Genomic DNA, 922,746 nt, shown 5'->3' with positions numbered 1-922,746 from the left:
AACTGGTTGTTAAAGTTGGCGTGAATATTCAAAAAGGACAGGATCTGCTCGTCACTGCACCGATCGAAACGCTTGAATTCACACGTCTGATTGTGCAAAAAGCCTATGCGGCTGGTGCAAACTATGTACAAGTGGACTTTGATGACGACAACATTACCCGCAGTCGTTTTGAACATGGTTCCAATGACAGCTTTGACTACTATCCAGCCTGGAAAGCGGATATGATGGAGAAGTTTGCAGAAGCAGGCGGCGCTACCCTGACGATCAAAGTTCCAGATCCTGAACTGTATAACGGAATTGACTCCGACAGCGTTTCCCGTGCTACCAAGGCAGCTGCACACGCACGTCGCGGATATGCCAAATACACACGCAACCATGAAATTAGCTGGTGTCTGATCAAGGCCCCGACCAAGGCTTGGGCGAAAAAAGTATTTGCCGACATCCCGGAAGAAGACCGAATCAACGTGATGTGGGAAACCATCTTCAAAATGAACCGTGTAGATGGCGGAGACGCCGTACAAAATTGGAGAGAACATCTGGATACCCTGAATACCATGAGTGATCTCCTGAACAAAAAGAACTATAAGAGCCTGCACTACCGTGCGCCAGGTACAGACCTGGAAATTGAATTGGTTAACAATCATATCTGGGGCGGTGGTGGCAGCGAAAATAAACAAGGCGTATACACGGTTGCCAATATGCCGACTGAAGAAGTATTCACCATGCCTAAGCGCAGTGGGGTGAACGGTTATGTTAGCAGCACCATGCCTCTGAACCTGAACGGGCAACTGGTTGACCAGATGAGAATCACCTTCAAGGACGGACAAGTTGTTGCCTTTACGGCAGCATCTGGTGAAGAGCATCTGAAGAACCTCTTTGCCACGGATGAAGGAGCACGTTATCTGGGTGAAGTGGCACTTGTACCACATGACTCTCCGATCTCCAACCTGAATCGAATTTTCTACAATACGGGTATTGATGAAAATGCATCTTGCCACTTGGCTGTGGGAAGTGCGTATCCATTCAACATGAAAGATGGCACAACCATGTCGAATGAAGAGTTACTGAAGCATGAGTGCAATGTGAGCTTGACTCACGTTGATTTCATGATCGGTTCCGCTGAGCTGGATATCGATGGTGAGTTACAGGATGGTACAATCGAGCCGGTATTCCGTAAAGGCAACTGGGCATTTTAATCTAGTTTTATAAGTTGAACTAAAGGTTATTTACACAGACACTACGATGACAGAATAACCTTCCAATCGCTGTTATCCCCAGATTTTTTTGATTCCTTTCTGAAGGGGAAAATCCGGGAATAGCGTATGCTTCCGATGCAGCTTTCTTTCAGATAGCTTTTAGGCGAACGCTTCGCTTTTTCAGGTTTTTTCTGTCCTCTCCGTTATCGTGTAAATGATTAGTTCAATTTATATAGTAGCAGTAATAGTGCTTAACGAGAAAGTGACTTCAACCTGAAGTCACTTTTTTTGTTTGCTCGTATCGCGAATTACACGGGTCTTACAGGCACACATATCTCGCAATAATGCTGATTGAGCAGTTCCCAACGATATCGTTCTATAACTGGCTTGTTGTCCATCCGATAACCACTTGTTTGTAAATGAGGGATGATCACATTCCATGCCTGCTGAATAGCTTCTGCCGTATGTCTCACCTTGCAGATGAGATAATCTCCGCCTAATAACTCACCAATCTCAACCAACTCATCTTCCAGACGTTCAGATTCAGTAACAACAATAGAGGCATCATATCTGCAGTTCTGAGGAGGTGTGCTCGCCGGGTCATCCTGGGGAATACCGAATAAAATTGCTGCTTCATGAAGCAGTTGGTTTTTGTCTGCCCATTGTTTCAGCGTATTCATCGCTTGAGCATTGGCTGGACCGTAAGGACCGACTTGTCGAACATAGGCGATACGATATGACGGGAGGTTTTCGATATACATTTCCATGAAAATCATCCTCTCTGTACGATTTCTCTTACATGTTGGATGTTAACATGGTATAAAAGAATTTGCTTAGGTAATTGTTGAATCCCGGCGACGAAACTCATAGAATAGTGATAATATGTTGGAAGACTGTTCCAATAGAGCAAAACGAGAGGGGGAGGCGTTAGACATGGATATTACTTATGCCTTCACGGATGAACGTTTCAGGCAAGTTGTGTTGGATCGTTTTTGTGATCAGCGGGATTTCATTCAGGAGAGTGACGTTTGTGAGGTTGAGATATTGCAACTTTCCAATCACAATATTAGCAATCTTAATGGAATCGAGTATTTCAGGGGTCTTCAAGAGCTGGATTGTGCCCATAATCAATTGACCGGTCTGGATCTTACTCAGAATCACAAGCTGATGATATTACGTTGCAGAGAGAATCAGCTTCTTACACTGGACCTCCGTTCCAATTCGGAATTGCAAGTGCTGGATTGCAGTTTTAATCGACTTCGCAAATTGGATCTTTCTCATAATTCCAAACTTATAACGGTGGAGTGTCATTGGAATATGTTGTCGGAGCTGGCTTCGGAGCACCTACAGCAGTTGGAGGAACTTAGTTGCAGTTATAATGCTCTTTTTTCACTTGAACTTGAACACAATAAGCAACTGCGGCGACTTGATTGCGCCAACAATTACATGTTGGAACTTGATGTAACCGGTTGTCCAAACTTGATTGAACTTCGTTGTAACCACAACCATATCAAACAGATGGACTTTCGTTCAAATATGGTTTTAGAGAATGTCCGTTGTTTTAACAACCATATTAGCAAGCTGGATATTCGCCATAACGTACAACTAAGAGAGTTGTACTGTTCCGAGAACAAATTAACCGAGTTGGACTATAGCGCTAATCCCAAGCTGGAGAGACTGCAATATGCAGACAATCTGATTTTTGAATCCAATCATGAAGTTCCGGGTATGGGGGTGTTTCAGTATGACGTCTCGATGTCCAACTATCAGATGCGCTTACATATTCAGGATAAAGAACTGGTAGTCACTGCACAGGTTTCAACCAAGACAGAGATGGAAGCCTTATCCCCATATATGGAAGCGACGTGGAAACGATGGGACATGCTTGGTGAGCAGGCGCTTAAAACCATTGCCGAGGCTCATCCGGACGAAGATATCAGTGCATTGATTTTGGCTGATGTAGAATTTCAGGGAGATCAATATTTCCGATTGGGTTATGATGCGGGGGATACACCTGCTGGCCGACTGTACATATATGCGGAGTTTGACGATGAATTTCACATGTTGGATACATTGATCTATGAAACGTATTAAAGCCACGAGAACGTGGCTTTTTTGCTGTGTCATTTAACTGCTTTTATGTTATTCAGCGTGCATTATGTTGAAGCTAACATATTCGTTAATTGGTTTACGGTAACCGCGTGGGCGTTGTTTGGCTTCCGACTTTTTGCCGATGGTGATCAGCATAACCGGTACGTAATGGTTAGGGATTTCCAAACTCCGTTGCAGTTCTTCCGAGTCAAAGCCAATCATTGGACAAGTATCCCAACCGCGATCCTGAGCGATCAGCATCAATTGCATGGCAGACAGGCTGGCATTGCGAATCGCATCCTCACGTTGGAAGAATCTGCCGCGAGATTCGTAAAATTCAGTGACACTTTGGGATTCCTGCTCGTATTGAAACGGAGTGAGTGCGCCCAGGTTTAGCAAGCCTTCGTTAATAGTGCGGATATGATGATGCGCATTGACGTCGCCCAATACCACGATGACCGCAGAAGCTGTTTTTACCTTATATTGCTGGGAAGCTTCATAGACTTTCTCTTTCTGTTCTTCGTCTTTAATCACAAGATAGTGCGTGTGCTGCAGGTTAAAGGCAGATGGTGCAAATTTGTTCAGGGCAAACATTTCTTGCAGTTCCGAATCCGAAATTTCAATTCCTTCTTCAAAAATAACGGCCGATCTACGGTTTTTGACTAGATTCTCGAACTCACTCATGGTAGTTTCCCTCGCTTATGTATGATTTATAAACTGACTATAACACACTTAGTTACTTTATGTAAGTATTATTTTAGAATAAGACAAGGATTGTCTGCCATACGCTAAAATAAAACACTAGAGGTGATTCATGAAAGCATTGATCGCAAGGTTTATGGGAGGACATGACCCTCATGAATTTAGGGTATATGTGATTCAATCTTCGACGTTAAAACGTTTTGTAGTAGTGGAGATTATTCTAGGCCCTATCGTGTACAATGTCGCACTTTACTTGTGCCATAATGCAATACTTGCTGGAGTAGGCTCTTGGGCTGGAACAGAAGGTCTGAAGAGACTGCCACTCGTCTTTAGAAAAATCGTTGGGACATGATGAAGTGTGTAAATGAAAGATTGAAGCAGAAGAGGGCCAGTTGCGGCCCCATTTTCTCTTTCAGCCATGTTATCTATGGTCACGCTTCTTTTTATCTAATCAGATAACTGTCTACGCTTTGGGTTTCAACCTGCCTTATTTGGCACGTTCCAAATACTGCTCGAGCGTAAGTTTCTGGTTGGTAATCTCACCAGCAATATATACTCCGACATAACGTACATGCCATGGCTCATAGGAGTAACCAGTTAATTTCTCCTGATCTTTGCCATAACGGATGATGAAGCCGTACTTGTGGGCATTGGCTTTTAGCCATTTGCCTTCTTTGGTGTTGCCAAAGCTTTGCTGAAGATCATAACCCGCCGAAGCACTGGAGATATCCATTGCAAGTCCCGTTTGATGTTCGCTTTGTCCTGGCCGAGCACTTGTTTTATTGGCAACAGCTTCACCTTTGATGCTGGCATTACGGTCAAAGATCGATTTCTGGGTCGCATAAGAGCGATAGCCAGACACCGCTTTGATATCAATGCCGTCTTTTTTGGCAGCCGCAAATAATTTTTCAATAGCGGTTGCAGCTACTTTACGCATTTGTTTCTTCGGACTGGAACCTGAGAAGCTAAAAGGAATATTAGGTACAACCAAATCTTGTGGTGCATAAGTTGAAGGCAGATTTCTCTTTTTATTGACAAGTACAACCGTACTGGACACATTGGTCACAGTTGCCACATTTTTAATCGTTTTGATCGTACGACCAGGTGCATTATCATGCAGAAATTGAGTGAAGCTGGAGCTTGCCGCAGACGCGACGGGATTCAGGCTTGAAGTGATAGGGAGCGTACTAAAAGTAGAACCTGCTACAACAGAGCCTACGAGAATTATAGATATGATGGATTTACGAGTAAAAGATTTCATGATGTGTGTTCCTCCTCGGAATATATGAATCTATATACCGAGTATACTAGAGGATTATATCCATAGGTTCTCCAATTGTTTCCGAGTTGTAAACAAAGTTTGTTATATAAGTTGAACTAAAGAGTATTACACTGGACACTACGATGACAGAACAACCTTCCGATCGCTGTTATCCCCTGATTTTTTTGATTCAATTTTATAATGGTGAAAATCTTGTGATAGCGTATGCTTCCGATGCAGCTTTCTTGCAGAAAGCTTTTAGGCGAACCCTTCGCTTCTTCAGGTTCTTTCTGTCCTCTCCGTTTCGTGTAAATGTTTAGTTCATCTTTTATAGAGTCTTTTTTGCAACGCTGATAGAGGCATATAAAGAGAGATAATACTAGATTACTTCAAGTATGCTGGAGACTGTGTTACAACATGCAGGCGTCGGATCCACCGGAGCTTCCCGCAGTTACGGCACGGGTGTCACGAACGCGAACGTTGGCGCTGAGCACACCAGAATCACTGCTTAATTTGAAAGAAGGATAATTCTCTTCTGTATCTAGCTTCATGTGTTGTTCTAGGTTCAGCTGCTGCTTCGGATCAACATAGAACGGAACCAGATTGGTTTCAATCTGCGCGTCGAGAGCCGCAAGTTCATCAACAATGATAATAGCGATAACTCCGTTACATCCGCAACCTTCCAAGTCATAGATCACTTTGAAATATCCAGGTTGGTCATTCAGGCTTTCCGTCAATCGTTTTGCAGCCAAATCTGTAATTTGAATATACATATAGGTACACTCCTTTATATGTTGTCATGGTTGGTAAATGGTAAAAGAATTCATTCAGCTTCTATTCACATTATACCACTTTGTCAATAATCAAAGCATTTATTTTCTTGACTGATCAGTCTGGAAAGGGTATTCTTTATTTAATGAATAGGGAGGTGAGGTCTGAAATTGGGAAGAGCCAAGGAGTTTGACACGGAGACCGTTCTAAGAAAAGCAACGTCTGTATTTGGAGCGTACGGTTATGAAGGTACATCTTTGAGCTTACTGCTAAGTGAACTTGGTATTGCGCGGCAAAGCCTGTATGATACCTACGGAACTAAACATGATTTATTTGTCTCTGCTCTTAAATTCTATATTCAGCAGAAGACAGAGGCGGGGATCAGACTATTAAACGAATGCACAAGTGTGAGGCAAGGCGTGACCGAGTTGTTCAACGAAGCGGTTAACGTGTTGACAGACAACGAACGTCGTAATGAATGTTTCATCATTAATAGCGCGGTTGAACAGGCACCACAAAATCACGAAATCGCAGCTTTTATTCAAACCACTAATCAACAAATGGAAGATGTTTTTCATACTGCGCTGTTACGGGGCCAGAGGAGTGGCGAATTGAGGCACGCAGAGGAAGAATTGCCCGGGCTTGCCCGTTTTCTGAATTATTCCCGACTCTCATTGACCTTTACGGCGAAGAGCGGTGCAAGCGCAGAAGCGCTGCGAGATTTTGTACAGATGACCCTAAGGGCTATGGATTAACGTTTTACATGGTTTGAGTAAGATTCTTTATGGTTTTTTGAAAATGAACGCTTAGGGCGTTTATTTTTTGACTATTATAGACCGATTGGTCTGGAAAAAGAACACCAAACAAACTGAAGGAGGAAATAAGGATGACACAATCTCAGCAGATGGAAGCGGGCAATAGTATACCGCATCGGATCATGCATGGATTCACTAATTTGCTACTGGATGGAAAACTGGAACAGTGGTTGGAGCTATATACATCTGAAGCTATCTTCGAATTCCCATATGCACCAGCAGGATATCCTCAGAAACTGGAAGGCAAAGCCGCAATTACAAATCATCTTCATAATCTACTGGGGATGATTGAAATCCAGCAGTTTTCTGAACCGGTGATCTTAGCTGATTCCACGAAACAACAGTTTGTGGCTGAATTTACTTGTAAAGGGCGTTCATTAGTTACAGGCAAGCCATACAACCAAACTTACATCTCTGTAGTGAGCCACTCTGATGGGAAAATTACACATTATAAAGACTATTGGAATCCAATGGTCGTACTCGAATCGGACTTAGGAGGTAACAAGCATGATCAATGATAAACCGTTGACACTTATTATAGGGGCTAATGGAAAAACGGGAAGCCGTGTTGCGGCCATGCTTCAAAAGCATCATTATCCGGTGCGTTTGGCAGGGAGAACTAAACCATCTCCTTCTGGTTCTGCCGATAATTATGTCTATTTTGATTGGTATGATTCCGAGACATATGCGCTAGCGCTGAAAAATGTGAATCAGGTGTACCTTGTCGTGCCAGTCATGGACATGACCCCAGAAGACGTCATGATCCCGTTCATCAAGGAAGCATTGTGGAACGGAGTTAAGCGATTCGTTTTACTTGGCAGTGCTTCGATCGATGAGAATGGTCCTATATTTGGCAAAGTACATCAGTATTTAAAAGCGCATGCTCCTGAGTGGGCCGTATTACAGCCTTCCTATTTTATGGAGAACTTTACGGAGGGGCCGCATCGGGAGACGACGAAACAACTCGGGAAAATTTACAGTGCTACGGGTGAAGGGAAAATTGGATTTGTTAGTGCAGATGATATCGCGGTGGTGGCCTTCCATGCTCTGACAGATGTAGTTTCTCATAATACGGAGCATATCATTACAGGGCCGGATTCGTTGTCCTATGGACAGGTTGCAGACGTCTTGAGCCGTGTACTGGGTCAGTCTATCCAGCATGAATCTTTGTCCGATGATGAATTGAAAAACAGCATGATTCGCGCAGGAATGTCAGTAGAATACGCTGCTGCCCTGGCAGGACTGGATGTGCCTATCCGGGAGGAGGGGAGAGAAGACCAAACGACGGATACGGTGACAAAAATAACGGGGAATAACCCAATTTCATTCGAGAAATTTATTCAAAATCATATGGAAGTATGGAAATAATGGAAGAAATATTTTCATATTATGAGAAGACGGTGCCTAGTGCCCGTCTTTTTGCATGTCTACCAGCATGTTGACATCGTTGATTCAAATATGGATCTCTCCCTAACCTGGGACACTTCGGAAAGCAGTGATTATACGAACACACTTTTGGGGAAATAGATGAGGATGAATGTTAGGTAAAGGGGCGAATAGAGCGAATGATTCAGTTCGAAAATGTATCAAAACAATATCCTGATGGAACAACGGCTTTGCGCCAGGTTAACCTCAACATTAACAAGGGAGAACTGTTCGTCATGATTGGTCCGAGTGGATGTGGCAAAACCACCATGCTCAAAATGATCAATCGCCTGATTGAGCGAACAGATGGAATAGTGCGCATTAATAAACGCCCAATCGATGAATACAACATTCACGAATTGCGCTGGAATATCGGATATGTACTGCAACAGATTGCACTATTCCCGCATATGACAATTGCCGAAAATATTGCGGTTGTTCCTGAACTGCGAAAATGGAAGTCAGATCAAATCAAGGAGCGCGTACATACGTTGCTGGACATGGTTGGTTTGCACGGAGATACGTACAGTGAGCGCAAACCGTCCGAGTTATCTGGAGGACAACAGCAGAGAATAGGTGTGTTGCGTGCACTCGCTGCCGATCCTGAGATTGTATTGATGGATGAACCATTCAGTGCACTCGATCCGATGAGTCGGGAGAAATTACAGGACGATATTCTGGATATCCAGCGTCAGATGAAAAAAACAATTGTATTTGTCACCCATGATATTCAGGAAGCGATGAAGCTGGGGGATCGCATCTGCATTATGAAGGATGGACAGGTTTTGCAGGTAGGCACTCCGGAAGAACTGATCCGACAGCCAGCTAATGATTTCGTACGTGAATTTGTTGGAAGTCCTAACACCGATACGAGTTCACAATCTGAATTTGATCTCGAATCCATCATGTCACCACTCTCACCGGGTCATGTGCCAAAATCAGCTAAAACTGCTGTTCCTGCATCCATTACGTTGACGGAGTTAGTTGATATCATGGCTTCCCATGACCATCTGCTGGTTGAACGTAACCGCCAGATTATTGGCGAGATCAGTCGAGTTGATCTGATGAAATACTGGTCTGGTCAGTTACAGGAACGAGGTGAAGGACATGAGTAGATTCACGGAGGTGTTCAGTGAGCGCAAAGGTCAGTTGTTGTCTGCTCTGCTGGAACATATTCAGATCTCATTTATCGCATTGTTCTTTGCTGTCCTCATTGCTATTCCGCTGGGTATATACCTTACTCGCAAACCCAGAGTGGCTGAACCAATTATCGGGGTCACAGCTGTGTTGCAGACGATACCTTCCTTGGCGCTTCTCGGATTGCTAATCCCGTTATTCGGCATTGGTACCCTTCCTGCAATCATTGCACTGGTGGTGTATGCGCTGCTTCCGGTACTCCGCAACACGTACACAGGCATATCCGAAGTTGATCCTTCCATGGTGGAAGCGGCGAATGCGATGGGCATGAATAGTTGGCAACGCCTAATCAAAGTGGAACTGCCACTGGCGATGCCTGTTATTATGGCCGGAATTCGGACTGCTATGGTACTTATTGTAGGAACGGCAACACTTGCTGCTTTAATTGGCGCAGGAGGTTTGGGTGCATTAATCTTGCTGGGCATTGATCGGAATGATACGGCACTGATTATCCTTGGAGCCATTCCGGCAGCCTTGTTGGCTATTTTGTTTGATGTACTATTGCGTCAATTCCAGCGGTTATCCTTCAAGAAAACATTGGTTACCTTGGGTTCGCTAGCTCTGATCGCGATACTTGTGATTACCATTCCCTTCGTGGCACGTGGTGGACAGAAGGATCTCGTCATTTCCGGGAAATTGGGGGCGGAACCGGAGATTCTGATTAACATGTACAAATTGTTGATTGAAAAAGACACAGACCTGACCGTTGAACTAAAACCCGGATTAGGCAAAACGCCATTCCTTTTCAATGCACTCAAGTCGGGTGATATTGACATCTATCCCGAATTTACCGGGACAGCGATCTCCGAATTCATGAAGGAAACAGCAGTCAGCACCGATCGGACTGAGGTGTACGAACAGGCAAGAGATGGAATGCTGAGCCAGTTCAACATGGTGCTGCTGAACCCTATGGATTACAACAATACGTATACGTTGGCCGTTCCAAAGAGCATCGCAGATCAATACAATCTCAAGACCATTTCGGATCTCAAACCGGTAGAACAGCAAATGAAGGCAGGATTCACGCTGGAATTCTCGGATCGGGAAGACGGTTACCTTGGCATTCAGAAGAAGTATGGGATTGAATTCCCGAACGTTGCAACAATGGAACCGAAGCTTCGCTATGGTGCTGTTCAACGTGGCGATATCAATCTGGTAGATGCCTACTCCACAGATAGTGAGTTGAGACAATATGAACTCGTTGTGCTGGAGGATGATCAGGAGTTATTCCCACCGTATCAAGGCGCGCCGATGCTTCGTCAAGAAACGGCAGATCAATATCCACAACTGGTTGAGGTGTTGAATCAGCTTGCTGGCAAAATTACGGATGATGAGATGCGTCAGATGAACTATGACGTGAACGTAGAGGGAGCGAATCCTGAACAGGTTGCAGCAGAGTACCTTAAACAGGCTGGATTGCTGTAACTTCAGGCATCCCTGCAATAGATGTACCAAAAGGATGAGGAGGAACAATGATGACACAAGAAACGTATGACTTGATTGCAATTGGAACAGGAAGCGCGGCAAGCTCTGTAATCACCCGTTGCGCTGAAGCTGGCTGGAGAGTTGCTGTAATTGATGAACGTGAGTTCGGCGGAACGTGTGCACTGCGTGGCTGTGATCCCAAGAAAGTGCTGGCTGGAGCGGCTGAGCTGATTGACTGGAATGAACGGATGCAAGGGAAAGGTATTCAGGGACAGGCGACCATCAACTGGTCTGAACTTATGGCCTTTAAACGCACCTTTACCGAAAGCATACCTAGAGCAAGTGAAGATCAATTCAAACAGGCCGGAATGGATACGTTCCATGGTAAAGCTTCATTTGTCGATGAAAACCATATTCAAGTGGGAGAAGAAGTGCTCCATGGCAAACACATTCTGATTGCTACTGGTGCAAGACCTGCGCCACTTGAGATTGAGGGATCAGAGCATCTGATATATAGTGATGACTTTCTGGATCTGGAACGGCTGCCGGATCGATTAGTTCTGGTAGGCGGTGGATACATTGCATTTGAGTTTGCGCATATTGCGGCCAGAGCCGGGACGGAAGTCCATATCCTGCATCGGAGTGAACAGCCTCTGAAATCGTTTGATGCGGAGCTGGTAGAATCTTTGTTGCAAAAATCGAAAGAGATCGGCATTCATGTTCACTTGAACGCGGAGGTGAAGTCCATACGGCAAGAGGGGAACGCCTATGTCGTTCATGGCACACGCAATGGTGCAGATCACCAGTGGCAGTGCGGACTTGTCGTTCATGGAGCCGGGCGTGTTCCCAATGTGGATGGGCTGGAATTGGAGAAAGGCAACGTCAGCTACAGCAAAAAGGGTATTGCGGTGAACGAGTATTTGCAAAGTGAAAGTAATCCGAGAGTGTATGCTGCTGGCGATGTAACCGATACGAAAGGGTTGCCTTTGACCCCGTTAGCAGGTCAGGAATCCCGGGCTGTATCGTTCAATTTGTTGGAGGGAAATCAACATAAACCTAATTATAAAGTGATGCCTTCCATTGTGTTTACTGTCCCTGCCCTTGGAGCTGTAGGTATGAGCACGGAGCAAGCCAAGAAAGAGGGCTACGAGGTGCAGGTAAATGATATGTCGAAATGGTATACTTACAAGCGAACTCATGAAAAATTTGCCATGGCCAAAGTGGTGATCGACAAATCAAGCGGACGTATTCTGGGTGCGCATGTGCTCGGGAGCAAAACAGAAGAATTGATTAACCTTTTTGCAATGGCGATTCAGTTCGATTTGACTATCGATCAGTTAAACACCATGAATTTTGCATATCCTACTGCTGCATCGGACCTGGGTTCTTTAATTTAGAAGTGATGATGAACTCCCTTTAGGGACGGAAGGAAGGATGAAAACAACAATGTCATCGGATTTTATTGGGCTTCATGAAGGCAAGTGGACGAAGGAACCCGTTGCTGCACGGATGGATGGGGATCGTTTCGTTGTGGAAGCTCGGGAAGGCAGTGACTTCTGGGAGAACACATTCTACGGGTTCTGTCATCGGGATGGACACGCCATGCTTGCTCCATGGGACGGAACGGAAGCGATTGAGGTATCGTTTGATCTAAGCTCATTCACCGAATTATATGATCAGGCGGGGTTGATGTTATGGCACGGAGAGGATCAATGGATCAAGGCCGGAGTTGAGGTTAATGACGGTGTTGCTCATGTTGGAGCTGTCGTGACGGATACATATTCGGATTGGTCCCTATCTCCTGTACCTGAGTGGGGTGGACGAATTGTGACGATCAGAGCTTCCTACAGTAATGAGGCTGTTGTCATTCGTGCTCGCACAGATGAGCATCCTTGGCGTACGATTCGGGTTGCACGGTTTGCCTATCCGACGAACAAACACGCAGGTCCATTTTTGTGTTCACCGAAGCGTGCAGGGTTCGAAGTAGCCTTTACCAAGTGGAGATCCACGACACCCGATCAAGACTTGCACACAGATCCACCGATTACGGATTAAAACAAGTTAAGATGCACGCTAAACAATGAAACATGAACAGGTGAATCTGGCTTAGAAAGCAAGACAACACAAATAAGCGAGTCTTCCATTAACGGAGGACTTGCTTATTTTTTGTGTTTAAACTTTGGACTATGAAGAGTCTTCAGTTACTCATTTCATCATTCACCGGGTTCAGCGAGTTCTTTCGCACATACAATAGAGTGCTTGCAAAACTTCTTGAGTTTAACGTTTATTTACTCGTGTCCGTATCCAGGGACTGGGGTTCAGTTTCACCCTCATCATCATTGGATTTATTGAACTCCAGCATACGCTCCTCGTAATCGTCCAGAAACCATAATGGGTCCATACTGTCTTCCTCACCGTTGTAATTGATGACGATTTCTTCGCCAGCCTTGATGTCTGTATACGCGTAGAAGTCAAAGGTGTGGTTATCAAAATTGATATCATAGGTAGCGTTAGGTTCATAGGAGTGGTTGATCAGACTGCCGTAACCGAGCAGAATGGCGGTATGATTCGCCCCGTATTCGAACACGTAATCTTCCAGAATCGTTTTTTCGACATGCTCATGATCTTCATTTGGGTAAGGCACAACGGGTGCCTGATGAATAAGCGTTCCTTTGGCAATATCAACAGTAGCAAACACCCCGCGGTTAAACTCACCACCATCACCCAACTTGGATTGTTTCACTTCAATCATATTTTTCACCTGATGCTCTTTGAAGAGCTCCGTTCTATATAGTAGTAATTCGTTAAGGCAAAATTTTAACCCATACTTTCATATAAGGCAAATTTCAGCCAAAAAGGTGCAACAATTTCAAATATGGCGTTGAGTTGTGCAGGAGATAACGCTTATAATATACAAAGAATTAAGTCTATATAGAAAAGGTGTCATGAATGAGCATATTAAATGTAGAAAAATTAAGTCACGGTTTTGGTGACCGTGCTATCTTTAACGACGTATCATTCCGCCTGTTGAAAGGCGAACATATTGGTCTGATTGGGGCCAATGGTGAAGGTAAATCCACCTTCATGAACATTATTACAGGCAAGCTTCAGCCGGATGAAGGCAAGGTGGAGTGGTCCAAACGGATGCGTGTTGGTTATCTGGACCAGCATGCTGTATTGAACAAAGGCCAATCGATCCGTGACGTACTTCGCGGCGCGTTCCAGTATTTGTTCGACATGGAACAGGAAATGAATGATATGTATGGCAAAATGGGCGATGTGACTCCTGAGGAGCTTGAACAACTTCTTGAAGACGTGGGTACGATCCAGGATACACTGACGAACCAGGATTTCTACATGATTGATGCCAAAGTGGATGAAACCGCACGTGGTCTGGGTCTGACGGATATCGGTCTGGATAAAGACGTCAATGACCTGAGTGGTGGACAGCGTACCAAAGTACTGCTTGCCAAATTGCTGCTGGAAAAACCGGATATTCTGCTCCTTGATGAGCCTACGAACTATCTGGATGAATTGCATATTGAATGGCTAAAACGTTATTTGCAAGAATATGAGAATGCTTTTATTCTGATCTCTCACGATATTCCGTTCCTGAACAGTGTTATCAACTTGATCTATCACATGGAGAACCAGAATCTAACTCGTTATGTGGGCGATTATGATCACTTCCAGGAAGTGCATGAGATGAGAAAACAGCAGTTGGAGTCGGCTTACAAGCGCCAACAACAAGAGATCGCTGACCTCAAGGACTTTGTAGCGCGGAACAAAGCAAGTGTAGCTACACGTAATATGGCGATGTCCAGACAGAAGAAACTCGACAAGATGGATGTCATCGAGATCGCCAAGGAGAAACCGAAACCGCAGTTCAACTTCCGTGATGCAAGAACATCCGGCAAGCTCATTTTCGAAACCAAAGGTCTTGTAATTGGTTACAACGAACCGTTGTCCAGACCACTGGATCTGCGTATGGAGCGTGGACAGAAGATCGCCCTTGTTGGTGCGAACGGAATTGGTAAAACAACTCTGATGCGCAGTATTCTGGGTGAAATTCAAGCTCTGGAAGGAACCGTTCAACGTGGTGAACATCTGGAGATTGGTTACTTCCAGCAAGAGATGAAGGATGCCAACTACAATACATGTATTGAAGAGATCTGGCAGGAGTTCCCTTCCTATACCCAATTCGAAGTGCGTGCTGCACTTGCAAAATGTGGTTTGACTACAAAACACATTGAGAGCAAGGTAGCTGTACTAAGTGGTGGGGAGAAAGCCAAAGTGCGTCTCTGTAAGCTGATCAATAACGAAACCAACCTGCTTGTACTCGATGAGCCGACGAACCATCTGGACGTTGATGCCAAGGAAGAGTTAAAACGTGCGCTCAAGGCTTACAAAGGCAGTATTCTTCTAATCTCCCACGAACCGGAATTCTACCGTGATGTAGTTACAGAGACGTGGAATTGTGAGTCGTGGACCACGAAAGTATTCTAAATAGAGGTTGTTCAAAAGTCACGGACTAATAATACGTGCGAGCTTGGGAACAAGCTCGAAGCATGAGAAAAGGCGCGAATTTTGCTTGCAAAACAGGCAGAACTCGCGCCTTTTTTGCGTGGTTTTAACGAAAAATGTTGGAGTCCAATTCACAGTTGACAGCTTGAATAAGGCAATAATATAATTCAAGAAAGCGATTACATTTATATGTTAGAAACCTGTTTCACTGCATAGGGGCGAAGAAGACACGGTATTCCGTATGGGTACCAGTTTGCACTTAGAAGGGAAGACGGGTCTTTTTTTACTCTTTAATGAAACCGGTTTCATTAAAATAAGGAGGTGGACCCCGCTTTTGTACTGACCGCCGGCTGCTGAAGATAGGTTGAACAACAACACCGCGGCATCGAGAACCATGATTTCATCTTTCACGCCAAAGGAGAGAATGAACATTGGATAAACTCAGGAAACCCATGATATTCATGTTATCTGCAACACTTGCGCTGTCTTCCGGACCGTTGATGCTACCAAGTAAGGCGTATGCCGATCTGGGGAGTATACCCGCCACGTTGCTGCAGGACGATTTTTCGGATGGGGATTACACGGAATCACCCGCGTGGAACGTAAGCTCAGGCAACTGGGAAGTGATCACGGACCCGACAGATGCGTCCAACTTCACACTTTTCCAGAGCGATACCAATGAAGGCATCATCTCTACTGGAGACTCCATGTCGGACATGACCGTGTCCATGCGCTTTTATACAGGAGAAGGTAAAGGATTTCCGGGCATTTTGCCGCGGTTCCAAGATAAGAGCAACTATTATTATTTTCAAATGCAGGTGCCTAACAACAAATTGGTCTTCAGCAAAAAGGTAAATAACGGCGATACAACGTTGAAAACGGTGGACTATGCGTTTGCCAAAGATACGTGGTACACACTTAAGATAGTGCTATCAGGTAACACCATTCGAGGATATATCGCCGAAAATGGCTCCGATCGGTTGGTATTTGATTTAAACGATTCTTCCATTGGGTCAGGTGTTGTTGGCATTCGAAATAAGTGGCAGTCGGTACATATGGATGACGTTATTATTGCCGAGCAGCCACCAGTGAACGATGCTTTGCTCACCATTGCTGAGCAGACAGCGTCTTCGGTTTCCCTGCAATGGTCTGAAATCGTGGGTGCATCAGCCTATCGCCTGTACCGTTCAAACTCACCTGAAGGGGGCTATTCCCTGGTAACCAACACCGGAACTTTGGGACACACGGATGAAGGATTAAGCGGGGACACGATCTACTATTACAAGCTTGCCTATGAATACGGGGGGCTAACCGAATCATTATGGACTGCTCCGCTGGAAGTTCGGACGACTGCGTCGGCACCACAGGCTCCTGGCGAATTAAAGGCCGAAGCACTCAATGCAACGAGCGTGAAGTTATCTTGGTCCGCCGTGGACAAGTCAATTGGTTATCGTGTGGTTCGGGCCGAAGCTGGCAGTGAGCAATACGAGCAGATCTATGAAGGGAAGGGGCTCACTTATACAGATCAGGAGCTTGAGCCGGGTACCAGCTACAGCTATCGCGTAATAGCCTTCAATGCGGCTGGCGAGTCTGCCGCCACCTTTGCAGAAGCCACTACGTACTCCATTGATTCTCCCACAGAGTTCGCTGTCACAGCTGTGACGGATACATCCATCTCTCTGGGGTGGAATGCCCTTACTGGATCTGATGTAACGTATACGCTCACCAGGTCTACCGGTGCTACGGGTACGTATCAGCAGGTCTACAGTGGGAATGAAAGTACCTTTAACGATAGTGGTCTGACGATGGGCACAGGATATTTTTACATCATTCAGGCGACCGTAGACGGCGTAACTTCTCCAGCATCCGCACCGTTGGGTGTTGCCACAGTTCGCACAAGCATTACACCAGGGCAATTGTGGCCAGATCTGGATGGGAAGCCGATTGATGCGCATGGTGCTGGCTTTTTCTACGATGAACAGACGGAGACCTATTACTGGTATGGCGAATATCATAAGGGCGGCTGGCCAGCGGTTGGTGTGCGTGTGTATTCTTCCAAGGATCTGGTGAACTGGACAGATAAGGGCATGGCTCTATCGACACTTCAATCCATGGATGATTTTGACAATGATCCGTTGATCTCCAAATTGTATGCGGGGCGTGAAGACCGCGTGGATATCTGGGCAGATATTCGCAAAGGACGGATCATTGAACGACCAAAGGTCATCTACAACGACAAAACAAAGAAATACGTGATGTGGGCTCACATGGATGGTGATAAGGACCCTTATAACGATAATGCGAACTACGGTAAGGCGCGCGCCGGTTATGCGATCAGTGACTCTCCGACAGGGCCTTTTGTGTATCAGAAGAGTTACCGGATGGACAGAGCTCCGGAAGGGGAGAAAGATTACTTCCCAAGCGATAAGGGCATGGCACGTGACATGACGTTGTTCAAGGATGATGACGGTACCGGTTATCTGATCTACTCCAGCGAAGAAAACCTGACGCTCTATATCTCCAAACTGAATGAAGACTATAGTGACGTAACAGGGTGGCATAAGGAAGGACGAACGGATGAAAAAGGCAATCCGGTACGTGATTCGACCTATCAGGCCGAGTATGGCGTAGATTACGTGCGTGTATTCCCGGGAGGGCAACGCGAAGCACCGGCGATGTTCAAGTATCAGGGGAAATATTATATTTTGACTTCCGGAGCTTCCGGCTGGGCCCCTAACGAAAACAAAGTGACGGTGGCGGATAACATTTTTGGCCCGTGGTCAACGCAGACCAATCCGTTCGTGCGCACGTTGCCAAGTGATCCCGATCCAGGCAAGGCATTTGGCACACAGACCACATCCGTCATTCCGGTCGATCCGGAAAAAGGCAAGTTCATTTACGTGGGGGATACGTGGAATGGTGGCAATTTCTCGAATGACGCTGCAAAATACGTGTTCTTGCCCATTGAGTTTGGAATAGGCTCCGACATTGCGATCAAGTGGTATAACAGTTGGACACCGGATCTGCTGAATTCGATGGGCAAGGTGGATATCGCTGATCCGTTGCCAGAAGCGGTAGCGCTTGGCAAAGTGCCATCTCTGCCAACCACATTGAATGTGCGCGATGGTGGTGAACTGGTGTCAACGCCAGCAGTATGGACCATTGATAACCGGGCCATGACGGCAGAAGATTTTGCTAAGCCAGGACCACTCACATTACAGGTAACGACACCGGAATATAACAACAAAAAACAGGCGGTTCGTGTAAACGTCATTCCAGAGAACGCACTTTATTTTGTGAATAGTGGAGGTTACGAAACGGCTGATTACAATCTTATGGGTGCCTATATGAAAGGAACACTGGCCAACCCGGGAACGGCTGACCAGATGTACGCTCCGGCAGAGGGTCGCCAATGGGGGTATGCCAGCGTAGATGCACTAGCATCCGGTTCGAATGGCGGAGATATATTCTCGACCGTACGTTATCTGAACGGTGGCAATGTCAGCAATTCACCTAAAGGCACGGACTTAACCTATAGATTTGATATGCCGAACGGGACATACGATGTGTACGCCGGATTCAACGATCCGTGGACCAATGCATCGCGCAGAGCAGATTTTATCATCAATGGCACGAATACCGGTGCTGTCACGTTTACACCTTCCAGTGTGAGAGCACACCAAGGTATTAACGTGTCTGATAACAAGTTGGAACTGACCGTGCGCAATACGGCATCACAGGACCCGATGATTAGTTGGATTATGATCGTTAAGCCTGATGCTACGCCACCTGTTAATGACAGTGCTGGTCTTAATGCAGATGCGGTGGATTCAACGAGTGCAACGCTTCACTGGGATGCTCATCTTGGTGCAGCAAGCTACAAGCTCTACCGCTCAGATCGTGAGCAAGGTGAGTACAAGGTGGTCTATAACGGCAATGGACGGGAGTACACGGACAGTGAACTGAATCCCGACACCGAATATTATTACAAAGTGGAAGCTTTTGCCGCGACGGGGCAATCCGTGAGAGGTGTATCTTCCGCTTATCAGGTGCACACGGCTCAGCAGAGCGCTGTTGATGTAGCTACAAGTATTACAGCGTTGGAACAGCCTTCCGCAGGTGCGAAAAAACTGAAGTTACCATCCGTGCCGCAAGGTTTCACGGTGAAGATTGCTTCCAGTTCGATACCGTCCGTCATTCAAACCGATGGAACGATTGTCCCACCATCTAAGGAAACAACAGTAACACTGGAGTTGGAAATCACTCGAACTTCTGACGACACAAGAGCCTTGACTGTACCTTTGACAGTGAAGGTGCCTGCGTCTGTTTCTTCCCCCGGAGGATCGGACCCTGGTTCGGGTAGCAACCCAGGCGGCAATTCCGGTGGAAATTCAGGTAACGGTTCTGGTTCAAACAACAATGGTGGACAATCAGGAAGTGGCAGCCCAAGTGCAGAGAATACGGTACCTCGGCCTAAACTTGAGAAAGATCGTTCCGTTCTGGAGTTGCAGGCACAGCCTGACCAGAAGGGTGTAGTGCAGTCCAACGTAGATGCTTCAACGATTAAAGAGGCTTTTAGAGTTGCGCCCGTAACTGATGCGGGTCAGCGCTTGGTCGAACTTCGGTTGAAGCCGGTTTCGGGAGCAACAGCATATGAAGTGTCTCTGCCTGCCTCTGCGTTGATAGATCAGGGTGAGTCCCATGTGTTCAACATTGTTACAGAGCTGGGCATGTTGGAATTTCCCGCGTCACTGTTAACGAAGGACATCGTTGGTGATGGGATGGCATCCATCCGATTGGTCAGAACCGAGTTACCAAAAACAGTTGCAGATCAGCTTGGCACGCAATATGGAGTCCAGCTCGAACTTCAACTGGATGGTCAACCATGGCCATTGAAAAGCGGATTGAACCTTCATCTGCCTTTCCCATCAACACAAAATGCTCAGCAGGATCGGATTGTAGCATTTGTCATTGGCGCGAACGGTGTGGCAAGCCCCTTGCCGCAAAGTTACTACGATCCAAACAGCGGGCAGCTTGTATTTTCCGTAACGTCACTCACCGAAAATTATGCTGTTGTGTCTGTGGAGCAGACATTCGCAGATCTTGCAGAAGTGCAGTGGGCCAAGAAAGCGATGGAGGCATTGGCAGTCCGAGGCGTGATTGATGCCGAGGCAAGTGGTGATTCCACAGAGTTGTATCCAAAACAGGAGATGACTCGCGGTCTATACATGCAATGGTTGATGACTGCGCTCGGCTTGAATGCTTCTTCCGGGAATGCGTTCACTGATGTAAACGAAAAGGCTCCGTACTACGAAGCAGTTACAGCTGCGCGCTCACTAGGTATCACCAGTGGTACTGGTGACGGGCGCTTCCTGCCAGAGTCCACGATCACTCGTCAGGAGATGATGACGTTGACAGTCAGAGCACTTGCAGCGGCTGGACTGGTTAACTCCGAGACGGCTGCAACAGATAAACTTACTCGTTTCAGCGACGCTTCCGAGATTCGCTCCTATGCACGGGATAGTGTGGCCTTACTTGTGGATCTGGGCATCGCCAACGGGTACAACGGTGAGGTGAAGCCTCTTGCCGAAGCGACCAGAGCTGAATCGGCTACGTTGCTGTATGCGATGATGAGCAAACTGGTATGGAATAACTAATGTTACACCAGAATCGTAGTGTATGAAAAAGAAGGCTTACTCTGACCTGGAACTTAGGTTGGAGTAAGCCTTCTTGATTGTACGCCCCCAATGGGTGAAAAGTAGGCTACTCAACGAACGAGTAACTTCCTATGCTTTTGCAGTAGTTAATTGTAATGTTAGTGCATTGTTAATTGTAGTTTTTTCCGATTTGATAGGCTTGTTCCAGCAAGCCTTCGATATGTTCTTTGGATTCTGAGATCGTTTCATAGAGAAATTCGACTCGGGATTCCTGCATTCTTGCATAACCTGCGATCCCATTATTCAGATAATTGGAAATCATGTTGTAATAGTCGTATTTATGGAATGAAGCCTCCGTTCCTCCAGCTAGTGCAATCCACAGAGCCTTTTTGGAGTTTGCCTTGTTCAGCAGCCCCATGTTCCATACCTTGTCCAGATAAGCTTTGAGCATGGAGGGAACATTGTACCACCAGATCGGGAAAACAAATACAATGGTATCAGCCGCAAGCACACGATCCAGCTCTTTGCGAATCACAGGGGCATGCTGTTTATCGGGATTTTGCCAGTCTCGTTCATCTTCTACGCCATATAGTGGATCAAATCCGTCATGATATAGATCGAGGATATCGATTTCATGGGAATTCTCCTGCATACCTTCTATAAAACGATTCATCACGGCAAATGTTAGGGAATCCTGTCTTGGGTGAGTAACGACCAGTTTAACTTTCATGTAGGAGTAACCATCCTTTTTTCTTTTTTTTGGTTAAACATTCTGACCAATGTTATTATAAGATTCATGACATCGTATTGAGAAGTACGCACCTGAGAGTGCTGTAGATACCTTGGGGTTCTTCGGTTACTTTTAATAACGGGTATACATATATGTGAATTATGGGGGAGTACAAGTGGAACAAGAAATGAAAAAATATGAGAGCGGTGTGCAGGCGATGCTGGAACTGGTCGGTGGAAAATGGAGGATTCTTATCCTGCATCAACTGATATCAGGTAAAAAACGAACCAGCGAACTTCGCAGAGCCATTCCTGGCATTACCCAGAAGGTCTTAACCCAGCAGCTTCGTGAACTGGAAAAGAATGAAATCATCCATCGAATCATCCATCCCCAGATTCCGCCCAAGGTAGAGTATGAGCTGACAGAGTACGGCTTGACACTACAGGACATCATTGATCGCATATGTCTGTGGGGAGAAAATCATTTGGACAGAGTATACGGAGATAAAAGCAGTGTGCTGGGAGATCATTTTAGTGACTATATTCCACTCTCAACTTCAACTTGAGCTGGCCGTGCAATTAAAAATAAAACAAAACCGTCCTTGAATTGAAAAGGAGGGTTTTTGTTGTTTTTTGTCCTTTATCAGCGAAACTGATAAATGCTATAAAATCATTGAAATTGACCCTCAACACCCGGTGTGTTAGGTTTTAGAGAGAAGAAATTAAATTAATGTGATGATTTTAGTCGGAATTAAAATCGAAGCAATGCGCGAGGTGGCAAACAGTGGAACTTCAAGTGACAAATAGCCCTTTTAATCAAGAACAAGTTGAACTGCTTAATCGTCTTATTCCTACATTGACCGATGGACAACGGGCTTGGTTGAGCGGATATATTGCAGCAATTCAGGCAAGCGCGACAATAGCGGCTCCAGCTAACCTGGTACAGGCTGCACCAACTACAGGTATTGCACCTGTCAGTGCTCCGCCAGTATCCCGGGAAGTTACCGTGCTCTTCGGTTCACAAACCGGGAATTCCAGTGGCCTATCGAAGAAGCTGGCCAAGAAACTTGAAGAGCAAGGTCTTCAGGTAACGTTGTCATCGATGGGAGATTTCAAACCGAACGGACTCAAGAAAATTGAAAATCTCCTCCTCATCGTCAGTACGCATGGCGAAGGCGAACCACCGGATAATGCGATTCCGCTGCATGAATTCCTGAACAGCAAACGGGCTCCGAAGCTTGAAGGACTTCGTTACTCGGTGTTGGCTCTGGGAGATACCTCCTATGAGTTCTTTTGTCAGACAGGTAAGGACTTCGATAGACGATTGCAGGAGTTGGGTGGTACAGCCCTTGTACCGCGTGTGGACTGTGATGTTGATTTTGATGAAGCAGCTGCGGAGTGGATGAATGAAGTTCTGGCATCCTTAAGCAGTACATCTGCTGCTGCGAGCAAGGTAACTACTGAGGCTGTTACAGCTGCCGTGAGCGGCGGGGAATCCGAATATGATCGCACGAATCCGTTCAAGGCTGAAGTATTGGAGAATCTCAATCTGAATGGCAGAGGATCGGACCGTGAAACACGCCACATTGAGTTGTCTTTGGAAGGCTCCAGCCTGGACTACGAGCCAGGTGACAGCCTTGGCGTATTCCCTGAGAATCATCCACGCCTAGTGGAGGAATTGATTGCAGCCATGGGATGGAATGCCGATGAACGCGTGACCGTGAATAAAAACGGGGATCAGGCATCTGTGCACGAAGCGTTGCTGCGTTATTTTGAAATTACAGCTGTGACGAAACCGGTCGTGGAACAACTTGCGAAACTGAATCCTGGGAGTGGCCTGACGGCGTTACTCGCAGATGATTCCGAATTCCGTACAGTCATGAATAGCTGTGATCTGCTGGATCTGGTTCATGATTATAATCTGAAAGGGATTCCTGCTGCAGAATTCGTCGCTGCTCTTCGCAAAATTCCGGCACGTCTGTACTCCATAGCGAGTAGTTCGAAGTCTTTCCCGGATGAAGTTCATCTTACCGTTCGCTCGGTACGTTATGAAGCGCGTGGCAGAGAACGTTACGGTGTGTGCTCGGTACATCTGGCTGAACGAATCGAAGCTGGCGACACCCTGCCTGTATATATACAGCATAACCCGAATTTCAAGCTGCCTGAGAACCCGGATACACCGATCATCATGGTTGGTCCAGGTACAGGTGTAGCGCCGTTCAGATCTTTCCTTGGTGAGCGTGAAGAAACAGGAGCAGAGGGCAAGACATGGCTGTTCTACGGAGATCAGCATTTCGCCACTGACTTCTTGTACCAGACGGAATGGCAACGTTGGCTCAAAGATGGTGTGCTCACGAAAATGGATGTAGCCTTCTCACGTGATACGGAACAGAAGGTGTATGTACAACATCGTATGTTGGAACACAGCAAAGAGTTGTACCAGTGGCTTCAGGAAGGTGCAAGCATATATATCTGTGGTGACGAGAAAAAAATGGCACATGATGTGCATGCTGCGCTCACCACGATTCTTGAACAAGAAGGCGGTTTATCGCCTGAGCAGGCATCGGAATATTTGACACGGTTACAGCAGGAGAAACGTTATCAGCGGGACGTCTATTAATTACCGGCCCAGCCGGACTGCACCATCCCGCAGAGACGAGAGGAGAAAGCAGCATGGTTTATAATAACTTACTTAACCCACAGCGCACGAATAGCGATGTGGAAGATATAAAGATCAAAAGTGATTACTTGCGCGGAAGTCTGACCGAAACGTTGGCTGATCGCATCACGGGTGCAATTCCAGAGGACGACAACCGTCTGATGAAACACCACGGCAGTTATATGCAGGACGATCGCGACCTGCGTAACGAGCGTCACAAATCCAAGCTGGAGCCTGCATACCAATTCATGTTGCGTGTGCGTGCTTCCGGTGGGATTGTAACCCCGGAGCAGTGGTTGATGATGGACAGAGTGGCACATAAATATGCGAATGAGACGATTCGTCTGACCACACGTCAGTCTTTCCAACTGCATGGCGTACTGAAGTGGGATCTTAAGAACACCATTCGCGAAGTGAACGATTCGTTGCTAAGCACACTGGCTGCATGTGGGGACGTAAACCGTAACGTGATGTGTAACCCGAATCCAAATCAATCTGATGTGCATGCTGAAGTGTATGAGTGGGCATGTCAGGTGAGTAATCATTTGGACCCTCGCACGCGGGCTTATCATGAGCTGTGGCTGGACGGAGAGAAAGTGATTGATTCCCAGGACTCCGACGAAGAAGTTGAACCAATCTATGGCAAAGTGTATTTGCCACGGAAGTTCAAGATTGGTATTGCTGTACCACCATCCAATGATGTGGATGTCTATTCACAGGATCTTGGCTTTATTGCTATTGTGGAGAACGGCAAGCTGCAAGGCTTCAACGTTTCCGTTGGCGGTGGCATGGGGATGTCTCATGGTGACGCCAAAACCTATCCTCAGGTGTCCAAAGTCATTGGTTTCTGTACTCCGGAGCAAATGATTGATGTCGCTGAGAAAACAGTTATGATCCAGCGTGATTATGGAGATCGTGCAGTTCGTAAACATGCTCGTTTCAAATATACGCTGGATGATCGTGGTGTGGAATGGTTTGTCGAAGAGCTGACCAGCCGTCTGGGATGGAAACTGGATGCGGCACGTCCGTATCATTTTGAGACGAACGGAGATCGATACGGTTGGGTAAAAGGTAATAATGGCAGATGGCATTACACGCTGTTCATTCAGAATGGTCGTGTAAAAGATGTAGACGGCTATCCGCTCATGACGGGTCTACGTGAAATTGCCAAAGTGCATACGGGTGATTTCCGTCTGACTGCGAACCAAAATCTAATCATCGGTAATGTTAGCAGCCAGAAGAAGAAAAAGATTGAAGCACTCATTCAACAGTACAACCTGACCGATGGTGCACATTACTCAGCGCTGCGCAGAAGTTCGATGGCTTGTGTTGCGCTTCCAACCTGCGGCCTTGCGATGGCTGAGTCCGAACGTTACTTGCCGTCTCTGATCGACAAACTGGAGCCTGTACTCGACGAAGCCGGGCTGAGAGACGAAGAGATTGTCATTCGTATGACGGGTTGCCCGAACGGATGTGCAAGACCGATGCTGGCGGAGATTTCATTTATCGGTAAAGCACCTGGGAAATACAATATGTATCTCGGTGGCAGCTTCACCGGACATCGCTTGAATAAGCTGTATAAAGAAAACATTGGCGAAACCGAGATTCTGGACACGTTAACTCCAATGGTGAACCAGTATGCCAAAGAGCGCAATGAAGGGGAACATTTCGGAGACTTTGTCATTCGTGCGGGTTATGTTCCTGAAGTGTTGGATGGTCGACAATTTCACGCTTAATGGACCGGGTAAGATGAACTGAAATTAGGACTGATTTAGGGCGGAAGCATTCCTTATGGGGTGCTTCTTGTTTGTTATATATGGAGTGAGTAGAGGTAATGTTAGTTGTTGCTGAGAGATTATGAGAGGATAAACTGAGGCTAATCTTCAAATGGAGATGGATAATCACCGCAGTTACTCCCAGTTTTTCGTAGGTATTAACTTGTTGAAGTACGCTCAACAAGATATAATGGCATAGTAGAAAGCAGATTACATGTTGAAAGTGAGCGGAAACGATATGGGTCGTAAGTGGAATAATATCAAGGAAAAAAAAGCTTCAAAAGATGCAAATACGAGCCGGGTCTACGCTAAATTCGGCGTTGAGATCTATGTAGCTGCCAAGAAGGGCGAACCGGACCCGGAAGCGAACCGTGCACTGAAAGTCGTGCTGGAACGTGCCAAAACGTATAATGTACCCAAAGCCATCATTGATCGTGCGATGGAAAAAGCAAAAGGCAGCGGGGATGAGAACTATGAAGAGTTGCGTTATGAAGGCTTCGGACCGAATGGTGCGATGGTCATCGTGGATGCACTTACCAACAACGTAAATCGTACAGCGCCGGAAGTACGCTCTGCGTTTAACAAAAACGCTGGAAACATGGGTGTCAGCGGTTCTGTTGCTTACATGTTTGATCCTACAGCGGTAATCGGTGTAGAAGGCAAGAATTCCGAGGAAGTACTTGAACTTCTGCTTGAAGCAGACGTAGATGTACGTGATATCGTGGATGAAGACGAAGCGGTGATCGTATATGCAGAACCGGATCAATTCCACGCTGTACAGGAAGCATTCAAAGCAGCCGGTATTACGGAGTTCACAGTAGCCGAGCTGACCATGCTTGCGCAAAATCATATTGAACTTCCAGAGGATGCACAAGCTCAGTTCGAGAAACTGATCGATGCGCTCGAAGACCTTGAAGATGTTCAGCAGGTCTACCATAACGTAGAGTTCGTTTAAGAGAACGAGGCGATACGTGGTTTGATTGTATAAAAAGAGTGTCTGACCAATCTACGGGATTGGAGGGACACTCTTTTTTTGTTCGTTTATGAGTCAGACTGAAGTGTTCCAGGGGACTGCTCTGATTTTTCCGATTTCCCCCCACCGAACTTGAACAATACAATTCCCCCAACAATGACAAGTACACCCAGCAGCTGATTCCACGAAAAAGGAATTTGCTCCAGACCGAGCCATCCCATGGAATCAAATAGTAGCGCAAAGCTCAGTTGGGATGTCAGTACGATCGAGATGGCATATGTGGGGCCAAGCAGCTTCATACCTTGCACGAGACAGAAGACCACACCAACACCAATGGCTCCACTGAGCCAGTACCAGAGTTGCATATGCTGAAAGCTGAATGTATTCTTGCCCTCCACGAGCAGAGAGATGAGGAACGAAGCAATGAATCCGGTGAAAAGCACCAACGTTGTTGTGGACCATGAGCCGGTGCGTTCATTGACTTTGCTATTAAAAATCGTTTGCAGACTGACAAGTGCACCTGCCAAGAGCGCAAGCGAAATCCCTGTAATTAACATGGTTGTCGAACTCCTTATTCATAAATGTTGTGACCTGCTATTTCACGTAGACCCGATCGATCTTTGATCATAATCAATCCTTGATGTCGTTCAATTAACCCGTCTGCACAGAGCTTCTGGATGACCCGGTTCAGGTGTCTGTAACTGGTACCGATCAGATTCGCAATGTCGGTCAGATTGAACGCGTCCAGATCTTCGTGAACGACACTACCAGCTTCTTCTGTCGAGATGGAGAGAAGGTAGCTGGCTAGCCGAACCTCAACGGGATACATCAGGTTGAAGTTGGAGAAGTTCGAGTCAATATAGAACTTGTGTGAGATGATTTTGAGCAAAAATTTAAGTAAAGGTGCATAATCGCCGGCAAGCTCAGCGAGCCATTGATAATGAATGCGAAGCATCACCACAGGTGACACGGCCTGAACTGTATTGACAATATCGCTTTCACGGACATATTCTATGTCACCGACGACTTCAAGCGGTGACTTGAAGCAAAGCACCAGCGTTTTATCCTGAGCGGAGGTGGTGAAAATCTTGATTTTACCCTCGACCAACACGTATAAATATTCGGAGGCTTCCCCTTCACGACAGATCAGTTCACACTTCTCGAAGTGGCATAACGTCATATGGGGACGCAGGGGCTCGTGAAATACCTTTTCGAGTTGATATTGCTTCAGATAATGTATTAATTGTTGCTCGTTATGGATCTCTTCCACGCTGTTGTTCACCCCCGACGATATGTTTCAATTCTTCTCCAAAAACTATAGTTTCATAATAATGACACCAGTCACCATTAAGGCAATGCCCAGAAATTGCGGCAGTTTCATCTTTTGTTTCACCACGCCGAACCATCCGTTGCTATCCACCAAAAAAGTCAGGAATAGCTGAGCAATGAGCAGGGCCGAGATCGTGAATGTAACCCCGATTTGCTGAATGGCCGTCACTTCACTGAAAATAATGACGGCGCCAAAAGCACCTCCAGCCAAGTACATGGGTTTTACTTGTTTGAGTCCTTGAAGGTTGGTGTCTCTAACAAACATTAGGATCAGCGCTGCTAATATGAATCCTGTCAGTTGTGTAATCGTAGCGGCCTGCCATGTGCCCATGTCGGTGCTAATCCGAGTATTGGCAACACCTTGGAGCGTGATACACGCGCCGCCCAGTAATGCAAAAATAATTCCTCTCATATGTACGCTCCTTATTCAATCACTTCGACTTCTATTATTAAATGATAAATTGACTCTGAACGCCAAGGACAAATGTCCTGAGCTTTGAAGTCACAGCATCTAGAGTACAATAAAGAACCCGGGAAATCCAGTTGGGGCATGAAGAGATGCGCGGTAATGCGCGGGAGCACTCATTTTTGGTGAGCATGATCTCTAATGAACCAGTGACACCTTATTGTATTGATTCGATTGAATTGAGAAATCTAGGGGACCTAAGCGACGTTAAATGGGTTATGTCGGTTAGAAATGGGCGGTAAAACAGGGGGGGATGAAGGAATAGGGTGTCTACGATTCGTTACTTTTGAGAATCGGCAAATCTTAGCTCAATAGAGTGTGTCAGGTTCGTTAGCTATCCAGGAAATGAAACGAGAGTCTGCCCAGCGTCCCCGGAGCATAGTAAGTATCCAAAGCACCAGGGTAGGACAGGCAATGAGATTAGATGCAATGTAATCAGCTAGAAAATCCACTCCGTACAAATCAATGATCCTATTAGATCACAGTGTACACAGGCTTCTCGCCTACAAAACGAACAGACAATTCGGGAAACCGTTCTGCCAACCTGTCTGCCAATAGATTCATTCCCGGAGCCTCGCTCTCAGCATGCCCCAACATGATCAGTGCCTTGGACTTGCCTTGTTGTACGGCATCACGGATATATTCCGGTGTCTCCCACTCGAATCCTTCCCCAGCAATGATGAGGTCCAATTGCTCATTCTGAATCAAGGGAATCGTCACATGTCCATTACCACGAAAACCTACCAATACCGCTGCGCGTCTACAGACTATTTCCGGATTGCCTGCAACGCGGACATAATCGATCCCTAGGCAACGTTTCACATGGTGAGCAATAGCTTGGGCAGTGCTTCCTTCCGGAAAAGAAAGGATGTCTGCTTCCGGTATTCGTTGCTCCACATAAGAGGACCATCCCAAGGCCTGAATCAGTCCTTCGGTAATGCCATCCGGTTGGAAGCGGTGGATGATATCATGACATCGATAGATGGAGATGCCTGCTTCGTCGATCAACTTCCTTTTGTCCGTATAAACCAAATCAGTTGCAAGCCAATCCGTATGACTGTGATGATTATAAAATGGAGATTCATGCGCAATGATTAAGTTAGCACCTTGCTGTATGGCTTGTTCAATCACATATTGTGTGGGCATAAAAGCGATGACAATACCTGTGACCTTACAATCAAGTGAGCCGGTAATGAGCTGATCCACCGTGTTTTCCGGCAATTCAATGTTATCTGTGAGATGAAGTACAACGTCTTGAACAGTAAGATCCATAGATTGCATTCCTCCAATGACAAGATATAAAAATAGTGTAACATGTTCACAACTGAAATCTACTGCCATCCAGATTATGGGGTCACTTTTATGGTTTTCGGTTAATACTAAACATACAGATTACAGCGAGTTAAGATAACAACGGAGAAAAGTGTTAACTTGGTACTGATCTTGGATTCGTATAGTTTTCTCAAACAAGAATAAGTATACTTACATAGAGTCTTTATTGCATGAAATGAGCTGTTTGCAACGAACACAGTTTTTATTTCAATATATACTGAGATTCAGTTGAGGATAAGCACTCATTGGCAACAACAGAACAGATTGTGAAAGGGGATTACTACGATGACAGCAACAACTATTATGGAACGTCTGAAGAGCGAGACAGCTCATTACCACAGACAAGTAGAACAGAACCCTTATGCAAAAGCCATTATGAATCAAACTGTGACTATAGAAGAATATAGAACATATCTAGAAAAGTTTTATGGATTCCTCAAACCGCTGGAAGACCAGGCTGTACAGCAGCCTTTCTGGGGAAGTACGGGATTGGATATCGAGATTAGAGGCAAGGCTGGACTGCTGGAGAAAGATCTGCACAATCTTGGTGCAAGTGAAGAGGAAGTTAGCCAACTTCCGCGCTGTAAAGAACTGCCGGATATTTCGACACCTGCCCGTTTGTTTGGATACCTGTATGTCATTGAGGGGTCCACGAACGGTGGACAGATCATGACCAAACGTTTGTCGCAGTTCCTGCCTATTGAAGCTGATCGTGGATTGGAATATTTCAACGCCTATGGCTCAGAGACAAGAACAAGATGGAGCGAGTTTACAGGTTTGCTGCAGCAGTCCATCAGCACGCCAGAAGATCATGACAACATGGTACACAGTGCATCAGAGACATTCCGATTACTGGACCAGTGGATTAATACGGACAAGTAACATCCCTTTTCATCAACCCAAACGCCTGCAGGGCGAACTTTTTTTCATTATTTTAAAAGGTATCTATATAAGTTGAAATCATACATCTCAACTTATATAACATCATGAGAGGGGATTTTCCTGGCTATGGCCGAACCGAAGACCAAGAAAGAACAAAATTTGTTGAACCGCACATTGCTTCATCAGGGAACATACACAAATGATCCGATAGATCTGAATAACTGTGATAAAGAACCGATTCATATCCCCGGCTTTATTCAACCTCATGGTGTTCTTTTGGCCATCAATACCAGTATTATGCCAACCATTGTTCAGTGTAGCCAAAATACGGAGGACCATCTGGGCATTGCCTGTGAAGATATTCTGGGCATGCCTTTGGAGAACCTGATTGGCCAGAAAGAAGTAAGCAAACTGTTGGGTAGCAGCTTCAATGCGGATGTCACCTCTGACCTGCATTACATGGATCTAACCATTAAGGTATCCGGTGAGGAACGGGTATTCTCTTCTGTTCTTCATGAGAGTGAAGGTCTGCTCATTCTGGAGATTGAGCCTTTTTATGAAAAAGAGGACATGGAGACTACCGACTTTGAGTGGATATCCCGTTTCTTTGGCCGGATGAAAAGTACAGACAGTCGCGTGGAGGCAAGTCAGATTGCAGCTGAACAGGTCAAGGAAATGCTCGGTTACGACCGGGTAATGATCTATGAATTTGACGAGCAATGGAATGGTAAAGTTATTGCTGAAGCGCGTGAACAAGAACTCGAACCATTCCTGGGACATCACTATCCGGCATCGGATATACCCAAACAGGCTCGAGAGTTGTATCTTCGCAATTGGCTGCGGACTATTGTAAATGTAAATTATAAACCCGTCGAGATTGTGCCTACGCTACAACCGCTCACTGGCAAGCCGCTGAATTTGAGTCTTTCGGTCCTGCGCAGTGTATCTCCACTTCACATCGAATATCTGCATAATATGGGTGTAGGTGCGACCGTAACGATCTCGCTCATTCATAACAATGAGCTGTGGGGACTCATCACATGCCATCATTATTCGGCCAGATATGTACCCCATCGCGTACGGAATCTGTGCAATTTCCTGGGGGCGTTCTTCTCGAATGAATTGTTCCAGCGTCAGCAACTCGATGATTATCAATCAGAGATTCAATCACGTGAAGCCGCTTCACGAATTGCCAACATTTTTATCGGTAACACAAGTCCTGCCCGAGTGCTTGAGGAATTGCAGGGAGAAGAAGAGACGGTGTTAAACCTGATGGGTGCTGCCGGAGCAGCAATCTGTTACCAGGACAAGTTGTTGTTGTATGGTGAAACGCCAACCAGCGGCCAGATTCGGGAACTGGCAGGTTGGCTTGCAGGAAAGTCTGAGGATTACAGTTACTATACTTCGAAACTGAGTTCAGAGTATGAAACAGCCAAAGCTTATCCGGATAAGGCTTCCGGGGTTATTTATGTTGCCATTTCGCCTGGACAGCATAACTACATGATCTGGTTCCGACCTGAGGTCGTCCAGGTTGTCAATTGGGCGGGTGACCCTGCCAAAGCGGTGCTCAAGACGGATGACGGCATGCGGTTGTCTCCTCGTAAATCATTCGAGAAATGGCGTGAGGTTGTAAAGTCAACTTCATATCCATGGGCTACGAAAGAGCTGAGCGTGTTACCTTTACTCAAAACCATTGTACGTCGGCAGACAGAGAACCAGTTGGTTCAGGCCGAAGAACAGGCGCTGCAGAATGCTCGTATTTTGCGACAAAATGAACAGCGTTATTTGCAGTTAATGGAATACTCGCCCGTGGCATTCTTTACTTTGACTGACGGTCAGATTATCTACTGTAATATGAAGGCTGCCGAGTTGCTCGGGTTCGGGAGTTCCAAAAACCTGATGGGCAAGGACTTCGGGGCGTTTGTACCTGAGCAAACGAGAGTGACGTTACAACAGAATTTTGAGGAATTAAAGCACAATAACACAAGTTTGATTACCAGCCAGTCGTATTTCACTACAGCAGCAGGTACCTCATTGTTGCTTGAAATTACACTTGCTTCTGTTACGCACGCGGGTAAGCCTTCCGTAATGGTACTTCTGCACAGTGGAGCGTCCCATCATGAACAGGACAATTACACTGAAACGACTAGCCAGCTGCAAAATTACTTGAACACAGATCCGTTAACAGATATGCCAATTCAAACGGTATTCAAGTCTCAGCTTCAGGATGACTGGGATGATTGTTTGGAGGAGAAATGCAGTCTGGGGTTGCTCATTATAGATATCGATGATTTCCGTTCATATAACGCGGCATACGGACTTCAGGGAGGAGATCTGTGTCTGCAATGGATCGGTGAGGTACTTACTGTGGTCAGTGAGCAGCACAATGCACTAATTTCCCGTCTTCGCGGAGGTACATTCATGTTGAAAATGAAGAGCACAACTTCTGAAGATTCAGCACAGCTTGCGGAAGAGATTAGACAACATGTTCTGGCTCTGCAGATCCAGCGAGAATCATCGGGTCCGAGTGGAATCGTCACGGTTAGTGTCGGGGGTGCAGTACTGGTACCTGATGAGCAGTCAAGTGTATCCGAACTGATTGAAAAAGCTACTCAAGCGCTGGCCCAAGCGAAGAGTGAAGGGAAGAATCGAGCGATCGTTGTCTGATTTTAGGGTAGGTACCCTTACAGCTGAAAGGAATACACCTGTATGATCAATATCATATGAATATGAACCAAAAGAGAGCAGAACTGCTCTCTTTTTTGGTTTTAATAATGTGTTAATTTCATCACCGCAGACACAGCACTAGTGTTATAATGATCCCTATGGATACACGTGTTCGTATTCTGCCTTGGAGGAGGGTGAGCTAACGTTCTATGAAAGACGAATCTAGACAATTGGAATTCATGGAGATAGATTTGAGCGAAGAACCCGTAACAGCATCGGTTCCGGTTCCTGATCGTTCAACCATAGTGCAGTCTGCACATGATACGATGCAGCATCGTGGAGTCATATTGTCCTCGGAGAAACGTTTTGTAGAGGAAGCAAAACATTGGTCAGAGATGGAAGGAGATGTGTCTCCCTGGGTTCCATTTATGAGCTACTGGCCAACGTATGGTGTAATGAATGAAGCCCAACGCAAGTGGTATTTGTATTGGAGGAAGGAAGTTCGTCAGGGGAGGTACCCGGATACTGATCTTTCCTATCTATTTGTTCATATATATGAGTTGATTAACGGCATTGGCTGGCAGAATGCTCAGGATGGTTATGATCAATTAAAGCAGCTATGGGTGAACTACCGTGAACGGCTTCCTCAATTAAATATATATATGCAAGAGTGGATGGTCGATTATGTGCTCGTCCATCAACTGGACATGTTTTTATCCGAGGTCATGGGCCTTTCGGGCGGATATCTGCCAGCAGAGATGTTGGATAGGGAGCTGCAACGTATTATGCAGGATAAGGTATCGGATATTTCGCTGAATATGCTGCAAAGATACTATGATTACGATATTACACTCAGTAAGTTCTATAGAGATGGCGGTAAAGAAGTGATGGAGCAGTATATTCCACGGGTCACGGCCTTGGTTCATTCGTACCTGGAACGTACGCGAGAAGTTGGACTGTTGCCAGTGTTTCAACCCAATGATGAACGCACGGTGGAGCGCATACTGTTTCGCAAAGCGGTCTATGATGATTCGATCTATGGAAGATCGGTATCATTCAGATATATGCCCATTGGTGAACAGGCTGAATTTGTACAGATGGTTACGCGGATCTATCGATGTACTGAAAATAAACTTCGTGAACTGCTCGGATTCAGAGGCCGATTGCGTGGACAAACATTAGAGCCTGAACTTGCGAATCTGATTGAACGTTACCTGGACAAAGCATATGCGATTGATCAGGCCGAGACGGTGGAACAACCGGTGATTCGTATTGATACGGAGAAACTGGCATCGTTACAGCAGGAAAGTGAGTACGTGCGATTGGCGCTTACAATTGAGAATGATCACCCTTCTGAAGTGAAGGATGACGAGGTTAACAACGCAGATATTACAAGCAATCGAGTAGATGCACTGGAAACAAGGAATGAGATCACTTCAACTGAAGGTCCCATGGGGCCAGCTCCATCTGCAGTAGAGATTGCAACAGGAGCGCAAGTAGAATCTATTAGGTTGCAGTGGGGCGAGTCTGCTGAGGCTGATCTGGATGAAGAATGGCTGATCTTTGCCAAGGAACTCTCCCCTCAGCAGGTGCAGACGATTCATGTTCTACTTGGCGCAAGTCCAGATACGGAGCTGATGCGTCTGGCTGAGCAATATGGAACGATGCCTACTCTTTTGCTGGATGAAATTAATGATGTAGCTATGGAAACGATCGGTGATCTTCTGATTGATGGTGATCGGATTGTTCCTGATTATATAGATGTGTTCGAACATGTGAAGAGGTGATACGCAGTGACAGAACTTAAAATACCGAAGCGGCTGACCACCGCACTTGTAAATTCATTAACGGCGGGTGTTGTCCCGCGTATAGGACTGGAACAGATTGCAGTTGGCCGGAAATCGGAAGTGGAAGCCATTTTGCGAGATATGGACAATATTGCGGAGGGTGGCGCAGCGTTCAAACTCATTACCGGCCGTTACGGTAGCGGTAAAAGCTTTCTTTTGCAGATGATTCGTAATTATGCGATGGATCGCGAATTTGTTGTGGCAGATGCCGATCTGTCACCAGAGCGACGATTGGTGGGTACCAAAGGTCAGGGACTTGCCACATACCGCGAACTGATGACTCGTCTGTCTACACGCACACGCCCGGATGGGGGAGCATTGGAGCCGATTTTGCAAAAATGGATCGCCGGGTTGCAACAATCCACGATGCAAAGTCAGAACCTGCGCCCGGATGATCCGGCTCTGCCGCTGGAAGTAGAGAAGCAGATCTATGCGGTGACGGGAGAGATGCAGAATCTGGTTCACGGCTTTGATTTTGCCAAGGTACTGGCTTCCTATTGGAATGGGTACAAGCTCGCTGATGATGATCGCAAACAGGCGGCACTTCGCTGGCTTCGAGGAGAATTTGCAACCAAAACGGAAGCAAAAAAAGAACTGGCTGTTGGTGTAATCATTGACGATGACAACTGGTATGACTACTTCAAATTATGGTCTGAATTCACAGCGCGCATTGGTTACAAAGGATTACTGTTGTTCATTGATGAAGCGGTGAATCTGTACAAAATTACAAACAGCGTCTCACGTCAAAGCAACTATGAGAAATTGCTGACGATGTTTAATGATACGATGCAGGGCAAGGCAGAGCACCTAGGCATATTTGTGGGCGGTACGCCGCAATTTGTGGAGGATGAACGGCGTGGACTATACAGCTATGAAGCGCTTCGCTCCAGGCTTATTGATGGTCGTTATGCAGCCAAAGCGTATGCAAATTATACGGGCCCGATCCTGAAGCTGGCGATGTTATCGCATGAAGAGATTCTGATTCTGCTCCAGAAGCTGCGACAGATTCATGCCCTGCATTTTGGATACAGTGCAAGTCTGACGGATGAACAATTGGTTGATTTTATGCAAACGGCGGTGAATCGACTGGGGGCGGAGGAATTGCTGACCACGCGTGAAGTGGTAAGGGACTTTATGGATGTACTGCATACGCTCCACCAGAATCCCGAAGTGACATATACTCAATTACTTGGCGAGCGGGCTGTCAAACCTCAGGAAACGGATAAAGGGCCAGATGCTTCCGCAAATACGGATGATCTGGACGATTTCCTGGCGGAGTTTGAATTATGAGTGAGAATCCGTTCTATCGATTGGCACCATTCGTTCAGGAATTTATATATAAAAAAAGATGGGAATCGCTTCGGCCTGCTCAGATTGAGGCCTGCAATATCTGTTTTCATACTCCGCATCATATGCTGATTGCGGCAGGCACAGCCTCCGGCAAAACGGAGGCGGCTTTTTTTCCTGCATTGACCGAGCTGTATGAACGGCCTTCAAAATCGGTTGGCATTTTGTACATTGGACCGCTGAAAGCCCTGATTAACGACCAATTCGAACGTCTTAAGGATCTGTTATCCGAAGGAAATATTCCGGTTTGGCATTGGCACGGGGATGTGCCTCAGGCGGAGAAAACAAAACTGATGAAAAATCCGTCCGGTGTGCTCCAGATAACGCCAGAATCGCTGGAAGGTCTGCTCATGAATCGACCAAATGCAATCCCGGCGCTGTTTCATGACTTGCGATATGTCATCATCGATGAGGTGCATGCTTTCATGGGAGCGGATCGGGGCATTCAAGTACTCAGCGAACTTGCCAGAATCGAGCGTATGGCTGGCTGTGCACCGCGAAGAGTGGGCTTGTCCGCTACACTTAGTGACTATGATGCGGCTACATCTTGGCTTGCTGCCGGAACGCAGCAGGGGGTGGATGTAGTCTCTTCCCCGGGCGGTCGCAAGCTGCGACTGCGGGTGGAACATTTCTCTTTTCCAGATGCGCAGGACGAGGAGCAGGCGGAGCAGCTTCATAACGCACGCAAAGCCTACTACGACTTCATTTATGAAAGCACACATCGTAAAAAAGCGTTGATCTTCACCAACAGCCGTACCGATGCAGAAGTCACCATTCTTGAGATGCGGCGGGTCGCGGCTCGCAGGGAGGAACGTGATGTGTTCCATGTTCATCATGGAAGTATCTCCGCCATGCTGAGGGAAGAGACGGAAGCTGCCCTACGCACTGGATCAGGGCCCGCGGTTGCTGCGGCAACGGTCACGCTTGAACTGGGCATCGATCTGGGCGAACTGGAACGTGTGGTTCAGCTTGGTGCACCGTATAGTGCGTCCAGCTTTGTACAGCGTCTGGGACGTTCAGGAAGACGAGAGGACATGGCATCAGAGATGCTTTTTGTATGTCCGGAGGAAGAGGATGAGGAAGCGCAATTGCCAGCACGTATGCCGTGGACGTTGATGCGTGCGATTGCTGTTATCGAACTATATGTAAAAACCAAGTGGGTCGAGCCGCTTGAAGCCCGCAAAATGCCCATAGGTGTACTTTATCATCAGACGATGAGCATGTTGAAAAGTATGGGGGAGGCGGAGCCGAGAGATCTTGCAGAAGCCATCCTTTCGCTGGCTCCCTTTGCGTTGATAAGACCTGATCAATATCAGGTTTTCCTGAATTACCTCATTGAGACGGATCACCTGCAATGGACAGAGGATCGAACATTGATTATCGGTCTGACAGGTGAAAAAATCGTGAACAATTATCGCTTCTACGCCGTGTTTAAAGACGATGAGGAACATAAAGTATTAAACGGCTCAGAAGAGATTGGTTCGATTACAACCGTGCCCCCACCTGGCTATTGCTTCTCGCTCGCAGGCAAACTGTGGAAGGTGGAAGAGGTCGATCACAAGCACAAGGCTGTGTATGTGAAGTCTGCAAAAGGTAAGGTAGATACGTTATGGCTTGGAGCGGGAGGAGATATTCATACGTCGGTGGTACAGAAAATGCGTGAAGTGTTGTCCGACTCAGTGATCTATCCTTACCTGTCACCACAAGCCGTCAATCGACTTGAACGGGCGCGCCGCTTAGCTCGTGAAAGTGGACTGTTGAAGCAGGTTGTCATTCCGGCAGGGGGAGATTCGATGTATGTTCTTCCTTGGGTGGGAAGTAAATCATTCCGTACATTGGAGCGCCTGATGAAGCATAATCTGTCCAAGAAACTTGCCTTGCGGTCCGTTGTGCCGATGGAGCCATATTATTTTGTGGTGTCCGGCAAGGTCGATGAACGAACATTATTAGCCGAGATCATGAGTGAGTGTCGGACGGCTGAAGACGCATCTGCGTTACTGGCTGAAGATGAAGCTCCTTATCTGGGCAAGTATGATGAATTTGTCGCGCCGCCTTTGATCCGTGAGGCTTTTGCCGTGGATGGGCTGGATCTGGATGGATTGAAGACAGGTTTACAGCAAACATTGGAGTGGGACTCCTCAGGCTCTAATCGAACCTGACGTTTTTTTATGCGGAATAGGGTTGACACCATCTCACCTCCCATGTAATATATGAAAAGTCGTCACACACGAAATACATCAAATTGCATATATCATTTCGTATAACCTCGCAGGCCGAAAGTGTACACAGGGCGAGGGTCTCTACGGGAAGCCTATACTTCCTAACTACGATGCCAAGGAATCCATGTATTCCTTGCTCGTAGTTAGGATTTTTTGCATTTAGATGGTGTCTGTGACCTTGGCATGAACCAACATGCGGGCGTATTTTTCTTATCATCAGGAGGTTTATTCACAATGAAATATTATCTGTCCGTTCTCGCGGGAGCGATGAGCTATGGCATATTATCCACGATTGTGGTTCTGGCGTACGGCGAAGGATATAAACTTGGAGAGGTTGTGGGAGCACAGCTGATTACGGGTTTTCTTCTATCCTGGATGCTGGCGCTATACACAAGATTTAGAACAAAACGTAAGTCACAGGCAAATGGCAAAACATCAGGAGCCGTGGCACAGGTATTCAAGCGGTTGTCGTGGAAACAACGTCTGTTATTGATGGCTGCTGGAACACCAACGGTAATTACAGGGCTCGTGTATTATCAGTCTTTGCGTTATATCCCGGCTTCACTTGCCATTATCCTGTTGTTCCAGTTCACATGGATTAGCGTATTGATTCAGGCAATAAGCAAACGTCAACGTCCAGACAAAGTCACGTTCCTGACGTTGATCATTCTGTTTGGCGGAACCTTGCTGGCAGCGGGTTTCCTGGAACAAGGATTGGGTGAGTTTAACGGTCTGGGTATTGCGCTTGGACTAATGGCAGCCGTAAGTTATTCCCTGTTTGTCTTGTTCAGCGGCAAAGCGGTTCCTTCAGCGCATCCAGCCTTCCGCAGTGCGTGGATGGTTACAGGCGGATTGATCCTACTGTGCATTTTGTTCCCGCCGACATTCCTCTTTAACGGATTGATCTGGAGCCAGTTGCTTGTATTTGGATTGTTACTTGGATTCTTCGGGGCATTCATTCCACCCGTACTGTTTGCTATCGGTGTTCCGCATATTGGTGGTGACATGGCCGGAATCTTGGGTGCAGTGGAGCTTCCAATTGCAGTTTTGTTATCCTCAATCGTGCTCCATGAGCATGTCAGCGGATTGCAATGGTTCGGAGTTATCATTGTGCTCATTGGTGTAGCCCTGCCAGAGTTGTATAAATTACGTATGAGACGAAGTCGGAATACACCGATCTATTCCTGAGTTATACAAAAAGGGATATTGTGAAGTATGAACGGGAATACCCGTAGATAAGCCTGAGAAATCAGGCTTTTTTTATTGAAGTAATATGGCTGAACCACAATAGCCCAGAGGGGTCATTTTCATTGTCATGCGAATCAGGTATGCTTAAAGAATAAATCCGTCTGTGGATTGAATATGGATGGGACATCGAATGAGGAGTGTTTAAATGAAAAGCTGGTTTGGAAAAACATGGCCTTGGTTAACGCTGGGTCTGACCGTTGTTGTATTGCTTGGATCATTTTTGGTTTATTTTATGGGCAAAGACGTATCCCCCGGATCGGGAAGTGCGGTAACAGCACAAGCCGAGACTCCGGAGGATTTGAAGGGATATGAAGTCATTGATGTGGACGTGAGCAACGATGGTTTTGGACCAGACGTTATCGAGGTGAAAGCTGGTGTACCGACCAAAATCAACTTTATTCTGACCCGGTCGGTGACACATGTGAAATCAGTGGGATCACAAAAGCTTGGCATGGATCTATACATGCAAAAGGGACCCAATTATTATACGGTCGACAAAGATCTGCCCAAGGGAGAATATGAGATCCATTGCGGCATGTACATGATATATGCAACGATTAAGGTCGTATAAGCAGAAGGAGCATGGTTTCGGGTTACCGAGCTTTGCTCCTTTTTTTGGTGCGTGATATCATGGGAAAGTGGGTAAAATCGATCAGGAGGTGGCGAAATGAAAGCGCTATTTATTGGAGGGACAGGCACCATCAGTACGGCCATTACGGAGATGCTTGCACAGCAAGGCTGTGAACTGTATTTGATTAATCGAGGCAATCATAACCATGACTTACCTAAGGAAATCAACGTACTTCAAGCGGACATTAATGACGAGACACGTGTAGCGGAACTGATCGCTGATCTGGAATTTGATGTTGTTGCAGACTTTATCGCCTTTGTACCATCTCAATTGGAGAGAGATTACCGTTTATTTAAGAATAAAACAAAGCAGTTTATTTTTATAAGCTCAGCATCTGCGTATCAGACACCTTTGGCTGATTACCGGATCACGGAAGGCACGCCATTATCGAATCCATACTGGGAGTATTCTCGCAACAAGATTGCATGTGAAGACTATCTGATGAAACAATACCGCGAGCATGGATTTCCAGTGACCATCGTGCGTCCGAGCCATACGTATGGCGACAAATCGGTACCTCTCGGTGTTCATGGTGCTCAAGGCAGCTGGCAGGTTCTCAAGCGCATACGTGAAGGCAAACCCGTTATCATCCATGGAGATGGTACCTCACTGTGGACCATTACGCACAATACTGATTTTGCCAAAGGGTTTATCGGGCTTATGGGAAATATCCATGCCATTGGTGAATCGGTACATATCACCTCAGATGAATCCGTCACCTGGAATCAGATTCATGAGATTATAGCTGGCGTGTTGGGCGTTAAGCTTCATGCGGTACATGTACCCTCTGAGTTCTTAGCTGCATGCAGTGACCAGGATCTTCGCGGCGGATTGCTGGGTGACAAAGCCAATACCGTTGTATTTGACAACAGTAAGCTGAAGCGGCTTGTTCCGGAATTTGTAGCAACGACAAGAGCCGATCAGGGCATTCGACGTACGATTGAGCACATTCTGGAGCATCCTGAATTACAGACCGAGGATCCGGAATTTGATGGTTGGTGTGACAAGGTCGTTGGCGCATTGGACGAAGCGTTATTAAAGATCAGAGATGAGAAATGAGAAGTAAGGCGATCATGATCAAGTGTTTACATTCATGCGCTTAATCGTTATAATCAAGAAAAAATGACACTTGTTAGGGGAGGCACCCCAACTTAGGACATCGTTCCTTTGTTGGGGTGCCTTCCTTTTTTTGTGTGCCAAAAAGGAGAGTAGACGTTGAAAAAATCAGGAAAACGTGTGAAGAAACAAGCGGAACAGCTAACCAAGGTGGTGCTGGCATTTGCATTATTATCACCTCAAGCCCTGTTGCTTGAATGGGGCGCAACGACGGTAATGGCTGAAACGGTTGAAACGATCGGGATTGTATCCGATACGTCCAGCATGAAGGCTGTACAGTCCTCCAAGGTGAAAGTGGAGATGAACAGTGACGGTAAATACAGAATTGTATTACTACCAAACACAAATGTATTTTACGGTGGTGATACAGGGAATGTATCTACGATTATCGACCATAATGGATCACCCGTGAACTTCAAAACATTGCCTTTGAATTATTACCGAATTAACAATAATGTGATTGAAATGTCCCGGCAAAAGGACAATGTGGAATATATTTTGCGTGTTTCTATCGTTAATGCTACCTCACAAGGTGGGTACATGAAGGTTGAACTCGAAGCTATTAACCGAAGTGGAACGGCACTGAATTTGGGTGGAACATTTTATTGGGATACGATGGTGAATGGCAATGATGCTCCTCCATTTGAAGTCATTGAGAATGGATGGCGCAATTACAGCGGGGGTGTTCAGGTCACGGCTTTTTATGCAAATACGTACAATGTTGTGAATGCAGATCGCATATATATGGGCCAGTACAGCAGCCCAGACAGCGCCCAACTCACAGGAGGGTCTTCACCTTCAGCGTTCACTCCAGGCCAGACCGTTACGGCGAGTGATACAGCTGCACAATTTTGGTGGGACGCCAAAACAACAGCGAATCAGGCTTCACGTAAATTTTCAACCATTGTGGGGATTGGCCCCAAAAATGCTCCACCTTCATTTACCTTAACAGCACCCTCTTCGGGTCAAACCTATTACAAAGGCGAGCAACTTCAGATCTCTGGTACAACGCGAGATACGGATGTAGACGACCTGTTGACCGTGAAATGGTCCATTGATGGTGGGTCCGAGAACATTCTTACCCAGATGACCGCAACGGGTTCAAATCAGTCTTTCAACACCAATTACACATTGCCTGATACCCTGCCAGATGGCACACACACATTGCAAGTATGGGTCATGGATGACAAAGGTGGGGTGTCCTCCGCAGGAACCGTTAACTTTACGGTAAGAAGTTTTGTTGTGCCCGGAACGCCGACATATTCATTGGTTAATTCTAATAACTTGACGGTAAATTGGGATAAGAAGGCGAATGATGTATCCGTTACGTATGAACTGAAGAATATGACCACGAATCAGATCGTGGATACAGGTGCGTCAAACAGTCGGCAGGTGACAGGGCTCACTCCGAATACCAGTTATTCTTTTGCTGTACGTGCCAAAAATTCAAGTGGTACCTTCACGGGGTACTCCAGTCCATCCACCAAATATACATTGGCCAATCCACCCGCTGCTGCGGCTGTGACACAATCAGGCAACTCTGTCACAGCGAGTTGGAATAATAATAGTAACCCTGCGGGCACTCATTACAAAACCGAAATACGCACAGGTGGGCAAGTCCTCGCAACGGGAACAACAACTTCCCCACGTTCAGCGTTTGCCCTGACCGGACTCGCGGACGGAAAATATGAAGTATTTGTGGCGGCACTGAATGGAGAAGGGATACAGACCCCATTTATATCCGCTGGAGAGATGATGAAAGATACGACGGGCCCAACTGCTCCTTCTGTTACACTCACGCCATCCTCATGGACCAAGGAAGATGTTCTCGTCACGGTTGAAGAGGGGAAAGATGCCTTAAGCGGAACTCAGAAGACTGAAGTGAAAGTTGGTCCGGCAGGAGAATGGCGTGAATACAGCGCTCCGTTTACCGTAAGCAGTGAAGGCAACACAACTGTTATGGCACGCAGTATTGATGCGTTTGGTAATACAGGACAGGAAACGGCTGTGACAGCCAGAGTAGATCGGACGGCACCAACGCCTCCCGTCATATCGTTGAACCCGCCGGAATGGACAAAAGCGCTGGTAATCGTGACATTAACGGAGGGTACGGACGAAGCAAGTGGCATTGGTCTGACACAGTATAAGCTGGGAAGTGAGGGAGAATGGATCGACTACAAGGCTCCTTTTACACTGAATGAAGAAGGGATAACCGAGATTTACGCACGAAGTGTTGACTGGGCCGCCAATGTCAGTGCTTCCACTTCAGCAACAGCCAGAATCGACAAGACTGGGCCTGAGCAACCAACGATTACGTTAAGTGAAGAGGATTGGACGAATCAGGATGTAACTTTTGCAATAAACAGTGGCGAAGATTCAGGCAGTGGGCTTGCCAAGAGCCAATATCGACTTAACAAAGAAGGTCCTTGGATCGATTACAAGGGCGAAGTGACGGTTGCCGATGAGGGAGAAACGATCATATATGCACGCTCACTTGACCGTGTAGGCAATATAAGCACGTCCGCTCAGGCTACAGTTCGAATTGACACGACAGCTCCAACCGAGCCGGTGATTCGTTTAAGTTCTTCTGGATGGAGTAAAGAACATGTGCAATTCACGATCGCTGGTAGTGTCGATGAACGAGCGATATCCTATGAATACAGCATAAATGACGCCCCGTATATGACAGGAAATAGCGGTACAGTTAGTACAAACGGCGCTACCACCATTCGAGCCCGAGCAAGAGATACCGTTGGTAATGTGAGCAAGGAAGTGAGTCGAATCGCCTATGTGGATCAGATAGCTCCCACGATTACATTTGCACCGAACGGACATGGCTGGACGGACATGGATATATCCACTACCATTCAGTATGCCGACGCCTACTCAGGCATTCAAGAACTGGAACGATTCTATCAAGTTACGAACAGTGCAGAATCACCGGATCATTGGCTTGAAGCTCGCTCTGACGAGCATAAAATATCCATCGAATCGGAAGGCATATGGTACATCCATGCCAAAACCATGGACAGAGCAGGTAATACATATGAGACAACATCATCACCTTACCATATTCAACGCAAGCCCGAGCAACCGAGTCATGTGAGAATGACACAGATTGCTGAGACATCAGCTGAACTTACAGTGGATTTGCCAACAGGGGGAAGGTATACCAATGGATATCAGTATGAGATAACGAATAAAACGACAGGACAGTCATGGACACTGGACTACCCTAACCACAGTATAATCGATCACTCTCTAAGCGGTGGTCAAGTCTATGAATATGAAGTTAAAGTGAGAAACCATACCGGAGTAAGTGATGCAGTAAGCGCTCAAGTATTAACGATCCCGGCAGCTCCCGGAACGTTGCATGTTCGAAAATTAGATTCCCAGCCGCATTTGGCCGAAATCCAATTTGATTCAGTACAGGGAGCAGATGCTTACCGCATCATTGCTGCAACTGCGGACGGTGTCACCGTGTTTGATCAGACGGTATCTTACCCTGCAAACCTACCCTATATCAGCAACCTCGTTCCAGGAACCATTCATAACATTTCGGTAACGGCAATGAATGAAAGTGGAGCAGGTGGAAGCAGTAGAACCGGATTCCTCACACTGCCGGCAATGCCCGGTGAGTTTATGGCCGTTCAAATTCAGGAGCATGATATTTCATTAGAATGGGAGACAGTGACTTCTGCAACGTATTATGGTCTTTCACGCGATGGAACAGCCATATATGAAGGAGAACAGACGGAGTATCTGGACTCGGGTCTGGATAGCGGAACGGAGTACAGCTATACGTTAATTGCCGGAAATGAGACAGGAACAGGACCGTTGGCAGGATTACCTTTGCTCAAGACTTTACCTGGGCAGGTGTCCGGCTTACAGGTATCAGATGCTTCCACAGGGAGCCTGCGACTGAATTGGGAAGCAGTACGTGGAGCCGATCGTTATGAGTTATGGTTGAATGGAGAGAAGTCGGGAACGGTTCCTGCCGGAACCCAGGAATGGATCTTTCCGGGACTGAGTTCAGGAACATCTTATCAACTGGATGTACAAGCAGTGAACGGAAGTGGACAGGGGATGCGAAGCTCAGTATCAGGAACAACACTACCAGAGAGCCCGTCGGGACTTCACGTTGTTCAAGTAACTGAACAGGGAGCAATTTTGAGCTGGGAACCTGTAGGTGGGGCAACGAAATATCGGGTGGACATCGATGGACAGAGCCATGAAATATCAGATACACAACTCGCAGTTCACCACCTGTCAAGCAGTCGTGAGTATACCTATGAAGTACAGGCGGGCAATGCTGCCGGGTACGGTGCATCCACCAGTAGTACAATCCTTACGCTACCTAGCAGGCCGGAAGGACTGAATGTCACATCGACTGATGAGACAAGTATGGGACTTACATGGCAAGCTGTAGATACGGCGAATCTCTATATTGTGAAAATCAATGGAACAGAAGTGGGCAGAACATCAGAACTGGCCTACACGGTTGAGGGATTATTGCCAGGTACAGAGTACGCTTTAGAAGTTCAGGCTACGAATGCTACTGGTCTAGGTGAGACAGCGCAGCTCATACGATTGTCCAAACCTGTGTCGCCTGCCGAAGTACTTGTTAATCCAGGAGTACATCATGCAAAAGTTTCCTGGTCTGTCGTGGAAGGTGCCGCTGAATACGTGATTGAGCAGAAGGGCAAGGAGATCTATAGAGGAATGGAGAATGAAGCAATGATTACAGGGCTCCAGGATGGAACCTGGCATCATTATCAACTATGGGCAGTCAACAGACAGGGAACCCGTTCTGAAGCCACGGATGTATCTCTGCTGACTTTGCCTGAGAAACCCGTTAAGGTTGCCGTATATGATGTGGCAAAAAACAGCCTGGGTCTGGATTTCAGTAATACTGGTGTCCTAGGGGCGGATCATTACGTCATTGAACGGGATGGAAGAGAGATCGCTCAGATGGATTCAAGTGAAACCCAATTTGTAGACAATCATCTGTCGCCAGGAACGAAATACACTTATGTAATTCGGGCAGTCAATGCGAGTGGAACGAGTGGGCCGCTTACTTTCAGTGTAATGACTCAAACGTTGCCATTGATTGCAGAAAGTATAACAGTGAAAGCCGGAACACATGCGGTGGATCTGGCTTGGGATGTTGTTAAGGGAGCGGCTGCATATGAGATTCGTAATCGGGTAACGGGAGATGTACAGAGCGTCTCTGAACCGTCTGTACATCTCAATAGCATGCTGGATGGCACAGCGTATGAATTCGAACTCGTCGCGATTAATGAAGATGGTCATCGGTCAGAGTCTATTCAGATTCAGGTTTTAACAAAACCTATATCACCTCAGACGGCAGGCATAACACACATCACAGATCAGACTGCGGTGCTGGATCTGACTGGAAGCTCTACACGGGGAGCAGAGCAATTCATTATTATGCGGGATGGTGTTGAAGTCGCTAAGGTTCCAGCAGATCAAGATTCATTTGAAGATCATGGACTGACACCAGGAGAGCATTACATGTATACCATCAAAACATCGAATGCAACGGGTGAGAGTGACACAGGTTTCGAAGTTCACGTGCGAACGTTGCCTGCGACCATTACTGAACCTTTACATGCAAGTATGATTGGGGAAAAAGAGGGATTAATCTCTTGGTCAAAGGTACAAGGTGCTGAGGGATATACCATATGGATCGGAGATCAGATGTTCACCACTATTGAAGAAGGGGATATCACCAAGGTGAGATTAACTCATCTGGAGAGTGCAACCCGATATGATCAGGTACAGATTATTCCTTATAATACGGCTGGTTCAGGAAGCCCAATGACCGTGACTCCTTTTTACACCTTGCCTCATGTTGATTCACTGGAAATGAAGATATATCCGGAGACAGACCATGCCAAATTGGAATGGGACTTCCCTTATGGGAACGAAACATTCGTTGTATTGCTAAATGGTACTGAAGTATATAGAGGCAAAACAAAAGAGTTTATTGTTGATCAACTGGATGCAGGCAAGCAGTACCAGATTGAAATCTACACAGAGAATGATCAGGGAGATGCTTCGAAGAAGCTGGCGTATTCTGTCCTGACCAAGCCAGCAGCTCCCGTCAAAGTGGAGTATCATTCGGCGAAGGACCACATTCGTCTTCTATTGGAACAGAGCCGGGTTGAAGGTGCCGAGCAGTTCATCATTGAGCGTGACGGTGTGGAGGTTGCTCGTGTTCCTGCTGACGAAATGTTCTATGACGACAAGGAACTTGAACCGGGCGTGAACTACAGCTATACAGTCAAGACCATGAATGCTTCGGGCAGTAGTGATGGTGGTTATTACCTTCATGCAATGACTTTGCCCGGTAGTGCTGCTTCACCTCCTGTAGTAGAGGGACGTTCCATGTATGGTGCAGACATCGTATGGGAACTGATTCCTGGTGCTGCGGGTTATCGAATCTATCGAAATGAAGAGCTTGGGGGAACAACAACGGAGACATCAATACATGTGTCTGAATTAATCAGTGCAGAGCGTTATACTGACTTTGCAATCATTCCATTTAATGAGGCAGGGGAGGGTGAGGCGTTAAAGGTTCCGGAATTCGAGACGTTGCCTTCCGAGGAACTGACAGTAGCAGCCATAGCGCAAGGTACTAATACGATTAAGCTAACTTGGGAACTGGATTCAATGAATGAGGTGATTGTGATCACCCATAAAGATCGTGAGATCTACCGTGGCACCGAGCGTAGTCATGTATGGACAGGACTGAATGCCGAGCAGCATTATGAGGTGGTTGTATGGACGGAGAATTCAGCAGGTGAGCAAAGTGAAAGCAAACGGGCCGCAGCCATGACTTTTCCGTATCCACCATCCGCCTGGAGCGGTAGTGGTACAGCTTCAAATCCAGCAGATACTTTGGTAAAAGCCGATGAGGTGAGTTCACAACCTGAACCTTCTGATGAGCAACCTGAGTTACCTGCGAAAAAAAATATCAAATTTATTGATATCAGCCAAACATTCAATAAAGATCAGATTACCTGGCTTGCGGAACAAAATATCATTCAAGGTGTAAGTGAAACTCGCTTCGAGCCACGCCGTCCGATCACGCGTGCAGAATTTACCGCATTAATCGTGCGTCTGATGGGTGTGGATACAAAGGTTAATGAACAACAACATAGATTTCAGGATGTAAACGACGATGATTGGTTTGCTCCTGAGATTAAGGCAGCCGTTCACCATGAGATGGTCCAAGGTATGGGGAATAGGAAATTCGCTCCACATGCGCTGGTGACACGGGAACAGGCATCCAAGATTATAGCCAATGTTGTCCGTAAAATCAGACCGGAACCGCTGACTTCCCCAAGAGCGTTTACCGACCAGACTGATGTATCTGATTGGGCCAAAGAAGAAGTGCAGGAGCTTGCAGGTTTGTACATGATTACCGGATATGAAGACGGCAGCTTCCGTCCCATGCAGCACTTAAGCAGATCCGAAGCTGCAGCGCTGATCTTCCGTTTAAATAAGCTGATTCAAGTTATGAATGAGAAGCATACAGATCAAGTGGAGAAAGCGTCAGCGTTCGATCATCATATCTAGATTGAATTGATTCTTACAAGTGATACTTTAATCATCGGCAGTAACGACATTACCGCTTGATTGGTTTTTAATGTTATAATAGGTTGCCAATATGATAAAAAAGGGTAATGAACAATGGTGATGAATAATGAATAATAAATTTATCCGGATATATGAAGATATTGCAGATCGTATTCGGACTGGAGAGATTGAGGCAGGCACGCTGCTTCAATCGGAACTGGATCTATCGGAAAGTTATCAAACGTCTCGAGAGACTATTCGCAAAGCATTGAAAATGTTGTACGAAGAAGGTTATATTCAGAAGATTCAAGGCAAGGGCTCAATTGTACTGGACATACGCAAGATCGATTTTCCCATCTCAGGTCTGGTTAGCTTCAAGGAATTAGCCAAAAAAATGGGACATCGCGCTCAAACGTATGTGAAGGTTTTCGAGGAGCAACAAGTGGATCAGGCGTTGCACAAGAAAATTAACTTTGGTCTGAATGAACAGGTCTGGGAGATCAGACGTGTGCGCAAAGTGGATGGAGAGCATGTCATACTGGACAAAGATTACATTAGCCAGCGGCTTGTTCCTGGGCTCAGCAAAGAGATCTGTAATGATTCCATCTATCAGTACATTGAGCAAGAGCTGGGGCTTTCCATTTCGTTTGCCAAAAAAGAGATTTTGGTGGAAGAACCCACCGCTGAGGACAGGGAATTACTTGACCTTGAAGGTTTCCACAATGTAGTTGTGGTGAGGAGCCAAGTCTACCTGGAGGATGCCAGTCAATTTCAGTATACGGAGTCGAGGCATCGACCGGACAAGTTCAGATTTGTGGATTTTGCACGTCGCAGATAAGTTAATCAAGATCGATCAGAGAGTACCTTTCACTGCATTATTCAGTGGATAGGTACTCTCTTTGGTTATGTGGGAATCCGAAGATCGTCCATCAAGAACCGCTTAATGTCAATGTTCTTCCTGCATGTCGGAGCGTATGATCACAATATATACGAGGCCGAGGAGTGAGCGAATTGAATCATGTGACAGCAAAATCAAATGTTCGCATATGGGAAGAAACCAGAGATATTCCAACCTATGGTACAGGTAAACCGGACAAAAATCCGATGTTTCTTGAAAAGCGAATCTATCAGGGAAGTTCGGGTAAGGTGTACCCACATCCCGTGATCGACAGCATTGAAGATGAAGCAAAAATGAAGTCGTATCGATTAATTATTCTCGAAAATGAATATGTACGTATCGAGATGATGCCCGAACTGGGTGGACGGATCTATCGCGCGCTGGATCGGACCAACAACTACGATTTTGTATATTATAACCGGGTCATTAAACCTGCACTTGTGGGTCTGGCAGGGCCATGGATTTCCGGGGGAATCGAATTCAACTGGCCACAGCATCATCGGCCCAACACGTTTGGTCCAGTCGATTATACATTTGGCAGTAATGAAGATGGAAGCGCTACTGTGTGGGTTGGTGAGATTGATCGCATGTATGGTACCAAAATGACCGCTGGCTTCACATTACATCCCGGCAAAGCCTATCTGGAAATCCATGCCGAGGTATACAATCGCACCAGCGCACCTCAAACTTTTCTATGGTGGGCGAATCCGGCTGTAGCTGTCAACGATCATACGCAATCCGTCTTTCCACCTGATGTAACGGCTGTGCTGGACCACGGAAAACGGGACGTATCCCGCTTTCCAATCGCAACCGGCACCTATTACAAGATGGATTATTCCGAAGGTGTGGATATCTCGCGCTACAAAAATATACCGGTTCCAACATCCTATATGGCGTATAAGTCGGATTATAATTTTGTAGGGGGTTATGACCATGGGATCCAGGCAGGTTTGTTGCATGTAGCCAATCATCATATTTCTCCGGGCAAGAAGCAATGGACCTGGGGGAATGGGGAATTCGGGCAAGCCTGGGATCGCCAGTTAACGGACGAGGATGGACCTTATATTGAATTAATGACCGGCATCTATACCGATAATCAGCCTGATTTTACGTGGTTACAGCCCTATGAAGCGAAATCATTCTCGCAGTATTTTATGCCGTATAAAGGAATTGGCATGGTCAAAAATGCAACGATTGATGCAGCAGTTAATCTGGAAATGGACGAAACGACCGGAATGGTAACCGTGATGGTATATGCGACATCGGTTTTTGAACAAGCGACCGTTGAAGTGATAGGACCAATCGCGGTATATCTCCATGAGAAATGTAATATCTCACCTACGGAACTATATAAGTCTTCATTCCCGTGGAGCGGACAAGATGAATGGCATCAATTGAAGTTAAGTGTTCGAACTGCGGAAGGAAAAGTAATTGTGGCCTATCAGCCTGAACGTTCTGAGATTCAGGAAGTCCCAGACCCGGCCACACCACTCCCGCTACCATCCGAGATTCGTACGAATGAACAACTATATCTGGCTGGTCTTCATTTGGAGCAATATCGGCATGCCACGTATGAACCAGAACCTTATTATCTGGAAGGTTTGAAGCGTGATGCAACGGATATCCGTCTAAACATTGCGTATGGCACATTGCTGTTGCGCAGAGGTCTGTTACAAGATGCAGAGAAGCATTTCAGAGATGCTGTACAATCGTTGACGTGGAAAAATACGAATCCATATGATAGTGAAGCATTTTACCAACTCGGTCTGAGTTTGAAACTACAGGGGAAACAGGAAGAAGCCTACGCAGCACTGTATAAAGCCGTATGGTCTGCACAGTATCAGGATACAGGTTATTACATGCTTGCTCAGATCGATACGGCGTTACATCGGGACATCGAAGCGTTGGATCACATCGAACGTTCGCTGATTCGCAACACCAGAAATTATAAGGCTCGGCATCTGAAGGTGGCTCTGTTACGCAGAATGGGTCAAGATAAACAGGCGATCCAATATGCGCGTGAGACATTGGAACTGGACCCGGTTGAATTTGGAGCCGCACATGAATTAGTCCTGATCTACAGCGGAGTAACTGCACCTTCAGAGAGAGAACAAGCGGAGCAAGCACGTGAGCATTTCCATCGTCTGATGCGAGGAGACGTTTATAATTATCTGAATGTAGCCGCGGATTATGCGGATAGTGGGTTGTGTGAAGAAGCACTTACGGTACTCTCCTATGTTGAATCCGAAAATTCACGGCCGTATCCTATGGTTGGTTATGCTCAGGCCTACTTGTATCGTCAGCTGGGGGATGTTGAGCAGGCCCGGGAATGTCTAAGACAAGGGAGAGCTGCTCCAACGGATTATTGTTTTCCTAATACGTTATTTGAATTCATGGTGCTTCAGGATGCATTGGCAGTGGATTCGAATGATGCGCGTGCTCACTATTACCTGGGAAATTGGTTATATGATCATAAACGATACGAGGAAGCAATCACCCATTGGGAAACTTCACGCGAGGTGGATGCTACATATTCGACTGTACATCGGAATCTGGGACTGGCTTATTATAACAAGTCGAATCGGCCCGATCTTGCACTGGCATCATTAGAGGAAGCTTTCCGGTTGGATTCGCAAGATGCACGGATCTTCTACGAGTTGGATCAGCTGCGCAAGAAGATGGGGTATTCCTGCGAGCATCGAATCAAACAGCTGGAAGATCACATGGAGCTGGTTCATCATCGTGACGATCTGTACATTGAGTGGGTAACTTTATTGAATATGCAAGGTAGCCATCAAGAAGCATGGAATGCCCTTCAGTCCCGGCGGTTTCATCCATGGGAGGGTGGAGAAGGCAAGGTAACAGGACAATATGTTACGGCACTGACGGAACTGGCGAAGCGAAATCTGGAGAAACAACAACCTGAACTGGCATTGGAGCTGTTGAAGAAGGCTTTGGTTTACCCGGAGAACTTAGGTGAAGGTAAATTGGAGGGAGCCGGAGACAACCCCGTTTACTTTTATCTTGGCTGTGCCTACCAGCAACTGAAGAATAATCAGGCGGCAGAGGAGAATTTCCACAGAGCATCCATCGGTTTGAATGAACCGGCAAGCGCGATGTTTTATAATGATCAACCGCCGGAATCCATCTATTATCAGGGTCTGGCCTGGCAGAAGCTTGGCAATGTGAAGGAAGCCAACCGACGCTTTAACAAACTCATTGACTATGCGGAAAGACATATGCATGGTCACATCCGAATGGATTATTTTGCGGTATCTCTGCCCGATTTCCTGGTGTTTGACGATGATCTCAACCAGCGTAATGAAGAACATTGCCGATACATGCGAGCATTAGGTCTTCTTGGCCTTGGTCGGACAAATGAAGCCGAACTTGAGTTGGAGCGGGTTCTGGAGAAGAACCCCAATCATCAAGGGGCAGTCATCCATAGATAATTGCTAATCGATTCAACCCTATCCCATATATACCGAAGGAGTTATATAATCCATGAACGATAGTATAGCAGGAAGCCAGATTCGTTTTATACTGGATGCAAAAGATAAAGAGATTCGTGCGGGTCGTATGACGGGTAGTGGCGGCAAGAATCCACGAGGGGAGTCGTATGACTTTACCAACTATTATATGCTTCGTAATGATAAACCTCATATTCCCGTGGTAGGTGAATTTCATTTCTCCAGATTCGCTTACTTACAGTGGGAAGAAGAATTACTGAAGATGAAGGCAGGCGGGGTGAACATCGTCGCTTCGTATGTGTTCTGGAATTTTCACGAGGAGCAGGAAGGCGAGTTTAATTGGTCAGGAAACTTGAACTTGCGGCACTTCGTGGATCTGTGTGGCAAACATCAGCTGCCACTGATCGTGCGGATTGGTCCATTCTGTCATGGGGAAGTTCGTAATGGAGGGATGCCAGATTGGTTGTTCAGTTATCCATTCGAAGTCAGGTCGAACGATGAAGGATATCTGCATTACGCCAAGCGATTATATCGGGAGATTGCCCGTCAACTCAACGGTTGTTTTTATCAGGAGGGTGGCCCCGTAATAGCCGTACAGTTGGAAAATGAGTATATGCACGCTGGCGCACCCATGGATGCCTGGGGGTATACCCGCGAAAAATACATTTCCTCTGGCCGGGACGGTCGTGAACATCTGAAGGTGCTTCGCGGTATTGCCGAAGAAGTCGGTATGCACCCCATGTTCTATACTGCCACGGCCTGGGGTAATGCTGCGGTGCCTGAAGAAGGAACGCTGCCTATGCTTGCGGGGTATGCGTACACACCATGGATTCCCAATCAGCCTCCAAGCCGAGAGTATTTATTCCAGGATCTGCATATGAATCCTGTTGAAGAAGTGGATTATGACAGTCTGGAGTATCCTGCGGCGTATTGCGAACTAGCTGGTGGCATGCAGGTCAGTTATCATGCTCGGCCGGTTGTAGATGCGGACAGTGTTGAGGCGATGACCATTGTGAAGCTGGCAAATGGCAGTAATCTGGTTGGATATTATATGTATCACGGTGGAACCAATCCGGTAGGGCAAAAAACATATATGAACGAACAGGCATTGCCTAAAATGACGTATGATTACCAAGCCCCGCTCGGGGAGTTTGGACGTATTGGTGAATCGTATGACCGCATTCGAACCTTGTCCATGTTTCTGGAAGCATACGGTGAGCTGCTTGCGCCAATGGGCAGTGTTATACCGGAAGAGCAAAATTCGATAACACCGGAGAACATGATGGATCTGCGCTGGTCTGTTCGTCAACAAGAAGGCTCAGGATTCCTGTTCATGAATAATTATCAGGATCATGTGGCGTTGCCTGATCGAGATATACAATTGGAGCTGCATACCGGCAAAGGGACTGCTTTTTATCCAAGAGAAGGCACGATGCAGCTGAAATCCGGCATGGCAGCCATTCTGCCTTTCCATATGAATCTGAATGGAATGAAGATCATTAGTGCTACCGTTCAGCCACTGACCCGATTTATGGTAAATCAGGAGCTCACGGCTGTGTTTTATGCCCATGAAGGTATGGCGCCTGAGTATGTTATTGATGCAACATCTGTTACAAATGTGGATATGCCCGAAGGTGCAGTTTCCGAGCAGGGTAATGAAGTTATAATTCACCCGATGGCTGGCATGGACCATCATCTGAGTATCACAACATCGGACGGTACGGTCATACGTATCATTACATTGACCCGTGAAGAGGCATTGCATGCCTACCGTTTCCGTGTGGGCGGAGAAGAGAGACTTGTGATTAGCAGCAGTCATCTGTATGTGCAGAATGAGATGCTCATATGCAACTCCCTGGAGCAAACAGAGTTTGAGGTATCCTTCTATCCGGCTCCAGAGCATGTTTCCCCTTCTAAATATGCTGTGTCATCCCAGTCAAAGCGGGGAATATTCGGTACGTACACATTCCAGATTTCCCCTTACGAGCCGGCTGTAGAGGTTGATTATCCGAAAGAGTATGCAGCGACATTGAGATTGGATACAGCCTGGCCGGAACAAGTAGATGACGTATGGGTTGAGATTGATTATGAAGGAGACGTTGCAGCAGCGCATATTCATCATCAGATGTTAACAGATCATATTCACTATGGGCATAGCTGGATGCTTGGTTTGAAGCAATCCCGTCATTTGTTGGCCGATCACGAGCTTCGTCTTTCCATAACTCCAATTCGAAGAGGAACGATCAAGAGTTATGTGAATCAGGCTTATGTGGAGCGGTTTGAGGGCATGGAGATTGGGAAGTTTAATGAGATTCGGGTAAGACCACATTACCGGGTTGGGTTGGTATTGGCGGGAGTTAGGGAAGACACTTAGTCTAAATCAGAGATTTAACAACAGATAAACAAGACTTAAGCAAGAGTTAACTGACGTTAATAATACAGAGGGTTCTTTCTCCGAACGATTGTGAGGGGAGAGAACCTTTTTATTGCTTTGTTATGTAAAACAAATGATTACTATTCATGGTAAAAGATCTTGACTGGTAAGCGTTTTCAATTTATTATAACTTCATAACCTTAACGATAAAGTTTATTTAAACTAAATAACGTAAATATAATGAAGTTATTATTATCTTATTTACTAACAAAAAAACCTCTATTACCAACGATTTTAGTTAACTTATTGCCTAGAGCAGGGTTAATTGAAATAAAAAAACAAATACAGGAGGTTCCAAACGAATGGTTAATCTGAAAAAGTGTACCATCTTCACGGTTATTGCTGCTCTTATGTTCATGGTATTAGGGAGTGCAGCACCCAAAGCATCTGCTGCCACAGGATTTTATGTAAGCGGTAACAAGTTGTATGATTCCACAGGCAAGGCTTTTGTCATGAGAGGTGTTAATCACGGACATTCCTGGTTCAAAAATGATCTGAATACCGCTATTCCTGCAATCGCCAAAACAGGTGCCAATACGGTACGCGTTGTTCTTTCGAATGGTAGCCTGTACACCAAAGATGATCTGAACGCTGTTAAAAATATTATTAATGTGGTTAACCAAAATAAAATGATTGCTGTACTCGAAGTACATGACGCCACAGGGAAGGATGATTATAATTCTTTGGATGCGGCGGTGAACTACTGGATTAGCATTAAGGAAGCTTTGATTGGCAAAGAAGATCGGGTAATCGTTAATATCGCTAATGAATGGTATGGAACGTGGAATGGAAGTGCGTGGGCTGATGGTTACAAAAAAGCCATTCCGAAACTCCGTAATGCCGGAATCAAAAATACGCTAATTGTGGATGCAGCTGGATGGGGACAGTTCCCTCAATCCATCGTGGATTATGGACAAAGTGTATTTGCAGCCGATTCTCAAAAGAATACCGTCTTCTCCATTCATATGTATGAGTATGCTGGCAAAGATGCTGCAACGGTCAAAGCCAATATGGAGAATGTGCTGAACAAAGGATTGGCTCTGATCATTGGTGAATTCGGGGGATATCACACAAACGGTGATGTGGACGAGTATGCCATCATGAGATATGGTCAGGAAAAAGGGGTAGGCTGGCTTGCTTGGTCCTGGTACGGAAACAGCTCTGGTCTGAACTATCTGGACATGGCCACAGGTCCGAACGGAAGCTTAACGAGTTTTGGCAACACCGTAGTTAATGATACCTATGGTATTAAAAACACTTCCCAAAAAGCGGGGATTTTCTAATCCACCGATGAAACAGGAACACTCTGACGGTTACGTCAGGGTGTTTTTTTAATAAAATAGCTCAATCGTTGATAGTTTTTGAATATTTCCGTTTTGTTTTAAAATATTTTGTTTTCAAAATAAAACAAAGATGTTAAACTCAGATTAGGAATAAAACAAACATTATCGGAGGGAAACAAATGGTACAGAGTTTATGGAATGCATCGCAGGCATCTGAGAAAACAACAGGACTTGAGCAGTTGGTTTACCGATCCAATCTGATTGGATCTGATCGCAGTGTATGTAACATCTATGGTGGTAATACGTCTACCAAAACGACAGTGAAGGATTTTCGTGGTCGTGATGTAGAAGTAATGTATGTGAAGGGAAGCGGCTCTGATCTGGGTTCCATGGAAGCGAAACATTTTACCGGACTTGGGCTTGAAGACATTCGACCATTAATTGAACGTGAATCCATGTCGGATGAAGAGATGGTTGAATATCTGGGACATTGCATGATTGATGCCAAGCACCCGCGTGCCTCCATCGAGACTCTGCTGCATGCGTTCCTTCCATATAAACATGTGGATCATACGCACCCGGATGCGATTATCAGCCTGTGTTGTGCGCATAACGGCAAGGAATTGGCGAAAGAGATCTACGGTGATCGATTTGTATGGGTGCCTTACGTACGTCCAGGGTTTACGTTATCTAAAATGATTGCTGAAAGCGTATTCTCGAATCCCAATGCCGAACTCGTACTGATGGAAAAACACGGACTTGTCACTTGGGGTGAAACATCCGAGGAATGTTACGCTCAAACGATCAAGATTATCAATGAAGCAGAAGCTTTCATCGAAGCACGGGTGAACGAAGAAAGTTTGTTTGGTGGTGTGAAGCACCCGGCGCTTGCCGCTGATGTTCGTCGTCAGATCGTATCACGTGTGATGCCAACGATTCGTGGAGCGGTATCGGATAGTAAAAAAATGATTTTATCCTTTGATGATCAAGAGGACGTACTTGCTTTTGTGGGAGGAGCAGATTCCCCGGAATTGTCTCAGGTGGGTGCAGCTTGCCCGGATCATCTGGTACATACCAAAGTGGTACCTCTGTTCATCGATTGGACGCCGGATGCGGAAGATATTGAAGGTTTAAAAGCCAAGCTGGTAGAAGGTGTAGCTGCCTACAAAGAGCAATATCAGCAGTATTTTGAGAGCAACAAAAACGAAGGTGATGTCATGTTCGAAGCGGCACCACGCGTTATTCTCATTCCTGGTGTGGGCATGATTAACACAGGCAAGAGCTGGGCGCTTTCCCAAGTAAGCGGAGCGTTGTATCACAGAGCGATTGCTGTTATGCGTGGAGCTACTAGCTTGGGTCAATTTGTATCACTCAGCGCAAACGAGTCTTACAATGTGGAGTACTGGCCGCTGGAATTGTATAAATTGTCTCTGGCTCCGGCCGAAACCGAATTCTCCCGCAAAGTGGCGTTTATCACAGGTGGCGCAGGTGGTATCGGAAGTGAAACAGCGCGGAGATTGGTATCTGAAGGCGCACATGTGGTGCTTGCTGATCTCAATCTGGAGGGCGCACAGAAGGTAGCACAGGAAATCAATGATCAGTACGGTGCGAATCGTGCTTATGCGCTGAAAATGGACGTAACCGATGAGGAAGCCGTTCAATCTGCGTATGCAGATGTTGCGGTGCAATATGGCGGAGTGGATATCATCGTGAACAATGCGGGACTAGCGACATCCAGCCCATTTGACGAAACGTCCCTGAAGGAATGGAACCTGAACATGAATGTACTGGGTACAGGGTATTTCCTTGTGGCTCGTGAAGCGTTCAAGCTGATGAAACAGCAGGGTATTGGGGGAAGCATGGTATTTATCGGTTCCAAGAACTCGGTGTATGCAGGTAAAAGTGCTTCTGCTTACAGCTCAGCGAAAGCGCTGGAAGCACATCTGGCACGTTGTATTGCAGCAGAAGGTGGAGAGTATGGTATTCGTGTCAACACGATTCTTCCAGATGCCATTCTACAGGGTTCAGCGATCTGGAACGGTTCCTGGAGAAATGAACGAGCAGCGGCATATGGAATTGAACCGGATCAATTGGAAGAGTATTATCGCAAACGGACGACATTGCTCGTGAATATCTATCCAAGAGATATTGCGGAAGGAATCGCATTCTTTGCTTCTTCGAAATCCGAAAAAACAACCGGTTGCATGATGACCATTGATGGCGGTGTACCGGCAGCATTTACACGTTAAAATAGGAGGGTTCTTGCGGATGGATAACCAAGTCAAGCAAGCGTATGAAGCAGCCAAGGCATTGTATGCCCAGCACGGAATTGATACGGACGAGGTGCTGAATAAACTCGCGGAGATCAAAGTATCCGTACACTGCTGGCAAGGCGATGATGTCAAAGGTTTTCTGAATAAAGATGGGGAGTTAACAGGGGGTATTTCCGTTACAGGTCAATATCCGGGGGCTGCGACCACACCAGCAGAACTTCGTAACGATCTGGAGCAAGCTTTTGCACTGATTCCCGGCAAACACAAGGTCAATCTGCACGCGATTTACACGGATACAGACGAGCAGGTTGAACTGGATCAGATTGAGCCAAAGCATTATGAGAACTGGGTGAAGTGGGCCAAAGAACAAGGACTCGGTCTGGACTTCAACCCAACATGTTTTTCCCATGAAAAATCAAGTGACGGGTTCACGCTCAGTCATCCAGACCCTGAAATTCGCAAGTTCTGGATTGATCACTGCAAGGCATCCCGCCGGATTGGTGCTTACTTCGGGGAACAGCTTGGTCAGACTTGTGTAACCAATGTATGGGTACCGGATGGATTCAAGGATAATCCCGTTGATCGGTTGACACCACGCAAACGTCTCAAAGAATCGCTGGACGAAGTATTCGCTGAATCACTTAACCCGGAGCACAACCTGGACGCGGTAGAGAGTAAGCTGTTTGGTCTGGGTTCGGAAGCATATGTGGTGGGTTCTCATGAATTTTATATGGGTTACGGTTTGCAAAATGATACGTTGATCTGTCTTGATGCGGGTCATTTCCATCCAACAGAGGTTATTTCCAATAAACTGTCGTCCTTGTCATTGTTTACAAGTGGCATCCTGCTTCACGTAAGTCGCCCGATGCGTTGGGATAGTGACCATGTGGTAATTATGGACGATGAGTTGCTGGAAATTGCCCGTGAACTGGTTCGACATGATCTGCTTGCGACCACACATATTGGACTGGATTTCTTTGATGCAAGCATTAATCGTGTAGCTGCATGGGTTGTGGGTACTCGCAACACAATCAAAGCCCTTCTCCGAGCGATGCTCGAACCGGTGAATGCCTTGAAACAAGCCGAGTTGGAAGGGGATTACACGTTGCGCCTTGCCTTAACGGAAGAGTTCAAATCCTATCCATTTGGCGCGATCTGGGACTACTATTGTGCTCAGCAAGGCGTTCCAGTCCGTGAAAAGTGGATTACCGATATCAAAACCTATGAACAAGACGTATTGCTACAGCGTGATAAATCGTTGGTGTAACCGTATTATTTTTCGTATAAACCACTATGGAATGAAAATTCCGTGGTGGTTTTTTTGGCATAATCACACTTAATGCATAAGTGAGGCGATTGCTTCCATACTAGGAATATAGATCCGTATCGCATAAGGTTGCCACGCAGAGGAGGAATAATAGCGTTGAATCTAGCCCACAACAAACTGTATATCGCTGCACTTGGCGGCGTGAATGAAATAGGGAAAAATATGTATTTCATCCAGTACAATCAGGACATCATCGTGATTGACTGTGGTTCGAAGTTTCCCGATGAGACATTGCCTGGTATTGATCTGATCATTCCGGATGTAACGTATCTGCTGGAGAATCTGGATAAAGTAAGAGGTCTTGTGGTTACCCATGGACATGAAGATCACATTGGTGGCATTCCCTATTTGTTAAAACAAATGAACATCCCGGTGTATGCATCCAGGCTCACTCGCGGACTGATCGAGCTTAAACTGAAAGAGCATGGCCTGCTGCGCAAGGCGGACCTGCATACAATCGATGCTCATTCCAGCATTACGCTGGGAGGGATAGAGGTTTCCTTTTTTGCAACCAGTCATAGTATACCCGATTGTCTTGGTATCTTCTTTAAGACCCCGGCGGGCAATGTCGTGCATACTGGAGATTTTAAATTTGATATGTCTCCTGTACATGGACCTTTCCCAGATCTGCACCGCATGGCCGAGATTGGCAAACAGGGTGTCCATATTTTGCTATCCGAGAGCACGAATGCAGAAAGACCGGGATTTACACCTTCCGAGCGTGTTGTGGGAGATCACATTCTGGATGCCTTTATCCGTGCAAAACAAAAAGTATTTATCTCTACTTTTGCGTCAAATGTCAGCAGGGTACAGCAGATTGTGAATGCAGCATTCGAGACGGGGCGCAAACTGGCACTGTTGGGAAGAAGTATGGTGAATGTGGTATCGGTGGCCAGTGAATTGGGGTATTTGCAAGTTCCTGATGGATTATTGATTGAAGCTATCGATTCGGATCAGTTTCCGCCCGAACAGGTTGTTGTCTTATGTACTGGTAGCCAGGGAGAAGCGATGGCAGCATTATCGCGTTTGGCATCCGGTAAACATCCTCACGTAAGAATTAACGCCGGGGACACGGTCATTATTGCTGCCGGAGCCATTCCGGGCAATGAACGGAATCTTGCACATGTCATTGACAACCTGTATGTTCTCGGAGCACGTGTGATATATGGTTCAAGTGGTGCAGCAGGAATGCATGTATCGGGACACGGTAGTCAGGAAGAACTCAAATTGATGTTAACTCTGATGAAACCGGATTATCTGATTCCGATCCACGGTGAGTTTCGCATGTTGTATCAACACAGACTGCTTGCTGAGTCCGTAGGTATAGAGCGTGATCATGTGTTTATCGTGAATAATGGGGATATGGTCCAGTACAAAGACGGCATTGCTTCGCTAGGTCCCAAAATTGCATCAGGAAATAGTCTCGTAGACGGTCTGATCATGGGTGATGTCGGCAATATTGTACTTCGCGACCGCAGGCAACTGTCCTCCGATGGCATGCTGGTGATTGTGACTACACTGAGCAAAACGGAAAAACAGATGGTCACGTCACCCGAAATTATCTCCAGAGGGTTTGTATTTGTTAAGGATTCGGAAGAATTCATGCATGAGATTCATGAGCTTGTTCTAAACCGGATGAATGAGTTGACCGGGGCTGGGGTCAATCAGTGGAATGTGATCAAAAGAAAGCTGAAAGACGAGATCGGTCACTATATTTACGCTCAAACCAAGAGAAGACCTATGATCTTGCCAATTATTATTGAGGTCTGAGTCAGCAGGGATAGGGATTATCCTTGCCCTAATGGTCTGTGCAAACGGGATATGAAAGCTTAACAGCCTGATGAATGTGGGATCATACTTCGGTATGAACGTCACATTGTCATCGGGCTTTTGCTATTACATCGAGAATGTACGATAGATATACCATAAACGGAGGTGAATCTAATTCGCCATGGCTTTGCGATTCGAAGTATAATAAAAGGTAAACTAGTTAAAGAAACAAGAGGAGTCTTTATGAATAAAACGATTTCTGATATCGCTCAGATGGCAGGTGTGGCGAAAAGCACGGTCTCTCGCTACCTGAATGGCGGATCGGTTAGTGAAGATACCCGCCAGAAGATTGAGCGTATTATCAAACAATACAATTATGTTCCCAACACATTTGCACAGAGTTTAAAGGCCAAGAAAACCAGTATTATCGGCACGGTTGTGCCACGACTCGATTCTTTTGCGACATCCCAGACATTGATCGGGATTGATGAAGAACTGCGAAGTAATCAGTATCAGATGCTGATCGCGAATACGAGTCAGGACATGCAGCGCGAGATTGACGCCATTTATGATTTTGCACGACAGAAGGTATCGGGTATTATTCTGCTGGCTGCTGAAGTGACTGAAGCACATCTGAAGGCCGTTGAGGATATACGGATTCCGGTGTTATTGGTGGGGCAACAGCATGAGCAACTGCACAGTCTGGTTCACAATGATGATCAGGCAGGTTATGAGATGGGCAGATATGTCGTCGAACAAGGTCACCGCAAGATCGTGTATATGGGAGTTAGCGAGAAGGATCGGGCTGTAGGGATCTATCGTAAACAAGGGTTCCAGCGAGCAATCGCTGAGTGTGGTGGATGTGAAGTGAAGTATTATGAGACAAGCTTTAAGATGTCGGAAGCCATCGTTACCGCTGAAGCCATTCTGAAAGAAATCACACCAACGATCATTGTAGGGGCTACGGATAATATCGCACTGGGTGTGATGAAGATTGCGTTCTCCAATAAAATCCGCATACCGCAAGATTTGTCCGTTACCGGATTTGGCGGATATGATATTACGGAGATGATTCACCCCACACTGACGACTGTGAAATATCATTATTTGCAGGCGGGCAAAGTAGCGGCGAATCACATTATTCGTCTGGTGAAAGGCGAGTCGGTGGAGGAACGAACAACACTGGACGTAGAACTAATTCCTCGAGAAAGCGTTGACAAATTATAAAAACATCCTTTATGATAATTCCATCGAACCGGTTCCTCAATAGATATCCAATTCGGATATGCGAACACGGTCAGGCATTCATGCCATATGGAATTATTTTTTTGCGATCAATGGAACCGGTTCCTATAATTTGATTTTCGTATAAGTTAAATAAGAAATAAACATTTACGGAGAGGACAGAAAAAATCTGAAGAAACGTAGTGTTCGCTTAAAGCTTTCTGTAAGAAAAGCTGCTTCGGAAGCATAGGCTATCACCGGATTTCACCCTTTAGAAAAGGGATCAGGAAATCTGGGGATAACAGCGATCGGAGGATTGTTCTGCCATCGTAGTCCCAGTGTGAAATTTCTTGGTCTAACTTATATAAGTAAGGAATGGAGAACAGCTATGAAAATGACTAGAGAGCAACGCTACAGACGAATTGAGCAAGCAGAGCCTGAAGAGATTGCGAAGCTTGAAGCACAGATATCCAAGTGTCCATGGAGACAGAGTTATCACATTCAGCCGATAACAGGTCTGCTTAATGATCCTAACGGCTTTGTATATTATAAAGGCTATTATCATCTGTTCTATCAGTGGTTTCCACTTGGAACAGAACACGGCATGAAATACTGGTATCATACCCGCTCGAAGAATCTGGTGAACTGGGAAAATGTCGGGATTGGAATCGAACCGGATAGCTGGTATGACTCACACGGAGCTTACTCCGGCAGTGCGATTGAAAAAGACGGTAAGCTGCACTTGATGTACACGGGCAATACGAGGGATGAGGCTTGGGTCAGACATCCGTATCAATGCTTGGCAGTCATGGATGAAAGCGGTTCAGTAACCAAACTGAATTATCCCGTAATCTCGTCTGTTCCAGCCGGATACACGGAACACTTCAGAGATCCCAAGGTGTGGCAACAAGGAGACACGTATTATTGTGTAATTGGTGCGCAGAGAACAGACGATACGGGATGTGCGGTACTGTATCGCTCAATTGATCTGAACAACTGGGAGTTTCTTGGTGAAATTCGCACGCAATTAACCTCCTTTGGTTACATGTGGGAGTGCCCGGATTATATGGAGATGGACGGGAAAGGTGTACTTGTTTTTTCCCCACAAGGCTTAGATGCTGCGGAAGATCATTATCAGAATATTTTTCAGTCCGGTTATCTGATCGGTGAGTCGCTCGATCTCCAGACGAGAGAGTTCAATCATGGTGAATTTCAGGAGTTGGATCGTGGATTTGACTTCTATGCTCCGCAAACCATGCAGGGCCCGGACGGAAGACGTATTCTTGTTGGTTGGATGGGGCTTCCCGATCTGGCGTATCCGACAGATGATAACGGTTGGGCACATTGCCTGACCATTCCTCGGCAGTTGACACTACGAGACGGGAAGTTAATTCAACAACCGGTTGCTGAAATGATCCAATTGCGTCAGCAGGAGGAAGGCACGCATATTCGCGCAACGATTGACCATGAGAGTCGATCTTTCACTGGTTTGAAGGGAATTTCCTTTGAGCTGATCTGTGAGATAAGCCAAGTAGATGCAGAGATGGTGGGCATCGAATTCCGTGCAAGTCGAACTGAGAAAACGATTCTTCTGTATGATCGGATTCAGCAGAAAGTTATTCTGGATCGGACGATGTCTGGTGCCGAGCTGGCAGAGCAGAATGGCGTTGTACGACAGTGCACACTTACTGCGGAAGTGATTAAGTTCCATCTGTTCGTAGATGCATCTTCAGTCGAGGTTTTTGTGAACGATGGGGAAGAGGTCTTTACAAGCCGGATTTTCCCAAGCCGGGACAGCGTGGATATTCGTTTCTTTGCACGCGGAGGCAAAGCTGATTTTGAAGCAACACAATGGCATTATTAAGTATTACGTGAGAGGAATGAGAGAACATGTCGGAGAATCAACGCATTGCCCAGGAAGTCATTCATGCCATCGGGGGCAAAGAGAATATCGCATCATTTGCACATTGTGCAACACGCCTTCGCATCATGGTGAAAGATAAAGAAAAGATTGATCAGAAAACGGTCGAGAACATCGAGAAGGTGAAAGGCGCCTTTTTCAACTCGGGTCAATATCAGATTATCTTTGGTACGGGAACAGTGAATCGAATCTTTGAAGAGGTTGAGAAACTGGGCATCGAAGGATCGTCCAAGGATGATGTGAAGAGTCAGGGGAAAAAGGAAGGAAATGCCTTTCAACGGGCTATCCGCACGTTTGGTGACGTATTTGTACCCATCATTCCCGTACTGGTAGCTACAGGGTTGTTCATGGGATTGCGCGGATTACTTACCCAGAATGAAATTCTGGCGTTGTTTGGGGCAACACCTGATGATATCTCTTCCAATTTCCTGTTGTTCACTCAGATTCTGACGGATACGGCGTTTGCATTTCTGCCTGCACTTGTAGCGTGGTCCGCATTCCGCGTATTCGGTGGAAGTCCGGTACTTGGTATCGTACTCGGGCTAATGCTGGTCAATCCGGCATTACCCAATGCTTACGCGGTGGCGGATGGATCAGCCCAGCCGCTGCATATGTTCGGTTTTATCCCTGTCGTGGGTTATCAGGGATCGGTTCTGCCTGCGTTCTTCGTAGGTTTGATTGGAGCCAAGTTCGAGAAGGTACTAAGAAGACGGGTGCCTGAGGCATTGGACTTGATTCTGACTCCTTTTATTACGTTAACGGTTATGATTACGCTTGGACTGTTCGCGATTGGTCCCGTGTTCCATTCCCTGGAAGAGTGGGTATTGCATGGAACAACTGCCGTATTGGATCTTCCGTTTGGCATCGCAGGTATTATCATTGGATTCTTCCATCAGATTATTGTCGTTACCGGTGTACATCACATCTTTAATTTCCTGGAGATTCAACTACTGGAGAAAACGGGATTTAATCCGTTCAACGCCATTATTACCTGCGCCATGGCAGCACAAGGAGCGGCTTGTCTCGCAGTCGGTCTGAAGACCAAAAATATGAAACTCAAAGCACTCGCATTACCTTCTTCCTTGTCCGCATTTCTAGGCATTACTGAGCCAGCCATCTTCGGAGTTAACTTGCGTTACATGAAACCATTTATTATGGGACTGGTTGGTGGTGGTGTAGGTGGTTTCATCGCTTCCCTGTTCCATCTGCAAGGTACAGGCATGGCAGTAACGGTTATTCCCGGTACACTGCTCTATCTGAACAGCCAACTGCCGTTGTATATCTTGTCCAACGTAGTTGCCATGGCGATTGCATTTGCACTTACCTGGTTCTTCGGATATAAGGACCAACCGGTTGCAGAGGAATCGGTGAGCCATGAAAACAGTGGAGTCACATCAACTGAAGTTATAGCAGAGGAATCTAATCCGCGTATTAATTCAGTTACCGATGCTGTTACAAGCAATCGTCCTAAGGTAGATTTTCTCGAAATAGCTTCGCCAATGAACGGTACCGTCATTGCTCTGGATCAGGTTCCTGACCCGGCGTTCTCGGAAAAACACATGGGTGAGGGCATTGGCATTGAGCCATCAGAAGGAAAAGTGTATGCACCGTTTGATGGTGTCATCGCACATGTGATGAACAAGAGTAAACATGCGGTGATTCTGGAGCATGAAACAGGTGTACAGATGTTGGTTCATATCGGAATTAATACGGTTGGACTGAAAGGGAACGGTTTTACCGCGCATGTGAATAGCGGAGATCGTGTAACTGCAGGTCGATTGTTGATTGAATTTGACATGGATGTCATTCAGGCCGCGGGTCTCCCTTTGATTACACCTGTCTTGATCCCAAGTGGAAACGAAGCGATAGAAACTGTAACAGCAACGTCAACTGGCTATGTTCAAGCCAATGGGGAAGCAGTACTGGTAGTGAAATTTACTGAGCCACAATAAGTGATCGTTTGAAATAGAAATGTACTGGAACATGGAGGTAGAAAAATACAAATCGCAAAAGGCAAAGGGAACCTGTGTGTATCATCAGGTTTTCTTTGCCTTTTTGCATTACTTTCAGCCAAGGTATTAAGACATTTTGCTTTGAATCTGTACATGTAAGCGATTAAAAAGAGATATATCTTCGATTATGGCTCGGTTAATCAGGTTTCTTGAATCACTTATGATTGACCGAGATATAAGGAGATCCAGAGCGTAAAGGGCATATTAGACAGGATATGAACAGGATTACGGTCTGGAATCACCCAGGAAGGTGCAGAATCGGATACGGCTCAATTGCGGAAAGGAAGATAGAGGACTATGATTCGCACATAACGTACTTGAAATGAAATATGCAGGATCTGATGTGAAGGCGAGGTAGACAGCAATGGATGAAGCAATGATTGTTGTATCAGCAGGGAACAGTGCAGCGGGGATGAATTTTGTAGATTTATTACTGAAAAAGGAATTAGCCTTCGTTGTGCTTGTACACAGTGAAGAGGAACGGGAACAACTTCAAACCCTTGGAGCATTTCCTGTGCGTTATATTCAAGAAACGGAAGGGATGCAACAGACTCGTCCCGAATATATGGTCACCAATGCATTTGTGTTCGAGAATAATCTGCCTCAGTGTTGCCAGGATATCCAGTTGTGTCACAGCTGGTATCCGCAGCATCTCTATGTCGTTTCCAGTAACAAGGCTCCAGTTGGTCTTGTATATAAAGGGCTTGGTGCAACGTATGTCATTCATAGCCAGAGTGGAGATGTTTCGTTTTTATTGTGAACGGTCATTCATAATGGGATACGGATTATCTGATTAAAAGGAAAAACGTTCTGTTCGAACCGCTGGCTCTGGACAGAACGTTTCGTGATTCCCCACAGGTATAGATCAAGTGGGGAATCCTTATAACTATTATGAAGCTACGCCAACAACGCTGGTTCCATTTTTCGTGATTTTGTACGTCAGCACATCTCCGTTCCAGAAATGGAACTTAAGCGTGACTTCGCCATCATTGGTTTCATTGAAGAAGTTAGGTTTCAGCTCAATCACATTACGTTCGTAATCTGGGCTAAATGTGTAGGAGAATTCTTTGAACGAAGTCCAGTTCTGTGGACCGGCGTTCTCTCCGTTTGCATATGTTGCTTCCATCGTGGCCAGCTGATTGCCGTTAAACGTAGTCGGAATGGCAAATGCACTGGTTGTACCAGTTGCATCGTTCAACTTAGGTGTGTCATATTTAATGATATTGAAGTTCCACTCAGCACCTTGGTTGAATCCAGCTGTGAGTGTGGCATTTACGCCCAAATCACCAGAGGCTGTCAATTGGGTTAACAGATTGGATTTTAACGTAAGTACATCTTTTTTGATCGTATAGTCTTTACCTCTGACAAGAGGGGTAGTGCCATTCTTCAACGAATTGAATTTGTTCCCATTCAGATTGAGTTTTACCTTTTTATCTTGAATAGCTTCATTTTGTTTAAGATATACGAGGTCCGTTTCGGCTGTGGATGAGCGACCTGTCCAGCTGGCTTTCATGGTATTGAATAGTTCCTGATCAGACCAAGTAAAACTTGTGCGCCCGAAGTGCTGTCCGTTGTCCCACAACATCGTTGTCATCTGTTTTTGGCGCAGATATTGTCCAACAAATTCGAAGAATTTCAGTTTTTCGCCTTGCTCGATGACACCTGTGTGCTGGTCAAAACCAAGCAAGCCATACTCACCAACGATAACCGGAATGCCTTTCGCTGTAAAAGCATTGTATACCCGATCAAATGTATCGGTAACGTCCTTCTGTACTTCCTCGTTATACTTGGTGTAACCTGCGATGTTCACACTGAATGGCCAGAACCCGTAGTAGTGAACGGTTGCAATAATATTCGTGTCATTCAATTTTTGAATGGTCTTATTCAGTTCATCCAGATCAGGTTGAGCGGAAGAGGTATGCATCGTTGGAAGCACAAGTGGACGTGTCTCGTTGTTTCCACCCGAAGTTCTTACGATCTTGTGAAAAGAAGTATTCAACTCGTCCAGCATGCGATATCCAATCGCTGCATCTGTTGTGCCGCCTTCGGAGAAACGTGGTTCGTTAACACTTTCGAACATAAGTTTATCGGATGCATCTTTGAATTTGTCCGCAATCTGAGTCCAAGCGGCGTTGTAACGTGCAAGCACGTTGTCATGGTCTTTCTCCATGTAACTGATCCAGCGCCAGGAATCATGGTGAAGATTGATCATGACGTAGAGATCCGCATCGAGGGCCCAGTTTACCACTTCTTGAACCCGATTCATGTAAGCGGAATCAATTATGTAGTCGGGTGCGTCACCGATGTGGGCTTCCCAGGTCACAGGAATACGGATACTGTTGTAGCCCTCAGCTGCAATCGACTGAATCAGTTCCTTCGTAATGCGTGGGTTGCCCCAGGCTGTCTCATCCTCACCAACGGCGTCCAGAGAGTTACCCAGATTCCAGCCAGGCTCCATGGCGTTCACATAGGTCTGCATTTTGCTTGGAGGGGGTGAGGCACTGGCCTGTTCGCTGTTGTCAGTTGCAGCTGAAGCCATAGCGGAGGAGAATAGAGATAGAATCAGGGCAGTCACAAGTGTAAGAGATAGGACTGATTTGCGGTTTTTTTTCATTAATATAGTCTCCTTCGAATAGAGAATGGTTGAACGTGAATAGCGGTTAAGCAGGGTGAAAATAGAGCTCAACGCAAACAAAAATTCACTTGTTTAATACTGGAATCACCACCGATTTATGTCCTGAAAGCGTTTTCGTAATTTACTATATCATGATTTAATATTGGACAATACCTGCACAATTGGAATAAAAATCATGTGAAAATCAGTGATTGCTTTTTAATGATAATAAATTTAAATACCCTGGGAGAGATCTAATATGAAGCTGGATGCACATCAACATTTCTGGGAATACAATGTCGCCGAGTACGGATGGATTGGCGAAGAGATGAAAACCATTCGTCAATCTTTTCTTCCGCAAGATCTTGAACCTTTATTGGTCCAATCAGGACTGGTTGGATGTATTGCGGTACAAGCCAGACAATCACTGACAGAAACCGAGTGGCTTCTGCAGCTGGCAGATCGGCATGAATGTATCAAAGGTGTTGTCGGATGGGTAGATCTTTGTTCAAATGAAGTTCGGAATCAGCTTGAACTATTCGCATCCAATCCGTATTTGAAGGGCGTACGTCATGTCATACAGGATGAACCTGATCTGGATTATGTAATGAGAGAAGACTTTCAGCGCGGAATTTCATTGCTAAAAGAGTATGATTTGGCCTATGATCTGTTGGTATCCAAGGAGCAACTGCCTTATGCCGTTGAATTGGTTAAGGCGTTTCCTGAGCAGCGATTTGTACTTGATCATCTTGCCAAACCCGACATAAAATCAGGTATAATCTCACCATGGAAAGAAGCACTTGAGTCATTGGCCGCACAACCTAATGCGTACTGTAAACTTTCAGGAATGGTGACGGAAGCAGACTGGGCGAATTGGACTCCAAAGGATTTTACAGCCTATGTGAATATCGCCATAGAAGCCTTTGGTGCTGGACGGTTAATGTTCGGGTCCGACTGGCCCGTGAGCAACGTTTCAGCTACGTATTCTGAAGTATACGGTCTTATTAATTCTCACATTAATGCCCTACCTATACCAGAACAACAGATGATTTTTGGCGGCACATGTGCTGCGTTCTATCAAATATCGTAGCGGGCAATCCGAAGCTAAACCGGTTTCAAAAAGTTGACAACTGTTCTGATTCTTGCTAAAGTTTTATCCAATCCGCATAATCATGATCTGGGAATGTTACCGATATGGGCATAACCTGAGCTGGCTTGTTTACACGTAATCGTGTACCCAGGCTGGTTCGGGTTTTTTCTATTTAAGTTGAACAACCGATTTTACACAAGACGACTGCGCGGCCAGAACAATCTTCCAATCGCTGTTATCCCCAGATTTTTTGTTCCCCTTTTTAAAGGGGAAATCCGGTGATAAAGGCGAACGCTTCGCTTCTCCAGATTTTTTCTGTCCTCTCCGTTTATGTGTAATTGTGTAGTTCAACTTAAATATTTTGTCTTTTTAATGTTTCTTACGATTGGAGCGGATAGCTGAATTACATATTTGGAAGGAGAATGATGATGACGAATTTTAAGTTTCCTAAAGACTTTCTGTGGGGTGGAGCCATTGCTGCCAATCAGGCGGAGGGCGCGTATCTGGAAGATGGCAAAGGGCTGAGTATCGTTGATTTGCTGCCAACAGGTGAGAACCGCAGAAGCATTATGAAAGGTCATGTTCCGGCTTTTACGCCGCTTGCTACCGAGTTCTATCCTTCACATGAAGCGATCGACTTCTATCACCGTTACCCCGAAGACATTGCTCTGTTTGCAGAAATGGGGTTCAAAGCACTGCGTGTCTCCATTGCTTGGGCACGGATTTTCCCAACAGGAGAAGACGCACAGCCCAATGAAGCGGGATTACAATTTTACGATAACCTGTTTGATGAATTGTTGAAAAACGGCATTGAACCTGTGGTTACATTGGCTCACTTCGATGTGCCTGTGCATCTGATCGAGAAGTATGGCAGCTGGAGAAGTCGTGAACTGGTAACTCTTTTCGAGACTTACGCTACAAAGGTATTCACTCGCTACAAAGACAAGGTGAAATACTGGATGACATTTAATGAGATCAACATGCTGTTACATCTTCCGTTCCTTGGAGCGGGGCTGGCGTTTAATGAAGGGGATAACATCAAGGAAATTCAATATCAGGCTGCTCACCACCAACTGGTTGCAAGTGCACTGGCAGTCAAGGCATGTCATGAGATTATTCCCGGTGCCATGATTGGGTGTATGCTCGCCGCAGGAAGCTTCTATCCGTATACTTGTAATCCGGAAGATGTGTTCCAGGGCATGGAAAAAGATAGAGAATCCTATTTCTTCATCGATGTGCAGTCACGTGGGGAATATCCGGGTTACGCCAAACGTTTCTTCAAAGATCACGAATTGAACATCGTTATGCAGCCGGGTGATGCCGAAATCTTGAAAAATCATACCGTAGATTATATCGGGTTCAGCTATTATTCAAGTCGTACAACCAGCACCGATCCGGAAGTTATCAAAAATATGACCAGTGGTAATGTATTTGGCTCGGTAGCCAATCCATATCTGGCGAAGTCCGAATGGGGATGGACGATTGATCCCAAAGGATTCCGTATTACTGCCAATCAACTACATGATCGTTATCAGAAGCCTCTGTTTGTTGTTGAGAATGGATTTGGTGCCAATGATGTGGTTACCCCGGAAGGTGAAGTGGATGATGCGTACCGGATTGACTACTTGAAACGGCATGTAGCTGAAATGGGTGAGGCCATTCAGGATGGGGTTAACATTATCGGTTACACCAGCTGGGGACCTATTGATATTGTAAGTGCATCCTCAGGTGAGATGAGAAAACGTTATGGCTACATTTACGTGGATCGTAATAATGAAGGTCAAGGTGAGCTGACACGACTGAAGAAGAAGAGTTTTAATTGGTACAAAAATGTGATCGAATCCAACGGATCAAACCTGGGTGACGCTTAGTCATAAAGGTAAATCGGATTAGCTCTAATTATAAGCAATCGGAAGAACCATGAATTTATGGAACTTCCGATTGTCCTCACATTGAAAGCGTTGACATATAGTCAGGTTCGCGCTATACTTGACGCAATTATATCGTTTCTGGGATTGTTACTACTTGAAGTAGGCAAAACCTAAGCACCAAAAAAAGCAGACCACCATGTCTTGTTTATTTTGTGATGCTTCAGGTTTTTTTTGTATGCCCAAAAGACGATGTATAACTGCCAAGAGAGTGGAACGTGACGGGGGGATTGATGTGAAAATAGCAAAGGTTATCAACAATAACGTCATTAGCATCTATCAGGCGGATGGAGCAGAGCTTGTGGTGATGGGACGTGGGATTGCCTTTAAGAAAAAGCCGGGGGATAAAGTAGACGAGACCCGCATCCAGAAAGTATTTGCATTGAAAAACAAACAAACTTCCGATAATTTCAAAATGCTGCTGCGTGAAGTTCCGATGGAACTGATTGAAATTGTGGAAGAGATCATCACGTATGCGCGTGAGAATCTGGGCCGAAAGCTCAATGAGAACATCTATGTGTCCCTTACGGATCATATTAACTTTGCCATCGAACGTTATCGGGAAGGCGTGGAGATCAAGAACGCATTAATGTGGGAGATCAAACAGTTGTACAAGCCCGAATTCGAACTGGGTCTGAGGACGCTGGAACAGATCAACACCCGCATGAATATTGAGCTTCCACCAGATGAAGCCGCTTTTATTGCCCTTCATATGGTCAACGCAGAGATGAACGAAGAAGTTATTACAACGATGAATATTACGAAGTTTATCCAGCAGATTATTAATATAGCGAAATATCATTTCAAAATGGAATTTGATGAGGACTCTCTCAGTTATTTTCGCTTTATCACACATCTGAAGTTCTTCTCCCAGCGTGTGCTCAGTGGTACGCATTACGACAACAACTATGATCACTTCTATGACATGATTAAGGAGAAACATCCGGATGCCGCAGCGTGTACGGAGAAAATTGAGTTGTTTGTCAAAAAGGAATACAACCATGAGCTGACCAATGAAGAAAAATTGTATCTGACGGTTCATATCGAACGAGTGGTTAATCGATAATATTTAAATGTTGACAAAAATGGTTTAATTATAATAATATGTGATTAACAGGAATTGAATACGATTTAACTGGGATTGTTACTGGTTATGCAGGCAAAACCTAAGTCATGAGAAGGTCAGGACCATTGTGTCCCCTTGCTCAAGGCTTAGGTTTTTTGCGTGCAAAAAAATCGGTAAAGGGCCTGTTTGAGAAAAAGTGGGGGTGCAGATCATGAGTCAAGAGAAACTGGCCAAAGAGATTGTAGAACTGGTCGGCGGTGAGAAAAATGTGGAATCGCTGGTTCATTGTGCAACACGATTACGGTTTGTATTGAAGGACGATGCCAAGGCAGACAAAGCCAAACTGGAGAAAACAGAAGGTATCATTGCAGTCAAAGAAAATGGAGGTCAGTTTCAGGTTGTTGTTGGTAACAAGGTACCTGAAGTCTATAATGCCATTGGACAGATCAGTAACATTCTGGATGATTCGTCAAATAAAGAAAAACCGGGCAAAAAAGCCAAGGGGATTGGCGGTATCATTGATATCATTTCCAGCATCTTTGCTCCACTTCTGGGAGTTATGGCGGGAGCCGGTATTCTAAAAGGGTTATTGTTGATTGCAAGCAATATCGGATGGCTGGAAACGACAGAAACAACTTATACGATCCTGTATGCAGCAGCAGATAGTCTCTTCTACTTCCTGCCTCTGTTGTTAGCGGTTACAACAGCACGTAAATTCCAGGGTAATATGTTTGTAGCGATGACGATTGCAGGGGCACTTATCTATCCATCCATCATCACGTTGAAAGCAGAGGGAACACCAACGGATTTCTTCGGTATCCCTGTCATTCTGATGAACTATTCATCAACGGTTATTCCTATCATTTTAGCTGTCATTGTCATGAGCAAGTTGGAGAAGTTCTTTAATAAGACACTTCACGATAGTGTGAAAAACTTTGTTACACCATTGTTTTTGTTAGTGATTATGGTACCGCTGACACTGTTGGTATTCGGACCATTTGGTGTGTACGTTGGTAATGCAATTGCAGCCGGGCTCGTTGCCGCATTTGGATTCAGTCCATTGCTCGCTGGAGCCGTTATGGGTGCAAGCTGGCAGCTGCTCGTGATCTTCGGAATACACTGGGGTCTTATTCCGGTATTTATCAATAACGTTGCAGTGTATGGACAGGATGGCGTAAAACCCGCTGCGACAGCTTCAATCTTTGCTCAAACGGGTGCTGCTTTTGGGGTTATGTTGAAAACCAAGAACAAAAAACTGAAAACGCTGGCGGGATCATCCACGTTGACGGCTTTGTTCGGTATTACGGAACCGGCCATCTATGGGGTAACATTACCACTGAAACGTCCATTCATTGCAGGAGTTATCGGTGGTGCAGTTGGTGGAGCTATCATTGGTCAAGCGGGTACATTGGCATTTGCATCCGGTGCACCAGGGTTGCTGACCTTGCCAATCTTCTACGGACCAGGTGGACAAGGTTTCCCAGGATTGATTCTGGGTATCGTAGTATCCTTTGTTGTTTCGGCTGTACTCACGTACATTATGGGCTTTAAAGATCCGGTAGAAGAAGAAACAAAAACCGAACCTGCTGCATCTGCCGAGCAACCTGTTCGTGCAGCGAATGCTTCGGACGAAATTGTATTTAGCCCAATCGAAGGAACAATTGTTGAATTATCGGAAGTTCCAGATCCGGCCTTTGCATCGGGAGCCATGGGTAAAGGTATTGCGATTGAGCCAGCTGTGGGCAGAGTCGTAGCGCCTTTTGACGGTACAGTTACCGTTGCATTTAAGAAAAAACATGCCTTGGCTGTAGTATCAGACACCGGTGCTGAAATATTGGTTCACGTGGGAGTAGATACCGTTAAATTGGATGGGCAGCATTTTGTTTCCCATATCAAGGAAGGGGACAGGGTCCAAGCGGGAGATCTGTTGCTTGAATTCGATATTGCACAGATTAAGGCTGCTGGTTATCACACGGTAACGCCGATTATAGTAACCAACTCAGCCAACTACGAGGATGTAATTCCACAGGCTACAGGTCAGGTTCATAGCCAGGAGCTTCTATTGAAGTTGAATGGAGGAAGGGGACAGGAATAAAAGTAGATTGATGTATTAATCTGATGGTGAAGTGTTTTCATCGTTCCGTTGACATGGTGGAATTGGAAAATTATAATTAGGATTGTACATCTATACATGATAATGAAAGGTGGATTATTGAACATGACACATGCGATGAGACTGCGTTTCCTCCCTTTGAATCGGTAATTGAATACGTTCAAAGGCTCTGACCATTGGTTCAGAGTAAACGGGATCAGTCTGTCATTTTCAATCATCCTGACCTTAAAATAAGTGTTTTACTCGCTTTCCCGTTTACGTTGAATCACAGGCCGTGGCCTGTGATTCTTTGTTTTTTTCTTCTAATTAACTTAATCATGTAAATAATTTAGGTAAAGGCGCTCAATACAGACTACTGGAGGTAACCGCTATGATGACGTTACTGTTCTATTGATACGAGCTGGCACGATAAGCTCGTATCGATAGAAGCGTGCTTCGCTATCGATACGAAATAAATCTTATTTCGGAGGTAGCGAATATGGAAAAGATATGTTTTGAATTAGAACAGGTTGAGATGACCTATATGGATAAAGTAATACTGAACATTGAGCGACTGGCTGTGCATCAACTGGATCGCATTGGTGTAGTAGGTGGTAATGGTCAGGGTAAAAGTACACTATTAAAACTCATTACGGGGCAGATCCAGCCAACTGCCGGAAAGGTAAAACGTTTTGCAGATTTTGGTTATTTGGAACAAGTGGAACCACCCCAGTCTAACGAAAGTATTGAAGTTGATGGGGCTTTACTCAGTAAATTAGCCATAACTCAACACGATCAACCATGGAGTGGCGGAGAACAGACCCGTCTAAAACTGGCTCAAATGTTCACTCATTATCATGAAGTACTGTTACTGGATGAACCAACAACACACCTGGATCAAGAGGGCATTACATTTTTACTGGATGAATTGCGTTATTACTATGGAGCGCTTGTGCTGATCAGTCATGATCGTGCGGTTCTGGATGAACTGGTGACCACGATCTGGGAAATCCATCAAGGTGAGGTTCACGTATATTCCGGAAACTATAGCGATTATCAGGTACAGAAGAGGCTGGAACGTGAACAACAATACCAGGCCCATGAACAGTTCTCGAAGGAAAAAAGGCGATTGGAGCTGGCCGCCCGGGAAAAGATGAAGAAAGCCGAGAAAATAACACAGGCCGGAAGCATGTCCAAAAAAGAATCCAAGGCAAAGGCAAACCGTATGGTTGAAACCAAATCCAAAGGTACCAGTCAAAAAGCAGTGCATCGTGCTGCTAAAGCAATTGAACAACGAATGCAACAACTTCAAGAGGTGAATGCGGTACAGCAGGTTCGGCCAATGATCTTCCGTCAGCCGAAGACATTGGAGCTGCACAACCGATTTCCAATTATGGCTGATCGCCTTACACTTGAGGTGGAAGGTCACATATTGTTGGAGGATGTAAGTTTTCAGGTTCCATTAAAACAAAAAATAGCGATAACCGGAGCCAATGGCAGTGGGAAAAGCACATTGCTTAACCATGTTTTCCATGCTGGGGATCACATCACCATGTCTCCAAAAGCAAAGCTCGGTTATTTTCAGCAATTGAGTTATCGTTTCACGACAAAAGAGACCGTCTTACAATTCCTGAAAAATCGTTCGCAATATGAGGAATCAGAGCTCAGAAGTGCGTTGCATGCGATGCAGTTTACAGGTAATGACTTGCTGAAGAATGTTGGGACATTAAGCGGAGGAGAAGCGATTCGTCTTCAATTATGTCACTTGTTTCTGGGCCAATATAACATTCTATTGTTGGATGAGCCGACGAATTTTCTTGATATGCATGCATTGGAAGCGTTGGAGCGTTTTATCAAGGCCTATGAAGGAACGATTCTGTATGTATCTCATGATCAGAGGTTTATTGAAAATACAGCGGATCAACAATTTCAGATTATAGAGCGTCAATTAATTCAGGTGAATATATAAGTTGAACTAAAGAATATTTACACTGGACACTACGATGACAGAACAACCTTCCGATCGCTGTTATCCCCAGATTATTTTGATTCCTTTTATAAAGGAGTAAATCCGGGGATAAAGGCGAACGCTTCGCTTCTTCAGGCTCTTTCTGTCCTCTCCGTTTCGTGTAAATGTTTATTTCAATTTATATAGAATATAAATTTATAGGGGATGAGAAGTAACGAAAACCGTCAAAGTGATTTTGGCGGTTTTGTCGTTTTCAAAGATAGGCAGATCGGATGCCTTATGTAGCTTCTATTAAGACTCCGCTTTTACAACCGCTGAATGCATGTTACCTGTGAGACGTTGAGGTGGGAAAACCATGCGCACGGGCGCAATGATGATGGCAGCAAATACAGCTTTAATCAGATCCCCAATAATGTAAGGATAAAACCCTTGAATCATGGCCTCAGGTAGGTTCATTTTGTAAGCATAAGCAAGCCAAGGGACACCCGATACATACACGAGCAGTGAACCAAAGAGTTCAAATACAACAAAAGCGAGAATGAATCCTGTGACACCTTTGATGTTGATTCGTGCAAGCAACAGTCCAATTAATAAAGCGGAGATCGGCCACATCATCACATATCCTCCGGTAGGTCCAAGAAGTACCGCAAGTCCTCCGGTCCCGTGCAGCAAGGGGAAACCAAGAGCGGTGAGCAGAACAACCATGGTAACGCTAAGGAAACCATATAGTGGACCAAGTAATCCTCCGGCCAGCATGACAGCCAAGGTTTGTAATGTTATCGGTACAGGGGAGAAGCCAATGGGAATGCTTATGTAACCAAAAAGTACTAAAATTGCGGCCATAAGTGCGCTGAATACAATACCTCGCAAAGATAATTTCATGTTTGAACAATCCTCTCCATTTTGGTAATATGATTGTTAACCAATTATATAAATGTGGTTGACGATTAGGATCGTACCACATAAAAATAGAAAGGGAAAGGACTAATTTACGATGCAAGGCAACCTGCCTATAATTACATTAGAAGATGTTCGGGTGCATTATGTTTCCGAAGGTGGTCAGGTGAGGAAAGCGCTGGATGGGGTCTCACTTATGCTGCACCAAGGAGAATGGATTAGTATTGTAGGAGCGAATGGCAGTGGAAAAAGCACACTTGCTGGACTGCTGATTGGATTCATTCCACTATCTGGAGGGGTACGGGATATCTCGGATGAACTTACCGTTCGGGGTGTATTGCAGCAACCGGATGCACAGGTACTAGGCGATACGATTGAAGAGGAGTTTCATTTTGCACTGTCACCATTGATGGATTCTGTAGAAGAGCAATTGGAGCGCAGGCAGGATGCATTACATACTGTAGGACTTCAATACCCCCCGGAGAAGGCTGTCTCACAATTATCCGGTGGACAGAAACAACTGCTTAATATTGCTGTAGCGCTCGCAGCCAAACCGGATATATTGATTCTGGATGAGCCAACAGCCATGCTTGATCCCGGAGCAAGAGACCGTATCGAGGCCATCGTTCAGAAGATTACCCAGCGAGGGACAACGGTGATCTGGATTACACACCATCTGGAGGAAGCAACCCTGTGTCATCGAATCATTGCTATGGAGAGGGGACGTTGTGTGTACGACGGGGAGCCGGAGTCCTTTTTCTATGAAACAGAGCTGAATGAGAAGGCTACACGGGAAAATGTACAGCTATCCCCCTGTGAATGGTTAGGGTTGGATCCTCCTTTTACTGTAAAAACTGCGTTATTGCTCAAGCAAAAAGGTATGATGTCAGAAGCCATGCCACTGCGACCTGAGCAACTGGCTAAGGAGGTCGCACGTTGGAGATCGAGCTAACCAATATACGTATAGAAGCATCGGAATCGAGCAAACGTGCACTGCTTGAAGATGTGAGTGTCCAGTTGAACAGTGGGGAAATCACCTTGCTGCTGGGCTGTACGGGTTCAGGAAAAACAACTTTACTACAGACGTTGGCTGGTCTGAGACCGCCCGATGCAGGAAGTATCACATTGGATGGCACACCTTTCTGGAAAGAAGGAAAAGTGCCGCAGTCGATTTTATTGCAAATGGGACTATTGTTTCAATTTCCGGAACAACAACTGTTTGCCCGAAGTATTCAGCGTGAATTCACATATTCTCTACGTCCCTATCGACTTTCAGAGAAACAGCAACAAGAGCAGATCACAAAAGCACTGAAGCAATGGGACCCGCCAGTGTCCTCAGAGTTGGACCGACGTTTTCATCTGGACAGGTCACCATTTGCTCTAAGTGGGGGAGAGAAGCGCAGGTTAGGTCTTGCTCTCGGAAGTGTGACCAATCCACACTGGCTTCTGCTGGATGAGCCAAGCGCAGGGTTGGAAGCGCAAAGTGTCGGGCTTTTGCTGGATGTATTGGAGCAACATCGTCTGGCAGGTGGTGGGGGCGTGGTAGCAACCCATGATCTGGATACATTTTTGCCTTGTGCGGATCGAGTATTGTTGTTGCAGGAAGGCCGTTTAATCGCCGATCTTACGCCGAGAGAACTTCACAAAAGGCCTGAACTGTTGGAGCAGACAGGAATCGGACTGCCACCATCGATGAGATTGGCACAGCAGTTTAGAGCAGCGGGTCTTGAGCTGCCTTTGACCGCGATGACGCCAGAAGAGATGGCTGAGTGTATTGTTCAGTCCAAGCCAGTTGAAGTACAGATTCAAAATGAATCGATAGAAGCATCATGGACGGTAACGAAGGAAGTCAAGAGCGTTGCAATGAAATATGAAGAAGAAGCACTGATGCTGTCGTCCATTAAAACGGAAGATGATCCAAAGCTTCTTCCGAACACATGGACTCATTCAGGCGGATTATATGGCGTCATGGACCCGCGTCTGAAATGGATTCTGTATATCTTGCTGGTCACTGCTGCGATGCTTCAACAGCGCTGGTTGGGATTGACGTTAACACTGGTGCCGGTAATAGCAGCACTTGCCGTGCTCCCGCGTCAGACTTTGGCTGGATGTATGAAATTAATGAAGCCACTGTTATTCTTTTTCATCATATCAACGGCGTTATCTGGGACAACCCTTTCAACAGAGGGAGGAGGTCTGCACTTTGGCTTTTCCCTGATGCAGGCGGAGGGCACTTTGCTGAATGTGTATCGATTGTTTATCGTCACATTGGCAAGCCTTTGGTTTTCGTTGACGACACCTTATGGGCGAATGGTAGAAGGGCTTAACTGGGTACTCGGTATCGGTAAAAAGATCAGGTTGCCCGTAGCTTCGTTCGCTCTAGCTGTTTCGTTAATCTTTCGGTTTATCCCGATGATCTGGAGTGAGTGGCAGCGATTCTCACTGATCGTACGGGCACGTGGAAAGGCAGCTTTAAGACCAAATACCGTTCGAATTCGTGACCTGGGTCCGATGGTGATTCCCTTGTTAATGGCACTGTTCCAACGTGCAGAGGATATGACCATTGCGATGGAAATGCGTAAAGTTAGAGAGCACTCTAAGCTCGGAGGACGTTCATCGTTATTGGTATGGTCCAAACGTGATACCTGGATTAGCCTCGCTGGCCTCATTGTTTTTGTACTATTAATATGGATTCGTCAATTGTGATGGCGATAATGATCGTGATGGATCCGGTAATGGATCGAAACCTAAACGCAGTGTTTTCCAAAGATCATGCATAAAAGCGTTTGTCCTCGCTCACAATAAGTGGACGTTGATCATCTGAAGTGGATCAGGAGGGATAAACGATGAAAGATAAGTTTTTGCGTGAAGAACGGCAAGAATATACCGATGTGTCTACGGTGGAGTCGCAGCGAAACGATATCACTCTTGAAGAATTCCCGGAGGGTCCTTACGGTTCATCTCTGTTATCCGAGTCTCTCGGGAAAAGTTCTCCGTGGCGGGTGGATCAGAGGTCTGCACATCGTTTTGATTATGAAAATCATGAACTTCACGAGGGAGAAGTACGGGATTATCCAGGTCAGGATGTTTTTGACGAAACGGTTCCGGATAACGTGTCCAAACCTCAATACCCGGAAGAATCGTAATGACAATTTGAGATAAATTAGAGTATAGCCTCCGACAGGTTTTGTCCTGTTCGGGGGTTATTTTTCGTTGTATTTAATGAAAACAAATCTCCTCCAATTCCACATTATGGGTTATTATGTTTGTAGCTCGAAGTAAAAATCTGGTTAAATATGCGGGGGGACTTGGGATGAGAGAGATCGATTATAGTCAATATTTCTGGCAGGATGATAAGGTCAGACTACGTGCTTTGCGTGAGGAAGATTGGGAGGATCATTATTATAACCGCTTTGATACACCTGCCCGTCGGTTATTGGAGTGTGCAGTAGAGTTACCGCCAACCCATGTTGAAGCGAAGAATTTCACGGATAACTTCTCTGATTTTTCTTTAGCCAAAGGACGGATCATGTTTACAATTGTAAATATGGATGGTGAAAATGTCGGAGGTGTGAATCTGAATAGCATTGATGAAAGGAACGGTACCTTTAGCATTGGTATTCAAATTGATAGGGATCATCGAGGAAAAGGATACGGAACCAGAGCCGTTCGAATCTTGTTGAAGTATGCCTTCTTCGAGCGCAGGCTCAACAAATTTAATGATTATGTACTCCAAGGAAATGAACCTTCTGCAGCCATGATGAGAAAACTTGGATGTGTTCAGGAAGGTGTCCGTCGTCAGGTGATTTATACGGATGGGAAATACCAGGATCTGATCCTCTTTGGATTAACCAAAGATGAGTTTATGGCAAAAGAGGGGCTTGTTTGAAGTAAAGGCTAATAAGGTGTAATTAAATGTGTAGTAGGAGGAACTATGAACCAACCCATACTAACCGATGAGTTAATCATCGACTGCAAGGATATTTATTTGCGCGAGTATCGAATTGAAGATTTAGAGAAACTGCAAGAAATTACGTGGCAACCTGAGGTGTATGAATTCCTACCGGGATGGAACGCTACGATTGAAGACAGGACCCTGTGGCTCACCGAATATGAAATCCCTGAAAATCAGCGTTTTAAACAAGCTGTGATGGCGGGAGGGGATATCGGAGAGTTATATTTACGTATGGGTATTGTACTCAAAGAAACTGACAAGTTTATCGGATGGTGCTGCTCAGGAATTAAGGATGAGTTACCAGCGCCTAATCGGGAGATTATGTACGGTATTTCGAAACACTTCAGGAATCGTGGCTATACAACGCAGGCAGTAAAAGGAATGACGGAGTATTTATTTGAACATACAAACGTTGAAATATTAAATGCCATCGCTTTGATTACCAATCAAGCATCCAATAAGGTGATACAGAAATGTAATTTTGAACGGTTAAATTTGATAGAGATCGAGAATGAACCCTATGTCCATTATCAACTGTGTAAGCGCGAAGGTCATTTTTGATTGAACTTTTATCCTCATTGAAAATAGCTATAATATCAAAATTTCGGATCAGGTTAGACAGTTATTGCTGGCTGCCTGATTTTTTCTGTCATTTAGTTTATAGGACAAGTGTTAATAATTTTCTCCACGATAATAGCGTTCCAGTTTGTTATCCAAATGAACAAGCTGCGCTTTTTTCTCCTCGATATCATTCAGCAACTTTTGCTTTTGATCCTCAATCAGCTTGGTTCTCTCCTTCAGCGTGGAGGTTCCTTCATTGACCTGATCATAATACTTTTTGATGTCTTCCACACTCATCCCGGTTTCACGAAGGCATTTGATAAAAACCAGCCAGTTCAGATCATCCTCCAAATAAAGGCGGTTATTCTGCTCATTTCGTGCAGCAGGTTTCAGCAATCCCTTTCTTTCATAAAAGCGGATCGCTCCAATTGAAATCTCAACTTTTTTCGCTACTTCTCCAATCGTTAACATGTTAATCCCTCTTTTTATAAAAATAATTTGACCTACACTAAGTGTAGCATAGTAACTTATACATTGTTAAATAAAAATCATATTAGGGAAAGAAGGATTCGCATGAAAAAGACTGTTTTTGTAACTGGAGCAAATAAAGGGATTGGATATGAGATCGTAAAGCAGTTGGGTGAAGCAGGTTGGAAAGTTATCCTCGGCGCACGCAGTGTCGAACGAGGGGAAGCAGCTGTTTCGGAGTTAACTTCCAGGGGATTAGATGTAGAATTTGTACAGATTGATATGATCGACTTGAAGAGCATTGAGCAGGCAGCCGATACGATTCATAAGACTTATCCCTCAATAAACCTTCTGATCAATAACGCGGGTATGCCTGGTGCGTTCTCTCATTCCTTCACGGATACAAAAGAGGAAGACCTGCGGAACGCCTTCGAAGTGAACTTTTTCGGCACGTTCCGTTTGAATCAGCGCTTGTTCCCGTTAATCAAAGATAATGAAGGTACAATTATTAATGTATCGACCGACATGGCTTCTCTGGACCATATGCAAAATGCGGAATTTACTTTAAATGCCTTCGACTATAACTCATCCAAAACGGCAAACAGTGCCATGACACTTTCCATGGCCTATGAAGTCAAAAACAGCAGAGCTCAAGTCTTTGCGGTCACGCCCGGATTCACTTCAACAGATCTTAACGGCAATGCCGAAGGCGGTAAATCAAAAGAAGCCGGCGCTGCGATTATCGTGCGTTATGCGACAGATGGTAAACGCCATAATGGGGAGTTCCTTGATGAGAATGGCGTATACCCTTGGTAATCCATAAGATGATGGGGATGAGGGTCTAAAAGTTTGAGGTCCATTCTGACTGATCTCGTCCCTTGGATGATGCGGAAAATTAGATGAAGCTATTGGCGTGGTTTCGTTATTTAGGTAGCAAGGAATATGAGAATATAACGTCGAATAAGAAAAATATGTTAGTTGTAACTTGTTTATTTGTTGTAAATGAAACAAACACCAAACGTAGACGAACATCTTTCTTGTACCAAGGTAACAGAGCACGTACTATAAAATCATATTTCTAACCAGCGTATCAATCGGAGGTATATATTTAATGGGGGTTTCATTATATAAAGCAGATTTAAAAGATGCAGTGAATATTCATGAGATGAAAGTCAAAGCATTTATGCCTTTGTTGGAAAAATATCAGGATTCTGAAACAAGCCCCGCTAATGAAACCGTAGAAAGAATAATCACTCAAATCAATCAATCTTTTACAGATTATTTCATAATTCATCATTTTGAAATTGCTGTTGGTGGAATAAGAGTCGTGAAAAAAGAAAATCAAATCTACAGTGTTAGCCCAATTTTTATACTGCCAGAACATCAAGGAAAAGGAATTGCTCAAAAAGTCTTAACAATGGTTGAGCAGATATATGATGATGCAAAGTCATGGAATTTGGGTACCATCTTACAAGAGAAAGGGAACTGTTATTTGTATGAAAAGATAGGCTACAAAAAAACGGGTGCAACAAAAGCAATTAACGACAAAATGACAATGGTATTTTATGAAAAGCACTTATAAGCTTCAAATGCTTGAATAAGACGCCTCAGATTCGTCAGCCTGTAAAAATTAGGCTACCACTATACTAATCAGATACAAAAAAGAATCCCCCCTTCAGTTCTCAAACGAAATGAAAGGGGGATTCTTCATGCAATGAAGAGCCTGAATTAAACTGGAAGAAAAGCAGCGTTTGGTGAGCTGGACCAGGAGCATGCGTAATGTTCAAGTAGATCTTACGTAGAGCTGTTTATAGCCAACTTATAGCTTACGTAGAATCTACGCTCAGTAGACATCAGCCTTATACAGAGGCATCAAGATCATAAATTCAGTTCCCGAGCCTACCTGACTTCGTACTGTAATTTTCCCACCATACGACTCCACAATTGAGCGGGTAATGGCTAGACCGAGACCTGCACCACCTTGTTTGCGAGAACGAGAACTGCTTGTGCGGTAAAATCGCTCAAAGATATGGGGCAGATGTGCAGGTTCAATGCCTGTGCCGTTATCCTTTACTGACAATTCAGCCTTATGGTGCGTGGCATAAAACGTAATGGAGATGGCTCCATGCTCTGGATCGGTGTGCTGCACCGCATTATGGAACAGATTCAGCACAACCTGCTTCAGCTTATAAGGGTCAGCCAGTATATGGACCGCAGCCGTCAAGTCCAGATGAATGGACCTCAACTGTGCCATCATGGCAAGTTGTGGTTGCATTTCGAGCAGCAGACTGTCCAGCTGAATGACCTCCAGTTCCTGCTTTGGAGCCTGATCCAGCTTGGTCAGGAGCAGTAAATCTTCAACCAGCTTGTTAATACGTACCGATTCGCCGTGCATGCTGTCCAATGCTTTATACAATTGATCCTGATTGGTCGCTGCACCCCGCTGTAGAACTTCAATGAAGCCGTGAATGGAGGTAAGCGGGGTACGAAGCTCATGGGAAGCATCGGACAAGAAACGCTGCATCTGCTCTTTCGATTCCCGCTCCGCTTCAAACGAGTTCTCCAACCTTTCAAGCATCCCATTAAATGAAACGGCGAGCTGATCCACTTCCTCTTGTCCCTGAACGACGGGAAGGCGTTCTGCGAGGCTGCCTGCATCGATCTGCTGAACTTTATTCACCATGTTGGATAGTGGAACCAGCGTCCGGCGCAGTACCTTGGTGTATAAAATAAGACCGGCTACCATGGCCAACAGTGATAACATCAGAAAGATCAGAAGCTGTTTAATAATCAAGTCTTTTAGTGGCTTCGTAGCTGTGCCCATCTGGACCATGGGTAAGCCCCGATTGCGTGGACCTGGTGAGGCGAATACAATCAATTGCTCATTCCCTTGGCTATCCGTTACGATCCGGTAGGGAATATGTTTTTGTTCTTTCAACTCCGCTGTAATGTCTTGATATTCAACGCTTGATAGATGAGGAGCTTTCAGACCGTCTTCCCCAAAAACATCCTCGAACGTACCTTGATTATCAAACAGGGCCAGTGAACGGTCCGGAATAAATAGCACCCGATTGCCAGATCCGTTACCTGCCTGTCCTCCAAAAGGATTGTTGGAAGAGCCACTACGTGACTGGATTCCAAGCCAAACCGGGGGCATGGACATGAGCTGTTCTTGCATGGTTTTTGCCTGATTTCGATACAGAAAGCTTTCCATGATCCAGAATTGCAGGATACCGATTAACAATAGTAGCCCAGCAAGCACGAACAGAGAACGTGAGAGCAATTGAGAACGCAGTGAACGGGGCCAGATCCATTGGTGAAGACGTCTTAAATGAAGTTTATTTTTCTTAGGCAGTGAGTTCATCAGAGGTCCACCCTGTACCCAACACCCCGAAGCGTGCGTATGAGTTTATGCTCTTTGTCCCCGAGTTTGTCGCGCAAGGAGCGAACATATACCTCCACAATATTTTCTTCTCCGCCAAAATCATACCCCCATACCCGGCTCAAAATGGTTGCTTTGCTAAGTACGATCCCATGATTAAGCACAATAAATTTTAACAGTTCGTATTCGGTAGGAGAAAGCTCCAGGACCTGATTCTGATAAGTGATTTCTTTGCGCTGATCATCAATTCGGAAGGGACCATGGGTGACGGCTCCTATTAATAAAGGAAATTGATTGCGCAGTCTGGCCTGAATCCGAGCGAGCAGCTCGTCGAAGGCAAAGGGTTTGATCATGTAATCATCAGCACCTAGCCAAAGGCCCTTAACCCGATTTTCGACTTCGTCCTTCGCTGTCAGCATAATAACGCCAACCTGAGTTCCAGTCTTACGAAGTCGCTCGACCACTTCGAATCCATCCATCTCTGGCATCATGACATCCAGAATAGCCATATGTGGCCTGAATTCAAGAGCCAACTCAAGCGCAGCCGCTCCATCCGGTGCCGTACGCACATCGAAGCCTTCATTGCTTAATCCAAGCTCCAGAAATTGCAAAATATGTGGTTCATCATCAGCCAATAGTATTTTAATTCCGCTGCTAAGCTTCATAATGCAGGGTTCCTCCTTGCTTGCTTCCATCTTAGTTCTCCCTCAAGTGAGAGGGACTATATGTTGTATTATCGCTTGCCAAACTGAAATTTAGCTGAAAGGATTATGAATTATCCTCAGACAACATTCAGCGGACACTCATCCCAGTTTTATTTTGGCATGTCAGAATAGTAGACATGAAGAACTTTGAAGGAGTGATTAACATTGAATAACACCAAAAGAAGGATGGATTTTGTCCTTCTGCCAATTGTATTACTGGCGGCGTTTCTGAATGGATACGGTATCTGGAACGATCAATATGCCAATTCCTACTATACGACTGCCGTTGGTAGTATGCTCAGCAACTTCCACAACTTTTTCTATGCTTCACTAGACTCGGCAGGCTCCGTCACTGTAGATAAACCACCTGTGGTCTTCTGGATTCAGACGGCTTTTGCCTATGTCTTCGGATTGCACGGATGGAGTGTTATTTTGCCACAGGTATTAGCGGGAATCGGTTCGGTGCTCCTGATCTATTTCATGGTGAAACCTACATACGGTCTTGCAGCAGCACGGATCTCGGCGCTTGCAATGGCGACTGTGCCTGTCGTGGCGGCAGTCAGCCGGACCAATAATATTGACAGCATGCTGGTGTTTACACTACTGCTGGGTTCATGGTTTTTGTTCAAAGGCAGCAAACAAGGCAGTGCTTGGCGCATTCTGGTTGCCTTTGGGTTAATAGGCATAGCCTTTAATATGAAAATGCTTCAAGCCTACATGATTCTCCCGGCTTTTTATTTGTTCTATCTGCTTGCATTTCAGGCGAAATGGAGAAGGAAGATCATCCTGATGATCGGCAGCACAGCAGTTCTGGCGGTCGTTTCCTTATCCTGGGCAGTCACAGTGGATTCTATCCCTGAAGACCAAAGACCTTATATCGGCAGTAGTGAAACGAACTCGGTCATGGAACTCGCCTTTGGATACAATGGTCTGGCTCGCCTAACGGGTCAGCAGAATACCGCAGGTAACGCCGGTAAGCCAAATGGGATCGGACAGGGAAATAATCGTGGCAATCGAGGGGATTCGACCTCATCTCCTAATCAGACAGGCAGTGGTGTTACTGAGGCTGGGCAAGATGTCGATGCACCGGATAACGATAATATGAATGGTTCGAACGGCTTGAACGCCATGGGCGGCATGAATAGGCCGAATGGCAATTTCCCGAATGGGCAGATGCCAAATGATATGGAAATGCCAAATGGAAGAAATTTTGGCGGTAATGGTGGCGGAGGCATGTTTGGTACGGGGGAGAAAGGTCCTCTGCGTCTGTTCCAGACTGAACTGTCAGGTCAAGCCAGCTGGCTTATGCCAGTTGTATTGCTTGGGTGCATTGCCATATTTGCAGGATTAAGACGGAGAAATATAACCAGCAAGCACAAGGAGGCCTTGTTCTGGCTGGCTTGGCTGCTTCCCGTTGCTGCCTTTTTCAGTGTGGCAGGTTTTTTCCATCAATATTATCTGATTATGCTTGCACCTCCACTTGCTGCACTGACTGGCGCAGGGTTTGTAGCGATGTGGAAATTATATCGTGATCGCACCGGATGGCAAGCTTGGTTGCTTCCGGTGTCCGTACTGCTTACGACGCTGTTCGGCTGGTATATCATGCAGGTGTATAACGATACGATTGGTGCAGGCTGGTCGATTAGTGAATTAATCGCAGGCATTCTGGTTACGGTCATCCTGGTCGTTATGCTACATCGTACACAACGATGGAAACAGGGCTTCATTATCGCGGGATTCATGGTCATGCTGATCGGTCCGATCTATTGGGCATTCACCCCAATTACTTATGGTGGTAACAGTATGATTCCGGCAGCAGGACCCACGGGTTCCAATAGCATGTTTGGTGGAGCCGGAATGGGCATGCCGATGGGTAACGGTGCAGGAGATACAGAAATGCCTTCAATGGGCGGCCGTGGCGGAATGGGCAACCGTAACGAAGGATTGGATACAGCCACACTGAATTATCTGAAAGAGCACAATACAGGCGAAACGTATCTCTTCGCCACTACGGACTATAATCAGGCAGCACCTTATATCATCGATGAGAAAGAAGCAGTGATCACGCTTGGCGGTTTTTCCGGATCAGACCCGGTGTACACAACAGAGGAACTTGAGCAACTCGTCAAGAGCGGGCAAGTGAAATACTTCATGGTTGGTGGCATGGGTGGTCGCGGAGGAAACTCAGAAATTACCGATTGGATCAAAGAGCATGGAACCGAGATTCCAACTTCAGAATGGAAGACAGGCACCGACAGCGGATCTATGGATAACGGAGACACCGGAAACAGAGCTGGCTTTGGATTTAGCGGACAGACCACCTTGTACGAAGTGAAATTGTAGCTATATAAATTGAACTTGTCATTTACACAATAACGGAGAGGACAGAAAAAAACTGAAAAAGCGAAGCGTTCGCCTACAAGCTTTCTGCAAGAAAGCTACATCGGAAGCATACGCTATCACCGGATTTTCCCTTTAGAAAGGGAATCAAAAAATCTGGGGATAACAGCGATTGGAAGGTTGTTCTGTCATCGAAGTGTGCAGTGTAAATATTCTCTAGTTCAATTTATATAGAGTGAAAATCTCGAACGAAGTCCATTGGAAAAGGGAGGGGACGAACATGGCTCAAGCGTACCGATACAGCATTATTATTCCCATGTATAACGAGGAAGCGGTGATCGAGGAGACTTATCGGCGTCTGAAGAAGGTTATGGGCAGCACAGGAGAGAGCTATGAACTGTTGTTTGTCAATGATGGCAGCGTGGATCGAAGTGCACAGATGATCCGTGATTACGCCCGTTGGGACGAGAGTGTGAAGCTGATTGATTTTACTCGTAACTTCGGACATCAGATTGCGATAACAGCGGGTATGGATTACGCAGTGGGGGATGCGGTGGTTATTATTGATGCGGATCTGCAGGACCCTCCCGAACTGATACTGGATATGATCGCCAAATGGAAAGAGGGTTATGAAGTCGTATATGCCCGTCGCACCAGACGAAGTGGAGAAACTCGCTTCAAGAAATGGTCGGCAAGTCTGTTCTATCGTGTACTTCGTGCCTCAACGGATACGGATATCCCAGTGGACACCGGAGATTTTCGCCTGATTGACCGCAAAGTATGTGATGAGATGAAACGTCTTCCGGAGAAAAACCGATTTGTGCGCGGGTTGGTCAGTTGGGTCGGATTTCGTCAGACGGCTATTGAATATGAACGTGATGAACGTCTGGCAGGCGAAACAAAATATCCGCTGAAACGCATGCTGAAGCTGAGCCTGGACGGCATTACTTCATTTTCGTATAAACCGCTCAAACTTGCAGGTTATGTAGGTGCGATCCTGTCGGTTGGCGGATTCATCTATATGTTAACGGTTATTCTTTCGGCCATATTTACGGATTCAACGATTAAGGGATGGCCATCCATTGTGAGTATCATGCTGATGTTTAACGGATTCATCCTGATCATGCTGGGTATTCTGGGCGAGTACGTTGGCCGAATCTATGATGAGACCAAGGCACGTCCACTATACATTGTAAGAGATGTGGTTCAGGCCGAGAGTCAGCAAGCGCAATCCCGATTGACAGCCCGAGTTGCTCATCATGACTAAGCGTCTGGTAACAATCTTCAAGTTTGGTATTGTAGGTGTTGCGAATACGGTAGTGGATGCGTTGGTGTTTGCTTTACTCGCAGTGGTCGGTGTGCCGGTTCTGATTGCCCAGGTAATCTCGTACAGCTGCGGTGTTGCGAACAGTTATTGGCTGAATGGCAGGTGGACTTTTCGAGATGCGGCGCGAGGGGACGGGGATAGAGCCAAACTTATTCGTTTTCTAATCACCAATCTCGTCGTTCTCGCGTTATCTGCCCTCATTCTGATGACTTTGCACGATATGTTGGGTTGGAGTCTCGTGATGAGCAAGATCCTGGCGACATTGATGGGAATGGTCCTGAACTATATTGCTAGTAGATATTGGGTGTTTCGTATAGCAACTTAGCTGCGCGCAGTATGAAATATTAGTTATACGAAGCATATGAAAGGAGTGTGTGATGAAATGCGAATTAAAAAAGCAGTTATTCCGGCAGCGGGTCTCGGAACTCGGTTCCTGCCAGCGACCAAAGCACAGCCCAAAGAGATGTTACCGATTGTAGACAAACCAGCTATCCAATACATTGTTGAAGAAGCAGTGCAATCAGGCATTGAGAATATCCTCATTGTGACCGGACGCAACAAAAAATCCATAGAGGATCATTTTGATAAATCAGTTGAACTTGAACATTCGTTATACGCCAAGGGCAAACAGTCTTTGTTGGAAGAGGTGCAAGCGATCAGCGAGATGGCCAATATTCATTTTATTCGTCAAAAAGAACCACTGGGTCTGGGGCATGCCATTGGGTGTGCACGGCAGTTTGTAGGAGATGATGCCTTCGCAGTACTGCTCGGTGATGACATTATGGTGTCTGATCCGCCTGCACTTGCCCAGATGGTTCATCTCTATGAAAAGACAGGTAATCAGATTATAGGTGTCCGTCAGGTAGACACGGCAAATGTGAGCAAATATGGCATCATTGATTCCAACGGTGCAGAGGACCGGGTTCATCGAGTCACTAATTTGGTTGAAAAACCTTCCCTTGCAGAAGCCCCATCCCGAACAGCTGTAATGGGACGATACATTCTGAAACCCTCCATCTTTCCCATTTTGGATCAGATCAAGAGAGGGGCTGGAGGGGAATATCAGTTAACGGATGCCCTGAAAGTAGTGAGTCAAGTGGAGGAACTGTTGGCCCTTGAACTGGAGGGACGTCGCTACGATATTGGCGATCAATTCGGATATATTCAGGCGATCTTGGAGATCGGATTGATGCGCAAGGAATTACAGCCCATGCTGACACCCTATCTTCAAAAGCTTGCAACCCAGTGGGCATAGGAATTAATTTGTAGCAGAGGTCCACATCTGCTGGTACAAGAGAGCCTCTCCTTCGTACATGGTTCTTTCATAGAATCCAGCATTGTACAATTTTTCCAGTAACGCTACAATGAGCAAGTAGTTCAAGTTGCTCTTTGAGGAGTGAGGAATCATGAATGAATCTATCATCAGGGACCTTATTAAGTATATGGACGTGGAGGACAACGCCGCCATTCAGTACATTCAGACTGAGCATCGGATGAAACTGGGACTCTTTTGGGGAATCAAGGAAGGAAGCCGTGTTCTGGAAATCGGGTGTGGTCAGGGAGATACAACGGCCGTGCTTGCACATCTGGTGGGGGAGCATGGGTACGTTCATGGTGTAGATATTGCTCCAGAGGATTATGGTTCACCGCTGACCGTAGGCGAAGCGGCAGCCAAGTTGCGGAGTTCTCCGCTGGGTGATCGAATTCGAATGGATTATGATTTTGACATTTTAAGTGATCAAGCCCAATTTGCCGAGAATGAGTATGATGTGATTGTACTTTCCCATTGTTCCTGGTACTTGAAATCGTTTGACGAACTCGCCCGGATTCTTAGCAAGGTCAGGATATGGGGACATCAGTTATGTTTTGCCGAATGGGATGCACGCGTTACAGATGTGAGCCAGCTCTCTCACTGGTTATCTGTTCTCATTCAGTCCCAGGTCGAATGTTACAAGGAGAACAGCTTCTCCAATGTGCGTACGCTTTTTACACCGGAGGATATACAAGAACTTGTCACTTCGGCAGGCTGGACGATCAAGGAAGAGGCTTCAATCCATTCTCCTGAGCTGCAAGACGGTCGGTGGGAAACTGAAATGACACTGGCAGAAGCACCTGTGGAACTGAAACTGCTTCCGATTCCTGACAAAGTAAAAACACTTCTTCTTTCCGAACTGAAATTACTCAGAACACATCGAGCCTCGGGGCCTGGGAGCCCACTGGGTACGTATGCAATTGTTGCCAAAAAAACAGTAAGAAATTAACGTGTAAATTTCAATATCCAAAAAAATGTGTTTACTTCATCACGGTAATTTTGATATTATAATCGCAATATCAAATGCGACGAAGAGACGAGTAGATAAAAATCATTCTTTCAAAGAGAGCTCCGGTAGCTGAAAAGGAGTAAAGAACTTTTTATTGAATAAAGACTCAGAGCAGCACATCGGAACTTAGCATTAAGGGATGGTGTGACAGGCGCTCCTGTTACAGAGCTAGAGTATGGATGGTCTACAGCTTGCAATATGGTTGTATACCTTTACTTGAAGAGGCGGATATGGTGACATATTGGCGAATCTGGGTGGTACCACGAGAATTCAATCTCGTCCCTGAGACTATTGTCTTGGGGATGGGATTTTTTGGTTTTTTCGGGGCTGTGACTACACGCTTTGGAATTGCCTGAATAGTGTTAATTAGGAAGTCCATTTCATAATACGTTTTTTGTGAGTTATGAAATGGATCAATGAGAAGAATCACTTAAACCGAAAGGAAATGATGATTGAATGTCAGCAAAATTGAAAGTTGGTATCGTCGGAGGAACGGGAATGGTAGGGCAGCGTTTTGTGGACCTGCTCGATCAACATCCATGGTTTGAAGTAACAGCTATTTCTGCAAGCGCCAATTCGGCAGGTAAAACATATGAAGAATCCGTACAAGGCAGATGGAAACTCGCAGTTCCTATTCCGGAAGCTGTGAAGAAAATCGTGGTTCAGGATGCTTCCCAGGTCGAAGCTTTTGCCAGCCAGGTTGATTTTATTTTCTGCGCGGTTGATATGAAAAAGAATGAGATTCAAGCGCTCGAAGAGGCTTATGCCAAAACAGGAACACCTGTCGTATCCAACAACTCGGCTCACCGCTGGACAGCAGATGTACCCATGGTAATCCCTGAGATTAACCCGGGACATCTGGACGTAATCGAAGCTCAACGCAAACGTCTTGGTACGAAAACCGGATTCATTGCCGTAAAACCAAACTGCTCCATTCAGAGCTATGTGCCAGCGCTGCACGCCTTGCGTGAGTTCAATCCGACTCAGGTCGTAGCTTCCACGTATCAAGCCATCTCGGGAGCAGGTAAAAACTTTACGGACTGGCCGGATATGCTCGATAATGTCATTCCATACATCGGTGGCGAGGAAGAGAAGAGTGAGCAGGAACCACTCCGGATCTGGGGTAGCATCGAGAACAATCAGATCGTCAAAGCTTCTGCTCCATTAATTACAACACAATGTATTCGTGTGCCGGTAACGGATGGGCATCTGGCTACCGTGTTTGTAAACTTTGAGAAAAAACCAAGCAAAGACGAAATTCTGGAGCGTTGGTTGCAGTTCAAAGGTCGTCCGCAGGAACTGGCTCTGCCAAGTGCACCAAAACAGTTCATTACGTATTTTGAAGAAGAGAACAGACCACAGACAAAACTGGATCGTGACATCGAACGCGGAATGGGTGTATCGACTGGCCGACTGCGCGAAGATTCACTCTATGATTACAAATTCGTTGGATTGTCCCACAACACGCTCCGCGGAGCGGCAGGTGGTGCGGTTCTGATCGCTGAATTGCTCAAAGCCGAAGGATACATTCAACCGAAATAAGCATCAAAGAATCATGAACAGCAACAGATTTCTGCAAAGAATGAAAAACCATCACTTGTTGATGGTTTTTTTTGTGGACTATATCCGGAAAACGGAGTGGAGTCATGGAGTGGTATGAAATATGTAAAGTGAGAAACGCCGACAGGATTGTCAGCGTTATTTACTGCGCAGCTGCTGGGCACTGACTCGAAGCTTCGGTTTCAGGAAGAATACGACTCTTTAGCCGAGAAGCGGGACAGCTACCTTCTTCGTCGCGTTTGGTTTCCCAATTAATAGGATTGGTCATATCCGGGATGTGTTGCTCCAAAATGGCCTGATATTGACGTGCTTTCTCTTCCAAATGAGCAACACGGCTCTTGGCTTCTTCAAGCTGAATCAGCGCTGCTTCCTTGTACTCCATCATAAGTGCGAATCGTTGTGCAACGGTTGAATCTCCTTCAAGACAGAGATCGACGTATGTTTTAATGTTTTCAATCGGTAAGCCTGTCTGTTTAAGGCATTTGACGCCGTGCAGCCAGTTGATGGATTCCTCATCAAACACCCGAATGTTATTTTTATTGCGTTGAATGCTTGGAACCAAACCTTTATCCGTGTAAAAGCGTACCGCGTGCTCTGTGAGTCCCGTAAGCTGGGCAGCATCCTGAACCGTATACATATGTAATCCTCCTCGTAAAAAATATATTGGAGACCGCTTGACTTCGTGTAACACGAAGGAGCTAGGGTTATTGTAACGCAAGTCGGACGGAAGTGGAACAACTGCTTTTTTTGCTGAATTTCAGCAATACGTGAAGACTTGCGATTCACAATATGACCTTAGGAGGCGTTAATATGCAAACTGTAACTTTAAATAATGGAGTGAAAATGCCGATCATCGGCGTTGGTGTCTACCAGGTTCCTGATGTCGATGAATGCGAGAACACGGTATATGAAGCATTGAAGGCAGGTTACCGCTTAATTGATACGGCCGCCGGATACCTGAACGAAGAAGCAGTTGGACGCGCGATCAAGCGCAGTGGCATACCGCGGGAAGAACTGTTTATCACGACCAAGCTATGGATTCAGGATGCCGGATATGAAAGTACCAAGCTGGCGTTTGCCAAATCGCTAAGTAAGCTGCAGCTCGATTATCTGGATATGTACCTCATTCATATGCCTTTTGGTGACTACTACGGCGCTTGGCGTGCGATGGAAGAACTGTACCGCGAGGGCAAGATCAAGGCAATTGGCGTCAGCAACTTCCTGCCAGACCGTCTGATGGACCTTATTGTTCATAATGAAATTGTGCCTGCCATCAATCAGATCGAAACACATCCGTTTCAACAGCAGGTCGACAGTGCTGCTTTTATGAAAGAACAGGGCATACAACACCAGTCATGGTCACCGTTTGCGGAAGGTCGCAACAATTTATTTAGCAACGAAGTGCTGGCTTCCATTGCCGAGAGACATAACAAATCCATCGCCCAGGTTGTACTCCGCTGGCTTGTGCAACAAGACATCGTGATTATTCCCAAATCGGTACGCAAAGAGCGGCTTATTGAGAACTTTGATATTTTCAATTTTGTACTGAGTCCGGAAGAGATCGCAACCATTGCCACGCTGGATACCAAGGAAAGTCTATTCATGAAGATTGACGACCCTAAAGTTGCCCAGATGCTAGGTAAGATGAAAGTGGATTTGTAAAAACAGAAACGAATGACTAGATTTACGAAGCGGAGCAGTATCGTAGCGATATTAGTAATAAAAGCAATCCAATGCAAAACGCCGACAATCATGTCGGCGTTTTTTACATTCCAATATGTTGTTAAGCTGCAGATGTCTTATCTGACTTTTGCAGAAGCTGCGAGCGACGACCGAGCAGGTAACCTGTCAGGGAAGCGAGCATCTGTTGGAATACCATGCCGAGCACGACAGGGACGGCAACAGGTGGTGGAAAATACGATACAGCGAGTACTGCACCTGCGCTGATATTACGCATGCCTCCATTGAACACAAGAGCGACCTGGTCTGCCTCATTCCAGCCCAACAATCGAGCAATAAAGTAACTTAGTGCATAACCGAATGATGCCAGGAAAATAATGATGACCGCAAGACCAGCCAACTTCCAGTTGAAATCGGCCAAATAAGGTGCAACAACAGATCCGTTAATTGCAACGACAGACGCCATGAACAATTTGGATAATGGATTCAACCTTGGTCCCCAGACCGGGACAATGGCGCCTTTGGTCCACTCATTCAGCAACATACCGAGCAGGGATGGCACTACAATCATCCAGAATAGACTGCTCATCATGGCTGCTGTGTCCAGTGTGACACTGGTTCCGATTAACAGGGATAACACCCCGGGCACTACGAAAGGAGCAAGCATTGTATCAATCAGGATGATGGAAAGCGTAAGTGCGATATTGCCCCGATAGATGCTGACCCAGATGAAGCTGCTTATTCCTGTCGGAATCACGGCTGCCAGAACAAGTCCTGTTATGGTGTACGCATCTGTAGGGAAAACCAGATGACCCATACCGAGAGCAATTAGAGGCATCGCCAAATGCAAAATAAACAGACATACAAACAAGGGGAACGGCTTCTTAAGCACGTTCACAAAATCCCGTATCCCAAGACTGATACTTCCAGCGAACGTCATGAACGCAAAAAGCCAAGGGGATAAAAAGGTATAAGAAGAAAGAAAACTCCCGCATAACACGCCAATAATAATACTGATTGGGGTAATCAGTGGCATGATGCGGTTCAAGCGTTGGTTCAAGGCTTGAAGCATAATCATGACATCCCTTTACCGTGTGATTTTACTATTATACATGTTAATAACGCTGGCTGCAGACCCATTTGCAATGCAGCAGTCTGAACAGGTATCATGGACTTGGAACAAGGATTCCGATTAGGAGAAGGGGAGATGATCATGTTTATAAGAAAAAGAAAGCACACATTAATGATGACAGGCCTTATTGCATCAAGTATTCTGCTGATTTCAGCCTGTTCTGTCGTGGAACAAGCCAATCAAAGTATAAATTATGTGAGTGGGGCTACTGATTATATAGAACAGGTATCAAACGCCGGGGCTGATCTGCAAGAGCTTGCATCGGGCGCGGTGAATAATCCGGAGATAACAACGCAGATTCAGGAGAAAATTGATCTGATCCAAGCAGAAGCAAGCGAATTTTCTCAGCTGGCTGCTCCTGCAATAGGAGAGAGCATTCATGAAAATCTGGTCAGCTACAATACGCAATTAACAGAAGTTGTGGACAATTTCGAGAATACAATTGCTGAGCAAGGTTTTACGGCAGAAAATTGGGAGAAGACAGGCATTCCTGAACTGATCACCAACATTAATAATTTAAAAGATCCGCTTAGCGGACTTCAGGGTGAATAAATTGAATTAATTTTCAATATGGAAGACAACACAGTTTGAAATTCTCATATTTTATAAGGGCGAGATATCGGAATGATTGAATTACCGTTATGCTCGCTTTTTTATTTTCCGAAAACGGATGCATATTTAATATCACAGGAGCTAGACTATATCATGTAAATAGGAGATGTATATGACATTTATCTCATATTTATGTGAAGATGATCTATGATTTGACAAGGTTGGGACAGAGGCGTATGATAAGCATATAAGTTAATAAAGTATAGTTACTTACTATAAGTTATAAAAATATTTTACCAAAGGAGAACTAAATCATGACGGAGCACAATGGAAAAGTAATCATTATTACAGGTGGAGCAAGTGGTATTGGTAAAGAGACAGCACTTCAACTTTCGGATCAAGGTGCGACTATTGTGGTCGCTGACTATAATGAAGACGGAGCGAAGAAGCTTGCGGCAGAGATTGAAGCAGCAGGCGGAACAGCGGGCGCGTACAAAGTGGATGTATCCAAAGGGGACGAGATCAAAGCCCTGATCGACTGGACCGTAGAGCAATATGGTACGTTAAGCGGTATTTTCAATAACGCAGGCATTGGACTTGTGAAGCCATTTCTGGAGATGGACCCGGAATCCTATCACAGAGTCATTGATGTAGATCAGCACAGTGTATACTACGGTATGTATTATGGCGCGAAAAAAATGGTTGAATTAAATGTACAAGGTACTATTGTAAATACAGCTTCGATCTATGGAAGTGTTGCTGCAGTAGGCAGCTTCAACTACAACGCAGCCAAGGCTGCTGTTGTTATGATGTCCAAATCCGGTGCATTGGAACTTGCTGAGCATGGAATTCGTGTAGTTGGTGTAGCACCTGGCTTTATCGAAACACCGATTCTGGGTGATGACCAAGCCATGAAGGATGCGCTTGCTACTCAACATATGCGTGGAGAGCTTATTCAACCGGAGAAAGTAGCCAGTGTGGTTACATTCCTGTTCAGTGATGCAGCAAGCGCAGTGAACGGTACAACCGTAGCCGTAGATGATGGATTCCTCAGCTTCAAAACCAAATAAGTACCCTTTTATAATCAAGGCAACTCATCTCAAAAAACAGAAAAAAACGGTGCAGAACGATTTATTCGTTTTGCACCGTTTTTGTATTTTCATTATAACGTAATCGTAGCATGTGAGATGGAAATAAGTTTGTCGAATCATCCCGAAATTTCAGAGATCGTGATACAATTAACAAGGCTATAGCTTTTTATCATTTTGTGGTGTCATATACAATTCGAACTCCGAGAGACCCATAACTCTCTTCTTTGTAATGACATTGAGAACAGGTTTTGGTCGAACATAACGCATCGTTATGAACTTGTAATTTTTCGTTGCACTGTGGACATTTATTTTCAAAAAGAGTCTTCAACACGTTAAACATGCTTAATCACTCATTTCGGATTAATTTACTTGGTTTTCATTATAACGGATAATATTCGCCTTGTATAGCACTTTTGAGTGGTATCGAAATGAGATTTATATTGCACGAAAGGAAGCGCATAACCGATGGATCTTCTGCTTTTTGTCATCATGTTTATACTGGGTCTGGTCGGTTCATTCTTCTCCGGTTTGTTGGGTATTGGTGGGGCCATTATCAATTATCCGCTGCTGTTATATGTTCCATCCTGGATGGGACTGGAGCCATTCTCAGCACATCAGGTATCTTCGATCAGTATGTTTCAAGTGTTTTTCGGTTCACTTGCAGGTGTGGTTGCATTCCGCAGAAAAGTAAAGACGGGTAGAAGTGGTGGGGCGATCGTTCACCGCGGTTTGGTGCTGTACATGGGCTCCAGCATTCTTGCTGGCAGTCTGATCGGCGGGTTCATATCCGGTCATCTGGACGGAAGGGTTATTAATCTGATCTATGGCATTCTGGCGATCATGGCGATTGTGCTTATGCTGATTCCCGGAAAAGGAAAGCTTGATACCTCAGCACCACTGGTGTTTAATCGATGGATTGCAGCAGGCACTGCTTTTGCAGTAGGCATTGTATCAGGAATTGTTGGTGCGGGTGGTGCCTTTATTCTTATTCCCATCATGCTGACGATTCTCAACATCCCCGTACGAACGACGATTGCTTCTTCACTGGCGATTGTATTTATCTCCGCTATTGGCGGCGTTATAGGGAAAATTACGGGTGGAGACATTCCGATGGAACCCATCATCTATACGGTGATCGGCAGTTTGCTCGGGGCATCCCTTGGTTCACGGGTTAGTTCGATGATCAATGTGAGGGTACTTCGATATGCATTAATCGTACTTATCGCCATCACAGCGGTCAAAGTCTGGTCATCCATTCTGTAAAATCACATATATGGGAATGAACAATGACGATTTCGTAACCAAACGGTTGGATCGCCGTATAAAGGTTATGAACATGAGCTGAAGCGTTGGATACACGATCAAATGAGTTCAGTTTTCGTCCATGGAGCACCTCATCTCCTTTCATGGATACATGTTTAACATTAATAGAATTTGAGGTATCCACCCTATGAATAACGTACTTACAGAACAGGCTGATGCAGGATATCGGCTAGCTGAGCAGAAAGCATCTCAGTATTTTACTTCTCTTAGGCAGCAACTTATGGATCATACGTATACGACAGCACTTACCCAAGATATTCATGTATGGCAAAAAAAACATATTCATCGTTTTGCCTGGCTTTCTCTGTTATCACCTAGCAAAAGAAAACCGGATCCCCGGGATGTCCATAGATATATCCACTGGCTGAATACGACTGGAAAGCTGGATGATTACCTGGATCGGAGTATCTCATATATTTATATGCGAGATCTGGGGCAAGCCCTTGATTCTCCGGATACGCAAGCCCGAATTCAGCACGTTGTCCAGAATACCAAAAAATACTTTATGGGCTCTGCCACTGGGCGCAGAGGACAGCCCGATTATATCAGTCTGGCTGCGTTGTACCGGTGGGGACAGAAGGAGCACATTGAAACGGCTGTCATCTGGGTGATGAACAAATTAAAGAATGTAGCATCCAACATTCCGAAGGAGCTGGATGCAGAGCAGGCGCAGCGGAAGCTTATCAAAATTATTCTCGGCGTGGTTCTTCATGTGGACGATGAGATGAACGAGCAGACCCCACCTGAGGAACGGGCCCGAAGATTTGATGCGGCGATCAGACTCGGTTATTCATACGGTTTGACGTATCCATTTGTGGATGACCTGCTGGATTCTCAAGCCTTGACTGTTCAGGAAAAAGAACAATATTCACTGATGATACGCGAAGCACTTCTTACCGGGGTTGTACCTGATCTGGGAGAGTGGAAAGGCAGTAACCTTGAAGTGATTGAATATGTGCATTCCGAGCTTCGGGAAGCATTTGAGTACATCAAGAACTATCAGCATCCAGAGAAACAGCGCACGTTTTTAGAGCAATCCTATGTGTTCTTTCAGTCCCAGGAGATCGATCGCAATAAGAAATTAGCCAATGCGAATTATACCAATGAAGAATTGTACATTCCGATTATTATCAAATCTTCGTCTTCCCGATTAATCGTCCGGTCTGTTCTCAGTGCACCAGTGGATGAAGGATTTGATCTGCGGACGTTCTATTACGGGATATATAATCAGTTGTCCGATGATTTTGCCGATATGTTTGACGATATGGAAGAAGGGGCAGTAACTCCGTATACGTACTATTTGAAGTATCGAGATTTGCGTCCCGACTTGATTAATCCATATGAATTGTATTGGGCAGTCATCTCTCATCTAATCCATGATGTATATAACTCGGACGCCAAGACCCGCGAGGTCATACTGGATCGTGCCATTAACGGTCTGAAGCGTTGTAAAGAACGGTTGGGGCAGCAGAAATATGATGAAGTGATGTCGATCTTTACCTCTGGGCAGCCTGAATTCAATCAACTGGTTCAACAGATGGTGCGAAAAGCAGATGACGTTGATTTCCTTGATAAATTGTTACGGGATCAGGTCGTGCTTCAATTGAAAAATGACAAGCAGGAGAAAGAGGAGTTCAAGCAGACCATTCGAACAGTTCGCGAACAGATTAATGTGGAGTTGCAGATTGCGAAGCCCGGTGGACTTCATGAGATGAAAGAAACGCTGATCGATGCAGCCAATTATAGCTTGCAGGGAGACGGAAAGAGGTTACGCCCTATATTAACCTGGGTTATGGGCGTGCGCGAGTATGGCCTACCCGAATCGTCTATTGTTCCGCTGCTACGATCGCTGGAGTACATGCATACCGCTTCCCTGATCTTTGATGATCTGCCTACGCAGGATAATGCTTCGACAAGGCGTGGACGTTCCACACTGCATCAGGTACACAATAGCGCCACAGCAGAGCTTACGGGTCTGTTTCTCATTCAGAAGGCGATAGGAGAGCAATCCTCATTGGATCGTTTCGATGCGGCGACCGTGCTCAGACTCATTCAGTATTCGGCTGAAAAAGCAGAGGATATGTGTATGGGGCAGGCGATGGATCTGAACTCCAAAGGCAAGGCATTAACGTTGGAGCAGTTGAACATGATCTGTTTTTACAAAACAGGCATTGCCTTTGAAGCTGCCCTGGTCATGCCAGCGATACTTGCCCAAGTGAAGGAACCGGAGATGGCTACGCTGAAAAAGTTCGCTTATCATGCGGGGATCGCCTTCCAGATCAAGGACGACTTGCTGGATTTCGAGGGAAATTACCTCATTCTTGGGAAACCTGCAGGTCAGGATGAGCGGAACAACAATTCAACCTTTGTGTCTATTCTGGGTGATGAAGGCGCGAAGAAAGCGATGTGGGAGCATTATTGTCTTGCTACAGATGCATTGAACGAGATGCGAAAACCGATTTCATTTTTGAGACATTTATTGGATTATCTTGTTGGTCGTGAGCGCTAATCCATTTTTCTAGCGATTCATTATTGCATATGACTTATAATGATATATACTGACAAAGGTCAGGATTCCATATGAATGGATTCCAGGCCTTGTTTGAATTTGTAGACACAAAATTCTTGAAAATATTTGTTTCAACTCCTGAAATTTTGGGTATTAAGCAGATACTGTTGTTTTAAAACTGACTATATTTTATAGAACATCTGATATCAGTAAAAATTTAGTTTTCGACAAACTTTACATGGAGTCTATGCCAAAAGGAGAACTTACAATGCAGGTTCAAAAGGTCGATCATCATGAATTGTTCGAGCAGATCTACAACCAAGCACCTATTGGAATTGCACTCGTTGCTCCAACAGGACAATGGATGAAAGTGAATCCTGCTTTTTGCTGTTTGCTAGGTTATACAAGTGATGAATTAATGGATCTCACGTATCAGGATATTACACATCCGGATGATTCACCGCAAGATATGATCTGTAGTTACGAGTTATTTGAAGGTAAAATAAAAGAAAATCAATACGAAAAGCGTTACATCAATAAAAATGGTGACATCTTATGGACGTCATTGCATGTTACATTAGTTCGTAGCGAAATTACGGATGAACCTATTTACTTTATTTGCCATATTGTTGATATTACTGACCGCAAAATGTCTGAACAAAAGCTTCTGCATAGTGAAGAGATGTTCAAACTTATTACAGATCATGCTCAGGAGATCATCTATATTGCCGATCAGGAGGGTGTTTGTCGATTCTGCTCACCCTCCGTTCAAGGTTTACTGGGTTATTCGCCAGAACAAGTAATTGGCCAAAATAATGATGCATATTTTCATCCACAAGATCTGGAACGGATTTCACAGATGGACTTGACCAAGGGTAATCTGTTGAATACTAGGGTCCGTCATAAAGATGGGCATTATCTGTGGTTTGAAACCACATACAAGGTCTTTGGTGATGCTGAGCATGGAATGCAGATTTTTTCAATTGGACGAGATGTATCCGAACGAAAAAAACATAAAGACATCAGTGCAGAGGCTGAACGCATCGCCTTAATTGGCAGTTGGGAATGGGATATGGTCAATGACCAGATCGCTCTTTCAGATCAGATTTTTGAGATTCTTGAATTCGAACGTACACGAAAATCATATCGTGCAAGTGATATAGCTAATGTGATTAATCCCGCGGATAAAGCCTCCTTATACGAACAAATGGAATGGGTAAAACAAGGGAAAGCGCTAGATTTCGAGTACAAGCACATTAGCACGAATGGAAGTGAGAAGTATCTTCACTTACGCGGGTTAGTTACGCTCGATGAGAATGGTCAGCCAGTCCAGCTAAACGGAACACTACAGGATATTACTGAACGCAAACGTATCGAATTTAAATTGCAGGAATCTGTGGAGCGATACACTTCGCTTAAGAAATACAATCATGACGCCATTATCTCGTTTAACATGGATGGTAATATTATGAATGCGAATCCAGTAGCGGTGAAAATGACGGGCTGTCCCGTGGCTGAAATGATCGGCACAAGCATAAGCAGATTTATCGGAGCTGTTAATCTGGGTCTGATTCTGGGCAGTAATTATGAGATGGCTGAGAAGGAGATCAACGTTGTTCGGCACACGGATGGCTTTGAGACAGAAGTCTTGGCTACACTTGCTCCAATCATTGTTAATAAATCCAATGTCGGGTTTTACCTGATTGCGAAGGATATTACAGAGCAGAAAAAACTGCTTGTAGCCAAAGAGACAGCGGAGAGAATGAATAAGGCCAAAAGTGAATTTTTGGCGATGATGAGTCATGAAATCCGTACACCTATGAACGGTGTAATTGGGATGACGGATTTGCTCTTGGATACTCCTGGACTTAGCGGGGAACAAAAGGAATATATTGAAATCATTCAGAAGAGTGGAGATTCCTTGCTGGCCATCATTAATGATATTCTTGATTTTTCCAAAATCGAGTCAGGCAAAACCGATCTGGTCGAAGATCCTTTTGATTCCGTAGAAATCGTGACCGAGACGGTGCAAATCGTAAAACCACTGGCTCGTGAAAAGAAGCTGGATGTTCGTATGTGCGTAGAAGACGCTATTCCAACTCCAGTGTATGGTGATGCTTATCGTCTTAAACAGGTACTTACCAATATCATTGGCAACGCGGTCAAATTCACTTCAGAAGGCGGCGTGGAAGTTAAAGTGGGTGTTAAGGAGCAGCAGGGCAATACCGTGCAGCTTTATTTTCAGGTAAAGGATTCGGGCATTGGGATTCCCGCTGAGAGGAAACAACAATTATTTGAACCTTTCTACCAACTGGAGAATTTTATGACCCGCAAACCCCAAGGTACGGGTCTTGGCCTTGCCATTAGCAAGAAACTGGTAGAGCTTATGCATGGAAATATCTGGATTGAGGAGTCGGATGAACCGGGTACAATATTTATATTTACTGCCCAATTCAAATTAAATAACGGTGAAGAGAGCAACAGGTTAGATCAACAGCAGAAGAAGAGCAGAACTTCAGCCTTGCGAATATTAATCGCAGAAGACAATGAGGTGAATAAGCTCGTCCTTAGCAGAATTGTTGAGAAAAAAGGGCACTTCGTGGATCATGTGGTGGATGGTGTTGAGGCAGTCGAGGCGGTCAAACACAATTCATATGATATTGTCTTCATGGATGTGCATATGCCAAGGCTTAATGGATTTGAAGCGACAAAATTGATTAAAAATTCTTTGCCCCCCGAGAGTTGTCCATACATTATTGCGGTAACTGCAAATGCCGTAAGAGGAGACATGGAGAACTGTTTGAAGGCAGGCATGGATGCGTATGTCAGCAAACCGATTAAAATCGAGTCCATTATGCAGGTATTGGAGACCTATTACACCAAATATAATCTCTAAGTGCACTCAAAATGGATCGGCAATAGAGCCGTTAGCTTATCGTAAATAGGCTAGCGGCTTTTTTGCCGATCCATGATTTTGTTCAGCCCTGTATCCCACAGATGCGTCTGTGCACATATATCCCTAAGGATTTTTGATCCACAATTGGGAGATGTCCATATATCCGAATTCTGCTATCTGCATGCCGAAGATGCTCTGATCCAGTTCAGCCTGCTTGTTCATGTGACAGCCATGCAAGATCCAGCAGTGTTCACGTAGCAAGCCTTCAGCTTCATCCAGGAGCGCTGTGCGGTCTGCCCGATGAAGCGTTGCGAAATGATCCAGTTTGTCATCCAGTTGAGACTGGAATACAGGGGACATACACATATGAAAATGATTGGACAGGTTTTTGAAAAAATGAATCATGCCGTACTGCCAATCTTCCTCCAGTATCTCTTCAGCCAAGATCAATTGGGCGTTCGTGGTTTCCTCTGAGTTGAAATAATCCACAACGGCGTGCATGCTGATGTTCATTCCGATGGACTGCGCACGACATTGGAACCACTCCGCAACGTCTGCGTCCTTATTATGCTTATACGATAAAGTTATCGTCTCACCCCGGTACCCACAGCTATGCAGCAATTCACGAGCATGGTCAAGAGAAACGGCTGTCCAGTCTTGGGCTGCACTTCTCCAGGGAAGGAAGCTGCTGGCTGGTGTGATCCGATTGCCACCGAGATCTCTGACAAGCGCGACCGGATCATAGACGATACGCAGGGCTTGTCGAAATAGGGGATGATGATGGATGCCTTCCTTGTGAAAATTAAACAGCATATACTGACAACCCAGCGCCGGATAATTGATGCTGTTGGTCTGTTCACAGCCTGTTGTGAGACTCAATCGATCAGTACCTGGTAGCTCATAATAGCGATCATTCGGACTCAGGTCAGTCACAAACCAGAAATGAACTTGATCCAGATGTGGCCGGATGCCGTAATAGGCATCAAATGCGGTAAGTTCCAACACATCTTCATTCAGCTCAGAGATCTGAAAAGGACCGGTACCTATTAAGGTATTGGCTACATTGTAATCGTAGGGCAGGATTGTCATTCGAATACAACTGAACAGATGCAAGAAGAACCGATTAGGACGACGAAGAACAAACTTGATACAGTAATCGCCAGCTACTTCCGCACGTTCGATATCCCGGTACAACCAGATGGACGGACTATTCACATCTATCAATCGTTGCAACGTCGCTTGGACATCCCGGGACGTCATGACACGACCGTTGTGAAAACGTACACCTTTCCTGAGATAGAAGGTCCACAATCGATGGTCCTCACTACACTCCCACATATGAGCCAATGCTGGCCGGAATGATTCCATCTTGGCATTATAAGTGATCAACGTATTACAGACCTGGCTCAGCAGATAGGTTTCAAATGCAGTATAAACAAAGGCTGGGTCCAGATCACCTAACTGGCGAGACCTCATAATGCGCAGGATATCCTGACCTGAGGAAGTTTCCTCGTGGCTGTGAAATCCCATCTGTTGATGGAGGGAGAGCATGAGCTGTTCTCGCAGTGAATCATGCATCTGAATGGTTCCGATGAGTTCAATGGCATCTTTCATTTTGCCTTTAGCGAGAAGTTCGGTAAAACTGGCTTCCAGCGCATCATTCATGCTACGCAGTAACGTTAACTCCGAATGGTGCCCACGACCACGCCCGGGTTGCCAGTGGATGAAGCCTTGCTCCTCCAATTTTCTAATGATGAACTTCACATTACGAGGGGTGCAGCACAAGGCAGCGGACAGGCTATCAATTGTTACCGCTACAGGTTCATGGAGCTTGAACGAAAGTTGTTCGGCCCCGGCGAGCCTTATAAAGTGTGTATGTAGGGTATCCATGTGCATAACTCCTCTATTAAAGGTGAAAAGTGTGATCATATGTTTACACTTTTACTTCCCCCTTTTATCCTTACAATTATACATTAGTAGAAGTTGTTCAAAAAGTCCGCTTAGGAAGCATCTAGAATGAATAGGAGAAGTTCGCATGAAGCAATATTTGAGGCAAATTCACCCCTTGGCATGGACCATCATTATCGGAACCATGTTTGGACGTCTTGTCACGTCAATGAGTATCCCGTTTCTTTCCATCTATCTGACACGTGTACTAGAGGCTACACCGACCCAGACCGGTATTACTGTGGCCGTTAGCTCGCTGGCAGGTGTAATGGTCAGCTTTTATGGCGGTTATAATTCGGACCGGATCGGTCGCAAAATCGTGATGTTAATCTCGGTATTTAGCTGGGCAGGTGTTTTTTTCATTTTTTCAGCAGCAGAGCATCTATGGGTGTTCTTTGTTGCCAATACGTTAAACGGATTATGCCGCGCAGTATTTGAGCCCACCTCCAGAGCGCTGTTATCGGATATTACTTCTCCGGAGAACAAATTGCTGGTGTTTAACCTCAGATATGCTGCAATTAATCTCGGTGTAGTCTTTGGGCCAATTATCGGATTTCAGCTGGGATCATCTGAATCAACGTTTCCGTTTGTGATTTCCGGATTGGTATACATAGCCTATGGACTTGTATTATTTCTGCAATTCAAGTTACAGCATGCCAATCTGCCAGAGCGTCATCAGGCAACTGCACCACGTTTGCGTGAAGCACTTATGACCACCGGTCGCGACCGGGTATTTCTGCCGGTATTGATCGGTACCACATTCTGTGTTCTGGGCTACGGACACTTTAGTTCTACGTTGGCACAGTACTTGGCAAGGAGTCCGATCTTTGAGAATGGAAGCCAGATGTTCTCGTACATGCTTTCCCTGAATGCCGTGACGGTACTGATTATTCAGTATCCTCTTGTGCGAACATTCCGAAACTTTCCACCGCTGGTTCCTCTGATTGTAGGTAACCTGCTGGTCGCAACCAGTCTGATGATGGTCGGAATCGCTGAAGGTGTACTCATGATGATGATGAGTGTCATACTATTTACCATTGGGGAAGTGCTGTTGTTCACCATGATGGATATGCTCATTGACCGGATTGCGAAGCCGGAATGGAAAGGAACGTATTTCGGTACCATCGGCTTCAATAATATCGGTAGTGTCATTGCTCCTGTCATGGGAGGGGTGTTGTTAAGTCAATTTGGAGCGGAGAATGGGCTCGCTGTCTTTCTACCGATTGCGCTGACGACTGCTCTGGGAGTACCTTTTCTTCTGATCGCACATAGACGTCTTGTTGTTAGAGAGAAGCAAACAGAGTCCACATCATTGAGTATGTAGCAGGAATTGAAAGATTAATGCCATGAATTAAATAACAATTCAGTTAAAATTATCTTGACGGATGTTAGTCCAGCGAATACAATAAACAACAAATATGTGAAACGGGTGGGATGATGATTATGTTTATGCCTATACAGATTTCGAATCGATAACTGAATACGCATGAGCATAGTGACATTAATCCAATTTTTTTGCAATGATCGCGTTGGGACAGTCATGTTTGTGCACCTCTGTCGTGGACGCTCATCATTATTGCGATGCAGAGGAGATACGGGAAATGCTTTGCATTTCATTCGATCTCTTTTGGCTACAAGCTGTAGATGAACATTAGTTCATCTATGGCTTTTTTGCATGCATTTCACCCAATTTGTTCACATGGAAAGGAGCGTTTGGAGCGTTATTTTATAAAAAACTAACTTGTTAAAAAGGAGAATGTACAATGGTCAACATAGGTTCTACATATCAATTATGGGCGGGAAATACCGATTTTAATGTCTTTATGTATGACTCATCCTAGTGATCGCAAATTTGCTATCGTTAAGATCATCAATAAATATGAATAGGCAAGAACAATTAAATAAACCGATAAAGAGGTGGGACCTGTGCCCAAAACAGAGAAAGGCTCCATGTCATGGCTGCTGCGTTATCTGAAACCCGTTAAAGGACGGCTGGCCTTACTTTTAATCATGTTGCTCACATCAACGGGGCTTCAGCTTTTGAATCCACAGATTATTAAACGATTTATTGATACAGCAGCAAGTGGGGGAGTCCTCACCAATCTTGTTCAGCTTGCAGGAATATTTCTGGTTGTAGCCGTGTTTAATCAACTCATTACGGTAGCGGTCAGTTATTTGGGGAACGACGTGGCCTGGCGGGCCACGAATCAACTGCGCGGAGATCTGCTGAAGCACTGCCTGCGTCTTGATATGCGTTTTCATAATGTGAAAACACCTGGAGAGATGATTGAACGTGTGGATGGTGACGTAACGAGCATCTCCAATTTTTTCGCGATGTTCATTGTGCAAGTGATCGGGAGTTTTGTGCTGCTGGCCGGAATTCTCGGATTCATGTTCAGTGTCAATGTGCCCATTGCTTTGGTGATGACCGTGTTCACATTATTATCGATCCTGTTCATGGTCTTCATCCGAAATCTGGGCGTGGACTCTTCCAAAAATGAACGGGCGGCAAGTGCCTCTCTGTTCGGATTAATTGAAGAACGCATCGCCGGGATTGAAGATGTGCAAGCGAATGGTCATGTGCCGTATGTGATGAACCGCTTTTACCGCACGATGCGCACGGTATTCCGTAAGGGGAGAAAAGCCTGGCTGCTACGGGTTATTCCGTGGAATACCACAGTGGTTCTGTTCGCTCTGGCGGTCACTGCGGTGCTTTTGCTGGGTGTGCATTATTATATGGAAGGTCTAATTAGTATCGGAACGTTATTTCTGATCTACCAATATACGCAGATGCTGAATGATCCGATTGAGATGCTTGGAGATCAGGTGCAGGAGTTCCAAAAAGCAAAATCAGGCATGCTGCGCTCCAGAGAGCTGTTGTCCATGCAGAGTGTGATTGAAGAGGGGATAGAGGAGCAATTGCCTGAAGGACCGCTTGGATTGGAATTCAATCAGGTACATTTCAGCTATAACCAGGATAAACCGGTATTGCAGGACATTAATTTTGCCATTAAACCTGGAGAACGTCTGGGAATCATCGGTCGCACAGGTAGCGGCAAATCGAGTCTTAGTCGTGTTCTACTCCGCCTGTACAATCTGGATCGGGGGACGATCCGTGTAGGTGGAACGGATATCACAAAGCTTTCATTACAAGCGCTCTATCGCCGAGTGGGCATGGTGACACAGGATGTGCAGTTGTTTGATGGCACGCTGCGTGACAATCTGACCCTGTTCAATGGGGATGTATCCGATCAGATGATCAAGGAAACGACGGATCGCCTTGGGCTTAGCCAATGGATTAATTCACAACCAGAAGGACTCGATACGTATCTGGCAGCAGGTGGAGCTTCATTGTCGGCAGGGGAAGCACAGTTATTTGCCTTAACCCGCGTATTCCTGACCGAACCAAGTCTGGTTATTCTAGATGAGCCTTCGTCACGTCTGGATGCTGCGACTGAAAGCATGCTGCAATCTGCAATTGACCAGTTAATGAAACAATCCACCGGAGTTATTATTGCTCACCGATTAGCTACACTCGAGAAAGTGGACCGGATTATGGTGCTCGGAGATGGCAAGATACTAGAATTTGGAGCGAGAGAAGAACTTGCTAGTAACCCGGCATCTCATTATGCCAGACTGCTCATTACAGGCCGAGAGGAGGAATTGGCATGACTGTAGCAGGATTTATAGGCCGTTTGTTTCGATTCAGGCCTTTGTTATTTGTAATCAACGGATTGTTATGGTGTATATTTCACTCCTTGCCGCTAGCCATTGGTATTGGAATGCAATGGTTTTTTGATCGCACAACAGTGGGGTCAAATGACTACATGTGGCTTGCTGTGCCGCTTATCTTTATTGCTTTGGTCCGAATGGCACGGGTGGGTACATTTTTTGTAGCCTTCTATGCATGGGTTACGTATCTGTATCATGTTCAGGCGATTTTACGAACCAACATGCTCGCAGCGATCATGCGCTGGCCTGGACGTAATCTTCCGGCTTCACCAGGGGAGGCGATGAGTCGCTTTCGGGATGATGTCGATGAAGTCGTCGAGTATGTAGAATCATGGGTGGACTTCTGGGGACGACTTGTATTCGCTATTGTGTCCATCGTCATTATGGCGAACATTAATTGGCAGATCACAATGGTTGCCGTGCTGCCATTGGTGGTCGTGACCTTACTCAACAACCTGTCCGGAAATCGGGCTCGAAAGTATGCACAGGTTAATCGTGAAGCGACTGGGCGAATTACCAGTTTTATTGCGGAAACGTTTGGAGCAGTGCAAGCCCTGAAACTGGGTCAGGCCGAAGAGAATGTCTCTTCACGTTTTAACCAGTTGAATGAGGATCGTCGTCAGGCTGCACTCCGGGACAATCTGTTTAAGCAGTGGATGAGATCGATGAATCAGCATGTTCTAAGTATCTGTACCGGATTGATTCTACTGATGTGTGCAGCTGAGATGAAAGCAGGGAACTTTACCGTAGGTGATTTTGCCTTATTCACCAGCTATCTGGCCAATATCGGATTTAGCATTTCACTGTTTGGTTATATGGTGTTTCAGCACAAAAGGCTCAAGGTATCCTATGATCGTATGCGTAAGCTATTCCGTCCAGGGGAAGAAGATCAGATCATGGATTCGAGGGAAATCTATCTGTATGAAGATCCGCCGGAGCTTGTAAGTGAACAGAGGGACCCTAAGGAGAAGTTGCAATCTCTTGAGGTGAATAAGCTGACTTATCAATATCCGAATTCTGTAAATGGCATAGAAGAAATCAGTTTCCGTCTGAAACGTGGACAATTTCTTGTTATTACGGGACGGATCGGGTCAGGTAAATCAACGCTTGTACGCACACTTCTTGGACTGTTACCCAAGCAAAAAGGGGACATTCACTGGAATGGAGCAGCTGTTGATCCAGCAACGTTCCTGATGCCGCCTAGAGCAGCGTATACCCCGCAAGTGCCAAGACTGTTTAGTGATACGTTGAAAGAAAATATCGTCCAGGGCAAACAGGGTAACTCCGAGCAAGCCCTTGAAAAAGCCATTCGTCTGGCTGTGATGGAGAAGGATATCAAACATCTGGATCAGGGGCTTGAGACCCCGGTTGGTCCCAGAGGGGTGATGCTGTCAGGCGGGCAGATTCAGCGCGCGGCCACAGGACGCATGTTAATGACGGAGGCGGACCTGTTTATCTTTGATGACCTGTCCAGTGCACTGGATGTGGAGACAGAACAACAAGTATGGGAAGGGCTGTTCCAAGAGCCGGATGTCACCTGCATCGCAGTTTCTCACCGCAGGGCAGCACTTTCCAAAGCAGATCACATTATCGTGATGAAAGATGGACGCATTGAAGCCGAGGGAAGTTTGGCCGAATTGCTTGCCACCAATGAAGAGATGCAGTTACTGTGGCAAGGGGAGCAAACCCCAGCCAAAGTCGGATAGCTTTAAAAATTTAGAAAAGATAATAACAAAGCAAAAAAGCCTTACAGACGACTCCTTGGTAGAGTACAGTCTGTAAGGCTTTTATCGTTATAACGAGTGGTAAGATGGAATATTTTTATCTCATCATTTGAGCAATCAAGGAATACGCAATGATGACCAGGAAGATAATAGTGATATGGTTAATGGAGAAGATAAACATCCGTTTGGACCATTTCTCTGTTTCTTTCTTATCAAAGGTAGCCACACTGAGAATGAGCCAGGCCAAGCTAACCAGAAATGCCACAATAGCGACAAATGGACTCATCGGCCAGAATAAAAAGCTGGAGATCAGTAACAGTACCAGATACACATTTGTCTGAATGTATGTCCGTCTGATGCCTTTAACAACGGGTAGCATGGGAACACCAGCAGCTTTGTATTCGTCAAAACGACGAATCGCAATCCCGTAGAAGTGAGGCATTTGCCATAAGAGCATCGTAACAACCAATGCCCAGATCTCGAAATGACCCAGTTCCGGTGAAATGGCTGCCCAACCGATGAGTGGAGGCACAGCACCCGAAAGACTTCCCACTTCCGTGTTGTAGATCGTTGTACGTTTGGTCCACATCGTGTAAGGGAACACGTAAAGCAACAGACCCAAAATACCAAATACAGCAGCGGATGGGGAAGCGATGTACAACATGATGCCCCCGATGATGGTGATGGCAATACCGAGAATCAGACCCGACTTGGTATCTACGCGACCCGTAACGGTAGGGCGTTTCTTCGTACGTTCCATGATCGCATCAATATCACGATCATACAAGTTGTTAAACACCCCTGCAGCTCCAATAATGAGAGAAGATCCAATAAAGGAAAGGATGATTGGTACAATATTAGCTAAGATTGAAGCATCAAATACATATAAAGCCAAACTTAAACCCGCAAACATGGCGATCAGGTTGGACTTGATGATTCCGATTTTAATCGTATCGAAGAATACTTTCGGAATCGAGCTATACTCCAGGCTGATATTGGTCTGTGAACCATTATTCAATGTTTTCAAGAACTCACTTCCTATATCTATACTTGTATATTATGTCGCTATTATACCATTCAATACACTATGTGATTTAATTAACGTTTTAGTATTTAAAATAATGTCATTTGATTGTGAACAATTTAAAAACAAGGTTGTTTTTAATTGTTAAATAATTATTTCTGTGTTACAGGAGAGAATCCAAAAATCCAGGTATAAAAGTGATTTAAAGTTTGTTCTGTCATTGTAGTGTAAGTGTAAATAATCTTTTATTCAACTCACACAGGCTGGATTGAAGAAGGTAGTTAAAGATGTATGTTGCAAAATAGTTAGGTTTTGTTTATTGTGGATATAAGATATCTTTAATAGTCTTGTTTTGATGTGTTCTTGTAAATCTCCGATATTACTTTCTTAAGAGAGAGCGGAGGTTATTTTTAAAACTTAATTAGAGATATTAAATGTCTGGAAAGGGTGATTAATATGAATCAACTCTTGGATGTACTTATTATTGGTGGAGGACCAGCGGGGCTTAATGCAGCCCTAGTACTCGGCAGGGCCCGTAAGAACGTTGTGGTCATCGATGATGAGACACCGCGAAACTGGGTAACAAGGGAGACGCATGGGTTTGTGACAAGAGATGGGGCTAGTCCACGTGAATTCCGCAAAGCAGCCAAAGAACAGATTGCAGCGTATCCCTCAGTTCAATTTGCATCCGATACGGCAACAGCGATAACAGGTAACGATGGTGATTTTGTAATCAAGACTACTCAGGGGGCAAGTTATCGCACGAGAAAGATTTTGTTTGCGGTAGGTAAGAAAGACCTTCCTTTGGATATTAACGGATTAACAGAGGTTTACGGTAAAAGTGCGTTTGTGTGTCCATATTGTGATGGATGGGAGTTAAGAGACCAATCGCTGGTCATCATCGTTAGTGGAGATAAGGCATTACATATGGCAAAAGTCATATCCGGCTGGACAACACAATATACGATCTGTACGAATGGATCAGATTCCTTAACCGATGAGCAGCGTGAAGAGCTGAAGCGGCATAATGTTACTGTATTCGATGCACCGATTCAATCCATTAACTCTGAAGAAGGGATGGTACAGCAAGTTGTACTAAATGACGGTATAGCGATTCCATGCACAGGAGTCTTCTTCCAACCAAAACTGTTTACCGGATCAGAACTGCCAAAGGCCATCGGTTGTGAAATTACAGAGTCGGGGACGGTTATCGTTGATGCTTCCGGCAAAACATCCGTAGCGGGTGTTTACAGTGCTGGTGATGCAGCATCCGAGATGTATCAGGCAATCACGGCTGCGTCTCTGGGGGCATTGTCTGCGGTAAGCATTAATAATGAATTGAATTTCGAGAAGTGGGATGAGCCAACTCATCGTTAGATTAAATTAATAAGCGTCATAGAATCATAGCGTCATTGGTTCATACAGTAGGGGATTGCATATGCAATCCTCTATTTGTTGTTATTCAACCTAAATGTTGAATAATTCAAATGAAAGTAATACAGCTAGAAGAAAATTTGATATTAATTTAAAATTGGTTTATTGTATTATCAAATGATACAATTATCTATCATTTATAAAATCATTAAAGGAGAGATCACTTATGAATGAAAGCAGAACAGCTATCATATGGCTAACGAATACCTTGCTCCACGGCGTACAGTTAAGAGGTGATCATCATGAGTGATGCAACTTACATTCCACAGCCCAAAATGTATGGACCACTTGGCAATTTGCCTTTGATAGATAAAGATAAACCAACGCTGTCGCTAGGTGTCCTGGCTGAACAGCATGGACCAATATATCGACTTACCGTTCCCGGTTATTCCGGTTTAATCGTATCTGGACCAGATCTTGTTGCTGAGTTATGTGATGTGTCCCGTTTTGACAAATATGTATACAATGAACTCGAAAATGTACGTGCCTTTGGAGGCGATGGTTTATTTACAAGCAGAACATCGGAGCCCAATTGGAAAAAGGCCCATAACATTCTGCTTCCCACCTTCAGCAAACAGGCCATGAAAGGTTATCATCCCATGATGGTTGATATTGCCGAACAGTTGATCAACAAATGGGCACGTCTCAATTCCAACGATACGATTGATGTTGCGGATGATATGACACGCCTTACGTTGGATACCATTGGATTATGTGGATTCAATTATCGGTTTAACAGTTTTTACAGACAGGACCACAGTCCTTTTATTGAAAGTATGGTTAGGGCATTAAATGAAGCGATGCAGAAGAGCTCACGTTTGAAAATTCAGAATCTGCTTATGGTGAAAACCAAACGACAGTTCCAGGACGATATTCAGACGATGTTCTCTCTGGTAGATCAAATTATAGAGGAACGTAAAGCGAGTTCAGCACCCGAAGAGGTTGACTTGCTCGCTCGTATGCTGAATGGCAAAGATCCAGAGACTGGAGATATGCTGGATGATGAGAACATCCGTTATCAGATTATTACTTTTCTTATTGCCGGACATGAAACCACGAGTGGTCTATTATCTTTTGCTCTTTACTTTCTACTGAAAAATCCGGAATCGCTTCAAAAGGCGTATGACGAGGTGGATCAGATATTGGTCAGTGAATCACCACAGTACGAGGAAATTCTTCAGCTTTCCTATATTCGCATGATTCTCAGTGAATCGTTACGTCTCTGGCCAACCGCCCCGGGATTTGACGTATATGCCAAAGAAGACACCGTCATAGGTGGCAAATATCCCTTGAAGAAAGGGGAAAGCTGCAGTATTCTCCTGCCTCAGCTACACCGTGATAGAGAGGCATGGGGAGAGGATGCGGAGCTTTTCCGTCCAGAGCGATTTGAAGATACGGCGAAAGTGCCTCATCATGCGTATAAACCTTTTGGTAATGGGGAGAGAGCGTGTATCGGCATGCAGTTTGCTTTATATGAAGCAACACTTGTGCTTGGCATGGTCCTCAAACATTTTGACCTGATCGATTATAGCAACTATGAGTTGGATGTTAAACAGACACTAACGTTGAAGCCGGGAGACTTCCAGATCCAGGTGAAAGAGCGCAAGGTGTCACAAAAGATGAATAAGTCTACCGTATCCGTGGAAGAAAAACCTGCTCCTGTTGTTCATAAAAATATAACAAGTGACAGCCAGAGGGGAGAAATTCTGGCCGTTGAAACAGATGGTAACCCTTTGCTCCTGGTGTTATATGGTTCCAATCTGGGAACGGCAGAAGGCATTGCCCGAGAGCTCGTGGAGAAAGGCCGTTCTTATGGAATCCCAAGTGAAGCAGCCACTCTGAATGAGTGGGTTGGCCGCATACCTCGCCAAGGTGTCGTTCTCATCGTCACTGCTTCGTATAACGGTAAACCTCCGCAAAATGCTACGGCATTTGTAGACTGGTTGAAGGGAGCAGAGTCAGAGGAAACAAGGGATGTAAACTATGCAGTTCTGGGCTGTGGAGATCGGAGTTGGTCTGGAACGTACCAGAGCATTCCTCGATTGATAGATGAGAAGCTTGAAGAATTGGGGGGGAAAAGACTGTTATCCCGCGGTGAAGCCGATGCCGGAGGTGATATGGAGAAACAACTCGAGGCGTGGCAGCATATGTTGTGGCCTCAGGTGTTGAATGCTTTGGGGATCAACGCGGAAGTCGTGAAGCCCTCCATATCAAGCACAAGCAGACTTCAAATGGAGATTGTCCGTGAGAAAACGGATATGCCACTTACACGAACTTATGGTGCCAGCTATGCCACGGTGGTAGTCAATAAAGAGCTTCAGGCGCCGGGAAGTGGGAGAAGCACACGCCACATCGAGGTGTTACTGCCTGACGGTACGAGTTATAGAGAGGGCGACCATCTCGGCGTGTTGCCTAGCAACCCGAAGCAGAATGTGGATCGGATACTCAGTCGGTTCAGACTAAATGGGGATATTCAGATCCAATTAACTTCGGACGTCAGCCATCTTACACACCTACCACTAAACAGACCCGTCAAGATTCATAGGCTGCTCGCTCATTGTGTGGAATTGCAGACACCAGTTTCCAGAACACAGTTGCAGGAGTTAGCTAATCATACGGTATGTCCACCTCATAAGCGTGAACTGGAAGGCATGTTGGATGAAAACAGCTACAAGGATTATATTCTTGCCAATCGAATCACGATGTTGGACCTGCTAGAAAAGTATGAGGCGTGTGAGCTGCCATTCGAAAGGTTCCTTGAACTATTGCCTCCGCTTAAGCCCAGATATTATTCAATATCCAGCTCGCCAAGCCTGAATACCGAGCAAGCGAGCATAACGGTATCGGTAGTAAGAGAGCCTGCATGGAGTGGAAAGGGCATATACCTTGGCGTTGCTTCATCGTACCTTGCCGGTTGTCCATCCGGAGAACGTATTCTGATGTTTGTACGTACGCCGGAATCCGAATTTCATCTGTCCGAAGAGGTTGATGTTCCAATGATCATGGTGGGACCGGGGACGGGGGTTGCACCGTTCAGAGGTTTCCTCCAGTCGAGAGCGGTCATGAAACAGAGAGGTATGCCACTGAGTGAGGCGCATTTGTTCTTTGGGTGCAGGAATGATTCAGACTTCATCTATCGTCAGGAGCTAGAACAATACGAACGAGAAGGCATTGTTAAGTTACACACTGCTTTTTCTCGTGCGGATGGCAAGCCCAAAACGTATGTACAGCATCTGATGAAGGAGGATTCCGAACAGTTGATTCACATGCTGATGAACAAAGGAAAACTCTACGTATGCGGGGATGGAAGCCAGATGGCTCCTGCGGTAGAAGAGGCTTTACAGCAATCATATCAGGAGGTGCAGGGAGCAACGATGCAGCAAGCGAAAAACTGGCTTATTCAGCTTCAGGTGGAAGGACGCTACGTGCAAGACGTGTGGGCATGTAATAAACGAACAAGTGTGGGTTATCAGAATCTATCTATTAAAACTTAAATATGAAAGAAAGATGATGAAAAAGAAACGTATGGTAGTCTTCTGACTGTCGTAGCATGTTTCACGCTTGCGATATTCCGATGACAGCAAGTTATAAAGTTGATCCATATCGGGGACAACTCACACTACAATCCGTTGATGGTCAGACAGGTTATACATGGACCGTGACCTACGGAGGTTATGTAACCTATTAATTAATAATGGAATAATGCTCTACTCATCCAAAAACAGCCGTTCGATCTGGAGTTCCACATCCAAATCGGCGGCTGTTTTGATTAGGAGCTTTGTAAGAACGAGTAATGATTTTTATCTGGAATCCTGAACCGTTGCCGTACTGTTGTTGGCGCTCAGGGCGGAAATCGGATCGAAAGGGGGACCTGTTATTGTACCTACGAGCAGTGCAATATCCACCGCATTGACCGGGCTGCCCCATGAATTCCCAGAGAAGACCATGACGGCCCGGTCATTAACAAATCCTCGGGTATTATAAACAACATTGCTAATAACTTCTCCAGTCGTATTAGGGTTAAAGTAGGCTGGCTGACGTAAGGAATAAAAAATATTATTTTGTACAAGCAAGCCAGTCATATTTCCAGTCTGGGTCACGAGACCACGATTGACAACCCAACCTGAAGAAGGGCCAGCTTGAGGAGGACCGAATATCGTATTATTTATTACGGTATGATTGGTTCCGCCTAATTGAATAAATTCAACAGCATAAGGGTTATCACTAGTGATCGTTAATCCGTCTACAGTTACTCCGCTTCCAATGATAGTGAAAGGGATAACAGCAGCTTGTAACAGGATGATTGTACTAGGATAGCCTTTTAGAGTTATTCCTGCTTTATTAATGGTAATGTTCGCAGTGATTGGGTATGTGCCACCAAGAATATGAACGGTTCCTGTTGGAGATACCGCGGTTACACCTTGTTGAATCGTTCCAAAAGGACTGGCCTGTGTTCCATTTCCGCCCACCGCGCCTTGTAAAACATATACATTAAAGGGATCGGGCAGTACAGTACCCGTCGCCCCCGTTGCACCCGTGGTGCCAGTAACACCTGTCGCTCCAGCGAGGCCAGTTGCTCCAGTGGCACCTGTATTGCCTGTAGCCCCCGTTGCACCTGTAGCTCCGGTAGGGCCCTCCGGACCGCCAGAGGGTCCAGTGTCACCCGTGGGACCTGTAGTTCCTGTCGCGCCCGTGGCTCCGGTGAGTCCAGTGGATCCGGTAATGCCCGTTGCCCCGGTAGGACCTGTCGCACCAGTGTCACCCGTGGGACCTGTAGTTCCTGTCGCGCCTGTGATTCCGGTAAGTCCAGTGGATCCGGTAATGCCTGTAGCCCCTGTAGGACCTGTCACGCCAGTGTCACCCGTGGCACCTGTAGTCCCAGTTACTCCAGTGATGCCTGTAGCTCCTGTAAATCCTGTAATGCCCGTGACTCCTGTATCGCCTGTAGAGCCGGTAATACCTGTAGCTCCGGTAGGACCTGTACTCCCGGTAGGACCTGTCACGCCCGTGGCACCCGTCGTGCCCGTATTGCCACTGGCACCTATCGCGCCTGTAAGACCCGTGGCGCCTGTTGTCCCGGTAGCTCCGGTGGAGCCAGTGACTCCTGTAACGCCTGTAGCTCCTGTAGCCCCGGTAGCTCCATTAAAATTCTCACTGCCAAATAATTCGGAATAAACGAGTCGGTGAGCAGCAACCAAAGAGCCGGCAGTGTTTTTCCCCCAAAAAGAAACCAAAATGTCCTCAGGGGTTGCTCCTGTAACGGTAATAACGTATTCGAAACTGTTAAGATCAGCAAAATAAGTTCGTGTAGCTACTGCACCGGGTAAGATTGTGAATTGCTCACTTACATATAGAGCTCTGTTTGTAATTAATGAATATCCCTGGACAAGTATAGTTGCGGCGTTTACGACACTCTGATTTTCAACTTTAATGGAAACAATCTGAGTTGGCCTTACCCCATTCACGGGGCTATTATCAATAGGGCCAGTTAGCAGGATTGCCAAGTTTCTCACTCCTTTTCTCAAAAATCGAAACTAAGTGTGATTCAGCATTGATGTATGTGTATTCGAAGACAGGGAAAAGTTCCCTACTTTCTCAGAATGAAATGTATAAAAGGTAATAATTAAAAAAAGAGGATGTTATGATGCCTCTCATATGAAAATGCTTTCAAATTAAAAGTGAAATATTATGATTGACAGCACCGATCTGAGCGGGTTTAATTATATAGACCGATTGTTATAATTATTTGAAGGAAGTGGCTTTCGTTGAGTGAAAAGTCTAATGCTAGAGAGTCCATTGTCAGCACAGCAGCGAGACTGTTTTTTTCACAAGGATATCATGCGACCGGTCTGAATCAGATCATCAAAGAGAGTAGTACGCCGAAAGGGTCGTTGTATCATTATTTCCCGCAAGGCAAGGAAGAGCTCGCGCACGAGTGTATTCAAAAAGCCAATGAACAAATCTTGCAGACATTTGAGAAAACATTTGCAGCCCACGACAATACGGGGGATGCCATTCAGAGATTTATTCATGATTTGGCTCATGAAACAGAAGCAGCAGGGTTTACCGGATTTCTCCCATTCAGCTTCTGGGCAGCTGTGGAGACTTCGTGTATTAGCCAGCAGTTACGTATTGCATGTCAGGGTGTATTTGCAGATTGGCAGGATGTCATTAAGAAACATCTGATTCTGGATGGCGTTGGTGAAGAGAAGGCGCGGGAGACGGCACTTCTGATCATTTCTTTGATGGAGGGAGCACTGATTATCAGCCTGACAAATCAAGATAAACAGCCTCTGCTGACGGCTGCTGAGTATTTGTCGGTTGTGACGAAGAACGCCAAACAGATTCAATAAGTTATAGCAAGAGACAGAGAAAAAGAAAGTTTGATACGTTTGAGGAGGATGGGATCGTGGAGGTTTCCATGAAGGCTGATTCTGCACAGGATCAACAAGAAACGAAGCAATACAAGGTATTTCCGATTTTGTTCGCAATGCTGCTGAGCGGCTTTATAGGTCTGTTTGGTGAAACGGCATTAAACGTGGCTTTGACACCACTTATGGGTCTGCTTGAAGTTGGACCTACAACGATTCAATGGTTAACCACAGGTTACTTGCTTGTGTTGGGAATCCTGGTGCCGGTATCCGGTATGCTGTTGCAATGGTTTACAACCAGACAGCTGTTCACAACGTCCCTGATTTTCTCCATTGCAGGAACATTTGTTGCTGCACTTGCACCTAGTTTCGAAATTCTGTTGGTGGCACGGGTACTACAGGCGATAGGTACAGCGCTATTGTTGCCACTGATGTTTAACACCATATTGGTTATTTTCCCGATTGAAAAACGTGGAGCGGCCATGGGATTGATTGGTTTGGTTATCATGTTTGCACCAGCAAGCGGTCCGAGTATCTCCGGTCTGATTCTGGCTAATCTGAGCTGGCACTGGATCTTCTGGATCTCCTTGCCGTTCTTCCTGATCTCACTGGTATGCGGCTTGTTGTTCTTGCCGAATATTTCGAAATTGACCAAGCCCAAAATTGACGTACTGTCCATTATCCTTTCTACCCTTGGTTTTGGTGGTATCGTATACGGCTTCAGTAGTGCAGGGGGACACGGGGAAACTGGCGGAGGCTGGACGAGTCCGGTCGTTGTTGCCACTCTCGTTATTGGTGTGTTGTCCTTACTGTTATTCAGTATCCGTCAGTTGAGAATGAAACAGCCAATGATGGATTTGCGAGCGTTCAAATATCCGATGTTTACGATTGGCTTGATCCTGATATTCATCTGTATGATGATGATGCTGTCATCCATGCTGATCCTGCCAATGTATCTGCAACAAGGTATGGCCGTTACAGCGTTAACTGCCGGACTGGTTCTATTGCCGGGTAGTTTGCTAAATGGTTTACTGTCTCCGGTCATGGGCCGACTGTTTGACAAATTCGGTCCGAAGTGGCTTGTGATTATTGGTCTGGCTGTCGTGACGGTTGTACTCTTCATGTACACTGGGATTACACCAACAACGACACTGGCCAAAATTATTACGCTGCATGTGTTCATGATGGTCGGAATCTCGATGATTATGATGCCTGCACAGACGAATGGTCTGAACCAATTGCCACGTGAGTATTATCCTCACGGTACTGCCATCATGAATACGTTGCAACAGGTATCCGGAGCAATCGGTACGGCTGTTGCGGTAAGTATACTGAGCGCAGGACAATCCCGCTTTTTGAGCGGAGTGGCGAATCCGGAAAGTCCAGAAAATCAACTGGCAGGTTTCACGTCAGGTGTACAGAATGCGTTTGTATTCGCATTGGTTCTGTCGATTATCGGTCTGATTACTTCACTCTTCGTGAAACGGGTCAAAGTAGGATCAACGCCAGGACAACAAGGTCCTATGCATTAATCCATTCACTAACAATAATAATTAAATATTATATAAGAGCGATGTGTCCCTTAACTCTAAGGACGCATCGCTTTTTTGCATATGTATTCTATCTTTTTTGGTGTTGACGTGAAACGGGTTACAGGCTTTAGAGTAAAAATGTAGCCGGAATACGGCGGTTCAAAGAATGAATTTCAGAGCAAATACTTCATGTTCCGGCAAAATTGTATATGTTCATACTAATATAAAAGGGTAATATAGAATGTATTAGGACAATTTTTAACCAATTCGAAAACGGTTTATATTTTATTTTTACTCAAGGAGACATCGTTATGATCATCATCAATCCCATTGGCAATAACATTGAAAAGATGCTGTTGCACTACGAAAAAAATGGCCATCTCACTCTACAGGCTTCGCTTATTAGTAATAGCTCGGTTGTATATAGATTGCAAGACTATTGTCTCAAGGTATATGCTTCACGTGCAAGATTGGATGGGGAGATGGAAAGTGAAGCACTTAGGGCATTGCAGAGTAATTCTTATGCACCTACATTGTATGCGTATTCACCAGGTGAGTACACCCTGACAGAGTGGATTGAAGCATACAAGCTGAAAGAGTACCGTGTGACATATGGACACATTCCTCCCAACTTGATATACGATATGTTTACGACGGAACTTCAGCAGATTCATGCTGGATATTGGGACTGGGATGTCATCCGATATGAGAATTTGCTCTGGACCAAGACAGGTGATGTGAAGAGAACGAACTTTTGGTTGTGTGAGCCTGTAAACTCCAGACGTGAGAGCTTATATAACCAAGTTATACGAAGAATTGATAACATCTACAATGGCGATCGAACCGAAATGGAGGCGATGCAGCAGTACTTTTACCGTCACCGGCTCACCTCATCTGAAATTGAACAAGCCTTCAGCGATTTCCGGTCTCAACGGCCAAGACTGGCGAAAGCACAATAAATCTCATACTTAAAACCCCAAAGATATTAGAGAATCTTTGGGGTTTCTTTCATGATATAACATAGTCCTACTTTAGTAGAGTGTACGTTACTTCTTCACCAGGGCCAATATTTCATCGGCAACGAGGTCAGGATGATATTGATGGATGTAATGGTCGGTATCTTTGATGGTTACCTGTTTCGAATCATCTGACCAAGATTTGAATTCTACTTGTGTTTTATCCCATTCGGGCTCACTTGCACCAAAGTAATCAGCCGTCAGTATGGTGAGTGGAAACGGTAAGGTTTGCTTGTGATCTACAACCACTTTGCCATTTTCAGCTATTTCACGTAATTCATCCAACGTGTTTGCATTGCCATAGTTGTGCAACAGCGCAGTTGTATCCAATTTTTTCAGATCGTCGGGTACAAGTTTCAGTTCATTACGATTGGCATTGGATGTTTCCACAACCAAGTCAGATTGCATGGAGAGGCGGAATAGTCCGGTTTGGATACGGAATTTATTCGCAAAACCACCAATTGTGTCTGCCAAAGAGTCATCGTCATTCGAATAATATTCGGGGCTTCCGCCATCAATCATGACGATACCCTTGACGAGATCCGGGTATTTTTGTGCGAAACGGATGGTTTCCAGCGAGCCGAGCGAATGCCCAACTAATACATAAGGTGGCTTCTGTCCAGATACCTGCAACAACTCGTGTAATTCTTCAGCTATGGTATCGACATCACGTTTCTTATCGGTCTGATCACTATATCCATAGCCAAATCGGTCATATACAGCGAATTTTGTGTTGGGAGCAAGCTTTTCATATAATGGATAATAATCTACATAGGGATTAGCGGTACCCCAGCCAGAGGCGAGTACGACAGTTACATCGCCTTCTCCACCAGTATATAGATGCATATTGTCTCCATGTACTTTGTAGAGTTTTCCAGGGGGGACGAGTATTTTGGCATCTTGCCTTAAACCCACTTGTTGGTAGATCACGCCTGTACCCAGAAGCAACAGAATTACCGCGAGGTCAAATATCAAAAACTTAACTAATCTTTTACGCCATTTCTTCATGTTCTCTCACATACTCTCCATGTATTTTCTCTATCATATATGCCCAATCTTATAGGAGAGAAAACAGAGTCTTAATTCTATCTTAATTAGCCGAAAATTGAATATCACCGGCCAATGAATTAATATATAGCTACGATATGAATAGTTCTCATCCAAATATTGAACCTAGATTGATTATATAGAACAGAAGGTATGTATAATGACAAAATACGAAAATCAGCTCCCGACATCAGCCGGCATGAACTTCAAGTCCCTGATCAGTATATTGAGAGATTCCATGCGTGGCAATGTAGAGCGGAGGCCATCTGGCACGATGCCTATGGAGATATGTGAACCCGCTGAAATCTTTAGTGCATCCGATAATCCACAGGTTACATGGTTCGGACATTCGGCTTTTTTACTCGAAATTGAAGGGCACAGGTTGCTCTTTGATCCGATGCTGGGCAATCGTCCATCCCCCGTGTCTTGGGTGGGTACCAAACGTTACAGCACCAATCTACCAATTCAACCGAAGGATTTCCCAACGCTGGATGCAATTATTATATCGCATGACCATTATGATCATCTGGATTATGACTCCATTCGCAGATTAAAGGATAAAACAAAGCGATTTATCGTGCCGCTTGGCGTCCGTCGTCGGCTGATTCAACTGGGTGTGCCTTCGGAACAGATTACCGAGCACAACTGGTGGGATGAGTTATCGTTCAAAGGTCTAACATTGGCTTGCACGCCAGCAAGACATTTCTCGGGCAGAGGATTATTCGACCGTAATTCTACCTTATGGTGTTCGTGGGTTATCGCTGGACAACATACCAAGGTGTTCTTTAGTGGGGACAGCGGATACGGTCCTCATTTCAAGGAAATTGGCAGTAAATACGGTCCATTTGACCTGACCTTGATGGAATGTGGGCAATATGACGAGCGTTGGTCCAACATTCACATGATGCCGGAAGAAACGGTACAAGCACATTTGGATGTAGGAGGTAAGTTGCTCATCCCGATTCATTGGGCCGCATTTACGCTGGCCTATCATGCTTGGAATGAACCGGTCGAGCGGATTACCAAAGCTGCACATACTATGAATGTTAAGATTGCAACACCTAAAATTGGCGAGAAGGTTGTACTTCATACGGAGGATTATCCTACACATCCATGGTGGAGACCGGGGTTAGGGTAAAATTAAAAGCGTTCAGCTCATTCAATGAGTGGACGCTTTTTCTTGTTGCATTTTACATCAGGATCGATAGGGCACTGTAGATTAACATTATACCCATCACGATATTAACTGGACGTTCGTATCGCAATAGAAAGCTCTGGAATAACATGCCACCGAACGCCCAGGTCATATTGGCGCTAATCCCGATAAAGGTGAGAAGCAGGGAAAATACGATGAGTTGAACATGGGATTGCCCAAGAGGCAGAACAAAAACGGATATGGCCGTAAGTCCATACAGAATGACTTTGGGATTAATGAATTGCAGGGTGAACCCAAATAGAAATGAATAATGATTCACTGTGTTTTCTTCCGTATCTGCAGGTTTGCTTCGCATAATTTTGATTGCCAGGTAAAGCATGTACCCACATCCCAACAGGTTCAAAACGGGTGTGATCTTGGGGATATATTGATGAAGAATAAGGTTGAAATAACTGGACAGAAACATAATAAGCAGGCAGCCGGCTGCAACTCCACTAATAAACGGAAGGGTCTTGCGGAAACCCTTATTTCTTGCATGCGTCATGGAAATGATATTGTTGGGTCCGGGTGTAAATGAAGCAATGATTGCATAGGTCACTAAAGGTATAATGTTCATGGTTCCTCCACGTTTTCTTAGTTGTGTGATATAATGAACTGAAATGTACGTTACAGCGTACGGTCTTTATAATTGTACAATATGTGCGTTATAAAGCACAACATAAATATAAAATGAGGAGGATGGATTTTGAAAAACATTAATAGTATTCTTGCTCAGAACCTGAAACAGCTTAGGGAACAAAGAAAACTTAGTCTGGACAAGGTCGCCGAAATGACTGGTATTAGCAAGACCATGCTTGGTCAGATTGAACGTGGTGAATCCAATCCATCCATTGCAACTGTATGGAAGATTGCTAATGGCCTGAAAACCTCCTTCACTGCTTTGATCCACGAGCCGAAGTCAGATACTACCGTTGTTACGGGGGATGATATTCAAGTATTGATGGAGGATGAGGGAAAGGTTCGGATTTATCCGCATTTTCCTTTTGAAGAGGGGCGTCGTTTTGAAATATATATGATGGAGATGGATCTTAAGTCTGAGTTGAATGCTGAACCGCATATCGAAGGTGCGGAAGAATTTATTACGGTCTTTGAAGGTGAAGTTACGATTCGAGTAGGGGCGGAAGATTATACGGTGAGTTCAGGGGAGTCGATCCGTTTTGGAGCGGACAAGCCTCACGCCTATGTTAACTCCGGTGCTAAGACAAACAAATTAAACATGGTCATTCATTATTCGAAGTGACATAAAGCAGCCTGATGTAATGAACTGCAACACCGCTGTTAGTCGTCTCTAACAAATGGATGCAGTTCTACATTGGCTGCTTTATAGGTTTGTTCGCTATGGAGTCCAACGCCTATGATAGGACTCTAACTTATGGCTTTTCTTTGGCCTGACGCTGGATTTCCTTGGCTGTTAAAGCTTTATCATATACTTTTACATTATCCAAGCTGCCTTTGTAGAACGGATCAGCCGTATAACGACTCTTGCCTACATAAGCTTCGGTTACCTGTAGATCTTTCGGGTTAAAGGTGATCTCAGTGCTGCTTGCAACCGATGTACCATTCACATACAGAGTTCCCACATCACCCTGAAGGGTTACAGCGACATGAACCCACTCTTTAGAAGGCAGTGGATCTGCGGCAATGATGCTCTGATCCCGTCCCTCATTATGAATGGTGAATTGTAATGCCCCATTATGCTGGGATGGTGTAAGGAACATATGCCTCGTCAAGCCATTTCCAAAGTCGAAAATACGCTGCCAGGGCCCGCCGCCATCCCAATTAACCCAAGCGCTAAACGTGAAATCTGTTGTGTCTGTAACGAGTCCAGGTAACTGAATGTAACTGTCGGTTCCGTTAAATGTGGCAGCCTGATTTTTGCCACTTGCAGCAGAACTGACCACGTTAAAGGCTTGCCCGTGATATTCGTTTTTGCTGTAATCCTGTGCGACTTTGCCAAGTTTCTTGTGTTCAAAAGTATACTCCCCGAGCAATGGGCTTACCGCTTGCTGTGGAATGATAACGTTAAACGTTTTGGAGCTTACCGCAGTTCCTTTACGAATCGTGGCGGTTAATTTCACTTTGGCATCGCCCTTACCAGCGCGTGGTCGCTGCACTACACCTGTAGTGGATAGAGCCGAAGCATTGGAGCTTTTCCACGTAATGTCTGCATCACTTGTTCCTTTGGTAGGCAGAGACAGATTGAAGAACACGTGATCCGTATTGCTAATGTTCAGATCCTTTTTCACTGCATCTACAATGTCTTGATCACTCCGTTCAACACCTTGACTTCCCCAGATGGCAATCCCGGAGGAGGAGAGGGCGCTAAAGGTCAGAACCGTACTTTGAGATTCCGAGTTCCATTCATGTGTGAAGACGCCTTTGTACACAACGTTATTCGAAGTGATCTGAACCTTGTTGTCTGCACCAAGACTCCATGTTCCTGTCACGGCACCCTGAATCTGCCCATCTGCCGTGAACTGAACGGTCTGGGATGGCTTGATGTCCGCTGTGATGTCCTTACCATGATTCACCCATTGGTACTGACCAGCGATCTCCTGAGTTGTCAGCTGGGTGGTATCTTCTCCCAAAGCCGCATAGCGATATGGAGAAACGACGGGCCAACCGTCTGCATTCATATGCATCTCATGTACGCGAACTTCATGCTCTTCGCCACGCCCTGGAAAGCGGGTATGGAAGATGAGAAACTGTTTGCCAGTCTCCGGATCAACATAAGCAGAGTTATGCCCTGGCGATACATAGCCGCTACCCAGGCCTGTGCCCGGATCACCGATCTGTCTCTCGAACAGGAAGTTCCCCATCAATTTGACTCCAAAAGGCTCAATAGAACGATCATCAAACAACGGTTTATCCTTGTCCGCTTTAACGTTGATCATATCGTTTCCTTCCGCATCGAGGAAAGGCCCATCCGGTGATTGGGAGCGAGCAACACGAATGTTGTATCCTCCATCAGCACCTAGTCCACCGTAAGACAGGTACAGATAATAATAATCGGTTTCGGGACTGTAGAGCATATAAGGGGCTTCAATACGACTATGATTGCCTCCGGTCAGCTTCTTGCCATAACCTTGATTTGGCAGTGGTTTACCTGTCGTTGCATCCATCTCCAGAATGAAAATCCCTCCGGAATACGAGCCATACACCATCCATAACTTGCCGTTTTTATCATAAAAGACATCAGGATCGACCACATTGGGATGGATCGTGGCATCGTAAATGGTACCATCCTCACTGATCTGATCCCACATGCCGGATTTCAACAGAATGCCTTGATCCTTATAAGGGCCTTCGATATTGTCTGCGACAGCAATGCCAAGTGCTGATCGCGGAGAGTCCCCTTTACAAGCATTGTAGTACATATAAAATTTGCCGTCCGCCAATTGAATGACATCTGCTGCCCATAACGTATCTGTCTGCGCCCATTCCAGCGCTTCAGCGAATTCCTTGGTTACATTGGGGACAACAGGATTGTTATCCGTAACACCCGATGCGACGAGATCCCAGTTCAGAAAGTCTTTAGACTTGGCCACTTGCAAGTGTGAACCAAAAATATAAAACGTATCATCCACCTTAATGACAGATGGGTCATGAACGGAAACATTTTTGAATGATGTAGCAGGATTTGCGAGAGGTGTGGTGGAAGTCTGCGAGTTACCCACGGTTGCCGCTGAACCATTTGCGAACACCGAGACCGGTGCCAAAGTTGTTGCAGTAAGTAGAGTGGTGCTTAGTACAGAAATGTTAAGTACGCGAACCCAATAACGTTTCATACGTTTCCCCTTTCCTATTCCCTGGAATGAAAAATCAACCGATACTTGGCAGCACACGATAAAAGGTTCGGCAGACCTCCTTTGAGTAGCTCATTATATCAAGCGCTTTCATTTGTTATATTATCAATTGATTTATATGTTTGTAAACCATAAATGTAATGTTTATAAGAGTAAACTGAAAAATAAATAAGAGACGGGAAGAGCCGATAAAGGTCATTACATTCAAATAAACTAGTTGTCTTTCTCAAATTTAGGATTGAAATGGGGATCGATGATGCGATATTATTACGTTTAAGAAATGTGTTTAACTATTTATCAATCATTTTATATTAATACGAATCAAAAGCGAGAACCGACAATTCCCAACTACATAGGAGGTAAGAACATGAGCACATATCAAAATCAATTAATCGCACAATACACGTTCGAAGATGCCGGTCAGATCGGGAAGGACAGCTCCGGTAAGGGACATGATGGTATAGCCAAAGGTGAGATCCTACCTGTGGTATCCGAGTTGAAAGGAAGATCCGCGGTGACTTTCAACGGGGGAGCGAATGGAACTTCTTATCTGCAACTACCCTCGAATCTGCTTCGGGATGTAAGCGATAACACAGGAGTTACGATTGCCACTTGGGTGTTTCTGGGCAAGGGGTCCAATGTGTGGGAACGCATTTTTGACTTTGGTAAAGGGGAGAAGGGACCGTATTTATTTTTGACACGTCAGCTTCTGGGTACGTTATATGCCGGAGATAATCTGGTTGTTCATCCAAGTGGGGGAGTTGCAAGCGGTGAATGGATGCATATTGCACTCTCCGTGGCAGGCAGTCAAGGGGGGACGCTCAGCAGTGCGGGTCCGATTGTATATGTGAATGGGGAGAAGGCCGCAGACGGCTCGATCAGTCAGACATCCAGTGGCAATTATGCCAAACTGCGCGAATGGTTTGATTCGTTCACTGATCCTGAGAATTATAGCCAGAATTATATTGGACGATCCCAGTATGCAGCGGATGTGGATTTTGCAGGTTCGTTATCCGACTTTCGGATCTATGGGGCAGCGCTCACCATGGATGAAGTTATTGAAGTGATGTGTGAATCACTGACAGATGAAGCGATTGTGAAGCTTGCGGCAGACAAGTATTTGTCCTTCCCCAACCGAATTATCACCAAAGATGTGTCACTGCCCCCACATTTGCTGGGTGATAAAGTGACGGTTCAGTGGAGTTCCAGTAATCCGGAAGTCCTGTCTGAGAATGGAGAGGTTCAGGCAATTACATCCGCACAAGAGGTTACGCTCCGTGCGCTTCTGAACAGAGGTGATCGTAAGCTGAGCCAAAGCTTTGACGTGTCTGTTGTGCCGGCGCATCTTCCGCCTTATACGGTCACCATCCATGGAGATCAGAAGGTGGCTGACATCAGTGAAGTGATGTATGGTTTGTTCTATGAGGATATTAATAACGCCGCAGATGGCGGTATCTATGCGGAACTTGTTCAGAATCGATCATTTGAATCTTTTGCATTTGATACATACTCGCATGACTCTGGAGAGTGTGGTTGTTCGACAGGTCGAAATCGTGAGCCTTTGTTTGCCTGGTCAGGCGATACGGATAAAATGCTCGTGCAGCATACGGATGGACTAAACGTTCACTTTAACGTGGAAGATCCTGAAGTAAATGCTTATTATGTCACGGTTCAGGATGGGGCAACGATTCGGAATCGTGGATTCTCAGACTCTAACCAGTATTGTGCCATGTCCATCAAGCAGGGTGAAACATATGACTTTACCGTATGGGCAAAAGCAGAATTGGCAGGAACGATCACTGTTCAATTGCAGGATAGAGAAGACACTTCCATCAGTGATTCGGTAACGTTACATGTTGAAGGCGGAAACACATGGAAGAAATACGGCTTGTCACTTACCGGAACGGAAACTGTACTTGGTCAATTGGCACTTACGTTTGCAGGTGATATCTCCGTCGATATGGTGTCCTTAGTGCCTCAGAATGTATGGGGATCTGATCCGACAGAAGAAGGGATATCTGCTACAGCACATGCCAACTACACAGGTAATCCGAACTATCGATTGAGAAAAGATCTAATTCAGGCACTCGCAGATCTGCATCCAAAGTTCCTGCGTTTTCCGGGAGGCTGTATCTCGGAAGGGTCCTTCATATGGGACAACGTATATGATTGGAAGGATTCTGTAGGACCCGTTGAGCTGCGCAAAGAGAATTATAATGTCTGGGGTTACATGATGACGATGGGGCTTGGTTATATGGAGTACTTCCAGTTGGCGGAGGATCTGAATGCTGCTCCGGTTCCAGTGATGGCTTGCGGTGTGTTATGTCAGGCACGTTCGGATTATGCTCATCCTGCGGGTGGCGCATTAAGGGATTATTATATCCGCAACTTCACAGACCTGATCGACTTTGCGCTCAGTACAGATTTTGAACACAACGAATGGGCGGGGGTACGAAGCCAGATGGGACATCCTGAACCGTTTGATCTTCGTTATCTCGGCGTAGGTAATGAGAACTGGGGCACTGAGTTTTTTGCCAACTTCGAAGTATTCAAACGTTCGATAGATGACTACATGAAACAGAACTACCCTGATCATGAACTGCACATTATCTCGACAGTTGGTGCTCAGGCGGATGATAATGCGTACCAGGAAGGATGGAAATTCCTCAGCGGGAACCTCACCGGGTCAGCTCAAGTGGCTTTTGCCGATGGTACTGAGGTGATTGAGGAGACGGTAACCTGGTATGAAAATCAGGACAATTATATGGACACCATCGCAGATGAGCACTACTACCGCTCCAATGAATATTTGCTGAATAACGTAGATCGATACAACTATTATGACCGGGCTTATCATGAAGATGGAAGTATCGATTGGAAAGAAACATCCAAAGTGTTTGTTGGAGAATATGCTTCCACGGACAAAAACACGCTGGCAGGAGCGGTCGCAGAAGCTGCGATCATGACCGGATTTGAAAATAATGCAGACGTTGTTCGTTTGGCTGCCTATGCGCCATTGTTCAACAAAGTACTAACGGACGGTACCTATCGCTGGACGCCAGACTGCATCTGGTTTGATGATGAAACAGTATGGTATACACCGAATTATTATGTACAGCAGCTTTTTGCAAAATATGTAGGGGATCAGGTGCTTGAAACTTCATTCTCCACCTATAGCAAAGGTAAACCGCTGAGTCTTATTCCGCGTGGCGGCATCGAAATTGCAACAGGGAATGCAGAGATTGTGGTGAAACGAGTCACAGTCACGTCCAATGTGGATGGCAGTTTGATGTTTGATGAAGATTTCAGGGAACGTACAGAGCCTAGTGAGGCATGGAACCAGATTCCCGGATCGGAAGGATACACGTTAACCGAAGGGAAAGGACTCATTTTGAAAGCACAATCAAGTGGATTGAATGGATTGTATCTGCTGAATGACGAATGGACCAACTACAAAGTTCACGTTGAGGCTGAGAGAATCTCGGGTGAGGATGGTTTTTACATTGGCGTGGGTCTGACGGATATCTCACCTGAGAACAAGGAAGTCATTGAGTACGCAATCAGTTACGGCGGGAATGCAACAGGCGTGAAGGTGTACAAACAAGGGATTGAAGGTTATACACTGGGAGACTATTCATCCAGCTCGGCAGCAGGTAACCTGAGAGCGGCCAATTATGAACCACTCGAGAATGGGACCGATTATACAATCACGGTTAACTATGGTGGGGATACAGGAAAGAATCTGATCTGCTCGTATACGGATGGGCTCCATCCCAGCAAAGTTCTGGATTTCAAGCTGGAAGCCTACAACCGGGAAGTATTCCACTCTGTTACGAAAGATGATCGTCATGTGTATGTGAAACTGGTAAATGCAGATGATGTGAATAAATCAACCCAGATTTGCCTTCAGGATCTGAAGGTGGAAGCTTCAGCCAGACTGATCACGCTTACGGGAGAAGATCATTTGGTGCATATTCCAAATGTGAATCAGAAGAATGATGAGAAAGTGATTCCCCAAGAACAGGAGATAAAATTGAATGGTGAATCAGTGATCGTTGGTTTGTCAGCTCATTCGGTAAATGTTCTTATTATGGATCTTCTGTAAGAAAATATAAAAATAAAGGCCCCCTTAAGCAGACATCTGTTGTTTGCGATAAGGGGGCGTTTTGCTATTGAACTTGTTTTGAAATAAAAGGAATTACTTTTCCGCAATAAAATTAACATGTCAGTAGTCCGGGATGTTAACCAATAAGGACATGGTCCTCTGCATAACCGATTTTGGATGTGCGTTTCTTCTGAGCCAGTGCAAAAGCCAGAGTTAAGGGTCCCAATCGTCCTGCAAACATCGTAATAGAGACTATAATTTTACCGGTAACACTCAACTCACTTGTCAGACCCATCGAGAGTCCAGTGGTGCTAAATGCTGAAGTGGCTTCAAACAGAACATCCAGAAAATGATTTTCAAGAATGCCTTCGGATATGGATAGCAGAATGGAGATCCCAAGCACAAAGGCGAGAGAACTTAAGACAACAGCGAGTGCACGCATTACTGTTTCTTCTGCAATTTTACGCTCAAAAGCATGAATCTGTCCGCCGCCCCGAAATGTTTGTATGGTCGCAAGAACAAGGACCACAAAAGTATTGATTTTAATTCCTCCACCTGTTCCGCCGGAAGAAGCCCCAATGAACATTAGGATAATAATGAAAAATTGGGATGTGGCCAACATACTTCCAATGTCAATGGTATTGAATCCAGAGCTTCGAGGAGCAGTACCCTGAAATAGAGAAGCCCATATACGTTCACTGTAAGATAAATCAGCAAACGTAGAAGGATTCCAACTCTCGAGTAAAAAAATGGTGATAAATCCAAACAAGTACAGAGTAAAACTACCGATTAACACAATTTTTGAATGAAGGGAGAGCTTTCTCCATGAACGTTTGCGGAATACATCCACAACCACAATATAACCTAAGCCGCCAATGATAAAGAGCGTAATTACTGTAAGATTAACAATCGGGTCACCAACAAATGGAGTAAGGCTATCACTCCAAAGAGAGAAACCCGCATTATTGAAGGCAGAGATGGAATGGAATATGGCGTAATAGAAAGCTTGTCCCCATCCCAAATCGCTCTGCCAGCGCAATGTAAGAACCACGGTAGCCAGAGCTTCAAAAGCAAAGGCTATAAGTACAATATACATGGATAACTTAACCAGACCTTGAGCAGAGGAGGTATTGGTGGCTTGTTGAATAAGAAGCCTCTGTTTCAAACCAATCCGTTTCCCCAGAATAATGGCAACCATTACACCTAGTGTCATGAAACCCAGTCCACCAACCTGAATTAAAATCATGATGATGACCTGTCCGAATGTTGAAAAGACACTCCCTGTATCCAAGACAATCAGCCCATTTACACATATAGCGGAGGTTGCTGTGAACAAGGCATCAAGTAAACCGATGGAATTCCCGGTACTTGAAGATATCGGCAGTGCAAGCAATATGGCTCCGATCCAGATGAGAGTGAAGAAGATCATCATGATGAGTTGTGGAGGGCTCATATTATTTTTCAACTTGTTTACAATCGATTCAATGTTTGTCAGAGTCGGAGTTCCCATCACGCGTTTATCTCTTTGGCTCATAATCGCTCTCCAGATTTCGAATGTCATCGTTACTACCTATTAACAAGAGCATATCTCCCGCACGGACTGTGTCTTCCGCCATGGGTGAGATATTCAGGTTATTCCCTGTTTTGATGGCGATAACCGTACATCCATATTCAGCCCGAATATTGAGTTCTAGCAAAGTCTTCTGATTCATACTTAAGGGAGCTTTGATCTCGACCAGATTATAATCTGAAGACAATTCAATGGAATCAATAATGTTGTCTGAGCTAAGCTGATTTCCCAGCCTTGTGGCCATGTCACGTTCAGGATAAACGATCTGGTCCGCACCAATCTTGCTAAGCACACTGCCATGGTTATCATTTTTTGCTTTGGCTGTTACTTTGGGCACATTAAGTTCTTTCAATAACAAAGTGGTTAGTATACTTGCTTGCAGATCTTCGCCGATCGCGACAATAGCGTGTGAAAAGTTGCTTGCCCCAAGCTCCATAAGGACTGATTTGTCAGTGCAATCTGCTTGTACCGCATGGGTTGCCACCGTTGAAATCTCCTGAACAAGAGTTTCGCTTTTGTCTACAGCGAGCACTTCATGCCCATTTTTAATGAGTGTGTGTGTCAAGCTTGAACCGAATCGTCCAAGACCAAGTACCATAAATTGTTTTTTCATAATATCCCTCATTGTAATCAAAATAAATAACAGTTTCCTCTACACCCTAATGGTAAATATTACATTACGTACACTGGAATGTAAGGTTTCATATCGTAGTTAGCAAATCCTGTCCGTCATGTCTATGTCTAAGCATATCTCAAAAGAGTTCATTCTAATGGCTTAAGAATAGAATTGCAACTGATTCGATTCTTTTTTGGTATGGCGGTTGAACTGTGCAAAGGGTCAACAAAAGATACCCAAAGTAAATAGCCTACACTATTGCGGTGATCTGGCTGCTCCTATAATAAACGTTGAAGGAGGAGTCAGCTATGCGTTCCAACTACAAACAATTTATCCGAAACGTTCCGCTTCATCTTATGATTCTACCCGGACTGCTGATTATTATTGTATTCGGTTACATTCCGATGGCGGGGCTCTCTATTGCCTTTCAGAATTTCTCTCCCATTGCCGGATTCAAAAACATGAACTGGGTGGGCCTAGACAATTTCAGGTATCTGTTCGATCTGCCCGGTTTCTCGCAAGTTGTATGGAATACGGTGTTTATATCAACGATGAAAATTGTGTCCGGCTTGGTCATTCCGGTACTTGTAGCCTTATTACTCAACGAGGTTCGCAAGACAGGTTTCAAAAGAACGATTCAGACTGTAATTTATATGCCTCACTTTTTCTCTTGGGTTATTCTGGCGGGAATCATCGTGGATGTGTTATCTCCCAGCACGGGGATCGTTAATATGTTGCTCAAAGCCCTCGGAATTGACCCAATTCAATTCCTGGCCAGTAACGAGTGGTTTCCATACATACTTGTCATCACAGACCAATGGAAAGAATTCGGATTTGGTACGATTATCTATCTGGCTGCCCTCACGAATATTGATAAGTCACTCTACGAAGCCTCTGTTATGGATGGAGCGGGAAGATGGAAGCAGACATGGCATATCACACTGCCAGGCATTCGCCCGATCGTAATTTTGATGGTAACGCTTAGTCTGGGGAATGTACTCAACGGCGGTTTTGATCAAGTGTTCAATTTGTATAATCCTTTGGTGTATGAATCAGGAGATATTCTCGATACGATGATCTATCGGATTGGATTGCAGGATGCACAGTATTCTGTATCCACAGCGTTGGGGCTGATCAAATCTGTCGTTTCGTTCATTTTTATTGGACTTGGTTATTTCTTGGCCTATCGGTTCGCGAATTATCGGATATTCTAGAAAGGAGGCAGAGTCATGCACCACGCTTCAAGAGCCTATCGGTGGTTCCTAGGGTTTAACTACGTCATCCTGACGATTCTTGCCTTGTTATGCTTGTTCCCGATTGTGAATATATTAGCGATTTCATTTAGTTCAAGTGATGCGGTCAAAGCGGGAAGTGTCACATTCTGGCCTGTGGATTTTACATTGTCCTCCTATCAATACATTCTGGAAAATCAGCAGTTCCTGAACTCATTTGGCACGAGCCTTCTCCGTGTAGTCCTGGGGGTTACGACCAACTTGGTATTCACCATTCTGGTGGCTTATCCACTCTCTAAAGAGGCTACGAAATTCCGTTCAAGAACGTTCTATGCCTGGATCTTCGTATTCACCATGTTATTCAGTGGGGGATTGATCCCGGGTTACCTGGTGGTTAAGGAAGCGGGCTTGTTGGATTCCATCTGGGCCCTGATTCTGCCAGGTGCTGTTCCGATCTTTAATGTACTTCTAATGCTTAATTTCTTCCGGGGATTGCCGAAGGAACTTGAAGAGGCCTCCTGGATGGATGGGGCAGGACATTTCCGCACGCTATGCAGCATCTATCTTCCTATTTCACTTCCCAGTATTGCGACCATTACGCTGTTCGCCATGGTAGGACACTGGAACGCCTGGTTTGATGGCATGATCTACATGAAGAGTCCGGAAGGTTATCCGCTTGCTACCTATCTTCAGTCCATGTTGCAGCAGGTGACGATGATTCAGAGCGAGATGATGACGCTGGAAGATGCAACGCTCTTAAGTCAGGTATCGGATAGAACCACCCAAGCTTCCCAGATCTTTTTGTCCGTTATTCCGATCCTGCTTGTGTATCCGTTCCTGCAACGGTATTTCGTTCATGGTCTTGTCGTCGGAAGTGTAAAGGGATAAGATCGATAGGAGGAAAACCGATCGATGGAAGGAGCCGATTTCTGGCTCCTTTTTTGCTATTGATGAGAGAGCGTGAGGAAAGGAGGAGGGAAACTTTGCGATTCATCCGGGGGAGATGGAGAGAGTCATCCATTGTCGTCAAACTGATGATTGCTTTTGTACTGGTCATTCTGCCCTTGTATGGGATAAGCATTATGATTACGCAAGTCAGCTCCAAACAAATGCAAACGGAGGTGGAGAAGGCACATGAGTCCAAATTGTACTTCTACCATAATCATCTGCAATTCGAATTGGAGCGAATGAGTGCACTGGTGACCGAATTTTCATTTGATGAAACCATGTCCACACTAAGTACACGAGCCGCAATTATGAGCAGGTATGAAGTCACGTCCAGTCTGAACAACATTCACAATAAGTTGGGTCAGATCATGGTGACGAGTCCCTATATTAGTGATGTTGTGTATTACGTTCCCGCTCTGCATAAACGGGTCAGTGCGGCGGACGGAATTCGGGATGTAGAGGATACCGAGTGGAAGAATCTGCTCGCGACGATGGGGAATCTGAATGGCGAATTATCACATTCCAATAACGATCTCTATTTCCTGAAAAGTAATCCATATAACATGAACCATGAGGAACCACCCAATTTCATATTAGGGATACGCTTGTCTGCTGAAGAACTGAAACATCGTTTGCAGCAGCTATCGGAAACGGGCGAAAGTGAGATTACACTGAGTTTTGGTGAACAGCAACATGTAGTGATTTCTTCTTCCGAGCAGCCAGCACCTGTAAAACCGATCCGAACAGTTTCGCCGGAACCGTCTGAGTCCATGCAAGTTACAAAGTTCCAATCTGATCCATATCTCTATTATTCGTTGCATGATAAGGATCACTCGTTCACCCTGACAGCTACTATACCGCAGGATGTGCTGAGTGCGCCGCTGAAACAATACAACGTATGGTTATGGATGGTGACCTTCATGTCAGTTGTAATTATTATTGTCTTCTCGTTTTCGATCTACAGATCGATTCACCAACCGTTAGCGTTGCTCATCCGAGGATTCAGAATGGCTGAACAGGGCCAGACAAGTGTACATATTCCTTCATCCAGAAGGGATGAATTCGGCTATTTGTACTCCCGATTCAACCATATGATAGAACGCCTACATATTTTGATCGATGAGAATTATGTTGCACGCATTCGAACAAGTGAGGCGGAACTCAAACATCTGCAATCCCAGATTCAACCTCACTTTTTATACAACAGTCTGTTCAGCATCAAGCAAATGGCTGAGGTGGAGAATGTGGAGCTCATTCAGGAATTCACCGACTACCTGGGTCAATATTTCAGGTATATGTCTCGGGATTCTCATACGGAGGTATCGTTGGGGGCTGAGATTGACCATGCGCTGGTCTATGCATCGATTCAAAAAATTCGGTTTGGTTCGAGGATTCAATTGGAATTGGAGGATCTGGACGCAAGATACAGAGACATTTCCGTTCCCAGAGTTATGATTCAGCCGATCGTAGAGAATGTGTTTGAGCATGCACTAGCCAAACGCAGCCAAGGAGGTATTCTACAGATCTCGTACCAAAAGGGCCTGGACAATCTATCCATTCGCATTGAGGATGATGGGGATCAGTTAAGCGATGAAACATTGATTTATCTGCAATCTGCATTTGAGGAAACAGAGCGGAAACATGGAAACGAAGAGATAACCGGGCTCATCAATGTGAGTCAGCGATTAAGAATCAAATTCGGGGCTGGTTATGGTCTTACAGCGCAGCGAAGTGAGCTTGGTGGGTTGTGCATTATAGTGAAGATTCCATGGGAGGGGGAGTAATGTCATGCAGAGGATGCTTATTGTAGATGATGAACCCGTTATTTTAGATGGACTGTATGCGTTCTTTCAAAAAGCAAATCTTCAGGACATGGAGATAATCAAGGCATACTCTGCCTATGAAGCTATCGATTGGCTGAACTCGGTCAAGGTTGATATTGTACTCAGCGATATCTGTATGCCTGGCATGGATGGCATGCAGTTAATTGAGCAGATTATGGATCGGTGGCCACGATGCAAAGTCCTATTGCTGACAGGTCATAACGAATTTGATTATGCACACCAAGCTATTCGGAATCCTTGCGTTGTTGATTACCTGTTAAAGACAGAGGGCATGAATCACATTCGGGCTGCGGTAGAACGGGCATTAACACAGATCTCGGAAGAGAATGATTTTCGCTACCAAGCTGCATGGTTTCGCAGTAAATTGCCACGAGCGCTGCCCCAGTTACAGCGTCAATTGCTGCTGGATGTGCTGAAGCGAACGGATAGACCTGATATCGCTTCACTTCAGGAAGAGCTGGATGCCGTGCAGCTCCCCTTCCAATCTGATCAACTTGTTATTCCTGTGATTATAAGAGTGGAGGAGTGGAACAACTACCAGTCTCAGGCGGACCGCAGTCTCATCCGGTATGCCGTTGCCAATGTTGCGGAGGAGTTGCTGCAGGACAAGGCCAAGGTGAAGGCAATTGATCTGGACACTCAGGTCATCGCTTGCTTTATTCAATCGCAAGGGGCGCATCCGTCCCACATATCTAATAATGAAGGGGAACGAGGGAGTCAGCTGGATAACTGGCAACAAACTCTTCGTTTTGTCTATGGAACACTGGAGTCTGTGCAGCAATCCTGTGCGGACTGTCTGAACCTGTCTGTATCTATCATGGTCAGTGAGCAGGCGGTAGAATGGAGCGGGGTTAATCAGGCAATCGGGCAGTTACGCCTGTCGATTCATGAGAGTCCCGGGCTTGGGATGGAGAAGCTGCTGCGTGTAAATATCCAGGATGAATTGCCTTACACCCCTAGCATCATGAATCAACAGGGTGTTGTAACGCTGCATCTGGATCAGATCAAACAGCGAATAACCGCCGGGGATCGGGAATGGATGGAGTCTTTCCATAAATGGACCGAGGCTGCGAAGGAAGGGCTTCAAGATCCGTTCTTCCGCATGAAAACGTATACGGGTGCAGCGAGTGTACTCATTGAAGTCCTGCACGAACTGGGGTTGTATGAATCGGCAATGGAAGAAATATCGCTTTCCCGAATGCTGCATTTTGACATCCATACCGCATGGTCTGATCTGGTCATCTTTTATCAATCGGCATACGAATGGATGATCTCCAAACGAAGCGATGCTCGCCTGAATGATCAATCACAGATTCTAATTACGATCCATCATTACATCAAGCACCATCTGGAGGACGACCTCTCACTCACACGGATCGCACAGGAAGTCTCTCTTAATCCTTCTTATCTGTCGCGTTGGTACAAACGGATTACAGGCAAAGGCATATCCGACTACATCCATGACCGCAGAGTGGAGCGAAGCAAAGAGCTGCTTCTGGGTTCTTCCTGCAAAATGCATGAAATATCCGCGAAAGTTGGGTTTAGCGATCAGCATTATTTTTATCGTTTCTTCAAAAAAGCAACAGGCTGCACCCCTCAAGAGTTTCGGGATCAGAAAAGTTAAATGATATCTCAAATGGTAAATCAAAGATACCAGATGTCAACGGGATACACTCGAAGTGATAGCGCTTTCTTTGTAATATAAAATTATACCTCACGGGAGGAGAAAAAAGGGGGATTCGCATGAATATATCATTTAAGAAGTTCTCATTATTAACATTAACCATGGTACTGGCCACCACGTTTGCTGCCTGTTCATCTGGTGCGGGAAGTGCCGAGAATGAAGCTGAACCGAACACACAGCAGGATGCGGGAGGACCACTTACGAAATATGACCCACCCATTAAACTGACTTCCACCATGAATGAAACAGGGAAAGAATCGCTTGCCCAAGGAGATACACACGCCAATAACATCTGGACCAGAGGGTACAAGGATGAACTTGGTATTGATGTAACGTACGAATGGATTGTTCCGGATGCCAATTATAACGATAAGATGAATGTCACATTGGCGAGTGGTGATCTGCCGGATGTCCTGAAAGTGAGTGCTGTTCAATTCGAACAACTGCATGAAGCAGGAATGCTGGAGGATCTGACCCAAGTATATGACAAGTATGCATCCGAACTGGTGAAGGAGTTCATGTCTGCTGAAGATGGAGCAGGTCTGAAGCCAGTAACGAAGGATGGAAAAATATACGCCATGGTGAGTTTCCCAGGCTCGCTGGATTCCTCGGATATGATCTGGATTCGTCAGGACTGGCTGAAAAAGGTTGGTCTTGAAGCGCCCAAGTCCATGCAGGATGTCATCCAGATTGCGGAAGCCTTTACCTTCGAAGATCCAGATGGAAATGGCAAAGATGATACGTATGGTATTGCCTTAAACAAAGATTTGCCTATTAATGCGTTCTTGCTCGGTTATCATGGTTATCTCGAAACCTGGATTAAGGATGCTTCAGGTCAAGTCGTGAATGGAACGATCCAACCGGAAGTGAAAGAAGGATTGCGTGAGCTTCAGACTCTGTATCAGAAGGGTGTGCTTGATCCTGAATTTGGCGTGAAGGATTTTGCTAAAATGATGGAGGATGTGAATGCAGGCAAGTCAGGCATGTTCTTCCTGCCACAATGGGCACCATTTCAGGTTAGCAGCATGATTAAAAAAGACAAGAACATCGACTGGATGGCTTACCCGGTTCAATCGATTGATGATCAGCCAGCCAAAACACAGAATCATCTTAGTCTTGGCGGTATATTTGCCGTTCGTAAAGGCTACGAGCATCCAGAAGCGTTGATTAAACTGCTTAATTTCCAGGCTGAAAAAATGTTCGGTGAGTCTGCCAAGGAAGAACGGGCTGCTTATTTGAATGGACTGACCGGTCTTGGTTTTCATAATGCAACGGTCTCCAACCTGCCAGCCAACAAAAATGTGAAGGCGCAGGATGAAGTAGAGCAGGCGCTTGAAACAGGAGATACGTCCGGATTGGAACTCGAAGCGAAGCTGTTCTATGACGATATTATGGATTATCGGAATGGGAATCTCGACAAGTGGCATATGGAGCGTATCTTTGGCCCAGAGAGTTCACAAGGTGTGATTAAATATTATCGGGATAATGACCTCATTGTCATGAATGAATTCATCTATGCACCGACGAGAACAATGAATACGAAGCAAGCTACACTGGATAAACTGAGAGCCGAGACGTTTCTGAAAATCATCTATGGTAACTTGTCGATTGACGAGTTTGATAATTTCGTAGCCAATTGGAAGAAACTTGGCGGGGATCAAATCACACAAGAAGTAAACGATACCATCGCAGCTAACCAATAGCATGATTGATTCATAGTATCCAAGAATGGAACATGAAAAATGGTGCGCCCCTTAAAGGGAGGCACCATTTTTTTGCTTTTAATTATTTGCGTTTCAATAACAGAACTCCACTGATGGTTGACGTTTTTTGGCGGTATACCACTTTGAATCCAATATCGTTGTCCAGCAAACAGTTTAATGCATTAATCAATAATGCGCCGGGAACTAATGTGAATGTACACGGAGACGTGTTGCCAATCACTCGTACACTTTGGATTCTGCGCGCAGAACCGGGAATGAGCGGATTTCTGGACCAATAGATTAATACCAGATCCGGTTGTGGAACAGCATTGACACGAGCCATACTAATCATCTCTTTTCTATTAAAGGTTCTTAATAGTAGATGAAAAGTAGAGGAAAGGGTGTTAGACGGAAGTCATGCTGTTCAATAAATAGACTCTACTTATTCGTAGAATGCTGTTTGGATGGCAACTTGTCCCCTGGTGTTCCCTTGCCGTTGTTTTTATTGTGACGCGCTTTTTCGGCATTTTCGTTAACTTTTTTCACAAAATCTTGAGTGCTTTCCATTATAAATTACAACTCCTTCCATAAGCAAAATGTGTATTCCCGATTGTTAATATAACCACTGGAAAGTGATTTTATTTTGGTGACATCGTTAAATTTAATTGTGATTCCACATTCCTAGGTCAATTGGGACATACTGGACATGGGAAGTATAGCCGACTAAACTAGATAGACCAGACATACTAAGAAGGGATGCGCAGATTTAAACCATGTTGCAGAAATTCGGGTTTACACAATATGAAAGTCAGGTATACGAGGCTATATTTGCACAGGATGAACCTCTTGATGCTACATCGATCGTAAATTACTCCAACGTTCCCAAAGCCAAAATCTATGAAGTGCTTAATCGCCTGATCGACAAGGGAACGGTGCTGACAACGATGGATGGGAAGAAAAAACTATATATGGCTGTGGATCTTCAATCCATTATTCATAAGATCAAGGCTGATTTTGAGAAAGATATTGAGGAATTGAAAAGTTACAAAATCAAACGTACATTTACGGATGAGCATATTTGGACGTTAAAAGATGAGTCGTCCATCGCATCGAATATCGAACAGCTTATCGAGGAAGCAGATTCATCCATTCTTTTTCTGGCCTGGAATGAGCGAATGGAGAAATATCGTACACTGCTGGAGCAGAAGGAAAAGCAGGGCGTGTACGTTGAAGTGCTTGCCGTTGGGGGAATGGAGACATCCTTAAACCGGATATACTCGTTGATTCCATTGCTTGATGCGCCGGAACCTTCACAACTGCTTATTGTGGATCATGCATATCTGCTGTTTGCGGGTGTGGAGCACGATTCATGGCGAGCGATCAAGACGATGTCCAAACCGATTGTCAAAGCGATGACTGATTATTTCTACCATGATGTTGCGCTTACTCAAATTACCAAAAAATACGGTGACCAACTGTTACAGGATGCTGAAATCGAGAAACTGCTCACCAGATTGATCTATTAAAACTATTCTCTTGGAGAATAGTTTTTTTGTTATATCTTTGTTTGAAAATATTCATGAAAATAACTATTGAAACTTTCAATCTTATGGGTTACTATCGTAGTTGTAACTTTTTGAGGAGGATTCAAAAATGAATAAGAAAGTATATGTGCTTGCTATCGCAGCATTTGTGGTCGGAACCGTTGAACTGATCTTGGGCGGAATTCTGGACCTGATTGCTACGGATCTTCGTCTTTCCCTGGCTAAAGCCGGGTATTTAATTTCTATTTTCTCACTTGTCTATGCGTTGTCTGCGCCGATTTTATTAAATATGACGGCCAGATTCGAGCGTAAAAAAGTATATATGTGTACGCTGTTTGTATTTCTAATCAGTAATCTGATCTCTGCATTCAGTACCAGCTTTTATATGCTGATGGCGGGCAGAGCGCTCGGAGCCGCCACGGGCTCACTTATTTTTGTACTCTCCCTGACCCTTGCAGCTCGCATTGTGGAACCACAATATAAAGGACGCGCCGTGGGGATCATTACCATGGGAGGTAGTGCATCACTTATCCTGGGTGTACCTCTTGGAATCTTTGTAGGTAACTTGGCAGGCTGGCGTGAGGTGTTTATGTTGATCGCTGTTCTGACCGCAGTGGTTATGGTGGCCATCTGGATTGCGATGGATCGTGTGCAGCCGATTCCTGCGGTATCCTTGAAGAAACAGCTTACGGCTCTGTGGAATCCTAAAATGTTGGCAATCCATGCGACAACTTTACTTGTGCTTGCGGGTCATTTGACTTTATATGCGTATTTTACACCGTTTCTGCAAGAAACGCTGGGAGCCAGCGCCACGATGGTTACCTTTATCTATATGATGTTTGGGATCGCTGCTGTTGCAGGTGGAGGCATAGGTGGCATGTTATCCGATCGTCTGCATCCTGCTAAAGCCATTGTCATTGTGCTGATTCCTTTTATCATAAGTATGGCTGTCATTCCGTTCAGTGTGGGATTACCTTTGATCGCCTTCTTGTTATTGTTAAGCATCTGGAGTGCACTGAGCTGGACCGTTACGCCTGTACAAAATAGTCTGATTATCAAAACGTCACCGGAAACAGCCGAAACGCTAATCAGCACCAACTCAGGTATTGCACATGCAGGTATTGCACTGGGTACTTATATCGGTGGCATGGTGATTGATCACTCATCGATTCTGAACACCGGATGGGTTGGTTCTGTTCTGGTTCTGCTTGGTTTGCTGTCTGCCATCTATGCCATTAGCGTGAAGGAAAAAACCGTTCAGGCGGTTGCTTAGAATAAAGAAATTAGACAACAGCTTGAACCTCTGCATTCCCATAGTCTAATGGGTGTAGAGGTTTTTTTGCTGTTTCACTAGAGTACGCGTCAGTAGATTAAACCATTTTCATATCAAGCAAAACTTGCTTTATTCATACTAATCTATATAATTAAAATAGTTTTTAAAAGTATTATTTAATGTGAATTACATGATGTGTATTGAGGGAGCGGTGATCATGACTACGAAGACGGAAAAACAAAAAATGCTGGATGGCGAGCTGTACATGGCTTCGGATCTTCAATTGTCTGAGGACAGAGAGTATGCAAGGAAAATGACTCGGACGTTTAATCAAACGACGGAAACGGACGGTGAGCTTCGCACCAAGTTATTGAAGGAACTGTTTGGATCTACAGGTGAACACCTAGGCATGGAACCTAATATTCATGTGGATTATGGATATAACATTCATGTAGGCAATCATTTTTATACCAACTTTAATTGTACAATATTAGATGTGTGTGAAGTTCGTATTGGAGACCATTGCTTAATGGGACCAGATGTACATATCTATACAGCTACTCATCCACTCCATCCGCATGAACGCAATACGGGTGCAGAATACGGCAAGCCAGTCACGATTGGCAATAATGTATGGATTGGTGGTAGAGCCGTTATTAATCCGGGGGTTACCATTGGAGACAACGTGGTCATTGCTTCCGGGTCTGTGGTTACAAAGGATGTTCCCGATAATATGATCGTTGGCGGCAATCCTGCCAGAATCATTAGAGAGATAGAGCTTTAACATATGTATAGATAGAAGATGGGAAGTGCTTACGAAATGATGACTGAAAAAGAAAAATCCCAATTAGGGCTCTTGTATAACGCCAATTATGATCAAGAGTTAATTGAAGAGCGTTTACATTCCAAAGGGCTTTGTTACGATTATAACAAGCTCCATCCAGGGAAGATCAATGAAAGAGAAGCGTTAATCAAGAAACTGCTCGGGAAAACGACGGATCGTTTCCTGATTGAACAGCCCTTTGTATGTGATTACGGCTATAATATTGAAATTGGTGAGAACTTCTATAGCAATCATAATATTGTCATGCTGGATGGAGGAAAAATCAGTTTTGGGGATAACGTTTTTGTTGCTCCGAATTGTGGATTCTATACTGCAGGCCACCCTTATGATGTGGAGCAGCGCAATGAAGGTCTGGAGATCGTTGGACCCATCACGGTGGGCAATAATGTATGGATCGGTGGCGGTGTGACAGTTCTTGCCGGTGTGACGATTGGAGATAATACGATCATCGGCGCAGGGAGCGTAGTGACCAAGAGTATACCGTCTGGTGTGATTGCTGCGGGTAATCCTTGCAGGGTCCTTCGCAAGATAACGGAAGAAGACAAAACAAAGTACAGCAGGGATGTAGTAAGGTGAAGAACATAAAGTGAGGATTAGCATTTTAGCCCATGACAAAGCCCGATGTTTATCATCGGGTGTTTTTAATAAAATCCCCCACACAGAACACTTGCCAAGGTATCGAATAATCGACACTTTTTCATGTGATTTGCTGGGGGATAGAAGGATATATCTGTTACATTTTCTTAAACTTTTGCTTGAACTTAACGTTTCAAACTTTTTCCGTTACTGCTGATCACTTCTTTGTACCAATGGAAGGATTTTTTGCGGTAACGTTCGAGTGTTCCTGAACCATCGTCATGACGATCAACATAAATGTAGCCATAACGTTTTTTCAACTGGGCAGTAGACGCACTGACTACATCAATACAACCCCATGAAGTATAACCCATGATCTCCACACCATCTTCAATGGCTTCCCCAACCTGAACCAAATGATCGTTCAAATACTTGATCCGGTAGTCATCCTCAACCGTTTTCTCGCCATCCGCACCGGTGATCAATTCATCCACTGCTCCAAGGCCATTTTCCACAATGAACAGCGGCTTCTGGTAACGGTCATAGAACATATTGAGTACATAACGCAATCCTTGCGGATCAATCTGCCAACCCCACTCACTTGCATCCAGATATGGATTAGGGTAACCACCAAGCAAGTTCCCTTCACCGGCAATCTGTTTCGCTGGATCAGCAGTCTGACACAGGCTCATATAGTAGCTGAAGGAGATAAAGTCTACCGTATGAAGCAGCATATCTTCGTCGCCATCTTCCATATGAATCTGAATTCCGTTCTCACGGAAGTAACGTTTCATGTATCCTGGGTAGCGGCCTCTAACATGCACATCACCAAAGAAATAATTGCTATGTTCGAATTCCATTACCTGGATCATGTCGTCTGGATGTGGCGTCAGCGGATACGTTGGCATGCTGAGCATCATACAACCAATCTGAGCACCGGGAATAATCTCATGACAGAGTTTAACGGCAGAAGCACTGGCTACAAATTCATGGTGAATAGCTTGATACAGATCCTGCTTGCTCAGTTTCTCTTTGGGTGTGTATATACCTCCGCTCATGAATGGTTCTTCAAGAATGGAATTGATTTCATTGAAAGTCAGCCAGTATTTCACCTTGTTTTTATACCGGTTAAAGACAGTAGTTACGTAGCGCTCATAGAATCCAATCATCTTGCGGTTCACCCAGCCGTCGTATTCTTTGGATAGATGAAGAGGGGTCTCGTAATGGGACAATGTAACCAATGGCTCAATTCCATATTTATGGCATTCGTCAAAGAGGTTGTCGTAGAATTGCAAGCCTTCTTCATTCGGTTCGAGCTCATCACCTTTCGGGAAGATTCGGGACCATGCAATGGACGTACGGAAAACTTTGAAGCCCATCTCGGCAAACAGTTTCACATCTTCCTTGTAACGGTTGTACAAATCGATACCAATCAGTTTCATATTATCTTCAGTCGGCTCTTCCGTGATGGGACCCTTGATGCCTTGGGGAGCTACATCCTGAGTAGAAAGACCTTTGCCGCCTTGATTGTATGCACCTTCAGCCTGGTTGGCTGCAATTGCGCCACCCCACAGGAAATTTTCCGGGAATTGATAGATATGATTTTGAGAGTTATTCATGTGTATCGCTCCATTCATCAAATTTATATTTAAGATGATTCATGTATGACATAAAAAAAGCTTAAACGTTGTAACGGGTTACACGTCAAGTTTTACTTTTGACCCAGATATGAGGCATACTATTATTCAAAATAGTACTGGATGAACTTATGTAGTTCGTTAGCAAGAAAGGAGTCTCCGATGTCAAAGTTCGATGAAATTATGAAACGATCTGGTTACTCAAGAGCGACAGTGTCGCGAGTAATCAATCATTCCCCACATGTTAGTGACGAAGCAAGACATATCATAACGAATATTATGAAGGAGTTAAATTATATTCCGAACCGGAATGCAGTATCATTATCTACAGGCAAGACCAAACAAATTGGCATCATAACGTCAACCATTGACGATCTCAGTCTCACCTTCATGAATCAGTTTATGGAAACAGCGATGGATTTCGGGTTTCAGACGATCGTGTATACTTCCCGTGGAAATAAGGAAATTGAGTTACAAGGATTTGAAGACCTGCGTAGCAAGCGGGTGGATGGACTCCTAATTGTTACCTGTGTTAACGATCCTCGGAAATTAAAAGCGTATATGGAATACGGCCCGATTGTTTCCTGGCAGCGAATGGGGAACGACGAGATTCCGTCTGTTGCGATGGATCAGGCAAAAGGGTATAAGTTAGCTCTGGAGCATCTGGTATCAAGAGGATACACTCGAATTGCAAATGCATTTGGCAGGGCTGAGAGTCTGAATACCCAGAGCCGCCGTAAAGCCTATGAAACTTTCATGAAGAGTAGAGGGTTACCTGTATGGAATGAAGCATATCAGTATTCCGTATTTAGCTCCTCTGATGGTGAAGAAGCGATGCGAAGAATGGCAGAGGAGCGAGAGCTTCCACAGGCCGTATTATGTTCGAATGATTATGCAGCCATCGGCATTCTGAGTGAAGCACGCAGACGGAATATTCAGGTACCGGAACAACTTGCCATTGTGGGTTTTGATGATATCGAGCTTTCCCGTGTTCTTGGAATCACGACCATACACAATCCGATTGCGGAGCAAGCCACCCAAGCTTTCCATCAATTGTGGGTCGTATTGGGTAAAACAGAGTTGAAGACCGAACAGCTAACATACCAGCTGATTGAGCGTGAGACGACTTGAATCCGTAAGACCTGTTGTGGGAATCGGGTTTTATGGATTCAATAATTATTCAAATTTGAAGCATCTTCGAATTAACCTCATACGTTATACTGAGGATAAGCTTCAGAACGACATATCTGTACGGAGATGTGATTGAAGTTCTCGTAGCATGTTACAAGTTACATATTTCACAAACGATCAGCGGGAAAGGTGAGAATGGACTTTATGAAGACAGTGACAGGCCGATTTAGAATTGCGGGCATATGGGAGGGGGTATCCTTACTTCTGTTGATTTTTATTGCTATGCCTCTGAAATACTTTGCAGATATTTCTTCTGCTGTAGCCATAATGGGCATGATTCATGGTATTTTGTTTCCTTTGTACCTTATTGCGCTAGTGCATTTGGCTGTGGTCAAAAAGTGGAAGATCACGCGCTGGTTAATGGGTGGTCTCGCCGGTCTATTGCCGTTTGGAACTTTTGTATTTGAATCTTATCTTCGGAAGAGAGATTGGAAATAAAAATCAATATGACTAAATGAAAGCAGGCGACTAATTCAGATGTTATCCGAATTGTCGCCTGCTGGTTTCTGTACAAGTGCTACTTTACTGTACCCTGTTGACGATCGGATAACAGGCTTACTCCAATATCGCCAGAAGCATCCGATACAGGTGCATACGCCGAGAAGGAAGTAACAACAACCAGGGCAGTGAACAGAAATAAGAATGATTTTTTCATACCATAACCTCTTTCATATGGGGATATATCCCATTTGATTTTAACGCACATAGACTATACTTGAAAAGTAAAAGTTTAAATGAGCAAGCTATTGATTAACTGAAAGGGTTGAGCTTCTATGAAAGATATTCATGAGTTAACATCCATAGAAATGGTTGAAGAAAATATTCAACAACATGAATTGGTTTTTTTGTATGTATCTCGGCCAGAGTGCAGCGTGTGCCACGCTTTACTTCCTAAGATCAGGACGTTGCTTGAACCTTATCCATCGATATACCTGGGTCACATTAATGCTAATGAAGTGGAAGAGGTTGCGTCCAAGTTTCTTATTTTTACCGTTCCAACAATGATCATGCTTGTGGAGCAGAAGGAATATATTCGAGCGGATCGTTTTGTTCGCTTGGAACGTCTGGAAGAGCAGCTGCAACAGATTCACTCCATGTATGTTCAGGATGAGGAATAGAAAGATAAAACTACAGGAACGGCGGCTCATACATGAGCCGTTTTTTTGCGCCCGCAATGGCGTATAGCTATAAATAAAGTGCATGATGCCTGAGCTCGCAAATTAAAGTGTTGCCATGAAAACGGTTTTATGATAATTTAAACATTATAAAAACGTTTTTATAGTAAAGGAACAAAACTTATGGCAAAGATAACGATTAAAGATGTAGCAAGGGAAGCAGGCGTATCCATCTCTACAGTCTCCAACGCTTTAAATGGTGTGGATGTCTTGAACCCGGAGACAAAATCACATGTTCTTAAGGTGGCAGAGCGTTTAAATTATGTGCCCAATCTGAATGGCAAGCTGTTGAAGTCCGGTCAAACCAAAATGCTCGGTTTTTTCACTACAAGTGTATCGGGTCCGTATTTCTATAAGCTGGTTGAGTCAATGTCTCGTGAATGTGATCGTCTTGGGTACGGGCTGAATGTATTTGTGACCAAGGATAAACACGTTATTATGAGTAATATTCTGGGTCGGCGGGTGGATGGTGTCATTATCTACGAAGAGCTTCGGATCGATGAGCAAGATATTATCGCCATGGAGAAAGACAAGATCAAGGCGGTTTTTCTGGATCGGGTCTATCAGAGTGATACGATGGGAAGTGTCATTTTTGACTCGTATGTGGCGGCTTATGAAGCTACCAAGTATTTAATTGGGCTGGGGCACAAGAAAATTGCTTATATTTCTGGCGTGGACACAATGTTTGACAGTGTGCAGCGTAGAGATGGCTATTTGGCTGCCTTGCGTGAATACCTGCTTCCAATTGATGAAGATTACATTATACAAGGGTACTTTGAGGAGGAGAGCACGTATAGTGCGATAAAATCTTTTCTTCATTTACACCCCGGCAAGCGGCCTGATGCATTTCTTGCAGGGAATGACTTGAGTGCTATTGGTTGTATGCATGCGTTGAAATCTGAGGGTTTTGAAGTGCCTCAAGATGTTAGTGTCGTGGGTTTCGACGATATTGATATCGCACAGTATTTTTCTCCACCGCTCACAACGGTAAGAAATCAAATTGCAAGACAGGGTATCCTGGCAATCAATCAACTGGTGGGTATGATCAAGGAGAAAGAACAAGGGGCTGCACAGAAATTGGCGGGTGAACTGGTGGTGAGAGGTTCAAGTCATGTGAAGATCGACCGGAAAGACTATCGTACATAAGTTGATTCAGCTTCTTCTCCGGTCTTTTTTTACATAAATATAAACAAAGGGGGTTTTTATGTCGAAAAATAAAAACGTTTTTATAAACATGCATGCAAGGTGGAGGGGAGTAAAAAAACGTGGATAAATTAGCCGTAGAGACATCAACCGGTAAAAATGCGATCAGTCCCAATGGAAAGAAACCCATCGGACAACGGATTAAAGAATTCATAGTAGATTATCGGAGACAGTGGGAGATTCAATCGATGATTATCCCTGGCATTATTTTTATGATTATTTTCTGTTATATCCCGATTTACGGTTTGACGATTGCCTTCAAAAATTACACGGTCATTGATACGCTGGCCACCGCTCCTTGGGTAGGGCTGGATAATTTCAGAATCATTTTGTCAGATAAATACTTCTGGGATGCAGTCGTGAATACGCTAGGGATCAGTTTTTTGAAATTAGGTATCGGGTTCGTCATTCCGATCATTCTCGCGATCATGATCTACGAGTTAAACAGCGGACGATTCAAGAAGTTTGTGCAAACGGTTTCATATTTACCTCACTTTTTGTCCTGGATTGTACTTGGGGGAATGCTGATTACCTGGTTTTCGACAACGGGGTTATTTAATCAGTTGTTACTTAGCCTGGGAGTGATCTCGCAACCGCAGAACATCTTACTGGATGCAGGCAAGTATTGGTGGATTGCTACGTTATCGGATATTTGGAAAGAAGCAGGTTGGGGAACGATTCTGTATCTGGCGATCATGGCAAAGATTGATCCTACGTATTATGAAGCTGCCAAAATCGATGGGGCAAGCCGTCTCAGACAGATCTGGAATATCACATTGCCTAACATGAAATCAATTATCAGCTTAAATCTGATTCTAACTGTAAGCGGTTTATTGGGATCGAATCTGGATCAAACGCTGGTTCTCATGAACTCCCAGAACCGTGACAAAGCGGAAGTCATTAATTCGTACGTGTACCGTATGGGGATGTCTCAGGGTGACTTTTCATATGCAACGGCCGTTGGCTTGGGTGTCTCAATCATCTCTGTCATTCTACTCGTCACGGCAAACAAAATCACAAGCAAATTAAACGATAATCAATCTGTGTTGTAGAAGGAGGCATCCCGCGTGAATGGAAAGGTGGCAAAAGAAGATCTCGATAGTCGGATCTTTGATACGTTAAATATGATTTTGCTAATCATCTGTACGATCGTTATTCTGGTTCCGCTCTGGAATGTCATCATCTCTTCCTTTAGTTCAGGCAAGGCACTGGCGGAAGGTGGATTCATCTTCTGGTCACCGGAATTCTCGCTGGAGAATTACAGAGCTGTATTCAATGATCAGGGCATCTGGCAGGCCTTCTTCATATCGGTGTCCAAAACAACGATTGGCGTTGTTACACATGTGTTCTTCTGTGCCATGGTTGGTTACGGTCTGAGCAAAAAGTACATAAGAGGCCGTAAATTATACGTTGCCATGGGTGTTATTACAATGTTCTTCTCGGGCGGCATGATCCCGACATACCTGTTAATCAAATCACTTGGATTGTTAAACAGCTTCTGGGTGTACATTATTCCGGCGTTGTTCAGCTTCTATGATGTCGTGATTCTGATGAATTTCTTCCGGAATGTTCCGGATTCGCTGGAAGAATCGGCCGAGATTGACGGTGCAGGGGATTGGCATATTTTCCTGAAAATATTCATTCCACTCTCCATGCCTGCCATGGCTACAATTGCGCTATTTAATGGGGTGGGGCAATGGAACGACTTCATGACAACCAAGTTATACATTACCGATCAGTCACTGTATCCACTTCAGATGATGTTGTACGAGATTATCGTTCAGTCACAGACACAATCCATGCAAAATGTCGGAGGTTCAGCTGTCATTGAAACAACGACCAAAGGCGTGCAGTTGGCCACCATTGTCATTACAACACTCCCTATCGTGCTGATCTATCCCATCGTTCAGAGATACTTTATCTCGGGAATGATGCTCGGAGCAGTCAAGGAATAGGAGCAACAACTATCCCATTTTGAGGAGGAACAAAAACATGTTGAAGTTGAACAAGGCATCAGGAAAAAAAGGGGTTAAATTGCTCGCAACACTACTCACAACCGTACTTATGATTACAGGTTGCAGTGGTGGATCGGGGGGCTCCAGTGAAGGAAACTGGGTTTCCATTGAAGATCGTTATACGGTTGACCCGGAAAAGCCAGCTTGGCAGTTGGATAAAAAGGAAGAAGCTACCGACCTGACGTGGTACGTCAATGCTGACTGGTGGAACACTGATTTTGGCAAGGACATTGTTACCAAGAAAATCAAAGAGGATCTGAACATCAATATTAAATTCATCACTGGTGATGATACCAAGTTAAACACCTTTTTCGCAGGTGGAGATATGCCTGACTTGCTGACCGTATTTGACTCCAATTCTCCTGTGGTGCAAAAGGCTGCAACCTGGGCTATGCCGCTGAATGATCTGGCGGAGAAATACGATCCTTACTTCAATAAAGTTGCGGCTGCCGATACATTGAACTGGTTCCAATTGGCGGATGGTAAAACCTATGGTTACCCGAACTATTCCAATACGCAAGAGGATTATGATAGCGGTAAAATTCCTGCCAAGACGGCATTTATCATTCGTAAAGATGTGTACGAAGCTTTGGGTAGTCCTGTCATTGGAACGCCAGAAGAATTCCAGAGTGTGATGAAACGAATTAAGCAAGAGTTCCCTGCGCTAATTCCGTTTGGATTCAACTCCATTGGTGAAGGAACAGGTTCACTCGGGGATACGTTGCAAGATTTCATCGGTGTTCCGTTGGAGACCGAATCAGGAGAATTCTATGATCGCAATCTGGATGAAGATTACCTCACGTGGTTGAAAACATTGAACACCGTGTATAGAGACGGCAATATCAGTGATGACAGTTTTGCTGATGATGGAACGGCTTTTGAGGAAAAAGTAAAGTCTGGTAAATACGCGACCATGCTGCTTGACGGTACACCTCAACAAGGAGGAAACCTGCAAATTTACATGAGTGCCAACCCGGGCAAAGAATATATTGCAATTGATGGTCCGCAGAGCACCAAAGGCAATGCCCCGACATTGAATCAATCCGGGATAACCGGGTGGATGATCAATTACATCTCCAAGGATTGTAAAGATCCGGCCAAGGCCATTCAGATATTCACATACTTATTAAGTGAAGAAGGACAGACACTTATGAATTACGGGATCGAAGGGGAGACCTTCCAAACCAAAGCCGACGGTAGTGTAGAATTACTGCCAGCAGTGAAAGACATGCAACTGAATAACGCAGATCAATTCAAAAAGGATTATCGGATGGGTGAGTTTATGTTCTTCGGCCATGATCGTCACAAAGCACTCAGTGCAGATGCTTTTCCGGAAGCGATTAAACAGATGCAGGAGTGGGGCAAAGGCAAGCTGAAACCACACTTCATTCTGGAGAATATTAGCCCAGATCAAGGTACACCTGAAGCTCGTGCGTTGTCAGCTATCAATACGAAATGGAATACGACATTGGTCAGCATGGTGCGGTCCAAGGATGCTGCCTCTTATGACAATGCATTGGCTTCTTACAAGTCATTTTTAGGTGAGAACCGTTGGGAAGAGATTGTGAAGGTACGCAGTGAAAAGATGAAATTGAACAAAGACAAACTAGGCATTCAATAATAGAAAAATGAAATATGAAGGAGAATCTTATGACTACATTCAAAATGTACAAATCAACAGGAGAAAATGAATGTTTTGTACCCATATCCTTGGATCAATTGCAACCTCCAGCACCTGATCTGGAGACCGCGACTATTCTTCTGGATGATCAGCTAACGTATCAGGAGATGGATGGATTTGGTGCTTCTTTTACCGACTCTTCTGCCTATCTGATCAATCAAATCTTGAATGAGGAGCAACGGGAAGAGGTCATGTCCCGCTTGTTCCATCCGCAGAAAGGTATTGGACTCTCGGTCATTCGTAACCCGATGGGCGCTTCGGACTATGCGAGAACGGTATACAGTTACAACGATATGCCAGAACAGCAGACAGATCCAGAATTAACCCAGTTCAGTATTATGCATGATGAAGAGGACGTTATTCCGTTAACGCAAAAGGCGTTGGCATTGAATCCTGAATTGAAACTGTTTGCTTCACCATGGAGTGCACCCGGCTGGATGAAAACGAGTGGATCGATGATTACCGGACAATTGAAAACGGAATGGTATCCTGTTTATGCCGAATATTTCGTGAAATACATTCAAGGGTATAGAGAGCATGGATTACCGATCCATGCCATCACACCACAGAATGAGGCGCTTTATGAACCAGGGCATTATCCCGGTATGTTGATGCCAGCGGAAGCACAAGCGGATTTTATCAAAAACCATCTCAAACCAGCCTTTGTTCGTAACGATATTCAAACCAAAATTCTCTGTTACGATCACAACTGGGACCAACCGGACTATCCCCTGACCGTACTTGAACAAGCGGGAGAGGAAGTGGATGGTGTAGCTTGGCATTGGTACGGGGGCGATGCTTCTGCTCAAACGAAGGTTTATGAAGCCTTTGCAGGCAAAGAAGTACATTTCACCGAAGGCTCGGGTGGAGAGTGGATTCCGCCATTTGAGCAAGCCTTCTCGAATGTGATGCGAACAGGGATCCACATTCTTCGTAATTACAGCAAATCCTTTGTACTTTGGAATATGGCACTTGATGAGAACAACGGGCCAACCGTGCCGGGATTTGGCCGCAGTACGTGCCGTGGCATCGTGCAAGTGAATCAGCAAACCAAGGAGCTTACGTATACACTCGATTATTATGCCTTGGCACATTTCAGTGCTGTGATCCGCCCGAAGGCTGTTCGGATCGAATCAACATCCAGTGATGATGGAATTTGTTCTGTGGCTTTCAAAAATGTAGACGGTTCCGTCGCACTAGTCCTCTTCAATGATGGAGATGGGACGGGTAACGTACAGGTTAAGCTGCGGGACGATACATTGATGAAGTTTCAGCTGGAAAGCAAGAGCGCCTTGTCCGTATTAATCAAAGGTTGATAAATGAATGAAGTTATAAATAGGTTTCATCAGAAACGAAAGCAAAAGAAGCGACGTCCGGAGAATACACGGACATCGCTTCTTTTGCTGACATTACCTGTGGATGGATCACCTTATAAAGGTTGAATGGCAAGATTGGGCGTTCCACTACTCTCATCAACGAACAGAATATATTGATTGCCAGCGGTCCCCGTTAAGACCAGACCGGGTTGACCTGCAACACCAGGATTGTAATACCTGAGCTGCTGTACAATCGGCAGAGCTACTGGAAGCACTGGTTGATTAAGTGCCATTAATTGTGTAGTAGCCTTGACGCTGTCTCCAGCTTCAATAACACCGCCTACACCCAGATTATTAACGATAGAGGAGCTGGCATTGATTTGGAGGCTGCCTGCTACGGTCTGGCTACCATTGACTTGTAGATCAACGCCAATGGTTTCATTACCATTGACTTGCAGATCCTGATTAATGGTCTGATTACCGGTGACAAGGATACTATCAAATGTTGGCAATGAGATCATCTCCTATATAGTATTCTTATATTCTATGAGGACAAGATTTGAACCGACCCGGGTGACTACACATTATATGTACGAGATAAAGCCCGTTTTACATGATGAGCCAGTGAAGCCATTAATAGAAGAAACCATGCCACTATTTCGTGCATATTGTAGCCAGAGAATGTTTTCGTACGGAACGGGAGGGTTTGCTATCCGGAAGAAGTCCAAAATGCAGGTTAGGTCCATAAAGAAGAATCGTTCAGTTCACGATGCAAACCAGTTATTTCTGAGACAGATGCATGCAGTACTGAACAGAAAACTCAAATCCATGCGCAAACATATGGCAGTACAGCAGTTGGATCTCAAGCAACAATGGTTGAAAATGATGCAGGAGGAACATGCATCTAATCGAGTAAAGTCCAAAGTGATCTATAAGGAGTTAAATGTGCTTCTGATTACACCGTGTAATGACCGGGAAATGTCATCACATTGTGTACTGATTGAACAAAGCCTTAAACATCTCGTGAGGCATGTAAATGAGATTAAATATATAGAATCCGTTTCAGCCAGTCTGTCTGCTATGGAGGTTGACCTGATTCTGATTGTTGGAAGTGATGAACAATTGCCGAATGAGAATATCACAGCTTTAAAAGAATCAACCACCAAAAAAGCAATTTGGTTGTCTCCGAATCAAAATGGAAGTCAGAGCGATGCCATATTGCCATGGTTTGATCACGTGTTTGTGCAGCATTCATGGTCAATGAGCGACCAGCAGCATCTGGCAGGCTCTGCTCTTAATGAACTATTAATGCCCCCTGATCCCCATATTTTCTGTCCGCAAGCTGTTCCCCCGGAGTATGAATCGGATGTTTATATCATCGGGGATGCAGAACCGGATGGCAGCATCACAACTTTTGCCAAATCGGGTCTTCTGGATAACAAAAACGTTCGGGTGGACGGGAAGGGGTGGACTCAGCTTGGGGATTTCTATCCCGTTCAAAGACATGAAGCTCGTCAGATGTTGTATAACGGAAGCAAACTGGTCATTCATAGTGGAGAATCAATCAAACATTTGATGGAAATTGCCACATGCGGGACGTTTCAGCTCATAGGGCCATCGCTGAATCAGAGTAACATGGTAGACCTTGGTATCTTTCAGCAATACACTTCCGGTGAAGAACTCATTCAGAAGTTTGAATATTACTGGCAGAATATTGATGCAAGAAGACTGGCCGCTAGCCATGCTCTGGCATACATGAAATACAATCAATCCCATCTGCAAAAAACACTTCGACTGTTGGATATCATTTTTATATAACCATCAAGAATCACAGGGTGTATGCTGCATCATGTTGCTCCATTGGAGGCGTTCTGAGTGAAGGTAATTGCGCTGCATCTACCCCAGTTTCACCGGATTGAGGAGAATGACCGTTGGTGGGGGGAAGGTTTTACTGAATGGACTAATGTAAAAAAAGCCACTCCCCTATATTCGGGTCATCATCAGCCGAACCAGCCATTTCAGGGAAAATATTATGATCTTTCCGATCCGGATGTGCGAAAGTGGCAAGCAGAAACAGCCAACCAGCATGGCATTTATGGATTTTGTTATTATCACTACTGGTTCAAAGGCAAGCGATTGCTGGAAAAACCGGTGAATGAAATACTGAGCAGTGGAGAGCCCGATTTTCCATTTTGTTTGTCTTGGGCCAATGAAACATGGACAAGAAAATGGGATGGCCAGGAATCGGACATTCTCATGGCCCAGAACTATGGGGATCAAGATGATTGGGAAGAGCATTTTAATTATCTGGTAAACGTATTTAAGGATAAACGATATATTCGAGTCGAAGATAAGCCGCTATTTCTGATCTATCGGCCAGCCAGCATTCCTCGATGTGAGGAAATGATACAGTTTTGGCGTGAATTGGCTCTGGAGCATGGCCTGAAAGGGATCCATTTTGTGCAGACCATTGGCGGGTTCCCTACATTTAATCATCAGATCTTTGATGCAAGTATGGAATTTGAACCACATTACACGTTTGCACATGGACATATGAATGGAATCTGGATCGAAATGAACATCGAGGGTCGGCAGCATATTGCTGTGAATTACGACAAGGTATGGTCCTCCATTCTCGAACGAACACCACATCGTAACGGAGAAATGATCTATCCAGGTGCTTTTGTCAATTGGGATAATACACCGCGAAGAGGCGTTGACGGCCAGAGTACGCTAGGGTCAACCCCAGAGAAGTTTGGGATATATCTGGCGAGGCAGATGGAGAGAGCGAGGACAGTGTACAATAGTGAATATCTCTTTGTTAACGCCTGGAATGAATGGGCGGAAGGGGCATATCTTGAGCCGGATCAAAAATATGGTTACACTTATTTGAGAGAACTCAAAAAAGTAATCCAGCAAGAGTTGTTGAACAGAAACAAGCACAATTAAGAGGGAGTTCCGAATGAGGGAACTCTCTCTTAATTGTGCTTGTTCATAAACCATGTTTCGTAGTCAGTACTGTTGTTTGTCTACGGTACTCCGTAGGTGTGAGCCCTGTATGCTTTTTGAACTGTCTGGAGAAATAGTACAAATCACTGAAACCGAGATGCTCGGCGATGGCAGTGATTGTGTTCGGGGTGCAGGTCAGTAATTCCTTGGCTTTATCGATTTTTTTGCCAGTAATGTAGAGGATCGGAGGAAGGCCAATCTGCTGCTTGAAGAATCGAATGAAATAATTCGGATGCATGTAGGCAATCTGGGCCAGATCCTGAACTGAAATATTCTCTTCAATGTTGGAATCAATGTAAGCCAGAATGGTAGATAGCTTCTCCATAACCGGCACGTTAATAAAAGAGATCTGATCCAGATCGAGATTCATTATATAGTGGGACAGTAACTCAGTCAGTTTGCTCTTGGCCATCATATGGGCATAGACTGAGTCGGATTTTGCATATGCAAGGATACTGCTGAAAATCCCCTGAATCAACTCAGGTTGATCCAACGTGCAGCTATTCGGGAATTTCAGAATTTGGAACAAATTGATTCCCCCAACCTTTGCACTAAAGTGACACCAATATTTGAGAAAAGGACGGTCATTAATGGCAGAGTAGGATTGTTTGATTCCTTCCGGCATTAAAATAAGCTGATTAGGCGCAGGGTAAAACTCTTCGTTCCCAATCTTGAGCCAGCCTTCACCTTCACATATGAAATAAAACTTGCTGTAATCAGGTGTATAATCCAGATCTCTCCAATCGATGTCGCAACGATTATAGTTGACCATGAATAATTCAACTTGCAGATTGGACAGGTAGTTTGTAAGCAACGTTTGGTGGTTCATGTTATTCATCTCCATACAAGGTTAGTATTGTCCATCTAAAAGTTAGTGTTCTGCATGTTTAACCTTTGGCCGTAACACTACAATACAAGTGCAGACGATAACGGAGGGAATGAGAACAGTTCATGGACAAAAAGGAATATTTGCAACAGATCGAAGCAACAATTGCGAACGGTAAATTTAAGGACAACTGGAGTTCGCTCAGCGCTTTCCAAGTTCCAGAATGGTACCCAAAAGCGAAATTCGGTATATTCATCCACTGGGGGCTGTATTCCGTCCCGGCTTATGATAGCGAATGGTATTCGCGAAATATGTATATTCAAGGCTCCAAGGCTTATGAACATCACCTTGCGGTGTATGGACCTCATAAGGACTTTGGCTATAAAGACTTCATCCCGATGTTTCGTGCAGAGAAGTTTGATGCCGATGAATGGGCAACTTTATTTAAACAGGCCGGAGCCAAATATGTTATGCCTGTAGCTGAGCACCATGATGGTTTTCAGATGTACAAGAGCTCTATCTCTCACTATAACACATATGAAATGGGCCCCAAACGAGATATTCTGGGCGAGATGAAGGTTGCATATGAGAAGCAGGGATTAACCTTATGTGTATCGTCCCACCGTGCGGAGCATTGGTTCTTCATGTCTCACGGGAAGGAATTCGAGTCAGATATTCAAGAGCCCCTGAAACGTGGTGATTTCTATTGGCCTGCCATGCCAGAACCGGATCATCATGATCTGTATGGTTCGCCTCCGACCGAGGAGTATCTGGAAGACTGGTTGATTCGCTGCTGTGAACTGGTAGATCAATATCAGCCTAAGGTATTCTATTTCGATTGGTGGATTCAAACGGTTGCATTCAAACCCTATTTGAAGAAATTTGCGGCCTATTATTATAACAAAGGCGAAGAATGGGGCGAGCCTGTTGCGATCAATTATAAACATGAGGCCTATATGTTTGGCAGTGCCGTTCCGGATGTGGAGCGGGGACAATTCGCTGAGCTTAAGCCCTATTTTTGGCAAACCGATACGGCTGTCGCTAAAAACTCATGGTGTTATACGGAAAATAATAACTATAAAACGGCCGAGGAGATTATTCGGGATCTCGTCGATATTGTAAGCAAAAACGGAAATCTTCTGCTGAACATTGGCCCCAAAGCAGACGGCAGTATACCGGATGAAGATCGCGACATTTTGCTGAGCATCGGCAAGTGGCTTGAAGTGAATGGAGAAGCGATCTATGACACGACATTCTGGCGTACGTTTGGAGAGGGTCCAACCGAGGTGAAGGAAGGGCAATTTACGGATGGGGATACCAAGGCGTTTACGAGTGAAGATATACGGTTTACGATAAAAGAAAGCAGTCTGTATGCCACGGTTCTTGCCTACCCGGATAACGGAGTGATTCACATTAAATCGCTGAAGGAAGGTTCTCACCATTTTCAAGGGGTCATTCAAGATATTCAAGTACTTGGCTATGAAGAACAGCCGCAATGGGAGAGAACAGCGGACGCACTGACGATCACAACGACAACTGTGAAGAGTAATGCACCGATTGTTTTCAAAATTGAATTGGATTAATCTCAAAGATCATTTTCAATACTGTTTTTATAAAAAGGGCGCATCCAGGAGTATTGTTCTCATTGGATAGCGCTCTTTTGGTTGGGCTATACATAGGGCTGACTTCCGTGCAAAATCCTCTCCATGATAATGGAGGTTCCTCCAAGCTGAAAACTGTAATTCGGAAATTTACTTATATAATAATCACGAAATTCTTGCTTGTTAAATATACTGATATCATCAAACCAGTGATGTTCGCCTATGGAATGATTGAGACTCACTAAGGAGGATCTGCAAAAAAGATGAAACCAAAGAAACGCATCAGTTGGAGCGGATTTAAGAAAAAAAAAGCTGAGGACTGTGACCATCCCCAAGAGCAGCACAAAGAACATCACCACGAGCATCATCATAACCACCACAATCATCACCACAATAACCACCATCATAAGTGTTTTGACAAAGAAGCCGAATTGCTTCTCAAATTAATTGGTGAGTTGAAGGGAGCAATTGTACAGGTTTTTGCCAATCCCACGCCTCATAATGTTTCACTTCTGATTGAGGTACTGCGTAAATTACTGGCTCTGGTTCATCATTCGGATTTGAAAAAGGGAACCAAGGCAGATCTCGAAGCGGTCTTGGAGCTTACCATTGTATCTGCAGAGGCCGTTCCATTTTCTCCGATCAGTGTAGGAACCAATTTGCAGCAATTGCTGGATGTGCTCCTATCTGTCATTTTACAGGGGAATATCGATTCGGCTGAGAAAGATCAACTGGTCATTTTGATCCGGGCGACCGAATTGGCTATCACAACAGGGCTTAGAAACATAGGGAGTCAAGGTCCGGCAGGACCTGCAGGACCAGCGGGTCCTCAGGGCGTACCTGGTCCACAAGGCCCGGCAGGCGTTGCTGGTTCTCAGGGTGGTGTAGGTCCAGCTGGTACACCGGGAGCTGCTGGTGCCCAGGGACCAGCAGGTGCGACAGGTGTTACTGGAGCAACGGGTGCGGCAGGCCCAGCAGGTGGCGCAACAGGAGCGACAGGTGATCCTGGCGTAGCAGGCGCCACCGGAGTAACCGGGGCTACCGGGGCAACGGGTGACCCAGGTTTGGCGGGAGCGACGGGTGTGACAGGAAATACAGGTGCAGCCGGAATTGCAGGAGTAACCGGGGCTACCGGAGCAACTGGCAGCACTGGTGTTACTGGGGCTACGGGTTCGGGAGCTATTATACCGTTTGCTTCTGGCGGACCTGCCATATTGACAACCATTGCTGGTGGACTGGTTGGAACGACAAGCCTTATCGGTTTCGGCAGCTCGGCAACAGGAGTCAGTATTCTTGGTGGCACGATTGATTTAACGGGAACGATTGTCGGACCACTTATAAACTTTGCGTTCTCTGTTCCACGGGATGGCGTTATAACTTCGATTGCTGCCTATTTCAGTACCACAGCAGCCTTGGCCTTGGTTGGTTCAACGGTGACCATCACTGCGCAATTATTCAGTTCACCTACTCCTGATAATGCATTTACTGCAGTTCCGGGGGCGGTCGTTACACTGGCACCTCCACTCACCGGTATTATTGCATTGGGTAGTATTTCCAACGGCATAACAACCGGATTGGCTATACCTGTGACTGCACAGACACGTCTTCTGCTTGTATTCTCCGCAACGGCAACTGGACTTAGTCTTGTGAATACCGTTGTTGGCTATGCAAGTGGCGGCGTGAACATTACATGATGAGATATAAATTTTGATCTGGGGTCGACTCAATCGTTTCTTTAAAAATCATAAAGAAACCCCATGACTCATATGAGCCATGGGGTTAGAACTTTTATAAATAGCTGTGATATCTATTACTATCAAGCATTAGTAGTAAATGTCATAGCTTCCACCATAACTATTTGGTGAGTAAGCTACGATTTTATGATAACCATACAAGTTACCAAGTGTGATGCTTTTCGTTCCAAAATCAGACACAATTACTCTTCCACTGCTCTTCAGGTTTCCACTCATATCTTCAACATTAAACACATATTCTCCTGTTATAAGAGGAGTAAACATAAAGGTGACATTTCCACTCAAGTATATATCGGTACTATATCCACCATTGAAATATTCTCTTAAGGGATTTTGGGCAAAAATATTAATTTCTTGTGCTTGGGACTGTTGTTGTGTCTGAACTTCCTGGGAGGAAGGGTTAGTTAGCGTAAGAGCTTCATCAGCGAATACCGCTGGAACAGATGCTAAAAGCATCGCCATGGAAGAAAGAGCTGCAATTGCTGTTTTTTGATATTTTTTCACAATCAAACATCTCCTTATGGTATATAAAATTTAAATTAGATTAGAGTTCGTACTGTTCACAAAAAGACAAAAGATCAATAGAGCAGTAGCTTTCCTCACAGTCATTTCCTAGGATGAGAGTAAGGTTGATCTGGCGCCAAATGTATGTTACAAGATAATCGTACATTTAATTCCAAATATATACAATACCATTCTCAGGATTTTCTATACTATTTTTGTTAAATATATACTTTATTCATATATAGTTCACAAATTAACATTTATAAGCTCAGACGATTACGGAGAGGTTATACACGATTCGAACACGCCATAAACGAAAATTGACACAGCAGGATGAGCCTCTGCTTTGCCACATTGTTTGAATAGTAATCTTGAACATCAAGTCGTAGTTTCATAGAACTACTACATTTGTTCATTAAGCGAAATGAAATACATAAATGCGAAATGAGAGTATGAATACGTAAGCGACATGAGACACATAAAAGCATTAAATAGACTTATTTTCTATATTTTTCAATAAAGTGCTTGTATATATCGAATAATGATTTTATACTATACCAATAAAATCCAATTAAATCCCTAATCGACTATTATATGTAATTAAAATTTTAACTACTCACTCGAATCGCGATCGAAAGTCATATCCACCACTCCTTAGCAAGCGTTCTGCTAACGCTCCAGATTACCCTTCCACATGAATGCTTATAGACATTCACTCTCATTACATTATTCAAACACCCAAACTATTCACTCACATGGTTTAATCCGACTCAATCAATCTCCTAAACTTCCAAGTAAAAAACATAGACTAATCTGTTATCTCTTCTGACTCATATTGATCCCTAACCAGACCTGTAAAGGAGGTGAGGCTTTATGTGAAATCCAGAGTATCTATCTCGTCCGCAATAAAGGTTATTTACCGTTTTATTCTGCAGAGAAGGGCATATGTACCAGACTAAATTAAAAAACCGGGTAAAAGGAGTGGAAAAGTTTGATAAAGATTAATCGGTTACGCAAGCCCATCTCCATGGGGCTCTCGCTTCTCCTTGCATTTTCGATCATTCATCCGGTTTCAGCTGAAAACTCCACATCATCCAAATTGGATATGAAATCTGGACTTGCCAAAGTTACGGAGTCCAAAGTAAACGCCAAATTGACCAAAGAATTTGATGGTAGTGAGTATGTTACCTATCTGGTTAAAATGAAGGAACAGGTGGATACAGCAGCAGTCTCCAAACAGGCCCTTGAAAAGGCGACCATAGCCAAACAAACGGCTTCAGCCACAAAGCTGTCCGTTCGTAATTCGGTCGTCAGCTCTCTGCGAGAAACGGCCTCGCGTACACAATATCCATTGGAAACTTATCTGGAAAAGGAAGTTGACCTGGGTAAGGTTAAAGAATATAAAAGCTATTTTATTGTCAATTCATTGGCAGTGACGAGTACCAAAGAAGTCATGGAACAGATTGCGCTGCTGCCTGAGGTGGAGAAGATTCTACCGAATGAGACACGATACTTACAGAAAGCCGAAGTGAGTAAAGAACCGGCGAATGCGGCATCAGGCAAAGATGCTGTACAAACGCCAGCTAAAGACTCTTCAGTCGGAGTTAAAGACAAGGAGCCTGCTGCCAAGGACAAGCTTGCGACTGAAAACGTGGAATGGAACCTGGATTACATCAATGCGCCAGCCGTGTGGGATCGGGGCATCGATGGAACAGGGATTGTTGTTGCTAATCTGGACAGTGGTGTGGATTATACCCACCCGGCGCTTCGCAGCAAATGGCGGGGACTGGATGCTTCGGGCAATATCGTTGATCCCGAACTAAGCTGGTATGATCCGCACAGTAATGCTTCCCTCCCTGCGGACGAAGACGGACATGGTACTCACACGATGGGTACGATGGTTGGCTCTGAAGCGAATGGCACCAACCAGATCGGGGTTGCTCCCGGTGCGAAATGGATTGGTGTACGGATATTCAATCCGGAAACAACGGATGCCATTATTCTGGATGGCGGACAGTGGTTGATCGCTCCAGTGGATGCGGAAGGCAATCTGCATCCTGAACTTGCACCGGATGTGGTAAACAACTCGTGGGGTGGAGGTGCCGGACTAGATGAATGGTTCCGTCCTATGGTGCAAGCCTGGCGTGATGCTCAGATTTTTCCGGAATTCTCAGCAGGAAATGTGAGACTGGGTAACCCGGGCGGACCTGGTTCTGTTGCTAACCCGGCTAACTATCCTGAAAGTTTTGCTACAGGAGCAACCGATATCAACGGAAATCTGGCTTCGTTCTCCCTACTGGGCCCATCCCCTTATGATGAGATCAAACCGGAAGTATCTGCCCCTGGTGTGAATATCCGTTCATCAGTTCCGGGCGGTGTATATGAAGGAGGCTGGAACGGAACATCCATGGCAGGTCCGCATACAACCGCCCTTGCTGCACTGCTGCTTCAGGCCAATCATTCCCTTACCGTGGATCAGCTGGAGCAGATCATTACAGATACAGCCACGCCGAGAACGGATAGTCAGTATCCGACCTCTCCTAATAACGGCTACGGTCACGGCATTATTAATGCCCTTGATGCTGTGGGTTCTGTACTCGAAGGGATTGGAACAGTATCCGGCAGAGTGGTTACAGCCGGAGATGATCTGGAAGAGCCAGTACTGGCACATACCCCTGTCAATTCAGCCTTTACAGGCATTGATATACCATTAACCGCTCATGTGACAGATAACGTCGCGGTAGTCTCCGTTGAGGCTTTTGCCAAAACGACAGGTACCAACCAGTACGTCTATCTGCCGATGAATCGAATTGCTGGAGATAACAAAGATGGGACGTATACAGCGACAATCCCTGCTTTTCTTATTGAACCGCAAGGTGTGGAGTATTATATCCGAGTGAATGATTACGGCAACAACGGATTCGAAAGTCAGGTATATAAAGTGGCTGTGTCCAATGGTGTGCAGCCAGGATACCTTCAGGATTTTGAAGAAGATCAGCTGGGCTTCACGACTGGTGGTACCGGAAGTACCTGGGTATGGGGAACACCAAGCAGTGGTCCTGGAAGTGCATACTCCGGTGACAAGGTAATTGCAACCAATCTGCAAGGGACTTATGTAGCGAATAGCAATGCATATCTGCTTGCGCCGCCAATTGATCTCACCGAGAGTCCAGAAGGTGCGTTATTATCCTTCAAGCACTGGTATGACTTGGAGAATAACATCGACTTTGGCAAGGTATACATCGCTTCCGAGGATAGCGATTTTGTGTTCCAAGAACTGTTAACCTTCACGGGTACAGGTGGCAATTGGAAGACACAATATGTGGATCTTCGCGAATACGCGGGACAGCAGGTGTTCATCAAGTTCAATCTGACGAGTGATAATTCATTGCAAAAGGCTGGCTGGTACATTGATGATTTCGCTGTAGAAGAGCTGGATGAAATTGCTCCGGGCACACCTGCCGGATTGTCTGCGACTGCCGATATTCTTGGTAATGTAGCCTTGAGTTGGACTGGTCCGAACGATGAGGATCTTGAATCCTATATCGTATATCGCTCCACAACCGCAGGTGCAGGTTATGAATCCATTGGAACTGCAACCGGAACAACGTTTACAGATACGGCTACGGTGACAGATTCGACGTATTACTATACCGTTGCCGCACTTGATTATAGTGGCAATGAAAGCGATAAATCGAATGAGGTCTCCATTACAGTAGAGGTGCCTCAGGATATCTACATCGATCATTTCGATGGCAGTGATGATAATGGCTGGACTCATTCAGGAACCAAAGATGAGTGGGAACGCGGCATTCCGGTAACGGGACCTGCCAGCGCGGTTTCTCCACCGAATGTCTGGGCGACTGATCTCGACAATACGTATGAGAGTGGCTCCAACTATTCACTCGTATCTCCGGTCATTGATTTGACGGATGTGTCCGAAGGAACACTCACGTTTAATCATTGGTACGAGATTGAGAGTGGATACGACTACGGGTATGTGGAAGTCACCAAGGATGGTGGAACCACATGGTCAGAACTGGGCAAATTCTCACATAGTACAAACGGTAAACAATGGACACCCGTATTTTATGATCTGGATGCACTTACCGGTAATGAAGTTCAATTCCGGTTCCGCCTGACCTCAGATAACAGTGTTGTGAAGACAGGCTGGTTCATTGATGATTTCCGTGTACTGGGAGTTGCTGCTGAGACGGTAACGGAGGACAGTGCGGTTGTGCTTAACAATGACAAACCTAAACCGTCCTATGATAATCCATGGTACAAAATTTCGCGGACTGACAAAGCGGAATTTAACAAAACGAAACAACAACAACCGGAAGTTGAAAAACCGGAAACAGGTTCGGTTAATCCACAAAGCCTGCCTGCAAGTGCAACGGTTACTGTACTGGAAACCGGACGTTCGGTGAAGACAGATCCAGCTACAGGCAAGTATAACTTCACACACGTAGCAGGTGATTACACGTTAAAAGCTGAAGCATATGGATATTATCCTCGAACTCAGCAGGTAACGATCACCGATGGCAGTGGGGCCAAAGCCAACTTTAATCTGGAGGCAATCCCGCATGGGCAGATTGAAGGTGTTGTAACGGATGAGCGGACAGGACAACCTCTGGCTGATGCTTCCGTTCTCGTGGTGGAAGATGCCAATGTAGGCGAAGTCCACACAGGTTCAGATGGTAGCTTCGTTATTCAGGTACTGGAAGGAAGTTATACTCTGTCCATCCGTGCTGCTGATTACTACAGTAAAACCGTTACTGTAACTGTACCTGGTAATGGTACGGCAGAGGCGAATGTTGCCTTGAAACCGTTCATCGGTTTTCCAGGGGAAATTGCTTATGATGATGGAACAGCAGAGAACGCACGAGCTTTTAACGCTGCGGATAACGCCTGGGCAGTTCGAATGACACCAGAGCTGGAGACCGCTCAACTGACAGGTGCATCGTTCCGATTCTGGAACACCGAATGGCCTGTACCTGGAGGCACAGCGTTCCAATATGCCGTATATGATGCATCGGGTGCGGGCGGAGCTCCGGGACGACAACTGGCTGGACCATTTGACGGTACTGCACTTCGTAACGATCAATGGACAACTGTTGAATTCCCGGAACCGGTCATTGTAACGGGTGATTTCTATATCGTGTACGTACAGAGTTTAGCTGGAACTAGCGCTCCGGGACTCGCTACCGATGAGGATGGTCCAAATGCAGGTCGAAGCTGGCAGCGAGTAGGTGGAGCGTGGAGCACTTCACCTGATGAAGAAGGTAACTACATGATTCGTGCAGTTGTGAGATATCCGGTAAATGCACCTGTGCTCACAGCACCTGCGAACACGTATACGAATCAATCAACCTTCACCGTGTCGGGAACGTCTCCGGCATCCGGCGCTCAGATCAAGATCTACAACGGCAAAGATCTGGCTGGTACGACAACTGTGGTAAATGGGAAGTTCACTTACGGTGTGAAACTCCGTTCTGGGATTAATGCGATTACTGCCGAGGCAGTGGTGGACGGGAAAACGACCGACCGCTCACTCCCCGTCGTCATTATTCTGGATCAGACCAAACCGCAGTTGACCATTGTTACGCCAACTCAAGGAGATCGCATCAATGCGGAAGTTGTTCACGTAACGGGTAATGTCGTGGAACAATTCCTCGATAAGTTGACTGTTAACGGACAAACCGTACAAGTGGGCAAAGACAGAAGCTTCAGTCATCGCGTATTGGTTAACGAAGGCGAGAACACGATTACCATTACAGCAACCGATCTCGCTGGCAATAAAACTACCGTAACCCGCACAGTCTACGTGGAAACGGCGTTGCCAGAACTTACGAATATTACTCCGGCTGAGGATGTTCGAATCACATCAGGAGAGAGTGTTACTGTTTCATTTGACAGTAAACCTGGTTTGCAAGCATCTTTCCGGATTCAGTTACCGCTGAATCTGAATGCCCAAGGGGCAGGAGAGATTCCATTAGTGGAGACCGAACCTGGTCGTTACACGGGTACGTACACAACACCTTCATCCCTTGTTCTGGATGGTGGAGTCATTGTGATTCGAGCTCAGGATGCAGCAGGCAACAAAGTAGAGGCGGAAGCAGCTGGACGATTGTTCGTCAGCGCAGCACAAGAACAATCCGTTCCAGAACCAGATTCGAGCCCTGAAGAGACTGAAACGGAAGTGGGTCCACCGTCCGCTGAGGGTCTACAACCTTAATTATGCAAAGTATGACATGGATGAAAACTACGTTTTGACCATCTAAGCAAGGAGCCGATAAGCCGCGGTATTAGGGCTTGTCGGCTTTTTGTTGTATCTCGATTCACATCTGACGCCTAAGATTAATGAAGCATCCATTGGGAAGCTTTTTCTTTTGCTCTCATATGACAGCAGGTGAGTTGTCTCCGTTCTTCACATTAATGATATAACATGATATATTAGGATGTAGAACATGAGAAGCATGGGTATTTATGGAGGTGCTTGTATTGGGGAAAGACTCGGCATCCAAGCCGATGTATGAACAGATCTTTGAATCCTTGCGCGAACGGATACAGCTTCATCAATATCAAGTGGGTGAGCGTGTTCCTTCGGAGAAGGAATTATGTGATGAATTCGGAGTGAGCCGGATTACAACGAAAAAAGCGCTTGAAATGTTGGCGAGTGAACAATTGATTGTTCGTCAGCCGGGACGGGGTTCTTTTGTAGCTGATACAGCAGATATGACACAAGAAAGACCTAACAGACCTGCTCCGCGTGCTGCGATCAAAGATCCAGAGAAGAAGCTGCTCATTGGTCTGGTCATCACTAACTTCAGCGATATGTATGGTACAGAACTGTTATATGGTATGGAGGAAGCTTCGCGAGAGCATGATTGTTTTCTCGTACTTAGACGCTCCTTCGGGATTCCCGAGCAGGAGGAACAGAGCATTCAGGAACTGCTGGAACTGGGTGTGGATGGATTGATTATTTTCCCGGCACAAGGTGAATATTTCAGCGATGAGATTCTTAAATTGGTCGTTAACAAATTCCCGTTTGTCCTGATTGACCGGTACTTGAAAGGCATTCCGGCTTCATCTGTGAGTACGGATAATGTAGGCGCGGCGCGAGAAGGGATGAATTATTTGTTCGATCTCGGTCACCGACACATCGCTTTTCTGACGCAGCCTCCGGCGAACACTACACCGATTGAAGAACGAATTGAAGGAATCATTGAGGCTCATAATGATCAAGGAGTGCTGGTGAACAGGGAACTGTGGTTAGAATCTTTTCTTTCGACACTGCCAAGTGTGTTTGATCCTCAAGTCGAGGTCCGTGATGTGGAGACACTGGTGGAACATTTACAGAAATACCCCCAGATTACTGCACTCTTTGCTGCGGAGTATCATATTGCTTTACTTGCAGAACAGGCAGCGGATCGGCTTGGTCTTAGGATACCTGAAGATATGTCCATCATTTGTTTTGACAGTCCGAACGCTGCCGAAAGAAGCCGTGTAACACATATGAGACAAAGCCAGTTTGATATGGGAAAACAGGCGTTCGAGATGGTGCTTCAGAGTATGCAGAACAACGAGATGGCAGTGAATAGGGTTATTTTGCCTGCCCGTTTGGTGAAGGGTAAGTCAACAAGTATGGTGAAACAAAAGGGGTAATTTTAGCAACTTAATATTCATTGTGTTCAATCAGGGACTTCGTGTAAACGAGGTCTCTTTTTTATGTGGATAAAATGGGGAGAATTACTTTAAATGGTATACTATTTATTGTCCTTAATTTAAAATAGCATGCTAATATACAAATAAATATATTGACATAACATTATATTCGTTTTAGGATGATGAAAGCGGTTAACAAATTGGATTACATAAGGAGGACAACATGCTGACACCCAGAGATGATCAAGAAATTTCCCCCTCGATATACGACATGATTGATCAGGTTAACAAACGTATGCCAGACCATCCGGAACTTAATCAAATGTTCAAAAATTGTTTTACCAATACGATGGCGACCACAATTCAGCGCAAAGAAGATGGAACAACTTTTGTGATTACGGGAGATATCCCTGCCATGTGGTTACGTGATTCTGCCGCTCAGGTCAGACCTTATCTGGTTCTCGCTTCAGAGGATGAAGATATCGCCGACATGATCGCTGGGCTGGTTGAACGTCAACTGAATTATATTCTCCTGGACCCTTATGCAAACGCTTTTAATGAGACGGAGAGTGGGAAAGGACATCAGGAAGACCTGACGCAGATGAATGATTGGATCTGGGAACGGAAGTATGAGATCGACTCACTGGCTTATCCGATTCAGCTCAGTTATCTCTTGTGGAAGAACACGGGAAGAACAACTCAATTCAATAATACGTTCCGTAAAGCAGCCCAGATCATCATGCAGTTATGGCAAGTGGAACAGCATCATGAGACGAAATCACCCTACACGTTCCAACGTCTGGATGCTCCCGAAACCGATACGCTCACCCGAGAGGGACGAGGTACTGAAACAGTCTATACCGGCATGACTTGGTCGGGATTCCGTCCTAGCGATGATCGATGTGAATATGGTTATCTGATTCCATCCAATATGTTCGCCGTTGTGGCGCTTCGATATCTGCAGGAAATTGCTGAAGCTGTGTTCGAGGATGAAATGCTGGCAGCGACTGCACAGCAGTTGGAGGAACAAATCAACAAAGGAATTCAGGATTATGGCACCGTTGAACATCCGGAATATGGAACCATATATGCATACGAAACGGATGGGAAAGGCAATCACAATCTGATGGATGATGCCAATGTGCCGAGCCTGCTGTCTTTACCTTATCTCGGATATGTCGAGGAGAACGACGAGGTGTATCAGAATACACGCCGTTTCATTTTATCCACGAACAACCCGTATTTTTATGAGGGAACAGCAGCAGCGGGAATCGGTAGTCCGCATACACCAGAAGGGTACATCTGGCATATCGCTTTATCGATGCAGGGGCTGACTACAGAGGATCGCAATGAAAAACTACGATTGCTTCAGCTTATCCATAAGACGGATGCGGATACCGGACTGACCCATGAAGGTTTTTCGGCCAACAATCCACATGAATATACACGTCCATGGTTTTCATGGTCCAACATGCTCTTTAGTGAACTGATTATGGATTATTGCGGATTCCGCGTACAGAAATAGATAGTGAAGCAAGAGATAACCTGCGAGTACATCATAACGTTCGGAGTTCGTTGAATTCCGACAAGAGGAGAGCGAATCATGAGAAAAATATCATTGAAAATGCCGGTAGCAGCAGTTATGACATCCTTGCTCATTCTTACTACAGCCTGTTCGGGCGGAAGCTCAAGCACAGGCACAACCAGTGACGGTAAGAAGGAAGTAACTGTATCGTTCCGTTCTTCAGGATCTGAAGATACACTTACGAAGTTTTTCCAATCAGGTTTGGTGGATCAATTCGAGAAAGAAAACCCGGATATCAAAATCAACATTGCGCCTGTATTGGCAAGTGAGGGTGATTACACGTCCAAAATGGTTTTGCAGATGAAATCGCCTGATACGGCGCCTGATGTTATTGCAGAAGATACATCCATCATCAAATCCGATGCTGCTGCGGGATATCTGGAGCCGCTGGATACACAGGTTCAGGGCTGGCCCGATTGGAAAGAACACATCATTGGCAACCTGAAGGCAGGGGTTACGGGTGAAGACGGCAAGGTATATGGCGTTCCGGCTACCTCGGATACACGTGGAATCTGGTACAACAAGGAACTGTTTCAAAAAGCAGGTCTGGAAGTTCCATTTAAACCTGCAAGCTGGGCAGAGGTACTCGAAGCAGCACGTACCATCAAGCAAAAACTGCCGGGTGTGACACCGCTTAATATGATCGTGGGCAAAGCAAACGGTGAAGGTGTCACCATGCAAACGCTGGAAATGCTGCTCTATGGTACGGCGGATACGCTGTATAACGACACCAGCAAGAAATGGGTCGTTAACAGCCCGGGTCTTTTGGATTCATTCAAATTCATAGATCAAGTGTTTAACACGGATAAAACAGGTCCGACCATGCAGGTTGCCCTGAATGGACAAGCTGGAAGTATTGCATTCCAGCAACAGTTCCCGCAAGACAAACTGGCGATGGCTGTAGATGGTAGCTGGGCAGGTTCGACATGGGCCGAGAATGGTGCGGCTCCAATTGCCAACGTCGAAGAGAAAATAGGATTTGCGCCATTCCCGACACAAAATGGGGAAGAACCTGGAGCAACGACGATGTCTGGAGGATGGGCTTGGTCCGTTCCTGCACAAGCGAAGAATAAGGAAGCAGCTTGGAAATTTATCGAGTTCCTGATGAATAAGGAGAATGCGACTGCGCGCGTCGTAGCGGAAGGCAGCCTCAGTCCACGTAATGATTCCACAGAAGTTGAAGGTTATACCGATCGTCCATATACCAAAGAAGCACAGGAACTCTTGAATGTAGCCCATTTCCGTCCAGCGAACGATCAATATGCAGCGGTATCCGCACAATTGCAAAGCATCGTTGAGAGTATTGCCTCTGGCAAGCTGACGCCGGAAGAGGGAGTTACGCAATTGAAGGATAACGTATCCCGTTCCCTTGGCGCGGACAGCATCGAAGAGAAATAAGGATATCGATATATTCGGAGGGGGAGGCATAATACTCCCCTTTTTCCGGTTCGAATGGAGAGTGACTTATGAAAAGGAAAGCACCAGGTTCATTTCTGTTTCTCATGCCTTCCGTACTGTTATTACTTGTGTTTTTCATTGTTCCCATCATTCTGACGATCTGTTTTGCCTTTACGAATATGGCTCTGACCGGGGCGGCAGCCAAGAGTCTGGAGTTTGTCGGGTTCCAGAATTTCATTAATATGTTCCATGATCCGGACTTCCGCATTAGTGTCTGGCGCACACTGGTCTTTCTCATCTTCTCCGCAGTCATTGGTCAGGTATTGCTTGGATTCATTCTGGCTCTACTAATGAAGGAAAAAAATGTGACCTTCCGCCGGGTCATTGGCATCATCGTCATTGCCGGTTGGGTGACACCCGAGATTGTTGTGGCATTCTGTATGGTCGCCTTTTTCAGTGACAATGGTTCATTGAATCAGATCCTCGGCTGGTTTGGGGCGAATCCAGTCTCCTGGTTGTTCAGTTTCCCTATGGTGAGTGTCATTATCGCGAATATCTGGCACGGCACAGCCTTTTCGATGATGGTCTATCAGTCGGCACTGGATGATATCCCGAAGGAAGTTGAAGAAGCTGCGATTATTGACAGTGCCACCGGGTTCCAGATTGTTAGACACATTACGATCCCAATGGTAAAAGGGTCCATCGTGACCAACATGATGTTGGTTACTCTACAGACACTGGGTGTGTTCACGCTGATCTATACGATGACCGGTGGTGGCCCGGGTACTTCAACACAAACCTTGCCGATCTTCATGTACAATCAGGCCTTTGTGAACTATCAATTTGGATATGGCACAGCCATATCGCTGGTCCTGCTGTTCATTGGTATTATCGCCAGCCTGTTCTACATGCGATCCATGAAAGTGAAAGTGTAACCATGAAGGAGGTTCGATCCCTATGGTCAAACATGGGCTTCAACGCAAAATCCAGTACGGGATTCTAGTTTTTCTGGGGCTCTGTTTTTTATTACCGCTGCTCTGGATCATTCTGGCTTCATTTGACCCGAACGCGCAACAGGGTATCAAAATGCCCAGTACCTGGACCATTCAAAATTTCAAGGATGTACTCGGGGATTCGAGCAATCTTCGTTCATTCGGTGTGGGCCTGATTCTGTCGGGAGGGCAAGCGATATTGGTTGTTCTGGTATCTGTTCTTGCTGCGTATCCATTATCCCGTTATGAAATGAGATTCAAAAAAAGCTTCTTGTTATCTATTCTGTTCATGACAGCACTTCCGATTACTGCCGTGATGGTTCCGGTATTTCAAATGTTTCTGTTCTTCAAAATGCAAAATAGCATCATTGCCACGATGCTGTTCCTGACCGCATCCTCACTTCCTTACGGCATCTGGATGATGAAAAACTTCATGGATTCGGTGCCCATTGATCTGGAAGAATCGGCATGGATTGACGGTGCATCCGTGTGGAACGGATTGAGACGAATTGTAGCGCCATTGATGTTGCCGGGTATTGCCACGATAGCGATATTTACCTTTTCGGGAAGTTGGGGCAACTTCTTCGTGCCATACATCCTGCTCCAGACACCGGAGAAACTTCCGGCATCGGTCACGATTTATCAATTTTTCGGCAGCCACGGTATGGTTGAATACGGCAGATTGGCTGCATTTTCACTACTTTATACGATGCCTTCGGTTGTGTTATACATCTTCTCCCAGCGTTACATGTCCAAAGGTTTCAGCATGGGCGGGGCAACCAAAGGTTAATGACAGGAGGTACGCAACATGACAACCAAAAAGACGGCACATCTCATCTCGCATACCCATTGGGACCGCGAATGGTATATGCCTTATGAACACCATCATGTACTGCTCATTGAGCTGATGGATAAACTGCTGGACACGCTTGATCAGGACCCGGAATATCGCTATTTCCATCTGGATGGGCAGACGATTATTCGTGAAGATTATTTGCAGGTTCGGCCCGAACAACAGGAGAGGCTCGATCGTTATATTCGTGAAGGACGCATCCATTTGGGTCCATGGTATGTGTTACAGGATGAGTTTCTGACCAGCAGCGAGGCCAACTTGCGTAATCTGCTCATCGGTCATCGTGATGCTCGACCTTTGGGTGTGATATCCAAGACGGGGTACTTCCCAGACTCGTTCGGAAATATGGGACAGGCACCGCAGATTCTGCAACAGGCGGATATTCATAACGCGATCTTTGGGCGTGGGGTAAAGCCTACGGGATTCAATAATGCGGTGGTTGATGCAGACAGTTACGAATCTCCCTATTCCGAGATGATCTGGCGTTCGCCGGATGGTTCGGAAGTGCTCGGCATTTTGTTCGCGAATTGGTACTGCAATGGGATGGAAGTTCCGGTTGATCCGGAGAAAGCCCGAGTATATTGGGATAAAAATCTGGAAGATGCCGAGAAGTTTGCATCGACTTCACATCTGTTGTTCATGAATGGTTGTGATCATCAGCCGATCCAGACGGATCTGCCAGAGGCTTTACGTACGGCGGCTGCGTTGTATCCTGATGTAGAATTTATCAACTCCAATTTTGACGATTACATTGAGGCGGTTACGAAGGATGTGCCTGAGCATCTGGCGACCATTGAGGGCGAGCTTCGCAGTCAGCACACGGATGGTTGGGGAACACTGGTGAATACGGCATCTGCCAGGGTTTATCTGAAACAGTTGAATCAGCAGGGGCAGACGTTGCTCGAAAAAGTAGCCGAACCACTGGCCGCCATGGCCCATATAGCCGGGGTAAAAGATTATCCGCACCATCTGTTGACGCATGCATGGAAGATGCTGATGCAGAACCACCCGCATGATAGCATCTGCGGATGCAGTGTGGATGAGGTTCACCGTGAGATGGTGACCCGCTTTGCCAAGAGCAGACAGCTTGCAGAGAAACTTGTTTCCCAGAGTGCGCAGGCGATTGCTGAGTCCATTCATGTGCAACCTGCTGAGGCTTGGGGTGAGGAAGCGGTGCTGTTCACCGTGTTCAACACGAGTGGTTGGAGTCGAAATGGAATCATTGAAATGGATCTGATTGTGGACAAAGCATTTTTCCCGGAAGGTCCTAATCCCCAGGCACTTGCGCAGAAAGTGGAAAAAGATGCACTGCCAGTGTATCAACTGGTCGATTCGGATGGACGCACGTATTCGGCAGAAATCAAGGATCTGGGTGCGCATTTTGGCTATGAACTTCCGAAGGATCGCTTCCGCCAGCCTTATATGGCTCGTAAAGTAAGAGTGACCTTCCAGGCAGTGGATGTACCTTCGCTGGGTTATAAGACGTATGCTCTCATTCCAGTTCAGAAGCAAACAGAGAGTGCTGAGATTGCTGAAGTGTCCGCTACGAGCGAACTCGTTCAGGTTCAGGGAATGATGATGGAAAACGGTCATTTGCGGGTGACGATTGAAGAGAATGGTACGGCTACAATTGAAGATAAGGTATCCGGTGCTGTATACAGGGGATTGAATTCATATGAGAATACCGGGGATATCGGCAATGAATATGTTTACCGACAACCAGAGGGAGAGACAACGCTGACCTCTGAGCATCTGAAGGCAGACGTGCGGATCGTGGAGCAATCTCCATATCGTGTAGTCATGGAAAGTGTATTACGTTGGGAAATTCCTGTTGGAGCAGATGAACTGTTCGAACGGGAGAAGCGCCAAATGGTTCCTTTTACAGAACGGAAGGCACAACGGGTGAAGAACACGGTTCCGTTGGTGATTACGACAACGTATACACTGGAAGCAGGAAGTAATATGGTCAAGGTAAAGTCTGACTTTAACAATCAGGCCAAGGATCATCGGTTGCGCGCACTCTTTCCATCCCGACTGGTGACAGAGGATCATTATGCAGATTCCATCTTTGAAATTGCCAAACGTTCCAATACACCGGCCAAAGAATGGGGGAATCCGAGTAATGCGCAGCATCAGCAAGCATTTGTACATGTGACCGATGGTGATCATGGCTTGATGATTGCAAACAAAGGGCTGAATGAATACGAGATTTTACAGCATGAAGAGGGCAGTACGATTGCGGTTACGCTGCTTCGTGCCTCTTCGGAGCTGGGAGATTGGGGTGTGTTTGAAACACCGGAAGCCCAATGTCTGGGACCTCAGAGTGTGGAATATGCGATTATTCCGTTTGCAGGTGATGCGGCACAGTCAGGTGCTTGTGCATCCGCATACGTGTATCCGATTCCGTGGACAACTGCGCAGCTAGGGTCATTAGCACGCACTTTTGAGCGGGAAGGACATGCCGGAGCTGATGGGCAGAAGGTGGAGTTGCCTCTGTCGAAGCAATGGTTGGCGTGGAATGCACAAAGTTCGTCACTGGCCTTCTCCACATTGAAGATCGCAGAGGAAACCGGAGATGTGATTGCTCGCTGGTATAATCTGAATTCCGAAGCCGCTGAGTTGAACGTTCAGCCTGGATTCGAATGCGCCTATGTCTATGAGAGCGATGTGCTGGAACGGGTCAAGCACACGTTGGATGGAGACAGCCAGACGGTATCCGGATACAAGATCGTTACGCAAGGGTATACGTTAGGTTAAGTTGACGTTTGAAATTTTAATCTTAGGAACCTCCTGTTCACGGTAGTGTGGACAGGAGGTTTTTGTCATGTGCTCTGTTATGTGCACCCAAACTAAAGCGTTATGCTGTATAAATATATAATAACAATTCATGTCGTGATTTTATACATTTATTGTCGTGAGTTTCTATTAAAAATAGATTAAGTCTGTGATAACTTATAGATAAATGTCAGAATATTATATAGTATGGAGGTAAGATACATTGACCATTCGAATTGGGAAAATTAGCTTGTGGCATGTTCACGCATGGGATTACATCAAGCAGGCACAGGAACATGAAGATACAGTCATCGCAGCGGTGTGGGATGAAGATGCCAAGCGGGGACAGGAAGCGGCTGAACGTTTAAACGTACCCTTCTATGCTTCACTCGAAGATATGCTGGCCAAGGATGACATCGATGCCGTTATTGTAGATGCGCCAACCCGCATTCATGAAGAAGTGATCACCGCTGCTGCAAAAGCAGGGAAACACATCTTCACGGAGAAAGTTATTGCAGCGACACAAGCGGAATCCAACAGAATCCTTCATGAGGTAAAGGCAAACAAAGTCAAGATGACAGTCTCCTTACCACGTCTGAATGCAGGATACACGCTAACAATTCAGGAGGTCCTTAACCAGGGATTGCTTGGCAAAGTGACTTATGTTAGAGCGCGTTTATCGCATGATGGAGCGATTTCGAACTGGTTACCTGAACACTTCTATGATCTGAAGGATTGTCAGGGCGGTGCACTGATTGATCTGGGCTGCCATCCAATGTATCTGGCCAAACTGTTTCTGGGTCAGGAAGTAACAGCGGTTAATGCAAACTTCGGATACATTACAGGCAAAGAAGTTGAAGATAATGCCGTTGCAACCTTGTTTACGGATTCCGGAGCAGTTGGCGTTGTTGAAGCTGGTTTTGTGAACAGCCATTCTCCATTTACGATTGAGGTTCATGGTACGGAAGGTACGCTTCTGTACGGGACACCTGATGATAAGCTGTTGATTCGTACAAAAGCAGCACAGGAACAATATGATGACTGGACTGAACTTCCTTTGGCAGACAAAAGGGAAAGCGCATTCAATCAATGGGTCGCACATATACAAAATGATACGGATGCAACTGAAAACGTGCAAATCGCTATGGAGCTGACCCGTTTGATGGAAGCAGCGAATCTCTCTGCCAAAGAAGGGCGCAGAATCACTCTGAATGAATTGAAGGGTTAGGTTTTATTAAGGAGGTGTGCAATCTTGAGCCTGTATCCTTATGAGAAAATGCTTGAACGGCAGGATCTCCTGGAGAGACTGGATATTCTAATGGTTTGGGGGCATTATGAGATTCGTGTGATGCGATTTCATCTGACTTCTTTTCCAGCGGGCCGAGTTGTGGATTTCCATAATCATGCGGAGTTTGAGTTTCATTTTATCCCGAGAGGTAAAGGTAAAGTTATTCTGGATGATCAGACACATGCACTGTCGGAAGGTATGCTGTATTTGACTGGACCGGGTGTCGTTCATTATCAGGAGGCTGATGCTAAAGAGGACATGGATGAACTATGTCTTCATGTGGATATCATTCACAGGCCAAGAGAGCATGTCGATCCCTGGGAAGCAGCTGAATCGGAGGAAACGATTGAAAAGCTGAGAACGCTTCCGCTTACTCCAGTGAATGATTATCATCGGGCGATGCATTGTTTTTTGGAAGCCTATGAGGCATGTGATCAGAAATTGTTAGGTTATTATACGTCGATCAAACAGCTGGTTATCAGCATATTACTCAAAACCGTGCGCGCATACGACACCGGGGGGAATCGACCGGAAGCCCCTGTCCGGGATATGTCGGTATATCGCTATGAGTATGCAGTGCAGTATATGGAAGCGAATCATCCTACAGTGGTCACGCTGGAGCATGTAGCTGAGAAACTTCATATTAGCAGCAGACAATTGCAGCGAATCTTCTACCAAGTACAGCCGGAGATGCCGTTCAGCCGCGTACTGGAGGATATTCGTCTGCGCGCCGTGTGCCGCAATCTGGAGGAAAGTAACGTATCCATTGAACAGATTGCTCTTGCTTCAGGCTTTAATAATGCCAACTATTTGCATGCTGTATTTCGTAAACGTCTGGGGATGACCCCATCGGCTTTTCGTAAAATGAAACAACCAATACTTAAGTGAGGGTGAATATATATGAGTAAAGTATATCGTATCGGAATTATTGGCTGTGGTGGAATCGCGAATGGTAAACATCTTCCGAGTCTGAGTAAACTGGATAATGTTGAACTGGTGGCTTTCTGCGATATTGTTCAGGAACGTGCAGATGAAGCCAAGCAGAAATATGGCTCTACCGATGCTGAAGTCTACACGGATTATCAGGAATTGCTTAAGGATGAGTCTCTGGATATTGTGCATGTGCTTACGCCGAATATTTCTCATGCCGAGATTTCCATTGCTGCTCTGGAGGCCGGCAAACATGTCATGTGTGAGAAGCCAATGGCGAAGACCTCTGCTGAAGCCCAGCTCATGCTGGAAGCGGCAGAGCGTACCGGCAAGAAACTGACCATCGGATACAACAACCGTTTCAGAGAAGACAGTCAATATTTGAAGAAGGTGTGCGAAGCGGGTGACCTGGGGAATATTTATTTTGCAAAGGCACATGCAATTAGACGTAGAGCAGTACCGACCTGGGGTGTTTTCCTGGATGAGGAGAAACAAGGTGGAGGTCCATTGATTGACATTGGTACGCACGCACTTGATCTGACGCTCTGGATGATGGATAACTATCAACCAAAAGTTGTGCTGGGTACGACCTATCATGAGCTTTCGCAACGTGAAAATGCGGCCAATGCCTGGGGCCCTTGGGACCCTAAACAATTTTCCGTAGAAGACTCGGCCTTCGGCATGATTGTGATGGAGAATGGGGCAACAATCATGCTGGAATCCAGCTGGGCGCTTAACTCACTGGACGTGGATGAAGCCAAATGCAGCTTGAGTGGCAGCGAAGCGGGTGCGGATATGAAGAATGGACTGCGCATCAATGGTGAGAAATTCAGCCGTCTATACACGAACGAGATTGAACTGAGTGCAGGCGGGGTAGCATTCTATGATGGCAAGAGCGAGAGCGCACCGGATGTGGAGATGAGAAAGTGGATCGAAGCGATTGAGAACGATCAGGAGCCAGTCGTCACACCAAAACAAGCGCTCGTTGTATCTCAGATCCTGGAAGCACTCTATGAATCTTCTCGCACAGGCAAGGCTGTGTACTTGAATAAGGGTAGCGAAGCATAGAACAGACATAAAACAATAGATTAGAGAACCCTTTGTCCCGTTATTGGCGACAAAGGGTTTTTGGGTATTTTGGTTACTAGCTATTGGTCCATACCAGACTCTATTTCAGCACATATGATGAGAGAAAACTGATCTGAAAAGAGGGTATGTCTTGACTAAACACAAAACGGGTCATGGTGTTTCCATTGTTGTATGTACAAATCGGCCGCAATTTTTTGAAAACATCCTGCAAAATTACAGTCGGCAGCGTTATAAAAGCAAAGAATTAATCATTGTCCTGAATCATGACAGTATGAATCTGGCATTATACCAAAACCGGGTTCGAAATCTTGCCAATGTTCATGTATATCAAGTTCCGGAGAGTATTTCGCTAGGACAAAGTTTAAACGCCGGAATAACAAGGACTCGCTTTTCGTTGATTGCCAAATTTGATGATGATGACTACTATTCGCCATATTATTTGACTGAACAGGTGAGAGAACTTAGACGGACCAAAAGTGATATTGTGGGCAAACATTCGTGTCTCGTCTATTTGGGCGCGTCCAAGACACTGTTGGTCAGATCCCCCGCTGAAAAAAATAAACCGGTTGAATTTGTACAAGGGGGTACTATTTTATTCAAAAGGGAGATCTTGAAAAAGGTCCGCTTCACGGACCGTTCCATAGGGGAAGATGTGACCTTCCTGAGACAATGCAGGAAAAGAGGATTCAAAGCGTACGCGACCTCTCCTTATAATTATGTTTATCACCGCAGACAGAACAAAAAGAGTCATACTTGGAGAGCGGATGATAACTTTTACCTGGAGGGAAGCAAAAAACTTGCGGTTACAGAGGATTTCAGACCCTATGCTAATAAGAAACTATAGAGGACAGAAAGAGCCTGAAGAAGCGGAGCGTTCGCCTACAAGCTTTCTGAAAGAAAGCTACATCGGAAGCATACGCTATCTCCGGATTTTCCCCTTTCAAAAAGGGATTCAAAGAAATCCGGGGATAACAGCGATCGGAAGGTTGTTCTGTCATCGTAGTAGCTTGTGTAAATAACGAAAGCAAAGATGCATCTGCTGCGTGTAGATGCGTCTTTTTTGTGCCAAAATGCTTCAATTTGGAGGTGGTGAGAAAAAAATATGAATTTACTTGAAAAAAAGTATTGCATATAAGTTTAGTCGGAATTATATTAATGGTATAAGGTCTAGACCATATACAGATCGGAGTGTTTAGATGTCCAGTACGTTTTCATTTCGTTTTGAGAAAGTATCCACCAAAAAGGTTAGTGAATTCATTAGGGAACAACTGGAAGAAGCCATTATTTTGAAAGAATTGATGAGTGAAGAACAGCTTCCAGCCGAGCGAGATCTGGCAGAAATTTTTAACGTAAGCCGCATTACCGTTCGTGAGGCACTCTCTTCACTGGAAGAGAAAGGCTTGATTGAGAAAAGGGTGGGTGCCAAAGGCGGAACATTTGTATTGCCTCTGACAGCCAATTCGCATAAACGGACCAGAGAAGAAATTAAACGGGATTGGTCACAGATGCTGAAGGTGTTTGAATATCGAACCATCATCGAGCCGGAGGGAGCTTTCCTCGCTGCTGAGCGGATCACCGCAGGCGAACTGGAGCTGCTTGAGGGCTACATGGAACAAAGTATAGAGCCAGACTGCACAAGGGAATGGTTCAGAGCGCTGGATGTGAAATTTCATCTGGCCATCGCCAAAGCGTCTGGGAATCCATACTGCGAGAGAGCTGTCAGACAGATCCGGACGAAAATTAATCCGGCGCTCGACTTGATGCCTTATGATGACCGGATACGTACCGTCAATCACGGTGTACATATGGAGATTCTTGAAGCATTGAAAGCCCATGATAGCATCAAGTCTAAGGAGACGATGAAAAGGCATATCGAATTCTCGGCGGATGCAATCTATGCCCGTTTGGTTTCTGAATCGGACAAAAATGAAGGGAATGACAGCGAATGAATCGTTCAGAACTAATACAGCTGGCTCAGCCACTACAAGCCCAGTTAAGTGCTTGGCGCAGAGATTTACATCGCCATCCGGAAATCGGTTACGAGGAGCATCGCACATCCGCTATCGTAGCTGAGCATCTGGAAAGCCTGGGGCTGGAAGTTACACGTAATGTCGGACAGACCGGGGTTACAGGCCTGCTTCGCGGAGAGACCGATGGACCAACCTTTGCTTTGCGCGCGGACATGGATGCCCTACCAATCCAGGATCAGAAAGCGGTGGAATACCGCTCGCAAGTGGAAGGCAAAGCGCATCTGTGTGGACATGACGCTCATACCTCCATCCTGATGGGTGCAGCCCAGCTGCTTACTGGTCTTGGAAGACCGAAATCAGGCAATATCAAATTTATTTTCCAGCCAGCAGAAGAGGGACTTGCAGGTGCAAGAGCCATGATCCAGGACGGTGTTCTGGAGAATCCGAAGGTTGATGCCATCGCAGGATTACACATGACACCTGGACAGAACACGGGAACCTTGGGTGTAAGTCAGGGCGTTGCGTTTGCGTCAGCTGATCCCTTGATCATCAAGGTGTTTGGTAAGGGTGGCCACGCAGCTCGTCCGCATGAGGGCATTGACGCGATCGCGGTATCCGCTCAGGTCATCACCGCATTGCAAAATATCGTCAGTCGGATGGTTGATCCACTTGAACCGGCAGTAGTCACGATTGGCAAAATCACCGGAGGTTATATGGGAACAGCCATCGCCCCGGAAGTGGAGATGATCGGTACGGTTCGTACACTCTCACCTGCCATTCGTGAGCGGATGCCAGCTTTGATCGAGCAGGTTGTTAAAGGTGTCTGTGATTCTTTTGGAGCAGGATGCGAAGTTGTCTACGGCGATGGATACCCTGTTGTCGTGAATGATCTCGGCATGGTTGACCTGCTAACAGAGACTTGTGATCAGGTTAATGCGGAGAAGGGATGGACTTATATCAAACCCTCCACAGGGGGCGAGGACTTTGCCTTTTATTGTGAACAGATTCCGGGTGTGTTTTTCAGACTAGGATCTGGGAATGATGAGGAACGTACTCGCTATCCACTCCACCATCCCATGTTTGATCTTGATGAGACAGCGATGCCTTATGGTGTAAGCATGTTGTCTGCAGTAGCACTTGAATTTTTGGCAAGGAATACAACTTCTGAGGGGGAGCAATCACAATGAAAAAAAGACAATGGACAGGCTTGTGGATCACGTTACTGGCAGTCGTAATGGTACTCAGCGCTTGCGGAGGAAAATCGACAAGCACGAATGATAGTTCCGCAACAGAAGGAACGGGCAGTGGAAGCGCAAGTACAACACTGACCGTTGCTGCAGCAACAGACATTGAGAGTTTCGATCCGCACAACAATAACAACACCTCCAGTGAAGCGGTTCTGGTCAACGTTTTCGATTATCTGATCAAAAATGACAGTGAACAGAAAAAAGTTGCGGGACTTGCGACATCATGGGATCAGGTTGATGATACAACATGGAGATTCAAGCTGCGTGAAGGTGTTACCTTCCACAATGGCGATCCATTCACTTCAGCAGATGTAAAATACACGCTGGAGCGCGTAGCCAAGGACGAGACACTGAAACAAAACAGTTATTTCAAAAATATCGTAGAAGTTAAAGCGGTGGATGACTATACCGTAGACATTATCACAGATGGTCCAGATCCATTGCTCCTGAATCGTCTGTCCAAAATGGGAGCAGGCATTCTGCCAGCAAAATATATTGCGGATAAAGGATTCGATGCTTTCCTGAAACAACCGGTAGGCACAGGCCCTTACAAGTTCAGTAAATGGACCAAAGATGATCGTGTGGAATTAGTGAAAAACGAGAACTACTTCGACGGTGAACCAAAATGGAATGAAGTGGTATTCCGCGTTATTCCTGAAGCCTCCACACGCGTATCCGAATTGCTTGCTGGTGGTGTAGATGTGGCGTCTTCCATTCCGTCCACCGACATTGCCCGGATCGAAGGCGAAGCAGATAAAAAGATTGTCAAAGCGCCAATCCAACGTGTGCTTCAGTTGATCTTCCGTCAGACAGAAGGCAGCATCACGGCTGATCCGAAAGTACGTGAAGCGATTGACCTGGCTATCGACAAACAAGGAATCGTGGACAGCATTGCCGGCGGAGCAGGTATCGTAACCCGCACGTCTGTAACTCCAGGCAACTTCGGTGCTGATCCTTCATTGTACAAAACGTCACTCTATGACCAGGAAAAAGCCAAACAGCTCCTGCAAGAAGCTGGCTATGCAGAAGGTGAAGCTGAGATGACCATCTCCGTTTCTGCACAGTACAAAGAACAAGCTGAAGTTGTTGCAGCCATGCTGGAACAAGCCGGATTCAAAATCAACCTGGATGTCCTGGAAGCAAGTGCATTCAGTGAACGTTACAGCTCCAAATCATTCAAAGAAATCTTCATGATTGGTATCGGTAACTCCTTGTTCGATGCTTCGAATAACTACAATCGTTATATGTTGGAAGAAGCAAAAGGCGAGTCGGATTACAACAATCCTGAAGTAGAAAAACTGCTTCAATCGGCACTGGTGAACATGGACCCTGCGTCTCGTGAGAAAGAGTATCAACAAGTACAACAGATCTTCTCTGAAGAACGCCCAGCCGTATATCTGTACCAAATGGAAGGTGTCTACGGAACAAATGCTAAAGTGAACTTCGCGCCGCGCAGTGACGAGATGTTCTATGCTGACGAGATTACACCTGTGGCACAGTAACATCGGGTATAACACCGGTCATTGAAAAGATAGGCCTGAACGGCAGGGACTGGATAACCATGTTCCTGCCGTTCTTTTTTAAAAGGGAGGTGAACAAGGAATGGGCAAATACGTTCTTAAGTCATTACTACAGATCATTCCGGTGCTGTTCATTGTTTCATTAATTGTGTTCATTTTGGTTCGAGTTACCGGTGATCCGGTTGCGCTAATGTTGCCTGAAACGGCTACCGCTGAAGATCGTACTGTCTTGACGCAGGCACTTGGTTTGGACCAGCCTTTATATACGCAATACGCGAAGTTTCTGGGCAGTGCGATACAGGGAGATTTTGGTCAGTCTTTTCGCTACAATCAGCCTGCGTTAGAGCTGGTGCTGGAGAGATTACCTGCCAGCTTTGAACTGGCTGTAGCCGCCATGTTTTTTGCCGTACTTATGGCTGTGCCACTTGGAGTCATTTCAGCTGTGAAACGCAATACGTTTACCGATCTCATCATTTCAGGAATATCCGTTATTGGTAAGGCGATGCCAAACTTCTGGATGGGGATTATGCTTATCCTCTTGTTCTCCGTCATGCTGGGCGTATTGCCGGTATCTGGTCGCGGAGGGTTGTCACATCTGATCTTGCCGGCATTCACGCTTGGCGTTGGACTTGCCGCGCAGATGACCCGGCTGATTCGCTCCAGCATGCTGGAGATTCTGAATCAGGACTATATTCGAACAGCCCGCAGCAAGGGGCTTGGCCGGATGGTTGTCATTGTGAAACATGCTTTTCGGAATGGACTGATTCCGGTGGTAACGATTATGAGTTTGCAGTTTACAAGTCTGATCGGGGGAACCTTGATTACGGAAACGGTGTTCTCTTGGCCTGGACTGGGTCAGTTGCTGGTCGTTGCAGTCAACACACATGATATGGCGATTGTGCAAGCCGCGGTGTTTGTCATTGCCTTTATCGTTGTGGTCATCAACATCTTGACGGATGTAGCTTACAGGCTACTCGATCCGCGCATCAAATACGACTAGAAGGAGGTGCAATCATATGACAGGCAGCAATGAAATGCCAATTCCGGGTACAGAACAGGAACAGGACAATGGACGTGCACCAACGGGATTTCGTTATATCTGGCAGCAACTGATCATCAGCAAGACCGGAATGTTTGGTGCTGTGCTTGTATTGTTGGTTGTGTTAATTGCCATAGGTGCACCTCTATTAACGAGTCATGATCCAGCGGCAGTGAATCCGCTCAATCGCCTTAAACCGCCTGCATGGCTTGAGGGTGGAACGGCCGAATACTGGCTGGGGACCGATAATCTGGGCAGAGACATGTGGAGCCGAATTGTATATGGTGCAAGAGTTTCCTTGATTGTAGGAATGGGTGCCGTGATTGTATCAGGAATCATTGGCGCGATTCTGGGGCTGGTATCCGGATTCTACGGGAAATGGCTGGATGCAGTCATCATGCGTGTAGGTGATGCATTCATGGCGATTCCAACCATTCTGTTCATGCTTGTTGTGATGGCGATTGTTGGCCCGGGTATTACAACGTTGATCTTTGTCATCGGGGTGACGAACTGGGTTCCATTCACCCGTGTGGTAAGAAGTGAAGTACTAAGTATCAAAGAGCGGGATTTTGTTCATGCGGCCAGATCAATTGGCGCGAAGAATGGAAGATTGATTCTGAAACACATTCTGCCGAATATCCTTTCATCCTTTATCGTAATCTGCGGTATGAATGTCGGCACGACAATTATTATGGAAGCTTCACTCAGTTTCCTGGGTCTAGGTATCAAACCACCTGATGTATCCTGGGGAGGGATGCTCAGTGATGGCAGACAATACGTTGCAACAAGCTGGTGGGTCGCTACATTCCCGGGACTAGCCATCACATTTACCGTACTCGGTGTTATTTTCCTTGGAGATTGGCTGCGTGATGTGCTTGATCCACGTACGGAGACAACCCATAAATAAACGGAGAAGGGAGCCATCAATATGAATCAAAGACCAATTATGCCGGAGGATCTGAGTCACTACCGTTGGATAAGCCAGCCGGTGATCAGTCCTAACGGACAAGTGGCTTATGTGGAACAGACCATAGATCAGGATGAAAACGAATATAATACACAAATTCGAGGAATTTCGCTCGATGGTGATGAAGATATTGCACTTTCGGATGGAACAAAAGATTCCTCACCTGCTTGGTCGCCGGATGGCACACAGCTCACATTCATTCGCTCAGTGGATGGGGGTAAAGGACTATGGTCGCTCCAGTCAGATCAAAAAGAGACTGTCATGCTGATATCTCCCGCACGTAAAATATTGAGTTATATCTGGTCGCCGAACGGGCAGTACATTGCGTTTACCAGCAAAGTACAACCGGAGGACCAACAGAAGAAAGCAGACGCACAACAGGAGCCTGCATCTGTGCTGCGAGGTAAAGTCTTCGAGCGCACAACGCCGAAGGCGGAAGGGTCTGGCTGGTGGGACGGTCAATACAGCCAGTTGTTTGTATATGAGATTAAAAGCGGGGAAATCACACAGGTGACTTCCGGGCTATGGAATATCAGTGCCCCGGTATGGTCGCCAGATAGCCAGCAGCTTTCTTTCATTTCGAAGCAAGTAGAGGATGAGGAGCTTGATGCGGATCTGCTGTACTTTACGGATATATACAGCGTTCGATTGGGAGAGAGTGATCTGTTCAAAGTGACGGATTCCAGTCTGGCGATAAGCCAATTCTCTTATTCGTCCGACGGGCAGCAGCTGATCCTGATCGCCAGTGATCGTGAGTATGGAAGCGGGAGCCACAACAGCTTATACGCTGTCCCCGTTCATCGAGGTATACCCAGGCCAATCGCACCTCAATTAGATATGCAGATTGGTAACGCGGCGCTTGGAGATATGAAGTCGGCAGGTGCGTCACCTTCTCCTGTCTCGGATGCCAATCATCCCGAACGCGGTGTATATGTACTTGGGACGCAGAACGGGAGTGTGGATGTGTACCGTATTCAAGATAATGGAGAGTGTCAATCCGTTACGGGTGCTGGTGAAAAGGATGTGTATCAGTATACCTTAACGCCAGATGGTACGTCGCTGGTTATCGCTGCGTTAACTGCTGAACAACCCGGAGAGTTATATCGCGTGGATATCAACAGTGGTGAGATGTTCAGGCTCACCCGGCGAAATGATGAATTCATGGCTGAATTGGCTGTAAATGTGCCAGTCCGTGTAGAGTTTACGTCCTCCGATGGATGGCCGCTTCAAGGTTGGTTAGCCACACCGACAATACGTGACACCAATGGGAGACTGCCACTGATTTTGCAGATTCATGGTGGACCCCACGCAATGTATACGGGCATATATAGTCATGAGATGCAGACACTCGTTGCGCAAGGTTACGCTGTGCTATGGATCAATCCTCGCGGAAGTATGGGATACGGTCAGGAGTTTGCCAGAGCTTGCCGTGGCGACTTTGCCGGAGGGGATTACCGGGATCTTATGGAAGCTGTTGATTATGCCCTGGCTACATACGATTTCCTTGATGCATCACGTCTGGGTGTAGCGGGTGGCAGTTATGGCGGAGTGATGACAAACTGGATTGTAGCGCATACCCACCGTTTCAAGGCGGCTGTAACCCAGCGTTGCATCTCCAACTGGTTGTCCATGTATGGAACGAGCGATATTGGAATTTCCTATGTTGAGGGAGTCATTGGTGGTAATCCGGCGAAAAACGCTGAATTCCTGTGGTCTCGCTCACCTCTTGCCCATGCACATCACATTGAGACGCCACTTCTGATCATGCATGGAGAGCAGGATTATCGGACACCGATTGCACAAGCGGAGGAATTATATACTACGCTAAAACGATACGGCAAAAAAACCAAACTGATTCGTTACCCGGGTTCCAACCACAGTTTGCTGAAAAGCGGTAAACCTTCATTACGTATCGATAGCTTCGAACAGGTGAATGCCTGGTTCAATCAGTACCTCGGGAATGAGGAGGGCGAGCAATGAGTCGAACTCAGTTGTCCATTCCTGTAGGGCTTCTCGTAGAGAATGTACTGACAAGTGGTGCAACCAAGGAGAACATTATTGAATGGTTGCAACGTCGTGACTTTTCCCGGTTGCTGCCTCTGGTTAAAGAGCCCGCGATGGATTTTGATGAAAGACTGCAGACAGCAGCTGATATCGGAGACGATTGGGAAATGGCGATACGTCAAGGTTATGAGTTTAAGTTTTTGCATATTAACGCATTGAAGAGATTGCTCGATTTCCGGTTTGACCGTAAGATGGATCGGGATTATGTTCAAGATGATCTGTCATTGAAGCATATTCATCTGACTGAACATGAGATTGAATTGCTGCAATCGTTAATTGGCAGGCAATGGATCGTGCAAGTTGAAGAAACCGAGGCAGCAGAGGAAGGGAGAACAGAGACCGGGTCATCCTCCCACATTCCTGTCCTTATTCAATTGAAATTCCCATAGTATGACCATCAGAAGCTGCGGTGATCGCGGCTTTTTTTGGTATGTACAGTTAGAAATGTGGACGACAGAATTCAAAAAGTTGAAATCGGACTCTTCATGATTTATATTTATATTAAATGATATTATTATCTATCAAAAAATGCAGGCATAAAGAGGGGGACCTAAGATGTCCATTCAAAATGTTTTTGGGAAAATTCAAATATCGGATGATGTGATCTCCAAAATTGTCGGCAAGATCGCGAATACTACCAGTGAGATTTCATCCATGTCGACAGGACTTGTAGAAGGTATCACCAAAAAGTGGAGTGGGAAAAGTCTGCAAAATGGCATAGCCATCCGCAAGGTAGAATCAAGACTGGAGATAAACTTAAAGGTTGTCGTTTGTTATGGAACAAAAGTGCATGAAGTCTGCAGGGAATTGCAACACAATGTGAGATTACATGTGGAACAGCTGACCGGATTAACCATTGATACGGTGAATGTGATCGTTGAGGGGTTATCATTCAACCAACCTGATGCGAGGTTTTAGTCCAATTTCAGCTACATAGAGGAGTGACAGCGATGAATAAGATTTCCATAATAAAAGCCAGTCCACAATCATTAGTCGGCGGGCAACTAAATCAGATGGCACTTGAATATATGGCCTATTCGCTTGCAGGTACCAAGGATAAAGGCATTATTGAGAAAACATTCAACAAGTTATGGCGTTCGAATCAGAACCGATTCAGTCACCAATATGCTTATGAAGCTAAAATGGGTAACCAAACGCTGGGCATGATCATGTGTTATCCGACCACTATAATGAACAAACTTGCTTTGCCAACGTTCTCCAAACTGTTTGAACTTCGTAAATGGAGCCTGATTAAGTATAATCTCCAACACTGGAAAGAGTTTTACTCCATGGTGACATTAAAAGAAGCGGAGGACGACGAGTACCACATCGGAACATTGGCTACCTTGCCTGAAAGCAGAGGACTTGGTGTAGGGACACACCTCATTCATTTTGCTGAGGAGCAAGCTATAACACAAGGTCTGTCCAAATCTTCACTTACGGTTAAAAAGGAAAATCTACTATCTATTAAACTCTACGAGCGTTTGGGATACCAGAGAGTAGGGGAAATCAATAAACCGTCGTTATCCCTGTACAGGTTGTCCAAAAAACTGGTGTAATGTTTTCTGATACGAATAGAAAAAAGCAGCAAACTGGAGAGTTTCACATATATAAGCCTACATTTGAACAGTTAAAAGTGTGAGCTGGAGGGGCACTTTATGCGTCCCTTTTTTAGTTTTCAGATTTTTCTCATAAAAAAAGTAACTTGACTTTTGTGGGTGATTAAGCAGGTACTTGACAGGGGTGTGGTATAGTATAAAAGTTCTTTAATGAAGTAAGACGGAGAAATATACAATGTGGGGTGTAACCAGTGTATCAATATAAGGATCAGGAATATGAAACAGTACATTTTGAGGGACGTGATCTGCGCTATGGAGAACTCATAAGCTGTGTTTTCAAGCAGTGTACATTTATGAACGCTTCTATGGAAGAAATCGAAACGAGTAACTGTCGTTTTATCGAGTGTGACTTCAAAGGGGCTTCCATGAATGGTTCGATTCATACGGAATCGGCTTTTGAAAACTGCACCTTTGGTGGTGCAAATCTCTTTGCTTCCAAATTCAGCTCCTGCAAGATGACAGGCTCAGACTTTTCAGGTGCGCAAATGGATGGCATCACACTAAGTCACGGCGATTGGTCCTATACAAATCTGAGACATACACGTTTGGGGAAACAGGATCTGCGAGGAATTCGTTTCTTTGAGGCTGACTTTACGGACACGGATTTCACCAAAGCGGATTTGAGAGACTGTGATCTTACCCGAGTTGTATTAAGCAGAGCCAAGCTGCAAGGGGCCGATCTAAGAGGGGCTAACCTGGAAGGAATCGATCTGAAATCACTGGATATCAAAGGCGTACGTTTGGATCGCGAACAAGCCGTTCTGTTTGTACGCTCGTATGGTGCGAAAGTAGATTGAGTTGAACATACACAGCAGCAAGCCGCCCTTAAGGCGGCTTTTTTGACGTTAAAGCTTTCCCATTCAAGTAAATTGGCAGGAATAAGAGATCTAAACAAGAAGTAGTTAACATAAGTTTCAACTAAAAGGAGGTTATCATGACCGTCACATTAATTACTATTGTTGCTATTATTGTCTTTGGGCTTATAACAGGCACAATCACTACAATTATGGCATTTAAACTGCTACGTAACAATAAAGAGAATCAGCATCTTCGAAAGAGCATTCTGATGGACGGAATTCCAGCAGAAGCGATTATTCATGATATTGTACAGACTTCATCCAGTATGGATGGAAGGCCAGGGGTACGACTGGATTTGACTGTAACCCAAGTTGACGGCCGCACCTTCCCAACAATTGTAGAGACGTATATTCCAATCACACATATTCCCCACTTTCAGAAAGGGAATGTCATTAACGTAAGATACATTGCGATGGGGAATGAACGAAAAGTTGAGGTAGAGGATGCTTATGCTCCGTAACGTGTATCAATGGCTTGATTTAGGAGGATATTTTTTTGAAATTAATTAAAACATATGATGTGGATCTAAGTGAAGAATGGTCAACTCTTCTTCAAGAATTACTTGTTGCCAGTTTTCCGGAAGTTTATCCGAAAGACAGATTGTTTTTTAAGCAAATACCACAGGGCAGAGTACTGGCATTTGCCCCAGATAACCAATTAGTTGGGCATGTAGGAATAGATTACAGGATAATGAATTTAAATGGAAAACCCATAAGAGTGTTAGGGATAATTGATTTGTGTGTTTCTTCTGCTGTTCGCTCTCAGGGAATCGCTTCTTTGTTAATATCCGAAGTGGAAAGGATGGCCAAAGGGCGTGTTGATTTTGTCCTTTTATTTGCGGATCATGAGGAATTGTATAGCAAAAATGGATTCAAAACGGTAAGCAACACATGTAAGTGGTTGAAAATTGATCATGAAACCTTAACCACAGTTGGAGTTGGGCATCAAGAGGTGGAGGGGTTAATGATTAAAGAAGTTGGAAGCATGCCATGGAGTGAAGGAGAACTCGATTTTTTAGGATATTTATATTAATCTTTACTCGCCAAGATTGAAGAAGGGCGCCTTGACCCATATCGTATTCCATGTTACGTTTTCTGTATTAAATTTTGAACTTTCAAAGGGGGGATAGAGTCATGACTGAATTAGAGGTTGTGGATGTTTATGTGGACCTGTCAACGAACATGAACAGTGGCATGGTTCACAATATGACTAATCAGAATCCGACACTTTGTCCTCCTATGCATAGATCTACTTGGCGTTGAGTAGTTTATCGCCAGGTTTCTTTATTGTATAAGCGAATCTACATTCTGATTATGTTCAAATATTAAAGTGAGGGAATCCATGCCATGTTCGATGGTGAAATCCCGTCAGTTTACTTTTATATTTCACATAAAAAGGATGATCTGCATGTCTTTAATTAACGTTACCAACCTGACCTTTGCCTATGATGGCAGTTACGATAATATATTTGAAAATGTTAGTTTTCAGTTAGACTCCGATTGGAAATTGGGTTTTACCGGCAGGAACGGCAGAGGCAAAACAACCTTCCTCAATCTGTTGCTCGGTAAATATGAATACAGCGGACATATCTCTGCGAATGTTAGCTTTGAATACTTTCCTTTCCAGGTAGAGAATAAGGGAGCCATGACGGTCGATGTCATCGGCGAGATTCATCCTGAATATCTGCACTGGCAAGTTGTACGCGAGTTTAACCTGTTGAAGGTGTCGGAAGATGTATTGTATCGGCCTTTCGACACGTTATCCAACGGAGAACAAACAAAGGTGATGCTGGCTGCCTTGTTCCTGAAGGACAATCGGTTTCTGCTCATTGATGAACCAACCAATCATCTTGATATTCATGCGAGAGAAATCGTAGGTGATTATCTCCGCAGCAAGAGTGGATTTATTTTGGTGTCTCATGATCGATCCTTCCTGGATCAAAGTGTAGACCACATCCTTTCCATCAATAAGAGCAACATCGAGATTCAGAAAGGCAATTTCTCCGCTTGGTGGGAAAATAAAAGAAGGCAAGATCAGTTTGAACTTGCGAGTAATGAGAAATTAATAAAAGATATCAAGCGTTTATCCGATTCTGCCAAACGGACCGGCGGATGGTCGCATGAAGTCGAAAAGACCAAAAATGGTACAAGAAACTCCGGTTCCAAGGTGGATAAAGGATATATTGGGCATAAGGCTGCCAAAATAATGAAACGTTCCAAAAATATTGAACAAAGGCAGCAATCTGCGATTCAAGATAAGTCTAAACTTCTCAAAAATATCGAGAGTGCAGAACGACTGCAGATCCATCAGCTGGATTTTCACAAGCATGAACTTGTCGAATTGGAACATGTGTCGATATCGTACGGGGCCAATACGGTGTGCAAGGATGTCAGTATCACGGTTGAAAAAGGAGATCGTATTGCCCTTTACGGTAAAAATGGATCTGGCAAATCCAGCATTCTTAAACTGATCTGTGGTGAAGATATTGCTTATACAGGTCTTTTCCGAAAGGATCATCAGCTTAAAATCTCGTATGTATCGCAGGACACGTCCGATCTTGGAGGGCATTTATCTGAGTATGCGGCCACACACGAGATTGATGAAAGCCTGTTTAAATCAATACTTCGAAAGTTGGATTTTTCCAGACTGCAATTGGAGAAAGATATCTCAACGTTTAGCGCAGGTCAAAAAAAGAAAGTGCTCATTGCCAAAAGTCTTAGTGAGAAAGCTCATCTGCATATTTGGGATGAACCACTCAACTTTGTAGATGTCATTTCACGTATGCAGATCGAAGACTTATTGCTGGAATACTCGCCAACCCTGCTTTTTGTAGAACATGATCGTGAATTTTGTACCAATATTGCAACAAGAATCATTGAACTATGAGTATTAATGAAGAACAATTCCTTGTTAGGAGCCGCCATATGGCGGCTCTTAAACTTTACATATTCTCATATCTCGATCAACCATATAAAAGTTGTTTGTTACACGCACACATTGGTATGGTCAGGAAGTATGCTATAATTTTATGGTCTAATCCAATCATATGATGGATGAACAGATCAATTGTTGAACTATACTCGCTAAGAGGTGTAATACCAATGAAAAAAGAAATGACTACAATCAAACAAACCAGGCTCAATTCCATTTTGGACGAGGCCACCAAGTTGCTGATTGAAAAACCGAATGCTTCCATGAATGAAATTGCAGAATCTGCAAAAATCGGTATTGCGACTTTACATCGATATGTGGAAAGCCGCGAACAGCTCATGGTTCATCTGGGATTACGCGCAATCGAGGTGGTCAGTGAGACCATGCAACAAGTTCAACTGGATGAAGAGCACTGTGAAAAGTACATACCTGAGCTGATTGAGGCGCTGATTCCATTAGGCGACAAAATATATTTTCTGGCTCATGACACCACCATTAACTATAATCCAGAGATTGAGGGAGCAGATCTGAAACTGAGACAACCGGTACTGCATGCGGTCGGTCTGTTACAACAGAAAGGTTATTTTCGCTCCGATCTTGATAAAACCTGGATTGTTGATGTGCTGTATTCCATCATGTTCCTGACGTGGCAGCAGGTTGTAAGTGGTCACATCGCGAGAAAAGCAGCTCCCGCGCTTGTAGTAGACACGTTTTATCATGGGTTTAAGCAGCACTAGGTCAGCGCCAATAGAAGCAAAAACATTAGATTTTAATAGCGAAAACACCCCAAAAAAGTCAATCGTATCGTTGGATACACAGACTCTTTGAGGGTGTTTTTTTGCGTTCACAACAGCGTTTCTCAGTGCGCAAGCTGCAAAGACTTGATTTTCTCACATATTCAAATATTAACAGAGTTCAGAATTTAAGATTTCCAGTTTACAAAAAATGATATAAATTTCTAGTAGATTCAAATCATTACCAAATAAAGACAAAATATTCAAACAAGGGGGGCCGGACAGAAACACCAGCAATTGTGCAGTTCAAAATCAGCTTATGTACTCATTCCATCAACCCAAATCAGGAGGGATTCCATGCTTTACACCATTATTGTGCCAGTCAACCAGGACTATAACATTTTGAACTTGTTCACAGATTCGCTGCTCCGGACGGTAAGTCCATCCACCCAGATTATTTTCATCAACGATGGTTCCGGCTCAGCAGTCTTTCAACATCTGGATAAACTGAAGCAAGAAGTAAGAGAAGGTGTGACCATCGAGATTCTTCAGCATGATTTTCCACTCGGTTGCGCCGTGTCGATTAATAGCGCACTGAGTCTAGCCAAGGGAGAGTACATTTTCTTCCTGGATTCTGACACCATTCTTCAACCGAACTGGCAACCGATGATGAAAGAGACACTGGATAGCGATATTACGATTGGCATGATTGGAGGGGTTCTGTTGTATCCGCAAACAGGAGGCGTGCAGCATTGCGGCATTGCTTTTGCGGACACCATCGGCCGACACCTGTTCCTGAACGCATCTCCTGATGATATCCCAAAAGAAACCTTCTCTGTTCAACTGGTGGTGTTCGCCATGTTTGGCATGAAGCGGGAGGTGTACGAGACCATCGGTAACCTCGATGAGAAATTCTTTAACGGGTACGAGGACTTTGATTATCAGATGCGGGCACGAGCTGCCGGATACGATACGGTCATTAATCCGAATATTCAAGCATATCACTGGGAACGCAGTAGCGGCATTCACCGGAACTTCAACCGCAAGAATAATCTGGCACGCTTCTGGAAAAAGTGGGGCGGTCAAATCGAGGCTGATGTGTGGCCTTTCGTTTTCAGTCATCTGAAAGCACAGCTAGAGAGTCAAGTTGAATACCAGCATCTGCCGATTGTTGGCATTGACCTTGCCGAGGTTCGCAGTGATGCGGATACATTCTGGACCAAGTTGGAGGAAGCTGACTTTGCCAATGTAGCCGAGGTACGTGACTATTCCAATCGCTTCAATTCCAACGGGGCCATCTGGCTGCCACAGGTACTGGGTAAAGAACTGATTCATAGTGAGAACCGGTTACTGTTTTTGGTAGACAATTTCGCCCGTTTATTAGAGAACCGCTACTGGATTGAGATGAGACATGCCCATCGAGCCAAGGATCTGATCATTGATCTGTATGGCAATGTGATCACGATGGATCGCATATACGATGGATGCTGGCCTGGAACCAAAGTTCGGTAATTCACTCACAACGAAAATAAACAGGGAGGTACTTAAGGTGAAAGAAAAAGAGAGCACGCTCGATCGTGCCGTAAGATTTACCCGTAATCTGGAGTGGTTGGAGCAAGTCGAAAAGGTAATTCCGAGCGGATGCAGCACTTTAGCCAAAGCACCTGAACGTTTATTTCCGGGGCATACACCCGTATGTTGTGCAGAGGCTTACAAATCCCGATTTACAGATATCGACGGTAATGAATGGCTGGATTGCGAAATGGCCATGGGTACGGCGTCTTGGGGCCATGCGAGGCATGAAGTCCAATTAACCGTCATTCACCAGCTGAAAAAAGGGACTAGCTTCTCGGTTCCGGCCGACATCGAGCTTGAATGCGCCGAGTTAATTCTGGAGCGGTTCGAGGGTCGTTATCCGTCGCTGCGCTTCACCAAGAGTGGTGCCGATGCAGTGAGTGGGGCCGTACGACTTGCTCGTGCCGCAAGTGGCAAAAGCAAGGTTATTGCGACGGCTTATCATGGGTGGCATGATTGGTCCGCATACGGCTATTATGGTGGCCAAACGAAAGAACGGGGCATTCCAGTGGATATCGAGCGTTCAACGATCTGGGTCAACAAACCTACTGCGGAGCGAATTGAGGCCCAGATTACCTCATCTCCCGAGGATATCGCATGTATTGTTTTATGTCCCAACGAGTGGAAAAGGGAGGCACTGGAGGAAGTCGTCAACCTATGCCGCTCTCTGGACATCATTATCATATTCGATGAAGTCACTTCCGGTATTCGAATGGGCAAACAGGCTACAGCAGGAGAATATGACATCTGGCCTGATCTGCTCTGTATCTCCAAAGGTATGGCAAACGGGTTACCGCTCGCAGCGGTTTTGGGGCCAGAGCACTTGATGTCTCTGTCGGGACAGGTCCGATTCAGCAATGCCCATTCCAGCGAAACAACAGCGCTCGCGGCAGCCATTGCCTGTGAACGATTAATGAAAAATGCGAAAGTGTGGCCGACTTGGCGTGATCCGGCAACCCGGATCATGGATCGTCTGGAATCTGAACTTGTATTACTCGGATTAACAGATCAATTGGAAGTGAAGGGGACGTATGCAAGCTTCTGCATTCAATCTCTGGCCGAGGATAACTTTCAAACGGACCCTTTCCGCGAGTTCATGGTAAAGAGAATGGCTCACTTCGGCATCTTCACCAAAGGTTACTTGATTTTCTCAGATGCCCATACACGGGAAGAATTGCTGTGGGTCGAGGAAGCGCTGTTGCAGATCCTGTCAGACTGGAAAGAGATTCAGAAGCAGGAACATCTTCATGCGATGCAACTTTCGAAAACGTTTGAAGCTTAATCCATAGATCATAATCGACAATCGACTAGGAGGAATTATTCAATGAAAGCACTCGTATATCAGGATCTCAAACAGGTGACTTACCAGGAGATTGAGGAGCCAACCATTCAAAAGCCAAACCAGGTAAAAATTAAAATCTATGGTTCAGGCATCTGCGGTACAGATCTGAATATTGTCAAAGGCAAAGTGCCGGCGAATAAAGGAACGATCATTGGTCATGAAGGCGTAGGCACAGTGGTTGAGGTGGGCGAAGAAGTTCGTGGTTTCAAGATCGGTGATCGGGTATTGGTTGATCCCACACAATCTTGCGGTACCTGCTCATACTGCCGTGAGGGTCTGTTCATCTACTGCGAGAATTTTGATGACTACCAAGTAGGGATGACGACACACGGAACCTTTGCTGAATATTTTGTTGGGGACGAAAAGTATATCTATGCTATCCCGGATTCCATGAGTTGGGAAACGGCCATGATGATCGAACCACTGGGATGTGTACTTCAGACGTTCATGAAAGCAGGGACTAAGCCAAGTGACTCTGTACTGGTCCTCGGTTCTGGAGCAATCGGTTCCCTGTGTCAGCTTGTTAGCAAACGATTGGCAAGGCTTACTGTAGGCACGGAAGTTGATCCATACCGCAAAGAGTTCGCTTCAGGGATCGCGGATCACGTGTTCTATCCTCAGGATCTGACTCTCGATAAAGTATACGAGATCAATAATAACAAAAAGTTTGATATTGTAGTGGACGCGGTTGGTAACCAGCTTCATGTAGGGTTTGAGCTGATTGCCAAAGGCGGCAAGATTATTCCTATGGGATATGACGACAGCTATGAGGTGACGTTCAAATCAACAGCCGTGATTAATGATGGCATTAGTATCATCGGTGCGGTTGCTAATCACTCGATGATCAGTACGGCACTGAAATTTGCCCAAAGCATCCCGGAACTGGAACAGATGGTGACAGCCAAGGAACTGCTGAGTGATTATGAACAGGCCTTTAATGGAACGATTGGTTATGACATGCATACTGGAGAGAAGTTGCCGATGAATTCGGTCAAAACAGCTCTTATCCTATAAGCATATAGACATTAGCGGGTTTGCCGCTGCGAGAAGTTGGAATTCGCAGCGGTGAAAACCGCAGAAGGAAGGGATATCGATTGAAATTGCTTCAAGATTTGCCGAAGAATCCACGCTACTCCATTTTACTCGAACCGGTATGGGCCATTCCGGGCACGATCGTTCTATTCTACGCTCCTTTATATATGAAGGAAGCCGGACTTTCGGACATAGAAATCGGTTTAATCAATTCGGTGAATCTTTATTTTGCCTTTATCTTTCAATTGTTTGCAGGTTCCATTACGAATAAGCTGGGCCGAAAACGAACAACGCTGATCTTTGATCTGCTTGCCTGGAGTGTTCCTATGTTCATCTGGGCCTTCTCTCAGAACTTCTGGCTGTTCCTGATCGCTTATTTACTTAATGCAACATCCAAGTTTGTAACGGTTGCCTTTAACTGTCTGATCATAGAGGATGTCGAGGAACACAAACGATCCAAGGTATTTGCTATTCTCAACATGATTATTACAGGGGCTGGTGTACTCACGCCGATTGCCGGGGTGGTCATTGCTGATTATGGTATTGTACCTACACTCGCCAGCATTTACTTTGTCGGAGGCATCCTCATGACCGCCATGTTCTTCATACGTAACCGATACACGGATGAGACCGAGGTCGGCAAGGAACTTATGGGATTGCATAGTAAAACCCGTGTACTTCAGAGTTTGGGTTCCAGTCTGCGCCTGTTCGGCAAATCGTTCTACAAACGGAGACTTTTTCCGATTATTCTGATTACGGTGTTATCCAATCTGATTCTGCAGCTGAATTTCTTCCAGGTCATTTTCTTCAAGGAACAGTTGAAATTTGATGACCGTGTCATTTCGTTTATCCCAGTAGTGACTGCGGTAACCGTCATGCTGCTCTATCTGGTCATCATTCCGCGACTGAAACGGCGTTCGGAGGAAAAGTATGTTGGTTTTTCCATTGTGCTTAGCACGGCCGGAGCCATTCTGTTTCTATTGATCCCTGTGGGGAATATAGGAATGTTGTTTCTCACGCTAATCGTGCTCGCTGCGGGTAACTTCATTTTGCAGACGTACCGGGATTCCCTGCTGATGAACCGATTGGGTACGCATGAGAAAGCCGATATGTTCTCGGCCGTGCAGACCGTCATGACGCTTACAGCCATTCCATCCGGTTACCTGACGGGCCTGCTCTACCATCACAATCCAACACTATTGTTCAGTGTAATTCTTGGTCTATATGTCGTACTCATGGTTATTATGTTCTTCTTGCCAGATCCGCAAAAGCACTCCCAAGTGCTGGAACCTTACAAAAATATGTAGAAAAAGGGGTTTACTGTATCTGGAGCGAATATGTAGTACAGAAAAAAACTAGAACAACCTCTAGAACATATTTTAACTTGGGAGGCTACTAACAAATGACTAACGTAATGACAACAGAAGCACGGAAGCAATGGAGCTGGATGAACGAGCCCGAAACCTGGTCCTATACGGATCAGGGAGGCGTGCTGGTGGAAGCGAAGGCGGACACCGACTTTTTCCAAGATCCAGCGGGGAAACACATTCGTGCAACTGCTCCTTTCTTGTCCATGCCTGTGCCTGGCGATTTCGAAATTACAACCCAATTAACCGTTGATATGAAAAATCAATATGATTCCGGATGCCTGATGGTGATGGCGGATGATCTTAACTGGTGCAAAATTTGTTTTGAATATGATGGAAAAGTGCCTACCATCGTGTCGGTGGTGACACGTGATGGTTCATCCGATGATTGCAATTCGGTTGAAGTCTCCGTACCTAATCCCTATCTGCGTATATGCAAAGTAGAGGGATGCATATCATTCTTTTATTCACCCGATGGTGAAGAGTGGAAACTAATTCGATATTTCGGCATGCCGGTTCAAGGGGAACTTCGAGCTGGATTAGTTGTACAATCGCCGACTGGAACGGGCTGTACGTGTCACTTTTTATCCGTGAACGTTACTCATCCGGACTTGACCGCACGGTTCTAATCCGCTCCCCCGGCCGATCATTGGAGGGAGAACAGGTTCATGGTAAAAGCATTTATATTTGATTTTGATGGACTTATTGTGGATACAGAGACACCCTGGTACTATGCATTTCGCGATATTTATGAAGAGCACGGAGTAGAACTTGGTCTGGAGCTTTGGTCGAAAAATGTGGGGACATCCTTTGAGGAGTTTCATCCATTTCTGTATCTGGAGCAGGCGCTCCAAAAAAAGATAGATCATGACCATATCAAGCTGTTATCAGAACAGAAGTACGAAGCCTATTTGGGACAGGCCGCCATTCTTCCAGGGGTGCATGAATTGCTTCAGTCTGCGAGGGAGAAGGGGATTCAACTTGCGGTTGCTTCCAGCTCCACACGGGACTGGGTGCACGGTTACTTGCAGAAATTAGGCATTTTCGATTATTTCACAGTCGTTCATACTTCCGAAGATGTGAAGCGAGTGAAACCGGACCCTGAACTGTACCTTCTTGCTCTCCAGAGTCTTGGGATCGAGGCTTCCGAAGCAATTGTGTTCGAAGACTCACCTAATGGCTTGAAGGCAGCCAATGCAGCAGGTATTCGTTGCATCATCGTGCCTAACGAGGTAACACGTGGTCTGGAATTCGCCATGCATGAACTGCGGTTATCCTCGCTGGCCGAGATAGATATGGAGGCGCTTTAATCCAGATACTGCTTGCGTAGCTCGATAGGGGAGATCCCTTCGTATTTTTTGAACACTGATCCAAAGTAACTGGCACTGTTGAAACCAACAGCTTCGGCTATTTCATGAGCGGTAGTAGCGTTATTTTCGATGAGCATTTCCTTGGCTTTCAACAGCCGATATCGCATCAGATACTCCAGTGGAGTCATTTGAAATTCTTTTTTGAATATCCGATTGAGGTGCTGCTCGGTAACATCCATCTGCTCAGCCAACATGGGGAGAGAAATATCCTGATGATAATTTTGTTTGATAAAAGTAATGAGTTCATCCAATCTTAATCGGGCATCAGAACGTTCGTAAGCACTATAGCGTTCACCTTCAATGGTTAATCTGACCAAAAGCATGTACAGTAATGCAGATACGTGCCAGATCTGATCCTTGTGCCGGGACTGCAGCGCCAACGTAATTTCACGCAACAGGATATGAAGCATTCCGTCCGGCTTGAAGGCGCGCAGCTCCCCGATCTGCAAGGTATGCAAGAACCGTGGCAACAAATAGCCATTGAAAGACAGACAATCAAATCGTAATGAATCACTCAGATTGTGGTAACGGTAGGTTACCTCCGGGAACAGAATGAGAGCGGTCCCTTTTTTGATCGAAAATTCATGATTCTTTGCTGCGATTCGCCCGGTTCCTCCGATGCACTGTACAATGCTGTAATCCCGTGAATGGTCGCTCCAATTCATCAATTCATCAACGGTCAACTGGTTTTGCCCTGTAATCATGAGCGGCATATCGGTATCCAGCGGATTCCCCATACTAGGTTTCGGCATCGTCGTGTTATTCCTCTTTTCGTTAAAGGATCATGTGCGTAAGTGGCGTGGTTACAGCGTTAAAAGAAACCTAGAAAGAATTATATTACATAAATGGAATAATTTTAATTGAATGACGGACAATATATAAAACGTTTTCATATAAATGCTTCAGCAATTATTTATTGGATGAATGAGTATGAACTGTGGTCTGAGCAGCCTCTATTTATGGATCCAAAAGTATGCCTGCCTTGCCAACAGAATGCGAAACGGTATACGCTATAAGGAATGAGTGATTAAAGAAAGGGATGCAAACATGAAGAAAGTCATCGTAGTCGGATCGGGTATTCTGGGGGCATCAACAGCCTATCAATTAGCCAAGCGGAGCGCAGAGGTAATCATCGTAGATCGAAAAGATATAGGACAGGCGACGGATGCAGCTGCCGGTATCATCTGTCCATGGCTGTCACAGCGACGTAATCAGGACTGGTATCAGCTCGCCAAGGCTGGTGCGCGGTTCTATCCTGGCATCATAGCGGAGCTTAAAGCCGAAGGAGAAACGGAAACCGGTTATGCTCAAGTGGGCGCGCTTAGTATTCATACGGATGTGGACAAAATCAATAAGATGGAAGAGCGGGCCCACCTTCGCAAAGCAGATGCACCGGAGATTGGCGACATTACACCTCTTGATGACAAAGAAACCCGTGAACGTTTTCCATTGCTGGATGAACGTTATCAATCGGTACATATCAGTGGTGCTGCACGTATAGATGGAAGAGCGCTGCGCGATGCATTGATCCGGTCTGCACAGCGAAATGGAGCGGAAGTGATCCATGGAGACGCCACGCTTCAATTCGAAGCGGATCGGGTCATTGGTGTGAGTGTTAATGATCAGAGTTTCCTGGCAGATGAAGTCGTTGTCTGTGCAGGTGCATGGGCCAACGAACTGCTGAAGCCACTAGGCATACACTTTAAAGTGCATTATCAAAAGGCGCAGATTATGCATTTACATGTGACGGATGAGGAGAATACAGGCCGTTGGCCTGTAATTATGCCCCCGTCTGACCAATATCTCCTGGCCTTTGATCAACAGAAGATTGTCATTGGAGCCACTCATGAAAATGATGTGGAGGGTTATGATACAAGAGTCACTGCAGGGGGCATGCAGGAAGTTTTGAATAAAGGTCTGGAACTGGCGCCGGGGCTAGCCAATAGCACATTCCAGGAAGTGCGAGTGGGTTTCCGTCCGTTCACACCTGGATTTCTGCCTGTAATGGGAGCTGTGCCAGGGTGGCGGGGGCTGATTACCGCGAATGGACTTGGTGCCTCTGGCTTGACCATGGGTCCTTTTATCGGGAGTCAACTGGCGAAACTAGCTCTCGGCATGGAGCTGGATATCGATATTGAGCCCTATACTGTTGGCAAAGCAATGGATGATATTAAAAGAGGTGAGTCATGACATATTCACAACGTTTATCCGATGGAGCGAACTTGTCCGACATCATATATCTGGAGCATCAGATCGGTACGACAAAAGAAGAATTGCGAATCGCTTTGGAAAAACAAAAAACATACGAACGCGAATTGTCAGAATTGAAGTCATCAACAATCGGTAATGCATCGATAGACGGTTCGGACGAGCAAGTCTTAATGGAGAAGGCAAGCCAAACGAAGAACTTGATTGAAACCCTGTCTGAACAACTGGAGCAACTACAGGAAACATTGACGAAACTAGGCGATTAATCGGCTCATATCTCGTTTTTTCTGAAATCCTGACACTTAATATACGATGTGTATACACAAAAACCCCTTATTTAAGGGGTTTTTGTGATTTAGTTCAAATGGTTTATACCATTAAATGAACGGATGGTATAAAATGGATGTAGGTGCTGAACTGTCAATTCAGGTACCCATGTAACCAATCACGAAACTATGCTGAGAGGTGGATTCCAAATGTATAAAGAAGTGATACGTGTTGAGGACATCACGGGGTTTCAGTCCAGGTCTGAAGAGTTTTTCCCACTGCACTGGTTTCGAAAAATGCTGTCCGAGCATCCTGTCTACTATCACGAAGATACAGATACCTGGAATGTGTTCGGATACAATGATGTGAAGCAGGTCCTCAGCAATCATGAGTATTTTTCAGCCGAAGGAACTCGAACGACCATTGCGGTGGGAGCGAAGAATAACGAAGGCACACCTCCGGACAAATTAAACATTTCAAGTATCGATCCGCCCCGTCATCAAAAAAGTCGTTCGTTGTTATCCGCTGCTTTTACACCACGTAGTCTGAAAAACTGGGAGCCACGAATTCGCAACATTGCAGAGCAGCTGGTAGCAGATATTGAGCCAAATACGACCATTGATATTGTTCAAGCGTTGGCTGCTCCGCTGCCTTCGATGGTTATGGCTGATCTGCTCGGTATCCCTCTCACAGACAGTCATCGCTTCAAGAACTGGGTAGATATTCTGTTTCAACCTACCAATCCGAAGACTGCTGAAGAGAGTGAACTGAAAAAACAAATTGCAGCGCAAGAGTACTATCAATTCCTGTATCCTATTGTAGTTCATAAACGGACTCATCCTGGTGAGGATATCATTACCGATCTGTTGAACGTTGATGTTGAGGGGGAGAAGTTCACGGAGGATGAGGTTGTTCGCACGACCATGCTTCTGCTTGGAGCCGGTATAGAGACAACGAGCCATATGGTATCCAATACATTTTATTCCTTCATGTACGATGACCCGAGTCTGTATGAAGAACTTAGACAGAATTCGGAGTTGGTACCGCTAGCAGTGGAAGAAATGCTTCGTTATCGGTTCCACAATGCCAAGCGACATCGGACAGTGAAGCAGGATAACCAACTGCTCGGGGTGGATTTAAAAAAAGGAGACGTCGTCATCTCTTGGATGAGTGCAGCCAATATGGATGAACAGATGTTTGAAAACCCGTTTGAGTTAAATATTCATCGTCATAATAATAAAAGACATCTTACCTTTGGCAATGGCCCACACTTTTGTCTGGGTGCCCCGCTGGCAAGAATGGAACTCAGCATTGCCTTGACTGCATTTGTTGAGAAGATTGCTCGAATTGAGCCGGTGGAGTCCTTTGATCTGGAGAATAATCTGGCCACTTCAGCTCCGGGACAGTCATTGACCCATCTGCCAGTGAAGATTGTCGGCTAAGGTAATGAGCTTCATCATTGGACAACCTAAAAAGCGGCAGATCAGACGTGAACGTCTTGATCTGCCGCTTTGTTGTGCAAGTATGAGGCTGGATAACTTAATTTGAATTCATGGAAACTTTTTGTCTTACAACCTGTTTGATTTCTTCCTCTTTGGCTTGTTTGGTACGTTTAATAAAGAAGGAAAGAATCAATCCCACGACAGCGATACCGATGATAACGACATAAGCATCATTTATACCCTGGATCATGGATTCTGTAGCAAGCTGTTTTTGACTGAGACCATTGGCTGCACCAGTTGCCATCATATCCTGTACGTGTGCCGTTGTACGGGAGGTCATGACACTTACGAGCAATGAAGTACCTACAGCGCCAGCCACTTGTCTGACGGTGTTGGAGATAGCTGTACCGTGTGCACCAAGTCTTGGTGGCAGTTGGTTAAGCCCCGCAGTCTGAATCGGCATCATGAGCAAAGCCATACCAATCCGGCGGCCGGTAGACATTAATACTAGGTAACCATAACTGGTTGAATCTGTTAAGTCGATGAAACCAATTGTCGTTACGATGGTGATCACCATCCCGATAACAGCAAGCCATTTCGCACCAAATCGGTCAAACAATTTTCCGGCTACTGGCATCAGGAAGCCCATGACAAGCGCACCCGGCAGAAGTAATAATCCGGACTCCAGTGCAGTGTAACCACGTGCGTTCTGGAGATACAAGGGAAGCAACATCATGTCAGCATACATGATCATTGTAATCGCGATACTGATGACCGTTGTCAGGGAGAACATGTTGTATTTGAAAGCCCGCAGATCAAGCAGCGGAGTTTCGGAAACGAGCTGACGCCATGTAAACAGGGCAAGAGAAACAATTCCAGCCGTAATACAGATAAGAACTTCTGCACTTGACCATCCCAGACTTCCTGCTCTGCTGAAACCATAGAGCAATGCGCCAAATCCGATCGTGGAGAGCACCACACTGATTGTGTCGAACTTTGTGTTGACCCGTTCGGATACATTCTTCAGGTATACAAACGCAAAAGCAATGACAATAAGAGTTAATGGAATCATGCCGTAGAACATCGTTTGCCAAGAGTAGTTCTCTAGGATATAACCGGCAAGGGTAGGCCCGATTGCAGGGGCAAAAATGATGGCAAAACCAACCATACCCATCGCAGATCCTCGTTTTTCAGGGGCAAACAAGGTCAAAATAACGTGCATCAAGAGCGGCATGATAATGCCGGCACCCGCTGCCTGAATCATACGTCCTGTCAGCAATGTACCAAAGTTATTTGCAAGAGCGGATACGATGGTACCAATCAGGAAAATAAACATGGAAGCTTGGAATAGTTGCTTGGTTGAAAAGCGTTGCATGAAGTAGGCCGTAATGGGGATAAGCACCCCGTTCACCAGCATGTAACCTGTCGTTAACCATTGTGCGGTTGCGGCGGAGATGTTAAAATCACCCATCAGTTCGGGTGTAGCGACACTCATGATCGTTTGATTCAACGTTGCAAGGAAGGCTCCCAAAATCATGATAAACAGGATGGGACCTTTCTTTACGGATAATTCATCTTGTATTCTAGCCTGACTCAATCCTTTTCATCCTTTCAATCCACGCGTGACTAAATTTACAACGTGTTGTATAGTTTACATTGTATTTATTGAATTATATACATATTCGGACAGATTACAATTTACGTTATGACGTGTTTTCGTCGTTTATTTTACAAATAAAATGAATTTGTTGTGTAAATCAAAAATAAACGACTGATTGTTTTAAATTGTAATGTTTAAAATTTGATAGGAGGGATACACGTGAAAAATGAGAAGAAATCAGCCGTGGACCCAAGAATATTGCGAACGCGTCAGTTAATTCGAGGTGCATTTGTTGAATTGCTGCAGGAAATGGATATTGAGAAGTTGTCAGTGAACAAAATTGCCGAACGAGCGACGATCAATCGGGTAACCTTCTACCTGCACTATCGTGATATTACGGATATGATGGAGAAGATGGCCGATGAGATGATCGAGCATATTGAACGGATCGTGGTTGAATATGCTCCTCATTTTGAGAAACAAAGGACGGAAGAGGCTTGGCCTGTTCTGGTCAAGTTACTGGAGCATTTTGCAGAGAACGCCTCGTTCTATCAGGTGGTACTTGCCACAAAGCGCACACCCATTTTCACAGAACGACTCCTGAAACTGTTAAGTACCTTGGTCAAAGCCAAGATAGATCGAGCCGAAATGGAAGATGTTCTGGAGGATTCCGGCATTCACAAGGAAATTGCCATCTGGTATGGTTCGTCTGCTCTAATCGGTACCATTGTGGCTTGGTTGCGTAATGATATGCCATATTCCCCTCATTTCCTGGCTAAACAATTCTCGTTGATTCGCTCGTACTCTTATAATGACCTGATATAATCATGCTACAATTGCACCTAACGTTAATAGAGGAGGGATAATGTAATGAAATATAGTGCAGAACTCGTCGGTGAGATTTCTTTGTTCGAGATCATACTGGATTCTACTCCTAAATGGATCGTTGGTTATGTGACGGATACTCTGCTGTGGATATACTATAAGCAAGATGTTTTACTATTTAATATACAAGTTGAACTATATATTTAAACGTAACGGAGAGGACAGAAAAAACATATGGCTACTATACTCGTTGCAGACGACGATGCAAACATTCGTGAACTCGTCTGTCTATTTCTCAAAAACGATGGATTCACCACAGTGGAAGCTGCGGATGGTAAGGAAGCTCTCACTATATATGGCGAAACTCCAGTGGATCTGGTCGTCCTTGATATTATGATGCCTGTCATGGATGGTTGGGCACTGTGCAAAGAACTTCGAAGAGCCAATCCTGATCTTCCGTTACTCATGCTGACGGCCAGAGGAGAGACTTGGGAGAAGGTGAAAGGATTCGAACTGGGTACGGATGATTATTTGACCAAACCGTTTGATCCATTAGAGCTGACCGCTCGTGTCCGAGCATTACTGAAACGATACAAAATCGGCTCCACACACACAATCCAGTTTGGCAACGTCATTCTGGACCGTCAGACGTATAAGGTGATGAGAGGCACGGAGTCGCTTACGTTACCACTTAAGGAGTTCGAATTGCTGTATAAGCTTGCTGGAACACCAGGACAAGTCTATACACGTGAGCAATTAATCGATCAGATATGGGGTATTGATTACGCGGGAGATGATCGAACAATAGACGTACATATTAAGCGCCTGCGCGAACGATTCGCGACGACACCTGATTTTCGGATTGAAACGGTGCGTGGGCTAGGGTACAGACTTGAGGTCTATGAATGATCAGATCATTATACATTCGTGTGGTGCTCACCTTTCTGATCTCTGTCATCGCTGGTACAGTTATTTCTTTTTTTATGTCAACCTGGATATTCGAAGATAAATTGAACGAAAATGCTCGAATTAACATACGCAACTTTGGCCAGGACGTTGTGCAGATTTATAAGACGCTGCCTGCTGATGAAGCAGAATCATTTGTTAGTAGAATGAAACAACTTGATTCGTATCATATTCGAATTTATGATGCAACGGGCAATTTCCAGTCTTATGGGAAGCTTAACGAACATAAATCATCCCCCGTATCGACGGATCAACTCAAGAAGGTGTTAAACGGAGGGGTTGTACAGGACACACCTAAAGGTATTGCTACCGTTCTTTTGGGGCTACCGATCAAGACGGAAACGGGTACAAGAGCGATGTTTCTAGAAACACTCTCACCGCCCTCAGCCTCTTTTGTGGTCCAGTTTGGCTTGATTTTTGCAAGCTGTTCCTTGATTGTAGGAAGTTTGTTGATTGTGGTTGCTTCTGTATATCTGGTTAGACCGATCAAAAAATTGACCAAAGCGACCAAACGGATTGCAGCTGGTGATTTCAACGTCAAGCTGAACATTAAACAAACGACGGAGATTGGTACGTTGGCCCGCAGCTTTGAAGAAATGATGCATGATCTTCAGCAGTTGGAGCAGATGCGCAGGGAATTCGTTACAAATGTTTCGCACGAGGTTCAATCTCCGCTCACCTCGATATCCGGTTACGCTTCGGCACTGAAGCAAGTAAATCTCTTAGAGCAAGAACGAAACCGTTACTTGGATATTATCATCTCTGAAGCGAAACGAATGTCCAAAATGAGTGATAGCCTGCTCAAGCTGAGTTTACTTGAATCGCAGTCACAGCAACTACGGCTGAGCTCCTTAAGCCTTGATGAACAGATCAGGCGGGTCATTGTGGCGCTTCAGCCGCAATGGTCTGGGCGCAACATTCATTTCGAGCTTGATTTGGAGAATGTGAAGGTAACGGCTGATCACGATCAGTTAAATCAGGTATGGACAAACATCATCGGAAATAGCATCAAGTTTTCCGAGGATGGAGGTATGATTAAAGTCAGTATCGAAGAGGACTTCAAAAATGTGACTGTTCGAATATCCGACACGGGCATTGGAATTCCCTTGGAAGATCAGAAGCGTATATTCGACCGTTTTTTCAAGGCAGATCGTTCCCACAGCCGCAAATATGACGGGAGTGGTATGGGACTTGCTATCGTTAAACAGATCGTGTCCCTTCATCAGGGTGACATCCGAGTGGAAAGCGAACCTGGTCAAGGCACGACCTTTATTGTCACGTTGCCCATCCATCCACCAACGGATAGTTAGGCTCACAGGATAGGGTCAATGAATAGAATATCCATCGGATCATCTAAACCGAATGTTCATGTCCTATGTAACATGCAAGCTTCCTTGTATGTTACATAGGACATTTTTTTTGCTTGTTCATACTCCGTTCATATTCCGGTCATGGGGAGTACATCTTTCTTGATTAGGATTTCTTAAGCAGCCTGCCGGGCTAATATACAGATGAGGATAGGAGCAGATGAATGTGAATCAACAAACAGACAAAGAAGTACAGAGTAAAAGCAGAACCAAGAAAGTGTTAAGCATCTTGTTTAAAGTACTTTGCGCAATCATTTTAGCAATTTTACTTTTTGTAGCTACCGTATATACCGTCAATAAAATCAGCAGTTATTCGGAGCAAAAAAGAATGGAGCCTTATGGTCAACATGTATCCGTGGATGGGAAAAATATGAATGTGTTCATTCAAGGCGAAGGCGAGGAAACGATTGTGCTTCTGCCTGGTTTTGGAACAGCGGCACCAGCGCTTGATTTTAAGCCCCTTATCTCGGAGCTAGCCCCATATTATAAAGTCGTCGTGGTTGAACCGTTTGGTTATGGATTAAGTGATCAGACCGAAAGGGAACGCAGTACGGCAAATATCGTCAGTGAAATCCACGAAGCGTTACAGAGTCTACATATTGATCGTTATATCTTGATGGGGCATTCCATCTCGGGGATCTATAGTCTGGATTATGTGAACAAATATGCAGATGAAATAAGTGCATATGTTGGGTTGGATACCAGTGTTCCAGCGATTAGTGAACAGAAGGTTGAAGCATCAGAAATCGTACCGATTCAATGGTACCGTAACTTGGGTTTCCCGCGTTTGCAATTGAAAATGAGTGATGATCCATATGCTGGGCTACCGTATGATGAACAAACCAAAGAACAATTGAACATTTTGATACAAAAGAACATGTTTAATTCAACTCAATTAAACGAGATTGTAAGCATGTATTCCAATTTTAAAGCAGCTGAACAGTTAACGTTCCCAGTCGATCTCCCGATTCTTTTCTTTCTTCAAAAGAATCATCCTGCAGTGGACAATTGGGTTCCCGAACATGAGAAGTTAATAGAGAACTCTGCGCGTGGTGAAGTGGTGCTACTGGAAGCAAATCATTATCTATACCGTTCCCATGCCAAAGAAATCGCTGAAAAATTCAGGGGGTTTATGACGCAACGGTAAATATTAATTAGCTTGTTCATATTCAGTTCATATTGACGTCACGGGGAGTACATCTTCCTTGGATAAGATTTCATTAACGGCAATGAAGCAAGTCCAATAAGCGGTTCAAGACAGGAGAAGATCAGCGTGACACAACCAGAAGGAAAGAAAGCCAAGAATAGTACCAGGGCCAAGAAGGTACGAAATATTATACTTAAAATACTAGGAGCAATCTTAATTGCCATTGTTCTATTTCTGGGTATTGTTTATATCACAAATGTAATCAGCAGTAATTCTGAGGCGAAAAAGATCGAGTCTTACGGTCAGCATGTATCTGTAGACGGGAAAAATATGAATGTGCTCATTCAGGGTGAAGGCAAGGAAACGATTGTGCTTCTGCCCGGTTATGGAACAGCAACACCAGTGCTTGATTTCAAATTGCTTATTGATGAATTATCTCCATATTACAAAGTGGTTGCTGTTGAGCCATTCGGTTATGGATTAAGTGATGAAACTGAAAAAGAAAGAACCACAGAGAATATCGTAAGTGAAATTCATGAAGCTCTGCAACAACTGGATATTCAGCATTACATGCTCATGGGTCACTCCATTGCGGGCATTTACGGCATTGATTATGTGAACAAATATCCGAATGAGGTAACTGCTTTTGTCGGTATTGATAGCAGTGTATCCACCCAACCAAGTATTACAGATGCAAAGTTCCCATTAAAAACATTCGCTTTCCTCAGAAATACAGGTCTCTTAAGATTAATGATGAAAGTGGGTGCAGACCCCTATGAGGGACTTGCGTTCGATGAACAGACGGTTGAGCAAATGAGAATGATCTCGAATAAAAACATGTATAATCCCACGTCATTAAACGAGATGGAACATATTTATTCCAATTTTAAAGGTGCACAAGGTTTAAGCTTCCCTAAAGATCTTCCACTTCTTCTCTTTGTACAAGCGAATAATGAAGGTGTAGAAGGATGGATACCGCTGCATGAAGGGCAGATCAAAGATTCGGTACATGGGAAAGTGATTACAATGGATGGTTCACATTATTTACATCACACTCAATTCAAAAAAATTGCTGAAGACTTTAGAGCTTTTATGAACGAAGCGAAGTAATTATGGTGTAGACGTACACTCTTTAACTTAACAAGGTGCATGAACGAATATGAGAAACCGTCCTGAGAGGCTGTTTTTCCATAATACGATAAATTTGGCCGTTGCCGTGATGAGAGAGAGGAATTCAAATGAGATTATTTGAGATACTGTTAGTTCTATCCTGTTTCGCTTTACTCGTAGACCTACTATTTATGAAAAGAAGTGCAAAGAAAGTAGGCTTGGGTTTGGGTATAGGAAGTAGCGTTATATTATTAGTTCAATTGTTTGTTGAGGGATACAGATGGCAGTTGCTTTTGGTATATATCATGACGGCTCTATTCATAATCATCGTTTTATTCAGACATTCCGAAAAGATGATGAATCTTAAAATAGGGAAGTTCTTGAAATATAGTTTATCTTCCTTAATCGTTATTCTGCTGGTTGGTTCTACTGCCTTGTCTGCATACTTACCTGTCTTTAATTTGCCGAAGCCGGATGGTCCAGAGAAAGTGGGTACTCAAACCTTTCATTTTACAGATCAGAACAGAGATGAAGTCTTCACTGAAGATCAAAGTGATAAGAGGGAACTCATGGTTCAAGTTTGGTACCCTACTGAAAATAGGAATAATATCAAGCGTGACACGCTATTTCCAAAAGATAAAGAGAGGTTCAAAAAGTATATTCAGAGCTTCTCTGCTTCTTTAAAACTGCCCGAATTTGTGCTCGACTACTGGAAGTATAGTCAAACCAACTCTTATGAAAATGTAGAAATATTACCTTCTACAAGTCCTTATCCCTTGGTACTGCTATCTCATGGCATGGGAACCAGTAGAGTTCTACAAGCATCACAGGCGGAGAATCTGGCCAGTCATGGGTTTATCGTGGTCACCATCGATCATACGTATAGCACCTTTGCTACCCTTTTTCCAGATGGCCGTGTAACGGACTATAAAAAAAGTACGACTACACTAGATGAACGTACAAAAACAGGGGATATATGGACGAAAGACGTGGAATTTGTAATCGATCAAATCGAAAAGCTGAATTCAGGTGCAATCGAAAGTCAATTTAAAGGGAAGATCGATCTAGATCACATCGGCGCGATGGGGCATTCTTTTGGGGGTGCAACTGCGTTTAATGCAACGTATTTAGATCAGAGAATCAAGGCCGGGGTTAATATGGATGGGTCACTATATGAAGTGGAAAATAGAGATGATATAAACAAGCCGTTTATGTTCATCCGATCGGGAAGTTTTGAAGACTGGTTAGCCAATTTTGAAGCGGATAGAAATTCCGATGATGAAGTAACTAAATTTCTTTCAGATGAGCTGCACATTATGAAAAATGTTATTAATCATGGGGGAAATGTGATTTATATAGAAGGAACCCAGCACTTCAATTTCACGGACCTTCAGTTCTATTCGGAACTGGTTAAACTGTCCGGGATCACAGGAGACATCAATGGTAAAAGAGGATCAAACATCGTAAATCAATATGTACTCGATTTCTTTAACAAGCAGCTGAAAGGAACGGGTGGAGATCTGATTCAGGGACCGAGCGACATGTATCCAGAAGTGAAATTTATAGATCCTAAGGAACTTTAAACGACCAAAACACTTAAAATTCAGGAGATGATGTGAATGGGACGACAAAAGAGAAAACGCACTTCAATCGCCGTGTTCACTATGGCATTAATGATGTTAGCTCCAATGTCTGCAATGGCCGCGCCTGCTACAAGTAGCAGTGATTTTACGTATGAACCAACCAAGAAAACGGTGATGGAGAAAGCCGAGTTACTCACCGAGAAACATGGAATTACAAGCCTGCAATATGCCCTTATCGATGGTGGCGAGATTGTGGTGTCCGGTCAGACGGGTAAAAACGATAAAAACAACAAGGTACCTCTTACGTCGGATACGATCTATGGCATAGGATCAACGAGTAAAATGTTCCTCACAGCTTCTGTAATGAAGTTAGTTGACGAAGGCAAGGTGGATTTGGATCTGCCTGTTGTGAACTATATACCTGATTTTCAGATGAAAGATCATCGCTACAAACAAATCACACCACGCATGCTGTTGAATCATTCTTCCGGTCTGCTGGGCAGCACGGGCAGCAATGCCACATTGTACGGGGATAATGATACGTACTCACATGATACGTTTCTAGAGCAATTGGCGAGTCAAAACCTGAAGGCAGATCCCGGAGCGTTCTCGGTGTATAGTAACGATGGGTTTACGTTATCCGAGATTATGGTTGAACGTGTTAGCGGCATGAGTTTTACAGCTTTTATACACCAATATATTACGGAACCTTTGGACATGAAACATACCAAAACACCACAGGATGTGGTTGACACGGCAGCAATGGCGGGAATCTATTCTCCTATGTATGAGGGTCAGCTTCCACAAGAGAATTATAATGTTATCGCTACTGGCGGCATATATTCTACCGCTGAAGATCTTGCGAAGTTTTCACAAATCTTCACGGGAGAGGTCCAAGGCATTCTTACCGATAAGTCTGTAGAAGCCATGGCGCAAGAAGAGTACAAAAAAGGCATGTGGCCAGAGGATGGGGATACGTCTATATCTTATGGTTTAGGGTGGGATAGTGTAAATCTGTACCCATTCAGTGAATATGGTATCAAGGCAGTAACAAAAGGTGGAGATACCATATCATATCATTCATCATTAGTCGTACTGCCGGAATACAATCTGGCTGCAGCCGTTACCTCATCAGGTGGGACAAGTGCCAAAGATCAGTTCATTGCGAGTGAATTATTACTCAGCGCACTTGAGGAAAAGGGGATTATTACAGAACGGAAACCGGAAAAATCGTTTGGTGTGCCTGTGAAGGCAGATATACCTAAAGAAATAGCCACGAATGCAGGTATATATGGAGGCAATAATTCGGTTAAGAAGATCGAAATGAATACTGCTGGACAAATGACTGTATCCACACCCGCAGCTCCAAGTGATTCGGCTCAAAAATACACCTATGCAGCGGATGGTACTTTTGTTAACGATGAGGGCACGGAAAAGTTGAAATTTGTTAAGGAGAAGAATGGAAGGACTTATCTGTGGTATCGATCTTATATATCCTTACCAGGACTTGGACAATTGGCTTTCTCCGAATATAAAATGGAGAAACTGGGAGCCAATGAATTATCCCAGGATATTACGGCCTCATGGGAGCAGCGTGAAGGTAAAAAATATTACCTGGTGAATGAGAAATATACATCAACGGTTTATCTCAATTCGACACCAATTCTCCCGATTCATTTGGACAAAGAGACCCCGGGATATATATCCAATATTAAGATTATTGGAGCAAACGAAGCAGTCACGGAGCTGCAAATCCCTGGCCTGGCTGGACGTGATACAAAGGAGATTTATTTTGCTGAAAAGAACGGAGTAGAGTACATTACAGCCGTTGGTAGCATATACGCCAGTGAGAAAATGGTACAACCACTCTATTCGGGTAAACAATCTCTAGTAACGATTCAAGCAGATGGATATGCCAGATGGTATTCGATACCAGCAACGGTGAAAGGAAAAGTCATGACGGTTAAAATGCCTGCAACTGGCGCCTTTGCTGTATATGATCAGAAGGGTATTTGTATTAATCACACCGTAGTCAGCGGTAAGAATGAGGTTGTTTTACCAGAAAACGGCCGCATTGTATTTGCAGGTGACGTGGATTCCACATTTGAAATTTCATTAAAATAGATGAATTATAGTAAGGTAGCATGTTTAATGAAACTAAGAAGGCAGCCGATCAAAGTAATCGGCTGCCTTTGTTATATGGGAGCAGCGGGACTTGTTAATGGGATTATGCAAAGAAGAAGATGTATTTATAGTAGAACAGAGTGATTTCAACCAATGAGGTAGCATGATTTAGAATTCTTCGCTCTTGCTCAACTGAAGAATTATTCTTTTTTAGGAGAGTGGAAACGATGCCTACGATATTAGTTGCTGACGACGATGCGAACATTCGCAAACTCGTCTGTTTATTTTTGCGCAACGACGGATTTACAACCATCAACGCCGTAGACGGAAAGGAGGCCCTGGCTATCTATACCTCCACGCCAGTCGATTTGGTTATTCTTGATATTATGATGCCAGTCATGGACGGTTGGGCATTATGCGAGGAACTTCGAAGAGCCAATCCGGATCTTCCGTTACTCATGTTGACGGCAAGAAACGAGACCTGGGAGAAAGTACAAGCATTTCAGCTCGGGACAGATGACTATATGACGAAGCCATTCGATCCGCTTGAGTTGATGGCTCGCGTCAAGGCACTGTTGAAACGATACCGTATAGGTTTAACGCAGACCATCCAATTAGGAAACGTTATTCTGAACCGGCAGACTTATAAGGTCATGAGGGGTGCAGAGTCGTTCACCTTGCCGCTTAAAGAGTTCGAATTATTGTATAAACTTGCTGGATTACCGGGACAAGTCTATACGCGGGAGCAATTAATCGATCAAGTTTGGGGAATTAATTATACTGGCGATGATCGAACGATAGACGTGCATATTAAACGTCTACGCGAACGTTTTGCCGATATCTCCGATTTTCGTATCGAAACGGTACGGGGACTTGGTTACCGGCTAGAGGTGCAGGAGTGACCGGCTCCCTCTATACACGTGTAGTCCTGACCTTTCTGGTCTCCGTGATCGGGGGCACAATCCTTTCTTTTCTTGCTACAACCTGGATGTTTCAAGATAAATTAAACGAAAACTTACAAGGCTCCTTGCTTGACTTTGGCCAGGATATCGTCCGCATCTACGAGACATTGCCTCTACGCGAAGCAGAAATGTTTATAAGTGAAATGAAACAACTTAACTCTTACCACATTCGAATCTATAAAGCTACGGGTCAGTTTCAATCCTACGGAGAACTTAAAGAACAACATCCTTTCCCGGTGACGACGGAACAAGTAAAGAAAGTGCTGGATGGGGAAAGGCTCCAAGTTAATGGAATCGATACGATCTTCTTGGGATTGCCGATAAAAACTGAAATGGGAAGCATAGCAATGTTTGTAGAGCCCCTCACTTCCTCTTCCACCTCATTTCTTATCAAGTTTGTTGTAACCTTTTTGATTTGTTCCTTGTTAGCAGGAAGCCTATTGATACTAATTGCGGCTATTTTTCTGGTAAGACCGATCAAAAAATTGACAGAAGCGACCCGGCTTATAGCTGCTGGAGATTTCAACGTCAAACTTAATATTAAACAAAAGGGTGAGATAGGTACTTTGGCTCGCAGCTTTGAAGAGATGATGCACGATTTACAGCAGCTTGAGCAGATGCGCAGGGAATTCGTAGCAAACGTGTCCCATGAAGTTCAGTCTCCGCTTACTTCCATTTCCGGTTTTGCTATAGCGCTCAAGCAGGTAGACCTCCCGGATGACGAAAGAAGCGAATATCTCGACATTATCATCACTGAAACTGCACGAATGTCCAAAATAAGTGATAGTCTGCTAAAGCTGAGTTTGCTTGAATCTCAATCATTGCAAATGCGGCTCGCCACGCTCAGTCTGGATGAACAGATCAGACGAGTAATTGTTGCTATTCAACCCCAATGGTCGGCCCGTAACATTCAGATCGATCTTGATTTGCAGCCCACCCAAATCACGGCCGATTATGACCAGTTAAATCAGGTGTGGATCAATATCTTCGGCAATGCCATCAAATTTTCCGAAGATGGTGCCCGAATTAACGTCACGATCAAACAGAATATCAAGAACGTGGCGATCCGCATATCGGATTCGGGTATTGGTATTCTCCCGGAAGACCAAAAGCGTATATTTGACCGATTCTTTAAAGCTGATCGTTCCCACAGTCAGAAATATGAAGGAAGCGGTATGGGACTAGCTATTGTAAAGCAGATCGTCTCGCTTCATCAAGGGGACATCCGGGTGGAGAGCGAATATGGACGAGGAACGACCTTCATCGTCATCTTGCCAATCACAACACCCACAGAGTGATTGGATTTCATGCCTTCACTAGGCTATGACACCCTGTATAAACCTCCTTGCGTATGATGATGCAAACTTTTTTTGCCTGTTCATCCTCCGTTCATGTTGCAGTCATTAGGGGGACATCTTGGTTTGTTATATTGTCTTTAGCGCCCACGTTATGGTGGCTTAACACAATGATGAAGACAGGAGTAGATGCAAGAATGAAACCAAGAGAGGTAACAAAACTGAAGATGAGTGTGAGGAGAGCAAGAAAGAGAAATACTATAGCTGCTGTGACTCTCATGCTGACGATACTTGCCCCAATGTCTGCAATGGCCGCACCGGCTGCCATGAATAACAGCATTAACCTTACGTATGAGACAACAAAGAAAACCGTAATCGAAAAAGCTAAGTTGCTGACTGAAACGTACGGTACGACGAGTCTGCAATATGCGCTCATTGATGGTGGAGAGATTACGGTGTCCGGTCAAACGGGCAAGAACGATCTAAACGACAAGGTACCTCTTACTTCGAACACAATCTATGGCATTGGTTCAACCAGTAAAATGATGCTTACAGCCGCTGTAATGAAGCTGGTTGATGAAGGCAAGATCGATTTGGATGTGCCTGTTGTGAACTATATGCCTGATTTTACAATGAAAGATAAACGATACAAACAGATTACACCCCGTATGTTGCTGAATCATTCGGCCGGGCTTTTCGGAACCTCTGTCGGTAGTGCTATACTGTATGGGGACAATGATACCTATGCACATGATACCTTTTTGGATCAATTGGCGACCCAGAATCTGATGGCAAAGCCAGGTGCGTATTCGGTGTACTCTAACGATGGATTTACATTAGCTGAAATTCTGGTTGAGAGAGTCACTGGTATGAGCTTTACGGCATTTATACACAAAAATTTTACAGAGCCTCTGAAAATGAATCATACCAAAACACCACAGGATATAGTTAATACGGGAGAAATGGCGGGAATCTACTCTCCTGTGTATAAGGGGCAGCTTCCACGCGAGAATTATAATATCATAGCTTCAGGAGGCTTATATTCCACCGCTAAGGATCTGGTGAAATTTTCGCAAATCTTCACAGGAGAGGTCAAAGGGATTCTTTCCAACAAGTCGGTAGAAGCCATGGAGCAAAAAGAATACAGAAGAGGCATGTGGGCAGAGGATAGTGATTCTTCTATGTCTTACGGATTAGGGTGGGATAGTGTGGACTTGTTCCCATTCAGTGACTACGGCATCAAGGCTGTTACGAAAGGTGGAGATACGTTATCTTATCATTCTTCACTCGTCGTACTTCCGGAATACAACATGGCTGCAGCCGTGATCTCTTCAGGCGGAGCAAGCATAACCAATCAATTCATTGCGAGTGAGTTATTACTTAGCGCACTTGAAGAAAAGGGCATTATTAAAGAACGGAAACCGGAAAAATCATTTGGTGTACCTGTGAAGGCTGATATGCCTAAAGAAATCTCCAAGTTTGCAGGGAATTATGGTGGCAATAATTCAGTTACGAAGATCAAAATAAATAAGGCAGGACAAATGACGCTCTCCTCTCTTACGGCTCCAAGTAATCCGGTTCAAGAATACACCTATACATCAGATGGTACTTTTGTGAGTGATGATGGTACAGAAAAGTTGAAATTCGTTGTGGAGAAAAATGGGAATACCTACCTGTGGTCTCGATCTTATATCTCCGTTCCAGGACTCGGACAGGTGGCTCTCTCAGAATATAATGCGGAGAAGCTCAAAGCCAATACATTACCCAAGGAGATTAACGCTGCATGGGCAAAGCGTGATGGTAAAAAATATTATCTGGTGAATGCGAAATACACATCCATGCTCTATCTTAATGCTACATCGATCCTGCCTATTCAATTGAATAAAGAGAATCCAGGGTATATGTCCAATAATAAAATTATTGGAGCAGGCGAAGCAGCCAATCAATTGCAGATTCCGGGTAGTGCCGGACGAGAACCGATGGACATTCATTTCTCCAAAAAGAACGGAGGAGAGTATCTTACATTTTCAGGTTATGTATTCGCCAGTGAGGGATTGGTAAAACCAATCTATTCCGGTAAACAATCCGCAACAACCATTCAAGCAGATGGATATGCCAAATGGTTTTCGGTACCCGCTACTGCGAAAGGAAAAGTCATGACAGTGAAGTTACCTGCAAAAGGAGCCTTTGCTATCTATGATCAGAACGGAATTTGTATTAATCACAGCGTGGTTAGCGGTAAGAATGTTGTTGTTTTACCCGAAAACGGCCGTATTGTATTTGCTGGTGAGGCTGGTTCTCTATTTGAAATTTCACTAAAAAAGTAAGATGAATGGAGTTTCAAACAGTTCGACAACAATCTAACTCAACAGGAGAGAACCATCATGATGAAAAAAATATTAATCATTTTGCTCAAAATACTCGGTGCGATCGTTATCGCTTTTGCATTATTTATTGCCACTGTCTTTATTGTTAATGCAGTTAGCAACAAATCGGAGGAAGGGAAGATAAAACCTTATGGCCAGTTTGTAGCGGTTGACGGCAAAAACATGAATGTGTTGATTCAAGGAAAAGGCAAAGAAACGGTGGTATTGCTTCCTGGGTATGGAACACCCGCCCCAGCCCTTGATTTCAAACCGCTCATCGATGAGCTATCTCCATTTTACAAAGTCGTTGTCATTGAACCTTTCGGTTATGGATTAAGTGACATTACTGAAAAAGAGCGTACTACGGAAAATATGGTTAGTGAAATTCATGAAGCGTTACAGCAACTTGGTATTCAACGTTACACGCTCATGGCTCACTCCATTTCAGGGATATACGGACTGGATTATGTGAACAAATATGCAAACGAAGTAACTTCCTTTGTCGGCATCGAGAGCAGTGTCCCAACGCAGGGAGGTAACGATGATCCATTCCCAACCGGAACGTACAAACTGCTTAAAAAATCAGGATTCTACCGTTTGTTAATGAAACTGGCCCCTGATCAACTGATTGCACCCGATGTTGATGATGAAACCAGAGAGCAAATTCGAATCCTTTCACTCAAAAATACGTTTAATCCGAATAACCTGAATGAAGGCGAAAACTTTGGCCCTAATTTCAAAGCAACTGAGAACCTGTCTTTCCCCAAAGATCTTCCGTTGATTTTCTTCTTACAAGCGAATGATACTGAAACGGAAGGATGGATACCCTTGCATGAAGAGCAAGTCAAAGATTCAGTGCATGGAAAAGTGATGACTTTCGAGGGAGATCATTATTTGCATCACACCCGATCCAAAGAAATGGTTCAAGAATATAGGAAGTTTATGAGTGAAATAGAGTAGAGTGTGTCAACAAAAGAAGCCGCGAAATCGCGGCTTTTTTTTCTATTGAAAGAGTTGATGAGCATCCATGCGTAGTTACTTTATTGGAAAATTAAGGTTGACACTCTTTATCACCACGTATACAATCGTATACATGAATGCGCTGTATACATATGTATACACGCAATGGAGGTGGCAGGATGAGAGATCGACAGATCGAAGAATCGGATGGAAGTGTACGTCAAGGCGAACGTCCGAGACGTGATGTGAGTGACAGCGAGCAACGTGGAGAGCGTTCCAGACGTGGCAGAGGACATGGTGAACAACAGGGAAAACGGGGCCATGGTGCGCAAACATTCCGTCGCGGCCGGATTCTCGTATTTCTGGAACAGATGCAGAATCGAAGAACAACGCTCGCCAGACAACTTGGTCAGGAGGAGTACGAACATATTCGCCCGATAATCAGTGGGGAGTTGAAAGCCATTGATCAGGTCATCGATGAGTATGTCCATCTTTTCGAACTGCAAAATGAAGATGTAATTCCCAATAAGAACCTGGAGAGTGAGAGTGAATAAGTATGATTCGTCGTTTTTTCTCGTATTATCGTCCTTATAAAAAACTGTTTTTGATTGATTTTGGATGTGCTGTACTCGCAGGTCTTCTGGAGTTGGCTTTCCCCCTTGCCGTCAGTAAATTCATTAATGAGTTGTTGCCAGGTCAGGATTGGCCTCTTATTTTGCTTGCCTGTATTGTGCTGTTATCCATCTATGCACTTAATACGGTATTGAACTATGTCGTTACATACTGGGGACATATGCTGGGCATTAACATTGAGACCAACATGCGTGAGAAGATGTTCGCTCACTTGCAGAAGCTGTCTTTCCGGTTCTTCGATAATCGCAAAACGGGTCATTTAATTGGTCATCTCACGAATGATCTGAACGATATCGGCGAGGTTGCTCACCATGGACCTGAAGATGTGTTTATTGCAGTGATGACATTAATCGGATCATTCTGGCTGATGGCTAACATTAATCTTGAGCTTGCGCTGCTTACCTTTATCATTATCCCTATTATGGCTTGGGTCATTATCGTATTTGGAGGCCGTATGACGAAGACGTATCGAAGACTCTTCGGAGACGTCGGCAATTTCAATGCGCGCATTGAGGACAATGTCGGTGGCATGCGTGTTGTGCAATCGTTCGCCAACGAAGAACACGAGAAAGAGCTTTTTGCTGTAGATAATCAGAATTTCCGTAAAACCAAGCTGCTTGCCTACAAAACGATGGCAAAAAGTATCTCGGTCAGTTATATGATGATGCGACTGGTTACGGTATTTGTCATGATCAGCGGGGCTTGGTTTTATATTGACGGCAGAATTAATATGGGTGATTTTATGGCCTTCCTGCTGTTGTCGAATATCTTCTTCCGTCCTATCGAGAAGATTAACGCAGTCATCGAAAGTTATCCGAAGGGCATCGCTGGTTTTAAGCGTTATCTGGAGATCATTGATACAGAACCTGAAATTGCTGATAACAAAAACGCCGTGGAATTCGAAAGTGTGAAGGGTGATATTCGTTTTGAGAACGTCTCGTTTGGATATGAATCCAGTCGGCGTATTTTAAATGATATCAGTCTGACTGTTCGACCAGGGGAAACCGTTGCTTTTGTTGGTCCGTCAGGTGCAGGTAAGACAACCATTTGTAGCCTGCTTCCGCGATTCTATGAGGTAGAAGAGGGACGGATCACTGTAGATGGTGTGGACATTCGGGATGTTAAGCTTCAATCGTTGCGTAAGCATATCGGAATCGTTCAACAGGATGTATTTTTGTTCTCGGGTACCATTAAGGAGAATATTGCTTATGGTGACCTGAGTGCAACGGACGAACAGATCTGGGATGCCGCTCGCCGTGCCTCATTGGAGGAATTGATTCTTACGTTGCCGGACGGTATGGATACGGTCATTGGTGAGCGTGGAGTCAAGCTATCCGGAGGACAGAAGCAACGGTTATCCATTGCGCGTATGTTCTTGAAAAATCCACCCATTCTTATTCTGGATGAGGCAACATCTGCACTGGATACGGAAACGGAAGCACTTATTCAGCAATCACTCGCTGAATTGTCGGTGGGTAGAACGACACTTGTGATTGCACACCGATTGACAACGATCAAGAATGCGGATCGAATTATCGTAGTGAACACAGATGGCATCGCTGAACAGGGCAATCATGAGGAACTGGTCGCCGCTGGAGGTATATATAGCCGTCTTCATCAGGTGCAATACAGCCACTCTTAATCCATATAAAATGAACAAAAAAATATTTACACTGGGTACTCCGATGACAGAACAACCTTCCGATCGCTGTTATCCCCAGATTTTTTTATTCCTTATATAAAGGGGAAATCCGGGGATAAAGGCGAGTTTATGCTTACGAAGTAGCTTTCCACAGAAAGCTTTTAGCTCCGCTTCTTCAGGTTCTTTCTGTCCTCTTCGTTTTGTGTAAATGTTCAGTTCAATTTATATAGAAACTTAAGTAGGTGACTAAGTATCTGGATAAAGTAACTAAATCAATTAAACCTTGCCGCGCATATGCGCGGCTTTTTCTTTTGGGTAACTAATGAAGTTATAAATGCTATACAAAATATAATGTTGACAACGTCCACTAACCTGATTATTATAATGTTGACAATGTCCACTAAAAAGGAGGGTTTGACATCGACTCTCAGTACATAAATCCAGATATTCTGGCTGACATGCGACGTTTTAACCGTTTTTATACCAACATACTTGGTGTACTCGACAAGCATATTCTCGGAACAGGGTATTCCTTTGCTGAAGTACGGGTCATTATTGAGATTGGAATTCGGGGAGAGAGCATTGCGAACAATCTGGTGGATACACTGACCATTGATCGCAGTTACATGAGCCGCATTGTAAACAAGCTGTCCAAGGAAGGTCTGCTGGTGAAAGTGAATTCTGCGGCCGACAGCCGGGTCAGTCTGATTCGTCTGACAGCCAAGGGTGAGGAACTGTATGCCCAATTGAATGATCGATCCGATCAACAGATTCTGAAATTAATGCAAGACCTCAATGAAGAAGAGATTCAAGAGGTATACACCTCCATGATGAACATACAAGAGAAGTTGAACAAGAAGGCAGGAGAGACAACACGATGATACGATTTGAATGTGACTATAACGAAGGTGCGCATGATCGCATTTTACAAAAACTGATGGAAACTAACATGGAACAGACAAGCGGTTATGGTACGGATGAGCATTGCCAACGGGCGAGAATGCTTATTCGTCAGGCTTGTGACAACGAGCAGGCTGATGTTCATTTTTTGGTTGGCGGTACACAGACAAATACAACGGTGATTGCCTCTATTTTGCGTCCTTATCAAGGTGTGATTGCAGCGAGTTCAGGACATATTGCGGTTCATGAGACGGGGGCTATTGAAGCAACGGGTCATAAGGTACTCACAGTACCAAGTGAGGACGGAAAGATCACGCCTGAGCAGGTTAGAGCAGTCTACGATGCGCACATGAATGAGTCGTCGCCGGAACACTGTGTGCAGCCAGGTATGGTCTACATATCTCAGCCAACGGAGAACGGAACGATGTACAGCAAGGCAGAATTGCAAGCTTTGCACGCAGTCAGCAGAGCGTGTGGTCTTCCATTTTTCGTGGATGGAGCACGCCTTGGATATGCACTTGCCTCCCGAGATTGCGATATGACACTTGCTGATCTTGCGCGCTTGTGCGATGTATTTTACATCGGGGGAACCAAGATTGGCGCATTGATGGGAGAGGCGGTTGTCATCCTGAATGATGCGCTCAAACCAGATTTTCGTTATATGATCAAACAAAAAGGTGGCCTGCTTGCCAAAGGCAGATTGCTGGGAATCCAATTTGAAACGTTGTTCGAAGATGGTCTGTACCTCGATATTTCTCGTCATGCCGTAGATATGGCCTTGAGAATTCATGATTCACTCGAACAGCAGGGAGTACGTTTCCTGTACGATTCACCAACTAACCAGCAGTTTCCGATTCTACCTGATTGTTTGCTTGAGAAATTACGCAGCGGTTATACGTTCACCTTCTGGGAAAAGGTTGACGATACACACAGTGCGGTGCGGTTCTGTACCAGCTGGGCAACTCGTCAAGAGAATGTGGATGCACTGACTCGTGAAATTACTCAATTATTGCACGAAGAGATCCACGTGCCAGAACGGGTCGAAGTATTGGTCTAATCTTGTTCAAAAATTAAGGAGAACAGTTCCGATTTCCTTCTCATAAATACGAGTAGCTTGAATAAATCCAAAAGCAATTACGCAGAATTCTGATACAGAAAAAAGGACAACTCATTGTGGTTGTCCTTTTTTGGTTTACCTTTTGTGAGATAGTTGTGAGATAGAGAGTGCATATTCGGTTACTCACTCAAGGCCATGTCATATTTCTCTTTCAGCCGTCGGATATCGGCTCTAGGCGGCGCACCGAACATGCGTGCATATTCGCGGCTAAATTGAGAAGCACTCTCGTAACCAACCCGGAACGCTACATCTGCCGCGTCAGCAGATTCGGCCATCAGAAGTCGCCGGGCTTCCTGTAATCTTAATTGTTTCTGGAATTGTAATGGACTCATGGCTGTGATCTCTTTGAAGTGACGATGGAATGAAGAGACGCTCATGCTGGCGGTCTCAGCCAGATCTTCAATGCGAAATGGCTGTTCCCAATGATGAACGATGTACTCAATCGCTTCTCTGATCCGATAAGTGCTGCTACCTTCAACCGCAATCTGCGCCAGTTCTCCTCCGTAAGGTCCTTGAAGGAGGCGGAACAGGATTTCTTTAACGTACAACGGAGCCAGAAACGGAATCTCTCCCGGCGTATCCAACAATCGAACAAGTCGGAGTACAGCATCCTGAATGGACGATTCCATCTGACCTACAAACATGGCTCGTCTGGCGTTTTCGTTGAATGTTACCTTGATATTGCATTCGTTAAGTACTTCGAGAATTTGGTTCGGTGTGAATTCGAGCTTAAGACTTAAGTAGGGTGCTTCAGCGGATGCCTTGATAATCTGCCCGATGACCGGAAGATTCATGGAAGCAATCAGGTAATTGGAAGGTCCGTATTCATAACGCTCCTGTGCGAGCAATACTTCTTTCAACCCTTGAACAATCACACAAAATGAAGGTTTATATACTCTGTATGCGGGTTCGCTAATCTTGGAATGGTGATAGACAAACAGGGAAGGAATCTCCGTTTCCATTGCACAGTTATGGTGGGAATGGCGTTTAATCAGGTCACTCAATTCCTGTTTTGGTTGAAATGATTCTTCGGTCATACGTATCCTCCTCACGGATTTAACCTGCTTACATTATAAAGCTTACCGTACAGAACCAAAAGTGGGCCTGAGAGGATCAGGCAATCAATTAAGACGATTGATATACCGCTTGCAGTCCATGACTCGGCATACTAAGAGTATATCAACAGAGCCAAGCGATTAAAGTTTATTCGAAAAGTTGGGTGAGTAAGGTGATGAAGTGGTTATCAAACCATGTGAGGCAAATATTGATTGACAGGCTCGAATCACAGATCAAGTTCGAAGAAAATTCCGTACATCGAGAGATATACTTCACATGCTGGTTAGAGCTAGTTACCGAAGAGGTCGAGACAACATCCATTCACAGAACAAATTCAAGGAGAGTGTGAAATATGGAATATGTGAAATTAGGACGTACCGGTCTGGATGTCTCCAGATTATGTCTAGGTTGTATGAGTTACGGTGTACCGGAACGCGGAATGGCTCCATGGTCCCTGAATGAAGAGCAGAGTCGACCGTTCATCCGGAAAGGTCAGATACATTGGAGCTCTTCGATGTACGCCTGGCAGTTCATGAAAGTCCAATATACAGCTGAGCGTCGCATCCGGTAACTGGCAATCTCAGTTGATCCCAATTCTTAAATGTTAAAGTCGCCATTCGGCGGCTTTTTTTATAGTTATCTGTTGAGTGAATTGACACTTCTCTTATATTAAAGTTATTATAGATACATTAGATCCTTAATCGAGAAGGAGATTATATTCTATGAACAACGGACATTCATCCGGTCAAACGAACGAATCGTGGAGTGGTCATTCTGCTCCTTTTACAGCGTTACAGGAAACACCTATCTTATCCTTGCTCCAGCCGTCCCATGGAGAACGAATCCTTGATGTGGGTTGTGGCAATGGGGATCTGACAGCCAAAATTGCAGTCGCAGGAGCGCTGCCAACAGGTATAGATTTTTCAGAAGAGACGATTAGGCAAGCTAAACAGAAATACCCTGATATGAATATTCATGTAGCAAATGCTTGTCATTATCGGACAGAAGAACCTTTTGATGCTGTCTTCTCTCATGCCGTTCTGCATTGGATAAAGGATGCCCCGGCAGTAGTACAATCAATACAGTCAGCGCTCAAGACGGGCGGGCGATTCGTGGCTGAGTTTGCTGCAAATGGCAACACGGCTATATTAATAAGAGCGGTAAGGGAAGAACTGCATGCCCGTGGATACAAATGGGAAGGTCGGAATCCATGGTATCACCCTACCATTGGCGAATATGCTAATTTACTGGAGCAAAACGGATTTCGAGTTAGTCTGGTCCAGCATGTTGACCAATTTACCCCGTTCAAGCCAGGTGCCAGAAAGTGGTTGGACAGCTTCGCGGAGTATTTATTCAGTGGTATCACACCTGCGGAACAGGATGTTATTATGGAAGCTGTAGAGAAAAAAGTACAGCCACAACTGATGCGGGATGGACAATGGTATCTGGACAGAAGCCGACTGCGAGTCGTAGCTATTAAGGAATCGGGGAATACGATATGAAAATGGACAAACCCAAGATTCAGGAGCAGTTACTCGAACCGGAAACGATTGCATTCTTGGAATCCAAAGTTGAGTACAAACACAAACTGATCGAGAATATCATGCTGGATCAACAGGAAGCGAGTAAAGTTTCCTTTGAAAATGTTGTATTTAGACATGTGACAATCTCGGAGTCTACCTTGGAACAATTTGAATTCACCGATGTCCGGTTCGAACACTGTGACTTCTCCAATGTCAATCTCTCTGGTGCCTTCATGCACCGGATCGAATGGCATCACTGCAAGTTTGTCGGAACTGATCTTTCCAATAGTCGATTGCAAAATGTCAGTTTCCTTCATGGTCTAGGTGACTACAGCAATTTCCGTTTTGCTCATTTGAAACAGGTCTCCTTCTCGGAATGTACCTTGATTGGTGCGGACTTTGCCTATCTGGCACTGCAAAAAATGGAGTTTAGTCAATGTAACATCGACCAAGTTTCCTTAACGGGGACCAAAATGAAGGATCTGGATCTTAGCGATTGCGAATTTGACTCCTTGGTACTGACCATGGAAGATCTCAACGGTTGTGTGATTTCACCACATCAAGCCGCCACATTTGTAGGATTAATGGGTTTGATTATCAAATAAAGGGCATGATCACATTTACGGGGTTGCCAAGATAGTGGAAGTATGTATAATTGGAGTCACATTAGAATAAAAACAGGTTTTCTAGGGTTCCGCGATGGATGTGTCGGTCTGGTCCGAGAGAAAACCCGCAACCTGTTGGTTGTGCCACGGAGGGATAAAAGCCTGGGAGATGAACTGCGACGTGCAGTTTGTTTCCCGGGCTTTTTTTGTTTTTCGCTAATGAACCCTTACAGGTTGTACAAAAAATGTAGTAGAGAAGGAGTGTTACAGGTATGAATAAAACGTGGATGTCGGTTGTGGTTGCTGCGTTGTTTGAAGTGGGGTGGGTCATTGGATTAAAACATGCCAGCGGGATGCTGGAATGGAGCCTTACAATGGTTGCCATTATGATAAGTTTCTCCTTGATGATTGCAGCTTCGCGTACACTGCCTGTGGGAACGGTCTATGCAGTATTCGTTGGCCTCGGTACCGCTGGTACTGTATTAGCAGAGATTATTTTGTTCGATGCAACTGTTCAAGCCGGAAAAATGATACTCATTGGTATACTTTTACTCGGCGTAATTGGTCTTAAAATGCTGAGTAAAGAGAAGAGTAAGGGGGTGCAGCTATAATGAACTGGGTATTTCTTATCTTGGCAGGGGTATTTGAGATGGTCGGAGTGCTTATGATAAACAAGTTGCACAAAGACCGTAATCTCATTTCACTGGTTCTATTGGTAGCCGGGTTTGGTTTAAGCTTCCTATTCCTGTCCATTGCAATGGAAACTCTTCCGATGGGGACAGCATATGCCGTATGGACGGGAATCGGGGCCTCCGGTGGTGCGATTCTTGGCATGGTGTTTTATGGAGAACCTCGAAATGCCCTAAGAATTCTGTTTATCGCTATGGTGCTCGGATCGGCAGTCGGTCTTAAATTGGTCAGTTAAACAAAGTGATATTAAAAAGATAATGTACAGATTACGTTTTTAATGGTATCCTTATACGTTACGTGTGAAATAAAAGATGCGTCTTATTCATAGATGTGCGTAAATGAAGGAGAAAACATGACATTTAAGGACTTAAATATTATCCCCTCTATTATGGAAGGGTTAAGCAAAGCAAACTATACTAATCCTACCCCTATACAGGAACAGGCCATACCAGCTGTATTAGCTGGCAGAGATCTGCTGGGATGTGCACAGACAGGAACAGGCAAGACAGCAGCATTCTCGGTGCCGATCATTCAATTATTAAGCGAAAGATCCAAAGGACAAGGATCAAAGTCGGCAAGACATATTCGCTCATTAATTTTGACACCAACACGAGAACTGGCTATTCAGATCGCGGATAACATCAAGGTATATAGCCGGTATACGGACATTCGTTGTACGGCAATCGTTGGCGGTGTTTCGCAAAAAGTACAAGAGCGTGCGTTGAATCAAGGTGCAGATATTATTATTGCAACACCTGGCAGATTGAACGATCTGATTAACCAGAAACGTATTGATCTGAAGATGGTTGAGATTCTCGTTCTGGATGAAGCAGACCGGATGTTGGACATGGGTTTCATTCATGATGTGAAACGAATCATTGCCAAAATGCCGAACAAAAAGCAGACGCTGTTCTTCTCAGCGACCATGCCTCCTGAGATCACCAAAATGGTTAAGACATTGCTTGTTGATCCAGTCAAAGTAGAAATTACACCGGTATCTTCAACCGTAGACCGCATTGAGCAGTCTATATATTTGTTGGAGAATGGCAAGAAGCAGCTTATGTTGAACCAAATTTTGGAGGATAAATCCATCGTCACGGCATTGGTGTTCACACGCACGAAGCGCGGCGCTGACCGGGTTACACGTGATTTGGCCAAAGTGAATGTTACGGCACAGGCCATTCATGGCAACAAGTCGCAGAACGACCGCCAACGGGCACTGAACAATTTCAAGAGTGGGGCTACGCGAGTACTGGTGGCGACGGATATTGCAGCAAGAGGAATTGATGTGGAGGAACTGTCACATGTCATTAACTTTAACCTGCCTAACATTCCGGAAACATATGTTCACCGTATTGGACGTACAGGTCGAGCAGGGAAAAGCGGGATGGCCATCTCATTCTGTGAGAAAGATGAACTTCCATTCCTGAAGGATATTGAGAAAGTAATCAAGAAGACGATTCCTGAAGTGAAAGGTCATCCGTATCCGATGACAGGTGTACCTGTGTTTGAGAAAACCAGCAAACCATCGGGCAGTAAACCTGCGTTCAACAAATCGGCTGCAGGCAAACCGGCGAAGTCCAAGGCGAACCCGGCACGCAAGCCGAAATCCGAGTGGTTTGCCAAGAGTGGTAAAGCCAATAGCAGTCGTTCAAGCGAAGGTAGATCCAATAGCAATCGATCAAACAGCAGTAGCAGCAGATCGAACAGCAGTAGCAGTAAATCAAATAATGGTTCATTCAGCCGCAGTAGCAAAACAAGGAATGATAGAGCCAATTAAGACCTAAATAAACCAGATAAAACCTTCTCCATTCTTATGGAGGAGGTTTTATTGTATGTGTAGAGAACTTATTTACATACGAACTTACATTCGGTATCATTATATTGTTCAATTTGAAAGGGGAGGTGCTGACTTGAAGGATACGATGATTGAATACAGTTTGAACAAGAAAGGTGCGATCAAGGATTATCCATTTGGGCCTGATCCAGTCGCGATCAAGGTTGCGGGTAAGATGTTCGCCCTTATTTTTGAAAACAAGGAAAAGCACTGTCGCTTAAACTTAAAATGTGATCCTATAATTGCAGAGAACCTGAGAGAGCAGCATGAAGCAGTTCAACCAGGATATCATATGAACAAAAAACACTGGAATACCATTACGCTGGATGGTTCCTTGTCCAATGAGGATGTCTACGTCATGATCGATCACTCGTATGATATGGTTATCCAATCCCTTCCGAAAAGGGTTCGGGAATCTCTGGTCGAATCGTGAGGTATTTCGCTCTTATCAAGGCCAATGGTCTGCTCGCCAAGTAGAATGAATATCTTATGAAAATGAAGACATACTTTAAGCCCATATGGGACCGTTATCTTGGAAATAAGCAAGATCGAACGGCCTTGTTCAACGTTGCATCCCTTGTTATCAATGCCTGGATTGGGATAGGCAAGCTAGTTTTGGGGATATATCTCCTTTCCGGATGGTTCATCACAAATGCAGTGTATTATTTGATTCTGTGTATAGCCAAAGGCCAGGTGCTTCATCAATATAAAGTTGCCAAAGGGACGGCGTCTCCCCAAGAAAGATATTCTTTGGAGCTTGCGGTGTATAAACGCGGAGGTCTTTTTCTATGTTTTCTGGGCGTCTCCTATTCGATCGTCTGTCTGCGAATGTATCTGATCGGTGATGCCTTCATATATAGCGGACTTATTGTATATATCGTAGCTATAGTCGCTTTTACCAAACTTGCTTTTGCCGTGTACGGTACCTGGGCTAATCGTCATCTACATAACCCAATTATATCTACATTGAAAATGATTAACTTCACCGATGCCATGGTATCCATCGTCGTGACACAAGCGACACTACTTACCATGCAAGCCTCACCTCTCGCTTTAAAAACCAGTAGTTTGTTCGGCATGGGGTGCAGCGTTTTCTTTTGTCTGATGGGGGTCAGAATGATGTCCCACAAGAAAAAGGACTCAAGTATGGAGCAGGGGAGCGCATCCAACGAACAGTGAGACAACTGGGGAGCTTGATATTTCGCATGAACATGCTGTCACAACGGAAGGTGGACTGGCAACGACAGTGGGGGAGGAAAATTACATCACTGTCTTGAATTCATTGGAGAATGAATGATTCAAATTTCCGATTGTCGGATTCATTCTTAATGCAAATAAGGAGTGATAAATATGGATCAACAACAACAACTGGCAATGGTACAACAAATGCGTCAAAATGTCGTCGGTACAGGTGCAGCTCTTCAACCCAGTTCCACGTATGCTGTCACAGTAAAAGAAGTCATGATTCCTACAACTAAAGGTGATACACGTGTACTTGTGTATACACCGGATAGGGACCATTCCGCTCCTCTGCCGGTCTTCTTCAATATGCATGGGGGTGGTTTCATCCTCGGACAAGCACAGATGGATGATCCATGGTGTCGCCTGATCGCTGATCGATCTGATTGTGTGGTTGTTAATATCGATTACCGTCTTGCACCAGAGCACAAGTTCCCAACGGCGGTCCATGAATGTTACGACGTTGTAAAGTGGGTCCACGGCAATCCGGAATCCTTCTCGGTGAACCCGTCTCTATTCGCCATTGGTGGGCATAGTGCTGGGGGGAATCTTGCTGCAGCAGTGTGTTTACTGAATCAGCAACGTGGAAGCGAGCTGCCGATTGTACTTCAGGTTATCGATTATGCCGTATTGGATGTGGCTACAGATCCGGCCGAGAAACCTAGTTTTGAAGAAGCCATTCCAGCCGATATCGCGAGAACGTTCAATGCCATGTACCTTGAAACGCCAGAAGATGCGCAAGACCCGTTGGCTTCACCTGTGCTTGCAACTTCATTAGAGGGACTTCCAGAAGCATTGATTATTACCGCGGAGAAAGATTCACTGGCCCAAGAAGCAAGAACATATGCAGCAAGGCTGGAAGCCAGCGGTGTGAAGGTGACTTTTAAGGAGTACGAGGGAGCCGCTCATGGATTTACGCATTCTGGGGATCTCCAGATGGCTGAGGATGCCTGGTACCGGATGAGTGACAAGATCAGAGAAGCATTTTCCAAATAAAGTACATCAGAATGACGTGTAGAAAGAACTGAGAAGTGGTTAGATATCATTTGAGCAGGTTGTTTAAAAAGTTACCTTGAAGTCGCCTAATGGCGGCTTTTTTCGTTCACTGGTGTGATTGCTTCAATGGCTTGGTGAAACCAAGCTTCTGAGCTTCCGGATGTGTTAATAAACTGGATTAGGAGCCTTCTTGAGATTATAACGATATCGTTAAGGGTAAGAGTGTTAATTAGAGGAAATAATAACCAATACCAGGAGGTTTATTATGAACCAATATAACAGTCCATCCGATATCGCGATTCTTGGCATGGGAACGGCTCTCCCTGCTCACCCCGTAGCACAGTCAGATATTGCAGAATTAATCGCTTCTTCTCTTCAGGATCGGCCAGATTTGGCCCGTTTTTCCAGGCGAATATTCAAGTCCTGTGGTGTTGAAACGCGATATACCGTGGAACCGAGCTATCACGGTTCACTGGAAGAATGCCGATATCTGCCCTCTGGCGAGCGATCAGACATCCCGACAACGGAAGAACGAATGAATACATACAAGCGGGAGGCGCTTCCGCTCGGGATTGAAGCGGCAGAAAAAGCCTTAGAGGATTCAGGCGTATCTCCAAAGAGCATCACGCATATCATCACGGTCAGCTGCACCGGTCAATATCTGCCGGGTCTTGATGTTATGCTCATCCGTCATCTGGGTTTGTCTGCCCGAGTTAATCGACTGCCGCTGATCTTTCAGGGGTGTGCCGCAGGGTTGAAAGCCATTCAGATGGCACGAGATGTTGTGCAGGGAGCTCCCGGATCACAGGTCCTTGTGGTCTGTGTAGAGTTGTGCACCATTCATTTTCAGCCCGTACAAGATCGGGAAGCGCTGTTTGCAGCTTCATTCTTCGGAGACGCTGCTTCTTCCTGTGTAGTGGGTACACCAGAACCTCAGCACAAGAATGTTCTGAGTCTGGGCATGGGTTATTCTGTGCTTCTTCCGGATTCGACTGAAGATATGACCTGGGAGGTGGGGAATCTGGGGTATGACCTGTATCTATCCCCTCGTATTCCAAAGCTGTTAGGTGTTCACCTGGAAGAGGAACTGCGTCTCTTATTGCAAAGTGAACAGCTTCCTGAACTATGGGCCATTCATCCGGGAGGACGTGGGATTGTGGACTCTGTGCAGCATGTAATGAAACTGCGAGACGAGCAAACAAAGTATAGCAGGGATGTCCTCAGAACGTATGGTAACTTATCTTCCAATACCATTCTGTTTGTGCTGAATGCGATGCGTGAGGACATGAAGGTACAGGGTCAATCCTCTACAGATGGTGTAGCCATGGCATTTGGACCGGGACTCACCGCAGAGTTGATGAAATTCACTTATGTACCCTCATTAACTTCAGTGATGGAGGAGCACGATCATGTCCTTTTTTAGAACATTGTCCATTCGGGCCAAGGAAGATGAACTGATGGATGACTTTTCTCTGGGAGGGGAGGAGCTGCGTGAAGCGTTAAGACATCTGAGACGTCTTAACAAAATATTTGCAGCACCTGGCCCGACTCTGGCTGGTGTAGAGAAGTTGTGGAACTCAGTTGGTAAGCCGAATAAGCTGACCCTGCTGGATGTGGGGGCAGGTTCAGGAGATGTGAACCAGAAACTGCTGCAATGGGCGGATCGTCAGGGCGTTCAGCTGGAGATTACGCTGGTTGATCTGACGGAAGAAGCGTGTGAGGAAGCGAGACAACTATTCCGTCACGAACCCCGAGTCCGGGTACAACGTGCCGATCTTACACAACTGCCGGATGCTTCAGCAGATATCGTGACAGGTTCCCAGTTTGTACATCATTTTGACGGAGATATGCTGGTTGATATGGTTTCTCATATGCTGCGAGCATCCAGGCATGGTGTCGTCATTAATGATATTCACCGCCATCCGGTATCCTATAAAGCGGTCTGGATTACAACACGAATGATCTCGCGCAATCGGTACATTCGTCATGATGGTCCTCTTTCCGTGGCCAAAGGTTTTACAGGGAGGGATTGGAAGGAACTTAAACAACGTCTCAATCATGATACGATGACTTATGAATGGAAGCCATTATTCCGTTACTCTGTTGTTATTCCCACGAAAGGCAGGTGATCTGACGTGTCGAAATCGATAGAAGTGATTGTCATCGGAGCCGGAATTGCCGGTAGTACGTGTGCAATGCAACTGGCAGGAAAAGGTCATCGGACCCTTTTGCTGGATCGCCAAGAGTTCCCTCGGCACAAAACCTGCGGTGAGTTCATGTCACCCGAAACCAAGGAGATGCTGGAGGTTCTGGACATTCACCTTCTGGACCAGTCGAAGAAACCCAGTACCATGGATCATGCCAAAATCGTTATGCCACAAGGCGGAGTGATTGAAGCACCGCTGCCGGGATTCGCATATGGCATAAGTCGATATGAGCTGGACCAGATTTTGCATCAGAAGGCTCTGGAGGCCGGAGCCCAGATTGTGACCAAAGCGACCATAACGAGCATCGAGCAGCTTGAGGATGCCAGTTATGAGGTTCAGGTGAAACAGGGAGATGAGCAGATCAGTTACAGAGCCAAAGCCGTTATCGGGGCACATGGGACCAAAAAGCCGCGTGGGATGGCTTCCGCACCTGATCTGCGGGACCAAACCGTATACGTTGGCGTTAAGTCCCACTTCAGCGGGATAGAGATTCCCGCACGGGTAGAGTTATATTTTTGCGAGGGTGGTTACGTGGGCATTTCCCCGATTGAGGATGGCATTGTGAATGTCGCCGCATTGTTGACACTGGATACCGTTCAGGGAAGTGGCAAGTCTGTAAACGATATTTTACAGGCGGCATCCCTAACAAACGTGAGTTTGGCAGCCCGTTTAGCCGAAGGAAAACCTGTAGATGGAACGCAAGTGTCGATTGCACCGCTGCATCTGTCCAATGTTCCAGAACCGTGGTCCCAATATCCGCATATTGGGGATGCCATGCTGATGATACCGCCCTTATGTGGAGACGGAATGTCCATTGCCCTTCGCTCTTCACTTCTGTGTGCAAGGTGGACTGACAAGTATCTGCAAGGCGATATTGAACATGCCGATTGGCAGAGTAATTACACACTGGAAGCAAGCCGTGAATTCACTCAATTGCTCAGACGCGCAAGAAGAATTCAAAAGCTGGCTTTTGCCAAAACCAATAAATTCTATCCTGGTCTGGCCCGGATGATCCCCGGTCTAGCCGCTTATGTTGTGAAGGCCACACGGTTATCCGAGATGAACGCAGCGCGCTAATAGGCTGAAATTTGCTTAATACTTATGCGAAAGAGGTTGCTGACGGCGGCCTCTTTTTTGGTGTATAAACATTAATTTTGTGGAGACAGTTTGGAAATTCGGGAAATGCTCGTATAATAGAATCTAATGTAACGATAGAGAACTAAGTCAGATGAAATGTCGGGAGGCACTATTTAAGATGAACTATTCATTTTCAAATCGTATCGCAGCACTGCAACCATCCATTATTCGTGAGATTCTGAAGGCTTCTTCGGGACAAAATGTGATTCCATTCTCTGCGGGAAACCCCGCACCGGAGACCTTTCCTATTGAGGCGATTCGCACGTTCACCCAAACCATTCTGGAGCATGACCCGGTCACGGCTCTGCAATATGGAATTACAGAAGGGTATGTTCCCCTCAGGGAAGCATTGACTCAACATTTGAAGACAGGTTTTGATACCGGTAAACCATCCGATCAATTGTTCATTGTATCTGGAGCGCAGCAAGGGATTGAACTGGCCTGTAAAGTGTTTTGTAATGAAGGGGATACGATTATCTGTGAGAGTCCAAGCTTTATTGGTTCCCTGAACTCCTTCCGGGCATCCGGTGCAAAACTTGCCGGTGTTCCGATGGAGATGGACGGTATGGATATCGAGAAGCTGGAACAGGCGCTGCAAACGGAGCCTAATGTGAAACTGATCTACGTGATCCCAAGTTTTCAGAATCCGACGGGTGTAACAACGAGTCTTGCGAAACGTAAGGCCATATACGAGCTGGCTAAGAAGTATGGCGTTATGATTTTGGAAGATAACCCGTACGGAGAACTTCGATTCAATGGAGACGATGTGCCAACCATCAAGTCTATGGATGATGAGGGTCTGGTCATCTATGTTGGATCATTCTCCAAAATTTTGTCGGCGGGACTACGTGTTGGTTTTGTACAAGCGCCACATGAAGTGGTAGAGAAGATGGTTGTTGCCAAACAGGGAGAAGACGTACATACAGCCATGCTTCCACAGATTCTGGCATACAAGTTCATGACAGATTATGACTACGCGGGGCACATTAACAGCATTCGTGAGGTATATCGGAGAAAAGCTACATTGATGATGGACAAGCTGCAAGAGTTTATGGGTGAGTCCATTACCTATACTCAACCGGATGGTGGACTGTTCCTCTGGTGTGATCTGCCAGCACATGTGCCCATGCTTGATTATGCCAAGACAGCGGCAGCTCAAGGGGTTGCAGTTGTACCTGGAAATGCATTCCTGGTGAACGAGCAAGACCCTTGTAATGCCATCAGACTTAATTTCTCAACTCCGTCAGACGAACAGATTGTCAAGGGTGTAGAGATTTTGGGGAAGGTATTGAAAGGGTATAACGCTTAATATTATAAAACGCAATATATCCATGAGAAGTCGCCCATTGGCGGCTTCTTTTTTTGCCTTTCGCAGCCCTTAATTATCGATTAATGCACTTAATTCTGCCTGAAATACCTTTTGATTCTTCTGATTGAAAGTACTCAGCAGCACGGTAACAATCCCATTTCCTTTTCGTCTGGGAGACAGTCCAATAACTTCTGCAATGACATGAAGTTCATCATCCGGAAAGACAGGTTTCAGAAATTGAATGTTATTCATTCCGGTGCCCGCCACGACATGCTCTCCATATACCCCGACCTCAATCCATAATTTGAAGGAGATATTCATCGTTTGCATGCCAGAAGCAATTAAACTGCCAAAGCGGCCTTGCTTGGCCTTTTCCTCATCCAAGTGCATGTACTGTGGATCATAGATTGTGGCAAACTCGATAATATCACTCTTGGACAATGCCAAGGATGTGGTTTCGTAGCGCTGACCTATTACATATTCACTGAATCTCATGAAGGCACCTCGGTTTCTTTGATATGTTTTTTCGTAGTCGATGCCTTTGAAAGAGACATGACTGGACTGACGTGTTAAAATGCTAGTGAACAGTCCGGTGTGTATTGCTGTATTACTGCCATAATGGACTAAACAGATGAAACTTTGTTTGAGGAGTATATATGATGATAACGATTAAAGATGTAGCCAAGATGGCGGGTGTAGCCAGTTCGACTGTATCTTGTGTACTCAACGATAAAGGCAATGTAAGTGAGCCGACAAGACTCCGAGTACTTGAGGCAGCGAGCCAACTTAATTACGTTAGGCATGGTCCTGCATCTGAATTAAAACGAAATAGTACACAAACCATTGGTGTTATTGTCCATGACATGTCCAGTCCATATTTCTCGGATTTGGTGAACGGAATAGAAACGGTCGTCATGAGTCATGGATACGATATGATTGTATGTAGTTCGTTGGGTGGAGAGAAATCAACAGCCCATCGATACATCCGAGAAAGAAGAATTGATGGAGCTATTGTTATCGCTCAGAATATTCAAGATCAATTGCTTATTGAAGCATCTGAAGCAGGATTTCCGATTGTCGTCATGGATCGGGATCTGGATGCTCAACATATTGTAAAGGTTTTGATGAGTGATACGCAAGGCGGTTACTTGGCTACCCGTTATCTGATCGATAAAGGTCACCGGACAATAGCTTATATTAGTGGTCCGTCACAATCGGAATGTAATCTCCATCGTTATCAAGGTTATTTGAAAGCCTTGAAGGAGGCAGGCATCGAAGAGAACCCCGAATGGAAAATTGGCGGACAATACATGAAGCAAGATGGCTACATTGCAGCCAAGAAACTGCTTGAAGGAGAGTTGCCCTCCGCTGTTTTTTTTGCTAATGATGAAATGGCAATCGGCGGCTTGGAAGCCTTCAGGGAGCATGATATTTCAATTCCTGAGCAGTTATCCGTAATTGGTTTTGACAATATACCTGCATCTCAGTATATGAATCCACCACTAACCACATTTCGTCAGCCGAAGAGGGATGCAGGCCAGCTTGCAGGTCATGTTCTTTTTCAACTGCTGAATGGAGAGATCGTAGAGACGTTATATACACTGGACATCCAATGCGTGGAACGCGATTCTGTTAGGCTCCTCAATCTGAGTTGAGGGGTTTTTTCCATTCTATAGAATTTTAAATACTTAAAAAGAAAGGAGAGTAGCCATTAATGCATAATATAAAGACGAGGAATATTTTTCGTTGGAAATAAATGGAGGGTGATACGATGGGCGTACCCACTTTTTTGGAGACAGGTCATATGCAAGAAGGTTTTCCCATTCGGGTAATTCACACAGGAAATCAGTTCAATTATGCTGCACACTGGCATGATGAAGTTGAACTGATTCTTGTCAATGGTAAGAGCGCCAGAATTGGCGTGAACGACCACGTGTGTGAGTTGGAAAAAGGGGATGTGCTGCTGATCAAACCAGGGGATGTGCACTGCTTTTTGCCGGGGACTGAACAGTTAACCATTATCTTGTTCCGCCTTGAATTGTTAACGGGAAGTTTCACGACCGAAGCCGAAATTCAGGATCTCGGACAACTTTTTAACAAAACAACAGTTATTCCCTCAAATACGGAGAGTCAGAGCAAACTGGCTCATTATATAGATGTCATCATTACCGAGAAGAAAAATCAGAAGCCGGGATATCGGTGGTTAATGGTATCCAGATTATATGATCTCATCATACTTTTACTACGTACCATCGTGCCTGTTACCATCGATGAATCAACATCTTCAGGATGGCCCTGTACTTCCTCCAAAAAATTTGAATTTCTTGAATCGGTCTGTGAATACCTGGAGGAGCACTATGCTGAACCGATCAAGCTGGAGCAGGTGGCGGAACATATTAAGTTCAGCAAGTTCCATGTCTGCAAGCTGTTCAAAGAGATTAAGGGCGTAACACTGATGGAATACTTGAATCACTTTCGAATCATCAAATCAGAGTGGGCCTTATTGTTCCGTCAGGATACCATTCTGGAGATTGCGATCGGCCATGGGTTCAACAATGTAAACTCCTATAACCGTCTTTTCAAAAAATATAATGACTGCACACCCTCCGAATTTCGTAAAAAACACCGTACGAATATCACAAAATATGGAGGGTAATGCACAATATTTGTGGAGAAAGCCCTCTCCAAAATCAATATACTCTAATAAATTGTAAGCGTTTCCTTTTTGAAGGAGGGGGCCTATGAAGAAGTGGTTTAAGCCAACTATTGTATTTGTATGTGCAGCACTGTTGTTAGCTGGTTGTCAGTTCAGTCCATCCAATCAAAGCAAGCAACAGGAGATTACCGTGTGGAGTTTTACGGATGAAGCAGGATATGCCATCGAGAAATTCGAACAGCAATATCCTGACATCAAAGTGAACTTTGTCAACATCCCCGGTAATTTCTATATCACCAAGCTGAAATCTGCGCTACAGACGACCTCGAAGGCTCCAGATGTATTTATGATTGAAAATGCGAATATTCGAGAACTGATTGACGTTCCTTATCTGGAGAATCTATCAGCTTCGCCGTATAACGCCAATGAACTTATCCAGGAACAATATGCTTTTGTGCAGGCCAATGAAAAGGACAGTGAAGGAAATGTCAGAGCGATAGGTTACCAGGGAACACCAGGGGGCATCTATTATCGTCGGGATTTGGCGAAGAAATATCTGGGCACCGATGATCCTGAGAAGGTGGGTTCACAGATCGATACATGGGAGAAAATCTTCGAGATTGGAGAGAAGGTGCAGCAACTAAGCGGGAATAAAGTACATGCATTGGCAAATTGGAATGCTATATCGAATTCATATGATGGTATACCTTGGGTGAAGGACGGCAAACTCGTCATCGATCCAACCTACTTGGAAGTGCTCGATCTTGTACGTGAAGCACGTGAGCGGAAAGTGCTTGCCGAGTATGATGATGGAAGTGCCGGTTACGCTGCATCCATGCAAAAAGGAGAGGTCATGTTCTATCCCGGGGCAACCTGGGCCCTGCAATTTACGTTCAAGGCAAATGCCCCGGATACCGAAGGCTTATGGGGCTTGGCACAGGGACCTTCAGCGTTTAGTGCAGGCGGAACTTATATAGCGATGTATAGTAAAAGTGACAAAAAAGATCTCGCCTGGAAGTTTATCGAGTTCTATAACTTTAACCACGACTTTCTGTCGGAGCTCGCGAAAGAACAGGATTATTTCACGAGCAACATGGTTGTGAATGATGAACTTGCCCCGTCTCTCTCATCGTCCTATTTGGGAGGACAGAAGCATTTCGAGTTTTTCTCGGAGGCTGCAAAACGGGTACCTGTATACGAACGCACCAAATATGATGCCACAATTAACAACGATATCTACAAGATTGTACTCCAGTTATATCTCAATAAGGACATTCAGACCAAGGAAGAAGTCGTAAAGCGAATCAAACGTGATGTCACCTTGAGATTTCCGGAGCTGGAAGTGGATTAGCTTAGGACGTGTCTGAAAACCTTCCTTCGGAGTTTTCAGACACGCCCTCGAAGTAAGCGATGGTTATACACATCACACATCCGATGATAACTGGGGGGATAGAACATGTTTGCCAAAACGATTCGCAAGGACCATTACGGCTACTACTTCATTGCTCCGTTCTTTATTATTTTCACCATTTTTGGGCTTTATCCCATTTTATATTCGCTTTATATCAGTTTCACCAACTTTGATGGCATCACGACGCCTGACTTTGTAGGGATCGGTAACTACGTGGCCGTACTACAAGACCCGTTGTTCTACAAAACCTTGTTTAATACGTTATTCATCTGGGGCGTATCTGTCGTTCCGCAGCTGACGATCTCCCTGGTGTTGGCCTTTATTTTGAATGATAAGCTGCTCAAAGGACGGGACTTTTTCAGGGCCGTATACTTTTTTCCGAATATCGTAACGGCTGCATCCCTTGGGTTGCTTGTCAGCCTGATTTTTGACTGGCAATCCGGGGGACTGAATCATTTTTTGGTGCAAACCGGAATCATACAAGATCCAATTAACTGGAAAAATGATCCGTGGTTTATGCGGCTGATTGTGTCTTCGATTCTCTTTTTCCAATACTTTGGCTATTCCATGGTCATCTACCTCGCAGGTCTTCAGGGGATAGATCCGTCGCTACTGGAGGCAGCCCAGATGGATGGAGCGAAAAAGAAACATATTTTCATTCATATCATCGTGCCAATGCTCCGTCCCATTATTCTGTTTCAGATGATCACATCCATAATTGGTGGCATTCAGATTTTTGATCAGCCATTTACATTAACCAATGGCAATGGTGGTCCTGACAGGGCAGCTATGACAAGCATTATGTATCTCTATAATGTCGCATTTCAGAGCACTCGTTTTGGTTACGGCGCTGCAATCGCATTTTGTCTGTTTATTATTATCATACTGTTGTCCGTTGCATCCTTCATCATGACCAAGCGGAAGAGCCGTTCATAGGGAGGGGAGTTCTTATGCAAACTGCAAAATCAGTTGAACAACCAAATGCAGCGATTCAGCAATATGCCACCACAAGGCGACTGACGGCAGGCAAGATTACCATCTATCTGTTATTGATAGGTCTTGCCGTGCTGTGCATTATTCCATTTTATCTGATGCTCATCTATTCAACACATAACAATGCAACGATTGCTTCAACATTCACCTTTCTTCCCGGATCGTTTTTAGTGGATAATTATATGAACATGGTATCCAAAATTAACATTTGGCGTGGGTTTGCCAACAGTATTTTCATTGCTGGATCATCAACCGTGTTATCTCTCTATATTGGTGCTTTGACCGCATACGGTTTTGCCAAATTCAAATTCAAAGGGCGGAACTGGTTGTTTCTGTTTCTGTTAGCGACCATGATGGTGCCGGGTCAACTGGCCCTGATTGGGGTATATCGCCTATTCAGTATGTTGGGGCTTCTAGACAGTTATGCCGCGATTATTTTGCCTGCGGCGGCTAACGCGTTTAATGTATTCTTTATCAAACAGTTCATGGAGAGCAGTATCCCGGATGAGATTATTGAATCTGCACGGGTGGACAGTGCCGGTGAGTTCCGGACGTTCAATCAGATTGTATTGCCTATTCTGGGGCCGGCAATCTCAGCTCTTGGCATATTCACGTTTATTGGGTCATGGAATAATTTTTTAACACCGCTTGTTCTGTTTTTCTCTCTGGATAAATATCCGCTTCCAGTACTGGTTGCGTTAGTGCAGGGTTACTATGGTATGGATTATGGGCTCTTGTATTTGGGCGTAGCAATCTCAATCCTGCCTATTATTGTTGTATTCTCTGTGTTTTCCAAACAGATTATCGGAAGTGTTGCTTTGGGTGCTGTAAAAGGATAGTGATAACTAGAAAATAGGGTATAGCAAAGAGCAACATATCCGTATTCATAGGCATGAACAGCATTCTATATCATCAGGGTCGCTCAAGAGGGCGGCTCTTTTTGCTATTCACTATTTTGCGTATATATCCCAACCTATAAGTAAAGGATACCTTTAACTGAGAATATCTGGACGCAGCATGCACAGAAAGGGGAGGGCGGTATGGACACATCACTGATAACACAACAGAACCTGCCGTTAACCGGACATCTTGCTGTTGATCAAGAAATGTTAAGCTCTGTTTTTGCAGGTTGCTCGGATGTTGTGTTTCATACATTTCAAACCGCATGCCATACTTCAGCGCTATGCGTATATTGTGTTGGTTTATGCGATACAGAACGGCTGGAGAGACAGGTACTAACGCCTCTTCAGGAGATGGGGATTGAAGCTGCGCAGGTTCCTCTGGCTTCTGTTAAAAGTGTTGATACAACCACTCAGGCGGTGCAGGCGATATTAGAAGGGGAAGCTTTGTTACTGCTGGAAGGTTCAATGACTGGAACTACATACCCTCTATACAAAGCTGAAAATCGTTCAACCGAGGAACCGTTAGCTGAATCGACCGTGCGCGGTGCACGAGATGGATTCACAGAATCGTTGACCATGAATATGTCTCTTCTGCGCAAACGTCTCAAGACACCTGCATTGAAGATTCATACACGTAACATGGGAGATCGTACAAACACCAGTATTTCACTTGTATACATGGAGGGGATTATTGACCCCAAACTGGTAAAGGAAGTGAAAAAACGACTTTCAGATTTAAAGCTTCGAGACGTACTGGAGAGTCAGTACATTGAAGAAGGCATTGTTGATCAGCGATACTCCCCATTTCCACAGATGATTGCGACGGAGCGTCCGGATGTTGTCGCTTCCAACTTGCTGGAAGGTCGGTTTGCTATTCTTGTGGACGGAACGCCTTTCACCCTTATCGCGCCAGTGACCATCTTTTCCATGTTACAATCCCCCGAAGATTATTATCAAAATGTGTTTATGAGTGTTTTTGTACGCTGGCTGCGATACATTTTTTTTGTGTTATCCATGCTGCTTCCATCGGCTTATGTTGCGATTACGACGTTTCATCAGGAGATGATTCCTACCGTATTACTTCTCAGTATTGCACGGGCGAGAGAAGAGATCCCTTTTCCTGCATTGGTGGAAGCGCTCATTATGGAAATCGCCTTTGAAGCACTGCGGGAGGCTGGCGTCCGTTTGCCAAAGCAGGTCGGATCAGCGGTCAGTATTGTGGGAGCCTTAATTATTGGGCAAGCGGCGACGAGTGCCGGAATTGTGTCAGCCCCCATGATCATCATTGTTGCGATAACCGGTATCGCTTCTTTCATGATTCCTCGCTACGCTGCCAGCATCGCGACCCGATTACTGCGTTTTCCTATGATGTTTCTGGCTGGAACGCTGGGACTCACAGGTGTCATGTTGGGAGTCATCCTGGTTGTCATTCATCTGAGCAGTCTTCGTTCATTCGGAACACCTTATCTGTCACCAGTAGCCCCTACGATGAGCAAGGAACTCAAGGATGTATGGTGGCGTCCAGCACCAAGGAACAAACCGGACTAGAACAATTCATACTCAAGCAATCAAGGGAGCGGGATTACACATGTTAACGGACAAAGGAAAAATATCAGAGACTCAATTGGCATTCATGATCTTTCCTGCCATTCTCGCAACAGCCATCTTGTCTGTTCCTGGAATTACAATGCACTATGCAGGTCATGACATGTGGATGACTCCAATTATAGGTTCTATCGTTGGATTGGCTGCTATTGGTATTTCCGTTGGACTTGATCGTCTGTACCCTGGAAAAACGCTCATCCAATCCAGTGTATTGATTATTGGTCGGATTCCGGGCAAGTTATTCGGCCTGATATATATCGCTTTCTTGCCCCACCTGACCGGCTTGATTATTCGGGAATACGGTGAATTCATTGTCAATAATGCACTTCCGCGTACACCTTTGTTTGTTGTGATGGGTACGATGGTTGTTGTATGTGCGATTAATGTCAGACTCGGGATCGAAGTTGTCGGACGAACCTCTCAGGTGTTTGTTACCCTGCTGATCGTGCTACTGGCTTTGATCTTTATATTATTGATTGGTGAACTGAATCCTGCCGAGCTGTTTCCTTTTATGGAGAAGGGTCCAATTCCCATTATTACGGGGGCTGCTGCACCTGCTGCATGGTTTAGTGAATATATCGTGTTGGCTTTTCTGCTACCTTATGTGAATGAAAAAAAACGAATAACCCGGGTCATGCTGGGTTCCCTTGTGTTTACAACAACTGCAATGACAGTTACCAATCTGTTTTGCCTGTTTTTAATTGGTGATTTGACGGATACATTTGTATTTCCGGTCATGATCGCAGCTAGATACATAACCATTGCGGACTTTCTGCAACATATCGAATCCCTTATTATTGCTATCTGGATTTTCGGTATCTTCGTTAAAATTTCCGTTTTTCTATATATCTTTGCTACATCAACCGCGGAATGGTTTGGTTTGCGAGACTACAAACCTGTGGTTGGTCCACTTTCGTTCCTGTGCATAGTATTTGCTTACTGGGTTGTGTCCGGTGGATCCGGTATTTCCAGTTTGGTTAGCGCTTCAGCTAACTTGTATACGATCAGCATCTTATTAATCCTTCCGGCTATGATCTACGGTGTCGCCTGGCTGAAGAAAGGGTGGACACATTTTCGGAAGAATCGAGCGAACACCTGATTGATGGGGGAGGAGCACTTGCGATTATATAGAGTACTACTAATGCCAATATTGTGTTGTGTGCTTTTAAGTGGATGCTGGGATCGCATCGAGATTAACGATTTGGCTATCGTGCTGGCTACAGGGATAGATTATGAAGATGGCAAAGTACAATTGACTTCACAGATTTTCATTCCGCGAAAGGCGAGTGCAGGAGATAGCAGTGGGAGTGGAGGGAGTCCAAGCGGGGTTACAATGATTCGAACAGCGGAAGGACGCACAATTGCCGAGGCATTGAATCGGTTACAACGTAAAGTTCCCCGGAATATGTTCTGGGGCCACTGCGAAGTCATAATCATTAGTGAGCAAGCCGGCAAACGCGGTATCCGCGAGTACATCGATTTTTTCCTGCGTTACCCTCAGTTCAGGGAGCATGCATATGTCTTTTCCAGCGATAAGGCTGCGAAAGATATCCTTGCGTTACTTGATCCACTGGAGCGAAGTTCTGCTGAATCGTTGCGTGAGATGGCCAATCTGAAGTTAGGTACACGTGTTACTGCGCTTGAACTGGCTAAATCTATTGAAGGTCCGAGCAGTTCCGCCATTTTGTCTCGCATGTTAATCTTACCCCCGGAGCCTGATCAGGATAAACTGACAACCACCCCATATGTGAAAGGTCTGAGCTTGTATAAGAAGGACCGCTATGTCAAGACGGTCAAAGAACCACTAAGCGTAGGTGTATTACTACTTGCAAAAGAACTGAACAGCATTATCATGCCTGTTGAGTTTGAGCCGTTAGAGGGTTCTTTCTCGATAAGACTCATTGAAAATAAAACTTCCTTGAAACCGCGAATTGTAAACAAACAGTGGAGTATGAAGGTCGACATCCAAACCAGGGGAGAAGTGGTGTTAAATACGACGGATGCCAATCTGACTGATCCCGCTGTATTAACTAAACTGGAAAAGGAATGGTCGGCTAAGCTCACATCTTTGGCTCATGATGCTTTAGACATGTCCCAGAAAGAGCTGCGCTCCGATTTCTTCAAATTCGCAGTTGAATTCCGCAGATATTATCCGAATCAATGGAAGAAGCAGGAGAAGAACTGGGAAACCATCTATCCTGATATGGACGTGGAAGTCAAAGTGGATGCACATGTAGTACGTACCGGAAAATCAACAGGACCACAGGGGATACCTGATGAGGACGAAAGTTGAACAGAACGGCTCCGGTTACAAGCCTGAGAAGAGAGGTGATTGCATGAAACTAGGCTCAATCCTTGGAATATTGATGCTGGCGACTGCGATAGTGTATGGAGAGTGGAAGAGCAGCAAAGAAAAGCGAGCCAGAATATTGAGCGCGGGATTTACTGCTGTGGCGGCAGTAATTGGGATCATTCTTCTCTTTCAGCCCCGTTTGCCTGGTCCTACCCAGTTTGTGGAGCTTATATTTGGAAGTGTGGATCAATTTATGAAGTAAGATGATAGGTAAAAGAAGGACCACGTCTCTGAGCACCAGAGTGTGGTCCTTCTTTTACTGTAAGTGAGCTACATCCACTTAAAGAGGTCTATTCTTTGATCACAGAAGCGTTCACGGCATCTTCCATCTTTGTGTTGTAGGAACGGAACAGACCCAGACGCCAGAACGCGGCTCCTTTGAGGTCATAACGTTTGGCAAGACCGAGCTTATCATCTACAGAGGAGGGCGTTTCACTGCTTAGACTGATCCCGAGCAGAAGCTTGCTCTTCGGGACACCGGCCTGTATGGCTAATTGAATCGCCTGATCTACAAGACTATTTGGCTCAGGTACCTGAGATTTGGTGCCAACAGGATTATACTGATAGGCCATAATAATAAGATCATCTGCAATAGAGGCAAGTGTCTTGTAATCATAACCTTTATAAGCGCTATTTAGCGGCGGTACCGCCAGAGATAAAGCTTTGTCCTGCGGCAAGGAACTTTTTAATTGTTTCACGTAAGCATTGAGCAGCTTTTGTTGTTCTACCGCATCCAGTTTAAAGCCCAGTCCTTCAAAATCCAGAACAACTCCGCCAAAACCATGCTCTGTGACAGCAGCAGTTATGCCTTCAATCGATTTCTGACGCAGGTTGGTGTCACTCAACACTTTGGTCAGTTCGCCGTTTCCGTCCAATGCATATACCATTAGTTGCGGTTGGATACGCTGATCTGCTGCATCAGCAACGATGGACTGCGGTGTAATATCACCAGCAGCAGCAGGGAGACGGTATTCATCCCCTTGGAGCGTGAACTGACCCTCACGATCAATGCGGCTCCAGCCAAAGGTTACGGAATTCATGGAAGTAATGAGATCCTTTTCTTGAAAGGATTGCAATGCATAGAAGGCTCTCAGGTGCATCTCGCGTTGTGGGGAGACGAGGGAGACTGTCTTGGTTGCCTGATTCCAGCTTACTTGTACACCGAATTGGTTACTGAATGAACTTAATGGAATGAGCACGCGTCCCTCCCGCTGAACTGGTGGCGCAGGAAGTTTTACGTTCTTTCCGTTTACGGTTGCTGTAGTGCTGCCTACCGTTAATACTACCTCGGTGGTTTGACCTTTTACAGCATTCGTTGCTTTTACAGTCTGCGTTTTGCTGTTCCACGTTATATCGATACCCAGAGCCTCTCCAACCGTCCGAAACGGAACATAAGTGACACCCTTATCCATGCGTGGAGCTGCGTCAAACGTTAAGGGGACATCGTCCAGTTGAACGGTAATGGCCGGAGCAGCATAGGCTCCACCGATATTTGGGGTGTTTCCAAGGACAGAGAGAGTAATCACTGTAACCGCAGCAATTTTTCCTACACGCTTAATGAACATGGTCTGTTTCCTCCAACTTGGTACATAATAGTAGATTCTTGCTTTAAAAGTAATCTAGTAATCTAACATATGTAGCATAACAAAATTTTCATATCGTTCCAATATAAGAGTCGAAGTTTAGTCATATTGGCGGCAAGAATCGTAATATACTTTACTATATATTGCGGAAGGAGTGTGCTTTTTGCCAAACTCTACGGGTTTTATATACAATCCGACCACCGGTGCAACTCAGTCCACGCAGCTTATCGTGACTTGCATTAACGATTCTCTTAATGCTCCCGTTAATATTGAGCTTGAGGTTTTCAGGTGGGATACTACTCAAACTGCACGTATTGCGATTGGTCATGATCTGTTTGAATTATTGCCCCAAGCGACTAGAACCGTAATCTATCCACTTATCAACGCCGCTTTTTTCGAGGTGCAAAGTGATTATTTTAGCGCCACAAGCACTATCATTCATGTATATGGTGTTGATTCTACAGGTCAGATCATCCAGCGTGTGCTCCAATCCGAGATGACATTAATTGACCGATTCACAAATATCCCTTAAAGGAAGAGAGGTGAGCAGATGGCAGTTGTGAATATTACTGGAGCATTAGCAGGCAGCCAATTCGAACCTTCAATCGCAGTTAACACGCTGACCCCCAATATCATGTGCGTGGTTGCCGTAGATACCAGTACCGGACCGACATTGACTGGATTCTATCGTTCCATTGATGGAGGGAGTACCTGGTCTACAACGATACTTCCTCAACCAGCAGGATATGCAGGAGCAGAGGCACCCACAATAGATTATACGTTTCCCAATACCTTTATCGTTACCGTGCACTTGTTTAACGGGATTAATGATGGGACGATTGCAAGTTACACCTCATTTGACGATGGGTTAACGTGGCAGCCACCGGTTATCGTGCAGGCGGGTTTCGGTACCATTGTTCATAATGATGAGCCTTACATTGCTGTAGACCGTTCTCCGGGTAGCCCATATCGAGGCAATGCATATGTCGGGTATACACCACTTGCCACGACTTCTTCCGCCATATTTACACAACGGTCGGTCTCGCAGGGGCTAACCTGGGAGCCACCTGACCGACAGTCGAATCCGCGAGGAATTCATGACCGGGCAGCGCTGGCTGTTGGATTCTCGGGTGAAGTTTATGCAGGGTATATCATAACGGGGCCTGCCAGTCCCTCTGCGCTTTTGCGTATTTCATACGATGGAGGAATTACTTATCAGCCCCCAATCGAGCGACAGGCAACGTTTATATCATCCGTTGTGCCAGCACCTTCGCCGTTACCTGTACCGAATTACGCTTTTCGGGTACAGACCAATCTAAGTCTGGGAGCAGATATTTCCGTTGGACCTAACAGTGGAACCGTATATGCCGTATGGAATGATGCACGAGCTGGCTATACCGATGTGTTACTCTGCGAATCTCCGGATGGACTCCTATGGTCAGACCCGATCAGTATTACAGGCGCCCCTCCAGGCACGCAGAACTTCTTTCCTTCCATAACCGTATCTCCGTTTGCCGGGACGATCAGGGTTATTTATTACAGCAACCGAATTGACGGGTTCCTTCTGGATGTTTTTGTGGCAGAATCGTTCGATGGCGGGGCGAGTTTCACCAACCGTCGAATTACAACCACATCGTTCAATCCCAATGGTAACTCACCGATGCCTACGATTCTGATCGGAGATTACATAACGGCAGCTACGGTTAGTCCGGATAATCTGGCAGCCGTCTGGATGGCTACAACACCGCCTACCGGCAAACTAGATATTTATTTTGGGAACTAATTCGACAGAAATAAAACACCCCCATACCAATTAGTCCATGTTGATACAGGCTAAGAGTATGGGGGAACAGGTGGACACATGCATTCTAATCCGAAACGATAAATCCATCGAAACTTTCTGGGCCCACCCTCACCGTTCCGAGCAGGTTAGTACTGATAAAAGCAGTGTACGTTATTTGTGGCTGAATCGGTGGATTGTAGTCGTTGGCAGAGAAAACAATAACTTCGGGGTTAAGGAGACCGCTTAGCCCATACGTGAAGTTAGCAGAGTACACAATCGGATCCGTAGCAACGGTGCCTCTAACAATAGTAATTCTAACTTGAAAGAGTGCAAGCGGTAGTCGCACCGTAATGGTTCCTTTTAATGAAACTCGTGGATTGGCTCCGGCTCCAGCCGTTTGCAGACCAATCTGTGCAAATAGTTGAGGCGTATTAATTACTGGAATCGGTATAGAAATGGAATTAAACAACGCAGCATTTTGCGATGATCTTGCATCCAGAAATTGTGTCAACGTATATACCTCCTATCTATTTCAGATAGAATAATATATTCCTTATTCAGAAATTGGCATGGGCGTTGGTGACGCGCTGGAAATATTAAAGGCAAACCGACTGCCCAAGTGACTTGTTTCTTTAAGCCATACAATCCCACCCATCAATTCAGCAAGTTGTTTACAGATGGATAGGCCTAGCCCCGCTCCACCATACTTTCCGGAGTTGCCGTGAATCTGCGAATAGGATTTGAACAATAGATCTTGGCGATCCTGGGGGATGCCGATGCCCGTATCTATTATCTCGTAAGATGCATGGAGTGTACCTTCTGGATCAGCAGATACTTGCGTAGAGATGCATACTTCACCTTGCTCCGTGAATTTCAACGCATTGCCAACAAGATTGATTAGGATCTGACGGACTTTTTGCTGATCGCCTATAAGCATCAAATGATCATTTATATCGTATTCTGCGTATAATCGGACACCTTTTTTCTGTGCTTCAGATGAGAACAACTGGAGTACATGGTCGACGGTTTTAATGACACTGTAGGGGTTAATCTCCAGAGAGATCGCACCCGCTTCTGCTTTGGAATAGTCGAGAATTTGATCCATCATGGATAACAGACTGGTTCCACTAGACTCTATGACATTAACATATAACGATTGATCCTCATTCAGCTTGGTAGATTGCAATAGATTTGCCATTGCAAGAACACCATTCATCGGGGTACGAATTTCGTGGCTAAGGACGGCTAAGAGATTTTTCTTCTCTTCCAGTACTTTTGCAGCGGTTTCTTCCGCATGTTTTAACTGTTGCAGTGTCGTTTCCATCTCAAGAAGACCTGTGAAGAATGAAGACAAGGAGAGAAGCAGATCCACGTCCTTTTGTTGATAGGAATAGAAATCCTGATCAAACGAACAGAGGGAGCCATAAATTTCTCCGTTCTCATTATGTATAGGTACGCCTACAAATGAACAACCACCTACGAATTCTGTAGCGTCCATATGTTTGGTTAACGGATGAGTCAGATTATTATTAATTACCAATGGACCTTGGGTATGTTCAGTCACAAGTGCACAATATGACTCGGCGTTTTCAACGACAAGTCCCTCACCTAAAATTAGTTTGTCACGATTATATACGTTCAGAACTTTGGTGGATAGATGATCCAACTGAGCGATACAAAACGTATTTGCAGGAATTAACCTGCTTGCCGTGTCCATAACATTAGCAGCCGAATCATATAATTTATGTGAGACTATAGATAGCACATCAATGAATTCTGTTTTCAACATATTGATTTGACTCCTCCTGATTGTAGAAATTCGTTGTGCACTGTATTAAGTATATATGAATTCGAAGAATAGAGCATGTATGGTTTTGACAGTGGAAGATGGAAATGAGAAAATATAATGCTGTAGAACATGAAAAATATATTAAGTGGTGGAGGCATTTCAATGAATCAGCGTTTTCGAATTACCCGGTCCGTACAAGAAAGCAATGCGGAACAATCCATCTCCCTGGAAGAATGCAAACTCTACTTCGAGTCCAAGCCCGAATTCACCTATTCATCGGTTCTTCACATTGTTGGAGCAGAGAGCACCATGTCCATCGATGGGGATTTTTTTATGTGGGATCTTGAGGGAACACAGATTGCTTTTCGTTTGTACATGGGAGATCTGTATGTAGCTATTTCTAACGAAGCTATTGTACCCAAAATGATTGAGATTGCAACGGATCTACGTGCAGACATCGTTGAAGGATAAGAAGTAGAGAACTAGGTTTGATAAAAATGTAATCATGTTAGTTGTAGTATACTTTAGACATTCCTGTAAAAATGAGACTAAAGGTTCATTTATATTCCATATGTCAGATTGTAATATATGGAATATAAAACATTTTACAGGAGAGTGAATGAAGTGAAAAAGACCAAATTAATACTTGTTGCATTCATGAGTATGATCCTTGCCTTATCAATAACTGGAATAGGATCGAGTTCAAAGGCATCTGCAGCTACGGCACGTACACCCATTGTATTGGTGCATGGATTGACTGGTTCAGATAGCAATTTTACAGCAATTGAGAGTTATTTGCGTAGCCAAGGGTGGACAAGAGAGGAATTATTCGCGATTGACCTTCCTAGCAAACAAGGAAACCAGCTGTTGAACTCCGCAGCAATTAGTCGATTCGTAGATGATGTTCTGCGCGAAACGGGTCATACAAAAGTCAATATTATAGCTCATAGCATGGGTGGAGCTAATAGTCTCTATTACATACTTAACCGTGGAGGCGCTTCCAAAGTGGATAAGTTGATTACCCTTGGCGGGGCTAATCGATTGACCACAACGACAGCTCCGAGTGGAATAAAGGTGACTTCGATCTATTCAACCAGTGACACGATTGTGTCCCCAGTACTTTCCCGGTTGAACGGGGCAAACAATGTTTCGGTTTCCCTCGTATCCCATATCGGTCTGCTGTTTAACTCACGGGTGAATGCCCTGATCAAAACTGCGTTGAATGAGTAGCTAACATTATAAAAATGGCAAACAAATGTATATTTTTTCATAATATACTGAATGATTGACTTGAACACGACGGACCATTCATGGTTAGTCGTGTTTTCGTATTACCCGGAAATGGCTCACTGAGGTAAGATTTAAAAATAGCAACATTCGTTCTATAATTAGAAATCAGAATGAAAAATGGAACAAAGTTAAAGGAGTCTGGATACATGCAATCTCAACCGAATGATCGAATTAAAGTTCACCCAGGCTTTTGGGCTGGATTACATCAAATAGGGATTGGTGCAGAAGACATCGCTCGCACAGCACAATTATCTCTTGAGACAATAAATAAACCTGTAGTGACCCAATCTCAGTACTTTGCAATCTGGCAGGCCTACTCTGATCTCATTGGGGACACCGCTGAGGGCATCATCAAACTTGCAACCGGATATGAGATATCCAAGTATCCTCCGCCTGTGCTGGCGATGTACCATGCTCGTGATTATCGTGATGCGTTGAATCGAATGGTCCGTTACAAGCAAATGTGTCCTCCCGAGAGTCTGCAGATTACCGAAGCAGGGGAGGAATGTATCATTGAACTCGAATGGTTACATAAGGAGCTAACAGGTCCGCCATTATTGGTCGGTATTACACTGGCATTTTTGCTTGAACTTGGACGGAGGGGTACAGGCCAGCCTTTGATGGCCAAAAGGGTCGAGTTCACCCAACCGATGGGCAACGTATATACCCTTGAAGCTTACTTCGGCTGTCGAGTCGATACAAATTCTAACCATAATCGGCTGACGCTAGAGCGAAAAGATCTGAATCTTCCATTTCTCTCGTATAACGAGGAGTTACTGGAGATCCTGACCCCGGCTCTGGATCGGTCGCTGGACGAACAGAAGAACAGTCGTTCCGTTACTGAAGTGGTCAAATGGATCTTGAAACGTAACCTCACAGGAAAGCGCCCTGACATCCAGACGGTCGCCAAAGAGCTTTGTATGAGTGAACGTACCTTGCAACGGCGACTGACGGAAGAGAACACAAACTTCAAGCAATTATTAACCGAAGCCAGACGTGAGCAGGCCCGGGAGTACCTGGCAGATCCTTCGCTCGATATCAAAGAGGTAGCATTCCTGGTTGGATATGAAGACCAGAATTCGTTCTATCGTGCGTTCCGGACCTGGGAAGGAGATACTCCTTCGAATTGGCGTGTCAGGCATTAACTTTGTCGCAAGATGCTAGTTACTGAGCCCTTCAGACTGCGTAATATTATATCTATCCAGTGAATGAAGCTGTTCGCAATGTTCAAGAAACAGCTGCCGGATAGTTGTAATCAAGAAGGAGAAATGCAGGATGGATATGGGACTAAAAGAGAAAACAGCCTTAGTTACAGGATCAACAAAAGGGATCGGCAAAGCGATTGCTATAGAACTCGCTCGAGAAGGTGTTCATGTTCTGATTAATGGACGTAATGATGAAGAGGTAGAACGAACAGTTCGTGAAATCAAGTCCACTTTTCCGGAGACCTCTCCGCAAAAGGCTACCGCTGATCTTGTGGGTCTGGCGCAACGCCAAGCTTTATTCGAGAAATTTCCTGAGGTCGATATATTAATCAATAGCATGGGTATATATGAAATCATGAGTTATGAAGACATAAATGATGAAGTGTGGGAGAAATATTTCCGTACCAATGTGTTGGCTGCCAATGGCTTGTCTCAATTTTATTTACCTAAAATGGTGAAGAACAATGACGGGCGTATTATTTTCATCGCAAGTGAAGAAGCCCTTATGCCTTCAGGCCAGATGCCCCAGTATTGCATGACCAAGTCAATGCTGCTGTCATTATCTAAAAGTTTGTCCAAACTGACAGCAGGGACCGAGGTTACCATCAATACGATCCTGCCAGGTCCGACACTGTCCGAAAACGTACAAGAAATCATTGAGGGCATATACCCTAATGAGGCACTGACTTTTGAAGAAAAAGAGAAAGACTTTATGAAGAGTAATCTGCCACAGTCCGAATTACAGCGATTCATCAAGCCAAGTGAAATAGGCAGACTCGCTGCATTTGTATGCAGCCCATATGCTTCAGCCTTCAGAGGTTCTCCCATCCGGATGGACGGGGGCATCGTTCCCACCATATTTTAAAATTGTTCAGGATACAGGATATGTATCCATAAGATGTCGCCAGCATTGGCGACTTTTTTATTTGTAAATGATCTATGCGAGGGGCGTCAATCGAGTTTATAATACAGGTATGATTTATCGAAAACGATTTCTGTTCATTGGAAGCGATTACTTTTATTGATTATATGAATCTAAAAGGGGACACTATCATGATAGCTGCAATAAATCTGGAAGGCGTTTGGAAACTCCAACTCGATGAACATAAGGTGGAACGTGGTCTGAAATTCTCAGACATTATTACATTGCCAAATACTACATCTCATGCGGCCAAGGGCAAGAAAAACGAGAATGTGTTAATCGGTGCGCTGACGGATGAGTACTTATTTGAGGGTTATGCCTGGTTTTCACGCGAGATTGAAATTCCCGAACACTTGGCTGGCAAATGTTGCTTCTTGCATCTGGAACGAACACGAGTAACCACAGTTTGGATCGATGGGGTGGAATGCGGAACACAAAACAGTCTGAACACACCTCACCGTTACGAGATTGAGGCAGGGCTAACCGCGGGGACTCATACAATTACCATTCGAGTGGACAATACCAATTATCCAACCAAAGGTGGTCACCTTACATCCGAAGACACGCAGACGAATTGGAACGGCATCACCGGGAAATTGGAACTTCAATTTTTTGAGCGTGTTTTCCTGGATAATGTTCAGGTCTATCCCGATCTTGCGACTCGATCTTTCGAGATCAAGGCAGCACTTGTTGGTGACCTGCAAGAAGTACGAATCGTGGTTTCGGCTGTTGCAGTCAGTGCAGATCCGGTGTATACGACCGAGGAACAGATTTTCGCCCCGGATTCGCAGGAAATCCAGCTGACGTACAAGATTGGCGAAGATGCGATGTTATGGAGTGATGATGAACCTAACCTGTACCAACTTCATATTCATCTGCAAGATCAGGACGGCGAAGTGCTGGATTCCACCGAAGTATGGACGGGATTACGGGAATTCCGGGCTGCTGGAGACAAATTCACCATTAATGGTCGCAAAACGTTTCTTCGAGGCAAACATGACGGGCTGATCTTTCCGCTCACGGGATACGCGCCAACAGATGTGGATGAATGGGTTCGTATTCTCGCTATCTCCAAGTCCTACGGTATCAATCACTACCGTTTCCATACCTGTTGTCCTCCGGAGGCTGCTTTTATTGCAGCGGATCTGCTCGGCATCTACATGGAGCCTGAGCTTCCGTTCTGGGGAACCATTACGGATGAATCTTCAGATGGGCATAATCAAGCCGAGCAGGATTACTTGATTAGCGAAGGATTTGCGATGCTGCGTGCTTTTGGTAATCATCCTTCGTTTGTCATGATGTCCATGGGGAATGAACTATGGGGAAGCAAGGACAGATTGAATTCGATCCTGAAGGCATACAAAGCATATGATCATCGTCATCTATACACCGAAGGTTCGAATAACTTTCAGTTTGTGCCGGACATTCTGGAGGAAAGTGAATTCTTCTGCGGGGTTCGTTTCTCCAAAGAGCGCCTGTTCAGAGGTTCATATGCGATGTGTGATGCTCCGCTCGGTCACGTGCAGACCGACCTGCCAAATACATTGAAAGATTACGATTCAAACATTGTACCTGAGCAAGGCAGCGATGCTGACTCTTCTGGTCAGACTGGGGACAAAGAGATTCAGATTCAGTATGGGACAGGTTCCAAAACAGTGCAGGCCGAAGCTGGAAGTGACCAACTTGTCTCACACGTACCAATCATCTCGCATGAAATAGGACAGTACGCCACGTTTCCTAATTTCGAGGAGATCAACAAGTATACGGGTTCTCTCAAAGCCAAGAATTTCGAAGTGTTTCGAGAGCGTCTGAATGCCAGAGGGTTGGGACATCTGGCGGAAGCATACTTCAGAGCCTCTGGTAAACTCGCGGTAGCATGTTACAAGGAAGAACTGGAAGCTGCCTTTCGTTCGCAGCAACTAGCCGGGTTCCAGCTGCTGGATCTTCAGGATTTCAGTGGTCAGGGAACAGCGCTGGTGGGTGTACTGGACGCATTCATGGATTCCAAAGGCATGATTACACCTGAGGAGTGGAGAACGTTTTGTTCCGACGCTGTGCTGCTCGCGAGATTCCCCAAATATAATTATCAAGCGGGTGAATTGTTCGAAGCACGCATTGAACTAAGTTACTTCCGGAGACAAGCATTGGATGGACTTCAATTGAAGTGGGAAATTCAAAGCGAGCAGATCGAAGGAAGCGTCCTATTGGAAGGGAAAACAGACCTGCCAGCGACCCATGGAGAACATTATGTGAATGTCGCGGATCTCAGCATTCGCATTCCTGAAGTCTCCAATATGACCAAAGTGGAGCTTAGACTGTCCATTCCGGGTACGGATATCCGTAAGTCTTACGACCTGTGGATCTACCCGCGTCAGGAGGAAGTGGACCTGAGCGGTTTCAATCTATTTACCGAACTCTCGGAACAGGCGTTGGCGCTGCTTGAGCAGGGCGAGGATATTTTACTTTTCCCGAATCCCAATCAGCTTCAACACGCGATTCAAGGTTTCTATAGCACCGATTTCTGGTCTTACCCTATGTTCCGATCCATCTCGGAGAATATGAAAAGAGAAGTTCCTGTGGGCACAATGGGCTTGTTAATTCAACAGGATCATCCGGCCTTCGACCATTTTGTCACAGAGGAGCACTCAACTTATCCGTGGTGGAGCATCGTGTCCGAGTCGTCATCGATCATCTTGGATGAGTTGGATAAAGACTTGAATCCGATCGTGCAGACCATTGATAATTTTGAGCGAAACCACAAGCTCGGCCTGTTGATGGAGTGTCGGGTCCGGAAGGGGAGAGTGCTGATGGGAGCGCTGAATCTGGAGCGTCTGATGACTACATTGGAGGGCAGACAGTTGTTATACAGCTTCCAGCGTTATGTACAAAGTTCCGCTTACCAGCCCGTTGCACGTCTGGAAGTAGAGGAACTTCGCAAGTTGTTTAACTAAGATATAGGGAGAAGAAGTGTCAGGTTTCCCTTAATTATGTTTTATAGCCCCTTCCGCAAATGGAAGGGGCTATAAGACATGCAGATTGAATCGGTTCATTCTCCGTTAAGCGCTAGATGAACCTGCACTTTTTAGGATTACATTCCAATCTTCTTCTTCAAAAAGTATGTTGTCTTTATCTTCTGTTACTCCGATCCGGACCTCAAGGATCACCATCCTGATTTCAGCCAGAATAGAAAAGAGACTCTCCTTGGTAATCGCGAACTGAGTGCCCATATTCACTTGCATGACCTTTCCGTTGACAAGCACTTGCCCACTGCCTGCAAGCACGGTCCATGCTCTACACCCAGTTCTATGCCAGTTCAACCCGATATGTTTGCCTGGTAGAACCGTTATGTTTAATGTGGTTACAGTTGTATTCTCATCGTCTAACGAACTCTCAATGACACGATAACTGCCCCAGGTTGCTTCACCATACATCGGTTTTAATGGCAAGTTACCCAATTGCGCTTTAATTTCATTTGAATTATTTTTGTTGGCAATGAGAATGCCATCCGGACTTGCGGCAGCGATAATACCTGGCACGCCAATGACTTGGATGGGGTAGGGAAGTTCGTTAATAATATAGGAATCGGAGGAAGAACCCGAGATTCCACCGTGTCCGATTACATGGGTATCTAACTGTGCGCACAGCGTATCCCAGCTTCCGATATCCTGCCATACTCCCTTATAAGGCAGGACTACGGCCCGCTGCGCCTTTTCTGCAACATGCTTGTCAAAACTGCGTTCAGGCAACGCTTCATACAGGGACGACAATTGATCATAATGAACCGGAAGCCCCATTTTTTTAATATGGGATATCATAAACGCGACGGTGAATGCGTACACACCACAGTTCCACAGTGCCCCACGTTGTAGCAGAGTTTCAGCAATGGTGGCTTCGGGTTTTTCTATAAATTGTGTTATGGGCGCATAAGCATTACGTTCTTCTCCACCCGGCAGGATGTATCCATACTGTTCTGAAGCATGTGTAGGCCTTGTCCCAATTAAAGCGATATCGGCTTGAGAATGTTTCAATATGTCCGGCAGTAATTGGAAGTTGCTGAAAAAATCTTCACCTGCGAACACATCAGCTGGCGCGATACAGATCACATCGTCATCCTTGGCCATTCGGAAGGATTGCAGATATAACGTCGCTAAAGCCGCCGCAGTAAAAGTGCCTCGTTTATAAGGTTCCCCAATGACTGGTATTTTGCCTTGAGTATGTCGTGCCGTAATATTAGCCTGATCCTGATGTGAAATAATGAGTGTTGAATCCGTTAGGGATGAACTGTCAAGCTGGCGGCATACTCTGCTGATCATGGATTCCCTACCTCCAGCGGGTGATGGAAGTATATCTATGAACAGCTTGGAGCGAAGCTCATTGGATAAAGGCCAGAGCCTTTTGCCAGAGCCGCCGCACAGCAGTACGATATGCATGGGCTTCCTCCTTAAGCTCAGGGAGCTTTACTATAGATTTTCCGTTTATGAAAGGAAAGAGAACGATATTTAAGAGCGAGATTGCGGATTTGTTGCTCTTTTAACGAAGAAGCGTTCACATTCAGACTTTTATTCTTGGAACTTCTAAGGATCATGCCGCCTGGGTTCTTCGTATACATAAAATTGGCATACGTTTCATACTCGGAGAAACCAAACTGTTTCTTCTTATTGATATTGGAGATGATCGCTTTATACCATGGCTGCTTATGAACAGCTTCAATTTTTTGTTTTAAGGCAGCGAGTTTCGATTTGTCGAACAGCATATAATGGGTGACAAAAGAGCGGGGACGCGGAGCTTTCATGCCTAACAACTTGCGGTAGGTATTGAAATATTCCGGTTGGCTCCAGTCACGGCAGTAAAAGACTGTTTTTCCTTCTACAAGAAATGAATGAGGTTTAATCAGTACGGTATCTGCATCCATGACTAGAAAGTACTTTGCCTTCACAATGGAATCTCCGTTCATTTTGAGCAGCTGCTGATATAACCAGCCTGACCGATTCCATCGGGAGGACTGGTAGTGTATCTCGTTTTTGGTTATAGGCAGGACGGATCGCTCATTAACAAAAATGCAGTTTTTAAGGGAACAAAGTTTTCTGATTTTGGTGCTGACCGGAGAAACAATATATATGCTTCCGATGGGATGTTTTACATAACGACGGATGTTATCGATGACGAGGGGAAGGGTAGCCAAATCTTTCTCGATCGCTGGTATAAGAACATCAATCTTAGGTGCATTATTCAACCGGATTCCAGGCTGGACGGACATCTTCTCAACTCCTTGCACAAATCGTGATGACTCATTATATGGTATGTGTGCAAAAGTGTTTTGGTCAGGGCATGTGCAAATATACATTTTTACGAATAGGGGCTTTTGTTGAGGGTTCCTTTATCGGTATTACATATAATGCTTGCAGGATCTTGATCAAACAGCGGGCTATGATGCGGTTGCTGAAGGGAGAGTTTACGACATGGGAGTTGATAAATTGCAGCCGTTAAGAAGTAAGTGGTTAAAAACAAAATTAATCATTAATAATGAATTAATTAAACCGTTTATCCCCGACACACAGAAATATAACAAAACGAATCTGAAATCCATGATCAGCAAATATGGAATGGTCTATGTCAAACCCGAGAGAGGCACTTTCGGGATGGGTGTTATTAAGGCCGAGATGGAAAGTCATCAACATTTTGTCTATCAGATAGAGCAAAAACGTCTGACGTTTGACAGCTTTGAATCGTTTTATAACAGTCTGACTCGCTTGGTGAATAAAAGAAGTTATCTGATTCAGAGAGGAATCCATCTTCTTAAGCACAATAACAGACGTTTTGACATCCGAGTCATGATACAGCTAAGCCCGACCAAACATTGGGAAGCTACCGGAATCATCGGCCGACTGGGTCATCCAAAGAAAATCGTAACCAATTATCATAGTGGTGGTACACCGATGGATATTCACAAGCTGCTACAATCACATGCATCCACAAAACGCAGGAATGAACTGGTTCAGGAGATGAATGAGCTTAGCCTGCGCATAGCTCGTCATATGAAAAAAAAGTACCCGTATCTAAAGCAAATCGGCGTGGATATCGGCCTTGACCACAGTCTGAAACCCTGGATTATTGAAGTGAATGTCAAACCTGACCCATATATATTCAATCAATTAAAGGACAAGACGATGTATCGCAAGGTCATACGATATTACCGCCATGCTGTGCCCAAAAAAACAAAATAACAGACCGGACTTTTCATAGGAATGGCTGGAGAAGGTTTCAAGCTCAAGAGTCGCCAATGTGGCGACTTTTTTTGTTGATCTGCGTTTTAGGGTCGGAATAATGCATTTCATCCCAATTCGACTCCGAAACCTATGCTAAAATAGTATATTCGAGAGTGAAATTCAGAGTCGATGTCGATGAAAGGCGGATGTCCCCATGTTCAATATTGCAATCTGTGATGATGAGGAGCAGCAACGAGAACGTGTGAAAACGATGCTGGTCTCCTTATCTCTAAAAACCAATTTTGATTTTCAAATTAGCCTATTCACATCTGGTGAACAACTGCTCTCACACTACAGAGAGGTTGGGGACACATTCAATATTCTCATTTTGGATGTGGAGATGGGCGGAATGAACGGGATTCAGACCGCTAAAGAGATCAGGAACATGAAGTTTCTGGATGTACAGATTATGTTTCTGACCAGTTATCCGGAATATATGGTGGAGAGCTTTGATGTCATCACCTTTCAATATCTGATCAAGCCAATCCAGCCGCAAGTTTTCGATGAAAAGATGATTAAGCTGTGTCAATATTTTCAGGCATTGGACAAAAAGTATGTATTAATCAAATCAGACTATGATGAACTGTTGCTGAAATATGATGATATTCTCTGGATTGAGGTCGTCAAAAGTTTAACAATCAAGAACAAGTTGAATTTTGTGACACAGGAAAATGTACATGAGACCAAAGGCATTTTATCCAACTACGCTAGCGGTTTGAAAGATCATGGTTTCTTGCAGATTCATCGCTCGATTATCATCAACCTGATGCATGTTCAGAAGTTTTCCGGTACCCAAGTCGTTATGTTGAATGGAACGGAACTGCCCATAGGCCGATCCAAGGTCAAAGAAGTCAAGGATGCGTATACCAAATACATGATCATGAGGATTCAATGATATGGATGCCTATATGATCTTTTCCATCATCTTTGTGACCTTACTCATGGCGTTTCAGGCGAATTTTTATTTTGATTCTGTGTTGGGCAAGTCCAAGCGGAAGACACAGAGAGCACTCTATTTCGTAGTATTTGTTATGCTGGGTTATTTTTATTTGGCATCTTCCTTCTCCGATCTTGTTTCGACTGCTGTTGCTCTGCTATTAATCTTCAGTCTGGCACAGTCCTATAAAGTGGAGTTCAAAATCAAGCTTGTTTTTACCATTCTATATGCAGTCCTGATTACTATGGCGAATACTATAGCAGTATATATTCTCGGAGTTTTGGAATCCACAGGAGACTTCATCTCATGGGAACAATTCAATGGTGAAAACTACTGGATTCTCTCCAAAGTGATGCTGGTTGGATGCAGTATCATGTTTATTGTTATTCAAATTGTGCGTCTAGTTGCCAAGCGCAGAGGTTTTGCCGTTCATTATCGTTATTATTTGTTGTTTCTCATTGTGCCGATCATTACGATCTATCAGATCAATGTGGCCTCGATCTATAGTGAAAAAAACATATTCTACGTGTTTTCTGTGCTGGGCTCTCTTTTTCTCAATGTGTTTATTGTTTATGTATTCGATAATATGGTGGAAAAGGTACAGCTCACGCATGAAAATAGCCAGTTACAGCGTCAGATGGACTACCAGGATGCCAACTATGAGAAGACCGTTCACAGTTTCAAAAACATTAAATCCATCATCCATGATATCAATCAGCAATTTCTGTATATTGATGAATGTATCCAACGTAACGAACTGGCGGCAGCAGGTGACCATATCAAGTCTACGTTAAATACGATTGAAGGTGCATACCAGAGGGTGAACTCCGGCAATCTGGTCATTGATGCTCTCGTTACGAATACCCTGGCTATGGGGCAGGCAAACGGAATCAAAATCGACACCAAAATCCAGCTTCACTCGCAACATATCCAGATCGATCGATACGATCTGTGCGTAGTGCTTGGTAACATGCTCGATAACGCAATTGAGGCCTCCAAGAAGGTTAGACAGGCCGAGGATCGATACATCCTGATTGCCATGCACTCCACATCAACTGCACTGGTCATCCAGATCATGAATCATGTGGAGCAACCGATCGTTGACTTGAAAAGTGACAAGCCCAATCCGGAGTACCATGGGATCGGTCTAACCAATATATCGCGAATGTGCGAGAAATATGGTGGACATATGAGTATTGAGCATCAGCATCGGAAATTTAACAACATGGTTGTGCTTCCGTTCCACACCGACAATCCCTGAACCTGCCGTTCAGGGGTTGTTTTTTTCCATTCAGGGTCCGTTTGCGTTTGATCAGTCTCTTCCCGGATATGATGAATTCATTCATAAGAACATTTGAGGGAGGACATATGATGAAGAAACTAATTAGTTTTTTATGTACAGCGGTACTTGTAATTACACCGCTGGCAGATGTCAGAGCAGAGGCGAATAACAACGGTACGATTGAGGCACGGGCGGAGCAGATCGCCAAGGAGATGGTGCAAAACTACGGTGTCACCAGTGTGCAATATGCGATCATGGATGAAGGGGAATATATTTTATCAGATAGTGTCGGACTGCACGATAAGGCATCACAGAAGCCAATAGACAAGGATAGCATGTATGGCATAGGCTCGGTTAGCAAAATGGTTGTTACGGCAGCCGCCATGAAGCTTGTCGATTCAGGTAAAGTAGATCTGGATGAGCCGCTTACTTCGTATATCAAGGACTTTAAAATGGCAGATGCGCGCTATACTCAAATCACACCGCGCATGTTGATGAATCATTCATCCGGTCTTTACGGTACACATTATGGAAACAGCATGTTGTTTGACGATAATGACACCCGCAATCATGATGAGTTATTGCTTAAACTTCAGTCCGAAAAACTGAAATCCAAACCTGGCGCATACTCCGTCTACGCCAATGACGGTTTTCAATTGCTTGAAATCCTGGTTGAACGGGTGAGTGGGTTAAGCTACAGCGAATATATCGCCAAGTTCATCAGCGAGCCGTTGAAGTTGGAATCAACGAAGACACCACTAGATTCCTTTGACAGAGCGCAATTATCCGAAACCTATTGGCCTACACTTGAGATGAAGATGCCTACCGAAAATGCAAACATTATCGGCACAGGCGGAGTGTACTCTACCGCAGAAGAATTGAGTAAATTCGGAGAGGTTTTAATGGGGAACAGACGGGATATTCTGTCCGAATCTGCTGTGAAGGCCATGCAATCTCATGAGTATCGTAAGGGCATATGGGTATCTGATGAGCAAAATACGATCAATTATGGCTTGGGGTGGGACGCGGTTGACCTTGCACCTTTCAGCGATTATGGGATTACCGCGCTTGCCAAAGGTGGGGATACCATGTTGTACCATGCCGTGTTAATCACTATACCCGAACATGATATTTCAATGGCGGTTCTATCATCTGGTGGATCTTCCGTCTACAATCAGATGTTTGCCAGCAAAGTGCTGCTGGACGTTCTCGAGGATCAGGGCATCATCGACGATGTTCAGCCTGATCAGACATTCCTACCACCTGTGAAAGTGAAAATGCCAACGGAGTTGAATACGTACTCAGGTCTGTATGGTACTGTAGGTGAAACACTTGATATAGCAATCAAGGATGGTGAATTCAAACTCCCTGCCTTGCTAGGAGGCATTATCCCGGAGCAGAACTATGTGTACACAGGCGATGAACATTTTACGAGCACGGACGGCAGTGTGAAAGCTAGTTTTGTGAAGGAACGTAATGACAAGGTGTATGTTAAAGTTCAAGGCATGATAACGTTACCCGGCATAGGCCAAACGGTAATGAACACGTATGATTATCAAAAATTGGATCATAATGCGCTTGACGCAGCAACCAAAGAGAAGTGGACAGCTCGTGACGGCTCGAAATATTACGCGTTGGATGAAAAAATAACATCGATCTTTTATCTGCTTCCATCGATGCTGATCAAGAACCTTTCCGTTGATGCCAAAAATGGCTATGCTAATGGCACGCAAATCATGGATGCGAACAACGCAGAGAATATCGCCCAGATTCCTGTGATGAACGGAAGAGACGCATTTGATCTGCAATTTTACACGAAGCATGGCGCTGAGATTTTAATTCAGGATGGACAGGAATACATTGCAGAGGATGCGATTACTCCAATCTTTGGTGGAAAAAAAGGAATTACGACTATTCCGGCAAACGGTCAAGCCCGGTGGTATGCGATCGACGCCCGATCGGGTAACAAATCCATCACGGTGGATTCTCCGAAGACCGGAGGTTATGCAGTGTATAATGATAAAGGGGAAATGGTTGACTTCTCTGTAGCAACCAATCCGGAATCGACGAAGCTCCCGAAAAGTGGTTTTATCGTTTTTGGTGGGGACGCCGGTGATGTATTCCAGATTAAATTAAAGTAAAGCAGGGATTGCGTTACAAAATCACATTCGCAATTTGTCACATAAATAATGTCGTATTCAGGAAGTCGCCTTATGGCGGCTTTTTTGATTTTTTTATTAGAATAATTTAACAGTCTGGTAACTTTTCGACCTCACTGCTCGTTATATTTTATATAGTTATATATTAGGTTCATTTTTCACAGGAGGAATCACTTTCTATGATCAATCGACATAAACGTCACACAATGAAGCATTACAAAAGAAGAGCAGGCAGACCCATCATTGCTGGTCTTACTGCGGGAATGCTGATGGTTCATGGAGTCATCGGCGTGTTACCATCTCAGGTACATGCTGAAGCATCGGATGTATCCATCCGTAACTGGTACTCGTATCAGCGTATCACAGTGCCTGAGCTGAAACCTACTTGGACAGCGAAAGTAGATAACCATTTGAATATGAACGAGACGTACATCGGAGCTAATGCCATTGCAGAAGAAGGCAAAGTATTCACGTTTGCTGGATCGAAGTTGATTGCACTTGATGCGACAACAGGTAAACGGTTGTGGACTTACGGCAAAGAACTGACACCTTATATTACCTATCAAGGGGGCGTCCTCTACGGACTGACCAGTGATCACAAGCCATATGCCTTGAATGCGAAGACAGGCAAAGCCAAATGGCAGTCAGGAACATCCACCTGGATTGATAAGGTTCAACGTACGGAAGCGCTGATTCCAACGGTGGATACCCTCTACGTGATTAAGGGGAGTACAATGTTTGCACTGGATATACAGTCAGGCAAACTGCGCTGGAAGGCAGATGAGCCATTAGGCGAAGGTCACGGTACTGAATATCTTGAAGAGTCTAATGGTGTTGTATTGAGAACCTTTTTTGTCCAAGGGGCACTTACATCCGTTCAACTTAATGCGTTTGACAAGAAAACGGGCAAGAAGTTATGGGGTCATTTTGGTCAGGGGGAAGGTATTCAGATCAAAGACGGTCTTGTGTATTCGGTGGATTTTTATTCTCCAATGTTGGAAGATGACGAGTCTTCACCTGAACGCAAATGGAAAGTTAATGCGTACAACCTGAAGACCGGTGTGTTGAAAGGAAGTCAGGAGTACAGGTGGACCATGCCGGGTGACCCACCGTATATGAATGGTAGAGGAGATATACTTGTCAATAAAGACAAACTGTACATTGCGCAGGGGGACAACATAGCGGAGTATTCGTTGAATACAACCAAGTCGGAAACTACGCCAATTCGAACGTTTCATCAACCTTACGGGGACAAAATGGAGTTACTTGGCATTGTACAGGAACGGCTGGTGTACAAAAACCTCGAGACAGGTGAACTTAAAGGCATTAAGCTGGCTAATGGTCAGGAGGTTCAGTGGCATGGTGATGCCCCGGTTTCTCAGATTGATGTTTACGGTAAAGGAATGTATCGAGCGCAACGTAACGGCACCCTGCTTGCCCTCAACATGATGACGGGTCAGCCAGCTTTTCGAGTCGCTACCAGGGGAGATCTGCACAACACGACATTGAAGACAAACGGAATGATCATCATCCAAGCCGAAGGCAAACTTCTCGGCGTTAAGCTGCCAGCATCGCTGAAATAAGTGATCTAGAATGAAAAATATGTGAGAAGACCGGATTACGGCATAGCTTGCTCATAATCCGGTCTTTTTTTATTTTTGCGCATAAAACACTGCAAAGTCCAAGTACTTGTACATGCAATCTGCCACACGAAACCCCGCTTCCTCCAACCACTTCAATTGATCCTCCAGCGTGGCATTGATATCCACCTTGCGTCTTTCGATCGAAGCCGAGATGGCTTCCTCAGACAAACCACTTTGTTGAATCGCTTCCAACCAGCGCTGGCGGTAATAGGTGTCCGTATCGAGGGTTCTTCCCTGAACCTGATCTGCGTTGATGAAGCATCCGCCTGGTTCTAACAGCTTATGTACAGAGTCAAACACCTTTTTCTTGTCAGCGTGGGTCAGATGGTGAATAGACAGGGAGGAAATAATCATGTCGTAGGAACTGGTGAAATCGTACTTGGAGTAATCCCCGACCACATACTGCACTTGGTTCGCATCAGCAAATCTTCGACGTGCTCCTTCGAGCATATGATCACTAATATCGATCAGGGTTAATCGCGCGTTGGGATACTTTTGCAGGACCAATCCGGAGAGCAGTCCCGTTCCTGCACCCAGATCAAGAATACGTGGAGAATCGATCGGGCTTTCCATTAGGTCCAGAGCCATTCCATAAAAATCATCAAAACAAGGGATAAGCTGCTTTCGCTGCACATCATAATCTTGGGCTACCTTATCAAACAGCTGCTTTACTGAGAATTCCATGTGCTCATCACTCCTTGAGGTTTTCTCCATATTTTACAAACTGGAAGGGATCAAGGGAAATACTGATTATGGATAAACTCATAGGTTGGACCTATGGGTTCCGAGTCTCTGCCATGGGTAATAACATGTAAGCGCAGAATATAGACAGGGAGGAATGAACCTGATGTTTCAACCACGTTCTATTATGATGAGTATCTCGTTAATCGTTATAGTTCTAACACTTACAGCTTGCTCTGGTAGTAATGAACCTTCGGCTATCCCTGAACCATCAATGCCAGTAGGTGAAACAGAAGAAGCAAATGAAACGAATCGTCAACAGACCGAAAGTTTTGAAATGTTGACGGCAGATGGCAATCAATCACTAGAAGCGACCTTGCAACAAGGAGAAGGATTTTCCTTGTACGTATTCGAGAAATTCACATTTGATGCTGCTCAAGGCCGTCTGTCACTGACTAGTAATGCTGACTATTATGTGGATATTGAACCACTGCCTTCGGATTATAATCTGGCAGAACTGGAGACAGCGGGTAAAGAAGAATTAAAAAAAGCAGGTAAGGTATCCGATTATAGTGGAGAACTGGTAGAACACCCGCTTGGTTATGCCGAGCTCTATCTTCAGGCCTCTGGTGAAGAAGGAATTAGCGACTATATGGTCTGGAAATCAGAAGAAGGGGACGCATTTTTATTCCGTCTTCATAATCCAAAAGGAGAAGAGGCCTCTGATTTCGCCAGCCCGGTCCTTGTTTCGTTATCCACCGTTCAGGGTGATTCGTAACTTAGATGACTATAATGTTTTCAACGAAAGTCGCCAACTGGCGGCTTTTTTACTTTTGCAGATTGCACGGAGAAGTTGCGAGGTGATGTATTCACTTCCATTTGACTTAGAGTACGCTCTAGGGTGTAGACTTTGAAGAAGAAGAAATATTGCCAAGGAGATGAACAGAATGACACAGGAAAATAATTTTAGAACTTTACAACATAAAATAGGCTCTGGCTTCAACCATAACAGTACAGCGGAGGAGGTATTGAAAGATCTGGACTTGTCAGGACAGCTTGCTATTGTAACGGGTGGATATTCCGGCCTCGGGTTGGAGACGACACATGCGCTTGTTAATGCGGGAGCCCGTGTAGTGGTGACTGCACGTCGTCCAGCGGTTGCGAAGGAAGCACTTTCGGGTCTGGAAGGTGTTGAAATAGATGCATTGGACCTCGCTGATTTATCCAGCGTTCGTGCTTTTGCCGAGCGATTCCTCGCGAGTGATCGCAACATCGACATGCTGATTCTTAATGCGGGCATCATGGCTTGTCCGGAGACAAGGGTAGGTCCGGGCTGGGAAGCTCAATTTGCAACCAATCACCTAGGCCACTTTGCACTGACTAATCTGTTATGGCCAGCACTTGCAAGTCGGGGTGGCGCACGTGTTGTTTCCTTGGCATCAGCGGGACATCATTTCTCACCGATTCGTTGGGATGACATCCAGTTTGAGCATGGTTATGAGAAATTCCCTGCTTATGGACAGTCCAAGACAGCAACCATTTTATTCAGCGTTGAGCTGGACAGACGTGGAGCTGAACAGGGAGTGCGTGCATTCTCGGTTCATCCAGGTGGAATAATGACGCCGTTGCAGCGTCATATGCCGAAAGATGAGATGATTGCTCTGGGCTGGATTGATGAATCTGGACAAGTCGCCAATCCGGCGTTCAAAACACCTGAGCAGGGGGCGGCAACGCAAGTCTGGGCAGCAACTTCACCTCAGCTTGAGGGCAAAGGCGGTGTCTACTGCGAGGATTGTGACATCAGTGAAATGGCTCCTGAAGATGGCGGTTTCTACGGGGTGAAGGAATATGCGATTGATCCTGATCAAGCTCTTCGACTATGGAAACTGTCCGTGGAGCTGACGGATACGGATATCTCAACCATGTAAAACCTTGATTTACACAACAATTAAATTGAGATACACACTAAAGGCTACTGAAGTTGTCAGTAGCGTTTTTTTATTTTTGCTCATACGAATTGAGAAAGTAACATCCCTCATGGTTAGGTGAATATCATATATCAGAATAGAGGGAAGAAAGGATACATTATACGGCTCAGTGAAGTGAAATAACTGTGATGGATTGTAATGTGAGTGCTTTTCCATTTAAAATAGAGGAATCATGTTCTTTTTGAGAACGCAGGGAGAGAAAATCATGAATATTTTTGAGCAACACATACCTTTGGAAAAAGTGAAATTTAATGAACCGCTAAAAAATCACACGTTTATTAAAATTGGTGGTAAAGCAGATATCCTCATCCATCCAACAACGATAGACGAAATCACTAAAATCGTAGAGATTGCCAACATACATCAATTGCCGCTGACGGTTATTGGCAAAGGCTCCAACGTCATCATTAAAGATGGAGGCATCCGTGGTGTAACCATTTCCCTTAGTCATTTCGATCAAATTAAAGTGAGTGAGGACAGCATGATTGCCCAAAGCGGTGTTGATATCATTGATGTATCCAGACTTGCTTTGGAGCATAGCTTAACTGGTTTGGAGTTTGCTTGCGGTATTCCCGGCAGCACGGGGGGCGCACTTTACATGAATGCGGGTGCTTATGGCGGTCAGATCGCCGATGTTGTTGAACGTGCAACTGTGATCACCAAAGACGGTGCAGTGTTGGAGATCCCGCGAGAAGAGATGAAGTTTGGATATCGAAATAGTCTCTTCAAGATGGATCACTATATCATACTGGAGGCCGAATTCGGGCTCAAAAAAGGAAACAAGGAAGATATTGCAAGCAAAATGAAGGAATTAACGTTCCTGAGAGAATCCAAGCAGCCGCTGGAATTCCCCTCTTGTGGAAGTGTATTTAAACGACCCGAAGGACATTTTGCCGGTAAACTGATTCAGGATTGTAACTTGCAGGGCACTCGCATCGGAGGTGCAGAAATCTCCATGAAGCATGCAGGTTTTATCGTAAATGTGGATCACGCTACTGCCCAGGATTATATGGATCTGATCCAATTTATTCAGAAGAAAGTATATGATACGTTCCAAGTTGAATTGGAAACCGAAGTCATCTTTCTGGGAGAGTAACTTCATTGGAATCATTAGGAGGTCGCCTTTGGCGGCCTTTTTTGCTTGAGGGAATGGTAGTGAAACAAGAATCCACATGCTAATTATGGTAATATCAGAGTGATTGTATTTAATATTTCATCGTTATCATAAGGAGTGTACATGGAGATGTTCAAACGTAACAGGAGAATCCTGCTAATCGCGGCTATGATAATTTTACTGTCGCCCTTGTCAGTCCTGGCATATATGTATATGAATGAACGTGCAGGCGGCCTAGCCGATCAACGGATATCTAAAGTTTGGGGATTAAGTGAACCTATACAGATTCCTGTAGCGAACAGTCCTGAGAGGGCAGTTCAGGAATTTAGAGGTGAGTTTTATACCTCCCAATTTATTTATCAGGAGGCTGTAGACGGAGGCATGATTTTGTTCACACAAAAAAAGGGGCGGGAAAACAACAGTAATCTTCAAATGGAGTATACCCGCAAGAACATTTTCGGATGGAAATGGGTATGGGGTGGAGGATATTCCATAAGTGAGGGTCCACACACCAAGTTTGCTTTGGATTATATGAGTATACCGAAGTTGGATAAAGTTTCGGCACCGTTTCCCATGTTGTTTGGTAATATTAAAGATTCATCCATTAAACGTTTATATGTAGAGACCAAGGACGATGGAAAAGTGATTGAGACCGAAGCGAAACTGGTTGAGGTGAGTCCGGGACATCTAATCTGGTATGTTTTCCTTCCTCCGTCAGCCTCTATCCCATATGTAATGAAGGGATTTAACGAAGAAGGGAAACTCATTACCCATGAACAAATTAAAGATGCCAATGACAGCGGGTCGTTAACTCTCCGAAAATGATCTCGTGGACTATCTAGATACATATGGTAAAGGACAACAAACATTGATTCTTAAGAGGTCGCCTTATGGCGGCTTTTTTTATTGCCAATGTAGTACCAACCATTCCGCCAGTGAATGAACCGATCCTGCAAATCCGCGTCACGCAAGCGATTGGCTCATGCTATGGCTGATTGAACGATTGTTTGCTGACCCAGCTCTCGCTTAACATGTGAACAGAGGAGCCTGCTCGTCATTCACCATCATTCTGTCAAAGGGGGCCTGCGATCGTATGGCTGAGCTGTCGGAAACATCAACGTTGCAACCCGGGGTTACAGTCAACAAACCCGTCAAACCAAGTTATCTGCGTAACATTCGAAAACACTGGATGTTGTATGTCATGATCCTGCCCGGCATTTTGTTCTATATTATTTTCAAGTACATTCCACTTGGCGGAAGCGTGATTGCATTTCAGAACTTTCAGATTATGAAAGGCATATGGAGCAGTCCATGGGTTGGCCTGGATAACTTCAAGTTTATTTTTACGTATCAGGACTTCTATCATGTGCTTCGGAACACAGCTCTGATTGCCTTATACAAACTGGTGATCGGATTTCCTGCTCCGATCCTGCTAGCGCTATTGTTCAACGAAGTGAGAAAAATGCTTGCCAAACGCTTTTTGCAGAGTCTGTTTTATCTGCCTCATTTTCTCTCCTGGGTTGTTGTCGGGGGGATCGTGTTTGAGGTGCTAGCCTCGGGTGGTTTTGTAAACGCTGTCCGTGGATGGTTCGGGTTCGAGCCGATCCTGTATATGCAGCAGGAGCAATATTTCCGACCTATTGTTGTCTTGTCCTCCATCTGGAAAGAGGTAGGGTGGGGAACGATTATATACCTCGCTGCGGTAAGTGGTATTGACCCCACGCAATATGAAGCGGCAGTGATGGACGGAGCGAACCGCTGGAAGCAAACGATCTACATTACATTGCCTGCGTTGTTCCCGACGATCTTAACCCTGTTCCTGCTGAATATCGGCAATTTCCTGGAACTTGGCTTTGATCAGATCTATAACCTGCTGACACCGATGACCTACTCGGTAGGGGATATCATTGAAACGTACGTATACCGCTCTGGTGTCCTGCAAGGGCAATATAGCGTAACAACAGCGATTGGTCTATTTCAGTCGGTGATTGGCTTCATTCTGCTCTGGGTCTTCAATCGGCTAGCGAGAAAATCAGGAGAGGGGTTGTGGTAATGATCAAGCAGACGATTGGAGAAAAGCTGTTCCAAACCGCCAACTACATTTTCCTGACACTTGCGGCCTTTACGATGCTCCTTCCGTTGCTACATCTGCTTGCGGTTTCCCTGAGTTCGCCGGTTGCGGCAGACTCCAAAGAAGTATTTCTGTGGCCCGTTGGCTTTACTTTCGCGTCATGGAAACACATTCTACAAAGCTCGGGCTTATGGCAATCGTTCGGTGTAACCGTATTCATTACGGTAGTGGGTACTGCGCTTAGTATGTTATTTTCAGTGTTGACCGCTTTTCCGTTATCGCGCAGAGAATTCATGATTCGCAAACAAGTGATGCTGGGCATTGTAATTACGATGATTTTTAATGCCCCGATGATTCCATTTTTTCTGACGGTAAGGGAGCTGGGCATGATGAATTCCATCTGGTCCCTGATTATTCCTGGTGTAATTGGCACATTTAATATGGTCATTCTGCGTACCTTTTTCATGAGCTTGCCCAAAGAACTTGATGACACGGCCCGAATCGACGGTTGCCATGACTTCCGGATTCTGTTTCAGATTTATTTGCCGCTATCCAAGCCGGTTCTGGCTACGGTCAGTCTGTTCTATGCGGTGGGATACTGGAACACGTTCCAGCGGGCGGTACTGTTTCTACGTGATCCAGGGCTATGGCCTCTGCAGATGAAGCTGCGAGCGTATTTAACCAGCCCGGAGGAACTGGCCCAGGTAAATATGTTTCTTGGGGATTACAACTTCAATACAACCACGTTAAAGGCAGCGACGATACTTTTTGCAAGCGTTCCCATTATTTTGGTGTATCCTTATCTACAGAAGTATTTTGTGAAAGGTTCATTGCTCGGATCACTGAAAGAATAAACCATGTTCAGGGGGATGATTTCATGAGAAAACAACTGACCCGCAAGATGATGCCGCTAATGCTCAGTATAGCCATGCTTTTGGTCGCTGGTTGTGGATCAGCGACTACAAATTCCGGAAATGACGTTGGTAACGGCGAAGGCAGTGGTGGAGCTGCAAAAGTCAAAGTATTCAAAAGCCATATGGGCGTTGGCAGCTTGCCAACTGCGGATAATCCACATGTGAAATACATTGCTGAACAGACGGGAGTCCAGTATGAGCTCATTACAACGCCTCCCGGTTCGGAGCCATCCGAATACTTGAACCTGATGATTGCCTCCGATGAACTGCCAGATATCCTGCGTCCGATTGGAGGCATTGAGCAGACACTGATTCAGCAGGGAGGCGCGTTACCACTGGATGAACTCCTGCCTGAATATGCACCCCATGTGTGGGAGAGTATTCCTCAGGAAGCTTGGGATATCGTTCGCTCTGCTTCCCCTGATGGCAAAATCTATTATGTGCCCAAGGTATTCCTTGTGCCTGAACGTGCACCGTTAATTCGTCAGGATTGGGTGGATAAGGTGGACATGGAGATGCCAAAGACCACTGATGATTATGTCGAGCTGCTCACAGCTTTCCGTGACAAGGACCCGAATGGCAACGGCAAACCGGATGAACTGCCAACAAGCGGAAGGGAATTCGGCAGATGGATGGACCATTTGTTTGCGATGTACGGGGTAGCGATGTGGGAAGGGTATCCCGAATGGGATGAATACGATGGAAAAATCCAGTACGCAGGGACTACCGACAATATGCGGGAAGCAATCAAGTTCATTCGCATGTTATATGTGGAAAAACTGCTTGACAATGAAACCTTCCTGAACAAAGGGGAAGTGTGGCAGGCCAAAATCAATAATAACCTCGTAGGCAGCTGGTACCATTTGCCTGCAAATGTGCGAGATCGGTACAATGCGATTCTGACCCAGGCTCCAGATGCCTACATTGCAGCAATGCCCTTGCCCAAAGCAGAAGGGTTTGAAGCTTTTGTCACCCAGAAAAGCATGGGTGAACCGGAATGGATGATCCCAGCCACCAAACAGGATAATGCGCCAAATGCGCTGAAGCTGCTGGACTTCTTCTATAATCCTGAAAATGATGAGTTTGGTCGCTTCGGTCTTGAGGGTGAGCAGCATGAAGTCAAGGATGGACGCAAAGTCATTCTTCCACCTGCTGACAACAAACCGCTTGCCTTGGGTATGAAGAATCTGACCACAGCAGAAGACATGAACAAGCGGATTGAAGAGACATATCCGGAAGATCAGCAGCAAATGGTCAAAGACATGTTCAAAGTCAGCACTGCCGATGCGCGGCAAATTGCCGGTGACGGTCTGCCAGCCTCTGTGTATGAAGGTTTTCCTGATATCCAGTCTCACAAGTTGTTTCAAGAGGTATTGACCAAGATTGTCATCGGCGAGCTGCCGATCGAGGCTTATGATGAATATGTGAAGAAATGGAATGCTTCCGGGGGCGAAGTGGTCACCCAGCGTGTACAGGAATGGTATGAGAAGGTGAGAAAATGAAAAAGAGATATGCCCTATGCGGGGTCAGCGGCAGAGCATTGGGACAATTTGCAAAACCAATTCATGAGCTGTTCTCTCATAATTCAGAGGTTGTCGCTTTGCTGGATACCGATCCTGCACGATTTGAAGTATATCGCGCCCGTTTTCCTGAGCACACAGAAGTAGCAGTATATGGAGCTTCGAATTTCGGGGTTATGGTCGATGAGACGCGGCCTGACTGTATCATCGTGGCTGGCAGGGACGATACTCATGCCCACTATATTGTTGCCGCGTTGGAGCGGGATCTCGATGTTATCACCGAAAAGCCGATGACGACTACTGGAGCTGATGCCAGACGCATTCTGGAAGCAGAAGCAAGGAGTAAGGGCAACGTCATCGTAACGTTCAATTATCGGTATATGCCGATCCACATGCGCATCAAGGAATTGATTCAGAAGGGGAAGCTCGGTCGCGTCACTTCCATCGACCTTAACTGGTATATCGATACCCATCACGGCTCCAGTTATTTTAAACGGTGGAACCGTGAACGGGCATTCTCGGGCGGTCTGTCTGTCCATAAAAGTACCCACCACTTTGATCTGGTCCAGTGGTGGATCAATCAAAAGCCAGTTGAAGTTTTTGCCTATGGAGCACTGAACTATTACGGGGCTGAAGGTGAATGGAATCCGGCACAGGAGGACGGAAGACATTGCCGTACATGCCATGTCTCAGAAGATTGCGCCTATTATTCCCGCTGGACGTCCCGCAGTCGTCAGATCCGGGTACCGGATGACCATCTGAACCAGCTCGGTACAGCAAGCCAGCAGGAGTTTCCGTACACTTCATACCGCCCCGACCAGTGTATCTTCGATTCCACCATTGAGATTGAAGACACGTATGCCGCAACAGTGAAATATAGTGGCGGCGCGCTGATGAGTTATTCGGTCAATTTCTCACTTCCTTACGAAGGGTACCGTTTGGCGATAAATGGCACGAAGGGCAGGCTAGAAACATTGGAGTATCATATGCCGGCACGGACGCCTTTTCCCACACCCGTCCAGACGATCGATTACTTTCCGCTCTTTGGTTCAAAAGAAACGATCCATGTTGTTCATCGTGAAGGCGGACATGGAGGAGGAGATCCACTGCTGCTGGAGGATATTTTCCTCGGCGAAGATAAGAGACGCCCTTACCGAATTCTGTCTGGCGCTGAAGACGGCGCTTATTCCGTTGCCGCTGGAGAAGCAGTGTGGCGATCTGTGGAAGAGCATCGGCCTATTTCCATAGACGAAGTGCTGGGTGGTTGGAACAGCAGAGTGCCCACACACAAAGGGAGGGAGAAGTGACATGAGCAGACCTGTGTATTTTGAACCGGAGGAGAGCATGGCTTATCACAGTGGTGAAGACGTTATGCACGCCCTGATGAGCATTGCGGGAAGGTATATTGGAGCCAATCCTCCGCATCCCCCGGTCTACAGGGTAAGTAGATCAGGACTTGTGCGCAAGTCCGATGATCACCGCTATGATTTTCCATTGGAGGATCTATTCCCCGACATGCAGAGAGGACAACAGGTCTATGCATGGGCCAAACTGTGGAGTGACAGTGATCAGGAATTTATTTTTCATATCACCTGCTTCGGACCTGTTAGGCTATATCATAATGGCGTGTTGATCTATGGTTCTGCACCTGAAGAGGAATATCCAGCGATTCCTGTTCTGAAACTGAAATGTGGACTGGTCAGAGGCTGGAATCATTTCGTTCTTGAATTCAAATCAGGGGAAAAGGGGGGAGGTGGCCAATTTGGCACTGGCTCCCGGAAGAACAAACCACTTCACTTCATTGTGCCTTCGCTCGAACGAGATGGGGAAGAAGGCTGGCTCTACAGCGAGCCTTTGGATTTTCCGTTGTCGGAAATTCCTTCTGGCCCCATGCGAGAGAAGGCCACTGGCGTTAACTGGTTGCCTCGGGAGGAAGACCCCGAGAAGGCATCGCCTTATGGACAGTTGGCACGGATGTATGGACTGACCAGCGGCATGTCTGCGTATGCATGGACGAAGATAGGTGGTACGAAATGTGGCAAGGAGACTGTGCTAATCTCTGGTGAGGCCTACAGCCCGATTGAATTCTCGGTGGAGGGCAAGGTGGTATTCCATCAAGAGCATGCCGGACGCTTTCGCTTCGAACTGCCATTGTCAGCTGGCGTGCAAGATCTGACAGCGAACTGTGTAGGTGGAGACCGGGATTGGGGATTCCGTATGGATGCAACTACAGATGAGATGTTGACACCCGCACTGGATGTGAAGGGGCACAGAGGCAAGTGGCTGTACCTGGGTCCTTTTCAAGCGGAACAGGAGATTGATCTGGCTTCCTGCCAGAAGATGAAGCGGACTGCTCGTAGCGGAACAGGTGAAGAGGTATACTGGCGAACAGAGCTGCCAGACGGAGAGGTACGTCCATTTCTGGAAAATGAATGGTTCGGCCGATGGAACTATCCCCTGGGCGTCACGTTATACGGATTGCTTCAGCTTGGCAAAGCGGGTCAACGATCGGATATTCGAGATTACGTGCTGAATCACATTGAATTTGCCTCTTCACGTTTCAGCTACTCCTTATGGGACAGAGAACGTTATGGTGCAGCTGGGCTGAATAATCAGCTCTCCCATATCGACAGCCTGGACGACTGTGGATCTTTCGGCGCCACCATGTTGTTTGCCGATCGGGAACGCAAGTTGGACGGCGTTTCAGAGACGGCAGCTCATATCGCTGACTATATTTTGCATCAACAGTCCCGTCTGGAAGATGGCACTTTATACCGCAAGATTGGTGTCTCCAGATCAATGGATAACACGATGTGGTGTGATGATCTGTATATGAGCATCCCGTTCCTGTGTAGATACGCCGAATGGTCGGGTGACGATAAGCTGCTGGATGAAGCGGCAAGACAGGTTCTTTTGTATAAAAAGTATCTGTATATTCCAGAGCGTCAAATCATGTCCCATGTATTCGATGTGGAGCGAGGTGAGCCAACAGGGACCCCTTGGGGACGAGGCAACGGCTGGGTACTGTTCTCTTTGTCGGAGCTGCTGACGGCCCTTCCTCATGACCATCCATCCTATACAGTTCTCATTCAGTTCTACAGGGAATTGTGTGAAGGGTACTTGGCATTGCAGGGCAGAAACGGACTGTGGCATCAGGTATTAACGGACCCGGAGTCGTATGAGGAAACCTCCTGTACCTCCATGTTCATCTATGCGTATGCCCGAGGGGTGCGAAAGGGTTGGCTTTTAGATCCAAAACCCTATGCACAAGCGGCGTATCAAGGGTGGAAGGGGCTATCGGAGCGCACAATTGATAAAAGGGGCAATGTATACGGCGTATGTCGTGGTTCCAGCTACTCCTTCACGAATCACTATTACAAGCATGAACTGGGTTGGAATCTGAATGATACCCATGGGATCGGCATTGTACTTCTTGCTGGACTTGAAACTATTGCCATGCAAGAATGGCAGACAAACACGCGGGTTTTCGCTGCGGAAAGGGTAGGAACACCGGAGAAATTGGAGGAATCATCTTTTTAGAGGGAGAAAATAGGCTGTTGGGCCGGGTCGTATTGGGCATATGGGAACGGTATAATATCGGTATATTGCATATGAGGTGGGATAATTGTGACCCTTTCCTTCTTAAAGTGGCTAAAATTCAATTTCACCAATACCCAGACCCGGCTGCTGCTGATTCTGACTGTTGTTGTCTTCATGATTATTATTGCGGTGGGGATGACGACGTATTATTCTTCCAAATCGGTGTTACAGCAGGAATTAAGTGAGCCGCAACACCAGATGCTGCGTATCAGCATGAATGATATTGATGAAGTGATCCGGGAAAGTGATCAGATTGCGGTGAAAATTGCACTGAACAGTAATGTATACCGATTTCTCACCAATGAAGTACAGGGATCATACCGCAATATTACGGAACTGGTACAATTTCTGGAAACCTTAATCAGTAGTACGTCTTTTATTAAGAGCGCTTACATTTTTGATATGAATCGGGAGAGCATTGTTGCCTTCCCACAAGGCTACAGCTCCAGCAAAGTTAATTTCCCGGATTCGGATTGGGTTAGCGTTGCCGATGAACTTGAAGATCGTCCCATGCTGGTCAAGCAACGTGAGATTTCCACATCTTCTGGTGTGTCCATGCCGCAAATTACACTTTACCGAAAAATAATGATCGCTGGCGAGTTGAAAGGGATTATCGCAGTTAATTTCAAGACAGAGAAGATGTTCGAGCACATGCTGCTCTCATCCGTCTCCGACCTTGACAGCCATCGGTTCATCCTCGACACCAACAACCAGCCTTTATATGATCTCGGCAATTATGCCGTCGGAGAGGAAGCGGTCAGTCATGTACTCACTCAATTGGATGGTGAAAAGCTTGGTGAGTTTAAACATGAAGGTAAGCTTTTACTGGCTTCACAGACCATTTCACCGTACACCGGATGGCGTTATCTGTCCGTGATATCACAAGACAGTCTCCTGGCTAATGCACAAAAGATCCGCAATATTGTTTTTATCGTATCTTTGTTGGCTCTTGTAGCAGGAGCGGTTACGATCACAGTTTACAATGCAGCTGCTTTTAGACCGGTAAGACGCATGAGACAATTGCTCAGCGGTTACGACCAGGAGAGAATCCATCCGGAGCAGATTGATCTGGAGAAAATAACGGGGCAATTGCTAACGGATCATGCTCAGCAGGCCATCAATCTCAGGCAGACCCTTCCGGAAGCTTCATCCAAATTTCTGACGGATATCTATAACGGACATATGACAGGAAGTCGGGAAATTAGCGAGAAATGGTGCCGTTATTTCAAGGATTGGAGCGATGAGCCACTCTCTATTGCCATGTTGTCGATTGATAATTATAAGGCCTGGTGTGAGCGTTTTACGAAGTCAGATCACTCCCTGCTGAAATTTGCCATTGGTAATATCATAGCTGAACTGTTGTCTGGACAATGGCGGGTGTTATCAGCCGATCTGGGCAGAGACCGGATGCTCGTGATGCTGCAACCGATTCATTCTGGCGGTAGCAAGAGCGTAGCGACAGCAATACGAGAGACGATTGGCATGATTCCTCGCTTGCTCAAGTTTCAGGTATCGAGCGGTGTAAGCGGGGGGCACGACGGATTCATGCGACTTCAGCGAGCCATGCATGAGGCGGAAAGTGCGCTGGATTACAGATTCTACCTGGGGTATGAACGAGTTATTTCGTTTGAAGAGATCTCGGGTCTGCAACCAACCGAGAACACATTGGAAGAACTTGAATTCATGACTCAACTGACGGAGACCGTCGAAGCAGGCAGGGGTGAAGAAGCCCTGAGGACTTTTGACAAGATAGTTGGTCGAATGACCCACGAGCAATGGCATCCTTCATCAGCGCTGGCCTTTCTTGAAGCTGTTGCAGCTACACTTGAACGAATTCGCCTGAAGCGCGAGACAGAAGGTTTCGGACTCGAAATGGTGGATATGCAGACCATGCATCTGGAGGCTGTCTGTGAAGTGCTGCGAAGCCAGATCGAAGGTTTGGCAGAATGGTTCGGTAGTCTTATGCTCAGCAAGGATTTCATACTGTGTCAACAGATGATTGCATTTATGAACAACCACCTGGAAGACCCGGTAAGCATTCAGGAGATTGCCGAGCATGCCGGGATCGGAAGCAGTTTGGCAAGTCAATTGTTCAAGCAGGAAATGGGTGATACCATCCACGGATATTTCACCAAGCTTCGCATGGAACGTGCCTGTGAACTATTGCTGGATACGGATTATAGAATTTCCGAGATCGCAACGATGGTGGGTTATCAGCATGAGAACAGCTTTATTCGTGTGTATCGAAAATACAAAGACATTACACCGGGCAAGTACAGGGAGGTAATGCGAAGCCGCAGGGGTGTACTACGGGAATCATGACCCATACTTGGACCCATAGAATGACAAGGAGGCAGAGCCATTGATGGATCGACAATCGGTCGTCACCAGGAATCATCCCGTATTAACGCAGCTTGAGCCCAGATCACCTTTATCTGTAGGTAATGGAGAATTTGCATTCAGTGTTGATTTTACGGGACTTCAGACGTATCCAGAACTGTATGAACTACCTCTTGGTACACAATCCAACTGGGGTTGGCATTATACGGGCGGTCATCATGTATTTGGAGATGAGGATATTGTCTATCAGGCATTTGAGACATATGGCCGCAATGTGCCATACCCCATGAAGCCCGAAGACAAGGAAGAAGCCTATCATTGGCTTAGGCAGAACCCGCATCGAGTTCAGCTTGGACGCATTTCATTTCGTTTGCTAGGAGAAGATGGTCAGGAGACGGACGTCACCCATGTCGTTCCGGTACGTCAGGAATTGAATCTATGGACCGGAATTCTGCACAGTGAATTTACCGTGCAGGGGGAAGAAGTGCGTGTAGAGACAGCCTGTGACCCACGGCTCGATTGTATCGCCATTTGTGTACAATCCGAATTAATCCGTAAGCAGCGTCTGCAACTTTTTGTTCTATTTCCAGCGCCCGATATGACACACCGGAGCTGGTCAAAATCAGTATTCCCCGACTGGAAGCAAAATGACAGACATTCTACTGTGCTGACATCGGTCACTTCGACTTCCGCATCGTTGAAACGTGTGCTGGATGAAGATGAGTATGCATTGGAATGGATCTGGGATGCAGGCCAACTGGAACAGACGGGAACTCATGAATTCACACTATCTCCCAAGGCCGTACCAGACTCGGACATTTGGTCGTGCAGTGTATCTTTTGCTGCACATAAGCCGGAAACCTTGCCAGCAGATACAGTGTTGCGATCAAGCTCGGTCCACTGGAATCAGTTCTGGAACGATGGCGGAGTGATTGATTTTGAAGGCAGTTCAGATCCGCGTGCTGCCGAACTGGAGCGCAGAGTAGTCCTATCCCAGTTCCTGAGCGCGGTGCACAGCGGTGGTTCGTTGCCGCCGCAGGAGACCGGATATATGTATAACAGCTGGTTCGGCAAAATGCATCTGGAGATGCATTGGTGGCATGCAGCGCATTTTCCGCTCTGGAATCGTACAGATCTGTTGTGCAAGAGTCTGGACTGGTACCTGACCATCCTGCCAGAAGCCCGCGAACTGGCCCGCTCTCAAGGTTATGTCGGTGCGCGATGGCCCAAAATGGTGGGTTATAACGGGCATCAGACTCCGTCGCCAGTAGCTCCGGGATTGATCTGGCAGCAACCACATCCCATGGCACTAGCTGAGATGTGTTATCTGTCCCGGCCTGACCCTGCTATATTAACAAGGTATAGGGATATCGTATTTGAAGCAGCTGACTTTATGGTGTCCTATGCCCACTGGGATGGGAAAAGGCAAGCGTATGTGTTAGGTCCGCCGCTTATTCCTGCGCAGGAGAATCACGCCATGACCGATAGTTTGAATCCACCCTATGAACTGGAGTACTGGAAATTCGGTTTGGAGATAGCCATCCTTTGGGCAGAGCGTTTGAATCATCCAGCCAATCCAGACTGGCGAAGAGTGGCTTTGCACATGGCTAAACCTCGACATGAGAACGGAGTTTATCTCGCACACGAGAATTGTCCGGACACTTACACCGTTAAAAACCATGATCATCCCTCGATGGTTGGAGCACTTGGACTATTGCCAGGTTCATTAATCGATCCGGAGATCATGAGAAATACGTTGCTCAAGGTCAAAGAATGCTGGGACTGGGAATCCGCCTGGGGTTGGGATTTTCCGATGTGCGCGATGACAGCGGCCAGATTGAATGAACCAGAGCTTGCAGTGGATTTTCTGATGATGGATGCCACGAAGAACACGTATTTGCCTAATGGACACAACTATCAGAGAGCAGGGTTGTGGGCATATCTTCCCGGGAACGGTGGTCTCCTAACCGCTGTCGCCATGATGGCCGCCGGCTGGACAGGGGCAGGAGAACAAGCGAATCCGGGATTTCCACGGGATGGTAGCTGGACTGTGAAGTGGGAAGGTCTTCATCCTTTGATGTAATCATCAAAACGTTAAATCCCGAATGAACGGTACAGATGGCATAATCCATCAGAAGGAGGACTTCGATATGGTTGGAACTTCGACAAAGTCAGTGACACAAGAACGGAGAATGTCTGTCAAAATAGCAGATACCTTGCTTTCCGAATGCCAGAATGGCAATCATCCCAAGATTGCAGGCAAATGGGGCTATGTGGGCGGGATGACGCTGATGGCACTGGGACGCGCCGCCGAATGGAATCAAGAATCCCGCTACGCGGAACTTGTCCAGCGTCACATGGATGACCTCATCGAGAATGACGGCACTATTCGGACCTACCAGTTGAATGATTACAACCTGGATATGATAAATGAAGGCAAAAATCTGTTCAACCAGTGGAAGAATTCCGGAAATGACAAATATGCTAAGGCAATTTTGCACCTGGTTGACCAGCTTAAAGGACAGCCACGGACAAGTGAAGGTGGATTCTGGCATAAGAAAATATATCCGTTTCAGATGTGGCTGGATGGCATTTATATGTCTTCCCCCTTTCTGGCGGAATATGCGAGCACCTTCGATCATCCCGAGAGCTTCGATGAAGTGGCACGTCAGATTTTGTTGATCGAGCGAAAGACCCGTAATCCGCGTAATGGCCTACTCCACCATGCCTGGGATGAGAGCAGGGAACAACGCTGGTGCGCTCAAGATACTGGTCGATCCGTTCATGTTTGGGGCCGGGCCATGGGATGGTATACAATGGCCGTAGTAGATGCACTGGAGCACTTTCCCGTGGATCACCCACAGCGCGGACAGATTATGGGCATATTTGAACGAATGGCATACGCGATTGCTCATGCTCAGGATCATGATAGTGGACTCTGGTACCAAGTGATGGATCAGAACGGGAGAGCCGGCAATTATCTGGAAGCCTCTGCTTCCTGTATGCTGACCTATGCACTCGCGAAAGGCCTTCGGTTACATTATCTGGCTGAACTGGACCGTGAAGTCGTTGATCATGCCTATGCTGGAATATTGAAGCAGTTAGTCACTGAAGATGAAAAAGGGGTGCATCTGCACCACATCTGTCATGGTGCCGGACTCGGTGGGAAGAAGTATCGGGACGGTTCTTATGAATATTACATCAGTGAACAGGTCGTTAGCGATGTGCAGATGGGCGTAGCCCCATTCTTGCTAGCCAGTATTGAGATGGAGAGACTTAGGGCGGAAAAAGCGTGAACCAACACACTGATCACACAGACACTACAGGCATACGGCCGGACAGGAACAAGTTGTTGCTAAAATATCCTTCTTCCTGGTGGCAAGGGTTGTGGCGAGAAGCGCTTCCTTCCGGAAACGGTAAGCTTGGTGCTTCAGTGCAAGGCGGAATTCAGACGGAAACTGTGCTCTTGCAGCACAGTGAATTATGGCATTGGGGGCGCAAAGATGAACTGCCCGATGTCAGTCATATCTTATCAGAAACCCGTAAGTTAATGGATGAGGAACGATATTTGGAGGCAAGCTGGCATCTGACCCGTACACTGCAAGCAGAAGGTTACGCGTCCAAGTTGTCTTCACGATACCCACTGGCTACAATGACGGTGGAAATGAAGTGTAATAACGCTTTTCGCAAATATCGGCGGGAACTGGATATGGACACAGGGGAAGTTCAGGTCCGCTGGCAGGACGGAAGTGACAACTATACAAGAAGTCTGTTCGTCTCACGTGCAGACGATTGTGTTGTCTATGAGATCGAGACTCATAGAGTGCAAGATGGAACAAGTGCGCAGGGAACAGGTGCGGCTGAGCATTCATCGCTGTCGGGGACGATAGGCCTGCAATTCCCGCAGGGCGACAGGGTGAGAGAAGATGAGGAGTTCAACGCACTAAAGTCGTCTATAACGATAAGAATTGATCGGGATGATAGTGGAGACTATCTGTGCTATGGCGGGAAAAATGACGATGGACAGGACTACGGAGCGGTGCTGCGACTGATCCAATTGAACGAAATACCTGGTGCGAGTCATGATCAACAAAAGGAAAGCGAACCTAACGAAGATATGCTTAGCAGGCAACTTCATTTCCATATCTCTGGAAAAGTGCTTGTGCTTGTTAAAATGTTTGCTACGGGCAGACGAGCGCAGGAATGGACACGGTTAAAGCAGGAACTCGCATCGCTTGAGAGCGACTACAATACGTTGCTGGATCGGCATATCTCACTGCATCAACCGTTGTTTCGGTCCGCTGAGCTTGATCTGGGTGATAAAACGGATGACGGGCGCTGTAATGAAGACTTACTTCTGGAAGCCTATGAAGGTGAAGCACCTACAGGGTTTGTGCGCATGATGTGGGCCTATGGTCGATATCTATTTATCAGCGGAACCTCTGAATATAGCGGATTGCCATTTGGATTATACGGCTTGTGGGGTGGTGATTATCGCTTGATCTGGGGTCACAATATGGCGAATGAGAATGTGCAAATGATGTATTGGCACACTGACGTAGGTGGTTTATCCCATCTGAATCGTTCGTTGTTCCGCTATTACAACGGATTAATGGATGACTTTCGCGACAATGCTCGCAAGTTATATGGCTGCCGAGGAATTTACATTCCCGCTGGAACAACACCGGGTATCGGTGTGCCTAACCAGATTGTTCCGGTAATTATGAACTGGACCGGAGCAGCAGGATGGATCGCCAGACATTATTATGCACATTATCAGTTCACTGGAGATAAGCAGTTTCTGCTCGAGGAAGCCCTGCCCTTCATGAAGGAGGCCCTTCAGTTCTATGAAGATTTTCTGGTGCTGGGTGAAGACGGAAAATACAAGATATATCCGTCTGTTTCGCCAGAGAATACACCTGAGAATTTTATGCCTAAGCATGGACAGCCACTGGCGCATCCTATGCCTACAGCCATTAATGCCACCATGGACATTGCTATTATTAAAGAACTGCTACAGCATGTCATTGCAGCCAGTCGACTAACTGGAGTGCATACGACTAAGATTCCGTGCTGGGAAGCCATGCTGGAGCATATGCCCGACTATCTAATTGAAGCGGAGGGAGCTGTGAAAGAATGGCTGCATCCTGCGTTTGAAGATCGACGTGATCATCGTCATCTTTCACACCTGTATCCTGTTTTTCCAGGACAGGAGATCACCCGTGAAGAACAGCCAGAACTGTTCCAAGCGTTCGAGACAGCAGTTGATCAGCGAAGGCTTGGTGCTCAGAGTGGTTGGTCCCTTACACATATGTCGTCCATATATGCTCGACTTGGCAATGGTGAGCGGGCGCTGGAAAGTCTCGATATTCTTGCGCGCTCCTGTGTTCTGAGTAATGGGTATACCTTGCATAATGACTGGCGTAATATGGGGGTATGTATGTCGATGCCCGCTGCTCCGATTCAGCTGGATGCCAATATGGGCTGGGTTAATGCAGTACAGGAAATGCTGCTCTATGTGTCAGAACAATGGATCAAGTTACTGCCAGCATTGCCAAAACGGTGGACACAAGGTTCCATTCGTGACTGGTGCATACCAGGAGGTAGAGTGTCTTGTACATGGAACCGGAACTCGGGCTTCTTCCGGGCAGAACTTGTCGCGGACCGGCGGATCAATACGAAGCTTCATATTCCTGAATGGGTGAACGGATGCGTGATGCACAGCAAAAGTGCCTGCTTATGTGAACTTGATGATAATGGCATCTATGAGCTTGAAATTGAAGTTGGTGGGGAACTAGTACTGGAGCAGTTAGCATCTGGACATATGCAATAAAAAGTCCACATTAGGCGCCTTTTCACGTAGCAATTATCAGTTGCTGCGAATACTTTCAAAGTACTGAACAGACTGAAGAGCAAAACAGCGGCACTCAAAGACTTATTTTCCAGTCTAGAAGTGCTGCTGTTTTTGTGATAAGGGGATGTAATGGCTCGTCAGGTTATGATTCATCTGCGGTTCGATTGGCCTTCACATATTTAAGTTGCGCAACGATGATGACGCTGATGATTACCAGCAGGAACCACGAACTAATTTTGCTGAAGCTAACCAGTTGCCAGGCATCATGCTGATCAGGATATTTCCAGCCATTGAAGAAGGTAGCGATATTCTCAGCAGTCCAAATGAAGAAACCAACAATGATAAAAGCAAGCGATAAGGGCATTCGATAGGTCGTTGCTCGTACCCGGTAAATAATCCAGGTTTTCCAGAAGACAACGAATACAAGGGCCGTCAGCCACCAGCGAAAATCGGGCATAAAATGATGAGTGAAAAAGTTAATATAGATGGCTGCTCCCAGCAGCATGGAAGGTGCAAAACCAGGCCATCCGGTCATGTCCATTCGCAGTCTTCGCCACACCTGACACATAAAACTGGCTACACTTGCATACATGAATCCGCTATACAGAGGGACACCCAGGATTTTGGTGTAAGCTGGCTCAGGGTAAGACCAAGATCCCATCCATACTTTATAAATCTCCAGCACCAGGCCTATAATGTGAAATACACAGATGACCTTGATTTCATCCCGGGTTTCCAAGCCGCTTCGATACATCAGGTACTGCACAGCAAGTAAGACAAGCAGAATGGCATCATACCGATGAAGGAAAGGAATAGGAATTACGCTGGACAGGGCCAGTGTACCAAAGATCGCTACGGGAAATATGCAGCTCATGGCCTGATGATAGCCAAAATGAAGTAGTTGTATTAGAGATTTCAAGTTGAGTTAAACTCCTTTCCAAACATGTTGGAGCAAGATTCACTTAAGATTTAAGGTTCTTCATCACGGGCGTTTTTGCCTACACTTTATAATATAGATGTGGTCCATGAATAAAAAGAGAAAAAAACGCGCAAATCTGTTCTTGTTTTCAAACTGGAATCATCATGAGAACGCTCTATAAGAGGCGATAGGGTCACTCCATGTATATTCTCTTCTGGTTATGTTAAAATGAAATTCGTACAATTACATTAGACAAGGAGGCCGCTATGCAACCGATTAAACCTCAAGATATTCAGCTCCGGATCAACGAACTTGTGGATCAGGACTTATACGTACACCTCGAACTCACGTCTGGAGCGTATGCGCATCACTATGACAGTTCGAAGCACCCAGCATCGGCATTCATTACTAATGCGGCCATACGATATACGCAGGGGTCCATTTCAGGTACGGGTCCATACCGGGTTGGTCTGAAAACCACTCAGGGATGGATTTACGCCGAGGGCCTTACACATATTGACGAACAGGACCAAGAAAGACTGATTTTGGCTGGTCACGATACCCAAGGTAAACTAGTTGTGGCGTTACAATTAAGCCGAGAGATGTTCTGATGAAAGCGGAGGATTGAATAACCATGAATACTATACACAATGAGCATGAACGAATCTTGGTGGTGTATCCACATCCGGATGATGAAGCTTTCTCAGTGTCCGGAACATTAGCCAAGTACATAGAAGGTGGCTCTCACGTTACCTATGCTTGTCTAACACTGGGCGAGATGGGACGCAACATGGGGATTCCTCCTTTTGCTAACCGCGTCACATTGCCTCAAATCCGCAAACAAGAACTGATTGAAGCTTCAGCAGCCATTGGAATTCAGGATTTAAGAATGCTTGGTTTCCACGATAAAATGATCGAATTCGAAGACCCGCAACTGCTCGACGATAGCATCATGGCACTGATCAAGGAACTGAATCCATCCCTTGTGATTACCTTCTATCCGGGGTTCAGTGTACATCCCGATCATGATGCGACGGGAGAAGCCGTCATTCGGACGATTAGTCGTCTTCCTGTAGGAGAGCGTCCATTGGTTCATTGCGTTGCATTTGCCCACAACCAGGAACAATTCATTGGTAAAGCGGATGTAATCGTTGATGTATCCGGATTTTTGAAACAAAAAATGGCGTCGATCCGCGCCCACCGTTCACAGTTTCAGGCAGCCGAGCTTGTCGGGGATCGAGAGTTGAATTCAGAAGAGATCCAAGCCCGTTTTGGCAGAGAAACATTCTGGACCTACCCATTTGCCTAACACCATTACGCAGAAGTCGCCAATTTGGCGGCTTTTTTTTGTTTACATCACAATATCGACACAAAAATATAGTGTCTATAGCCTAATTGAGCTATATGGAATAAATATCATTTTAAGTACACTGTGATCAGGATTGTGATAACGCTTCATTTATTACATTGCTTCAATGGATGAGGAACATGGAGAGTTGATTTTAAGTGGAATGGAGGGATGGTGTGTACAACCAACGTATATTTTGGATTAATGTAAGACCCGTTGAATACATTGCCACAGCAATAAGCAACTGTAACAAGAAGCCGGAATTGCGCGGTTTGAATCATGAGTAATCCTTGGGCAGGATTGGGTGCATTCGACAGCTGTAAAAAGAGTCGGGTTATGGGTTTCATTGTTCTAATCGGAATGATGATGCTCCTACTATCCCTTCCGCACGGTTCAGTCATGGCCTCCTCCGGACAACGTGAGCTTATTCCCCTTCAGCCTATGATTGACCGTTCTGCACCTGGAGAAGTCATTGAGCTTACATCAGGTCGTTATTCTGGACCCGTGACGATTGACAAAAACATCACCATTCAGGGTGATCCTGCGGTCATAGTTGTTAATGCGGAAGCCACCTCTACGATAATGATTCGCTCGGATGGGGTGAAATTGAGCGGTTTTACAATTGAACATGATACGAATGAACAGACTGCAGCGATTCAGGTTGAAGGAGAAAACAGTGAGATCACGGATCTGCATATTCAGACCCAGGGGTATGGGATGATTATCCGGAATTCGAGTCAGGCAACGATTCAGCGGAACAGCATTACGTGGGCCGGGTCTGATTCGGCTTCCAGTGGCCAGAAGGGCAATGGCATTGATCTGTACAACTCCCATGATAGCTTCATTGAAGCCAATGAGATCACCGGCATGAGGGATGGAATCTATCTGGAGAACAGTCGCAAGTCTACCGTTCGAAATAACAGGCTGTTACATACAAGGTACGGCATCCACTGTATGTACATTGACGGCTCTTCTGTCATGGACAATACCGGAGAGGAGAACATGACAGGTGCCATGATCATGGGCGTCAAGAATACGGTTATATCGGGCAATTCTTTTCGCAAACAAAGTACCAATGTACATTCCCAAGGGATTCTGTTGTATGACGTACATCAATCCTCTGTTCACAACAATGTAGTGGAAGGTAATCGTGTCGGCATGAATATTGCAGAATCGTCAGGAAATGAGATACATGACAATGCGTTGCTTCGGAATTTTGTTGGCATCCAGCTTGTTCTGGCAGAAGCTAATGAGTTTACACGTAACCGAATGGTGTCTAATGTCATTGAAGCTTCGGCACTGGATAGCCCGAATAATGTCCTGATGGAGAATTACTGGGACTCCTTTCAGGGGCTCGATCTGAATCAGGATGGAATCAGTGAAATTTCCTATGCCATCAATCCTTTTTATGAGCAACTGGTCAGTCGAAATTCTGCGTATCAGCTCTTTTTTCAATCACCGGGTATGGTCTTTCTGAGTGACTTGTTTACAGAAGGCAGAGAACAATGGACTACCGACAAATCGCCACGAATGAGCATGGATACGGAATCTGATCTGCACATGTCAGTGGAAAGGGCAGCAGGTTCCAAGTTGGTGTGGATGTTCGGGTTAGTTCTGTTGGGTATGGCAACTTTTATAATCATCTATATGGGGGTATTACGAAAATGAACAAAAGTTCGAACAGAAGATGGTCCATGGTTATGGTACTTATGTTTGGCATGGTATTGTTAACCGCTTGCGGAACTAAATACGCGGCATTGCCGATTAATGAAGACGTGGATATCTGTGCGATCTGTAAAATGCAAGTGAAGGACGATGCATATGCAACACAGCTCACTACGAAAGACGGCCAAAATTACAAGTTCGATGATATCGGGTGTATGAACCAGTGGAAAACAGAAAATGGCACAGATAACATCGGCATGGACTATGTACGTGATTACAATGACAAGGAATGGATTGAATACAGCAAAGCCACGTATGTATACGATGCTTCATTGCGTACGCCCATGGCATATGGAATTCTTAACTTTAAGGACAAACCTTCGGCTGAAGCTTTCATTGCAGAGCAAGGTGTTGGAACCATTATGACCGCTGAGGATCTTGCCTCCCATGACTGGAAACAGAACACAGAGAATATGGACATGATGGGTGAACATGGGCATGATGAGCACGGACATGGTGAAGAAGGAGATGGTAATGAGATGCATCAGGAAGGTGAGATAGAAGAAGAGTCAGGCCACTAAGTATGACAATAGAAAATGGTGATCAATGATGTCAGATATGATACAGATTGCAAGACGAGAAGTGAAAATGGGATTTCGCAATCCTTGGGCGTATTCGTTTCTGATCCTTTTTTGCACCTTTAGCTTAAGCTTGTTACTGCTGAATTCGCAGAATCTGGTTGAAGGATATTCGGGCACCACAGGTTCCATGTTGAATCTCATTCTCTACCTTTTGCCATTAATGACGCTATTCCTCGGTTCCTTCTCACTAACATCCGAAAAGGAAGACGGCAGTTGGCAACTCCTATCCACGTATCCCATCGGCACGATGTCTTTTATTGTGGGCAAGTATCTTGGGCTGTCGATTGTTTTAATCACCATTGTTGCGTTTGGATACGGCCTGATGGGGGTCATTAGCGGAGTAATCGGGAATCCATTGGATACCATGACATATCTTCTTTTTCTGGCATTTTCCTGTGGACTGGTGTTGTTATTCCTAACTCTGGCGCTATTTATCGGTTCGTTGTCGCGCAATCGGTGGCAGGCGTTAACGATCTCGGTGACCGTATGGTTTTTCGCTGTTATTGGGTGGCCGACCTTATTGCTCTCTGTGCTGGGACTGATGCCTTATCTGTGGGTGAAACCGCTACTGATTATACTAACGCTCATCAATCCGGCAGAGCTGGTGCGATTGTTTGTAGTCATCAAACTGGGAGGCGGCTCCATTCTTGGACCAGAATATTATCGATGGGTGGAGTGGGTGCAGCAACCAAGTGGCAGTTGGATCTTCATCGGGATATGCCTGTTCTGGATAACCTTCTCTATCTTGGCGGTATATGCGATCTGGGAGAGGGGGCGTTCTCATGGATAAAGTAGGGCTCGAAGTGATAGGATTGTGCAAATCCATTAAAAAGCAACCCATTGTTGAGGATATTTCCTTTCATTTGACTTCTGGACAAGTCCTTGCCCTCTGTGGAGGGAATGGCGCAGGAAAGAGCACGGTACTGCGTATGATCGCTGGAATTCTTCGGCCTACCTCCGGTGAGGTTGCGGTGAACAATGTGCGATGGTTGAAGGAACGCAAGCGTTATTCAGAGCAGATTGGATATATGCCGGACGATTATCAATTTAATCAAGGACTGAGTGCGGAGGAAATGCTTCTGTTCTGGGCTTCTCTGAGGAAAGTTCCCAAGGAGAGAGTACAGGAAGTACTGACCATGGTAGGTTTGGAAGATCAAAAGAAAAACCGGGTTACGACCTTCTCCAAAGGCATGCGCCAACGTGTGTTATTCGCCCAGGCTGTGCTGTCGAAACCTCCACTGCTCATCATGGATGAGCCAACAAATGGATTGGACCCATTTTGGATGCAGGAATTAACTCAGCTGCTCAAGGGAATCAAACAGGATGGTCACATGGTCGTGTTCTCAACCCATCAGTTGGAGATCGCGGACGACATTGCGGATCAGGTGATATTCATGAACCATGGACGTAATGTTGGAGAGGGCTCCACTCACGACTTTCGTGATCAATTTGGTTCGCTCCATGCAGCATTTCATCAAAGTCTTGGTTTAAAGTGAAGGTGAGTTTATTGCAGAAGAACAGTTTTAAAAGCAGACGTACATTTACAATTATGATTGGTGTGATCGCATTGTTAGCAGGTACATGGGCCATTTTCGAAAATGTGTCGACACCCGAATCTGGGCGTGGCATCTCTATTCAAGCAGGTGCAAAAGCCCCTGAGTTCACAGCGGTTAATTCAGCAGGCGAACAAATCAAGCTATCCGATTATCGGGGCAAAGCCGTCATGATTAACTTTTGGGCTTCATGGTGCACCCCCTGTGTAAGGGAGATGCCGCTCGTTCAGCAGATCGCTCAAGACTATCAGAACGACGTGGAAACCCTGTTTGTTAACGTGGGGGAATCGAAGGGAACGATCCGTGAGTTTATGGATAAGCAGGCGTTTGATTTTCCGGTGATCATTGATGTGACAGGCAACATATCAGGCATGTATCGTATTACAGGTTTGCCCGCAACAATGGTCATTGATAGGGATGGGGAGTTCCGTCACATACTGCTCGGTGAACTGACAGAAGATATACCATTGCAACAATGGTTGGAAGAGAGTATTTAGGTGTAAGCGTTGGATGGTGAGAAAAGGGGAAGGGACGCCAGAGATTACCATGTTACAAGTGAAATGAATTTACGTTAAAATCACCTACAAAAAGTAACCAATAAAAAGCCGAACACCCATTTAACAAGGGGGTGTCCGGCTTTAATTTTGAAGTTATGCTGCTTCGCAGCCGATTACAATACAGCAGCTGAAGCGTGATTGTTACGAGCGATTCTGGTTGCGTCAACCATGTTACGCAGGGAAGCAACCGTTTCTTCCTGTCCACGGGTTTTCAATCCGCAGTCCGGGTTAATCCAGAACAGCTTCGGATCAAGAACACGCAGGGCACGTTCAATCATGCTGCTCATTTCATCTACACTCGGAACTCGTGGGCTGTGGATGTCATATACGCCAAGACCGATACCGAGCTCATACGTATTTTCTTCAAAGCTATGAATCAGTTCACCGTGACTACGGGATGTCTCAATGGAGATAACATCCGCATCCATAGCTTCAATGGAATCAATCATGTCATGGAATTCGCAATAGCACATATGCGTATGGATTTGAGTCGTTTCATGCACCGTGCACGTGGAGATACGGAACGCTTTGACTGCCCAAGCCAGGTAATCGGCTTGTTCATTTTCTTTCAGCGGAAGCCCTTCACGAACAGCCGGCTCGTCAACCTGGATCATGCCAATACCTGCCTGTTCAAGTGCCTCGACTTCCTGTCTCAACGCATACGCCAATTGATAGGCAATCTGCTCACGAGCAATGTCTTCGCGTACGAATGACCAGTTCATGATGGTAATCGGGCCAGTCAACATGCCTTTGACAGGACGCTCAGTCTGCGATTGGGCATATTTCGTTTCTTCCACCGTCATTGCACCCGTAAATGCAACATCGCCGAAGATAATAGGTGGCTTCACACAACGTGAACCATACGATTGTACCCAGCCGAACTGTGTAAAGGCAAAACCGGCAAGTTTCTCGCCAAAGAATTCAACCATGTCGGTACGCTCAAACTCACCATGCACCAGTACGTCAATTCCGATCTCTTCCTGAATCTTAATCCAGATATCAATCTGCTCCCGGATGAAGGCAGCATACTGTTCGTTGTTCAACTCGCCCTTACGCCATAATTGACGTGCTTTTCTGACTTCAGCAGATTGCGGGAAACTACCAATCGTTGTTGTCGGGAAGAGTGGTAATTGCCATTTGGCCTGTTGGGCTTCATGACGCTCTGCAAAAGGACGGGAGCGCTCTGGCTGTTGAACACTGATGGAAGAAACGGCTTTCTGTACAGCGGTACGGTTCCGATCTTCGGATTGCTGAAGCGCCAGAAGAGGAAGCTCTGCTTCGTTAATTTTAGCGGTAATCTCTGCACTTGGTGAAGATAAGGCTGTAGTCAAAAGAACAACCTCATCCAGCTTTTCATCTGCAAATGCCAGAGCATTCTTCAGTTCGGTTGTAAGTTTTGCCTCCCGTTCTGTCGTTACTGGCACATGCAGCAGGCTGCAGGATGATTGCACGATGATACGTTCAGGCGTCACGAACTCAGTCAGTTCATTCAGCAATTTTAGTTTTCCTTGAAGGGAAGCTTTCCAGATCCCACGTCCATCAATAATACCTGCACCGAGCACTTTGTCTGCTGGGAAACCGGAAGTCCGAATAGATTGTGTGTTACCAGAGAGTCCGTGTACAAAATCAAGTCCTACACCTTGAACTGGCAGTGCAACAATATCGTTGTAGTTTTCGACAGATTCAAAGTACGTTTGCAGCATGATATTCAGGCCTGGAACGGCTGCGGCAAATGCTTTATATATTTTATTCAGACGCTGTACGTCTTCATCGTTTAATTTGGTTACCAGAATAGGCTCGTCGACCTGCACCCACTGAACGCCTTCGCTTGCAAGTTCTTGAAGCAATTGAGTGTAAAGTGGCAGCAAGCGGTCCAGCCAAGCGTCTGTCTCGGATTTATCATAGCCTTTGGAGAGCTTCAGGAAGGTTAACGGTCCAACGATTACCGGTTTGCCTTCAATGCCGAGTTTTTCTTTTGCTTCACGATAAGCGAGAAGTGGTTTGTTCTCCGTCAGAGTTGGGGAAGCCCCGTCCAGTTCAGGTACTATGTAGTGATAGTTGGTGTTGAACCATTTTGTCATTTCGCTTGCTGCGGCATCTTTTGTTCCTCGGGCAATGCCATAATATACGGACAACGGAACGGAACCACCATCATAAGCAAAACGTTTAGGAATAATGCCAAACATCACAGCCGTATCCAGGATATGATCATAATAGCTAAAGTCATTCACCGGAATGATGTCGATGCCTTTCGCTTGTTGCTTGCGCAAATGATCGATACGGATCTCTTGCAAACGTGCGTGAAATTCTGATTCTTCCAGCTTGCCTGCCCAGAACGCTTCCAACGCTTTCTTCCATTCCCGATCAGCACCAATACGCGGATATCCCAATACACTACTCTTTGTCATCGTTTAAAACCCCTCTGCTTTTATGTTACACAAAATTTATCACAGATCCGGAGTTATAATGTAATTCCATTAAATTATACCTAGTTATAGCCTGGGGCTATATCAGAAAGTATGTTCAGCATGAAGTATGAACTTGAAGAAGTCATTACGTTTGAAATAGATATCACTAATGTTACAATGGTTAACTAAGTTCATACGAATGATTGAAAGGAAGGCGGTACGCATGAATCTGTATCATATCCAGTCGACCGTGCATGGAATCAACAGAGTAACATCCTTTTTGAAAGACAATTATATTGGAATCGCTTGGTCAGGTACAGGGGATCTGGAGGAAACGCCCCCGGAGCTATGGAAGGAACAGTTGGTTCAACACTATAGCTTGGATGAAGCAGAATTGGCGACCACACTCGCGACACTACATATGTTTGCTAACCTCATGCAGGATGGAGATTATGTATTAATTAGCGATGATGAATGGACGTATGTTGGAGATATCGGGGATTATTATTACGACGATTCCGCTGGCTCAGAAAACGACTTGATCTGTCATCGTCGCGGAGTGACATGGTTGTGTCGTATTCCTCGTGCTGAGCTGAATGACAAAGTGCAAGCACTGCAAAATGATTCAGCCATCCTTGCGAAGTTTGAGTATCCCATATCACAAGCACAGCTGGATCGAGGTCTTGCAGTCAGTATAACAGCCGAAGCAACGAACTCTCTCTCAACAGGGGTAGATGAAGCGACGATTCAGACAGCTCTCCAGGTGCTGAGAGAAGCGTTACACAGTGAAGAAGAAGAGGTGCGAATTCGTGCGGCTACAGCCATTTTGCAGTATGCCAAACCATAGGAAGACTATGTTAAGACTAAGAATGGTTACTGGGTTTAGATAGTAACCATTTGCGGATCAGCAATTTCAATATTTATAAACCTTGAGAAAGTTCTGAGATCTGTTCCTTTACATTCCTATGAGTTAGTCCACCGTGATAACAAACCACAGATGAAATGTCGAGTTCCATATACTTCTTTAAGGAGCAACGAGCCGTTTCGATATCCAGTGTAGTAGGTTCATGAATGCCTCCAAGCATGCCTTCTACACTGTACATTGAGTCTCCGGCGATGAGCGTCTTGCTGCCTATCAAATATAGACTGATATGACCTGGCGTATGACCAGGTGTATGAATAACGCGAATTCCACCGCAAAACGGCAGTTCCTGACCATCAGTCACCGTTTCATCTACTTTGCCCATTGGAGGATGCTCAAGGTGACTGTCTTTGAGAAGAGGGAGCTGTCCCTCAATATATGGCTTATCCAGCTCATGCGCATATATCTTGACTTGTGGGCCACACTCTTTCAAAATCTCGGGAAGACAGCCTATATGGTCCACATCCTGATGCGTCAAAATCACTGCTTTAAGTTGGTTGATCGGCACACCAATCTTTTCGAGTGCGATACACAAATCGTCATATTGTCCAGGGAAGCCGGTATCAATTAACACAACCATTTCTTCATCCCATATCAGAACAGGGTGAATTATATTCCTCTCAAAATCAAGCTGAAGCATCGTTATTCCCTTTGAAATTTCCATAATATCAGACCTCCGAGAGTTGAAATTCATATACATCATTGCTTGTTATATTTCTTATGTAAACGAATAAAGACGGCAATAAGATACGTTCGGATATTTATAGGGTGCACTTATAGAAATATTCAATGAATGGGGGAATTGACGCTTGCAGTTGGGAATGATAATTTAGATATATCATTTAAACCAATAAGTCCAATAAGATAAAGGGGGTATGTGGGATGACACATATCGTGCATGCAGCAGCTGAAGATATTCGGAGCGAGGATTCGCTGTTATTGATCAAGGAACTGAGTGAAGAACTCGGTTTGTTATATGGCGGTGATGGAACTGCGGGATTTCAACTCTCAGACGTTGAGGTGCCACGTGCAGCCTTTATCGTTGCCAGGATCGACGGGTATCCGGTTGGTTGCGGAGCACTTAGACCCCTTGATGAAACATCTGTAGAAGTTAAACGCATGTATACACGCAGTGGTTACCGCCGTAAAGGGATTGCCCAGGCTATATTGGCCGAGGCAGAGCGTCTTGCGAACGAACTTGGTTATACCAATCTGAAACTGCAAACAGGTCCCTTGCAACCAGAAGCTGCAGCGCTGTATGAGCGTGTAGGGTATTATCGAATTCCTGTTTTCAGTGGCAATTGGGACAGAGTGTTGGCCTACCAGAAAGATCTGGTACACGAAAAAGTATAATTCTACGAAACACAAGATAAAAGTAAAAAAGTCGCCGATTGGCGACTTTTTGCATTTAACATACTCCATTTACTCCAATTATCTCATCTGAAAATATAGACAAAAGCGTTCAATCCGTTGCGTTATTATTGATCAATGAAGGTTCTTGATGTTGGACACCCCATTCGCATAGTCCTTCCAAAACGGGCAATAACGTTTCAGCTTTGGCTGTCAGACGGTACTCGACTTTAGGAGGGACTTGGGGATATTCTTTCCGTTCGACCATACCATCTGCTTCTAATTCTTTGAGTTGTGAACTCAGTGTTTTATACGTGATGGCGCCGATCTGTCTTTTAAGTTCATTGAAGCGGACAGGCTGGTTCTCAGCCAGTAGATACATAATCACCATTTTCCATTTGCCACCAATGACAGACAACGTATATCCAAAAGGGGTATCTTGAATGTTTTTAACTTTACCGTGGTATTCAGTCATACTCATCATTTACACTATCCTTCCGGGTAGTACCTATCATAAAAGACCGTACTATTTATTTGTTTGGGCTCAGTTTATACTAACCTTACTTTGAAGTAAAGGAGATTTATGATGCCTCAACAAACAATACGTTGTCATGTTTGGCGGTGACTGTTTGGTTGAACAAGCCCCGTTTGCTTATTTAAATGAACGATATGGCGGAGAACTTGGTTTGATATGGATTGATGCCCATGGTGATTTGGTTAGATACGAGGGCTATGACAAAGGTCATACTTTACCGCGCTTGAGAACCTTCTTGGGGAAGGCGATCCGGAGTTTGCCAAACATGTGAGTGTCCCCTTGAAGCCCGAACATGTCTTCATGGCCGGGTTGACAACCCCCACGGAACAGGAAACCGAAGTAATTCAAAGATTGGGTATCCGAACGGCTGGAACTGCAGAATTAACCGATGGCATGGATTCGATTAAGAAGTGGATTACAGAAAACGGCATCAAACACCTGGCAATTCACCTTGATCTGGATGTGCTTGATCCCAATATGTTCCGTTCATTGTTATTCGCCAAACCAGGGGAACCTTATGTGTTTTCACCAGCGGGAACCATGCAAATACCTCACTTGCTTCATCTGATCAAAGAACTGACTGAAGAAACAGATGTAGTTGGATTAGGAATAACTGAGCATATGCCGTGGGATGCCATTAACTTGAAGAATTTGCTTGGAGAAATACCTATCCTGAACCAGTGATATAGGTTATAAGTCGCTAGAATATATCAGAATACTGATATAAGGAGTCAAAATATAGGAAGATTACAGATAGAAATATCAATATTATTATATGGGTGGTTCGACGAGAATCAGAAATTAAACAAACTGAGGAGAGACACCCAGATGGTCACGTTATTGTTAATCATTATTTATCTCGCATTTATAGGGCTGGGATTACCGGATGCTTTACTTGGCAGTGCCTGGTCCGTTATGAAAAACGATATACATGCGACAACAGAAATGGCTGGTTACATATCGCTAATCATTTCATTTAGTACAGTAGTGTCCAGTCTGTCCGCCAGCCGATTGTTACACCGATTCGGAACGGGTAAAGTCACATTATTCAGTATCCTCTCAACAACGATTGCGCTGTTGGGATTCTCATTCTCTGAGAATTTTGTGTTTTTACTGATTCTGGCGATCCCTCTCGGCTTAGGTGCAGGTTCAGTGGATGCGGCACTAAGTAATTATGTAGCATTACATTTCAAGGCCAAGCATATGAACTGGTTGCATTGTTTCTGGGGAATTGGGGCAGTGACAGGCCCACTCGTTATGGCATATTGGCTGAATCAAGCAAACAACTGGCGTGCAGGATACGTTACTGTGGGGTTGATTTTGCTTGGGATCGCGGTGATTTTATTATCAACTTTGTCTCTATGGAAGATTTTTGAGAAGGGCAGAGTAGAGGGTTCAGGTGATGAGAAGAAACGCGTAAGTAACCGTGAGGCCATACGTATCCCCGGCGTGAAAATGTCGATGCTTGCGATGCTCTGTTACAACGGTTCCGAAACTGCTGCCGGTCTGTGGATGGCTTCTTTCTTCATTGTTAGCAAAGGAGTTTCTCCAGGTACTGCCGCAGTACTATCCTCCCTTTTTTTCATTGGCATTATCTTGGGACGCGTAATTTCAGGTTTTCTTTCGACTCATGTATCCAGCAAAAATCTCATCAGATATGGTGGAATCGTTGGATGCTTCGGATTAGTTATCCTGGTTATGCCGATTCCTTACTGGATTGCTGCAGGGGCTTTATTTATCGTGGGATTGGGCGGAGCACCGATCTATCCGAGCATTGTTCATGCGACACCGGAACGCTTCGGTGAGAAGGCATCCCCAAGTGTAATTGGACTTGAAATGGCCAGTGCCTATACGGGTTCAACACTCATCCCGTTAGGTATGGGACTCATAGCCAGCCAATGGGGAATGTCAATGGTACCCCTGATCCTGCTGATTCTGTTCAGTGTCATGTTCGCGGCTACAGAGCTGGTTAACAGAAGCAACAAGGCTATGCGCCTGACCGTATAGCTCTTGCTATAGGTCATTAAGGCTCTGCCACTATACAACAAAGGAACAACCATCGCTGGTTGTTCCTTTTGGTGTGTTTAATTTTTTATAAGAAAATCAGCAACAATGTACCTGCGGCAAAACAGTAATACGAAAAGTATTTCAGGTTGCCTTTGGCCATAATGCCCATAAACCATCTCATGGAGAAATAGGTGACGAAGAGCGTCGTGATGAATGCGATCAGATAAGGGATAGCCAGCTGTGATCGATTCGGATCATTGGCAATGTCGGATACCCCCATGATGAGTCCACCAATACTTATGGGAATGTACAGCATAAAGGAGAACTTCAAAGCTGTTTCCTGTTTCATGCCGACAGCGATGGACGCAATTACAGTTGCCCCTGAGCGGCTAATCCCCGGAATAAGAGCGACCGCCTGAGCCAGACCTACCAACAATGCATCTTTTGTAGACAGATCACCGTCTTGCTTGCGACCACGAAGATTACGAATCAACCATAAGGCAACTCCAGTGATCAATAGCGCGATGGAAACGGTATATACGGATGAGAAAATTTCTTCAATCCGGTCCTTGAACAGGACTGCAACGACAGCAGCAGGGATCGTACCAATAATTATGTATAAGCAAAACATGAAGTCTGCTCGATATTCTTCTTTACGAGTACGCAGGTAACCGAGTGCACCAATAATCAACTTTTTGATATCTTGCCGGAAAATAAAAATAATAGCGATAAGTGATGCCGTGTTAGTTAAAATCTCAAATGACAATCCATTCTGCTTGATGCCCATGAGCCTCTGGGCGATGATCAGATGACCGCTTGAGGAGACGGGAATCGGCTCCGTTGCACCTTGAACAATACCTAAAAACAAATACTTTAACCACAATATGATCTCTTCCATGTTTTCCTCCTTGAATACATTTCATTGGCTTTTCAAAACTCTCTTTTTAATAAAAGTGACTTGTCTACTCTATTGATGATAGCTGTTTAAGTTGGTGACTTGCAAGTTAGAGTTCATAGAGAGAGGGAAATAAACATAGCTTGTCAAATCCTGCATAGCATGATATCGTTGATAACGATTATCAATATCAATGAAAAGGTGGGTTTATTTTGCGTAAACAGATAAAATCTATATGGATCATGATGGCGCTTATCTTGCTGATTGTACTTAGTGCATGTGGTCAGTCTGCCACGACCAATAGTACAACCGGGGACAGCACGAATGCAGCTGCGGAGACAGAAACCAAGACGAACTCGGATTTAGCTTCTTCCGCTGAATCAACGGCAAGTGCCGAAGAGGAACTTGTTACATATCAATCGGATGCAGGTGAAGTACAGGTACCGAAGAATCCTAAGCGCATTATTGATTTGACATCATTTTCGACAGGCTACTTTGTTGCCCTGGATGCACCGGTGGTCGGCGCTTTATCAGGAGCGATGAATAACAAATATATCAAGGACCAACTTGCAGCTGCGGGCACCAGTGATCTGGGTGAAGAGCCTACACCAGAGAAGCTAATCAGTTTAAAACCTGACTTATTTATCGTGTACACTGGAACAGAGGGTATCGACAAGCTGGAGCAGATTGCGCCTGTTGTACAGATTGCTTATGGTAAGCGCAATTTCAAGGATCTAATGATTGAAATGGGTAAGCTCACCAATAGAGAAGACGCTGCTAAAACTTGGATTGCTAAATGGGAAGCGAAGATCAACGAACTGAAGCCCAAGGTTCAGGAAGCTGTAGGAGATCGTACCGTTTCCATACTGAATCCATATGCCAAAGGATTATTTGTATTTGGTCATAACTATGGTCGAGGCGGTGAAATTATTTACGGGGAGTTTGACCTCAAGGCACCAGCCAAGGCCCAAGCTGAAGCGATTGACAGCGGAACTGGATGGGCTTCAATCTCCATGGAACTATTACCGGAGTATGCAGGTGATATCATCTTTACCAGCCCGTGGTCGGGAGATAAAACCGATCCCAAGATCGTATATGACAATACATTATGGAAGAACTTGCCTGCGGTAAAGGCAAATCATGTGTTCCAGCTTGATCCGACTTCAGACTCGTACAACGATCCGTTAACGTTGGAAGGTCAGCTGCAATTTATTTCCGATAGCCTGCTTACCGCGAAGTAAGATTACTGCATAAATGGTAATACTGGAGCATTTCCAAACGTCGTTACAGGACGGGGAAATGCTCTTCTTATGAGATTAGAATGTTATATACGTCGATCTTGGATGGATTTTGACCAATGTAATTAAGCTTGATACAATAGGATAACAGCTGATGAACATTAAATATCAAGTGGGGTGATCCAGATTGCAGCAAAAGAGTGAACGTTTGAATGTTTGGTTGGCTTTCTCTAACATTCATACCCATCTGAACGAGAAGCTGGAACAAGCTCTGCTTCAACAATATGACTTATCTTTGAAGGAATTTTATGTGTTAAACTTCATATATAATGCGGAGGGTAAGGAATTACGCCTACAGCAACTTCAAGATCTGGTGGGGTTGAGCCAAAGTGCTACTTCCAGGCTCGTCGTCAGGATGGAAGCCAAAGACTGTGGGGCTCTGGAAAGACATGCATGTGAAGATGACCGTCGTGGCATTTATACTCGTATTACGGAGCTTGGAGAGAATAAATACAAGAAAGCACTCCAAACGTTTAATCAGGTCTTGCAAACTGAATTGGAACAGGATGGATTTGAGACTCGATTAGAGAACCTCACTAAAGAATTGTTCTAAGACTAGGGTAAATATAGGGTAATGTAGTCATTTACCCTATAAGAAGACTTGACACTCATTAATATATCCGCTAAATTAAATGCATGCGCATGAATTTAATGTGGATGCGGTGATTCATGTATAAAGGAGGCACTGAGTAGACTTTGATCCAAAACAAAATTTTCGACGATATCTGATGAATTAAGAGAGGGCTATACAATGATTATGTTGATGCTTTTGACCTTCATATTAGGTATCTTCATCGTTGTACGTCAATTTTGGCCACTGCGCAATCTTGAATATATAGATTATGAAGTATTTCTCAGACATGAGCGTGATTTTCGGCAGTATAAAGTGATTGATATTCGAGATGCGACGGATTATATGGCTGATCCTACTCCGGATACGATTAACATCTCACTGGGACGCCTTGCTTTCACATGGGAAAAATACCTTCTTCGAGAAGATAACGTAATTATAATGTCACCTGGTATGCTTCAATCCAAAAAGGCTGTCCGTATTTTGCGAAAGCATGGATTTGAATGTCTTTATGTGATGAAGTAAAAGATATATGTGAGTTCTAAATTATACGGAGTTATTAATTGTAGGTGTTATTTTAATGCTTGCGCATGCATTTTTATTATTCGTGATTCAGGAAAAGGGGAGTTTTATTTTGATGACAGATTTGTTTAGTCCATATTCTTTTAAAAGCCTAGAGCTTAAAAACCGTGTCGTAATGGCTCCAATGTGCCAATATTCAGTTGAGCAAAAAGATGGTATAGCAACCGATTGGCATTACATGCACTACGTTAGTCGTGCCGTGGGAGGAACAGGTCTCATTATCATTGAAATGACAGATGTGGAGCCGGATGGACGGATCTCAGATTATGATCTTGGGTTATGGTCAGATGAACAGATTCCAGCTCTGAAGCGAATCGTAGATGCGTGTCACAGTTATGGTGCCAAGGTTGGCATTCAGATTGCGCATGCGGGCCGCAAAGCAGAAGATGCTGAAGTTCCAGTAGCTCCTTCCGCGATCGCCTTTGATGAGAATTCCAAGCAACCAAGAGCGCTCACAACGGATGAAGTAAAAGGAATGGTTGAGAAATTCCGTAGTGCAGTAGCGCGTGCTGTGAAAGCTGGTTTTGATGCGATTGAGCTTCATGGTGCACATGGATATCTGATTCATCAGTTCCATTCTCCACTTACAAACAAGCGAGAAGACGAATATGGTCAAGATTTAACTTTATTCGGCCGGGAGATCATTCAGGCTGCAAAGGCAGAGATGCCGAAAGATATGCCTTTGATGATGCGTATTTCAGCTAAAGAATATGTAGAAGGTGGCTATGGCATTAACGAAAGTTCCGAGTTTGCCAAGGCTTATAAAGAGGCAGGTGTTGACGTATTTGATATCTCATCTGGTGGCGAGGGACCTATTGCTGCATGGGGCAGACCAGGGACTCACGCGGCGTATCAAGTACCTCTGGCTAAAGCAATCAAAGAAGCTCTTGATGTACCCGTGATTGCTGTTGGAAGACTCGATGATCCTACGTTGGCGAATGCAGTCATCGGCAATGAAGAAGCTGATCTCGTTGCGGTTGGAAGAGGTCTGTTAAGAAATCCTTACTGGGCCTTGGAAGCTGCGTCTGCTTTGCGCAAGACAACGGACGTTCCAAAACAATATACGACTGGTTTTTAATGTATTAATAATTTAACGATTTAATGATCTTCATTAATCCTTGCATAGGGAAGGACTCCGACTGACAAAACAGAAGGAGTCCTTTCTGAGGTTAAACTAGGCGAGGTAAAGGAACGATACTAGCCAGTAACAGTCAAGAGATGGTAGTCGTCTCATCGGTTTTACCTCGCAGGCGTTTAATGTCTTCTCTGGGTGGGAATCCAAACATGCGAGAATATTCACGACTGAATTGGGAAGGGCTCTCGTAACCTACCTGAAATGCTACATCTGCTGCATCGGTGGACTTGGATAATAACAAGCGGCGGGCTTCTTGCAGCCTAAGTTGTTTTTGAAACTGAATCGGACTCATGGCAGTCACTTCTTTAAAGTGTCTGTGCAGCGAGGCAGTACTCATATTTGCCAAATCCGCCAATTCCTCAACCCGAAAGTTTTGCTCAGAATGATTCATAATATATTCAATAACGTCTCTGATTCGATAGGTGTGGCTGCCCTCCATGGTAGCTTGTTCCAGGGCAATCCCATGTGGGCCCTTCAGAACTTTATAGAGAATTTCCTTTTTGAACAAAGGAGAGAGTAGTGGGATATCTTCCGAATGATCTTCCAACAAACGGGCTAACCTGACGACCGCATCCAGCAGAGACGGCTCAGCTTGGCTGACAAACATCGCACGTCTCGTTGTTTTTCGCGGTCTTGCTGGGAAATCGGAATGGTTCAATACCTCCAGAATCTCACTGGATGTGAATTCAAGTTTCAGGGCCAGATAGGGAGCCTCAGACGAGGCTTGAATCACTTGTCCACTAACCGGCAAGTCAACGGTTGCCACGATATAACTTCCTGGACCATACCGGAAACGATCTTGTCCCAGTAGGACTTCTTTCTCACCCTGAACGATAATGCAGAAGGATGGTTCATTCACTCTAAATATAGGTTCAGTGACAACGGATTCGCGGATTAAAAATAATGAGGGAATGGCAGTAGAATGCACCCCGTCCTTGTCAGAATAACGGTCAATGAGTGTGGCTAATTCGTTTTGTTGTTGTTCGTGTATTTGAATAGACATGCAAAGTTCTCCTTTTTTCCTCACAACATAATAATCACATTCTATCGTATATTGACCGAAGGCGGTAGAAAACGGATAGGAATAGGCAAACATTTGATGTGAATGGATAAGACATGCTGAGTGCTGGTTGCATATTCACAATTACACAGGTCATGATATACAACAAGTACAGAAGATATACACTTATGGTTCAGCTAATACATGATCAGATGAGAATGAAAAGGGTATCTGCATCTTTTATTTACTGATCGTTCCCGATGTGTTAGATTGATTTTGGGAGGGAAGTTGAATGGCTAGAAGTAAAGAGTTTGAAGTGAACGAAGTATTGGATAAAGCAATGAAGATCTTCTGGGAACAAGGTTACGAGAAAACGTCGATGAGTGACCTGGTTGAGCATATGGGAATTCATCGCAGGAGTATATATGATACATTTGACGACAAACATTCGCTGTTCTTGCAGGCAATCGATCGTTACAGAGGTAAGGTCAGCGCCACATTACTTGCAGAAATCAGGGCATCCAAGACGGCAGTGGAAGCACTGCATAAAATTTTCGATGTTATGATCAGTGAAGCAGAGGAGACACCATCGGGTTGTTTGATCGTGAACTCGGCTGTGGAGCTAGGCGCGCGTGATGAAGAAGTGGACAACCGGTCCCTTGAATCATTTAACGACACAGAGCTGATGTTCGAGCAGATTATTCAATGGGGACAACGGGACGGAGAATTCGCCTCAGACCATGATGCGAAGGAAATGGCAGAGTACCTGCACAATATTTCTGTCGGCATCAGAGCCATGGCAAGAACCTCGACGGATAAGGAAAAATTAAATCGCATTATTAATGTATCAATGAAACTTTTGGAGAAAAGATGAGTAGAGACGTACCCAAAAAAGTAGTTTGAAATCCGTTAGAGGACTTCAAGCTACTTTTTTTGTGCGCTAATTTTAGAAAATAGAAAGCATGAACCATCAATTGGTGATGGCATGTTCCATCGGTTTAATTTTATGAATCTCTTCGGTTCCAGCCTCCAAAGCTGTTTCGTAATAGGAGCGTTTGTGCTCGATGACTTCCATGGTTCTTCTTAGTTCCTCCATTTGTGCTTCCACAATAGCTTTTCGCTCCGTAAACATGTCATATCTTTGCTTCAGCGAGGAGTCCCCTTTAGAGCACCATTCAATAAAGTCCTTAATGTCTTTAATAGGCATGCCGGTCAGCTTCAGACATTGGATGATCTTTAGAAAGTCAATGTCGGAGTCTTTGAACAAACGTGTTCCACTCGTGGTACGTTCCACAAAAGGCATGAGTCCTTCCTTGTCGTAGTAACGCAATGTATATACTGTAAGGTCTAATTTTTTGGCAACTTCACCGATTGAATAGGTCATTTAGAATGAATTCCTTTCTACTAGGGGTAGACTTCGAGTTAACTCTAGGATTGATCCGAGTGAATTCTAACATGTTGGATTACTGGATGTCAAAGTACGTTGGAGATAAAAAATAAGATAAACATTTGACCTAGAGTTAACTAGAGGGGGTAAGATTATTTTGAACTTTAAATTACTAGGAGGTTATCCCATTGATTATAGCTAAAGCCAGAGCCGTTGACGGACCCGACCAACAATTCAGAAGTGCTGAAATTAAACGACGTGATCTGGATACCAATGATGTATTAATCGAGATTAAATATGCTGGTATCTGCCATTCTGACATCCATACAGCCCACGGTGAATGGGGTCCAGTGAATTATCCACTCGTTCCTGGGCACGAAATTGCCGGGATTGTAACTGATGTAGGAAGCGGAGTTTCCAAATATAAGGTTGGTGACCGAGTAGGAGTCGGATGTATGGTCGACTCTTGTGGTGAATGTGTTAACTGCCGCAAAGGTGAAGAGCAATACTGTCTCAAAGGAAATATTCAAACTTACGCTGGAGTAGACAAATACGGTGAGCCTACGCAAGGTGGGTATTCAACTCATATTGTTGTCGTAGAGGATTTCGTCGTTCGCATCCCTGATAACATTGCACTTGATGCAGCTGCACCTTTGCTGTGTGCCGGTATTACGACATATTCACCACTTCATCATTGGGGAGCTGGCCCGGGTAAGAAAGTTGCCGTTGTAGGTATGGGTGGTCTTGGTCATATGGCTGTCAAAATTGCACATGCGATGGGTGCCGAAGTAACCGTTCTTTCCCAATCCTTGAGCAAAAAAGAAGATGGACTGCAATTTGGCGCAGATCACTACTTTGCCACAAGTGAACCGGAAACATTCGAGAAACTTGCAGGTACCTTTGATCTGATGATTAACACGGTAAGTGCGAATATTGACATTAACGCTTATTTCTCACTGCTCACGCTGGATGGTACACTCGTGAACGTGGGTGCTCCTCCAGAGCCTTTAGCTGTTAACGTATTTTCTCTTATCGGTCATCGCCGTTCATTCGCAGGTTCTATGATTGGTGGTATTCGTGAGACGCAGGAGATGCTTGATTTTTGTGCAGAACATGATATTGCGCCTAACATTGAGGTCATTTCCGCCGATCAGATTGACGAAGCATACAAACGTGTATTGGCTTCCGACGTGAAATATCGCTTTGTTATTGATATCGGCACCATGTAAGTGTGAACTGTGCAATAGTGATAGTTAAAGATAGAAGAAAGCAGCTGCCGCCAAGGTCAGCTGCTTTTTGCTTTTCAGTTTGTTAATTGCTGATCGTTCTACAACCAGCACTCTTATCGCAACGAACAGAAGATACCTGCGTCCAATAACTAGTTGGAAAAATATGAAAGGAGTGGGATGAGAAATATGACAGTATCATTTTCACATCAGCCTGAAGGGTACGAATGTCCATTTTGTCGTATTTGGGGTATTGAGCGACCTGATCAGGGAACAAAACAAAGGGATATCATCTATCAGAATGAAAAGGTAACGGCATTTATAGCAGGCAAATGGTGGCCAAACAATAAAGGACATGTTCTTATTGTTCCGAATCAACATTTCGAGAACATCTTTGAACTCCCTGCGGATTACGCTGTTGAAATTCACCACGCGGCTCAGCTTACAGCATTTGCAATGAAAAGTACATATGGATGTGATGGGATTTCGACACGGCAACATAATGAACCTGCTGGCAATCAAGACGTGTGGCATTATCATCTGCATGTTTACCCTAGATACGTGAATGATCAACTTTATCTGTCAAATGGTTCTCAATCCGATCCTGATGAACGTGCTTTCTATGCTGATCAGTTGCGTTCTTGGATAAAGGAAAACATTTAAAGTCTAGCAGGCTGCTCATTTTTTGTTGAGTTATCGGGCAGATAAGGGGTTTTGAATTTGATATTCATGATAGAATGAGTTTGAATGGGGCAAATTAAATAGTATATTTTATGATATGGGGGAAACCAATGGAGACCTTTGCAGAATTTATAGCACGCATCGATAACCCGGAACACCAGGCACGAACGGAAGAAGTCTTGAACTGGATTACTGAAAAATTCCCGAATTTAAAGCAAAAAATAGCCTGGAACCAACCGATGTTTACTGACCATGATACCTTTATCATTGGCTTTAGTGTATCCAAGCAACACTTGGCTGTTGCTCCCGAAAAGGCAGGAATTAATCGTTTTTCGGAAGAGATCACACAGGCGGGTTATGATCACACCAAAGAGTTGGTGCGGATGAAGTGGAAACAGGAGATTGATTTTTCGTTACTTGAGAGAATGATTGAGTTCAATATAAAGGATAAGGCAGAATGTTCAACATTTTGGCGCAAATAAATCGCGATATAAAAAGAAGACCCCAACTTCCGGATGTGGAAAGAGGAGGTCTTCTATATTTTAAGCAAAAACGATTATTGAGCACCTACAACAGGGTGAGGTATATAGGGCTCTTCAAGGAATGAGACGTCTTCTGAGGTCAACTTAACAGAAAGAGCACCTACCGCATCTTCCAGATGCGATATTTTGGTGGCACCGATAATTGGTGCTACTACAGTGTCTTTTTGCAGCAACCACGCAAGTGCAATGTGAGTGCGAGGGACACCGTATTTTTCTGCAATGGATGCAACTCGTTCAACAACAAGCCGATCCGCATCGCTAGTCGCATTGTACTTGGATTTCTGAACTTTGTCTGTCTCGGATCGAAGTGTTGATACGGACCAGTCACGGGTTAACCTGCCTGAAGCTAGGGGACTGTAGGGAGTTACACCAATCTTCTCTTCCTTGCATAAAGGCAACATTTCTCGTTCCTCTTCACGGTAGATGAGATTCAAGTGGTTTTGCATGGAGACAAACTTGGTCCAACCATTTTTCTCTGCTACATGTAATGCTTTTTGGAACTGCCAAGCGAACATGGCTGAAGCCCCAATATATCTAACTTTACCGGACTTCACCACATCATGTAAGGCTTCCATGGTTTCTTCAATAGGCGTATTGTAGTCCCAACGATGAATGATATAGAGATCCACATAATCGGTTTCCAATCGTTTCAGGCTTTTATCAATCTCACTCAGGATGGCTTTTCTGGAAAGCCCTGAACCGTTGGGTCCTTGATGCATTTGTCCGTGTACTTTGGTTGCAATGACAACCTCATCCCGATTTGCATAATCTTTTAACGCCCGACCAAGGTATTCCTCACTTGTACCCAGAGAGTATACATTAGCTGTATCGAAGAAATTAATACCTAAATCCAGCGCTTTTTTGATAACGGGGCGAGAGTTTTCTTCATTCAGTACCCATTCATGAACCCATTTACTGGCGTCCCCAAATCCCATACATCCCAGGCAAAATCGAGATACGTCCACGCCTGTGTTACCAAGTTTTGTATATTCCATATCATGTTCAAATCCTTTCTAGTGTTTATTATTGTCACCTGTACGGTGATCTATATACACATTATTATGTCATATCAAATGAACCAATCTGTACCACATTTCTATCAAAGTTTTGCCTAATCCTATCAGAATCTCTGAATCTGAATCCAGTTGAGCCATTAAAGTTCTCATATAAAAAGAACAAGCCATGCGTTTCTCCGTTGGAGATTCAAATGGCTTGTTCATAAAATATTATTTAATCATTGTTTGGTGAATCCAATCGCTTATTTTGGTTAATTTAAGATTGGCTTTGATGTTATCATCCAACTCTTGATACCGTGGAAGAAGATCTGTATGCCCATCAATCCATTGGTACAATCCTTTAAGACCTGCAGCTGTCTCACTTCCCAACAAAGGCTGAATCGCTGCTTCAAAATGATCAAAAGGTAGAGACATGAAGCTGACCTTTTCACCTAATACAGCACTGAATTGTTCCGCTAATTGTGCACCTGTCAGGGCTTCTAATCCGGGTGCTGGGATAATGCTTCCTGCCAATTCCGCATGAGTCAAGGCATAATAGTGGAATTGAGCTGCATCGTTTAAGCTAATCCAGGAGATCGGCTTGTCTGCTGGTACCGGGTAGGCCAAAACGCCATTGTTCAGTATTCCGGGAATCAGGAAGTTTTCCAAGTATACAATGGGTTCCACAATGATATATGGAAGACCACTTTGCTGCAATTCATGGATAACTTCACGTTTCAATTCAATTCCTTTGGAATGGGTGATAGGGTCAGGAACATAGGTACCCGTGTTAACTACAATCAATTTAACGTTTGCCTGTATAGCAGCATCAATTGCATTTTTGGTATATTGTCTGATCTTATCCGGATTAAACTCCACCGGCAGGTTTAGGAATACTTTACCTACACCTTCATGCGCCGTATGGAGTTGTTCTACATCTGATAGATCCCCGATGAAAGCTTCAATGTTTTGTTCCTTTAATGTTTTGGCTGTTTCCTCATTTCGAGTAATCGTGCGAACCTCAAAACCGTGTTGAACGAGTAATTGAGCGACAGCGCCGCCTTGGGATCCCGATGCTCCATATACTAAAAATCGATCATTCTGTGTCATGGTGGTCAATAACTTCCTTTCAATATGTCATTGGAATGGATGAGTTAACACTCAGCATTGACTTCAGCATAACGGATTTAGAATAGGAGCGTAAGTACGCACATTAATGATATAAAGTATCCCTTGAGATACTATGGGAAGGCGTTTTACATATGTTTTGATCCCCAATCACCTAGCTGAAACAAGATCGAAGTCAGGCTTTGTCCTTTTTCTGTAAGGGAATATTCGACTTTAGGTGGAACTACAGGGTGGGTAACACGGTTTATCAAACCAGCTTCTTCAAGTTCTCGTAATTGCCTGGTTAACGTGCGATGCGTAATGGGGTCAAGCATTTTTTGCAATTCATTGAATCGAATTGTTGAATGGCGGATGAGCCGATTTATAATTAATAGCTTCCATTTCCCACCAATCATATTGACTGCAAACTCAACAGGACAACGGTCCTCCACAGGTTCTATATTCATGTTTATGTATCCCTCCTAAAACATCAACTCATGTTTCATGTTTCGTTCATTTTATCGAATTTATAAAGGGGTGTATAGCTTACCACATTCAGGGTATGAACCATGCCCGAGACATAAAAAAAGATGCCCTCAGTGTAGCTCAAGGGACATCTTATTTAATATAAATTATTGTTCAACTCAGACAGAACAGAAAAAAAGCATTGAACGTGAAAAAAAGCCATGATATAATCTATAGCGCAATTGACATTTCTATTGAGTGTAAAGGATGAATCATTATTTCTCCTAATTTAATTTTACATCCGACATTCCGATTTGTCAATGCTCTTTTTTTGGTCCTAATAAATGGAAAAGGGAGTGGACTCATTCATGGATAAAACAGTGGAATGGAAGTTGGAAGAGGAACGACTAGTGCGGGTGAGGAACAAACTTCAGGCACGACTCGACGAGTTAGAACCGAAGGTTGCAGGACTGCATGAACAGGCTGCCGAAATTCGTAAACGCTTTTGGGAAGAAGTGACGATTAATACGGGTTCGTACACGGATTTTGAAGATGCATTTTATACCATTAATCAGCAGTCCAGAGTGTTGGCCGAGAGGGAGCGCGGGCACAAGCTGTTAACACAACAATGGAAAAATACAAAGAGACTGCTTCCAACGCCGTATTTTGGCCGTTTCGACTATAAGGAAAAAGGCATGACATTGACGGAACAGATCTACATCGGCGTATCATCCTTCATGGATGAAGATGGATTGAACTTTCTAATCTATGACTGGCGTACGCCAATTGCGAGTCTGTACTATGATCACTCTCCCGGACCAGCAAGTTATGACACACCTTCAGGACGAATCGACGGAAAGATGGAGCTCAAGCGTCAATTCCAGATTCAACATGGGCAGCTTCATAGCATGTTTGATTCAACTGAGACGATTGGTGACGAATTGTTGCAGCAAGTGCTCGCCAAGGGTGCAGACTCACAAATGAAGAGCATTGTAGCAACAATCCAGAAGGAACAAAACGCCATTATCCGTGATGACCGAAGCCGAATGCTTATCGTTCAAGGGGCAGCTGGCAGTGGCAAGACGTCAGCTGCGTTACAGCGAGTGGCCTACTTACTATACAAACACCGCCAGACCGTCAAAGCAGATCAGATTGTGCTTTTCTCGCCGAATCCGATGTTTACCAGTTATATTTCCACCGTGCTTCCTGAACTTGGCGAAGAGAACATGCAGCAGACAACTTTCCAGGAATATCTGAATTATTGGTTGGATTCCTCCTTACGACCAGAGGATGCCTTTGATCAGATTGAATATGTGCTGACAGCTCAGAATGATCCGGGATATGAAGCTCGTCTGGAGGCGATTAAGTACAAAGCTTCCGAGACATTCCTGCAAGTGCTCCAAAACTACGGTAAGTGGTTAGGAAGAGAGGGGATGCGGTTTAACGGGATTCAATTTCGGGGACGTGAATTCATCACTGCGGACCGAATTAAGACTCAATTTTACAGTTTGGATCAAAATTTTACCTTGTCCAACCGTATTCTTCTTTTGCAGGAATGGTTGTTGAGAGAACTTGTCTCGCTGGAACGTCTGGAACGGGAAGCAGACTGGGTTCAGGAGGAATTGAATTATCTGGACACGGATGAGTATGTGGAAGCTTTCCGCATGTTGCACAAAGAAAAGCCTGTGTTCGATGTAGCGGAAAAATACGCAGCACGAGATAACGGTAATAACAGCGCAGAGCAAGATGAGGGTGCCTTTAACTTTGGAGTGCGGGAAGAGGAGTTGCTTCGTCAGAAACTGGTGAAAGATATGTTTAAACCTTTAAGAAAGAGTGTGCGGAAATTCCAGTTCGTGGATGTGAAAGGGATATACGAACAACTATTTGTAGATGAAGCCGCTTATCGGGAACAAACGAATGGGGCAATCCCCCCACAGCACTGGCCTGAGATTTGTAAACAGACCAAAGCCATGATCCTTCAGAACAAGCTGTTCCATGAGGATGCTACTCCGTATTTATATGTAAAAGAGATGATCGAAGGCGTCCGGACGAACACAGAGATTCGTTATGTCTTTGTCGATGAAGGCCAGGATTATTCGGCGTTTCAATACGAATATCTGAAGAAACTGTTTCCTCGTGCTCGCATGACGGTGCTGGGGGATTTCGGGCAGGCGATCTTTATGCAGGCTACGGAGTTAGCAGCGTCCAAGTCGCCATTGGTTCACCTATATGGAGAAGCCGATACTACATTGATACGGCTCGTACGCAGTTATCGTTCAACCAAAGAGATTGTTGAATTCACGAGACAGATGTTACCAGGTGGAGAAGAGATCAGACCGTTTGAAAGGGGAGATCAGAAGCCTCTTTTAACAGGATTGAAGGACGAAAAGCAGCGTGGTGCGCAGATTATCGCAGACATCGCCGCGCTTAAGGCAGAGGGATTTGATTCCATCGCTGTGATTACGAAGACCGCGGCTGAAAGTCGTGACGCCTATGAAAGGTTGCAAAGTCAAGGCGGCGAAGGGTTGCAGCTCATATCAAAGGACACACAGATTTTCGAAAAAGGAATCATGGTTATTCCTGTGTACCTAGCCAAAGGCGTTGAGTTCGATGCTGTCCTGGTCTATGATGCTTCACCCGTTGATTACAGCCAGGAATATGATCGCAAGCTTCTGTATACGGCATGTACACGGGCCATGCACCGACTTCATCTATATACAGTGAGTGACTGGTCACCATTTGTGCAGGCGTTACCTGCGAATCTGTATGACATAAAATCATAATCCATATGTAAATCCATTTTCAATGAAGGACCAAAGAAAGATGCTCGGAGCCTTTTTTCAAAGGTTATCGGGCATCCTTTTTTTATGAAGATATGAATCATAAAAGTTATTCTTTACTGATCGTTCCCGTTGTGATAAGTTGTTATTGGGAGTTATGAGAATGATCATTCCCATAACAACTCGAAAATAAATAAATTCTCAATGAGAGGGAGTAATAATAAATGAATATTTCTAAACAAGTTGCTATTGTAAGTGGGGCTAATCGAGGGTTGGGCAAGGAACTTGCTCTTGAATTGCTGGCGCGGGGAACAAAAGTTTACGCTGGCGCAAGAAATCCTGAATCCATTGATCTGCCGGGGGCTATTCCACTGCAACTCGATATTACTGATCCACAATCTGTCATGGCTGCAGCTGAGGTAGCTAGTGATGTAACCCTTCTAATCAATAATGCTGGTTCCGCTACAGGTGCTTCTCTGCTCACAGGTGAGCTGAACGATATTCACTTGGAGTTCAATACACATGTATTCGGTACGCTTTCAATGATTCGTGCGTTTGCACCGGTGATAGAGAAGAATGGAGGCGGTTCGATACTGAATATCCTGTCTGCTCTATCTTGGCTCAGCCTTGGTAACTCAGGTGCATATTCAGCTGCAAAATCCGCTCAGTGGGGAATTACGAATGCATTACGTCTGGAATTAGCCCCTAAGAACGTTAGTGTTGCCGGATTGCACGTGGCGTTCATGGATACGGATATGACGGCAGGTATCGATGCACCAAAAACGAGTCCAACGGATATTGCCAAAATTGCAATAGATTCCATCGAAGCGGATCTCTACGAGATTATTGCTGATGATACCAGCCGGAATGTACAACAGGGTCTTGCTGGTGGTGTTGCTGCCCTTTACCCGCAATTGTTTCAAAAATAAAGAGGTGTAGATGCATTTTCACGCTATAAATAAAGCAACCCCCACCAGATAGGTGGGGGTTGAGTACGTCATGAATTCTCCAATTCCATTCCTTCAAGAACGGTGAGAATATGAGGTTTAACCTTTAACTGCACCGGCAGTAAGGCCGCTGACAATATATTTTTGCCCGAATAGATACAGGATGAATACAGGCAGGGAAGTTAGCACGAGATTGGCGAAGATCAGGTTCCAGTCCCGGCTATATTTGCCGTAGAAATTGTAGATCGACAGTGGCATCGTCCAGGTGGAACTGTCTGTCAGGAAGTACACCGGAATCGTGATGTCATTCCATACGGACATGAACACCATGATGGCTACCGTTGCGTTAACGGGCAGGATGAGCGGCGTGACGATGCGGAAGAACACCCCGAACACACTTGCTCCTTCCAGAAATGCCACTTCGTCCAGCGCTCGTGGAATGGTTTTGATAAATCCACTATACAAGAAGACACTGAAGGCTGTATTTAACGCGGCGTAGATCAGGATAACACTTGTGATGCTGCCGTAGAATCCCAATCCCTGTACAACACGAATGGTCGTAATAATCGACATGGGTGCAATCAGTCCCATGAAGAAATACATGTAGATCGTGCCGGATAGTTTGGTTTCCCGACGTGCCAGAATGAATGCCGCTGCCGAAGAGGCAACGATATTAATAATGGAAGATACGCCAGTAATCAAAATGCTGTTGAAGAACGCTCGCGACAGACCGCCTTCCTGGAAGACACGAACATAGTTCGAGAACTGCCATGTTTCCGGAAAACTCAGGGAGAAGCTAAGTACTTCGGCGCTGGTTTTGAATGAACCAAAGATCAGAATGACAAGCGGCAACAGAACGATAAGAGAGGCCAGAATCAGGAAACCTTCCACGATATAGTTGCGGATGGCGAGTTTGCGTGTATAGCCCATGTTATTCCGTAACCTCCTTACGCCGCATGAAGATCAATAGCGGTATAGCGATAATGGTAACGACCACGAACAGTAGAGTGTTGACCGCGGTACCAAGTCCCCAGTTGCCTTCGCCGAAAGATCGCAGAATGATCGTACCTACGACCTGTGAAGCGTTACCCGGGCCACCACCGGTCATGACATATACTTCGGAGAATACTTTGAGTCCACCGATCAAGGTCAACATCAAGTTAATGTTAATCGCGGGCAGCAAGAGTGGTAGTGTGATTTTGAAAAAACTTCTCCACGAGCTTGCGCCATCAATCTTGGCGGCCTCGTAATACTCTTGAGAAATGGACTGCAGGCCCGCCAGATAGATGGCCATCTGGAACCCTGCACTCTGCCAGATCGAGACGATGGCAATCGTCCAGATCACAATTGATGGGTTGGTCAGCCAAGCTTGGCTTAACGAATGTAACCCTACAGATTCCAATAGATTGTTAATCGTACCTTCGGTACGCAACATGGGAGTGAACAGAATGCTGATCACAAGAATGCTGAGTATGGAAGGAGAGTAGAAGATGGCACGTAGCAGGTTCTTCGTTCTTAATCGCATGTTAAGTCCTACAGCCAGCAATAGACCGATAACGTTTTTGCCCACGACAGTGACGATTGCAAATATCGCCGTGTTTTTCAGCGCCAGAATAAGCGTTTTGTCCGAGAAAATTTTCTGGAAATTATCCCACCCGATGAACTTCAGCTCCAGCCGATCCAGCCGCCAATCCGTGAATGAGTAATAGAAAGCGGCGAGAGCAGGCACAACGAAAAAGATGGAGTAGATGATCAGTGCGGGAAATATCATGTAATACGAATACAAATTTTTAGTCCTTTTCATGTCTCACACTCCGTTATAGCTAGGCAGCATAACGGTCGATCCTGTTATGCTGCCTTATATTTCACTCTTTAGAAACCTTCTACACCTTTATCCTGCATCAGCTGACTGAACTTCTCATCCCAGGATTTCAGTACTTCTTCCGGTGACAATCCGCCTGCAAACTGATCCTGCAATAATCGGTACAGTTCGCTGCGATCAACCAGCATGTATGCGTCCGTTGTCAGCACGGTTTTCTTCGGCGTAATATAATTGTCTACAATATCCTGTTTGTAAGCTGGCAGTTCCGGTGTCGTAACGTCACTGAAATTGGATACGTATCCTTTGGAATCCACGATCTGTTGTGCGACATCTTTGGAAGCGATATAGTCCAGGAACTGCTTCGCCTCATCCAAATGTTTGGATTTCTTCGGAATGAACAGTTGTCCTCCGAGTGGACTTGCACCGAGACTGGCATTATCCGACGATGGAATCGGGAATACGCCCAGTTCCATATTTGGATCTTGCTCGGCCACGCCTTCGATTAACCAATCGCCCATAAACATCATGGCTACTTCCTTGTTCAGGAATTTACCTACAGCCATGTCATAACTGTCGCTAAGCACATCCGTGTTGGTGTAACCTTTGGTGTAAATTTCATATTGTTGTTCCAGGAAAGTTTTGAATTCCGGGATATCAGACCATTTTTTCTTATTGCTGTTCAACTCATCAAAAAAAGTCGGTTCATTTTTGGCTACAAAATCGGCAAAAGCTGCTGCAGGCCAGATGTTGGCAGCCCAGGCATCTTTGTAAGGCATGAATACAGGTGTAATGCCACTTGCTTTGATTTTTTCACAGATCGCCAGGAATTCTTCGTAGTTCGTTGGAATTGACAACCCGAGTTCTTCAAAGATTTGTTTGTTATAAACGACCCCTTGCATCCCTGTATCTTGGCTGACATGGAAGCTGTAGAGATGGCCACCTGAAGAGAGGACGTCTTTGTTCACAATTCTGCTCGCCCAAGGCTCGTTGTCCAGAATCTCGAAGTTACGTTCAAGGTTCAGGTCCGTGACTGCGCTCGCCAGATTGTACTGAATAATGTCAGGCGTCTCATCTACAGCCAGTTTGGTTTGCAGTACAGTTGTTGTTTGTTCCGCTGGAATCAGCTGCAAATTGACGCGAATGTTCGTTTGTTTTTCGAATGCATCGAGAATGTCCTGCTGGATGAAGGCAGAGTCCTGAGAACTTTTAGAGATTGCCAGCTCCAATGTGACTTTGCCACTCTTGCTGTCCCCGCCAGCAGCAGTCCCGGAATCCGTACCTCCTGATCCACAAGCCGTTAACGAGACCGATAATAAACTGGCCAGAATAATGGAAAACGCCTTTTTTCTTTTTATTGTTTTCAATGCAAATCCCCCTCTAAAACGTGTAGTGAATCCGTTTACAAGTCCGATTATAGATTCTTTTCTCGCCCCGGTACATGTCTGTGCTTGAACGTTGATGTGTAAAATCCTGAACTTGAAATCGCTATCATTTCATGAAATACCGTGATAGAGTAGACATGAATATAAGGGATTTCACATCATGTCAGAACAGGAGGGCATCTCTGAGAATGGCAAAGCTCATACATAAAGCAACTCAATTCAGTTTGCAGACAAAGGTGTTTTTGACATTTCTGGCTCTGCTTTTGTTTGTGCTGGGCTGTTTTATCGTTTATGTGAATGTGATTGTTGTCCGCCCACTCAAACTGAAAACAGAGCAGGATACGCTCGTTACAGCTACGAAGGTAAGAGAGCAAGTTGATCTCTACGTAGAACAACAGAACCAGATGTCGCAGCGAATATTATCCAGCAAAAATATATTTGCAGCCATGGACAAGAGCTCCTCTGCGCATAGTAATTATGAAAGGCTGAAACAGATTCGGATCATCAAAGACATTATGTTTCAGGCTATCGGGCCGAGTATGAATATCAAAGACATGTCCATCTACGACAAACACGGTGTTCTCCTGACAACATATCTGGGTTCGGGCAATCCTCCCGCAATACTGAACACCATGATGGAGAGTAGTCAGGTCGGACGAGATTGGACGGAAAGTGGTTTTGTTCTGCTGCGTCAAGACGATACGATCTCCTTTGTGCGCACGATCAATGATCAGAACGGCAAGGTGTACGGTTATCTTAGCATCCAGATGGAACAGGCCTACATACAAAATCTGACGGAGGGCATTACCGCTGGCGATGTCTATATTCTGAATGAACAAGGGGAGCAGATGACCGGCTCGGAAACGGGTGTGACATTTGCCAATTGGACAAAGCCTTCATCAGACGAGGGACTGGATGTGGACAAAAACGACAATTATATCACGCATTCCACATCACCCAGTACAGGCTGGATCACGTATATCATAACGCCCAAAAAATCTGTTCTGGGTTCGATCCATTCGGTTCAGACGATGTCCATTCTGCTGATTACAGCACTGATGCTGGTTTCGTTTGTGTATATCTTCCTGTCGACACGTAACCTGCTGCTGCCTATCCGCAAGCTACGTGGTCAGATCTGGCGCATGAACTACAGCAATATGAATCTGAAAGTGGATGAAACGCCGAAGAATAACGATCTCTCATTGTTGAATGAAGCCTTTCAGGATCTGATGGAGAGGCTGCAGCAATCGATTGACCGGGAAAAGTCGGCGCTTCATGAAGAAGTAAAGGCACGTAATTCGGCGCTGCAAGCCCAGATTGCACCTCATTTTATTCATAATGTCTTATACCTGATCAGTATTGCCGCCCAAGAGGGGAAGACCAAAGTTGTATCGGATATGTGCAAACATCTTTCGGACAGTCTGCGTTATATTGTCTCTTCACCATACGCGCATGTAACTTTGGCTGAGGAGCTTCAACATACGAGACATTATCTGTCCCTTGTACAACAAAAGTACGAAGAGGATCTGGAGTGGGACATCAGTGCTGACGAGCTGGCGAACGATATCAGGTTGCCGCGGTTGGTCATTCAGCCGTTTGTGGAAAACTGCATTGAACATGCCTTTGCCAACACTACGCCGCCTTGGCGTATCCAGATTACCGTGAAGCAATATAACGGATTATGGGCTTTGGAGATCAAAGATAACGGAGAGGGCTTTCCACCGGATAAGATCCAGGAGATTTTAGCCAATATTCAGGCATCGGGTTCTGGAATGAACCAGACTGCCAATCGTGGAACAGCCCTTGGTAACATGGGGATTATCAACAGTGTCAATCGACTCAAACTAATGTATAACAACCGGCTCTTTATTAATATATTTAACAATCATGCGGAAGAGCAACATGGAGCAACGATTCAAATCATCGGCTCACTGACGAAGGATTTTTACTAGCAAGGAGGTATAGGCGATGTATAACGCGATGATCGTTGAGGATAGCAAACCGATATTACGTAATATTAAAATGCTCTTGGAGACGCTGAGCTTCCCAATTCGTGTAACGGCTACGGCAACGAATGGAGAGGAAGCCTTGGCAGCGATAAAGCAGTCACCGATTGATCTGCTGTTGACAGATATACGAATGCCGAAAATGGATGGGCTGTCCCTGATTGAGCAAGCCAAGCTTGCCAACCCGGATCTGAAGGTTATCTTGATTAGCGGTTATAGCGATTTTGAATACACAAGAAAAGCATTGAACCTGCAAGTGTTTGACTATTTGTTAAAACCTGTCGAGCGAGAGGCGCTTGAAGAAGTCATGGGTCGGGTAATTGATCAACTTGATCAACAGATGTCCAAGGAACTGCTGGATTTGCAGGAAATCATTCATCCCCAAGGTGAGACTACGCCCAAACAAGGGGAGGAGTTTCCGCCTTTATTCAGCCAGATGATGATTATTATGAGCAAACAGCCTTTTACCGCAGGGCATGAACGATGGGTGCAGGTGGAACTTGAGGGCATAGTGCAGGATTTTTTTGCATTCCATCCTTGTCGTGTTTACACTAGTCAAACCCCATATCAATTTATCGCTTTTGTCAATAAGAGTGCACTTGAGGTGTACTCTTCCGTACATGAGTGTCTTGAATCGATGCGACGGCATTTGGTTGCGCATGACATCGATGCGATCATTGGAGGACAACTTCTATTCGCTGAGTCTGGTAATCTGCCGGAGCTCTATCACCGCATGTCGTCCATTTTGTCTGAGCAGCAACGGTTGAAACAAGGAATAGTGCTGGATACCGGTAATCCGGTGTCGATGGCCAGATCTGAGACAGGCTGTCTGGATCCGGTGCAGGAATCTGCTTTTGTACAGATGATACAGGCTCGGCAGAAAGAACGGTTTGCTCTTAAGTTATCCGAATTGCTGAATCGATGGGCAGAGGATAATGTACATATGACCGAGGTGGATCGGTTTATTGGTTTGGTCGTAGACACGTTTGCTCATCTGTACGAGGAACAGGGGTCGGGCATGAGATTGGGTCTGGAGCTTCGGTCAAGACAATTCGCCCAGGCACAGTCCTATGCCGATTTTTGCAGGGAACTGGCGGAATGGACGGGACAGTGCTTCGATATGCTGCAATCCCACGTTCGAAAAAGCAAGGCGATCCTGTTCGAACAGATTGACGATTACGTAAAACTAAATAAATACTCTCAATTATCTATCAACGACATTGCCATGAAGTTTCATATTAGCCCGTCGTACGTCAGCAGAGTGATCAAAAATGCAACACAAATTACGTTTGTTCAGTATTACACCCGGCTTCGCATTCAGGAGGCAGTCAGACTGATGGAAAGTCAACCCGACATGAAGTTTAAGGAAGTATCCGATTTGTTGTCATTTAGCGATCAGCACTATTTCTCGAAGGTGTTCAAAGAGTATACGGGGCTAAGTCCTACCGATTATAAACAACAGATGTCTGGTATAAAGACCCAATCATAGTTAACAAACCCTTTTTACTTATGCTATAATACTAACAAATACGGCTTGTTACTGAATTCATTCAGGCAATACCTATGTATATACATGCTCAAAGTTTCTTTGGGTGTGCATATATATGGGTTTTTTTGCGTTTACTTGCCGATTGATTCTACCAAAAATGGATAAAGAGAGGAAGATTCACTTTGGAAAAGAAAAAGAAAAAAAGGTCATTTTATAAGAAAGGAGGAGCTGGTTTACGATTAATGAGTACTAGACTCATTGCAGCTTTCCTTGCGGTGCTTATTGTCCCAACTGCACTTATTGGTTATTTCTCGTATCATAGTGCCAAAGATCAGGTGCAACAAAAAATGACAGATCCCATCAATACAATTTTAACGATGACAGGACAGCATATTAACAATCTGGTAGGGGAAAAAGCAGAAATGTTGAGTTACATAGACAGCATGTATGGCTCCGATCCCAGTCAGGCGAACAACGAAGTAATACAAGTAGGAATCGACCAGTTAGCTGATACATACCCTGATATTATTGCCATAACCGTAGGCAACGACCAAGGCAGTGTTATATCTTCTCCAGCAATTGAGGATGCAACATATGATCCACGCAGCACAGAATGGTACACCAATGGTATAAGTAACAATGGATCACTCTATTTTTCGAGTATTATGAAAGATTCGGTATCCGGGAAGATTTATGTAGAGATTTCAAAAGCTCTGTCAAATGAACAAGGTGTAGCAAGTATTAAACTTGATCTGGAGCGATTAGCAAATGAAATATCGATTGTGGATGTCGGAGGTAATGGGAGTCTGATTGTGGTGGACTCCAATCGAACCATCGTGGCTTGGTCCGGTGCCATTGTAAACGGTGGGGGAGGAGAGCTTGGCGGAGCACTCATCGAGGGAATTCCAGTCCATCCAAATACGGCTTCAAGTTCCGATGAACCGATGGCATTTTCCCAATTTGTCAGAACGGATCTGGCGTATGATCTGGAGGTATATAACGGTGTTAATGCTTTGACGGGTTGGAATGTCATTGCTTTAATGGGCCATGAAGACTTTATCGCCGCAGCGAAGCCCATCATGGTATCGAGTTTAACCGTCATTGCGATATCTGTATTGATTGCTGGTGTAATTATTTTTTTCATCCTGAGATCTTTTATCGTACCTATGCAAAAACTGCGAAAGGCCACTCGCAGCGTAAGCGAAGGGAATCTGTCTGAACGGGTTAATCTTAAAACTGAAAATGAATTTGGCATATTGGCCAATGATTTTGACCAGATGACCATTTCACTTCAATCGGTGGTTGCCGAACTTCATCAGACGTCATCGTTGTTAAGTCACTCTTCCCAGATGATTCAGGAGAGTACAGAACAAACGACTCAATCGGTACAACATGTGGCTGTAACCATGCAACAGACTGCGGAGTCAGCTATCGTTGGAGCGGAAAATTCGGAACAGACAGCAAATGCAGTCGAAGAGATGGCGAGAGGCATCAGTACAATTGCAGAATCTGCGAGTGCGATTGTAGATTCGGCTGAAGAGACGGAGCGCGCTGTTGCTAATGGTGGCAAAACCATTAACCAGGTCGGAGAACAAATGGAACATATTCTCGGAGCTGTTGAAGAAACCTCGGCATTGATTAATGAGCTGTCCAGTCTGTCTGCCGAAGCCAATCGAATGAATGAAGCGATCGCGGATATCTCTCGGCAAACCAATCTTCTATCACTGAATGCCTCTATTGAAGCATCAAGAGCAGGAGAGCATGGAAAAGGTTTTGCTGTCGTTGCAGGCGAGGTACGAACGTTATCGATGCAATCCAAACAAAGTGCGGACGAGATTGGCGCTACCATTGGTAAAATGCTTGATCTGATTGCCAAATCCACGTCTCTTATGAATGATAAAGTTCGTAATCAAGTTGGTGAAGGAATCCGGATCAGCCAAGAAGCTTCAGCAACCATATCGAATATTGAACAGTATACAACACATATCGTGGATCAAATTCAGGATATTTCCACTGTCTCCGAACAGTTGTCAGCCAGTACGGAAGAAGTCTCGGCTACAGTTGCCACGATGAGTCACATCTCTAAAGTGTCGGCTGACAGTGCTCAGACAACTTCAGCAGCAGCCCAAGAGCAAATGGCGGCAATGCAGGAAATATCCGCATCATCTGCACAGCTATCCAAAACAGCTGAGAACATGCAAGAATTGGTTCGCCGGTTTAAGCTCTAGAGTAGAAGTAAGTAAATGTGTAAGGAAATATGTAAAGAGATATGTAAAGCACCAGGCGCTCCCCAAATGGAGCGCCTTTTTGCATTTAGAGAGATTAGTAAGAATGTGATCACTTGAGCACTCCTCCTCCTCATATCCTTTCCAACATTCCGGATGAAACGGGTTCGTAGATGATGGAGGTAGGATAATGCAATAATTCAGTGAATTTATATATGAAGAGATCTGATAAAATGAATGAAAAGCTGGGAGGGAAAGCCATGAAAAAGCCCATGATCGGTGTACTGCCTTTGTATGATACGGACAAAAAAAGTTACTGGATGCTTCCAGATTATATGAACGCCATAGAAGGAGCAGGTGGGATTCCAATTATGCTGCCTTTGACAACGGATACCGAGATCATAGCAACGTTGGCTAATCAGTTCGATGGGTTGGTTCCTGTTCACCGGGGGACATGATCTCAATCCTGAGCTGTATCATGAGCATGCTGAGGTTACCTGTGGAGAGTTGTGTATTGAACGCGATATGATGGAGTCGATATTATTACAAAAGGTAATTGAGCTAGATAAGCCTGCGTTTGGCATATGCCGTGGACTACAGCTATTTAACGTTATGTTGGGTGGAACGTTATATCAAGACATTCCGACTAACCTTCAACTTCATGGGAACAAGATCGTTAATCATAAGCAAAGTCCGCCGTATACAGATCTTGTACATGATGTACATATCGAGGAAAATAATATCCTATACGATATTTTGCAAACCGATACGATAAAAGTGAACAGCTACCACCATCAGGGACTCAAGATGTTATCGGATAAGTTAACTGCCGTGGCAGTCGCTGAAGATGGACTCGTTGAATCCGTGGTCATGCCAAACCGTTCATTTGTTTTGGCTGTGCAGTGGCATCCAGAGTACAGCTATAAAGTAGATGACTACAGTCAGAAGTTATTTGCGGCGTTTGTTCATGCTGCTAAATCCCCACGCTATACTATCCATATTGAAGACATCATCGCATAAAATGTGAAAAAGAAAAAAGACCTCCTGTTTATAAAAACAGAGGAGGTCTTAGTATTGGTGAATATAGTCGTAATAGTAATCCTGGTATTACCCTTCTATTGGCAGGATTATTTTAATCCAGACTTCGTGTTCGCATGCTCTTCAGCATTCAGGGAAGCAATCAGCTTCTCGCCTTCAACATCCAGATTTGGCAGAATGCGATCCAGCCATTTCGGAAGTGCCCAAGCTTTATCTCCGAAAATAGCCATGATGGCTGGAACCAAGCCCATACGGATGATGAAAGCATCAATCAGAATGCCTACCGCCAAGGTGAAACCAATCTGCTTGATCATGACATCATCAGTGAATATAAATCCTGCAAATACAGAGACCATGATCACTGCTGCGGCAACAACCACACGACTGACCTGATTGTACCCATGAACGACGGATTCGGTCCCGCGATGACCGTGGACATATGATTCCCGCATAGAGCTAACAAGGAAGACTTGATAGTCCATCGCGAGGCCATACAAAATACCTGTCACGATGATCGGCATAAAGCTCAGCAACGGGCCGCCAGTATCGAAACCAAAGAGCGAATGCAGCCAACCCCATTGGAATACAGCAGTCGTAATCCCGAATGTGGCCAGGATACTAAGCAGGAAGCCAATTGTAGCTTTGATAGGAACGATGATCGAACGGAATACAAGTAACAGGATGATCAGCGATAGCAGGATTATAATGCCTACATAAATAGGGAATACCTGCGCCAATTTGGCAGACATATCAATGTTAACAGCCGTAAGACCAGTAACCCCAAGCTTCACATCATAGGTCTGTGCGATACTCGAATCAGCCGAGCGCAGATCACTGACCATTGTTTTAGTGAGCGTATCGTTAGGACCTGTTTTTGGAATGAGACTAAAGATAGCCAAATCTTCTGTCATACCAAGCGGTGTAACCTGTGCTACGTTATTCTGATCTTGCAGCTCCATCATCAGACCACCCAAGAGTTCCGGCGTGACTTTTGCAGAAGATTGATTAGGCTCTGCGACCAGAATAAGTGGTCCGTTGAATCCTTCTCCGAAGCCTTCCGAGATAGCATCATAGCTCTGTCTTGCGTCCGTATCGAGATTCGCTGAGGAAGCGCCAGGGATACCCATTTCCATTTTGGTGATAGGTGTCGCGGCAAAACCAAGAATAACGATAATCGCGATAATGATAGCCCAACGATTCTTGATAATGAATTTCACCCATCTATCCGCAACTCCGTGACTAGCGGCTTTAGGATGTTTCTTGCTTTTCTCACGAGCTTTGGCGGAACAGATGCGTTCTCCTACCAATCCCAGCAAAGCCGGCAACAGGGTTAAAGCAACGAATACGTTGATGAGCACGGTGGCAGCTGCGACCAAAGCCATCGTAGACAAGAATGTGAGACCGATGACAAGCATACCGCACAGTGCAATAATGACGGTTAACCCGGCAAAAAATACTGCGCTGCCCGATGTACCAATGGCTCTGGCTGTTGCTTCTTTTGCGCTCAAGCCTTGATCAATGATCATTCGACGTTGACGATTAACAATGAAGAGAGCGTAATCGATTCCAACAGCCAATCCAACCATGAGAGCCAGGACGGAAGTGACACTTGGCATTTCGATGAATTTGGAGATTGAGAATGCTCCACCTACTCCGATCGCAACACCCAGTAATGCAGTGATCAGAGGCAGACCTGCTGCAACGACGGAGCCGAGGGTGATCAACAATACGATTACAGCAATGACCAGTCCAACAATCTCTGCGGAGCCGACCCCAATCGATACCGCTTTGAGCGTTTCGCCTGGCAAGACCGTAATGTTGGTTCCTTTCTCTACCGTCATAACGGATTGAATAACGGAATCAAATATATCCTGCGTGATGGCAGACTGCTCGATTGTAAATTGGAACTGGAACAGTGCAATACTACCGTCTGAAGAGATCAGCATACCAGGTACAGGAACACCATCCACCATCAAAGGTCCATAGGGAGGAGGCGTGGTTGTTGCGGATTGAGCTGCACCCGCAGACTGAGCATTCTGAGCAATCTCTGCAGAAGCCCCTGAATTACTCGCTTCAGCTGCATAATCGGCAGGGTTAAGGACTTTGTCTAATGCGTAAACTTCATTAACACCTTTCATCATGGCAGCCAAACGTTCAGGCGTATCCAAACGCTCGTTGTCCGGTGCCTTGAATACAACACTTCCTTGACCGCCGGAGGCGGCTGGCAATTCTTTTGCTAATTGATCCAGAACCTTCTGCGACTCTGTGCCTTCAATCTTCATTTCAGAACTGATGTGAATACCATTGATGCTGATCATGGAGATGACAATTCCCAGAATTAAAACCCAGCCAATGATGAAGGTTGCAGGTTTGCTAAAAGCGGTTTTCCCCACTCTGTATAATAATGTAGACATTTCTCTATTTTACACTCCCTCTATGATGAATGTGGATGGTTGGCATGTTCGAATCCCGCCCGCAAATGACTAAACGTCGTTTCCAAAAATTGATCGAATGTTAAAGCACCGGGCTTGGTATCCTCAGTAATGACTTGTCCGGGTAGTAACACATTAAGTCTTCCATCAATTAATGGCAGTATTGTTCCATATAGTGCGTTGATCAAAAGATAAGTATAGATCTCGTCATACTTCCCGTTAGATAAGTCTAATAAGGTATCTTGTGCCTGCGTCTGCATCCGGTGCATGGCTCCAAGGTAATGCGGTTCAAGTACGGGATAAGTCTGGGATAGTGAGAGCAACTGATGAAGTCTTCCAATTAGTTCTGTTGTAAGCTGCATCTTGATCAGGTTATACAGTACGTCAAGCAAGGAGACGTTGTCGGGCATTTTGGTAAGTAACTCTTCGAGTTCCGTTGTATTCTGAACGGATATTGCGCCTCTTGCTACAGCTTCTTCTTTACATGTGAAGTAGTTAGCAAATGTTCTACGTGAACAACCCACCTGATGCACAATATCTTCGACCGTAAAGCCATCAAGCCCATGTTCAAGGGTAAGTTCAAATGCAGCACTAGCAAGTGCTTTTTCAGTTGCTTCTTTCTTCAAATGTCGCAAGTTTCGTTTGATCATTATTCTCCGCTTATGCGTTCACCTCCAATACCAATGACTATGGTTTGTTTTTTTTAAGAAGAGCACACTTACTGAATATGCACTTTGTGAGGTTTATCATAACAACAAGTTGCTCATTGTGCAAATTTACCCATTGTGCAAATATTTTATATGACGGCTATACTATGAACCAATGCTTCAACTCCTGAGGAATGAATGTTAAAATCAGATAAAAACCTGGGGCGATGATGGAAAATGAGTAGTCGTAAACAAAGTTTATTGGAAACAGCACTTGCACTATTTTTAGAGCATAGCTATGCAAATACAACAATCCAGATGATCCTGGATCAATCAGGTGTATCCAAAGGTACATTCTACAAATTCTTCAGTTCGAAAGAAGACTGTTTATATTCGATTATTGATCAGCGTATGCAGGAGGATGTTTTCATTCGCAAGGAACTTGAACAAAATCATTATACTTCGGATTATGCTCTGCTTGTTGATCAGATTGCCATTCCCATGTCTGGACCTGACAAAGAGCGAGTGTGGGAATTGTATTGGACTGGTTTTTACGCCGGAGAGATCAACTCAGCTAAACTGGCTAAAGTGCATCTAAACTGGCTGTCTACACGCTTGATTCAGGTGTATGGAAAAGACATCAGCTTATACGCCAACGAAGGTGCAATATTGTGCTATGGCATACTACATCAGATTGCCAACACCTCAAGAAGTCTAAATACTCAAAAACCGGTTTGGAGCGAAGTTGTTCCAAAAGTATTAACGTACATCGAAGTGATATTAAGAACAATGCACCAAAGAAATGAACATATTTTTGACGTTCAGTCTCTTTATTTTCTGAATGCCGATGAGCGTAACCATGATCATGGTCTCGATATCGACAAGCTGTTGGAGGAATTGGATGAGTTCAACAAGATTGTTCAAAAATCCAAGGAATCTACATCATTAAAGCAACTTTCCAAGGGACTTTTGGCGTTATTACAGGATAAAGAGGATTTAAATATTCCTGTAATCGAAGTTGTCCTTCAAGCATTTCACAAAGAGTACAAATCAAGTGCATTTCACTCCGAAGCCAATAGACTAACCGAAGCCTGCTGGTGGTATTTGGAACTTGTGAAGCACCATAATTAATTTGGAGGTTGGCCCCAAAGCCAACCTCTTTTTTTGTTTTTTTTATGCTTGAAGTTATTATTAATATACTATTAGTACATTAATTAATTGTTGTTATAACAGTTGAATGTTGCAGTTTAAACTACGGAATTTGAAATTAAATATACGAGTAGTATATAATCGAAATGAACATATATTTCCATAGATTTCAATAACTTCACTAAGAAAGGAAGATTTCAATGAATAATAACCAAACATCGGAAAAATCAGAATTCAATTTGTTTAGTGAAGAAAATGTTAAAGATCAATTTGCCATGTTTAAACAGATGCGATCCAGAGGCTCCGTTGTTCCTGTTCCCAATCCAATGGGTGGAGCAGAGCAAACCTGGATTATAACTCGGATGGACGTTGCCATGGAAGTGTTGAAAGACCACTCTCGATTTACGGTAGATATGAACTCTATCGATAATGGCAATGATATTCGAAAGAATCTCTCAGACGATCTTGGTTCATCGGAACCCCAGACTTTTTTTACCGGAAAGTCGATGCTCTTTGTTGATGAACCGGATCACCGAAGACTGCGTAGCCTGGTGTCCAAAGCATTCACTCCAAGATATATGGAAAGCCTGCGTCCGCGTGTCCAGGAAATTGCCGATGAATTAATTGATCAATTTGAAGGAAAAGGAGAGATGGATCTTGTAAAAGACTATGCCTACCCTTTCCCAATTAACGTCATATCCGAAATGCTCGGTGTACCTCAGGAAGACCGACCTCAGATCCATGTATGGTCTGAAGCCATTGCGAAAGGTCTCGGTTTCGGTAAACAAGATCCTGAAGTAGCGCAGCATTTGCGATCATTCGCAGAATACACGGCTCAGCTTGTGGCGAACAAACGAGTGGAACCTTCCGATGACCTCATCAGTCAATTAATTGTGATCGAGGAGGAGGGGGATCGACTGAATGAAGATGAATTAATATCCATGATCACGTTATTAATATTTGCTGGACATGAGACAACGTCGAATCTGATTGCGACCGGCTCTTATCTACTTCTGACACATCCCGAACAACTGGAACAACTTAAACAAGATTTGAATCTGGTTCCTTCTGCGGTGGAGGAGTTGTTACGATATAACGGCCCCGCGACTTCGTCAGGTCCTCGATATGCAACGCAGGACACGGAGCTGGATGGACAACGGATTAAAAAAGGAGATGTTGTGATTCCTCTTTTGAAATCAGCGAATCGGGACGAGTTACAGTTTAACCAACCTGAAGAACTGGATCTTGAGCGCAAAATAAAACGGCATTTGGCCTTTGGCCATGGTATTCATATGTGTCTTGGTGCTCCACTTGCCCGTGTGGAGGGAGACGTAGCGTTTACTACGCTATTAAGTCGACTTCCTGGTCTTCAGCTTCGTGTTCCTCCGGAAGAGATTCATTGGCACTACTCACTATTATCTGAGGGATTGGCATCATTACCAGTAAAATTTTAATAGATAAATTTAGTGTGTCTCACTGGAGTATGACGAATTGTCGTCATACTCTTTATTTATAATGATGATAGAACGGTATGAACAAGAAGCATTCCAATGGAGTGAACATGCTAATGCAAAAACATAAAATTGAGTACATAAATTTTGTTGTGGAGGTAAACTTTATGAATAAAGATGAACTATTCATGCATAAAGCCATTGAGATTGCTTTGCAAGCTCGCAAAGAAGGAAACGAACCATTCGGCCCATGATCAGTTAGCGGAAATTGCTGGCAGCAACATCATGATCGCGTGTGAAGAAGTGTTTGAGAAAAGTCCTCAAAAGCCTGAAGTAGTGGGGGAATTACTGAGCGCAGAAGGCTTGAAAGTATTCGAAGGATATCAATTTCTTTCTTAGTCCTCGTTCGGACAAAAAAATAATTTTTAATTATTGCTTGATTTTTTTTTCAACGTCTGATAGTGTAAGACCTGTGATTTTGGGAAGTTAATTTATCAATATGAATTAGAGCTTTCCAGCAGATAATTTTGACCACTTCACCAGGAAGTTAAGGCCATACGGACAGCCGGGTCAAACGCCGATTGGCAACTTACGTTGCTTTATTGATTGAGTTCAAAGCTCAAATTTTATAAGTTGGTTACTTTACAACCAGTGCAATTGCACATCAACTTGTGAAACGGTCAATAAGAGTGGTAAAGGCGAATTATTTGCTATATAGACTCTGATCCAATATTGATATACATGAAGGAGCTTTCCGCCAAAGGAGTTCTTGTGAACTTTTTTGGTCATGGAGACTTCACGTCTTTTTTATGATGTATATCGATAAGCAAGTGTGATGGTGCGCGATTGCGGGCATTTTTCACCTTGCTTTTTTTGTTGTCTTGTTGTCGTTACTGTATCAAACAAATTAAACCAATTAAAAAAAATACATATTGGGATAGGAGAATGTAAAATGGGAAAAGCACTAATCATCGGCGCCGGCGGCGTTGCTTCCGTGGCAGTACACAAATGCGTTCAAAACAGTGAAGTTTTTGAGGAAATCTGCATCGCGAGTCGTACAAAATCCAAATGTGATGAACTCAAAGCCAAGCTGGACGGCGGAAAAACAAAAATTACAACAGCACAAGTAGATGCTGACAATGTTGACGAACTGATCGCTCTGATCAACGAAGTTAAACCGGATATCGTTATGAACCTTGCTTTGCCGTATCAAGATCTGACAATCATGGATGCTTGCCTTGCAACTAAAACAAATTACATGGACACAGCGAACTATGAGCCACATGATACAGCGAAGTTCGAATACAGCTGGCAATGGGATTACAAAGAGCGTTTTGAACAAGCAGGCATCACTGCATTGCTCGGTAGTGGATTTGATCCAGGCGTGACAGGCGTATTCTCCGCTTATGCCCTGAAGCACTACTTCGACGAAATTGAGTACATCGACATTCTGGACTGCAATGGCGGCGACCACGGCTATCCGTTCGCAACCAACTTCAACCCTGAGATCAACATTCGCGAAGTATCTGCCAACGGTAGATACTGGGAAAATGGTGAATGGATCGAAACGAAGCCGATGGAAATCAAACGTGTCTACGACTTCAAAGAAGTTGGCGAGAAAGACATGTACCTGTTGTACCATGAGGAATTGGAATCTTTGGCAAAAAACATGCCAGGTCTGAAACGTATCCGTTTCTTCATGACATTTGGTCAAAGCTACCTGACTCACTTGAAAGCTCTTGAAAATGTAGGCATGACTTCAATCGAGCCTATTGAATATGAAGGTAAACAAATTATTCCACTGCAGTTCCTGAAAGCAGTACTGCCTGATCCAGCATCCCTTGGACCACGTACTGTAGGTAAAACAAATATCGGTTGTATTTTCAAAGGTAAAAAAGATGGTCAAGACAAAACATATTATGTTTACAATATCTGTGATCACCAAGAGTGTTACAAAGAAGTGGGTTCCCAAGCGATCTCTTACACAACAGGCGTTCCAGCTATGATTGGTGCAGCAATGGTCATGACAGGCAAATGGAACAAACCAGGCGTATACAATGTAGAAGAGTTCAACCCGGATCCATTCATGGAAGAGTTGAACAAATGGGGCCTCCCATGGGTAGAAGACTTCAACCCGGTACTCGTTGATGAGCTGCCAGAAGAAGTTAAAGAATCGGAGCTAGTTCGTTAAAATGCGGTTCGAGCAATTACCGACACCATGTTTTGTTGTTGACGAGGCGCTTATCGAGAGAAACCTGAAAATCCTGAACGGTGTTATGCAACGTACAGGTGCCAAAATCGTGCTCGCTCAAAAAGCATTTTCCATGACTGCGATGTACCCGCTGATTGGAGAATACCTGAGCGGAGCTACGGCGAGTGGTTTGTATGAAGCACGCCTGGGCCACGAGGAAATGGGCAAAGAGAATCATGTCTTTGCTCCGGCATACCGCGCAGAAGAGATCGACGAGATTCTCTCCATCTGCGACCACATTATTTTCAATTCTTTTTCACAGCTTGCAAAATTTAAGGATAAGGCGCTTCAGGCTGGCCGTAAGGTCGGCTTGCGCGTCAATCCAGAATGCTCTACCCAAGAAGGACACGAGATCTACGATCCGTGTTCTCCGGGTTCGCGTTTTGGCGCGAAACAAGAAGATTTCCAAGCAGATCTGTTGGAAGGTGTCTCCGGACTACACTTCCACACACTGTGTCAGCAAAATTCAGATGATCTGGAGACTACGCTGAACGCAGTTGTTGAGAAGTTCGGACAATGGCTGCCACAAATGGAATGGATCAACTTCGGTGGTGGACACCATATCACACGTGAAGATTATGATATTCCAAGACTGGAAGCATGCATCAAGCGTATGCAGAACGATTATGGCCTGGAAGTATATCTGGAGCCGGGAGAAGCTGTTGCGCTGAACGCGGGTTATCTGGTGACCTCTGTGCTGGACTTCCATAAAAACGGTATGGACATCGCTATTCTGGATACTTCAGCTACGTGTCATATGCCGGATGTGCTGGAAATGCCATATCGCCCGCCGCTGATCGGTTCGGGAGAAGTGGGTGAGAAGGCTCATCTGTATCGCCTAGGTGGACAAACCTGTCTGTCTGGTGACGTGATTGGGGATTATTCATTCGATCAGCCTTTGCAAGAAGGCGACCGTCTGGTATTCGAAGACATGGCGATTTACTCCATGGTGAAAACCAACACGTTCAACGGCATGCCGCTTCCAGCGATTGCTGTTAAAAGAAAAGACGGCGATTGCGAAGTTGTCCGCGAATTCGGATATCAGGATTTCAAAATGAGGCTGGCATAATTACTTCATTATATAGTAAGCATTGAATATAAATACAAAGAAGGGAACCTGGAGACAGGTTCCCTTTTTAACGTTAACTAATGTTTAACGTCTTGAAGCGTATGAAAAGATCGGTTCTCTTAGTTCAAAGTCATACGTCAACCCGTCCACAATGCCGACTACACTTTCACTGTCATACAACTCCAGCAAAAATCCAGCCATTTGTTCCGCCGTATGGAACTTGGGAACTCTGCCTTCATACTCAAACTCGTCTACATTAAAGGAATGTTTCGCAAACTCGGTCTCGGTTGCAGCCGGAGCGAGAACTTTGGCTTGCATTGCTGCGTTCTTGCCCTTTAACTCTTGCGCAAGCCCTTCCGTAAAGGCACTTACATAGAACTTAGTTGCGCAGTAGGTTACTGCATCGGCTACAATCGTATATCCTCCACCAGAGGAAATATTAATGATCTGTGTGCCATCAACGTTTGCATAATCACGTACATACAGGGAAGAAAGAATCGTAAGAGCTTCTATATTAAGATGAAGCATCTGCTCAATCTTGGGCAGGTGTTGTTCGCCAACGGAAGCAAAATTCCCGAATCCTGCATTGTTAATCCACGTCTCAATGGAGTAAGCCTGAAGACTCTCATAGAATTCATGCACATTAGCGGCAATGGACAGATCCACTGTACGAATGACAATATCCAGATCAGGATTGATTTCAGCTACTTTTGCTTTTAATTTGTCCAATTCATCGGTTCTGCGTGCTGCCAGGATTATATTTTTGCCACGAGCTGCAAAAGCTAAAGCCGCTTCATATCCAATGCCTGAACTGGCACCGGTAATCACTGTGTATTTCATGGGAATTCCTCCTGGATCTGATTTCATTATTTATTGTGATGTGACCACGAGTTGATTATACTGATTAGAGCTTACTCTAAGTCAAGCGGGAAAATGGAGGGGAGGTTAACCATGCATACCATTGGTGAAGTGGCAGAATTACTCCATATCAGTGCACATACGTTGCGTTATTATGAGAAGGAACAGATTGTAACTCCTCTCCGAGATGCGAGTGGAGACAGGCGGTACAACGAGTCACACCTGAAATGGCTACAATTTGTAATTAAATTAAAAGAGACTCAGATGCCCATTGCTACCATTAAGAAGTATGCGTCCTTGTTTCAGGAAGGGGAGCATACGGCGGCGGATCGTTTGAAGCTACTGGAGGAGCATAAAGAGTCGATTCAAAAACAGATGCACATCCTTAACACAGCAGATGAGATGCTTGAGCATAAAATTTCGACGTATCGAACGCTCATCGGACAATGAACTAACACACACAAATGACGATCTATTGCCAAAACAGTGATTTTTATTATAGACTGTTTTTTATCGGTTGTTCATCAAGGGGGAAATGCAATGCATCAAATCAGGAAACAAAAGTCAAATAAGTTAAAGATTCTCTCCAAAGTATTATTGATTATCATTGGGGGATTTATAACGGCATATGGTCTCGAAGCCATATTGATCCCGAATAATGTCTCAGATGGTGGTGTCACAGGTCTGAGTATCGTAGGATCACAACTGTTCGGATTACCACTGGGGATACTCATCGGGATTATTAACATTCCATTTGTGTGGCTAGGGTACAAGCAAATCGGAAAAAGCTTTGCGTTATATTCGATCATCGGTATTGCTTCACTCGCAATCAGCACCAGTCTGATGCACCATGTACCAACCATCATTGAAGGTGATACCTTGCTTGTTACGGTTGTCGGCGGGATTATTATCGGTTTTGGTATGGGACTTGCATTACGTAATGGTGGCGCATTGGATGGCATAGATATGCTGGCTGTACTCCTTTCGCGAAAAGTCCCTTTTGGAACCAGTGATCTCATTCTGTTCCTCAACATGTTTGTATTTATTGTCGTTTCTACCGTGTTTGGTCTGCAAGGTGCGATCTTGTCAGGACTTGCGTATTTCATTGCTTCTAAAGTAATACATATTGTTGAAGAGGGCTTGAGCGGCTCCAAAACGTTTAAAATTATTACGAATCAACCTGAGATTATGGTTGAAACCATTCGGGACCGCTTAGGCCGTGGAGCAACATATACCGAGGCTTACGGTGGCTATTCTAATGAGCAATTCAAAGAAATTACTTGTGTCATTAACCGGATGGAAGAGAGTAAAATTAAAGATATCATTCACGAAATTGACCCAACTGCTTTTGTAGTCGTATATGATGTAGCAGAAGTCAGAGGCGGCAATTTCAAAAAGAAAGATATACACTAACATACAAAAACGCGCTGACAGGAGAAATACTCTTGCCAGCGCGTTTTTGTTTTACCATATGTGTATAAAAAAAATCAAGCTTCAGTAAAAACTGTACTGAAGCTACTGTCAACACCTTCAATATATAATGGAACAGCATATACCTTTTCAATTCCAGATAAGTCATGGTTTAAATTCATATCCTCTATAAGTAGAATGAACTTGCCATCAACCCGACCTTTCCCAAGCATAATCTGATGAAAAGTGATAGCCTCATCCACATGAATCACAGAGCCAGAAGAGATCATATCCATTCCAACTGCTCTCAATGAATCAAAAACCATCAAGTAACTTGCAGCATCTGCTGCAAACCCTGGGTTATGATCACTATAACGAACAGGGTCAGATGACCGAAACTTTCCAAAACCTGTACGTATGAGCAGAAGATCAGAGCCAGCGATCTGGTGTTCATACGGCTCCAGGTCAGCTTTTGTAATAAGTTCATCGTCACCTTTGGGAATATCGAGGATTGTTGGATGAGTAAAGATAAAGTAGTCTATGGGAATCTCGCTTATTTTTAGACCTTGCGGATTGAAATGCCAAGGCCCGTCAATATGAGTTCCATTATGGTTGAGAGATGTGATAATAAATTGGTTATACAGATCTCCTTGATCTATGCTGGACTGCTGCTGAATCTCAACAGGAGGATTATCTTTATAAACGGGAGTATTTACACTAAGAGGGTAGGACAAGAGGATCCGCTTCATCTGTTGTTCTCTCCTTTATGTCACACAGGTTCTATATCATGATTGGTGAATGTATGGACTCATATTATGAAAGGAATCGGTATTTCATGCATAAGCACAGCTCTATTATGGAAAACTTCTGTAGTGTGATTAAAAAGCATGATTCTATGGGAGGTTAGCATAGTGACAAAACAGGACCCGCAAGAGCTTTTGAAGCAAAAACATGAACTGGATGAACAAAAAAGACAGTTCACTAATTTTTCCCGAAATATTTCAGGTCATGGTGAGGTTGAAGCTGGTCAAGAGTTCAGTGTTGACCGAGTGCCAGATGACCAAAATCGTATGAAATCGGTTGAGAACAGACGCGGCGAAGTCTAAAACGTTACAACATAAGCTGATCCTTTATTGGATCGGCTTATTCGTGCGAAGCATTTTATTGAAGAGAAAGATATATGTTGTGGTTGAGAATGATTATCGATAGAATGTAGAAAAGTGAAAATATCTGCTGATTTTGCGGATGTTTTGCTAACTTAATGGGTTGTGGAAGGTGAAGGAAGAGATGCACGTAGAAGAGCATGTGAAGTTATGGAATCTAGCCACCATTAAAATATGGGATGTGCGTCACGTCGTAGTGGGCGCTGACGAATCAATCTATGCCTACCGATTTCCGGTTAGCGGTTTTATATACACCGTAAGAGGCAATGCAACGATTAAGCTGGATGACACGATGTACGTGATTGATCAGATGCAAGTCTTGCATGGAGGCAAAGGGGTATGGATGAATATCTCCCTGAACGAGGATTCATTTGAATTTTATTTGATATTTTATCGGGCTAATTTGTCGTTATCCAATACTCGTGAGAATCAAGCTCTGCTCAGGCAACATGTCCCGTTTCATCTGCAATATGCTTTCGCCCCAGGCTATCCCATGGACTTATATGATAAAGTCCAAAGAATAGAGCAACATTGGGAACGGACGGATGTGTTCTCGAAATTTCAGGTAAAGACGTTATTTTATCAATTTATTAATGAATTAATGAGGCAGTTAAGTGCACAAGGGATTGAGACTGCCAAGCCCGATCTGGTAGCTCAAGCCGTTCGTTATCTTCAAGAGAACTACATGTTGCCCGTTATGGTCGATCCGCTCGCAGAACTTCTGGATTGCAGTGCAGGGCATCTGTCGAGAACGTTCAAGAAAGAGACAGGCAGCAGTCTGATTACCTATTTAACTCGGATACGGATGTACAAAGCCAAGGAGCTGCTGTTGCACACAGATGCATCTCTTCAGAAGATTGCCGAGGCAATCGGCATTCCGGATGTGATCTATTTTAATCGTTTATTTAAAAAGCATGTTGGCCTTTCACCAGGTCGGTTCAAACAAAAATGTATCGCCCTGCCAACCGGTCAGAATAATGCTATCAAAGAATCAGAATTGTCCATTGTCAGTCCTATGCATCGCGGTTATGATCCTATTGATGATAATTATTATCAATACAAACCCAAAGGAGAATCACTTACATCTATGAGATCGAGAAAACCCGTTGCATTGCTTTTGATGCTCAGTCTTACATTATTAATATCAGCCTGTTCCCCTTCTCAGGGCAGTTCAGCAACAAGCAGTAATGGAACAAGCGGTAACAATGCTCCAACTACCGAAGTCGCGCAATCCACTGAATCAGCAGTACAGGAGCGTGTTGTTAAACATCCCTGGGGAGAAACGGTCATCAAAGGTGATCCTGAGCATATTATTTCGTTGTTCCCGGCTGCAACTGACTATTTGTTAGCACTCGGTATTGTACCCCAGGCAGCATCCAGTAATGAGGAGGGGAGTGATCAGTTTCCTACCTACCTGTCCGATCAACTACAAGGAAAAGAAAATCTGGGCTGGCAGGTTGATCCCAACTACGAAAGCATATTGGCGGCAGAGCCAGACCTGATTATCGGTCAGGATTTCATGAGTGATGCCTATGACAGCCTCAGCAAAATTGCGCCTACCTTGCTGGCAGAGAAGCTGCAGGATGAGCAAGGTATTATTCGTATGAAGACAAGCCTGTTACATATGGGAGATATGTTAGGGAAGACGGATCAGGCCAAACAGGTCATTGAAGAATACGAAAAGAAGGCTGCAGAAGCCCGTGAGAAAATCAAGCAATCCATCGGAGACGAGACCGTGATGTTCCTGCGTTTATCCGACAAAGAAGTGCGTTATTACAGTAAAAGAAACTATGAGGTTCTGTACGACGATCTAGGCCTGACACCTCCTGTATCCATACCTGACCCGACAGATTCAATGAAAGTAATCTCCATGGAGTCGTTACCATCGATTAATCCGGATCATATTTTCCTGTTGTCATCAGACGAGAATGAAACGACAGAATTGCAAAAAACAGCAGTGTGGAAAAGCCTGAATGCTGTTAAAAACAACAATGTCTACATCGTTGACTACGGTTTGTGGTTCCAAGGTCCGGGAGGACCCATTGGACAGAGCAAGATTATAGAAGAAGCGGTGAGTTTCCTTACCCAATAAGAAAACAAGACAGGAGGATCCCCTTTTGGAAACGTCTGTAATGGAAAAGATTATTCGTGAACGAAGAACCATTCGTCAGTTCAACGGCAAACCGCTGGCGAAAGAAATGATCATGCACTTGCTGGAAGCGGCCGTGTGGGCACCTGTTCATTCCCGCAAAGAGCCATGGCGCTTCATATTATTTGTAGAGGAAGGTCGGAAGCAATTTGCTGATGCAGTGCTACATACGTTTTCCAAAGATGAGCGGGAGCGTTGGACAGAGAAGCTGCAAAAAGACTACTGTGAGTCTATCCAAGCCCATCTGCTGGTTGTAATTGAGGCTGATCCGAGACAACGGGTATGGGAAGATGCTGTGGGTGCTAGTGCTGCCCTTATTCAAAATATTCAACTCCTGGCATGGGAGCAGGAGATCGGCGTAGTGTGGAAGACGAATGAATATAATTTTGACCCTGATTTCTACGCCAAGACAGGTGTAAAAGCAGGGGAGAGAATCATTGGCACACTTCATCTGGGGTATTTTGATACAAACAAGGTTCCAAAACCTCGTCCTCGCACACCCGTAGAAGAATTGATGACCTTTGTCTCCACGGCAATAGCAGAAGTACAGTAGTAAGACATTGAGGAGTTCAAACTGTTTCTGATTAATGTTATCTCACACTGCCTGCCAAATCATGAACGAAGTGAAATACAAATTCGGCGGTCAATAAATGGATGGTTGAGGCCATTTAGGTGGTGGTCAATCGTTGTAAAAGGTCGTATATTATTACTATGTCGATTGTGGGATTGAATATGGACCACATCGCAATATGATAAACGATTTTACATAGAAGGACGGGAAAAAATGGACTTTAAACCGCTTGCTTCATTTATCGACCGCATTACATCCTGGCGTATACCGTGGGCAGAGGTGCTGGTGATGCATCGAAATGATACCGTTTTCCATTATCGTAATGGATACGCCAATCTGGAAGAGAAAACACCTATCGGTGATGGAGCGATCTTCAATCTATACTCCATGACCAAAATCATGACTTGCGTGGCAGGGCTGCAACTGGTGGAGAAAGGGGAAATGCTGTTAAGCGATCCCTTGTCTGATTATCTACCAGAGTACGCTGAGATGACGGTGAAAAAAACGATGGCGAACGGGGAGATCCGACTGGAAAAGGCGACAAGAGCCATTACAGTACGTGATTTGTTCACCATGACTGCCGGGTTCTCGTATAACGTTGATTGTCCAAGCATCCAAGAAGCTGTAAAAAGCACCGATGGAACATTGCCAACACGCGACTTCGCGAGAGCGCTTGCGAAAGAACCGTTGTTATTTGAACCAGGGACACACTGGAATTACAGCATGTGCCATGATGTGCTGGGAGCCTTGGTGGAAGTGGTAAGTGGCAAACGCTTTGGTACCTATCTGCGGGACGAAATCACCGGACCCCTTGGCATGAACGATACAGCATTCAATCTGAACGATGAGCAGCAGAAGCGCCTGATTCCACAGTATGCTTACAACGATGAGCTTGAAAAGGCTGTACGTATGGATGGTAATGGATTCCGAGTAGGTACGGAGCTGGAAAGCGGCGGTGCAGGATTATTGTCAACCGTTAGCGATTATGCACGTTTTCTGAACGCGCTTACTGGGCATGGTACGAGTCCCGAAGGCGTGCGCATTCTGTCACAAGCTTCAGTGGAACTGATGCGAACGGACCACCTGAACGAGATGACTCGTGCTGATTATTCGTGGGATCATATGTATGGATACGGCTATGGATTGGGTGTTCGCACACATATCTCCAAAGCAGGAAGCGGCTCACTGAGTCCAATTGGCGAATTTGGATGGAGCGGCGCTGCTGGCTGTATGGCTATTATTGATCCGGATTCAGAGCTTACAGTCATGTATGCACAGCACCTGCTGAATAGTCAGGAACCATACGTTCAACGACGCTTACGTAATGTGGTTTACTCCTGTCTATAAATCATATCGTATTCGAAGTTACTTGAAGAGCCGCTAAATAGCGGCTTTTTATGTTATATGATTCGAAATCTATTAATTAGATTGTTATTTCTTTATTGGAAAGGGTATGTTATCATTCTTAGGAAAATAGTACTAGCAGGAGGATATGCTTATTGAATATAAACCTATATTAATTACATAGTTTGATCAAAAGTACACTCTAGCAAGATCTATTAAAATGTTGAGATTATGCACGATTCAAAATTAGAAATGAGCTTTTAGATGTTTATTTTTTTATTCAAAGGAGAGTCATCAATGATACACCCTAAGCACCAATCAAAATGGGCTTCTCTGGCCCTACTAACCTTAATCGGCTATGTTCTGAGCGCATTGCTTCTGTTACCACCCAATGCTGCTGCCAAAGGAGAGCAAATCTCCGCCAAACAGCTCGAAAGTATGAGCCGGCTTTCATTTACGCTTCGTGATGCCAAACAAACGGCTTACACCGTTTATATTTTCGCTTATGATGAACAGAAGAGAACACTGACCGAAGAAAATGGTTGGACCAACAATAAAAAAGGCGATAAGAGCTATTCAGGTACGTATCGTGCGGCCTTGCTGAAAAAAGGTGCAGCATACGGAACTGTTCAGGCAGCAAAACTGGATCTGAATACGATTATTTTGCCTCAAACCTGGAACTTTGTTGTGAAAAGCAAAGAGGCTAGTACACCAGACATGCTGATGATCACCGATTGGGGAACTTCTAATTTCAATGAGGTGAAAACGTATATTGTTCGTTCCGGGGAATTGCGCCGTGTAACATATGTCGATAATAAGGGAAAAAAAATCGACGATTCCTACTCTGCAAGCAGAGATGATGGAATCCGTACTCTTTCAGGTGCCCGAGTGCAGTTCAAAAATTACAACAACCTTCAATTTGTCTATGGAGTTGATACGTTTAAGCTGAATGTGAACAAATTGGTATTGCAGTTGGAAGATACACGTAACCTCCGTTCAGATGCTTGGCCGAACTCGGGTGTTGGCGATCGCGCTTACCTGAAAAGCCTAAAGGAAGCCGCTTTAAAGGGTGTATTGCCAGGTCGGACGGACATCAAGATTGGCATGACGCTTCAAAATGCGCAAAAAAAGTTGGGGAAACCAAATTCTCGTTCAAACGGGGAATGGGGAGCGTACTATTTTTATTCTAAATTCGGCGTCGGATTTGATTCATACATGCACGAGCTTACCAATAAATCACGTATTGCCGTTTTTGATTTGTACAATGAAAAGCAGAATCTTTCACCACGGAATGTGAAAATATGGATGGGAAAACCTTCCTCAGAATATTACAATGAAGTCGTGGTTGGTTATGAGATGGTATACCAATTGGGTAATCACGCCATTGTATTCACTTATGAGGAAGAAGAGGACTTGATTGATTTTACGAGTATATATTAAGGTATAACATCGTAAAAACAAAAAGTATATCGTATTGGTATGTACAAAAAAAGCCGCTAATTAGCGGCTTTTTTTGTTATCTATGAAATTGGGACGCGTAGTCTATTTTATTGGAGTGTTATTAGAGGTTTGCACAGAACGTACACGATTGACTAAATAAATGCCAACGGATACAAACAGCAATGCGGCCAGATTTTTCAGTTCCAAGATCGTTTCCCCGAGGAATAACGCTGATAACAATGCGCCAAACACAGGAATTAGGAAGTTGTATACAGACACTCTTCCGACCTTGTTATACTTGAGAAGCATATTCCATAGACAAAATGCGACGGAGGACAGCAAAGCCAGGTAGATCAAGTTACTGGTGGATTCCAGGGTGAAATGGGTGACTCGACCGCCGAGTGATAGACCTAACAGCGTAAGCACCAGTCCCCCGACGAATAAGCTGACACCTGTTATGATCAGAACATCGATGGTGGCGGTGAGACGTTTTGCGTAAAGGGCTGTAACGGAAAAAACAAGTGCCGCTATAATAACGAAGCCTTCGCCTGTGAATGAAAAGGAAAAAGCAAGCAGATCCGTATGGAAGTTTACGATAATGACGCCAACGAATCCGAGCAAGCAGCCAACGATTTTATTTCTGCTTAATTTGTCGTTCTTATAGATGAAATGGGCCAGAACAACACTGAAAAAGGTTGTCGTTGCATTCATAATGGAGCCTTTGACACCCGTTGTATTGGCTACGCCAACGTAGAAAAACATATATTGCAAACCGGTTTGCAATATACCTAACATGATAAGGCTTGTCCACTGAGGCCGGGACAATTGAAGCTTCTCTTTTCTAACGATACGAGACAGGAGCAATAGCAGCAAGCCCGCCAGTGTGAATCGATATCCAGCAAATACATATTTGGAAGCAATGTCTTCCGGCAGAATGTTAAATGCGATATATCCAAGTTTGATGGACGGGTACGCACTTCCCCATAACAAACAACAAAGGCTCGCTATGAGCATGACAAAAATGGGATCACTAAATTTACTCGGTTTTTGATTTTCAAGGGTATTTCTCTCTATCACTCTCAATCTTCTCCTCGCATTTCATGCACATATGTATGTACGAATCTACTATCCTCACTGACCATATCACATATCGCTAATATTTGTAATGATAATTAACTCCTTAATATAGCTGAGAAGACTGAATAAGACGGGAAGAAGCCAGGTTACAGATGAATTTCAATGTACTTTCATGTTTACTTGGAGAAATTTCCAGAATGAAAACGCTTGTCAAATCGAAAATAATATGATAATTTAATGTCTGTAACCGGTTACACATAGAGGAGAGCAACTTATGAAAACAATTAAAGACGTAGCTCAACTGGCTGGCGTATCTGTTGCCACCGTGTCCAGAGTCATTAATGATAGAGGTTATGTTCATGCCGACACACGCAAGAAAGTGGAAGATGCTGTGAAGGCGCTTAATTTTTCGCCAAATGAAGTGGCCCGCTCATTATATAAACGCAAGTCCAAACTGATTGGCCTGTTGTTGCCGGATATTGCCAACCCTTACTTCCCGCAGTTGGCCCGCGGCGTAGAGGACCGGATGCAAGAGCAGGATTATAGACTGATATTTGGAAATAGTGATGAGGATGAACGGAAGGAGCAGGATTACATCCAGACGTTTATCCAGAACAACGTGGTCGGTGTGATCTCTTCAACGAACTACCCTCATTCTTCAATATATGAAAACCTGAAGATTCCCGTTGTGTTTCTGGACAGAACATCACTCGATCGTCCATCCGTGTATGCGGACGGCAGGGAAGGTGGAAGACTAGCTGCAAGGGAGATAATCAAACGCGGCAGTCGCCGGATCACAGTTATGCAGGGACCGTCACAGATCAGACCCGCTCAAGATCGCTTTGAAGGAGCGATTGAAATCATCCGTGATGCTGGGTTAGACTACCGGGTGATCCAGACGACCTCATTTTCAATTAACGAGGCAGGTGTATGGGCTGAAGAATTATTCAGGAAGTATGCGGACACAGACGGGGTCATTGCCAGCAATGACATTGCAGCCATGGCAGTACTGCATGAGGCAGCACGAGTTGGAAGAAAAGTTCCCGATGACGTACAAGTGATCGGTTTCGATGATATTCCAATGAGCAGCCTGTTGTCGCCGGCGCTGTCGACTATCCATCAGCCAGCATACCAGATGGGAAGAGAAGCGGCGGGATTACTTATCCAGCTTGTGGAACAAGCTGCAGTAGAGAACAAAAACATACAGTTACCCGTAAGTTTCATCGAACGGGGCACTACGAGAAGGGTGAAATCAGATGGCTAAAATATGTGTAATAGGAAGCAGTTCAATGGATCTGGTTGTTACTTCGTCAAGACGGCCGGGGGCGGGTGAAACCGTTCTTGGCGACAGCTTCAAAACGGTTCCAGGTGGCAAAGGAGCCAATCAGGCTGTTGCCGCTGCACGACTGGGTGCCGAGGTTGCGATGATCGGCCGGGTAGGCGACGATGCTTTTGGCAAAGATATTGTAGAGAACTTTAGAGCAAATGCTGTAAATACGCAAAATGTGAAACCGGTTACACATTTAGAAAGTGGAACGGCTCATATCATTCTGGCGGAAGGTGATAATAGTATCGTAGTGGTTGAAGCGGCGAATCGTGAAGTCACTCCTGCATATGTCGATGAAGCAGCTGAAGTGATCCGCGGTGCAGATATCGTATTAATTCAGCAGGAAATTCCGGAGGAAACGGTTGTGCATGTGAGTGCATTGTGTGCAGAATTTGGAACACCCCTGCTGCTTAATCCCGCTCCGGCGAGAACATTACCGCAACAAGTGATCGACAATGCCGCATATATCACGCCGAACGAGCATGAAGCTGAGATTTTGTTTCAGGGCATGAGTCCGGCACAGGCATTACGTCAGTATCCAAACAAGTTGTTCATCACGGAGGGCAGTAAAGGTGTACGTTACTTTGATGGCACTGAGGAAATTCTAGTCCCAACTTATAAAGTTGAGGCTGTTGATACTACTGGGGCAGGGGATACGTTCAACGCCGCATTTGCAGTTGCTTTGGCTGAAGGAAAAGCGTTGCAAGAGAGTATACGCTTCGCCAATCGGGCTGCATCGTTGTCCGTCACCAAGTTCGGAGCGCAGGGCGGCATGCCGACGCGTGATGAAGTAGAGGAGAGCTTGTAATGAAAAGAAATGGCATGTTAAATAGTCACATCTCCAAGATTCTGTCTGATCTGGGCCATACGGACTTGATTGTGATTGCGGATGCAGGTCTGCCAGTACCGGACGGGGTGCTCAAAATAGATCTGGCCCTCAAACTGGGAACACCAAGTTTTCGCGAAGTGGTAGAAGCGATTGCAGAAGATATGGTCATTGAGAAAGTCATTGTGGCTGAAGAGATTCGCGAAGGCAATCCCGTAGCCATGCAATTCATCAAGGAGAAATTCGGGGAAGAAGCAATCGATGCTTCCGTCAGCCACGAACAATTCAAAGCATTAACACGGCAAGTGAAAGCTGTTATCCGCACAGGTGAAGCCACACCCTATGGCAATTGCATTTTACAATCGGGAGTCCATTTCGGTTAAAAGGAGGTTGCGTAATGCACATTCAGATGCAAGACATTCACAAAGCGTTTGGCACCAACCAGGTGCTGAGCGGAGTGGATTTTGAATTAAAAGATGGTGAAGTTCATGCCTTAATGGGGGAGAATGGAGCCGGTAAATCCACACTGATGAACATTCTGATTGGTCTCCATGAGCGAGATCAGGGAACCATCACGATAGACGGAGAAGAAAACTATTTTGCAAGTCCGAAGGAAGCCGAGAAACTAGGTATCACCTTTATCCATCAGGAGCTGAATGTATGGCCTGAAATGACGGTGCTGGATAATCTATTTATTGGTAAGGAAATGACATCATCCATCGGGTTGCTTAATACAAGACAAATGAGAGCGCTTGCCAAAGAACAGTTTGCCAAGCTTTCCGTAGACATACCACTGGAACGTCCTGCGGGAGAATGCTCTGTCGGGCAGCAGCAGATGATTGAAATCGCCAAAGCACTTATGACAGATGCCAAGGTTATCATTATGGACGAGCCAACAGCGGCACTCACGGAGCGCGAGATACAGAAACTGTTTGGTGTAATCAGCTCACTGAAGAAGGACGGAGTATCCATCGTGTATATTTCTCACCGCATGGAGGAGATATTCACGATCTGTGACCGGATTACCATTATGCGTGACGGCAGAACGGTAGACACTCAGCCAATTCCACAGACAAGCTTTGATGAAGTGGTGCGGAAAATGGTAGGTCGTGAACTTACAGAGCGTTATCCTGTCCGGAATCCTTCTTATGGTGAAGTTGTTCTGGAAGTAAGGAATGCAAGCAGTAAAGGGTTGTTCGAGAATATTAACTTCACTGTGAGAGCGGGAGAAATACTTGGTTTCTCAGGACTTATGGGTTCTGGACGAACCGAGATTATGCGAACAATCTTCGGTTTGGATACGTTGGATAGCGGTGAAATCTTCATCCGCGGCAAAAAAGCGAACATTCGTAAACCGGCAGATGCAGTGAAACATGGAATCGGGTTTATTACAGAAGACCGCAAGGATGAAGGGCTGGTATTAGACTTCTCTATTCGCGAGAATATGGCGTTGACGAATCTGTTCAGTTTCTCAAACAAAGGTTTCATCTCAACTTCGAAAGAACAAGACTTCGTAGATACATTGATCAAACGTCTACAGATCAAAACACAATCCTCCGAGACGGCGGCAAGGAATCTATCGGGGGGTAACCAGCAGAAGGTGGTTATCGCGAAATGGGTTGGGATCGGACCAAGCGTGCTTATCCTGGATGAACCTACCCGCGGAGTGGATGTCGGGGCGAAGCGCGAAATCTATGAATTGATGAATGAACTGACTGACCGCGGCGTTGCAATCATCATGGTATCGTCGGAGCTACCTGAAGTGCTTGGCATGAGTGACCGGATCGCGGTTGTGCATGAGGGACACATCAGTGGCGAGGTTGCAAGGGAAGTAGCAACACAAGAACACATTATGACATTGGCCACAGGGGGACAGTGATATGACAACAATGCAGGAAAACAAAACGGCTAAAAGCGGCTTCCGTTTCTCAAACGTGATACAAAAATTGGGACCGCTGCTTGGCTTAATCATTCTTATTCTCATCGTATCGGTGTTGAATCCAAGTTTCTTGGAACCGCTTAATATCTTGAATTTATTGCGTCAAGTCTCGATTAATGCGCTGATTGCCTTCGGTATGACGTTTGTGATCCTAACGGGTGGAATTGATCTGTCGGTCGGCTCAATCCTGGCTTTATCCAGTGCTTTTGTAGCAAATATGATGTTGTCTGGCCTCGATCCGATCTTGTCCATCATTATCGGTGTAGCACTCGGTGGTGTCATGGGTATGGTGAACGGACTGATGATTACCAAAGGTAAAATGGCTCCGTTTATCGCCACACTCGCTACCATGACGATATTCAGAGGACTGACATTGGTGTACACAAATGGTAACCCAATTACAGGCCTCGGGGATAACCTGCTGTTCCAATTGTTCGGCCGCGGTTACCTGCTGGGTATTCCGGTACCTGCAATCACGATGCTGATTACCTTCATGATTCTATGGATTGTTTTGCATAAAACAGCTTTTGGCCGTAAAACGTACGCCATCGGTGGTAATGAGAAAGCTTCCATTATCTCGGGTATCAAAGTTAATCGCGTGAAAATTATGATCTACTCCCTGACAGGTATGCTCGCTGCTCTGGCAGGTGCAATTCTGACATCGCGTTTGAATTCAGCGCAACCAACGGCAGGTACATCCTACGAGCTGGATGCAATTGCAGCAGTTGTATTGGGTGGTACAAGTCTGGCTGGAGGACGTGGACGCATCGTTGGTACATTGATCGGTGTTCTGATTATCGGCGTATTGAATAATGGATTGAACTTGCTTGAAGTAAACTCATTTTATCAAATGGTTGTAAAAGGTATCGTCATTGCCATTGCCGTCCTGCTGGACCGCAAGAAAACAGCATAAGGAGAGAAGCGAATATGAAAAAGTGGACTGTAACACTCATAAGTATGCTGATGATCATCGTTCTGGCCGGGTGCTCTCTGGAGCCACCGGAATGGGCGAAACCTGACCCAAACAAAAGTAACGGACAGAAGAAAATAGGTTTGTCGATATCTACACTAAACAATCCATTCTTTGTATCACTGAAGGACGGGGTAATGGCTGAAGCCAAAAAACAGGGAATACAGGTCATCGTGGTGGATGCGCAGAACGATTCGGCCAAACAAACCAATGATGTGGATGATCTCATTCAGCAAGGCGTTAGTGCACTTTTGATTAACCCCGCGGACTCTGCAGCGATCTCCACAGCGGTTCAATCCGCGAATAGTGTTGGCATTCCCGTGATCACGCTGGATCGCTCCGCAGATAAAGGCGAAGTGGCGGCACTAGTGGCATCTGATAACGTTAAAGGTGGACGCATGGCAGCTGAATATTTTGTGGAACAACTGGGTGAGGGAGCAAAAGTCATTGAACTTGAGGGTGTACCTGGCGCTTCCGCAACAAGAGAACGGGGTAAAGGTTTCCATGAAGTGGCTGACAAGCAACTCGATGTGGTTTCCAAACAATCTGCTGATTTTGATCGGTCCAAAGGATTAAATGTCATGGAGAATCTGCTTCAGGGTAATCCTGACGTGCAGGCCGTATTTGCCCATAATGACGAGATGGCACTGGGTGCGATTGAAGCGATTCAAAGCTCAGGTAAAGACATTCCGGTCATCGGATTCGATGGCAATGATGATGCAATCAAATCCATTCAGGATGGGAAATTGACAGCAACAGTCGCTCAGCAGCCTATACTGATTGGTCAACTGGCGCTGCAAGCAGCTCTGGATGTGCTCAGTGGCAAGCAGGTGGAGCCATCGATTCCGGCTGAATTGAAGCTGGTAACCAAGGAAAATGTGAACGAGTAAATCATCATGTAACATGTATCTTTTTGGACATGAACATAGGACTAAAACTAAACCAAGCCGCTAAATTAGCGGCTTTTTTCATTTTAGAAGAAGCGTGTGGGCATCACATCAATCAGATTATTAACTTTTAAAAGCATATTAAAGGTGCCCCAATTGAATTAATATCCACTTTTATAACTTTGGATTGCTCAAAAAGAGCTTTTTTGGATATGTATATCCAATCCATGGGTTGCTATACTAGCATGACGTTCTACACAATCTTCACAATACATAGGAGGAGCTAATCTCAATTATTCATTCCTGTTTGGAATAGAAAGAAGGTAGCTGACATGAAACATCTAGTAGGAGAAAATCTCCAAACTGTAAGACAGCAAATGGCACTGGCCTGCCAGGCTTCCGGTCGCAACTTAGAGGAAATTCAGTTGTTGCTCGCGACCAAAACGGTATCGCTTGAGAAACTAGAGGTAGCGATTCAAGCAGGTGAGGTTCTGTTCGGAGAAAACAAAGCTCAGGAACTTCGGGACAAATTTCCACTTATGCAGCAACACGAACAGGTGGAATGGCATTTTATCGGACATCTGCAAACGAATAAAGTAAAAGACGTTATTAAATATGTTACGCTCATCCATTCCGTAGATCGTCTGAAACTGGGTCAGGCGTTACATAACCAGCTTGTCAAAGAGAATAAGACCTTAGACATTCTTGTGCAAATTAATACGTCCTACGAAGAAAGTAAATTTGGCGCATCTCCAGAAACAGCCGTTGAGCTTGTAGAACAGTTGTCTCAATTCGAGACATTAAATGTGAAAGGTTTAATGACCATTGGAAAACTGAATGCGACGAACGAAGAAACACGACATTGTTTTCGATTGTTAAACCAGATCCGTACACAGATTAAAGAGAAAAATATTCCACGCGTAGAAATGGATATTTTATCGATGGGTATGTCTGGTGACTTCCAAGTCGCCATAGAAGAAGGAGCTACAATGATCCGGGTAGGGACAAGTGTATTTGGTCAACGCTACTTACCGGACGAGTATTACTGGAATGAAAACACACGCATCGATGATTAAGTGAGAGGTAGTGTTAAATATGAAGACAGCATCCCCTTCGTTACGTGGCCGTGATTTGATATCGCCTATGATCGCCGCTTTAATATCCGTAATTGTGAATTACGGGGGTACGTTTATTCTTGTTTTTCAAGCTGCAAAAGTGGCTGGTTTAAGCCCGGAAATGACCGCTTCCTGGATTTGGTCCATCTCGATTGGGGTAGGAGTGACAGGAATTTGGCTCAGTTATCGGTACAAGGAACCGATTATTACAGCCTGGTCTACACCGGGTGTGGCGTTTCTCGTTTCAGCATTAGCGGTAACCCCTTATCCAGAAGCTATTGGCGCTTACATGATTTCAGCAGTCGGATTTATTATTTTAGGTTTGTCAGGCATGTTTGAACGTTTCGTTCGACTTATTCCCCCAGGCATCGCTTCCGGATTGTTAGCTGGCATTTTACTACAGTTTGGTATTTCGGCCTTTGGAGGGGCGAAGGTAGATCCTTTGCTTGTGATTGTACTGTTTGCAGGCTATATCGTACTAAGAAGATTTACTTCCCGTTACGCCATTGTTGGCATATTGGCAATAGGTTTGATTTATTTGATATGTATGGGGAAAACAGACTTCAGTACGATCCAATTGGCTGTAGCATCGCCTGTATTTGTTGTTCCAGCATTTTCGTTAAATGCTTTACTTGGCGTTGCGTTACCGCTGTTCATTATTACCTTGACAGGGCAGTATATGCCCGGAATGCTTGTTCTGCGTAATGATGGATTCAAGACAAGTGCCAATCCTATTTTAGCTGTAACAGGTTTGGGTTCGCTTCTTGCAGCCCCATTCGGATCACATGCTTTTAATGTGGCAGCTATTACAGCAGCGATTTGTACAGGGAAAGATGCACATGAGGATTCAACGAAGCGGTATATTGCAGGTATTGCTTGTGGTGTTTTTTATATTTTTGTCGGCATTTTTGGCGTAACATTGGCTGCTCTGTTTTTGATTCTTCCTGCTACTTTTATTGCAACATTAGCGGGATTGGCCTTACTTGGAACCATCGGTGGCAGTCTTGCCAATGCATTAACGGACCCAAAGGGACGTGAAACTGCATTGATTACGTTTTTGGCGACAGCAGCGAATGTGACTTTGCTTGGTGTGGGTGGTGCATTTTGGGGACTGTTTGCAGGAATGATGGCACATCTACTGATGAATAGTAAATTCCCCAAAAAACAATTTGGAACGAATAAATAACCGTAATATTGAGAGGAAGATGTTCATGAAACATTTGGAGAAGCAAGACAAAGTAATAGGAATGGCTGTCCAGCAAGAGCTTGGAAGGCAGCAGGATACGATAGAACTGATTGCATCAGAGAATTTTGTAAGTCAAGCTGTGATGGAAGCAACAGGTTCGGTATTGACCAATAAATATGCGGAGGGGTATCCGGGCAGAAGGTATTATGGCGGATGTGAGCATGTCGATACAGTCGAAGAGATAGCAAATAGTCGCCTTAAAGCACTTTTTGGCGCTGAACATGCGAATGTGCAGCCTCACTCCGGTTCTCAGGCTAACATGGCAGTATATTTTGCCTCGGTTGAGATTGGGGACACAATACTTGGCATGAATCTATCCCAAGGTGGTCATCTAACACACGGAAGTACTGTTAATTTTTCAGGTAGGTTTTACAATTTTGTTCCATATGGTGTCGATGCACAGACGGGCCGCATTGACTTTGACGAAGTACGTAAACTTGCTTATAAGTATCGTCCACGCATGATTGTTGCAGGTGGAAGTGCATACCCGCGGACCATTGAGTTTGAATTATTTGCCCAGATTGCCGCCGAAGTGGGAGCTCTTTTCTTTGTAGATATGGCACATATAGCCGGAATAGTCGCAGCGGGTTTACATCCTAATCCGGTACCGCATGCCCATTTTGTCTCAACCACCACGCACAAGACTTTGCGAGGTCCACGAGGGGGAGCCATTTTGTGCCGGGAATCGTGGGCACAAGCGATCGACAAAGCTGTATTCCCGGGGACTCAGGGCGGGCCATTCATGCACGTTATCGCGGGGAAAGCGGTGGCATTAGGTGAGGCATTGCAATCCGAGTTCACAACATATATTGAAGGTGTTCTGAATAACGCCAACGTATTGGCAGAAACTTTAATGAATGAAGGGCTCACCCTTGTATCGGGTGGAACAGATAATCATATTGTGTTGGTTGACTTACGAACTATGGGCCTTACAGGCAAAGAAGCCGAAGCTTTACTGGATGGAGTAGGGATTACGGCGAATAAAAATGCAATCCCTCACGATACGGCAAGTCCTTTGATTACAAGCGGTATTCGTTTTGGAACTCCGGCTATGACTTCAAGAGGGCTTGGAGCCAGGGAAATGAAAGAAATTGCTCAGCTGATAGGGCTTGCTTTCAAAAATCCAAAGAGTTCGAAGGTGAAAAATCAGATATTAGGCAGTGTCCGCGAAATCACTTCGCAATTCCCTCTATATGAAGGACTTAAATAGCTCAACAGCAGACACAAATAGAGCCTGCAATTGTTCCTAATGGATAACAGTTGCAGGCTCGTAAATTGCCTGTTTATATTGAAACTTACTTTTTTGAACGAAGAGATATACCTTAATTGAGATTTAGGAGACACCCTAGTAGGCTATGCCTACACGTGACTGTACATACTCATCAGACATTAATTGTTGATAAGCAAACTCTGCCGTATCGATTACAGATATTGAAGTTCCACCGTCAGGCAAGTAGTCGCGCTCAACCCGGTACTTACCGAGGGATTCTCCATCAAATAAGTAGGTAGGACACACGATGGTCCATTCTAACTTTGAAGCTTTGAGAATGTTGTACATCTCCAGATGCTCTTCAGCTGCTCGCGTGGACTTACGTTTGGACTCAGGGGATTGAAAACGAAACAAGCCAGGATCCGTTCGACTTTCCAATATTCCTGCTGTACCAATGGTAATGATTCTTTTGATACGCTCCTGAGCCATAGCCTCAACAATATGTCCCATGGATTGCGATAATGTAGTCGTTCCATCGGTACTTAAGGAACTAACAACGAGATCAACACCCTGTATGGCGTGATGAATATCCTCTTTGACTAAAGCGTTTCCTTGATGCAGAACGAAATTGTCATCGCTGATTTGTAGCTTTTCCGGGCTTCTAACCAGTGCAGTTACATGATGATTGGAACGTAGGGCATTAGAGACGAAATGACTTCCAACCCGTCCGGTGGCTCCCAACACTAAAATTTTCATTACAAAAAACATCCTTTCGAATCCGATTGGAGAGCATGTTCTCCATCATAATACAATCTTTGCAAGCCGGCGTATGCCGTCCTCAATCTGCTCCTCATCCACTTTCGCAAAACCTAATATCCATCCTTTTCGATGACTCTCCAAGCAATACCTACTAAGTGGATACACGCGTACACCTTGATCAAGGGCGGCATTCGTCAGCGCTTCTTCGTCAAATGACGTTTCAGATTCCAGAAGCATATGTAATCCCGTCTCCACACCACTTAATGTAAATCGTGAGCCTAGCCCTGAAGCAACAATGGCTTTGGTCATGACTTCGTGTCTACGTCGATATATGTTCCGAACTCTTCTCATATGGCGCATAAAATGACCACGCTCAATAAAATGAGTTAGCGTTAATTGTTCCATAATCGGCAGATGACGATAGGTTAATTCATGAACTTGGGTAAGGCGATTGATGGCTATTTTGGGACCGATGATAGCGGATAGTCGAATGCCTGGTGCAGCCATTTTGGAAAAACTCATCATATAAAGCGTATTCTGAGGTTGTTGACTAAATATAGTTGGAAGTGGATCTCCACGGTACCTGAATTCGCTATCGTAGTCATCCTCAACAATCCAATATCGATGATGAGCTGCCAAGTGCATCAATTGTTGCCTGCGTGGCTCCGACATAATAACGCCAACGGCGCATTGATGAGAAGGTGTGACAAATACAAGTTTCGTCTGTGGGTGAATATGATCTACACTTAATCCATACTCATCGACTGGAATGGGATCGACTTGCATCCGGCGGTATTTCATCGCCATCCAAGCGGCAGGGAAGCCGGGATCTTCTACGGAAACTCTGTCTCCCTCACTTAAGAGTGCCTGGGCAATTAAATCAATGCTATGTTGAGCACCTGAGGTTAACAAGATTTGATCAACATCGATATGAATGCCTCGTTCAAGTGACAAATAACGCTGAATCTGTTCTCTTAACGCCAGTAATCCTCTGGCATCGCCATAAGCCCATATATCCAGATTAGGTTCAGTGGAAGCTTGTAAAAAGGATTGCCTCCAGGCTTTTGTGAAACTTTCATCCAGATAAGGCTCGTGGGGATTAAAATCGATTTCTATTTTGCGATTGTCTCTATTGCCAAACCAACTATGCAGATGACCAATCGATTTGTTTAGTGTAGGCAGTTCGGGCGGAATAGGTCCTTGCATCGTGACGTCTTCTGATGAACGAGGTGCATAAGTCCAATCACTAACCCTAGTCCCGGCTCGTCGGGAGGTTACCGTATACCCTCGGCTGAATAATTCCTCGTACACAATCTGTATGGTTGAGCGTGAAACACCAATTAATTGAGCAAGTTCGCGTGAGGGGAGTAGCAATTCGCCTGGTTGCCATTTCCCGGTTGTAATATTATGAATCGCTTGATCCAGAAGTTGCTGCCAGATCGGGCGTTGGTCATTCCGATTAACTTTTAGCATTGCTTCAACTCCATTACTCATGCTGAATTATGGATTGCATTTATTTATGTACTTAGCCATGTTATTGGCACTCCATTGATTGATATACCATTATAGCAAAAGTTTAATTTGTAAACAAAACAAAAGCTGGACTAAAGCGATTTATACCGTGTGTCCAACCTATTTGGGTTGATCCTGCTTGGTTCATACTCGATTCATATTCAAGCCACAGACAGTTCATCTTCTTCGGTTACACTACGGGAGTACTAACACAGAGATTCCTAATCCATAGACTAGACAGGAGAAGATGAGATTGACACGAAAGAAACGAACAACGATTGCCGCCATAACCTTGGTGTTTGCGATGATGTCCCCAATGTCGGCCATGGCCACACCCGCTATCAGTAAAGGTAGTAGCCCTACGTATGATCTAACTAAAAAGGCAGTAAGTGCAAAGGTCAAGGTACTCACTGAATCATACGCTACGACAAGTGTGCAGTACGCACTGATGGAGAATGGTGAGATTGTGATCACCGGTCAGGCAGGCAAAAATGACCTGAAAAACAACATCCCGCTTTCTTCAGATACCATGTATGGCATTGGTTCAACCAGCAAAATGATGCTCACAACCGCCGTTATGAAGCTTGTTGACCAAGGCAAGATTGATCTCGATGAGCCTGTCGTGAAGTATATTCCGGACTTTACAATGAAAGACAAGCGTTACCAACAAATTACACCACGCATGTTACTGAATCATTCATCCGGACTTCTCGGAACATCAAGTAACAGTGCAATATTGTTTGGAGATAATGATACCTATGCACATGATACGTTACTGGAACAATTGGGAACGCAACATCTGAAGGCCGATCCTGGCGCATACTCGGTGTATAGTAATGATGGTTTTACATTAGCTGAAATTCTGGTTGAGCGCGTCAGCGGCATGAGTTTCACCACTTTCATGCACCGTTACATAACGGAACCACTTGGGATGGATCATACTAAAACACCGCAGGATATTGTGGACCTTAGCCAGATGGCAGCAACATATTCCCCGTCACAAGAGGAGAAACTTCCATTAGAGACTACAAATATGATTGCCTCAGGAGGCATCTATTCCACCGCTGAAGATCTGGTTCAGTTCTCGAAAATCTTTACAGGTGAGGTTGAAGGTGTTCTTTCGAAGGAATCCGTAGAGGCCATGGAACAGGAAGAATACAAGAGAGGCATGTGGCCGGAAGAAGGGGATTCATCCATTGGTTATGGCCTGGGCTGGGACAGTGTGAACCTGTTTCCTTTTAATGATTACGGCATCCAGGCAGTAAGCAAAGGTGGCAATACAATCACCTATCATTCCTCATTGATTGTACTTCCGGAGTATAATATGGCTGCTGCCGTAACCTCTTCGGGTGGTCACAGCTCAACGGATCAATTGCTGGCAACTGAACTGTTGCTTGGTGCGCTTGAGGAAAAGAATATTATTCCAGAGCGTAAGCCGGAGAAGACACATGATGCACCGGTGAAAACAACCATGCCGAAGGAACTGACACAGCATACGGGTACGTATGGCAGTGGTGCAAACATGTTAATGAACTTGACCGTGAAGGATGGCGGACAAATGACGATATCTTATCTGTCGTCTCCTAACAGAACTAATCAGACATATACTTACAGTGCTGATGGCTCATTCATTAATGATGAGGGTACGGAAAAGCTCAAATTCGTTCAGGAAGTCAACGGAAACACATACTTGTGGTCTCGCTCGTATCAGTCTGTTCCCGGACTTGGACAAGTTGCTTCTTCGGAATATAAGGCAGAAAAGCTTGAAACTAATGAATTGTCTGCAGAAGTAAAGGCCGCATGGCAGAAACGGGAAGGCAAAGCGTACGTGTTGGTCAATGAAAAATACACATCAACTTTGTACAATGTAGCCATGCCGATCATTCCCATTCATACTTTTAATGAGCTGCCTGGTTATATCTACACCAATAAAATCACTGGGGCTAACCAAGCCGTAAACCAATTGCAAATTCCTGGATTAGCCGGACGTGACACGATGGAGTTCAATTTCTATGAGGAAAATGGCGTGGAATACGTTACAGCTGGAGGCAATGTCTACGCTGCTCAAGAAATCATAAAACCGATCTATGCGGGAAGACAATCGAAGACAACAATTCAAGCAAATGGTCATGCTACATGGTTTGCGATTCCGGCATCTGTCGCCGGTAAAGAAATGGCGGTCAAGATGTCTGCAAACAGCGCATTTGCTGTATACAACCAAGCGGGCGTAGGCATTAATCATACAGTGGTCAGTGGACAAAACGAAATTGTATTGCCTGAGAACGGAACCATTGTGTTCGCGGGTGAAGCTGGTTCGAAGTTCGAGATTGTATTGACAACCAGAGCAAATTAATAGATGATAAAAAAACTGTACAACAAAAAGTCGCGGAAATCGCGGCTTTTTTGAGTTTTAAATTTTAAATAATACGTTTTAAAGTAAATGCACTTTTTTCAGATTCGCGATGTAATATTGGGTTTCGTAAAGCTTACCTAAAGGGTAAGTATGAAGAGGGCTTTTACTGGTTGGAAAAAATGATGGAGGAAAATGTTGCAAGTGGAAAGGCAAAGCATTGATTGTTAATATACAGTAAATAATAACAATCAAATATGTAGAAGATCGACAAAAAGTTTAATAGCAATACCGATTCCAAAGAAAATAATGATTATTCGGACAACACCGAGACGGGGAGGACACATGAAAACAACGAAGATTTCATTTTTTATACTTTCACTGATGCTGCTCCTGGTGAGCGGTCTATCAGGGTGGGCGGGGGAAGCCGCTGCAACATCCAATTCCAGTAAGACCTATGTTATTGGAACTGATGTCACATTTGCTCCATTCGAATATGAAGATGAGAATGGTGATTTTGTTGGTATCGATATGGACTTACTGGATGCCATCGCTAAAGATCAAAATTTTAAGTATCAAATCAAAGCTCTGGGTTTCAATGCAGCTGTACAGGCACTTGAAGCCAATCAGGTTGATGGTGTCATTGCAGGGATGAGTATTACGGATGAAAGAAAAGCAAAATTTGATTTTTCAGAGCCATATTATGATTCAGGCGTTGTTATGGGGATTAGTTCCAATAATGATACCATTAAAAGTTACGAAGATCTTCGTGGACAAAAGGTCGCTGTAAAAACGGGAACAGAAGGGTACAGCTTTGCTGAGTCCATCGCCTCAAAATATGGCTTTACCGTTGTCCCATTCGATGAATCATATCAAATGTATGATGATGTAAAGACCGGTAATTCGGTGGCCTGTTTTGAAGATGAACCCGTTCTAAGGTATGGGGTAAAGCAGAATAATGGTTTAAAAATCGTTACCGCCAAAGAAGACGGGGCTTCCTACGGATTTGCGGTAAGTAAGGGTAAAAATCAGGAACTTCTGGAGATGTTCAATGCTGGTCTTGTGAATATTAAAGCTAACGGTGAGTACAAGCGCATTATCGAAGAATATGTTGGAGAGAATGCCCAAGTCGCAAATCTGGGGCGTTGGGAGTTAATCCAGAAATCTCTTCCTGCACTTTTTAAAGGTCTGGGAAAAACACTTTTATACACGATTGTGTCCCTGTTCTTCGCGTTTATCATCGGTCTGATTTTCGGATTTATGAAAGTGGGACAGAATAAATTCCTTCGTGGTGTTGCCACCGTATTTGTGGATATCTTCCGCGGTATTCCGTTGATTGTCCTGGCATTCTTTATCTATTTCGGGATTCCACAGGCGATGGGTTTCACAATGCCATTGTTCTTGGCGGCTATTCTGACACTTAGTCTGAATGCAGGGGCGTACGTAACCGAAATTATCCGAGGCGGGATTCAATCGATTGATCGTGGTCAGATGGAAGCTGCCCGTTCATTGGGACTTCCTTATCGCAAAGCAATGATTAAGATTGTCATTCCGCAAGCAGTGCGTGTTATGATTCCGTCCTTCATTAACCAGATGGTTATCACGCTGAAGGATACGTCCATCTTATCCGTTATTGGTCTCGTAGAGCTGACACAATCGGGTAAAATTGTAATTGCAAGAACGTTCTCCTCTTTTGACATTTGGTTAACGGTTGCTGTTATGTATCTGATTGTTATCATCACACTGACCAAAATTGCTGATTATCTGGAGGTGAAGGTTCGTCGTGGCTAAAATTAAAGTTGAAGGTTTGAAAAAAAGTTTTGGCACAAATCAGGTTCTTAAGGGAATTGATGTGGCTGTCAGCGAAGGTGAAGTGGTCTGTGTCATCGGGCCTTCCGGTTCAGGAAAAAGTACTTTCTTGCGCTGCATCAACCAATTGGAAGATATCACAGCTGGTCGAGTTATCGTGGATGATCAGGATCTCAATGATCCTAAAACCAACATTAATAAAGCACGTGAAAATATCGGCATGGTGTTTCAACATTTTAACTTATTCCCTCATTTTAACGTCTTGAAAAATATAACGTTTGCGCCAAGAGAATTAGGGGTTTTAAACGCAGAAGAGGCTCGAAAAACAGGTCTTAGCCTACTCGATCGTGTCGGGTTGTCTGATAAAGCGGATAGTTTCCCCAGTCAACTCTCGGGCGGACAAAAACAACGTGTAGCTATCGCTCGTGCGCTTGCTATGAATCCGGACGTTATGTTATTTGATGAACCAACTTCGGCGCTCGACCCTGAGATGGTAGGAGAAGTCCTTGGTGTTATGAAGGACCTCGCGAGCGAAGGCATGACGATGATGATCGTTACCCATGAGATGGGTTTTGCCCGTGAAGTAGCTGATCGTGTGATCTTCATGGACGGTGGTTATATCGTCGAGCAGGGCACTCCTGAAGAGATATTTGGAAATCCGAAGAATGAACGGACGATCAGCTTTTTGGAGAAGGTACTCTAGCACTGAATCGAGAGTGAACACATTGAAAGTCGCTATTTAAGCGGCTTTTTTTGTTATATTTATGAGGTGATTTAATAGAACCACCGATTATAACTAAGCCAAGAAAGTGAGGTCTATACTCCATGGAAAATGTGTCACAGGAAGACAAACTGGAATCCATCAAAGCCTTTCAATCAACCATCCGCAAATCGGAGAATGCTTTAGTGAATATGACTCAGAAAAGTACTAACACAACATTGCTACAGAAACGTCTCCAAGCTTTTTACATTGGTCTAGCACTGTTGGATAAACAGTGGAATCAAAAAGCTCATTCATACACCAAGGAAGATATAGCAGAAGCCCGACTTGTCTTAATTGGATTGTTTCCATCCCTTGAGAGCATGTATGCCAAGGCCAAAGAAGGTAGCCCTCATAAGACTCTTCTTGAAAGAAGGATTAAAGCATTTCATCTGGCCGTTCAAGCCATGGATACATATAGACTATCGAATGGAAACTGAATGTAATCCATTCTAGCGATGAACATGAAATGAGAGAGAGGTCTGTCTAATGAACGACGGACCTCTCTTTTTCTTTTGCAAGCTTAGGAAAAGCGATAAAGACGCACACCATGTGATGGCACAGTCGTAACTAAGGAATTCTCTGTAAATTCAGCTGCTTCTCCGCTCCACAACTCCGTACCTTCGGTAATGCCGGACAGTCCGACCTTATCAAAAGACAGATCCACGGGAAGAGATTTCTCTCCTGTGTTAAATACAGCGACGTAAGAGGAACCATCCGCATGCTGGGCAGTCCAAACAATAAGATCGTCTTTGCGTAAGGCTTCTTTGGCTCCATAACTCTCGCGATGCATTCGCAGAACCTCACGATTGGTTAACAGGGATAGTGTCCAGTCATCGTTATCTCGCAGTTCACCACCAAAAATGAGCGGGGAACGGAAGATGCTCCACAGTGACATCATCGTCAACTGCTCGTCAGGTGTGAACCGAGTCCAGCGATCTGCTCCACCACCGTCTACAGAACGGATACCGATATGACCCAAAGGCAACATATCACAGTCTGGCCAGCAGCCTGCTTGGGGAACGCCCTGCCACGTCCGGCAGCGGTCGAACATATCCAATAACAGCGGCCAAAGGTCCCAGAAATCGTCCGTGACACGCCACATGTTGGCATGATCAGCCAAGAATTCTGAGTATTCTACTGGAGCAGGGCCAGGAGAGAGACTTAGTACCATGGGCCGACCGGAGCGCTCAATCGCTTTGGATATCATTTCGATCTCAGGCTGATGGGTATCGTAGAGCCTGGAAGCAGCAATATCGTCTACTTTCACCAAGTCAACGCCCCATTGTGCATACAGTTCAAACAGCGAATCGTAATAGGCCTGCGCGCCTTCTTTTGAGCTATCGACACCGTACATATCTGTGTTCCATGGACAGATGGAGTTTGGATGAGCAATGTCGCGCGCAGTGGAGGTTGAACCCAGGATCGGAGTAGCCGCATGTGCAGCTTGACGTGGAATACCACGCATGATGTGAATCCCGAATTGCAGTCCAAGACTATGAACGTAGTCGGCTAACGGCTTAAATCCTTGTCCACCTGCAGCGGAGGGAAACCGATTCTCAGCAGGCATAAGTCGTGAATATTCATCCATGATTAGTGGAACGAACGGACGATATTGCGAAGAATTGGCCAAAGGTTCGTACCACTGAATGTCAACTGTAATATAGCTCCAGCCAAATGCTTTAAGATGTTCTGCCATGTACTCGGCGTTGCCACGAATTTCGTCTTCCGTAACGGCAGCGCCGTAACAATCCCAGCTGTTCCAGCCAAGCGGTGGAGTTGATGCTGCAAGCGTATGATTCATGGGAATACTCCTTTACTGATTAATTATTGCTCTCGCTAAATTCATCATAATAAAGGATTTTATTAATATCTACAGTAATGTTGAGTGTGGAATAGCATAATATTGCGGTTAGTCAAAGAACAATTTACGGTATACAAGGCTTTCACCCCCACTACGAAATTCGCCTGGTGTAACCCCTGTTATACTGCGAAAAGCTTTGATAAAATAACTTCCACTGGAATAGCCAACGTATTCGGCGATGACTTCAACACTATGAGTAGTTCCGCGCAACAATTCCATTGCTTTCTCTGTGCGTACACGGGTCAGATAAACACCTGGGGTCAAGCCCGTACTGGAGGAAAAACGACGTATAAAATGATATTTGGAAAGGGAAACATACTCGGCAAGGTGATCTATACTGATCATCTTGGCGTAGTTGTTTTCTATGTATTCAACGGCTATTTGAATGTTTTCAGACCAATTCTCCCTGTTGCGTAATGTTGTTTTCTGTAAGCGGGTCAATTCTGTCATGAACTGATATACGCTGGATGATGCGATCAGAGGATCAGTGATCCTGCCTGCCGCTGCATCAGTCACGATCATCCGCAACAGTCGGATCGGTGTGCAATCAGCGGGTAAATAGGGAACTTCTCCAGCTTCCCGAAGGAATTTTCGCCAATGGGGCAGAATAAGAGTTGGCCTGAACAGCAAGAATAGAAACTCCCAAGGCTCTTTTGATGTTGAATGGTAGTAATAGCGATGTTCTCCCGGAATTTCTGCCAAAAAAGCTTGTCCTGCGGTAATATGATGAATGCGATTATTCGACTCAAATACACCTTCACCCGAAATGGTATATTGGAATAACAGGAGAGGCCCGTCTGAACGTTCGAGTCCATCCCAATGATAAGCCGGATCGGTTACTGAATCACTTCCAGCCGCATAGAGTACGCACAGTTGGAGCTCCTTGTCTTCGGCGAATCGAAACCCATACGTTCCTCTAGGGATATTCATGTCAGCTCTCCTTGTTGCCCTGAATTTTATTGCGCTCCGCGAATGAAAATTTCTACTAGCTTTTGGCCCAATGAAAGATTGGAACCATATTTATGCAGGTTATCTTCCCGATTACCCATTAACATCAATGTCGAGAAGGTCTCTGCAAGGAAAATTGGATCGTCCGTTCGCAGTCTGTTTTCATCCATTGCCCGTTGGAAATGGGAGGCTAACACTTCGTGAATCAGATGCTCCGCGTTGCGTATATCCTGAATTTGAGCTGGTTCAAGAAAAGGTTCAGCTTCTCTCAGCATGGTTTCAATCTCCGCATGTGGATTAGCCAGTCTGGCCTCTGCCAAACGCACAAGTCCCGACTCCAGATTCTCGGCTTGATCAAGGATATGCGAGGTTAACCGGCTCACATTTTGTAACATCGTTGTAAAGGCAACCTTAAAAAGCTCTGGTTTGCTGGTGAAATGATAATAAATGGTTGGTTTTGACACGTTACATGTTTTACCAATTTGCTGAAGTGTGACTGTTTCGTAGCCGTACTCCATGAATAGCTTTGAAGCTGTATGAATAATCGTTTGCTGAACTGAGATATCGTCATCGCCATGTTTGGGTCTTCCAGGCAAACGTTTGTGTGATTTTTCTGTCATTGGACTTCCCTCCATGAATAGTTTATGACAAATAACGATGGTTAGCAAAATCATCTTGTAATTATACTTACCGGTAAGTATAATTATGAAGAGTTAAAAAAGACATATCATTATCCTCATACTAAGGTGGTTTTAAGGTTGAAAACAGCACAACGTACAAACAAATGGAAAAAGATAATCATGTGGACGATCTTGTCCATCGTGATCATTGTGGCTGGAGTGTTCGTATATCTCAATTCGGTTACGTATAGTCCTTCTGAACGAGCTGAAGCGGCAATAACAAGTGACGCTCAGGTTACTGTCACCAAGTTGAAGGACGGTTACCGGTTTGAACCCGTGAATACAAAGTTAACCGAACCGAATATTATTTTTTATCCAGGAGGTCTAGTCAAACCTGAAAGTTATTCTCCACTTGCTAGAGAAATGGCAGAACAGGGACACCGCGTTGATATCGCTATCATGCCAATGAACTTGGCGATTTTCGGTCAGAACAAGGCAGATTCGTTTATCGAGGAACATCCTAACGAAGCTTTTGTAATTGGCGGACATTCATTGGGAGGGTCATTCGCAGCACGGTATGCTGCGGAGCACAATGAAAAGCTGGCAGGCGTCTTTTTCCTGGCTTCCTATGCAGATGATGGGGGGAGCTTAAAGAATACGAACTTGTCTATTTTACAGATTACAGGCTCGAATGATGGGGTGCTTAACAGGGAATCCTGGGAGAGCGCCAAAGCAAACCTTCCAGAAGACACGACTTATGTAAGTATTGAAGGTGGAAATCATGGTCAATTTGGCTCATACGGTATGCAAAAAGGAGATAATCAGCCTAAAGTTACAGAAGAGAAGCAGTTGGAAGAGGTTGTTGTAGCGTTGGAGAACTGGATGGATCGATTCAAATAAGATCATAAATGAATGTGTTGAATGGTAATGATCCGTGGTAAGATTAAAGTCGCTATTTTAGCGGCTTTTTTTAGTTGAAGGATATGGTTGTGCCTCAATGGAGAAGGGCTAACTTCTTATATTGATTGAATTTCGGTTCAATGATAGGCTTAAAAACGAAGACACAGCAAGAGCAAGAACATTCAAAGGAGAAAAGATTATGTTTTTCAGAAAATTTGTTTACACGTTAGTGATTGTCCTCGCTGCATTAATGTTCTCGGGTTGTACATCAGAGTCTGTGCTGGATATCGGATCACCTCAAGTATCAGAGGATATGGGATTTGATGAAGTTGCCAATTATATCTCGGAGCATCATGAACTCCCACCGAATTACATTACCAAGAAAGAGGCCAGGGAATTGGGCTGGGAGCCAAGTGAAGGGAATCTACATGAAGTCGCTCCAGGCAAAAGCATCGGCGGCGATGTGTTTGGTAACCGGGAAGGGCTACTCCCCAGCAAAAAAGGCCGGATATGGTATGAAGCTGATATCAATTACTCAGGAGGACGGCGCGGAAGCGACCGAATTCTATACTCGAATGACGGTTTAATCTACCAGACGACAGATCATTACAAGTCATTTGAACAGTTAAAATAAACGGAGGTCATGATATGAGCAATATTCAAATTGACGGATACCACATTCACAGCAAGGAAGAGTTGCATCAAGTGCTTCAGAACCAGCTTGAGTTAGACGAGAACTACGGAGGCAATTTGGACGCGCTGTGGGATGTCTTGACTGGGGCTGTAAGCATGCCGCTTACTGTTCAATGGCTTGGTTTCGAGAAAAGTAAAGAAACTCTTGGTGATTACGCAGATCAAGTCATGGAATTGTTGCGAGATGTGGAAGCGGAAATCCAAGGTTTTACGTTGGAATTATATTACTGAAAAGGAAGTTAGATGTTATGAGGCGATGGGCAACCATCGCTTTTTTGGTCTTCACATTTTACTGAGATTCATGTCTAGATCATGCTATTTTTATGGCTTAATAATCAAGGTTGGGGTTATTAGACTTCCTTATACTTTAAGCATGGAATAGGTTAGGCAGGAGTGTAGTCGTACATTACCGATTGAATATGTAAGCGTATACCACTTCTGAACGAACCATCTTTAATGTCTGGATTGGTTATTACGACTAACACCATTTAGGGGGCAGAAAAATAATGAGAGCCGTTTCAAAAATGCTAGGAGCATGTCTCGTAACAAGTGTTGTACTGGTTTCCGTCGGTTGCGGAAACGCTACAGAGAATTCAGAATCGAATACCAGTGACCCTAACAGCCCGATCACGTTTACCTTCTTCGGTGCGGATGCAAGTCCCAACTGGAACAATATGCAGGATGCTGTAGGGAAGAAAATTACGGAAGAAACGGGTGTAACCATCAATGCAGAATTCGATATCTCAAGCGGGGGAGGAAACGACCGTATATCCCTTATGGCCGCAAGCGGTGATTACCCGGATCTGATCTTTCCTAAAGGCAACTTAAGCAGACTTGTTGATGCTGGTGCAATGATTGATCTGACGGATCTGATCGAAGAACATGCACCCAATTTGAAAAAGATATACGGTGAGCATTTTAATCGCTTGAAATATAGCAATGAAGACCCATCCATATACTGGATTCCAACGAATGGTGCGATCGATCAAGAAAGCTTCGATGCGACAAATGGTGCTGCTATTCAGCATCGTGTCGTCAAAGAGCTTGGGTACCCTGAGATCAAAACCTTGGAAGATTATGAAAATGTCCTCCGAGAGTATTACAAGAATAATCCAACGACAGATGATGGCCAACCGACAATCCCGCTGACACTCAGTGCAGATGGATGGCGCCGTATGATTACCGTAACTGATCCGGCAGTCATGGCTACGGGAGGACCTGGGGATGGTGAATATTTCATTAACCCTGACACATATGAAGCTGTTCTTCATTATAAGCGTCCTGAAGAGAGGGAATATTTCCGTTGGTTAAACAAAATGTATAATGAAGGTCTAGTGGATAAAGACAGTTTTGTTCAAAAAGATGATCAATATAAGTCCAAGATCGCCAGCGGACGTGTTCTATCCGTGCTTGATCCACTTTGGGGATTTAGCGATGCGGAAAATGCTTTGAAAAGTGCAGGCAAGGACGATATGACTTATGGCTTCTATCCGGTAACGCTGAACGACAACTTCCAGCGCAAAGATTTTCAGGATATCGGCTTTGATGGATATGGTATCGGCATAACTGTTGATGCTGAAGACCCGGTTCGGGCCATCAAATTCCTGGATTGGCTTTCTTCTGAGGAAGGTCAAGTGTTGAGAAATTGGGGTATCGAAGGAGAACATTACGTTGTGGAAGACGGAGTTCGCAAAATACCGGCAGATATTCAGGAACGTAAAAACAAAGACAATAGTACATTCAGCAAAGAAACCGGTATCAACTTATACACTATTTTTGGCGCTCATTATGGAGATGGTGTCAAAGATTCAACGGACAACTATTATACAACCAACTATCCTGAGCAGATCCAGGAAGGTTATTCTGATATAGAAAAAGAAACTCTGAAAGGGTACGGTATTACAACCTGGAAGGAGTTATTCCCTAACGGAGATGAGTTCCCGGTGAAAGAGTGGGGCGCAGCTTATAATATGCCGATTCCTACGGATAGCGGAGACTATAATGTGGTGTATCAGAAGACACAGGATATTATCCAGAAACGGATCGCGGAAGCAATTACATCCTCTCCAGCTGCCTTTGAAGACATATATGATAATATGATTGCAGAACTTGATGCTGCGGGCGCTGTAGCCATGGAAGAGCAGTATACAAAGTGGATTAAAGAACGTGTTAGTCTGTGGTCTGGCAAAGAGATCAATTAACGGTTGGACATGATCTCGTTAACAGTTTAATACAGATTAAATATGTATACCAGGCAAATGAAGAAAAAGAAAACATCGAGCCATCCTGCATGGCTTGATGTTTTTTGCTTTGGTGCATTATCTTGTCGTTATCATCATAATATTTCGATTGCATCACGTCGTTGTTTGCTATATTTGCCTGGAGAAGTGCCGACCATTTTGGTAAAACTGCGAATGAAGTTAGCATAGTCACTAAAGCCAGATTGAAAGCAAGCATCCGTAATACTCATTCCTTCAGACAGGTGGAATTTGGCCCGTTCAATCCGACGACCCAAAATGTAGGAACGAATCGTCAATCCGGTATGCTTTTTGAATTGTCTGCTGATGTATGTGCTGTTCATATAGAACACTTCGGCAAGTTTGCGAAGTGTAATGTCTTGATTTAGATGTGTTTCAATATAATCCATGGTTTCACGAACCAGTTCAGGCATAATATCATTGGGAACAAAGGAATTGTTATGAAACCAGACGTTAATCATGACCAACAATTGGGCTACGGCTGCATTTATTTTGATATCGGTGCCATAAGCATCGGAAGCAAGCAATCTTTCCAGTTCGTTCGTACATTGCAGCATCTGCTTCAAGTTATACTCGTCTAGATGCACGATGTTGCCTGTTCCTTTGGGGCGATGATCAAAACATGATGATAGATTGGTTGATGGTGTGGAAAGCTGAAATAGATATGTTTTTTTGAGATTGATTGTAATTCGCTCATACTCAGATTCATCCAGAATAAAGGCTCGGTGCATCTCCTCGGGTGACATCACTAGCAAATCCCCCCGCTGCAGATGATAACATCGATTTTCTACATAAAAGTGAACGTTGCCACGAAGAAACAGGTAGATCTCGTATGCATTATGGCGATGATAGATCGTTTCCAGCTTATACGTTGTTACGCGGTGCAGATATAAGAGCTCAGGCTGGATGGGATCATAAAAACATTCAGAGGATCCACTCATGAAGTACCTCCCGTCATTTCACGCAATAAATAGAGCGGTTAACGCAATGAAATTGTACTCAGCTTACCTTAAAATGTAATCATCCTATCATGATACCTTTTGTATTGCAAACGCTTTCTCTTTATAAAGTACAACTAAAAACGATTATAGGGGGATTTTTTCGATGAATCATCATTCTACACCACATGCTGGTGAGCAAAAGCAAACCCAAGCTGCCAATCTGGAGAGTATTCCAGGGGAGATTGGAAAGCTTCATCCCAACGGTAACCCTCTGGTGGCCCACAAATTCGGAGCCGATCCCTATGCTTTGGTATTTAACAATCGAGTCTACTTATACATGACTAGTGATAAGCTGGAATATGATAAGGACGGTCTTCCTCAGAAAAACAGTTACAGTTCAATCAACAAGATTACGGTCATTTCTTCGGATGACTTAATCAACTGGACCGATCATGGGGAGATCAGAGTTGCTGGACCTCAAGGCGCTGCAACATGGGCTTCGCAATCCTGGGCGCCGGCAGCTGCTCATCGAACCTTGGATGGCAAGGACTGTTTCTTTCTTTATTTCGCCAACAATGCCAGTGGAATTGGTGTATTGTCTGCACCAACACCTATTGGTCCATGGATAGATCCGATAGGCAAAGCACTTATTACAAGAGAAACTCCGGGAGTGGAGGAAGTAACCTGGTTGTTCGATCCGGCTGTAATCGTAGATGATGATCATCAGGCCTATATATACTTCGGTGGTGGTATTCCGCAGGGGAAACCAGAAAGACCTGATACGGCAAGAGTTATGCGATTGGGAGACGATATGACCAGCGTTGTTGGTATAGCAAAGGTGATTCAGGCGCCTTATATGTTTGAAGATGCAGGGATACATAAATATAATAATAGTTACTACTTTACGTATTGTTCCAATTTTATTGAGGGTGATCGGCCAGAGGGCAGTCCACCACCCGGTGAAATTGCATATATGACCAGTGTTCAGCCGATGGGGCCATGGACATATCAGGGAACGTTGCTCCAGAATCCGGGCCACTTTTTTAATGTTGGCGGCAATAACCATCATGCTATATTCCAACTGGCCGATCAGTGGTACATTGCCTATCATGCTCAGACTTTAAGCCAGGCTATGAATATTCCCGATGGTTACCGTTCAACACATCTGAATCGAGTCGAGCATGATGAGGCCACGGGTAAGATCCAGAAGGTACATGCAGATTATCAGGGCGTAGATCAAATCAAGTGCTTCAATCCTTATGAATGGGTAAGCGGTTCGACGATTGGATGGAGCAGCAGAGTAACAACAGAGCAATATCTTGACGCTGCTGAGATATCTGCATCCGATTCGAATATCATGTCCGCTAAGCTGCAAAACGACAGTTGGATAGCTATATCCAAGGTCGACTTTGAAAGTGAAGGACCCACAACCTTTACAGCCATTATTGCGAATCAAGGAAGCGAAGGCACGTTGGAACTTCGGCTTGATCGTGCAGACGGACCGTTAATTGCCGAAATCATTGTTCCGCCTGCGACCGGAACTCTTCAATGGATGGAACTAACAACGAAAGTTACGGGTGCAAAAGGTGTGCAAGATTTGTATATTAAGCTTAAGAATTCAACCGACAGCTCCATCATCCTTTTAAGAGAATGGAAGTTTAACAGAAAAAATGAGGTGTAATTGAAACATGTATCCAAATCCGATTATTTGGGCTGATTACCCGGATCTTGACGTTATTCGTGTAGAGGACACATATTATATGGTTAGTACGACCATGCATATGATGCCGGGATGTGTCATCCTGCGTTCATATGACCTGATCCATTGGGAAGTAGCGACATATGTATACGACACATTGGACGATACACCTGCACAGCGGCTGGTGGATGGTCAGCACATTTATAGCAAAGGCATGTGGGCTGCATCGCTCCGCTATCATCAAGGGATGTTCTATGTGATCTTTGTGGCGAATGATACCCGAAAAACATACTTGTACACGTCACCCACCATCTCGGGAGTGTGGAAGAAACAAGTAGTCGAAGGGTTTTACCATGATTGCTCCTTATTTTTCGACGATGATGAACGAGCATATCTTGTCTACGGGAATACCGAGATCTATCTGACCGAATTAAGCTCTGATCTGTCCGGGCCGAAACCTGGCGGAGTGCATCGCTTGATTGTAAAAGACGAGCAGTCTCATCACCTTGGTTATGAAGGAGCACATTTCTACAAGATTAATGGGAAATATGTTGTATTCCTGATTCATATAACGAAAGCTACCGGACGGAGAACGCAGGCGTGTTATACGGCAGACTCTCTGGAAGATGTCTTCACTGGCGGAGAAGTATTTAATGACGATATGGATTATTTCAATTCAGGTGTGGCTCAGGGTGGCATCGTGGATACACCGAATGGGGACTGGTATGCAATGCTGTTTCAGGATCATGGGGCTGTAGGCCGGATTCCTGTTTTGGTTCCGCTCCATTTTGATCAAGGTATTCCGGTATTTGCAAGCAAAGCTCCAAAACAGATTCATATTCCGAGCACGAGACCAGAGCACCGTTATAACCCGTTAGTAGGTAGCGACAGTTTCAATTATGCAGCTGAAGAAGATGGAAGAATACGCCTCCGCGATTTTTGGCAGTGGAATCATACACCTAATCATGAACTTTGGTCCGTCACAGAGAAACGAGGAGTTTATCGTGTTCGAACTGGACAGATCAGCCCAAATCTGACGTTTGCGGTAAATACTCTAACCCAGCGTTCCATGGGGCCCGCTTGCGAAGCAATAGTTATGCTTGACGGCAGTCGTCTGAATGATGGGGATTATGCTGGGTTGTGCTTTCTGATTGGTTCATACGGTATGATCGCTCTTACGAAGCAGGATAGCAAGTTTTACTTGGTCATGCATGCTAGAAATAGTGAGGACTCAACCATATTTGGTAATCTTATTGACCAGGAGCCAGCCACTGAACATGAACGTATCCCGGTATCAGATCCAGTCGTTAAACTGAAAGCATTCGGAAATTTTGAGAATAATCTGGATGAATGCTCTTTTGCCTATTTCGATGGGGTGGAATGGAGAGATATCGGGATTATCCATAAAATGGTATATAAACTTGATCATTTTATGGGTTGCCGAACGGGGTTGTTTGCATATTCAACTCAAATGGTTGGCGGAACAGCTGACTTTTCGAATTTTGAATATCGTGTGATTAATCCTGATGAGAAACAATGAAATATGTAAAAGCCGCCCAACGGCGGCTTTTCGTATTCAATGATTACAAGTTGTTGTACAATGATATGGATTCATAATGGACAGAGAGAAGACAGTTGTTTAAACCGAACTGGGGGCATGTCGTCATGTATAAGAGATGTCTGGACATAACAAAATGGACTTTTATTCTGTTCCTAGCTGTGTCGATACCAGCAGGTCATACCGAAGGAAATTCCAAACAACCTCATCCGCAGCCAGATGGGCAACAGATGAAACTTCCCGCTACGTTTGAGAGGTATTCTCCTCCTATTGTGGTCTCTTTTGTCAGGGAAACCGGAGATGACCTCGAGCGCATGATTAGCCAGTTGCCTGGTGAGACGATGCTGGATAATCGCTGGACTCGTTTGTACGAGAAAGAGTTAGGTATTCAAATTCACTATGACTGGATTGCTAATGGAGATGTATACAATCAGAAGCTGGGTGTATCTCTTGCTGCAGGACGTTTCCCGGATGTGGTAAAAGTAAATCCATATCAACTTAGACAACTGAGTAACGCTGGAATGATCGAAGATTTAACCCATGTGTACCAAGAGCATGCTTCACCACTTACGAAGAGCATATTAGAGGCAGAGGGCAGAGGAGCGTTTGATGCGGCAACCATAGACGGCCAACTCATGGCTATTCCTGAATCCTCTTCCTCCATTGAGACTGCGCAGTACCTGTGGATTAGAACCGATTGGTTGGAGAATCTGGGACTACGGCCGCCTGAAACGATGGAAGAGCTTCTTCAAGTTTCGAAAGCGTTTACAGATGGAGACCCCGACGGGAATGGAGAGCAGGATACGTACGGACTTGCGCTAACCAACCATTTATGGGATCCAGTTATGGGAGCTGCGGGATTGATTTCTGGCTACGGTGCCTACCCTAATATATGGGTTAAAGATGCAGAAGGAAATCTCACTTATGGAGGTATACAGCCTGAAGTTCGCGAGGCTCTGAAAGCACTGCAAACATTGTATCGTGAAGGCCAACTTGACCCGGATTTCGGCTATAAAAGTGGAAGCAAGGCGTTTCGTCTGGTTAAGGACGGAAAAATAGGGATGCTCTACGGAGAACAGTGGACACCCTTTATGCTCCAGACCACCCGTGACACAGATACAGATGTAGAATGGCAGGCATACCCCATTGTTGCCAAGTCAGACCGGAGTCTGTTCGTACCGCTACGTTCCAATACCGGGCAATACTTTGCTGTAAAAAAGGGATTCGCTCATCCGGAGGTGGTTGTAAAGCTGATGAATCTGCATCTGGACATCAACTGGGGCGATCAGGCACAGTACGAAACATACTATAATGACGACTCCCGAGCTGTATGGATGCTTTCACCGGTGACTCCATTTCCCGGTAATAAAAACATAGATGCATACAAACAAATTCGTGATGCCAGAAGCACAGGAGACTTCTCGGCTCTGGAGAATGAAGCTCTCGCCATTCACAAGCGCATTGTGGCCTATGAATTGGAAGATGTAGAGAGCGGCTGGGGCTGGAAACAAACCTATGGTCCTTCGGGTGCTTTTAGCATTGCAGATGCGTACGAGAAGAACGGTCAACTTCTCTATGATGAGTTCACTGGCGGCATTACAGACACCATGGTTGATCGACAAATTATTCTTCGAGATCTTCAGCTTGAAGCCTATATGAACATTATTCTAGGCAGGCCGATAGAAGAGTTTGATCAATTCGTAGAGAATTGGCGCAAGCTGGGGGGAGATCAGATCACATCGGAAGTTAACGCGTGGTTTCGCACCAGCAAGCCAAAGGAGCACTAATGTTCACTTTATTCATACAAGGAACCCACTCAGCCTTTGGCATTGGAGGTGAATGCATTGATCAAGATCCCTGCTAAATCATGGTTTAACAGTATATTTGCGCGATTAATAATCACCTATCTGGTATTTGTGCTCCCCCTGATTCTCCTTGGAGTGTATCTGTATCATTGGAGTTATGACAATGCAAGCCAGGAAATATCATTGTCAACAGAGAGACGGTTGAACCAATATGTCTTGGAATTGAACAGAGAGATGGAATGGATGGAATTACAGCAGTTTGATATCGTTGAGGATCGCAAATTGAATCGTCTGGCTATTCTCTGGGATATGATGGATCAGGTTGAGCGACGGGATACATTAAATTATCTGACTGAACGACTCGCTTCATTCAAGAATAGCACGGCTTATATCAAAAACGTATATGTACATATCCCTTCAGTTGGCAAAAGTATATCCGCGATCCAAGGTATCGATGATTTTGATAAAAGTTCATATGTATACTTCAGTTCAGGCATGCAAGGAAAAGGTACACGTTTCACGGTGAAAGAGGACACCCTGAACCACAGTGCCGTCAGACTGACGGGTACCAGAGGAGAGCCCCCGCTTTTTGTCATTCAAGTGGAGCTGAATACTGATCATTTTCAAAATGAACTTACACGACTTAATTTGTACCCGGAGAGTTCAACTTTCCTGATTGAGGACGTCACGGGGCATGCCATCACAGATAACCATCAAGCAAGTGTTATTCTCGCAAATTATCGTGAGAACAGTGTGAAAGGTACACTTGATGGCTTTCGGATGAAGGTGGGGGACACCATGTATCATGTTAGTCAGTTGCATATGGATTCTCTGGGCTTATCCGTAGCTACATATCTACCCGAGGCCATTGTCACCAAACCGCTTAGCAAGTTCTATCATTGGGCTTGGCTGTTTGCAATTACATCATTTGTTGCCATCACGGCGTATCTCTATTCAAGTTACAAGTTGATTCATATCCCGTTACTGTTGTTGGTGAAAAGATTCAAAAAAATGGAGGGAGGCATGCTTGATGTCCCCATTGCACATAACCGAAAGGATGAATTCGGCTTCCTCTACACCCGTTTTAATCTAATGATTGAAAATCTTCAATCCCTTATCGATCGAGATTTTAAGAAAACACTGATGATGCAACGGGCCGAGTTGAAACAGCTCCAATCGCAGATTAATCCTCATTTTCTGTATAATAGCTTCTTTATTCTGAATTCACTGGCAAGGACAGGAGAAACCGAACGTATTGAGCAATTCACGAACATGCTTGGAGAGTATTTCAGGTTCATTACCCGGAATGAAACAGATCATGTGAAGTTGAAGGTGGAAGTTGAGCATTCACGAATCTATACAGAGATTCAACAATTACGATTCTCCAGACGAATCAAAGTTGATTTTGGGTCACTACCTGCTGAGATGGAACACATCAAAGTTCCCAGACTCATTATTCAACCCATTATTGAGAATGCCTACGAGCACAGCCTTGAAAAGAATTCGGACTCCGGTCTTCTAATTATTGGGTTTAATATGGAAGAGTCATATGCCGAGATCACCATAGAGGATAATGGTAATGAGTTGGAAGAGCAACACATTCAATCTCTTCAACAACGCTTGCATAAGGACGGAGGTACAGACGAAATGACCGCGTTAATAAATATTCATCGACGTCTGGTCCTGACGTATGGAGAAGGAAGTGGCCTTTTCCTAACCAGAAGTGAACTGCAAGGGTTAAAAGTCACAATTCGAATCCAGTGGAAAGAGGGGGAAAACGAATGTATCGACTTTTGATTGTAGATGACGAGGAGATTATTACGGATAGTCTCTATGAAACGTTCGCCAGACATATACCCGACCAGCTTGATGTATGTAAAGCCTACTCTGCAACAGAAGCATTGTCCTGGATGCAACGGTCGAGAATTGACATTGTTCTAACGGACATCCGTATGCCGGGCATGAGTGGGTTGGAACTGACAGAGCGGATTCAAGCCAGTTGGCCGAATTGTCGCGTCATTTTTCTGACAGGACATAGCGATTTTGATTATGCATATCAAGCTTTTCAGATGGCTAATGTGCGTTACTTGCTCAAAACGGAAGGTTATGACAAGGTGATGTCAGTTGTAGAAGATGTGATGGAAGAGATCCGTCGAAGTTACAGCATGATTGAGTTGTTGGAACATTCTCATAAAGTCAATTCGCAGCTTGCACTGATTCAGCAAAAAGAGTATTTACGGAAGTTACTTCAAGACTGTACAGCGGTTATAGATTCTACCATGGATATGCAGGACGAATTATCCAAACGAGATATAAGATTACAGATCAACTCGCCTGTTTATCTCATACTGGGTCGGTTCAATAATCTGCCAGAAAAAGGTTCGGACCTCACACAAGTCCAGGAATCTGTTCGCATTATCGGCTCTTCTCTGATGAATGAGCGTACAGTGTGTGCAAGTGTAACGGACCATTATGGGGATACGATCTGGCTGCTTCAGCCGAAGCAGGAGGAAGAGATGACTAATGATAAACTTGTGCGATTTCTAGAAGGTACGCTGGAACTGGTACAGGAAGCATGCATGGTCTCACTCGGCGTATCCATTGCTTTTTCATTAAGTAGTCGAAGCTGTAATTGGTCCGAATTAACCAAACAATATGAACGTCTGAGATTACTCCAGTGGATGAAAATTGGGGATGGTGTATCCATGGTACTCACGGATCATCGTAATGATCTCTCATCTGATGTACCCAAAGAATCCATGCGGATCTCAAACCGGATCGAGATTATGTCAGGATATTTGGAAACGGGAAGAATTCAGCCATTTTACGATATATTTGAGGAGCTTGCAGGAGAACTGCTGCAACAGGAAATTACGATGGAACGTGCCATGGAGACATACTACAATCTGGCCTTATTATTGCATTCAACGATCAATCGTTGGGGTCTTCAACAGAAAATCCCGGATCAACGAAGCTTGCTGCACTTAGGGGAGTATACATGCATGAAGGATGCAGTACAATTTCTATATCGTGCTGCCGATGAACTAGTACGCTACAAAAGATCAAATGAACAGGAACGCGCTAACGTTGTCATTCATTCCTTATGCAGTTACGTCAAGGAGAACCTTGAGAAAGATCTTTCTCTGGTGAGACTGGCAGAACTTCATCATTTTAATCCATCCTATCTGTCCCGATTCTTTAAGCAGGAAATGGGAATAAACGTGTCAGAGTTTATTGACGACTGCCGAATACGGAAAGCCAAAGAAATGCTTCAGAACACAAATCTTATGGTGCGTGAGGTCGCACTTCAAGTGGGGTACGAGGCTGCCCATTCATTTACCCGACTTTTTAAGAAAATAACGGGAATGACTCCCCAAGAATACCGGGAATCCCTTTTGGTACGTTAATGGTGAATACTCTGGAATTGACCAAACCCAAACAACTACAAAAAAACGCAGGAAGAAGAATACATCCTGCGTTTTTTTGTAGTTATTATCTAATCGATACACAAACCGATTCGGCAATCCACCTTTAGGCCGTGTGGATTTTTTGTCTTCTATAAGCATTGGGACTTGATCCGGCATACGCTTTGAACTTTTTATAGAACCAATCAATATCCTTATAGCCTACCTCAATAGCAATCTCATATATTCGCAGATTCGTGGAAGACAACAACTGCTGTGCCTTTTCCATACGTTGCTGGAGCATATAATCATTGAAAGACATTTTCTCTTCCAGCTTGAACTTCTGTCCGAGGTACGCACAGTTAAAATGAAGCATGTCAGAGATCTTCTTCAGCGTGATTTCATCACTCAGATGATCCCGTACATAGGCCTTGACGATACGAATAACATGACTGGAGTGCATGGGTTTACCGTTCATTTGAACAGGTGTTTTGAAGAACGACGACGTTTTGTGTGCCGGGTCGGTTTCAAGATGGGATCTAAGTCCATGCAGACTGTTAAGTAAAGAAGAAGGACTAACTGGATACGGGAGATAATCATTTACCTGATACGTCAGGGCTTTGCGTACGAACCTGAAGTGATCTCTTCCACCCATCAGGAGGATAGGTATCTGACTTTTTTTTCGAATGTCGTTGCATAACCAGAGCCCCGCGGTATCAAACCTCTCTGTATGTACCATAACAAGGGAAAAGTCTCGTTCTGACAATGCGGTCAAAGCCTCGGCCGATGAGAACACACAATTTGCGATAGTATATTGAGCTTTGCTCCGTAGCAACATCTGTTGCAACTCCCCGCACAAACGACGGCTGAAATCCACAAGTAAAATATCATACATGAAGCAATACCTCACCTTCTGCTGAATTGTAATGCGCTAGATTAACTGAAATTTGACTTAATTTCATTATGGTAATAAAAGAAAGCGCATACAATGTGCATATTTTTGTAGACAGTGCATTTCTTTACCAATTAAAACCTATAATGCACTTTGCTCGTGCAAAATTACGCGAATCTATATTCAGCCCGGGTAAACATCTGTATTTCGGCAGGTTGTTTGCACTTTCATTTGAACGATACACTGTGATAGCAAACGACAATCAGGGGGGAAGACGATGAGAAAAAACAAGTTCATGCTACTGAGCCTGGTATTTGCGGTCTTGTTGGTGATTGCTGCGTGCAGTTCTGCACCTACCGCTCAACCTGAGCCGGAAAAGACAACACAGGAGGAACAAAAACCCGCGGAAACCGAGCCAAAGAATGAAAACTCCACGCCAGAAATGGACTTTGACATGGGTGGCAGAACCATCAAGGTTGTTGCTTGGTGGGACATGGAAATACAGGGGAACAACCCGGACAACATTCAACGCCTTGAGAATCTCGAAGCGCTGAAGAAAAAACACAACTTTAATATTGAATATGTTTCCATCGATTTCGGTGAATATCAGGAAAAAGTAGTTGCTTCCCTGATGGCTGGTGAACCGCTTGGCGATCTGGTGAGACTGGGCAAAAACTATGCCATTCCGGCATTGACCAAACAGGATCTGTTATGGCCGGTGGATGATTATATTAAAAACGACAAGGTATTCAACCAGAAAACAACCAAGGAATACATGCAGTATGAAGGCAAAGGTTACGGCTTTACCGAGGACCAGTCCTCGTTTATCAACGGAATTTTCTATAATCGCACACTCATGCAAGAGCTCGGCTTGAAGCCACTTCAGGAGTATGTGGATGCCGATGAATGGAACTGGGATACGTTCATCAGCGTTGCCAAGCAAGCGAACAAGGATCGAAACAATGATGGCAAGCTGGACACTTGGGGACTCGCGCAAACGGGCTTGCTGGAACCGATTCTGTATTCCAACGAGGCTTCTCTGACCAAAGAGGATAAGCAGAACCTGGAAGATCCAAAAACGAAAGAAGCGTTGAACTTCCTGTCCAAACTGGCTACCGAGAAGGTCGGCAGAGCTTCTGAGGGCGGCGATTGGACAGAGCCATCCACGTTCTTCCGTCAAGGCAACACCTTGATGTATTCAGGTGCCATGTACGAAGTCGAAGGTATTATGACGGATATGCAGGACTACGATATTGGTTTTGTACCGTTTCCAAAAGGTCCAAGTGCAACAGCGTATCACTCCGGTGAGTCACGTTACCAAGCTATAACGATTCCAAAAGCGGTAGAGAATCCGGAACAACTGATGTACATCTGGGAGAAAATTAATGAGATCGAATCGATCTATGAATACCCGGGACAATCCACACTGGAGACACATCTGACCGATGAAGCAGATATCAACAATGCCAGAGAGGTAGCGGAAGGTATGTTGGTTCTCGACCATAACACATTCCCGTCCTTGCCGTTCTGGGATTTTGATGGGGAACTCAAAGAAGGGGTATCCGTATCTACGCTGATCGAGAAATACAAGGCTCCTTTCCAGGCTGCGATTGATGAGGTTTACAAATAAGTATCACGTTACACGGGCAGAACGCACCAGTGAAGGTGCGGTCTGTCCGGGTTAGTCAATCGTTCAGTTCTCTCAACGCTTACAGGAAAGGGGATACAATCAAACATGCGGTCACGTAAGAAAAAGGGACTAATCCTGGTGCTTGTCCTGGCCTTGGTGCTCTCCATATGGACACTATATCCATCGCGGGATCGTAATCCGGGAACGGTACATGCGCTTGAGGACTTTGAGGCGGTATCGGGAACCGAGGATTCATTCAGTTATGAGCATTATCTGACTGCTCATGACAATACGGCCAAACCGGATGAAATCGTACGCATCGAAGGCGAATCTTATGTTCAGGCAGAGGATGGGGAATTTGAGGTTGTGCAAGGGTACGCCGGATTAGACGGAAATGCCGTAATTACGCCGGAAACTGGAACCATTCGCTGGGATGTTCCCGTTCAAGTGAGCGGTTTGTACAACATTCGCATTCACTATTATCCCGTAGAAGGCAAAAGCTCCGGGATCGAACGCAAGCTTGAGCTTAATGGTAAGGTTCCCTTCAGAGGGGCCGATATTCTTTTGTTTGACAGGGTATGGGGGAATCGCGAGGATAACGTCCGGCAGGACGATCGTGGCAATGAGCTTAGACCAAGACAAGTGGAGCAGCCCGAATGGCAACTGACTTCCTTCAAGGACAGTGCAGGGTACTTCGAGGAACCGTTTCAGTTTTATTTTGAAAAAGGCAGTCAGAAGTTATCGCTCACTTCATTAAGAGAAAGCATGGCGATCGATTATATCGAGCTGTACCAAGAAAGCGAAGTTCCTTCCTATGCAGAGCTGGAGCAGACCTATGCCTCACTCGGCTTGAAACAATCGGCTCCTGTCATGTTGAAAGTTCAGGGGGAGGAAGCTGTTAGCAAATCATCTCCTACACTTGCACCAATCTCGGACCGATCAAGTCCTTCACTCGAGCCTTATAATGTATCGAAAATTCGGATGAACGCCATCGGGGGCATTAATTGGAAACTGCCGGGCGAATGGATTGAATGGGAAATTGACGTGCCGGAAGACGGACTATATCAACTGGCGCTTAAGGTGAAGCAGGATCAATTGCGTGGCATCTATGCCACCCGCAGTCTGACGATTAACGGTGAAGTGCCGTTTAAGGAAATGAAACGCATTCGATTTAATTACAGCCCGGCTTGGCAAAATCAGGTGTTGGGTTCGGGAGAGGATAAGCCATATCAGTTTCATCTTGAAAAAGGGAAACACCGAATCCGAATGACGGTTACACTTGGCGACATCGCTCCGCTGCTGCGGACCGTGGAATCCAGCGTGCTGGAACTGAATGAGATGTATCGCAAAATATTAATGATCACCTCCAACAGTCCGGACCCATTGCGGGATTACCAACTGGAACGGCGTATTCCGGAGATGACGGAGGTGTTTGAACAACAAGCTGACACCTTGCGCTCCGTTGCAGATTACCTGGAAAAGGCCACGGGTGAGCAAAGTGACAAAGTGGCCGTACTGCACGCCATGGTATTGCAGCTTGAAGATATGGCCTCCAGACCAGAGACGGTTCCCAAACGGCTGGATACGTTCAAAATTAACGTAGGTGGTCTCGGCACATGGATTCTATCGGTACGTGAACAGCCGATTACGTTGGATTACCTTGTCGTATCTCCGCCGGGTGAATCGCTGCCAAAAGCGGAAGCGAGCACCGTCCAGCAGGTGAAGCACGAACTGGGCGCATATGTTGCCTCGTATACCGAAGATTACGACAGCATTGGTAACGTGGAACAAAAGAAGGATGCCATCACCGTATGGATCACGACCGGACGAGATCAGGCCCAAGTACTGAAAGGCATGATCGACGATTCGTTTACCCCGGATACGGATGTGTCCGTGCAGTTACGTCTCGTTCCGCCTAATATTTTGCTGCCCGCAACACTCTCGGGGGAAGGACCGGATGTTGCCATGCAGATGGGCGAAGACATTCCGGTGAACTATGCGATGAGGAATGCAACGGCGGATCTAAGCCAGTTCCCCGATTTCGAGGAAATTTCGGACAGGTTCCGTGAAAGCGGATTGACGCCTTACCGCTACAACGACGGGGTATATGCCCTTCCGGAGCAGCAGCATTTTCCAATGCTCTTTTACCGCAAAGATATTCTGAATGAACTGGGCCTCGAACCACCGAAAACGTGGCAGGACGTATATAACGCCATCGCCGTGCTGCAGAAGCATAACATGGAGTTTTATCTGCCGATTGAGGATACGCTGAACAATGCCAACCTGGTTCCCAATTCAACCTTTGCGATGTTGTTATATCAGAATGACGGAACGTTCTACACCGAAGACCAGAAGAAAAGTGCACTGGATTCGGAGATTTCAATGGACGCGTTCAAACGCTGGACGCAATTTTATACCAATTACAAGTTTCCGCTCAAAGCCGATTTTCCGAACCGCTTCCGTACCGGGGAAATGCCGATCGGAATTGCTGATTACACCACGTATAACATGCTGACGGTTATGGCTCCGGAAATCCGCAATCTCTGGGACTTTACGATTGTTCCAGGTACACAGCTTCCGGATGGGTCCATACGGCATGAAGTGGCCAGCGCTACGAGCGCGGTGATGATGCTCGAAAATGCCGACAACAAGGAAGCGGCGTGGAAGTTCATGAAATGGTGGACTGCTGAGCAGACCCAGATTGAATACGGGAGAGAAATGGAAGGTCTTATGGGAGCGGCTGCCCGTTACCCGACGGCCAATATCGAAGCCTTGAAGCAATTGCCTTGGCCTGTGAAGGATTATCAAAATCTCGAGAAACAATGGGAATGGGTACAGGGAATCCCGCAGCTTCCTGGAGGTTATTTCACGGGACGACATCTGGACAACGCCTTCCGCAAAGTGGTCAATGCAAATGAAAATCCGCGTGAAGCCTTATCAGACTATGTATTGTACATTGATGATGAAATAGAGTTGAAACGCAAGGAATTTAATCTGAAATAGAGGAAAGGGAGGGTAACGGTTGCAAGCTAAAACTACCAAGACAGCCGCCGCTCCTGCCGTCCATACCCGCCAGGTCGGCTGGTGGTCCCTATTGAAGCGGGATCTGTATCTTAGCAGGCATTATTATGTATTGATGGCACCGTTTATGCTGATTTTTTTCATGTTTACTGTCATTCCGGTCGGCATTTCACTCGGGCTCAGCTTTTTTCATTTCAATATGCTGGAGCTGCCGCGATTTGTCGGCTGGCAGAACTATTCCCGGCTTTTCCTGAACGATGACGTATTTCTGATCGCGCTCAAAAACACGCTGCTTTTTGCCGTAATTACAGGCCCTCTCAGTTATATTGCCTGCTTTTTGTTTGCGTGGATCATCAATGAGCTGTCTCCTAAAATTCGAGCGGTCATGACGCTGGTTTTCTATGCCCCATCCATATCGGGCAACGTCTTTTTCATCTGGCTGATCATCTTCTCGGGTGACAGCTACGGGTATATGAACGGATTTCTGATGCGCCTTGGCGTCGTACTGGAACCGATCCAATGGCTCGCAGACGAGAAGTATGTACTGGCAATCGTCATTATTGTACAGCTGTGGCTGAGCCTGGGAACCAGCTTCCTGGCCTTTATTGCAGGACTGCAAACCATTGATCGTTCTCTGGTTGAAGCAGGAACCGTAGACGGGATCAAAAACCGCTGGCAGGAGCTTTGGTACATCACCTTGCCTTCGATGAGACCGCAGCTGATGTTTGGTGCGGTAATGCAGATTACTGCTTCCTTCGCCGTAGCTGAGATCTCCATCGCACTGGCAGGTTTCCCGAGCGTAAACTATGCGGCACACACAGTTGTCACACATCTGATGGACTTTGGAACCATTCGTTTCGAGATGGGGTATGCCTCGGCCATCGCAACGGTTCTGTTTGCCCTGATGCTGGGTACAAACGTTTTCACGCAAAAAATGCTTAGAAAGATAGGTGAATGACGATGACCAGCAAAGTACGTGCCGTGTTTGGCATGCCAAAAAGGCTCAATCGGTCATTTACCGTCAGCCTGATGTTATTTGCATTGCTGGGCGTGTTCGGCTCCTTTATGGTGCTTCCGCTCATCTATGCAGTCAACAATGCATTCAAGCCGCTGGATGAGCTGTTTATTTTCCCGCCGCGTTTCTGGGTGAACAATCCGACAACGGAGAATTTTGCCGATTTGATCAACCTCATGGGCAATTCGTGGGTGCCGTTATCCCGCTATATTGCCAACACATTGCTCATTACGATACTTGGCACAGCGGGGCATATCCTTCTTGCATCTGCAGCAGCTTATCCGCTGGCGAAGTATCGTTTTCCGGGTTCCAAAGTGTTGTTCACCATTGTCATTCTGTCCCTGATGTTCTCGCCGCATGTTACGGCGATTCCGAACTACATGGTGATGTCCTGGCTTGGCTGGATTAACACTCATGCGTCCATTATTGTGCCATCACTTGCGTTCTCGCTAGGACTTTTCCTGATGAAACAGTTCATGGAGCAGATTCCCGATGCTTTGCTGGAGGCAGCCAAAATCGACGGAGCCAATGAATACCGGATATTCTGGAGCATCGTGATGCCCAATGTGAAGCCGGCATGGCTCACGCTCATGATCCTGCAGTTTCCAGCGTTATGGGGAACGGATGGCGGAAGCTTCATTTACAGTGAAAATCTCAAAACGCTGCATTATGCGCTCAGTCAGATTGTGCAGGGAGGGATCGCAAGAGCCGGTGTAGGTGCGGCTGTTGCCTTGCTGCTGATGATTGTACCGATCACTCTGTTTATTATCTCTCAGAGCAGTGTTATGCAGACGATGGCCACTTCGGGCATGAAAGAGTAGAAAGGAGGCAGCGAGGTGCGGAGAAGCACATGGAAAAAACGTAAATCGATCATCATGGGCATGATCTGCCTCCTGTTGTTCGTTCAAGAGGCACCCTACGTGAATGCAGATGGTAAAACGGATGCGTATCATTATTCCTTCTGGGGTGACGCAGTTCCTTCACCGGCGGCATATGAGGCAACAACCATTATCACCGGCAAGAAGCTGAACACAACTCCTATGAAAGAGCCAAGTGACATGCATGTTACCGCCAATCAGCACGTCTTTGTGCTCGATTCGGGCAATGGCCGCATCATTGAGATGGATCGCAACTTCAAGCTGGTACGGACGATTGATTCATTTGAGCAGGAAGGCAAGGAAGATCATTTTAAAAATCCACAGGGATTGTACGTCACGGAAAAAGGTCATCTGCTGGTCGCTGATTCGGATAATCACCGGGTGGTGCATCTGGATGAACAGGGGAAGCTGGTCAAGATTGTGTCTGAACCACAATCGGATCTGCTAAAAGCAGACTTCCAGTTTAAACCGATGCGAATTGTTATGGACAAAGGGGAGCGTATCTACGTCATGGCCGAAGGCGTATTTGATGGATTCATGGAGTTCAGCGCCGATGGTACGTTCTCTTCCTTCATTGGAGCGAACAGAGTTCAGGTGGACCCGGTGGAATATCTTTGGAAACGGTTTGCAACACGGGAGCAGCGCAGTCAGATGGTGATGTTCACTCCAACGGAATTTACCAATCTGGACATGGATGAAGAGGGCTTTATCTACGCCACTAGCGGGGATCGCGGCAAAGATCCGGTCAAGAAGCTGAATGCCCAGGGTACAGACATTTTGCGCAGAGAAGGCTATCAGACTCCGCAGGGGGATTTGCTGTATACCCAGGAAGCAGGGCCATCCCGCCTGATTGATGTGGATGTGGGTGACAGTGACATGTATTCCGTACTTGATTCCAGCAAGGGTCGAATCTTCACCTACAATGGAGACGGATATCTACTCCATATTTATGGCGGTATCGGGAACCGGCTGGGCCAGTTTAATACACCTGTTGCCCTGGAACGTGCGGGAGACCGGATGTTAGTTCTGGATAAAGCGCTTGGTGAAATCACCGTCTTTCAAACAACTGAATACGGACGTACACTCCACGAAGCGGTGCGTAGCTACTATAACGGTGATGAAGATCAATCTTCGGTGCTGTTTGCCCAAGCTGCCGAGATGAACGCTAACTTGGAATATGCGTACGCGGGAATTGGCAAAGCATTGCTTCGTCAGAAGGAATACGCCGAGTCTGCGAAATATTTCAAGCGCAGCATGGAGCCCAAAGGGTATTCCAAAGCTTTTCTTTTGTACCGCAAAGAGCTGATGCGTGAACATTTTTCATGGATGATGTCCGGTATATTCCTGGCTGTCGCTGCGATTGTCACCGTCATCATCGTTCGCAGGCAGAAAAGGAGGACTACGAATGCAGGCATCAAGTAAGCAACTATACCAGTACCCGCTGCATCTGATTTTTCATCCGTTTGACGGATACTGGGAATTGAAATATGAACGGAACCAGAGAAACTCACTGCTGATTGCTTTCATGATCCTGGTGCTTCTGGTCATCACCAAAATTTTGCATGCCCAGTACAGCGGTTTTCTCATTAATCTCAGTAATCCAAAGTACCTGAACAGTCTGCTCGAAATGTTATATGTCATTATACCGGTACTGTTTTGGTGTGTGGCTAACTGGTCGTTAACCACATTGATGGACGGGGAAGGCAAGTTCTCCGAAATTTTCATGTCAACGTGTTTTGCACTGGTACCGTTGTTCCTCATTCATTTCCCATGGATCTGGCTGAGTCTTGTGATCTCTGCGCAGGAAACTGCCTTTTATTATTTCTCCAATGCACTCGCCGTTGCATGGACGGTATATCTGTTATTTGTGGGGAATATGACGGTTCATCAGTACACACCAGCCAAAACGGTGCTCACCATGCTGCTGACACTTGTAGCGATGGCGTTTATGGCATTTCTGTGCCTGTTATTCTTTAGTCTTGTACAGCAGATTGTATCGTTTGTCGTAACCATCTATCAGGAATTAGTGCTTCGGGGCTAAGGGAGGAGGAAATTGTTATGAATTATACCGTAGCCAAAAAAATAACAGGAATGCTGCTCGCGGGAAGTCTGCTTCTTGGCGGTTGTCAATTCTCGCCAACACCGCCCGCTCACGAGACAGTGACTGCCGCAGATCCGACGGACTTTCCCTCCCTGCCTCCCGGAGAGAAACTGAAATCATCTTTCAGCGATGTCCGCCTTCCCGGCATGGTAGGCATTGCGCAGAATGCTGCGCTGCAGTTGTTCATTAACGAAGAGACTGCCGAGATTGCAGTGATTCACACGCAGAGCGGCCAGATCTGGCGCAGCAATCCTGCAAATCGTGAGCAGGATGGGGTTGCAGCCGGGATAAACAAAGACCTTTTGTCATCACAAACGAAGCTCAGCTTCTTCAACAGCCTCGGACAGAGCAGCACCGTGAATTCTTTCACGGATAGTGTTGCACACAAGCAGATAAGCTACGAGGTGCTGCCAAGCGGCGTGCGGGTCCACTACCAGTTTGGAAGCACTGAGCGATCCATAGAAGACTTGCCGATGAAGATCAGCAAGGAGCGATTTGAACAAAAGCTGCTTGCACAGCTAGACAAGGCCGGGCAACGGGCCTTGAAGGTCGGTTATGCGGAAGACAAGGATGAAGGCGCTTACGTCCGGATTGATAAGGCGATGCAAGGATTGCAATTGTCCCGAGCCTTGAAAGCTTTTGACACAGCCGGTTACACATCGGAGGATCTGGCTCAGGATCACGCCGAGTTTGGCATTGAAGAGGAACGAAGTGGACCACGGCTGTTTATGCTTACGATGGAATATGAGCTGGATGGAGAGGATCTGCTCGTGCGTGTTCCGTCCTCAGGCATTCATTTTCCGGAGGAATATCCGATCAACAGCATATCTGTAATGGATTATTTCGGGGCCGGGGGTACAGAAGAAGAGGGATCCATACTGGTGCCGGACGGTTCGGGAGCGCTGATCCATTTTAACAATGGCAAGCTGCAGTATCCTGCCTATCAACAAGATATATACGGACCGGATATGACCATGAAACTGCGGGAAGCAAGTTCGAATGAAGCCAGAGCCAGGTTGCCGGTATTTGGACTGATTCGGAAAGAGGGGGCTTTCCTGGGCATTATTGAAGAAGGGGATGCCGTCGCAGTTGTGAATGCCGATATCAGCGGCAAACTGAACAGTTACAACAACGTATATCCAAGCTTCTATGTAGTGAACAAGAGCGATGTGACGCTTCAGGCAAGTGATATGGTTCGTACACTTCCGAAATTCCAGAAGAAACCGACGGTGTCCGACTTTGTCGTTCGATATGCTTTTGTGGGGGCGGATAAGGCCTCGTACTCAGGGCTTGCATCTCTCTATCGGGATTATCTGATGCAAAACGGCGGACTTCCCGAGTTGAACGCCAGCAAGGAGCAGAGTAACGTTCCCTTTTATCTGCAACTGTTCGGCGGCATGACAACAAGGCAGCATATGCTGGGCATACCGTATGATTCAACGGAGGCTTTGACCACGTTTGATGAAGCCAAAAACATTCTCTCCTCCTTGACGGAGAAGAAGGTATCCAATATTCAGGTGCGCTATGCGGGATGGCTTAACGGCGGACTTCATCATCGACTGCCGGATTCCATCCAAGTAGACGGCGCCATAGGTGGGAAAAAGGGATTGCGGGAATTCAGCGCATACACACAAGAAGCGGGCATCGGTTTCTATCCCGATATCGCTCTGCTGAATGTGCAATCCAAAAAAGGGTTTAAACCGTCCAAAGAAGCTTCGCGCACATTAACTCAGGAACCGGCGGTCTTGTATCCGATGAACCAGGCCATCCAGAGGCGGGACCGGGATCGTTCACCATCCTATGTGCTTTCACCCAACAAGCTGGAGGACGTGACGGCAGACATGTTAGATGAGCTGAGGTCCCTTCAAAAGGATGGACTGTCGCTAAGCCTGAATGATCTGGCAGCTCAGTTAAACAGCGATATGAATCCGAAAAAGCTGGTGGACCGAACACAAGCGCTTGGCTCCGTAAAGAAGGCACTTGAACAGATCGGGCAGCAGGCTGGCTCGCTTGTTGCTGAAGGCGGGAACGCTTATGCCCTGCCGTATGTAACTGGTCTGACAGATGCGCCGATGACCAGCAGTCGTTTCAAGCTGGAGGATGAAGAGATTCCGTTCTATCAGCTCGTTGTACACGGCAGCATCGGTTATACGGGGACGCCATACAATCTCTCCACATACACCAATGCAAGGCAATATGTGCTGAAGCTGATTGAATATGGAGCCAGTCCTTACTTTGCATGGTTCAATGCGCCAAACCATGTTGTGAAAGAAACGGATTATGATGATCTCTACGCGGCGAATTATGAACAATGGATCGATCTGGCTGCCGAGATCTACAACGAGGTGAACCAGGTGAACCAACCGTTTGCCGGACGTTCCATGATGTCCCATGAATCCCTGGAGGAGGGCGTCTTCCGGACAACATATGAAGGTGGCGGGTTCGTAATCGTCAATTATAACGACTTCCCTGTAGAAGTTGACAACGATACAGTGGAAGCCCAAAGCTATGTGACTGGTGGTGAGCAGCTCTGAAGACGCTCCTGAAATGGAAATGGGGAAGTCGTACGTATGCTCAGCAGAAAGCCATGTGGGGCGTAATCTACGTGCTTCCCTGGCTCATTGGTTTTGTGTTGTTTTTCTTCATTCCGCTGTTAGCCTCTCTGCGATACAGCATGAGTACAATTCAGGCTAACGCGGAAGGCATAGCGATTCAGTTTAACGGTGTTGCCAATTACATTCAGGCGCTGACCGTCAATACAAGCTTTAACCGTGCGTTAATTGAGGCGATCACAGACGTACTCATCAACGTACCGCTTATCGTTATATTCAGTCTGTTCCTTGCCGTCATCCTGAATCAGAAGTTCAGGGGCCGGGCTGTAGCGCGGTCGATCTTTTTCCTGCCCGTTATTCTCGCATCGGGAGTGATTATGACACTGGAGAGCACCAGCCTGATTGACGCGGTTAATCAGAGCAGCACAGGTGGAAGCTCACTTGGGACATTTGAACTCGAAAATCTGATGGTTAACGCCGGAGTGAGCGATTGGATCGTCACATATCTGAGCAGCGCCGTAGATCGGATCTATCAGATCGTCAGTCAATCCGGTGTACAAATTTTGATCTTTTTGGCAGGGATCCAGACGATTTCCCCTCAACTGTATGAGGCTTCGAAGATGGAAGGGGCGACGGGTTATGAAGCCTTTTGGAAAATTACGTTCCCGATGGTCAGCCCGCTTATTTTTGTCAATGCGATCTATACCATCATTGATTCATTTGCCAATAACGCCATGACGGAACTGATCCGGGATACCGGCTTCGTCAAATTTGACTTTGGATTAAGTTCTGCCATGGCATGGGTCTACTTTCTGGCCATTGCCATCATTCTGGTTATCGTAAACATCATTTTCTCGAAGCGAGTCTTCTATCAAGATTAGAAAGGAGGGTGTCCCACGTGACAACATCACGATTATTATCGCTGGAGCATTGGAAAGGCTGGCTGTGGGCCATGATCCGATTCGTTCTGATTACCGGGCTTTCCTTCGTTATCCTGTTTCCCATATTTCAGAAGGTTTCCACATCCATCAAAGCTAAAGGTGATCTGTATTCGGCAGTGGTGGTATGGATTCCACAGAACTTCTCCATCGACAATTTCAAAGAGGCGATACGCGTAATGGATTACTGGGCAACGCTGTTCAATACGTTTGCCCTGTCTGCAACGACTACACTGCTGACTACAGCATCCTGTGCACTTGCAGGATACGGATTCGCCAGACTGAAATTCAGGGGAAGCAACTGGCTGTTTGCTGGTGTAATTCTGACGATTCTTGTACCGCCAACGACCATTCTCATTCCGGTATACCTGAATCTGAAAAGCTTTGACCTGATGGGGCTTATGACGCTTATAGCCGGAAAACCTGTTAATTTGCTTAATACCTATTGGCCGTTTATTCTGACGGCGATTACGGCCAATTCACTTAAAGCCGGTTTGTATATCTTTATCTTCCGGCAATTCTTCAGAGGTATTCCGAAGGAAGTGGAGGAGGCGGCCTATGTGGACGGCGCGGGCATCGGGCGAACATTTTCAAGAATCATGCTGCCCAATGCCATTCCGTCGATGGTAACAGTCATGCTGTTTTCCTTCGTATGGCAGTGGAACGACAGCTTCTATACGACGACTTATCTGACTTCAAGTAAAGTCATGTCGACTCAGTTATCGTCCCTTCCGTATAATCTGGCCCAGCAGGTTACTGACGGTGCAGCTTCCCAGGCCGATCCGTTCTATCTGAGCATGATCCAGGATACAGGAATTCTTCTTGCCATTCTGCCTTTGATCGTCATCTATTTGTTTGTTCAACGATATTTCGTAGAGAGTGTAGAGCGTACGGGAATCGTCGGTTAAGTTAAGTTTCATATGTACGTTTGGAGTGGGATCAGACTGGAAGAGGGAGGAGGAACATCATGCAACATTCCATCTATGAAAAGGGGGCATGTAACGATCTCATGAACGTCTGCTCACAGCAGAACCGCGATCCTTCCCTGCGCAGGATCCCCCTGCTGGTGTGGAACGGGCTGCGGGAGCGGGCGCCGACCTGAGCGACCTGTTTGATCAGAGATATTCTGACGGAGCATACTCGCGTTATTGCAAGGCAATATATCAGATCAGGAGGAATTAAAGTGAAGAAGTTCATGACATCTTGTAAACTTGTACTCATTCTGGCTTTATTGATCACAATTGCTCCATGGGGAGGCAGCCGTGCCGAAGCATGGGTGGGCATGCCGATGGGCAAGCTGCACGTAAACGGCAAAAACCTGGTGAACAGCAACAACCAGCCTGTGCTACTGAACGGTTGGCATCAACCCTCAGGTGCCTACTGGACATATCAGGACAGCAATTATTATCTCAATCTGCACGGTAATAACCGTCATGCAGCTACACTGGCTTATCTGAAAGACATTACCGATACTTTTGCGGACACCAGCGCGAAGTACGGAAGCAATCATGGCTGGAATATGAATCAGGTACGTCTGTTCATCGATCGTCAGGACATGGGAGATGTGGCTGCTGGTACATATAACTTTGCCGGTGTGCAGACCGTTACGCAAAATGTAATTATTCCGTACATTCAATATGCTAAAACAAAAGGTGTCTATGTTGTCCTTGGACTGGACTTCACATTGAAGGATGATCAGGCAACAACCCCTGCCAACCTGCAAAAATTCAACGAAATCTGGGGTTATCTCGCTTCACGCCCGGAGATCAAAAGTGCAGACAACGTTCACTTCGAACTGATCAACGAACCGGTGAAATCCTATGCCAATGGACATTGGGGTGGATACAACGGGGAAAATGACTTTGTGGATCACTGGAATGACTTACGTAATTTCCAAAATTCCATGATTTCAACAATTCGCAGCAAAGGTGCGGACAATGTCATCTGGGCGGCAGGTCTGGGATACAACCAATTTTACAGCTTGACGGCAAGCCATCCATTGACTGATCCGCTCAATAACTATGGATATGCGGTTCACTGGTACCCTGGTTATGGCGCATATGACAACTTCTCTATCCTGCAAGACCAGTGGAATACCAACGTGAAGGCAGCCGCTGACAAATATCCGATTAATATTACCGAGGTAACCTGGTTCAAAAACAAACCTGGCGATTCGGCCTATTGGAACTTGTTTAATGGCAGCAATGAAGGGTTTGGCACCAATACCAAAACGATTTTCAACGCAGCAGGCAATGTCAGCATTGCAGCTCATATGAACGGATTCATTCTAAGTGAAGGACCACGAAGCTCCTTTGCCGACCCAACGGCTGGACTGAAATGGGATGGAGATGCTTCACGGAGTGCCATGGGACGATTCCTGTTCAACTGGTACCATGAACGTGCCCAGACTTATCCGGGCAGTGGACAAGGTGGCGGACCGACAACGGGTCTTGTATCCGGTGCAACTTATAAAATCGTAGCCCGGCATTCCAACAAAGTTGTTGATGTTCCTGGTGGTCAAAATGAAAATAATCTTCAGCTCCAACAGTGGAGCGATCTGGGCGGTAACCCTCAGAAGTGGGTTCTGACTTCGATCGGTAACGGCAACTATACACTGACAAGTGTGAACTCGCCGGACAAAGTCATCGACATTCGCAACGGTACCCTCACCAATGGGGAAGCGGTTCAACTCATGAGCAATCTGAACACAACCGCTCAGCATTTTAAGGTCAACGATCTTGGTAACGGGTACTGGAGTATCATCAACGTGAACAGCAATAAAGCGATTGAAGTGGCAAACGCTTCCACTTCGGATGGAGCCAAGCTGCAGCAGAACACCTACACAGGTGCTACAAACCAACAATGGAAATTTGTTGCCGTTAGCAATTAATAAGGACAATGTTAAACAAAAACCTCCCCAAGTCATTCCATGTCTTGGGGAGGTTTTTTGCGTTTGTTTTTAATACTTTGGGAATGAGACCATGCGAAGGTAAAATACAACTATATTTGTGCGTCAACCCGCAGAGTGACAATTATTTTCATGCAAGCATTGTACACTGCAGTATGTAAATGTACCATAAGGAAGAAGTTGTACCTTCACCAGGAAGAAATGCCCGGTGTATCATTGAACAGCTACCTTATCACAGAGAAATGTAAGCGCTTGATAAAAAAGGGAGGGTACATATGCAGCTCCTATGGTCCAAATTTTCACCCGTATTCCGCCGATTCCTCATTTCGTATCTTGTCATTCTAATGATTCCTCAAATTGCGGGATATGCCTCTTACCGAGCTTCCATTGAAGCAGCCCGTTCCAGCTCCATTGAGAACAGTTTGAAGTCGCTGAGTCTTGGCAAAGAGATCATTGAGCGAAATCTTCTTCAAGTCGAAGCTTTTACCAGACAACTTGCCGTCAATCCCGATTTGCAAAATTTAATTGCTGGCCCAAAGCCGCATGATCTCTACAATGTCTACGGTATGAACCGCATGCAGCGGAGCCTCTCCATGTACAGCAGTACCAATGATTACTTGTCTCATTTCTTCATTCACATTCCGAACTACAATGCCATCATCACACCAAGAACTGTGTATTATCGTCCAGAGCATTATTATGCTGCCAATCAGCTGGACGGTATGTCGTTTGAACAATGGCATGACCAAATTCTCAAACAACCACACTTTAATGAAATCATACCGCTTCGAAACTATAAACGTGAAATACTGGGCACTGTGCTTGCAGACGTTCCCGCCATTACGTTTCTGCAATCTCTGCCTTTGAACAGCTTCAACAAACCGCAAGCGACGATTGGTGTCATGATTGATCAGGATCAGATGGCAAGCCTTACTCAAAATATTGTGGATCAATATGGCGGCTGGACTCTCGTCACCGATGCGGAAGGGCAGATCATTTTCTCCCTTGGCATTGAACAGGCCGAGGCTGAGCAAATGGCACAGAATCATCGGAGAGAAGGTAACACTGGGGAAACGGAGCTGAACGTGCAGAATGTACAGCCTGGAAGTGATGGTCGGCTGCTGATATCGATACAGTCCAGTCAAAATGGATGGAATTACATGGCAGGGATTCCGGAGAAAGCACTCATGACAAAAGCGGACCAAATCAAACAAGTCACGCTGGTCTTTACTTTGGCAACCATTGCCTTGGGACTGTTATTCGGGCTGTTTCTGGCCTATCGGAATAGTGCACCCGTTTACAGATTGTTGGCCTCTTTTCGGGAACAAATCACCGATTCTCCAGGCAGACGGGGCAATGAATATGATTTTTTGGCAAGCCATATTAACAATCTGATTGCTAATAATGACTCACTTAAAAACGCCATGAATGAGCAGATTCCGTTGTTGAGAGACGGTTTTATCAAACGTTTGTTAACCGGAGAAGTCTATACCTCACTTGAGTTGGAGGTTATCTCATCCCAGGCGCACATTTCTCTTCATAGCAGCAAGGGCTTGGCAGGCTTAGTGAAGGTAAACGGATATGCCAATCCGGACAGTGAAGAAACTATCCATGAACTGGGTGTTGCAAGGCTGCTTATCAAACAAGTACTTACAGAATGGAATGCGCAGCTGCTGATCACGGATTGGGGAACAGACCAGATCGCTTTTGCCTGTCCATTGGATGAGAACTCACTGAATGAAGCTATAGGGAGATGTGAAAAAGAGCTGAACACCTTGATGGAAGTGATCTACCGGGAGCATCGGATATCCACAACAATTGGCACAGGTGCAGCTTACGAGGTCTGGAATGATGCGGGTCGCTCTTTTGACGAAGCCAAACAAGCTCTGGATTATGCCATTCATATGGGAACAGATCATCTGGTGAGATTTGAAGATACGATGAAGGAAAATGAAATGTACTATTATCCGATTGAGTCTGAACAGCGCCTGCTGAACACGATCAAAGTCGGTGAGCCTGAAGAGGCGATACGCATTCTGGAGCAATTGTTTCTTCGTAATTTAGAGGAGCGGGAACTGTCCTACGAGATGACGCAGCAGTTCATCATGGAGCTGAAGGGGACTTTTCTGAAGCTGGACGAACCAAAATTCAAGCTGGATGCCTCACTGCTGGAGGAATATAAATCTCGGGTGACATCCATTCAGATGACAGAAACGATTACTTCGCTGCGGGCAAAATTCAAACAGTTAACAGAAGACATCTGCGGTGACTTCCAGAGAAGAAGAGCAGGAGCACATGCGGATACTGTAAGCGAAATGATTTGTTTTATCCAACATAATTATGGGGATGCAAACTTGACGATCTATCGGATTGCCGAGCACATGAGCAAGTCCGAGAAGTTTATATCCCAACTGTTCAAAGAACATACAGGAGAGAATCTTTCCGATTATGTAGAACGGGTACGCATTGATGCTGCCTCGAACTTGTTGCACTCTACCGGTCAGACTATTGACGAGATAGCAGAAGCCACCGGGTATAATAGTGCACATTCATTCCGCCGAGCTTTCAAGCGGGTACGCGGCATTTCTCCGAGTGTATTTCGGAAAATGGACGTTCATAGCGGTTAATGTAGGCTGTTTCTCGGGAACTATATTCGCTTTTTGTACTTTCTCAGCATAACTGTACCTTTACGCATCCCCAGCGTAATCTTATGATTACTCAAAAAGTAAGCGCTACCAAGTCGAGTTGCAGTTCAGCACGATTTGGAGCCAAGAATGGGGGGATGATTCTGAGAACCACAATGACCAGTGAATCAAAGTCCGTGGAGAAACCAAGTAAACCGTTTGCCTTGAAGCAAGCATTATCCAGAAGCTGGAGGCGACATTGGCAGCTGTATCTGCTGATCCTGCCACCGATTGCTTACTTTATTATTTTCAAGTATGTACCCATGGTGAATGCGGTCCTGGCATTTAAAGATTACAACGTCATCAAGGGGATCTGGGGCAGTCCGTGGGCCGGAACCAAGTATTTCGAATTACTTTTTAAAAATCCGGCGTTTGTCATGCTAATCAAGAACACGCTCTACATTTCGTTTTACAGCCTGATCGTTGGTTTCCCGATTCCTATATTACTCGCACTCGCGCTGAACGAAATCAAAAACATACGATTCAAAAAAACGGTGCAAATGGTGACGTATGCTCCATATTTCATTTCTACCGTTGTTATGGTCTCCATCATTATGCTCTTTCTGTCTCCTAGGCTGGGTATTGTCAACACGATTGCAGGTGCCCTTGGTTTCGAAGCAGTGAATTTTCTCGGTGAGCCCGGGCTGTTTCGATCCATCTACGTTTTCTCCGATGTGTGGCAGGGAATGGGGTACTCCGCTGTGATATATCTGGCCGCTCTGGCAGGTGTTGATCCGTCCCTGTATGAAGCCGCCAAAGTGGATGGAGCCAACCGAATACAGAAAATCATTAATGTTGATCTGCCTGGACTACTTCCGGCAGCCGTCATCATTCTGATCCTGAGTGTAGGGAATATCATGGCTGTTGGGTTTGAAAAAATATATTTGCTGCAAAATCCGCTCAACCTGTCTGCTTCGGAGATCATCTCCACGTATGTCTATAAAATAGGATTGCTGAATGCCAATTACAGCTTCGCTACTGCGGTTGGCCTGTTCAACTCGGTGATTAACCTGATTTTGCTATTAATCGTAAACGCGGTCGCCAAGCGACTGTCCAATACAAGCTTATGGTAACGGGAGCGAAAGGAGGAGAAGCAACCCATGCCTAACACACAGACAAATGCAGGACGTTCGCGGATCAAGAGCAGCAGTACGATTCGTGAATCCTGGGGGGACCGCGTATTTATAACGGTTGTTTATTTCATGCTGACAGTTGTGCTGATTGCCGTGCTGTATCCCTTGATATATATTGTGAGTTCTTCGCTCAGCAGCCCTGCTGCCGTCTCCTCGGGAAAAGTCTGGTTGTGGCCCATTGACCTGACGTTTGACGGTTACAAGTCTGTATTGCGGAATGATCAAGTCCTTACCGGCTATGCTAATTCCCTTTTCTATACAGCCTGCGGCACCTTCATCAGCGTGGCACTGACCATCATGATTGCTTATCCATTATCCAAAAAAACGTTTGTTGGTCGCAGTTCGTTAATGATGTTTATTACCTTCACCATGCTGTTCTCGGGCGGTTTGATTCCTACCTATCTGGTGGTCAAAACCATGGGACTGATTGATACCCGCTGGGCGTTGCTGATTCCCAATGCCGTCTGGGTATGGCAAGTCATCATTGCCCGTACCTTTTTTCAGAATTCGATACCGGAAGAATTGTCCGAAGCAGCAGACATCGATGGCTGCAGTGACATCCGGTTTATCTTCAGTATTATCCTGCCACTCGCCAAACCGATTATCGCCGTATTGTCACTTATGTACGCAGTCGGTCAGTGGAATGCATACTTTGACGCCCTCATCTATCTGAAATCACAGTCGCTCTATCCGCTACAGCTGATATTGCGCAGTATTCTTATTCTGAACAGCAGTACGGGGAACATGGATGCATCGGAAATGATCAAACAGCAGCAGATGGCTGAACTCATGAAGTACTCGTTAATTGTGATGGCCAGTTTGCCTGTGCTAATTATCTATCCTTTTGTTCAACGGTATTTCGTGCAAGGCATGTTGATTGGCTCAGTCAAAGGATAAGTTCATTTTTTCTATTATTCATGAGGGAGAGGATTATATTGAAAAAAGCGGGATTCATCATTCTTGCCTGTATGCTGTTTACCTCGTTGGTACTTGCCGGATGTTCAAGTTCTGATAAGGGGAACGGGGAAGGCAGCGCCCCGTCAGGCAAGACAGTTATTAATGTGTTTGCTCACCAGGGCTCGGATACCAACCTGTCCACTAACAAATTCACGAAGAAAATGGAAGAGAAGTTTGATATTCAGTTTAACTGGACCACGGTTCCATTCGACGGTGCAGCGGAGAAAAGACAGATTTCCCTGGCTTCCGGTGATTATCCGGACTTGTATCTGCTCATCCCTTGGGTAGATCGTTTCTCCCAGACAGACTTGTTGAAGTTTGGTCAGCAGGGGGTTATTTTGCCGCTGAATGATCTGATTGAGGAGCATGCTCCCAATATTAAAAAAGTGCTTGAAAGCAATGACTATTATCGGGCCATGAACACTGCTCCCGACGGAAATATCTATGGTCTGACGGGTCTGAATGAATGTTTTCACTGTTCATACCCGAACAAGATGTGGGTCAACACCAAATGGATGGAACAACTGGGCCTGACCGAACCCACGACGACAGAAGAATTTAAGGAAATGCTTCGGGCATTTAAAACGAAAGACCCGAACGGGAACGGTAAAGCCGACGAAGTACCGCTAAGCGGTTCGACTGAAAATTTTGGTGTGCACATTATTCCGTACTTGATGAACGGTTTTATCTATGACGACGATCGGAATTATCTCATTGTCAATCAGGGGAAAGTGGAGACCGTAGTGAACAAACCGGAGTGGAAAGAAGGGCTTGCCTATATTAAATCCCTGTACGATGAAGGGTTGATTGATCCAGGGGCATTTACCCAAAACGTGGGGGCCTTCAAAAAAATTGGCGATAACGCTGATGCACAGCTTCTTGGTGCGGGAGCAGCGATGCATCCATCGTTATTCGTAACGACTGCGGAAGGTTCACCTTACGGAAATGATTACAATCCCATCCCTCCATTGAAGGGACCCCATGCTGCTTATGCTACGTACAACTATCCAATTGATCCCGGAGCGTCCTTTGTACTGACAAACAAAGCCAGTGAGGCAACGCAGATCGCGGCCATAAAGCTGCTGGATTATATCTATACCCAGGAAGGAACCATGGCATCATATCTGGGAGAAGAGGGCGTAAGCTGGCGCAAACCACAAGAAGGAGAAGTGGCGCTCAATGATCAGATTGAGCCGTTATATAAAGCCATTCCGCTTCCTTCTGGAGAAGAACCTCGTAATGACAGTTGGGCTGCATTGAGTCAGTACAATCATTATCAGGCATATCGGGACTCCGAAGTACAGGGGACAGACATCTATGCCAATGATGGTGGTGAGCGACGTCTCTATGAGGCGACATTGTTAATGGAGGGCAAGGAACCAAAAGAGATTTTCCCTCATTGGGCATTGTGGGTAGATCCGTCCCAAGCTGATGAAGCCAGCATGATGCAGACCAATCTCAAGGATTACATCGATCAGAACGCCCTGCAATTTATTACAGGCGCCAAAAGTCTGGATAAGGATTGGGATGAATATGTGAAAGGTCTGGAGGGACTGAACATTAATCGATATCTGGAGATCATGCAGTCTTCCTATGATACTTCTTCTGTTTCCAAATAATTAAAGTATCTGAATTATATCCAGTCAGAGCGGGAAAAGGTACTGCCTGTATTTGCACAACCAAACGTTCCCGGTTCGCAGTCAACATATGCGAGCCGGGAACGTTTTTTAATTGATATAGATTATCGTTATATCATTGCATTCTTCTTAGAATTCTGTGATTGAACCTGTCCTGCAAGCCAAACGTTCACAGGACAGGTTCAACGGCTCGTACACATTCCCTTAGTACATGCGATATCTTCCGCTTAGAGCCAGCATGCTGAAAAAATACAGGCAATTGTCGTAATAACGTCGCTCACCCTGACGCAGAGGTGTGTTCCAGAACTTACGAACGAATGTGTCAGCATGTGGACCGTCCGCAGCAAGTGAAGCCATGGCATTGGTAGCCAGCAAACCTACAGGATGCAGTGAAGGTTCGTCGAAAGGTTCACCTTCTATTGTATAACGACGATAATCGGACATTTCAATCTCACTGAAGAAGGATTGAATCCGGTTGGATTGCTCGATCTGCCAGTGATCCTTGCGGAACCATTCCCAGTCCAGCGCAATATTTGCAGCAGTACGATATGCATCACTGTAAAAATGCCTGAAATCCCCATGTGGCTGTATTGGAGCCGGAGAGCCGTCATAATTCGCATATTCAGGTGAAAGTCCTGTTACGGGATGGCAAGCTGTATGCAGGTAAGCCCGACTAGCGGCCGCCGCTTCATTCCAAAAAGCCTGATCTTCTTCATCCGCATATTTCGCGAATAGTTCATAAAAATGAGGCAGATGGTAGGACGGATCGCTAAACGGTGTTTCTGGAATGAATTTGATCAGTTTTGTTTCCGGGTCCCACATGGGGTCACCTTCGCCGTCTTCGCCCTGATGTATACATGCACGAAGGATTTTGCGGGCTTGTGCCTTGTAATCATAAGGTTCAGCGCCATCGCCCCAGCGGTTAGAGGCGAAAAAAAGCGCCATGGCAAAAAACTCCTCACCATCAGGAGCAGGACCTTGTGAGAGTCTGGTTCCGTCAGGCTTGCAATGCCAAGCGAAGTAATCTTTGTATCGACCCTCGGTATGCTGCATAAACGTGTGGGAGAAATTCCAGATTCGATTAAATTCTTCCTTTTTGTCCATCTGAACAGCCATCATCATGCCATAAGACATGCCTTCGGAGCGAACATCGAGATTACCGGTGTCCAGCAAATAACCCTTGTCCTCACCCATGGGGTAATATATTCGAGTATTTTCATCGCCATAAAACAGCTCGTTCCATGTTTCTTCCAATCTGTTCGTGATCTCATTCTCATCGTAACCTAGCTTCGAAAACAGATTTGTATATGTACCCGTATCCCACGCGCCTTGACCCGTGATATTCATGTGTCTCCTCCTTCATCAATGCGGTTTTTCAAAATTATAACATGGAAACAGTATACAAATTAAAGCGTTTACATGAAAAATTATAGGTGTTCTAATTTGCATGTGATTGTAGTCGAATTAAAATGATATAGTGGTGGAAATCCTATAATTTGTCAGGTTGTTGTAAAATTATGTAAGGGATACACTTTGGGGGAAGGATCACACTTGATCCAATCATAGTCAAGCTGTGATCCTTTAAATGCTGTTTGAGGATGATCAGAATCTAGCCGAAAGGATGTGATGGTGATTTATGCTCCAGGATTCAGAAGATGCAGGTGAAAACACGGAATTCACTGCACCGCGCGATCCAGTCGGAGTGACAGCGTCAGCAGTCAAACCCGCAATTGATTTTGAATCACATGGATATCGCGACATGATTGGCCGATCTCTTCTGAACAAAGGGAATAATGTCAGATTAAAACGAGCCATTGAGAAGGCAAAAAACGGTGAACCTGTCGTTATCGCTTATATTGGAGGCTCCATTACCCATGGTGCTGGTGCAGTACCTATTCATCTCCAAAGTTACGCTTATCGGTCGTATGAGTCGTTCAAGTTTATGTTTGCGCTTTCAAAAGATAGTCCGATTCATCTGATTAAAGCAGGTGTGGGTGGAACTCCTTCAGAACTGGGGATTGTACGTTATGATCGTGATGTGCTGAGGGGAGGTGCCGTTCAGCCGGATATTGTCATAATCGAATTCGCAGTCAATGACGCAGATGATGAAACCCAAGGTAAATGTTACGAGAGTCTGGTACTCAAAGCACTTACTGCCGATAACAAGCCAGCGGTCATCTTGTTATTCAGTGTATTCGAAAATGACTGGAATCTACAGGATCGCCTCGCTCCGGTAGGCTGGCATTATGATCTGCCAATGGTAAGTGTGAAAGATGCTGTCGTAGATCAGTTCAACAAGACAAAAGGTGAAGGCAACGTTATTTCCAAAAAGCAATTTTTCCATGATATATATCATCCAACTAACATAGGGCATCGAATTATGGCCGATTGTTTGGAATATTTGTTCGACGTGACGAATCGTTCTGAGTGGGATGAGAAAGATCATGATATTGAAAAAACTCCGCTAATTGGAAATGAATTTGTTCATGTGAAGCTATTGGATCGGAAAAACGGCAATAGTATTGCCCGAATCAATGCAGGCTCTTTTTGTAAAACGGACACGGATCTGCAGATGGCTGAGATGGATGCTCATGACTATGGTACACCTCAGTTCCCCAACAACTGGATGCGTACAGGAGAGGGAAAAGAGGATCAGAGCAGCTTTCGTATAAGTTTGCAGTGCAAACGCCTCATTCTGATCTTCAAGGATTCGGGTAACGATGAATTCGGAACTGCACATATCAAGGTAGATGGGGTATTCGTCCAAAAAGTCGATCCGCGTCAAGTGAACTGGACCCATTGCCATGCCACACTTCTGCTTAACGAAGAGCATGTGGGGGAGCACTCCATAGAGATCGAAATGGCGGAAGGTCATGAACATAAATGCTTCACTATTCTGGGTTTTGGCTATGTGGATTAACTGAAGATTGATAGTCACTCATATGTTCGGAGGAAAAGAGAATGGAATTGATCTCACCAGCAGTAACGGGATATGACCAGTATCGGGAGAATATACCACGTGGAGTCATGGAGATGGTAGAGTATCCTTCCACCACGGTTGGCAATTCCCGTAAAGCGATGGTGTACACCCCACCAGAATTTTCTTCGACAACGATGTATCCTGTACTTTTTCTTTTGCATGGTATTGGTGGAGATGAAACCGAATGGCATACTCATGGTTCTCCCCAAATTATTCTCGATAATCTGTACAACGATAACTTGCTTGAGCCGATGGTTATTGTTTTCCCCAACGGTCGCGCAATGTCGAATGACCGAGCTGAAGGAGACCTGTTTGAACCTGAGAAAATCAAAGCATTTAAACGGTTTGAATCCGATCTGCTCAACGATTTGATACCTTACATGGAATTGAACTACCCTTTGCATAAAAGCCGGGATAAAAGGGCGATTGCTGGTTTATCCATGGGTGGAGGTCAATCCTTAAATATCGGATTAAGTAATCTAGACCATTTTTCATGGATCGGTGCTTTCTCCGCAGCCCCAAACACCAGAAGTCCGGAGCTACTTGTCCCTGATCTTTCGAAAGCGCCTTCATTACTCTCGCTGTTATGGATCTCTTGCGGTGAACAGGACAATCTTATAGAGATTAGTCTTGGGGTTCACCAATATTTGGCGCAACACGGAGTACCTCACATTTGGCATGAAGAAAGTGGAGGACATGATTGGCCCGTATGGAAGAACGATCTGTATCTGTTTTCGCAACGTCTTTTCAAGTGAATTTGCTGACGAACATTCATATCGGATTGTAGCATCAACCAAATCTATTAAAATATCAGGAGGTATTATCTATGTTCAAATTTAGCAAAAAATTGTTAACCGTTGTTCTTGCAGCTTCCATGAGTTTTGGTGTCTTCGCAGCAACATCGAGCGCAGCAACAGATTATTGGCAAAATTGGACAGATGGCGGAGGAACGGTCAACGCCGTGAATGGATCGGGCGGGAATTACAGCGTGAATTGGCAAAATACCGGGAACTTTGTTGTCGGGAAAGGGTGGACATACGGTACACCTAATCGAGTAGTCAATTACAATGCTGGTGTATTTTCTCCATCAGGTAACGGATATCTGACCTTCTATGGCTGGACAAGAGGCGCACTCATTGAATACTACGTGGTGGATAGCTGGGGAACATATCGTCCGACTGGCACGTACAAGGGCTCAATGACTAGTGATGGTGGCACATATGACATCTATACAACGATGAGATACAATGCACCTTCCATTGATGGTACGCAAACCTTCCCTCAGTATTGGAGTGTTAGACAGTCCAAGAGACCAACCGGAGTCAATTCTACCATCACGTTCAGTAATCATGTGAATGCATGGGCGAGCAAAGGGATGTACTTAGGCAACAGCTGGTCCTATCAGGTGATGGCAACGGAAGGTTATCAAAGCAGCGGAAGCGCAAACGTGACGGTTTGGTAAAAATGATGTGATGCAGTTCAACTTCTGCAACTGCATTTGAATTCAATTTTCCGGTAGCGTTGAGTAACGTTTTTCTCCAGACTAACGGACCTTGACGTTGCCGGATTTAAGCTTAGTAAAGGAGAATAACTGAATGAGGAAGCTGGTATGGTTAACTTTAATCGCTATAGTTGTTAGTCTAAGTGCTTGTTCAGTAAGTAATACCAAATTAAACGATGACTTGGTATTCGTCGAAGGGGGAGCCTTCAAGAGCAATAAGCCGAGTCAGATTGATAGGAATGAAACGCTGGATTCCTTCTATATTGGCAAATACGAAGTAACTCAAAAAGAATGGATGGAGGTTATGGGGGAAAACCCTTCTGGCTTCAAGGGAGATGACCTGCCTGTTGAAATGGTCAGCTGGTATGACGCAGTGGAATACTGTAATCAAAAAAGTATAAAAGAAAACCTGAAACCTTATTACAATATAGATAAAGACAACCAGGACACGAATAATCACAATGAAAACGACAATATAAAATGGACTGTAACGATCAACGAGGACGCCAACGGTTACCGCTTACCCACAGAGGCAGAATGGGAATACGCTGCAAGCGGAGGTCAAAAGAGCTTAAATTACACATACAGCGGAAGTAATAATCCTGATGAAGTTGCTTGGTACTGGGTAAATGCCGGCGACAACATTCTGACGGGTGACTGGAGCTGGCCCGCTATTGAGAGCAACCGTAATCAAACCAAAAAAGTCGGAACTCAGAAGGCGAATGAGTTAGGAATCTATGATATGTCTGGGAATGTGAGAGAATGGTGCTGGGACTGGTACAGTGATTCGGAGAGTCCCGATCAATCCTGGCGAGTTGTGAAAGGTGGAGGCTGGATTGGCGGTGTCAATAACAATGAGATATCATTCCGAGGCAAATTTGATGCAAATGGTTTTGGTCCCGATCAAGGATTCCGTATTGTACGTGGAGAATAAAATGCCCTGCTTGTTAGTGGATTACTTCTGAACTCGACCTATAATTTGTCGGGTGAAAACCTATAGTTTATCAGGTTGTTGTACCAAAATGTAAGCGTTACACTTGTATTGTCATCCCGGCGCTTCGTTATAATCGGAGCGTTCTTATAGTTAGTTCGGTCTGATAGAACCATTTTTATGTTATTGATTAATGACGAGGAGACTGGTAGAAATTTCATTCTACAAGTTGTGCGAGCAGACAACAATCCTGCTGTTGTTCTGCTGTTTAGCGTTTTCAGAACAACTGGAATCTACCTATAGATAAAATACATGCAGCTGATCAAGGATAAAAGAGAGGTGAGCTAATGTACAAGGTCATTGTCGCGGATGATGAGCCGTTTATGCTAGAAGGATGGAGAACGATGATTGACTGGGGAGCTTGTGGATATGAACTCTGCGGGACGGCCACGGATGGGGAGGAAGCACTTGCTTTGTTCAACTCGGTTGAACCGGATCTTGTCGTCACTGATATTCAAATGCCTGTTATGGATGGTCTCGGTTTGATTCACACCTTGCGAGAAGATCTCGCTTATACCTCTAAAATTGTTATCGTTACAGGATACTCCGATTTTAATTACGCGAAGCAAGCCATACGGTATCAGGTCGATCAGTATGTGCTTAAACCTCTTGTTCCCGAGGAAATTCATCAAATCCTTATGGAAATGATTGAACCTCTGGACAAACGCAGAAATGAGCAAAAACAGCAAAATGGAGTCATGGTTACAGATGAAGCCTATGAAAATCATCTTAATGAATATCGAATAAGCGAAGAATATGATTTAGAGCAAATGATGAACATCTCCAAAGAGATCTTGGGGTTGATTGAAGCAGAGAACACGTATTCCATCGATATTGCAGTGAGTGGACTGTTAGAGAAGAGTGAGAAAGCAGAGGTTTCGTTGGAATGGATACATCATGTCATTCGATATATCCATGGGGAGTTGCTACGAAAATATGGGAAAAGAGAGGGTTGCAGAGAAATACTATGTGAAAAAGAATGGCATGAGGCTGCGAGTTGGTCTTCCGGCACATTGCAAGACCTGTGTGTTCGACTGTCCAAGCAACTTTCCCAATCTGAATCGAAGCAAAAGACGGGTACGGGAGGACTGGTTGCAGAAGCAGTGAATGAATTGAAGCAACACTATCGAAGTAAAATTAAATTACAAGATGTAGCTAATCGTATTCACGTGAATTCTGCCTACCTGGGTCAACAGTTCAAGCGGGAGATGGGGGTCAGTTTCAGTGACTATGTGCACCAGCTTCGTGTTGAGGAGGCCCGTAAACTCCTGCGACGTACCAATATGAAGATCACTGACATTGCATTCAGGCTAGGATATCATGATGCTGAATATTTCACCCAAAAGTTCAGAGCGCATACAGGGGAACTTCCGTCAGTCTATAAAAACAAAAACCAAGGGTGATCATATGCGTCATAAATTCTGGATGTTCCGTAAGGTTAATGATATTCCTCTCCGATCCAAATTTCTGCTTATTTATGTACTTAGTATTCTCCTTCCTGTAATAACGATTAATATCTTCTTTTATCAACGAACCTCTGCGGATATCAAGATTAGAGAACAGGAAAATCTGCGCAAATCCATCGACAGGGCTGCGGGGGAACTGCTAGGCATGATTGATGAGAGCGTTGCCCTGAGCCGAATTATTGCAGCAGACGATTCGCTCTATGAGGCACTGGATCGGACCTATCACTCCCCCGTGGATTATTACAACGTCTACCATGCATTCCTGCGAGATAAATTAACACGGTACATGTCAGCGAATATTCTGGAGGTGCGTATCTATACGGATAACGATACCATTCAGACGGGCAGTCATTATATTGTAATGAAAGACAAGAATGTACTCCCTGGATTGAAACAGCTGAAATCCACCAGTGGAGGCATTCTTGTCGTTGATTATATTGAGCCATCCGGATTTAACGCGGGAAGAAGAATCAGTGTAATTGGCAAAATGGATACCTATACTTCCTATGCCAATTACAACAAGTATTCCAAGATTGATCTGGAACTTAGCCGGGTGTATAGCATTTTAAATCGTGAATCAGACAGTCTTCAGCTGCGTCTGGTGGACAGCAACAATCGAACTGTCGTTTCAAGTGGAGAATTCAGCGAAACCGACTTATCCCCCCTTGATAATGAATCAATACTCAAGGAATCTGGCAGTTCTGCTTACACGCTCGAAAAATCGTTGGGGAATCTAGCCTACCTAAAGGGTTGGAAATTGATTGGAGTTGCCGATACGCGTCACCTTGACCACCTTTTACAAGAAGCCTTTAAATCAATTCTGGGGTTGCTCGCATTAAGTATCGTGGTCCCTTCTGTATTGATCTACATTATTTTGCGTTCCTATCACTATCGGATTCGCAAGCTATCCAGACATATGGAGAAGGTTCGTAACGAACGATTCGATCTGATTGAAATTCACGAAGGGCGCGACGAAATTGGTGGGCTTATTCGTACATTTAACATCATGATTGGTAAAATTCATACGCTGATTAATGACGTATATAAACTGGAAATCCGTCAAAAAGATCTGGAGCTGGATCAAGTGAGGACTGAATTGTCCATGCTCCAGAGTCAGATGAATCCCCATTTTTTATTTAACACATTGAATGCCTTGCTGGTCGTTAGTACAAAGAATGGATATACGGAAGTCATTGAGATTATTAAAAGTCTGTCCAAGCTGATGAGACAGTTGCTCAGTCATTCTGACAATCTGATTCCTTTGCAAGAAGAGCTGGAATTTACGAATCTTTATCTCCAGATTGAGAAGTTTCGCTTCGGGGAGCTTTTTAATTATACCTTCGAGGTTGATCCTGATGCTGCTTCGTTGCTCATTCCCCGCATGAGTATTCAACCGCTCGTTGAAAATGCATGCAAACATGGCTTGCAGGCGCGAAAAAATGGAAGACAGATTAAGATAACGGCGATACGCAACGCTTCTGAACTGGTTATTCAGGTGATCGATAATGGAATCGGTATGGATGCAGGGAGACTAACGGAGCTTTTGAGAGATATTCGTTCTGAAAGAGCCAGGAACGGCGAGCATGTTGGACTCCGCAACGTCTATCGAAGGTTGGAACTCTTTTATGAAGGAAATGCGATATTTGATCTAAGCAGTGTACCTGGAAAGGAAACCATTGCAGGGTACCGTATACCGATCTCCAAACTGGAACAGAGGAAATAGGAGGTAAACTCTCATGTATAAAGTACTGTTAGTTGATGATGAACCGTATGCCATTGAAGGGTTACAGCTTCTGATCAATTGGGAAAAGCATGGTTTTGAAATCAGAGGTGTGTGCGCCAACGGTGAGGAAGCCATTCGGATGATGGAACAAGATCAGCCTGATCTCGTGGTGACAGACATTCGTATGCCTGTGATGAATGGGCTGGAACTTGTAGAAGAAGCACGACGATTGGAACATGAGTCTGTGCTGTTTGTCATCACGAGTGGATACAGTGACTTTAATTATGCCAGACAAGCTATTCGATTAGGTGTCTCCAACTATTTAACCAAACCGGTTGACAGTACAGAAGCAGAGGATATGTTGGTCCGTCTCCGTATGCAATTGCAGGAGCGTGAAAACCAGGAGCGTATAAGGGAACATGCAAACGAGCAAAGGATCAAAGCGTTTTTGTCTGCACTGATAAAGGATAAGCAAAATATATCGGAGGAGGAGATGTCAGATATCCTTCCTCGTTTAACCAAGTCACATTGGGCTTACCTGCGGATAGCCTTTCAGGGAGATATTCAGGAAGCCTGTTCAGTAGCCGAACAAACGGCTGAAGAAACAACCTGCTGTTATGTAATAGACAGAACAAGAGACTCGTTGGGACTTGTATGGGGGGAGGAAACGAATGATAGAAATGAGACATTTGAAGCAATTAAAGCTTTTACACAGCGTTTGATGAACAATATGCAACATAACGGCTGCGAAGAAATTCATATCGCGGTTGGATTAACGGTCAACAAATTGGAGCATTTATCTGAATCCTTCCGCTCCGCTCAGGAAGTTGGGCGTTATTTGTTTTTTAACCAAGAGCGTCTTTTGTTTGCCGAAGATATTCAGCTGGAGAATTGGCAGTTTGATCCGGAAACGCTGTCAGAGGTGGACCATATTTGCGATTTGCTTGAAAACGGTTCTGTGGAGGAACTCTCGTCTGCGATTTGGAGTGCTTTTGAACTGTTTGTACAGATGAAGGCTGCGCCAGAGATTGTACATATTTTCTCTACCCATATTATATTCCGCGGACTGTCCCTGTGTAGAGAATTAGGAGGAGAACCTAATGCTCTAATGAATGAATTTGCGAGCGGATTTCTGGAAAAGGGCCATCGAAATATAGAAGAGGTTGCTAACAATCTGGAACATTTCTGTTTGCAATGCAAGTCAGAACTGGCAATTTTCCGGGAGAGACAAATGGGTGGCATCCAGGCGACGGTTGCTGAATATGTGCAGATGCATTACAGAGAGACATTTACGATCCAGGAGCTCGCAGAACGATTCTACGTGAATCCTGTCCATTTAGGGCAATCCTTTTTGCGAAAGTATGGTAAGGGTGTAATCGAGGTAGTACATGATCTAAGAATGGAAGAAGCAAAGTGTCTGCTCAAGCAGACAAATCAAACATCAAGTGCGATTGCAGAGCAGGTAGGGTACCGCAGTTACCAGCATTTTCTCAGACACTTCGAAAAACGAACAGCCATGAAACCAGTAGAATACAGGCAAAAGTATACGAATTGATCCATGAAAAAGAAGAACCCCTCCTGATTAAGACCTACAATTACAGGGGGGTAGACCTTAAATGTATATATTTTGTAACCGCATACATTTCTTCATACTAAAAACAGTAAGACATACCACTTCCAAGGAGGGCAAGTACATGGGGGGACTTAAGAAAAAGAAGCTTTGGGGTTCCGTATCACTCGTTCTGGCTTTGAGTTTGGCACTGGCAGGATGCAGCGGTGACAATGAGAAAGCGACTACAAAGGATGGGAAAGAGGTACTGAACATCACGGCCTTTATCGGAACGCCAAATCAGGCGCCAGCTAAAGATAACCGAATCTACAAGAAGATCCAGGATGAACTCGGCGTTAATCTTGAGATGGAGTTTCTAGTAGGTGATCTTCAACAGAAGTTGGGCGTTATGATTGCCGGGGGCGATTTCCCGGATCTGATCACAGCAGACACCAAGTTGGTCTCAGCGGGTGCGGTTATTCCGCTCGAAGATCTCATTGAAGAGCATGCACCTAATCTGAAGAAACATTTCGGTAAAGACTGGAACCGGATGAAAGATTCCAGTGACGGACATATTTACTGGTTGCCTAACTATGGAGTGTATACAGGGGAGTTCATTAGTAACTATTATTCTGGTCCTGCATTCTGGATCCAAAAGTCCATACTGAAGGATGCCGGGTACCCGACTCCTAAAACGTTGGATGATTTCACAAAGTTGATCCGTGATTATGCAGCCAAGAATCCAACTATTGATGGTCAACCGACGATTGGTTTCACTACATTGGCTTCAGACTGGCGGACGTTCCCTTTGCTTAACCCACCTGAACATCTCACGGGTCATCCCAATGACGGGGGCGTAGTTGTAGATGACGGTGGAGTCGCAACCGTGTTTGCCGACAAAGATATTTCCAAACGGTATTATAAAGAACTAAACAATCTGTATAACGAGGGATTGCTGGATAAAGAAGCCTTTGTTCAGAACTATGATCAATATCTGGCCAAAATTTCTTCGGGACGTGTGCTTAGTATGTTCGACCAGCACTGGAATTTCCAAGCTGGCGAAGACCCACTCGTAGCACAAGGGAAAATTGGCCAGACATACGTAGGCTTCCCGCTTGTTTATGATACAAGTATCACAGATCATTATCTGGATCGTCCGGTCATTAACTTGAACAATGGTTTTGGTATCAGTAAAGATGCCGAAGACCCTGTCGCACTCATCAAATTCCTCGATAAGCTTATGGACGAGAAGTACCAGAAGCTCTTGTCATGGGGTGAAGAGGGTGTAGACTATCAAGTGAATGAAGAGGGAAGATTCTATCGTACACCAGAGCAACGGACAGAGCAGGATGATCCAGCATGGAGATTGGTTAACAAAGCTGAAGGTTTCTACGCTGCTGCACCGAAGCTCGAAGGAACATTTGAAGATGGTAATGCAATTGGAGCGATCAACCAACCTGAGGAATTCTATGACAACCTCAAACCGGAAGATAAAGAACTTCTGGATGCATACGGCTTCAAAACGTGGAGTGACTTCTTCTCTCCTGCACCAGAAAATCCAGTGTACTATCCAGCATGGCAGGTCGATCTGAAAGAAGGCTCTGATGCTGCGGTAGCGAACAAACAAATGACAGACACTTCATTGAAATTCTTGCCTAAAGCAATCATGTCAAAACCGAATGAGTTCGATAACATTTGGACTGAATATGTAGACGCTTACAAGAAGATCGATGTTAAATCCTATGAAGATCGAATTAATGACCAACTGAAATGGAGAATCGAGAACTGGTCTGTTAAATAAAAAAATGCGGCAATGATTCTCTCGGAAGGTATCAACCAAAGGATTACTCAGGCGAGTGCCTTCCGGGGACATCATGCTTAAAGTCGCTGCAAGCCAATAGGAGGAGTGAAAGATGGCGAACACGCCTGGAGCCATACCAGAGCAAACTACCCGTACAGTCGTACCCAAAGCACCACTGTTAAAACGATTGCGCGGACAAAGACAACTCATGTTCATGTCATTGCCCATCGTTGCGTACATTCTCGTATTCTCGTATTATCCCATTTGGGGCTGGGTTATGGCCTTTCAGAATTACAGTCCTGCGAAGAGTTTCACCCAGCAGGAATGGGTCGGGCTCAAACACTTTAAGTTTTTGTTAACAGACGATGCATTTCTTAACGTGCTTCGTAATACCATTGCGATGAGTGTCATCAATATGGTGCTCGGATTTGCGACAGCAATTATATTTGCCATTTTACTTAATGAGATCAAACATAAGTTATATAAACGAACTATTCAAACAATATCGTATTTACCTCACTTTCTCTCATGGATTATTGTGACAGGTATCGTAGCAAGTTCACTATCTGTAGATGGTGGGATTGTAAATGTGGTACTCATGAAGCTGCATATCATTCAAGAACCTATCATGTGGCTTAGCGTTCCAGAATACTTCTGGGGCATTGTAGGCGCATCCCATGTATGGAAAGAAGTTGGATGGAATGCCATTATTTATTTGGCGGCCATCACGTCTATCGATCCTTCCCTCTATGAAGCGGCAGAGATTGATGGTGCGAACCGATATAAGAAAATGCTGTATGTGACCTTACCCGGAATCAAATCCATTGTTATCATTTTGCTGATCATGAATATGGGCTGGATTTTGGAAGCTGGATTCGAGGTTCAGTATCTGTTAGGTAATGGTGTGGTTGTCGACTGGTCACAGACGATAGATATATTTGTCCTGAAATACGGACTACAGATCGGGAATTATTCTTTGGCTACTGCGGCAGGTATCTTCAAAACAGTAGTTAGTATCACGCTGATCTTTGCGGCGAATTCAATTTCCAAACGGCTCGGGGAAGACCGATTAATATAAGGGGGACTAGAGATGGGAATCAATAAATCTCGGCTTGAACCGATTGTCTTCCATACGTTAAATGGTATACTGATGATCGCAATCGCGATTGTTACCCTGTATCCGTTTGTGAATACACTCGCCGTATCATTCAATGCCGGTAATGACACCATCCGGGGTGGGATTTATCTGTGGCCTCGGGTATGGACAGATCAAAACTACAGAGCAGTATTTGCAGGAGGGACCATCTTCAGCGCCTTTGGTATATCTGTGGCGAGAACGGTTTTGGGGACAGTTTTAAGTCTATTCTCAACCTCCATGCTGGCTTACACACTAAGCCGAAAAGATTATATATTACGAAAGCCTATTACCATTACAGTTGTTCTTACGATGTATTTTAGTGCAGGTCTTATTCCAACTTACTTCCTAATGAAAGATTTGCATTTGTTAAACAACTTCCTGGTGTACATTATTCCTGGGCTGATCAGTGCCTTTAATATGATTGTTATTCGAACTTATATCCAGACACTACCCGAGGGATTGATCGAATCAGCCAAAATTGATGGTGCTGGAGATTTCAGAACATTCATTTCCATTATTCTACCGCTGTGCCAACCGGTTCTCGCTACTGTTGCACTGTTCATTGCAGTCGGTCAATGGAATTCTTGGTTTGATACGTTTCTGTATGCATCTTCCAAACAAAACCTGAGCACGCTGCAATATGAGTTGATGAAACTATTATCATCTTCTATGAATTCCAACAGCAGTGCAGCCGTTGCCAATGGTGCAGATCTTGGCGCTGCGCGTAACATGGTCACACCTGTATCTATTCGGGCAGCGATTACGATTGTTGCCGCATTACCCATCTTGGTTGTATATCCATTTTTGCAGAAGTATTTCGTTCATGGCTTGCAGCTTGGAGGGGTAAAAGAGTAAACTTAATGCAGTTCCAGATAACCGATCAAAAACGGTCACTAGGTGACCGTTTTTTTATGTTTTTTAAACGGCGGGCGGTAGTAAGTCAATTGCACACGAATCTACCTTATTCAATAATGTTGTTGACAATTAAATTAAAGTTACTATAATTTATATTTACTTGATTCACCAGTCAGTCTCTTTTCAGGGTGCCACTGCGCGCGAAAGCCCTATATCAAGAACTGTCCACAGCGCCTGACCATCCCGAGCTCTTACCATTTTATCAAGGAGACTGAAGAGAAAATGAAAGTATTAATCGTAGAAGACTCCATTTTCGTACAGAAATTGCTTACAAAGCTGATTGTTGATCATATTCCAGCATGCGAGATTCAGATTGCTAACAATGGAGAGCAAGGATACAACCTATTTAAGGAATTTCAACCTGATTTTATAACCACCGACCTGCTGATGCCTGGTTTGAACGGACAAGAAATGCTTCGAATGATTCGAGAAACGGATAGCAATGTCAAAATTATTATCTTATCTGCAGATATTCAGAAGACAACTAGGGATGAAGTTGAAATGTTAGGCATTTCTGGTTTTTTGAATAAACCGTTAACCGCAGAGAAGGCAACGACCATGATTCAACTGATTCAGGCGGCCTATCATGCTGAATGATTTACAGAAGGATTTACTTACTGAACTAGTAAACGTTTACGTGGGACAAGCGGCTAACATGTTGTCGGAGATTGTGGACAAGCGCATCGTTTTGAATATTCCGGAAGTGGAACTAATCTCCATATCCGATGTTGATCCTGGAGATCGAAGATACAACATTTTCTTTAGTGAAGGTCACCTGTTTAGGTCATCTTTACAGTTTGGCTACGAATTTCAGGGGAAAGCATTTCTGATGTTTCCTGTTGAGCAGGCTAAAGTATTGGCAAACATCTGTCTTGGAGAACTGGGTGAGAGCGTTATACCGAACGATCCGAACCTGATGGACACGGATTTGGACGTTTTGAAGGAAGTTAGCAATGTCCTGCTTAACGCCATTATTGGAGAATTTGGTAATTTCCTGGAGATCAAACTGGAATACGTCCTGCCTGATATTGAACTGATCTATGTCACCAATTCCGATCAACAAATATTGCTTCAGAATGAAGTCTATGTCCTGGTTTTACATACCTCGTTTTTACTTGCCGATACGGATGTGACAGGTATCATTGTCATAGCATTAAGTATGAACTCCATATCGAGCCTGCTGGCCAAAATGGACGCTTTGTTGGAGGCGGACAATGGATAATCTTATTTCACAAGCTTTGAACAAAGCCCATATGGGAATAATGATCGTGGACAGACAATTGAAAGTTGTTGTGTGGAATGGCTGGTTGGAACGCCTTACAGGCAAAAATAAAGAAGAAGTAGTTGGCTTGAATCTGCTTGAAGTATGCCCAAGGTTTAAGTCGAATGTGTATTTGAATATTTTGCAAAATGCGCTGTATCATGGACAAAGCAGATTTTGCTCAAGTGCTCTACATAAGGCTTTTATTCTTCCGAAGGAAGGCGAAGATGAGCATTTATTAAGACAAAACATGAATGTGGACCCGCTCTATTTGGAAGATCGCAGTTATGCCCTCATTCAAATCAGTGATATGACAAACGTGAATACAAGGGTCTATAAACTTAAAAATCTGATCAAAGAGCTGGAGACGGAGTACGCCAAAATCAAAATCTCCGAGAAAATCAGCAAGCATTTGTCTTTGCATGATCCACTTACAGGTCTGCCTAATCGTCTTGCTTATAATGACCGTCTTGCCTGGGCCATCAGTAATGCCCAAAGAAACCATAGCAAACTAGCCGTCATGTTTGTGGATGCTGATGGGTTTAAACAAGTTAATGATACATATGGACACCATGTTGGCGATCAAGTGTTGCTGGAAATGGCAAAGCGATTAAGCGAAACAATTCCAAGTGCGGACACTGTAGCTCGGCTTGGCGGGGACGAATTCATCATTTTAAGCCATCTGAAAGATGATCATGATGCTGAAATTATCGCCAAAAGATTGGAAGCTGCATTCAGTACCCATTTCAAAATTGCCGGAAACTATATCAACCTTTCGATGAGTATTGGTATCAGCCTATTTCCCAAGCATGGACAGGAGCCTTCCGAACTTCTGAGACATGCGGATGGAGCCATGTACAAGATTAAAAAGAATGGCAAGAATGGTTATGGATTTTATGAGCCTGAAGATGCTTAAGAAATCTAAAATGTCTTTTAATAAAGTTGCTATAATAGCAACTTTATTTGTCTATACAATTAACATAAGAAAAAATACGTTTTTTCTATGAATAATATTTTTTTACATATGAAGATGAGAGAGTAGTTATTGAGTAATGAAGTAATCATTCAGCCAGTAATACTTATAAAGGAGTGTACATATTTAAAGGGTACAAGAAGCGCAGAGGTGTGAAGACGAAAGATAAGTCGGTGGCTCCTGATGGTCAGCAAGCTAATATTAAACCATAGGATTAATGTTGCTACCACAATATTGAGAGGGACCAAAGTATGGCCCCATTGAGAGCCGCCGACGAGCGGCTTTTTTGGATTTTAAATAAGGAGAAGTCTGAAAGAGGCGATAGTCAGAACAGTACCAAAAGCAAGGAGAAAAACACCTCTAAACTTGATACCCATCATATCGTATTCATGAAGTTCATCCTTCGTACGATTAAAAGGCCATGAATTAGGTCGTCTCAGTGCTCTAACCCCAAAGAATAAACCAAGCATTCCAAGCAACAGAAAGAAAAAGAAGAAAAACATATCATCCCCCCTTTAACAAAGGTAAGTAATATGGAAGCCTATTGATCATATTGATTTGCCTATGCTGGCTGAGAATACATACTTTATGAAGGGTTACGTGGTTTGAACATTTTGTAGAAGATCAAACTGTATACATACGCCATCACCATATGGATTAAAATACGAAGCGTAAGACCAGATGGTTCCATCCATTAAAATGCCTGTTAATAAAGTATATCATAAGACATCCAGTCATAAGGAAGAGACTCACATCGAATGGCAGAGCTGAAAAGGAGCGATTCGTGAATTCCGGAGCAAGGTGTCAAAAGGTTAAGATTAGCGAATCTATTTCAAAAAAATTGGAACAATGTTATGATATAAAAGGGAAATAAATCTAATTATTACAATAAATTTAATATATTTACAGAGAGGGATTAAAGATTGAAACTATAATCCAAATATTTTTTATTATGAGGAGGATAAACTATGAATAAGAGAAAAACGAAGAAAGTTAGTACGGTAATGATTTGTATTCTATCGTTATTTTTGGCATCTTCAACAGTCCTGGCTAATACTGCATCTTCACCGTATAGTACACCCAAAATTAAGGGACACACGTACACTTTCACATCTGAAGTATGGACTCGAAATTTCACTACAGGTACGACTGCTGAAGCCGTTGCATCAGTGAAGGCTTCAGCAAGTGTTCCAAATGGATATATGGGAACTATGGCTAGATTGTACACATCTGGCGGAAGCTTAACAGCTTCAAGTTCCATGACATATAATACGTCGAAAACCTCTAGTTTTTTTGTCTACTCTCCAAGAATAACGACTAAAACGACGTATTATGCTCAGAACGTAGGTGAATTCTATAATGGGAATGGATACACTCGTTATACTGGATACAAATCGCCAAACTTAAAGTTATCGAACGTAAATTCATCAAATGCTTTATTTGAAAACAACACTGAAACATCGGAAACGATTCACGAATTATTGCTTCAAACTAAATATGATGTCAATTCACAGGGCGATACCTATGGCTCAGCATTATCTGAACCAATCATTGGGGTTGAACCCGATTTGATTGCTGCAATTGGCACCAATGGAATCGAGGGTTATCTAAAAGCTGAAGATCTTACACCTAAAATCACTACCATCGAAGAAGCCTTAGCACAAACACAAGTGAATGGTACTGTTCGAACGATTCATTTGTATGATGTAGAAGGAGACAATATCATTGGAGAATTTGATGTAGTTACTGATTATAAAGCAGAATAGAAATTTTTCAGAGTAAAAGAGCCGCTAAATTTGCGGCTTTTTTGGGTTAAGCTATCCATTTCAATTAAGTTGTTTAGCCGTATTCTTTGCCAAAGTCCTCCATCTTTTCAAGAATTGGTAGTAACTTCATTCCCTTGTCTGTTAACGAATACTCAACTCGCGGAGGAACTTCCGGATATACATCGCGTTGAATAACACCATCATTCTCCAACTCTTTAAGCTGCTTTGTAAGGGAGCCTTGAGACAGATCTCCAAGGAATTTTTTGATATCCGTATATCGCCGTGTTTCGTCTTTTAGGTACCATAAGATAAAATATTTCCAACGCCCAGAAAGGACATTCTGAGTAAAAGCTATGGCGTACATGTCACTTTTTCCATCTATAAACTCTTGTTCAAATCCTTCATTGCAAACTCTCATTCATATCACTCCTGATCCAAAGGTACAAAAAGATGTACTATGTTCATTTAAATTGCCCTCTTTGCTAACAAAACAAATACATCTATGATGGTGTCAACACCAAAACAATTTTAGTTTACTAATATGTGAAAGAATAATTAGTCTTATCTCGATTGAATAGTTAGCAAGCTAAATAAATATATCATAGAAATGAGTGACTGATAAGGGCTGGAGACAAACCGATATTCGATCATACTGTAAATTTTAACAAGGGAGATGTTTAACAATGAGTAAAAAAATTCGTACAGGTATCATAGGGGCATCCATTAATAACGGGTGGGCGAGTGGAACACATATTCCAGCTATTCAGCATTTGGATGAGTTCGAGCTTACAGCGGTTGGGACAAGTAATATGGTGAGTGCAAAGAAAAGCGCAGAAGCTTTCTATGCAGATCACGGCTTTGATAATATGAAGGAGTTGGCTCAGCATCCTGATGTGGATATGGTCGTTGTCAGTATTAATGTCAAGGAACATTATAACGCCGTGAAAGCCGTCGTGCCTGCTGGCAAACCAATCTATTGTGAATGGCCACTGGGGTCGAATACAGAGGAAGCGCTTGAAATACAGGAATGGGTAGCATCCGCACAACTGCCAAATGCGATTGGATTACAGGCTAGACAAGCCCCGGCCGTTCAATATGTTAAAGATTTATTGGCAGAAGGTTATGTCGGTAAAGTGTTGTCTGCCATCCTGAAGATCTCTATAGATAGCATGGGTGGCGTTGGTGACAAGTCGACTGCGTACTTGTATGACCGGAAAGTTGGAGGGAACTTGCTGACCATTGTAGGGGGCCATAATCTGGATGCCTTCACTTACATGCTTGGGGACTTTACAGAATTGTCTGCCACCACAGCTCAACAGTTTTCAGAAGTTGAATTGGTAGATATTCAGAAAGTCATCAAGAAAACAACAGATGATCAGATCATGATTACAGGAAAATTGACTAATGGTGCAGCAGCCAGCGTTCATATTCAAGGAGGAGTCAAACATCAGACAGGACTCACACTTGAAATTTTCGGAGACAATGGCACGATTGTTCTGAGCGCTCCTGCATCCATTCAATTCGGATCACATCAATTACGCGGTGCAGGATCTACGGACAACGAGCTTCGTGAACTAACCATTCCCGATGCCTATTACTCGGCTCCACATTCTCTATATAACGACTCCGGATTTGTTCTGAACATGGCTCAGGCTTATCGTAAGTTTGCCAAGGATATTCAAGAAGGTACTACCTTAGCACCTACTTTCGCGGATGCGGTGAAACTTCATCAGTTACTGGATGCCGTCGAGAAATCAGCCCAGACCGGTGAACGTCAATATCTATAACCTCACTCAAGAGAACAAAAGCTGATCCATCCCTATATTTAGCATGCTAAATATATTCGCACGATAGAAAGGTTACACATATTTGTGCCTTTCCAGAACGAAGGAGAAAATCGTTATGAAAAAAAGAAGTGAAATGCAACTGGCTTTACAGATGGTTTCGGGTTATGGAGCCGAATTTAGCGCATGGAGAATGCCTGGCACGGATCCTGCAGCTTACACCAATATGGATAGTTATGTAGAACGGGCTAAATTAGCTGAACAAGGAAAATTTCAAATGATTTTCATCGCTGACACTCCAGGATTATCCAACAATTTAGGCCCACAGACGCCTATGTTCCCTATGGACCCCATGTTGGCACTGATGGCAGTAGCAAGAGAGACACAACACATCGGGCTTGTTGCTACCCTCTCTACAACATTTAATTATCCCTACAACATTGCACGTCAGTTCAAAGCACTGGATGTTATCAGTCATGGACGTGTGGGATGGAATGCGGTTACCACATCCGACCCCCTAGCGGGGGCTAATTTCGGTGCCAGGGTTGAAAATCGCCAAGAACGCTATGACAAGGCACATGAAAGCATACAAATTGTTCAGGCCTTGTGGGGGAGTTGGGAACCAGACGCTTGGACGTTAGATGTAGAAGGAGGGGAATTTGCGGATATGGACAAAATCCAGCCTATAAACCTTCAGGGTCAATATTACGCATCTCGTGGTCCTTTGCCCATTCCGCCCTCTGAGCAAGGCCAGCCAGTGATTTTCCAGGCAGGGGGAGGAGGTGAAGGAGTAGAATTAGCTGGGAAATATGCTTCGGGAGTGTACGCCAATCCTTATGATATTACGTCTGCCCGTGAACACAGACAAGCGATAAGGCAAAGTGCTGCCCGTTTCGGTCGAAACCCCGATGATATCAAAATGTTTGCAGGTTTTATGTTTTCTCTGGCTTCAACGGAGGAAGAAGCTCTGGATCGTCGGAAACAGCTTATGAGCTTTAATCCTCAGGAAATTCCCAGCAGGGTAAGTTACCTCGGATCCATGGTTGGTTTACCCTTATCGGTAAACTCAGTAGATATAGATCAACCTTTAGCGGCAGGCTTGTTGAAAAATGCATATGCCAACCCCATGGACCCACGTTCTCCAAGAGCCTTAAAGTTATTAAAAGAAGGACTCTCTGTAAGGGATGTTCTCGCTCACGGGGTCATCAACTATCATCCGGTCGTTGCAGGCACTCCGACACAGGTTGCTGACTTCTTGGAAGAATGGTTTCTGGCTGAAGCATGTGACGGATTCTCAGTCGTGCCCGATGTATCTTTTGATGGCGTTGCAGATTTTGTGAATCAGGTAGTTCCTATCTTGCAGGAGCGCGGTTTGTTCCATAAGGAATATGAAGGAAAAACACTACGCGAGAATATGGGCGTTCCTTACGAATACGGATTGCAGGAACATGGAATCAACGAATAAAGGAGAGTTTTTTAATGAATAACACACTCGAATTGCTTCATAACCATACATCGTTTCGTTCTTACACATCTCAACCCCTAACTGAGGAACAAATAGATGCAATATTTCAGGCAGCGAATCAAACTTCATCGTTCAGTCTTCTTCAGGCGGTATCCATTATTCGCATCACAGATCCAGTACTTCGAAAAAAACTCAGACATCTCTGTGTCGATTAACCCTATATTGAAGAAGCGGCAGAATTCTGGGTCTTCTGTGCTGATTTCAACCGAAATCATGAAATCGCTCCGGATGTGGATATTGAATATATTGAATTTCTGTTGATTGGTTCATTCGATGCCGGCCTGATGGCACAAAATGCGTTAACCGCGGCTGAATCGATGGGACTTGGCGGAGTGTTCATTGGTGCGGTCAGAGCCAATATTAGCGAACTATCTGACGTATTGAATTTACCTAAATATGTTATCCCTCTGGTGGGATTATGTATCGGTAATCCAGCTGGAGATAAGCCGGAACTGAAACCTCGCCTCCCTCAATCCATGGTATTGCTTGATAATCAATACCAACCGATGGATCAAGAGAAATTGGCAATCTATGATGAGACCATGCTGAAGTATTATGAAAATCGTCCGACGAGAGCTCCTTTCACCGTAAAAAAAGTAAAAGGATGGAGTGACCATATCCAGGATCACCTCGAGAGAAGTATTAATCCGCAAATGATGGCCTACTTGAACAAGCAAGGTTTTGCCAAAAAATAAGCTTTACGATAAATCCAATCTTCCTGAACTTTAGAGTTGTCCATAATAGGTAAACTGACGACTGTAACTTATTAAGTATGATAAATCACTCTGATGAAGAAGGCATCATTCGCACAATATGCTCTGCTATACTTCGTTCTGTTAGTTTAGTTTGTTCAGCAGTATGCAGAGTAACTGCTTCATTAATCATGTTAGCATAGATTTGTGCGTACAAAGTACGTTCATCAGAGTTTATGTCCTGCATACAAAGATCCAAATAATGCTTAAGTGCAATGACTAATTTTGAAGAGAGAAGAGGAATAATTTTATTATAGTTCCGTCGACATTTCTTTTTGACTTGTTGATGATACTCAAATGCTGCGAATACCAAGTGCATCATATTGTCTTTGGTAAATGCACACACACCATTAGTATGTTGTTGAATAAGTTCTTCTGCTGATTTTTTTATAATCTCATCCAATAATTCATATTTATCTTGGAAATGAGCATAGAATGTTGCCCTATTGATTTGGGCTCGCTCCGTTAAATTTTGTATTGTTATTTTATCAAAATCTTTTTCTTCCATTAGTTCAAAAAGTGACTCGAAAATGGATTCTCTTGTTCGAGTTGTACGAATATTTCTTACTTTAAGTCCCATGAATCTATCTCCCTTTTTTAAACCAACAAAAGGCTCGCATTGTTGGTTGTTCATCAATGATGTTCCGGATACAATTGAACTACTAAAGCAACTATTGTTGTATTAGTATAAAACTAAGAAGGTGGTTAGTCTATTAGAACTTTAAAGTGCAAGCTCTATAGTAAGTAACTAAAACAGTAATAAATTTTCGAATTAAATACAAATATTGGGGGATTTTAGATGAAACTCACAGGAAACACGATTTTCATTACAGGTGGCGGTTCAGGAATTGGACGTGCATTGGCAGAAGCTTTACACAACCTTGGAAACAAAGTAATCATCTCGGGTAGACGAAAAGAGCGTCTGGAGGAAGTACTTAGTGCTAATCCTGGAATGTCTGCAGTTGAACTGGACATACAGGATCTTTCCAGTATTGAGGTAACCGCTGAGCAACTTATTAAGGACTTCCCTGATTTGAATGTGTTAGTTAATAACGCCGGCATCATGCTTTTCGATGAGGCTGCGGGTGTGATTAACGAAGAGGTTCTGGTTTCAACGGTCTCAACAAACTTGCTTGGACCAATTCGGATGACGTCTTCATTAATCGAACATCTGAAGTCTAAAGAAGAAGCTGTGATCATTAATACGACTTCTTCAATCGGGTTTATTCCGTACGCAGCGACTGCAGTGTATTCCGCTACCAAAGCAGCGCTCCATTCTTATACCTTATCACAACGTTATTTGCTTAAAAATACAACAGTAAAAGTATTAGAAATTATACCACCTGGGGTTCAAACAGAACTCATGGCAGATCTTAGTGACGATCCACATGCGATGCCACTTGAAGCATTCATTAAAGAAACAATAAGATTACTCGGTACGGATGCTGAAGAAGTTCTCGTGGAACAAGCTAAAATGATTCGTGATAACCAAGGCCCGAATGAAGGAGCTTTTGTAACCCAACTTAACGATATGGCGAGCCAAGCTGCAAAAGGCCATTAATTTCATTTTTCCAAGACTTTGGTTTCATTGTTACCAAAGGTGAATTGACACCTATATATCCCCATGATACATTTAGTCTGCTAAATATAATTCGAATGTTAGGGAGGGACCGTTCATGACGACAGATGCAGTAGATTGTGATATTCGACAGTCTTTAGATCGAATTTCCTCCCAAATGCGTCGAAACTATAGTGAATCTCTTCGGGAACTTAATCTCTATGTAGGACAAGATAATCTGTTGTATCGGCTGTGGTTGGGTGATGGGGTAACACAGATGCAACTAAGTGAACATATGAAATGCGAACCACCAACCGTTACGAACATGGTCAAATCACTGGAACAGAACGGATTTATATATCGCAAACGTGATGTACAGGATGCAAGGATCATGCGTATCTTTCTAACCGATAAGGGCAAAGAATTAGAAAAACCGGTTGAGTATAAATGGAGAGAGCAGCAAGAGAAACTACTTCAATCCATTTCTTCGGAAGATCGGCTGATATTGAGGCAATTCATGCAACAAATGGAGCGAAATATCTTATAACTTATGCCAAGCTTTACGTAAGCTAAATGAAATGAACGAAACAGAGCCGCTATTATAGCGGCTTTTTTTATTTCCAATAGTTATACTTCCTTGCCCAGAACAAGAATTTGTACTTTCAGTTTCGGAATTTACGATTACAACTCTAATGTGGGATAAGATTGTGATAATTCAAGTTAATTTTGTTCATTTAGATGCTTAAGAGATTACAGTACACTGGAAGAACATACAAATGGAACACACTAAACATAAAAAATGTGAGGAATTATAATTCGTTGGAGGTTTTAACGTGAAGACCAAAAATATCTGGTTTAATCAACCTGCTGAAAGATGGGAAGAGGCATTACCTATCGGAAATGGAACTCTTGGAGGCATGATATTTGGGAAAACACAGATCGAAAGAATTCAGCTTAATGAAGATAGTCTGTGGTATGGTGGTCCGATGCAGCGGAATAATCCTCAAGCACTTGAATCTTTATCTCAGATCAGAAGCCTGATTTTTGACGGTAAGATTAGGGAAGCAGAAGAACTCGCGGCAGATACTCTGGTAGGTGTTCCTGACGGTCAAAGACATTATGAGCCATTAGGGGACTTCTATATCGCTTATGATCACAGTGAACATGAACCAAATGGATATCAAAGACATCTCGATCTGGAACAAGGCAAGGTAAACGTGAATTATGCCGCAGATCAGTCAATTTACAGCCGAGAATATTTTGCTAGCTACCCGGATCAAGTGCTCGTTGTTCATCTCAAATCTAGCTTGCCTGGAAAGTTATCTTTCTCCACTGTTTTTGGCAGGGGAACCGTTCTGGAATCAACATCCTATTCAGATATTCTTAAGCATCCTGTTGGCTTCCAATCCTATCTGGACCGGATCGAGAAGCGTGGAACGAATAACTTGATCATCCGGGGAAGAAGTGGGGGAGAAGAAGGAATCCGATTTTGTTGTGCGATTCGCCTTATATCTGAAGGAGGGCAGGTTCATTATTCAAGCGGCCAGCTTTCTCTGAAGGATGGTAATTCAGCGACTATTCTAATCACGGCTTGCACGGATTTTCGAGTACCCAAGGCACAACTCGAAGTGGAGTGCCTCCGCAGAATTGATGCTGCTTCCGCAAAACCATATAGCGAACTGCTCGCCGATCATGTATCGGACTATCAAACCTTATTTGAAAAGATGGATATACATCTCGAAGATGAAAATAAAGATGTTGGTTATTCCGAACTTCCAATCGATCAGCGCCTTGAGCGGCTTAGAGCTGGTAAGCATGATCCGGAACTCATGAGTCTATACTTTCAATTTGGTCGTTATCTGCTTATCTCAAGCAGTCGTCCAGGTTCTTTACCTGCAAACCTTCAAGGGATATGGAATAAAGACATGCTTCCTGTATGGGATAGCAAATATACGATTAATATTAATACACAGATGAACTACTGGCCTGCAGAAAGCTGCAATCTGTCTGAATGTCACATTCCATTGTTTGATTTTATAGATCGACTGCAAGTCCGGGGAAAGGAAACCGCTAGAACCATGTACGGATGCAAGGGATTCGTTGCTCATCACAATTCGGATATCTGGGCAGACGCTGCACCGCAGGATGTATGCATGACATCGACGTTTTGGACCATGGGAGGAGCATGGCTTTCATTACATCTATGGGACCACTACGAATACAATAAGGATGTTCAATTTCTCAAAAAGGTTTACTCCACGATGAAAGATGCGGCTATGTTTATTCTGGATTATCTAATAGAGGATCCTTCCGGTAATTGGGTGATATGTCCTTCGTCCTCACCGGAAAATCGCTATATATTAGATAATGGAGAGTCGGGGGCTTTATGTTTTGGTGCTTCAATGGACAATCAGATTATTAGAGAACTCTTTACGCGTTGCATTGAAAGTACCCAGATATTGCAAGAAGATCAGGAATTCGGAGAAGAACTCCGTAGTGCTTTAACCAAAATACCGGAGACCTCCATTGGCAAACATGGCCAGATCCAAGAGTGGAGTAAGGACTATGATGAATTGGAACCTGGCCACAGACATATTTCCCATTTATTCGCTTTGCATCCCGGAACGCAAATTACGGTGCAATCCACACCTGATCTGGCTAAGGCAGCGCGCGTAACACTCGATCGAAGATTGGAACACGGTGGTGGACACACAGGATGGAGCAGGGCGTGGATTCTCAATATGTGGGCACGATTAGAGGAGTCGGAACTTGCACACGATAACATCGTGGAACTTTTACGTTCCTCCACGTTACCCAATCTGTTTTGTGACCATCCTCCATTTCAAATTGATGGGAACTTTGGAGGTACTGCAGGGATAGCAGAGATGCTTCTCCAGAGCCATAACGAAGTAATCAGATTGTTACCTGCTTTGCCAGCAGCTTGGCCAAAAGGATATATTCGTGGTATTCGGGCTCGTGGCGGATTTGAATTAGATCTGGAATGGGAAAATGGTCGTCTGTTAAATACCAGAATTCGCTCTATTGCAAAATCAAGAGTTACCTTATCCTATCTGGACCAAAAGATAGAATTAACCTTTCCTGGCCCCAATGCTATAATTGAATTAAAAGGGAATAAATGGAATAATAAATAAGAAATTACCGATTACCTGAGCGAATACCGGCTGACAAAATAGCCGGTATTTGCTCTTTTTATTTGCTGAGATAAGATATAGGCAAGAGGTGGCGTGTTCTTGCTCAATGCAATGTTTAAAGAAGACTTCCATATTTAACAAATTTACCAGGTGAAGTGCCGACCTGCTTGGTGAAGGTGCGAATAAAATTGGCGTAATCTCCAAAACCGGATTGATAACAGGCCTCTGTAATACTTAAACCTTCGATTAAATAAGATTTCGACAGCTCTATACGGCGACTAAGAATGTATGCTCGAATCGTGAGTCCGGTATGCTTTTTGAATTGTCGACTAATATAGCTGCTATTCGTGAACATCGCCTCTGCCAATTCTTCCAGCGTCAGTTGCCTCGTCAGATTACATTCAATGTAACCCATCGTATTTCGAACTAGTTCAGGCATAATATCCGTTGCAACAAAATCCGTATTTTGAAAAGTTAGATTCGTTAGAAGAAGTAGCTGTGTAATCAAAATATTCCCCAGAATATCTGCTCCATAATCACTTGATGAGAGACACTGTTCAAGCTCGCCAGCTAATTGCAGCACTTGTTGAAGCTCCTCCTCTTCAAGATGTACGATATTACCCTTACCCTTGGGACGGTAGTCGAAACATGCGGATAAGTTGGTGCTAGAAGTAGACAAGCGGTTCAGATATGACTTTTTCAGATTTATGGTAATTCTCTCATATTCGTTTTTGTCCAAGGCAAAGGAACGGTGCATCTCCTCCGGGCTAAGAACGAGCAGATCGCCACGTTGCAAATGGTAACAACGGTTCTCAATATAGAAGTTTACATTGCCACGTAGAAATAAGTAGAGTTCATATGCATTATGTCGATGATAAAACGTTCCCATATTATACGTGGTGGTGCGATGAAGGTACAACAGCTCATTCTGGATTGGATCAAACAGGTATTCTGAAGTCTCATTCATATCAGATATATGACCTCCTTGTCGTTTCGCGCAATAAATATAGCCGCTTGTGCAATGAAATTGCAGACGTGAACCTATAAAATGTAACCATCCTAGCATGAAGGATACATAATTGCAAGCGTTTCCACACGAGTGTGTACAACGCGATTGGAGGAAAAGATGGATCTGATTTTCACGGCTAGAAGTAGAGTGCAGGACAACGTAGAGTACACGGCATTGAATAAGCATGCTCTCAAGGCTGACGTAAAAGTAACAAGCGGGCACGGCAGTGCAGAAGACCCATGGCAAGCCGACATTCAGATTTACAACGAGGGCCAGAATGCTTGGGCAGGGGTTATTCATGTGGAAATGCCGTTGGACAAACAGAATCCGAGGTTTTTTTTGCCTGCATTTATGTATGGCCGCAACCGGGGCGAAGCACCCCAGAATGTCCCAAATGAGTTCCCCAGACTAAGGGAGGGCAAGCGCTCTCGTCCTTCATCACCTTGGTGGATGGTCCGAAGTGATCGTCTGTCTCATCCAGCTGCACTTATCTATGATGAAGGTCGGATTGTTGGTCTAAGCGCAAGTCCCTACTGGATCAATACAGGAAACCAGAAGCAGCAATGGTATCCAGAAATGGAAGGAAACTTTGTGCAATATGGGGGATTCACATGTTCTATTGAAAAGGGTACGGTCGGATATACGTTGGGATATGAGAATGCTCCGTTGTTATTTATCAAATCCAGACTTGTCCATGAACGAGCTGCCCTTGGAGAAAATTGCTTTGAACTTGCGGCAGGTGAATCGGTTGGGCTCACACTTGAACTATATAACTACGAGTCTGAATCAGAACTGGGCATCAATCCAGCACTGGAAACAATCTATAAGAGGTATCACGAAAAACCAAGAGAAGGAAGTGACATTCAGACAACGGTAACAGATTTGTCCAATGCCATCTATGAGTATGCCTGGCTTCCGGAGGATCGTCATTATTCTACATTTGTATATGAAGATGCTGCTGAAACCAGTGGCTACCGATACAACAAAATTATTTCAATCAGTTGGACAAATGGTATGACCATCGCTGCACCAATGCTTATGGCTGCATTGCGACTGGATAATGAGCCCATGCGACAGCAGGCATTATCCTGCATTACCAATATTATCGAGAATGCCATGAATCCCGAATCCGGACTTCCATATGACGCCTATCAGGATGGGATATGGAGTGTTAAAGGCTGGTGGTTCGACGGCATGCGTACCCCAGGACATTCCTCTTACCTTGTAGCTCAAGCGATGTTCTACATTCTGAAAAGCTACGATTATGAGAAGCGCATTCGAAATGTGAGACACGATGATTGGCTTGCTTACGTCAAACCAATACTTGATCGTCTGGAGTGCACGAAGAATACGGATGGAGAATATCCCACCATTTTGTCAGAGCGGACCGGAGCAGGTCTTGAATATGATGCTTTTAGTGGAGTCTGGTGTCTTGCTGCCAAGGCATATTACTGTTGGTTAACCCATGATGAATCTTCTCTGGAAGAGCTCAGACGCAGTGAAGCCCACTATTACAACACCTATGTGCAACACATGGAATGTTACGGCGCTCCGCTCGATGCGGACAAAGCTGTTGATTCGGAAGGCATTCTGGCGTACATCAAAGCTGTTCGGTTTCTGCACGCGTTGACCGGTGACGAGCTGTATCTGGATCACATGAGAGATGCGATCAGTTATGAATTCAGCTTCAAATTTTGTTACAACTCACCTATTAAAATTCCGCCACTCAGTACATTAGGCTGGTCCAGTTCCGGGGGAAGTGTTACTTCAGTAGCTAATCCGCATATTCACCCCATGTCAAGCAATCTAGTGGATGAGCTGTTGTATTATGTTGGACAACGGGAAGACAATTATGTTCGCAAACGTATGATGGATACCATCGGGTGGGGGTGTCAGACCTATAATCGTTATGATCAAGAATTCGGCTATGGCAAAAAAGGATGGATGTCTGAACGCTTCTGTCATTCGGAAGGACTGGTCACTGAAAAATATGCGGATGGTACACCAGCCAGCACCTGGTTTTGCCTGATGCCATGGGCCAGTGGATCGATCATCGAAGGCCTTGTTGGCGACTATTGGGATTATGCGCGACCTGTATGAATTAATTTTGCAATAACTAACAACAGTCACCATATTAGATACCGCCGATAGGGAGACATGCTACCGGCGGTTTATTTTCGTTGGAGGAAAGGGGACACACGGTATGTTAAAAGTATTACTGGTAGATGACGAGATGTATGTACGAAAGGGGCTGTATGAACTCATAAATTGGATGGATCTTAACATGGAGATTATCGGAGAGGCAGAGAACGGTGCAGAGGCATTAAATCTGATTGAATACCTGCAACCAGACGTGATTATAACAGATATCCGTATGCCAATCCTGGATGGACTGGAACTGATACGTGCCGTTGAGAAAATGCCACATCTGGAACCTGTGTTCATTATCATCAGTGGTTATCATGACTTCAAATATGCACAGCAGGCAATCAGGTACGGCGTTCATGACTATATCCTCAAGCCTATTGATGATGAAGAACTGACGGCGACGTTGCAGAAGTCGGCTAATCTCATTTGCAATAAACGAAAACATATGCTCATGGCTGAGGGACAGGCCAGCAACATCATGTTGGAGGATCTGATCAAAGGTCATGTACAGAAGCAGGATGAATATCGATATGCCGAGATGCTCGGGATCAATCATAACTCCAATCTGCTCATGACTTTAATTGAACTTCAGACCGGATTAGATGAAATTAAAATTACCATTGAACAGGTACGTGAAGCAGTACAATCTCTGGAGAGTAACTTATGCCAAATGTTCATCAGTGAGCAACAACACGGCATGTTTGCATTATTAATGTTGTGGTCTAAACCTGATCAAGGTGGCTCGGCGTTACAGGACAAGCTGCATTCTATTCATATAACACTGAGCAAAAGATTTAACGTGGACATCGGTCTTTACGCAGGAACACTCGTCAAAGAGATTGGAGATGTCCCACAATCCCTTATGGCGGCTAAAGAAGCAGCCAAGCATAAATATGCAGAAACTGGTGGTGTCGTGTGCTATACGGAGATCAAAGACAAACCACTGTTTGTTTTTAATGTATACCAGGACGAGGTGGATCACTTAATTTTGAGCCTGGAAGAGGGGAATAGGCCTGCTTACCACAAGATTGTAGAAGAGAAATTCAAATTGTTTCATATGAATCGGTTTTCTCCTCAGGCTGTATCGGGTTCTCTTTTGCGTTGTATAACGGGTATTCTCGCTGTGGTCCACGAAATGGGTGGTAATGATGAAGGGTTGCAGCAGCTGAAGGAGCTGGCACAACAAAGTCATGAAGGTTGGAATTTAGGACTATTGAAGAATGCTTTTCTCACTGCGCTGGAGGAAGCCGAGGATTATGTCTCTCAACTGCGGATGGAGCGATCCAAAGGGGATATCAGCAAGATCAAACGGTATATTGATGCAAATTATACCGAGAACATCAATCTCAAAAGCATTGCTGCGCTCTTCTATATGAATCCCGTCTATCTTGGGCGATTATTCCGCAAAAGCTACAATCAATACTTTAATGACTATCTGCTGAACCTGCGGATTCATGAGGCGAAGAAGTTACTGCGCCAGACGGATCTGAGAATGTACGAGGTTGCTGCACGCGTAGGATTTCAGAATGCGGACTATTTTGTAACCCAGTTTGAGAAACTTGTTAAGTTATCGCCTACAGAGTATCGCAATCTCCTTATGGGAAATGAGCAGCGAGGTGCACAATGCCAAGATGGAACCTGAATTACATGAAGCTTCGAGATAAGCTACTGCTCATGTATGTCTTATCTGTGTTTATTCCCATCGTTGTTACCAATGTGGTGTTCTACAATGTCACATCCGCCAATATTCGTAGTCAGAAAACTCGTGATGCCGGCATGGCCTTGAACAATCTGAAGAACGACCTGCGGGTAACCATTGATCAGGGCGTCGGTCTCTCTTATTCGTTATATACTGATCCTGTATTCAACGACACCATCTCCCGTTCATTTCAAAGTCATTTTGAGTACATTGACGCTTATAATTCCTATTTAAAAGGGCAATTCTCCGGTCAAATGAATCAGGGAATTCGCTGGTATCAAGTGTATACCGATAATTCTACCATTTTATCTTCCGGTTATATTGATCGTTTAACTGACGATGTCCGCAACTCGGACTGGTACGTTCAATTTCAGGCATACTCCGCCCCTTATCCGGCACTGATCTCATCGGATCAGATGTTAAGCCTGGTTCAAAGGCTCGACAATCTGGACACTGGGGGGAGAGAGCAGTTACTTAAAATTGACCTGAATATGGATATGATCAAGCAGTATTTCCACAACAGCGGATTTGATGGAAAAGTGTATCTTCTTGATCCGGGGGGACACATCCAATTTTCAAATGATCCTACAGCAGAAGAAGCTCAGATAGGGAAACGTTACAGCGAGATCCAGTTTCCGAACAAAATGATTCCCTTTGAACTTACGTATACAGGCATTAACTATCTGGAAGGGTGGTCCCTGCAAGGGGTGATGGATGAAGAAATTGTGTTGAAGGAGGTGCGGAAGTCCCGTTCCTTCGTCGTATGGCTGGCTTGCATTAATTTTGTCCTGCCTTCTATTATCATCGCGGCTATGTCCAGAACCATCCATGTCAGGCTGGTGCGCATTCTGAAACATATGAAAAAAGTAAAAACACAGAATTTCCAGACGATTCCGCCTGAAGATGCAAGAGATGAAATAGGTCAACTCACGATGGAATTTAATCGAATGACCGAGACGATCCATAACCTGATTCATGAGGTATATCTCGCTGACATCCAAAAGAAAGACCTGGAGTTAAAGCAGCAACAAGCACAGCTTCATGCGCTCCATAGTCAGATCAACCCGCATTTTTTGTTTAATACGCTGGAGTCGGTACGTATGCGGAGCCTCATCAAAGGCGAGAGAGAGACTGCCAAAATTGTGCATAACATGGCCAAGATGTTTCGCAAGTCAATTAGTTGGAATCAGAATGATGTGACAGTGAAGGAAGAATTGGAACTCATCGAGAGTTTTTTGCAAATTCAGAAATACCGCTTTGGAGAAAAACTTCAATATACCATTGAGGCAGATCCTGCGGTACTGATGTACCGAATCCCCAAGATGGTTATCCTTCCCTTTGTTGAAAATGCAAGTATTCATGGAATTGAGTCATCTCCGGGTGTAGGTATCATTCAACTCTTCGTTTCAATGGAAAATGACCAGCTCCATATCAGACTAACGGATAACGGTATAGGGATGTCACATGCAAAATTGGAAGAGTTGTTAAGTTACCTGGATCAAAACACCGATATGGGAGAGCATGTTGGCATGAAAAATGCGTATAGTCGCTTAAAACTTTGTTATAAAAATCACTTTACATTCGACATCCAGACATGGGAAGGAGAAGGAACACGTATTCAAATTAAGCTTCCACTTGATCCATCAGCCATGCCAGGCGACTAAATATGAGGGATATACTTTTCAAAGTAGGAGGTACACTTTCATGGGTAACTTTGAAAGCGCTATCTTGATATATTGAGAAGGCTTAAAGACACAAACAATACTTTAAGGGGGCATTTGCTACATGTTTAGAAAAAGAAACATTATAACAGGTCTGGCCATTTTACTGGCTGTAACCCTGGCAGGTTGTAATAAAGCCAGCCCGGAAGCCTCTTATCCTGACAGTAATGACAACACCCCGGTCACCTTTAAATATTTCACGTTTGGCGGTGGCAAGAAGGACATTCTGGCAAGCAGCACGACCATTGGCAAGAAGTTACAGGAACAAACAGGCGTTGACTGGAAAATGGAATATCTGGTCGGCGACGGTGCAACCAAGGCAGGTGTAATGATTGCGAGTGGGGATTACCCCGACATCATCGACTCCAGTGGTGAAATGGCCAAATTGATGGATGCAGGATCTTTTATCCCGCTGGATGAACTGATCGATCAATACGGGCCTAACATCAAGCGAGTATACGGGCCTTATATGGACAAATTCAGACAGGAGGATGGAAAGATATATTTCTTGCCATACACTGCCAACATCGGTTATGTGTCAGAGCCTAATTTTCAGACCGGCTTTTATATTCAGCGTGCTGTGTTAAAAGAGTTCAACTATCCCAAGATCAAAACGCTGGACGAATATTTTGACTTGATTGAGCAATACAAGCAAAAGCATCCGCAGATCGATGGAAAAGAAACCATCGGCTTCGCCACACTTGCGGGTGAGTCGGGCAGCTTCTTCACCCTGCTAAATCCGGCCATGCATCTGGCAGGTTATCCAAACGATGGCAGTGTGATGGTGGATATGCAGAGCCATGAAGCCAAACTGGTAGCCGGATCTGATTATCAGAAACAATGGATTCAGAAGCTGAGCGAGGTTAACGCACAGGGGATGTTTGATCCCGAATCCTTCACAATGAACCAGGATCAGTATCTCGCCAAGTTGACATCCGGTCGGGTGCTGGGATATTTCAGTTACTCCTGGCAGGTTGGAGACGCAACGAACAACCTCAAGAAGGCTGGTATTGACGAAAAACGTTACGTATCACTACCGATCGTATTTGATGACAGTGTCAAAGACCAGTATGTGGACCCGCCAGGTTTTGTGAACAACTATGGTGTCGGAATTACCGTAAATGCCAAAGATCCTGTGCGAATTATTAAGTATTTTGATAATTTGCTCAAGGAAGAAAACCAGATTCTGGTTCAATGGGGTATTGAGAACGAGACGTATAGTGTGAATGATGAGGGTCGCTTTTACTTTGAAAATGATGACCAACGCAAGGCACATGAAGATCCTGAATTAAGTCGTAAATTCGGCTTTGACTATTTTAATTACAGCTGGCCTCGTTACGGCAATAACTCCGTACTGGAGGATGGCAACGCCTATGGACCAGGCAATCAACCAGAAGTGGCTACCTATAGTTACACGGACGGTGACAAGCTGTTGTTAGAGAAATATGGTGTGGAGACATTCACAGAACTATTCAGCACACCGGATGAGCGTCCTTGGTCTCCTGCTTGGTCCATTGCATTGGAGCAGGGCTCTCCTGAACAGATTTTCATCACCAAGGCAGAAGATCTCCAGAAGAAATATTTACCCAAAATGATTATGGATTCACCTTCCACTTTCGAGAACACATGGAATGAATATATGAGTCAATTGAATCAACTCGACAAGAAAACATACGAAGCTACGATAACACAGGCAGTGAAGGATCGTGTAGCTGGAAAATGGTGAGTGTAATCCATAAGAGAAAACACGGAACGGGGGAATATTCACATGTTAAAACCAAAATTTAGAACAGCAGGTTTAGCTGTATTACTGACCGTTTTGCTGGCTGGGTGCAGTCAGAACAACTCGTCATCATCACCTTCAGCCACAGGTGATGATGAGAACAGTCCAGTCACGTTCTCGTATTACATGTTCTCTCCAGGCAAGAAGGATACTCTGGCAAGCGAAACAACAATCGGTAAAGTGTTGCAAGGACAAACAGGTGTGGACTGGAAGTTGGAATATCTCGTAGGTGATAGTGCGACAAAAGCCGGTGTCATGATTGCCAGTGGAGACTATCCTGATGTCATTAGCTCCAGTGGTGAGATGTCCAAGTTACTGGATGCCGGTGCCTATATTCCGCTGGATGATCTGATTGAGGAATACGGACCTAATATCAAAAGGGTGTATGGACCATATTTCGATAAAATGAAAAATGCTGAAGACGGAAAAATCTATGCTCTGCCTTATACGGCTAATCAGGGTGAGTATTCAGGTAGTCCAAATGTGGGCGGAGGAGCTTTCTGGATTCAACGATCTGTGCTCAAAGAGTTTGATTATCCCAAGATCACTACACTGGATGAATATTTTGATCTGATTCAGGATTACAAGGAAAAACATCCAACGGTTGATGGTGCAGAGACAATCGGATTTGTGTCACTTGCGGGTGTGGCTAATAACTTCTTCACACTGCAAAATCCAGCGATGCATCTTGCCGGTTATCCGAACGATGGCAGTGTCATGGTAGACATGACTACCCATGAGGCAAAAGTCGTCGCGGGAACAGATGCTCAGAAAAAATGGATTCAAAAGTTAAATGAAATCAATGCTCAAGGCATGCTTGATCCGGAATCCTTTACGATGAACAAAGACCAGTATTTGGCCAAGCTGACTTCGGGTCGTGTGTTAGGATACTTCAATTATGGCTGGCAGGTTGGAGACGCATCGAAAAACCTGCTCTCGGCAGGCATTGATGAGAAGCGCTATGCACCACTTCCGATTGTGTTTGATGAAGGAATTAAGGATCAGTATGTTGATCCTCCCGGCTTTGTCAACAACTATGCAACAGGTATCTCGGTGAATGCCAAAGACCCTGTTCGTATCATCAAATACTTTGATAATTTGCTGAAGGAAGAGAATCAGGTTCTGGTGCAATGGGGAATCAAGGACGAGACGTACAGTGTGGATGATAAGGGCAGATTTTATTTTGCAAATGAGGATCAACGCAAAGCCCATGATGATCTGGAGCTGAGCCGTAAATTCGGGTTCACCTACTTTGGCACAGACTGGCCGAAATATGGCGGTGAATCTACACTAACCGATGGTAACGCTTATAGCCCTGGCAACCAGCCAGAAGTAGCCGCTGCATCTTACACCGAGGGAGACAAGAAGTTCCTTGATGCCTACGGTATCCAAACCTTTAGTGAATTATTTAACAAACCGGAAGAGCGGCCATGGTTCCCCGCATGGTCCATCGCCCTTGAGCAAGGATCACCTGAACAGATCTTCACCACCAAATCGGATGATCTGCAACGTAAATACTTACCGGAAATGATCTTGGGAGCACCCTCGAATTTTGATAAGCTGTGGGATGCTTACATGGCTGAATTGAACAAATTGGACAAAGCTGGTTATGAAGCGACGATTACCAAAGTTGTGAAGGATCGTGTCGCAGGAAAATGGTAATACGAACACTTTAAAACAAACTGTACATGCAGAGGAGAAGACGAAAGAGAATAAACTCCGGTTTCTCCTCGCATGAATAACAGCAAAGGAAAGGAGCAGGTTCACCGTGGAGAAACCTAATGTCTCCCTTAACTCGATGCCGCCAGCCTCGAATCCGAAGGGAACCAGAGCACATTCGTTCTTCAAACGTCTTGTGCAACAACGAACACTTGCCTGGATGTGTATACCTTTTGTCATCTGGGCTTTTATCTTCAAGTACCTGCCGTTATGGGGATGGACCATGGCTTTTCAGAATTTCAAACCGGCGAGGTCCTTCTCGGATCAGCAGTGGGTAGGCTGGCAGCATTTTAGTACGTTGTTTGAAGACAATACCTTCTACCGGGTGCTGCGCAATACGCTTGTCATGAGTTCCATTAAACTGGTGTTGGGATTTGTGACAGCAATTACACTGGCCCTCTTGTTGAATGAACTGAAAAATGTCATATTTAAACGCTTTGTGCAAACCGTCAGTTATCTGCCTCACTTTATTTCATGGGTTGTTGCCTCCAGCATTGTGTTAACCGTACTGTCACCAGACGGAATTATCAATCTGCTGTTAATGAAGCTTCATCTAATTGACAGTCCCGTACTATGGATGGGGAAAGGTGAATACTTCTGGGGTATTCTGGGGGCAACTGAGGTCTGGAAGGATGTCGGCTGGAACACCATTATCTATCTGGCAGCGATTACGGCAATTGATCCGGCACAATATGAGGCTGCAGAGATTGATGGAGCCAGTCGCTTCAAACGGATGTTATATATCACGCTGCCTGGCTTGAAACCGGTTATTGTGATCTTGTTGATCATGAACATGGGAAGTATTCTGGAATCCGGATTCGAGCCACAATATCTGTTGGGTAACGGGATGAATATGGATTATTCGGAGAATCTGGACATCTTTGTACTGAAATATGGATTAGGGATGGGGAACTTTTCCTTGGGTACAGCAGCCGGCATATTCAAAACTGTGGTCAGCTTCATCTTCCTTTTCTCAGCGAACTATATAGCGAAAAAAATGGGAGAGAGCAGACTATTCTAAAAGGAGGCCTATGCCATGCGAAAAGGAAACACATCCCGCTTGCGGAATAGCAGCACCGGGGATCGAGCGTTTGACACCATTAACATCATCTTCATGGTATGTCTGATGATTGTGACGATTTATCCCTTTGTTAATATGATTGCCGTATCCTTCAACAATGCAAATGATGCCATTCGGGGTGGAATATATCTATGGCCTCGTGTATGGACACTGGACAACTACAAATACATTTTTGGCGAATCCGATATATATCACGCAACTCTGATCTCGGCACTGCGTACGGTCATTGGAACCGTGGTGTCCGTTTTCTGTACAGCCATGCTAGCATATACGGTTAGTCGTCAGGAATTTGTGCTTCGCAAGTTTGTTACGATGTTTTTTGTATTCACCATGTACTTCAGCGGGGGGTTGATCCCCGGTTATCTGCTGATTCGAGACCTTGGATTGATCGGTTCCTTCTGGGTATATATCATTCCGGGTGTAATCGGTGTCTTCAATATGATTGTCATCCGTTCATTTATTGAAGGTCTTCCTGAAGGTATTCTGGAGTCAGCCCGTATTGACGGGGCAGGGGAGTTCACGACATTTATCCGCGTTGTCCTGCCACTAACGATTCCCGCAATGGCAACCGTATCACTCTTTGTAGCTGTGGGACAATGGAATTCCTGGTTCGATGTATTCCTGTACAACTCTTCCAATAAAGAATTAAGCACGTTGCAATATGAGTTGATGAAGATTCTGCAAACTTCGACGACCTCAGCGACTTCATCAGCAAGTGATGCTTATCAGTCTGCCGAGAGCAATGCAACGGCGGTCACACCAACCTCGATTCGAGCGACCATGACCATTATTGCAAGTGTTCCTATTCTGATGGTGTATCCGTTCTTACAGAAATACTTTGTACAGGGCATGACAATTGGTGGAGTGAAGGGGTAGTCATGGCCAGCTTATCATTTCATTGAATTATGTCAACGCAACAAACGATACCTTATTAGCGTCTATTCATCCATAGGATAACAACAGGAGTGAAACAAATGCATGTAAAATGGATGACGATGATTGGTGCTGTTCTCGGCTCTATACTTATAGGGGTGGGATCGGCAGCTGCGGAAGAAACGTTTGTTGATTTAAAGCATTCAAAGTGGGCAGAGGATGGCATCACGTATATGGCGAAACGGGGAACAGTGGCTGGATACGGCCATGGGATTTTCAAGCCTGAGGCACTTGTGACACGGGCACAAGCCGTCACTTTTATGGTGCGGGAGCTTTATCCAGATCAGCTTCAGAGCGCAGTGGGAGGCACAACCTATTCGGATGTTCCAACTACACACCCTTTCCATCGAGAAATCATGATAGCTGCTAAAAATGGACTTGCGAGTGGTTTCCCTAACGGAACCTTCCGTCCGGACGCACCGCTTAGCCGCGCAGAGACTGCGGCCTTCCTTACAAGGGCATATTCACTCGAACAAGGTAAGAATCCCGCAAAATGGACCGATACAGACAAACATTGGGCGGCAGCACCCATTCTTATTATGAGTTCAAACGGCTTGGTCGGTGGTTATTCGGATGCCACTTTCCGTCCAAATCAAGCTGTCACGCGCGCTGAATATGCCGTATTTATGGCGAGAGTGATTCGCTTCGAACGTGAAGCGGCCATTCGGACACAAGATTGGGACAAACTGATATCCTATATGACGGTAAGTGAGCAAGTTGGTCAGATGCTTATGCCCGACATTAGGCAATGGAATGGTAAAGCGACAACGACCGTTAATGAGGGGCTGAAACGCACTATCCATGATCAGGACTTGGGTGGACTCATTCTATTTGACAAAAATATTGCAGACGTGAGGCAGCTTACAACGTTCACACATGATATACAAAGAGAAGCAGGTGACATACCGCTATTTCTTAGCATTGACCAAGAAGGTGGTGTGATTAAGCGAATACCAGGCGGTACGAACCTGCCAGGTCAGATGGCACTGGGTGCAACTGGAGATGCAGCGCTTGCCGAAGCGGCTGGTCAGCTGACGGGGGAGGAGCTGAAGGCACTGGGATTGCAGATCAATTTTGCGCCAGTGCTGGACATCAACAGCAATCCAGATAACCCCATCATCGGTATAAGGTCGTTTGGCTCGGATACGGATTTGGTGACACGGCTTGGTTTGGCAACGATACAGGGCTTGCAGCAATCCGGGGTCATGGCGGCAGTGAAGCATTTTCCTGGGCACGGAGATACCAAGGTAGATTCCCATCTGGGTATGCCGGTACTAACTCATAATCGCGAGCGGCTGGATGCTGTAGAATTAAAGCCATTTCAGGCTGCAATCAAAAATGGTGTAGAAATGATTATGACCGCGCATATTGCTTTTCCTGCCATTGATAACGAACATGTCACTTCGCTCAAAGACGGTGAACGTGTGCCGGTTCCTGCCACCTTATCGAAAAAAGTTCTGACAGGACTTCTTCGCGGAGAGCTGGGATATGAAGGTCTCATCATTTCCGATGCTTTCACCATGAATGCCATTGCGGAGCATTTTGGGGAAAATCAATCGGTAGAACGCGCCGTTTCCGCAGGTGTTGATATCATCCTAATGCCAAAAGATTCAGCAGCGGCCCATCAAACGCTGGTGAATGCGGTGAACAATGGAACGATCAAGGATGAAACCATACACGCATCTGTGAAACGAATCTTGGAGATGAAAGCGAAATATGGTTTGTTTGAACGCAGCCAGACTCTTGCGCAAAAGCTTACTCAGCTTAACGGTATTATTGGATCGAAGGAGCATCGAGCGGTGGAACAGAAAATCGCAGAGCGAGCGGTCACCATACTCAGTAGCCGCGAAGGTGTGCTTCCGGATCAGATTCAGCAAGGCGATCGGGTTGTTATTGTCACAGCCGAGCAGGATCAGGCGAAACAGCTTGAAAAACAACTGTTGCAAGCCGCTAATAACCTGTCGTTAAAGACTGAAATTGCACTTGTTGGACAAGACAAAATGAATGAAACGCTCCAGGCAATTGGCAAAGCCAATTATGTCATTCTTGCTTCTTACCAATTCCGGAATGTAGCCAGCCAGTTCGGATGGAGCGAGTATCAATCCTTGATCAATGCGATGAACCAGAGTAATCAGCGATATACGCTGTTGTCATTGGGTAACCCTTATGAGATGATCTATCTTCAGAACGTGCGTTCAGGGCTTGCAGTGTATGGAAAGCAGGAGCCAAACACGTCTGCCGGGATCAAAGTTTTGCTTGGTCAACTGAAAGCTGGAGGACAGTTGCCCGTACAAACGGATTAAGTCATTCTTAAATGAAGACAAAAAAGACGGATTCCAACATACGGAATCCGTCTTTTTATTTTTAACTAACCATTGGTTTCACCGATCCATCTACCATCCCTCACTCGGGGAGTTCTTCGCTACAAACAAAATGGAGCAGCATCTTCACAAATTGCTCCGTCATTCGCATATCCAATGAATGATCATGAGAAGCACGAATAGTTACCATGCGCTGGAGCATGGCCATCATCGTTGTGAAGATAAACTGAGCCAGATCAAGCGGAGGGGATGGATTCTTAATACTGCCGTCAACAACGCCTTGGGATAAAGCGCCCATCAGGAAATGATTTTCTTTCCCATTCTGGTTGAATAGATCGTATGTTTCTCTTAATTCAGGACTAAAATCATACATCTCATAGTTGATATCAAATAATTGAATAAACCGGATGTAGTCTGGATGATCCTGGGCATAAACAACCCATGCATTCAACATCACCGTGAGTTGTTCTCGCCCGTTCATGTCCTTCATCGATGCACGGCTAACCTCATCCGTTAAATGTTCAATCAGTTGCATCTGAATGGCCAGAAGAAGCTCATCCATAGACTGAAAATGTTTATAAAATGTCACTCTACTAAGTTCAGCTTTCGTGCATACATCCTTAATCTTTACTTGGAGCAATCCATATTTCAAAAAAAGCTCCTTACCTGCTGCAATCAAATCATCACGATGTTTATTTCCCAATTGTTGATGCCAGTTTTCATTCACTTATATACCGTTGTCCTTTCTTCGAACGAAATGCGTTCAAGGTAAGTCCGAGAGAAGCGAGTAGCATAATTGCACCAAAAATATACGGGAAGTTTATGTTTTTGTCAAACAATAGTCCTGCGATCAACGGGCCAATCACCGTTCCGAGACTGGAAAATGTCGTATTCAGACCCGATGCATAACCTTGTCGATCTCCAGCATTTTTGGATATTAACGTGCTGACCGAAGGTCGCAAAAATGAATTAAAGGCAAAGAATAACGCAGAAGCGAATAACAGAAAGACAAGGTTGACCTTAATTAACATTAACAACAAAGCTATGGGTGTGATTATTAAGGAGAGACGGATCAACTTAACTTCACCGATTCGCTGTACGAACCAATCCAAAAGCCAGATTTGTACAATAATACCGATAATCGCACCCAGAGTAATAATGATGGAGATCGTTGCAGCGTTGAATCCGTATTTTTGTTCTGCAAAAAGCGCGAATACGGTCTCATAACTCATGAGGCCAAAGGTCATAACGAGCAATACAATCAAGTATTTGAAATAGGGTACTTTAAATGAACTCCAGATTTTCTTGCCCAAGTGATCTCCGTTTTGAAGACGGATGGAGACCGTTCTTTTCTCGGGGGGAAGTGTCTCAGGCAATAGCAGCGTCATTAGGGCAGCAATCATTCCCAGACCCGCTGCGAAGAAATAGGGCATGCGAATGTCCATCTCGGCGATGATACCGCCCAGACCAGGTCCCAGAACCATCCCCAAGTTCATAGCTGCGCCGAAATAGCCCATGCCTTTTGCACGTGTCTCTGGTGTTGTAATATCAGCGACATATGCGAGGTTGGCAGGAACCATTAAACCAAGACTGATTCCACCGATAAACCGTGCGACATAGAGGAACGGCAATGACGTTGACAGCGCAAATATGATATCTGAAACAACAGACAGAAACATACCAGCCATGATCAACCTTTTGCGTCCAAATCGATCAGACAGTTGTCCCCCGAGAGGTGAAAAGAAGAATTGAGCAGCACCGAAGGCTGCAACTAAAAATCCTGCTACTGTGCCTCCCGCATGAAAAAGCTTCAAATACTCCGGCAATATGGGGATGAGCATCCCTTGCCCCAATAAAGCGATAAACAGATTTAACATCAGAATGAACAGTGGAAAGCGAACTGATTTTGGTAATGTACTCATGTACGTCATTAACCCCTTCATTTACAACTTGTTAACCTTTACATTGTGTAAACCATTTTAAATGATTTGAAGGAAATATGTAAATCTTTTTTTGTCACCAGATTGTCCATGACATTCAGCGGATGTTGAATGGCCGTACAGAGAAGTCTTCTATATCATATTAAAAAAACAGCATGAGAAAGAGAGGAATCAGAATGAGTGCTAGAACAGTAGTTTCATTGGAAGAATCATGGTTGTTTCAGGCAGATACCGAGAATCAGGGCATGGAACTACAATGGTATGAACAAGGTCCACCCTCGGGCGAAATGGTTAAGATTCCCCACACGTGGAACGTGCAAAACGGGTTGGAGGAGTTCCGTGGAACGGGATGGTACAGTCATGATTTTTACGCTCCTTTGGAATGGAAAGGGAAATTACTGCGTTTACAGTTTGATGCAGTTTATCGAGATGCAGTGGTTTGGGTAAACGGAAAACGTGCAGGAGAACATACTCAATCAGGTTACACTCCATTTATTATAGAGATCTCCGACACAGTCACCTTTGATGCAATCAACCGAATTGTGGTATCCGTGAATAATGAAAATAGCCAGACGGCTCTTCCCATGGGCAATAGCTTTGATTGGGCAGACGACGGAGGAATCATTCGTGGTGTATCGTTAGTGGTTAGCGGTCGAACCGCAATAGACTATTCCAAACTTCAAGCTGTCCCTTACTTCACGGACGTTACGGATGGAACTCGCGCTCCATACGGCATGTTATCTGGTGAGATTCGTTTGTGGGAGCGCGTACAAGAGTCTGAGTGTAGATCTGTCCAATTGAAGGTGATGATTGCGTCTGAAGGAGACTTGTTGACTTCGAATGAATGGGAACTGTCCGGCGATAAAAAGGTCCTAAGCTTTAGGGACATCAAGGTGGAGCACCTTAAGTTGTGGCATTTTGATCATCCCCATCTATACAATGTAACCATTGCTTTATACTCGGATGGTGTCCTTACAGATGAGGTATGCACAGCAGTAGGATTTAGAGAGATTCGCACAGAAGGTAATACATTGTTACTTAACCGTGAGCCGGTTCGTCTCATGGGGGTAGAATGGATGCCAGGATCGAACCCTATGAGTGGCATGGCGGAATCGGTAGCGCAGTTGGAAGAGATGCTTCATCATATAAAACACGCGAATTGTGTAATTACCCGTTTTCACTGGCAGCAGGACAGCAAGTTGCTTGAATGGTGTGACCGTAACGGCTTACTGGTGCAAGAGGAGATTCCACATTGGCAGACACCACAAGATCCGAATAATGAGTGGTTGAATATTTCAATGAAGCATGCCCAAGAAATGGTTCATCGTCACTATAATCATCCTTGTATCTATGCATGGGGGATCGGCAACGAGGTGAACGGACAATCCACTGTTACGGTTCGGTATTTTGAGGAACTCCAATCTCTGGTGCACGGACTGGATGACACGAGATTCATTAACTATGTGTCTAACACAGTGCATGAGAATCCCGCCCAAGATGCCACGGGTGTAGGTGACATGGTCATGTGGAACGATTATATCGGGACATGGCACGGGGAGTTGGACAGGCCGGAGGTTATCCAAAATATGACTAGGGGTTTACCAAATAAACCTCTCGTGGTAGCTGAATATGGACTATGTGAGCCTGCTTTTGAGGGCGGGGATGAACGTCGTACACAAATCTTGGTGGAAAACACAAGGGAATACCGGAAGCATCCTGCCATTGCAGCGCTCATATACTTCAGCCTAAACGATTATCGAACGCAAATGGGGGAAGAAGGCGAGGGAAGGCTCCGCCAACGGGTTCATGGTTCCATGAGTTTAGATGGCACGCCAAAGCCTTCTTACGAAGCTTTACGCCAATTAGCTTCACCAATTAACCTTAATGTGGAGTTGGAAAAGGAGAAGGCCCAAGTCGTAGTTATCGTGGAGAACCGGAATGACATTCCATGTTATCGGATATCTGGGTATATACTTAAACTGGTTGATCAACTCGGTGATTGTATTACTGAACACATCCCGGATTTATCACCTGGGGAGAAGCATGTATTTTACTTTACCGACATTCCTGAGAATCGATGGAACAAACTTGTTTTAGATATCATCAGACCCACCGGATTTTCGGTGAGTAGCGATTCGCTGATGTCATACACGTAAATAACTGGAGGTGGGAACACGTGAAATTAGAGGAATTGTTTACGGTGCATGTGAACATCGAAGAATCATTTGATTTGCAGAATAGCGAAGATGATTCGGTTGTTATGATTACTTTTACAGGCAGCGTAACCGGAAAGTACTTTGAGGGAATGGTGCTAGGTGGAGGAGTGGATACCCAGATCATCGGGAAGAATGGTGACCCGCATACGCTATCGGCAAGATACATGCTCCAAGGGACCGACAACACAGGTCATTCCTGCAAAATTTATATCGAAAATAACGGAAATATTGATAAAACGCTGAAAACTGCTTTATTTCGCACTTCTCCCAAAATGATTACGGATAGCAAGGCTTTATCTTTTTTGAACAGTGAAACGTTGATTGGAGAAGGTCATCCGACGGAGTCAGGGATAGATATAAAAATATACAGGGCGCCATGATAATGCGAGACATGTGATAACTATTTTATTCATGTTTCTTGGAGCAAGATAGCCTGTTATGCTGATTGAGAGTCGCTAAATAAGCGGCTCTTTTTGTCGTATGAGATTTTACGTCAATATTTATATGTATTCTTTTACAATTAATTAACATAGGATGGATACTGCGCAGACACTTCTCACCTATAGTATGATGAGCGAAAATAAACCAATATCAGGCGGAATAAGGAGAAAACTATTCATTATGATGATCAAAAAAATCGGGATTTCAGTAGCATCACTCGCCATCTTAACGTCTGTAAGTGTGTTTGACGTATATGGCGCAGGCTCCAAACGCATGATCGAAGTGTCCGAACAATCAGCTAATGTGGTTGTGAACGGACAAAGGGTGGAAGGGGAATCATTTCTCTACAATGGGGTCACTTATGTACCTGCAAGAGCGATTGGTGAAGCCTTGGGGCAAGAGGTAGACTGGGATAACAACACCCAATCGGTGTTTGTTGGACAAAAAATGAACGATCAGCAGGGATACCGGGGTACCAAAACACCATATCCTTTTAAGGAAACAAGTTATACAAAAGCTCCTATTGGATATGAACCCATATTTATCAACTACATAGGGAGACATGGTTCCAGGCATCTATCCAGTTCCAAGTACGACAAGACGTTATTTGAACTGCTAGACATCGCTGAAAAGGACGGGCAGATCACTAATCTGGGCAAAGAGCTGAAGAAGGAAATTGGCAATCTGATGAAGGTTGAAAAAGATCATTATGGCTTGTTATCCACTACGGGTGGAGAAGAACTGAAAGGAATAGGGGCCAGAGTTGGGCAGAATTTCAAAGAACTTTTTACATCGGATAAAAAAGTGATAGCACAAGCAACCTTCAAAGATCGAACGCCGCAGAGCAGAGATCAGTTTATTGACGGATTAGAGGAAAGCTTGGGAGATAACAAGGTGGAAATTCTGGCTTCAGCCTTTGAAGAAGGGAAAGATCCCTATCTACGGCCCTACGACCTAGCGACAAAGTATAATGAGTACGTTGAAGATGGAGAATGGGTTAAGTTATACGAGGATTATGTCACTCAGAGCACTGGAACGCGTTATGCAAAAGAGGTCCTTTTGCAATTTTTCTCTAAAGACTTTTATCAGAGATTGAATTCTGGAGAGTTTGAATTGAAGGATGAGAAAGGAAAAGTGAAGCTCAGCAACCCAACCGAGGCTGCTTCTAATTTATACGAACTGTACATCATTTCTTCGAATATAAAAGGAGAAGGTGACTTCGAATTCGGGCGGTATTTCACGGATAATCAGTTGAAATGGTACGAGAGTATTGACAATATCAATGATTTCTATGAAAAAGGTCCATCTTTAACGTCAACGGATCTGCCGCAGAATATCATTGCACCTCTGGTCAAAGAGTTGATCGTGTCTACCGACCAGTCCATTCAGCAGAAAGACACGGCTAGTATATTTCGTTTTGCTCACGCAGAAACCATCATTCCACTATCTTCATTCCTGGATATCGCTGGAGCTAATGTGAGTATCGACCAACCGCAGGACGTGACCCAAAACTGGAATGGCTCAGTCATCTCACCGATGGGGGCAAACATCCAATGGATCTTGTACTCCAATGGCAAGGATGTTCTCGTAAAGATGCTTAGAAATGAGGAAGAAATCGCGTTTCCTATTGAAACAAAGACCTATCCGTACTATAAATGGGATGATGTGAAGACATATTACCAAAACAAACTGCAGAAGGTAGGCGTGGAACTGGACAGCAGCTTGGAAGATAATATTGAGCTTTTACAGAAGAAGTTCTAGTCGGGGAAACGATATACGACTATAACAAGATAAAGACGAAGACGAAAAAGATGAAGAAAGCGACTCCCTCCATGGAGCTGCTTTCTTTTTTTGCATGTTAACTAAAAATGGAACAATAAAAAAATCCAAAACAAAATGTGACCAAATGCCGTCCTTAGGAGTGTTAGAGGTATAAAGGAGGGCATAACAACCATGCAGCGATCAGTGCCCCAGCTGGGCGATCATGTGATGAAAGTCTACGAGACATACGCGGATACGCTGTTCCGGATTGCCATGGTGCACCTCGGCAGACGGGAAGATGCGGAGGAAGCCACTCAGGATACCTTCATCAAACTAATAGAAAAAGCCCCTACATTCAACGATGCAGAGCATCAAAAAGCATGGTTGATCCGGGTCATCACCAATCATTGCAAATCCTTATTAGGCAGAGGCTGGCGCAAACGGGAGGTCAAGCTGGAGGGTGTCGATGCCCTTACAACGGACAACCCGGAAGATCACGCGCTGATCGAACTCGTGCTGTCACTGCCCCTCAAGTATAGATCGGTGGTCCATCTGTATTATTACGAAGATTATGCAATTCGGGAAATCAGCGAGATTCTGGAGATTAGCGAGTCAGCGGTGAAGATGAGATTAAAACGAGGAAGAGAGCTGTTAAAGCTGGAGCTGGAAGGAGAGGAACTGCAATGAACGAAGAACAATTCAAACAAAACTACAAGAAAGCGGTGGATCATATGAGAACAAACGAGCAAATGAAAAAACGGGTAGAGCAAGCTTTGAACAGGCAACATCAGGGACCAAAACGTCAAAGTAAACCATTATACATCGCAGCAAGTGTTGTTATCGCTGCCAGCATTGGCTTGGCTGCACCGAGTGTGTGGCAACAATTCAATGGACCAGGCGCACCAACTCCTCAGGTGGCAGAGGTGACTCCGGGCGCGTCATTTGATCCGGTCGTGATTCCGAAGATGGAGCTGCCTGATTCACAGGGGAAAGGCGCGATGGCGGATATGATGCAACTGGTTGTATATGGAGGGAACATCTATACACAGTCTGCAACATTGCTTGAAGGTGCAAATGCACTCAACCTGCGTGGCGAGAAGCTTGGCACAACAACTGGCGGCATCCATGAGCTGAGTGGTCAGGATAAATACACAGAGCTTGCTTCCAACATTGGCGAAGCAGACATCTATGCGGTGAATGGCTACGATAAGGACTTCCGCATCATGTCTTACACCGAAATCGATGGTCAGGTGTATGCTCAACTATTCGACAAGAACAACGGGATCACCATTGGTACGGGTGCCGACCTGATCGGCAAGTTTCATCTCGAAGGCAACATTACTTCGGCACAATGGGAGACGTTTGATAGCTGGAACAATGGAAAGCAGCAGTTTCAGCCGTTAGCAGCGGATGAATCACTGGAAAGCTTCATCTCTGCGTTATCTGCTGCCAAACCAATTGCAACGAGTCCGGAATTGGAAGAGAATCTCTACGGCAAAGAAGATCGCAAAATCATCTATCTCACGCTGGAAGACAAAACGCAGGTTCCACTGGTTCTGTTCGGTGAAGGTCTGGTGCGTTACGGTAATGTTCCTGCATTTCTCGAAGTTGAAAAAGGCGCGTTTCAATCTTTCTGGAACAGCTTGCGGGAGTAAGGCGAAGGAAGCGATAAGGATGCATGAAGAAGAGCGAACAGGGCACATAAGTGTGCTTTGTCCGCTCTTTTGATTATCGGTGGAGTCGTTTAATTAGAATTTTTGTAATACACCAAATGGTCGGTCCACTCATCATTTTCGTGTATGAAACCTTTACGTACACATTCAAATTCCATACCCACGCTTTCAGCTAACTTTACAGAAGGGGTATTATCCAGATTAATATGGGCTTCTATACGGTGGAATTTTAGATGTTCATATGCAATATGAAGAGCTGCATTCACAGCTTCTTTGCCATAACCTTTTCGCCAATACTGATTATGGATCGTATATCCGAAGCTTCCCCATTGAAAATCATCTCTCGCCAAGGTTGCAATATCAACCATACCCAGATGTGTGCCATCTTCCTTGCTAAAGACACCGAATACATAAACGGCATCTGTACGCGCTAACTCCTGGTGTCGATCCACCAGATGATGGAACCAATCCAATGTACATTCACTCATATCCATTTTCCCTTTATCATGGCGGTGCTGGGAAGGCAAGCGGTTTTCAAATTCATTCAACCAATTCTCATAATCGTCTTTCTGTAATGTTCTGATGACTAATCGTTCTGTCTCTGAAATATGATCAAATTTATCTGCTTTTAAATTCAAAATGACATCTCCTTTGGATTGAATTTATGCTCGTGGCATAGCATTGAAATACTCCATAACCACGCTGCGAAACTCTAAAGCTGCTTTTGAAATATACCTGTTTTTATGCGAGAGTAGAGCAATTTCCCGAACGAGTCTATGTTCCTCTACCTGAAGATATCTAATGCGTTCATGCGGGTTTCTGGCTGTGCTTGGTATAAATGCAAGACCGATCTCCGCTTCAACAAGGGCTGTTAATCGTGCAGGCTCATCACCTTCATACACATACTTCGGTACAAATCCAGCGGATTGACATGTAGAATCTACCATATCACGAACACCATAGCCTTGTTTTACCCCAACAAACGACTCGTCCTTAAGCTCGGCTAGTTGAATGCTGCTTCGTTCTGCATATCGATGACCCATAGGAACAGCGACTACGATCGGATCGTCATAAAGTATCTGACACTCGATGTCGTCACCTTGAATCGGAGGGGAGGAGAGACCAAAATCAACCTCGCCCCGATGTAGAAGTCTGGACATGTTCTCTAACGAAACCATTTGTACATGAAACTGAATGTCCGGTTGATTTTTGCGAAATTCTCGTAGTATACCTGGCAAAGTACTTGCCGTAGTCACCGCCAATTGCAGTGTACCCTGATCCGGATTGGAGAGGTCTCCTATTTCCCGTTGTCCCTGTTCCAATTCAAATAAGGCTTTTTCAGTTCGGCGAAGAAATGTTCTTCCAAAATCGTTTAGTCGCAGCTTTCTCCCGATTCGATCAAATAAGGGGACTCCCAGGTCATCCTCTAATCGTTGTATCGTTTTGCTCAGGGAGGATTGCGTAACATGCAGCTTTCCCGCAGCTTCCGTAACATGTTCGCATCGGGCCACCGTCAGGAAATATTTTAGTTGAAGAAGTTCCATTTGCACCATTCCTTCATTCCTTCTAGTTCATCAAATCATAACATATAATGCGTTGGAATAAATGAATAAGTTCAAGTAAGATAACAACAGAAGAAGGAGTGATGCACCGATGAACGTTCGAAATAAAGGATTGATGTTAGCTGTTGGACTCGGAATTATGTTGAATCCGTTGAATTCCTCCATGATTTCTGTGGCTATTTCAAGATTACAACAAGTGTATCAACTTAATTTTACAGCCGTTTCGTGGATTATTTTATCATTTTATATTGCCAGTGCTGTCGCTCAACCCGTCATGGGCAAGTGTAGTGATTTGTTTGGCCGCAGGAAGATCTTCCTCATGGGTCTTGTTATTGTTTTTGTATCGTCCATGCTAGCTCCGTGGTCTCCCAGTTTTTCGTGGCTCATCGCATTCCGGATCGTTCAATCGATTGGCACAAGCATGATGGTGGCCGTTGGAATGGCGATTGTCAGAATGAACGTGACTGAAAAACAAGCCTCCGCCTTGTCCACCTTGGCGATATTCCTTTCTGGAGCGGCTGCAATTGGACCTTTTATTGGTGGAGTATTGATTCATTGGTGGGACTGGCACAGCATATTCTTGGTTAATATTCCGTTTGTCTTGGCGAGTTTTTGGTTCGCCTGGAAAACAATCCCCAAGGACGAGCAATCTCCGTCTATCTCTGGTCACATGTCCATTCGGCAATGGCTCGCGTTAATTGACGCACCAGGTATCCTGATGTTTACGGTAGCTTTGGTAACTCTGCTCATCGGTTTACTATCAGTAAATTCCACAGGAAATATTTCAACATGGCATCTGCTGACAGGGGGGATCGGGTTAATCGCACTCGTCATGTTTATCCGACATGAATTAAATGCAGCCACGCCTTTTATCCCTCTGCGAACGTTTGCCTCCTATCCCGAGATGACTTGGGTGAATGTGCAATACATGCTGGTGAACATCCTGTTTTACGCTCTTTTTTTTGGAGTTCCTACGTATTTGAAGCAGGTACGTCATCTCAACGAAGTTCATACAGGAATGAGCATGCTGGCTTTGGGGTTATGTTCAGTCATTATTGCTCCGATCGCAGGGCGCTGGATTGACAGATCGGGATCACGGCCAGCTCTGATCGTATCAGCATTGTTAATGACCATTGGCTCTGTATTCATTACATTCATGAATGAAACTTCTCCAATTTTTGTTGTCATTGTTGCCTTGGCTTTATTTGGCATTAGTAACGGCTTAAACGCGGTCGGCATGCAAGCTGCTCTGTTCAAAAGCACACCCAAAGAAATGATCGGAGTCGCATCAGGTATTTTTAATACATCACGCTACCTGGGGACCATCATATCATCGTTATTGATTGGTATCGTCATGGGAGATACATTTAATGTGACAGGATTTCAGATGCTTGGAATCATCCTTACGGTATTAGCTGCATCACTGATCATCATGAGCGTACGTCGCGAGGCAGGTGCGGTGAGTCCGGAGCAAGTAAGCAAGTAAAATAGAGAATCTGCCGTGCAATAGCACGTTTACACCCAATGAATCAATAGCTCCATTGGGTGTATTTTTTATTTTTCACCAAGTTGTCAGAAAGAGTTGATCCTTTCTTGAACGTTTAGGGTAGAAGACGTGACTTTGATTGAATTAGGTAAAAATAAAGATATAATAATTTTGATTAATAGGCTTGGTTAGTACTTTAAGTGCATCCATATCAGATTTTAATAGGCATCCAATGCTTGTTATTATCGGGGGCAAACAGGAGTAAACGCATTATAGGTGTGGCAAGATATCATCATACCTAACTTTGTGAAATTTTTCGCAACTCTGCATTGAGTTTGGCCAAAGCTGATATTGAATGTTTCTAAATTGAACAGAGTTTGAAAGGAGGCAACACAAAGAATGGCTATTGATACGGTGTTATGGAGCAGGCTGGTGACAGGTTTGACGCTCGGGTTCCACGTGATTTTTGCAACGCTTGGTGTCGGTGTACCTTTGATGATTGCTATTGCAGAGTTCATCGGCATTCGGAAGAAGGATCACCATTACATACTTATGGCAAAGAGGTGGTCCAGAGGATTTGTCATATCTGTGGCGGTTGGTGTTGTCACAGGTACAGCGATATCGCTGCAATTGGCCCTGGTGTGGCCGAATTTCATGAAATTGGCCGGTAATGTTATTGCACTGCCACTATTTATGGAAGTATTCGCGTTCTTTTTTGAAGCCATCTTCCTTGGCATTTATCTGTACACGTGGGATCGGTTCAAAAATCCGTATATCCACTGGTTGCTGACCATTCCGATTGTCGTCGGGGCAGGCATGTCTGCTGTTTTTATTACAACAGTGAACGGATTCATGAACCAGCCTGAAGGCTTTGTCATGGAAGCAGGTCAATTCTTGGCAGTGAATCCTGTACAAGCGATGCTGAATACGGCGACGTTCTCCAAAGTATTTCATGTATTAAGCTCGGCTTATCTGACAGGAGCTGCTCTGTTAGCGGGAATTGCAGCTTTTGCGATGTTGAGAAAAGGGGTGTCTGCCTACCACAAAAAAGGCCTGAACCTCATGATGGCCGTTGTTCTGGTATTCAGTTTATTAAATTCCTTAGCTGGGGATGTATCTGCCAAGTTTTTGGCTGAACATCAGCCGGAGAAGCTCGCAGCTGCCGAGTGGCATTTCGAGACGGAAAGCGGCGCAGATCTTATTTTATTAGGATGGCTGAATGCTGAACATGAAATCATAGGCGCACTTCATTTGCCGAAAGTGCTTAGCTTTCTTGCCTTTGGAGACTTTAATGCCGAGGTAACCGGGCTGAATGAATTTCCATCTGATGAGCATCCACCCTTACTTGTGCATTATTTGTTTGATCTAATGGCTGGAATAGGTTTCGCTCTACTCGCTATATCCAGTCTGTACTTCCTGTTTGTGTTCTGGAAGAAACGAAATCAGTTTAACAAGTGGATGCTTCGTATGGTTGCGCTCAGTGCACCGCTCGCTTTTCTGGCTGTTGAGATGGGTTGGTTCTATGCAGAGATCGGTCGGCAGCCATGGATCATTCGAGGTTATATGCGAGTGGAAGAGGCCGCTACTTCTTCACCGAGTGTAAGAATTTTGTTTTTCGTCTTCTTGCTTCTATACATCGTGCTCGGCGTCATCTGTGTTCTCGTATTGAGACGTCTGTTCAATAATAATCCCGCTGAGCTTGAGATGGAGAAATGGTTGAAAGAGAAGCATGATCAATCAGCCAAGAAAGGGGATCTGGCCTGATGAGTTATGAATTGATTGGTATATCCGTACTCTGGCTGTTCTTGTACGGCTATCTTATTGTAGCTTCCATTGATTTTGGAGCAGGTTTCTTCGCCTTTTATGCACGCCTGACAAAGCAGGATCACCTGATTAATCGTCTGATCTCCCGTTATCTATCACCGGTCTGGGAGATCACCAATGTATTTTTTGTCTTTTTCTATATTGGCATCGTTGGATTCTTTCCGGATACTGCTTACTATTATGGCTCCGCGCTGCTTGTTCCGGGAAGTATAGCCGTCATTTTGCTTGCCATTCGTGGGTCATTCTACGCCTTTGAGAATTATGGTTCCAAAAATAACATCGTATATCTGTTTTTATACGGAGCTACCGGGTTGCTTATTCCAGCGTCATTGTCAGTGGCACTGACCCTGTCTGAAGGTGGCTTTATTTTGAAACAGGGAGATACCGTTTCCCTGGATTACTGGGCACTATTTACGAATCCATTATCGTGGAGCATCGTTGGTCTAGCCATCGTGTCGGTATTGTTCATTAGCGGGTCATTTCTGACATTTTATGCATCTCGGGCAGAGGATCATTCGGCATTGAAGCTCATGCGGAACTATGCTTTGTTCTGGAGTACACCGACCATTATTCTCGCGCTGACTGCATTTATATATTTGGGTCAACACAATGAGCGTCATTTTCAAAACATGATGGATTTATGGTGGCTGCTGGCGCTATCCGTTGCATTTTTCATGATTGCCATGTGGCTGTTATATAACGGTCGTCGTTACGGATTAGCTTTTATATGTATCATGCTGCAATTTTTCACAGCCTTTTTCGCTTACGGCATTGGGCAGTATCCTTATATTCTTGATCCATTCATCACGATTCAGAGCAGTGCCACACCGCCAGCAATGGGTTTTGCGCTAGTGGTTGTGTTTATCGGTGGTCTGTGCCTGTTAATTCCTTCTCTGATCCTGGTCTTCAAACTGTTCCTGTTTGATGCAGATTATGTCAAAGGGAAAAAATAAAGGAGGAGCGTTCAATGAAAAGGAGAGGCAAATCCAATCTGATCTCGCAGCAAATGTCTTTACAACGAAAAAACAGACTTCTCCTTGCGATCATTTCGCTGACCCTTGGTGTAGCTATTATAAGCCAGGCCACCTTGGTGGCTGAAGCAGTCCAGCGAATCTTTGTAGAGAAAGTTTCCTTTTCATCAGTGATGCTGTTGCTTGTCCTATTACTGGTTGTTATGGCTGTACGCTCACTGTTGTCGTATGGTAATGGGAAAGTGGGCTTGCATATGGCAGCACGCGCCAAGACAAATATGCGAGCATCTGTGTTGCAGAACCTGACCCGCGCTTCCATGCCTTCAACCCTGAGTGGACAGACGGGAGGAAAGGTTAGTGTTGCTTTGGATGCTGTGGATGAGGCCGACAGTTATTTCAGTCAGTACATGCCGCGTATGATGGAAGCTGCGATGATCCCGATTCTGATTCTCGTCGTTACTTTTACGCAGCACGCCAATACAGGCTGGATTATGCTATTTACGGCACCGTTTATCCCGCTGTTCATGATCTTGGTCGGGCTCAAGACAAAGAACAAATCCGAGGAGAAGTACGCGCAACTGGCTGAGTTTTCCGGTACGTTTCTGGATTCTCTTCAAGGGCTGGTTACGTTGAAAATATTCGGGCGGGCTAAACGTCAGCAGCAGGAAATTGAACGCAGCAGTCTGGGGTATCGTGATGCCACCATGGGCATTTTGAAGATTGCATTTACAAATACGTTTATGCTGGAATCGATCGTGATGTTAAGCATTGGTATTGTTGCGCTTGAACTGGCTATCCAGTTACTTGTTTTCAAATCGATGACCTTTCATACGGCCTTTCTCGTGTTGTTACTCGTTCCCGAGTTTTACAGTCTGTTGAAGAATACAGGAACGGCTTTTCACAGCGGGCGAACCAGTATGGGGGCGATTCGCAAGGTGGAACAGATGCTTGAGGAAATAAGTATCAAGAGCACACAAACGGAGCCTGAAGATGGATCGGATCAAAGCGAATTAACCGATGTCGATACAATTGCAAGGACGGAAGAGATCCGTACAGCTCGTGCCGAATTGATTCCAATGCCACCAACCATTGAACTGAACGATGTCCGATTCCAGTACGCACCGAATTCCTTTGGACTTGAGACAGGACAGATCTTGATTGGACCGGGAGAACAGATTGCTATTGTAGGCAAAAGTGGCTCAGGTAAAACCACGCTGCTTCATCTCATGGCCGGTTTACTGAAACCAGATTCGGGAGCGATTCTGGTTAACGGAAGTGAGCTTTCACACCATGATGAGGCTGCATGGTTCAAACGAGTTAGTTATATTACACAGCACCCGTATATTTTTGCAGGTACATTTGCCGAAAACATCGCGATTGGGGCGGGTCGTAACGTCTCCAGAGCCGAAATTGAACGAGCGGCAGAGGAAGCAGGACTTGCTGGCGTTGTTGCACAATTGGAGCAGGGATTGGACACGTTTGTTGGTGAAGGTGGCCGGGGGCTGTCTGGCGGGGAAAAGCAAAGACTTGCTTTGGCACGTGCTTTTCTGAAGCGACCAGCTGTTATTTTGTTCGATGAACCCACCGTAGGACTGGATTTGCACACCGAGCGGGTACTGCAACAATCCATTGCGGCATTAGCCAAAACGGCAACGATGATTACGGTGGCACACCGTTTATATACGATTCAACATGCGGACAACATTTTGTTTATGGACAATGGGGTATTGGTGGATTCAGGACATCATGAAGCACTTCTGGCGCGCCTGCCTCAATATGCGGAGATGGTGGATGTACAACGGAAAGGAGGGTTAGCATGAATGAGCTGACGATTCTGTCAAAAGCGATGATTCAGGAGCGCAAGGATATCTTGCTTTCGATATTGGGCGGATTTATCGCCGGCATAGCAGGGGTAGCTCTCTTTTCCGCGAGTGGGTATATGATATCGCAAACGGTATTTGCGCCACCGCTGTACACCTTAATTGTACTCACTTCCATGGTCAAACTGCTCGGTTTCCTTCGAGCGGCAAGCCGCTACGGAGAACGTTTGTATTCCCACAGGGCGACATTCTCCATGCTGAGCCGCTTGAGGACGTCCTTTTTTGCCAAACTGATCCCGGTAACGCCAGGTATATTGAATAAAAACCGAAGCGGGGATCTGCTTGCTAGGATCGTGGGTGATGTGGAAAGCTTGCAAAATTACTTTTTGCGGGTCGCGTATCCACCCATCATGGTCGTTATGGTGTTTTTAGCTACCATGCTGTTCACTTCGGCCTTTTCGATCTGGATTGCGTGTTTGTTAGTCCTAGGTATGCTGATAACGGCTTTTGTCGTACCAGGTGTTGTCTTGATAGGTCAGCGAAAAATACACGGCCGTGTCCGCCAGCAACGGGCCTTGCTGTCCACGGAAGTAACCGAAGTGTTGTATGGTTTCCGGGATTTGAAAGTATACGGCCAATTGGAACAGCGTGAGCAACAGCTTCAGCAGGCTTCCGCTGCATTGGCAACGGAACAGAAGCAAGCCGCTTCGCACCTGTTGCGCGGGCAATCCATGCACGTTTTTGTGACATATCTCGTTACATGGGGAGTGCTAGCACTCAGCGCCTTCTTAATTGTGAATGGAGCGTTTGCCGGTGTATTTCTCGCCATGCTGATCCTGGCCACGCAGACCGTGTTCGAAGAAGCTGCGGCAATGGCTATATTACCTCTATACAAGCAGGACAGTGAACACGCCGCTCAGCGATTGGCGGAAACGGTGCCAACCTCCGATGTGCAACCTGTACAGCCAAGCGGTGAAGTGTCAGCCGATCAGGCGGTTTCGATTGAACTATCCGGTGTTAGCTTTCAATACGAAGGGGAATGGAGACCGGCGCTGAAGGAACTCTCCCTGCAACTTGCAGCAGGCTCCAAAACAGCGATTGTCGGGCCGAGCGGGTCAGGTAAGTCAACGATTATCGATTTGTTACTCAAGCTGCGTGCACCAACATCAGGCGATATACGATTAAACGATGTTCCGGTGCAGGAACTGAATGAAGAGAGCATATGGAAAAGGACAAATGTTGTGTTGCAGCAAAGTCATTTCTTCCGGGGAACCATCCGGGACAACCTGTTGCTGAATGGAGAAGAACATTCGGATGAACAACTGTCGGCTATGCTGGATAAAGTGCAACTGCCCAATAAATCATTGACCGACATGGTATATGAAAAGGGAGAGAACCTGTCGGATGGCGAGAAGCAGAGGCTGGCTTTGGCACGAGCCATGCTGCGCAAAGGACGGTTATGGCTTTTGGACGAGCCAACGTCCTCTCTGGATTACGTCACAGAGAAACATGTGCTCCAGCATCTTCTTGCACAAGCTGCTGAAGATACACTTCTCCTGATCTGCCATCGGCTTACGGGATTGGAAGAGATGGATCGGATTGTGGTCATGGAGCAAGGCAAGATTGTGGAATCGGGTTCTTTCTCCGAGCTGATGGAGCAAAAAGGTTATTTTTATGAAATGAAACAAATTGAACGACAAATGATCGGAGACGTCGGGACGTGAAAGGAATTTCAGTCTACTCAAGGTGTCGATAGTACTTTCATAAAAGACTACAGAACGTTACTAATGTTATCATCAATTAGTCGTTCTTTAGTCTTTTTGTCTATCTATTGAGAAGACTCGTTAAACAGAGATGTTAATTTACCTTTACATCACAGCAGATGATTCAGCCGTTTTATTTTTCTTCGCAAGCGGCTTTTTCCTCAGTGTCCTATCATACAGATATGGCTTTCCGTGATATTCACGTGCATGCTTTTGTTTCTGCTTTTTATGTATATCAACCTTGATCTCCAGATTGGCAACGTTATTCTGGAATTCAGAAGCAACTCGTTTGCACCATTTCAATCCACTTTCTTCAGATGCACTGAAATGAACGCGTAATAGATATCCGTTCACCGTTAATTCAAACTTGTATAAATTCATGATATGTATCCTTTCCAGGCGGGTATGTTATGTTACACCAAATACGATAATCTGATTATAACAGGAACATATGTTCTGTAAAAGTGTTATTTATGATACCCGCAATGCAATAAGGTTCGCTAGACATCTTTGCGACAGTTCATTTAATGGTAAAATATCTAAAAATGGTTCATGTTGGGGGATATCATGTATAAACTGATGATCGTAGATGATGAATTGCTCATGCGGGTTGGAATTCGTTCCATGCTGAATTGGGAAGAGTATAATTTCTATGTTGTTGGTGAGGCGGGAAATGGAAAAGAGGCATTAAGCCTTGCGCTTGAAGTGATGCCTGATCTTATTATTACAGATATTAAGATGCCGATTATGGATGGGCTACAGCTTATACAAGAGGCCTCCTGCGTACTGAAAACCTGTAAGTATGTCATCCTGAGTAATTTTGACGAATTTCATTATGTAAAAGAGGCACTAAAACTTGGCGCTTCAGATTACTTGATTAAAAGTGAGATTACAGAAACTGCCCTTATTGACCTCCTGAGCACTGTTGGACAGAAACTGCAAAGTGAACATGTTCACCCAACCAACACACCCTCTATAACACAAGACTATTCCAAGAGCCTAAGATATCTAAAGGATAGTTTCTTCCAAGATATTGTAAGCGGATTCACTAGTGAGGAAGATATTGTCACCAAAGCGGAAGAACTGCATTTTCGTATACGTTCGGACCAGTTGGTTGTCATGAAGTTCATCGTGAATTATTACGAGGATGCAAAGCGGAAATATGTAGAGAAGGGGGAGAAGCTGCTACGATTTTCGATTCTTAATATTATGGAAGAGATTATTCCTTCGAAATGGGAGAAAGAGATTTTTGTTGAAAGTTCCTCAGAATATTGGGTGATCGTTAATGTACTTCCTGAGAGCCAATCTGTACACGCCGACTTGAATAAACTATGTAATAAATTGCTGTCTTCGATCAAGGATTTTATGAATCTATCGCTCACGGCTGGGGTAAGTAGAATGACTTCCGGTTTCCTTCACATCAGGAAGGCCTGCCAAGAGGCAGAAATGGCTCTACAACAGGGTTTCTTCACAGGAAGCAACCAGGTGTTGTATTACGATGATATGGTTAAATCCCCAGATCGACATGAAGTTAAGGGAGCTTTAAGTCCGCAACATGAACGAGATTTGTTGAAGTTGTGGGTAAGCAAAGACAACAAAAAGGCGGAAGAGTTCCTTGAAGGAATCCGATCCAATCTCGAACAACTGCGAGCAGATGAGAATAGCATTCGCAAGCAATATATCATGGTAATGGAAACGATACATTCCCATCTATCCCGAGCTACGGAAAGAGGTGCACCTTCTTTAAAAGAGAAATCACCCTATGAAATCGTTCTAAAGGGGGAGTATTGGGAGGATATCCACCAAGATATGCTTGCTCATATTGCATATTACTTCCAAACCGATTCCCAAATCAAACAGGAGAGCACTTACACCGATCTCGCCACTGAATTGATCGACAAGTATTATGCGGAAGATATCTCACTGCAAAGTATCGCTAGCCAAATCAGTGTGAATCCGTCGTATCTCAGCCGTGTGTTCAAACAGGAACGAGGAGAGAACTTTATTACGTACTTGACCCGAGTTCGAATTGAACATGCGAAGGCGTATCTATTGAGCAGAGGAATGAGAGTGTATGAAATCGCAGAAAAGGTGGGCTACCATAATTACACGTACTTCAGTAAGATTTTCAAAAAATCGGTAGGTGTCACTCCTGAGGAATATCGAGAATTACAGCAGGGATGAATGTAATCGGTGAATAGAGGTGCAGCATATGAAGCATGTTCGACCCTTCCGGATCAAGTACAAAATTATGGTGATCTGTATGACGGTCATTATCCTTCCAGTGTTGGTGATGACAATCAATTCGTATTACTCCTCAGAGCGTTTATTGGCACAGAACTATACAACGCTGCTAAACGATCTGGCCAAACAAACGAATATTCGCATTGACGAGTTCCTCAAGGAGATTGAGAAAATTTCGCTGCTAGCCAGCAATGGGCTTAGTGACAATCTGTCTGCGACTCATGAAGGGAGTTTTCCGATCCAGGATTTCCTGCGAGAGGGTGATGAACAACATGAGATCGCCGCATACAACATTCTGATGAATTATATCATGATGAAAGATCGCGTATTCTCCATCTACCTCTACAATATGAACGGGGGTCAAGACCTTTTTGTCAGTCCACATCAACCCATTGATCCAAACTTCAAAGTATCGAACGAATTATGGTTTAAAAAGTTCATGCATGATGATGATCGAACCATTACTCTCACAACACGAATCGACGAGCAATTGGAGAATAAAATACTGGCAGTGTCACACGCTCGCAAAATTCATGATGTGACTAGTGGAAAACTGCTTGGCGTGATTGTTGTCAGCATTGATATCAAATTCATTGAAATCGTCAACCGCAACTTGCAGGAAGGGCTGCGCTCCAGATTCATGATCGTTGATGAGGATGACAAGATCGTATATAACGTGAACGAACGATTAATCGGGACACTGTTCCGGGACAACGTTCGTCCGCCTGAATCACTAAATGTCGTGGTGACCAGTCCCCTTAGTCAGCAAAAATGGACAACTTATTTATATATGCCTTTGGATGAGCTGACTGCTGATGGCAAAATATTGGGACGTAATCTGGTGACGCTTGCCATAGTCATTGTTCTTTTTGCTGCCGTCATATCCATCTTTTTATCTCATGTGATCACAACTCCCATTAAAAAACTGCTACGGAATATCGCTCTAGTCGAGAAAGGTCAGTTTGAACAAGTTGAACCTATTGGCTCCAGAGATGAGATTGGACATTTATCCATTCGATTTAACAGAATGTCGCATGAATTGAAGCGGTTGGTCGAACGGATGCAGCAGGAAGAAATAGAGAAAGCCAAGGCCGAGATGCGTGCGCTCCATGACCAAATCAAGCCTCATTTTCTGTATAACACCCTTGGGTCGGTGAAATGGATTGCCTCGATGCAGCAGGCTGATAAAATTGTGGAAATGACCGATGCCTTAATCTCGATGCTCCGCTATGCAACAAAATCCGATGGAACTCTCGTAACCATTCGTGAGGAACTCGATAATATAACGAATTATGTAACGATCCAGAATGTCAGGTACTATGATTGTATTCAGATGAGATATGAAATTGAGGATAGAGTGTTGGATTATCGGATGCCCAAAATGATCCTGCAGCCCATTGTGGAGAATGCAATTTTTCATGGCCTGGCCGAGTTAGAGGAAGACGGAATCATCACCATTCGGATTCAACTGCGGGTGGATGAAGTTGTCATTGAAATCTGCGATAATGGTGTCGGTATGGATCATCATACGATGCAGAATCTATTGGAAGAAAAGTCCAGTGCAAGTACGGGAACCAATGGGATTGGATTGCATAATGTGCAGCGGCGAATTCAACTTCATTTTGGGAAACCTTATGGTATACAGGTGGAGAGTAAAATAGGTGAAGGTACCATTTTCTCCATTCTGCTGCCTGCCATCATAGAAGCCAAATAGTCATTGATGCTTTCATTTATGCATCTCATAATGCGATACAGCGTTCATAAACATAAGTTTAGATATAAACAAAGGGCTCGCAGTATGAACTGCAAGCCCTTTTGTTCACCCTTTGACGCTACCTAACACCAAACCTTTGGTGAAATATTTCTGTAAAAACGGATACACGAGTAAAATCGGAATGGCACCCAAGAACATCTGAGCGGCGCGCCCCGTTCTGGCGTTCATCATGGACAACAGCTGCGTATAATCTGAACCAGATTTCAGCATGATTTGCTCAAAACTTTGCAGGAGGGTCTGGAGGTAACTTTGTAATGGATAATTGGCTGGATTGTTCATATAGATAATGCCATCGAACCACGAATTCCAGTGGGCAACGATACTGAACAAACCAACCGTAGCGAGAGCGGGCTTGAGAAGTGGGAGTAGAATACGTAGCAATACCTGTACAGGCCCAGCACCATCGATAATGGCTGATTCTTCAATCTCCTCGGGCAGCCCCCGAATGAAATTCATGAGGATAATCATACTGAATACGGGGAGGGCGCCAGGCAGGATCAGAGACCAGATGGAATCGATCAGTCCCATTTTGACGACCACGAGATAGGTTGGAATTAGTCCTCCACTAAATAACATGGTTACGATGAAAAATCCCATATAGATGTTACGCCCCATCAATTTTTGTTTGGATTTGGAGAGGGGATAAGCCGTGAGTACGATCAGAACCAGATTCACTAACGTTCCGATAACGGTTCGTTGAATGGCTACCCAGAGAGAGGAGAAAAATGATCCTCCAGTTAATGCAAACTCATAGGCTTTTGTCGTAAATTCAACAGGCCAGAACGTAACACTGCCTGCAGATACAGCCGCGCTGCTGCTGAATGAAACAGCCAGCAGGTTGATAAACGGCAGGATACATAGGAGAGAGATTAGGAGCAATATGGTGTAGTTTATAATAAGAAATACACGCCTGCTCATACTTTTATCATAGATCATAATGTAAGTTCCTCCTTCTTAGAAGATACGATAGCCAGCCACCCTGTAAGCCAGGATGTATGATACAGCAACGAGAACACTGGAAATGATGGATTTGAATAACCCGACAGCGGTACCAATCGAATACTGTGCCTGTTGGATTCCTAAACGGTAGACATAGGTATCAATAATATCACCGGTCTGATAGACAACAGGGGAGTAGAGATTATAGATCTGGTCAAAGCCAGCATTGAGTACGTTACCAAGCGATAATACGGTCATTAAAACAATGGTTGGCATGAGAAGAGGTAACGTAATGTAGATGGTTTGTTTCCACCGTTTCGCTCCGTCGATCACCGCGGCTTCGTAAAGTCCCGGATCAATACTGGTCAGGGCTGCCAAATAAACAACCGTGCCAAACCCGAAACCTTTCCATATGTCACTCACAATCATCGTCCAAGGAAAAATAGAAGGTGTGCCAAGAAAGGAGATTGGTGCAATCCCAAATACACTTAGAAATGTATTGATAATGCCGTCGGAGCTAAGGATATCCAGCATGATGCCGGCCATAATGACCCAAGAGAGGAAGTTCGGAATGTAGACTAGTGTTTGAAATGTACGTTTGATTCCACTGTGTAGTACCTCGTTGAGCAGTAATGCGAAAATTACGGGCACGATTATACCACCGATAATTTTAAAGACAGACATGTATAATGTATTCCAGATCGTTCTTACAAAGTTCGGCTGATTAAATATGTGGGTAAAGTTATCCCATCCTACCCATGGCGAGTTGAAGCCGAGGCCCGGATTGTACTTCTGAAACGCAATAATAAGTCCGTAGAATGGGATGTAACTAAAGATGAAGACCAAGACCAGGCTTGGTATCAACATGAGATGGTAAGCTCGCTGTTGCTTCCATTTTCTCAGCATTCGTATTCCTCCGTTCTTGGCGCGATAAAATTGTAACCGCTGCCAAGAAGAGACGAGAACATTCCCATCCCTTCTTGGTAACAGACTTTTTATTTTCCGTATGCCTCATTGACGGCCTGGGTTGCGTCATCACCTCCGGCTGCTCGCCAGTTCTGGACAATTACATCGAAATAATCGATACTTTCGCTACCCATAATGATCTTGGTGAAGCCCTCCGTCAGGATATCATCCAAGGTTGTTCCATAGCTTGACAGGATCTCTGGTGTAACACCCCATAAGGCTGTCTTCGTATAGTTTTCGCTGTCGAGTACTTTTTTGGCAAGTCCATACGCATTTTTGGGAGCCCCTTGTTGCAAATAATCACCAACTGCTCCTGGGGTGGCGTTCTCCATGAATTCAACACTGTTATTATATTTTTGCCACATACCCGAAGTCGTAAGTCCACTGGTATCCTTGGATTGAAGGGCAGCGGAGACCGCCTCAAATTGCTCGTAATCGGAATTCGGATTAAGTACACGGAACGCTCCAACAACATGGGCAATATCGTTATCCAGCAAAGCAGATAGCGTTTCTGTCGATTCCTTGCCATTGCCCTCATCCACGATATAAGCATAGTCGTTCAAAATCTGGATCACTTTCTCGGGGTTCTTGAATCCCTTCTTCATGACAATATAATTGTTGTTGGCGAAAAAGATGGATTGTTTGGCTTCCTTCCCATCGACGGTAGGAATGATATAAGGATAGAAGATAGCGTCTTTACCCAAGTTGGATACCGTATCGACACCTGGATTATAACCCCACCATTGGTAATAAGGCTGCATGCCCACTTTGCCGGCGACAATGTCCGCGTTCATCGCATTAAAGTCTTTGATTGCAAATTCTGGATCAATGATGCCTCGCTTGTACCATTCTGACCACTCAGCCAGCGCATCTTTCATCTCAGGCTGCACGGAGCCGTACACGAGTTTTCCAGTGCTATCCTCCATCCACATATCCGGATGCGCATTCCATGCAATGGCCAGAAGGTTGAGGTAATCCAACGATTGGTCTACCGCTATACCATAACCACCGTGCTTTTCCATGAATTTTAGTGCAATATTCTTGATGTCTTCCACAGATTTCGGATCTTGGACACCCAATTCTTCTTTCCAGTCGTTCCGGATCCAGATGAAGTCTGGTTGTTCAATTAATCCCCAGTGCATCTGTGGTATTCCGTACAGCTTACCGTCCTTCTTTCCAGACTCGTAACTGTCCGCATCTGCTTCCATGTAACCTTTGAGGCGATCTGAAGCGTGTTGATCAAAGACCTCTGAAAGGTCCATGACCATATCTGCTTCGACTAACTGTCTCAGTTGTGATGGATTAACTCTGAATACGTCAGGAAGATCGTTCGATGCGATAGCCAAATTGAGTTTTGTATCGTACTCATCGCTGACCCAGTCTGTTTTGACATCAATATTAAACTTCTCTTTGTATCGCTTAATCCATACATTGTTGGTGATATCATCGCCCTTTGGATATTTTGCAGAAGAGTATTCTGATGTTACGGTATGAATGGTTGTCGTTCCAGCCTCGTTGGAATCCGTGTCCGTCGTTGAACCTTTATCAGCACCGCTTCCATTGCTACAGGCTGCGAGTAATAAGGTTGACATGCACACAGACAAGACTAGAGCTTTCGTTTTCTTGTTCATTTCTTTTCCCCCTTATCAGTCGTATTTCAATAGCGCTTTCTTGAAAATATTCTAAACGAGAAAGGGGGAATGTGATATAAAGGTTATTGACGAGAACCGATATCTTTTTTTACTTTTGAGTTGTAGCGGAGAAAAGATAAATGAGCTTTGTGCACTTTTTTTACTTTGTGCTCCTTCTTTTTTTACTCATGCCTCCAAAAATTGCTTTAGATGACGATCGATAACGAGTGAATCCTCTTCGTTTGCTCCGATTCCAAAGCAGTGTCCCCACTTGGACTGTATAGGTTGATACACAGCGTTTGGCATATGTTGAACATCATACGCACTGTCTTCTGGCGTGAAAAACAAGTCACTTGATCCTGGCATAACGAGTGCAGGAGAGGTGATCTTGCTTAACGCCTGTTCGAAGTTGCCGTCATCTATGGGATTATCGCTAATGTCTCCATATATTCCTGTACGTAGCATGGTAATCAAATCGTTAGCATCGAAGGGAAGAAATACTTGATCCCAGTAATCTTCTACATAAGATTGCAAGGAGTCGTAACCCTCAGATTGATACAATTTCTCCAAATAGTACGCCTGCGAAAACCCCCATGGAGCATACGCTCTTCCCATCGCTGCGAGACCGGCAACCGGAGGGCGTTCATATCTACCATTTTTATAATTCGAATCTGCCTGTAACGCCGCGATCATTGCTTCGAATACCAACTGTGTATGGGGTCTGCTCTTTGCCGTTCCGCCAAAGGGGGCAATACGCTCGACCATCTCAGGATAACTGGTTCCCCATTGATAAACCTGCACGGCTCCCAGAGACCAGCCCACAACAAGTTTGATTTTGGAGATCCCGAATTTTTGAGTGATGAGTTGATGCTGGGCATGCACATTGTCATACATGGAGATGAGAGGAAAGTTGTTCTTATCATATGGGGCAGGGGTATTACTTGGAGAAGACGATAACCCGTTACCCAACATATTGGGCACCACGATAAAATAACGACTGGGGTCCAGTGCTTTGTCCGTTCCAATTAACCATTCATTATCTGTGTGAATTCCAGCAAACCATGTTGGGACAACAATAACATTGTCCTTTGCCGCATTTAAGTTTCCATAGGTCTTGTAAGCGATAAAGGCTTGAGGGAGCTGTTGTCCCGATTGAAGTAATGTATCTCCAAGGTTATATGTTTCATAATCGTTCATAGATTGATTCTCCTTATACAATAGTAATAACTTGATTTCACTCTACAATACGTCTATTATCAATTCAACGAAACGTTATCGAAAATATCATTCATTTATTTTGAACTAGGAGGTGCCTGACTCATGGAAATACGCCAGCTAAAAACCTTTTGGACACTTGCATCGACCTGCAGCTTTAGTCAAACTGCTGAATTATTGAGCTATGTACCGTCTACCATAACCATGCAAATCAAATCGCTGGAAGAAGAGCTCGGTGTGAAATTGCTGGATCGACTAGGAAAAAAGGTCGTGTTAACGGATGCTGGTCAACAGTTTCTGCCGTACGCCACTAAGATATTAAACGATGTAGAGGAAGCAAAGTGCATATCCAGTCAGCACGGAGAATTGGCGGGGACGGTTGTGATCGGAGCAGACGAAGTGCTGTGTGCATATCTTCTTCCAGCCTTGTTCAAACGCTTCCGAGCGGACTATCCTGGTGTGCGGTTATTGTTCCGCCCCTTGTCTGGGCAAGAGCTTAAATCGAGTCTGAGAGAAGGGCATACCGATGTCGTTTTTGTATTGGATGAGCCCGTTGGTGCCAAAGATCTTCATTCAGAGTTTTTAAAGGATGAGACCTTTCAAATGGTGGTTTCTCCCGATCATATGTTAGCATCGCGTTCCGCGTTAGTTATCGATGACTTCCACAAGCAGCATTTTTTGCTGACCGAAAAGAACTGTTCGTATCGCACTCATTTTGACCAATCCATAACGAAGAAAGGTGCAGATGCTCTGACAGAGCTGGAGTTTCATAGTGTAGAAGCCATTAAACAATGTGTTGTGGCTGGTCTGGGGATCGCTTTATTACCTGAGATGGCGTTGAAGAAAGAGTTGAGCGAAGGGGAAGTGGTTGCTCTGCCGTGGGATTTATCAGATGTATCCTTTTCTGCGCAAATGCTCTGGCATCGGGAAAAATGGATCTCTCCGTCCATGGCTGCTTTCATGGAGGTCGCCAAGAGTGAGTTGATTTGATTGTTCAGAATTTGTTTAGATGTATGTGTTAAAATATTCTTCACAGACATATATGGGGGATTAGCAATGGAGAGAAAGATTAGAAATTCTGCAAAAGCATTGATCATTAAAGACGGGAGAATGCTTGCAATGAAGCAGGATGATCATGATGAAGTGATCTATATCCTGCCTGGTGGGAGCCAGAATGCAGGTGAAACGCTGACCGATGCTGTGAAGCGTGAAGTTGCGGAAGAAATCGGAATAGATGTAGAACCGTTATCACTGGAATTTGTCATTGAGGGTGTATACGGTGAAGCTCTTCATCGTGTAGATTTTGTTTTTTTATGCGAGTACATAGGTTTGGTGGACCAAGATAGTTCTATTCTGCCAAGTGACGAAAACCAGGTGGAATATGTGTGGCTCGAAATTAAAAATATAAACGAACTACCTTTATTTCCTTCAAAATTACGAAAGCAGATCATTAGATTGGTTGAGGGAGAAAAAACGGTTATGTATTTAGGAAATGAGGAAGATGACGACCTGAATAGTTAGATGTGTCTAACACATCGAAGCCGAGAATGAATATGAAGTGATGCATAAAAACAAGCGGAAGTCTTTTATTTATATAAGGAAAGGCTATTTCAAAGGACGTGATGGTCCAGTGAAATAGCCTTTTTGCCGTTGAACAAAGGTGTACAGGGCGATTAGAAAATGAACATCTATGCTGAGGTGTTACAGTAGGCCAAATGTTATTTTTCTTGTTCCTTCACGCCTGCTGTCATATTTTTCTGACCCCAGATTACCATGGATTCAATTAATGGAACCAATTCCTTGCCTGATTCTGTGAGCGAATACTCCACTCTCGGTGGCACCTCGTTATATTGCTCCCGATGCACGATGCCGGAATGAATCAAATCCTTCAAACAGTTCGTTAGCATCGTTCCGGTAATGCCGGGCAGTCTTCTTTTTAATTCATTGTAACGTATACAGTCATTTTCACTAAGGATTGCCAGGATCGGAAGATTCCACTTGCCTCCAATGACCTGAAATGCATAAGTCGCTGGACATAACTGATCGAAATTAAACTCGTATTTCACTTGATACCCTCCAATAGTATACTTTTTGATACTAAGTCAGAAAAAGAATCGTACTTGTTCAAAAGATTGTAAACATTATAATCAAACTAATACGAGAAAATCAATTCATAAGACAATATAAAGGCGGGATTAACGTGAGTAACGAATCAATGATGTGTGATCTGGAAACAGGCGTATGTGGTGTGAATGAGGAAGAGGCGATGCAAGAAATCAATCTGAATCACGTTGAGAAACGGATAACTCTTTATTACGCAACAGATCCGATCTGCTCTCACTGCTGGGCGCTTGAGCCTGTGCTTCATCGGTTTATTGAGGAATACGGTCATTATTTTACGCTGCAAATTAAAATGGGTGGGCTACTGGCTAACTGGAATGGTTTCTCGGATGGCGCTAACGGGATTCAGAAACCTTCGGACGTTGCAGCGCATTGGAAGGAAGTGGGTGAACATTCACGCATGCCCATCGACGGTTCCTTATGGCATGATAATCCAATACTTTCTTCTTATCCGCCATCTCGCATATTTAAAGTCATTCAGAGTACACATCCTGGTAAAGAACATGAGTTTTTAAGACGTGCACGTGAAGCCGTGTTTGCATTCAATCGAAATATTGGAGAAGATGATGTGCTGACGGATATCGTCAATCAACTGGGCCTGAATGGAAAAGAAGTGGTTGAGGCGGCTGCACAGCAATCGGCACAAGATTTATTAGAGGAAGACTTTGAGCGTGTTGCTAGTTTGGGAGTTAGAGGTTTCCCATCCATTATCATTGTAAATGAAGAGAACCAAGGGATGAAAATTGTCGGAGCACGTTCTCTTGAAACATATGTGCAAGCACTTCAGCAGGTACTTGGTGGTGATCTGAAACCAAAACAGATAACCTCGTTGGAGCAGAAAATCAATGAGGGACACCTTCTTTTCTCTAGAGAACTGGAGGTCATGTACAATATCGAAAAGAGTGATGTTGAATCTTATGTGGAATCTGAATTGGCAGAGCACACATATCGTAAGGGACATATTTTGAATGAGATGTATATTGAGCATATCTGAGGGAAAACAAGAAATCTGTAATTGCACGGCGGAACCTTCCTGCTTTCGGCACACGGATGTGTTATTCGCACAGGCAAGTCGTCCACCCATTGCGTAGACTGAAGTAGATCAAGTCAAGTGAGGTGAATTCCATGGCTAAAACCAGTGAAATACACGTCCGGGTGAAACGGCTCAAGGATCGCCCAGTCTGCGTGACTCTTCATAATGGCGAGACGTACGTCGGGTACATCTCTGGCGTTAACAGCGAAGGCGTAGTGCTTACCGGGGGCGGAAAGCTTACTCAGGCCGCAATCACAGCACCCTCATCTGAAGGCAGTGCTCGCAAAACCAAACCTAAAGCAGGGGCTACGAGAAAAACAGCATCCTCTCGAAACCGTAAACGGGTGAACAGCACACGTAAGTCTCAAGTACGATCCCGGTCGATGTCTCGCTCAACGTCTAGGCAAGCCCAGGTATCATCTTTCATGCCTATGTTAGGCTCATTGTTAGGTGGCTTTGGCGGTGCAGGCTCGATTGGAGGTATGTTAGGCGGGGGTATGCGGTTGTTTGGCATGATCCAGCGGTTTACACCTGTGGTCAAAATGGGGTATGGCATGATTAAGCAGATTCAGCCATTTATGGGGGCAGTTCAAGGGCTGATGACTCCAGCAAGCCAAGCAGCTCAGGCTGAAACTGAAGGTGAAGAGGAAGCACAACAAGGATAATACTTGAAATGAAAATCGTTCTTCTCAGCTAGATGCTTAACTGCAAGCTGCTCTCCGGACGAAAAACGGAGGGTGGCTTATTTTCTTATGCTGTATATGAGGTTCAAACCAGCTCAATATAGCATGCTTGCTCAGCGCTAACGAACCTCAGAAACCTTATTCGGGTCAATATCAAGCCATTAAAATCCGCCCGAATCGGGTTAAATAAGACTCCCTGTGTTCGTTAAATTCCTTCGTTGCGAGGAATAAAAACTGAGATTTCCAATACGCGTCTAACATCTAACTTTGATACCATGTAGTTCGGCCGACTACCCTCATACAGCAAAAAACACCGCGCGCAGGGAGCTGCACGCGGTGCGAAAAACAATGCTGATGTTGAAGAGTAGGAGAAAATTCTATCCCACTCTTATTATTTATTATGCCTGTTTGGTTTTCAGGCGAATCACGTTCCATGACGCTTTGTTCAACACAGCTTGAACTTTACCTTGATCCACGGTTGTATGTCCACCATTGTGTGGAAGGACGTTGCGTGGATTTTCTTTGGTATTGGTAGCCTTCAGGTCATCGTTTTCCAGTACGATGTGCTCCACAAATGTGGTTTCTCCAAAAGAACGAAGATCCACATTCAGTTCCAACTTCTCATCCAGATGTCTGTTCACCGCGAAGATCGTGATCGTGCCGTTTTCTTCATCATGCACACTGATCGCTTCGAGATAAGGTACATCTGTAAAGTCTTTGGAATCATATTTAGGTGAAGTTGTGATGGACCGTAACACCGTACCGCGTCCGAAGTTGGATGCATGCATGAACGGGAAATAGGTCGTCTGGAACCAGATCGCTCCGTTATTCTCGGTCATGATTGGTGCAATGGTGTTAATCAACTGAGCAAGGCAAGCCATTTTTACACGATCGGCGTGCTTGAGTATGGTAATCAGGTAACAGCCCACAGCAAGTGCATCTTCATGTGTATACACATCTTCAAACTCTGGAGGCGCAATCTGCCACCGTTCTTCCATACGGCTCGTGCCGATGGATTTCCAGACATTCCATTCATCCAGAGACAGCATTAATTTCTTTTTGCTGCGTTTCTTGGCTTGTACAAAATCACAGATTGAAGCCACACTATCAATAAATTGATCCAGATCCAGCGATGTCGCCAGGAAGTCATATGTGTTGTCTTTGTTATTGTTGTAATACTGATGCAGGGACAAGTAGTCCACATTTTCGTAGGTGAGATCCAGCACGGTTGCTTCCCAATCTGCAAATGTACTCATGTCACGGCTGGAACTGCCGCAAGCCACAAGCTCAATTTCCGGATCAACCCATTTCATCGCTTTAGCGGTCTCATTGGCAATACGGCCATATTCATATGCAGTCATTGCACCAATCTGCCAAGGGCCGTCCATTTCGTTGCCTAAACACCAGGTTTTGAATTTATGCGGGTCCTTGTAACCGTGAGAGATACGCAGATCACTCCAGTATGTGCCAGATGGGTGGTTGCAGTATTCAATCAGGTTTCTAGCCGCATCAATGCCGCGAGTACCCAGATTTACAGCCATCATCACTTCGGTTCCAACCAGTTTGGCCCAATCTGCAAATTCGTTTGTTCCTACCGCATTCGTTTCAATCGTCCACCAAGCGAGTTCAAGTCTGCGTTTACGCTCCGCTACCGGACCAACACCGTCCTCCCAATTGTAACCGGATACGAAATTGCCGCCCGGATAACGAACAATTGGCACATTCAAAGCTTTAATCGCTTCAATGGCATCCTGACGGAAACCTTGAGCATCTGCCGTAGGATGACCTGGATCATAAATACCGCCGTATACGGCCCGTCCCAGATGCTCTATAAATGAACCATAGACACGCGGATCAACTTCGGCAATCTGAAAGTCTTTATCGATAAGCATTTTGGATGTAAGCATGGTAAGTACCTCCATTGAATGAATTCATATTTTTGAAAGAATTAACGTGATATTGAATTCGCTTAAAAGCAAAATCAAATCATTGATTTGTTATCTAATATGTATCATAATGCTTATATATTGAGCAAGTTCATTTTAATGAGTTCGTAAAATAGCGAATCCTGAAATTGAAATAGATCGATTTTACTCAAAAAGGAAGTGAACATCATGATGCTTGGGACAGATGCAGCTTCATTACTAATTTACGAGGCACTGGCAAGTGAAGCCCGTTTAAACATTGTGCGCCTGCTGCTACAAAACAGGGAAATGCATATCAATGCGCTTGCCCAAGAGCTTTTTCTGAGCAAAGCTATTGTAAGTACACATGTAAGCAAGCTGCAAAAAGCCGGAATTGTCGGTAGCCGAATGAAACGGGAGAACGGCGGAACCTATAAGTACTGTTTTATCGTACGAGAGTTCATGACTATTAACCTGTCACCAGAGCCTGTTGACGCTCCTTACCATGAAATATCCATACCGGTAGGTCAATATACAGATTATGAAGCATGGCCAACCTGCGGGATTGCGACAACTACGCAGATGATTGGACAGTACGACACACCAGCCTGCTTTATGGACCCGGATCGGGTGAACGCTGGAATCCTTTGGATGGCAGCAGGTTTTCTTGAATATAAGATTCCCAATTATCTGTACAATGATCAGCATCTTCGAGAGATTGAAATTTCCCTTGAACTAAGCTCGGAAGCGCCAAAGGTGAACGAAAACTGGCCGTCAGATATTCGCTTTACCCTTAATGGCAATGACCTCGGTACTTGGACAAGCCCTGGTGATTTCGGGGATCGGAAAGGTAAACATACGCCACTATGGTGGAAGCTGGATGTCAACCAGTATGGTGTATTGAAAATGCTGCGTATTAACGGGGAAGGCACGTTTATTGATGGTCAGCGCATCTCGGACGTGCGGGTTCAAGACCTGGATCTGGGTGTATCCACCTATTGGACCTTTGGATTGAAGCCGGAAGAGGGCGCAGCTGGCCGAGGCGGACTCACCCTGTTTGGCAAAGGTTTTGGCAACTATGATCAGGATATTCTGATTCGATACTATTATGATGCTCAGGAAAATAAGACTACAGATGAATAGCTTATGCGTTTTGATAACAATTTATAGAGAGAAAGTTCCACGATGAACCACATGCAGAACAATTCCAGAGTAATGGTATTGACAACGATTACATAGCTGATATAAGATACAGCTATATAAGGAGTGTCACTGATTCGATCAGGCACCACCAAAGTCTGGATTCCACAAGTTTGTTTATTACTTGTGAATTGGACATTGGTGGTGCTTTTTGCATACTGGGGGTGATTGCATCATGAGGTTTAAAAAATCGTTAAATAACAACATCGCACTGGCGGAAGACGCCGAAGGCTGTGAAGTCATTGTCATCGGAACGGGTGTTGGCTTCAAAAAAGTAAAAGGACAGCCAATTGAGCAGAGCCAGATCCAGAAAATGTTCCGAATTGGCTCGAATGATAAATATCAGCGAGTTGAGCAATTTCTCAGTGATATCCCTCTGCAAGTCATCGACATTACGGATCAGATTATTGAAGAAGGCAAGACAATGATTGGAAAAAAGCTGAATGACTCGATCCTGTTAACACTTGCGGACCATATTCATTTTGCGCTGGATCGTTTCAAAAAAGGCGTGGATGTGCAAAATCCGCTTCATTGGGACATTCGCCATCTATATCCTGCTGAATACCGTGCCGGAGAATGGGCAGTTCAAAAAATCAATGATGCTTTTCTAGTCTCACTGCCATCTGGTGAATCAAGCTCTATTGCCCTTCATTTCGTGAACTCACAATTCGACTCGGGCAGTATGAACCAAACGATTAAAATTACACAGATGATTAACGACATTTTAGGTATCATGACTGAACATTTTGGAATGGCACTGAATCAGGAATCTGCTGATTTTTCCAGGTTCATCACCCATCTGAGATACTTCATTGTTCGTCAGTTGAACCGTGAAGTGCTCTCGTTCAAAGATCAACAATTTCTATATGATGTATTGTCGGAGCGGTATCCTGTCAGTTTCCAATGCGCACTCAAAATAAAGGAGGCGATGGAGCAGCAACGCGGATTTGTGATTACTCCCGATGAGATGGTATATCTCATGATCCACATCGAGAGAGTGACATCCCGTACCGATACGGATTGATCTCCATACAACCTGTTTGAAGTTATACCATCATCAAAATGAATTGAATATGGAGTGTTACTGATTCGATCAGGCACCACCAAATGTTTCCGACTCCGCATCTGCGGCGGGCCGGTATTACATTTGGTTTTTTTTTTCGCCAAAAAAGGAGGAAGCAACATGAATCATCGGGAGTTGTCCAAAGAAATTATCCAGTTAACAGGAGGGCAAGAGAATATTATCCAAGCCTGGCATTGCATCACACGGCTTCGGTTCAACGTTCGAGAGCAAAACAAAGTTCAATTGGAACAGATCAAAGCACTTGATGGTGTGCTCGGTGCACAGTTTCAGAACGATCAGTTTCAGGTGGTCATTGGCAACCAGGTTGCAGCCGTATATGAGCAGATCGAGGATCAGATGAAGCAGAGTAGCTTATCGAAGCCCGAAACAGACGCGCCACGCTCTAAAGGGTTTAATGCTGTGTTGGATACGATCTCCGGCATTTTCACTCCGATTCTGCCCGCCATCGTAGGTACAGGGATGTTAAAGGGGATTCTGGCACTGCTGGTTACACTTGGAGCGATACAGGAGAAAAGCGGTGAGTATCAAGTTCTGTCTTCAATAGCAAATGCGGCCTTTTATTTCTTGCCTTTTCTTCTGGCCCTATCATCAGCCAGAAAGTTCAAAGTGAATGAATATATTGCTCTTACGCTTGCAGGTACTTTATTGTATCCTACGATTCTGAACGCGTATCTGGCAAACCAGCTTGAACCGATTCGTTTTCTCTCGCTGCCCGTGTCCATTGTGAATTACACCCAGTCTGTTATTCCCATTATTCTGGGTGTATGGCTTCTGAGTTATGTACATCGCTGGGTGGATCGTTTTATTCCCGGTCCGGTCAAAGTCATCTTTACCTCGATGATTGTGCTAGTCATCACGGTGCCGATTCTATTAATTGCGATTGGCCCCCTAGGGAATTACATGGGCATCTATCTGGAAATGGGTACTTCTTGGCTCTTTGCCCATTCGGGTCCGTTAACCGGTATTATTCTTGGCGGCTTCATGCCGCTGATTGTTATGACGGGAATGCATTATGCGTTCTTCCCGGGCACATTGCAGAATCTGAGCAAACTCGGATATGACGTACTTTTGCTTCCAATCAACCTGATAACTAATATGAGCCAGGCTGGTGCAGTCACGGCTGTTTTCCTCAAGACCAAAGATAAAAGAATGAAATCTATTGCGTTATCCAGTGGAATATCCGCCTTGCTTGGCATTACTGAACCTGCACTGTACGGTGTCACCTTGAAGCTGAAAAAACCATTTTACGCTTCACTCATCGGTGGAGCAGCAGGGGGTGGATTTATAACCGCAGTGGGTCTGAAATGCTTCGGTTTTGCTGTGCCAGGATTGCTTTCACTTCCGTTATACATTGGCCCGAATGGTGGGATGTCCAATTTCTGGTATGCATTAATCGGAATCGGCATCAGCTTTAGCGTTTCCTTCGTGGTGACTTTGCTGCTCAAATGGGATGAGCCAAATACACGCAATTCCGCCATGCTCGACTCAACACAGACATTAACCGAACAGGAACAGGATACAATCATTTCCTTTTCTCAAGAAATGGTAACACCTGTCACAGTACATTCCATTGAGGAAAAGAAAGGGGAGGTGTTCAGCCCGCTCATTGGTGAATTGGTGCCGCTCTCAGAGCTTCCGGATCAAACGTTTGCCGAGGAATTGACCGGGAAAGGTATTGCCATTCGTCCGCAGGATGGACGTGTTACAGCTCCTTTTGACGGAACCGTCACGTTGGTTGCCAAAAGTAAACATGCGATTATGCTGACCTCCTCCAGTGGAATCGACATTCTCATTCATGTTGGACTAAACAGTGTGTCGCTCAAAGGGAAATATTTTGACGTGAAGGTAGTTGCCGGACAAGAAGTGAAGAAGGGTGAGTTGCTTCTGGAATTTGATATGGATGGCATTCAGGGTGCGGGTATTGATCTTGTGACACCAGTCATCGTAACCAATACGCCTGATTACCTCGATGTAGTACCTGTTCAGGTGAAGGGGGTGATTCCAATGAATGAATTGCTTCTCCTCACCGTTCGTTGACAGCTTCATGAATACCACATACAAAAAAAGGAGAGAAACAACATGACAAAAACAATTAAACACTCATTTCCTGAAGGATTTTTATGGGGCGGAGCTACCGCTGCCAATCAGCTCGAAGGTGCATATGATGCAGACGGCAAAGGACTATCTACCTCAGACATGGCTCCATTCGTTCCACATGAGGAGCGCAATGGCAAGGATTTCACCTTCGACGTGGATTCTATTCAATTAGAAGAATATCTGAGCGGTAACACCAACGTATATTTCCCGAAACGCAACGGCGTGGATTTCTATCATCGCTACAAAGAAGACATTGCCTTGTTTGCAGAGATGGGTTTCAAAGTGTTTCGTCTTTCGATCGCGTGGACACGGATCTTCCCAACAGGAGAAGAAGCCGTTCCCAATGAAGCTGGTCTTGCCTTCTATGATAACGTGCTCGACGAACTCTTGAAATACGGCATTGAGCCGCTCGTAACGATCTCTCACTACGAGATGCCCGTTGAGTTAACCCGCAAATACAACGGCTGGGAAAGCCGCGAGATGATCGATCTGTATCTGAAATTTGCCAATACGCTGTTTGACCGTTACAAAGACAAAGTGAAATACTGGATTACCTTCAATGAAATGAATATGATGCTGACAAGTCTGTATACTGGCGGCGGCATTCTGGAAGATAAAATCAAGGGAAACCCGGAGCAAGTGGCTTATCAGGCAACGCATCATCAGTTTGTAGCTAGTGCGCTGGCTGTCAAAAGCGGAAAAGAGAAAATGCCGAATGCACAAATCGGCTGTATGATCTGCCGTCTGGAAACGTATGCTGCTTCTAGTAAACCGGAGGACGTTCTGCAGACGCTGAAGGAAGATCAGATGAACCTGTTCTACCCAGAGGTGCAGGCACGAGGCGAATACCCATCCTATATGCAAAGATACTTTGAGGAAAATGGCATCGAACTCGTTAAAGCTACTGACGACGATGCCATTATCCGGGACAATACCGTGGACTTTATTGCTTTCAGTTATTACATGACGTATATCGGAAAATATGATCCCAATGACAACAGCAACTCTGGTATGCTGGTAAGTCAGATCAAAAACCCGCATCTGAAAGCTACCGAATGGGGATGGCCTATCGATCCAATTGGTCTTCGCGTCGCGCTGAACCGATTGTATGATCGTTACCGGATGCCGCTCTTCATCGTTGAGAACGGGCTGGGTGCTATCGACACACCGGAAGAGGACGGGACAGTGCATGACCCTTATCGCATCAATTACTTGCGCAGCCACATTGAACAGATGAAAGAAGCTGTCGCTGACGGCGTTGAATTGATGGGTTTCACTAGCTGGGGACCTATCGATATCATTAGTTGCTCAACTTCTGAAATGGGCAAACGTTATGGTTTCATTTACGTGGATCAAGACAATGCAGGACACGGTTCATTGGAAAGAACTCGCAAGGATTCCTTCTACTGGTACAAACAAGTTGTTGAAACGAACGGAGAAATCCTGTAATTATACAAAATTCTTACACGCCGCCCGTATGGGCGGTTCTTTATTTTACACTAGTAAAATAAGGGATAATTATGTAAACTTGTGATATTAAAACAAGATGAGTGAATTCAATGTCTAACAAGGTGATTGTGCTTTAGGTTCACAGAAGGATATTTGCGTTACAGGGATTCCTTTTGTGGACATTGCAGTGCGGGAAACCGTCCAAACAATGTTTACTGGAGGAGATTATTATTAATTTTAACGAAGCTGTTAACATCAGCAATACGCATGTATTGGCATTGGTATCCGAGTTGTTTGACCTGGAGGGTTACAACATTCAACTTATTCCGCCTCATGAGGGTGGGCGTAATGTTGTTTACACTTGTGAGCAAGAGGGGCATGAATCGCTAATTCTCAGAGTGTCTTTTTTGCCTGACAGAAGGCGGGAAGATTATATTGCCGAACTGGAGTATGTTCGGTATTTATTTGAGCACGGTGCAAGTGTCTCGAATGTGGTCAACTCGAAAAAGGGCCATCTGCTAGAAGAGGTCACATATGATGAGCATACATTCTTTATCTGTATGTTTGTGAAGGCCAAGGGGAAGTTGCTGGTAGAAAACCATTATCAGTACCGTGAAGGGGTCCCACTTACCGAATATTATTATAATAGCGGTAAAGTTTTGGGGGAAATGCATCAGCTATCCAAAAGCTATGAACCTGTTCATGGCAGGCATCATTTTTTGGACAAATATAATACGGAGCATATCGAGAGGTTGGTCCCTGAATCATTCTCTTTGCTCAGAAGCAAAATGGTGGAACTACTGCAAGCAGTAAAAGAATTGGAGTCGAGCAAGGAGACATTGGGCATGATCCATTTCGATTATAATGACGGGAATTATTCGATCGATTTTGATACGGGACAAATCACGGTATATGATTTCGACAATTCCTGTTATGGCTGGTACATGTTTGACCTCGCAGGTATGTGGATCAACGGAGTCGGTTGGGTTCAATTTGAACCTGAAGCGGACAAACGTAAACAGTTCATGGATGAGTATTTCCAAACCGTGCTCGCCGGATACAGATCAGAAACCCAGGTTTCTGATGCGATGCTGGAGAAGCTGCCTTTATTTATTCAAGTCAGCCTTCTGGAGAATATTGTGGATCATTTTGAGGTGGCGCAGCGCGAAGGGAAAGAACCAGAAGAAGATGACGAGGTTCTGTTATATCTCATTAAATGTCTGGAAGAGGATATACCATTTAAGGGATTTTTCCATGATATCTATTCGAGTGAAGCACCCTTTGAATATGAGGAGCGCTGAAGGGTCTAGACCCTAATTAAACCAATAACCAATGATTCTAATGATTCACCAAGGTGGGGAGGCAGCCGGATCGACCGGTTGCCTCTTTGTTTGTTTGCGGTATGTTATTCAAATTTGGAAGGAGGCACGTTGTAGAATTTTTTGAATGCTTTGGAGAACGTAAAGGGATCAGGATATCCCAGAAATCCGGCAATTTGCTGGATCGTATATTTTTTCTCGTACAGATAATCTCTGGCCCGGTTCATTTTGATTTGATTAATGTACTGCCCAGGTGTGATACCGAGAATTTTTTTGAACAAAGAAATAAAATATTTCTCAGAGACGCCAGCAATAACAGCAAGTTCATTCACTCGGATGGCACGATGCAGATTCGCATCCACGTATGGGAATACGTTCTGCAGAACCTCCAGGCTTGCTTCAATTTTCCTCGGTTTCCGGTCTTTCAAGAATTCACCTTGATATGAGCCTTGACCATGTAATTCGAAAATTTTGGCGATGACGAGAAGTAGAGCAGCTTTCATGTAAAGTGGACTTCCGGAAGCACTATTACTCTGCTTGAACCTTCGATAGGATGAGGTGAACAGCGTTGATTCCTCTTGAATAAGATTGCCAGGTACAATGCCCGGAAGTTGAAACTCACCGAGAATTCGCTTTTGCTCAGCGATGCTGAAATCAAAGTGCATGTATATAAATCGGCACAGATCTCCGGTCGTGGAAGCAGTGTAGGGCATATCCGGATAAAAAAACACGACGTCACCAGGGCCTGCCATATGCTCGATTCCATCGATGGTGATCTGGACGTAGCCTGCTGTAATGAACCACAGATCATAATCGGAATGTGACTTGTGCTCAATCCAATGACTGTCATGCGTCTGTTCCAGATAAGAGCTCATGCGAAGCGTGATATACTCCGAAAGCTCGTCGATTATACTCATATTTACAGTTCCTGCATGCATCGAATTCAGCCTATCCTCTCTACTTTATGACATCCTTCATTTTTCCCTATCATATCAAAGGAATTATCTCTTGTTAATTATCGTACGATATGACATGTATTGAAAACTATCACACATTCCGATTCCAGCCCACTCACCTATAATGAATTTATATCGTTACGAGGAGGGGTTATTGATGAATGCTACAAGCACACAGCACCCAAAGGTAGTTGTTATTGGGGCGGGCAGCCTGTTTTTTGGTCGGCAGTCCATCTGGCAGATGGTACACTCCCCATATTTGAACCAGGGAACGCTGGCTTTGGTGGATACGGATGAGGAACGGCTCTCGAAAATGGTAAAACTAGCGGAAATGGTCGCCAAGGAGAACAACGTATCCCTAAAGATTGAGGGTTCAGTGGACCGAAGACAGGTACTACCGGGAGCCGACTTCGTTGTGCTCAGCTTTGCGGAGCAATCGGTGAAATATCGGGGCATCGACTGCCAGATTTCTCTAAAGTATGGGATTCGCATGTGTTCTGGCGATACGATTGGCCCGGGCGGGATCTTTCGTGCGATGCGTGAACTGCCGGTTATTATGGAATGCGCTAAAGACATTGAGGAGTTGTGTCCGGATGCTTGGGTGATCAATTATATTAACCCGTCTACCGTACATGGCATCGCATTACATCGATATGCTCCGAAGCTTAAATCGTTTGCGCTGTGCGATAGTCATCATATGCCCCATAAGAAAGCCTATTATGCCGTACGAGCCGGAATCATCGGAAATACAAGCCAGTTCACTGCAGAAATAGACCAGAAATTCGATTTTCGCATCGCTGGTGTTAATCATTTCACTTGGCTGCTCAAAGCCGATTATGAAGGAAAAAATGTGATGCCCACAATTGCAGAAGCCATGCGCAAGCTGGCAGGTGATGAGAATAACGGTGGCGATCGCGGCGCAAAAGCTCTTTTTAACGATGCAATTACCTATGAACTATATGATATTTTCGGAATCATTCCCACTTGTACGGCGCATACGAAGGAATACGTTCGGTATTGGCAGGGGCTTGGCAAAACTGAGGACACGATTCCTCCATTATCGATCTGGGAGACAGAGGACAGGTATGAGCGTCATGACGAAATGTGGCGTCAGGTAGATGACTTTCTTGCAGGGAACATCCCCATCGCCGATTACATGAGTACTTTTGGGCCGGATCATGCGACCGACATCATTGAGAACATGGTGGGGAACTTGGGCAAAAAATTCTTCATCAATACGCTCAATCAAGACGCTGTAACCAATATGAATGCAGATTCCTTCCTGGAACTACTATGTGATGTAGATATGGATGGCGCGAAACCACTCCATGTAGGCGAGATGCCGCGTGGAATTAGAGGGATGCAAGAACTTGTACTTGATACGCATGAGCTTACGGTTGAAGCTGTTTTGGAACAAAGCTACGAGAAGCTGAGAAGGGCGATGCTCACCGACCCGCTCGTAAGTTCCATCAGTGACGCGGACAAGATCATCCATGAATTGTTGGAACTGGAGCGTAAGATGATTCCGGACGTTTGGTATAAGGATAGACTGCAGTATAGCTAGAACAGAGAACGATAATAGACCACGTCAGCTCCTCCAAAGGGCTAATGTGGTCTTTGCTCTTTACTATTTTCAAAAAATCCTACTCCACTTTAAACAAGCCAGCATGGTCTTCATAATACGAAGTAATAAAATCACGAAATTCGCTTACAGCAGGAGATAACCATTTTTGTTTGACCCAGGATAGGCTAATAGGATATATCGCTGAATCATCAGCAATTTTTACATAACGTAACCCTAGTGTTCTACATACGGAGATCGGAAGCAACGCAACACCCTGGTTAAGTCTAATAATTTCGAGCAGGGTATGAGAATCGACCTCAAATGCATGATTGGGCAGGAAACCTGCTTTTTCACAGAGCATGGTGGTAAACCGGCTGTACTCCTTATTATCGGCAAGGGAAATAAAGGGCTCATTTGCAACAACACTTAATGAAATACTTGTTTCTCCGCCGTATATATGATCCGTGGGCACAACAAGAACAATATCCTCCTCAACCAGGACAAAACTCTCAATCTCCTCATCCTGAATCGGATGCCCCGTAATCCCCAGATGCATGTCGCCTTTCTTCAAACCTGTAATAATTTCACTGCGGGTTCCAATACCCTGATGAAGCTTAGTTTCGGGGGAAGCGTTGATATAGTCACTAATGAGACCTGTGAGGAACCGAGTATTCGTAATTGAGATCCGGATTGTATTGGATATTTGCTGTTCCTCCGCTTTAATCTCCATCTCTGCATTTTCAATTTCAATAAAAATTCTGTTCACATGTTTCAATAAAATTTCACCTGAGGAGTTCAATTGAATGTTTCGTCCTCTCCTATGAAATAGGGGGGTACCCAGTTCATCCTCAAGTCTTTTGATCGTTAAACTTAGGGAAGGTTGAGCGATATTCAATTGTGCAGCTGCCTTGGAGATGTGTTCAGTATAGGCAACGGTCTGAAAGTATTTGAGTTGAAGCAATTCCATACAAGGACACTCCTTATTTATTCTGATAAATATATATAGTACTTATTATGTATTATATTAAATTTAAATATTGATGTAGAATTTTTTTATGAGATACAGTTCAAATTTCGAATACCAAAAACCTGACTATATAAGTTGAACTAATCATTTACACAATAACGGAGAGGACAGAAAAAATCTGAAAAAGCGAAGCGTGCGCCTTTATCACCGGATTTTCCCCTTTAGAAGGGGAATCGAAAAATCTGGGGATAACAGCGATTGGAAGGTTGTTCTGTCATCGTAGTGTCAGTGTAAATAATCTTTAGTTCAACTTATATAGAACCAAAACATAAGGTAGGTGTCTTTGATGAAAATCGATGTGAATAACATAGCTAAAAATCTGAATACACCCCTAACGGCTCCGGCATACCCAATGCCACCGTACAAATTCGTGAATCGTGAGTACTTGAATATTATTTACCGAACCGATGAAAAAGCTTTACGGGCAGCCGTACCAGAACCTCTCGAAATCACTGAACCTTTGGTTAAATTCGAAGTGATGTGGATGCCGGATGTTTCTGGACTGGGGGCTTATACAGAAGCTGGACAAGTTATCCCTGTGCAATTCAATGGGGAGAAGGGCGATTATGTGCATTCGATGTACGTAGACAATTTCCCCGCGATTGCAAGTGGTCGAGAGCTCACCGCCTATCCGAAAAAGCTGGGAGCGCCTAAGTTGTATACCGATTCAGATACACTAGTTGGCACACTTGATTATGGAACGCTGCGTGTAGCCACGGCAACGATGGGGTATAAACACGTGGAGATGGATAAGGAGCTCGCCAAACGTGAAATATGCCGACCTAATTTTATGATTAAGATTGCTACGGGCTATACCGGGAATTTAAGAATATGTGATCTGATCCGTACTCAAATTACGGACATCGAAGTGAAGGAAGCTTGGACAGGACCTGCCCGGCTTCAATTGTTCGAACATGCGTTGGCACCTCTTGCAGATCTGCCTGTGTTGGAAGTGGTGTCCGCTTCTCATATCCTTACCAACCTAACCTTAAACGCTGCACAACCTGTATATAACTACCTGGAAGAGAAATAAGGAGGAAAAATAAAATGAGAATTGCGATTGTAGGCGCGGGATCTTTGGGAACCATTGTAGGCGCATATCTTGCGGATGGCGGACTGGACGTTGAGTTAATTGATGCATATCAAGAACATGTAGATGCTTTAAATCAGACGGGTGCTAAAGTGACGGGTACTACGGAGTTTCAGGCAAAAGTAAAAGCAATTACGCCTGATCAGAAATCAGGCCAATATGACCTCGTTTTACTTTTGACCAAACAACTTTATAACGATTCGATTCTTCAGGAATTACTTCCATTCTTGAAAGAAGACAGTATGGTGTGTTCCTTGCAGAACGGGATTCCGGAAGAAAAAGTCGCGTCTATTGTTGGTGAAGAACGCGTCATTGCAGGCTCCGTTGAGTTTGGCGCTACGTTTATTAAACCAGGTGTATCAAGTCTCACAACGGAGTACACTCAATTTAAGCAGTATGCTTTTCAGATTGGTGAATTGAATGGTGAGATTACCGAACGAATTCAACGCGTGAAATCGGTGTTGGACCTTGTGGGTGGAACTCATATTTCCGATAATTTGGTTGGAACCAAATGGTCCAAATTGCTTATCAACAATGCATTCAGTGGTTTGTCCGCTGCATTGAATGGGGAATATGGGGACATCATCGATCATGAAGCTGGCATTGTGAGTGCAGCTCATATTGCGGACGAGACGATTAAAGTTGCTCGCGCCAATGGGGTCACATTGGTTAAAATGAATGGATTTGATATCGCCTCACTCGAACTGAATAGCGAAGAAGATATCCCTGAACGGGTGAAAACATTACGTTACGTGATGGAACCCTCCAGACTGCTCAAAGCAAGCATGCTTCAAGATCTGGAGAAGAACCGCAAAACGGAAATTGATTATATTAACGGGGTGGTTTCAAGCAAGGCAGAAGGTACCGGAATTGCGACACCTTATAATGATTTGGTTGTACAACTGGTCAAATCTGCTGAAGAAACTCATACCGTTCCTGATTTTGACACGAATATAAAAGCTTTTGAAGAACTATTAAGTGCACAATAATAATTCAATTATTTCAACTGAAAGTCGCTAATATAGCGGCTTTTTTGTTTTAACAGTAAATCTAGTCAGGCGTGATTTTGCGACAGATAGAATATTCTTCGTGATTTTGTTTCCTAAAATTATACAAAAAGGGGGATTGAATTTGATATAATATAGACTTGCTGGTTATTTTTCTATTCGAAGGAGATACATATGAGGAAATCTTGGGGGGAATTCGTTTTTTATTTGGCGGTGTTTGTCTTTGTTTTGTTTATGACCTGGAATGACTATTCACTATTTTGGACAATAGGGGGTGTAGTCGTTACCATTCTTATCGCGTTTATTAAGCATGTTTTTTATCCTTTAGTATTTGATAAGCGTATAGATCGTTTAGAGTCCTTTTTATCCAAGCAGCAAAATACACCTGGGACATACATTATTTATGTTCTTGCGAACAGACTTGATGATGAGGTAGAACTAGTTATGGAGCAGATTATGCAGAAATATAAGCGAAGAACAACACAAGCACAGTTCAAGGCAGCTTACGGATTATATCGCAAGGATATGTTTGCCATTCGGCAAGCTGTACCTCATATCGGCTTATCGGACTACCGTACATATTACGAAACCATTCTACTCTTGGAAGACGGGAGAAGTGAAGAGGCGCGTGAAAGACTTCAATCCATTAAAAAACAGTGGATGAGATCAACATTGCTCGCGGGTCTTGAACTCAAAGCAGAAAACCGCGATACCGCTATACAGCACGCGCATGAAGCACTTAACTCTTCCAGAGGTGTTGATCGTTATGTCTTGTATAAGGAATACGAAAGAGTATTACCAGAGGTTGTTGGCCACATATCGTAAACTCGAGTTAAGGAGGAATGATCAAAAAAACAGCTTGCTGTATAAGGAATTAATAACCTTTGGATAATAATGACATTGACAACTGCGGGGTTTTCCAAAATAATAGTATGTAATTGAATACTGGTACCTTTAATTCAGTCCAGAGAGGCTGGCAAGGGCAGCGGATTTCATAATCACGCGAGAATCAGGGCATATTCCGTAATAGGATGCGATGCGCTGTGTCTTCGCGCGGATTATGATGCAAAAAGAGGCTACTTGTCAGTGTATAACTTGACGAGTAGCCTCTTTTTTCTGCTTTTTTTGGTATCAGATACACTTTATGTTGGGGGTATTCTGATGAGCAAACAAGATCAAGAGTTTTCATGGCAAGCCGTGCCGAAATCGCAAAGAAACCAATTTTGGAAAACATTATCCGTCATGCTGGGTTTCACTTTCTTCTCTGCAAGCATGCTGGCAGGAGGCACCTTGGGCGTCAGCTTGACGTTCATGGAGTTCATTGGCATCGTACTTGCAGGCAATCTGGTGCTCGGTATCTACACAGGGGCACTGGCACATATCGCCGCCAAAACGGGTCTGTCCACACATTTGCTCGCTAAATATGCGTTCGGTGCGAAAGGGTCGTATCTGCCTTCGTTCCTGCTAGGCTTCACACAGGTCGGATGGTTCGGAGTGGGGGTAGCGATGTTCGCGATTCCGGTCGCCAAAGCCATGGACTGGAACGTGTACCTGCTAATCATCGTGTTCGGACTTGCCATGACAGCATCAGCCATCTTTGGCATGAAGTCACTCGTCATTCTCGGATATATCGCGGTTCCTGCGATTGCCATTCTCGGTGGTTATTCCATGTTCGAAGGTGCAGGTTCGCTGGGTGGTCTGCAAGGGTTGCTAGATTACACGCCGACTCAGTCGCTTACCGCGGCGGCAGCATTAACGATCTGTATCGGATCATTCATCAGCGGCGGAACGCTGACACCCGATTTTGCCCGCTTTTCCCGAACATCGAAACAGGCAGTTACCGCAACAGTAATTGCATTTTTCCTGGGTAACTCACTCATGTTTCTGTTCGGTGCGGTTGGTGCGATGGCTTATAACCTGGCTGATATCTCGGAGGTCATGTTCCTGCAAGGATTGATCATCCCGGCAATTATTGTTCTGGGCCTGAATATCTGGACGACCAACGATAATGCACTGTACGCTTCGGGTCTTGGTTTTGCGAACATCACCAAAATCTCAAAGAAATTCTTCGTCATCGTAAACGGCATCGTGGGTACCGTATTCGCCATGTGGATGTACAACAACTTCGTCAGTTTCCTGAACGTACTGGGTGCGGCGGTACCATCCATCGGGGCTATTATTATCGCAGATTACTTCATTGTGAAACGTAGAAACTATAAGCCATTTGCCGACATGTCATTCAAAAATGTAAACTGGGTAGCAATGGTGGCTTGGGCCATCGGTGTTGCATTCGCCCAACTGGCTCCTGGCGTAACACCATTGAACGCGCTGCTTGGTACAGCAGTGGCCTATATCGTTTTGATGCTGATTATTCCTGCCAAAGAAACCAAAGAAATGGGGAAAATAAATGATTATACAGAACGCAAAATTGCGGGGTAAAGAAGGACTATGGAATATCGTTGTAAAAGAAGGAAAGTTTGAACAAATTGCACAATCGCTGGAAGTGACCGAGAATGAAGAGATCCTGGATGTCAACGGATCGCTTGTGCTGCCACCTTTCATTGAGCCGCATATTCATCTCGATACAACGCTCACAGCAGGTGAGCCGGAATGGAATCTAAGCGGAACGCTGTTCGAAGGCATCCAACGCTGGTCAGAGCGCAAGGCTTTCTTGACACATGAAGATGTCAAAACACGGTCTAAAACGGCACTGAAATGGCAGTTGGCACAAGGTATCCAGCATGTACGGACTCATGTGGACGTTACCGATCCAAGCTTGATCGCCGTTAAAGCGATGCTTGAAGTAAAAGAAGAAATGGCTCCATATATGGACATCCAGCTTGTTGCTTTCCCACAGGAAGGCATTCACTCTTATCCAAACGGGGCAGAATTGCTGGAAGAGTCACTGAAAATGGGTGTTGACGTGGTCGGCGGCATTCCACACTTCGAATTCACACGGGAATACGGCGTTGATTCAATGAAAGTTGCGTTTGATCTGGCCGAAAAATATGACCGTCTGATCGACATCCATTGTGATGAAATTGATGACGAGCAATCCCGTTTTGTTGAAGTTGTTGCCAAGGAAGCTTACGAACGTGGACTGGGTTCACGAACAACGGCAAGCCACACGACAGCAATGGGCTCATACAATGATGCTTATACGTACAAATTGTTCCGTTTGCTGAAGATGGCCGATTTGAACTTTGTCTCCAATCCGCTGGTTAACATTCACCTGCAAGGACGCTTCGACACGTATCCGAAGAGAAGAGGGCTGACGCGTGTCAAAGAGTTGCAGGAAGCAGGTCTGAATGTGTGCTTTGGTCACGATGACATCTTCGATCCATGGTATCCGCTCGGTACAGGCAACATGCTGCAAGTACTGCACATGGGGATTCATGCTTCGCAGTTGCTTGGTTACGACCAGATCGTGAATTCGATCGACCTCATTACGAAAAACAGCGCAAGAACGTTGAACATTGAGGATGTATACGGTATTGAAGAAGGTAAACCTGCTAACTTCATCGTACTTGAAGCAGAGAACGAATATGAGGCTGTTCGCAAACAAGCCGGCGTACTTTATTCCTACAGAGGCGGCCTTAAAATCGCGGAATCGAAGCCGCGGGACACATCCATCATTTTTGAAGGCGGTACAGAAAAGGTTACTTTTAATAAATAATAAGAAAATATACTCCCATTAAAAGTCGCTATTTTAGCGGCTTTTTTTGCTTTTTGGTACTGTCTACATACAATAAGAACCAAACATTCAGCCTGCCTTAAGGGCTTCACTAGAAGCCTGCTTCCCGCCTTTTTTACGAACAAAACTAATGATCAGCAGTAGCAGTGGTAACAAGCCAAATAAAAAAATGGATATATTGCCAAGAAAATCACCCAAAGCTAACGTTTCCTCCAGGTTTTTAGGCAAGTAAGCAATTACATACAAGACCGGCAGCATTGCGAATTGTATGATCGTAATATTTTTGAGACGAAACAAATCTCGGATCCCGATTGCCGCAAAATAGTGTTTGAACGCATAGGTTGCAAAGATTTGCATCAGCCAAAACACAATGAACAGTGATTCATAACGTTCGAATAGAAACCCCTCAATTTCAAAACTCCGAACCATGTCGAACGTTGGCCACATTCGTGTTTGAATTCCTGGCAAGGATAAATTCCCCACCACGGTGACAATCGTGACCAAATATATGATCGTACAACTAAGTATGCTGTATATAGCAGCTTTATTGCTCGCTTTCACGTCCACCATGTAAGCTGTGATGATGAGTAACACTTCATATCCGGAATAGGAGAGACACGAAGGTTTAAGACCCTTCAACACAGGCATGAATCCATCGCCCAGGAGTGGTCTGAGGTTATTAAGTTCAAACATCTTGGTGCTTAAAAGGAAAACCAGCGCTAGCAGTACAAGCGTAACGGGCAACACGATTGAAAAGACCCGGATGATGACCTTAAGACCACCCGTTAACATATAAATCCCAATCCACAAACTGACCATAATGGTGACCCAAGTAGGCGTGCGCTCAAGGATGTACATACTTGTAATTTCGGCCATGACTCTAACTTCGAATGAACAAAGAACAACAAAATACACGATAATTAAAAGTCCCAATAGATAAGCAATCCACTGACCTGTAATTTCGGGTATAAATTCGAATACCGTTTTACCGGGGAATCTACGACACAAGGTTACAAGGAGGATGCTGATTGTGGTTACAATTAATCCTGATAAAATGACAGAAATCCATACATCAGGTGTCCCTACTGCTTTACTAATTGTGCGAGGGAGTGTTAAAATTCCAGCTCCGAGTATGGAATTGATAACTACAATAATAACCTCGGAGGTATTAATATTAGATGTGGATTGCTTCATTGGCCTTCGCTCCAAACTGGAGAATATATTTCTAGGTAGTATCGCCCAACGCAGTTGTTTTATGTAAAATATGCTGTACTCATATAATGTAGAGATATCCAATAATGAATTGAAGATGAGGGTGCAGGTTATGCCAAAGAACGATAATATGTTAGCCATTTTATGGATGCTGAATTCAGGCACCAAAGTAACTGCAAAACAGATGTCCGAAAAGTTAGAAATCAATATAAGAACCGTATATCGATATATTGATGCATTATGTGCCAGTGGAGTACCGATTATTTCCGATACAGGTCACAACGGCGGGTATAGCTTGCTGAATCAGCATATCAAAGCACCTCTGTTATTTGATATTGATGAAAAAAAGGCACTTCTCCAAGCTGCTGTGTTTGCAAAAGAAGCTGGATATCCTTTGAGTGAGGCATTGGACAATGCAACATCCAAATTGAAAATGTATTCAAATCAGGATCAGGAAAACACACTTCGTCGTCATTTAGCTGGATTTAACGTTATCAATCGTATGGGAGATCCATCCGTTCAGCCGATCTTGGCGGAATTGGAGCAAGCCGTGGCTAATGACTGCTCTGTCGAAATTGATTATCGCAGAAGCCGTGATGAACAACCCAAGAATAGAGTAATAGACCCGTATGGAATGGTTTACTGGAATAATAAATGGTATACCATTGCGTTTTGCCACCTGAGAAATGAATTCCGCAGCTTTCGGGCAGATCGTATTCTACGAATGAAGCCTACTTCGCTGCGCTTTAAGCGTTCGGAAGTTTTTTCAGCCCGTGAATTATTTATGCAAAATTTGTTACCTGATGTAGTGGGCAAAGAGGGGTTAATTTCCTTGGTTATCGAAGGCCGATCAGAGGCATTGGATGACTTGGGGCTGCATTGGTTTATGGGACATTATCTGAAAGAGCGGACTTCTAATCAAGCCATCTTTTTATTTGATGAAAAATCGATTGATACATACGTCCCCTATTTTCTCCTCTCCTATGGGAAATCCATTCAAGTCATCGAACCACAGCGTGTGAAGGACAGACTTGTTGCTGTTGTATCCGAGTTAATGGAATACTATCAACTCTAACAACTTCACTGACAGTATTTGAACTCATCGGATTTTGATCTGTGAACTTGATAAAAAAGTTGCGAAGCTTTGCTGCTTTGGATATGATTATCTAATGTTCAATCAAAAAAATACTTATGTAATCAATTAGTGATAAAAGATAGTGAGGTAGAAAAAATGATCGCAAGAACAGAAGAAGATTTTAATGGCTTGAAGGAAATTGGCAAAATTGTTGCTGCTATTAGAGATGAATTGGTTCAAAGAACTATCCCAGGCATAACCACTAAAGAACTTGATGATTTGGCAGGAGAGCTTTTTGAGAAAGCTGGCGCAGTTTCTGCTCCAAAAAGTGAATATAATTTCCCGGGATTTACTTGTATTAGTGTTAATGAAGAAGTGGCACATGGTATTCCTGGAGATCGGGTTATTCAAGAAGGGGACATCGTCAATATTGATGTGTCTGGTTCCAAGAACAGTTATTTTGCAGATACGGGAATCTCGTTTGTCGTAGGCGAAGGTGCAGAAGTATTAACGAAAATATGCGACGTTGTTAAACTGGCATTTGAAGCAGGTCTTAAAAAAGCAAAACCGGGCTCCAAAAAAAGCGGAATCGGAAAAGCCGTATTCCAAACTGCCAGACAGCATGAATTAACGGTTATCAAAAACCTTACAGGACATGGTGTTGGACGTGGAATACACGAAGCACCTGACCACATCTACAATTATAATGATCCATCGGATGATGAATTGTTAAAAGAAGGTATGGTTATCGCATTCGAGCCATTTATCTCAACTTCAGAAGAAGAAGTAGAACAAACAGGAGATGGCTGGACCTTTGTTACTAAAAACAGCTATGTAGCTCAAATAGAACATACCATTATTCTTACTAAAAATGGTCCGATTATTGTCACTATTTAAGGTGTTCAAACTGAAAGTCGCTAAATTTAGCGACTTTTTTTGTTTTTGTTGTATTGGTACGTTAAAGTAAATCACAATTTAAATGTTCACTTATTAATTTATGTTGAAATTATGGAAGGATTTAACGTATATTTAGATCTGATCTTTATGTTATAGACAGAGGTGATTGATTGAGCACATCAACAAAGCGCGTTCAAGTCATTGATGGACTGCGTGGATTCAGTCTGGCCGGCATTGTGCTGGCGAATATGCTGGCTTTCCAATATGGAATGTATGGCCAGAGCAAACCCCAACTGTTCGGGATTGGCGGAGCAGATCAGGCTTTCCTCTCGTTCCTGCTGATCACTGTGGTGGGCAGTTTTATGCCGATTTTTGCATTTATGTTTGGCTTTGGAATGGTTAAGCTCTCGGAAAGCCTAAAATCACGAGATTTACGACCAAAATGTCATCTGGCACGCCGTTTTCTACTACTGTTTGGAATCGGATTACTGCACATCATCTATCTGTGGGAAGGGGATATCCTGACGTTTTATGGCGTACTCGGTTTCTTCCTGCTCATGTTCCTTAATCGGAAGCCTATAACGCTGCTTATTTGGGCGGTACTGCTACTCGTGGGAGCGGGCATACTTGGTCTCCCGGCATCTAATCCGATGAACCCGCTGGCGATTGAGTCCATTCATATGGAGAACTACATCATTCAAAGTCAGGATGTTTACGGCAACGGCACATACGCGGAAATCAGGAATTTCAGTAATAACGGCGATCCATTCGGCGGGGATTTGGAGCTGTCATATGCCTTGATAGCCCTGATGTTAGCACCACTCATGACGGTGCCGATGTTCCTGTTCGGCATGCGCGCTGCCAGAATCGGCACGTTTAGCGATCCGCAAGCGATGCGGACTATGTATCTTCGCCGGGCATCATTATTGATTCCAGTTGGTTTGATACTCAAAGCATACGGCGTATTGGCGCCACAATTGGGTGCGGAAGGTTGGCTCGGAATTGGAATCGGGGGGACGCTTGGAGGAACGTTGCTTGCACTCGGATACATTTATGCATTTGCACTGTTGTATGCGGGAAGTCGCCATTCCAGCCTGTTGGGCAGGTTCGAGGCGGTTGGCCGTCTCTCGTTGACGAATTACCTGATGCAGAGCGTAATCTGTACGACAATTTTCTATGGATATGGCCTGGGACTGTTTGGAAGTGCTGGCGTGTTTATCGGAGCAATTATTGCACTTGCTGTGTACGGTATTCAATTGTGGCTCAGTCCGCTCTATCTCAAGAAATTTAGCAATGGTCCTGTCGAGTACCTGCTACGGATTTGGACATATCTGTCCTGGAAAGGGCAGCCAAGAAAGAAGAAAAGATCGAACTTAACTACGAATGAAAACGCGCCTGGTGTTCAGTAAGCATAATGTGTTATCGTGAAACGCAAAAAGAAGCTCGTTCTGTTAAAGAAAGGGCTTCTTTTTTTGTAAGATACTAATTTGTAACAGATAAGATACGCCAGTCGGATCCTTCCTTTTTCATAAAGTACAGCTTATCTGTTTCGTCTGCTAATAAGGGGAATCACTGAAATATACATTTTGTTGCTTCACAAAAACCTCAATAACACCATCTGGAAGCAAGTTAAACCACGGATCATCGATGTAGTGAAACTTGTTAATTCCCGCTTCCTTAAGGGCAGCTGTAATTTCTTCTTTACTGGAATAGGTGACAAGTTGCGGTTCAGGTAACTAATTAGGTAAGGGCTTCAAGTCCGAAATTAAAATACTGCCAATATAGGAACTTTCAATTGTAATAAGTATATCAAAATGTATATTTTAGATAATAAGAATCTCAAATAGCTCGAAGTTCTGTATACAAAAATAAATTCGGTACTTATTTTATTAATGGGGACGGACAGTTAAGTTTAGCCGATACAGATGTTTTTTTGTATGCTTTTTTTAACGGGAACATATGTTTGTTTTTTCCTTTTCTTTTGAGTAAATATTTTGTATGATACAAGAGACGTGAATGATGGAGGAGGAGTTTGGATGTATCGACAAGTGGATGATTTTTTAAAGGAATGGGCAGTGGCTGTGAAAGGAACATTGCAAGTATTACAAGCCGTAACAGATGATAAATTAGAACAAAGTATTTTAGAAGGGCATAGTACACTAGGTTGGTTAGGCTGGCATTTAGCAGAAACAACAGGTTATTTTAGTCATTTAGCAGGTTTAACTGTACCAATGATTGGTCAAGATGAGCCAGTTCCAGCGACAGCAAGAGAAATTGTAGCAGCTTACGAAAAAGCAGCAGAGGCGGTCAAAGAAGAGGTAGCCAAGCTATCAAATGAGGACTTGCTAACAGAAACAGGCTTAGAAAGTCTTGCAACAAAAGGTTCATTATTACGTTTCTTAATTGACCACCAAACACATCACCGCGGCCAAATGACGGTGCTATTACGTCAAGCAGGCTTACCAGTACCGCCCGTGATGGGTCCAACAAAAGAAATGCAATAACGAATAGATGTCTTTCTTGGTAGTGGCTCCTCAAAGTTAGAGTCTTTAATAGGCGGCTGAAGATTGGTTTGAGTTCGGTATTGCATTTAAATTAGAGGTAGGTGTAAACATGATCCAATTAACAAACCGCCAGGCACGGCAATTTCTATTGCTGAAGCATGGACTTTTGGGCGAATATAAATTTAGTGAAAAGCAGGGTGTATTGGACTTTGCTCGGCAGGTCAGCTGCATTCAATACGACCCCATCGATGTTTGCGGAAAAAACGCCGAATTGGTGCTACAGTCGCGAATAAAGGGATTTACCAAGGGAATGCTCGCCGAGTTGCTATATGAGGATAGAAGCCTTGTCGATTATCCAGACAAGAACCTAGCCATTATCTCTGTCGAGGACTGGCCGTATTTTGAGCGATACAGGCAAGCCGCAAGGCAACATGCCAAACGCTATCCCGAAATGGAAGCGTTGACTACGCAAGTACGGGCTCATATTCAAAATCACGGTGCACTAAGTTCGGATGATTTAAAATTGGATGGGGATTTCTCTTGGCAATCGGCCATCCACTGGAGCGGTGGAAACAATTCATCTCGATCGGTGCTGGAACAGATGTATTCGACGGGTGAGTTGATTATCCATCATAAAAAAGGAACGCGTAAATATTACGATATAGCTAAGAAGTACATACAACCAAATCTGCTGAATGCATCAGAGCCGCTGGAGGATGAGCTTGAGCATCATAAGTGGCGGGTACTGCGTCGAATCGGCTCTGTTGGTCTCTTATGGAATCGTGCGTCAGATGCATGGCTGAATATATGGGGGCTGAAAGCAGCACAGCGCACCGAGGTTTTTCGCCAGCTATTACACGAAAATCGTATTGTTGCTGTTGCTGTGGAACAAATGAAGGATATGCTTTACTGCCTCGCGGAGGATTTACCGCTTATTGAAGTTGTTCTGAGAAATCAGGAGCAGAAATTGCGTTGTGAACTTATTGCCCCTCTAGATAATTTCATATGGGACAGAAAACTTATCAACAAATTGTTTGGCTTCGATTACACATGGGAGATTTACACGCCTGCAATCAAACGAAAATTCGGCTATTATGTGCTGCCTCTATTATATGGAGAAAGCTTCATTGGACGGGCCGAGATAATCGTGGAGCGAAAAACTGGAACGCTCGTTCTTAAAAACATCTGGTACGAGAACGGTCTGAAGCAAACAACGCAATTGCGAACAGCCTTGAACAGTTGTGTCCAAAAGTTTGCGATATTCAACGGGTGTGAGACGATTTCGGCAGAGTCTATAAAACCAACCATAAATTAAAATAGGTCATTCCGCTAACGGATAACGTTAGTTTAATAAACAGGCCACAATTGGTACATTTATCACTCGTAAAAGAACTCTCCAGAATAGGTGGGTTCTTGCATTTTTATCCATATGTTTGCGGGTGGTTTCAGTTACGCTGGTATTGCCCCTAAGAGTAGGTAGTTTGTTCTAGCTCGAAGAATGACCATAATTAATTTTGTGTGCTTATATTACCTTTTTTTGTTATACTCACCGAATAATAAGAAATATTCCCAATGTTTCCTGTTACAGTTTGTAGTTTTAAAGATTCAACATATCAATTCTGATACATAAGCTAACTATTATAGTGCGGGCAGTGGTAAGGTAATGCGAAATGATAGATGAAGCATATACATTCAACTTTTTCCACTCAGACTTGAAAGGATCGTTATTGTGCTAAAAATTATTAATTTTCTTCTTTTTTTGCTGATCATTTGGGTAGTCATCTTTTATCCTTTTCGTTTTGTTTGGTTTGAAGGTGTAAAACAGATTCCTGCAGATCTTCATGGTGTTTATTTACTATTCTTGTTCTTTGGATATCTGATCTGTTCATCGGCTATGGGACTTATGGTTGGCAAGATGTTTTTTAAACGAAAAGAACAGTGATTATGGGTACGTATGGAGGTTTAAGAATGGACGGAGACATTTTAATCAATCAATTCTTAAAACTTTTTCCTGAATTTTTCGATTGTTACATAGAGCACTTGGAATTAAATCAAGAGTTTCTAGGACATGTGTTTTTTGGTGATGAAGTGGCTAATTATGTTGAAGGATTGCTTCGTGAAAATGATGACACAGAACAACTTGAGAAGTTTTTTGATTTTTTCGAATGGATGGCAACTCAAACGAGCCTTTATATTGTACAAGTGTTATCTACTACAATCTTGTATGATCTAGGTGGGCAAACAGATATTTTGCAAAAAGCTCAATTTTATATGAAACCACATACTAAAAGACTTTCTCAAGAAATAGAAGATTTGCACTCAGGGAAATATTTTTCATAGAATAATCTGCTGCAGATTAGGTATTCAATGCGTTTGAATCGTTGGTTTATAATATCATTCAAGGTCGCTAAAGCAGCGGCTTTTTTGTTTTATCCATGTAATTTCCTATCTTAGGGGTTGAAGGGGAAAGGACTTATTTCAATGATCGATTAGATAATTATGGATAACTTTTGCTTGGGATACGTCTTCAATCGCATCAATCAGCGCGGCGGAAGCAATGAAGGAGTTTACTACATTTTTCGAAGAACTGGGAGGCAACTAACACATTAGATTGGATCAGTTTCAATCTGGACATATATCCTTTGTCTTAAGACATGGGAAAAATAGGTTCTTGAATTTCTTACCCGATGTACAGCCGAATCCGAGATTGTGATAGGCTGTATCTACAAAAGTATTGCACGTTCTAAATGGAAGGGGATAATTTACTTGGATCAGGAACTTGCGACCACGATTGCTATCGAATTTAAGAACAATCAGAAGGTGTTGAATGCGATCGGAGACGAAACCCGGCAAGCCATCCTCATAGCCTTGATTCAAGGGCCGCAAAAACCCGGCATGCGCGTAGGAGAGATCAGGATGAAGACTCACCTTTCCCGACCAACCGTATCACATCATCTGAAAATATTGAAAGAATCAGAGATAATAAGTGTTCGTAAAGAAGGAACTCTCAACTATTACAGCCTTGACTCCGGTAGCAAGTTGAAATTGTTAAAAAACCTGGTGAACCAAATAGAAAAGTTGCTAGCGCAATGCGAAGAACAAGCATCGGAACAACAAATAGGAAACAGGGGGAGTTGCGAATGAATCAGACAGTCGCAGCCGCAAACGGAGTGGGCATTCCTCAACTAGGGTTCGGCCTATATAAGATCAAAGACGGGGGGACCTTCGAGAGGACTGCCGAGGAGGCTATTCGAATGGGTTATCGCCATTTCGATACGGCCAAAATTTATGGTAATGAAGCGGTGTTAGGTCGGGTCATCCAAAACAGCGGCATTCCCAGGGAGGAGTTCTTCATTACCTCCAAGGTATGGACGACAGACCTGGGCTACCGTGCGACGAAAAGGGCGTTCGAGCAGACTTGCCAGAAGCTGAACGTAACATATCTCGATATGTATTTGATTCATTTTGCTGGTCCTCAATACGTGAATGCTTGGAAGGCGATGGAAGAGTTATACGACGCAGGTAAAATCAAAGTTATAGGTGTAGCCAATTTCGAGATCCGGCATCTAGAGCATCTGAAGAAACATTCCCGGATTTCGCCGATGGTAAATCAGATCGAGACCCATCCGGAATTTCCGCAACATGAATTGCATGATTATATGGTTCGGCATCGGATTCTGCATGAGGCTTGGGGACCGTTGGGGCAGGGTAGCAAAGCGCTGCTGGAGCATCCGGAGCTGGCGGCAATTTCCCTTCGTCATCAGAAGTCGGTTGCGCAAGTCATTTTGCGCTGGCATCTGCAACGTGGAATTATTGTCATCCCCAAATCATCGAATCCTCAAAGGATAAAAGAGAACAGCGAAATATTCGACTTTGAGTTGAATGAGAAGGAGATGGAACAAATACGACGGTTGGACACGGGTAAGAGATATTCCGTAAGTCCGAATGGCTACATGGTCAACCCGTTTTATATCAATTTGATGAAGTTATTTATTCGCTCTCATTGATGGATCATAGAATATATAAAAAAGGTGTCTATACGTAATTGTTTTATTGGGGCTGTCCTGTGAGTCATGAGCATGACCGGGTACAGCCTTTTGTCAGGATTATGCAGTTCTAACGGACCTAGCAGACGCTATTTGCTCCCATTTGCATAGGATTGATTCTAACGAATCATAGAGACGTTATTTCATCGAGTTGGTGCTTGAAGAGAAGGAATTCCTTCTGAGATACTCCCATCTTTACATTCGATGAGTTGTTCTTCAGCAATTGCTTTTAAAATATTGTAAATCCATGTAGAGACATGATAAGATGAGAAGGGATCTGTTTGAATGAGGTTACCTAAATCAAAATTCGGGAGTGTTATTATATTGAACAACAATAACATTAAAGTTGGTGTCTCTAATAAAGAAGGCCAGTTAGGTTTTGTCTTTTCGAGAGGTGGTCTGCGAGAAGGTTCTGGGAGAAAGAGTATAGGTGTGACTAAAAAAATATCTTTAACTCTAACAGAGGACATGTGGGGAGAAATCGAAAACCATTGCACAGAGCATAAACTTTCTCGTTCGGAGGCTATACGTAACATCATTGAGTCCTTCTATTCATAATAATTTCTTTATTCGAGGTAGGTGAGGTCTTTGCTGGTAGAGATAACAAAAGATTCTCTTATGAATGCCATACAATATGTGATAAAGGCAGTAGCAGCAAATAGTTCGATACCAATTCTTCAAGGAATACATATTCAAGCAGGTGCAGATGGCGTTACTTTTACGGCAAGTAATACAAGTTTGACGATACAGTCTATGATTGCTCATGATGATGTTTCTCTGACTGTAAAAAGAGCAGGGGCTATCGTTATACCATCGCGTTATTTTCACGATATTATTCGTAAATTTAATGATGACCAAATTATACTTGAAATTAAAGAGCCAATGATTCTTTCGATTGTATCCGGTCATTCTCAATTACGTTTATGCGGCATGGACCCTACAGAATTCCCTTCCATTGATGATGGAGAGGCGTTCCCTTCTACTAAACTACGCATTAATACTTCCTTACTTCGTTCGACTATTAAACAGCTAGCGATCGTAGCTTCAACGTCCGATACCAGCCCCATACTAACAGGAGTTTCGTTGGAATTCCGTAATGATTGTCTAAACGTAATTGCTACAGACGGAGTGCGGCTTGCATACCGAACCTTAAATTTAGAAAATGCTGCCAACAACAGTGTGAACGTTATTATTCCAGCGAAAAATCTCTATGAATTGTCGAAAATGTTAAACAAAACAGATGAAACGACTGAAATTGAAGTGATTAACCATCGAGTTAATTTCACGACAAATGGACTGAAAGTGGAGTCGGCTCTTATTGAAGGAACATTCCCATCCATGATGAATGTAATTCCTCAATCGTATGTGTGTGAAATCTCAGTTGATAAAGCATGTTTGTTGAAAGCGGTTGAATGTGTAACTGTAATGGCTAGTGCACATGTGATCAAACTAGTAGCTAATGCAGACACATTAAAACTATTGTCCAAAACAGCCGATGTTGGAGATATTCAGAATGAAATTCCAATATTAGAGATGCGTGGGGAAGAATTTATGATATCACTTAATGGGAAGTTCTTTTTCGATATACTTCGAAACATGGATTGCGCGAGTGTACGAATAAGATTCGCAGGGAAAACCAGTCCTATCGTTGTACTTCCAGATAATACGCTTATGTCTAGTTTGTTCTTGATCACTCCAGTGATGAGCCGGTGAACCGTATCATATATAAGAGCAAGCTTTCACCTGACTTTTTCGTGCAGAAATTGCAAGGTATTCATTAATTATTTCCCATAAAATCACCTTGAAGGGAGGGAGTACGATGGATTGGTTGGATAGGATGAATGGCGCCATGGAATATATCGAAACAAATCTAGCGGACACTATTTCATTTGATGAGATAGCACAGCGAGCCTTTTGCTCTACCTATCATTTTCAAAGAATGTTTCCATTTATTACTGGCGTATCGTTATCGGAGTACATTCGACGTCGACGGTTGACATTGGCGGCATTTGAATTGCAGACAACAAGCACAAAGGTTATTGATGTAGCTATGAAATTTGGATATGAATCGCCAGAGGCGTTTGCACGGGCCTTTAAGAATCTTCATGGTATTATGCCTACATCTGCTCGCGATACAGGCGTTTCGCTAAAAGCCTATCCTCGAATGTCCTTTCATATTTCAATAAAAGGGGATGTCGAAATGAATTACCGTATTGAGCAAAGAGATTCTTTTGAGATGTTTGGAGTATATGGAATTATAAATGCAGACCAGAAAACAGCGTTCGCTGAAGTACCTCAATTCCGTATAAAATGTGATGAGGATGGCAGCGTTGATCATATGAATGACTTACTGGGACGTTTTGGTGATACCATGCTACATGCCGCCCTTTATGATCACACGAAAGAATCTTTCAAATACATGATCTGTTATCATGTATCTAAGGGGCTTGAAATTCCGGAGAGATTCACAAAACTTGCTGTCCCACCATTAACGTGGGCGGTTTTCCCAGAGCCGCAGTGTGATATGCAAAAATTATGGCAACGAATCTATTCTGAGTGGTTTCCTACATCTGAATACGAACAGGTTGAGGGCCCTACTTTCGAAATGTATTATGGAATGGCACGACATGGGAATGTTTCAGGTGAGATCTGGATACCTGTGAAGAAAAAATAACGTTTTTATATGAGCGAAATGCAGGCGTTAACGAAGAAGACAACTGAAAAATTAAGATTATAATATAGGTCATCCCCACAAAGGATGGCCTTATAACTTGCCGTTACAGACCGCGACTAGAACCTTATCACCAATAGTTATAGGGGAGATTGTCCGATTAATTTATCTTGAGGGGGTTTAGCATGAATATTAAAATACGAGAAATTATATCCGATGATTATGCTGAAGTTGTTTTTTTATGGAATGATGTACTTGAAATTCGTAATGTTAATGATGCAAACTTCCGAGTGACTATGGAAGAGATGAATAAGGCCGGGAATTACAAAACATTTGTCGCACTAATAGATAATGAAGTCGTCGGTTTTGTAACAATTGTACAGTCATTATCTGTAGGCGTTCCAATGGGGTATCTACATATTCAAGCTCTTGCTGTTAAAAGGGAGCTGCAAAACAGAGGAATAGGTACAAAACTACTAAGACAGACTGAAAATTATGCTAAAGAACGGGGAATATCAAGTATTATTTTATGTAGTGGAATGAAACGAACCAACGCCCATGCTTTTTATGAACATAACGGCTATGACAGAGATTCATATTGCTTTGATAAGGTGATCGACTTAACCCATTAATTGCTCTAAAAAGACCAACACACTCTGTGAACTTAAGAGTGGAAGTTGGTTTTTTTCATTGCCATATATAATTGTATTAAACGGGTGTACCGCCAAAATAATTAAAGAGCTTAAATCGTAAGTTATATAGGATCATTCAAAGTCGCTAATCTAAAATAGCGGCTTTTTTGCTTTTCTGTTTTGAGTGGGGGGGCTGGACCTCCTGTTCGCAAGGAGGATGGGACGGAGTACTCATACAACTCATTGATTATATTTCGTATTAGTACCAATACTACATAATCAAGGGGGATTGTGAAAATGAAGTTGCAACCCAAATTTTCCAAACAAATCGTTCGCAATATTGATCTAATTTGTGACTTCATGGGAAACAGTTCTGATTTTGTGGTTCGTGAGATCACAATTGGAAGGAATCACGCCGCTCTGTTTTATTTGGACGGCATGGTTGATATGCAGAAGGTACAAGACAATGTGATTCGTCCATTGCATGAATTCGCCTTTTCAGATAGGGATGAGATGTCTTTACCATTTTTAAAAAATAGCATTCTGGATGTCGGCGAAGCAAGTTTGGTTCAGAGCTTTGAAGATGCGTTGGATCAAATCCTTTCAGGCGGAGCTCTACTGTTACTGGACGGTATGGATGAAGGATTAGTTATTTCCTTGCCAGGATGGGAAGAACGCAGCATTACCGAATCGAAGGTGCAGCCTGTTATCAGAGGTCCGCAAGAATCGTTTACGGAAACGTTACGCACAAATACAACAATGGTTCGCCGCAGGGTCAAAGATACAAGAGTGCGACTAACAAACGTCAAAGTTGGTGAAAAAACCAAGACGGACATATCGGTCATGTATATGGATGGGATCGCTGATCAGGACATGGTTCTGAACTTGATATCCAGATTAAAAAGCATGAGCGTAGATCGTGTGCTTGAAGGCGAATATCTCGAAGAATCCCTCACAGAGAAGAAACAGTTTACTATTTTTCCGATTTTCTATAATTCGGATCGTCCAGATTCTATTGCAGCAGGAGTCATGGAGGGCAAAATTGCAATATTCGTAGATGGAACCCCCTTCGTTATTCTTGCCCCTGCGGTGTTTGTTGATTTCATTCAATCTGCCGAGGATTATTATCAATCTTATATTTACAGCAGTATTATTCGAATATTAAGATACATCTCCCTGGCAATATGTATGTTGGCTCCAGCCATATATGTTGCGTTAACAACGTTCCATCAGGATATGATTCCCACGGTACTGTTATTAAGTTTATCCGCGCAGCGTGAAGGAGTACCTTTTCCGGCATTTGTAGAGGCAATCATCATGGAAGTGATTTTTGAAATTCTGAGAGAGGCAGGCCTTCGAATGCCAAGAACGGTCGGTCAGGCAGTGTCTATTGTCGGTTCCATCGTTATTGGCCAAGCTGCCGTAGAAGCAAACATTGTTTCACCTGTTATGGTCATTGTCGTTGCCATTACAGCTATTTCAAGCTTTGTTATACCCTCTTATACCATGGCCATTCCAATCCGGATATTGCGATTTGTGTTTATCGGGTTAGCCGCTATCTATGGAGTATATGGTTTGACTGTTGGCATGCTCATACTTTTTGTACATCTGAATAGCCTTCATTCATTTGGTGTGCCGTATATGAGTCCTTTTGCGAATTACAATTCGTCAAAGCAAAGTGATGCCGTACTGCGTTTTCCATTCAGGAATAAAACAAAGCAGCACACAAAACAAAAGGAGTAGGCCCCATGAACTCGTACCGATCCAGAATTTTAAAACCGCTTGTTTACATCTTGCTAATGGTCGTTGTTACGGGTTGTTGGAACAGTAAGGAGCTGAACGAAATTTCCGTCGTGATAGCTCTGGGTATTGATACAGTGGATGATCAATATGAGATCAGTCTGCAAGTTGTTGACCCTTCTCAAATGTCTCGTAATCGGGCTATGGAACGGTCGCCAACAATCGTTTTTTCCAGCCGCGCTGATACCCTATTTGAAGCCATTCGCAAACTGACAACCGAATCATCTCGGAAAATGTACATGTCACACTTAAAGTTTGTAATCTTTGACGAGAACACGGCAAGAAAAGGCATTAAGAAGCCATTGGATTTTCTGTTCCGGGATCATGAAGTTCGGCCTGATTTCCATTTGGCTATTGTCAGGGGAAGTTCGGCGAAGGATGCCGTTTCTTTTGTAGCTCCAACCGAGGTTTTACCTGCAATGGATATGTATAAAGCTTTGAAAGTATCTGAGAAAACATGGGCACCCACCTCCGCGGTCGATGTCAAAGATCTTCTTCAACGTTTAACAAAAGACGGCATCGAGCCTGTTCTTACAGGCATTCGATTGAACAATCTGAATAAAGGTCTTACCATCGATAACGTGAAAAAATCACCTCAACATGTGAATTATTTATTTACCGGAATTGGTGTTTTTCAGGGTGACCGTTTGACTGGCTGGATAGAAGAATCCAAGAGCAAGGCTTTTACCTACATATCCAACCGCGTTTCCAGTACAGTTGCTTCCGTTAGCTGTCCGAATTCCGAAGGGAAGTTTGCTTTTGAAGTCATTCATAACAACGTAAAAATCATTCCAAAAATAAAAGACAATGAGCCACACATTACTCTTGAAGTGGATACAGAAGCCAACATCGGAGAGGTCACGTGTAATGCTGACCTGAAGGATGAAAAGACGTTTAATGCGTTTCAAGATGCAGGCAGAGAAGAACAGGAGAAAATTTTGAAAGAAGGCATTCAAAATGCGCAGCAGATCGGTTCCGATATATTCGGGTTCGGAGAGGCTTTTCATCGAAAGTACCCATATGAGTGGCATAAATGGAAAGCGGACTGGACAAGAAAATTTCAAAATCTCCAGGTAGATATTAATCTCCGTTATCGTTTGAACCGTGTCGGAAAAATCACCAATTCCGTCGATTCCTATCAGAACAATTAGGAGTGGATGTATATGTTATATGTAATACTTGTGGGATCATTTGTCGCAATGATTATTGAATTTCGAGCATTGAAGGAGAAGCACTACATACGTGAAATCGTATGTGGCATGGTATTCTTTGCTGTTGGAGTTACACTTAACGTTCTGAGAATAGCGCATATTGAACTGCCGAGTCCACTGGTAGGAATTCGGATTCTATTCCAACCATTAAGCGAGTTCATTGCAACAATATTATCATAGAAGGGGACTTTGGAGTGAATACCAAGCTGACTGTTCGCCAGGCCATTACATGGTTTGCTCTATATCAAATAGGAAGTGCATACTTAGTGCTGCCAGCGGCTATTACCTCTGTTGCTAAACAGGATGCTTGGCTTTCTATTCCCATTTCCTTGGCCGTTCATCTGATGTTGATACCGTTGTATACCTCTATCGCCAGGCACATGAAAGGGAGAACTTTTGTGGAGTATCTACGTTGTCTCTTCGGCCCTCTGGGCGGTACGATTGCCACAGTTTTCATTTTTTCCTTTCCCTTTCTTGAGTGTATCATGACACTTCGAAATCTAGGCGACTTTGTGACGACATCTATAATGCCCGAAACACCTTATGATGCCATATATTTCATTATGCTTATAGCCGTATATCTCGCTGTCCGGTCGGGTCCAGTCGTTATTGGCCGGTCTGCAGAAGTTTTGTTCTTTTTCTTTTTAGTCCTATATCTATTGGTCAGAATCACTCTTCTTCCTGAGGTCGAGATAAATAATCTTTTTCCTATTTTGGAAAACGGTTTGAAACCTGTCGTTCTCGCATCGATCAATTTATTCGCTTTTCCTTATGCAGAAGCGATCCTCTATCTTTTTTTTGCACATCACTTCTCGGATCCGAAACAATGGAGAAAGTCAGTCATTGTGAGTGCTTTAATTAGCGGCACTATGTATTTTTTTATGATGTTGCAGATCATCACAGTCATCAGCGCTGGTGTAATAGCGGATTTGACGTTTCCTACATTTTTTATTGACCGAACCATAAATATAGGCGAGTTTCTTCAGCGATTCGAAATCATCCTGGCAATCGTCTGGTTCATTACTATTTTTTTCCGCCTTGCACTGCTTCTGTATATTTCCGCCCAAGGGCTTGCGGATGCTTTTCGCCTACGTAATGCTAACGTTCTGTTGATTCCTCTGATATTGATCATATTAGCCATGGCCAATTTCATATGGCCTAACATGTCATTCATAATCGAGTTAAATCAAGTGTGGCCTTATTATGCCATGATTTTCGGCATTATGTTTCCTGCTGTGCTTTGGTTGACTAGCAAGATTAGAGGATATTCAGAATCGATTAAGGAGTACTAATTCTTGTCCTCTGCTGAAGACAAGAACTTGTTTCGCGCTGGTGGAAGACTACAACTGCTCACAAAGAACATAATAGCCGACAGTATAGCTAAATCACATCAGCATCTATAGAATTTCATTTGTGGATCATATTTCTCCGATACTGATAGGGCGTAACTCCGTATTCCACTTTGAACAACTGGATAAAATATTGATTTTTTCGGTAACCAACCATCTGGGCTATATCGGCTACACGGAGTTCCGAATCTTGAAGCAATTGAGAAGCCTTCTCCAACCTCTTCCTGGAAATGTAGTTTGACACATTTTCTCCTGTCTCCTGTTTAAACAGTTTGGAAAAGTAGACGGGATGGAGGTGTGCAACTTTCCCCAGTTCGTCCAGGCTAAGGCCATGTGACAGATGGTCTTCGATATACGTTTGTACTTTGTCAACGATGGTTTGAATGGACATCTGTTTGTTGTTTCTGATCCGACTGACTCGACCCATGAGAGTTGAGGATAGTTCATCAGGATAGCGTAACTGGTTGAATATCCACTCCACGGTTTCAGAGGGATCGCGATCCTTATCCGTCAGATATACATATAGAATGGTCTCCATAAGAAAGATTACTTTTTGCTTTTGGAGACGGATTTGATCATATTTTTTAATGATATTTCCCGCCGACTCCCAATCACCGCATGATGGAGAATGGTTGAATATGCCAATGAAGTCTTCCGGGCATACTTCCTCATTATGGAAGAACCTGTAGAACATCTGTCGGGTCACATTTCGATCAGCCAACAAAAATGGAGGAGACACGACCGATTGCTCCAGTTTGATAGTCAGTTCTCCAGCAGCTTCTTCCGGAATAAAAGCAAACAGTCGTGTTCCCGCATTCCAAACGAGACGATCCAATTTGTCTCCGACAGCATGTTTTATAACATCCTCATGTTCCTGTGTAAAACCCTCGAGCTTGAAGCAGCACATACGACGACGCCCTAAAAATTCAGTATAAGCATCATATTGCTTCCTTAATGTCTCGTTATGACCAAGAAGCGAAAGCAAATACCCCAATCCATTGAAGTTCTCCCATGCGACAGATTGAGTGGGCCGTATCTTTGCAATATTATTGATGGCTTTGGACATGGCTTTCTCCACATCATCTTTGTCGACAGGTTTGAGCAAGTAGTCGAGCGCACCTAAACGGATTCCTTGTTGTGCATATTCGAACTCGGAGTAGCCGGAAAGGATGATCACTTTGGTTGGCAAGTTATGTTGGTGGATATGTTGAAGCAAATCAATACCAGACACCTCAGGCATTCGGATGTCAGTGATCAGAATATCGATGTGGTTTTGAGTCAACATGTCTCGGGCTTCAATCGAATTGGTCATCGTCTCGATCTGATCAATGCCAAAGGTGTTCCAATCGAGCAAGTGCTTCATATACTCCACGACATAATGTCCGTCATCCACAATTAATAATCGCATTAGTTATCTCCTTTCACCACGGGAATGCTAATGAGCAGCAGGACGGACAAGCCGCCCCAATCATTAGTAGTAAAATGTAACCCGCTAAGTTCACCGTACGTATTTTTCAGACGTTGATTTACATTCCAGAGCCCTACGCCTTTAATTCCTTCAGGCGGGGTATCACTCTCAAGCCGACCCTCCAGGCTACGGATATCATCGAGTGAAAGACCTTTGCCGTCATCGGAGACCTTGATCGCTATTCCAGCCTCCGTCTGTTTTACATCAATTTTCACCCGATGGGCACCTTGTTGTCCTTCAATTCCATGTTGAATCGCATTTTCAACCACTGGCTGGATGATCAGCGGCATGAGGGGAAGGCAGGACAGTTCTGGCGGCAGATCAATGCTGTACTCCATTTTTTTGCTAAGAGCCATAATAATCAGGAAATGTTCCGCAAACTGAAGCTCGCTTTCCAGCGTGACTTCATGCCGGTCCAACTTCGTTAAATAACGATAATATTCAGCTAGATGTTTGCTCATGCGCATGACAGAATCAGGTGAAAATTGAGCCACCGACATGATGAAAAACAAACTATTGTACAAAAAATGAGGATTGATCTGAGCCTGGAGTTGTTGAAGTTCCGCACTTCGTCTGAGTTCCGTTTCAGTCTTCAAGGATACGAACAGATCCTGGATCTCGGTAACCATATGATTAAAACTTCTGAACAGGCTGTAAAACTCTCTATCCGTATTTTCGGTAATACGTGTATTATGATTGCCTTGTTCGACCTGTGAAAACTTCCGCTCCAACAAACGAATATTACGGTAATAGTTCCGGTAAAACGTAAAGATCACAACCAGACCAAGCGTGAAAACGGCTAAGATGCTGGCAAAAAAAACTTTACGGTTGCGGTCAATCGGTTGCAGAAAATCATTCGTCTGTGTATATGTAATCAGGTAGGCGTCGATTGATTCAATGTATCGGGAAAGAACATAGTAATCGTCCGACTTGGTGTGATAATCATATTTCAAAGTGATCTCCGGCTGTGGAGAAATCATATTAGTAACCGCTTTCAATAGATCGTTGTCGACTTCTTTCTCACTCCATAGCTGATGGGAATTAAACCAAAAAAAAGCGTTTGAGCTGTCGTTGTTCACAGCCTTTTTCAGCAGATTTTTCAAATAATCGGTATTCAGCTTTACACCAACGACGTACTGAGTCGGTTCATTTTGTCCGGATTTTTGGATGTAAGGGTAGAGGGCAAAGTAATACAAGCTATTGCCGACGATTTGCCATCCCCGCCCATGAACATCCTTGAACGGAAGTCTCTCCTCCGGCGCACTGTTAGTGGACAGAAACGTTTCTTCAGACTTCCAGTAAATGCCGATCGATTCAATCGATCGACTGGAGAGGAGCGTTTGCCGCAAGCGCTCAACGATATCGTTTTTCTTCATTTGGGAATCGTAATTGCTCAGCTCGATAACATGCCTCTGATAAAATCGGACATCACTGTCAGCTGCATATTGAACTCCGTACATGTTAGCCTCGTATATAATCCCGTCCAGAATGCCTTTCACATAATCAAGCTGGTTTTTGGAAGCGCCAATCAGATTTTCTTCAAGTGTCTTGGAGCTCAATCGGTTCATCACGAAAAACAAACTTAACGTCAGCAACAGAAAAAAAACAAAGAAATAGATGAATCGTTTCATATACATTTTTCTGATCATATGTGGTTCCTTTCATATCGCCAAACGTAGAAGTTCAAACTCCAGATCGGATTAACCTAAATATAAGCCAAACCTTCGAAAAGCGGAAGGGCAGCAACGACGATAAATGAAAGCGGTTTAAAATGATTCAGGATGGGGTGATGATCTTGAAATTTTGGCATTTTGGAGTGAAAGCGCTTTTGTTAAGCTTATCTTCAAGGATCGCTTTCGAAAAGCCATCATAGAGGAGGTATGCAACATTAACGAGATTGTGCCCGCCAGATCCGCAAAAAAAACAAAAACAAAGCTTTCCCAGCGGACTTCATTCAAAAAGGAAATCAAGAAAAGCTGGCCTTTGTACGTACTGTGTATTCCCGCATTTGTGTTTGTCTGTATCTTTTCTTATGGCCCGATGGTAGGTTTGCTCATGGCATTTCAGGACTACAAACCATGGCTGGGCATTACAGGTTCACGGTGGATCGGGTTAGATAATTTCGAACGAATTTTCCAGTACAAAGAAGCCACACAAGCGATCGTGAATACGTTAATTATCGCCGTTTCTAAAATTATCGTTGGTATTATCGTTCCAATCGTCATGGCTATCCTGCTGAGCGAGATTCGAAATATGGGCATTAAGAAAAGTGTACAGACACTGGTGTATCTGCCGCATTTCTTGTCCTGGGTTACTGTGGCAGGGTTGATGATCGACATTCTCGGATTAGACGGAGGAATCAATCACATCTTGACACGTATTTTCGGGAACGATCCCATTTACTTCTTGGGTGATCCTGATCTGTTTCGATTCACGGTTGTAATCAGCGACGTGTGGAAGAGCTTTGGCTTCGGCATGATTGTTTATCTGGCTACCATTGCCGGGATCAATCCTTCTTATTACGAAGCAGCTGAGATCGATGGCGCTACACGCCGGCAGCAAATTCGATACGTCACTTTGCCTAGCATGTTGCCCATGATTATCGTCATTTCTACGCTGAGTCTGGGCAATATTCTGGACGCGGGCTTTGATCAGGTTTTCAATCTGTACAATCCGCTTGTCTACAGTACGGGAGATATCATTGACACCTATGTCTACCGTTCATCCTTGTTAAACGGGCAATACGGGTTCGGGACCGCTGTCGGACTGTTCAAATCGGGAATCAGCTTGATTTTGATCGTTGTCTCCTACAGGCTGGCCTATAAATATGCCAATTACAAAATATTCTAACAAGGAGGGAGAGGGATCATGTACCATAAGACGACAGGTTATAGAGTATTCTCATATTTTAATTACGCGTTCATGATACTGGCTGGTCTGGCGTGTTTTCTGCCACTGCTTCATCTATTGGCACAATCGCTCAGCAGCAAAGCGGCCATTAGTGGGAATATGGTGTCATTTTGGCCGGTCGGATTCAACGTGGATGCCTATGTAAAAACGTTCAACAATTCCAATTTCAATGGTGCCATGCTGACATCCATTACTCGAACCGTGTTGGGTACAACCATCAGTATGTTTATCCTTACTTGTGCAGGATATGCTTTGTCCAAGGAATTCCGGGGACGCAACGTGCTCATGTGGTTTTTTATCTTTACCATGCTCTTCTCGGGGGGCTTGATACCTTCTTACATATTGATCACAGCCCTTGGATTAAAGGATACCATATGGGCTCTTGTTCTACCGGGCGCTTTCGGTGCTTATAATTTGATTCTTCTCGTCAATTTTTTCAAAACGATTCCCAAAGCCCTGGAAGAAGCAGCTTTCATTGATGGAGCGTCCTTTTTCGTAATTCTCAGCAAAATATATTTACCATTATCTCTGCCTGGCATCGCGACCGTATCCTTGTTCATTATGGTAGGGCACTGGAACTCCTGGTTTGACGGGATTTTGTATATGTCGGATGCAAGTAAGTATCCGTTGGCTTCGTTCTTACAGACGGTCGTTGTGCAGAGCAATATGCAGAATATGGCGATGAGCCAGTCTGAGGTGGCAGCCATGTCCGAACAGAGCATTAAGGCAGCACAAATTTTTGTCAGCACGCTCCCGATTATTTTGGTTTATCCTTTTTTGCAGCGTTATTTCGTGAAGGGAATCGTACTGGGAGCCGTCAAAGAATAGTTAGGATGACGATAAATTGGATTACTATAAGTTCATCTAAACATTTACACGATAACAGCGTTCGGAAGGTTGTTCTGTCATCGGAGTGCCAGTGTAAATATGCAATTAGTTGAACTTATATAGAAAACAAATTGAGTATGAGTGAAGGGGGCATGTTTCCATGAAGAAAAGAACTGATTTATGGAAAATGGTAAGTATGGTTATGCTGTCGGCTATTCTTGTGGCTGGCTGTAGCAAAGGGGAGAGTGCTTCCGAGACCGCACCGGCATCGGTGCTTAAGGACGGTAAATATGATCCGCCATTTACGATCACCATCGCCAAACAACAGGATGAGAATGCTGGAAAGTATATCAATGGTGAGACGTTGAATGACAATGTGTTGACCCGTTGGGGCGAACAAAACCTGGGTATCAAAATCCAAACCACCCTGCTGGGAGGTGATGCTTCACAATATAATACCAAGCTGAGGCTGGCGTTGACGGGTTCCGAGAAGCTGCCAGACGTTCTGCCTGTCTATGACACCATGCTGGTCAATGATCTGATTGAGTCGGGGCAAGTCAAGGAGATTACAGAAGACATCTCAACCTACATGCCTGACCGGATAAAAGAAATATACAAACAATACCCGACCACTTTCAATCCAGTGGTTAGGGAGGGCAAGGTCTACGGGATGGCGATTGCGCCGAATCTGACGGAAGGCGAAGTTATGTTAATCCGCCAGGACTGGTTGGACAGATTAAATTTGGAAGCGCCAACAACGATTGATGAGTTTGAGCAAGTCATCGCGGCGTTCACCGATGAGGACCCGGATGGGAACGGCAAGAAAGACACATACGGCTTTACTTTTTCGGGCAAAGATTCCTACAATACGGGCTGGGTCAGCGATCCGGTCATGATATTCAGCGCATACACAGGCAAACATCTTCCAAGGCAATGGCATAACGATAACGGCAAACTCACCTATGGATCTGTGGCTGCTGGCAACAAAGAGGCTCTTGCCAAGTTACGCGACTGGTATGCAAAAGGGTACTTGAACAAAGAATTGGCCACCCAAGGGGCTTGGGACGCACTGTCCGATTTTACGGAGGGGAAAGCTGGCATCATCATTGGTCGTCCTTGGCTTTACGACAGTGTGAAGGACGTAGAGAAAAATGTGGATGGCGCAAAAATAAGTGCTTATCCGACCATTCAAGGTGTGAACGGTGATAAGACCTATCAGTCCGCCCAATTGAACGATGGTGTGTTCATGTTTAACAAGGACTTTCAAAACATGGAAGCCTTCTTCCTATACTACGATAAAATGTACGACGCAGCGTTCAGCACGGGAGATTTCAAATACGGCTACGCTCAGGGATACGATTACGATATCGTCAACGACGAAGTCACTTTTGATCCAACGAAATTCAATAAGCCATTAGAAGCCGTGCAAGGCGTTGGGAAAATGGCATTTACCAAAAATACACCGAGTGTTGATGGTCCCGGCCAATCGTACTACGATCTGGCGAATGGAGTTAAAGCCGACACGGGCGTCCTCATTCAAAGCGCTTCAAAAGATCAAACGACACAGGATGGATATCGGATTTCGTATGAAAACAGAGATGTTTTACTGCCAAATGAGTTTAACGGTCCACCAACGCCAACGATGCAAAACGTGTGGGAACAGTTGACCACCATGGAACAAGAGACGTTCACCAAAATCATATATGGCAATGAGCCGCTTGAAGCATTCGATACCTTTGTGAAACAGTGGCACGAAAAAGGCGGAGACACCGTGATCGAAGAAGTTAACGAATGGTACAACCAAGCCAGCGAGACGGATGTAATGACACTGATGAATTTGAAATAAAGTCAGTTTACCCTGGATCAGCCTTCCGGCAACAGGAAGGTTGGTCTTCTAAAAAAGGAGATGATGAGACATGATCAAAGGTAAATCGTGGATGGCTATCGTCATTGCATTGATGTTGTTAACCGTTCATTTAACGTCCTCAGCTCAAACCGTTCATGCTGCTGGTGAGAAGACCAAGATCGCCGCAACACTGTTTGTCCTGAAGAATGAATCTGAAGTATCCAATGCCAAAATCCATTGGGCGCCTGTCCAGGGAGCGACTGTATACGAGTTGTATAGATCCGAGAACAATGCGCCTTATACGTTATTACAAACCCTAACTGGTACAACGACGGATGATTATGACCTCAACATAGGTAACACATACAAGTATCAAGTGAAGGCGTACGATGGAACTTCCTTGTTAACCTCTGCTATCTCGCCAGAATACACCCCTTACAGTCTTCCAGAAAACCTCACAACTTTTGATAACACAGCACAATCCACTCTCATGCTCCCGAATGAACTTAAAGTGGGGGATACCTATTACAGATTTAATTTTGTACAAAAACCAACTGGTGGTTTTGGCGAAATGATTCAACAGACATCAACAGATGATATCACCTATGGTGACGACAAAGTGGTTCTTTCCTACACAGATCATCCCGATCTGGCGAATTCCAAATTTGAAGGGATTAACATCCTGTACCATGCGCCTACGAACAAATTTGTTTTTTGGGCTCACTATGAAAACAGTACAGACTACACGCTTGCGAGAGTATCGGTGGCTTCGGCCACGCCTGGAGAAGACTTTACATTTCACAAAAGCTTTCGGCCGGAAGGGAACCAATCCCGGGATATCTCCATTTTCAAAGATGATGATGATTCGGCGTATCTGATCTCTACGGCCAATAATAATTCGGACACCATCTTATATAAGTTAACCTCCGATTGGTTGGATGTAGATCATCAAGTTTCAGTTATTTATCAAAATCAACATAGGGAACTGCCCAAAATGATCAAAAAGGATGGCATTTATTATTTGTTCTCTTCCCAAGCGGCTGGCTGGTATCCGAGTATACCTTTGTATTCTTCAGCAAATAGCATAGACGGAGATTGGTCCGAATTACGGACGATTGGCAACACGTCAACCTTCTCGGCGCAGTCGGGTTCCGTCATGAGGGTGAAGCCATATACGGGTAATAACGTGGTTATGGTTGCATATCGCTGGATGTTCGGTTGGGCAGGTACGCAAAATGGAACAACGGAGGAAAGACTGCTTCCCGTGTGGTTCTCCGATGGTTACGCATTTTATGATTATTTTGATCAAGTGCTGTACAACACAAGCGATGATGTTGTCGTTCCCGTTCAGAACGGAAAACTTCTGTCGCAAGGCAAACCTGCAACAGCCCAAACGGCTACTGGAACAAACCCGGCAAGTTATGCTAATGATGGTAGCTATCAAACTGAATGGGTCGGCACAGGCAGTTCTTGGCCACATTGGTGGAAGGTCGATCTCGGCTCTGTTCAACAGTTGAATAATGTGCAAATCTCCTGGTGGATGCAAAAAGGCTCCGAAGGTTATTACAAATATAAAATTGAGACCAGTACGGATAATGTAAACTGGACCGTGGCATTGGATCGAACCAACAATAGATCTTACGGTTTTACCTCAGACAATCTATCGAGCACTGCTGCCAGATATGTACGAATTAATATGCAAAATGCGGCACTTCATAACAATCCAAACAATTGGTACACGCCAAGACTTTGGGAAGTGAAGGTATTTGGATCGGACACCAATTAACGATGTTCTTAAAAGAAGAGAGGTAACGGTGTGAATAATCAACTAACTAATGGTGGCATCTGGAATGATTCAAGTGGTAATCTGATCCATGCCCATGGTGGACATATGTTATTCCATGACGACTATTATTACTGGTATGGCGAAGATCGGAGAGACGATATATATGTGAGTTGTTACCGTTCCAAAGATCTATTCAACTGGGAGTTTCGGAACCATATCTTGACCACCTCTACGCCAGCTGCACCCATTCGAGTTCGGACAAATCTGGCATTAGTGAACGATAAAGGTGGAAAGGTGAATCTCGAACGGCCTAAAGTGCTGTTCAACGCGGTGACCAAGAAGTTCGTACTCTGGGTTCACTATGAGAATGGTGAGAATTATAACGATGCTGCATGCGCCATCGCTACCTCGGATTATCCAGACAGCCATTTTGTTTATCATGGTAGCTTCAATCCGTACGGGTATATGTCGCGTGACTGCACACTCTTTCAGGATGATGACGGGACGGCATATTTTATTTCGGCTGCCAGAGACAATGCGGACCTGCACATCTATCGTCTGCAGGAAGATTACCTTAATGTGGAAAGTCTTGTCGGAAAGCCGTGGCAGGGGGAATATAGGGAGGCGCCAACTGTCTTCAAACGGAAAGGGAAGTATTATATGGTGACCTCATTTTGCACGGGTTGGGCTCCCAATCAAGGGAAATACGCGATGGCTAATACGATGGATGGTCCATGGGGAATACTCAGTGATTTTGGCGATGAAACGACGTTTCGAACGCAACCAGCATTTGTGCTGAAGCGATCAGAAGAGGACTACCTATACTTTTCAGATCGCTGGAACGGATCCGATTATTTTCAGTCCAGCTATGAGGTCCTGCCCATTGAATTCAATGGGGACATTCCGATTCTAGATGAGTATTCCACGTTATCTTTGCGAGAGGATGCACATCTGATTCATTTTGAACGATAATTTGAAAGATAAACCGACTGATGAGAAAAGACTTTGATCCTACAGAGAATGCAGGTTCAAAGTCTTTTTGGATGAATTTTATAATTTCAAATCTAACGAATAGCGATCGCGAAGTACTGATAAATGGTGGAGCTCATGCCCAGCAATAACAAATGCAATCGATCGAGCTGAAGCAGGATTATCACTGACGATCCCTCTACAGAGCCATGCTTCCGGGGTGAGGCGACGGAGCATAAGAATGGTTGAGCGACGTGTGACAGCATATTCTTCATTCAAATCAGCTACGGTATACGCATTGAAGGGATGGCTCTGCATAAGCACGTCCTGATCGTAGCCGGGATGATTCGCTTGGTCACCTCTGGCGATGCGAAGCAATCGGCTGCTCATGATGCGTTCGTTATCCAAAAGGTGACCGATGACCTCCTTCACGCTCCATTTGCCTTCGGCGTAACGATAATTTGCTTGCTCCTCTGTCAATGAAGAGAGCAAAGCTGGTACGATATTGGATTGCAGCTTTAAGCGTTCGATGATGTTCCCTTCAGGAACAAGCTGGATGTACCCTGCATAATAAGCTGCATATTCCTCTGTAGTTGGTCTTTCAACCATGGTAATGCCTCCTTTGGGATTCGTAGATCTGGAATATATTGTAGCATATATCCTACAGCATGAAATTAGCCCCTCCACATTATGAGCGGAAGGGCCGTTTCATGTAATTTAGGCAGATTTTCAAGGTTACGTGTTATTCTACTTCTAATCCGTACGTCGTATCCTCTTATTTTGAACAAACTTCTCCAAAACCGCAAAATCCTCCGTCACTTTTTGGAACGGCAATGTTTCCAGCACCTGTTCCCGATAACTCTTTTTTGCTGCTGTGCTGAGACGGGAGTCAAGTATGCTGAGTATGCCAAGGTCCGTTTCACTACGAATCAAGCGTCCCGTTCCTTGCCGTAACCGAAGGAGCATGTCCGGTACAAACACCTCCATGAACGGATTCTCCGTTACAGATGCCTTATATTCATAAACAGGATCCGATGGAACAGGGAAGGGCAGACGGAAAATAATGACCTGTGACAGGTCAGACCCCTCGATATTCACGCCTTCCCAGAATACACCGGTACCCAGGAGTACACCTTTGCTTTTCCTGAATTCGGCGATGACACTGTCCTGGGAAGATCCTTCTTTTTGAATATGGACTGCCCATGTGTATTCATTAGCCTTTGAGATCAACTTTTTGTGAATGTACTTCATGTCCTCTTTTGCTGAAAAAAGGACGATTGTTCTTCCCTGAGTTAGATTACAGAGTTGAACCATTTCGTTGTACGCTGCTTCAAGATAGTTTTCGCGCTGATCGTGGTGGTAATAGGGTACTTTGTTAGAAATATACATCATGGCATGGTTGGTGTAGTCAAAAGGGGAGGGTTGGCGCTCTAAGAAATCTCCCTTATAACCAAGGGAGTGCGTCATATAAGAATATTGTTCCTCCAGCGTATCCCCGCCTTGGCACAGCGTTGCTGATGTTAGGATTACAGGTACCTTGCCATTAAATAAAGCGTATTTCAGAAATTGGCTTATATCTTTGGGACAGATACTGATCGTGGCTACTCCCAGGGGACTGCTTGCCCATAAAAGATAGTTGTTCTCAATCTCAGATAAGACATGAATGAGGGTAATAAGCCCGTTGGTGGCTTCAAAAGCGTCATCTATTTCCCGCTCGTGACGGGAAGTCAAAATGGAAAGGCGCAGACTGAGATCTTTTAAATCATTCGCGACTTTGTTCAACGGTACTCCTTTGATCTTCGACACTTTGATTCGGTCGTTATCCTGCTTGGCATGGTCGAGCAAATCCGCGTTTACCTGTTTGAAGATGCGCTCAGCGCAGTTTTTGATGAACTTGGATTGTGAGAAGAGACTTTTATCTCCGGACTGCTTCGTTAGAAGCTGCACCGTGGTATCCAGAATGCGGCAGATTCCGCGATAAGTGAACTCAAGTGTTCTGGCATCTCGAACTTTTGCTTCCAGATTATGCGCTTCATCAATGACGATCAGAGCAGGCTGTTCCGAGATGATGCTTTTGGTTCCTTCTTTTTTCTTCATCAAATCCCGTATCAGCAAGTCCTGGTTAACGATAATAAAATCAATCTCGTGAGCTTTTGCATTTAATTTCGCTCTCATATCGTAAAACAAACATGCATTTTTGTGATGACAACGTTCAAATTTGCAATCATTCACGGAAACGTGGGACCATTCGGCATCACTAATTCCAGCTTTAATATCGGCTCTTTCATCAATTTCATAATCTAATATGCGCTGTGCAAGGGTAGATACGGAGGCGTTTGCATCATTAAGATTGATCCATTCCGCTGCTCTACTTCTGCAGGCATACTGACCCATGCCTTTCCCCACCACGGAGCGAACCGTTGAGAATCCCAACCGGCTACCAATAATCCTTAAATCTTTATGTATCTGTTCCGAGAGCTGAATGGAGGATGTAGCTATAATGACTGGTTTCTGAGACATTTGATTCGTGAGAAGACTTGGGATCAGGTACGCAAAAGACTTACCGATTCCAACCCCAGCTTCAATCATGGCATTATGCCCATGGATATAAGCATCGGCGATATCAAGAGACATTTCTTGCTGTCCAATCCGCTCTCTAAGGCCAATTCGGGGGAACCGGTCATATATTCGGAAGATGGCGTTAACCAAAGAACGTTCGATTTCCTTGTCCGGTTCCTGTTTATTCATTTTGTAGAGTTCATTTAACCAATTCATAACGATCGCCCCTCTTCCGAATGATGATCTTCTTGTACTCACTTTGGAGACGATTTACCTCACAATGCAGTTGTAACGGCATTTTTTAATCTGGATACGCCTTCCTGTAATTGTTCATCTGACAAATGTGCAAAAGACAAATAGATACCATACTTCGTACCAACAGACGTTGAACTGCTGACTTCTGAGTATACCACACCTTGTGACCTAGCCGATTCCCGAAAGGCCTCATAAGTGGACACATTACCTCGCCACCAGCCAAACACGTGTAGACCCGCTTCGTTCTCCACCCAATCAAACCATGTAGAGAGTTGCTTGTTCAAAAGTTTGAGTAACAGATGGAATTTGCGACTGTATAATCGATTCATTCTGCGCAGATGACGCTCATATTGACCACTTGTCATGAATGCAGCTAATGCCCGTTGTTCAATCAGGTTGACGGGTCTTGGCTCGTATAAAGCCTGTGCCTTTCTAAAGGTGTCAGCCAAGGTAGGGGGAAGAACCACATAACCAAGTCGTACTTCTAAAGGCAAGGTTTTTGTAAAGCTGCCCAGATAGATTACGCGTCCTGCTTTATCAAGTGTTTTCAGTGGTTCAACATGCATGCCGCGATATCGGAATTCACTATCATAATCATCCTCAACAATCATGGCATCATTTCGCTGTGCCCAGTCCAGCAAGGTTTGTCTGCGTTCCAGACTGAGCATTTCACCAGTAGGAAATTGTCGTGACGGCGTGACAAACAACATTCGTGCTTCCCAGTCTTGGGGCACAACGCCCTGACCATCGAGATTGGCTTCAATCAACTTTGCACCCGCAGCCAATATGGCTTTAGAAATCCCGACATAACAAGGACTTTCTGTCACTACATAATCCCCAGGATCAGCAAGTAATTGAGTGAGTAGAGCTATAGCTTGCATGGAGCCTGCAGTTACTGCAATATGATCCGGATCGACTTGAATGCCCCGCATCCTCCGAAGATAGGCAGCAATGGCTTCTCTCAATTTTGGATCCCCGGTTGAACTAACCATAGCAGAGGTTGTTTTCAGGTGATGCTCACGCTGCCTTATCTCTGCATACAATCGATTATTCCATTCATCGTAAGGAAACTTGGAGAAGTCAGGTTGATATTTGCTAAAGTCGATCACTTCGTCGCTATTCATTCTGGAATCTTGTGTATGGGCATTGGCAGGTGCATTTCTTTGAGTCGTCTGATGTTCAAACTGCTGAATACGATTTCCCCAGGCGGATAAGTGATGCGTGCAAGCTTTCACGGTGGACGCATTATTGTTCAAATCCAACTGGTAAGCAACAAAGGTTCCTCTTCCATGCTCTGAATGAATGTAACCTTGAGCAGTCAACGTATCATAGACCTGATTCACAGTTCCTCTGGAAATGTGATACGTCGTAGCTAACTCTCGAGTAGAGGGTAACTTCTCGCCATGTATAAGATTACCTTCATGAATTGCATCACGGATGGCATGATAGAGAGCCTTCATCTTCGTATATTTTCGGTTCAAATATGAACTGTAAGCTACATGAAATTGCATAGGACCTCCAGAGTTATCATTGAAGTGGTACAATAAAAACCGAAAATATTGGATCTTTTTATATGACCATTCTCATTCTATACTAAATCATAGATTAGAGCGATGCCTTTATTGAAAATCACCCAAAAGTTACTTAGGAGGACTACAATCATGCAAACAGGTACAGATCGTGTAAAAAGAGGAATGGCTGAGATGCAAAAAGGTGGCGTCATCATGGACGTTATGAATGCAGAGCAAGCTAAAATTGCTGAGGCGGCAGGGGCAACAGCTGTTATGGCTCTTGAACGGGTACCTTCCGATATTCGCGCAGCCGGCGGTGTAGCTCGTATGGCAGATCCAACCATCGTTGAAGAGGTTATGAAGGTTGTATCTATTCCAGTTATGGCCAAAGCACGTATCGGTCATTACATAGAAGCCAAAGTGCTTGAATCCCTGGGTGTGGACTATCTCGATGAAAGTGAAGTTCTTACACCTGCAGACGAAGTGTTCCATATTGATAAACATGAGTTTACTGTACCATTTGTATGTGGAGCCAAAGATTTGGGAGAAGCTCTTCGCCGTATTGGTGAGGGTGCATCGATGATTCGTACAAAAGGTGAGCCTGGAACGGGTAACATTGTTGAGGCAGTTCGTCATATGCGTCTAATTAACAGCCAGCTCCGCAAAGTGCAAAACATGTCCAAGGACGAGCTGTACGCTGAAGCCAAAAATCTGGGTGTAGCTTATGAGTTGCTGCGCGAAGTTCATGAAAATGGAAAACTTCCTGTCGTTAACTTTGCAGCAGGCGGTGTAGCTACTCCGGCGGACGCAGCATTAATGATGCACCTGGGAGCAGATGGTGTGTTTGTAGGATCAGGTATTTTCAAATCCGATAGCCCTGAGAAATTCGCTCGTGCAATCGTTGAAGCTACTACACATTACACAGATTACAAACTGATTGCCGAAGTATCCAAAAACTTGGGTGCCCCGATGAAAGGGATCGAAATTTCTAAATTGGCTCCAGAAGAGCGCATGTCCAACCGCGGTTGGTAAGATAACAGGGCATCTAGTTGAATAGGTAGTTTGAACATTTATATAGAAGAGCCGATCAATTGAACCTTAATTGATCGGCTTTTTTGTTATTACTGTTTAGCTTGTTGATATCTTCAAAATGCTGTGCCTATAATAATCGGTATGAAGGAAGGTGCAGACAATTCGCTATCTATATGAGTTTATTCAAAATCAGGACGATCTGCCTATGAAACTCTTCGTGAACTCGGTAAAACATATTGATTTCCATTGGCACAAGGAAGTGGAAGTTGTATATGTTCTCCACGGTTCAATCATCATGTATCTGGACCAGCAGCAATATACACTGCATGAAGATGATGTGATCGTGGTTAACAGTATGTCCGTCCACAAGATCGAACGAACCAATCAGGACAATGTATTATTAACATTGCAGTTTGGTCCCGAGTTGATGAACAATAATGTGTTTATCTCCTGTAACTCTGCTATGAACGTGGAACAAAACGCTCCTCGCCTGCAAAGTATTAAACAATATCTTGCGCAAATGGTATGGGAGATCAACAAAAAAACGCCGGGTTATCAAAATTTTACAATGGGCAGATTACAGATGTTATGCGGATGCCTGCAGAGGTATTTTTCCAGTGGAACGAATTCCGCATTGGAAGACGGTAGCAGGGATTATGACTATAAAAGACTGAACAGGGTCCTCACATATATTGATTTACACTACAATGAGAAGATTACACTGCAGGATATGGCGCATTCCGAACATTTAAGTTTGCATTATTTCTCCCACTTCTTCACCGACAAAATCGGGATACCTTTCCAAAAGTATTTGACGCTCATTCGCTTGGAAAAGGCTCAGGCTCAGCTGGCAGCAAACGACAAAAATATTTCGGAGATTGCGCTGGATTGCGGATTTGCCAATGTGAAGCTGTTTAACAAATACTTCAAGGAAAAGTACGGCTGTACGCCAGGTTCCTATCGGGAAGCTTCTCGTACAACGGAACTCCATCAGTTGAATGTGAACCGCAAACCCAAAACATATGAGGAGTCTTCAAGCGGAGATTATTACGAGATGGAAACGCTGAATGCGATTGGCTCGCTGTATCGATATCTGGATGCTAAGGTAGACGCCGATCAGGACATGCTTCCTGTACCGTCTGTACATCTGTCAGACCAAACTTATATTGAAATTCGTGCGGATCAGACGTCGTCTGTCTATGAAAAGCACTGGAATATGACCATGACGGCAGGGAGAGCCATTGAAGGTTTGCGTGAAGATTGGCGGAAGCAGCTCTCCGCGCTGAAGGGAAAAGTACCTTTTAAATATATTCGATTTCACGGCATCTTTAATGACGAGATGATGGTGTACAGCGAGAACGAGCAGGGCACGCCCCTCTATAATTGGTCTTATGTGGACAAGTTGTATGATTTTCTGCTGGATCAGGGCGTTCGGCCATTTGTGGAATTAAGCTTTATGCCGAGCCAGCTGGCGAGATCCAAAGAAACGCTGTTTTGGTGGAGCGGGAATATTAGTCCGCCATCCGACCCTGCCAAGTGGCAAGCGCTTGTTGGCGAATTCGTTCGCCATTGTTTAAATCGTTATGGGGCGGAAGAAGTGAGACGGTGGTATTTCGAAGTATGGAACGAGCCTGACCTGGCTGGTGTTTGTTGGGCAGGAAGCAAGGAAGAATACTTTGCGTTTTACGAATCGACCGTTCATGCCATCAAATCGATTTTGCCGGAACTGAAGGTGGGGGGTCCAGCTATGGGTTACGGATCTCTCTGGAATGATACCTGGGCTGAGGAATTTTTGTCTTATTGCCGCAAGCGGGAAGTGGCTATCGACTTTTTCTCGTTTCACATCTATTCGGAGTATCCCAAGCTAAAAGTTGAAGACGATCGTTTAACCCAGATCATGCCGCCTGCTTTTTATAAAGAGAGTATTGAACTTATGCGGCAAAAAATGAATGCGTCATCGTACGGTCATGTTGAACTTCATGTCACTGAGTGGAACTTTTCGCTGTATGACCGGAATTTGCTGCACGATACCATGTTCATGGCTCCGTTTGTCATTTACCACACCATGAACACACTTGGTGACGTGAAAGCGATGGCTTTCTGGTCCTTTACCGATGTATTCGAAGAAAGTATCGTTCCCGCTTCTCCTTTCTACGGAGGTTTTGGCCTGATTAACCGCGATGGGCTGAAGAAACCCAGCTATTATGCATTTGAGCTTATGCAAAAGCTTGGGGATGAGCTGATGGTCAAGGGAGACGGTTATGTTGGAACCCGAAAAAGGGATGGAAGCATGCAATTTTTGTTCTATCACTATGTTCACGTAGACCGGCTGTTTGCAAGTGGAGATTGGTCGGAATTATCCAGCTCAACCCGCTATGACGTCTTTGAGGAAAAAGGCAGCAAAGCTTATGAACTTACCTTGAGCAATCTCGAGGGACCTTATAAATGCACCAGTTATCAACTGGATCGGGAGCATGGATCGGTATTTGATGAGTGGACCCGCATGGGATCGCCCTATTCATTGACGGAAGAAGAAATCGCCTATCTAAACGGCAGGAGTGGACCCGTGATGGGGACAGAGATGGTAAGAGATGAAAGTTGGCGCAGAGAGATTTTTCTTCCACCGCATGGGGTAATGCTGCTCATTTTGGATAGACAATATTAAAAAAAGTGCTCTTAAGACATCCTTTCAGTTTGAAGGGATGTTTTTTGTTGTTTATTTCTTGTTCAGGCTGGCAAGCTAGAACTATAGCGATGGATTGGGCAAAAAACGAACCATGATGCGGCAAGTTCCAACAAGAAAGCGTTAACACAAATCGATATACTATGGTTGTGGCAGCTTAGAGGAAGACAGGGGGAGTTTTGGATGAAGCGTTTCATGAAATGGATGACAGATTCGTTTGCGCCGAGATTGGAGGCGTTTACGAACAATATTTGGGTTTCTTCGATTCAAGAAGCCATCATGGTCGCCATTCCGATGATTTTCATCGGTTCGATTATTACATTGATTTCGATTTTGCAGGATTTCATTCCGGGAATGCCGGACCTGACACCTATCACGACATTCAGTTTCGGTTTGCTGGGGTTGTTTATTGCTTTTTTGACGCCTTATGTCGTGATGGAAAAAAGAGAACGACATAAAATCAAGTTGCTGGCGGGAATGACGGGGATATCTCTGTTCGTTATGCTACTTAACCCGACAGTAAACGAAGACGGTACCATTCAGTTCATCCTTGAACGATTTGGACCCTCGGGGATGATTACAGCACTCTTGGTAGGTGTATTCGTCGCTCTTGTAATGATCATGTGCAACAAATTTTCGTTCTTCAAAAAGGGATCTTCACTTCCCGAATTCATTATGGACTGGTTCGATTTTCTCGTCCCGATCGCCCTGGTATTAACAACAGGATGGTTGCTTGTATATCAGCTTCATTTTGATATTTTTGGACTGATCGTGAACGTATTTGAGCCGATCAATGCCGTAGGGCAAAGTTTAACCGGATTTTTATTGTTTAACTTTATCGGCGTAGTACTGTATTCCTTTGGCGTTAGCCCGTGGGTTATGACACCGATCTGGTACGCGATCTGGATACCTGCAATCGAAGAAAATGCAGCTCTTGTGGCAGCGGGACAAGATCCCGTCAATATCAACACGTTTGAAACCTTTTTCTCCGGATGGCTGGGTATTGGAGGAATGGGAGCGACCTTGCCGTTAGTTGTTTGGTTCCTGATGGCACGTTCGAAAAAACTGAAATCTGTCGGCAAGGCGACTATTATCCCATCCTTGTTCAACATCAATGAACCCGTCGTATACGGAGCACCTATTGCCTTTAATCCATTACTCATGGTGCCGATGTGGATTAACTCACTTATCACGCCGGTGATTGTGTACTTGGCTCTCGACTGGGGTTGGGTGCGGATTCCGAGCCAGATCTTCCAGCTATGGTACACGCCGATCGGCCTCTCAACCTATATTATGTCCGGACTCAATGGGCTTATCTTGCTGGCGGTCGTCCTGGTCATTGTATTTATGGTCTGGTTTCCGTTTTTCAAACTGTATGATGCACAGGAACTGAAGAAAGAACAAGAACAAAATTGATATCAGAAGGGTGAGTACTATGGATAAATCAATCAATGAATTGTTGTCGGCATTGACGCTGGCCGAGAAAGCTTCGCTCTGCGCAGGATTGAATATGTGGATGACAAAAGGAATTGAGCGGTTAAACATTCCGCCGGTTCATATGTACGATGGGACAAACGGTATCCGTAAAACGAACAGCGATGAAGAAATGGGGATTACAACGGAAAATGTACCCGCAACCTGTTACCCTACGGGTTCAGCCATCGGCTCTTCGTGGAATACGGAATTGTTGCATGAAGTCGGTGTGGCACTGGGACGTGAATCGAAAACGATGGACGTCGAGCTGCTGCTTGGACCTGGTGTAAATATGAAAAGAACGCCACTTGGCGGAAGAAACTTCGAATACTATTCGGAAGACCCATACTTGACTGGGGAACTTGGTGCGGCGTTTATAAACGGGATCCAAAGCGAAGGAGTGGGCGCTTCTGTCAAACACTTTGCAGGCAACAACCAGGAATTCGAGAAGATGGTAACCAGTTCGGAAATCGATGAGCGAACGCTCCGCGAGATTTACCTGAGCGCCTTTGAACGGATTATTAAGAAATCCGATCCTTGGACGGTTATGTGTTCTTATAATTTATTGAATGGAACGTATACAAGTGAGAACGAACATTTGCTGAATGACATTTTGAGAGAAGAGTGGGGTTATGAAGGTGTTGTTCTATCCGACTGGACAGCTGTTAATGATCGCATACGCGGTCTGAAGGCTGGGCTTGATCTGGAGATGCCGGGTCCCGCCAATTACAATGCCAAAGCGATCATTGAAGCGGTTCAGAACGGAAGCCTGTCCGAAGAACAGTTGGATCGAAGCGTGGGCCGGATTCTGAAACTGGTTGAGCGGGTAACGGGCAAGAAAGATATGGATTCTTCTCCAGATTCGGACTATCATGCACTCGCACGTAAAGCGGCGGCCGAAAGTATTGTGCTTCTGAAAAATGAGAACGCGATTCTCCCGCTAGGGCAGGAGTCCATTTCGTCGATTGCCGTGATCGGACGCTTTGCCAAAAAACCGAGAATTCAGGGAGCGGGCAGTGCAAAGGTAACGCCTACAAATGTCGATATTCCATGGGACGAGATAAAAAATCTGGCTGGCGATGCCACGACCATAAATTATGCAGAAGGGTACCCGGAGGATGACTCCATCAATGATGAGATAATTAAGGAAAGCGTCTCATTAGCGATGAATTCTGATGTTGCTGTATTGTTTGTTGGCCAACCGGAATATGCGGAATCCGAGATGCATGATTTGCAAGGCATTGATCTTCCCGAGCATCAAGTGAAATTGATTCTCGCGGTAGCCGCAGTTCAACCCAAGTGTATTGTCGTAACGAGCAGCGGTTCTGCACTGGCGATGCGCCCATGGGTACAGCATGTACCTGGTGTGATTCATTCTTGGTTGTCGGGTCAAGGCATGGGTAAAGTGATTGCAGATGTATTATTCGGACAGACGAATCCTTCGGGCAAACTGTCTGAGACATTCCCTGTCAAACTGTCGGACAACCCTTCACATATGCGAATTCGCGGAGAGAACGGCAAGCTGTATTATCGCGAAGGCCTGTTCGTGGGTTATCGATATTATGACCGGAAAGAACTGGCACCTCAATTCCCGTTTGGACACGGATTGTCTTACACATCGTTTTCCTATACGGATCTGGAAGTGTCTCAGACCCATACCGGTGTTACTGTGTCTTTCCAATTGAAAAATACCGGAAAGCGCAAGGGGAAAGAAGTTGTTCAATTGTATGTTCACGATGAAGAGTGCACATGGACCCGTCCAGAGAAAGAATTGAAAGCTTTTGCCAAAGTTGAATTGGAGCCGGGTGAAAAACGCAAGATTACCTTTGAACTGGAAGAGAGAGATTTCTCATATTACAACACCAAGTATAACCGTTGGGTGGCTGAGACCGGGTTTTTCCAAATTTCACTTGGCAGCTCGTCCAAAGATCTCCGAATTACGGAACGTCTGCATTGTGACTTTGGTAAGGAAGAAATCACGTTCCACAAATTCAGTCTGCTCAGTGAGTGGATGAGTGATCCTGTAGCGAAAAAGGAATTGGAGCATCGCCTGAATGAAATGAACAAGCATGTTACGGACAAGGTATACCTTAACGAGGAGTTTGTGGGATTCTGGGCAGATTTCCCGATGATCAAAGTATTCCAAATGTTCGGTCAACAATGGATGAATGAGCGTTCACCTGATGAAATTATTAATGAACTTATCGCCAAGGTTAATCAGGCACGTAATGAATAGTTAAGTAAAAGAGAAACCAAGTTCAATCCTAAACAAGGGACATGAACTTGGTTTTTCTAACGTTACGGAACATATCGTTATGGAACGTAACCTTCGAACCAGGATGCGGCAACAACTGTCATATTCACCGTGACGGATTTCAGCTCATGTTAGTCACCAGAGGAGAATGGCATTGAACCTGTCACAGATTAAGTTTACGATAATGCGACGAAATGAGGCACCCATACGGGGGGGCTTTTTATTTATCAGTTAAATGATATTGATTATTGTTCTCATTTACACGCTTCGACATTTACTGTATACTGACAATAGTTATTTTACATATTGGTTTAAAGACAAGAGAGAATTCAAAAGGGAGAGATTATTTACATGTTGGTATCCGTTAAAAAAGGGATGTTTCTTTGTTTGATTACTGCAATGATTCTGGTGCTCGCAGCTTGTTCAAGCAACAATGGTGGCAGCAAAGATGCAAATGGAAGCTCACAGCAAGCTGCGGAGAGCAGCGCCACGAATGCAGCAACAAATGGGGAACAAACCGACGCAGACGCTTCAGCACCTGCTGAAACAACTTACCCGGTAACCGTTTCAAATTATACAATAGAGAACGGCACATGGGTGAAGAAGGATCAAACGTTTGACAAGGCCCCTGAACGAGTAGTTGCCAATACACAAGGTGCAGCCGAGCTGATGATTCGCCTTGGTTTGACAGACAAACTTGTAGGTGTAGCTGCGTTGTTTGGTAGTGTACCTGAAGATATTGCTGACGAGTTTAAACAAATTCCTGTGCTAGCTGAAGGCTATGTCGGTAAGGAAGTGACAATAGGGGCTACGCCTGACTTGGTTGTAGGGCGTGGTGGATTGTTTGAGGATGCCGATTGGGGTGTTGGTACAGTAAGCAGCTTGAATGATATGGGGATTAAAACTTACGTGCAAAGCACCAGTGTTCCTGACGCATCGTTAGATAGTCTGTATCAGGACATTACTGAATTAGGTGAGATATTCAACGTACAAGCGAACGCAGCGGCATATATTGAGAAGCTTAAAGCACGCGAGACTGCGTTGTCGGCTCGAGCTAGCACTGAAACGATCAACTATGCATCATTTTCGGATAATGGTGATGGAACCATTGGAATCTACAACGGAAACGGTGATACGTTTATTGAAAGTGCAATGTCATTAATAAATATGCATAATATGCTGATTAATGAAACCGGCACACTCAGCCTGGAGAAGTTAATCGAAATTAATCCGGATGCGATGATTATTTCGAGATATGCAGGGGGTATTGATCCTGAGCAGACGATTGAAAAGCTGCTTGCCAACAAACAGGTACAAAACATTAACGCAGTTAAAAACAAAAAAATCTACATTATTGATTTCAACAACTTCTGGGGTTACGGGGATTCCATCTTCACAGGAGTTGAAGGACTCGCTGATGATCTCGGGTTGTAATGAAGCCAAGAACAAAAACATAGTACCATTAAAAGTCGCTATTTTAGCGGCTTTTTTTTGTTATCAGGGACCCAATTCTTGTTTCAAGCTGATCAAACTTTTATTGGAATCTAACGTTATTATTGTAAGATTAAAAATTACATGAAGTGGGTGAGTCGCTGTGAGAATGAAGCATTTGAAAAAAGTAGTTGTCGTTGCATTAGTGATGTCGGTGTTATTACCATTGGGGCCTCAAAAATCTGAAGCAGCATCCAAATATGTTGATTTGGAAATTCAGTGGGCAGACGGTCGTATTAACCATGTTCAGACGTTAATCAAGGATGGAGTCACTTACGGAAGTTTTTTCTCACTGGGTATTAAGGCAGGCCTAGAGTGGGGGATGGAAGATGATAATACGGCCGTACTGAAGAACAGTCAGAAGCAAATTGTTGTGCACTTGGGAAGCAGCATTGCCGAAGTGGATGGTCAAAAAGTAGATATGGGCAGAGAACCGGTGTGGTATATTAGTCACCTTTATGTACCCATAGGATTTCTTGCATCTGCTTTGGACGGGGAAGTGACTCATCAAGATATGAAAACGAAAAAGGTAACCGTGACTGGATTGAGCAATTATACCGATACTTTTTATGGCAGCAACATGGGTTACACCTATGTCATTCGCACTGCAAAAGGAGATCTTGAGATTACGAATGCTTCTACTGGACAAAAGAGTTCGATTCCCTTAGGGATCAAGGACATGAATGTGAACACTCATGATCTTAAGATAAATTTTAAGAGGAGTCCCCAAAATCTACTTATTGTCATCATTGAACACACTAATCGAAAAACGGAAGATTACGACCTTTACACGTTGGTATTCAAAAATAAAGGTCTGATTCGCAAATCCATTGCTCACGGGGTAACGGGCCAGCAGGAAATTTTGAATTCAGATAGTACCATTCAACTCATCGATGACAACAGTATACGTATTATTGAAGATGGAAGTGGTAAAGTGCTTGAAGTCCTTTCTCGTTGAATAGACATCTGATCCGAGTAATCAGCTACTCTTGCATATTTCTTCCCGAATCTTTTCACAATCAAAAGTAGTTAAAATATCTTTTTGTAAATCTAAATACAGTGGTTTTAAATTTTTATAATGATATTAATCTTTCAAGACTAGTTGACTTGTGAATGGATTATCAGTATAGTGTGAATCAGTTCACACTATACATTAAGGAGTAGCCTATGCCAAAAAATTCGTTCTTTCGTTTAGATGAAACAAGGCGCGAGGAAATATCGAGTAGCGCTATGCTTCTTTTTGTTGATAATCTTTACGAGGATATAACTATGAAGATGGTTTTGGATAGTTTGTCCATGCACCCCGGAACATTTTATCGGTATTTTGAAGACAAAGATGACCTTTATTGTCACTTAATACGTAATGTAACTCAGAAAAGAGCTGCATATTTTAATAACAGTAATGAAGATTCCCTTTACAGCTATTTCCTTACTGGCTTATTTGGTAACGTTAATAATATGGTGACCGAGCCATTGAATGAGTTGGAAATCAAACTCACTAAAACATTTTCATATATTCCTGAGGACATTTTGCTGAAAGTATATGTGAATGTGTTAAAGGGCGAGTCATTCCCCATGATCAAGGACATTTTACGCCGAATGAGGGTTGATGGATATCTCCGACCGGATGTTGACGACGACCTGATTTCTTTTATGTTTGAGTCAATGCAGCTTAATTTAATCTTGTTTTTTAGAGAATTCGATATTAAGGACTCTGAGCTGCAACATAAGATCAGCAAGTACTTTGCTGAATTTATGGGTCATGGGCTGCTTGAGGATCATAAATATTCTGAAATGGTTAGTGATCTCAAGGGGGAAAGAAAATGAAAAACTATGACGCATTTCCAGAACCAATTGGCGGCTATGCTGTCGGTCGAACCCAGATGGATTTTGAGTACATGGCATCAGATTACTCCAAAAGAGAACTGACCGCTTTTGTGTATTATCCGTCTGACAGTAGCGAAGGTAAGACTACATCAACGTACATGTTTCCTGAAGTCTACGGGATGTTTAATGAGCAGCCACTTGTCACTGCGTTGAAGGATGTTTTCTCTATAGATATCAAGACCCAGTGTTACGACGACCTTGCTATCTCCGGGAAGGAAAAGCGCTATCCAGTGTTATTCTATGTTTGCGGTGGAGGCGGTTCTCCAGAATGGGGTACAGTGCTCTGTACAGACCTGGCAAGCATGGGGTATGTTGTGGTAAGCATCGGCCATCAGAATAGCACGATGTATAAACGTAAAGATGGACGCCTGTTTAATGTATCCAAGGATTTTTCGGATGTCATTACAGCGTTTGGTGAAGATCCGGAGATGCTAGCGTTGGCTGGTAAGATGGAGTTGCGTCCTGACGATGAAACTGCCATTGAGATGTGCCGTAACGTGCTTGCACAACCGATACTTTCCAAGATAACAGAGTATAGTGAATCACAGGCAAAAGATGTAAGGTATGTAGCCGATTATCTTTACAAACTGGACTCTGGAGAGCTGAATTCCATCTTTAAAGGCAGATTGCTGCTTGACATCGGCATGGGTATAGTCGGACATTCTTATGGAGGGCCCACCACGGCAATGGTTTGCCGGGATGACGACAGGTTCGCCTGCGGGATTGGCTTGGATAGCGGTGCGTTTGGACTTCTTGATAGCGATCTTAAGAAACCCTTTTTGTTACTGTTTTGTGAACCTAACTATAATATGAATGCGGTTATTGGCGCTAACAATAGCATGGAAACCTATTATATCTCAGTTGATCGTGTTGCACATTTGGATTACTGTGACATCGTGTTTACCAGTGTTAATGAGGAACTCAGAGGTGAACGGGATGCTATGGAGATGCGAAATCTTGTTACAGACTATGCGAAGAACTTTTTTGATCATTACATACTGCAGAAGGCAGCAAGTGTGGAAAGCCTGGCATACAATGGTGTGGAATTGATCAAGAAGACCAGCAACAAGTGACATAACCGAGAGATTGCTGATTAATGCATGTCAATTAATGCATGTCAAAAAGCTAGCCGTACAGACGGAGAGCCGATAACCCCTATTACGCGGTTATCGGCTCTCCGTCTGCAAATTGACATCCTGGTCCCAATAACTGACGCTTATTCGGCCTTAGTCCCGCCAGTGTTTACTTCGCTTCCAGGCTCCATCAACATGATATGACATTCCTTTTCGGAGGAAGGCTTGATCTCGACTCCCTTAGGGACAATATACATCTCGCCCTTGGAAATCTTCACTTGCCCATCACGAAAATCAATTATCATTTCCCCTTCGAGCACAAAAAATAACTTATCTGTCTCCTCATGAACATGCCACTCAAAATCTCCAGCAATCTTAACGATCTTAAATTGATAGTCATTCATTTCACCAATGAGTTTCGGAGACCAAAGATCGTTTAATTTCGAAAATTCCTCATTTAATTGAATCGCTTGATAGTGCATTGTCATTCCTCCTGTGTATTAATCCTCTATGTTCAGTATACTGATCTAGGCTTTTGTATAACATGGATACCTATTGAAATCAGGATGGATTATTGATGAACTTCAGACGATATTCACTAGGAGAAATACCATATTGTTTCTTAAACACTCTGCTAAAATAAAAGGGGTCAGCAATGCCAACGGTCTCAGCAATCTGTTGTACAGACGCATCACTTGCCAATAACATTTGCTGTGCCATGTTTATACGATATTTCAATACATATTCTGCTGGACCCATACCTGCATGTCTTCTAAACACGTAGGAAAGTCGATTTCGATTAACGTTATTTTGTTCTGCCAACGATGCGACAGTCAGACTTTGATCATAGTATTCTTGGATATAGGTAGAGACCCGCTCGAATAAAACATCTGATTCACAACTATTTTGCCTATGATCAACACATATTAAGGTCTCATTCAGTACATCGCGAAACAGCATCTCGGTCTGAAACTTTGAAATACCTCCGTGCTGATTATACACATGCCAAAGACGCGTGATTAATTCGATCAGACGTGGGGATTGACCCGTTGATAATTCAAAATGCTGATGGGAAAAGCTTGTCTCCTTGAGGTCCGAACTACATATCCGGTATAAAACGAGGATGTATTCCCAGTCCGTTCTATGAAAAACGGTTTGATCCAGTTTCATTTTCGCGCCCCCGTGTACAACTTTTCCTGGTGAAAAGATATAGGGCGTACCATCAAATTGGAATTGAATCTTTCCTGTAAGAGGAAATACAAATCCAGGAAAAGAATCGGTATAGTCAGCCTGGGGAACCCCTGGATTTCTAGCATATCGATATACTCCTTCGACTTGAAAAGGAATGTGTGCAAAATGCGCTGCTAACTGATTAACGTCTACATTCACATTACGTACCTCATTTCAAAAGTGTTTGCTGGTCATTCTAAGATAAATCGTTGTGTACCTTACTCCAACATTATTGATAACGATTATCACTGTCAACATATATAATGAAAAAGAAAGCTCTTTTTACATATGGGCAATAGAATCCATCTTGTGTTAACATGTGGACTAACTAATCCAATGGCTTGTTTGAGAAGGGGAACCCATGTCAATTCGAATAAAATTGCTGCTGTCCTTCACGGGCATGCTTGTTATAAGTCTGCTGTTCATCCTGCTTACGGCAAGTCTGTATACGATTGCGGCTACAGGGGATCTACAGAGTTTCCGCGATATTTACAAGGTACATTATCAGATCAACCCCCTGACTGAACAGGGAGAATCGATCTTTCAAGAGATGAAGTTTCTGGCCAAAAATGACCCGGACGACCTGCAAAACAAGGTTTTGCTACGTGAATACGATATGAAGCTTCGAGCTGAGAAGTCAGGGCTCTACATCAGACGGGAGAATAGTCAGATCTTTGAATCGCTGACCTTCAACCAGCCGGAACTGAAACAAGCTCTGCCTGCCTACGATCTTAACAATTATCAGATTCGAAGCACCTTTAATATTGGTGAGCGATTCTACGCGTATGCAAAATTTGATTTTCAATATTCAGATGGGGAACGGGGGAGTATCTTTGTCATTCGCGAGAGAAGCCCCTTTGCGGAGCTTACTCGCAAGCTGCTGCCTGTGATGTCATTCCTGCTTATTGGCGTCCTCATCATTGCAAATTTGCTCTTGTTCCGCTGGATCACGCGCAGCTTCATTAAGCCATTGAATCAACTACGAAGTTCAGCCGAACATATTAAGGATGGCAATCTATCCTTTAAACTTCAGCTAAACTCCAATGACGAGGTTGGTCAACTCAGCGAAGCGTTTGAGAGCATGCGGAATCAATTGCAGCGCTCTTATGCGTTACGTCAGCAGGACGAAGTGAACCGCAAAGAGCTTATCTCCAACATTTCGCATGATCTCCGTACGCCGATTACCAATATCAAAGGTTATATTGAGGGCATTCGTGACGGAGTGGCTAATACTCCGGAGAAAATGGAGAGTTATGTTAATATCATTCACTCCAAAGCAGTTAGCATGGATAAGCTGGTGGATGAACTGTTTTTGTATTCAAAGCTCGATTTGAACCAAGAACCTTTCCTGTTTAAAACAGTTGATCTCGCTGATTTCCTTGAAGATAGCATTGAAGAGCTGAGATACGATTTGGAGGATAAAGGTGTTGCCCTGGATTGGAATAACCAGGTGTCTGGTCCCGCTATGGCTGCTGTGGATCCGGAGAAGTTAAAACGTACCGTTGTTAATGTGGTGGATAATGCACTCAAATACATGGAGAATGAACATAAACGATTCGAGATTACACTTCAAGCCGATGAGAAATGGATTACGATGGCGTTTAAAGATAATGGGAGGGGAATACCTGAAGAGGCACTGCCTTATATATTTGAACGCTTCTATCGTGCAGAACAATCCCGGAACTCCTCAACGGGCGGAAGTGGGCTCGGGCTGGCAATTGCCCGCCAAATCATTGATGGACATGGGGGCTTCATCTGGGCTAAAAGCCAGCCCAATGATGGCACGAGCATATATATCAAACTGAAACGGCTGAATGAAGAGAGGGACTAATAAGTAATGGCAAACATTCTGATCATTGAAGACGAAACAACGATTGCGGAACTGGAACGGGATTATTTTGAGCTCAACGGATTTTCCGTGGATCTCTGCCATACTGGAGATGCTGGCCTGAAGCAGGCACTGGAGGGAGACTATAATCTGATCATTGTTGATCTGATGCTTCCGGGACTGGACGGCTTCGAATGTTGCAGGCGCATTCGAGAGGTAAAGGAAGTGCCCATCCTTGTCGTTTCCGCAAAAAAGGAAGAAATCGATAAGATCCGGACGTTCAATCTGGGAGTGGATGATTTTATTACAAAACCGTTCAGCCCAAGTGAGTTGGTTGCACGAGCAAAGGCTCATTTGACCCGATACGAGAGACTTCTTGGCAAAAACAAACCAGCTGAGCAGGATGAAATCCACATTCGAGGGCTTCACATTGACAAAGGATCACGCCGCGTTTTTGTTAATGGAGAAGAGGTGGCGATTACAACCAAGGAGTTCGAGTTACTTGTATTTCTTGCGAGTCATCCCAATCGTGTATTCAGCAAATCTGATCTGTTCGAGCGGATCTGGGGCATGGATTCCACCGGAGATATTGCAACGGTAACCGTCCATATTCGCAAACTGCGTGGGAAGCTGGAGACAGACCCCAAAAATCCGGAGTATATTGAGACCGTCTGGGGCGCAGGCTACCGATTTACTGCATAAGTTTCCTGAAAATTTAGAGCCAGTTTATATTTTGTTAATAACTTTATCCTTGGGAGTTTCTTTTTGTCCTCTATTCTATAGATACAGGCAACTACAACCTATAGAGGAGGAATTCAACTATGAATTCTACAACCCGCAAAATCGCTACATTTCTAACCATAACTGCATTAGGTACAGCAGTGTTCCCGTTAACTGCGAATCAAGTACATGCAGCTACATACGTCACTAACATTGCGGCAACAACCGCACAGCTTACCCAACAACAGATCGAAGCTGCTATCAAGGATCTGAATAGCTTGGGGATCATGAACGGATATGCAGATCAATCTATGGGTGAACATCGAGCGATTACCCGTGCGGAGTTAGCTTCATTGGTTTTCAAAACATTTCATTTGGAGAGCAAGACGGGAGAAACCGTAGAATTAATGGATGTCAATCCCAATGCATGGTATGCGCCATATGCGTCAAAGCTTATTGAACTCGGCATCATGCAAGCTAACGATGGACAATTCAATCCGCAGACTCAAGTGTCGGATGCTGAACTCGAACAGGTCGTATCCAAAGCGATGCAACGTGATGTAAAGTCCGTTCACCATTGGATGAGCGAGTTTTACTCCGAGAACGGTTCGGCAACGCGTGGCGAAACAGCAGTGTTGTTGCAAACCGCACACCAAGCTATTCCTTCGGAGCAAGCTCAAATCAAGAGCGTTAGATCGCTGAACGCCATTACGTTAATTGTCACATTCGACAAGCCGCTGACAGCAACGAATGAAGCTTTTGCCAAGGCGCAAACGGACTTTGCATTTAGTGGCGGGCTGACGTTAACCAATATGCCCCGTTTGAAAACAGGGTCGATTGCGACTTACATCGTTCCAACGTCCGTACAAGATGCTGATGAAGTGTACAACCTGACTTACAAAGGCCAAGACGCTGGTTCCTTTGAAGGCAGTGCCACGAAAATAAACATGACAACGGCTAGTCAAGTAACGAATGATACATTCGAGATCGAAGCACTGCAAGTGAACGGTGTAGTGGATTATGGTTACATCATTTCGGCTTACAGCGGAGGTCGAGGAGCTAATGCATTTGTGCTGAATGATCAAGAGAAAGCAGGAGGCAAAACGGTTCAAATTATCTCTTCCATGCAGGCAAGACAAGTTGTAATTACGCCAGAAGGTGGCGAGCCTATCGTTGCCAGATATGTTCCGTTCACGCAATCCACAGATGGCAAACAAGAACCGAAGTTCCGTTTGCCTGAAGGACAAACGCTGAAAACAGGTGTCACATATACGGTTTCTTCGGATTGGGCCAACATCGAAAAAGCTTCTTTTACGGCGAAATCGTTTGATGCACTAGTGGTTGCAAGTGCTCAAGCAGTGAGCGAAACCTCCATTGAAGTTACGCTTGACCAGGACCCTGGGGATGAACTGTTCTCTGGTCGAAGTGTAACGTTAACTTCACCTAGCGGGGATGTTCTGACAGCCACTTATAAATATTCAAGTCGAAAAGGTGCGACGGGTGTATTCGACCTAACGAATGATGGGAAGTTGACTCCGGGTACTACGTATACAATAAACCCAGTTGGGGATTGGAGTATCGCTTCTTCGGTCACCTTGACACTGGAGTAAAGGAGGCAGTATGAGTAAATCGCTGATCATCGTTGTCCTGATAAGCAGTATGTTGATCGTCCAGGGCTGCGTGCCTGAAATGAGAAACGACTCTAACGTAGAGGTAAAGGCCATGACTTCAGCAGATGAACAGCTGTTCAAGGCAGTAGAGGACAGCGATACTGAACGCATCGAACAAATGGTTCAAGCAGGCGCCAATATCAATGCTCAAGATCAGACTGGCCGAACCGCTACAATGATTGCAACTTACAATAATGACCCAACATCGGCTAAAGTGTTAATTGAAGCGGGGGCAGACGTGAATATACAGGACGATATGAAAAACACCCCGTTTCTGTATGCTGGCGCTGAAGGATACTTGGATATTTTGAAGCTGACAATCGAGGCCGGAGCGGACCCAACGATAACGAATCGATATGGAGGGACAGCACTTATTCCAGCTTCGGAGCATGGATATGTGGATGTAGTGCAAGAATTACTGACTCAAACTTCGGTGGATGTGGACCATGTGAATCAATTGGGATGGACAGCATTACTCGAAGCGATCATTCTTAACGATGGCAATGCTCAGCAGCAGGAGACGATACAATTACTCATTGATCATGGAGCAGACGTGAACATACCGGATCGTGATGGGGTATCACCACTCAGTCATGCAAAGAATAAAGGCTTTAAGGAAATTGAAGAAATTTTGGTACGAGCTGGTGCGAAATAGACCCTTTTAGGATGAATAAATTAACAAACATGTTGAGATATATGTAAAAATGGTTTTCATGGAGCGCCTGACTCCTTCTACGCTGAAGGGCAGGCGCTTCATTCAATCCATCTTACGTTTATGAAACCGGCATAGTCTTAACATGACATGATTGGATACAAGAACGAGGATCTTAAAAATTGAATATCTCTGCTTTGAAGTTTGCTATAGTGTACCACTATACTTCCAGATAAAATGGAAATACCAACCATGTAAGCGTTATCCATTGTTATACTGCTTGTACATGTTGGAATCATTCATGGAGGTGTATGATGAAAAGGAAGTCTTGGTATACTTTGGCGGTAACTGGTGTCATCTCTTTGTTTTTTTCGGTAAGCGCTTTCGCGGGTTATGTTTTCTGGGAACCTCTAACCTATTTTAACGCAAGTACGTGGCAAAAAGCGGATGGGTATTCCAATGGAAGCATGTTTAACTGTACGTGGAGGGCTAACAATGTTAATTTTACAAGTGACGGCAAGCTTAAGCTTGGTTTGACCAGCTCTGCACAGAACAAGTTTGATTGCGGAGAGTATCGTACCACAAATACGTATGGGTACGGCTTGTATGAAGTCAGTATGAAACCTGCCAAGAACACAGGTGTAGTATCGTCTTTTTTCACATACACAGGCCCTGCACATGGCACCCAATGGGATGAGATTGATATCGAATTTTTAGGAAAAGACACAACCAAAGTGCAGTTTAATTATTATACCAATGGCGTTGGTAATCATGAGAAGGTTATCAATCTAGGTTTTGATGCATCCCAGGGCTTCCATACGTATGCATTTGACTGGCAGCCGGGACATATCAAATGGTATGTTGATGGTGTATTGAAGCATACGGCAACCAGCAATATTCCTAAAACACCTGGAAAAATCATGATGAACCTCTGGAATGGAACAGGAGTAGATAGCTGGCTTGGTCCTTATAACGGGGCCAATCCGCTCTATGCTGAGTACGATTGGGTTAAATATACGAGTAATTAAGCAGACTGAAGCAGCTGTTAGCAGCTGCTTTTTTCTATATTCAGGCATTGTATTTATTCAATATATGTATTCAATATCCAATATCCTAAATTAATGCAATAAATGTTGCAATATTAGTATGGGCATAAATATCAAACATTCATTATGATTAACCTGTAAGCAACATTACATAGACTGGGGGAACGAAGTTGGACACAAGTAAAAAGAGACGAGTAGGCAGTTTGGTCATGATCGGTGTATTGGCCCTATCTGCAGCCTTGAGCGGGTGTAGTAACGGGAGCGACAAGAAAACAGAATCGAGTACACCAGCGACAACGTTGGAACTCAAAAATGGGAAGTATGATCCACCAGTATCCATTACGTATTTACGACCATGGGGTCCAGACGTGAAGTTTAAGTCAGGCGAGGATCAGGATAACAACGTCCATACAAAATGGGCCAAGGAGAAACTCGGGATTGAGTTGAAAAACCAGTGGATATCTCCTTCTACCAATAATGCATTTGAGACGAAACTACGTCTATCGCTTGCTTCCAATGCGGACATGCCAGACATTATTTCGTATCGCGGCGAATTCAATCTGGTGCGTGAATTGATTGAGTCCGGAAAATTTGTCGATGCTGGCGAGTTGTTTGACAAATATGCCAGCGACACATGGAAAGCAGCCGTAAACGAAGATCCTTCCGTATGGTATCCATACATGCAAGATGGCAAAAAGATCGGTATTCCGATTCTGGACTATTCCTATAATGGTGATCCTGTCATGTGGATCCGCGAAGACTGGATGAAGAAATTTAATCTGGAAGCACCTAAAACGATAGATGATCTTGAAGTCATTATGGAAACGTTTACGAATCAAGATCCGGATGGCAATGGGAAGCAGGACACTTACGGACTCACCATTGGCTTTAAGAACTGGCTGAACACATGGATGTCTGAAGCTGGGTGGGTATTTGGCGCTTATGGTACAATGCCAAACCAATGGAATCTGACGGCAGACGGAAAACTTGAATACGGTTCCGTTACACCTGGTGCAAAACAGGCTTTGGCCAAATTACAGAGCTGGATGAGCAAAGGTTATATCCCGGAAGAAGCCGGTGTGTATGACGAGACAAAAGCTGCTGAAGAATTTACTGCCGGAAAAGCAGGTATTGTGGTAGGTCCTCACTGGATGCCATCCTGGCCGCTGGAGGATGTGAAGAAAAACAATCCTGAGGCTGAATACAAGGCGTATCCCATTCCTTCCGGTCCAAACGGTCAAGCAGGAAGACACGGTACGTCGAACGGAAACGGCGTAGTTCTAATTAACAAAGACATGAAAAATCCGGAAGCCTTTTTCACCTATCAGAACTATCTCTTTGATCATTATGCGAATCCTAAAGAGGGCGATGAGTTTGAGCATGGATTTGCGGAAGGATACGATTGGGTTATGGTAGATGGGAAACCATCAACCGATGCAAGTCTTACGGGTGGTTATGCTCCCGAGAAGTACACTTTGACTTTTGATGGAGCGCGAATTCCGAATCTGAGTATGACAACACTCGCGAAGCTGGCAAGTGGTGAAGAACCAACAACGCCATTTGAGAAAAAAATCAAATCAGGTGTACCGACACCTATGCTTGATGCAGCCAAGATTGTTTTGGATCAAAAGGATATCGTGTTCAATCAGATGTTTACCGGTGCACCTTCAATGACGATGCAGATGAACAATGACATTTTGACCAAGATGGAGAAGGATACCTTCTCTCAAATTGTATATGGCAAAACCTCTGTTGATGCGTTCGACTCATTTGTTGAGAAGTGGAAGTCTTCAGGTGGAGATCAGATCACGAAAGAAGTTAACGAGTGGTATGATTCCGTGAAAAGCGGAAAATAGGATGACGCAGGGCTGGCTGAATTGATTCATCGCGGCCACATAAGCACCAAAAAGGCATTGCAGGAGTAGATCTCCGGCAGTGCCTTTTTGTATTTGATATGGAGAAGGGGAAACCGGAGAGATTACTAGAAACTCAAGTCTGGCCTGAGTATCTTAAACCGGCAGATTTTCCCGATATTCCTGCGGTGTAAGATCATAAAATTTCTTGAAAACTCGAATAAAATATGCGGTATTGTTGTAACCGACAAGTTCTGCAATCTCAAACACTTTGGCGGTTGATGTTCGCAAATGATAGGCTGCTTTCTCCATTCTTAACCGGTACACATATGCAGTAAGTGCTTCACCTGTCTCTGCCTTGTATACCTTGGACAAGTACACTGGGTGCAGATGCACATGGTCAGCAATTGCAGGCAGTGATACATCTCCAGCCAGATGAAGGTCGACAAAACTTTTCACGCTGCGTACAATGGTGCTGTGATTGTCTCTAAGCTCTTGTTCGGCATCATCTCGTATGTAATGAAGTGTACGTACGGACCAGTCCTGTAGCTGCTGCGCAGTGGAATAGCTGGGAGCTTGAAAGTAACGATAGGACTCTGCTGGAATCAAAGAAGAGATTTGTTTGCCATTTTTATGAATGATGTACGCAAACGCACCCGCAATAGCAAAATACACCTCGAAGGTTGACTCCGCAATATCATGATGTTCATTGGAATGCAATAGTTCCTCAAATATGTGTTCGATTTTCTGTTCCACATCCTCAAAGCGACCAGCTTCGAGCAGGCTAATCAACGTTGGTGGCTGATACAGCGACCTGATCGTATGTAGAGGGTTGGCATCCGTTTCATCGGAAGCGGTGACAAACAAACCTTGCACCTGACCCATCCGTTTACGCATGGACATAACCGTTCGCTCATAGAGTTCTCCAATTTCGTGGGGGAACTTGCCCCAACTGGAGACGGAAATGGAGATAGCACCTTTCAGGTATAACTGAACATTGGTTTGAATCTGGGCAGCATACTGCTCAAGCAATGTCTGAGGCGTCTCGCTCCTGCTGTAACTCATCGTTGTTGAATGCTTCATGCTAACTAGAACAACAATGTAATCGTGCACGTCACGTGTATGCCAGATATGAAAATGATTATGCATCACTTCACTTATGATATTACATATCGCATATTCCATTAGGGCCAGGTCGCCGTGTGCCATATCGGATAGATGTTTCTCCATACGGATAATCAGCATGCCGAGATCTTCTCCTACGGAGTAGGGAAGCTCCAGCAGATCAAGCTTGTCTGCCAGCGTCTTCTGATCATAGACTTTTCCAGTCAGCAACTCATGCAGCATCGTGGATTGAAGCAATGGCAGATGATCCTGAAAGGCGTGTAAGGCTCTTTGATGAGATGCTGCCGTTTCCCACTTTTCTTTAATTCGATGAACAAGACGCTGCACGGATTCGATCAGATCTTCATCGCTAACAGGTTTCAGCAAGTAATCAAAGCTTTCCTGAGCAATAGCCTGTTTCGCATATTCAAAGTCGGCGTGACCTGATAACAGAATCGTCTGCACATGCGGCCACTTTTCATGAATCGCTGTAATCAGTGCAATGCCTGACATTTCGGGCATACGTATATCCGTAATTACAATGTCAATGTCGTGGTTGTCCATAATTTCCAGCGCTACTGCACCGGATAAGGCTTCATGAACTGTACCGATACCGCAGCTTTCCCACGGAATGGTCTCTGCCAGCGTTTCCACGACGGAACGTTCATCGTCAACTAGTAATATTTGCAGCATGGGTCGTTCACCTACTTGTCTGTATTGTCGTGCCATGTGATGTTAACTTTAATCCCACCCATTGAAGAATGATCATAAGATAGTCCAGATCCTTCACCGTATAGAAAAGACAAACGTTGATGGACATTCCATGTACCACATCCCATATTCTCATCCAGCGGTTTAAGAAGATTATCTCTCAGATGATCAAGTTGTTTCTCAGACATGCCAAGCCCGCTGTCCTCCACGATAATTGTGTACACATCATCCTCGCAGTCCGCATAGATTTTAATCTCACCATCTACCGATTTGGGCTCCAGACCATGAATAATAGCGTTCTCAATAATAGGCTGGAGGGTTAGTCTGGGAACTGTTTTATCTAAAATATCATGGGGCACGTCGATTGTAAAATGCATTCGTTCCAGACGAAGTGACTGGATTTCCAAATAATTTTTGACCATCGTCAGCTCTTCACGAAGCGTGGCTTGATCCTTTTCGGACCTGGTTATGTATCGGTAATACTCCCCCAGATTCAGTGCCATGGCTACCACGGCCTTTTCATTTTTCATTCGGGCCATGTTCTTGATATAGAACAGGCAGTTATATAGAAAATGCGGATTAATCTGCGACTGTAACTGTTTGAGCGTGGCTTCCCGACTTCGTAATTTCTCCTCATATACATTCTCGATTAATTCTTGAATTCGTTGAGCCATGATGTTGAAACGTGCAAATAACAAGCTGAACTCATTGCGTGCAGAATGATGAAGCCGAACGGAAAAATCCCCGGTGGACAAGCGATTCGTCCCTTTCACCAACTGTAAGAGTGGAAGCTGCACACTTCGGTAGAGTGTATATAATACAACAACGCTCATCACGATCAGAACGGCAATTGAAGCGTAAAAGAGATTCCGGCTGCTCGTAATCGGTTTCAAAATTTGCTGCATAGGCACGTAGTCAACATAATACCAGCCGAGGCTCTTGGATTGAATATAGGAGACGTAATATTCCGTTTTGTTTAACGTTGTGGTGAATCCACCACTGGCTTGCAGTTTTGCTCCTTTCAAAGAGGGCAGTATGGCATTCAGCGTTTCCTTTCCAGAGCTATTACTGATTAAACCATAATCGGGATGGAACATGAATGGATCACCTTTATTATTTAACTTGTTTTGATTAAGAAGTGCAGTTAAGTGATGAACTGGAAAACTGATTTTGGTAATTAATCGAGCTTTGTCGGGTTGCACCATCGCTGTCGTTGGGTCGGTCGTGTACCAGATAAACTGATTGTCGGCATAGGTCCAGGATTGCGAGAGAGGCTCCTTAAATTCATCATCCCTGTAAGGAATGTAAGCATAATAATCCGTTGATATCACTTTTTGCATCCTTGGGAAGTAGAGTGTGATGGTCGAATGCCATTTGCTTGCTGCGTTGTACAGATTCATCTTTTCCAGAATAGCACTTCCAACTTTCACACGTTCATAGGGAACGTCCTTATAGTCGGGGCGTTGATATTCCTGAATACTCGAATCTTGCCCAATAGACATCCCATACAATGACAATTGGTAAATGTTGGATTCTACTGAATCAGCAAATGTCGATAGATGATTCATCGTATTGTTCTGAATCTCGTGTTCGATAACACGCACGCTTTCCCGGTTCGAGTATGTATAGAGAAACAGCACCAGAATAAGCAGCATCACAAACAACAGTGTAATTTTGGTAAAGACATTCAAACGTGTGAACAAAGTCCAACCTCCTTAATCTTATTAAAATATTGATATCGTTGTTGCAATATTAGGATATAGATCACAAATTTCCATTGCTATAATTTTAATATACAAGTTCACGATGACTTGTAAAATACAAAATTTAGAACATGGGGGATGCAGGAGTGAAGGAACATACGTTAGAAACGCCGCATAAACGGCGCTCCACCAGGGTTAAACAGCGCTGGAATATGCAACGGAATTGGACCTTGCATATGATGCTCATTCCAGCTGTATTGCTGGCACTGGTGTTTCAGTACATACCGATGGGCGGCATTGTAATTGCTTTTCAGGATTTCAAGCCATACTTGGGATTTTCTGAATCCAAATGGGTGGGTTGGGACAATTTCCGATATTTATTTTTATATCCAGACGTAGGTCAGGTGATCTGGAATACACTGGTCATTGCATTTTTCAAAATCATCGCAGGACTGTTCGCTCCATTCCTGTTTGCCATTTTGCTCAATGAAGTGCGCTTGACGGCATTCAAGAGAGTAAGTCAAACGCTTGTGTATCTACCGCATTTCCTATCTTGGGTTATTCTCGGTGGTATTCTGCTCGATATCCTGTCTCCTCAGGGCGGCATGGTCAACCAGCTTGTCGTAGCCTTTGGAGGAGAACCGATCTTCTTCCTGGGGGACGGTACATGGTTCCGAATAACGCTGATCCTCAGTGATGTGTGGAAAGAATTTGGTTTTGGTACGATTGTATTTCTGGCTTCTCTCTCAGGAATTAATCCTGCACTCTACGAGGCTGCCGAGGTGGATGGGGCCAACCGATTTAAACAGACGCTGCACATTACGATTCCGGCATTGATGCCGATCACAATTGTATTGATGACGCTCTCTATCGGCAACATCTTGAACGCCGGTTTTGATCAGGTGTTCAACTTGTACAATCCGCTTGTGTATGACAAAGGCGACATCATTGACACCTTTGTATATCGACTTGGGATTCTGAACGGGAAGATGAGTTTTGCCACAGCAGTAGGGTTGTTCAAATCTGTGGTTGCTACCATTTTGATTGTTATATCTTACAGAATGGCTTACAAACTAGCTAATTATCGAGTTTTCTAGAGAGGAGAAAAGGGCTTGTATTATAAAACAAAAGGATACCGCATATTCAGCATCGCTAACTATACTTTTCTTGGGATATTATCGATACTCTGCATTTTACCAATTATTCATATATTGGCTGTTTCATTCAGCAGTATGGCGCCAGCATCATCAAACCTGGTTACCTTCTGGCCCATCGGGTTCACTACCGACGCATACGTGAAAACATTCGGGAATTCAAACTTCATTAACTCCTTGATCGTATCACTTAAACGGACTGTAATTGCGACGATCATTGGTATGGTCATCATGCTCTTAACCGCATTTCCGTTGTCGAAGGAAGATATCAGTTTTAAAGGTCGCTCCTTATATACGTGGTTTTTCGTATTTACCATTTTGTTCAGCGGCGGTTTGATTCCAAGTTACATTCTGATCCAGAAGCTTGGCTTGATGAATACAATCTGGGCACTTATTCTGCCTGGAGCACTGTCCGTGTGGAACGTTATTCTTATGATGAACTTCTTCCGCGGACTGCCCAAAGAACTTGAAGAAGCAGCTTACTTGGATGGAGCAGGTCATATCAAAACGTTGATTCTGGTCTACGTACCACTGTCGCTTCCAGCTATCGCAACTTTGTCCTTATTTACGATGGTTTACCAGTGGAACTCCTGGTTCGACGGCATGATCTATATGTCTGATATTAAAAATTATCCACTTGCTTCTCTGCTCCAGACCATTATCGTTCAGCAAGATCTCAGCAAAATCAACGTTGATCCTTCCATGTTGGAGAATATCTCGCAGCGAACCGTACGCGCAGCACAGATCTTTATCGGCGCGCTTCCGATCCTGATGGTATACCCGTTTTTACAACGTTTCTTCGTTAAGGGAATCGTTATTGGAGCAGTCAAGGAATAGGCTATGCAAATGCAAGGATAACTGAGCTGAGGGAGGAAGAAGGATGAGAAAAGGACTGGCATGTATGGTGGCATGGAGTTTAATGGCTTCTCTCGTTTATCCAGCAACTGTTGGAGCAGAAAGTATACAGGGTCAAGCGGAGGTGGGAAATGTGCAGGCGAAAAGCCTGCACTTCTCTGTTCCCTATACAGACCTGACTGGGCATTGGTCACAATCTGCAGTTACACGGTTGCAAGATTTGAATCTATTGAAAGGTTATACTGACGGTACATTTAAGCCCAGTCAGGTCATTAGCCGAGCTGAATTCGTGATGATTCTGGATCGAGCCTTTGGTTTCACTGGTAATGCGGCGACTGGTTCATATGTGGATGTGACTTCAGACGATTGGTACTATGACGTGATGGTACGAGCGAATGGTTCTGGCATCATCGAAGGAACAGATCGTGATCATCTGTCACCACAACAACCGATTACACGCCAAGATGCAGCGGTTATGGTAGATCGAGCTTTTCAACTTTCAGCGGCTACAAATGAAGATAGTGAACAATTGGAATTTCAGGATGAAGATGATATTTCCAGTTATGCAAAGAAAGCGCTTACCTATATGGTGAACGAAAATATTCTTAAAGGTTTCCAAGGTAAATTAAATCCCAAATCCCCGATTACACGAGCAGAGACGGCAGCAATGTTGTCGGAGATGATTGCAGATGTGAAAAGTGCTCCTGGTATTTATGAGTCCCGGGTGGATGGCAACTTGATTATTAATTCAACGGATGTCACGTTAAAAAATATGATTGTTAATGGAAATCTGCTGCTGGCAGAAGGCATTGACGAGGGATCTGTTGTTCTTCAGGGCGTAACTGTCACAGGAAGTGTCATCATTAAAGGCGGAGGAAGTCATTCCATCAACATTAGCAACTCAAAGCTGAATCGAGTAGTCGTTGACAAACGTGGGGAGCCCGTTAGAGTTGCCATTACGGAAGAAAGCAACATTCAGGAGATGCATGTAATGCAGAGATCCATTCTGGAGATCTCTTCAAACAGCCTGATTGATTCCATGAATATCCATGCAGAAGCGAGTCAGACTCGAATGGATACCAAAGGTACGATCAACAAATTGAGTGTAGATGCCGATGAAGTTGTGATCAACGGAGAAAAAGTAAAACAAGGATTGCGCACATCCATGGTGGGTGAAGCTCAACAACCTGTTTCATCGCAGCCTGGTGGTTCAACAAATCTGACAAGCACACCAAAACCATCTTCTCCAGACGGACAATCACCGTCTACACCATCAACACCAAGCAATCCGGCGGGCGAAAAACCGGTTCCTGCAACAACGATTCCGCATGATCAATGGGAGCTGGTCTGGAATGATGAGTTCAACGGGCCCGCGATTGATTCTTCCAAATGGACCGTGCAGGATACAGGACTCGTTTATAACAATGAAATGCAATATTACAGCCCGGATAACACTCGCATTACGAAAGATCAGAATCGAAGCGTGTTGCAAATTGAAGCAAAAAAGGGTCCGAAAAATGGTAAGGATTACAGCTCTGGCAAACTGATCTCTATGGGAAAAGGAGACTGGACCTACGGTAAAGTAGTTGTACGTGCAAAGCTTCCTATTGAAAAGGGCATGTGGCCTGCCATATGGATGATGCCAACGGATGAAGCACATTATGGTGGATGGCCTGCCTCTGGAGAAATCGATATTATGGAGCTAATTGGTGGCAAAGAGAGTAATAACAAGGTATATAGCACATTGCATTATGACAGTGTGAAGCCTGACGGCTCCCATGGACACGATCAGGGAAGCCTTACTCTTCCGAAGGGAGAAACTTTCGCTGACGATTATCACGATTTCCAGGTGGAATGGTTGCCGGGTATGATTCGTTTCTATGTGGATGGAAAGCTGCATCATGAAGTGACCAACTGGCAAACGAAGGCTGCGGGCCAACCCGAGTACTATACGTTCCCTGCACCATTTGATCGTCCATTCTATCTGATTCTGAATCTGGCAGTTGGAGGAGACTGGCCGGGCTCACCTGAAAGCAACTTCACTTCCGAAAAGATGAATGTTGATTTTGTGCGAGTATATTCTTACAAAAATCTAGACACATGGCCTGATGTAACAACAAATCCCATCGAGCCTGCACAACAACGTGAACCACAAGCCGATGGCAATCAAATCTACAATGATCGTTTTTCGGAAGGGTCTGCAGACAATGGAGTGCCTCTTCAGTGGAAATTCATCACAAATGCTGATGGAGCTGGCAGTGTCAAAGTTGTAACGGATGAGCAGAAAGGTAAAGCAGCAGAAGTTACCATTGATGCATCAGGAACTGAAAACTACTCGGTTCAACTGACTCAGATGCCGATGTACATCAAGAAAAACAAAAAGTACAAGATACAATTTGATGCGAAAGCATCTGCTAACCGTACAATCATGTCCAAACTGAACCAATTTGAAAAAAGTTGGACCAATTATTCGGGTGATAACACCTTTGCACTCACGACAGATTGGCAATCCTATGACTATACCTTCAATATGCGGGATGGCACGGATAACAATGCCAGATTCGAATTTAATCTGGGGCTGGATGATACAACCGTTTGGTTTGCCAATGTCAGACTGATCGAGGTGGGTGAGGCTGATCCGTTAACTGTCGAACGAAACGCACTACCTGATGGCAACTTTATTTACAATGGCACATTCGATCAGGGCAAGGAGCGTCTGGGATTCTGGTCAAACAGCATTCAGGACAGTGCTGCAGCCAATATAAGTGTAAATAACTTTTCGAAATTCCCGATTATGGAGCGTCAGCTAGTTGTTGATGTTACTCAAACGAATGGTGATCCACAGCAAGTTTCGGTGAACCAACCGGATTTGAAGTTGGAAGCGAATACAACGTATGGTTTCTCCTTAGATGCCAAGGCAGACACACCGCGAAGCCTCGACATTGATGTTGTCAGCAGTAATGGTCATACGGTACAGGTTCATCAAGGACAAAACCTCTCCTTAAACCAAGACATGAAAACATTCACCGGAGAGATCATCATTGGAGATGGGGCAGCAATCGCACAATCCGAACTTAGACTGTTATTCGGAAGTTCCAACGGCAAGGTATATGTGGACAATGTGCGTCTGACCAAACGTGGCAAACCTCTCTCCGTGAATGGCTACGCACATATCCCTGCAACCGAAGCCTGGATGATGCAAGGTTTGCAACTGGAGGACTCCGTCGAAGGCGGCAAACACGTCAGCTACATGGATCAGGGAGATCTGTTACAATATAAAATTGATGTGGCCCAAGAGGGGGAATATGTACTGTCTGCCCGAATGGCCAGTGGGAAAAGTGATTCTGAAGTACGGTTCAGCATTCAGGATGAACAAGGTACAATCGTTGCTCAATCCGAACTGAATCTCGGAGACACGGGGGGATGGCAAACATACGAAACGGTGTATTTCCTAGGGGTCAACTTGACAGCAGGCAAATCCTATTATGTGAATTTTGAAGGAGCAAATTATAATACACGTTGGGTGGATATCTCACTAAACAAAGTTCAAAACACCCAGCTTGCAACAGATCTGAATCATTGGGAGCTAATTCCTAATGATCTGACAGCTTCACATGAAGAGGGCGAAGGATTAACGATTAATTTGCCTGGTACAAGTGAACATTGGTGGGATGCTTTGTTGCAACAAGGTCAGATCAAACTGGATGCAAACAAAACGTACCGACTTACCTTCGAGGCATCTGCTTCAGGTCCTAAATCCATGCAAGCGGTTCTTTCACAGAATGCAGGCGATTTTGTGAAGTATTTTGAAGAAGAAGTGGAATTAACTGCGGATCAAAAGTCGTATACTTACACCTTCACTATGGGGGATACCTCCGATTCGGCAGCTATGCTTGCGTTTGGATTAGGATATCCGCTCTCTACAGGTGAACACTCGATTCACATCAATAACGTCCAGTTATATGAAGTTAATCCAAATGCAGATCAAGGAGGTCAGCCAGCTCATGTTAACCTTATTCCCAATGGAGACTTCTCCAAAGGTAAAGACAGCTGGTTTACCTACGCGGATGGTAATGCAGCTGATCTGGAGATGGAAGTTAGCAATCAACAGCTTCATGCCAAGATTGGTAATGCTGGACAGAACCCATGGGATCGTCAAGTCATCAATGAAGGATTTGGCATACAGCAAGGTTTTAAATATAAATTAACGTTTAAAGCCAAAGCGGAGAAGTCCAGGAAATTGGGTTTGGGGGTTGGATGGGTCGATGCCGCTGCCAACTATGAATGGCATGGTTTCTTTGGGGCACGAGTTGATTTGACTCCAGAAGAACAGGAATTCACGTTTACATTTGATGCAACAGAAGCCAGCTATGCGAATACTCGCATCTCATTTGATCTGGGTAACATCGATGGCGCAGAAGATGGTAACACAACTGTCTCTTTGTCCGATGTCAGCTTGATTAATCTGGGTCCTGCCAATTAACTTCTGAATTCTCTATATATTGTCTTATATGCTTGCCTAATTCTCTTATTACCTATACATGCAGAATAAAGTTGTCCAGGAATGACATCATAAAGAAGTAGTATACATCTCAGTTTCCAGAGGAGGATCTCTTTTATGGCTGACCAGAAGAAACGAAAAGAAGCTGCCTGGAAGTCACGAAAGCAAGAACAGCATCCCCATGGCAAAATCAAATCGCTTAAAGAATTATCCAGCGAATATGAAGAGAAACCTACTACGAATTAAGCAAGAGACTGTCAGTATACATTGCTGGCAGTCTTTCTTCATATATTGCAGATATTAAGCAATACGTACATACTCTATTCTAAAAACGAATGAACACAAGATATAACGTCTGGATAGTTCGTAAATAACTGTGAACAAATCGTTAATTCATTGACATTTCATGTCATTTTAATTAGAATACGAAATGGACTTCAGGCTGAAAACAGATATGAGTATCTTTATGTTTAGTTTAGAGCTTAGCTGTTGAATCTTTAAATCCTAACAACGAATATAGGAGCGAGAATATTACAATCCTATATGAAGATTAGGATTTTTTGTTTTTAGCTTTGGAGTATAATTTGAAAGTTGGAGGCTGGCTTTACCATGGATAAATGGTTCAAACTTAAAGAACGAGGCTCGAGCATCCCCACAGAAATTATCGCAGGGGTTACAACATTCTTCACAATGGTATACATAGTTATCGTAAACCCAGGAATACTCAGCAGCACAGGCATGGACTTTAACGGGGTGTTCATAGCAACGGTACTGGCAAGTATTGTGGGAACTCTGATTATGGGAATATGGTCCAATTATCCAATCGTCATCGCGCCGGGTATGGGCCTGAATGCATTCTTTGCCTATAGCGTAGTTGCCGGATATGGCGTATCTTGGCAGGTTGCACTGGGAGCCGTATTTATAGCAGGGATTTTGTTTATCATTTTATCACTGACTTCATTCCGTTACATGTTGCTTGATGCAATTCCTGCTAGCTTAAAACATGCCATAACCGCAGGGATCGGATTGTTTATTACAACGGTAGGTTTGCAAAATGCCGGGATTATTGCCGATTCAGAATCGAATTTGATTACGATCGGAAACTTGGCTGAGCCAATGGCTTATCTGACTATTATCGGATTGATTATTACCGTTGTGCTGATGGCTTACAATGTGAAAGGTTACCTGTTCATCGGAATGGTGGTAACAGCGATACTTGCCTGGATCATGGGACTATTCCAAATGCCGGAATCGATTGTATCCATGCCGCATGGGCTCGCTTCAACGGCTTTGCAACTGGATCTGGCAGGGGTATTCTCGAATGGTTTGTATACAATCATATTTACGTTCCTGCTGATCACGCTGTTTGATACGACAGGCACGATGCTCGGCGTTGCTGAACAAGCAGGATTGCTTAAGGATGGTAAATTCCCACGCTCGCGTGGCGCATTATTGGCAGATGCCGTAGGAACAACCAGTGGCGCTTTGCTCGGAACAAGCCCAACATCAGCTTATATCGAGTCCAGCACAGGGGTAGCCGCAGGAGGAAGAACGGGACTGACAGCGGTAACGGTAAGTGTGCTGCTTGCGCTGACTTTGTTCTTCACACCGATCGTAAGTGTAATATCAAGCATTCCGGCGATCACTTCTCCGGCACTGATCATTGTTGGATACTTTATGATTAACGTTATCAGCAAAATCAAATGGGATGATCTCGAAGAAGCATTTCCTGCCTTCCTGATTATCATCCTTACTCCATTGACGCATAGTATTGCGACAGGCATCGGCGTAGGCTTCATCTTTTATCCGGTACTTAAGCTGCTTCGCGGAAAAGGTAAAGATGTTCATCCAATCTTCTACATTTTTGCGGTATTGTTCTTCATTCAGCTTGTGTTCCTGGACCACTAAAACTGTCTTATCCTATGGAGAACTGCTCTCAACAAGCAGCTCTCTTTTTTTTTTGTAGTTCATACTCCGTTCATATTCCCGTCACGAAGGGGACATCTTCCATGGTTACACTATACCTATGTCGCAAGAGCGGCTCTACAGATATAAAGGACAGGAGAAGATGGATATGGCAGAAGCAGTGGATGTAACAACAACGGGGACTAAGGGCCGTAAAAAACGGTACTTATGGTTGAAAATAATAGGTGGTATTGTCGGCGCGCTGGTGCTGTTCATGGGCATCACGTTTGTCGTTCATACGATAAGTAATGGGGCAGAGAAAAAGAAAATCGAATCGTACGGCCAATATGTCAATGTTGATGGGAAGAATATGAATGTATCCATTCAAGGTAGCGGCGAACAAACCATCGTGCTACTTCCCGGACAAGGAACACCATCACCAGTACTTGATTTCAAATTGTTAATCGATGAATTAACTTCTGATTACAAAGTTGTGGCGATTGAGCCTTTCGGTTATGGGTTAAGTGACCAAACCGAAACGGAGAGAACCACCGAGAATATTGTTAGTGAAATTCATGAAGCTGTACAGCAGCTCGGTATTGACCGTTACATTCTGATGGGGCATTCCATCACGGGACTGTACGCGGCGACTTATGTGAACACGTATCCGGATGAAGTCTCTGCTTTTATTGGGATCGATAGCAGTGTTCCGAATCAACCTGGCATGGATGTTAAATTACCTTTGAACCTAATGAAATTCTTTCAAAAATCAGGCTTAATGAGAGTACTCAATAAAGTGAGTGGTGATTCATATGCATCACTTGACTATGATGAACATACCAAAGAACAGATGAAGTTGATTTCGAATCAAGTCTCGACAAATCCGACATTAGTAAATGAGCTTAAACATCTGGGTTCCAATTTCAAAAATGGAGAAAAACTCACGTATCCTAGTGATCTGCCAGTGCTTCTCTTTGTTCAATCCAATAACGAGAAAAACCCGCAGTGGATTCCGCTACATGAAGCACAAGCCAAACAATCCGCGCAGGGCAAAATGATCCCAATGGAAGGTTCACATTACCTGCATCATACGAAATACAAAGAAATTGCCGAGGAATTCAAATCTTACATGAAACAAATCCAATAGCATAATTGATTAGTAAACTGCGGTACCGAATCTGGTGCCGTGGTTTTTTGTTATCAGGAGAGGCTAAAATAAAGACTTGACCTTAGGTCAGACCTAAGGTTTATGCTTGTAATATGAAAAACAGCAAAGGTGGTGAATTGGTTGAGTGATGAAATTACGATTAGCGAGCTGGCAAAGCTGATGAAAGTCTCTGTCCATCAAATTCGTTACTTTGAAGAAAAAGGGGTGTTGAACCCTGCTAATATAGCAGAAAACCAGTATAGGATGTATGGGGTTGATGAAATTTACCGTCTATCTCATATTTTGTTACTTCGCAAAATGGGTCTATCTGTTTCAATGATCAAGGAATGTTTGAGTAACTTGACAACCGATCAAATCACATCATTATTTCAACAAGCATTGGCAGACACGGAAGCAGCCATCACTCAGCTTCAGCAAACAAAGCACCTTATCGGCAAGCTGTTGCATGAGAAAAAGCATATCCCAATTGAGGATCAAGTGACTTATTATATTGATACTCGTGAGGAGATTCACTTATCCCTGTGGTTCCATATGGAAGCGCAAGAGTACTTGCAAGCAAGGCAACTGATCCAACATAAAGAAAACATTCCCAATTTATTTGAAGCCGACATCCATTATGCGTACGATGAGACGGACACCGTAGGAATTTATATACAAAAGGAAGGAGCGAACGATTTAGTTTTGCCTAGAGGAAAATATCTTTCTCGTCATGTATATGTACAAATTGAAGCTGAACTCAAAGAACATATCAACGAATTTTATGCTTATGCAGAACACCAAGGCTATCCGTATCACGGTCCACTTATTATGGTAGAGAAATCTTATTTATCTTTATTCACACCAGAAAAGCTTCATTATGAGTTATTGTTACAAATGATCGAGTAGGGGAGGCACATAGTGACAACTTCCATTCAGATAGAACCCGTTTGTCCCCTGTTTCATCAAGCTGTTGCTGAACTCATGGCTTATGGTTTTGGACACAAATTTCAAAAGATCACTTCATTGTCCATAACTGATCTGGCTTACGTATTTGAACAGTTGCTCAATCACCCGCCCATGGAACAAAGTACTCTTCGAGTCATTGCTCGTGAACATGAGGAGATTGTTGGCACCATGTGCTTGAAATGGAAGGAAGCAGATAACAGAGCAGCAATAACCAGCGTTCGTGCCAATCTTCATTGGTGGGGCCAGTGTAATAGGGTTGGCATGTGGAAAATGCTTCGATTAATAACTGGTTTACATCTGCTGAAGCATACTCCTACATTAGGCGAATGTTATGTGGAAGATCTGGTTGTACATCCACAGCACCAAGGCAAGGGAATTGGTACGCAGTTGCTTCAATGGGCACAGAAATATATGTTGCAATCCAAATCAATGTCATTTCTTAGCTTGCATGTGGCAAGTCAGAATGATCAAGCGATACAGTTATATGAACGCTATCAATTTTGCAAGCAGTATAGCACAAACAGTTTTCTGACCGGCCTGCTCTTAGGCGAAAATCAATGGCATTACATGATTTACAAAGGAGATACTTATGTTTAAATGGAAAAAACGATACATCTCAGTTATTGTGGCAATCTTACTGATGGTTGGTGCAGGACTGTACATAGTCGATCAAAGTGATTTTGACATGGAGGAACAAACCGTTGAAATTCAATCTCCACAGGGTAAGTTAACAGGTACGCTCACGTTACCCAGAAACCATAAGGGCAAGCTAGGTCTAGTGCTGTTTATTCACGGTGACGGTCCGATAGACTCTACTCATGGTGAGGGATACAAACCGTTATGGGAGCGACTGGCATCGATCGGGTATGCGTCCTTGTCGCTAGATAAACGGGGAATCGGAGGTTCAGAGGGAAACTGGCTAGATCAAAGCATGGATGATCGTGTTATGGAGGCACAGCAAGCTATTGCATGGGCGAAAGAACAATCCATCATTGATGATTCCAAAATAGGCGTATGGGGTGCCAGCCAAGCAGGTTGGGTGATTCCTAAGCTTGCTGGGAAAGAACATCTTGCCTTCAGTATCTTGGTATCACCAGCGATAAACTGGTTGGAACAGGGAGAATACAACACACGCAGCCAAATGGCGAAAGATGGTCATTCCACCGAGGAGATTCAAAATCAGGTCGATTATGAAAACCAGATTAAAGAGATTTTAAAGCAACATGGCACATATGAAGAGTACACCAAGATTGCTCGGAAGGATGATCTGATTTCCAAAGAACGCTGGAACTTCATAAGGAAAAATTTTGCTTCAGATGCCACGGCGGATTTGCATCATTTCAAAACCCCTGTACTACTTCTGCTTGGAGAAGATGATGTGAATGTGGACATTGTTAATACAGAGCAAGCATACCGTAAAGGAATTCAGCCATCTTCCTTGCTTCATGTGAAAATCTTCTCTAATACAGAACATTCGATGTTACCAACCTCTATTGCAGGCTCGGAATGGAAACAATCACTACGATTTCTGTTTGCTCCGAGAAGCATTACAGTGGATGGGTATATGGATGAAATAGAACATATGTTGACCATTTCTCCCTTATAAAAGACGGTTTACGATCTCTTCGTAGCATCAGATACATAATTGTCATTTCGAAATGAAAGAGCAGGGTCAGGGAGCGCCCTTATCCTGCCTTTTTGCGTGTTATACTGTAACTACTGTGCCAAATGTTCCAGATCTGGCTGCAATTTGGTCCGCAAAACATATATCATGATGGCTCCAACTAGGAACGCCACGGCATCCGCAATAACGAGCGACCAGACTACCCCATGAAAGCCGTTCATTTGATTAGCGATATACAATACAGGAATTAACGTAACTCCTTGAATTATGGACATAACAAATGCGGCGGTTCCTTGGGCTGTTGCTTGGAAGATTCCCATAAACAAAGAAGTCATTCCTGTAATAAACAAGGATAAGAAGGTTACATGCAGAATGTAGCTGCCCATTTCAATTAATTGCGGGTCAGTCGTAAATAAACCAATCAAGTTGTCAGAGATCAGATAGACGACAACCCCAAACAGGACGGCTAACGCCAAAATAGATTTGATCGTGAATCCAATCGTTTGTTTCATGCGTAATTTGTTCGCTGTGAATGAGAAGGCAATCAACGGCACAACTCCCTCGCACAAGCCCATCAGAATAAACTCAGGAAATTGCAATAAACGTGATGAGATTCCATACCCCGCAACGGCCTGATCTCCATATTCAACAAGAAAAAGATTAAGAATGAGCGACATTGCACCCAAGAAGACACTCATAACAAAGACGGGAACACCGATTTTGAACACATTGCTCAGGATGTCCTTGGTCACCTTGAACCATTTCAGGGAGACGGTTAAGAATTGACTTTTATAACTCATATGGTAAGCGTAAAATGCACTCGCAACCAAGTTGGAGATGACGGTAGCAGATGCAACTCCAATCACGCCCCAATGGAAGACAAAAATGAATAATGCATCAAGAACAATATTTATAACAACACTGAGAATCATACCGGTCATTGAGGTGATTGCTGAACCTTCTGAGCGCACGATATTCTCCAGCGTGAAGAATAAGATGACGAAGGGTGAACCCATAAGCATAATCGTGACATACTCTTTCGTAAATCCGAAGGACTCTGGGGTTGCCCCCAGCCCATGAACGATTGGTTCGATCAGCGGGAGGCCAACGGCCATCACAATAATTCCGAGAACTAAACTACTGTAAAAGGCGAATGAAGATACATGCTTCAGATCATCGACTTTTTTCTCTCCCAGCAAACGAGAGATGAATGTACCGCTGCCTATACCAATTAAATTACCAAGGGCCATGATGACCGCGAATAAAGGTAAAGTTAGTGCAAGTGCAGTTAACATTGCCGTATTACCCAGTGTGCCAAGGAAATAGGCATTCAAGATCGAGTAAATAACACTCATTGACGTGCCTAGCATCATTGGGACAGCAAAGTGAGCTACGGCTTTGGCGATTGGTGCTTTTTCAAAGTAATGGAGGTTTTCTGTATCCATGTGGGTCACTACTTTCTTCGTTAATATTGATCTAATCTAACACCGTTAGATTGAACCTTACAGTGTTAGATGTTATCATGAACTTATGAACCTGTAAAGCACAAACTTACACTGTTAGATAAAAGGGCGGATACCGATGAAAAAACAACAGCCTCAGATTTCGGAAGATAAGATTTTGGAAATTTCGTGGGAGCTTCTCGGAGAAGAGGGCATCGAGAAATTCAGCATGAGACGATTGGCAGACAAGCTGGGGATTCAGGCTCCATCTCTATACTGGTACTTCAAGAGCAAGCAGACGCTCTACCAGCGTCTCGCCAACCAGATATCAAAAATTATTCTGGACGAGTTTCACACTGAAGGAGACTGGAAGGAGCAGATGGAGGGGCTTGCCGTGACGGTACGGAGTGTGATCAGCAGATACCCGTGCTCCACACAGCTCATGATGATGACGCTTCCTCATGAACCGGACATGATCCGCTTCACCAACCGCATGTTGCTCTGCATGGAATCAACACCACTAGAGCAAGAGCAGAAATTACAGGCAGTTCTTACACTAGTCAACTATGTATTCTATTTCGTACTGGACGATTATCAGCATCAGCGCAATATATCTGCTGTCCTTAAGGACAAGGAAGCACTTGAGGGTGAAGAGATGATCCATCTTCTGGACTCTATGAGTGAAAAGGAAGCTGGACTCTTCAGTAGGATGTATAAGAATGGTCTGTTTGAGGTGATGGGAACCGACGGAGCTTTTGAGTTTGGCTTGAAGCTTATTTTGCTCGGGATCGAACAAGTGGTAAAGAAACCCACCGAGAATTAAACTCCGGTGGGTTTCTTCTTGTACTCACGTTAATCCCTTTATCAGTCTAAAATTTAGCCTGAATTTCTTTTAAAAACAAATCCGCAGCAGTCGAAAAGACCTGATGTTTTTTCCAAACGATATTTAAGCCAGATTCAAGTCTTGGCTCTAGAGGTCTGAAACAAAGGTCGCTTTCACTAGACGTATTCACTATTTTATCAAGTGTTAATGCATAACCAATACCTTCTTCAACCATAATGGCAGCATTATATGCAAGATTGTATGTAGTAACCACGTTTAATTTGTCAAAATCTTCGCCAAACCAATCCGCAAACTCATTTTTTGAAAATGTCTGCTTCATTGACTGTCGTGAACAGATCAATGGAACATGAAATAAGTCTGTGGATCGAATTGTATCTTTGGAGGCGAGTGGACTTTCTTTTCTCATAACCACTCCCCAAACATCTTTGTCGGAGAAATTGATATAGTTATATTTGGAAACATCCGCTGGCTGGATTAGAATACCGAAGTCAAGGAGCCCCTTGTCGAGCCGCTCAGTTACATCATCTTCATTGCCGCTGTATAGGTGATAGCGTATATTGGGATATTTATTCTGTACGTCTTTTGCCACTCTTGCAATCTGTTTCATGGCTTCCGTTTCTCCACCGCCAATATAAATATCTCCACTTATGGTTTCTTCCATGGATTCAAATTCTGCCTCTAATTTATCGACCATACCCACAATTTCTTCAGCCCTATTTCTTAAAAGCATACCTTCATCTGTGAGAATAATACTGTAACTACTGCGAATAAATAATTTCTTTCCCAACTCTTGTTCAAGGTCTTTCAATTGTCTGGACAAGGTGGGCTGCGTAACATGTAAGAAATCAGCAGCGCGTGTAATACTTCCTTCTCTGGCGACCGTAAGAAAATAACGCAATACTCTAATCTCCATTTTAACTCCTCCTTTATCCTTTATATTCTACAATAAACCTAACAGAAATGCCTTTCAAGCATAACTTGTTATAAGATATGAGTATTTGCTATGTGGTGTATAAACGCTAAACTAAAAAGCAAGGCAACTGGAGAAGAAATTGAAAGGAATGAATGATATGGATAAGACAAAAGTATGGTTTATCACTGGCGCTGGTCGAGGTATGGGCACAACTATTGCTAAGGCTGCTTTAAATGCTGGACACAAGGTTGTTGCTACCGGCCGAAATCCCGATGCAGTGGTTCGTGCGATCGGTGATTCCGAGAATGTAATGGTTGTCCCATTAGATGTTTGCGAGCCTGCTGATGCACATGCCGCAGTTAAGGCGGCAATTGAACGGTTCGGGGCGATCGATGTACTCGTAAATAATGCGGCACATTTCTGTGGAGGGTATTTTGAGGAACTGACCCCTGACCAGATTGAACATCAGCTACAGGTGGCGTTGGTTGGTTCCATGCACGTTACCCGGGCCATATTACCTGTGATGCGCACCCAACGTTCAGGACATGTTATCTCGATCTCCTCGGGCGCTGGCATTTCAGGATTTGAATTTAATTCGGCATATAGTGCTGCAAAATTTGCGCTTGAGGGATGGATGGAGGCATTGGCTCCTGAGGTAGCTCCTTTCGGTATTCATACGACTATAGTCAATCCCGAATTTTTCCGAACGGAATTTCTTACCGATGCATCCTCAACTTTCGCTAAGCCTTCGATTGAGGACTATGATGATCGGAGAGCTGGTCATCTGGAATTTTTTAATAATCAGAACGGGCAACAACCTGGAGACCCAAAAAAACTTGCCAATGCTCTCCTTCAAATTGCAAACGAGGCCCAACCGCCGCAACGCTTCATTGCAGGAGCCGACGCGATAGACATTGCAGAGCAGAAAATTGCCAACCTTCAGACAGAGATCAATGCTTACCGGGATCTCTCTAAATCCATGGCATATGACAACTAAACGAAATCACCTGCTTGTATTCATTCTGACCTTTGGTGTATTCAGTATTTTAAATACGGAGATGGGCGTAATCGGAATCTTGCCTTTGATTGCAGAACATTACGAGGTCAGTATCTCAACCGCTGGTTTGATTGTGAGTCTTTTTGCGCTTGCGGTTGCTGTATCTGGTCCCACTTTACCCTTATTATTTTCGGGAATGAACCGCAAGTATGTTATGTTGTTTGTACTTGGTATTTTTATTGTGGGCAGCCTGGTCTCCGCCATCACATCGAACTTTACGGTATTGGTCATTGCACGTGTCGTTCCGGCTTTTTTCCATCCTGTCTATTGCTCATTGGCATTTACGGTCGCAGCGGCGTCAGTCCCCAAGGAAGAAGCGCCGAAGGCAGTGGCTAAAGTATTTGTAGGCGTGTCGGCAGGCATGGTACTTGGAGTACCCCTTTCGAGCTTGATTGCCACCAGCACATCGTTGTTCTATGCGATGTTGTTCTTTGCCGCCGTAACGATCGTCGCATTTGTAGCAACACTTCTTTTTGTGCCCTCAATGCCAGTTACGAAAAGAATCTCTATGGGTACTCATCTGTATGTATTGAGAAGATCCGTGATGTGGCTATCCATTGCTGGCGTGATTTTCATGAACGGAGCTGTATTTGGGGTCTATAGTTACCTTGCTGAGTTTCTGAAAACCGTGACAAGATATGACTGGAACACCGTCAGTGTGTTGTTATTTCTATATGGCTTGGCCAATATGGTTGGGAACATGATAGCAGGGAAACTGCTCGCTAATTTCCCTTTAAGAACGATCAAGATGTATCCCATTGCATTAATAACGATATACATCTTGTTGTTCACCTTCGGACAATTCAGTGTGCCAACAGCCTTCCTTATTTTCATTTGGGGGATCATAGGAGGCATAGGGGGCAATATCACTCAATATTGGGTGGTATCGGCAGCACCAGAGGCACCCGAATTGTCGAATGGGATCTTTCTAACCTCTTCCAACCTGGGAACAACACTTGGTGCTAGTGTATGTGGACTAATCGTAACTGGAATAAGTACACAATATATTGTAGTTGGAGGAATCGTATTCCTTATCTTTAGTATCGTAACGAATTACTTCAGAATCTCCATGACTGGCCGATTCGAGGGTTCCCAAGTTGAAGGATAAGAGGCGGACGTAGTGATAGACGTTATATATTACCGTTTCGGCATTTTGCTCTCATCCATATACAACAGGTTCCAGCGGTGACCGTCCAGGTCGGCAAATCCCGCGCCGTACATCCAGCCGTCTGTTTCACCCGGCTTGCCAATGATGGTTCCTCCAGCTAACTCGACTTTTTTAATAAAAGCATCAACTTCTTCTCTGCTGTCAGCACCAATGGAAAATATCACTTCTGCGCTATGGGAAGTATCTGCGATTTTGGCACCTGTAAATTTCTCGAACGTTGCATCCGGAAACAGGAGGATTGTTGTTGAGCCTATGACAAGCTGGGCTCTCTCGTTGCCAACATTCTCCCCATGGAATCCAATCTCATTAAAAAAGGTAGTGGATTTCACAACATCTTTCACCGGCAGGTTCATCCAGATTTTTTGTGACATGGCAGTAGCCTCCTAGAGTATATTTTCGACACTCTTACTATACTCTACCTCAATTCAAAATTACATAATCGGGTACATACGATTATGAAAGAGTTAGAAATAACCGGTATAATGAAGGATGATTTAGAGAAATCCGAATCGTTCTAATCAGTTCGAAATCCAAACCAAAAGAGCAATCTCCGATGAGGTTGCTCTTTTGGTCATGGCTTATTATGCCTAACGGTATATACGCAGTTTCTTCCTCCGGCTAGAATGTATTCTCCCCGTTCAATATGAACATTATCGCCTAGAACTGTTTTGAATAAATGTAACTCATTCTTGCATAACCCGGTACATACCGCGGCCGCTTCACAGATCGGACAATGCTTCTCAATAAATAGAAGACTGCCATCATCCTGCTCCTTAACCTCGGCCATATAACCTTCATTGGTACGAATTTCGGCCAATTTCTCCAATTTCTCTCTGACTCCTGATGCATCGCCAAGATGCTGAAGATATTGTTCTTGCATATTTTTATTTCGAACATCCAGCAGCTTGTCCAGCCCTTCAGTACCAAAAGCTTCTTTCATCGAATTGATGAGGCTGACAGATAAATCCGAATATCCACTTGGGAAAAAACGATTAGCCGCGGGAGTTAATATCCATAACTTGGTGGGGCGACCCATGGGACGGGCCTCTTCCACAGTGGTAACCAATCCTTCTCCTTTTAGCGCATTCAGATGTTGACGAATAGCCATTCCGGATAACGAAAACTGAGAGGAGAGAGTGACTACATCCATTCCCCCGCGCTCTTTTAACAGATTAATAATTGCTCTCCGGGTACTGGTCGAGACATCCTTTTTAGTTTGATTTCCGCTCATGGTGCACCTCCTTGTGACGCTCTACTGAATCTACATGACTAACTACATTTTAAACAAAAATGTTGACAAAGTCAAAGCCGAACTGTAGCTTAGACATTATAAACAAAAATGTTTACTAAGTATCCGGATACGATGTATACATACCAATTTTCTTGGAGGTCACATTTCATGTCGTCTAATCATCAAAGTATTTTCAGCCCGCGTTATTTTGCATTATCCATAGGAATTATTTTGTCAGTGATGGCCGTTGGATTCGAAGGTCTATCCGTAACCACCATTGCTCCTTCAATTGCTGGAGACTTGAACGGTCTTAGCCTGTTCGGGTGGATATTCAGTACATATCTGCTTGCGCAGATTATCGGGACGCTGGTCGTCGGTCGGATCATTGATAAAAGAGGACCTGCAGCACCGTTCACTTTTGCACTTCTGTTGTTTATCGTAGGGCTGATCGCTGCCGCAACCGCAGGCGACATGTATACCATGATAGGATCACGGGCCCTGCAGGGTTTGGGTGCCGGAGCTATGATGACTTGTGTGTATACAGCTATATCCTTAAGTTACCCGGATGAGTTGCGTGCTAAAATTCTTGGAGCATTTGGTACTGCCTATGTTCTTCCGTCCATGCTCGGTCCATATGTAGCAGGAGTTATCGCAGATCAGTGGTCCTGGCGCTTTGTTTTCTGGGGGATCTTACCTGTGCTGGTGGTTTCAGCATTGCTTAGTTTACCTGCCTTTAGGAAATTGAAAGTGCAGAAGACGGGAGAGGATAGCGGATCTTCATCCACTTGGATGGCGTTACTCTTAACGTTAGGTACAGGGATTTTCCTGATTGGTCTAAGTATGCTTCCGAGCTTTATGGGATTTGTTTTAGTCGTGATTGGCCTGGTATTGATGTTATTTCCGCTCCGTAAATTGCTACCGAAGGGAACTCTTACGTTGCGAAGAGGTATGCCAGCAATTCTGGCAACACGTGGGTTGTTCTTCGCTGCCTATACCAGCACACAGAATTTCCTGGTATTAGCTCTAATCGACGTGAAAGGAATTACACCTTCACAGGCCGGATTAATTGTCGCGAGTGCTGCATTAAGTTGGTGTATCATTGCGTATCTGCAAGGACGATGGGATGCGGCAGATCAGGGCAGTGGACGTCATATGAGAATCATTCTTGGGGTATTGCTGCTTGCGATAGGGATTGCCATCGTATTTTGGGTACCTGTTGTGACCGTTACCATCGCAGTTCTTGGTCAGATCATTGCAGGCGTTGGTATTGGATTGGCGCACCCGATTAGCGGTGTTGTCGCATTTTCCCAAACGGGGGAGGAAGGTGTGGGCCAAACCTCAGCAAATCTGCAATTTGCAGATTCTTTTACACCTGGTGTAGTGATCGGCATTGGTGGTTCCATTCTTGTCGTGTGTCAGGCTGGCGGTATGTCACTTCAATCCGGCTTAATTGTAGCCATGGGTTTCCATCTCTTGTTGATCGTCACGAGTATCATTGCCAGCACTCGGATCTCACTACGCGGATGAATAAGAAAGTGGGTGTGCGAACCATTGTTCACTGAAGATCCGAATAAAATATTTACAGCTTATCGCATCATCGGAACGAAATGGACGATTCATATTTTATGTGCTCTGTCTCAAGGCCCGAAGAGATTTGGTGAAATATTTGATAGCATTCCTTCCATTTCCGAAATGATCCTCTCCAGACGTTTAAAGGGTCTTCAACATGATCATTTGGTCAAAAGAACAATACGGAAACGTCCTACACAAATTATTTATGAACTTACGCCAAAAGGAGCTGCTCTTGCGACATTCATACCCTGTCTAATGGACTGGGATACCAAATTTCAAAATGATACCACCGGGAGGAATAAAGATGATTATTGAGGTCAGTGATTCAGCATCGGACAAAATCGTTGAGATCTTATCAAGTGCGGATATACAAAATGCCTTCCTAAGAGTAGGCGTTGATGAAGGGGGATGCAGTGGTTTATCTTATACCCTTATCGTGGATGAACAGCAGGCAGAAGAAGACATTGTGTTAAATAAAAAGCAATTTAGGATATTGGTGCACGCGAAAAGTATTCCATATATTGATGGTCTTGAGATTGACTATGAAGAGAGCGGAATGTTAGGCGGATTCACCATGAATAATCCAAATGCCAAAGTTTCGTGTGGATGCGGGGCCAGTTTCAGAATGGCCAATTATCGTGGCGAAGTGAAAAAATGTGATTAATGAAAGAAGGAGTGCAAAGCAATGATCTCATTTGTAATATCTGAACAAGCAATCAATTCATTTAAGAATGAATGGGAATTGGAAGAAGACCAATATGTAAGGATTTATGCAAAATATGTTGGAGGAGGCTCCGATGCTTTTACCATTGGCATAAATGCGAGTGCTACACCGGTCGATCCCGCATTGGTTCAATCCATCGGAGGATTTCATTTCTTTGTTGAAAAAACAGATGCCTGGATCCTGGAGGATGAACTTCTCCAAATTGACTGTAATGAAAATGGCATATTTTCAAGCAAAATCTCCTATTGAACATGGGAACCCTATTCTAGACCATAATCTTACTTTTTAAACATTTAACTTTACAAAGTATAACACTTCATGTATATTCAGGAAGTGAAAAGGTTTATTTTACCATAATATCCATCGAATTATGGAGGTGTAGAAGACAAATAACAATCAGATTGGGATTTTTGATGCTCAGTACAGGGCGCCTACAATTGGGATTATGCTGGTTCTGGCAACCGTAGCTTTTGAAGGACTGGCTATCACAACGATTGCTGCGAAGATGGCACAAAGTTTAGAGGGCATTCATTTATATGGTTGGATCTTCAGCGCATTTTTGTTATCTCAGCTTATTGGAACTTTGGTTATGGGTCAGCAGATTGACAAGCGCGGTGTTTTTACATCCATGCTGATATCTTTTAGTATTTTTGTGTTAGGAACTGTGGTCTCCGCTATTTCTTTCGATATGCACATGCTTATTGCCGGAAGAGCCCTTCAAGGTTTTGGAGCGGGAGCCCTAATCACATGCGTTTATACCTGTGTGACGTTACATTATCCAGATACACTTCGTACTCAAATCCTGGCCGCATTCTCCATGGCATTTGTCCTGCCTACCTTAATCGGACCTTATGCAGCAGGCCTTATAGCTTCTCACATCTCGTGGCGATATGTTTTCTGGATCGTTTTACCCTTGATTGGAATAGCGCTCAGTCTCACATTCCGTTCTTTCCGTAATTTGCAGCTTCAGCAAGATCTGTCAGGTCCGCCCCGAGCAACCGACTCAAAGATTATGTATGCGATTCTGCTTGCCGTTGGAACGGGACTGTTACTCACAGGACTTGGTATGATAACCGATTGGAAAGGTATAGTACTCACTTTGGCTGGATTAGTCATCATGATCACACCAATGCGTAAATTGCTGCCTGTGGGCACTTTTTCGGTAAAAAAAGGATTGCCTGCTACTCTGGTTTCGAGAGGGCTATATGTTGCTTGTTATTTTACAACGGAAAGTTTTGTGATCTTGGCACTAACCGAAGTGAAGGGGTTATCAGCCGACCTTGCTGGCCTCATTGTAGCAGCAGGTTCTCTGAGCTGGTCCGCCGCAGCGTGGTTGCAAGCCAAGCTTGATGCACGAGATCAAGGTCGTGCCCGAAAGGGCAGGGTCATGACGGGCATTGGGATTATGATTGTTGGAACTGCACTTGTGATCCTGGCTCTTATTTTGACGGACGGCGGGATTATACTCATCCTTCTCTCACAAATGATTACAGGGTTCGGTGTTGGATTGGCCAACCCTACAACGGCAGCCATTGCTTTACAACATGCCTTGCCCAGGAAAGAGGGAGAAATGTCCGCCAATCTGCAATTTGTGGATTCCTTCTATATGGGAGTAAGCATTGGAGTTGGTGGAGCTCTGATTGCCTTGTCCGAAACGTTACAGTGGGGCATATCGACAGGTGTTTTGATCGTGTTAACACTACAATTACTATGGGTCTTGTTAAGTTTCTTAGCATCACTACGAATCACCAAACTCGTTCATCAAGAACATCATCCAATCAACCAAGTGAAGGATAACATCTCCATGTAACGGATGACGACCGCGTCGTTAAATACATCATGAAGAACGGGGGGACTAATTGCATTGGGAGGTGGATAAGATGGCACGTGTATTAGTAGTCATTACTCCAGCTGAAGGACATGTGAATCCGTCGTTAGGATTAGTTACTCAGTTGATAGACAATGGTGAGGAAGTCATCTATGTGTGTACGGAGGAGTACCGTTCCCGAATTGAACAAACCGGTGCCCAGATCATTACCTATCCGTTCCCACAAGATGCCTTCTCTCATGATCCGGTGTTGAAACCCCAAGAATACAAGCATTCTTATCAGTTCATTTATATGATGGTAAGCGGTATTATCCGGAGGATCATCCCCAATGTGCTACAGGTGATCGAGGGTCAAAAGTTCGATTATATGATCTTTGATTCCCTGATGGGATGGGGAGGGACTATTCTTGCAGAAAAACTGGGAATTCCTGCGGTGTGCTCGATTGCGTCCTTTGCCTTTGTGGAGCCTCTAGGATCTAACTCAATTCTAAATGAGACGGAGACGAAGGAGCTTTATGAGGCTACGATGAAGATCACAACGGAGTTAGCCGAAGAGTTTCAAGTGAGTATTCCAGCCATGGAAGAGATTCCGGCACATGCAGGTCAGTTAAAGCTCGTGTACACCAGCCGTTATTTTCAGCCGCAGGCAGAAAAGCTGGATGATCGTTTTATTTTCACGGGTCCTTCGATCATAACACGTCAAGATGCTCCAACCTTCTCGTTTGAGTTGCTTCGTGAACGGTACCCGCAAACCGTGTACATTGCTATGGGTACGATCTTGAATAAAAACTTGGATTTCTATCAGCTTTGCTTTGAAGCGTTAGGGGATCTACCCGTGAATGTTGTTTTATCTTCAGGAAAGTACACGGACATGACGCCGCTGGCGGATCAAGTTCCTCCTAATTTTATCGTCAAGCCATACATTGCCCAGTTGGACATGTTGCAGCATACCGATGTTTTTATTACACATGCTGGAATGAACAGCACAAGTGAGGCGTTATATTACAACGTTCCGATGGTGATGATTCCATTAACATCGGATCAGCCTCTTGTCGCCAATCGGGTACAGGAGTTGGGCGCGGGTATTACTTTAAATAAACATAACCTCAGTGCAACTAATTTGAGAGAGGCATTAACAGAAGTGCTACACAATTCACTTTATAGACGGCAGGCTTACCTCATTGGTGAATCTTTAAGGCAGGCTGGCGGTTACAAGCGAGCTGCCGAAATGATCATGAGTCATATGGGTTCAGGCCGGGGAAGTTACACAATTTAATGGTTTTCCATTCAAAGTCGCTTAATAAGCGGCTTTTTTTGGTTTTAATAACCTAAAGACTTGACCTACAGTTAACTCTATGACTTATACTCGATTAGGCTTGCAAATTATATGAGGAATTGGAGATTTTATTTATTATGGCAAAGAGCACGAATTGGAATGTTTTTGGACTGGCAGTACTACTAGGTTTATTTTCTACATTAGGTCCATTTACGATTGATATGTATTTACCGGCTTTTCCGGAGATTGCACAAAATATGAATACAACGGCATCACTTGTACAATTTAGCCTTACTGCTTGTTTATTAGGACTGGGTGTAGGACAACTCGTTATGGGTCCTTTGAGTGACGCGTACGGTAGACGTAGACCATTATTGATCTGCATGGCAGCTTATATTATTTGTTCCTTGGCATGTGCTTTTGCTCCGAATATCGGACTATTGATTTTGTTTCGTTTCACGCAAGGATTTGCCGCATCAGCTGGAATTGTCATTTCCCGTGCGATAGCTAGAGATCTGTATAGTGGACATGAACTCACTAAATTTTTCTCTTTGCTGTTGCTTGTAGGGAATTTGGGGCCTCTGGCAGCACCGATTGCGGGAAGTGGGGTTCTTTCCTTCACAACATGGATTGGCGTATTTATCTGCCTTTCATTCTTGGGAATTTTCTTATTAATCATGACAAAGTGGAGCTTAAAAGAAACACACCCTGTCGAAAGACGTATGGTTCCTGACTTCAAACAACAATTGGGTAATTACAGAATGCTTCTGCGTGACCGCAAGTTTGTTGGTTACATGCTGGCACAGGGAATCATGACGGCAGGGGTCTTTGCTTATGTGGCGGGAACACCATTTATTTACCAAAATATATATGGAGTTACACCCACAGTATTTGCTATACTATTTGCTTCGAACGGCATCAGCTTGATCATCGGATCTCAAATCGTGGGTCGATTGGCCAAACGTATCCCTGAGCAGACGCTGCTATTATCGGGACTATGGCTTGCTATAATAGCAAGTGTGGCTGCGTTGGTCGTAACCCTGGCTCATGGTCCACTTTTCGCGTTGGTGATTCCATTGTTCTTCTTCGTATGCTCGATCGGCATTACGTCGACAGCGGCATTCCCGCTTGCCATGGAGAGTCAAGCCAAGATGGCCGGAAGTGCAGCAGCACTACTCGGCGTTGTGCCTTTTCTTCTGGGTGCACTGGTTGCTCCTCTGGTCGGTATCGCGGGTGAGGACACTGCCGTCCCGTTAGGACTCACTTTATTAATGACCAGTATCATTGCGATTGTTACTTATTTCCTACTCGTTAAAAACGTCCCGCAGCATACACCTAATCATGTCCAGTCTAATGCTGACTTTTAGTATAGAAGGAACAGCTCGCCAAGCATTGGCGTGAGACATGAATGAATATGAATCCATTACAAGTCGCTGTAATAGCGGCTTTTTTGGTTTTTCTTACTGAACGCCAGCCTGAATTCAGGTAAGACATTGTAAGAAAATGGAGAGACTGGGGAGGAGGGGCTGCTCACTGCTTCATTTGATATAAGCTTAATCTCTCTTGTACAGCATTCAGGACTTCTTTCGGAATCTCCTTCACCTTGATATCTTCTCCTAGAAAAAGAAACCAATTGGTGACTTCGGTTAATTCTTCTGAGTTATGAACATTCATAAATGACTTTAGTTGGGCCGTAGTCTGGTATGGATTTGTATAGGCAATTGAAAATTTTAAAGGATGGTATTTTTTGAATTGCGCAATTGCCTTTGGACCAAGTTCCAGGACAAGGTTGAAAACTTCTTCCTGCGTATTTCGTTTTAGTTGCTCTACAATCTTTTTTGTACTCTGTCTTTTTTTCGCCGGGTATGCTTCGACATGGATGAGGTTGTCAACGGATACGATTCGTCTTTTTTCCTCCTCCAAGTCAAAACCTTCAATGATCCAATGGCCCTTTTGATGATGAAGGTGCAAGAGAACGATGGGATAGGACTTTGTTTTCTTCTCTTCTTGGACAGTAATTAACAAATAACGTTCTATAAGAAGAATTTGGATGAGTTTTTCCAAGGTAGGGTGAGGCAGGTCTGACAGATCAAGCAAGTCTGGATTATGGGGATTGGTCCCTTCAAAAAGCAATATTTGATTCAAATGCACAAGGTCATCTTGCTGATTTTCTGAGATAAGGCCTAATAATTTTTCAGCCAAAGATTGACGACTCTTCAGATAAGGAAGCTGTTGATTTCTTGTCGCCATAAAGGCAATGAATAACGCTTTGATTTCATTATCGGTAAACCGAACCGTGGGCAGGAGCGAGTTGTTCATGACAAAATAACCTCCGTCCCGCCCAACTTCAGCGACAAGTGGCATTCCCATGGCTTCAATTTCTCTGATATCTCGAATGGCTGTTGAACGAGAAATATTAAATTCTCGCATGATTTCAGAGATGGTAAAGTGTGCACGGTTATTGATATACCGCGTGATGATATTTATGCGTTCAACTTTCTTCATTGGCCCCCCTAAACAGTATCATATTCTGACATGATTTAAGGTTATTATAAACCTATCAAGTGAAAACACAAATCAATTGAAAATTTAAAGAGGACGGTGTAAACCATGAGTAATTATCATTTCGAAGAAAAAGACAGCTTTATCGTTTTAGGTATTGGAACAGAACTTAAAAGCGACTACACAGACTATGCTGGTATCAGCAAGGAGAAGGCGGATTTTTGGTCCACTGTGAAAGAGGATGGAAGCCTAGACACATTAAAGTCCCTAGCTACTAATGACTATATTTTCGCTGTAAACGAAGCAGTCAATAACAAGATGATGCATTATGCTGGGGTCATGACAGAAGAATCTCTGCCAGAAGCAACGAGAGTAATCCAATTTCCTAAGGGAGAATACCTTGTTGTAAAGGGTGAAGCAGAGACGGCTGATGCGCTCAGTAATATGCTTACTGGAATTGCCTTTGGTCAAGCCCTCCCCGTAGAAAAGGATTATGCCTATGTTGGCGGTCCGAATACAACAGTAGAAATGGGAGAGAAAAACGGTTTGGTATATGGTGAAATGTGGATTCCTGTTGTAAGGAATGGATAAGACGTGGAGATCTGAAGACTTTTGAGTTGAATATGAAGGATAAAGCTCTCTTCCAAATGGAAGAGAGCTTTCCCAATTGCACGACAGCTTGCATGACAGCATGTTATTAATTTAAAACGCCACTTCCGACTATTGTAACCTTTACTTCCGGGTGAAAACGGACTTGGGCATATTGTTTATTCCAGTCCAGGCTTTTCCACAATTCCGGGTAATGGGCAATTAAATGTCTGCCTATACCGAAGGAATCACAGCCGCTTTGCTGAAGTGTCTTGATAATTTGTTCTGCGTCCTGAGTCATGTCATCGGATAACTTGCGGTTCAGACGTTCAATTGTGTCTTTTTCCTGAAGATGATTCATTGCATACTCAACGATCGTTACTGGAAGTTCGATACGGAGGTTTACATCAATTTGGCTATCACTTGCCACCTTTACCGCAAGTTTGCGCTTAATTTGTGCGATATTTGCTTCATAAGTGACATAGTTCCTCGGGTTGTTGGAAGGCCCTGGGTGGACCTTTTTGACAAAACGCGCTGCTTTATTCCATTTCCCACTCATAATAATGTATAGAGGAGCCTGTTCGGTAGTAAGACTGCCACTGAACCTTTGCCCATGAAACAAGGCAATTCCCCGAGCATCAATTTCCTCTCCATCCTTATATAGATAAGGCAGTGTAAAATCCTGTCCCGGATCCAGCATGGGAGGGAGAAGGGTCTCTAACGTCATTTCCGGAAAAATACATAATTCCTCCAGACTCTTAATTTTTTTCGTAATAAAATCACCAATCAATATGCTGCCAACTTTTTTTTGGTGTAACAGATCTCCGGCATCGCCATCCACAATCGCAATCTTCACATGTGAGGTTGGGTAATCGGGTTCCCGATATAAGACGTCCAGGTAGGGGTAGATATCATTTTGTGCGAGTTTGTTGCCGTATAAGATCATCCCATATTTGAAAAACCGGATATCACCAGTCACTTTGGCCCGAATTCTATCTGTACTTTGACGGACGGATCTCCCGGTGCCTGAGTGGACTTCATTACCGCTGCTCCCTTGTTGACTCTCAGAATCATCGACAATTTCAAGCGTCTGTTTAATTTCACCCTCTGAGGTGATGTCAAACGCCGAAGCATTAGCCAATCTTGCATCTTTTAAACTATCCTGATCCCAGCATCCCGTCATCACCATGAGCAGGAACAGGAGGACAAGGATTTTTCCTCGTTTACTCATATCATCTTCTCTTTTCGTTTCATTATATAAGATAGGACCAACAGGAGCAGAGGCAGGATCATGAGAAAAAAATATGCCGATCTGTTGGCAATCGTACTAATTAACTCCAGTTTTTCCTTCTGTTGTGGCAGATAGGCAATTATGCAAGAAGCAAGAACGACATAAGGCACCGCTTTTTTATGGTGTTTTAGTTTGAAGAGATAACTTATACCATAGGATGCCGTATAGTAATAGCCACATATGGCCCCGAAAATGGAAATTAACCAGATAGGGAGGAACAGGAAATCGGCCCGATCCATTGTTCCGAGTGGGATAGAGCGGAGCAGATATATGACCGGTTCAGGCATTAAGTCAAGTTGCTGGGGGCTGAACGCCGTTGAACAAATGAACACGGTGAATGCATACAACACTACGACTACAGCACTTGCTGAAGCAACAGACTTGAGTTTGCCCCCGCTGCTACCTTCAACCATAGGAAACACAACGAGAAAAAACTCGAATCCGAACATAGCCATTAATGTTTCGGTTGATCCACTAATAATATTGGGCCATCCCGCTTCGGTTAAAGGCAAAAGATATAACAGATTGATTTCCTTGAGTCCATAACTGATCAATACCATCATGGGCAAGACCAAAAAGGAGATGAGTACCAGTACTCGGGCAATGATTCGTAATTTTTGCCGAACCAAATAGATACTGCTGAACAAGAAGAGAGCTAATATAGCCCATCGAGGCGTATCCTGCAGCATCCAACGGTTAATCACACCGTAAGCGTTCACCAGAACAGAAGTGCCCATTAATAGGAAATATCCAACGTAGGCAATGATCAGCAACTTGCCAATCCATTTACCCGTAATCAGCGTTACAATATGATAAATGGACGAACTCGGGAATCTTCGCATCAAAAGCCAGCACAACAGTATGACAAGTTGGATCAGGAACCCTCCAAGGAAAACAGAGATCCACCCACCTCCTTTAGAGATAAGGTGCATACGGTAAGGGAGGGACAGAATATCTACACCAATTTCAAATTTCAAAATGAGCAAGAATAATTGTCCCCGAGTGATTGTTGTTTCCTTATTCACGTTTTTTCCCACTCCTATAGAACTTCTGCTGATTCAGCCGCTGCGGGCGGGCATCATGAGGACGCTCGCGAAGCGCCCAGATGGGAAATCGAATCCATACATCCTTCATGTCAGCTAATCGGAATGGGGCCACTGGAGCAAAATAAGGCGATCCGAAGTTTTCCATCTTACAGAGGTGAATGGTTAGAATCACCAGACCAAATGCGATGCCGATATATCCAAAAAGCGCCGCTCCAATCATCATTGGAAAGCGGAGAATACGTACTGCCGAACTCATCTCATGCGAAGGCACCAAAAACGACGAGATAGCGGTTAGGGAAACCACAATAATCATTGTATAGGATACAAGCCCCGCACGAACGATAGCATCTCCGATAACCAAACCGCCAACGATGCCGATGGTCTGGCCCACTCGGCTGGGAAGTCGGACCCCGGCTTCTCTTAACACTTCAAAGATCAGTTCAAGCAACATTGCCTCTACAAGTGCAGGAAAGGGGATGTTCTGCAATGATTTCTTGATTGTGTGTGCCAGCTCGATTGGTAAAATGGCGGAGTGAAAAGAGATGGTTGCAATATAAACAGCAGGTAATGTAAAAGCAATGACAAAACTCATCATGCGAATTAACCGTAAAAAGGAACTGACAATCCAGCGACCATGATAATCATCCGGACTTTGATAAAAAGCAAAAAACGTAACTGGAGCAATAAGAGCTGACGGACTTCCTTCGGCAAGTATGGCGACGCGTCCTTCCATCAAGTTGGCAATAACCCGGTCAGGTCTTTCTGTAATGAGCTGCTGAGGAAACAGAGAGAAAGGGTTATCCTCCACAAACTCTTCAATAAAGCCTGGTGCGAGCACCATATCTGAAGATATGGATGTGATTCGCTCTTTAACTTCGTTCACCAACTCCGGATTGGCTAAGTCCTGAAGGTATACAACTGCAATTTTGGTATGTGTCTTCTCGCCAACGTTAAAATATCGAACGATTATGGATGGACTGATAATTTGTCTGCGGATCAGATTCAAATTAACCGAAAGCTGTTCAACGAATCCATTGTGTGGCCCTCGAATAACGCCTTCGTTTTCCGGTTCGGTTGTGCTTCGGACATACATTTTCTCGGTAGAAAGAATGTAAAACTCCGGGTGCCCATCGATTATGTAAAGACATTTCCCTTGAATAAGTGAGTCTATTCCACGTTGCAGATCCGTATCTTTTCGACTTTCTAACGTGGTGAACGATGGGTAGATTTCAGAGTGAGCTTGGCCATTCAGTGCTGTTAAGACATGTGTTTGAATGATCTCCTGATCTACAAGTGAATCGATATAGAGAAGCACACTCTGTACACCATTAAGTAGAAGCTGTTGTTGTTTCAAATCGTCTGTACAGTAGAGGGACTGTTCCACATAAGAAATATTCATTTTTAATTCAGAGAATGCCTGATTGGTTGGGGTCATTGATCCACCTCTTTATAAAATGCGACATGGATTATCTTGTGCAAAATCAAGACTATTATTCAATAGTTGCTTTTTATTCAAAGAACTTATAACCAAACATTGAAAAAATAGTTGTACTAAAATCCATAATTTACAATTCAATTAGAAACTTTTTCCTAAATCTAGCGTCTAATATTATGACTTTTTGAGGGGTTATAAATTACTAGAGAGTAGAAGGAGCCAAAGACAACACATGAATATGAAGAAGAAATTATCCATTTTTACCGCTTTAGCCGTTTTTCAAGCATTTGCAGTTGGTTCTGTGAATGCGCAATCAGCACCACAAGGTGACACCGCGTCAGTAAACACGGCCAATGTAGAATCAGTTGAGGTGTTAAAGCAAGAGCAGCCAATTGCAGAGCGTGAAGTGAAGACGGAGAGCAATAACAAATCGATCAATACTTCGCCCACTGAAGCCAAGGACACTCAAACCTCGACCGGTACTGAGGCAACACCTAAAACAGATAGCGAGAAACCTGCATTGGATGGGGAAGAGACCACTACAAACGAAACGGGTACGAAACCTGTAGTTCAAGAGGAAGCCCCTGAGGGGGAAACGCCAGCTACACCTGCTCAAATAGAGCAACCATCCATTGATGGAACGTCTCCTGTAGCAGCAGGTGGGAATCTGACGTTGTACATGAATAGCAACAAAATGGAGCAGGATGGAAAAACATATCTTGCTGGCCAGCCAATGGCTGTAAAAAACGGTGTATCCTATGTTGCCATCCGTGCGCTGGTTGACCGTGTGGGATACGGCGTCAAATATGATAACAAAACCAAGGAAACCATCATTATTAGTGGTGAGGATGAACTCCGATTCAAGACGAACAGCAAGGACTATACCGTCAATGGAGAGACAAGAACGATGAAAGGCCCTGCATATCAGCAAAAAAGTACATTCATGGTGCCGTTAACTTCCATTACTCAAGCTTTGAACATCACCTATAAAGTGAATCAGACGGCTAAAACGGTTGTGTTGAATCTTAATACAAAACCTGTTGCAAGCTTTACCATTTCCCAAAAGGAAATCTTTGCAGGAGATCAAGTGGACTACGTGACTTCTTCCAGTTCACCTAATGGAATGGATATCGTTGACGAACGCTGGACTGGTCGCCAGGATTCATTTGATCAAGCAGGTACATATACGATTTCATATGAAGTACAGGATTCCAATGGTCAATGGAGCGATCCGTATTCAATTACCATTGAAGTATTGAGTCCTAATCTTCCTCCTGTAGCCATGTTCGCCACGGATAAAGAAGAATATAAAATGGGCGAAAAAATAACATACACGGACCAAAGCACAGATGATGAAAATAATATTGTCAAAGCCGTATGGGAGAACAATTCACTTGCTTTCTTTGAACCGGGTCCCAAAACGGTGACACTTACGGTTACTGACAATCACGGCGCTACGAACACGTACTCCAAAGTCATTACCATAACCAATGAGACCTTATATTCATTTACCGACTTCAATTTACTCTTCACGCCGGTAGGACAGAAGTTTACCTTTAACGGCGGCGAAGTGACTACGATGGAGAAAGTGCCTTATACGTACATGGATGAGCCCAGTTTGCTAATCCGCAGTAACAGTCCGGAAACCGTAAATACGGAAGGCATCGTATATAAAGAATCATCTTCGGGGCAGACCCGGTTCATGATTCACCACGTCAACAATACAGGCAAAAGAGTAAAAATGTATGTGATTGCAACCAATAACAACCCGAATCCGGCAGTTTTCGAACAACAAAATATGGGATTTGCGGGACCTACACCGTATGCTACTGTAGCCGGGAAATTGTCTATTGATAAATGGTTCAAGTCAATTCAGACTGGAGCGGATCAAAAGAAAGAGTACCTTCAACCTGGGGAAAGCAAATTGATTTTGACAGAACTTAATAAAACGCCGATGAAAGAAGGACAAGTCATCTCTCTCTATTCGGATGCATATAGTGATTATTCCTTGGACTATAACGTTATCCTGGTGGAAGAAAATAAAGATCCGTTCGAAGCCTTGCCATTGCTTCCCGTGCTTGATCGTGACGGCGTGCACAACCGGGGTACGTACCCGAACGCGACTCGCATCATAAAGTACGATGAGCACGTGGGACTCAAACCGGCCCGTCTGCCACTTGGTGACAATTCAAGCGATCCCAATCTGGTAGGAACAGATCCGATGGCTTACACAGATGCATCCAACGCGGGTAATTTCGGCGTATTGTACAAAATCACGCTGACCAATGTTGCACCGCGTACGCTTATCTCCTTTAACCCTCGTGGAGGGAAGTACTCCGGAGTAGCGCTGGTGAACAACCAGTTGGTATCGATTGCCGAAGGCAACGTTGCCGTTGCCAATTCAAGTGAACAAAGCGTTCTTTACCGCACCGGATCAATCGGAGAGAGCGTAACGATTCTGTTCTCAGCCGCGCCAGGAAGCAACCTGCCGGTCAATCTGCTCTTTACACCGCTCCCATCGGAGAAGTAAGGTAGTTGTCTCTTATAACGAATGGTTTGAGTGGCGCGTTATAATCAGCGAAAGAAAAGACTCCATATGGGGTCTTTTCTTTTCACAACTTATTTCTACTAAGGAGGAATCAAATTCCGATGAATGTAGTCGTCAAGTTGATACGTGAATTCAAAGAGCGCGATACCCGGCGTTTGTTGAAAGATTACCGAGACAGAGTGGAGCTTATAAGGAAACGGAATTTGGAAACTTGGGATGATCAGCGCCTGCAAGCGGAATCCCTTCGGCTGCAAGAAGAAGCAAGATCAGGCACATCTTTGGATGAACTACTTGTTGATGCTTATGCTCTAGTCTGCGAGGTTGCGAAGAGAACGCTCGGATTACAGCCTTACGATGTGCAAATTATGGCTGCGATTGCGTTGCACGAGAGATTTTTGATCGAGCAACATACCGGTGAAGGAAAAACACTCTCTGCTGTTATGCCTGCTTATCTCAACGCGTTGACCGGTGAAGGCGTTCATATACTCACATTTAACGACTACTTGGCAAATCGAGATGCAGCGTGGATGGGCCCGATCTATCGCTTCCTCGGGTTAACCGTAAGCTCGGTTCAAGCGGGCATGAGCCTGTTCGAGAAAAGGGAAGCTTACGCCAAGGATATAACCTATGTTACGGCTAAAGAAGCAGGGTTCGATTATTTGCGTGACACAATAGCATTAAATGAAGCTGATACCGTGCACCGTCCTTTCCACTACGTCGTCGTAGACGAAGCGGATTCGCTGCTACTCGATGAAGCGCGGGTGCCACTAGTCATTAGTGGCGATTCGAGCACAACCAAGAGTGATGGCGTTCTTTTTGCAGAAGTGGCCCGACAGCTTCAGCCAGGAGAGCATTACGATTTTGATGAGTTCCAGCGGAACGTATACTTGAATGATGCGGGTGCTGTGAAAGCGGAGCTGCTTCTGGGATGCAGCAATTTGTACGATAGCCATAACAGTCATTTGTTAACATCATTGAATTGTGCATTGCATGTGGAATCGTTATTAAAAAAAGACGTCGACTACATCGTCCGGGATGGTGGAATTGAACTAATCGAAGAACATACTGGCCGTGTGGCCGAGAACAGGTATTTGCCGGACGGGTTGCAAGCTGCGCTGGTGGCGAAAGAAGGATTGCAGTGGAAGGCCGGCGGGAGAATTCTCGGCACGATCACGATTCAACATTTCATTAGCCTGTATTCGGGAATCTGCGGAATGACGGCTACGGCGCACGCTTCAGCACTGGAATTCGAGGATATCTATGCGTTGCAGGTCGTTCAAATTCCACCGAACCAGCCAAACATACGGATCGACCACAAGCACCGAATATACACCCATAAGGAAGCCAAATATAAGGCACTTGTACAAGAAATCTCTTCCGTTCATAGGGTGGGACGTCCCATTCTTATTGGTACGTCAAGCGTTGAGGAGTCTGATATGCTGGCGGAGGCGCTTGCCGCTGCTGACGTACCTTGCCAGGTTCTGAATGCAAAAAACGATGCGAGAGAAGCCGAAATCATCGCTAAAGCGGGAGAAATAGGCGCGGTAACGGTATCTACGAATATGGCAGGGCGCGGCGTCGACATTCGTCTTGGCGGTGGTAATTCTGCTCAGGCAGAAGTGGTTGCCAAGCTAGGCGGATTATATGTGATAGGTACACATGTGAATGAAAGCATGCGAATAGATAACCAGCTGCGCGGGCGTTCTGGCCGCCAAGGTGACCCGGGAGCTTCCGTATTTTATATAAGCCTGGAAGACGAGTTGATGCTTCGCTTCGGCATTCATAGACTGTTTCGGTCTACCAGACAGGACGAGGCTCTTGATGATCCGGCGCTACGCAGCAAAATCGAGCATATTCAGCGCGTGATCATAGGTCAAAACTTCGATATTCAGCGGGAATTGAACGGTTATTCGGATATGGTGGAGGATCAGAGGCGAATCCTATACGAAGAAAGGCTCGGAATATTGAAAGGCGAGAGACCAATGAGCCCATCGGAGCAGCGGGTAGGGCTTTTTTATATGGATGAGTTCTGGGCTGACCATCTGGCATACGTATCTTACATTCGCGAAAGCATCCATCTCGAGAGTATTACCAGTCGCAACCCGATCGATGAGTTTCATACGCAAATTACCCAAGCATTTGAGAAAATTCCGGCTAAAATAGATCATGAGTCGGCGAATATGCTTGGAAAACTTGGAGGTTCAAATGATCCGGCCAAATGGGAACAGTTCGGTCTAAAGAGTCCTATTTCGACTCGGACTTATATGATCAACGATCAATACAGTCAAGATAAGCGCAGCTCATGGACCGGAACGACGGTATTTGCTTTTTGGGGCAGTAAAATTTTGAAGCTGTTACTGTGGCCGGTATATAGGTTGTCAAAATATTGATGGGAGCGTGACGATCGATGAACAGTGAAGAACGGTTTACGAGCCGGGTCGAATCGTATTTGAAATACCGCCCGAGCTATCCAAAAGAGGCTATTGACCATTTGTACGACGTAGTCGGTTTAGATGCGAACAGTAATATAGCAGACATCGGTTCAGGTACTGGGATCATCTCAAAGCTACTTCTGGAACGCGGAAGCTATGTAATAGCGGTCGAGCCAAATCAGGCCATGCGGGAAGCCGCCGAGCAAACGTTAAAAAGCAGTCCGCAATTCCAGAGTATAGCAGGTTCTGCAGAATCTACGGGATTACCTGATCAGTCGGTTGATTTTATTGTCTGCGCTCAGGCATTTCACTGGTTCGATCGCTCCGCAGCTCAAATCGAGTTTCGCAGAATTCTACGGCCAGGCGGGAGAGTAATACTCATCTGGAATTCACGTCTTACACACGGTACTCCGTTTCGTGAAGAGTACAATCAATTGCTCCATACATATGGAACCGACTACAATAAAGTTAATCATAAAAATATCTCTCAAACGATACTGCTCTCTTTTTTCAAGGAAGGTTCGATGCATGAAATGCGATTCGGAATGAGTCAGGAGTTCGATTTCGAGGGATTGAAAGGCCGGTTGCTATCATCTTCCTACAGCCCTGCACCCGGGCATGCAAATTACGATCCTATGATGTCAGAACTGCGGAATTTATTTGATAAAAATAATCAAGATGGTATTGTTGCATTCGACTATGAAACTGAAATTTTTTGGGGAGAAGTATAGATCACCAAAATGATACCCCGTTATATCAATAAGGGATAAGAATATAACGCCATTTGAAAGTCGCTATTTTAGCGGCTTTTTTTATATTTTATTAGAACAAATTATTGCCCAGCTTGCCTGGATTTAAGTGTTGAAAGGAACCCTGGTACACTTCCTTAAAATCTTATAAGAAATTCTTGAAATTTCAGAAATTTATCCGATAGGCGGGTGCTATTATACAAATACAAACAAAGACGAGGTGATGAAATGCAAGCGAAACTGGCAGCGGACGCCGTTCCCATCTCCACAAAGCGAAAGTCATGGATCAGGACAATACAAAAGCACAAAGTGATGTATGCTCTCTTATTACCAGCCTTAATTTATTTTGCCCTATTCAAATACATTCCCATGGCGGGAATCATGATTGCTTTTAAAAACTACAACCTGGCTTTGGGACTATGGGATAGCCCCTGGGTGGGATTCAAAAATTTTACGGATTTTATGAACGGCGTTTATTTCTGGGACATCATGAAAAATACGATCATCATATCGCTGTATAAGCTATTGTTCGGATTCTCCGCGCCCATCGTACTTGCTTTACTCCTCAATGAAGTGTATAGCCAATGGTTTAAGAAAATCGTACAGACCATCACTTATTTACCTCATTTTCTGTCATGGGTCATTGTGTATGGAATTATGGTGGCATTACTAGCCCCAGGCGATGGTCTCTTTAACATGATCTTGAAGGATTTTGGTGTTGAACCCATCTCGTTTCTAACGGAACCTGCCTGGGGCAGGTTGCTGATCATCTTATCTGAAGTATGGAAGGATATTGGATGGGGGGCAATATTGTACCTTGCCGCCTTGGCAGGAATCGATCCAAGCTTATATGAAGCGGCTCGAATGGATGGTGCTTCCAAATGGAGACAACTATGGCATATCACGTTACCTGGTATTCGAGGAGTCATTATTCTGATGCTGATTCTAAAATTAAGCCATATCCTGGATGCGGGTTTTGACCAAATATTCATGTTTGCCAACACCTTTAATCAGGAGAAGATCGACATTATTGACACATGGGTATACCGTGAAGGGTTGGAGCGTCTCAAGATTGGCTTGGCTACTGCTGTAGGATTGTTTAAAGCTGTCATCGGATTTGCTTTGGTGTTGGCAGCGAACAAGCTCGCCAAAAAATTCGATGGGCAAATTTGGTGAGGTGGTCTTTAGAATGATCCATATGACAATTGGTGAAAAAGTCTGGCAAACCGTCGTTTATGTGATGCTTATTTTGTTATCCCTACTTTGCGTGCTGCCCTTCCTATATGTGGTTGCTGTCTCCGTAACGCCAGAGTCGGAAGTATTAAGAAGAGGAATTGTGATTATACCCGAATCCTTTACCTTTTTGGCCTATAAAGAAGTATTCGTTTCTCACGGGATCTGGCAGGCGTATAAAATTACGTTGTTTCGAACGATTGTAGGGACTGCGTTAAATGTGTTTTTTACGGTGATCGCGGCCTACCCGTTATCCAAAAAATATTTACCCGGAAGAAGTCCGTTTTTACTCTTCATTGTGTTTACCATGATGTTCAGCGGGGGGTTAATTCCGACATATTTACTAATCCGCTCTCTGGGATTGTTAAATAGTCCGTGGGTATTGATCATTCCAAATCTCATTAGTGCATTTAATCTGGTGATCATTAAAGGCTTTTTTGAGCAATTGCCTGGTGAAATCGAGGAATCAGCAAGGGTAGACGGTGCCAGTGAGCTTCAGACGTTATGGCGGATCATTTTACCTCTGTCGTTACCCGTGCTTTCAACCATTTCCTTGTTTTACGCAGTCGGGCATTGGAACAGTTATTTCGATGCTATTGTTTATATCAATGATTCCAACTACATGCCACTTCAAGTGATTTTGCGCAATATCCTACTTAACGTGGCAACGCAAAGCGCTGATTCACTCGCCAATTCCGGAGCTGTCAGTACGTTCGCTGTGCAGATGGCTACAGTTGTTGTAACTACAGTCCCGATATTGATCGTTTATCCATTTTTGCAAAAGCATTTTACCAAAGGTGTACTCCTGGGTTCCGTTAAAGGATAAAAGGTGTTCCAACCTAACTTATTACGGGGAAACCGTGATAATATACAAGCAAAGGAGAGGTCAATATGCAACGTAAAAAGATTTCATTTGCTATTCTGTCGGCAATCTTAGGATTTGGAACGCTTTTGTCAGGATGTGGGGGAAATGAAGAAGTTACATCGACAACCTCGAGTAATTCGCAAGGTCAGTCTGGCCAGTTTGCAACCAAAATGAAAATCTCCATGTTTAACCAAGGTACGTTCAATGCTGCTGCTCCCGTACCTCCACGTGATGAAGATATTCAACGCCAAATGTTGGAAGAAGAGATGAACATCGACTTGGAGATGATGATTCCTCAAGCGGGTCAAGCAACAACCAAACTGAATACACTCATTGCAGGCGGGGATATTCCAGACTTGATCTTCTTGAAGAGCCGTGCTGATCTCGCGCAATATTACGACCAAGGTGTTCTTGCGGATTTGACACCGTATATGGACCAATTCCCTGAACTACAGAAACGGTTTGGCACTGACTCCTGGGAGGCGATGTCCTATCAAGGAAAAACCATTGGAGTTCCAGGCTATGATAATGTAAACGGTATCAGTCGAAGCTTCTTCATACGCAACGATTGGCTGAAAAAGTTGAATATGGAAGTGCCCACGACACCTGATGAGTTGTTCGAAGTTATGAAAGCCTTTACAGAGAAAGATCCGGACGGGAATGGTAAAAACGATACGTACGGATTCATCGGCGGTATGAATAAAGAAGGCAATCTGCAAACCTACGGCTTTGATAGCTTGATGTGGATGTTTGGCGTTAATCCTCCTTCGGCCGTTGAGATTAAAGATAATGAACCGGTATTTCTGTTTATCGAACCCAAAATGAAAGAGGCACTTGCCTACATTAACAAAATGATGGCAGCCAAAGTCGTAGACCCGGACTGGGTGACAATGAATTCACCTGATCTGTTGGACCAAAAGATGTTTAAGGGTAAAGTTGGCTTCATGATCAGAGATGCCCGCAGGCTGGAACCGGATTATCAACAGAAAATGAAAGAAATTAGTGGAGAGGTGCCGGAATGGATCGTTATTCCTCCGATGAAAGGTCCTTACGGCGATCAGATTGTTGAGAGAAAATCGTTCCAAGGCAATTCATGGGCCATTTCCGCAAAAGCGGACGAGGACAAAATCATTCGGATCTTGTCCATGCTGAATTATCTCTTTACGGATGAAGAAGCCTATCCGAATTTTGCATACGGAATCAAAGGGATTCATTGGGATGTCGTAGACGGCAAAATCAAAAATAAAACCTCCGAGTTATCGAAAGAAATGAAAGAGAAGTACCTGTGGGTCGATCATTATAGAATGCCGCGGCGTGGTGATGATGCGGAGTACTTCAGCTTCCAGAATCCGAAGACGGCGGAAGCCTTCAAGAACAATCAGCAATATGTGGGGCCAACGTTGCCAGGTAATTTATTGACCCCAGACCCGAGCGACACTTTGGATGCTGACCGCCAACGTTTCATTAATGAAAGCTTGGTTAAATTTATGACGGGCAAAGAACCTCTTTCCAACTGGGACAATTTCCTCCAAACGTTGGATACCAAGTTTGACATGCAGAAATATAAGGAAACAGCAATCCAGCAATTTAAAGAAGCGGGCCTTATCAAGTAAAAATAAACAAAGAGAGAGTGGCTATTCGTAGCCCCTCTCTTTATTAGCATGTGCTATTCTTAGTTTAAAACGGAACTAAAAGGAAGATGATCGATGCGAAGAAGAATCAGCTTGCCTTTAAAATTATTTTTTATCGTATTTGCATTTGTATTGGGCTGCATCATCTTGATAAGCCAATTATCTTATCGCTATGTCCAAAAAGAAATACGAACCAATGATATTTATTACACCAATCAAATACTAGACAAGGTAGACCAGTATTTCACCGTTAATTTTTCCTCCTTCCAGACGATTCTCTTCTCAGTTGAAACTTCGGTGAAAGCCAACATTAACAATACCGAAGTGATTAAAAAGCAATTAAGGGAGCTGTATGAACTCAACAGTATTTATGTCAGTAATATTTATTTGATCAAAAGCGATTTATCCATTCTGGGCGGAAGTACACCTACTCGAATATTCGATGAACCTTTGTCGGAAAGAGCCCCTTTATTTGATGCGGCTGACAAGAATAGAAGGACTACCTTTGTTAGTGAACCTTACAAATCGAAGTACTCCGGCTGGACTGTTACGATGGTTCGTTATCTGAACGGTGCTCCGTTTCCTATGGCCATTGCGGTTGATCTGGATCTAAATGCCATTGAAGAAACCTTGTTCAAGATTAATAAACAAGAACAAATGAATCTGGCTCTGATCACTGCGTCAGGTAAGATCATTGCCGGATTTTCTGAAAATAAAGGACCCCTTAGTATTCAAGATCATACATTTTCAATCGGAGAGACGTCAGCGGAAGAAATTTTGGATACGTCAGAAACCACCCTTCAAGTGCATACGAAGGATGGCATTCCCGTCTCCCTTTTGAAGAAACCAACGGAGAAATTCAACTGGACCATTGTCTCCGTTAATGATGAATCACGCTTGAAAGCAGCTTTGTCCAGATTGGAAACCTATTATATTGAGCTTCTGGCTGCAGGTCTTCTTTTAAGTTTGTTCATTTCTTTCATGGTTGCCAAATTTATAAGAAAACCACTCTATACGCTCAAAACAAAAATGAAGCAGGTGGAACAAGGTATCCTCACAACGACAATAACGATTAATCGAAACGATGAGTTTGGTGATCTTTCACGAGCATTCGATCGTATGTTACAGCAAATTGTTGAACTGATTCGTCGAGCCGAGCTTCATAATGAACTTGAGCGGAAGTTGGAGATCCAGGTGTTACAGTCTCAAATAAACCCACATTTTCTGTATAACACGCTTGGTTCAATCAGCAATGTTATACGTCTTGGACAAATAGAGAAAGTCGATGTGGTAATCGGATCGCTCATTTCATTATTGGAATACGGGATAGACGATGCTTCTGAGAAGGTTTCCCTACGCCAGGAATTACGCAATGTAGCGGACTATATCGAGATCCAGAACATTCGGTATAACCGAAACTTCAACTTGATTGAAGATATCGAAGCAGGGTTAATGGATTTTCCGGTTTTCCGAATGCTGCTGCAGCCCCTTGTGGAGAATAGTATCTTCCATGGTTACAACGGAGGAGGAATTGAAGGGCCAATTACGATTCATGCGTACAGGGAGGACGGCATCGTCATCATCGAAGTTGTTGATCAAGGTGAGGGAATTCCGGCCGACAAATTAAAGCATATTTTAATCTCGGAACCAAGTGAAGAGGAAGTAAAAAGAAAACGAATCGGGCTGAATAATATTCATGGTCGAATAAGACTTCACTACGGAGATCAATTCGGACTGGATATCATTAGCATACCTAAGGAAATAACCCGTATACGCGCTGTATTCCCGGCAGAATTGCCAAAAGGAGATGCATAATGGGGAGAGACTATACCTGCTTCATTGTTGACGATGAAGACCTGATCATTCAACGATTGGAATTGTTTTTTAGCGAGCTCTCTCTTAGGGATAGACGATTTGTTCTGGTGGGAAAAGCGAATAATGGGCTGAATGGGATCGAGGAGATCATCAAACTTAAGCCGGATATCGTCATATCCGATATTGTCATGCCGCGAATGGACGGAATCTCCATGATTGAGCAGTTAAAAGTGGAGCTCCCCCATACCCAATACATACTTCTGACCGCCTATTCATCCTTTGAATACGCCCAGCGAGCTATTCAAGCCAACGTATTGGAGTACATTGTAAAGGTTCCGCTAAGGGAAGCCGATCTGAATCGAGCATTGGATAAGGCAGCTGGAATTCTAAATGAGTTTGAGAAAAAAGAAGCGGAATTTCACTCGTTAAACGTATCCGTGCTTGAAAATAAATACAGAGTCCGCAAGCAATTTTTTAACGAATTGATCCGAGGTGAAATTCCTTCTCATCGGGCATCGGATTTTGCCAATCGCATGCAGTTTCATTTCTTTCAAGCCAACTATTGCTGTTTCATCGTTGAGATGAATACGTATGAAAGTTTCCGAAACGAATACGCGGCCGCAGATCAAAACATCTTGAAGTATGCGATAACAAATATCATCGAAGAAACAGTTATGAATGGTAGCAGTGGGGTAGCTGCGGATCTGTCCGATAATCGTTTTATTGGTTTTTTATCCTGGGAAAATAACCGCAGTGATATGGAAACGGAATATGCTTGCCTATCCTTGGGAGGGCAGATCATCTCTCATTTGCATCAATATTTGAATAAAAGAGTATCTGTCGCTTTTGGAAGTCCACACCGAGGCTGGGAATCGATCAAACAGGCGTATACGGAAGCTAAAAATGTGAGTGAGGATTTCTATTATCATACCGAAAAAGTCGTAAAAACACCGATGCATCGGTTCCAATACCATAATGACAAAAAAGCAGACTTTCAGCAAAAGCTTGCTGATTTTCTTATACGCCTGAAGAGGAAGATTTCCAAGGAAGAGCTGGATAATGCACTTGCCGATCTGTCGCAATTTGTTACGGACTATAAAATCCACAAGTCCATCATGGTGCCCATGATTAGAGACTTGTACAGAGACATTACCGTGAAATTTAAATCGGGAAATAAGATGGCCACGGAAGTTCCAGACTTCCCCATGGAATATATGACATTTCAAGAGCAGCTCGCCTATATTGGCGACTTCACATTCGAATACGTGCGTGCGGGCCAACTATTACATCGTGCAGAAATTATGAGTGCTATGCATTATATAGAGACAAACCTGAAACAGCGTTTAACGCTGGAGGCCATTGCGGAGGAAGTGAATTTAGCGCCATCGTATTTTAGCAGCTTATTCAAAAAAACAATGAACGAAGGTGTGATTAGCTACATCAACCGTAAAAAAATCAACCTCGCTCTCGAGTTGTTAAATGTCCGGGATTATTCTTTATTGGAATTGTGCGAGGAAGTAGGCATTGTCAATGAAGGTTACTTTTGCAAACTGTTTAAAGAATATACCGGTGATACACCTAAGCAATACCGGATCAAAATGACACGGTAGGAATTCCAATAAGGATGCAAAAAATGTATGATTTTTTCGTGAAATCCTGTAAAAAAATAGGTACCAAAACCATTACCATGATAGGAGCATCTAATCATGGAGGTTATCAAAATGGAGTCTATAAAAGCTGATGTAACCGTCGTAGGTGGAGGTATTGCAGGGATATGTGCTGCCATTGCAGCAGCACGCCAAGGGCTGCTGGTTTCACTTATTAATGATCGGCCGGTTCTAGGGGGAAATGCGAGCAGCGAGGTCAGAGTGCATATCAACGGGTCGGCTTATCTCGGAAACAGTCCATCCTACTATGCTCGAGAGGGCGGGTTGATAGAAGAACTGAAGCTGAAGATATTTCATTACAATCCGTTATACAACAAGAAGTTGATGCTTTCGCTTTCGGATACAGTCTTACTCGACATGGTTTATGATGAGCCCAACATCTCTCTATTCCTGAACACATGCGTTCATGAAACGGGTATGGAGAACGGCAGAATCCAATGGGTGGAGGGCCTTCAATTGGCTTCCGAGAGAAAATTTCGTTTTGAAAGCCCCACCTACATCGATTGCTCCGGGGATGGAATTGTTGGATACCAGGCAGGAGCTCACTTCCGATGGGGAAGAGAGGCGACGCATGAATACAAGGAGGAGCTCGCTCCAGAAGTGGCGGATCATTACACGATGGGCGATACGATTCTGTTTCAAGCCCGTGACGTAGACTATCCCGTTCCTTACACAAAGCCAGGCTTTGCGTATGATATTACGAAGCTGGAGTTTTTTGATAGTATCCGAAAAGGATTAAACCATCGGTCTTTTCCAAGAAAAATCAACGGGCTTGGCGGATTGTGGTGGCTGGAATACGGCGGACATATGGATATTATCAAGAATAATGAAGACATCGCATTAGAATTGCGAAAATTGGTGTACGGAATCTGGGATTATATCAAAAATAGCGGTGAATTTGATGATGTAGACAATCTTATCCTGGATTATGTATGCCCGATTCCGGGAAAGCGAGAGTCGAGACGATTTATAGGTGAACACATGTTGTCTCAGAACGATCTTACAGCAAAACCTCATTTCGAGGATGCGGTATCCATCGGAGGGTGGTATATGGATCTGCATGCAAATAAAGGCATCTACGATGAGGGGCCGGCTACCGCGTGGAATTTTGTGCCTGGATTGTATAATATCCCGTTTCGCAGCTTATTTTCACGCAATATCCCTAATCTCATGTTCGCTGGCCGCAATATAAGCGCTACCCACGTGGCTTTTGGATCTACAAGAGTGATGGCAACCTGTGGTTGTATGGGGCAGGCGGTAGGAACGGCTGCTGCGTTATGCGTAAAATATGATACAGACCCCGCGGCCATCGTCAAAGCCCATATGGGTGAGCTTCAGGCGCAGCTGCTTCGAGACGGGCAAACGATTGTAGGGCTTCAAGAGCCGTTGGATCCTTATTTCGCAGATGGATTAACGATTCGTGCCTCTTCTCAGCGAAGCTATGAACAGCTTCATCCAACCGAAGAGATCTCCTTGGAAAGAGCGTTATGTTTGGTCTTGCCGATTCAGACATCCGTGGCTGAAAGTGTGCAGATCAAAATTAAAAATAGATCCGAGCAATCGGAAACGTTGCAAGTGAAGCTGTACGGCGGGGAGCGGAAGGAAAACTATATTCCCACCAGCGAGCTGAAAGACTATCACTTGCTTATTTCAGCGGGTTACGATGACTGGATTACACTGGACCTCAGTTGCAAGAAGCCAGAAGACGACAAAATCTACATTGTATTGGAAGGTACGGCGGGCCTTACTGTACACAGCAATGAAGAGAAAATGACTGGAGCGGTTAGCTTCCTTTATAGACCGGAAGAGCCATCCAGGCTGAAGAAACTTAATAAGAGCATTTGCTTCAAAGACCTGATACCATCTCAAAATATGTATAATCCCACGAATGTTGTAAACGGTTTCTCCAGACCTTATGGTCTGCCTAACGGCTGGATATCGGAACGTACGGAAGGACAGGAATGGTTGGAATTTGGTTTTGCATGCCCCAAGAATCTGGATGAAATCCATCTTATTTTCAATTCAGAACTGAATTTGGAGCATTTCGACGATCCGATCGAACCACTGATCCAGGATTATGATGTGACTTTAACTTTAGAAGATGGAACCAAGAGTGAAATTAATATCCGCGGGAATTACCTTTCGTTGAATAAACATCAGGTGCATGCACAAGGTGTAACCCAAATCCGGTTTGATTTCTGTGCAACGTATGGCTCACCTTATTATGAAGTGTTTGCAGTGAAATTTTTTGCTCCTAAAAATGCGAAGTGAGGTAGGGTGAAGTTGCGATGAAAGAATTTTTTCCTCGGAGAGGGCTGCCTAATGTCATTCAGAAGTTGGAAAATGGGGAACCTGTGACCATCGTTTATTTTGGCGGCAGTAATACGCGTTCTGAAGGATACAGAGTCATGACCGCGGATTGGCTGCGAGGGCAATATCCCCATGCCGATATACGCGCTGTGAACGCAGGCATTGATGGGACAGGATCGGACCTCGGCTGCGCCCGTATGGAGACCGATGTACTGCGTCATCAGCCTGATCTCGTGTTTGTTGAATTTGTCGGAAATGATGGGGGAGTCCCCGAATCCAAGGCGCGAATCGAAGGTATTGTCCGACAGATCCGCAAGCACAGCCCGTTTACCGATATCCTGTTCGTATATACGATTAAGGAGCGGGATTTGAACTTATTTCAATCCGGCGAGTACCAGAAGGGTGCTCTTATGCAAGAGGAAGTTGCCGACTATTACGGCATTCCTTCGATTCATCTGGGCGTGGCGGTCAGTCAATTGGTTTCAGGTGGAAAGCTCATTTTCACTTCAAGTGCAGATGTATCCATTCCCGGTGCCGTTATTTTTACGCATGATTCGATCCATCCAACGATTCCCGTAGGACATCAGATATACACGGACACCATCACCCGGTCATTTGAGAAAATGAGCGAACTTCGAGATCACGTGGGAAAAGTGGAACATCATTTGCCGCAAGATACTCTGGTCCCGGCCAATCCTTGGGAGTATGCAACCATGCTGCCACTGGATCAACTCACTCATTTTTCCGCAGGATGGTCTTACATGACTCCCGATGATTTTGCCTTAGTGCGCGAGTATGATTGGTTGTTCCCCGGTCTATGGCGAGCAGTTGATCCCGGAGAGGCGATCACAGTGGAGTTTGTGGGAACCCACATCGGCTTATTTGATATCGGAGGGCCAGATTCTGGCCGATTGAAGGTTTCGGTGGATGGAGGGGAACCATTCCTTATTGATCGATTCACACTCTATAACGATCATAATCGAAATCAATATGTTTTCTTGCCGGAGCTACCAAATGGAAAACATACCGTTCGCTTCGAGATCGATCACGAGAAAACTGACAAATCGGCCGTGTTTGAGGCAAGTGGCAATGAAAGAAGTATGGCACATGTTCAACAGCATCCGGATTGGTATGATCAAACGGTCATTCAGCTTGGAAAGTTGTTATTGGTGCAGCCGCCATTATAATGGATGGGTTCACTTGGAACACTTGGAAGACCTATATTCTATCTGACTGCTACTGAGCAATCAATTAGGATGTAGGTTTCTTTTTTTACTTAAAATCGTATAAAAAATTCTTAAAATGAAAGAAATTTCACCGTAATTTAACATGCTAAGATAAAAACGACAGAGCGGGATTAGGCAGAAGGCGAAGGTTAATTGTTTTTTTACAATCATTTGAGCAAAAGGTAATCTATTTTTGAAAGCGTTACCATTATTGAGGAGAGGCTGTGAATTGTATGGTCATAAGGAAGCTGTTTTTCTTCATCGTTTTCATGTTGACGATCGTAGTTCCTTTCAGCCTGATTGGAATAAGGGCCGCTTATGCGGAGACCTTACCTTATCAGACGATTATCATCGATGACGGGAGTATCAAGATCAATGATGTTGTGACACCTGATGCGGGTAACGAGAACAATGGATATGCGGCTCCAAATTGGACTACAAGCACAGGGGTAAAGGGGTATGATCTTTCCAGCACCAATTATACGAGTACAGCAGGCAGAACAATCACATGGAATCCACGCTTGGAAGCAGGAACAGCGAAAATTTCGTTCTATAAGCTGGATTGGGCAGATAAAGCAGATAGCAATGTGAAAATTGAGATTGTTCATAATGGGACAACAGATGTAGTCTTTATGGATCTAAGACCCTCATCTGGCGAGCCAGCGGGTTGGGTTGATTTGGGAGAGTATTATTTTTCCGGGGTTGGTGAAGAGTTTGTTCAATTGACCCGGTCTACCGGCACCACGAACACAATCCTTACACGTGCGGATGCGGTCAAGTTCGAAGGGAACATTGAGCAAAAGGAGCCACATAAGACGATCATCATTGATGATGGAAGCCTCACAATTGATCATGTCGTCACTGTTGATACAGGCAATACCAATAACGGATTCTCCGCTCCGTATTGGACCACAAGCGCGGGAGTGAAAGGATACAATAATTCCAGTTCCAAATATACGGATGCTGTAGGCAGAACGATAACATGGAATCCGCGCTTGGAAGCGGGGACGGCGAGAATATCGTTCTATAAGCTGGATTGGGCGGACAAAGCAGATAGTAATGTGAAAATTGAGATTGTTCATAACGGGATTACGGATGTGAAGTTTCTGGATCTAAGACCCTCGTCAGGTCCATCAACCGGGTGGGTTGATTTGGGGGAATATGAGTTTAGTGGTGATGATAGCGAATTTGTCAGGCTGACTCGAACGCAGCCTTCTACGGGTACCATTATTACGCGGGCCGATGCAGTCAAGTTCGAGGGGAATATCCGTCAACAAGCACCGCCGCTCCCCCCGCTAAGAAGCCGTACCTTAGCGAATCTCAGTTACACGGAAAAAGGGAGCATTGAAAATGATAACTATAAAGCAACTTTCTATGAAGCAGCATGGGATGGGGGCAGTTCCATCGTTCGTGATATGTTCTACAAGAACACAGACACGGGAAACTGGATGCCGATCAATTCTGGGGCGGAAAGATTGGAGGAACAATGGGTTTTATTAGATGGGAATGCGGGCAGCCGAACCAATTACTACGATACGATGAATAAACACTGGATTACATTTGACGGGATCACTTTTCCAGACAGCCAAACGGCGGTATTAACCGATTCCTCACACGGCAGTGATTACGATTTTGAAGTGAATTGGTCCATGGCAGGAGATAAACCCGATGTTTCCTTTGCCTTTACACCTCGCCGTGACGGCAATTATGTGATTGGATATCAATCTTTCACAACAGAGACAGTCTCCGGCATCAACGAAGTGTTAAATGGATTCCGGTCACATGCCAAAATGGTAGGTACGGTGGAATCAACAAGTTTAAGAGAGCTGAGCGCTCCGATGAGCCTGGTTGAGAAAAATGATGGTGCGGGAAATCCATTGACGTATGGCGTATTTGTACCTTCGGCAGAGCTTCCGGTTGAATTTGAACCGACGGGAGGCGTTACGAAACAACGGCTTGGCATGAGCCTGGTCAACAACGAAGGCAGCGTGCAGCCAATCCTGTATGCGCCTCAATTAGGGACTTATTCCCAAATGACCGCAGAAAGCACGTATCAATTTCATATTGGGCTAATCGCTGAAAAAAGCAAACTGTATGAGTCCTACGCGGATATTCTTCACAATGATTATGGTTATTCAGCTTATCGGGAAAATGTGTCAGATCAGTCGCTTACTGATGCGATGTTTAATATGATCGATTTGCTTAAGGTTGAGCCGCAAGGGGACGACTCTGTTAACTATGTCCCTTCACCCAGCGGGTGGTGGAGCCGTGCCAAAGGTTTTATCGATATTGAAAACGAGGATAGCGTCCGAACAAGCTCAAATGCGGTTCTTTTGGGAGCTTACTATTTGACTGGGGATGACCAGCTATACGATACGAGAGCACTGCCGTCCGTCCAGTATGGCGTATCGCGAAATGGTATTGGTTGGTCGCCAACTCAGAAGAAAGTATACGGTGTGCCTTCGTTATGGAAAATGGCTACTCTGCCGTTTGATGTTTCAAGTGTAGCCGCTGTCAATCAGATGATGGGCACTTCGGCAGGGATTGGGGCACTGGCACAGGAAGAGTACCTTGTGCGTGACCCGGATCAGAAAGACAGGGGTCCTGTCATTCAGCCCCTGATGATGTATCGGATGACGGGAGATGCGCAGTATTTGCAAGCTGCAAAGGATGCAGCTGACAGTTATATCACGCAACATATCGATACGCCTGCATCTGTCGATGTGAGTAAAAATGAGTTCATTTATTATTATAGCAAGCTGTGGATGGAGATTTTGGAGCTATATGAGGAGACTCAGGATACCAAATACTTGGATGCCGCTTATAAGGAAGCCAAACGGTATGCAACCATGTTTGTTGCTCGTCCAGTTCCTGAAGGGAACGTTACGATTCCTCAGCCGGAAACATATAATTACGCGGAGTCGTTCCATTGGCCGGAGGGTGGTAAATTTCAATATCCTCGGCTCAAGCTTCCCGAAGATATTGCCGGAGGCGTTCAAGCGGAGCGTTGGCTTGTTTCACCAAGCGGATTGACGTTTGAAGCAGGAAGTACAACCGGCTATTATCGGATGAATGCTCAGGAAGCTCCATTCATGCTAAGATTGTCGCTCTATACAGGGGATAAACTGCTGCAGGATATTGCTCATAATGCGGTTATTGGTCGGTATTCCAGTTATCCAGGTTATTACTATAAGGGCTTCGCCGTTAGCCAGCTTGAACCCGATTTTCCACTGGAAGGCCCAAGCGGAGCTACATCCATCTATTATCACCACATACCCGGGCAGCTCGGGCAAACGATGGATTATTTGATCAGTGAACAATCCTTGAAATCGAACGGGAGCATTACATTCCCTTCCGTATTTGAAACGAATTTTTTATGGTTCAAATATCACCTCTATGGGAATAAACCAGGTCAATTTTATGGCAATTCCGACGTTTGGCTATGGATGCCGAAGGGGATCATTAAGACCAATCATCCTCAATTGAACTGGATCACAGGTGAGAGTGGAGATAAATTCTACATTGGGCTAAGCAACGCATCGTCAGAAGAAATTCAGACTCCGATCGAATTGAATGAACAGATCATTGGGTTCAACCCGGCACAAGACTATACTGTAACGATCATCCGCGACAATGGTACACCAGAACAAACGGTTATGAGTGGTGGAATCATTCAAGCCACGGTTTCAGGCAAGGGCATCACCGCGATCATTGTAGAGGGACTCGATATTGATGTACCGCTGCATCAGGTCAGAACGGCAGATACATCGGATGCAAGTTATTTCTTTGATACCCACAGTCCAATTGACGCGGTTAAAGGCATGCTGATCGTTAAGCCTGACGAAACGGTTTATGATGCTTATGTGCAGGCCAAAACAACGAAACCAGCGACAATCCATTATTCCCTGGATGGCGGGGCCACGTACACAACCGTGCCAGATACGATATACCCAATGGAATGGTCGATACGGGTGAATGATTTATCCCAGACCTTCACTTATTATGTGGAATCGGAGGGGAAGGAGACCCGCAAGCGGACACTCTATCTGCCTAATCAGGTAACGGAAACGCCAGTCCAGCCCGATGATGGGCAGGATCATTCATCTATCATTGTGGATAATACGGAGGCGGAGACAGAAGGCGTCTGGATAAGGGATACGACGGCTAACGATTATTACTATGATAACTATGTGTATGCCAAATCTACGACCAGCACAGCAACAAGCAAAATGAGATGGCGGCCTGAGCTGCCGGAAAGTGTCACTTATAGTGTGTATTACAAGATTCCGCAAAACACTGCAACGAGTGAGAATTGGGCAACAAATGCCTCGTTTACCGTTTATCATAGCGGCGGCTCCGATACGGTTACTGTTGATGAGACAATGACGAACGGTACTTGGGTGCACCTGGGGGATTATCCTTTTGCTGCAGGTGATAGCGGGTACGTGGAACTAACGAACAAGGCCAACAAATCCAGAGTTGTAGCCGATGCAATCATGTGGGTGGACCCGAACAGGATACCGCAATTGGAGTCTGCCGTAGTTCAGTCCGATCGGAACGAGCTGCAGATGACTCAAACCGCACAACTAAGCGTAACCGGCTATTTGGATAACGGTTTGATCGGTGATCTTACACAGGCCGATGTGCAGTATTTCGTTGATCGTACGGATCTGGCTGAAGTGAATAGCAGTGGGTTGTTGACTCTTCTTAATCTCGATGGGAACACGGATCACCTTGAGGTATGGGCTACTGTCACGATTGACGGAGTGACCTTAACCACACCGCCTTTGAACATCACGATCAGGGACCTAACGGTTATCGTCGACAGTACAGATACAACAGGGTTATACACAACAGAAGGGTCTTGGAGCCAAAGTAATTTAGCCGGATACAAAATTGGAGTTAAATCCCGCTACTCAACCGTTCAAGGATCATCCGCAACGTGGAAAGGCCAGTTTCCAGAAGGGAAATATACCGTTTCCATCTACAAGCTCGTCCATACAACGGCAAACGATAACCATGTCAAAGTGGAAGTGAAGCATAAGACGGGTACCGAGGTCACCTATATCGATGCAACGGTCGGCTCATCGGGTTGGGTTAATCTGGGCACGTTCGACTTCACGGGAGACGGCAGCGAGTATGTTCGTTTAACCAGGGTTACTCCTACAACGGTAGACCCGCCAACGCTTCCTGCGGATATGATCTATACGAGGGTTGACGCAGTTATGTTCGAACGGCATTCCGATGATTCAGAATTGCTTGCAAATGAGGCGTCAGATGAACCGACAGTTTCTGAAGAATGACCCTGAATCATGAATGGAAGTGAAACAACAGTAAGTGATGTTATACAAATTAGTGTAAAATAACGCTAAGAGCCGAGTGGATGAGAGCAATCCATTTGGCTCTTTTTGTCTAGGTGCAAGAAAGTGTGGTAAGAGGAAGGAAGGCAATCGGAAATCTTCCTCTTATCACCCATTAAACAGTTAAGTTTGCCAAATCCAACTTTTTTGGATTCTCTTAAAAAAATTGCCGCTTTCAGATTATGTTTCGTCACACTCAAAACGTTTCTCTAGACCCACACAAATCTTCAATGATACCATCATACACGTGCTAGAAATGAAGATTGCAGGAGGATATCATTTTGGATCAACTAAAATACGATAATCTAAAGCTGGGGGAGCGCGGAGCGATCATCAGCATTATCGCCTACATATGTTTGACCTTATTAAAACTGATCGTTGGCAATATGGCCGGATCAGAAGCGCTCAAGGCGGATGGATTAAACAATGCCACCGATATTGTGGCCTCCATAGCTGTACTGATCGGTTTGAAACTTGCCCAACGCCCAGCCGACAAAGACCATACATATGGCCACTGGAGAGCAGAGACCGTTGCGTCACTAGTTGCTTCTTTCATTATGATGGCAGTAGGTTTACAAGTACTGTTTGAAGCCATCGGTTCTGTGTTCCAGGGTACACAAGAATCTCCGGATATCATCGCCGCGTACACAGGTATTTTCTGCGCGGTTATCATGTATCTGGTCTATCGCTATAACAAGAGACTTGCTACACGTATTAAAAGTCAGGCGGTCATGGCTGCAGCTCGAGATAATATCTCCGATGCCTGGGTGAGCACCGGTGCGGTCATTGGAATCGTGGGTTCCCAGTTCGGCCTCCCATGGCTGGACCCGGTAACAGCTGTCATCGTAGGTTTCCTGATCTGCAAGACCGCTTGGGACATTTTCAAGGAAGCCACACATCATCTGACCGATGGTTTTGATGTTGAACTGATTCAGGAGTACAAAAAGACGATTGCCGGAATAGACGGTGTAGAGAAGGTCAAAGACGTAAGAGCCCGCAATTATGGCAATAATGCTGTCGTGGATGTTGTCATCACCGTACATGCTGAGCTGGATCTTCAACAAGCACATGATATCTGTACAGACGTGGAGAACGAGTTAATGGAGGAGCATGACGTATACACCGTTCACGTTCATGTGGAACCTGATATGTTGAAAGAATGCATATGAGATTTAGATTTTAAAAGAGTGACCCGGCAAAGCAAAACCAGTGAATATAACTCATTCACTGGTTTTTTGCTGATTCCAATTGTTATTTTTGAACGAATACACGCGTTATTTATCCCCTACATCACTATCTCGGCAAATTGTAGGTAATCAGATTGTTATATTTATCCGCATGTTTCTGTTCATCCAGAATGATCCCCCACACCGTGTCTTTATATATGCCATAAGGGAGACCAAACCATATTTTTCTATACTTTTCCACGGCCGCCAATTCACCTTGAAACGCCTGTTGCAGCCCAGCAAGATAAGAGGTGACCGTCTCAACCGGCTCACTACTTACGCCGGAAATCTCCTGACCCGTTAGATCTTTGTACATTTGCCGAAACATTTGATTATGTCCACGTTCATCATTACGGATGCTCGTGATGATGGCAGCCTGATTGGCATCAGGTGACAACTGAATCAGTGAATCATAGAAAATCTCGTCGTTTCGTTCTCCCTGCACAGCGGATTTGATTAATTCAAGTGCTTCGGCTGATGATGTTGCCCATACCGGAGTAAAAGTGTACCTGTAACCATACGGATATGTCACATACATTAACGAATCCCTCCAAGACCAATATGAGTTAGGGTATGCACGTAAGCCTATCAGCGTTAACCCATATCAATCTGTCCCGGCTTATTATTCGAAAGCTTCAGTGAAAATTCACTTGGTATACGTCAATATTTTACTGTAACCATAAGCAATAACAAATGGCAGGAGGTATGACAAAAAGGTCCAAAAAATGTTCCATCCATTAAAATAAATGACATGTCCCATCATTTTCGCAACCCACTCAATTAAGGTCAGCGACAATGATGCAACAAGGATCGCTAACCATGGATTGGCCCCTTTCACTAAAATCGCATACATCATCAGGCAACCGGCAATCGGATAGATTCCAAGATCCATTGGTAGAGCAGCATAGGATTGGTTACGTGTATTCGGGAGAATGTTCCAGAAATAATTGAATCCTACATTGTTAATGCAGGACGATATAGCCACGCCGAGTGGATAATATTGAATAAGGATTGTAAAGTTCCGATGCAGAATCCATACGCCCATTATAATGGGAATGACCATACCCAACAGAATGTTTCCTATCATGCATTTTTCCTCCAAAACTTGTTGCTTCTATAGTTCAAAATAAGCTGCATCACTCCGTTGTTTTCTCTTCAAGAAGACGATCCACCTTATCTGTAAGTGCATCCAGTTTTTTGTCATAATGCTTGTACGTGTAGAATCCAATGACTGCTTTGACAGCAAAAAAGAGCACCGCAGCAATGACAATGAGTAGATAATTGTGGGCGACCTGCCTTAACCAATCGTTAACTGCATTTATCGGATTTCTCTCCCTTCAAAGCAAGTGGTGTTGTATATGGTAACCAACTCCATGGGATATAATGCATACTGGCAAATTCGGAAAAGGCATGTGTGACTTGTAATTAATATCCTGAAGCTTCTAAAGAATTCTGACCTGGTCATCCTCAGCAGCGCGGAGAACCAGCCCGGCCGAATCGAAGTATTAACTTTGGCAGGGGATCAGGTAGCCTGCTTTCCGTTTATAGCATTAAATAAGGCGACATATTTAAGAATAATTCTGTGAATACTCAAAAGAGTTCCATAATTATCTAACGAGTGAAAGGGTGCTTGTATTGTACGAACATGTTATCATCTTCACCCGAAGTATCTTTGCCTTTTTGCTTTTATTGGGTATTGCTCGTATATTGGGAAAACAAACGTTGTCTGATATGAACTTCCATGAATTTGTCACCGCAGTCATTATGGGAGCCATAGCTGCCAATCTAGCTTTTAACGAGAAAATAGAAGTCACACATCTGATTATTTCTTTAATTGTTTTTACCGGAACCTCTTATCTGTTATCGAAATTAAATCTGAAAAGCAGAAAAATCCGCCTACTGGCAGAAGGTTCACCTACCGTATTAATTGAAGGCGGCAAAATTCTTGAAAATAACCTCGCCAAGAATAAACTGACATTGGATTCCTTAAACCAAGTGCTAAGACAGAAAGATATTTTCAACATAGAAGAAGTGGAGTATGCTTTGCTCGAAGTGAATGGACAAGTCTCAGTCATGAAAAAAGCCAACTATAGAACAGCTACGCTTGCGGATATTCATAAGAAGGTAGAATCCAATCCAGAACGCATGCCTGTGGAGTTAATTATGGACGGGGAGATGTTAAGTAAGAATCTTGAACTGAATGGCATATCTGATAAGGAATTAATGCAACAGCTTGAATCGAAAAGCAAGAACATAAACGATGTATTCTATGCTGTAAAAGGAAGTGATGGCAGGATCTATATTGATTATTATGAGGATCAAATCAAGCATCCCATTGATGTCGAGTGACACCATGAGAAATGAAAAAAATTCCCTTCTCTTCAGATGAAAGAAGAGAAGGGATGATCGTAAACTACCGAATTATGGTGAAATTATTGGTGCTTGCTGAGGATATCAAATATGATCTTGGCATTATCTGTGTTGTCGATCAAACCGGCGAAGCGATGACTTGCCGGGCCGTAGGCATAGACAGGAACATCTTCACCTGTATGTCCACCTGTGGTCCAACCCGTAAACGAACGACTATTAATAATTGCTTCAATGGCATTATCAATCTTCGTTACATCTGCACTTTTGGCTGCTTCTTTCACCGATTCAATCTCTTCCGCCTTCAACTCGAGTTTCAGATAACTTTTCAGTGTTTCTTCAACCGAAGCACCCTTCGCAATTTGTGCGGCCATGAAGTCTGGTGTCCGCAGTGCAGCTTTAATCGGGTCTACGAAGAAGTTGTATTCGCCGTCTTTTCCAAGCGTAAGTCCGCCCGTGGAGTGGTCGGCAGTAGCTACGACAAGTGTTTCACCATCTTTTTTGGCAAAATCAATAGCTGCCTGAAATGCTGCCGCGAAATCTTCCATTTCACTCATTGCGCCAACGATATCATTATCATGTCCTGCCCAGTCAATTTGGCTTCCTTCGACCATTAGAAAGAACCCTTTGTCGTTCGAACTGAGGCGATCAATCGCTGTATTGGTCATCTCAGCCAATGATGGCGTTGTAGCAGTACGATCGATCATCTTGTCCAATCCTCCATCGGCAAACAGTCCAAGCACTTGTTGATTCTTATCAGCAAGGAGAGCGGAACGATCCGTCACATAGCTGAATCCGGCCTTTTGGAACTCCTTCGTCAGGTCACGACCCTCGCGCACAAAATTGGATTTCCCTCCACCCAGTAGGACATCAACCTTATGCTTGCCATTAATCAATTCATCATAATAATCGTCCGCAATGGCATCCATGTTTTTTCGACTGATATCATGGGCACCGAATGCAGCCGGTGTGGCATGAGTGATCTCCGATGTAGCCACGAGCCCGGTGGCTTTCCCGTTTTCTTTGGCCTGCTCCAGTACGGTTTTGACTTCCTTCTGTGCGGGGTCGACCGCAATAGCAGCATTGTAGGTTTTAACGCCTGCGGACATGGCTGTTGCTGCGGAAGCGGAATCCGTCACATTTTGTTTATCATCATCTGGATAAGTCATCTGTGCCCCGACAAGATAAGGGTCAAATACGGTTCTGTCCATGCCCTTCGTTGAAGGATCATCCTTCATATAACGGTAGGCAGAAGTATAAGAGGTCCCCATACCATCCCCAATGAGGAAGATGATGTTCTTGATTTGTTTTTTCTCTACACTTACAGCTTGAACGGCACTTGCTTGTCCGGCAGACAAGAGACTAGAAGCCGATACAGCCAGAGTCAGCGCTACCGCTGGTAATACTCTTTTGGATAATTTCACAATGATTCCTCCTCATCATATCTCGAAAACAAAAATGAATGCATGAATCTATATTCATTTGTTCATCATTAAAAAGGTTATCATTCATTTGTAAATGAAAACCAAGAATTTTGTATACCTAAGGTAAAATAAGGCGATGTGTTAATTCTTTGCATGAGCAGTAAGTCAAACATCCCAATCAGGACAATAGGGTTCCAACGAAAGATTCACATGATCTGCAACAGAAGAGATTATAAAAATATACTCATGCCTCTATTTTTGAAGTATGATACATCATAAGTAGAACGCTTTCATTTTTTTATTTAGGTTAGTTTAAATCCAATTTCATTTCAGGAGGCTCTTACCATTGACCACACCAACTCCAAATTATAATGGGTATCTCTTTGTACATTTTATTGGCGAACAACCAGACGGAGAGCAGGTTTATTTCTCCTATAGCGAGGATGGTCTTCACTGGAAGGATCTTAATAGTGGAATGCCTGTGCTGTTTTCCGATCTTGGAGAAAAGGGGGTACGGGACCCGTTTCTGATTCGTTCAGTCAAGGAAAATAAATTCTACCTGATTGCTACGGATCTCCGCATCGCAAGCGGCAAAGGATGGACTCATGCCGTTAATGCGGGGAGCCGGGACGTAATTATATGGGAATCCAGCAATCTCGTGAATTGGTCATCCCCATGGAACGTTACACTGGGTGTTGAGGGGGCTGGATGTGTCTGGGCACCCGAAGCTGTGTATGATGAAAAAACAGATGAGTTTCTCGTATTTTGGGCTTCTGCAACGCAAGAACCTCAGGAGAAAGAACGAAAGCAAAAAATATACAGCGCTCGTACAAAAGACTTCCGTACGTTCTCCACATCGGAAAAATACATTGAGCGGGATAATCATATTATTGATACAACGATCCTTCCTTCGGCTGGTTGTTACTATCGATACTCCAAGGATGAAACAACCAAAAACATACGGGTAGAAAAAGGAGACTCTCTCGACAAAGGAGCTTTCGTTACGCTGCAAGCCCCTATCCTGGAGGCTGTGGCAGGTGTGGAGGGACCTCAGATCTTTAAATTCAATGACAGGGAGGAATGGTGCCTGATTGTTGATCGATTTGCAGAAGGCAAAGGGTATCTTCCTCTGTTGACTACAGATCTGGGAAGCGGAGAATTCCGAATTGTCCCTGATAGTGATTTTGATATGGGAACGACTCAAAAGCGGCATGGAAGTGTCCTGCCCATCACAACTGATGAGTGCAGCCGGCTTCTCGCGGCTTTCGGGGATGGTCATCAGGTGCTTCCGGGACAATATGCCGATCCTGATGTCGCCAAGTTTGAGGATCGTTACTATATGTATCCGACAACAGATGGCTTCGAGGGGTGGTCGGGAACACAGTTCAAGGTGTTTTCTTCTTCAGACCTCCAGCATTGGCAAGACGAAGGTGTGATCCTTGATCTGGGAACAGAGGATGTCCCTTGGGCAACCGGTAATGCCTGGGCACCGGCAATTTCCAGCCGAAACGGGAAGTTCTATTTTTATTTCTGTGGCAAAATGCTGAACGGCGTGAGTGCCATCGGCGTTGCTGTAGCGGATACACCGATTGGTCCATTCCTGGCCGAGTCGCAACCTTTGATCACAATGGAGCAGTTGAAACGTCTGGGCATTACCATGGGCCAGGCTATTGATCCCTCCATCTATGTTGAGGAAGATGGAAGACCGTATCTGCTATTTGGCAATGGACATGCTGCCATTGTGGAGCTTAATGAAAACATGACAAGTGTCTTGGAGGACACCATGAGTAATCTCTCAGGGCTCCATGATTTTCGTGAGGCGGTAACGGTGTTGAAGCGGGGAGGACTTTACCACTTTACGTGGTCCTGTGATGATACAGGCAGCGAAAACTATCATGTGAATTACGGTACGTCAGAGCAATTATACGGTCCAATTACCTATCAATACCCGATTTTGAGCAAAAATGTCGAGAAGGGCATGCTGGGCACAGGTCATCACTGTATCTTTAATGATTCCGAAACTGATCAGTACCGGATAGCCTATCACCGTTTTGTCACGCCACTATCCAGATTCTCCTCTGGAAAGGGCTATCACCGCGAAATATGTATGGACCCGCTTCTTTTTGGTAAGGACGGACTGATTCAGCCTGTTATACTCTAACCTAACATAAGACTTTCAATTGAATCGCTAAATCGCTATTTTATGAAGAACGGATACACTTTGAAACGCCTGTCAGAATTCGCTTTTAGCGGTTTTGGCAGGCATTTTTGTCATCCACCTAAAACAAGCCCATACTGTAGGGTTGAGGAGGGGGTGTAACTTATTGAACTCCTTCATTTGAGAATGCATTTGACATCCATATCAATAAATCGTATTATTACGATATAACGATATAACGATTTAGGAGGGATACTTTTGAACATTCCCGCTTTTGACAGCAATAATATTAAACAGTTCGATGAACCTGCTAATCTGCTGAAAGCTTTATCTCACCCCATTCGTTTATGCATTGTGCGGGGACTGATGATGAAAAAAAAATGTAATGTTTCTTATATGCAGGAATGTCTAGATCTTCCCCAATCTACAGTGTCACAACACCTCCAGAAGCTTCGTAGTGCAGGTATTGTTGCTACAGAGCGCAATGGTCTTGAAGTGAACTATGTGCTTGCTGATCCACGGGTTGAACAGATTATAAATACTTTATTTGAAAAGGATGATTGTGAATCATGAGTAAAAAAGTACTGATTGTTGGCGGGGTAGCTGGAGGTGCATCTTCAGCTGCACGTCTTCGCCGTCTGGATGAACATGCCGAGATTATTATCTTTGAGAAAGGGCCTTATATCTCATTTGCCAATTGTGGCTTACCTTATTATGTAGGGGGATCAATCGATGACCGAGAGCGTCTGCTGGTGCAAACGCCAAAAGGGATGGCTGATCGTTTTCGTATCGATGTTCGCACAAGAAGTAAGGTTGTAGCTATCGATTCGCAGAAGCGAGTGGTTAAGATACAGTCGCAGGAACGCGGTGCATATGAAGAAAGCTATGACGAGTTGATATTGTCACCAGGTGCAAAACCGATCATTCCCGATCTGCCGGGTAAGGACAATCCACTAATTTATACCGTACGAAGTATTCCAGATATTGATCGGATCAAAGACCAGGTAAGTTCTTCTAACAACAAGTCTGCGATCGTCATAGGTGGTGGATTTATAGGTGTGGAAATGGCTGAGAATTTAAAGGAAGCTGGTCTGAATGTAACGCTGGTTGAGGGGAACGCACAAGTACTCACACCATATGATCCCGAATTAGCAGCTGCATTGTCACAGGAAATGGAGAATCATGGTGTGAAGCTGCTGTTTTCCAAGCGTGTTCAGGGATTCCTTTCCCTGGAGCAGGGCATTGGGGTTGAACTTGCGGATGGTCATACGCTAACAGCTGACATGGTTATTCTTGCGATAGGCGTAACGCCGGACACCTATTTCTTGAAAGATAGCGGTGTTTCTCTGGGTGCACGTGGACATATTATCGTAAATGAAGCCTTAGAAAGCAATGTGCCACATATCTATGCTGTTGGGGATGCCATCGAAGTAACGGAAACCATTCATGGTACGAAGGCAACGATACCACTTGCCGGACCTGCCAACAAACAAGGTCGTATTGTTGCTGACCGTATCGCAGGGCTTCATTCTACCTATAAAGGAACACAAGGTACGTCCATTATCAAAGTATTTGGAATGACCGCAGCCACAACAGGCAGTAATGAGAAAACACTCCAGCGTCTCGGCGTGGAATATCAAACCGTTATCGTACACCCTGCTTCTCATGCATCGTATTATCCGGGTTCTAGCGCAATTACTCTTAAACTGCTGTTTACTCCGGAAGGTAAAATTTTAGGCGCACAAGCAGTCGGGTATGATGGAGTGGATAAACGAATTGATGACATTGCTGTTGCCATTCATTTTGGAGGACATGTCCGGGATTTGACAGAGCTTGAACTGAGTTACGCACCACCTTATTCTTCTGCCAAAGATCCCGTGAATATGGCTGGATATGCAGCAGAGAATATGATTACTGGACGTGTTCAGACGTTCACCTATAATCAACTGGCTGATCGTCTGCCGGAGCAATCAATACTTCTGGATGTTCGCAGTGAAATGGAGCATCAAAATGGTCATATTCCGGGTTCACTCTCTATTCCAGTTGATGAGCTTCGTGAGCGATTAGATGAATTAGACCCATCCAAAGAAATCTGGCTATACTGTCAAGTCGGCTTACGTGGTTACACAGCTTCGCAAATTCTGCGTCAGCATGGTTTTAGCGTGAAAAACTTGAGTGGTGGTTATAAAACATACCGTCAAGCCCAGTTTAAGCCTGCTCCAATTCCTGCTGGAAAACAAGATTATCATAATCCTGCGCTGGAAGCTAAGGGAAAGAAGTCTATTCCAGCTGACTCGACACAGCCACAACGTATTGATCATGACTTGAATGTATGCGGATTGAGTTGTCCTGGTCCGCTAATCCAAGTGAAGCAGAAAATGGATCAACTCTCGAACGGAGAAACCCTGCGTGTGAAAGCTTCCGATCCAGGCTTCTATGAAGATGTCAAAGCATGGGCCACGATGTCAGGTTCCACCATCTTGCAGTTGGAAAGACTGAAAGGCGGTACAATTGAGTCTGTCCTTGTTAAAAATACAGCACAACCGGTATCGGATTCTCCCGTCAGCGATCCTGCCAGCACAATGGTAGTCTTCAGTGGCGATCTGGATAAAGCGATTGCCTCACTCATTATTGCAAATGGGGCCGCAGCCAGTGGACGAAAAGTAACTCTATTTTTCACATTTTGGGGATTGAGTATTATTCGTAAGCCGCAACCGCAAAAGTTATCCAAAACCATGATCGGCCGTATGTTTGATATGATGCTGCCTCGCGGCAGCCAGAAGCTTGGCATGTCCCAAATGAATATGCTCGGAGCAGGCCCGAAAATGATCCGTGGTCTGATGAAAAAACATCATGTGCCTTCGTTGGAAGAATTGATAGAGAGTGTAATTGCACAAGGAGCAGAGATCGTTGCCTGCCAAATGTCTATGGATTTAATGGGAATCCAGCGTGAAGAATTAATAGACCAAGTCAAAATCGGTGGTGTCGGTTACTATCTTGGTCAAGCCTCACAAGCAAATCATAATCTGTTTATTTAAAAATTTATCACAAACTCCAAAAAGCGTTGGTTCGAATTCGAACCAACGCTTTTTGGACTTAGTCATCAAGTAAAAATTTGACTTCATTTTTTTGGTATTATAATATAAGCATACACTTATATTTAATTGAAGGAGGACGTGCTATGGATTCTATGCAAGAGATAGCGGATAAGCTTAAATTGCTCGGTGATAAAACACGCCTTACGATCCTTACACTCCTCAAGGAACGTGAATGGTGCGTGTGTGAATTTGTAGAGATTTTAGACATGTCACAACCTGGAATTAGTCAACATTTGCGCAAACTGAAGGATCAAGGCTTGGTTAAAGAAAGTAAACGTGGTCAGTGGGTATACTACTCTTTAAATGTAGAGAATACACCCTATATTTCATCTGTCCTGGAATTGATGCCGGATACAGCAACTATTCTTAAATCGTTAAATAAAGAAAACTTTACATCAGTATGTAATTAATTTTTGATCAATATATAAGCATATCATTATATACCAATGTAAATTAAGATGAACTGAAAGGGGGTGTATCGTTTTGTTTTCTACGCTGTTAGCCTGCATCATCTTTTTGATTACACTTGTACTCGTTATTTGGCAGCCTAAAAACCTGTCCATTGGTTGGTCTGCTTGCGGCGGAGCAATCCTTGCTTTACTTGTGGGTGTGGTCAATTTGGAAGATGTATGGGATGTGACACAAATCGTATGGAACGCCACGCTTGCTTTTGTGGCAATCATTCTGATCTCATTAATTCTGGATCGTATCGGCTTTTTTGAATGGGCTGCCTTACATATGGCCAAAGCCGCTCATGGCAATGGTGTACGTATGTTTATTTATGTCTCCATCCTTGGTGCAGTGGTTTCTGCTTTCTTTGCCAATGATGGAGGTGCACTGATTCTGACACCGATTGTTTTAGCCATGGTACGTGCACTGAATTTCGATGAGAAGAGAGTATTTCCATTTATTATCGCCAGTGGATTTATTGCGGATACAACTTCCTTGCCATTGGTTGTAAGTAACCTGGTCAACATAGTGTCTGCCGATTTCTTTGGTATTACGTTTATGGAGTACGCAGGAAGGATGTTTGTTCCAAATCTGTTCTCACTGGCGGCGAGTATAGGTGTACTGTATCTCTTTTTCCGCAAGAGTATTCCCAAACGATTTGATGCTAGTGAATTGAAACCTCCGGTAACTGCCATTAAGGATATGAAGATGTTTCGGTTGTCGTGGGTGGTGTTAGCGGTTCTTCTCATTGGATACTTTACCAGTGAATTTATCGGAATTCCCGTATCTCTTGTGGCAGGTATTGTCGCGATATTCTTCCTGATCATGGCTTCCCGCAGTTCAGCTGTACCAGCAACATTGGTTGTCAAAGAGGCGCCGTGGGCCATCGTATTTTTCTCCATCGGCATGTATGTTGTGGTTTATGGTCTACGTAACGTAGGTTTGACCGATCTGTTGGCCGTAGTCATACAGGCTGTGGCTGATCAAGGATTGTTTGCTGCAACAATGGGTATGGGCTTTATCGCAGCAATCATCTCATCCCTGATGAACAATATGCCTACCGTGTTGATTGATGCACTTGCCATTGATGCAACCACAGCTACAGGGACTATTCGGGAGGCGCTCATCTATGCCAATATTATTGGATCAGACCTGGGTCCCAAGATTACCCCGATTGGTTCACTCGCGACCCTGCTTTGGCTTCATGTTCTCAGCACCAAAGGTGTCAAAATCTCATGGGGTACTTACTTCAAGACGGGTATCATAATCACCATTCCGACTCTGTTTATTACGCTAGTGGGTCTGTATCTGTGGTTAAGCATTCTATAAAAGCAATCTATAATTCAAGTAACGAGGAGACGATGAACATGAGTAAAAAAACACTGTACTTCCTGTGCACAGGCAACTCTTGCCGGAGTCAAATGGCCGAAGGCTGGGCCAAGAAATATCTGAGTGAGGACTGGAATATCTATAGCGCAGGAATTGAGGCCCACGGTCTGAATCCAAAAGCGGTTGAAGCCATGAACGAAGTTGATCTGGATATTTCAACTCAAACCTCGGACATCATTGATTCAGAGTTGTTGAACAACGCTGATTTCGTAGTCACGTTGTGTGGGGATGCCGCAGATAAATGTCCAATGACGCCTCCACATGTGAAGCGAGAGCACTGGGGATTTGATGATCCTGCCAAAGCGCAAGGTACAGATGAAGAGAAATGGGCCGTATTCCAAAGGGTTCGTGACCAGATTGGGGAGCGTATTAAAACATTTGCTGAAACCGGAAAATAATACAAACCTGACTGAGCAGGATAATTGAATGAGTACCGAGAGAATGCCATGATAAGTGGCATTTTTTTTGTTCAAAAAAAATGAACGTTTCATTCAGAAACGGTTCTTTGACTTACCCATAACCCCAACATAGAGTGATGACAAGGAAGGTGGTTGATTTTAGCTAGCAAATGAGAAGCACATCCCCTTGACTTTCCCCTGTACGGGAAACTATATACTCGCATTAAGTTAATAGATTGGAGTTGATATGTTGTTCAAAATCAGTGCATTTTCCAGGCTGAGCAGGGTCTCATTAAAAACACTGCGTTATTATGACCAGATTGGCATACTTAAACCGAGAAAAGTAGATCACGATACGGGTTACCGTTACTATTCCGCAGATCAGCTTCTTGAGCTCAACCGAATCATCATTTATAAAGAATTGGGGTTTACGTTGCCACAAATCACACAGCTGTTACAGGAACATATTACATTGGAGAATATGCAAGGCATGTTTAAGCTAAAAAGAAGCGAAATTCAGCAGATTATCGATACGGAACAAGCTAAACTCGTCCGAATTGAGGAACGCATGCAGCTTATAGAGGAAGAGGGGCATGTCGAAACTGGGCAAGAAATCCGAATCAAAGAGGAAGGTGTTCGACCGTTTCTTTTTCAGACAGGGTGCGGGAGGGAAGAGGAGATCCCGAGTTTATTTCATCAGTTTGATCAGTCATTAACAAAAGAAATGCGCCAACTGATCGACGGACCTCAGGTTGTTTTGTGGAAAGAAATCGCAGGACAAGAGGAAGAATTCGAGTTTGAAATAGGTTACTTCTTAAGCTGTGAGCTGCGATCACCTCCCGACCCATTTCAACTGCGGACTCTTCCTGCCGAGCCCATGATGGCCACCATAGCTTATCGTTCCAATGCCACCTTTGCCTGTAAAGCCTGTGTCCATCTAGCTACATGGATTGAGAAGAATAACTATCAGATCAAGGAGAACGGAGCTGGTAGGGAGTTATACTTACCCTTATCTCAAGAACAAGATGTACAGTTTATAGAAATACAAATTCCAATACTAAATAGATAACTGAAGAAGACGGAGTGGATTAAAGTGAAAAATAAATGGATTATATATATTTTGGCATTGGCTGTTTTTCTGATCGGAACCCTTGAGTACATTATTACAGGAGTCATAGAAATGATCGCCTCAGACTTGAGCGTATCTACTTCCGAAGTGGGTTTACTGGTGACTGTATTCGCTCTGGCAGCGGCCATTATCGCTCCGATTCTCATTGCAATTACAATAAATATGGATCGCAAGAAGTTACTGTTGTCTGCCCTCAGTGTGTTTATTGCCAGCAACGGACTTATGCTTGTTGACCTTTCTTACGAAACTTTACTATGGGTGCGAATTATTCAAGGGGCTAGCGGAGGAGTGGCTACCGTAGTAGCAATGGCCGTGTCGACACGACTGGTTGAAAAAGAAAAAAGGGGCAATGCCATCGGCATCATTTTGATGGGGCTAAGCAGTTCGCTGGTACTAGGTGTCCCTCTAGGCACATTTTTTAGTGAAATGTTTGGATGGAGAGTTCTATTTGTTTTAATCGGTTTGTTAAGTGTTCTTCCATTACTTATTATCTACAAAAAGGTTCCGGCAATCAAAGAGGAAGAAAAAATCACCCTCAGAATGCAGCTCTCCATTTTAAAAAATCCTCTCATTCTGACTGCCTTGCTTATTACATTATTGTATATCGGCGGCTATTCGACACTGTTCACGTATATTACGCCTTTCTTGCAAGCCACATCCACTCTTACCATGACCGAGATAAGCGGTGTTCTGTTTCTCGCGGGAATTTGCAGCTTTGTCGGATCAAAAGTGGGCGGACAATTGGCAGATGCAAAGGGATCAAAGTTTACAATCTGTCTAGGCCTTCTGTTACAAGGCGTAACTCTTCTTTTGTTTGCTCTAGCTGGAGTTAATCTTGTGATGTTAATCTTGGTTTTAATGATCTTTATGTTGGCAACGTGGAGCATATCTCCGGCCCAGCAACTATATCTGGTTACACTGGCACCTCGTAATCCTGACATTGCCCTTAGCGTAAATACGTCGTTTATCCAATTTGGTTTTGCACTGGGATCTGGATTAGGTGGGCTTGTGATCAGTCGTACATCTGTCCTGTATTTAAATTGGTTGGGTTTTGGAGCTGTAGGAATTGCTTTACTTCTTGCCATACTGCTATTTAAGAAATCGAGAAGCAGGATTGGAACGACAGATCCAGTGTAATTTCAGTGATGGGTAATTCTTGCTTCTAAAGTAATTGGCTTTGTTGAGATGCAATCATCCGTTATATGTAAATAAAAAAAGATCTCTTCAGCATTCACTGCAAAAGAGATCTTTTGGTGTATAACAAAGTTATAATGAGAACCGCATTACATCATCATGGCAATAGAGCATGAATCCATTAACAGATTACCGTTAATTGTCTAATGTCCACCTGTATTCGAAGCCCAAACAGGATACCAGCCCAAGGCCGGATTTTCATTGTTGTAGAGCACCAGGTTGCCGTCAGTTTGCATGATGAGCACATTGCCTCTAGAATTGGCTGGCACATTGTCTGCTCCGTACCATTCCTTAGCCCACGCCAGGTTATCCGATGTCCAATAAGGTGTGTTTTGAGGGTCTGATATGACCAACTTCCCGCTGAAATAATTAATCTGCAGTTTATGTATTCTTGTGTCTTATTTCTTTAATGGATAAATTTTCAATACAGATCTACAATCTGCAATATTCTTTTCTGGACTGATCAGTTCAGATATGTTATATTTCTGAAACGGGAGGTGTTACTTATCGCCAGGACAAAAGAATTTGACAAAAATCAAGCGTTACACAAAGCAATGCTGTTGTTTTGGAAAAAAGGATACGAGGCGGCCAGCATACCGGATTTACTGGATGTGATGGGCATTAGTCGATCCAGCCTTTATGATACGTTTTCCGACAAGCAAACCTTGTACAGAGATGCCCTGGAGCATTATAAAAATGGAAGTTCCAATAAGCAGACCATTCTTGAACAAGCATCAAACGTTAGAGATGGAATTCTTCAATTTTTTGAGTATCATATTAATTCTGCATACGATACCAGCCTGCCGGGCGGATGTTTTGTAACGAATACAGCTACAACATTGGAGTCACCAGATGAACAGATAAATGTCTTGATCCAGACTAGTTTTTCGGATTTGGAACAAGCTTTTTGTGAGCTTCTGGAGAAGGGTCAACAATCGGGAGAGATAGATAAAACAACCGATATCCAAACATTGTCTTATTTATTGCTGAATTTACATCAAAGCATAAATATTATGGCCAAAACGGGTCAGAATCCGGAACGTGCCAGAAAGATGATTAGCTTAGTAATTGCAAGTATATAATTTTTTTTGACAATTTCGGAATGATTGTTCCGTTATTCTGTTCCTTTTATTTTAAAGATGCCATTTGAAGAGTATACGTAAGACCAAAATTTTTTTAATCATTCCGGAACATTCATTCCGTTATTGAAAGAATCCATCATGAATAAGGAGATGCAACCAATGAAGGTATCGTTTATTGGACTTGGAAATATGGGACTTCCAATGGCACAAAACCTGTTGAACGCTGGGCATGAATTAGTCATCTTTAATCGGACCGCTGAAAAAGTTGAACCCTTACTAAAACAAGGAGCACGGTATGCCAAAACACCACTAGAAGCAGCGAAAGAAAGCAATCTTGTAATTACTATGTTATCTGATGATGCTGCTTTGAAGGAGATTGTTGAAGGACCCAATGGCGTGCTGAACGGATTATCTGAAAATGGAATTCACGTATCTGCCAGTACGATCAGCGTGGATCTGGCTCGGAGATTATCCGCTATGCATGCGGAGAGACAGCAACACTTTGTGTCCGCCACTGTGATGGGGCGCCCGGATGCCGCTAAAGCAGCTACATTGCGTATTATTTTAGCTGGTCCGGAACATGCAAGGCAACGAGTACTTCCCATTTTAACAGCACTAGGTCAAGAGATATTTGAGATTGGGGATCATGGCGAAGAAGGTAACATTGTCAAAATAGGCGTCAACTTTCTAATTGCTTCCATGCTGGAAGCTTTGTCGGAAGCGCAGCTCATGGTTGAAAAGTACGGCATTAAACCATCACGATATATGGATGTTGTGAATGCTCTTTTTCAATCTCCGGTATATCAGAACTATGGATCGATCATGACCGAACAGCGCTTTGAACCAGCCGGTTTTAAAATGAAGCTCGGGTTAAAGGATGTTGCATTGGCTATCGAAGCAGCAAAGTCCGTTCAAGCTCCTTTACCTTTAGGCCAACTTATCCATCAACACCTCTCTGAAGGAATTGTCCATGGTTATGGTGATTTGGATTGGACGGCTTTAATCCGTTGTCTTGAGCATTCCTCTTAAGGAAAGAAAAATATAAGGAGAGATTAATTATGGAAATAGGAGTTACTTCATTCGTAGAAACAAAGCCTGATACTGAGACCGGAGTTGTCATGAGTCACGCTCAGCGATTGCGAGAAGTCGTCGAAGAAATCGTCCTAGCAGATCAGGTAGGACTTGATGTGTTTGGCATAGGTGAGCATCATCGTGATGATTATGCAGCATCTTCACCAGCAATGGTGTTGTCCGCTGCGGCGCCCCTCACAAAACGAATTCGATTGACAAGTGCTGTGACGGTCCTTTCTTCATCAGATCCTGTCCGTGTGTTTCAGGATTTTGCCACACTTGACGGTCTCTCCAATGGACGTGCCGAGATTATAGCGGGCCGGGGTTCCTTCATTGAATCCTTTCCGCTGTTTGGTTATAACCTGCATGACTACGAAGAACTATTCAATGAAAACATTGAACTGCTTCTGAAATTACGGGAATCGGAGAAAGTAACATGGAGTGGAGGTCATCGATCAGCGATACATAATTTGGGGGTGTACCCGCGTCCTGTTCAGGATTCTATGCCTGTATGGATCGGTAGCGGAGGTACCCAGGAGTCTGCCATACGTGCTGGAATTTTAGGTCTGCCCCTAGTTCTTGCAATTATCGGTGGAAATCCAACGAAATTTGCGCCGCTTGTAGAACTGTATAAAAAGGCGGCAGCTCATGCTGGTCATGATGTATCACAGCTTCGAGTAGGTTCACATTCTATCGGATTTGTTGCTGAAGATACCGAAAAGGCCGCAGAACTCTTTTTCCCGTCCACTCAGTACGGCATGAATAAACTCGGCAAAGAGCGAGGGTGGGCATATTATGATCGTTCCAGCTATGATGCTGCCCGCCGCTCTGATGGTGCGTTGTATGTAGGTGATCCGGAGACAGTTGCTCAAAAAATTATTCATCTGCGCAAACATGTAGGAATTACACGTTTCATGATGTATGTCCCTCTAAGCACGATGCCACATGAGTTGGTAATGCGGGCTATTGAATTGCTCGGTACAGAGGTTGCACCGCGAGTACGAGAGGAAATTTCCAAATGGGAAGCTGAAATGAGATAAGAATGAACTGAAATAACGTACACGATCAAATTCATTATCATTATTATATTTGGAGGAATTATCATGAGTAATGAGACACGTATATTACCAGAATTAAGAGAGGTATATTCACAATTTCCAGGGTTTGAATTGGAGAAAAATTTAGAGTGGAGCAGAAGTTTAGTAGCGGCTACCTCTGTGAAGAGTTCAGAGCATGTTACCACAACAAGTCGGCAAATTCCGAGGGAAGGAGGCGAGATGTTGGTCAAAATATATGAGCCGGCCGACCGAACAAATGATTTACTACCAGCCATGTTATGGATTCACGGGGGCGGATACGTATTAGGACATCCAGATATGGACGACAAATTGTGCGAACGTTTTGTTCAGACAGCAGGATGTATTGTCGTATCAGTCGATTATAGGCTCGCTCCCGAGCATCCTTATCCTGCAGCGATTGAAGATTGTTATGCTGGATTGGTATGGATGACGGTGGAGGCAGCAACGCTTGGCATTGATGTGAATCGGGTTGCCATTGCCGGTGCTAGCGGTGGTGGCGGGCTGACAGCAGCACTAGCGCTGATGGCACGTGATAAAGGAGGTCCGTCGATTATCTTTCAAATGCCATTGTACCCGATGTTAGATAATCGTAACATCACGCCATCTAGTCATGAGATTATAGAAGAGGGTTCAATCTGGAACCGAACGGACAACGTGGCTGCTTGGTATATGTACCTTGGTGAGGGGAACGATGGCAGTGGGAGTTCTTCTTACGCAGTACCTTCGAGAACAGAGAACTTGGCCGGATTGCCGCCAGCCTATACTTGTGTAGGTCAGCTCGATCTATTTCGGGACGAGACGATGGACTATGTCGCACGATTAGCACAAGCAGGTGTGGATGTTGAATTCCACCTCTATCCAGGTTGCTTCCATCTTTTCGAAATTTTTGCTCCGGAAACAGAAGTGAGTCAGCGTGCTGTTAAGGGTTATATGGATGCAATGGCTCGTGCACTTCATCCCAGTAGCGCCCTTGAATAAGGATTAATGCCCAGAACCTTTGTACTTAAAGAAAATTGATAATAGTAAACTTTATCTCCTAAGAAGTCACTAATGTAGTGACTTCTTTTTGAATAGAGACGCTTGTTCAATTTCGAGCTCGGAACCTATACTATAGAAAGTTACTCTGACAAGACGATTGAGTTATGGAGCAGGTTGAGCATATACAGAGTTGGATGATCAGTGAATCAAGTAGGTTAAGTTCCTTGATATCAAATTAAATGAGAGCGGAGATTATTATGCGAAAATACATCATCGGAATTGACCTGGGTGGAACCAATATTAAGTCCGCCATTTTCAACCTGGAGTTTCAAAAAATTCACGAAAGATCCGACCCTACAGAAGCGGCAAAGGGACCATCTCATGTATTAAACCGAATGGTAGGCATTATTCAAGAGATGCTGACGTATGAGGGAATCCAGCCAGAATCTATTCTATGCATGGGTATGGGCATTCCTGGATTATTAGATCCTGAGCAGGGGCTCTCTCTATTTTCACCTAATTTTCCAGACTGGGAAAACATTCATGTCGTGAATCATATGATAAATCATTTTGAATTTCCTGCTTATATCGACAACGATGTTCGGGTTAATCTGTATGGTGAATGGCTGTTCGGTGCAGGCAGCGGGTATAAAAACCTGATATTGATAACCTTAGGCACCGGTCTGGGATCTGGTATTGTCAATGATGGAAAGGTTCTTTACGGTACTACATCGAGTGCAGGTGAAATCGGTCATATGAATATGTATCGGGAGGGGCGCCCGTGTCGTTGTGGAAGCTCAGGCTGTCTGGGAAGATATGTGTCCGCAATAGGAATGGTCAAAACCCTTACAGACAAGCTTGAGGAAGGGCGCTCGAGTATGATTATGAAGTGGGTGAAAGGAGATTGGACGGCAATTACTGCCCGTATGATCTCGGAAGCTTACGATCTTGGAGATTCACTTGCTGTTGAGGTAATGCATGAGACCGGAGAGATTCTTGGATTTGGTCTTTCCAATGTAATTAATCTATTCAATCCGGAAGTGATTATCGTTGGTGGAGGAATGTCGGCAGCGGGTGATCGCTTGCTGAATACAGTACGTGACACGGTTAAAAATCATGCATTGCATCTCTCATCAGGTGTTTGTCATATCGTACAAGCAAAGTTAGGTGGACAAGCAGGAATGATCGGCGCGGCTGCATATGCCAAAAACAAGATGTCATTATAAGGTATCACAATATGATAATAGATCAATTATGCTTGAGAATATGTCATTGCATCATACAGTCTAAAACCTTAACTTAAAATGACAGCAGAGAACGCTAACAACCTCGATGACGTTCTACCGGTTGGATGGCTAAGTTATGTATAAACACCCATTGGACAGCGTGGGGATTTTTCCATTGATCTACGTACATCCCGCTTAAAAGTGAGATTTATTTATATCCCAACTCTGTTATGTCAGCCGCGACACCTTCACGTCGTTTATGAAACTGTTTAGGTGAGGAACCGGTCATTTGTTTGAACTGCCTGCAAAAATGCTCGACATTACGGTAACCGCATCGATCAGCAATCTCTGCAACCGTATACATATGATGTGTGAGATATTCTTTGGCCAAACGTATTCGGCTATGAATAACATCCTCCATACACGAGAGGCCAAACGATTTCTTGTACATCAACTGCAGGTACCCCGGACTGACGTTTATGATCTTCGCCATTTCTGATATTGTCCACGGATGACTGGGATGGTTATGAATTGCCGTTCGAAGCTTCAACAGAGGATAGTGCTGAGGACTAATATCCTCTTGGACACAAGACTCAAGCAATTTATTGAACAAGGTTCGCAGCAGGCAATTGATGGACGATTCCCGGTAATCGTTCTGAAAAGAATGCTCTGCAACAAGCAGTTGGAACAGCTTATGACAGTATTCCGGATCATCCAGCGGGAAAGGTGTGCCTGACGGAAGGGAGGTATCGGTTACAAACGGTTCATCACTTTCAAAACGAATCCAATCATTAATATAACGCTCTGAACAAGCCTGATAATATATTTTCTGATAAGGTTTGAAAAGCACAGCACAATGAGCCGGGTATTCCTTGAGTTGTCCATCAACCCAGAACTGTGCAGGGGTCTGTGTAATAACCAATAGCCAGGCATCATGCCCTTCAGGGATATCAAAAACAAAATGGTTCTGATGTACCGCGTCACATTCCACATAAAAAATAGAGGTCATGGTTCTTCCCCCTTTCTCTTTAAGTTGTAGATAAGAATAGTTAATACACTACTTAAGCTATTTTCTATTATACGAGAGTTATCTTCATTTCATAGAACAAATGTACTATTACGATTATATGAGGAGTGTAGCTGGAATGAACAAGCAGGGTTTCAACCCATATCTTCCATCCTGGGAGTACGTCCCTGATGGTGAGCCTTATGTATTCAATGAAAGAGTGTATGTGTATGGTTCACATGACCGTTTTAACGGACATGCCTTCTGTCTGAACGATTATGTATGCTGGTCTGCACCCGTAAATGACCTTGGGGATTGGAGAAATGAAGGCGTGATCTACCGGAAAACAGATGATCCGCTGAATCCGAATGGCCATATGTGCCTGTATGCGCCAGATGTAACAGTGGGGCCCGATGGGCGGTATTATCTGTATTATGTGTTGGATAAGGTACCCGTTGTTTCGGTGGCAGTATGTGATACACCTGCCGGCAAATATGAATTCTATGGTTATGTACAATATGGTGACGGCACTCGTCTAGGTGAAAGAGAAGGGGATGAGCCCCAGTTCGATCCAGGTGTGATGACTGAAGGACAGCACACTTATCTGTATACCGGCTTCTGTGCGGCCGGAGACCAATCAAGACATGGCGCGATGGCCACGATGTTAGGTCCGGATATGCTGACGATTGTGGAAGAGCCGGTATTCGTAGCACCGAGCGAACCTTATAGTAAGGGCAGTGGTTATGAGGGCCATGAATTTTTTGAAGCGCCCTCCATCCGAAAGAGAGGGGATACCTACTACCTGGTGTATTCCTCCATCGTTATGCATGAATTATGTTATGCCACCAGCCTATTCCCAAATAGAGGATTTACATATCAGGGCGTCATCGTAAGCAACTGCGATCTCCATATCGACTCCTACAAACCTGCTGACAAACCCATGTATTATGGAGGCAATAACCATGGCAGCATTGTGGAGATCAGCGGAGACTGGTATGTCTTCTATCACCGTCATACCAATGGGGATGCATTCAACCGCCAGGGATGTATTGAGAAGATATCATTTGAAGAGGACGGCAGCATTCCTCAGGTGGAGATGACCTCCTGTGGTCCGAGCGGGAGACCGCTTGAAGGTAAAGGCGAGTACCCCGCATATCTCGCATGTAATCTTTTGACCAGAGATGATCAGAAGTACACCGGAGGTTTCGGGGCAGGCGCCTGGCTGGACAGCCGCTTTCCGAAGATCACACAGGATGGTAGAGACGGTGATGAAGAAGTCGGATATATCGCCAATATGGTTGAATCCGCGACGGCAGGTTTCAAATTCTTTGATTGCAAAGGAATTCGTCAGGTCTCGATCAAGGTACGGGGATATTGTCACGGGGCATTTGAGGTCAAAACCGCATGGGACGGTCCTGTCCTGGGTACAATCCCGGTACATTTCACAAATCATTGGAAACCCTATTCAGCCGAGATAACGATACCGGATGGTATACAGGCTTTGTATTTTACGTACAGAGGTTCAGGAAGTGCCAGCCTTGCATCATTTATTTTAGCGTAATCCTCCAAACATGATCTGAGCAATCCAGGCAAAACAAAGCAGCTGCTGGTCATTCAGTGGCTGCTTTGTTGACCGATCAGGCTCTGCGGCTCAGACAATTGAAGTTTTTATGATTATACTTTTAGTCATCCGCATTGCTGGCTTCTCCGGCCTGCTGCGAATGACTGCGAAATTCACTTGGCGCGATACCTGTCCACCGCTTAAACTGGCGACTGAAATGCGCATTAGTCTTATACCCCAGCATCATCGCAATATGGTCTATGTTCAGGTCGGTTTGCTTTAACAAACGCTGCGCTTCGTTCAGAAGGGTTTCGGATAGAAACTTACGCGGAGCGATACCGTACACCTGCCGAAAAATACGATTAACCTGTGACGGGCTAATGCTCAGCGATTTGGCAATGTCCTGAATCCAGGTTCGCTCGCTCTCCTGAATCTCCCCATGAAGATGGATATATCTCACCGAATCCTCAATGTGCTCAGCAATCTGATGGGCAATGGTTTCTTTTCTCGACAACGTAACGGATGCTTGCTGAGATAATTGTCCAACCAGGGAACCGAGCAGTTCAAACACAGCGGCATGTACCTTCATTTGTTTGGAGGAAGATAGCGAGCTAGACAAATGCTCTGTGGCCAGACCATACAAGGTAGACAGGGAAGAAGAGAGCCCCAGAGCCAAATTCGAATTTGCCGGATAATAGATGTCTTTGCAACGGTTAAGTTCTCTGCAAAAGGATGTATCGTGTATGCTGAAATGGACGGAAAAATAAGTGAATCCCTCCGGTCCGGCTCCCGTGCAAGAGTGGGTCATACCAGGCCGGATGAACAGAAGGTCGCCAACCGACTGACGGTAAGACTGCCCGTTGACAACCATGTTCATCTGCCCGTCCATCATCCAGTGGACTTCATACATTGAATGTTCGTGAGACGGATAAGTCCAGCTGGAATCTACTTTTCTTGCATGCAGCCCCAATAATTGAAAAGACATGCGAACATCGGGCAGACGACCTAAATACACAGCATCCGAAAGCTTGGTCACAACAGACCAACCCCCTTGTACTATTCTATATTCCAAAATCCTGTCATCAGAGTATCCTCGTAAATCATCTTTAGTTCAACGGATCTAACCTCATCTTAACAGAAAAAAAATGCGTGAAAAGGGTAAATCGTCGGAGTGATTAGAACATCGTCATGAACCATAGCGGGTGCTATGGTAGTATTATCAACCCGATGGGGAAAAATGGAGGCAAGCTTGAATGAGAATTATTCGATTTCTGGACGGACAACAGAAGTGGCTGGCAGCCGTTACGGATGATGAACAAGCGTATCGTTTGCCGCAAGCAGATTTTATGACTTTGATCTATCAAGCAAGAAAGCAGGGGGTTTCCCCAGTTCAACTTGTTGAAAGCGCTTTTAAACCATTAAACAAGTTAACTGACGATTGGACTTCCTTGCATCTAATCACTCCATTGGAAGCTCCGGAAGTATGGGCGGCGGGTGTGACTTATCAGCGCAGCCGGGAAGCGCGAAATTACGAAGCAACGGAAGGCAAGCTGGATGCAAAGACCTTTTACGATAAAGTTTACGATGCCGAAAGACCGGAGATCTTTTTTAAATCCACAGCAGCCCGCACCGTCGGACCCAATGAGGCTGTCACACTTCGTAGCGATTCCAATTGGCAGATCCCGGAGCCTGAGCTGGGGTTGGTGCTTGCCGCGGATGGCAGCATTGTGGGATACATCGTTGGCAATGACATGAGCTGCCGCGATATTGAAGGGGAAAACCCGCTGTATCTGCCACAAGCAAAAATGTGGCGCAATTCTTGCTCCATAGGGCCAGCCATTCGTCTGGCGGAAACGGTGCAGAATCCATATGCGTTCAACATCGTCTGCGAAATATATCGCGAAGGTGAAGTAGTTGTCAAAAGCGAGGCAAGCACAAGTGAGTTAAACCGAAAACTCGATGAGCTGGTCTCTTTTCTGGCCAGAGATAACGATCTGTTTGACGGCACGGTGTTATTAACAGGTACAAGCATTGTGCCCCCTAATGATTTTACACTTGCACCAGGGGACCGCATTGAAATATCCATTAGCAATATCGGGACACTTATTAATCCAGTCATTTCAAACTAATGTACAAGGAGGATGAATGCGATGACCACATTTCAGGTAGAGCAGACATACAGCAATTATATTAACGGAGAATGGGTGAAGGCTACATCCGGTGAAACCGAACCGAGCATCAACCCTGCGAATCGGAAGGAAGTAGTTGGTTATGTACCCACCTCAGGCATAGAGGATCTGAATCGGGCTGTTGCAGCCGCGAAGGAAGCAGCTAAAGATTGGCGGAGGTTATCAGGCGCGGAACGCGGAAACTATCTATTTCAAGCAGCCAATGTGCTGGAACGCCGGGCCGATGAAGTTGCAGAGGCGATGACCAGGGAAATGGGCAAAACACTCCCCGAAGCCAAAGGAGAGACACTGCGCGGTGTCGCGATATTAAGGTATTACGCTGGAGAAGGCATGCGAAAAACCGGTGATGTCATTCCATCAACGGATAGCGAAGCGCTGATGTTTACGACCCGCGTACCCCTTGGCGTTGTAGGGGTTATTGCTCCTTGGAATTTCCCAGTAGCCATTCCAATTTGGAAAACGGCTCCGGCCTTGATTTACGGCAATACAGTTGTGTTGAAGCCTGCTCAGGAAACTGCGGTCACAGCGGCTAAAGTCATGGAATGTTTTGAAGAAGCGGGCATCCCGGCAGGCGTTCTTAATCTGATTTGCGGCAGAGGCTCAGTGATCGGATCTGCACTTGCCGAGCATCCGGATGTGGGGGGAATAACGTTCACGGGTTCCAATGAAGTGGGGAAACGGGTCGGCGCTGCAGCGCTGGCACGTGGGGCCAAGTATCAACTTGAGATGGGTGGCAAAAACCCGATCATCATTGCGGCTGACGCTGACCTGGATTTGGCTGTGGAAGCCACCATCAGCGGTGGGTTGAAATCGACCGGGCAAAAATGTACGGCCACCAGCAAGGTCATTATTGAACGAAAAGTATACGATGCCTTTAAAGAAAAACTGCTCTCGCAAATCCAGGAAATCCGGCTAGGTGACGGCATGTCTTCTGGAAGCTGGATGGGTCCATGTGCAAGTGAAGGACAGCTCAATACCGTGTTGAGTTATATTCAAAAAGGCCAGGATGAAGGTGCCGTTCTGCTCGCTGGCGGAAAAAGAGGGGACGGTCCTGGACTGGAAGAGGGATTCTATGTGCAGCCGACCGTATTTGAAGGGGTCGAATCCCATATGTCCATCGCTCGGGAAGAAATCTTTGGCCCGGTTCTGGCCTTGATTGCGGTAGATTCCCTGGAGGAAGCCATCGAAGCGGCTAATGATAGCGATTATGGCTTGAGTGCTTCCATCTATACACAGAACGTCGGAGCCATGTTGTCTTTCATCCGGGATATGGATGCAGGACTGGTCAGAATTAATGCAGAAACGGCCGGCGTAGAGCTACAGGCTCCGTTCGGCGGAATGAAGATGTCAAGTTCACATTCAAGAGAACAGGGGCAAGCGGCTATCGAATTTTTCACGGCCATCAAAACGGTCTTCGTGAAGTCATAAACTGTGGGAGGCTACCATGTACGAACAGATTACGTCGATTATGGGAGAGACCGCATCCAACTGCTTTGATATCATAGCCCATGCTCCAGGGGCTGCCGGACGTCTTCCTTTAACGGATGATTTGCTGCGGAATGCTCCAAGCGGCGACTTGTTTGGCATGTCCCAGAATGTTGGAATGGGCTGGAAGCCTGGGGAATTGAACGGAAAACAATTTCTGATCTTGAGTACACAAGGTGGCATACGCAATGAAGACGGCAGCCCGGCAGCACTCGGTTACCATACGGGCCACTGGGAGGTCGGCCTGCTGATGAAGGCTGCCGCAGAAGAACTGTCAAGCCGTGGAGGAATCCCGTTTGCCGGATATGTCAGCGATCCGTGTGACGGCAGATCACAGGGGACAACCGGCATGTTTGACTCGCTTCCGTACCGGAATGATGCCGCTATGGTATTTCGCAGACTGATTCGCTCGCTGCCAACGCGTAAAGGCGTGCTTGGTGTCGCCACTTGTGACAAAGGTCTTCCAGCGATGATGCTCGCGCTTGCCGGCATGCCTCAATTGCCTGGTGTAATCGTTCCCGGTGGCGTCACACTTCCGCCTACCGATGGAGAGGACGCCGGTAAAATTCAGACCATCGGTGCACGGTATGTCAACGGGGAACTTTCTCTGGAAATGGCGTCCGATTTAGGATGCCGAGCTTGTGCTACACCGGGAGGAGGCTGTCAGTTTCTGGGTACCGCGGCTACAGCCCAGGTTGTAGCAGAGGCATTGGGTATGACAGTGCCACATGCCGCGCTTGCACCTTCCGGGCAGCCCATCTGGTTTGAAATGGCGCGCCAATCGTCACGTGCACTCATCCATATGGAGTCTCAGGGGATGAGGATGGCAGACATTGTCACGGATGCATCCATTCGCAATGCGATGACCGTGCATGCTGCGTTTGGCGGATCGACCAATCTGCTTCTTCACATACCGGCCATTGCCCATGCCGCCGGTTTAACCGTACCTACGGTACAGGACTGGATACAGGTCAACAAGAATGTTCCAAGACTGGTTAGTGCCCTGCCAAACGGACCGATCTTTTATCCGACTATTCGCGTCTTTCAGGCCGGAGGTGTACCAGAGGTCATGCTTCACCTCAGACAACTTGGTCTGTTGGATGAGTCTGTACCAACGGTTACAGGTACGTCATTGGGGCAGGTGCTGGATTGGTGGGAATCGTCGGAACGCCGTCATCTCATGCGGAAGCAGTTGAAAGAGCAGGACGGCATTGATCCGGACAGTGTCATCATGAGTGTAGATCACGCCCAGCGACTCGGCATCTCTTCGACCGTAACATTTCCAACCGGGAATATCGCTCCGGAAGGTTCTGTCATCAAATCCACCTCTATTGATCCTGCTGTGCTGGATGAGAATGGTGTGTACCGTCATCGTGGCAGAGCCAAGGTATTTACCACTGAACGTGAGGCGATCCATGCGATTAAAACTGGGGGGATTCTGGCTGGAGATGTTGTTGTGCTTCTTGGGCGAGGTCCATCGGGAACCGGAATGGAGGAGACGTACCAGCTTACATCTGCGCTTAAACATTTGCCTTTTGGCAAATACGTGTCACTGATTACGGATGCCCGGTTCTCCGGTGTTTCCACCGGTGCGTGTATTGGTCATGTTGGCCCCGAAGCACTGGCAGGCGGACCGATTGGCAAGCTGAGGAACGGAGACCTGATTGACATCGCGGTGGATCGTAACACGCTGGAGGGCAGCATTAACTTTATCGGAGAAGGAGAGATCGAGGTTTCTCCAGAAGAAGGTGCTGTCATTCTGGCACAAAGGACCTTCCATCCGGATATGAGACCTGATGAAGCTTTGCCGGACGATACAAAGCTCTGGGCTGCATTGCAATCGGTCAGTGGTGGGACTTGGAGAGGTAATGTATATGATGTAGAGCGAATTATAACTGCTCTGGAAGCCGGCAAAAAAGCGCTGGGCTGGTACTGATTTCTACCTTTTGTGTATCTGCTGTTGTACAGATCATCACTTTCATACCGGAGGTTTCTTCCATGAACATGACCAAGAAAATGATCACCAATCCCATCCTCCCCGGATTTCATCCAGATCCGTCCATATGCCGGGCGGGAGAAGATTATTATATTGCCACATCCACCTTCGAATGGTTCCCCGGTGTACGCATACACCATTCGCGAGATCTGGTTCATTGGCGACCAATCACTTCACCGCTGACTCGTGCAACGCAGTTGAACATGGAGGGCAACATTAACTCCGGAGGTGTATGGGCACCATGTCTTAGTTACGACAACGGTGTGTTTTACCTGATCTACACCGATGTCAAAAGCCGGGTAGGCGCTTTTAAAGATACCCACAATTACCTTGTGACAGCAACGGATATTGAGGGCCCTTGGTCCGAGCCGGTGTATCTGAACAGCAGCGGTTTTGATCCTTCCCTGTTTCATGATGAAGACGGGCGTAAATGGCTGGTCAATATGATATGGGATCACCGCAAGGGCAAAAACCGGTTTGCAGGCATCGTTCTGCAGGAGTATTCGGTTCGGGAACATAAGCTGATCGGGCCTGCCTCTAACATATTCAAGGGAACAGAATTGGGACTGACCGAAGCGCCACATCTGTATAAACACAAGGACTATTATTATCTCATTACAGCTGAAGGGGGAACGGGCTATGAGCATGCGGTTACAGTAGCACGTTCCCGTACACTACAAGGCCCTTACGAGGTTGATCCTGCCAATCCGATCCTTACTTCATATGGCAGAACGGATTTGGCTCTGCAGAAGGCAGGCCACGGCAGTCTTGTTGAAACACATACCGGCGAATGGTACATGGCACATCTCGTCGGACGACCCGTTCATCAAAAGTATTGCATTCTTGGACGTGAGACCGCACTTCAGAAGTGTACGTGGAGCGAGGACGGCTGGCTGAAGCTTGCGAGCGGTAACCGGTATCCCGAGGTCCAGGTCATTGCACCAAAGATTACGGCACATCCGTTTGAACCGATAGCGGAAATGGATCACTTTGATCAATTCGAGCTTCGGAATGACTGGAATACTCTTCGCATTCCACCCAACCCGACTTGGCTCAGCTTGACGGAACGTCCCGGTTACTTGCGCTTGCACGGTATGGAGTCGATGAGTTCAACGCATAGGCAAAGCATGATCGCGCGAAGATTACAAACGTTTGAGTGTGAAGCCGAAACAGCCCTGGAATTTGCGCCGGACCACCCACAGCAAATGGCAGGATTGATTTTGTACTACGATACCCAGGACTATCTCTATTTACGTGTAACTTATCATGAAGAGAAGGGGCTGTGCTTGGGAATTATTCAGTCCAAGTACGGGGTTTACGACGAACTGTTGGAGGATATTCCGCTAGAGTCTGTGAATACGCTCCGCTTAAAAGTAGTGGTTGATCATGATCGCGCCCGCTTTTACTATGCGTTAAATAATGATTCATCCTGGAATCATGCAGGCGAGTGGGTTGATATCACACATCTGTCCGATGAATCTCCAGAGTATATTCGGTTTACGGGAGCCTACATTGGACTTTGTGTGCAGGACCTCGGCGGAACCCGAAAACATGCCGATTTTGATTACTTTGTGTATAGAGAAACAAAGCATGAAGTGAATGCATTAGGCCATATAGATTCTGCGGATGGTGTGTCTGGAGAGTTATCTAGAAATTAGAATATTGTGTAATATTACCCAAATGTTATAACGTGGACTCATGTTAAAATATTTCTATTCGGATAAAGAAGCGCTCCCTTGTGAAGGGGGCGCTTCTTTATCCGAATAGGGATGAATAACTACATAATAATATGATATTATGTTTGTCGGTAACAGGTCGAATATATTAGTTGGAGGCGTATTATGAAATTATATAAAGTTGTTCAACCCCATAATTCAAACTATCCTGATCCCATCGTTTTAGCTAAAGGAGATACGATCCTATATGGGAGAGAAGATACTGAATTCCCCAACTGGATTTTCTGTGAATCCATCGATTCTAAAAAATGTGGCTGGGTACCGAAGCAAATATTAAGCACTCCCAATGAAGAACAGATCGCGACTGCATTATCAAATTATTCTGCACACGAATTAACCGTAAAACCCGGTATCATCGTTACAAAAGAATTTGAACTAAATGATTGGAGTTTTGTTCATACCGCAGAGGGTGAAAAGGGCTGGGTACCAAATAAGGTATTGACTCCATCGGATTAAAATAAAGAAAGAGGTCATGACGATGGATACTCTCAACTGGATTCAAAGCTGGTATTATGAAAACTGTGACGGTGATTGGGAACATTCATACGGTATGCGAATTGATACGGTGGATAATCCTGGTTGGTCTGTCGAAATCGACTTGACGGATACATATTTAGAAGATGTACCATTTGATTCGATTGAAGAAGAGAGAAATGAAGAAGATTGGTTCTACTGTATCGTAAGAGATGGCGTGTTTCATAGTGCAGGGGGAGCAAAAAATTTGGAAGAGATGCTTAATTGCTTTAAAAATTGGGCTTCAAGTTTGGATAGAAGTTAATAATGCACTAACCATCGGGAGTAATTTAAGGAGAGAACCATATGTATCTAAAAGAATTCGATATAGACTTACCGTATATTGTAGATGATGAAAATATTGAATCTATAATGACAAAACAAAAATGTGAGTACAACGAAGCAACAAAATTAGATTATGCATTAAATTGGAAATGGAAAAGACGCTCTTTTAGTTTGGAAACCCGCTGTATTACAGCGATGTATGAACGGCTGTTGGGGAAATACAAAACGAAAGATTGTTGGAAAGTCCTAATAGAATGTGTAGAAAACATTACGGATGAACGTATTGTTAACCATTCTGGTGTGTGTTCGGTACCAATCCAATTTAGTTTGAATGACTTTAGTGAAAAAAATGAGTTGGAGAAAAAAAAGACTACGCTTCGACTGCTAATGGAAGGCATAGAGAAACTGGTTCTTTGTAATAATTGGGATATTGATCCGTTTAGGGAGATAGCTTTGCAAATCGAGGAGTTAGAGTATGTAAATGAATGGACTTGGAAAAAAGACGTAAAGAGCCCTAATAAGAAGTACATTGCTAAAGTCATATGTCATCATAACGTAGAAAGTATGAATATATTCCTATCTATTTTACAACCTGATGGCACGCAAGTACTTTTAGAGAAGGTCATATCAGAACAACCAGATGAATTTGCCTATGCTGAACATCTAGGGGAGCTTACATGGGTATCTGATTTCGAAGTTGCTTTAATTAATAAAACAGGCACTGAAAAATTTTCTGTAACCCTAGAACATTAATTATTTGGCTGCTAGAAAACATTGTCCAGCTGGTGTCATGGTCTCTTTTATTATTAGGCATGTATTTATCTTGAGAATTACATTTCTCTCGTATAAATGACATGCCCGTTTTTATTTATGCTGTAAATCCCCTTGTGATTTTGCGTCCCATTGGTGTCTGGGCGAAGCCCTGAGTAATCAGGAGCATCTGCTCCATCTGCAACTGGCCTGTTATCTTCGGCAGACATATCTTTCGATGCCCAGATGACTAGCTTATTCACGAGATCAAGAATCAAACGTCTTACCCACATAATGAAAAGAGTGAATATGCGTTTTGGTGAGTTCAATCACGTTTTTGATAAATGCCTCACGTGATTCACGATATCCGCTTAATATCCAATTGTTCAACAGTCCAAAAAAACCGTAAGCGGTGTAGTACTTGAAATAGTCCATGTTGACTGGGTAATTGTTGATCGTCTCAAAGACAAATTGCTCCTGATAGATTTTGAGTATGGTTTGTGGAAAGCCTGTATGTAGACCAGGTAACGTATCATCGTATTGAATCAGTTCGAAGAAGTCACGGTGTTCGTAGATATAATCCACGATTTGAAAAGATTCGGCATCCAGCTTGTTTGTTGAAACCTTTTGGCCGTGCCAATAGGGTTTACCTACTGCACCCCTCAATCCTTCGAGTGTCATAGTCAACAACTCTTCGGCGAGTATATATTTATCCTGGTAGTGTAAATAAAACGTGCTGCGATTATAACCCGCCTGATCAACGATGTCTTTGACAGAAACACCATGGAATCCTTTTTTCTTAATAAGCTGAATCAGAGCGGTTTTTAGGTGCTCCTTGGTTCGATTACGATGTTGAGCTGTCACAGTAAGTTCATTATTCATTCAAAAAAACTCCTATAAATATAGACATATTTTTATGAAGTGTCTACGAGGTAGACACTTGGTCATATCTTAATGATTGGAATGTTACAATTTTAAGCATAGAATTAGTTTTGTAAACATCATATAGCACTATTTATATAGGCGCTATTCAAAATATTATACTGGGGGATTTATTCATGGGCAAACTTCAAGATAAAGTTGCAGTCATCACAGGAGGAGCATCCGGAATTGGTGCAGCGACAGCTCGCTTATTCGTTTCCGAAGGAGCTAAAGTGGTCTTGGTGGATCTGAATGAAGAAAAAGGTAAGGCGTTTGAGCAGGAACTAAATGCGCTTAAAGCAGAGGCTCTCTTTATTAAAGCAAACATAACAAGTGAAGAAGAGGTTTCTGAGATTTTCAAACAAACCGTAGAAGCATTTGGTCAAGTGGATATCGTATTCAACAATGCGGGAATCGGACGTGTTCATCCGACGCATGAGCTTGATTATGCCGAATGGCGCAATACAGTCAATGTTGATCTGGACGGCGTATTCTTGGTCGCTCGTGAATCGATCCGCGAAATGCTGAAAATCGGCGGAGGCACAATCGTCAACACGGCATCCATGTACGGATGGGTTGGTTCGCCTGGTTCAGCAGCTTACAATGCAGCTAAAGGTGGCGTTGTGAATCTGACTCGTTCCCTCGCGCTGGAGTATGCTGAGCAGAATATTCGAGTGAACTCCCTTTGTCCAGGTTTCATCGATACACCGATTATTCCGGAAGAGAGCAAGCAAGCACTTTCTGCGGCAACGCCAATGAAACGTCTGGGTCAAGCAGAAGAGATGGCGAAAGCCGTTCTGTTCCTAGCTAGTGACGATTCTTCATATATGACAGGAAATAGCCTGATCATAGACGGAGGATACACCGCTCAATAAGTTCAGCAATTCCGAAGCACACAAAGAACATAGTTCCATTAAAAGTCGCTATTCTAGCGGCTTTTTTTATTGTATTGGTATAAGAGCAGTTCCCAATCCAAGGACAACTAGCAAACAGCTATTCATAATAGATAGCCTCGTAAGGAAACTCCAACTTATTCATGCGATATTCTTTGGGTGACATGGACATATATTGCCGAAAAACTTTGCCGAAATAGCTGGGGCTCTCAAAGCCGCATTGTTGACCGATTTGGGAAATCGGGAGTTCCGTTGTGCGGAGAAGTCGAACTGCCACCTCAATGCGTCTGTCTTTGAGATAGGCTAGCGGTGATGTTTTCTCGGATTTCTGAAATAACCTGCACAAGTAGTGTTTATTGATATCGCAATGGCTGGCTAGAAGATCCAACGTCAATGGAGATGCATAATTCTCTCGGATGAACTTTTTACATTTCTCAATCGTTGTTATGGAAAGGGCACCGATATCCCTCTCTGCATCCCGACTCGTCTGCACCAAGATGAGTAACCAACGATAGATTTGCATAGACAACCGATATTTGTCGGTGACTTTCTCTTGATGAATCAAATGGATAATTTGCCATAACTCTTGAATCAAGGGAGAGTCCGCGTTTCGTCGAATGACATGTCCCTCATTATCATGAATCATATCCCAAATTCGGTTGGCTTCATCCCCGCGAATGTTGATCCATATAAATTCCCATGGTTCATTGTTCTCTTGTTTGTAGTAATAGCAATGTTCTCCGGAGATTTTAACAAGTAGGGCATGTCCCTTTGGTAAAGGAATCGTTTGATTTTCAATATCCAGATAACCCTGACCATTAAGTGTGTATTGAAAAACGACGTGCCCCGGGTCCGGTCTATCATCACTTGGACAACGATACTCTTCGCTAGAAACGATCTGCCATCCAATAGAGTCCAGTGTCATGATTGATGTATCGTCATTACGAAAAGCATAAGAAACCGTATGAACCATCGTTTCGTCTCCTTCCTAAAAAAGTCAATTATCTTATATAATACGTCACATTTTTTAGATTGTCTGTCTTTTTTTAGACCTGTAAGATAAATGTAAGCGGTAACATAAAAAGGAGGTGGCTGTAAATTGTGTTCATATGACAACAAGCTGGGCAGGATCGAACTGATGATTCTACAAATGAATTTTTAGATAAGGAGGAGTTAATCGAATGATCCGAAGAACTGTTTCCATCCAGAAATCGATGTTTGTATCTTTTTTAGCACTCCTTATGGTTATTTCACTGGCTGTCCCTCCGGCGCCGATACGTGCAGAGTCATCAAGCAGCCTGCCGGGTCGCCAAGCAGAGTATCTTAACCGGGGATTGGTTGCGGTTCTTGTAGACAACGGCGTTTTTCTGAGCTGGAGGTATTTAAACAACGATCCAGATGATATCGCTTTTAATATATATAAAAATGGAACCAAAGTGAACGCATCGCCCATAAGCGATGTGACGAACTATGTGGACACCACTGGTTTCGATAGCTCGCAATATCAGATCTCGACCGTTATTGCAGGCAAAGAGCAAATGCAACCGGAGGTTGTATCGGTCTGGCATAACGATTATCTGCCTATTCCGCTCGATAAACCGGCCGATGGCCGGACCAAGGATGGTGGAACCTACTCCTATTATGCAGGAGATGCTTCCGTAGCTGACTTGGACGGGGATGGCGAATATGAAATTGTTTTCCTGTGGAGTCCGAGCAATTCCAAGGACAATTCGCAGGCCGGTTATACGGGCAATGTCTATATCGATGCCATCAAACTGGACGGCACCAAGCTGTGGAGAATTGACCTGGGAGTCAACATCCGGGCCGGAGCGCATTATACGCAGTTAATGGTGTATGACCTCGATGGCAACGGAAAGGCCGAGGTTGTTGTCAAGACGGCGGACGGCACAAAGGATGGCCAAGGCACGGTCATCGGTGACGGCACGAAGGATTATCGCAACGATGGCGGATACATACTGTCAGGACCGGAATATCTGACGCTGTTTAACGGTGAGACTGGCGCGGCTGTATCCACTGTGAATTATGATCCGCCAAGAGGCAACGTCAACGATTGGGGTGACGGCTATGGCAACCGTGTAGATCGGTTCCTTGGCGCGATTGCTTATCTGGACGGTACGAAGCCAAGTGTCGTGATGAGCCGGGGTTATTATACCCGTACAGTGCTTGTTGCTTATGATTATGTTGGCGGGAAACTCGTCAAACGCTGGACGTTCGACACAAACGAAGTAGGTTCACAATATCAATCACAGGGCAACCATAATCTAAGTGTGCTGGATGTTGACCAGGATGGCAAGGACGAAATTATGTTTGGCGCTTTGGCCATTGATGATGACGGCAGCTTGCTGTACAGCACCGGACTCGGCCACGGTGACGCCATGCACGCTGGCCAGCTCAATCCGAACCGGGAGGGCTATCAGGTCGTAAGCGTGCACGAGCATTCGGATGCAGCATACGGACTGGAGATGCGCAATGCGGCAACAGGTGAAATCCTCTGGGGTGAGAAAACAGGTTTTGACACCGGTCGCGGGATGTCGGCGGACATTGATCCGAACTATCCAGGTTACGAATCATGGGCCACGACCGTTACCAACGGGCAAAGTGTACCTGTAACCAATACCTATTCAGCAGCAGGAGAGGCTATCTACACTGTGGACGAAGGGCCCAAAACCGCCAACTTTGCCATCTGGTGGGATGGAGATCTTCAGCGGGAGCTGTTGGACCATGAGTGGGATAATAGCACAGCCAAAGGAATTCCGCTCATCTATAAGTGGGATTACCAAAACAAAAAGCTGAATGAAATCTTCCGGGCAACTGGTACGTTAACGAACAACCATACCAAAGGCAATCCGGCACTTCAGGCGGACATTCTGGGCGACTGGCGTGAGGAGCTTCTGCTGCGGAGCGAAGATAGTTCGGAGTATCGTCTCTACACAACGACCATTTCTTCAGACTATCGCATCCCTACGCTGATGCAGGACCCTGTGTATCGACTTGGCATAGCCTGGCAAAATGTAGCCTACAACCAGCCGCCTCATACCGGCTTTTATCTTGGAGCGGAAGCTACAGCATTCCCTAAAGCTGATCTGGCGCTGACTCGCGAAGCAGAAATGCCGGAGCAGGTTTACCGTTTTAATTTTGGCACAGAGACTGCGTCAGGAAGTACGAACATACAGGATACGCTCTACGCACAAGATCCGGGATACGGCTTCAAGGATACAAATGGTGTTACGGTAGGGGCAAAACAGGTTTCGGTCCCGGCGGGCACGACATTTGCCGTTGATCTGCCCAATGCGAACTATAAGGTGACGCTGCGATTGGGCAATGATACCAATGATTCGAACGTGGGGGTCAAATCCGAATTCGTTCAGAAGCTCGCCATAACAAATGTGACCGCTGGAACACCACTGGAGTATTCCTATGATGTTGCATTGGTGGATGGACAGCTTGATCTGCTCTTCGCTGGTACAGCCATAGACATCCAGGATGTCATCATCGAAAAATATCCAGAGAAAGCGGCTGGTGCGGCAACAACGATCTATATGGCTGGTGATTCAACCATGCAATCTTACAGTGAAGCGCAGGCTCCTCAAGAAGGATGGGGCCAGCAGTTCGGACGTTATTTCTCCAATGGGGCAGTCGTCGTGAACGATGCGATCGGTGGTCGAAGCAGTAAATCCTTTATGGTAGACGGTCGTCTCGATACGATCCTGCAGCGAATTAAGCCGGGGGACTTCTTCTTCATTTCCTTTGGTCATAACGACGCCAGTGCAGGGATACCGGACCGATACGCATCACCGGAGGACTATAAAATTTATTTGGCTCGTTATGTAAACGGTGCCAAACAGCGGGGCGCTACACCGGTATTGCTGACTCCGGTTGGACGCAGAGATTTTAATACAGTGACTCAAGAATTCAACGTTAGCTTCCCGGCATATGTTCAGGCTGCCAAAGAAGGAGCTGAAGAGCAGGACGTGCCACTGATTGATCTGAGCAAGTTGAGTATTGCTTACTACGACAAAATTGGTAACACAGCTACGGAAAAAGTGTTCTTATATGCTAATCCGGGTGAATATCCAAAATACCCAAATGGTATCAACGATAATACGCATTTCAGCAGCTATGGTGCACAGAAAATTGCCGGACTCGTTGCTGGTGCAGTCAAAGACATGGAGCTGAGCATTTCATCACTGGTCATTGACCCGGATATTTCCGAGCCAGAGCCAGAGCCGGAAGCCCAGCTATATGAGGAGAATTTTGAAGGTGATGCTGCGGGCTACCAATATGCGATGGTCAATGCCACGGGTATTGCAGGGACCATGACGGGAACCGTTGTTGAACAGTCTGGAAATAAAGTACTGTCCGTAGCGGGTTCCGGATCGGGCAATCGGGCCAAAGTATTCCGTCTGTTCGATGCCGTAAACGGCGATCAGGTGAACGTGAACTTTGACTGGCAATCCGGTAATGTGAGTGCCTATCCTTCAGAAGGTCACCTCACAATACAGGATTCTAACGAAAATGCACTGTTCACGCTGTATACCAAAACCGGAAGCACCAAAATTCATTATTTTGTCGGTGCATATAACCCAGACTACGGCACAGGGGATACAGCTATACCCGAAGGGGGAACGGCTACAGATATTTCCAAGAACCAGTGGGTCAATGTGGATGCAACCGTTAATTTTGCCGAGAAAACATTGGATCTGACATTAACGAACCTAGCCGATCCGACAGTTACCCAAACGATTGCAGATATCTCGCTGAGTTCCGCCGCATATGCGGACAACGTCAGATCCATGCGGTTCCTGGGAACGAGAAAAGGCGGTGGAGGCACGTTGAACTGGACTACCCAGATCGACAACGTACGAATTGAAGGCACTCAGCTCTCTTCAGAGAGTGGCGATCAGACGGCCTTGATAGCTCTGTACGATGAGATCAAAGCACTGAATCTGTCGGATTATACGGATGCATCGAAGGCCGTGGTGAACCGGGCTTTGGCAGCTGCGGAAGCCATATTCAATACGGAAGCCACGCAGTCTCAAGTTGACCATACGTTTAACATGTTAACTGTGGCGAAGGATTCATTGACAAGTGAACCAAGCGAAGAGATAAGTGAATACAAATTTGACTTTGGTTCTGGCGACGCAGCCGACGGATACATCAAGGTAGATGCCAAAAGAGCGTACATTGAAGGCAATGGGTACGGCTTTGCTGATACTGCGCTGACCAAAGATGAGAACCGGGAAACCGGAGATTTGCTCAAGGAAGATTTCACACGAGTAAATGGTACCTCTTTCCTGGCGGAAATGGAGCCGGCCAATTATCGGGTAACGATGACCATCGGGGATACGGAGGAATCAACTAGCGCAAATGTTGTTGTGGAGCAAATGACCAAGTTGCCGCTCACAACCGTTGCCAAGGGCGAATTCAAAGAAATTACGTACGACATTGCCCTGATTGATGGGGTATTTAACTTCAACTTCACCGGAAATGCACCGAAGATCAATGCGCTGAAGCTGGAGCGTCTGCCAGATCACAGTGCAAGCGATAAACCTGTTATTTATTTGGCCAGCGATTCCACTGTGGCCAATTATGCGGAGAACTACCGTCCGCAAGCAGGTTGGGGCGAAACGTTGGGTGGATATTTTGATGCAAATGAAGTCAGTATTGATAACCGGGCAATTGGAGGATTGAGCAGCAAGACCTTCCTGGTCGGTGGATATCTCAACGATATTTTACTCGACATTCAAGAAGGCGATTATCTGTTCATGCAGTGGTCTCATAACGATTCCACACCTTCACGTCCAGAGCGTTATCTTACGCCTGAGCAGTTTAAGGTATATCTAAAAGAATACATTAACGGTGCTCTGCAGAGAGGTGCGATTCCAGTTCTGGTCACGCCAGTGAATCGTCGTGATTTTACCGGCGAAGTGCTGAACAAGAGCTTCCCGGAATACGTACAGGCGATGAAAGAAACAGCGCAGGAGACGGAAACACTCATCATTGATCTGAACCAAGCCAGTTGGGAGCATTTCCAGGAGCTTGGCACAGAAGGAACCAAATCGATATTCATGTGGGTAGGTACAACCGAGGACAATACACATTTGCAAATGAACGGTGCAATCAAGGTTTCTGAACTCGTGGCACGTCTTGTGAAGGAATTGAATATACCTTTATCTGATTTTGTTACGTTGGAAGGGGAATCTCCGGAGCAGAAGGCCCCGCATACTACGGCAACTGTGGAAGGAGAATCGCAGAACGACTGGTATACTTCTCCGGCACAAGTAACCTTCACAGCAAGCGATGAAGATTCCGATCTCGAAGGGACCTATTATCAAATCAATGGGGGCGAAACGGTTAGTGGCACACAGTTGACTCTAACTGAAGAAGGTACACATACCATTATCTACTGGAGTGTCGATGTTGACGGTAATAAAGAGAGCGAACAGTCTTTATCCATATCCATTGATCTTATACCTCCAACCATTGAAATTCATGGTCAAGCTGAATACACCATTGATCAGCATGTGGAAATTGGTTATACAGCTTCCGATTCGGTATCCGGTGTGAAAGAACCGGAGGGTGTGCTTCTCGACACTCCTGCGTATACACTGGAACCCGGCCTGAACCAGGTGACGGCAACGGTCTCCGATTTGGCTGGCTGGGAACAGACGGTAGAATATCGTTTTGGCGTTATTGCTACATTCGACAGCCTGATTAATCTGACCAACGCCTTTGCTGATGAATCGATCGATCCTAATGCTGGTGTTCTTGCTGATCAGCTCACAAACACGTTACAGCAGGCCAAACAGGCAGCAAACGATCGTGAAGGAGCAAAAGCGCGTCAATTGCTTGCATCCTACGGTAATGACGTTCAATTAGCTAGAGGAACCGTATTTACGGATGAGCAGGCAAGTGTACTGATTAAGTGGGAGGAATGGCTCCATCAGACAACGCCACTAGCAAACGGTGCCCCTGGCACTCCGGTGTTATCTGATAATAATGGTTACGACACGGGGCTCAAAGACGGAGACTATACAATCACGATGAATCTGTGGTGGGGGAATAACGGCAATCAGTTCAAGCTGTATGAGAATGGTGAATTGATTAAAGAAATTTCTCTGGTCGATCAATCTCCATCCGCCCAATCTGTTCAAGTTGATATTACTGGAAAGAAAAATGGCACCTATATCTATACTGGAGAATTGATTAATGCACTGGGTTCAACCATGAGTGTTCCACTGACAGTCATCGTCACGGATGCTTCTCCGGGGCAAGCCGTTCTGTCGAACGACAACTGGGACGGTGACGGCAACTATAATGTCACCATGAATCTGTGGTGGGGAACAAACGCAACCGAATACGAACTTTACGAAAATGGTGTATTGATTGACACACAACCGCTGCAATCTCATTCGCCTGGTGCACAGTCTGCGGTTACCTCTATCTCTGGAAGAGCACTTGGAATCTACGAGTATGAAGCTGTACTTCGTAATTCTTCAGGGGAAACCAGATCACACAAATTAAATGTGACGGTACGAGAGTAGACTGAAATGTTTGAGGCATTCCATTATCCACAATGAATTAAAGTAGGTTAGGTTTATAAAAAAGTGCTATTCCTCATCCATTTGAGGAGTAGCACTTTTTACTTATTTTGCGATAAAATTGTAAAGAGAGTCCATTTTGAGGGAAGAAGGTGTACTTTGAGCAGCAAAATCCATGAATTTATGATTTGGGCTGAGTCAAACGGTTGGATAATAACTCAGAAATCGAATTATCATTTAGATTTAGATGTCAGTTTCATAACTAGATACAAAGTTATTCCGGAAGAATATTTAGATTTTTTACGTGTGATGGAACAATGCATTACCCCTGATGAAAAGACATGGTTCCTTTGTGAGAGTGAATACAAAAATAGTTCAGATGCTGATTTTCAATGGAATGAATTTGAACTGCTCAGCTTGGAAGCAACAAACGGAGACGATCAATGGAGATCAGAAATAACGACATGGTGGAATCATTATCTACCAATCATGATTTCTGTTAACGGTGTCTATTCCTTCTATGCTATTGACTTATCCAATGAAATAGGAGCGATTGTATATGGAGAAGAACCAGAATTTGAAGAAATTAAAAAAGTGGCTAATCATCTGAATGAGTTTATGGAACTCATTATGTCGAATTCAATAACACTTTATTGAGCAAATTTCGATCTCTTTTAGAGAACTTCATCTATTAATCTCTTAGATGTTACCCTCCTCTATGAAAGCGTTTGACTTATTTGAATATCAATCTATAATGATGAAAGGAAATTGGACTTGGACGAGGGCTATGGAAAAATCGATAATCGGCATAGCTCTATGTATATCCACAGCAAGCTTCCATATCAGGAGGCTTGCTGTTTCATTTTCAGAAGGAGAATAAGTCAGAATGACACTTAAAAAAAGAATCTTTTTATTGTTCTTTCTCAGTGCGTTTATCCCTTTTATCAGCATATTTGTAATCTCTTATTATACTATTGACTCCATCTTCGCCAACAAAATTGATGATGGCATCCGTAGCAATTTACAGCAGGTCACGTCCTCATTGGAGAATTCAATCACCAATATGAATCACGTTACCCAGCAATTGTCCTACAGAGGAACTTTGGGCAAAAGCATGGATGAATTCTTGAATCCGTCCTCTGATATCTTCGAATTAATTGAGGCCAGGGACGAATTAAAGAGCGAGTTAAGTGTGGTCACATTTACCAATCCCAACATCGGACTGACGTTATATTACTTTGAAAAAGAAGGTACTACTCAGTTCGGAAACTTTCCAATTAAGGATCGTTTCTCTCCTGAGTCTCTGCCTGTGCTCTTCCAAACCTATGGCATTAAGTACTATGGCCCCCATATGAGTATGAACCGATTTGATGATCAACTTGTTCTGTCTGCTATGCGTAAAGTACAACTTTCCGAGAGGAACGACGTGTTCATTTACGTAGAATCAGGCTTTCGCCTCACACAGGATATCTTGGGCTACAATCAATACAATGGCGCATTATCTCATCTCATCCTGGATGGTGAAGGCAACATTGTGTACAGCGAAATACCGGAAGCCATGAAGGTAGGGGAGAATTTCTCCAGCTTGACAGTAGATCCTGCCAAGGACGGGATATCCCGGGGGTATCACTGGTTCAAGGAGGATTCCTCACAGAAATGGAGTGTCGTATCGGTCATTTCGCAGTCTCAATATCAACAGGAGAAAAACCAGTGGTTGCTTCAAATTTTGCTGGTCGCTTTATTTTTTCTCGGATTTACCGTGTTTCTCGCTTGGCTCCTGTGGAAGATGGTCTACAAACCACTCGGTCTGTTCCATTCGGAGATCAATGGGATGTCCAAAAATCCACAAACGAAAGGGAACCGAGCTCGCACTCAGATTCCTGAATTTGATTTTCTGCTCGGTGAATTTTCGAATATGCAGCATCAGATTGGTGACCTCTTCAAGGAAGTTCAGCAGAAAGAGAAGATACGTGCAGACCTGGAAGTGGAAAAACTGCTCTATCAGATCAACCCGCACTTTCTGATGAATACGCTCGATACGGTGCACTGGTTGGCCGTCATGAACGGACAAGGAGAGATCGACAAGCTGGTGCAGTCATTAAACAAGTTACTGTATTACAATTTGGGCAAATTAGGGCAAGTCTCCACGATGGAAGAGGAGATTGATGCGTTAAGACAGTATCTGATTTTGCAGCAAATTCGCTATGATTTTGAATTTGACGTCCGTATTACTGCAGATGAACAAGTGCTTCAAATTCCTGTGCCCCGCTTCATTCTGCAACCGCTGGTTGAAAATTCGTTATATCATGGATTGAGTGACGAAGGTTTTATTCAGATTGAAGTAACATGCACTTCAACGTTGAACATTATGATACAAGATAATGGTGCAGGTATGACTGAGGAAACCATTCATAATCTGCTGAACAATCGTGAAGCTGAACAACAAAAAGTAGGAATGGGCATCGGACTCAATTACGTTCACCGCATGTTGAAAGCACAGTACGGGGATCAAGCACAACTGGTGATTGAGAGTGAATTGGGAACAGGGACAAGCATCCTGCTCGTTTTGCCTATTAAAGGAGAAGATATCTCGGCATGATTAAGGTATTAATTGTAGATGATGATAAGTTGGTGCGCAAAGGCATTAGCTCTGCGATGCCATGGAAAGAGTTCAGCATGGAGGTTGTAGGAGAGGCGAGTAACGGGGCGAAAGCACTGGATTTCCTGAAAACCCAACCGGTCGATCTGATGCTGACGGATCTTGCGATGCCCGTTATGTCAGGGATTGAACTGATGCGAGCTGCGAGGCAGCTCTATCCGGAACTTCACATCGTTGTGTTAACACTGCATCAGGATTTCGATTATATCCAGGAAGCACTCAGACTCGGAGCCATTGACTATATAGCCAAAGTCCAGCTGGAGAAAGAGCAATTTGAACATGTTCTGCAACGGATACATACCCGAATCAACGGGTTGACAAACACGATCAGAAAGATGCCTTCGCAGAATGAAATCAATGTCCATTATCAACATGTGTATGCACTTGTTTCACAGGATCGAAAATCAGAGCATAAGTGGCCAATGGAGATAACTGCGCATGAAGATGAGGTAAGGTGGGAGGTTGAGCGGAATAGCTGCATGTGGGCTGTTCACCCGTCGAAAGAGGATCAACTATTTCATCAATTGAAGGAATCGCTGCATCAAGTTCCCCATGGTACGTTGTTGGTTTTGTCTGATGTACAAGAGCGCACATGGTCACAGATCAAAAACTGGATTATGAATTATACAGATACGTCTTTATTCTATGCGTACAACCCCAATAACCAAGTCATTACCGTTTCGATGAATGAGGACAACACATGTTTAAAAGAACCGCAGGATGAAGAGATGGATCGGATTAAGCAAAGTTGGTTCCAGACACCATGGACCCACCACGACAGTTACTACAATCAACTCATTGACCAGTTTATATCATTACGATTACATAAAGGTCAGTTGATGGGATTGCTGTACTCGATCGTTATGGAATGGAACCACCTTTTTGCCCAAACTACGCTTGGAAGAATCGCCATGATACATTCTTTCGAGTCCTGGTACGAGGTTGAAGCATGGATCAAGCAGACAGCTGCAAGCATTCAAAAAGCAGATGAACAGACTTCGTATTCGCAGGAAATCATCGATGCCGTTAAGAAAGCGGTGATGATCGTGCAAAATGATTTGGAGCATCCCTATACAGCTTCAGGTCTGTCGCAACAACTTAACATCAGCCGAAGTTATTTCAGTCAATGTTTCAAAGATCTGATGGGCAAAACCTTTAATGAGTACTCCCGATTTATCCGGGTAGAGAAGTCCAAAGAATATTTGCTCAATACGAATAATACGATTTTCTGGATTGCGGAGCGAGTGGGGTATACGGATGAAAAGTATTTCAGCCGCATTTTCCGCGAACTGACCGGTCTTCTGCCAAGCGAATATCGGCAGCTGGGTAGGGGAAATAAATAGCCGACAGCTCCTGTTTTAGGAGCTGCCGGCTTTTGTTTTTGATTAAGAGTAAGGGTGGTTAGACGAATGTAGATCCGTAGGTAGGGTAAATGCTCACAAGTTAACCATACTTCATAATGCGGACTGAAAAACTGTAATCATTTCTCTATCCAAACGGACGTGTAATCCCTATCACGATGGGGCTTCACTCCATTTTATAATGAAAGCGCAAACAAATATTAAATATCAGAAAAAGGGGAATCGAACTAGATGAGAACAAAATGGTCCATGAAAAGCAAACGGTTGACGAAACGTCTGGCCGTGCTGTCCATGTCTGCCTTAATGGTTGCTGCCCTAGCGGCATGTGGAGATTCTTCCACTCCTCCTACTGCAGAAGAAGCAGGCAAATATGAGGTAACGCCGGGAGATCCGTTCAGTGCCTATAAAGACGAAATTACCGTTACCATGGGACGGGTAACCACAGCCAACCCGAAACTGCCGAGTGGTGATACCTATGAGAACAACGCGTATACAAGGCTGGTCAAAGACACGTTTAACGCACAGATTTCAGATCAATTTGAAGCCAATGGCGAAGATTATAGCCGTCAGGTTTCGCTCGCCATCGCGTCCGGGGAATTGCCAGACATGATGCGTGTTGATTCCAAAGATGAATTGAAAGAGCTGGTGGATAACGATCTGATTGAGGATCTGACAACCATATATGATCAATATGCTACGGATAATATCAAGCAGATATACGATTCCTATGATGGCCGTGCATTAGAAAATGCAACGATTGATGGACGTCTGATGGGACTTCCGGCGACTTCTCTGGATTCCGCACCCACGATGGTTTGGGTTCGTCAGGACTGGTTGGATCTGTTGGGGATACAACTTGATGCAGACGGAGACGGTGCCATCTCGCTCGATGAAGTAGAGAAAACGGCACAGGAATTCCTGGAAAGAGACCCTGGCCAATCGGGGAACCCGGTAGGTATTCCATTTGTGAATACGATGAATACAACAGATTATAATGGTTCTGCATATACGATGCTGGGTGTGGCCTCAACCGAGAGAGCCTTCCCGCAATATTGGATGAATGGTGAAGACGGCAAAATCGTGTATGGTTCCACGACAGAAGCAACGAAGAAGATGCTGGGTATCATGGCGGATTGGTTCAAGAATGGTATCATCGACCCGCAATTTGGAACCCGCACGTTTGACGATATTACGGCACTCTACGCCAATGGCCAAAGCGGTATTGCTTTTGGACCGTGGCATATCCCTGACTGGGGACTGATCAGTGCAAAACAGATGGATAAAAATGCGAAATTCTCGGCTTATACGCTGGAGGATGCAAACGGCAAAGTAAACGTAGCGCATGCCAATCCATCCAATCAGTTTATCGTGGTGAGAAAGGGATACGAACACCCTGAACTGGCCGTTAAGATTCTTAACCTGTTCTACGATAAATTGGCCAATGATAAAGATGCCGCAACAACCATGCCAGAAGCTGCCAAATATCAGGAGACCGGGGTAGACGGATCTACGAGACCTTTTAATATCGAAGTCAATTCGGCTACATCGCTGCTGGATGATTACTCTGACGTTGTTCGTGGGATCAAAGGTGAGATTGGCCTGGATGAGGTTCGAACAACCGAATCGAAAAACAATATCGGCAGCATCAAAACTTATTTGAGCGACATGGATACGGATGATGTGACTGCTTGGTCCAAATATCATTCACGGATCAACGGAGTGGGGCTGATCGACAAACTGACACAGGAAAACAAATTCGTATGGATGACACCTGCTTTCTCCGGCACTACACCAAGCATGAAACAGACGTGGGCCAATCTGACGAAGTTGGAGCAGGAATCGTTTATCAAAATTATAACGGGTTCAGAACCTTTGGATTACTTCGATACATTCGTGAATAACTGGAAAAAACAAGGCGGTGATCAAGTCATTCAGGAAATTGAAGATGAGATCGCATCCAAACAATAATATCCATGCACAGTAGCAGGGCTGCGATAAGCAGCCTTTCTTCAAGGAAAGGGGTTCATCCATGAAACAGGGGAAATTGAAAGCGAGAGGCCGGCTTGGCCCAGGTGCCATGTACCATATGATGATGCTACCAGGCATTTTGTTTTTGCTGGTATTCAGCTATGTTCCAATGGTCGGTATCATTACGGCTTTTCAGGACTATATACCGGCCAAAGGCATGTTTGGCTCTGAATTTGTAGGGCTGAAACATTTCACTTATATGTTCAAGCTGCCGGATATCGCGCAGGTCGTCAGCAATACGTTGGTGATAGCGATTGGCAAGATTTTGCTTGGAACGATGATGGCCATCATTTTTTCCGTTTTGTTAAATGAAATTCGTGTCAAATACGTTAAAAAATCCGTGCAGACGATCGTTTATCTGCCGCACTTTCTATCCTGGGTTGTACTGGCATCGGTCGTTGTCAACATGTTCAGTCTGGATGGCATTGTGAATCAAATGTTGGCGTTTTTTGGCCTCGAAAATATTAATTTCCTTGGCAGTAACACCTGGTTCCAGCCACTGATTATAGGAACTGATGTATGGAAAGAATTTGGTTACAGTTCCATCGTCTATCTGGCTGCCATTACGTCCATTGATCCCGGTCTGTATGAAGCGGCAGGAATGGATGGAGCCAGTTGGTGGAGAAAAGTATGGCATATTACATTGCCAGGCATGCTGCCTATTATTCTGCTCATGGGCGTAATGAGTCTGACCAACATTTTGAGCGCCGGTTTCGACCAAGTCTATAATCTGTATAACCCGGTTGTCTATGAGTCAGGCGACATTCTGGATACCTATGTCTATCGGATCGGTCTCGTTGGACGACAGTATAGCTTCGGTACAGCTGTTGGTTTGTTCAAGTCCGTAATCGGCATTGTTTTGCTCTTGTCTGCCAACCAGTTGGCCAAAAAATATACGGATCGAAAAATATTCTAAGGAGGCCAAACCTGTGTCCTATTCTGCAAACTTCAAAGATCGAATTGGCCGGTTTGTCATCTATGCCATCGTCATCATGCTGGCATTGGTCTGCCTTCTTCCGTTATGGAATATCGTTGCCATTTCATTCAGCAGCAGCGAGGCGGTATCCGCAAATGCAGTAGGTCTCGTTCCAGTCAATTTTACAACAGCAGCGTACACCAAAATTATTGATGATGCACAGTTCTGGCGTTCCTTTGGCATATCTGTTCTACGTGTCGCGCTTACCCTTGTGCTTAACATGGTTTTGATTATTTTAATGGCTTATCCGCTATCCAAATCGAAGAGGGATTTCAAAGGCAGAAACATTTATATGAATATCATGATTTTTGCCATGTTGTTTAGCGGAGGCATGATTCCGAGTTACCTGCTGATCAAAAACCTGGACATGCTGAATACGATATGGGCACTCGTTCTGCCAGGTGCTGTCCCCATATTCAGTGTCATCCTCGTGATGAATTTCTTCTCCGCTGTACCTAAGGCGCTTGAAGAAGCAGCGTTCATCGATGGAGCAAATCCCATTCAGGTCTTGTTCAAAGTGTATGTCCCTGTGTCCATTCCTGCGCTGGCGACAGTCGCCTTATTCAGTATCGTGGGTACATGGAATGACTTCTTCAGTGGTTTGATCTATATGACCAAAGTTAGCAATTACCCGCTAATGACCTATATTCAGTCCCTTAACGTGAATATTGCCGATTTGCTTCAAGCAGGCACCAATTCCAGTGAACTCAGCAACCTGACTGAAATTTCGAACAAAAACCTGAACGCAGCCAAAATCGTGGTCGCTGTTATCCCGCTTTTGCTGATTTATCCGTTACTGCAAAAATACTTTGTGACTGGCATTGTCGTCGGATCGGTCAAAGAATAACGTTAAGGAGGTTTAATGAACATGGAAAATAAAAAATGGTGGAAAGAAACCGTTGTGTATCAAATATATCCACGGAGCTTTCAAGATAGCAACGGAGATGGCATCGGCGACTTGAAGGGCATTGTGTCCCGATTGGATTATTTGCAGCAACTCGGCATTGGTGCGATCTGGTTATCACCCGTTTGCAAGTCTCCTCAAGATGATTACGGATATGATATTTCAGATTATCAGGACATTGATCCGATGTTTGGGTCTTTAGAAGATATGGAAACGTTAATTCTTGAAGCCAAGAAACGAAATATTCGGATCATCATGGATCTGGTGTTGAACCATACATCGGATGAACATCCCTGGTTTCAAGAAGCCAAAAAAGGCAAAGACAATCCGTACCATGACTACTACGTCTGGAGAGATGGTGTTGAAGGAACACCTCCGAACGACTTGGGGTCCACCTTTGGTGGTTCAGCTTGGGAATGGGTGCCTGAAATCGGGCAATATTATTTGCATCTATTTTCCGTAAAACAGCCAGATCTCAACTGGGAAAACCCGAAAGTCCGACAGGAAATATACAACATGATCAATTGGTGGATCGACAAGGGTGTGGGTGGTTTTCGACTTGACGTGATCGACTTAATCGGTAAAGAGCCAGATGCAAAGATTACGGGAAATGGACCTAATCTGCATCAATATATCAGGGAACTGAGCAAGGAGACGTTTCAAAAAGCGGAAGACCTACTAACGGTTGGAGAAACATGGGGCGCCACTCCGGAAATCGCCAAGCTGTACAGCAATCCAGACGGTAGTGAGTTTTCAATGGTCTTCCAATTTGAACACATCAGTTTGGATGAACAAGAAGGCAAAGGAAAGTGGGATCTTAAACCTTTGGATGTGATGGCATTAAAAAAAGTGCTGTCCAAGTGGCAGACGGAGCTCAAGGGTGATGCTTGGAACAGTCTGTTCTGGAACAACCACGATTTGCCACGTATCGTATCACGTTGGGGAAATGATGGAGAATTCAGAGTTGAATCGGCTAAAATGTTGGCTACCCTTCTTCATGGCATGCAAGGTACGCCTTACATATATCAAGGTGAAGAGTTGGGTATGACGAATGTTCAATATTCGATCGAGGATTATCGGGATATTGAATTGCTCAACTTTTATAAGGAAAGAATGGGGAAAGGTTATCCTGAAAGCAACGTGATGGAGTCGATCTACGCCAAGGGACGTGATAATGCACGCACACCTATGCAATGGGATACTTCCGATAACGCGGGTTTTACACAAGGGGAACCTTGGATTAAGGTGAATCCAAATTATAAGCAGATCCATGCCGAGGAAAGTTTGAATAACCCTGAATCCATATTTCATTATTACCGGAAGTTAATCCAATTACGAAAAGATCATGAAGTCATCGTATATGGTGATTATCAGCTGATCTTTCCAGAGAACCCAGACGTGTTTGCATATACCCGAACGCTGAATGGTACGACAATTCTTGTGGTATGCAATTTCCAGGGATATACGACCGAACTTCCGCTTCAGGAGCAATTAACAGGGTCCTATCAGCTTTTGATAGCTAACTATACAGGTGAACTATCGGAGAGCGAATTACGTCCATACGAAGCTAGAATGTACCTTATCCATGATTAAAGCATAATACGTTATATAATGTTCAGTTCTCAAGAAAGAAGGATTGTATTCAATGAAAAGAGTATGGTGGAAAGAAGCAGTAGCTTATCAAATCTATCCGAGAAGTTTTATGGATTCCAACGGAGATGGGGTTGGTGACATCAAGGGGATCATATCCAAACTGGATTACATTCAAGATCTCGGTATTGATCTGATATGGATCTGTCCGATGTATAAGTCACCTAACGATGATAATGGTTATGACATCAGTGATTACTGTTCCATTATGGATGAATTCGGCACGATGGCGGACTTTGATCAATTACTGTATGAAGTGCATCACCGTGGCATGAAACTCATTATGGACTTGGTAATCAATCATACAAGTGACGAACACCCGTGGTTTATTGAATCCAGAGCTTCACTGGATAATCCCAAACGAGATTGGTACATCTGGAGAGATGGGAAGAATGGGGACGAACCGAACAACTGGGAGAGCATCTTTGGCGGTTCTGCTTGGGAATATGATAAAGTCTCCGGACAGTACTATCTCCATCTGTTCTCCAAAAAACAACCGGATTTGAATTGGGCAAACAAAGATGTTCGTAAATCAATATATGAAATGATGAATTGGTGGCTGGATAAAGGGATTGATGGTTTCCGTGTTGATGCAATCAGCCATATTCACAAAGAAGAGGGCCTCTTGGACATGCCTGTTAAAGAAGGCGTCAAGTACATCTCCTCTTTTGAAAAGCATATGAATGTCAAAGGAATTCAGAGTTATCTGCAAGAAATGAAAGAGAATACATTGTCCAGATATGACGTGGTGACTATTGGGGAAGCAAATGGAGTTAAGGTAGAGGACCAAGAAGATCTGCTGGATTGGATCTGTGAAGTCAGAGGTAAATTTAATATGGTTTTCCAATTCGAACATCTTGACCTTTGGAAAAACAGCACGGACAGAGAACTGGATATCCTCAAATTGAAAAACGTCTTGACCAAGTGGCAGAAATCCCTGGAAAACGTCGGTTGGAATGCTTTGTTTATTGAAAATCATGATCAGCCCCGCAAAGTTTCATCTTGGGGAAATGACAGTGCTTATTGGTATGAAAGTGCCACTGCGCTTGGTGCCATGTACTTTTTCATGCAAGGTACGCCTTTCATATATCAAGGGCAAGAAATAGGCATGACCAACGTGGCTTACCCATCTATAGAAGATTATAACGACATCGCTGATCGGAATATGTATCAGATCAAACGCGAAGAGGGGATGTCGCATGAGGAGATCATGAACATCATCTGGGCTTCAAGTCGCGATAATTCCAGAACGCCGATGCAGTGGTCTTCGTCCAAACAGGCCGGGTTTACCACCGGTACGCCATGGTTAAAAGTGAATAAAAACTACGTCAATATTAATGTAGAGAAACAACTTCAGGAACCACGTTCTATTCTTCAATTTTATAAACAAATGATTCAGCTGCGAAAAAAACACGATACGTTGACTTATGGTATTTATGAGCTTCTTTTGCCGGATCATCCGAGTGTATATGCATATACACGTACACTGGCAGACGAACAGGTGCTGGTAGTAATCAATCTTACTGAACACATGGTGGAGCTTGAGGAAAATGAGCTTGGCCTCAACTTTTCAGAGATCTGGCTTACCAACTATGAGAATGGCATGCTGCCACTGGTGTTGCGACCGTTCGAAACAATCGTTGGTTTCAGTGATAATGTATAAGCAGGAAACGTAATAAAGCGTCTATATCATGGTCTGAATGATATAGACGCTTTTTATTGTTGTTTGGCAGGAGTATCAAAATTCACCAATAAACCGTTACATTTGTTAACCACATGAAATCAGCTGCGAATATTCGTTTTATTGATGGAGAACATCCGCGTATTCAGAGATACGTTCGAAACGTCCCTTGGCAAACGGGCATAAAGGTAAAATCTTAATACCGTTTTCTCGCGCGTATTCCACCATAGCTTTGATAAGTTCATCGCCAAGCCCTTGTCCTCGGTAAGCATTTTCCACCAAAGTGTGATCAATTATGTATAGCTCTGGACTCGAGATTACATAGGTCATCACCGCAGCAATGTCACCGTTATCTTGAATAAGGAATCTTTTATTGGCAGGTTCATGTTCTACGTTATGCATGTTCATCCTCTTTCTTTGTTGAATATTCACCGTCCAGAAGCTTATACGTCAAAGCTCCGCTTGGACATGTGTCAATATGCCGGGCAATGGCCTCCGAAGTGTCACCATCAGGATCAACCCAAGGACGCTTGCTTAAATCAAAAACAGCAGGGAGGCCCTTTACGCAAATCCCAGAATGAATGCAGACATCCGAATTAAACATGACCTCGATATCTTTGCCGTAGTATAACTTTTGTTTACTCATAATTCCTCACATCTTTCACTGTTGAGTTTATTTACAGATCTATAAGTTCAGGCTTACATGGCAAGCAGTATCTGCTTGGCTCTCAATGTCCGAATTATAAATGAGGAATCGTTAATTAGTCAACGTGACAAATCTCCTAATACGTTGGTGGATGCTGTCCTATACTGATCATTCTCTTCCAGAGGTATTTCTCATCCGCCTCGCACACATCATCTAACAACACCTTTAATGAGATTGTGATTTAGTCACTTCGATCTGAAATTGATCGGAATATGATTTGAGATTGCCTGCAAGACCGGCGAGTTCCCCGGAGATGTTCGACAGTTCGCTTGCCGACCGTTGCTGTTCCACAGCACTAGCCGTGACTTCTTCGGCCATGGCTGAAGTTTCCTCGGTTGCGGAAGCAATATAACTGAGGTTTTGTTCCAGCTCCTGACGAATAGAGTGCATATCCATCGTCCGGCTGTCTAAACTCTGAGCCAACTCATGCACTTCGGTCGATAAGCGGCTAACCTGTCCAAATGCCTGGAGGCAATCAGCGATCTGTTTTTCCTGTTCCTTAACAGCTACCATATTCGCATCAAAATGACTGCCCATCCGATGTATCTCTTGAACAAATGAACCCAGTATCTCATCAATCTCCTGGATCGAACGTTCGGATTGTTGAGCGAGCTGTCCCATTTCACCTGCAACGACTGCAAAGCCTTTACCCGCTTCTCCAGCTCGGGCTGCTTCAATTGAAGCATTCAGGGATAGTATTTGAGTTTGTTTTAAAATGTTGTGAATTTGACCGCTAATAGAGGAAGCGAGTTCGGATTGAGTCGTCAGAGACCTGGAAATATCCTGTTGATGCTCAACACGCTTGGCATTCTCTCGGCCCTTCTCAAGCAGAACCTCATGTTCACGTGTAACTTGTACTTGAACAGAAGATAGCTGCTCTGAAGTATAAGTAAACTGTTTCACATATGAACCTACTTCATCCATTATTTTGCTCAGATTCTCTGAATGCTGGACGGAGTGTTCTGTCTCTTCAGCCTGTTTCATTGAACCTATGGCAATTTCCTCAATCGCTCTGGAAAGTTCTTCGCTTTGACGCTGGTTTGTCTGAGCGGTTTCCGAAATATCTTTTGATGACTGTTGTAATGTATCTGAACCTTGCTGTATTCCCATCAGAATGTTCGTCAATTGGGCAACCATGATGTTAATCAAATCACTGATGTCACCGAGTTGATCATTGGTCATATGTGTGGATACGACTTTGAGATTCCCATCAGCAACCTGTTCGAGGCTTGACTTAATATCGCGTACTTGTCTAAGAATACCTCGTACTACGAATAACATCATGATCAAAGAAAGAATCAGTACAATCACAAAAATCGGGATTATGGTCGAATATGCATTATTCAGAGATGTCGCGGAGACTTGATTCACTGCTCCAGCAGAAATATCAATGCCCAGATAGCCAATGACAATACCTTGCGAATCCTTGATTGGTGTAAAGGAGGACAATAGCTGTCCCCAAGTTGGATCATCTACAATGCCTGTTGTGACGACTTCACCGCGTAACAAGCGTTCCTGAATCTGGGGATTAAATTCCATTGGAGTCGCGTAAGGGCTATATTCCGTATCGTCCCAATCAGCTCCATCTACGGTGTAGAACCACCCGTCTGAAGTTTTGTTATACATATAAACATACAAGGCTCCCGATTGAAGCCTAACTTTAACGAGTTCGTCCCTAAGACTTTTATATTCGTTGCTCTCCTCTGAAGCAGTAGAAGATAATGTCTTAATTAATTCCGACTCCTGACCTAGTTGAGAGGCGGTATTCACAGCCAGCTGCTGATTGTTATGCTGCATGGTCATTAATGATGCATTTTCACTGGAGTCGATGGTGGCCCATATGATTAGACCGCCCATAGCCAGTAGCGGAACCAGAATAATCAAATACAGTTTGAACCTTAAATCCATCTTTTTTTTGCGAGTCTGACTCACGTACGGTTCCCCCTTGGATGTAATAAAGTAAATATGGTTATTCGTATAACCCCATACTATTTATCGTAATATTGGAGGGGGAAATGAAGACTAACACTAAATTTGTATATACATATACGTAGGAGAATATGATCATTTGTGCTACCAGTGCACTAAACCCGAATGTAGAAGTTACGTCTTGCATCAAGAAACGTTGTCATTACCAAAAAAGCTCCACCAGCTTTGGGAATGGCATGTAGACAAGCATGAGGGATATCCTGGACAAACCTCTTTGCATAAGCGAGGGGCTGCCATCATCTTCCTCTCCCCATAGAACTTGAACAGGAACCTTCAGCTCGGGTAAATCTGTTCTATTGAATTCAGTATATTTTGCATTATAGTGAGCTACTTACCCTTTATTTGATCGAATTGATAAGCGGGTTATTTTAACGGAGACTGGGAAAAAATTGTTGCTACATGCCCAAAAAATGCTTGAGCTGTATCATATGATTAAGGAAGTGACTGCTGCACAATGGGAATTAACAGGTAATATCGTGATCAGTATTGGGGAAACGTTGTTGATCTATCGTTTTCCACCTACTATTGAAGAGTTCAAAATGCATTGAAGAGTATCAGATCGGGATTACTTCCAATATTGAATTCTGGAGTATTGAAGCTGTGAAACAGTCGATATTGAGCGGTATGGGCATATCCTTGTTACCTCGAATTACGGTAGAGAGGGAACTGAAGGAAGAACAACTTTCAGGTCAGCAGTACAAACAGAATCTAGCTACGCAGTTGTTATATCCCAAAAACAAGTGGATCTCTCCCCAAGTGGAAGCTTTTATCGAGATCGTTAGAAATCATGCCTCCCTATGGTAAGAAATGAGAAGAGTGTCTTCTGTTAATTTCCCGTTAAAATACTTCTTCCGCTTTAGACAAAAATGAAGAGACTATAGCTCATCACTATGGTCTCTTTCTGCTGGTCATAAAGATTAACAAAAAAGTGCCTGCTCATTTCAACTGTCCTTTATACTCTACCATTGAACCGTTGGATTGCTTCCTCGGTCATCGGCGTGAAGAGATTAACCAGATTACCGTCAGGATCGCGAAACAGCACAGCACGATTCCCCCACGGCATTGTGGTAGGTTCCTTTACCCACTCATCGACAAACGGCTTCAAACGCTCGTATTCGGCATCAACATCGTGGACGTGGAACTCAATAATGACAGTACGATTGTTGGCCGCCACAGCGGAACCAGCGCCAAATAGTTGCACCGTCTGGGAGTGGCCGATCGCTAGAGTGCACGATGGCATAACGAGTTCGGCAAAGACAGGTGCAGGGCGTTCTGCTGAAACACCCATAATTTTCTCATAGAACTCGACGAGACGATCCACGTCATCAGTAATGATGCGCACAGAAGCAAAATTCACGAGATATCATCCTTCCTATAATAAGTAATACATTTTGGATCAAAAACACTTCGTATTTACTTCTACTCCTTTACAATTGCTTACTCCAACTATACAAATACACTACTGACAACAGTATGTCAGTAGTGTTTTATGAAGAAACCACCGTCCACTAGCCATCATTCTATAGAAAGTATTAGAGTTTTAAAGTGAGGGTACTTGCTAAAAATCGATTGTACTTGGTGGTAAACAGTGTTACTCTAAAAGTCTGTGTTCGACAATATATTCAACACTAGCCACCAATTTAGTTATAAAGAAAGGTAACACTATGATAAAAGTTGAAAACTTATCCTTCTCATTTCCACAAAAGGAACTATATAAAAACATTTCATTTACGTTTGAAGAGGCACAACATTGTGCTTTTATCGGAACAAGCGGCAGTGGAAAAAGTACATTGATCGATATCCTGATGGATCCGGAACGATATTTGTTCGAGGGCAAGTTAGAGATAGACCCCGATTGCAGAATTGGGTATGTGAGTCAGTTTTTGCAAGTAGACAAAACAAAAGAAATGACCGTTTTTGAATATATCGCAGAAGAATTCATCAAGATACAAGATGAAATTACAGCAATTTATGCGGAGATGGCCACCACATCGGATATGGATTCCCTGATGGAAAAGCTTCAATTGGCTTTGGATGCCTTCGAAGCGATGGATGGGGACAATTTCGAAAAAAACATCAATAAACAGTTAAACCTTGCCAACCTCATGAAGCTCAAAGATCTTAGTATATCCGCCGTAAGCGGCGGGGAATTCAAACTTATTCAAGTGATGAAGGAAATGCTGAATCGTCCAGACTTCATGATTATGGACGAACCCGATGTATTTTTAGACTTTGAAAACTTGAACGCGCTTAAAAAATTGATTAACACCCACAAGGGAATGCTGCTCGTTGTTACGCACAACCGTTATCTGTTGAATCATTGTTTCAACAAAATCATACACCTCGAAAACACAGAGCTCCAGGAGTTTGACGGGCGATATATCGATTATAACTTCTCGCTGCTTCAGACTAAAATTGAGCTGCAAGAAATCGCAGTTGCTGAAGCTGAAGAAATTGAGAGATATGATCATATCATCGACAATCTTAGAGAGATCGCCACGTATAATTCAGAAGCCTCCAGAGGCAGAGCGTTAAAAGCCAGAGTCAAGTTTCAAGAGAGATTGGAAGCACGTCGAATAAAAGAGCCATTTGTCGATATCAAACAGCCAAATATCCGTTTTGGAATTGATAAGGAAATGGAAGACACCGTTGTGGTTAACGTCAATAACTATAGCGTTTCCTTTGACGAGTTGCTTTTGGAAAATGTGAACTTTGAGATCAAATCAACAGATAAAGTAGCCCTGATCGGTCCTAACGGTACCGGGAAAACGACTTTACTCCGAGAAATCTTCAAAAATAATCAGGATTTCATTGAAATCAATACTGATGTTAACGTGGCTTATTTATCTCAGGTTCAAGGCGAAATGCTAAAAGATTCGAATACCATACTAAATGAATTCATAGATGCTGGTTTTCAAACTTATGACGAGATTAGATCGTATCTTCCAAACTATGGCTTTGAAGGAGAAATCCTTGATCAAAAGATTGAATCGTTATCTGGCGGAGAAAAAAACATGCTTCAATTGGCTAAAGTTTCTGCCAGTCAAGCCAACGTATTGCTCCTAGACGAACCGACAAGCCATCTGGACATCTATACACAAATTGCTTTGGAGAAAGCAATTGAAGACTACAAAGGTGCGATTATCATGATTTCTCATGATTTCTATTCTGTTGTAAATGGTATGGATTATGTTTTAATTATCGAGGACAAAACGATTAGTAAAATGAGTATAGAAGAATTCAGACAGATGATTTATGCGAGTCATTTTGATGAAAACTATCTAGAAAATGAACAAAAGAAAAAGTCTGTCGAAATGAAAATTGAATTGGCTTTAAAAGATACTAATTTTGAACTTGCAAAGAGTTTGGTTGATGAACTAGAAGAGCTGATTAAGTTGCTTTAGACAAGGTGAATATTGCATAAATCTAAATCCCCCTGAATGTGGATTACTCCTCATTCAGGGGGATTTACTTCTAGAAACAGCTAAACGAGCTGATTCGCTGCAGATCAATGCCGGTGTATAGCCAGAAGAAGCCATTCCAACGGAAGCCAGCCACCGAATTTCTACCTACAAATACCGGGTACATCCAGAAGCCGGGACCACGATCCGGCCAAATATATGTGTAGCGAAACAGACAGCCGGATATGGCTCTTGGATCTACCGCATATAACGAAGCGGGTTGCTGTGGAATGAATGATGGTGGCGGTCCGGTGGGTGCCTGCACGCCTTGTGGTCCGCCGCCTCCACCCCCGGGGAACGATGGCGGACCAGGAAATCCGCCGGGTCCTCCTGGTCCTCCGGGACCCCCAGGTCCGCCAAAGCCTCCACCAGGTCCAAAAGGAGGTAAAAATGTCATATCACATCACTCCTGTTCATTAGTCTAATGTATTGTATGTAGGCAATTGAGCAGGGGAATGGGTGGAAGCCTATAGAAGGCCGCTAAAAATCAAGTCGAATCAAGTAAATTAAATTGCAGAAAAATGTCGAATAAAGTGATTGCTAACTAATTTATTATAACGAATTGAATATTAGCAGTGTTTGGCTGTTACTAGTAAAGCAGGCATGACCAAAATGATTTTGCATTTACCTTATGTGAGTAGGGGAAGGCATATCGTTTTGGTCTTTTTTATATCCAAATCGGATTCAGGCAAAAATAACGGACCAAAGCAAAAACAGAGTTGGATTTCCAGCTTCCTAAACTCACACGAGATTACCAAATGATAACTTTTTATTATAATTATTGGAAATTTGTTATGTGTAAGCGCTATCCAAAGAACTATAATCTATTTATCTGGATGTTAATCCGTTCAGAATAATTAGATCAAATCTAGAGGAGGAATTGTATGAAACGGTTAGGTCGATGGAATATAACAGCCTTGGTTCTTGTGCTGGTACTCGCCATGCTTCCATTTTCGAATGTCTCACATGCAGCCAAGGCAGTTACGGAAGTGGAGGGAGGTCATTTGAGCACAAACTTTGAAGACGGTACACTTCAGGGATGGACTCCACGTACAGGTAACGAAAGGCTGACAGTGACACAACAGGAAGCACACGAAGGTCAGTCCAGTATGCTGGTCGCCAACCGTGAGCGTTCCTATCATGGACCGATGTTATCGATGAAGGATCTGCTTAAGCGTAACCAAGAGTACGAAATTGCGGCATATGTAAGACTTACCCAGGAGCCCACCACGGATCAAACACTACAGCTCACCACATATAAAAAAACAACTGCCGAAAGCTGGAACCCGATCGGCAGCGTGAAGATTGCCAAAACAGAATGGAATACATGGCACAAGATCACCGGAAAATTTCAGTATAGCGATGATCCCACTGAATTGAATTTGTTCATCGAAACACCCTACATCTCTGAAGATAGCGTAGATACGTTATCGTTCTATGTGGATGATGTATCATTTACTCTGGCCGAGCAACTGGAGATCGAAGAAGGGATTCAGTCTCTGGAGGACCTGTATCAAGATGATTTCCCCATTGGTGCAGCGGTGTATCGCTGGCAGTTGGAAGGCGCATATGGTCAACTGCTCACAAAACACTTTAACAGCTTGACCGCAACCTATGAGATGAAACCGAAGTACATGTCTCCTTCCGAAGGTGTTTATGAGTTCGAGGCAGCCGATCAATATGTTCAGTTCGCCGAGGAACATGGTATGGGCGTACGCGCACATGCGTTGTTGTGGCATATTGATGCTGCAGAGTGGATGTTCAAGGATCCTCAGGGTAACCCTGCGAGTCGAGAATTAATACTTGCCCGGATTCAGGATTACGTTGAAACCGTCATGACCCGATACAAAGGTAAGATCTATGCCTGGGATGTGGTAAACGAGGCGATTGCGGATAGCAATGGTGATGCCAACGGTTTACGTAAAAGTCCCTTTTATGAACTAATCGGTCCGGATTACATTGAGAAAACCTATGAATTCGCCCGTGCAGCCGATCCGGATGCCAAATTATACTACAACGAATACTTCACGGAAATCCCTGAGAAAAGAGAGCATATGTATCGGTTGGTCAAACGACTGAAAGAGAAAGGGCTCATTGATGGTGTGGGTTTGCAATCCCACTATAACCTGGAATCCCCGCCCATAAAGGAAATTGAAAAAACGATCAACATGTTCGCCGAACTTGGATTGGATATTCAGATCACGGAACTGGATGTGGATAGCGGAATTCCATTTGGTGAAGAGATGTCCGATGAAGTTGCGGTAAAGCAGGCGTATCGATATAAGGAACTGTTGGATTTGTACAAAAAACACAAAGATCACATTTCTTCAGTTACCTTATGGGGACTCCAAGATGAGAAGTCTTACAACAACCAGGCTATGCTGTTTGATTCAGCCCTGAAGGCCAAAAAAGCATACTGGGGACTCGTGGATGAATCCAGCTTGCCTGTGTTGACACAGAGAGCCGTCTCACTTTCGGGTAAACCGGATATCAAAAAACAGTCACAAGATCCGCTCTGGAACAAAGCGGTGTCTACTCCACTGAAGGGTGATTCTTCAGGATCAGCTAGTTTCCGCACCTTATGGGATCAAAGTAACCTATATATCCTTGTGGATGTTCAGGATGCGAAGGCAGACGTGAATGACAGAGTAGAACTCTTTGTTGATCTCAATAATGGCAAGACCACCTCATATGAAGCAGATGACCGACACGTAATCATTAAGCGGTCGGGTAAAGCTGAGGGCGCGGAGCAACGTTCATATCGTGTACGTGAGACAAAAGCCGGATATCAGGTTGAATTGTCCATTCCATGGGGTGGTATCCAAGTCGGATCAGAATATGAAGCCGGCTTGGATATCCGTGTGACTGATGGCGGTGCAAGTGGGACACAACCTTATAATCCACTGTACTGGAATGATCGAACACAATCACAGGAGCAAGATACAAGCAAATACGGCGTGATTCAACTTGCTCCTATGCCCAAATCAGCACAAGCTGTGCAAGGGATTGTTCAGATTGATGGGAAGAAAGACGCCCTATGGAATAAGGCTGTACCATTTGAAGTAAAACGGTTGAACCAGAGCGAAGGTGCAGAGGCAGTGGCTCGCGCAATGTGGTCAGGTGAGTATCTATACCTGCTGATCGACGTCACTGATCCAAACATCATTACAGACAGCATTAACCCATGGGATCAGGATTCGGTTGAGATTTTCCTGGACGAGAATCACCAGCGCACACCGTATTTTCAATATGATGATGCCCAGTTCAGAATCAGTGCAGACAATGTGGGAACCTTTGCAGGGGGGGCCTCACCCGGACGCCTTGTAAGTGCTGTGAAGAAAACAAATCAAGGATATCTCGTAGAAGCCAGAATCCAATTACATTCACTGACACCCAAAGCAGGAAATGTTCTCGGTTTCGAGCTTCAAATTAATGACAACCAGGGCGGAGGTAAGCAGAACGTAGCCAAGTGGAATGATATGACCAATGAGAGCTGGAGAAACACTTCCCAGTACGGAATAATCACTTTTGTTGGAAAGAACAAACTCGGGCATTAAACCATCGGCAGTAATTGCAAGAATAGAAACCATCATAACAGTGGCTAAAACTCAACCATTGTTGTGATGGTTTTCATCGTTTACATAAGTCACCGAAGGGTGATAAGGGGCGATACAATCTGCCTTGACTATATTTAACAGCCCTTGATATACTAAATGGATGTTATTTTCTCTTTTATGGGGATAAGAAAGTTATCAACTACATACAACCGTTTGCGAGGGAGCCTTAACCGGCTGAGAGGGTGTTAAACCGACCTTACCTGATTTGGATAATGCCAACGTAGGGATGCAACGATGAAACGCTGACTTGGGTAGCTCATGCGAACCCCCTTGTTTTAGTGTATTTGTCTGCGAAACATCCATAGGATGTTTCGTTTTTTTGTTTTTAAATACGTACATTATGAATTGGAGGAACATATGTTGACTATTTCAGAGAGACTGTATCAGGCAGCACAGCCCGTGTGGAAGGAATGTCTCGAGCATCCCTTTGTTAAAGGAATCGGAGATGGTTCCTTACCGGTCGAACAATTTCGTTATTATTTGCTGCAAGACTACTTGTACCTGTATGATTATGCCCGTGTATTTGCACTAGGTATCGTCAAGTCGCACGATCCCAAATTGATGCAGTTTTTTAGTAAAAACGTAGATAACATCTTGAATGGCGAAATGAAAATTCATCGTTCTTATATGGAGCGATTAGGAATTACAGAGGATCATGTTTTTCAGGTAAAACCTGCACTGAAAAATGCAGCTTACACTAACTATATGCTCTCTGTTTCCCATGCGGGTGGCATAGCAGAAGTACTTGTATCCATTCTGGCCTGCTCATGGAGTTATGCAGAGATTGGTCAAGTCCTTGCTCAAAAACCAGGTGCAGCTGAGCATCCTTTTTACGGAGAGTGGATCACAGGATATGCTTCCTCTGAATACAACAACAGCAATCAATCCCTTGTGACGTTAACGGATAAACTATTAGAAGGCTGTAGCGAGGGAACGTACCAACGGATGGAGGATATTTTCGTGATGTGCAGTCGTTTTGAGCTTGATTTTTGGGAGATGTCATGGGGGCTGGAGCCTTGAGTTCAATGTTAGTTAATTCAATTAGAGAGCAGCTAATCAAGATGAGTACAGCGAATAATCAGAACGTGTCAGCCCAAAAAGAGATGATTAAACATTTCAACAACAAGCCCTGATATAATAAGCAAATAGCAACTATCTATTTTCTATGGAGGTGAGGCTATTGAAAACAATCGGGGTAGGGTTCTTACATGCACGGCTCTATGCAAAGCCAGTGAAGGATATGGCAATGCTTTGCATAGAGCCCGGGAATAATCACATTGCCAACGACGAATCGTAATATTCTACTAACTGGCTTTGCACCTTATTGATCTATTAAATAAGGAGTGAGGCCCATGAAATATTCAAAAGCCGAGTCTATTTTTCCGGAAGAATTGTTACGGATCATTCAAGAATACGTTCAAGGGGAATTGGTTTATATCCCAAAACCCAAAGAGGCGCACCTAAAATGGGGCGAGAAAACAGAGAGCAAGAGTAGGGTCTCTGCTCGAAACGCTGAGATCAAATCCTTATTCTGCAATGGAGTCAGGATAGAGGAGTTGGCGGGTCGGTATTTCTTGTCCTGCGAAAGCATAAAGAAAATAGTCTATACAAAGAACTAATGAAATCCGCTATCTCGTCATTTCGACGGTTTAGCGGATTTTGTGCAAAGATGACTTAAATCAACTTATACATAGTAACCGCACCTCTAAATCGATAGACTCAAGTTAAGGTTGTTGTGATGAAGGACGGCCGGATCATACAAAGAGGTGTAACGAATGAACGAAATCATAAAGAAGAAGCTGCTGGACAAAAATGAACTGCTCATTAACATGGTGATTGAACGCGTAAAAAGAGATTTTCTAGAGGATATCGCCATTATTGGGCTTACTGGTTCATTTAGCACCGGTGACTTTCACGAGAAGAGCGATCTTGATTTAGTTATCATAAATAATACAGAAAAGGGATGGGAAATATCCGATTGCTTCATCTTGGATGACGTTGGATATGATATCTATTGCACGCCATGGGATTCAAGAATACAAGAGCAATCCACCTTGGAGAGTTCCAACGTATCCAGCCTAACCGACCTAAAAATACTCTACTATGCAACGCCTGAGGATTTGGAAAAATTGAACGAGTTCCAGCAAAAAGCTCTTGATGCACTTGCGAATCCGATAGGAGAAGCGTGTCTTAATCGGGCAAATAAATGGATCGATCTGGCTAAGCAAGCATACAGCAATACGATGCTTGGTGAAGATATCGGTTCAGTGCGATATGCATCTGCTGGGGTTCTGTACAATCTAGTCAATGCCTTGGTGAGTATGAATAACACGTGCATTAAACGAGGGATCAAGCGATATTTGGAAGAGATACGTTCGTTTCGTTATGTTCCGGATGATCTCGAATCCTTATGCATGTCAATCATCGAAGCTCATACCATTGAAGATATTCGAAAAACATCTTTTAATATGTTGAATAGCGTTACGAGGTTACATAGCACGATGTGTGATAACTTCATTGTTAAACCGGTTCCGACCTTTGATAATCTTGGAGGAACATACGAAGAACTGTGGTGCAACTACCGCAATAAAATTTTGAACAGTGTTACAACGAACGATGCTTCCTACGTCTTTCTTTCGGCCTTTGGAGCACATGAGTATCTTGATGAAATGGCCACGGAGAAAGGCACCAAGAAATATGAACTTATGCAATACTTTGATGCAAGCAATTTACCAGTTATGAAAGAGAAGCTCCTTGAAGTGATGGATGAATATCTAGAAGAGTATGATAAGGTCGGCAGAGAAGTCGAACGTTATACAACCTTTGAGCAACTATATGCCCATTATATGAATCAATGACCTTACGTTCCAGCTAGTAATAAGTCCGGGAATTGAACACAAGGAAAAAATCCTTTTACAATGATTGTCAGTACGTTTATAATACAATCACCACGTAGATTACCCGACAAAAAAAGTGAAATATTGTAATATCTAGCCACACTCGGCTCGTCATATTCTTGAGCCGCTTATTACAACATAATAGATATCGGAGGTATGGTTATGGTCAAGAAGAAAATTTCGACAGCCATCAGTGCAGCTTTAATCGTTTCTATGCTGGCTACTGGCGTGATCGTCGCTATTGAAGGTAAAACAACGTTAGAGGTAGCGAAGTCAGCAGGGGATAAAAAGGTTGAAGTTATTAAATGAAAGCAAGACATTAATTAACCTGTAGCGGGACAAGAACATATTCCAATTAAAGTCGCTATTTTAGCGACTTTTTTTGTTTTATCGGTACATGTTCGGGTCCTGGGCTAAGGACAAGAACTTGTACCGATTGCGGATAGATGTTGATGTGCAAATTTTCTATTTTGAAAATCCAGTCGTACTTGTACTGAAACAAGCCCCTTAAACAGCGTTTTTTTCGTATTCCAAACGCCTTCCAATGAATCTCATTCAGCCAATTGCGGAATGCCTCACCCAAGCTATTTACTAGCGTTTTTGGCGTGAGAGAAAGAGGGGGCAGCTTAACATACGTTTTCGTCCAATACCATTTGACGCTTAGATATGTATACGTTTAGTTCAGTTCTTACCATCCTTATTATCAGTGACCCTATATCCGTCTCCAGTCTTATTCTAACTAGACTAAAGTCTCGATTGGGTGCTAGGCTCAGGTTTGTTTCGCGAATTCTAACACAGTGTTAAACTCCTAATCGGAATACATATACTTAAAGGAGTGGTATGAATTGAGTACATATATGATAAAAGACAGAAAAAAGAACTCCGAGGACGGAAGCACGATTCAATCATCAAGGAAAGGGTTATTCGTTTTTTTCGCTATGCTGATTCCATTAACGATTATCAGCTATGTTCTGGCCTTAAACGTATCACCCGTGTTTGGTCTGCTGCTCATGTGGGCACCTGGCCTATCCTCCATATTTGCCCGTTTAGTACTGCATGAAGGATTTTCGGATATTTCACTGCGGATCGGAGGAAAACGAACCTTAAAGGCCATCCCATTTGTGTTGCTATTACCGGTTATCATTGGTTTATGTGCTTACGGATTCGCCTGGGTTACGGGGTTAGTGGACTATGTGAAGTCAGGAGATGTCTTTATTGTCAGCCTTGTACTATCTATTATCTACCAAATGTTCGTAGGCACGGCCATCGGTGTGATCAGCAGCGCGGGAGAAGAGTTGGGATGGAGGGGATACATGCTCACCAGACTCATCAAAGCGAGAGTGCCTAAACCCATTTTAACAAGCGGTTTGATCTGGGGAGCGTGGCATATTCCGGCCATTCTGCTAGGGAACTATTATTCGGGACCGTCACTCGCCTTGTCCATTGTACTGTTCCTGATTACCATCAGTTCTTTTAACTTCATAATTAGTCACCTGCGATTGAGCACAGGCAGCATTTGGCCCGCAATTCTGCTTCACGCTTCCTGGAATGCCATCATTCAAGATGCATTTGACGAGTCAACAAAAGGAGAAAATGTCTTCCTATGGACGGGTGAGTCGGGTATATTGGTGGCTTGTGTGATGTTGATTGCCACCTGGATCTTTTCTAAAAAATCTGACTATAAGCAGCGTATATGATACTCTCTGGGTACAGAAAAATCCTTCTACTGGTGATAGAAGAGAAAGGGCGAACCTTAGAAATTGAATTATTTACGTTTCTTTAAAATATCAAAACCGAGCTAACGGGAAACGTTAGTCCAATAAAACCAAGAAAACAGTCGATTATGAACTACTCCCTGTCAAGTTGACAGTTAAAAAAACAAAATAATGGTTTCATTGAGATGCCTTGGCTCGGATGACGTGCTAAGGCATTTTATTATGCTGCTCTTCGGTATTCGTTCGGTGACATACCGCCCAAACGCTCTGTGTAACGGTAGTTGTTATAGTAGCGCACGTACCGCTTAACCGCGCTGTGAAGATCTTCATAGGTGTCATACTTCGTCAGATAATAGCTTTCTGTATGGCTTGATACCGCCTCCAGCAGGCTGCCTTTTGTAATGAGCTGAACGAGACTAGGATTTTACAGCACAGACTATTTGTAATATTAAAACTTAACACAAAATAATTATACCCGGGTAATATTGATTTTATCTTTTTACCCGGGTATAATTATTGGGCAAGGAAGAAAAAGGAGGTATAACATGGAGGCTTCACCTGCTCAAATAAGCTGTACTGCTTTTTTAGAGAAAGATTGTTTTGCCAAAGGCACTTTAGATTACGTTGTCGGAATCGTAAAAGATACCTTGGAGGACAGTAAGTTCGTACAACTGCTTATTTTTGACGATTTGACGGGTAAACCACTAGATATTGATTTTCGTGGAAAAACAGCTGAGGTGCTTGAGCGGTTAAACAGCCAGGCTGGACATATATCGGATACGAAAGAAAATGAACAACCCTCTCGCAGGGTTGGCCGTCCTAAGCTGGGAGTGGTGTCCGGTGAAGTTACTTTGCTTCCTCGACATTGGGACTGGCTTAAAGCTCAACCCGGAGGAGCCTCCGTAACGCTGCGAAAACTGGTTGATGAAGCTCGCCGCTTGGGAGAGAACGAAAGTAAAGTTCGCGCCGCACAAGAAGCAAGTTATCATTTTATGACTGCAATGGCGGGCGATTTCCCTCAATATGAGGAGGCTTTGAGAGCACTGTATGCCGGGAATAAAGATCACTTTTACGGATTAATTGATGATTGGACACCCGATATCAGAGACTATATTAAGACTTTAGCCAAGGGTGCATTCATACAGGAAGAGAGTTAATAACCACTTAAACGACGTTCACAACAGCAGATAAAGAAGGAAAGTGGGGTATGTAACGTGACTGAATCATCTCGTTACATTGAACCGACTAAAACTGGTCCCGAAACTGAACATTGGGATTTTGTCATGTTCGTCAGAGCAACACAGCGTCGTTCCTGGCCTTTTCAAATCATGTATCCTACTTGGAAGGGACTGGACGGCGAACTGCCGCCATTGAAGATTCTCGACCATTGCCCATAACAGAGTTACCATAAAATTAAGTGTAAGGAGAACATAACAATGAATATGTTAAGAGCCAACGGCATAGAACTCGCCTATGACAGTTATGGCAGCGAAACGGATGAAACCATTCTGTTGATTGCGGGGCTCGGTACCCAGATGATCCGTTGGACCGTTCCATTTTGTGAAATGCTGGCGACCCGGGGATATAGAGTAATTCGTTTTGACAATCGGGACACGGGTTTATCCACACACTTTAGCCATCACGACACATTGGATTTTGAAGCACTTGCTAAAACACTCATGTCGGGACAACTCCCGGTTATTCCATACACACTTGATGACATGTCTGATGATACAATTGGATTGTTAGATGCCCTGGGGATAAAAAATGCACATGTCGTTGGACGTTCGATGGGCGGCATAATTGCCCAGCTTGTTGCCAGCCGATATCCGGAGCGGGTTCTCTCGCTTACTTCCATCATGTCAACAACAGGAAATCCCGAACTTCCACCAACATCGCCTGATGTAATGGCGTTAATGACTCGGCCAGCACCAAACCCGATGAAGGATGAAGCTATGTACTTAGCTCATAGTGTAGCTTTTGCCACACGTATTGCGGGTACGGGTTATCCATTTGAAGAGAACGAATATCGTTTAATGATTCGAGAAGAGGTTCGGCGAGCTTATGATCCGGGGAGTATTGGGCGGCAAATTGCAGCTATTGCAGTTTCTGGAGACCGTCGTCCACAACTTGCAAAAGTGAAGGTTCCATCTTTAGTAATCCACGGGGTGGAAGACCCTATGTTTGTGCCAGCATGCGGACAAGATACGGCTCAATCCATCTCTGGTGCAGAATTTATGTTACTTAATGGCATGGGACATGATCTGCCGGCACCATTGTTTGAAACGGTTGTAGATGGAATCGTACGAACAGCCCGGCGAGGGCGCTGATGGTAAGCGCCCTCAATTCTTTTAAAATGGTTCTTCAGCTTTCGAAAAGAAGTTTTCCTACGATGACACAGTGAACTGTACCAAAACTTACCGCTTCAGCTATCGCGATGAACCCTTATCATTATGAATAGTGCCATGGAATATATCGAAACAAATTTTGCAAGCTGTCTAAGAATAGTGCAAATCCAAGTAATGTCGTGGGGCAAGAGCATAGTTCCATTGAAGTCGCTAATATAGCGGCTTTTTTATTTTAGCGGTACAAGTTCTTGTCCCGAGCCAAGGACAAGACCATAATCCAATAATTCATTCGATGAGCATGAAATCGAGAATGTAACGCAGGATTAATACATAAAAAATTGTGCTTTTATTGGGTTTATAATACTAACGATATTTTGTCGAACAAATTAAAGAGAAACCTAGATGTAAACTTTTGATTGTACGTGCCCTACTAATTGCAACATTCGAATTCAAAATCAAGGAGATGCACTGACTGCCGAATAAGCGCTTTTCAACAGCCATCTTTAATTTACATTTGTAATCATTTTGTTTTTAAAAAATAAAGAAATGATTAGATCAACTTAAATAAAAGTTGTTATTTTCAAATAATCAGTCATAAATTGTGCAAATGTAAACTTAAATAGATATTAATATATGACTAAATGTTCATTTATCCAAAAAAACTTTGACAAATGAAAACGAGTGGATTATTTTGTTAAGAAGGAATGTATTTTTTAGACACCTTTTACGATTCTATTAGAAAAGAGGGTATGGAATGAACGATAAATCTAAATTCGCAATATGTCTTCTGATGGCAACGGGATTAACTCTGACTTCAAACGGTATTTTTACATCTAAATCAATTGCGTCTAGTGCTGTACTCGCTGATCAGGAAACAAATAAACAGACAAAGGAGGAGCTTGATATTTTTGAAAGCGCATCCAAATCAAATACCAATCTGATAGGCTGGCATTTGAAAGGAAAAGGAGGATTAGAGAATACTTCAGAAGGAATCTTGCTAACTTCACAGCCTAAAGAAAATGTAATGGCCATCTCAGAGACAGTGTCCGATGATTTTATCTATGAAGCTGATGTCATGATCAGGGATACGAAGGCAGATGCAACATTGTTGTTTCGATCTAATGAGGATGGCTTTAGCTCGTACATGCTGCAAATCGTTCCGGACGCAGGTCTGATTCGGTTAAGAGATTCAAGAAATGGAGATGGGAGATTAAAGGAGGAGCGTAAAGTTTCTGTTGAAATGGGGCAAATCTATCATCTCAAAGTGAAGGCAGTGGGTTCCTCGCTAAAAGTATATTGGGGCAATCAATATAAACCATTAATTGATGTTCAAGACATTTCGTATCAAAGCGGTAAGCTTGGACTCCATGTATGGGATGGATCCGCCTTGTTTTCGAACATCGTGGTGAGCGATCTGAAAGGTAATTTGGGTACGGTGCTTTCTAACAAGGGAAAATGGCAGCCTGATATCAACGGAAAAAGAGGGACGGTAGAACAGGAGAGCAAAGCACAGCAAATCTATAATAAAGAGGCAACTGATATGGTCTATGAAGGGAATATTACCCTTCGTCCTGATTCTATTGCAGCTCTCGCATTTCGATCTTCAAGCGATGGAGCTGAAGGATATGAAGCTACTCTTACGAAGGAAGGAGATCAGGTCCGTGTAAGTTTGACGAATACAAAAGGAACAGTGATTGCAAGTTCGCAACGTACTTATCCGAGTCAGATGGGAGCCAAACATCATGTGGAAATCAAGGCAAAGGGAGATCGAATTCAGGTCTTCCTGGACGGGTACACTACGGCCGCGATTGACGTGAAAGATTCAACCTACAGAAGTGGAAGTACTGGAATCGTCGTAAAAAAGGGAACGGCTTACTTTCAGGATACTTATGTGACAGAACAGAGCCAATATTACAATGAGATATATCGTCCACAATATCACTACACACCAATACGTGGTTCAGCGAGTGATCCGAATGGACTTGTCTACTTCGAAGGAGAATATCATCTCTTCCATCAGGATGGGGGAACATGGGCGCATGCGGTAAGTAAAGATATGCTGAACTGGAAACGGCTTCCGATTGCACTTCCCTGGAATGATCACGGACATGTCTGGTCTGGGTCGGCTGTTGCGGATATGACAAATGCATCTGGTTTATTCGGAGATTCAGGAGGCAAGGGCCTTATTGCATACTACACTTCCTTTAATCCGGATAGCCCAAATGGGAACCAGCGTATAGGTTTGGCCTACAGTAAAGACCTAGGCCGTACTTGGGAGTATTCGAAGGAGCGCCCGATTGTGATCGAGAACCCAGGTAAGAGCGGAAATGAAGTTGGGAATTGGGATTTTCGCGATCCGAAAGTGATCCGTGATGACGAGAATAACCGCTGGGTTATGGTTGTGTCCGGAGGAGATCATATTCGTTTCTACACCTCAACGAATTTACTTGACTGGACATTGACAGATAATTGGGGATATGGGGATTACGTCCGCGGAGGCGTATGGGAATGCCCTGATTTGTTCCAGCTTCCGGTAGACGGAACGTCACAGAAGAAGTGGGTTCTGATGATCAGTACAGGAGCGAATCCCAAAACAGGCGGATCAGATGCCGAGTATTTTATCGGTCATTTAACAGCTGATGGTAAATTCGTGAACGATAATCCGGCGGGTAAGGTGCTAAGAACAGATTTTGGTAAAGAATTTTACGCTTCGATGTCTTTCGCTAACATGCCTGATCATCGCACAGTGATGATGGCGTGGATGACGAATTGGGACTATCCGTTCGCTTTCCCAACGTCCAATTGGAAAGGTGAACTAACCATCCCGAGAGAAGTATCATTGGTAACGACCGAAGATGGAATTCGTATGGTGCAAAGTCCAATCAAAGAATTGGAATCACTGCGTAAACCTTTGTATTCTGCTTCTAACAAGTCGGTGAGCCCTTCTTCCGGGAATCTGCTAAAAGGTATTATTTCAGGTGCTTACGAAATTGAAGCTGAAATTGAAATCCCTGAAACCAGCACAGTGACCGAGTTTGGCTTTAACATTCGTGAGGGTGCAGATCAGAAGACGGTCGTGGGTTATAAGGCAAGCGATAGTCGTATGTTTGTGGACCGAACTGCATCGGGCGAAACGGATTTTTCTAACCTTTTCAGTAAGAAACATGAAGCACCTATGCAAATGGAGAATAATCGGATCAAGATGCGTATTCTTGTGGATGAGTCTTCCCTTGAAGCCTTTGGTAACGACGGCAAAGTCGTCTTTTCAGATGTTATATTTCCGGATCCTGCTAGTAGAGCAATGAGTTTTTACGTAAAAGGTGGGAATGTGAACGTTGTTTCCTTGAAAGTGCATCAACTTGAATCTGTCTGGAATGAGGACATTCCTTCAAAAGCTCAAATAAAGATGGATACGAGTGTTCGGGAACTGGGGGTAGGCGAGTCGGATACACTGCAGGCGATGGTTGAGTACGGACCAGGTTTAGGCGTTCAACCGCTTAAGTGGAATTCCAGTAATAACGAAGTAATAACCATAGACTTGGCAGACAACTCACACGCAGTTATTAAGGCAAAAAAAGAAGGGGAGTCCACAGTCACTGTATCTACTCCGAATGGTAAAACTTCCACTAGTGTGCTCGTTAAAGTCATAGGTGGCGAGTTCCGGACAAACCTCAGTGGATGGACTAAAGATCTGTCTGCTGCTTCATGGTTAGTTAGTGAACATGGGATTCGTGGTAAATATTTTAGCGATGCGAATTATATTGCCAAAGAGAAGGCTGGGAATTTTACGTATGAAGCAGACATGATGCTCAGTGAAACAGGAGGGGCAGGTTCTATTTTGTTCAGGGCTAGCGAAGATGGTCGCAGTGGTTATTATCTGAATCTAGACCCTAACATGAAGGCAATCCGTCTGTTCTATAAAATCAATGGAGGATTTGAAGAACGGCAGGTTCTTGCAAAAGTACCATCTTTCATTCAGCCAGGTCAAACGTATAAGGTGAAAATAGAAGCGAATGGTCCGCATATTGTTGTTCACGTGGACAGTCAAAAAGTCATAGATATCATGGATGGTACTTTTGCAGAAGGCCACTTTGGACTCCATGTATTTGGCGGCTCCGCATCTTATCAGAACGTCAATGTCAGCAACGATGAACCTGCAAACATCACCAAGTCCAGCCTTGTAAATACCGTAACACAGAAATCCATTTATACAGTGAACCTTGTCAACGGGGAGCCCGTTACCTTGCAGGATGCAAGTGCGGCTTCCGTCCAGAAGTGGGTATTTGTTCCGACAGGCGACGAAGCAGATTCGTATTCGATTCGTACTACGGGCGGTCAGACGCTTGATCTGGATATAGGGCAAAACAAACTTCAGCTGTATCATTACTTAGGGTACAATAACCAGCGTTGGGTCCTTCACGAGAACAAAGACGGATCAGTTCATATTACTTCAGCTCATCATCAAAAAGCATTAGAAGTATCGGAAGATGGGACCGAACTCTTCCTAAATGAACTGAATCCATCACTTGATCGACAAAAATGGATATTAACGAAGTAATTAAAATTTATTGCATGATGGCATATCTCATAGATATTCCAATAAAGAAGTGCCGCGGGACAGGAACATTGTTCTATTCAAGTCGCTATTATAGCGGCTTTTTTCTTTTAACGAGAGGAATCAATCATATATTATATTTTTTCCTTCTTCACTTAGTTTTCTCAAAGATGTAATCATGTGATTAATCTCTTCTTCAGTGTGTCTTTCCCATGAAGCTAATTCAGCTACTATTTTAAGTGGCGATTTAGATCGATATGAACGTGTTGGGTTTCCAGGAAACCTTTTATCAGTTACGTTTGGATCACTTTCAAAATCTCCTAATGGTTCTACAATGTAGATTCTTTCTTTTGCATTAGATCTTGCCAATTCAGCACCCCATTTGGCAGCATTTAATGTTGCAGTAAAGTATATATGGTTAGAATTTTTCTCTTGGTAATTTGATAAGAACTGTGGTTCTAATAAATCACCAATTTGCAGTTCTGCTTTTGTACCATGAAAAAAAGGACCTTGATCTATGATCACTTTTTTGTCATCCATACTGATCCACCTCTTTTTTAGTATTGTATTTAGCAGTATAGTGTAGGAATTTCAAAAAAAACAGTCTATAAAAAAATAAAAAATAACGGTATAATTTAAGTAGAGAGAATGATACTGAGTCCAATAACCCAAGTTTAAGAAGACAGCCGATCAGCGTGATCGGCTGTTTTTTATTAACTAACGAGCAGCTTAAAAGATAATCCGTTCAAGGCAGGTCTCTGATTATCGAGTAGTGTTGTAATGCCAGAATATATAGTTGATAAGAATTATCATCCATGATATATTGTTAACCAGTAAACTAAATATAAGAATTTATTCAGAAACACCCCATTTTTAAAATTGATATTTTTGTTTACAAGTAAATAAGGAGCGATCAAAGAATGATCTCAAAAGATCGAACAAAACAGTTGCTTTATGACCAATTTATCCGTTTTTTACATGTGTATGAGAACCACAAGGATACAGAAATCGAGCATTTCCTAAGTATCGCCCAGCGAGAAAGCATCGAGAAAATCCCTCAGCATTTGACCGCGGTTCATATGATAGATTGCATTGGCAAGCATGAGCCCATTAACAACACGGGTATTGCCGAGGCGATGAATTTGTCCAAAGCAAGTATCACCAAAATTGGCAACAAACTGCTGGAAGAAGGATTCGTCAAACGTACGAAAATGAATGACAACAAAAAGGAGAGCTATTTCCGGTTGTCACCGCAAGGCAAAAAAATCTTTGAACTGCATGAACGTCTGCATATACATGAAGCAGAGCGCTTCTATCGTACTCTCGACAAATATTCGGAAACGGAGCTAAAAGTAATCCATCAATTTCTTCAAGACAGCAGTATAAATATTGAATCCAGATAGAACAAAGGAGAGTGAAACATTTGAGTCTGGCGGAATTGATCAGGGAGCGCAGGAGTATTCGTAAATGTAACTCTACGCCGGTGGACCAGGAGTTAATTGTAGAATTACTGCGTAAGGCTATACGGCTTCAACCATTTGTTGAGTCTGGCTCGTGGCGTGTAGTATATGCCGGAACGCCGGAAGCGCGCAAACGGTTGGTGGACTGCATGCTGGAACAGATGTCACAGAGCAAGCTCGGCAAGCTGATTCCCGGGAAACTTCTGGATGTTTTTAAAAAGAGATTTACCGATATTCCTGCCCACGTCATTGTTATGTCCACTGTAGGACCGAATCGTCTGACCAATGACCGTAATTATGCGGCTGCCTGCGGGGTGATGCAGAGCTTCCAACTGCTGGGCTGGGAACGAGGGTTAGGCATGTTGTGGGATACAGAGTCCATGATTCAGCATGAAGGGTTCTTCAATGGTATTGGCTTACGTGAGGATGAAAGATTTGTTGGGATTCTTCATATAGGATATTACGACAAAGCGCCAAGAAGTCGGAAAAGGACACCAGCCGAGCAAAAGTGGACCGTATTGCGAGGACAGTCTACATAGAAGAGGAGGATATGAAAATGAAATTGTCAGATCTGGAAGGAGACATGGACGGTCCGAGTGAGTTTTTGGAACAACCGGTATCGCAGGATCTAATCCTTGAAATGCTCAATCATGCCGTATGGGCGCCAAATGATGGCCTCCGAGAGCCGTGGCGATTCATCTTTGCCGATAACCGGTATGGGGACATCATGCAGGGATTACAGGGGCCTGCCCCTGCATATCTTCTGGTCTTGGTGAAGGAAGAGGCGGATCAACATAAGCGAGAAGAAGACTTTGCGGCTGTCTGCTGCCTAATTCAGAATTTCCGCTTGCTGGCTCATGAGCAAAGTCTGGGCGTGCGTTGTTCCTTGCATGACTGGATGTACGACCCGAGCCGTACTGAAATGTTTGGTGTACTGAGTAACGAGCGCATTGCTGCGGTTCTGGAATTGGGATACGGTGAGAATCAGTGGAAAGGAAATACGGAGTTACCTGAGACTCAACTTCATTTTGAACTGCTGTAGGGGTGGAGATGATGGGATGAGACTCCAAATGGAAAACCTCGGCTCGTCATCGTCTTGAGCCGCTTATTACATAATAAATATAGGAGGTATGATTAGGGTCAAGAAGAAAATGTCCACAGCACTCAGTGCAGCTTTAATCGTTTCTATGCTGGCTACTGGCGTAATAGTCGCTATTCAAGGTACAACAACGTTAGAAGTAGCGAAGTCAGCAGGGGATAAAAAGGTTGAAGTTATTAAATAAAGCATACGCGAGACCTGCTAGAAAGTTAAAAAAACCTCAGCTCGGTTAACCCGGCTGAGGTTTTTTTCTGTATCATTATGCATTGAAAAAATGCATGCCTAGATGAAATAAGAATAGAAAAAAAGTAAAGTGATGCTGCGGTGCAAGAACTTCTACCAAATGCCTATTAGGCGTATCTAATCGTTATTTTCCCTTTAATTCGTTAAGCTGTTCACGAAACCGCAAAATCAGTAATAAACTTTAGAATTTTTTAATATCTTACCACTATTTTCTTAAACACTCTTTTCTAAAATGAGTGGAAAGGGAGGCAAAACAGGAAACAGAATGAAAGACTAAAGTTAACAGTGAAAGGAGGAATTTAGAAAACCATGAATAAATGGCTCCGTAAGGATGCTTCGGCGGCCATGTTCTTCCTTGTGCCAAGCGGCATCGGATTTGCACTCTTTTACCTTATCCCGTTTGCCATGGGCGTGTATTATTCGTTTATGAGCCATTCGGTAGACGGTCATTTTGTGGGACTCGATAATTATCGTGAGCTGCTCGGAAGTGCTTCTTTCCTCAAAGCAGCTTCCAACACGTTATACTTCAGTACGATCAGTGTTCCACTTATGATCCTGCTGTCATTGGGGCTCGCGATGCTTCTGCATAAAAATGTCTATATTCAAAAATGGCTTCGAACAGCTTATGTGATGCCGCTTGTTGTGCCCGCCGCCTCGATCATCATGATTTGGCAGATCCTTTTTGATTGGAATGGGTCCCTTAACGCCTGGCTGGATAGTTTCGGATACGGACGGGTGGATTGGATGAAATCCGAATCGGCACGTATAGTCGTGATTATGGTCTATATATGGAAGAACATAGGTTACAACGTTATCTTATTCCTTGCCGGGCTTCAGCAAATACCGAAGGATTACTATGAAACGGCTCGTATTGAAGGTGCAGGTCGTTTACGGCAATTTGGGAGTGTTACACTGGTTTATCTGACTTCAACGATGTTTTTTGTAGTGATTATGTCCATTATTAACTCATTTAAAGTGTTTCGGGAAACGTATCTGATTGCAGGCGACTATCCCCATGACAGTATTTACATGATGCAGCACTATATGAACAATATGTTCATATCACTCGACATTCAGAAACTAACCGCAGCGGCATCCTTGATGTTTGTCAGTATACTGCTGGTTGTTCTAGCTCTGTTTGCGATGGAGCGTCGGCATCGGCAGTACATGGAATAGGAGGTGAAGCAAAGTCTGTGCGAATAGTCTACATATTGAAAAATGGTGTGTTAACATTCATCCTGAGTGTTATTGCCTTGATCTTAATATCACCTATTGTGATTATATTCACAAATTCTATGATGACAGAACTGGAAATTGGGATCAATTATGGTCTCATCGGGCAAATGAATGAATCAGCCGTCGGTAGAGATGGTGTATTTGCAAACTTGAAACTGATACCGGATAAGGTGTCCTTTGCACAGTACGGCAAGGTATTTCTCGACAACCCGAAATATCTGATGATGTTCTGGAATTCGGTGTTCATGGTCGTACCGATTATTGTAGGTCAGACTCTTGTTGCGGCTCTGGCTGCCTATGCATTCTCCAAGCTAAAATTTCGCGGCCGGGACTCTATGTTTTTGGTATATGTCATGACGATGCTCATGCCATTCCAAGTCACGCTGGTACCCAATTACATTATGGTCGATATGCTTGGGATGCTGAATACTACAAGTGCTATCATTCTTCCTGGCATCTTCGCAGCTTTTGGCGTGTTTATGCTCAGACAATTCATGCTGGACATTCCCTACGCCTATATTGAAGCTGCCAAAATGGACGGAGCAGGACATTTAAGGATATTTGTTACGATGATTGTTCCGATGATCAAGCCAGGATTAGCGGCACTTGTGATTTTGCTCTTCGTTGATTATTGGAACATGGTGGAACAGCCTCTTATTTTTTTAGACGACCCGTTCAAGCAGCCGCTGTCCGTCTTTTTATCTACGATTAATCAAAGTGACAAGGGTATCGCTTTTGCTGCATCCATGCTCTATATGGCCCCGATGGTGATGGTATTTCTGTATGCGGAGTCGTATTTCATTGAGGGTATTCAATTATCCGGAGTTAAAGGTTAACTTTTCAGTGCTGGTTTTGGGAGGAGAAGAAAGGATATGGAGTTAAATACAGGGGCTGCTGAGCAAAGACGAAAGCGAATTATTGTAGTCGTGTTCATAAGCTTTATGGGATTGCTGCTGCTCTTCACATTGTTTAGCAATACGCTGCAATCGCTGACCTTACCGAAAGTGACTACGGAGCAGCCCAAAATGGGAGACATTCAGTTAGTTATTGAAGGTAGCGGAATCCTTCAGCCGATTGCTGAAGCCAAGTTATCCGGTTCAACAGAACGGAAGACTCAGCAGATTCTTGTGAAAGAAGGCGAACGTGTAAAGAAAGGACAGAAGCTTATCACCTATGATAGTCAATCGACAAAACAAGAAATTGAACTTGAAGTAACAAATCTGGATAAGCAGAAGATCGAGCAGCAGAATTTTCAGGACCAATTCATCCAATCGTCCCTCGAAGAAGATGAACTTAAGCTGCGCAGCGCACAACGTGAAATTGAAAAAGGCAAACTTGATATTGCTGCGCAGGAGCGCAAGATCAACGAAATGAGAGAAAAACTGTCCAAAGATCAGGTACTGACCGCTCCGTTCGACGGTATTATAACGAAGTTGAACGCGGTAGAAGGACTGGCTTCCGCAGGCGAACCAGATATCATTGTCTCGAACAGCGGGGAAGGTTACAAGTTCGAGGTTAATGCGGATGCAAAGCGTTTATCCAGGTTAGGGGTATCCATCGGAGAACAGGTCAAGGTAGAGGTAGATACAGATCAAGAGCAGCAAGCCAACAGCATGGATGGCATCATTGAAGAAATCATTAATGCGGAGCCACTTATAGAGGGAGCCTCTGATAAAGGAGCGGGGATGGTAACCATCCCGCAAAAGATCCTTCGTATTAAGCTCCTCAATGCCGAACTGAAGGGAGGTGAGCAGGCTCGGATTAAAATCGAGAAAAGTTCTCTCGATCAAGGGCTGCTTGTTTCCAATGAAGCTATTCATCAGGACCGGGAAGGCACTTATGTTTTTGTAGTCGAGGAGAAGCCGGGGGCACTCGGTAATGTATTTGTTGTTCGCAAAGTCAAGATTGAGTCCAGCGAGAAGAATGACAAAGAAACGATGATCCAAACCGACATCATCTACGCAGAGGATAAGATCATTCTGAACAGTAGCGAGCCTCTGCAAGATGGTGACCGTATCCGCTTGGAATAGTGAGACGTAACAATAAGAAGAGTTCAGGAGGAATTTTACAATGAAAAAATGGCTTTTGCTCCTTTCTATGGGGGCTATTATCACGAGTTTAACCGCATGCAGTTCAGGGGGAAGTAGTACAGCAGATAAAGTGACATCGAAAGATGGAAAAACAGTGCTTACCCTGTCTGTGACAGAGTCGACCCCATTCTATCAAACAGTGGAGAAAAAATTCGAAGAGAAATACCCGGACATCGATCTTCAGATCAATGCATATAAGACGGGAGAACAATGGGGATCAGGGGAATACGAGAAGTATCGGAATTCTATGAATACAGCCATGTTATCGGGAAAAAGCATGGATATCATTGAAGTTGATGACCTACCGTTGAAAGAATATGTAAGCAAAGGTTTTCTTCTCGACATGAACGACTTGCTCAATAAAGATCAGACATTGGATAAAGACGATTTGCAAATGAATATTTTGGACGGTTTGAAGGTGAATGATGGAATGTATACCGTACCTTTGGGGTACAGGTTACGAGCATTTGTAGGAGATGGGGAAATGCTGAGCAACGCTAATGTTAAGTTTGATGATAAGACCTGGAACTGGAAGGAGTTTGAGAAGGTTTCAAAGGAAGTAATCCAAAAGAAAAGTGGTACCGATAAGCTTTATGCCTTAGCGTCCTACCCGCCGGAACTCCTCTTTCAGGAGATGCTTGTTGAGAACTACGCTGCATTTGTCGATCCTTCGGCCAAAAAGGCAACATTCGATTCTCCCGAATTTGTGAATCTGTTCGAGCAGGTTAAACAAATGTACGAGGAAGAGATTGTGACATCGGAAGAAGCAAAGCCGGGCAATCAAATGTTCAATTCCACATCAATTACGTCGCCAATTGATTTTATCGAAGGTCCCTACATGCTTTTTGATCAACCCAAGCTGCTGCAATCACCGCAGGCGGGAGAAACCGGAGATCGAAAAGGCTCGCGAGTATCTACTATAAAACAGTTCGCAATCCATGCCAAATCGCCCGTAAAGGATGAGGCCTGGAATTTCATCAGCTTCTTATTGTCGGAAGAAGTGCAAATGTTACAAGATCGAGAAGGATTCTCGATGCTTAAATCCGTGAATGAAAATAAGATTGATAATCTTCGAGAAAAAGTTAAAAATGGCGAATACAAGCTTCCAAATGGGGAGATGGCAAAAGTATCGGATGAACAGTTCGCCGTGTTTAAACAAGTTGTTCAATCCGCCGATCAATATGTAGATCTGGATGTTAAAGTGTTAAGTATTGCCGGAGAAGAGTCCGTTGCATTCTTCAGCGGACAGAAAACTGCCGAGGAAGTAGCCAAACTGATCCAAAACCGGGTCACAACTTATCTAAACGAATAGGTAAATGGCGGGAAGCAGCCTGCATTCGTGCGATGCTTCCTGCTTCACAGAATGAAAAGCGGGCAAATGTCTTTTTATACAGGGAGGTAGATTCATGTATAGGCCAAAAAAAACATATGTGACAATACTACTCACTGCCGCCGTGTTGGGTCATTTCATGGCCCTTGACGTATACGGGGCATCCACGGCTGATCACCTCGTTTCCAAATCTACTGTAGCCACGTCTGGTCTGACATTAGATCAACTGGGCTCAGTTTCGTTGAAGCAGAGCGTCCATGTAAAGCTGACGGAGATGGATGTTTTTACTCAGCCAGGTGGAAGTATTCTCATATATACGCTTCGTTACAGTAACAGCAGCGGCAATAGAATGGATCTTATCGATTATTTTTCCAAGGTTTCTACGCCGAGTGGTACGACTATAAAAGGAAAAGCAGTGACCCGTGATGCTGATAAACGAACGGTGCCTGCGAACAGCAGCCTGTCTGTGACGTACTATGCAAACATTGGAAACTCGACAAAGGTCAATGGGATCAAAATTTCCATGTTCGGATGGGATTTTAACAGTACAAATTATCAGAAAAAGCTGGGACAATTCACGGTTCCTGCCCAGTACTCATCTGTAATTCCGATGGGTAAGAGCAAAAAGATCACAATAAATAATCTTCCTGTTACAGCCAAGGTGGATACCTTGCAGAGGTATAAAATTAATGGAAAAGTGTATGTTCAATTGGGACTCAGGCTCTCAAACGGAGGAACCAAAATGCTGAGTGACCCTGGATATAAAGCATATCTAAGGTCAGCGGGCGGTTCAACATTTCAGCTTGTACCCGATTCAGCCAGCTCAGGCTACAAGCTTCAGTCTCAGGAGAGCAGAGTCATCAGTTATTGGGCTGAGATACCCTCCACGATGAAGACACATGGCATGACTCTGCAGCTTGCGCAGGAAGATGAAGTATTGAAGATCCAGATCCCAGTGCAATCGTTCAACCTTCCCGATGCAGCCCCGGATGTTGCTGTAGTGCAGGGCAAAAGCACCAAGATCATGATGAAACAGCAGCCAGTCACGGTCAAGGCGGAACGGATGCAGCGAATGAATCATAATGGAAAAGTATACATGAGAGTGGCCGTTCAATATGCAAACAGGGGCAAGAAGGTACTAAGCGATCCCGGATATAAAGCACAACTGAAATCGGCCGGGGGCTCAGTATTCGATCTTGTGCCTGAGGATGATACAGGGAGCAGCTTCAAGATCCAGCCAGGACAGAAACGAACGATATATTATTTAGCAGAGGTTCCATCCAACCTTAAAGCAGAACTTATGACGATGCAATTTACGCAAGAAGACGAAACGTTGAACATGATGCTACCCGTAAAAACCTTCAAGCTGCCAGCTGTTACCGCTGATAAGCCTGTGCCGGCTTATGGCATCAGAAAAATTTCGATGAGCCATCAAACGATTGAAACGCAGCTGAAATATGCTTCTGTATATACTGAGAACAATACTGGCAAATGGAATATTCAATTCCGCATTAAAAATCTCGGTGAAAAATCCGTGAAGCTGCCAGCTTATGAGCTTTCTATTAATACGGATGAAGGCTACAGCATTCCGGTGAACGCCAAGGCAATTGACCATGTTACCCTGAAGCCGATGGAGGAGAAGCTTATTGATCTGGATGTAGATGTGCCATTGCATATGAAACAGAATACGCTGCAGCTGCAATTGACTGAGCCTGCTACGGAAGGGAAGATTAGCTTCCCGACGGCACTTTATAAAGTTCCATATGCTCAAGAAGGCAAAAGCCATCCGGGCTTAGAAGATATCATTGAGAATAGTCACGGGACATTTGGCGTGAAGCTTAGCTCATATCAGCGGCTGCCATGGGGAGATAAAGATCAGATCGTAGCCCGAATCAGCATTCGTAATACCAAAACGACGACCGTGCAGCTGCCTGTGCTGAAAGCAGCAATAAATGCTGGAATGCGGGATCTCAGTAGTACAGGCCAAATCGTGGTACAGGATAACCAAACGACCTTGGCGCCCAATGAAACCGCGGAACTCTATGTCCTTGCTAACATGCCGTATTCGTATAATTTCAATCAATTACGAATTGAGCTCCAGGAAACAGCAGGCGAAGACGTTACTAAATTTCTGTCGTTGAACTTCAACCCGTTCAACAACGCTATGAGCCTGGTTCCTGCAGGCGACGCTTATCCCATCCATACTCCAGGCAAGAAAACAGAAGTCCGTGAACGCTTGACCACCATTTACCATGATGCTAAGTCCAATCTAATGTACACGGAACTGGAAATGACCAACCAGGAAAAACGGCAATCCAAGCAGTCACAGTTAGTTGCTTACTACAAAACACCAGATAACGAGTATTTTGAGGCAGAGGTCAGCCAATCGTCCGCCAAGACCAGTCCGAAAGGGAAAAACCTGGTGACGGTCTGGAGCAAGCTTCCACTAAATGTGAATACTTCGCAGCTTGAACTGTATGTCGGAGAAGGGGTTGCGAATGGAAAGATGGCAGATGTCGGGGATGAACTCACGGGCTCTATTAATACTGTTCGTTTAGCACTTAGCCCTAGAGTTGTACAACCAGCAACGAACCTGCAACATGTGGAATTGTTTCCGTATCAGCTCAACATTACGAGAGGTGAGGGGACGCTTAGCGCAGGGAAAGATATGCTTAATATCGTTATTTATTATGATCTCTTAAGAAATGGAGATTATGAGACAGGTTCTACTGACCATAAGCTCATTATGGAAGTCATTGACCCGAGCGGGAAATCCATAGAGAAGATATTAACACTCGGTACCGATTTAACCGTTGGCAACAATAAATCATACTTCATGAACTTGAATACCAACTTAAGCAAAATCGTAACTAGTGGGACAGTTCGAATCAATCTGTATGATGAGTTCCAAGGGCGAAGAATGTTGCTCGGAAGTCAAGTCTATCCATTCATATATGAAGAGCAGGAGAATAAACCAGATAGCGAATAAAAATAATAATACACATGCTATTGAAGGACAACATCTCTGAAGATATGATACTATATTTTCGGAGATGTTTTTTGTCGACGGACAAGAACATACTCCCATCAAGGTCACTATTTTAGGCGACTTTTTATTTTATCGGTACAAGTTCGTATTCCAGATACGGTCAACCTGCATTGTATGAAGAAGGAGAATGGCAGTACAATCACAGGTATGACAGAGACTAATCATGGAGTTGCGTTCCATGCCTGACTCAAAGTAGGGAACTTATATTAGTAATAACAATTCATGTCGAGGGACTGATAGGGTGATAGGGATGAGAAGACTTGAGTCGGATATGTCAGTAAACAACGAATTGTTTTCTGATATTGTCAGGTACGAACACGAAACGATAAGCGGTATGACCATAATAAACTCAAATGTATCGACTGTACTTTTTATAAATGTAGATTCAATGACCGGATTTTACAAGCGGCGAATATCGTCAATTGTTCCTTTACCGGCAAGCTAGTGGATATTACGTTTGAGGGAAATGGCCAACAAAAGCTAATCGCCAATTTTGAAAACTGCATCCTAGACGCTGTTCGTTTTGTAAGCTGTGATCTGACGAAATGTATTCCGCCAAAATCCAAAAACCATTTGTATGTTGAACAGGTATCCGCACGTGTGAAAAATGCTCTGACGAAGATAGACGATGACCCTAATCTATCTGACGATGATCGGAAAGTACTGATACGCAGTCTGCGCAAGCTTGAGCAAATGGAACAATATATATTTAACACAGCGCAGATGAAGAAAATATATGGTGATTTTTTTGTTGAACAATTTTTCAGTTGTCTGGATTGTAACCTTGCGTAAACAAGAGACAAAATTTTAAAAATGGATTGAAGTGAAAGGAAAGGGGCCGCTGCACCAAAACATCATAACTGATTGAGCTTGCTTTCAGGCTCTTCACCATTTTCTACACGTCTTATATTCTTTATAAAGAAATCATATCTTGTTTTATGAAATTTCCGACCATCAGGCATTCCTGCTTTATGGGGAGTAAGTATCACATTACCCAGATTCCGGAGCTCACTGTCAATCGGAAGCGGTTCAGATTCAAACACATCCAGGCATGCGCCTGAAATATCCCCGTTTTTTAATGCATCAATCAAGTCTCTTTCGTTGACAATGCCGCCGCGGGCTGTATTGATAAAAAGAGTGGTATTTTTCATTTTTTTGAATGCCGCTTTGTTGATCAGCTGTTTGGTTTGCTGATTCAAGGGTACATGTACACTGACGATGTCCGATGTGCTTACAAGAGTATCGAAGTCCGTCATTTTCACAAAAGCGTCCGATTGTACAGTGGCATTTTTCGCATTCGCCAGCACATTCATATCAAAAACCCTGCAAAACGAAGCTACTTTTTTTCCAATAGCACCCAAACCGATAATTCCAATCGTTTTTCCTTTTAACTCACTCCCTGCATAGTCCAATTGATTTTCATCCATCTTGTTTTTCATGAAAGTATCAAGAAACGGTATGTTTTTATAATAAGACAATATCAGTGCCATTACATGCTCGGCCACTGCCTGTGCATTCACTCCTCCAGCATTGGCCACCCAAATGCCGCGCTGTGTACAGGCAGGGACATCCACATTATCAAATCCTGCACCCGTCTGTACCAATTTTAATTTTTTTGCGTTAGAAAGCAGACTGTGATCCACTTTAATATGTTCAGGGATGATTACCTGGCTATCTTCAATATGATCCAACATTTCTTTTCCGGGCGGAACAATTACAACGTTCCAATCTTGCGGAAAACACCTTGCAATATTTGATTTTGAGGTCTCGCTAAAATAGCCAACGATGAGAATTTTCATTGCTAAGCCACCTTTCATAAGCTATACCGTTCTTTGAATAAAACCCGGTTGATGCACGTCATTTTATCCTTTTAATACAATTTTATCAAGAAAATCTCGCCAAGTTCTATTGAATTGGAATGGAAAAGAATCTAGATAAACAATATACTAGCTATATAGTTTTTTATTGAGGTGAATATCAAATGGATGAAATCGATGAGTCAAAACAAATTGTACTACAAATCGGCGGTGCATTAAAAAAGTATAGAAAAGAAAAAAACATGACCTTAGACGACTTATCAGAATTAACGGGCGTAAGCAAACTTACTCTGGGGAATATCGAACGTGGTGAGACAAATCCAACTTTGGCCATCATATGGAAAATTTCAAAAGGTATATCTTTACCGCTATTGGCTTTGTTCACATCAGAGAAACCTGTTAGTTTGTATCGAGCAGGGGAGGGACTGCGGTTTTCTAATGATGAGAAAAATTGGATCATTGAACCCGTCTTTAAAAGCAACGATATTGAAATGTGTCGGGCTTACTTACAGCCAAATAGCTCGTATTACCCTGAAGGTCACCATGTGAATACCACTGAAATTGCGACAGTAATGACGGGTTCCATCGAGTTACAAGTCAATGGAGAGATTTACACATTGAATCAATATGATACGATCAGTTTTCGTGCAGATTATCCGCACGCTTATACCAATCATACGAATAACGAAACAGTGCTCCATATTTCCTTAAAATATGGTTTCTAGTCGTCGAAAATTCACTTATTAAATGCAACTCCGAATTCCATGACGGGAATTCAGAGTTGTATTTTTTATTCAATTTTAGTATATCATAAAATAATTATTGTTTATTAAAGTATATTATACTATACTTTTATTATTCGCGCGGATGTTATAGCAAAGTTTTCAGCCAACAAATAGCAAAAATAAGACGTAATAATTCAGGAAGGAGAAATGAAGAATGCCGAATAAACAAAATAATAAATTCGTGCCAGCCTCTGCAGCGCTGATCATTCTCGGCATTATTGTTATTGCAGCTAATTTACGTACTCCCTTAACCTCAGTTGGTCCTTTAGTGGGTTTTATAAGGGATGACGTTCATATTTCAAATACATTAGCAGGTCTGATCACAACGGTACCCTTGCTTGCTTTTGCTTTATTATCACCTCTTGTACCAAAATTAGGACGGAGGTATGGGGTTGAGCGTATCATTTTGATTGCCCTAATCTTTCTGACTGTTGGTATTGTAATACGATCTTTATCTGGCGCAGCTAATCTCTTTATTGGAACAGCAGTTCTTGGATTCGCCATTGCCGTTTGTAATGTATTATTGCCCAGTATAATTAAACGGGATTTCCCAAATAAAATTGGATCCATGACAGGCGTTTACTCCATTTCAATGAATTTATCTGGGGCAATCGCTTCGGGAGTCAGTGTACCGCTAGCCATAAACGGAGGGCTAAAATGGCAAGGAGCACTTGCGGTATGGGGGATACTAAGCTTTGTATCGATCCTGTGTTGGTTACCCCAATTAAGAAATCAAACGAACCAAACAGCCAAGACGAGTCAACAGATGGCCAGCAACGATGTGAATGTCTGGCGATCTCCGCTTGCCTGGCAAGTAACAATCTTTATGGGGATACAGTCCATGGTTTTCTATGTGTTGATCGCATGGTTGCCCGAAATTTTAAAGCAGCAAGGAATTGAATCCAACCAATCAGGCTGGTACCTCTCGATCATGCAGTTAGCGATGCTTCCATTTACCTTTATTGTCCCTGTTATTGCTGGGCGTATGTCTAACCAACGTTTGTTAGTAATCATCACAACCATTTTGCTTTTGACGGGGACACTCGGACTTCTTTACGGAAGTTCCAATGTCATTCTGTTGTGGATCGTCATACTCGGAATTGGTGGAGGTTTCGCCTTTAGTTTGGCCATGATGTTTTTCGGATTGCGCACTGAAAATGCGCATCAAGCAGCGGAACTATCTGGCATGGCCCAATCGATCGGATATCTTCTTGCCGCAATCGGTCCAGCCCTTATAGGATATCTGCACGATGCAACAAATAGTTGGAACCTGCCACTTTTCATTCTTCTTGGGGCTTCGGTCTTACTCTTTTTAGTTGGTATCGGAGCAGCGAGTAATCGTGTTGTAGGTAGTCAAAATAGATACGAAATCTCACGGAAAGGATGATAACTATGTTTGACAAAATTCTGGTCGCCATTGATAAAGGTGAAATAACGAACAAACTCCTTGATGCAACCGTTGAAATAGCCCAAAATAAACAAGTTCAAGTTACCTTGGTTCATGTTAGCCAGAGTTATGTGCCGATCGGCATGACGTTTTTACCAGAGAATTTTCTGGAAGACATAATGAACGAAATGGAGAAAGCGAGTTTGGAACAGTTGTATCAAGCCAAATCTAAATTAAAGTCTGCGGGAATTAACCCGGAAACTGTTCATCTTAAGGGAGATCCCGGGCATGAAATATTGAATTATGCAAGGGATACCGAGCAGCAACTTGTTATTATCGGAAGCCGTGGGCTAAGGGGCATAAAAGAAATGATGCTTGGAAGTGTCAGCCACAAGGTTTCACAGCTATCAAGTTGCCCGGTCCTCATTGTACATTAACCCTCTAGGAACTGGAGAACGTTAATAGTATAAATAAGTGTTAGAAATCATTCCGCTTGGGGTTCAAACAGAATTCATGACAGATCTCAAAAACTCAATACCATGAAATAATAAAAAGCCCGCAAAAACGCGGGCTTTTGTTCGTTTTAACATCAAGTATACATTACCTGCCGGAAATTTCATTCAGCGAGATTTCTTGTTCCTCCAGCAGTCGTTTCAGCTTTTGGCGCTGCCGTTTTTCCTTCTGACGGCGCTCTTTGTCCTCAGCCTTTAGAGCCTTGAGCAGGGAGAAACACATACCAATAAGGACAATAGCGAACGGCAATGCGGTTACAATGGATGCCGTCTGGAGGCCAGTTAACCCCCCGCTGATTAGCAGTACTACCGCGATAGAGGACTGCATGATTCCCCAGGTTAATTTCACTCTTGCACTTGGGTCCAGCTTGCCATCTGAAGTAAGCATGCCCAGTACAAAGGTAGCTGAATCAGCCGACGTAATAAAGAAGATCATGATCAGCATTGTGGCGATGAATGCCACGATCGTGCCCAAAGGCAGCTGCTCCAGCATAAGGAATAAAGCGGTTGTTGTATCTTCCTTGACAGCCTCCGCCAGATGAGCGGCATTGAACAATTCCATGTGAAGTCCTGTTCCGCCAAAGACGGAGAACCAGATAAATCCGAAAAGACTTGGAATAACCATGACGTAAATTACAAATTCCTTTATGGTTCTTCCTCTGGATACCCTTGCGATAAAAGTGCCGACAAAAGGAGCCCACGAGATCCACCATGCCCAGTAAAATAACGTCCATGCTCCAATCCAGGTTTCTCTTGAGAACGGGGTCAGTCTCAAACTCATGTTAATAATGTTCTGCATGTAACTGCCCAAGGTCGTCGTGAATGTGTCAAATATGAAAGAAGTCGGACCAGTCACTAATACAAACATCATCAATAGCACAGCTATAACGAGGTTGGTGTTGCTCAGAATCTTAATCCCTTTATCCAGACCGGTGGTTGCCGAGATCAAAAACAGTACGGTTACAACTATGATAATGACAACCTGAGACAGAGTCGAGTTAGGAATACCGAATAAGTGATTCAGACCCCCGCCGATCTGAAGTGCACCCAGCCCAAGCGAGGTCGCAACACCAAAGATGGTGGAAATGACCGCCAGAATATCAATGACCTTTCCAAGCCAGCCTGCAGCAAGACGCTCACCTATCAGAGGAATAAAGGTGGAACTGATCAGCCCTTTGTATCCTTTCCGGAACTGGAAGTAAGCAAGCGCTAGGCCGATGACGGTATAGATAGCCCAAGGATGCAGCCCCCAGTGGAAAAAGGAATAACGCATTGAAAGTATGGCTGCTTGCGTTGTTTCGGGTACCGCCCCCTCAGGGGCAGATAAATAGTGGGATAGCGGTTCAGCTACTCCCCAAAAAACCAGCCCAATGCCCATACCAGCGCTAAACAGCATGGACAGCCAGGAAAGCGTAGAATACTCCGGCTCATCATCGTCATCCCCAAGCCTAATACCGCCAAATCGGCTGAACGCCAGATAAAAAGCAAAGACCAGGAAGAACAGTGTCGCTAGCAAATAAAACCAGCCAAAATTCTGAATAGAGAAGTTGTAGGCAACATTAGCCACATCCGCCAGCTGATCAGGAGCGACGGCTCCCCATATTGCAAATAGTGCAACGATGATAATTGTGATTGTAAATACCATGATGAGACCTCCGTTATGTAAGCTTCAGCCAACTGTTCCTTAGTATGTGCTAGTCCGACTTGTAATATTTCGGAAAGCTAGCTTTTGATAACTTAAAACAAACTGCAGTGTAATGAAACACCCGTCGGTTTATTCGTTCCCTTTTTAGTGAGGAATTAGTGACAAAGATTCAGGATTTAATTAGGATATTTGTATTAATTCAGAATCCGAGCATAATTATTTATGCATAAGAACGAATACCCATTATGGTCGCTATTTTTGCGGCTTTTTGTTGTATCACATAGACTTTTATCTGTAAATACAAGGAGTTATAACGTTCAAAATAGAATTCTAGTTTAGAGTGATTGTCTACTTCCAATATTAGTAATATTGGTCAAGTGACACGATTCACCTATTAAAGGGATATTACTTCTTATCCTTTTATGAAAAAATTGAAGGGATTGATACGGATGAAAACTAAACAATTATTAGATATGAATAATAACGTGAACAACGGCATGTACGGTTTTATTGAAATTCCAGGTAAACAAAAAATGAATTGGTTTGAAAGCGAGGAACAAATAAATGAAATTGGTCTTACAAAATGTAGAGAAGAGTTTTGGTGAAAAAAAAGTATTAGCCAATTTAAGTTTTCAATTTGAAAAGGGAAAGATCTATGGCCTTCTTGGGCGCAATGGCGTCGGAAAAACAACGTTATTCAATTGTTTAGGTGGCGAGATCCAAGTGGATGGCGGCAAAATGAAACTTGTCAACGGATCTAAAACGCGTGACTTGGAAATGGATGATGTAGGATACGTTTACTCTTTGCCACTGTTACCAGAATTTCTGACAGGATATGAATTTGTACGTTTTTTCATCGATGTTAACGTAGATGTGATTGAAGGACGAGGAAACAATATTGATGCCCTGTTTGATATGATGCACATTGCTCAGGATGACCGACATAAGCTCATTAAACATTACTCGCATGGGATGAAAAAAGTGATTTAAAAAAAGATCATATCCTAATTTTCTCGACCCATATATTGCAATTGGCAACGGATCTGTGTGATGAGTTAATTATTTTAAATCATGGGAGTTTAACACAGATTTCACCCGAAATCCTTACTCAGCCCGACTTTGAAGAACAGGTAATTGAATTATTACGGAATGAAAGCCAAAGCGGAAGTACGAAGGAGAACGCCGATGACGGGAATGATTAGTACAATTTCTCGCATATGGCAGTTACAGATGATTACGCTGGTCAACCGTTTGATCTATTTCACGCATAATTTACCGTTTGTTGCTCATTTAATCAGTGAACAAACTTATGCTGCTTTTCGGACGAAACGTGCAATTGGTGCAATTGCGATTATTTTATTATTTGTCGTTGGTTTATTGGAAAGCTTATTATATTTCGTGGGAATGTTTGCATTGCCCATGCTCTTATGGACGGAAAATATTAATCGTACGGAGCATTTTAACCTTCTTCTTCACATGTATTTTTGCATAAGTGGCGTAATGGCTGGGGTAACGAGTGCAAAAGTGTTGGAATCAAACAAAATGAAGTATACATCTATCCGACTTATGCGGATAAACCCAACCAAATTTATGCGAGCTACGCTATTTTATCGGTATACGACATTTTTCATCTATCAAGGGATTGCTATGACTCTGGTTGCGGTACTTTTTAAATTTTCAATTCCTCATGCATTGCTGATTGTGGGAATGATGACTTTTTGGCGAGTGATATGTGAATCTTTACATTTGGCATTATTTAAATGGAAAGGCATTATTCTTGTACAGAAAATATGGGCTACGAGTTTGAGCATGTTGCTGGCACTGACTTTTGCTTACCTTCCCTTCACAAAACTAAACCTTCCTCTATTTGGATCTGTGATATTGGATCAACCGGGGCTTTTGATACTGATATCGTTGTTCGGGGCTATCTGTGGGTATGTTTTACTAAAACATACGGATTTCACATCTGCAGTGCGCGCAGTAATAAACCATGCTGATCCATTGTTAAATCCAGAAATACGGATGGCTGATCTTCAACAGAGAATGGTTCAGTCAAAAGAACATGATCTTAGCAGGCCTACGTCGTCTAACCTTCATGTCAACGAGCAGCGCACATTAGAAAAAAAGGGATACGAGCAATTACACGAAATTTTGGTTACCAGGCACACCGCTCTCCTCCGTGCACCGTTCCACAGACGTTTATTGGCTATTATGATCATAGGCATACTCCTACCTTTGTTGGTACTCATTTTCAAAAATCATCTTTCACTAGATTCAATTGAAAGATTCTCACCTTTAATCATTATGTTCATGCTAAATCTGACCGTAGGTAGCCAGATTTGTAAGGCTCTATTCTACCATGTTGATAAGCCGATGATGCGCTATCCATTTTACCGCCAGCATGCGAAGCAGCATTTTCTGTTACGATTTAGAAGTATATTAAGCATAAATCTTAAGTTAGGTTCTTGTTTAGCAGCTGTAGTAAGTGTATCTATACTTGTATTAACTGGAGGACAAGATATAAGTACACTACTTCCTATCTGGGTTACAACCATTGCACTGGCTGTATTTTTCTCAGTACATCATCTGTTGTTATACTATGTGATTCAACCTTATACCACTGAGTTGGAAACCAATAGTCCTCTTTTCTCATTCGTAAACGGCCTTATTTCATTGAGTTTTGTTGTGGCGATGTATCTAGGTCCTCCACTATGGGGACTAACCGCTATTATCATCGTGTTGACTATAGCCTATCTATCCATTGCTGTCCTTCTCGTAACCAAATATGCTCAAAACAATTTTAGAGTGAAATGAGAAGGAGTTTCCAAAGCATTGAGTCTTAATCCCCACTAGGGCCTATGTAATGTAGGAGGGATGAGATTCAATGCTTTTTTTGATTATGAGGAGGTATTATAAATAACAGAAAAGGATGTTGGAGAAGGGCTGAATGTTCAGCAAGTTTATTAGCAACATTGCTTCTGTTTTAATCTAATCGTTATTTTGCGATAAATGTTTTCCCTTTTTTATTGCAGGAAAATGGGAATCAGAGCACGAAATATGTTGATAATTATGCTAAAAAAGTTGCTTTGTGCACAATGATGTATCCAAAGCTGGATGTGCTTGAGCAAAGAGAAAGGTGTGTCACTATCCATGAAAGAACCATCTGAACACCTCATTGCCATGCTAGGTCAGCCTTATGAGTCCAGGCGTGTTCAACAAGTATTGCAATCCTTCGGTGTCAAACGTATGCCGAAGGCGAGTGATTATTTTAGTGACGACATTATTTGGTCTGTAAAGTCATCTATCCGCCTAGACGTTTATCGCTCACCGAAAATTCATGAACTGACTGGACGTGACGATCTGAACACGGATGAATGGATAATCGGCGCCGTCCATTTTCTTGCTCCTGGATCGGATGACCGAATCCATACCCCGTTTCCAGGACAGCTTCCTGCCGGAATGACAATGAACTCAACGCCAGATATGTTGATTCGTGAATACGGTCAACCTGCATTGTATGAAGAAGGGGAATGGCTCGGGGGCAGCGGTCCGTTTCTGGCTTGGCGTGAATCCGGCATAAATGTCGCCATTGAGTATGAAAAGAACGAGGACGACAGTGCAATGACATGTTATACTGCCTGTTTAGTTGGATGTATCGGCGCTTGGCGAAAGGATTACCCGGAGGTTTTTGCTCCCTGAAGAAATCAAAAAAAGAAGCACCCACGCTTGTCTGCACACCCATGGTAGGACTGAGACCAAGCATGGAGGGGCGTTCCATTCCTAGCTCAAATTAGGGAACATATATTAGTAATAACAATTCATGTCGAGGGACTGATAGGGTGATAGGGGTGAGAAGACTTGAGTCTAATATGTCAGTAAACAGCGAATTATTTTCTGATATTGTCAGGTACGAACACGAAACGATAGGCGGTACGACCATAATCAACTCAAATGTTGGTTCACCCATATTTTGGAGCTGTAACCTGCAACATCTTATATTTGATACCTGCGATCTTACAAATGCGAGATTTTTTGCCGGTAGTACGATTGATCATTGTACATTTATTCGTTCCGACTTGCGCTCTGTTGGCATCGCCAAAGACGAAGCTGTTTTCACCAATTGCGAATTTTCCTCCTGCGATATGAGAGGGATGACATTGGAGAATGCTACGTTTATCGACTGTACTTTTTATAAATGTAGATTCAATGACCGGATTTTACAAGCGGCGAATATCGTCAATTGTTCCTTTACCAGCAAGTGACCTGACACAATGTATTCCGTCAAAATCCAAAAATCATCTGTATGTTGAACAGATATCCGCACGTGTGAAAAATGCTTTGATGAAGATAGACGATGACCCTAATCTATCTGAAGATGATCGGAAGGTACTGGTACGCTGTCTTCGCAGGCTTGAGCCTATGGAACAATATATTTTTAACACAGCCCATATGAAGAAAATATATGGTGATGTTTTGGTTGAACGATTTTTCAGTAGTCTGGATTGTAACATGGCGTAGATTTTCTCGAACGATTCCGTAGAATGATGAAGCGCGCTGTATAAGTTATCGCAATAATGGGGAGTGTAGAAGAAAAAAGGTGGAAGAGAAATGTTCCGATTATTCATTTTGATACCCTGTTTTTTTCTGTTGCTTGGAACAACTTATAGTGCCTGGGGAGCAGAGATTACCGGATCTTCTCTCATAAAAGATCTTCAAAAAGGCGGATACATCCTTTATATCCGACATGGAGATGCAACTGTAGGGGCAGATCAACAAAACTTTAGTCTAACAGATTGCACTACGCAGCGGAATTTAAGTGTATTGGGAAAGGAACAAGCTGAAAAATATGGCGAGGCTATCCGTAAATTAAACATTCCCCTCCAAATACCTGTAGAAGCAAGTCCTTTATGTAGAACCCTCCAAACGGCTCAGATTGCTTTTGGTACACAACATATAAAAGTAAATGAATTCTGGTTAAACGTATATAATCTCAGTCAAAACCCGAGCACTGAAAAAATAAATAGTACATTGCAAGCATTTACAAATGAAATTGAACAAATACCTCCAACTCATGTTAACAGAGTAGTTATAGCTCACTCTTTTCCTCCTGGGATAGGATTAGGAGAACTCGCGAGTATGGAGACCGTAATTCTAAAACCGCTGGGAGATCAAAAAGGGTATGAGGTTATTGGGAAATTGACATTAGAAGATCTTTTACAACTAGCCGGATAGCCGGATCGTCAAACTAAATTGAAGATTGTAATTCATGAGGCAAAATTTTAAAAAATGGATTGAAGTGAAAGGAAGGGGGCCGCTTTTGGTGACAAAAGTTGCCCTCTTTAATTTCCTCTTGAATTAATCTTATTTCCCGCTGGCCTTATCCAAATCAGTTGCCCGATAAATGGAATTCCAGTAATTCAAAATCGATGAAATATCATCAATGGAGGTACGCATTGCAATGTAACCGTCGGGACGAATCAATACGAGTTCTTTACTTGTTACATCGTAAATTCGATAGGCATTACCTGCTGTGTCTATTAAACCTTCCGCCGCCCCCTCAACGTGGGATGGCAGGATATAATGCATATGGAGTTCATTGTTGGTGAAGTTCTTCAGCGAAGGATCGATGCTGTTTGCAAAAGCCAAAAGCGTCCAGTGTGGGCCTCTCAATAGGTCAAAGAGACTTCCTGCAAATCCGGTGCCTTGCAGGCCCGTAGCATTAGGAGCACGATCCCCAGGAAATGAACGGGTAGCATTTGTTCGAGCAGGATGACGGGTAAGCGAACTTGAGCGATAGGAAATGAGTAGTCCGCTCGTCAGATCGTCGGATATGGTGCTCAAAGTTTGGGATAACCCTCCGCCTTCAGTCGCCGTTCCTATGACCACTCCCATCTTCTTCGTGCTGTCCTCAAGAACAGATTGAGCCACTGGGCGGCGCTCCTCATCGTACGTGTCGAGTAAGGCGGTGTCCGCTCCCCGCATCACAGCCGCCAGCTTCCAGCCGAGATTGTACGCGTCCTGCATCCCCGTATTCATGCCTTGACCACCGGCCGGCGAATGAACATGAGCAGCATCGCCGGCAAGGAAGACCCGGCCGTTGCGGTAACATTCGACCATACGAACGTTGACCCGATAGATGGACAGCCAGGAAGCATCCGTGAGCCGAACACGTCCGGCCCCGGCGCGACGGTCAAACATGGCTTGATACGCCTCTAGCGACGGCTGCTCTGGTTCTTCGATGTCTTCCGGAATTGTAGCCTGCAGTTGCCAAATATCGGATTTTGGCAGCGGCGTCACCCCGACCATCCCCTCCGAAGAAGTCCAGATATGGATATGGTCACGATCTAACCCTTCCAATCGTACATCGCCAAGATACCATCGCTCATGATCGTGTGTTTCCCCAACCAACGGTAAGTGAACAAATTTGCGGATATTGCTTTTGCCTCCGTCAGCGCCGACTACATAACGAGCGCGAATTTGCTCTTCTCCTTGTGGTGAATTCACGGTTACCGATACACCATCCACATCCTGAACAAGCCTTATGGCTTCCATGCCCAACTCAACTTGACCGCCAAGCACTGCATATCGGTCGCGCAATGCTTTTTCCACATCATATTGAGCAATCCAAACCGGATCACGATAGGGTGTTTCAAGTTCGGGGCTGGCTGCAACGGTAATAGCCGGTTTGTCCACACTCCTGCCATCTGCGGTATAATAACGAACAGGCAAATCCACAACACCTGTGTCCATAATGTAACGAACGGCCTCCAAATCATCAACAACCTCAAGCGAGCGAGGCTGGATTGCTTTGGCGCGAGAAGCAATGTTAAATAAGGAGCTTCGTTCAATAATACGATGGTCCACGTTTCGACGGGCAAGGTCACAGGCAAGTGTAAGCCCTGTTGGTCCGGCCCCGACAATGAGAACATCAACAAAAGACTGCACGGTTTTCATGAATAGAATCCTCCCTGTTCATTGATTTGATGTGCCACATTTGTTATACTACACCGTGCAGTGTAGTTTGTAAACAGAACGGAACTCTAATTAATTTCTGATGGTATACCTATAAGGGGGCAACGTAAGAATGGATCATACGGAAAACAAGAAAATCCGCAAAGGCTCTTCAGACAAAAGAGCTAAAATTATTGCGGCAGCACGAGACCTGTTTCTTTCCGATGGGTTTGATCGATCCAGCGTCGATGCGGTCGCAGCTAAAGCGGGAGTTTCCAAACGGACAGTTTATGATTATTATGGCGACAAACAGAATCTACTGCTTGCCGTTGTTGAAGAATCCAGTTTGGCGGTTCTTGACATGATTGAGCAAGGGATTTCAGATCACCTCTTGGAATTCGAGGATCTGAAGCAGGCGCTCATCTTATTTTGCGAACAAATCGTAGCTTCTGCGAACGGTTCGTCCGATTACATGGCTTTGATCCGTCTGGTTATGGTGGAAACCGCCAACCTGCCAGACTCGTTTTTTGATAGGCTGGATAATGCCACTGAAGAGGGGATTATCAAGAGGTTTACAGAGTTTGGACAAACCGGATTGCTCCATGTGCCCGATCCTGGAATGGCTACAAAGCACTTCGCTGCATTAACGTTTTTATTGGTATTTAATCAACCTAGAAAAACAGAGGCATTGGAAAAGGAACAAACCAAACGTATCATCACTGAAGGGGTACGTGTCTTTCTTTGCGCTTATGCCCCTCATAGCGTTCAAAAGGAAGATCAACCATCATACTGAATGCGATTTTGTTCAAAAATAAAAAAAGGACTGTAAACATTCATCTTCTATCGATGAATACTTTCGGTCCTTTTATGTTTATCCCGTACTAATAAACCACGGGATCGGTTTCCGCCTCTCTTTGTTAACGTCTTCGGAAGGCTCCGCCGCGTGCCAGAGCGAAGAAGATGAGCAGGGCAATAACCGAGCCAACAATGGCTGGAATAATATGAAATCCGCCAATCACCGGTCCCCTTGGTCCCAGCAATTCCGTTCCTAACCAGGAACCGATAAAACCCGCAATAACGTTCCCAAGTACACCGCCCGGTACGTCTCGTCCAATCAAGTTGCCGCTTAACCAACCAATAAGTCCACCAACAATGAGTACCCAGAGCAGATCCATGGATTGTTCTCCTTTCTTCGGGTTTAATACAAGTTATGTTGGGTTCGTTGGAATATACCTCATCTTCCTGTTGGTGGAGGAATCTAAAGCGTCTGTGCTAATATGGGTTAATATATGATTGAAGCTGGAGAACAAGCTAGATAGGGGTGCTTGTACATTTGAAGAAAATCCTAGTCATTGATGATGAAATCGCAATTCGAGATTTAATTGAGCTGGTGCTAAGGCGAGAAAACTATGATGTGCAGACCGCAGAGGACGGCAAAACGGGCCTGCAGCTGCTCGACTCTTTTCAACCCGATTTAGTGGTACTTGACCTGATGCTGCCAGACTGCTCCGGATATGACTTGTGTAAGGTAATTACCGGAAAACGTGCCATTCCTGTGATCATGCTCTCTGCCAAAAATGAGGTAATTGACAAGGTGCTCGGACTAGAGCTAGGGGCGGAAGATTACATGACCAAACCCTTTGACAATCGTGAATTGCTCGCTCGGATCAAGGTGATTCTGAGAAGAAACGAGAGTAAGGAGGAATCGAGTGAAGGGACAGAAGTGAAATCTACACGCATCATTCATGAAGAGCTGACATTTGATCTGGAAAGCCGCAGGGTACTTAAAAACGGTGTACCCGTGTCTTTAACGGCCAAAGAGTTCAAAATACTGGAAACGTTACTCAAAAGGCCAGACAAAATCTATACCCGGGATGAGCTGCTGCAGATTGGATGGGGATATGACTTTATGGGAGACAGTCGCAGTGTGGATATGACCATCATGCGATTACGGAAGAAGCTCGAGGATAACGCTGACGAACCGAAGTACGTCAAAACGATCTATGGATTTGGCTATCAACTTGGAGGTGGCGAGGCCTGAAGTATGCAACCCGGTTACTGCTGAATTATTTATTTTTCTCCGTGCTGTCTTTTGGCATCATCATTTTTGCGGTAAATAAAGCTATCGATTACTATAGCTTCGTTACCATTGAGAAACAGATGATGGAGAAGGCAGATCTGTCGGAGTTGTCCTTCCGTGAGGTGTTGGCACAGCATAGATCCTCGTCAGGAGAGCCCCAGACGAAGGAAATTGTCAGACTTGCTCTGGAGAAGCTGAAAGCTTCAGGCAAGGAAGTACGTATCTATGACAGCTCCAAGCAGTTGCTGGGCCTAGCTGTGGATGGCATCATCATTAATGATGGCAAACCGCTTATTTTTGACAAAAATATTGAGAAAGCACTAAGCGGCAGTTATGCCTACACCGTCACGGAAGATCATCTGCTTTATTTTGCGACGCCCATTCAGGATCAATTCTACGAAAACGCTTATGTGTATGAATTCGTGGATGACATTTCCTACTTTTATGCGATCATGGATCAAATTCGTTATATCCTGTTTGTCGGTGCAGGCGGATTTATTGTGCTGATTACGTTATCCAGCCTGTGGATTGCGCGCAACACAACCAAGCCGATTAAGATACTGCTTGGCGCTGCGCAAAGTTTCTCCAGACAGGAGTTTCGGAGAGTTCATCTAAAACGGAAGGATGAGCTGGGCATGCTGGCAGATGGGCTGGATTCCATGGGGCGGCAGCTTCATGATTACATTCAGTACCAGAAACAATTTGTCTCCAACGTATCTCACGAGTTAAAAACACCCTTGGCAGCCATTCGTGGTTTCTCTCAATACTTGGTTGAAGGGGAGACCGAGAACAAGGAGCTGCAAAAAATCTATGCTCATCTGTTGCAGGAATCGGATCGGCTCACCCGCTTGATTAATGAACTGTTGTTGTTATCCCGATTCGACAAGGCTGGTTCCAACGAACTGGAAGTCGAAAAGACGGAAATGAGCGAAATGATTCAGCAAGTCGCCACGAATATGGGAGCCAAGGCCAAGGATAAAGGAATCGAGATTATGTTCAGGAAGGATGAGGCGGAATCGGAGGATAAGCTTCTGACAAAAGTCCATGCCAACGTGAATCCAATGCTGATGTCCCATGCGATCGCCAACCTTGTAGACAATGCCATCAAATATTCAGGCAGTCCATCGCTGATCGAATTGAAGTTGGAACATACGCCAAGTGAGGTAGTTATACGGATACGTGATCAAGGCATAGGCATCGCGGGCGACGAGCTGGAGCGAGTGCAGGAACGCTTTTACCGGGCGAAAAATGCAAGTACAGCAAACGGTTCAGGTCTTGGACTTTCCATTTGCAAAGAGATTGTAGAGCGGTTTAATGGATATATCGACATCGAAAGTCAAGTGGGAAAAGGGACAACCGTTACAATTGTTTTGCCTCGTGCGTAGACCTGCATCTAAACCCAAGCCTAAATAGGTAACGTTACAAGATTGGTACATTTCTGTTATGAGACTAACAAATGTTTTATTTATAATCACTTCATAAGAACAAATCACACATTTATGGAGGGATCATGATGAAATTGATAAACAAAGCTGCAAGTTTTATCGTACTAGGTGCTTTACTAACGGTGGCATTAACGGGCTGTCAATCCAGTGAAGCTACATCGCCAGCAACCGGACAGAACACTGCAAATGAACAGAACACAGGCGAAGGTGCAACAAATGCTACTGCGCCTGCTTCCGGAAGTTCTGAAGAAAAGGGTACTGAAGCTATTAAAGAAGGTTCGATGGAGAAGGAAGGCAATGTGGTGCTGAAGGAGCTTGCTTTTGTCTATAATGAGCACACCATTGCGATTTCGGATACAGCGAATGAAGATCAGATGGAACAGATGCTGGGCAAACCGGATAACCTGAAATCTCATACGTACAGTGCCGACGATGGAACAAATATGGATAACTTAATCGGTTTTACGGAAAAAGTGTACACGTATCCTGGTCTGGAGATTAAAACAATCAGTATACCGAAGGGGAAACAAGACTCCATCTTTCATATCGAAATCACAGATCCTAAGTACGCGACAGTGCGAAACATTAAAGCAGGAGATAGCCTGGATACACTCAAAAACGCATACCCTGAGGGGAAACTGCTTGGTGATGGAGCCCCTGATGAGGAGGATGACTTCCGTTACGAGCCATCCAATTATGTGGATGTGATGTCGTTTCATATCAAGGATGCCAAGGTAGAGAGCATTCAGATCTTCAGCCTTCTGGACTAATATTTAGTGATCGATATTGGCAAGCCATTCATTCGATTCACCTTTAACACCTGTATAAAATGAAAGTTAACCCTCTTACATCCTGAAAAGGAGTATTGAGGGTTAACTTCATATTTAGGACTTTTAAATGAAGCGCTGCTTGGGCAAATGCAACCCATGATAAGCGAGTTTGCAAACTGAAACTTTGTTACGTTTCGTCCCCGATGAGCGGCTAAATCCGGCTATAGCTTCTGCGACCAATCATGTCTGGCTACAAGCTTCCCGTCCGTTTTCTGCACAAGATCAACCTCGAACAAACGGTACCCTCGATTGACCTCTCTCTGAACCTGTAGGGAATTCTTAGAGTTCTCATAAGATAGATACTAGCAGTTTTAACCTCTTTTTATTGTTCGAAAATTTTCGAATTATGTATTGCAGCTATGTGGGAAGTGTGATATATTTCTTTTCAGGCCAAACAGTTCGAAAATATTCGAACTGAAACTACACTGCATAAGACAGTATAGACAATATAGGAGGTAATAACATGTCCAATACAGCAACCGCTGGCAATACTAACAATTCACTGAACACCGATGCAAACATCACGATGTTAAATAATTATTTTCGCTTGTTTGATGCATCTCGCACTGACGACCGGGCTATGAAGGATTTGTTATCCCTGTTCACGCAGAATGCTGAAATTGTTTCAAACGGTAGCAGTCGTACAGGATTCGAGGTGGTTATTAAGACTTTTTATGAATACAATAAAGACATTAAACATATGTGGGATGCATGGGTTCTTCAGCCCGACGGCAGTTATCGAACTAACTGGGCAGTATGCGGGCAAGCAGTAGATGGCACGGTGTATGCGAAGGCGGGTATAGATATTATGCGTGTGAACGAGTCAGGGCAGATTGTGTATCTGAAGAACGTGCAGACGACTGAAGATGCTTACAATGAATATAACTCGTAAGATGAATATAGGTGGTTGTTACTTCATAGGCCTCTGGTAAGAACCATTGCTGATTTGCTACATAGTAACCCATTTTTTTTGATCAGTAGGCATAATTTTATCGACTTATATTTTAGATTCACAGGATCTGTGGCCTTCAATCGAACTATCCTAAAACTAAAGAAACCGATGGGACTTTACATAAGTAAAATGCCCATCGGTTTTTATTTTATCTCAACAATAAGATACCTTCTTATTCTGGTGAAAATATGTCATAAGGGATAATTTTGCTATGTGCGTAGCGTAGAATGAGCTTCATGTTAGTCTAACATGATTTTCTCGTTAACCATTTGATAGTAATACTCATCCATCTGTTCTGCCGTAACATCTTCTTCAAGATGATATATCCACCACGTCACAAGTAAACTAATGACCCCTGAATGATATTCCGCTAAAAGTTCTATGGGAGGTGAAAATGGTTTCCCTCTTCTTTTTAATTCCAGAAAATCTCTTCTGGATATATCTCCGATATAGTTTTTGAAAAAGTCAGTAAATCCCTTGTCATTCTTCTGGTTTTGAACAATTGGCTCCAGTAAATTCTCCAACATGAATCTAGATAGGCTTTGCAAGGGCTGCCGAAGCCGATCTTCTATACTCATTTGTAAATAATCCTGAAGAACCCACGTGAGGGTAGCGGATAACAGCGCAAATTTATCCTCAAAATGTTTGTAAAACGTTGTACGGTGAACCATCGCTTTGTCACATATCTCATTAATCGTGATATTGCTGAATAGTTTGCCTTGCTCAGATAACAGATCTCTAAAGGCCGTAATTAACAATTTATGAGTCCGGGCAACTCTTAAATCAAGCTTTTTTTCATTGATTTTCATCTACACCACTTCCATATCGTAGTTTAACTATATACCATCCCTATATTGATTCTTACTATAAAAGAAATTTTGATTATATATTGGTATTATAAGTAATATTTTGATTTCTCAACAAGTGTAGATTAAAATCTAATTTCTAGAAAGGATGAATCTTCGGTGTCCGACATGAAAAAAGCTGTGGTGATCGGAGCAGGGATTGCTGGATTAATTACTGCAAGAATGTTAGCTGATTATTATGAGGAAGTATGTGTGATTGAAAGGGATGAATTCCCTTCGGAGCCAAATAACCGACAGGGTGTACCTCAATCTTTTCATCCACACCGCGTACAACCACGCGGCGCGCTGATTATGGAACATTACTTCCCAGGATACAATGACGAATTGATAGCATTGGGAGCGATCTCTTCACACGATGAGAAGCTTATAGTTACTAATCGATACGGTACATTAGTTAACAAGGAGGATCCTTCTTCATTTAAAATTGCATCGTGCAGCAGAGCTTTGCTGGAATGGGTGCTGCGCAAACGAATCCAAAATATCCCTCATATAAGCTTCTTAACAAGTATGGAAGTTACTGGACTCATCGTATCTGAAGACCAGCATGCTGTTACAGGCATTTATATCAAAGAAAGAAGCGGTGAAAAAAGGAAAGACCAACTTCCAGCGGATATGGTTATTGATGCTTCAGGACGTTCTTCCAAATTGATTAGGTGGCTTGATAAATTAGGGTTGAATGTGCCAGAACCAGAAGTGCTAAAGGTATCTCTTGGTTATAGCACCCGTTATTACAACATTAAATCCTCCATTCCGAACGAATGGGTGATGTCTGATTCAGATCCTGAGCAAGGTATTCGTGCAGGCATATTTACGCGCATTGAGGATGATATCGCTGGACTCATTCTTTTCAATGCTGGAGGAGATGAGTATCCGTCCACTCAGCCCGAAGAGTTTCAAGATCAAATCAAGCATCTATTTGCTTCAGATAAAATTGTGAAGTTAATGGAGCAGTTGGAGCCATTGCAAGGGCCTAGGGGGTACCGTATTTCCGAGTCTGTTCGTCAGCATTTTGAACTCATGGAAGATTGGCCCTCTGGTTTACTCGTCCTTGGTGATGCATTTTGTAGCTTTGATCCTATTCACGGACAAGGTATCACCGTTGCTGCGGTCGAAGCTGAGACTATAGGAAAGTCTTTGGAAGCAAAGCGCTTGCATCCCGATCCGCAGTTTGAACGGAACATATTGCTTCGTATGCAGCAGGCCATCGATCCGGCTTGGTGGCTTAGTTCCGTGGCTGACCTGCGTTGGAGAGGGGTAGAACATGGTGGGCCTTATGAACTGAAAGGAGTGGATTTTGCTCAGAAATATATCAACTTATTTACGAAGCAAGCGATGAAAAAAGCAGATCAGGAAAAAGATAACCATCTCTTTTTTATGCAATTCCTAATGAATGCTTTGATCCTTCCTCCAAGTGAATATTTCAAAGCGGATGTCCTGGACATGATTCTAAACGACAATGGTTCAGAAGAAGAAATTGAATTAAGAGCAGCGCTTTGTGTCCAGGATTCCGATTTGTTCCAGCAAAAATTAGATGAGATCATTCCATTATTCCAACCCGAATATGATGAAGAGATTAAGAAACTGCTGGAAACACTTGAGCCTGCCTCTTTTAATGGATAACTTATCATGATGAAGTCGTCATTTTGACGGCTTTTTTATTTTGTGTCTATTATGATGGCGTGTTAGAAGTACAGTTACCCTTGAGCTAACATGCAACAATCCTTTGAAAAAAATGAAACACTACGTTACTTTTATGTTACAAATGTGAATCTCTGATACCTTGTACTAAATACGAAATAACATGTATTTTATGCATTAATCTATGTAACATAAGTTGTGAAAACAAATACATGATAAAAAACCGATAAAGCGAGATTCATTTATATCCAGATCCGCTCAAGGTTTAAAAGAAAGGTGGCTTACCAAATGAGTCAAACATTTCAATTTCCGAATGGTTTTTTGTGGGGAGGTTCCGTCTCTGCAAACCAAATTGAAGGTGCATACCAAGAAGACGGAAAAGGACTTTCCATTCAGGATATCATGCCAAACGGCATTCAGACACCTCCGACGATTGAACCAACAGAGGATAATATGAAGTTATTTGCGATTGACTTCTATCACCGATATAAAGAAGATATTAAACTCCTTGCAGAAATGGGTTTCAAAGTTTTTCGTACGTCTATAGCTTGGTCCAGAATCTTCCCGAAAGGGGATGAACTTGAGCCAAACGAAAAAGGTCTTCAATTTTACGACAACCTCTTTGACGAGTGCCGGAAATACGGGATTGAACCTCTAGTTACGATCTCTCATTATGAAACTCCTCTACATCTCGTTAGGGAATACGATGGCTGGGCGAATCGAAAAATGGTCGATTTCTATGAACGATATGTGCGAACCATTTTTGAGAGATACAAAAGCAAAGTGAAGTATTGGCTCACATTTAACGAGATTAATTCGATTCTTGAACACCCGTTTGCAAGTGGCGGGATTAACACGCATAAGGATCAACTTAGCAAACAGGCCCTGTACCAAGCGGTTCACCACGAGTTTGTTGCAAGTGCAATGGCGGTTAAAATTGGGCATGAAATTAACCCGGATTTCAAAATTGGTTGTATGGTCATTGCTATGCCGATTTACCCATTGACTCCTGACCCTAATGATATGATCAAAGTGATGGAAGCGGATCATAAGAACACAGGTTTTACGGATGTTCACGTGCGTGGTTATTACCCAGGTTACATGAAACGTTATTTGAAAGATAACGGGATTACCATTCATTTCGAGCCTGGCGACGAAGAAATTTTGAAAAACACCGTTGACTTTATTTCCTTTAGCTATTATCAAAGTAGTTGCGAAACGGCTGATCCTGCCAAGCAAATTAAAGGAGAAGGAAACCTGATTGGTGGTGTTCCTAATCCGCTCTTGACTGCGAGTGATTGGGGTTGGCAGATCGACCCCAAAGGCTTAAGGTACATCATGAATGCAATGTATGACCGTTATCAGAAGCCGTTATTCATCGTTGAAAATGGATTAGGAGCCGTAGATGAACTGATCACGGACGAAAATGGTAATAAAACCGTTATTGATGATTATCGCATTAAATATTTGAAGGAGCACTTGCTTCAAGTCGCTGAAGCCATTCAAGATGGTGTTGAATTAATGGGATATGCATCATGGGGTTGTATTGATTTGGTTAGTGCAACAACTGCAGAAATGAAAAAACGGTACGGATTTATCTATGTGGATCGTCATGATGATGGTTCAGGAACATTGGAACGCTATCGTAAGAAGTCCTTCCACTGGTATAAAGATGTCATTCAGAGCAACGGGAGCAGCTTGTTTCGTGAGTAGCAGGTGCTAATGTTGGAACATTGTTGATTACAGATCAGCTTACAGGCCTACAGAATAAAACTAAGAAAGGGCCGCCAGTCAGCGGCTCTTTCTTAGTCTAATAATTGATATCGAACGATTAGGGAGTAGAAGATGAGAAAAAAAATGTTTTTAATTATTGCTTTATTTGTTGCTACATTGAATTTGCGCCCGGCTATTAATTCCATATCTCCGCTGCTAGATACGATTCGGGAGGATCTGGGGATGAGCGCTGCACTAGCCAGTTTGCTAACTTCAATACCTGTACTATGTATGGGCGTATTTTCACCTTTTGCCGTCAAAGCAAGTGGGAGATGGGGAATAGAACGAATCATTGGATATTCCCTGATTGTGGTCGGAATCGGAATAGCTACTCGTCTATTTACACAGTCTACGTCCGTTTTACTTTTATCAGCATTGATCGTAGGTATCGGGATCGCTTCGATCGGCCCGTTAACTTCAGGTTTTATTAAAAAGTATTTTCCCGATCATGTTCCATCTATGATTGCACTCTATAGTATTGCAATCACTGTAGGGGCTGCGGTCAGTTCAATGGTATCGATTCCCTTAAAGACATACTTCAACTCTTGGCAGATAGCAGTAGGAGGGTGGGCAGTCATTGCCTTTGTAGCAGCGATCATTTGGTGGATCATGGTGAAGCCTCGATCTGAATCTGCTAATGCTAATGTGAGTGAAATAAAAGAACGTCCGATAATTAAACTTCCCTGGGGAAATAGAAGCGCATGGACGCTTACGCTTTCATTTGGATTAATGGCTATGTTGTTTTATTCTTTTACAGCGTGGCTCCCGTTAATGATTCAGGAAATGGGGTATAGCAAATCCTATGCAACGCTTTGTCTGACCATATTTGTTGTCATCCAAATCCCGATTAGCTTTGTCCTTCCTGTATTATTGAAGAACTTTCCTTCAAGAAGAGTATGGATGGTTGGTGAATCTCTGTTCATGATTGTTGGGTTGATTTTATTGATGATGAATTTCATACCGATGGTTTCCGTTGTACTCTTTGGAGTTGGAGCAGGGGGCTTGTTCACCTTAAACCTGATGTTACCGATTGATTCTACAACCAATGTGAACGATGCAACTTCCTGGTCAGCGATGCAGCAATCTGCCGGGTATGTTATTGGAGCGCTGGGTCCAATATTGCTAGGCTGGATTCATGATGCTTCCAATAGTTTCACACCTGCTATGATTGGAATGATTGTAATCATCATTCTAATGATTATGACGCAAATTGCAGCAACACGAAGGAAAAAAGTAATGGAAAGCGTCTAACGTACTCATCCGATCGAGAGCCATAGTGACTTAAAAGAGAGCCCAAAAGGCTCTCTTTCTGGTCTTTATTTATAGAGAGATCGAGTTCTTTCTCATAGCTCCAATTCTGTATTTACCATTTCTTTGAAAACCTCTCGTCCCAGCCATTCCAACAGGAAAGTAACAGGAACCTGAGTGGTGATGTTCGTGGATTCGTAATACTCTTCTTTTACATAATAAGGGATACTTACATCTGATATTTTAGCCATGGTGGATTGGCGATCGTTCGTTATCGCCACAATTTTATTTTTCTCCTGCTTGATCCGTTGGAGATAAGGTAGCACAAACGGGTTTTCACCTCGCGTAGATAATGCAATCGTAACACTGTCTTTTTGAATTCTGGTATGGATGGGGTAATGAGGATCTTTTATGTACACGGAACAGATCCCTAGATTTGAGAAAAATCGGGCTCCATACTCTCCTATTATTCCGGAGCTCCCGATACCAATAAAAATAACGCTACTGGCATTAGCAATTAACTTTGCTGCCGTCCGAATTTTCTCCTCCAATTCAGGAGCTTGAGAACGTTCAAAAAACTCATACACTGCATGATGTGGACTTTTCAACTCCTGCTTCGTTAGTTTATCTTGTTGGGAAACGAGCATCTTAAGTTTTACTTTAAATTCGGAAAATCCCTCACATTGATTCTTTCTGCAAAATCGCAGAATGCTGGCTGTAGATACATGAGTTTCATCGGCCAGTTCTCTGATACGCATGTACGCCACTTTTTCCATGTTCTGAGAAATATAGTTATATAAAGATAGTTCCAATTCGTTATAGGATGAGATTTGCTCACTGGTGAACATGGATATGCACTCCCTTAGACCATAATAAAAATAATAGGTAACCTGCTTAGGCAGTATACATTACCTTTTTTAAAAAAACAACGTGTTACATTTTTGTAACAAAAATCATCTCGTGTCAAAGGAAACTAAACACTTAAATCATATATATTTTCTTTTCTGTTCTGAGTAACATGACGTTATAACATATGTTTCGCACTTCCATTATAACTGGCTAGACGCGTCCATGGTCAGAGAATACCTTATTATACGTCGAAGGAGCCTTACAACATGGATAAACAACAATTGTCCAAAGATATTCTCAAACTGGTTGGTGGGGAAGAGAATATCGATCAAGTTACACACTGCATGACTCGACTCAGATTCAATCTAAACGATAACAATCAAGCAGACAGAACAACGTTAAAAAACACACCTGACGTTATGGGTGTAATGGAAAACGGTGGACAGTTTCAGGTGATTATTGGCAATGAAGTTTCCGAAGTGTACAGAGCACTAGTGACCAATATGAGCATGAAGCCTAACGCAGAGAGTGCTCCAAAAGGTGGAAAGAAACAAAGGAATCCGATCAGCGCATTATTTGACTTCATCTCGGGCATGTTCACGCCAATTCTGCCAGCAATTGCTGGCGCAGGTATGATCAAAGGGATCGTGTCCATTCTGGTGGCTCTTGGTTGGATGACGAATACAAGCTCAACCTATATCATTTTATCCGCCGTTGGTGATGGTGCATTCTACTTCCTGCCTATTCTTCTGGCCGTTAGTGCTGCGAAGAAAATGGGTAGCAATGTTTATGTGGGAGCTGCATTAGCGGCTGGTCTTATGCACCCAACCATTACAGCCTTGTTTCAAGAGGGTAATACATCGTTTGCAGGCATTACAGTTATTGCTACATCCTATGCATCATCGGTTATTCCCATCGTCATTGCAATCTGGATCTCTGCTTACGTGGAGAGAGCTATAGACCATGTTACGCATGCTTCACTCAAAATGATTGTTGTACCCACTGTAACGTTACTTATTATGGTACCGCTAACCTTGATCGCGATCGGGCCACTGGGTGGCATTATTGGAAACGGTTTATCTGGGGGTATCAGATGGTTATTTGATAACGCATCCATTTTTGCAAGTATTTTAATTGGTGGCACGATGTCTGTACTGATTATTACTGGCATGCATTACGCACTGTTGCCGCTTGCAGTTGGTTCGATTGCAACACTTGGTTACGATTTTATCGTTCCATTAATGTTCGCAGCTAATATGGCCCAGGGTGGTGCCGCATTTGGTGTGGGCTTCAAGTCTAAAAATACCCAAACCAAATCACTTTCATATTCTACAGGACTGACCGCTCTTATGGGAATTACGGAGCCAGCCATGTACGGAATTAACATGAAATTCAAAAAACCATTTATTGCAGCGCTCATTGGGGGCGCAGTCGCTGGAGCGTTTCTGGGAGCCTTTTCGGTTAAAGCCTATTTCATTAGCACTGTAGGTCTTCCGGGAGCTGCCTCATATGTCGGTCCAGACATTAGCAACCTGCTCTATGCACTAATTGCTGCTTTGATTGCATTCGTTGTCGCTAGCATCATTACTTATATTCTGGGCTTCCAGGAAGAGGTACCTGCACCATCAGCAACGTCTGCAACTATATCTGTAGTAACTGAAGACACTAAATTACAGGATGAACAAATATTCAGCCCTATCAGTGGGGAAGTTAAGCCACTTAGCCTGGTTCCAGACCCTGCTTTTTCAGAAGAAATGATGGGTAAAGGATTTGCCATTCAACCTGCAGAAGGACGTGCAGTTTCCCCAGTTAACGGCACAGTATTCTCTGTTTCTAAGAGTGGTCACGCTATTGGTCTCGTAAGTGATCTTGGCGCAGAGATGCTCATTCACATTGGGATTGATACGGTAAAGTTGAAAGGCCAATTTTTCTCGCCAAAGGTACAGGCTGGAGCAAAAGTATCCGTAGGCGACCTATTGATGGAATTTGACCGTGAAGAGATTGAAAAAGCGGGTTACAACATGATAACGCCGGTCATTATTACGAATATGCATCAATATACCGATGTGGAATCAGCTGGTCGTACCAATATTCTTGAAAAAGAATGGATGTATACAGTCAAAGTTTAATCTGGTTATACCCATAGCGACAGTGTTCCAAAGCATCTTTGGAACACTGTCGTTTTTGTCTTGATGTTGCATAGCAAAACCCAAAAAACTCCTTCTACATAATATTAAGCTGATACAAAACACTGCGTAACATTTGAGTAACAAATGTGATCTCATGTTAATTCAAACTAAAAGGCTGAAAGGTATATATTTATTTGAATAATAAAAGTAACATAAGTTATGCAAATGAGAATCTCTTATGGATTTAACACTGAAAGGTGGAACACAAATGAATCTAACCATTCGCTTAGGGGCTGTTTTTCTGTGGGAAAGTCTCTAGCTACTAATTCAATAGTATCTGGTTGAGAATATTTAATATATCTATTTTTCTAGAAATATAGAAATAAGAAGGTGCAATTGTTGAAAAATATGTGGAAAATATATTTATTAGCTGTAATTAGTTTTCTTAATGGATCATCAGAATATGTTATTGCCGGAATCCTGGACAAAGTAGCTGAATCTAGCAACATTTCAGTTTCTTCTGCTGGACAGCTCATTACTGTGTTCTCTATAGCTTTTGGTGCAGGGACTCCTTTCTTAATTGCTTTTACATCTAAATTAGACCGAAAAAAGCTCTTAGTTTATGCATTAACGGTATTCTCTGTTGTTAACATTTTAATTGCAACGATCACAGGATATGAGATGCTTATCGTAGCTAGAATTATTTCAGCCCTTAGTGCCGGTGTTATTCAGGTTACACTCCTTACTCTTGCTGCAGCTTTGGCTGCTCCAGGCAAACAAGGCAGTTCAATTGCGACTGTTATCATGGGAAATAGTACGGCATTAGTTATCGGTGTACCTATAGGCAGGGTTGTAGCTTCCCATTATGATTGGAACATCATCTTTATTGGTCTTGGAGTAGCCGGACTTATTCTCTTATGCCTAGCGCTGCTGATCATACCTAAAGTCGTTGCTGAAAAAGCGGTTCCTTTGCGTGATCAGTTTACATTCATTATGCAACCCCGTATTGCAGCAGCGTTGCTGATTACGTTCGTGTGGTTAGGTTCATATTCCATTTTATTTACGTACATTTCGCCGTATTTCCTAGATATATTTAGCATGAGTAATCAAGGTGTAACGGTAGCCCTGTTTATATTTGGTATTGCCAGTGCTATTGGTTCCAAAATAGGAGGACTGAGTACAGATAAATGGGGTACATTCCGTACCCTATCTGGTGGAATGATACTCCATGCCATTGTATTACTGTTGTTCCCGTTTATAGGCCAATCCATATTTCTTCTATATATATTACTTATTTTCTGGGCACTAGCAGCCTGGTCCTCAGGTACGCCGATCCAATTTCAGCTTATAAGTCTCGCTCCTGCCGCTTCTGGCATTGTACTGAGTCTGCATAGCGCGATTGGACAAGTTGGAATGGCTGCCGGAGCTGGTGTCGGGGGTATTGCTGTCAACCACAACTTGTTGAACTATATTCCATGGCTCGGTGCGCTTGCCCTTGTGATTGGCATCGTAACAACGCTGCTTGATAACTCTCTATCTAAACGAAAACAAACGAAACAATCTTTGCATTAAATAATCACTTGTATTATCTTTCTTTGATACATGCCGGTTAACGATATACAAAACCTCTATAACAATAAGAAAGCAGCTGACCCAAGTGATCAGCTGCTTTCTTTGTTTTATAATTCATAACTCATTAACCCAATGATAGTAGGTCCAACTGCACCATTAAGTTCACAGCGAATGAAGCCGTAGACACGATCTCGTCAAGCTTATCGACGGTTTCCGCATACATTTATATACCGATTGAGGCGAGTACTAACCTCCAAGCCTTGTTACACCACAACTAACAGTACAATAATTCCGAGAAAAATCAGCCAGCATACTGGGTGACCGAAATTTAATCCCCAGCCGACACCAAACCTTTTCTCGACAATTAGATTTGGATCCTTGCGATTGAAATAAATCATACCTAATAGCCAATTTTCATCATCATGGACAGGTCTGAAATTGGAGTGATCTGCCGATTGCTCCAATCGGCTTCCGCCCTGACCAGCCCAGAACGATAAGGCTAAGGCGTATAGGATGATAAAGGCTATTATGATTAGGACAATGGGAATAGCGAAATTGATGTTAAGCAGAGATATCATATTTAGTTGCACGACGGACAACAGGATAACTATTAAAAAGCTTGCTGTAATCATAAAACCTGACCAAGTACGGCAGAAAGTTACGTCTTGTCTGATGGAAAGGTTAGGATCAGTGGGTTGAACCTGCTGCTTCACTCTGCGAATACTCCAATTCTCAAATATGAACACAAGTATTAAGAACACTTGCATTATCGTAGGCATAAATACAGAACCATAAGATTTAGCTGCATACCCGTCTACGTTCCAACTGCTGTTGTAATGGATCGGAATCTGGTCAGGAATTAGGTCGTAGTTAAGTAGCACCGTTACAATACCAACAACAATAATGAAAACATGGATGAGGAACCACTTACTAGACAAGCTAATGTTTCTTTTCCCAAAACCAGTGTCCACTGCCATGATCGATGGTTCAAGAGCAATAGGCAGCATAGGTAGTAAACTTTTCATTTTGAAATGATAGTTAATGTTTATGACTAGGGAGATTACGACCATGGCGAGTGAATAAGTGACAATGATCCAACTTTGTTGCTTGGAATGTTCATCACCGTATATTAGGCAGATGATACAAACAATGAATAGGATGGTATGAAAGGTAGCACTAATCTTAGCATATGACTTCCGCATCTGGCGTAGAGGTTCGCTATGAAATTGTACAGCGCTGACGGTGACCCCAAAACTAATCGTCTCTCTTGTTAAATAAGGCATGCTTACCATGAGTACAATGGTAGGTACAAATACAAAGATCAATACTATAACAGGCATTATCGTCATATCATTCGCCCCTTTGATACATAAGTGTGTATTCGAAAACTCTATAAGCTTTAGAGCATATGCGATGCATCACTATGTCTTTTTGCTTATGATTATTATTTTAACTTAGGGTAGGTAATCGACTTGAATATAAGTTGATTATAATTAATTTTATTGACTACTTCCCGTTTTAGATAACGTTATAATATAAACAGAGTTCAAGACATGAATACAATAAACGGAGGGGTAGGATTGAACAAGTATGTGTTACATATAGTTGCAAGTGTAATTTGCATATTGTTACCTGCTGTTGGTCTCCTATATGTTTTGTGGGATAGCCACCAACCCAAAATAGGACCTGTAGGAGACGGAAAACCGAATTATCCTTCAATATCTCAATGGATATCTATTGGCTCTTCTTTTATTCTTGGAGTAGTTAATTTACCTCTTTCCATAATTCGATATAGACAAAAGGCCAAAGAAGATATTAAAAGTTAATGCTTTATTACGTTAACGTAGAAACTATAATTGAATAAACGACAAGAATGAAGCTGCCTGTGTTAGACCGCTGCTTCATTACATTAACGGGCAGGATAGATGAATTTTGTGAATGTACGCCAGGTATGCGAATGATAAAAACATAAGTTTAACTTTTAAGATTAAAGTCATGCTACAGTCTTCAGAATTCGCAGAATTCGTCAAAGGAAGTACGATCGAAGAATAAAGAGGTCGAACCCGTCAGAGTACAAATGGTATACACTGCTTTTTATTTGACTCATTTATAAAAGAACTAGGCAGTAGATTGCCTATCGTCAGGCAAGAGATGGGTAATCACGATAAATCTGAATTAAAGCTGGAGGCGAATAAGATGCTGGAATTAGAGTTTACGACTATAGAGGAGTGGGATGAAGCATTATGGGCGCGGATGGAGCAAATCTATCATTAGGCTTTTCAAAGCGGCGCTAAGACAAAAGCGATTCTGCGCAGTATGCTGGACCGGAAGATTGGTTATTTACACACGGGCGTGCATCATGGAGAAGTGGTTGCGATGGCTGTTACTGGACTGGAGGGGAAGGTTGCGGAGCGCATCCTGATCATCGATTACCTTGCGGTTGAACAGAAGTTGCGTGGGTGGGGCATAGGGACCTGGATGCTAGAGCAACTCAGAGCCTGGGCGTTAAGGGAACACCGGATCAAAGGTATGATTATCGAGGCGGAGTTCGGGACAACGGAGGCTCATCAGGAACGCATTCAGTTCTGGCAACGCAACGGGTTCATCCTAACCTCCTATGTCCATCAATATAGAATGGTGCCAGAGCCGTATCAGGCAATGATGCTGCCACTGGATACAAATACGCATGTGCCTGACGATGGTGAAGCACTGTTTCGTTATATCAATGCTTTTCACAAGGTTGCTTACCGGAAGAGTTAGACCGCATTCAATGGAGTTGTGGAAATGAATAGAGTCAAGTTAAATATAGCACCATTCTCTTTTGTGTTTAGTTTAATGTAAGGACCATTAAAAACGGACATATGAAGAACCAGTCTTCAAACTTTGGGGAGGATCGGTGCTTTTGTTCATTTATATAAAATATAAAATTTTATGTTTATCCATTGTGACTATCCTCTTTCAAACAGGATGTAAAACGATCAGTTCTTGACTGCACGGTCAATAACTGATACATTAATCCCATGAGCAGACCAAGAGAATTTGATGTCGATCGTGTATTACACCAGTCTATGGAAGTGTTCTGGAATCAAGGCTTCAAAGCGACTTCTTATGAGGACCTTACGCGTACTACAGGAGTCAAAAAGCAAAGTTTGTACTGTGTTTTTAAAGACAAGCGATCGTTGTTCCTGAAGGCGCTGGCACTATACCGTGAACAGGTTATAGCGAAACTGAAAGAGATTGAAGCCCTGGATTCGTCTCCCGTTGATAAACTGGATGCCTTACGATATTCCCTTTTAGACGATGAAACTGGCTGCCAAGGGTGTCTAATTGTGAATGCATCACTCGAATTCGGAACAGATGACGAGCAGGTCACACGCGAAGCTGAGCTCATGGCAGAAGAGGTTCAACTGGTATTAGAGAAGATCATAAGTAGTGGCCAGAAACAACAATTAATTTCCACCCGGTATACGAGTATAGAGCTTGCATCTTACCTAAATAACACCATTCTTGGTGTGAGAGTTATGGAGAAATCAGGTTCATCCCGTGAACAGATCGAGACGGTTCTGCGTATTTCATTTGGCATGATCATGTCTTGATCTTTTTTTTGTGAAATTCTTGACTACAAAGTCAAAAATAATTGAAGGCGGATTAAACCACCACGAAACTTTGAAGGAGGTGGGGCTTTTCGATAAAAAGCGTGTATTGATTCATTTGGAAGTAACGTCTAGCTGTTAACCAGGCTGGTTGCTGTTTAACATCTCCTAGGTCAATTTATATAAAACAAAATTTGTGGAGGTTATTATGAATTATTCTCAATCCGTAGAAGCATTGTTCCAACCTATAGAGTTAGGTCACTTGAAGTTATCCAATCGGATCGTGATGGCGCCGATGACGCGTCAATTTTCTCCGGACGGTATCCCGGGTTCGAATGTTGCGGGCTATTACCGCCGCAGAGCAGAGAACGCAGTGGGGCTTATTGTGACAGAAGGGACAATAATTAATCATCCGGATGCATCCAATCAAGCCAATGTGCCGCACTTTTATGGCGAAGCTGCAATGAATGGTTGGGCACATGTTGTATCTGAAGTACATGAAGCTGGCGGTCGAATTATTCCACAGATCTGGCATATGGGAGCCAAGGGTCATGTTAATGATTATTCGGAAGCTGAGATTGCTACAATCGTTCAGGAATTCGCACAAGCAGCCTCAGAAGCGAAACGCGTTGGGTTCGATGGTGTTGAAATTCATGGAGCACACGGCTATCTGATCGACCAATTCCTGTATGAGAAAACCAACTCTCGTACGGATCGTTATGGTGGAGATATGATGGCTCGCACACGTTTTGCAGTTGAAGTGATTGAGGCTTGCCGTAAAGTAGTGGGATCGGAATTCCCTATTGTACTGCGTTTATCTCAGTGGAAGACAGATGATTATCAGGCTAAATTGGCTGAAACACCGGAATTACTGGAGCAGCTTCTCGCACCGTTGGTTCAAGCTGGAGTTGATATCTTCCACTGTTCCACACGCCGTTTCTGGGAGCCGGAATTTGAAGGGTCTGATCTGAATTTTGCTGGATGGACCAAAAAACTGACTGGCAAACCAACAATTACTGTTGGATCGATTGGTCTTGATGGTGACTTTACAAGTCTGTTCACAGAAGGTAAAGGCGCAAGTAACGTCGGTATCGAGGGATTGGTACAACGACTTCAGAATGATGAGTTTGATCTGGTTGCTGTTGGACGTGCTATTCTGGTCGACCCTGAATGGGCTAAGAAAATTCAAGAAGGACGTACTGGTGATCTGGTTCCATTTACAAGAGAGGCGATGACTGTACTTACTTAATTGTAGTTATAATCATTAGGAATATATATTAATCAAACACACCTTCAAGAGAATGAAACCTTGTCGTAAGAAAGGGAGATCATCTTGGAGGTGTATTTGTAATATCAACCAGAGTGAGTTATCCGGTGGAACTAAAGATGAAAGCCATAGAAATGAGACTGGCAGAGGTACAGGTATCTAAATGGAAAATTGCACTGCTTAGAGCAGAACAGCGAATCTTGCTAGGCCTGACAGACATCCCATGCAAGTGACGATCTATTCATTAGTGCTAAGTGACAACAAGTGTTTTAGATTGTCATCAATAAATTGATTATCGGCACTGTTGATTCCACGACCAGCAAAATGGCCCCAGATCGATTGGATTGGTTTCAAGACAGCATTAGGTATACGCTTAGCTTCGTATTCATTATCGGCCGCAGTGCAGAAGAGATCCGTGCTTCCGGGCATGATACAGGCAAAAGCTTTTATGCTATGAAGTGCTTTATCAAAGTCTCCGTTATAGGAGGGGTTTGCACTGATATCTGCATGTTGACCTGTCCATAACATGGCCAGAACATTATGCGGATCCATATTCATAAAGCTATTTTCCCAGACACCAGCTACAAAATCCTCCAATGTGTCAAGTCCCATCTCACGGTAAAGCTCTTCTCTATAAAACGCATGTGATAGTCCCCATCCTGCATATACCCGACCAACGGCACGCATGTCTGTCGAACTTAGTTGGTTTAATTTACTTGAGTCGAAGCCAACTGCAGATAGCAGGGAAGCTTTCACGCCTTCCAGGACCACAAATGTGTGTGGCCAAGGTTTGGCGATGCCTCCGAAAGGTGCGATTCGTTCGACCATCTCCGGGTAACTTGCCCCCCATTGAAATGCCTGAATGCCTCCCATCGACCACCCGACGACGAGAGCAATCTTTTGAATACCGAATTTTTCGGTCAGCAGTTGGTGCTGGAATCGAACGTTGTCATAGATGGTTACCTGTGGAAAGTTAGCCCGATCGAATGGAAGAGGCGTGTTACTGGGAGAGGAAGAGAGTCCATTCCCCAGCAAATTGGGAACGATAATAAAATATTTCTCTGGATCCAGTGCCATCCCACTGCCAATAAGCCATTCATTCTGAACATGCTGATCCCCAAAAGCTGTTGGATAGACAATAACATTATCCTTCTGTTCATTTAATTTTCCGTATGTTTTGTAAGCAATAAAAGCGTTTGGTAACGTCACTCCTGATTGTAAGAGTACATCACCCAAATTAAAAATTTCATAATCCATCGTATAATAGCTCCCTTCAAAATGAAAAACCACATGTTCACTGTGATCTCTTGTACTCAGTATAGAGCTGTGATACCCTCAATAAAAGTGAATAGAATTCAAGATAGTATTCAATAAAATTGAAAGATGAAGGGGGATCATCGGATGGAATTGCGTCAACTGAATACGTTTTGTACGGTTGCAACAACGTTGAATTTCACACGAGCAGCAGAAGCGCTGAGCTACGTTCCTTCCAACGTCACGATGCAAATTAAAGCATTGGAAGATGAGCTAGGTGTTCGCCTCTTTGATCGGTTGGGCAAGCAACTCGCGCTCACAACTGCGGGTAAACGCTTTTTAACACACGCCCAAGGCGTTCTTGAAAAAATAGACGAAGCTCGTAGTGCAGTCCATGATAATGAAAAACTAAGTGGTACCTTAACGATAAGTGCAAATGAGGTTATTTGCTCCTATCGGCTTCCACCTGTCTTCCAACGGTTTCGTTCCCAGCATCCGGGAGTTCGTCTAATCTTCCGCTCAGTTCCGAATCAAGAGCTCAAGCAAACGCTCTTTGAGGGAACCACGGATATTGTTTATATGTTGGATGAACCCATTCGCTCTAGTGGACTTTCCGTGGAACCTTTGCTGGAAGAACATTTCCGATTGTTAGCTGCTCCAGATCACACACTCGCCAAACGAACTGTGCTGCAATTGGAAGATTTTCATGAAGAAGTGTTCCTGACAAATGAGAAGGGTTGTCCATATCGAACGATGTTTGATCGGTCATTTGAGAAAGAGGGGATTGATAGCATTACATATTTAGAGTTTCAAAGTGCTGAAGCCATTAAACAATGTGCAATTTCAGGCATCGGTATTGCCTTTCTTCCTGAGATCGTCGTGGAGTCTGAAGTTGAACGTGGAGAACTTATTGTCCTCCCATGGCAAATTCCGGACTTGCAGGTATATACACAGATGTTGTGGCATAAAGACAAATGGATTTCACCAATGCTGTTATCTTTTATAGAAGCAACCAGGGAAGTTTTTGGTTCACAGAGTGAGAATAAAACCGTATAGCTTATGTACGAGACATCAAACTGTTGAGCACAGTAAAACGCTGTTGAAAGTGGGGAAATATTATTTATGATTCCATTAGTATATGACCAGATTAACCATTGGGGAAAAGACGATGAATTTTTCCTTGCATTGTTAAAGAGACAAAAAGTAGAATTTATAGCTGACCTGGGCTGTGGAACAGGAAGATGGACTACTCATCTTGTTCAGCGCGGTTATAAAATTACCGCTATAGATCCCAATGAAGAAGCGATTGAGATGGCGCGAAGTAAAGATAATTCTGGAAATGTGAATTGGATTATAGGTGATAGTGCGGATTTACAAACCAATACCTATGATGCGGTGATTATGACAGCCAATGTTGCACAGGTATTTCTTACAGATGATAGTTGGAAGCGAGTGATCTCAGACGTATTCCGATCCCTAAAAATGGGGGGGCACTTTATTTTTGATACAAGAAACCCTTTGGTAAAAGTATGGGAAGAATGGGAGAAGGACAAAACTCCTGACTTCGCTAAAGATAGACTAAGCGGAGATCCTTTAGAAATTCACACAGAATATGAAGGGTTTGAGGGAGATATTTACACTTTCTATGAAATTGTAAAAAATACCAAAACAGACAAAGTGTTAGTTCATGAAAAAATGCAGCTGAGGTTTCGAAATCAAGAAGAATTCGAAGAGTCGCTGAAACAAATCGGTTTTTCAAAAATCAAAACATATGGTGATTGGGAATTTAAACAAGCAAATTCTGAGAATAGATCGTTTATTTTTCATTGTGTAAAATAGCAGTTAGTGAAGAAAATATCGAGGGACAAGTACCCATTGAACACAATTCTTATTCCTAAAATAACTACAGACAAATTTCATTCAAATCCATTCAATGAAATTTGTTCATATATGATGAACTGGAGTATGATGGGGGAAGGCGATGCTGATAATTATCATATAATCAATACCAAGTATAGCGTGTAATTTTATATAGGTCTAAAGCTTTTGGACCCGGCTACACAACACCATACTTCCTTGAAGGGGGACATCTGTTTTGGATGAGCAGTTTCTAGATTTATTGGCCGAGAAATATGATACGGAAGAAAAAATCATAACAGAGATCATCAACCTTGAAGCGATCTCCAATCTCCCGAAGGGAACCGAGCATTTTGTCAGTGATTTGCATGGGGAGTTTCAGGCTTTTCAGCATGTACTAAGAAACGGTTCGGGTACCGTCAAAGAGAAGATCAAAGAATTATTCCGGGAAACTTGGACGGATCAAGAAATCCATGATTTTGCGGCATTGGTTTATTACCCGGAAGAAAAAATACAGCTGGTTATAGGGGAACTGAGCAATAAACAGGCTTTGAACCAGTGGTATAGACTAACAATTGAACACATGCTTAAGCTTATTTCTTATGCCTCTTCCAAGTATACACGCTCAAAATTGCGTAAAGCTCTGCCGGAGCAATATGTATATATTGTAGAAGAGCTTCTATACAAGACGGATTCGACCAACAATAAGGATCCTTATTACGAGGAAATATATCGGCAAATTATATCCTTGGGCCAGGCGGACAATCTCATTATCGGCCTTGCTTATACGACACAACGCCTGGTGGTTGACCATCTTCATGTGGTTGGAGATATCTATGACCGGGGGCCGTACCCCGATAAAATTATGGATACGTTGATCAACTACCATTCTGTAGACATACAGTGGGGGAACCATGATGTCCTCTGGATCGGAGCCTACGCAGGTTCTCTGGTCTGCCTTGCGAATATTATTCGGATCTGCGCCAGATATGACAATCTGGACATCATTGAAGATGTATACGGAATCAATCTGCGCCCACTGCTAAATCTGGCGGAGAAATATTATGAAGACAATCCGTCCTTCAGACCTAAGTTACAGGCTGGCCATAATGTATCGGAGCAGGAAATTCTGCAGATCACCAAAATTCATCAAGCCATTGCCATGATCCAGTTTAAACTTGAAATCCCGATTATCAAGAGACGCCCATACTTTAATATGTCTGAAAGACTTTTGCTGGAGCAGATTGATTACGACAACAATGAAATCAACATCTGCGGTAAAACCTACCTGCTGGAAAACACCTGTTTTACCACTGTTAATCCGCAGAAGCCTGAAGAATTGCTGGAGGAAGAACGCCAGGTGATGGAAAAACTGCTGTTCTCCGTTCAGCATTCCGAAAAGATGGCCAGACATATGAATTTCCTCATGAAAAAGGGTAGCCTTTATTTAAAATACAATGGGAATTTGTTAATCCACGGCTGTATTCCTTTGGATGAAGAAGGAAATATGGAAGAATTGCAGATTGAAGACAAGACATATGCGGGCCGTCAATTGCTTGATGTTTTTGAGGATTATTTACGTTACGCCTTTGCACATCCGGAAGAAACAGAAGATCTGGCGACGGATATGGTATGGTACATCTGGACAGGGGAATGTTCCTCACTCTTTGGCAAGAGAGAAATGACCACTTTTGAACGTTATTTTATTCAAGAAAAAGAAGCACATAAGGAGAAAAAAAATCCTTACTACCATTTACGTGAAAATGAAGAGATCTGTCGAAGAATCTTGCAGGAGTTTGATTTGAATCCGGATCATGGACATGTCATTAACGGGCACACGCCAGTCAAAGAAATAAGTGGAGAGAGCCCTGTTAAAGCAAACGGAAAAATGATCGTGATTGACGGCGGTTTTTCCAAAGCCTATCAATCCACCACAGGTATTGCCGGATATACCTTGCTGTACAATTCTTTTGGCATGCAGCTCGTCGCCCACCAGAAATTTAAATCAAAAGAAGATGTGTTATGCAACGGAACGGACGTATTGTCTGTGAAAAGACTGGTGGACAAAGAACTGGAACGGAAACTGGTGAAGGAAACCAATGTTGGGGAGAAGCTGCTGCAGAAAATCTCGAATTTGAAGGACCTTCTGGAGTATCGTAACCCTGTTCAATAGGAATTGCGGTTAGATCGTTAAAATCACTTTCAAGCATATGTTATAGCATGTACTTGAAAGTGATTAATTTTCTAATCGACATCAGATATTATTAATTTCATTGTATGAACAATCAATTCAATACGAGTAAATTTTTGGATTGGTGGTATCCTTTGAAAGAAAGTTAGTGTACTTTAAATATCTCTTAAAGGTTGACAAATTGAATCATATCACACAAAATACATGCTATAGCATATATTAATCCTATATGTACAACTTAATGAAAGAAGGATAGCTATGTTCATTTTTATTACCGTTTTACAGATTCTTTTAGGTCTCTTTTTCCTATTCACAGGAAGCAAAATTATTTCGGGTAAAATGGCCGACGAATTCAAACGATTTGGATTGCCCTCTTACTTTAATGTTCTGACCGGTTCGTTTGAGATTGTGGGAGCCATTGGTATGATCGTTGGCATATGGATACCTATTTTTGCACTTTTGGCGGGTGTGCTTCTAGGTGGAACGATGCTTGCTGGGGCGTTTACCTTGATTGTTTTAGCCAAAGACCCCATACAAAAGGCCATTCCTGCACTCATTTTGTTTGTTCTTAGCTTGATGGTGTCGATGTATCATTTCTTTTAAACGACTTATTTAAGCATGATGGCGATATAAAGTAGTTTGTAACAATCGTTCAGATCACCTATAATTGGTGTAAGAACATGATGAATGAGGGTACAACAATGGACTTATACGATGTGACTGGTTTTTTAATTCACCGTACTGATCTTAAGCTTACAAATTATTTTATCAAACAATTGAAACCTTATAAGGTCACGCCTGAACAATGGAGTATTATTTTTTATATGGATATTGATAAAGCTACGACTCAAAAAGAGCTGGCGGAGGCAATCGATCGGGATCAAACAACTGTCGTGAGGATGATACATTCGTTAGAACGTAAAGAAATGGTTCGACGTATGATTAATGATCAAGATAAGCGTTCACATCATTTATATTTGTCTCCTAAAGGAGAAGAAGTAAAGCAACAGCTGTTGTTAACGGTCAAAGACGCTCATAATTACGTCACACGAGGGTTAGAGCCGGAGGAACTAAAACAGTTAAAAGTAATATTAGAAAAACTGTACATGAATGTGCAAGAGGATTAACCGAGTTGACACGCTAGGTATTAAAGCCTCCCAAATACATGCTGTAGCATATATTTGGGAGGCTTTAAGCGACTCTGCTTTCTTCTTGCAATTTGCAAAGTAGGTGCAGTCCTGGGAACTTGAAGAAAATGAACAGGCGAATGTTAGGTGAATATCTAATTGAATTTACTTTCAGGCTCTTCACATTTTCTACACGTTTTATATTATTTATAAAGAAATCATATCTTATTTTATGAAATTTCCGACCATCCGATGTGCTTATAAGTGTATCGAAATCCGTCATTTTCACCACGTCCTCAGATTGTACAACAGCTTTTCTTGCATAAGCCTGCACATTCATATCAAAAACCCTGCAAAACGAAGCCACTTCTTGCCCAATAGCGCCCAAACCGATAATCCCAATCGTTTTCCCCTTTAACTCACTCCCTGTATAGTCCAATTGATTCTCATCCATCAATCAATGCCAACGTTCCAGTCTTGCGGAAAATACGCTGTAATATTTGATTTTGCAGTTTCGTTAAAATAACCAACGATGAGAATTTTCATATCTATACCACCTTTCATAATCTATCCCATGCTAATCGTATGGAAAAGATTCTAGAATAACAATATAGCTCCTGATTTCAGTGAGTGGGGGAGTATGTCAATGTTTGATTACTCTAATAGTGGAGCTAAAGCCAAGAAAATATTAATGAATGAAATTTACGAATAGACTTGATTCTGGAAGTTGCACCTGAGACTGAAGTTCTTCTACGTACTGCTGATGTATCAGATAAGCAAGCTGTTCAAAAATATGTAGATGATACGGTTCAAAAGACGTTTTGGTAAACCTGAAGAAGTAGGCCGTCTTGTTGCCTTCCTGTTATCTTAGGCAATGTCCTGATGAGGATACCTACAATGAAGAAAAAGAGCAGGTCATCCAGAAGATAGCTTGCTCTTTTCTTGCGCTGATTTTTTGATATCTACACTTCACTTCTAACGCGATCGCTCCTACTTACCTCGACTCTGGATAATATCCACCATCTGTTTAAGCGCCTTTTTGGCTTCGGGTATAGGAAAAACGGGGAAGACATGATTCATTTTGGGATACTCGAAATAGTTGATATCAACCGATTGCCGGATAGCTTTTTCTTTGAATTTTCGGGCATCCGGAAGGAATAATTCATGTGTTCCTATAAACAGTGAAATTTTACCCAAATTTTTAATTTCCCCATGAATCGGGCTGAGCAAGTAGTGTGAGTGCGGGGTTTCACCTGCATATCTTTTCCCAGACTCAACCAGCATGTCCCAGTTCAACATCGGCTCTTTATCCATCATGGCGATTACTTCAGGGTTGCTTAATGTAATATCAAGCCATGGAGACAGCAGAATAATGTCCTTGGGCTGTGGCAATCCTTGTTCTAATAAATATTGCGCAAAAGCCAAGGAAAGACCACCACCAGCAGAATCGCCCATTATGACGATGTTTTCCGGTTCAGTTATTTTTAATACATGCTTATATACCCTAAGAACACTCTCAATTGCATCCATGTACTGATAATTCGGTGCTTTCGGGTAAATTGGCGCATATACCGTGCAATGTAGTTGCTCCGTTAAGTTGTGTAAAAAATGCCAGTGCCATGTCAGTGGTTGCTCAACATATCCTCCACCAGGCAAATACAGAACAACTCGTTCGCCCGAACGAGATTTGGATTTCAACATATACGTGTCTACCGGGAGACTATGTGCTTGGGTAATATTATACTTCTGCTTAAGTTTGGCAGGTAATTCATAGGGCATGCTGTTACTCTTTTCGCGTTCCTCCATAAACTCATTCACATCAAGCTTCTTTTTGGTCATTCTCAGCAACAATTCGACTAAGAAACTTCGTATACTCCGCATCATATCGACCTCCTATATAAAGAATACTTGAATACAATCATAAAATATATTTAAATATAATTTAGTATCATAAATATTATTTTAAGGATAAGAGGGATGAAATGAATATTTCACAGTTGCAATATTTGTTATCTGCTGCACAGTGGGGTTCATTCACGAAGGCCGCAAGCGTGCATCATCTCACCGTGCCAACGATCAGTCAGTCCATTAAACAATTGGAAGAAGAGATGGATACCGTTATTTTTTACCGTACCAAAAAAGGAGTCGTACCAACAGCAGAAGGAGAGCTTATTCTGCAGCATGCGGCAGCCGTCCTCAAAAATATTGAAAACATGCAGAGTGCATTGCTCAGTTTCAAGGACAAATCCTTAGAGTACATCACGATCTCCACCATTCCTGGTTTTGTTCCTCAAGTGGTGCAGACCATGTTGGAGCTGATGGATACATATCCCACACTCAAAGTTCAGATGATCGAAGGAGATACACTAACGGTGATGAAACATGTTCAAGAGGGTTATGCGCACATGGGATTACTCTCATATAATAAAAGCCAACGCGACAACTTGTTCGAATGGGTTCCTATCGTTGAAGGCAACGCAGTGTTGATCATGAACAACCGGTCGTCATTACGCTTTTTCAAAACAATTTCACCTGAAGACTTGCATAATGAAGTATTTGTTTTATACAAAGACGAACATATTGAAAATATCGCTCATACGTTAATGTCCACTAATCTTACCAACCGTATCGCCTTGATCACGAATAACATCGATGCATTGTGCCAAATGATTGTTTACGGCAATGCTATAACGATTGCTCCAGATTTTATATTAAATGCGTTGTCTTCCACCTATCGTGAACAATTCGTAACAGTTCCTTTACAACAATTCAGCTCTGAGAAAGCCATCTTGGGGAGAATCACACGAACAGATGAACCGCTTTCTAACATGGTCGAAGAATTTACAACCAAGCTGGCTAACCTCGTGCAAAACCCAAAAGGCTCTTCGTTGGATCACCCGTAGTTCTTGAAGCTGGAGGATATATCCCCGATGCGATTTCTAAGTAATAACGGTAGTAGACATTCTGATGCAGCATAGTTTATGACGCTCTACATAACAGATGATAACATTTTGTTTTTTTGAAGATGGTACACTTCAGGGATGGACTGCACGGATTGGTACGAAAAACCTCACAGTAACAGAAAAGGAAGCACATGAAGGGAAGTCAAGCATGTTAGTTGCCAACCGTGAACGCTCCTATCATGGACCCATGTTCTCGATGAAAGAGCTGCTTCAGCTGCCGAAAGCTGGAATTCGATCGACAGCTTGCAGATCCTTAAAGCGCAATGGAATACTTGGCATAAGGTCACTGGAACATTCCAGTACAGCGATGACCCTGCTGAGCTGAAACTATTCATTGAAACGCCTTACATCTCTGAGGATAGCGTATGGCATTCTCTCTTTTGTAGGAAAAGACAAACATTAAATCTTCGTTAGTTATCACTGTAAAGTCAGAACCCTCGTACTTGTGGAGAGAACGATCCATATGTACGGGGGTTCTTTTCGTGCAAACAACAAGTCATATTAACAATTTGTTATCGAAGCTATGGTTTTATCATGTTGACTTGGAGGGAGCCAATCTATACTTAAACCTACGGAGATTAAACAGAACCTTGGCTGACGTCTCTGAAACCAATAGAGAAAGAGGGGGAGCACACGAATGAGTAATGCCAAAGCCACCACACCCACCCAAGTCGATGTGATTCGTCCGAGTCCCCGGCGTACCAAACGCAAAAAAGGCTCCAGGCGAACGCTGGCACTGGATCTGATGTTATTGCCAGCAGTTATTTTGACGTTCATATTTGCGTACATACCGATGGGCGGATTGGTCATTGCTTTTCAGGATTATAAGCCCTGGCTCGGGTTTGCAAAGTCTTCCTGGATCGGACTGGAGCATTTCCAATTCCTGTTCAGTATGCCGGAGAATGTGCAGGTGATCTGGAACACCCTGATTATTGCAGGTTTGAAACTGATTGGAGGTCTGATTGCACCGCTGATCTTTGCCTTACTCCTTAACGAAGTACGAAAGGAAACCTTCAAGAAGAGTATACAAACGTTCGTTTATCTGCCGCACTTTCTGTCATGGGTCATACTAGGCGGAATTTTGCTGGACATGCTTGCAACAAAAGGTATGATCAATCAGTTTCTTGGGGCGGTGTTTGGTCTTGAACCGATCTTTTTCCTTGGGGATGGCACTTGGTTTAGAATCGTCGTTGTTACAAGTGATATCTGGAAGGAATTCGGGTTTGGTGCCATTATCTTTCTTGCCTCGCTGGCAGGCATTAATCCAGCACTGTACGAGGCAGCTGAGGTGGACGGAGCAAGTCGCTGGCAGCAGACCTGGTCCATTACGATTCCGGCTCTCATTCCCATCATGATTGTTGTAGGAACGTTGTCCCTCGGGAATATCCTGAACGGAGGATTCGATCAGATTTTCAATCTGTATAATCCGCTCGTTTACGATAAGGGAGATATCATCGACACCTTTGTTTATCGGGTAGGTCTCATCGATGGTAAGTTTGGATTCTCGGCTGCAGTCGGACTTTTCAAATCGGTGGTTGGATTCGTGCTGATCGTGATCGCATACCGTGCAGCGTATAAATTTGCGAACTACCGTATTTTCTAGAAAGGAGACCTCACCGCATGTATCATAAAACCAAGCCGTACAAAGTATTCACCGTGTTTAACTATACGTTCTTAATTTTATTATCACTACTCTGTATAATCCCGTTGATTCACATTCTCGCAGTCTCCTTCAGCGGTAAAGCAGCTGCCAATGCGAATCTGGTTGGACTCTTTCCGGTGGAATTTACACTTGATGCTTATGAGAAAACATTGGCCAATGAGAACTTCCTTCGTTCCCTATGGATTGCAATACAGCGAACCGTGCTGGGTACAATCCTGAGTATGGTTATTGTCACGCTGGCGGCCTACCCTTTATCCCGGGAGAATCGCAGCTTCAAACGACGTAACATCTACACCTGGTATTTTGTATTTACGATGCTGTTCAGCGGAGGATTAATTCCATTCTACATTCTTATCCAGAAACTCAATTTACTCAACACGATGTGGGTGCTTATCCTTCCTGGAGCGGTATCTGTCTGGAACATGATTCTTTTATTGAATTTCTTCCGCAACGTTCCCAAAGAGCTGGAGGAGGCTGCCTTCATCGATGGTGCGGGTTACTTTCGAACATTGATCTCTGTCTTTTTGCCCGTGTCGATGCCAGCCATCGCTACACTCTCCCTGTTCTCCATGGTAGGGCACTGGAACGCCTGGTTCGATGGGTTGATTTTCCTGACGGATCACGAAAAGTATCCATTAGCCACCTTCCTCCAGACGATCATCGTACAGCAGGACTTCAGTAAAGTTTCCGTGCGGCCCGAAGACCTGGAGAACATCTCACAACGGACGATCAAGGCAGCTCAGATATTCATTGGCATGGCACCGATTTTGGTTGTATACCCCTTACTGCAACGCTTTTTTGTTAAAGGGATTGTACTTGGTGCTGTTAAAGAGTAAGACGGATTTAGATCTAACCAATTTAGAATGATATGGGGGAGACAACATGTTTAAAACATGGCAAAAACCGCTTCGCATATTGATGGCTGCCACAATGTTATCTGGTGTGCTCGCAGCGTGCAGCAATGAATCGACATCAGAGAACAAGCCTAGCGACAGTAATGAATTTTATTCCGCTCCGTTTGAAAATGGTAAATATGTTGAACCGGTTACCATTTCGACTGTATTTCCGATCACCAGCAGCTTAAAGTTCAAAAATGGGGAAAACATTGAAAATAACGTTCATACGAAGTGGGTTCACGATACACTGGGGATCGATATTAAATACTTATGGACGGTGAGTGAACAAAATAATGCGTACCAGACCAAACTTCGTCTCATGTTAACCTCGGGTCAGAAAATGCCGGATATTATCTCTTTCCGTGGTGACTCTACGCTAATCAGTGATTTGATCGAATCGGGTCAATTCACGGATGCGGGGGAATTATTTGATAAATATGCCTCCGATGTATACAAAAAAGCGATGGCGGAAGATCCAAACGTATGGAACCCATATATGCGTGATGGCAAACGTATGGCTATTCCTATTCTGGAGAACGCTTACAATAATGATCCCGTCATGTACATTCGGGAAGATTGGCTCAAGAAGTTAAACTTGAAAGCACCAACCAATTTAGCCGAGTTGGAAACGGTGATGGATGCCTTCGTCAATCAAGATCCGGATGGCAACGGCAAGAAGGATACGATGGCTTTGTCTGTAGGTTTCAAGAATGATCTGAACACCTGGATGTCGGAATCCGGCTGGATTTTTGGCATGTTTGGAGCGATGCCTAATCAGTGGAACAAAGCAGTAGACGGTTCACTTGCCTACGGCTCCATCCAGCCAGAGATGAAGCCCGCACTGACGAAAATGAAAGAGTGGATGGAAAAAGGATACATTGATAAGGAAGCGGGACTTTATGATGAACCCAAAGCAACGGAGGCGTTTACTGCAGGCAAGTCCGGTATAATCGTTGGCCCTTACTGGATGACAGGCTGGCCGCTCCCGGATCTGCAAAAAAACGTGCCTGATGCTGAATATAAAGCATATCCACTTCCGGCTGGCCCTGAAGGAAAGATGGGACGACATGGGACGCCAATTAGTACAGGAGCCGTTCTCATCAATAAGGATATGGAACATAAAGATGCATTCTTTGTATACCAGAACTATTTGTTTGATCACTGGGCTAATCCGGACAGCACAACGTTCGTGCACGGATTTGCTAAAGGTTATGATTATGACATCGCTCCAGACGGAACCGTCTATAAAGAACTGCAAAGCGACAAAATTCCTGGCGGCTGGATTGATGCGATCCGTTATACGTTGACGTTTGACGGCGCGATTATCCCTAACCTGATGATGAATACCCTGGCAGAACTTGCAGGGGGTAAAGAACCAACCACTCAGTATGAGAAAAACCTGGCAGACCGTATCCCTGAACAGATTAAGGCCGCCAAGATTGTCATTGACCAAAAAGATATTATCATGCCTGAGATGTTCACGGGTGTACCCACGAAAACACAAGTTTCCCGAGGCGATATGCTGAGCAAGCTGGAAAAGGAAGTGTTGAATAAAATAATTTATGGCCAAGCACCCATTGATGATTTTGATGCATTTGTGCAACAGTACATGTCTTCTGGCGGTAAACAGATCACGGAAGAAGTAAACGCATGGTATGACACGATAAAATAAAAAACGAACCGCACTTCATGTACAAGGAGTTTCATTTACCTGTGTACATGAAGTGCGGTTTTTTAACTTTATTGCTCACGGTAATCCTGAGGCGTCATACCGAATTTATCGCGAAACACCTTGATGAAGTATTGGGAGTTGGCGTAGCCCAGTTTATCGGAAATCTCATATACCTTATCCTGCGAATGATTAAGCAGGTAGAGGGCAAGATCCATTTTGACACTTAGAATGTACTCACTCAAGCTGATGCCTTGAAATTGTTTAAACAGCTTGGAGACGTACACCGGATGCAAACATACATGATCTGCGATCGATTGAAGGCTAAGGGAGTGCAGATTGGCGGAAACAAACGTCTTGATCTGATGAATGACATCATGTTGCTCACCTAAAGACTGTTCTTCCAGCTTCATGCGCAGTCGATCAAGCATGTTCTCAGCCCAATCTGTAAGTTGGGATACAGACCGAAAGGGCATACGCGGAACCCATTCGTTTCCGACCAAATCGGATAACAGCGCATGATTTTTGTGGGCAATGTAATGAAAAGCCGATAACAATATAATCTGAATCTCATCCAGATGTTCTTCAGTTTGTTCAGGCAGCGTGCTATACCCAGTCTCAATTCGGTGCAGACGTTCTTTGAATACTTCCCATTGTCCCGTTTCAAGCAAATGATTGAAGGTTGGTGGTTCATATAAAATATGCAAGGAACGAATGGATACGGGACGATAGCTTTCCTGAAGGGAAAGGAAGTACCCTATACCGTTACCTACCTGCTTTTTGAGAGCGGACTGGGCTTGCTCATACATGTCCCGGATATCATGCTGGAGTTTACCCTTCTGGCTCAGGATGACGGAAATGCCACCTTTCAGATATTCATTGACATTATGATGCAGCTGTAGGGAGATATGCGTGAGACACTGATTCTGATCCTCCAGCTGATCCTGCTCCGGCAATTGCTTACTGTGACTTAACTTTAACAAGAAAACCAGATAATCGTAATGATCACGACAATGCCAGGTATGAAAAGCTGTGTTGTATAACTCACATGCGATGTTGGTCACGGCATACTCAAACAACTGCAAGCTGCTCGTTGTATGCCTGGTGAAATGTTCTTCCAGGCGTACCAGAACGAGTTGAACTTCATCTTCGGCATGGAAGGGCAGATGATAGTGTGCCAACTTGTCGTTCAAAGCATCTTCTGCATAACGATTACCTTCAATCAACTGATTCAGCAGCCTGTCCTTCAACGAAGGCAGGTGCTCGCGAAACGAGTTCATCGCCTGTTCATAGGACAAGGCTCTGCGGATTTGTTCCTCAATGGAAAGCACTGTTTTTTCCAGACATGCCGCCAGTTTTTCGACATCAAGCGGTTTTAGCAAATACTCAACAACCCCGTGTCTGGTCGCTTCTTTCGCATACTCGAACTCGGCATAACCGGTGAGCAAAATACAGGGCAGGTTGGGTTTAGACGCCTTGATCTGCCGAATCAGCTCAAGTCCGTTCATCACCGGCATTGAAATATCGGTAATCACGATATCTACGGTCTGTTCATCCAGAATGGATAAAGCCTGCATTCCGGAATATGCTTTGTGAATACGCTCGATCCGATATTCATCCCATGGAAATGAGATCTCAAGATCGTCAATCACATAGGATTCATCGTCAACTAACAGAATCTGATGCATCTGCAATATCCTCCTTATGTATAGTAATGATGCACAGGGTACCTTCATATAAGCTGGATTGAACGGACAAGCCCGATCGTTTACCATATGTGAGTCTGATTCGCTGATTGACATTTCGAACTCCTGTTCCGATCTGTTCCTCTGGGCGGGTTAGTTCATTCATGTGTTTGCAGATCAGTGACAGTCGCTCTTCCGGCATGCCCACACCATTATCTGCAACGATGATACGGATGACCTCATGGTCCTGCTCCGCGCGAATCGTAATTTTCCCTGAACCCATGGAGGGTTCAATCCCATGTTTGACCCCATTTTCAACGAGTGGCTGCAAAATCATACGAGGGATACGGACCGAGAGAAGCTCTTTGGGTACATCGATATCAAAAGTGATCGTTTTTTTTCGCATATGAATAATGGACATGTAATGATTCACAAAACGAAGCTCTTCACCCAGCGTCGAATCCATATCTTCAATACGATGAATATAACGGCAGTAGGAAGCCAGCTCCAAGGTCATGGCTGTGACCGATTCATAATCCTTTACACTCGATTTGCTCTGGATATAGTTGAGACAGTTGTATAGGAAATGGGGATTGATCTGAGCCTGATACTGCTTGAGTCTGGCCTCTTTGACGGAAAGTTCTCCAATAAGGACCTGCTCAATTAATGTCTGCGTATTCTCAGCCATTCGGTTGAACGATCGACCCAGGATTTTAAATTCCATAATTTGAGTTTCGTCGACACGGCTGGAGAAATCTCCCCGGTCAAACCGGTCGATCGCTTTACGCAACCGAATAATGGGTTGTTGAATCTGATTACGCAGAGCCAAGATGTACAAAAGCGAAAGAAGCAGCAGGGCTACAAGTGCCAGCACAAACAGCGTATTGTTACGTGAAATCGATTGCTGAAGCTGATTGGTTGGATGATAGTCGATAAAGTACAAATCCAGAATACTTGCTTTCATATAAGTGATGAAGTAACTCCTGTCCTGAAAGGAGATTTCAAAGAAACCTCTGTCATTTCTGAGCTGTGGAACAACCTGAGCATCAGCCTGGGCAAGTCCAAGGGAGCCTGAACCTCGAATGGCTGTTTTAAAATGGGAATCATACAGCATCGGTGTTCCGGATGTATAATCAGACATCATTTTCTGCAAAACATCTAATGAGATCCTGATCTCGATATACATCGGCCCTCGATGTCCCTTGGTAAGATGTGAATAATAACCTGTACCATCCTTGTTCATATGTAATATCCATTGATCGAGCGGATCTTTGGACATGGAGAATGATCGAAATGAAAACTGGGGATCAGAAGATACCGTGTCCTTTTGATCCGGATAATACAAAATAATGGTATTGTTCCATGAGGTGGAAGCACTGTTTAATGCCAGCTTCTCAATGAGCTCCAGCTTGGCCTTGTATTTAGCAAAATCATTTCCGTAATGAAGAACATATGTATAACCTCTGACGGATTGATCCTCTGATAATGTTAGCGCATTCATTAATACCTGCTCAAATTGATTCGATAGCTGAGAGGACATGAATCGCACTTCGCCCAATTTATTCTTTTCTAACTCTCGTTGAATATCTTCCACATTTAATCGATAGATCCACCAGAAGATCAGTACAATCAGCATAAACATCAAAACTAGACCGAGTGCCAGCTTTGAAAAAATAGAGCCGTTCTCTGTGGGACACTTTTCCTTCAACATGTCATTTCCTCCTGTAGAATAAGAACGATCATCTCTAGCTTTATTCTACAATATCTAGCTTTATAAGGGGAGGGAACATGAGGACAAGGGGCTTACAAAAGACACCACTTAAAGGTGGATGTCAACGAACAGAACCCTGGAGCTGCGTAATTCTATAGTAAATGGGGTTTGTATAAATCGGACGCTCCGAATTCGATGGTCCTATGCCAAATATAAATATTTACCTCTTGCATAAAGAACGTATGTTCGGTTTATAATATATAGAAACATACGTTCTTAAATGTACAGGAGTGATTTCAGTGTGGACTAAGCAGCGAACCATTATGCTCATTGATATGCAGAGTTTTTATGCTTCAGTCGAAAAGGCAAAAATGCCCCAATACAAAAATAAACCACTCGCCGTTGCAGGCGATCCAGCAAGACGTTCTGGCATTATCCTTGCCGCTTGTCCGTTGGCCAAAGCTAAAGGTGTATCTACCGCGGAACCACTCTGGCAGTCTCTTCAGAAATGCCCTGAACTGATCATTGTAAAACCTCACATGCAAGAATACATCGAAGTTTCCACTCAAATCATGTCCATTATTGAGGAATTCACCGATCTGGTCGAGCCATACAGTATAGACGAATTATTTGCTGATGTTACAGGGTCTATGCATCTATTTGGTAATGATCCAATCGATCTGGCCAAACAAATTCAAGACAAAATCTATAATGAAACAGGGGTTTATGCCAGAGCAGGCATTGGTGAAAACAAAATTATCAGTAAATTATGCTGCGATATGATTGCTAAAAAAGCGGAGGGTGGCATTTTTCACTTAAAGAAAGAGGAGTTGCATCTTCACATTGGAGATAAGCCCATCCGCGATATGTGGGGGATTGGCTCAAGAATGGAAAAACATCTGTGGAAGATGGGTATCCGAACCATTAAAGACCTGGCGAATACACCTCTTTCCAAATTAAGAAGCAAGTGGGGTGTTAATGGAGAAGTCATCTGGAGAGTCGCCAATGGACTCGACAATTCGCCGGTAACCGTCAACACACACAGCACACAAAAGGATATCGGAAACGGAATGACCCTGCCTAGAGATTTCACAGAAGCATGGGAGATCGAAGTGGTTATTCTCGATATCTGTACAGAAGTGTGCAGAAGAGCCCGTAAAAAAGGGCTGATGGGTAGTGTCATATCTGTGAGTGTATCGGGAGCAGATTTTGATCACCCAACTGGTTTTCATAGGCAAGTTAAACTGTCTGATCCTACAAACATAACCGTTGATGTGTGCAAGATCGCCAAACGCATATTCCATCAACATTGGGATGGGCAACCTGTGCGCCGTGTAGGCGTATCCCTGTCTCAATTATCCAATGCGGATACATATCAACTATCTTTCTTTGATGATCAAGAGCAGAAACGAGCCATTGATCAGGTGATGGACAACATTAAGGATCGATATGGCGACATTGCCATTCTTCGAGCGAGCTCCATTACGGCTGCGGGTCAAGCGATTGATAGAGCATCTAAAATTGGGGGGCATTACAAATGAGCAAAAAACTGGAGGCCAATGGATTATGGGAATCGAGCCGCATGATGCTTCCACAACATAAAGAACGAATTATACAGCATCGTACTCAAATTCATCATCAAGCGAAACCACTGATTCATGAAGATGAGTGGGAGATTATTGCTCAACATATAGATATGTCCCTCAACTATACGTTGCAAGCCACCTTTGAAGTGTTTAATGAGTCAGGCAATCGGTATATACACGGAATCGTCACTTCAGTCAGCGCCTTTGGAAAAAAAATAAAAATTGAAATGGATAATGGATTTGAATGGGTCGATTTTGATCAATTGGTCACTGTAAAGTTTGAAGAAGGAGGAGGTGTGTACGGTGAGACAAACTTCTGAGGAACTTGCACTCGTAAAGAGGCTGGTAGAGCTTCCGTATCTTTTAGGTGCTCTGGAGGTAGATAAGCATAAAATATACGCTTCAAACTTTAAAATGAAATCGGTGTATATTGATTACCTGGACGGTACCCAAAAGAAAATTGCTTTAGAGATGTACAAATCAAAACAAAGTTTAAAGGAACATCATATAAAAATCATTGAAGAGGAGAGATCCGAGCTGAGTTTAACAGTAAATTATTCGGTAAGAGGTTACCTTCACAAAATGACATTATTGTGGAGCAAAGTGAAAGTGGATGTGACCTTAATGCTTACGGAACATATGAGCGTTGATATTACTGATATGCCAACATAAACATAGAGTTAGAGCAGAATACAGTATATAACGTCATGGGGTGGATATAATACAGCTATAACCATTGTTTTCTTCTCCCGATTTGGGTAAACCGACCTTTGAAATTGAAGGGTCGGTATTTTTTGTCTCAAAATTTTGCATTGGCATATTAAACATATAAAATGAGAGAAATCACGCGGCAGATACATTTATCCATATTGTTTCGACTAAAACAAGGATGAATCCTTCAGAAGGGTGATACCAACATACCTGGATTAGTACGGCGTGGTTCCGTTATCTTGACAGCCAAGATTATTACATACAACGTTGAATAAGAGTAATATGTTGATGTCCTCTTGAGCATGTTTTCTGTGAAAGATATGAACGCTAAACGTTATGTCTTGTAGTTGAACTAACGGCGGATTTTCAATTTGTGGAGGGGAGAAAGAAATGGACTACAACAATTCACGGAATGAAGCGGTTTTTGAGACGAAACGGCTCCGTAACTGTACCATAGCGGCGGGTCGTCGTCATACCGTTGCCCTTAAATCTGACGGAACAGTAACAGCTGCGGGTGATAATAAATATGGTCAATGTAAGGTAAGCGATTGGTGCGATATCGTCGCAGTTGCAGCGGGTAATGTTCATATGGCTACGAATACAGGTAATGCCCATACCGTTGGTCTTAAATCTGATGGTACGGTAACAGCTATAGGTTGGAATAAGCATGACCAATGCAATGTAAGCGAATGGCGCGATATCGTAACCGTTTCGGCAGGTTGGTGCCGTACGGTTGGGGTTAAATCAGATGGCACCGTGGTTGCGATGGGGCGAAATAATGAAGGGGAATGCAACGTGAGCAGCTGGCATGATATTGTATCGGTCACGACGGGTGACTGGCATACAGTCGGTCTAAAAATAGACGGAACGGTAACAGCGGTTGGTAACAATAAGTATAACCAATGTAACGTACACGACTGGGGCGACATATTAGCTGTTTCGGCGGGGTATCTTCATACGGTTGGGCTCAAATCGGATGGCACGGTAGTGGCTGTGGGAAGAAATAATGAAGGTGAATGCGACGTAAGCGGTTGGCGCGATATTGTAGCAGTAGCAGCGGGGAGTTATCATACCGTTGCTCTTAAGTCTGATGGTACGATGGTTGCTGTGGGTTCGAATAAACATCACCAATGCGATGTAAGTGGCTGGCACGAAATTCGAGCTATTTCGGCGGGGTGTGCCCATACGATTGGACTAAAATCGGATGGTACGATGGTGGCTGTGGGTGATAATGATTATGGACAATGTGATGTAAGCGGATGGAGTAACATTCAACAATAAATAAAGGAATTTCATATCGAGGGACTAGATCATGGTCCCATTGAAGTCGCTATTTTAGCGGCTTTTTTGTTTTATCGGTACAAGTTTTATTCCCAAATCAAGGACAAGAACATGGTCAGATTACCAATCAGCATATAAATAATCGGTTCTTCTCTCCATAAATTCATTGATCTAACGAGAAAGATAGTCCGCATAGGGTATGGGGGTATAAAAATATGTTGACTAATATAGGGTAGGGGGGTATTGTATTGTACAAGAGCTTGATGAGACCTGAAAAATTGGACTCGAGAGTTTAGCCCATCGTTTAGGTCAAACTAAACCAAAAAATCACCCACAAGAAGGGACGAAATAAGATGAAAAACATTGTTTTGAATGTACAAGGTATGAGCTGCCAACATTGTGTAAACTCCATCGAAGGTGCTCTGAAAGAAATCGGAGTGAGTGGCAAGGTGAACCTCAGTGATGATTCGGTTGAAGCGACGTATGATGAAAATCAAGTCTCCTTGGAGCAAATTAAAGAAGTTATTGAAGAGCAAGGCTACGAAGTAGCGTAAGTAATGGACGAAGAGGGGAGTGAGTTATTTTGGCAATAGCAGAGGCTCAGACGAAACAGTCGAGTATACAAATTACAGGTATGACCTGTGCAGCTTGTGCAAACAAAATCGAAAAAGGACTCGGCAAAATGGACGGGGTCACATCAGCGAATGTTAACTTTGCTTTGGAGAAGGCAAGTGTAACGTATGATCCCACGAAAGTGGAAATGAAAGAACTTGAGGAAAAAATCAAAAAACTTGGATATGGTTCCGTATCAGAGGTTGCGCAATTCAATCTTGAAGGCATGACCTGTGCAGCATGTGCGAACAAAATTGAAAAAGGCCTGAACAAGCTGCCCGGCGTTACTAACGCTTCAGTAAACTTCGCCATGGAAACTGCCCGAGTTGAATTTTCCTCTGGTGAAGTTTCCATCGAAGACATGAAAAACAAGGTGAAAAAACTCGGTTATACGGCAATCGTCAAGGAAGACGGTACCAGCAATGGTGCAAGTGACCATCGTGCTAAAGAACTGAGTAATCAAAAACGGAAATTACTGATTGCGGCGATTCTTTCCTTGCCGCTGTTGTGGACTATGGTAGGTCACTTCTCGTTCACTTCATGGATCTATGTACCGGAATTGTTTATGAATCCGTGGTTCCAACTAATTCTGGCTTCACCAGTACAATTTTATATTGGTAGACAGTTCTATGTGGGTGCGTATAAGGCTCTCCGGAACGGGAGTGCCAACATGGATGTGTTGGTATCACTTGGTACCTCAGCAGCCTACTTCTATAGTTTATATTTAACCATTCAATGGTCAAGTATGGTTGAAGGGATGCATCATGGTCCATCCCTCTATTATGAAACGAGTGCGGTCCTGATTACATTGGTTCTTATGGGTAAATTGTTTGAATCACTTGCGAAAGGCCGAACATCAGAGGCGATTAAATCACTGATGAGTCTGCAGGCGAAGACGGCATTAGTGGTTCGGGATGGCAAAGAACTTACCATTCCAGTGGATGAAGTCATTGTAGGAGATGTTGTCCTTATTCGTCCAGGAGATAAAGTTCCTGTAGACGGAGAGGTGCTGGAAGGGATCTCATCTGTAGATGAATCCATGCTTACGGGTGAAAGCCTTCCAGTAGAGAAAAAAGTCGGGGATGCTGTGATTGGAGCTACGATTAATAAAAACGGTATTCTTCGGATCAAAGCAACCAAAGTAGGTAAAGAAACCGCTCTTGCACAAATTATTAAGGTTGTTGAAGAAGCTCAGGGATCAAAAGCACCAATTCAGCGGGTAGCCGATGTGATCTCGGGCATATTCGTCCCGATCGTTGTAGGGATTGCAATAGTTGCTTTTGTGGTTTGGTACTTCTGGGTTACACCAGGCGATTTTGCAGGTTCGTTAGAAAAAGCAATTGCGATTCTTGTTATCGCATGTCCTTGTGCACTTGGACTTGCAACCCCAACATCCATTATGGCGGGGTCTGGTCGTTCGGCTGAACTAGGGGTGTTGTTCAAAGGCGGGGAACATCTGGAGCAGACGCATAAAATTGATGCGATCCTTCTGGATAAAACCGGTACTGTTACAAAAGGTAAACCTGAATTGACTGACGTCGTCGCTCTTGGCAATGAAAATGAATTCCTGAAACTTGTTGGAGCTGCAGAGAAAAATTCTGAGCATCCACTTGCAGAAGCCATCGTTGTAGGCATCCAGGAACGAAATATCGAACTACCAGGAACTCAATCCTTTGAAGCATTTCCGGGTTTCGGAATCCAAGCAATGGTTGAAGGTAAACAGCTACTCGTGGGTACACGTCGACTGATGGAAAAGTATAATATCGATGCAAAAGCAGCTTATCATTCGATGTCACGTTTGGAAGAAGCGGGCAAAACTGCGATGCTGGTTGCCATTGATGGTCAATATGCAGGTATGGTCGCTGTGGCAGACACAATTAAAGAAACTTCGAAAGCTGCAGTAAACCGTCTGAAAGAAATGGGCATTAAGGTCATTATGATTACAGGTGACAATGAACGGACGGCAAAAGCCATCGCTGCTCAAGTAGGTATTGACCACGTTCGTGCAGAGGTCTTACCTGAAGGAAAAGCGGAAGAAGTGAAAAAACTGCAATCACAAGGTAAAAAAGTGGCCATGGTTGGCGATGGTATCAATGATGCACCCGCTTTGGCAACTGCAGATATTGGTATGGCGATTGGTACGGGGACAGATGTAGCGATGGAAGCAGCTGATGTAACACTCATGCGCGGCGATCTATCCAGTATTCCTGATGCTATCTACATGAGTCGTAAGACTATGCGCAACATTAAGCAAAACTTGTTCTGGGCACTTGGTTACAACACCTTAGGCATTCCTATTGCAGCTATCGGTCTGTTAGCACCATGGGTTGCAGGCGCAGCGATGGCCTTGAGTTCGGTATCCGTCGTTCTAAACGCCCTGCGATTGCAACGCGTAAAAGTACGTCACTAGTCAAGTACTAGAACAGGAGCGAACATAATGATGATGAGGAGTAAAAAAATCATGCTAATGTTAACCGGTGTTTTAGCTTTCGGTGTGTTGTCTGCTTGCGGAACCCCTAAAGAAAGTGCACATACAGATGGACATGGTGGTATGAATCATACTGAGATGAAATCTGAAACTGAAGGTGCGAGTCATGATCACGCAGGGCCTCATGCTGATTCAACAGCAAATGCCCTTGAAACCTCGTTCTCCTTTGCATCAGATGTGAAGGCCAATGAAAATTCGCTTCTGACAATCCAAATCACGGACGTCGATGGTAATCCGGTTAATGATTTTGAAATGGGGCACGAAAAACGAATGCACCTTATCGTGGTGAGTAAAGATCTTTCTTACTTTAATCACATTCATCCAGATTTTAAAGGCGATGGAAAGTTTGTGATTGAAACTTCATTTCCAGCTGGTGGAGAATACAAAATCCTTGCCGACTTTGTTCCAAAAGGTGGAGCGAGCACTACACCCAGTGAATGGGTGAACGTTTGGGGTCCAGAAAAAGCCCAAGAGCCTGTTCAAGCGGATTCCAACCTTATAAAAGAAGTGGATGGTAAAAAAATCGAACTTTCATTGAATACCAAAAAGGCCAACGAAGACGTAAATCTGACCTTTAATATCATGGATGCGAAAACGGACGAAGGGATCAATAATCTGGAACAATACCTCGGTGCTGTAGGTCATGTTGTTATCCTTTCTGAGGATGCAGAGCAATATCTGCATGTACATCCAACAGAGGAAAAGGCAACAGGTCCAAAAGCAGAATTTATGACCTCTTTCCCGCATAGCGGAACCTATAAAATCTGGGGTCAATTCCAACATGATGGGGAAGTCTTTACAGTACCTTTCGTCGTAGATGTAAAGTGAGTAGAGAGGTATGAGCATGGGAGATAAAATTAAAATAGCGATTAGTCCAGCAATCCAACTTGGTGGAAGCTTATTCACTCCGGAGCAACTAGTTAAAATTGGCGAGATTACTGGTCCAGATTCAAAAGTGGAGATGACACCCTTTAAGCAACTATACGCAGAAGTATCGATTGAACAACGAGATCAGATCAAAAATAAACTTGAAGATCACGGTCTTGAAATAAACCCTGCAGGATTTGTAACCAAAAGTCTGATCGCTTGCAACTTTTGTAGAGGTGCAGAAGAAGCAGGCATGGAAACAGCCAAAAGTTTAAATCAAGCCATTTCCGGTATCGATACGCCTACACCACTCAAGATTGGATATGCTGGATGCGCTTTAGGCACTAGTGAACCGTTGATTAAGGATATTGGGATCGTAAAGATGCGCGATAAGTTCGATGTTTATGTTGGTGGCGAGTCGAAGGGGCTTAAACCCTCCTTCGCCAAGCTGCTACATTCCGGATTAATGGAGGATCAGCTTATTCCTTTTGTTACCGCAATTATTGATTATTATAAGATACATGCGAAAGGCAAAGAAAAGTTCAGCAAATTCGTTAATCGAATGACACTGGAAAACTTGAAGTCAATGACGCTTGAAAGGGGGTGAAAACAGTGAAAGAAGCAACTGTAAAAATTCAAGGTATGTCTTGCCGTTCTTGTGTATCTAAAATTGAAGGTGCAATTTGCGCTCTTGGCGCTGAAGGCCACGTAAATTTTGAACAGGGAACAGTAGAAGTTCGATTTGACGATTCTAAAGTTCAAATCGCTGAAATTGAAGAAGCGATCCGTAAAAAAGGATATAACGTCGGAGCGTAATATATATTGAAATACAAGGGAGAGTAATTGGGCATGACGGAATCCATTCAGATTTATTCAATCCCAACCTGCAGCGATTGCAATTATGCTAAACGTTACTTTAAAGAGCGTGAGCTTCCCTATACGGATTACAATTGTGAAGAAGATGCCAAGTACGCTGAGGAAGTCTGGAAGTTGACTGGCAAACAGGTTGTTCCAACCATTGTCATTGGAGATAAGGTCTTTGTAGGCTTTGCCGAAAATCTCACTGAAATCAGTGAGTTAGTTAAATAACTGTTATGACCCCGGTCAACTTCCGAGCCTGACAAGCCGTTCTCTTAGCACTTACCATGATACTTCTTGCTCCCTTTACATAGGGTAGGGGGGGATGGTAATGTGTTAATAAAGGAGTTGATCTACTTGGATGATACGATACTTGAGGCCGCCTCATGTGACCATACATCTTCAAACGAGCGGAAAAGCCATCATTCGGAGAGTACAAAGCGAAAGTTAATTAGCCGGTTGAATCGGATTGAAGGGCAAGTGCGTGGAGTAAAAGGAATGATTGAGAAGGACACGTATTGTGATGACGTATTGCACCAAATTGCCTCCATTCAATCCGCGTTGAATGGAGTAGGAAAGCAGCTTTTGGAACATCATATGAAAAGCTGTGTCATTGAACGGATTTCAGAGGGCGATCACAAAGTTTTGGATGAACTGATGATCACTGTAAATAAGTTAATTAAATAAGCTAGAATATTGGAGGTACCTCTTGTTGTATTCAGGCAAAAAGAATGTCAGGAACAAGAATATGCTCCCGTTGAGTCGCTATTATAGCGGCTTTTTTGTTTTATGGCTTTAGCTCAGTGAGTGCGTGTAACGCGCGAAACAAAAAACCACCCACTATGCGGGTGGGGTGATCACCAAGACCGTTCCGATAAAATTAGATGTTCAGGCTGGGTGAAGGAATGATCTAGGGTGGCAAACAAGAGCTGCAGCCTAGATCACACAAAAGTGGATGTGTAAATCCCACATTGTATTCACCCCGAAGTATAGACGGAAAGAAATCTATAGATACTATGTAAGTACAGTTATAGAAAGTACTCTAAATGACTATATTAACAAATTTAACGCCTTCCACTAAGGAGCTGGTAGCAGAAGGGGATCTAATTGCAACTCATTTTCGCTGGGCATCGTTCCAAAAAATTAGTAGATGGATAAATAGATTAAAGTCGAAGAGGGACTGCATTTTGCACTCCCTCTTCTTAGTGATTTTACAATTAGGAAATATAAACTACTAGTTTTTGCCTAGTTTTTGCGAACCATTGAACCACACAGATTTGATTGACAAGGTATCTGAAATATTAGTGATCGGATCACCGTTAATGAGAATAAGATCAGCACGTGCACCTTCGGTAATCCGGCCACGATCATGTAGACCAAAGCAACGGGCCGGTTTGGAAGTAGCCGACTGAAGAGCTTCGATCGGAGTGAACCCAGCCTTCACCAGTAGCTGCATTTCGTGGTGAACACTGGCCCCATGAGCAAGGCCACCAAGGTTCGGAACGGGAACCGGTGCGACATCCGTCCCTACAAGAATATCAACTCCGGCACGGTGAAGATCCATCACATTATTAAAGCTGTTCTCCATATTGCCTTGTGGGAACGTATTGAAGCTTGAGTTCAAGATATCGATCCAATCTGGGCTTAATTTGGAATGAACTCGTGGATCATTAGCCAATTCTGATGCCGGATTACCTATAATCGATGAATTCAACACCAAGCACGGTGTAACAAAAGCTCCAGAATCAGCTATGGATTTGACCAATTCGGACGTGTACTCGGGCCTGTCGATAAACAAGTGCCCCAAACCGTCGACTCCAAAATCGATGGCTGCCTTCGATGAAAGAGCCGTCAAGACGTGGGCAATAACCAACTTATCAAATTTGTGGGCTTCAGTAACGGCTGTTTTTAGAATCTCATCACTTAGAACAGGCAGGCCAGGTGCACCCATGACCGTTCCCTCTTCAATCATGATCTTAATATAGTCAGATCCATTCTCCACTTGGGTATGCACATGTTTGATCGCTTCTTCAACCGTCGTCACTTGAGGTATTTCTTCGTGATCGTGAGCGTAGGCGGCCAACATTGCTTCCCGGTCTTCCTCCGATAACTTCTCTAGTTCCTTTAATACGAATTCAGGTATTTCATCTCCATCAGGCAGTAATTCATCTGGATGCCCACCAGGAGCGGTAATCGCTGTACCAGCAGATCGAACGTCTGCGATGTCATCCACATTTTTAAGCTGAATTTCGCGCCCTCTTTTAGTAAAATCGCCGTTCATTTCAAGTTCTGTTGTAACACCGAATTTCAAGGCATCTCGTAATCCGCCAATTGAGGTATGAACATGTGCATCAATGAGACCAGGTATTAATGTCGCATTTTCTCCATCGATAATTGTTGCATCGCTCGGGATGTCTCCGCCCACTGAGATAATGGACACCCCTTTAATGACAATATGTCTGGGAGCAATAATTTGATATCCATCAAAGATCCGTACATTTGTAATCGCCGTAATTTCTTCTAACCCAGCATTTTGATTTAATTTCTCCATCATAAAAAATCCTCCTAATGTGTTTGTGATTCAACACTTCGGAGTATAACTGTTAGGTATCTAACAGTCAATAGTCTAATGTTTATTTGACAAGCCTATTGGGATCACTGTATATTTTAGCTACTTACAATTAGATTCCTAACAATTACGGAGGGGACGATGGACGGTCATGCATTCCCGAGAAGATACGCCTTTTATGGAATTGTTTCAAATTATCGGTCTTAAGTTAAAGAAAAGAGCGGATGAGAGTATAAAAGAGTTAGGATTAAGTTCTCAACAAGGAAAAGTAATTGATTATATTTATGAGAATCAAGATAATCATATTATTCAAAAGGATCTTGCAGATCGGTTCCATCTGCGTGGGGCAAGCGTTACAAGCATGCTTCAAGGTCTAGAGCAAAAAGGTTTCATCGAACGTAAAATCCCGACCAATAATGAACGGCAAAAAAATATTTATGTATTACCAAAAGCGGTTGACTTGATTGAAGACTTCAATAACTCATTTCAAAAAGTGGAGGATGAAATCGTTCAAGCCCTTAATGACGAGGAGAAGCAAATCTTAAAGAAATTATTGATCAGAATTAATGAACGCATATAACAGAAGGGCAGGCAGAGGTAACTGGTGGCCAGAACACTGATTTAATATTGTCTTTAGAAAAAATTTTATAAGGACAAGAACATTAGTTCAGTGAAAGTCACTATTTATGGTCATAACCCTGTCAAGTAGACAAAAAGACGAAATTTACGCTACGACCGTTTCTCGGTATTCCACCGGGGGATGGTCGTTTGGATTATGAGACATACAAAAACTGAAATATTTAAAAATAAAAGTGAGAGGAGCATCATTAATGTTTGATGACATTGATTTCTCACCAAGAATTATTGCTTACACCTCGAATAATTTACATAACTTGGTCCAAGAGTGCTCTAAATATGTAAGGGAAATAATAGGATGAAGATAGTTGACACTTAATAGAGTAAATACTTCATCGTTTGAAAATCTTTCTATTTAAGGCGGTATATTAATGAAAAAACTTGAAATTAAAGTATCTAACTATAATCCCAAATATGCTGAACATACAGTGAAAATGTGGAGAGATAGTAAGGAACGGGCAATTGATCAGGCTGAAACCCATAGCTTCGAAAACCATCTATATTTTTTAAATCATATACTATCTAAACAATATCAAATAGATTTAGCGTTAATTGATGAAAAAGTAGTTGGAATGATTGCCTATAGTGAAACTGAGATAAGCCAACTTTATATTCATATTGATTATCAAGGGAATGGAATAGGGCGAACCTTGCTTAATAAAGCAAAAGCACAAGCAAATGGAAAATTAACTTTATATACATTTGAAGTTAATAAAAATGCCCAAAGATTTTATGAGAATAATGGTTTTGAAATCACTGGTAGAGGACAAGAAAATGAAGAGAATTTACCTGATATACGATATGAATTGAAGTTGTAAAAATCGAATATAAAGTTACATTCAAAAAAGTGAACAGTCTGCTGGTTAGCTGGATGCTTGACCACCCAACCATATTCACTGGAACTGTAATCCCATGTATTTATTATCTTGACAGTAATTGAGGCTGACTCGTAATATTTGAAGTGGAGATGTAGGAAAGGGGACTCGCTGGACAATGTGGACTTCCTTGTAATGATTATCTAAACTGGATCGCTCGACTTGGTGTTTTGGTTATTACCACACGCCTCGTTTGTGATGCCGATCTGCAATCATTCAAGGGACGCGAGGAACCGTTTGATCAAACCCGGGCGCGGATACTTGATGTATCCGTTTTTGTTATACCTAGGATAATTCCATCTCCAATGAAAAATGGATTTCTCCCTCCCTTATTAAACGGAGGAAATAAAATGACCAAACTACATGGAAAAACCGCTATCGTGACAGGCACAAGCCGCCCTGGAGGGATCGGAACTGCCGTCTGCCGCACGTTGGCACACGAAGGCGCTAATGTGTTCTATACCCATCTGTACGATTACGATAAGACAGAGAATCCGGGAGATGCCGACAAGAACTGGCCGGATCTCTTCGCTGAAGAACTTCGCTCTTATGGCATTAAGGCAGCGCATATGGAGGTCGATCTTACCGATCCCACTTCTCCAGCGCGAGTGCTTGATGCGTGCCGGTCGGCTGTCGGGCTGCCGACCATTCTCGTCAACAACGCTACGTACAGCGTATCAGCTGATTTCCGTCAATTGACTGCATCACTGATCGATGCGCACTGTGCCATGAACATTCGAGGTACGTTCATGCTATCGGCCGAATTTGCGCGTATGCTGGAGGTTGAACTGGCCGGCCATCAGGCCCTTAACAGCGGCCGGATCATCAACCTTACGTCCGGTCAGGGTAAGGGGCCGATGCCTTGCAATCTCGCTTATGCCGCAACAAAAGGCGCCGTCTCCACCTTTACCGAATGTCTGTCTGCTGAACTAGCTCCTTTTCACATTACTGTGAATGCGGTTGATCCCGGTCCTACCGATACGGGTTGGATGTCAGAAGAAGTGAAAAAAGCCTTGCTACCGGGATTTCCGATGGGCAGGATCGGTCTTCCTGAAGATGTATCCCGTCTGATTGCTTTTCTGGCAAGCGACGATTCCCAATGGATCACCGGACAAATCATCCATTCTAGAGGTGGGTTTTAATTAGGAAAACAGTTCATTAACGCACGGGATACAATAGTTCCATAAAACCAAATAAAGCCGCCGATCAACAGGATCGGCGGCTTTATTCAATTACTGAGCAGTAAAGTTTAGTTATAATCAACTTTTATCACCAGAAAATAAAGTGTGCTTGGTAGAATTGTGAAGTAAAAATCACACTAACTGGAGTGGATACTATGCTTTCTGAGGAAGATTATGCGAAGGTAGCGAAAGAAGCTTTACATCAATACCCAATCATTTGGGAAAAACTTGTGTATCTCGGAATGAGTGATAATGTTACATTTCAAGTTCAGACCAACGATGATAATCAAAAGTATCTTATCAAAATCCATATCTCAACGATTTCCATTCACTCAAAAGGGAATGTCGCATCAGAGCTTATCTGGCTTGAAGCTTTGGTTAAAGATACAAATCTCGTCGTACCTGCCCCTGTCAGAAATTTTCAAGATGATCTGGTACTCCGCCTGTTAACGTCTTCGGAACGCTCCACCACGCGCCAGAGCATAGAAAATCAAGAGAGCAATGATCGACCCGACGATCGCGGGTATGATATGAAATCCACCCACTACCGGCCCCCTCGGTCCCAACAGTTCATACCCTAACCATGATCCAACAAAACCAGCAATGATATTTCCGAGTACGCCTCCCGGCACGTCCCGTCCAATCAGATTTCCGCTTAACCAGCCAATTAGCCCACCAACAATGATTATCCAGATTAAATACACGAATTGGTCTCCCTTCCATTGATTTATTACAAGTTATGTTTCGTTAGGGGGAATGTTGCGGATCATCTGAGAATTGACCATGAAATGATTTCCATTTTAATCCAAGGGTAGTAAAATCGGTTGTACCACCACTCGTATGAATGCTGGTGCAGATGGGGATTGGAGATGGCGAGTATAGAAAGGAGGCGCTTAGGTGTTCATGTTTCGAAGTTCTTTTATTTTAGCTTTGTTGATAATGTGTCTGATGTCAGGTTTGGCTGCTTGTTCTGAGTCAGAGCAAGCGGAAGATAAGGGTGCTTCGACAAAGGCTGACTTCACAGAAGAGATGCAGAGCCTCAATCTGAATCTGGATGAACCGTCATGGAAGCTGGATACCACCCCCGTGAATCTAACGTGGTTCGTTGGGGCCGAATGGTACGGGCACACTTGGGGTGAAAGCCTGACTTCCAAATATGTCACCCAAAAAACAGGGGTTAATATCGAATTTGAAGTACCTACTGGTGAACCAAGCGAGATGTTATCACGGATGTTAACGACCGGTAGTCTGCCGGATTTGATAACCATCGGCTCCTGGGAGAGTGCGGTTAAAAAACTTCGGGAGAGTAATCTCATCTATGCCCTGGATGAGCTAGCCAACCAGTATGATCCTTACTTTAACAAGGTAGCAGGTGATGGTGCTCTACAGTGGTATCGGCAGGAAGACGGGCATACCTATGTCATTCCTAATGATGCATACAGTCCCGAACAGATGCGTTCAACCGGCTTGACGGGAGCGAACCAAACCTTTCTCGTACGTAAAGATCTGTATGAATCGATGGGCAAACCGGACCTTAGCACGCCGAAAGGTTTTCTAAATGCACTACAGTTGCTAAAGAATCAATATTCAGTTTATAAAGGACAGCTGATAAGTCCGTTTTGGGCACAGGGGAATGCATCCTATGGGATGACCGAATATTTGCAAAATCTGCTTGCAATCCCCCATGAGCAGAACGGTAAAGTATACGACCGAATGACAGATCCCGATTATATCGAGTGGCTGAAAACATTTCGTACCGCTTACGAGCAGGGCCTGATTAATGTTGATTTTCTGGTCGACTCCAGTGCACAGGTGCAAGATAAAACCAACCATGCCCAATATTTTATGATGATTCGGGAATGGACAGACATATCGGACCTCAATTCGAAATTGGAAGTCCTTACGAATCAGAATTCAACCTATATTGCTGTAGATGGACCCCGGAGCAGCAGGGGAGAATCCGCCAAACTGTTCCCCGGCAGCATGGATGGCTGGATGGTTACGATGATTAGCAAATCCACGAAAAACCCTGAACGAGCCATCCGTTTTTTGACCTATCTGGCCAGCGAAGAAGGCCAAAGGGATCTATTTTTGGGCAAAGAAGGTGAAACTTGGGCGATGGAGAACGGCAAACCCCGGTTGACGGCGGCAATGGTCCAGTTGCATGACACGGATCGGGAGCGGCTGGAAAAGGAATATGGCATTATGGATACCTACTGGATGCTGCGAAACCCTGCTTTCGTTAACCCGTGGAGACCAGAGCATACTCCGTCCATTAAGCAAATGGAGGCGTTCGCTAACCAACACGCCGATCTGGACAGCGGCATCTATAAGGGACTCGATCCTGTAGGAGATTCCGATATAGCGTTAGCCTGGTCACGTATTTCTCAGAATTGGGAAGAAGTGCTGCCAGAACTGATTACAGCGAAGGATGAAGCTGCCTTTGACAAAATTTTTGAAAATTTTCTGATACGTCGTGTGAACTACGGCTTTAACCAGGTGATGGAATATCGCCAGGCTGAACTGGAGCTGCGAAAATCCAAGATAGCCAGATAACCATTCCCTAATACATCGTTATCTACGAGATAACTAGTAATATAGGGTATGACAAAGGTGGTGAATACATCAGAATGAAATACCTGCTGACGAGATTGAGGAAGCTTTATCGCAATGCCCGTATATCCCAAAAGCTGTTTCTGGCATTTAGCCTGATGATTGCGATACCTGTTATTTTGATATCCTTTGTGTATATCCGTATGCAAGAAAACCAGCTATATAAGGACGCTATGGCAACGGGCAACAGCCACGTTTCATGGCTGAATGAACAATTACGCAGAAGAATGGACATGATTGAGAACGTTTCCAATACAGCCCTCACTCAAAAGTCATTTGTGGATTTTATTCATTCCAATATGATTGTGGATGGACTGCGTCTGGTAAAGTTCAAGCAAAACCAGTATGAGCAAATGCTCAATATCATTCAAAGCAATGCGATGATCAGTGAGCTTAGCTTTTACGTCGATAACCCAAACTTGTATGAAATCTGGCCTGAAATCTATCATTACAAGAAATTTTCGCCGCAGGATTATTGGGTAAAGCTTCGAGATGAAGGTGGTGCGGCTTACCGCTTATTTTCTTTTAGGGATGGTGAGCACACCTTATCCTACTATCGTCTGGTTCGCCTTCAAGGGCAGGAGCAAAAACGCCCTAGCATTATGGAAGTGCGCGTTCCCCACAGCATGTTTTTCAGCGACCTGCTACAGGAGAACAAGGGGGACTTCTTTTCGGTGTTGATGAACGAAAGTAATCCTCCCCAGTATGTTTACAATCCCCAGCATGAGTTTTCTGAGAAGTACGGGCTGGGGCTGGAGGAGATCCTTGGCAGTATTCATCGCCAGCTGGATATATCGCCGCAGGAAAGCCCACTTCAGGTCAGGGTGGGAGATCAGAGTTACTATGTATTGTATCGATACATCGCTCCGTTGAACACTTATGTTGTCGATATTGCTTCCCATCAGGCATTGATGAAGGGACCGCGCAGTTGGTATGCATTTGTGGTAACGATTACATTATGTGTATTGCTGCTATTTATGCTACTCGTATCCCAAACGACGCGGCGTATTTTCCGGCGATTGGACAGCGTACTCGTTTCAATGCGTCAGGTACGGAAAGGCGAGTTGGATGCAATAATTGATACAGGCCTTGATGAGAACGAAAGAGGAGATGAAATCGATGAGGTGGCGGTGAATTACAATAAAATGTTACATGAGGTCAAACGTTTAATGACACAGGTCGTGGATAAGCAGTTAATTGCCAAAAACGCACAGTTACACTCCCTGCATTCGCAGATTAACTCCCATTTTTTATATAACGCCCTGGAATCGATCCGGATGGTGGCAGAGGTACAGAGGCAGCCTGCTATAGCCAATTCATTGGTGTCGTTGGGCTCGCAGCTGCGCTACAGCATGCAGTGGCGTAGTGATACCGTTGCTGTTCGTGAGGAGCTTGCCAATATCCAAAGTTATATTGAATTTATCAACTTCATGGAAGGCGGCAATATCGTTATGACGGCAGATCTTCCGCAGGAGATACTTCGCTACGCCATTCCCAAGATGTGTATGCAACCCATCGTTGAAAATGTTGTTCATCACGGGGCACCTTCAGGCGGTAGCGTATCTATAGAAATTACCTTTTCTGTGGAGAATGACAGTCTGCTATTCATTAACATAAGAGACGACGGAGAGGGGTTAGAGCCTGAGATGTTACACCGTCTTCAGGCAGTACTGCGAAGCGAATCGGATACGCCGATGGTTACTAGCAGAAGTGGACTTGGTTTGGAAAACGTGAATAAGCGGTTGCAGCTTCATTATGGCAAGAATTGCGGTCTTTGGATTGATAGTGTGCAAGGTGCATACACCTGTGTAACGATACGCTTGCCTTGGGAAAATGTAAATCTTGGAGGGTGGTAGAGCATGATTAATATCCTGATTGTGGACGATCAAAAACACATTCGTGACGGCCTGCAGGCCATGCTGCATCAATTTCCTCTGGAACTGAACAACATATATTGTGCCGCGAGCGGGATGGAGGCGCTGTGCCTATTGCGGCAGCATTGCATTCACATCGTTATTACCGATATCAGGATGCCGGATATGGATGGATTGGCACTCATGGCTCAAAGCAAAGAGGAATACATGGATGTGGAATACCTCATTATCAGCGGTTATAGTGATTTTACATATGCCCAAAAAGCGATCGGGCTTGGGGCAAAGGGCTACTTGCTAAAACCTTTGAAGCGAGAGGATCTGCAAAATTCCCTGGAGCATGTATGGCAAGAGATTCAGACACGGCAGGCACTTACGCATAATATGCAGCATGTATCCCGTCTCGCCCAAGAGACCGAGAGTAAAGAATTAAGAATGTTTATGCAAGGTGCGTTAAGTGATGACGCATGGATTCTTCAGATTGAGGAACAAAATGATGCATTATGGCGTAATTATCGCCTAGCCCTGCTGAGGGAAGAAGTTGGTATTAACCAGCCCGGAGCCAGCAGCACCCATAGTATGGAATCCATTGCTTATCGTGTGTTTGGCAGACAAGGTTGTATTTGCCTGCAACATCGCCCATACCTGATCCTTGCGGTGGATGCGTCCATAGATCCAAGTGTTTATCCTACAGCGCTAAAGGAAGGAAATATCAATGCCATAACGGCCATGACTAATCCGATTCAGGGATTAAAAGAACTACCAAACAGCTATAACCAAGTACTTGAGCTCTATCGCCACAGTTACTTGTTTCCTGATCAGTGCAGTATCTTCCCAGCACATATTGAGCACATGGAGCAGCAGTGGCAACTTCCCTATGAAGACTTGTATGGACTCTTCCAATCAGTTGGAACAGATAACAGTGGAATAATTACTCAGGGTATTTCTGCACTATTTCACAAAAAGGTGCTGCAACGCTATCCTATTCGCTATACCCAACAGCTCTGCGCCGCTACCGTTCAGATGATGGAGGAATACGAACGAGTTATCCGTCCTTATATGGGGGAAGACGAGCTGGACCTTGAATCATTGCGTAATCTCTTTGATTATCAAGGGATGCGTGATTATATACAAGCATTGCAACAGCAGCTGCTCCGGCTGAATCAGTTCTATTATGACTATAAATGCAGCTATCGCCATTCGCAGGATCTAAATGAAGCCATTCGTTATATACACGAGAGTTACCATAAACCGCTGGACCTTGCGATGGTATCTAATCATGTATCGCTTAATTATGCTTATTTTTCAAATCTGTTTAAGAAGAATATGGGTAAAGGTTTTGCTGAATACCTACGAGATGTGCGTCTGGATAAAGCACGGCGGCTTCTCGCCGAAACTGATCATAAAATTGTTGAGGTGGCTGCTATGGTTGGATATGAAAGCTACAAAAGCTTTACACGGGCGTTCCGACATGTGATGCAGATCCAACCCACAGAGTACCGACAGATGATGCGGCAGAAGGCAGATTGAATCAAAAGCCAAAAAAATGGGATACCACAAAAACAATTGTACCTTTTCAGCGAATTAACCTATTCGATAGAATAAAGATATCCCTTCATGTAAGCGATTTCCTTAATGCACATGGATTGGGAGAAGTTATTATTCTATTAAAGGAGGGCAATTATGAATCCATCTCACTTTAGGGAGAAACGGTTTATGAAAATGGTGCTCGGTATGTTGCTTGTGGTTGTGATGCTGACTAGTGTTGGCATACTGCCAGCTTCAAAGGTTCAGGCAGCGGGGACTACCGTAACCTCAATGGAGTACTTCTCACCCGCAGACGGGCCTGTTATTTCAAAATCAGGGGTTGGCAAGGCCAGCTACGGATTTGTTATGCCTAAGTTCAATGGGGGCTCCGCGACATGGAATGATGTTTACAGTGATGTAGGCGTTAATGTAAAAGTGGGCAACAACTGGGTTGATATCGACCAGGCAGGCGGTTATATCTATAACCAAAACTGGGGGCACTGGAACGATGGCGGCTTCAATGGCTATTGGTTCACCCTCTCCGCAACAACCGAGATTCAACTGTACTCCAAAGCGAATGGTGTTAAGCTGGAGTATCAACTTGTATTCCAAAACATCAACAAAACAACCATCACAGCGATGAATGCAACACAAGGTCCGCAGATCACAGCAGGTTTCACCGGCGGTGCAGGCTTTACATATCCAACGTTTAACAACAATCCTGCGGTCACTTATGAAGCTGTTGCGGATGATTTGAAGGTGTATGTCAAACCTGTAAACAGCAGCACCTGGATCGATATTGACAATAACGCAGCCAGCGGCTGGATCTACGATCAAAATTTTGGCCAGTTCACGGATGGCGGCGGTGGGTACTGGTTTAACGTAACGGAGTCGATCAATGTCAAATTGGAATCAAAGACTTCTTCGGTTAACCTTGTTTATACCATTACGTTTAATGAACCTACAAGAAATTCATATGTCATTACGCCATACGAAGGAACAACCTTCACAGCAGATGCGAATGGTTCCATTGGGGTTCCGCTTCCGAAAATTGATGGGGGGGCACCAATCGCCAAGGAACTGGGCAATTTTGTATACCAAATTAACATCAATGGACAATGGCTTGATATGAGTAACTCCAGCCAGAGCAAATTTGCATACTCCGGTAATGGGTACAACAATATGTCCGATGCCAACCAGTGGGGATACTGGGCCGATTACGTCTATGGCCTTTGGTTCCAGCCAATCCAGGAAAATATGCAGATTCGTATCGGCTATCCACTGAACGGTCAGGCGGGCGGAAATATTGGCAACAACTTCGTCAACTATACCTTTATCGGCAATCCCAATGCTCCGCGTCCGGATGTATCCGATCAAGAGGATATCTCCATCGGAACGCCAACCAACCCGGCTATCGCGGGCATGAACCTCATCTGGCAGGATGAGTTTAACGGAACTACGCTGGATACAAGTAAATGGAACTATGAAACAGGATATTATCTCAACAACGATCCCGGTACATGGGGGTGGGGTAATGCAGAGCTACAGCACTACACGAACAGCACCCAAAATGTATATGTACAGGACGGAAAGCTGAATATCAAAGCCATGAACGACAGCAAATCTTTCCCGCAAGACCCTAATCGATATGCACAGTATTCTTCTGGAAAGATTAACACCAAGGATAAACTGTCCTTGAAATACGGCAGAGTCGATTTTCGTGCCAAGCTTCCTACCGGTGATGGTGTATGGCCAGCACTGTGGATGCTTCCACAAGACTCGGTATACGGCACTTGGGCTGCATCAGGTGAAATTGATGTTATGGAAGCGAGAGGCCGTCTGCCTGGATCAGTAAGCGGTACCATACACTTTGGTGGACAATGGCCCGGGAACCAGTATTCGGGCGGCGATTATCACTTCCCGGCAGGGCAAACTATTGCCAACGATTATCATGTATACTCGGTAGTCTGGGAAGAGGACAACATTAAATGGTATGTAGACGGCAAGTTTTTCTATAAAGTCACTAACGAGCAGTGGTATTCCACAGCTGCACCGAATAATCCGAATGCACCTTTCGATGAGCCGTTCTACCTCATTATGAACCTGGCAGTCGGCGGAAACTTTGACGGCGGCCGTATCCCGAACGCCTCCGATATCCCGGCGACTATGCAAGTGGATTATGTACGCGTGTATAAAGAACAGTAATAAAACAGCTGTTTCCATAATTAAAAAAACCGTTGATCTGATTCAGATGATCAACGGTTTTTTATTGTTCATTAGTCTGCGCGAGCTTGAGCATATGGATTAATATGGTCAGAATGAGGACAGAGTACAGTTCTCTGTCCTGAATTGTAAAGTGATGTTGTAATGTCAAAGAATGAAGTTGATAATAATTATCATTCATGCTATTTTGTTCACCAGTAAATAAGGAGCGATCACAAGATGACTTCAAAAGATCGAACAAAACAGTTGCTTCATGACCAATTTATTCGTCTTTTGCATGTATATGAGAACCACAAGAATACAGAAATTGAGCATTTCCTAAGTATCGCCCAGCGAGAAAGCATCGAGAAAATCCCTCAGCATTTGAGTCTGGCGGAATTGATCAGGGAGCGCAGAAGCATTCGTAAATGTAACTCTACGCCGGTGGACCAGAAGTTAGTTGTTGATTACTACGTAAGGCTAATCGGCTTCAACCATTTGGTGAGGCTCGCTCGTGGGGTGTGGTATATGTCGGAACTTCAGAAGCACGCATACGGTTTGGTGGACTGCATGCTCGAACAGATGTCGCAGAGCAAGCTCGGCAAACTGATTCCTGTTCTTGGATCAAGAAGATATTTTTCAAGTCAGGTATAATTGTGGAACAAATATTATTATTGATGTTGGGTGGTATGGGAAGGAGTTTGCTGTGATGGTAATTAAAGATTATGATTGGGATAACCCACTGATGGAAAAACGATGTGTAGACTTGAATAAGTTACATGAATTCGTCCAGAAGTGCTCTGAATATGTAAGGAATACGATAGGCTGAAAATAGTTGACACTTAATAGAGTGAATACTGCATCTTAGAGAGATTAATAATTCCCAAGTGATCTCAGCTCCAATTAAAGTATTGAAATAAATACACAGAATCATGATACTTGGCAGCGAGTGTGGATGGACAAGATTAAAGCGACTTACATAAATACGTAGGAAAAGAGGGATATAAATGACTACGCTAGGATTGATACGACATGGAGTCACGGATTGGAACGATGAATATCGAACACAAGGCCATTCCGATATTCCGCTTAATGAGAGAGGTCGAAACCAAGCTGAACTATTGTCCAAAAGAATTGGCATGGAACATTGGGACTATATTTATTCTAGTGATTTGTCCAGAGCACTTGAAACAGCGGAAATCATCGGTAAGATCAAGAATATTGAAGTGAGAACAGACCCGCGCTTAAGAGAAATGAACTGTGGGCTTATAGAAGGAACGACAGAACAGGAACGCGTCAAACGGTGGGGATATGGATGGTCCAGACTAGATCTTGGTATCGAATCAAACGATGAGATTGTAAAAAGAGGAAAGCAGTGCCTTACCGACATATCATTAAGACACCCAGACCAGAATATATTAATTGTGAGTCACGGTGCATTCCTTGGAACGACTCTGAAGAGACTCGTACCCCATGTCGACATGACAGAAAGTCTCTTGAATACATCGATTACCCTGCTGAATACAGGGCAATCGCGATGGAACTGTTCGCTGTATAATTGCACTAAACATTTATAAATCTTTAGCTGTTATCGAAAACATCATAGGCCAAGCAATGCATCGTTAAAGATGAGCTCCTAGAAGAAGTCTCGAAAACAAGAATATGTTCCCAGTGCCGATTAGTTGATTAACTAAGTAAGGGCGATGGGTCTTTTTTTATAACTGAAATACTAAAAAGCTGATTTGTCGTCGCCAGAACCTACCTTGAGCGACGGGAAGACGAGAGCACGGGCTCGAGCCTGTTCTAGATCCGAATCTTCTTGGCGCACATCCTTCATTTCAGATCGACCGCAACTTCGTTGCCTCTTCCAGGGGCTGTGTGCAAAGAGGTGAAGATCAATTGTGATAACGCTTGAGTTGAGTTAAATCGCGTCATGTATCGGAAGATTGTTGCATGGAAACTACTCGATTCGGTCTTTATAATGAGGGCAGACTTGGGCAGGAGAGACATAACCGGCTCCGCTCAGGGCACAGCATGCAACAATAAGGAGGCACATAATGCTAACTAGCGATACAGCCGTACAAGTGCAGCAACAGGATAATAATCTTGTAAGCGTTACAAATGGGCACGTGAGCCTGGAGATTAATCTTGAAAATGGTGAAGTGTCATGCATCGGCAATCATTCTTCCCATGTGAAGGGCATTCGTAGTGCTTTTCGCTGGCAGGGCCGGGAATATAGCACGGATCATTATCAGAACCATGAGCTAACGACACAGGGAGATATTGTTCGAGAAGGTTTTGGAAAAGGCATCCGTTTGATTGTTCTGCATACAGCCTCGTTGCTGCCGCAACTGGAGCAGCATTTCTATATGTATGAATCCTCACCGTATGTACTGGTGCAGACCGCTGTAGCAGGTGATGAAGAGCTTAAGGCGAATCGCATGGCTGTCATCCAATCCAAAACCATATCCCTTGGCGGAGAATCCGGCCAAGATGAACCAAGCATTCTATGCGTTCCGTTTGATAATGATAAATGGGTCAGATATACGGTGGTCAAGCCGCCGCTTGATGTGGAAAGCTACGAAGCGACAGCCTTGTTCGCGCCCCAGAGCCGCCGGGGAATTGTGATGGGTTCACTTACGCATAAAGTATGGAAAACAGGGATTCGTATGCAAAGCGAAAAAAGTGGACAGCTTGAGGGACTTGATCTGTACGGTGGTGCCGTGAGTGAACTGACTCGCGATTCCCAGCCTCATGGTTATGTGAAGGGAAAAAGAGTGGAATCTCCCCTGGTATTCGTCGGGTTCTATGAAGACTACCGTGAAGGTCTTGAAGCTTACGGTCAGGCGAATACCTGGATTGAGGCTCAATTGCCTTGGGAGGGCGGTGTTCCGATCGGATGGAACAGCTGGTCTGCGGCCATGAGTGATCTGGACTATGATCTGTATACAGCGACCAGCGATTTTCTAAAAAATGAAGTACAGCCGCTTGGATTCGAGAATGAGAATACGTTATACATCAACTTTGATGCGTTCTGGGACAATTTTACGCCGGAAGAAATGAAGAGTGCGTTGGACCGGGTACGGCAAAACGGACATAGAGCAGGCACCTACTGGACCCCATTTGCCTTCTGGGGAGGGCCTGATCAGTTCGGTCAGACAGTCGAAGGAACGAACGGAAAATACACCTATGCTGATATCCTGCTGCGTGACGGTGAGGGCGAGATCCTGCCGGATGTAGACGGTGGTCTGGCTATTGACCCGACACATCCTGGAAACCTGCAAAGGATTGACTGGTTCACGGACAAATTCATCTCGGAAGGTTTCGAATATATCAAATTGGATTTCTTGGCGCATGGCGCACTGGAAGGGCAGCACCACAACCCGGATATTACAACAGGAATCGCGGCTTATCATTATGGCATGTCTTATTTGCAGCATAAGCTCTCACCAGACGTAATCGGACGACCGTTTTTCATTAACTTGTCCATCGCTCCATTATTTCCTTATGCTTTTGCCCACAGCCGCCGTATCTCCTGTGATGTCTTCGGTACACTTGCAGATACGGAATACCTGCTGAACTCATTGACACATGGCTGGTGGATGAGCAATACGCTCTATCGCTACAATGATCCTGATCATTCGGTGTTGTACAAGAGCTTCAACCAGGAAGCTACCGGCTGGCATGAAGGACGCAGTCGTCTGACCGCTTCAGTTATTGCCGGTACGGTGCTCTTGCTTGGGGATGACTTCCGCAAAGAGGAAGCAGCCGAACGAGCAAAAGAATGGCTTGGCAACAAGGATATTTTGAACGTTGCTCGTATGGGCAAAACCTTCCGTCCAGTTGAAGGTGATTATGGGAAGCTGTCTTCTGACGTGTTTGTCCTGGAATCGCCGGAAGAGAAGGGTTTCTTTCTTGCCGTCTTCAATTTTGATGCTGCACAGGCTGCGGAGAAATCCATCTCGCTGAAACGGGCAGGGCTAAACGCCAATGCCCTGTACAATGTGCAAGATCTGTGGGAAGGCTCACAAGGGGAAACGTCTGGAGAGCTCACGGTCTCACTGGAACCGGCGGAATCCAAAATCTTTAGATTGACTGTGAAGGGAAACTGACTGGGCGAGGTGACCATTCAAAGCCGTGATTCCATTTTAAAATAAAAACAAAGTCAAACGCGCGCTTATGTATCTCACAGATCGCGCGTTTGTCTATTTTGGGAACGAGTCTATTTCTAAAGATAATCATTATTGGACTGGAGGACATGATATGAACGATTTTACTTTATGGTATTCAACTCCTGCTACGGATTGGTCTCAAGGCCTGCCGCTGGGCAATGGTAGGATAGGAGCAGTAGTTATGGCGTCTTCGCATCGAGAGGTATGGAGTATGAGCGAGGTTACCTTCTGGTCGGGTCGGATTGAACAAGAACAGCCTTCCGAAGGAGGCAAGGCCGCACTGGAAGAGATGCGTAGCTATTTCTTCTCCGGCGATTATGACGAAGGAGATCGTCTTGCCAAACAACATTTGCAGCCAAAGAAGGGTAATTTCGGTACCCATCTTGGAATATGTGAAGTTGTTATTGATATGGAGAAGAAGAATTCGAATTCGGATGAAGGGGGAAATTTCCAACGTGAGCTGGATCTGACTCAAGCGCTTGTCGGAGCGTTCTGGAAGGATGACGACAGCATGATTCGACGTGAAGTTTTCGCTTCCAATGTCGATGATCTAGTGGTCTCCAGAGTCTGGAGCGAAGCTCCGGGTGGGGTAGCCTTTACACTCGGCTTACAGGCAGGCACGGAATCATTCAAGGTTGTAGCCTTAGATGACAATACGCTTGCATTCCAAGGACAGGCAACGGAAAATGTACATAGCGATGGGACTTGTGGCGTATGGTCCAAGGGTTTGGTCAAGTTGGTTATTTCCGGGGGAACCATCACAAGTAGAGATGGTCAATTGATCGTGACCGGAGCGGATGAGGCATGGATTTATTTTGTTGTCAGTACGGATTATCGCCATACTGATCAGGATTGGGAAACAGAGAGCGAGTCTACGCTGTTGAAGGCTTTAAATAAAGGTTATACCTCACTGAGGGAGGATCATATCCGCGATTACTGTGAGCAATTTGACAAGGTAGCTATTCAGCTCGGGGTCAAGGGGTTATCCGATCTCACTACAGATCAGCGTATTCGTTTGTTGGAACAGCGTGGTGGGGATGAAGATCCGCAGTTGTTCGCCTTGTTTTTTCAATATGGACGGTATCTGACCATTGCGGGTTCTCGCAAGAACTCTCCGCTGCCACTCCATCTCCAGGGAATCTGGAATGATGGTGAAGCGTGCCGGATGGGCTGGAGCTGTGACTATCACCTGGACGTGAATACCCAGATGAATTATTACCCCACAGAGATTGTGAATCTGGGAGAGAGCCATCTTCCGCTGTTGCGCTACGTTGAAGATCTGGCACTGGCAGGCAGAGAAACGGCACGTAACGTATATGGATGCGACGGATGGGTCGCTCATGTGTTCTCCAATGTATGGGGTTTTACGCTGCCTGGATGGGAGACCTCGTGGGGATTGAATGTTACAGGCGGATTATGGCTGGCTACACACCTGATTGAGCATTATGAGTACAGTCAGGATCGTGTTTTCCTTGAGAATGTGGCCTATCCCGTACTTAAAGAATCGGTGGCTTTCTATCTGGACTATATGTGTGAGCATCCTCGGAACGGTTGGCTGGTGACGGGTCCTTCGAATTCGCCGGAAAATCATTTCTATCCTGGTAATTCGAGAGAGGGGGCACAACAGCTGTCCATGGGAACGACAATGGACCAGATGCTGGTGCGCAGGCTCTTTGAGTTTTGTCTTCATTCAGTTGAACTTTTGAACAAAGACGAAGAACTCGGACGCAAGGTGGAAGAAGCAATTGGCAATCTTCCACCTCTACAGATCGGCAAGAAAGGCCAGTTACAGGAGTGGCTTGAGGATTATGAGGAGGCGCAGCCGGAGCATCGGCATTTGTCTCATATGTATGCGCTGTATCCGGACAGTCGGATTACACCTGACCATACACCGGAACTCAGTGCGGCAGTAAGGATAACGTTGGAGAACCGCATGGTCCAGGAAGAGTTGGAGGATGTTGAATTTACAGCTGCTTTGTTTGGACTGGGTTTTGCGAGATTGCATGATGGGGAGACGGCATATAAACACCTCTCACATTTGATTGGCGGCCTGTGCTTCGATAATCTGTTCACCTATTCCAAATCCGGAATTGCTGGAGCAGAGAGTAATATTTTTGTCGTTGATGGAAATTTCGGCGGTACAGCTGTCGTAGCGGAGATGCTGCTGCAAAGTTATGCGGGCGAGATTCACCTTCTCCCAGCGCTGCCACAGGCATGGAACACAGGCTCGATAACCGGGCTGAGAGCAAAAGGGAATGCCGAGGTTGACATCGTCTGGGAGAACGGACAGTTAATTTCTACGAACATTCAAACTTTCTCTGCAGGAACGTTCACTATTTGTTGGGGCAAACAAAGAACGATCCTTCATGCCGAAGCAGGCGAAATGTACTATTTCAATAGCGAGCTGGAGTTGGTAAAATAACGATCTATACTTGAAAATGACTTTCATTGATATGAACCATGGTCCCACGGGGGGAAAAACATATAATAGAGACATAAAGAGACAAAGGGAGGGGACATGGATGTACAGTATTTTTTTGGTAGACGATGAAGAGCTGGGACTCGAGATGATGAGGGATTATATCCGTTGGGAAGAGATGGGGATCTATATCATGGGAACGGCGAGTAACGGCAGGGAGGCCTTGGAGAAGATTGAGGCCACCCAGCCGGATATCGTTCTTACCGATGTTCAGATGCCGATCATGAACGGTATTGATCTGGCGAGAAAGATACATGAGAGCTACGACTCGATCCAGGTGATGTTTCTGACCGGACATGACGAATTTCAATATGTAAAATCGGCTATCAACGTAGGGGCCGTGGGGTATATGTTAAAACCTTTGGATATGAACGAAATTGAAAGCGTTATCAGTAAAGTTAAACAGCGTTGTGAAGAGGTTGCAATGAAGAACCGTTCCATGGAGGCGGCCAAAGCCAATATCCTGAAGGAGTTATCTTACGAAAAAAATGAGGCTCGTGCTAATGATCTTGCTTGTAGTTACAGCCGTCTAACCCGACAACCGGAGACCGACCGATATGCAATGGCCTTGTTCAGTATCGATCCCAAGGAGGCTGAAGAGGAACAGCAAAGTCTGGAGGAATGTACAGGTCGGCTGGTGGCTTTTCTCGACCATTTCTTCAAGGCAAAAAACATGAAAGCGATCTTTGTGGATTACAAGGAAGGAGAGACAGGTGTATTTATGGAAGCGGCACAGCAGCCGGGACATTATGCGTGGGAAGACTTGGCTGAGGCTATTCGTAGTGCACTGGATTTCACGGTGACGGCTGCCGTAGGCAGACAAGAGACCGCGTTATCCCATATTCACTGTCTGTACGAACAGACGCGAACCATCTTGAATGAGCGTTTCTATGAAGGTTCAGGCACAATTATTCATGGGGGGAAGCTTTCGAACCAGTTTTATACAGAACATATGCCCCCTTTTGAACAAAAGGAATGGTTTGAGGCCATTAACCGACTGGATTTTGAATGGGCGGCACAGAAGCTGCACGGGTATATTGAGGGATTGGCAACACTGAGAGTCAAGAAAAAAATCATCTGCGACTGGTCGATAGATCTCGTGAATGAGCTGCTGGAGCAGCTTCATAAACCTGTTCCGAAGCGGGCTGAGCTATATCATTCCATCTATAATGCACTGACTCTGCATGAGATCGAGGATCTGATTCTCGGTACTGCGGAAGATGCGGTGAGCATGCTGGGAGAGCGGTTTATGGACAAAAATGCAAAATTGATTCACAAGGTCCGTACCTTCATCGATCAGAATTACAATCAGCCGATTACCATCAACAGCCTGTCTGATCAGGTCTATTTGTCACCGAACTATTTGAGATCCATTTTCAAGGACAAAACAGGGATGACAATTCACGATTATCTGACACGCATCAGACTGGATAAAGCCAGGGAACTGCTGGCAGACGGCTCGCTCAAGATTCACGATATCGCGCAGACCGTGGGCTATGAGAGTACATCCTATTTTATTTCTCTATTCCTGAAGACACAGGGCGTAACACCCAACGAATACAGGAAAAGTATATGACGATAGAGGCTGTCTGGTAATGATGGTATTGATATGGCAAATGAAAGAGGCTTTCCTGTATGAATAGTAACATTGTGGTATGGAACATCCCCCTCCTCCTTTTTACAATTAGGCATATAGGAAAGGAAGGAGGAGAGAGGGGATTTGATTTGACAGCCCTTTATGAAAGCGATTACAAAAATGACTGTGAACCACTGCAGGAATAGGCATAGGGAGACCTAACTCAATCATTAGATAATGGAGGCATGTTATGTTGGGACGGATGATGAAAAAAGGATTTGTGTTCTTTATCATTTTTTGCTTGGTAGTTGGCGGGGGCCAGTTCGCCCGAACAGCTCACGCCGATGATATGAATACCTATGAAGCCGAAGCGGAAGGGAATACTTTGCTAGGTAACGCAATGATCTCTGATAGCCCGACGGCTTCAGGCGGCAAAAAGGTCGGAGGCATGTACCAAGGCAGTTCCTTGCAATTTAACAATGTCACTGTAAGTGAGACAGGAAATTATAGAATTTCTGTTTACTACATTTCAGGTGATTCGCGGCCATTCAATATTAGTGCGAACGGCGGGGAGAAGCAATTTGAAGAACCGTCCAAGACAGTCGACTGGGATACGGTGGGAACATATGATGTGACCCTTCCGTTGAACGCTGGAACCAACACAATCCTGATTGATGACAACAACTGGTATTCTCCCGACATCGACAAGATCGTGATCCGCGGTTTGGACAGTGGCCACCCGGGAGAAGGGGGCGGAGACGACTGGAAGAAAAATTTGCATGGTGCAATTATTGAGGCAGAAGCGGCCGACAACATTTTGAAAGGCAATGCCAAGGTGGTAGACAGCAGCATTAGTTCGGGTGGGAAGAAAGTAACCGATCTGAACAAAAACAGTTCACTGCAATTTACGAATATCAACGTACCGGCAGATGGTACATATTTGATCCGAATATCTTATATTTCCGGTGATCAGCGACCTGTTTATATGCAGGTGAACAATGACACGGACGAGATGATTGATCTGCCCAAAACGGCAAGCTGGGACACGATTGGCATGTATGATGTGGAGGTATCTCTTCATAAGGGTGTCAATACCATCACGTTCTCGGATCATGACTGGTACTCCCCTGATTTGGACCGAATTGAAGTGATTCCGTATACAATTAGTTATGAAGCCGAAGATTCGGACAATACGCTGACTGGTGAAGCGCGTGTAACGGACAGCCCCACAGCATCAGGTGGCAAAAAGGTTGGATATCTGAATGGCAGGAGCTCCTTAACGTTCAATAAGATTATAGCCCCGATGACAGGTAATTACCGCGTTACGGTCGCTTATTTTTCCGGTGATCCGCGCAGTTTCTATGTCCGTGCAAATAACGGGGAAGAGCAGTTCCATGACCTGCCCAAAACATCGGATTGGGATACGGTAGGTACGTATGATCTTACACTCCCATTAACTGAAGGCGAGAATACGATTACCTTTTCAGACAACAATGGCTATTCTCCCGATCTGGACCGGATTATCGTAGAGCCTGCGATAGAGACAGAACCCGAGAATCCCGGTGAAGGAGATGACGATCTGGGAACACCGGGTGACTCGCAACGATACGGGGATATTACGGTGACTGATTACACGTATGGCCTTCTGGTATCGAACGGACAATACGAAGTGTCTTATAATACCCAGACTGGATTCGTCGGTTATAGCTGGGCAGACGGACAGAAGATGCGGGGTATCTTCAGTAGCATTAAAATTGGTGAGAGTCTTGTGGAAACCAAAGGGTATGAGAGTCATACGAGCAGTGGAGCACCGCTGGAGATTCAGGATGGATTCGGCAAAGGCATCGAGTTGAGCTTTGTTCATACGTCAACTGGTAAACCAACCATGAAGCAGATTTATCGATTTTATGAAGATCAATCGTATTTCCTCAACCGTCTGGACGCCATCAGTGATACAGAAATCCAGAGTAATTACATGTCACCAATTACTGTGAAAAACACGGGTGGTGTGGATATCGGCGTCAGCTCGGATAACCGCGTGCTTACGGTGCCTTTTGACAACGATGCATGGATTCGCTATAAATCTCAAACCATGAACCGGGCGGATACCAGCTATGAGATGACAACGGTATTCAATAACTCGACACGTAACGGTCTGGTGATCGGTTCAGTAACCCATGACACCTGGAAGACCGGTATTGACTGGAAAGGCTCAGCTAATCGTCTGAATGAATTTACTGTGTATGGCGGGGCAGCGAGTGACGTTACCCGCGATTCCCAGCCACATGGCAGCCTGTCCGGTACTGAACTGTCCTCACCACTGATTATGGTAGGTGGTTTCAGTGACTACCGCATAGGGCTTGAAGAATACGGTAAATCCAATGCGATTATCACACCTCCGCTGGCGTTGAATCCAGAGCTGCCACAAGGTGTTCCAGTGGGCTGGAATAGCTGGGGAGCCTATGACAGCGGGCTGTCGTATCAGAATGTAGTGGATGTGTCCAATTATTTCAAGAACAATCTTAAGAAGTTCAACAATAACGGCAATGTATTCATTAATATGGATTCCTACTGGGATAATCTGAGTGATGCTGAGCTTGCCCAAGCTGTATCTGTCATTAAGGACAATGGTCAGCATGCAGGCATCTATTGGGGACCATTTGTGTATTGGGGCAACGATATGAGCCAAAAAGTAGATGGTACCAACGGGCAATATACGTATGGTGATATTGTGCTCAAGGATGCTAAGGGGGAACCTCTGCCGACACTGGACGGAGCATATGCACTGGATGTGACACATCCGGGGAGTCAAATGCGCATGAATTATTTTCTGGATAAGTTTAAATCACTTGGATTCACATTCATCAAACTGGATTTCCTAACACACGGCTCACTGGAAGGTCAGCATTATGATACAACCGTGACGACAGGAATCCAGGCTTACAATGAAGGGATGCGTTATGTCGAAGAGCGATTGGATGGAAAAATGTTTATTAGTGCGTCCATTGCACCGATCTTTCCAAGTCAATATGCGCATAGCAGACGGATCTCTTGTGACACCTATGGCAAAATCAATGAGACGGAGTACATGCTTAATTCATTGACATATGGATTCTGGCAAAATGGGACGATTTATTCCTATACAGACCCTGATCATCTGGCATTAAGCAGAGCATCAAGCTTGGAGGAAGCCCGCAGCCGGGTAAATTCCGGTGTAATTGCCGGCACGGTGATGATGGATTCCGATGATGTGAACGATCCCAAGGCACAGGAATACATGACATCATTGTACAATAACACGGATGTTCTTCAGGTGGCGCTGAAAGGCAAAGTATTCAAGCCGCTTGAAGGAAATACGAATGCAAATGCCGCAGATTCGTTTGTTCTGAAGGAAGGCAATGATTATTACCTTGCTGTATTTAATTACAACGGCAACAGTTCAGCAAACAAAACGATCGATCTGGGCCGCGCCGGACTGAATGATTCCAAAACCTATACTTTAAAAGACTTGTGGACAGGTGAATCTTCGTCAGCCACAGGTTCATGGTCCATCTCGCTGGGGCCGGCTGAATCGAAGTTGGTTAAATTGACCGAAAAAACGATTATCCCTGAAAATCCAGGCAACCCAGGAAACCCAGGTAATCCAGGAAATTCAGACACTCCTGGCAACAATGGCAATAACAACAATAATATTAGCGGAAACTCCGGCAGCACCGCTGCTGAAGGGAAAGATACAGCAACACTGGTCATCAAAGCCGATATGCTGAAAGTGGACAGTGAGGCAGGGAAAGTCGTCATAGACATCAAGGCTGGTACTCAGGAGCTGCAACTTTCATCTCCTGTCTTACGCCAACTCGGCAACCATACACTGAAAGTGAAATCAGGCAAGTTAACTTTGCAAATCCCTGCGAGTTTGTTCCAGCAGCTATTGGATAAGTTACCAGCAGGGCAACAGGATGATAGTACAATTTCCTTGAAAATGGTTCCGCTTGGCAGCAAGGCCAAGGAGGTCGTTGCAGCAGTGGAAACATCTTTCCGGTCAACGGTTTCCCTTAAGGGAGAAATCTATGAATTCAGTCTTTCGGCAACAACTAAATCAGGTACAACCGAAACACTCGCTGCGTTTGATCACCCGGTTACGCTGAGTCTGGCAGCGGAAGAGGGGTTCGACCCTTCACAGGGAGGAATGTATTATATTAACGAAAATGGAGAACTGGAATTTTTAAAATCGGATTATGCGAATGGTGTATTAACGACTAAAGTGAGCCACTTTAGCAAGTATGCTGTTCTGGAACTGAATCGGACGTTCGCTGATGTTCCGGCCAATCATTGGGCCAGCTCTGTCATCAAAGAGTTGGCGGCTAAGCTGTTTGTTGATGGCACAAACGAGGAACGATTTGAGCCAGGACGTGCAGTCACCCGCGCGGAATTCACCACCATGCTCGTTCATTCTCTGGGGCTGACCGTACCAGGAGAAATACAATTTTCAGATGTAGCGACAGATGCCTGGTACGCGGAACCTATCTCGATTGCGACCCAAGCCGGTATTGTGAAGGGACGAAGCGCAGTCAGCTTCCAGCCGGATTCAAAGATTACCCGGGAGGAAATCACGGTGATGCTGATGAAGGCATATGAACTGAATGTTGGAAACGTGCCTGTTGGTTCTACCGATATCTTGTTTACCGATATGGATCAGGTTTCTTCATGGGCAGCTGATTCGGTAAAGGATGCAGCCCGACTAGGACTGGTCCAAGGCCAAAGACAGGGACAGTTTGTGCCTAAAGGGATTGCTTCCCGGGCAGAAGCGGCTCAGGTCATCTATAACCTGATTTTGAAGTAAGCTTTAAGGCTGCGAATTATATCGCAGCCTTATTTTCATAACTTAGAATGACAGATGATTTCCCCTATGGATTGTAAGAATGCGATATGGCTAATCCGCCTGCTGCTTCCTACAATAATATGTATGTTCACAACACACAGCATATAGGTACCAAAACACGGAACCTGAAAGGGGTAAACATGACGATTCAATATCATGAACAATTGCGTATATTTGCAATACAGACACAACATTCATCCTATATTTTCGGAATTAATGAGAGAGAACACCTACAGCATCTGTATTGGGGAGATCCAGTGAGTATCGAGGACAGCGTTCCTTTGCTCCATCTACAATCCCACAGCTCTTTTGACGCGGAAGTGGAAGGAGAGGTGGAGGAGTACAGCTTCTGGGGAGGAGCATCTTATACAGAGCCATCTCTGAAACTGCGGATGCCTGATGGTGTCCGCGATCTTCAGGTTAGGTATGACCGTCACGAGGTCATTGAACAGGATGGCAGACAGACGCTGATTATTACGTTGAAGGATCAGGTGTATGCACTTGAAACGCAGCTGGTCTATCGGGTCATCCCGGAATTCGACTTGGTGGAGCGTTATGCCAATATCATAAATACGGGGCAGGAGGATATTGTGTTGGAAAGCATGCAATCCGCAGCCTGGACTTTGCCATATCTCCAGGATTACCGTCTGACGCATGTCACGGGGAAATGGTCGGGTGAGTTCCAACTGCGCAATACCATTTTGACAGAGGGAAAAAAGGTACTTGAATCGCGGAGAGGTTTCACTGACGGTCATGCCAACCCATGGTTTGCGATTGATGATGGTCTTTCCACAGAAAGCGGCGGTGGGGTATGGTTTGGTGCTCTGGCCTGGAGCGGCAACTGGAAGATTGTTGCGGAGAAGACCCCATTCACGCATGTACGGGTAACAGGTGGCATCCATGATTTTGACAATGAATGGTTGCTGGGTGCCGGCGAAACGTTTGAGACACCTGTCTTTGTCGGCGGATTCAGCCCAGAAGGCTTTGGCGGAATGAGCCACCGTTTGCATCAGTACCAATACAATTACATACTGCCGCGAAGTAAAATCGGTAAAGTGCTGTACAACTCCTGGGAAGCTACCTATTTCGATGTTAATGCCCAGGACCAAATGGCGCTTGCCGAAAGGGCAGCCAAAATGGGTGTGGAACTATTCGTTGTGGATGACGGCTGGTTTGGGCAGCGGCATTCCGACCGTGCGGGGTTGGGTGACTGGAACGTGAACAAAGAGAAGTTCCCGAACGGACTAGTCGAGCTGATTGACCGGGTTCATGGACTTGGGATGGAATTCGGCATATGGGTGGAGCCGGAGTCGGTCAACCCGGATAGTGATCTCTACAGAGCACATCCGGACTGGGTATATCATTTTGAGACACGGGGACGTACGGAGCTTCGTAATCAGCTGCTGTTGAACATTTCCAAGCCAGAGGTCAAGCAATACATTATCGATTTTATTACCAAATTGCTTGGCAATCATGAGATTAAGTTCATTAAATGGGATATGAACCGGACCATTACGGAACCGGGCATGAAGGGTCATCCCATTAACCGTCAGAAAGAAGTATGGGTAAGGCATGTCCAGAGCTTGTATGATATCTGGGCACGGCTGCGAGCCAAGTTCCCGAATGTCGAGTTTGAGACCTGCGCAGGAGGTGGCTCGCGGATTGATCTGGGCATCTTTCGTTATGCCGATCAGTCCTGGCCGAGTGACAATACGGATGCGTTCGACCGTTTGAGCATTCAGGAAGGCTTCTCGTATACATACGCACCACGTATGATGACCTGTTGGGTAACCGAGTCGCCTACAGGAATGAACGGCCGCAACGTCTCTCTGAAGTATCGCTTCCACAGTGCAATGATGGGCACACTTGGTATTGGTTCCAATCTGAACGAGTGGAGTGATGAGTGGATTGGGCAGTCCGGGGAATTCATCGATCAGTACAAAGCCATTCGCCACCTGGTGCAATTCGGCAGACAATTCCGCCTGACTGCGCTTCGTCATAAGGGAGTTACCGCTGTCCAGTACAGCGATGCAGCCGGAAGTGACCATGTGCTGTTCGCCTTTCTTCACTCGCAGAAGCTGGGTGAACCGTTGCCAAGACTCCGTTTGGCAGGTCTTCAGGCTGACAAGACCTATCTCATTGAAGTGCTGGGGTTATCGGTTAGTGGACGTGCACTGATGAACATTGGGGTGGAATTGCCTCTACGCGGTGATTTCGACAGCCTGGTGTATCGTATTCGTGAGCAGGTATAACGTTCTGTAGAATGGTTTAAAAGGAGTGCTTTGCAAGCCACTAGTGGCTGCATTGCACTCCTTTTTTATTGGATCTCTTTTTGCGGCAGACGGATCTGTACGGTAGTTCCCATACCAAGTTTGCTATACACTTTAACACCGTAGTATTCACCAAATTTCAGCTTAATCCGCCGATCCACATTTGAAATCCCATAACCCCGTCCTTCTTTCTCTTCAAACAAAGCCTCAAGCTTCTCTCGCCGCATGCCCATTCCGTCGTCTATAACCGATAAGATGATACTATTGTTCTCAATGACACCCTTGATATGGATATTTAGAGGCCGATCCTGATTCCAAAGAGCGTGAATGACTGCATTCTCCACAAAAGGCTGCAGCGCAAGCTTCACGGTCGAGTAGGGCAGGATCGATTGATCTATCGTGTAGATGATGTTCAGCTTGCCCTTAAACCGGATCAGTTGAATGGCATTATAACTCTGGGTCAGTTTCAGCTCCTCATTGATGGTCAGGATACTCTTTCCTTTATTCAGGGATATCCGATAAAACTTGGCCAGATGAAGGACCATATCCTGAATCTGTGGATCCTGATGCTTTACGGCCAGAGAGGAGATCGAGCCCAGTGTATTATACAGAAAATGAGGATTGATCTGAGCTTGAAGCAGGTCAAGCTCGGCTTCCTTGCTCTGCAGCTCCTTTTGGTAGACCTCCGTCACCAGGCTTTTCAACCGGGTTGTCATCTGTTCGAATGCAAAGTGAAGCTGGCCGATCTCATCACTGCCCATTTGTTCCTCATGGGTAGGGTTGAAATCTCCCCGTTCAATGCGCCGAATCATCCGTATTAACGTCCTGATGCGTTTGCTGAATAGCGATGCGGTAATATAAATGAGCAGCAGCGCCACGCCGATGAAGCCTAGTGAAATTTTGATAATAAGCTGAGAGAGAGCTTTGGCATCCTTGATAATACTGTCATAAGGGAAAATGGATACCGTTTTCCAGCCGTTTTTGAGCGTGTTATAGACCGCTAGGGCCTTTACGCCTTGATACGTTGTATCAAATCTCCCTGAAGCCGCATCGTCAAAATGTTGATGAAGCAGTTCGGGCAGGCTTGTATTAATTAACTGTTTGTCGGCGGAGGACAGAATCATACCTTTGTCATTTATGATGAAAATATCTTTGCCGCCTGCTTCCTTTTCCATTAAGGAATAGATGACCGACTCGGAGATTTGAAAGACCAGCATCCCGTAAGGATACTGATTACTATTGTTGTTCAGCAGCCGGGCGAGTGTAAACATGGCAGGACCGTTCTCTGTCTGCGGCGTGGAGAGATGAATAATGTTCCCATAGGATTGCTGCAGCTTGTGAAACAGTTCCGTGGTCTGGACTTCGGATGTGATCGGCCGGATATAAAAATTGTCTTTGGGCAGCGACGGATTATCCGAATAAATGAATGCGCTATCAAAATCAGGGTAGGCAGCCATCACGGTGTCAATTCGATTGCCAATGTAATTATAGACGTCCAGATAGGATGGGTCATCCTGATACTCGTTCGTCAGGTAATTGGCAAGGCGGTTATCCAAATAAATGGAGGCGGAAATGTGTTCGTAGCTATCCAGTTTGTTCTCCAGATTTTTAGTGATCTGAGCTGTTGAGTTCGTCATATTGATGTAGATCTGCTCGGTAAGTTTCGTTTTGGTAAGTTCATAGGAAAAATAAACCAATAGCATCATTGGAATGATGGTGACCAGAACAAATACCATGAACAACTTGGAACGAAAGCTCAGGTTAACAAAAGGCATGTATATGTATTTTCGATAGAATTGGCGCATCCGGAAGCCCTCTCTTGACTGAATATTCGTTGCACAGTTCATCATAGCAGAGTGAATATGGAAATCCAATCCTCACTTTGCACAAAAACATCTTTAAAAAGCGGTATCTTTCGGAGAATTCAACTATGGCGAGTAATCCGTGTCAAATTTATGATTAATAGGAGAGAAGTTGAATCAAGATATGGCCGACCATGCTGCTGTATAGAAAAAGGGAGGGTACTTAATGCATAAGGTAAGCGCTATCAAAACAGTCAGGAGCAATAATCTGATAAACAGACTAAAAGAGCAAAAATGGTTATTCGTGCTTATGCTTCCTGCCTTCATTGCGACATTGTTATTTTCCTATGGTCCGATGTTTGGACTATATATGGCGTTTACAAATTATCAGCCGGGTGGGGGATCGTTCTTACATCAGTTCTTCCATGCCGAATTTGTAGGTTTCCAATGGTTTGAGTATTTCTTTACTACAGGGGATTTCTACAGGGTTATGCGTAATACGCTTGCGACAAGCTTGCTGACACTGTTCTTCGGATTTCCTGCGCCAATCATCCTCGCGCTTGTGCTGAATGAAGCGAGACAGGGATTTTTCAAACGTTTTGTGCAGACGGTTTCTTATCTGCCACATTTTATCTCATGGGTTATTGCAGCCAACATTGTGATTACGCTGCTGGCTTCGGATGGAATGCTTAACAACATTCTGGTTCTGCTGGGCATTGTCAAAGAACCCGTTGCATTTTTGCAAAACGGTCCTCTGTTCTGGTGGATTATCGCATTGTCGAACATGTGGAAAGAGATGGGGTTCAGTGCCATTATGTATCTGGCTGCAATCGCTTCCATTAATCCGGAGCTCTACGAAGCGGCCAGGGTGGACGGAGCCAGCCGATTCAAGCAAATGTGGCATATAACGCTGCCATCCATGCGCCCTACCATTGTCATATTGGCTATTCTCGCGGTCGGAGGCATTTTGAATGCAGGATTTGAACAGCAATACCTGCTGCAAAATAATACCGTGCTTGAATACTCCGAAGTTATTGATATTTATGCTTACAAATACGGACTACAAAACAGCATGTTCTCTTATGGTGCTGCTGTGGGAATGTTCAAATCCGTTGTTGCCTTCATTCTTGTCCTTATCGTGAACCGGATTTCCAGAAAAGTGAACGACCAGGCGTTGTTCTAACTACAGAAGACAGAGGGGAGCGCTTGTAATGATTCTGAACCGATTCGGGGATCGTATTTTCAAAATTATTGTATATTTCATTCTTATTCTCGTATTACTGGTTACATTTCTTCCGTTTTGGAATATACTCGTTCTTTCATTGAACAGCGCGGAGGATACGGTGCGAGGCGGCGTTTATCTTTGGCCCAGAGATCTGACCTTGGACAGCTATCAGCAGATTTTGAAAGATAGCGAGATTTTAAACGGTCTGTTGGTAACCGTCAAACGAACGCTGATTGGCGCACCGCTATCGGTTCTCGTCATTACGATGCTTGCGTATCCGCTAAGTCGGCGGAATCTGATTGGTCGCAAAGGCTGGAACCTGTACTTTATCTTTACCATGTATTTCAGTGGCGGACTGATTCCGTTCTACATGGTGCTTAAGGCGCTGAATATGATCGATACCTTTTCGGTGTTCATTTTGCCAAGTTTGATGAATGTCTTCTATATGATCATTGTCCGTACTTTCATGGAACAGCTACCCCATGAGATTGAAGAATCGGCGAGGGTAGACGGCGCTAACGATCTGACAATTTTCTTCCGAATTGTGATGCCACTGACAACACCTGTACTTGCAACAGTGGGACTTTTTCAAGCGATAGGGCATTGGAATGCCTGGTTTGATTCCTATGCGTTCACCTATAGTTCGGATCTGAAGACTCTGCAAGCCGTGCTCGTGAAAATATTGAATCAATTTCAGACCGGTGGCATGATTTCCCAAACGCAAATGTTGGCTAATTCCGCCAAACGAAACGCCGTTTCCAGCGATACCATTCGAATGGCTGCTACGATGGTAGCCACCTTACCAATCGTTATGGTGTACCCGTTCCTGCAAAAATACTTTGTTAAAGGCATGACTTTGGGAGCGGTGAAAAGTTAATCTGTTCCATAATCCGGTTACAGGGAAGGCTTGTCCGGTGGTCTCTCCCTGAAAGGGGGTGGGCAAAGATCGTTTTGGAAATGCTCAATCTAGCACAACAGGAATTTATTCATTGGGAGGAATTAGGGTGTCAATGACAAAGACTAAAAAATGGATGACCATGGGGATTACAGCTGCATTAGCGGTTGGTTTGCTGGCGGGTTGCTCCTCCAATGATGGGGAGAACAATACAGCTGGTAAAGACGGGGAACAAGGGCCGATTACGCTGACTTGGTTTGATGGCAATACCAAAGGAGAACCATTTACCGATGCAGTTGCCCAGGAAATCACCAAAAAGACGGGCATAGAGATCTCCATCCAACAGCCAACAGGTAATCCAACGGAAAAACTGAGCCTGATGCTCGCCAGTGGTGACTATCCGGATGTGGTAGTCATGAGCCGAGGAGATGCTTCCCTCGACAAATACATTTCAAGTGGGGCATTCATTCCACTGGATGAGTTAATTGAGAAATATGGTTCTGATCTGAAAGAAATGTACGGAGATACCTTGACCAAAACACGTAATACAGACGGCAAGAACTACTATCTGGCAAACTGGTATGGACTCGACAGTGATCCGGTTTTTGGTATGCTGATGAGACAGAGCCTGTTGGAAGAGTTTCTTCCGGACAAAGCAGATGGTTCACAGCCCCTCACAACAGACGAATTCGAAGCACTCCTGAAAAATTTTAAAGAGAAATACAATACGATTGATGGCAAAGAGTCCATTCCGATGACGATGAACGGGGAGAACATGGGTGCGAATCTGGGCACATTCAAAGGCATGTGGGGCTTAAAAACGTATTATGACAACAACGGACGTCTGCAATATGATGTCAAGGACCCCAAATATCGCGAGATGCTGTTATACATGAATCGCTTATATAGAGAAGGTCTGATCGAAAAGGAATTTGCGATTAGCAAAACACAGACCTGGATTCAAAAGCTGACGACTGGTGCGGTATTTGCTACCCCAGGTGCATATTGGGACCCGGGGAACGGCAATGCGGCCTTGAAGAAGGATGGCGGGGAAAAGAATCAACTCTTTGCTTACAAAGTTGTTGCTCCAGGTGTAGATCCGGCTCAAACGACGTTTGGCCCAAGAAGTTCGCTTGGATGGGATGCAATCGCCATTACCAAAAACAACAAACACCCGGAAGAAACGATAAAGCTGTTTAATTATCTGGCGAGTGATGAAGGACAGCATTTGCTGCTGTGGGGCAGGGAAGGCGAACAGTACACCATGGTGGATGGCAAGCGACAACCAAAACCTGAATTCCTGCAAAGCTTCAAGGATAATTGGGATGATACGGTGAAGAAAAGCGGCGTTCGCAAATGGTTATGGTTTATCAAAAATGGTCTGGACCCGAACGGACAGCCGTATGACATGGCAGTTAAATTCCAGCGCAGTGAAGTGGATGAACTGGCCATTAAGAGTCTGGGCGATTCCGTATGGGATACAGCGCAGTATGACAACCTGAATCCGGATGGGGGAACACCTCAAGCTCTGACGGCCCAGAAAGTGAAGGATATTATGGATCAGAGTATTACGAGAGCCATTATTGCCCCAAGTGAGGCCGAAGCCAATTCGGTATTCGACAAGATGCTGGAGGATATGAAAAAGGCTGGCGATGAGAAAGTGGAAGATATCATCAACGAAAAATATGCTCAGCGTATGGAACTTTGGTCTTCCAAATAATTGGATATCAACTTATAAATAAATACTTATGTCAAAAACCTATTTTTTTAAAAAACCCGTTAATCTGTATGAGATTAACGGGTTTTTGTTGGGATAAAAATGATGGGGGGCGGCAGATATTTTAAAAATACATCAGAGAATTATCTAAGGGAAATCTCTCTTTTCGGTTTATCTTCATGCAGTAGTAATATTGCAGAAACTGGTGTTCAAAGATCAACTTTCTCTTACAAATCAATGGAGGGCATATGAGTCCTCCATTGATTTTACTTGGAGATGAAAATACAAAGTTTGTGATTCCGTGGGAGTAATAGAAGAGTTTATTCCATTTTGAAATGACCGTAAGTAACCATTGACCTCATTCACTCTACTGAGTATCGTTTGGAAGTTCATCATTGAGTTTCTGGTACCCAAGTCCCCATGTTTCCATAGAGAATATAATTGGCTTAAGCGAATTTCCTAATTCACTTAAGCTGTATTCAACTCTCGGAGGAACTTCCGCAAAAACAGTACGAATGACAATTCCATCCTCTTCCATTGAACGTAAATTTTCAGTGAGTACCTTTTGACTGATTTCCTGGATACTTTTACGAAGTTCTCCGAATCGTTGAGTTCCCTTCAAGAGATCCCTCATAACCAATAACTTCCACTTCTCGGTTTTCCACCAACACGAAAAAAAATCGAAGTAAATGCAATGAATTTTTATCGGATCTCTAATGGCCAGATTAGTGAAGAGTATGGTCAACCCGATATGCTTGGCTTGCTTCAACAAATAGGGGCAATTCCAAAGGCATAGAAACCAACCTTATTCCAACTTTAGTAGGATTTAAGGTCGGTTTGTTCGTTTAAGTGAAGGGACACTACTAATAATGTAATAAGAAAACTCAATATTTCGTGGCCAGACATTGGTTTTAACAAATCCTTACTAATCCTAATTGTCAATTATGCTCTTTATATTTTTAATTGTTGCAAAGTGCATTGCTTCATGGTAAATCAGAAAACCCAGTAATTGTTCTACATTTGTAAAGATAAGTCCTGTAGAAGACTTGTAATGAGGATTGATTTCTTCTTTCAATTTGCTTAAAAGTAGCGATTCAACCCTTTCAATTTGTTCAATTAACAAGTCGATTATTTGAGACAACGTTGGAGGCTCTATATTCCAGTCAGATGGTTTAGTTCCAGGATCAAACAACTTATTAAAATTAGCAGGATAATTGGTTTCTTGCCCAGTAAGTTGAAAAGCGAACTTCTCATGTATAACATACATGTGGCCTAGATTCCATTTTATATTGTTTTTCAAACCTGTTGGAATTATTTCCGAGGCAGAGTCATTTATATTCCTCACATAATCAATTGCCTGACGGCGAACAAATCCCAATTGTTTTGCGACAAAATTGTTCATGATATTGACCTCCGATAAAGTCGCTAATGAAATCGTTAAGAAAAAATCACTTGTTTTTTGGGGTGAAGAAATTCCGCCAGTTTTACTAAAATACACTTTTGTGTCAATGATCAGAGTTGCTTTTAGAAACATAAGTTGAGACTCGTTGTGACAGATTTGCCAACGTACGTTCAAAACAGGATTCATCATTAAGAGCTCTACTCAGAATTAATCCCCCTTGAATACTAGCAATTGTTTCTTCTGAAATTTGGTCAGCAGTCTCTTTAGAGATACCTGTTTGAACTAGTGCCGCGCTTAGGGCTTCAATCCATCTCACAAAATATTGCCGAATAACAGCAGCGAATCGATCTCTGGTTTCGTCCAAAGCGAATGCACCAATAAGGCATATACGCTGACCGGATTGAAAATAAGTATCGACCTCTTGCCACATATGATCAATGGCTGCCCGGGGTTCATTCTTTTCGAGCGGTTCAAAAATGTTCTTGATAAACCATTGATCAATATGTGCAAGAATTTCAGCAGCCATCTCATCTTTTCCACCCGGAAAGAAATAATACAAGCTTCCTTTAGATAGACGCGTACGGGCTGTAATTTTACTCAAAGATGCGCCCTCATAACCTAATTCACGAAATACCTCAGCAACGAGAGGGATGACATCAGCTTTTTCAAAAACAGTACGAGTCATAGGTTTAACTCACTTAGGCTTGGATGATCAGCGGGGCGCGTGCCGAGAGGCCAATGAAATTTACGTTCCTCTTCCTTAATCGGCATGTCATTAATCGAAGCAAATCTGCGCTGCATCAAGCCGTCCTCAGCAAATTCCCAATTCTCGTTTCCATACGATCTGAACCAATTGCCACTATCATCACGCCATTCATATGCAAATCTAACGGCAATACGGTTATCCGTAAATGACCAAAGCTCCTTGATCAGGCGGTATTCCAGTTCTTTGGCCCATTTCCGAGTTAGTAAAGATACAATTTCTTGGCGGCCTGTTATAAATTCGCTCCGATTTCTCCAATAACAATCCTCAGTATACACAAGTGAGACGCGCTGAGGGTCTCGGCTATTCCAGCTGTCTTCAGCCATACGCGTTTTTTGGATTGCTGTCTCAAGAGTAAATGGGGGAGTTAAATTATTCATTAGATTTCCTCGCTTTCTAAACTGTTTGTATCAGTATAAACCGATCGGTTTATGAATGCAAGTTTACATCCGAAATTCAATACAAATTTCGGATCACTCAGATTCATAATGTACCAAGTAGCCATCAATCATATGCATATCCTATAAAATAATGAAAGAGCAGGACGTCTCCTCTATAGGAGACGTTCTACTTTTTCTCTCATTTTGTTCTTTTGGTTAAAATCATCAGTCGAACTTAATTTAACCCTGTAAAAATTCGATCAATGCTGCATTAAATTGTTCAGAATGGGTTGCATTAAATCCGTGTGGTCCACCTTCGACAACGACCAGACGACTGCCAGGGATGGATTCATGAGTACGTTGTCCACTCACCTCCAAAGGCACAATGGCATCTGAATCACCATGGATAACCAGTGTTGGAATGTTGAACTTCTCCAGATCCTGACGGAAATCCGTAAGGGCAAAGGCAGCAATACAATCCAATGTGCCTTTAGGTGAAGCCAGAGCTGCAATATCACGGTTATAAATACGGAATGGTTCGCTCACAAGGTCTGTACGATCTCCAGCAGCGAAAAAGTTGCTTGTAAAACCATCCAAAAATGCTAGCCGATCCGCTTTAACCCCGTTTTGGAATTCTGCAATCGTTGCATCATCCAACCCACCTTGAGGATTGTTTTCGGTTATATAGAGATATGGAGGAACCGCTCCCGCGAATACGGCTTTGGAAACACGCGCTGTTCCGTAGGTTCCCACATAACGTGCAACTTCGCCGCCACCCATGGAGAATCCGACTAATGTGGCATCGTGCAGATCAAGGTGCAGTATCAATTTATGCAAATCCGAAGCGAAAGTATCATAGTCATAACCATCCCAAGGTTGGGAAGACTGACCAAATCCACGACGGTCATATGTGATAACACGGTGGCCTGCTTCAATTAGGGCAGGAACTTGCTTCTCCCAGGATCGCCCACTCAAAGGCCAGCCATGAATCAGAATAATTGGTTTTCCCTCACCATGATCTTCATAATACAGTTCAATTGGTTGTTCATTCTCAGCGCCTACATTTACTTTAGACATAGAAAATACCTCCATGAGTTATTATATTTTTGTTCATACAGAAGCTATAAGCTCAGAAACATGAATGGGGGCTTGTTCATGGATCGCCTCACTCTCTATACTGTTTGTATTAGTATAAACCGATTGGTTTATACTTGCAAGTTTATATCTTAGCGTGGGTACTCAATTAATCATCAACATATTCCTTTGAGAAGCGCGAAAGGTTGATGACGAATCCCACCCAAGATTATCAGCATTGTCAGCCTACTTCACAAGATGAACAAAAGAGAATTTAAAATGAGAAAACTCGTTTAATTTTTGCACGCATCGCTTGACGGTTTTGCAGGAGGGCCGAAAGGTGAAATGGGAGTTTGGCTGGTTTCCTACGATGCTGATTTGGAGAAGCAAGCGAAAGGAATTCTGAGTTCTGCCGACAATGTCATTAATCTGGCGCAATTGATCAGGGAGCGCAGGAGTATTCGTAAATGTAACTCTACGCCAGTGGACCGGGAGTTAGTTGTTGAATTACTTCGTAAGGCTATTCAGCTTCAACCATTTGTTGAGGCTGGCTCGTGGCGTGTGGTATATACCGGAACTCCTGAATCATCTAAACGGCTGGTGGACTTTATGATGCAACAGATATCACAGAGCAAGCTGGGGAATCTGATCCCTGGAAAACTAATGGAGGTTTTTAAAAAGAGATTTACCGATATTCCCGCGCATGTCATTGTTATATCCAATGTCGGTACTGATCGACTGACCAATGACCGCAATTATGCGGCTGCCTGCGGGGTGATGCAGAGCTTCCAGTTGTTGGGCTAAGAACGAGGGTTAGGCGTGTTGTGGGATACAGAGTCCATGATTCAGCATGAAGGGTTCTTCAATGGAATTGGCTTACGTGAGCATGAAAGATTTGTTGGTATTCTTCTACATATAGGATATTTCGACAAAGCGCCAAGAAGTAGGAAAAGAACGCCAGCCCAGCAGAAGTGGACCATATTGCGTGGGCAGAATACATAGGAGAGGAGGATGTGAAAATTAAATTGTCGATCTGGAAGGTCATGGACGGTCCCAGTGAGTTTTTGGATCGAACGGTATCGCAGGATCTAATCCTTGAATTGCTCAATCATGCCGTATTGGCTCCAAATAAGTAACGAGCGCATTGCTGCGGTTCTAGAATTGGGATACGGTGCAATGAGTCAATAGGGAATACTGAGTTACCAGAGACTCAACTTCATTTTGAACTGTTGTAGCAGGATTTGAACGTTTTCCCTATTAAAAGAAGGATTAAACTGAATGAGCAGAGTTATCATGTACATTCTTCTTTTCCGTTCATTTGATATAATTGATTCAAAACACTAGTTAAGAAATACGCTTAATTAAAAAATAGAGGAGTACTTATGAAAGAAGAAATTATAAAAAAATATTTCTTTATGTGGGTAAGTAGAGATTTTACGTCATTAGATACGTATTTTTCGGATGATATTATCTACCGCGAATGTTATGGAGCAATGTATGTGGGTATAGAGGAAGTCCATTTGTGGATCAAAAAAATGTTACTGAAGCAAGTTGTCTTAGAATGGAAGATAAAAAATATTCATCAAGTAAATGAAACCTTATTTTTTGTAGAATGGTATTTTGAAGCAAAAGAAAAACAACTTTATTCATTTGATGGTATATCAATGATTAGATTTGATGGAAATAAAATCCGATTAATAGAAGAGTATGAAGCTAAACATGAAACTTTTAGACCATGTAAGATTGATTAAAGATGTCGCGGGACAAGAACATGGTCCCATTGAATTGAAGTCGCTATTTTAGCGACTTTTTTATGTGATCGGTAGAAGTTCGTGTCCCGAATCAAGGAAAAGAACTTCTACCGATTGCCGAATGAACAAGAACATATTCCTTTTTAAGATTAGATATATATCTAATTAATTAAGAGTGCATAACTTCGGCAAACGCTTCCGCTACTTCCGGGGAAGGGGGAATAATCACTATGTTTATTTGCGTATTTTTCACTTTTTTGTCCTCCACATGTGTACAAAGAATAAAAAAGATGCTACATTAAAATTAGTCAAAACCCCTTTATAACAAGGTTTTTTCGCATAATGACATGTCTCCCGTACAAGGACAAACGTATATCAAGGAGGGAATCGAATGTCAAGTCAAGCATTGGACCAATTTTTAAGTTCGAACATCGAAGATCTAAAGAATAAAGGTCTATATAACTTCATCGATACACTGCAGGGGGCAAATGGTCCTGTTATTCGTATTGACGGAAAGTCCCTAATCAATTTGTCTTCTAATAACTATCTGGGCTTGGCAACAGATTACCGCCTGATTGACGCTTCAGTTAAGGCGGCGCAGACATACGGGGCAGGAGCAGGGGCTGTGAGAACAATTAATGGTACGATGGATCTTCATATTGAGCTTGAAGAAAAACTGGCTCGTTTCAAAAAAACGGAAGCCGTTATCGTGTATCAATCGGGATTTAACTGTAATATGGCTGCTATATCCGCTGTAATGGACCAGCATGATGCGATTTTATCCGATGAGCTGAACCACGCTTCCATTATTGATGGCTGCCGCCTGTCGAGAGCCAAGGTGATTCGCTTTAAGCATTCGGATATGAATGATTTAAGACAGCAGGCAAAAGAGGCCAAGGAATCCGGTCAGTACCATAAAATTATGGTCATCACCGACGGGGTTTTCTCCATGGATGGTGATATAGCAAAACTTCCCGAAATCGTGGAAATAGCAGAAGAATTCGATCTGATTACTTATGTCGATGATGCACACGGTTCGGGCGTTCTCGGAGCAGGTGCAGGAACCGTGAAGCATTTTGAATTGTCCGACCGCATCGACTTTCAAATCGGTACTCTTTCCAAGGCGATCGGCGTTGTCGGCGGTTATGTGGCGGGTAAAAAACAGTTGATCGAATGGTTGAAGCTGAGAAGCCGTCCGTTTCTGTTCTCGACATCGCTACCTCCGGCTGCAATCGCTTCCTGTAGCGCTTCTATCGACATTTTGATGAATGACAAAGAACTGATCGAGAAGCTATGGGCGAACGGCAATCATTTGAAAAATGGCTTGAGCCGGCTTGGATATGATGTAGGCCAAAGCGAAACTCCGATCACACCTTGTATCATTGGCGATGAAGTAACCACCCAACAGTTCAGCAAACGGCTCTATGAAGAAGGCGTTTACGCCAAGGCAATCCTGTTTCCTACGGTTCCGAAAGGAACTGGAAGAATACGCAACATGCCGACAGCTGCCCATACCAAGGAGATGCTCGACCAAGTGATCTCTGTTTATGAGAAAGTTGGCAAGGAAATGAAGCTGATTTAGTGCATTCGCGGGAGTATATTTCGGGAGGAATGTCTTATGAACAAGATTTTGGTGACCGGGGCACTCGGCCAAATCGGTTCTGAGTTAGTTGTTAAATTACGTGAGATTTATGGTGCGGATTATGTCGTTGCTACGGATCTCAGGTCATCAGCCCACGAAATTACCCGATCCGGACCATTCGAGCTGCTGGACGTGACGAATGATAAAGCGATGTTCGAAATCGCCAAGCGGTACGAAGTTGATACCATCATGCATTTGGCTGCGCTGCTGTCGGCTACCGCAGAGGAGAAACCCCTGCTTGCCTGGAATTTGAATATGGGCGGATTGATGAATGCACTTGAAGTATCCAGAGAGCTCGGCTGCCAATTGTTCACTCCAAGCTCCATTGGATCTTTTGGCCCTACGACTCCGAAATACAATACCCCGCAGGATACAATCCAGCGGCCCAATACGATGTACGGCGTGAACAAAGTGTCCGGCGAACTGCTTTGTGATTATTATTTTCACAAGTACGGCCTGGATACTAGGGGGCTGCGATTCCCAGGATTGATATCTTATATGACGCCTCCCGGTGGAGGAACGACGGATTACGCGGTGGAAATTTATTATGCAGCCGTGACGACTGGACGGTATACATCTTATATCGCCAAGGGCACAGACATGGACATGATGTATATGCCGGATGCCCTGAACGCTATTATCAATTTAATGGAAGCGGATTCATCCCAATTGATACACCGAAACTCATTTAATGTCACTGCAATGAGCGTGGATCCGGAGGCGATTGCTGCAGCGATTCGGGAGGAATTTCCCGGTTTTATCCTAGATTATGACGTTGATCCGAAGAGACAGGCGATAGCCAATAGCTGGCCGCATTCCATTGATGCGACAGCAGCAAAAACAGAATGGGGATTTCATGCACGCTACGACTTGAAGGCCATGACGAAGGATATGCTATCACAGCTAAGCGAGAGACAAATGCTTCGCAAAGCTTAAATCTATTATAAATTCACTGTGCCAAGCGAGTAGAAATACAAAAGAATCTGCATCAAGTGGAGGTTTGACGTTACCCGGACCTTTTGTTGCAGCTTCTTTTTTTTCATCCTCCATCTTGCGAGAAGAAACAAGGCTGGGTTGAAAGAACAGGACATGTTGATTACGAAATGTATCATTTACATTAAGCTAACGGGCAGTAAAGCGAAGAGCGGAGGTATTAGTTTATCTTCAAGCGTACAATAATATTTTTTGAAAGTGTAATAACAGAAAAGGAGCCCTCATTCGAGGGGCTCCTTTTCTTTCCTATCTAGCCAGCTACTGTTCGCAAGCATTTATCACTTTAATCATCGATTGAAATACCTGCGGCTTTTAAGTGTCCATGAGTTAAAATTTTTCCGAATTGAGAAGCGAGTTCATTTGGAGTATAAGAAAAATCATTTTTAACCCACCATATTACAATGCCCATAAAAGTAGATGCAATATATTGGAGTAATAATTCCTTTGAAATCTTCAGGGAAATATCATCCAAGCCATCTTCCACTGTATTTTTTATAATTTCCTCCATCTTTGATTGAAAACCATAGATTCTATTCTCATCAAGTAACAATGCTCTGTAAAAGGGAATATTGTCCTTAATTTTCTCCAGTATGGTTTGCATTAGTTGTTCAAGCATAGAGCCGCTTATAGGAGATTTGCTGCTCGAACAAAGCTTGAGTGTACTATTTAATTCTTCTAATAATTCGTCCATAGACACGTTCAACAAATCGGGTTTGTTCTGATAATGAAGGTAAAAGGTATTTCGGTTAATCATCGCCTTATCGGCTATATCCTGGATCGTAATTCCTTCGTACCCCTTTTCATTAAGAAGTTCTATAAACGCCTTTTTTATCGAATGTTTGGAGCGAAGGATACGCAAATCGATTTTTTTTTTCATTATGGCTCATTCCCTTAACTTTTTTTGTTAGATATACGACATTTAAGTTGAAACTGTATTTTATCTCTCAAAATCAAAATTATTAAACATTGAAGGCTGACCTTATATTCATCATAATAAACAAAAGATAAATATACAACACGTTGACCATTATTTATCTTACTGATAATTAACTCTAATTAAAGGGGAGATTTTAGATGAAAACGATAGCGATTGTTGGAGCAGGAGCAGGTTTAGGAATGTCCATCGCGAAAAAATTCGGGCAAAATGGCTTCCGCGTAGCGCTTATTGCGCGAAATGAAGAAAAGTTGAACCAACTGGTTATTGAATTAGAACAATTGGGAATCGAAGCTGCTTCTTTTCAAGCGGACATATTAAACAAAGAACAAATTGAGATGGCATTTGCCGCTATTAAAGAGAAATACGGATATATTGATGTTCTTGAATACAGTCCAACGCCGAGCTTTGACACAGTAGCGCCAACACTAGATGTAACTGAAGAAAATGCGTTATACCAATTTCAATATAATGTTTTAGGTGCTTTATCGAGCGTTAAACAAGTGCTTCCGGATATGTTGGATAAGCAAAGTGGTGCCCTGTTATTTACGACTGGAGGCTCAGCAATTCACCCGGTACCGATGATGGGCAATGTCGGAATTGCAATCTCAGGACTTCGTAATTATATCTTTAATTTGAACAGCGAATTATCGGATAAAGGGGTTTATGCGGGTCATCTTTCAATTGGAATTTGGATGCAACCGAACTCAGGAGTTCAAGATAAAATCGCTGATATTTGGTACGACATGTACACCAAAAGAGACAGAGTAGAAGAGTTTATAACTGAAGATAAAGTGTAAGTTGAATAATTTATTTTGAAGGAGATACAAGAAAAGAATATGAATATCACTGTTTTTGGTGCAAGTGGTGCAATTGGACAGCTTGTAACCCAACTTGCATTAGATCACGGAGATTTCGTTACGGCATACGTTAGAAACCCCAAAAAAATCAGTCTCAAACATCCAAATTTGAGCCTTGTACAAGGGGAAATTTCAAATACTTCAACCATCGAGAAAGCCATTGCCGAATCCGATGTCGTAATCAGCACATTGGGCCCAGCATCCGATATGTCACGAAAGCTTAAAGGCACGCCGATTGCTGACGGGCACGAACTGATGATTAGGGCTATGAACAAACTTAACAAAAAAAGGTTCATTACACTTGCAACGCCAGCTTTGCAATCAGATGACGATAAGAAAAACATGTCCACGATACTTCCAGGTGTATTAGCCAAAGTTCTCCTTCCAAACGGTTATGCAGAAATGAAGAAAATAGAAGGAATGATTAAGGAATCGAATCTGGATTGGACAGTCGTTCGAATTATTAACCCCAATGTTAAATACACAGGGCAGTCTTATGACTATTCATTCGGAGATCAATCGGCTAAGATGTCTGTTTCCAGAGAAAATGTTGCCAAATTCATGTACTCTGCTGCTCGTGACAACCAATTGATTAGAAAAATGCCTATTATTTATAACAAATAAGCTCAATAAAAATGTAGTATTCACCGATTAAGGTTGGTATGGTATGAGTATCGAGCAAGCGAAAAAGGCACATGCAGAACTTGAACAACAAGCAGCAATGATGGGTCTCGTGTATAATATCGACCAAATAAAGCCCACCAATACGTTTGATGCACATCGTTTAACCCAGTATGCCAAATCTGTGGGTAAAGATCAGGAATTAGCAGAGAAGCTGTTCTACTCTTATTACACGGACGCCAAGCTAATTAGTGATCATGTTACTTTAGCAGATATTGCAGAATCAGTTGGAATGAATAGGGACGAGTCAATCGCAGTTCTCCATGATTCATCCAAATATGCTAGCGAAGTGCGTTCAGATGAAGCCACAGCAAAACAATTAGGGATAACAGGAGCACCTTTCTTTGTCATTGATAGAAAATACGCGATATCCGGCGCACAACCAACAGAGGTATTTTTAAAAGCTCTTAACCAAGCATCTCAATAAATAAAACCAATAAGCATTGTAAAAAAAGGTGTCGACTGCTTTTTGTCGGGACCTTTTTTTATTGTATAAGCCCTTTGATGAGAGATTCGGATAAATCCAAAGTGGATGCGTATATGCACCAAGCTGTTGATCAATAGTATCCTACTATAATTGAGTCAATGTGAGTTGAAGTAATTGAATGAAGAGAAGGACAGGAGACAAATATGAGAAAGGCTGGATGCTATGTTTCCATCCGGATTTGATTAGAAAAAGTGCTTTAGGAAGTAAAATGGATGAGTATTCTTTCTTTTCTTATGCAGCTAATGAGGCGCTTCATTTATCAGAGAAAGAGAAGGATATCGTAACCAAAAATAGTGCATATCCTCATTGAGGATTTCAACCTAAGCTCGGCTTCGAATATCCGGACAAATTAATGGAGTGAGTAATAAAATGAAATAATAATTGCTTCTCAATCGTGTATGCGATATATTGCATATAAGAATAATTGTAATGAGGATGAAAACCATGCCAATTCCTAAAGATTTTTCCTTGCCCGTCCGTATGTCCGCAAAAGAAAGAGCGTTTTCTCAGATTCAGCGATGGATCATTGATGGAACACTGCAACCAGGTGAAAAGCTTATTGATGCGGAAATGGCTGAATCGCTTGGAGTTAGCCGGACACCGATTCGGGAGGCATTTCAGTTACTCGAAGTTCAAGGCCTCGTGTCTATGCATCCAGGAAAAGAAACAAAAGTAACGAATATTGAGAAAAACGATATTTTTAAGATGTATTCAACAATGGCCGCTCTTCAAGCTTTAGCTGCTGAAATCACCGCCCAAATTATTGTTCCAGAACAGATTGAGAAACTAAGATCACTAAATTTGGAATTCGCAAGTTCCATTAAAAATGGGCAAGTTTATCAGGCTATGGAGGTGGATGAGCAATTTCATAATTATATTGTGGAGCTCTCAGATAATCCTTATGTGGCCACATTTAATACCTCTCTCCAGATTCACATTAGGCGATTTAAATATGTGTTTTTAAAACAACCTATTACAGCTACACTTGCTTCAGTCGAAGAGCATGATTTGATTATTAAAGCTTTTGAAGGCAAAAATAGTGAGGATGCTCACGTAATAATGAAACAAAATTTTATTCGACCAATGCAGGAACTGAACGAAATACTTTGAAATGAGGGGTAAGGGACATGGAAAACAAAAAAGATCTTCGTATTCGAAGTAAAGTGATCAGTGAAGGTGCTAACCGGGTTCCGAACAGAGCGATGCTGCGTGCAGTTGGTTTTCAAGATGAGGATTTTAAAAAGCCAATGATCGGAATAGCGAGTACGTGGAGTGAAGTAACACCGTGTAATATGCACATCAATGATTTAGCGGTGCAAGCTAAGCAGGGTGCACGTAATAACGGCGGTGCTCCACTAATTTTTAATACAATTACCGTGTCAGATGGGATCTCCATGGGGCACGGCGGGATGTTGTTCTCACTACCAAGTCGAGAAGCTATAGCTGATTCGATTGAAATTGTAACCGGAGCAGAGCGTTTTGACGGCGTGGTTGCGATCGGTGGGTGTGACAAGAATACGCCTGCATGTCTGATGGCTATTGGACGGATGAACATTCCTTCCGTTTATGTATATGGAGGAACCATTCAACCGGGTAATCTCGATGGTAAAAATGTAGATATCGTTTCGGCTTTTGAAGCCGTGGGTCAATATCAAGATGGGAAAATAACAGATGAACAGCTGCATAAGGTCGAATGTAGCGTTTGTCCAGGTCCAGGGGCTTGTGGCGGCATGTATACCGCTAATACGATGGCGGCAGCTGCAGAAGCAATGGGTATGTGTTTACCTGGTTCTTCTTCAACATCAGCCATTTCAGCCGATAAAGCATTGGAATGCGAAGCAGCCGGTAAGCAGGTCATCTCACTTCTTGAACAGGAAATCTACCCAAGAGACATTATGACGAAGAAAGCATTTGAGAATGCGATCACGGTTGTTATGGCTCTAGGCGGGTCAACCAATGCGTTTCTCCATCTGCTAGCGATTGCGCACTCGGTTGAAGTAGATCTAACCCTGGATGATTTTGAGCGTATTCGTTTGCGTGTTCCTCATTTGGCGGATCTGAAGCCAAGTGGTCAATATGTCATGCAGGACTTGAATGATATTGGTGGTGTTTCCGGGGTAATGAAGCTATTGCTTGCTGAGGGTTTACTTCATGGGGATTGCCTCACCGTAACAGGTAAAACGTTAGCGGAGAATTTAGCGGAATCTGCTCCACTTGAAAATGATCAAGAGATTATACGACCGCTCAATAATCCACTTAAACCAAATGGACCACTGGTTGTACTTCGAGGAAATCTCGCCCCTGAAGGCGCTGTTGCGAAAATGTCAGGCATGAAGATCCAACAGTTCTCTGGCCCGACTAAGGTGTATGATAGTGAAGATGAGGCGACAGTAGCGATTATGAATGATGAAATTAAAGAAGGAGACGTCGTGGTCATACGCTATTGTGGTCCGAAGGGTGGACCGGGTATGCCTGAGATGCTTTCCGTTACAGCACTCATCGTAGGAAAGGGGCTCGGCGGGAAAGTAGCTCTCATCACAGATGGTAGATTCTCTGGGGGATCGCATGGATTTGTAGTCGGCCATGTATCACCTGAAGCACAAGTAGGTGGACCGATCTCGTTGCTTAGAAATGGCGATATTATTACCATTGATAGCGACATTCAGGAGATGAAGGTTGAGTTATCAGAAGAAGAGTTAGCTGCTAGAGCACAAGCCTGGGTACAACCGCCACTGAAAGTGAAATCCGGTGTACTTGCCAAATATGCTAAATTAGTTTCCTCCGCTTCCAAAGGGGCAGTAACCGATTTGATGGAATAAACCAAATACAATCGATAAATTTTAATGAGTACTTCTTCAAGTCGCTCCGCTATGCGGGGCGTCTTTTTGTTGCTATCTATCACATGAACGATATAGATATTGCGATTGAAAACAGAGTTCATTATGGATAGGAGACAATGTTGAGAAGGTTATTGGAAGGCTGAACCTTGAGGATTTATTAATGCTGGCAAATATGTAGTTATTCAACCTAAAGTAAAGGAGCTTTTGTTAGAAAAAGCTCTTTTTAAATTTAAATGTACTTTGATAATTTTAAAATTGCTTGGTTTAATCATTCACACAAAGTTGGCAGAGAAAGAAGATATCAGAGTTCTGCTTGATGTAAGAAATAACAAGGATTTATTTACCACGTATTTGAATCAACAAGAGAAAAAGGAAGTGTATCTCCTAGTTGCTGAAATGGATAGATCAACAATTTTGGGGTTCGGTCTTCTAAAACTTAGTAGTTACGTATCTCCCAAATTGACTCGGCTATTCTGAAATATTCATTGGTGTTGACCCAATTGGGAATCCAAAAATGATAAAGCTTATAACTAAGCTTGGATATAAAAGAATTACTGAACCATACTCAAGAACAGCTCTTTCCACAATGAAGACGGGACAACGTATGAGAAAACTTATACAAGGGTTGATTTGAAGAGGTCATTGAACTAACGGGGAACGTTAGTTCAATAAAACCAAGGAAGCAGGGTAAACAAAATGCGAGCATTTGGTTTATATTTCCAGTATAATGAAATGGGCGGAAATTGTACATTTTTTCGGGGGAAGATCTTTAGTATGTGTATAGGAAAAAACAATAGGGACTTATACAATAGAGATTGTAAACGCTTGCTTTGAATTCTGAGGATCCAATCACTGAATTACCGTAATCCCGTAATCGCCGGATATTTGAGCGCTATTCCTGGGCCAAGCGCGGGAATGCCTACATGCTGGACGATGAGGTGCCTCCCGTGTTCGCGTGCCTCAGCAAGCGGCTTCACCCGGCGTCTGCTCGGGACTGCGTGCCTCGAGCAACGGTACAGAGAACGCCAGCTCTGCTTATTATGAAGGATTCTATTATTCCAATACTAAAGGAGATGCCTTATGAATCAACAACAACTACCTAAGCCACACCAGCCGCTCGTAACCCACATCTTCACTGCGGACCCGTCCGTCCATGTCTACGAAGGCAAAATCTACATCTATCCTTCCCATGACCTCGATCATGACGAGCCGAGCAACGATAACGGCGACCAGTATAAAATGGAAGACTATCATGTCCTCTCGATGAACAACTTCGATTCTCCGGTGGTTGATCACGGCGAAGCGTTGCATCTGAGAGATATTCCGTGGGCCTCCAAGCAACTCTGGGCACCGGATGCCGCTTATAAGAACAATACCTATTACTTGTTCTTCCCGGCACGGGATCATGACGGCATCTTCCGTCTGGGTGTGGCAACATCAGAGTCTCCGGCAGGCCCGTTCACGCCGCAGCCGAATTATATGGAAGGCAGCTTCAGTATCGATCCGGCCGTACTGGTGGATGAAGACAATCAGTCATACATCTATTTCGGCGGACTCTGGGGCGGCCAGCTGGAGAAATGGCAGACCGGCAGCTTCGTGCCAGATGCAGAAGGACCTGCTCCTGACCAGCCGGCGCTTGGACCGCAAGTTGCACTGCTTAGCGACGACATGCTGTCCTTCCAGGGCAAGCCTGCCGAGATATCGATTGTCGATGAAGACGGAAATCCGATTCTGGCCGGGGATGAGGAACGAAGATATTTTGAAGGCCCATGGGTGCATAAATATAACGGCTATTACTACCTGTCCTACTCTACAGGAACCACGCATAAGCTCGTATATGCGATCGGCAAGAACCCGATGGGACCATTCACGTTCAAGGGCGAGATTCTCTCTCCGGTTATCGGCTGGACAACCCACCACTCCATAGTGCAAGTTGAAGACAAGTGGTATCTGTTCTATCACGACAGTTCCCTATCGGAAGGTGTCAACCACAAGCGCTGCGTTAAATATTCCGAGCTGAAATACAACGAAGACGGAACGATCCAGAAGATCAATCCTTATCCGGATGCCGAGTAAGCTGGAAGGTTAGCGGAAACAGATAAGATTACAAGATAAGGCATAACATGAGGCAGCTCCTGGCGGGGCTGCTTTTTTGATAGGAGGATCAGTTGTGTCACTCAAACTTGTGAAAATTTCTGTTGAACAAAGAATATTTTTACTATGACACTATGTGTAGAACAGTAGAAAATGATTCTTTCTATTGAGGACCATTACCATTAATCATAAGAGATCACGGAGTCATGGAAGAAGGAAACGTTAGGCGCTCCGATGTAGGGACACTACAAGGCGGCGTCATCTCACCCCTGTTGGCGATTCGAATCAAGCTAAGGGGTGCATGAAACGGGTAAATAAGGTATAGTGATGGATGGAAAAATGGAGTGGAGGAGTTAACCATGGTCAAACAACGCAAGATTTTACTAACTGTAACCGTATTGTACACATTGCTTGTTCTTTATTTTATGTTCTTCGCTTTCGGCAGAGGAGAGGATTTGGAGAACATTACCCAATATACCTTTATTTTCATGCCCGAGAACTTCCTTAAGTTGCCGTCTCCATTTGATCTTCTGCATCCCAGCCTCATGAGTATGGTGGGTTTCGGGAACACTATTGCGTTTATTCCTTTCGGTATATTGATTCCATGGCTGTACCGGGTCAGCTTCGTCCGGTTCATCACCTTATTCTTCATCGCGATTCTTGTGCTGGAAACGATCCAGGCCCTTACATTCCTGGGCAGCTTCGATATCAACGACGCTCTTCAGAATTCGATTGGAGCAGCCCTCGGTTTTGGGGCGTACAAGCTTGGTTTCCGTTACCGGAGCCTCGGGCGCAATCTGGTGGCAACGGCTATATCGGGTATGATTCTTTTTATAGCTTTATGGGGATTAGGGGCGGCGGTAGACAAAATAACAACAAAAGTAGAGGGCCCGTTTGTGGCGATCAATGACTGGACGGATACTTCGGGCCATTCATCCGCTGGAGACAAGCCGGACAGCATCCTAATCAACGGACAGAAGGTACCGCTTCGCTATAACCTATATGGCGCTGAAGACGGAGATTCAAGAACGTTCACGTACAAGTCTGAGGGACAGACGATTTTCTCCTTCGATTACGGATGCCCCGAACCAACGGATTATTCTGGTAGTATCAGTGTTACTCGGGATGGCAATGAAATATTGACCGGCTCTGGAGAAGATCAGCAGAGTAATCCCGATCTATTTCCGTCGCTATTCAAAATCCCGCTTGAGCCGGGCGATGAGCTGAAGATCACGATTAAGGGCGACATGAAAGCATGGGATGTCGGGTATACGCGGATGCAGTATTTCTGGAACTGAGTGCTTAAAGGGACTTAGCCCCATTTTATCATGAATTACACCTCGCGCTTGGGTTTTCAAGCGTTTTTTTGCTTTTGAGATCGGGATTTTTCAGAAGGGGCTGTCCAAAAAGTCAGTAAAACGACCATTGGGCTGCCCCTTTATGATGGTATGTAAAAAATAGGAACAAAAAATCGCAGGACCGACTCGCTGAGGTTTAGTATAGATAACTCCGGATCAGTAGTAGTTCTTTAGTATAAGCACATTAAGGATTATGACTTGCCTCCTAACTGGCAAGAAATTATTAAAACTCGTTAAACTAACGGTAAACGATAGCTAATAAAACCAATCTTCATTTTAAAATCCACTTATATACAAGCGTATAGAACTTGTACCAATTACCGATAAGGACAAAACAAGGTCCGATTAACCAATTAAAGCCAGTCGGCAAGTCTGGAACACATTTATAAGATGTATTGAGAAGAAGAGAAAAAATAATGACCAGACAAGACTTTGGCAAAATCATATTAAGAATGCGAAGACCTAAAGCGGTTTTAGTAAGGTGATAGCTCGCAAATAAGGCTCCGATATCCTCCCTAATTGATTGTCCCATAACTTGACTACAAGCTACGAGTCCCATCGAAGTATCTGAGAAACAACCATTTAGTATAAGTTGTGCTTGTGCTCCAGGGAGCTACAACGTTATCACGAGATCTGAATCTCTCGTTCAGCAATGTATACAAACTTCATAAATTCATTCGTTTTTATACCACTCCTTCTTCATTTGAGTCCTGTAGTATGACTTACATCGGGATAACGAAGGAGCAAAAGAATGAAGAAAACGATGTTGTTAACTTTACTCATAATCATAACGGCAGGAATGATCTGGTGCAGCTGGGGGCTTGTTAGGACAGATCAGAATCACCCGGACTCTGCAGCTGGCACCAGCGGCTGGCAGGAAAATAGGCTTATTGCACATGCATTTGGTGGAGTTGACGGTGCTAACTATACCAATTCTTATGAGGCATTTATAACCAATTACAATAGAGGGTACCGTTTGTTCGAGGTTGATCTTGTGCAGACGACGGATGGGAAGCTTGTAGCCAGACATGATTGGTCGCAGAAGCTACAGCCGGACTTGGCCGCTCATCGCGGACGAAACGTAACAAAGCTTCAGTTTGCAAACTCGCTTATTATGGGAAGATTCCACCCTCTTACCCTGCCGGACATATTGCACCTGATGAAACAATATCCTGATTTCGACTTAATTGTGGACACGAAAGCAGGCAGCAAAGAGCAAATTCAGCAGCAGTTTGCGCATCTAGTCAATGAGGTTCGACGTACGGATCCTGCACTGCTCAACCGGGTTATACCTGAAATCTTCAGCCCGGAAATGTATGACACGGTTATGGGAATCCACCCCTTTCCAAACAAAATATATTCACTTTACAAAACTGGCGCCTCCGCCGAAAGTATTGTAGAATTCGTAAGGGACAAACAACTGACAGCCGTTGCCATGCCTGCATACCGCGTGTATCTAAACCCCAATTTAGTTCCAGCACTGAATAAGTTTGGGGTAAAAAGTTATGTTCATACTGTCAACAGCAGACCGGTAATGCAGATTCTGTCCAGGTTTGGGGTACATGGGTTTTACACGGATCAGGAAGAATCACCAGAGGAGCTGATGCTTGCAGACGCTCCCCCCGGCCATGTTGAATTTTCGGGATACATGAGTTCCGGATTAGCAAGTATAAGAAATATCGTGATGAAGGTGAGAAATAATGGCTATCAATAACATTCTTGTTGTAGACGATGAACCGGAAATTCGAGAAGCGCTCGTTATTTATTTGAAAAGCGAAGATGTGGATGTATTAACTGCCTCTAACGGATTGGAGGCGCTGGAAATTCTTGAACAAGAAACCATTCATCTTATTATTATGGACAACATGATGCCGCAGCTCGATGGAATTAAAACGACATTTAAAATTCGTGAAAACAAAAATATACCGATCATTATGCTTTCTGCCAAGTCAGAAGATAGCGACAAGATTTTGGGACTCAACGTGGGCGCTGATGACTATATAACGAAGCCGTTCAATCCTCTAGAGCTGATTGCCAGAGTCCGATCTCAGCTGCGCCGGTTTACGAATTTAGGTTCCTTCCAGTCAAACGGGGATGAGCTCATTCAAGTAAGAGGACTCGTGCTGAACAAAAGCTCGAAGACTGTTGAGATAGATGGAGAGGACGTCAGATTGACCCCGAAAGAATACAAAATTTTGGAGCTGCTGATGGAGAACAAGGGTAGAGTTTTCTCGATCGAAGAGATTTATGAGCGCGTGTGGAATGAACTGATCTTCACTTCAGAGAATACGGTTGCCGTACATGTGAGAAACATTCGTGAAAAAATTGAAATCAATCCCAAAGACCCAAAATATTTAAAGGTGGTATGGGGAATTGGATACAAAATTGAGAAAAAATAAAGCCGATTGGAAGGTTCCAATCGACCTTATTGTCATCATTGTCGCCGCGATCTTATGGATCCTCTTACTCATAAACGAGTATTCATACACGGGGTTGAGTCTAAGCTATTCATCTTCAAGTTATATCCAGTCGCTGCTTGCCTTTATTATTCTTTGCTTACTGGCAAGCAGATTGTTTCTTTATTTTAAGGCACCCCACAGTAGGCGTTCCTTCTGGCATGGCAGTCTGCTGATGGATTACTTTCACATTTGGAGAATCGGTCTTAGAGCCAGTTTGCAAAACTGGAGACTAATGTTTGGCCTCATCATGATGCTTTTGCTAACCGCGATAGCCGGCATTTCTATTTGGCTGGCAGCCACATATTACGACATATACATACTTTATGTATTGCTGTATGTGCTGTTCCTGGTTCCGTATATCCTTTCCAAGCTTGGACGTTTCATCGCTATCATCAACGGGAGCAAAGAAATTGCTGAAGGAAATATTCAGAATACGATTCAAGATACCGGCAAGGATGCCCTATCCAAGCTTGCTGGCTATATTAACAATATGAAAGCCGGGTATCAAAGCGCGCTGGAGAATCAAATGAAGAGCGAACGGTTAAAAACAGAGCTGATTACCAACGTATCGCATGATTTGAAGACTCCGCTTACTTCTATTATCAATTATGTCGATTTATTAAAAAAAGAAGATCTGTCTACGGAGACTACCCGAGCCTATATTGAAACCCTGGACCGGAAGGCGCTACGGATGAAGCTGTTGATTGAAGACCTGTTCGAAATCTCAAAGATGGCCAGCGGTACAGTAGAGCTGGATATTGAGTACGTGGATGTAGCGACATTGTTGACACAGGCGATCGCCGAGTCCAATACCAGTATGGGACAAACGTCGCCTGTGATTCGGGAGAGGATTGCAAAATTCCCCATCCATGCACATTTGGACGGCAATAAAATTTGGCGTGTATTCGAAAATTTAATTGGCAACGCGCAGAAATATTCACTTCAAGGAACCAGAATCTATATTTATTTGGACCAGTCTGATAATCAGGTACAATTCAAAATTCAAAATACTGCTGCTTATGAGATTGATTTTGCTGCGGAAGAGTTGTTCGAGCGTTTCAAAAGAGCAGATGAATCCCGCCAGACAGAAGGCTCCGGACTAGGTCTGTCCATTGTGAAAAGCATCGTTGAGCTGCACGGCGGGGAGATCAAAATCGAGATTCATGGCGATCAATTCAACGTTATTCTGCATTTGCCCAAGCAGCGCTTAATTTAAAAGTCATAAAACTAGGTTAACCCTCATGCTCCCTTTCAGGATGTATGAGGGTTAACTTTACTTCAGACTCTTTTCCAACCCCTTTTGCTATAAAAATAATTATGATTTTGGAACAAAATCGTTTCCTGATTACCAAGAAGAATATGCTTGCTCACATTGCGCATTACTTTAAAACAAAAAATCATGAAATAAATAAACGATAAGACTTTTTTCTCTGAGCAGGAAAACAAACTAAACTGAAAGAAATAGCAAATGAAGATAAGGTTTCAACTTCATTAAGAGGAGAAATAAAACGTGATCTAAATGAAATTAAAAGAAAAAAACGCAAAAATGTAAGAGTTCCTCAGGGATACCAGATGCAGCACAAACGTGGTTTCGAGGCAAGAAAGGGTTACGGTTACGAACACAGTGTTTTAAATATTACAAAAAACCATAAGACACAACATAGATACGATAATAACGGAAAAATAAGATAAAACATCATTAGGAGGAAATATGAATCAGAAAGAATTTGAATCTGTCATCAATCTCCCTGCAAATATTCGTTATGAATACTTCATCAAAAAAGTAGTAGATTCAGAAGAAGTTTGGGGCCTTTATGAGAATGGTTGGTCAGTTACTGAAGATGATGAAGGTAATAAATTACTTCCATTTTGGCCTAATAAAGAATTCGCGGAATACTGTGCAACTGATGATTGGGAATTTTACTCAAGTAAAAATATGGATTTATATGAGTTCATAGACGAGTTTCTTCCCAATTTGAAAAAAGAGGGTTTTAAACCTTCAATATTCTTAAATAATGCTGATTCTGCTGTATTAGAAGTCGATATATTAATTGAGGATTTAAAGATAGAACTTGAAAAATACTAACAGGATTGATGTTGCCGTTCCCAGAATTTCGACCGATGTCGAGGGACAAGAACATATTCCCATTGAAGTCGCTATTGAAGCGGCTTTTTTTATTTTATCGGCACAAGTTCTTGTCCCGAGCCAAGGACAAGAACTTGCAACGATTGTCGTGTCAAGGGAAGATGAGTTGCACGGGAATAATGGCGTTCTTAGGAGAATAAGTATCTTCCATCTGTTCACGTAACAGCCTTACGGCTGTTCGTGCCATTTCCTGTTCATTCTGCTGCACATAAGCTACGCCTGAAAGATGTGGATTATCAAAAGATAGCAAATCGATATTGGAGTGATCGTTCAGACGACGGATAGCGGATGATGTAAGGCGTGCTGTTTCTTCAGTCAAGGAGAAAGCTGCCGAAATTTCACTGTGGTTCTGCAAGAATTCGCTTACATAGTCCAATGCATGCTCGCTGCGTAGAATGTTGAGAGGGATGTGACACCACAAGCTCTTGTCAATTGAGATACCTTGATCTGTATATGCCTGCTCGAAGCCAAGCGTGCGATCCTCGACGGTTGTATTGGCATTTTCAGGTGAGATGAGCGCAATCTGCTGATGACTCTTGGATAACAAATGGGATACAGCCTTATACGCACCGCCGTAATTATCGGATGTAATGGTGTACGTCTCAATGTTGCGCAGATAGCGGTCGATGAACACACACGGAAATTTGTCGAGCGACAGACGCAGTAATGATTCGTTGTACTTCTCATCTTCCGTCGGAAAAACGATCAGCCCCTTCACACCGAGTTCCGTTAGTGTACGGATGACGTTTGTTTCGATAGAGGAGGACTCTCGCGTGATGCTAAGTACCATGTTGAGGCCGGCTTCTTGCAGGAATTGTTCTGTGTAGTCAACGAGCTTTTGAATGACACGGGTTCTCATCGTCGGAATGATGAAGCCGATGAGTGGTATGGAGGACGCGCTGCCTTGGGATGGTGGAGAATGGATGCTAGAAACAACAAGACTTGAAGAGACAAATGAGCCTTTGCCTTGTACGCGTATAATTAATCCTTCGTCAGCTAGTGAGGTTAGGGCGTTCTTGACGGTTATTTTACTTACTCTGAATTCGTCCATTAGTTCTTGCTCAGAAGGAATGCGGTCTGTGGGCCGAAGCTGCCCTGATTTAATTTTCTGTATAATATTTTCTTGAATTTGTTTGTAGAGCGCCAGCTTTTTCAAAGAGTAGCATCTCCCCATAAACTTTATGATTTTATAATCAATTGGTTATATAAAGCTTATTTCATATATATTATAATACGGCATGTAAAGCGCTTACAATATGGAATCTAAGAAATTTTTGCGAAGGGGTCTTTTCTTTGAACGGTTAGAATTATGTTAAGGATGGTGGTGCCAAGGTAGATTGAAACCGCTTAAATTAACAGAACTAACTAGTCAGCCGACTTTTCAAATGCATAACACAAAAAGAGAGGATGACGAAGAAATGAAGAAACGCAGTACGTTAATCTCCATCGTTACAGTCCTTATTATGTCTCTTTTTTTCACAGCATGTGGTAATCCTTCTGATTCAAAAACGGAAACACAGCAATTAGGCGCTAATGCCGGTGAGAATGCAACAGAATTGTCATTTTGGACATTCGTAGATTTGCACGGCAAGCATTTGGATAAAATGCTGGGTTTATGGAACCAAGAGAACCCAGACAAACAGATTAAGTTGAATGTAACGGTTATGCCTTACGATGATATGCACAACAAGCTTTTATTGGCAGTTACAAGCGGAAAAGGTGCTCCTGATATCGCGGATATCGAGCTTGGTCAATTCCCTAAATTCCTGGAAGGTGACAACGTTCCACTGGAATCTTTGAATGATGTATTTGCACCATACAAAGACGTTGTTGTTCCTTCGCGTGTTCAGATTTACTCCAAAGCCGATCAGGTTTATGGCTTTGATTATCACGTAGGTGCAACACTTGCTTTCTACAACACTGAAATTCTCGAACAAGCAGGTGTTGACTACAAGAAAATCATAACGTGGGAAGATTACAAACAAGCAGGTATCAAGGTTTATGAAAAGACTGGCAAGTACTTAGGTACTGCTGATACATCTGCTACGTGGCAAGCATCGTTGCTGTTAGCTCAGCAAAACACTGATTTTACAGATGAAAATGGTAATCCAAAAGTTAACTCGCCTGAAATGATTAAAGCGTATGAAATGTTAGTTGATCTGCAGAAGAACAATGTTATTCATACGATCCCAGGCGGACAACCCGACACAGAAGAAGCAAAAGGCGAATACAACAAAGGCAACTACGCAAGTGCATTGATGCCTGAGTGGTACATGTCCCGCTTTGTAAACGAAATGAAGGACCTTAAAGGTAAGTATGCAATTGCTCCATTGCCTGTATTTGAAGAAGGTAATCCTCGTTCCGTTGGCTTAGGCGGTACTGGCACAGTTGTTACTAAGAGTGGTAAAGACGTTCAATTGGCCAAAGAATTTGTAGCCTTTGCTAAGCTTTCGAAAGAAGCTACGACTGAAATCTGGAATACACTTGGATTTGACCCAATCAACATGGAAGTATGGAAAGATGATGCAGTAACGAAAAACCCTGATAATGAATACGTCCAATACTTTAAAACAAATGCATTTGATACTTTGAATGAAATCAAGGACGAAATTCAAGCGATCAAATCCGTTAAAGCTTCACCGACCATCGGCAATATCTTCAATACGGTTACTTTGAACGCCATCTTTGAAGATGGTCAAGACGTGAAGGAAGCGTTGGATGAAGCACAAGCAGCAATTGAACAAGAATTGAAATAAATATAATAAGTAAATGATTTGGTTAAACCTGTCGGCAGGTATAGTAGTCGGCAGGTTTAACCTTAATCAAGGGAGATTGAGAATATGATAAAGAAATTTGTATACTCTCAAAAAGTTGCACCTTATGTTTTTGTACTGCCATTTATACTCATATTTTTGATATTCTGGTTTTTTCCACTTGTAAATTCATTCGTAATGAGCTTTCAAGATCGGATGTTGGGACAGGATCCTAAATGGATTGGTGAAGCAAATTATTCGAAATTACTTACCGATAAAGTGTTTTTGACATCTATTAAAAATAGCGTTGTGTACATGTTGGGAACCTTAGTGCTGTTAATTCCTTTTCCAATGTTATTCGCCGTTATGATCAACAGTAAGTTAATGAAGGGAAGAGAGTTTTTTAAATCTTCGTTCTTTCTACCTGCGTTGACATCTGTCGCAGTTGCGGGTACCATTTTCCGCCTTACATTCGGTGAAATGGAAGGTTCATTAATGAATAGTTTGCTGGGTCTATTTGGTATAGAGCCTATTAAATTTTTGAAAGATGGAAATTGGAGTATGGCAGCACTGTTAATCCTCGCATGTTGGAGATGGACAGGTGTTAATATGCTTTACTATCTATCCGGTTTGAAAAGCATTGACAATGAATATTATGAGGCTGCTTCAATTGACGGGGCATCTGCTTGGCAGAAGTTTAGAACGATTACAATGCCATTATTGAAGCCGACCACGGTATATGTTACAACAATTAGTGTTTATGCAGGTTTAGCCATGTTTACCGAGAGTCTGATGATGTTTAACGGTAACAATTCACCCAAAAATATTGGCTTAACCATTGTTGGATACCTGTATAGACAAGGGATTGAGCAGAATAAGCTGGGTTACGCAGCTGCAGTTGGTATCATTCTGTTAGTCATTGCTATGGTTATCAATTTAACGCAGCTGAAATTTAGTGGAATGTTCAAAAAGGAGGAGGATTAAAGTGGGCAAAAGTCAGACGAGGAGTGATTTCATCTCTAGAATAGTAATTATTTGTTTATTCATTATACTATTCGTTTTAATTATGATTCCATTCTATGCAGTGGCCCTCTCTTCCTTTAAACCAGGTGAATCATTAGTTAGATATGGTCTTAACCTAAGTTTGGATTTTGAAATCATGAGTTTTGATAATTTCATCTATCTGTTTACTGGACAACATGATTATTTTGTGTGGTTTTGGAACAGTATGATTTTAACAATCGTTCAAGTGGTTTTAACACTTTTTGTAAGCGCATTTGTTGCTTATGGTTTTGCAGCATATGATTTTAAAGGTAAGAACTTCCTCTTTATATGTGTTTTGCTCATTATGATGGTGCCTTTCGAAATACTGCTGGTTCCTTTGTATAGCCTAATTAATGATTTGGGAATGGTGAATAGCTATTCGGCAATCATTTTGCCGGGTATAGCCAATGCCGCGACAATATTTTTCTTCAGGCAATATCTAAGAAGCATACCCAAAGAAATTATTCAATCTGGGCGGGTTGATGGGGCAAACGAGTATGCGATATATTTCAGACTAATTATGCCGATTATGAAGCCATCCTTTGCAGCAATGGCCATTCTGAATGGTATGAATAGCTGGAATAATCTGTTGTGGCCATTCATGGTGTTGGGAGATCAGAGTAAATATACACTTCCAATCGGTTTGAAAACGTTATTAACTCCTTATGGCAATAACTATGATCTATTGATCGTGGGCTCCTTCTTTTCCATCATTCCAATTTTTATACTGTTCATTGCTTTCCAGAAATACTTCATAGACGGTATGACTGCAGGTGCTGTTAAAGGGTAGTAATATTATGATGAAACAGGTGATAAGATGGCAGTCCAAAAAAGAGTGTTACACGACGTACAACCATTGATTGAGCAGAGAGCTGATCCTTTTATTTACCGACATTCGGATGGTTATTATTACTTCGTAGCATCCGTTCCGGAGTATGACCGGATTGAAATCCGTAGAGCCCGGAACCTTGAGGGGCTTGTTACATCAACTCCTGTTGTGATCTGGAGAAAACGTGAGACGGGTATCCTTAGTGCCAATATTTGGGCACCTGAACTGCATTTTATTGATGACAAATGGTACGTGTATTTCGCTGCCGCACACACGACGGAAACGAATGAAGGCTTGTTCGACCATCGGATGTACGTACTAGAGAATGAAAATGTCAATCCGCTCGAAGGCAGTTGGGTGGAAAGAGGACAGGTTCGTACCGCGTGGGAAAGCTTCGCCCTCGATGCCACTACCTTTGAGCATAATGGAATCCGTTATTACGTATGGGCACAAAAGGATCCGAATATTGAAGGTAACTCTAATCTGTATATATCTAAAATGAGCAATCCGTGGACGTTGACTGGGCCGCAAACGATGATCTCGATGCCGGAGTATGACTGGGAGATCATTGGTTATAAAGTGAACGAAGGCGCGGCTTTTCTTCGCAAGGGTAATCTGGTATTCCTCTCTTACTCGGCTAGCGCCACCGATTTCAATTATTGCATGGGCCTGCTTGAAGCCGATGCGGATGCGGATTTGCTCGATGCCGCCTCATGGCGCAAGTCACAAACAGCGGTTCTCTCGACAGATGAGAGCATCTCGATGTATGGTCCCGGTCATAATTCCTTCACGGTGTCAGAGGCCGACGAAAAGACGCTATTTGTGTTCCACGCAAGAACGTACAAGAATATTATAGGAGATCCGCTGTACGATCCGAATCGCCATACATTTGTGACGGAGCTTTTGTGGACGGCAGACGGCAGACCTGATTTCCGCGGCTCTGTTGCAGCACTTGCACGTTCTGTAAAGTGAACGAGTGTCCAACAAGGTTGGTTGATGGATTCAGTTATCCCGGAAAATCATATCAATAAAAAAAGGCGCTGATCAATAGGATCGGCGTTTTTTTTATGTGATCGGTACGAGTTTTAGTCCATGCCAAGGTGAAGAACTTCTATCGATTGCCAGAATGGACAAGAACATTGTCCGATTATTCTTTAGATGTGCATCTAAAGAACGGGCTTTGAATCACTTACAGCGAGAGGAACTGTAAGGGGTAAGTTTTTGATTTGTTATAAGGTTAGCATATTTACAAGGTTGTAATTATGTAAATTTCAGTTGGAAATGATGATTTCAGCCTGATGTAATGATTTGTAAAATAAGGTTATCAAAAAAGAACAAGGAGAGGTTCCCATGACAAAGCCAGAGGTCCCTTACCATACGCAGACATCAGGTTATAGCCATAAAATCAATGACCCATTTTGGTCACATTATATTGAACTGGTCCGCAACGTAGTTGTCCCTTATCAATGGGAGGCGCTCAATGACCGTATCGAAGGAGCTGAACCAAGCCGGGCCATTCGGAATTTTCGCATTGCTGCAGGGGATGAAGAGGGCGTTCATTATGGCATGGTTTTTCAGGATAGCGATGTTGCGAAATGGATTGAAGCAGCTTCGTACCTGCTCTCCGCGAAGCCCGACCCGGAACTGGAAGTCCTCGTGGATTCTGTTATTGAGACCATAGCTCGGGCACAGCAAGCCGATGGTTATTTAAACACGTACTTCACCCTGCGTGAACCTGGGGCGCGCTGGACGAACCTCGCCGAGTGTCATGAACTTTATTGTGCAGGACATATGATTGAGGCTGGTGTGGCGTACTATCATGCCTCGGGCAAACGCAAGCTGCTGGATGTGGTTATTCGCCTGGCGGATCATATAGGCACCGTGTTTGGTACAGAGCCGGGACAATTGCCAGGTTATGATGGGCATCAGGAGATTGAACTTGCACTCTTCAAATTGTATGAGACGACAAAGGAAGAGAAATATCTGGAACTGAGCCGTTATTTTCTGGATCAGCGGGGAGCGAGTCCGCATTTTTTTGAAGAAGAATGGGAGCAAAGGGGCCGCACCATACATTTTGGCGAGTTGGACATGGTTCACCGTCATACGTACTCCCAGTCCCATCTGCCCATTAGGGAGCAGTCGACAGCAGAAGGCCATGCGGTTCGACTGGTTTACATGTGCGCGGCTATGGCAGATGTAGCTGCGAAGACGGAGGATACACCGCTGAAAGAAGCCTGTGAACGGTTGTGGAGCAACATCGTAAGCAAGCGAATGTACATTACGGGAAGCATTGGTTCATCAGCCAAAGAAGAAGCATTTACAGGCGATTATGATCTGCCGGGAGATACCGCCTACGCAGAGACCTGTGCCTCGATTGGCCTGATCTTTTGGGCGAAGCGCATGCTGCAGATGGAGCAGGATAGCCGGTACGCAGACGTTATGGAGCGAGCCCTGTACAACACGGTGATTAGTGGAATGTCTCTGGATGGTCAACGTTTCTTCTATGTGAATCCGCTTGAAGTCGATCCGAAGATTCAACGTGTGAATCCTAATTATGCCCACGTACGAACACGCCGGCAAGGGTGGTTTGGTTGTGCCTGCTGTCCGCCGAACATTGCGCGATTAATTGCTTCATTGGATCAATATGTATATACCCCGGCTGTGGAACAGGCTACGTTGTATGTGCAATTGTACATCGGAGGGGAAGGGGAATTCACACTTCAGGGCAGGAGAGCAGCCCTAACCATGGACTCTGACTATACTTCCACTGGAGATGTGAAGCTGATCGTTCGGCCCGATTCCCCAGAGGGAATGAAGTTTACGATAGCTTTGAGAAAGCCGGATTGGTGCAAGATTCCCGAGCTGTGGATTAATGGGGAGAAGAGCAAACAGGATGGGTTTACTTATGAATACGGTTACATTAAGGTGACCCGTTCGTGGGAAGCCGGTGATGAGATTAAACTTCACTTCCCTACGGAGTTGCTTCGGATGAAAGGGCATGATCACATCAAAGCCACTTTCGGAAAAGTAGCCATCCAGCGAGGACCATTTATGTACTGTCTCGAAGAAGTCGACAATGGCCACGGATTGCATCGCATTCAGCTGCCCCGGGATGCCGAGTTTCATATCGGTAGCGGGGAACGGATGCCTCTGGGGGTTCCGGCACTTACAACCATCGGGCAGCGAATCGTATCCCAAGAAGACTGGGGAATACATCTGTATCGCAGTAATGTCCACTGGGATACACAGCCTGTCGAGCTTCGGTTCATTCCTTACTTCACTTGGGCCAATCGGGATGAAGGAGAAATGAGCGTTTGGATTCGCGAAAGCGAATAAGAAGAAGTCTACTAGTGCTGCTGCAGTTTATTTATCTGAGTTGGTAAACTTGCTGCGGAAGTTGGAAGGAGAGATGCCCTCTTTTTTCGAGAAACAGGAAGAGAAGTAGGATACATGATTGAAGCCAATCTCTTCGGCGATGCGAGCAACGGACCAGGCGGTTTGCAGCAGCAGCTTTTTGGCCTGTTCGATTCTGTAATGCAGCAGATATTCCATAGGTGTCATGCCATACACTTTCAGCATGCTGCGTGCGAGATAGTTTGGATGGTAGTTGAGTTCCTTTTGCAGCATCGGATTGGAGATCGGTAGCGGGTAATTGTGGCGGATGTAGAGTTCAACTTTCTCGGCAATCCGGATTGCGGCAACGTCGGACATTGAAGACAGCCCAAGATCCAGATGCTGCATAAATTGCTGGAAGGTCGCCTGTCGTTTCCAATTGCGCATGGACTGAGGCTCCTGATCAAGCTGAGAGAAATGCTCCAGCAGTTCCATATCTTTGATTGCAATGTGCAAATGTTTGGGAATGAAGATGGAACAGACATCACAGTGGTTCAGATATGCGCTCACCTTATGTGTTTCGATTAGATCAGCTTGATTGGCGAGGCATTCGTCCATGTTGGCAGACTCTCTCCAGCTGCCAAAGGTTTGAAAATGAATCCAGGTCATTTCCGTTTCCGTTTTACAGGCTGCGCTGCCGTAATGATGTCCATCCGGCTTAAGGATCAGGGCCTCTCCTTGGTTCAGAAGCCACTCATTTCCGTTCTCGCTAATGGCGAGCGAACCGCGTGTAACAACAATTAGATCAAAGACACCGATGTCACTGCGGCTAATGTGATATTCACCGGCTTCGTAACGAGCACGTCCGCAATCAATAAAATAGGGAATGGGCGGGGTGATGAAATGAAGGATGGGCGAGTCCAATCCGGCACCTCCGAACAGGTTGAAATATTTAAAATTCATGTTGTCATCGAGCATTTATTTTTATGATACAGCAAGTAAGATAGAAAATAAAGCGCTTACGAAATTCTATTCTACCTTTTGTAGTGGCGCTATGACGAAATAAAATGGATGTCCCAAGGTTCACATTCCTGTTTTTAATGCCTCTGCTTCGAACAAGGAAGTCTACTTTAGACAAAGAATGAACGTCATTTTCGATGGATCGGTCAAAGGTATTTCATAGAAGAACCTATATTTACCGGTTTAAGAGAATTAAACCCCTAATGGATATGATCACATATATACAGGAGGTTATAATGACAATGATTTCGAAGAAGTGGAAGCCGCTTATGATCGCGCTGCTCCTGGCATTTTCAAGTCTGCCGCTGCAGGTTAGCGCTTTGCCTGGGGCCGCGACGGCTGCAGTAAAGACCGGAATCTCCAATGCCAGCTTGTCGGCCAAAGTCGGCGACTTAGGTCAGATTGAGGAGCTCTATATCAACAACAATCCTACCAATAAACAGGGGAAGCCAATCAATTTCGTCCTGCCTAACACTACATCACCGCAGAATGGTACACAGCACCAGTGGATGGGTGAAATGATCTTCTCTTACCGTACGGGTGCCAATGGACAATTCCCTGATAACAGGGACGGCTTTGTAGAAGTTGATACCAATAAAACATTGGCTGCGGGGGGATCTACACAAGTTTCGACCATTAATCCGGATAACCCCTATATGAACAAGACCGCATCAGCAGACGGCAAGAAGGTAGAAGTCAACTTTATTGGACAGAAGCTGAATTCTACAGACCAGCGGGTAATGAAGGGCTTTGATGTGAAATCCGTTTTTGATATGGAGACCGATGACGGTTCACTGCTTTGGGAAATTACGCTGAAGAACAAGAGCAATCAGTATATCGAATTTGGGGATATCGGCTTGCCGATGCCTTGGAATAACAAATATCAGACCTTATCCGATACCTATGATGACCGTGTGACGGTGCATAATTTCGCAGGTGCTGACAGCGGGTATTCTTATGCCATTCGCACCAGTGGTGAGGGGAATTTCATGCTCTTTACTCCTGTTCCGGAGAGCGGCGCTCGAATCGAGTATGTGGATTATTGGATGCATGAAGCAGGAGAGCGACGTGCTGCAGACACCTTTAAAAACTGGACAGGGGACAGTGGTGGCTGGTATCCGGGGCTAAACGTGCTTTATATTCACTCCAAAGAAATCCAAAAAACGGGACGCGGATACTTTACTGATGCTTCCAGCCTCGTCCTAGGACCGGATGAGTCCAAGACATATAAGTTCAAATTCTCAGCAGTCCGTGGAGGTGACAATACGCCGCAGGAAAGCGCCCAAAGCCCAAATAACAGTTCGACTTCGATGGAAGACCGTGAAGCCAATCTCCGATCCATCCTATATAAATCAGGCATGATTGATGCCTTAGCGGTGCCGGGCTTCCAGACAGCGATCAATATGCCTGTCAAGCTAGACTTGCACTACGACGACAGTATCGTTGATGTACAGTCCATCGATATTCAAAATGTGGCAGAGAATGATCCGTTTGACGAAGCACATATTCCGGATATCAAGCCAGGGAAGAGCAGAAAGGAAATGGTTGACAACTCGCGGGCCGGACGTGGACTGCCTGACGGGAACCCTGGCTACAACGAGTCGGTTGAGTTTGTGGAGACCAAGATCGTAAATGGCGAACAGCATCATATCTATTCACTTCAGTTTGATTCGATCGGCAATAACAGCGTGCGTATCGAATATAAGCTAAAGAACGGCAACGAATGGGTGGATCAATTCACTCAATTTGAATTCAATGTTCTAGCCGAACTGGATGCAATCTCGGATGCCCATTCCGAATTCATGGTCCAGCAAACACAGGATAAAAATCCGGAAAGTCCGACTTACGGTAACTATTTCGACTGGTATCTTACAAGCGGCATCGATCTAAATACAAGCCATTGGGGGGATGACTGGAGCCATGACAACATCAACTTCATGACCATGAAAAACTATCTGGCCCCCAACCCCGATGAAATTCGCTCTATCGAGACATACCTGATCGACTTCATGTGGGAACGATACATGAAGAATACGCAGGATAGCTACATCGTTGCGAACTGGCTGAAAGACTCTGGAGCATACACCGACAAAGATAAACCTTATACACGTACATTCTCCGAAATCATGGAAGCTACCGGATTTTTCAACATGTACCGGATTCAAAAGGCTTATCCTAATCTGATCGAGTACCGGGAATCGCCTCAGTTTTATCTGGAGAAAGCTTATAACATCTACTATAAGCGCGTTTCCACCGGGGCCATCGGATTCTATGGCGAGCAGCAAATCCCGGATCTGATTGAAGCACTGAAGGAAGAGGGGATGCAGACCGAGTCTACCAATCTGCAGAAGAAGTTCGCCCTCGACAAGGGACGGAATATGACTAGGGCCACTTATCCTTACGGTTCGGAATTTGAATATGATAATACTGGCGAAGAAGGGGCTTATGCAGCAGCGAAGGCGCTGCGTACGTACTATCCAGCAGATGCGCTTACAGATGCAGCTGAGAAAAGTATGGAGATGGCCGATTGGAAAACACGTGCCATGCGGGGGATTCAACCTACCTGGTTCCATTATTCCGTGCCTGTTTTCCGCGGCGGTGAAGGCTGGTGGAATTTCCAATATACTGCGTCTTTAGCAGGTTACATTATGGATGACTGGCTAAGGTATGAGAATGATGGCAGATCGGTGGAGCAGAAGGCAATTGCACAGCAGCGCAATTATGCCGCGAAGATTTCGAACTTCAATGCCGTCAATATGGGACAGATTTCGGCTAATTCAGTTGGCAGCACCTCGTGGAGATATTCGATGTATAAGGGAGGAACGGGTACGAAGGACGTATACGATGGCGGATCACGCGTCATGAGTAACGGCTGGAATGATTTTTCGGGCGAATCGGAAGAAGGCCTCTATGGTTCCCTTCTCAGCATCAGCTCTGATATTGTTACAGATCCGATATTCGGGCTGTTCGGTTATGGAGCGCTGGTCACTGACGAAGGAAACAGCTACAACATTACGCCGAAAGACGGTTTCGGCAAACGGATCAATCTGATCAACGAGAAAATCTATTTAGAGCTAGAAAGCGATAAAGTGGAAAGCGCGCAAATTCAAAAAGATGGTAAGGGTTATACTCTCCATCTCCTGAATCCCTCAGGGAAAGAGCATACTTCACGGATTTTGTTCGATGGAGTGGGGATGGAGAATGGCTACTATACCATGAAGCTGAATGGTGCAGCTGCCGGACAGTTCTATGTTCAGAACAATGAAGGCGTTGCCATGTTTCAGATGGGAAGCATGCAGCGTGGTGAATTGATCATTGAAAAGTTAGCCGGCGGTGAAAATGAAGCTCCGCAAATTACTGTAGAGCTGGCGACACAGCATCCACAGGCGTTGATTCCATTGATGCTGAATGGGATTGTAACCGATGATGGCGCGCCGGAAGGGACTCTGTCTTATCAATGGGAAGTGGTCAGCGCCCCACAAGGCTCCAAGCTAACCTTTACTCATCCGAAAGCAAGCATTACACAGGCTACAGGTACCAAAGCAGGCTCATATACAGTTAAGCTTAGCGCAAGTGATGGACAACTGACTGGCTCCAGCCAGATAATCTTCGAACTGGCTTCACCGCCGGATAAACAACCTCCAGCAATCGGCCAAGTGACTGCTGTTCAGGATGTTGCCAATAACAGTATCGTGGTATTGTCCGGGGAAGCCATTCCTGACCCTGTGCATAGTGAGGCAGAAGAACCCCAGTTGAAGTACTCATGGGCCATTAAGCAAAAGCCCGAAGGTTCAGCAGACATTTCATTTGTAGATGGAGACAAAACAGCAGCCTATGCGCGTATAAGCACGGCAGGCACCTACGTGTTTACCTTCAGTGCTACAGACGGAGACAAGAAGGCCAGTAAGGATGTAACGGTAGAGATCAAGGAAGATACCGTTGACGTTTATCGGGCACTCAGCGTAGTGACCAAGAAGGATATAGTACCAGAACTTCCTAGACAAATTTATATTTTAACAGAGGACGGGTATTTAGAGCAGGAAATCACTTGGGATGTCATTGATCCAAGCAGCTATGCTAGTGCAGGCCAATTCGAAGCCAGAGGAAACGTCGATGGCAGTGCTTTGGAGGTTTGGGCTACCGTACATGTCGTGAATTCTGAGCTGCAAAATGCAGCGCTGACAGCAAAGGCCTCCGCTAGCTTCTCTGGTGGCGACGGATATCCCGAAGCGATGAATAATGGTATTGACCCTAAAAGCTCGGCAGATTTCTCGCCGAACCGCGGTGCCCCCAACAGTGCATGGCATAACTGGGGGAGAGAAGGAGATCCGGCATGGGTGACGTATGAATGGGAGCAGCCATTCCTGGCCTCTTCCACAGATGTATATGTATTTCAAGACAACGGCGGGAACTTCCGTCCGAAAGATATGCAGCTTATGCTTCGCGACGAAAATGGGAAATGGTACACCCCGCGGGACATAAAGGGATTGGGCAATGAACTTAATAAATACAATACAACGACCTTTGAGCCCGCCTATATTACAGGTGTCCGTATGGACATGAAGCCTTCCGTTAATGGCAGCGGTATTCTGGAATGGAAGGTATACGGCTATACCGGAGCGGTAGATAAGACAGAACTGATCAAGGTCTATAACTATGTAAATACATTAAATGCTTCGAACCTTGCAGATCCAGGTCTTGCGCCAATAGAAGCGGCGAAGACAGAATCATCTGCTGTGATCAAGAATACGAATGCTACAGACGAAGAAGTTACTCTGGCGCTTCAGAAGCTGCTGATGGATTTGCGTCTGCTCAGTCCGAGAGACGGCAATATGGCCTTCCTCGCAAATGCTTCTTCCAGCTATACCTCTCCTTGGGAGAGTCTGGCTGCAGTAAACGACGGAAAGAAAGATGGCAACAACATTGCGCATTGGGGGACCTGGGGCCATGAAGGCGCAGAGGAGTGGGTGCAATATGAATGGCCGCAGGGTGCATCTATCCAAAGTTCGAATCTGGTGCTGTGGTCAGATGGCGGCGGAATCAAACCGCCTACCCAGATTGTATATTCCTACATCCCGGCGGATAGCGCAATTGATGAATGGGTAACAGCGGGAACGGTTACGGAGGGAATCAAAGTGGTTGAACATTCTCCAGCAGAATCTTCAAATCCGTACACGTTTGATCCAATGCTGGAGGTAAAGGCACTACGGGTTACCCTGACCAAACAATCGCGGGCAGGCGATAACGGTGTAGGCCTATGGGAATGGGAAGTTCACCAGGCCATATCCAGTCCTGATCGTGAGGCTCCAGTAACACCGGCCGGTGTGGCACCGTCCATTCCTGAAGGAGATGACGGCAAATTGATCGGTGTGACAACAGAAATGGAGTATAAGAAGGAAGGCGAAGAAGAATATATTGCAATTGCAGATATTGAGGTCACAGGTCTCACCGCCGGTAAATATTATGTCCGGTATATGAAGACTGGTTCGCTGAGCGCCAGCCTGGATAAGGAAGTCGTTATTCCGGAAGGGCAGACACAGGAGCAGGCTGCACCCGATGCGAGTGGGTGGGTGATCTCACACGCCAATTCGGATACCGACATAAAAGGTATAATTGAGGGCTTGAATGATACGATGGAATACCGGAAGCTGGGCGAAGAGGACTACACGCCTGTTACAGGTTCAAGTATCAACAATCTGGAGCCTGGCGGTTATCAGATTCGGTATGCAGCCACAGACAGCCTAAAGGCAAGTCCGCCGGTAACCGTGGACATTCGCAATGAAGCCAAGGCAGACAGAGAGGCACCAACAGCGGAAGGACTCGTCATTACACCGCCTACAGCGGCAGGCGGGAATGATGGCAGAATTGAAAATGTGACTGCCGATATGGAGTACCGAAAGGCGGATCAAGGTGGTTACATGCCGGTTAGTGGAACCAGCATTGAAGGCCTTGAGGCCGGTAGCTACGAGCTCCGGTACGCCGGAACGGATATGAGCAATCCAAGTCTTGCTATCCTGATCGTTGTGCCTGACGGAACCAAGCAGGAGCAAAGTCCGCCGTCCAGTGCAGAAGTCAAGGCTGTAAATGTCAGTGCAGCTGGGGCCAAGGATGGTAACATCACTGGTGTAAGTCCTGTAATGGAATATCGGCAAGTAGGAGTGGACGCTGGCAGCTGGAATGCGATCACAGGCACAGAGATTACAGGTCTTGGTAACGGAATCTACGAAGTAAGATATAAAGAAACGGCAACTCATTATGCGAGCCAATCCCTTACTGTCGTTATCAGCAATCCAGTCATCAATCCGAAGCCTACGGAAACACCGCCGTCAACGGATGCACCTGTCTCAGTGACCACGCCTTCACCGGCTCCTGAAAACATCAAAGTCGAAGGGAATTGGATTAAGATTGTGGCACCAAAGACGGATACCAAAACCGGTAAAGCTAAAGGAGCACCCATCCGTCAGGAAGACCTTAATAAGGCTCTTGAGCATGTAAAGGCGAATAGCAGTAATATTAAAACAATCATGGTGGACATTCCGAAAGCAGAGGGAGCCAATTCCTATGCGGTTGAGCTTCCAGCAGCTGCACTTACCGCAGCGCATGCCAACATCAAAATCGAGATTAATACGGAATTTGGAACCGCTACAGTACCTTCTAATTTGCTGAAATATGTATCAGGTGCCAAAAGTGTGGAACTGACACTGAGCTGGCTAGATACGGCAAAGCTACATTCAGAAGTAAAATCCGCAACAGCCAGCAGACCTGTTATTGCATTCGCTGTCCAATTAGATGGAGAAGAAATGGTAGTCTTGAATGCACCGGCTGAAATCAGACTGCCTTATACTCCTGATGTTGAAGAATTGGTCAATTCCAAATATCTTACAGTTTCGTATATGGCTGCAAACAGTACGTTTGTTCAGCTACTGAATGGCCAATACGATAGTGCTCTGCAAGCCATGGTTTTTACAGCCGCCAACACAGGTGAATATGCAATTGTTTATACGAAGAAGTACTTCAATGATGTCATCAAGGATTCGTGGTACGCACCAGCGATTGAAACAATGGCGTCCAAAGGATTCATCGACGGGACATCAGCAACAAGCTTTAGTCCTGGCCAAAAGGTCACAAGAGGTGAGTATCTAGCTTGGTTGGTAAGGACACTGGATCTCAAAGCAGAGTTCAACACCACCTTCGGTGATATGAAGCAAACAGACCTCTATTATGAGGAAATCGGAATCGCCAAAGCACTCGGGATCGCCCTGGGCACGAACGGCAGCTTCTATCCGGAAACGGAAATTGCTAGACAAGATTTGGCTGTGCTGACCATGCGGGCTTTGCGGGCAGTGGGGAAAACTGAGCAGACCCATACAGCTGAGGATCTCAAGAGATTTACAGATGCAGCAAACGTAGCAAAGTACGCAGTTGATGATATGGCTGCAATGGTTAAAATGGGTTTCATAAACGGGCGAAGCAATGTAACCTTGAGTCCTGACGGAACGACAATCAGAGCAGAAGCTGCTCAGGTTCTATATAAAATTTTCTTGCAACTATAATTGTAGAAACCGACCTTGATCCTGTTTTCTGCAGGTCCAAGGTCGGTTTCTTTTTTAGGGAGTGCTTCAAGCATAATGCCGTGCCCAATGTTAATTACCTATACGTAGAAAAAGCTTAAAAATCTAAACTACCCCGTTGAATCGACGTAGTTAGGTTGAAATTTGCGGTTCATCTGAAGGCTGTCGTCCACTTACCACAAGCATAATTACAGCAATGATGATAAGTATAAAGCAGAAGATAAATGAATATCGGTAACCTACAATGCTGGCTACTCCACCACCAACAAGACTACCAAGCAGTCTACCGATTGTGGATGAATTCGAATAGAGTGTGGAAGCATATCCCGGCATACTAGGCAGCAGGTCCTGAATGTAGCTAATTCCAATCGCAGAAATGACGGCGACAAAAACAGCGAGCAAAATTTGTGCTGCAAGCATTTGCCACATCTCGTTCGAGATAAGTATAACGAAATAATAAGCTCCTCCAAAAATAGCCCCGCAAAACACCAAGATTCGGTTACTATACTTTGCACTAAGTAGACCGAGTATAATCATAAAGGGAATTTCCAACGCAGCACATATACTGCTGATTAAACCGACATGACTTGTCGTACCCCCAAGATTGTTTGTAATAAAGAGAGCCGTGTTTATGCTGCTCATCCAATGAGCCGTATACATGAGTGTCAGAATGAGAAAAGGAATTAAAATATTCCGGTTTTGAGTCAGTCGGAAACTTTTTATATTCGCTTCAGCATTATTGTTCTTCATTTCTGTGTTTGATTGGAGAAACAGGAAAACAAGCAGAGCAACGAGTAGGAAAGCTCCGATCGTTCCCAAAAAAATCCCCTTAAATCCAATTGCAGCGAGTAATAAAGTGCCGATTAAAGGACCTGTAATAAAGCCGAGAGAGAAAGCAGAACGCAAGGTAGAATTAGCAAACGCACGCTCCGTAAAATGACTCTTTATCACTGCTTCTCTAGAAATAGCGAACAACTGGGGCATTCCTGGTGCACCAAGGGCAGTAAACACAGTCATGTAAATGAACAAAATCGGAAAATCTTGAATAAACAAGTATCCACTAAAGGCCAGAACATTAGAGAGAGTAGAGAAAAGATAAACGCTCTTCCGATTCAAGCCGAGATCAGAACGTCTCCCGATTAGCGTACTAATCCATATTCCTGCAATTAGTGTAACGGCTAGATAAAGACCAAACATTCCAATAGATACGCCAAGCTGTTCCGTGAAATAAATAGATAAAAAGGGGGTACTGAGTGAAATGCCCATTCCCTGTAATGCCATACACATAAAGAGTAGCGCATACGAAGGAATGGAAAATAAGCTGATGAATCGATTGATCATAGTGTAAAATTACTCCTCAGAATTTGTGTTGTGTAATTACCATACATGACCTTGCTTTATCTCGTCTAATTGTATCTTACTGGTGAATGCTTCACACTACTTTGGGAAGCTAATAAACGCTCACATTCATGGCTGAATAGAATCAATCGTGCATCTTTATTATGTACTAAATGACAACACAAACAATATAACATTCGTGCCAAATGCTTGCCTAAACCTATCATAGACTCGTGTAAGTGTATGTACAGTAAAGTAAAGGCAGTTTCCCGGAAAAAGGAGGTTCCACTATCAACAGGTAGTTTTTAAGGAAATACATAGACATTTTTAAGACAGTACATGTGGAGCATGATCCAAGGCCTCATTCTGCTGTAAACTATGCTTGAAGCCACCAAAAATCCCTTACAAGATAGAGGAATGAGCACCAAATGAAGGGAGATGGGGCTGCCGGTCGACATCATAGGATCAAACGATGATTTCGCAAGCTATAAGCTCCTGCTTATACCAATGGCTTAAAACTACCTGTGAACGGTGCTTATATCTTGCGACGGAACGTGTCGAGGGACAAGAACATAGTCCCATTGCCGATTAGGCGTATATCTAATCGGTATCTTGCTCCTCGATTCATTATACTAACGGGCAGGTTAGTTGAATAAGAACGTCGAAACACATATTGCATACAGAAAGTTCCAACCAAGCGAAATTGAGTTACTGGATGTAGAGTAGAAGGAACGAACAAGCAAACGACCGGAATGATTCGAGAGTTTTCTAATAAATGATAGGAGCGGATGTAGATGGGGATAACTGGCTGGGGGAATAAAATTACCGAAATCACATTATTTGTGGAAGATCTGCAGCGGTCGAAGACGTTTTACCAAGAGTCATTTCAACTATTAATCCAATACGAAGACGAAAACTGTGCAGTATTTGATTACGGTAATACATGCATAAACCTCTTAAATCAATCAAATGCACGAGAATTGATTGATCCGGCTCAGTTTGGTCGTGTCGAGGATGGTGCAAGGTTCCTGTTTACAATCCAAGTGCCCGACGTTGATCGGGTATGCAACGAGTTGGAAATACGGGGCGTTACATTGTTAAATGGGCCAATAACGCGTCCTTGGGGGCGGCGAACGGCTTGTTTTGCCGACCCTGACGGGCATATTTGGGAGATAGCGCAGGTGCTTTAACGACTATTATGTGATGGGGTGAAAACCTTATGTTAAAAAATGATTCCGTGGCTATTATCGAGCAATATAAGCGAAACCTGGCTGGATATACGATAGACCAGTTGCGATATAAATTTCAGGAAGACGTTTGGTCGATTGGACAAATGTATATTCACGTGATCGATGTGGCAGAAGAGTATATCGATCATATTCAAACTTGTACGATGGAGACTCAAGAAAAACATGGAGGCAAGACTGAAGTAGGAACGAAGGCGTTTATCGAAAAAGTGTGGCCCGATGTCCGTGTTAAACTTGAGGAACCAGTCAACAGGACCCGTAACCCCAATAGTAAGGAAGAGATCATAGCCGGTCTAGAGCAGGTGTTAAAAAAAATGAGATACTGGGAGGAACACGTTCGCGGAACGAATCAGGCTTGCAAGGTGCGTCATGGCTGGTTTGGCTGGCTTAACGCGCGTGATTGGTTTGAGATGATTGGCATGCACAGCAGGCATCATTTGCGCCAAAAGGCAAGACTGGACGAGAAGCTTGTGGAGGCAGGCTTATGTAATAATTCACTAAATTAACGGGAAACGATAGCTCATAAAACCAACAAAGCAGCTGATCAATGTCATCGGCTGCTTTTGTTCAACTAAAGGGCAGGTTAGCTTAATAAATTATCTTCATTTAGTGAAAACTACCCTTAAAAATCTGGGGATGAGGGTTTCAGAAATGAAAAGATTTATAGGATCATTGCTAACAGCCATCATTTTCTTGATGGTAATCCAGCCCATTTGTGCAAAGCCAAACGATGAACCATTGAAACGGCTTGTACTTACTTTGTTAGCTCCAAAAATACAGGAACAGATTAACCACTACTACAAAAATAAATCCACTGTAACACCTACGTTTACGCCTTTTTTGGATGGAACTGATGTAGACGTTAAATATCATTCTTCACATATTGTTGTTCAGGTTAAAACTATTCCGTATGTAGGACCTCATTTGGATGTTGGACTCGACTCGATGAGGTTTAGTATAGATAACTCCGGATCAGTAGTAGTTCTTGAGTATAAGCACATTAGGAATTATGACTTGCCTCCTAACTGGCAAAAAATTATTAAAACTCATTGAACTAACGAAGAAACTATGGCTCAATAATACAAAGAAAGCCAGGTCAACGTGATCGGCTGCTTTTGTTCAAGTAACGGGCAGGTTAGCTCAATAAAGGCCCTTGTTACGATGGGCTTTTATTGAGCTATCCAATGGCATTTGGCTAGGAAAATATCAGGGTGCTTCTTTTACTTTCTTTTGTACAAACATCTATCTTGTGTTTTTTGGGGAGTATTTTATATGGATCATATGTTCAAGAGTGCTTTTTACCTCCGGCCAGTCGTTATCCGTAATGCTATAAAAAACATTGTCATGAAATCTACCTTGAGTATCCCGCCTATGCTTCCTAAAAATGCCCTCTTTAGTTGCCCCAATCCGTTCTATCGCTCGCTGTGACCTTATGTTATTGCCGCTGATGGAAAATTGCACGCGAACTAGCGCTAATTGTTCGAAGCAATAATTTAACAGTAAAAACTTGCATTCCGTATTTACACCTGTACGCCAGTAAGTCGGTGTTAGCCATGTCCAGCCGATTTCCGCATTTTGATTGATCATATCAATATCTCCGATTCTTGTGGTTCCAATAATTTTTTCCGACATGAGTTCGACGATGACGAAAGGGAGTTGGGTGCCATGAAGCTGGTTTTCTATGGCTTGTTCGATTAAATGCTTAATATCATCATATGTTGCATTTTTTCTCCAAGTAAATTCCCATATGTTTGGATTCATTAGTGTTTCAAGTAAATCTTCTTTATGTTTAGATTCTAGGGGTAAGAGTTTTATTGTCTTGCCTATTAAAGTAACATTTTGATTCATGTCATTTACACCTCCGATTCCGTTGTGATTCATTATCTTAACGTGGTGGGATTAGTATATATTTATTGGTATCGACGTTGAATGCATTAACCGTTGAATTATTGTACTTTCATGCATCACAAATTCCTTTTAATATTGATTGGGATGAGGCTGAGGTACCCTCAATTCAAAATGGAGAAGAATATGATTGAAATGGGGTGGACATTCAGGTCATGCTTTTACTAATTATGTAATATCTCCGCCATTACCAAATAGATCAACTGCGGTTTACAACTAGTGGATGATAATAGGGATCGTTGCAGAAATGCTGACGATCCTTTTTATATACCTTTAGGGACGGTAGAGAACGAAGAAATTATATTAGAGTGATGATGCCTCATTAAGCCAACGGGCAGGTTGTTTCAATCATGCCGGCAGTATCTTTTAGAAATTCACAAAGGCAGGAAAATGTAGGAATTGTGCGGAATAAATATACAACTTTATCTTATTTGGAGGTTGTAAAATGGCGTTCCCGACACATATTGTATCTGCAGGCGGAATTGTAGAAGATGGAACTGGAAATATCCTTTTAGTAAAAGCTCATGACGATGGTTGGGTGTATCCTGGTGGGATAACTGAAGTAGGAGAAAACCTAATTGATGGCGTCATTCGTGAAATCAAAGAGGAAAGTGGAATAGTTGCCACGGTTAGCCATTTGATTAGTGTTGTTTCGAATACAGCAATCCATAAGTGGTATGACGGTGTGACTGATGTGCCTACGAAGGTCATGTTTGATTTTGTGTGTAAAGCTGTGGGTGGAGAGTTAGCGACTTCTAATGAAACGAGCGAATGTAGGTGGGTACCAAAGGAAAGTGTTCTGGATTTGGTTACTTTACCTGGAATCCGCATGCGTTATGAAGCTTATTTGAACTTTAACGGATCTGTGAATTATATGGAGTATGTAACTGCGTCAACGATAGAATTTGATGTCAAGCTTCAAAGGAGTGTTTAGTTGTATTAGGGTAAAGTGTATTAAGCAAACGGGGAACGATAGTTCAATAAAAAACAAGGAAGCAGCTGACCAATGAAATATCTTCGTGGGTTAATGAAAAGCGCTGATGAACTAATAAGGACCAGCACAATAAAGTGGTAGTTTTATGGATATGCAATAGTCGCCGAATGGAACTTGGTATTATAAGGAGGCAGAACACATGCTAGAAGAACAGGAAATATTCGCGGGCGAAGGATATAACAGGTCGTACGCAATCGCTACGGGTATGCCGATTTTGAATCTTAGGGGTAGCATACCGCGTGAAGGTAACGGCCAACTATCATTTCCGTGGGTGACAACGGGCATAAGGATTGATAAAGAACAGATGTTGGAAACCGTTATGAAGCAAAAGACACTCGAGTATTTGTTTAACATGCAATTCAGTAAGGAGGAGATGACCGACCGCAATTTGGTTGTAGGCTGTTATGAATACAGGAATCCGAATGACAAGGAACAAATATTACTATATGCGCTGGTTTCGTTGAAGGAATTTCTCGCGAGATACGGCGATGAACGGGCATCAGAGATTCTGATGCGAGTTGGCTGCACATACGAGAAGATTATGGAGGAATGCGATGAAGCCATTGAAGAACACTTTGCAGTGTTGCGCCGGTCACTTCATTTAAAGAATTTGAGGGACAAATATGATGTCGTTTACGAGTGGAGTGAAGAGGAAGGGGTAAAGACGTACATTATCAGATACACCAAATCGAGTTATACGAAGATTAAAGCTAAATCATTCGAAGAGTTGACTAAACTCTATGACGAGCAACGGAAGAAGGATGCAAAGAAGACGTTCGCGATTCTGGAACCGTTAGAAGCATTTATGCAAGCCTAAGAAAACCGCCCCTTTACGGGGCGATTTTTCACCATTTCATCGAAAGAAGATTCGAGGATGTCGCGGGACAAGAACTTGGTTCCTTTGCCGAAATGGACACGAACTTGTTCCCATTTCCGATTAGACAAAAACCTGAATAATGAGTAGATACAACTAAGAAATGCACCGCTGAAGCAGCTAGCCAGCACAGTCCCTACACCTATAGGTCCTTTAAGAGATCATGTGTTGGCAGGTGGTAGCCGCAGCAACTGCTTCGGCGAGCACTTGCGTGCTGAAGACCTGTTGGCAAATGCCCAGTGAAGCTTGGGGTTTTCACGGTTCCGACGATCGCGACGCCAAAGGCGCTGCCGAATTTCCAGGTTGTAGACTCTTTTCCAATGGCTAGAGTACCGGTGCCAGTTCGCAACCTAGTTTTTTTACACTCTCAAGCAAGAACTCAAATCAAGTAAACACATCATATATCTGCAACCACGTGCTGCTTGACTAGTATTGTTGAAATAATAATGAGTATAGAAATGATTGCAATAATTAAATGTATAGTACGGTTAAAGACATGACCACCTCTTAACATTAGGTAGCTTGTTAAAACGTGAATGCTTGGAAAACAGTTACATAATGCAATTAATGTTTGAAAATGGACCATTCTGTTCCGGAATGCAAGAGCAATCAATACCCCCGTGACGAAAGGATACATATTGAAATACAAGACGGATGAATTTCTCTTCGCGATGAGCATTTGAATTTTCACCTACCCGGGATAATGGAGACATTCCCAGATTGAAATAGGAGTATCCTTATTCTTTTGCCCACTCCATTAGATTTACAAATAAGACATCCATCGTACCATTAGGTGTTTCGTTTAAATGTCTCCTTAAATCAATAGAGATCAATCTGTTGTGGTCATAACCTGGTGCTAGTGTTGCAAAAGCCAAAATTTTGCCTTCGGCATCCCGGAGCAGAGCAATAGGGAATCGCTGTAATAAAGAAGGTGAGTCAAGGAATGAAGGATTGACAGGCATTATACGGTTGTTTATTGTACTTATATGTGTAAAAATATATTTTATATATAAAAATATAATGAATGAATTGGTGATGTGATTATCATGAGTACGAATGATAGAATACCGTTGTACCAACAAATTCAAGACTACATCCGCAAATTCATTGCTTCCGAAAATATGAAGCCGGGTGATCGAATACCGACAGAGAAGGAACTCATGGATCGATTTAACGTTAGCAAAATTACAGTTGTGAATGCCCTGACAGGCTTGGCTAACGAGAAATTGATTGCACGCGTCCCGGGGAAAGGAAGCTTTGTCGCGGAAGGCACAGATGAAGCAGACACCTCATTTTCTGAATTTCCGGCAGTAAAAGGAGGCAGATCGAGTACAAGAATGATTGGGGTGATCATGCCTACGATTCACGACTACTTTGCGATTCGACTCATCGAAGGGATCGAGCAGTCACTCAATCAGGAAGGCTATCGCAGCATGATCATGCTGACACATGGCAACATTGAGAAAGAAAAGAATGCGATCAGGGAGTTAAAGGCACTTGGAACTGAGGGGTTGTTAATCTTTCCTGTGGATGAAGGTAACTATAACGAGGAGATTCTCGGCATGAAGTTATCCGGCTTCCCTTTTTTGCTGATTGACCGATATTTGCCTGGCGTCGAAACCCATTACATTGCGGCTGATGGAAGGTTGGGCGTGAGGCTGGCCGTTGAACATCTATGGGAGCTTGGACATCGTGATATAGCGATCTGCTCGGATTCTCCATTGCAAACCGTCACGGTCCAGGAGCGAATTGATGGTTATATTGAAGCACTGAAGGATAAAGAAGCATTGATTAACCCTGCACATATGATTACAGATTTCAAACCACTGTCTGTTCTGAAGGATGCAGAAGCCCATCCATTGTACCGATATATCAGCAACAAGATGGTGACTGCTTATATATCGCTGAATGGCAGGCTGGGGGTTCAGATCTATCAAATGGCCAAGCAAGCCGGTCTTCGCATTCCCGAAGATGTATCGATTGTAAGCTTTGATGACCCCACTTCCATCGTGGAGGAATTCAGTATTTTTACGCATGTAAAACAATTTGAGAGAGAGATGGGAATCCGCGCAGGCAACCAGCTTCTCGAAGTCATTCGGAATAGCCGCGAGATTACAGGTTTCAGCAAAATTCTGATTGAACCTGAACTTGTCGTTCGTCAAACGACTGGAAGCTGTCCCTAATCATCATATCAATGCTTAAATTTAAGTCTTTTCCGTAGATGTACGGAAAGGGCTTTTTTATTTTTTTCTTAAAAAACATATTGAATATATTCTTAATGTATATTATATTTTGTAAAATGGTGAATATTTACAACGAAAGACCAATCCAACAGGGGCAGGGAGGTCATAGCTGTGGTTAGAGATCGGAAAGAAGAACGAACCGGATTCCAGGAATCAGCACCCTATCATCCTGATTATGATCTGCAAACGGATTTTGTCATGGTCTATGGAATGGACGATACGATGCCGCAACGTATTCAGGAATGGAAGGATAAAGGGTACGTGGTTCATTTAATGACAGGAGTAGCATGGGGGACCTATAACGACTATCTGGACGGGGAAGTAGACGGGGAAACGCACTGGGATGAAGCCCAGATGGATCGCGATGGCGAGATGATTGTCCATGGGAAGGAACCTATTATTCCTTACATGGTTCCAACGGTTTCCTTTGGTAAATATATCGCTGAACGCATACGTGCAGCTGTTGATTCTGGCGTGGAGGCGATCCATCTGGAGGAACCTGAATTCTGGGTAAACGGGGGGTACTCGGAATCGTTTAAGAGAGAATGGCAGTTGTATTACAAAGAACCCTGGAGTCCGCCTCACTCCTCACCCGATGCACAGTTTCGGGCTTCCAAATTGAAAGCGTATTTATACACACGTGTGTTAGACCGATTGTGTACCGAGATGAAAGATTACGCTCTGAAACGTTACAATCGCATCTTGCGATTCTACGTTCCGACCCACAGCCTGATCAATTATACGCAGTGGCGAATTGTTAGCCCGCAGTCTCGATTGATAGAGCTCCCCTCCGTAGATGGATATATTGCACAAATCTGGACCGGGACATCACGAACACCGAACGTGTATGAAGGGGTGCGCAAAGAACGCACTTTTGAAACCGCTTACCTCGAATATGGTGTCATGCAAGAGCTTGTGCGGGGTACAGACAGACGAATGTGGTTTCTGCATGACCCTATCGAGGACAATCCGAATTATACATGGGCCGATTATAAACAGAATTACCTGAAGACGGTTGCTGCTTCACTTCTCCATCCGGGAGTTTCCCATTACGAGGTTGCACCTTGGCCGCGAAGAATCTTCAAAGGAACTTATCCGTCTGATGACGGTGCACATAAAGTACAGATCCCACCTGATTATGCAACGACATTGCTGCATGTGATGCACACACTTGGAAATATGGATCAAGACAATATCGAAACAGAAGGTGAATCTATTCAAGTTGGTGTATTGATTGCCGACTCAGCGATGTTTCAGCGCATGAAGCCTGAGCCGGAAGCACCGAATGCAGGAAAGTATGACGGCACAGATCCAAAAGGTTTTCAAGAGGATGGCGACACTGAGCTGCTGGATTTCTCTCCATTCTATGGTCTTGCTCTGCCATTGCTTAAACACGGAATACCTGTGAGGCCTGTCCAGCTCGATAATGTGAGGCGGTATCCGCATTACCTGGCTCCATATCGTGTCCTGCTGTTGAGTTATGAGTACATGAAGCCGGAGCACTCCGATATCCATTATGCACTGGCCCAATGGGTACAGGACGGTGGTGCGTTGATCTATTTGGGAGACGACAGCGACCCGTATCACAACATCCGGGCATGGTGGAATGATGACCAGCGCAGGGAAAGCACGAATACCATATATACCTCACCACGCGAGCACTTGTTTGAACAGTTAGGGCTTAAGGTAGAACAGGAAGGGATTCATCCTGTGGGCAAAGGGGCGGTGCATTGGCTTCCTGTACATCCGGCTGCATGTACGTCAAGTAAAGCGAGTGCAGATCAACTTCGCCAGACTGTGAAAGAAACATGGGAGAGACTACAGGATTCCAACTTCCGTTGGGAAGCCAAGCATTATTTTAAAATTAAACGTGGGCCCTACATCATAGCCTCTGTCCTGGAAGAGTCCATATCCGAAGAACCACTGGTTATCCCAGGTCCGGTGGTGGACTTGTTCGATCCTGACCTGCATGTTCGGCAAGAAGTAAGGTTGGCTCCTGGTGAGCAAGCACTGTTATACGACATTACGGCCGGAAGGCCACAGCAAGACAAGGTGAGCCTGATCTCTGCCTCTTCCAGAATTGAAGATCTGACGATAACGAATACAGGTTTTCAATGTATAGCCAAGGGTCCGACCAACATGCAGGCCACCGCCAGATTCTATTGCCCATTTGAACCCATATCCGTTTGCAGTATAGATCAACAACAGACTGTACCTGCCGAATGGAAATGGGATTCAAAATCGAAAACCGTACTGCTGAAATATGAGCATGGCAGCAAGAACAAGGTGGAGATTCAAGTAAGGTGGGATCGTGAGAATGCAAAAGCTTGATGAACGAGAGGAGAGAACAAAACAATTATGCCATATGAACCGATTAGACTCGGACATTTGAATCAAATGCTGTCCAAACTCCGTGAAGCCATATATGAGCCGATTGCCAAGTTGAATGTGACAGCATGGGTTACCCCGGAGCCCGTTTCGTTCGAGGAAAGAATGTCAGGTCAGAAAATCACCCTTTCACAGGGCGAGCGTTGGGGGAAGTTATGGGATTGTGCCTGGTTTTGTTTTACAGGGAGCATTCCACCGTCCGGTAGTGACGCCAAGGCTGTTCTCCTGCTGGACGTGAACGGAGAACTCTGTCTGGTAGATCAGGAAGGAACACCTGTACAGGGTTTGACAACCATCAACTCGGAGTTTGAATTCACATTGGGTCTGCCCGGGAAAAGAGTGGTTGAACTGGACCATGCGTCGATAACAGTGACAGACGGGGCATTCGAACTATGGGCTGATGCTGGCAATAACGACTTATTTGGCAAATACCAAGGCGGTACGGTAAAAGAAGCGATTTTGGCACATTGTCGTGAAGATATACGAAGCTTGTATTACGACACCGAAGTGCTTCTAGAGACGGCGGAACACCTTCCTGTCAACACGGCTCGCAGAGAAAGGATTCTTCAATCCCTGTATGACGCCTCCATAGTATTGACGGAATTAACGCCTGACCGCATACATCGCGCCAAGCTATTATTGAACGAACAATTATCACGTCGTGGCGGCGATCCTGTGCTGAACATAAGTGCGGTTGGGCATGCTCATATTGATTTGGCCTGGTTATGGCCGATCCGTGAGACGATCCGAAAGGGCGCAAGAACATTCTCCACGGTGCTTCGCATGATGGAGCGTTATCCCGATTATGTATTCGGAGCGAGTCAGCCTCAGCTATACGATTGGATGAAGCAGCACTATCCCAAGCTGTATGACCAGATCAAGGAACGGGTGCAGGAAGGCAGATGGGAACCGCAAGGGGCCATGTGGGTGGAATCGGATACCAATGTGCCGGGTGGCGAATCTCTTGTACGCCAGATTCTGTACGGCAAACGTTATTTCCAACAGGAATTTGGAATGGAGATGAAGTCGCTGTGGATGCCAGATGTATTTGGATACTCCGCAAGCTTGCCGCAGTTGTTGAAGAAATCCGGTGTAGATTACATGATGACCCAGAAGCTCTCCTGGAGTGAGTACAACCGCCATCCTCACCATTCCTTTCTGTGGGAAGGGATCGACGGTTCCTCGGTGTTAACACATATGCCACCTGAGGATACGTACAACAGTCCGGCCGCCCCACGTTCCATTGCCAAAGCAGAGCGGGAGTATCTGGACAAAAATGTTTCCAGCCACGCATTGATGCTCTTTGGCATTGGAGACGGCGGCGGCGGGCCGGGAGAAGAGCATTTGGAACGGTTGGAGCGGGAGAAGAACCTGCTCGGTCTGGCGCCTGTTGTGCAGGAACCTTCCTGGAAATTTTTTGAACGATTGAATGAAGAAAGAGAGCGATTCCAGACCTGGCGTGGGGAGTTGTATCTCGAAAAGCACCAAGGAACCCTGACCAGTCAGGCACGGAGCAAGTGGTATAACCGCAAGATGGAGAAAGCTCTGCGCGAGCTGGAATTTGCTGCTGTACTGGCTGCCCGCATGGGCAAGTCTTATCCGGCCGAAGCATTGGAGACGATCTGGAAGGAAGTGCTTCTGTACCAGTTCCATGATATCCTCCCCGGATCTTCGATTAAGCGAGTATATGATGAGTCGTTAATACGGTATGAAGCATTGCTCCAGCAGACGGAAGGCATGATCACCGAAACCTACAGCTATATTACAGATTATATCTCTTCCCAAGAGGAAAGCTCCAATTCAACTGTGGTATTCAACTCACTACCGTGGGAACGTCAGGAGTGGCTGCACCTCCACGGACGATGGCATAAGGTGCAGGTTCCATCCATGGGCTACACCGTGGTATCTGATCATGAAGATCAGGAGGTCATGGGGGAGACCGCAACTGGTATTGAAACGGATGTTGCTGCGCTGGAAACAGATTTCCGTGACACAGCCAAGGAGTACAGTATGGAGAATGACATTCTCATCGTGAAATTTGACCCCAATGGCGGCATTACCTCGATCCTGGATAAACTGGAGTCCCGGGAAATCATCCTGCAAGGACAGCGGGGGAACGATCTTCGTGTATATCATGACGAAGGCGATGCCTGGGATTTCCGCCATGATTATTCAGCGCAAGTGGGGATGCCATTAATTCTGAATGGTATCCATGAGTTTCGGGATGGTCCAAGAGTTGGGTTGGTTTTTGATTACAGCTACGGCGAGTCGTCTCTAACCCAAACCGTTATTTTAACTGAGGGCAGTCGGCGTATTGATTTTGAAACGGTCGTGGATTGGCAGGAATACGGTAAAATGTTACGCACTTCGTTCCCGGTGCAGATTCGTACCGATCAGGTTCACTGTGAAATCCAGTTTGGCAGCCTGAGCAGGCCGACTCACCGCAATACGATGTGGGACTTTGCCAAGGATGAGATTTGCGCTCACCAATGGGTGGATATATCAGAACCGGATTACGGAGTCGCCTTACTCAACGATTGCAAATACGGACATCGAGCCATTAACAATGTACTTGACCTTCATTTGCTGCGCAGCAGTTCCTACCCGGATCCGGTGGCGGATCGTGCAGAGCACCAATTCACCTATTCGTTATATCCGCATCAGGGGAACCATGTTCAGGCTGAAATTTATCGAAGAGGCAATGAGCTCAATATTCCGCTGCGCCTGAGTTCCTTGTCTGCACCTTCAATGGATGTAGAAGAGGAAAAGCTGCCTTACACGAAAGCATTCCTGCAGCCGGATCATCCGCACATCATGGTGGAGTCCATCAAAAAAGCCGAGGACAGCAATGACATTATCGTCCGTCTGTATGAGACCTCGGGAACCCGGGTCAAAACGAAACTGTCAATCGGTTGGAATGCTGAAGAAGTCTGGGAAGTGGATCTCATGGAGAATAACATTTCATCGCTGGAGCTTCAGGATCAAGCCGACGTAGTTTTGTCCTTCACACCATTCGAGATCATCTCGCTGCGATTGAAAGGTTAGTTTAAGGGAAAGGAGCGTTGGGAATGTGATTAAGAACAATGTGTTAATGAAGCGAATCTGGAAGCATAAGCTCTTTTACTTGTTCATGTTACCTGGCATCATCTGGTTTTTCTTATTCTCCTATGTTCCCTTATATGGAATTCAGGTTGCCTTCAGGGACTATACCTTCGTTGGCGGTTTTACCGGAAGCCCTTGGGCAGGTTTCAAGTACTTTCAACAGTTCTTTAACTACTATCAATCTGGTGATATCATCCGCAACACGGTGATCATCAGTCTCATGAAGCTGTTAATCGGCTTTCCGATGCCAATCATTCTCGCCATTCTTTTAAACGAAATACGCATGATCAGGTTCAAGAAAACCGTTCAGACACTTTCCTATTTACCCTACTTTGTATCCTGGATTGTGGTTGTCACCCTGATGCAGAGATTGCTCACGCCATACGGCGGGCCAGTGAATGATTTGCTGGGGTCGTTCGGAACTGATCCAATCCAATTCCTGAATAATCCCACCTGGTTCTATCAGATGATTGTTGGATCGGATATTTGGAAGAACATCGGCTGGAACTCCATCATATTCATGGCTGCCATTGCCGGAATTGACCAGCAGCAATATGAAGCTGCCAAGATCGATGGTGCAGGGCGTTTCCAACAGATGTGGCATGTGACCCTGCCGGGTATCCGTAATGTCGCCATTATATTATTTATTCTCGCCGTGGGTAACTTGATGAGCGCGGGTTATGAGCAGCTGCTTCTCCTGAATGGACCTGCGACCGCTGGCATGGGCAGTGTACTCGACGTGCACGCCATTAACTCGGGTATCCGGGAAGGGCGTCTGAGTTACGCAGCAGCTGTGGGGCTGTTCCAGAGTGTGATTGGGCTGATTTTGGTACTAACGGTCAACCGGATTGCCCGCAAAGTCAGTGATGTATCCCTGTTCTAAGGAGGTAATGTGATGACACGCAAATGGTCCTTATTTTCAGTTATAAACTATACCATTCTCGCTTTGGTTGGATTCTCCATGATCTACCCGTTTATTTACATCCTGGCGTACTCGCTGAATGACGGCAAGGATTCCATGCAGGGCGCGATCTATTTCCTTCCACGACAATTTACACTGGAGAACTATGCCCAGGTATTTGATAACGCACGCATCTGGAAGGCGTATCAGATCACCATCATGCGAACCGTGCTGGGTACGTTCCTTCATGTGATTCTGTGTACATTGATGGCTTACGCGCTCTCGAAGAAATCATTGCCGGGCCGTTCATTTTTCACCTTTTACATCTTCTTGCCTACGATTTTCAGTGCCGGATTCATCCCGTTCTTCATTACGCTTCAGAAGCTGCATCTGATCAATACCTTCTGGGTGTACGTCTTACCGCTGTTATTCAACTTCATGCATATCATCATTATCCGGACCTTTCTGCAAGGAATTCCGGAAGAGCTGGAGGAATCAGCCCACATTGACGGGTATGGGGATTTTCAAATCTTCATTCGCATCATTCTGCCTCTCTCGGGACCCGTACTGGCAACCATCTCCCTCTTCATTGGGGTCGCCCACTGGAATGACTGGTTCTCAGGTGCCTACTATGTGTCCAACAAGGATCTGATTCCGGTGCAAACCCTCTTGCAGGAGATGCTGACCGAAGCGGAGTCGCTGTCCAATTCGATGCAGCGCGCAGCACAACAGGGCGGGCAGACGATTGGCAGTTCAGGCGGAGCGGGTGCGACACCCGAATCCCTGCGTATGGCTTTGCTCGTCATTACGGTCTTCCCAATCCTGTGTATCTACCCGTTCCTGCAACGATATTTCGTAAAAGGAGTGATGATCGGTTCGGTGAAAGGTTAGGTGATCCTGACCCGGAATTTGCTGAGTTTTTACCAGGCTTGACCCAGATCATTCATCATCATATTTCAGGAGGCGATTGGTTTGAACCGAATTTGGTCGAAAGGCGTTTCCGTATTACTCGTGTCCATCTTGGTTGGAGGATCGTTGAGCGGATGCACGGATTCATCAGGAAACGGGAATAGCGGAGAAGCAGCTGATGGTTCATACAAACTCAAAATATTGCACAACTGGAACGGTTCGGGTGGTTCGGATAACGGAATAACGCCTGTGGAAGAAGTCATCAAGGAGAAGACTGGCGTCACGCTGGATTGGGAGTATACCAAAGGCAGTGAGACCGAGAAGGTAAACCAGATATTTGCTACGCAGGATCTGCCGGATATCTATACCGGACCCGCATGGGGGGGCGAGTTGGATGGCATTATCAAGGCGGCCAAAGAAGGGCAGCTCGTCGATATTTCCGACAAATTGGGGGACTATCCTAACCTCGCGAAATCCATTGCTGAAGAAGATGTACCCCCAGCGCTTTACGAGAAAGCAATAAATGCATATGACGGCAAAAAATATTTGCTTCTGCAAAACCAGCCTTCCCAGAATGAAGATGGCATGGATTGGCTGTACGGCTTTTACGTTCGTAAAGATATCGCGGATAAGGTGGGTATAGACCCTCAATCGGTCGTGACAAAGGAGGAATTCTATAACTTCCTCAAAGCAATCAAGGATGCCAATCTGCAAGAGAACGGGCAGCCGGTCTTTCCACTGGGTGGCTTCAGCAACGGCTGGTCCGTCGGCATCGGCAATACCATGTTCAATTCGGGTGGCAGTTATGTTGACAAAGGTGACGGAACGGTAGAGCATAACTTTTTCACGAAAGGCTATGAAGAGTACACGTTATTCTATCGGAAGTTGGTTCAGGAAGGGTTAATGGACCCGGAAGCATTTACCCAGACTGACCCGATCGCCAAGGAGAAAATCAATCAGGGCCGCATCGCCATTCTGGCCGCACACTATCCAGCCATTCTGGATGCCTCCAAAGAATATGTTACTTCACACCCTGGAAGCGATTACATCCCGGTCGGCCCTTTGGAGCGTGCAGATGTTGAACCGAATCGCCCTGCGGATCTGGGCATTCAGGGCAACAACGTAACAGCGATCACCAAAAACTGCAAGGGCGCATGTGTAGATGCGGCGCTTAAGTTCCTCGATTACATGGCTTCCGATGAAGGATTTATGCTGGCAAGATACGGAGTGCAGGGCGTTCATTGGGATTTGAAGGAGGGTAAACCTGTTGCCAATAAGGAGTGGTTCGATAAATTTACGGCAGATCAATCGGGTAAAGTTCGCAAGAACGAAGGCATTTCCATTGGTTTGGAATCCATCACGGGGCCTGATCGAATCAATTCGGTCGCAGGCGGAGATATCTGGGCCGATCAGAAACGGCTTGATGCCATGGAACAAGCCAGAAAAATTCTGCGTCCTAATGGCATTCATGTCATTACAGCCTATAACCCGGGCGATGTGATTACCAAAGCACCGGAATGGGAGATGCTGAAGCCTTCCATGGACCGGATGGGTGATGCCTGGAAGGAAGCAATCTTTGCGAAATCGGATGAAGCGGCGTTGGGCATTATCAACGAGCTTCGCGAGCAGCTTCGAAAGACCGGATATGATCAAGCCATGCAGTTTACGAACGAAAACTTGAAAGGGAAAGACGTAGTTACCATTCAAATGCCGAACTGATCACCTCCATATTCTTACTTTTAATTTGAAGGAGTTGCATTCATATGACGACTGGGTTTAGACCGCCTTCCGTACCTCTGGTTACTGTGGACCCTTATTTTAGCGTATGGTCAGCCGCGGACCATCTGTATGAAGATCATACCCGGCATTGGACGAACAAAACGAATGGCATGGTGGGCTTGGCGGTGATCGATGGAAAGCTTCGACGATTTATGGGGAAAGTGGGATCGGAGGAGCGTACAGCTGTCCAGGAACCTGAAGTGCTGGTGCAGACCAACCTGACTGTCCAGCCCGTAACGACTCGATATACCTTTCAAGGCGAAGGAATAGAGCTTCATGTTCAGTTCACCACACCTTTATTGCTGGATGATTTGGACCTGTTATCCAGGCCGGTGACCTATTTGAATTTTCAGGTCAAATCGATCGATGGGGCCTCCCACCAAGTCAAAATTTACGTCGATGTAACAGGCGAATGGTGTGTAAACACAACCGATCAGCACGTAACCTGGGAACGCCATGTCATTGAGGAACAATGGAATGCCATGTCCATGGGTACTGTGGATCAGCCCGTATTGAAACTTGCCGGTGATGATACAAGAATCGATTGGGGATATATGGTTCTCGCTGTTCCTCAATCCTCTCATATCCAGACGGCCATTCACTCAGTTACAGGCCGCGAACAGTATGTACGCTCCCGTCAATTGCCGACAGAAGATGATCAGCACCAGCCGCGAGCTGTATCGGACAACATGCCGGTTATGGCAGCCGAGATCGATCTGGGGGCTGTCCGGGACGAACCGATATCCGAATTTCTCATGCTTGCATATGACGATATTCATGCGATTGAATATTTTCATCAACCGCTGACTGCGTATTGGAAAAGAAATGGATTAACGTTTCAGGAGATGCTGTTACTGGCAGCTCAACAATACGAAGAGATTCAGCGGCGCTGTGACAGCTTTAATCTTGAACTCATGGCAGAGAGTCAGGCCGCAGGCGGTGAGAAATACCGGGATATTGTGGCGCTAACCTACAGACAGGCGATTGCAGCGCATAAGCTGGTTGCGGATGAGGAGGGGGATGCTCTATTTTTCTCCAAAGAGAATTTCAGCAATGGATGTATCGCTACGGTGGATGTCAGCTATCCTTCGATCCCACTTTTTCTCAGGTACAACCCTGAACTGATCAAGGGCATGATGCGTCCAATTTACAAGTATGCGATGAGCCCGGATTGGACGTTTGATTTTGCTCCTCATGATGTAGGAACCTACCCTAGGGCCAACGGTCAGGTGTATGGAGAGAATAAGCTGGAATACCAGATGCCGATTGAGGAATGCGGCAATATGCTGCTGATGGCTGCGGCGGTCAGCAAATATGAGGGAGATATCGAATTTGCTCGGCAGCATTGGGAACCTCTTACGCGATGGGCAGATTATTTGCTGCACAATGGACTCGATCCTGTAAACCAGCTGTGCACGGATGACTTCGCCGGGCATCTGGCGCACAATACCAATTTATCGATCAAGGCCATATTGGGTATTGCTGCGTATTCCTATATGTGTGACAGGCTCGGACTGAAGGAAGGGGCGACATACCTTGAGGGAGCTCGAAAAATGGCACAGGAGTGGGTGTCCATGGCAGATGCCGGGGACCATTATAAGCTGACGTTTGACAGTCCAACCGAGTCATGGAGCATGAAGTACAATCTGGTGTGGGATCATCTGCTCGACCTGCACCTGTTCCCGAAAGAGATCGCCGCCAAAGAACTTGAATATTACATGCACAAACAAAACCGCTATGGCCTGCCGCTGGATAGCCGTGAAACGTATACCAAATCCGATTGGCTGGTATGGTGTGCCTCCATGAGTTCAACGAAAGCGCAGTTTGAGTCTTTCATTTCACCGCTGTGGGATTTCATGAATGAAACTTCGTCTCGTGTTCCCGTAACGGATTGGTATGACACGATCACCGCTAAGCAGATGAATTTTCAGAATCGTTCTGTGGTTGGCGGCTTCTTTATCCAATTACTCATGCAACAGTCTATAGACTAATGGGTGTGAAGGCAGGTGGTGAGTATGAAGGCAGACGCAGAAGAAATCTGTAACCCTTCCATACAACTCAAACAGCAATTTGCGAATCCGGATGAAACATATCGTCCACAGCCTTTTTGGTTTCTGAATCATGAGCTAGAGAAGACGGAACTGGAGAGCCAGATTCAATCCATGTTTGAAGCGGGAGTTGGTGGCGTGGTTCTGCATGCTCGGCATGGGATGCAAATGCCATATCTTTCGCCGGAATTCATGGAAGTGCTGGAGTTCTGCACAGCAGAATGCGCGAAACGAAATATGGTTGTTTGGCTGTACGATGAGGAGAATTGGCCGAGCGGAACATTGGGTGGAAAACTGACACGGGAGCACCCGGAATATCGCATGCGTTATTTGAGAATAGAGGAAAAACGGTATTTGCCAGGTACATCGCAGGAAGGCATGAAGCTTGACTTTGCCTCCTGCGATCACAATGAGCTGATCGCCATTCTGGCATATCGCGCGATTCATTGCGACGGAGAGTGGCTACTTCATGATGAATCGGAACATATCACACATTATTGGGGGCGGGAGTGGACGCCGAATCATGTCGATGATTCTTATATCGTGCTGGCCTGCTGGTCTTGTGAAATTGCCGAAGGAATCACCTTTGCTCAAGGGTATTATCTGGATACATTGAACCCGAAAGCGGTTCAGTCTTTCATTCAGATGTCTTATGAACCGTTTCTTGCATTAAAGCCATATTATGGCTCAACCATCCAAGGGGTGTTTACAGACGAGCCGGGGCTTATGATTCATGATGGTTTCTTCGGCGTGGAGGCAATCCGAACCGCTGTTCATGATGTAGAGTCTACTTTGCCTGGGCTCGTCTTCGCTTGGACTGAGGGGATGGCCGAACGATATCAGCAAGAGAATGGGTATGATCTAATCCCGCGGTTAGGCGCATTGTTGTATCGAGTGGCAGACGGCAGCCGATCCACAAGGCAGCAATATTATGATACGATCACCCGTTGGTATGTGGAGGGATATCATGCCGCGATTCGTTCATGGTGTGAACAATCCGGTCTGCTCTATATCGGTCATACGCTGGAGGAGCCTGTCTGGGGGCAGGCTCGATCTCAAGGCAATCAGACCCGGGTATTGCAGCAATTCCACTATGCAGGCGTGGATTATCTCACTCCCGGCATCGGGTCAAAGGCGAATCCGCATCGCATTGTTTCCGTCAAGACGGCGGCTTCTGTCGCGCAGCTGAACAGGAAGGAACGGGTGATCTGTGAAGCCTTTGGTGCAAGTGGTCATGGTTATTCCATGCGCCAGCGGCGACTTGATGCCAATTTTATGGCTTTCTTGGGAGTTAATCTGTTTATTCCGCATGCATTCTATTATTCGTTTGCCGGGTATCGGAAGACCGACTTTCCACCGACTGAATTCAAACATGCACCCCATTGGCTGCATTATCGTGCTTTTGCCGATTATATAGGGCGATTGAGTCTGCTTGGAGCAAAAGGAAAACGAACGCCGGAAGTTCTGCTGTTATCGCCTATCCATACGGTATATGAAAACATGTTCACATCAGGCGAAGCGGATATGCATCCTTCATCAGATGTGCTGTTCTCGCTTTTGTCAGATCGCTTGCTGCGATCATCTATCGACTACGACTATGTGGATGAATGCCAGCTTCGCGAAGCGCTCCTTGTTGAAGGAGAGGGTTTGCAATTTGATGGAGATGGTCATGGCTATTCGATGGTCATTATGCCGGAGATCGAGGTGATGTCAAGGGACATCGCAACCAGGCTTGTATCCTTTGTTAAGCAGGGCGGAACGTTAATTGCGATAGGTACAATTCCGCAGCATAGTGAATCCTTGCGGCAAGACCCAGCGCTGCTGAAGGATATCCAGGAGGTGTTTGGTTCCGACCCTCAGCACGGAAAATTAGTTGCTGTTGGCAAGGGGCACAGTCTGTTTTACTCCATGGATGAGGCTGTTCATCAAGGCGGTCAGAGTCAGCGTCTGGATCAACTCGAAGCGTTTTGTATTCAATTAGGGGAGTTGATTAGAGAACCACCGGTAATACGATGGGATTGGATTGAAGGTCAGTCTGACGATTTGATTAGCGTCGAACGTAGAATTGGAAATCTGGTGTATGTATGGCTGATGAATTGGTCAGAGCACTCCGTGACCATTAGGCTCATTTGCGATGAAAAGAAAGGTCACTTGGAAGAGTGGGAGTTGGAGAGTGGAAGAGTATGCAGCATTGACGCTGAATCGTTCCTTTCATTCGTACCCGGAGAGCTGCGTGTGCTGTCGGTAAGCCCTCAAGAGAGCTCCTCTTTTCCGCAAGAACGTACGGATCATGCGGAGCATACAGAGCAAGCGTGCCTGGGAGATAAATCTTTTTCCACGAATGTGGTAGAGGTCATTCTGGATGAGCAGTGGCGGTTCAGGACCGCAAGCCCCAACGTTCTTCTGCTAGATCAATGGCATGTCACGTTGAATGACCGACATTCCAGGATGAACGCGACCATGCCCGGGCAAGTAAATACGTATCGCACGACATTTGGCATGACGCCAAAATTGATTGAACGGCTTCAATCCCCGCGTGGTTCGGATCGTTCCGGTAAGGCGGGAGAAGAATCATGGGGCAGGGTGGAATTGCTTCTGGATGATGTAGATCAGAACATTCCATCCCATATCGGATTTTTGCAGCGTAGGCGTAATCTGGAAATATTCGTCAATGGGGTACGTCAGGAAGCGTTAAGACGTTCTTCGTGGCAGGATGGTGATTATGACAGTGTAGATATCACTCCACATTTGTTGGCTGGCGAGAATGAGCTGGAAATTCTGACGGTTTCGTTATTGGAGCCGATGCCTGCTATTTCATTCCCAGCATTTCTGATTGGTCCGTTCGCGATAGAAAACGATACGACGTTAAATACCGATGTGGAACAATGGGGTGGATGTTGGAATACTGCTGGCTATCCTTATTATTCAGGTACGGGTGTCTACTCGCAGCAGGTGGATCTGTCTAACATAAACTTAGCTGCAAATGAGGAGCTATGGCTGGTAGCCGAAGATATAAGGGAGACAGCAAGCCTATATGTGAATGATATTGAAGCAGGTATTCGTTTATGGCCGCCTTACCAATGGAACATAACGCCATATATTCAAGAAGGATTGAATGAAATGAACTTACATGCCGCAAATACACTGGAGAATTTGTATGGAAAGTCAGCGCTGACATCAGGAATCAATGGACAGGTGAGGTTGATCCGACGTACGCGAAGAACATCACAGACGCAACATCACAACAAATCATAAAAACATTAAAAGTGCGTGCTCAAAAAGTCAGGTTTTCAGCACCGAGAAGCTTGGATGAAGCTAGGGACAGAGTAGCGGAGCTACACGTTTTTGGAGAAAACGGCTTCGGAAGCATGTGCTTGAGAACCTACGTGAGCAACGGAAGGCCCGGCTGAATTCAAGATTCGATGTCGAAATTGCTTCTCGAGTTACCTCGTGATCAAAAGTTGACTTTTTGAATTACCTCTAAAAGGAGATATGAACTTTATGATTCGTAAATTAACCTTTTTGTGTGTTGCCCTGGTCTGTACAACCGTGTTATCGGCTAGTGCATTTGCTGCCACAGATGAGTTGAAGCATACCAACTCTTTGAAGTGGCCGCAAAATCAAGCGCTTCCAACTTTCAATAAAGTAGAACGTTTGGATGTGGCGAATGTATATGAGGAATCTGGCGATATCAAATTGCTTTTGACGACGCTTGAAGGGGTAATCAATCGAGAAAAGCCGCGAATCTACATTCAACAGAATAAAGTAGACCCTTGGCTGCAGGACTTGAACGTCCCTTATAAGCAGCATGACATCGTAATGGATGTTCTCAAGAAATATGCAAAAGAGATCAAAGGCATTATCGTATATGATCCGCAGCTGCCGGACTCCATTAATGTGGCAACGACACTTGCCGGACTCAAAAATGCTGTTGTTGCCAGTCCTGAACTGGCTCAACAATTGACTTCTGCACCGTATCACCTGTCGGTAATCGAAGACTTGCAGGACAAGTTCAAGAATCGTATGGATGCATACAACTGGCAGTATGAGCATCTCTGGAGCCAGACGACTCAACGAATGTTGGTCGGATTGAGTCCAGACACCTCCATCCCGATTCCGTCCGGAAATTTTGATTCATTCCAAACGGTTGGAGTCGAGAAGGAACAGATTCGTGATGCAAGCAACAGGAAGACCTATGACTATGACTTGTCATCCTATTTGGGAAAAGAAGCGGTCTACCTCCGCTTTAATGATGCCTTTCCTCAGGATGGCTGGGGGCCTGCCGTTCATCAAGTGACGGTGAAAGCAGATGGACAGATTCTTGCGGATTTCAAAACGGGTTCTTCTGAGGAAGAAGCATTTCTCTATGACCGACATAACTCCAAATTTTTGCCTGGTAGCGATCACCGCTTCGCAGATAACGGAAACTACTTTGTATACGAATTTAAGCCTGCAGCGGACACAAAGCAACTAACCGTGACGATCGAGATGTGGAACCAATACAAGGTATCTGCGAGCAATGTTCAACCACTCTCGTCAGAAGAAAAGGAACCTTATGGCTATCTCCGCGATTATGCTGTAGCGAACAAAGCCATGGTGTTCTGGTTGTCTACCAGTGTGCCAGAAGAAAAGGCGCTATTTGAGAAGATTCTGTCTGATGTAAAACCAGGGACACCTTATCTGGGTTGGTTCGACAATGATTTTGAAGGCGAAGTTGCTGGCATAGAACTCACATCTCGTCATGGTGTCTATGTTGTTCCTTCCGACTGGTTCCATAACATGACCGTATTTTCAGGAACAAACGTAAAACAACAGCCTGCTCCCAAACCGGTAAAATCCAAGCTGGAGAACAAAATCTATGTAACCTATACCTTTGGGGAAGGTGACAACCTGCAATACGATCAGAATCATATGCGCAACCTGTGGGCTGATCCCGCTCGGGGTAAAGTGCCCATCAACTGGACTTCCAGTCCGTTACTCTACGATGCAGCGCCTGCCATTCTAAACTATTACCGTTCAACGGCGACACCAAATGATCAGCTAGTTGCAGGCCCATCCGGAGTGGGTTACTTCAATCCAAATGTCTGGCCAACAGACACATTCCCGGAGTATCTGAAACAAACCTTCTCTTATCTGAAGAAAACAAACATGTCGTACCCTTTTGTGCTCAATCGTGAACTTGGAAAAGACGTTCCGCTGAGTGATTCGATTGCAGCTGCGTATGAGAAGAACTATAAACTTCCAGGCCTGTTCCTCGCAGGCGAGGACAAAGCCAATGTTCAAATCATGAATGGCAGCCTACCGGTTTCCATTCTGCGAGGCATCTCAACGGTGCAGGATGGTAAAGATATTTTGAATCGTACCAAGACCGAATGGGATGGCAAATCTCCAACGTTTATTTCGGTTGGGATTAATGCATGGAGCATGACCCCATCGGATGTGCTGGCGATTACGGAATCTCTTGGAGCCGAGTTCCAGGTAGTTAATGCGGACGAATATTTCTCGCTGATCCGAAAAGCGTACGGCTTTTCCAAGTAAGATGTCAAAGTGAGCTTAAGGACCTTTGGGTCGTCTACAAAGCAATCGGAAGCTGGCGATTTATAGATATTCAAATATCATTCGGCCAATAAAAGACCTGCTGGATCCTTGCGGATCCGGCGGGTTTTTGGCTTGTTAATACGTTTATTATGGTAGAAACAAGAAATTATACAATTGAAACTACATAAAGAGCAGTCGGCCGCTAGGTGGTGGTCGGAATAGACTGTTACCTTAGGGTGGGCGGTCTATTTCTTTTCATGTAAGCAAGAAGCACCAAAATTAAAATACCGAAAAGGAATAGTAATGAAAGTGTGTCTTTGCCTCAATGCTTGGGTTTATGGTTATTTCGTGATTGGACTTGCTTTTTTACCCATAATGTAAATTCCAATCCAGCCTAGCAATAAGAAAATCTGAGCCAGAGCGACCAGCCACAACACTTCCGTATAACCGCCTATAATGCAAAATATAGTATTGACTAGGGGGAACCCTACGAAAGTAAACATGATAGGAAAATCTTTTTTGGGCGTGATTGAATAATTAACCTTCCGGTCCCAAAACTTTATAAAAGCTAATGCTAAAATTCCGATTGTAATTACAGAAAGTGTAATCAACATCACCCATTGCATATTAGAGGTTCTTTCGAAGAACGGCCCCATATAATTAAGGAAGTTAGATAAAGGTGAGAACATACAGGCTAATGACAGAATGGCCGCCAGAAACGGATAGATATAACCAATTGATTTACTGTAGCCTTTCTTTTTATGCCACCATTCTCCAATTAGAATAAAGACGGTCCAATATCCCGCTATATAAATCCATCCTGTAAAATTCATCACAGGTTCCCCATAGATTTGAGGCTCACCGGCTAGCGGATAATAAGTCCATCTTGCCATGAGTCCATCTGTAGTCTGAAATATCTGTTTGACAGCCACCGGGTCCAGTGAAAAGTCAAAAACCATAGCGCTCAATCCCGTAATAAATGGTTTAGTCCAGGATGGTATATTTACAGACTTTAGAACACGCAAAGTTGAATAAATGATCAGAAACTCAATAATAGGGACAGTAATCGGTATATTAAATAACATTAAAATACTCCGCCCATAGGCGTAAAAACCTTCCCCAAGCGATGAAGCAGTAATTTCAAAAACGGCTGCGTAAAAAAACACAAAACCTATAAACTGCAGTAGAACCGTTTTGGGATGTGTTTCCTTATCAAGGATATAGAAAACCATTAGAACAGCAGCAATTAAGACTATAATATCTTGAATTATCCATACAGGTACTACAGTTATATCACCCATATTTTACCTCCATTTAAGTTTAAAAATAGAATTGAACGTTCAAATAAATTATAATTTCACTGTGTTACTTAAACAACAGGCTGTTCGATTGAGATATGTTAGTTATCATACAAACTACCTTAGATTTGTTCATTATTTTAAATTGGGAGGATATTATGGCAGACAAAAAAACAGATCACAGAGTGAGATATACAAAAATGGTTATCAAAGAAAGCCTGTTGAAGCTTTTGACAGAACGGTCTATCAATAAAGTTACAGTGACCGACATTTGCAGAGAAGCAGGGATTAATCGCAACACCTTTTATACACACTACGCTAATCAGTTTGAGCTTCTTTCAACGATGGAAAATGATCTTTACGAAGACATTAAGCAAGTTGGGATGAGTTCTTCAAATCCTCAAACGCTATCTTATGAATTATGTAAGTATATAAAAGCGAATAAAACGATATGTGAGGTTCTGTTCTCAGAGCATGGCGATAAAGAATTATTAGAACGAATCCTTTATATCAGTCACGATTTAACTATTGAACGATGGAAGACGGAATTAAAATATTTTGATCCACAATTATTTGAGTCCTGGTATACGTTCACCGCTCATGGCAGTATAGCTATTATTAAAAAGTGGGTGAGTAGTGGTCTGAAGGAAAGCCCTAGTAAAATTGCAGCTTTTATTGATAAAGCTACGGAATCCGTATCTAAAGCTTTTTATTCTGAAGAATTGTAGGATTTCCCCGCTTCTCACCAAAAAGCCCGGCAGCTTTTACGCAGTATGAGTGTTGAAACTCACGCCGGCAAGGTGTGGGGTATTGTATTCGTAGGTCATATCAAAGGAATTATCCCTATCGACGAAACTGAGTTTGGAAACGGGGCACGATTGAGAGATGCTGTCGGTACGTCAATCTATTACAAAGTTCTTCAACTTGACCGTAACTCAGCAATTTTTGGTGCATCAAGCAAACAATCTATTGACCATCTTCAAGGACTGACTTGGGATCAGCTTCGAGAGAATATGGTCATTGAAGCTAAATATAGTTCATGGGACCATTGGTTTCATCCTGAATTGCATTGGTGTTCGAAGTGTATGGAGGGGGGAACATTCTTGACTGCATCAGTTTAAACTTCTGGATGAATGCGCATTTCATGATCTAAATTGAATAATACTTGCCCTAACTGTAGATCAACAATACCTTTCTTGTTGTCGAATAGACAGTTAGAACATGCATTTCAGTGCAAGTGTGGATATGCCTGGAGCTTAGAAAATTGAATGAAACGATTGAATTCCCTGAAATTTGTCCCTATGCATATGCTTTTGTTTTTTGGAAAAAACCTCTGTTAAAGGAGAAGCATTTCTATGGCTTTAATTCGTTAAGAACAAGCTCATTTAGCACCACTTCTAATCAGGGAGCTTCTGGAGTATTTCTCTGATCAGGTCGTTAAATATCAAATGAAAGTCAGTAGAAGTATTGATATGGGGGGCTTTCCTGGATTCTTGAAAAACTGATCTTGCAGTTTTGTGAGAATTTCTTCTGTGTATGGATGAAGACCGCAGGGAAGAAAAGCAAAGAAATTAGCGTACCTTCTTGGAAGGAAATTGAGAATATGAGGGATCACTCGTTTCCAGTTGTTGCTTTCAAAAATAATTTTGATGAGAGAAGCTCATCGAGCAGCATTGAATATTATCATTTACAAAACAGAGAACCGTTGTTGACTAACAAATGCAATTGTCCGAATCAACATGAAACCGCTAAATAAGATATTCAATCAATGATATCGTATATACCACAAAAAGTTTCCATGCTGAACATAGTAATCCATGTGATGATTATAAGATTCTCCAAAATGCGCAGGCCAACCAAGTGTCGAGGGACAAGTCTGGTGCTCATAAATACACCCCAGGGCATGGCCGAATTCATGCATGACGGTTCTTTCGAACTCCGATTCCTCGGTATCCTGGTCAAACCAGCCGAAATTCATGGTTGACCCCCATATTGGACAGCAGCGTATCCGTCCCTACGGCCGAGTAGGCTTTCCCTTTGTCGCGAAAGGTAATCTATATTATGAACCAAGGATCACCCGGTACCCGGATTAATTTTTGGGAAATCGGCAAATGCGCTGCAGTGGCTTAACACGTTAACAAAAAAAGCTGCTCAAGTCTTAGGTTTATCTGGCGAGCCTAATATGTACACCAGCCTGCATGGTAATATCGGTAATGACTCTGGGAAAGCATCAAGACTCTCAACATTTAAATCTTATATTAATACCTACGAAAGATATGTAGTTGATGGCGTGGAATATAATAATAAAATGGAAGCACTAAGCTGGGGCGGAACAATTGCATCTATGGTATTATTTTACCTCACATATTCCGGCCCTGCTGGATGGGTAACCATGGTTTTAAACTCTTCTAATGCATTAACTATACTAATTGGAATTACCTCATCAGCTTATGGAACCGCTTCTAGACTTACAATAACTAAAATACAGCTCAATACCAACAATATGCTATTGATCAGGTTTATGTTCAACGATGCTAATTACGGTATAAACTACAAACCGGGCTTCTAATTTTAAAAAAAGGGGGTGAGATCATTTTTCAAAGAATAGGATACGCTGTCCCCCTATTAATTATTATTATAGCAGACATCGGGTTACTCATATTTATCCTTAGAAATGGTAATGGATTATCCGAAAGCGGAATCTTTGGTATGATACTGTTCGTGTTTTGTTTATTGACTGTGCTTATTATAATCTCAATATACCGTTACTATACTTGGATTAGAGACAAAAAATTATAATAAATGTAGTAAAGACCGCCTTGGAGAATACCAGGCGGTCTTTACTACTTAACTTCACTCAAACAACAAACCCAACGGACATTGGCGAACGCAGTATGCCTTTCTTAGTCAAGTTCCGGTTTTGACCTTCGTCCGAATCTGCGGCTTAAGCTGATGTAAAGAGAGAGTATTATCTAAGAAAATAAGAGCATATGAATACATTACATTAATAGATATCAATTACGCCAACAGGAAACGATAGCTCAAATATACAAAGAAAGCAGTTGATCCCTATGATCGGCTGCTTTTTAGTCAACTACTTGAATGTGATGGAGGGGTAATTTATAAGAATAAAAAATACTTTCATCTGATAAATACCTCTAGCTATGCGTATTTTATAATTGTTCTCCCTAAATGGTTTCCGTGTTTTATAGCTTCAATCGTTTGAGATAGTTCTTCAAGTGTAATTTCTCTCACGAGAGTACTTTGACAGATATTCCATTCATTTGCTAATTTACCCCATATATATCCGCGGTTTTCAATAGGTACATTTACAGAATCAATGCCCAAGAGGCTGATTCCTCTAAGTATAAACGGCAGTACGGTCGAGGTTAGTTTTATGCCGCCTGCATTCCCACACATACTCATACTACCACCATAAAAAATTTGGGGAATTAATATGGAAGCAATATCTCCACCTACAGTATCTAAAACAAAATCAAACTTTTGCTTATTTAGTGGCTTAATTTGCTCACCTAATGTTTCTGCGTAAACGACATCTGTAGCACCTAAAGATCTTGCCACCTCTAATTGATGTTCTTTTCTAATTAAGGCAGAAATATTTTTGTAACCGATTTTAGATAAAATTTGTAAAGCAATACTACCTACTCCACCAGTTGCACCGGTGACTAGGATTTTAGGATTTTTATTTATGTCCATACCGTTTTTCTCTAAAGCCATTATAGAAAGAGCAGCCGTAAACCCTGCGGTTCCAAAAATCATAGCCTCTTTGGGGGAGAAGTTCTCTGGCATAGGAACAATCCAAGCTGCAGGGACCCTTGCATATTCCGCAAATCCTCCTGTATGACTCATACCAACAGCAAACCCTGTAACAATGACTTCCTGTCCCACATGGTAACGACTATCTGCTGTGTGAACAATCGTTCCACTCAAATCAATTCCTGGAATCATAGGGTAATCTCTTATAACACCACCATTTTTTTGGACAGCCAACATATCCTTAAAGTTTATTGAAGAGTAAGATACCTTAATTAAAATCTCCCCATAGGAGAGACTATCCAAATTAACAATTTCCAAACTGTAACTTACTTGACCGTTATCTTCATTTACGACGATTGCCTTGAAGTTATCCATAAAATCCCCCTTAGTTCTGTAATAGAATATTTCTGTAACAGAAATGTTTTATAACAAAATCTAACATGGTATAATAGGTATTGTCAAGATGGGGGAGAGTGGGACAGAGACTATGGAACTAAATGATTGCATGAACTTTCTATTAAGTGTTAGTCAGAACAAAGTTTTTAAATATTTCAGCAAGCTTTTAGAAGAATATGGAATAACACCGTCTCAATATGGCGTGTTAAATGTTTTATGGAGAGAAGGGCAATTAACCCCAAAACAAATTGGAGAAATGTTATTTTTAGAAGCTTCAACTGTCTCGGGGGTATTGGATAAAATGCACAAGGCAGAATTAATCGAACGTTCTGCAGATCCAAAAAATCGTAGAAATGTCTTCGTGATAGCCACTCAAAAATCTTTAGAAATCAGAAATGGTGTTGAAGCAGCAACTATTAAGTTGAATCAAAAGGTGCTTCTAAACATGACTGATAATGATAAATTAGCACTAAAAAATGCATTAAATACAATAATAATGACTGAATTTTAATTTTGCTGTTCAACGAGTTGTATCAATTATTGTCGAGGGACAAGAACATTGTTCCATTCAAAGTCGCTATTATAGCGGCTTTTTTGTTTTATGGAACCAAGTTCTTGTCCCATGCTGAGGACAAGAACTTGGTTCCTTTGCCGAAAAGGACAAGAACATTGTGTCATTTCGGATTAGGTGATTATCTAAATAGTATCATCATAGAGATCTTGTGGCTAGATAAAAGCATATGAATATAAGACTTCGCATGTGTAACGATTTTTTGGTACCAGGAACTAGGTTTTTCCGATTAAAGGCAATGAATTTGTTGAAGTTTGAAAAGGGGGAAGAACTTGAAAAAAATTTCGAGAAGAATCTTTATCTGTTTCATTAAGCTAACGGGCAGGATAATTTAAATAGCCGAAGAAATAAGAAGATAAGAGCAGATGGACTGTCATCCATTTATTTTGCTAAAGGATGTGACTGAAAAATGAAATATTTCATTGGAATAAGAGTTCCAGATGATTATAAAGAAAAAGTTGTGACATTCCGTGATCGTTGGTCCAGAAATCGTCTTAACGATGTAGTTGAGCCTCACATCACTGTAAAAGCGCAGAGTGGTCTTACAGTAGATCTTCAATGGTTAGAAAATGTAAGACAAGCATGCTCTTTAATACAGAGCTTTCAATTATCATTATCAGAACCTGGGTCGTTTGGAAGTGCTGTTACATTTCTTAGTGTTAGCACGAGCAATGTAATCGATTTACATAGAAGATTGGTAAATGTGTTTTCTCTATCACAAGAACTTTTAGATCAATACTTTGAAATGGATAAGTATCATCCTCATTTAACCTTGGGGCAAACCTATTGGGGTTTGAACGAGACTGAAATTGACGAAATGAAGCTATTAGCAATGAACGAATTAGCTCCTTATCCAACCTTTAATGTCAATTTTGTACGTGTATATAAAGAAGTTGAACCAAACAAATACGTACCATTTGTAGATATCCAATTGGGAACTCAAAAGTTAAGTGATTCAACTAACGGGAAACGTTAGACCAATAAAAATAATAGGGCAGATGATTAACGTGACAGGTTGCCTTTTGTTCATTTAGCTATAACTGGTTTCAATACGAATCTAATGTCGAGGGACAAGAACATATTCCCATTGAAGTCGCTAATTTAGCGGCTTTTTTATTTTATCGGTACAAGTTCTTGTCCCGAGCAAAGGACAAGAACTTGTACCGATTACCGGAATGGACAAGAACATAGTCCGATTGCCGATTAGGTATATATCTAAACATTAACCACATGCACTTCAAACTTCATTAAGTACCATGATACATAACAATGTTCAAATTGTTAAGGAAAACTGACACGCTGAGAGGTTAAACACGATCGGCCATAAATTAAACAAGCGAAATATCAGACTGGTACTGGCAGTTGAGGACAAGAACTTCTACCGATTGCCGAGAGGGACAAGAACATGTTCCTATTTCCGATTAGATATATTTCTAAACAATGACCATAGGTACTTTAACCTCATTTAGCACCTTAATACATGAAAATATTCAAATTGTTATGGGACAACTGATACGCTTAAAAGGTAAACACAAGTGTTTAGGTATTATAAGTATGAAATATCGGTAATGGGACTATTGGTTGAGGACAAGAACTTGTACCGATTACCGAATTAGACAAGAACATGTTCTCATTGCCGATTAAGCGTTTATCTAATCGTTATTAAATCATTAAACTAACGGGAACCGATATTTTAATAATATAAAAAAACAGCCGACCAACTTATGTTGTCTGTATTTCATGAATTATCTCAAGGTCCTAGTACACGTTCTCAGTACAATAGCCTTGCTAAGATTCGTGAAGACCGTTACGAATGCAACGGAGTCATAACGTTACTGAGTGTATTGATCTGCAATGATTTAATTTCACATAGTATAAGCCTGATTTTTCTCCACGACGAATAAAGAGGAATCAGGCTTTTGTAAATTTGTATTGCATTAGAATATGATCAACTAACTTTCAGAAGACATGGCAATGGCTTTCGTTTCATGAACTGTCCCATAAGGGTGCTCGGGCGGCGCATAGATCACGTACACTTTAAGAGGTATACTGCCTGTGTTGGTGATATTGTGCCATTTTCCAGCAGGCACCATAACGGCATAGTCCTCACAGGCCATCGTTTGAAAATTCAATTTGTCTTTCTCGTCTCCCATTTGCACAAGTCCCTGACCTTACCTTCTTCAATACGAATGAATTGATCGGTTGTCGGATGCACTTCCAGACCGATATCTTCGCCTACACGGATACTCATCAAAGTCACTTGAAAATGCTTTCCTGTCCACAGAGCGGTACGATAATTCTGATTATATTTTGCGGCTTGTTCAATATTGATTACAAGTGGTTGTTGTCCGTAATCTCTAATTTCTATATTTCCACTAGGATGACTAAGGTTCACATTTCCATGGCAGTACGGAGGGGAGAGCCCTTGTCCGTTGTTATTCTGGTTGTTAGGCATTGGATTATGCCATTGATTTTGATGAAATAATTTAGGGTACATAGTCATTCTCCTTCTTTGGTGAAATGTCTACTCACAACCTATGCAGCCGCCTATATAAAGGGATACAACATTTGCAATAATGGGCAGGAGCCTACATAATTACATTGGTGGAAAAGAGTGATTGCAGTACTTCTTGTATCAATTGAAAATGAAAGAGAGTTTACGAACACCCAAGCGTTGGTTCTAATTTGAATCAACGCTTTTTTAGGTTAATTTCGAATTAAACGTTGACTTCAATTTTTTTATTATAATATAAGCATGCACTTATGTTGAACGAAAGGAGGAAGTGATATGGATTCTATTCAAGAAGCAGCGGATAAGATTAAATTGCTGGGCGATAAAACACGTCTTACTATACTTACACTCCTCAAAGAACGTGAATGGTGCGTGTGTGAATTTGTAGAGATTTTAGACATGTCACAACCTGGAATTAGTCAGCATTTGCGTAAAAGGAATCATTTGAATGGCATTCGAGAAGATTCTGAAGTCACTGTAGAAGAGAACTCCGTTGTCTTCCCTGAATTTAAATGGCGGGAAGCCTGGAGATCTAAACACAGAGATGCCGTGTTCCTGATTCACCACAAGTAAAAGATGATTTAGCTCAATCTGGTTTTGGAAACCGTGGTGTAAGCGGTAATGATGGTACTAATTCAGTAGCGGAAAAGGTAAAAGATAATACAACTTCAACAAAAGCTGAAGAGGTGAAGAATCAAACAGAAAAAGAGGGAGATTCAAAAAACGAAGATGCACATCTAATAGGTATTAATTCATCATCTAAAAGCAAGGGTTACTGTCCTTGAGCATATGGTAAATCATTCGAAGTATAGGATGAGCTATTCCCCTGCATCCTTTACGGCCACACACCCTACTGGATCAGAGCAACCCGTACAGGCAATGTGGTGGTTACAACCTTCATTTCAGTAAACGGTTCTATGTGAACCCAGACAGGTACATCATCGATTTCGGCAGCAGGTACTGCCTATTTTGGGACTGTTGTAACTTCACATGCGAACACAACGCTAACGCTGAGTATGGCTATTTTTGATAAGTTAGTATCCAATAAAAAGTAAACGTGAAGCACATAGTGCCTTTGTTGCTCCATCCGGAATTCTCCAGTGTAACATAGGAGGCTTTATTCTAAATGGTTTTAGCTTCGTTTCAACGCTTCCTTTTGTATTTAGTGGCTGTCATCCCAAAATATTTTTTGAATACATTACTGAATTGTTCCGGTGTTGCGAAACCCACTTGTGCTGCGATTAGGCCGATGGAAGTTTCCGTTGTGAGTAAAAGCCTTGAAGCTGCAGCCATTCGTGCTTGCAGCTTCTTATCTTTGAAGGACATACCGTATTGCTTATGAACCATTCGTTCCGTCTGTCTTGTGCTTAGCCCCAATTCGTTAGCAAGCTGTTGCAGGCTAATGGAGCTGTATTGGTATAAAAAGCTGTTCTCAATCATAAGCAGTCTGCTATCATCAAGAGTCTTCAAGGGAAGGGACGGTATGGTCGTGTGATTCTCGCTGTAATGTCTTAACAAACAAATTACAATCATCTCAAGAATGTTGGTTGCCATATGATGGACGCCGATTTTTTGAAGGGAAAGCTCTTCAGCAAGCATTTTGAACAATTCGAGCATTTTCCCATCCTCTTTCCCAATCCAGAAGGGGGTGGATACCAGTAATTCGGGGAGAGACTGCTCTCTTACGAAGGAACGTTTGACATTCGGATATATGGAATTTCCGGGCAAAATCTCAAAGAAAATGCAGTATTCCGCCATCGGGTCTTCTGGATCCGGAATCTGCTCGTGAACGACATCTGGACCGGTTACAAATAACGTGCCGGGCGTGATTGCGTAACGGTTTCCTTGTGCATTCAGAATACCTTGGCCGGTTGGAATAAAATGCAGCTCGTAGCTTCCTTGGCTATGGCTGTGTTCAGGCATAGGACTGTGGAAATACCCGAACTTAACATACAATACGTTCAATACTACTGCGCCAAGAGTCAGCTTGATATCTAGATTTCCGATGTTAATATTAGGTAATTTCATACTATCTAACCCTCCCCTTGTAAAATTACGACATGCTTCCCTCTTCCTTGTCATCTCCAAGGATAACGAATTCCAATCTCCATTGATATAATTATTACTGAAATTCGACGTAATGTTAATAATTGCAGCCCAAACAGATCAGGAGGAGACCTAATGACCAATTTACCGGAATCAATACGCTTGTACAAAAAAGGAAATTATGCAAACGCCTACAGAGAAGTTCCCGCTGTTAATCCCGGAAATGCATGGCGGGAGGGTATGGTTAGCGGAAACGGGGAGAACGGATATATTACTTCTGGTTCGCCGTATACGGACAGTTTTATTTTTCAGAATATGTTCTTTAACTATCCTTCCAAGGATCCAAGAGTGATTCCGGAAGAATTGACGGAGCAGCTGACTGATGCCAGACAAAATGTTTTAAAGCAGAACGATAAATGGAAGATTACGAATGAAACCGGGTCCACAAGGATCAGAACCTTTTATTATAGCTACCATCCTGGACACCAACTCCGATTCAGTATACCCTCCAAAGGAAGTATGAATGGTTATGAGAGATGGACGAATTATGAAACAGCGGAGACTGGGGTACGCTACAGCGATGAGAATGGGGAGTGGGTCCGCACATCCTTTACGTCCCGTGAGGATAATGTAACTTTTACCAAGATCACAGCATCTTCTACAGGCACAAAAATTAATATAACCCTCTCCATTGATGACATCTCCTCAATAAGCGGAGCGAACAAAGGCCACATCGAGCTGAAGGAGCTGCAATATAAGAAGCTGGTGGACTCCGGTGCGAATTATCTCGCCCAGGTTGCTCATTATCCTGTGTATCAGGGAAGTGAACTAGCTTACGGCGGGTATGCCGGCTTGACTCAGATTGTTGTTGTAAACGGAACCAAGAAGAGAATGCTGATGGCTGGCAGTCATGAACTGATCAATGTTGGACGAGAACCAAATCCGGTAATTCAGATTAAGGACGCTGATGCCGTATATTTAATTACGCGCTCAAGCAGAACTCACTCTATGGGAAGAATCGAAGAATTTGCTGAAATGACACAATATAAGATCGTAGACCAACTCTATCAAGATATAAACGCGGTTGTGCAAAAATATTTGGCTTCAGACGGTCAATTAAATTATGATGCAGCTCTCGCTGCCCATACAAGGAAGCATTCAGTAGAGTTTAATGCAGTGAGCTTCAGTATTGATGGCGACGACCACTACAAAAATTCAGACAACCAGACCTTGATCACTACGCAAAAATCAACTCCGGACAGAGTCAATCATGCTTTTATGGAGCAGGTGTATAACCAGGGACGTTATGCCATGATCTGCTGCAGCGGTACCAGTGCACCGCGCTTATATGGAATGTGGACCGGGGAGTGGAATCCTGGCTGGCGGGGTATTTATACGCTTGATGCTAATGTGAATCTGCAGGTTGCTTCCATGAATACAGGCCATTTAACGCAAGCACAGCTCGGATATATTATATTTTTCTTGAGAAATACTCCCGACTTTGAATACAATGCGCGGATGGCGTACGGGATGCACGATGCACTGCAGGTTTCCGTTAACTCTGACGGAGATCGCGGGATGCATGTGGAATATGACAATGATTATCCGTTCGAATACTGGAACGCGGGGGCAAGCTGGTGCCTTCTGCCCATTTATGAATACTGGCAGTGTTACGGCAATCAAAAGATACCGCTTCATGATAATATGCGGATTCATGAACTGCAGACCATTCTGAGTGTACAAGATGGAGGCATGAGCGATGAGGAGTTCACACAGCTGTTAGACAAAGGCTATCTGGATCTTGCAGAAGATATTCTGCTTCCCTTGCTTACCAAGCAGGCAAACTTTTGGCAGCAGATCTGCACACCGGAATATTTCACGGACGTCAACGGCAAGGCATGCTACCAGTTTGACAAAAAGACTTTGAATTCAGGAGAGAAATACCTAATTATTCCCACATATTCTCCAGAGAATCACCCCATCGGATATAACAGCACAATCACGGCGAATGCAACCATGGACATTTCTGCTGCACGGGATGGTCTATCTATGGTTATCTCCATGGAAAAGGCAGTCAAGCGCGATGGTTATGAAACAGCCATAGCTAAGTGGACAGCATTGCTTGAGTTGCTGCCAAATTATAAATATGACTATGATGGTGCTTTGCGAGAATGGGCTATGAGTGATTATACGGAAAATAACAATCATCGACATTTGAGCCATCTTTATGTGGCTTGGCCAGCCTATGAAACACAAACCGATCCGGAGTTAAAGCAGGCTGCAAAGATTGCGATTGACAATAGAGATCGATTTAATACTGTCGACGATACCGCTGGGCATGGTTGGATGCATAAGGCGCTAGTTCAAGCTAGGCTGAAAAATGGTGACGGAGTGCTCTCAGCACTTCTTCCCATGATGAGGGATGCGGGTTATTACAGCTCCTTAATGACAGATCATGATTCAAACAGAAGATGCAATTGTTATTGCACGGATACCTCTTTCGGTACTGTAGGAGCCATTAATGAAGCGCTGTTATTCTCGAATACGGGTGAAATAGAGATTCTTCCGGCTTTGCCTTCTGATTGGACAAAGGGTTCTATACATGGGCTTATGGCGAGAACCTGGGTCGAAGTCAAGGCATTATCCTGGAATCTTTCCGCCAAAACGGTGCATGTAGTAGTGAGTTCCAGCAAGAATGGAAATACCATCCGAATAAGGGTGGGACTATCTTGGACTCAAGCCAAGATCGACGGAAGTAAAGCGGATGTACAACAGGACTTACGCGGGAAATATATTCAGTTAACACTTAGTGAAGGTACCGAGGTTACAGTTGCGTTTCAATTGTAGGACCAGTCCAACTGTGACCACCTTGAAAATGGACATCTCATTATTGGAAATGAACTGTGTTCATGACGGTTTGAGAAACCTATAATTTAACCTAGAAAGCGAGTTAATCTATTAGCCGTCAAGGAGGTGGACATCATTCAAGAAGAACTATTTCTAAAACGTTTACACAAGCAGCTACCCTTTCATTTGTTCGTAGGACTTGGGATTATTTTCCTGCTAGTCTTCAGCTACATTCCGATGTTCGGCATTATCATCGCCTTCAAGAATTACAAAATTTCTACTGGTATTGAAGGTATCTTTACCAGTTCCTGGGCAGGGTTGTCGCATTTTAGAGAGTTGATTAACGATTACAACTTTCCAAGCCTTGTGCGCAATACGTTAATACTCAGTGTACTGAAAGTGATTTTTTCGTATCCGATTCCGATCCTGTTTGCGATTATGCTTAGCGAGGTCAAACATGTATTTTTTAAAAGGTTTGTACAGACTGTAAGCTACCTGCCACATTTCATTTCCTGGGTTGTAGTGACTGGTATTGCATACGCTTTCTTTTCATCCGGTTTTGGAATTTTCAATGAGTTGATGCTATCGCTGCATATTATCAAGGAACCTGTACAAATCCTGACCGATCCCGATTCGTTCTATGGCTTGGCGGTTATGACTGCGATCTGGAAGGAGGCAGGCTGGTGGACAATTATTTTTCTGGCAGCTTTGGCTGGCATTGATCCAGCATTGTATGAGGCAGCGGAGATTGACGGGGCTGGCAGACTTAAGCGAATTCTGTACATTACCTTACCGGGGCTCAAAAGTGCCAGCATAGTAGTGCTCATTCTGACCATCGGTAGTATTCTGGGAGGCGGATTGGTAGGGTCAAATTTCGAACAGTCGATGTTGCTGGGGAATCCACTCAACAACGAGAAGTCGCAGATTATCCAGACATATGCATTTTCGGTTGGTCTAGCCCAGGGACGGTTCTCTTTTGCCACAGCAATTGACCTTATGCAGTCGGTAATCTCGGTTTTCCTGATCTTCACCAGTAATTTTATCGCCAAGCGGTTCTCGGGAACCGGATTGTTCTAGCCTAGGGTCATTACTCAAACAGAAAAGGCAGTGAAGCCATGCGCAGGAAAAGAACGATGGAGGATTGGATACTGGACATTCTGATTACGGTAATTTTATTAATCATTGTGTTTATTACGCTGTACCCCTTCTATTACATTCTTATCATTACATTCAATTCAGGATCTGATTCTAACCTTGGAGGAATGTATTTATGGCCGAGGGAGTTCACGCTGGGGAATTACATCTACTTTATTGAAGATCCCAAATGGGTAAATGCTTTTCTGGTTTCGATCCTACGGACGATAGTGGGAACGGTGCTCGCAGTGTTTTTCACCAGTATGGTCGCATATGGGCTTGCGAAGCGAGATTTGATGTTTAGAAAAACATATTTTTTTATCGTGATAGTAGCGATGAATTTCTCGGGTGGACTGATTGCTTTCTACATTGTGCTCAAAAGCCTCGGGCTGATTAACACATTCGGTGTTTACGTGATTCCCAGCATGTTGAATTTGTTCTTCCTGCTGATAGCCATCTCTTTCTTTCGTGAAATTCCAGATGAACTAGGAGAATCTGCTCGGATGGACGGGGCAAGTGAACTGAGGATATTTTTCAGCATCGTTGTACCTGTCTCCATGCCGCTGATGGCGACGATGAGCCTATTCATTGGCTCCGGACAGTGGAATTCCTGGCTCGACTCTGCATATTTCGTTCAGAACGAGAACTTGAGAACGCTTACTTATCGGATGATGCAAGTGATCAATCAGTCAATGGTACCCACGGGGGATGCCGCAGCAGCTTCGATGTCCAGAGCTAAGGTTACGCCCTTTTCTATTCAGGCGACGGCAATGGTAGTGTCTATTGTTCCTATTCTCGGGGTTTATCCGTTTCTGCAAAAGTACTTTGTTTCGGGGATGATGCTCGGTTCGGTAAAAGGTTAAACATCCGGTAATTTCCAAAATCACATGAATGGGGGAAAGAAAGATGGGGAAAAGCTCATGTATGCTATTTAAGCTTATACTGGCGGTACTTTTGGTAGTCGGCGTGCTTTCAGCATGCAGCCAAAATGGGGAACAGAGTGGTGTTGCATCATCTACTGACAATGGAAATAAGCCAGTGGAGCTGAGTATGTTCGTTGATGCAACATGGTATCCTTTTCAGGACTGGTCCGGGGAAATTCCGGAAATGATCACTAAAGTTACTGGGGTGAAGCCGAAAATTACGGTTGCCACGGACGATAAGCAATTGGCGCTGATGGTAGCTTCAGGGGATCTCCCGGATATCATTGTTTCTTTTAACTTCAAGCTAATGTCAGATGGCAATCTAAGCTTGCCGTATAACGAAATTTTTCCTAAATATGCTCCTGATGTGAAGTTCGATCCAGTAAAGGAACTAGTGAATACTGTAAGTGACGGGAATTATTACGCCATTCGTAATGACTTTTCTCCTGAATCCGAGTGGAAGGCTAATCCTTATGCCCATATGATGGTTCCCGGGTTAGCCATGCGCAAGGATGTTCTGGAGGAAATAGGTAATCCGTCCATTAAGTCACTGGATGATCTTGATAATGTGTTCGCAACTGTCAAAGAGAAATATCCGGAGATGACGCCTTTAATTCTTAATCCTAACTGGCAAAGGCCATATTTCGATGCACAATTCGGTGCTTATGGAGGTTTTGTGGACGAGAATGGGAAGATTGTTTACTATCTGAGACAAGACGCTGTACGCAAGTCGATGTTGTATATGAATAGCCTATATCGGAACGGATATATAACATCCGAGAACTTTGCCTATAAGAATGAGACGGAGACAGAGCAAATGATGGCTGCCGGGAAGGGCTTCGCCTATACCTGGACCTATTCCGGGGCAGAACGCCTCAATGCGGATAACAAAGACAACGGTATCAGCTTTGTTCAATTGGCCGAACCGCTTGAACCAGAGGCCTCCATCCTAAGCTCAGGAACCGGGGGGCTGGGAATGTATGTCACCAAGAGTAATAAAAATGTGGAAGCGACCGTCAAATTTTTGAAATATCTATACTCAGAGGAAGGCTGGAGAACGGCAGAGTGGGGCGTAGAGGGCAAGGATTGGAGCTGGAATACAGCCGGGTACCCGGAATTCACTTATGATATTAACGATCTCGAGCTACTGAAGAAAAAAGGGGTGTACTGGTGGGGTGTGCCTACTGAGACAGGTGTAGGAATGGCATTAACATCTTACAAAGAAGGCTCGGAAACGACACGGCAGGGAGAGAAGTACTCACCAATAATTAAGTTTAATCCGGCGATAGGTATGATTAATCCTGACACGGATTCACCCGAACAGATTATCCGCACGAACATCGATAATATGGTGAAAACGGAGGTCACTAAGATCTATCTGGCTGCTACAGAAGCTGAAGCACAGGCTGCCTTCGACGAGCTGATTAAAAAAGCCGAAAAAATCGGAATGAGCAAGCTCGAAGAATGGGCAACCGCGCAGTACGGTCCTCTTAAGCAAAAGTATGATCAGTTAACGAAGTAACAAGCAAACATACAGGCACTATACCGCTCATACAGGATGCAGGCTCAAGAAGCCCGCATCCTGTATGAGCTCACCAACGTTAAAATACCATATTAGACAGCGGGGAGATATGTAATATGCGTATACGTACAAAAATGTACTTGGGTTACATTCTCCTCATTGTGCTCCCATTTCTGTTCTTCGCTCTGTTCTCCTATATTCAGCTGTATGACAAAATGCTCACTCAATATCAACTTGCAAACCAGCAAAATTTGGAGCAGACTGCATCCAATCTGGATTCAAGCCTGGCTAAGCTGGAATCACTTACTTCGGTTTATCAAAACAATGCAGCTTTAATTGACTTTTTGCAAGGAGGGTTTGTGGATGACCGCGATTTAATCTACTCGTATTTAAAAGAAATTAATCCAGCATTTTCGTTTGCTTATCTGGCAGATCCTTTAGTGCAAAATCTTACAGTTTATCCCAAGTATCAGAAACGGCTATTGGAGGCTCCCGGTTTTCAGAACTATCGTGATATAGGGAGATTCCTAACTCCTGATGAAATTGGAGAGTTGCGTCCAGCCCAGGGACTATGGAAGCAATCTTTCGATCCTGCCGCTCCGGCACTGAGTTATTTCCAGAAGCTGTACAGTAATTCCTATATTACTGATCTAGGTATTATTCAGATAAGTGTTGACCCTGCAATGTTAGATCAATTCGTGTCGGCCTTGACTCAAGTACATCCGGATAATGCAATAATGGTGCTTGATCGTCAAGGAAAGATGGTTAGCTATGTCACGAATACGAAGCTGTCAGATGAGCAAATACGCTCCATTATCCAGCTGTTTGGTAATGAATCCTTGGGAGGATTTCTTGCCGACCATGATCGACTGTTGATTAATTCTGTTCATATTCCAAAGCTGGGGCTAACGATTATCGAGGTGAATAAACGGGCAGCTTTATTTGAATTCCTGAGGGTAAAGCAGTTATGGGTAGCTTGCGGTTTGGCGCTGCTCGCCTTGCTGTCCGCTCTGTACTTTTGGATCGTCTCTTCGCTAACCAAACGAATCGTCCGGCTCTCGCGTCATATGCGCAGAGTGGAGCCAGAGTTCCTGAACAACCCCGTTAAGGGGAAAGCTGGGAAAGACGAAATCGGCTTCCTAATCACGAACTATAATGAAATGATCAGCCGCATGGATGAATTAGTAAACCATGTTCAAAAGGTGGAGATGCTTAAGAAAGAAGCAGATTTCAAAATGCTGCAGGCACAAATTCAACCCCATTTTCTATATAATACCCTAGAAACGATGCGAATGCTTGCCAGATCAAATAAGGATGATAAAGTAGCAGAGATGGCTCTTTCTCTCGGTAATTTGTTCCGCTACAGTCTGTCAAAGTCGGAACATACGACGCTTCGAGATGAGCTAGATCATGTAAGCACCTATATCGCAATACATCAAATCCGTATGAGTGACCTTGAGGTGGAGCTCCAGGTAGAGGAAACGCTATTATCGTTGCCTTGTCCCAGATTTATCCTGCAGCCGCTGGTGGAGAACAGTATGATCCATGGTTTGTCCAGGAACAGGGGCAGCAAGCGGATTACGTTGCGGATAGAAAGAAAACATGGATATGTGTGGATTGAGGTAGCCGACAACGGTTCCGGGATATCGGAGCAGCAGATAAAGTTTCTTCAGCGGCTGCTGGAGGGCAGTATCACCAAGCATGAATCGCAGCATAAGACGACAGGCATCGGGCTTAGTAATGTGGCTGAACGGGTCAAAGCATATTACGGTAAAGAATCATCGCTTGGAATAATAAGTACTCCCGGCAAAGAGACGGTTTGTTGCCTTAAACTGCTGCTGAAGGAGGAATACTCCAATGCTCAAACTACTGATTGTGGATGATGAGCCAATAATTCTGGAAGGTCTGCGAGACATGATTGAGGAAGAAAAGACAGCGTTCAGGCAAATCATAACGGCTCGTGATAGCATCGAAGCGCTGGAACGAATAGAACTTGTCCGTCCGGATTTAATCATTACGGATATCCATATGCCAGAGATAGACGGTCTGGAGCTGATTCGGCGAGCGCAGCAAAAAGATATAAAGCGCTTTATTATCCTAACTGGGCACGATGTATTCGACTATGCACGCACAGCTGTTAAATTGCAGGTGATAGAGTATTTACTTAAGCCAATTAACCAGGTGGAGTTAGCTGAGGTTCTAAGAAGAACAGCATGTGAACTGATTCAAGAACGTGAAATTTTGGAAGTGTCTGGCAATTCTCCTGAAGAAATGGGTACCTCGCAGAACGAACATATTAAACTGCTAAAAGCCTATATAGAGCAAAGTTACATGAAGGATATTTCTTTATCTGATGCGGCGGAATACCTGAATTTGCATCCAGTGTACCTTGGACAGATCTTTAAGCGGGAAACCGGAAATACTTTCGTGCAATATATAAACCAGGTAAGGATAGGTAAGGCTAAGGATATGATGGCTAGCATGAAGAATTTGTCTCTGGATACGATAGCCAGAATGGTAGGGTATGAGAACCAGCGGACTTTTTATAAAGTGTTTCGCAAATTTAATAATGAAACTCCGGGACAGTTCAGAGACCGGAAAGTGCAATCAGACTCGAATTCTCTATTTTTTTAAAGGAAATACAGACCATGGGTATGATGGGAACTGAGACATACTTGCCATGGCCTATGAATTTTTTGGATTATTTGCGATATAATTTAAGCCCCATTCCTCTATCTGATAAAGTATAGAATGAAGGCTCTTCCCGGTCTCTGACAAAGAATACTCTACCTTGGGTGGAATTTCAGAATACACTTGTCGGTTAATCAGCCCATCGTTTTCGAGCTCACGCAGCTGGCGAGTGAGTGTACGCTGCGTAATATTGGGAAATCCTTTTCTTAATTCATTAAACCGTCTTACGCCGAGAAGCGAAAGGTTGTGCAGAATAAGCAGCTTATACTTGCCCCCAATCATATTGACTGTAAATTCAACCGGGCATTGCGAGCAATGTGAGTCTTGATTATCCACTCTGATTCTCTCCTTTTTAGGTATCCTTAAGGATACTATATATCCTTCATGTGCGTACTTACATTATTGAATTTAAACCTATATTATTTAACTATAGTCACTAAATTACTTTTAGTAAACGGAAGGATGATGAATAAATGACAACTAAGGATAAGATATTAGTATATGGAGCAGGCGGCGTACAAGGAGGAGCAGTCGCCAGCAAGCTTCTGAAAGAAGGACACGCCGTTCATACAATCGTAAGAAATTCGGACAAGGCCGCTCAGCTTCAAGAGCAGGGCATTACTGCCTTTGTTGGCGATCTAACAGATGCTAGCAGCCTAACTCCTGCTCATCACGGTATCAACAAAGTATTCCTGGTGCTGCCGGTGGACTACGACTTGGAGCGTAATCGACAATTCATCCGTAATACCGTCGATGCTGCCAAAAAAGCCAATGTTAAACTCCTTGTTTTTAATACCAGCGGTTTCTTTACAGATGATGTTACAGGTGTTGCTGCTTATGATATTAAGAGAGAATTGATCGCTTATGTGAAGCAAAGTGGCATTCCGACTATTATCCTACAACCTACATTTTATATGGAAAACTTCCTTATTCCCGGCGTTGTAGACAACCAAACACTGGCTTACCCTGTACCTGCTGATTCTGCAGTCGCATGGATTAGTATGGAAGATGCAGCCGCTTACAGCGTATATGCACTTAACCACCCAGAACTGGCAGGGGAGACATTGCCTATCGTAGGACCTGAGGCGCTAACTGGAAATCAGCTGGCAGAGCAATTTAGCGCCACATTAAATCGAAAAATACAGTTTTATTCTCTCCCCGTGGAAGCGTTCGAAGAAGCATTATCTCCAATGCTAGGCAAGGAAACAGCAAAAGGCCTCGCCGACTCCTACAAATGGCTTGGATTAAATTCTCATTTTCAATTACTTCCCAAGCCAGACCAGGTCAGCGACGAGTTGCGTTCTGCTACACCGGGCACTCCACTTCAAGAGTGGGTGAAACAAGCTGTACAGAATGGATTTTTCGCACTATAACAACATAGGATTCGGAGCGATCCATTCGCAGAGAAAAGCAAGTTCAGTTTATACCGGGAGGGAGACAGACGATTGCCGAGATCAGCAAGTGAGCTATAACTTAACAATGACCACTACGAGAGTAGTGGTTATTTGTGCTTTGGCTGAAATTAGAGCAGTTAGACTGCATGAGCACGTCGAATTGTTCTAATACTAGTCTCGGATTCCCTTACTTGCTGTCAATTAATTCAGATCTAGTCACGGCTGTCTTATCATGCTAAACAGTGATGAGACGTCATTGGTAGCGCCGACGGAAATGACTGTTTTTTGGGCATCATCAATGAAGGTTCTAATTGTCGTCAATCATTTGCTCCACAAAGGAAAAATGAGGATTGTTAGCTTTAAAGCGCTGGATTTGTTCTTCGTCGGCAACTTGCGTTCCCCGCCCCTTTTGCATCAGCAGAAGTCCTTCTTCTTTCAATTGTGCATATACGCTTTGAATAGTGTTCCGGTTAATCGACAATTGCTCGGCCAACTGATTGGTTCCGGCCCTTTTCGGTTCTGCCTTTTTTATCTTTTTGCCGCTGCAATTCATCCGCACCATTCCTTACGAATTGGATGAGGCTGCCAAGATTGACGGCTGCAGCCGGTTCGGTATTTTCGCGCGTGTCATTATGCCGCTCATTACACCGGCGTTAGTGACAGCGGCCATATTTGAATTTTATTGGTCCTGGGACAATTTCTTCGGGGCCGCTGATTTATTTAGGGAAACCGCTGCTGCACACCATCAGCGTCGCCCTCAGTCTGTTCGCAGACCCGAGCTCAGGTACAGCTTGGTCCGCCATGTTTGCGATGGCTACGCTGTCGCTGATTCCGCCTATTCTCATCATCTTTAAAACCTGCGGTACACTGTAGAAGGTATTAGCACAACGGGATTGAAAGGATGAGACCAATGGAGAATGGCAGCAGACAAACCATGTCTCTGGACTGATCCGGGAAAATTAGTGTCCAAGACCATCGCATTACCCGGAACACCCGACGAGCATGTTCTGGGATCGAAGCCGGAGGTTTCCTCTGATCATCTGACCCGGAAGCATGCGTATGAGGGACGTGCCCGATTTGAACACCAAGTCATTATTCCGGAGGAATGGCAGGGCAAATTACTTTTCTTCACAATGGAACGGACGCGGGAAACGGAGCTGTGGATCGACGGGGTACAGGTAGGATCTTGCAACACGTTATCGACACCGCAGAGCTGTATGATGTGAGCGGTTACCTTGAGCCGGGGCTGCATATTCTCTCTGTTATCGAGGATAACAGCTCCGGAGTTATGGGCTGGAGAAGCATCCGCAATTCGCATATGGCAACGGATCAAACCCAGAACGAACTGGAACGTTCTCCTTGGGGCCATCCCTGATTAGGACGGTATCCATCCAGGTTCAGGTTTCTGTCGGCCAGAAGCTGTACGATGGCGGGATAATTCCTTTTCAGCTTGAAACGGATCCCTCAGGTGGAGAAAATCCGGTCCTGATTTCTGCAACCGATGCTTTACAATTATGGGACGAATTTAACCCTTTCACGTACTATGCATCAAATCATAATTCATTCTTCCACTGAAGGACAACGTCAACAGCCAGTCGATGTCGGCTTTGAAGCCCCCTATACTTTGACCTTGTCGATGAATCGATAAAGTAAGAGTTTGGCGTCTCGGTGAGTGCGCTTGTAATGAGTGCTATGCTCAAACTGATGCAATTAATTTATAGAAAGGCAACTTATACGCTTGCTAAGGCTGATGAAGAAGCCCATACTTATCAAAAATTCTTGAACCTCTACTATCACATAAAATGTTGAGTATTCTTCAAGCTTGTTTGCAGTGTGCAGAATACCGCCTGTTGGCATTTCTCCATTTCCTTGAAGCACTGCATCATAATTCACACCAGGCAGATCATTGTTGCTTTAAACTTCCAACCAAACATCTAGCTGTAAAAATCTTTTACCTCTTTGGGTTGGTTTGCTCCAATTTCGAACCACGCAACGTGATTAAATTGTGGTTTGTCCATGTCATATTCTCCTTTAATAAAAATTATAGTTTACCATCTGCTAACGTGGTATGTGTATACTGTACTTGTAAATTTGTATATAGTAATTTAAAAAATTTGGTATATCCCATCTTTTCTTTTAAATAATAAGGAGTGTATAACTTAATGGATAATACGGATATTGAGATATTAAAACAGCTGAAAAAAAATTCCAGAATTCGTGAAAATAAGTTAGCCCAATTGGTTCATATGACACCCCCATCGGTTTCTGCAAGAATTAAACAAATGGAGGATAAAAACGTTATAAAAAAATATACAATTGAAGTTGATCCGTCTAAGCTTGGGTATACTCATCAGGTGTTTATCGAGACTGAAATGACGCATCTTAGTCATAAAAGATATTTAGAGTTTATTCAATCCAAACAACAATTTATTCTCCACCATTATAGAATTTCTGGACAAATGAATTATATGATCCAAGGTGGATTTCCTTCTAATGATGAGTTGAATAACTTTTTGGAACTGTTAAATGAATATGCAAATTACAAAGTCCTACACATTATCTCTGAGCTAATTTAATCCAATTAAACAACGAATTTAATGTGATACAAAATAATTTACAAAAAAAGAGCTGATAGGAGGTTATAACAATGCAGGATGAAATGAACTATATTCCAACGCATATCAATGTACAGGGAGCAAATGCGAATAACTTGAAAAATATTAATATTGATATTCCTTTGAATCGTTTAGTTGCAATTACTGGAGTATCAGGTTCAGGCAAATCGTCTTTAGCGATGGACACGATCTATGCTGAAGGAACAAGACGATACTTAAATGCCTTGGCCACGTACACACGGCGCCGTATTAAGCAGGTGGGACGTTCAGATGTGAAAGCAATTAAAAATCTCCCTTCAACGATTGCCTTACGCCAACGACCAGACACACCCGGGATTCGCTCAACAGTGGGAACTCTAACCGAAACCTTGAACATTTTACGGTTGATTTTTTCACGTTTAGGTTCTCATGTTTGTCCAAATGGGCATCGTCTAGAGCCGACACTTCGAGTAGCAGAAGTCATGGATTTCATGGGTACAGACGAAAGAATGGGGATTATTAACTGTCCTACGTGCCAAGTCCCTTTCATGGTCTATGGTGCAGAAAGCTTTGCATTCAATTCAGATGGAGCTTGTTCAACTTGTCAAGGAACGGGAGAAGCAAGAGAAATTCAGTTGAAGAAGATTATTCCAAATCCTGATTTAACTATTAAAGAAGGTGCCGTGGCATCCTGGCGATTACCGGGCAGAACGCATATGCATTTACTAGCGGAACAGCAAGGTGTTCGCTTAGATCTTCCCTTTAAAGAACTAACGGATAAAGAAAAAGAAATTGTACTTCATGGACCAGAAGTAAAGCGAGTCATTGTGGTTCCAACTTCAACTGGGAAATCTTTTGAACTTAATGCCAAGTACGAAAATGCTTTTGTAGCAGTAGAAAACAGCTTTAATACTGCCAAAAATGATAATACCATCGAGCGATTAAATCGGTTTTATGATGTAGGGTGTTGTTCCAGATGTCATGGAACTCGCTATAATCCCGAACTATTCTCGACGCTTATTATGGGCAAAAACATTGCAGAAGTCAGCCAATATGATTTATTACAGCTAGAAGAGTTTTCAGATAAATTAGTTAGCTGGGTACCTGCCGAGATGAAAAATATGGCTGGACAACTTTCAAAAGAGTTGAAAGAACTAATAGATCCAATTGTCGCGCTAGGTCTGGATTATTTAACTTTAGATAGAGCAGGGAATGGCCTCTCAACAGGAGAATTGCAGAGAATTCAACTAGCTCGTACGATTCGCAATCAAATGACAGGGATTTTATATGTTTTGGACGAACCAAGTGTTGGTCTCCATGCAGAAAATGTAAAAGCTTTAATACAGATTATTCGGCAGATTATTAAACAAGGTAATTCAGTTCTCGTCGTTGATCATGATGTGGCCATTTTAGAAGCAGCGGACTATTTGATTGAAATAGGACCTTTATCTGGTGAAGATGGTGGAGAAGTTATCGGTGCAGGAACTCCAGGTGAACTATCTACTAATGATCAGTCGGTTATTGCTGCTTATTTAAATAAATCAGCAGAGGTTGTTGTTCGTAACATTCAAGATGCTAATCAGCTGGATAAGATAATAGTTACAGTTCAAGGTAAAAACAACATCCATGAAGTTCGTGCGGAGTTTGTGTTGAATGGTCTCAATGTTGTGACAGGGATTTCAGGATCAGGGAAGACCACATTAGTATTAGATAGTCTCGTCCCCGCTATGAAAGCCAGATTGGCAAAGGAGAAACTTCCCGACCATGTTGCATTAACAGGCGAAGGAAAGATCAAGCAAGTCGTAGAAATTGACTCAAATCCGATTGGGAAAAATATTCGTTCTACAGTAGCCACTTACTCTAAAATTATGGACAAGCTGCGCAAACTCTTTGAAACGGAAGCGGATCAGACACATGCATTCAAGGCAACTGATTTTTCCTATAATAACAATTCAGGAGCTTGCACTTATTGTGAGGGTACAGGGAGTGTAAATCTAGATATTCAGTACTTACCAGATATTGTTGAAGTCTGTCCACAATGTCAGGGCAAGCGATATAGAGATGAGATATTAGATGTTACTTTGCAAGGAAAGAATATTGCGGAAGTACTGGAATTGACGGTTGCAGAAGCACAATCTTTCTTTAAAAACCAATCCAGCATCTCTAAAACATTGAAAGTTTTAAATGAACTAGGTCTTGGTTATCTACATCTAGGCGAAAGCACGCCAGCACTTTCTGGTGGAGAAGCACAACGATTAAAGCTGACTTACTATTTAGAGAAAAAACAAGCAAACTACTTATTTATCTTTGATGAACCAAGTATTGGATTGCATCCTCGAGATGTTGCTACATTAGTGGGTGTATTAGATAAATTGGTGCAAAGTAAAGCAACAGTAATTGTAATTGAGCATGACTTAGATGTGATCGCTAATGCTGACTATATTGTTGATATGGGGCCAAATGGGGGACGCTATGGAGGTCAATTAATGGCAAATGGTTCTGTAGAACAAATTTGCAGAACAAAATCCAGTGTTACTGGAAAATATATAAAGAATTATCTTACATGAATCAATTATATCGTTCTACTTTCTTTAGAAAATAAAGTAATTTGGCTGTTTTCCTTTTTTAATAATGTAATGATTTTTTATTAGACGGTAAAATGATAATATAAACCGATTAGATTATTATGAGTGAGCAAGTGGTACTTTGATTCAAATCGGTAAATTACAGAGCTCAAATAACTTGATAAATTTAAAGGAGGATTTTCGATGTATATTACGCAAATCAGGAATGCAACGTTAAAAATAAAGTATGGTAAAAAAATCTTTTTAGTAGATCCTATGCTCTCTAAAAAAGGTGAAATTCCTCCATTTGCACCACCACATGCACCGATGCCTATGTCTGGAAATTTGGAGAGTAATCCTATAACTGAATTGCCAATGTCAGTTAATGAAATTCTAGAAGGCGTGGATGCATTGATTGTAACGCATTTGCATCCAGATCACTGGGATCCTGCGGCAAGTGAACAAATAGATAAACAAATTCCTTTATTTTCGCAAAATGAGGATGATGCAACTACACTTCGTGAGCAAGGGTTTAAGAATGTTTATGTAATAGGTGATAAGACACATTTTGAGGGAATTTCTTTAACTCATACCAATGGAAAACACGCAAGTGTTGACGAGATGCTAGCAATATCAGGTCCTGCTTGCGGTGTTGTCTTTAAGCATGAAAGTGAGAAGACTGTATATTTATTAGGTGATACCGTTTGGTATGACGAAGTGGAGAACAATCTACAAAAATATCAGCCGGATGTTGTAATTATTAACGCAGGTAACAATCAATTTGAAATTGGTGGGCCGTTAATTATGGGGGCAGAAGGTGTACTAAAAGTACATCAAACTCTTCCAGAAGCTGAATTGTTTGCAACCCATATGGAGGCAGTTAATCATGCTTATCTAACACGTAAAGAGTTAAAAGACTTTGCAAAAGAGCACGGATTTGGCGCAAAGTTATCAGTTCCAGAAGATGGGGAAAAATTAGAGTACTAATCCTATAAATAAAGAATATCAGTTGAACAATAGATTAGTTGTGCTTTACCTATTTATGTAGGTGGAGCTTCTTTTCTAATTGATAGACGTGCATCTTAGTGAGCGTATGTGATTAAGGAACAATTAATGCTGTTTAAGCAAACGTACAGAGGTATGTACTTAAGGTAAGAATCTGAGTTAATAGAAAAAAATTTATTAACTTTATTATTGTCGAGGGACAAGAACATATTCCTATTGAAGTCGCTATTTTAGCGGCTTTCTTATTTTATCGGTACAAGTTCCCTAAGGACAAGAACTTGTACCGATTGCCGGGATAGACAAGAACATAGTCCGTTAGCCGATTAGATGTATAACTAACGATGAGCACATGCACTTAAAATCTCATTAAGTACCATAATACATGAAAGTGTTCACATTGTTATGAAACAACAGACACGATGAGAGGTTAAACACGGGTGGCTAGGTATTAAAGCGAAATATCGGACTGAAACTAGCTGTTGAGGACAAGAACCTGTACCGATTACCGTATTGGACAAGAGCAGGTTCCTATTGCCGATTATTAGGCACATATATAATTGGTTATTCGCCCATTAATTCATTTCCGAAATTTGCATACAATCACAGCAGTTTTCGGGTTGGAAGCAAGAACGCGAACCTACCAAGGAAAATGTTATGATAATTCAGTGAAGGAGTAATCTTTGAGGATATGAAATCAGAATACTTTACTATAAGAAATTCGAAAGTAGAGCATTTTATACAAAACCTTGGGAATATGTGGAATACTAACATGCAAAACGATTGAAAGTAAAATCAAAAATGAGTCCGGTGCAATACCGAACCCATATTGAGCAAATTGCCTGGCAAAATAACCGTGTCTAACTTTTAGGGGTCACGTCAAAATTCCGGCTTGTTTTCAGTTTCATAGGTGAGAAGATGAAACGACATGTTTCATTGCAACTTATGCTCGATTCCTCACTTCTCGACTTTTTTCTCCAGTGCAGACGGTTGTTCTTTTCTAGACGTATCCTGGCTCGTCCCAAAGTTAATCGGCGGTATGCCGTTTGCTTGCCAAACCGTTCCTCTACGCTCGTACTCGAATAACTTCTCTACGGCATTCGCAATCTGTGGTCCTACTTCACGCTCAACCAAATACAAGGCAACATCAAGTCCAGAAGTAACACCACCGCCAGTTACCAAACGAGAGCCATCTTCCACGATCCTTGCATCGACGGGAATTGCACCGAGAGCCCCTAACGCACTCATGCCTAACTGATTGGTGACAGCATATCTGTCTTTCAACAATCCATCCATAGCCAGCAGCAATGAACCTCCACACACGGTAGCCACCGTAACTTCCTTATTATTCATAGCTTGTTTCATCATCGTTGTTAATCCCGTATCCTTGGCCTGCCTTAATATGTTGGGAATAGCATCTGAGGTATTCCCCGCTGGCTTCCCCGAAGCGCCAGGAACAACAATAATACCGGAATGATCAGGGTCTAACACATCTTGCGCATCGAGGGCAGGTCCATTCAGCCCGCTCGGCACCGAACGCTTACCTTCTGCAGATACTAATTCTACAGTAACTTTTCCACCAGTGTACATTCCGGCAGCAGCAAATACTTCATATGGCGCTAATGCGTCCAGCAGATCAAACCCATCGAATAATACGATTTGTACATGCACGCTTTTACCCTTGGATGGATCTGGATTCTTGTTTGTTTCTGCGCTTGCTGCGGGGGATAATAGACATAGAACGAGCGTTAACGACGTGAGTAAGCTAAGTATTTTTTTCATCCTGATACCCATTCCTTTCGATTTGTTCTGATGATGATTTCAGGAATAACTAGCAGCAGCGCAATCGAGCCGTAAACGCCGATGGTGTAGCTAGTAGGGTAAACGTACCCGAATCCCTGATGAAACAGGGAAGTAATGAGATGGATCAACATGTTAGTGAAGCAAAAGACGTAACTACGAATCATCCAGTTGCGATGTCGAATGATCCTTTTCCTCTTGATTTGAACGAGCGCCGTAATGGTGATAACCAGCCAGATCATATTCAGCAGATTGAATCCCATACTGCTTATTTTGCCGCCTGTCGCGTAGGGGGCCATATATCCGGAAGTTAGTACAACCAGCAGTACGGATAGGATATATACATAGCCGTTTATGCGATGCAGCCTGCGGCTTCTTTCAAATATTCGATTCGAAAAGTTAATCAGTCCTGATGCCATGGCCACACATGCGAATGCAACATGAATGTACATGACATTAAGCCAAACCGGGAGATTAAGTTCGCGTTTCAGCCCGGTCTTATGGCTTAAAAATCCCGAAGCACCTGGATCGATCCAATAGTTTTTCACCAAAGTGTGTAGTATAAATAGAATGCTGACACAGGCTAGCAATAGATATAACGATTTTCGTTTCTTCATCCATTTGCAACTCCCGAAGCTCCATTTTTCATTTCTGAATACGGTAAAACACGATCGACATACATATCTGGAAGTCAGAGCACGTGTATGCCGCGGATTTTCCTTCTTACGATTAGGCAACCCGATTTCCTGTTAATTTGGATGCAGGCAGGAGGCCGGCTTTAGCGAAACCAACCATGTGATCACCATCGACGACAACTTCAAATTTGAGATTCAAGCGCATGGGTTTCGTGATTCGAAGTGACCAGACCAGCTTGTTATCTTCAAGCAAGGGGTTCATAAACTCAATGGTTTCATCTCCTTGCATCGCCGTGCCGTGAATCATACCGTGTCTTGTCGATATTGAGAGCATGATCTCCAGCTTTCCAACGGGCGTAGCGAGGGTGGTATCCCAATCTCCGTCGAAGACCGATGCTTGTACGGTGTTGCAGTGCAGGGTACGGGGCGTGGGGGTCATCGCTGTTTGGTTCACCACGGTGTTTGGCTCTTCGCTCGTCAATGGTTTATTAACGCTTGGCGTTATCCCGATATTCTTCCAAACCGTGCCTCTTCGTTCGTATTCGAATAACTGCTCTACCGCGTGAGCGATACGAGGCCCAAGTTCACGTTCCACCAGATACAGCGCTACATCGAGTCCTGAGGTTACGCCGCCGCCGGTAACCAGATTGCCGTCGTCCACAACGCGAGCCGAGATGGGAACTGCTCCAGTTGCACCAAGTAAGTCCATGCCCAGATGGTTCGTTACCGCAGGTCTGCCTTCCAAGAGGCCTCCCATGGCAAGCACCAGTGAACCGCCGCAGACTGTAGCGACTATCCTGTCTTTGTGCTGGAGAGCCTGCTCGATCATGCCGGTCAATTCGGTCTCCATGGCACGGCCCAGAATAGCCGGAACCGAATCGGGCCCATCTCCCTCGACGTCGCCGGACGCTCCAGGTACGAGAATGATCCCCGCTCGTTCCGGGTCCAGTCCGCCACTCGCTTCAATCCTCAACCCGTTGATGCCGCTAGGCACGGATCTTGGTCCCTCGGCGGTGACCAATTCTACGTTCAACGCATTTTCAGCATTCATGGCTGCAGCACAGAAGACCTCGTAAGGCGCTATCGCATCCAGAAGGTCAAAGCCGTCAAACAACACAATTTGAACGTTAAGCATCCGTAAATCCTCCTTGTCTCTATTTAGTCAAAAGATCTTTCAGCTTACGATATTCCTTCTCATCAATTTCCCCATTGGCCATCAGAATCATAGCGATGTCATTCTTTTGATGACCATTTTTGTAACGATAACGAATCGGATATACTCGAACTGCATGGAAAGAAAACAGCGTTAGACAAAACAAAGGCCCGAAAGGAAAGAACGAGAAGGCGTTATTTTCCAACCCTATATGTATACCTCCTTTATCATGGTGTGCGGGACGATCACCCGAAGTTGGGGCTGGTCGTGTGCGCAAATAGAAGCATACCAAACGAATATCTCAAACAAAGATGAAAAAAGATCACAAAAGTATAAACAAATCATCACAATACATAAGCTCACGTTAGTTCTTGTTAAAAAAAATGATAAACTAGGAAAGCAAAGGTGGGATAAACATGAGCGTATCAAAGACGATTCTGGTTGTAGACGATGACCTAGATATTGTTGAGCTATTAAGGGATTTTCTAGAGAATGACCACTTTCAAGTGAAAACCGCTTGCGACACCGCCCAAGCGTGGGACATATTTAAGGAAAACTCTGTTGATTGCATTGTTCTTGACATTATGATGCCGGGACAAAATGGATTTGAGTTTTGCCGCCGGATTCGCGGGGAGAGCAATGTACCCATCCTGTTCTTAAGTGCTCGCAGCGATGATGTGGATAAGATTCGGGGCCTTACTCTCGGAGGCGATGATTACATCGTCAAAACCGCTTCGCCGGGTGAGATCGTTGCCAGAGTAAAAGCCGTAATGCGGCGTTCCGCTTCTCCACAACAATTGGATAACAGGGTCTTGGATTACGGCCGCATTAAATTAAACCTGTCCACAAGAGAAGTACTAGTGGATGGAAATAACATCGTGCTCACACCCAGGGAATATGAGCTGCTGCGATTATTTGCCGAACATCCGAGACATGTTTTCTCCTATGAACAATTACTAGCGAAGTTTTGGGATGGGGTGGGCGACAGGCATACAATTCGGGTCCATCTTAGTCGGCTTCGTGAGAAAATCGAAGCTGATCCGAATAAACCGCTATTCCTGGTCAACGTATGGGGAGTAGGGTATCGCTTTGAGGGAGGGTAATATGAGGTCACTCCGCATTCGTACGTTTACTATGCTTTGCTTCTTCTTTATCCTCCTATTGCCGTGGATCTTTTTTGTTACTGCGCACTTTATGGAAACCAAGACACTCAGCTTCGAACAAGGTCGTCTGCAAAACGAGACCCTGCAACGAAATATATCGGAAATGACGGAGCGAATTGAATCGGACACAGACCAATGGTCAGATCCAGACTGGCAAAACCAATTGTATTCCGCGCTTCGTATAGCGAAGATGGATGTGCTCATTCAATCTGCAGAAGATCAGGAAATTTATCGTTCCAATCCTGACCGACGAGGCACTAATTTATCAACTGAGCGGTTCTCCGTCATCGAGGACGGCAAGTTGCTGGGAAGGGTTATTCTGTACTTACCTAAATCCAATCAATTTCAAGTGATGTCGGCTTTTGTCGGGCTGCTGCTTGCGATCTTTGTTGTCGGAATGGAAATGAGGCGATTCGTTCTCAAACCACTCGAGAAAATGGGAAATGCAGCAAGACAAATTGCAAAAGGGGATTGGGATGTTCGGTTACCCATGTCCAGGGTCACTGAAATCGCTGAAGTGCGCGATGGATTCGATGTTATGGTCAAGGGACTTGAGCAGTCCTATCGAAAACAGGCTGAACTGGAAGAGGAACGCCGATTCGTCATTGCGGCTGTTGCGCATGATTTACGGACACCGTTGTTCGCTTTGCGAGGCTATTTGGATGGTCTGGAGCAAGGGATCGCTCAATCTCCGGAGAAAATGGCTCAATATGTGGCGGTTTGCAAGGATAAATCAGCTCAATTGGATCGTTTGGTAGAGGACCTTTTCACTTTTACAAAAATGGAGTATGTAGAGTCGCAACTGCATGATGAAACGGTGGATTTTAACCAGGTCGTCCGGAATTCGATTGATAGTCTGGGTCCTCTGGCTCGGCAGAAAGGAGTTTCCATCTCGTTCCATGTAACGGATTGGTGCATCATCCATGGAGATATGCATTTATTAGAGCGAGCCATGAACAACCTTCTGGATAATGCCGTAAGACACACATCTGCGGGTAGTGAAATCGAAGTCCAATGTAACAAAGTTGGTGATAAGGTTAAGTTTACGATACGCGATACCGGGCCGGGCTTCTCTACGGAAGAACTTGAGCGTGTATTTGAACCCTTATATCGCGGGGAAACATCCAGAAGTCGTTCAACCGGTGGCAGCGGATTAGGCTTAACCATTTCACAAAGAATTGTTAGGCAGCACGGGGGAGAACTTGCCGCAAGCAATCATCCGGAAGGAGGAGCATTGCTTGAAGGATGGTTACCTGCAGCAACCATAGAGCAGGTGGATTCGGATGATATATAGTCGTTTTTATTGCTTGTTGAAAAAGCCGCTGAAGTGTATCTCTTACAAATAGACCCCTGGGTTTAACCAATGAGCAAATATCGTGAGCAGGGTGAGTTTGTTTGGTCTACTGGATCAACGGGGAGGGGAGACGTATTTAGATCAGGAACGATATGTTCAGCACTGTAAGTATACTTAATAAACTTGTCCGTTAAGGAACTAAGTTCAGCGATTTTTTTTGTTAAAGCAATTATTATAAAATTGTGAATCAAATTATTTTATCGTAAGGACAATAAGACCGATGTGAGTGAAGTAATTTAAAACGCCAAAGCCAACGAAAACAACACCAACAATTACCACAAATACTTTAGGGTATTCACCAGTTTAGGATTAGGGTTCTCCTTTAAGAAGAATGGGAAGATACAGGCTCCGACACCTGTGATGGCGATCAGTAAAGACATGAAAGTAGCTTCAAACATCGGATAATCAGCAAACCAACCTGAAATCGGTTTTCCTGGTGGAGCAGCGAAAAATTGAAAACCAACTCCTGCAAAACTGATAGAGATCAAAGCTAGGCCCATGGCTGCTGCAAAATAGGAAAGTGGTCTAAGCAAGTAAGGAAGTTCTGCTTTTAGTTTTGCGATGTAAGTAGCCAGGTTAATTAATGTAGTTAGGTGAGTGCACTTATATATAAATTTTCTTTGATATTTTTGAAATCACTAAGTTGTAAGTCTTTCAATCAAAGTATATTCCAGAGGAATCAATGTTTTGTCAGTTGAATGAAGCATGTTCTGCAGAATTAAAATTGCATTCTCTGACTGCTGATCCACAGGATAGTGAATAGTTGTCAGATCCATTAAGTTTGCCACCTCTGTATTATCAAATCCTATGATCCCAACGTCCCCTGGAACCGAAAATTTAGACCTCCTTAGTTCAGTAATAAATCCGGCTGCAACCTCATTAAAGCATCTGATCCAGCCTGTATCCAAAACCATGATTGGCCGAATATTTGAAATGATGCTGCCGCGTGGCAGCAAGAAGCTTGGCATGTCCAAAATGAATATGCTTGGTGTTGGTCCAAAAATTATTCGTGGCCTTATGAACTAATAATAATGTTCCGTATTTGGAAGAATTGATAGAGTCCGTCATTGCACAAGGAGCCGAGTTGGTAGCTTGCCAAATGTCCATGGATTTAATGGGGCATTCAGCGTGAAGATTAATAGACCAAGTTACAATTGGTGGTGTCGGTTACTGTCTTGGACAAGCATCCCAAGCGAATCATTACCTATTTATTTAAAGTCAATTCCTACTTTGAGTTAATGAATAAAAACGTTATTAACAGACAAAGAAAACCAAACTTTACTAGAGAAGTTAGAAAGTAAGAGTAAAGATATTGTCAACGACGCAGCGCCGGGCGTATAGGAGCATAGCGCCGTACTGGTCGAAGCGGCTGGTGAGACGTCCGGAGGAACGATTACTATTACTGTCAAGCAGCCATAGGATCCACAGAACAAGACGGTAACGCTAATATACATTGAGCTATAAATTAATCCATCTTGTGCTGATCATGTAAAGCGTTTCAATCGCAAATAGTGATTTTTTTATAATGAAGCTTATTGACTGGGAAGCTCTCAATGGGAAACGGATTGAATCTTGTAGCTAAGGTGAAGTGAATTATATAGATTCTCGAGCAAACGAAAGGCACATATCTTTTGATTCAAAACGCAGTTCTCTCTATATCATTGATTATGTAAATAACAAAAGAGGCGTATTCCTCCTTTGATTATCGAGAAAGGGCTGTCCCAAAAGGCCCTTAAACGGCATATCGGTGAAGAACAATAACACCGATATGCTCAAACGGGACGAAGTAGAATTCAATCCTGCTTTGTCCCCTTTGCGTTTTACCATCATTGCCGCTTTCTTAAGCCGGTTGTGCGCAAGGCAAAGCCACCCGACCTCCAGGCTTACTTTTTGCAAGCAGAGTAGCAGGAATCTCCAGAAACCTCGATTGTTTTTGAATTGCCTAAATACACCCAATTAACTCGCTCATCTGACGAACCGAAAGGGTGTAACCTTTTCGCTGCGAAGTCGTTTCCGCATGGCATTTTTTTCATCATGTAGGTCAGGGACTTGCAATTATAAACTTTAATGATAATATTTACTATAAATTCAATGGTATCTCACAAATAAATACACAAATAATGTCGGATGACAAGAACATTATTTCACATCAAAACCCTGCGAAGATTAAGGCTTTTTTAGGATTTGTGTACAATTGAATTGTCTGATAATGTACAATGGCACAAAGGTACCCTCTTGACTGAAGGTAGGACGATTTAAACCCTGAGCTGACCACACGCAGAAGGATAACCGCTGAGTCCGAGATGGTAGATGTATTGAAATCGACAAAAATCGCGGGCTAAGTACCATTCTAAGTCGCTAAATAGCGGCTTTTTGTTTTAAGAAAAAACATTGTGCCAGTATAGATTAAATTGTTATCTAAAATTCACGCCAAAAGATATTGACACTCAAAATTCATTAGGAAACTGCAGGGCAGTAGTTGAAATCATCTCGCCTATGAACATCACTAACCTTACAAATTGCATTTAGCGCTGTGGCAAGGCTATTTTATGTTTTGATTAATGTCGGATCATAGCAATTACTTTTAAGTATGGTGGATATTATAAATTTAGCTTAGAAACGCAAATGATGTATAATGACTCAGGAACTCTATAATCAACAAAATTAATATAAATTCAAATAGCATAAGCTGAGGTGTACGATGAATCGCTTATTACTCGTAGAAGATGATGAAAATCTGGTGTTTGGTATTCAATATACACTGTCCAATGAAGGATATGAGGTCGTTGTGGCGGGGAACTTGGAAGAAGCCAGACAGGCACTGCAGGCAAAGACGATCGATCTGATTTTGTTGGATGTCACTTTGCCTGATGGATCGGGATATCAACTGTGCAGTGAGATTAGGGTAACGTCGCAAGTGCCCATAATCTTTTTGACGGCTTTGGATGAGGAAGCAAACGTGGTCGCAGGGCTTGATCTCGGAGCAGACGACTATGTAACCAAGCCTGTTCGTACCAAAGAACTTATATCACGAATTAAAGCCGTATTACGACGTAACAACAAGGGAAAACAAGAAGCAAGCTTATGGATGTCCGATAGCATCCAGGTGCGTATTTTAGAAGGAACTGTACTCAAAAACAATAGTGAAATTACACTAACGACGCTTGAATACCGACTATTATTGATGTTGATCTCTAATCCGAAGCAGATATGCAGCAGAAGTTCAATTCTGAATCATCTCTGGGATCTCTCGGGCGACTTCATTGATGATAATACGCTCTCTGTCCATATCCGCAGATTAAGAGAGAAAGTCGAAGATATTCCTGCAGCACCACAATATATCGTAACCGTTCGGGGGATCGGGTATAAATGGAATGTGGAAGTTATAGGGAGATGAACATGATCGAAGTTTTGCGAAATCCAGAGTGGAAATCTATCGCCATTAAAGTACTTGCTCTGCAAGTTCTTTTGTCGTTTATGATGTTTTTATACATGCAGCATCAAGTTGATAGCATCAATACAACTATCGTGAATCAGAATAGCGCCCTAATCGGACATTTGTTGATGAAGGATCCCCAGTTGGAGAATGAGGTGATTCACTTTGTTACCCAAGGAGCCCATACCGATGACATCACTGAGGGGCAACGTATCCTTGCACAATACGGATATCAGGCGGGTATGTCTTTAGAAGATCAGCCGGCTCTTTCAGGACTAGCATTACCCTTAAAAACAGCGACTCAAGTATTGTTGTTCCTGATCCCACTCATGGTATTGCTTCTGTGGGAGTATCGTAAATTTTTTGTGAAAGTCAGAACGATTTCCCATGCGGCCGAGCAGGTTGTGGAACAGCAATTTGATAAAAAACTGCCTGAGACGGAGGATGGAGACTTCGGCTCACTTGGCCGGAGCTTCAATGCGATGGCTGAAAGACTAACTAACAGCCTGGAGCTACTCCAGCAGGAAAAAACCTTCTTGCGCAATCTGTTATCCGACATTTCCCACCAACTCAAAACACCCCTGTCTTCTCTGATAGTGTTCAATGAAAATCTGCTGAATGATCCCGGGATGAAAGAAGAAATGAGAATGACGTTTCTGGAACGAAGTCGGCAGCAGCTTGATCGAATGGAATGGCTCATCATCAGCCTGCTCAAGCTGGCACGAGTCGAAGCGGGAGCAATTGGATTTCGTAAAGAAAGGATCGAGCTAAGGGAGATGGTGGAGAGCGCTGTCTATTCACTCCGGACAGTAGCAGACCAGAAGCGGCAAAACATAACCATCCTTGGAAGCGAGAATGCGTTTGTGCAGGCAGATGAAGAATGGCTTAAGGAAGCTGTCATGAATTTGATAAAAAATGCACTCGAACACACCCCGCCAGAGGGGAAGGTTCGAATCCATTTGGAGGAAAACGCACTGTTTGATACAATCATAATTCAGGACAACGGCGAAGGTATACATCCCGATGATATGCCTCATATTTTCAAACGATTCTATAAAGGCAAGAACCATAACAAGCCCAACAGTATAGGGATTGGTCTGGCTTTGACCAAATCGATCATTGAGGAACAACACGGGATCATTACGGTGGAGAGTGTGCCTCAAGAAGGAACGACATTCAGAATTTCGTTTTTCAAAAAAGAGTGGACTTAAGAAGAAGCTTACGAAAATGTAAGCTTCTTCTTCACTTCAACGTAAGCTTCCACACCTATAATGACAATCAAGCAATGTTAATCATACAACTGGAGGTACAACAGGGTGGAAATTTTGAAGACCGAACATTTATGTAAAATATACGGAAGTGCTGAGTCTAGGGTGGAAGCATTGAGAGATGTTAATCTGTCCGTCAATCAAGGAGAATTCGTTGCGATCGTGGGCGCCAGCGGATCTGGCAAAAGCTCATTGCTGCATCTGCTCGGGGGAGTGGATCAACCAACAAGTGGCCAAGTCATTATTGACGGTATGGATCTGTATTCTCAAAGTGAAAATGAACTAGCTGTGTTCAGAAGACGCAAAATCGGTTTTATTTTTCAATCGTATAATCTGATCCCGGTGTTAACTGCGGAAGAAAACATTAAATTGCCGATGCTGCTTGAGAATAAACATGTGGACGAGGGTTATCTTGAGGAATTATTGAGCGTGCTGGGACTCAGCGATCGAAGGCAGCACCTTCCGTCCCAATTATCAGGCGGGCAACAGCAGCGAACTGCAATTGGACGCGCATTAATCAATAAACCATCGATTATTCTGGCGGATGAACCAACCGGCAATCTGGATAGCAAGAACAGTAAAGAGATTGTGGATCTGCTTACCTTCTCCGTCAGAAAATACAATCAAACCTTGATTATGATCACACATGATTTGAATGTGGCCCAGAGAGCGGACCGTGTTGTAAATATAAAAGATGGTACACTCTTGCAGCAAACAGGGGTGAAAGATCGTGAATAAATATACCAGTCTTACCCAAAAATATTTACTAGGGCAGAAAAAAAGATCAATACTAACGATCGTTGGCATTATTTTGTCTGTGACTCTACTTACAGCCATAGGAACCATTGGCCTTAGCTTCAGAGACAAGGTGGTTCGGCAAACCGTTCAAGAGTACGGGGATTACCATGTTTCTTTTAACGGATTACCGGGAGAAGCAGTCTCAAAAGTCGTCAATAACGCATCCGTAGAGAGTGCTGGAATCATTAGCAGAGAAGGTTATTCGGTCATCAGCAAAACGAGTGAGAAAGAAAAGAAGGAAAACCCGTTTGCTGCACCTTATCGGTATTTGAATCTCAAAGGTTATGATGCCGATGCGATGAACATGCTCCAGGTTCAGCTGGATTCGGGCAGACTCCCCAGGAATTCGCATGAAGTTATTCTTTCGACATGGGGCCTGGATCGTTTTGTGACCAAACCAAAGCTTGGAGATTCGATTACCCTGAGTCTGGGAGAACGAACTGTCGCATCAACCGGGGAGATCAAACTTATCCATGGTCTGGGTGATTTTGGCTGGGATCTGGATGAAGGCTTTCGTCCCCAAAAAGAGAGAGAATTCACCATTGTGGGATTTATGAAGACAGGTAGTAACGCTTCGTGGTCTTCCAGCTTCATCTTTCCAGCCATCACGTATGAAGATAATGTGAAAACCGATGCGGATAAAAATTATTTTATTTATGTCAAAATGAAATCGATGAATCAGATTCAGGCAAAGACGGAAGCGATGATATCTTCATTGAAGCTAGAGCAAGTGGATCAAGGCTCTGCCTTAGCGCTGGATAAGGATAATCAATATAAAAATATTCGTGTCGATTATAATAATGAACTGCTTAAGTTGTATGGTAAAAGCACCTATGAAGGTGTAAACCATAGTTTGTTATATGCATTCGCAGCAATCATCATTATTATTATGGGTTGTACGAGTGCAGTGATATATAATACGTTTCATATTTCAGTTCTGGAGCGGACCTCGCAATTCGGAATGCTGCGGTGCATTGGGGCTACCCCATCACAAATACGTAAATTGGTTCTCAAAGAGGCTACAATACTGAGTCTAATTGGTATTCCTGTTGGATTATTGATGGGAACTGTTTTTATGAAACTTCTGTTTTACAACATCAGCTTTTTGGCGTTGGGATTTCTGAATGATATGCAAATGGTCATCTCCCTACCAATTTTGATCATAGCCGGTGCGTTGGGGTTATTGACTGTTTATCTGTCTGCTATCGGACCTGCGAGACTGGCAGCGAAGGTATCTCCACTTGAGGCGGTGCTTAGCTCGGGAGGCACGAAAGTGGAGAACGTAACATCTGTCCGGAAATCAAAACTGCTGGGGAAACTGTTGGGTATCGAAGGACAGTTTGCTAATCGAAACATCAGGCGGAACAAAAAGCGCTTCCGCATCACTGCCTTTTCCATAGTGGTCAGCATGATTCTATTTATTGTTTTTAGCGGACTAGCTGGTTTGTTGGGGCAACCATCTCAATCAGGTACCAATTATTCCTACTCGGTTATCTATGAAGGACCTTCCAAACGGATCGATGATTCCGTATTTTCTGACATTGTTAAGCTTGATGCAGTTGAACATGCCTATCCGTATTACAATAATCAAGTGATGGCTATCTTTCCGAAAGAAAAAATTAATCCCAAGTATTATGAACTCCGTCCGGGAATGTATTCTGTTGAAGAGGGAGGGGGGTACCGCACAGACAACAATTACCTTGAATCCTATGGAGATAATGGACTCGATGCTCTGAAACCCAGACTAACGGCTGGTAAGATCGACAAAGAGAAGATGAACCGGGAAAATGGCGTTATCGTCAATCAGAAATTAAGTATGATAACAGAGGATGGAAGACAGATTGTTATGGATCAAACCCAACTCAAGGTTGGGGATCACATCAAAGTACGTAGCTTGGAATTGGGCGAGAAGGGCCGTGGTTACACAACACTGACGGTAACAGGAATTGTTGATCAAGGCTTGTTGTCGAGCAGCTATAATGAGAGTGCTATTATTGAATTCATAACGACGCCTGAAGTCGTAGAGAAGGTTACAGGGAACGATACGTACTCCAGAATCTTTATTCTTGCCAAAACCGATATTTCCAACAAACCAATTACGGACTATCTCAAAACCCTGCCCCAAAAAGATGCAGGTTACAGCTACACAGATAAGGTGGAGCAACTTGCCCAAGCCAAAAACGACGCGACAACCGCAAAGATCTTTTTGTATGGTTTTATGGGTGTCATTGTCCTGATTGCGTTCCTGAATATACTTAACACCGTCAGCACCAATCTTATTCTGCGAACCAAAGAATTTGCGGTGCTCAAAGCTATCGGCATGACACAGCGTAATGTAGGGAAAATGATCCTGTTGGAAGGCGTTTTATACGGCCTTTACTCTGCGCTATACGGTAGTATACTCGGAATAGCACTAAGCTATGGGATACATCATCTCTTTAAAGGTGCTTTCGACGTAGGTTGGGCCACTCCATGGTCTAGTGTTGTTCTTGCATGTGCAGGTGCCATAGCAACAACACTCGTTGCTACAGCTTGGCCGATGTATCGATTAAACCAAACAAGTATCGTAGAGGCATTGAGAAAGGAAACGTAAAGAACGGTTAAACTTAATTTAGAAAGATTCGCAGATGATTATAGCCGTTCAAGTAGACTGAACATAATGATATGCTTAGGCCGTGATCGCTTCCCAATACCATAATTGGGAGCGGTCCTATTTTATAAACTTTTTCTGGGTCTTTCAATTAGGAAAGCAGGATTTCTATACAGGAATTATCAAGCATTCCCTCTCCTCAATGAATACCTAGTTAATCAAGATGGTACAGTTTGAGGGAGTTGCCAAGTACAATGTGTTCATTCTTAGTACTCTATAAGAGCTCGTTTTAATAGGTCGGCAATTGTAGAAATCTTAATTTAGTTCTATACATCATAATACATTGAAATATAATAGTGACTGTTAATAACAAAATTAAATCAGATTTTATATCTGAAAAGGAGATGCCTCTATGGATATAAGTAAATATAATGTGCATTGCGATAGTCAGAGCAAATTCAGCAGAGACCTTATGCCGTACTTATCCATTGTCGAGCGACAAGAACATAGTTTGCATAAGGATTAGATTACAGGTTTTTCAGACCTAAGGCAATAATTCTGTTTAATGCTAAAAAGGTATAAGAAGATAGATATAGGGAACCCGGGAGAAATAATAAGAGAGATTATGCCCATAAAAGATTACTTAGCTAAGTATTGACTTTAAACAAAAAGATTGTTATTATTTTCACAAGAAAAGAATGTAATACTTTTCACAAAGTAAGAGGAGGAATAGTTATGTTAACTACATTCAAAGCTACCGCTACAAAATTCCCTGAAGGTTTACAGGTCGAGGCTCAATCCAGAGGTTTTAAAATTTTGATGGATGAGCCCCAAGATTTAGGAGGAACGGATAAAGGGATGAATCCGGTCGAAGCGCTATTATGTGCACTTGGGGCATGTCAGTCCATCGTTGCTGCTGCCTTTGCGGATGCGTACAACTTTTCATATGAAGAATTGTATGTTGAGCTTGAAGGAGACTTGGATCCGGATGGATTCATGGGGCTCGCAGATGTAAGAAGCGGATTTCAGGAAATTCGTTTTATAATGCACTTTAAAACAACAGAAAGTCAAGAAAAAGCAGAAGCTTTTGCAACATTCATTGAGAAGACTTGTCCGGTTGGAGACTGCTTGGCCAACGGAGTTAAATTGGTGCAATCCGGGGTAGTTAGACACTAACATATGCGCTAAGAAGGGATTATCCATCCCTCTCTGGTAGTGAAGGAGCTTGATTTTCATGGAGATAAAAATGTCAATGATTCCTGGAGGAAAAAAAGGAAAAGCCGGGACCATCAATTTCCAACTAGGGGACAAGGTTTCATTCGGAGACTTACTCGTTGAAATTGAAACAGGCAAAGGCAATCGAGAAGTTACAGCGACTGCGGAGGGTACCATCAGCCATATTTTGTTTGAAGAAGGTGGAGAAATTTCCTCCAATCAAGTGTTGTTCACGTTAGAAACCGCTTTGGAAGACGAGGTATTATCTAAGACGCAGGATAATGAACTCAAACATCCAGTCATGACTAAGAAAGTGGAGCTATTGATTATTGGAGCAGGACCAGGTGGGTATGTATCCGCAATTTATGCAGCCAAAAAGGGAATACAAGTTACATTAATTGAAAAAGAAGAATTGGGCGGCACTTGTTTAAATGTAGGTTGCATCCCGACGAAATCATTGGTTAAATCTGCTGAAATATGTCATCATGTCAAGCAATCATCTTTATTTGGTATTAACACAGGTACGGAACTTCAAGTTGATATGCATCAGATTATTCGTCGTAAAGATGAGATTAAGGCAAAATTAATATCCGGAATTGATTATTTGATGGAAAAGAATGAAATAGAAATCATCCGAGGGCAAGCTTCTTTTTTGACTAAACATGAAGTGAGGATAAACGGGCAGACTAACTACCAAATTTCAGCCAACAATATCATCGTTGCGACAGGCTCCAAAATTTTCAAGGTTAATATCCCTGGCATCGATCTTCCCTTTGTAATGACCAGTACTGATGCGCTTGCATGCACCGAACTACCGAAAAGCATTACGATTATCGGTGGGGGTGTTATCGGTATGGAGTTTGCCTTCATCTATCGTTACTTGGGCGTTGAAGTGCATGTAGTTGAATTTATGGACCGACTATTGACCATGATTGACAGTGATATATCCGAAGAGATCAAGCATTCAGCAGAGCAAGCGGGGATTCATATTCACACGAAATCGAAGGTATCCAAAATCCAGCGTTCTGATGATGGACAAGCGATCGTAAGTTATGAGGATTCCCTAGGGGATCACTTGTTGGTTAGTGAAAAAGTATTGGTAGCTGTTGGAAGAGAACCTAATTTGGATGGTTTGGAGGTTGAACGAGCCGGAATCCAGCTTAACAATAATGGGCGAGGCATTGCCGTGAACGAACATATGTGTACTAACGTTGAGCATATTTATGCGATAGGTGATGTTACGAATATTATGCAACTTGCCCATGTTGCCTCGCATCAAGGTATTACTGCCATCGATTCAATTGTAGGCGAATCGGAAGGAATGCGCTATGGTGCAATCCCGAACGTTATTTTCACATCACCTGAAATAGCCAGTGTAGGATTATTGGAGGATGAATGTAAACAGCAAGGAATGGATTACAGTGTGAGTAAGGTCTCCTTTACCAGCAATGGTAAGGCCTTAACAATGAATGAACCGGAAGGTTTTATTAAATTGATTAAGAATAATCACTCACAAAAAATTGTTGGAGGGGCAATTATTGGTCCCGATGCATCTTCTTTAATCAGTAGCTTAACGCTCGCCATAACAAACGAGCTGACAGAACAACAAATTAAACATACGGTCTTTGCTCACCCAACAACGGGAGAAGTAATTCATGAAGCTGCATTCGGCCTTAGTATCGGTGCGCTCCATCAAGCATGAGGAAACGAATGTAAGTATTCATTTCCTATATGGTGAAATGTTTGCTATCATATAATGAATAGTGGAAAAATACACGGCGATAAAACTGTTGGGATTGGTTGGTGTGTCTATTGTTTAATTTAGAGGATTGCCTTGCATTTGTTACAAACCGTAGTGGGAAATTCTTCGCGGAAGCATTGGAAAAAGAGTTTCGAGCCTACCATATCACCAGGAGTCAGTGGATCGCTATGTATTATATCTATATTCATGAGTCCATTACCCAGCGCGAACTAGCGGAAAAAATGTCAATTAAAGAACCGAGCGTAGTTCGTTTGCTCCAAAAACTGGAGTTGGATGGAATGTTATACCGCTCCACTGCAACTGCTGATAAACGTGTAAAGCAGTTGGAACTTTCTGATAAGGGCGTGAAAATCTGCCTTGATTTAATGCCAATTGCCGAAAAGTTTAAAAATGATACAATTGCTGGAATATCCAAGGACGATCTTGAGACATTCAAACATGTGTTGAATAGTATGGTAGAGAATACTTTGAAATAGCCAAATATAAATGGACCCTTTTGCTTTTTTTATTGGAAGCGACAGGGTCCATTTTTATTTAAATATTCTTAGATTATTGAAAAATAGAAAAAGTCCACTCCTAAGTCACCAATAATGATAATTTAATTCTATATATTGTAAATGTAACTTAACTAAATACATATTTATGAATTGTTATACCATTTATTGATAGATATTAATGTCATTTGATACATATATAATTCACGCTCAAGCTATAATGATGTATCTCAATCATTGGAAGATGATCGTTTAAAAATTGTAATCTAAAGATATTTACAAATTTAATGGACAGGAGTATTGATCAACATGAAGACAGACATCTTAATCTCGCAGGCAGATCCAAATTCTCTTGTTGGAGCAAAACTCAATTTAATGGCAGTTGGAGATATGGCACATTCAATTGTGGGGTCAAGTAATCAAAGCATTACTGATGCGACATTCAGAATGCTATGGAAGTCTAAGAACAATCGATTTAGTCATGAATTTACCTATGAGGCAAAAATCGGTGACAAATCGCTCGGAATGATTACGTGTTTACCATATACCACTCTGGATCAATTGGGCTCATCTACAGCGAAACAACTGTTTTCATACCGAAAACTAGGACTGAAGGAAGGATTCGAAGGGGAGTACCATATTGCAACTCTTGCAGCTATGCCCGAAAGCAGAGGCATGGGTATAGGCTCCCAACTCATTCAACATGCAGAAGAGCAGGCGATTAGACAGGGGTATAACCTAAGTTCCCTTACAGTCAAAAAAGAGAATCATCTCGCTGCCAAACTATACGTCAAACTGGGCTAAGAAATTACATCCGAAGTAGTAAAACCTACTTTATCTTTGTATCGAATGGTCAAAAAACTAAACTGAAAGCCCTAATACGTGTTGGTTCGATCAATGTAACCAATAATTGAAGAAAATTTCTAATCTAAAGTCGCTAATGTAGCGGCTTTTTTTGCATTTAGGTTAACGATTGTCCTTGTCCAGAGTTGAGAGATTCCATTTATACCACTTCGAGAGAGTTGACACAATTCAACTTCAAACGTATAATTCAATTAATCGATTGAATAATTGATAAATTAAGTGAGGGGATTATATTATGGGAGCAGTATCATTAACAAAACAAAATTTTGAATCGAACGTTAACACGGGAGTGACTTTAGTCGATTTCTGGGCACCATGGTGTCCACCTTGTCAAGTGCAACTTCCAATCGTAAATGATCTAGCTGATGATTTGGCTGGGCAAGCAACCATTGCCAAAGTCAATGTAGATGAGGAACTCGAATTGGCACAGCAATTCGGAGTTAGAAGTATTCCAACGCTTCTCTTATTTAAAGATGGCAAATTAGCTGAGACCATGATTGGTGTGAATCAAAAACAAGCTCTTAAAGAAAAAATTCAAGGATTGCTTAATTCAAAATAAGTAAATTGTTAATCTTGTTCTTTAACCTATGTGAAGAGAACGACGGATCAGGATTCATCTGAACCGTCGTTCTTTTCAACATAAGAATTGACAGAATGATAAAGTCAAAACCGTAGAAAGGAGTATTTAAAATGGAAGTTACATGTGCTAAATCAGATATTAAAGAACGTTTATATCAACAATTTGCTCGAATTGGGAAATGTTTATCGAGTGACAAAAGACTTGAGATTATGGATATCTTGTCAAACGGACCGAAATCTGTTGATAGTTTAGCTACTCAAACAGGTATGAGCGTGGCGAATGTATCCCGTCACTTACAGATTTTGCTGGAAGCTAAGCTCGTTAAATTTCACAAAAAGGGTACGTTTGTTATATATAACATCAGTGACTCATCTGTAACACAATTCTTGTCCTCATTGTGGAATATATGCGAGGACAGACTCGCTGACATCAAGCTGATTAAAGATGAACTGGAAGAGCAATATGAAGGAGTTCGTAATATTAGTAAAAACGACCTAATGCTTCGAATGAAGCAAGATAACCTCGTTCTCATAGATCTTCGTCCCGTTGAGGAGTATGAAACATCTCACATTCCAGGTGCTATTTCTGTACCCTTAGAACAGTTAGAAGTATTTCTACAAACATTAAATAAAGATGTAGAACTTGCTGCCTATTGCCGAGGGCCTTTTTGTTCTATTGCATCTCAAGCTGTGAATTATATCCAAGAACAGGGTTTTAGAGCATACCGAATAGAAGAAGGCGTTCACGAGTGGAATGCTTACGGAAGTCCGGTTTCAGCCAAGGCAACCATATGATATATGTCCTTATAATCGTTCTTATACTGATGTACTGGATATATAAATATATCCGCTTCATACGTAACGTAACGGTTTTATCTTTAAAATCAAACCTAATCTTGGTGCCTGATCATACTAAATGCCTCGACATAAGAGATAGTTCTGATTTTGAAAAAGAGCACATTCCAAATTCCATTAATATCTCTATAGGACGATTGCCTTATGTTTGGAGAAAAGAAAATTTGACGCCCGAAGATAGCGTAATTATTCTGACCAATAACTACTTTAAAGGAATAAAAGCTATACGTATTTTACGAAAACAGGAATTTTATGATTTGTATTTATTGGTAGGCACGATAACTCAATTCATTGAATGGAGTCAAAGTCAGCAGAGAAATTCAGAACAATTTTGTAATGAATATGATTGGAGCAGTACCCATATATGTTCCGAATAACATACAGTAAGGCGTGATTTTATGACACATGTCCAAGAAATAACTTCAGTGAATGAAATAGATACGTTTATTCAGAATAATCGACTAAGTATGCTATATGTGTCTCAAGATAATTGTAGCGTATGTCATGCAATTTATCCCAAACTGAAAGAATTGCTTAACCATTATCCAGAAATAAAGCTTGCTCATATCGATGCTAGTCAAGTAGAAGCAGTGGCTGGCAAATTGTTAACTTTTACTGTCCCCACGATTATCTTGTTCTATGACCAAAGGGAGTATCTTCGTGACGGTCGGTTTGTCCAATTTGAGCAATTAAAAGCAAGATTAGATGAGGTTTATAACGCTATATAAAATAAGAAAAAAACAAAGGATGTATATTATTCAATTAATTATTCTTTTTGTACTATACTATTAAAAGTCCCATCATTCTAAACTTTTGGGGTATATTTATGGAGAAGATGAAAGCCATGCATATTCCAGCTGCAGAAGAAAAAATTTAGTTAGTTGAAGTACCAGTTCCGCAACCTGCAGAAGGGCAAGTGTACTCCGATTGATGCTTGCGGCGTATGCAATGGAGACTTGATGGCGATGGGTGGTGCGGCGTCAGCCTATCCTCGTATCCTTGGACATGAAGTGATAGGAATTGTTGATAAGCTTGGAGCAAGCGCATCAAAATAGAATATTGGTGAACATGTTGGCATTGGATGGCATGCGGGACATAGCCAGTTTACCGGATTAACGATGGACGGTGGATATGCGGAGTACATGGTTGCATATGTAGACAGTTTGTCTAGTATCCCAAATGAAATTTCGGTGATGGAAGCTGCTTCACTAATGTGTGCTGGTAAAACAACCTTTAGTGCCATCAAAAATTGTAAAGCTCGTCCTGGTGATCTGGTAGCAATTCAGGGAATTGGTGGGCTAGGACATCTGGCCGTTCAGTTTGAAAGCAAAGCAGGATTCCTCACCTTGGCTATTTCACGAGGAAATAATAAAGAAGCTCTTGCACGGGAACTAGGAGCTCATCACTACATTGATTCGGCCGAAGAAGATCCATCTGAGGCATTGCAAGGATTAGACGGTAACAAAGTTTACCTAGCAACTGCACCTAACGCAAAGGCTGTTTCCTCTTTGATCAACGGGTTGGGTCAAGACGGCGAGCTTATCATTGTGACAACTTCCTCTTATTCATTAGAATTATCAGCAATGGACTTTATGAAGGGACCTGGCACAGTCAAAGGTACGTTAACAGGGGGAGCGGAAGAAATTCAAGCGACGATTAATTTCAGTGTATTGACGGATACTCGTCCTATGATTGAGTCATATCCATTAGATCGTGCTAGCGAAGCTTATGATAAAATGAAGTCACCATCCCTCATTTCCGTGCTGTACTGAATATTTTTGAATAAACGTGTAATCTCCAGTAGAGATCGCACGATTAGCAGAAAAATCGCAATGTTTGAGTAAAACCACTTGTTCAAGTTGAACAAGTGGTTTTTCTTATAAGTTAAAATAGATCCTAAGCTTTAATACAGATACACGTTATGTCGAGTGACGTTTTCTCCCAAAATGGAAAAACCCAACTGCGCAAGCTGTCATAAGACCAGCTGCCACTTCATCATTAGCACAAAAAATAGCATCAGGTGTATTTTCCTGTAATACCCACCACTCAGCTATCTCCTCACCATCTCTAACAACAGTTTTATCTTCGAAATGAGAAAGGGATACGTCCTGAGTTTGTGCTTTTTTATAAATTCCGAATGGGCACGAATGCGTACCTCTGTATTTAATCCTTTGGACATGGAATATACACTAAGTATTTTTTGATAACCTTTGGAATGAAGATGCTCAAGACCTGTCCAGTAGGCATCGAATTGATCCATAAAGACAGATGGAGATCATTCTGAAGACGCTGCCAAGTCACAATGGGACCATACCTGGTATAGGATTCAATAACATCCCATTCATTGGATCGTATCATACATACAATAGCATCTAATTGCTTCCTTTTTGGCATCTCCATTCGTGATAAATAGAGTGATGTTGAAACCGTTCTTCTCGGCAATTAAAGTGAATGCACGAACAAAATTAATAATAATGGGAGTAAAAGAGGCGGTTATTATTCCAATCTAATGAGTTTCAACTTTTTTTTAGAGAAATAGCATTAACATTGGGGACATAATCAAGCTCCTCAATAATTCCTAAAACTTTTCGTTTATTTAAGTCACTTACATAGCCACGGTTGTTAATTACTCTCGACACAGTTGCTGTAGATACTCCAGCTAAATAGCAACATCTTGAATATTAGGCACCTCTAACCATCTCTTCTGAGAAAGCATATCACGTTTTCTAAGCTACCACAAAGTAGAAAAGGACGACATTTGAAGCCTATTTTTTATGCTTGACATGTAATGCATTACATAAATTACAGTACAAATACAGTAATAATTTAGTCATGAGGAGGAACTCTATATGAAAAAAAGGTTGAAGATTGTAACTATCGGTGGAGGTTCAAGTTATACACCGGAATTGGTGGAAGGATTTATCAAACGATATCATGAACTTCCGATAACTGAGCTATGGTTGGTCGACATTGAAGCAGGCAGAGAAAAACTTGAGATTGTTGGTGCCATGGCTCAACGGATGGTAAAAGCTGCGGGTATTGATTGTGAAGTCCATTTGACACTTGATCGACAGGAAGCTTTGAGAGATGCAGATTTTGTGACCACTCAACTGCGAGTAGGACATATGGATGCACGGATCAAAGATGAGACGATACCCATTAAATACGGACTAATTGGTCAAGAAACGAATGGGGCAGGGGGAATGCTAAAAGCATTTCGAACCATTCCAGTTATTCTAGATATCGTTGAGGATATGAAAGTGCTTTGTCCAAATGCATGGCTGATTAACTTCACGAATCCAGCAGGCATGGTTACGGAAGCAGTTCTTCGTTACGGAATGTGGGAGAAGGTTATTGGATTGTGTAATGTACCCATTGTGGCTGTGAAAAATGAATCCGCAGTACTTGAAAAGAATGAAGATGAATTATTTTTCAAATTTGCGGGGATTAATCATTTACACTGGCACAAGATTTATGGAAACAATGGCCAAGATCTTACCCGTCAAGCGATCGATAAACTGTATGGTCCTGAAGCAAAATCAGAGAAAATCGTTGAAAACATTAAAAACATGAGATTCCTTCATGAACAAATTGTACAATTAGAAATGCTCCCATGTCCTTATCATCGTTACTATTACATGACTGATGCGATGATCCAAGAAGAACTTGCAGAAGCGAAGGGAGAAGGAACTCGCGGACAAGTAGTGAAACGCTTAGAAGAAAGTCTGTTCGAACTTTACAAAGACCCAGGATTGGATCATAAGCCAGAAGAACTTGGAAAACGAGGTGGAGCTTATTATAGTGATGCTGCCTGTGAGATTATTAACTCCATTTATAACAACAAAGGCACCCAGATGGTTGTAAGTACACGCAATAATGGAGCGATTAATGACCTGCCAGTGGAAAGTGCCATTGAAATCACCAGTGTGATTACTTCCCATGGTGCTGAGCCTATTCATTTCGGTTCTTTTCCTCCCGCACAACGAGGATTATTACAGCTAATGAAGTCCATGGAGGAATTAACGATTGAAGCTGCGGTTACAGGAAGCTATGCAACGGCACTCCAAGCATTTACGTCCAATCCACTTGTCCAAAGTGGTGATTCCGCTAAGGCTTTGTTGGATGAATTACTCGAGGCTCATAAAGAATACTTGCCGCAGTTTTACCGGGAAGAGTCCCTTCATGTATAAGCGGTTCAATAGTATATTGAATAATTAGATTTTCTTTAAATTAAAAAAGACTTCAAAGCCTAGTAAATGGGCCTTGAAGTCTTTTTTAGATTTGAAAAATATTGTACTTCTTGTGCTCCAGAAGTCAGCCTAATGTAAATGAAAATGTTCCTGCCATTCATTCAAACCCTCTTCCATACGATAAGCTGTAAAGCCTTCAGATTGTAATTTCTGTGCGGCTAATGCAGAGTAGACACACAGTGGGCCTCTACAATATGCAATAATCTCTGTATTTTTTGGGATGTCCCTTATGAATACTTCTAACTCTTCCATCGGCATCGAGATTGCTCCCGCGATATGATCCATTTCATATTCTTCTTTAGGACGTAAATCCACAAGAATAATTGAATCATTTTTTATTCTCTCCCTAACCTCGTCCATGGTAAGTGTTTGAATGTCGTCAAGATTGTTAATAAAGTCATCTTTCATTCTACTGATGTCAGGAATCTGTTTCTCACTAATTCGCCATAAAGAGGACAGAAAATTGATGATCTCCGGGTCAGCTAAAGAATAGATCACAAAAGTTCCTTTTTTCGTGAATTTAACAAGCTTAGCATCGAGTAGAACTTGAAGGTGCCTGGATACATTCGCAACGTTCATATCTGTAGAAGCAGCTATTTTTTCTACTGTTCTTGAGCCATTGGACAACAGGTTTAAAATCTCCAAACGCTTATCACTGGATAGACATTTTCCTATTCTGGCCAATTGTTTATATAGGTCTTCTTTAAAAAGCTTCGCTGAATTCAATAATTCTTCCATAATCGTCAACCTCTATTCTTATTTTATGTTCAACGGGACTTCCCCACTTCAATTCGAACGATATTCTCAACCCTTTATAGATTCAATTGAATATTAAAATTTTAACATGAACAACCTGAGTGAAGTCAAGTTATAAGGCTGAAATGTATCTAAGTAAGAACTCAAACTCCAAACATTCATTTCAATCTATGGATATCCCGCCTGCAGTCAATTGATGAGGATAAGTTGACGAAGAGATCCTACAATGCTATAATTCAATTAATCAATTGAATATTAAAAGATATTCATATATGTAATTGTCATACACACTCAAATTTGGAGGGATAACATATGTACAAATCTGTAATTGTCGGAACAGGGCCAGCGGGATTAACCGCAGCAATTTACTTGGCTCGTGCGAATATGAACCCACTCGTTATTGAAGGGCTTGAACCAGGAGGACAGCTTACAACCACAACCGAAATTGAGAATTATCCTGGGTTTCCTGAAGGAATCATGGGACCTGAGTTAATGGATAATATGCGTAAACAAGCTGAGCGGTTCGGGGCTACGTTTGTTAACGGTTGGGTAAAAGCAGTAGATTTGAATAACCGACCGTTTAAACTGGACGTGGATGGCAAAGGTGAAATTATTACTGAAACGCTTATCATTTCAACCGGTGCCAGTGCGAAATATTTAGGAATACCAGGTGAAACAGAAAATGTAGGTCGTGGAGTGAGCACTTGTGCCACTTGTGATGGGTTCTTCTTTAGAAATAAAGAACTCATCGTAGTCGGTGGTGGCGATACTGCCTTGGAAGAGGCAAACTTTCTGACACGATTCGCTTCCAAAGTGACTTTGGTGCATCGTCGCGAAGAATTACGAGCCTCCAAAATTATGCAAGATCGCGCTCGTTCAAACCCTAAAATTGCGTGGGCTTTAAGTAAAACCCCACTTGAAGTAGTGGCTAGTGAACGTGGAGTGACCGGATTGAAAGTCCAGAACAATGTCTCAGGCGAAGAAGAAATTCTAGACGCACACGGTGTATTTGTAGCTATTGGTCATCATCCGAATACAGAATTTTTAAATGGTCAAATTGAGACGGATGAGAATGGCTACATTGTCACAGTTCCCGGTACATCTATGACAAATATTCCAGGTGTGTTTGCTTGTGGAGATGTACAGGATACTCGTTATCGTCAAGCTATTACTGCAGCAGGATCTGGAGCTATGGCAGCCATGGATAGTGAAAAGTTTATCGACTCTTTAGAAAATAATTAAAGACGTGGGGAAAGGAGCATATTAAAATGCCGGATCAAAAAATGGTTATGAATACGGTTTGGTTCAAAGACGCAAAAGGATTTGGTCGCATTAAAAGCGACAATTTGCTAACCCAAGTTGCTATCCCTATTCCTAAAGGAGGAAGCGGAGAAGGTGCTAATCCACAACAACTTCTGATGTCCTCAGCCATTGCTTGTTACGCTCTGACTCTAGCTTATATGTTAGATCGCAAGAAAGTACCCGTTGCTGGATTCTTTATGGATACAGAAGGGAACACAGCACAAGGAAACCAACTGAGCATTACACATCGTCCGCATGTTGTTTTATCCTCAGATGCCTCCAAGGAAGATATTGCTGTAGTCGAATCACTATTCCTACAAGCAGAAGAAAAATGCCACATTGGTCAGCTGCTTGTTAAAGCAGGTGTACCGGTAGGTACCGAGGGTAAAGTATCCATCGATGCTGGAGATGATCTGACAAGTAACTATATTGAACAACATCAAATGGAATGGTAAACCATTCATTATAAAAGGAGACTATACAAATGAAAAAAATTACCTCTAAGTTAGAATTTGATACAGCTATCCGTTCCCCAAAAATCACTGTTGCTGTCTTTAAAGCAGATTGGTGCCCGGACTGCAAATTTATTGATCCATTTATGCCTGATGTTGAAGATAAATTTGCGAATGATCTGGATCTTATCGAAGTTGATGTAGATCAAGTAGGTAATGTAAGTGAAGAACAAAATATTATGGGTATTCCAAGTTTTGTAGCCTACGTCGACGGTAAAGAGCTTACTCGATATGTCAATAAGCTTCGTAAGTCACGCGAAGAGATAGAACATTTTTTGCAAAGTGCTGTTGAAGGTACGAGATAATGAAAAAGAACGACCTATACAAATGTTAGTGCATCAGGGATTCGATTTCAAATAAACATTTATTAATAAATATATTAAGTAAGTAAACCTGGAGGTTATTATGCACAATTCACAATCTGTTGAAGCTCTTTATTAAACCACTCGAAATGGGAAATCTCAAACTATCTAACCGTATTATTATGGCACCAGTGACTTGAAAATTTTCTCCGAATGGTGTACCGGGGGAGGATATCGCCGCGTATTATCGTCGTAGAGCTGAAAATGGTGTTGGACTTATAATGATTACACTAAACAAGAGATTTCCGAATTGGTTGAAGCCTTCAAACAGGCGGCAGTCAATGCTAAAAAAAGTTGGTTTTGATGGCATCGAGATTATGGCATCACATGGATTTTTTATCGATCAATTTTTCTGGAAAAAAACCAACTCACGTAGCGATGAATATGGTGGCGATATACTCAATCGTACCCGATTTGCTAGTGAGGTTATCGCAGCTTGTCGAAGGAGTGTTGGGCCAGACTTCCCCATTACGCTACGGATCTCCCAGTGGAAATATGATGACTATACAGCAAAACTAGACGACACTCCAGAAGAATTAGCACAATTCTTAGCACCGCTAGTCGATGCAGGCGTAGACATCTTTCATCCTCTATTCGCCGCTTCTGGGAACCAGCCTTTAAAGAATCTGACTTGAATCTCTCAGGATGGATCAAAAAATTGACGGGCAAACCAACCATTACAGTTGGATCGGTTGGACTCGACGCTGACTTCTTGGATTTCTTTGATAACGGAGAAAATGCAAATGGTAAAGCAACCCAAATTGGTGCTTTAGTTGAGAGATTAGAGCGCGAAGAATTTGAGTTGATCGCAGTTGGTCGCGCATTGTTAGCCGAGCCTGACTGGGTAAATAAAATCCGCGAAGGAAGAACAGAAGATTTACTTCCGTTTACGCGTGAGGCACTGAGCACTTTATATTAAAAGGGAACTACAGATTACTCATGCTTGTACTTGACTTACGTATCAACATGTCTTAAAATTCAATTAATCAATTGAATATTTCATTAATGAATAGAGGGATTTTCTATGAGTCATCAAGACAGTTTATTCAAAAAATCAAATTTCAAGCGGATCGGAGAATTCAACTCAGTTTCTCCAGAAATCTTCAAGGCATTTATCTCTTTTGAAAAATTAGCATTAGCTGAAGGAAAGTTAACTGCAAAATTCAAAGAAATCATTGCAATTGCTATAGCTCATACCACAGGATGTCCTTACTGTATTGAAGCTCATGTGAAACAAGCTAAGAAAAATGGTGTTTCAAAAGAGGAAATGGCTGAATCAATCATGGTTGCAACAGCACTTAAAGCCGGTTCGGCTATGGCTCATGGTGTTAATGCTTTGAACGCGTATGATGGAAATGATGACGATGAGTTGTATCGTGCATCATATATTAACCGGCTGAGAGAGTTCACCCAACTAAGTGATTCCTTTAAAGCCTTTGGTTCTTTTGATCAGCAAGCGTTAAAAGCCGGCACACTCAGTACCAAGGAGAAAGAATTGATTGCAGTTGCGGTAGCCCATACGACGGGGTGTCCATATTGCATTGATATTCATACTAAAGCCGCTAAAAAAGCTGGCGCGACTAAAGAAGAGTTGGCCGAATCGATTATGGTAGCTACAGCATTAAAAGCAGGTTCTGCTCTTGCACATGGCGTAAATGCTCTAGTAGCATTTGACGAATAACTTTAACTGAAACGGGAGGATACACATGAATATTGAAATCTGGTCAGACATCGCATGTCCATTTTGCTATATAGGTAAACAAAATCTGGAGAAAGCTCTAGAAGGATTGCCTTATAAAGATAAAATTAATATTGAATACAAGAGCTTTGAACTTGATCCGTCCGCTTCCTCATATGATGGAACAAGTTTTGCAGATAAATTAGCCCCTAAGTTCGGTGGAAGAAAACAAGCGAAAGAATTCATGAGTCACTTGACTCAACAAGCCCATAGCGTAGGATTATCTTTTCAATTAGACACTCTAAAACCTACCAATACACTGGATTCCCATCGTTTATTAAAATGGGCAAAAACGAAAGGCAAAGAAACAATGCTAAATGAAAAATTACTTGTCGCACATTTCACTGAATCAAGAGATGTAGGAGATTATAATACCTTGGCCGATATTGCAGAAGCCGTTGGATTAGAGAGAGAAGAAGCCCTTGGAATCTTGAATACGAAGGATATCTATGCAGATCAAGTACGAAAAGATCAGGATGAGGCTCGTCGAGTTGGGATTACCGGGGTGCCGTTCTTTATATTCAATCAAAAATACGCAGTTTCAGGGGCACAGCCGACAGAATCGTTTTCTCAAGTGTTGGAGAAAGTGTGGGAAGAAGAGCATCCGGCAGCTAAGTTTGAAATGCTTTCTGATGAAACCACTAGTGAAGGATTATGTACGGATGAAGGGTGTGCGATCCCGCCTAAGAAGTCATAAAGAACAAGCAAAAATTTAATTAAATTCGAATAAGTAAAATATATAATAGAGGACCTTAAACATGAGTAAATTGAATGGTGTAAATGTGAGTATGCTTGGAAGCTTGGTGGAAAATTATAAGAAACATCCAGAAGAGGCGATTACAAGTTTTGCTTCTACAGTAAAATGGAAAGATGGCTTTTACTCTGAAGCCGAGGTTGGGGACTATAAGCCGGTACCTATGGATGAACCAGAATGGCTATCCGGAACGGGAAAAGGGCCAAATCCAGTTGAGCTTCTGTTAAGTGCGCTTGGCGGTTGTGTAGGTGTTGGATTCATTGCAACAGCTAGTGGTGTGGGGATTAAAGTACAATCTCTGGAAGTTGATGTTACGGGAGAAATAGATCCATATGTTTTCTTCGGATTAAAAGAAGGAAATCCTGGCTTTGATGAAATAAATGTTCGTTTCAATGTAGACAGTGACGCAGATGAAGCACAGGTTCAAATGTTGATAGCAAAAGCCATTGAAAGATCACCTGTGAAAAACACCATTGAAAGAAACGTTAAAGTGACTTCGACGTACACACTTAATAGTTAAACCTTGGATACTTGATTTTCTTACAAGAAGCGTGGACATTATGCGAGAAACACATAGCATAATGTCTACTTTTTTAAATGCTAGGATAAAAGTCTTGCAGTAGGAGTGGATAAAACAGATGAAATACGATTTTGATGAAATCATTGATCGAAAAAATACTAATGCGATGAGTACAGACGGTTTTAAAGAATACATTTTTAAGGCATCTAATGATATGACGTTCCCTTTTAAAGATGATGAATTTATTCGCATGTGGGTTGCTGATATGGAATTTGCGACTCCACCTGAAATCATTCAATCTGTTAAAGATCGTTTAGATAAACGAACTTTGGGCTATACCAAAGTATTTGATCCTGACTACTATCTTTCGGTTGTTCAATGGACACAAGATCACTATGATTGGAGCTTTCAAAAAGAACATTTGGTCACTTCACCTGGTATTATTCCCGCGTTATATGAGTTGATTGAGTACATTTGTAAACCAGACGAAAAGGTTTTAATTGTTACCCCATCATACGCATATTTCAAGCATGCTGTAGACTTCAATCATCTGGAACTGGTGACCTCTGATTTAGTGAATCAACAGGGATACTATACGATGGATTATGATGATATCGAATTAAAAGTGCGTGATGAAAAGGTAAGCTTATGTATTTTTTGCAATCCTCATAATCCCACAGGACGTGTTTGGACACCAGAAGAACTGAGTAAGTTTGGCGAAATATGTCTCGAAAATGACGTTATGATTATTTCAGATGAAATTCATTGTGATTTGCTTAGAAATGATATGGTTCATACACCTTTGGCAAAGATCTTTCCAAATACAGACAAGATCATCTCCTGTATGGCTCCAAGCAAGACTTTTAATATGGCAGGGATGATGCTATCCAATATCATCATTCCCAATGATGAAGTCAGAGCGTTGTGGAAGGCACGACACTACAGTATGGAAAATCCACTAAGCATAGCTGCAACACAGGCAGCTTATCAACATGGTGATGAGTGGCTGAGACAATTAAAAACTTACTTAGATGATAATTTTCTTTTTACGCAGCAATATTTAGAAAATCATCTACCTCAGGCTGTATTCCGTGTCCCAGAGGCTACTTATCTTGCATGGGTGGATATCCGTGCATATCTTCCTAATGAAGAAAACATGTCTTTATATTTTGCGAACAATGCAGGAGTGCTACTGGAAGGCGGAAGTATGTTCGTAGCCAATGCTGATGGTTATATTCGGCTTAATCTGGCATGCCCGAGAGCGACTTTAGAGGAAGGGCTAAAGAGAATATGTGAAGTTTTGTATTAGCAGAAAGCCAAAACATACACATGGTAGTAATACTCCTTTTAGTTGGAAAGATTAAGTCCATCTTAAAAGATTTTTATCTTATCTACTATAAGGGGATATTACCATTGAGCTACCCTTTATCATGATTGTCAGACAACCGTCAGCGTTCTGAAAAAGAACTTAAAGGTTTTGCCGAGGTTTCACTTGAGCCAAATGAGGAGAAGACAGATACCTTCACTTTAGATAAACGAAGCTTTGCAGAATGGATTTTTCGCACCCGTCGCTGGAGAGGACGGAATTAGCTGAACCATTATTGATAAAATGGCGATGATGGTTAAAATTGTACGATTTTTTTTAGAGGAATTCTGCCTGTTGAGAATGTAAATACTTCACCAGACATACACAACAATGAGTCCATATGTTCAATATGGCTTCTTTTTAATGTAAGGAGCTGTGAAACAACATCCGATAAGAGGTATTATTGCTCGTTAGAGGTATTGATCACTCAGGGTGCTGTGAGATATTAATGGGGGGGTATAGCACTATTCTGTTCCGCTCGATAATGCCCCAGCGGGTGACATCTGCAAATTCACATATAGGATTGATTGGCGTTAAGCCACTCGACCTGCGCGGTATACTCATTTCTCAATTAGAAAGTAAATAAAAGCTCATGATTATTAGGAAAGTCGGCTCATTAGCATGTATAAAAATCAAAAAAACTCTGTATTAATCCCTGAGCGGTGGGAACAGAGTTTTGCATTTATTTAACGTTTGTTTACTTCTCCCAACTTTGCATAATCTGGAGTGCGGCTCCAGTCACCACGGCTTCCTCTTTAAGAATACCCGGAGTAAAAATCGGATTGTATTTAGGATAATGGTATATATTTTTTCGGGCAACCTGTATTGCCGTATGATATACTATCGGGTCAGCATTAATAAGTGCTCCACCCATAATGACATATTCGGGATGAACAGTATTGATCAAATTGGCAAGCCCAACTCCCAGATAGGAAGCTGTTTCAATGAACAGCTCTCTTACCAGAGCGTCTTCCTGTTTCAACGCATTAACAAGAGAAGGAAAATTAACACATTCAGGTGGGATGATCGAAAGCGAGCTTTCGCGTCCTATTTTAAGATGAGACTGTACACGCTCTTCAAGTGAAGGAACAGATACATATGCCTCTAGAGATCCGTAATTCCCCTTGTCACTGAGTCTAGGTCCTCCTGTTTGAATGATCATTTGGCCGATCGCTCCTTCAGTGTCAGCAGCACCACGCAAAATCTGACCTCCAGACATAATCGACGATCGTATGTTCACTCCGGCATGGACATACAGCATATGCTCACAAGCTTCATTTCGGAGCGCCCAATGCTCTGCAAGCAAGGCAGTGTTTGCACCGTTATCGAGTTGTGTAGGGATATTAAGTTCCTTTTCCAGCAACTTGCATATAGGAACATTACTCCAAGAATCGGAAGGGAAATATTCTGGCTCTAATATAATACCCTTTTTAGGATCCAAAGGGCCTACTGCACCGATCCCCATCCCCAGAATTTGTTCATGAGCTATATGGTGATGATGTAGCATTTTATTTGATTCGTTCACCACCAGTTCCACTAAACGCTCTGGCGTGAGGCTATGGTCCATCTCCCAACGAACAGCAGATAATCGGTTGAGATGGAGATCAAATAGGCCCAGTGAGGAACTGATGCGTGAGATTTCCAAACCCATAAGATAGCGATAATGTGGGTTTGTTTGAAAGAGTATGGGTTTACGCCCTCCAGTTGATGTACCAAGTCCGGAGACAAGTATAAGTTTTTGAGCTAGCATGTCTTCGAGCATACGAGTCATGCTACTACTCGTGATTGAGAAATATTCTAGCAAATCTGCTTTGGAGACTGTTTCAAGAAAAGCGATTCGATCATAAATTTGCTTCTTAATTGAAAAATGGGAATGATTCAACATTATATTCTGCTCCATTTCCAAGTGAATGAGTCGGGATATATTTAGTATAGCTGATGGAAGACTGGTTTTCCAGCTAATGTTATAGGAATAATGAAGTTTATCCTATATTGAATTTAACTAAGTTATTTTAATCGGAATTTTTTGAATAATATAATATGAATTGTTGAAAAAATCACAATTTACGCATTCTAAGTATTTACTTTATTCCAAAATGGAATTAACGTGTTATAATATTAGATATCAAATATGTAAGAGTTTTATGAAACGGAGGTACCATATGAGTGTAAAACAAAAGGAATACATTAAAATGCTTACACAACTGTTTGTTGTTTTTTTTAAGTTGGGCCCCTCAACTTTCGGGGGAGGATATGCAATGATTACAGCAATTGAGCGGGAAATTGTGGATAAGAAAGCATGGCTAAAACCTAATGAGGTGGGGGATATGATATCCGTTTCTGCATCCGCACCTGGGGGTGTAGTTGTAAACTCAGCTGCTTTCGTCGGATACAGGCTCGCAGGAATAATGGGTGCGATTATCTCCGTCATTGCTATAACACTACCGACCTTTTTAATTGTGCTAAGTCTCAGTATCTTGGGCATGATGTTTCAAGATGTTTCCAAGGTGAATGCAGCTCTAAAAGGAGTTCATGCTGCAATTGTTGCATTAATCATTGTGGCCGCATTCAAAGTGGGTAAGACATCCATAATGGATTCATCCACATTGTTTATTGCAGGTCTAAGCACCCTTCTACTGCTTTTCACATCGCTTCACTCTTTATATCTGATTCTTGGAGGTCCAATTGTGGGCGTGACTATTATTTCAATTAAACGTGCTCTTGGTCTTTCGGCCCCAACAGAGAAGGAAGCAAAAAGTCATCCGTCAGAACTAAATTATCCTGAATATTACATCTGAAGGTGTTGATCGCATGTTGTGGGAATTGTTTATCTTATTTTTGAAAATTGGATCTCTTTCATTTGGTGGGGGGTATGCAGTAATAACTCTCATTCAACGCGAAGTGACTGAAAAAGGATGGATTAAGCCAGAACAGTTTCAAGATATTGTTGCATTAGCTGGGATGGCCCCAGGTTCCATTGCTACGAATACTGCAACTCTAATCGGTTACTCTCAAATGGGCATCTTAGGTGGGATCATATCTACTATTGGGATAATTTTGCCCTCTCTTGTTATAGTCATCCTCTTTGCAGCTTTTTTTCTCCGCGTACAAAGCAATCATTGGGTCCGATCTTCGTTTTATGGACTGCGTCCAATCATTACAGGACTTATCATTTATGCTGCGATCCACTTTGGAATTGGAGGGCATAAGGAACCATTGTTTAGCTGGTCAACCTTCGGGATGCTTGTCATTTGTGTCAGCAGTCTCATCGCGGTAACTAAATACAAGATCCATCCATTCGCAGTAATCTTGTTATCAGCAGTAGGCGGTATTGTTATATATTGATAGATATTCCGGGCTGAACAGATATGTAATAAAGCACTCATGAAGAACAAACGGACCCTTTCTACGATGAAAAGATAAGGAGTATTAAGAACCGTATATTGGGTCAAAGATCGACTAGAAATATACGCTTAACGTATGCTCAATGAAACCGCTTGTATTTTGATTATCGCCCGGTTATAATACAATAAACAAAAGAATAACCGGACATGTCACTGGTAAAGCAGGCAGGATCCATAAAGATTAGATAACACTTTGAAGTGCTATCTAATTTTTAGAGGATACCTGTCTTTTTTGTTTTTGTTTATTGTATGGCCGAACAATAAATGCACATATCCACCGAGGGGGAACGAGAATGAATTATGAAAAAACGGCAAAAGATATTCTGAATTATGTAGGTGGGAAACAGAATGTAGCTCATTTAGGGCATTGTGCAACACGATTACGATTTACTCTGAAGGATGATCGTCAAGCGGATGTTGAAGCGATCAAGAAAGTGCCAGGCGTACTTGATGTCGTTAACAAAGGTCAATTTCAAGTTGTCGTAGGTAATACTGTCGTTGAAGTTTATGATGAACTGGTGAAAGCAGGCAATTTTGAGGGTGGGACAGGAGACGAGGCTGATGCCAAGTCAAATGATTCCAAACGGGAGAAAAAGAAAATCGGATCAATGATTCTTGATTTTTTTGTTAGTGTATTCCAACCTTTGATTCCAGCCATGGCTGGAGCAGGGATACTAAAATCCATACTGTTATTGTTATCCGTCATTGGGTTGATCGATCCAAAAGATTCAACGTATGTCGTCTTAACTTCCATTAGCGGTGCAGTTTTTTATTTCTTGCCTATTTTGGTGGCGCTTACTGCGGCTGCAAAACTAAAAGTTAATCATGTGGTTGCAGCTGCTGCTATGAGTGTTCTGCTGTTCCCCGACATGATTGCGAATTTAGGGAGTGGGGCTAGTTTCCTTTCTATTCCTTTAACTAATGTAAATTATGCCTCGCAAGTTTTTCCATCGATCTTAGGCGTTATATTCTATGCCTTTATGGAAAGATTTTTCTTTAAAGTATCACCTAAGCCGATTCGGGTCTTTTTCGTGCCGATGATGTCCTTGCTTCTAACGGTTCCTGTGACTCTGGGTGTTTTAGGCCCACTTGGTTTTCATTTGGGAACGTATTTAACAGCCGCTATACTCTTTTTATTTTCTAATTTCGGTTGGGTTGCCGTCGGCATTTTGGCAGCACTCCTTCCGTTTATGATTGCTACTGGTATGCATAAAGCACTGACGCCATACGTTATTTCCGCCATAGCTGCCTCTGGCAAGGAACTTCTCCTGTTGCCTGCTTTATTCGCACATAATATGGCTGAAAGCGCGGCAAGTTTTGCCGTGGCGATTCGCACAAAGGATACGAGACTAAGAGGAGTCGCTGTGTCATCTGCTATTTCCGCTATGTTTGGTATTGCGGAGCCAGCCCTATACGGAGTTACGCTACAACGAAAGCGTGTACTCACAAGTATTGTTATCTCCAGTTTGATTGGCGGATTGAGTCTTGGATTGCTTGGAGTAGCGGGTAGTACGGTAGTGAGTCCAAGCTTGGCTAGCATCTCGATGTTTATTGATCCAAGCAACAAAATGAATTTTGTATACGCGATCTTGGGTTTGGTTATTTCTTATGTTCTCTCTTTTGTGCTTACGTTATTTTTGTGGAAAGACGATGCTCAGCGACCAGGTGAATCGAATGCCGTGGATAACAAAGAATCAACGAAGAGCATGAATACGGTGGTTAGAAGCAAAGAAGTAGTTGCCATCAAACAGCCTGTTCAGGGGAAAATTATTCCTCTTACAGAAGTAAATGATGATGTGTTTTCAACCAAATCGATGGGAGAAGGGATAGCCGTCATTCCTTCGAAAGGCGAACTCTATGCCCCAACGGACGGGATCATTAAAATGGTATTCCGTACTCAACATGCTGTCGCGATGGAAACAGCCAATGGAAGCGAAGTGCTCTTCCACATTGGCATTGACACGGTGAAATTAAAAGGAAAGTTTTTTGAGTCCCAGGTCAAAATCGGAGACCAGGTAAAAGCAGGAGATATACTCGTCAAGTTTGACATCGAAGGAATCATTGAAGCGGGGTATGATCCCGTATTGATAACTGTCGTTACAAGCAGAGAGGGCTACGATGTCCAATGTGCAGAGGGCAACCGTAAAGATAATGATCCTTTAATGTTTATAACTACTATATAAATGGAGGGGAAGTAATAATGAAACAAGGATTTCCGAATGATTTCTTATGGGGCGGCGCAACAGCCGCCAACCAGTGTGAAGGAGCATTTTTAAAAGACGGTAAAGGGTTAAGTACGGCTGATGTAATGACTTCAGGGGATGTGGATTCTCCCAGAAAAATAACTGAAAGTATTAAGGAAGGCGAATACTATCCGAGTCATGTAGGTATTGATCACTACAATCGTTTTAAGGAAGATCTTTCTTTGTTTGCCGAGATGGGATTTAAGTGTTATCGCCTGTCCATTAATTGGACACGTATTTTCCCTAATGGAGACGAAAAAGCTCCAAATGAGGCGGGATTAGAATATTACGATCGAGTATTCGATACATGCAGAGCATACGGGATTGAGCCGTTGGTCACAATATCCCATTTCGAAACACCACTTGGATTGTTGAAATATGGTTCGTGGGAAAATCGCAAGGTAGTTGACTTTTATTTAAACTACTGTCAAGTTATTTTTAATCGCTATAAAGGCAAGGTAAAGTACTGGATTACATTTAATGAGATTAATGTTATGTCAACTAAGTCCTGGATGGCTGGGGGGATTAATTCGGATGATGAGCAGACAAGAATGACTGCAGCCTATCATCAGTTTCTAGCTAGCGCTAAGGCTGTTCAGCTTGCGCATGCGATTGATCCGGAAAATAAAGTCGGAATGATGTATGCTGGACACTTTTCGTATCCCACCAGTTGTGATCCCGAAGATATGCAAGCTAATGCTGATTTCATGCAGAAGATGTTGTTTTATTGCGACGTACAATGTCGAGGTTATTATCCGGCATACAAGTTAAAGGAATTTGAACGGCAGGGGATTGTTTTGCCTATTCTGGAAGATGATTTGGAACAATTATTGAAAGGAAAAGTTGACTTTCTGTCGTACAGTTATTACTTAACACATGTCGTCGGGAAGGACACCAGTACAGAGTTTAAAGGACTAAATGGAGTGAAAACAGGATACACAAACCCTTATCTGCCAACAACAGAATGGGGATGGACTATCAATCCGATGGGACTTCGGTATTCGTTAAATCTACTCTATGACCGCTATCAAATTCCGCTGATGATCGTGGAGAATGGAATGGGCGCGGTAGACAAAGTCGAGGAAGACCGGAGTATCCATGATTCGTATCGAATCGATTATTTGCGCCAACATATAGAGCAGATGAAAAAGGCCATTGAGATCGACGGTATTCCTGTAATGGGGTATACCATGTGGTCACCGATCGATATTATCTCGGCGAGCACGGGTGAAATGAAGAAAAGATACGGACTAATATATGTGGATGTGGATGATTATGGAAATGGGACATTTCAACGAATCAGGAAAGACTCGTTCTTTTGGTATCAGCAAGTGATTCAGTCGAATGGTAGCGATCTCGGTTAATGATGTTGTTCGTAATCGCCTTGTTCTTTGTGTAGATTGCTATCTAAATCGTTTAAATTCCCTTTAGATTAGTGAAATGGAAGAGGTGATCAAATGAAGAAGATAAAAAAAGTATTGAATTCAAATGTGGTTTTAGCAGAGGATCAGCAAAAAAATGAATTTATCCTTCTGGGCAAAGGCATTGGATACGGAAGGAAAATGGGGACTGCTATTGAGGAGCATCAAGCAGATCAAATTTTCATTCCCGTCGAAAACATTAAAGTTAAAGAATTTCTTGGTCTTCTGGACACCATTTCTCCAGTGTTTGTGGAACTAACACAAAAGATCGTAACGTATGCGGAGAAAGAGCTTTCGGTTACCCTTAACGCGAGTGTTTATTTTATGCTGATGGACCATTTGAGTTTTGCGGTGGAAAGGCACAAGAAAAACATCAATATAACAAATCGGGTATATTGGGAAATCAAAACTTATTATCCCAAAGAATATAAAGTGGGCGTGTTTGCTCTTCAGCTGATGAATCAAACTCTACAAACGGATCTACCTGTTGAGGAAGCAGCTAATATTGCTTTTCATTTAATTAATGCTCAAGGGGAGCACAGTGACTCTTCCGACGGAATGAAATTTGCCAAGATGATCGGAAGCATCGTTAACCTGGCTAAGTATACGTTTAATATTGAGATGGACGATGATAATGTTCATTACAGTCGGTTTATCACCCATATCAAATTTTTTGTGGAACGATTTTATTCAGGTCAGATGTTGAATGATGAAAGCCACGTTCTATTCGAGCATATCGCTTGCTTGCATCCTGAGGCCATGTCAGGGGCATTTAAGATCCGAGAATATATTGAGCAAGTTTACGGAAAAGCTGTGCCAAACGAAGAGTTGGCATACCTCGCAGTACATCTGCATAGGTTAATTAACTACAATCAGCTCGGGTGACTGAATTTTCAAAATGAGTAACCACTAAATCGTACTGCCGATTTAGTGGTTTTTCGTATGTTTTTCTGGGAGAACCCAAAAACTCCATCGGATTCCATATGGCTTTCAGAATTGTGGCAAGCCAGTGCGAACCGGCAAAAGCAAGGCTACCTGTACTCACACCTTCTAGATAGAAACGACCAAGTGAGAGAAAAAGTCCAATTAAACTCCAGATCATTTCATAAAAAATGTGGGGTGATAATATTGTGATAGTCATGTTGATTGTCGTTCAACTAAAGTATATTTCAGAGGGATTAACTCTTTGGTAGTGGTATCAAGCATGTTTTGAATAATCGTGAAAGCATTCTCTGCTTGCTGATCAACTGGATAATGAATTGTCGTCAAATCGAATAAATGAGCCACCTCGGTATTATCAAATCCGATGATCCCAACGTCCCCTGGAACCGAAAATTTATTCCTCCGTAGTTCAGTAATACATCCGGCTGCAACCTCATCATTAGCACAAAAAATAGCATCAGGTCTTTTTGTTTGTGCAATCCACCATTTTGCAAGTTCTTCTCCGTCTCGCACATAAACTTTATCCTGAAAATTCGGGAAGTCCACCGTCAATTTATATTTGGCAATAAAGTCAGCGTATGCTCTCATGCGCTCTTTTGTGTTAAGTCCGTTAGATATGGGATATACACTAAGGATCTTTCTGTATCCTTTGAAGTATAAGTGTTCGAGTCCAATCCCATATGCTTCGTATTGATCCATAAACACAGAGGGGATATTACTATTTTCAAGCCGCTGCCATGTGACGATTGGGCCGTATTTGGTATAGGATTCGATAACATTCCATTCATTGCTTCGGAGCACGCATACTATTGCGTCCAGTTGTTTCCGCTTCAGCATTTCGAGTGCCACCAGTTCTTTCTCTGCCTGGCCATTCGTAATGAATAGAGTAATGTTGAATCCGTGTTTCTCGGCAGACTGGGTGAAGGCCTGCATGAATCTGATAAGAAGCGGATTGAATGCGACTGCAACAATTCCAATCAAACAGGTAGCGCCCTTTTTTAGAGTTATTGCATTGCCGTTAGGTACATAATCCAGTTGTTCTATGAGTTCAATTACTTTCTTTCTGGTTGATTCGCTTACGTGCGGATGTCCATTAATAACGCGTGAAATGGTTGCTGTAGATACGCCTGCCAAACGAGCGATTTCTTGAATATTTGCCATTGGAATCCACCTCTTTGTTGTATTTTTGCCATCTCAATGAGCTTATAAAATAAATCGTGGAATGGATGCTTGACATGTAATGCATTACACAATTTACGATACAACTATGATTCAGAAAACACTTACATCAGGAGGTAATAGATATGAAAAAAGGATTAAAGATTGTAACAATCGGCGGTGGTTCCAGCTATACACCGGAACTCATGGAAGGATTTATCAAACGTCATCATGAACTTCCTGCCAAAGAATTATGGCTTGTGGACATCGAGGCGGGGAAGGAAAAACTCGAGGTCGTTGGTGCCATGGCTAAGCGTATGGTAAAAGCCGCAGGAATCGACTGTGAAGTTCATTTATCGCTAGATCGCCGGGAAGCATTAAAGGATGCTGACTTTGTAACTACACAGCTTAGAGTAGGGCAGATGGATGCCCGGATCAAGGACGAAACCATTCCCAATAAATATGGAATGATTGGACAAGAAACAAATGGGGCAGGAGGCATGCTTAAAGCTTTTCGAACCATTCCGGTCATTTTAGATATTGTTAATGACATGAAAGAACTCTGTCCGGATGCATGGCTCATTAACTTCACCAATCCTGCAGGCATGGTGACGGAAGCGGTCCTCCGTTACGGAAAGTGGGACAAAGTGATCGGACTATGCAATGTTCCCATTATGTCCACCAAAATTGAATCAGCCGTATTGGAAAAACAGGAGGAAGAATTGTTCTTCAAATTTGCGGGCATTAACCATCTGCACTGGCACAAGATTTACGATAAGTCAGGACAAGATCTTACCCTTGAAGCAATCGATAAAATGTACGGACCGGAAGCCAAAGCGGATAAAATGGTTGAGAATATCAAAAATATGCGATTTTTGCACGAACAGGTACTCCAACTGGAAATGCTTCCTTGTCCATACCACCGTTATTACTACATGACGGATGCCATGATACAGGAAGAGCTGGAAGAAGTAAACACAGTAGGTAGTCGCGGTCAAGTCGTTAAACAGTTGGAAGAAAGCCTTTTTGAACTTTACAGGAATCCGACGCTGGATTACAAACCGAAAGAGCTGGAAAAAAGAGGTGGTGCGCATTATAGTGATGCTGCATGTGAGATCATCAATTCCATTTATAACGATAAAGGGACTCAAATGGTTGTAAGCACTCGGAACAACGGGGCAATCAGTGATCTGCCGCCTGAGAGTGCGATTGAAATTACAAGCATGATTACTTCTCACGGTGCAGAACCTTTACATTTCGGCTCATTCCCTCCCGCACAACGAGGATTGTTACAAGTAATGAAAGCAATGGAAGAACTCACTATAGAAGCCGCTGTGACAGGCGATTATGCTACGGCATTACAAGCATTCACCATGAATCCGCTTGTTCAAAGTGGCGACACAGCAAAGGCCTTGCTCGATGAGTTGCTTGAAGCCCACCGAACTTATTTGCCACAGTTTCATCAATAAAGTAAAAATGGTTAACAAGCTCACGAATATTCATCAGCATTAGTCACCTGATTACACAGAATATCCCTGAATTCAACGGGTTGGATTAATTCGTACCGAATTCAAGGATATTCTGATTAATTGCTTTACATAAAAAAGTAAATCCAATCGTATACGTTTGCTCTTATTGCAATAGCATGTCGAATAACAGAGTCACATCTTGGGACGAGCTTACAGATATTATTTTTGTTTCTGAAGATCCAGCTTTCTTTTTTACAACTTCCGTCATTTGGTTCACGGTAACTACCACATCCGCTTTTTGTATAGCTTGAAAAAGCTCCTCGTCTGGTGATGAAATATCAATCGATTGAATGTCTGCCGATGAACGACGCTGGATTTCCTCCAGATAAAACAAGCAGGCCATAGTTTTGCATTCAATGAAAAGGTAACGCTTCTTCTTCTCGTGTTTGGCTCCAAATAATTGTGTATATGCAAATCCTGACAACATGACATTTTCTATATTGAAACCTTGTTCAAATGCGTCTTTTACGGTCTTCTCCACGAATGAAAAATAAGGATTTTGCTGCTTGAATTCCTTTATCCGTTCTTCATTAGCTATTCGAGTTCCTCGTCCTTTTTGCATGATCAGCAGTCCTTCTTCTTTGAGCTGTGAATATATCCACTGTATCGTGTTTCTATTAACAGAGAGCTGCTCCGCTAATTCATTCGTTGAAGGCAAAGCATCATCCGCTTTCAGAAAGTCTTTACTGATCAGCCATCTAATTTGTTCTCTAATTTGCACATTAATAGGCAGTGGAGATTGGGGATCTGTTTTGAAGGGCAAACGAGAATGTTCCATATAACCATCCAACTTTCTGGGTTAACTAGTGTTCTAGATAAGCTCAATATTAAAACAATCGTTCACAAAAATCAATGAAGGGCGTAAAACAATAGGAATAATGGTTTTATATGAGAACAGATCATCTTGACAAATATAAATCATTCGAATAACATTATCCTAGTTAACCAATTAACTATGTAACTAGACATCATGAAATGATTATTCTACTAAGGAGTGATTTTGTTGAACTGGAAAGAGATATCGACACTCGACCAATGGAAAGACGTATTGGAACAGTCGGATCAACGCGGAAAGATAATACTTAAGCATAGCACTACATGCCCAGTGAGTGCGAATGCACTAGCAGAATACGAACAGTACATCAAAGAGAGCCACACTGAAGACATTGATTTTTATCTTGTTAAGGTCTTTGAATCGCGACATGTGTCTAATCAAATTACTCAGGATCTTGATGTTAAACATGAATCTCCTCAAATTATCTATGTTAATAACAAAGAGAAATTTTGGACTGCCTCTCATTGGTCGATTACAAAAGAACACATAGCCGCTGTTTTGAACTAATAACTACTACTTTATAAACATAAAATGAAGGATGGTATACAATGAATTATTCACACTTTGCCAAACAGTTAGATATCACTCGCGGAAATTTATACAAAGTATTGGAATCGGTATCCGAAACTAGCGCCGACAAACAACCCGTCGGATTCAGTAACACGATACGTTGGAATGTTGGGCACATTCTTACAGTAGCTGAAATGTTTATTTTCAACAATCTCCAAACTTCTGGCCTACCTAAGGAATATACCAGCTTGTTCGCTCCCGGTACCAAACCCTCTGACTGGACAGGTGAGCTCATTCCGTTGTCAACATTACTTGCGCAGTTGCAGGATCAGGTTGTACGCATCAAACAACACATAGAGATTTATTCTGATGAAACCCTGCCAGAACCATTGAAATTGGGACCTGTTCTCCAATTGAATAGCATGGGGGAAGTGTGTAACTTAGCCCTGTATCACGAAGCGATGCATACGGGATTCATCCATGCCTTAAAGCGCATCGTCTAAGGGAAACTGACTGGATAATAAAAGGAGCTGATCGACATGGCCGATATGAAATCTAATTTGAACACTGCATGGTATAAAGACACTAAAGGTAGCGGTAGGCTGAAGGCAGATTATCTTAAAACAAATATCGCGATTCCCGAGTCTTCGGGAGGGAGTGGGGAAGGAGCCAATCCTAAAGAATTATTGGTTTCCTCTGCCACTACTTGTTACATCATGACACTCGTGTATATGTTGGAACAGAAGCAACTGTCAGTTACTGGAATAGTGATGAACACAGAGGCTGTAAATTCCAAAGAAGAAGGATTTCGAATTGTCCATCTTCCTCAAGTTATTTTGTCCGCGAATTCCACTGAAGAGCAGATTCAGTCTGTGCGCAAAATCATGATTAGCGCAGAGCAAGTGTGTGAAGTAGGAAATCTGCTCAAAAAAGCAGGTGTTCAGATTGAAGTAGAAGGCAAAGTAGAGATTGAATCTGGTACAGATGTAGTAAGTCAATACATTGAGGAAAATCAACTAAACTGGGATTGACGTTCATTCATAATGCAGGTTCGTCAGTGAGGATACAGATATGAAAGAAATGATGGAATTAACTTCGCTAGATATGGTGGAACGGTTTGTTAGTGAACATGA

753 protein-coding genes, 12 pseudogenes, 3 riboswitches and 1 other annotated feature (2 of these 769 running past the window's edge) are annotated in these 922,746 nt (G+C 44.1%); of the genes and pseudogenes, 601 read left to right on the top strand and 164 right to left on the bottom strand.

The features are described 5' to 3' along the window. On the top strand, positions 1-1,196 hold the 3' portion of the coding sequence (locus tag IFU39_RS07285) for an aminopeptidase (protein WP_192131894.1). It extends 49 nt beyond the left edge of the window; the window shows 1,196 of its 1,245 coding nt (coding positions 50-1,245); its start codon lies beyond the left edge, outside the window; the stop codon is at positions 1,194-1,196. Positions 1,197-1,504: 308 nt separating this feature from the next. Here the strand turns inward: IFU39_RS07285 and IFU39_RS07280 are convergent, their stop codons facing one another. Continuing rightward, complete coding sequence (locus IFU39_RS07280) at positions 1,505-1,963, bottom strand: AraC family transcriptional regulator (RefSeq protein ID WP_192131891.1); 459 nt, start codon at positions 1,961-1,963, stop codon at positions 1,505-1,507. Between the two features lie 166 nt (positions 1,964-2,129). Here IFU39_RS07280 and IFU39_RS07275 point away from each other — a divergent pair, with 166 nt between their 5' ends. Further along, positions 2,130-3,290 (top strand): leucine-rich repeat domain-containing protein, encoded by a 1,161-nt coding sequence (locus IFU39_RS07275; RefSeq protein WP_192131889.1) that lies wholly within the window; start codon positions 2,130-2,132, stop codon positions 3,288-3,290. A gap of 48 nt (positions 3,291-3,338) precedes the next feature. Here the strand turns inward: IFU39_RS07275 and IFU39_RS07270 are convergent, their stop codons facing one another. The 3 genes from IFU39_RS07270 to IFU39_RS07260 all read right to left on the bottom strand — a co-directional run bounded on the left by IFU39_RS07270 (position 3,339) and on the right by IFU39_RS07260 (position 6,023). Further along, positions 3,339-3,971, bottom strand: coding sequence for a nitroreductase family protein (locus IFU39_RS07270; RefSeq protein WP_192131887.1), 633 nt, complete (start codon positions 3,969-3,971; stop codon positions 3,339-3,341). 505 nt (positions 3,972-4,476) lie between these two features. Continuing rightward, positions 4,477-5,250, bottom strand: a complete 774-nt coding sequence (locus IFU39_RS07265) for a M15 family metallopeptidase (protein ID WP_192131885.1) — start codon at positions 5,248-5,250, stop codon at positions 4,477-4,479. 410 nt (positions 5,251-5,660) lie between these two features. Then, positions 5,661-6,023: an iron-sulfur cluster biosynthesis family protein gene (locus IFU39_RS07260; protein ID WP_076214772.1), complete on the bottom strand. Its 363-nt coding sequence runs from the start codon at positions 6,021-6,023 to the stop codon at positions 5,661-5,663. Between the two features lie 168 nt (positions 6,024-6,191). Here IFU39_RS07260 and IFU39_RS07255 point away from each other — a divergent pair, with 168 nt between their 5' ends. From IFU39_RS07255 to IFU39_RS07225, 7 genes are all read left to right on the top strand, one after another. After that, positions 6,192-6,776, top strand: coding sequence for a TetR/AcrR family transcriptional regulator (locus IFU39_RS07255; protein ID WP_091016765.1), 585 nt, complete (start codon positions 6,192-6,194; stop codon positions 6,774-6,776). Positions 6,777-6,907: 131 nt separating this feature from the next. After that, positions 6,908-7,354: a nuclear transport factor 2 family protein gene (locus IFU39_RS07250; protein WP_091016764.1), complete on the top strand. Its 447-nt coding sequence runs from the start codon at positions 6,908-6,910 to the stop codon at positions 7,352-7,354. Further along, entirely contained in the window at positions 7,344-8,204 is an 861-nt protein-coding gene (locus IFU39_RS07245; protein WP_192131883.1) for an ergot alkaloid biosynthesis protein, read from the top strand. The genes IFU39_RS07250 and IFU39_RS07245 overlap by 11 nt, the downstream gene beginning before the upstream one ends. A gap of 197 nt (positions 8,205-8,401) precedes the next feature. After that, positions 8,402-9,376: an ABC transporter ATP-binding protein gene (locus IFU39_RS07240; protein ID WP_105598519.1), complete on the top strand. Its 975-nt coding sequence runs from the start codon at positions 8,402-8,404 to the stop codon at positions 9,374-9,376. Next, positions 9,369-10,883, top strand: a complete 1,515-nt coding sequence (opuFB, locus tag IFU39_RS07235; RefSeq protein ID WP_091016761.1) for an osmoprotectant update ABC transporter permease/substrate-binding subunit OpuFB — start codon at positions 9,369-9,371, stop codon at positions 10,881-10,883. The genes IFU39_RS07240 and opuFB overlap by 8 nt, the downstream gene beginning before the upstream one ends. Positions 10,884-10,933: 50 nt before the next feature. Further along, positions 10,934-12,280, top strand: a complete 1,347-nt coding sequence (locus tag IFU39_RS07230; RefSeq protein ID WP_192131881.1) for a dihydrolipoyl dehydrogenase family protein — start codon at positions 10,934-10,936, stop codon at positions 12,278-12,280. 37 nt (positions 12,281-12,317) lie between these two features. Then, entirely contained in the window at positions 12,318-12,938 is a 621-nt protein-coding gene (locus IFU39_RS07225; protein WP_223199939.1) for a DUF1349 domain-containing protein, read from the top strand. A gap of 229 nt (positions 12,939-13,167) precedes the next feature. Here IFU39_RS07225 and IFU39_RS07220 read toward each other — a convergent pair whose 3' ends face one another. Continuing rightward, positions 13,168-13,635, bottom strand: a complete 468-nt coding sequence (locus tag IFU39_RS07220; RefSeq protein WP_192131879.1) for an SET domain-containing protein — start codon at positions 13,633-13,635, stop codon at positions 13,168-13,170. A 197-nt stretch (positions 13,636-13,832) separates the two neighbouring features. On the opposite strand from IFU39_RS07220, the gene IFU39_RS07215 reads away from it, so the two are divergent. Next, positions 13,833-15,389: an ABC-F family ATP-binding cassette domain-containing protein gene (locus IFU39_RS07215; protein WP_017688769.1), complete on the top strand. Its 1,557-nt coding sequence runs from the start codon at positions 13,833-13,835 to the stop codon at positions 15,387-15,389. Between the two features lie 449 nt (positions 15,390-15,838). After that, on the top strand, positions 15,839-21,064 hold the full coding sequence (locus IFU39_RS07210) for an S-layer homology domain-containing protein (protein ID WP_192131877.1): 5,226 nt from the start codon (positions 15,839-15,841) through the stop codon (positions 21,062-21,064). 169 nt (positions 21,065-21,233) lie between these two features. Here the strand turns inward: IFU39_RS07210 and IFU39_RS07205 are convergent, their stop codons facing one another. Further along, on the bottom strand, positions 21,234-21,794 hold the full coding sequence (locus IFU39_RS07205) for an NAD(P)H oxidoreductase (protein ID WP_105598523.1): 561 nt from the start codon (positions 21,792-21,794) through the stop codon (positions 21,234-21,236). Positions 21,795-21,981: 187 nt separating this feature from the next. Here IFU39_RS07205 and IFU39_RS07200 point away from each other — a divergent pair, with 187 nt between their 5' ends. The 4 genes from IFU39_RS07200 to IFU39_RS07185 all read left to right on the top strand — a co-directional run bounded on the left by IFU39_RS07200 (position 21,982) and on the right by IFU39_RS07185 (position 27,182). Further along, positions 21,982-22,359: a winged helix-turn-helix transcriptional regulator gene (locus tag IFU39_RS07200; protein ID WP_105599126.1), complete on the top strand. Its 378-nt coding sequence runs from the start codon at positions 21,982-21,984 to the stop codon at positions 22,357-22,359. A gap of 218 nt (positions 22,360-22,577) precedes the next feature. Continuing rightward, entirely contained in the window at positions 22,578-24,413 is a 1,836-nt protein-coding gene (locus tag IFU39_RS07195; protein ID WP_192131875.1) for an assimilatory sulfite reductase (NADPH) flavoprotein subunit, read from the top strand. A gap of 53 nt (positions 24,414-24,466) precedes the next feature. Then, a complete protein-coding gene (gene cysI, locus IFU39_RS07190) occupies positions 24,467-26,188 on the top strand; it encodes an assimilatory sulfite reductase (NADPH) hemoprotein subunit (protein ID WP_105598525.1) in 1,722 nt (573 codons plus the stop codon). A gap of 277 nt (positions 26,189-26,465) precedes the next feature. After that, complete coding sequence (locus IFU39_RS07185) at positions 26,466-27,182, top strand: YebC/PmpR family DNA-binding transcriptional regulator (protein ID WP_091017712.1); 717 nt, start codon at positions 26,466-26,468, stop codon at positions 27,180-27,182. A gap of 86 nt (positions 27,183-27,268) precedes the next feature. Here the strand turns inward: IFU39_RS07185 and IFU39_RS07180 are convergent, their stop codons facing one another. From IFU39_RS07180 to IFU39_RS07165, 4 genes are all read right to left on the bottom strand, one after another. Next, positions 27,269-27,757 carry a DMT family transporter gene (locus IFU39_RS07180; RefSeq protein WP_105598526.1) on the bottom strand — a complete coding sequence of 163 codons (489 nt, stop codon included), beginning with the start codon at positions 27,755-27,757 and terminating at the stop codon, positions 27,269-27,271. 14 nt (positions 27,758-27,771) lie between these two features. Next, a complete protein-coding gene (locus IFU39_RS07175) occupies positions 27,772-28,470 on the bottom strand; it encodes a Crp/Fnr family transcriptional regulator (RefSeq protein WP_105598527.1) in 699 nt (232 codons plus the stop codon). Positions 28,471-28,515: 45 nt separating this feature from the next. After that, a complete protein-coding gene (locus IFU39_RS07170; RefSeq protein ID WP_036608521.1) occupies positions 28,516-28,941 on the bottom strand; it encodes a DMT family transporter in 426 nt (141 codons plus the stop codon). Positions 28,942-29,469: 528 nt separating this feature from the next. Continuing rightward, positions 29,470-30,267, bottom strand: coding sequence for a Nif3-like dinuclear metal center hexameric protein (locus tag IFU39_RS07165; protein WP_091016740.1), 798 nt, complete (start codon positions 30,265-30,267; stop codon positions 29,470-29,472). Between the two features lie 345 nt (positions 30,268-30,612). Here IFU39_RS07165 and IFU39_RS07160 point away from each other — a divergent pair, with 345 nt between their 5' ends. From IFU39_RS07160 to IFU39_RS07065, 20 genes are all read left to right on the top strand, one after another. Next, positions 30,613-31,209 carry a biliverdin-producing heme oxygenase gene (locus IFU39_RS07160; RefSeq protein ID WP_192131873.1) on the top strand — a complete coding sequence of 199 codons (597 nt, stop codon included), beginning with the start codon at positions 30,613-30,615 and terminating at the stop codon, positions 31,207-31,209. A gap of 126 nt (positions 31,210-31,335) precedes the next feature. Further along, positions 31,336-33,876 (top strand): diguanylate cyclase domain-containing protein, encoded by a 2,541-nt coding sequence (locus IFU39_RS07155; RefSeq protein ID WP_192131870.1) that lies wholly within the window; start codon positions 31,336-31,338, stop codon positions 33,874-33,876. A 209-nt stretch (positions 33,877-34,085) separates the two neighbouring features. Further along, positions 34,086-35,663, top strand: a complete 1,578-nt coding sequence (locus tag IFU39_RS07150; RefSeq protein ID WP_192131868.1) for a TerB N-terminal domain-containing protein — start codon at positions 34,086-34,088, stop codon at positions 35,661-35,663. A gap of 6 nt (positions 35,664-35,669) precedes the next feature. After that, positions 35,670-37,013: a BREX system ATP-binding domain-containing protein gene (locus IFU39_RS07145; RefSeq protein ID WP_192131866.1), complete on the top strand. Its 1,344-nt coding sequence runs from the start codon at positions 35,670-35,672 to the stop codon at positions 37,011-37,013. After that, positions 37,010-39,229: a DEAD/DEAH box helicase gene (locus IFU39_RS07140; RefSeq protein WP_192131864.1), complete on the top strand. Its 2,220-nt coding sequence runs from the start codon at positions 37,010-37,012 to the stop codon at positions 39,227-39,229. Before IFU39_RS07145 ends, IFU39_RS07140 begins: the two co-directional genes overlap by 4 nt. Positions 39,230-39,306: 77 nt before the next feature. Next, positions 39,307-39,417: riboswitch (purine riboswitch) on the top strand. A gap of 106 nt (positions 39,418-39,523) precedes the next feature. Next, the gene (locus tag IFU39_RS07135; protein WP_192131862.1) at positions 39,524-40,477 is read left to right on the top strand and encodes an EamA family transporter; all 954 of its coding nucleotides are present in this window, start codon (positions 39,524-39,526) and stop codon (positions 40,475-40,477) included. A gap of 205 nt (positions 40,478-40,682) precedes the next feature. Then, positions 40,683-41,108: a cupredoxin domain-containing protein gene (locus tag IFU39_RS07130; RefSeq protein ID WP_017688751.1), complete on the top strand. Its 426-nt coding sequence runs from the start codon at positions 40,683-40,685 to the stop codon at positions 41,106-41,108. A 96-nt stretch (positions 41,109-41,204) separates the two neighbouring features. Beyond that, the gene (locus IFU39_RS07125) at positions 41,205-42,227 is read left to right on the top strand and encodes an SDR family oxidoreductase (RefSeq protein WP_192131860.1); all 1,023 of its coding nucleotides are present in this window, start codon (positions 41,205-41,207) and stop codon (positions 42,225-42,227) included. 156 nt (positions 42,228-42,383) lie between these two features. Further along, the gene (locus IFU39_RS07120) at positions 42,384-49,889 is read left to right on the top strand and encodes a fibronectin type III domain-containing protein (RefSeq protein WP_192131858.1); all 7,506 of its coding nucleotides are present in this window, start codon (positions 42,384-42,386) and stop codon (positions 49,887-49,889) included. A gap of 127 nt (positions 49,890-50,016) precedes the next feature. Then, entirely contained in the window at positions 50,017-50,727 is a 711-nt protein-coding gene (gene treR / locus IFU39_RS07115) for a trehalose operon repressor (RefSeq protein WP_076249494.1), read from the top strand. A gap of 173 nt (positions 50,728-50,900) precedes the next feature. Continuing rightward, positions 50,901-54,239 (top strand): DUF5107 domain-containing protein, encoded by a 3,339-nt coding sequence (locus IFU39_RS07110; protein ID WP_192131999.1) that lies wholly within the window; start codon positions 50,901-50,903, stop codon positions 54,237-54,239. A gap of 52 nt (positions 54,240-54,291) precedes the next feature. Continuing rightward, positions 54,292-56,631 (top strand): beta-galactosidase, encoded by a 2,340-nt coding sequence (locus IFU39_RS07105; protein ID WP_192131856.1) that lies wholly within the window; start codon positions 54,292-54,294, stop codon positions 56,629-56,631. Positions 56,632-57,041: 410 nt separating this feature from the next. Further along, positions 57,042-57,974: a glycoside hydrolase family 5 protein gene (locus IFU39_RS07100; RefSeq protein ID WP_446740334.1), complete on the top strand. Its 933-nt coding sequence runs from the start codon at positions 57,042-57,044 to the stop codon at positions 57,972-57,974. 179 nt (positions 57,975-58,153) lie between these two features. Continuing rightward, on the top strand, positions 58,154-60,223 hold the full coding sequence (locus tag IFU39_RS07095; protein WP_091016717.1) for a bifunctional aldolase/short-chain dehydrogenase: 2,070 nt from the start codon (positions 58,154-58,156) through the stop codon (positions 60,221-60,223). A 19-nt stretch (positions 60,224-60,242) separates the two neighbouring features. After that, positions 60,243-61,514, top strand: coding sequence for an L-rhamnose isomerase (gene rhaA / locus IFU39_RS07090; RefSeq protein WP_091016715.1), 1,272 nt, complete (start codon positions 60,243-60,245; stop codon positions 61,512-61,514). A 156-nt stretch (positions 61,515-61,670) separates the two neighbouring features. Continuing rightward, entirely contained in the window at positions 61,671-63,344 is a 1,674-nt protein-coding gene (locus IFU39_RS07085) for a ribonuclease J (RefSeq protein ID WP_192131852.1), read from the top strand. A 243-nt stretch (positions 63,345-63,587) separates the two neighbouring features. After that, positions 63,588-64,571: a LacI family DNA-binding transcriptional regulator gene (locus tag IFU39_RS07080; protein ID WP_105598542.1), complete on the top strand. Its 984-nt coding sequence runs from the start codon at positions 63,588-63,590 to the stop codon at positions 64,569-64,571. A gap of 385 nt (positions 64,572-64,956) precedes the next feature. Continuing rightward, positions 64,957-66,432, top strand: a complete 1,476-nt coding sequence (locus tag IFU39_RS07075; protein ID WP_192131850.1) for a glycoside hydrolase family 32 protein — start codon at positions 64,957-64,959, stop codon at positions 66,430-66,432. Between the two features lie 26 nt (positions 66,433-66,458). Next, complete coding sequence (locus IFU39_RS07070) at positions 66,459-68,441, top strand: sucrose-specific PTS transporter subunit IIBC (protein ID WP_192131848.1); 1,983 nt, start codon at positions 66,459-66,461, stop codon at positions 68,439-68,441. Between the two features lie 424 nt (positions 68,442-68,865). Further along, a complete protein-coding gene (locus IFU39_RS07065) occupies positions 68,866-69,261 on the top strand; it encodes a hypothetical protein (RefSeq protein WP_192131846.1) in 396 nt (131 codons plus the stop codon). Between the two features lie 129 nt (positions 69,262-69,390). Here the strand turns inward: IFU39_RS07065 and IFU39_RS07060 are convergent, their stop codons facing one another. Then, on the bottom strand, positions 69,391-71,115 hold the full coding sequence (locus IFU39_RS07060) for a cellulase family glycosylhydrolase (protein WP_192131844.1): 1,725 nt from the start codon (positions 71,113-71,115) through the stop codon (positions 69,391-69,393). A 259-nt stretch (positions 71,116-71,374) separates the two neighbouring features. Here IFU39_RS07060 and IFU39_RS07055 point away from each other — a divergent pair, with 259 nt between their 5' ends. The 5 genes from IFU39_RS07055 to IFU39_RS07035 all read left to right on the top strand — a co-directional run bounded on the left by IFU39_RS07055 (position 71,375) and on the right by IFU39_RS07035 (position 79,260). Continuing rightward, the gene (locus tag IFU39_RS07055; RefSeq protein WP_192131842.1) at positions 71,375-72,205 is read left to right on the top strand and encodes an amidohydrolase family protein; all 831 of its coding nucleotides are present in this window, start codon (positions 71,375-71,377) and stop codon (positions 72,203-72,205) included. Between the two features lie 428 nt (positions 72,206-72,633). Continuing rightward, on the top strand, positions 72,634-74,076 hold the full coding sequence (locus IFU39_RS07050; RefSeq protein ID WP_192131840.1) for a 6-phospho-beta-glucosidase: 1,443 nt from the start codon (positions 72,634-72,636) through the stop codon (positions 74,074-74,076). 292 nt (positions 74,077-74,368) lie between these two features. Beyond that, entirely contained in the window at positions 74,369-75,199 is an 831-nt protein-coding gene (gene licT / locus IFU39_RS07045; protein ID WP_192131838.1) for a BglG family transcription antiterminator LicT, read from the top strand. Between the two features lie 211 nt (positions 75,200-75,410). After that, positions 75,411-77,294, top strand: a complete 1,884-nt coding sequence (locus IFU39_RS07040) for a beta-glucoside-specific PTS transporter subunit IIABC (protein WP_192131836.1) — start codon at positions 75,411-75,413, stop codon at positions 77,292-77,294. Between the two features lie 496 nt (positions 77,295-77,790). Beyond that, positions 77,791-79,260 (top strand): Msr family ABC-F type ribosomal protection protein, encoded by a 1,470-nt coding sequence (locus IFU39_RS07035; RefSeq protein ID WP_192131834.1) that lies wholly within the window; start codon positions 77,791-77,793, stop codon positions 79,258-79,260. A 291-nt stretch (positions 79,261-79,551) separates the two neighbouring features. Here IFU39_RS07035 and IFU39_RS07030 read toward each other — a convergent pair whose 3' ends face one another. Beyond that, the gene (locus IFU39_RS07030; RefSeq protein ID WP_192131832.1) at positions 79,552-80,142 is read right to left on the bottom strand and encodes a biotin transporter BioY; all 591 of its coding nucleotides are present in this window, start codon (positions 80,140-80,142) and stop codon (positions 79,552-79,554) included. A 112-nt stretch (positions 80,143-80,254) separates the two neighbouring features. On the opposite strand from IFU39_RS07030, the gene IFU39_RS07025 reads away from it, so the two are divergent. From IFU39_RS07025 to IFU39_RS07005, 5 genes are all read left to right on the top strand, one after another. After that, a complete protein-coding gene (locus tag IFU39_RS07025) occupies positions 80,255-81,109 on the top strand; it encodes an ATP-binding cassette domain-containing protein (protein WP_124114453.1) in 855 nt (284 codons plus the stop codon). Continuing rightward, positions 81,094-82,863 carry an ATP-binding cassette domain-containing protein gene (locus tag IFU39_RS07020; RefSeq protein ID WP_192131830.1) on the top strand — a complete coding sequence of 590 codons (1,770 nt, stop codon included), beginning with the start codon at positions 81,094-81,096 and terminating at the stop codon, positions 82,861-82,863. Before IFU39_RS07025 ends, IFU39_RS07020 begins: the two co-directional genes overlap by 16 nt. Before the next feature lie 140 nt (positions 82,864-83,003). Beyond that, positions 83,004-83,303 (top strand): hypothetical protein, encoded by a 300-nt coding sequence (locus IFU39_RS07015; protein WP_192131827.1) that lies wholly within the window; start codon positions 83,004-83,006, stop codon positions 83,301-83,303. Between the two features lie 167 nt (positions 83,304-83,470). Next, positions 83,471-84,046, top strand: coding sequence for a GNAT family N-acetyltransferase (locus IFU39_RS07010; protein ID WP_192131825.1), 576 nt, complete (start codon positions 83,471-83,473; stop codon positions 84,044-84,046). Between the two features lie 45 nt (positions 84,047-84,091). Next, a complete protein-coding gene (locus IFU39_RS07005; RefSeq protein ID WP_192131823.1) occupies positions 84,092-84,673 on the top strand; it encodes a GNAT family N-acetyltransferase in 582 nt (193 codons plus the stop codon). Between the two features lie 111 nt (positions 84,674-84,784). Here the strand turns inward: IFU39_RS07005 and IFU39_RS07000 are convergent, their stop codons facing one another. After that, positions 84,785-85,144, bottom strand: a complete 360-nt coding sequence (locus IFU39_RS07000) for a MerR family transcriptional regulator (protein WP_076249478.1) — start codon at positions 85,142-85,144, stop codon at positions 84,785-84,787. Positions 85,145-85,246: 102 nt separating this feature from the next. On the opposite strand from IFU39_RS07000, the gene IFU39_RS06995 reads away from it, so the two are divergent. Then, complete coding sequence (locus IFU39_RS06995) at positions 85,247-85,957, top strand: SDR family NAD(P)-dependent oxidoreductase (protein WP_192131821.1); 711 nt, start codon at positions 85,247-85,249, stop codon at positions 85,955-85,957. A 295-nt stretch (positions 85,958-86,252) separates the two neighbouring features. Next, entirely contained in the window at positions 86,253-86,723 is a 471-nt protein-coding gene (locus IFU39_RS06990; protein WP_192131819.1) for a GNAT family N-acetyltransferase, read from the top strand. A 261-nt stretch (positions 86,724-86,984) separates the two neighbouring features. Here IFU39_RS06990 and IFU39_RS06985 read toward each other — a convergent pair whose 3' ends face one another. Both IFU39_RS06985 and IFU39_RS06980 read right to left on the bottom strand, forming a co-directional pair. Continuing rightward, positions 86,985-88,505: a sensor histidine kinase gene (locus IFU39_RS06985; RefSeq protein ID WP_192131817.1), complete on the bottom strand. Its 1,521-nt coding sequence runs from the start codon at positions 88,503-88,505 to the stop codon at positions 86,985-86,987. Further along, positions 88,505-89,188 (bottom strand): response regulator transcription factor, encoded by a 684-nt coding sequence (locus IFU39_RS06980; RefSeq protein WP_091017711.1) that lies wholly within the window; start codon positions 89,186-89,188, stop codon positions 88,505-88,507. The genes IFU39_RS06985 and IFU39_RS06980 overlap by 1 nt, the downstream gene beginning before the upstream one ends. A 225-nt stretch (positions 89,189-89,413) precedes the next feature. Between IFU39_RS06980 and IFU39_RS06975 the strand changes: the two genes are divergently transcribed. The 6 genes from IFU39_RS06975 (at position 89,414) to asd (ending at position 96,757) form a co-directional block, all read left to right on the top strand. Continuing rightward, a complete protein-coding gene (locus IFU39_RS06975) occupies positions 89,414-91,570 on the top strand; it encodes an ArnT family glycosyltransferase (protein ID WP_244660923.1) in 2,157 nt (718 codons plus the stop codon). 277 nt (positions 91,571-91,847) lie between these two features. Continuing rightward, positions 91,848-92,834 (top strand): glycosyltransferase family 2 protein, encoded by a 987-nt coding sequence (locus tag IFU39_RS06970; RefSeq protein ID WP_192131813.1) that lies wholly within the window; start codon positions 91,848-91,850, stop codon positions 92,832-92,834. Next, positions 92,827-93,219: a GtrA family protein gene (locus IFU39_RS06965; RefSeq protein WP_192131811.1), complete on the top strand. Its 393-nt coding sequence runs from the start codon at positions 92,827-92,829 to the stop codon at positions 93,217-93,219. The genes IFU39_RS06970 and IFU39_RS06965 overlap by 8 nt, the downstream gene beginning before the upstream one ends. Positions 93,220-93,276: 57 nt before the next feature. Further along, entirely contained in the window at positions 93,277-94,149 is an 873-nt protein-coding gene (gene galU / locus IFU39_RS06960; protein WP_192131808.1) for a UTP--glucose-1-phosphate uridylyltransferase GalU, read from the top strand. Between the two features lie 151 nt (positions 94,150-94,300). Then, positions 94,301-95,155: a class I SAM-dependent methyltransferase gene (locus tag IFU39_RS06955; RefSeq protein WP_192131807.1), complete on the top strand. Its 855-nt coding sequence runs from the start codon at positions 94,301-94,303 to the stop codon at positions 95,153-95,155. Positions 95,156-95,225: 70 nt separating this feature from the next. After that, positions 95,226-95,502, top strand: a binding site (T-box leader). A 169-nt stretch (positions 95,503-95,671) separates the two neighbouring features. Beyond that, complete coding sequence (gene asd, locus IFU39_RS06950) at positions 95,672-96,757, top strand: aspartate-semialdehyde dehydrogenase (RefSeq protein WP_074094892.1); 1,086 nt, start codon at positions 95,672-95,674, stop codon at positions 96,755-96,757. 160 nt (positions 96,758-96,917) lie between these two features. Here the strand turns inward: asd and IFU39_RS06945 are convergent, their stop codons facing one another. After that, the gene (locus tag IFU39_RS06945) at positions 96,918-97,412 is read right to left on the bottom strand and encodes a MerR family transcriptional regulator (RefSeq protein WP_192131805.1); all 495 of its coding nucleotides are present in this window, start codon (positions 97,410-97,412) and stop codon (positions 96,918-96,920) included. 173 nt (positions 97,413-97,585) lie between these two features. Between IFU39_RS06945 and IFU39_RS06940 the strand changes: the two genes are divergently transcribed. Then, positions 97,586-98,437, top strand: coding sequence for an aldo/keto reductase (locus IFU39_RS06940; protein WP_192131803.1), 852 nt, complete (start codon positions 97,586-97,588; stop codon positions 98,435-98,437). Between the two features lie 121 nt (positions 98,438-98,558). Here IFU39_RS06940 and IFU39_RS06935 read toward each other — a convergent pair whose 3' ends face one another. Then, the gene (locus IFU39_RS06935; protein ID WP_074094894.1) at positions 98,559-99,527 is read right to left on the bottom strand and encodes a bile acid:sodium symporter family protein; all 969 of its coding nucleotides are present in this window, start codon (positions 99,525-99,527) and stop codon (positions 98,559-98,561) included. Positions 99,528-99,668: 141 nt separating this feature from the next. Between IFU39_RS06935 and IFU39_RS06930 the strand changes: the two genes are divergently transcribed. The 5 genes from IFU39_RS06930 (at position 99,669) to IFU39_RS06910 (ending at position 107,958) form a co-directional block, all read left to right on the top strand. Next, entirely contained in the window at positions 99,669-100,139 is a 471-nt protein-coding gene (locus IFU39_RS06930) for a DUF6376 family protein (protein WP_143786521.1), read from the top strand. Positions 100,140-100,453: 314 nt separating this feature from the next. Next, complete coding sequence (locus IFU39_RS06925) at positions 100,454-101,209, top strand: SDR family NAD(P)-dependent oxidoreductase (RefSeq protein WP_076211740.1); 756 nt, start codon at positions 100,454-100,456, stop codon at positions 101,207-101,209. A gap of 486 nt (positions 101,210-101,695) precedes the next feature. Next, on the top strand, positions 101,696-102,493 hold the full coding sequence (locus IFU39_RS06920) for a sulfite exporter TauE/SafE family protein (RefSeq protein WP_105598562.1): 798 nt from the start codon (positions 101,696-101,698) through the stop codon (positions 102,491-102,493). A 187-nt stretch (positions 102,494-102,680) separates the two neighbouring features. Further along, the gene (locus IFU39_RS06915; protein ID WP_192131801.1) at positions 102,681-105,062 is read left to right on the top strand and encodes a polyprenyl synthetase family protein; all 2,382 of its coding nucleotides are present in this window, start codon (positions 102,681-102,683) and stop codon (positions 105,060-105,062) included. A gap of 268 nt (positions 105,063-105,330) precedes the next feature. Further along, on the top strand, positions 105,331-107,958 hold the full coding sequence (locus IFU39_RS06910) for a PAS domain S-box protein (protein WP_181155389.1): 2,628 nt from the start codon (positions 105,331-105,333) through the stop codon (positions 107,956-107,958). A gap of 123 nt (positions 107,959-108,081) precedes the next feature. Here the strand turns inward: IFU39_RS06910 and IFU39_RS06905 are convergent, their stop codons facing one another. Then, positions 108,082-109,848: an ABC transporter substrate-binding protein gene (locus IFU39_RS06905; protein ID WP_192131799.1), complete on the bottom strand. Its 1,767-nt coding sequence runs from the start codon at positions 109,846-109,848 to the stop codon at positions 108,082-108,084. A 145-nt stretch (positions 109,849-109,993) separates the two neighbouring features. Here IFU39_RS06905 and IFU39_RS06900 point away from each other — a divergent pair, with 145 nt between their 5' ends. The 3 genes from IFU39_RS06900 (at position 109,994) to IFU39_RS06890 (ending at position 115,343) form a co-directional block, all read left to right on the top strand. After that, the gene (locus IFU39_RS06900) at positions 109,994-111,229 is read left to right on the top strand and encodes an MDR family MFS transporter (RefSeq protein WP_192131797.1); all 1,236 of its coding nucleotides are present in this window, start codon (positions 109,994-109,996) and stop codon (positions 111,227-111,229) included. A gap of 602 nt (positions 111,230-111,831) precedes the next feature. Next, the gene (locus IFU39_RS06895) at positions 111,832-113,577 is read left to right on the top strand and encodes an ABC transporter transmembrane domain-containing protein (protein ID WP_192131795.1); all 1,746 of its coding nucleotides are present in this window, start codon (positions 111,832-111,834) and stop codon (positions 113,575-113,577) included. Beyond that, entirely contained in the window at positions 113,574-115,343 is a 1,770-nt protein-coding gene (locus IFU39_RS06890) for an ABC transporter ATP-binding protein (protein ID WP_192131793.1), read from the top strand. Before IFU39_RS06895 ends, IFU39_RS06890 begins: the two co-directional genes overlap by 4 nt. A 115-nt stretch (positions 115,344-115,458) precedes the next feature. On the opposite strand, the gene cyoE is transcribed toward IFU39_RS06890, so the two are convergent. Continuing rightward, positions 115,459-116,388 carry a heme o synthase gene (gene cyoE, locus IFU39_RS06885; protein ID WP_036608378.1) on the bottom strand — a complete coding sequence of 310 codons (930 nt, stop codon included), beginning with the start codon at positions 116,386-116,388 and terminating at the stop codon, positions 115,459-115,461. 453 nt (positions 116,389-116,841) lie between these two features. Between cyoE and IFU39_RS06880 the strand changes: the two genes are divergently transcribed. Together IFU39_RS06880 and IFU39_RS06875 are read left to right on the top strand one after the other, a co-directional pair. Next, entirely contained in the window at positions 116,842-117,762 is a 921-nt protein-coding gene (locus IFU39_RS06880) for an NAD(P)/FAD-dependent oxidoreductase (protein WP_192131791.1), read from the top strand. A gap of 299 nt (positions 117,763-118,061) precedes the next feature. Further along, positions 118,062-121,313, top strand: a complete 3,252-nt coding sequence (locus IFU39_RS06875; RefSeq protein ID WP_192131788.1) for a bifunctional cytochrome P450/NADPH--P450 reductase — start codon at positions 118,062-118,064, stop codon at positions 121,311-121,313. 306 nt (positions 121,314-121,619) lie between these two features. On the opposite strand, the gene IFU39_RS06865 is transcribed toward IFU39_RS06875, so the two are convergent. Continuing rightward, positions 121,620-123,332 (bottom strand): collagen-like triple helix repeat-containing protein, encoded by a 1,713-nt coding sequence (locus tag IFU39_RS06865; protein WP_342345643.1) that lies wholly within the window; start codon positions 123,330-123,332, stop codon positions 121,620-121,622. A 252-nt stretch (positions 123,333-123,584) separates the two neighbouring features. Between IFU39_RS06865 and IFU39_RS06860 the strand changes: the two genes are divergently transcribed. The 3 genes from IFU39_RS06860 (at position 123,585) to IFU39_RS06850 (ending at position 126,681) form a co-directional block, all read left to right on the top strand. Continuing rightward, the gene (locus tag IFU39_RS06860) at positions 123,585-124,172 is read left to right on the top strand and encodes a TetR/AcrR family transcriptional regulator (protein ID WP_074094904.1); all 588 of its coding nucleotides are present in this window, start codon (positions 123,585-123,587) and stop codon (positions 124,170-124,172) included. 68 nt (positions 124,173-124,240) lie between these two features. After that, positions 124,241-125,722: a DHA2 family efflux MFS transporter permease subunit gene (locus tag IFU39_RS06855; RefSeq protein WP_105599128.1), complete on the top strand. Its 1,482-nt coding sequence runs from the start codon at positions 124,241-124,243 to the stop codon at positions 125,720-125,722. A 311-nt stretch (positions 125,723-126,033) separates the two neighbouring features. Then, the gene (locus IFU39_RS06850; RefSeq protein WP_091016643.1) at positions 126,034-126,681 is read left to right on the top strand and encodes a hypothetical protein; all 648 of its coding nucleotides are present in this window, start codon (positions 126,034-126,036) and stop codon (positions 126,679-126,681) included. 87 nt (positions 126,682-126,768) lie between these two features. On the opposite strand, the gene IFU39_RS06845 is transcribed toward IFU39_RS06850, so the two are convergent. Continuing rightward, positions 126,769-127,746 carry an alpha/beta fold hydrolase gene (locus IFU39_RS06845; RefSeq protein ID WP_091016641.1) on the bottom strand — a complete coding sequence of 326 codons (978 nt, stop codon included), beginning with the start codon at positions 127,744-127,746 and terminating at the stop codon, positions 126,769-126,771. A 199-nt stretch (positions 127,747-127,945) separates the two neighbouring features. Between IFU39_RS06845 and IFU39_RS06840 the strand changes: the two genes are divergently transcribed. Then, positions 127,946-128,923, top strand: coding sequence for an MBL fold metallo-hydrolase (locus IFU39_RS06840; RefSeq protein ID WP_105598571.1), 978 nt, complete (start codon positions 127,946-127,948; stop codon positions 128,921-128,923). 52 nt (positions 128,924-128,975) lie between these two features. Here IFU39_RS06840 and IFU39_RS06835 read toward each other — a convergent pair whose 3' ends face one another. Beyond that, on the bottom strand, positions 128,976-129,557 hold the full coding sequence (locus tag IFU39_RS06835) for a LysE family transporter (protein WP_105598572.1): 582 nt from the start codon (positions 129,555-129,557) through the stop codon (positions 128,976-128,978). 129 nt (positions 129,558-129,686) lie between these two features. Between IFU39_RS06835 and IFU39_RS06830 the strand changes: the two genes are divergently transcribed. Then, entirely contained in the window at positions 129,687-130,241 is a 555-nt protein-coding gene (locus IFU39_RS06830; protein WP_105598573.1) for a helix-turn-helix domain-containing protein, read from the top strand. A gap of 130 nt (positions 130,242-130,371) precedes the next feature. Here the strand turns inward: IFU39_RS06830 and IFU39_RS06825 are convergent, their stop codons facing one another. Next, positions 130,372-132,789: a family 43 glycosylhydrolase gene (locus IFU39_RS06825; RefSeq protein WP_105598574.1), complete on the bottom strand. Its 2,418-nt coding sequence runs from the start codon at positions 132,787-132,789 to the stop codon at positions 130,372-130,374. A gap of 385 nt (positions 132,790-133,174) precedes the next feature. Between IFU39_RS06825 and IFU39_RS06820 the strand changes: the two genes are divergently transcribed. Beyond that, positions 133,175-136,912 (top strand): alpha-L-arabinofuranosidase C-terminal domain-containing protein, encoded by a 3,738-nt coding sequence (locus tag IFU39_RS06820; RefSeq protein WP_192131784.1) that lies wholly within the window; start codon positions 133,175-133,177, stop codon positions 136,910-136,912. 136 nt (positions 136,913-137,048) lie between these two features. Here IFU39_RS06820 and IFU39_RS06815 read toward each other — a convergent pair whose 3' ends face one another. Both IFU39_RS06815 and IFU39_RS06810 read right to left on the bottom strand, forming a co-directional pair. Continuing rightward, positions 137,049-138,446 (bottom strand): TrkH family potassium uptake protein, encoded by a 1,398-nt coding sequence (locus IFU39_RS06815; RefSeq protein ID WP_197997669.1) that lies wholly within the window; start codon positions 138,444-138,446, stop codon positions 137,049-137,051. Continuing rightward, positions 138,430-139,095, bottom strand: coding sequence for a potassium channel family protein (locus IFU39_RS06810; protein WP_091016628.1), 666 nt, complete (start codon positions 139,093-139,095; stop codon positions 138,430-138,432). The genes IFU39_RS06815 and IFU39_RS06810 overlap by 17 nt, the downstream gene beginning before the upstream one ends. A gap of 311 nt (positions 139,096-139,406) precedes the next feature. Between IFU39_RS06810 and IFU39_RS06805 the strand changes: the two genes are divergently transcribed. From IFU39_RS06805 to IFU39_RS06785, 5 genes are all read left to right on the top strand, one after another. Further along, positions 139,407-140,312, top strand: coding sequence for an ABC transporter permease (locus IFU39_RS06805; RefSeq protein WP_091016626.1), 906 nt, complete (start codon positions 139,407-139,409; stop codon positions 140,310-140,312). A gap of 15 nt (positions 140,313-140,327) precedes the next feature. Next, positions 140,328-141,218, top strand: coding sequence for a carbohydrate ABC transporter permease (locus IFU39_RS06800; protein WP_091016624.1), 891 nt, complete (start codon positions 140,328-140,330; stop codon positions 141,216-141,218). A 95-nt stretch (positions 141,219-141,313) separates the two neighbouring features. Continuing rightward, complete coding sequence (locus IFU39_RS06795) at positions 141,314-143,062, top strand: sensor histidine kinase (protein WP_244660887.1); 1,749 nt, start codon at positions 141,314-141,316, stop codon at positions 143,060-143,062. A 4-nt stretch (positions 143,063-143,066) separates the two neighbouring features. After that, on the top strand, positions 143,067-144,746 hold the full coding sequence (locus IFU39_RS06790; protein WP_192131782.1) for a response regulator: 1,680 nt from the start codon (positions 143,067-143,069) through the stop codon (positions 144,744-144,746). A gap of 119 nt (positions 144,747-144,865) precedes the next feature. Beyond that, positions 144,866-146,509 (top strand): extracellular solute-binding protein, encoded by a 1,644-nt coding sequence (locus IFU39_RS06785; protein WP_192131780.1) that lies wholly within the window; start codon positions 144,866-144,868, stop codon positions 146,507-146,509. Positions 146,510-146,591: 82 nt separating this feature from the next. Here IFU39_RS06785 and IFU39_RS06780 read toward each other — a convergent pair whose 3' ends face one another. Further along, positions 146,592-146,852, bottom strand: a complete 261-nt coding sequence (locus IFU39_RS06780) for a hypothetical protein (protein ID WP_091016616.1) — start codon at positions 146,850-146,852, stop codon at positions 146,592-146,594. A gap of 95 nt (positions 146,853-146,947) precedes the next feature. Continuing rightward, the gene (locus tag IFU39_RS06775; protein ID WP_047842809.1) at positions 146,948-147,076 is read right to left on the bottom strand and encodes a DUF4023 family protein; all 129 of its coding nucleotides are present in this window, start codon (positions 147,074-147,076) and stop codon (positions 146,948-146,950) included. Between the two features lie 206 nt (positions 147,077-147,282). Between IFU39_RS06775 and IFU39_RS06770 the strand changes: the two genes are divergently transcribed. The 4 genes from IFU39_RS06770 to IFU39_RS06755 all read left to right on the top strand — a co-directional run bounded on the left by IFU39_RS06770 (position 147,283) and on the right by IFU39_RS06755 (position 150,746). Continuing rightward, positions 147,283-148,035, top strand: a complete 753-nt coding sequence (locus tag IFU39_RS06770) for a TrmB family transcriptional regulator (protein ID WP_091016614.1) — start codon at positions 147,283-147,285, stop codon at positions 148,033-148,035. Positions 148,036-148,162: 127 nt separating this feature from the next. Beyond that, complete coding sequence (locus IFU39_RS06765) at positions 148,163-149,326, top strand: MFS transporter (RefSeq protein ID WP_192131778.1); 1,164 nt, start codon at positions 148,163-148,165, stop codon at positions 149,324-149,326. A gap of 217 nt (positions 149,327-149,543) precedes the next feature. Next, positions 149,544-150,110 (top strand): sugar O-acetyltransferase, encoded by a 567-nt coding sequence (locus IFU39_RS06760; protein ID WP_192131777.1) that lies wholly within the window; start codon positions 149,544-149,546, stop codon positions 150,108-150,110. Between the two features lie 39 nt (positions 150,111-150,149). Continuing rightward, positions 150,150-150,746 carry a sugar O-acetyltransferase gene (locus IFU39_RS06755; protein ID WP_197997720.1) on the top strand — a complete coding sequence of 199 codons (597 nt, stop codon included), beginning with the start codon at positions 150,150-150,152 and terminating at the stop codon, positions 150,744-150,746. A 185-nt stretch (positions 150,747-150,931) separates the two neighbouring features. Here the strand turns inward: IFU39_RS06755 and IFU39_RS06750 are convergent, their stop codons facing one another. After that, positions 150,932-152,365: a glycoside hydrolase family 1 protein gene (locus tag IFU39_RS06750; protein ID WP_192131773.1), complete on the bottom strand. Its 1,434-nt coding sequence runs from the start codon at positions 152,363-152,365 to the stop codon at positions 150,932-150,934. Positions 152,366-152,545: 180 nt separating this feature from the next. On the opposite strand from IFU39_RS06750, the gene IFU39_RS06745 reads away from it, so the two are divergent. Then, entirely contained in the window at positions 152,546-153,514 is a 969-nt protein-coding gene (locus IFU39_RS06745) for a LacI family DNA-binding transcriptional regulator (protein ID WP_091016606.1), read from the top strand. A 204-nt stretch (positions 153,515-153,718) separates the two neighbouring features. Next, positions 153,719-154,012 (top strand): DUF3817 domain-containing protein, encoded by a 294-nt coding sequence (locus IFU39_RS06740; RefSeq protein ID WP_091017704.1) that lies wholly within the window; start codon positions 153,719-153,721, stop codon positions 154,010-154,012. A 79-nt stretch (positions 154,013-154,091) separates the two neighbouring features. Here IFU39_RS06740 and IFU39_RS06735 read toward each other — a convergent pair whose 3' ends face one another. Then, positions 154,092-154,229: a hypothetical protein gene (locus IFU39_RS06735; protein ID WP_179198532.1), complete on the bottom strand. Its 138-nt coding sequence runs from the start codon at positions 154,227-154,229 to the stop codon at positions 154,092-154,094. 118 nt (positions 154,230-154,347) lie between these two features. Here IFU39_RS06735 and IFU39_RS06730 point away from each other — a divergent pair, with 118 nt between their 5' ends. The 6 genes from IFU39_RS06730 (at position 154,348) to IFU39_RS06705 (ending at position 160,964) form a co-directional block, all read left to right on the top strand. Then, entirely contained in the window at positions 154,348-154,692 is a 345-nt protein-coding gene (locus tag IFU39_RS06730; protein WP_192131771.1) for a thioredoxin family protein, read from the top strand. 180 nt (positions 154,693-154,872) lie between these two features. Beyond that, positions 154,873-155,895, top strand: coding sequence for a LacI family DNA-binding transcriptional regulator (locus IFU39_RS06725; protein WP_192131769.1), 1,023 nt, complete (start codon positions 154,873-154,875; stop codon positions 155,893-155,895). 119 nt (positions 155,896-156,014) lie between these two features. Further along, positions 156,015-157,004: an ABC transporter permease gene (locus IFU39_RS06720; protein ID WP_200868492.1), complete on the top strand. Its 990-nt coding sequence runs from the start codon at positions 156,015-156,017 to the stop codon at positions 157,002-157,004. Positions 157,005-157,019: 15 nt separating this feature from the next. Then, the gene (locus tag IFU39_RS06715; protein WP_192131767.1) at positions 157,020-157,907 is read left to right on the top strand and encodes an ABC transporter permease subunit; all 888 of its coding nucleotides are present in this window, start codon (positions 157,020-157,022) and stop codon (positions 157,905-157,907) included. Between the two features lie 37 nt (positions 157,908-157,944). Further along, the gene (locus IFU39_RS06710; protein ID WP_192131765.1) at positions 157,945-159,588 is read left to right on the top strand and encodes a sugar ABC transporter substrate-binding protein; all 1,644 of its coding nucleotides are present in this window, start codon (positions 157,945-157,947) and stop codon (positions 159,586-159,588) included. Between the two features lie 29 nt (positions 159,589-159,617). Then, on the top strand, positions 159,618-160,964 hold the full coding sequence (locus IFU39_RS06705) for a glycoside hydrolase family 30 protein (protein ID WP_192131763.1): 1,347 nt from the start codon (positions 159,618-159,620) through the stop codon (positions 160,962-160,964). A 113-nt stretch (positions 160,965-161,077) separates the two neighbouring features. Here IFU39_RS06705 and IFU39_RS06700 read toward each other — a convergent pair whose 3' ends face one another. Beyond that, positions 161,078-161,485, bottom strand: coding sequence for a hypothetical protein (locus IFU39_RS06700; RefSeq protein ID WP_244660886.1), 408 nt, complete (start codon positions 161,483-161,485; stop codon positions 161,078-161,080). Between the two features lie 307 nt (positions 161,486-161,792). Between IFU39_RS06700 and IFU39_RS06695 the strand changes: the two genes are divergently transcribed. Further along, positions 161,793-162,782 carry a hypothetical protein gene (locus tag IFU39_RS06695; RefSeq protein ID WP_192131761.1) on the top strand — a complete coding sequence of 330 codons (990 nt, stop codon included), beginning with the start codon at positions 161,793-161,795 and terminating at the stop codon, positions 162,780-162,782. A 57-nt stretch (positions 162,783-162,839) separates the two neighbouring features. Further along, positions 162,840-163,913 carry a glycoside hydrolase family 99-like domain-containing protein gene (locus IFU39_RS06690; RefSeq protein WP_192131759.1) on the top strand — a complete coding sequence of 358 codons (1,074 nt, stop codon included), beginning with the start codon at positions 162,840-162,842 and terminating at the stop codon, positions 163,911-163,913. Between the two features lie 43 nt (positions 163,914-163,956). Here the strand turns inward: IFU39_RS06690 and IFU39_RS06685 are convergent, their stop codons facing one another. Further along, complete coding sequence (locus IFU39_RS06685) at positions 163,957-164,802, bottom strand: AraC family transcriptional regulator (protein ID WP_192131757.1); 846 nt, start codon at positions 164,800-164,802, stop codon at positions 163,957-163,959. 122 nt (positions 164,803-164,924) lie between these two features. On the opposite strand from IFU39_RS06685, the gene IFU39_RS06680 reads away from it, so the two are divergent. Both IFU39_RS06680 and IFU39_RS33195 read left to right on the top strand, forming a co-directional pair. Then, the gene (locus IFU39_RS06680) at positions 164,925-166,382 is read left to right on the top strand and encodes an alpha-L-fucosidase (protein ID WP_091016592.1); all 1,458 of its coding nucleotides are present in this window, start codon (positions 164,925-164,927) and stop codon (positions 166,380-166,382) included. Positions 166,383-166,663: 281 nt separating this feature from the next. After that, positions 166,664-168,094: an exosporium glycoprotein BclB-related protein gene (locus IFU39_RS33195; protein WP_192131755.1), complete on the top strand. Its 1,431-nt coding sequence runs from the start codon at positions 166,664-166,666 to the stop codon at positions 168,092-168,094. Positions 168,095-168,223: 129 nt separating this feature from the next. Here IFU39_RS33195 and IFU39_RS06670 read toward each other — a convergent pair whose 3' ends face one another. Next, entirely contained in the window at positions 168,224-168,658 is a 435-nt protein-coding gene (locus IFU39_RS06670) for a hypothetical protein (RefSeq protein ID WP_192131753.1), read from the bottom strand. Between the two features lie 991 nt (positions 168,659-169,649). On the opposite strand from IFU39_RS06670, the gene IFU39_RS06665 reads away from it, so the two are divergent. The 31 genes from IFU39_RS06665 to IFU39_RS06515 all read left to right on the top strand — a co-directional run bounded on the left by IFU39_RS06665 (position 169,650) and on the right by IFU39_RS06515 (position 208,811). Beyond that, positions 169,650-174,896: a S8 family peptidase gene (locus tag IFU39_RS06665; protein ID WP_192131751.1), complete on the top strand. Its 5,247-nt coding sequence runs from the start codon at positions 169,650-169,652 to the stop codon at positions 174,894-174,896. Between the two features lie 257 nt (positions 174,897-175,153). Continuing rightward, entirely contained in the window at positions 175,154-176,326 is a 1,173-nt protein-coding gene (locus IFU39_RS06660; RefSeq protein ID WP_341074226.1) for a GntR family transcriptional regulator, read from the top strand. A gap of 223 nt (positions 176,327-176,549) precedes the next feature. Beyond that, positions 176,550-177,851, top strand: coding sequence for a glycoside hydrolase family 125 protein (locus IFU39_RS06655; RefSeq protein WP_192131747.1), 1,302 nt, complete (start codon positions 176,550-176,552; stop codon positions 177,849-177,851). Between the two features lie 78 nt (positions 177,852-177,929). Continuing rightward, positions 177,930-179,309 carry an extracellular solute-binding protein gene (locus IFU39_RS06650; protein ID WP_192131745.1) on the top strand — a complete coding sequence of 460 codons (1,380 nt, stop codon included), beginning with the start codon at positions 177,930-177,932 and terminating at the stop codon, positions 179,307-179,309. A 68-nt stretch (positions 179,310-179,377) separates the two neighbouring features. Continuing rightward, positions 179,378-180,244 carry a carbohydrate ABC transporter permease gene (locus IFU39_RS06645; protein ID WP_036608294.1) on the top strand — a complete coding sequence of 289 codons (867 nt, stop codon included), beginning with the start codon at positions 179,378-179,380 and terminating at the stop codon, positions 180,242-180,244. A gap of 22 nt (positions 180,245-180,266) precedes the next feature. Beyond that, positions 180,267-181,091 carry a carbohydrate ABC transporter permease gene (locus IFU39_RS06640; RefSeq protein WP_076211825.1) on the top strand — a complete coding sequence of 275 codons (825 nt, stop codon included), beginning with the start codon at positions 180,267-180,269 and terminating at the stop codon, positions 181,089-181,091. An 18-nt stretch (positions 181,092-181,109) separates the two neighbouring features. After that, positions 181,110-183,911, top strand: a complete 2,802-nt coding sequence (locus tag IFU39_RS06635) for an alpha-mannosidase (RefSeq protein WP_192131740.1) — start codon at positions 181,110-181,112, stop codon at positions 183,909-183,911. A 241-nt stretch (positions 183,912-184,152) separates the two neighbouring features. Further along, on the top strand, positions 184,153-185,157 hold the full coding sequence (locus IFU39_RS06630) for a Gfo/Idh/MocA family protein (RefSeq protein ID WP_192131738.1): 1,005 nt from the start codon (positions 184,153-184,155) through the stop codon (positions 185,155-185,157). A gap of 24 nt (positions 185,158-185,181) precedes the next feature. Continuing rightward, positions 185,182-186,105, top strand: coding sequence for an AraC family transcriptional regulator (locus IFU39_RS06625; protein WP_244660885.1), 924 nt, complete (start codon positions 185,182-185,184; stop codon positions 186,103-186,105). A 12-nt stretch (positions 186,106-186,117) separates the two neighbouring features. Beyond that, positions 186,118-187,215, top strand: a complete 1,098-nt coding sequence (locus tag IFU39_RS06620) for a Gfo/Idh/MocA family protein (RefSeq protein WP_192131737.1) — start codon at positions 186,118-186,120, stop codon at positions 187,213-187,215. 151 nt (positions 187,216-187,366) lie between these two features. Next, entirely contained in the window at positions 187,367-188,080 is a 714-nt protein-coding gene (locus IFU39_RS06615; protein WP_091016567.1) for a glycosyltransferase, read from the top strand. Between the two features lie 352 nt (positions 188,081-188,432). Next, positions 188,433-189,185, top strand: coding sequence for a FadR/GntR family transcriptional regulator (locus tag IFU39_RS06610; RefSeq protein ID WP_091016565.1), 753 nt, complete (start codon positions 188,433-188,435; stop codon positions 189,183-189,185). Continuing rightward, complete coding sequence (locus IFU39_RS06605) at positions 189,182-190,393, top strand: M20 metallopeptidase family protein (protein WP_192131735.1); 1,212 nt, start codon at positions 189,182-189,184, stop codon at positions 190,391-190,393. Before IFU39_RS06610 ends, IFU39_RS06605 begins: the two co-directional genes overlap by 4 nt. Beyond that, positions 190,390-191,955 carry an ABC transporter substrate-binding protein gene (locus IFU39_RS06600; RefSeq protein ID WP_192131733.1) on the top strand — a complete coding sequence of 522 codons (1,566 nt, stop codon included), beginning with the start codon at positions 190,390-190,392 and terminating at the stop codon, positions 191,953-191,955. Before IFU39_RS06605 ends, IFU39_RS06600 begins: the two co-directional genes overlap by 4 nt. A gap of 100 nt (positions 191,956-192,055) precedes the next feature. Beyond that, positions 192,056-192,973: an ABC transporter permease gene (locus tag IFU39_RS06595; RefSeq protein WP_192131731.1), complete on the top strand. Its 918-nt coding sequence runs from the start codon at positions 192,056-192,058 to the stop codon at positions 192,971-192,973. 16 nt (positions 192,974-192,989) lie between these two features. Then, positions 192,990-193,919: an ABC transporter permease gene (locus tag IFU39_RS06590; RefSeq protein WP_091030896.1), complete on the top strand. Its 930-nt coding sequence runs from the start codon at positions 192,990-192,992 to the stop codon at positions 193,917-193,919. Between the two features lie 21 nt (positions 193,920-193,940). Beyond that, positions 193,941-195,959, top strand: coding sequence for an alpha/beta hydrolase family protein (locus tag IFU39_RS06585; protein WP_192131729.1), 2,019 nt, complete (start codon positions 193,941-193,943; stop codon positions 195,957-195,959). Beyond that, positions 195,956-196,432 carry a hypothetical protein gene (locus IFU39_RS06580; RefSeq protein ID WP_192131727.1) on the top strand — a complete coding sequence of 159 codons (477 nt, stop codon included), beginning with the start codon at positions 195,956-195,958 and terminating at the stop codon, positions 196,430-196,432. The genes IFU39_RS06585 and IFU39_RS06580 overlap by 4 nt, the downstream gene beginning before the upstream one ends. A gap of 166 nt (positions 196,433-196,598) precedes the next feature. Continuing rightward, positions 196,599-196,961 (top strand): Asp23/Gls24 family envelope stress response protein, encoded by a 363-nt coding sequence (locus IFU39_RS06575; protein ID WP_091016552.1) that lies wholly within the window; start codon positions 196,599-196,601, stop codon positions 196,959-196,961. 32 nt (positions 196,962-196,993) lie between these two features. Further along, positions 196,994-197,602: a GNAT family N-acetyltransferase gene (locus tag IFU39_RS06570; protein ID WP_192131725.1), complete on the top strand. Its 609-nt coding sequence runs from the start codon at positions 196,994-196,996 to the stop codon at positions 197,600-197,602. A 251-nt stretch (positions 197,603-197,853) separates the two neighbouring features. Then, positions 197,854-198,459: a pentapeptide repeat-containing protein gene (locus IFU39_RS06565; RefSeq protein WP_091016549.1), complete on the top strand. Its 606-nt coding sequence runs from the start codon at positions 197,854-197,856 to the stop codon at positions 198,457-198,459. A 137-nt stretch (positions 198,460-198,596) separates the two neighbouring features. Continuing rightward, complete coding sequence (locus IFU39_RS06560) at positions 198,597-198,980, top strand: hypothetical protein (protein WP_192131724.1); 384 nt, start codon at positions 198,597-198,599, stop codon at positions 198,978-198,980. A gap of 35 nt (positions 198,981-199,015) precedes the next feature. Continuing rightward, entirely contained in the window at positions 199,016-199,552 is a 537-nt protein-coding gene (locus IFU39_RS06555; protein WP_192131722.1) for a GNAT family N-acetyltransferase, read from the top strand. A 375-nt stretch (positions 199,553-199,927) separates the two neighbouring features. Further along, a complete protein-coding gene (gene abc-f, locus IFU39_RS06550) occupies positions 199,928-201,406 on the top strand; it encodes a ribosomal protection-like ABC-F family protein (RefSeq protein ID WP_192131720.1) in 1,479 nt (492 codons plus the stop codon). Positions 201,407-201,621: 215 nt separating this feature from the next. Then, positions 201,622-202,188, top strand: coding sequence for a TetR/AcrR family transcriptional regulator (locus tag IFU39_RS06545; protein ID WP_192131718.1), 567 nt, complete (start codon positions 201,622-201,624; stop codon positions 202,186-202,188). A 354-nt stretch (positions 202,189-202,542) separates the two neighbouring features. Further along, positions 202,543-203,697 carry a glycosyltransferase family 2 protein gene (locus IFU39_RS06540; RefSeq protein ID WP_091016536.1) on the top strand — a complete coding sequence of 385 codons (1,155 nt, stop codon included), beginning with the start codon at positions 202,543-202,545 and terminating at the stop codon, positions 203,695-203,697. Positions 203,698-203,734: 37 nt separating this feature from the next. Further along, a complete protein-coding gene (locus tag IFU39_RS06535) occupies positions 203,735-205,042 on the top strand; it encodes an aminotransferase class III-fold pyridoxal phosphate-dependent enzyme (protein WP_192131716.1) in 1,308 nt (435 codons plus the stop codon). A 42-nt stretch (positions 205,043-205,084) separates the two neighbouring features. Then, positions 205,085-206,116, top strand: coding sequence for a zinc-dependent alcohol dehydrogenase (locus tag IFU39_RS06530; protein WP_091016533.1), 1,032 nt, complete (start codon positions 205,085-205,087; stop codon positions 206,114-206,116). Positions 206,117-206,196: 80 nt separating this feature from the next. Then, positions 206,197-207,441 (top strand): MFS transporter, encoded by a 1,245-nt coding sequence (locus IFU39_RS06525; RefSeq protein ID WP_051449724.1) that lies wholly within the window; start codon positions 206,197-206,199, stop codon positions 207,439-207,441. A 95-nt stretch (positions 207,442-207,536) separates the two neighbouring features. After that, positions 207,537-208,130, top strand: a complete 594-nt coding sequence (locus IFU39_RS06520) for a DUF1349 domain-containing protein (protein WP_105598609.1) — start codon at positions 207,537-207,539, stop codon at positions 208,128-208,130. Between the two features lie 39 nt (positions 208,131-208,169). Continuing rightward, positions 208,170-208,811: an HAD family hydrolase gene (locus IFU39_RS06515; RefSeq protein WP_105598610.1), complete on the top strand. Its 642-nt coding sequence runs from the start codon at positions 208,170-208,172 to the stop codon at positions 208,809-208,811. Here the strand turns inward: IFU39_RS06515 and IFU39_RS06510 are convergent. Then, on the bottom strand, positions 208,808-209,623 hold the full coding sequence (locus IFU39_RS06510; protein WP_091016528.1) for an AraC family transcriptional regulator: 816 nt from the start codon (positions 209,621-209,623) through the stop codon (positions 208,808-208,810). The genes IFU39_RS06515 and IFU39_RS06510 overlap by 4 nt on opposite strands. A 295-nt stretch (positions 209,624-209,918) precedes the next feature. Between IFU39_RS06510 and IFU39_RS06505 the strand changes: the two genes are divergently transcribed. The 3 genes from IFU39_RS06505 to IFU39_RS06495 all read left to right on the top strand — a co-directional run bounded on the left by IFU39_RS06505 (position 209,919) and on the right by IFU39_RS06495 (position 212,788). Continuing rightward, positions 209,919-211,061 carry an NAD(P)/FAD-dependent oxidoreductase gene (locus tag IFU39_RS06505; protein ID WP_105598611.1) on the top strand — a complete coding sequence of 381 codons (1,143 nt, stop codon included), beginning with the start codon at positions 209,919-209,921 and terminating at the stop codon, positions 211,059-211,061. Then, the gene (locus IFU39_RS06500) at positions 211,058-211,345 is read left to right on the top strand and encodes a hypothetical protein (protein ID WP_105598612.1); all 288 of its coding nucleotides are present in this window, start codon (positions 211,058-211,060) and stop codon (positions 211,343-211,345) included. The genes IFU39_RS06505 and IFU39_RS06500 overlap by 4 nt, the downstream gene beginning before the upstream one ends. 210 nt (positions 211,346-211,555) lie before the next feature. Next, complete coding sequence (locus IFU39_RS06495) at positions 211,556-212,788, top strand: cytochrome P450 (protein ID WP_105598613.1); 1,233 nt, start codon at positions 211,556-211,558, stop codon at positions 212,786-212,788. A gap of 97 nt (positions 212,789-212,885) precedes the next feature. On the opposite strand, the gene IFU39_RS06490 is transcribed toward IFU39_RS06495, so the two are convergent. After that, positions 212,886-214,325 carry a DHA2 family efflux MFS transporter permease subunit gene (locus tag IFU39_RS06490; protein WP_105599131.1) on the bottom strand — a complete coding sequence of 480 codons (1,440 nt, stop codon included), beginning with the start codon at positions 214,323-214,325 and terminating at the stop codon, positions 212,886-212,888. Positions 214,326-214,607: 282 nt separating this feature from the next. Between IFU39_RS06490 and IFU39_RS06485 the strand changes: the two genes are divergently transcribed. The 16 genes from IFU39_RS06485 to IFU39_RS06410 all read left to right on the top strand — a co-directional run bounded on the left by IFU39_RS06485 (position 214,608) and on the right by IFU39_RS06410 (position 233,325). Beyond that, positions 214,608-215,213, top strand: coding sequence for a TetR/AcrR family transcriptional regulator (locus IFU39_RS06485; protein WP_105598614.1), 606 nt, complete (start codon positions 214,608-214,610; stop codon positions 215,211-215,213). A gap of 45 nt (positions 215,214-215,258) precedes the next feature. Further along, on the top strand, positions 215,259-215,420 hold the full coding sequence (locus tag IFU39_RS32820; protein ID WP_244660883.1) for a hypothetical protein: 162 nt from the start codon (positions 215,259-215,261) through the stop codon (positions 215,418-215,420). A 27-nt stretch (positions 215,421-215,447) separates the two neighbouring features. Next, positions 215,448-216,122, top strand: coding sequence for a response regulator transcription factor (locus IFU39_RS06475; protein ID WP_017688634.1), 675 nt, complete (start codon positions 215,448-215,450; stop codon positions 216,120-216,122). Beyond that, positions 216,119-217,489 (top strand): sensor histidine kinase, encoded by a 1,371-nt coding sequence (locus IFU39_RS06470; RefSeq protein ID WP_105598615.1) that lies wholly within the window; start codon positions 216,119-216,121, stop codon positions 217,487-217,489. Before IFU39_RS06475 ends, IFU39_RS06470 begins: the two co-directional genes overlap by 4 nt. Positions 217,490-217,706: 217 nt before the next feature. After that, the gene (locus IFU39_RS06465; protein ID WP_105598616.1) at positions 217,707-218,693 is read left to right on the top strand and encodes an alpha/beta hydrolase; all 987 of its coding nucleotides are present in this window, start codon (positions 217,707-217,709) and stop codon (positions 218,691-218,693) included. 126 nt (positions 218,694-218,819) lie between these two features. Continuing rightward, a complete protein-coding gene (locus IFU39_RS06460; protein ID WP_105598617.1) occupies positions 218,820-219,803 on the top strand; it encodes an alpha/beta hydrolase in 984 nt (327 codons plus the stop codon). 128 nt (positions 219,804-219,931) lie between these two features. Beyond that, positions 219,932-221,386, top strand: coding sequence for an alpha/beta hydrolase family protein (locus IFU39_RS06455; RefSeq protein ID WP_105598618.1), 1,455 nt, complete (start codon positions 219,932-219,934; stop codon positions 221,384-221,386). A gap of 36 nt (positions 221,387-221,422) precedes the next feature. Next, positions 221,423-223,510 carry a serine hydrolase domain-containing protein gene (locus tag IFU39_RS06450; protein ID WP_105598619.1) on the top strand — a complete coding sequence of 696 codons (2,088 nt, stop codon included), beginning with the start codon at positions 221,423-221,425 and terminating at the stop codon, positions 223,508-223,510. Positions 223,511-223,737: 227 nt separating this feature from the next. Next, positions 223,738-224,412 carry a response regulator transcription factor gene (locus tag IFU39_RS06445; protein WP_105598620.1) on the top strand — a complete coding sequence of 225 codons (675 nt, stop codon included), beginning with the start codon at positions 223,738-223,740 and terminating at the stop codon, positions 224,410-224,412. Continuing rightward, positions 224,409-225,770, top strand: a complete 1,362-nt coding sequence (locus IFU39_RS06440; protein ID WP_105598621.1) for a sensor histidine kinase — start codon at positions 224,409-224,411, stop codon at positions 225,768-225,770. The genes IFU39_RS06445 and IFU39_RS06440 overlap by 4 nt, the downstream gene beginning before the upstream one ends. Before the next feature lie 194 nt (positions 225,771-225,964). Then, positions 225,965-228,094, top strand: coding sequence for a serine hydrolase domain-containing protein (locus IFU39_RS06435; RefSeq protein WP_105598622.1), 2,130 nt, complete (start codon positions 225,965-225,967; stop codon positions 228,092-228,094). 57 nt (positions 228,095-228,151) lie between these two features. Continuing rightward, positions 228,152-229,093 carry an alpha/beta hydrolase gene (locus IFU39_RS06430; RefSeq protein WP_105598623.1) on the top strand — a complete coding sequence of 314 codons (942 nt, stop codon included), beginning with the start codon at positions 228,152-228,154 and terminating at the stop codon, positions 229,091-229,093. A gap of 179 nt (positions 229,094-229,272) precedes the next feature. Next, on the top strand, positions 229,273-229,647 hold the full coding sequence (locus IFU39_RS06425; RefSeq protein WP_149846609.1) for a hypothetical protein: 375 nt from the start codon (positions 229,273-229,275) through the stop codon (positions 229,645-229,647). Positions 229,648-229,649: 2 nt separating this feature from the next. Then, entirely contained in the window at positions 229,650-231,368 is a 1,719-nt protein-coding gene (locus IFU39_RS06420) for an ABC transporter ATP-binding protein (protein ID WP_091016502.1), read from the top strand. 458 nt (positions 231,369-231,826) lie between these two features. Continuing rightward, complete coding sequence (locus tag IFU39_RS06415; RefSeq protein ID WP_091016501.1) at positions 231,827-232,249, top strand: MarR family winged helix-turn-helix transcriptional regulator; 423 nt, start codon at positions 231,827-231,829, stop codon at positions 232,247-232,249. Further along, positions 232,246-233,325 (top strand): threonine aldolase family protein, encoded by a 1,080-nt coding sequence (locus IFU39_RS06410; protein WP_105598625.1) that lies wholly within the window; start codon positions 232,246-232,248, stop codon positions 233,323-233,325. The genes IFU39_RS06415 and IFU39_RS06410 overlap by 4 nt, the downstream gene beginning before the upstream one ends. 179 nt (positions 233,326-233,504) lie before the next feature. On the opposite strand, the gene IFU39_RS06405 is transcribed toward IFU39_RS06410, so the two are convergent. After that, entirely contained in the window at positions 233,505-234,422 is a 918-nt protein-coding gene (locus tag IFU39_RS06405; RefSeq protein WP_105598626.1) for an AraC family transcriptional regulator, read from the bottom strand. A gap of 371 nt (positions 234,423-234,793) precedes the next feature. Here IFU39_RS06405 and IFU39_RS06400 point away from each other — a divergent pair. The 13 genes and pseudogenes from IFU39_RS06400 to IFU39_RS06340 all read left to right on the top strand — a co-directional run. Next, positions 234,794-234,931 (top strand): annotated as a pseudogene (locus tag IFU39_RS06400) (aldo/keto reductase); the annotation flags it as partial. A 232-nt stretch (positions 234,932-235,163) separates the two neighbouring features. Further along, positions 235,164-235,943, top strand: coding sequence for a class I SAM-dependent methyltransferase (locus tag IFU39_RS06395; protein ID WP_105598627.1), 780 nt, complete (start codon positions 235,164-235,166; stop codon positions 235,941-235,943). After that, positions 235,940-236,569, top strand: coding sequence for a pentapeptide repeat-containing protein (locus tag IFU39_RS06390; protein ID WP_105598628.1), 630 nt, complete (start codon positions 235,940-235,942; stop codon positions 236,567-236,569). Before IFU39_RS06395 ends, IFU39_RS06390 begins: the two co-directional genes overlap by 4 nt. Positions 236,570-236,639: 70 nt before the next feature. Then, a riboswitch (guanidine-I (ykkC/yxkD leader) is annotated at positions 236,640-236,740 on the top strand. A gap of 101 nt (positions 236,741-236,841) precedes the next feature. Next, entirely contained in the window at positions 236,842-237,180 is a 339-nt protein-coding gene (locus tag IFU39_RS06385; RefSeq protein WP_105598629.1) for a DMT family transporter, read from the top strand. Continuing rightward, positions 237,180-237,494, top strand: coding sequence for a DMT family transporter (locus IFU39_RS06380; RefSeq protein WP_105598630.1), 315 nt, complete (start codon positions 237,180-237,182; stop codon positions 237,492-237,494). Before IFU39_RS06385 ends, IFU39_RS06380 begins: the two co-directional genes overlap by 1 nt. A gap of 117 nt (positions 237,495-237,611) precedes the next feature. Then, the gene (locus IFU39_RS06375) at positions 237,612-239,039 is read left to right on the top strand and encodes a DEAD/DEAH box helicase (RefSeq protein WP_105598631.1); all 1,428 of its coding nucleotides are present in this window, start codon (positions 237,612-237,614) and stop codon (positions 239,037-239,039) included. A 133-nt stretch (positions 239,040-239,172) separates the two neighbouring features. Further along, on the top strand, positions 239,173-239,529 hold the full coding sequence (locus tag IFU39_RS06370) for an MmcQ/YjbR family DNA-binding protein (protein WP_105599132.1): 357 nt from the start codon (positions 239,173-239,175) through the stop codon (positions 239,527-239,529). Between the two features lie 56 nt (positions 239,530-239,585). Further along, entirely contained in the window at positions 239,586-240,275 is a 690-nt protein-coding gene (locus tag IFU39_RS06365) for a hypothetical protein (RefSeq protein ID WP_105598632.1), read from the top strand. Between the two features lie 171 nt (positions 240,276-240,446). Then, positions 240,447-241,331 carry an alpha/beta hydrolase gene (locus IFU39_RS06360; RefSeq protein ID WP_105598633.1) on the top strand — a complete coding sequence of 295 codons (885 nt, stop codon included), beginning with the start codon at positions 240,447-240,449 and terminating at the stop codon, positions 241,329-241,331. 265 nt (positions 241,332-241,596) lie between these two features. Next, entirely contained in the window at positions 241,597-242,754 is a 1,158-nt protein-coding gene (locus IFU39_RS06355; protein ID WP_192131714.1) for a type III polyketide synthase, read from the top strand. After that, positions 242,741-243,460: a methyltransferase domain-containing protein gene (locus tag IFU39_RS06350; protein ID WP_192131712.1), complete on the top strand. Its 720-nt coding sequence runs from the start codon at positions 242,741-242,743 to the stop codon at positions 243,458-243,460. Before IFU39_RS06355 ends, IFU39_RS06350 begins: the two co-directional genes overlap by 14 nt. A 6-nt stretch (positions 243,461-243,466) precedes the next feature. Next, positions 243,467-244,615: an NAD(P)/FAD-dependent oxidoreductase gene (locus IFU39_RS06345; RefSeq protein WP_192131710.1), complete on the top strand. Its 1,149-nt coding sequence runs from the start codon at positions 243,467-243,469 to the stop codon at positions 244,613-244,615. A 178-nt stretch (positions 244,616-244,793) separates the two neighbouring features. After that, positions 244,794-245,984 (top strand): aminotransferase-like domain-containing protein, encoded by a 1,191-nt coding sequence (locus IFU39_RS06340; RefSeq protein WP_192131708.1) that lies wholly within the window; start codon positions 244,794-244,796, stop codon positions 245,982-245,984. 69 nt (positions 245,985-246,053) lie between these two features. On the opposite strand, the gene IFU39_RS06335 is transcribed toward IFU39_RS06340, so the two are convergent. Further along, the gene (locus IFU39_RS06335) at positions 246,054-246,479 is read right to left on the bottom strand and encodes a MaoC family dehydratase (RefSeq protein ID WP_091016472.1); all 426 of its coding nucleotides are present in this window, start codon (positions 246,477-246,479) and stop codon (positions 246,054-246,056) included. Positions 246,480-246,643: 164 nt separating this feature from the next. Here IFU39_RS06335 and IFU39_RS06330 point away from each other — a divergent pair, with 164 nt between their 5' ends. The 9 genes from IFU39_RS06330 to IFU39_RS06290 all read left to right on the top strand — a co-directional run bounded on the left by IFU39_RS06330 (position 246,644) and on the right by IFU39_RS06290 (position 256,106). After that, positions 246,644-247,639 carry a LacI family DNA-binding transcriptional regulator gene (locus IFU39_RS06330; RefSeq protein WP_091016470.1) on the top strand — a complete coding sequence of 332 codons (996 nt, stop codon included), beginning with the start codon at positions 246,644-246,646 and terminating at the stop codon, positions 247,637-247,639. 116 nt (positions 247,640-247,755) lie between these two features. Next, positions 247,756-248,640 (top strand): AraC family transcriptional regulator, encoded by an 885-nt coding sequence (locus tag IFU39_RS06325; protein ID WP_192131706.1) that lies wholly within the window; start codon positions 247,756-247,758, stop codon positions 248,638-248,640. An 85-nt stretch (positions 248,641-248,725) separates the two neighbouring features. Beyond that, a complete protein-coding gene (locus IFU39_RS06320; protein WP_091016467.1) occupies positions 248,726-249,991 on the top strand; it encodes an ABC transporter substrate-binding protein in 1,266 nt (421 codons plus the stop codon). 105 nt (positions 249,992-250,096) lie between these two features. After that, a complete protein-coding gene (locus tag IFU39_RS06315; RefSeq protein ID WP_091016465.1) occupies positions 250,097-250,987 on the top strand; it encodes a carbohydrate ABC transporter permease in 891 nt (296 codons plus the stop codon). A 14-nt stretch (positions 250,988-251,001) separates the two neighbouring features. Then, a complete protein-coding gene (locus IFU39_RS06310; RefSeq protein WP_192131705.1) occupies positions 251,002-251,883 on the top strand; it encodes a carbohydrate ABC transporter permease in 882 nt (293 codons plus the stop codon). Positions 251,884-252,084: 201 nt separating this feature from the next. After that, a complete protein-coding gene (locus tag IFU39_RS06305) occupies positions 252,085-253,494 on the top strand; it encodes a spore germination protein (protein WP_091016462.1) in 1,410 nt (469 codons plus the stop codon). A gap of 40 nt (positions 253,495-253,534) precedes the next feature. Continuing rightward, positions 253,535-254,650, top strand: a complete 1,116-nt coding sequence (locus IFU39_RS06300) for a GerAB/ArcD/ProY family transporter (protein ID WP_192131703.1) — start codon at positions 253,535-253,537, stop codon at positions 254,648-254,650. A 42-nt stretch (positions 254,651-254,692) separates the two neighbouring features. Beyond that, on the top strand, positions 254,693-255,844 hold the full coding sequence (locus tag IFU39_RS06295; RefSeq protein WP_206759548.1) for a Ger(x)C family spore germination protein: 1,152 nt from the start codon (positions 254,693-254,695) through the stop codon (positions 255,842-255,844). Next, positions 255,828-256,106, top strand: a complete 279-nt coding sequence (locus IFU39_RS06290; RefSeq protein WP_192131699.1) for a hypothetical protein — start codon at positions 255,828-255,830, stop codon at positions 256,104-256,106. Before IFU39_RS06295 ends, IFU39_RS06290 begins: the two co-directional genes overlap by 17 nt. An 88-nt stretch (positions 256,107-256,194) precedes the next feature. Here IFU39_RS06290 and IFU39_RS06285 read toward each other — a convergent pair whose 3' ends face one another. Further along, positions 256,195-257,469: a stalk domain-containing protein gene (locus tag IFU39_RS06285; RefSeq protein ID WP_192131697.1), complete on the bottom strand. Its 1,275-nt coding sequence runs from the start codon at positions 257,467-257,469 to the stop codon at positions 256,195-256,197. A gap of 181 nt (positions 257,470-257,650) precedes the next feature. Between IFU39_RS06285 and IFU39_RS06280 the strand changes: the two genes are divergently transcribed. Then, entirely contained in the window at positions 257,651-258,019 is a 369-nt protein-coding gene (locus tag IFU39_RS06280) for a hypothetical protein (protein WP_091016454.1), read from the top strand. An 18-nt stretch (positions 258,020-258,037) separates the two neighbouring features. Further along, positions 258,038-259,270, top strand: a complete 1,233-nt coding sequence (locus tag IFU39_RS06275; RefSeq protein WP_179198526.1) for a sialidase family protein — start codon at positions 258,038-258,040, stop codon at positions 259,268-259,270. Positions 259,271-259,355: 85 nt separating this feature from the next. On the opposite strand, the gene IFU39_RS06270 is transcribed toward IFU39_RS06275, so the two are convergent. Together IFU39_RS06270 and IFU39_RS06265 are read right to left on the bottom strand one after the other, a co-directional pair. Continuing rightward, positions 259,356-259,781: a hypothetical protein gene (locus tag IFU39_RS06270; RefSeq protein WP_091016453.1), complete on the bottom strand. Its 426-nt coding sequence runs from the start codon at positions 259,779-259,781 to the stop codon at positions 259,356-259,358. 42 nt (positions 259,782-259,823) lie between these two features. Next, complete coding sequence (locus IFU39_RS06265; RefSeq protein WP_192131695.1) at positions 259,824-261,059, bottom strand: GAF domain-containing hybrid sensor histidine kinase/response regulator; 1,236 nt, start codon at positions 261,057-261,059, stop codon at positions 259,824-259,826. 162 nt (positions 261,060-261,221) lie between these two features. On the opposite strand from IFU39_RS06265, the gene IFU39_RS06260 reads away from it, so the two are divergent. The 5 genes from IFU39_RS06260 (at position 261,222) to IFU39_RS06240 (ending at position 267,427) form a co-directional block, all read left to right on the top strand. Further along, complete coding sequence (locus IFU39_RS06260; protein ID WP_149846916.1) at positions 261,222-261,530, top strand: hypothetical protein; 309 nt, start codon at positions 261,222-261,224, stop codon at positions 261,528-261,530. Between the two features lie 186 nt (positions 261,531-261,716). Then, positions 261,717-262,289, top strand: a complete 573-nt coding sequence (locus IFU39_RS06255; protein ID WP_244660919.1) for an esterase/lipase family protein — start codon at positions 261,717-261,719, stop codon at positions 262,287-262,289. A 206-nt stretch (positions 262,290-262,495) separates the two neighbouring features. Further along, entirely contained in the window at positions 262,496-263,494 is a 999-nt protein-coding gene (locus IFU39_RS06250) for a helix-turn-helix domain-containing protein (protein ID WP_192131693.1), read from the top strand. Positions 263,495-263,624: 130 nt separating this feature from the next. Next, complete coding sequence (locus tag IFU39_RS06245) at positions 263,625-264,419, top strand: SDR family NAD(P)-dependent oxidoreductase (protein WP_192131691.1); 795 nt, start codon at positions 263,625-263,627, stop codon at positions 264,417-264,419. 188 nt (positions 264,420-264,607) lie between these two features. Further along, positions 264,608-267,427, top strand: a complete 2,820-nt coding sequence (locus IFU39_RS06240) for a glycoside hydrolase family 2 TIM barrel-domain containing protein (protein ID WP_192131689.1) — start codon at positions 264,608-264,610, stop codon at positions 267,425-267,427. Between the two features lie 105 nt (positions 267,428-267,532). Here the strand turns inward: IFU39_RS06240 and IFU39_RS06235 are convergent, their stop codons facing one another. Both IFU39_RS06235 and IFU39_RS06230 read right to left on the bottom strand, forming a co-directional pair. Beyond that, complete coding sequence (locus tag IFU39_RS06235; protein ID WP_192131687.1) at positions 267,533-268,906, bottom strand: sugar phosphate nucleotidyltransferase; 1,374 nt, start codon at positions 268,904-268,906, stop codon at positions 267,533-267,535. 17 nt (positions 268,907-268,923) lie between these two features. Continuing rightward, positions 268,924-269,733 carry a DUF6492 family protein gene (locus tag IFU39_RS06230; protein ID WP_149846629.1) on the bottom strand — a complete coding sequence of 270 codons (810 nt, stop codon included), beginning with the start codon at positions 269,731-269,733 and terminating at the stop codon, positions 268,924-268,926. Positions 269,734-269,935: 202 nt separating this feature from the next. Between IFU39_RS06230 and IFU39_RS06225 the strand changes: the two genes are divergently transcribed. The 5 genes from IFU39_RS06225 to IFU39_RS06205 all read left to right on the top strand — a co-directional run bounded on the left by IFU39_RS06225 (position 269,936) and on the right by IFU39_RS06205 (position 276,703). Next, positions 269,936-270,700 carry a YheC/YheD family protein gene (locus IFU39_RS06225; RefSeq protein WP_244660882.1) on the top strand — a complete coding sequence of 255 codons (765 nt, stop codon included), beginning with the start codon at positions 269,936-269,938 and terminating at the stop codon, positions 270,698-270,700. Positions 270,701-270,896: 196 nt separating this feature from the next. Then, the gene (locus IFU39_RS06220; protein WP_149846631.1) at positions 270,897-271,637 is read left to right on the top strand and encodes a LytR/AlgR family response regulator transcription factor; all 741 of its coding nucleotides are present in this window, start codon (positions 270,897-270,899) and stop codon (positions 271,635-271,637) included. Between the two features lies 1 nt (position 271,638). Continuing rightward, positions 271,639-272,940: an ATP-binding protein gene (locus IFU39_RS06215; RefSeq protein WP_192131684.1), complete on the top strand. Its 1,302-nt coding sequence runs from the start codon at positions 271,639-271,641 to the stop codon at positions 272,938-272,940. Positions 272,941-273,050: 110 nt separating this feature from the next. After that, positions 273,051-275,102 carry a serine hydrolase domain-containing protein gene (locus tag IFU39_RS06210; protein WP_192131682.1) on the top strand — a complete coding sequence of 684 codons (2,052 nt, stop codon included), beginning with the start codon at positions 273,051-273,053 and terminating at the stop codon, positions 275,100-275,102. A 197-nt stretch (positions 275,103-275,299) separates the two neighbouring features. Next, positions 275,300-276,703, top strand: a complete 1,404-nt coding sequence (locus IFU39_RS06205; protein WP_192131679.1) for a PQQ-binding-like beta-propeller repeat protein — start codon at positions 275,300-275,302, stop codon at positions 276,701-276,703. 69 nt (positions 276,704-276,772) lie between these two features. Here IFU39_RS06205 and IFU39_RS06200 read toward each other — a convergent pair whose 3' ends face one another. Continuing rightward, complete coding sequence (locus IFU39_RS06200; RefSeq protein WP_091016429.1) at positions 276,773-277,447, bottom strand: class I SAM-dependent methyltransferase; 675 nt, start codon at positions 277,445-277,447, stop codon at positions 276,773-276,775. A 163-nt stretch (positions 277,448-277,610) separates the two neighbouring features. On the opposite strand from IFU39_RS06200, the gene IFU39_RS06195 reads away from it, so the two are divergent. The 13 genes from IFU39_RS06195 (at position 277,611) to IFU39_RS06135 (ending at position 296,824) form a co-directional block, all read left to right on the top strand. Further along, positions 277,611-278,222: a hypothetical protein gene (locus tag IFU39_RS06195; protein WP_192131677.1), complete on the top strand. Its 612-nt coding sequence runs from the start codon at positions 277,611-277,613 to the stop codon at positions 278,220-278,222. Positions 278,223-278,391: 169 nt separating this feature from the next. Further along, positions 278,392-279,372: an SDR family NAD(P)-dependent oxidoreductase gene (locus tag IFU39_RS06190; protein WP_192131675.1), complete on the top strand. Its 981-nt coding sequence runs from the start codon at positions 278,392-278,394 to the stop codon at positions 279,370-279,372. Positions 279,373-279,637: 265 nt separating this feature from the next. After that, complete coding sequence (gene murB / locus IFU39_RS06185) at positions 279,638-280,528, top strand: UDP-N-acetylmuramate dehydrogenase (protein ID WP_091016425.1); 891 nt, start codon at positions 279,638-279,640, stop codon at positions 280,526-280,528. Positions 280,529-280,714: 186 nt separating this feature from the next. Further along, complete coding sequence (locus tag IFU39_RS06180; RefSeq protein ID WP_206759547.1) at positions 280,715-281,371, top strand: hypothetical protein; 657 nt, start codon at positions 280,715-280,717, stop codon at positions 281,369-281,371. Positions 281,372-281,639: 268 nt separating this feature from the next. Next, entirely contained in the window at positions 281,640-282,599 is a 960-nt protein-coding gene (locus IFU39_RS06175; RefSeq protein WP_091016421.1) for an ABC transporter permease, read from the top strand. 2 nt (positions 282,600-282,601) lie between these two features. Beyond that, positions 282,602-283,471, top strand: coding sequence for a carbohydrate ABC transporter permease (locus IFU39_RS06170; RefSeq protein WP_083679484.1), 870 nt, complete (start codon positions 282,602-282,604; stop codon positions 283,469-283,471). A 23-nt stretch (positions 283,472-283,494) separates the two neighbouring features. Then, positions 283,495-285,033: an extracellular solute-binding protein gene (locus IFU39_RS06165; protein WP_192131671.1), complete on the top strand. Its 1,539-nt coding sequence runs from the start codon at positions 283,495-283,497 to the stop codon at positions 285,031-285,033. Beyond that, positions 285,030-286,358, top strand: coding sequence for a Gfo/Idh/MocA family protein (locus IFU39_RS06160; RefSeq protein WP_192131669.1), 1,329 nt, complete (start codon positions 285,030-285,032; stop codon positions 286,356-286,358). Before IFU39_RS06165 ends, IFU39_RS06160 begins: the two co-directional genes overlap by 4 nt. A gap of 1 nt (position 286,359) precedes the next feature. Continuing rightward, positions 286,360-288,591 (top strand): glycoside hydrolase family 88/105 protein, encoded by a 2,232-nt coding sequence (locus IFU39_RS06155; RefSeq protein ID WP_192131667.1) that lies wholly within the window; start codon positions 286,360-286,362, stop codon positions 288,589-288,591. An 87-nt stretch (positions 288,592-288,678) separates the two neighbouring features. Beyond that, complete coding sequence (locus IFU39_RS06150; RefSeq protein WP_149846639.1) at positions 288,679-290,973, top strand: AraC family transcriptional regulator; 2,295 nt, start codon at positions 288,679-288,681, stop codon at positions 290,971-290,973. Between the two features lie 43 nt (positions 290,974-291,016). Then, positions 291,017-293,074, top strand: a complete 2,058-nt coding sequence (locus IFU39_RS06145; RefSeq protein ID WP_105598666.1) for a glycoside hydrolase family 65 — start codon at positions 291,017-291,019, stop codon at positions 293,072-293,074. A 67-nt stretch (positions 293,075-293,141) separates the two neighbouring features. Then, a complete protein-coding gene (locus tag IFU39_RS06140) occupies positions 293,142-294,287 on the top strand; it encodes a glycoside hydrolase family 88/105 protein (RefSeq protein WP_223199946.1) in 1,146 nt (381 codons plus the stop codon). Continuing rightward, positions 294,284-296,824 (top strand): glycosyl hydrolase family 95 catalytic domain-containing protein, encoded by a 2,541-nt coding sequence (locus tag IFU39_RS06135; RefSeq protein ID WP_342345631.1) that lies wholly within the window; start codon positions 294,284-294,286, stop codon positions 296,822-296,824. The genes IFU39_RS06140 and IFU39_RS06135 overlap by 4 nt, the downstream gene beginning before the upstream one ends. Positions 296,825-296,987: 163 nt before the next feature. Here IFU39_RS06135 and IFU39_RS06130 read toward each other — a convergent pair whose 3' ends face one another. Further along, a complete protein-coding gene (locus IFU39_RS06130) occupies positions 296,988-297,764 on the bottom strand; it encodes a DUF817 domain-containing protein (protein ID WP_149846641.1) in 777 nt (258 codons plus the stop codon). A 266-nt stretch (positions 297,765-298,030) separates the two neighbouring features. Here IFU39_RS06130 and IFU39_RS06125 point away from each other — a divergent pair, with 266 nt between their 5' ends. The 7 genes from IFU39_RS06125 to IFU39_RS06095 all read left to right on the top strand — a co-directional run bounded on the left by IFU39_RS06125 (position 298,031) and on the right by IFU39_RS06095 (position 303,468). After that, complete coding sequence (locus IFU39_RS06125; protein ID WP_091016410.1) at positions 298,031-298,375, top strand: YojF family protein; 345 nt, start codon at positions 298,031-298,033, stop codon at positions 298,373-298,375. Between the two features lie 23 nt (positions 298,376-298,398). Further along, positions 298,399-299,073: a bacillithiol biosynthesis deacetylase BshB2 gene (gene bshB2 / locus IFU39_RS06120; protein WP_091016408.1), complete on the top strand. Its 675-nt coding sequence runs from the start codon at positions 298,399-298,401 to the stop codon at positions 299,071-299,073. Between the two features lie 318 nt (positions 299,074-299,391). Further along, on the top strand, positions 299,392-300,780 hold the full coding sequence (locus tag IFU39_RS06115) for a right-handed parallel beta-helix repeat-containing protein (RefSeq protein ID WP_244660881.1): 1,389 nt from the start codon (positions 299,392-299,394) through the stop codon (positions 300,778-300,780). Further along, on the top strand, positions 300,777-301,358 hold the full coding sequence (locus tag IFU39_RS06110) for a nitrous oxide reductase accessory protein NosL (RefSeq protein WP_091016406.1): 582 nt from the start codon (positions 300,777-300,779) through the stop codon (positions 301,356-301,358). The genes IFU39_RS06115 and IFU39_RS06110 overlap by 4 nt, the downstream gene beginning before the upstream one ends. 28 nt (positions 301,359-301,386) lie before the next feature. Continuing rightward, on the top strand, positions 301,387-302,208 hold the full coding sequence (locus IFU39_RS06105) for an ABC transporter permease (RefSeq protein ID WP_149846920.1): 822 nt from the start codon (positions 301,387-301,389) through the stop codon (positions 302,206-302,208). Then, positions 302,201-302,914 carry an ABC transporter ATP-binding protein gene (locus IFU39_RS06100; RefSeq protein ID WP_149846642.1) on the top strand — a complete coding sequence of 238 codons (714 nt, stop codon included), beginning with the start codon at positions 302,201-302,203 and terminating at the stop codon, positions 302,912-302,914. The genes IFU39_RS06105 and IFU39_RS06100 overlap by 8 nt, the downstream gene beginning before the upstream one ends. Positions 302,915-302,967: 53 nt before the next feature. After that, on the top strand, positions 302,968-303,468 hold the full coding sequence (locus IFU39_RS06095) for a TlpA family protein disulfide reductase (protein ID WP_244660917.1): 501 nt from the start codon (positions 302,968-302,970) through the stop codon (positions 303,466-303,468). A 173-nt stretch (positions 303,469-303,641) separates the two neighbouring features. On the opposite strand, the gene metE is transcribed toward IFU39_RS06095, so the two are convergent. After that, complete coding sequence (gene metE, locus IFU39_RS06090) at positions 303,642-305,936, bottom strand: 5-methyltetrahydropteroyltriglutamate--homocysteine S-methyltransferase (RefSeq protein WP_149846643.1); 2,295 nt, start codon at positions 305,934-305,936, stop codon at positions 303,642-303,644. A gap of 223 nt (positions 305,937-306,159) precedes the next feature. On the opposite strand from metE, the gene IFU39_RS06085 reads away from it, so the two are divergent. Continuing rightward, positions 306,160-306,783 carry a hypothetical protein gene (locus IFU39_RS06085; RefSeq protein ID WP_192131665.1) on the top strand — a complete coding sequence of 208 codons (624 nt, stop codon included), beginning with the start codon at positions 306,160-306,162 and terminating at the stop codon, positions 306,781-306,783. Between the two features lie 73 nt (positions 306,784-306,856). On the opposite strand, the gene IFU39_RS06080 is transcribed toward IFU39_RS06085, so the two are convergent. Further along, on the bottom strand, positions 306,857-307,522 hold the full coding sequence (locus tag IFU39_RS06080) for an MBL fold metallo-hydrolase (RefSeq protein WP_192131663.1): 666 nt from the start codon (positions 307,520-307,522) through the stop codon (positions 306,857-306,859). Between the two features lie 218 nt (positions 307,523-307,740). On the opposite strand from IFU39_RS06080, the gene IFU39_RS06075 reads away from it, so the two are divergent. After that, complete coding sequence (locus IFU39_RS06075) at positions 307,741-308,211, top strand: GNAT family N-acetyltransferase (protein ID WP_091016394.1); 471 nt, start codon at positions 307,741-307,743, stop codon at positions 308,209-308,211. Positions 308,212-308,320: 109 nt separating this feature from the next. Here IFU39_RS06075 and IFU39_RS06070 read toward each other — a convergent pair whose 3' ends face one another. Further along, the gene (locus tag IFU39_RS06070) at positions 308,321-308,689 is read right to left on the bottom strand and encodes a winged helix-turn-helix transcriptional regulator (protein WP_149846922.1); all 369 of its coding nucleotides are present in this window, start codon (positions 308,687-308,689) and stop codon (positions 308,321-308,323) included. A 124-nt stretch (positions 308,690-308,813) separates the two neighbouring features. Between IFU39_RS06070 and IFU39_RS06065 the strand changes: the two are divergent. Together IFU39_RS06065 and IFU39_RS06060 are read left to right on the top strand one after the other, a co-directional pair. Then, positions 308,814-309,427: pseudogene (locus IFU39_RS06065) on the top strand (arginase family protein); the annotation flags it as partial. Positions 309,428-309,571: 144 nt separating this feature from the next. Continuing rightward, a complete protein-coding gene (locus IFU39_RS06060; protein WP_192131661.1) occupies positions 309,572-310,750 on the top strand; it encodes an MFS transporter in 1,179 nt (392 codons plus the stop codon). 85 nt (positions 310,751-310,835) lie between these two features. Here the strand turns inward: IFU39_RS06060 and IFU39_RS06055 are convergent, their stop codons facing one another. Continuing rightward, positions 310,836-311,648: an undecaprenyl-diphosphate phosphatase gene (locus IFU39_RS06055; RefSeq protein WP_091016392.1), complete on the bottom strand. Its 813-nt coding sequence runs from the start codon at positions 311,646-311,648 to the stop codon at positions 310,836-310,838. 209 nt (positions 311,649-311,857) lie between these two features. Here IFU39_RS06055 and IFU39_RS06050 point away from each other — a divergent pair, with 209 nt between their 5' ends. The 4 genes from IFU39_RS06050 to IFU39_RS06035 all read left to right on the top strand — a co-directional run bounded on the left by IFU39_RS06050 (position 311,858) and on the right by IFU39_RS06035 (position 315,174). Further along, the gene (locus tag IFU39_RS06050; protein ID WP_105598672.1) at positions 311,858-312,886 is read left to right on the top strand and encodes an ABC transporter substrate-binding protein; all 1,029 of its coding nucleotides are present in this window, start codon (positions 311,858-311,860) and stop codon (positions 312,884-312,886) included. Positions 312,887-313,070: 184 nt separating this feature from the next. Continuing rightward, entirely contained in the window at positions 313,071-313,496 is a 426-nt protein-coding gene (locus IFU39_RS06045) for a MarR family winged helix-turn-helix transcriptional regulator (protein ID WP_091016387.1), read from the top strand. A 198-nt stretch (positions 313,497-313,694) separates the two neighbouring features. Further along, positions 313,695-314,039 (top strand): rhodanese-like domain-containing protein, encoded by a 345-nt coding sequence (locus IFU39_RS06040; RefSeq protein ID WP_105598673.1) that lies wholly within the window; start codon positions 313,695-313,697, stop codon positions 314,037-314,039. 112 nt (positions 314,040-314,151) lie between these two features. Continuing rightward, complete coding sequence (locus tag IFU39_RS06035; RefSeq protein ID WP_105599137.1) at positions 314,152-315,174, top strand: NADH:flavin oxidoreductase/NADH oxidase; 1,023 nt, start codon at positions 314,152-314,154, stop codon at positions 315,172-315,174. A 133-nt stretch (positions 315,175-315,307) separates the two neighbouring features. Here IFU39_RS06035 and IFU39_RS06030 read toward each other — a convergent pair whose 3' ends face one another. Then, positions 315,308-316,234, bottom strand: coding sequence for an AraC family transcriptional regulator (locus IFU39_RS06030; protein WP_105598674.1), 927 nt, complete (start codon positions 316,232-316,234; stop codon positions 315,308-315,310). A 289-nt stretch (positions 316,235-316,523) separates the two neighbouring features. On the opposite strand from IFU39_RS06030, the gene IFU39_RS06025 reads away from it, so the two are divergent. Beyond that, entirely contained in the window at positions 316,524-317,105 is a 582-nt protein-coding gene (locus tag IFU39_RS06025; protein WP_105598675.1) for a TetR/AcrR family transcriptional regulator, read from the top strand. Positions 317,106-317,201: 96 nt separating this feature from the next. On the opposite strand, the gene IFU39_RS06020 is transcribed toward IFU39_RS06025, so the two are convergent. Then, the gene (locus IFU39_RS06020; protein WP_105598676.1) at positions 317,202-317,615 is read right to left on the bottom strand and encodes a MerR family transcriptional regulator; all 414 of its coding nucleotides are present in this window, start codon (positions 317,613-317,615) and stop codon (positions 317,202-317,204) included. A 191-nt stretch (positions 317,616-317,806) separates the two neighbouring features. Here IFU39_RS06020 and IFU39_RS06015 point away from each other — a divergent pair, with 191 nt between their 5' ends. The 3 genes from IFU39_RS06015 to IFU39_RS06005 all read left to right on the top strand — a co-directional run bounded on the left by IFU39_RS06015 (position 317,807) and on the right by IFU39_RS06005 (position 320,007). Further along, positions 317,807-318,847, top strand: a complete 1,041-nt coding sequence (locus tag IFU39_RS06015) for an NAD(P)-dependent alcohol dehydrogenase (RefSeq protein WP_105598677.1) — start codon at positions 317,807-317,809, stop codon at positions 318,845-318,847. Between the two features lie 153 nt (positions 318,848-319,000). Continuing rightward, positions 319,001-319,507, top strand: a complete 507-nt coding sequence (locus tag IFU39_RS06010) for an HIT family protein (protein ID WP_244660880.1) — start codon at positions 319,001-319,003, stop codon at positions 319,505-319,507. A 128-nt stretch (positions 319,508-319,635) separates the two neighbouring features. Continuing rightward, complete coding sequence (locus tag IFU39_RS06005; RefSeq protein ID WP_105598678.1) at positions 319,636-320,007, top strand: iron chaperone; 372 nt, start codon at positions 319,636-319,638, stop codon at positions 320,005-320,007. A gap of 74 nt (positions 320,008-320,081) precedes the next feature. On the opposite strand, the gene IFU39_RS06000 is transcribed toward IFU39_RS06005, so the two are convergent. The 3 genes from IFU39_RS06000 to IFU39_RS05990 all read right to left on the bottom strand — a co-directional run bounded on the left by IFU39_RS06000 (position 320,082) and on the right by IFU39_RS05990 (position 322,636). Continuing rightward, entirely contained in the window at positions 320,082-321,062 is a 981-nt protein-coding gene (locus tag IFU39_RS06000) for an aldo/keto reductase (RefSeq protein ID WP_105598679.1), read from the bottom strand. A gap of 231 nt (positions 321,063-321,293) precedes the next feature. Next, positions 321,294-322,172 carry an SDR family oxidoreductase gene (locus IFU39_RS05995; protein WP_105598680.1) on the bottom strand — a complete coding sequence of 293 codons (879 nt, stop codon included), beginning with the start codon at positions 322,170-322,172 and terminating at the stop codon, positions 321,294-321,296. Positions 322,173-322,318: 146 nt separating this feature from the next. Next, the gene (locus IFU39_RS05990; RefSeq protein WP_017688544.1) at positions 322,319-322,636 is read right to left on the bottom strand and encodes a winged helix-turn-helix transcriptional regulator; all 318 of its coding nucleotides are present in this window, start codon (positions 322,634-322,636) and stop codon (positions 322,319-322,321) included. A 366-nt stretch (positions 322,637-323,002) separates the two neighbouring features. On the opposite strand from IFU39_RS05990, the gene helD reads away from it, so the two are divergent. Then, complete coding sequence (helD, locus tag IFU39_RS05985) at positions 323,003-325,417, top strand: RNA polymerase recycling motor HelD (RefSeq protein WP_105598681.1); 2,415 nt, start codon at positions 323,003-323,005, stop codon at positions 325,415-325,417. Between the two features lie 221 nt (positions 325,418-325,638). Then, complete coding sequence (locus tag IFU39_RS05980) at positions 325,639-326,343, top strand: SDR family oxidoreductase (RefSeq protein ID WP_036616036.1); 705 nt, start codon at positions 325,639-325,641, stop codon at positions 326,341-326,343. A gap of 117 nt (positions 326,344-326,460) precedes the next feature. Here the strand turns inward: IFU39_RS05980 and IFU39_RS05975 are convergent, their stop codons facing one another. From IFU39_RS05975 to IFU39_RS05965, 3 genes are all read right to left on the bottom strand, one after another. Then, complete coding sequence (locus tag IFU39_RS05975) at positions 326,461-327,291, bottom strand: carbohydrate ABC transporter permease (RefSeq protein ID WP_017688542.1); 831 nt, start codon at positions 327,289-327,291, stop codon at positions 326,461-326,463. Between the two features lies 1 nt (position 327,292). Next, positions 327,293-328,165 carry a carbohydrate ABC transporter permease gene (locus IFU39_RS05970; RefSeq protein WP_036670879.1) on the bottom strand — a complete coding sequence of 291 codons (873 nt, stop codon included), beginning with the start codon at positions 328,163-328,165 and terminating at the stop codon, positions 327,293-327,295. A 68-nt stretch (positions 328,166-328,233) separates the two neighbouring features. Next, positions 328,234-329,547: an ABC transporter substrate-binding protein gene (locus IFU39_RS05965; protein ID WP_091016368.1), complete on the bottom strand. Its 1,314-nt coding sequence runs from the start codon at positions 329,545-329,547 to the stop codon at positions 328,234-328,236. 206 nt (positions 329,548-329,753) lie between these two features. On the opposite strand from IFU39_RS05965, the gene IFU39_RS05960 reads away from it, so the two are divergent. The 5 genes from IFU39_RS05960 (at position 329,754) to IFU39_RS05945 (ending at position 336,305) form a co-directional block, all read left to right on the top strand. After that, on the top strand, positions 329,754-331,517 hold the full coding sequence (locus IFU39_RS05960; RefSeq protein WP_091016366.1) for a sensor histidine kinase: 1,764 nt from the start codon (positions 329,754-329,756) through the stop codon (positions 331,515-331,517). A 16-nt stretch (positions 331,518-331,533) separates the two neighbouring features. Beyond that, a complete protein-coding gene (locus IFU39_RS05955; RefSeq protein ID WP_105598682.1) occupies positions 331,534-333,060 on the top strand; it encodes a response regulator in 1,527 nt (508 codons plus the stop codon). A gap of 242 nt (positions 333,061-333,302) precedes the next feature. Next, positions 333,303-335,288: a methyl-accepting chemotaxis protein gene (locus IFU39_RS05950; RefSeq protein ID WP_192131659.1), complete on the top strand. Its 1,986-nt coding sequence runs from the start codon at positions 333,303-333,305 to the stop codon at positions 335,286-335,288. A gap of 257 nt (positions 335,289-335,545) precedes the next feature. Continuing rightward, positions 335,546-335,743, top strand: coding sequence for a gamma-glutamyl-gamma-aminobutyrate hydrolase family protein (locus tag IFU39_RS32815; RefSeq protein ID WP_244660879.1), 198 nt, complete (start codon positions 335,546-335,548; stop codon positions 335,741-335,743). After that, the gene (locus IFU39_RS05945) at positions 335,712-336,305 is read left to right on the top strand and encodes a gamma-glutamyl-gamma-aminobutyrate hydrolase family protein (protein WP_244660878.1); all 594 of its coding nucleotides are present in this window, start codon (positions 335,712-335,714) and stop codon (positions 336,303-336,305) included. The genes IFU39_RS32815 and IFU39_RS05945 overlap by 32 nt, the downstream gene beginning before the upstream one ends. A gap of 107 nt (positions 336,306-336,412) precedes the next feature. On the opposite strand, the gene IFU39_RS05940 is transcribed toward IFU39_RS05945, so the two are convergent. Continuing rightward, positions 336,413-338,737, bottom strand: coding sequence for an MMPL family transporter (locus IFU39_RS05940; RefSeq protein WP_149846659.1), 2,325 nt, complete (start codon positions 338,735-338,737; stop codon positions 336,413-336,415). 20 nt (positions 338,738-338,757) lie between these two features. Then, complete coding sequence (locus IFU39_RS05935; protein ID WP_091016359.1) at positions 338,758-339,405, bottom strand: TetR/AcrR family transcriptional regulator; 648 nt, start codon at positions 339,403-339,405, stop codon at positions 338,758-338,760. A 234-nt stretch (positions 339,406-339,639) separates the two neighbouring features. Here IFU39_RS05935 and IFU39_RS05930 point away from each other — a divergent pair, with 234 nt between their 5' ends. The 5 genes from IFU39_RS05930 (at position 339,640) to nspC (ending at position 345,322) form a co-directional block, all read left to right on the top strand. Next, on the top strand, positions 339,640-340,533 hold the full coding sequence (locus IFU39_RS05930; protein WP_091016357.1) for a TetR/AcrR family transcriptional regulator: 894 nt from the start codon (positions 339,640-339,642) through the stop codon (positions 340,531-340,533). Positions 340,534-340,751: 218 nt separating this feature from the next. Further along, complete coding sequence (locus IFU39_RS05925; RefSeq protein WP_197997667.1) at positions 340,752-342,005, top strand: cytochrome P450 family protein; 1,254 nt, start codon at positions 340,752-340,754, stop codon at positions 342,003-342,005. A 113-nt stretch (positions 342,006-342,118) separates the two neighbouring features. Continuing rightward, positions 342,119-342,256 carry a hypothetical protein gene (locus IFU39_RS32810; protein ID WP_223199950.1) on the top strand — a complete coding sequence of 46 codons (138 nt, stop codon included), beginning with the start codon at positions 342,119-342,121 and terminating at the stop codon, positions 342,254-342,256. Positions 342,257-342,954: 698 nt separating this feature from the next. Then, positions 342,955-344,193 carry a saccharopine dehydrogenase family protein gene (locus IFU39_RS05915; RefSeq protein WP_017688530.1) on the top strand — a complete coding sequence of 413 codons (1,239 nt, stop codon included), beginning with the start codon at positions 342,955-342,957 and terminating at the stop codon, positions 344,191-344,193. A 1-nt stretch (position 344,194) separates the two neighbouring features. After that, positions 344,195-345,322, top strand: a complete 1,128-nt coding sequence (nspC, locus tag IFU39_RS05910) for a carboxynorspermidine decarboxylase (RefSeq protein ID WP_133384741.1) — start codon at positions 344,195-344,197, stop codon at positions 345,320-345,322. Positions 345,323-345,406: 84 nt separating this feature from the next. On the opposite strand, the gene IFU39_RS05905 is transcribed toward nspC, so the two are convergent. Further along, a complete protein-coding gene (locus tag IFU39_RS05905) occupies positions 345,407-346,162 on the bottom strand; it encodes an SDR family NAD(P)-dependent oxidoreductase (RefSeq protein WP_149846660.1) in 756 nt (251 codons plus the stop codon). A 111-nt stretch (positions 346,163-346,273) separates the two neighbouring features. Here IFU39_RS05905 and IFU39_RS05900 point away from each other — a divergent pair, with 111 nt between their 5' ends. Together IFU39_RS05900 and IFU39_RS05895 are read left to right on the top strand one after the other, a co-directional pair. After that, positions 346,274-346,630: a MerR family transcriptional regulator gene (locus tag IFU39_RS05900; RefSeq protein WP_149846661.1), complete on the top strand. Its 357-nt coding sequence runs from the start codon at positions 346,274-346,276 to the stop codon at positions 346,628-346,630. Positions 346,631-346,720: 90 nt separating this feature from the next. Continuing rightward, the gene (locus IFU39_RS05895) at positions 346,721-347,593 is read left to right on the top strand and encodes a YitT family protein (protein ID WP_149846662.1); all 873 of its coding nucleotides are present in this window, start codon (positions 346,721-346,723) and stop codon (positions 347,591-347,593) included. Positions 347,594-347,667: 74 nt separating this feature from the next. Here the strand turns inward: IFU39_RS05895 and IFU39_RS05890 are convergent, their stop codons facing one another. After that, a complete protein-coding gene (locus tag IFU39_RS05890) occupies positions 347,668-348,339 on the bottom strand; it encodes a cyclase family protein (protein WP_149846663.1) in 672 nt (223 codons plus the stop codon). Between the two features lie 162 nt (positions 348,340-348,501). Between IFU39_RS05890 and IFU39_RS05885 the strand changes: the two genes are divergently transcribed. The 5 genes from IFU39_RS05885 to IFU39_RS05865 all read left to right on the top strand — a co-directional run bounded on the left by IFU39_RS05885 (position 348,502) and on the right by IFU39_RS05865 (position 354,257). Then, on the top strand, positions 348,502-348,696 hold the full coding sequence (locus IFU39_RS05885; protein WP_017688524.1) for a hypothetical protein: 195 nt from the start codon (positions 348,502-348,504) through the stop codon (positions 348,694-348,696). 199 nt (positions 348,697-348,895) lie between these two features. Continuing rightward, positions 348,896-350,845, top strand: a complete 1,950-nt coding sequence (locus tag IFU39_RS05880; protein ID WP_342345629.1) for an AraC family transcriptional regulator — start codon at positions 348,896-348,898, stop codon at positions 350,843-350,845. Positions 350,846-350,870: 25 nt separating this feature from the next. Further along, positions 350,871-351,455, top strand: coding sequence for a nitroreductase family protein (locus tag IFU39_RS05875; protein ID WP_105598691.1), 585 nt, complete (start codon positions 350,871-350,873; stop codon positions 351,453-351,455). 231 nt (positions 351,456-351,686) lie between these two features. After that, positions 351,687-352,820, top strand: a complete 1,134-nt coding sequence (locus tag IFU39_RS05870; RefSeq protein ID WP_105598692.1) for a serine hydrolase domain-containing protein — start codon at positions 351,687-351,689, stop codon at positions 352,818-352,820. Between the two features lie 294 nt (positions 352,821-353,114). Then, positions 353,115-354,257: a DUF4309 domain-containing protein gene (locus tag IFU39_RS05865; RefSeq protein WP_181155404.1), complete on the top strand. Its 1,143-nt coding sequence runs from the start codon at positions 353,115-353,117 to the stop codon at positions 354,255-354,257. A 102-nt stretch (positions 354,258-354,359) separates the two neighbouring features. Here IFU39_RS05865 and IFU39_RS05860 read toward each other — a convergent pair whose 3' ends face one another. Next, positions 354,360-355,334, bottom strand: coding sequence for an EamA family transporter (locus tag IFU39_RS05860; RefSeq protein WP_192131655.1), 975 nt, complete (start codon positions 355,332-355,334; stop codon positions 354,360-354,362). Positions 355,335-355,608: 274 nt separating this feature from the next. On the opposite strand from IFU39_RS05860, the gene IFU39_RS05855 reads away from it, so the two are divergent. From IFU39_RS05855 to IFU39_RS05815, 9 genes are all read left to right on the top strand, one after another. Continuing rightward, entirely contained in the window at positions 355,609-356,598 is a 990-nt protein-coding gene (locus IFU39_RS05855; protein ID WP_192131652.1) for a LacI family DNA-binding transcriptional regulator, read from the top strand. Beyond that, entirely contained in the window at positions 356,591-357,469 is an 879-nt protein-coding gene (rbsK, locus tag IFU39_RS05850; RefSeq protein WP_091016337.1) for a ribokinase, read from the top strand. The genes IFU39_RS05855 and rbsK overlap by 8 nt, the downstream gene beginning before the upstream one ends. Continuing rightward, entirely contained in the window at positions 357,469-357,870 is a 402-nt protein-coding gene (rbsD, locus tag IFU39_RS05845; protein ID WP_192131650.1) for a D-ribose pyranase, read from the top strand. The genes rbsK and rbsD overlap by 1 nt, the downstream gene beginning before the upstream one ends. Positions 357,871-357,884: 14 nt before the next feature. Next, the gene (locus IFU39_RS05840) at positions 357,885-359,366 is read left to right on the top strand and encodes a sugar ABC transporter ATP-binding protein (RefSeq protein WP_192131648.1); all 1,482 of its coding nucleotides are present in this window, start codon (positions 357,885-357,887) and stop codon (positions 359,364-359,366) included. A 10-nt stretch (positions 359,367-359,376) separates the two neighbouring features. Continuing rightward, the gene (locus tag IFU39_RS05835) at positions 359,377-360,339 is read left to right on the top strand and encodes an ABC transporter permease subunit (protein WP_370511443.1); all 963 of its coding nucleotides are present in this window, start codon (positions 359,377-359,379) and stop codon (positions 360,337-360,339) included. 14 nt (positions 360,340-360,353) lie between these two features. Continuing rightward, on the top strand, positions 360,354-361,286 hold the full coding sequence (rbsB, locus tag IFU39_RS05830; RefSeq protein WP_192131646.1) for a ribose ABC transporter substrate-binding protein RbsB: 933 nt from the start codon (positions 360,354-360,356) through the stop codon (positions 361,284-361,286). Between the two features lie 329 nt (positions 361,287-361,615). After that, positions 361,616-362,359 (top strand): YggS family pyridoxal phosphate-dependent enzyme, encoded by a 744-nt coding sequence (locus tag IFU39_RS05825; RefSeq protein WP_192131644.1) that lies wholly within the window; start codon positions 361,616-361,618, stop codon positions 362,357-362,359. A 19-nt stretch (positions 362,360-362,378) separates the two neighbouring features. After that, positions 362,379-363,584 carry a benzoate/H(+) symporter BenE family transporter gene (locus IFU39_RS05820; RefSeq protein WP_181155406.1) on the top strand — a complete coding sequence of 402 codons (1,206 nt, stop codon included), beginning with the start codon at positions 362,379-362,381 and terminating at the stop codon, positions 363,582-363,584. 25 nt (positions 363,585-363,609) lie between these two features. Next, positions 363,610-364,854 carry a serine hydroxymethyltransferase gene (locus IFU39_RS05815; protein ID WP_192131642.1) on the top strand — a complete coding sequence of 415 codons (1,245 nt, stop codon included), beginning with the start codon at positions 363,610-363,612 and terminating at the stop codon, positions 364,852-364,854. A 135-nt stretch (positions 364,855-364,989) separates the two neighbouring features. On the opposite strand, the gene IFU39_RS05810 is transcribed toward IFU39_RS05815, so the two are convergent. Together IFU39_RS05810 and pdxR (IFU39_RS05805) are read right to left on the bottom strand one after the other, a co-directional pair. Then, positions 364,990-365,610 carry an NAD(P)-dependent oxidoreductase gene (locus IFU39_RS05810; RefSeq protein ID WP_192131640.1) on the bottom strand — a complete coding sequence of 207 codons (621 nt, stop codon included), beginning with the start codon at positions 365,608-365,610 and terminating at the stop codon, positions 364,990-364,992. Positions 365,611-365,655: 45 nt separating this feature from the next. Beyond that, positions 365,656-367,086 (bottom strand): MocR-like pyridoxine biosynthesis transcription factor PdxR, encoded by a 1,431-nt coding sequence (gene pdxR / locus IFU39_RS05805; protein WP_192131638.1) that lies wholly within the window; start codon positions 367,084-367,086, stop codon positions 365,656-365,658. Positions 367,087-367,372: 286 nt separating this feature from the next. Between pdxR (IFU39_RS05805) and IFU39_RS05800 the strand changes: the two genes are divergently transcribed. From IFU39_RS05800 to IFU39_RS05785, 4 genes are all read left to right on the top strand, one after another. Next, positions 367,373-369,478, top strand: a complete 2,106-nt coding sequence (locus tag IFU39_RS05800; protein WP_192131636.1) for a serine hydrolase domain-containing protein — start codon at positions 367,373-367,375, stop codon at positions 369,476-369,478. A gap of 342 nt (positions 369,479-369,820) precedes the next feature. Further along, the gene (locus IFU39_RS05795) at positions 369,821-371,266 is read left to right on the top strand and encodes an amino acid ABC transporter substrate-binding protein/permease (RefSeq protein ID WP_192131634.1); all 1,446 of its coding nucleotides are present in this window, start codon (positions 369,821-369,823) and stop codon (positions 371,264-371,266) included. Beyond that, entirely contained in the window at positions 371,259-371,987 is a 729-nt protein-coding gene (locus tag IFU39_RS05790) for an amino acid ABC transporter ATP-binding protein (RefSeq protein WP_105598703.1), read from the top strand. Before IFU39_RS05795 ends, IFU39_RS05790 begins: the two co-directional genes overlap by 8 nt. 122 nt (positions 371,988-372,109) lie before the next feature. Next, positions 372,110-372,484, top strand: coding sequence for a hypothetical protein (locus IFU39_RS05785; protein WP_192131632.1), 375 nt, complete (start codon positions 372,110-372,112; stop codon positions 372,482-372,484). A gap of 83 nt (positions 372,485-372,567) precedes the next feature. Here IFU39_RS05785 and IFU39_RS05780 read toward each other — a convergent pair whose 3' ends face one another. The 3 genes from IFU39_RS05780 to IFU39_RS05770 all read right to left on the bottom strand — a co-directional run bounded on the left by IFU39_RS05780 (position 372,568) and on the right by IFU39_RS05770 (position 375,476). Then, a complete protein-coding gene (locus IFU39_RS05780; RefSeq protein WP_192131630.1) occupies positions 372,568-373,848 on the bottom strand; it encodes a glycoside hydrolase family 27 protein in 1,281 nt (426 codons plus the stop codon). A 108-nt stretch (positions 373,849-373,956) separates the two neighbouring features. Continuing rightward, entirely contained in the window at positions 373,957-374,838 is an 882-nt protein-coding gene (locus IFU39_RS05775) for an AraC family transcriptional regulator (protein WP_192131628.1), read from the bottom strand. A 26-nt stretch (positions 374,839-374,864) separates the two neighbouring features. Further along, positions 374,865-375,476, bottom strand: a complete 612-nt coding sequence (locus IFU39_RS05770; RefSeq protein WP_192131626.1) for a TetR/AcrR family transcriptional regulator — start codon at positions 375,474-375,476, stop codon at positions 374,865-374,867. Positions 375,477-375,614: 138 nt separating this feature from the next. Here IFU39_RS05770 and IFU39_RS05765 point away from each other — a divergent pair, with 138 nt between their 5' ends. The 4 genes from IFU39_RS05765 (at position 375,615) to IFU39_RS05750 (ending at position 379,270) form a co-directional block, all read left to right on the top strand. Further along, positions 375,615-376,376 (top strand): alpha/beta hydrolase, encoded by a 762-nt coding sequence (locus IFU39_RS05765; protein ID WP_244660877.1) that lies wholly within the window; start codon positions 375,615-375,617, stop codon positions 376,374-376,376. Between the two features lie 199 nt (positions 376,377-376,575). Continuing rightward, positions 376,576-377,010 carry a ribonuclease domain-containing protein gene (locus IFU39_RS05760; protein WP_091016306.1) on the top strand — a complete coding sequence of 145 codons (435 nt, stop codon included), beginning with the start codon at positions 376,576-376,578 and terminating at the stop codon, positions 377,008-377,010. 14 nt (positions 377,011-377,024) lie between these two features. Beyond that, positions 377,025-377,300: a barstar family protein gene (locus IFU39_RS05755; RefSeq protein ID WP_091016304.1), complete on the top strand. Its 276-nt coding sequence runs from the start codon at positions 377,025-377,027 to the stop codon at positions 377,298-377,300. Positions 377,301-377,575: 275 nt separating this feature from the next. Beyond that, entirely contained in the window at positions 377,576-379,270 is a 1,695-nt protein-coding gene (locus tag IFU39_RS05750) for an ABC transporter substrate-binding protein (RefSeq protein ID WP_192131624.1), read from the top strand. A 134-nt stretch (positions 379,271-379,404) separates the two neighbouring features. Here the strand turns inward: IFU39_RS05750 and IFU39_RS05745 are convergent, their stop codons facing one another. Continuing rightward, positions 379,405-380,268 (bottom strand): AraC family transcriptional regulator, encoded by an 864-nt coding sequence (locus IFU39_RS05745; protein WP_091016301.1) that lies wholly within the window; start codon positions 380,266-380,268, stop codon positions 379,405-379,407. Between the two features lie 163 nt (positions 380,269-380,431). On the opposite strand from IFU39_RS05745, the gene IFU39_RS05740 reads away from it, so the two are divergent. The 5 genes from IFU39_RS05740 to IFU39_RS05720 all read left to right on the top strand — a co-directional run bounded on the left by IFU39_RS05740 (position 380,432) and on the right by IFU39_RS05720 (position 388,737). Continuing rightward, positions 380,432-381,949, top strand: coding sequence for a glycoside hydrolase family 43 protein (locus IFU39_RS05740; protein ID WP_105598712.1), 1,518 nt, complete (start codon positions 380,432-380,434; stop codon positions 381,947-381,949). Between the two features lie 7 nt (positions 381,950-381,956). Beyond that, positions 381,957-383,507 carry a glycoside hydrolase family 43 protein gene (locus IFU39_RS05735; protein WP_105598713.1) on the top strand — a complete coding sequence of 517 codons (1,551 nt, stop codon included), beginning with the start codon at positions 381,957-381,959 and terminating at the stop codon, positions 383,505-383,507. A gap of 125 nt (positions 383,508-383,632) precedes the next feature. Then, positions 383,633-385,312, top strand: coding sequence for an extracellular solute-binding protein (locus IFU39_RS05730; RefSeq protein WP_105598714.1), 1,680 nt, complete (start codon positions 383,633-383,635; stop codon positions 385,310-385,312). Positions 385,313-385,369: 57 nt separating this feature from the next. Beyond that, positions 385,370-387,127, top strand: a complete 1,758-nt coding sequence (locus IFU39_RS05725; RefSeq protein WP_105598715.1) for a sensor histidine kinase — start codon at positions 385,370-385,372, stop codon at positions 387,125-387,127. Next, positions 387,112-388,737 (top strand): response regulator, encoded by a 1,626-nt coding sequence (locus IFU39_RS05720; RefSeq protein WP_105598716.1) that lies wholly within the window; start codon positions 387,112-387,114, stop codon positions 388,735-388,737. Before IFU39_RS05725 ends, IFU39_RS05720 begins: the two co-directional genes overlap by 16 nt. Before the next feature lie 124 nt (positions 388,738-388,861). On the opposite strand, the gene IFU39_RS05715 is transcribed toward IFU39_RS05720, so the two are convergent. Continuing rightward, entirely contained in the window at positions 388,862-389,629 is a 768-nt protein-coding gene (locus tag IFU39_RS05715) for a helix-turn-helix domain-containing protein (protein WP_047842955.1), read from the bottom strand. A gap of 274 nt (positions 389,630-389,903) precedes the next feature. Here IFU39_RS05715 and IFU39_RS05710 point away from each other — a divergent pair, with 274 nt between their 5' ends. The 15 genes from IFU39_RS05710 to IFU39_RS05645 all read left to right on the top strand — a co-directional run bounded on the left by IFU39_RS05710 (position 389,904) and on the right by IFU39_RS05645 (position 411,062). Next, a complete protein-coding gene (locus IFU39_RS05710; protein WP_091016292.1) occupies positions 389,904-391,256 on the top strand; it encodes an ABC transporter substrate-binding protein in 1,353 nt (450 codons plus the stop codon). Between the two features lie 105 nt (positions 391,257-391,361). Then, complete coding sequence (locus IFU39_RS05705; RefSeq protein WP_192131622.1) at positions 391,362-394,259, top strand: extracellular solute-binding protein; 2,898 nt, start codon at positions 391,362-391,364, stop codon at positions 394,257-394,259. Positions 394,260-394,278: 19 nt separating this feature from the next. Further along, positions 394,279-395,235: a carbohydrate ABC transporter permease gene (locus IFU39_RS05700; RefSeq protein ID WP_036615906.1), complete on the top strand. Its 957-nt coding sequence runs from the start codon at positions 394,279-394,281 to the stop codon at positions 395,233-395,235. A 2-nt stretch (positions 395,236-395,237) separates the two neighbouring features. Beyond that, entirely contained in the window at positions 395,238-396,113 is an 876-nt protein-coding gene (locus IFU39_RS05695; protein ID WP_026081082.1) for a carbohydrate ABC transporter permease, read from the top strand. Positions 396,114-396,128: 15 nt separating this feature from the next. Then, positions 396,129-397,592 (top strand): NHL repeat-containing protein, encoded by a 1,464-nt coding sequence (locus IFU39_RS05690; RefSeq protein ID WP_192131619.1) that lies wholly within the window; start codon positions 396,129-396,131, stop codon positions 397,590-397,592. After that, the gene (locus IFU39_RS05685) at positions 397,576-398,211 is read left to right on the top strand and encodes a YIP1 family protein (RefSeq protein ID WP_091016287.1); all 636 of its coding nucleotides are present in this window, start codon (positions 397,576-397,578) and stop codon (positions 398,209-398,211) included. Before IFU39_RS05690 ends, IFU39_RS05685 begins: the two co-directional genes overlap by 17 nt. Before the next feature lie 17 nt (positions 398,212-398,228). Beyond that, positions 398,229-400,805: a DUF5696 domain-containing protein gene (locus IFU39_RS05680; RefSeq protein WP_192131617.1), complete on the top strand. Its 2,577-nt coding sequence runs from the start codon at positions 398,229-398,231 to the stop codon at positions 400,803-400,805. A gap of 53 nt (positions 400,806-400,858) precedes the next feature. After that, positions 400,859-401,704: a carbohydrate ABC transporter permease gene (locus IFU39_RS05675; protein WP_091016283.1), complete on the top strand. Its 846-nt coding sequence runs from the start codon at positions 400,859-400,861 to the stop codon at positions 401,702-401,704. A gap of 17 nt (positions 401,705-401,721) precedes the next feature. After that, positions 401,722-402,669, top strand: a complete 948-nt coding sequence (locus IFU39_RS05670; RefSeq protein WP_105598719.1) for a carbohydrate ABC transporter permease — start codon at positions 401,722-401,724, stop codon at positions 402,667-402,669. Between the two features lie 59 nt (positions 402,670-402,728). After that, a complete protein-coding gene (locus IFU39_RS33190; protein WP_274599251.1) occupies positions 402,729-402,863 on the top strand; it encodes a hypothetical protein in 135 nt (44 codons plus the stop codon). 81 nt (positions 402,864-402,944) lie between these two features. Further along, positions 402,945-404,651 carry an RICIN domain-containing protein gene (locus IFU39_RS05665; protein ID WP_150367243.1) on the top strand — a complete coding sequence of 569 codons (1,707 nt, stop codon included), beginning with the start codon at positions 402,945-402,947 and terminating at the stop codon, positions 404,649-404,651. Positions 404,652-404,944: 293 nt separating this feature from the next. Then, the gene (locus IFU39_RS05660) at positions 404,945-407,296 is read left to right on the top strand and encodes a helix-turn-helix domain-containing protein (protein ID WP_192131615.1); all 2,352 of its coding nucleotides are present in this window, start codon (positions 404,945-404,947) and stop codon (positions 407,294-407,296) included. Between the two features lie 275 nt (positions 407,297-407,571). Further along, on the top strand, positions 407,572-408,426 hold the full coding sequence (locus tag IFU39_RS05655; RefSeq protein WP_036671100.1) for an ABC transporter permease: 855 nt from the start codon (positions 407,572-407,574) through the stop codon (positions 408,424-408,426). 27 nt (positions 408,427-408,453) lie between these two features. Next, positions 408,454-409,383, top strand: coding sequence for a carbohydrate ABC transporter permease (locus IFU39_RS05650; protein WP_091030502.1), 930 nt, complete (start codon positions 408,454-408,456; stop codon positions 409,381-409,383). A gap of 20 nt (positions 409,384-409,403) precedes the next feature. Then, positions 409,404-411,062, top strand: coding sequence for an ABC transporter substrate-binding protein (locus IFU39_RS05645; RefSeq protein ID WP_105598722.1), 1,659 nt, complete (start codon positions 409,404-409,406; stop codon positions 411,060-411,062). Positions 411,063-411,284: 222 nt separating this feature from the next. Here IFU39_RS05645 and IFU39_RS05640 read toward each other — a convergent pair whose 3' ends face one another. Continuing rightward, complete coding sequence (locus IFU39_RS05640) at positions 411,285-412,427, bottom strand: glycosyl hydrolase family 8 (RefSeq protein WP_105598723.1); 1,143 nt, start codon at positions 412,425-412,427, stop codon at positions 411,285-411,287. Positions 412,428-412,716: 289 nt separating this feature from the next. Here IFU39_RS05640 and IFU39_RS05635 point away from each other — a divergent pair, with 289 nt between their 5' ends. From IFU39_RS05635 to IFU39_RS05570, 14 genes are all read left to right on the top strand, one after another. Further along, positions 412,717-414,000: an SGNH/GDSL hydrolase family protein gene (locus tag IFU39_RS05635; RefSeq protein WP_091016271.1), complete on the top strand. Its 1,284-nt coding sequence runs from the start codon at positions 412,717-412,719 to the stop codon at positions 413,998-414,000. Positions 414,001-414,041: 41 nt separating this feature from the next. Next, the gene (locus tag IFU39_RS05630) at positions 414,042-414,815 is read left to right on the top strand and encodes an alpha/beta hydrolase (protein WP_105598724.1); all 774 of its coding nucleotides are present in this window, start codon (positions 414,042-414,044) and stop codon (positions 414,813-414,815) included. Between the two features lie 71 nt (positions 414,816-414,886). Then, positions 414,887-415,522 carry a glycoside hydrolase family 11 protein gene (locus IFU39_RS05625; protein WP_091016268.1) on the top strand — a complete coding sequence of 212 codons (636 nt, stop codon included), beginning with the start codon at positions 414,887-414,889 and terminating at the stop codon, positions 415,520-415,522. Between the two features lie 133 nt (positions 415,523-415,655). Then, entirely contained in the window at positions 415,656-416,495 is an 840-nt protein-coding gene (locus tag IFU39_RS05620; RefSeq protein WP_105598725.1) for a formylglycine-generating enzyme family protein, read from the top strand. Positions 416,496-416,839: 344 nt separating this feature from the next. Continuing rightward, entirely contained in the window at positions 416,840-417,955 is a 1,116-nt protein-coding gene (locus IFU39_RS05615; RefSeq protein WP_091016265.1) for a response regulator transcription factor, read from the top strand. A gap of 4 nt (positions 417,956-417,959) precedes the next feature. After that, positions 417,960-419,741: a sensor histidine kinase gene (locus IFU39_RS05610; protein ID WP_105598726.1), complete on the top strand. Its 1,782-nt coding sequence runs from the start codon at positions 417,960-417,962 to the stop codon at positions 419,739-419,741. Between the two features lie 13 nt (positions 419,742-419,754). Beyond that, positions 419,755-421,296 carry a response regulator gene (locus IFU39_RS05605; RefSeq protein WP_105598727.1) on the top strand — a complete coding sequence of 514 codons (1,542 nt, stop codon included), beginning with the start codon at positions 419,755-419,757 and terminating at the stop codon, positions 421,294-421,296. Between the two features lie 139 nt (positions 421,297-421,435). Beyond that, positions 421,436-423,091, top strand: a complete 1,656-nt coding sequence (locus IFU39_RS05600) for an extracellular solute-binding protein (RefSeq protein ID WP_091016262.1) — start codon at positions 421,436-421,438, stop codon at positions 423,089-423,091. Positions 423,092-423,203: 112 nt separating this feature from the next. Then, on the top strand, positions 423,204-424,169 hold the full coding sequence (locus IFU39_RS05595; RefSeq protein ID WP_017688458.1) for an ABC transporter permease: 966 nt from the start codon (positions 423,204-423,206) through the stop codon (positions 424,167-424,169). A gap of 12 nt (positions 424,170-424,181) precedes the next feature. Further along, positions 424,182-425,084: a carbohydrate ABC transporter permease gene (locus IFU39_RS05590; RefSeq protein ID WP_192131613.1), complete on the top strand. Its 903-nt coding sequence runs from the start codon at positions 424,182-424,184 to the stop codon at positions 425,082-425,084. 282 nt (positions 425,085-425,366) lie between these two features. Beyond that, a complete protein-coding gene (locus IFU39_RS05585) occupies positions 425,367-425,741 on the top strand; it encodes a response regulator transcription factor (RefSeq protein WP_091016260.1) in 375 nt (124 codons plus the stop codon). Further along, complete coding sequence (locus IFU39_RS05580) at positions 425,731-426,366, top strand: hypothetical protein (protein WP_017688455.1); 636 nt, start codon at positions 425,731-425,733, stop codon at positions 426,364-426,366. The genes IFU39_RS05585 and IFU39_RS05580 overlap by 11 nt, the downstream gene beginning before the upstream one ends. Next, positions 426,359-427,321: a sensor domain-containing diguanylate cyclase gene (locus IFU39_RS05575; RefSeq protein WP_105598728.1), complete on the top strand. Its 963-nt coding sequence runs from the start codon at positions 426,359-426,361 to the stop codon at positions 427,319-427,321. The genes IFU39_RS05580 and IFU39_RS05575 overlap by 8 nt, the downstream gene beginning before the upstream one ends. A gap of 1,025 nt (positions 427,322-428,346) precedes the next feature. Further along, entirely contained in the window at positions 428,347-429,144 is a 798-nt protein-coding gene (locus IFU39_RS05570) for a peptidase (protein WP_105598730.1), read from the top strand. 73 nt (positions 429,145-429,217) lie between these two features. Here IFU39_RS05570 and IFU39_RS05565 read toward each other — a convergent pair whose 3' ends face one another. After that, positions 429,218-429,562: a winged helix-turn-helix transcriptional regulator gene (locus IFU39_RS05565; protein WP_074095086.1), complete on the bottom strand. Its 345-nt coding sequence runs from the start codon at positions 429,560-429,562 to the stop codon at positions 429,218-429,220. Between the two features lie 265 nt (positions 429,563-429,827). Here IFU39_RS05565 and IFU39_RS05560 point away from each other — a divergent pair, with 265 nt between their 5' ends. The 3 genes and pseudogenes from IFU39_RS05560 (at position 429,828) to nfsA (ending at position 433,148) form a co-directional block, all read left to right on the top strand. Further along, entirely contained in the window at positions 429,828-430,931 is a 1,104-nt protein-coding gene (locus IFU39_RS05560; RefSeq protein ID WP_105598731.1) for a Gfo/Idh/MocA family protein, read from the top strand. Positions 430,932-431,046: 115 nt separating this feature from the next. Beyond that, entirely contained in the window at positions 431,047-432,393 is a 1,347-nt protein-coding gene (locus IFU39_RS05555; RefSeq protein WP_105598732.1) for an NtaA/DmoA family FMN-dependent monooxygenase, read from the top strand. Positions 432,394-432,407: 14 nt separating this feature from the next. After that, positions 432,408-433,148 (top strand): annotated as a pseudogene (gene nfsA, locus IFU39_RS32800) (oxygen-insensitive NADPH nitroreductase). Between the two features lie 85 nt (positions 433,149-433,233). On the opposite strand, the gene IFU39_RS05545 reads toward nfsA, so the two are convergent. Further along, positions 433,234-433,785: a TetR/AcrR family transcriptional regulator gene (locus IFU39_RS05545; protein WP_181155414.1), complete on the bottom strand. Its 552-nt coding sequence runs from the start codon at positions 433,783-433,785 to the stop codon at positions 433,234-433,236. A gap of 219 nt (positions 433,786-434,004) precedes the next feature. Here IFU39_RS05545 and IFU39_RS05540 point away from each other — a divergent pair, with 219 nt between their 5' ends. From IFU39_RS05540 to IFU39_RS05530, 3 genes are all read left to right on the top strand, one after another. Then, a complete protein-coding gene (locus tag IFU39_RS05540) occupies positions 434,005-434,766 on the top strand; it encodes an SDR family oxidoreductase (RefSeq protein ID WP_091019089.1) in 762 nt (253 codons plus the stop codon). Positions 434,767-434,881: 115 nt separating this feature from the next. Then, complete coding sequence (locus tag IFU39_RS05535; RefSeq protein ID WP_091019087.1) at positions 434,882-435,310, top strand: MarR family winged helix-turn-helix transcriptional regulator; 429 nt, start codon at positions 434,882-434,884, stop codon at positions 435,308-435,310. Between the two features lie 286 nt (positions 435,311-435,596). After that, complete coding sequence (locus IFU39_RS05530) at positions 435,597-437,915, top strand: glycoside hydrolase family 95 protein (protein WP_105598734.1); 2,319 nt, start codon at positions 435,597-435,599, stop codon at positions 437,913-437,915. Positions 437,916-438,030: 115 nt separating this feature from the next. On the opposite strand, the gene IFU39_RS05525 is transcribed toward IFU39_RS05530, so the two are convergent. Then, positions 438,031-438,882 (bottom strand): AraC family transcriptional regulator, encoded by an 852-nt coding sequence (locus tag IFU39_RS05525; protein ID WP_105598735.1) that lies wholly within the window; start codon positions 438,880-438,882, stop codon positions 438,031-438,033. 147 nt (positions 438,883-439,029) lie between these two features. On the opposite strand from IFU39_RS05525, the gene IFU39_RS05520 reads away from it, so the two are divergent. The 8 genes from IFU39_RS05520 (at position 439,030) to IFU39_RS05485 (ending at position 452,311) form a co-directional block, all read left to right on the top strand. Then, the gene (locus tag IFU39_RS05520; protein WP_244660875.1) at positions 439,030-441,024 is read left to right on the top strand and encodes a hypothetical protein; all 1,995 of its coding nucleotides are present in this window, start codon (positions 439,030-439,032) and stop codon (positions 441,022-441,024) included. A gap of 103 nt (positions 441,025-441,127) precedes the next feature. Continuing rightward, the gene (locus IFU39_RS05515; protein WP_192131609.1) at positions 441,128-442,714 is read left to right on the top strand and encodes a response regulator; all 1,587 of its coding nucleotides are present in this window, start codon (positions 441,128-441,130) and stop codon (positions 442,712-442,714) included. Then, the gene (locus IFU39_RS05510; RefSeq protein ID WP_192131607.1) at positions 442,696-444,435 is read left to right on the top strand and encodes a sensor histidine kinase; all 1,740 of its coding nucleotides are present in this window, start codon (positions 442,696-442,698) and stop codon (positions 444,433-444,435) included. The genes IFU39_RS05515 and IFU39_RS05510 overlap by 19 nt, the downstream gene beginning before the upstream one ends. A gap of 121 nt (positions 444,436-444,556) precedes the next feature. Continuing rightward, the gene (locus IFU39_RS05505; protein WP_192131605.1) at positions 444,557-446,218 is read left to right on the top strand and encodes an ABC transporter substrate-binding protein; all 1,662 of its coding nucleotides are present in this window, start codon (positions 444,557-444,559) and stop codon (positions 446,216-446,218) included. Positions 446,219-446,260: 42 nt separating this feature from the next. Then, positions 446,261-447,937, top strand: coding sequence for an ABC transporter substrate-binding protein (locus IFU39_RS05500; RefSeq protein WP_192131603.1), 1,677 nt, complete (start codon positions 446,261-446,263; stop codon positions 447,935-447,937). A gap of 136 nt (positions 447,938-448,073) precedes the next feature. Further along, entirely contained in the window at positions 448,074-449,015 is a 942-nt protein-coding gene (locus IFU39_RS05495; protein ID WP_197997708.1) for an ABC transporter permease, read from the top strand. Between the two features lie 15 nt (positions 449,016-449,030). After that, positions 449,031-449,951 (top strand): carbohydrate ABC transporter permease, encoded by a 921-nt coding sequence (locus IFU39_RS05490; RefSeq protein WP_192131601.1) that lies wholly within the window; start codon positions 449,031-449,033, stop codon positions 449,949-449,951. A gap of 98 nt (positions 449,952-450,049) precedes the next feature. Continuing rightward, positions 450,050-452,311: a glycoside hydrolase family 3 N-terminal domain-containing protein gene (locus IFU39_RS05485; protein WP_192131599.1), complete on the top strand. Its 2,262-nt coding sequence runs from the start codon at positions 450,050-450,052 to the stop codon at positions 452,309-452,311. Between the two features lie 100 nt (positions 452,312-452,411). Here IFU39_RS05485 and IFU39_RS05480 read toward each other — a convergent pair whose 3' ends face one another. Both IFU39_RS05480 and IFU39_RS05475 read right to left on the bottom strand, forming a co-directional pair. Continuing rightward, positions 452,412-453,032 (bottom strand): TetR/AcrR family transcriptional regulator, encoded by a 621-nt coding sequence (locus tag IFU39_RS05480; RefSeq protein ID WP_197997664.1) that lies wholly within the window; start codon positions 453,030-453,032, stop codon positions 452,412-452,414. A gap of 16 nt (positions 453,033-453,048) precedes the next feature. After that, on the bottom strand, positions 453,049-454,251 hold the full coding sequence (locus tag IFU39_RS05475) for an MFS transporter (protein ID WP_192131595.1): 1,203 nt from the start codon (positions 454,249-454,251) through the stop codon (positions 453,049-453,051). Positions 454,252-454,445: 194 nt separating this feature from the next. On the opposite strand from IFU39_RS05475, the gene IFU39_RS05470 reads away from it, so the two are divergent. The 5 genes from IFU39_RS05470 (at position 454,446) to IFU39_RS05450 (ending at position 460,342) form a co-directional block, all read left to right on the top strand. Further along, on the top strand, positions 454,446-456,425 hold the full coding sequence (locus tag IFU39_RS05470) for a glycoside hydrolase family 2 protein (protein WP_192131593.1): 1,980 nt from the start codon (positions 454,446-454,448) through the stop codon (positions 456,423-456,425). Positions 456,426-456,445: 20 nt separating this feature from the next. Continuing rightward, positions 456,446-456,865 carry a DUF3237 family protein gene (locus tag IFU39_RS05465; protein ID WP_192131591.1) on the top strand — a complete coding sequence of 140 codons (420 nt, stop codon included), beginning with the start codon at positions 456,446-456,448 and terminating at the stop codon, positions 456,863-456,865. A 241-nt stretch (positions 456,866-457,106) separates the two neighbouring features. Next, on the top strand, positions 457,107-458,687 hold the full coding sequence (locus IFU39_RS05460) for a histidine-type phosphatase (protein WP_192131589.1): 1,581 nt from the start codon (positions 457,107-457,109) through the stop codon (positions 458,685-458,687). A gap of 192 nt (positions 458,688-458,879) precedes the next feature. Next, complete coding sequence (locus tag IFU39_RS05455; RefSeq protein ID WP_192131587.1) at positions 458,880-459,374, top strand: RNA polymerase sigma factor; 495 nt, start codon at positions 458,880-458,882, stop codon at positions 459,372-459,374. Further along, positions 459,371-460,342, top strand: coding sequence for a hypothetical protein (locus IFU39_RS05450; RefSeq protein WP_192131585.1), 972 nt, complete (start codon positions 459,371-459,373; stop codon positions 460,340-460,342). Before IFU39_RS05455 ends, IFU39_RS05450 begins: the two co-directional genes overlap by 4 nt. A gap of 89 nt (positions 460,343-460,431) precedes the next feature. On the opposite strand, the gene IFU39_RS05445 is transcribed toward IFU39_RS05450, so the two are convergent. Both IFU39_RS05445 and IFU39_RS05440 read right to left on the bottom strand, forming a co-directional pair. Further along, a complete protein-coding gene (locus IFU39_RS05445; protein ID WP_192131583.1) occupies positions 460,432-460,998 on the bottom strand; it encodes a GNAT family N-acetyltransferase in 567 nt (188 codons plus the stop codon). Between the two features lie 24 nt (positions 460,999-461,022). Beyond that, positions 461,023-461,904 carry a LysR family transcriptional regulator gene (locus tag IFU39_RS05440; RefSeq protein WP_192131985.1) on the bottom strand — a complete coding sequence of 294 codons (882 nt, stop codon included), beginning with the start codon at positions 461,902-461,904 and terminating at the stop codon, positions 461,023-461,025. 109 nt (positions 461,905-462,013) lie between these two features. Between IFU39_RS05440 and IFU39_RS05435 the strand changes: the two genes are divergently transcribed. The 5 genes from IFU39_RS05435 (at position 462,014) to cydC (ending at position 469,747) form a co-directional block, all read left to right on the top strand. After that, positions 462,014-463,408: an MFS transporter gene (locus IFU39_RS05435; protein ID WP_192131581.1), complete on the top strand. Its 1,395-nt coding sequence runs from the start codon at positions 462,014-462,016 to the stop codon at positions 463,406-463,408. A 399-nt stretch (positions 463,409-463,807) separates the two neighbouring features. After that, positions 463,808-465,172 (top strand): cytochrome ubiquinol oxidase subunit I, encoded by a 1,365-nt coding sequence (locus IFU39_RS05430; RefSeq protein WP_192131579.1) that lies wholly within the window; start codon positions 463,808-463,810, stop codon positions 465,170-465,172. Next, a complete protein-coding gene (locus tag IFU39_RS05425; protein ID WP_179198615.1) occupies positions 465,172-466,185 on the top strand; it encodes a cytochrome d ubiquinol oxidase subunit II in 1,014 nt (337 codons plus the stop codon). Before IFU39_RS05430 ends, IFU39_RS05425 begins: the two co-directional genes overlap by 1 nt. Before the next feature lie 14 nt (positions 466,186-466,199). Further along, positions 466,200-468,023, top strand: a complete 1,824-nt coding sequence (cydD, locus tag IFU39_RS05420; RefSeq protein WP_192131577.1) for a thiol reductant ABC exporter subunit CydD — start codon at positions 466,200-466,202, stop codon at positions 468,021-468,023. After that, complete coding sequence (gene cydC / locus IFU39_RS05415) at positions 468,020-469,747, top strand: thiol reductant ABC exporter subunit CydC (RefSeq protein WP_192131575.1); 1,728 nt, start codon at positions 468,020-468,022, stop codon at positions 469,745-469,747. The genes cydD and cydC overlap by 4 nt, the downstream gene beginning before the upstream one ends. Positions 469,748-469,891: 144 nt before the next feature. Here cydC and IFU39_RS05410 read toward each other — a convergent pair whose 3' ends face one another. Continuing rightward, positions 469,892-470,167 carry a hypothetical protein gene (locus IFU39_RS05410; protein WP_047842994.1) on the bottom strand — a complete coding sequence of 92 codons (276 nt, stop codon included), beginning with the start codon at positions 470,165-470,167 and terminating at the stop codon, positions 469,892-469,894. A gap of 186 nt (positions 470,168-470,353) precedes the next feature. Between IFU39_RS05410 and IFU39_RS05405 the strand changes: the two genes are divergently transcribed. Then, positions 470,354-471,970 (top strand): helix-turn-helix domain-containing protein, encoded by a 1,617-nt coding sequence (locus IFU39_RS05405; protein ID WP_192131573.1) that lies wholly within the window; start codon positions 470,354-470,356, stop codon positions 471,968-471,970. 28 nt (positions 471,971-471,998) lie between these two features. Continuing rightward, positions 471,999-473,744, top strand: a complete 1,746-nt coding sequence (locus IFU39_RS05400) for a cache domain-containing sensor histidine kinase (protein WP_091019053.1) — start codon at positions 471,999-472,001, stop codon at positions 473,742-473,744. Between the two features lie 105 nt (positions 473,745-473,849). On the opposite strand, the gene IFU39_RS05395 is transcribed toward IFU39_RS05400, so the two are convergent. The 4 genes from IFU39_RS05395 to IFU39_RS05380 form a co-directional block, all read right to left on the bottom strand. Next, entirely contained in the window at positions 473,850-474,740 is an 891-nt protein-coding gene (locus IFU39_RS05395; protein WP_091019051.1) for a carbohydrate ABC transporter permease, read from the bottom strand. 18 nt (positions 474,741-474,758) lie between these two features. Next, entirely contained in the window at positions 474,759-475,649 is an 891-nt protein-coding gene (locus IFU39_RS05390) for an ABC transporter permease (RefSeq protein WP_091019049.1), read from the bottom strand. A gap of 89 nt (positions 475,650-475,738) precedes the next feature. After that, complete coding sequence (locus tag IFU39_RS05385) at positions 475,739-477,340, bottom strand: extracellular solute-binding protein (protein ID WP_091019047.1); 1,602 nt, start codon at positions 477,338-477,340, stop codon at positions 475,739-475,741. A gap of 186 nt (positions 477,341-477,526) precedes the next feature. Then, complete coding sequence (locus IFU39_RS05380) at positions 477,527-478,537, bottom strand: alpha/beta fold hydrolase (protein WP_192131571.1); 1,011 nt, start codon at positions 478,535-478,537, stop codon at positions 477,527-477,529. 123 nt (positions 478,538-478,660) lie between these two features. Between IFU39_RS05380 and IFU39_RS05375 the strand changes: the two genes are divergently transcribed. Together IFU39_RS05375 and IFU39_RS05370 are read left to right on the top strand one after the other, a co-directional pair. Continuing rightward, positions 478,661-479,545 carry a LysR family transcriptional regulator gene (locus tag IFU39_RS05375; RefSeq protein ID WP_105598760.1) on the top strand — a complete coding sequence of 295 codons (885 nt, stop codon included), beginning with the start codon at positions 478,661-478,663 and terminating at the stop codon, positions 479,543-479,545. A gap of 66 nt (positions 479,546-479,611) precedes the next feature. Beyond that, positions 479,612-480,076: an NUDIX domain-containing protein gene (locus IFU39_RS05370; protein ID WP_244660874.1), complete on the top strand. Its 465-nt coding sequence runs from the start codon at positions 479,612-479,614 to the stop codon at positions 480,074-480,076. 197 nt (positions 480,077-480,273) lie between these two features. Here IFU39_RS05370 and IFU39_RS05365 read toward each other — a convergent pair whose 3' ends face one another. Further along, positions 480,274-480,621 (bottom strand): winged helix-turn-helix transcriptional regulator, encoded by a 348-nt coding sequence (locus IFU39_RS05365; protein WP_091019040.1) that lies wholly within the window; start codon positions 480,619-480,621, stop codon positions 480,274-480,276. 134 nt (positions 480,622-480,755) lie between these two features. On the opposite strand from IFU39_RS05365, the gene IFU39_RS05360 reads away from it, so the two are divergent. Continuing rightward, on the top strand, positions 480,756-481,670 hold the full coding sequence (locus tag IFU39_RS05360) for a DsbA family protein (protein ID WP_192131566.1): 915 nt from the start codon (positions 480,756-480,758) through the stop codon (positions 481,668-481,670). 131 nt (positions 481,671-481,801) lie between these two features. Next, positions 481,802-482,374: a hypothetical protein gene (locus IFU39_RS05355; protein WP_091019036.1), complete on the top strand. Its 573-nt coding sequence runs from the start codon at positions 481,802-481,804 to the stop codon at positions 482,372-482,374. Between the two features lie 416 nt (positions 482,375-482,790). On the opposite strand, the gene arfA is transcribed toward IFU39_RS05355, so the two are convergent. Beyond that, on the bottom strand, positions 482,791-484,299 hold the full coding sequence (gene arfA, locus IFU39_RS05350; protein WP_091019034.1) for an arabinosylfuranosidase ArfA: 1,509 nt from the start codon (positions 484,297-484,299) through the stop codon (positions 482,791-482,793). Between the two features lie 207 nt (positions 484,300-484,506). Here arfA and IFU39_RS05345 point away from each other — a divergent pair, with 207 nt between their 5' ends. The 5 genes from IFU39_RS05345 to IFU39_RS05325 all read left to right on the top strand — a co-directional run bounded on the left by IFU39_RS05345 (position 484,507) and on the right by IFU39_RS05325 (position 491,427). Then, positions 484,507-485,439, top strand: a complete 933-nt coding sequence (locus IFU39_RS05345; protein WP_105598762.1) for an ArsR/SmtB family transcription factor — start codon at positions 484,507-484,509, stop codon at positions 485,437-485,439. Positions 485,440-485,671: 232 nt separating this feature from the next. Next, positions 485,672-486,520 carry a BglG family transcription antiterminator LicT gene (licT, locus tag IFU39_RS05340; protein WP_105598763.1) on the top strand — a complete coding sequence of 283 codons (849 nt, stop codon included), beginning with the start codon at positions 485,672-485,674 and terminating at the stop codon, positions 486,518-486,520. Positions 486,521-486,679: 159 nt separating this feature from the next. After that, positions 486,680-488,617 carry a beta-glucoside-specific PTS transporter subunit IIABC gene (locus IFU39_RS05335; RefSeq protein ID WP_192131564.1) on the top strand — a complete coding sequence of 646 codons (1,938 nt, stop codon included), beginning with the start codon at positions 486,680-486,682 and terminating at the stop codon, positions 488,615-488,617. Positions 488,618-488,659: 42 nt separating this feature from the next. After that, entirely contained in the window at positions 488,660-490,126 is a 1,467-nt protein-coding gene (locus tag IFU39_RS05330; RefSeq protein ID WP_192131562.1) for a glycoside hydrolase family 1 protein, read from the top strand. Between the two features lie 173 nt (positions 490,127-490,299). Continuing rightward, positions 490,300-491,427: a phosphotransferase enzyme family protein gene (locus IFU39_RS05325; protein ID WP_244660873.1), complete on the top strand. Its 1,128-nt coding sequence runs from the start codon at positions 490,300-490,302 to the stop codon at positions 491,425-491,427. A 104-nt stretch (positions 491,428-491,531) separates the two neighbouring features. On the opposite strand, the gene IFU39_RS05320 is transcribed toward IFU39_RS05325, so the two are convergent. After that, positions 491,532-492,362 carry a helix-turn-helix transcriptional regulator gene (locus IFU39_RS05320; RefSeq protein ID WP_244660872.1) on the bottom strand — a complete coding sequence of 277 codons (831 nt, stop codon included), beginning with the start codon at positions 492,360-492,362 and terminating at the stop codon, positions 491,532-491,534. A gap of 196 nt (positions 492,363-492,558) precedes the next feature. Here IFU39_RS05320 and IFU39_RS05315 point away from each other — a divergent pair, with 196 nt between their 5' ends. Then, positions 492,559-493,965, top strand: coding sequence for a family 4 glycosyl hydrolase (locus tag IFU39_RS05315; RefSeq protein WP_192131558.1), 1,407 nt, complete (start codon positions 492,559-492,561; stop codon positions 493,963-493,965). 79 nt (positions 493,966-494,044) lie between these two features. Here IFU39_RS05315 and IFU39_RS05310 read toward each other — a convergent pair whose 3' ends face one another. Next, a complete protein-coding gene (locus tag IFU39_RS05310) occupies positions 494,045-494,932 on the bottom strand; it encodes a LysR family transcriptional regulator (RefSeq protein WP_192131556.1) in 888 nt (295 codons plus the stop codon). A 346-nt stretch (positions 494,933-495,278) separates the two neighbouring features. On the opposite strand from IFU39_RS05310, the gene IFU39_RS05305 reads away from it, so the two are divergent. The 5 genes from IFU39_RS05305 to IFU39_RS05285 all read left to right on the top strand — a co-directional run bounded on the left by IFU39_RS05305 (position 495,279) and on the right by IFU39_RS05285 (position 500,765). Then, positions 495,279-496,025: an acetoacetate decarboxylase gene (locus tag IFU39_RS05305; RefSeq protein WP_192131555.1), complete on the top strand. Its 747-nt coding sequence runs from the start codon at positions 495,279-495,281 to the stop codon at positions 496,023-496,025. A 14-nt stretch (positions 496,026-496,039) separates the two neighbouring features. Beyond that, a complete protein-coding gene (locus IFU39_RS05300; protein ID WP_192131552.1) occupies positions 496,040-497,071 on the top strand; it encodes a ketopantoate reductase family protein in 1,032 nt (343 codons plus the stop codon). A 192-nt stretch (positions 497,072-497,263) separates the two neighbouring features. After that, positions 497,264-497,914, top strand: a complete 651-nt coding sequence (locus IFU39_RS05295) for a hypothetical protein (RefSeq protein WP_192131550.1) — start codon at positions 497,264-497,266, stop codon at positions 497,912-497,914. A 336-nt stretch (positions 497,915-498,250) separates the two neighbouring features. Then, entirely contained in the window at positions 498,251-499,528 is a 1,278-nt protein-coding gene (gene codB, locus IFU39_RS05290) for a cytosine permease (protein ID WP_105598770.1), read from the top strand. Then, on the top strand, positions 499,497-500,765 hold the full coding sequence (locus IFU39_RS05285) for a cytosine deaminase (RefSeq protein WP_192131548.1): 1,269 nt from the start codon (positions 499,497-499,499) through the stop codon (positions 500,763-500,765). The genes codB and IFU39_RS05285 overlap by 32 nt, the downstream gene beginning before the upstream one ends. 87 nt (positions 500,766-500,852) lie before the next feature. Here the strand turns inward: IFU39_RS05285 and IFU39_RS05280 are convergent, their stop codons facing one another. Further along, positions 500,853-501,977, bottom strand: a complete 1,125-nt coding sequence (locus IFU39_RS05280) for a GerAB/ArcD/ProY family transporter (protein WP_192131546.1) — start codon at positions 501,975-501,977, stop codon at positions 500,853-500,855. A gap of 130 nt (positions 501,978-502,107) precedes the next feature. Between IFU39_RS05280 and IFU39_RS05275 the strand changes: the two genes are divergently transcribed. From IFU39_RS05275 to IFU39_RS05240, 8 genes are all read left to right on the top strand, one after another. Beyond that, positions 502,108-503,070 carry a helix-turn-helix transcriptional regulator gene (locus tag IFU39_RS05275; RefSeq protein WP_192131544.1) on the top strand — a complete coding sequence of 321 codons (963 nt, stop codon included), beginning with the start codon at positions 502,108-502,110 and terminating at the stop codon, positions 503,068-503,070. Positions 503,071-503,226: 156 nt separating this feature from the next. Continuing rightward, on the top strand, positions 503,227-503,967 hold the full coding sequence (map, locus tag IFU39_RS05270; RefSeq protein ID WP_091019006.1) for a type I methionyl aminopeptidase: 741 nt from the start codon (positions 503,227-503,229) through the stop codon (positions 503,965-503,967). 170 nt (positions 503,968-504,137) lie between these two features. Further along, positions 504,138-505,376, top strand: coding sequence for a DUF418 domain-containing protein (locus tag IFU39_RS05265; protein WP_192131542.1), 1,239 nt, complete (start codon positions 504,138-504,140; stop codon positions 505,374-505,376). Positions 505,377-506,003: 627 nt separating this feature from the next. Beyond that, positions 506,004-506,471: a DinB family protein gene (locus tag IFU39_RS05260; RefSeq protein WP_192131541.1), complete on the top strand. Its 468-nt coding sequence runs from the start codon at positions 506,004-506,006 to the stop codon at positions 506,469-506,471. A 109-nt stretch (positions 506,472-506,580) separates the two neighbouring features. Then, positions 506,581-507,786 (top strand): winged helix-turn-helix domain-containing protein, encoded by a 1,206-nt coding sequence (locus tag IFU39_RS05255; RefSeq protein WP_105599143.1) that lies wholly within the window; start codon positions 506,581-506,583, stop codon positions 507,784-507,786. Between the two features lie 653 nt (positions 507,787-508,439). Beyond that, positions 508,440-508,811: a DUF7674 family protein gene (locus IFU39_RS05250; RefSeq protein WP_105598777.1), complete on the top strand. Its 372-nt coding sequence runs from the start codon at positions 508,440-508,442 to the stop codon at positions 508,809-508,811. 426 nt (positions 508,812-509,237) lie between these two features. Next, positions 509,238-509,615: an ArsR/SmtB family transcription factor gene (locus IFU39_RS05245; RefSeq protein WP_105598778.1), complete on the top strand. Its 378-nt coding sequence runs from the start codon at positions 509,238-509,240 to the stop codon at positions 509,613-509,615. Next, entirely contained in the window at positions 509,612-510,478 is an 867-nt protein-coding gene (locus tag IFU39_RS05240) for an aldo/keto reductase (RefSeq protein WP_192131539.1), read from the top strand. Before IFU39_RS05245 ends, IFU39_RS05240 begins: the two co-directional genes overlap by 4 nt. Before the next feature lie 182 nt (positions 510,479-510,660). Here IFU39_RS05240 and IFU39_RS33385 read toward each other — a convergent pair whose 3' ends face one another. Then, complete coding sequence (locus IFU39_RS33385; RefSeq protein WP_181155418.1) at positions 510,661-511,053, bottom strand: hypothetical protein; 393 nt, start codon at positions 511,051-511,053, stop codon at positions 510,661-510,663. 52 nt (positions 511,054-511,105) lie between these two features. On the opposite strand from IFU39_RS33385, the gene dnaN reads away from it, so the two are divergent. The 7 genes from dnaN to IFU39_RS05200 all read left to right on the top strand — a co-directional run bounded on the left by dnaN (position 511,106) and on the right by IFU39_RS05200 (position 518,123). Beyond that, on the top strand, positions 511,106-512,230 hold the full coding sequence (gene dnaN / locus IFU39_RS05230; RefSeq protein ID WP_105598781.1) for a DNA polymerase III subunit beta: 1,125 nt from the start codon (positions 511,106-511,108) through the stop codon (positions 512,228-512,230). 106 nt (positions 512,231-512,336) lie between these two features. Then, the gene (locus IFU39_RS05225) at positions 512,337-513,191 is read left to right on the top strand and encodes an AraC family transcriptional regulator (RefSeq protein WP_192131537.1); all 855 of its coding nucleotides are present in this window, start codon (positions 512,337-512,339) and stop codon (positions 513,189-513,191) included. 182 nt (positions 513,192-513,373) lie between these two features. Further along, entirely contained in the window at positions 513,374-513,820 is a 447-nt protein-coding gene (locus IFU39_RS05220) for a GNAT family N-acetyltransferase (protein ID WP_091018992.1), read from the top strand. Between the two features lie 297 nt (positions 513,821-514,117). Further along, positions 514,118-515,563, top strand: a complete 1,446-nt coding sequence (locus tag IFU39_RS05215) for a spore germination protein (RefSeq protein WP_091018990.1) — start codon at positions 514,118-514,120, stop codon at positions 515,561-515,563. A 5-nt stretch (positions 515,564-515,568) separates the two neighbouring features. After that, on the top strand, positions 515,569-516,771 hold the full coding sequence (locus tag IFU39_RS05210) for a Ger(x)C family spore germination protein (RefSeq protein ID WP_091018988.1): 1,203 nt from the start codon (positions 515,569-515,571) through the stop codon (positions 516,769-516,771). A 12-nt stretch (positions 516,772-516,783) separates the two neighbouring features. Then, complete coding sequence (locus tag IFU39_RS05205) at positions 516,784-517,011, top strand: hypothetical protein (RefSeq protein WP_091018986.1); 228 nt, start codon at positions 516,784-516,786, stop codon at positions 517,009-517,011. Positions 517,012-517,025: 14 nt separating this feature from the next. Further along, positions 517,026-518,123 carry an endospore germination permease gene (locus tag IFU39_RS05200; RefSeq protein ID WP_192131535.1) on the top strand — a complete coding sequence of 366 codons (1,098 nt, stop codon included), beginning with the start codon at positions 517,026-517,028 and terminating at the stop codon, positions 518,121-518,123. 115 nt (positions 518,124-518,238) lie between these two features. Here the strand turns inward: IFU39_RS05200 and IFU39_RS05195 are convergent, their stop codons facing one another. Both IFU39_RS05195 and IFU39_RS05190 read right to left on the bottom strand, forming a co-directional pair. After that, on the bottom strand, positions 518,239-519,588 hold the full coding sequence (locus tag IFU39_RS05195; RefSeq protein ID WP_192131533.1) for a response regulator transcription factor: 1,350 nt from the start codon (positions 519,586-519,588) through the stop codon (positions 518,239-518,241). Next, positions 519,588-521,279, bottom strand: a complete 1,692-nt coding sequence (locus IFU39_RS05190; RefSeq protein WP_244660871.1) for a sensor histidine kinase — start codon at positions 521,277-521,279, stop codon at positions 519,588-519,590. Before IFU39_RS05190 ends, IFU39_RS05195 begins: the two co-directional genes overlap by 1 nt. A gap of 268 nt (positions 521,280-521,547) precedes the next feature. Between IFU39_RS05190 and IFU39_RS05185 the strand changes: the two genes are divergently transcribed. From IFU39_RS05185 to IFU39_RS05165, 5 genes are all read left to right on the top strand, one after another. Beyond that, positions 521,548-522,498, top strand: a complete 951-nt coding sequence (locus IFU39_RS05185) for an ABC transporter permease (protein WP_374955036.1) — start codon at positions 521,548-521,550, stop codon at positions 522,496-522,498. 18 nt (positions 522,499-522,516) lie between these two features. Then, positions 522,517-523,386 (top strand): carbohydrate ABC transporter permease, encoded by an 870-nt coding sequence (locus tag IFU39_RS05180; RefSeq protein WP_017688372.1) that lies wholly within the window; start codon positions 522,517-522,519, stop codon positions 523,384-523,386. 160 nt (positions 523,387-523,546) lie between these two features. Then, positions 523,547-525,232: a hypothetical protein gene (locus IFU39_RS05175; RefSeq protein WP_192131529.1), complete on the top strand. Its 1,686-nt coding sequence runs from the start codon at positions 523,547-523,549 to the stop codon at positions 525,230-525,232. A gap of 70 nt (positions 525,233-525,302) precedes the next feature. Beyond that, a complete protein-coding gene (locus tag IFU39_RS05170) occupies positions 525,303-527,018 on the top strand; it encodes a galactose-binding domain-containing protein (protein WP_105598787.1) in 1,716 nt (571 codons plus the stop codon). A 30-nt stretch (positions 527,019-527,048) separates the two neighbouring features. Further along, on the top strand, positions 527,049-527,990 hold the full coding sequence (locus tag IFU39_RS05165) for a family 43 glycosylhydrolase (protein WP_192131527.1): 942 nt from the start codon (positions 527,049-527,051) through the stop codon (positions 527,988-527,990). A 78-nt stretch (positions 527,991-528,068) separates the two neighbouring features. Here IFU39_RS05165 and IFU39_RS05160 read toward each other — a convergent pair whose 3' ends face one another. The 3 genes from IFU39_RS05160 to pdxR (IFU39_RS05150) all read right to left on the bottom strand — a co-directional run bounded on the left by IFU39_RS05160 (position 528,069) and on the right by pdxR (IFU39_RS05150) (position 532,312). Further along, positions 528,069-528,596: a DinB family protein gene (locus IFU39_RS05160; protein WP_105598789.1), complete on the bottom strand. Its 528-nt coding sequence runs from the start codon at positions 528,594-528,596 to the stop codon at positions 528,069-528,071. Between the two features lie 144 nt (positions 528,597-528,740). Next, the gene (locus IFU39_RS05155; protein WP_091018971.1) at positions 528,741-530,762 is read right to left on the bottom strand and encodes an ATP-dependent DNA helicase; all 2,022 of its coding nucleotides are present in this window, start codon (positions 530,760-530,762) and stop codon (positions 528,741-528,743) included. A gap of 59 nt (positions 530,763-530,821) precedes the next feature. Beyond that, a complete protein-coding gene (gene pdxR / locus IFU39_RS05150) occupies positions 530,822-532,312 on the bottom strand; it encodes a MocR-like pyridoxine biosynthesis transcription factor PdxR (protein ID WP_105598790.1) in 1,491 nt (496 codons plus the stop codon). Positions 532,313-532,459: 147 nt separating this feature from the next. Between pdxR (IFU39_RS05150) and pdxS the strand changes: the two genes are divergently transcribed. The 8 genes from pdxS (at position 532,460) to IFU39_RS05110 (ending at position 544,205) form a co-directional block, all read left to right on the top strand. Further along, on the top strand, positions 532,460-533,344 hold the full coding sequence (pdxS, locus tag IFU39_RS05145; RefSeq protein WP_200869424.1) for a pyridoxal 5'-phosphate synthase lyase subunit PdxS: 885 nt from the start codon (positions 532,460-532,462) through the stop codon (positions 533,342-533,344). 151 nt (positions 533,345-533,495) lie between these two features. Then, a complete protein-coding gene (locus IFU39_RS05140) occupies positions 533,496-536,009 on the top strand; it encodes a GH39 family glycosyl hydrolase (RefSeq protein WP_342345626.1) in 2,514 nt (837 codons plus the stop codon). Positions 536,010-536,210: 201 nt separating this feature from the next. Continuing rightward, positions 536,211-537,443, top strand: a complete 1,233-nt coding sequence (locus IFU39_RS05135; protein WP_105598791.1) for a PTS sugar transporter subunit IIC — start codon at positions 536,211-536,213, stop codon at positions 537,441-537,443. A gap of 19 nt (positions 537,444-537,462) precedes the next feature. Beyond that, positions 537,463-539,736, top strand: coding sequence for a beta-glucosidase (locus IFU39_RS05130; protein ID WP_105598792.1), 2,274 nt, complete (start codon positions 537,463-537,465; stop codon positions 539,734-539,736). A gap of 369 nt (positions 539,737-540,105) precedes the next feature. Then, positions 540,106-541,188: an ABC transporter substrate-binding protein gene (locus IFU39_RS05125; protein WP_105598793.1), complete on the top strand. Its 1,083-nt coding sequence runs from the start codon at positions 540,106-540,108 to the stop codon at positions 541,186-541,188. 166 nt (positions 541,189-541,354) lie between these two features. Next, the gene (locus IFU39_RS05120; RefSeq protein ID WP_192131525.1) at positions 541,355-542,203 is read left to right on the top strand and encodes a stalk domain-containing protein; all 849 of its coding nucleotides are present in this window, start codon (positions 541,355-541,357) and stop codon (positions 542,201-542,203) included. 209 nt (positions 542,204-542,412) lie between these two features. Next, positions 542,413-543,072: a TetR/AcrR family transcriptional regulator gene (locus IFU39_RS05115; RefSeq protein WP_192131523.1), complete on the top strand. Its 660-nt coding sequence runs from the start codon at positions 542,413-542,415 to the stop codon at positions 543,070-543,072. After that, positions 543,069-544,205 carry an alpha/beta hydrolase gene (locus tag IFU39_RS05110; protein ID WP_192131521.1) on the top strand — a complete coding sequence of 379 codons (1,137 nt, stop codon included), beginning with the start codon at positions 543,069-543,071 and terminating at the stop codon, positions 544,203-544,205. The genes IFU39_RS05115 and IFU39_RS05110 overlap by 4 nt, the downstream gene beginning before the upstream one ends. A 143-nt stretch (positions 544,206-544,348) precedes the next feature. On the opposite strand, the gene IFU39_RS05105 is transcribed toward IFU39_RS05110, so the two are convergent. Beyond that, positions 544,349-544,687 (bottom strand): cupin domain-containing protein, encoded by a 339-nt coding sequence (locus tag IFU39_RS05105; protein ID WP_192131518.1) that lies wholly within the window; start codon positions 544,685-544,687, stop codon positions 544,349-544,351. A 79-nt stretch (positions 544,688-544,766) separates the two neighbouring features. Then, the gene (locus IFU39_RS05100) at positions 544,767-545,594 is read right to left on the bottom strand and encodes a helix-turn-helix domain-containing protein (protein ID WP_192131516.1); all 828 of its coding nucleotides are present in this window, start codon (positions 545,592-545,594) and stop codon (positions 544,767-544,769) included. A gap of 202 nt (positions 545,595-545,796) precedes the next feature. Here IFU39_RS05100 and IFU39_RS05095 point away from each other — a divergent pair, with 202 nt between their 5' ends. The 6 genes from IFU39_RS05095 (at position 545,797) to IFU39_RS05070 (ending at position 553,207) form a co-directional block, all read left to right on the top strand. Then, the gene (locus tag IFU39_RS05095) at positions 545,797-547,266 is read left to right on the top strand and encodes a sensor histidine kinase (RefSeq protein ID WP_091018954.1); all 1,470 of its coding nucleotides are present in this window, start codon (positions 545,797-545,799) and stop codon (positions 547,264-547,266) included. Between the two features lie 6 nt (positions 547,267-547,272). Further along, positions 547,273-547,965: a response regulator transcription factor gene (locus IFU39_RS05090; protein ID WP_192131514.1), complete on the top strand. Its 693-nt coding sequence runs from the start codon at positions 547,273-547,275 to the stop codon at positions 547,963-547,965. A 119-nt stretch (positions 547,966-548,084) separates the two neighbouring features. Next, the gene (locus tag IFU39_RS05085) at positions 548,085-549,593 is read left to right on the top strand and encodes an S-layer homology domain-containing protein (protein WP_192131512.1); all 1,509 of its coding nucleotides are present in this window, start codon (positions 548,085-548,087) and stop codon (positions 549,591-549,593) included. A 10-nt stretch (positions 549,594-549,603) separates the two neighbouring features. After that, on the top strand, positions 549,604-550,308 hold the full coding sequence (locus IFU39_RS05080; RefSeq protein WP_192131510.1) for an ankyrin repeat domain-containing protein: 705 nt from the start codon (positions 549,604-549,606) through the stop codon (positions 550,306-550,308). Between the two features lie 311 nt (positions 550,309-550,619). After that, on the top strand, positions 550,620-551,333 hold the full coding sequence (gene bglS / locus IFU39_RS05075) for a beta-glucanase (protein WP_105598802.1): 714 nt from the start codon (positions 550,620-550,622) through the stop codon (positions 551,331-551,333). A 227-nt stretch (positions 551,334-551,560) separates the two neighbouring features. Further along, on the top strand, positions 551,561-553,207 hold the full coding sequence (locus tag IFU39_RS05070; RefSeq protein WP_373419885.1) for an extracellular solute-binding protein: 1,647 nt from the start codon (positions 551,561-551,563) through the stop codon (positions 553,205-553,207). 153 nt (positions 553,208-553,360) lie between these two features. Here the strand turns inward: IFU39_RS05070 and IFU39_RS05065 are convergent, their stop codons facing one another. Continuing rightward, positions 553,361-555,001 carry a response regulator gene (locus tag IFU39_RS05065; protein ID WP_017688357.1) on the bottom strand — a complete coding sequence of 547 codons (1,641 nt, stop codon included), beginning with the start codon at positions 554,999-555,001 and terminating at the stop codon, positions 553,361-553,363. Between the two features lie 11 nt (positions 555,002-555,012). Next, positions 555,013-556,722: a sensor histidine kinase gene (locus IFU39_RS05060; protein WP_192131508.1), complete on the bottom strand. Its 1,710-nt coding sequence runs from the start codon at positions 556,720-556,722 to the stop codon at positions 555,013-555,015. Between the two features lie 146 nt (positions 556,723-556,868). Here IFU39_RS05060 and IFU39_RS05055 point away from each other — a divergent pair, with 146 nt between their 5' ends. From IFU39_RS05055 to IFU39_RS05020, 9 genes are all read left to right on the top strand, one after another. Next, positions 556,869-557,819 (top strand): ABC transporter permease, encoded by a 951-nt coding sequence (locus tag IFU39_RS05055; protein ID WP_017688355.1) that lies wholly within the window; start codon positions 556,869-556,871, stop codon positions 557,817-557,819. A gap of 15 nt (positions 557,820-557,834) precedes the next feature. Continuing rightward, the gene (locus tag IFU39_RS05050) at positions 557,835-558,713 is read left to right on the top strand and encodes a carbohydrate ABC transporter permease (protein ID WP_017688354.1); all 879 of its coding nucleotides are present in this window, start codon (positions 557,835-557,837) and stop codon (positions 558,711-558,713) included. A 43-nt stretch (positions 558,714-558,756) separates the two neighbouring features. Beyond that, positions 558,757-563,214, top strand: coding sequence for a carbohydrate binding domain-containing protein (locus IFU39_RS05045; protein ID WP_192131506.1), 4,458 nt, complete (start codon positions 558,757-558,759; stop codon positions 563,212-563,214). Positions 563,215-563,349: 135 nt separating this feature from the next. Further along, entirely contained in the window at positions 563,350-563,478 is a 129-nt protein-coding gene (locus IFU39_RS32785) for a DUF6254 family protein (protein WP_219845137.1), read from the top strand. Positions 563,479-563,841: 363 nt separating this feature from the next. Further along, positions 563,842-565,140: an NCS2 family permease gene (locus IFU39_RS05040; protein ID WP_091018934.1), complete on the top strand. Its 1,299-nt coding sequence runs from the start codon at positions 563,842-563,844 to the stop codon at positions 565,138-565,140. Positions 565,141-565,306: 166 nt separating this feature from the next. After that, positions 565,307-566,284 (top strand): alpha/beta hydrolase, encoded by a 978-nt coding sequence (locus IFU39_RS05035; RefSeq protein WP_192131504.1) that lies wholly within the window; start codon positions 565,307-565,309, stop codon positions 566,282-566,284. A 141-nt stretch (positions 566,285-566,425) separates the two neighbouring features. Then, on the top strand, positions 566,426-567,190 hold the full coding sequence (locus IFU39_RS05030; protein WP_192131501.1) for a MerR family transcriptional regulator: 765 nt from the start codon (positions 566,426-566,428) through the stop codon (positions 567,188-567,190). A 12-nt stretch (positions 567,191-567,202) separates the two neighbouring features. Next, positions 567,203-567,847: a GNAT family N-acetyltransferase gene (locus tag IFU39_RS05025; protein ID WP_091018929.1), complete on the top strand. Its 645-nt coding sequence runs from the start codon at positions 567,203-567,205 to the stop codon at positions 567,845-567,847. Beyond that, entirely contained in the window at positions 567,840-568,856 is a 1,017-nt protein-coding gene (locus IFU39_RS05020) for an alpha/beta hydrolase family protein (RefSeq protein WP_192131499.1), read from the top strand. Before IFU39_RS05025 ends, IFU39_RS05020 begins: the two co-directional genes overlap by 8 nt. A gap of 110 nt (positions 568,857-568,966) precedes the next feature. On the opposite strand, the gene IFU39_RS05015 is transcribed toward IFU39_RS05020, so the two are convergent. Then, positions 568,967-570,319, bottom strand: a complete 1,353-nt coding sequence (locus tag IFU39_RS05015) for an MATE family efflux transporter (protein WP_192131498.1) — start codon at positions 570,317-570,319, stop codon at positions 568,967-568,969. Between the two features lie 136 nt (positions 570,320-570,455). On the opposite strand from IFU39_RS05015, the gene IFU39_RS05010 reads away from it, so the two are divergent. After that, positions 570,456-571,139 carry a TetR/AcrR family transcriptional regulator C-terminal domain-containing protein gene (locus tag IFU39_RS05010; RefSeq protein WP_192131496.1) on the top strand — a complete coding sequence of 228 codons (684 nt, stop codon included), beginning with the start codon at positions 570,456-570,458 and terminating at the stop codon, positions 571,137-571,139. Positions 571,140-571,185: 46 nt separating this feature from the next. Here the strand turns inward: IFU39_RS05010 and IFU39_RS05005 are convergent, their stop codons facing one another. After that, the gene (locus IFU39_RS05005) at positions 571,186-572,073 is read right to left on the bottom strand and encodes a LysR family transcriptional regulator (protein WP_192131494.1); all 888 of its coding nucleotides are present in this window, start codon (positions 572,071-572,073) and stop codon (positions 571,186-571,188) included. A gap of 148 nt (positions 572,074-572,221) precedes the next feature. Between IFU39_RS05005 and IFU39_RS05000 the strand changes: the two genes are divergently transcribed. After that, positions 572,222-573,070 carry an SDR family NAD(P)-dependent oxidoreductase gene (locus tag IFU39_RS05000; RefSeq protein WP_192131492.1) on the top strand — a complete coding sequence of 283 codons (849 nt, stop codon included), beginning with the start codon at positions 572,222-572,224 and terminating at the stop codon, positions 573,068-573,070. Next, on the top strand, positions 573,060-574,238 hold the full coding sequence (locus tag IFU39_RS04995; RefSeq protein WP_192131490.1) for an MFS transporter: 1,179 nt from the start codon (positions 573,060-573,062) through the stop codon (positions 574,236-574,238). The genes IFU39_RS05000 and IFU39_RS04995 overlap by 11 nt, the downstream gene beginning before the upstream one ends. Positions 574,239-574,267: 29 nt before the next feature. On the opposite strand, the gene IFU39_RS04990 is transcribed toward IFU39_RS04995, so the two are convergent. Together IFU39_RS04990 and IFU39_RS04985 are read right to left on the bottom strand one after the other, a co-directional pair. After that, positions 574,268-574,669, bottom strand: coding sequence for a VOC family protein (locus IFU39_RS04990; RefSeq protein WP_192131488.1), 402 nt, complete (start codon positions 574,667-574,669; stop codon positions 574,268-574,270). 200 nt (positions 574,670-574,869) lie between these two features. Further along, positions 574,870-575,529: a helix-turn-helix transcriptional regulator gene (locus IFU39_RS04985; protein ID WP_192131486.1), complete on the bottom strand. Its 660-nt coding sequence runs from the start codon at positions 575,527-575,529 to the stop codon at positions 574,870-574,872. A gap of 168 nt (positions 575,530-575,697) precedes the next feature. Here IFU39_RS04985 and IFU39_RS04980 point away from each other — a divergent pair, with 168 nt between their 5' ends. The 7 genes from IFU39_RS04980 (at position 575,698) to IFU39_RS04950 (ending at position 582,296) form a co-directional block, all read left to right on the top strand. Beyond that, positions 575,698-577,056: an MFS transporter gene (locus IFU39_RS04980; protein ID WP_192131484.1), complete on the top strand. Its 1,359-nt coding sequence runs from the start codon at positions 575,698-575,700 to the stop codon at positions 577,054-577,056. 24 nt (positions 577,057-577,080) lie between these two features. Continuing rightward, the gene (locus IFU39_RS04975; protein WP_192131482.1) at positions 577,081-577,416 is read left to right on the top strand and encodes a winged helix-turn-helix transcriptional regulator; all 336 of its coding nucleotides are present in this window, start codon (positions 577,081-577,083) and stop codon (positions 577,414-577,416) included. Further along, entirely contained in the window at positions 577,406-577,765 is a 360-nt protein-coding gene (locus IFU39_RS04970) for a HesB/IscA family protein (RefSeq protein ID WP_091018913.1), read from the top strand. The genes IFU39_RS04975 and IFU39_RS04970 overlap by 11 nt, the downstream gene beginning before the upstream one ends. A gap of 21 nt (positions 577,766-577,786) precedes the next feature. Beyond that, positions 577,787-578,074 (top strand): HesB/YadR/YfhF family protein, encoded by a 288-nt coding sequence (locus IFU39_RS04965; protein ID WP_192131479.1) that lies wholly within the window; start codon positions 577,787-577,789, stop codon positions 578,072-578,074. 196 nt (positions 578,075-578,270) lie between these two features. Beyond that, complete coding sequence (locus IFU39_RS04960; RefSeq protein ID WP_192131477.1) at positions 578,271-579,635, top strand: MFS transporter; 1,365 nt, start codon at positions 578,271-578,273, stop codon at positions 579,633-579,635. A 70-nt stretch (positions 579,636-579,705) separates the two neighbouring features. After that, entirely contained in the window at positions 579,706-580,929 is a 1,224-nt protein-coding gene (locus tag IFU39_RS04955; protein WP_192131475.1) for a macrolide family glycosyltransferase, read from the top strand. A 137-nt stretch (positions 580,930-581,066) separates the two neighbouring features. Beyond that, complete coding sequence (locus IFU39_RS04950) at positions 581,067-582,296, top strand: multidrug effflux MFS transporter (RefSeq protein WP_091018905.1); 1,230 nt, start codon at positions 581,067-581,069, stop codon at positions 582,294-582,296. A 163-nt stretch (positions 582,297-582,459) separates the two neighbouring features. Here the strand turns inward: IFU39_RS04950 and IFU39_RS04945 are convergent, their stop codons facing one another. Then, positions 582,460-583,434 (bottom strand): helix-turn-helix transcriptional regulator, encoded by a 975-nt coding sequence (locus IFU39_RS04945; protein WP_192131473.1) that lies wholly within the window; start codon positions 583,432-583,434, stop codon positions 582,460-582,462. A 105-nt stretch (positions 583,435-583,539) separates the two neighbouring features. Between IFU39_RS04945 and IFU39_RS04940 the strand changes: the two genes are divergently transcribed. Then, the gene (locus IFU39_RS04940; RefSeq protein WP_192131471.1) at positions 583,540-584,022 is read left to right on the top strand and encodes a GyrI-like domain-containing protein; all 483 of its coding nucleotides are present in this window, start codon (positions 583,540-583,542) and stop codon (positions 584,020-584,022) included. A 106-nt stretch (positions 584,023-584,128) separates the two neighbouring features. On the opposite strand, the gene IFU39_RS04935 is transcribed toward IFU39_RS04940, so the two are convergent. Genes IFU39_RS04935 through IFU39_RS04925 form a run of 3 tightly spaced genes read right to left on the bottom strand, consistent with a single transcriptional unit; the run spans position 584,129 to position 587,791 of the window. Then, the gene (locus tag IFU39_RS04935; protein WP_091018892.1) at positions 584,129-585,250 is read right to left on the bottom strand and encodes a Ger(x)C family spore germination protein; all 1,122 of its coding nucleotides are present in this window, start codon (positions 585,248-585,250) and stop codon (positions 584,129-584,131) included. Then, a complete protein-coding gene (locus tag IFU39_RS04930) occupies positions 585,247-586,335 on the bottom strand; it encodes a GerAB/ArcD/ProY family transporter (RefSeq protein ID WP_091018891.1) in 1,089 nt (362 codons plus the stop codon). Before IFU39_RS04930 ends, IFU39_RS04935 begins: the two co-directional genes overlap by 4 nt. Next, complete coding sequence (locus IFU39_RS04925) at positions 586,328-587,791, bottom strand: spore germination protein (protein ID WP_192131469.1); 1,464 nt, start codon at positions 587,789-587,791, stop codon at positions 586,328-586,330. Before IFU39_RS04925 ends, IFU39_RS04930 begins: the two co-directional genes overlap by 8 nt. Before the next feature lie 232 nt (positions 587,792-588,023). Here IFU39_RS04925 and IFU39_RS04920 point away from each other — a divergent pair, with 232 nt between their 5' ends. The 12 genes from IFU39_RS04920 to IFU39_RS04865 all read left to right on the top strand — a co-directional run bounded on the left by IFU39_RS04920 (position 588,024) and on the right by IFU39_RS04865 (position 610,796). Beyond that, a complete protein-coding gene (locus IFU39_RS04920; RefSeq protein ID WP_192131467.1) occupies positions 588,024-590,321 on the top strand; it encodes a copper amine oxidase N-terminal domain-containing protein in 2,298 nt (765 codons plus the stop codon). 119 nt (positions 590,322-590,440) lie between these two features. Next, positions 590,441-592,729: a preprotein translocase subunit SecA gene (locus tag IFU39_RS04915; protein ID WP_192131465.1), complete on the top strand. Its 2,289-nt coding sequence runs from the start codon at positions 590,441-590,443 to the stop codon at positions 592,727-592,729. 17 nt (positions 592,730-592,746) lie between these two features. Next, positions 592,747-593,502: a class I SAM-dependent methyltransferase gene (locus tag IFU39_RS04910; protein WP_192131464.1), complete on the top strand. Its 756-nt coding sequence runs from the start codon at positions 592,747-592,749 to the stop codon at positions 593,500-593,502. A 246-nt stretch (positions 593,503-593,748) separates the two neighbouring features. Then, complete coding sequence (locus IFU39_RS04905; protein ID WP_192131462.1) at positions 593,749-594,696, top strand: ABC transporter permease; 948 nt, start codon at positions 593,749-593,751, stop codon at positions 594,694-594,696. 13 nt (positions 594,697-594,709) lie between these two features. Further along, positions 594,710-595,579 (top strand): carbohydrate ABC transporter permease, encoded by an 870-nt coding sequence (locus IFU39_RS04900; RefSeq protein WP_091018884.1) that lies wholly within the window; start codon positions 594,710-594,712, stop codon positions 595,577-595,579. Positions 595,580-595,644: 65 nt separating this feature from the next. Continuing rightward, entirely contained in the window at positions 595,645-597,231 is a 1,587-nt protein-coding gene (locus IFU39_RS04895; protein ID WP_192131460.1) for an extracellular solute-binding protein, read from the top strand. A 111-nt stretch (positions 597,232-597,342) separates the two neighbouring features. Next, complete coding sequence (locus IFU39_RS04890; RefSeq protein ID WP_244660870.1) at positions 597,343-599,064, top strand: sensor histidine kinase; 1,722 nt, start codon at positions 597,343-597,345, stop codon at positions 599,062-599,064. After that, complete coding sequence (locus IFU39_RS04885; protein ID WP_105598828.1) at positions 599,064-600,674, top strand: response regulator; 1,611 nt, start codon at positions 599,064-599,066, stop codon at positions 600,672-600,674. The genes IFU39_RS04890 and IFU39_RS04885 overlap by 1 nt, the downstream gene beginning before the upstream one ends. Before the next feature lie 111 nt (positions 600,675-600,785). Next, entirely contained in the window at positions 600,786-603,002 is a 2,217-nt protein-coding gene (locus IFU39_RS04880; protein ID WP_244660869.1) for an FAD-dependent oxidoreductase, read from the top strand. A 17-nt stretch (positions 603,003-603,019) separates the two neighbouring features. After that, entirely contained in the window at positions 603,020-604,228 is a 1,209-nt protein-coding gene (locus tag IFU39_RS04875; protein ID WP_105598830.1) for an SGNH/GDSL hydrolase family protein, read from the top strand. Positions 604,229-604,536: 308 nt separating this feature from the next. Continuing rightward, on the top strand, positions 604,537-609,570 hold the full coding sequence (locus IFU39_RS04870) for a golvesin C-terminal-like domain-containing protein (protein ID WP_149846682.1): 5,034 nt from the start codon (positions 604,537-604,539) through the stop codon (positions 609,568-609,570). Between the two features lie 338 nt (positions 609,571-609,908). Then, complete coding sequence (locus IFU39_RS04865) at positions 609,909-610,796, top strand: cation diffusion facilitator family transporter (RefSeq protein ID WP_149846683.1); 888 nt, start codon at positions 609,909-609,911, stop codon at positions 610,794-610,796. A gap of 124 nt (positions 610,797-610,920) precedes the next feature. Here the strand turns inward: IFU39_RS04865 and IFU39_RS04860 are convergent, their stop codons facing one another. Continuing rightward, a complete protein-coding gene (locus IFU39_RS04860) occupies positions 610,921-611,391 on the bottom strand; it encodes a ferritin family protein (protein WP_091018869.1) in 471 nt (156 codons plus the stop codon). Positions 611,392-611,499: 108 nt separating this feature from the next. Then, positions 611,500-611,940 (bottom strand): hypothetical protein, encoded by a 441-nt coding sequence (locus IFU39_RS04855; RefSeq protein ID WP_149846684.1) that lies wholly within the window; start codon positions 611,938-611,940, stop codon positions 611,500-611,502. Positions 611,941-612,479: 539 nt separating this feature from the next. Here IFU39_RS04855 and IFU39_RS04845 point away from each other — a divergent pair. Then, complete coding sequence (locus IFU39_RS04845; protein ID WP_306299287.1) at positions 612,480-613,202, top strand: DUF421 domain-containing protein; 723 nt, start codon at positions 612,480-612,482, stop codon at positions 613,200-613,202. A gap of 83 nt (positions 613,203-613,285) precedes the next feature. On the opposite strand, the gene IFU39_RS04840 is transcribed toward IFU39_RS04845, so the two are convergent. Next, positions 613,286-614,578, bottom strand: coding sequence for an alkaline phosphatase (locus tag IFU39_RS04840; protein ID WP_374954403.1), 1,293 nt, complete (start codon positions 614,576-614,578; stop codon positions 613,286-613,288). A 412-nt stretch (positions 614,579-614,990) separates the two neighbouring features. Here IFU39_RS04840 and IFU39_RS04835 point away from each other — a divergent pair, with 412 nt between their 5' ends. The 8 genes from IFU39_RS04835 (at position 614,991) to IFU39_RS04800 (ending at position 624,403) form a co-directional block, all read left to right on the top strand. Beyond that, positions 614,991-616,805, top strand: a complete 1,815-nt coding sequence (locus IFU39_RS04835) for a family 43 glycosylhydrolase (protein ID WP_149846685.1) — start codon at positions 614,991-614,993, stop codon at positions 616,803-616,805. A 255-nt stretch (positions 616,806-617,060) separates the two neighbouring features. After that, positions 617,061-617,375, top strand: a complete 315-nt coding sequence (locus tag IFU39_RS04830) for an ArsR/SmtB family transcription factor (protein ID WP_091018859.1) — start codon at positions 617,061-617,063, stop codon at positions 617,373-617,375. After that, on the top strand, positions 617,372-619,840 hold the full coding sequence (locus tag IFU39_RS04825; RefSeq protein WP_192131458.1) for an FAD-dependent oxidoreductase: 2,469 nt from the start codon (positions 617,372-617,374) through the stop codon (positions 619,838-619,840). Before IFU39_RS04830 ends, IFU39_RS04825 begins: the two co-directional genes overlap by 4 nt. Positions 619,841-619,983: 143 nt before the next feature. Continuing rightward, complete coding sequence (locus tag IFU39_RS04820; protein WP_091018855.1) at positions 619,984-620,310, top strand: ArsR/SmtB family transcription factor; 327 nt, start codon at positions 619,984-619,986, stop codon at positions 620,308-620,310. A 73-nt stretch (positions 620,311-620,383) separates the two neighbouring features. Beyond that, positions 620,384-621,679, top strand: a complete 1,296-nt coding sequence (locus tag IFU39_RS04815) for an arsenic transporter (RefSeq protein WP_105598837.1) — start codon at positions 620,384-620,386, stop codon at positions 621,677-621,679. A 38-nt stretch (positions 621,680-621,717) separates the two neighbouring features. After that, a complete protein-coding gene (gene arsC / locus IFU39_RS04810) occupies positions 621,718-622,137 on the top strand; it encodes an arsenate reductase (thioredoxin) (protein ID WP_047843093.1) in 420 nt (139 codons plus the stop codon). Positions 622,138-622,387: 250 nt separating this feature from the next. Next, positions 622,388-623,206, top strand: coding sequence for a MerR family transcriptional regulator (locus IFU39_RS04805; RefSeq protein WP_105598838.1), 819 nt, complete (start codon positions 622,388-622,390; stop codon positions 623,204-623,206). Between the two features lie 24 nt (positions 623,207-623,230). After that, a complete protein-coding gene (locus IFU39_RS04800) occupies positions 623,231-624,403 on the top strand; it encodes an MFS transporter (RefSeq protein WP_105598839.1) in 1,173 nt (390 codons plus the stop codon). Positions 624,404-624,603: 200 nt separating this feature from the next. Here the strand turns inward: IFU39_RS04800 and IFU39_RS04795 are convergent, their stop codons facing one another. Beyond that, positions 624,604-624,813, bottom strand: a complete 210-nt coding sequence (locus IFU39_RS04795) for a hypothetical protein (RefSeq protein WP_192131456.1) — start codon at positions 624,811-624,813, stop codon at positions 624,604-624,606. Between the two features lie 201 nt (positions 624,814-625,014). Between IFU39_RS04795 and IFU39_RS04790 the strand changes: the two genes are divergently transcribed. The 5 genes from IFU39_RS04790 to IFU39_RS04770 all read left to right on the top strand — a co-directional run bounded on the left by IFU39_RS04790 (position 625,015) and on the right by IFU39_RS04770 (position 629,896). Further along, positions 625,015-625,542, top strand: a complete 528-nt coding sequence (locus IFU39_RS04790) for a TetR/AcrR family transcriptional regulator (RefSeq protein ID WP_192131978.1) — start codon at positions 625,015-625,017, stop codon at positions 625,540-625,542. Between the two features lie 138 nt (positions 625,543-625,680). Then, the gene (locus IFU39_RS04785; protein ID WP_274599250.1) at positions 625,681-626,571 is read left to right on the top strand and encodes an NAD(P)-dependent oxidoreductase; all 891 of its coding nucleotides are present in this window, start codon (positions 625,681-625,683) and stop codon (positions 626,569-626,571) included. A gap of 29 nt (positions 626,572-626,600) precedes the next feature. Next, entirely contained in the window at positions 626,601-627,653 is a 1,053-nt protein-coding gene (locus IFU39_RS04780) for an LLM class flavin-dependent oxidoreductase (RefSeq protein ID WP_192131454.1), read from the top strand. A 63-nt stretch (positions 627,654-627,716) separates the two neighbouring features. Beyond that, on the top strand, positions 627,717-628,670 hold the full coding sequence (locus tag IFU39_RS04775; protein ID WP_192131452.1) for an alpha/beta hydrolase: 954 nt from the start codon (positions 627,717-627,719) through the stop codon (positions 628,668-628,670). A gap of 239 nt (positions 628,671-628,909) precedes the next feature. After that, positions 628,910-629,896 (top strand): ROK family protein, encoded by a 987-nt coding sequence (locus IFU39_RS04770; protein WP_244660868.1) that lies wholly within the window; start codon positions 628,910-628,912, stop codon positions 629,894-629,896. Positions 629,897-630,104: 208 nt separating this feature from the next. Here IFU39_RS04770 and IFU39_RS04765 read toward each other — a convergent pair whose 3' ends face one another. Then, complete coding sequence (locus IFU39_RS04765; RefSeq protein WP_105598841.1) at positions 630,105-630,905, bottom strand: helix-turn-helix transcriptional regulator; 801 nt, start codon at positions 630,903-630,905, stop codon at positions 630,105-630,107. A 136-nt stretch (positions 630,906-631,041) separates the two neighbouring features. On the opposite strand from IFU39_RS04765, the gene IFU39_RS04760 reads away from it, so the two are divergent. Beyond that, complete coding sequence (locus IFU39_RS04760; RefSeq protein ID WP_105598842.1) at positions 631,042-632,463, top strand: family 43 glycosylhydrolase; 1,422 nt, start codon at positions 631,042-631,044, stop codon at positions 632,461-632,463. A 121-nt stretch (positions 632,464-632,584) separates the two neighbouring features. On the opposite strand, the gene IFU39_RS04755 is transcribed toward IFU39_RS04760, so the two are convergent. Continuing rightward, a complete protein-coding gene (locus IFU39_RS04755; RefSeq protein ID WP_105598843.1) occupies positions 632,585-633,499 on the bottom strand; it encodes a helix-turn-helix domain-containing protein in 915 nt (304 codons plus the stop codon). 217 nt (positions 633,500-633,716) lie between these two features. On the opposite strand from IFU39_RS04755, the gene IFU39_RS04750 reads away from it, so the two are divergent. From IFU39_RS04750 to IFU39_RS04720, 7 genes are all read left to right on the top strand, one after another. Further along, a complete protein-coding gene (locus IFU39_RS04750; protein ID WP_105598844.1) occupies positions 633,717-634,592 on the top strand; it encodes a fumarylacetoacetate hydrolase family protein in 876 nt (291 codons plus the stop codon). A 21-nt stretch (positions 634,593-634,613) separates the two neighbouring features. Beyond that, positions 634,614-636,080, top strand: a complete 1,467-nt coding sequence (gene gucD / locus IFU39_RS04745) for an alpha-ketoglutaric semialdehyde dehydrogenase GucD (protein WP_105598845.1) — start codon at positions 634,614-634,616, stop codon at positions 636,078-636,080. Positions 636,081-636,096: 16 nt separating this feature from the next. After that, positions 636,097-638,073: a YjhG/YagF family D-xylonate dehydratase gene (locus IFU39_RS04740; protein WP_091020967.1), complete on the top strand. Its 1,977-nt coding sequence runs from the start codon at positions 636,097-636,099 to the stop codon at positions 638,071-638,073. 62 nt (positions 638,074-638,135) lie between these two features. Further along, on the top strand, positions 638,136-639,791 hold the full coding sequence (locus IFU39_RS04735; RefSeq protein WP_244660867.1) for a glycoside hydrolase family 43 protein: 1,656 nt from the start codon (positions 638,136-638,138) through the stop codon (positions 639,789-639,791). Positions 639,792-639,974: 183 nt separating this feature from the next. After that, the gene (locus tag IFU39_RS04730) at positions 639,975-640,325 is read left to right on the top strand and encodes an SH3 domain-containing protein (protein ID WP_192131450.1); all 351 of its coding nucleotides are present in this window, start codon (positions 639,975-639,977) and stop codon (positions 640,323-640,325) included. Positions 640,326-640,347: 22 nt separating this feature from the next. After that, complete coding sequence (locus tag IFU39_RS04725; protein ID WP_105598848.1) at positions 640,348-640,647, top strand: immunity 53 family protein; 300 nt, start codon at positions 640,348-640,350, stop codon at positions 640,645-640,647. A 41-nt stretch (positions 640,648-640,688) separates the two neighbouring features. After that, positions 640,689-641,420, top strand: a complete 732-nt coding sequence (locus IFU39_RS04720; protein WP_105598849.1) for a hypothetical protein — start codon at positions 640,689-640,691, stop codon at positions 641,418-641,420. 264 nt (positions 641,421-641,684) lie between these two features. Here the strand turns inward: IFU39_RS04720 and IFU39_RS04715 are convergent, their stop codons facing one another. After that, a complete protein-coding gene (locus IFU39_RS04715; protein ID WP_105598851.1) occupies positions 641,685-642,299 on the bottom strand; it encodes a TetR/AcrR family transcriptional regulator in 615 nt (204 codons plus the stop codon). Between the two features lie 176 nt (positions 642,300-642,475). Here IFU39_RS04715 and IFU39_RS04710 point away from each other — a divergent pair, with 176 nt between their 5' ends. Continuing rightward, the gene (locus tag IFU39_RS04710) at positions 642,476-643,213 is read left to right on the top strand and encodes an SDR family NAD(P)-dependent oxidoreductase (protein WP_105598852.1); all 738 of its coding nucleotides are present in this window, start codon (positions 642,476-642,478) and stop codon (positions 643,211-643,213) included. A gap of 118 nt (positions 643,214-643,331) precedes the next feature. Here the strand turns inward: IFU39_RS04710 and IFU39_RS04705 are convergent, their stop codons facing one another. After that, a complete protein-coding gene (locus tag IFU39_RS04705) occupies positions 643,332-644,204 on the bottom strand; it encodes a helix-turn-helix transcriptional regulator (protein ID WP_105598853.1) in 873 nt (290 codons plus the stop codon). 208 nt (positions 644,205-644,412) lie between these two features. On the opposite strand from IFU39_RS04705, the gene IFU39_RS04700 reads away from it, so the two are divergent. The 9 genes from IFU39_RS04700 to IFU39_RS04660 all read left to right on the top strand — a co-directional run bounded on the left by IFU39_RS04700 (position 644,413) and on the right by IFU39_RS04660 (position 662,034). Then, entirely contained in the window at positions 644,413-650,796 is a 6,384-nt protein-coding gene (locus IFU39_RS04700) for a rhamnogalacturonan lyase family protein (protein WP_105598854.1), read from the top strand. 156 nt (positions 650,797-650,952) lie between these two features. Beyond that, positions 650,953-651,450 carry an SMI1/KNR4 family protein gene (locus tag IFU39_RS04695; RefSeq protein WP_105598855.1) on the top strand — a complete coding sequence of 166 codons (498 nt, stop codon included), beginning with the start codon at positions 650,953-650,955 and terminating at the stop codon, positions 651,448-651,450. Positions 651,451-651,679: 229 nt separating this feature from the next. Further along, the gene (locus tag IFU39_RS04690) at positions 651,680-653,392 is read left to right on the top strand and encodes a sensor histidine kinase (RefSeq protein WP_105598856.1); all 1,713 of its coding nucleotides are present in this window, start codon (positions 651,680-651,682) and stop codon (positions 653,390-653,392) included. After that, a complete protein-coding gene (locus IFU39_RS04685) occupies positions 653,389-654,795 on the top strand; it encodes a response regulator (RefSeq protein WP_105598857.1) in 1,407 nt (468 codons plus the stop codon). Before IFU39_RS04690 ends, IFU39_RS04685 begins: the two co-directional genes overlap by 4 nt. A 249-nt stretch (positions 654,796-655,044) precedes the next feature. Next, positions 655,045-656,781 (top strand): extracellular solute-binding protein, encoded by a 1,737-nt coding sequence (locus IFU39_RS04680; protein ID WP_091020976.1) that lies wholly within the window; start codon positions 655,045-655,047, stop codon positions 656,779-656,781. A 61-nt stretch (positions 656,782-656,842) separates the two neighbouring features. Then, positions 656,843-657,757 (top strand): ABC transporter permease, encoded by a 915-nt coding sequence (locus tag IFU39_RS04675; RefSeq protein WP_091020977.1) that lies wholly within the window; start codon positions 656,843-656,845, stop codon positions 657,755-657,757. A gap of 13 nt (positions 657,758-657,770) precedes the next feature. Then, a complete protein-coding gene (locus IFU39_RS04670) occupies positions 657,771-658,664 on the top strand; it encodes a carbohydrate ABC transporter permease (protein WP_091020978.1) in 894 nt (297 codons plus the stop codon). A 21-nt stretch (positions 658,665-658,685) separates the two neighbouring features. Next, entirely contained in the window at positions 658,686-660,314 is a 1,629-nt protein-coding gene (locus IFU39_RS04665) for a glycoside hydrolase family 13 protein (protein ID WP_149846694.1), read from the top strand. Between the two features lie 52 nt (positions 660,315-660,366). After that, positions 660,367-662,034, top strand: a complete 1,668-nt coding sequence (locus IFU39_RS04660; protein ID WP_149846695.1) for a glycoside hydrolase family 13 protein — start codon at positions 660,367-660,369, stop codon at positions 662,032-662,034. Positions 662,035-662,172: 138 nt separating this feature from the next. On the opposite strand, the gene IFU39_RS04655 is transcribed toward IFU39_RS04660, so the two are convergent. From IFU39_RS04655 to IFU39_RS04645, 3 genes are all read right to left on the bottom strand, one after another. Continuing rightward, the gene (locus IFU39_RS04655) at positions 662,173-662,454 is read right to left on the bottom strand and encodes a GNAT family N-acetyltransferase (protein ID WP_036615433.1); all 282 of its coding nucleotides are present in this window, start codon (positions 662,452-662,454) and stop codon (positions 662,173-662,175) included. Next, positions 662,447-662,698, bottom strand: coding sequence for a (4Fe-4S)-binding protein (locus tag IFU39_RS04650; RefSeq protein WP_091020981.1), 252 nt, complete (start codon positions 662,696-662,698; stop codon positions 662,447-662,449). Before IFU39_RS04650 ends, IFU39_RS04655 begins: the two co-directional genes overlap by 8 nt. A gap of 225 nt (positions 662,699-662,923) precedes the next feature. After that, a complete protein-coding gene (locus tag IFU39_RS04645; protein WP_223199697.1) occupies positions 662,924-664,690 on the bottom strand; it encodes a methyl-accepting chemotaxis protein in 1,767 nt (588 codons plus the stop codon). A 467-nt stretch (positions 664,691-665,157) separates the two neighbouring features. Here IFU39_RS04645 and IFU39_RS32780 point away from each other — a divergent pair, with 467 nt between their 5' ends. Beyond that, positions 665,158-665,295, top strand: a complete 138-nt coding sequence (locus IFU39_RS32780; RefSeq protein WP_223199698.1) for a hypothetical protein — start codon at positions 665,158-665,160, stop codon at positions 665,293-665,295. Beyond that, positions 665,273-665,551: a LysR substrate-binding domain-containing protein gene (locus IFU39_RS32775; protein ID WP_223199699.1), complete on the top strand. Its 279-nt coding sequence runs from the start codon at positions 665,273-665,275 to the stop codon at positions 665,549-665,551. Before IFU39_RS32780 ends, IFU39_RS32775 begins: the two co-directional genes overlap by 23 nt. 148 nt (positions 665,552-665,699) lie before the next feature. Here IFU39_RS32775 and IFU39_RS04635 read toward each other — a convergent pair whose 3' ends face one another. Next, positions 665,700-666,104, bottom strand: a complete 405-nt coding sequence (locus tag IFU39_RS04635; RefSeq protein ID WP_105598861.1) for a VOC family protein — start codon at positions 666,102-666,104, stop codon at positions 665,700-665,702. Positions 666,105-666,411: 307 nt separating this feature from the next. Here IFU39_RS04635 and IFU39_RS04630 point away from each other — a divergent pair, with 307 nt between their 5' ends. Continuing rightward, positions 666,412-668,151 (top strand): ABC-F family ATP-binding cassette domain-containing protein, encoded by a 1,740-nt coding sequence (locus tag IFU39_RS04630; protein WP_149846696.1) that lies wholly within the window; start codon positions 666,412-666,414, stop codon positions 668,149-668,151. Positions 668,152-668,221: 70 nt separating this feature from the next. Here IFU39_RS04630 and IFU39_RS04625 read toward each other — a convergent pair whose 3' ends face one another. Next, positions 668,222-668,605: a hypothetical protein gene (locus tag IFU39_RS04625; protein WP_047843165.1), complete on the bottom strand. Its 384-nt coding sequence runs from the start codon at positions 668,603-668,605 to the stop codon at positions 668,222-668,224. 487 nt (positions 668,606-669,092) lie between these two features. Here IFU39_RS04625 and IFU39_RS04620 point away from each other — a divergent pair, with 487 nt between their 5' ends. The 6 genes from IFU39_RS04620 to IFU39_RS04595 all read left to right on the top strand — a co-directional run bounded on the left by IFU39_RS04620 (position 669,093) and on the right by IFU39_RS04595 (position 676,419). Beyond that, complete coding sequence (locus IFU39_RS04620) at positions 669,093-671,765, top strand: endo-1,4-beta-xylanase (protein ID WP_149846697.1); 2,673 nt, start codon at positions 669,093-669,095, stop codon at positions 671,763-671,765. Between the two features lie 207 nt (positions 671,766-671,972). Then, positions 671,973-672,070: riboswitch (TPP riboswitch) on the top strand. Between the two features lie 112 nt (positions 672,071-672,182). Continuing rightward, on the top strand, positions 672,183-672,845 hold the full coding sequence (gene tenA / locus IFU39_RS04615) for a thiaminase II (RefSeq protein ID WP_091020987.1): 663 nt from the start codon (positions 672,183-672,185) through the stop codon (positions 672,843-672,845). Between the two features lie 332 nt (positions 672,846-673,177). Continuing rightward, a complete protein-coding gene (locus IFU39_RS04610; RefSeq protein ID WP_091020988.1) occupies positions 673,178-673,444 on the top strand; it encodes a CD3324 family protein in 267 nt (88 codons plus the stop codon). Positions 673,445-673,600: 156 nt separating this feature from the next. Beyond that, positions 673,601-674,683, top strand: coding sequence for a nucleotidyltransferase domain-containing protein (locus tag IFU39_RS04605; RefSeq protein WP_149846698.1), 1,083 nt, complete (start codon positions 673,601-673,603; stop codon positions 674,681-674,683). A gap of 201 nt (positions 674,684-674,884) precedes the next feature. Beyond that, the gene (locus IFU39_RS04600) at positions 674,885-675,031 is read left to right on the top strand and encodes a hypothetical protein (protein WP_165789879.1); all 147 of its coding nucleotides are present in this window, start codon (positions 674,885-674,887) and stop codon (positions 675,029-675,031) included. 629 nt (positions 675,032-675,660) lie between these two features. After that, positions 675,661-676,419, top strand: coding sequence for a CPBP family intramembrane glutamic endopeptidase (locus IFU39_RS04595; RefSeq protein ID WP_181155428.1), 759 nt, complete (start codon positions 675,661-675,663; stop codon positions 676,417-676,419). Positions 676,420-676,657: 238 nt separating this feature from the next. Here the strand turns inward: IFU39_RS04595 and IFU39_RS33555 are convergent, their stop codons facing one another. Further along, positions 676,658-676,822 carry an IS3 family transposase gene (locus tag IFU39_RS33555; RefSeq protein ID WP_223199993.1) on the bottom strand — a complete coding sequence of 55 codons (165 nt, stop codon included), beginning with the start codon at positions 676,820-676,822 and terminating at the stop codon, positions 676,658-676,660. Between the two features lie 160 nt (positions 676,823-676,982). Between IFU39_RS33555 and IFU39_RS04585 the strand changes: the two genes are divergently transcribed. The 4 genes from IFU39_RS04585 to IFU39_RS04570 all read left to right on the top strand — a co-directional run bounded on the left by IFU39_RS04585 (position 676,983) and on the right by IFU39_RS04570 (position 683,343). Then, positions 676,983-677,594, top strand: coding sequence for a DUF2239 family protein (locus tag IFU39_RS04585; protein WP_091020991.1), 612 nt, complete (start codon positions 676,983-676,985; stop codon positions 677,592-677,594). Positions 677,595-677,651: 57 nt separating this feature from the next. Continuing rightward, positions 677,652-677,834 carry a hypothetical protein gene (locus IFU39_RS04580; protein WP_223199700.1) on the top strand — a complete coding sequence of 61 codons (183 nt, stop codon included), beginning with the start codon at positions 677,652-677,654 and terminating at the stop codon, positions 677,832-677,834. Positions 677,835-677,873: 39 nt separating this feature from the next. Beyond that, a complete protein-coding gene (locus IFU39_RS04575; protein ID WP_105598866.1) occupies positions 677,874-678,767 on the top strand; it encodes an alpha/beta fold hydrolase in 894 nt (297 codons plus the stop codon). A 772-nt stretch (positions 678,768-679,539) separates the two neighbouring features. Then, positions 679,540-683,343 carry a GH32 C-terminal domain-containing protein gene (locus IFU39_RS04570; RefSeq protein ID WP_105598867.1) on the top strand — a complete coding sequence of 1,268 codons (3,804 nt, stop codon included), beginning with the start codon at positions 679,540-679,542 and terminating at the stop codon, positions 683,341-683,343. Between the two features lie 120 nt (positions 683,344-683,463). Here IFU39_RS04570 and arr read toward each other — a convergent pair whose 3' ends face one another. Further along, positions 683,464-683,880, bottom strand: coding sequence for an NAD(+)--rifampin ADP-ribosyltransferase (gene arr, locus IFU39_RS04565; protein ID WP_105598868.1), 417 nt, complete (start codon positions 683,878-683,880; stop codon positions 683,464-683,466). A 380-nt stretch (positions 683,881-684,260) separates the two neighbouring features. Here arr and IFU39_RS04560 point away from each other — a divergent pair, with 380 nt between their 5' ends. The 10 genes from IFU39_RS04560 to IFU39_RS32770 all read left to right on the top strand — a co-directional run bounded on the left by IFU39_RS04560 (position 684,261) and on the right by IFU39_RS32770 (position 694,639). Next, positions 684,261-684,743, top strand: a complete 483-nt coding sequence (locus IFU39_RS04560; RefSeq protein WP_017688279.1) for a MarR family transcriptional regulator — start codon at positions 684,261-684,263, stop codon at positions 684,741-684,743. A gap of 20 nt (positions 684,744-684,763) precedes the next feature. Continuing rightward, positions 684,764-685,339: a nitroreductase family protein gene (locus IFU39_RS04555; RefSeq protein WP_091020995.1), complete on the top strand. Its 576-nt coding sequence runs from the start codon at positions 684,764-684,766 to the stop codon at positions 685,337-685,339. A gap of 17 nt (positions 685,340-685,356) precedes the next feature. Beyond that, positions 685,357-685,842 carry a hypothetical protein gene (locus IFU39_RS04550; RefSeq protein WP_105598869.1) on the top strand — a complete coding sequence of 162 codons (486 nt, stop codon included), beginning with the start codon at positions 685,357-685,359 and terminating at the stop codon, positions 685,840-685,842. 88 nt (positions 685,843-685,930) lie between these two features. Further along, the gene (locus tag IFU39_RS04545) at positions 685,931-686,083 is read left to right on the top strand and encodes a hypothetical protein (RefSeq protein ID WP_179198702.1); all 153 of its coding nucleotides are present in this window, start codon (positions 685,931-685,933) and stop codon (positions 686,081-686,083) included. 368 nt (positions 686,084-686,451) lie between these two features. Beyond that, positions 686,452-687,318, top strand: a complete 867-nt coding sequence (locus tag IFU39_RS04540) for a carbohydrate ABC transporter permease (RefSeq protein ID WP_105598870.1) — start codon at positions 686,452-686,454, stop codon at positions 687,316-687,318. Between the two features lie 17 nt (positions 687,319-687,335). Further along, the gene (locus IFU39_RS04535; protein WP_091020998.1) at positions 687,336-688,214 is read left to right on the top strand and encodes a carbohydrate ABC transporter permease; all 879 of its coding nucleotides are present in this window, start codon (positions 687,336-687,338) and stop codon (positions 688,212-688,214) included. A gap of 36 nt (positions 688,215-688,250) precedes the next feature. Next, positions 688,251-689,408 carry an efflux RND transporter periplasmic adaptor subunit gene (locus IFU39_RS04530; RefSeq protein WP_105598871.1) on the top strand — a complete coding sequence of 386 codons (1,158 nt, stop codon included), beginning with the start codon at positions 688,251-688,253 and terminating at the stop codon, positions 689,406-689,408. A gap of 40 nt (positions 689,409-689,448) precedes the next feature. Continuing rightward, a complete protein-coding gene (locus IFU39_RS04525) occupies positions 689,449-690,780 on the top strand; it encodes an ABC transporter substrate-binding protein (protein WP_105598872.1) in 1,332 nt (443 codons plus the stop codon). A 94-nt stretch (positions 690,781-690,874) separates the two neighbouring features. Beyond that, a complete protein-coding gene (locus tag IFU39_RS04520) occupies positions 690,875-693,787 on the top strand; it encodes a hypothetical protein (RefSeq protein ID WP_192131448.1) in 2,913 nt (970 codons plus the stop codon). A gap of 660 nt (positions 693,788-694,447) precedes the next feature. Further along, complete coding sequence (locus tag IFU39_RS32770; RefSeq protein WP_244660866.1) at positions 694,448-694,639, top strand: hypothetical protein; 192 nt, start codon at positions 694,448-694,450, stop codon at positions 694,637-694,639. A gap of 62 nt (positions 694,640-694,701) precedes the next feature. On the opposite strand, the gene IFU39_RS04510 is transcribed toward IFU39_RS32770, so the two are convergent. Continuing rightward, the gene (locus IFU39_RS04510; RefSeq protein WP_192131446.1) at positions 694,702-695,646 is read right to left on the bottom strand and encodes an NAD(P)-dependent oxidoreductase; all 945 of its coding nucleotides are present in this window, start codon (positions 695,644-695,646) and stop codon (positions 694,702-694,704) included. A 182-nt stretch (positions 695,647-695,828) separates the two neighbouring features. Here IFU39_RS04510 and IFU39_RS04505 point away from each other — a divergent pair, with 182 nt between their 5' ends. The 3 genes from IFU39_RS04505 to IFU39_RS04495 all read left to right on the top strand — a co-directional run bounded on the left by IFU39_RS04505 (position 695,829) and on the right by IFU39_RS04495 (position 698,273). Continuing rightward, positions 695,829-696,389, top strand: a complete 561-nt coding sequence (locus IFU39_RS04505; protein WP_091021004.1) for a helix-turn-helix domain-containing protein — start codon at positions 695,829-695,831, stop codon at positions 696,387-696,389. Between the two features lie 214 nt (positions 696,390-696,603). Then, entirely contained in the window at positions 696,604-697,836 is a 1,233-nt protein-coding gene (locus IFU39_RS04500; RefSeq protein WP_105598876.1) for a CynX/NimT family MFS transporter, read from the top strand. 5 nt (positions 697,837-697,841) lie between these two features. Continuing rightward, positions 697,842-698,273 carry a universal stress protein gene (locus IFU39_RS04495; protein WP_105598877.1) on the top strand — a complete coding sequence of 144 codons (432 nt, stop codon included), beginning with the start codon at positions 697,842-697,844 and terminating at the stop codon, positions 698,271-698,273. A 163-nt stretch (positions 698,274-698,436) separates the two neighbouring features. Here the strand turns inward: IFU39_RS04495 and IFU39_RS04490 are convergent, their stop codons facing one another. Then, a complete protein-coding gene (locus IFU39_RS04490; protein WP_091021007.1) occupies positions 698,437-699,993 on the bottom strand; it encodes a glycine betaine uptake BCCT transporter in 1,557 nt (518 codons plus the stop codon). Between the two features lie 449 nt (positions 699,994-700,442). Here IFU39_RS04490 and IFU39_RS04485 point away from each other — a divergent pair, with 449 nt between their 5' ends. From IFU39_RS04485 to IFU39_RS04460, 7 genes are all read left to right on the top strand, one after another. After that, positions 700,443-700,598 (top strand): hypothetical protein, encoded by a 156-nt coding sequence (locus tag IFU39_RS04485; RefSeq protein ID WP_179198703.1) that lies wholly within the window; start codon positions 700,443-700,445, stop codon positions 700,596-700,598. Next, positions 700,558-700,983 carry an ATP-binding cassette domain-containing protein gene (locus tag IFU39_RS04480; protein ID WP_223199703.1) on the top strand — a complete coding sequence of 142 codons (426 nt, stop codon included), beginning with the start codon at positions 700,558-700,560 and terminating at the stop codon, positions 700,981-700,983. Before IFU39_RS04485 ends, IFU39_RS04480 begins: the two co-directional genes overlap by 41 nt. A gap of 159 nt (positions 700,984-701,142) precedes the next feature. Then, a complete protein-coding gene (locus IFU39_RS04475; protein WP_192131444.1) occupies positions 701,143-702,807 on the top strand; it encodes a hypothetical protein in 1,665 nt (554 codons plus the stop codon). Between the two features lie 306 nt (positions 702,808-703,113). Further along, the gene (locus IFU39_RS04470; protein ID WP_244660865.1) at positions 703,114-703,692 is read left to right on the top strand and encodes a hypothetical protein; all 579 of its coding nucleotides are present in this window, start codon (positions 703,114-703,116) and stop codon (positions 703,690-703,692) included. A gap of 170 nt (positions 703,693-703,862) precedes the next feature. Continuing rightward, positions 703,863-704,255 (top strand): pentapeptide repeat-containing protein, encoded by a 393-nt coding sequence (locus IFU39_RS32765; RefSeq protein WP_244660908.1) that lies wholly within the window; start codon positions 703,863-703,865, stop codon positions 704,253-704,255. Next, positions 704,158-704,511 (top strand): hypothetical protein, encoded by a 354-nt coding sequence (locus IFU39_RS32760; protein ID WP_244660924.1) that lies wholly within the window; start codon positions 704,158-704,160, stop codon positions 704,509-704,511. Before IFU39_RS32765 ends, IFU39_RS32760 begins: the two co-directional genes overlap by 98 nt. A 90-nt stretch (positions 704,512-704,601) precedes the next feature. Then, a complete protein-coding gene (locus tag IFU39_RS04460) occupies positions 704,602-705,225 on the top strand; it encodes a histidine phosphatase family protein (RefSeq protein ID WP_192131439.1) in 624 nt (207 codons plus the stop codon). A gap of 129 nt (positions 705,226-705,354) precedes the next feature. Here IFU39_RS04460 and IFU39_RS04455 read toward each other — a convergent pair whose 3' ends face one another. Next, complete coding sequence (locus IFU39_RS04455; RefSeq protein ID WP_192131438.1) at positions 705,355-706,947, bottom strand: FAD-dependent monooxygenase; 1,593 nt, start codon at positions 706,945-706,947, stop codon at positions 705,355-705,357. A 130-nt stretch (positions 706,948-707,077) separates the two neighbouring features. On the opposite strand from IFU39_RS04455, the gene IFU39_RS04450 reads away from it, so the two are divergent. Beyond that, positions 707,078-707,737 (top strand): TetR/AcrR family transcriptional regulator, encoded by a 660-nt coding sequence (locus IFU39_RS04450; RefSeq protein WP_192131436.1) that lies wholly within the window; start codon positions 707,078-707,080, stop codon positions 707,735-707,737. Between the two features lie 124 nt (positions 707,738-707,861). Here IFU39_RS04450 and IFU39_RS04445 read toward each other — a convergent pair whose 3' ends face one another. Beyond that, entirely contained in the window at positions 707,862-708,119 is a 258-nt protein-coding gene (locus IFU39_RS04445) for a GlsB/YeaQ/YmgE family stress response membrane protein (protein WP_091021013.1), read from the bottom strand. A gap of 158 nt (positions 708,120-708,277) precedes the next feature. Here IFU39_RS04445 and IFU39_RS04440 point away from each other — a divergent pair, with 158 nt between their 5' ends. From IFU39_RS04440 to IFU39_RS04425, 4 genes are all read left to right on the top strand, one after another. Next, positions 708,278-708,985 (top strand): response regulator transcription factor, encoded by a 708-nt coding sequence (locus tag IFU39_RS04440; RefSeq protein WP_091021014.1) that lies wholly within the window; start codon positions 708,278-708,280, stop codon positions 708,983-708,985. Positions 708,986-709,026: 41 nt separating this feature from the next. Continuing rightward, positions 709,027-710,409, top strand: a complete 1,383-nt coding sequence (locus IFU39_RS04435; RefSeq protein WP_192131434.1) for an ATP-binding protein — start codon at positions 709,027-709,029, stop codon at positions 710,407-710,409. A 128-nt stretch (positions 710,410-710,537) separates the two neighbouring features. After that, entirely contained in the window at positions 710,538-711,239 is a 702-nt protein-coding gene (locus IFU39_RS04430) for a hypothetical protein (RefSeq protein WP_192131432.1), read from the top strand. Between the two features lie 523 nt (positions 711,240-711,762). Continuing rightward, on the top strand, positions 711,763-712,191 hold the full coding sequence (locus IFU39_RS04425) for a nuclear transport factor 2 family protein (protein WP_244660864.1): 429 nt from the start codon (positions 711,763-711,765) through the stop codon (positions 712,189-712,191). Positions 712,192-712,490: 299 nt separating this feature from the next. Here the strand turns inward: IFU39_RS04425 and IFU39_RS04420 are convergent, their stop codons facing one another. Next, entirely contained in the window at positions 712,491-713,060 is a 570-nt protein-coding gene (locus IFU39_RS04420; protein ID WP_076327468.1) for a TetR/AcrR family transcriptional regulator, read from the bottom strand. 165 nt (positions 713,061-713,225) lie between these two features. On the opposite strand from IFU39_RS04420, the gene IFU39_RS04415 reads away from it, so the two are divergent. From IFU39_RS04415 to IFU39_RS04405, 3 genes are all read left to right on the top strand, one after another. Beyond that, the gene (locus IFU39_RS04415) at positions 713,226-714,737 is read left to right on the top strand and encodes an FAD-dependent oxidoreductase (RefSeq protein ID WP_197997661.1); all 1,512 of its coding nucleotides are present in this window, start codon (positions 713,226-713,228) and stop codon (positions 714,735-714,737) included. 306 nt (positions 714,738-715,043) lie between these two features. After that, positions 715,044-716,468 (top strand): glycoside hydrolase family 1 protein, encoded by a 1,425-nt coding sequence (locus IFU39_RS04410; RefSeq protein ID WP_192131429.1) that lies wholly within the window; start codon positions 715,044-715,046, stop codon positions 716,466-716,468. A 132-nt stretch (positions 716,469-716,600) separates the two neighbouring features. Then, positions 716,601-717,779: an MFS transporter gene (locus tag IFU39_RS04405; protein ID WP_192131426.1), complete on the top strand. Its 1,179-nt coding sequence runs from the start codon at positions 716,601-716,603 to the stop codon at positions 717,777-717,779. A 92-nt stretch (positions 717,780-717,871) separates the two neighbouring features. Here the strand turns inward: IFU39_RS04405 and IFU39_RS04400 are convergent, their stop codons facing one another. After that, positions 717,872-718,624 carry a MurR/RpiR family transcriptional regulator gene (locus IFU39_RS04400; protein WP_192131424.1) on the bottom strand — a complete coding sequence of 251 codons (753 nt, stop codon included), beginning with the start codon at positions 718,622-718,624 and terminating at the stop codon, positions 717,872-717,874. 267 nt (positions 718,625-718,891) lie between these two features. On the opposite strand from IFU39_RS04400, the gene IFU39_RS04395 reads away from it, so the two are divergent. Together IFU39_RS04395 and IFU39_RS04390 are read left to right on the top strand one after the other, a co-directional pair. Then, the gene (locus tag IFU39_RS04395; RefSeq protein WP_192131422.1) at positions 718,892-720,754 is read left to right on the top strand and encodes a beta-glucoside-specific PTS transporter subunit IIABC; all 1,863 of its coding nucleotides are present in this window, start codon (positions 718,892-718,894) and stop codon (positions 720,752-720,754) included. Between the two features lie 408 nt (positions 720,755-721,162). Then, positions 721,163-722,326, top strand: a complete 1,164-nt coding sequence (locus IFU39_RS04390; protein WP_244660906.1) for an MFS transporter — start codon at positions 721,163-721,165, stop codon at positions 722,324-722,326. 263 nt (positions 722,327-722,589) lie between these two features. On the opposite strand, the gene IFU39_RS04385 is transcribed toward IFU39_RS04390, so the two are convergent. Further along, complete coding sequence (locus tag IFU39_RS04385; protein WP_192131418.1) at positions 722,590-723,675, bottom strand: DUF1648 domain-containing protein; 1,086 nt, start codon at positions 723,673-723,675, stop codon at positions 722,590-722,592. Between the two features lie 231 nt (positions 723,676-723,906). Here IFU39_RS04385 and IFU39_RS04380 point away from each other — a divergent pair, with 231 nt between their 5' ends. The 5 genes from IFU39_RS04380 (at position 723,907) to IFU39_RS04365 (ending at position 727,168) form a co-directional block, all read left to right on the top strand. Continuing rightward, a complete protein-coding gene (locus IFU39_RS04380; RefSeq protein ID WP_091021024.1) occupies positions 723,907-724,152 on the top strand; it encodes a hypothetical protein in 246 nt (81 codons plus the stop codon). Positions 724,153-724,477: 325 nt separating this feature from the next. Next, on the top strand, positions 724,478-724,600 hold the full coding sequence (locus tag IFU39_RS33185) for a hypothetical protein (protein ID WP_274599249.1): 123 nt from the start codon (positions 724,478-724,480) through the stop codon (positions 724,598-724,600). Positions 724,601-724,642: 42 nt separating this feature from the next. Next, positions 724,643-725,086 carry a GNAT family N-acetyltransferase gene (locus IFU39_RS04375; RefSeq protein ID WP_244660863.1) on the top strand — a complete coding sequence of 148 codons (444 nt, stop codon included), beginning with the start codon at positions 724,643-724,645 and terminating at the stop codon, positions 725,084-725,086. Between the two features lie 260 nt (positions 725,087-725,346). Further along, positions 725,347-725,922, top strand: a complete 576-nt coding sequence (locus IFU39_RS04370; protein WP_192131416.1) for a TetR/AcrR family transcriptional regulator — start codon at positions 725,347-725,349, stop codon at positions 725,920-725,922. Positions 725,923-726,127: 205 nt separating this feature from the next. Then, positions 726,128-727,168, top strand: a complete 1,041-nt coding sequence (locus IFU39_RS04365) for an NADH:flavin oxidoreductase (protein WP_179198704.1) — start codon at positions 726,128-726,130, stop codon at positions 727,166-727,168. A gap of 255 nt (positions 727,169-727,423) precedes the next feature. Here the strand turns inward: IFU39_RS04365 and IFU39_RS04360 are convergent, their stop codons facing one another. Beyond that, positions 727,424-728,443, bottom strand: coding sequence for an alpha/beta fold hydrolase (locus IFU39_RS04360; RefSeq protein ID WP_192131414.1), 1,020 nt, complete (start codon positions 728,441-728,443; stop codon positions 727,424-727,426). A gap of 144 nt (positions 728,444-728,587) precedes the next feature. Here IFU39_RS04360 and IFU39_RS04355 point away from each other — a divergent pair, with 144 nt between their 5' ends. The 5 genes from IFU39_RS04355 (at position 728,588) to IFU39_RS04335 (ending at position 733,615) form a co-directional block, all read left to right on the top strand. Further along, positions 728,588-729,496, top strand: coding sequence for a LysR family transcriptional regulator (locus IFU39_RS04355; RefSeq protein ID WP_192131412.1), 909 nt, complete (start codon positions 728,588-728,590; stop codon positions 729,494-729,496). A gap of 66 nt (positions 729,497-729,562) precedes the next feature. Beyond that, positions 729,563-730,279: a class I SAM-dependent methyltransferase gene (locus tag IFU39_RS04350; protein WP_105598894.1), complete on the top strand. Its 717-nt coding sequence runs from the start codon at positions 729,563-729,565 to the stop codon at positions 730,277-730,279. Positions 730,280-730,535: 256 nt separating this feature from the next. Next, entirely contained in the window at positions 730,536-732,470 is a 1,935-nt protein-coding gene (locus tag IFU39_RS04345; protein ID WP_192131410.1) for a fructose-1,6-bisphosphatase, read from the top strand. A 270-nt stretch (positions 732,471-732,740) separates the two neighbouring features. Further along, positions 732,741-733,091 (top strand): DoxX family protein, encoded by a 351-nt coding sequence (locus tag IFU39_RS04340; RefSeq protein WP_223199995.1) that lies wholly within the window; start codon positions 732,741-732,743, stop codon positions 733,089-733,091. Between the two features lie 98 nt (positions 733,092-733,189). Further along, the gene (locus tag IFU39_RS04335) at positions 733,190-733,615 is read left to right on the top strand and encodes a MarR family winged helix-turn-helix transcriptional regulator (protein ID WP_091020165.1); all 426 of its coding nucleotides are present in this window, start codon (positions 733,190-733,192) and stop codon (positions 733,613-733,615) included. A 64-nt stretch (positions 733,616-733,679) separates the two neighbouring features. On the opposite strand, the gene IFU39_RS04330 is transcribed toward IFU39_RS04335, so the two are convergent. Both IFU39_RS04330 and IFU39_RS04325 read right to left on the bottom strand, forming a co-directional pair. Next, the gene (locus IFU39_RS04330; RefSeq protein ID WP_244660862.1) at positions 733,680-734,069 is read right to left on the bottom strand and encodes an NAD(P)-dependent oxidoreductase; all 390 of its coding nucleotides are present in this window, start codon (positions 734,067-734,069) and stop codon (positions 733,680-733,682) included. Positions 734,070-734,605: 536 nt separating this feature from the next. Beyond that, the gene (locus IFU39_RS04325) at positions 734,606-735,454 is read right to left on the bottom strand and encodes an alpha/beta hydrolase (RefSeq protein ID WP_244660861.1); all 849 of its coding nucleotides are present in this window, start codon (positions 735,452-735,454) and stop codon (positions 734,606-734,608) included. Between the two features lie 143 nt (positions 735,455-735,597). Between IFU39_RS04325 and IFU39_RS04320 the strand changes: the two genes are divergently transcribed. The 5 genes from IFU39_RS04320 (at position 735,598) to IFU39_RS04300 (ending at position 740,809) form a co-directional block, all read left to right on the top strand. Continuing rightward, positions 735,598-736,518, top strand: coding sequence for a LysR family transcriptional regulator (locus IFU39_RS04320; protein WP_192131406.1), 921 nt, complete (start codon positions 735,598-735,600; stop codon positions 736,516-736,518). 97 nt (positions 736,519-736,615) lie between these two features. Continuing rightward, the gene (locus tag IFU39_RS04315) at positions 736,616-736,903 is read left to right on the top strand and encodes a carbohydrate binding domain-containing protein (RefSeq protein ID WP_192131404.1); all 288 of its coding nucleotides are present in this window, start codon (positions 736,616-736,618) and stop codon (positions 736,901-736,903) included. A gap of 420 nt (positions 736,904-737,323) precedes the next feature. After that, positions 737,324-738,181, top strand: coding sequence for an ABC transporter permease (locus tag IFU39_RS04310; protein WP_223199996.1), 858 nt, complete (start codon positions 737,324-737,326; stop codon positions 738,179-738,181). Between the two features lie 17 nt (positions 738,182-738,198). Continuing rightward, on the top strand, positions 738,199-739,077 hold the full coding sequence (locus tag IFU39_RS04305; protein WP_091020156.1) for a carbohydrate ABC transporter permease: 879 nt from the start codon (positions 738,199-738,201) through the stop codon (positions 739,075-739,077). Positions 739,078-739,123: 46 nt separating this feature from the next. After that, entirely contained in the window at positions 739,124-740,809 is a 1,686-nt protein-coding gene (locus IFU39_RS04300) for an extracellular solute-binding protein (protein ID WP_192131402.1), read from the top strand. A 68-nt stretch (positions 740,810-740,877) separates the two neighbouring features. Here the strand turns inward: IFU39_RS04300 and IFU39_RS04295 are convergent, their stop codons facing one another. Continuing rightward, the gene (locus IFU39_RS04295) at positions 740,878-742,494 is read right to left on the bottom strand and encodes a response regulator (RefSeq protein ID WP_192131401.1); all 1,617 of its coding nucleotides are present in this window, start codon (positions 742,492-742,494) and stop codon (positions 740,878-740,880) included. Continuing rightward, positions 742,472-744,202: a sensor histidine kinase gene (locus tag IFU39_RS04290; RefSeq protein ID WP_192131400.1), complete on the bottom strand. Its 1,731-nt coding sequence runs from the start codon at positions 744,200-744,202 to the stop codon at positions 742,472-742,474. Before IFU39_RS04290 ends, IFU39_RS04295 begins: the two co-directional genes overlap by 23 nt. 323 nt (positions 744,203-744,525) lie before the next feature. Here IFU39_RS04290 and IFU39_RS04285 point away from each other — a divergent pair, with 323 nt between their 5' ends. The 12 genes and pseudogenes from IFU39_RS04285 to IFU39_RS32755 all read left to right on the top strand — a co-directional run. Further along, positions 744,526-745,743 (top strand): DNA polymerase IV, encoded by a 1,218-nt coding sequence (locus IFU39_RS04285; RefSeq protein WP_192131974.1) that lies wholly within the window; start codon positions 744,526-744,528, stop codon positions 745,741-745,743. Beyond that, positions 745,740-746,108 (top strand): YolD-like family protein, encoded by a 369-nt coding sequence (locus tag IFU39_RS04280; RefSeq protein ID WP_091020148.1) that lies wholly within the window; start codon positions 745,740-745,742, stop codon positions 746,106-746,108. The genes IFU39_RS04285 and IFU39_RS04280 overlap by 4 nt, the downstream gene beginning before the upstream one ends. Continuing rightward, positions 746,092-746,460: a hypothetical protein gene (locus tag IFU39_RS04275; protein WP_091020147.1), complete on the top strand. Its 369-nt coding sequence runs from the start codon at positions 746,092-746,094 to the stop codon at positions 746,458-746,460. The genes IFU39_RS04280 and IFU39_RS04275 overlap by 17 nt, the downstream gene beginning before the upstream one ends. A gap of 429 nt (positions 746,461-746,889) precedes the next feature. Next, positions 746,890-747,780, top strand: a complete 891-nt coding sequence (locus tag IFU39_RS04270; protein ID WP_192131398.1) for an RCC1 domain-containing protein — start codon at positions 746,890-746,892, stop codon at positions 747,778-747,780. A 353-nt stretch (positions 747,781-748,133) separates the two neighbouring features. Further along, entirely contained in the window at positions 748,134-748,334 is a 201-nt protein-coding gene (locus IFU39_RS04265; RefSeq protein ID WP_047843207.1) for a cation transporter, read from the top strand. 29 nt (positions 748,335-748,363) lie between these two features. Next, positions 748,364-750,802 carry a heavy metal translocating P-type ATPase gene (locus IFU39_RS04260; RefSeq protein ID WP_274599248.1) on the top strand — a complete coding sequence of 813 codons (2,439 nt, stop codon included), beginning with the start codon at positions 748,364-748,366 and terminating at the stop codon, positions 750,800-750,802. Between the two features lie 27 nt (positions 750,803-750,829). Further along, positions 750,830-751,708 carry a hypothetical protein gene (locus IFU39_RS04255; protein WP_244660860.1) on the top strand — a complete coding sequence of 293 codons (879 nt, stop codon included), beginning with the start codon at positions 750,830-750,832 and terminating at the stop codon, positions 751,706-751,708. Positions 751,709-751,724: 16 nt separating this feature from the next. Then, positions 751,725-752,354 carry a nitrite reductase gene (locus IFU39_RS04250; RefSeq protein WP_181155432.1) on the top strand — a complete coding sequence of 210 codons (630 nt, stop codon included), beginning with the start codon at positions 751,725-751,727 and terminating at the stop codon, positions 752,352-752,354. Between the two features lie 5 nt (positions 752,355-752,359). After that, positions 752,360-752,563, top strand: a complete 204-nt coding sequence (locus IFU39_RS04245; protein WP_342345624.1) for a heavy-metal-associated domain-containing protein — start codon at positions 752,360-752,362, stop codon at positions 752,561-752,563. 33 nt (positions 752,564-752,596) lie between these two features. Continuing rightward, on the top strand, positions 752,597-752,836 hold the full coding sequence (locus IFU39_RS04240; RefSeq protein WP_192131396.1) for a glutaredoxin family protein: 240 nt from the start codon (positions 752,597-752,599) through the stop codon (positions 752,834-752,836). 126 nt (positions 752,837-752,962) lie between these two features. After that, a complete protein-coding gene (locus tag IFU39_RS04235) occupies positions 752,963-753,292 on the top strand; it encodes a metal-sensitive transcriptional regulator (RefSeq protein WP_047843212.1) in 330 nt (109 codons plus the stop codon). A 228-nt stretch (positions 753,293-753,520) separates the two neighbouring features. After that, positions 753,521-753,614 (top strand): annotated as a pseudogene (locus IFU39_RS32755) (IS200/IS605 family transposase); the annotation flags it as partial. Positions 753,615-753,839: 225 nt separating this feature from the next. On the opposite strand, the gene IFU39_RS04230 reads toward IFU39_RS32755, so the two are convergent. Beyond that, a complete protein-coding gene (locus IFU39_RS04230) occupies positions 753,840-755,156 on the bottom strand; it encodes an amidohydrolase family protein (RefSeq protein WP_192131966.1) in 1,317 nt (438 codons plus the stop codon). Between the two features lie 169 nt (positions 755,157-755,325). Between IFU39_RS04230 and IFU39_RS04225 the strand changes: the two genes are divergently transcribed. The 3 genes from IFU39_RS04225 to IFU39_RS04215 all read left to right on the top strand — a co-directional run bounded on the left by IFU39_RS04225 (position 755,326) and on the right by IFU39_RS04215 (position 757,827). Beyond that, entirely contained in the window at positions 755,326-755,754 is a 429-nt protein-coding gene (locus IFU39_RS04225; protein WP_091020144.1) for a MarR family winged helix-turn-helix transcriptional regulator, read from the top strand. A 427-nt stretch (positions 755,755-756,181) separates the two neighbouring features. After that, complete coding sequence (locus IFU39_RS04220) at positions 756,182-756,628, top strand: GNAT family N-acetyltransferase (protein ID WP_192131394.1); 447 nt, start codon at positions 756,182-756,184, stop codon at positions 756,626-756,628. A 407-nt stretch (positions 756,629-757,035) separates the two neighbouring features. Beyond that, a complete protein-coding gene (locus tag IFU39_RS04215; RefSeq protein WP_192131392.1) occupies positions 757,036-757,827 on the top strand; it encodes an SDR family oxidoreductase in 792 nt (263 codons plus the stop codon). A gap of 485 nt (positions 757,828-758,312) precedes the next feature. Here IFU39_RS04215 and IFU39_RS04210 read toward each other — a convergent pair whose 3' ends face one another. Then, positions 758,313-758,570 carry a GlsB/YeaQ/YmgE family stress response membrane protein gene (locus IFU39_RS04210; protein ID WP_105598914.1) on the bottom strand — a complete coding sequence of 86 codons (258 nt, stop codon included), beginning with the start codon at positions 758,568-758,570 and terminating at the stop codon, positions 758,313-758,315. Positions 758,571-758,769: 199 nt separating this feature from the next. On the opposite strand from IFU39_RS04210, the gene IFU39_RS04205 reads away from it, so the two are divergent. The 12 genes from IFU39_RS04205 (at position 758,770) to IFU39_RS04150 (ending at position 781,437) form a co-directional block, all read left to right on the top strand. After that, on the top strand, positions 758,770-760,422 hold the full coding sequence (locus IFU39_RS04205; protein WP_206759546.1) for an extracellular solute-binding protein: 1,653 nt from the start codon (positions 758,770-758,772) through the stop codon (positions 760,420-760,422). A gap of 74 nt (positions 760,423-760,496) precedes the next feature. Beyond that, entirely contained in the window at positions 760,497-762,335 is a 1,839-nt protein-coding gene (locus tag IFU39_RS04200) for a sensor histidine kinase (protein WP_192131388.1), read from the top strand. Positions 762,336-762,338: 3 nt separating this feature from the next. After that, a complete protein-coding gene (locus IFU39_RS04195; RefSeq protein WP_192131386.1) occupies positions 762,339-763,880 on the top strand; it encodes a response regulator in 1,542 nt (513 codons plus the stop codon). A 153-nt stretch (positions 763,881-764,033) separates the two neighbouring features. Next, positions 764,034-766,082, top strand: a complete 2,049-nt coding sequence (locus tag IFU39_RS04190; RefSeq protein ID WP_244660859.1) for a glycoside hydrolase family 16 protein — start codon at positions 764,034-764,036, stop codon at positions 766,080-766,082. Between the two features lie 237 nt (positions 766,083-766,319). Beyond that, positions 766,320-766,733, top strand: coding sequence for a hypothetical protein (locus IFU39_RS04185; RefSeq protein WP_181155434.1), 414 nt, complete (start codon positions 766,320-766,322; stop codon positions 766,731-766,733). A gap of 353 nt (positions 766,734-767,086) precedes the next feature. Beyond that, positions 767,087-767,656 carry a histidine phosphatase family protein gene (locus tag IFU39_RS04180; RefSeq protein WP_192131384.1) on the top strand — a complete coding sequence of 190 codons (570 nt, stop codon included), beginning with the start codon at positions 767,087-767,089 and terminating at the stop codon, positions 767,654-767,656. A gap of 480 nt (positions 767,657-768,136) precedes the next feature. Beyond that, positions 768,137-770,191: an alpha-galactosidase gene (locus IFU39_RS04175; protein ID WP_192131383.1), complete on the top strand. Its 2,055-nt coding sequence runs from the start codon at positions 768,137-768,139 to the stop codon at positions 770,189-770,191. A gap of 151 nt (positions 770,192-770,342) precedes the next feature. Then, positions 770,343-772,673 (top strand): glycoside hydrolase family 95 protein, encoded by a 2,331-nt coding sequence (locus tag IFU39_RS04170; RefSeq protein WP_192131381.1) that lies wholly within the window; start codon positions 770,343-770,345, stop codon positions 772,671-772,673. A gap of 100 nt (positions 772,674-772,773) precedes the next feature. Then, entirely contained in the window at positions 772,774-774,306 is a 1,533-nt protein-coding gene (locus IFU39_RS04165) for a response regulator (RefSeq protein ID WP_192131379.1), read from the top strand. Between the two features lie 59 nt (positions 774,307-774,365). Beyond that, positions 774,366-774,512, top strand: coding sequence for a hypothetical protein (locus IFU39_RS04160; protein WP_192131377.1), 147 nt, complete (start codon positions 774,366-774,368; stop codon positions 774,510-774,512). A 44-nt stretch (positions 774,513-774,556) separates the two neighbouring features. Continuing rightward, entirely contained in the window at positions 774,557-779,146 is a 4,590-nt protein-coding gene (locus IFU39_RS04155) for an S-layer homology domain-containing protein (protein WP_192131375.1), read from the top strand. 179 nt (positions 779,147-779,325) lie between these two features. After that, positions 779,326-781,437: an alpha-galactosidase gene (locus tag IFU39_RS04150; protein ID WP_192131373.1), complete on the top strand. Its 2,112-nt coding sequence runs from the start codon at positions 779,326-779,328 to the stop codon at positions 781,435-781,437. Between the two features lie 65 nt (positions 781,438-781,502). Here IFU39_RS04150 and IFU39_RS04145 read toward each other — a convergent pair whose 3' ends face one another. Beyond that, positions 781,503-783,260 (bottom strand): cache domain-containing sensor histidine kinase, encoded by a 1,758-nt coding sequence (locus IFU39_RS04145; protein WP_192131372.1) that lies wholly within the window; start codon positions 783,258-783,260, stop codon positions 781,503-781,505. Positions 783,261-783,483: 223 nt separating this feature from the next. Between IFU39_RS04145 and IFU39_RS04140 the strand changes: the two genes are divergently transcribed. The 3 genes from IFU39_RS04140 to IFU39_RS04130 all read left to right on the top strand — a co-directional run bounded on the left by IFU39_RS04140 (position 783,484) and on the right by IFU39_RS04130 (position 787,097). Beyond that, positions 783,484-784,440 (top strand): ABC transporter permease, encoded by a 957-nt coding sequence (locus IFU39_RS04140; RefSeq protein ID WP_192131371.1) that lies wholly within the window; start codon positions 783,484-783,486, stop codon positions 784,438-784,440. Positions 784,441-784,468: 28 nt separating this feature from the next. After that, on the top strand, positions 784,469-785,359 hold the full coding sequence (locus tag IFU39_RS04135; RefSeq protein ID WP_192131370.1) for a carbohydrate ABC transporter permease: 891 nt from the start codon (positions 784,469-784,471) through the stop codon (positions 785,357-785,359). A gap of 133 nt (positions 785,360-785,492) precedes the next feature. After that, positions 785,493-787,097, top strand: a complete 1,605-nt coding sequence (locus IFU39_RS04130) for an extracellular solute-binding protein (RefSeq protein ID WP_192131369.1) — start codon at positions 785,493-785,495, stop codon at positions 787,095-787,097. A gap of 364 nt (positions 787,098-787,461) precedes the next feature. Here IFU39_RS04130 and IFU39_RS04125 read toward each other — a convergent pair whose 3' ends face one another. Further along, on the bottom strand, positions 787,462-787,716 hold the full coding sequence (locus tag IFU39_RS04125; protein ID WP_244660858.1) for a winged helix-turn-helix transcriptional regulator: 255 nt from the start codon (positions 787,714-787,716) through the stop codon (positions 787,462-787,464). A gap of 72 nt (positions 787,717-787,788) precedes the next feature. Between IFU39_RS04125 and IFU39_RS04120 the strand changes: the two genes are divergently transcribed. Next, positions 787,789-787,890: an ester cyclase gene (locus tag IFU39_RS04120; RefSeq protein WP_244660857.1), complete on the top strand. Its 102-nt coding sequence runs from the start codon at positions 787,789-787,791 to the stop codon at positions 787,888-787,890. Between the two features lie 135 nt (positions 787,891-788,025). Here IFU39_RS04120 and IFU39_RS04115 read toward each other — a convergent pair whose 3' ends face one another. The 4 genes from IFU39_RS04115 to IFU39_RS04100 form a co-directional block, all read right to left on the bottom strand. Further along, on the bottom strand, positions 788,026-788,628 hold the full coding sequence (locus IFU39_RS04115) for a DinB family protein (RefSeq protein WP_244660856.1): 603 nt from the start codon (positions 788,626-788,628) through the stop codon (positions 788,026-788,028). Further along, complete coding sequence (locus tag IFU39_RS04110; RefSeq protein WP_192131368.1) at positions 788,600-789,181, bottom strand: TetR/AcrR family transcriptional regulator; 582 nt, start codon at positions 789,179-789,181, stop codon at positions 788,600-788,602. Before IFU39_RS04110 ends, IFU39_RS04115 begins: the two co-directional genes overlap by 29 nt. After that, complete coding sequence (locus tag IFU39_RS04105) at positions 789,178-789,639, bottom strand: nuclear transport factor 2 family protein (RefSeq protein ID WP_091020113.1); 462 nt, start codon at positions 789,637-789,639, stop codon at positions 789,178-789,180. The genes IFU39_RS04110 and IFU39_RS04105 overlap by 4 nt, the downstream gene beginning before the upstream one ends. A 240-nt stretch (positions 789,640-789,879) precedes the next feature. Further along, entirely contained in the window at positions 789,880-790,716 is an 837-nt protein-coding gene (locus IFU39_RS04100; RefSeq protein WP_192131367.1) for an alpha/beta fold hydrolase, read from the bottom strand. A 342-nt stretch (positions 790,717-791,058) separates the two neighbouring features. On the opposite strand from IFU39_RS04100, the gene IFU39_RS04090 reads away from it, so the two are divergent. The 5 genes from IFU39_RS04090 (at position 791,059) to IFU39_RS04075 (ending at position 795,042) form a co-directional block, all read left to right on the top strand. Next, a complete protein-coding gene (locus IFU39_RS04090) occupies positions 791,059-791,517 on the top strand; it encodes a nitroreductase family protein (RefSeq protein ID WP_244660855.1) in 459 nt (152 codons plus the stop codon). Between the two features lie 209 nt (positions 791,518-791,726). Continuing rightward, on the top strand, positions 791,727-791,849 hold the full coding sequence (locus IFU39_RS33180) for a hypothetical protein (RefSeq protein WP_274599247.1): 123 nt from the start codon (positions 791,727-791,729) through the stop codon (positions 791,847-791,849). 246 nt (positions 791,850-792,095) lie between these two features. After that, the gene (locus IFU39_RS04085) at positions 792,096-792,464 is read left to right on the top strand and encodes a nuclear transport factor 2 family protein (protein ID WP_091020109.1); all 369 of its coding nucleotides are present in this window, start codon (positions 792,096-792,098) and stop codon (positions 792,462-792,464) included. 391 nt (positions 792,465-792,855) lie between these two features. Then, positions 792,856-794,046 carry a glycine C-acetyltransferase gene (locus IFU39_RS04080; RefSeq protein WP_091020108.1) on the top strand — a complete coding sequence of 397 codons (1,191 nt, stop codon included), beginning with the start codon at positions 792,856-792,858 and terminating at the stop codon, positions 794,044-794,046. A 36-nt stretch (positions 794,047-794,082) separates the two neighbouring features. After that, entirely contained in the window at positions 794,083-795,042 is a 960-nt protein-coding gene (locus tag IFU39_RS04075) for an L-threonine 3-dehydrogenase (RefSeq protein ID WP_192131366.1), read from the top strand. Between the two features lie 340 nt (positions 795,043-795,382). Here the strand turns inward: IFU39_RS04075 and IFU39_RS04070 are convergent, their stop codons facing one another. Beyond that, positions 795,383-795,976: a TetR/AcrR family transcriptional regulator gene (locus IFU39_RS04070; RefSeq protein WP_192131365.1), complete on the bottom strand. Its 594-nt coding sequence runs from the start codon at positions 795,974-795,976 to the stop codon at positions 795,383-795,385. A 197-nt stretch (positions 795,977-796,173) separates the two neighbouring features. Here IFU39_RS04070 and IFU39_RS04065 point away from each other — a divergent pair, with 197 nt between their 5' ends. The 8 genes from IFU39_RS04065 to IFU39_RS04030 all read left to right on the top strand — a co-directional run bounded on the left by IFU39_RS04065 (position 796,174) and on the right by IFU39_RS04030 (position 804,293). After that, positions 796,174-796,833 (top strand): SDR family NAD(P)-dependent oxidoreductase, encoded by a 660-nt coding sequence (locus IFU39_RS04065; RefSeq protein WP_091020102.1) that lies wholly within the window; start codon positions 796,174-796,176, stop codon positions 796,831-796,833. Between the two features lie 39 nt (positions 796,834-796,872). Next, positions 796,873-797,517: an NAD(P)-dependent oxidoreductase gene (locus tag IFU39_RS04060; RefSeq protein ID WP_091020101.1), complete on the top strand. Its 645-nt coding sequence runs from the start codon at positions 796,873-796,875 to the stop codon at positions 797,515-797,517. Between the two features lie 43 nt (positions 797,518-797,560). Continuing rightward, a complete protein-coding gene (locus tag IFU39_RS04055; protein ID WP_091020099.1) occupies positions 797,561-798,001 on the top strand; it encodes a DsbA family oxidoreductase in 441 nt (146 codons plus the stop codon). A gap of 178 nt (positions 798,002-798,179) precedes the next feature. Further along, positions 798,180-798,371: a hypothetical protein gene (locus IFU39_RS04050; RefSeq protein WP_181155438.1), complete on the top strand. Its 192-nt coding sequence runs from the start codon at positions 798,180-798,182 to the stop codon at positions 798,369-798,371. A gap of 134 nt (positions 798,372-798,505) precedes the next feature. Continuing rightward, the gene (locus IFU39_RS04045; RefSeq protein ID WP_091020097.1) at positions 798,506-799,171 is read left to right on the top strand and encodes a GntR family transcriptional regulator; all 666 of its coding nucleotides are present in this window, start codon (positions 798,506-798,508) and stop codon (positions 799,169-799,171) included. Between the two features lie 17 nt (positions 799,172-799,188). Continuing rightward, positions 799,189-800,880: a dihydroxy-acid dehydratase gene (gene ilvD / locus IFU39_RS04040; RefSeq protein WP_091020096.1), complete on the top strand. Its 1,692-nt coding sequence runs from the start codon at positions 799,189-799,191 to the stop codon at positions 800,878-800,880. A gap of 1,101 nt (positions 800,881-801,981) precedes the next feature. Next, complete coding sequence (locus IFU39_RS04035; protein ID WP_192131364.1) at positions 801,982-802,977, top strand: glycoside hydrolase family 43 protein; 996 nt, start codon at positions 801,982-801,984, stop codon at positions 802,975-802,977. A 377-nt stretch (positions 802,978-803,354) separates the two neighbouring features. Continuing rightward, positions 803,355-804,293 carry a VanZ family protein gene (locus IFU39_RS04030; protein ID WP_091020093.1) on the top strand — a complete coding sequence of 313 codons (939 nt, stop codon included), beginning with the start codon at positions 803,355-803,357 and terminating at the stop codon, positions 804,291-804,293. A 478-nt stretch (positions 804,294-804,771) separates the two neighbouring features. Here the strand turns inward: IFU39_RS04030 and IFU39_RS33550 are convergent. Next, positions 804,772-804,924: pseudogene (locus tag IFU39_RS33550) on the bottom strand (DUF3231 family protein); the annotation flags it as partial. A gap of 180 nt (positions 804,925-805,104) precedes the next feature. Between IFU39_RS33550 and IFU39_RS04025 the strand changes: the two are divergent. From IFU39_RS04025 to IFU39_RS04005, 5 genes are all read left to right on the top strand, one after another. Next, a complete protein-coding gene (locus tag IFU39_RS04025; RefSeq protein WP_192131363.1) occupies positions 805,105-806,067 on the top strand; it encodes a phosphatidylinositol-specific phospholipase C/glycerophosphodiester phosphodiesterase family protein in 963 nt (320 codons plus the stop codon). Then, positions 806,054-806,752: a response regulator transcription factor gene (locus IFU39_RS04020; RefSeq protein WP_036613934.1), complete on the top strand. Its 699-nt coding sequence runs from the start codon at positions 806,054-806,056 to the stop codon at positions 806,750-806,752. The genes IFU39_RS04025 and IFU39_RS04020 overlap by 14 nt, the downstream gene beginning before the upstream one ends. 307 nt (positions 806,753-807,059) lie before the next feature. Further along, entirely contained in the window at positions 807,060-808,028 is a 969-nt protein-coding gene (locus tag IFU39_RS04015; RefSeq protein WP_192131361.1) for a sensor histidine kinase, read from the top strand. 236 nt (positions 808,029-808,264) lie between these two features. Then, a complete protein-coding gene (locus tag IFU39_RS33545; protein ID WP_192131962.1) occupies positions 808,265-808,504 on the top strand; it encodes a polymorphic toxin type 8 domain-containing protein in 240 nt (79 codons plus the stop codon). A gap of 19 nt (positions 808,505-808,523) precedes the next feature. Beyond that, positions 808,524-808,898, top strand: a complete 375-nt coding sequence (locus IFU39_RS04005) for a DUF2750 domain-containing protein (protein ID WP_091020085.1) — start codon at positions 808,524-808,526, stop codon at positions 808,896-808,898. Between the two features lie 151 nt (positions 808,899-809,049). On the opposite strand, the gene IFU39_RS04000 is transcribed toward IFU39_RS04005, so the two are convergent. After that, entirely contained in the window at positions 809,050-810,114 is a 1,065-nt protein-coding gene (locus tag IFU39_RS04000) for a GntR family transcriptional regulator (RefSeq protein ID WP_192131359.1), read from the bottom strand. 262 nt (positions 810,115-810,376) lie between these two features. On the opposite strand from IFU39_RS04000, the gene IFU39_RS03995 reads away from it, so the two are divergent. The 5 genes from IFU39_RS03995 to IFU39_RS03975 all read left to right on the top strand — a co-directional run bounded on the left by IFU39_RS03995 (position 810,377) and on the right by IFU39_RS03975 (position 816,920). After that, a complete protein-coding gene (locus IFU39_RS03995; protein ID WP_192131960.1) occupies positions 810,377-811,714 on the top strand; it encodes an ABC transporter substrate-binding protein in 1,338 nt (445 codons plus the stop codon). An 84-nt stretch (positions 811,715-811,798) separates the two neighbouring features. Beyond that, entirely contained in the window at positions 811,799-812,695 is an 897-nt protein-coding gene (locus tag IFU39_RS03990; RefSeq protein ID WP_091020079.1) for a carbohydrate ABC transporter permease, read from the top strand. A 1-nt stretch (position 812,696) separates the two neighbouring features. After that, on the top strand, positions 812,697-813,545 hold the full coding sequence (locus IFU39_RS03985) for a carbohydrate ABC transporter permease (protein WP_192131357.1): 849 nt from the start codon (positions 812,697-812,699) through the stop codon (positions 813,543-813,545). Positions 813,546-813,572: 27 nt separating this feature from the next. Continuing rightward, entirely contained in the window at positions 813,573-814,556 is a 984-nt protein-coding gene (locus tag IFU39_RS03980; protein WP_091020076.1) for a family 43 glycosylhydrolase, read from the top strand. 378 nt (positions 814,557-814,934) lie between these two features. After that, positions 814,935-816,920 (top strand): glycoside hydrolase family 127 protein, encoded by a 1,986-nt coding sequence (locus IFU39_RS03975; protein WP_192131355.1) that lies wholly within the window; start codon positions 814,935-814,937, stop codon positions 816,918-816,920. A gap of 27 nt (positions 816,921-816,947) precedes the next feature. Here IFU39_RS03975 and IFU39_RS03970 read toward each other — a convergent pair whose 3' ends face one another. After that, entirely contained in the window at positions 816,948-817,841 is an 894-nt protein-coding gene (locus IFU39_RS03970; protein WP_192131958.1) for a helix-turn-helix transcriptional regulator, read from the bottom strand. Positions 817,842-818,173: 332 nt separating this feature from the next. Here IFU39_RS03970 and IFU39_RS03965 point away from each other — a divergent pair, with 332 nt between their 5' ends. Beyond that, positions 818,174-825,490, top strand: coding sequence for a DUF5695 domain-containing protein (locus IFU39_RS03965; protein ID WP_192131353.1), 7,317 nt, complete (start codon positions 818,174-818,176; stop codon positions 825,488-825,490). A 150-nt stretch (positions 825,491-825,640) separates the two neighbouring features. Here IFU39_RS03965 and IFU39_RS03960 read toward each other — a convergent pair whose 3' ends face one another. Next, a complete protein-coding gene (locus IFU39_RS03960) occupies positions 825,641-826,849 on the bottom strand; it encodes a sugar efflux transporter (protein WP_192131351.1) in 1,209 nt (402 codons plus the stop codon). A gap of 791 nt (positions 826,850-827,640) precedes the next feature. On the opposite strand from IFU39_RS03960, the gene IFU39_RS03955 reads away from it, so the two are divergent. From IFU39_RS03955 to IFU39_RS03945, 3 genes are all read left to right on the top strand, one after another. Continuing rightward, complete coding sequence (locus tag IFU39_RS03955) at positions 827,641-828,036, top strand: VOC family protein (RefSeq protein WP_192131349.1); 396 nt, start codon at positions 827,641-827,643, stop codon at positions 828,034-828,036. Between the two features lie 29 nt (positions 828,037-828,065). After that, a complete protein-coding gene (locus IFU39_RS03950) occupies positions 828,066-828,599 on the top strand; it encodes a DinB family protein (protein ID WP_091020065.1) in 534 nt (177 codons plus the stop codon). A gap of 103 nt (positions 828,600-828,702) precedes the next feature. Further along, entirely contained in the window at positions 828,703-829,146 is a 444-nt protein-coding gene (locus tag IFU39_RS03945) for a DUF3888 domain-containing protein (RefSeq protein WP_342345623.1), read from the top strand. 189 nt (positions 829,147-829,335) lie between these two features. Here the strand turns inward: IFU39_RS03945 and IFU39_RS03940 are convergent, their stop codons facing one another. Continuing rightward, entirely contained in the window at positions 829,336-829,941 is a 606-nt protein-coding gene (locus IFU39_RS03940; protein ID WP_192131347.1) for a GNAT family N-acetyltransferase, read from the bottom strand. A gap of 502 nt (positions 829,942-830,443) precedes the next feature. On the opposite strand from IFU39_RS03940, the gene IFU39_RS03935 reads away from it, so the two are divergent. Next, positions 830,444-830,932: an NUDIX hydrolase gene (locus IFU39_RS03935; RefSeq protein WP_105598954.1), complete on the top strand. Its 489-nt coding sequence runs from the start codon at positions 830,444-830,446 to the stop codon at positions 830,930-830,932. A 199-nt stretch (positions 830,933-831,131) separates the two neighbouring features. Next, positions 831,132-831,809, top strand: a complete 678-nt coding sequence (locus IFU39_RS03930) for a hypothetical protein (protein WP_223199714.1) — start codon at positions 831,132-831,134, stop codon at positions 831,807-831,809. Positions 831,810-832,483: 674 nt separating this feature from the next. Here IFU39_RS03930 and IFU39_RS03925 read toward each other — a convergent pair. Further along, positions 832,484-832,795, bottom strand: a pseudogene (locus tag IFU39_RS03925) (phosphatidylglycerol lysyltransferase domain-containing protein); the annotation flags it as partial. A gap of 117 nt (positions 832,796-832,912) precedes the next feature. Between IFU39_RS03925 and IFU39_RS03920 the strand changes: the two are divergent. The 9 genes from IFU39_RS03920 (at position 832,913) to IFU39_RS03880 (ending at position 850,774) form a co-directional block, all read left to right on the top strand. Next, positions 832,913-834,049 carry a GntR family transcriptional regulator gene (locus IFU39_RS03920; protein WP_192131345.1) on the top strand — a complete coding sequence of 379 codons (1,137 nt, stop codon included), beginning with the start codon at positions 832,913-832,915 and terminating at the stop codon, positions 834,047-834,049. A 171-nt stretch (positions 834,050-834,220) separates the two neighbouring features. Then, entirely contained in the window at positions 834,221-836,440 is a 2,220-nt protein-coding gene (locus IFU39_RS03915; RefSeq protein WP_192131342.1) for a hypothetical protein, read from the top strand. Between the two features lie 27 nt (positions 836,441-836,467). After that, a complete protein-coding gene (locus IFU39_RS03910; RefSeq protein WP_192131340.1) occupies positions 836,468-839,542 on the top strand; it encodes an alpha-mannosidase in 3,075 nt (1,024 codons plus the stop codon). A 25-nt stretch (positions 839,543-839,567) separates the two neighbouring features. Beyond that, on the top strand, positions 839,568-840,482 hold the full coding sequence (locus tag IFU39_RS03905) for an ABC transporter permease (protein WP_341073264.1): 915 nt from the start codon (positions 839,568-839,570) through the stop codon (positions 840,480-840,482). 12 nt (positions 840,483-840,494) lie between these two features. Further along, the gene (locus tag IFU39_RS03900; protein ID WP_091020055.1) at positions 840,495-841,391 is read left to right on the top strand and encodes a carbohydrate ABC transporter permease; all 897 of its coding nucleotides are present in this window, start codon (positions 840,495-840,497) and stop codon (positions 841,389-841,391) included. An 81-nt stretch (positions 841,392-841,472) separates the two neighbouring features. Next, positions 841,473-843,128: an extracellular solute-binding protein gene (locus IFU39_RS03895; protein ID WP_192131337.1), complete on the top strand. Its 1,656-nt coding sequence runs from the start codon at positions 841,473-841,475 to the stop codon at positions 843,126-843,128. Between the two features lie 44 nt (positions 843,129-843,172). Beyond that, positions 843,173-845,179 carry a glutaminase family protein gene (locus IFU39_RS03890; protein ID WP_192131335.1) on the top strand — a complete coding sequence of 669 codons (2,007 nt, stop codon included), beginning with the start codon at positions 843,173-843,175 and terminating at the stop codon, positions 845,177-845,179. Between the two features lie 24 nt (positions 845,180-845,203). Beyond that, entirely contained in the window at positions 845,204-848,491 is a 3,288-nt protein-coding gene (locus IFU39_RS03885; RefSeq protein WP_192131333.1) for a glycosyl hydrolase, read from the top strand. A 246-nt stretch (positions 848,492-848,737) separates the two neighbouring features. Then, positions 848,738-850,774, top strand: coding sequence for a GxGYxYP domain-containing protein (locus tag IFU39_RS03880; protein ID WP_105598961.1), 2,037 nt, complete (start codon positions 848,738-848,740; stop codon positions 850,772-850,774). Between the two features lie 226 nt (positions 850,775-851,000). On the opposite strand, the pseudogene IFU39_RS33540 reads toward IFU39_RS03880, so the two are convergent. Continuing rightward, a pseudogene (locus IFU39_RS33540) lies at positions 851,001-851,090 on the bottom strand (putative holin-like toxin); the annotation flags it as partial. 25 nt (positions 851,091-851,115) lie between these two features. Continuing rightward, positions 851,116-852,075: a carotenoid biosynthesis protein gene (locus tag IFU39_RS03875; RefSeq protein WP_105598962.1), complete on the bottom strand. Its 960-nt coding sequence runs from the start codon at positions 852,073-852,075 to the stop codon at positions 851,116-851,118. A 155-nt stretch (positions 852,076-852,230) separates the two neighbouring features. Between IFU39_RS03875 and IFU39_RS03870 the strand changes: the two genes are divergently transcribed. The 4 genes from IFU39_RS03870 to IFU39_RS03850 all read left to right on the top strand — a co-directional run bounded on the left by IFU39_RS03870 (position 852,231) and on the right by IFU39_RS03850 (position 854,641). Next, positions 852,231-852,800 carry a TetR/AcrR family transcriptional regulator gene (locus IFU39_RS03870; protein ID WP_197997660.1) on the top strand — a complete coding sequence of 190 codons (570 nt, stop codon included), beginning with the start codon at positions 852,231-852,233 and terminating at the stop codon, positions 852,798-852,800. Positions 852,801-852,845: 45 nt separating this feature from the next. Continuing rightward, positions 852,846-853,193 (top strand): hypothetical protein, encoded by a 348-nt coding sequence (locus IFU39_RS03865; RefSeq protein WP_105598963.1) that lies wholly within the window; start codon positions 852,846-852,848, stop codon positions 853,191-853,193. A 701-nt stretch (positions 853,194-853,894) separates the two neighbouring features. Beyond that, positions 853,895-854,056, top strand: a complete 162-nt coding sequence (locus IFU39_RS03855) for a hypothetical protein (protein WP_206759545.1) — start codon at positions 853,895-853,897, stop codon at positions 854,054-854,056. Between the two features lie 198 nt (positions 854,057-854,254). Continuing rightward, a complete protein-coding gene (locus tag IFU39_RS03850) occupies positions 854,255-854,641 on the top strand; it encodes a hypothetical protein (protein ID WP_105598964.1) in 387 nt (128 codons plus the stop codon). A gap of 593 nt (positions 854,642-855,234) precedes the next feature. On the opposite strand, the gene IFU39_RS03845 is transcribed toward IFU39_RS03850, so the two are convergent. Continuing rightward, positions 855,235-856,224, bottom strand: coding sequence for a YhdH/YhfP family quinone oxidoreductase (locus IFU39_RS03845; protein ID WP_091020040.1), 990 nt, complete (start codon positions 856,222-856,224; stop codon positions 855,235-855,237). A 112-nt stretch (positions 856,225-856,336) separates the two neighbouring features. Between IFU39_RS03845 and IFU39_RS03840 the strand changes: the two genes are divergently transcribed. Together IFU39_RS03840 and IFU39_RS03835 are read left to right on the top strand one after the other, a co-directional pair. Further along, on the top strand, positions 856,337-856,756 hold the full coding sequence (locus IFU39_RS03840) for a MarR family winged helix-turn-helix transcriptional regulator (RefSeq protein ID WP_105598965.1): 420 nt from the start codon (positions 856,337-856,339) through the stop codon (positions 856,754-856,756). A 469-nt stretch (positions 856,757-857,225) separates the two neighbouring features. Further along, the gene (locus IFU39_RS03835; protein WP_192131327.1) at positions 857,226-857,792 is read left to right on the top strand and encodes a 2'-5' RNA ligase family protein; all 567 of its coding nucleotides are present in this window, start codon (positions 857,226-857,228) and stop codon (positions 857,790-857,792) included. Between the two features lie 976 nt (positions 857,793-858,768). Here the strand turns inward: IFU39_RS03835 and IFU39_RS03830 are convergent. Continuing rightward, positions 858,769-859,313, bottom strand: a pseudogene (locus IFU39_RS03830) (cupin domain-containing protein). A 291-nt stretch (positions 859,314-859,604) separates the two neighbouring features. Here IFU39_RS03830 and IFU39_RS03825 point away from each other — a divergent pair. Next, positions 859,605-859,901, top strand: a complete 297-nt coding sequence (locus tag IFU39_RS03825) for an ArsR/SmtB family transcription factor (RefSeq protein WP_083679762.1) — start codon at positions 859,605-859,607, stop codon at positions 859,899-859,901. Between the two features lie 570 nt (positions 859,902-860,471). Here the strand turns inward: IFU39_RS03825 and IFU39_RS03820 are convergent. Then, on the bottom strand, positions 860,472-861,356 hold the full coding sequence (locus tag IFU39_RS03820) for an AraC family transcriptional regulator (protein ID WP_192131326.1): 885 nt from the start codon (positions 861,354-861,356) through the stop codon (positions 860,472-860,474). A 153-nt stretch (positions 861,357-861,509) separates the two neighbouring features. Here IFU39_RS03820 and IFU39_RS03815 point away from each other — a divergent pair, with 153 nt between their 5' ends. The 6 genes from IFU39_RS03815 (at position 861,510) to IFU39_RS03790 (ending at position 870,434) form a co-directional block, all read left to right on the top strand. After that, positions 861,510-864,221, top strand: coding sequence for a glycosyl hydrolase family 95 catalytic domain-containing protein (locus IFU39_RS03815; RefSeq protein ID WP_192131324.1), 2,712 nt, complete (start codon positions 861,510-861,512; stop codon positions 864,219-864,221). A gap of 126 nt (positions 864,222-864,347) precedes the next feature. After that, on the top strand, positions 864,348-865,298 hold the full coding sequence (locus IFU39_RS03810) for an ABC transporter permease subunit (protein ID WP_192131322.1): 951 nt from the start codon (positions 864,348-864,350) through the stop codon (positions 865,296-865,298). Between the two features lie 56 nt (positions 865,299-865,354). Next, entirely contained in the window at positions 865,355-866,218 is an 864-nt protein-coding gene (locus IFU39_RS03805; RefSeq protein ID WP_446740332.1) for a carbohydrate ABC transporter permease, read from the top strand. Positions 866,219-866,279: 61 nt separating this feature from the next. Beyond that, a complete protein-coding gene (locus tag IFU39_RS03800; protein ID WP_192131318.1) occupies positions 866,280-867,800 on the top strand; it encodes an extracellular solute-binding protein in 1,521 nt (506 codons plus the stop codon). Positions 867,801-867,916: 116 nt separating this feature from the next. After that, a complete protein-coding gene (locus IFU39_RS03795) occupies positions 867,917-869,683 on the top strand; it encodes a cache domain-containing sensor histidine kinase (RefSeq protein WP_192131315.1) in 1,767 nt (588 codons plus the stop codon). Next, positions 869,658-870,434 (top strand): response regulator, encoded by a 777-nt coding sequence (locus IFU39_RS03790; RefSeq protein WP_149847193.1) that lies wholly within the window; start codon positions 869,658-869,660, stop codon positions 870,432-870,434. Before IFU39_RS03795 ends, IFU39_RS03790 begins: the two co-directional genes overlap by 26 nt. A 51-nt stretch (positions 870,435-870,485) precedes the next feature. Here the strand turns inward: IFU39_RS03790 and IFU39_RS03785 are convergent, their stop codons facing one another. Continuing rightward, positions 870,486-870,827, bottom strand: coding sequence for a winged helix-turn-helix transcriptional regulator (locus IFU39_RS03785; RefSeq protein ID WP_342345622.1), 342 nt, complete (start codon positions 870,825-870,827; stop codon positions 870,486-870,488). A gap of 137 nt (positions 870,828-870,964) precedes the next feature. Here IFU39_RS03785 and IFU39_RS03780 point away from each other — a divergent pair, with 137 nt between their 5' ends. Continuing rightward, on the top strand, positions 870,965-871,864 hold the full coding sequence (locus IFU39_RS03780; RefSeq protein ID WP_149847192.1) for an SDR family oxidoreductase: 900 nt from the start codon (positions 870,965-870,967) through the stop codon (positions 871,862-871,864). A 328-nt stretch (positions 871,865-872,192) separates the two neighbouring features. Here the strand turns inward: IFU39_RS03780 and IFU39_RS03775 are convergent, their stop codons facing one another. After that, the gene (locus tag IFU39_RS03775) at positions 872,193-872,438 is read right to left on the bottom strand and encodes a GntR family transcriptional regulator (RefSeq protein ID WP_223200042.1); all 246 of its coding nucleotides are present in this window, start codon (positions 872,436-872,438) and stop codon (positions 872,193-872,195) included. On the opposite strand from IFU39_RS03775, the pseudogene IFU39_RS03770 reads away from it, so the two are divergent. The 3 genes and pseudogenes from IFU39_RS03770 to IFU39_RS03760 all read left to right on the top strand — a co-directional run. Then, positions 872,383-872,790, top strand: a pseudogene (locus tag IFU39_RS03770) (carbohydrate ABC transporter permease); the annotation flags it as partial. The gene IFU39_RS03775 and the pseudogene IFU39_RS03770 overlap by 56 nt on opposite strands. A gap of 12 nt (positions 872,791-872,802) precedes the next feature. After that, on the top strand, positions 872,803-873,111 hold the full coding sequence (locus IFU39_RS03765; RefSeq protein ID WP_105598973.1) for a hypothetical protein: 309 nt from the start codon (positions 872,803-872,805) through the stop codon (positions 873,109-873,111). Next, on the top strand, positions 873,072-873,260 hold the full coding sequence (locus IFU39_RS03760; protein WP_146117037.1) for a hypothetical protein: 189 nt from the start codon (positions 873,072-873,074) through the stop codon (positions 873,258-873,260). The genes IFU39_RS03765 and IFU39_RS03760 overlap by 40 nt, the downstream gene beginning before the upstream one ends. Before the next feature lie 335 nt (positions 873,261-873,595). On the opposite strand, the gene IFU39_RS32635 is transcribed toward IFU39_RS03760, so the two are convergent. Next, complete coding sequence (locus tag IFU39_RS32635; RefSeq protein ID WP_146117038.1) at positions 873,596-873,778, bottom strand: hypothetical protein; 183 nt, start codon at positions 873,776-873,778, stop codon at positions 873,596-873,598. Positions 873,779-874,047: 269 nt separating this feature from the next. On the opposite strand from IFU39_RS32635, the gene IFU39_RS03755 reads away from it, so the two are divergent. The 3 genes from IFU39_RS03755 to IFU39_RS03745 all read left to right on the top strand — a co-directional run bounded on the left by IFU39_RS03755 (position 874,048) and on the right by IFU39_RS03745 (position 878,030). Continuing rightward, the gene (locus IFU39_RS03755) at positions 874,048-874,461 is read left to right on the top strand and encodes an Lrp/AsnC family transcriptional regulator (RefSeq protein WP_076334219.1); all 414 of its coding nucleotides are present in this window, start codon (positions 874,048-874,050) and stop codon (positions 874,459-874,461) included. Between the two features lie 71 nt (positions 874,462-874,532). Continuing rightward, on the top strand, positions 874,533-877,046 hold the full coding sequence (locus tag IFU39_RS03750) for an excinuclease ABC subunit UvrA (RefSeq protein ID WP_197997659.1): 2,514 nt from the start codon (positions 874,533-874,535) through the stop codon (positions 877,044-877,046). Positions 877,047-877,247: 201 nt separating this feature from the next. Next, positions 877,248-878,030: an MBL fold metallo-hydrolase gene (locus tag IFU39_RS03745; RefSeq protein ID WP_076334221.1), complete on the top strand. Its 783-nt coding sequence runs from the start codon at positions 877,248-877,250 to the stop codon at positions 878,028-878,030. 972 nt (positions 878,031-879,002) lie between these two features. Here the strand turns inward: IFU39_RS03745 and IFU39_RS03740 are convergent. From IFU39_RS03740 to IFU39_RS03730, 3 genes are all read right to left on the bottom strand, one after another. Beyond that, positions 879,003-879,827, bottom strand: coding sequence for a DJ-1/PfpI family protein (locus IFU39_RS03740; protein WP_076334222.1), 825 nt, complete (start codon positions 879,825-879,827; stop codon positions 879,003-879,005). Further along, positions 879,824-880,462, bottom strand: coding sequence for a DUF2306 domain-containing protein (locus IFU39_RS03735; RefSeq protein WP_105598975.1), 639 nt, complete (start codon positions 880,460-880,462; stop codon positions 879,824-879,826). The genes IFU39_RS03740 and IFU39_RS03735 overlap by 4 nt, the downstream gene beginning before the upstream one ends. Positions 880,463-880,574: 112 nt before the next feature. After that, a complete protein-coding gene (locus IFU39_RS03730; protein WP_076334224.1) occupies positions 880,575-881,615 on the bottom strand; it encodes a DJ-1/PfpI family protein in 1,041 nt (346 codons plus the stop codon). A gap of 434 nt (positions 881,616-882,049) precedes the next feature. On the opposite strand from IFU39_RS03730, the gene IFU39_RS03725 reads away from it, so the two are divergent. Both IFU39_RS03725 and IFU39_RS03720 read left to right on the top strand, forming a co-directional pair. Further along, positions 882,050-882,736, top strand: a complete 687-nt coding sequence (locus IFU39_RS03725) for a response regulator transcription factor (protein ID WP_076334225.1) — start codon at positions 882,050-882,052, stop codon at positions 882,734-882,736. A 1-nt stretch (position 882,737) separates the two neighbouring features. Beyond that, a complete protein-coding gene (locus tag IFU39_RS03720) occupies positions 882,738-884,090 on the top strand; it encodes a sensor histidine kinase (RefSeq protein WP_149847189.1) in 1,353 nt (450 codons plus the stop codon). Between the two features lie 332 nt (positions 884,091-884,422). On the opposite strand, the gene IFU39_RS03715 is transcribed toward IFU39_RS03720, so the two are convergent. Both IFU39_RS03715 and IFU39_RS03710 read right to left on the bottom strand, forming a co-directional pair. Beyond that, positions 884,423-884,683, bottom strand: a complete 261-nt coding sequence (locus IFU39_RS03715) for a hypothetical protein (protein ID WP_149847188.1) — start codon at positions 884,681-884,683, stop codon at positions 884,423-884,425. Positions 884,684-884,788: 105 nt separating this feature from the next. Beyond that, on the bottom strand, positions 884,789-885,064 hold the full coding sequence (locus IFU39_RS03710) for a substrate-binding domain-containing protein (protein ID WP_149847187.1): 276 nt from the start codon (positions 885,062-885,064) through the stop codon (positions 884,789-884,791). Here IFU39_RS03710 and IFU39_RS32745 point away from each other — a divergent pair. Then, the gene (locus IFU39_RS32745; protein ID WP_223200041.1) at positions 885,063-885,176 is read left to right on the top strand and encodes a DsrE/DsrF/DrsH-like family protein; all 114 of its coding nucleotides are present in this window, start codon (positions 885,063-885,065) and stop codon (positions 885,174-885,176) included. The two genes, IFU39_RS03710 and IFU39_RS32745, sit on opposite strands and share 2 nt — an antisense overlap. Positions 885,177-885,192: 16 nt before the next feature. Further along, positions 885,193-885,282 carry a DsrE/DsrF/DrsH-like family protein gene (locus IFU39_RS33535; protein ID WP_076334229.1) on the top strand — a complete coding sequence of 30 codons (90 nt, stop codon included), beginning with the start codon at positions 885,193-885,195 and terminating at the stop codon, positions 885,280-885,282. A 698-nt stretch (positions 885,283-885,980) separates the two neighbouring features. Here IFU39_RS33535 and IFU39_RS33530 read toward each other — a convergent pair. Beyond that, a pseudogene (locus IFU39_RS33530) lies at positions 885,981-886,166 on the bottom strand (IS1182 family transposase); the annotation flags it as partial. A 685-nt stretch (positions 886,167-886,851) separates the two neighbouring features. Here IFU39_RS33530 and IFU39_RS03700 point away from each other — a divergent pair. The 14 genes and pseudogenes from IFU39_RS03700 (at position 886,852) to IFU39_RS03640 (ending at position 899,783) form a co-directional block, all read left to right on the top strand. Then, complete coding sequence (locus IFU39_RS03700; protein ID WP_105598976.1) at positions 886,852-887,547, top strand: response regulator transcription factor; 696 nt, start codon at positions 886,852-886,854, stop codon at positions 887,545-887,547. 2 nt (positions 887,548-887,549) lie between these two features. Continuing rightward, entirely contained in the window at positions 887,550-888,797 is a 1,248-nt protein-coding gene (locus IFU39_RS03695; protein ID WP_181156143.1) for a HAMP domain-containing sensor histidine kinase, read from the top strand. 105 nt (positions 888,798-888,902) lie between these two features. Beyond that, complete coding sequence (locus IFU39_RS03690) at positions 888,903-889,592, top strand: ABC transporter ATP-binding protein (protein ID WP_105598978.1); 690 nt, start codon at positions 888,903-888,905, stop codon at positions 889,590-889,592. After that, entirely contained in the window at positions 889,585-892,245 is a 2,661-nt protein-coding gene (locus IFU39_RS33380; protein WP_192131313.1) for an FtsX-like permease family protein, read from the top strand. Before IFU39_RS03690 ends, IFU39_RS33380 begins: the two co-directional genes overlap by 8 nt. A 732-nt stretch (positions 892,246-892,977) precedes the next feature. Next, entirely contained in the window at positions 892,978-893,418 is a 441-nt protein-coding gene (locus tag IFU39_RS03680) for an OsmC family protein (RefSeq protein WP_105598980.1), read from the top strand. Positions 893,419-893,476: 58 nt separating this feature from the next. Next, positions 893,477-895,159, top strand: a complete 1,683-nt coding sequence (lpdA, locus tag IFU39_RS03675) for a dihydrolipoyl dehydrogenase (protein ID WP_192131311.1) — start codon at positions 893,477-893,479, stop codon at positions 895,157-895,159. A 110-nt stretch (positions 895,160-895,269) separates the two neighbouring features. After that, the gene (locus IFU39_RS03670; RefSeq protein WP_149847184.1) at positions 895,270-895,695 is read left to right on the top strand and encodes a MarR family winged helix-turn-helix transcriptional regulator; all 426 of its coding nucleotides are present in this window, start codon (positions 895,270-895,272) and stop codon (positions 895,693-895,695) included. Positions 895,696-896,022: 327 nt separating this feature from the next. Continuing rightward, positions 896,023-896,583, top strand: a pseudogene (locus IFU39_RS03665) (GNAT family N-acetyltransferase). A gap of 229 nt (positions 896,584-896,812) precedes the next feature. Next, positions 896,813-897,136 (top strand): thioredoxin, encoded by a 324-nt coding sequence (trxA, locus tag IFU39_RS03660; protein WP_076334302.1) that lies wholly within the window; start codon positions 896,813-896,815, stop codon positions 897,134-897,136. A gap of 131 nt (positions 897,137-897,267) precedes the next feature. Beyond that, complete coding sequence (locus IFU39_RS03655; protein WP_076334301.1) at positions 897,268-897,951, top strand: ArsR/SmtB family transcription factor; 684 nt, start codon at positions 897,268-897,270, stop codon at positions 897,949-897,951. Continuing rightward, complete coding sequence (locus IFU39_RS33525) at positions 897,948-898,388, top strand: rhodanese-like domain-containing protein (RefSeq protein ID WP_076334300.1); 441 nt, start codon at positions 897,948-897,950, stop codon at positions 898,386-898,388. The genes IFU39_RS03655 and IFU39_RS33525 overlap by 4 nt, the downstream gene beginning before the upstream one ends. Positions 898,389-898,409: 21 nt before the next feature. Beyond that, a complete protein-coding gene (locus IFU39_RS03645) occupies positions 898,410-898,739 on the top strand; it encodes a thioredoxin family protein (protein ID WP_076334299.1) in 330 nt (109 codons plus the stop codon). Between the two features lie 153 nt (positions 898,740-898,892). Next, a complete protein-coding gene (locus IFU39_RS32740) occupies positions 898,893-899,066 on the top strand; it encodes an alcohol dehydrogenase catalytic domain-containing protein (protein ID WP_223200040.1) in 174 nt (57 codons plus the stop codon). Positions 899,067-899,129: 63 nt separating this feature from the next. Next, the gene (locus IFU39_RS03640; RefSeq protein WP_244660854.1) at positions 899,130-899,783 is read left to right on the top strand and encodes a zinc-binding dehydrogenase; all 654 of its coding nucleotides are present in this window, start codon (positions 899,130-899,132) and stop codon (positions 899,781-899,783) included. A gap of 744 nt (positions 899,784-900,527) precedes the next feature. Here the strand turns inward: IFU39_RS03640 and IFU39_RS32735 are convergent. Next, positions 900,528-900,650, bottom strand: a complete 123-nt coding sequence (locus IFU39_RS32735; RefSeq protein WP_223200038.1) for a LacI family DNA-binding transcriptional regulator — start codon at positions 900,648-900,650, stop codon at positions 900,528-900,530. A gap of 210 nt (positions 900,651-900,860) precedes the next feature. Here IFU39_RS32735 and IFU39_RS03630 point away from each other — a divergent pair, with 210 nt between their 5' ends. Continuing rightward, positions 900,861-902,201, top strand: a complete 1,341-nt coding sequence (locus IFU39_RS03630) for a 6-phospho-beta-glucosidase (protein ID WP_076334298.1) — start codon at positions 900,861-900,863, stop codon at positions 902,199-902,201. Between the two features lie 129 nt (positions 902,202-902,330). Here IFU39_RS03630 and IFU39_RS03625 read toward each other — a convergent pair whose 3' ends face one another. Continuing rightward, entirely contained in the window at positions 902,331-902,999 is a 669-nt protein-coding gene (locus IFU39_RS03625; RefSeq protein ID WP_076334297.1) for an ArsR/SmtB family transcription factor, read from the bottom strand. Between the two features lie 330 nt (positions 903,000-903,329). Between IFU39_RS03625 and trxB the strand changes: the two genes are divergently transcribed. From trxB to IFU39_RS03580, 9 genes and pseudogenes are all read left to right on the top strand, one after another. Continuing rightward, entirely contained in the window at positions 903,330-904,259 is a 930-nt protein-coding gene (gene trxB / locus IFU39_RS03620) for a thioredoxin-disulfide reductase (protein WP_076334296.1), read from the top strand. Positions 904,260-904,285: 26 nt separating this feature from the next. Next, the gene (locus IFU39_RS03615) at positions 904,286-904,774 is read left to right on the top strand and encodes an OsmC family protein (RefSeq protein WP_076334295.1); all 489 of its coding nucleotides are present in this window, start codon (positions 904,286-904,288) and stop codon (positions 904,772-904,774) included. A gap of 29 nt (positions 904,775-904,803) precedes the next feature. Next, positions 904,804-905,136: a thioredoxin family protein gene (locus tag IFU39_RS03610; RefSeq protein WP_076334294.1), complete on the top strand. Its 333-nt coding sequence runs from the start codon at positions 904,804-904,806 to the stop codon at positions 905,134-905,136. 100 nt (positions 905,137-905,236) lie between these two features. Continuing rightward, a pseudogene (locus tag IFU39_RS33520) lies at positions 905,237-906,112 on the top strand (oxidoreductase). Between the two features lie 105 nt (positions 906,113-906,217). Next, complete coding sequence (locus IFU39_RS03600) at positions 906,218-906,874, top strand: carboxymuconolactone decarboxylase family protein (RefSeq protein WP_076334293.1); 657 nt, start codon at positions 906,218-906,220, stop codon at positions 906,872-906,874. A 25-nt stretch (positions 906,875-906,899) separates the two neighbouring features. Then, the gene (locus tag IFU39_RS03595) at positions 906,900-907,628 is read left to right on the top strand and encodes a DsbA family oxidoreductase (RefSeq protein ID WP_192131308.1); all 729 of its coding nucleotides are present in this window, start codon (positions 906,900-906,902) and stop codon (positions 907,626-907,628) included. 61 nt (positions 907,629-907,689) lie between these two features. Continuing rightward, positions 907,690-908,205 carry an OsmC family protein gene (locus IFU39_RS03590; protein WP_076334291.1) on the top strand — a complete coding sequence of 172 codons (516 nt, stop codon included), beginning with the start codon at positions 907,690-907,692 and terminating at the stop codon, positions 908,203-908,205. A 118-nt stretch (positions 908,206-908,323) separates the two neighbouring features. After that, a complete protein-coding gene (locus IFU39_RS03585; RefSeq protein WP_149847181.1) occupies positions 908,324-909,514 on the top strand; it encodes a MalY/PatB family protein in 1,191 nt (396 codons plus the stop codon). Positions 909,515-909,639: 125 nt separating this feature from the next. Then, on the top strand, positions 909,640-909,795 hold the full coding sequence (locus IFU39_RS03580) for a fibronectin type III-like domain-contianing protein (RefSeq protein ID WP_105598984.1): 156 nt from the start codon (positions 909,640-909,642) through the stop codon (positions 909,793-909,795). Between the two features lie 473 nt (positions 909,796-910,268). Here the strand turns inward: IFU39_RS03580 and IFU39_RS03575 are convergent, their stop codons facing one another. Continuing rightward, a complete protein-coding gene (locus IFU39_RS03575; RefSeq protein ID WP_192131306.1) occupies positions 910,269-911,456 on the bottom strand; it encodes an ROK family protein in 1,188 nt (395 codons plus the stop codon). A 277-nt stretch (positions 911,457-911,733) separates the two neighbouring features. Between IFU39_RS03575 and IFU39_RS03570 the strand changes: the two genes are divergently transcribed. The 5 genes from IFU39_RS03570 (at position 911,734) to IFU39_RS03550 (ending at position 917,524) form a co-directional block, all read left to right on the top strand. After that, positions 911,734-912,369 carry a chromate transporter gene (locus tag IFU39_RS03570; protein ID WP_192131304.1) on the top strand — a complete coding sequence of 212 codons (636 nt, stop codon included), beginning with the start codon at positions 911,734-911,736 and terminating at the stop codon, positions 912,367-912,369. Positions 912,370-912,382: 13 nt separating this feature from the next. Next, the gene (locus IFU39_RS03565) at positions 912,383-912,916 is read left to right on the top strand and encodes a chromate transporter (RefSeq protein ID WP_105598987.1); all 534 of its coding nucleotides are present in this window, start codon (positions 912,383-912,385) and stop codon (positions 912,914-912,916) included. 352 nt (positions 912,917-913,268) lie between these two features. After that, positions 913,269-915,158, top strand: coding sequence for a beta-glucoside-specific PTS transporter subunit IIABC (locus IFU39_RS03560; RefSeq protein ID WP_192131302.1), 1,890 nt, complete (start codon positions 913,269-913,271; stop codon positions 915,156-915,158). A 17-nt stretch (positions 915,159-915,175) separates the two neighbouring features. Then, a complete protein-coding gene (locus IFU39_RS03555) occupies positions 915,176-916,582 on the top strand; it encodes a glycoside hydrolase family 1 protein (RefSeq protein ID WP_192131300.1) in 1,407 nt (468 codons plus the stop codon). 93 nt (positions 916,583-916,675) lie between these two features. After that, positions 916,676-917,524 carry a BglG family transcription antiterminator gene (locus IFU39_RS03550; protein WP_192131298.1) on the top strand — a complete coding sequence of 283 codons (849 nt, stop codon included), beginning with the start codon at positions 916,676-916,678 and terminating at the stop codon, positions 917,522-917,524. A gap of 252 nt (positions 917,525-917,776) precedes the next feature. On the opposite strand, the gene IFU39_RS03545 is transcribed toward IFU39_RS03550, so the two are convergent. Further along, positions 917,777-918,742, bottom strand: a complete 966-nt coding sequence (locus tag IFU39_RS03545; RefSeq protein WP_192131297.1) for a LacI family DNA-binding transcriptional regulator — start codon at positions 918,740-918,742, stop codon at positions 917,777-917,779. 143 nt (positions 918,743-918,885) lie between these two features. On the opposite strand from IFU39_RS03545, the gene IFU39_RS03540 reads away from it, so the two are divergent. Further along, positions 918,886-920,208 carry a 6-phospho-beta-glucosidase gene (locus IFU39_RS03540; RefSeq protein ID WP_192131295.1) on the top strand — a complete coding sequence of 441 codons (1,323 nt, stop codon included), beginning with the start codon at positions 918,886-918,888 and terminating at the stop codon, positions 920,206-920,208. A gap of 163 nt (positions 920,209-920,371) precedes the next feature. Here IFU39_RS03540 and IFU39_RS03535 read toward each other — a convergent pair whose 3' ends face one another. After that, positions 920,372-921,046 (bottom strand): GntR family transcriptional regulator, encoded by a 675-nt coding sequence (locus IFU39_RS03535; protein ID WP_192131293.1) that lies wholly within the window; start codon positions 921,044-921,046, stop codon positions 920,372-920,374. A 225-nt stretch (positions 921,047-921,271) separates the two neighbouring features. Between IFU39_RS03535 and ytxJ the strand changes: the two genes are divergently transcribed. The 4 genes in view from ytxJ to IFU39_RS03515 are tightly spaced (at most 41 nt apart) and all read left to right on the top strand, a layout consistent with a single transcriptional unit that may run on beyond the window. Continuing rightward, positions 921,272-921,610, top strand: a complete 339-nt coding sequence (ytxJ, locus tag IFU39_RS03530; RefSeq protein ID WP_192131291.1) for a bacillithiol system redox-active protein YtxJ — start codon at positions 921,272-921,274, stop codon at positions 921,608-921,610. A 41-nt stretch (positions 921,611-921,651) separates the two neighbouring features. Next, on the top strand, positions 921,652-922,116 hold the full coding sequence (locus tag IFU39_RS03525; protein WP_192131289.1) for a DinB family protein: 465 nt from the start codon (positions 921,652-921,654) through the stop codon (positions 922,114-922,116). A gap of 36 nt (positions 922,117-922,152) precedes the next feature. Further along, positions 922,153-922,644, top strand: coding sequence for an OsmC family protein (locus IFU39_RS03520; protein WP_105598995.1), 492 nt, complete (start codon positions 922,153-922,155; stop codon positions 922,642-922,644). Between the two features lie 40 nt (positions 922,645-922,684). Next, positions 922,685-922,746, top strand: the 5' end (the start) of a protein-coding gene (locus IFU39_RS03515; RefSeq protein ID WP_192131287.1) for a thioredoxin family protein. 280 nt of this gene lie beyond the right edge of the window; the window shows 62 of its 342 coding nt (coding positions 1-62); its start codon is at positions 922,685-922,687; its stop codon lies off the right edge, out of view.

It is taken from the genome of Paenibacillus sp. CFBP 13594 (genome assembly GCF_014842675.1).
Lineage (GTDB): Bacteria > Bacillota > Bacilli > Paenibacillales > Paenibacillaceae > Paenibacillus > Paenibacillus amylolyticus_B.
The sequence above is the reverse complement of the archived record's forward strand: the minus strand, read 5'-3'. Positions and strand labels throughout refer to the sequence as shown.

Excerpts from the sequence above, each read along its gene's own strand:
- IFU39_RS04305 (WP_091020156.1), top strand. The coding sequence starts at position 738,199 with ATGTATCATAAAACCAAGCCGTACAAAGTATTCACCGTGTTTAACTAT.
- IFU39_RS03955 (WP_192131349.1), top strand. The coding sequence starts at position 827,641 with ATGGGGATAACTGGCTGGGGGAATAAAATTACCGAAATCACATTATTT.
- IFU39_RS05000 (WP_192131492.1), top strand. The coding sequence starts at position 572,222 with ATGAATGATATGGATAAGACAAAAGTATGGTTTATCACTGGCGCTGGT.
- IFU39_RS07075 (WP_192131850.1), top strand. The coding sequence starts at position 64,957 with ATGAAAATGACTAGAGAGCAACGCTACAGACGAATTGAGCAAGCAGAG.
- IFU39_RS06365 (WP_105598632.1), top strand. The coding sequence starts at position 239,586 with ATGAAAATGAAGACATACTTTAAGCCCATATGGGACCGTTATCTTGGA.
- IFU39_RS06325 (WP_192131706.1), top strand. The coding sequence starts at position 247,756 with ATGGGCGTACCCACTTTTTTGGAGACAGGTCATATGCAAGAAGGTTTT.
- IFU39_RS04045 (WP_091020097.1), top strand. The coding sequence starts at position 798,506 with ATGCCAATTCCTAAAGATTTTTCCTTGCCCGTCCGTATGTCCGCAAAA.
- IFU39_RS05015 (WP_192131498.1), bottom strand. The coding sequence starts at position 570,319 with ATGGATACAGAAAACCTCCATTACTTTGAAAAAGCACCAATCGCCAAA.
- IFU39_RS06105 (WP_149846920.1), top strand. The coding sequence starts at position 301,387 with ATGTCAGATATGATACAGATTGCAAGACGAGAAGTGAAAATGGGATTT.
- cydC (WP_192131575.1), top strand. The coding sequence starts at position 468,020 with ATGAATGAGCTGACGATTCTGTCAAAAGCGATGATTCAGGAGCGCAAG.
- IFU39_RS05540 (WP_091019089.1), top strand. The coding sequence starts at position 434,005 with ATGAAACTCACAGGAAACACGATTTTCATTACAGGTGGCGGTTCAGGA.
- trxA (WP_076334302.1), top strand. The coding sequence starts at position 896,813 with ATGGGAGCAGTATCATTAACAAAACAAAATTTTGAATCGAACGTTAAC.
- IFU39_RS03565 (WP_105598987.1), top strand. The coding sequence starts at position 912,383 with ATGTTGTGGGAATTGTTTATCTTATTTTTGAAAATTGGATCTCTTTCA.
- IFU39_RS06265 (WP_192131695.1), bottom strand. The coding sequence starts at position 261,059 with ATGTTGAAAACAGAATTCATTGATGTGCTATCTATAGTCTCACATAAA.
- IFU39_RS04160 (WP_192131377.1), top strand. The coding sequence starts at position 774,366 with ATGAATAGTAACATTGTGGTATGGAACATCCCCCTCCTCCTTTTTACA.
- IFU39_RS03600 (WP_076334293.1), top strand. The coding sequence starts at position 906,218 with ATGAGTCATCAAGACAGTTTATTCAAAAAATCAAATTTCAAGCGGATC.
- IFU39_RS05605 (WP_105598727.1), top strand. The coding sequence starts at position 419,755 with ATGTATAAAGTACTGTTAGTTGATGATGAACCGTATGCCATTGAAGGG.
- IFU39_RS05320 (WP_244660872.1), bottom strand. The coding sequence starts at position 492,362 with ATGAGTATAATCGACGAGCTTTCGGAGTATATCACGCTTCGCATGAGC.
- IFU39_RS04410 (WP_192131429.1), top strand. The coding sequence starts at position 715,044 with ATGAGTCAAACATTTCAATTTCCGAATGGTTTTTTGTGGGGAGGTTCC.
- IFU39_RS04090 (WP_244660855.1), top strand. The coding sequence starts at position 791,059 with ATGGGAGTTTGGCTGGTTTCCTACGATGCTGATTTGGAGAAGCAAGCG.
- IFU39_RS04350 (WP_105598894.1), top strand. The coding sequence starts at position 729,563 with ATGATTCCATTAGTATATGACCAGATTAACCATTGGGGAAAAGACGAT.
- IFU39_RS03920 (WP_192131345.1), top strand. The coding sequence starts at position 832,913 with ATGAGTACGAATGATAGAATACCGTTGTACCAACAAATTCAAGACTAC.
- IFU39_RS04285 (WP_192131974.1), top strand. The coding sequence starts at position 744,526 with ATGCTCATTGATATGCAGAGTTTTTATGCTTCAGTCGAAAAGGCAAAA.
- IFU39_RS06975 (WP_244660923.1), top strand. The coding sequence starts at position 89,414 with ATGGATTTTGTCCTTCTGCCAATTGTATTACTGGCGGCGTTTCTGAAT.
- IFU39_RS05720 (WP_105598716.1), top strand. The coding sequence starts at position 387,112 with ATGTATCGACTTTTGATTGTAGATGACGAGGAGATTATTACGGATAGT.
- IFU39_RS03870 (WP_197997660.1), top strand. The coding sequence starts at position 852,231 with ATGGCAGACAAAAAAACAGATCACAGAGTGAGATATACAAAAATGGTT.
- IFU39_RS05990 (WP_017688544.1), bottom strand. The coding sequence starts at position 322,636 with ATGAATATAGAACCTGTGGAGGACCGTTGTCCTGTTGAGTTTGCAGTC.
- IFU39_RS03525 (WP_192131289.1), top strand. The coding sequence starts at position 921,652 with ATGAATTATTCACACTTTGCCAAACAGTTAGATATCACTCGCGGAAAT.
- IFU39_RS05980 (WP_036616036.1), top strand. The coding sequence starts at position 325,639 with ATGAATATTTCTAAACAAGTTGCTATTGTAAGTGGGGCTAATCGAGGG.
- IFU39_RS06240 (WP_192131689.1), top strand. The coding sequence starts at position 264,608 with ATGATAGCTGCAATAAATCTGGAAGGCGTTTGGAAACTCCAACTCGAT.
- IFU39_RS04480 (WP_223199703.1), top strand. The coding sequence starts at position 700,558 with ATGAAATTGGTCTTACAAAATGTAGAGAAGAGTTTTGGTGAAAAAAAA.
- IFU39_RS05675 (WP_091016283.1), top strand. The coding sequence starts at position 400,859 with ATGTGGGGCGTAATCTACGTGCTTCCCTGGCTCATTGGTTTTGTGTTG.
- IFU39_RS07100 (WP_446740334.1), top strand. The coding sequence starts at position 57,042 with ATGTTCATGGTATTAGGGAGTGCAGCACCCAAAGCATCTGCTGCCACA.
- IFU39_RS06920 (WP_105598562.1), top strand. The coding sequence starts at position 101,696 with ATGGATCTTCTGCTTTTTGTCATCATGTTTATACTGGGTCTGGTCGGT.
- IFU39_RS07015 (WP_192131827.1), top strand. The coding sequence starts at position 83,004 with ATGAAAGATAAGTTTTTGCGTGAAGAACGGCAAGAATATACCGATGTG.
- IFU39_RS07155 (WP_192131870.1), top strand. The coding sequence starts at position 31,336 with ATGGCCGAACCGAAGACCAAGAAAGAACAAAATTTGTTGAACCGCACA.
- IFU39_RS04610 (WP_091020988.1), top strand. The coding sequence starts at position 673,178 with ATGAAATATTCAAAAGCCGAGTCTATTTTTCCGGAAGAATTGTTACGG.
- IFU39_RS05160 (WP_105598789.1), bottom strand. The coding sequence starts at position 528,596 with ATGGTTGAAAGACCAACTACAGAGGAATATGCAGCTTATTATGCAGGG.
- IFU39_RS03875 (WP_105598962.1), bottom strand. The coding sequence starts at position 852,075 with ATGGGTGATATAACTGTAGTACCTGTATGGATAATTCAAGATATTATA.
- IFU39_RS07080 (WP_105598542.1), top strand. The coding sequence starts at position 63,588 with ATGAATAAAACGATTTCTGATATCGCTCAGATGGCAGGTGTGGCGAAA.
- IFU39_RS06740 (WP_091017704.1), top strand. The coding sequence starts at position 153,719 with ATGAAGACAGTGACAGGCCGATTTAGAATTGCGGGCATATGGGAGGGG.
- IFU39_RS06355 (WP_192131714.1), top strand. The coding sequence starts at position 241,597 with ATGAACCAATATAACAGTCCATCCGATATCGCGATTCTTGGCATGGGA.
- IFU39_RS05045 (WP_192131506.1), top strand. The coding sequence starts at position 558,757 with ATGAGAAAAGGACTGGCATGTATGGTGGCATGGAGTTTAATGGCTTCT.
- map (WP_091019006.1), top strand. The coding sequence starts at position 503,227 with ATGATCGCAAGAACAGAAGAAGATTTTAATGGCTTGAAGGAAATTGGC.
- IFU39_RS06195 (WP_192131677.1), top strand. The coding sequence starts at position 277,611 with ATGTTTCAACCACGTTCTATTATGATGAGTATCTCGTTAATCGTTATA.
- IFU39_RS07215 (WP_017688769.1), top strand. The coding sequence starts at position 13,833 with ATGAGCATATTAAATGTAGAAAAATTAAGTCACGGTTTTGGTGACCGT.
- IFU39_RS03655 (WP_076334301.1), top strand. The coding sequence starts at position 897,268 with ATGGAAGTTACATGTGCTAAATCAGATATTAAAGAACGTTTATATCAA.
- IFU39_RS06765 (WP_192131778.1), top strand. The coding sequence starts at position 148,163 with ATGAATAAGAAAGTATATGTGCTTGCTATCGCAGCATTTGTGGTCGGA.
- IFU39_RS04115 (WP_244660856.1), bottom strand. The coding sequence starts at position 788,628 with ATGTTTCTAAAAGCAACTCTGATCATTGACACAAAAGTGTATTTTAGT.
- IFU39_RS06470 (WP_105598615.1), top strand. The coding sequence starts at position 216,119 with ATGATCAGATCATTATACATTCGTGTGGTGCTCACCTTTCTGATCTCT.
- IFU39_RS04100 (WP_192131367.1), bottom strand. The coding sequence starts at position 790,716 with ATGTCTAAAGTAAATGTAGGCGCTGAGAATGAACAACCAATTGAACTG.
- codB (WP_105598770.1), top strand. The coding sequence starts at position 498,251 with ATGAGCAAACAAGATCAAGAGTTTTCATGGCAAGCCGTGCCGAAATCG.
- IFU39_RS04945 (WP_192131473.1), bottom strand. The coding sequence starts at position 583,434 with ATGAAGAAAGTTGAACGCATAAATATCATCACGCGGTATATCAATAAC.
- IFU39_RS05090 (WP_192131514.1), top strand. The coding sequence starts at position 547,273 with ATGGCAAACATTCTGATCATTGAAGACGAAACAACGATTGCGGAACTG.
- IFU39_RS06220 (WP_149846631.1), top strand. The coding sequence starts at position 270,897 with ATGTTCAATATTGCAATCTGTGATGATGAGGAGCAGCAACGAGAACGT.
- IFU39_RS03980 (WP_091020076.1), top strand. The coding sequence starts at position 813,573 with ATGGCAGTCCAAAAAAGAGTGTTACACGACGTACAACCATTGATTGAG.
- IFU39_RS06985 (WP_192131817.1), bottom strand. The coding sequence starts at position 88,505 with ATGAACTCACTGCCTAAGAAAAATAAACTTCATTTAAGACGTCTTCAC.
- IFU39_RS03645 (WP_076334299.1), top strand. The coding sequence starts at position 898,410 with ATGACACATGTCCAAGAAATAACTTCAGTGAATGAAATAGATACGTTT.
- IFU39_RS06805 (WP_091016626.1), top strand. The coding sequence starts at position 139,407 with ATGCGTTCCAACTACAAACAATTTATCCGAAACGTTCCGCTTCATCTT.
- IFU39_RS05400 (WP_091019053.1), top strand. The coding sequence starts at position 471,999 with ATGAAGCATGTTCGACCCTTCCGGATCAAGTACAAAATTATGGTGATC.
- IFU39_RS05130 (WP_105598792.1), top strand. The coding sequence starts at position 537,463 with ATGGATAAATCAATCAATGAATTGTTGTCGGCATTGACGCTGGCCGAG.
- IFU39_RS04255 (WP_244660860.1), top strand. The coding sequence starts at position 750,830 with ATGATGATGAGGAGTAAAAAAATCATGCTAATGTTAACCGGTGTTTTA.
- IFU39_RS04295 (WP_192131401.1), bottom strand. The coding sequence starts at position 742,494 with ATGCATCAGATTCTGTTAGTTGACGATGAATCCTATGTGATTGACGAT.
- IFU39_RS05110 (WP_192131521.1), top strand. The coding sequence starts at position 543,069 with ATGAAAAACTATGACGCATTTCCAGAACCAATTGGCGGCTATGCTGTC.
- IFU39_RS04020 (WP_036613934.1), top strand. The coding sequence starts at position 806,054 with ATGGCTATCAATAACATTCTTGTTGTAGACGATGAACCGGAAATTCGA.
- IFU39_RS06610 (WP_091016565.1), top strand. The coding sequence starts at position 188,433 with ATGTCCAGTACGTTTTCATTTCGTTTTGAGAAAGTATCCACCAAAAAG.
- IFU39_RS06095 (WP_244660917.1), top strand. The coding sequence starts at position 302,968 with ATGATTGGTGTGATCGCATTGTTAGCAGGTACATGGGCCATTTTCGAA.
- IFU39_RS05705 (WP_192131622.1), top strand. The coding sequence starts at position 391,362 with ATGCGGTCACGTAAGAAAAAGGGACTAATCCTGGTGCTTGTCCTGGCC.
- IFU39_RS07180 (WP_105598526.1), bottom strand. The coding sequence starts at position 27,757 with ATGTTAATTACAGGGATTTCGCTTGCGCTCTTGGCAGGTGCACTTGTC.
- cydD (WP_192131577.1), top strand. The coding sequence starts at position 466,200 with ATGAAAAGGAGAGGCAAATCCAATCTGATCTCGCAGCAAATGTCTTTA.
- IFU39_RS05555 (WP_105598732.1), top strand. The coding sequence starts at position 431,047 with ATGAAAAAAAGAAGTGAAATGCAACTGGCTTTACAGATGGTTTCGGGT.
- IFU39_RS04360 (WP_192131414.1), bottom strand. The coding sequence starts at position 728,443 with ATGGATTATGAAATTTTTAATTTGGGTGATGTACTCTTACAATCAGGA.
- IFU39_RS04240 (WP_192131396.1), top strand. The coding sequence starts at position 752,597 with ATGACGGAATCCATTCAGATTTATTCAATCCCAACCTGCAGCGATTGC.
- IFU39_RS05405 (WP_192131573.1), top strand. The coding sequence starts at position 470,354 with ATGTATAAACTGATGATCGTAGATGATGAATTGCTCATGCGGGTTGGA.
- IFU39_RS05095 (WP_091018954.1), top strand. The coding sequence starts at position 545,797 with ATGTCAATTCGAATAAAATTGCTGCTGTCCTTCACGGGCATGCTTGTT.
- IFU39_RS06385 (WP_105598629.1), top strand. The coding sequence starts at position 236,842 with ATGAATAAAACGTGGATGTCGGTTGTGGTTGCTGCGTTGTTTGAAGTG.
- IFU39_RS07250 (WP_091016764.1), top strand. The coding sequence starts at position 6,908 with ATGACACAATCTCAGCAGATGGAAGCGGGCAATAGTATACCGCATCGG.
- IFU39_RS06655 (WP_192131747.1), top strand. The coding sequence starts at position 176,550 with ATGCTGACACCCAGAGATGATCAAGAAATTTCCCCCTCGATATACGAC.
- IFU39_RS05905 (WP_149846660.1), bottom strand. The coding sequence starts at position 346,162 with ATGAAATACACAGTGATTACCGGTGCCAGTTCAGGCATTGGATATGAA.
- metE (WP_149846643.1), bottom strand. The coding sequence starts at position 305,936 with ATGACAAAGAGTAGTGTATTGGGATATCCGCGTATTGGTGCTGATCGG.
- IFU39_RS04655 (WP_036615433.1), bottom strand. The coding sequence starts at position 662,454 with ATGCATAACGTAGAACATGAACCTGCCAATAAAAGATTCCTTATTCAA.
- IFU39_RS05680 (WP_192131617.1), top strand. The coding sequence starts at position 398,229 with ATGAATTATACCGTAGCCAAAAAAATAACAGGAATGCTGCTCGCGGGA.
- IFU39_RS07125 (WP_192131860.1), top strand. The coding sequence starts at position 41,205 with ATGAAAGCGCTATTTATTGGAGGGACAGGCACCATCAGTACGGCCATT.
- IFU39_RS05795 (WP_192131634.1), top strand. The coding sequence starts at position 369,821 with ATGAAAACAACGAAGATTTCATTTTTTATACTTTCACTGATGCTGCTC.
- IFU39_RS04445 (WP_091021013.1), bottom strand. The coding sequence starts at position 708,119 with ATGGATCTGCTCTGGGTACTCATTGTTGGTGGACTTATTGGTTGGTTA.
- IFU39_RS04525 (WP_105598872.1), top strand. The coding sequence starts at position 689,449 with ATGAAAAAATGGCTTTTGCTCCTTTCTATGGGGGCTATTATCACGAGT.
- IFU39_RS05310 (WP_192131556.1), bottom strand. The coding sequence starts at position 494,932 with ATGGAATTGCTTCAACTCAAATACTTTCAGACCGTTGCCTATACTGAA.
- IFU39_RS04545 (WP_179198702.1), top strand. The coding sequence starts at position 685,931 with ATGATTAGGGTCAAGAAGAAAATGTCCACAGCACTCAGTGCAGCTTTA.
- IFU39_RS06520 (WP_105598609.1), top strand. The coding sequence starts at position 207,537 with ATGACTAACGTAATGACAACAGAAGCACGGAAGCAATGGAGCTGGATG.
- IFU39_RS05355 (WP_091019036.1), top strand. The coding sequence starts at position 481,802 with ATGGCTAAAACCAGTGAAATACACGTCCGGGTGAAACGGCTCAAGGAT.
- IFU39_RS04990 (WP_192131488.1), bottom strand. The coding sequence starts at position 574,669 with ATGTCACAAAAAATCTGGATGAACCTGCCGGTGAAAGATGTTGTGAAA.
- IFU39_RS04520 (WP_192131448.1), top strand. The coding sequence starts at position 690,875 with ATGTATAGGCCAAAAAAAACATATGTGACAATACTACTCACTGCCGCC.
- murB (WP_091016425.1), top strand. The coding sequence starts at position 279,638 with ATGAATATTTTTGAGCAACACATACCTTTGGAAAAAGTGAAATTTAAT.
- IFU39_RS06465 (WP_105598616.1), top strand. The coding sequence starts at position 217,707 with ATGAATGTGAATCAACAAACAGACAAAGAAGTACAGAGTAAAAGCAGA.
- ilvD (WP_091020096.1), top strand. The coding sequence starts at position 799,189 with ATGGAAAACAAAAAAGATCTTCGTATTCGAAGTAAAGTGATCAGTGAA.
- IFU39_RS04105 (WP_091020113.1), bottom strand. The coding sequence starts at position 789,639 with ATGAATAATTTAACTCCCCCATTTACTCTTGAGACAGCAATCCAAAAA.
- IFU39_RS07205 (WP_105598523.1), bottom strand. The coding sequence starts at position 21,794 with ATGAAAGTTAAACTGGTCGTTACTCACCCAAGACAGGATTCCCTAACA.
- bglS (WP_105598802.1), top strand. The coding sequence starts at position 550,620 with ATGAAAAGGAAGTCTTGGTATACTTTGGCGGTAACTGGTGTCATCTCT.
- IFU39_RS03680 (WP_105598980.1), top strand. The coding sequence starts at position 892,978 with ATGTTAACTACATTCAAAGCTACCGCTACAAAATTCCCTGAAGGTTTA.
- IFU39_RS07185 (WP_091017712.1), top strand. The coding sequence starts at position 26,466 with ATGGGTCGTAAGTGGAATAATATCAAGGAAAAAAAAGCTTCAAAAGAT.
- IFU39_RS06570 (WP_192131725.1), top strand. The coding sequence starts at position 196,994 with ATGAATAAGATTTCCATAATAAAAGCCAGTCCACAATCATTAGTCGGC.
- IFU39_RS04860 (WP_091018869.1), bottom strand. The coding sequence starts at position 611,391 with ATGTATGTGACATATCCGTATGGTTACAGGTACACTTTTACTCCGGTA.
- IFU39_RS04175 (WP_192131383.1), top strand. The coding sequence starts at position 768,137 with ATGCTAACTAGCGATACAGCCGTACAAGTGCAGCAACAGGATAATAAT.
- IFU39_RS06705 (WP_192131763.1), top strand. The coding sequence starts at position 159,618 with ATGACTACATTCAAAATGTACAAATCAACAGGAGAAAATGAATGTTTT.
- IFU39_RS06430 (WP_105598623.1), top strand. The coding sequence starts at position 228,152 with ATGATGAAAAAAATATTAATCATTTTGCTCAAAATACTCGGTGCGATC.
- IFU39_RS05770 (WP_192131626.1), bottom strand. The coding sequence starts at position 375,476 with ATGACAGAAAAATCACACAAACGTTTGCCTGGAAGACCCAAACATGGC.
- IFU39_RS05510 (WP_192131607.1), top strand. The coding sequence starts at position 442,696 with ATGCCAAGATGGAACCTGAATTACATGAAGCTTCGAGATAAGCTACTG.
- IFU39_RS06855 (WP_105599128.1), top strand. The coding sequence starts at position 124,241 with ATGAAGGCTGATTCTGCACAGGATCAACAAGAAACGAAGCAATACAAG.
- IFU39_RS06260 (WP_149846916.1), top strand. The coding sequence starts at position 261,222 with ATGAATCAGCGTTTTCGAATTACCCGGTCCGTACAAGAAAGCAATGCG.
- IFU39_RS06455 (WP_105598618.1), top strand. The coding sequence starts at position 219,932 with ATGAGATTATTTGAGATACTGTTAGTTCTATCCTGTTTCGCTTTACTC.
- IFU39_RS05820 (WP_181155406.1), top strand. The coding sequence starts at position 362,379 with ATGAAGACAGCATCCCCTTCGTTACGTGGCCGTGATTTGATATCGCCT.
- IFU39_RS07050 (WP_192131840.1), top strand. The coding sequence starts at position 72,634 with ATGACGAATTTTAAGTTTCCTAAAGACTTTCTGTGGGGTGGAGCCATT.
- IFU39_RS05685 (WP_091016287.1), top strand. The coding sequence starts at position 397,576 with ATGCAGGCATCAAGTAAGCAACTATACCAGTACCCGCTGCATCTGATT.
- IFU39_RS05070 (WP_373419885.1), top strand. The coding sequence starts at position 551,561 with ATGATCGGTGTATTGGCCCTATCTGCAGCCTTGAGCGGGTGTAGTAAC.
- IFU39_RS04225 (WP_091020144.1), top strand. The coding sequence starts at position 755,326 with ATGCATTCCCGAGAAGATACGCCTTTTATGGAATTGTTTCAAATTATC.
- IFU39_RS06225 (WP_244660882.1), top strand. The coding sequence starts at position 269,936 with ATGGGAGTTGATAAATTGCAGCCGTTAAGAAGTAAGTGGTTAAAAACA.
- IFU39_RS03610 (WP_076334294.1), top strand. The coding sequence starts at position 904,804 with ATGAAAAAAATTACCTCTAAGTTAGAATTTGATACAGCTATCCGTTCC.
- IFU39_RS06320 (WP_091016467.1), top strand. The coding sequence starts at position 248,726 with ATGAAGAAGTGGTTTAAGCCAACTATTGTATTTGTATGTGCAGCACTG.
- IFU39_RS03585 (WP_149847181.1), top strand. The coding sequence starts at position 908,324 with ATGAAATACGATTTTGATGAAATCATTGATCGAAAAAATACTAATGCG.
- IFU39_RS04230 (WP_192131966.1), bottom strand. The coding sequence starts at position 755,156 with ATGGAGAAATTAAATCAAAATGCTGGGTTAGAAGAAATTACGGCGATT.
- IFU39_RS04870 (WP_149846682.1), top strand. The coding sequence starts at position 604,537 with ATGTTGACGATCGTAGTTCCTTTCAGCCTGATTGGAATAAGGGCCGCT.
- IFU39_RS04180 (WP_192131384.1), top strand. The coding sequence starts at position 767,087 with ATGACTACGCTAGGATTGATACGACATGGAGTCACGGATTGGAACGAT.
- IFU39_RS06970 (WP_192131813.1), top strand. The coding sequence starts at position 91,848 with ATGGCTCAAGCGTACCGATACAGCATTATTATTCCCATGTATAACGAG.
- IFU39_RS04925 (WP_192131469.1), bottom strand. The coding sequence starts at position 587,791 with ATGACCCCAACCAATCAGGCATTCTCTGAATTAAAAATGAATATTTCT.
- IFU39_RS05710 (WP_091016292.1), top strand. The coding sequence starts at position 389,904 with ATGAGAAAAAACAAGTTCATGCTACTGAGCCTGGTATTTGCGGTCTTG.
- IFU39_RS05750 (WP_192131624.1), top strand. The coding sequence starts at position 377,576 with ATGAGAGCCGTTTCAAAAATGCTAGGAGCATGTCTCGTAACAAGTGTT.
- IFU39_RS04325 (WP_244660861.1), bottom strand. The coding sequence starts at position 735,454 with ATGACCAAAAAGAAGCTTGATGTGAATGAGTTTATGGAGGAACGCGAA.
- IFU39_RS04490 (WP_091021007.1), bottom strand. The coding sequence starts at position 699,993 with ATGGTATTTACAATCACAATTATCATCGTTGCACTATTTGCAATATGG.
- IFU39_RS03775 (WP_223200042.1), bottom strand. The coding sequence starts at position 872,438 with ATGAATTGCAGCGGCAAAAAGATAAAAAAGGCAGAACCGAAAAGGGCC.
- IFU39_RS04775 (WP_192131452.1), top strand. The coding sequence starts at position 627,717 with ATGAGTAATGAGACACGTATATTACCAGAATTAAGAGAGGTATATTCA.
- IFU39_RS03735 (WP_105598975.1), bottom strand. The coding sequence starts at position 880,462 with ATGAAGAAACGAAAATCGTTATATCTATTGCTAGCCTGTGTCAGCATT.
- IFU39_RS05525 (WP_105598735.1), bottom strand. The coding sequence starts at position 438,882 with ATGAATGAGACTTCAGAATACCTGTTTGATCCAATCCAGAATGAGCTG.
- IFU39_RS04950 (WP_091018905.1), top strand. The coding sequence starts at position 581,067 with ATGGCAAAGAGCACGAATTGGAATGTTTTTGGACTGGCAGTACTACTA.
- IFU39_RS06775 (WP_047842809.1), bottom strand. The coding sequence starts at position 147,076 with ATGGAAAGCACTCAAGATTTTGTGAAAAAAGTTAACGAAAATGCCGAA.
- IFU39_RS06760 (WP_192131777.1), top strand. The coding sequence starts at position 149,544 with ATGACTACGAAGACGGAAAAACAAAAAATGCTGGATGGCGAGCTGTAC.
- IFU39_RS04900 (WP_091018884.1), top strand. The coding sequence starts at position 594,710 with ATGATCCATATGACAATTGGTGAAAAAGTCTGGCAAACCGTCGTTTAT.
- IFU39_RS04005 (WP_091020085.1), top strand. The coding sequence starts at position 808,524 with ATGAATCAGAAAGAATTTGAATCTGTCATCAATCTCCCTGCAAATATT.
- IFU39_RS05570 (WP_105598730.1), top strand. The coding sequence starts at position 428,347 with ATGAATAAGAGAAAAACGAAGAAAGTTAGTACGGTAATGATTTGTATT.
- IFU39_RS04170 (WP_192131381.1), top strand. The coding sequence starts at position 770,343 with ATGAACGATTTTACTTTATGGTATTCAACTCCTGCTACGGATTGGTCT.
- IFU39_RS05925 (WP_197997667.1), top strand. The coding sequence starts at position 340,752 with ATGAATAATAACCAAACATCGGAAAAATCAGAATTCAATTTGTTTAGT.
- IFU39_RS32815 (WP_244660879.1), top strand. The coding sequence starts at position 335,546 with ATGAAAAAGCCCATGATCGGTGTACTGCCTTTGTATGATACGGACAAA.
- IFU39_RS05915 (WP_017688530.1), top strand. The coding sequence starts at position 342,955 with ATGGGAAAAGCACTAATCATCGGCGCCGGCGGCGTTGCTTCCGTGGCA.
- IFU39_RS06880 (WP_192131791.1), top strand. The coding sequence starts at position 116,842 with ATGAATCAACTCTTGGATGTACTTATTATTGGTGGAGGACCAGCGGGG.
- IFU39_RS05170 (WP_105598787.1), top strand. The coding sequence starts at position 525,303 with ATGATCAAAGGTAAATCGTGGATGGCTATCGTCATTGCATTGATGTTG.
- IFU39_RS05390 (WP_091019049.1), bottom strand. The coding sequence starts at position 475,649 with ATGCTGAGAAAATGGAAGCAACAGCGAGCTTACCATCTCATGTTGATA.
- IFU39_RS05370 (WP_244660874.1), top strand. The coding sequence starts at position 479,612 with ATGGAGAGAAAGATTAGAAATTCTGCAAAAGCATTGATCATTAAAGAC.
- IFU39_RS06575 (WP_091016552.1), top strand. The coding sequence starts at position 196,599 with ATGTCCATTCAAAATGTTTTTGGGAAAATTCAAATATCGGATGATGTG.
- IFU39_RS06605 (WP_192131735.1), top strand. The coding sequence starts at position 189,182 with ATGAATCGTTCAGAACTAATACAGCTGGCTCAGCCACTACAAGCCCAG.
- IFU39_RS06545 (WP_192131718.1), top strand. The coding sequence starts at position 201,622 with ATGAAAAAAGAAATGACTACAATCAAACAAACCAGGCTCAATTCCATT.
- IFU39_RS07240 (WP_105598519.1), top strand. The coding sequence starts at position 8,402 with ATGATTCAGTTCGAAAATGTATCAAAACAATATCCTGATGGAACAACG.
- IFU39_RS06585 (WP_192131729.1), top strand. The coding sequence starts at position 193,941 with ATGAATCAAAGACCAATTATGCCGGAGGATCTGAGTCACTACCGTTGG.
- IFU39_RS03790 (WP_149847193.1), top strand. The coding sequence starts at position 869,658 with ATGCTCAAACTACTGATTGTGGATGATGAGCCAATAATTCTGGAAGGT.
- IFU39_RS03765 (WP_105598973.1), top strand. The coding sequence starts at position 872,803 with ATGGCAGCAGACAAACCATGTCTCTGGACTGATCCGGGAAAATTAGTG.
- IFU39_RS06990 (WP_192131819.1), top strand. The coding sequence starts at position 86,253 with ATGGGGGTTTCATTATATAAAGCAGATTTAAAAGATGCAGTGAATATT.
- IFU39_RS03745 (WP_076334221.1), top strand. The coding sequence starts at position 877,248 with ATGTATATTACGCAAATCAGGAATGCAACGTTAAAAATAAAGTATGGT.
- IFU39_RS03960 (WP_192131351.1), bottom strand. The coding sequence starts at position 826,849 with ATGATCAATCGATTCATCAGCTTATTTTCCATTCCTTCGTATGCGCTA.
- IFU39_RS05250 (WP_105598777.1), top strand. The coding sequence starts at position 508,440 with ATGGACGGAGACATTTTAATCAATCAATTCTTAAAACTTTTTCCTGAA.
- IFU39_RS04915 (WP_192131465.1), top strand. The coding sequence starts at position 590,441 with ATGAATGTAGTCGTCAAGTTGATACGTGAATTCAAAGAGCGCGATACC.
- IFU39_RS04030 (WP_091020093.1), top strand. The coding sequence starts at position 803,355 with ATGGTCAAACAACGCAAGATTTTACTAACTGTAACCGTATTGTACACA.
- IFU39_RS06935 (WP_074094894.1), bottom strand. The coding sequence starts at position 99,527 with ATGCTTCAAGCCTTGAACCAACGCTTGAACCGCATCATGCCACTGATT.
- IFU39_RS05775 (WP_192131628.1), bottom strand. The coding sequence starts at position 374,838 with ATGAATATCCCTAGAGGAACGTATGGGTTTCGATTCGCCGAAGACAAG.
- IFU39_RS06680 (WP_091016592.1), top strand. The coding sequence starts at position 164,925 with ATGGACAAAAAGGAATATTTGCAACAGATCGAAGCAACAATTGCGAAC.
- IFU39_RS03890 (WP_192131335.1), top strand. The coding sequence starts at position 843,173 with ATGACGACTGGGTTTAGACCGCCTTCCGTACCTCTGGTTACTGTGGAC.
- IFU39_RS03640 (WP_244660854.1), top strand. The coding sequence starts at position 899,130 with ATGGACGGTGGATATGCGGAGTACATGGTTGCATATGTAGACAGTTTG.
- IFU39_RS07035 (WP_192131834.1), top strand. The coding sequence starts at position 77,791 with ATGGAAAAGATATGTTTTGAATTAGAACAGGTTGAGATGACCTATATG.
- IFU39_RS04150 (WP_192131373.1), top strand. The coding sequence starts at position 779,326 with ATGACGATTCAATATCATGAACAATTGCGTATATTTGCAATACAGACA.
- IFU39_RS03940 (WP_192131347.1), bottom strand. The coding sequence starts at position 829,941 with ATGAATCAAAATGTTACTTTAATAGGCAAGACAATAAAACTCTTACCC.
- IFU39_RS06840 (WP_105598571.1), top strand. The coding sequence starts at position 127,946 with ATGACAAAATACGAAAATCAGCTCCCGACATCAGCCGGCATGAACTTC.
- IFU39_RS06200 (WP_091016429.1), bottom strand. The coding sequence starts at position 277,447 with ATGGAATTCTCAGTAAAGCAGCTGTTTGATAAGGTAGCCCAAGATTAT.
- IFU39_RS05895 (WP_149846662.1), top strand. The coding sequence starts at position 346,721 with ATGCATCAAATCAGGAAACAAAAGTCAAATAAGTTAAAGATTCTCTCC.
- IFU39_RS04420 (WP_076327468.1), bottom strand. The coding sequence starts at position 713,060 with ATGAAAATCAATGAAAAAAAGCTTGATTTAAGAGTTGCCCGGACTCAT.
- IFU39_RS04355 (WP_192131412.1), top strand. The coding sequence starts at position 728,588 with ATGGAATTGCGTCAACTGAATACGTTTTGTACGGTTGCAACAACGTTG.
- IFU39_RS04625 (WP_047843165.1), bottom strand. The coding sequence starts at position 668,605 with ATGACATTTTTACCTCCTTTTGGACCTGGTGGAGGCTTTGGCGGACCT.
- IFU39_RS04725 (WP_105598848.1), top strand. The coding sequence starts at position 640,348 with ATGGATACTCTCAACTGGATTCAAAGCTGGTATTATGAAAACTGTGAC.
- IFU39_RS04050 (WP_181155438.1), top strand. The coding sequence starts at position 798,180 with ATGAAGAGAAGGACAGGAGACAAATATGAGAAAGGCTGGATGCTATGT.
- asd (WP_074094892.1), top strand. The coding sequence starts at position 95,672 with ATGTCAGCAAAATTGAAAGTTGGTATCGTCGGAGGAACGGGAATGGTA.
- IFU39_RS06495 (WP_105598613.1), top strand. The coding sequence starts at position 211,556 with ATGTATAAAGAAGTGATACGTGTTGAGGACATCACGGGGTTTCAGTCC.
- IFU39_RS06955 (WP_192131807.1), top strand. The coding sequence starts at position 94,301 with ATGAATGAATCTATCATCAGGGACCTTATTAAGTATATGGACGTGGAG.
- IFU39_RS06140 (WP_223199946.1), top strand. The coding sequence starts at position 293,142 with ATGGTTGGAACTTCGACAAAGTCAGTGACACAAGAACGGAGAATGTCT.
- IFU39_RS33185 (WP_274599249.1), top strand. The coding sequence starts at position 724,478 with ATGGGTAATCACGATAAATCTGAATTAAAGCTGGAGGCGAATAAGATG.
- IFU39_RS06205 (WP_192131679.1), top strand. The coding sequence starts at position 275,300 with ATGATCAATCGACATAAACGTCACACAATGAAGCATTACAAAAGAAGA.
- IFU39_RS05085 (WP_192131512.1), top strand. The coding sequence starts at position 548,085 with ATGAATTCTACAACCCGCAAAATCGCTACATTTCTAACCATAACTGCA.
- IFU39_RS04430 (WP_192131432.1), top strand. The coding sequence starts at position 710,538 with ATGAAATTGATAAACAAAGCTGCAAGTTTTATCGTACTAGGTGCTTTA.
- IFU39_RS03535 (WP_192131293.1), bottom strand. The coding sequence starts at position 921,046 with ATGGAACATTCTCGTTTGCCCTTCAAAACAGATCCCCAATCTCCACTG.
- IFU39_RS07060 (WP_192131844.1), bottom strand. The coding sequence starts at position 71,115 with ATGAAAAAAAACCGCAAATCAGTCCTATCTCTTACACTTGTGACTGCC.
- IFU39_RS06035 (WP_105599137.1), top strand. The coding sequence starts at position 314,152 with ATGACAGATTTGTTTAGTCCATATTCTTTTAAAAGCCTAGAGCTTAAA.
- IFU39_RS06230 (WP_149846629.1), bottom strand. The coding sequence starts at position 269,733 with ATGTCCGTCCAGCCTGGAATCCGGTTGAATAATGCACCTAAGATTGAT.
- IFU39_RS06040 (WP_105598673.1), top strand. The coding sequence starts at position 313,695 with ATGATTATGTTGATGCTTTTGACCTTCATATTAGGTATCTTCATCGTT.
- rbsD (WP_192131650.1), top strand. The coding sequence starts at position 357,469 with ATGAAAAGAAATGGCATGTTAAATAGTCACATCTCCAAGATTCTGTCT.
- IFU39_RS04425 (WP_244660864.1), top strand. The coding sequence starts at position 711,763 with ATGTCCAATACAGCAACCGCTGGCAATACTAACAATTCACTGAACACC.
- IFU39_RS07010 (WP_192131825.1), top strand. The coding sequence starts at position 83,471 with ATGAGAGAGATCGATTATAGTCAATATTTCTGGCAGGATGATAAGGTC.
- IFU39_RS06735 (WP_179198532.1), bottom strand. The coding sequence starts at position 154,229 with ATGAAAAAATCATTCTTATTTCTGTTCACTGCCCTGGTTGTTGTTACT.
- IFU39_RS05500 (WP_192131603.1), top strand. The coding sequence starts at position 446,261 with ATGTTAAAACCAAAATTTAGAACAGCAGGTTTAGCTGTATTACTGACC.
- IFU39_RS06060 (WP_192131661.1), top strand. The coding sequence starts at position 309,572 with ATGGTCACGTTATTGTTAATCATTATTTATCTCGCATTTATAGGGCTG.
- IFU39_RS04720 (WP_105598849.1), top strand. The coding sequence starts at position 640,689 with ATGTATCTAAAAGAATTCGATATAGACTTACCGTATATTGTAGATGAT.
- IFU39_RS06330 (WP_091016470.1), top strand. The coding sequence starts at position 246,644 with ATGATAACGATTAAAGATGTAGCCAAGATGGCGGGTGTAGCCAGTTCG.
- IFU39_RS04905 (WP_192131462.1), top strand. The coding sequence starts at position 593,749 with ATGCAAGCGAAACTGGCAGCGGACGCCGTTCCCATCTCCACAAAGCGA.
- IFU39_RS05890 (WP_149846663.1), bottom strand. The coding sequence starts at position 348,339 with ATGAAGCGGATCCTCTTGTCCTACCCTCTTAGTGTAAATACTCCCGTT.
- IFU39_RS06100 (WP_149846642.1), top strand. The coding sequence starts at position 302,201 with ATGGATAAAGTAGGGCTCGAAGTGATAGGATTGTGCAAATCCATTAAA.
- IFU39_RS06785 (WP_192131780.1), top strand. The coding sequence starts at position 144,866 with ATGAATATATCATTTAAGAAGTTCTCATTATTAACATTAACCATGGTA.
- IFU39_RS05855 (WP_192131652.1), top strand. The coding sequence starts at position 355,609 with ATGAAAACAATTAAAGACGTAGCTCAACTGGCTGGCGTATCTGTTGCC.
- IFU39_RS03820 (WP_192131326.1), bottom strand. The coding sequence starts at position 861,356 with ATGAAATTACCTAATATTAACATCGGAAATCTAGATATCAAGCTGACT.
- IFU39_RS06710 (WP_192131765.1), top strand. The coding sequence starts at position 157,945 with ATGTTGAAGTTGAACAAGGCATCAGGAAAAAAAGGGGTTAAATTGCTC.
- IFU39_RS05650 (WP_091030502.1), top strand. The coding sequence starts at position 408,454 with ATGCCTAACACACAGACAAATGCAGGACGTTCGCGGATCAAGAGCAGC.
- IFU39_RS05280 (WP_192131546.1), bottom strand. The coding sequence starts at position 501,977 with ATGAAGCAATCCACATCTAATATTAATACCTCCGAGGTTATTATTGTA.
- IFU39_RS05565 (WP_074095086.1), bottom strand. The coding sequence starts at position 429,562 with ATGAGAGTTTGCAATGAAGGATTTGAACAAGAGTTTATAGATGGAAAA.
- IFU39_RS04475 (WP_192131444.1), top strand. The coding sequence starts at position 701,143 with ATGAAAGCCAAAGCGGAAGTACGAAGGAGAACGCCGATGACGGGAATG.
- IFU39_RS05040 (WP_091018934.1), top strand. The coding sequence starts at position 563,842 with ATGGATAAATGGTTCAAACTTAAAGAACGAGGCTCGAGCATCCCCACA.
- IFU39_RS04780 (WP_192131454.1), top strand. The coding sequence starts at position 626,601 with ATGGAAATAGGAGTTACTTCATTCGTAGAAACAAAGCCTGATACTGAG.
- IFU39_RS06275 (WP_179198526.1), top strand. The coding sequence starts at position 258,038 with ATGGCAGTTGTGAATATTACTGGAGCATTAGCAGGCAGCCAATTCGAA.
- IFU39_RS06420 (WP_091016502.1), top strand. The coding sequence starts at position 229,650 with ATGATTCGTCGTTTTTTCTCGTATTATCGTCCTTATAAAAAACTGTTT.
- IFU39_RS07270 (WP_192131887.1), bottom strand. The coding sequence starts at position 3,971 with ATGAGTGAGTTCGAGAATCTAGTCAAAAACCGTAGATCGGCCGTTATT.
- IFU39_RS06580 (WP_192131727.1), top strand. The coding sequence starts at position 195,956 with ATGAGTCGAACTCAGTTGTCCATTCCTGTAGGGCTTCTCGTAGAGAAT.
- IFU39_RS03850 (WP_105598964.1), top strand. The coding sequence starts at position 854,255 with ATGTACACCAGCCTGCATGGTAATATCGGTAATGACTCTGGGAAAGCA.
- opuFB (WP_091016761.1), top strand. The coding sequence starts at position 9,369 with ATGAGTAGATTCACGGAGGTGTTCAGTGAGCGCAAAGGTCAGTTGTTG.
- IFU39_RS32765 (WP_244660908.1), top strand. The coding sequence starts at position 703,863 with ATGTCAGTAAACAGCGAATTATTTTCTGATATTGTCAGGTACGAACAC.
- IFU39_RS06685 (WP_192131757.1), bottom strand. The coding sequence starts at position 164,802 with ATGAACCACCAAACGTTGCTTACAAACTACCTGTCCAATCTGCAAGTT.
- IFU39_RS05305 (WP_192131555.1), top strand. The coding sequence starts at position 495,279 with ATGAAAATCGATGTGAATAACATAGCTAAAAATCTGAATACACCCCTA.
- IFU39_RS07260 (WP_076214772.1), bottom strand. The coding sequence starts at position 6,023 with ATGTATATTCAAATTACAGATTTGGCTGCAAAACGATTGACGGAAAGC.
- IFU39_RS05840 (WP_192131648.1), top strand. The coding sequence starts at position 357,885 with ATGCACATTCAGATGCAAGACATTCACAAAGCGTTTGGCACCAACCAG.
- IFU39_RS03805 (WP_446740332.1), top strand. The coding sequence starts at position 865,355 with ATGGAGGATTGGATACTGGACATTCTGATTACGGTAATTTTATTAATC.
- IFU39_RS04165 (WP_192131379.1), top strand. The coding sequence starts at position 772,774 with ATGTACAGTATTTTTTTGGTAGACGATGAAGAGCTGGGACTCGAGATG.
- IFU39_RS33190 (WP_274599251.1), top strand. The coding sequence starts at position 402,729 with ATGCAACATTCCATCTATGAAAAGGGGGCATGTAACGATCTCATGAAC.
- helD (WP_105598681.1), top strand. The coding sequence starts at position 323,003 with ATGGATAAAACAGTGGAATGGAAGTTGGAAGAGGAACGACTAGTGCGG.
- IFU39_RS05955 (WP_105598682.1), top strand. The coding sequence starts at position 331,534 with ATGTATAACGCGATGATCGTTGAGGATAGCAAACCGATATTACGTAAT.
- IFU39_RS06340 (WP_192131708.1), top strand. The coding sequence starts at position 244,794 with ATGAACTATTCATTTTCAAATCGTATCGCAGCACTGCAACCATCCATT.
- IFU39_RS06055 (WP_091016392.1), bottom strand. The coding sequence starts at position 311,648 with ATGGAAGAGATCATATTGTGGTTAAAGTATTTGTTTTTAGGTATTGTT.
- IFU39_RS04665 (WP_149846694.1), top strand. The coding sequence starts at position 658,686 with ATGGAAAATAAAAAATGGTGGAAAGAAACCGTTGTGTATCAAATATAT.
- IFU39_RS03835 (WP_192131327.1), top strand. The coding sequence starts at position 857,226 with ATGAAATATTTCATTGGAATAAGAGTTCCAGATGATTATAAAGAAAAA.
- IFU39_RS04075 (WP_192131366.1), top strand. The coding sequence starts at position 794,083 with ATGAACAAGATTTTGGTGACCGGGGCACTCGGCCAAATCGGTTCTGAG.
- IFU39_RS05970 (WP_036670879.1), bottom strand. The coding sequence starts at position 328,165 with ATGAAAAGGACTAAAAATTTGTATTCGTATTACATGATATTTCCCGCA.
- IFU39_RS32820 (WP_244660883.1), top strand. The coding sequence starts at position 215,259 with ATGAAATATAGTGCAGAACTCGTCGGTGAGATTTCTTTGTTCGAGATC.
- IFU39_RS05190 (WP_244660871.1), bottom strand. The coding sequence starts at position 521,279 with ATGAAACGATTCATCTATTTCTTTGTTTTTTTTCTGTTGCTGACGTTA.
- IFU39_RS04710 (WP_105598852.1), top strand. The coding sequence starts at position 642,476 with ATGGGCAAACTTCAAGATAAAGTTGCAGTCATCACAGGAGGAGCATCC.
- IFU39_RS07095 (WP_091016717.1), top strand. The coding sequence starts at position 58,154 with ATGGTACAGAGTTTATGGAATGCATCGCAGGCATCTGAGAAAACAACA.
- IFU39_RS07160 (WP_192131873.1), top strand. The coding sequence starts at position 30,613 with ATGACAGCAACAACTATTATGGAACGTCTGAAGAGCGAGACAGCTCAT.
- IFU39_RS05715 (WP_047842955.1), bottom strand. The coding sequence starts at position 389,629 with ATGTATGATATTTTACTTGTGGATTTCAGCCGTCGTTTGTGCGGGGAG.
- IFU39_RS06080 (WP_192131663.1), bottom strand. The coding sequence starts at position 307,522 with ATGGAAATTTCAAAGGGAATAACGATGCTTCAGCTTGATTTTGAGAGG.
- IFU39_RS07130 (WP_017688751.1), top strand. The coding sequence starts at position 40,683 with ATGAAAAGCTGGTTTGGAAAAACATGGCCTTGGTTAACGCTGGGTCTG.
- IFU39_RS04195 (WP_192131386.1), top strand. The coding sequence starts at position 762,339 with ATGATTAATATCCTGATTGTGGACGATCAAAAACACATTCGTGACGGC.
- IFU39_RS06730 (WP_192131771.1), top strand. The coding sequence starts at position 154,348 with ATGAAAGATATTCATGAGTTAACATCCATAGAAATGGTTGAAGAAAAT.
- bshB2 (WP_091016408.1), top strand. The coding sequence starts at position 298,399 with ATGAATACTATACACAATGAGCATGAACGAATCTTGGTGGTGTATCCA.
- IFU39_RS05105 (WP_192131518.1), bottom strand. The coding sequence starts at position 544,687 with ATGCACTATCAAGCGATTCAATTAAATGAGGAATTTTCGAAATTAAAC.
- IFU39_RS05735 (WP_105598713.1), top strand. The coding sequence starts at position 381,957 with ATGTATCCAAATCCGATTATTTGGGCTGATTACCCGGATCTTGACGTT.
- IFU39_RS06780 (WP_091016616.1), bottom strand. The coding sequence starts at position 146,852 with ATGGCTCGTGTCAATGCTGTTCCACAACCGGATCTGGTATTAATCTAT.
- IFU39_RS03815 (WP_192131324.1), top strand. The coding sequence starts at position 861,510 with ATGACCAATTTACCGGAATCAATACGCTTGTACAAAAAAGGAAATTAT.
- IFU39_RS04385 (WP_192131418.1), bottom strand. The coding sequence starts at position 723,675 with ATGACGATAATGCCTGTTATAGTATTGATCTTTGTATTTGTACCTACC.
- IFU39_RS03755 (WP_076334219.1), top strand. The coding sequence starts at position 874,048 with ATGGATAATACGGATATTGAGATATTAAAACAGCTGAAAAAAAATTCC.
- IFU39_RS07135 (WP_192131862.1), top strand. The coding sequence starts at position 39,524 with ATGAAATATTATCTGTCCGTTCTCGCGGGAGCGATGAGCTATGGCATA.
- IFU39_RS03560 (WP_192131302.1), top strand. The coding sequence starts at position 913,269 with ATGAATTATGAAAAAACGGCAAAAGATATTCTGAATTATGTAGGTGGG.
- IFU39_RS06160 (WP_192131669.1), top strand. The coding sequence starts at position 285,030 with ATGAAAAAGAGATATGCCCTATGCGGGGTCAGCGGCAGAGCATTGGGA.
- IFU39_RS07025 (WP_124114453.1), top strand. The coding sequence starts at position 80,255 with ATGCAAGGCAACCTGCCTATAATTACATTAGAAGATGTTCGGGTGCAT.
- IFU39_RS03725 (WP_076334225.1), top strand. The coding sequence starts at position 882,050 with ATGAGCGTATCAAAGACGATTCTGGTTGTAGACGATGACCTAGATATT.
- IFU39_RS06725 (WP_192131769.1), top strand. The coding sequence starts at position 154,873 with ATGGCAAAGATAACGATTAAAGATGTAGCAAGGGAAGCAGGCGTATCC.
- IFU39_RS04205 (WP_206759546.1), top strand. The coding sequence starts at position 758,770 with ATGTTTCGAAGTTCTTTTATTTTAGCTTTGTTGATAATGTGTCTGATG.
- IFU39_RS03910 (WP_192131340.1), top strand. The coding sequence starts at position 836,468 with ATGCCATATGAACCGATTAGACTCGGACATTTGAATCAAATGCTGTCC.
- IFU39_RS05535 (WP_091019087.1), top strand. The coding sequence starts at position 434,882 with ATGACGACAGATGCAGTAGATTGTGATATTCGACAGTCTTTAGATCGA.
- IFU39_RS05460 (WP_192131589.1), top strand. The coding sequence starts at position 457,107 with ATGATGATCAAAAAAATCGGGATTTCAGTAGCATCACTCGCCATCTTA.
- IFU39_RS04790 (WP_192131978.1), top strand. The coding sequence starts at position 625,015 with ATGCTGTTGTTTTGGAAAAAAGGATACGAGGCGGCCAGCATACCGGAT.
- IFU39_RS07140 (WP_192131864.1), top strand. The coding sequence starts at position 37,010 with ATGAGTGAGAATCCGTTCTATCGATTGGCACCATTCGTTCAGGAATTT.
- IFU39_RS05590 (WP_192131613.1), top strand. The coding sequence starts at position 424,182 with ATGGGAATCAATAAATCTCGGCTTGAACCGATTGTCTTCCATACGTTA.
- IFU39_RS05760 (WP_091016306.1), top strand. The coding sequence starts at position 376,576 with ATGTTTTTCAGAAAATTTGTTTACACGTTAGTGATTGTCCTCGCTGCA.
- IFU39_RS03950 (WP_091020065.1), top strand. The coding sequence starts at position 828,066 with ATGTTAAAAAATGATTCCGTGGCTATTATCGAGCAATATAAGCGAAAC.
- IFU39_RS06925 (WP_076211740.1), top strand. The coding sequence starts at position 100,454 with ATGACGGAGCACAATGGAAAAGTAATCATTATTACAGGTGGAGCAAGT.
- IFU39_RS07200 (WP_105599126.1), top strand. The coding sequence starts at position 21,982 with ATGAAAAAATATGAGAGCGGTGTGCAGGCGATGCTGGAACTGGTCGGT.
- IFU39_RS03840 (WP_105598965.1), top strand. The coding sequence starts at position 856,337 with ATGGAACTAAATGATTGCATGAACTTTCTATTAAGTGTTAGTCAGAAC.
- IFU39_RS03885 (WP_192131333.1), top strand. The coding sequence starts at position 845,204 with ATGAAGGCAGACGCAGAAGAAATCTGTAACCCTTCCATACAACTCAAA.
- IFU39_RS06380 (WP_105598630.1), top strand. The coding sequence starts at position 237,180 with ATGAACTGGGTATTTCTTATCTTGGCAGGGGTATTTGAGATGGTCGGA.
- IFU39_RS06835 (WP_105598572.1), bottom strand. The coding sequence starts at position 129,557 with ATGAACATTATACCTTTAGTGACCTATGCAATCATTGCTTCATTTACA.
- IFU39_RS06810 (WP_091016628.1), bottom strand. The coding sequence starts at position 139,095 with ATGAAAAAACAATTTATGGTACTTGGTCTTGGACGATTCGGTTCAAGC.
- IFU39_RS06315 (WP_091016465.1), top strand. The coding sequence starts at position 250,097 with ATGTTTGCCAAAACGATTCGCAAGGACCATTACGGCTACTACTTCATT.
- IFU39_RS05430 (WP_192131579.1), top strand. The coding sequence starts at position 463,808 with ATGGCTATTGATACGGTGTTATGGAGCAGGCTGGTGACAGGTTTGACG.
- IFU39_RS04185 (WP_181155434.1), top strand. The coding sequence starts at position 766,320 with ATGACTTCAAAAGATCGAACAAAACAGTTGCTTCATGACCAATTTATT.
- arfA (WP_091019034.1), bottom strand. The coding sequence starts at position 484,299 with ATGCTTACATCCAAAATGCTTATCGATAAAGACTTTCAGATTGCCGAA.
- IFU39_RS06145 (WP_105598666.1), top strand. The coding sequence starts at position 291,017 with ATGGATCGACAATCGGTCGTCACCAGGAATCATCCCGTATTAACGCAG.
- IFU39_RS04995 (WP_192131490.1), top strand. The coding sequence starts at position 573,060 with ATGACAACTAAACGAAATCACCTGCTTGTATTCATTCTGACCTTTGGT.
- IFU39_RS04785 (WP_274599250.1), top strand. The coding sequence starts at position 625,681 with ATGAATAAGGAGATGCAACCAATGAAGGTATCGTTTATTGGACTTGGA.
- IFU39_RS33525 (WP_076334300.1), top strand. The coding sequence starts at position 897,948 with ATGATATATGTCCTTATAATCGTTCTTATACTGATGTACTGGATATAT.
- IFU39_RS06305 (WP_091016462.1), top strand. The coding sequence starts at position 252,085 with ATGGACACATCACTGATAACACAACAGAACCTGCCGTTAACCGGACAT.
- IFU39_RS06245 (WP_192131691.1), top strand. The coding sequence starts at position 263,625 with ATGGATATGGGACTAAAAGAGAAAACAGCCTTAGTTACAGGATCAACA.
- IFU39_RS03520 (WP_105598995.1), top strand. The coding sequence starts at position 922,153 with ATGGCCGATATGAAATCTAATTTGAACACTGCATGGTATAAAGACACT.
- IFU39_RS03625 (WP_076334297.1), bottom strand. The coding sequence starts at position 902,999 with ATGGAAGAATTATTGAATTCAGCGAAGCTTTTTAAAGAAGACCTATAT.
- IFU39_RS04055 (WP_091020099.1), top strand. The coding sequence starts at position 797,561 with ATGAGTATCGAGCAAGCGAAAAAGGCACATGCAGAACTTGAACAACAA.
- IFU39_RS32810 (WP_223199950.1), top strand. The coding sequence starts at position 342,119 with ATGCAAAAACATAAAATTGAGTACATAAATTTTGTTGTGGAGGTAAAC.
- IFU39_RS05585 (WP_091016260.1), top strand. The coding sequence starts at position 425,367 with ATGAAAGTATTAATCGTAGAAGACTCCATTTTCGTACAGAAATTGCTT.
- IFU39_RS05810 (WP_192131640.1), bottom strand. The coding sequence starts at position 365,610 with ATGAAAATTTTAGTGTTGGGAGCCACCGGACGGGTTGGAAGTCATTTC.
- IFU39_RS04405 (WP_192131426.1), top strand. The coding sequence starts at position 716,601 with ATGAGAAAAAAAATGTTTTTAATTATTGCTTTATTTGTTGCTACATTG.
- IFU39_RS05440 (WP_192131985.1), bottom strand. The coding sequence starts at position 461,904 with ATGGAACTTCTTCAACTAAAATATTTCCTGACGGTGGCCCGATGCGAA.
- IFU39_RS05425 (WP_179198615.1), top strand. The coding sequence starts at position 465,172 with ATGAGTTATGAATTGATTGGTATATCCGTACTCTGGCTGTTCTTGTAC.
- IFU39_RS05180 (WP_017688372.1), top strand. The coding sequence starts at position 522,517 with ATGTACCATAAGACGACAGGTTATAGAGTATTCTCATATTTTAATTAC.
- IFU39_RS04910 (WP_192131464.1), top strand. The coding sequence starts at position 592,747 with ATGAACAGTGAAGAACGGTTTACGAGCCGGGTCGAATCGTATTTGAAA.
- IFU39_RS06070 (WP_149846922.1), bottom strand. The coding sequence starts at position 308,689 with ATGAGTATGACTGAATACCACGGTAAAGTTAAAAACATTCAAGATACC.
- IFU39_RS05240 (WP_192131539.1), top strand. The coding sequence starts at position 509,612 with ATGAATCAGACAGTCGCAGCCGCAAACGGAGTGGGCATTCCTCAACTA.
- IFU39_RS06445 (WP_105598620.1), top strand. The coding sequence starts at position 223,738 with ATGCCTACGATATTAGTTGCTGACGACGATGCGAACATTCGCAAACTC.
- IFU39_RS07030 (WP_192131832.1), bottom strand. The coding sequence starts at position 80,142 with ATGAAATTATCTTTGCGAGGTATTGTATTCAGCGCACTTATGGCCGCA.
- IFU39_RS07065 (WP_192131846.1), top strand. The coding sequence starts at position 68,866 with ATGGATGAAGCAATGATTGTTGTATCAGCAGGGAACAGTGCAGCGGGG.
- IFU39_RS03700 (WP_105598976.1), top strand. The coding sequence starts at position 886,852 with ATGAATCGCTTATTACTCGTAGAAGATGATGAAAATCTGGTGTTTGGT.
- IFU39_RS32760 (WP_244660924.1), top strand. The coding sequence starts at position 704,158 with ATGCTACGTTTATCGACTGTACTTTTTATAAATGTAGATTCAATGACC.
- IFU39_RS06600 (WP_192131733.1), top strand. The coding sequence starts at position 190,390 with ATGAAAAAAAGACAATGGACAGGCTTGTGGATCACGTTACTGGCAGTC.
- IFU39_RS07000 (WP_076249478.1), bottom strand. The coding sequence starts at position 85,144 with ATGTTAACGATTGGAGAAGTAGCGAAAAAAGTTGAGATTTCAATTGGA.
- IFU39_RS04965 (WP_192131479.1), top strand. The coding sequence starts at position 577,787 with ATGATCTCATTTGTAATATCTGAACAAGCAATCAATTCATTTAAGAAT.
- IFU39_RS05205 (WP_091018986.1), top strand. The coding sequence starts at position 516,784 with ATGTTATATGTAATACTTGTGGGATCATTTGTCGCAATGATTATTGAA.
- IFU39_RS32780 (WP_223199698.1), top strand. The coding sequence starts at position 665,158 with ATGCTTGAGCTGTATCATATGATTAAGGAAGTGACTGCTGCACAATGG.
- IFU39_RS05945 (WP_244660878.1), top strand. The coding sequence starts at position 335,712 with ATGGGTTGGTTCCTGTTCACCGGGGGACATGATCTCAATCCTGAGCTG.
- IFU39_RS05660 (WP_192131615.1), top strand. The coding sequence starts at position 404,945 with ATGCAGCTCCTATGGTCCAAATTTTCACCCGTATTCCGCCGATTCCTC.
- IFU39_RS32785 (WP_219845137.1), top strand. The coding sequence starts at position 563,350 with ATGGCTGACCAGAAGAAACGAAAAGAAGCTGCCTGGAAGTCACGAAAG.
- IFU39_RS06980 (WP_091017711.1), bottom strand. The coding sequence starts at position 89,188 with ATGAAGCTTAGCAGCGGAATTAAAATACTATTGGCTGATGATGAACCA.
- IFU39_RS06115 (WP_244660881.1), top strand. The coding sequence starts at position 299,392 with ATGAGTAATCCTTGGGCAGGATTGGGTGCATTCGACAGCTGTAAAAAG.
- IFU39_RS04875 (WP_105598830.1), top strand. The coding sequence starts at position 603,020 with ATGAAAGAATTTTTTCCTCGGAGAGGGCTGCCTAATGTCATTCAGAAG.
- IFU39_RS04390 (WP_244660906.1), top strand. The coding sequence starts at position 721,163 with ATGTGGAAAATATATTTATTAGCTGTAATTAGTTTTCTTAATGGATCA.
- IFU39_RS06530 (WP_091016533.1), top strand. The coding sequence starts at position 205,085 with ATGAAAGCACTCGTATATCAGGATCTCAAACAGGTGACTTACCAGGAG.
- IFU39_RS04200 (WP_192131388.1), top strand. The coding sequence starts at position 760,497 with ATGAAATACCTGCTGACGAGATTGAGGAAGCTTTATCGCAATGCCCGT.
- IFU39_RS05215 (WP_091018990.1), top strand. The coding sequence starts at position 514,118 with ATGAAGTTGCAACCCAAATTTTCCAAACAAATCGTTCGCAATATTGAT.
- IFU39_RS05410 (WP_047842994.1), bottom strand. The coding sequence starts at position 470,167 with ATGAATTTATACAAGTTTGAATTAACGGTGAACGGATATCTATTACGC.
- IFU39_RS05780 (WP_192131630.1), bottom strand. The coding sequence starts at position 373,848 with ATGAATCATACGCTTGCAGCATCAACTCCACCGCTTGGCTGGAACAGC.
- IFU39_RS05345 (WP_105598762.1), top strand. The coding sequence starts at position 484,507 with ATGATGCTTGGGACAGATGCAGCTTCATTACTAATTTACGAGGCACTG.
- IFU39_RS05195 (WP_192131533.1), bottom strand. The coding sequence starts at position 519,588 with ATGCGATTATTAATTGTGGATGACGGACATTATGTCGTGGAGTATATG.
- pdxR (WP_105598790.1), bottom strand. The coding sequence starts at position 532,312 with ATGCAATTTCATGTAGCTTACAGTTCATATTTGAACCGAAAATATACG.
- IFU39_RS06945 (WP_192131805.1), bottom strand. The coding sequence starts at position 97,412 with ATGTATACGGTTCAGGATGCTGCCCAGCTTACGGGACTCACAGAGCAC.
- IFU39_RS05960 (WP_091016366.1), top strand. The coding sequence starts at position 329,754 with ATGGCAAAGCTCATACATAAAGCAACTCAATTCAGTTTGCAGACAAAG.
- IFU39_RS04585 (WP_091020991.1), top strand. The coding sequence starts at position 676,983 with ATGGAGGCTTCACCTGCTCAAATAAGCTGTACTGCTTTTTTAGAGAAA.
- IFU39_RS05730 (WP_105598714.1), top strand. The coding sequence starts at position 383,633 with ATGTATAAGAGATGTCTGGACATAACAAAATGGACTTTTATTCTGTTC.
- IFU39_RS05315 (WP_192131558.1), top strand. The coding sequence starts at position 492,559 with ATGAATGCTACAAGCACACAGCACCCAAAGGTAGTTGTTATTGGGGCG.
- IFU39_RS06650 (WP_192131745.1), top strand. The coding sequence starts at position 177,930 with ATGAGAAAAATATCATTGAAAATGCCGGTAGCAGCAGTTATGACATCC.
- IFU39_RS06175 (WP_091016421.1), top strand. The coding sequence starts at position 281,640 with ATGGCTGAGCTGTCGGAAACATCAACGTTGCAACCCGGGGTTACAGTC.
- IFU39_RS06075 (WP_091016394.1), top strand. The coding sequence starts at position 307,741 with ATGACACATATCGTGCATGCAGCAGCTGAAGATATTCGGAGCGAGGAT.
- IFU39_RS06560 (WP_192131724.1), top strand. The coding sequence starts at position 198,597 with ATGACCGTCACATTAATTACTATTGTTGCTATTATTGTCTTTGGGCTT.
- IFU39_RS04985 (WP_192131486.1), bottom strand. The coding sequence starts at position 575,529 with ATGAGCGGAAATCAAACTAAAAAGGATGTCTCGACCAGTACCCGGAGA.
- IFU39_RS05575 (WP_105598728.1), top strand. The coding sequence starts at position 426,359 with ATGGATAATCTTATTTCACAAGCTTTGAACAAAGCCCATATGGGAATA.
- IFU39_RS05975 (WP_017688542.1), bottom strand. The coding sequence starts at position 327,291 with ATGGGCTATACACGCAAACTCGCCATCCGCAACTATATCGTGGAAGGT.
- IFU39_RS05330 (WP_192131562.1), top strand. The coding sequence starts at position 488,660 with ATGACAAAAACAATTAAACACTCATTTCCTGAAGGATTTTTATGGGGC.
- IFU39_RS05335 (WP_192131564.1), top strand. The coding sequence starts at position 486,680 with ATGAATCATCGGGAGTTGTCCAAAGAAATTATCCAGTTAACAGGAGGG.
- IFU39_RS04155 (WP_192131375.1), top strand. The coding sequence starts at position 774,557 with ATGTTGGGACGGATGATGAAAAAAGGATTTGTGTTCTTTATCATTTTT.
- IFU39_RS04530 (WP_105598871.1), top strand. The coding sequence starts at position 688,251 with ATGGAGTTAAATACAGGGGCTGCTGAGCAAAGACGAAAGCGAATTATT.
- IFU39_RS04895 (WP_192131460.1), top strand. The coding sequence starts at position 595,645 with ATGCAACGTAAAAAGATTTCATTTGCTATTCTGTCGGCAATCTTAGGA.
- IFU39_RS04135 (WP_192131370.1), top strand. The coding sequence starts at position 784,469 with ATGATTCTGAACCGATTCGGGGATCGTATTTTCAAAATTATTGTATAT.
- IFU39_RS04070 (WP_192131365.1), bottom strand. The coding sequence starts at position 795,976 with ATGAAAAAAAAAATCGATTTGCGTATCCTTCGCTCCAAACATTCGATA.
- IFU39_RS03880 (WP_105598961.1), top strand. The coding sequence starts at position 848,738 with ATGATTCGTAAATTAACCTTTTTGTGTGTTGCCCTGGTCTGTACAACC.
- IFU39_RS04740 (WP_091020967.1), top strand. The coding sequence starts at position 636,097 with ATGTACGAACAGATTACGTCGATTATGGGAGAGACCGCATCCAACTGC.
- IFU39_RS04620 (WP_149846697.1), top strand. The coding sequence starts at position 669,093 with ATGAAACGGTTAGGTCGATGGAATATAACAGCCTTGGTTCTTGTGCTG.
- IFU39_RS06995 (WP_192131821.1), top strand. The coding sequence starts at position 85,247 with ATGAAAAAGACTGTTTTTGTAACTGGAGCAAATAAAGGGATTGGATAT.
- IFU39_RS06590 (WP_091030896.1), top strand. The coding sequence starts at position 192,990 with ATGACAGGCAGCAATGAAATGCCAATTCCGGGTACAGAACAGGAACAG.
- IFU39_RS05155 (WP_091018971.1), bottom strand. The coding sequence starts at position 530,762 with ATGAATTGGTTAAATGAACTCTACAAAATGAATAAACAGGAACCGGAC.
- IFU39_RS06510 (WP_091016528.1), bottom strand. The coding sequence starts at position 209,623 with ATGCCGAAACCTAGTATGGGGAATCCGCTGGATACCGATATGCCGCTC.
- IFU39_RS04650 (WP_091020981.1), bottom strand. The coding sequence starts at position 662,698 with ATGAGTAAACAAAAGTTATACTACGGCAAAGATATCGAGGTCATGTTT.
- IFU39_RS05470 (WP_192131593.1), top strand. The coding sequence starts at position 454,446 with ATGAGTGCTAGAACAGTAGTTTCATTGGAAGAATCATGGTTGTTTCAG.
- IFU39_RS04550 (WP_105598869.1), top strand. The coding sequence starts at position 685,357 with ATGAAATTGTCAGATCTGGAAGGAGACATGGACGGTCCGAGTGAGTTT.
- gucD (WP_105598845.1), top strand. The coding sequence starts at position 634,614 with ATGACCACATTTCAGGTAGAGCAGACATACAGCAATTATATTAACGGA.
- IFU39_RS06390 (WP_105598628.1), top strand. The coding sequence starts at position 235,940 with ATGAAAATGGACAAACCCAAGATTCAGGAGCAGTTACTCGAACCGGAA.
- IFU39_RS04335 (WP_091020165.1), top strand. The coding sequence starts at position 733,190 with ATGGACTTATACGATGTGACTGGTTTTTTAATTCACCGTACTGATCTT.
- IFU39_RS04395 (WP_192131422.1), top strand. The coding sequence starts at position 718,892 with ATGGATAAACAACAATTGTCCAAAGATATTCTCAAACTGGTTGGTGGG.
- galU (WP_192131808.1), top strand. The coding sequence starts at position 93,277 with ATGCGAATTAAAAAAGCAGTTATTCCGGCAGCGGGTCTCGGAACTCGG.
- IFU39_RS04495 (WP_105598877.1), top strand. The coding sequence starts at position 697,842 with ATGTTTGACAAAATTCTGGTCGCCATTGATAAAGGTGAAATAACGAAC.
- IFU39_RS04025 (WP_192131363.1), top strand. The coding sequence starts at position 805,105 with ATGAAGAAAACGATGTTGTTAACTTTACTCATAATCATAACGGCAGGA.
- IFU39_RS07225 (WP_223199939.1), top strand. The coding sequence starts at position 12,318 with ATGAAAACAACAATGTCATCGGATTTTATTGGGCTTCATGAAGGCAAG.
- IFU39_RS04630 (WP_149846696.1), top strand. The coding sequence starts at position 666,412 with ATGATAAAAGTTGAAAACTTATCCTTCTCATTTCCACAAAAGGAACTA.
- pdxR (WP_192131638.1), bottom strand. The coding sequence starts at position 367,086 with ATGCTAAAAGTTAATCGGAATGACCAACGCCCGATCTGGCAGCAACTT.
- IFU39_RS04690 (WP_105598856.1), top strand. The coding sequence starts at position 651,680 with ATGACACTTAAAAAAAGAATCTTTTTATTGTTCTTTCTCAGTGCGTTT.
- IFU39_RS04190 (WP_244660859.1), top strand. The coding sequence starts at position 764,034 with ATGAATCCATCTCACTTTAGGGAGAAACGGTTTATGAAAATGGTGCTC.
- IFU39_RS05580 (WP_017688455.1), top strand. The coding sequence starts at position 425,731 with ATGCTGAATGATTTACAGAAGGATTTACTTACTGAACTAGTAAACGTT.
- IFU39_RS04365 (WP_179198704.1), top strand. The coding sequence starts at position 726,128 with ATGAATTATTCTCAATCCGTAGAAGCATTGTTCCAACCTATAGAGTTA.
- IFU39_RS05630 (WP_105598724.1), top strand. The coding sequence starts at position 414,042 with ATGGAATTGATCTCACCAGCAGTAACGGGATATGACCAGTATCGGGAG.
- IFU39_RS04880 (WP_244660869.1), top strand. The coding sequence starts at position 600,786 with ATGGAGTCTATAAAAGCTGATGTAACCGTCGTAGGTGGAGGTATTGCA.
- IFU39_RS04400 (WP_192131424.1), bottom strand. The coding sequence starts at position 718,624 with ATGTTCACCAGTGAGCAAATCTCATCCTATAACGAATTGGAACTATCT.
- IFU39_RS06745 (WP_091016606.1), top strand. The coding sequence starts at position 152,546 with ATGTCAAAGTTCGATGAAATTATGAAACGATCTGGTTACTCAAGAGCG.
- IFU39_RS04145 (WP_192131372.1), bottom strand. The coding sequence starts at position 783,260 with ATGCGCCAATTCTATCGAAAATACATATACATGCCTTTTGTTAACCTG.
- IFU39_RS03575 (WP_192131306.1), bottom strand. The coding sequence starts at position 911,456 with ATGTTGAATCATTCCCATTTTTCAATTAAGAAGCAAATTTATGATCGA.
- IFU39_RS06435 (WP_105598622.1), top strand. The coding sequence starts at position 225,965 with ATGAAACCAAGAGAGGTAACAAAACTGAAGATGAGTGTGAGGAGAGCA.
- IFU39_RS04935 (WP_091018892.1), bottom strand. The coding sequence starts at position 585,250 with ATGAGTAAACGAGGAAAAATCCTTGTCCTCCTGTTCCTGCTCATGGTG.
- IFU39_RS04330 (WP_244660862.1), bottom strand. The coding sequence starts at position 734,069 with ATGGATGAGAATCAATTGGACTATACAGGGAGTGAGTTAAAGGGGAAA.
- IFU39_RS04060 (WP_091020101.1), top strand. The coding sequence starts at position 796,873 with ATGAATATCACTGTTTTTGGTGCAAGTGGTGCAATTGGACAGCTTGTA.
- trxB (WP_076334296.1), top strand. The coding sequence starts at position 903,330 with ATGTACAAATCTGTAATTGTCGGAACAGGGCCAGCGGGATTAACCGCA.
- lpdA (WP_192131311.1), top strand. The coding sequence starts at position 893,477 with ATGGAGATAAAAATGTCAATGATTCCTGGAGGAAAAAAAGGAAAAGCC.
- IFU39_RS05385 (WP_091019047.1), bottom strand. The coding sequence starts at position 477,340 with ATGAACAAGAAAACGAAAGCTCTAGTCTTGTCTGTGTGCATGTCAACC.
- IFU39_RS05755 (WP_091016304.1), top strand. The coding sequence starts at position 377,025 with ATGAGCAATATTCAAATTGACGGATACCACATTCACAGCAAGGAAGAG.
- IFU39_RS06255 (WP_244660919.1), top strand. The coding sequence starts at position 261,717 with ATGAGTATGATCCTTGCCTTATCAATAACTGGAATAGGATCGAGTTCA.
- IFU39_RS06540 (WP_091016536.1), top strand. The coding sequence starts at position 202,543 with ATGCTTTACACCATTATTGTGCCAGTCAACCAGGACTATAACATTTTG.
- IFU39_RS06755 (WP_197997720.1), top strand. The coding sequence starts at position 150,150 with ATGACTGAAAAAGAAAAATCCCAATTAGGGCTCTTGTATAACGCCAAT.
- IFU39_RS04265 (WP_047843207.1), top strand. The coding sequence starts at position 748,134 with ATGAAAAACATTGTTTTGAATGTACAAGGTATGAGCTGCCAACATTGT.
- IFU39_RS32745 (WP_223200041.1), top strand. The coding sequence starts at position 885,063 with ATGATTGGCCGAATATTTGAAATGATGCTGCCGCGTGGCAGCAAGAAG.
- IFU39_RS05825 (WP_192131644.1), top strand. The coding sequence starts at position 361,616 with ATGAAACATCTAGTAGGAGAAAATCTCCAAACTGTAAGACAGCAAATG.
- IFU39_RS04825 (WP_192131458.1), top strand. The coding sequence starts at position 617,372 with ATGAGTAAAAAAGTACTGATTGTTGGCGGGGTAGCTGGAGGTGCATCT.
- IFU39_RS06900 (WP_192131797.1), top strand. The coding sequence starts at position 109,994 with ATGAAGCAATATTTGAGGCAAATTCACCCCTTGGCATGGACCATCATT.
- IFU39_RS06005 (WP_105598678.1), top strand. The coding sequence starts at position 319,636 with ATGGAGACCTTTGCAGAATTTATAGCACGCATCGATAACCCGGAACAC.
- IFU39_RS07005 (WP_192131823.1), top strand. The coding sequence starts at position 84,092 with ATGAACCAACCCATACTAACCGATGAGTTAATCATCGACTGCAAGGAT.
- IFU39_RS04110 (WP_192131368.1), bottom strand. The coding sequence starts at position 789,181 with ATGACTCGTACTGTTTTTGAAAAAGCTGATGTCATCCCTCTCGTTGCT.
- IFU39_RS05560 (WP_105598731.1), top strand. The coding sequence starts at position 429,828 with ATGAGTAAAAAAATTCGTACAGGTATCATAGGGGCATCCATTAATAAC.
- IFU39_RS06750 (WP_192131773.1), bottom strand. The coding sequence starts at position 152,365 with ATGAATAACTCTCAAAATCATATCTATCAATTCCCGGAAAATTTCCTG.
- IFU39_RS04715 (WP_105598851.1), bottom strand. The coding sequence starts at position 642,299 with ATGAATAATGAACTTACTGTGACAGCTCAACATCGTAATCGAACCAAG.
- IFU39_RS05035 (WP_192131504.1), top strand. The coding sequence starts at position 565,307 with ATGGCAGAAGCAGTGGATGTAACAACAACGGGGACTAAGGGCCGTAAA.
- IFU39_RS04605 (WP_149846698.1), top strand. The coding sequence starts at position 673,601 with ATGAACGAAATCATAAAGAAGAAGCTGCTGGACAAAAATGAACTGCTC.
- IFU39_RS04970 (WP_091018913.1), top strand. The coding sequence starts at position 577,406 with ATGATTATTGAGGTCAGTGATTCAGCATCGGACAAAATCGTTGAGATC.
- IFU39_RS05645 (WP_105598722.1), top strand. The coding sequence starts at position 409,404 with ATGAGGGAGAGGATTATATTGAAAAAAGCGGGATTCATCATTCTTGCC.
- IFU39_RS04215 (WP_192131392.1), top strand. The coding sequence starts at position 757,036 with ATGACCAAACTACATGGAAAAACCGCTATCGTGACAGGCACAAGCCGC.
- IFU39_RS05620 (WP_105598725.1), top strand. The coding sequence starts at position 415,656 with ATGAGGAAGCTGGTATGGTTAACTTTAATCGCTATAGTTGTTAGTCTA.
- IFU39_RS03695 (WP_181156143.1), top strand. The coding sequence starts at position 887,550 with ATGATCGAAGTTTTGCGAAATCCAGAGTGGAAATCTATCGCCATTAAA.
- IFU39_RS06235 (WP_192131687.1), bottom strand. The coding sequence starts at position 268,906 with ATGCATATCGTACTGCTGTGCGGCGGCTCTGGCAAAAGGCTCTGGCCT.
- IFU39_RS05695 (WP_026081082.1), top strand. The coding sequence starts at position 395,238 with ATGACCAGCAAAGTACGTGCCGTGTTTGGCATGCCAAAAAGGCTCAAT.
- IFU39_RS04855 (WP_149846684.1), bottom strand. The coding sequence starts at position 611,940 with ATGATAGGAAACATTCTGTTGGGTATGGTCATTCCCATTATAATGGGC.
- IFU39_RS04730 (WP_192131450.1), top strand. The coding sequence starts at position 639,975 with ATGAAATTATATAAAGTTGTTCAACCCCATAATTCAAACTATCCTGAT.
- IFU39_RS05020 (WP_192131499.1), top strand. The coding sequence starts at position 567,840 with ATGTTTAAATGGAAAAAACGATACATCTCAGTTATTGTGGCAATCTTA.
- IFU39_RS04460 (WP_192131439.1), top strand. The coding sequence starts at position 704,602 with ATGTTCCGATTATTCATTTTGATACCCTGTTTTTTTCTGTTGCTTGGA.
- IFU39_RS07165 (WP_091016740.1), bottom strand. The coding sequence starts at position 30,267 with ATGGATCTTACTGTTCAAGACGTTGTACTTCATCTCACAGATAACATT.
- IFU39_RS03545 (WP_192131297.1), bottom strand. The coding sequence starts at position 918,742 with ATGGCAAATATTCAAGAAATCGCTCGTTTGGCAGGCGTATCTACAGCA.
- IFU39_RS05220 (WP_091018992.1), top strand. The coding sequence starts at position 513,374 with ATGAATATTAAAATACGAGAAATTATATCCGATGATTATGCTGAAGTT.
- IFU39_RS05115 (WP_192131523.1), top strand. The coding sequence starts at position 542,413 with ATGCCAAAAAATTCGTTCTTTCGTTTAGATGAAACAAGGCGCGAGGAA.
- IFU39_RS04300 (WP_192131402.1), top strand. The coding sequence starts at position 739,124 with ATGTTTAAAACATGGCAAAAACCGCTTCGCATATTGATGGCTGCCACA.
- IFU39_RS03855 (WP_206759545.1), top strand. The coding sequence starts at position 853,895 with ATGATTATAAGATTCTCCAAAATGCGCAGGCCAACCAAGTGTCGAGGG.
- IFU39_RS04280 (WP_091020148.1), top strand. The coding sequence starts at position 745,740 with ATGAGCAAAAAACTGGAGGCCAATGGATTATGGGAATCGAGCCGCATG.
- IFU39_RS04370 (WP_192131416.1), top strand. The coding sequence starts at position 725,347 with ATGAGCAGACCAAGAGAATTTGATGTCGATCGTGTATTACACCAGTCT.
- IFU39_RS06250 (WP_192131693.1), top strand. The coding sequence starts at position 262,496 with ATGCAATCTCAACCGAATGATCGAATTAAAGTTCACCCAGGCTTTTGG.
- abc-f (WP_192131720.1), top strand. The coding sequence starts at position 199,928 with ATGTCTTTAATTAACGTTACCAACCTGACCTTTGCCTATGATGGCAGT.
- IFU39_RS06030 (WP_105598674.1), bottom strand. The coding sequence starts at position 316,234 with ATGTCTATTCAAATACACGAACAACAACAAAACGAATTAGCCACACTC.
- IFU39_RS04735 (WP_244660867.1), top strand. The coding sequence starts at position 638,136 with ATGAACATGACCAAGAAAATGATCACCAATCCCATCCTCCCCGGATTT.
- IFU39_RS06700 (WP_244660886.1), bottom strand. The coding sequence starts at position 161,485 with ATGATCTCATTGCCAACATTTGATAGTATCCTTGTCACCGGTAATCAG.
- IFU39_RS06640 (WP_076211825.1), top strand. The coding sequence starts at position 180,267 with ATGGTCAAACATGGGCTTCAACGCAAAATCCAGTACGGGATTCTAGTT.
- treR (WP_076249494.1), top strand. The coding sequence starts at position 50,017 with ATGAATAATAAATTTATCCGGATATATGAAGATATTGCAGATCGTATT.
- IFU39_RS06800 (WP_091016624.1), top strand. The coding sequence starts at position 140,328 with ATGCACCACGCTTCAAGAGCCTATCGGTGGTTCCTAGGGTTTAACTAC.
- IFU39_RS03615 (WP_076334295.1), top strand. The coding sequence starts at position 904,286 with ATGCCGGATCAAAAAATGGTTATGAATACGGTTTGGTTCAAAGACGCA.
- IFU39_RS06180 (WP_206759547.1), top strand. The coding sequence starts at position 280,715 with ATGATAATTTTACTGTCGCCCTTGTCAGTCCTGGCATATATGTATATG.
- IFU39_RS05995 (WP_105598680.1), bottom strand. The coding sequence starts at position 322,172 with ATGACACAGAATGATCGATTTTTAGTATATGGAGCATCGGGATCCCAA.
- IFU39_RS05210 (WP_091018988.1), top strand. The coding sequence starts at position 515,569 with ATGAACTCGTACCGATCCAGAATTTTAAAACCGCTTGTTTACATCTTG.
- IFU39_RS06085 (WP_192131665.1), top strand. The coding sequence starts at position 306,160 with ATGAATCTGTATCATATCCAGTCGACCGTGCATGGAATCAACAGAGTA.
- IFU39_RS07265 (WP_192131885.1), bottom strand. The coding sequence starts at position 5,250 with ATGAAATCTTTTACTCGTAAATCCATCATATCTATAATTCTCGTAGGC.
- IFU39_RS05640 (WP_105598723.1), bottom strand. The coding sequence starts at position 412,427 with ATGAATATCACGGGTCAAGGCGCGTGGGATACGGGTACATATACAAAT.
- IFU39_RS04270 (WP_192131398.1), top strand. The coding sequence starts at position 746,890 with ATGGACTACAACAATTCACGGAATGAAGCGGTTTTTGAGACGAAACGG.
- IFU39_RS05080 (WP_192131510.1), top strand. The coding sequence starts at position 549,604 with ATGAGTAAATCGCTGATCATCGTTGTCCTGATAAGCAGTATGTTGATC.
- IFU39_RS05120 (WP_192131525.1), top strand. The coding sequence starts at position 541,355 with ATGAAGCATTTGAAAAAAGTAGTTGTCGTTGCATTAGTGATGTCGGTG.
- IFU39_RS05865 (WP_181155404.1), top strand. The coding sequence starts at position 353,115 with ATGATACACCCTAAGCACCAATCAAAATGGGCTTCTCTGGCCCTACTA.
- IFU39_RS03555 (WP_192131300.1), top strand. The coding sequence starts at position 915,176 with ATGAAACAAGGATTTCCGAATGATTTCTTATGGGGCGGCGCAACAGCC.
- IFU39_RS04320 (WP_192131406.1), top strand. The coding sequence starts at position 735,598 with ATGAATATTTCACAGTTGCAATATTTGTTATCTGCTGCACAGTGGGGT.
- IFU39_RS03825 (WP_083679762.1), top strand. The coding sequence starts at position 859,605 with ATGGATTCTATTCAAGAAGCAGCGGATAAGATTAAATTGCTGGGCGAT.
- IFU39_RS06350 (WP_192131712.1), top strand. The coding sequence starts at position 242,741 with ATGTCCTTTTTTAGAACATTGTCCATTCGGGCCAAGGAAGATGAACTG.
- IFU39_RS04955 (WP_192131475.1), top strand. The coding sequence starts at position 579,706 with ATGGCACGTGTATTAGTAGTCATTACTCCAGCTGAAGGACATGTGAAT.
- IFU39_RS05835 (WP_370511443.1), top strand. The coding sequence starts at position 359,377 with ATGCAGGAAAACAAAACGGCTAAAAGCGGCTTCCGTTTCTCAAACGTG.
- IFU39_RS07230 (WP_192131881.1), top strand. The coding sequence starts at position 10,934 with ATGACACAAGAAACGTATGACTTGATTGCAATTGGAACAGGAAGCGCG.
- IFU39_RS06285 (WP_192131697.1), bottom strand. The coding sequence starts at position 257,469 with ATGTTCATTAAGCGTGTAGGAAAAATTGCTGCGGTTACAGTGATTACT.
- IFU39_RS05065 (WP_017688357.1), bottom strand. The coding sequence starts at position 555,001 with ATGCTGCAAATATTACTAGTTGACGATGAACGTTCCGTCGTGGAAACG.
- IFU39_RS06875 (WP_192131788.1), top strand. The coding sequence starts at position 118,062 with ATGAGTGATGCAACTTACATTCCACAGCCCAAAATGTATGGACCACTT.
- IFU39_RS05485 (WP_192131599.1), top strand. The coding sequence starts at position 450,050 with ATGCATGTAAAATGGATGACGATGATTGGTGCTGTTCTCGGCTCTATA.
- IFU39_RS06930 (WP_143786521.1), top strand. The coding sequence starts at position 99,669 with ATGTTTATAAGAAAAAGAAAGCACACATTAATGATGACAGGCCTTATT.
- IFU39_RS06410 (WP_105598625.1), top strand. The coding sequence starts at position 232,246 with ATGATACGATTTGAATGTGACTATAACGAAGGTGCGCATGATCGCATT.
- IFU39_RS06475 (WP_017688634.1), top strand. The coding sequence starts at position 215,448 with ATGGCTACTATACTCGTTGCAGACGACGATGCAAACATTCGTGAACTC.
- IFU39_RS04980 (WP_192131484.1), top strand. The coding sequence starts at position 575,698 with ATGTCGTCTAATCATCAAAGTATTTTCAGCCCGCGTTATTTTGCATTA.
- IFU39_RS04080 (WP_091020108.1), top strand. The coding sequence starts at position 792,856 with ATGTCAAGTCAAGCATTGGACCAATTTTTAAGTTCGAACATCGAAGAT.
- IFU39_RS04065 (WP_091020102.1), top strand. The coding sequence starts at position 796,174 with ATGAAAACGATAGCGATTGTTGGAGCAGGAGCAGGTTTAGGAATGTCC.
- licT (WP_105598763.1), top strand. The coding sequence starts at position 485,672 with ATGAGGTTTAAAAAATCGTTAAATAACAACATCGCACTGGCGGAAGAC.
- IFU39_RS06295 (WP_206759548.1), top strand. The coding sequence starts at position 254,693 with ATGCCAATATTGTGTTGTGTGCTTTTAAGTGGATGCTGGGATCGCATC.
- IFU39_RS03730 (WP_076334224.1), bottom strand. The coding sequence starts at position 881,615 with ATGCTTAACGTTCAAATTGTGTTGTTTGACGGCTTTGACCTTCTGGAT.
- IFU39_RS04250 (WP_181155432.1), top strand. The coding sequence starts at position 751,725 with ATGGGAGATAAAATTAAAATAGCGATTAGTCCAGCAATCCAACTTGGT.
- IFU39_RS04510 (WP_192131446.1), bottom strand. The coding sequence starts at position 695,646 with ATGAAAATTCTCATCGTTGGCTATTTTAGCGAGACCTCAAAATCAAAT.
- IFU39_RS06940 (WP_192131803.1), top strand. The coding sequence starts at position 97,586 with ATGCAAACTGTAACTTTAAATAATGGAGTGAAAATGCCGATCATCGGC.
- IFU39_RS07245 (WP_192131883.1), top strand. The coding sequence starts at position 7,344 with ATGATCAATGATAAACCGTTGACACTTATTATAGGGGCTAATGGAAAA.
- IFU39_RS05595 (WP_017688458.1), top strand. The coding sequence starts at position 423,204 with ATGGCGAACACGCCTGGAGCCATACCAGAGCAAACTACCCGTACAGTC.
- IFU39_RS06505 (WP_105598611.1), top strand. The coding sequence starts at position 209,919 with ATGAAGAAAGTCATCGTAGTCGGATCGGGTATTCTGGGGGCATCAACA.
- IFU39_RS05935 (WP_091016359.1), bottom strand. The coding sequence starts at position 339,405 with ATGATCAAACGAAACTTGCGACATTTGAAGAAAGAAGCAACTGAAAAA.
- IFU39_RS05545 (WP_181155414.1), bottom strand. The coding sequence starts at position 433,785 with ATGGGACTTAAAGTAAGAAATATTCGTACAACTCGAACAAGAGAATCC.
- IFU39_RS06025 (WP_105598675.1), top strand. The coding sequence starts at position 316,524 with ATGGCTAGAAGTAAAGAGTTTGAAGTGAACGAAGTATTGGATAAAGCA.
- IFU39_RS06210 (WP_192131682.1), top strand. The coding sequence starts at position 273,051 with ATGAAGAAACTAATTAGTTTTTTATGTACAGCGGTACTTGTAATTACA.
- IFU39_RS33385 (WP_181155418.1), bottom strand. The coding sequence starts at position 511,053 with ATGTTACGTATAGCCTCCGAACGAGAAAGTTTATGCTCTGTGCAATGG.
- IFU39_RS05490 (WP_192131601.1), top strand. The coding sequence starts at position 449,031 with ATGCGAAAAGGAAACACATCCCGCTTGCGGAATAGCAGCACCGGGGAT.
- nspC (WP_133384741.1), top strand. The coding sequence starts at position 344,195 with ATGCGGTTCGAGCAATTACCGACACCATGTTTTGTTGTTGACGAGGCG.
- IFU39_RS04455 (WP_192131438.1), bottom strand. The coding sequence starts at position 706,947 with ATGAAAACCGTGCAGTCTTTTGTTGATGTTCTCATTGTCGGGGCCGGA.
- IFU39_RS06500 (WP_105598612.1), top strand. The coding sequence starts at position 211,058 with ATGACATATTCACAACGTTTATCCGATGGAGCGAACTTGTCCGACATC.
- IFU39_RS06695 (WP_192131761.1), top strand. The coding sequence starts at position 161,793 with ATGCGCAAACATATGGCAGTACAGCAGTTGGATCTCAAGCAACAATGG.
- IFU39_RS04940 (WP_192131471.1), top strand. The coding sequence starts at position 583,540 with ATGAGTAATTATCATTTCGAAGAAAAAGACAGCTTTATCGTTTTAGGT.
- IFU39_RS05275 (WP_192131544.1), top strand. The coding sequence starts at position 502,108 with ATGCCAAAGAACGATAATATGTTAGCCATTTTATGGATGCTGAATTCA.
- IFU39_RS07220 (WP_192131879.1), bottom strand. The coding sequence starts at position 13,635 with ATGATTGAAGTGAAACAATCCAAGTTGGGTGATGGTGGTGAGTTTAAC.
- IFU39_RS04705 (WP_105598853.1), bottom strand. The coding sequence starts at position 644,204 with ATGGTTCATACGGTTTCTTATGCTTTTCGTAATGACGATACATCAATC.
- IFU39_RS05950 (WP_192131659.1), top strand. The coding sequence starts at position 333,303 with ATGAGTACTAGACTCATTGCAGCTTTCCTTGCGGTGCTTATTGTCCCA.
- IFU39_RS06815 (WP_197997669.1), bottom strand. The coding sequence starts at position 138,446 with ATGAGCCAAAGAGATAAACGCGTGATGGGAACTCCGACTCTGACAAAC.
- IFU39_RS06910 (WP_181155389.1), top strand. The coding sequence starts at position 105,331 with ATGCAGGTTCAAAAGGTCGATCATCATGAATTGTTCGAGCAGATCTAC.
- IFU39_RS04685 (WP_105598857.1), top strand. The coding sequence starts at position 653,389 with ATGATTAAGGTATTAATTGTAGATGATGATAAGTTGGTGCGCAAAGGC.
- IFU39_RS04750 (WP_105598844.1), top strand. The coding sequence starts at position 633,717 with ATGAGAATTATTCGATTTCTGGACGGACAACAGAAGTGGCTGGCAGCC.
- IFU39_RS05175 (WP_192131529.1), top strand. The coding sequence starts at position 523,547 with ATGAAGAAAAGAACTGATTTATGGAAAATGGTAAGTATGGTTATGCTG.
- IFU39_RS07170 (WP_036608521.1), bottom strand. The coding sequence starts at position 28,941 with ATGAGAGGAATTATTTTTGCATTACTGGGCGGCGCGTGTATCACGCTC.
- IFU39_RS06165 (WP_192131671.1), top strand. The coding sequence starts at position 283,495 with ATGAGAAAACAACTGACCCGCAAGATGATGCCGCTAATGCTCAGTATA.
- IFU39_RS04770 (WP_244660868.1), top strand. The coding sequence starts at position 628,910 with ATGAGAGCGGAGATTATTATGCGAAAATACATCATCGGAATTGACCTG.
- IFU39_RS04560 (WP_017688279.1), top strand. The coding sequence starts at position 684,261 with ATGATCTCAAAAGATCGAACAAAACAGTTGCTTTATGACCAATTTATC.
- IFU39_RS07070 (WP_192131848.1), top strand. The coding sequence starts at position 66,459 with ATGTCGGAGAATCAACGCATTGCCCAGGAAGTCATTCATGCCATCGGG.
- IFU39_RS05900 (WP_149846661.1), top strand. The coding sequence starts at position 346,274 with ATGCATACCATTGGTGAAGTGGCAGAATTACTCCATATCAGTGCACAT.
- IFU39_RS03990 (WP_091020079.1), top strand. The coding sequence starts at position 811,799 with ATGATAAAGAAATTTGTATACTCTCAAAAAGTTGCACCTTATGTTTTT.
- IFU39_RS03630 (WP_076334298.1), top strand. The coding sequence starts at position 900,861 with ATGAAAAAAAGGTTGAAGATTGTAACTATCGGTGGAGGTTCAAGTTAT.
- IFU39_RS06825 (WP_105598574.1), bottom strand. The coding sequence starts at position 132,789 with ATGAAACGTTATTGGGTTCGCGTACTTAACATTTCTGTACTAAGCACC.
- IFU39_RS04600 (WP_165789879.1), top strand. The coding sequence starts at position 674,885 with ATGGTCAAGAAGAAAATTTCGACAGCCATCAGTGCAGCTTTAATCGTT.
- IFU39_RS06310 (WP_192131705.1), top strand. The coding sequence starts at position 251,002 with ATGCAAACTGCAAAATCAGTTGAACAACCAAATGCAGCGATTCAGCAA.
- IFU39_RS04920 (WP_192131467.1), top strand. The coding sequence starts at position 588,024 with ATGAATATGAAGAAGAAATTATCCATTTTTACCGCTTTAGCCGTTTTT.
- IFU39_RS05455 (WP_192131587.1), top strand. The coding sequence starts at position 458,880 with ATGCAGCGATCAGTGCCCCAGCTGGGCGATCATGTGATGAAAGTCTAC.
- IFU39_RS06125 (WP_091016410.1), top strand. The coding sequence starts at position 298,031 with ATGCAACCGATTAAACCTCAAGATATTCAGCTCCGGATCAACGAACTT.
- IFU39_RS05375 (WP_105598760.1), top strand. The coding sequence starts at position 478,661 with ATGGAAATACGCCAGCTAAAAACCTTTTGGACACTTGCATCGACCTGC.
- IFU39_RS07040 (WP_192131836.1), top strand. The coding sequence starts at position 75,411 with ATGAGTCAAGAGAAACTGGCCAAAGAGATTGTAGAACTGGTCGGCGGT.
- arr (WP_105598868.1), bottom strand. The coding sequence starts at position 683,880 with ATGGATGACAAAAAAGTGATCATAGATCAAGGTCCTTTTTTTCATGGT.
- IFU39_RS04660 (WP_149846695.1), top strand. The coding sequence starts at position 660,367 with ATGAAAAGAGTATGGTGGAAAGAAGCAGTAGCTTATCAAATCTATCCG.
- IFU39_RS05515 (WP_192131609.1), top strand. The coding sequence starts at position 441,128 with ATGTTAAAAGTATTACTGGTAGATGACGAGATGTATGTACGAAAGGGG.
- IFU39_RS03720 (WP_149847189.1), top strand. The coding sequence starts at position 882,738 with ATGAGGTCACTCCGCATTCGTACGTTTACTATGCTTTGCTTCTTCTTT.
- IFU39_RS04885 (WP_105598828.1), top strand. The coding sequence starts at position 599,064 with ATGGGGAGAGACTATACCTGCTTCATTGTTGACGATGAAGACCTGATC.
- IFU39_RS03795 (WP_192131315.1), top strand. The coding sequence starts at position 867,917 with ATGCGTATACGTACAAAAATGTACTTGGGTTACATTCTCCTCATTGTG.
- IFU39_RS05615 (WP_091016265.1), top strand. The coding sequence starts at position 416,840 with ATGTACAAGGTCATTGTCGCGGATGATGAGCCGTTTATGCTAGAAGGA.
- cysI (WP_105598525.1), top strand. The coding sequence starts at position 24,467 with ATGGTTTATAATAACTTACTTAACCCACAGCGCACGAATAGCGATGTG.
- IFU39_RS04505 (WP_091021004.1), top strand. The coding sequence starts at position 695,829 with ATGGATGAAATCGATGAGTCAAAACAAATTGTACTACAAATCGGCGGT.
- IFU39_RS04540 (WP_105598870.1), top strand. The coding sequence starts at position 686,452 with ATGAATAAATGGCTCCGTAAGGATGCTTCGGCGGCCATGTTCTTCCTT.
- IFU39_RS04375 (WP_244660863.1), top strand. The coding sequence starts at position 724,643 with ATGCTGGACCGGAAGATTGGTTATTTACACACGGGCGTGCATCATGGA.
- IFU39_RS06790 (WP_192131782.1), top strand. The coding sequence starts at position 143,067 with ATGCAGAGGATGCTTATTGTAGATGATGAACCCGTTATTTTAGATGGA.
- IFU39_RS06000 (WP_105598679.1), bottom strand. The coding sequence starts at position 321,062 with ATGGAATATACAAAACTTGGTAACACAGGCGTGGACGTATCTCGATTT.
- IFU39_RS06845 (WP_091016641.1), bottom strand. The coding sequence starts at position 127,746 with ATGAAGAAATGGCGTAAAAGATTAGTTAAGTTTTTGATATTTGACCTC.
- IFU39_RS04450 (WP_192131436.1), top strand. The coding sequence starts at position 707,078 with ATGGATCATACGGAAAACAAGAAAATCCGCAAAGGCTCTTCAGACAAA.
- IFU39_RS06635 (WP_192131740.1), top strand. The coding sequence starts at position 181,110 with ATGACAACCAAAAAGACGGCACATCTCATCTCGCATACCCATTGGGAC.
- IFU39_RS03935 (WP_105598954.1), top strand. The coding sequence starts at position 830,444 with ATGGCGTTCCCGACACATATTGTATCTGCAGGCGGAATTGTAGAAGAT.
- IFU39_RS05395 (WP_091019051.1), bottom strand. The coding sequence starts at position 474,740 with ATGATCTATGATAAAAGTATGAGCAGGCGTGTATTTCTTATTATAAAC.
- IFU39_RS07105 (WP_192131856.1), top strand. The coding sequence starts at position 54,292 with ATGAACGATAGTATAGCAGGAAGCCAGATTCGTTTTATACTGGATGCA.
- IFU39_RS07055 (WP_192131842.1), top strand. The coding sequence starts at position 71,375 with ATGAAGCTGGATGCACATCAACATTTCTGGGAATACAATGTCGCCGAG.
- IFU39_RS06965 (WP_192131811.1), top strand. The coding sequence starts at position 92,827 with ATGACTAAGCGTCTGGTAACAATCTTCAAGTTTGGTATTGTAGGTGTT.
- IFU39_RS06770 (WP_091016614.1), top strand. The coding sequence starts at position 147,283 with ATGTTGCAGAAATTCGGGTTTACACAATATGAAAGTCAGGTATACGAG.
- IFU39_RS06450 (WP_105598619.1), top strand. The coding sequence starts at position 221,423 with ATGGGACGACAAAAGAGAAAACGCACTTCAATCGCCGTGTTCACTATG.
- IFU39_RS03930 (WP_223199714.1), top strand. The coding sequence starts at position 831,132 with ATGCTAGAAGAACAGGAAATATTCGCGGGCGAAGGATATAACAGGTCG.
- IFU39_RS04760 (WP_105598842.1), top strand. The coding sequence starts at position 631,042 with ATGAACAAGCAGGGTTTCAACCCATATCTTCCATCCTGGGAGTACGTC.
- IFU39_RS04595 (WP_181155428.1), top strand. The coding sequence starts at position 675,661 with ATGCTGATTCCATTAACGATTATCAGCTATGTTCTGGCCTTAAACGTA.
- IFU39_RS04085 (WP_091020109.1), top strand. The coding sequence starts at position 792,096 with ATGAAAGAAGAAATTATAAAAAAATATTTCTTTATGTGGGTAAGTAGA.
- IFU39_RS05285 (WP_192131548.1), top strand. The coding sequence starts at position 499,497 with ATGATTATACAGAACGCAAAATTGCGGGGTAAAGAAGGACTATGGAAT.
- IFU39_RS03540 (WP_192131295.1), top strand. The coding sequence starts at position 918,886 with ATGAAAAAAGGATTAAAGATTGTAACAATCGGCGGTGGTTCCAGCTAT.
- IFU39_RS06020 (WP_105598676.1), bottom strand. The coding sequence starts at position 317,615 with ATGACCTATTCAATCGGTGAAGTTGCCAAAAAATTAGACCTTACAGTA.
- IFU39_RS05800 (WP_192131636.1), top strand. The coding sequence starts at position 367,373 with ATGAGATTGACACGAAAGAAACGAACAACGATTGCCGCCATAACCTTG.
- IFU39_RS33195 (WP_192131755.1), top strand. The coding sequence starts at position 166,664 with ATGAAACCAAAGAAACGCATCAGTTGGAGCGGATTTAAGAAAAAAAAA.
- IFU39_RS07280 (WP_192131891.1), bottom strand. The coding sequence starts at position 1,963 with ATGGAAATGTATATCGAAAACCTCCCGTCATATCGTATCGCCTATGTT.
- IFU39_RS04570 (WP_105598867.1), top strand. The coding sequence starts at position 679,540 with ATGAACGATAAATCTAAATTCGCAATATGTCTTCTGATGGCAACGGGA.
- IFU39_RS04315 (WP_192131404.1), top strand. The coding sequence starts at position 736,616 with ATGATAACATTTTGTTTTTTTGAAGATGGTACACTTCAGGGATGGACT.
- IFU39_RS04485 (WP_179198703.1), top strand. The coding sequence starts at position 700,443 with ATGAAAACTAAACAATTATTAGATATGAATAATAACGTGAACAACGGC.
- rhaA (WP_091016715.1), top strand. The coding sequence starts at position 60,243 with ATGGATAACCAAGTCAAGCAAGCGTATGAAGCAGCCAAGGCATTGTAT.
- IFU39_RS04140 (WP_192131371.1), top strand. The coding sequence starts at position 783,484 with ATGCATAAGGTAAGCGCTATCAAAACAGTCAGGAGCAATAATCTGATA.
- IFU39_RS03570 (WP_192131304.1), top strand. The coding sequence starts at position 911,734 with ATGAGTGTAAAACAAAAGGAATACATTAAAATGCTTACACAACTGTTT.
- IFU39_RS06155 (WP_192131667.1), top strand. The coding sequence starts at position 286,360 with ATGAGCAGACCTGTGTATTTTGAACCGGAGGAGAGCATGGCTTATCAC.
- IFU39_RS03900 (WP_091020055.1), top strand. The coding sequence starts at position 840,495 with ATGACACGCAAATGGTCCTTATTTTCAGTTATAAACTATACCATTCTC.
- IFU39_RS03975 (WP_192131355.1), top strand. The coding sequence starts at position 814,935 with ATGACAAAGCCAGAGGTCCCTTACCATACGCAGACATCAGGTTATAGC.
- IFU39_RS05940 (WP_149846659.1), bottom strand. The coding sequence starts at position 338,737 with ATGTCTACATTATTATACAGAGTGGGGAAAACCGCTTTTAGCAAACCT.
- IFU39_RS05740 (WP_105598712.1), top strand. The coding sequence starts at position 380,432 with ATGAATCATCATTCTACACCACATGCTGGTGAGCAAAAGCAAACCCAA.
- IFU39_RS04415 (WP_197997661.1), top strand. The coding sequence starts at position 713,226 with ATGAAAAAAGCTGTGGTGATCGGAGCAGGGATTGCTGGATTAATTACT.
- IFU39_RS04130 (WP_192131369.1), top strand. The coding sequence starts at position 785,493 with ATGACAAAGACTAAAAAATGGATGACCATGGGGATTACAGCTGCATTA.
- IFU39_RS05600 (WP_091016262.1), top strand. The coding sequence starts at position 421,436 with ATGGGGGGACTTAAGAAAAAGAAGCTTTGGGGTTCCGTATCACTCGTT.
- IFU39_RS03995 (WP_192131960.1), top strand. The coding sequence starts at position 810,377 with ATGAAGAAACGCAGTACGTTAATCTCCATCGTTACAGTCCTTATTATG.
- IFU39_RS04015 (WP_192131361.1), top strand. The coding sequence starts at position 807,060 with ATGATGCTTTTGCTAACCGCGATAGCCGGCATTTCTATTTGGCTGGCA.
- IFU39_RS05815 (WP_192131642.1), top strand. The coding sequence starts at position 363,610 with ATGAAACATTTGGAGAAGCAAGACAAAGTAATAGGAATGGCTGTCCAG.
- IFU39_RS05255 (WP_105599143.1), top strand. The coding sequence starts at position 506,581 with ATGATCCAATTAACAAACCGCCAGGCACGGCAATTTCTATTGCTGAAG.
- IFU39_RS05495 (WP_197997708.1), top strand. The coding sequence starts at position 448,074 with ATGCCGCCAGCCTCGAATCCGAAGGGAACCAGAGCACATTCGTTCTTC.
- IFU39_RS06890 (WP_192131793.1), top strand. The coding sequence starts at position 113,574 with ATGACTGTAGCAGGATTTATAGGCCGTTTGTTTCGATTCAGGCCTTTG.
- IFU39_RS06915 (WP_192131801.1), top strand. The coding sequence starts at position 102,681 with ATGAATAACGTACTTACAGAACAGGCTGATGCAGGATATCGGCTAGCT.
- IFU39_RS06300 (WP_192131703.1), top strand. The coding sequence starts at position 253,535 with ATGTTAACGGACAAAGGAAAAATATCAGAGACTCAATTGGCATTCATG.
- IFU39_RS05225 (WP_192131537.1), top strand. The coding sequence starts at position 512,337 with ATGGATTGGTTGGATAGGATGAATGGCGCCATGGAATATATCGAAACA.
- IFU39_RS04290 (WP_192131400.1), bottom strand. The coding sequence starts at position 744,202 with ATGTTGAAGGAAAAGTGTCCCACAGAGAACGGCTCTATTTTTTCAAAG.
- IFU39_RS04310 (WP_223199996.1), top strand. The coding sequence starts at position 737,324 with ATGTTATTGCCAGCAGTTATTTTGACGTTCATATTTGCGTACATACCG.
- IFU39_RS06215 (WP_192131684.1), top strand. The coding sequence starts at position 271,639 with ATGGATGCCTATATGATCTTTTCCATCATCTTTGTGACCTTACTCATG.
- IFU39_RS05745 (WP_091016301.1), bottom strand. The coding sequence starts at position 380,268 with ATGAGTGGATCCTCTGAATGTTTTTATGATCCCATCCAGCCTGAGCTC.
- IFU39_RS03865 (WP_105598963.1), top strand. The coding sequence starts at position 852,846 with ATGAGTGTTGAAACTCACGCCGGCAAGGTGTGGGGTATTGTATTCGTA.
- IFU39_RS05295 (WP_192131550.1), top strand. The coding sequence starts at position 497,264 with ATGAGGAAATCTTGGGGGGAATTCGTTTTTTATTTGGCGGTGTTTGTC.
- IFU39_RS06395 (WP_105598627.1), top strand. The coding sequence starts at position 235,164 with ATGAACAACGGACATTCATCCGGTCAAACGAACGAATCGTGGAGTGGT.
- IFU39_RS05005 (WP_192131494.1), bottom strand. The coding sequence starts at position 572,073 with ATGGAGATTAGAGTATTGCGTTATTTTCTTACGGTCGCCAGAGAAGGA.
- IFU39_RS03710 (WP_149847187.1), bottom strand. The coding sequence starts at position 885,064 with ATGGTTTTGGATACAGGCTGGATCAGATGCTTTAATGAGGTTGCAGCC.
- IFU39_RS05435 (WP_192131581.1), top strand. The coding sequence starts at position 462,014 with ATGAACGTTCGAAATAAAGGATTGATGTTAGCTGTTGGACTCGGAATT.
- IFU39_RS04500 (WP_105598876.1), top strand. The coding sequence starts at position 696,604 with ATGCCGAATAAACAAAATAATAAATTCGTGCCAGCCTCTGCAGCGCTG.
- IFU39_RS04820 (WP_091018855.1), top strand. The coding sequence starts at position 619,984 with ATGGATTCTATGCAAGAGATAGCGGATAAGCTTAAATTGCTCGGTGAT.
- IFU39_RS05010 (WP_192131496.1), top strand. The coding sequence starts at position 570,456 with ATGAAAAAACAACAGCCTCAGATTTCGGAAGATAAGATTTTGGAAATT.
- IFU39_RS03595 (WP_192131308.1), top strand. The coding sequence starts at position 906,900 with ATGAATATTGAAATCTGGTCAGACATCGCATGTCCATTTTGCTATATA.
- tenA (WP_091020987.1), top strand. The coding sequence starts at position 672,183 with ATGTTGACTATTTCAGAGAGACTGTATCAGGCAGCACAGCCCGTGTGG.
- IFU39_RS05930 (WP_091016357.1), top strand. The coding sequence starts at position 339,640 with ATGAGTAGTCGTAAACAAAGTTTATTGGAAACAGCACTTGCACTATTT.
- IFU39_RS06850 (WP_091016643.1), top strand. The coding sequence starts at position 126,034 with ATGATCATCATCAATCCCATTGGCAATAACATTGAAAAGATGCTGTTG.
- rbsB (WP_192131646.1), top strand. The coding sequence starts at position 360,354 with ATGAAAAAGTGGACTGTAACACTCATAAGTATGCTGATGATCATCGTT.
- IFU39_RS04675 (WP_091020977.1), top strand. The coding sequence starts at position 656,843 with ATGAAACAGGGGAAATTGAAAGCGAGAGGCCGGCTTGGCCCAGGTGCC.
- IFU39_RS05505 (WP_192131605.1), top strand. The coding sequence starts at position 444,557 with ATGTTTAGAAAAAGAAACATTATAACAGGTCTGGCCATTTTACTGGCT.
- IFU39_RS05785 (WP_192131632.1), top strand. The coding sequence starts at position 372,110 with ATGGAAAATGTGTCACAGGAAGACAAACTGGAATCCATCAAAGCCTTT.
- IFU39_RS04035 (WP_192131364.1), top strand. The coding sequence starts at position 801,982 with ATGAATCAACAACAACTACCTAAGCCACACCAGCCGCTCGTAACCCAC.
- IFU39_RS05135 (WP_105598791.1), top strand. The coding sequence starts at position 536,211 with ATGAAGCGTTTCATGAAATGGATGACAGATTCGTTTGCGCCGAGATTG.
- IFU39_RS06490 (WP_105599131.1), bottom strand. The coding sequence starts at position 214,325 with ATGATTTTGGGAGCCTTCCTTGCAACGTTGAATCAAACGATCATGAGT.
- IFU39_RS06515 (WP_105598610.1), top strand. The coding sequence starts at position 208,170 with ATGGTAAAAGCATTTATATTTGATTTTGATGGACTTATTGTGGATACA.
- IFU39_RS05475 (WP_192131595.1), bottom strand. The coding sequence starts at position 454,251 with ATGAGTACATTACCAAAATCAGTTCGCTTTCCACTGTTCATTCTGATG.
- IFU39_RS03590 (WP_076334291.1), top strand. The coding sequence starts at position 907,690 with ATGAGTAAATTGAATGGTGTAAATGTGAGTATGCTTGGAAGCTTGGTG.
- IFU39_RS03965 (WP_192131353.1), top strand. The coding sequence starts at position 818,174 with ATGACAATGATTTCGAAGAAGTGGAAGCCGCTTATGATCGCGCTGCTC.
- IFU39_RS04220 (WP_192131394.1), top strand. The coding sequence starts at position 756,182 with ATGAAAAAACTTGAAATTAAAGTATCTAACTATAATCCCAAATATGCT.
- IFU39_RS07275 (WP_192131889.1), top strand. The coding sequence starts at position 2,130 with ATGGATATTACTTATGCCTTCACGGATGAACGTTTCAGGCAAGTTGTG.
- rbsK (WP_091016337.1), top strand. The coding sequence starts at position 356,591 with ATGGCTAAAATATGTGTAATAGGAAGCAGTTCAATGGATCTGGTTGTT.
- IFU39_RS06290 (WP_192131699.1), top strand. The coding sequence starts at position 255,828 with ATGAGGACGAAAGTTGAACAGAACGGCTCCGGTTACAAGCCTGAGAAG.
- IFU39_RS05610 (WP_105598726.1), top strand. The coding sequence starts at position 417,960 with ATGCGTCATAAATTCTGGATGTTCCGTAAGGTTAATGATATTCCTCTC.
- IFU39_RS04700 (WP_105598854.1), top strand. The coding sequence starts at position 644,413 with ATGATCCGAAGAACTGTTTCCATCCAGAAATCGATGTTTGTATCTTTT.
- IFU39_RS06425 (WP_149846609.1), top strand. The coding sequence starts at position 229,273 with ATGAGAGATCGACAGATCGAAGAATCGGATGGAAGTGTACGTCAAGGC.
- IFU39_RS06595 (WP_192131731.1), top strand. The coding sequence starts at position 192,056 with ATGGGCAAATACGTTCTTAAGTCATTACTACAGATCATTCCGGTGCTG.
- IFU39_RS03780 (WP_149847192.1), top strand. The coding sequence starts at position 870,965 with ATGACAACTAAGGATAAGATATTAGTATATGGAGCAGGCGGCGTACAA.
- IFU39_RS05635 (WP_091016271.1), top strand. The coding sequence starts at position 412,717 with ATGCTCCAGGATTCAGAAGATGCAGGTGAAAACACGGAATTCACTGCA.
- IFU39_RS06360 (WP_105598633.1), top strand. The coding sequence starts at position 240,447 with ATGGATCAACAACAACAACTGGCAATGGTACAACAAATGCGTCAAAAT.
- IFU39_RS06645 (WP_036608294.1), top strand. The coding sequence starts at position 179,378 with ATGAAAAGGAAAGCACCAGGTTCATTTCTGTTTCTCATGCCTTCCGTA.
- IFU39_RS04120 (WP_244660857.1), top strand. The coding sequence starts at position 787,789 with ATGAATTTTTATCGGATCTCTAATGGCCAGATTAGTGAAGAGTATGGT.
- IFU39_RS03750 (WP_197997659.1), top strand. The coding sequence starts at position 874,533 with ATGCAGGATGAAATGAACTATATTCCAACGCATATCAATGTACAGGGA.
- IFU39_RS05125 (WP_105598793.1), top strand. The coding sequence starts at position 540,106 with ATGTTGGTATCCGTTAAAAAAGGGATGTTTCTTTGTTTGATTACTGCA.
- IFU39_RS05260 (WP_192131541.1), top strand. The coding sequence starts at position 506,004 with ATGTATCGACAAGTGGATGATTTTTTAAAGGAATGGGCAGTGGCTGTG.
- IFU39_RS06190 (WP_192131675.1), top strand. The coding sequence starts at position 278,392 with ATGACACAGGAAAATAATTTTAGAACTTTACAACATAAAATAGGCTCT.
- IFU39_RS04680 (WP_091020976.1), top strand. The coding sequence starts at position 655,045 with ATGAGAACAAAATGGTCCATGAAAAGCAAACGGTTGACGAAACGTCTG.
- IFU39_RS06905 (WP_192131799.1), bottom strand. The coding sequence starts at position 109,848 with ATGGATACCCTACATACACACTTTATAAGGCTCGCCGGGGCCGAACAA.
- arsC (WP_047843093.1), top strand. The coding sequence starts at position 621,718 with ATGAGTAAAAAAACACTGTACTTCCTGTGCACAGGCAACTCTTGCCGG.
- IFU39_RS04765 (WP_105598841.1), bottom strand. The coding sequence starts at position 630,905 with ATGACCTCTATTTTTTATGTGGAATGTGACGCGGTACATCAGAACCAT.
- IFU39_RS05300 (WP_192131552.1), top strand. The coding sequence starts at position 496,040 with ATGAGAATTGCGATTGTAGGCGCGGGATCTTTGGGAACCATTGTAGGC.
- IFU39_RS03845 (WP_091020040.1), bottom strand. The coding sequence starts at position 856,224 with ATGGATAACTTCAAGGCAATCGTCGTAAATGAAGATAACGGTCAAGTA.
- IFU39_RS05625 (WP_091016268.1), top strand. The coding sequence starts at position 414,887 with ATGTTCAAATTTAGCAAAAAATTGTTAACCGTTGTTCTTGCAGCTTCC.
- IFU39_RS03550 (WP_192131298.1), top strand. The coding sequence starts at position 916,676 with ATGAAGAAGATAAAAAAAGTATTGAATTCAAATGTGGTTTTAGCAGAG.
- IFU39_RS05870 (WP_105598692.1), top strand. The coding sequence starts at position 351,687 with ATGGACTTTAAACCGCTTGCTTCATTTATCGACCGCATTACATCCTGG.
- IFU39_RS07150 (WP_192131868.1), top strand. The coding sequence starts at position 34,086 with ATGAAAGACGAATCTAGACAATTGGAATTCATGGAGATAGATTTGAGC.
- IFU39_RS04960 (WP_192131477.1), top strand. The coding sequence starts at position 578,271 with ATGCTGGTTCTGGCAACCGTAGCTTTTGAAGGACTGGCTATCACAACG.
- IFU39_RS06415 (WP_091016501.1), top strand. The coding sequence starts at position 231,827 with ATGCGACGTTTTAACCGTTTTTATACCAACATACTTGGTGTACTCGAC.
- IFU39_RS06620 (WP_192131737.1), top strand. The coding sequence starts at position 186,118 with ATGAGTAAAGTATATCGTATCGGAATTATTGGCTGTGGTGGAATCGCG.
- IFU39_RS06820 (WP_192131784.1), top strand. The coding sequence starts at position 133,175 with ATGAGCACATATCAAAATCAATTAATCGCACAATACACGTTCGAAGAT.
- IFU39_RS05450 (WP_192131585.1), top strand. The coding sequence starts at position 459,371 with ATGAACGAAGAACAATTCAAACAAAACTACAAGAAAGCGGTGGATCAT.
- IFU39_RS04575 (WP_105598866.1), top strand. The coding sequence starts at position 677,874 with ATGAATATGTTAAGAGCCAACGGCATAGAACTCGCCTATGACAGTTAT.
- IFU39_RS03800 (WP_192131318.1), top strand. The coding sequence starts at position 866,280 with ATGCTATTTAAGCTTATACTGGCGGTACTTTTGGTAGTCGGCGTGCTT.
- IFU39_RS05380 (WP_192131571.1), bottom strand. The coding sequence starts at position 478,537 with ATGAACGATTATGAAACATATAACCTTGGAGATACATTACTTCAATCG.
- IFU39_RS06375 (WP_105598631.1), top strand. The coding sequence starts at position 237,612 with ATGACATTTAAGGACTTAAATATTATCCCCTCTATTATGGAAGGGTTA.
- IFU39_RS06110 (WP_091016406.1), top strand. The coding sequence starts at position 300,777 with ATGAACAAAAGTTCGAACAGAAGATGGTCCATGGTTATGGTACTTATG.
- IFU39_RS06405 (WP_105598626.1), bottom strand. The coding sequence starts at position 234,422 with ATGACCGAAGAATCATTTCAACCAAAACAGGAATTGAGTGACCTGATT.
- IFU39_RS03740 (WP_076334222.1), bottom strand. The coding sequence starts at position 879,827 with ATGAAAAAAATACTTAGCTTACTCACGTCGTTAACGCTCGTTCTATGT.
- IFU39_RS06335 (WP_091016472.1), bottom strand. The coding sequence starts at position 246,479 with ATGAGATTCAGTGAATATGTAATAGGTCAGCGCTACGAAACCACATCC.